650 protein-coding genes, 5 tRNA genes, 1 other RNA gene, 3 pseudogenes and 3 riboswitches (1 of these 662 running past the window's edge) are annotated in these 715,524 nt (G+C 67.8%); of the genes and pseudogenes, 278 read left to right on the forward strand and 381 right to left on the reverse strand.

Annotated features, from left to right (window positions below):
- The 5 genes in view from QRN67_RS03180 to QRN67_RS03200 are tightly spaced (at most 28 nt apart) and all read left to right on the forward strand, a layout consistent with a single transcriptional unit that may run on beyond the window.
- A protein-coding gene (locus QRN67_RS03180) for an amino acid ABC transporter permease (RefSeq protein WP_285410416.1) crosses the window boundary here: on the forward strand, window positions 1-202 show its final stretch. It extends 455 nt beyond the left edge of the window; the window shows 202 of its 657 coding nt (coding positions 456-657); its start codon lies beyond the left edge, outside the window; the stop codon is at window positions 200-202.
- On the forward strand, window positions 183-911 hold the full coding sequence (locus tag QRN67_RS03185) for an amino acid ABC transporter ATP-binding protein (protein ID WP_285410417.1): 729 nt from the start codon (window positions 183-185) through the stop codon (window positions 909-911). Before QRN67_RS03180 ends, QRN67_RS03185 begins: the two co-directional genes overlap by 20 nt.
- A 28-nt stretch (window positions 912-939) precedes the next feature.
- Entirely contained in the window at window positions 940-1,716 is a 777-nt protein-coding gene (locus QRN67_RS03190; protein WP_205367046.1) for a transporter substrate-binding domain-containing protein, read from the forward strand.
- Window positions 1,713-2,738 (forward strand): succinylglutamate desuccinylase/aspartoacylase family protein, encoded by a 1,026-nt coding sequence (locus QRN67_RS03195; RefSeq protein WP_285410419.1) that lies wholly within the window; start codon window positions 1,713-1,715, stop codon window positions 2,736-2,738. The genes QRN67_RS03190 and QRN67_RS03195 overlap by 4 nt, the downstream gene beginning before the upstream one ends.
- Window positions 2,735-3,694 carry a threonine ammonia-lyase gene (locus QRN67_RS03200; protein WP_285410420.1) on the forward strand — a complete coding sequence of 320 codons (960 nt, stop codon included), beginning with the start codon at window positions 2,735-2,737 and terminating at the stop codon, window positions 3,692-3,694. The genes QRN67_RS03195 and QRN67_RS03200 overlap by 4 nt, the downstream gene beginning before the upstream one ends.
- 17 nt (window positions 3,695-3,711) lie before the next feature.
- On the opposite strand, the gene QRN67_RS03205 is transcribed toward QRN67_RS03200, so the two are convergent.
- Window positions 3,712-6,414 (reverse strand): bifunctional acetate--CoA ligase family protein/GNAT family N-acetyltransferase, encoded by a 2,703-nt coding sequence (locus QRN67_RS03205; protein WP_285410422.1) that lies wholly within the window; start codon window positions 6,412-6,414, stop codon window positions 3,712-3,714.
- A 122-nt stretch (window positions 6,415-6,536) separates the two neighbouring features.
- Here QRN67_RS03205 and QRN67_RS03210 point away from each other — a divergent pair, with 122 nt between their 5' ends.
- Window positions 6,537-7,031 (forward strand): arsenate reductase/protein-tyrosine-phosphatase family protein, encoded by a 495-nt coding sequence (locus QRN67_RS03210; protein WP_081271570.1) that lies wholly within the window; start codon window positions 6,537-6,539, stop codon window positions 7,029-7,031.
- Here the strand turns inward: QRN67_RS03210 and QRN67_RS03215 are convergent.
- The 4 genes from QRN67_RS03215 to QRN67_RS03230 are packed head-to-tail and all read right to left on the reverse strand — an operon-like array spanning window position 7,028 to window position 10,908.
- Window positions 7,028-8,146, reverse strand: a complete 1,119-nt coding sequence (locus tag QRN67_RS03215) for an alginate O-acetyltransferase AlgX-related protein (RefSeq protein ID WP_285410423.1) — start codon at window positions 8,144-8,146, stop codon at window positions 7,028-7,030. The two genes, QRN67_RS03210 and QRN67_RS03215, sit on opposite strands and share 4 nt — an antisense overlap.
- Window positions 8,147-8,151: 5 nt before the next feature.
- Complete coding sequence (locus QRN67_RS03220) at window positions 8,152-9,546, reverse strand: MBOAT family O-acyltransferase (RefSeq protein ID WP_285410424.1); 1,395 nt, start codon at window positions 9,544-9,546, stop codon at window positions 8,152-8,154.
- 7 nt (window positions 9,547-9,553) lie between these two features.
- Complete coding sequence (locus QRN67_RS03225) at window positions 9,554-10,234, reverse strand: cell division protein FtsQ (protein WP_285410426.1); 681 nt, start codon at window positions 10,232-10,234, stop codon at window positions 9,554-9,556.
- Window positions 10,231-10,908 carry an SGNH/GDSL hydrolase family protein gene (locus tag QRN67_RS03230; protein ID WP_081271603.1) on the reverse strand — a complete coding sequence of 226 codons (678 nt, stop codon included), beginning with the start codon at window positions 10,906-10,908 and terminating at the stop codon, window positions 10,231-10,233. Before QRN67_RS03230 ends, QRN67_RS03225 begins: the two co-directional genes overlap by 4 nt.
- Window positions 10,909-11,102: 194 nt before the next feature.
- Here QRN67_RS03230 and QRN67_RS03235 point away from each other — a divergent pair, with 194 nt between their 5' ends.
- The 3 genes from QRN67_RS03235 to QRN67_RS03245 are packed head-to-tail and all read left to right on the forward strand — an operon-like array spanning window position 11,103 to window position 13,446.
- On the forward strand, window positions 11,103-12,164 hold the full coding sequence (locus tag QRN67_RS03235) for a putative FMN-dependent luciferase-like monooxygenase (RefSeq protein ID WP_285410429.1): 1,062 nt from the start codon (window positions 11,103-11,105) through the stop codon (window positions 12,162-12,164).
- Window positions 12,161-12,823, forward strand: coding sequence for a CMD domain protein (locus tag QRN67_RS03240; protein WP_285410430.1), 663 nt, complete (start codon window positions 12,161-12,163; stop codon window positions 12,821-12,823). The genes QRN67_RS03235 and QRN67_RS03240 overlap by 4 nt, the downstream gene beginning before the upstream one ends.
- An 8-nt stretch (window positions 12,824-12,831) precedes the next feature.
- The gene (locus tag QRN67_RS03245) at window positions 12,832-13,446 is read left to right on the forward strand and encodes an alkylhydroperoxidase domain protein (RefSeq protein ID WP_285410432.1); all 615 of its coding nucleotides are present in this window, start codon (window positions 12,832-12,834) and stop codon (window positions 13,444-13,446) included.
- Between the two features lie 3 nt (window positions 13,447-13,449).
- On the opposite strand, the gene QRN67_RS03250 is transcribed toward QRN67_RS03245, so the two are convergent.
- The 5 genes from QRN67_RS03250 to QRN67_RS03270 form a co-directional block, all read right to left on the reverse strand.
- Window positions 13,450-13,656 carry a dodecin gene (locus QRN67_RS03250; protein WP_081271565.1) on the reverse strand — a complete coding sequence of 69 codons (207 nt, stop codon included), beginning with the start codon at window positions 13,654-13,656 and terminating at the stop codon, window positions 13,450-13,452.
- Between the two features lie 72 nt (window positions 13,657-13,728).
- Window positions 13,729-14,892 (reverse strand): c-type cytochrome, encoded by a 1,164-nt coding sequence (locus tag QRN67_RS03255; RefSeq protein ID WP_285410433.1) that lies wholly within the window; start codon window positions 14,890-14,892, stop codon window positions 13,729-13,731.
- A 1-nt stretch (window position 14,893) separates the two neighbouring features.
- Window positions 14,894-15,703 carry an ABC transporter ATP-binding protein gene (locus QRN67_RS03260; RefSeq protein ID WP_285410435.1) on the reverse strand — a complete coding sequence of 270 codons (810 nt, stop codon included), beginning with the start codon at window positions 15,701-15,703 and terminating at the stop codon, window positions 14,894-14,896.
- Window positions 15,697-16,761 (reverse strand): ABC transporter permease, encoded by a 1,065-nt coding sequence (locus QRN67_RS03265; protein WP_285410437.1) that lies wholly within the window; start codon window positions 16,759-16,761, stop codon window positions 15,697-15,699. The genes QRN67_RS03260 and QRN67_RS03265 overlap by 7 nt, the downstream gene beginning before the upstream one ends.
- A 192-nt stretch (window positions 16,762-16,953) precedes the next feature.
- A complete protein-coding gene (locus QRN67_RS03270; RefSeq protein ID WP_285410439.1) occupies window positions 16,954-17,874 on the reverse strand; it encodes a LysR family transcriptional regulator in 921 nt (306 codons plus the stop codon).
- A gap of 72 nt (window positions 17,875-17,946) precedes the next feature.
- Here QRN67_RS03270 and QRN67_RS03275 point away from each other — a divergent pair, with 72 nt between their 5' ends.
- Window positions 17,947-18,606, forward strand: a complete 660-nt coding sequence (locus tag QRN67_RS03275) for an HAD family hydrolase (protein ID WP_285410441.1) — start codon at window positions 17,947-17,949, stop codon at window positions 18,604-18,606.
- The gene (locus QRN67_RS03280) at window positions 18,603-19,742 is read left to right on the forward strand and encodes a DSD1 family PLP-dependent enzyme (protein ID WP_285410443.1); all 1,140 of its coding nucleotides are present in this window, start codon (window positions 18,603-18,605) and stop codon (window positions 19,740-19,742) included. Before QRN67_RS03275 ends, QRN67_RS03280 begins: the two co-directional genes overlap by 4 nt.
- A 3-nt stretch (window positions 19,743-19,745) precedes the next feature.
- Here the strand turns inward: QRN67_RS03280 and QRN67_RS03285 are convergent, their stop codons facing one another.
- The 18 genes from QRN67_RS03285 to QRN67_RS03370 all read right to left on the reverse strand — a co-directional run bounded on the left by QRN67_RS03285 (window position 19,746) and on the right by QRN67_RS03370 (window position 50,250).
- A complete protein-coding gene (locus tag QRN67_RS03285) occupies window positions 19,746-21,251 on the reverse strand; it encodes a mannose-1-phosphate guanylyltransferase/mannose-6-phosphate isomerase (RefSeq protein WP_285410445.1) in 1,506 nt (501 codons plus the stop codon).
- Between the two features lie 28 nt (window positions 21,252-21,279).
- Complete coding sequence (locus QRN67_RS03290; protein WP_081271558.1) at window positions 21,280-22,059, reverse strand: response regulator transcription factor; 780 nt, start codon at window positions 22,057-22,059, stop codon at window positions 21,280-21,282.
- The gene (galE, locus tag QRN67_RS03295) at window positions 22,052-23,158 is read right to left on the reverse strand and encodes a UDP-glucose 4-epimerase GalE (RefSeq protein WP_285410446.1); all 1,107 of its coding nucleotides are present in this window, start codon (window positions 23,156-23,158) and stop codon (window positions 22,052-22,054) included. The genes QRN67_RS03290 and galE overlap by 8 nt, the downstream gene beginning before the upstream one ends.
- A 32-nt stretch (window positions 23,159-23,190) precedes the next feature.
- Window positions 23,191-24,423, reverse strand: a complete 1,233-nt coding sequence (locus QRN67_RS03300; RefSeq protein ID WP_285410447.1) for a glycosyltransferase WbuB — start codon at window positions 24,421-24,423, stop codon at window positions 23,191-23,193.
- Entirely contained in the window at window positions 24,420-25,673 is a 1,254-nt protein-coding gene (locus QRN67_RS03305; protein ID WP_285410449.1) for a lipopolysaccharide biosynthesis protein, read from the reverse strand. Before QRN67_RS03305 ends, QRN67_RS03300 begins: the two co-directional genes overlap by 4 nt.
- A 23-nt stretch (window positions 25,674-25,696) precedes the next feature.
- Window positions 25,697-26,632 (reverse strand): hypothetical protein, encoded by a 936-nt coding sequence (locus QRN67_RS03310; RefSeq protein ID WP_285410450.1) that lies wholly within the window; start codon window positions 26,630-26,632, stop codon window positions 25,697-25,699.
- Window positions 26,633-26,667: 35 nt separating this feature from the next.
- Complete coding sequence (locus QRN67_RS03315) at window positions 26,668-27,609, reverse strand: hypothetical protein (protein WP_285410452.1); 942 nt, start codon at window positions 27,607-27,609, stop codon at window positions 26,668-26,670.
- Window positions 27,606-28,706: a glycosyltransferase gene (locus QRN67_RS03320; RefSeq protein ID WP_285410454.1), complete on the reverse strand. Its 1,101-nt coding sequence runs from the start codon at window positions 28,704-28,706 to the stop codon at window positions 27,606-27,608. The genes QRN67_RS03315 and QRN67_RS03320 overlap by 4 nt, the downstream gene beginning before the upstream one ends.
- Entirely contained in the window at window positions 28,703-30,040 is a 1,338-nt protein-coding gene (locus tag QRN67_RS03325; RefSeq protein WP_081268277.1) for a hypothetical protein, read from the reverse strand. The genes QRN67_RS03320 and QRN67_RS03325 overlap by 4 nt, the downstream gene beginning before the upstream one ends.
- 16 nt (window positions 30,041-30,056) lie before the next feature.
- Window positions 30,057-31,052 carry a GDP-L-fucose synthase family protein gene (locus tag QRN67_RS03330; protein WP_285410456.1) on the reverse strand — a complete coding sequence of 332 codons (996 nt, stop codon included), beginning with the start codon at window positions 31,050-31,052 and terminating at the stop codon, window positions 30,057-30,059.
- 42 nt (window positions 31,053-31,094) lie between these two features.
- The gene (locus tag QRN67_RS03335) at window positions 31,095-31,796 is read right to left on the reverse strand and encodes a sugar transferase (protein WP_285410457.1); all 702 of its coding nucleotides are present in this window, start codon (window positions 31,794-31,796) and stop codon (window positions 31,095-31,097) included.
- Window positions 31,793-34,111 carry a polysaccharide biosynthesis tyrosine autokinase gene (locus QRN67_RS03340; protein WP_285410459.1) on the reverse strand — a complete coding sequence of 773 codons (2,319 nt, stop codon included), beginning with the start codon at window positions 34,109-34,111 and terminating at the stop codon, window positions 31,793-31,795. The genes QRN67_RS03335 and QRN67_RS03340 overlap by 4 nt, the downstream gene beginning before the upstream one ends.
- 38 nt (window positions 34,112-34,149) lie before the next feature.
- Window positions 34,150-35,319, reverse strand: a complete 1,170-nt coding sequence (locus QRN67_RS03345) for a polysaccharide biosynthesis/export family protein (RefSeq protein ID WP_285411143.1) — start codon at window positions 35,317-35,319, stop codon at window positions 34,150-34,152.
- Between the two features lie 97 nt (window positions 35,320-35,416).
- Window positions 35,417-36,346: an alpha/beta fold hydrolase gene (locus QRN67_RS03350; RefSeq protein ID WP_285410461.1), complete on the reverse strand. Its 930-nt coding sequence runs from the start codon at window positions 36,344-36,346 to the stop codon at window positions 35,417-35,419.
- Window positions 36,339-37,157, reverse strand: a complete 819-nt coding sequence (locus tag QRN67_RS03355) for a serine aminopeptidase domain-containing protein (RefSeq protein ID WP_285410463.1) — start codon at window positions 37,155-37,157, stop codon at window positions 36,339-36,341. Before QRN67_RS03355 ends, QRN67_RS03350 begins: the two co-directional genes overlap by 8 nt.
- Complete coding sequence (locus QRN67_RS03360; protein ID WP_106934504.1) at window positions 37,154-37,867, reverse strand: 4'-phosphopantetheinyl transferase family protein; 714 nt, start codon at window positions 37,865-37,867, stop codon at window positions 37,154-37,156. The genes QRN67_RS03355 and QRN67_RS03360 overlap by 4 nt, the downstream gene beginning before the upstream one ends.
- An 18-nt stretch (window positions 37,868-37,885) precedes the next feature.
- A complete protein-coding gene (locus tag QRN67_RS03365) occupies window positions 37,886-42,922 on the reverse strand; it encodes a non-ribosomal peptide synthetase (protein WP_285410466.1) in 5,037 nt (1,678 codons plus the stop codon).
- On the reverse strand, window positions 42,919-50,250 hold the full coding sequence (locus QRN67_RS03370) for an amino acid adenylation domain-containing protein (protein WP_503010864.1): 7,332 nt from the start codon (window positions 50,248-50,250) through the stop codon (window positions 42,919-42,921). Before QRN67_RS03370 ends, QRN67_RS03365 begins: the two co-directional genes overlap by 4 nt.
- Window positions 50,251-50,804: 554 nt before the next feature.
- Between QRN67_RS03370 and QRN67_RS03375 the strand changes: the two genes are divergently transcribed.
- The 5 genes from QRN67_RS03375 to QRN67_RS03395 all read left to right on the forward strand — a co-directional run bounded on the left by QRN67_RS03375 (window position 50,805) and on the right by QRN67_RS03395 (window position 56,675).
- Window positions 50,805-51,671 (forward strand): class I SAM-dependent methyltransferase, encoded by an 867-nt coding sequence (locus tag QRN67_RS03375; protein ID WP_285410469.1) that lies wholly within the window; start codon window positions 50,805-50,807, stop codon window positions 51,669-51,671.
- Window positions 51,672-51,770: 99 nt separating this feature from the next.
- A complete protein-coding gene (locus QRN67_RS03380) occupies window positions 51,771-52,505 on the forward strand; it encodes a peptidoglycan DD-metalloendopeptidase family protein (protein ID WP_285410470.1) in 735 nt (244 codons plus the stop codon).
- A gap of 102 nt (window positions 52,506-52,607) precedes the next feature.
- The gene (locus tag QRN67_RS03385; protein ID WP_285410472.1) at window positions 52,608-52,796 is read left to right on the forward strand and encodes a hypothetical protein; all 189 of its coding nucleotides are present in this window, start codon (window positions 52,608-52,610) and stop codon (window positions 52,794-52,796) included.
- Between the two features lie 118 nt (window positions 52,797-52,914).
- Window positions 52,915-54,042, forward strand: coding sequence for a metallophosphoesterase family protein (locus QRN67_RS03390; RefSeq protein ID WP_285410473.1), 1,128 nt, complete (start codon window positions 52,915-52,917; stop codon window positions 54,040-54,042).
- Window positions 54,039-56,675, forward strand: a complete 2,637-nt coding sequence (locus QRN67_RS03395) for an AAA family ATPase (RefSeq protein WP_285410475.1) — start codon at window positions 54,039-54,041, stop codon at window positions 56,673-56,675. Before QRN67_RS03390 ends, QRN67_RS03395 begins: the two co-directional genes overlap by 4 nt.
- Window positions 56,676-56,693: 18 nt before the next feature.
- Here the strand turns inward: QRN67_RS03395 and QRN67_RS03400 are convergent, their stop codons facing one another.
- The 4 genes from QRN67_RS03400 to QRN67_RS03415 all read right to left on the reverse strand — a co-directional run bounded on the left by QRN67_RS03400 (window position 56,694) and on the right by QRN67_RS03415 (window position 62,168).
- The gene (locus QRN67_RS03400; protein ID WP_081269541.1) at window positions 56,694-57,470 is read right to left on the reverse strand and encodes a DeoR/GlpR family DNA-binding transcription regulator; all 777 of its coding nucleotides are present in this window, start codon (window positions 57,468-57,470) and stop codon (window positions 56,694-56,696) included.
- A gap of 103 nt (window positions 57,471-57,573) precedes the next feature.
- Window positions 57,574-59,850, reverse strand: a complete 2,277-nt coding sequence (locus QRN67_RS03405; RefSeq protein WP_285410480.1) for a phosphocholine-specific phospholipase C — start codon at window positions 59,848-59,850, stop codon at window positions 57,574-57,576.
- A 27-nt stretch (window positions 59,851-59,877) separates the two neighbouring features.
- A complete protein-coding gene (locus tag QRN67_RS03410) occupies window positions 59,878-60,057 on the reverse strand; it encodes a hypothetical protein (RefSeq protein ID WP_285410481.1) in 180 nt (59 codons plus the stop codon).
- 47 nt (window positions 60,058-60,104) lie between these two features.
- Window positions 60,105-62,168 (reverse strand): LamG-like jellyroll fold domain-containing protein, encoded by a 2,064-nt coding sequence (locus QRN67_RS03415; RefSeq protein WP_285410482.1) that lies wholly within the window; start codon window positions 62,166-62,168, stop codon window positions 60,105-60,107.
- Window positions 62,169-62,392: 224 nt separating this feature from the next.
- Here QRN67_RS03415 and QRN67_RS03420 point away from each other — a divergent pair, with 224 nt between their 5' ends.
- The 3 genes from QRN67_RS03420 (at window position 62,393) to QRN67_RS03430 (ending at window position 64,571) form a co-directional block, all read left to right on the forward strand.
- Window positions 62,393-62,863: a hypothetical protein gene (locus QRN67_RS03420; RefSeq protein ID WP_285410483.1), complete on the forward strand. Its 471-nt coding sequence runs from the start codon at window positions 62,393-62,395 to the stop codon at window positions 62,861-62,863.
- A gap of 70 nt (window positions 62,864-62,933) precedes the next feature.
- Entirely contained in the window at window positions 62,934-63,257 is a 324-nt protein-coding gene (locus QRN67_RS03425; RefSeq protein ID WP_285410485.1) for a hypothetical protein, read from the forward strand.
- A gap of 177 nt (window positions 63,258-63,434) precedes the next feature.
- On the forward strand, window positions 63,435-64,571 hold the full coding sequence (locus QRN67_RS03430) for a hypothetical protein (RefSeq protein WP_285410487.1): 1,137 nt from the start codon (window positions 63,435-63,437) through the stop codon (window positions 64,569-64,571).
- 12 nt (window positions 64,572-64,583) lie between these two features.
- Here the strand turns inward: QRN67_RS03430 and QRN67_RS03435 are convergent, their stop codons facing one another.
- The 6 genes from QRN67_RS03435 to mltG all read right to left on the reverse strand — a co-directional run bounded on the left by QRN67_RS03435 (window position 64,584) and on the right by mltG (window position 69,238).
- Window positions 64,584-65,264: an ankyrin repeat domain-containing protein gene (locus QRN67_RS03435; RefSeq protein WP_285410488.1), complete on the reverse strand. Its 681-nt coding sequence runs from the start codon at window positions 65,262-65,264 to the stop codon at window positions 64,584-64,586.
- The gene (locus tag QRN67_RS03440; protein ID WP_237674258.1) at window positions 65,261-66,067 is read right to left on the reverse strand and encodes a TatD family hydrolase; all 807 of its coding nucleotides are present in this window, start codon (window positions 66,065-66,067) and stop codon (window positions 65,261-65,263) included. Before QRN67_RS03440 ends, QRN67_RS03435 begins: the two co-directional genes overlap by 4 nt.
- Before the next feature lie 87 nt (window positions 66,068-66,154).
- On the reverse strand, window positions 66,155-66,541 hold the full coding sequence (locus tag QRN67_RS03445; RefSeq protein ID WP_081269532.1) for a PilZ domain-containing protein: 387 nt from the start codon (window positions 66,539-66,541) through the stop codon (window positions 66,155-66,157).
- Complete coding sequence (locus tag QRN67_RS03450; protein ID WP_285410494.1) at window positions 66,538-67,551, reverse strand: DNA polymerase III delta subunit-related protein; 1,014 nt, start codon at window positions 67,549-67,551, stop codon at window positions 66,538-66,540. The genes QRN67_RS03445 and QRN67_RS03450 overlap by 4 nt, the downstream gene beginning before the upstream one ends.
- Window positions 67,548-68,219, reverse strand: a complete 672-nt coding sequence (gene tmk / locus QRN67_RS03455) for a dTMP kinase (protein ID WP_285410495.1) — start codon at window positions 68,217-68,219, stop codon at window positions 67,548-67,550. Before tmk ends, QRN67_RS03450 begins: the two co-directional genes overlap by 4 nt.
- A complete protein-coding gene (gene mltG, locus QRN67_RS03460; RefSeq protein WP_081269529.1) occupies window positions 68,216-69,238 on the reverse strand; it encodes an endolytic transglycosylase MltG in 1,023 nt (340 codons plus the stop codon). The genes tmk and mltG overlap by 4 nt, the downstream gene beginning before the upstream one ends.
- Window positions 69,239-69,351: 113 nt before the next feature.
- Here mltG and ygfZ point away from each other — a divergent pair, with 113 nt between their 5' ends.
- Together ygfZ and QRN67_RS03470 are read left to right on the forward strand one after the other, a co-directional pair.
- Window positions 69,352-70,287, forward strand: coding sequence for a CAF17-like 4Fe-4S cluster assembly/insertion protein YgfZ (gene ygfZ / locus QRN67_RS03465; RefSeq protein WP_285410498.1), 936 nt, complete (start codon window positions 69,352-69,354; stop codon window positions 70,285-70,287).
- Between the two features lie 141 nt (window positions 70,288-70,428).
- On the forward strand, window positions 70,429-71,322 hold the full coding sequence (locus QRN67_RS03470) for a hypothetical protein (RefSeq protein ID WP_285410500.1): 894 nt from the start codon (window positions 70,429-70,431) through the stop codon (window positions 71,320-71,322).
- Window positions 71,323-71,343: 21 nt separating this feature from the next.
- Here QRN67_RS03470 and QRN67_RS03475 read toward each other — a convergent pair whose 3' ends face one another.
- Together QRN67_RS03475 and QRN67_RS03480 are read right to left on the reverse strand one after the other, a co-directional pair.
- Window positions 71,344-72,219, reverse strand: a complete 876-nt coding sequence (locus QRN67_RS03475; protein ID WP_285410501.1) for a YbgC/FadM family acyl-CoA thioesterase — start codon at window positions 72,217-72,219, stop codon at window positions 71,344-71,346.
- A complete protein-coding gene (locus QRN67_RS03480) occupies window positions 72,216-73,196 on the reverse strand; it encodes an alpha/beta hydrolase (protein ID WP_503010865.1) in 981 nt (326 codons plus the stop codon). The genes QRN67_RS03475 and QRN67_RS03480 overlap by 4 nt, the downstream gene beginning before the upstream one ends.
- A gap of 135 nt (window positions 73,197-73,331) precedes the next feature.
- Between QRN67_RS03480 and gbd the strand changes: the two genes are divergently transcribed.
- The 10 genes from gbd (at window position 73,332) to QRN67_RS03530 (ending at window position 88,569) form a co-directional block, all read left to right on the forward strand.
- Complete coding sequence (gene gbd / locus QRN67_RS03485) at window positions 73,332-74,468, forward strand: 4-hydroxybutyrate dehydrogenase (protein WP_106934487.1); 1,137 nt, start codon at window positions 73,332-73,334, stop codon at window positions 74,466-74,468.
- Between the two features lie 138 nt (window positions 74,469-74,606).
- Window positions 74,607-76,949 carry a type VI secretion system Vgr family protein gene (locus QRN67_RS03490; RefSeq protein ID WP_285410502.1) on the forward strand — a complete coding sequence of 781 codons (2,343 nt, stop codon included), beginning with the start codon at window positions 74,607-74,609 and terminating at the stop codon, window positions 76,947-76,949.
- Window positions 76,946-77,392 carry a DUF3592 domain-containing protein gene (locus QRN67_RS03495; protein WP_285410504.1) on the forward strand — a complete coding sequence of 149 codons (447 nt, stop codon included), beginning with the start codon at window positions 76,946-76,948 and terminating at the stop codon, window positions 77,390-77,392. Before QRN67_RS03490 ends, QRN67_RS03495 begins: the two co-directional genes overlap by 4 nt.
- A gap of 18 nt (window positions 77,393-77,410) precedes the next feature.
- Window positions 77,411-80,050, forward strand: coding sequence for a DUF2169 family type VI secretion system accessory protein (locus QRN67_RS03500; RefSeq protein WP_285410505.1), 2,640 nt, complete (start codon window positions 77,411-77,413; stop codon window positions 80,048-80,050).
- 65 nt (window positions 80,051-80,115) lie between these two features.
- Complete coding sequence (locus QRN67_RS03505) at window positions 80,116-81,183, forward strand: pentapeptide repeat-containing protein (protein ID WP_285410507.1); 1,068 nt, start codon at window positions 80,116-80,118, stop codon at window positions 81,181-81,183.
- Window positions 81,180-81,932: a DUF3540 domain-containing protein gene (locus tag QRN67_RS03510; protein ID WP_285410509.1), complete on the forward strand. Its 753-nt coding sequence runs from the start codon at window positions 81,180-81,182 to the stop codon at window positions 81,930-81,932. The genes QRN67_RS03505 and QRN67_RS03510 overlap by 4 nt, the downstream gene beginning before the upstream one ends.
- Before the next feature lie 31 nt (window positions 81,933-81,963).
- A complete protein-coding gene (locus QRN67_RS03515; RefSeq protein ID WP_019652627.1) occupies window positions 81,964-82,350 on the forward strand; it encodes a DUF4150 domain-containing protein in 387 nt (128 codons plus the stop codon).
- 155 nt (window positions 82,351-82,505) lie between these two features.
- The gene (locus QRN67_RS03520; RefSeq protein ID WP_285410512.1) at window positions 82,506-83,786 is read left to right on the forward strand and encodes an HlyD family secretion protein; all 1,281 of its coding nucleotides are present in this window, start codon (window positions 82,506-82,508) and stop codon (window positions 83,784-83,786) included.
- 38 nt (window positions 83,787-83,824) lie between these two features.
- Window positions 83,825-85,135 (forward strand): hypothetical protein, encoded by a 1,311-nt coding sequence (locus tag QRN67_RS03525; RefSeq protein ID WP_285410514.1) that lies wholly within the window; start codon window positions 83,825-83,827, stop codon window positions 85,133-85,135.
- On the forward strand, window positions 85,123-88,569 hold the full coding sequence (locus QRN67_RS03530) for an efflux transporter outer membrane subunit (protein WP_285410515.1): 3,447 nt from the start codon (window positions 85,123-85,125) through the stop codon (window positions 88,567-88,569). The genes QRN67_RS03525 and QRN67_RS03530 overlap by 13 nt, the downstream gene beginning before the upstream one ends.
- A 3-nt stretch (window positions 88,570-88,572) precedes the next feature.
- On the opposite strand, the gene QRN67_RS03535 is transcribed toward QRN67_RS03530, so the two are convergent.
- Window positions 88,573-88,881 (reverse strand): YciI family protein, encoded by a 309-nt coding sequence (locus QRN67_RS03535; RefSeq protein WP_285410517.1) that lies wholly within the window; start codon window positions 88,879-88,881, stop codon window positions 88,573-88,575.
- A gap of 77 nt (window positions 88,882-88,958) precedes the next feature.
- Between QRN67_RS03535 and QRN67_RS03540 the strand changes: the two genes are divergently transcribed.
- Window positions 88,959-89,432: a GNAT family N-acetyltransferase gene (locus QRN67_RS03540; protein ID WP_285410518.1), complete on the forward strand. Its 474-nt coding sequence runs from the start codon at window positions 88,959-88,961 to the stop codon at window positions 89,430-89,432.
- Here the strand turns inward: QRN67_RS03540 and QRN67_RS03545 are convergent.
- From QRN67_RS03545 to QRN67_RS03555, 3 genes are all read right to left on the reverse strand, one after another.
- Window positions 89,401-90,387, reverse strand: a complete 987-nt coding sequence (locus QRN67_RS03545) for a Bug family tripartite tricarboxylate transporter substrate binding protein (RefSeq protein WP_285410520.1) — start codon at window positions 90,385-90,387, stop codon at window positions 89,401-89,403. The two genes, QRN67_RS03540 and QRN67_RS03545, sit on opposite strands and share 32 nt — an antisense overlap.
- A 101-nt stretch (window positions 90,388-90,488) precedes the next feature.
- On the reverse strand, window positions 90,489-91,898 hold the full coding sequence (locus tag QRN67_RS03550) for a sensor histidine kinase (RefSeq protein WP_285411145.1): 1,410 nt from the start codon (window positions 91,896-91,898) through the stop codon (window positions 90,489-90,491).
- Entirely contained in the window at window positions 91,891-92,592 is a 702-nt protein-coding gene (locus QRN67_RS03555; protein ID WP_081269512.1) for a response regulator transcription factor, read from the reverse strand. Before QRN67_RS03555 ends, QRN67_RS03550 begins: the two co-directional genes overlap by 8 nt.
- A 180-nt stretch (window positions 92,593-92,772) precedes the next feature.
- Between QRN67_RS03555 and QRN67_RS03560 the strand changes: the two genes are divergently transcribed.
- From QRN67_RS03560 to QRN67_RS03580, 5 genes are read left to right on the forward strand one after another with little or no spacing between them, the layout of a single operon-like run.
- Window positions 92,773-93,924 (forward strand): efflux RND transporter periplasmic adaptor subunit, encoded by a 1,152-nt coding sequence (locus QRN67_RS03560; RefSeq protein WP_285410522.1) that lies wholly within the window; start codon window positions 92,773-92,775, stop codon window positions 93,922-93,924.
- A complete protein-coding gene (locus QRN67_RS03565) occupies window positions 93,917-97,012 on the forward strand; it encodes an efflux RND transporter permease subunit (protein ID WP_285410523.1) in 3,096 nt (1,031 codons plus the stop codon). The genes QRN67_RS03560 and QRN67_RS03565 overlap by 8 nt, the downstream gene beginning before the upstream one ends.
- Before the next feature lie 19 nt (window positions 97,013-97,031).
- A complete protein-coding gene (locus QRN67_RS03570; RefSeq protein ID WP_285410525.1) occupies window positions 97,032-98,549 on the forward strand; it encodes an efflux transporter outer membrane subunit in 1,518 nt (505 codons plus the stop codon).
- A complete protein-coding gene (locus QRN67_RS03575) occupies window positions 98,546-98,929 on the forward strand; it encodes a RidA family protein (RefSeq protein WP_285410527.1) in 384 nt (127 codons plus the stop codon). Before QRN67_RS03570 ends, QRN67_RS03575 begins: the two co-directional genes overlap by 4 nt.
- The gene (locus tag QRN67_RS03580; RefSeq protein ID WP_285410528.1) at window positions 98,926-99,321 is read left to right on the forward strand and encodes a hypothetical protein; all 396 of its coding nucleotides are present in this window, start codon (window positions 98,926-98,928) and stop codon (window positions 99,319-99,321) included. Before QRN67_RS03575 ends, QRN67_RS03580 begins: the two co-directional genes overlap by 4 nt.
- Here the strand turns inward: QRN67_RS03580 and QRN67_RS03585 are convergent.
- From QRN67_RS03585 to QRN67_RS03610, 6 genes are all read right to left on the reverse strand, one after another.
- Window positions 99,285-100,370 carry a patatin-like phospholipase domain-containing protein gene (locus QRN67_RS03585; RefSeq protein WP_285410529.1) on the reverse strand — a complete coding sequence of 362 codons (1,086 nt, stop codon included), beginning with the start codon at window positions 100,368-100,370 and terminating at the stop codon, window positions 99,285-99,287. The two genes, QRN67_RS03580 and QRN67_RS03585, sit on opposite strands and share 37 nt — an antisense overlap.
- Window positions 100,367-100,780: a type II toxin-antitoxin system VapC family toxin gene (locus QRN67_RS03590; RefSeq protein WP_081269505.1), complete on the reverse strand. Its 414-nt coding sequence runs from the start codon at window positions 100,778-100,780 to the stop codon at window positions 100,367-100,369. Before QRN67_RS03590 ends, QRN67_RS03585 begins: the two co-directional genes overlap by 4 nt.
- A gap of 7 nt (window positions 100,781-100,787) precedes the next feature.
- A complete protein-coding gene (locus QRN67_RS03595; protein ID WP_106934468.1) occupies window positions 100,788-101,045 on the reverse strand; it encodes a type II toxin-antitoxin system Phd/YefM family antitoxin in 258 nt (85 codons plus the stop codon).
- A gap of 63 nt (window positions 101,046-101,108) precedes the next feature.
- Window positions 101,109-103,484: a Tex family protein gene (locus QRN67_RS03600; RefSeq protein ID WP_285410532.1), complete on the reverse strand. Its 2,376-nt coding sequence runs from the start codon at window positions 103,482-103,484 to the stop codon at window positions 101,109-101,111.
- A gap of 80 nt (window positions 103,485-103,564) precedes the next feature.
- The gene (locus tag QRN67_RS03605) at window positions 103,565-104,551 is read right to left on the reverse strand and encodes a sensor histidine kinase (protein WP_285410534.1); all 987 of its coding nucleotides are present in this window, start codon (window positions 104,549-104,551) and stop codon (window positions 103,565-103,567) included.
- Window positions 104,552-104,559: 8 nt separating this feature from the next.
- The gene (locus QRN67_RS03610; protein ID WP_081269501.1) at window positions 104,560-105,354 is read right to left on the reverse strand and encodes a LuxR C-terminal-related transcriptional regulator; all 795 of its coding nucleotides are present in this window, start codon (window positions 105,352-105,354) and stop codon (window positions 104,560-104,562) included.
- A 381-nt stretch (window positions 105,355-105,735) separates the two neighbouring features.
- Here QRN67_RS03610 and QRN67_RS03615 point away from each other — a divergent pair, with 381 nt between their 5' ends.
- The 4 genes from QRN67_RS03615 (at window position 105,736) to QRN67_RS03630 (ending at window position 108,277) form a co-directional block, all read left to right on the forward strand.
- A complete protein-coding gene (locus QRN67_RS03615; protein WP_081269500.1) occupies window positions 105,736-106,425 on the forward strand; it encodes a hypothetical protein in 690 nt (229 codons plus the stop codon).
- A gap of 80 nt (window positions 106,426-106,505) precedes the next feature.
- Window positions 106,506-107,369 carry a hypothetical protein gene (locus tag QRN67_RS03620; RefSeq protein ID WP_081269499.1) on the forward strand — a complete coding sequence of 288 codons (864 nt, stop codon included), beginning with the start codon at window positions 106,506-106,508 and terminating at the stop codon, window positions 107,367-107,369.
- 88 nt (window positions 107,370-107,457) lie between these two features.
- The gene (locus tag QRN67_RS03625) at window positions 107,458-107,712 is read left to right on the forward strand and encodes a hypothetical protein (protein ID WP_234382573.1); all 255 of its coding nucleotides are present in this window, start codon (window positions 107,458-107,460) and stop codon (window positions 107,710-107,712) included.
- Window positions 107,713-107,761: 49 nt separating this feature from the next.
- Entirely contained in the window at window positions 107,762-108,277 is a 516-nt protein-coding gene (locus tag QRN67_RS03630) for a hypothetical protein (RefSeq protein WP_081269498.1), read from the forward strand.
- A 65-nt stretch (window positions 108,278-108,342) separates the two neighbouring features.
- Here the strand turns inward: QRN67_RS03630 and QRN67_RS03635 are convergent, their stop codons facing one another.
- Complete coding sequence (locus QRN67_RS03635; RefSeq protein WP_285410536.1) at window positions 108,343-108,798, reverse strand: hypothetical protein; 456 nt, start codon at window positions 108,796-108,798, stop codon at window positions 108,343-108,345.
- Here QRN67_RS03635 and QRN67_RS03640 point away from each other — a divergent pair.
- The 3 genes from QRN67_RS03640 (at window position 108,779) to QRN67_RS03650 (ending at window position 111,184) form a co-directional block, all read left to right on the forward strand.
- Window positions 108,779-109,099 carry a winged helix DNA-binding protein gene (locus QRN67_RS03640; RefSeq protein WP_285410538.1) on the forward strand — a complete coding sequence of 107 codons (321 nt, stop codon included), beginning with the start codon at window positions 108,779-108,781 and terminating at the stop codon, window positions 109,097-109,099. The two genes, QRN67_RS03635 and QRN67_RS03640, sit on opposite strands and share 20 nt — an antisense overlap.
- Before the next feature lie 112 nt (window positions 109,100-109,211).
- Window positions 109,212-109,769 carry a DUF2239 family protein gene (locus QRN67_RS03645; protein WP_285410540.1) on the forward strand — a complete coding sequence of 186 codons (558 nt, stop codon included), beginning with the start codon at window positions 109,212-109,214 and terminating at the stop codon, window positions 109,767-109,769.
- A gap of 41 nt (window positions 109,770-109,810) precedes the next feature.
- A complete protein-coding gene (locus QRN67_RS03650) occupies window positions 109,811-111,184 on the forward strand; it encodes an MATE family efflux transporter (protein WP_172839892.1) in 1,374 nt (457 codons plus the stop codon).
- 28 nt (window positions 111,185-111,212) lie between these two features.
- Here the strand turns inward: QRN67_RS03650 and QRN67_RS03655 are convergent, their stop codons facing one another.
- Window positions 111,213-111,689, reverse strand: coding sequence for a VOC family protein (locus tag QRN67_RS03655; RefSeq protein WP_081269493.1), 477 nt, complete (start codon window positions 111,687-111,689; stop codon window positions 111,213-111,215).
- Between the two features lie 126 nt (window positions 111,690-111,815).
- On the opposite strand from QRN67_RS03655, the gene QRN67_RS03660 reads away from it, so the two are divergent.
- Window positions 111,816-112,343 (forward strand): HD domain-containing protein, encoded by a 528-nt coding sequence (locus QRN67_RS03660; protein WP_285410542.1) that lies wholly within the window; start codon window positions 111,816-111,818, stop codon window positions 112,341-112,343.
- On the opposite strand, the gene QRN67_RS03665 is transcribed toward QRN67_RS03660, so the two are convergent.
- The 11 genes from QRN67_RS03665 to QRN67_RS03715 form a co-directional block, all read right to left on the reverse strand.
- Entirely contained in the window at window positions 112,340-113,812 is a 1,473-nt protein-coding gene (locus QRN67_RS03665) for a flavin-containing monooxygenase (protein ID WP_285410543.1), read from the reverse strand. The genes QRN67_RS03660 and QRN67_RS03665 overlap by 4 nt on opposite strands.
- Before the next feature lie 16 nt (window positions 113,813-113,828).
- Window positions 113,829-115,409 carry an MFS transporter gene (locus QRN67_RS03670; RefSeq protein WP_285410545.1) on the reverse strand — a complete coding sequence of 527 codons (1,581 nt, stop codon included), beginning with the start codon at window positions 115,407-115,409 and terminating at the stop codon, window positions 113,829-113,831.
- A 139-nt stretch (window positions 115,410-115,548) separates the two neighbouring features.
- The gene (locus tag QRN67_RS03675) at window positions 115,549-116,166 is read right to left on the reverse strand and encodes a PqiC family protein (RefSeq protein WP_106934456.1); all 618 of its coding nucleotides are present in this window, start codon (window positions 116,164-116,166) and stop codon (window positions 115,549-115,551) included.
- On the reverse strand, window positions 116,163-117,815 hold the full coding sequence (locus QRN67_RS03680; protein WP_081269488.1) for a PqiB family protein: 1,653 nt from the start codon (window positions 117,813-117,815) through the stop codon (window positions 116,163-116,165). The genes QRN67_RS03675 and QRN67_RS03680 overlap by 4 nt, the downstream gene beginning before the upstream one ends.
- A complete protein-coding gene (locus QRN67_RS03685; RefSeq protein ID WP_285410547.1) occupies window positions 117,812-118,555 on the reverse strand; it encodes a paraquat-inducible protein A in 744 nt (247 codons plus the stop codon). Before QRN67_RS03685 ends, QRN67_RS03680 begins: the two co-directional genes overlap by 4 nt.
- Window positions 118,552-119,199 carry a paraquat-inducible protein A gene (locus QRN67_RS03690; RefSeq protein ID WP_285410549.1) on the reverse strand — a complete coding sequence of 216 codons (648 nt, stop codon included), beginning with the start codon at window positions 119,197-119,199 and terminating at the stop codon, window positions 118,552-118,554. The genes QRN67_RS03685 and QRN67_RS03690 overlap by 4 nt, the downstream gene beginning before the upstream one ends.
- Window positions 119,200-119,219: 20 nt before the next feature.
- Window positions 119,220-120,677, reverse strand: a complete 1,458-nt coding sequence (locus tag QRN67_RS03695; RefSeq protein WP_155742583.1) for an MFS transporter — start codon at window positions 120,675-120,677, stop codon at window positions 119,220-119,222.
- A gap of 3 nt (window positions 120,678-120,680) precedes the next feature.
- Window positions 120,681-121,895, reverse strand: a complete 1,215-nt coding sequence (locus tag QRN67_RS03700; protein ID WP_172839891.1) for a multidrug effflux MFS transporter — start codon at window positions 121,893-121,895, stop codon at window positions 120,681-120,683.
- Window positions 121,896-121,956: 61 nt separating this feature from the next.
- The gene (locus tag QRN67_RS03705; RefSeq protein ID WP_285410552.1) at window positions 121,957-123,288 is read right to left on the reverse strand and encodes an LLM class flavin-dependent oxidoreductase; all 1,332 of its coding nucleotides are present in this window, start codon (window positions 123,286-123,288) and stop codon (window positions 121,957-121,959) included.
- On the reverse strand, window positions 123,285-124,145 hold the full coding sequence (locus QRN67_RS03710; protein ID WP_285410553.1) for a CmcJ/NvfI family oxidoreductase: 861 nt from the start codon (window positions 124,143-124,145) through the stop codon (window positions 123,285-123,287). Before QRN67_RS03710 ends, QRN67_RS03705 begins: the two co-directional genes overlap by 4 nt.
- A gap of 31 nt (window positions 124,146-124,176) precedes the next feature.
- Entirely contained in the window at window positions 124,177-124,974 is a 798-nt protein-coding gene (locus QRN67_RS03715; protein WP_285410555.1) for an SDR family NAD(P)-dependent oxidoreductase, read from the reverse strand.
- A gap of 199 nt (window positions 124,975-125,173) precedes the next feature.
- Here QRN67_RS03715 and QRN67_RS03720 point away from each other — a divergent pair, with 199 nt between their 5' ends.
- Window positions 125,174-127,054 carry a M48 family metallopeptidase gene (locus QRN67_RS03720; protein ID WP_285410557.1) on the forward strand — a complete coding sequence of 627 codons (1,881 nt, stop codon included), beginning with the start codon at window positions 125,174-125,176 and terminating at the stop codon, window positions 127,052-127,054.
- 53 nt (window positions 127,055-127,107) lie between these two features.
- Window positions 127,108-128,406 (forward strand): MFS transporter, encoded by a 1,299-nt coding sequence (locus tag QRN67_RS03725; protein WP_106934449.1) that lies wholly within the window; start codon window positions 127,108-127,110, stop codon window positions 128,404-128,406.
- Between the two features lie 44 nt (window positions 128,407-128,450).
- Here the strand turns inward: QRN67_RS03725 and QRN67_RS03730 are convergent, their stop codons facing one another.
- A complete protein-coding gene (locus QRN67_RS03730; protein ID WP_285410558.1) occupies window positions 128,451-129,071 on the reverse strand; it encodes a pyridoxamine 5'-phosphate oxidase family protein in 621 nt (206 codons plus the stop codon).
- Window positions 129,072-129,114: 43 nt separating this feature from the next.
- Complete coding sequence (locus QRN67_RS03735; RefSeq protein ID WP_285410559.1) at window positions 129,115-130,287, reverse strand: MFS transporter; 1,173 nt, start codon at window positions 130,285-130,287, stop codon at window positions 129,115-129,117.
- Window positions 130,288-130,365: 78 nt separating this feature from the next.
- Here QRN67_RS03735 and gcvA point away from each other — a divergent pair, with 78 nt between their 5' ends.
- On the forward strand, window positions 130,366-131,262 hold the full coding sequence (gcvA, locus tag QRN67_RS03740) for a transcriptional regulator GcvA (protein WP_285411146.1): 897 nt from the start codon (window positions 130,366-130,368) through the stop codon (window positions 131,260-131,262).
- Here the strand turns inward: gcvA and QRN67_RS03745 are convergent.
- Window positions 131,259-132,119: an NmrA family NAD(P)-binding protein gene (locus tag QRN67_RS03745; protein WP_285410560.1), complete on the reverse strand. Its 861-nt coding sequence runs from the start codon at window positions 132,117-132,119 to the stop codon at window positions 131,259-131,261. The two genes, gcvA and QRN67_RS03745, sit on opposite strands and share 4 nt — an antisense overlap.
- 125 nt (window positions 132,120-132,244) lie before the next feature.
- Between QRN67_RS03745 and QRN67_RS03750 the strand changes: the two genes are divergently transcribed.
- The gene (locus QRN67_RS03750) at window positions 132,245-133,183 is read left to right on the forward strand and encodes a LysR family transcriptional regulator (protein WP_285410562.1); all 939 of its coding nucleotides are present in this window, start codon (window positions 132,245-132,247) and stop codon (window positions 133,181-133,183) included.
- A 55-nt stretch (window positions 133,184-133,238) separates the two neighbouring features.
- Window positions 133,239-134,486 carry an MFS transporter gene (locus QRN67_RS03755; protein ID WP_285410564.1) on the forward strand — a complete coding sequence of 416 codons (1,248 nt, stop codon included), beginning with the start codon at window positions 133,239-133,241 and terminating at the stop codon, window positions 134,484-134,486.
- Between the two features lie 6 nt (window positions 134,487-134,492).
- On the opposite strand, the gene QRN67_RS03760 is transcribed toward QRN67_RS03755, so the two are convergent.
- The 4 genes from QRN67_RS03760 to QRN67_RS03775 all read right to left on the reverse strand — a co-directional run bounded on the left by QRN67_RS03760 (window position 134,493) and on the right by QRN67_RS03775 (window position 140,107).
- Complete coding sequence (locus QRN67_RS03760) at window positions 134,493-135,029, reverse strand: methylated-DNA--[protein]-cysteine S-methyltransferase (RefSeq protein ID WP_081269474.1); 537 nt, start codon at window positions 135,027-135,029, stop codon at window positions 134,493-134,495.
- Window positions 135,026-136,258, reverse strand: coding sequence for a YbfB/YjiJ family MFS transporter (locus tag QRN67_RS03765; RefSeq protein WP_285410567.1), 1,233 nt, complete (start codon window positions 136,256-136,258; stop codon window positions 135,026-135,028). The genes QRN67_RS03760 and QRN67_RS03765 overlap by 4 nt, the downstream gene beginning before the upstream one ends.
- Before the next feature lie 65 nt (window positions 136,259-136,323).
- The gene (locus tag QRN67_RS03770; protein ID WP_285410569.1) at window positions 136,324-139,401 is read right to left on the reverse strand and encodes an FAD-binding and (Fe-S)-binding domain-containing protein; all 3,078 of its coding nucleotides are present in this window, start codon (window positions 139,399-139,401) and stop codon (window positions 136,324-136,326) included.
- A 13-nt stretch (window positions 139,402-139,414) separates the two neighbouring features.
- A complete protein-coding gene (locus QRN67_RS03775; protein WP_285410570.1) occupies window positions 139,415-140,107 on the reverse strand; it encodes a GntR family transcriptional regulator in 693 nt (230 codons plus the stop codon).
- A 122-nt stretch (window positions 140,108-140,229) separates the two neighbouring features.
- On the opposite strand from QRN67_RS03775, the gene QRN67_RS03780 reads away from it, so the two are divergent.
- From QRN67_RS03780 to QRN67_RS03790, 3 genes are all read left to right on the forward strand, one after another.
- The gene (locus QRN67_RS03780; RefSeq protein ID WP_285410571.1) at window positions 140,230-141,471 is read left to right on the forward strand and encodes a pyridoxal-phosphate-dependent aminotransferase family protein; all 1,242 of its coding nucleotides are present in this window, start codon (window positions 140,230-140,232) and stop codon (window positions 141,469-141,471) included.
- Window positions 141,472-141,552: 81 nt separating this feature from the next.
- Window positions 141,553-142,530, forward strand: coding sequence for a Bug family tripartite tricarboxylate transporter substrate binding protein (locus QRN67_RS03785; RefSeq protein ID WP_285410572.1), 978 nt, complete (start codon window positions 141,553-141,555; stop codon window positions 142,528-142,530).
- A gap of 19 nt (window positions 142,531-142,549) precedes the next feature.
- Window positions 142,550-143,320, forward strand: a complete 771-nt coding sequence (locus QRN67_RS03790; protein ID WP_285410574.1) for a fumarylacetoacetate hydrolase family protein — start codon at window positions 142,550-142,552, stop codon at window positions 143,318-143,320.
- Here QRN67_RS03790 and QRN67_RS03795 read toward each other — a convergent pair.
- On the reverse strand, window positions 143,269-144,231 hold the full coding sequence (locus QRN67_RS03795; RefSeq protein WP_285410576.1) for a LysR family transcriptional regulator: 963 nt from the start codon (window positions 144,229-144,231) through the stop codon (window positions 143,269-143,271). The two genes, QRN67_RS03790 and QRN67_RS03795, sit on opposite strands and share 52 nt — an antisense overlap.
- A gap of 94 nt (window positions 144,232-144,325) precedes the next feature.
- Between QRN67_RS03795 and QRN67_RS03800 the strand changes: the two genes are divergently transcribed.
- The 3 genes from QRN67_RS03800 to QRN67_RS03810 all read left to right on the forward strand — a co-directional run bounded on the left by QRN67_RS03800 (window position 144,326) and on the right by QRN67_RS03810 (window position 147,653).
- Entirely contained in the window at window positions 144,326-145,516 is a 1,191-nt protein-coding gene (locus QRN67_RS03800; protein ID WP_285410578.1) for an MFS transporter, read from the forward strand.
- 79 nt (window positions 145,517-145,595) lie between these two features.
- Window positions 145,596-145,895, forward strand: a complete 300-nt coding sequence (locus tag QRN67_RS03805; protein ID WP_285410580.1) for a hypothetical protein — start codon at window positions 145,596-145,598, stop codon at window positions 145,893-145,895.
- A gap of 33 nt (window positions 145,896-145,928) precedes the next feature.
- Entirely contained in the window at window positions 145,929-147,653 is a 1,725-nt protein-coding gene (locus QRN67_RS03810; RefSeq protein ID WP_285410582.1) for a sensor domain-containing diguanylate cyclase, read from the forward strand.
- A gap of 33 nt (window positions 147,654-147,686) precedes the next feature.
- Here QRN67_RS03810 and QRN67_RS03815 read toward each other — a convergent pair whose 3' ends face one another.
- The 4 genes from QRN67_RS03815 to QRN67_RS03830 form a co-directional block, all read right to left on the reverse strand.
- Complete coding sequence (locus QRN67_RS03815; RefSeq protein ID WP_285410584.1) at window positions 147,687-150,422, reverse strand: sensor domain-containing diguanylate cyclase; 2,736 nt, start codon at window positions 150,420-150,422, stop codon at window positions 147,687-147,689.
- Window positions 150,423-150,860: 438 nt separating this feature from the next.
- Entirely contained in the window at window positions 150,861-151,064 is a 204-nt protein-coding gene (locus tag QRN67_RS03820; protein ID WP_081269463.1) for a hypothetical protein, read from the reverse strand.
- A 174-nt stretch (window positions 151,065-151,238) separates the two neighbouring features.
- Window positions 151,239-151,808, reverse strand: coding sequence for a manganese efflux pump MntP (gene mntP, locus QRN67_RS03825; protein ID WP_081269462.1), 570 nt, complete (start codon window positions 151,806-151,808; stop codon window positions 151,239-151,241).
- Window positions 151,809-151,822: 14 nt separating this feature from the next.
- A riboswitch (yybP-ykoY riboswitch) is annotated at window positions 151,823-151,993 on the reverse strand.
- A 282-nt stretch (window positions 151,994-152,275) separates the two neighbouring features.
- Entirely contained in the window at window positions 152,276-153,181 is a 906-nt protein-coding gene (locus QRN67_RS03830) for a LysR substrate-binding domain-containing protein (RefSeq protein ID WP_285410586.1), read from the reverse strand.
- Between the two features lie 133 nt (window positions 153,182-153,314).
- Between QRN67_RS03830 and QRN67_RS03835 the strand changes: the two genes are divergently transcribed.
- Window positions 153,315-153,986 carry an FMN-dependent NADH-azoreductase gene (locus tag QRN67_RS03835; RefSeq protein ID WP_285410588.1) on the forward strand — a complete coding sequence of 224 codons (672 nt, stop codon included), beginning with the start codon at window positions 153,315-153,317 and terminating at the stop codon, window positions 153,984-153,986.
- 34 nt (window positions 153,987-154,020) lie between these two features.
- Here the strand turns inward: QRN67_RS03835 and QRN67_RS03840 are convergent, their stop codons facing one another.
- The 20 genes from QRN67_RS03840 to QRN67_RS03935 form a co-directional block, all read right to left on the reverse strand.
- Window positions 154,021-154,926 carry an SDR family oxidoreductase gene (locus QRN67_RS03840; protein ID WP_081269459.1) on the reverse strand — a complete coding sequence of 302 codons (906 nt, stop codon included), beginning with the start codon at window positions 154,924-154,926 and terminating at the stop codon, window positions 154,021-154,023.
- Between the two features lie 101 nt (window positions 154,927-155,027).
- Window positions 155,028-155,966 carry a glutathione S-transferase family protein gene (locus QRN67_RS03845; RefSeq protein ID WP_285410589.1) on the reverse strand — a complete coding sequence of 313 codons (939 nt, stop codon included), beginning with the start codon at window positions 155,964-155,966 and terminating at the stop codon, window positions 155,028-155,030.
- 50 nt (window positions 155,967-156,016) lie between these two features.
- Window positions 156,017-157,657, reverse strand: a complete 1,641-nt coding sequence (locus tag QRN67_RS03850) for an isovaleryl-CoA dehydrogenase (RefSeq protein WP_285410590.1) — start codon at window positions 157,655-157,657, stop codon at window positions 156,017-156,019.
- A 31-nt stretch (window positions 157,658-157,688) separates the two neighbouring features.
- Entirely contained in the window at window positions 157,689-158,705 is a 1,017-nt protein-coding gene (locus QRN67_RS03855) for an NADP-dependent oxidoreductase (protein WP_081269456.1), read from the reverse strand.
- A gap of 29 nt (window positions 158,706-158,734) precedes the next feature.
- Window positions 158,735-159,199: a PaaI family thioesterase gene (locus QRN67_RS03860; protein ID WP_106934426.1), complete on the reverse strand. Its 465-nt coding sequence runs from the start codon at window positions 159,197-159,199 to the stop codon at window positions 158,735-158,737.
- A 9-nt stretch (window positions 159,200-159,208) separates the two neighbouring features.
- Window positions 159,209-160,006 carry an SDR family oxidoreductase gene (locus QRN67_RS03865; protein WP_081269454.1) on the reverse strand — a complete coding sequence of 266 codons (798 nt, stop codon included), beginning with the start codon at window positions 160,004-160,006 and terminating at the stop codon, window positions 159,209-159,211.
- Between the two features lie 29 nt (window positions 160,007-160,035).
- A complete protein-coding gene (locus QRN67_RS03870; protein WP_285410594.1) occupies window positions 160,036-160,338 on the reverse strand; it encodes a Dabb family protein in 303 nt (100 codons plus the stop codon).
- A gap of 15 nt (window positions 160,339-160,353) precedes the next feature.
- Window positions 160,354-160,605: a hypothetical protein gene (locus QRN67_RS03875; protein WP_081269452.1), complete on the reverse strand. Its 252-nt coding sequence runs from the start codon at window positions 160,603-160,605 to the stop codon at window positions 160,354-160,356.
- Window positions 160,605-162,458, reverse strand: coding sequence for an acyl-CoA dehydrogenase (locus QRN67_RS03880; protein ID WP_285410597.1), 1,854 nt, complete (start codon window positions 162,456-162,458; stop codon window positions 160,605-160,607). Before QRN67_RS03880 ends, QRN67_RS03875 begins: the two co-directional genes overlap by 1 nt.
- A 169-nt stretch (window positions 162,459-162,627) precedes the next feature.
- Window positions 162,628-163,803 (reverse strand): acetyl-CoA C-acyltransferase, encoded by a 1,176-nt coding sequence (locus QRN67_RS03885; protein ID WP_081269450.1) that lies wholly within the window; start codon window positions 163,801-163,803, stop codon window positions 162,628-162,630.
- Between the two features lie 43 nt (window positions 163,804-163,846).
- Complete coding sequence (locus QRN67_RS03890; protein ID WP_285410598.1) at window positions 163,847-165,322, reverse strand: M20 family peptidase; 1,476 nt, start codon at window positions 165,320-165,322, stop codon at window positions 163,847-163,849.
- 28 nt (window positions 165,323-165,350) lie between these two features.
- On the reverse strand, window positions 165,351-167,456 hold the full coding sequence (locus QRN67_RS03895) for a 3-hydroxyacyl-CoA dehydrogenase NAD-binding domain-containing protein (RefSeq protein ID WP_285410599.1): 2,106 nt from the start codon (window positions 167,454-167,456) through the stop codon (window positions 165,351-165,353).
- Between the two features lie 147 nt (window positions 167,457-167,603).
- A complete protein-coding gene (locus tag QRN67_RS03900; RefSeq protein ID WP_093056893.1) occupies window positions 167,604-168,299 on the reverse strand; it encodes an ABC transporter ATP-binding protein in 696 nt (231 codons plus the stop codon).
- 1 nt (window position 168,300) lies between these two features.
- A complete protein-coding gene (locus tag QRN67_RS03905; protein ID WP_081269446.1) occupies window positions 168,301-169,071 on the reverse strand; it encodes an ABC transporter ATP-binding protein in 771 nt (256 codons plus the stop codon).
- Window positions 169,068-170,396: a branched-chain amino acid ABC transporter permease gene (locus QRN67_RS03910; RefSeq protein WP_285410604.1), complete on the reverse strand. Its 1,329-nt coding sequence runs from the start codon at window positions 170,394-170,396 to the stop codon at window positions 169,068-169,070. Before QRN67_RS03910 ends, QRN67_RS03905 begins: the two co-directional genes overlap by 4 nt.
- A gap of 4 nt (window positions 170,397-170,400) precedes the next feature.
- On the reverse strand, window positions 170,401-171,354 hold the full coding sequence (locus QRN67_RS03915) for a branched-chain amino acid ABC transporter permease (RefSeq protein WP_081269444.1): 954 nt from the start codon (window positions 171,352-171,354) through the stop codon (window positions 170,401-170,403).
- A gap of 79 nt (window positions 171,355-171,433) precedes the next feature.
- Entirely contained in the window at window positions 171,434-172,666 is a 1,233-nt protein-coding gene (locus tag QRN67_RS03920; RefSeq protein WP_081269443.1) for a branched-chain amino acid ABC transporter substrate-binding protein, read from the reverse strand.
- Window positions 172,667-172,885: 219 nt separating this feature from the next.
- Window positions 172,886-174,115 carry a branched-chain amino acid ABC transporter substrate-binding protein gene (locus QRN67_RS03925; protein WP_081269442.1) on the reverse strand — a complete coding sequence of 410 codons (1,230 nt, stop codon included), beginning with the start codon at window positions 174,113-174,115 and terminating at the stop codon, window positions 172,886-172,888.
- A 142-nt stretch (window positions 174,116-174,257) separates the two neighbouring features.
- Window positions 174,258-175,901 carry a 3-(methylthio)propionyl-CoA ligase gene (locus tag QRN67_RS03930; protein WP_081269441.1) on the reverse strand — a complete coding sequence of 548 codons (1,644 nt, stop codon included), beginning with the start codon at window positions 175,899-175,901 and terminating at the stop codon, window positions 174,258-174,260.
- A 114-nt stretch (window positions 175,902-176,015) separates the two neighbouring features.
- Window positions 176,016-177,854 (reverse strand): carboxylesterase/lipase family protein, encoded by a 1,839-nt coding sequence (locus QRN67_RS03935; protein WP_285410607.1) that lies wholly within the window; start codon window positions 177,852-177,854, stop codon window positions 176,016-176,018.
- 151 nt (window positions 177,855-178,005) lie between these two features.
- Here QRN67_RS03935 and QRN67_RS03940 point away from each other — a divergent pair, with 151 nt between their 5' ends.
- The 6 genes from QRN67_RS03940 to QRN67_RS03965 all read left to right on the forward strand — a co-directional run bounded on the left by QRN67_RS03940 (window position 178,006) and on the right by QRN67_RS03965 (window position 182,799).
- A complete protein-coding gene (locus QRN67_RS03940; protein WP_285411147.1) occupies window positions 178,006-179,085 on the forward strand; it encodes an AraC family transcriptional regulator in 1,080 nt (359 codons plus the stop codon).
- A 59-nt stretch (window positions 179,086-179,144) separates the two neighbouring features.
- Complete coding sequence (locus QRN67_RS03945) at window positions 179,145-180,626, forward strand: protein adenylyltransferase SelO (RefSeq protein ID WP_285410609.1); 1,482 nt, start codon at window positions 179,145-179,147, stop codon at window positions 180,624-180,626.
- A complete protein-coding gene (msrB, locus tag QRN67_RS03950; RefSeq protein ID WP_081269438.1) occupies window positions 180,623-181,039 on the forward strand; it encodes a peptide-methionine (R)-S-oxide reductase MsrB in 417 nt (138 codons plus the stop codon). The genes QRN67_RS03945 and msrB overlap by 4 nt, the downstream gene beginning before the upstream one ends.
- A 10-nt stretch (window positions 181,040-181,049) precedes the next feature.
- Window positions 181,050-181,592 carry a septation protein A gene (locus tag QRN67_RS03955; RefSeq protein WP_081269437.1) on the forward strand — a complete coding sequence of 181 codons (543 nt, stop codon included), beginning with the start codon at window positions 181,050-181,052 and terminating at the stop codon, window positions 181,590-181,592.
- On the forward strand, window positions 181,589-181,873 hold the full coding sequence (locus QRN67_RS03960) for a BolA family protein (protein WP_081269436.1): 285 nt from the start codon (window positions 181,589-181,591) through the stop codon (window positions 181,871-181,873). The genes QRN67_RS03955 and QRN67_RS03960 overlap by 4 nt, the downstream gene beginning before the upstream one ends.
- Before the next feature lie 140 nt (window positions 181,874-182,013).
- A complete protein-coding gene (locus tag QRN67_RS03965) occupies window positions 182,014-182,799 on the forward strand; it encodes a peptidylprolyl isomerase (RefSeq protein WP_081269435.1) in 786 nt (261 codons plus the stop codon).
- Window positions 182,800-183,066: 267 nt separating this feature from the next.
- On the opposite strand, the gene purL is transcribed toward QRN67_RS03965, so the two are convergent.
- A complete protein-coding gene (gene purL / locus QRN67_RS03970) occupies window positions 183,067-187,044 on the reverse strand; it encodes a phosphoribosylformylglycinamidine synthase (RefSeq protein ID WP_285410613.1) in 3,978 nt (1,325 codons plus the stop codon).
- Window positions 187,045-187,199: 155 nt separating this feature from the next.
- Here purL and map point away from each other — a divergent pair, with 155 nt between their 5' ends.
- The 11 genes from map to QRN67_RS04025 all read left to right on the forward strand — a co-directional run bounded on the left by map (window position 187,200) and on the right by QRN67_RS04025 (window position 205,897).
- Window positions 187,200-188,024, forward strand: coding sequence for a type I methionyl aminopeptidase (gene map / locus QRN67_RS03975; protein WP_081269432.1), 825 nt, complete (start codon window positions 187,200-187,202; stop codon window positions 188,022-188,024).
- Window positions 188,025-188,046: 22 nt separating this feature from the next.
- Window positions 188,047-190,653, forward strand: coding sequence for a [protein-PII] uridylyltransferase (locus QRN67_RS03980; RefSeq protein WP_285410615.1), 2,607 nt, complete (start codon window positions 188,047-188,049; stop codon window positions 190,651-190,653).
- Window positions 190,654-190,746: 93 nt separating this feature from the next.
- Window positions 190,747-191,784, forward strand: a complete 1,038-nt coding sequence (locus QRN67_RS03985; RefSeq protein ID WP_106934416.1) for a GGDEF domain-containing protein — start codon at window positions 190,747-190,749, stop codon at window positions 191,782-191,784.
- The gene (locus tag QRN67_RS03990) at window positions 191,785-193,857 is read left to right on the forward strand and encodes a sensor domain-containing diguanylate cyclase (protein ID WP_285410618.1); all 2,073 of its coding nucleotides are present in this window, start codon (window positions 191,785-191,787) and stop codon (window positions 193,855-193,857) included.
- Between the two features lie 203 nt (window positions 193,858-194,060).
- Window positions 194,061-194,537, forward strand: a complete 477-nt coding sequence (bcsD, locus tag QRN67_RS03995) for a cellulose biosynthesis protein BcsD (protein WP_081269428.1) — start codon at window positions 194,061-194,063, stop codon at window positions 194,535-194,537.
- A complete protein-coding gene (bcsR, locus tag QRN67_RS04000; RefSeq protein WP_285410620.1) occupies window positions 194,534-195,037 on the forward strand; it encodes a BcsR/BcsP family cellulose biosynthesis protein in 504 nt (167 codons plus the stop codon). Before bcsD ends, bcsR begins: the two co-directional genes overlap by 4 nt.
- A gap of 2 nt (window positions 195,038-195,039) precedes the next feature.
- The gene (gene bcsQ / locus QRN67_RS04005; RefSeq protein WP_106934413.1) at window positions 195,040-195,837 is read left to right on the forward strand and encodes a cellulose biosynthesis protein BcsQ; all 798 of its coding nucleotides are present in this window, start codon (window positions 195,040-195,042) and stop codon (window positions 195,835-195,837) included.
- Window positions 195,834-197,993 carry a UDP-forming cellulose synthase catalytic subunit gene (gene bcsA, locus QRN67_RS04010; protein ID WP_106934412.1) on the forward strand — a complete coding sequence of 720 codons (2,160 nt, stop codon included), beginning with the start codon at window positions 195,834-195,836 and terminating at the stop codon, window positions 197,991-197,993. The genes bcsQ and bcsA overlap by 4 nt, the downstream gene beginning before the upstream one ends.
- Window positions 197,990-200,323, forward strand: a complete 2,334-nt coding sequence (bcsB, locus tag QRN67_RS04015) for a cellulose biosynthesis cyclic di-GMP-binding regulatory protein BcsB (RefSeq protein ID WP_285410623.1) — start codon at window positions 197,990-197,992, stop codon at window positions 200,321-200,323. The genes bcsA and bcsB overlap by 4 nt, the downstream gene beginning before the upstream one ends.
- Window positions 200,324-200,330: 7 nt before the next feature.
- The gene (gene bcsZ, locus QRN67_RS04020) at window positions 200,331-201,593 is read left to right on the forward strand and encodes a cellulose synthase complex periplasmic endoglucanase BcsZ (protein WP_285410624.1); all 1,263 of its coding nucleotides are present in this window, start codon (window positions 200,331-200,333) and stop codon (window positions 201,591-201,593) included.
- Window positions 201,569-205,897, forward strand: a complete 4,329-nt coding sequence (locus QRN67_RS04025; protein ID WP_285410626.1) for a cellulose synthase subunit BcsC-related outer membrane protein — start codon at window positions 201,569-201,571, stop codon at window positions 205,895-205,897. The genes bcsZ and QRN67_RS04025 overlap by 25 nt, the downstream gene beginning before the upstream one ends.
- A gap of 19 nt (window positions 205,898-205,916) precedes the next feature.
- Here the strand turns inward: QRN67_RS04025 and QRN67_RS04030 are convergent, their stop codons facing one another.
- Together QRN67_RS04030 and QRN67_RS04035 are read right to left on the reverse strand one after the other, a co-directional pair.
- On the reverse strand, window positions 205,917-207,209 hold the full coding sequence (locus QRN67_RS04030) for a putative bifunctional diguanylate cyclase/phosphodiesterase (protein ID WP_234382557.1): 1,293 nt from the start codon (window positions 207,207-207,209) through the stop codon (window positions 205,917-205,919).
- Between the two features lie 222 nt (window positions 207,210-207,431).
- Entirely contained in the window at window positions 207,432-207,767 is a 336-nt protein-coding gene (locus QRN67_RS04035) for a hypothetical protein (RefSeq protein ID WP_106934408.1), read from the reverse strand.
- A 168-nt stretch (window positions 207,768-207,935) separates the two neighbouring features.
- Between QRN67_RS04035 and QRN67_RS04040 the strand changes: the two genes are divergently transcribed.
- The 3 genes from QRN67_RS04040 to QRN67_RS04050 are packed head-to-tail and all read left to right on the forward strand — an operon-like array spanning window position 207,936 to window position 210,668.
- Entirely contained in the window at window positions 207,936-208,613 is a 678-nt protein-coding gene (locus tag QRN67_RS04040; protein ID WP_285410628.1) for an HAD family hydrolase, read from the forward strand.
- The gene (pgm, locus tag QRN67_RS04045; protein WP_285410630.1) at window positions 208,610-210,265 is read left to right on the forward strand and encodes a phosphoglucomutase (alpha-D-glucose-1,6-bisphosphate-dependent); all 1,656 of its coding nucleotides are present in this window, start codon (window positions 208,610-208,612) and stop codon (window positions 210,263-210,265) included. The genes QRN67_RS04040 and pgm overlap by 4 nt, the downstream gene beginning before the upstream one ends.
- 4 nt (window positions 210,266-210,269) lie before the next feature.
- Window positions 210,270-210,668, forward strand: coding sequence for a PPC domain-containing DNA-binding protein (locus QRN67_RS04050; protein WP_285410631.1), 399 nt, complete (start codon window positions 210,270-210,272; stop codon window positions 210,666-210,668).
- Window positions 210,669-210,677: 9 nt separating this feature from the next.
- On the opposite strand, the gene QRN67_RS04055 is transcribed toward QRN67_RS04050, so the two are convergent.
- The 4 genes from QRN67_RS04055 to QRN67_RS04070 form a co-directional block, all read right to left on the reverse strand.
- Window positions 210,678-212,042, reverse strand: a complete 1,365-nt coding sequence (locus QRN67_RS04055; RefSeq protein WP_285410634.1) for a homoserine dehydrogenase — start codon at window positions 212,040-212,042, stop codon at window positions 210,678-210,680.
- A 272-nt stretch (window positions 212,043-212,314) separates the two neighbouring features.
- Window positions 212,315-213,370 carry an amino acid ABC transporter permease gene (locus tag QRN67_RS04060; protein ID WP_285410636.1) on the reverse strand — a complete coding sequence of 352 codons (1,056 nt, stop codon included), beginning with the start codon at window positions 213,368-213,370 and terminating at the stop codon, window positions 212,315-212,317.
- A complete protein-coding gene (locus QRN67_RS04065) occupies window positions 213,367-214,365 on the reverse strand; it encodes an amino acid ABC transporter permease (RefSeq protein ID WP_285410638.1) in 999 nt (332 codons plus the stop codon). The genes QRN67_RS04060 and QRN67_RS04065 overlap by 4 nt, the downstream gene beginning before the upstream one ends.
- Window positions 214,362-215,396, reverse strand: coding sequence for an amino acid ABC transporter substrate-binding protein (locus QRN67_RS04070; protein WP_081269414.1), 1,035 nt, complete (start codon window positions 215,394-215,396; stop codon window positions 214,362-214,364). The genes QRN67_RS04065 and QRN67_RS04070 overlap by 4 nt, the downstream gene beginning before the upstream one ends.
- Before the next feature lie 150 nt (window positions 215,397-215,546).
- On the opposite strand from QRN67_RS04070, the gene QRN67_RS04075 reads away from it, so the two are divergent.
- Window positions 215,547-215,942 carry a DoxX family protein gene (locus QRN67_RS04075; protein WP_081269413.1) on the forward strand — a complete coding sequence of 132 codons (396 nt, stop codon included), beginning with the start codon at window positions 215,547-215,549 and terminating at the stop codon, window positions 215,940-215,942.
- Window positions 215,943-215,945: 3 nt separating this feature from the next.
- On the opposite strand, the gene def is transcribed toward QRN67_RS04075, so the two are convergent.
- The 5 genes from def to smc form a co-directional block, all read right to left on the reverse strand.
- Entirely contained in the window at window positions 215,946-216,485 is a 540-nt protein-coding gene (def, locus tag QRN67_RS04080; protein ID WP_285410640.1) for a peptide deformylase, read from the reverse strand.
- A gap of 49 nt (window positions 216,486-216,534) precedes the next feature.
- Window positions 216,535-216,954: a hypothetical protein gene (locus tag QRN67_RS04085; protein WP_285410642.1), complete on the reverse strand. Its 420-nt coding sequence runs from the start codon at window positions 216,952-216,954 to the stop codon at window positions 216,535-216,537.
- A gap of 112 nt (window positions 216,955-217,066) precedes the next feature.
- Entirely contained in the window at window positions 217,067-219,151 is a 2,085-nt protein-coding gene (ligA, locus tag QRN67_RS04090; protein WP_285410644.1) for an NAD-dependent DNA ligase LigA, read from the reverse strand.
- 22 nt (window positions 219,152-219,173) lie between these two features.
- Window positions 219,174-220,277, reverse strand: a complete 1,104-nt coding sequence (locus QRN67_RS04095; protein ID WP_081269409.1) for a cell division protein ZipA C-terminal FtsZ-binding domain-containing protein — start codon at window positions 220,275-220,277, stop codon at window positions 219,174-219,176.
- A gap of 16 nt (window positions 220,278-220,293) precedes the next feature.
- Window positions 220,294-223,809: a chromosome segregation protein SMC gene (smc, locus tag QRN67_RS04100; RefSeq protein WP_285410646.1), complete on the reverse strand. Its 3,516-nt coding sequence runs from the start codon at window positions 223,807-223,809 to the stop codon at window positions 220,294-220,296.
- Window positions 223,810-223,923: 114 nt separating this feature from the next.
- Here smc and QRN67_RS04105 point away from each other — a divergent pair, with 114 nt between their 5' ends.
- Both QRN67_RS04105 and QRN67_RS04110 read left to right on the forward strand, forming a co-directional pair.
- Window positions 223,924-224,682, forward strand: a complete 759-nt coding sequence (locus QRN67_RS04105; RefSeq protein ID WP_081269407.1) for a hypothetical protein — start codon at window positions 223,924-223,926, stop codon at window positions 224,680-224,682.
- 84 nt (window positions 224,683-224,766) lie between these two features.
- The gene (locus tag QRN67_RS04110) at window positions 224,767-225,459 is read left to right on the forward strand and encodes a P-loop NTPase family protein (protein ID WP_106934398.1); all 693 of its coding nucleotides are present in this window, start codon (window positions 224,767-224,769) and stop codon (window positions 225,457-225,459) included.
- 9 nt (window positions 225,460-225,468) lie between these two features.
- Here QRN67_RS04110 and QRN67_RS04115 read toward each other — a convergent pair whose 3' ends face one another.
- The 11 genes from QRN67_RS04115 to QRN67_RS04165 form a co-directional block, all read right to left on the reverse strand.
- Window positions 225,469-226,875 carry an efflux transporter outer membrane subunit gene (locus QRN67_RS04115; RefSeq protein ID WP_503010866.1) on the reverse strand — a complete coding sequence of 469 codons (1,407 nt, stop codon included), beginning with the start codon at window positions 226,873-226,875 and terminating at the stop codon, window positions 225,469-225,471.
- Window positions 226,868-228,868, reverse strand: coding sequence for a macrolide ABC transporter ATP-binding protein/permease MacB (gene macB / locus QRN67_RS04120; protein ID WP_285410651.1), 2,001 nt, complete (start codon window positions 228,866-228,868; stop codon window positions 226,868-226,870). Before macB ends, QRN67_RS04115 begins: the two co-directional genes overlap by 8 nt.
- On the reverse strand, window positions 228,865-230,016 hold the full coding sequence (gene macA / locus QRN67_RS04125; protein ID WP_285410653.1) for a macrolide transporter subunit MacA: 1,152 nt from the start codon (window positions 230,014-230,016) through the stop codon (window positions 228,865-228,867). The genes macB and macA overlap by 4 nt, the downstream gene beginning before the upstream one ends.
- A 157-nt stretch (window positions 230,017-230,173) precedes the next feature.
- Window positions 230,174-230,677: a disulfide bond formation protein B gene (locus tag QRN67_RS04130; RefSeq protein ID WP_285410654.1), complete on the reverse strand. Its 504-nt coding sequence runs from the start codon at window positions 230,675-230,677 to the stop codon at window positions 230,174-230,176.
- Entirely contained in the window at window positions 230,674-231,771 is a 1,098-nt protein-coding gene (locus tag QRN67_RS04135; RefSeq protein WP_285410656.1) for a sulfate/molybdate ABC transporter ATP-binding protein, read from the reverse strand. Before QRN67_RS04135 ends, QRN67_RS04130 begins: the two co-directional genes overlap by 4 nt.
- 19 nt (window positions 231,772-231,790) lie before the next feature.
- Window positions 231,791-232,693: a sulfate ABC transporter permease subunit CysW gene (gene cysW / locus QRN67_RS04140; protein ID WP_081269546.1), complete on the reverse strand. Its 903-nt coding sequence runs from the start codon at window positions 232,691-232,693 to the stop codon at window positions 231,791-231,793.
- 1 nt (window position 232,694) lies between these two features.
- Window positions 232,695-233,582, reverse strand: coding sequence for a sulfate ABC transporter permease subunit CysT (gene cysT, locus QRN67_RS04145; RefSeq protein ID WP_081269400.1), 888 nt, complete (start codon window positions 233,580-233,582; stop codon window positions 232,695-232,697).
- A complete protein-coding gene (locus QRN67_RS04150) occupies window positions 233,583-234,599 on the reverse strand; it encodes a sulfate ABC transporter substrate-binding protein (protein WP_285410659.1) in 1,017 nt (338 codons plus the stop codon). It lies immediately after the preceding gene.
- Window positions 234,596-235,171, reverse strand: coding sequence for an RBBP9/YdeN family alpha/beta hydrolase (locus tag QRN67_RS04155; protein WP_081269398.1), 576 nt, complete (start codon window positions 235,169-235,171; stop codon window positions 234,596-234,598). The genes QRN67_RS04150 and QRN67_RS04155 overlap by 4 nt, the downstream gene beginning before the upstream one ends.
- Before the next feature lie 21 nt (window positions 235,172-235,192).
- On the reverse strand, window positions 235,193-235,834 hold the full coding sequence (locus tag QRN67_RS04160) for a peroxiredoxin (RefSeq protein WP_081269397.1): 642 nt from the start codon (window positions 235,832-235,834) through the stop codon (window positions 235,193-235,195).
- A 105-nt stretch (window positions 235,835-235,939) separates the two neighbouring features.
- Window positions 235,940-236,854 carry a LysR family transcriptional regulator gene (locus QRN67_RS04165; RefSeq protein WP_081269545.1) on the reverse strand — a complete coding sequence of 305 codons (915 nt, stop codon included), beginning with the start codon at window positions 236,852-236,854 and terminating at the stop codon, window positions 235,940-235,942.
- Between the two features lie 134 nt (window positions 236,855-236,988).
- On the opposite strand from QRN67_RS04165, the gene QRN67_RS04170 reads away from it, so the two are divergent.
- Complete coding sequence (locus tag QRN67_RS04170; protein WP_106934388.1) at window positions 236,989-237,636, forward strand: FMN-dependent NADH-azoreductase; 648 nt, start codon at window positions 236,989-236,991, stop codon at window positions 237,634-237,636.
- Window positions 237,637-237,701: 65 nt separating this feature from the next.
- Here the strand turns inward: QRN67_RS04170 and QRN67_RS04175 are convergent, their stop codons facing one another.
- On the reverse strand, window positions 237,702-238,256 hold the full coding sequence (locus QRN67_RS04175) for an NADPH-dependent FMN reductase (RefSeq protein ID WP_081269395.1): 555 nt from the start codon (window positions 238,254-238,256) through the stop codon (window positions 237,702-237,704).
- A gap of 177 nt (window positions 238,257-238,433) precedes the next feature.
- Between QRN67_RS04175 and panE the strand changes: the two genes are divergently transcribed.
- Window positions 238,434-239,366 carry a 2-dehydropantoate 2-reductase gene (panE, locus tag QRN67_RS04180; protein WP_285410662.1) on the forward strand — a complete coding sequence of 311 codons (933 nt, stop codon included), beginning with the start codon at window positions 238,434-238,436 and terminating at the stop codon, window positions 239,364-239,366.
- Between the two features lie 136 nt (window positions 239,367-239,502).
- Window positions 239,503-240,816, forward strand: a complete 1,314-nt coding sequence (gene yjjJ, locus QRN67_RS04185) for a type II toxin-antitoxin system HipA family toxin YjjJ (protein WP_285410664.1) — start codon at window positions 239,503-239,505, stop codon at window positions 240,814-240,816.
- Here the strand turns inward: yjjJ and QRN67_RS04190 are convergent.
- Complete coding sequence (locus tag QRN67_RS04190; protein ID WP_285410666.1) at window positions 240,803-242,161, reverse strand: NAD(P)/FAD-dependent oxidoreductase; 1,359 nt, start codon at window positions 242,159-242,161, stop codon at window positions 240,803-240,805. The genes yjjJ and QRN67_RS04190 overlap by 14 nt on opposite strands.
- Window positions 242,162-242,278: 117 nt before the next feature.
- On the opposite strand from QRN67_RS04190, the gene QRN67_RS04195 reads away from it, so the two are divergent.
- Window positions 242,279-243,286: an alpha/beta hydrolase family protein gene (locus QRN67_RS04195; protein ID WP_285410668.1), complete on the forward strand. Its 1,008-nt coding sequence runs from the start codon at window positions 242,279-242,281 to the stop codon at window positions 243,284-243,286.
- Here QRN67_RS04195 and QRN67_RS04200 read toward each other — a convergent pair.
- From QRN67_RS04200 to QRN67_RS04285, 18 genes are all read right to left on the reverse strand, one after another.
- Window positions 243,223-245,127: a family 2A encapsulin nanocompartment cargo protein cysteine desulfurase gene (locus QRN67_RS04200; RefSeq protein WP_503010874.1), complete on the reverse strand. Its 1,905-nt coding sequence runs from the start codon at window positions 245,125-245,127 to the stop codon at window positions 243,223-243,225. The two genes, QRN67_RS04195 and QRN67_RS04200, sit on opposite strands and share 64 nt — an antisense overlap.
- A gap of 66 nt (window positions 245,128-245,193) precedes the next feature.
- Window positions 245,194-246,126: a family 2A encapsulin nanocompartment shell protein gene (locus tag QRN67_RS04205; RefSeq protein ID WP_106934382.1), complete on the reverse strand. Its 933-nt coding sequence runs from the start codon at window positions 246,124-246,126 to the stop codon at window positions 245,194-245,196.
- 64 nt (window positions 246,127-246,190) lie between these two features.
- Window positions 246,191-246,460: a helix-turn-helix domain-containing protein gene (locus QRN67_RS04210; RefSeq protein ID WP_081269389.1), complete on the reverse strand. Its 270-nt coding sequence runs from the start codon at window positions 246,458-246,460 to the stop codon at window positions 246,191-246,193.
- A complete protein-coding gene (epsC, locus tag QRN67_RS04215; protein ID WP_106934381.1) occupies window positions 246,457-247,374 on the reverse strand; it encodes a serine O-acetyltransferase EpsC in 918 nt (305 codons plus the stop codon). Before epsC ends, QRN67_RS04210 begins: the two co-directional genes overlap by 4 nt.
- A 42-nt stretch (window positions 247,375-247,416) precedes the next feature.
- On the reverse strand, window positions 247,417-247,902 hold the full coding sequence (locus tag QRN67_RS04220) for a rhodanese-like domain-containing protein (protein ID WP_285410674.1): 486 nt from the start codon (window positions 247,900-247,902) through the stop codon (window positions 247,417-247,419).
- A gap of 164 nt (window positions 247,903-248,066) precedes the next feature.
- A complete protein-coding gene (locus QRN67_RS04225; RefSeq protein WP_285410676.1) occupies window positions 248,067-248,627 on the reverse strand; it encodes a hypothetical protein in 561 nt (186 codons plus the stop codon).
- A complete protein-coding gene (locus QRN67_RS04230) occupies window positions 248,624-249,289 on the reverse strand; it encodes a peptidoglycan recognition protein family protein (protein WP_285410677.1) in 666 nt (221 codons plus the stop codon). Before QRN67_RS04230 ends, QRN67_RS04225 begins: the two co-directional genes overlap by 4 nt.
- Window positions 249,290-249,568: 279 nt before the next feature.
- Window positions 249,569-249,784: a TOBE domain-containing protein gene (locus tag QRN67_RS04235; protein ID WP_007829250.1), complete on the reverse strand. Its 216-nt coding sequence runs from the start codon at window positions 249,782-249,784 to the stop codon at window positions 249,569-249,571.
- 74 nt (window positions 249,785-249,858) lie between these two features.
- Window positions 249,859-250,455: a malonic semialdehyde reductase gene (locus QRN67_RS04240; protein ID WP_081269384.1), complete on the reverse strand. Its 597-nt coding sequence runs from the start codon at window positions 250,453-250,455 to the stop codon at window positions 249,859-249,861.
- Between the two features lie 17 nt (window positions 250,456-250,472).
- On the reverse strand, window positions 250,473-251,762 hold the full coding sequence (locus QRN67_RS04245; RefSeq protein WP_285410692.1) for an O-acetylhomoserine aminocarboxypropyltransferase/cysteine synthase family protein: 1,290 nt from the start codon (window positions 251,760-251,762) through the stop codon (window positions 250,473-250,475).
- 38 nt (window positions 251,763-251,800) lie between these two features.
- Window positions 251,801-252,643: an ATP-binding cassette domain-containing protein gene (locus QRN67_RS04250; protein WP_285410693.1), complete on the reverse strand. Its 843-nt coding sequence runs from the start codon at window positions 252,641-252,643 to the stop codon at window positions 251,801-251,803.
- A 5-nt stretch (window positions 252,644-252,648) separates the two neighbouring features.
- Entirely contained in the window at window positions 252,649-253,623 is a 975-nt protein-coding gene (locus QRN67_RS04255) for an aliphatic sulfonate ABC transporter substrate-binding protein (RefSeq protein WP_081269381.1), read from the reverse strand.
- Window positions 253,624-253,633: 10 nt separating this feature from the next.
- A complete protein-coding gene (gene ssuC / locus QRN67_RS04260; protein WP_106934378.1) occupies window positions 253,634-254,479 on the reverse strand; it encodes an aliphatic sulfonate ABC transporter permease SsuC in 846 nt (281 codons plus the stop codon).
- Window positions 254,480-254,492: 13 nt separating this feature from the next.
- Window positions 254,493-255,662: an FMNH2-dependent alkanesulfonate monooxygenase gene (gene ssuD / locus QRN67_RS04265; RefSeq protein WP_285410695.1), complete on the reverse strand. Its 1,170-nt coding sequence runs from the start codon at window positions 255,660-255,662 to the stop codon at window positions 254,493-254,495.
- Entirely contained in the window at window positions 255,662-256,618 is a 957-nt protein-coding gene (locus QRN67_RS04270; protein WP_285410696.1) for a sulfonate ABC transporter substrate-binding protein, read from the reverse strand. Before QRN67_RS04270 ends, ssuD begins: the two co-directional genes overlap by 1 nt.
- Before the next feature lie 31 nt (window positions 256,619-256,649).
- Window positions 256,650-256,787 carry a hypothetical protein gene (locus QRN67_RS04275; protein WP_172839890.1) on the reverse strand — a complete coding sequence of 46 codons (138 nt, stop codon included), beginning with the start codon at window positions 256,785-256,787 and terminating at the stop codon, window positions 256,650-256,652.
- 123 nt (window positions 256,788-256,910) lie between these two features.
- Window positions 256,911-257,495, reverse strand: coding sequence for an NADPH-dependent FMN reductase (gene ssuE / locus QRN67_RS04280; protein ID WP_081269377.1), 585 nt, complete (start codon window positions 257,493-257,495; stop codon window positions 256,911-256,913).
- 136 nt (window positions 257,496-257,631) lie between these two features.
- Window positions 257,632-258,672 carry a sulfate ABC transporter substrate-binding protein gene (locus tag QRN67_RS04285; protein ID WP_081269376.1) on the reverse strand — a complete coding sequence of 347 codons (1,041 nt, stop codon included), beginning with the start codon at window positions 258,670-258,672 and terminating at the stop codon, window positions 257,632-257,634.
- A gap of 137 nt (window positions 258,673-258,809) precedes the next feature.
- On the opposite strand from QRN67_RS04285, the gene QRN67_RS04290 reads away from it, so the two are divergent.
- Window positions 258,810-259,082 (forward strand): oxidative damage protection protein, encoded by a 273-nt coding sequence (locus tag QRN67_RS04290; RefSeq protein WP_081269375.1) that lies wholly within the window; start codon window positions 258,810-258,812, stop codon window positions 259,080-259,082.
- A gap of 87 nt (window positions 259,083-259,169) precedes the next feature.
- Window positions 259,170-261,011: a bifunctional tRNA (5-methylaminomethyl-2-thiouridine)(34)-methyltransferase MnmC2/FAD-dependent 5-carboxymethylaminomethyl-2-thiouridine(34) oxidoreductase MnmC1 gene (gene mnmC / locus QRN67_RS04295; RefSeq protein WP_285410699.1), complete on the forward strand. Its 1,842-nt coding sequence runs from the start codon at window positions 259,170-259,172 to the stop codon at window positions 261,009-261,011.
- Window positions 261,012-261,034: 23 nt separating this feature from the next.
- Here mnmC and QRN67_RS04300 read toward each other — a convergent pair whose 3' ends face one another.
- On the reverse strand, window positions 261,035-261,367 hold the full coding sequence (locus tag QRN67_RS04300) for an antibiotic biosynthesis monooxygenase family protein (RefSeq protein WP_285410700.1): 333 nt from the start codon (window positions 261,365-261,367) through the stop codon (window positions 261,035-261,037).
- 142 nt (window positions 261,368-261,509) lie between these two features.
- Here QRN67_RS04300 and QRN67_RS04305 point away from each other — a divergent pair, with 142 nt between their 5' ends.
- Both QRN67_RS04305 and QRN67_RS04310 read left to right on the forward strand, forming a co-directional pair.
- Window positions 261,510-262,409 carry a transglutaminase family protein gene (locus QRN67_RS04305; RefSeq protein WP_285410701.1) on the forward strand — a complete coding sequence of 300 codons (900 nt, stop codon included), beginning with the start codon at window positions 261,510-261,512 and terminating at the stop codon, window positions 262,407-262,409.
- A 198-nt stretch (window positions 262,410-262,607) separates the two neighbouring features.
- A complete protein-coding gene (locus tag QRN67_RS04310; RefSeq protein WP_285410702.1) occupies window positions 262,608-264,146 on the forward strand; it encodes an alpha/beta hydrolase family protein in 1,539 nt (512 codons plus the stop codon).
- 22 nt (window positions 264,147-264,168) lie between these two features.
- On the opposite strand, the gene QRN67_RS04315 is transcribed toward QRN67_RS04310, so the two are convergent.
- Genes QRN67_RS04315 through QRN67_RS04325 form a run of 3 tightly spaced genes read right to left on the reverse strand, consistent with a single transcriptional unit; the run spans window position 264,169 to window position 267,412 of the window.
- Window positions 264,169-265,176 carry a crotonase/enoyl-CoA hydratase family protein gene (locus QRN67_RS04315; RefSeq protein ID WP_285410703.1) on the reverse strand — a complete coding sequence of 336 codons (1,008 nt, stop codon included), beginning with the start codon at window positions 265,174-265,176 and terminating at the stop codon, window positions 264,169-264,171.
- 14 nt (window positions 265,177-265,190) lie between these two features.
- A complete protein-coding gene (locus QRN67_RS04320; RefSeq protein ID WP_106934368.1) occupies window positions 265,191-266,690 on the reverse strand; it encodes a sensor histidine kinase in 1,500 nt (499 codons plus the stop codon).
- The gene (locus QRN67_RS04325) at window positions 266,687-267,412 is read right to left on the reverse strand and encodes a response regulator transcription factor (RefSeq protein ID WP_285410704.1); all 726 of its coding nucleotides are present in this window, start codon (window positions 267,410-267,412) and stop codon (window positions 266,687-266,689) included. The genes QRN67_RS04320 and QRN67_RS04325 overlap by 4 nt, the downstream gene beginning before the upstream one ends.
- Before the next feature lie 98 nt (window positions 267,413-267,510).
- Here QRN67_RS04325 and QRN67_RS04330 point away from each other — a divergent pair, with 98 nt between their 5' ends.
- The 4 genes from QRN67_RS04330 to msrA all read left to right on the forward strand — a co-directional run bounded on the left by QRN67_RS04330 (window position 267,511) and on the right by msrA (window position 270,144).
- Complete coding sequence (locus QRN67_RS04330) at window positions 267,511-268,158, forward strand: cytochrome b/b6 domain-containing protein (RefSeq protein ID WP_106934367.1); 648 nt, start codon at window positions 267,511-267,513, stop codon at window positions 268,156-268,158.
- A 7-nt stretch (window positions 268,159-268,165) separates the two neighbouring features.
- On the forward strand, window positions 268,166-268,957 hold the full coding sequence (locus tag QRN67_RS04335) for a molybdopterin-binding protein (protein ID WP_285410705.1): 792 nt from the start codon (window positions 268,166-268,168) through the stop codon (window positions 268,955-268,957).
- A 103-nt stretch (window positions 268,958-269,060) separates the two neighbouring features.
- Complete coding sequence (locus QRN67_RS04340) at window positions 269,061-269,342, forward strand: pentapeptide MXKDX repeat protein (RefSeq protein WP_106934365.1); 282 nt, start codon at window positions 269,061-269,063, stop codon at window positions 269,340-269,342.
- 100 nt (window positions 269,343-269,442) lie between these two features.
- On the forward strand, window positions 269,443-270,144 hold the full coding sequence (gene msrA, locus QRN67_RS04345) for a peptide-methionine (S)-S-oxide reductase MsrA (RefSeq protein ID WP_285410708.1): 702 nt from the start codon (window positions 269,443-269,445) through the stop codon (window positions 270,142-270,144).
- On the opposite strand, the gene QRN67_RS04350 is transcribed toward msrA, so the two are convergent.
- From QRN67_RS04350 to QRN67_RS04375, 6 genes are read right to left on the reverse strand one after another with little or no spacing between them, the layout of a single operon-like run.
- Window positions 270,141-270,794 carry a hypothetical protein gene (locus tag QRN67_RS04350; RefSeq protein WP_285410710.1) on the reverse strand — a complete coding sequence of 218 codons (654 nt, stop codon included), beginning with the start codon at window positions 270,792-270,794 and terminating at the stop codon, window positions 270,141-270,143. The two genes, msrA and QRN67_RS04350, sit on opposite strands and share 4 nt — an antisense overlap.
- Window positions 270,795-270,825: 31 nt before the next feature.
- Window positions 270,826-271,611, reverse strand: a complete 786-nt coding sequence (locus QRN67_RS04355; RefSeq protein WP_285410712.1) for a DUF899 domain-containing protein — start codon at window positions 271,609-271,611, stop codon at window positions 270,826-270,828.
- Window positions 271,612-271,649: 38 nt separating this feature from the next.
- Window positions 271,650-272,315, reverse strand: a complete 666-nt coding sequence (locus tag QRN67_RS04360) for a Vgb family protein (protein WP_285410714.1) — start codon at window positions 272,313-272,315, stop codon at window positions 271,650-271,652.
- A 43-nt stretch (window positions 272,316-272,358) separates the two neighbouring features.
- A complete protein-coding gene (locus tag QRN67_RS04365; protein ID WP_285410715.1) occupies window positions 272,359-273,579 on the reverse strand; it encodes a helix-turn-helix domain-containing protein in 1,221 nt (406 codons plus the stop codon).
- Between the two features lie 34 nt (window positions 273,580-273,613).
- Window positions 273,614-274,912: an acetyl-CoA hydrolase/transferase family protein gene (locus tag QRN67_RS04370; protein ID WP_285410717.1), complete on the reverse strand. Its 1,299-nt coding sequence runs from the start codon at window positions 274,910-274,912 to the stop codon at window positions 273,614-273,616.
- Between the two features lie 54 nt (window positions 274,913-274,966).
- Window positions 274,967-276,004, reverse strand: coding sequence for a class I fructose-bisphosphate aldolase (locus tag QRN67_RS04375; RefSeq protein ID WP_285410719.1), 1,038 nt, complete (start codon window positions 276,002-276,004; stop codon window positions 274,967-274,969).
- Window positions 276,005-276,228: 224 nt separating this feature from the next.
- Between QRN67_RS04375 and QRN67_RS04380 the strand changes: the two genes are divergently transcribed.
- Both QRN67_RS04380 and QRN67_RS04385 read left to right on the forward strand, forming a co-directional pair.
- Window positions 276,229-276,729: a DUF2844 domain-containing protein gene (locus QRN67_RS04380; RefSeq protein WP_285410720.1), complete on the forward strand. Its 501-nt coding sequence runs from the start codon at window positions 276,229-276,231 to the stop codon at window positions 276,727-276,729.
- Window positions 276,730-276,764: 35 nt separating this feature from the next.
- Complete coding sequence (locus QRN67_RS04385; RefSeq protein WP_285410721.1) at window positions 276,765-278,114, forward strand: DUF3443 family protein; 1,350 nt, start codon at window positions 276,765-276,767, stop codon at window positions 278,112-278,114.
- Window positions 278,115-278,124: 10 nt separating this feature from the next.
- Here QRN67_RS04385 and QRN67_RS04390 read toward each other — a convergent pair whose 3' ends face one another.
- Window positions 278,125-279,297: an NAD(P)/FAD-dependent oxidoreductase gene (locus QRN67_RS04390; protein WP_285410723.1), complete on the reverse strand. Its 1,173-nt coding sequence runs from the start codon at window positions 279,295-279,297 to the stop codon at window positions 278,125-278,127.
- 164 nt (window positions 279,298-279,461) lie between these two features.
- On the opposite strand from QRN67_RS04390, the gene QRN67_RS04395 reads away from it, so the two are divergent.
- Genes QRN67_RS04395 through QRN67_RS04405 form a run of 3 tightly spaced genes read left to right on the forward strand, consistent with a single transcriptional unit; the run spans window position 279,462 to window position 281,791 of the window.
- Window positions 279,462-280,355: a LysR substrate-binding domain-containing protein gene (locus tag QRN67_RS04395; protein WP_285410725.1), complete on the forward strand. Its 894-nt coding sequence runs from the start codon at window positions 279,462-279,464 to the stop codon at window positions 280,353-280,355.
- A 50-nt stretch (window positions 280,356-280,405) separates the two neighbouring features.
- Window positions 280,406-281,329, forward strand: coding sequence for a methylglyoxal synthase (locus QRN67_RS04400; protein ID WP_285410726.1), 924 nt, complete (start codon window positions 280,406-280,408; stop codon window positions 281,327-281,329).
- A 9-nt stretch (window positions 281,330-281,338) separates the two neighbouring features.
- Window positions 281,339-281,791, forward strand: a complete 453-nt coding sequence (locus QRN67_RS04405) for a GNAT family N-acetyltransferase (protein WP_285410728.1) — start codon at window positions 281,339-281,341, stop codon at window positions 281,789-281,791.
- Here the strand turns inward: QRN67_RS04405 and QRN67_RS04410 are convergent.
- Window positions 281,769-282,245, reverse strand: coding sequence for a helix-turn-helix domain-containing protein (locus QRN67_RS04410; protein WP_285410730.1), 477 nt, complete (start codon window positions 282,243-282,245; stop codon window positions 281,769-281,771). The two genes, QRN67_RS04405 and QRN67_RS04410, sit on opposite strands and share 23 nt — an antisense overlap.
- A gap of 73 nt (window positions 282,246-282,318) precedes the next feature.
- Between QRN67_RS04410 and QRN67_RS04415 the strand changes: the two genes are divergently transcribed.
- A complete protein-coding gene (locus tag QRN67_RS04415) occupies window positions 282,319-283,188 on the forward strand; it encodes a class I SAM-dependent methyltransferase (RefSeq protein ID WP_285410732.1) in 870 nt (289 codons plus the stop codon).
- Here the strand turns inward: QRN67_RS04415 and QRN67_RS04420 are convergent.
- On the reverse strand, window positions 283,183-284,319 hold the full coding sequence (locus tag QRN67_RS04420; RefSeq protein WP_285410734.1) for an acyltransferase family protein: 1,137 nt from the start codon (window positions 284,317-284,319) through the stop codon (window positions 283,183-283,185). The genes QRN67_RS04415 and QRN67_RS04420 overlap by 6 nt on opposite strands.
- Window positions 284,320-284,527: 208 nt before the next feature.
- Between QRN67_RS04420 and QRN67_RS04425 the strand changes: the two genes are divergently transcribed.
- The 8 genes from QRN67_RS04425 to QRN67_RS04460 all read left to right on the forward strand — a co-directional run bounded on the left by QRN67_RS04425 (window position 284,528) and on the right by QRN67_RS04460 (window position 293,882).
- Entirely contained in the window at window positions 284,528-285,499 is a 972-nt protein-coding gene (locus QRN67_RS04425; RefSeq protein ID WP_106934350.1) for a MurR/RpiR family transcriptional regulator, read from the forward strand.
- Window positions 285,496-286,467 (forward strand): isoaspartyl peptidase/L-asparaginase family protein, encoded by a 972-nt coding sequence (locus QRN67_RS04430; RefSeq protein WP_106934349.1) that lies wholly within the window; start codon window positions 285,496-285,498, stop codon window positions 286,465-286,467. The genes QRN67_RS04425 and QRN67_RS04430 overlap by 4 nt, the downstream gene beginning before the upstream one ends.
- 35 nt (window positions 286,468-286,502) lie before the next feature.
- Complete coding sequence (locus tag QRN67_RS04435) at window positions 286,503-288,380, forward strand: dipeptide ABC transporter ATP-binding protein (protein WP_106934348.1); 1,878 nt, start codon at window positions 286,503-286,505, stop codon at window positions 288,378-288,380.
- 70 nt (window positions 288,381-288,450) lie between these two features.
- Window positions 288,451-290,004: a glutathione ABC transporter substrate-binding protein GsiB gene (gene gsiB / locus QRN67_RS04440; protein WP_081266351.1), complete on the forward strand. Its 1,554-nt coding sequence runs from the start codon at window positions 288,451-288,453 to the stop codon at window positions 290,002-290,004.
- A gap of 80 nt (window positions 290,005-290,084) precedes the next feature.
- Window positions 290,085-291,005: a glutathione ABC transporter permease GsiC gene (gsiC, locus tag QRN67_RS04445; RefSeq protein ID WP_081266383.1), complete on the forward strand. Its 921-nt coding sequence runs from the start codon at window positions 290,085-290,087 to the stop codon at window positions 291,003-291,005.
- 10 nt (window positions 291,006-291,015) lie between these two features.
- Entirely contained in the window at window positions 291,016-291,945 is a 930-nt protein-coding gene (gene gsiD, locus QRN67_RS04450) for a glutathione ABC transporter permease GsiD (protein ID WP_285410739.1), read from the forward strand.
- Window positions 291,946-291,961: 16 nt separating this feature from the next.
- Window positions 291,962-293,044, forward strand: a complete 1,083-nt coding sequence (locus QRN67_RS04455; RefSeq protein ID WP_285410741.1) for a P1 family peptidase — start codon at window positions 291,962-291,964, stop codon at window positions 293,042-293,044.
- Window positions 293,045-293,063: 19 nt separating this feature from the next.
- Entirely contained in the window at window positions 293,064-293,882 is an 819-nt protein-coding gene (locus QRN67_RS04460; RefSeq protein ID WP_285410742.1) for a M55 family metallopeptidase, read from the forward strand.
- Here the strand turns inward: QRN67_RS04460 and QRN67_RS04465 are convergent.
- A complete protein-coding gene (locus tag QRN67_RS04465) occupies window positions 293,879-294,445 on the reverse strand; it encodes a DUF3237 domain-containing protein (protein ID WP_285410743.1) in 567 nt (188 codons plus the stop codon). The genes QRN67_RS04460 and QRN67_RS04465 overlap by 4 nt on opposite strands.
- Window positions 294,446-294,758: 313 nt before the next feature.
- On the opposite strand from QRN67_RS04465, the gene QRN67_RS04470 reads away from it, so the two are divergent.
- The 7 genes from QRN67_RS04470 to QRN67_RS04500 are packed head-to-tail and all read left to right on the forward strand — an operon-like array spanning window position 294,759 to window position 301,378.
- Complete coding sequence (locus QRN67_RS04470) at window positions 294,759-296,537, forward strand: nitrite/sulfite reductase (RefSeq protein WP_081266346.1); 1,779 nt, start codon at window positions 294,759-294,761, stop codon at window positions 296,535-296,537.
- 55 nt (window positions 296,538-296,592) lie between these two features.
- Window positions 296,593-296,988, forward strand: a complete 396-nt coding sequence (locus tag QRN67_RS04475; RefSeq protein WP_285410744.1) for a DUF934 domain-containing protein — start codon at window positions 296,593-296,595, stop codon at window positions 296,986-296,988.
- A 21-nt stretch (window positions 296,989-297,009) separates the two neighbouring features.
- On the forward strand, window positions 297,010-297,642 hold the full coding sequence (locus QRN67_RS04480) for a phosphoadenosine phosphosulfate reductase domain-containing protein (protein WP_285410746.1): 633 nt from the start codon (window positions 297,010-297,012) through the stop codon (window positions 297,640-297,642).
- Between the two features lie 51 nt (window positions 297,643-297,693).
- Window positions 297,694-298,635, forward strand: coding sequence for a sulfate adenylyltransferase subunit CysD (gene cysD / locus QRN67_RS04485; RefSeq protein WP_081266344.1), 942 nt, complete (start codon window positions 297,694-297,696; stop codon window positions 298,633-298,635).
- Window positions 298,635-299,972, forward strand: a complete 1,338-nt coding sequence (locus QRN67_RS04490) for a sulfate adenylyltransferase subunit 1 (protein ID WP_285410748.1) — start codon at window positions 298,635-298,637, stop codon at window positions 299,970-299,972. Before cysD ends, QRN67_RS04490 begins: the two co-directional genes overlap by 1 nt.
- A gap of 42 nt (window positions 299,973-300,014) precedes the next feature.
- Complete coding sequence (gene fdxA, locus QRN67_RS04495; RefSeq protein WP_056599092.1) at window positions 300,015-300,344, forward strand: ferredoxin FdxA; 330 nt, start codon at window positions 300,015-300,017, stop codon at window positions 300,342-300,344.
- A complete protein-coding gene (locus QRN67_RS04500; protein WP_285410750.1) occupies window positions 300,302-301,378 on the forward strand; it encodes an NAD(P)/FAD-dependent oxidoreductase in 1,077 nt (358 codons plus the stop codon). The genes fdxA and QRN67_RS04500 overlap by 43 nt, the downstream gene beginning before the upstream one ends.
- Before the next feature lie 4 nt (window positions 301,379-301,382).
- Here the strand turns inward: QRN67_RS04500 and QRN67_RS04505 are convergent, their stop codons facing one another.
- Window positions 301,383-302,687 (reverse strand): aspartate aminotransferase family protein, encoded by a 1,305-nt coding sequence (locus QRN67_RS04505; protein WP_285410753.1) that lies wholly within the window; start codon window positions 302,685-302,687, stop codon window positions 301,383-301,385.
- 97 nt (window positions 302,688-302,784) lie between these two features.
- Between QRN67_RS04505 and QRN67_RS04510 the strand changes: the two genes are divergently transcribed.
- Window positions 302,785-303,522, forward strand: a complete 738-nt coding sequence (locus QRN67_RS04510) for a TetR/AcrR family transcriptional regulator (RefSeq protein WP_285410754.1) — start codon at window positions 302,785-302,787, stop codon at window positions 303,520-303,522.
- On the opposite strand, the gene QRN67_RS04515 is transcribed toward QRN67_RS04510, so the two are convergent.
- The gene (locus QRN67_RS04515; protein WP_285410755.1) at window positions 303,506-305,401 is read right to left on the reverse strand and encodes an adenylate/guanylate cyclase domain-containing protein; all 1,896 of its coding nucleotides are present in this window, start codon (window positions 305,399-305,401) and stop codon (window positions 303,506-303,508) included. The genes QRN67_RS04510 and QRN67_RS04515 overlap by 17 nt on opposite strands.
- Window positions 305,402-305,604: 203 nt before the next feature.
- Window positions 305,605-305,705, forward strand: a riboswitch (TPP riboswitch).
- Between the two features lie 77 nt (window positions 305,706-305,782).
- Here QRN67_RS04515 and QRN67_RS04520 point away from each other — a divergent pair.
- Window positions 305,783-307,138, forward strand: coding sequence for a purine-cytosine permease family protein (locus QRN67_RS04520; protein ID WP_285410757.1), 1,356 nt, complete (start codon window positions 305,783-305,785; stop codon window positions 307,136-307,138).
- On the opposite strand, the gene thiD is transcribed toward QRN67_RS04520, so the two are convergent.
- The gene (gene thiD / locus QRN67_RS04525) at window positions 307,083-307,931 is read right to left on the reverse strand and encodes a bifunctional hydroxymethylpyrimidine kinase/phosphomethylpyrimidine kinase (protein WP_285410758.1); all 849 of its coding nucleotides are present in this window, start codon (window positions 307,929-307,931) and stop codon (window positions 307,083-307,085) included. The two genes, QRN67_RS04520 and thiD, sit on opposite strands and share 56 nt — an antisense overlap.
- 44 nt (window positions 307,932-307,975) lie before the next feature.
- On the opposite strand from thiD, the gene QRN67_RS04530 reads away from it, so the two are divergent.
- From QRN67_RS04530 to QRN67_RS04565, 8 genes are all read left to right on the forward strand, one after another.
- A complete protein-coding gene (locus QRN67_RS04530; RefSeq protein ID WP_285410759.1) occupies window positions 307,976-309,067 on the forward strand; it encodes an FAD-dependent oxidoreductase in 1,092 nt (363 codons plus the stop codon).
- Window positions 309,064-309,261 carry a sulfur carrier protein ThiS gene (gene thiS, locus QRN67_RS04535; RefSeq protein WP_081266336.1) on the forward strand — a complete coding sequence of 66 codons (198 nt, stop codon included), beginning with the start codon at window positions 309,064-309,066 and terminating at the stop codon, window positions 309,259-309,261. Before QRN67_RS04530 ends, thiS begins: the two co-directional genes overlap by 4 nt.
- Before the next feature lie 21 nt (window positions 309,262-309,282).
- Entirely contained in the window at window positions 309,283-310,098 is an 816-nt protein-coding gene (locus QRN67_RS04540; RefSeq protein ID WP_285410762.1) for a thiazole synthase, read from the forward strand.
- Window positions 310,095-311,036: a thiamine phosphate synthase gene (gene thiE, locus QRN67_RS04545; protein WP_285410763.1), complete on the forward strand. Its 942-nt coding sequence runs from the start codon at window positions 310,095-310,097 to the stop codon at window positions 311,034-311,036. The genes QRN67_RS04540 and thiE overlap by 4 nt, the downstream gene beginning before the upstream one ends.
- Before the next feature lie 5 nt (window positions 311,037-311,041).
- Window positions 311,042-313,195, forward strand: a complete 2,154-nt coding sequence (locus tag QRN67_RS04550; RefSeq protein WP_285410764.1) for a TonB-dependent siderophore receptor — start codon at window positions 311,042-311,044, stop codon at window positions 313,193-313,195.
- 83 nt (window positions 313,196-313,278) lie between these two features.
- Window positions 313,279-313,354: transfer RNA gene (locus tag QRN67_RS04555), tRNA-Asn, on the forward strand.
- Between the two features lie 152 nt (window positions 313,355-313,506).
- Window positions 313,507-313,582: transfer RNA gene (locus tag QRN67_RS04560), tRNA-Asn, on the forward strand.
- A 133-nt stretch (window positions 313,583-313,715) separates the two neighbouring features.
- Window positions 313,716-314,579: an AraC family transcriptional regulator gene (locus QRN67_RS04565; protein ID WP_285410765.1), complete on the forward strand. Its 864-nt coding sequence runs from the start codon at window positions 313,716-313,718 to the stop codon at window positions 314,577-314,579.
- Window positions 314,580-314,585: 6 nt separating this feature from the next.
- On the opposite strand, the gene QRN67_RS04570 is transcribed toward QRN67_RS04565, so the two are convergent.
- Entirely contained in the window at window positions 314,586-314,903 is a 318-nt protein-coding gene (locus tag QRN67_RS04570; protein ID WP_081266380.1) for a YnfA family protein, read from the reverse strand.
- Window positions 314,904-315,260: 357 nt separating this feature from the next.
- Between QRN67_RS04570 and QRN67_RS04575 the strand changes: the two genes are divergently transcribed.
- The 5 genes from QRN67_RS04575 to QRN67_RS04595 all read left to right on the forward strand — a co-directional run bounded on the left by QRN67_RS04575 (window position 315,261) and on the right by QRN67_RS04595 (window position 320,421).
- Window positions 315,261-315,662: a GreA/GreB family elongation factor gene (locus QRN67_RS04575; RefSeq protein ID WP_285410767.1), complete on the forward strand. Its 402-nt coding sequence runs from the start codon at window positions 315,261-315,263 to the stop codon at window positions 315,660-315,662.
- A 189-nt stretch (window positions 315,663-315,851) separates the two neighbouring features.
- A complete protein-coding gene (locus QRN67_RS04580) occupies window positions 315,852-316,751 on the forward strand; it encodes a CsgG/HfaB family protein (RefSeq protein WP_081266330.1) in 900 nt (299 codons plus the stop codon).
- 145 nt (window positions 316,752-316,896) lie between these two features.
- Window positions 316,897-317,874 carry a metallophosphoesterase family protein gene (locus tag QRN67_RS04585; protein WP_285410769.1) on the forward strand — a complete coding sequence of 326 codons (978 nt, stop codon included), beginning with the start codon at window positions 316,897-316,899 and terminating at the stop codon, window positions 317,872-317,874.
- Complete coding sequence (locus tag QRN67_RS04590; RefSeq protein ID WP_081266328.1) at window positions 317,871-318,557, forward strand: response regulator transcription factor; 687 nt, start codon at window positions 317,871-317,873, stop codon at window positions 318,555-318,557. The genes QRN67_RS04585 and QRN67_RS04590 overlap by 4 nt, the downstream gene beginning before the upstream one ends.
- Window position 318,558: 1 nt before the next feature.
- Window positions 318,559-320,421 (forward strand): sensor histidine kinase, encoded by a 1,863-nt coding sequence (locus QRN67_RS04595; protein ID WP_285410770.1) that lies wholly within the window; start codon window positions 318,559-318,561, stop codon window positions 320,419-320,421.
- 6 nt (window positions 320,422-320,427) lie between these two features.
- Here the strand turns inward: QRN67_RS04595 and QRN67_RS04600 are convergent, their stop codons facing one another.
- The 5 genes from QRN67_RS04600 to QRN67_RS04620 all read right to left on the reverse strand — a co-directional run bounded on the left by QRN67_RS04600 (window position 320,428) and on the right by QRN67_RS04620 (window position 325,259).
- Window positions 320,428-320,736, reverse strand: coding sequence for a hypothetical protein (locus tag QRN67_RS04600; protein ID WP_234382536.1), 309 nt, complete (start codon window positions 320,734-320,736; stop codon window positions 320,428-320,430).
- Complete coding sequence (locus QRN67_RS04605; protein WP_081266326.1) at window positions 320,733-322,220, reverse strand: DegQ family serine endoprotease; 1,488 nt, start codon at window positions 322,218-322,220, stop codon at window positions 320,733-320,735. Before QRN67_RS04605 ends, QRN67_RS04600 begins: the two co-directional genes overlap by 4 nt.
- A gap of 98 nt (window positions 322,221-322,318) precedes the next feature.
- Entirely contained in the window at window positions 322,319-323,656 is a 1,338-nt protein-coding gene (locus QRN67_RS04610; RefSeq protein WP_285410773.1) for an ATP-binding protein, read from the reverse strand.
- Between the two features lie 109 nt (window positions 323,657-323,765).
- Entirely contained in the window at window positions 323,766-324,425 is a 660-nt protein-coding gene (locus QRN67_RS04615) for a response regulator (protein ID WP_285410774.1), read from the reverse strand.
- Between the two features lie 63 nt (window positions 324,426-324,488).
- Window positions 324,489-325,259 carry an IclR family transcriptional regulator domain-containing protein gene (locus QRN67_RS04620; RefSeq protein WP_081266324.1) on the reverse strand — a complete coding sequence of 257 codons (771 nt, stop codon included), beginning with the start codon at window positions 325,257-325,259 and terminating at the stop codon, window positions 324,489-324,491.
- 141 nt (window positions 325,260-325,400) lie between these two features.
- Between QRN67_RS04620 and pobA the strand changes: the two genes are divergently transcribed.
- Window positions 325,401-326,582: a 4-hydroxybenzoate 3-monooxygenase gene (gene pobA, locus QRN67_RS04625; protein WP_285410776.1), complete on the forward strand. Its 1,182-nt coding sequence runs from the start codon at window positions 325,401-325,403 to the stop codon at window positions 326,580-326,582.
- A 98-nt stretch (window positions 326,583-326,680) separates the two neighbouring features.
- On the opposite strand, the gene QRN67_RS04630 is transcribed toward pobA, so the two are convergent.
- Genes QRN67_RS04630 through QRN67_RS04640 form a run of 3 tightly spaced genes read right to left on the reverse strand, consistent with a single transcriptional unit; the run spans window position 326,681 to window position 330,264 of the window.
- Window positions 326,681-326,983: an SRPBCC family protein gene (locus QRN67_RS04630; protein ID WP_285410777.1), complete on the reverse strand. Its 303-nt coding sequence runs from the start codon at window positions 326,981-326,983 to the stop codon at window positions 326,681-326,683.
- A gap of 13 nt (window positions 326,984-326,996) precedes the next feature.
- Window positions 326,997-327,896, reverse strand: coding sequence for an AraC family transcriptional regulator (locus tag QRN67_RS04635; RefSeq protein WP_285410779.1), 900 nt, complete (start codon window positions 327,894-327,896; stop codon window positions 326,997-326,999).
- Between the two features lie 37 nt (window positions 327,897-327,933).
- Window positions 327,934-330,264, reverse strand: coding sequence for a xanthine dehydrogenase family protein molybdopterin-binding subunit (locus QRN67_RS04640; protein ID WP_106934324.1), 2,331 nt, complete (start codon window positions 330,262-330,264; stop codon window positions 327,934-327,936).
- 234 nt (window positions 330,265-330,498) lie between these two features.
- On the opposite strand from QRN67_RS04640, the gene aat reads away from it, so the two are divergent.
- The 3 genes from aat to QRN67_RS04655 are packed head-to-tail and all read left to right on the forward strand — an operon-like array spanning window position 330,499 to window position 332,861.
- Window positions 330,499-331,263: a leucyl/phenylalanyl-tRNA--protein transferase gene (gene aat / locus QRN67_RS04645; RefSeq protein WP_285410781.1), complete on the forward strand. Its 765-nt coding sequence runs from the start codon at window positions 330,499-330,501 to the stop codon at window positions 331,261-331,263.
- Window positions 331,260-332,009: an arginyltransferase gene (locus tag QRN67_RS04650; RefSeq protein ID WP_285410782.1), complete on the forward strand. Its 750-nt coding sequence runs from the start codon at window positions 331,260-331,262 to the stop codon at window positions 332,007-332,009. The genes aat and QRN67_RS04650 overlap by 4 nt, the downstream gene beginning before the upstream one ends.
- 30 nt (window positions 332,010-332,039) lie before the next feature.
- The gene (locus QRN67_RS04655; RefSeq protein WP_081266317.1) at window positions 332,040-332,861 is read left to right on the forward strand and encodes an IclR family transcriptional regulator; all 822 of its coding nucleotides are present in this window, start codon (window positions 332,040-332,042) and stop codon (window positions 332,859-332,861) included.
- Window positions 332,862-332,931: 70 nt separating this feature from the next.
- Here the strand turns inward: QRN67_RS04655 and QRN67_RS04660 are convergent, their stop codons facing one another.
- The 8 genes from QRN67_RS04660 to QRN67_RS04695 all read right to left on the reverse strand — a co-directional run bounded on the left by QRN67_RS04660 (window position 332,932) and on the right by QRN67_RS04695 (window position 342,559).
- Window positions 332,932-334,143, reverse strand: coding sequence for a serine hydrolase (locus QRN67_RS04660; RefSeq protein WP_285410783.1), 1,212 nt, complete (start codon window positions 334,141-334,143; stop codon window positions 332,932-332,934).
- 117 nt (window positions 334,144-334,260) lie between these two features.
- Window positions 334,261-335,799: a 2-isopropylmalate synthase gene (locus QRN67_RS04665; protein ID WP_285410784.1), complete on the reverse strand. Its 1,539-nt coding sequence runs from the start codon at window positions 335,797-335,799 to the stop codon at window positions 334,261-334,263.
- 59 nt (window positions 335,800-335,858) lie between these two features.
- Window positions 335,859-337,562, reverse strand: coding sequence for a 2-isopropylmalate synthase (gene leuA / locus QRN67_RS04670; protein ID WP_285410785.1), 1,704 nt, complete (start codon window positions 337,560-337,562; stop codon window positions 335,859-335,861).
- A gap of 221 nt (window positions 337,563-337,783) precedes the next feature.
- A complete protein-coding gene (gene pssA / locus QRN67_RS04675) occupies window positions 337,784-338,608 on the reverse strand; it encodes a CDP-diacylglycerol--serine O-phosphatidyltransferase (RefSeq protein WP_081266313.1) in 825 nt (274 codons plus the stop codon).
- Window positions 338,609-338,791: 183 nt separating this feature from the next.
- On the reverse strand, window positions 338,792-339,808 hold the full coding sequence (ilvC, locus tag QRN67_RS04680; protein WP_081266312.1) for a ketol-acid reductoisomerase: 1,017 nt from the start codon (window positions 339,806-339,808) through the stop codon (window positions 338,792-338,794).
- 53 nt (window positions 339,809-339,861) lie between these two features.
- On the reverse strand, window positions 339,862-340,125 hold the full coding sequence (locus QRN67_RS04685) for a DUF4282 domain-containing protein (protein ID WP_285410786.1): 264 nt from the start codon (window positions 340,123-340,125) through the stop codon (window positions 339,862-339,864).
- A gap of 53 nt (window positions 340,126-340,178) precedes the next feature.
- A complete protein-coding gene (ilvN, locus tag QRN67_RS04690; RefSeq protein WP_081266310.1) occupies window positions 340,179-340,670 on the reverse strand; it encodes an acetolactate synthase small subunit in 492 nt (163 codons plus the stop codon).
- A 104-nt stretch (window positions 340,671-340,774) separates the two neighbouring features.
- Window positions 340,775-342,559: an acetolactate synthase 3 catalytic subunit gene (locus QRN67_RS04695; protein ID WP_285410789.1), complete on the reverse strand. Its 1,785-nt coding sequence runs from the start codon at window positions 342,557-342,559 to the stop codon at window positions 340,775-340,777.
- A 280-nt stretch (window positions 342,560-342,839) separates the two neighbouring features.
- Here QRN67_RS04695 and QRN67_RS04700 point away from each other — a divergent pair, with 280 nt between their 5' ends.
- The 6 genes from QRN67_RS04700 (at window position 342,840) to QRN67_RS04725 (ending at window position 346,270) form a co-directional block, all read left to right on the forward strand.
- Window positions 342,840-343,406, forward strand: a complete 567-nt coding sequence (locus QRN67_RS04700; RefSeq protein WP_081266308.1) for an RNA polymerase sigma factor — start codon at window positions 342,840-342,842, stop codon at window positions 343,404-343,406.
- Window positions 343,403-343,825, forward strand: coding sequence for a DUF3619 family protein (locus QRN67_RS04705; protein WP_081266307.1), 423 nt, complete (start codon window positions 343,403-343,405; stop codon window positions 343,823-343,825). Before QRN67_RS04700 ends, QRN67_RS04705 begins: the two co-directional genes overlap by 4 nt.
- A gap of 193 nt (window positions 343,826-344,018) precedes the next feature.
- Window positions 344,019-344,663 carry a DUF3106 domain-containing protein gene (locus tag QRN67_RS04710; protein ID WP_234382533.1) on the forward strand — a complete coding sequence of 215 codons (645 nt, stop codon included), beginning with the start codon at window positions 344,019-344,021 and terminating at the stop codon, window positions 344,661-344,663.
- Window positions 344,664-344,677: 14 nt separating this feature from the next.
- Window positions 344,678-345,244 (forward strand): RDD family protein, encoded by a 567-nt coding sequence (locus tag QRN67_RS04715; protein ID WP_285410791.1) that lies wholly within the window; start codon window positions 344,678-344,680, stop codon window positions 345,242-345,244.
- Window positions 345,241-345,648 (forward strand): diacylglycerol kinase, encoded by a 408-nt coding sequence (locus QRN67_RS04720; RefSeq protein ID WP_081266304.1) that lies wholly within the window; start codon window positions 345,241-345,243, stop codon window positions 345,646-345,648. The genes QRN67_RS04715 and QRN67_RS04720 overlap by 4 nt, the downstream gene beginning before the upstream one ends.
- A 31-nt stretch (window positions 345,649-345,679) precedes the next feature.
- The gene (locus tag QRN67_RS04725; RefSeq protein WP_106934317.1) at window positions 345,680-346,270 is read left to right on the forward strand and encodes an LOG family protein; all 591 of its coding nucleotides are present in this window, start codon (window positions 345,680-345,682) and stop codon (window positions 346,268-346,270) included.
- A gap of 48 nt (window positions 346,271-346,318) precedes the next feature.
- Here the strand turns inward: QRN67_RS04725 and QRN67_RS04730 are convergent, their stop codons facing one another.
- Window positions 346,319-346,657, reverse strand: coding sequence for a P-II family nitrogen regulator (locus tag QRN67_RS04730; RefSeq protein ID WP_106934316.1), 339 nt, complete (start codon window positions 346,655-346,657; stop codon window positions 346,319-346,321).
- Window positions 346,654-348,351 (reverse strand): NAD+ synthase, encoded by a 1,698-nt coding sequence (locus QRN67_RS04735; protein WP_285410793.1) that lies wholly within the window; start codon window positions 348,349-348,351, stop codon window positions 346,654-346,656. Before QRN67_RS04735 ends, QRN67_RS04730 begins: the two co-directional genes overlap by 4 nt.
- A 20-nt stretch (window positions 348,352-348,371) precedes the next feature.
- On the opposite strand from QRN67_RS04735, the gene QRN67_RS04740 reads away from it, so the two are divergent.
- Both QRN67_RS04740 and QRN67_RS04745 read left to right on the forward strand, forming a co-directional pair.
- The gene (locus QRN67_RS04740; protein WP_285410795.1) at window positions 348,372-349,526 is read left to right on the forward strand and encodes a GNAT family N-acetyltransferase; all 1,155 of its coding nucleotides are present in this window, start codon (window positions 348,372-348,374) and stop codon (window positions 349,524-349,526) included.
- A gap of 77 nt (window positions 349,527-349,603) precedes the next feature.
- Window positions 349,604-350,356: a hypothetical protein gene (locus QRN67_RS04745; RefSeq protein WP_081266301.1), complete on the forward strand. Its 753-nt coding sequence runs from the start codon at window positions 349,604-349,606 to the stop codon at window positions 350,354-350,356.
- Window positions 350,357-350,411: 55 nt separating this feature from the next.
- Here the strand turns inward: QRN67_RS04745 and ppa are convergent, their stop codons facing one another.
- The gene (gene ppa / locus QRN67_RS04750) at window positions 350,412-350,939 is read right to left on the reverse strand and encodes an inorganic diphosphatase (protein WP_081266300.1); all 528 of its coding nucleotides are present in this window, start codon (window positions 350,937-350,939) and stop codon (window positions 350,412-350,414) included.
- Window positions 350,940-351,193: 254 nt separating this feature from the next.
- Between ppa and QRN67_RS04755 the strand changes: the two genes are divergently transcribed.
- Genes QRN67_RS04755 through QRN67_RS04790 form a run of 8 tightly spaced genes read left to right on the forward strand, consistent with a single transcriptional unit; the run spans window position 351,194 to window position 361,579 of the window.
- Window positions 351,194-353,707: a sodium-translocating pyrophosphatase gene (locus QRN67_RS04755; protein WP_285410796.1), complete on the forward strand. Its 2,514-nt coding sequence runs from the start codon at window positions 351,194-351,196 to the stop codon at window positions 353,705-353,707.
- Window position 353,708: 1 nt separating this feature from the next.
- Entirely contained in the window at window positions 353,709-354,077 is a 369-nt protein-coding gene (locus QRN67_RS04760; RefSeq protein WP_285410797.1) for a nuclear transport factor 2 family protein, read from the forward strand.
- Between the two features lie 49 nt (window positions 354,078-354,126).
- Window positions 354,127-356,028 carry a YhgE/Pip family protein gene (locus QRN67_RS04765; protein ID WP_285410798.1) on the forward strand — a complete coding sequence of 634 codons (1,902 nt, stop codon included), beginning with the start codon at window positions 354,127-354,129 and terminating at the stop codon, window positions 356,026-356,028.
- Window positions 356,029-356,066: 38 nt separating this feature from the next.
- Window positions 356,067-356,804, forward strand: coding sequence for a MerR family transcriptional regulator (locus tag QRN67_RS04770; RefSeq protein ID WP_081266297.1), 738 nt, complete (start codon window positions 356,067-356,069; stop codon window positions 356,802-356,804).
- 3 nt (window positions 356,805-356,807) lie between these two features.
- Complete coding sequence (locus QRN67_RS04775; RefSeq protein ID WP_285410800.1) at window positions 356,808-358,247, forward strand: TolC family protein; 1,440 nt, start codon at window positions 356,808-356,810, stop codon at window positions 358,245-358,247.
- Entirely contained in the window at window positions 358,247-359,233 is a 987-nt protein-coding gene (locus QRN67_RS04780) for an HlyD family secretion protein (protein WP_503010867.1), read from the forward strand. The genes QRN67_RS04775 and QRN67_RS04780 overlap by 1 nt, the downstream gene beginning before the upstream one ends.
- A 7-nt stretch (window positions 359,234-359,240) precedes the next feature.
- Window positions 359,241-360,425 (forward strand): ABC transporter permease, encoded by a 1,185-nt coding sequence (locus QRN67_RS04785; protein ID WP_285410803.1) that lies wholly within the window; start codon window positions 359,241-359,243, stop codon window positions 360,423-360,425.
- Window positions 360,425-361,579, forward strand: a complete 1,155-nt coding sequence (locus QRN67_RS04790; RefSeq protein ID WP_285410804.1) for an ABC transporter permease — start codon at window positions 360,425-360,427, stop codon at window positions 361,577-361,579. Before QRN67_RS04785 ends, QRN67_RS04790 begins: the two co-directional genes overlap by 1 nt.
- On the opposite strand, the gene QRN67_RS04795 is transcribed toward QRN67_RS04790, so the two are convergent.
- Window positions 361,576-362,205, reverse strand: a complete 630-nt coding sequence (locus tag QRN67_RS04795; RefSeq protein ID WP_081266292.1) for a TetR/AcrR family transcriptional regulator — start codon at window positions 362,203-362,205, stop codon at window positions 361,576-361,578. The genes QRN67_RS04790 and QRN67_RS04795 overlap by 4 nt on opposite strands.
- Before the next feature lie 129 nt (window positions 362,206-362,334).
- Between QRN67_RS04795 and QRN67_RS04800 the strand changes: the two genes are divergently transcribed.
- Window positions 362,335-363,183 (forward strand): metal-dependent hydrolase, encoded by an 849-nt coding sequence (locus tag QRN67_RS04800; protein WP_285410806.1) that lies wholly within the window; start codon window positions 362,335-362,337, stop codon window positions 363,181-363,183.
- Between the two features lie 19 nt (window positions 363,184-363,202).
- Here QRN67_RS04800 and QRN67_RS04805 read toward each other — a convergent pair whose 3' ends face one another.
- The 8 genes from QRN67_RS04805 to QRN67_RS04840 form a co-directional block, all read right to left on the reverse strand.
- Window positions 363,203-363,790 (reverse strand): hypothetical protein, encoded by a 588-nt coding sequence (locus tag QRN67_RS04805; protein ID WP_081266290.1) that lies wholly within the window; start codon window positions 363,788-363,790, stop codon window positions 363,203-363,205.
- Between the two features lie 235 nt (window positions 363,791-364,025).
- The gene (locus tag QRN67_RS04810) at window positions 364,026-364,256 is read right to left on the reverse strand and encodes a hypothetical protein (protein WP_081266289.1); all 231 of its coding nucleotides are present in this window, start codon (window positions 364,254-364,256) and stop codon (window positions 364,026-364,028) included.
- Window positions 364,243-364,614 carry a hypothetical protein gene (locus tag QRN67_RS04815; RefSeq protein WP_285410808.1) on the reverse strand — a complete coding sequence of 124 codons (372 nt, stop codon included), beginning with the start codon at window positions 364,612-364,614 and terminating at the stop codon, window positions 364,243-364,245. The genes QRN67_RS04810 and QRN67_RS04815 overlap by 14 nt, the downstream gene beginning before the upstream one ends.
- Window positions 364,615-364,631: 17 nt before the next feature.
- Window positions 364,632-365,546: a DUF6999 family protein gene (locus QRN67_RS04820; protein WP_285410809.1), complete on the reverse strand. Its 915-nt coding sequence runs from the start codon at window positions 365,544-365,546 to the stop codon at window positions 364,632-364,634.
- Complete coding sequence (locus tag QRN67_RS04825; RefSeq protein WP_285410810.1) at window positions 365,527-367,455, reverse strand: iron-containing redox enzyme family protein; 1,929 nt, start codon at window positions 367,453-367,455, stop codon at window positions 365,527-365,529. Before QRN67_RS04825 ends, QRN67_RS04820 begins: the two co-directional genes overlap by 20 nt.
- A gap of 3 nt (window positions 367,456-367,458) precedes the next feature.
- Entirely contained in the window at window positions 367,459-368,412 is a 954-nt protein-coding gene (locus tag QRN67_RS04830; protein ID WP_285410811.1) for a fatty acid desaturase, read from the reverse strand.
- Window positions 368,393-369,166 (reverse strand): sterol desaturase family protein, encoded by a 774-nt coding sequence (locus tag QRN67_RS04835; protein WP_285410812.1) that lies wholly within the window; start codon window positions 369,164-369,166, stop codon window positions 368,393-368,395. Before QRN67_RS04835 ends, QRN67_RS04830 begins: the two co-directional genes overlap by 20 nt.
- A gap of 9 nt (window positions 369,167-369,175) precedes the next feature.
- A complete protein-coding gene (locus QRN67_RS04840) occupies window positions 369,176-370,750 on the reverse strand; it encodes a phospholipase D family protein (protein ID WP_285410814.1) in 1,575 nt (524 codons plus the stop codon).
- Window positions 370,751-370,879: 129 nt separating this feature from the next.
- On the opposite strand from QRN67_RS04840, the gene QRN67_RS04845 reads away from it, so the two are divergent.
- Entirely contained in the window at window positions 370,880-371,437 is a 558-nt protein-coding gene (locus tag QRN67_RS04845; RefSeq protein ID WP_081266282.1) for a peroxiredoxin, read from the forward strand.
- Window positions 371,438-371,492: 55 nt separating this feature from the next.
- Entirely contained in the window at window positions 371,493-372,926 is a 1,434-nt protein-coding gene (locus QRN67_RS04850; protein WP_285410817.1) for an aldehyde dehydrogenase family protein, read from the forward strand.
- Between the two features lie 115 nt (window positions 372,927-373,041).
- On the opposite strand, the gene QRN67_RS04855 is transcribed toward QRN67_RS04850, so the two are convergent.
- Window positions 373,042-373,962 carry a ZIP family metal transporter gene (locus QRN67_RS04855; RefSeq protein WP_285410819.1) on the reverse strand — a complete coding sequence of 307 codons (921 nt, stop codon included), beginning with the start codon at window positions 373,960-373,962 and terminating at the stop codon, window positions 373,042-373,044.
- An 11-nt stretch (window positions 373,963-373,973) separates the two neighbouring features.
- A complete protein-coding gene (locus QRN67_RS04860; protein ID WP_285410821.1) occupies window positions 373,974-374,609 on the reverse strand; it encodes a superoxide dismutase in 636 nt (211 codons plus the stop codon).
- 196 nt (window positions 374,610-374,805) lie between these two features.
- On the opposite strand from QRN67_RS04860, the gene QRN67_RS04865 reads away from it, so the two are divergent.
- The 4 genes from QRN67_RS04865 to moeA all read left to right on the forward strand — a co-directional run bounded on the left by QRN67_RS04865 (window position 374,806) and on the right by moeA (window position 378,716).
- A complete protein-coding gene (locus tag QRN67_RS04865; protein WP_285410823.1) occupies window positions 374,806-375,507 on the forward strand; it encodes a hypothetical protein in 702 nt (233 codons plus the stop codon).
- 89 nt (window positions 375,508-375,596) lie between these two features.
- Window positions 375,597-376,745: a GTP 3',8-cyclase MoaA gene (moaA, locus tag QRN67_RS04870; protein WP_285410825.1), complete on the forward strand. Its 1,149-nt coding sequence runs from the start codon at window positions 375,597-375,599 to the stop codon at window positions 376,743-376,745.
- Window positions 376,742-377,401 (forward strand): molybdenum cofactor guanylyltransferase MobA, encoded by a 660-nt coding sequence (gene mobA, locus QRN67_RS04875; RefSeq protein WP_285410826.1) that lies wholly within the window; start codon window positions 376,742-376,744, stop codon window positions 377,399-377,401. Before moaA ends, mobA begins: the two co-directional genes overlap by 4 nt.
- A 4-nt stretch (window positions 377,402-377,405) precedes the next feature.
- Window positions 377,406-378,716, forward strand: coding sequence for a molybdopterin molybdotransferase MoeA (moeA, locus tag QRN67_RS04880; RefSeq protein ID WP_285410828.1), 1,311 nt, complete (start codon window positions 377,406-377,408; stop codon window positions 378,714-378,716).
- Window positions 378,717-378,731: 15 nt separating this feature from the next.
- Here moeA and QRN67_RS04885 read toward each other — a convergent pair whose 3' ends face one another.
- Genes QRN67_RS04885 through QRN67_RS04895 form a run of 3 tightly spaced genes read right to left on the reverse strand, consistent with a single transcriptional unit; the run spans window position 378,732 to window position 380,508 of the window.
- Entirely contained in the window at window positions 378,732-379,223 is a 492-nt protein-coding gene (locus QRN67_RS04885; protein WP_285410829.1) for a GAF domain-containing protein, read from the reverse strand.
- A 29-nt stretch (window positions 379,224-379,252) separates the two neighbouring features.
- Window positions 379,253-379,702 (reverse strand): ribonuclease HI, encoded by a 450-nt coding sequence (gene rnhA / locus QRN67_RS04890; RefSeq protein WP_285411148.1) that lies wholly within the window; start codon window positions 379,700-379,702, stop codon window positions 379,253-379,255.
- Window positions 379,703-379,737: 35 nt separating this feature from the next.
- Entirely contained in the window at window positions 379,738-380,508 is a 771-nt protein-coding gene (locus QRN67_RS04895) for a class I SAM-dependent methyltransferase (protein WP_285410831.1), read from the reverse strand.
- On the opposite strand from QRN67_RS04895, the gene gloB reads away from it, so the two are divergent.
- Window positions 380,507-381,286 (forward strand): hydroxyacylglutathione hydrolase, encoded by a 780-nt coding sequence (gloB, locus tag QRN67_RS04900; protein ID WP_285410833.1) that lies wholly within the window; start codon window positions 380,507-380,509, stop codon window positions 381,284-381,286. The genes QRN67_RS04895 and gloB overlap by 2 nt on opposite strands.
- Window positions 381,283-382,872, forward strand: a complete 1,590-nt coding sequence (locus tag QRN67_RS04905; RefSeq protein WP_285410834.1) for a transglycosylase SLT domain-containing protein — start codon at window positions 381,283-381,285, stop codon at window positions 382,870-382,872. Before gloB ends, QRN67_RS04905 begins: the two co-directional genes overlap by 4 nt.
- Window positions 382,873-382,890: 18 nt before the next feature.
- Here the strand turns inward: QRN67_RS04905 and QRN67_RS04910 are convergent, their stop codons facing one another.
- From QRN67_RS04910 to dnaX, 8 genes are all read right to left on the reverse strand, one after another.
- A complete protein-coding gene (locus tag QRN67_RS04910; protein ID WP_106934289.1) occupies window positions 382,891-384,075 on the reverse strand; it encodes a low temperature requirement protein A in 1,185 nt (394 codons plus the stop codon).
- 75 nt (window positions 384,076-384,150) lie between these two features.
- Window positions 384,151-384,993 (reverse strand): ABC transporter permease, encoded by an 843-nt coding sequence (locus QRN67_RS04915; RefSeq protein ID WP_285410836.1) that lies wholly within the window; start codon window positions 384,991-384,993, stop codon window positions 384,151-384,153.
- A complete protein-coding gene (locus QRN67_RS04920) occupies window positions 384,993-385,808 on the reverse strand; it encodes an ABC transporter ATP-binding protein (RefSeq protein WP_285410838.1) in 816 nt (271 codons plus the stop codon). Before QRN67_RS04920 ends, QRN67_RS04915 begins: the two co-directional genes overlap by 1 nt.
- Before the next feature lie 55 nt (window positions 385,809-385,863).
- Complete coding sequence (locus QRN67_RS04925) at window positions 385,864-386,901, reverse strand: ABC transporter substrate-binding protein (RefSeq protein WP_081266267.1); 1,038 nt, start codon at window positions 386,899-386,901, stop codon at window positions 385,864-385,866.
- 136 nt (window positions 386,902-387,037) lie between these two features.
- Window positions 387,038-387,430, reverse strand: coding sequence for an MAPEG family protein (locus QRN67_RS04930; protein ID WP_285410839.1), 393 nt, complete (start codon window positions 387,428-387,430; stop codon window positions 387,038-387,040).
- A gap of 27 nt (window positions 387,431-387,457) precedes the next feature.
- Complete coding sequence (gene recR, locus QRN67_RS04935) at window positions 387,458-388,048, reverse strand: recombination mediator RecR (RefSeq protein ID WP_285410841.1); 591 nt, start codon at window positions 388,046-388,048, stop codon at window positions 387,458-387,460.
- Window positions 388,049-388,055: 7 nt separating this feature from the next.
- Window positions 388,056-388,388, reverse strand: coding sequence for a YbaB/EbfC family nucleoid-associated protein (locus tag QRN67_RS04940; protein ID WP_007836669.1), 333 nt, complete (start codon window positions 388,386-388,388; stop codon window positions 388,056-388,058).
- Between the two features lie 55 nt (window positions 388,389-388,443).
- Window positions 388,444-390,300 carry a DNA polymerase III subunit gamma/tau gene (gene dnaX, locus QRN67_RS04945; protein WP_285410855.1) on the reverse strand — a complete coding sequence of 619 codons (1,857 nt, stop codon included), beginning with the start codon at window positions 390,298-390,300 and terminating at the stop codon, window positions 388,444-388,446.
- A 184-nt stretch (window positions 390,301-390,484) separates the two neighbouring features.
- On the opposite strand from dnaX, the gene ffs reads away from it, so the two are divergent.
- An RNA gene (gene ffs / locus QRN67_RS04950) (signal recognition particle sRNA small type) lies at window positions 390,485-390,581 on the forward strand.
- Window positions 390,582-390,668: 87 nt separating this feature from the next.
- Here ffs and QRN67_RS04955 read toward each other — a convergent pair.
- The 3 genes from QRN67_RS04955 to QRN67_RS04965 are packed head-to-tail and all read right to left on the reverse strand — an operon-like array spanning window position 390,669 to window position 397,716.
- Window positions 390,669-391,907, reverse strand: coding sequence for a TIGR03862 family flavoprotein (locus QRN67_RS04955; RefSeq protein WP_285410857.1), 1,239 nt, complete (start codon window positions 391,905-391,907; stop codon window positions 390,669-390,671).
- On the reverse strand, window positions 391,904-395,164 hold the full coding sequence (locus QRN67_RS04960; RefSeq protein ID WP_285410858.1) for a UvrD-helicase domain-containing protein: 3,261 nt from the start codon (window positions 395,162-395,164) through the stop codon (window positions 391,904-391,906). Before QRN67_RS04960 ends, QRN67_RS04955 begins: the two co-directional genes overlap by 4 nt.
- Window positions 395,161-397,716 (reverse strand): PD-(D/E)XK nuclease family protein, encoded by a 2,556-nt coding sequence (locus tag QRN67_RS04965; protein WP_285410860.1) that lies wholly within the window; start codon window positions 397,714-397,716, stop codon window positions 395,161-395,163. Before QRN67_RS04965 ends, QRN67_RS04960 begins: the two co-directional genes overlap by 4 nt.
- A 157-nt stretch (window positions 397,717-397,873) precedes the next feature.
- Between QRN67_RS04965 and trxA the strand changes: the two genes are divergently transcribed.
- Together trxA and rho are read left to right on the forward strand one after the other, a co-directional pair.
- Entirely contained in the window at window positions 397,874-398,206 is a 333-nt protein-coding gene (gene trxA, locus QRN67_RS04970; protein WP_042578306.1) for a thioredoxin TrxA, read from the forward strand.
- A 183-nt stretch (window positions 398,207-398,389) separates the two neighbouring features.
- Window positions 398,390-399,655: a transcription termination factor Rho gene (rho, locus tag QRN67_RS04975; RefSeq protein WP_081266259.1), complete on the forward strand. Its 1,266-nt coding sequence runs from the start codon at window positions 398,390-398,392 to the stop codon at window positions 399,653-399,655.
- 58 nt (window positions 399,656-399,713) lie between these two features.
- Here rho and QRN67_RS04980 read toward each other — a convergent pair whose 3' ends face one another.
- Complete coding sequence (locus tag QRN67_RS04980) at window positions 399,714-400,781, reverse strand: oxidoreductase (protein ID WP_285410864.1); 1,068 nt, start codon at window positions 400,779-400,781, stop codon at window positions 399,714-399,716.
- Between the two features lie 181 nt (window positions 400,782-400,962).
- On the opposite strand from QRN67_RS04980, the gene QRN67_RS04985 reads away from it, so the two are divergent.
- The 3 genes from QRN67_RS04985 (at window position 400,963) to QRN67_RS04995 (ending at window position 404,396) form a co-directional block, all read left to right on the forward strand.
- The gene (locus QRN67_RS04985; protein WP_019653042.1) at window positions 400,963-401,232 is read left to right on the forward strand and encodes a type B 50S ribosomal protein L31; all 270 of its coding nucleotides are present in this window, start codon (window positions 400,963-400,965) and stop codon (window positions 401,230-401,232) included.
- Between the two features lie 78 nt (window positions 401,233-401,310).
- Complete coding sequence (locus QRN67_RS04990; RefSeq protein WP_285410866.1) at window positions 401,311-403,047, forward strand: DUF2339 domain-containing protein; 1,737 nt, start codon at window positions 401,311-401,313, stop codon at window positions 403,045-403,047.
- Entirely contained in the window at window positions 403,044-404,396 is a 1,353-nt protein-coding gene (locus tag QRN67_RS04995; RefSeq protein WP_285410868.1) for an MATE family efflux transporter, read from the forward strand. The genes QRN67_RS04990 and QRN67_RS04995 overlap by 4 nt, the downstream gene beginning before the upstream one ends.
- Before the next feature lie 19 nt (window positions 404,397-404,415).
- On the opposite strand, the gene phoR is transcribed toward QRN67_RS04995, so the two are convergent.
- Genes phoR through pstS form a run of 7 tightly spaced genes read right to left on the reverse strand, consistent with a single transcriptional unit; the run spans window position 404,416 to window position 411,064 of the window.
- Entirely contained in the window at window positions 404,416-405,756 is a 1,341-nt protein-coding gene (gene phoR, locus QRN67_RS05000) for a phosphate regulon sensor histidine kinase PhoR (protein WP_199851911.1), read from the reverse strand.
- Window positions 405,757-405,800: 44 nt separating this feature from the next.
- Window positions 405,801-406,493: a phosphate regulon transcriptional regulator PhoB gene (phoB, locus tag QRN67_RS05005; protein ID WP_007836652.1), complete on the reverse strand. Its 693-nt coding sequence runs from the start codon at window positions 406,491-406,493 to the stop codon at window positions 405,801-405,803.
- 27 nt (window positions 406,494-406,520) lie between these two features.
- Complete coding sequence (phoU, locus tag QRN67_RS05010) at window positions 406,521-407,222, reverse strand: phosphate signaling complex protein PhoU (RefSeq protein ID WP_081271677.1); 702 nt, start codon at window positions 407,220-407,222, stop codon at window positions 406,521-406,523.
- A gap of 16 nt (window positions 407,223-407,238) precedes the next feature.
- Window positions 407,239-408,018 (reverse strand): phosphate ABC transporter ATP-binding protein PstB, encoded by a 780-nt coding sequence (gene pstB, locus QRN67_RS05015; RefSeq protein WP_021007056.1) that lies wholly within the window; start codon window positions 408,016-408,018, stop codon window positions 407,239-407,241.
- Between the two features lie 17 nt (window positions 408,019-408,035).
- On the reverse strand, window positions 408,036-408,920 hold the full coding sequence (pstA, locus tag QRN67_RS05020) for a phosphate ABC transporter permease PstA (protein WP_081271676.1): 885 nt from the start codon (window positions 408,918-408,920) through the stop codon (window positions 408,036-408,038).
- Window positions 408,917-409,999, reverse strand: coding sequence for a phosphate ABC transporter permease subunit PstC (pstC, locus tag QRN67_RS05025; RefSeq protein WP_081271675.1), 1,083 nt, complete (start codon window positions 409,997-409,999; stop codon window positions 408,917-408,919). Before pstC ends, pstA begins: the two co-directional genes overlap by 4 nt.
- Before the next feature lie 30 nt (window positions 410,000-410,029).
- Window positions 410,030-411,064 carry a phosphate ABC transporter substrate-binding protein PstS gene (gene pstS / locus QRN67_RS05030; protein ID WP_081271674.1) on the reverse strand — a complete coding sequence of 345 codons (1,035 nt, stop codon included), beginning with the start codon at window positions 411,062-411,064 and terminating at the stop codon, window positions 410,030-410,032.
- Between the two features lie 249 nt (window positions 411,065-411,313).
- Between pstS and QRN67_RS05035 the strand changes: the two genes are divergently transcribed.
- Window positions 411,314-412,834 (forward strand): Ppx/GppA phosphatase family protein, encoded by a 1,521-nt coding sequence (locus QRN67_RS05035; RefSeq protein WP_081271673.1) that lies wholly within the window; start codon window positions 411,314-411,316, stop codon window positions 412,832-412,834.
- A gap of 18 nt (window positions 412,835-412,852) precedes the next feature.
- Here QRN67_RS05035 and QRN67_RS05040 read toward each other — a convergent pair whose 3' ends face one another.
- The 3 genes from QRN67_RS05040 to QRN67_RS05050 are packed head-to-tail and all read right to left on the reverse strand — an operon-like array spanning window position 412,853 to window position 416,539.
- The gene (locus QRN67_RS05040; protein WP_172839987.1) at window positions 412,853-413,314 is read right to left on the reverse strand and encodes a SixA phosphatase family protein; all 462 of its coding nucleotides are present in this window, start codon (window positions 413,312-413,314) and stop codon (window positions 412,853-412,855) included.
- A gap of 19 nt (window positions 413,315-413,333) precedes the next feature.
- Complete coding sequence (ppk1, locus tag QRN67_RS05045; RefSeq protein ID WP_503010868.1) at window positions 413,334-415,655, reverse strand: polyphosphate kinase 1; 2,322 nt, start codon at window positions 415,653-415,655, stop codon at window positions 413,334-413,336.
- Window positions 415,652-416,539: a GNAT family N-acetyltransferase gene (locus tag QRN67_RS05050; RefSeq protein ID WP_285410875.1), complete on the reverse strand. Its 888-nt coding sequence runs from the start codon at window positions 416,537-416,539 to the stop codon at window positions 415,652-415,654. Before QRN67_RS05050 ends, ppk1 begins: the two co-directional genes overlap by 4 nt.
- Before the next feature lie 144 nt (window positions 416,540-416,683).
- On the opposite strand from QRN67_RS05050, the gene QRN67_RS05055 reads away from it, so the two are divergent.
- Both QRN67_RS05055 and QRN67_RS05060 read left to right on the forward strand, forming a co-directional pair.
- Window positions 416,684-418,363: an FAD-dependent oxidoreductase gene (locus tag QRN67_RS05055; protein ID WP_106934277.1), complete on the forward strand. Its 1,680-nt coding sequence runs from the start codon at window positions 416,684-416,686 to the stop codon at window positions 418,361-418,363.
- A gap of 29 nt (window positions 418,364-418,392) precedes the next feature.
- A complete protein-coding gene (locus QRN67_RS05060; protein ID WP_285410878.1) occupies window positions 418,393-418,656 on the forward strand; it encodes a UBP-type zinc finger domain-containing protein in 264 nt (87 codons plus the stop codon).
- Between the two features lie 147 nt (window positions 418,657-418,803).
- On the opposite strand, the gene QRN67_RS05065 is transcribed toward QRN67_RS05060, so the two are convergent.
- Both QRN67_RS05065 and QRN67_RS05070 read right to left on the reverse strand, forming a co-directional pair.
- On the reverse strand, window positions 418,804-419,523 hold the full coding sequence (locus tag QRN67_RS05065) for an SOS response-associated peptidase (protein ID WP_285410880.1): 720 nt from the start codon (window positions 419,521-419,523) through the stop codon (window positions 418,804-418,806).
- 41 nt (window positions 419,524-419,564) lie between these two features.
- Entirely contained in the window at window positions 419,565-419,753 is a 189-nt protein-coding gene (locus tag QRN67_RS05070) for a hypothetical protein (protein WP_081271666.1), read from the reverse strand.
- A 130-nt stretch (window positions 419,754-419,883) separates the two neighbouring features.
- On the opposite strand from QRN67_RS05070, the gene QRN67_RS05075 reads away from it, so the two are divergent.
- Genes QRN67_RS05075 through QRN67_RS05090 form a run of 4 tightly spaced genes read left to right on the forward strand, consistent with a single transcriptional unit; the run spans window position 419,884 to window position 420,943 of the window.
- Window positions 419,884-420,162, forward strand: coding sequence for a hypothetical protein (locus tag QRN67_RS05075; protein ID WP_285410881.1), 279 nt, complete (start codon window positions 419,884-419,886; stop codon window positions 420,160-420,162).
- On the forward strand, window positions 420,140-420,391 hold the full coding sequence (locus QRN67_RS05080) for a hypothetical protein (protein ID WP_285410882.1): 252 nt from the start codon (window positions 420,140-420,142) through the stop codon (window positions 420,389-420,391). The genes QRN67_RS05075 and QRN67_RS05080 overlap by 23 nt, the downstream gene beginning before the upstream one ends.
- Before the next feature lie 2 nt (window positions 420,392-420,393).
- Window positions 420,394-420,729, forward strand: a complete 336-nt coding sequence (locus QRN67_RS05085; RefSeq protein ID WP_285411149.1) for a hypothetical protein — start codon at window positions 420,394-420,396, stop codon at window positions 420,727-420,729.
- A complete protein-coding gene (locus QRN67_RS05090; protein WP_285410883.1) occupies window positions 420,716-420,943 on the forward strand; it encodes a hypothetical protein in 228 nt (75 codons plus the stop codon). The genes QRN67_RS05085 and QRN67_RS05090 overlap by 14 nt, the downstream gene beginning before the upstream one ends.
- 42 nt (window positions 420,944-420,985) lie before the next feature.
- Here QRN67_RS05090 and QRN67_RS05095 read toward each other — a convergent pair whose 3' ends face one another.
- The 4 genes and pseudogenes from QRN67_RS05095 to QRN67_RS05110 form a co-directional block, all read right to left on the reverse strand.
- Complete coding sequence (locus QRN67_RS05095; protein ID WP_285410884.1) at window positions 420,986-421,204, reverse strand: hypothetical protein; 219 nt, start codon at window positions 421,202-421,204, stop codon at window positions 420,986-420,988.
- 238 nt (window positions 421,205-421,442) lie between these two features.
- Window positions 421,443-421,769, reverse strand: a complete 327-nt coding sequence (locus QRN67_RS05100) for an HNH endonuclease (RefSeq protein WP_285410886.1) — start codon at window positions 421,767-421,769, stop codon at window positions 421,443-421,445.
- 274 nt (window positions 421,770-422,043) lie between these two features.
- Window positions 422,044-422,406, reverse strand: a complete 363-nt coding sequence (locus tag QRN67_RS05105; RefSeq protein ID WP_285410887.1) for a hypothetical protein — start codon at window positions 422,404-422,406, stop codon at window positions 422,044-422,046.
- A 48-nt stretch (window positions 422,407-422,454) separates the two neighbouring features.
- Window positions 422,455-423,072, reverse strand: a pseudogene (locus QRN67_RS05110) (DNA/RNA non-specific endonuclease); the annotation flags it as partial.
- On the opposite strand from QRN67_RS05110, the gene QRN67_RS05115 reads away from it, so the two are divergent.
- Window positions 423,047-423,511, forward strand: a complete 465-nt coding sequence (locus QRN67_RS05115) for a tyrosine-type recombinase/integrase (RefSeq protein WP_503010869.1) — start codon at window positions 423,047-423,049, stop codon at window positions 423,509-423,511. The pseudogene QRN67_RS05110 and the gene QRN67_RS05115 sit on opposite strands and share 26 nt — an antisense overlap.
- A gap of 73 nt (window positions 423,512-423,584) precedes the next feature.
- Here QRN67_RS05115 and QRN67_RS05120 read toward each other — a convergent pair.
- The 17 genes from QRN67_RS05120 to QRN67_RS05200 form a co-directional block, all read right to left on the reverse strand.
- Window positions 423,585-423,661, reverse strand: a tRNA-Arg gene (locus QRN67_RS05120).
- 188 nt (window positions 423,662-423,849) lie between these two features.
- Window positions 423,850-423,926, reverse strand: a tRNA-Pro gene (locus QRN67_RS05125).
- A 47-nt stretch (window positions 423,927-423,973) separates the two neighbouring features.
- Window positions 423,974-424,678, reverse strand: a complete 705-nt coding sequence (locus tag QRN67_RS05130) for a glutathione binding-like protein (RefSeq protein WP_285410890.1) — start codon at window positions 424,676-424,678, stop codon at window positions 423,974-423,976.
- 83 nt (window positions 424,679-424,761) lie between these two features.
- A complete protein-coding gene (locus QRN67_RS05135) occupies window positions 424,762-425,058 on the reverse strand; it encodes a hypothetical protein (protein ID WP_285410892.1) in 297 nt (98 codons plus the stop codon).
- A 58-nt stretch (window positions 425,059-425,116) separates the two neighbouring features.
- Entirely contained in the window at window positions 425,117-425,383 is a 267-nt protein-coding gene (locus QRN67_RS05140) for a hypothetical protein (RefSeq protein ID WP_285410893.1), read from the reverse strand.
- Window positions 425,384-425,449: 66 nt separating this feature from the next.
- The gene (locus tag QRN67_RS05145) at window positions 425,450-426,382 is read right to left on the reverse strand and encodes a cupin domain-containing protein (protein WP_285410894.1); all 933 of its coding nucleotides are present in this window, start codon (window positions 426,380-426,382) and stop codon (window positions 425,450-425,452) included.
- On the reverse strand, window positions 426,379-427,668 hold the full coding sequence (locus QRN67_RS05150; protein ID WP_285410896.1) for a Zn-dependent hydrolase: 1,290 nt from the start codon (window positions 427,666-427,668) through the stop codon (window positions 426,379-426,381). The genes QRN67_RS05145 and QRN67_RS05150 overlap by 4 nt, the downstream gene beginning before the upstream one ends.
- A 2-nt stretch (window positions 427,669-427,670) precedes the next feature.
- Window positions 427,671-428,552 carry an alpha/beta fold hydrolase gene (locus tag QRN67_RS05155; protein ID WP_081269155.1) on the reverse strand — a complete coding sequence of 294 codons (882 nt, stop codon included), beginning with the start codon at window positions 428,550-428,552 and terminating at the stop codon, window positions 427,671-427,673.
- 11 nt (window positions 428,553-428,563) lie between these two features.
- Window positions 428,564-429,739 carry a pyridoxal phosphate-dependent aminotransferase gene (locus QRN67_RS05160; RefSeq protein WP_285410898.1) on the reverse strand — a complete coding sequence of 392 codons (1,176 nt, stop codon included), beginning with the start codon at window positions 429,737-429,739 and terminating at the stop codon, window positions 428,564-428,566.
- Window positions 429,736-430,569, reverse strand: a complete 834-nt coding sequence (locus QRN67_RS05165) for an SDR family oxidoreductase (RefSeq protein ID WP_081269153.1) — start codon at window positions 430,567-430,569, stop codon at window positions 429,736-429,738. Before QRN67_RS05165 ends, QRN67_RS05160 begins: the two co-directional genes overlap by 4 nt.
- 53 nt (window positions 430,570-430,622) lie before the next feature.
- Complete coding sequence (locus QRN67_RS05170) at window positions 430,623-431,357, reverse strand: GntR family transcriptional regulator (RefSeq protein ID WP_081269152.1); 735 nt, start codon at window positions 431,355-431,357, stop codon at window positions 430,623-430,625.
- A 71-nt stretch (window positions 431,358-431,428) separates the two neighbouring features.
- Window positions 431,429-432,268, reverse strand: coding sequence for a TauD/TfdA dioxygenase family protein (locus tag QRN67_RS05175; RefSeq protein ID WP_285410901.1), 840 nt, complete (start codon window positions 432,266-432,268; stop codon window positions 431,429-431,431).
- Between the two features lie 40 nt (window positions 432,269-432,308).
- Window positions 432,309-433,088, reverse strand: a complete 780-nt coding sequence (locus QRN67_RS05180) for a class II aldolase/adducin family protein (RefSeq protein ID WP_285411150.1) — start codon at window positions 433,086-433,088, stop codon at window positions 432,309-432,311.
- The gene (locus QRN67_RS05185) at window positions 433,085-433,843 is read right to left on the reverse strand and encodes an ABC transporter permease (protein ID WP_106934268.1); all 759 of its coding nucleotides are present in this window, start codon (window positions 433,841-433,843) and stop codon (window positions 433,085-433,087) included. Before QRN67_RS05185 ends, QRN67_RS05180 begins: the two co-directional genes overlap by 4 nt.
- The gene (locus tag QRN67_RS05190) at window positions 433,822-434,580 is read right to left on the reverse strand and encodes an ABC transporter permease (RefSeq protein ID WP_081269149.1); all 759 of its coding nucleotides are present in this window, start codon (window positions 434,578-434,580) and stop codon (window positions 433,822-433,824) included. The genes QRN67_RS05185 and QRN67_RS05190 overlap by 22 nt, the downstream gene beginning before the upstream one ends.
- Window positions 434,577-435,428 carry an ABC transporter ATP-binding protein gene (locus QRN67_RS05195; protein WP_081269148.1) on the reverse strand — a complete coding sequence of 284 codons (852 nt, stop codon included), beginning with the start codon at window positions 435,426-435,428 and terminating at the stop codon, window positions 434,577-434,579. Before QRN67_RS05195 ends, QRN67_RS05190 begins: the two co-directional genes overlap by 4 nt.
- A gap of 11 nt (window positions 435,429-435,439) precedes the next feature.
- Window positions 435,440-436,447, reverse strand: a complete 1,008-nt coding sequence (locus QRN67_RS05200; RefSeq protein ID WP_285410904.1) for an ABC transporter substrate-binding protein — start codon at window positions 436,445-436,447, stop codon at window positions 435,440-435,442.
- A 138-nt stretch (window positions 436,448-436,585) separates the two neighbouring features.
- Between QRN67_RS05200 and iaaH the strand changes: the two genes are divergently transcribed.
- The 4 genes from iaaH (at window position 436,586) to QRN67_RS05220 (ending at window position 441,126) form a co-directional block, all read left to right on the forward strand.
- Window positions 436,586-438,028, forward strand: a complete 1,443-nt coding sequence (iaaH, locus tag QRN67_RS05205; RefSeq protein WP_285410905.1) for an indoleacetamide hydrolase — start codon at window positions 436,586-436,588, stop codon at window positions 438,026-438,028.
- 79 nt (window positions 438,029-438,107) lie between these two features.
- Window positions 438,108-438,422, forward strand: a complete 315-nt coding sequence (locus QRN67_RS05210) for a hypothetical protein (protein ID WP_285410906.1) — start codon at window positions 438,108-438,110, stop codon at window positions 438,420-438,422.
- A gap of 226 nt (window positions 438,423-438,648) precedes the next feature.
- A complete protein-coding gene (locus QRN67_RS05215; protein ID WP_285410908.1) occupies window positions 438,649-439,797 on the forward strand; it encodes a DSD1 family PLP-dependent enzyme in 1,149 nt (382 codons plus the stop codon).
- Window positions 439,798-439,863: 66 nt separating this feature from the next.
- Window positions 439,864-441,126 (forward strand): acyl-CoA dehydrogenase family protein, encoded by a 1,263-nt coding sequence (locus QRN67_RS05220; protein ID WP_285410910.1) that lies wholly within the window; start codon window positions 439,864-439,866, stop codon window positions 441,124-441,126.
- Between the two features lie 21 nt (window positions 441,127-441,147).
- Here the strand turns inward: QRN67_RS05220 and QRN67_RS05225 are convergent, their stop codons facing one another.
- Together QRN67_RS05225 and QRN67_RS05230 are read right to left on the reverse strand one after the other, a co-directional pair.
- Window positions 441,148-441,462, reverse strand: a complete 315-nt coding sequence (locus QRN67_RS05225; RefSeq protein ID WP_081269142.1) for a hypothetical protein — start codon at window positions 441,460-441,462, stop codon at window positions 441,148-441,150.
- Window positions 441,463-441,801: 339 nt separating this feature from the next.
- Window positions 441,802-442,626: a crotonase/enoyl-CoA hydratase family protein gene (locus QRN67_RS05230; protein ID WP_285410912.1), complete on the reverse strand. Its 825-nt coding sequence runs from the start codon at window positions 442,624-442,626 to the stop codon at window positions 441,802-441,804.
- 90 nt (window positions 442,627-442,716) lie between these two features.
- Here QRN67_RS05230 and QRN67_RS05235 point away from each other — a divergent pair, with 90 nt between their 5' ends.
- Both QRN67_RS05235 and QRN67_RS05240 read left to right on the forward strand, forming a co-directional pair.
- Window positions 442,717-444,585: a PhoX family protein gene (locus tag QRN67_RS05235; protein ID WP_285410914.1), complete on the forward strand. Its 1,869-nt coding sequence runs from the start codon at window positions 442,717-442,719 to the stop codon at window positions 444,583-444,585.
- A 31-nt stretch (window positions 444,586-444,616) separates the two neighbouring features.
- Window positions 444,617-445,006, forward strand: a complete 390-nt coding sequence (locus tag QRN67_RS05240; RefSeq protein WP_081269139.1) for a DUF488 domain-containing protein — start codon at window positions 444,617-444,619, stop codon at window positions 445,004-445,006.
- 12 nt (window positions 445,007-445,018) lie between these two features.
- Here QRN67_RS05240 and QRN67_RS05245 read toward each other — a convergent pair whose 3' ends face one another.
- Window positions 445,019-445,627, reverse strand: a complete 609-nt coding sequence (locus tag QRN67_RS05245) for a glutathione S-transferase (protein ID WP_285410915.1) — start codon at window positions 445,625-445,627, stop codon at window positions 445,019-445,021.
- Window positions 445,628-445,750: 123 nt separating this feature from the next.
- On the opposite strand from QRN67_RS05245, the gene QRN67_RS05250 reads away from it, so the two are divergent.
- Entirely contained in the window at window positions 445,751-446,209 is a 459-nt protein-coding gene (locus QRN67_RS05250; protein WP_285410916.1) for an Lrp/AsnC family transcriptional regulator, read from the forward strand.
- 4 nt (window positions 446,210-446,213) lie between these two features.
- Here the strand turns inward: QRN67_RS05250 and QRN67_RS05255 are convergent, their stop codons facing one another.
- Window positions 446,214-447,116 (reverse strand): SDR family oxidoreductase, encoded by a 903-nt coding sequence (locus QRN67_RS05255; protein WP_285410917.1) that lies wholly within the window; start codon window positions 447,114-447,116, stop codon window positions 446,214-446,216.
- A gap of 167 nt (window positions 447,117-447,283) precedes the next feature.
- Here QRN67_RS05255 and QRN67_RS05260 point away from each other — a divergent pair, with 167 nt between their 5' ends.
- The gene (locus tag QRN67_RS05260; RefSeq protein WP_285410919.1) at window positions 447,284-448,165 is read left to right on the forward strand and encodes a CoA transferase; all 882 of its coding nucleotides are present in this window, start codon (window positions 447,284-447,286) and stop codon (window positions 448,163-448,165) included.
- Between the two features lie 10 nt (window positions 448,166-448,175).
- On the opposite strand, the gene QRN67_RS05265 is transcribed toward QRN67_RS05260, so the two are convergent.
- Both QRN67_RS05265 and QRN67_RS05270 read right to left on the reverse strand, forming a co-directional pair.
- On the reverse strand, window positions 448,176-449,081 hold the full coding sequence (locus QRN67_RS05265) for a hypothetical protein (RefSeq protein ID WP_081269135.1): 906 nt from the start codon (window positions 449,079-449,081) through the stop codon (window positions 448,176-448,178).
- Window positions 449,082-449,118: 37 nt separating this feature from the next.
- Window positions 449,119-450,024 carry a DMT family transporter gene (locus QRN67_RS05270; protein WP_285410921.1) on the reverse strand — a complete coding sequence of 302 codons (906 nt, stop codon included), beginning with the start codon at window positions 450,022-450,024 and terminating at the stop codon, window positions 449,119-449,121.
- 400 nt (window positions 450,025-450,424) lie between these two features.
- Between QRN67_RS05270 and QRN67_RS05275 the strand changes: the two genes are divergently transcribed.
- Both QRN67_RS05275 and QRN67_RS05280 read left to right on the forward strand, forming a co-directional pair.
- Entirely contained in the window at window positions 450,425-452,359 is a 1,935-nt protein-coding gene (locus QRN67_RS05275; protein ID WP_285410922.1) for an EAL domain-containing protein, read from the forward strand.
- 32 nt (window positions 452,360-452,391) lie between these two features.
- Window positions 452,392-453,399, forward strand: coding sequence for a GGDEF domain-containing protein (locus tag QRN67_RS05280; RefSeq protein ID WP_285410924.1), 1,008 nt, complete (start codon window positions 452,392-452,394; stop codon window positions 453,397-453,399).
- A gap of 30 nt (window positions 453,400-453,429) precedes the next feature.
- Here the strand turns inward: QRN67_RS05280 and QRN67_RS05285 are convergent, their stop codons facing one another.
- Complete coding sequence (locus QRN67_RS05285) at window positions 453,430-455,835, reverse strand: YgiQ family radical SAM protein (protein WP_285410925.1); 2,406 nt, start codon at window positions 455,833-455,835, stop codon at window positions 453,430-453,432.
- A 147-nt stretch (window positions 455,836-455,982) separates the two neighbouring features.
- On the opposite strand from QRN67_RS05285, the gene QRN67_RS05290 reads away from it, so the two are divergent.
- Window positions 455,983-456,933, forward strand: coding sequence for a bifunctional helix-turn-helix transcriptional regulator/GNAT family N-acetyltransferase (locus tag QRN67_RS05290; RefSeq protein WP_285410926.1), 951 nt, complete (start codon window positions 455,983-455,985; stop codon window positions 456,931-456,933).
- A 42-nt stretch (window positions 456,934-456,975) separates the two neighbouring features.
- Here QRN67_RS05290 and QRN67_RS05295 read toward each other — a convergent pair whose 3' ends face one another.
- The 4 genes from QRN67_RS05295 to QRN67_RS05310 form a co-directional block, all read right to left on the reverse strand.
- Window positions 456,976-457,758, reverse strand: a complete 783-nt coding sequence (locus QRN67_RS05295) for a 3-hydroxybutyrate dehydrogenase (protein WP_081269129.1) — start codon at window positions 457,756-457,758, stop codon at window positions 456,976-456,978.
- A gap of 46 nt (window positions 457,759-457,804) precedes the next feature.
- Complete coding sequence (locus QRN67_RS05300) at window positions 457,805-458,554, reverse strand: acetoacetate decarboxylase (protein ID WP_285410928.1); 750 nt, start codon at window positions 458,552-458,554, stop codon at window positions 457,805-457,807.
- An 80-nt stretch (window positions 458,555-458,634) separates the two neighbouring features.
- On the reverse strand, window positions 458,635-459,765 hold the full coding sequence (locus QRN67_RS05305) for a patatin-like phospholipase family protein (protein ID WP_106934252.1): 1,131 nt from the start codon (window positions 459,763-459,765) through the stop codon (window positions 458,635-458,637).
- 160 nt (window positions 459,766-459,925) lie between these two features.
- Window positions 459,926-460,375 (reverse strand): CHRD domain-containing protein, encoded by a 450-nt coding sequence (locus tag QRN67_RS05310; RefSeq protein ID WP_081269127.1) that lies wholly within the window; start codon window positions 460,373-460,375, stop codon window positions 459,926-459,928.
- Window positions 460,376-460,504: 129 nt separating this feature from the next.
- On the opposite strand from QRN67_RS05310, the gene QRN67_RS05315 reads away from it, so the two are divergent.
- A complete protein-coding gene (locus QRN67_RS05315; RefSeq protein ID WP_285410932.1) occupies window positions 460,505-461,065 on the forward strand; it encodes a DUF924 family protein in 561 nt (186 codons plus the stop codon).
- A gap of 5 nt (window positions 461,066-461,070) precedes the next feature.
- Here QRN67_RS05315 and QRN67_RS05320 read toward each other — a convergent pair whose 3' ends face one another.
- Window positions 461,071-461,994, reverse strand: a complete 924-nt coding sequence (locus QRN67_RS05320) for a YihY/virulence factor BrkB family protein (RefSeq protein ID WP_172839879.1) — start codon at window positions 461,992-461,994, stop codon at window positions 461,071-461,073.
- Window positions 461,995-462,080: 86 nt separating this feature from the next.
- On the opposite strand from QRN67_RS05320, the gene QRN67_RS05325 reads away from it, so the two are divergent.
- The 4 genes from QRN67_RS05325 to QRN67_RS05340 are packed head-to-tail and all read left to right on the forward strand — an operon-like array spanning window position 462,081 to window position 464,750.
- Window positions 462,081-462,647, forward strand: a complete 567-nt coding sequence (locus tag QRN67_RS05325) for a chromate transporter (RefSeq protein ID WP_081269125.1) — start codon at window positions 462,081-462,083, stop codon at window positions 462,645-462,647.
- Window positions 462,644-463,243, forward strand: coding sequence for a chromate transporter (locus QRN67_RS05330; RefSeq protein WP_081269124.1), 600 nt, complete (start codon window positions 462,644-462,646; stop codon window positions 463,241-463,243). Before QRN67_RS05325 ends, QRN67_RS05330 begins: the two co-directional genes overlap by 4 nt.
- Before the next feature lie 41 nt (window positions 463,244-463,284).
- Window positions 463,285-464,253 carry an aldo/keto reductase gene (locus tag QRN67_RS05335; protein WP_285410935.1) on the forward strand — a complete coding sequence of 323 codons (969 nt, stop codon included), beginning with the start codon at window positions 463,285-463,287 and terminating at the stop codon, window positions 464,251-464,253.
- A gap of 14 nt (window positions 464,254-464,267) precedes the next feature.
- Window positions 464,268-464,750, forward strand: coding sequence for a DUF3237 domain-containing protein (locus QRN67_RS05340; RefSeq protein ID WP_081269122.1), 483 nt, complete (start codon window positions 464,268-464,270; stop codon window positions 464,748-464,750).
- Between the two features lie 7 nt (window positions 464,751-464,757).
- Here QRN67_RS05340 and QRN67_RS05345 read toward each other — a convergent pair whose 3' ends face one another.
- Window positions 464,758-465,279, reverse strand: coding sequence for a GNAT family N-acetyltransferase (locus QRN67_RS05345; RefSeq protein ID WP_285410937.1), 522 nt, complete (start codon window positions 465,277-465,279; stop codon window positions 464,758-464,760).
- 43 nt (window positions 465,280-465,322) lie between these two features.
- Between QRN67_RS05345 and QRN67_RS05350 the strand changes: the two genes are divergently transcribed.
- From QRN67_RS05350 to QRN67_RS05360, 3 genes are all read left to right on the forward strand, one after another.
- Window positions 465,323-465,928 carry a helix-turn-helix domain-containing protein gene (locus QRN67_RS05350; RefSeq protein ID WP_285410939.1) on the forward strand — a complete coding sequence of 202 codons (606 nt, stop codon included), beginning with the start codon at window positions 465,323-465,325 and terminating at the stop codon, window positions 465,926-465,928.
- 104 nt (window positions 465,929-466,032) lie between these two features.
- Window positions 466,033-466,203, forward strand: a complete 171-nt coding sequence (locus QRN67_RS05355) for a hypothetical protein (RefSeq protein ID WP_172839878.1) — start codon at window positions 466,033-466,035, stop codon at window positions 466,201-466,203.
- 89 nt (window positions 466,204-466,292) lie between these two features.
- Window positions 466,293-467,498: an NAD(P)/FAD-dependent oxidoreductase gene (locus QRN67_RS05360; RefSeq protein ID WP_285410941.1), complete on the forward strand. Its 1,206-nt coding sequence runs from the start codon at window positions 466,293-466,295 to the stop codon at window positions 467,496-467,498.
- Window positions 467,499-467,513: 15 nt separating this feature from the next.
- On the opposite strand, the gene rlmB is transcribed toward QRN67_RS05360, so the two are convergent.
- From rlmB to QRN67_RS05380, 4 genes are all read right to left on the reverse strand, one after another.
- Complete coding sequence (gene rlmB / locus QRN67_RS05365) at window positions 467,514-468,260, reverse strand: 23S rRNA (guanosine(2251)-2'-O)-methyltransferase RlmB (RefSeq protein WP_285410943.1); 747 nt, start codon at window positions 468,258-468,260, stop codon at window positions 467,514-467,516.
- 123 nt (window positions 468,261-468,383) lie between these two features.
- Entirely contained in the window at window positions 468,384-469,364 is a 981-nt protein-coding gene (locus QRN67_RS05370) for a hypothetical protein (RefSeq protein WP_081269118.1), read from the reverse strand.
- A gap of 4 nt (window positions 469,365-469,368) precedes the next feature.
- Entirely contained in the window at window positions 469,369-469,848 is a 480-nt protein-coding gene (locus QRN67_RS05375; RefSeq protein ID WP_081269117.1) for a hypothetical protein, read from the reverse strand.
- A 51-nt stretch (window positions 469,849-469,899) separates the two neighbouring features.
- The gene (locus QRN67_RS05380; RefSeq protein WP_081269116.1) at window positions 469,900-470,610 is read right to left on the reverse strand and encodes an ABC transporter ATP-binding protein; all 711 of its coding nucleotides are present in this window, start codon (window positions 470,608-470,610) and stop codon (window positions 469,900-469,902) included.
- Window positions 470,611-470,646: 36 nt separating this feature from the next.
- On the opposite strand from QRN67_RS05380, the gene QRN67_RS05385 reads away from it, so the two are divergent.
- Complete coding sequence (locus QRN67_RS05385; RefSeq protein WP_285410945.1) at window positions 470,647-471,285, forward strand: arylesterase; 639 nt, start codon at window positions 470,647-470,649, stop codon at window positions 471,283-471,285.
- Window positions 471,286-471,343: 58 nt separating this feature from the next.
- On the opposite strand, the gene QRN67_RS05390 is transcribed toward QRN67_RS05385, so the two are convergent.
- Together QRN67_RS05390 and QRN67_RS05395 are read right to left on the reverse strand one after the other, a co-directional pair.
- Window positions 471,344-471,547 carry a hypothetical protein gene (locus tag QRN67_RS05390; RefSeq protein ID WP_055796387.1) on the reverse strand — a complete coding sequence of 68 codons (204 nt, stop codon included), beginning with the start codon at window positions 471,545-471,547 and terminating at the stop codon, window positions 471,344-471,346.
- A gap of 113 nt (window positions 471,548-471,660) precedes the next feature.
- Window positions 471,661-472,854 carry a PLP-dependent transferase gene (locus QRN67_RS05395; RefSeq protein ID WP_285410948.1) on the reverse strand — a complete coding sequence of 398 codons (1,194 nt, stop codon included), beginning with the start codon at window positions 472,852-472,854 and terminating at the stop codon, window positions 471,661-471,663.
- Window positions 472,855-472,941: 87 nt separating this feature from the next.
- On the opposite strand from QRN67_RS05395, the gene QRN67_RS05400 reads away from it, so the two are divergent.
- Together QRN67_RS05400 and QRN67_RS05405 are read left to right on the forward strand one after the other, a co-directional pair.
- The gene (locus QRN67_RS05400; RefSeq protein WP_285410950.1) at window positions 472,942-473,826 is read left to right on the forward strand and encodes an AraC family transcriptional regulator; all 885 of its coding nucleotides are present in this window, start codon (window positions 472,942-472,944) and stop codon (window positions 473,824-473,826) included.
- A 53-nt stretch (window positions 473,827-473,879) separates the two neighbouring features.
- Window positions 473,880-474,333: pseudogene (locus QRN67_RS05405) on the forward strand (VOC family protein).
- Between the two features lie 18 nt (window positions 474,334-474,351).
- Here QRN67_RS05405 and QRN67_RS05410 read toward each other — a convergent pair.
- The 20 genes from QRN67_RS05410 to QRN67_RS05505 all read right to left on the reverse strand — a co-directional run bounded on the left by QRN67_RS05410 (window position 474,352) and on the right by QRN67_RS05505 (window position 494,845).
- Complete coding sequence (locus QRN67_RS05410; RefSeq protein ID WP_081269111.1) at window positions 474,352-474,876, reverse strand: phosphoribosyltransferase; 525 nt, start codon at window positions 474,874-474,876, stop codon at window positions 474,352-474,354.
- A 21-nt stretch (window positions 474,877-474,897) separates the two neighbouring features.
- Complete coding sequence (locus tag QRN67_RS05415; RefSeq protein ID WP_081269110.1) at window positions 474,898-476,229, reverse strand: adenylosuccinate synthase; 1,332 nt, start codon at window positions 476,227-476,229, stop codon at window positions 474,898-474,900.
- Window positions 476,230-476,251: 22 nt separating this feature from the next.
- Window positions 476,252-477,412 carry an ATP phosphoribosyltransferase regulatory subunit gene (locus QRN67_RS05420; protein ID WP_285410954.1) on the reverse strand — a complete coding sequence of 387 codons (1,161 nt, stop codon included), beginning with the start codon at window positions 477,410-477,412 and terminating at the stop codon, window positions 476,252-476,254.
- A 56-nt stretch (window positions 477,413-477,468) separates the two neighbouring features.
- Window positions 477,469-477,657, reverse strand: a complete 189-nt coding sequence (locus tag QRN67_RS05425; protein ID WP_081269108.1) for a DUF2065 domain-containing protein — start codon at window positions 477,655-477,657, stop codon at window positions 477,469-477,471.
- A gap of 16 nt (window positions 477,658-477,673) precedes the next feature.
- Window positions 477,674-478,573: a protease modulator HflC gene (hflC, locus tag QRN67_RS05430; protein WP_081269107.1), complete on the reverse strand. Its 900-nt coding sequence runs from the start codon at window positions 478,571-478,573 to the stop codon at window positions 477,674-477,676.
- 17 nt (window positions 478,574-478,590) lie between these two features.
- The gene (gene hflK / locus QRN67_RS05435; RefSeq protein WP_350226815.1) at window positions 478,591-479,955 is read right to left on the reverse strand and encodes an FtsH protease activity modulator HflK; all 1,365 of its coding nucleotides are present in this window, start codon (window positions 479,953-479,955) and stop codon (window positions 478,591-478,593) included.
- Between the two features lie 74 nt (window positions 479,956-480,029).
- Window positions 480,030-481,199: a GTPase HflX gene (hflX, locus tag QRN67_RS05440; RefSeq protein ID WP_285410956.1), complete on the reverse strand. Its 1,170-nt coding sequence runs from the start codon at window positions 481,197-481,199 to the stop codon at window positions 480,030-480,032.
- A 57-nt stretch (window positions 481,200-481,256) separates the two neighbouring features.
- Window positions 481,257-481,502, reverse strand: coding sequence for an RNA chaperone Hfq (hfq, locus tag QRN67_RS05445; protein WP_012747311.1), 246 nt, complete (start codon window positions 481,500-481,502; stop codon window positions 481,257-481,259).
- Between the two features lie 162 nt (window positions 481,503-481,664).
- Window positions 481,665-483,008 carry a ribosome biogenesis GTPase Der gene (gene der / locus QRN67_RS05450; RefSeq protein ID WP_081269104.1) on the reverse strand — a complete coding sequence of 448 codons (1,344 nt, stop codon included), beginning with the start codon at window positions 483,006-483,008 and terminating at the stop codon, window positions 481,665-481,667.
- A 60-nt stretch (window positions 483,009-483,068) separates the two neighbouring features.
- A complete protein-coding gene (gene bamB, locus QRN67_RS05455; RefSeq protein WP_081269103.1) occupies window positions 483,069-484,211 on the reverse strand; it encodes an outer membrane protein assembly factor BamB in 1,143 nt (380 codons plus the stop codon).
- Between the two features lie 7 nt (window positions 484,212-484,218).
- Window positions 484,219-484,911 (reverse strand): YfgM family protein, encoded by a 693-nt coding sequence (locus QRN67_RS05460; protein WP_081269102.1) that lies wholly within the window; start codon window positions 484,909-484,911, stop codon window positions 484,219-484,221.
- 5 nt (window positions 484,912-484,916) lie between these two features.
- A complete protein-coding gene (gene hisS / locus QRN67_RS05465) occupies window positions 484,917-486,227 on the reverse strand; it encodes a histidine--tRNA ligase (protein ID WP_285410959.1) in 1,311 nt (436 codons plus the stop codon).
- 16 nt (window positions 486,228-486,243) lie between these two features.
- Entirely contained in the window at window positions 486,244-487,515 is a 1,272-nt protein-coding gene (ispG, locus tag QRN67_RS05470) for a flavodoxin-dependent (E)-4-hydroxy-3-methylbut-2-enyl-diphosphate synthase (protein WP_081269100.1), read from the reverse strand.
- Complete coding sequence (locus tag QRN67_RS05475; RefSeq protein ID WP_285410961.1) at window positions 487,512-488,480, reverse strand: helix-turn-helix domain-containing protein; 969 nt, start codon at window positions 488,478-488,480, stop codon at window positions 487,512-487,514. Before QRN67_RS05475 ends, ispG begins: the two co-directional genes overlap by 4 nt.
- On the reverse strand, window positions 488,473-489,327 hold the full coding sequence (gene pilW / locus QRN67_RS05480; RefSeq protein ID WP_285410963.1) for a type IV pilus biogenesis/stability protein PilW: 855 nt from the start codon (window positions 489,325-489,327) through the stop codon (window positions 488,473-488,475). Before pilW ends, QRN67_RS05475 begins: the two co-directional genes overlap by 8 nt.
- Window positions 489,328-489,331: 4 nt before the next feature.
- Window positions 489,332-490,480, reverse strand: a complete 1,149-nt coding sequence (rlmN, locus tag QRN67_RS05485) for a dual-specificity RNA methyltransferase RlmN (RefSeq protein WP_285410964.1) — start codon at window positions 490,478-490,480, stop codon at window positions 489,332-489,334.
- 21 nt (window positions 490,481-490,501) lie between these two features.
- Window positions 490,502-490,927: a nucleoside-diphosphate kinase gene (ndk, locus tag QRN67_RS05490; protein ID WP_019653122.1), complete on the reverse strand. Its 426-nt coding sequence runs from the start codon at window positions 490,925-490,927 to the stop codon at window positions 490,502-490,504.
- Between the two features lie 153 nt (window positions 490,928-491,080).
- Window positions 491,081-492,880: a pseudouridine synthase gene (locus QRN67_RS05495; protein ID WP_285410971.1), complete on the reverse strand. Its 1,800-nt coding sequence runs from the start codon at window positions 492,878-492,880 to the stop codon at window positions 491,081-491,083.
- On the reverse strand, window positions 492,877-493,680 hold the full coding sequence (gene scpB, locus QRN67_RS05500; protein ID WP_285410972.1) for an SMC-Scp complex subunit ScpB: 804 nt from the start codon (window positions 493,678-493,680) through the stop codon (window positions 492,877-492,879). Before scpB ends, QRN67_RS05495 begins: the two co-directional genes overlap by 4 nt.
- Window positions 493,681-493,810: 130 nt before the next feature.
- Window positions 493,811-494,845, reverse strand: a complete 1,035-nt coding sequence (locus QRN67_RS05505) for an RluA family pseudouridine synthase (protein WP_503010870.1) — start codon at window positions 494,843-494,845, stop codon at window positions 493,811-493,813.
- Between the two features lie 14 nt (window positions 494,846-494,859).
- Between QRN67_RS05505 and QRN67_RS05510 the strand changes: the two genes are divergently transcribed.
- A complete protein-coding gene (locus QRN67_RS05510) occupies window positions 494,860-495,666 on the forward strand; it encodes an outer membrane protein assembly factor BamD (protein WP_081269094.1) in 807 nt (268 codons plus the stop codon).
- A 30-nt stretch (window positions 495,667-495,696) separates the two neighbouring features.
- On the opposite strand, the gene QRN67_RS05515 is transcribed toward QRN67_RS05510, so the two are convergent.
- Both QRN67_RS05515 and QRN67_RS05520 read right to left on the reverse strand, forming a co-directional pair.
- Window positions 495,697-497,784: an ATP-dependent DNA helicase gene (locus tag QRN67_RS05515; protein ID WP_285410973.1), complete on the reverse strand. Its 2,088-nt coding sequence runs from the start codon at window positions 497,782-497,784 to the stop codon at window positions 495,697-495,699.
- Complete coding sequence (locus QRN67_RS05520) at window positions 497,781-497,984, reverse strand: YdcH family protein (RefSeq protein WP_081269092.1); 204 nt, start codon at window positions 497,982-497,984, stop codon at window positions 497,781-497,783. The genes QRN67_RS05515 and QRN67_RS05520 overlap by 4 nt, the downstream gene beginning before the upstream one ends.
- Before the next feature lie 106 nt (window positions 497,985-498,090).
- On the opposite strand from QRN67_RS05520, the gene QRN67_RS05525 reads away from it, so the two are divergent.
- Complete coding sequence (locus QRN67_RS05525) at window positions 498,091-498,861, forward strand: PP2C family protein-serine/threonine phosphatase (RefSeq protein WP_081269091.1); 771 nt, start codon at window positions 498,091-498,093, stop codon at window positions 498,859-498,861.
- A 30-nt stretch (window positions 498,862-498,891) separates the two neighbouring features.
- Here the strand turns inward: QRN67_RS05525 and QRN67_RS05530 are convergent, their stop codons facing one another.
- From QRN67_RS05530 to QRN67_RS05565, 8 genes are all read right to left on the reverse strand, one after another.
- Entirely contained in the window at window positions 498,892-499,572 is a 681-nt protein-coding gene (locus QRN67_RS05530; RefSeq protein ID WP_081269090.1) for a hypothetical protein, read from the reverse strand.
- Window positions 499,569-500,669, reverse strand: coding sequence for a cell division protein ZapE (gene zapE, locus QRN67_RS05535; RefSeq protein WP_081269089.1), 1,101 nt, complete (start codon window positions 500,667-500,669; stop codon window positions 499,569-499,571). Before zapE ends, QRN67_RS05530 begins: the two co-directional genes overlap by 4 nt.
- Window positions 500,670-500,673: 4 nt before the next feature.
- Window positions 500,674-502,101 (reverse strand): dihydrolipoyl dehydrogenase, encoded by a 1,428-nt coding sequence (lpdA, locus tag QRN67_RS05540; RefSeq protein WP_285410975.1) that lies wholly within the window; start codon window positions 502,099-502,101, stop codon window positions 500,674-500,676.
- Between the two features lie 145 nt (window positions 502,102-502,246).
- Window positions 502,247-503,518, reverse strand: coding sequence for a 2-oxoglutarate dehydrogenase complex dihydrolipoyllysine-residue succinyltransferase (gene odhB, locus QRN67_RS05545; protein ID WP_285410977.1), 1,272 nt, complete (start codon window positions 503,516-503,518; stop codon window positions 502,247-502,249).
- A gap of 56 nt (window positions 503,519-503,574) precedes the next feature.
- On the reverse strand, window positions 503,575-506,451 hold the full coding sequence (locus tag QRN67_RS05550) for a 2-oxoglutarate dehydrogenase E1 component (RefSeq protein WP_081271718.1): 2,877 nt from the start codon (window positions 506,449-506,451) through the stop codon (window positions 503,575-503,577).
- Window positions 506,452-506,630: 179 nt separating this feature from the next.
- Complete coding sequence (locus QRN67_RS05555) at window positions 506,631-508,577, reverse strand: propionate--CoA ligase (protein WP_285411152.1); 1,947 nt, start codon at window positions 508,575-508,577, stop codon at window positions 506,631-506,633.
- Window positions 508,578-508,689: 112 nt separating this feature from the next.
- Window positions 508,690-509,295 (reverse strand): isochorismatase family protein, encoded by a 606-nt coding sequence (locus QRN67_RS05560; RefSeq protein WP_285410979.1) that lies wholly within the window; start codon window positions 509,293-509,295, stop codon window positions 508,690-508,692.
- A gap of 34 nt (window positions 509,296-509,329) precedes the next feature.
- A complete protein-coding gene (locus QRN67_RS05565; RefSeq protein WP_285410980.1) occupies window positions 509,330-509,980 on the reverse strand; it encodes a TetR/AcrR family transcriptional regulator in 651 nt (216 codons plus the stop codon).
- A gap of 106 nt (window positions 509,981-510,086) precedes the next feature.
- Here QRN67_RS05565 and QRN67_RS05570 point away from each other — a divergent pair, with 106 nt between their 5' ends.
- From QRN67_RS05570 to QRN67_RS05580, 3 genes are all read left to right on the forward strand, one after another.
- Complete coding sequence (locus tag QRN67_RS05570; protein WP_285410981.1) at window positions 510,087-511,709, forward strand: 4-hydroxyphenylacetate 3-hydroxylase family protein; 1,623 nt, start codon at window positions 510,087-510,089, stop codon at window positions 511,707-511,709.
- Between the two features lie 10 nt (window positions 511,710-511,719).
- Window positions 511,720-512,514, forward strand: a complete 795-nt coding sequence (locus QRN67_RS05575; RefSeq protein WP_285410982.1) for an alpha/beta fold hydrolase — start codon at window positions 511,720-511,722, stop codon at window positions 512,512-512,514.
- Window positions 512,515-512,796: 282 nt separating this feature from the next.
- On the forward strand, window positions 512,797-513,372 hold the full coding sequence (locus tag QRN67_RS05580) for a C40 family peptidase (RefSeq protein WP_081271713.1): 576 nt from the start codon (window positions 512,797-512,799) through the stop codon (window positions 513,370-513,372).
- Between the two features lie 97 nt (window positions 513,373-513,469).
- On the opposite strand, the gene lpdA (QRN67_RS05585) is transcribed toward QRN67_RS05580, so the two are convergent.
- The 4 genes from lpdA (QRN67_RS05585) to aceE are packed head-to-tail and all read right to left on the reverse strand — an operon-like array spanning window position 513,470 to window position 520,349.
- Entirely contained in the window at window positions 513,470-515,308 is a 1,839-nt protein-coding gene (gene lpdA / locus QRN67_RS05585; RefSeq protein ID WP_285410984.1) for a dihydrolipoyl dehydrogenase, read from the reverse strand.
- Entirely contained in the window at window positions 515,305-515,898 is a 594-nt protein-coding gene (locus tag QRN67_RS05590) for an Ntn hydrolase family protein (protein WP_081271711.1), read from the reverse strand. Before QRN67_RS05590 ends, lpdA (QRN67_RS05585) begins: the two co-directional genes overlap by 4 nt.
- On the reverse strand, window positions 515,895-517,571 hold the full coding sequence (gene aceF, locus QRN67_RS05595; protein ID WP_285410985.1) for a dihydrolipoyllysine-residue acetyltransferase: 1,677 nt from the start codon (window positions 517,569-517,571) through the stop codon (window positions 515,895-515,897). Before aceF ends, QRN67_RS05590 begins: the two co-directional genes overlap by 4 nt.
- Before the next feature lie 51 nt (window positions 517,572-517,622).
- Window positions 517,623-520,349: a pyruvate dehydrogenase (acetyl-transferring), homodimeric type gene (aceE, locus tag QRN67_RS05600; protein ID WP_081268978.1), complete on the reverse strand. Its 2,727-nt coding sequence runs from the start codon at window positions 520,347-520,349 to the stop codon at window positions 517,623-517,625.
- Between the two features lie 218 nt (window positions 520,350-520,567).
- On the opposite strand from aceE, the gene QRN67_RS05605 reads away from it, so the two are divergent.
- The 5 genes from QRN67_RS05605 (at window position 520,568) to QRN67_RS05625 (ending at window position 527,406) form a co-directional block, all read left to right on the forward strand.
- Window positions 520,568-523,108, forward strand: a complete 2,541-nt coding sequence (locus QRN67_RS05605) for a PAS domain-containing sensor histidine kinase (RefSeq protein WP_081268979.1) — start codon at window positions 520,568-520,570, stop codon at window positions 523,106-523,108.
- Window positions 523,105-523,737, forward strand: a complete 633-nt coding sequence (locus QRN67_RS05610; RefSeq protein WP_012747279.1) for a response regulator transcription factor — start codon at window positions 523,105-523,107, stop codon at window positions 523,735-523,737. Before QRN67_RS05605 ends, QRN67_RS05610 begins: the two co-directional genes overlap by 4 nt.
- A 76-nt stretch (window positions 523,738-523,813) precedes the next feature.
- A complete protein-coding gene (gene folD / locus QRN67_RS05615) occupies window positions 523,814-524,665 on the forward strand; it encodes a bifunctional methylenetetrahydrofolate dehydrogenase/methenyltetrahydrofolate cyclohydrolase FolD (protein ID WP_285410990.1) in 852 nt (283 codons plus the stop codon).
- 5 nt (window positions 524,666-524,670) lie between these two features.
- Window positions 524,671-526,728 carry a M3 family metallopeptidase gene (locus QRN67_RS05620; protein WP_285410991.1) on the forward strand — a complete coding sequence of 686 codons (2,058 nt, stop codon included), beginning with the start codon at window positions 524,671-524,673 and terminating at the stop codon, window positions 526,726-526,728.
- 30 nt (window positions 526,729-526,758) lie between these two features.
- On the forward strand, window positions 526,759-527,406 hold the full coding sequence (locus QRN67_RS05625) for a glutaredoxin family protein (RefSeq protein ID WP_285410992.1): 648 nt from the start codon (window positions 526,759-526,761) through the stop codon (window positions 527,404-527,406).
- 18 nt (window positions 527,407-527,424) lie between these two features.
- On the opposite strand, the gene rpiA is transcribed toward QRN67_RS05625, so the two are convergent.
- A complete protein-coding gene (gene rpiA / locus QRN67_RS05630; RefSeq protein ID WP_285410994.1) occupies window positions 527,425-528,138 on the reverse strand; it encodes a ribose-5-phosphate isomerase RpiA in 714 nt (237 codons plus the stop codon).
- A gap of 40 nt (window positions 528,139-528,178) precedes the next feature.
- On the opposite strand from rpiA, the gene QRN67_RS05635 reads away from it, so the two are divergent.
- Complete coding sequence (locus tag QRN67_RS05635; RefSeq protein WP_285410996.1) at window positions 528,179-529,258, forward strand: quinone-dependent dihydroorotate dehydrogenase; 1,080 nt, start codon at window positions 528,179-528,181, stop codon at window positions 529,256-529,258.
- Between the two features lie 17 nt (window positions 529,259-529,275).
- Here QRN67_RS05635 and QRN67_RS05640 read toward each other — a convergent pair whose 3' ends face one another.
- From QRN67_RS05640 to uvrB, 14 genes are all read right to left on the reverse strand, one after another.
- The gene (locus QRN67_RS05640) at window positions 529,276-530,001 is read right to left on the reverse strand and encodes a phage holin family protein (RefSeq protein WP_285410998.1); all 726 of its coding nucleotides are present in this window, start codon (window positions 529,999-530,001) and stop codon (window positions 529,276-529,278) included.
- Window positions 530,002-530,052: 51 nt separating this feature from the next.
- Window positions 530,053-530,349, reverse strand: a complete 297-nt coding sequence (locus tag QRN67_RS05645; protein WP_081268986.1) for a glycine zipper domain-containing protein — start codon at window positions 530,347-530,349, stop codon at window positions 530,053-530,055.
- A gap of 134 nt (window positions 530,350-530,483) precedes the next feature.
- Window positions 530,484-531,593, reverse strand: a complete 1,110-nt coding sequence (locus QRN67_RS05650; protein ID WP_285411001.1) for an NAD(P)/FAD-dependent oxidoreductase — start codon at window positions 531,591-531,593, stop codon at window positions 530,484-530,486.
- Between the two features lie 45 nt (window positions 531,594-531,638).
- Window positions 531,639-531,755: a stereocilin gene (locus tag QRN67_RS05655; protein ID WP_106934218.1), complete on the reverse strand. Its 117-nt coding sequence runs from the start codon at window positions 531,753-531,755 to the stop codon at window positions 531,639-531,641.
- Window positions 531,756-532,038: 283 nt separating this feature from the next.
- Window positions 532,039-532,113, reverse strand: a tRNA-Val gene (locus tag QRN67_RS05660).
- 59 nt (window positions 532,114-532,172) lie between these two features.
- Entirely contained in the window at window positions 532,173-532,895 is a 723-nt protein-coding gene (gene dnaQ, locus QRN67_RS05665; RefSeq protein ID WP_106934217.1) for a DNA polymerase III subunit epsilon, read from the reverse strand.
- Entirely contained in the window at window positions 532,895-533,233 is a 339-nt protein-coding gene (gene fdx, locus QRN67_RS05670) for an ISC system 2Fe-2S type ferredoxin (protein ID WP_285411004.1), read from the reverse strand. Before fdx ends, dnaQ begins: the two co-directional genes overlap by 1 nt.
- 9 nt (window positions 533,234-533,242) lie before the next feature.
- Window positions 533,243-535,108: a Fe-S protein assembly chaperone HscA gene (gene hscA / locus QRN67_RS05675; protein WP_285411006.1), complete on the reverse strand. Its 1,866-nt coding sequence runs from the start codon at window positions 535,106-535,108 to the stop codon at window positions 533,243-533,245.
- A gap of 91 nt (window positions 535,109-535,199) precedes the next feature.
- Complete coding sequence (gene hscB / locus QRN67_RS05680) at window positions 535,200-535,718, reverse strand: Fe-S protein assembly co-chaperone HscB (RefSeq protein WP_285411007.1); 519 nt, start codon at window positions 535,716-535,718, stop codon at window positions 535,200-535,202.
- A gap of 63 nt (window positions 535,719-535,781) precedes the next feature.
- A complete protein-coding gene (gene iscA / locus QRN67_RS05685) occupies window positions 535,782-536,105 on the reverse strand; it encodes an iron-sulfur cluster assembly protein IscA (protein WP_081268993.1) in 324 nt (107 codons plus the stop codon).
- Window position 536,106: 1 nt separating this feature from the next.
- Complete coding sequence (iscU, locus tag QRN67_RS05690) at window positions 536,107-536,526, reverse strand: Fe-S cluster assembly scaffold IscU (RefSeq protein ID WP_081268994.1); 420 nt, start codon at window positions 536,524-536,526, stop codon at window positions 536,107-536,109.
- Window positions 536,527-536,576: 50 nt separating this feature from the next.
- Window positions 536,577-537,797, reverse strand: a complete 1,221-nt coding sequence (locus QRN67_RS05695) for an IscS subfamily cysteine desulfurase (RefSeq protein ID WP_081268995.1) — start codon at window positions 537,795-537,797, stop codon at window positions 536,577-536,579.
- Window positions 537,798-537,897: 100 nt separating this feature from the next.
- Window positions 537,898-538,434, reverse strand: a complete 537-nt coding sequence (gene iscR, locus QRN67_RS05700) for a Fe-S cluster assembly transcriptional regulator IscR (protein ID WP_007828186.1) — start codon at window positions 538,432-538,434, stop codon at window positions 537,898-537,900.
- A 242-nt stretch (window positions 538,435-538,676) separates the two neighbouring features.
- Window positions 538,677-540,785: an excinuclease ABC subunit UvrB gene (uvrB, locus tag QRN67_RS05705; RefSeq protein ID WP_106934213.1), complete on the reverse strand. Its 2,109-nt coding sequence runs from the start codon at window positions 540,783-540,785 to the stop codon at window positions 538,677-538,679.
- A gap of 105 nt (window positions 540,786-540,890) precedes the next feature.
- Here uvrB and QRN67_RS05710 point away from each other — a divergent pair, with 105 nt between their 5' ends.
- The 4 genes from QRN67_RS05710 to QRN67_RS05725 all read left to right on the forward strand — a co-directional run bounded on the left by QRN67_RS05710 (window position 540,891) and on the right by QRN67_RS05725 (window position 544,972).
- Entirely contained in the window at window positions 540,891-542,087 is a 1,197-nt protein-coding gene (locus QRN67_RS05710; RefSeq protein ID WP_285411011.1) for an amino acid aminotransferase, read from the forward strand.
- Between the two features lie 158 nt (window positions 542,088-542,245).
- Window positions 542,246-543,685: a polyhydroxyalkanoate depolymerase gene (locus tag QRN67_RS05715; protein WP_285411013.1), complete on the forward strand. Its 1,440-nt coding sequence runs from the start codon at window positions 542,246-542,248 to the stop codon at window positions 543,683-543,685.
- A gap of 19 nt (window positions 543,686-543,704) precedes the next feature.
- Complete coding sequence (locus QRN67_RS05720; protein ID WP_285411014.1) at window positions 543,705-544,337, forward strand: RnfABCDGE type electron transport complex subunit B; 633 nt, start codon at window positions 543,705-543,707, stop codon at window positions 544,335-544,337.
- The gene (locus QRN67_RS05725) at window positions 544,334-544,972 is read left to right on the forward strand and encodes a LysE family translocator (RefSeq protein ID WP_081269000.1); all 639 of its coding nucleotides are present in this window, start codon (window positions 544,334-544,336) and stop codon (window positions 544,970-544,972) included. The genes QRN67_RS05720 and QRN67_RS05725 overlap by 4 nt, the downstream gene beginning before the upstream one ends.
- Here QRN67_RS05725 and QRN67_RS05730 read toward each other — a convergent pair.
- On the reverse strand, window positions 544,938-545,864 hold the full coding sequence (locus tag QRN67_RS05730) for an EamA family transporter (RefSeq protein ID WP_285411016.1): 927 nt from the start codon (window positions 545,862-545,864) through the stop codon (window positions 544,938-544,940). The genes QRN67_RS05725 and QRN67_RS05730 overlap by 35 nt on opposite strands.
- A 118-nt stretch (window positions 545,865-545,982) precedes the next feature.
- Here QRN67_RS05730 and QRN67_RS05735 point away from each other — a divergent pair, with 118 nt between their 5' ends.
- Complete coding sequence (locus QRN67_RS05735) at window positions 545,983-546,480, forward strand: Lrp/AsnC family transcriptional regulator (RefSeq protein ID WP_285411018.1); 498 nt, start codon at window positions 545,983-545,985, stop codon at window positions 546,478-546,480.
- Here the strand turns inward: QRN67_RS05735 and QRN67_RS05740 are convergent.
- From QRN67_RS05740 to scpA, 7 genes are read right to left on the reverse strand one after another with little or no spacing between them, the layout of a single operon-like run.
- On the reverse strand, window positions 546,470-546,961 hold the full coding sequence (locus QRN67_RS05740) for a VOC family protein (protein WP_106934207.1): 492 nt from the start codon (window positions 546,959-546,961) through the stop codon (window positions 546,470-546,472). The two genes, QRN67_RS05735 and QRN67_RS05740, sit on opposite strands and share 11 nt — an antisense overlap.
- A complete protein-coding gene (gene bioB, locus QRN67_RS05745) occupies window positions 546,958-547,995 on the reverse strand; it encodes a biotin synthase BioB (RefSeq protein ID WP_285411020.1) in 1,038 nt (345 codons plus the stop codon). The genes QRN67_RS05740 and bioB overlap by 4 nt, the downstream gene beginning before the upstream one ends.
- The gene (accC, locus tag QRN67_RS05750; RefSeq protein ID WP_285411021.1) at window positions 547,995-550,043 is read right to left on the reverse strand and encodes an acetyl-CoA carboxylase biotin carboxylase subunit; all 2,049 of its coding nucleotides are present in this window, start codon (window positions 550,041-550,043) and stop codon (window positions 547,995-547,997) included. The genes bioB and accC overlap by 1 nt, the downstream gene beginning before the upstream one ends.
- A gap of 20 nt (window positions 550,044-550,063) precedes the next feature.
- The gene (locus tag QRN67_RS05755) at window positions 550,064-551,608 is read right to left on the reverse strand and encodes an acyl-CoA carboxylase subunit beta (protein ID WP_081269005.1); all 1,545 of its coding nucleotides are present in this window, start codon (window positions 551,606-551,608) and stop codon (window positions 550,064-550,066) included.
- 37 nt (window positions 551,609-551,645) lie between these two features.
- Window positions 551,646-552,695, reverse strand: a complete 1,050-nt coding sequence (gene meaB / locus QRN67_RS05760) for a methylmalonyl Co-A mutase-associated GTPase MeaB (RefSeq protein ID WP_285411022.1) — start codon at window positions 552,693-552,695, stop codon at window positions 551,646-551,648.
- Complete coding sequence (locus QRN67_RS05765; RefSeq protein WP_106934204.1) at window positions 552,689-553,162, reverse strand: GNAT family N-acetyltransferase; 474 nt, start codon at window positions 553,160-553,162, stop codon at window positions 552,689-552,691. Before QRN67_RS05765 ends, meaB begins: the two co-directional genes overlap by 7 nt.
- An 8-nt stretch (window positions 553,163-553,170) precedes the next feature.
- A complete protein-coding gene (scpA, locus tag QRN67_RS05770; protein ID WP_285411025.1) occupies window positions 553,171-555,333 on the reverse strand; it encodes a methylmalonyl-CoA mutase in 2,163 nt (720 codons plus the stop codon).
- A 128-nt stretch (window positions 555,334-555,461) separates the two neighbouring features.
- Between scpA and QRN67_RS05775 the strand changes: the two genes are divergently transcribed.
- Complete coding sequence (locus QRN67_RS05775) at window positions 555,462-556,103, forward strand: GntR family transcriptional regulator (protein WP_106934202.1); 642 nt, start codon at window positions 555,462-555,464, stop codon at window positions 556,101-556,103.
- Between the two features lie 30 nt (window positions 556,104-556,133).
- On the opposite strand, the gene QRN67_RS05780 is transcribed toward QRN67_RS05775, so the two are convergent.
- The 3 genes from QRN67_RS05780 to QRN67_RS05790 form a co-directional block, all read right to left on the reverse strand.
- Window positions 556,134-556,922, reverse strand: coding sequence for an IclR family transcriptional regulator (locus QRN67_RS05780; RefSeq protein ID WP_285411027.1), 789 nt, complete (start codon window positions 556,920-556,922; stop codon window positions 556,134-556,136).
- 160 nt (window positions 556,923-557,082) lie between these two features.
- Complete coding sequence (gene dusA / locus QRN67_RS05785) at window positions 557,083-558,084, reverse strand: tRNA dihydrouridine(20/20a) synthase DusA (protein WP_285411028.1); 1,002 nt, start codon at window positions 558,082-558,084, stop codon at window positions 557,083-557,085.
- A gap of 160 nt (window positions 558,085-558,244) precedes the next feature.
- Window positions 558,245-558,583: a response regulator gene (locus QRN67_RS05790; RefSeq protein WP_205367143.1), complete on the reverse strand. Its 339-nt coding sequence runs from the start codon at window positions 558,581-558,583 to the stop codon at window positions 558,245-558,247.
- A gap of 223 nt (window positions 558,584-558,806) precedes the next feature.
- On the opposite strand from QRN67_RS05790, the gene QRN67_RS05795 reads away from it, so the two are divergent.
- From QRN67_RS05795 to QRN67_RS05805, 3 genes are all read left to right on the forward strand, one after another.
- Complete coding sequence (locus tag QRN67_RS05795; RefSeq protein ID WP_285411029.1) at window positions 558,807-559,199, forward strand: hypothetical protein; 393 nt, start codon at window positions 558,807-558,809, stop codon at window positions 559,197-559,199.
- Between the two features lie 29 nt (window positions 559,200-559,228).
- Window positions 559,229-560,971: a hypothetical protein gene (locus QRN67_RS05800; RefSeq protein ID WP_285411030.1), complete on the forward strand. Its 1,743-nt coding sequence runs from the start codon at window positions 559,229-559,231 to the stop codon at window positions 560,969-560,971.
- 86 nt (window positions 560,972-561,057) lie between these two features.
- The gene (locus QRN67_RS05805; RefSeq protein WP_285411032.1) at window positions 561,058-561,504 is read left to right on the forward strand and encodes a hypothetical protein; all 447 of its coding nucleotides are present in this window, start codon (window positions 561,058-561,060) and stop codon (window positions 561,502-561,504) included.
- Here QRN67_RS05805 and ilvB read toward each other — a convergent pair whose 3' ends face one another.
- Window positions 561,505-563,283: a biosynthetic-type acetolactate synthase large subunit gene (ilvB, locus tag QRN67_RS05810; protein ID WP_285411033.1), complete on the reverse strand. Its 1,779-nt coding sequence runs from the start codon at window positions 563,281-563,283 to the stop codon at window positions 561,505-561,507.
- A 65-nt stretch (window positions 563,284-563,348) separates the two neighbouring features.
- On the opposite strand from ilvB, the gene QRN67_RS05815 reads away from it, so the two are divergent.
- Complete coding sequence (locus QRN67_RS05815; RefSeq protein WP_172839876.1) at window positions 563,349-563,843, forward strand: Lrp/AsnC family transcriptional regulator; 495 nt, start codon at window positions 563,349-563,351, stop codon at window positions 563,841-563,843.
- A gap of 8 nt (window positions 563,844-563,851) precedes the next feature.
- Here QRN67_RS05815 and QRN67_RS05820 read toward each other — a convergent pair whose 3' ends face one another.
- The 6 genes and pseudogenes from QRN67_RS05820 to QRN67_RS05845 all read right to left on the reverse strand — a co-directional run bounded on the left by QRN67_RS05820 (window position 563,852) and on the right by QRN67_RS05845 (window position 570,045).
- Window positions 563,852-564,853, reverse strand: coding sequence for an OmpA family protein (locus QRN67_RS05820; RefSeq protein WP_285411035.1), 1,002 nt, complete (start codon window positions 564,851-564,853; stop codon window positions 563,852-563,854).
- A 136-nt stretch (window positions 564,854-564,989) separates the two neighbouring features.
- Complete coding sequence (locus QRN67_RS05825; protein WP_285411036.1) at window positions 564,990-566,222, reverse strand: dienelactone hydrolase family protein; 1,233 nt, start codon at window positions 566,220-566,222, stop codon at window positions 564,990-564,992.
- A 14-nt stretch (window positions 566,223-566,236) separates the two neighbouring features.
- Window positions 566,237-566,761 (reverse strand): flavin reductase family protein, encoded by a 525-nt coding sequence (locus QRN67_RS05830; RefSeq protein WP_234382824.1) that lies wholly within the window; start codon window positions 566,759-566,761, stop codon window positions 566,237-566,239.
- A pseudogene (locus tag QRN67_RS33200) lies at window positions 566,735-567,970 on the reverse strand (styrene monooxygenase/indole monooxygenase family protein); the annotation flags it as partial. The gene QRN67_RS05830 and the pseudogene QRN67_RS33200, both read right to left, overlap by 27 nt.
- Before the next feature lie 7 nt (window positions 567,971-567,977).
- Window positions 567,978-569,219, reverse strand: coding sequence for a styrene monooxygenase/indole monooxygenase family protein (locus tag QRN67_RS05840; RefSeq protein WP_285411037.1), 1,242 nt, complete (start codon window positions 569,217-569,219; stop codon window positions 567,978-567,980).
- A 34-nt stretch (window positions 569,220-569,253) separates the two neighbouring features.
- A complete protein-coding gene (locus QRN67_RS05845) occupies window positions 569,254-570,045 on the reverse strand; it encodes an SDR family oxidoreductase (RefSeq protein WP_285411038.1) in 792 nt (263 codons plus the stop codon).
- A 185-nt stretch (window positions 570,046-570,230) separates the two neighbouring features.
- Between QRN67_RS05845 and QRN67_RS05850 the strand changes: the two genes are divergently transcribed.
- From QRN67_RS05850 to QRN67_RS05870, 5 genes are all read left to right on the forward strand, one after another.
- Window positions 570,231-571,268, forward strand: coding sequence for an AraC family transcriptional regulator (locus tag QRN67_RS05850; protein ID WP_285411039.1), 1,038 nt, complete (start codon window positions 570,231-570,233; stop codon window positions 571,266-571,268).
- A 112-nt stretch (window positions 571,269-571,380) separates the two neighbouring features.
- Complete coding sequence (locus tag QRN67_RS05855; protein WP_285411041.1) at window positions 571,381-571,677, forward strand: iron uptake protein; 297 nt, start codon at window positions 571,381-571,383, stop codon at window positions 571,675-571,677.
- A 34-nt stretch (window positions 571,678-571,711) separates the two neighbouring features.
- Window positions 571,712-573,397, forward strand: a complete 1,686-nt coding sequence (locus QRN67_RS05860; RefSeq protein ID WP_106934193.1) for a PepSY-associated TM helix domain-containing protein — start codon at window positions 571,712-571,714, stop codon at window positions 573,395-573,397.
- Window positions 573,390-573,713 carry a DUF3325 domain-containing protein gene (locus QRN67_RS05865; RefSeq protein ID WP_081269023.1) on the forward strand — a complete coding sequence of 108 codons (324 nt, stop codon included), beginning with the start codon at window positions 573,390-573,392 and terminating at the stop codon, window positions 573,711-573,713. The genes QRN67_RS05860 and QRN67_RS05865 overlap by 8 nt, the downstream gene beginning before the upstream one ends.
- Window positions 573,714-573,906: 193 nt before the next feature.
- Window positions 573,907-575,877, forward strand: a complete 1,971-nt coding sequence (locus QRN67_RS05870) for a sensor histidine kinase (protein WP_285411043.1) — start codon at window positions 573,907-573,909, stop codon at window positions 575,875-575,877.
- A gap of 6 nt (window positions 575,878-575,883) precedes the next feature.
- Here the strand turns inward: QRN67_RS05870 and QRN67_RS05875 are convergent, their stop codons facing one another.
- Window positions 575,884-576,777 (reverse strand): LysR family transcriptional regulator, encoded by an 894-nt coding sequence (locus tag QRN67_RS05875; protein WP_285411044.1) that lies wholly within the window; start codon window positions 576,775-576,777, stop codon window positions 575,884-575,886.
- 88 nt (window positions 576,778-576,865) lie between these two features.
- Between QRN67_RS05875 and QRN67_RS05880 the strand changes: the two genes are divergently transcribed.
- On the forward strand, window positions 576,866-577,642 hold the full coding sequence (locus QRN67_RS05880; protein WP_285411045.1) for an NAD(P)H-dependent oxidoreductase: 777 nt from the start codon (window positions 576,866-576,868) through the stop codon (window positions 577,640-577,642).
- Here QRN67_RS05880 and QRN67_RS05885 read toward each other — a convergent pair.
- From QRN67_RS05885 to QRN67_RS05900, 4 genes are all read right to left on the reverse strand, one after another.
- Window positions 577,639-579,732 (reverse strand): alpha/beta hydrolase domain-containing protein, encoded by a 2,094-nt coding sequence (locus QRN67_RS05885; protein ID WP_285411046.1) that lies wholly within the window; start codon window positions 579,730-579,732, stop codon window positions 577,639-577,641. The genes QRN67_RS05880 and QRN67_RS05885 overlap by 4 nt on opposite strands.
- 63 nt (window positions 579,733-579,795) lie before the next feature.
- A complete protein-coding gene (locus QRN67_RS05890; protein ID WP_285411047.1) occupies window positions 579,796-580,761 on the reverse strand; it encodes a Bug family tripartite tricarboxylate transporter substrate binding protein in 966 nt (321 codons plus the stop codon).
- A 50-nt stretch (window positions 580,762-580,811) separates the two neighbouring features.
- The gene (locus QRN67_RS05895) at window positions 580,812-581,180 is read right to left on the reverse strand and encodes an AtuA-related protein (protein ID WP_081269029.1); all 369 of its coding nucleotides are present in this window, start codon (window positions 581,178-581,180) and stop codon (window positions 580,812-580,814) included.
- Window positions 581,177-582,571, reverse strand: coding sequence for an acyclic terpene utilization AtuA family protein (locus tag QRN67_RS05900; protein ID WP_285411048.1), 1,395 nt, complete (start codon window positions 582,569-582,571; stop codon window positions 581,177-581,179). Before QRN67_RS05900 ends, QRN67_RS05895 begins: the two co-directional genes overlap by 4 nt.
- A gap of 102 nt (window positions 582,572-582,673) precedes the next feature.
- Between QRN67_RS05900 and QRN67_RS05905 the strand changes: the two genes are divergently transcribed.
- The 4 genes from QRN67_RS05905 to QRN67_RS05920 all read left to right on the forward strand — a co-directional run bounded on the left by QRN67_RS05905 (window position 582,674) and on the right by QRN67_RS05920 (window position 586,817).
- Window positions 582,674-583,591 carry a LysR family transcriptional regulator gene (locus QRN67_RS05905; protein ID WP_285411049.1) on the forward strand — a complete coding sequence of 306 codons (918 nt, stop codon included), beginning with the start codon at window positions 582,674-582,676 and terminating at the stop codon, window positions 583,589-583,591.
- Window positions 583,592-583,730: 139 nt separating this feature from the next.
- The gene (locus QRN67_RS05910) at window positions 583,731-584,708 is read left to right on the forward strand and encodes a tripartite tricarboxylate transporter substrate binding protein (protein WP_503010871.1); all 978 of its coding nucleotides are present in this window, start codon (window positions 583,731-583,733) and stop codon (window positions 584,706-584,708) included.
- 23 nt (window positions 584,709-584,731) lie between these two features.
- Window positions 584,732-585,607 (forward strand): amidohydrolase family protein, encoded by an 876-nt coding sequence (locus QRN67_RS05915; RefSeq protein WP_285411050.1) that lies wholly within the window; start codon window positions 584,732-584,734, stop codon window positions 585,605-585,607.
- Between the two features lie 145 nt (window positions 585,608-585,752).
- The gene (locus QRN67_RS05920) at window positions 585,753-586,817 is read left to right on the forward strand and encodes a porin (protein ID WP_285411051.1); all 1,065 of its coding nucleotides are present in this window, start codon (window positions 585,753-585,755) and stop codon (window positions 586,815-586,817) included.
- Here the strand turns inward: QRN67_RS05920 and QRN67_RS05925 are convergent.
- Genes QRN67_RS05925 through QRN67_RS05935 form a run of 3 tightly spaced genes read right to left on the reverse strand, consistent with a single transcriptional unit; the run spans window position 586,805 to window position 589,544 of the window.
- Window positions 586,805-587,740 carry a LysR substrate-binding domain-containing protein gene (locus tag QRN67_RS05925; protein WP_285411052.1) on the reverse strand — a complete coding sequence of 312 codons (936 nt, stop codon included), beginning with the start codon at window positions 587,738-587,740 and terminating at the stop codon, window positions 586,805-586,807. The two genes, QRN67_RS05920 and QRN67_RS05925, sit on opposite strands and share 13 nt — an antisense overlap.
- 47 nt (window positions 587,741-587,787) lie before the next feature.
- Entirely contained in the window at window positions 587,788-588,531 is a 744-nt protein-coding gene (locus tag QRN67_RS05930) for an FABP family protein (RefSeq protein WP_285411053.1), read from the reverse strand.
- A gap of 44 nt (window positions 588,532-588,575) precedes the next feature.
- Window positions 588,576-589,544, reverse strand: coding sequence for a Bug family tripartite tricarboxylate transporter substrate binding protein (locus QRN67_RS05935; protein WP_285411054.1), 969 nt, complete (start codon window positions 589,542-589,544; stop codon window positions 588,576-588,578).
- 258 nt (window positions 589,545-589,802) lie between these two features.
- Here QRN67_RS05935 and QRN67_RS05940 point away from each other — a divergent pair, with 258 nt between their 5' ends.
- The 3 genes from QRN67_RS05940 (at window position 589,803) to QRN67_RS05950 (ending at window position 592,930) form a co-directional block, all read left to right on the forward strand.
- Entirely contained in the window at window positions 589,803-590,192 is a 390-nt protein-coding gene (locus QRN67_RS05940) for a DUF427 domain-containing protein (RefSeq protein ID WP_081269034.1), read from the forward strand.
- An 87-nt stretch (window positions 590,193-590,279) separates the two neighbouring features.
- Window positions 590,280-591,272, forward strand: a complete 993-nt coding sequence (locus tag QRN67_RS05945) for a DUF2157 domain-containing protein (protein WP_285411055.1) — start codon at window positions 590,280-590,282, stop codon at window positions 591,270-591,272.
- A complete protein-coding gene (locus QRN67_RS05950) occupies window positions 591,269-592,930 on the forward strand; it encodes a GDYXXLXY domain-containing protein (protein ID WP_285411056.1) in 1,662 nt (553 codons plus the stop codon). Before QRN67_RS05945 ends, QRN67_RS05950 begins: the two co-directional genes overlap by 4 nt.
- A 105-nt stretch (window positions 592,931-593,035) precedes the next feature.
- On the opposite strand, the gene QRN67_RS05955 is transcribed toward QRN67_RS05950, so the two are convergent.
- Window positions 593,036-593,416 (reverse strand): helicase SNF2, encoded by a 381-nt coding sequence (locus tag QRN67_RS05955; protein ID WP_081269037.1) that lies wholly within the window; start codon window positions 593,414-593,416, stop codon window positions 593,036-593,038.
- 170 nt (window positions 593,417-593,586) lie between these two features.
- On the reverse strand, window positions 593,587-594,240 hold the full coding sequence (locus QRN67_RS05960; RefSeq protein ID WP_106934178.1) for a TetR/AcrR family transcriptional regulator: 654 nt from the start codon (window positions 594,238-594,240) through the stop codon (window positions 593,587-593,589).
- 156 nt (window positions 594,241-594,396) lie between these two features.
- On the opposite strand from QRN67_RS05960, the gene QRN67_RS05965 reads away from it, so the two are divergent.
- From QRN67_RS05965 to QRN67_RS06005, 9 genes are read left to right on the forward strand one after another with little or no spacing between them, the layout of a single operon-like run.
- The gene (locus QRN67_RS05965) at window positions 594,397-595,248 is read left to right on the forward strand and encodes a uracil-DNA glycosylase family protein (RefSeq protein ID WP_285411057.1); all 852 of its coding nucleotides are present in this window, start codon (window positions 594,397-594,399) and stop codon (window positions 595,246-595,248) included.
- Window positions 595,249-595,256: 8 nt separating this feature from the next.
- Window positions 595,257-596,882, forward strand: coding sequence for a GMC family oxidoreductase (locus QRN67_RS05970; RefSeq protein ID WP_285411058.1), 1,626 nt, complete (start codon window positions 595,257-595,259; stop codon window positions 596,880-596,882).
- A gap of 27 nt (window positions 596,883-596,909) precedes the next feature.
- Window positions 596,910-597,230: an NIPSNAP family protein gene (locus QRN67_RS05975; protein ID WP_081269040.1), complete on the forward strand. Its 321-nt coding sequence runs from the start codon at window positions 596,910-596,912 to the stop codon at window positions 597,228-597,230.
- A 59-nt stretch (window positions 597,231-597,289) separates the two neighbouring features.
- Window positions 597,290-598,342, forward strand: a complete 1,053-nt coding sequence (locus QRN67_RS05980; protein ID WP_285411059.1) for a BMP family ABC transporter substrate-binding protein — start codon at window positions 597,290-597,292, stop codon at window positions 598,340-598,342.
- 16 nt (window positions 598,343-598,358) lie between these two features.
- On the forward strand, window positions 598,359-599,912 hold the full coding sequence (locus QRN67_RS05985) for an ABC transporter ATP-binding protein (protein WP_285411060.1): 1,554 nt from the start codon (window positions 598,359-598,361) through the stop codon (window positions 599,910-599,912).
- Window positions 599,909-600,943, forward strand: a complete 1,035-nt coding sequence (locus QRN67_RS05990; RefSeq protein ID WP_285411061.1) for an ABC transporter permease — start codon at window positions 599,909-599,911, stop codon at window positions 600,941-600,943. The genes QRN67_RS05985 and QRN67_RS05990 overlap by 4 nt, the downstream gene beginning before the upstream one ends.
- Window positions 600,940-601,842: an ABC transporter permease gene (locus tag QRN67_RS05995; protein WP_285411062.1), complete on the forward strand. Its 903-nt coding sequence runs from the start codon at window positions 600,940-600,942 to the stop codon at window positions 601,840-601,842. Before QRN67_RS05990 ends, QRN67_RS05995 begins: the two co-directional genes overlap by 4 nt.
- Window positions 601,843-601,853: 11 nt before the next feature.
- The gene (locus QRN67_RS06000) at window positions 601,854-603,386 is read left to right on the forward strand and encodes an amidohydrolase family protein (RefSeq protein WP_285411063.1); all 1,533 of its coding nucleotides are present in this window, start codon (window positions 601,854-601,856) and stop codon (window positions 603,384-603,386) included.
- Window positions 603,387-603,432: 46 nt separating this feature from the next.
- The gene (locus QRN67_RS06005) at window positions 603,433-603,825 is read left to right on the forward strand and encodes a VOC family protein (protein ID WP_285411064.1); all 393 of its coding nucleotides are present in this window, start codon (window positions 603,433-603,435) and stop codon (window positions 603,823-603,825) included.
- A gap of 31 nt (window positions 603,826-603,856) precedes the next feature.
- On the opposite strand, the gene QRN67_RS06010 is transcribed toward QRN67_RS06005, so the two are convergent.
- Window positions 603,857-604,351, reverse strand: coding sequence for a cupredoxin domain-containing protein (locus tag QRN67_RS06010; RefSeq protein WP_285411065.1), 495 nt, complete (start codon window positions 604,349-604,351; stop codon window positions 603,857-603,859).
- 152 nt (window positions 604,352-604,503) lie between these two features.
- Between QRN67_RS06010 and QRN67_RS06015 the strand changes: the two genes are divergently transcribed.
- Genes QRN67_RS06015 through QRN67_RS06025 form a run of 3 tightly spaced genes read left to right on the forward strand, consistent with a single transcriptional unit; the run spans window position 604,504 to window position 607,159 of the window.
- On the forward strand, window positions 604,504-605,361 hold the full coding sequence (locus QRN67_RS06015) for a hypothetical protein (protein WP_285411066.1): 858 nt from the start codon (window positions 604,504-604,506) through the stop codon (window positions 605,359-605,361).
- A gap of 41 nt (window positions 605,362-605,402) precedes the next feature.
- Window positions 605,403-605,966: a hypothetical protein gene (locus tag QRN67_RS06020; RefSeq protein ID WP_285411067.1), complete on the forward strand. Its 564-nt coding sequence runs from the start codon at window positions 605,403-605,405 to the stop codon at window positions 605,964-605,966.
- Window positions 605,963-607,159, forward strand: a complete 1,197-nt coding sequence (locus QRN67_RS06025; protein ID WP_285411068.1) for a PrsW family intramembrane metalloprotease — start codon at window positions 605,963-605,965, stop codon at window positions 607,157-607,159. Before QRN67_RS06020 ends, QRN67_RS06025 begins: the two co-directional genes overlap by 4 nt.
- A 16-nt stretch (window positions 607,160-607,175) precedes the next feature.
- Here the strand turns inward: QRN67_RS06025 and QRN67_RS06030 are convergent, their stop codons facing one another.
- The gene (locus tag QRN67_RS06030; RefSeq protein WP_081269051.1) at window positions 607,176-607,436 is read right to left on the reverse strand and encodes a hypothetical protein; all 261 of its coding nucleotides are present in this window, start codon (window positions 607,434-607,436) and stop codon (window positions 607,176-607,178) included.
- 190 nt (window positions 607,437-607,626) lie between these two features.
- Here QRN67_RS06030 and QRN67_RS06035 point away from each other — a divergent pair, with 190 nt between their 5' ends.
- Window positions 607,627-607,986, forward strand: coding sequence for a DUF2845 domain-containing protein (locus QRN67_RS06035; RefSeq protein ID WP_285411069.1), 360 nt, complete (start codon window positions 607,627-607,629; stop codon window positions 607,984-607,986).
- A 30-nt stretch (window positions 607,987-608,016) separates the two neighbouring features.
- Entirely contained in the window at window positions 608,017-608,757 is a 741-nt protein-coding gene (locus QRN67_RS06040; RefSeq protein ID WP_350226820.1) for a DUF6882 domain-containing protein, read from the forward strand.
- A 7-nt stretch (window positions 608,758-608,764) separates the two neighbouring features.
- On the opposite strand, the gene QRN67_RS06045 is transcribed toward QRN67_RS06040, so the two are convergent.
- Window positions 608,765-609,298, reverse strand: coding sequence for a cupin domain-containing protein (locus tag QRN67_RS06045; RefSeq protein ID WP_285411071.1), 534 nt, complete (start codon window positions 609,296-609,298; stop codon window positions 608,765-608,767).
- Window positions 609,295-610,038, reverse strand: coding sequence for an NAD-dependent epimerase/dehydratase family protein (locus tag QRN67_RS06050; RefSeq protein ID WP_285411072.1), 744 nt, complete (start codon window positions 610,036-610,038; stop codon window positions 609,295-609,297). The genes QRN67_RS06045 and QRN67_RS06050 overlap by 4 nt, the downstream gene beginning before the upstream one ends.
- Window positions 610,039-610,128: 90 nt before the next feature.
- On the opposite strand from QRN67_RS06050, the gene pdxR reads away from it, so the two are divergent.
- The gene (pdxR, locus tag QRN67_RS06055; RefSeq protein WP_285411073.1) at window positions 610,129-611,565 is read left to right on the forward strand and encodes a MocR-like pyridoxine biosynthesis transcription factor PdxR; all 1,437 of its coding nucleotides are present in this window, start codon (window positions 610,129-610,131) and stop codon (window positions 611,563-611,565) included.
- 6 nt (window positions 611,566-611,571) lie between these two features.
- Here the strand turns inward: pdxR and QRN67_RS06060 are convergent, their stop codons facing one another.
- Window positions 611,572-612,666, reverse strand: coding sequence for an ATP-dependent DNA ligase (locus QRN67_RS06060; RefSeq protein WP_285411074.1), 1,095 nt, complete (start codon window positions 612,664-612,666; stop codon window positions 611,572-611,574).
- 138 nt (window positions 612,667-612,804) lie between these two features.
- Here QRN67_RS06060 and QRN67_RS06065 point away from each other — a divergent pair, with 138 nt between their 5' ends.
- The 9 genes from QRN67_RS06065 (at window position 612,805) to QRN67_RS06105 (ending at window position 625,813) form a co-directional block, all read left to right on the forward strand.
- Window positions 612,805-615,990 carry a HEAT repeat domain-containing protein gene (locus QRN67_RS06065; protein ID WP_285411075.1) on the forward strand — a complete coding sequence of 1,062 codons (3,186 nt, stop codon included), beginning with the start codon at window positions 612,805-612,807 and terminating at the stop codon, window positions 615,988-615,990.
- Entirely contained in the window at window positions 615,987-617,693 is a 1,707-nt protein-coding gene (locus tag QRN67_RS06070; protein ID WP_285411076.1) for an SWIM zinc finger family protein, read from the forward strand. The genes QRN67_RS06065 and QRN67_RS06070 overlap by 4 nt, the downstream gene beginning before the upstream one ends.
- 279 nt (window positions 617,694-617,972) lie before the next feature.
- Complete coding sequence (locus QRN67_RS06075; protein WP_285411077.1) at window positions 617,973-619,922, forward strand: reverse transcriptase family protein; 1,950 nt, start codon at window positions 617,973-617,975, stop codon at window positions 619,920-619,922.
- 332 nt (window positions 619,923-620,254) lie between these two features.
- Entirely contained in the window at window positions 620,255-621,355 is a 1,101-nt protein-coding gene (locus tag QRN67_RS06080) for a GNAT family N-acetyltransferase (protein ID WP_285411078.1), read from the forward strand.
- Window positions 621,352-622,203, forward strand: a complete 852-nt coding sequence (locus tag QRN67_RS06085) for a PA4780 family RIO1-like protein kinase (RefSeq protein WP_081269061.1) — start codon at window positions 621,352-621,354, stop codon at window positions 622,201-622,203. The genes QRN67_RS06080 and QRN67_RS06085 overlap by 4 nt, the downstream gene beginning before the upstream one ends.
- A gap of 23 nt (window positions 622,204-622,226) precedes the next feature.
- The gene (locus QRN67_RS06090) at window positions 622,227-623,168 is read left to right on the forward strand and encodes an ABC transporter substrate-binding protein (RefSeq protein ID WP_285411079.1); all 942 of its coding nucleotides are present in this window, start codon (window positions 622,227-622,229) and stop codon (window positions 623,166-623,168) included.
- Window positions 623,169-623,214: 46 nt separating this feature from the next.
- Entirely contained in the window at window positions 623,215-624,438 is a 1,224-nt protein-coding gene (locus tag QRN67_RS06095; protein ID WP_285411080.1) for a GAF domain-containing sensor histidine kinase, read from the forward strand.
- 6 nt (window positions 624,439-624,444) lie between these two features.
- Entirely contained in the window at window positions 624,445-625,314 is an 870-nt protein-coding gene (locus tag QRN67_RS06100; RefSeq protein ID WP_285411081.1) for a GNAT family N-acetyltransferase, read from the forward strand.
- 13 nt (window positions 625,315-625,327) lie between these two features.
- Window positions 625,328-625,813: an SET domain-containing protein gene (locus QRN67_RS06105; RefSeq protein ID WP_106934153.1), complete on the forward strand. Its 486-nt coding sequence runs from the start codon at window positions 625,328-625,330 to the stop codon at window positions 625,811-625,813.
- 17 nt (window positions 625,814-625,830) lie between these two features.
- Here QRN67_RS06105 and QRN67_RS06110 read toward each other — a convergent pair whose 3' ends face one another.
- From QRN67_RS06110 to QRN67_RS06150, 9 genes are all read right to left on the reverse strand, one after another.
- A complete protein-coding gene (locus QRN67_RS06110) occupies window positions 625,831-626,163 on the reverse strand; it encodes a DUF5320 domain-containing protein (RefSeq protein WP_081269066.1) in 333 nt (110 codons plus the stop codon).
- Between the two features lie 42 nt (window positions 626,164-626,205).
- Window positions 626,206-626,763: a vWA domain-containing protein gene (locus tag QRN67_RS06115; protein ID WP_285411082.1), complete on the reverse strand. Its 558-nt coding sequence runs from the start codon at window positions 626,761-626,763 to the stop codon at window positions 626,206-626,208.
- A gap of 80 nt (window positions 626,764-626,843) precedes the next feature.
- Entirely contained in the window at window positions 626,844-627,929 is a 1,086-nt protein-coding gene (locus QRN67_RS06120) for a magnesium chelatase ATPase subunit I (protein ID WP_285411083.1), read from the reverse strand.
- Entirely contained in the window at window positions 627,926-631,744 is a 3,819-nt protein-coding gene (cobN, locus tag QRN67_RS06125) for a cobaltochelatase subunit CobN (protein WP_285411084.1), read from the reverse strand. Before cobN ends, QRN67_RS06120 begins: the two co-directional genes overlap by 4 nt.
- A gap of 28 nt (window positions 631,745-631,772) precedes the next feature.
- Window positions 631,773-632,840 (reverse strand): cobalamin biosynthesis protein CobW, encoded by a 1,068-nt coding sequence (gene cobW, locus QRN67_RS06130; protein ID WP_081269069.1) that lies wholly within the window; start codon window positions 632,838-632,840, stop codon window positions 631,773-631,775.
- A gap of 147 nt (window positions 632,841-632,987) precedes the next feature.
- Window positions 632,988-633,665, reverse strand: a complete 678-nt coding sequence (locus QRN67_RS06135) for an energy-coupling factor ABC transporter permease (protein ID WP_285411085.1) — start codon at window positions 633,663-633,665, stop codon at window positions 632,988-632,990.
- A gap of 46 nt (window positions 633,666-633,711) precedes the next feature.
- Window positions 633,712-635,247 (reverse strand): PepSY domain-containing protein, encoded by a 1,536-nt coding sequence (locus QRN67_RS06140; protein ID WP_285411086.1) that lies wholly within the window; start codon window positions 635,245-635,247, stop codon window positions 633,712-633,714.
- A gap of 11 nt (window positions 635,248-635,258) precedes the next feature.
- Window positions 635,259-637,427, reverse strand: coding sequence for a TonB-dependent receptor (locus QRN67_RS06145; protein WP_285411087.1), 2,169 nt, complete (start codon window positions 637,425-637,427; stop codon window positions 635,259-635,261).
- 134 nt (window positions 637,428-637,561) lie between these two features.
- Window positions 637,562-637,831: riboswitch (cobalamin riboswitch) on the reverse strand.
- A 39-nt stretch (window positions 637,832-637,870) separates the two neighbouring features.
- Window positions 637,871-638,098, reverse strand: coding sequence for a hypothetical protein (locus QRN67_RS06150; protein ID WP_081269073.1), 228 nt, complete (start codon window positions 638,096-638,098; stop codon window positions 637,871-637,873).
- A 143-nt stretch (window positions 638,099-638,241) separates the two neighbouring features.
- On the opposite strand from QRN67_RS06150, the gene QRN67_RS06155 reads away from it, so the two are divergent.
- Window positions 638,242-638,646, forward strand: coding sequence for a hypothetical protein (locus QRN67_RS06155; RefSeq protein ID WP_285411088.1), 405 nt, complete (start codon window positions 638,242-638,244; stop codon window positions 638,644-638,646).
- Window positions 638,647-638,651: 5 nt separating this feature from the next.
- On the opposite strand, the gene QRN67_RS06160 is transcribed toward QRN67_RS06155, so the two are convergent.
- The 3 genes from QRN67_RS06160 to phbB all read right to left on the reverse strand — a co-directional run bounded on the left by QRN67_RS06160 (window position 638,652) and on the right by phbB (window position 642,677).
- Entirely contained in the window at window positions 638,652-640,358 is a 1,707-nt protein-coding gene (locus tag QRN67_RS06160) for a cation:proton antiporter domain-containing protein (protein ID WP_285411089.1), read from the reverse strand.
- A gap of 114 nt (window positions 640,359-640,472) precedes the next feature.
- Window positions 640,473-641,816 (reverse strand): dicarboxylate/amino acid:cation symporter, encoded by a 1,344-nt coding sequence (locus tag QRN67_RS06165; protein ID WP_081269076.1) that lies wholly within the window; start codon window positions 641,814-641,816, stop codon window positions 640,473-640,475.
- Window positions 641,817-641,939: 123 nt separating this feature from the next.
- Window positions 641,940-642,677 (reverse strand): acetoacetyl-CoA reductase, encoded by a 738-nt coding sequence (phbB, locus tag QRN67_RS06170; RefSeq protein WP_081269077.1) that lies wholly within the window; start codon window positions 642,675-642,677, stop codon window positions 641,940-641,942.
- Between the two features lie 213 nt (window positions 642,678-642,890).
- Here phbB and QRN67_RS06175 point away from each other — a divergent pair, with 213 nt between their 5' ends.
- Together QRN67_RS06175 and QRN67_RS06180 are read left to right on the forward strand one after the other, a co-directional pair.
- Entirely contained in the window at window positions 642,891-643,538 is a 648-nt protein-coding gene (locus tag QRN67_RS06175) for a DJ-1/PfpI family protein (RefSeq protein ID WP_285411090.1), read from the forward strand.
- Window positions 643,535-644,074: a CinA family protein gene (locus QRN67_RS06180; protein WP_285411091.1), complete on the forward strand. Its 540-nt coding sequence runs from the start codon at window positions 643,535-643,537 to the stop codon at window positions 644,072-644,074. The genes QRN67_RS06175 and QRN67_RS06180 overlap by 4 nt, the downstream gene beginning before the upstream one ends.
- A gap of 9 nt (window positions 644,075-644,083) precedes the next feature.
- Here QRN67_RS06180 and QRN67_RS06185 read toward each other — a convergent pair whose 3' ends face one another.
- Genes QRN67_RS06185 through QRN67_RS06205 form a run of 5 tightly spaced genes read right to left on the reverse strand, consistent with a single transcriptional unit; the run spans window position 644,084 to window position 649,121 of the window.
- Window positions 644,084-645,094: a tripartite tricarboxylate transporter substrate-binding protein gene (locus QRN67_RS06185; RefSeq protein WP_285411092.1), complete on the reverse strand. Its 1,011-nt coding sequence runs from the start codon at window positions 645,092-645,094 to the stop codon at window positions 644,084-644,086.
- A 36-nt stretch (window positions 645,095-645,130) separates the two neighbouring features.
- Complete coding sequence (locus QRN67_RS06190) at window positions 645,131-646,018, reverse strand: HpcH/HpaI aldolase/citrate lyase family protein (protein ID WP_285411093.1); 888 nt, start codon at window positions 646,016-646,018, stop codon at window positions 645,131-645,133.
- On the reverse strand, window positions 646,015-647,196 hold the full coding sequence (locus QRN67_RS06195) for a CaiB/BaiF CoA transferase family protein (RefSeq protein ID WP_285411094.1): 1,182 nt from the start codon (window positions 647,194-647,196) through the stop codon (window positions 646,015-646,017). The genes QRN67_RS06190 and QRN67_RS06195 overlap by 4 nt, the downstream gene beginning before the upstream one ends.
- Window positions 647,197-647,213: 17 nt before the next feature.
- Entirely contained in the window at window positions 647,214-648,110 is an 897-nt protein-coding gene (locus QRN67_RS06200; protein ID WP_285411095.1) for an HTD2 family dehydratase, read from the reverse strand.
- A 30-nt stretch (window positions 648,111-648,140) separates the two neighbouring features.
- On the reverse strand, window positions 648,141-649,121 hold the full coding sequence (locus tag QRN67_RS06205; protein ID WP_285411096.1) for a tripartite tricarboxylate transporter substrate binding protein: 981 nt from the start codon (window positions 649,119-649,121) through the stop codon (window positions 648,141-648,143).
- A gap of 107 nt (window positions 649,122-649,228) precedes the next feature.
- Here QRN67_RS06205 and QRN67_RS06210 point away from each other — a divergent pair, with 107 nt between their 5' ends.
- Window positions 649,229-650,155 (forward strand): LysR family transcriptional regulator, encoded by a 927-nt coding sequence (locus QRN67_RS06210; RefSeq protein WP_106934138.1) that lies wholly within the window; start codon window positions 649,229-649,231, stop codon window positions 650,153-650,155.
- A gap of 456 nt (window positions 650,156-650,611) precedes the next feature.
- On the opposite strand, the gene QRN67_RS06215 is transcribed toward QRN67_RS06210, so the two are convergent.
- Entirely contained in the window at window positions 650,612-651,202 is a 591-nt protein-coding gene (locus tag QRN67_RS06215; RefSeq protein ID WP_285411097.1) for an NADPH-dependent FMN reductase, read from the reverse strand.
- Window positions 651,203-651,230: 28 nt separating this feature from the next.
- A complete protein-coding gene (yghU, locus tag QRN67_RS06220) occupies window positions 651,231-652,109 on the reverse strand; it encodes a glutathione-dependent disulfide-bond oxidoreductase (protein ID WP_285411098.1) in 879 nt (292 codons plus the stop codon).
- A 28-nt stretch (window positions 652,110-652,137) separates the two neighbouring features.
- Between yghU and QRN67_RS06225 the strand changes: the two genes are divergently transcribed.
- Window positions 652,138-652,770 (forward strand): glutathione S-transferase family protein, encoded by a 633-nt coding sequence (locus QRN67_RS06225; RefSeq protein WP_285411099.1) that lies wholly within the window; start codon window positions 652,138-652,140, stop codon window positions 652,768-652,770.
- A 39-nt stretch (window positions 652,771-652,809) separates the two neighbouring features.
- Here the strand turns inward: QRN67_RS06225 and QRN67_RS06230 are convergent, their stop codons facing one another.
- Both QRN67_RS06230 and phaC read right to left on the reverse strand, forming a co-directional pair.
- The gene (locus QRN67_RS06230; RefSeq protein ID WP_081269580.1) at window positions 652,810-653,988 is read right to left on the reverse strand and encodes an acetyl-CoA C-acetyltransferase; all 1,179 of its coding nucleotides are present in this window, start codon (window positions 653,986-653,988) and stop codon (window positions 652,810-652,812) included.
- 37 nt (window positions 653,989-654,025) lie between these two features.
- Window positions 654,026-655,783, reverse strand: coding sequence for a class I poly(R)-hydroxyalkanoic acid synthase (phaC, locus tag QRN67_RS06235; RefSeq protein WP_285411100.1), 1,758 nt, complete (start codon window positions 655,781-655,783; stop codon window positions 654,026-654,028).
- 110 nt (window positions 655,784-655,893) lie between these two features.
- Between phaC and QRN67_RS06240 the strand changes: the two genes are divergently transcribed.
- Window positions 655,894-656,208: a hypothetical protein gene (locus QRN67_RS06240; RefSeq protein ID WP_285411101.1), complete on the forward strand. Its 315-nt coding sequence runs from the start codon at window positions 655,894-655,896 to the stop codon at window positions 656,206-656,208.
- Here the strand turns inward: QRN67_RS06240 and pgeF are convergent.
- From pgeF to QRN67_RS06255, 3 genes are read right to left on the reverse strand one after another with little or no spacing between them, the layout of a single operon-like run.
- Window positions 656,140-656,898 carry a peptidoglycan editing factor PgeF gene (gene pgeF / locus QRN67_RS06245; protein ID WP_285411102.1) on the reverse strand — a complete coding sequence of 253 codons (759 nt, stop codon included), beginning with the start codon at window positions 656,896-656,898 and terminating at the stop codon, window positions 656,140-656,142. The genes QRN67_RS06240 and pgeF overlap by 69 nt on opposite strands.
- A 5-nt stretch (window positions 656,899-656,903) precedes the next feature.
- A complete protein-coding gene (gene maiA / locus QRN67_RS06250) occupies window positions 656,904-657,542 on the reverse strand; it encodes a maleylacetoacetate isomerase (protein ID WP_285411103.1) in 639 nt (212 codons plus the stop codon).
- A gap of 23 nt (window positions 657,543-657,565) precedes the next feature.
- Window positions 657,566-658,480: a tetratricopeptide repeat protein gene (locus QRN67_RS06255; protein ID WP_285411104.1), complete on the reverse strand. Its 915-nt coding sequence runs from the start codon at window positions 658,478-658,480 to the stop codon at window positions 657,566-657,568.
- A 115-nt stretch (window positions 658,481-658,595) separates the two neighbouring features.
- Here QRN67_RS06255 and QRN67_RS06260 point away from each other — a divergent pair, with 115 nt between their 5' ends.
- The 4 genes from QRN67_RS06260 to QRN67_RS06275 all read left to right on the forward strand — a co-directional run bounded on the left by QRN67_RS06260 (window position 658,596) and on the right by QRN67_RS06275 (window position 661,019).
- Complete coding sequence (locus QRN67_RS06260; RefSeq protein ID WP_285411105.1) at window positions 658,596-659,297, forward strand: fumarylacetoacetate hydrolase family protein; 702 nt, start codon at window positions 658,596-658,598, stop codon at window positions 659,295-659,297.
- Window positions 659,298-659,314: 17 nt separating this feature from the next.
- Window positions 659,315-659,866 carry an NUDIX hydrolase gene (locus QRN67_RS06265; RefSeq protein WP_081269586.1) on the forward strand — a complete coding sequence of 184 codons (552 nt, stop codon included), beginning with the start codon at window positions 659,315-659,317 and terminating at the stop codon, window positions 659,864-659,866.
- Between the two features lie 14 nt (window positions 659,867-659,880).
- Window positions 659,881-660,363, forward strand: a complete 483-nt coding sequence (locus QRN67_RS06270) for a CreA family protein (RefSeq protein WP_081269587.1) — start codon at window positions 659,881-659,883, stop codon at window positions 660,361-660,363.
- Between the two features lie 140 nt (window positions 660,364-660,503).
- Window positions 660,504-661,019, forward strand: a complete 516-nt coding sequence (locus QRN67_RS06275; protein WP_106934130.1) for a murein hydrolase activator EnvC family protein — start codon at window positions 660,504-660,506, stop codon at window positions 661,017-661,019.
- A gap of 19 nt (window positions 661,020-661,038) precedes the next feature.
- On the opposite strand, the gene QRN67_RS06280 is transcribed toward QRN67_RS06275, so the two are convergent.
- The 4 genes from QRN67_RS06280 to QRN67_RS06295 form a co-directional block, all read right to left on the reverse strand.
- Window positions 661,039-662,949 carry a hypothetical protein gene (locus QRN67_RS06280; protein WP_285411106.1) on the reverse strand — a complete coding sequence of 637 codons (1,911 nt, stop codon included), beginning with the start codon at window positions 662,947-662,949 and terminating at the stop codon, window positions 661,039-661,041.
- Between the two features lie 118 nt (window positions 662,950-663,067).
- Complete coding sequence (locus QRN67_RS06285; protein ID WP_285411107.1) at window positions 663,068-664,696, reverse strand: phospholipase D family protein; 1,629 nt, start codon at window positions 664,694-664,696, stop codon at window positions 663,068-663,070.
- Window positions 664,697-664,776: 80 nt separating this feature from the next.
- Complete coding sequence (locus QRN67_RS06290) at window positions 664,777-665,007, reverse strand: hypothetical protein (RefSeq protein ID WP_081269590.1); 231 nt, start codon at window positions 665,005-665,007, stop codon at window positions 664,777-664,779.
- 79 nt (window positions 665,008-665,086) lie between these two features.
- Entirely contained in the window at window positions 665,087-666,004 is a 918-nt protein-coding gene (locus QRN67_RS06295; RefSeq protein WP_285411108.1) for a LysR family transcriptional regulator, read from the reverse strand.
- Window positions 666,005-666,112: 108 nt separating this feature from the next.
- Here QRN67_RS06295 and metE point away from each other — a divergent pair, with 108 nt between their 5' ends.
- The 3 genes from metE to QRN67_RS06310 are packed head-to-tail and all read left to right on the forward strand — an operon-like array spanning window position 666,113 to window position 670,971.
- Entirely contained in the window at window positions 666,113-668,404 is a 2,292-nt protein-coding gene (gene metE, locus QRN67_RS06300) for a 5-methyltetrahydropteroyltriglutamate--homocysteine S-methyltransferase (RefSeq protein WP_285411109.1), read from the forward strand.
- Between the two features lie 56 nt (window positions 668,405-668,460).
- On the forward strand, window positions 668,461-669,108 hold the full coding sequence (gene alkB / locus QRN67_RS06305) for a DNA oxidative demethylase AlkB (RefSeq protein WP_285411110.1): 648 nt from the start codon (window positions 668,461-668,463) through the stop codon (window positions 669,106-669,108).
- A gap of 18 nt (window positions 669,109-669,126) precedes the next feature.
- Window positions 669,127-670,971: an ABC transporter ATP-binding protein gene (locus QRN67_RS06310; protein ID WP_285411111.1), complete on the forward strand. Its 1,845-nt coding sequence runs from the start codon at window positions 669,127-669,129 to the stop codon at window positions 670,969-670,971.
- 92 nt (window positions 670,972-671,063) lie between these two features.
- On the opposite strand, the gene QRN67_RS06315 is transcribed toward QRN67_RS06310, so the two are convergent.
- The 5 genes from QRN67_RS06315 to QRN67_RS06335 form a co-directional block, all read right to left on the reverse strand.
- Entirely contained in the window at window positions 671,064-671,786 is a 723-nt protein-coding gene (locus QRN67_RS06315) for a YajG family lipoprotein (RefSeq protein ID WP_285411112.1), read from the reverse strand.
- A 73-nt stretch (window positions 671,787-671,859) separates the two neighbouring features.
- Window positions 671,860-673,542 (reverse strand): ShlB/FhaC/HecB family hemolysin secretion/activation protein, encoded by a 1,683-nt coding sequence (locus QRN67_RS06320; protein ID WP_285411154.1) that lies wholly within the window; start codon window positions 673,540-673,542, stop codon window positions 671,860-671,862.
- Window positions 673,543-674,007: 465 nt separating this feature from the next.
- Window positions 674,008-674,970 (reverse strand): hypothetical protein, encoded by a 963-nt coding sequence (locus QRN67_RS06325; RefSeq protein WP_285411113.1) that lies wholly within the window; start codon window positions 674,968-674,970, stop codon window positions 674,008-674,010.
- Window positions 674,971-675,139: 169 nt separating this feature from the next.
- Window positions 675,140-676,813, reverse strand: a complete 1,674-nt coding sequence (locus QRN67_RS06330; protein WP_285411114.1) for a methyl-accepting chemotaxis protein — start codon at window positions 676,811-676,813, stop codon at window positions 675,140-675,142.
- A gap of 57 nt (window positions 676,814-676,870) precedes the next feature.
- Window positions 676,871-677,149 carry a hypothetical protein gene (locus QRN67_RS06335; RefSeq protein WP_106934119.1) on the reverse strand — a complete coding sequence of 93 codons (279 nt, stop codon included), beginning with the start codon at window positions 677,147-677,149 and terminating at the stop codon, window positions 676,871-676,873.
- Between the two features lie 184 nt (window positions 677,150-677,333).
- Between QRN67_RS06335 and QRN67_RS06340 the strand changes: the two genes are divergently transcribed.
- Window positions 677,334-677,567 (forward strand): hypothetical protein, encoded by a 234-nt coding sequence (locus tag QRN67_RS06340; RefSeq protein WP_106934118.1) that lies wholly within the window; start codon window positions 677,334-677,336, stop codon window positions 677,565-677,567.
- Window positions 677,568-677,639: 72 nt separating this feature from the next.
- A complete protein-coding gene (locus QRN67_RS06345; RefSeq protein WP_285411115.1) occupies window positions 677,640-677,846 on the forward strand; it encodes a hypothetical protein in 207 nt (68 codons plus the stop codon).
- A 36-nt stretch (window positions 677,847-677,882) separates the two neighbouring features.
- Here QRN67_RS06345 and QRN67_RS06350 read toward each other — a convergent pair whose 3' ends face one another.
- The 9 genes from QRN67_RS06350 to QRN67_RS06390 all read right to left on the reverse strand — a co-directional run bounded on the left by QRN67_RS06350 (window position 677,883) and on the right by QRN67_RS06390 (window position 696,093).
- Window positions 677,883-678,209: a hypothetical protein gene (locus tag QRN67_RS06350; protein WP_081269600.1), complete on the reverse strand. Its 327-nt coding sequence runs from the start codon at window positions 678,207-678,209 to the stop codon at window positions 677,883-677,885.
- 70 nt (window positions 678,210-678,279) lie between these two features.
- Complete coding sequence (locus QRN67_RS06355) at window positions 678,280-683,454, reverse strand: malto-oligosyltrehalose synthase (RefSeq protein WP_285411116.1); 5,175 nt, start codon at window positions 683,452-683,454, stop codon at window positions 678,280-678,282.
- Window positions 683,447-685,315: a malto-oligosyltrehalose trehalohydrolase gene (gene treZ, locus QRN67_RS06360; protein ID WP_285411117.1), complete on the reverse strand. Its 1,869-nt coding sequence runs from the start codon at window positions 685,313-685,315 to the stop codon at window positions 683,447-683,449. Before treZ ends, QRN67_RS06355 begins: the two co-directional genes overlap by 8 nt.
- On the reverse strand, window positions 685,312-687,474 hold the full coding sequence (gene glgX / locus QRN67_RS06365; protein ID WP_285411118.1) for a glycogen debranching protein GlgX: 2,163 nt from the start codon (window positions 687,472-687,474) through the stop codon (window positions 685,312-685,314). Before glgX ends, treZ begins: the two co-directional genes overlap by 4 nt.
- A 40-nt stretch (window positions 687,475-687,514) precedes the next feature.
- Window positions 687,515-688,276, reverse strand: a complete 762-nt coding sequence (locus tag QRN67_RS06370; RefSeq protein WP_081269604.1) for a mechanosensitive ion channel family protein — start codon at window positions 688,274-688,276, stop codon at window positions 687,515-687,517.
- 33 nt (window positions 688,277-688,309) lie between these two features.
- Window positions 688,310-691,654 (reverse strand): maltose alpha-D-glucosyltransferase, encoded by a 3,345-nt coding sequence (gene treS, locus QRN67_RS06375; RefSeq protein ID WP_285411119.1) that lies wholly within the window; start codon window positions 691,652-691,654, stop codon window positions 688,310-688,312.
- A 14-nt stretch (window positions 691,655-691,668) separates the two neighbouring features.
- Window positions 691,669-693,735 (reverse strand): alpha-1,4-glucan--maltose-1-phosphate maltosyltransferase, encoded by a 2,067-nt coding sequence (locus QRN67_RS06380; protein WP_285411120.1) that lies wholly within the window; start codon window positions 693,733-693,735, stop codon window positions 691,669-691,671.
- On the reverse strand, window positions 693,732-695,642 hold the full coding sequence (gene glgB / locus QRN67_RS06385) for a 1,4-alpha-glucan branching protein GlgB (protein ID WP_285411121.1): 1,911 nt from the start codon (window positions 695,640-695,642) through the stop codon (window positions 693,732-693,734). The genes QRN67_RS06380 and glgB overlap by 4 nt, the downstream gene beginning before the upstream one ends.
- Before the next feature lie 184 nt (window positions 695,643-695,826).
- On the reverse strand, window positions 695,827-696,093 hold the full coding sequence (locus tag QRN67_RS06390; RefSeq protein WP_285411122.1) for a hypothetical protein: 267 nt from the start codon (window positions 696,091-696,093) through the stop codon (window positions 695,827-695,829).
- Between the two features lie 207 nt (window positions 696,094-696,300).
- On the opposite strand from QRN67_RS06390, the gene QRN67_RS06395 reads away from it, so the two are divergent.
- Window positions 696,301-698,001, forward strand: a complete 1,701-nt coding sequence (locus QRN67_RS06395; RefSeq protein ID WP_285411123.1) for an alpha/beta hydrolase — start codon at window positions 696,301-696,303, stop codon at window positions 697,999-698,001.
- 24 nt (window positions 698,002-698,025) lie between these two features.
- On the opposite strand, the gene QRN67_RS06400 is transcribed toward QRN67_RS06395, so the two are convergent.
- Window positions 698,026-698,214 carry a hypothetical protein gene (locus QRN67_RS06400; protein WP_285411124.1) on the reverse strand — a complete coding sequence of 63 codons (189 nt, stop codon included), beginning with the start codon at window positions 698,212-698,214 and terminating at the stop codon, window positions 698,026-698,028.
- 390 nt (window positions 698,215-698,604) lie between these two features.
- On the opposite strand from QRN67_RS06400, the gene QRN67_RS06405 reads away from it, so the two are divergent.
- The 3 genes from QRN67_RS06405 (at window position 698,605) to kdsA (ending at window position 702,830) form a co-directional block, all read left to right on the forward strand.
- A complete protein-coding gene (locus QRN67_RS06405) occupies window positions 698,605-700,854 on the forward strand; it encodes an amino acid adenylation domain-containing protein (RefSeq protein ID WP_285411125.1) in 2,250 nt (749 codons plus the stop codon).
- A 97-nt stretch (window positions 700,855-700,951) separates the two neighbouring features.
- The gene (locus QRN67_RS06410) at window positions 700,952-701,911 is read left to right on the forward strand and encodes a S1C family serine protease (RefSeq protein ID WP_285411126.1); all 960 of its coding nucleotides are present in this window, start codon (window positions 700,952-700,954) and stop codon (window positions 701,909-701,911) included.
- Between the two features lie 73 nt (window positions 701,912-701,984).
- Window positions 701,985-702,830: a 3-deoxy-8-phosphooctulonate synthase gene (gene kdsA / locus QRN67_RS06415; protein ID WP_285411127.1), complete on the forward strand. Its 846-nt coding sequence runs from the start codon at window positions 701,985-701,987 to the stop codon at window positions 702,828-702,830.
- 12 nt (window positions 702,831-702,842) lie between these two features.
- Here kdsA and QRN67_RS06420 read toward each other — a convergent pair whose 3' ends face one another.
- Both QRN67_RS06420 and QRN67_RS06425 read right to left on the reverse strand, forming a co-directional pair.
- Window positions 702,843-703,670 (reverse strand): HDOD domain-containing protein, encoded by an 828-nt coding sequence (locus tag QRN67_RS06420; protein WP_106934106.1) that lies wholly within the window; start codon window positions 703,668-703,670, stop codon window positions 702,843-702,845.
- Window positions 703,671-703,803: 133 nt separating this feature from the next.
- A complete protein-coding gene (locus QRN67_RS06425; RefSeq protein WP_285411128.1) occupies window positions 703,804-705,699 on the reverse strand; it encodes a GspE/PulE family protein in 1,896 nt (631 codons plus the stop codon).
- 150 nt (window positions 705,700-705,849) lie between these two features.
- Between QRN67_RS06425 and QRN67_RS06430 the strand changes: the two genes are divergently transcribed.
- From QRN67_RS06430 to QRN67_RS06440, 3 genes are all read left to right on the forward strand, one after another.
- Window positions 705,850-706,683 (forward strand): alpha/beta hydrolase, encoded by an 834-nt coding sequence (locus QRN67_RS06430; protein WP_106934104.1) that lies wholly within the window; start codon window positions 705,850-705,852, stop codon window positions 706,681-706,683.
- 156 nt (window positions 706,684-706,839) lie between these two features.
- On the forward strand, window positions 706,840-708,489 hold the full coding sequence (locus QRN67_RS06435) for a methyl-accepting chemotaxis protein (protein WP_285411129.1): 1,650 nt from the start codon (window positions 706,840-706,842) through the stop codon (window positions 708,487-708,489).
- 65 nt (window positions 708,490-708,554) lie between these two features.
- A complete protein-coding gene (locus QRN67_RS06440) occupies window positions 708,555-709,004 on the forward strand; it encodes a GNAT family N-acetyltransferase (protein ID WP_285411130.1) in 450 nt (149 codons plus the stop codon).
- Between the two features lie 6 nt (window positions 709,005-709,010).
- Here QRN67_RS06440 and QRN67_RS06445 read toward each other — a convergent pair whose 3' ends face one another.
- Window positions 709,011-710,288: a LysR family transcriptional regulator gene (locus tag QRN67_RS06445; RefSeq protein WP_285411131.1), complete on the reverse strand. Its 1,278-nt coding sequence runs from the start codon at window positions 710,286-710,288 to the stop codon at window positions 709,011-709,013.
- Window positions 710,289-710,456: 168 nt separating this feature from the next.
- On the opposite strand from QRN67_RS06445, the gene QRN67_RS06450 reads away from it, so the two are divergent.
- The 5 genes from QRN67_RS06450 to QRN67_RS06470 all read left to right on the forward strand — a co-directional run bounded on the left by QRN67_RS06450 (window position 710,457) and on the right by QRN67_RS06470 (window position 715,333).
- Window positions 710,457-711,485, forward strand: a complete 1,029-nt coding sequence (locus QRN67_RS06450) for an amidohydrolase family protein (RefSeq protein ID WP_285411132.1) — start codon at window positions 710,457-710,459, stop codon at window positions 711,483-711,485.
- A gap of 2 nt (window positions 711,486-711,487) precedes the next feature.
- Window positions 711,488-712,189: a 4-carboxy-4-hydroxy-2-oxoadipate aldolase/oxaloacetate decarboxylase gene (gene ligK, locus QRN67_RS06455; RefSeq protein ID WP_285411133.1), complete on the forward strand. Its 702-nt coding sequence runs from the start codon at window positions 711,488-711,490 to the stop codon at window positions 712,187-712,189.
- Between the two features lie 15 nt (window positions 712,190-712,204).
- The gene (locus QRN67_RS06460; RefSeq protein WP_285411134.1) at window positions 712,205-713,515 is read left to right on the forward strand and encodes a gallate dioxygenase; all 1,311 of its coding nucleotides are present in this window, start codon (window positions 712,205-712,207) and stop codon (window positions 713,513-713,515) included.
- Between the two features lie 35 nt (window positions 713,516-713,550).
- Window positions 713,551-714,531, forward strand: coding sequence for a Bug family tripartite tricarboxylate transporter substrate binding protein (locus QRN67_RS06465; protein ID WP_285411135.1), 981 nt, complete (start codon window positions 713,551-713,553; stop codon window positions 714,529-714,531).
- Window positions 714,532-714,637: 106 nt separating this feature from the next.
- Window positions 714,638-715,333 (forward strand): substrate-binding domain-containing protein, encoded by a 696-nt coding sequence (locus QRN67_RS06470; RefSeq protein WP_285411136.1) that lies wholly within the window; start codon window positions 714,638-714,640, stop codon window positions 715,331-715,333.
- The last annotated feature ends 191 nt before the right edge of the window (window positions 715,334-715,524 follow it).

Below are 715,524 nucleotides of genomic sequence, written 5' to 3' on the forward strand. Positions count from 1 at the left end.
GCAGCTCATCAAGAACACCTCGCTGGCCGCGCTCGTCGGGCTGGTCGAGCTCACGCGATCGGGCCAGATCGTCGCCGGCTCCACGCTGGCGCACCTGCCTGTCTTCTGCGGCGTGGCCCTGTGCTACTTCGCCATCTGCTACCCGCTGGCCCGGCTGGCACTCTCTCTGGAAGGACGCATGAATGCCGCTCGTGCTCATTGAATCGGTCGAAAAGCACTTCGGCGACAACCATGTGCTGCGGGGCGTGTCCACCGAAGTGGCCAAGGGCGACATCGTGGCGCTCGTGGGCCGCAGCGGCTCGGGCAAGAGCACGCTGCTGCGCTGCGTGAACGGGCTGGAGACCATCAGCGCGGGGCGCATCGTGGTCGACGGCGTGGATGTGCAGTCGCCCGGCACCGACCTGGCCCTGCTGCGCCGCCGCGTGGGCATGGTGTTCCAGAGCTTCAACCTCTTTCCGCACCTGTCGGCCGCGGCCAACGTGACGCTGGCGCCGGTGCTGACCAGGAAGATCGCCAAGGGCGAGGCGCGCGACCTGGCCAGGCGCATGCTGGAGCGCGTGGGCCTGGGCCACAAGCTCGACGCCATGCCCTCGCAGTTGTCGGGCGGCCAGCAGCAGCGCGTGGCCATCGCGCGGGCGCTGGCCATGTCGCCGCAGCTGATGCTGTTCGACGAAGCCACTTCCGCGCTGGACCCCGAACTGGTAGGCGAGGTGCTGCGCGTGATGGAAGACCTGGCGCGCGACGGCATGACCATGATGGTCGTCACGCACGAGATGGCCTTCGCGCGCCGCGTGGCCTCCGAGGTGCTCTTCATGAACCAGGGCCGCATCTGGGAGCGCGGCACGCCGGAGCGCATGTTCGGCAGCCCGCAGACCCCCGAATTCCAGCAGTTTGTCCAATCCGTCGTCTGATCTCTTTCGTCTTCCCCAAGGAGCTTCCATGTTCAAAATGAAAACCCTGTTCGCCGCCGCGCTGGTCTGCGCCGCTCCCTTGCTCGCGCATGCCGACAAGCTCGCGGACATAAAGGCCAAGGGCACGATCCGCATCGCCACCACCATCGACGCCGCCCCCTGGGGCTTCACCGACGCGGCCGGCAAGCCCACGGGCCTGGACGTGGAACTGGCCGAGAACGTGGCCAAGGCCATGGGCGTGAAGCTCGAGCTGCAGCAGGTGACCGGCGCCAACCGCATTCCCTACCTGCTGTCGAACAAGGTCGACGTGGTGATCGCGGCGCTGGGCAGCTCGCCCGAGCGCGCCAAGCAGGTCGCCTTCTCCAAGCCCTATGCGGCGGTGTACCTGGGCGTGTACGGCGGCAAGGGCATTCCCAAGTTCGCCAAGCTGAGCGAGCTCGCGGGCCAGACCGTGGCAGTGCCCAAGGGCTCGACGCCCGACCTGTCGCTGAGCGAGCTGGCGCCCGGCGCCAAGCTGATCCGCCTGGAAGACACCGCCTCGACCATCTCGGCCTTCCTGTCGGGCCAGGCGCCGCTGTTCGCCGAGAACAACTTCATCGCCCAGAAGGTGGCCGATGAAAACCCCGCCAAGGGCATCGAGATGAAGTCGCTGATCCGCATCAGCCCCGCCTACATGGCCGTGCAGCCCAGCGAAACCGCGCTGCTGGCCGAGATGAACAAGATCATCGACGCCAAGGCCGCCGACGGCAGCCTCGCGGCGCTGCGCCTGAAGTGGTTCAAGGACGAGCAGAAAGAAGTGAAGTGAGCCAGCCGCGTCCTTCCACCGTTTTCACGGACATCGATTGGGCCAGGCCCGGCAAGCAGGTCGGCCATGCGTGGCTGCCCTACTCGGGGCATGAGGATGCCTGGGGCGCGGTCGCGCTGCCGCTGGCCGTCATCGGCAATGGCGACGGGCCAACCGTGCTGGTCACCGGCGCCATCCACGGCGACGAGTACGAAGGCCCGATCGTCATCAACGAGCTGATCCGCACGCTCGACGCCGCGCAGGTCAAGGGCCGCCTGATCCTGATGCCCGCGGCCAACGCGCCGGCATTGCGCGCGGCCTCGCGCGTGAGCCCGCTCGACGGCAAGAACCTGGCGCGCGTGTTCCCGGGCAACCCCTTCGGCACGCCGACCGAGCAGATCGCCGCGTTCATCCACGACGTGCTGTTCCCCAGGTGCGACGCGTATGTCGACCTGCACGCGGGCGGCAGCTCGCTGTTCATCGAGGAGAGCGCGCAAGTTGTGGTCACGCCCACGCTGGCGCCCGAAGTGCGCGAGCGCGCCGAGGACATGGCGCGCTGGTTCGGCGCCAGGTTCACCGTGATCACCGACAACATGGGCGATCCGCGCACCAGCTGCGGCGCAGCGGCTCACCTGGGCCTGGCGGCGATCGCGGCTGAGATGGGCGAGAACGGCAGCGTCTCGCCCAAGGGCGTGAAGCGCACGCGCGAGTGCCTGTCGCGCGTGCTGGCACGGCTGGGCGTGGTGCCCGCCGAGCTGCCGGCCACGCCGCCGGCGAGCCGCCGCGTGCACATCGTGCCGGACGGCGGCAACCTGCTGTCGCCAGGCGACGGCTACTTCGAGCCGCTGCACCAGCTCGGCGACACGGTGGCCGCCGGCGAGCTGGCCGGCTACCTGCACCTGCTGACCGAGCCCTCGCTGGCGCCGCGCGAAGTGCGCTTCGCCAAGGGCGGCACGGTGTATTCGCAGCGCACCTTCGGCATCGTGAAGCAGGGCAACAACCTGTGCGTGCTGGTCGAAGACGAGGAAGGCGCTGCCGCATGAGCGAGAACACCACCCCGATCACGCTGGACGACTACCGCGCGGCCCATGCCCGCGTGCAGCCCTACATCCGCCACACGCCGCTGGTCGATGCACACCCCTGGGTGCCCGGCGGCGCGGCGCAGGTGCGCTTCAAGGCCGAGTGCAACCAGGTCACCGGCTCCTTCAAGGCGCGCGGCGCTTTCAACCGCGTGCTCAATCTGTCGGACGACGTGCGCAGGCAGGGGCTGGCCACCGCGTCGGGCGGCAACTTCGGCGCGGCCGTGGCCTACGTCGGCAAGACGCTGGGCCTGCCGGCCAACGTGTTCGTGATGAACACCAGCACGCCGATCACGCGGGCGCGCATCGAAAGCCACGGCGCCAGGCTCACCGTGCACGGCGACTTCTGGGACCAGAGCTGGGACGCCGCCGGCGCCAACGTGGCCGAGCACGGCGGCGCGTTGCTGCATCCGTATGCCGACCGCGACGTGGTGATCGGGCAGGGCACGACCGCGCTGGAAATCATCGATGAATGGCCCGAGGTCGAGACACTGGTGGTGTCCATCGGCGGCGGCGGCCTGCTCGCGGGCATTGCGCAGGCGGCCAAGCTGCTCAAGCCGTCGATCCGCGTCATCGGCGTGGAAGCGGCGGGCTGCCCCACGCTCCACACCTGCCGCAAGGAAGGCCGCATCGTGAAGCTGGAGAACGTGAAGACGCGCGTGCCGATCCTCGCGGCGCGTTCGACCGAGCCCTTGAACTTCGAGCTGATCGAGAAGTACGTCGACGAGATCGTGCTGGTCGATGAAGAAGTCATCGAGGACGCGGCCCGTTCCGCCTGGCAGCACGCGGGCCTGGCCATCGAGCTGGGCGCGGCCACCGCGCTGGCGGCCGTGAGCCAGCGCTGCTTCGAGCGCCGCGACGACGAGAAAATCGCCGTCGTGCTGTGCGGCAGCGGCAGCGACGGCATGCCCAAGGCCTGAGCGGACTGCCTGCCGCGCTACAGCATGTAGGTCACGAGCTTGAAGTCCGGATCCTCCGGGAAGGACTTCACCGTGAACCCCAGCCTGCGCACCAGCTTGAGCATGTCGGGGTTGTTGGCGAGCACGAGCCCGTCGATTTCCGAAAGGCCCTTGTCGCGCGCCACGTCGATGATGCTTTCCATCAGCCGCGAGCCGATGCCCTTGCCGCTGAACTCGTCGGCCACCACCAGCGAGAACTCGCAGCTGGTCTGGTCGGGGTTGGTGATGTAGCGCGACACGCCCACGATGCGCTCGCTTTCGAGCACCGTGCCTTCGGGCGACACGCTGCGCTCCATCACCACCGCCACCAGCGCCATCTCGCGGTCGTAGTCGATCAGCGTGAAGCGCGACAGCATCGACGGCGGCAGCTCGTGGAAGCGCGAGACGAAGCGGAACCAGCGGCTCTCGGGCGACAGGCCCTGCACCAGCGCCTGCAGCATCTGCGCGTCGTTGGGGTGCACCGGCCGCACGATGTAGATGCCGCCACCCGGCAGCGGCCATTCGCGCCGGTAGCGCGCGGGGTACGGCATGATGGCCAGGTGGTGGTAGCCGTTGGCCGCATTGCCCAGCTGGCCCGACACCGCCTGCGTGCTGCTGTCGACCACGATGCGCGCATCGACCGAGATGGCGCCCGACTCGTCAACGATGATGGGGTTGATGTCCATCTCGCGCAGCTCGGGCAGCTCGCACACCATTTCCGACACGCGCAGCAGCAGGTGCTCCAGCGCCTCCATGTCCACCGCGCTGGCGCCGCGCCATTCGCCCAGGGTCTCGGCCACGCGCGAGCGTTCGATGAGCCGGCGCGCCAGGAACTGGTTGAGCGGCGGCAGCTCCATGGCGCGGTCGTTCAGCAGCTCGATCATGGTGCCGCCCGCGCCGAACACGATGACGGGGCCGAACGGCTGGTCGGTCACCAGGCCCACATAGATTTCTCGCCCGCGCCGCGCGCGCACCATCTTCTGCACGGTCACGCCGTTGATGCGCGCCTCGGGCGCCAGGCGCGCCACGCGTTCCATCATCTCGACGTAGGTGTCGCGCGCGCTGGTGCCGTTCATCACGTTGAGCGCCACGCCCTCGACGTCGGACTTGTGCGGGATGTCGGGCGAGTCGATCTTCAGCGCCACCGGGAAGCCCAGTTGCGTGGCGATCATCATGGCCTCGTTGGCACTGCGCGCGAGCAAGGTGCGGGTGATGGGAATGTGGAACGACGACAGCAGCGACTTCGACTCCATCTCCGTCAGCACGCGGCGCCGCTCGGCCAGCACGCTTTCGATCAGCAGGCGCGCGCCTTCGATGTCGGGCTTGGCCAGCGCCGACAGCGGCGGCGGCGTCTGCTGCAGCAACTGCTGGTTCTGGTAGAAGGCCGCGATGTTGCCGAAGGCGCCCACGGCCGCCTCCGGCGTGCGAAAGCTGGGGATGGTGGCTTCGGCCAGCACCGCGCGCGCCTTGCCCACCGACGAGTCGCCCATCCAGCAGGCCAGCAGCGGCTTGTTCATGGGGCGCGGAATGTCGGCCAGCGCCTTGGCGGTGGCCGCGGCGTCGGCGCCGGCCTTGGGCGAGAAGATGGCCAGCACCCCGTCGACCTGGCTGTCGGCCGAGGCCGCGTCGATGGCTGCGCGGTAGTGCGCGGGCTGCGCGTCTTCCGAAAGATCGATGAGGTCGGTCAATGAAGCGAGCGGCGGCAGCGACGGCAGCATCAACTTCTGCACGGGCGCGGAAAGTTTGCCCAGGTCGAGCCCGATCTCGTTGATCCAGTCGGCCGCCAGCACGCCGGGGCCGCCGCCGTTGGTGACCACCGCCAGCCGCTTGCCCACCGGCCGGTAGCGCGAGGCCAGGCACTTGGCCGCCGAGAACAGCTCGACGAAGGAGCGCACCCGCACCGCGCCCGCGCGGCGCAGCGCGGCGTCGAACACGTCGTCGCTGCCCACGATGGCGGCGCTGTGCGTCTGCGCGGCTTCGTTGCCTGCCGGCTTGCGGCCGGCCTTGAGCACCACCACCGGCTTGGCATGCGAGGCCGAGCGCAGCGCGCTCATGAAGCGGCGCGCGTCGGCGATGCCTTCGAGGTACACGATGATGCTGTGGGTGGCCCGGTCGTTGGCCAGGAAGTCGAGCACCTGCGGAATGTCGACCGAGGTGTGCGGGCCCAGCGACACCACGCTGGAAAAGCCCACGCCGTTCTGCCGCGCCCAGTCGAGCATCGACGCGGTGAGCGCGCCCGACTGCGACACCAGCGCCAGCGGCCCGGTGCTGGCGAGGGGGCCGGCCACGCTGGCGTTCAGGTGCAGCGGCGGGCGCTGGAAGCCCAGCGAGTTGGGCCCGAGCAGGTGCACGCCTTCGCGCTTTGCGATCTTGCGCCACTGGGCCGCCTGCTCGGCGCTGATGCCGCTGGAGATGACAACCGCCGCCGTGCAGCCGATGCGGCCCGCGATCTCCAGCGCGGCCGCCACGTCGCGCGGGGCGAGGGCGATCAGCGCCAGGTCGGCATGGGTCTGGGCCAGTTCTTCGAGCGTGCCCTTGGTACGCACGTCCAGGAAGCGCAGCGTGCCGTCGAAGCGGTCGGCGCGGAAGGCTTCGCGCAGCGTGCGGCCGGCCGGCGTCTGCCCGCCGGGGTCGTCGGCGTGGCCGACGAAGGCCACGATGGAGGCCGGGGCGAAGAGCGGATTCAGGAAATGCTTGTCCATGCCCCCAAGTCTGCACCGTTCGGGGGCGGGTGTGCGCGGCGGGCGGAGAACTCGCGAGGATTTTGAATCGGACCGGCATGCCCCGTGGCCGCGCAGGCGGCGCCTCGCTATAGTCAAGGGTCATGCAAAAAAGAATCGGCGTGGTCTTCGTCTCTCGGCGAAATTCACTGCGCAGCATCCTGGCGGAAGCATGCCTCTCTCACCTGGACCCCAAGCGGTTCTCGGTCTCTTCCTGCGGTCAGCCCGGGCATGTCGGGCGCGAGTTTCATCCCGCGGCCATCGGCGCGCTCCACAGCGCCAGCATTCCCGTTCCGCAGAGGCAGCCGCGCAGCTGGGACGAGCTGGTGCGGACCCACCCCTCCGGCGCGGATTTCGTCATCACCCTGGACGCGGCCACCGAGTCGCTGCAACCCCCGTGGCCCGGCCAGCCCGATGCGGCGCTGTGGTCCTACCCGGACGTTGCCGCCGAGACCGACCCCGAGCAGGTCGCTCATGCGGCGGTGCAGATGCTGTTCTCGCTGCGCCGCCGGCTCGAGCTGCTGGTGAGCCTGCCGATGCAGGGCGTCGACCGCGCGGCGGTGCGCTCCGACGTGCGCGACCTGGGCTACATGCGCTAGCGTCCGCGGCCCGCGAAGGGCTGGCGCATCCACTGCCGCTCGGCCTCCGTGATGGGCGATTCGAGCGCCCGTTCGGGCACTTCCCAGACGATGGCGCGCGGCGGGTTGTCCGCGAACGCCGGTCCCGGAAAGTAGCGCCGCGCGGCGCCGGAAAAATCGCCCCCGTCCATCGCGAAATCGGCGACCAGCGACTGGCCGGCGAGCTGAAGGAAGGGCAGGAAGTTGGCGCGCCGCGAGAACGAACTGCCGATCAGCACGATGGACGGCAGTGCGGTGTTGCCGAACAGGTCGGTGCTCTCGTTGCGCGTCTCGACGGTCGACTGCCAGCCGGTGTCGGGCGCGGGCTTCAGCGACGACGGCAGGCCGTCGATGCCCGCCAGGCGCACCAGGTCGCCCCATTCGGTGACGGTCTTGCGCGATGCGACCACGGAAGGCACCGGCGTGGCGTCGAGCACCTGCATGCGCCGAAGGCGCTCGGCCACGGCTTGCGCGCCCAGTTGGCTGCCGTGCTCGGTCCAGTGCGTGTCGGTTTTGAGGAAGGGCGCGGGCGTTGTACCTGCGAGCACCGGTGCCAGGTCGAGCACGGGCACGTTCGCGGCATCGAGCATGGCCGTCCATTCGCGCACACGGCCTTCGAGTTCGGGCGGGCGCCGCAGCCGGCCCAGGTGTTGGCTTTCGATCCGGCTCTTGTCGGGCACCACCACCACCAGCAGCGCCATGCGCCGTGCAGCCAGCGCGCGAGCGATGTCCGTGACGGTGGCGGCACGGTCACGCGCATTCGCAGCGCGGCCGGTGTGAACGCGCAGTTCCTCGTCGAGGAAGAGCCAGTCGCCTTCGCCCCGATGCACCTCCGCGCCGAGGTCGCCCAGCAGCAGCCAGCTTGCCTCGCGCTGGTAGCGCGCGAGCGTTTCGGTCAGCGGCGTCGTGACCAGCGTCTTCGTCAGCGCTCGCCGGGCTGCGGCATCGTCCAGCAGCGAAGCGTCGGCATGAGCCAGCGCGCCGGGCATGTTCGGCAAGCTCGCGACGAACGCTGCACCCAGCGACGCGACCAGCACGCCCGCCGTCATCCAGCGGAGCAGTCCACGCAGTCGCCGGTTGGTGCGCGCTGTTGCCATGCCGGTCAGAACTGGAAGTAGAGGAAAGGCACCGTGCCGCGGCTCGACACCAGCGCGAGCGAAAGCAGGAAACCGGCGATTGGCGCCAGCGTCGCGAGCACCGCGCCGCCATTGCCCGCGTGCCGCCGCGCGCCGACAAGGGCCGGCGCGAGCACCCAGGCGATGCCCAGCAGGTAGGCCAGCATCACCGGCGGCCGCAGCATGTTGGAAAGCGCCGCCCCCAGTGCCACGCCATGCGCGCCGAACTGGCCGGCCAGCATGTCGCAGGCGACCGCGAAGTCGGGCGCGCGGAACAGCGTCCAGCCCAGCATCACGAACAGCATGGTCGCGGCGTGCGCGAGCGGCGCGGGCAGGCCCAGCCCGCGCGCGCGGCACAGGTGCACCACGCTCAGGCCAATGCCCTGTGCCAGGCCCCAGTACAGGAAGTTCCAGCTGTCCGCGCCGTGCCAGAGCCCGCCGATGGCCATCGTCAGCATCAGGTTCAGCACCGTGCGCCGGGTGCCCTTGCGGCTGCCGCCGAGCGGCACGTAGAGGTAGTCGCGCAGCCAGGACGACAGCGAGATATGCCAGCGCCGCCAGAACTCCGCCAGGTTGCGCGCGAGGTAGGGCCGGTCGAAGTTCTCGGGAAAGCGAAAGCCCAGCATCGCGCCGATGCCGATGGCCATCGCGCTGTAGCCCGCGAAGTCGAAGAACAGCTGCAGCGTGTAGGCCAGGCAGCCGAGCCAGGCATCGGCCAGGCTGGGGTGCGCGGCCGAAAACACATGCTCCACCACCGGCGAGAGCGTGTCCGCCACCAGCACCTTCATCGTCATGCCGATCATGAAGCGGCGCGCGCCCGTGGCGAATGCCGACGCATGCACGGCGCGGTGCGCCAGGCGCTGGCGCACCCAGTCGTATCGGATGATCGGCCCCGCGACGAGGTGGCCGAACATCGCCAGGTAGGTCGCGAAGTCGATGGGCCGGCGCTCCGCCGGAAACTTGCCGCGATGCACGTCGACCAGATAGGAGATCGCCTGCAGCACGGTGAACGACAGCCCGATGGGCAGCGCGATGCGTTGCCATTCCACCGGCATGGCGCCAGCATGCGCCAGGGCCGCGTTGAAAGTCTCGACCACGATGTTGGCGTACTTGAACCAGGCCAGCACGCCGAGGTTCAGCACGATGAACGCCACCAGCATGCCGTGCCGCCCCGGCCCCGCGCGCTCGACCAGCAGCCCGCCCGCCCATGCCAGCGCGGTGAGCGCAATGAACAGCAGCAGGAACAGCGGGCTCCACCACCCGTAGAACAGCCAGCTCGCCAGCAGCAGCACGATGTTCTTCGCGCGCGCCGGCGTCAGCGCATACAGCAGCAGGAACGCCGGCAGAAAGATCGAGAGGAATTCGAGCGATGCGAAAACCACGGCCGGGTCAGCGCGCGATGCGGTCCTGCAGGCCCATGAGCCGGCTGCCCTTGCCGGCGGGAACGAGGAACACGCTGTAGCGCTGGCCCGCCTGCAGCGAGCCCAGGTCGACCGTGCCCTCGACGGGCTGGCCGTTGCAGGTGGCATGCACCGCCAGCTTCACCGGGTTGACGGCACGGCGCGCGCTGGCAAGCGCCGCCTGGTTCTCGAAGATGGCCGCGTTGCCGGTGCTGGCCAGGAGGCCCGCGGCGGTGCAGCGCGCGTCGGCGTTGTAGAACGCGAGCGAGGCGCGCAGGGGGTCGAAGCTGGGTGGCGGCTCGGTGAAGCTGGTGCCGGCAATCTCGCCGTTCGCGCCTTGCCACGCCAGCACCGACGCCGAGCCGCCCGATGGCACGCGCAGCGTGATGGCCATCTGCCGCTGGCCGTTTTTCCAGTAGCCGGTGACCGGCGCGTCGGAGCGCACGGGCTGGTAATCGGTGATGGGCGCAGAAGGCGCCACCACCACGCTCGCCTTTGCGGGGCCGCCGCTTTGCACCGTGAGCGCCTGCGCCCCCGCGTTGACGAAGCGCACCAGCGCCAGGTCTTGCGAGGGGCCCGTGTCATACAACTGGGGCGCGGCGCCGGCCACGGCGGGCAGCAGGGCGCCGAGCAGCGCATGGCGCCGCATCTTGAGAGCGGCGCGCCTCATGGCCGCGGGGTGCCGGCGGCAGCGGGCGCCAGGGGCAGCCGCGCGACGGCCTTGGCTATGGCGTCGCCCCAGGCGCGGTAGCCGCTCGCGTTGAAATGCTGCCCGTCGATGGTCGGCCACTGGCCGCGCGCGGACATCTCCAGCGAGTCGATGTAAGTGCAGGGCGCAACGTTGGTGGCGAGAAAGCGGCTCACCGTTTCGGCGCGTGCGTAGGTCTTGCCGTACTGGCCGCCTTCCTGGCCCCACGCGGGGCCGACCCAGGCGCACTTGGTGCCGGTGGCCGAAATCGCGCCGGTGAGCGCGCTCACCTGCTGCCAGACCCAGTTCATCGGAAAGTCGGCCTGCCGGTAGGCGGCCATGGTGTCGCCCAGCACGATCAGCACCAGATCGGGGTGCTCGGCCTTGATGAGTTGCGCGACCGCCGTCGTCTTGGCCCGGTTGCCGGGGCTCACGACCGCCGGCTTGTTGCCGATGCGTTCCGCGCTGCCGCAGGAGCCGGGCTTGGACACCGTCCAGTCGTAAGGCTGCACGCCGCACACGCCGATGGAATGCACCTTCGCGCCCTGGCGCTGGAGATCGTCGTGCAGCGACGACATCAGGTAGCTCGGCTGCGACAGATGACTGTCCCCGATGATGAGGATGGAAAGACCGGCAATTGCCGCTGCGAGTGCCACCAATATCCCTTTCGTTTTCAAGGCCGGAAAATGTACCAGCCCCGGCGGTCCATCGCCCGGCGGTCGAATCCGCGTTCAGTCCGTGCCACACCCCGGCATCGATGAAAAACACATAAGCAAACTCGAAATCAGGCGTTCCCGGCGGGGCGCTGCGCGGGCTCAATGTCGGGCTTTCCCGCTGCCGGCTTCGAATCTTGTCAGACCTTTCTTCCGGATTTCCCGCCCCACGGCGCCTGGGCTTCTTCAGCCGCGTGCTCGACGACACCACCGCCGCCGAGCGCTACCGGCTCGTCGCCGAGCAGATCGCGCACGCCGAGGCCCTGGGCTTCGACTCCGCGTGGGTGGCGCAGCACCATTTTCATGAGCACGAAGGCGGCCTGCCGTCGCCCCTGGTCTTCCTGGCCTACGTGGCCTCGCGCACCAGGCGCATCCGCCTGGGCACCGGCATCGTCACGCTGCCGCTGGAAAACGCGGTGCGCGTGGCCGAAGACGCCGCCGTGCTCGACCTGCTCTCCGGCGGGCGGCTCGAAGTGGGCGTCGGCACGGGCGGCACGCCGGAAGCCTTCGCGGCCTTCGGGCTCGACAGCAACGAGCGCTCCGCCATCTTCGCGCGGCAGCTCGACGCGGTGCGTGCCGCATGGGTGGGCCGGCCGCTGGCCGGCGGCGACACGCTGTACCCGCCGGGCGCGCAGTTGCCGGGGCGCATCTGGCAAGCGACCTTTTCTGTGAGCGGCGGCGCCCGCGCGGGGCAGGCCGGCGACGGCCTGATGCTCTCTCGCACGCAGCCGCGTCCCGGCCACGCGCCCGACGCGCCGCTTTCCGGGCTGCAGAACCCCATCGTCGATGCCTACCTGGCGGCGCTGCCGGTCGGCGTGGCGCCGCGCATCGTCGGCTCGCGAAGCGTGTTCGTGGCCGATAGCCGCCAAGAGGCGCTGCGGCTGGCCGACATCGGCCTGCGCCGCTCGGCCGCGCGCTTTGCCGCCTCGGGACAGGCCGGCCTGGCGGACCGCGCGGGGCCGGACGCGCCGCTCGAGGAACTGATCGCCGCCTACGACGTGCATGTCGGCTCGCCCGACGACGTGATCGCCTCGCTGCGCGCCGACAGCACACTCGACCGCGTGACCGACCTGGTCTGCCAGGTGCACCCGGTCGATCCGCCGCATGCGGCCATCCTGCGCTCCATCGAGCTGATCGCGACCGAGGTCGCGCCGGCGCTGGGCATCCATTCTTCATCCACGCTTCGCGAGACCGCATGAACGCCGTTGCTTCTCCTTCTTTGTCCTCCGACTCCGGCGCGCCCGAGGTGCCCGACGTGATCGACAGTCTTGTCGGCATCGCCCCGGGCCAGCATCTCGACCGCATCCGCCGGGGGCGCGAGCAGGCCCGCACCCATGCGCAGCAGAGCTATCTCTCGCTGTTCGCGCCGACACCGCCGGTGCCCGGCAATTTCGACATCGCCGACCGCTTCGCGCTCGCGGCCTTCGTGGCAGGGCTGCACGGCCATGCGGGCGTGGCGCGCTTCTATGCGGAACAACTGGCCGGCCAAGGCGCCCGCGCGGGGGTGGCCGATGCAATCGAGGCCGAGGTGCAGCGCGGCGCCGCGCAAGGCCCCTACGGCAGCTACCCGGCCGGCCCGCTGAGCGCGGAAGACAAGGCCGGCCCCTCGTATGCCGTGAGCGATGCGCACCGCGAGCTGCTGGGCGAACGGCTCTCGGCCGCGCTCGCGCATGCGCACCTGCTGGTGTTCCATCCGCGCGATGCCAGTCCGGCCGCCTTGCAGGCGCTGCTGGATGCGGGCTGGACCAGCACCGGCATCGTCACGCTGTCGCAGCTGGTGGCATTCCTCGCATTCCAGATCCGGGTCGTCACCGGCCTGCAGGCACTGGCGCAACGTCCCGCAACCTCCATCGACTGAGCCCGGCCATGAGCAACACCGAATCGACCCTGACCCATCCCGGCAACACTCACCCGAGCGTCTTCACCCAGGCGCAGCTCGAATGGCTGCCATGGCTGGAGCCGCTGCCCGAAGCCGAGCTGACCGAGCGCCACTTCGCCGGGCTGGTGGACGCGGCGCGCGCCAAGTCGCCTTACTTCCGGCTGCTGGCGCGCGACCCGGACATCCTCGGCGCGCGCACCCGCACCGACAAGGACATCTTCTACAACCCCGAAGCCGGCCTGCCGCGCGCGGAGCGCGAGCTGTCGGCGGCCGCGGCCTCGCGCTACAACGGCTGCATCTACTGCGCGTCGGTGCATGCGCGCTTCGCCTCGCATTTCTCGCACCGCGCGCAAGACGTGCAGCGGCTGCTCGACGAAGGCGTGGGCGCCGAACTCGGCGAGCGCTGGAATACGATCGTCGCGGCCTCCGTGGCGCTGTCGTCCACGCCGTCGGCTTTCGGCGTGGAACACATCGACCAACTGCGCGCGCAAGGGCTGGACGACCTGGCGATTGCCGACGTGATCCACGGCGCGGCCTTCTTCAACTGGGCCAACCGGCTGATGCTGTCGCTGGGCGAGCCGCAGGCGCAGACAGCAGCCTGAACGCTATTCCAGCGTGAAGCCGATCTTCAGCGTCACCTGCCAGTGCGCGACCTTGCCGTCGACCACGTGGCCGCGCGTCTCGGTCACGGTGAACCACTGGATGTTGCGCACCGTCTCGTGCGCCTTGGCGATGGCGGTCTGCACCGCGTCTTCGATGCCCGTCGGCGACGAGCCGGTCAGTTCGAGGGTCTTGTAGACATGGTTGGACATGGCGTTTCTCTCCTTGGTTGACTGAAGGTTGCGTGAAGCTTGCCGAGGACCATCGTAGTCCCGCGGCCCGGCTCAATGAACGAATCCGCCTTTCACGAAGCGCACGGGCTCGGCGTCCATGCGCGCGATGAGCGCGCCGAGGCCGTCGGGCGGCAGCGGAATGGGGCCGGGCGCGGCGCGGGCGGGCTGATCGGTGCGGCACAGCAGGTCGTCATCGCTCCATGCGCCCTTGCCGGGTTCGCCGCGCGCGCGCAGCCAGCCGTCGCGGTCGACGATCAGCTGCGTGCCCGCCAGCCGCGGCGTGGCGGCGATGAGTGAGAACGCATCCCAGGCGGTGGCCGACTCGGCGACGCAATCGCCCGCGTGCGATGCCGCGGCGGCGCCGTCTTTCGCCAGGAACACGGTGACGAGGCGCGGGTCGTCCTGCAGGGCTTGCCCGCCGGCCGCGACGATCCGAAGCCGCTGGCCGCGCCAGCCGCTCAGCATGCGAGGCGGCTTGCCGGCGCACTGCACGGCCACGTCGGGCGGCGAGATCGGCTGCGTCCACAGGCCGGCCGCGCGCAGGCTCTGGCCCGCGCCCTGGGCCTTCATGAAGTCGATGAGCGCCCAGGCGTCGTCGTCGCCGAGCCTGCTGCCGAAGGCAGGCATGGTGGGCGAGCCGCGCCGGTCGCGCATGCCGTGCAGCAGATGCCAGAGCACGTCGCCATCGGCGCGCCGCCACAGCAGCGGCCCGGCCAAGTTGGGCGGCCATACCGGCTGTGCTGCCGCCAGCGCGCCCTGGCCCAAGCCGTCGGCGCCGTGGCATGCCACGCATTGCGCCGCGAAGAGCACGCGCCCGCGCTCGATGCTGTCGGCCGTAAAACCGGTGGGCGAGCGCTGGAAGCTGGTCGGATACGCCGGCACCAGTACCACGTTGGCATCGGGCCACGGAGCCGCCACCCACAGCAGCGTGGTCGCGGCCAGCAGCCAGATGCGGCGGTGCCGCCACAGCAGCGCGAGCACCAGCAGCAGCAAGGCCGCCGCGAGCACGACCACGGTGAGCCCGAGCCTGCGCGCCTGCCCGAGGTCGATGAGCAGGTTCTCGCCCGACAGCCGGTGCGCCCACGGCCACGCAGGCTCGCCGTGGACCTGCGCCACGAGGCCCAGCGCGTCCAGCAGGCGAAGCAACTGCAGTTGCGCGCCCTGGAGCAGGCCGATCAGCAGGTTGAGCCAGCCGGCCTCGGGGGATGCGTTCATGTCACCACGTGGCGTCGAGTCCCAGGTGCTTGAGCGCCTCGTGCCGCAGCTCGGCCAGCCGCGGATCGCCGCGGTGGCGCGGGTAGGGCAGGTCGACCACCAGCTCCGCCGCGATGCGTGCGGGCCGGTCGCTCAGCACGATCACGCGGTTGGCCAGGAACAGCGCCTCTTCCACGTCGTGCGTCACCAGCAGCGCCGAGAATCCGGCGCGCTGCCACAGGTTGACCAGCTCGCTCTGCATCGCGATGCGCGTGAGCGAGTCGAGCTTGCCCAGCGGTTCGTCGAGCACCAGCAATTGCGGGTCGTTGACCAGCGCGCGGGCCAGCGCCACGCGCTGCGCCATGCCGCCCGAAAGCTGGTGCGGGAATGCCTTGGCGAACTCTGTCAGGCCCACGAGCTTGAGCGCCTCGTCGACGCGGCCGCGCTGCGCCTTCAGCACGCCGCGCGCCTGCAGGCCGAGCGCCACGTTGTCCCACACGCTGCGCCAGGGGTAGAGCGTGGGGTCCTGGAACACGACGATGCGCGACGGGTCGGGCCGCGTGATCGGCGCACCGTCCTGCGTGATGCTGCCCGTGGTGGCGGGCTCCAGCCCGGCCACCAGCCGCAGCAGCGTCGACTTGCCGCAGCCGCTGGGGCCCAGCAGCGCGACGAATTCGCCGGGCCGCACCTGCAGGTCGATGCCGTCGAGCACCTGCAGCACGCCGCCCGACACCTCGAACCAGTGGCTCACGCCCTGGATGCCGATGTGCGCGCCGCCCGTGGCGGCGGCCTGCGAGGCTGAGGGCGAGGGCGAGGTCAGCGTGCTCACCATTTGACGGTTCCTTTCTGCCACGACAGCACGCGGTCGCGCACCTTGAACAGCAGCGTGATCAGGCCCGAGCACAGCACCGCCATGACGAACAGCGCCGCGTACATGTTGGCGTAGGCGGCCCAGCCTTGCGCCCATTGCAGATACCAGCCCAGGCCGGCTTTCACGCCCATCATCTCGGCGGTGATCAGCACCGAGAAAGAAGCGCCCAGCCCCATGAAGAGCCCGACGAACACCTGCGGCAGGGCCGCCGGAATCGCCACGCGCAGCACCAGGAAGCGCTCCGACGCGCCCAGCGTGCGCGCCACGTCGTAGTAGCTCTTGCCGACCGATGCCACGCCCGACCAAGTGAGCACCGCCACCGGAAAGAAGGTCGCCAGGCCGACCAGGAACACGGCCGCCGAATAGCTCGAAGGCGCGAAGAAGAACGCCAGCGGCAGCAGCGCCGATGCCGGCACCGGCCCCAGGAAGCGCAGCAGCGGATGCACCCAGTACCCCGCGATGCGCGACCAGCCGACCGCCACGCCGGTGCCGAAGCCGACCAGCGCGCCGAGCACGAAGCCGTTGGCCAGCAGCCGCAGCGAATACGCGGTCGACAGGCCCAGCCGCTGCCAGTCTTCGAGCACCACGTCGATCAAGCTCTGCGGCGGCGCGAAGAAAGGCGAGGGCAGCAGGCCGAGCTTGGCGGTGAGGGTTTCCCACAGCGCGAGCACCACAGCCAGCGCCACCAGCCATTGGCCGGCGGGCCGCAGCGCCCGTGCCACCCGGCCCGCGCGCGCGCCGAGCACCGAGATGGCAAGCAGCAGCGCGGCCACGACGAGCGCGGCAACGCCGAACTCGCGGGTGAAGGCCCAGTCGGTGAAGCCCGCTTCCTTGTTGGGCCAGAGCAGCGTGAGCAGGCCCAGCGCGACCCAGGCGGCGGCGGCCAGCAGGCCGGTCGCCCAGGGGCCGGAAGGCGCCGCGGCGGCTTGGGACGGAGCGGCCTGTGCGGTCGTGGTGACGGGGGCGGCCGGTGCGCGCGGCAGGCGCGGCGCTTCGAGGAACTGTTCTGCCGTGGTCATGCGAGCCCGTTCTTGGCGGTTGCGGCGCCGGCCTGCAGCAGGCCGCGGCGCGAGGGCGGCAATGAATCGAGGGGAACAGTCATCGGGGCTTCTCCACCGGAAAAATTGGAAGCGCCGAGTGTTGGCGCGCGGGGCGCGCGCTGCCAACGAATGAATGCGGCTATGGATATGCGCAGAAGAGAGAAGCCGCCTTCAGCGCTGGCCGTCGCCGAAGCTCTCCACCAGGAAATCGACGATGGCCGCCACCCGCGCCGTACGCCCCTTTCGGGTGGGTACCAGCAGCGTGACCGGCGCACTGTCGAAGTGCCAGCCGGGCAGCACGCGCACCAGCGTGCCGCGCGCCACCGCGTCGGCCGCATCCCATTCGGAGCGCAGCACCAGGCCCATGCCCTGTTCGGCCCATTGCCGCGCCACGCCGCCGTCGTTGGTCACGTAGGCCGGCGACACGCGCAGGGTTTCGCGGGCGGCGGTGCGTTTTCCTTCGGCGGCATCGGGGGCCGGTCGCACATGCCAGAGCGTGACGTCTTCGTCGTTCTCGCGAATGCAGATGCAGGCATGCGTGAGCACGTCGCGCGGCGTGCGCGGCTCGCCGTGCCGGCGCAGGTAGGCGGGGCTGGCGCACAGCCAGCGCTCGTTGGCGCTGAGCGTGCGCGCCACCCATGACGAATCGCGCACCGTGCCGATGTGGATCACCGCGTCGGCATCGTGCCGGTCGGGCCACGGGGTCTCGCGCAGGTCGAGCTGCACCCGCAGGCCCGGGTGCAGCCGGGCGAAGCGCGCCAGCATCGGCGCCACGTACTGGCGGCCGTAGCCGAAGGGCGCGGCGATGCGCAGCGTGCCTGTGAGCCGCTGGTCGTCGCGCTGCATCGATTCGCGCAGGGCCTCGATCTGGCCGAGCAGCGCGGCGGCCTCGCGCGCGAAGCGCTCGCCCTCGGGCGTGAGGCTCAGGCGGCGCGCGGTGCGGCTGGCCAATGAGAGGCCGAGCGTGGCTTCCAGCTTGCGCAGCCGCATCGACAGCGCGGGCGGCGTGACGTCGAGCGCGCGTGCCGCGGCGCTCAACGACGGTTCGCGCAGCAGGGCGGCGGCGAGCTGCATGTCCTCGATCTGGATCATTAAATTGCGCTTAACGATTGATGAGCCTGCATTGAAGCACAGCAGCAGCCTTCGAACGTACAGTCCGTGGCCATGCAAACACCCATCGCCCCGCCGCGCTACCCGCGCGCCGTGCTGTTCGACCTGCTCACCGCGCTGCTCGATTCCTGGACCGTCTGGAACGCCGCGGCCGGCTCGGAAGAGAAGGGGCGCGCATGGCGCGCCGAGTACCTGCGCCTCACCTACGGCTGCGGCGCCTACGTGCCCTACGAGCAACTGGTGAAAGACGCGGCGCGCAACACCGGCATGGCCGGCACCGCGCCCGACGCGCTGGAAGCCCAATGGGACACGCTGCCCGCCTGGGACGGCGCGCGCGAGCTGCTGCAGGCGCTGAAACCGCACTGCAAGCTGGGCGTGGCCACCAATTGCTCGCGCCGGCTGGGCCATCGCGCGGCGGCGCTGCTGGGCATCGAGTGGGATGCCGTCGTCACATCGGAAGAGGCCGGCTTCTACAAACCCGATCCGCGCCCGTACCGCATGGCGCTCGAGCGCATGGGTGTCACACCTCGGGAGACGGCCTTCGTCGCCGGCTCGGGCTACGACATGTTCGGCACTTCGGCGGTCGGCCTGCGCACCTACTGGCACAACCGCGTGGGGCTGGCGCTGCCGCAGGGCGCGCCGGCACCGGAACTGCAGGGCCCGACGCTCGCGCCCGCGCTGCAGTGGCTGCAATCCTTCACGAACAACGCATGACCATGGACACGCTCCAAACCATCGACACCCCCGCGGCCGTCGTCGAACAGTCCCGCATGCGGCAGAACATCGCGCGCATGCAGCAGCGCATGGACGCGCTCGGCGTGCGCTTCCGGCCGCACGTCAAGACCACCAAGTGCATCGAGGTGGCGAAGGCGCAGCAGGCGGCGGGCGCGCGCGGCATCACGGTGTCGACGCTGAAGGAGGCCGAGCAGTTCTTCGCCGCCGGCTTCAGCGACATCCTCTATGCCGTGGGCATGGCGCCGCACCGGCTGCCGCATGCGCTGGAACTGCGCCGGCGCGGCTGCGCGCTGGGCATCATCACGGACGGCATCGAGTCGGCACGGGCCATCGCGGATTTCGGCCGCGCCAATGGCGAGGCCTTCGACGTGCTGATCGAGGTCGACACCGACGGCCACCGCTCGGGCATCAGGCCGGAAGAAGACCGTTTGCTGGAGGTGGCCCGCGTGCTGCACGACGGCGGCATGCGCCTGGGCGGCGTGATGACGCATGCCGGCTCCAGCTACGACTTCGACACGCCGCAGGCGCTGCGCGCCGTGGCCGAGCAGGAGCGCGCGGGCTGCGTCCGCGCGGCGCAGCGGCTGCGCGACGCGGGGCTGCCGTGCCCGGTGGTCAGCGTGGGCTCCACGCCCACCGCGCTGATGGCGCAGACGCTCGACGGCGTGACCGAGGTGCGGGCCGGCGTCTATGTGTTCTTCGACCTGGTGATGCGCAACGTCGGCGTGTGCAGCGAGGAAGACATCGCCTTGAGCGTGCTTACCACAGTGATCGGCCATCAGCCCGAAAAAGGCTGGGCCATCCTCGATGCGGGCTGGATGGCCATGAGCCGCGACCGCGGCACGCAGAAGCAGAAACAGGACTTCGGCTTCGGCCAGGCCTGCGACCTGAACGGCCGGGTGCTGGACGGCTATGTGCTCGGCGGCGCGAACCAGGAGCACGGCATCCTGTCGCGCCAGGGCGAGCCCGACGCCGGCATTGCCGCGCGCTTTCCCATCGGCACGCGGCTGCGCATCCTGCCGAACCACGCCTGCGCGACCGGGGCGCAGTTTCCGCAATACCAGGCGCTATCGGAAGACGGAACCCTGCAGCCCTGGGGGCGTTTCCACGGCTGGTGATGCTCAGTGGTTCACGGGCGCGTGCAGCACCGCGGCCGCGCCCGAGCCCGCCGACGACACCGTCGGCGCCACCGCCGCGTCGGCCAGCGTGTGCACCGGCTCGCAGCGCCCGTAGGTGTCGTCGAAGCGCACGATGTCGTCTTCGCCCAGGTAGCCGCCGGTCTGCACCTCGATCACCTCGAGCATGGTCTTGCCCGGGTTCTCCAGCCGGTGGATGGCGCCCGAGGGCAGGTAGATCGACTCGTTCTCGCGCACCAGCGTCACTTCGCCGTTGCAGGTGGCGCGGGCCGTGCCCTTCACCACGATCCAGTGCTCGGCGCGATGGTGGTGCATCTGCAGCGACAGCTTGGCGCCCGGCTTCACGGTGAGCCGCTTCACCTGGAAGCGCTCGCCCATGTCGACGCTGTCGTAGGCGCCCCAGGGCCGCACCACGCGGCGGTGGTCGGTGGCCTCGGCGCAGCCTTCGAGCGCGAGCTTGCGCACCACGTCCGCCACCTGTTCGGCGCAGCCCGCGCCGGCCACCAGCACGGCGTCGGGCGTGTCCACGATGATCAGTCCGTCGGTTCCCAGCGCCACCACCGGCCGGTGCGGCGCATGGATGAAGGTGTTGCGCGCGTTCAGCGCGCTCGCCTTGCCGCTCAGCCGGTTGCCGTCGCCGTCGGGCATCTGCAGGCTCGCCACCGCGTTCCAGCTGCCGACGTCGCTCCAGCCGCCGTCGAACTTCACCACCGCGATGTCGTTGTGCTTCTCGAGCACCGCGTAGTCGATGCTGTCGGCGCGGCAGGTCGAGAAGGCCTCCGGCTCCAGCCGCAGGAAGCTGCCGTCGACCGACACCGCGGCCGCGGCGCGTTCGCAGGCGCGCAGTATGTCGGGCGCATGCGCGCGCAGCGCGGCGAGCAGCGTGCCGGCGCGAACCAGAAAGATGCCGGCGTTCCAGAAATAGCCGCCGTGCAGGATCAGCGTCTCGGCCACGCTCGCCGTCGGCTTCTCGACGAAGCGAACCACGGCCCGGCTGCGGCCGTCGGCCGATTCCGTTCCTGCCTCTATGTAGCCATAGGCGGTGCTGGGAAAACTGGGCGCCACGCCGAAGGTGACGATCTGCCCGGCCAGCGCCGCCGGGATGCCCTCGCGCACGGTCTGCGCGAACAGCGCCGCGTCGGGTATGTGGTGGTCGGCCGGCGCGAACAGCAGCAGGTCGCCGGGCTCGGCCAGCAGTGCCGCGCAAGCCATGGCCGCGGCCGTGTTGCGCGCCACCGGCTCCAGGATCTGCCGGCCCGTGACGCCCGCGCTCTCGACCGTTTCCTTCACCAGGAAGCGATGGTCTTCCGACGCGATGCAGGTGATGTCGCGGCTGAGGCCCGACAGCCGCTCCAGCGTGAGGTGCAGCAGGCTCTTGCCGCCGAGCAGCGGCGCGAACTGCTTGGGCAGCGCCTTGCGCGAAAGCGGCCACAGGCGGGTGCCGCTGCCGCCGCACAGGACCACGGGATGGATGGTGGAGGTGGTATTCATGATGGCGCGATATGGGTTGGTTGCCGGCTCAGATGAGCCCGGAGTAAGCCGCGTAGCTCACGGCCTGCGCACGCGAGTGCACGTGCAATTTCTTGTAGATGTTCTTGATATGCGCGTTGACCGTCTGGCCCGAGATGCCCAGCTGCACGCCGATCTCCTCGGTGACCTGGCCGCGCGCCACGCAGCGCAGGATTTCGCACTCGCGCGTGGTCAGCGTGGCCTCTCGCGTGGGCGGGTCGCCGGCCGGCGGCGGGCTGCCGGGCCGCGCGCTCAGGCGCGAGAGCAGGCGCCGCGCGAGCCGCGGCGTGATGGCCGCGCCGCCGTTCACCACCTGCAGCACCGCCTGCGCGAAGCTCTGCAGCCAGGCGTCCTTCAGCAGATAGCCGGTCGCGCCCAGTTCGAAGGCATGCATCACGTGCGTCTCGTCTTCCAGCGCGGAGATCACGATGATTTCGCAGCCGGGATGCTGCTTGCTGGCCTCGCGGATCAGCTCGAAGCCGGTGCCGTCCCCCAGCCGCAGGTCGACCATGAGCACGTCGAACTCGTGCGTGGCCAGCAGCCGGCGGCCGTCGCGCAGGCTGCCGCCCTGGCCCTCGAGCTGTATGCGCAGGTCCGACAGCAGTTCCTGCGCGATCACCCGACGCATGAAGCTGTCGTCGTCCACGAGCAGCACGCGCACCGGCGCGCCTTCCTGCCCGGTCAGGAAGCCCGGCCACAGCGGCTGGGTGGGAGGGCAGACGCCGCCCGGCGGATATCCGCTCCGGGCGTCGGCCTGCTCTTCTGGGGAGCGGTGTGCGTTGTCAGGCATTGGAGTGTCCGAGGTTGGAAGTTGCGTGAAAGATCTGCAGGTCGGCGCCCAGCCATGGCGGCTGCATCGGGGGCACCGGGTCGTCGAAACCGTGCGGGTTCGCGGCCTGCCAGCGCCAGCTGTCCGCGCACATCTGGTCGAGGTCGCGGCGCGCGCGCCAGCCCAGGCGGGCCTGTGCGTTGCGTGCGTCGGCCCAGTAGGCGGGGGCGTCGCCGGGCCGCCGCGGGCCGATGCGCAGCGCGATGCGCCGGCCGCTGGCGCGCTCGAAGGCGCACACCACCTCCAGCACCGAGGCGCCGCGGCCCGTGCCCAGGTTGGTCATGAGGATGCCGGGCTCGCGCGCCGCGTGGCGCAGCGCCGCCACATGGCCTTCGGCCACGTCCATCACGTGCACGTAGTCGCGCACGCCGGTGCCGTCGATGGTTTCGTAGTCGGCGCCATGCACCAGCAGGTATTCGCGCTCGCCCGCGGCCACCTGCGAGATGTAGGGCATGAGGTTGGCGGGCGGCCCGTGCGGGCGCTCGCCGAGCAGGCCGCTTTCGTGCGCGCCGACCGGGTTGAAATAGCGCAGGCAGGCAATGCCCCAGCGCGGATCGGCATGCGCGAGGTCGGCCAGCAGGTTTTCCACCATGGCCTTGCTGCGGCCGTAGGGGTTGACCGCCGCATACGGGGCGCTCTCCGGTATGGGGGAGTGCCGCGCGTCGCCATACACCGTGGCCGACGACGAGAACACCAGGGTGCGCACGCCGGCGCGGCCCATCGCCTGCACCAGTGCCAGCGTGCCGGCCAGGTTGACGTCGTAGTACGCCAGCGGGTCGGCCACCGATTCGCCCACAGCCTTCAGCCCCGCCAGGTGCACCACCGCCTCGATCGCATGCTCGGCGAACACCCGGTCCAGCGCAGCGCCGTCGCGCACATCGCAGCGCAGCAGCAGCGGCTGCAGGCCGGTGATGCAGCCCACCCGTTGCAGCGAACGCGCGTCGCTGTTGACCAGCGTGTCGAGCACCAGCGGCTGGTAGCCCGCCTCGATCAGCGCCACACAGGTGTGGCTGCCGATGAAGCCTGCACCACCGGTCACGAGTATCTTGGCGCGGGGCATGGTGTGGGCTCCTTGGCGTGGACAGCGTCGGCTCAGCCGGCGACGCAGCGAAGCAGTTCCTGCTCCAGGCGCTGCAGGATGGCGTCCTCGTCGAGCGCGGACTCGGCGAAACGGCGGCCGGCCGCACCCATCTGCTCGCGCAGTTCGGGCGACATGGCGAGTTGCTCGATGGCATCGGCCAGCGCGGCGGCGTCGCCGGGCTCGACCACCATGCCGCGCCCCTTCACCACGTTGCTCAGCTCGGTGCCGGCGTGCGCGGTCACCACCACGGCACGGCCGCTGGCGAGCATGCCGCCCAGCTTCGACGGCATGACCAGGTCGGCGGCGTCGGCGCGCTGGGGCAGCACGTGGATGTCGGCCATGCTCAGCAATTCGTTGAGCCGCTCGGCCGGCTGCAGCTCCAGGAAATGCACGTTGGCCAGGCTGGCGCAGGCGGCGTGCAGCGACTCGCGGCTCGGCCCGCTGCCTGCGAACACGAAATGGATGCTGCCGGAGCACACCAGCAGGCGCGCCGCCTCCGCCAGAAGCTCAATGCCCTGCTTGGTGCCCAGGCTGCCCGCGTACAGCACCACCACCGCGTCGTCGGGAATGCCGAGCGCGGGCCGGTAGCCGTAGGGCGCGACCGTGCGCGGCAACGGGTGAATGGCCTTCACGTCGACCCAGTTCGGAAACAGCACCACGCGGCTCTCGTCCACGCCCTTGCCACGGGCCTTCTCGATCATTGCGGCCGAGATGGTCGATACCCGGTCGAAGCGGCTCATCAGCCAGCGCTCGGCCGAGCGTGCGAAGCGCTGCGCGCGTTCGCCGCGCACGTGGCCCAGGCCGAAGGCGGCATCGACCTCGTAGTCCTGGATGTGCAGCCACGACTTGATGCCCCGCAGCCGCGCGAACAACAGCGCCGACGGCGCGCAGAACAGCGGCGGCTCGACCACGAACACCACGTCCGGCTTCCAGCGCCACTGCGCCAGCAGCACCGGCAAGCTCGACAGCATGAAGGAGAACAGATGCCCGAGCCGCGCCAGCGCGCGCGGCCGCGCGGGCACCCACAAGGGCGTGCGCCACACAGTCACGCCGTCCCAGTCGCTCTTGCGGTAGGTCCAGGCCGAGTAGCCGCGGTACACCGACCACTGCGGAAAGAACGGCGGCGCGGCAATCACGCGCACCTCGTGCCCCCTGGCATGCAGCCAGCGCGCCATCTCGCCCGAGTACTTGCCGATGCCGGTGAGCTCGGGCGCGAAGTTCATCGAGTACAGCAGGATCTTCATGGCGACCGCCTCAGCAGACGGACGATGGGGAAGAAGCCGAACTGCAGCCGCATGCGCGTCTCGTACAACGCGAAGTCGCTCAGGCAGGCGATGAAGAACACGTAGTGCGGCCGGCCCGGGAACAGCAGGATCACCGCGCCGTAGGACAGCAGTCGCAGCGCCACCTCGAGCAACGCCCAGCGCCCGAGCGAGCCCATGGAGGTCTTCAGCGACAGCACCATCTCGTGATGGATGGTGTAGGTGCGCAGCAGGAAATACGGCGCTATGCACAGGAAGATGGTGCGCGCCTGCTCGCCCATCTTGAGCAGCGGCGCGGCCACGGTGATCAGCCCCGCCAGCCCGACGAACAGCGCGCAGCCCAGCAGGAACGAATGGCGCGCCAGCTGCAGCTTCGAGGCCGCGAGCTTTTCCGGGTCGGCATCCATCATGGCCGTCGTCTTGGTGAACAGGAAGGCTTGCACGAACTGCGACGGCGCCTCCGCCAGCAGGAACGCGAGCTTGAAGGCGCCCACGTAGCTCAGCGGCATGAAGAAGGCCACGATCAGCAGGTCCGACTTGCGCAGCAGGAAGGTCAGCAGCGAATACACCGTGGCGCTGGCCTGCGATGCGAGCTCGAGCACGTGCCGCCCCCGCGGCGGCGCCGCGCTGCCGGGCGGGATGCAGATGGCCGCGCACACCACCACGAACGCGAACAGGTTGATGAGCAGCAGGTGCGCCACGTCCAGCTCGAAGCCCAGCGCGGCGCAGATGCCCACGCCCAGCACCAGGATGGTCGAGCGGATGCCGGCCTCCAGATTGAGCAGCCCCGCATGGCCGAGGCCGCGGCTGTAGGCCAGGCGCAGGCAGTTGAACGAGAACACCGCCAGCGTGACCACCACCAGCACGAAGGGCACGTCGGCCACCGGCAGCCTCTGCAGCGCCAGGATGACGACGATCAGCGCGGTGGCCAGCGGAAGCCCGAAGGCCAGCGTGCGCACCACGTCGCCCTGCGTCACGCCGGGCGGGACGGCCGCCGCGTTGCGCGAGAACAGCAGCGTGCTGCCCAGCGTGCCGACCACCAGCGCCACTTCCAGTACCGACTGGTAGATCGAGTATTCGCCGAAGCGCGCGGGCGACACGTTGGCCGCCATCAGGAAGATGGCGACGAAGCCCGACAGATAGACGTAGAGCCGCGAGACCAGCGCCCCCAGGCCGAGCAGGCGCGCCATGCGCGCGCCGGGCAATGCGAGTGAAGGGCTGAAGGGTTTCATGCGCGCGGCCTGTCCGGTTCGGGCTACTTGGCGGCCGGGGCGTTTGCGAGGCCGAGCGCGTCGAGGGTGCGGCGCACCCGCGTGGCCAGCCGGAACGCCTTGTTCTTGGCGCGCCGCGCCACCATCAGCGCGTAGGTCACGGCGGCCACGGTGCGCATGCGGCCGTGCAGCGCGTGCGGCATGGCCATCTTCGCGCTGCCCTGGAAATGCAGCGCCACCACGTTCGTCCGCCCGCCCGCCGCGGCCGTGAGCCACGGCCGGCCGTCGGCATAGGTGATGCGCTTGGCGCCGCCGCGGTAGCGGAACTCGTTCGCCAGGTGGTTGTGCGGGCTGTTGATGTTGTGGTCGATCACCGTGCCTTCGAGCACGCGGTTGATCGGGTCGTCATTGCCGCTGGCGCGCGCCCAGAGGTAGAGCAGCGTCATGTCGGACACGCCGCCGCGGATGCCGCGCGCCGCAAAGCGCGCCGCGATCTCGCGCAGCTTGCGCCGGCCCGATGGCGTGGTGTAGGTGTCGAGCACGAAGGCCACGAAGCGCCGCAGGCCGTTGGCGGTCCAGTAGCTCACGTGCGGCGAGACCTGGCAGGGGTTCCATCCGTCGGCGGGGCTGATGTAGGAGCCCGAGAAGTCCGCCTTGCCGGCAAGGCGTCGCACATGCTCGCCGATGCCCTTGAACAGCAGCACGTCGCTGTCGATCAGCACGAAGGCGCTGCAGCCGGGGTTGGCGGCCAGGTATTGCGCGAGCAGGAAGTAGCGCCGGAAGCAGATCCGCTCGAACTCCGGCGAGTTGCTCGACAGGTGCACGTAGGCATGGCGGAATCGTTCGTAGGCGGGGCCGGCGTCGGTGTCCGACAGCACCACGAGTTGTTCCTGCGCGAGCGCGGCGGACTCGCGGCACAGCGCGAGCGTGCGGTTCTGGCGGTCTTCGACCACGACGAAGGGGAGGGCGGTGTGGGTCATGTGTGACAGCGTGGGTGGAGGGTTGATGCGGCGCGTCAGGGCTTGCGGGCGGTGGCGCTCTTCACCAGCGCCACATGGGCGGGCAGGAAGCGTCCGTTGTTGTCCAGGGGCATGTCGAGCGTGAAGAGGCCGCGCGCCACGCGGGCCTCGCCGATCCAGTCGCGCAACTGCTGCGCGGTGAAGCGCGGCGCCGCCTCGCGGCCCCACGAGGGCGTGAGCGGCGTGAGCACGTGGAACACGAGCTCCGAAGGCGGCGGCGCGAAATGCGCGGGCGGCTGCATGTATTCGCCGGCCATGAGGTTCTGGCAGGGCGCGCTCTTGAGGCTGAAGCGCGCCTGTCCCTCGCCGGCATTGAACGCCAGCCAGCGGTTGGCCGCGCCGCTGCGCGCGGCGTCGCACAGCGTTTCCCAGCCCGCGGCCGAGATGCCCTGCGTGTTGTAGGTGCCGTCGAACCACCAGCCCTTGGCCAGCGGACCGTAGCGCTCCGACCAGTCGCGGATCACGCTCGACCACGCGGCGATGAAGCGCGCCGGCGGCGGCTCCTGTTCGGAAACGTCGCCCAGGCACTTCATCAGCGCGGGGTCGGCCTGCGGTGCGCGGAACGGCAGGTACAGGATCAGCGCGATGCCGCGTGCGCGCAATGCCTCGCCTATCTCCAGCGGCAGGTCGCGTGGCGGGCGGTTCCTGGCGGCGCCGGGGCACAGCACCTCGAGCGCGGAGTTCGGCGAGATGTACTGGCCGTTGTTCTGGCCCAGCGTGAGGATCAGGTGCGACGCACGCATCTGCGCCAACCCCGAGGCGAAGGCTTCCACGTCGAAGCTCTTGACCTGCGCGATGGACTGCTTGTCCGGCAGGTAGTGCACCATGACGCCGAAGCCGGGCACGGGTGCCTCGGCCTGTTGGGCAGTTTGCGCGGGCTGTGCCAGCGCAACCGATGCCGTGGCGCAAAGAAGCAGCAGGGCGGCGAGCGCTTTCATTGCACGGCCCTCGCCAGCGGAACGGCGGCGCGCTTGAGCGCCAGGTAGCGCGCGGCCACCGCGCCCGGCGCGCAGGCCTGGGCGTGCAGCCATGCGGGCCGCGTGCGCTCGTGCCGGGCCAGGTAGCGTGCGAGCCGGTAGGTGTCGCAGGAGGCGCTGCCCACGAAGAAGCCGTAGCCCGAGAACAGTTCGCGGTGCACCGGAATGTCCGACAGCAGCAGCGGCACGCCCAGCGTGGCGGCTTCGGCGGCCGAGAGATTGAAGCCCTCGAAGGTCGACAGCGAGATGAACGCCGTGGCGCCCGCGTAGAGCCGCACCAGCTCCTCACGCGACACCAGCCCGCGGTGGCGCACGCAGCCGCGCACCTCGGGCGCCAGCGCGGCGACCATGCGCTCCACCTCGGCCGCGCCGTTGCCGGTGATGTCCAGGAAGTCGACCAGGCCCGCGCGCTTCATGCGCTCGAACAGCGCGAGGATGCCGCTGAAGTTCTTGTGCGGGTAATAGTGGTAGGCCGCGATCAGGTAGCGCTCCTGCGCCTGTTCCGTTTCCGGCGCAGGAGCACGGACGGGCGCGCGCGGCGCGTCCACCGGGTTGAAGATCACCGAGGCATGCGCGCAGCGCGCGAAGTGCCGCTCGAAGTCATGCAGGCTGCTCTTGCTGATGAACACCGCGTTGGCCGCGCTGCGCGCGACGCGCCACAGGCTCCAGTCGAGCCACATGCGCTTTGCCCGGCTGAAGTACGCCGGGTAGGCCTTGTATTGGAGGTCGTGAACGATGACGACCGCGTCCGCGTGGCGCCCGAACAGCGTGAAGGGCAGGAAGTAGTTCGGGAACAGCGCGTACACGCGCTCGCCGGTCAGCAGCGCGCGGATGCGGTGGAAGTTGTAGAGCAGCGTTTCCAGCAGGAAACGGCTCACGCCGAACCGCCGCGCCGCTTCGTACAGGCGTGGATGCCGCTCGCTGACGGACTGCACGCTGTCCCCCTGCGACAGCCGCATGTTGCGCAGCAGCACCTCGGCAACGTTGAGCACGCCGCCGGACCTCGGGTTGAGGCGGATGGTGTCGTAGAACAGGTAGGTGGCCATGTGCTTGCTCACGGAGTCGGGAGGTCGTGGCGCACCGTGGGCGGCAGAGCACGCACGCGGCGCATGCGGCGGCTGCGCGCGCTCAGGGCGCCGGCGATCACCGCGGCGATGAGGCCCGAGGTGGCGAACGGGCCCCAGCCCAGGATCGGGCCGCGCATGAACGGCACGTAGGCCGACAGCAACACCAGCGCCGAGAGATAGCTGCCCGACAACGCGCGATGCGGATCGATCGCCCTGTCGACCAGCCGGAAGCCCGCGGAGATCGCGATGCCCAGCAGCAGCGGCCCCATCAGCCCGAAGTCGAAATAGGCCGTGGTGAACGGCGGCAGCGACAGGTTGCTCTGCGAGAAATTGCCCAGAATGGCCGACCAGCCGAGCGGATCGAAATCCGGAAACATCTTCAGGTCGCGCGGCAGGAAGAACGAGAAAGCCGACAGCAGGTAGCGGCCCCAGCCCAGGTCGGGAATGGGCGCGCGCTCCAGGATGCCCGCCACCACGAACATCGCGTCGAAGTCCTGGCTGAACGGAAAGGTCGTGAGCCCTTCGCCCCACATGCTGCCTCGCGAGAGCAGGTTCAGCACCGGCCCGAGCGCGGCGATGGCGCCGAAGATCAGCCCCGCCAGCGCCCAGCGCCAGTGCCGCTGCCGCGCCAGTGCATGGATGAAAAGCGGCAGCAGACCGATCAGCAGGATCTGCCGAGCCGTGTTGACCGGGTTGGCCGCCACCGCCGCCAGCGCCAGCGCCAGCCCCGCCGAGGCCCAGGCCCACGGCGTGCGCCGGCGGAACGCATGGATCGTGAGCGCCACGAAGCACATCAGCACCACCAGCTTGGGCAACGTGCTGTACACGATGAAGTCGACGGGAACGCTGTCGTCCTCGCCCGGCATGCCGCGCGCCACGAAGTTCAGGTCGGGCCGGATGAAGAGCGTCGCGAAGGCCGCGAACGAGCAGCTCAGCAGCAGCAGGAACGGGTGGGCCACGCCGACAGCGCGCGCATGGTGGAGGCCCGGCCGGTGCACCGGCGATTCGGGCATGCCGAAGCGCGCGGCCTCCACGCCGGCCATGTACAGCAGCAGCAGAACCAGCGCCTGCGTGTGCGAAGACGTGGTGAGCACGCCCGTTTCCCAGAAATCCACGTCGTTGGCGATCTGCATCGCCGGCGCCAGCGAGAAATAGGTCAGCAGGGTGGCGTAGTGGATCAGCAGGAACACGCTGCCGCCCGAAGAACCCAGCAGCGCGAGCTGCACCAGCGACAGCACGAACACCGCCGCATAGCCCCAGGCAGGATCGACCAGCCCGCACAGGAAGGCGCAGACGATGCCGGACCAGAAGGTGAGGGTTCTCATGGCGGGCTCGTACGGTTCAGGCGTGGGCGGCCGTGGGCGCCTGATCCGGCTCTTCGATGGGGCGGATGGCTTTCTGGTAGTCGGCGTAGGTGCGGCGCAGGCCCTCGGCCAGGGGCACGGTGGCATGCCATCCGAAGGTGGCGGCGCGCGAGACGTCGAGCAGCTTCCTTGGTGCGCCGTCGGGCTGCGCAAGGTCGTAGCGGATGCTGCCCGTGTAGCCGACCACGTCGCGGATCAGCTCGGTCAGCTCGGCGATGGAGACGTCTTCGCCGGTGCCCAGGTTGATGTGGCCGCGCATCGGGTCGGTGTGTTGCTCGTATTCGGCGCGCGAGAGGTTCATCACGTCCAGGCAGCCCGCCGCCATGTCGTCCACATAGAGGAACTCGCGGCGCGCACGGCCGCTGCCCCAGATGAGCACGCTGGGCGCATTGCTGATCTTGGCCAGGTGGAAGCGCTGGATCAGCGCCGGCACCACGTGGCTGTTTTCAAGGTGGTAGTTGTCGCCGGGCCCGTACAGGTTGGTCGGCATGACGCTGCGGTAGTCGATGCCGTGGGTGGCGCCGTACTGCCGGTTGTAGCTCTCGCACAGCTTGAGCCCCGCGATCTTGGCGATGGCATAGGGCTCGTTGGTCGGCTCGAGCTTGCCGTTGAGCAGGTACTCCTCGCGGATCGGCTGCTCGGCCATGCGCGGGTAGATGCAGCTGGAGCCCAGGAACAGCAGCCGCTTGACGCCCGCCAGGAAGGCCTGGTGCGTGACGTTGGTCGCGATCGTCAGGTTCTCGTAGATGAACTGCGCGGGGTAGGTCATGTTGGCGTGGATGCCGCCGACCTTGGCCGCCGCGAGGTAGACCTCGTCGATGTGCTCCGTCTGGAAGAAGCGCGCCACCGCGGCCTGGTCCAGGAGATCGAGTTCGGCGCGGGTTCGCGTCACTACTTCATGACCGAGTTCGCTCAGGCGCCTGGAAACCGCCTGACCCACCATGCCACGATGACCAGCAACAAAGGTACGCATAAAAGCTTTCGGTGAAGGGGTTGATGTTTGAAGGCGACTGCCCTAGCGCGAGCCACGCGCCCCGGCAACTACAGCGACGGTCTTCAGCAGAATCACGAGGTCCCGCGTCAGCGACAGCGTGGACACGTACTCCGCATCCATCGCCGCGCGCCTGCGGTAGCTCACCTCGTTGCGGCCGCTGATCTGCCACAGCCCGGTGATGCCGGGGCGCACCGCGCAGTAGTGGTCCCAGTAGTCCCCGTACAGCTCCTTCTGCGCGAACATGCAGGGCCGGGGGCCGACCATGCTCATGTCGCCCAGCAGCACGTTCCAGAACTGCGGGAACTCGTCGATGCTGTACTTGCGCAGGAAGGCGCCGAAGCGGGTGATGCGCGGGTCGTGCTCCAGCTTCTGGTACATGTCCCATTCGCGCCGCGCGCCCGGGTTCTCGCGCAGGTGGCGGGCCAGCACGGCGTCTGCGTCGGCCACCATCGAGCGGAACTTGAGGAAACGGAACACCTTGCCGTCCTTGCCGTAGCGCGGCTGCATGTAGATGGCCGGGCCGCCCGAGGTCATGAGCACGCCGAGCCATATCAATGCGTAGGCCCAGCCGAAGAAGACGAAGAACGAGCCCGCCATCGCGATGTCTGCTGCGCGCTTGGCCGCGCGCAGCCACGGGGCTCCGCCGATCGGTGCATAGACCGGTGTGTTGGCGGCCGCGCCGTGAGCGGGCTGCGGCGGCGTGTTGGATCGAAGAACGCTCATGCCGCGTGCTCCGGTTCGATCCGCTTGGGCATCACGGTGTCGGCATCGTTCAAGCTCAGCGCGCCGGCGGACTCGCGCCTGTAGGCGTCGTAGTAGCCGTAGCTGTAGCCGCGGTAGTGGCGCCGTGTGGTGTCGACCGCGTTGAACACCACGCCGTGGAAGGCCGCGCCCACATGGCCCAGGCGCTTGACGCTTTCGAGCAGCTCGCCGCTCTCGCTCTGGTCGGCGCGGGCCACCAGCAGCAGCGTGCCCATGCTCGGCGCCATCGCGGCGGTCTCGGAGGCCAGCAGGGCAGGCGGCGCGTCGACGATCACCACGTCGTAGCGGCTGGACAGCGTGGCCAGCGTCTGCGAGAAGACGTCGCTGGTCATCATGCCGGCGGGATCGGAGTGCAGCGTGCCCGACGTCATCACATCCAGGCGCGGCAGCACGTGGTAGTGAATGGCGCGGTCCAGCGGCACGCCGCCGGTGATCACGTCGGACAGCCCGTCCTTGCGCTGCAACCCGAACTCCTCGCTCAGGGTGCCGCGGCGCAGGTCGGCGTCGATCAGCAGCACGCGCTTGCCCGACGACGCCAGCAGCGTCGCGAAGTTGGAAGACACGAAGGTCTTGCCCGCGCCCGCGGTGGCGCTGGAGATGAGCACGCGGTTGTTGGGCGCGCCCAGCATCACGAACTTCAGCGCGGTGCGAAGCCGGCGCAGCCCCTCCAGCGCCGGGTCTTCGACATGCAGCGCCGCCAGCACCTTCACGCCCGGCTTGCCGCCGCGGATGGCGCGGTCGAGCACGCGCTGCTGGGTGCTCAGCGCGATGGTGCTGTACACGTTGAGCCCGGTGACGGCCTCGATCTCCTCGGGGCTGCCGATCGACTTCTTCAGCGTCTTGCGCAGCAGCGCCGTGGCCCCGCCCAAAAAGAGCCCGCCCGCCAGCGACAGCGCCATGACGATCAGCGCCTTCGGCCGCACCGGCTTCTCGGGCAGCAGCGCCTGGTCGAGCACGCGCACGTTGGCCACCTTGCCTTCCTTGGCCAGCCGCATCTGCAGCGAACTGTTCAGCAGCGTCGCGTAGAGGTCGGTGTTGACCTTGATGTCGCGCTGCATGCGCAGCGAGTTCTGCTGCAGCATCGGCATGCGGCGGATGCGCCCGTCGACCGCGCCCAGCTCCTTCTTGAGCGAGGCGATCTGCGAGTCCAGCGTCTGCACCGCCGGGTGCGCCGCGGTGAAGCGGCCCACCAAGTCCAGGCGCTTCTGCTTCGCGTCGAGCAGCTTGGCCTGCAGGTCGACGTTCTGCGACAGCGCGTTGCGGGCCTCGTCGTCCAGGCTGATGGTGCCGTTCTGGTTGCGGTACTGGTTGTAGCTGTCTTCCGACTGCTCCAGCTGGGTCTTGAACTTGGGCAGCTCGGTGCCAAGGAAGGCCAGCGCGCGCTCGGCCTGCACCGTCTTCTGGTCGATGTTCTGGCGCACGTACAGGCGCGAGACTTCATTGAGCACGTCGGCCAGCTGGCCGCGGTCCTCGGCCTGCATGCTGACGTCCATCACGCCCGACTGCTTGCCTTTCTCGACCACCCGCAGGTCTTTCTGCAGGCCCAGCAGGGTGAGCTGCTTGGAGTTGCGCACCAGCTCGAAGGCGCCGCCGGGCTCGGCCTCGAAGGAGCCGACCAGCAGGTGCAGCGTGCCGCCCGGCACCGCCGCGTCCAGCGGCACGCCGACCTTGCCCTGCAGCGGGGCCTCCAGGCCGGAGTTGGTGAGCGTGTAGTTGCCGCCGGCCTCCGCCGTCAGCAGGAACTTCTTGCCTTCGAAGGCCGGTGGCACGTCCATCTGCGCAACGGCGATGCGCTCGGTGCCCGAGACATAGTCGCCCATGCCGAAGACGCCCGGGGAAGACAGCCGGCTCGAATGCCGCGCCAGGAACTCGCCCACCACCGGGATGTAGCGCGGCCTGGCGCTGATGTAGAGCCTGGTGTTCTCCATGGCCTGGCCCAGCACCATGCGCGAGCGCAGGATCTCGGTCTCGCCGGCGACCGGCGTCTTCGAGGCGATGCCGGCGCCTCCGGTGGCGTCACCGGGGAAGTTGCCGCCCGAGCGGTCCGAGTCTTCCACCTGGATCAGGATGTTGGCCTCGTAGACCCTGGGTCCGAACAGTGCATAGCAGGCACCCGCCAGCAGCGCCAGCGCCGTGAGTCCGGCAATGAGCCAGCGGCTGTCGATGAGGATGTCCAGGTATTCCTGGAACCGGGATTCCCGGACCCAGGAAGCCTCGACCATGGGCATGGGGGTGCCCGCCGGAGCGGGAAGCGAAGGTTGCCAACGCGCGTTCATGGGGTTCACCTTTTCGTGCGGGAGACGGGGTAGGGCGCTTACCGGCGCGCGGTGTCGCGGGCCAGGTTGATGACCTGGGCCGACGGAAGAATCAGGCTGAACACGCGGCTCCACGTGGCCAGCGGCACATGGTCGACGTACACCACGTCGCGCGGCTGCAGCTCGAAGCGGTCGGCCAGCGCGAGCGCCACCGGGTTCCTCGCGTTGAGGTTGAAGACCTGCGGCGCACCGGGGTTGTCCGGCGTGTTGCGCACGACGTAGATCTGGCCGGTGTCCGCCGTCGTCAGGTCGGGCCCGCCCACGTCGCCCAGCGCCTCGTTCAGGCTCAGGCGGCCGTTCAGGCGCATCTGCAGCGCCGACGGCGCCCGCACTTCGCCCATCACGTAGACCCGGTTGTCCTCGCGGGTGCCGACGTTCACGATGTCGCCGTTGCGCAGCGGAATGCCGTTGGCGTCGAAGCCCTGCGCCTGCAGCAGCGGCAGGTCGATCTGCGTCGATACGCCGCCGCGCGTGAGCGTGACATGCGAGCGGTCGCCGAGCTGGGTGAAGCTGCCGGCACGGCTGATGGCTTCGGAAAGCGTCATCGGCACGTCGGTGAAGATCTGAAGCCCGGGCGTGCGCACCTCGCCCTGCACATAGGCGCGCTGGCTGCGGAACGACTGGATGCGCACCGACACCTGCGGTTCCTTGACGAAGGCCTTGATGCGCCGCGCAACCAGTTCCGACGCGCCGCTCTCCGTCAGGCCCTGCACCTTGGTGCGTCCGATGTACGGAAAGAAAATCTCGCCCTTGGCGTCGACGATGAAGCCGGGCGCCACGGTGACGCCGGTCGGGTCCGACTGCTGCGCGATCACCGCGCCCGCGTTGGGCAGCAGTTCCGGATGGTCGTAGACGATGATGCTGATCACGTCGCCCGGCCCGATGGTGTAGACCGGCGCTTCGGCGAACAGCCTCTTGATGGAGTCGGGCACGCCCTTGGGCCGCTGCGCGATCTGCGTGCGGATCAGGTCGGGCGTGATCGGAATGATCTTGCCGGCGGCCGCCGACGCGGTCGCGTCCCCACCGCCCTGGTTGCCGTCTCCGTAGTTCAGCGGCCCCGGCGTGCCGAAGCCCGGCGCGCAGCCCGCCAGCCCCAGGGAAAGCAGCAGGGCCAGGCCCAGCCATCGCAGGCGGTATTTCGCCAGGGCGAGGGCTGAGAGCGTGCGCATGCCCGGTGAGGGCCTGGCGGAATGGATGTGGTCCATGGTTATCTCCTTGACTGCCGGTGTGAACGGTTCTGTGCGGGGTGGGTCGGGCTTGGCCGGCTCAGGGAGCGGCCAGGGTGGCGGGCATGGCGCGCCCGGCGCCTGCCGCGGCGCGGCTGGCGCTGCGCCGCTCGGTGCTGGCGCCGAAGCAGCGCTCGGCGACCCAGTCGCCCACCGACTGCAGGAACAGCTGCTGTCCCTTCTCGGTGCAGACGGTGTGGTCGACCTCGCGCATGAATTCGTACTGGAGCGATTGCGCGAAGGGCGCATGGCGGAAGGCGCCGAGCTGGTCGCGGTCGTAGTCGCAGACATGCAGCGAACCCGAATACAGCAGCTGCATCGCCACCTTGCGCTCGGCCAGCTGCTTCATGGTGGCGGCGAACCAGTTGGCGGTGGCCTCGGGCGAGCTTTCCTCGGTGAAGAAGCCCGGCAGCGGCTTGTTTCCCGTCTGGATGCGCAGCACCCGGCGCTTGAGCCAGCGCACGGCCTTGCCCGCGAACGACGGGTGCACCGGCGCGGCCAGCGCGCGCCGCACGGTGCGCTCCCAGCGCGTGCGGCGCTCGGGGAAGGCGAAGCCGTCGAACATCGAGATGCCGATCACGCGCGTGTCCGCCGCGCCGGCCGACATGGCGTGCTCCGCGCCCGAGCACATGCCGACGATCACGAACTGCCGGATGCCCAGCCTGTTCTCGATCAGGTCCATGGCGGCGCGCAGGTCCTGCACGGCGCGCGTGCGCAGGTCGCTGCTGGCGTCGGCCGCGTCGCTGTCGCCCACGCCGCCCAGGTCGAGCCGCAGGCTGCTCACCCCGCGCGCCGCCAGCAGGTGCGCCAGCTTGACGTTGATGCGGCGCGGGCCGACCCGGTGGTTGGCGCCCATGTTGAGCATCAGGCAGCCCACCGCGGCGGCGCCCTGGCCAGCCGGCGTGGTGAGCATGCCCACCAGCGATTCGCCTTGCCCGAAGCGGACCGGGCTTTGCGTCATCTCATTCATGAAGAGCTCCCTGGAGGCGGTTGAGCGCGTCCGCCGGCACCATCGCGCTGTTGGGATAGGGGTCGGCGGTCCACTCGAGACGGTGCTTGAAGTACGCGAGGCGCACCGGCATGTGGCGCGACTGCTGCTCGGCGGCCCATTGCGCCGTGTATTCGTCTTCCGGCTGCGCCAGCACCAGCGTGTCGTGCAGCGCGGTGAGCTGCAGCGCGTCGGGCGTGAGCGCCGCGAGCTGCGCGCGCAGCGTGCTCGACAGCGAGGCGCCCAGCGCTTCTTCCGGCACGGCGTCGGGCTCGCGCAGCAGGTTGCGGCGCCATGAGAGGTCGGGGATGCAGAAGGTGGCGTCGACGGCCGCCACGTGCTGCTCGCGCAGGAAGCGGGCGTAGCGCCGGCCGTCGATCACCGGCTCCCAGAGCACCAGCCGCACCGGGTCGCAGCGCCCGTTGCGCGCGGCCAGCACGGCCAGGGTGGCGCCGAGCCGGGCGCCGACCCAGACGATGCGCGCGCCGGGCGCACGGCGGCGCAGTTCCTCGTGCGCCGAGCACAGGTCGCGCCGCCAGCCTTCGAACTCGCCCTGGCGCTCGTCGCCCGGTGAATCGCCGGTGCCGTAGAAGTCGAAGCGCAGCGTGACGATGCCGGCGCGCGCCAGGCGCTCGGCCAGCACCTTGAAGAAGCGGTGCGTGCGCAGGCCCTCGGCGCCGTAGGGCGGGCAGACCAGCACGGCGGTTTCCGCGCTGCCGGTGTCTTCCGCGGGATGGAAGATGCCGAACAGCTGGCGCGACGCCGGTCCGAACATGAGCGCGAGGGAGTTCATGCCCGTGCCTCCGCCATCGGACCGCTCACGGTCGCGCGGCCCTGGGTCTCGCGCCATTCGGCGATCGCGCCCACGCAGTCCATGCGCGGCGGCGCGGCGCCCAGCACCAGCCACAGGATGCGCCCGGCCACCGAGAGCTCGACGCTGCGGCAATCGGGCTCCAGCCCCACCTCGAAGCTCTGCGGCGACACCAGCATGCCCACGCCGATCGCCTTCAGGCAGGCCTCCTTGCGGGTCCAGCAGGTCAGGAAGGCGCGGTCGCGTTCGTGCTCGGGCAGCGCGGACAGGGCCTCGTTCTCGCGCCGCGTGAAATGCCGCGCGGCCAATGCGGCGGCGTCGGGCACCTTGCGAAGCAGTTCGACGTCGACCCCCAGCGGCCCGCGCCCGCCGATGGCGATCAGCGCCAGCCCCTGGCAATGGCTCATGGAGAACTGCGTGCGCGGGCGGCCCTGCAGCGAAGGCTTGCCGAAGGCGCCGACGGCAAAGTCCAGCGCATCCGCCGGCAGGCCGGTGTGCGCGGACAACACCTGCCGCAGCGCGATGTGCGCCGCCACGAAGTGCTGCCGGTCGCTGCCGAACCGGAAGCCGTCCGCCCGCTCGCACTCGTGCTGCGACAGGATCTGCGCGGGCAGCAGGTCGGTGAACTCGTCCAGGTCGACGTAGCGGCAGACCGATGCGTCAATGGAGCGTGCGAGGGAGGCGCTTGTCATGGCGTTCTTTCTTCTTCCTCAGCTCTTGCGCAGCCAGCCGCCAAAGGCGCGTCCCAGCAGGCCGCCGCGCGGCGGCGTGGCGGCGGCGGGCAGGCCCTGGAGTTCCGACGGAATGCTGTCCGGGCCGGTCGTGTTCACCGGCTGGAAGGTGGACGAGGCGGCGATCTGCCCGAGGTTCTCGAACAGGTAGCGCCGCGGCTCCACGCGGTAGCCCAGCAGCAGTTCGGTCTGCTGCACGGCGCGCAGCACCAGCAGCGAATCACCGCCGAGATCGAAGAAGTTGTCGCTCGCGCGGATGTCGTTGACGTCGATGCCGACCACGCCGGCCCACACCTGCGCCAGCTGCGCCTGCTCGGGGTTCATCAGCCCGGCCTTGGCCTTGGGCGCGCCCCCCGCCGCACCGGCCGGCGCCTCGGCGCGCGACGTGTCGGCCGCGAGCTTGCGCAGGTAGGCGGCGCTGGTCGAGCCTTCGGCGCTGGCGATGTAGTCGAGGCTGGCCTCGGGCCTGTCGCCGGCGCGATGCAGCAGTTCGAGGTAGCGCTCGCGCAGCTGGGCGCCGGTTTCGCGCAGGTAGATGTCGGCGTTGTAGATCAGCGCGCCTTCCAGCCCGCTCGGCTTGTCCATCAGCCACACGCCGATGTCGTCGGTGGCGCCGCGCTGCATCAGGTGCATCTGCCGCGTCTGCAGGCTGCCCAGGCGGCGCGAGCGGTCGCGCGCGTCCTGGAACGAGAACATCGACTGGTACGGCCCCGACGCCTTGGCCTGGCCGCCGGAGCCGGGCTCGGCCATCAGGCGCTCGAACGGCACCTGCTGGTAGTTCATGAGCGTGAGCAGCTCCTGCTTCACGTAGCGCATGAACTCGGGCAGCGACTGGCGCATGTCGATCTGCAGCGACACCGGCAGCACGTTGTTGAAGACGCCCATCACGTCCTCGGTCTCCGGCTGCTGGCGGCCGCGCACCGGGTTGGCGATGACGATGGCGTCCGAGCCGATGGTGCGGGCCATGGTCAGCGCATAGAGGCCGAAGGTCAGCATGCTGAGCGTCACGTCCATGCCGCGCGCCACTTCGCGCAGCCGCTGCGTGGCCGCCAGGTCGATGTGGATCCACTGCGTGCCGCCCTGGCCGCTCTTGCCCGCCCGGCGCGGCATGTCGGTGTTGGGCAGCCGGGGCAGGGGCGCGGCGGCGAAGCGCTTGCGCCAGAACCCGATCTGCTCTTCGAACGCAGGCTCCTTCATCCACTGGGCGAGCCACTCGGCGTAGTCGCCGTGCGTGGTGGCAATGGCCGGCAGGCCGTGCGCGCGGCCGCGCTCGGCGGCGTCGTAGAGCGCGGAAAGCTCGCGCTGCATCAGGTCGAAAGACCAGCCGTCCCACACCAGGTGGTGCGGCACGAACACGAAGGCGTGGTCGCGCTCGTCGAGCTTGAACAGCGCCGCATGCGCCATCGGCGCGCGGTGGATGTCGATGGGGCGGTCGGCCAGCTCCTGCATCTGCTCGGCCAGCTCGGCCTCGCGCTGGTCGGCGGGCAGGTCGCGCAGGTCGATCACCGGCAGCGAGAAATCCACAGACTGCGCAATCGACTGGACGGGCTCGCCGGTGCGCGGGTCGGTGCCCATGCTGGTGCGCAGCGCGGGCTGGCGGCGAATGATCTCGCGCAGCACAGATTCGAAGCGCGCCGCATCGAACTCGCCCAGCAGCCGCTGCGCCGACGGCGCGTTGTAGACCGAGCGGCCGGGGTGCAGCTCTTCCATGAAGCGGATGCGCTCCTGCGACGGAGTCATCGGCGCGGTGGTGCGGTCAGGCCGGTTGGGCAGCGGCACCTGCTCGCCGGCGCCGGTGCCTTGCAGCGCCTCGACGGCCACTGCCAGCCGCTCGGCGGTGGGCGCCTCGAACAGCGTGCGCAGCGGCAGCGTGATCTGGAACTCGCGGCTCAGCAGCGTGGCCAGCCGGGCGGCCAGCAGCGAATGGCCGCCCATGGTGAAGAAGTCGTCCTTCATGTCGAGGCCGGGCAGGCTCAGCACCTGCTCCATGGCAGCGAGCACCTTGCGCTCGCTGTCGGTGCGCGGACCTGCGCCGCGCTGCATGGTTTCGCGCGGCACGGCCTGCGGTGCCGGCAGCGAGGCGCGGTCGAGCTTGCCGTTGGGCAGGGTCGGCAGGCTGGCGAGCGTGACCACGTGCTGCGGCAGCATGAAAGCCGGCAGGCTGCCGCGCAGGTGCTGCATCAGCGCCTCGAGGTCGAAGGCGGCGCCCGCCGCGTTCGGCGCGAGGGCGAGGTACGCCACCAGTCGCACGTCGCCGGGGTTGTCTTCGCGCGCCACGACCACGCTGCGCGAGACGCCGGCAACCTCGTTGCAGCGGGCCTCGATCTCGCCGGGCTCGATGCGGTAGCCGCGCACCTTCACCTGGAAGTCGAGCCGGCCCATGTGCTCCAGCAGGCCGTCGTTGCGCCAGCGGCCCCGGTCGCCGGTGCGGTAGAGGGGCGTGGCATGGCCGAGGATGCGCGCGGTGACGAAGCGCTCGGCCGTGAGTTCGGGCCGGTCGTGGTAGCCCAGCGTGACGCCGTCGCCGCCGATGCAGATTTCGCCGGGCACGCCGAGCGGGCAGGGGCGCAGCTCGGCGTCGAGGATCCACACCTGGGTGTTGTCGATCGGATGGCCGATCGACACGCCGCGCGAGGCGACCACGTCGCGCTGCATGTTCCACACGGTCGACCACACGGTGGTCTCGGTCGGGCCGTACACGTTCCACAGCTGCTCGCAGCGGTCGAGCAGCTCGAGCGCCAGGCGCGGGCGCACCGGCTCGCCGCCGATCCAGCCCCGGAAGCCGGGCGCGCCGGGCCACTGGGCGTCGAGCAGCAGCTGCCACATGCCGGGCGTGGCCTGAAGGATGGTGACGTCTTCTTCCTCCAGCAGGGCGCGCAGGTGGTTGCCGTCCATGGCGGTCTCGCGCTGCACCATCACGATCTCGGCGCCGGCCGCGAGCGGCAGCAGCAGCTCGGCCACGGCGATGTCGAAGGACAGCGTGGTGACGGCCGCGATGCGGTCCGCCGCGCCGATGCCGGGCTCCACGCGCATCGACTGCAGCAGGTTGGCCACGCCGCGGTGCGGCACGCTCACGCCCTTGGGCTTGCCGGTGGAACCCGACGTGTAGATCACGTAGGCCGGGTCTTCGGCGCCGGCGTCGAGCTCGCCCGGCTCGAGCGCTGTTGCGGGGGCCTGTTGCCAGGCGGTGTCGCGGTCGATCTCGAAGATGTGCTGGCTCGCGTCGACCCGCCACTGGCGCGGTGCCGTCGCGATGTCGGACGTGGTGAGCAGCAGGCCGAGCCGCGCGTCTTCGGCGTAGTGGTCGAGCCGCGCCTGCGGGAAAGCGGGGTCGAGCGGCACGTAGGCGGCGCCCGATTTCAGCACCGCCAGCAAGGCTACCAGCATGTCGGTGCCGCGCTCCAGGCACAGGCCCACGTGCTGGCCCCGGCCGATGCCGCGCTCGCGCAGCGCATGCGCCAGCCGGTTCGACTGCGCGTCGAGCTCGCCGTAGGTGCTGCGCCGCGCGCCGTCGCGCAGTGCCGGCCGCTCGGGGTGCAGCAGCGCGCGGGCCACGAAGCCGGCATGCGCCAGCGGGTCGCCAAGCAGCTCGGTGGGCGCGGGCTGCAGCGCGGCCAGCACCAGCGAGGCCTCGGTCGACAGCACCTCGAGCCGGCCGATGGCCTCGGACGGGTCGCGCGTGGCCGACCGCAGCACGCACTCGAACATGTCGAGCCAGCGCTGCACGCTGACTTCGTCGAACAGGCCGGTGTTGTACTGGGCCTCGATCACCAGCCCGCCTTCGAGCGGGCGCAGGTTCAGGAACAGCTCGAAGTTCTCGTACTGGCGCGGCACGGTGTCCTGCCTGACGGACAGCCCGACGAAGCTGTCGGTGCCGCTCGCCACGTCGGGGTCGACGTTGAACATCACGCTCACCAGCGGCAGCCGGCTGGCGTCGCGCTGCAGCGAGAGCTGGCCGAGCAGCGCGCCGTAAGTCAGCGACTGGTGCTCGAAGGCGTCGAGCACGGCGGTGCCGCATTCGCTCATGAGCGCGTCGAAGCGCAGATGCGCGTGTGCGTTCACGCGCAGCGGCAGCAGGTTGACGCAGTGGCCCACCAGGCCGGGCATGTCGCGCGCCAGCTGGCCCGAGGCCGGAATGCCGACCACGATGTCGTCCTGCCCCGTCAGCCGGTGCAGCGTGGCGACGAAGGCGCCGAGCAGGCCGGCGAACAGGCTGGTGCCGGCCTTGCTGCTGACCGAGCGCATGGCGGTGACCAGGCGGCGGTCGAGCGTGCGTTCGGCGCGCAGCGACGTGAAGGTACGCACGGCCGGGCGCGGGTGGTCCAGCGGCAGGTCCAGCACGGGCGGCGTGCCGCCCGAGAAGCGCTCCAGCCAGTAGTCCACGTGCTGCTGCATGTCGGGGTGCGCGGCTTCGGCGGCTTCCGCCGCGGCGAAGTCGGCATAGGACGGCGCGGCCTTCAGCCGCAGCCCCTGGCCGATCTGTTCGGCGTACAGGTGGCCCAGCTGCTCGGTGATGACCGCCCACGACCAGCCGTCGCACACCACGTGGTGGGCCGACATGACGAGTTCATGGTCGTCCTCGCCCAGGCGATACAGCACAGCCCTGAACAGCGGCCCGTGCTCGAGCGAGAAGGGCGTGCACACCGCCGCGTTGTGCGCGGACGCCAGCACCTGTTCGCGCGATGGCGGGTCGAGCTTGGCGAGGTCCATCATGCCCATCGGCTCGGCCGGGGCCTGGCCGACCAGCATGCAGGTGCCGTCCGGCGAGATGGTGGCGCGCAGCGACTGGTGGCGCTCGACCAGCGCGGCCATCGCAAGGCCCAGCGCCTGCGCATTCAGCGGCCCGTGCAGGCGCAGCAGCACCGATTCGTTGTAGGCCAGCGAAGCCTCCGGGCTCAGCATGGCGCCGAGCCAGACTTCACGCTGCGATTCGGTGGTCGGGATGACGCACTCGATGATCCCGCTGGTGGCGGGGCCCGTTCCGGTGTCGGTCTCGGGGCGCAGGACGGCGTTCATGCTGCGGCCTTTCCATTGACGTGGTGGGTGAATGCCTGCGCCGTGTGCGCGGTCTGCGCCTCCGGCACGTACCAGAAGGGCTGGCCGTCGACGTCGCGCGCCAGCACCGAGCCTTCTTCGGCCGGCTTGCGCACGTCGAAGCTGGTCACGACCGCGGCGCGGCGCGGCAGGAAGCCCGATTCCTGCATCTCCGCGACCGATTCCCTGAAGGCGCGCTGGATGAAGGCGATGTCCTCGGCGCTGTGCGCGCTGGTGAGGAAGCAGGGGAAGTTGTCCAGGATGTGCACGCCGCGGCTGCGCATCATGGCGAACAGCAGGTCCTGCAGCGGGTGGTCTTCGAGCCAGCTCACGCGCCACAGCGAGCCGAAGTGGCGTATCTCGATCGGCGCGCCGACCTCCTTGCACCAGGCCGACATTTCCGCGGCCATGGCGCTGGTGCTGCCCGTGAGCCCGGCCTGCAGCGCGGGGCCGGCTTCCTTCAGATGCAGGAGCGAGGCCTTGGCCGCGGCCAGCGCCAGCGGATGGCGCACGAAGGTGCCGGCGAAATAGGTCACGCCGACGCCGGGGATCGAGTCGTCGCCGTACTGCCACGGGCCGCCGTCGAGCGCGTCCATGAACTCGCGCTTGCCCGCGATCACGCCCACCGGAAAGCCGCCGCCGATCACCTTGCCGTAGGTGGCGAGGTCGGCGCGCACGCCGAACAGCTCCTGCGCGCCGCCCAGCGCGGTGCGGAAACCGGTGATGACCTCGTCGAAGATCAGCGCGCAGCCGCTCTTGGCGGTGATCTCGCGCACCTCGTGCAGGAACTCGCGCGGCTGGAAGTCGGGCCGGCGGCTTTGCACCGGCTCGGCCAGCACGGCGGCCAGGTCGTCGGCGTTGTCGCGGATGAAGGCCAGCGCCTCCGGCGTGCCGTAGTCGAGCACGCGGATGTCGCCGAACATGCCGCTCATCACGCCCGGCGCGGCCGACAGGCCCTTGCCGCCCTTGCCGGCGCGCACCAGCACTTCGTCGAAGGTGCCGTGGTAGGAGCCGGTGAACACCACCACCGTGCTGCGGCCGGTGACGGTGCGCGCGATGCGCAGCGCCGCCATCACGGCCTCGGAGCCGGTGTTGCACAGGCCGGCGCGGTCGCTGCCCGTGAGCTCGCAGATGAGCGCGGTGACGTCGGCGGCCAGCGGGTGCTGCGGGCCGATCTCGTAGCCCGCGTCGAGCTGCCTGCGCACGGCGTCCTGCACGAAGTCGGGCTGCCAGCCGAACATGTTCATGCCGAAGCCGTTGAGCGCGTCGACGTATTCGTTGCCGTCCAGGTCCCACATCTTCGAGCCCTTGGAACGCTCGATGACGATCTGGTAGGTGATCTCTTTGGTGACCGGGCGGAAGCCGTTGACCACGCGCGGGTCGGCCATGTGCGAGCGGTTGGCCTCGGTGAACTGCTTGCTCTTGATGGTGCGCTCGATGTAGCGGCGCATGAATGCCGCGAGCCGGGCCTTCTGGCGGCCGCTGGGCTCGGCCGTGCGCTGGGTGTGGATGCGGGCGATGGCGCCGAAGGCCTTGGCGACGTCGTAGCGCAGCGGCTCCTTCGACGGCGCGGGCTCGTCGGCGGCGGGGGCCGCCGCCGCGACCGGTGCGGCGGCGGCCGGCGCCTGCACTGCCTGCGGCATGACCGGCGCGGCGGGCGCGGTGCCCGACAGCAGGGCGAGCTGCTGGCGCATCAATTCCATTTGCTGCGCAATCAGCTGGGAGATCGGGCTGGAGGCCGCGTTGCCTTGCATCGGGGCGTAAACCACCGGTGCGGGCGCCGGGGCTTGAACGGGCTGCTGCACCGCGGGCGCTTCAGCCGCCGCAACGGGCGCCACGACCGGCGCGGCTTCGGGCGGCAGGCTCTCGCGCAGGAACGCGGAGAGCGCGTCGAAGCAGCGGTAGTTCTCCATCAGCTGCCTGAAGCTCAGGTTGACCTTGAAGTGCTTCTTGATCTGGGTGGCCGCCTGCGTCAGCGTGAGCGAATCCAGGCCGAGCTCGCCGAAGGGCGCATGGCCTTCCGCCTGCGCCATGTCGATGCCGGAGATGTCCTCGAACAAGGCGCGCAGGCGCGCATCGACGGGAGGGGAGGACGCGGAGGAAGGGAGAGGCGAGGTCGCTGCAGCTGTCACGATCGGCTCCAAAGGTGTGGGTGTGGCGGAAGGGGCGGGCGAGACTGAAAGAGGTGCGGCGGGGATAGCGGCGGTCGCGGCGGCCCCGCCGGTTTCGGGAGCGGCGGCGATGTCGACCCAGAAGCGCTTGCGTTCGAACGGGCTGGTCGGCAGGCGCACGCGCTGGGCGCCGGTGCGGCTGGACAGGCGCGACAGCTCGACTTCCGCGCCGCAGGTCCACAGCCGGCCGACGGCCAGGCACAGCGTGCGTTGTTCGTCGGCGGGCTCGCCGTGCAGCAGCGGCACGGCAGCGCTCGCGCCGTGCTGGCGGACCAGCGTGGAGAGGGTGTTGCGCGGACCGGCTTCGATGAAGAGCGGCTGCGCGGCGTGTTCCATCGCGGCGCGCACGGCCGGCGAGAAGCGAACGGTGCCGCGCAGGTGCCGCGCCCAGTAGGCAAGGCTGGTGGCTTCTTGCACCTCCAGCAGCCGGCCGGTGAGGGTCGAGAAGATCGGCGTCTGTGGCGCATTCAACGCCACCTGGCCCACCAGCGCCTCGAAGGGCGCGACGGCGCCGTCCATCATGGCGGAGTGGAAAGCGTGCGATGTCTGCAGCGCGCGGCATGCGATGCCTTCGGCTTCCAGCGTGGCCTGCAATGCGGCGATGGCCTCGAAGGGGCCGGCGGCGACGCAGGCCGTGGGACCGTTCTCGGCGGCGAGCGAGAGCGAGGCGCCCAGCCTTTGCTCCAGCTCGGCCGCGCCGATGCGCACCGACAGCATCGCGCCCGCCGGCAGCGCCTGCATGAGCGCGCCGCGCCGGGCGACGAGCCGGGCCGCATCTTCGAGCCGCATGACGCCCGCAAGCACCGCGGCGACGAACTCGCCCACGCTGTGGCCCATCAGCGCATGGGGCCGCACGCCGGTGGCCAGCAGCCGACGCGCCAGGGCGTATTCGATGGTGAAGAGCGCGGGCTGGGTGACGGCGGTGGGCGACAGCGCCTTCGGGTCGTCCGAGAACATGCGCTCGCGCAGGTCGAAGCCGGTGGTGCCGGCCATGGCATCGATGCAATCGTCGAAGGCGGCGGCGAACACCGGGTCGGCCGCGTGCAGCACCCTGCCCATGCCGGCGTACTGCGCCCCCTGGCCCGGGAACATCAGCACCGGCTGCGGCGCGCGCGAGGCAAGCCGGCCGCTGGCGCGCCAGGGCGAATCGGCGGCACGCAGCGCCTCGATGGCCTGCACCGTGTCGGCCGCCACCACCACGCGGCGGAAGGCGTGGGCCTTGCGGCCGACCGCCAGCGTGTGGGCGACGTCGGCCAGCGGCTGTTCGGCATGCGCCTGCAAGTGCGCCGCGAGCTGCTCGGAGGCAACGGCCAGTGCTGCTTCCGAGCGTGCCGACAGCGGCAGCACCTGTTCGCCGGCGGCGATGGGCGACGCCGGCCGCGGCGGCGCTTCCTCGACGATGACGTGCGCATTGGTGCCGCCCACGCCGAAGGAGCTCACGCCCGCGCGGCGCGGCAGGTCGCCGCGCGGCCACGGCTGCAGGCTGGCGTTCACGTGGAAGGGCGTGCGCGCGAAGTCGATCGCCGGGTTGGGCGTCTCGAAGTGCACCGTCGGCGGGATCTGCCCGTGGTGCAGCGCCAGCGCCGTCTTGATGAGCCCCGCCGCGCCGGCGGCCGTGACCATGTGGCCCACGTTGCTCTTGAGCGAGCCCAGCGTGCAGTAGCCGAGCGCGTCGGTGTGCTCGGCGTAGGCCACGGCCAGCGCCTCGACCTCGATCGGGTCTCCCATCGGCGTGGCGGTGCCGTGCGCCTCCACGTAGGAAATGCTGCGCGCGTCGACCTCGGCCGCCGCCAGCGCGGCGCGGATCACCGCGGCCTGGCCGTCCACGCTGGGCGCGGTGAAGCTGGCCTTGGCGCCGCCGTCGTTGTTCACGCTGGCGCTGCGCAGCAAGGCGTAGATGGTGTCGCCGTCGGCCTGCGCGTCGGCCAGGCGCTTGAGCAGCACCACGGCCGCGCCGTCGCTGAAGACGGTGCCCTGGGCCTTCGCGTCGAAGCTGCGCGTGTGGCCGTCGGGCGAGAGCATCGAGCCCTCGTTGTAGAGGTAGCCGCTGCGCGGCGGGCAGGTGACCGATGCGCCGCCCGCCAGCGCCATGTAGCACTGGCCGGTGCGCAGCGCGTGGAAGGCGTGGGCCACGGCCACCAGCGAGGTCGAGCAGGCGGTGTGCACGCTGACGGCCGGGCCGGTGAGGTTGAGCCGGTTCGCCACCCGCGTGGTGATGTAGTCCTTCTCGTTGGCCAGCATCACCTGGAATTCGCCGACCGGTTCCACCAGGTCGGGCCGGGTGCTCACGTGGCGCTGGAAGTAGGTGGCGTTGTACATGCCGGCATACACGCCGACCGGGCCGGGCGCGGCGTCGGGCACGTAGCCGGCGCGCTCCAGGCATTCCCAGCAGATCTCGAGGAACACCCGCTGCTGCGGGTCCATGAGCTGCGCTTCCTTGGGGCCGATGCCGAAGAAGGCGGCGTCGAAGTTCTCGATGCCGTCGATCACGCCGCGTGCGCGAACATAGGACGGATCGCTGCGCAGCGCCTGGCTCACGCCGGCGTCGAGCGTGGCGTCGTCGAAGAAGGTGATGGTGTCGCGGCCGGCAACGAGGTTGTCCCAGAACTGCTCCACGTCGGCGGCACCGGGGAAGCGGCCGGCGGTGGCGATGAGCGCGACCGCGTCGGAAGCCGGCGCGGCGGCGCGCGGGGCGGACGGTTGCAATGCCGCCTGCACGGGTGCCTCCGCCGGAGGACGCAGCCGTGCGGCCATCGCCTTCGGCGTCGGGTCGCGGAAGAACAGGTTGGTCGACAGCGGCAGCGCGGTGTCGCGCTTCAGCTCGCCCAGCACCTGCAGCACCAGCAGCGAATCGCCGCCGAGGTCGAAGAAGTTGTCGTTGCGCCCGACCTTGTCGATGCGCAGCGCGCGCGCGAAGGCTTCGCACACCTGCTGCTCGACGGCGTCATGCGGCTCCTCGTAGGGCTGCGAAAGCTCGGGGCGGCCGGCGGCGGGCTCGGGCAGCGCGCGGCGGTCGAGCTTGCCGTTGGGCGTGACGGGCAGTTGATCGAGCCAGACCTGCGCCGAAGGCACCAGCGCCGCCGGCAGGCGGGCCGCGAGGTGCGTGCGCAGCGCCTGCCACGAAAGCTTCGGGCCCCGGGCCACGAGGTACGCCACCAGGCGCAGTTGGCCATCGGCATCGGGCCGGGCGACCACCGCGCAAGACTGCACCCCGGGGTGGGCGAGGACGGCGGCTTCGATCTCGCCGGTCTCGATGCGGTGGCCATGGATCTTGACCTGGCCGTCGCGGCGGCCGATGAATTCGATGGTGCCGTCGGGCAACCAGCGCGCGAGGTCGCCGGTGCGGTAGAGCCGGTCGGCCGGACCGCCGAAGGGATCGGGCACGAAGCGGTCGGCGCTGAGTTCGGGCTGGCGCAGGTAGCCGCGCGCCAGTCCGTGGCCGCCGATGCACAGCTCCCCGACCAGGCCGGAGGGCAGCAGCGCCATCGAGGGGCTCAGCACGCGCAGCACGGTGTCCTTGATCGGACGCCCGAGCGGCACGGAGCGGGTGTCGGCCGGCAGCGTGGGCGCGATGCGGTGCGTGGTCGCGAAGGTGGTGCACTCGGTCGGGCCGTAGCCGTTGCTCAGTGCCAGGCCGGGCAGGGCGGCGAGCGCCCGGCGCACATGGGGCACCGAGAGCGCCTCGCCGCCGGTGAACAGGTGGCGCAGGCCGGCGAGGTGGACCGGGTCGTCGTCGATGACAGCGTTGAACAGCGCGGCCGTGAGCCAGGCGGTATGCACGTCGTGGCGCGCGATGGTGCGGGCCAGGCCGGCACCGGTGGGCACGCGTTCGTCGTGCACCACGCAGCAGCCGCCGTTGAGCAGCGGGCCCCAGATTTCGAGCGTGGCCGCATCGAAACCCAACGGAGCTGCATGCAGCATGGCGCGGCCCGGCGCGAGCTCGACATAGTCCACGCCGACCACCAGCCGCAGGATCGAACGGTGGCAGATCTCGATGCCCTTGGGCGCACCGGTCGAGCCCGAGGTGTACATGACGTACGCGACCGATTCGCCGTCGATGGCCGGTTCATTCCATGAACTGCGTTCTTGGTTGTCCAAGGCATCGTCCAGCAGCAAAACGCGTTGTTCGGCCGGCACGAGATGGCGAAAGGCTTGCGCCGTGATCACGTGCCGGGCCTGCGCCTCGGCGAACATGTAGGCGATCCGCTCGGGCGGAAAGTCGGTCGGCACGGGAACATAGGCGCCGCCCGCCTTCAGGATGCCGATCAGCGCCACGACGGCGCCCAGCGAGCGGTCGAGCAGCAGGCCGACGCCGTCGCCGCTTCGCACGCCCAGCTGCTGCAGGTGGCGCGCGAGCTGGTCGGAGCGGCGGTCGAGTTCGGCGTAGCTCATCCGCACGTCGCCTTCGGCGACCGCGATGGTCTCGGGGGCGGCGGCGGCCTGGCGGCGGAACATGCCGGTGACGGTGAGCGTGCGGTCGAGCGCCGACGGTGGCGTGTTCCAGCGGACGAGCTGGTCGTGGCTGTCGGCGACGGGCAGGGTGCGGATGTCGTCCAGCGCGGCATCGGGGCGGGCCAGCAGGTCGGCGGCGGTGTCGGCGAGTGCGGCCAGCAGGCGCTCGGCGCAGGCCATGTCCATCAAGGCCGCCGCCACATCCATATGCAGGGAGCCGGAGGCTTCGTCGAGCCAGAGGCGCAGGCGGGCGTCGGGTTTGGCCGTGTCGGCGGCATCGCGCAGCCACAGCGAGACGGGCGGCTGCGCGCCGGTGGCCGCAGGGCTCGCCGCGCGACGGGCGGCATCGAGTTCCGCGATCCAGGTGCCCGCGGGGCAGATGGCGTCGAAGGCCACGGTCGTGGACGTGTGCAACGCCTTGGCGCCTGCCAGTTCATGCAGCACCGGCCAGAGCACACCGAGCCACCGCGACTGCAGCAGCAGCCACGCGCCGGCAAACAGGGTGTCGGGCAACTGGCCACCGGTTGCGGACGCCTGTGCCCGGCGTTGCAGGAAGTCGGGTGCGAGGGACAGGGAGACGGCGTGCCGCCCGCCCGGCGTTTCCGGGTTCGCCCGCGGCACGAACAGATCTTCCAGAAGCGTGTCTGGAGCGCTGTGCCGTGACGTCGAAACAGATTGAATTTCCATGTAATTACCCGAAAAGAAATACGATGGAACCAATTGAATAGGCCGAATGGCCAGTGACTCAATTGAGGCTTTGAATTTGCACCCTGTGTTTTTTCGTGTCTCGATCCTAGGGTGTTTCCCCAAGCCGATGTGGGTACTTTCGATCTACGTTACAGATTGACATAGTTATTTCTGAAACGTACTACCGCAACTGTCCAGTCCTGGGTAACTGATGCGCCGTTTAGGGCAAAAGCAGGTGATGGGACACCCCTCCGGGCGCCGGCAGGCGCGCTCCGAAGCGGGGTACTCATGGGGATGCCGAGAGGGAGAGGGCGCCGAATCGGCCGCAGCGGCGGGAGCGTCAGGGAGACCAGCGCAAGGCATTGCCCACAGAGGGAGAGATGCGGAAAACGCACCGCACGCACGCTCGCAAAATGAAACCCGGCCCTAAAAGCAGGCTGTTATTAATTGGTGGAGCGTGTAACCGAATAAAAAACCGCTGTACAGCACAGAAAAACGAACAAAACTCAATGGGGCATACGCACATGCGCGGAAGCAATATTTGAAAGCCTCCAATGCTCAACGACATCTTATTACCCGATGTAGTTCTCCAGCGCCGCGGTCTCTATTACGAGTCGGTTATTCCGAACAATTCGCCTGGATTGACCGCCAATGCCATTTATTTCGGCAATGAGGCTTGGGCCAGGGAATATCTGGACTTCTGCCATCGCGATGCGCATTTCAGGAGCCGGTGGCTCGCAGCGGGCGGCGACTGGACGGACAAGGTGGTCATCGACCTCGGTTGCGGCCCCGGCAATGTCTTTGCCACGCTCGGCGGCAAGCCCAGGATGCTGGTCGGCGTGGACGTGGCCGGCGGCTCGCTGGAAATGGCTTCGCGCCTGGGTTACACGGCGGTGCTGGCCGATGCGGCGCATACGCCGTTCCGTTCGCGCGTGGCGGACATCGTGGCCATCAATGCTTCGCTGCACCATTGCGACGACATGACGGCGGTATTGAGCGAAGGCGCGCGGCTGGTGAAACCCAATGGCCTGCTCATTACCGACCACGACCCGCAATTGACCGCATGGGATTACAAGGGCCTGGCGAAATGGATGTGGGACGCGCGCCTGTGGATCTACCGCGTGACGCGGCACGGGTTTCACAAGACAGGCAGCCAGCAGTCCTGCGGGCTGCAGACCGAACTGCACCACCGCCCAGGGGACGGCGTGACGCATGAACTGTTCAGGCGAACGCTGGAGCCGCTGGGGTTCGAGGTCCGCATTCATCCCCACAACCACCAGATCGGCGCCCGGGCCCTGGAAGGCGAGGTCGGCCCGGCGCAATGGAAATACCGCATGGGCAACCGGCTGTCGGGCCGCGACCCGCGCGCGCCTGACAGCGCGCTGTCCCTGATGTGCATCGCCAGGCGCACCATGAACTGACAGCGCGCAGCCGCCGCCGTCCAGCCCCGGGCGCGACGGGCCTTCAGCCACTGCTGGTAGGCTCGAACGTCTTCAGGAAAAAAGGAACGGCTAGTGGTTGTGACAGGCAGGAACTGGTGCGCGGTCATCGCGCTGATCGCGGCATTGACGCTGGCGGCGTGCTCCACGACGAAAGCCCCGGTGGCGGGCCCCGGCGAATATGTGGTCCAGCCCGGCGACACGCTCTACCGCATCGCCTCCAGGATCGGCCGCTCGCCCGGCGACATCGCCCGCTGGAGCAATCTCCAGGACCCCGACCGCCTCGAAGCAGGGCAGGTGCTGCGCGTGGCACCGCCGGGCGGTGCCTCGGCGCCGTCGCCGGATGCATCCGCGCCGCCGCCGCCGCCGAGGGCCGGCGGTGCCGACCGCCAGAGGCCGCCGCCGCGTCCCGCCGCGCGCGAGCCCGACCCCGTCGTTCCGCCAGCCGCCCGGCGCAGCGACTGGGGCTGGCCCGCGCAGGGCCAGGTCGTGGCGGGCTTCAACGGCTCCAGCAACAAGGGCATCGACATCGGCGGCAACACAGGCGACCCGGTGGTGTCCATCGGCAACGGCTCGGTGGCCGTCACAGAGACGCTGCGCGGCTACGGCAGCGTGCTCATGGTCGACCACGGCGGCTCCTACATGTCGGTCTACACCAATGTGCGTTCGGTGCTGGTGAAGCAGGGCCAGCGCGTGCAGCGGGGCCAGAAGATCGCCGAGATCGGCACCGCCGATGCCGGCCACCCCAAGCTGCACTTCGAGATCCGGTACCGCGGCAAGGCCGTCGACCCCCGGCAGTACCTGCCGGCGCGGTAGGCGGCCGGGGCATTTCGACCGAAAGTTATCCCACGGATTGGGGATGTTCCCGGTTCCCCGGAGGGCGCAGACTCGCGCCCTCATTCGTTTAGGGGGTACTACATGGAACTCACGTACTGGTTGCTCGTCGGCACGTTGCTGGCGCTGCTTCCCGCTGAATGGTTTTTGCTGGTTCCGTTCAGCCTCGGCTGGCAGCCCTTGCGCGAGCAGATCGCAGAGCAGGTCGCGCGTTCCGTGGCGCTGGCCGATGAATGCGCGGGGCCGTTCGACAGGCCCACCATCTCCTTCTGAAAGCGCGCGCCTTCGCCAGGAGGCCCCATCCCCCGTGTCGCCGTACATCGCGGGCATCTAAGATGCTCGCTGTTTTTGAGACGACCGGAAGACGCGAGAGGCAAAGGGAGGGCCACGCATGATTTCTTTGCTCCATACCGCGGACTGGCAGATCGGCCGCGTGTTCTCGCAGTTCGAGCCCGACGACGCCGCGGCGCTGTTCGAGGCCCGCTTCAAGGCGGTCGAGCGGCTGGCCGCCATTGCCAGCGAACGTGCGGTCGATGCGGTGCTGGTGGCGGGCGACGTGTTCGACCTGCAGACGGTTTCCGACAAGACCATCCGCCGCATGTTCAACGCGATGCAGGGCTTTGCGGGGCCGTGGCTGCTGATTCCCGGAAACCACGACTCCGCCCTCGGTGAATCGGTCTGGAGCCGCGCCGCCCGGCTCGGCGCGGTGCCGTCGAACGTGGTCTGCTGCCTGGAGCCGGTGCCGCGCACCGTGGCCGGCAAGTTCACGCTGCTGCCCGCGCCGCTCACGCAGCGCCATACCTATGGCGACCTGACCGACTGGTTCGCGTCGGCCTCGGTCGAAGAAGAAGGCCTGCCGCGCATCGGGCTGGCGCACGGCTGCGTGCAGGGCATTCTTTCGGAAGACATCGACTCGGCCAACCCCATCGCGGCGGACCGCGCGGCGCAGGCCCGGCTCGACTACCTCGCGCTGGGCGACTGGCACGGCACGCGCCAGACCGACGAACGGACCTGGTACGCGGGCACGCCCGAGACCGACCGCTTTCGCGCCAACGACTCCGGGCAGGCGCTGCTGGTGACCATCGCCGGCGCCGGCGCGTTGCCCGAGGTCGAGCGGGTGCGCACCGGCCAATATGCATGGCAGCAATGGGAGCCGCGCCTGTCCGTGGCTTCCGACATCGACGAGCTGGTGGAAAAGCTGAACCTCGTGGGCGCCAACGACGTGCTTCAGCTGCGCGCGCAAGGCAGCTGCGACCTCGGTGGCCACAACAGGCTCGGCGCCGCGCTCGACGCGGCCCGCGCCCGGGCCCGCGCGCTGGTGTGGGACGGCGAGGCGCTGCGCCTCGAACCGACAGAAGAAGACATCCAGGCCCTGCATGCCGACGGTTTCGTCGGCGAGGCCCTGCAAGACCTGCGCTCGCAGCAGGACGGCGCCGATGCCGAACTGGCTCGCGACGCGCTGCTGACGCTGGCACGCATCCTCGACGCGCAGGCACCGCGCGCGGGAGCCGCCGCATGAGCATGAAGCTGCAACGCCTTCGCATCGAGAACTTCAAGCTGTTTCGGGCGCCGCTGGAAATCGATGGCCTCACCGACGGGCTGAACCTGTTCGCGGCGCCCAACGAGTCGGGCAAGTCCACCGTCGCCGAAGCGATTCGCGCCGCGTTCTTCGAGCGGCACCGCTCCAGCGCGGTGGAGCATCTGCGGCCGTGGGGCGAAAGCTCGGCGACGCCCACGGTCGAACTCGATTTCGAGCTCGACGGCAAGCCCTGCCGCCTGACCAAGGCCTTTCTCGGCAAGAAGCGCTGCGAACTCAGCATCGACGGCAAGGCGATGGACGGCGCGGTGGCCGAAGACCATCTGGCGGCGCTGCTGGGGTTCAAGTTTCCGGGCAAGGGCGCGAGCACGCCGGAGCACATGGGCATTCCGGGGCTGCTGTGGATCCGGCAGGGCACCTCGCACGACATCTCGAGCGCGGTGGGCTTCGCGAGCGACCATCTGCGCAATGCGCTGGGCGAATCGCTGGGCGAGCTGGCGTCGAGCAATGGCGATGCGGTGCTGAAAGCGGTGGAAAGCGAGCGCAACGAGCTGCTCACGCCCGCCGCGGGCACGCCGCGTGGCGCGTATGCGGATGCGATCAGGCTCAGGGATGAGCTCGACGGCGAACTGAAGCGGCTGCGTGTCGACATCGAGGCCTACCAATCGGGCGTCGACCGCCTTTCAAGCCTGCGCCGCGACCACCAGCGCGACGAGGCAGCGCGCCCCTGGGCCGCGTTGCGCGAGCAACTCGCCGGTGCGCAGCAGCGCCTGGACGAGGCCAAGGGGCTGGCGGACCGCAAGGCCGCGCAGGACGCCGCGCTGCGCCAGGCCACGGTGCAGGTCAACGCATTGCGCACCCAGCTGCAGGCAATGGAGCGGGAAGAATCGACCGTCGTGCAGCGCGAAAAGAATCTGCTGACGGTGAGGGAAGGCCTCGCCAAGGCCCTGGAAGAACTGCAGGCCTGGGAGCCGCGCCACGCAGCGGCGGCGCAGGCCGATTCGGCTGCACGGGAAGCCCTGCGGCTCGCGCGCCAGGCGGCGGCACGCACCGCGCAGGAAAGAGCCGTCGAAGGCCTGGCAGAACAACTCGCGGCCCTCACCCAAAGCCACGCGAAGGCGAAGGGTGAGCAGGACAAGGTCACGCGGCTGCAAGCCGAAGCGCAGTCGCTCGCTGTGCCGGATGGCGAACTCAAGCGCCTGCAGCGCTGCGCGGACACGCTGCGCACAGCGCAGGCCAAGCTGGATACGGTAGCCACGGCACTGGAATTCGACCTGCTGCCCGGCGCAGATGTGCGCGTGGCGGGCGCGGCGGTGTCAGGGTCGACGCGCCAGACCGTCATCGCGCGCACCGGAATCGATATTGCGGGTGTCGGCCGCATCACGGTGCTGCCGGGCGGCGCCGACCTGGAAGGACTGGCCATCGAGCGCGATCGCGCGCGTGACGAACTGGCCGAGCGGCTGCAAGCCTTGCGCGCCGAAAGCGTGGCGGCCGTCGAAGAGCGTGAACGCCTGCAGGCATCGCGCAAGAGCGAAGCCGCGGCGGCGGTGGCTGTATTGGCTGCGTTGGCGCCCAAGGGCCTGAGCGCATTGGCCGCCGACATCGCATTGCGCGAAGCACGGCTCGTGGAAGCCCGGGAGGTGCTGCAGGCGATGCCGGCATCGACCGATGCGCCGGCCACCCCGATTGCACAGGCAGAGTCGGAGGAGGGCGCCGCCCGCGCCGCGCTGTCGGATGCATCCGCCGCGCTGAACGACGCCAAGGTCGCGGCCGGCAACGCGCGCGAGCAGGTGAACGCCGCCGAGGCCGAGCTTGCCGCCGTGAAGGCCACCCTGAGCGATCCGCAGCGCGCCGGCCGCAAGGCCGATGCCGGCGCGGCGCTGACCGACGCGCTGGCGCAGCATTCGGCCATCCAGGACAAGGTCGGAGAACTCGCGCAGCAACTGCAGACCGTCAACCTGCCCGTGCTGTCGCAGGACGTGGAGCGGCTGGAGCGCAGCGTGAAGCAGGCCGAGGCTGCGCACAGCCAGCGTGCGAACGACATCACCCGCCTCGAGGTGGAGCTTCAGGTGAAGGGCGCGGCGGGCCTGGAAGAAGCCGCGTCCGAGAAGCAGCGCGAACTCGACCACGCCACGCGCCGGTGCGCGGAATTCGAGCGCCGCTCGAAGGCGCTCGACCATCTGCTCAGGCTGCTGCGCGAAAAGCGATCGGCCCTGGCGCGCCGTCTTCGGGCGCCGCTGCAGAAGCACCTCGATCACTACCTGCAGATCCTGTTTCCGGGGGCGCAGGTGGAAGTCGGCGAAGACCTTTCGCCGGGCCGCATCACCCGCCAGGGCCTGCGCGGCGCACAGAGCGGCGAGTTCGAAGAGCTGAGCGTCGGCGCGCGCGAGCAGATGGGCGTGGTCGCCCGGCTGGCCTATGCCGACCTGCTGAAGGAAGCGCGCAAGCCGACCCTGCTGATCCTCGACGACGCGCTGGTCAACACCGACGAAGAGCGCCTGAAGCAGATGAAGCGCGTGCTGTACGACGCGGCAACGCGCCACCAGATACTGGTGTTCAGCTGCCACCCGGAGGCCTGGCGCGACCTTGGCGTGGTGGCGCGGAGCATTCCGTAGAGCGCCGCTTTTTCGCGCTCAGGCGATCAGCAGCCGCTCGCAGGCTTTGCGCAACGGCACCAGGGCGGGCAGCGTGCGCGCCTTGGCGTCGGTGACGATCGCGTCGATGTCTTCCGTGCTCGCATAGGTCACGCGGCTGGCCTGGCCGATCTTGGCGTGGTCGGCCAGCAGCACCAGTTGCTGGGCCTGTTCGGCCATGGCGCGGGCCACCGCCGCCTCGTGGTGCTCGAAGCTCATGGCGCCGTGCCTGGCGTGCAGTGCCACGGGCGACAGCATCGCCACGTCGGCGCGGTAGCGGCGGATGGCCTCCACCGTGATGTCGCCGCAGGTGGCCTGCGTCTTCACGTCGATCTCTCCGCCCAGCAGGATGGTCTTGTTGCCGGTCAGCCGGCCCTCGCTGGAGCCCTCGAGCTTGAGCGCGATGCTCAGCGAATTGGTGATGACCGTCATGCCGCTCAGCGCGGCAATTTCTTCCGCCAGGATCGACATGGTGCTGCCCGCGTCGAGGAACACCGTCTGCCCCGGTGCCAGCAGCGTGACCGCAGCCTTGGCGATGGCGCGCTTCTCGCGCTGCCGCGCCACCAGCCGCACGGCCAGGGGCGGCTCGGGCTCCACGCCGGTCGCAATGGCGCCACCGTGCACGCGCCGCAGTTCGCCCAGGCCCTCCAGCTCGAGCAGGTCACGGCGCACGGTCTCGCGAGACACCGCAAGATCCTGCACGATGCGGTCGACGCTGAGTCGGGAAAAAGTGGCCAGCAGGCTGCGGATGCGCAGGAATCGTTCTTCTTGAAGCATTGAAACGCCGTGGTGAAAAGAAGGAGCGGCGCCATTGTGCCTACCACCGGTGCACTGCCGACGGGAAGACAGGCGGCCCCGCGGTGCGAAGCCGCCGTCGGCATCAGAGGTCGGCCATGCCCATCGCGGGATCGCTCACCGAGTGCTTGCCGGTTTCCACGCGGCCCGCGAAGCGGCGGTAGTAGCTGGCATCGGCGTCGCACGTCACCGCGAAGTCATACCAGCAGCCGCTGCCCGACAGGTCCCAGTGCTGCTCGGCGACAGTGCCGCCATTCACCGTGACGGTCCACGGGCCGTCGTCGCGGTAGGCCTTGGCACGGATGGTGAACTTGCAGGCGTTCTTGCCTCCGTTGAGCATCTTCAGGTAGACGTTGCCGTTGGCGATGTCGTAGCACACGCGAACCTCGGGCATCGCCACGTCGCCCGCGCGCAGCGTGTTGAGGTTGCCCTTGAAGTGGCGGTGGTAGCCGTTGGGGCCGAGCACCCAGAGGTCGTAGAAGCCGCTGTTGTCGGCCACCGGGTTCCAGGTGTCGTCGAGGGTCTTGCCGGCTTCGACCATGTAGCGGCGCGGCAGCAACCCGAGGTTGAGCTTGTCGTACACATGGAACACGGCTGCCGCCTTGCCGGTGTTGGCGAACAGCAGCTGCAGCTTGCCGTTGACGACATCGCTGCGCGCGCTGGTGTGAAGCTCGTAGGGCAGGGCGCGCGAAGGGCGCGTGCCCGTCGCCTGGCGGGGCAGTTGCGGATCGAGCGGCACGGCGATCTGCGGCAAGGCCTGCTGGTCGGCACGCAGCTGGTTGGCCTGGTCCTTGGTCTTGCGTCCGGCCAGCACCGGCAACGCATCGTTGTTGGGCGAGACGAAGTTGAAGGCGCTGGTCAGATCGCCGGCGATCGCGCGGCGATACGGCGAAATGTTCACCTCCTTGACTCCGAAGCGCGCCTCGAGGAAGCGCAGCACCGACGTGTGGTCGAACACCTGCGAATTGACCCAGCCGCCGCGGCTCCATGGCGAGATGACATACATCGGCACGCGCGGTCCCGGACCGTAGACGCGGCCGTCAGACGGCACGGTGGTGCTGCCGACCAGCGGGTACGTATGGCGCTCGAAGGCCACGTCGGCATCGGACAGCGTGGTCTTTCCGGCGACGGCGCCCTTGGGGTTGGTGGGATCGATCAGCGAAGGTGCCGACGGCGAGGGCATGTGGTCGAAGTAGCCGTCGTTCTCGTCGAAGTTGACGATGAACACCGTCTTGCTCCAGACGTCGGGGTATGCGGTGAGCGCGTCCAGCACCTCCTGGATGTACCAGGCGCCCTGCACAGGGCTCGAAGGGCCGGGGTGTTCGGAGTACGTGGCAGGCGCCACGATCCACGACACCTGCCGCAGCTTGCCGTTGGCCACGTCCTGCTTGAAGGTGCCGAGGAAGCCGCCGTCCGGCATGGTGTTGGCTACGCCCTTGTAGAGCGGGTTGCCCGCGTCGTCGCTGGCGGGGTCGTAGGCAGGCACGGTCTGGCCGGCGGGCGGACTGGCGTCGCCGTCATAGCGCATGTCGTTCTTGCCGGAGAGCTTGTTGGCCACGCGGTACTGCTGGAAGCCGTGCAGCGGGTTGTCGGTGTAGTTGTCGGGCAGGTTCTGGTAGACGATCCAGCTGACCTTGGCTTCTTCCAGGCGCTCGGGATAGGTCTTCCAGTTGCAGCCGAACTTGGTGGAATCGACACTGGGATTGCTCGTCGGGTCCCAGGGCTCCCTGAGGTTCTCCCAGGTGTTGTCGATCGAGGCCGTGCCTGCAAGGCCGGTGCCGACCTGGCCGGAGGGGCCGTTGGTGCCGGTCCAATGGAAAAGACGGTTCGAGTTGGTGCCCGTGTGCATGCCGCAGTGATAGGCGTCGCAGATCGTGAAGGCGTTGGCCAGCGCGTACTGGAAAGGGAGCTCGGCTTCCATGAAGTAGCCCATCGACGCGGTGTTCTTGTAGCGCGGCCACTGGTACATGCGTCCGCCGTCCCAGGCGTTCTGCGCATCGCCCCAGCTGTGCGGCGTGCCGCTCACGCGCTGCGCGTTGCCCTTGCTCTGGTCGAGGTGGTAAGGCAGCACGGGCTTGCCGTTGGCATCGCTCTGTTGCCAGACGTTCATGCCCTTGGGCAGCGGAATGGTGAAGCGGTCGCCGAAACCGCGCACGCCCATCAGCGTGCCGAAGTAGTGGTCGAACGAGCGGTTCTCCTGCATCAGGATCACGACGTGCTCGACGTCCATGATCGTGCCGGTCTTGTTGTTGGCCGGAATGGCCAGCGCTCGGCGAATGCTGGGCGGAAAAGCGGTCAGCGCGACGGCTGCGAGGCCCGACGAGGCGGTGCCCTTGAGGAAATTGCGGCGTGAGTTCTTCATGGTGTTTTGTTCCGAGGCTTCGGGGGGTCAGGGCGCGCAGCGCATCTCGGGCTTGACGCTCGTGTCCGGCTGCGCAGCCGGCGGCGTGGGCGTCACGGCGATGGGCACGCCGCCGCCGCCTCCGTTGTTGCCGCCACCGCAGGCGGAAAGCACGCAGGCCAGGGCCAGCGCCGGGATCAGCCGTGGGGCCAGTGAAAGAAGTTGCATGGGAATGCTCTCTTGTGTCGTGTGTGGAGTGAGTGAGGCGGGATGGGTCAGGGCGCCAGCGTCGACAGGGGACGGGCGGCCTGGTAGATGCTCTTGATCTCGTCCGCGGTGAGCGCGCGGTTCCAGATCGCGAAGTCGTTGAAGTCCATGGCGCCGCGCGGTGCGCTGGTGCCTGCGCGCTTGTAATAGAGGCCGGTGCCGTCTTCGTTCAGGCCAATGCCGTTCTTGAGGCCGCCGAGCTTGGCGACCAGCGCGGCCGACAGGGCCACGCCGCCGGTCTGCACGCCCTTCGCGGGATCGATGGCGTAGCCCTTCATCGCGAGTCCCGACTTGTCGATGACCATCGCCACGTAGGCCCATTGGCCGGCGCTCAGGAAATGGGCGCCGCTGATTTCTCCGCGCGAACCGCCCAGGCCTGTGTTGAACCGCAGCTCGCAGTTGCCGAACATGCCGATCGCAATGCCCTCGTTGCTGCCGCTGTCGTAGTTCTTGTTGGCGATGACCGATGCGCCGTACCCCACCCCCTGGCTGCAGGTGGCGTCGGTGCGCATCCAGAAGCCGATGGTGAAAGCGGTGACCGCGGGATCCGTCGTCACGTCGTTGGTCTGCATCAGTCGATAGCCCGACATGCCGGCCGCATTCACGATGCGGTTGTCCACGCGCAGTGCCTTGGCCTTGAAGCTGGGCTTGAAGCCATCGTCGTCCACCAGCGAACCCGCGGCGGCGTCCACGGCCCAGGGCGCGAGCGTCGATGCGCCGGTCTTGACGTCCAGGGCGGGCAGCGCGTCGAGCGGGTAGTAATTGACCAGGCCGTTGAGCAGCGACGGCGGCAGCGGCACAGGCTTGACGGCGGTGATGGCGAGCGAGGTGTCGCCCGCGACCACCGTATAGAGATAGCTGAAGTTGCTGTCCTTCACGCCCTGGAGGGTGTCGGTGAACGTCGTGCTGGCTGCGGGCAGGGTGGCGACCGGCTTGCCGTCGCGCAGGATCTGCACCGGCACATTGGTGGTGCCGGCGAGCTTCCAGGAGAGCTCGACGCTGTCCCTGTCGGCACCGATGCCGGCGGAAAGCTCGCGGATGCTCGTGGCGCCTTGCAGCGCAATGCCGCTCCACGCGTAGTTCGCCGGTGCCGGCGTCACGCCCAGGTGGCGCAGCACGGTCGGTGCGATGTCGGTGGCGGCGGCCAGGCGCAGCAATGTGCCGTCGGTGGGCGCGGCCGTGTCGACCGCGGGCAACGCCGGGAGGGTCTTGTTGCTGGCAATGAACACGGTCTTGTCGGCGATGCCCTGCAGACCGGCGCTGGTGCCGAACGCATCGAGCCCGTGGCCCGTGGTGAGGATCACCAGCCAGTCTTCCTTGGAGTCGTTCGCGGTGCGCTGCGAGATGCGCGCGAGGAGCTTGCCGACGGCGGCGGAGGTGTCGGAGATGGCGCGTTGATAGTCCGCGCCCTTCAGGCCGCTGTTTGCAACCACGGCGGCCGGCGCGCCGTATTGCGCCACCAGCAGGTCGTAGCCGGCGTCGATGAGTTGAGAGGTGCGCTCCGTTACGCAGGCATCGGCACCCGCGCAGTCGACGGCGGCGTCGATTGCGCCGGGCTCGTTGCCCAGCAGAGCAGGGTAGAGCGCATTCGCGGTGACCGCGCCGGTCTTGTAGCCAGCCGAGGCATTCTGCCTGGCGATGGCGAAGATCGAAGGCGCGAGCTTGGCGTCGATGCGCTGGGTGCCGCCGTTGCCGCGCACGCCGTGGCGATTGGCCCAGGTGCCCGTCAGCAGCGTGGCCCACCCCTGGCTGTCAAAGGTGGGTTGCTCGCTGAGCGTCCCCACCATGCCGCCGGTCCATGCGGGAGCGATGCGAAGCGACTGCAGTGCGGGCGCCTTGCCCTGCGAGACTGCATCGCGCAATGCCGCATGCGTGAGGCCGTCGATCTCCACCACCAGCGCCTTCGGGCCGCTCTTGCCCTGGTTGGCCGAGGGAGCCGATGTATCGCCGGATACCGGCGGAATGAATGCGCTCCCACTGCCTGCGCCGCCCCCGCCGCAGCCGGAGAGCAAAAAGACGGTGGCGGCCCCCAAAGCCGCAAGCCCGCGGCTTGCGGTCGTTCCTCTGATCATGTCGTTCCCTCAAAAAGTTGAAATTCGTCCGCGACCTGAAGTGCGTTTGCTCGTGCTTGGGCGTGAAATGGTGGTTTGCATAAATTGCCACAAACACAAGGAATGCCACCGATATTGCGATTGCCAGGTGACATCTCGTTGACAATGTTTACGGCGCTGCTCGCTCGGTGATGCGCCACAGATGGCGGTGCCGCCGCGCGCTTTTTTTGCGCGCCGTCCTACGCATGGCAGCGGCGGCAGAAATTCAGATGGCACTTATGCAAGGCTTTCTGAATCGCGCGCTACAACTTCTTCAGCAACTGGCATATGCCCGTGTGTTGTGCGAGTTCCATCGCATTCAGGACCTGCGTTGTCAGGCGTCCGATATCTGCAGCCACGGGTTGGTGACAGCGCAGGAACGACTGGCAGCCTGCGCACAGCGCCTGGACGAGTTTCAGCAGACGCTCGACAACAAGGACAAGGTGGCCGCCATACGCCTGGCGCGCGCGCTGTACCTGCGCATGCTGCTCGGCAGCGCCAACAAGCGCCTTCAACCGTGGAGCGACGGGGAAGACATCACGAACATGCCGCTGTCGCACATGTTCGAATGGATCTCGCACGACTTCGAACGGCTTGAACTGGCCGCGCTGGAAGATGCAATGACGCCGGCGGAGATCGTGATGTATGCGCGCTCGATCGAAGGCGTGCACGGGTGAGTGAAGCACACGCCCGGCAAGCGTAGAAAAAAGGTTTCACCCTTCACCGGATTTTCGGTAGAGTCTTTCGATGCCCACCGTACTTTCTTTCCCCGCACAAGCGCGCGCGGAAGAACTCGCCTCGAGCCTGGAAGGCTGCAAGGTCCTCGAGGTTTCGTTTGCCAACGGCCCACCGATGCCGGCGATCAAGGGCGGATGCTTTCAGTTCGCAACCGTGTTTAAGGCGTTCGGCGGTCAATGGAACCATGCGCGGAAAGTGCATGTTTTCTACGACTGGAGCGCGGTTGCCGCGTCGCTGGAGGCGGCGTTGCGCAGGCAGGTGGATGGCGCAGAAGGCTCAGAGCAGGACAAGCGATGGGATCAGGATTCGGGACTTCGGGTCAGGGCAGGCTGAACCTGCCACAAGCGGGAAACCGCTCGTCCAGTTTATTTAACATAATGCACATTGTGTGAATTGAAGATACCCGACGTTCCAGCACAACAACCCACATGAACATGGGACTTTCGTCTCATGCGATCCCCACGCATCCCACCTAGCATCGACCATCCCCCAGACCCTTGGAACTTTTTGATGCTCGACATTCCACAGACCGCGTTCGATGAAGTGGGCAAGAACCTGTCCCAGTACTACGAAAAAGAAATGGCGGCTGGCGCCCGTGTCCTGTTGGACCGCATGCGCACCAAGGACTGGGGCGTGGTGAGCGCGGCCTTCGCCCAGAAATCCGACATGGTCGAGCGCACCTGGGATTCGTTCCGCGCCAAGTCCAACGAGAGCTTCAGCGTCCCGTACAAGAAAAAGCTGACCGTGCTGCTCAGCGAGTACTGCGGCAACACCGCCGACGTGCAGCGGCTGGTGGTCAAGGGCGTGGCGGCGCTGGCCCGGGCCGGATTGGGCAAGATTCCGATTCCAGGCGCCTCGGTCCTCAAGACGCTGGTGACCAAGAGCGTCGGCGCTGGCGTCTCCGCGGTCAGCGGCGTCGAAGGCGGGATCGACGGCTATCTGCACGGCAAGAGCATCAGCGAAGCCGACACCGTGCTCACCAACCGCGGCAACCAGGAAACCGTCGCGCTCTTCCGCGACGACCGCGAGGCCATGGAGGCCGCCGAAGCTGCGATGAAACAGTACAAGCACATCGCCAACCTGATCAACTCCATGCCGGACCAGATCACCGACCTCAACGACGCGGTGCTGTACCCAGGCGTTGCGGCCAAAGTGCGCATCTCCGCTTCGGACCTGCGCCAGCAGCTGATCAAGATCACCACCTTCGTGGAAGGCATGCAGATGCGCGCCGAGCGCGTCGCGGAGCTGATGCACAAGGACTCCGACCAGATCGCGGCGCGCATGGTCGACGTCGCCAGAGACGTGGTGCTGAACGCCTACCACTCGGCCCGCGCCGATGGCAGACAGGCCTTGTCGGGCATGGCCGCCAAGGGCAAGCCTTACGAGTACGTCGCCCGGCCGATGCTCAAGCCGTTGTCAGGGTCCGAAGGCGGCATGACCCAGCTCGCCAACCTGGTCGCCTATGCACTGGCACTCGGACAACACGACGCACTGGAGATCTCGCAGCCGACGCTGGTGAGTTCGTCGAACCCCGCCGTGCCGGTCGGCCGCCCGCGAAGCAACGCAGTGGTTTCGATCGGCGGGTATCGCCCGCCGGTGCCGCCAAGGCCGGTGCCGCCTCCCCTGCCCCCGCGGCCGATCAGATAAGCCCTCAGCCGCTCACCACTTGCCGTCCTTCGGCACGGCCTTGGGTGCATTGGCTCGGGCGCCGGCAGCCGCAGTGATCATCGAAGCGGCCTCCGAGCGGCTCGCCTTGTTCGCGAAGTCGACCGCCGTCATGCCCAGCTGGTTCTTCATGGTGATGTCCGCGCCCTCGTCCAGCAGCAGCTTCACGGCATCGTTGGAGCCATACATGGCCGCCATCATCAGCGGCGTTGTGCCGTTGGGCGACTGCGCATCGATGAACGCGTAGTTCTCGAGCAGCAGCTTCATGATGGCAATCTGGCCGCTGCTGGCCGCGTAGTGCAGCGGCGTCCAGCCCGTCTTGTTGACGGCGGCGTCGCGCTTGAGCAGTTGCGCCACCACATCCTGCTGGCCCTTGATCGCGGCCAGCATCAGCGGGGTTTCGTCCTTGGGGCTGGCGATGTCGACATTGGTCTGCGGCGCGTCGATCAGCACCTTGATGACCTTCGGCGAAGGCTCGCGCAGAGCGATCAGCAAACCCGTCTGGCCATGCTCGTCCAGCGTGTTGGGGTCGAAACCGCGCTGAAGCAGGTTGCGCACGCCGCTGGCGTTGTCGCCGCGCACGGCCCGGAAGAAGTCTTCGAAAGAACCGGCATGCGCTGCAAAAGATGCAGCAATGACAATGAGATAAATCGATTTCTTGAAGTAGTTTTTCATGATTTGACTTCCCTGAACAATGTTTCGAAGTTGTCGCTCGTGGCCTTGGCGACGGCTTCCACCGGCAGCTTGCGCAGCTCGGCGATCTGCTGCGCCACGTAGGGCACGTACGACGGGTTGTTGGTCTTGCCCCGGTACGGCACCGGCGCCAGGTAGGGGCTGTCGGTCTCTATCAGCATGCGGTCGAGCGGCACGAAGGCGGCCACGTCGCGCAGGTCCTGCGCCTTCTTGAAGGTCAGGATGCCGGAAAACGAGATGTAGAAACCCAGGTCGAGCGCGGCGCGCGCCACTTCGGCGGTCTCGGTGAAGCAATGGAAGACGCCGCCGGCCGCCTTGCCGGCGCCATCCTCGCCCTCCTCCTTGAGGATCGCCAGCGTATCAGCCGAGGCTTCGCGCGTGTGGATCACCAGTGGCTTGCGCGTTTGCTGCGCGGCACGGATGTGCACACGAAAGCGGTCGCGCTGCCATTCCATGTCGGAAATGCTGCGGCCGCCCTTGCGTTCTTCCATCTGGTAGTAGTCGAGGCCGGTTTCACCGATGGCCACCACGCGCGGGCGGGCCGACAGGCGCACCAGGTCTTCGACCGTGGGCTCGGCGATGTCCTCGTTGTCGGGGTGCACGCCCACGCTGGCCCAGAAGTTGTCGTAGCTGGCGGCCAGGGCCTGGACGTCGTCGAATTCCTCGAGCTTGGTGCAGATGCACAGGGCCCGGTCGACCTGCGCGGCGGCCATGGCTGCGCGGATCTGCGGCATCTGGTCCGCGAATTCGGGAAAGGTGAGGTGGCAGTGGGAGTCTGTGAACATCGGAAATAGGAAGGTGCGCGGCACCGGCCCGGGTTGTGGGAGACGGTGCCGTGTACGGAGTTCCGCGTCACGAGGACGGGGGAGAACTCAAATGGTCTGCGTCGGGCGGTCGGAGGCCATGGAGCCGCCCAGGGCGGCTTCGATACGCGCCTTGAGCTGGCGCGACTTCTCGTCGGAAGGAAAACGGATGCCCACGCCCGGCGCCCGGTTGCCGGCGGCACGCGGCGGCGTGATCCAGGCCACCTTGCCCGCGACGGGGTAGCGCTGCGGGTCTTCGGGCAGCGTCAGCAGCACGTAGACGTCGTCGCCCAGCCGGTATTCGCGCGAGGTCGGAATGAAGATGCCGCCCTCCGCGAACAGCGGTATGTAGGCCGCATACAGCGCGCCCTTCTCCTTGATGGCGAGCTGGATGACGCTCGGCCGGGCCGGTGATGGGGCTGCTGCGGGCGCAGCGGAGGCGGCGGGTTGGTTCATGTTCGACGAGCGGCAGAGTTTAGGGTCGTTCGCGCTTCGCTCACAAGCGCTTCGAGCATGAGGCCCGCGTTGAACGGATGTTCCGCGGTCCTTGCGGCACTGGCCAGGGACTTCGACCAGCGCGCCAGCGCCAGCCGCGAAGGCACCGCCGGCAGGTCGGCCGCGTCGAAAAACCGGGGTTCGGCACCGTTGCCGACCGCCATCAGGTCGTGGCAGAGCTTCTGCAGCGCGCCCACGGCCTGGGCCGGCGCGTGGTCGGCCAGCGCGCCCACGTCGCCGCGCGTCATGGCCTTGGGCAGCAGCGACCAGGCCTTGGGCGACTGGCCGGAGCGGGCCAGCTTCAAGGCATCGCTGGGCCGGCCGCCGGCCGCGCGCAGCAGCGCCGCGGCATCGGCGGCGGGCACGCCCTGCGCCGCCAGCCACGCTTCTGCCTCGGCGGTTTCCGGCCACGGCAGCGTGAAACCCAGGCAGCGGCTGCGGATGGTCGGCAGCAGTTGCCACGCGGCTTCGCTGGCAAGCACGAAGCGCACATCGCCCACGGGCTCCTCGAGCGTCTTAAGCAGCGCGTTGGCGGTGATGGTGTTCATGCGCTCGGCCGGATACACCAGCACCACCTTGCCGCGGCCCCGCGCGCTTGTGCGCTGGGCAAAACCGACCGCGTCGCGCATCGCCTCGACGCGGATCTCGCGGCTGGCCTTGCGCTTCTTGTCGTCGATGTCGGACTGGGCTTTTTCGTCGAGCGGCCAGCCGAGCTCCTGCATCGAGACCTCGGGCATCAGCACGCACAAGTCGGCATGGGTGCGCACCTCGATGGCATGGCAGCTCGCGCAGTGGCCGCAGGCGGTGCCTTCGTCCGTCGGCTGCTCGCACAGCCAGGCGGAAGCCAGCGCCAGGGCCAGTTCGTACTGGCCGATGCCGGACGGGCCCTGGAGCAGCCACGCATGGCCGCGCTGGCGCAGCAACTCGGCCAGCGGCCGGCCGAGCCAGGGAGACAGCATCTGCGTACTCATCGTGCGGTTCCGCCCAGCGGCAGCAGAACGCCGCGCGCCAGCAGTGCGGTTTCGACCTGCTGCCAGACCTGGTCGCGCGCCTGGCTGGCGTCGATGCGCACGAAGCGCTTGGCATCGGCGGCGGCACGGTCCGCGTAGCCCTGTGCCACGCGGCGGAAGAATTCGACCGGCTGGGCTTCGAACTTGTCCGGCACGCGCGCCCCGGCCAGCCGCTGCGCGGCAATTTCGGGAGCCAGGTCGAACCACAGCGTGACCTGCGGCTGCAGCAGCGTGGACGCGGGCAGCGCCGCCCTCCCCGCCTGCACCCATTGTTCGAGCGTCGACAGCACGGCCGCGTCGAAGCCGCGGCCCGCGCCCTGGTAGGCGAAGGTGGCATCGGTGAAGCGGTCGCACAGCACGACGTCGCCGCGCGCCAGCGCCGGCTCGATGACCTGCGCGACATGGTCGCGGCGCGCCGCGAACACCAGCAGCGACTCGGTCAGCGGGTCCATCGGCTGATCCAGGATCAGCCCGCGCAGCGTTTCCGCCAGCGGCGTGCCGCCGGGCTCGCGGGTGCGCACCACCGCGCGGCCCTGGGCCTTGAACAGCGCTTCCAGCGCGTCAAGGTGGCTGGACTTGCCCGCGCCGTCGATGCCTTCCAGCGTCAGAAACAGACCTTGGTCGCTCATTGGTTTGCCTTGGGTTTGGGGTCGCCGCCCCCGCGCTGGTAGCGATTGACCGCGCGGTTGTGGTCGTCGAGCGAACTGCTGAACTGGCTGGTGCCGTCGCCGCGAGAAACGAAATACAGCGATTTGCTTTGCGCCGGCTGCACGGCAGCCAGCAGCGCGGCCTTGCCGGGCATCGAGATCGGCGTGGGCGGCAGGCCGCCGCGGGTGTAGGTGTTCCAGGGCGTGTCGGTCTGCAGGTCTTTCTTGCGCAGGTTGCCGTCGAAGGCGGTGCCCATGCCGTAGATGACGGTCGGGTCGGTCTGCAGCGGCATGCCGATGCGCAGGCGGTTGGTGAAGACCGCCGCGATCTCGGCGCGATCGTTGGCCTTGCCTGTCTCCTTTTCGACAATGCTGGCCAGAATCAAAGCCTCGTCAGCCGACTTGAGCGGCAGGTCGGAGGCGCGGGCGGCCCAGGCGGCTTCCAGCTTCTTGTCCATGGCCCGCATCGCGCGCTGCAGCAGGGCGATGTCTGTCGAGCCCTTCGAGTAGGTGTAGGTGTCCGGAAAGAAGCGCCCCTCGGGGTGAAGGCCGGGCTTGCCGAGCCTGGCCATGAGCGCCTCGTCGGTCAGGCCGACGCTCTCGGGCTTCAATTGGTCGGCCTTGGCCAGGGCGGCACGCACCTGGCGGATGTTCCAGCCCTCGACCAGCACCAGGCTGCGCGTGGCTTCCTCGCCGCGCACCAGGATGTTGAGCAGCAGCTTGGGCGTGACGCCGCGCTCCAGTTCGTAGCTGCCGGCGCGCATCTGGCGGTCTTGTCCCGACACGCGGAACCAGAGGTAGAGCAGCTGCGGCTGCACATCAACGCCGGTGTCGGCCACCGCCTGGGCGATGCCGCGCGGCGTGGTGCCGGGCTCGACCGACAGGTCGACACTGGGTGCGGGCAGCTTGAGCGGCTGGTGCACCCACCAGAGACCGGCCCCGCCGAGCGCGAGCACGGCCAGGGCGGCGAGCAGGAAGAGCGTGAGGAAGAAGCTGCGCACGGATCCGATGTGGGGGAAGACGGAAGAAAGAAGAAAAAGAGGTGGTCCCGCGAGCCGCAGGGCGGGAACCCCTGCCGCTCCGAAGGAACAGGCCCGGCCATGATAATTCAGCGATGACCACTGTCGTTCTCAATGGCGTGACCGCCCTTTCCCCCGCCGGCCACCTCGGCGTGATCCGCGCCGAGGGCCCCGACGCCGCCAGCTTCCTGCACGGCCAGCTGACACAGGACTTCTCGCTGCTCGGCTCCGGCGACGCCCGGCTGGCCGCCCTGTGCACCGCCAAGGGCCGTGTGATCGCAAGTTTCATCGGCATCAAGCCGCAACCGGAGCTGATCCTGCTGGTGTGCAGCCGCGACATCCTCGCCGCCACCCTCAAGCGCCTGTCGATGTTCGTGCTGCGCGCCAAGGTCAAGCTGACCGACGCCACCGACCAGTTCGCGCTCTACGGCCTGGCCGGCACCGCGCTGGCGGACAACGGCCTCGACGCCGCGCTGCCCCCAGGCAAGCGCATTGCCGTGGGCGACGATGTGAGCGTCGTCTCGCTCTACCCGGCCGATGGCGTGCCGCGCGCGCTGTGGATCGCCCCGGCCGGCCATCCCGCCCCGGTGGGCCCGGCGCTCGACGACAGCCTGTGGCAGTGGAGCGAGGTGCGCAGCGGCATCGTGACCCTGACCACCCCGGTCATCGACGCCTTCGTGCCGCAGATGATCAATTACGAGTCGGTCGGCGGCGTCAACTTCAAGAAGGGCTGTTACCCCGGCCAGGAAGTGGTGGCGCGCAGCCAGTTCCGCGGCACGCTCAAGCGGCGCGCCTACCTCGTGCAGGCAGATGCGCCGGTGAGCGTCGGCCAGGAAGTGTTCGCGGCCAACGACGCCGAGCAGCCCGTGGGCACCGTGGCACAGGCCGCGCCCGCGCCGGGCGGCGGCTGGGCGGCGCTGGTGTCGATGCAGATCGCCGCGCTGGAAGCCGGCGGCCTGCGTGCCGGCGCGGCCGACGGGCCTGCGCTCACGGTCGAGCCGCTGCCCTACCCCCTGCTCGAAGACATCTGATCTTTCGGACCCCCAACGTCCGCGAACGGGCGTTTGGCGCTGTCGAACAGGCAGCGCCATTTTTTTGCGCGTCGTCCAACCCCGTTGCCGAAGCTGCGCCGTAGAAGCCTGCACAGATCAACTCCCGGCAAGGAAGACACCATGCAGCGCAGACTTTTCTCCACCGCCCTGGCCCTGGGTGCCATGGCTGCTTTCGCGAGCGGCGCACACAGCCAGGAGCGGCCCTACATTCCGATCCCGGCCAGCCTCGTCGGCTCGCTGATGCAGGTCGGCGTGGTCGACCGCAGCACCGGCGCCGAGCTGACGGTCTACCGCCATCGCGGCGAGTACTGGGTGGCCGGCCGCCCCGGCGCGCGCTACGCCATCCGGGTGCGCAATGCGATGGGTGAACGCATCATGGCGGTGATGTCGGTCGACGGCGTGAACGTCGTCACCGGCGAGACCGCGAGCGTGGGGCAGAACGGCTATGTCTTCGGCCCGCGCGAGCGCAGCGACATCGCGGGCTGGCGCAAGAGCGACTCGCAGATCGCGGCGTTCCAGTTCGCCGCGGCCGGCAACTCCTACGCCAGCCGCACCGGCCGCCCCGACGACGTGGGCGTGATCGGCGTCGCCCTGTTCCGCGAGCGCATGCCGGAGCCGCCGCCGCCGCCCGTCATGCCTTCCCCGCGCCGCGACGAATACGGGGAGCGCGAGCGGCGCAGCGATTCTTCCTTGGCCAAGGCCGCGCCGGCCCCGAGCGCGGACGTTGCGGCTTCAGCCGAGGCCCCGGCCGGCAGCATGGCCCGCCAGTCTGCGCCGAGCCCGAGCCTGGGCACCGCCCACGGCCGCCGCGAGACTTCCTACGTCGGCAAGACGACCTTCGAGCGCGCGCAGTCGTCGCCCGACGAGGTGATCCGCATCCGCTACGACAGCCGTGAAAACCTCATTGCCGCCGGCGTGATCCTGCAGCCGCGGCAGTGGCCGCCTCCGGCCGGGCCCTCGGCGTTCCCGGGGTCCGACAACGGCTACGTGCCCGACCCGCCGCCGCGCTACTGAAAGCAATGGGCCGCGCGCCGCTCAGCGCAGCGCGCGACGCATCTCGATGTGCGGAATGCCGGCTTCCTCGAAGACCTCGCCGTGCGCCACATAGCCGCGCCGCGCATAGAAGCGCTCGGCGCTGCGTTGTGCATTCAGCGCCACCACGCGATCGCCGCGCTCCCTGGCCGCTTCTTCGAGCACCTGCATCACGGCCGCGCCGTGTCCGCCGCTGCGCAGGTTGCGGTGGACCGCCATGCGGCCGATGTGCGAGACACCGTCTTCGGCGTGCAGCAGCCGGCCCGTGGCGATGACCTGCCCCAGCCGGTTGCGCGCCACCGCGTGCAGCACCGTCGCGTCGTGCTCGTCCCACTCCAGCGATTCGGGAATGTTCTGTTCCTCGACGAACACCGCGCGGCGCAGGGCACCGGCCGATTCGCCCAGCGTGGCCCAGTCGCCGGTTTCCACGGTGCGCATCGGCTCGCCTGCCTCGTAGCCGGTCAGCAGGCTGCGCAGCTTCTCGGGCACCGGCTTGGAGGTTTGCGTGGCCGGGTCCGCGAACACATAGACCAGCTCGCAGCCGACCAGGAACTGGTCCTGCCGGAACAGCCCGCCCTCGAACACCATCGACGAATTGCCGATGCGTGCGCAGCGCATGCCCACGTCGAGCATGTCGTCCATGCGCGCAGAGCCGCGGAAGTCGATCGTCGCCTTGCGCACGTACAGGTCGCCGGCCAGCGAGTGCATGGACTCTTCGTACGGCAGCGCCAGCGCGCGCCAGTAGTCGGAGATGGCGGTGTCGAAGTACATCAGGTAGTGCGCGTTGAACACGATCTTCTGCATGTCGACTTCCGCCCAGCGCACGCGCAGGCGGTGGAAGAAGCGGAAATTCTCGCGGTGGGTGGCTGTCTCGCTCATGGTTGCAGTGCTTCCTTGATGGCCCGGGCCGCGTCGTCCTGCGCCTTCAGCGCTTCCGGGATCGCGCGGCCCATCTTGATGAATTCGTGTATCACGCCCCGGTAGATTTCCAGGTCGACCGGCACGCCCGCGGCGCGCAGCTTGTCGGCGTAGGCGATGCCTTCGTCGACCACGGCGTCGCATTCGGCCAGCCCGATCCATGCGGGCGCGACGCCGTCGACGTCGTCGGCCAGCAGCGGCGCGAAGCGCCAGTCGTCGCGGTCGGCCGGCGTGCGGACGTACTGCGCGAAGAAGAAATCGATCATCGCCTTGGTCAGCAGAGGGCCGTGCGCGTGGCGCTGGTGCGAGGCGGTGTCCTGGTGGGCCGTGGTGCCGGGGTAGATCAGCAGCTGCAGCGCCAGCGGCAGGCCCGCGTCGCGCGCCATGATGGCGCACACCGCGGCCAGCGTGCCGCCAGCGCTGTCGCCGGCCACGGCCATGCGCGACGGGTCGAGGCCCAGGCTCGCGCCCTGCGTGGCAATGAATTCGAAGGCGTCCCAGGCGTCGTTCGACGCGGTCGGGAACTTGTGCGCGGGTGCGAGCCGGTAGTCGACCGACACCACCGCGCAGCCGCTCTTCAGGCTCAGCACGCGGCACAGCGTGTCGTGCGTGCGGATGTTGCCCACGGTGAAACCGCCGCCATGAAAGTACAGCAGCACCGGCAGCACCTCGGCCGACGGCGCATACAGCCGGGCTGGCACTGCATGGCCGTCGCGCGCCGCGATGCTGAAGTCTTCGATGCGCGCGATTTCGGGCTTGGGCACCTCGAGCACGCCGGCGCCTTTTTCGTACGAGGCCTTGGCTTGGTCTGGCGTGAGCTGGTCGAGCGTGGGGTGGCCGGCGCGCGCCATGCGCTCGACCACGCTGGCCATCTTGGCGGTGAGCGGGTGTTCCTGTTGCTGCTTTTGCGCCTGTGTCGTCGGGGGAATCGTCGTCATGTCTGTAGGAAAGCGGCCGTTGCGTGCGGTGTGCCGTGCGCGACAGCGGCAAGGGTTTCTTGCGTGGGCAAGACATGCCCCTGTTGGTAGATTTGCACAGTCCGCAATCGTACCGCCCTGCGCATCACCACCCCCATGGCACTCATTCAATACCTCACCCAGATCCAGTTCGAATTCGGCGCGATCAAGCTGCTGTCCAGCGAATGCGCGCGCATCGGCATCAACCGCCCGCTGATCGTGACCGACGCCGGCGTGCGCGCCGCGGGCGTGCTGCAGAAGGCGCTGGACGCCATCTCGGACCTGGAAGTGTCGGTGTTCGACCAGACGCCCTCCAACCCGACCGAGGCCGCCGTGCGCGCCGCCGTCGAGCTGTACCGCAGCGGCCGCTGCGACGGCCTGATCGCAGTGGGCGGCGGCTCGGCCATCGACTGCGCCAAGGGCGTGGCCATCGCGGCCACGCACGAAGGCCCGCTCAAGACCTACGCGACCATCGAGGGCGGCTCGCCGCGCATCACCGAGCGCGTGGTGCCGCTCATTGCCGTGCCCACCACCAGCGGCACGGGCAGCGAGGTGGCGCGCGGCGCCATCGTCATCGTCGACGACCACCGCAAGCTCGGCTTCCACAGCTGGTTCCTGATGCCCAAGGCCGCCATCTGCGACCCTGAACTCACGCTCGGCCTGCCGCCCAAGCTCACCGCCGCCACCGGCATGGACGCCATCGCGCATTGCATGGAGACCTTCATGTCGGCCGCCTTCAACCCGCCGGCCGACGGCATCGGCCTCGACGGGCTGGAGCGCGCCTGGGGCCACATCGAGCGCGCCACCAGGGACGGCAGCGACCGCGAGGCGCGGCTGAACCTCATGAGCGCGTCGATGCAGGGTGCGATGGCTTTCCAGAAAGGGCTGGGCTGCGTGCATTCGCTGAGCCACAGCCTGGGCGGCGTCGATCCGCGCCTGCATCACGGCACGCTCAACGCCCTCTTCCTCCCGGCGGTGATCCACTTCAACGCGGGCGCCGATTCGGTGCGCAAGGAACAGCGCCTGCAGCGCATGGCGCAGGCCATGCACCTCGACTCGGCCGGCGACCTCGGCGACGCCATCCGCGACATGAACGCGCGCCTGGGCCTGCCCAAGGGCCTGGCCGAGGTGGGCGTGACGCCCGCGATGTTCGAGCAGATCATCGACGGCGCCATGGCCGACCACTGCCACAAGACCAACCCGCGCCTGGCTACGCGAGACGACTACAAAGCGATGCTCGAAGCCTCGATGTAATGGCTTTTCCACGCCTGTTTCAGAGGGAAACAGGCGCGCATCGGCGGCTTGTGCGTCATGCATGTGACATGAGGGATTCCTAGACTGGTCACAAAGGGTTTGCATTTGTGCACGCCCGCAGAGTCAGGGAAGTTCCGAATGCCGCGTACCGTCCAAGTCCACACCGTGCTCGGCGCCGAGCAGCTCAAGTTCCGCGCAATGCGCGGGCAGGAGGGCCTCTCGCAACTCTTCGAGTTCGAGGTGGACATGGTCGGCACCAGCTTCAACATCGAGCTCAAGCAGCTGCTGGGCACCTCGCTCACGCTGGAGCTGGCCGACGACGGCGGCCCGCGTTTTCTCAACGGCACCGTGGTGCGCTTCGAGCTGGTGGGCCGCGCCAACGAAACCGGCCGCCACTACGTCTACCGTGCGCTGGTGCAACCGTGGCTCTGGTACCTCACGCGCACCACCGACAGCCGCATCTTCCAGAACAAGAGCGTGCCCGAGGTGCTCGACGAAGTGCTGGGCAAGTACGGCTTCGAGTTCGAGAAGCGCCTCACGGCCAGCTACCGCCCGTGGGAAAACTGCGTGCAGTACCAGGAGAGCGACTTCGCCTTCGTGAGCCGGCTCATGGAGCACGAAGGCATCACCTACCACTTCGAGCACGGCAACGGCACCCACCTGCTGGTGCTGTGCGACGACGCCGGCGGCTACACGCCCCTGCCCGGCCACGCCACCATTCCCTACCGCCCGCGCGACCGCGTGCTCAACGCGATGGAGCCCTGCATCGACCAGTGGCGCGTGTCCGAGCAGATCACCTCGGGCCGCGTGATGCTCGACGACTTCGACTTCAGGAAGTCGCGCGCCTCGCTGCAGAGCGTGCAGCAGGACCCGAAGGGCCACGACCATTCGACCTACGAGGTGTACGAATGGCTCGGCGGCTACAGCGAACACGAGCAGGGCGACGCCTATGCCAGGGTCCGCCTGCAGGAACTGCAGTGCTCGCACGAACTGGCCAGGGGCCACACCAACGTCGTGGGCATGGCGCCCGGCTACCTGTTCCAGATGACGCACTGCCCGCGCGAGGCCGACAACCGCGAGTACCTCGTCACCGAGACCCGCTACGACCTGCAGGAGCCTGAGTATTCCAGCGGCGGCAGCAGCGAATCGGTGTGCGAGTTCGACTTCACCGTACTGCCTTCGAGCGTGGCCTACCGCCCCGCGCGCAAGACACCGCGCCCGCGCACCAACGGCCCGCAGACCGCCACCGTGGTCGGCCCCGAAGAAATCTGGACCGACCGCTTCGGCCGCGTGAAGCTGCAATTCCGCTGGGACCGCTACGGCCAGTCCGACGAGAACAGCTCCTGCTGGGTGCGCGTGTCGAGCAGCTGGGCCGGCGCCAACTTCGGCACCATGCACATGCCGCGCGTGGGCCAGGAAGTGATCGTCGATTTCATCGGCGGCGAGCCCGACCGACCGATCATCACAGGCCGCGTCTACAACAGCGACCAGATGCCGCCCTGGGAACTGCCCGCCAACGCCACGGCCAGCGGCATCCTCACCCGCTCCAGCAGCGGCGGCGCGGCCAACCAGGCCAACATGCTGCGCTTCGAAGACCGCACCGGTGCCGAGCAGATCTGGCTGCATGCCGAGCGCAACCTCGACGTGGAAGTGGAGGCCGACGAGACCCACACCACCGACGGCACCCGCACCACGCTCATCAAGGGCCACGAGTCGGCCACCTACCAGGACGGCGAAACGCGCGACATCACCGCCGGGGCCAGGGAAACCATCACCGGCGGCGACACCCGCAGCGTGACCGGCGGCTTCACCGAAACCGTGACCGGCGGCGTGAACCAGACCATCTCGGGCGGCAAGACGCGCATGCTCAGCGGCGGCCTGCAGGACACCATCACGGGCGGCGTCAACTCCGCCATCACCGGCGGCTACCACGGCACCATCAACGGGCAGGAAGTGCGGTTCGTGAGCGAGGGCCGGCAGGACACCATCGACACATCGAACACGGTGCTGGTCAACGGCCCCTCGACCACCACCGTCACCGGCCCGACGGTGCACACCTCGCCGGACGTGACCTTCAACACCACCAACCACATCCACAACACGACGCAGCACGTCATCAACACCACCGTCTACAACACGACGTCGAACACGTACAACAACCTGGCGGTGAGCTACACCAACAACTCGGTCAGCTACACCAACAACTACGCCAAGAGCAGCGACTGGCGGCTGACGCGCTCCGGCGGCGCGGGTTTCCGCTTCGGCGCGGTGGGCATGTCGCTCGACTTCTGGGGCGTGCGCCAGCAGTTCTACGGCATCAACTCGCAGTACGCGGTGCTCAAGGTCGACTTCCTGACCTACAAGATCGCGAACAAGGGTATCGACATCACCAACCAGGCCATGGAAGTCGGCAGGACCGCGGTCCGCTTCTACATGGACGGCATGGCGGCCTATGCGCAGGCCATGCACCTCGTCATGTGACGCCCGGCATGGAGTGGGAGACGCTTCTCTGGGGATTCTTTGGCGTGGTGATGGCCGTGGTGGTGCTCGGCGGCATCGGCGCCGTGGGCTACATGCGCAAGGAGAACGGCCGCTACACGGCCGAGGCCAGGCGCTGGGCGGTGCTCGGGCAGTCGGGCCAGCCGGTTGAAGCCGTGGTCCGCAATGTGCGCATGCACCCCAACAACATGACGCGCGGCGGCTCGCGCAGCCAGACGGTCTGTGCGCTGGTGCTCGACGTGGCCTACACGGACGCCACGGGCACGGCGCGCACGGCCTCGATTCCCACCTTCGTCGAAGACGCGCTGGTGCCGCAGTTCCTCGCGCCCGGGCGCATCGTTCACTTGCGCTATGACCCGAGCGACCCGGCCTCGGTGGCCATCGACCGCACCCGCACGCCGCTGGAGCTGCCGCGTGCCGACTGAGCATTCCTTTTCCTGCCAATGAAAACCGTCAAGCCGCTGCGGCTGAGCGTGATCACGCGTCCATTTTTGCGCCAGGCCGAGCAGCGCCTGGCCGTCACCACGCTGTGCATGGTCTCCATGAACGGCCAGCCGGTGCTCACGCCCGAGCCCGAGTTCTGGAAGACGCTGTCCGAAGAGCTGGGGCCGGCCACGGCCATCGACCTCGGCATTCCCAAGGTTCGCGCCGAGATCCTCGCGACCGGCTACGCCTACACCGCGCACCAGGAAGAGAAGACGCTCTGCGCCGCGCGGCTGCAGGTCGGCAATCTTGAAAAAGACCTCGCGGTGTTCGGCGACCGCTTCTGGATCGGCACACGCCCCTCCCCGCCCCAGCCCTTCGAGTCCATGCGCATCGACTGGACGCGCGCCTACGGCGGCCCCGATTTCGCGGACAACCCGCTGGGCCGGGGCCATGGCATGGAGACCGTCAACGGCCATGAAGTGCAGCGCCTGCCGAACATCGAAGACCCGGCGCACCGCCTGCACCATCCCGGCGACCGGCCGGAGCCGGCGGGCTTCGGGCCGATCGACATCGCATGGCCGCGCCGCCTGAGGCTCATCGGCAAGCAGTACGACGGTCACTGGCGAGAGAACCGGTTCCCGGGTTTCGCCGAGGACATGGACTGGCAGCTCTTCAACGCCGCGCCTGCCGACCAGCGCTTCGAGGACGCGGCCGAGATCTCGCCGGCCACGCCCTTCGCGGTCTGGAACATGCACCCCGGAACGCCGGTCCAGCAAGGCCGGCTGCCGAACTGGCGTGCCCTGGCCGTCATCGCACGGCACCGCCTGCCCGGCCAGATAGAAGAAGTGCCGCAGCGCCTGACGACCGCATGGTTCTTTCCGCATCTGGAGCGCGTGGTGCTGGTATTCCATGGCGAAACGCGCATCGACGAAGACGACGCGTCCGACATCTCGCACGTGATGCCCGCACTCGAAACCGTCGGCCAGCCGCGCGGCCTGGCCCACTACGCCACCGTGCTGCACCAGCGCTGCGATCCGGAAAAGGGCGCGCTCTACATGTTCCGCGACGACGACCTCGTGCCCGACGAAGCCATCGGCCCCTGGCTCGACCAGCCCGGCACCGGCGACTCGGCACTGGTGCGCAACATGCGCGAGCGCGGCGCGCAGGCCCGCGAAGACCTGAAGCAGAAGGCGATGGCAGCCGGCCACAAGGCGCGGCACTTCAACGAACGCCGCCTGCCCGAGCCCTTCACGCGCATGCCGACGCTGCGCGAGCTGCCGGACTTCGTCGACCAGGCCGACCGCCATGCGCGCACCCAGCGCGAACAGGGCGCCGTCGAGCGCGAACGCCTGCAGCGCGAGGCCGATGCCAACGCCAAGGAATCGATGAAGGTCGGCTTCGACACCGGCAAGCTGGTGCGCGAGCACGACGCCACGCGCCCCAAGGGCCCGCCGCAGGTCGACAGCGCCGGACTGCTGCGCGGCTTCGAAGGCATTCCCGCCGCGACCGGCACCGCACCGCTGCCCGCGCAGCAGGTCGAGTCGATGCGCAAGCTGGCGCAGGAGGCCGAGCGCGGCCTGCTCGCGCTGTACCGCGGCTCGGCGCAGCACCAGTCGCCGGTCGATGAACTGAGCGCCGAACGGCAGGCCGCGCTGCGCGAAAAGGTCTTGTCGATCCTCCGGGGCAGCCGCGATTTCACCGGCATGGACCTGACGGGCGCCGACCTCTCGGACATGGACCTTCAAGGCGCGTGCTTTCGCCGCGCGCTGCTCGAAGGCGCCGACCTGCGCCGCGCCCGCTGCGAAGGCACGGACTTCAGCGAAGCCGTGCTGGTGCGCGCGCGGCTCTCGACCGGCGACTTCAAGCGCGCCGTGTTCCGCGACACCAACCTCGCCGGCATCGATTGCGAGCAGGCCGGCTTCTCGCGGGCCCTGTTCGAAGGCACGACCTTCGAGAAGCTGAAGTTCGTGCGCTGCGACTTCTCGTCGGCCCGCATGCATCACCTGCACGTCATCGAATCGCAGTTGCTGCATTGCAACTTCGACGCGGTCGATGCCGCCAGCATCGGCTTTCTTTCCGACGTGGCCATCGAAGACTGCAGCTTCCGCGGCGCGCGACTCATGAAGGCGGGCTTCCTGGGCTGCCGCGTTGCCGGGCTCGACTTCACCGGCGCCGAGCTCGAAGCCTGCGCCTGGACCCACATGAACTGCGACGACCGCATGGTCTTCGCGCGCGCACTGCTGCGCACCACCTGCTTCGCGGGCAACAGCAGCCTGCGCGGTGCCAGCTTCGAAGAAGCCACGCTCGTGCAATGCAGCCTGCGCGAAATTCCGATGGAGGGCGCGCGCTTCGTGCGTGCGACCCTCGACACCTGCGACCTTTCCTCGTGCAACCTCACCGCCGCCGACCTGAGCGCGGCGCAGACGCCCGAGTGCCTTTTCATCCGCAGCAACCTGAGCCGGGCTTCGCTGCGCGCCGCCAACCTCATGAACGCCAATTTCAACAAGGCCCGGCTGCTGTCGGCCGACCTGCGCGAAGCCAACCTCTTTCGCACCGACATGTCGCAGATCGTGATCGACGACGTCACCGAGACGCGCGGCGCATACATCGTGCACACCAAGACCGTGCCGGCCTTCCGGGCCGCCGCCGTCGAATGAGCCCGCAGGCGCTGGTTGCCAAAGTCCGCAGCGGCGAAGCATTGCAGGGAGAGGACTTCAGCGAAATGGCGCTAGACGGCCTCGACCTGTCCGGCGGATTGTTCAGCGAATGCCGCTTCACGCGCTCCAACATGGCGGGCGTTCAGCTGGCGGACTCCGTGTTCGAGCGCTGCGTGTTCGACGGCGCGGTGATGGACCGCGCGCAGCTGGGCAAGACCTCTTTCCTGCGCAGCAGTTTGCGCGACGCGCGCATGCATGCGGCCCGGTGGGAAGGCACTGTCGTTGCCGAGTCCGACCTGCATGGCATGCAGGCCGACGAGTCGGTGCTGCAGGAGGCCGCCTTCCACGACTGTGACTTCGGCGGCGCGCGCTTCTTGCGCGCATCGGTCGCCAGGACGATCTTCAACGACAGCCGCATGGGCAATGCCGACTTCGGCGAAGCCGTCTTCACGACCGGCGTGTTCTTCCGCTCCGACCTGAAGGAGGCAAGCTTTCGCGGCGCCAGCTTCGACAACGCGATCTTCACGGAGGCCGACCTGCGCGGCCAATCGTTCGCAGGCCAGTCGTTCGAGCGCTGCCAGTTCATCGACGCGCGGCTGTCGGACTGCGTGTTCGACGACGCCCGGCTCGTGCAGTGCAACTTCAAGGGCGCGGCGCTCGACGGTGCCCGCATGCGGCGCGTGCACGCACCGCAGTCGCTGTTTCCGCAGGCCGACATGCGCCGCGCGGATTGCCGCGCGGGCGTGTTCGACCAGTCGCTGTGGATCGATGCGCAGCTCAGCGACGCCGACTTTTCCGACGCGCGGCTCGAGCAGTGCGTGTTCCACCGCGCACGCTGCGAGCGTGCGTCCTTCGCGCGCAGCCGGCTGGTGTATGCCGACTTTTCGTACGCGGACCTGCGTGCCGCCAATTTCGAGAAAGCCCTCTTCCAGCGCACCCAGATGCACCGCAGCTTGCAGACGGGCACGCGCTGGAGCGACCGCATCGGCGTACTCGATGCCGACCCCGAGCTTTTCGAGGCCGAGCGCGTTGCGTGGCAGCGCCCGCACCGCGCCGTGCGCCTCGACCGCGACGCGCACGGGCTGATGCGCGCGCAAGACCTCCCCTCCTCCCACCTGAAGGACTCCGCATGACGATGGCATCCAGGACAACTTCCGGCGCGCCGGCCGTGCCCGCAGACGCCGACGACGAAAGCGAACTCGCGCCGCTGCTGCGCAAGGCGGCGGCCGCGAAACAGCAACCTGGGCAGCAACCAGGCGGCATCGTCATGGCCACGGTCACCGCTGCAGAAGCCGAGGACGGCTTCTGCGAAGTCACGCCGATGGACGGCCACCGCACGCTGCGCTGCCGTCGCGCCGCCAGTTGCCTGCTGCTGCCCGCGCCGGGCGACACGGTGATGGTCGCCGGCCCTCACGACGAAGCGCTCTACCTCATCGCCGTCGTCGCGCAGGCCGACAGCAGCCAGGCGACGCTCGCGGTGGACGGCGACCTGCGCCTGCAGTCGCGCCGGGGCGGCATCGCCATACAGGGCGCGGGCGCGATCGAGCTTCAATCGGACACCGCCGTCGCCACCCGCTCGCCGCAATGGACGCTCGCTGCCGAGCGCGCCCAGTGCACCGTGTCCGAGCTGGACTACCAGGGCGCAGAAGTGCGCTTCAGCGTGCTGGCGTCGCGCTTCGTCGGCCGGGCTTGCGAGGTGGTGCTCGACAGGCTGCACCTGCTCACGCGCTCCAGCTTTCGCATCACCGAGGAAGTCGAGCAGGTGCGCGCGGGGCAGATCGACATGCAGGCCTCGCGCACGCTGCGCCTGCATGCGAAGAACACGCTGGTCACCAGCAAGGAGCTGGTGAAGGTCGACGCCGAGCAGATCCACATGGGCTAACCACCCACAACCGATTGAAGGAGCTTCACGCATGTTCGCCAACGCACAGATGATGGGCATGGACCTGGCCTTTCCCGATGTCTGCAAGACGCCGCCGGCCGTTCCCATTCCCTACCCCAACTTCGCGCTCGGGCCCACGGCCATTCCCAACGCCTGGAACATCCTCTACGGCGGCACGCCCGCGCACAACCTGGCAACAACCACGCCCATCACCAACGGCGACAACGCGGGCGTGCTGATGGGCGTGGTGTCGCAGACGGTGATGGGGCCGTCGCGCCACATCACCGGCGCTTTCACCGTTCTGCTGAAGGGCTCGCCCTGCACGCGCATGACCAGCCTCACGGTGCAGAACCGCAGCAACATCGTCGGCATGCGCATCGTGCCGAGCCAGTTCAAGGTGCTGGTGCTCGCACCCTGAATGCACATTCGGTTGCCTTTGTAAGCAAAAATAATTCAGTTTTGGCATGTGTATTGCTGCATTGCAGCAAAGCAGATGGCATGCCCCAATGATGTGCCACGACAGAGGAGACGCTGGTCCTGAGAAGTCACCACGTCATCGATTGCGAGGCACGAATGAATGCAAGCACTGTCCAGGAATCGCACCTCATTGCGAACGCGGAAGCATCTGCATGGCATGAACGCCTGAGACGATGGCGCGGCGGCACCACGGAGTCGCTGGTGCCGCGCATCGCGGGTTACGCGCTGCTTGCTTTCGTGCTGTGGCTCGTCGTCACCACGCTGATCCAGCCTCTGGTTTCCAGGCAGGCCACGCGCTCCGTGCTGCAGGCGCCGGTGACGCTGGTCACCTCGCCCATCAGCGGCGTGGTCACGCACATGACGCTGCGCGCGCTCGACAAGGTCGAGGCCGGCGCGGTGGTGGCCACGGTGCAGAACCCGACCATCAACCGCGACATCCTCACCACGCTCACCACGCAGCGTCTCGCGCTGCAAAGCCAGGTGGCGCAGCTGACGAACCAGCTCAATGCATCGAGCGAAGAGCTGCACTTCGTCGAGCAGCAGGTCAAGCTGTACCGCACGGCCTCGATGGCGCAGACACGCGATGCGTGGCAGATCGCGCAACGCCAGCGCGAAGTGGCGCAGTCCAGCGTGGCCGAGCAGGAGCAGAAGGTGCGCCGCACCGCCGCCATGCTCGACGAAGGCGCCGTGAGCCCGCAGGCCATGGACGCCGCGCAGGCGCAGCTGAGCATCTCGCGCGCCAACGCCGCTGTTGCCGAGCAGGCCTATTCCGGACTCGGCCAGAGCATGGCGAGTGCGAGCCGCGGCGTGTTTGTGGGCGGCGGTGGCGCCAGCGTCTACCAGACTCTTGCGAGCCGGCGGGAAACGCTGAGCGGCGCCATCGAGCGCGCGCAGCACGACAGCGAAGCCTTGCGGCAGCAGCTGCGCGAGGTGACCGCGCTGGAAGCCGAGGAGCGCAGCCGCATCGACCGCATGGCCGCCTTCGAGGTGCGTGCGATGCAGCCGGGCCAGGTGAACTCGGTGCTGATGCCGCAGGGCAGTTTCGTGCCGCAGGGTGCCACCTTGGTGCGCATGACCGACTGCAGCCGCATCGAAGTGGTCGCGGTCTTTGCCCCGCGGGTGGCCAGGAAGCTCAACATGGGCTCGACCATTGCCGTGAAAACCGATGACGGCGGCGCGGAAGTGTCAGCACGCGTTACGCAGTTGTTGCCGGTTGCTCCAGACGATTTCCAGAGCCGCTACGCGGTGCCCTTCCCGTATGCGGAACAAGGCTCGGTCTACGCGGTGGCGCGTGTCGAATCGGACAACCCGGCGTGGATGGCGCAGCGCGGGCTGTGCGCGCCCGGCAAGGTGGTATCGGCGAGGCTGGCTTCCTAGCACGCGGCATCAATCCTCGAAGCCGATGGAGGCAGACGATGGATCACGCGAACCTTGCTCAACGATGCGCGCTGGCGATGGCAATGGCCACCGTGCTGTGCCTTCATGCACCGCAAGCACCGGCAGCCGAAAGCCCAGCGCAACAGATGCTCGCGCGGCAAAGCTGCGATGGCCTGCGCCGCGCCGTCGCGTTCAGCAGCCGGGGGGATTCCTCGGCCCCGCTCTTCCTGCCGAGCTACCGCACCGAGGCGCAGATCGACGGCGTGCCCGAACTCGCGCCGAGCCTCGCGAACGTGGCCTTCGTGTACGACAACGCGCTGGCCGGCATCGCGCTGCTCGCATGCGGCGACACCGCATCCGCAAGGCGCATCGCCGACGCGATGGTGCTGGCCGTGGCGCATGACCCGCACTACCCGGACGGCCGCATCCGCAACGCCTACCGCGCGGGCCTGCTGGCCGATGCGAAGCCGGTGCTCTCCGGCTATTGGGACGCGGACAGGAACCAGTGGATCGCCGACGCCTACCAGGTCAGCACCGCGACCGGCAACGTGGCGTGGGCCGCGCTGCTGCTGCTGAACGTCGACCAGGCGGCGCCCTCCCCGCGCTATGCCGATGCCATCGCCAGGCTGCTGGCATGGATCGAGCAGCGCACGCGCTCGAGCGTCGCGCCCGACGGCTACATCGGCGGCTGGTACGGCTGGGACGACCGGCAGGCCGCGCAGACCTGGAAGTCGACCGAGCACAACATCGACATCGCCATGGCCGCCGCATGGGCCGCCCGCTCCGGCGCACACCCGGAACAGAAGCGCCAGGCCGCCACCGCGCTGGCGTTCGTCGAACGCATGTGGAACAAGGCCGAGCAGCGCTTCCACATCGGCACGCTGGCCGACGGCGCCACCGTTTCCAACACGGCCTCGGGCCTCGACGCGCAACTGTGGCCCGTGCTGGCCGCGCCGCCGGGCCGCTGCGCATGGCAGGCCGGCCTCGCATGGGTCGATGCGAACCATCGCGTCGGCGCCGGCTACGGATTCCCGCGCCAGCCCGACGGCATCTGGACCGAGGGCAGCGCGCAGGCCGCCGCCACGCTGGTGGCCGTCAAGGGCGCGGCGCCCGAGGCGCTGTGGCAACTGCTGGCCTCGCAGCGCGCCCCCAACGGCCTGTACTACGCCACGCCCAGCCCGCGCATATCGACCGGGCTGGCCATAGGGCCGGACTCCAAGGGCCCCGACTTCTTCTACTACCGCTGGCCCCACCTGGGCGCCACGGCCTGGATCGCACTGGCCGCCAAGGGCTGGAACCCGTTCACCGGAACAACCACCGTCGCAGGAGCAAAGCCATGTTCGAACTGATCGATACGCCCGAATTCAGGGTCAATCTGATGGTCGTGGGCCTGGCCCTGATCATGGTCTTCCATGCGCGCGCCGACCGTGCGTCGCACCGCGTGCTGTTCGGCTTTCTCACCGCGCTGGTGCTTGTGCGCTACGTGGCGTGGCGGCTGGCCGAAACGCTGCCGCCGGCGGACCTGGGCTTCGGCACGCTGATGGGCTGGGTGTTCCTGGTGTTCGAGATGGTGTCGATCGTCTACACCCTGCTGTCGATTCAGATGCTCTCGCGCCGCCGCGACAACCACGCCCAGGCGGACGCGGGCGAGGCCATGCTGCGCAAGCGCGGCACCGGCGTGCCCGCCGTCGACGTCTTCATCTGCACGTACAACGAAGAGATCGGCGTGCTCGAGAAGACCATCCTCGCCGCGCAGGCCATCGACTATCCGCATGTGAATGTCTGGGTGCTGGACGACACGCGGCGCGACTGGCTGCGCGACTACTGCGCGCGAAAAGGCGTGCACTACGCGCGCAGGCCGGACAACGCGCACGCCAAGGCGGGCAACCTCAACAACGGCCTGCGGCAATCGGCCGGTCTCACCAACGCGCCCTACATCCTGGTGCTCGATGCCGACTTCGCGCCGCATCGCAACATCGTCTACCGCGTGCTCGGCCTGTTCGACGACCCGAAGTCGAAGGTGGGCCTGGTGCAGACGCCGCAGTTCTATTACAACGCCGACCCGATACAGCACAACCTGCGCGCCACCGACAGCTGGGTCGACGAGCAGCGCGTGTTCTTCGACGTGCTGCAGCCGGCCAAGGACGCGGCCGACGTGGCGTTCTGCGTGGGCACTTCTTTCATCGTGCGGCGCGACGCCATCACCGCCGCCGGCGGCTTTCCTACCGGCAGCGTGTGCGAAGACATCTACACCACATACACGCTGATGCGCTCCGGCTGGGTCACGCGCTGGCTCAACGAGCGGCTGTCGAACGGGCTTTCGGCCGACAGCATCATCGACTACATCAACCAGCGCAGCCGCTGGTGCCTGGGCACGATCCAGGTGGCGCTGCTGCGCGACGGCCCGCTGCGCGGCAAGGGCTACAGCTTCACGGCGCGCCTGCATTACGTGCACGGCCTGCTGCACTGGCTCACCAAGCCGTTCATCCTGCTGATCCTGGCGGCGCCCGCGCTCTACTGGTACACGGGCGCCTCGGCTTTCCATGCCACGCCCCGGGCCTTTGCCATGTACGGCCTGCCGCCGCTCGTCATGTTCTGGGGCTACACCTACTGGATCAGCCAGCGCCGCTGCCTGCCGGTGTTCACCGAGGTGACGCAGATCGTGGCCGCGATGGCCGTCACGCGCACCATCGTCTCGGCGCTGATAAGGCCCTTCGGCCGACCCTTCAAGGTCACGGCCAAGGGGCAGGACCGCAGCAGGACGGTGGTGCACTGGAACCTGGTCGCGGTGTTCGGCGCGTTGATCGCCGCGATGGAGATGGGCGCGCTGGGCGCCATCGGCAGCGCCATGACAACAGGCGACGTGCTCAACGTGGTGTGGACCTTCATCGCCACCGTGTACTGCCTGGCCGCGTTGATCGCCTGCATCGACCGCCCGCGCCCCGAGCATGACGAGCGCTTTCCTTACGACGCCGCGACCACCGTGCGCAGCGCCGCCGGCGTGGGTGCGGCACGCTTCGCCGAGATCGCGGGCGACGGCGCGCGGCTGCTCAACAGCACCGCGCTGGGCCGCATCGGCATCGGGCAGCCGCTGGACATCCACGTCGATCATGTGGGCTGGGTTGCGGCCACGGTGACGGGCCGCTCCGGCGCCGGCACCGAACTGGCCTTCGTGCACGACGACGCGGTTCACGACCGGCTGGTGCGCCACGTCTTCAGCCTGCCGCCCAGCCATGTCGCCACGCAGGTGAAGCCGGCGCGCGCCGTGCTGGCCTTCATGGACAGCGCTGGCTGGCGCTGGCCCCGCGTGCCGAGGATGCCGCGCATGTTCGCGAGCACGGCGCCGATGCTGGCGGTGCTGCTGGTCGCCGTGCTGGTGCTGTCCGGCTGCAACCTCACGCCGCCGCTGAAGCCGGCCGATGTCGAGGTGCCCGCGCAATGGGCCGATGGCAAGGCCGGCACCGACGTCGCCCCCATGGCATGGCAGGCCTTCGTGCGCGACGACGAGCTGCGCGGCCTGATCGGTACCGCGCTGTCGCGCAACCGCGATCTGCGCGTGTATGCCGCCAAGGCCCGGGAAGCCCGCGCCGTGTACGCCGGCACGCGCTCCAGCCTGTTCCCGGAGATCGGCCTGGTGGGCTCGGCCGGGCGCGGCAACCAGGTCACGTCGCTCAGCTCGACCGGCGTCGTCACCAACAGCCAGGCGGTGGGCCGCGTGGGCAACACCTATGCCGTGCAGGCCGGCATCATGGCCTATGAACTCGACTTCTTCGGCCGCGTCGATGCGGGCGTGGAGCAGGCGGGCTCGCAGGCCACGGCCAGCGAGCGCGACTTCGCCGCTGCGCGCATGAACCTGGTGGGCGAGGTGTCGAACGCCTACCTCACGCTGCGCGCCGACCGCGCACTGCTGTCGCTGGCCGAGTCGGACCTGGCCATCCAGACCGACAGCACGGGCGTGATGCAGCGTGCCCGCAAGGCGGGCGGCACGTCAGATCTCGACCTGCTGCGCTCGCAGTCGCTGGTGCAGCGCGCGGCCGTTCAGCGCGAGGAATTCCGCATGCGCGTGGGGCAGGACCTGCAATGGCTCACGGTACTGGTCGGCCAGCCGGTGCCGGCCACCACAGGCGCGCAGCGCCCGTGGCCGGAGCGCTCGGTGGCCGAGGTGCCTGTGGGCCTGCCCGCGAGCCTGCTGCAGCGCCGGCCCGACCTGCTGGCGGCGTATGCGCGCGTGGAGGCCGCGAACTCGGGCATCGGCGCGGCCAAGGCGGCGTTCTATCCGAGCTTTTCATTGACCGCCGTGGGCGGAGGCCTGAGCGGCGAGTTCTCGAGCCTGCTGAACTCGGGCAACCGCAGCTGGGCCACGGTGCTCGGCGTGTCGCTGCCCATCTTCGACTGGGGCCGCCGCTCGGCCAACCTGAGCGCGAACGAAGAGCGACTGGCCGCCGCAATGGCGAGTTATGAATACTCGGTGCAGCAGGCATTGCGCGAAACCGCCAATGCGCTGATTGCCGACAGCCACCTGCGCCCGCAGCTCGAAGCCCAGCAGGCGCGCGTGCAGTCGCTGCAGCGGGTGGCGGCGATCTCGCGCACGCGCTTTCGCAACGGGCTGGAAGACTACTTCGCCGGGGCCGATGCGCAGCGCGAGCTGTACATCGAGCAGCGGCAGTGGATCGAGCTGCAGCTCAAGCAGGCCGTGAACACCGTGAGCCTCTACAAGGCGCTGGGCGGCGGCTGGGAAGATGCGCCGGCGCCAGTGGCTAGCGCCGCAACCGCGCCGCGGTAGTCGTCAGTCCGCCGGGGTTTCGGCGAACCACGCCTCGGCCCAGCCCTGCCGCTTCACCGGGTTGAACTCGCTGAAAGTGAAGCTCGCGAGTTCCTCGGTGTGGAACGGGTCTTGCGCGAAGAACTCCTGGAGCGCGGCGAGCGATTCCGCGCGGGCCAGCATGAACCCGCCGGTCGCCGGCACCTTCGGGCCGGAGCAAAGCAGCAGCCCGGCGTCGTAGCCCAGTTGCAGATAGGCGCGGTGCGGCGCCACGGATTGCTGGACTCTTTCGAGCGGAACGAGGTAGTTGATTTCGACGATGAAGTGCTTCATGAGGGGGCATGCGGGTCTGAGTACCGAGAGGCTTAGCAGCGACCGTGCCTGTTATGTTCGGCGCGAAGGACCTCACCATGGAATGGCACCGAAAAAATTTCGACGCATTGAGTACGCGTGACCTGTACCTGCTCCTGTCGGCGCGCAGCGAGGTGTTCGTTGCGGAGCAGCGCTGCATCTACCTCGACCCGGACGGCAAGGACATGCAGGCCCATCACCTCTACGCGCTCGACGGCGGGCAGCTTGCGGCCTATCTGCGCCTGCTGCCGCCGGGTTTGTCGTACCGGGAAGCATCGATCGGGCGCGTGCTGACGGGTGCGGCGCATCGCGGACGGGGTCTGGGCCAGGAACTGCTGGCACGCGGCCTTGCCTGCGCCGGGGCGCTGTGGCCCGGCGCCGCGCTCCGTATCGGCGCGCAGCTCTATCTTCGGAAGTTCTACGCGTCGTTCGGATTCGTCGAGGTCGGCGAGCCCTATGACGAAGACGGCATCCCGCACATCGAGATGCTGCTGTCGCGCCCTACTCCGCCTTCACCCCCGCCGTGCGAATGACCTTGCCCCACTTGGTGGTCTCCGACGCGATGAACGCATCGAACTCCTCGGGCGTGCCGCCTGCCGGAATGGTGCCCATCGCGTCGAGCCTGGCCCGCGTGTCGTCGCTGCGGATGATGCGCGCGACTTCGTCCGACATGCGCCTGACGATGTCGCGCGGCGTGGCGGCCGGCGCCAGCATGCCCGCCCAGGTGCTGCCGGTGAATCCCGCGAAGCCCTGCTCGATGAAGGTCGGCACCTCGGGAGCGGCCGCCAGCCGCTTGTCGCCGGCTACGCCGATCAGCCGCACCTTGCCGGCCTTCGCCTGGTTGATGAGGCCCGTGGGCGCATCGAAGAAAAGCTGTATCTGCCCGCCCATGAGGTCGGTCAGCGCCGGCACCGCGCCGCGGTACGGGATGTGGATCATGTAGGTCTGCGTCAGCGACTTCCACAGCTCGGTGGTGAGGTGCGCGGCCGAGCCGTTGCCTGAAGAGCCGAAGCTCACCTTGCCCGGGTTGGCGCGGGCGTAGTCAATCAGCTCGCGCGCCGTCTTGAAAGGCGACTCGATGTTGACCGCCGCCAGCAGCGGCGACACGCCCATCAGCGACACGCCCGAGAGGTCTTTTCGCGGGTCGTAGGGCAGCTTCGGGTACAGCGTGGTGTTGGCCGCATAGGCCGCGATGACGACACCGAAGGTGCTGCCGTCGGGCGGCGCCTTGGCGATGGCGTCCACGCCGATCAGGCTGTTGGCGCCGGGCTTGTTGTCGATCAGCACCGGCTGGCCGAGCCTGGTCTGCAAGCCCACCTGCACCAGCCGCGCCATCTGGTCGGTGAAGCCGCCCGGCGTGTAGGGCACCACGATGCGGATCGGCTTGTTCGGCCATGTGCCCTGCTGCTGCGCGAATGCCGGCAGGGCAAGGCTCGCGGCGGCCGTGGCAAAAGTGAAGCGGCGGCGTGACAGCGTGGCGTAGAGCATGGTGGCGGGGGCCCTCTTCGTTGGTCCGGAATGGATCGGGCCATTCTCGAAGCGGCGGTCTTTCGCGCGGTCAGGGTTTGCCCGCCGGGCCCGCCCGCTCCTCAGCGCGCGAGCCGCAACCGCATGTCGAAGCGCGCCCCACCCCCCGCTTCGTTCGCCGCCTCGATGCGCCCGCCGTGCGCATGCACCACCGCCTGCGACAGCGCCAGGCCCAGGCCGAGCCCGGGCGTCTTCTCGTCCGAGCGCGCGGTGGCGCCGCGATAGAAGCGCTCGAACAGGTGCGGCAGTTCGTCGCCGCGGATGCCGGGCCCGTGGTCCGACACGCTGATGATGGCTTCGTCGGCCTCCAGGTCGGCGCGCACGCTCACGCTCACCACCGTGCCGGGCGGCGAGAACTTGAGCGCGTTGTCCAGCAGGTTTGCCAGCGCCAGGCTGGCCGCGCCGCGCGCCACCCTGGCGGCCACCGGCGGCGCGGGCTCCAGCACCAGCGACAGGCGGCGCTCCCGGGCCATCGGCTCCAGGCGGCGCACGGCGTCCTCGGCCAGCATGTTGAGCGAGACCTTCTCGGCCGCGTCGCGCTCCTGGCCGGCGTCGATGCGGGCGAGCACCAGCAGTTCCTCGACCAGCAGCGTGAGCGACTCGACCTCCTCCAGCGACGATTGCAGCGTTTCGACATACGCCGCCGGCTCGCGCGGCCGGCGCAGCGCGAGTTCCAGCTCGGTGCGCAGGCGCGACAGCGGCGAGCGCAGCTCGTGCGAGGCGTCGGAGGTGAAGCGGCGCTGCGCTTCCATGCCGTTCTCGATGCGGCTCAGCATGTCGTTGAGGGTGTCGACCAGCCGGCCGATCTCGTCGCGCGTGCCCGGGTGCGGCAGCCGTTCGGCGAGATTGGCGTCGCCGATGCGCCTTGCCTGCTGCACCACGTCGGCAATGGCGCCGAATGCGCGCCGTGTGATGAGCGCGCCCGCCGCGGCCAGCGCCAGCAGCAGGGAAACGCCCAGGATCAGAAACAGCACGCTCGCCATGCCCACGGTGCGGTTCACGTCGTCGAGCGAGCCCGCGACCTGCACCGCCAGCAGCTTGTGATGTCCCGGCACGGGCACCGACACCATGCGTGTCGGCTCCTCGCCGAAGCCGTACAGCGTCTCGAACACGGTCTCGCCGGCGGCCAGGCGCTCGCGCAGCACGGGCGGAATGGGCAGTTGCGCTTCGCCGAGGTTGCTGCTGCGCGCCAGCACGCGGCCTTCGGTATCGACGATCTGCACCAGCCGGTCGAGCCGCACGAACGAAGGCGCGGCCGGGCCGGGCGGCGCCTCGTGCACGATGACCGCGTCGCCGGCGTTCGCCGACAGCAGCATGCCAAGCTCGGTCTCGGCCAGCGCGAGCAGCGCCGCGTCGAGTTCGCCGTGCACGTTGCGCGAGAACACGAAGTACGAGCCGAGGGCGGCGATCGTCATCACCACCACGATCACGCTGACATGCGCCAGCGCCAGCCGCCTGCGAAAGCTAAGCAGCATGGCTGCCGCCGGGGTTGTCTTCGGCCAGCGCGAGCCTGAAGCCGCGCCCGCGCACCGTCTGGATCAGCGGCGGTGCCGGCGGTGCGTCGACCTTGCGCCGCAGGTTGCCGATGTGCACGTCGATCAGGTTGTCGATGGCGATCAGGTCGTCCTTCCACACCTGCTCGGCCAGGCGGGAGCGGCTCACCACCTCGCCGGCATGGCGCAGCAGGATCTGCAGGATGGCGAACTCCTTATGCGTCAGGTCGAGCACCATGCCGCCGCGCATCACGCGCTGGCTCAGCGGATCGAGGCTCAGGTCGGCCAGCGCGAGCACCACGGGCCGCATGATCTCGGAGCGCCGCAGCAAGGCGCGCACGCGCGCCAGCAGTTCGTCAAAGGCGAATGGCTTGGTCAGGTAGTCGTCAGCACCGGTGTTCAGCCCGGCGACCCGGTCGCTCAGGGCGTCGCGCGCGGTGAGCATCAGCACCGGGGTCTTGCAGCCGCGCTGGCGCAGGTCGCGGCACAGGGTCAGGCCGTCCTTGCCGGGCAGCATCCAGTCGAGCACGATCAGGTCGTAGGCGATGACGAAGGCTTCCTCGTCGCCCTCCTCGGCCGTGTGCACCACATCGACCACGAAGCCCTCTTCCTGCAGCCCGCGGGCCAAAAGGCGGGCGGCCTTGCGGTCGTCTTCGATCAACAGAATTCTCATCGGGGTGGATCATGCCGCGCCCGGCGGGCGCCGTGCCCCCGATTCTGAAGAAAACTTCAGGATTTCTTGGGAGCTTCTTCAGTCGCGCTTTCTTAACCTCCCTTGGGGTGACGGGGGCGGATCAAGGGCACGGAAAGGGATTCCGTGCGCAGCGCGTCCGGCCCCAACGGATGTCCTGAGATGAAGAAAAAATCCCTCTACCAGATCACGCCAGCACGAATTTTCTTCGGCGTGCTGACCTGCGCGGCGCTGTGCGTCGACTCCTTCGACAACACCGCCCATGCGGCCACCGTGGCCGCCGCCCCGGCGCCGATGCTGGTTCGCCAGGGCAACCGGCTGAGCGTGCCCGACGGCTCGCCGCTGCGCGACCGGCTGCGCGTGGCCACCGTCGGCGAGCAGGCCTCGCCGCACGACGTGAGCCTGCCTGCCACGGTGGAAGCCAACCCGGCCAGCACCGTCAACGTGCTGCCGCCGCTGACCGGCAAGCTGGTCGAGCTGAAGGTGCGCCTGGGCGACACGGTCAAGCGCGGCCAGGTGCTGGCCACGATGACCTCGCCCGACCTGGCGCAGGCCGTGTCCGACGCGCAGAAGGCCCGCGACGCGCTCGACCTGGCGCAGCATGCGCTGGTGCGCGCGCGCGGCGTGAACGAGGCCGGCTCCAATGCAACCAAGGACGTGGAAGCGGCCCAGAGCGCCGTCGCGCAGCAGACGGCCGAACTGCGCCGCAGCGAGACGCGCCTGCGCAGCCTGGGCGCGGACGGCAGCGGCGCGCAGGCCGGCCAGCTGCTGAAGATCGTCGCGCCCATGTCCGGCACGGTCACCGCGCTGAATGCCGGCGCAGGCGCCAACCTGAACGACGCCACGGCCGCGCTGATGACGGTGGCCAACCTCGACTCGGTCTGGGTGACGGTGAACGTGCCCGAGAACGTGGTGGGCGCGGTGGCGCCGGGCCAGAACGTGACGGTCACGCTGGCCGCCTACCCGGGCCGCCGGTTCACCGGCAAGGTCGGCTTCGTGAGTTCGGTGCTCGATGCCGACACGCGCCGCGCCAAGGCGCGCATCGTGTTTGCCAACCCCGACGGGCTGTTCAAGCCCAACATGTATGCGACAGCGGTGCTGGGTGTGCCGCAGGCGGCGCAGCCGCAGGTGCCGGCCTCGGCGCTGCTGATGAACAACGACGCCGTGAGCGTGTTCGTCGAGGCCGAGCCCTGGACCTTCGTGCGTCGCGTGGTCGAGCTGGGCCGAGAAGACGGCGACCAGGTGCGCATTCGCAGCGGCCTGAACGCCGGCGAGCGTGTGGTGGTGCGTGGTGGTGTGCTGCTGAATGATTAATCTCATCATCACCCAGTTCTTTCGCCGCAGGCACCTGGTCTGGGCGATGTCCATCGCACTGGTGCTGTTCGGTGCCTGGTCGTGGACGCAGATGACGGTCGAGGCCTACCCCGACCTCGGCGACGTGACGGTGCAGGTCACGACCCAGGTCAACGGCCTGGCTTCGGAAGAAATCGAGCAGCAGATCACCACGCCGCTGGAGCGGGCGCTGAGCAACACGCCGGGGCTGGCCTCGATCCGCTCGAGCAGTACCTTCGGGCTCTCGCTGATCACGCTGACCTTCAAGGACGGCACCGACGACTATTTCGCGCGCCAGCGCGTGACCGAGCGCATCGGCCAGGTCTCGCTGCCCTCGGGCGCGCAACCGGGGCTGGACCCGGTGGCGGGCCCGGCGGGCGAGATCTACCGCTACACGCTGGAGTCGGACACCAAGAACCTGATGGAGCTGTCCGAGATCCAGCGCTGGATCGTCATTCCGGGGCTGCGCCAGGTGGCCGGGGTGGTCAACATCACCAACTTCGGCGGCTTCACCAAGGAGTTCCAGCTCGAGCTGGACCCGGCAGCGCTGCAGAAATACGGCCTGGCGCTGAGCGACGTGGTGACGGCCATCAACAACAACAGCGCCAACGCCGGCGGCGGGCGCATCGCGCGCGGCGAGCAGAGCTACGTGGTGCGTGGCATCGGCCTCATCACCTCGCTGGACGACCTGGGCGCGGTGGTGGTGTCGCAGTCCGGCGGCTCGCCGGTGCTGGTGCGCGACCTGGGGCGCCTGCAGTTCGGCCACCAGGAGCGCGGCGGCATCCTGGGCAAGGACAGGAACCCCGACACCATCGAAGGCATCGTGCTGATGCTCAAGTACGAGAACCCGTCGCGGGTGCTCGAGGGCGTGCACAAGAAGATCGACGAGCTGCAGGCGCAGCTTGCGCCCATGGGCGTGAAGATCGTGCCCTACATCGACCGCGACGACCTGGTGAAGCTCACGGTCGACAAGGTGACGCACACGGTGCTCGAAGGCATGGCGCTGGTGTGCTTCGTGCTCATCCTTTTCCTGGGCAGCCCGCGCAGCGCGGTGGTGGCGGCGGTGGCGATTCCGATGTCGCTGGTCACGGTGTTCATCGTGATGCACTTCACCCGCATGCCGGCCAACCTGTTCTCGCTGGGCGCGATCGACTTCGGCATCATCGTGGACGGCGCCATCGTGGTGATGGAAGCCATCCTGCGCCGGCGCGAGGAAGAGCCCCACGCCACGCTGACCGAGGGCAACATCCTCGAGACGGTGAGCCATGTGTCGGGGCCGATCTTCTTCGCCACGCTGATCATCATCACGGCCTACTTTCCGCTGTTCGCCTTCGAGCGCGCCGAGGGCAAGCTGTTCAAGCCGATGGCATTCACCGTGGGCTACGCGCTGGTGGGCGCGCTGCTGTGCGCGATCACGCTGATTCCCAGCCTGGCCTACGTGGCGCTGCGCAAGCCGATGAAGCCCTTCGTCAACAAGCCGCTGGTGTGGCTCACGGGCGCCTACCGGCGCGTGCTGGGCCACCTGCTGCGGGTGCCGGCCATCGCCTATGCGCTGAGCATCGCCGCGCTGGCCGCGGTGGCGATCCTGGGGGCCACGGCCGGGCGCGAGTTCCTGCCCGACATCGACGAAGGCGCGCTGTGGCTGCAGGTGCAGCTGCCGTCGGGCCTGTCGCTGGACAAGGCCAGCGAAATGACCGCGGAGCTGCGCCACGTCCTGCTCGAGTACCCCGAGGTTTCCTACGTGGTGACGCAGCTGGGCCGCAACGACGACGGCACCGACCCCTGGACGCCTTCGCACGTGGAAGTGCCCGTGGGCCTGAAGCCCTACAGCGAGTGGCCCGCCGGCGTGAACAATGCCGCCTTCGTGCGCACGCTGAACGAGCGCTTCTCGAAGATGCCGGGCTTCGACGTGGGCATCAGCCAGCCGATCATCGACGGCGTGAACGACGCCGTGGGCGGCGCGCACAGCCCGCTGGTGCTGCGCATCTACGGCGACGACCTGAAGGAAAGCCGGCGCATCGGCAACGAGATCGTCGACCTGCTGCACACCGTGCGCGGCACCGCGTCGGCGTCGCTGTTCCAGGAGCCGCCGATTCCGCAGGTGGTCATCAAGCTCGACCGCGAAGCCGCGGCCCGGCTGGGCGTGAACGCGAACGACGTGGCCAGCCTGGTGCAGACCGGCATGGGCGGCGCGCCCGTCATCACCGTGTACAGCGGCGACCGCACCTACAACGTGACCGTCAAGCTGCCGAAGTCGGCCAAGAGCGGCACCGAGGCCATCGGCTCGCTGCTGCTCAACGGCGCGGGCGGCGCCAAGGTACCGCTGTCGCAGGTGGCCAGCGTGAAGCTGCAGACCGGCGAGAGCACCATTTCGCACGAGCTCAATTCGCGCCAGATCACGGTGCGCATCGACAACCGCGGCCGCGACCTCGCCTCCTACCTGGTGGAAGCGCAGGAGCGCATCGCCAAGGACGTGAAGTTCGACCATGCCAAGTTCCGGCTGCAGTGGGCCGGCCAGTTCGAGAACCAGCAGCGGGCACAGGCGCGCCTGGCGGTGTCGCTGCTGATCGTGGTGTCGATCATGGCTGTGCTGCTGTTCTTCCAGTTCGGCAAGATCCGCCATGTGGCGCTGATCCTGGGCGTGGTGCCGATGGCCACGCTGGGCGGGCTGATCGCGGTGCACGTGGCGGGAGAAACGCTCAACGTGGCCACCGCGGTGGGCTTCATCGCGCTGTTCGGCGTGTCGATACAGAACGGGATCATCATGGTCGCGAACTTCCGGCGCGTGCGCGGCGAAGGGCTGGCGCTGGAAGCCTCGGTGCTCGAAGGCGCGACCGAGCGGCTGCGGCCGGTGCTCATGACGGCCACCGTGGCGTCCATCGGCATGCTGCCGGCGGCGCTGGCCACCGGCGTGGGCACCGACGTGCAGCGCGGCCTGGCCACGGTGGTGGTCGGCGGGCTGGTGGTGTCGACGCTGCTGACGCTGTTCATCCTGCCGACGCTGTTCTTCGCGCTGGAGCGCCTGTTCGAGCGCAAGGGCTGGGGCCTGCGCTCGCGCCGCGACCGTTGAGCAAGGCGAGGAAAAAACCATGACCAAGAAGACAAGCCTTGCAACGCCCGTGGCGGCCGGCATCGCGCTGCTGCTGGCCGGCTGCGCGGCCGGGCCCGACTATGCGCGGCCGCCGCTGAACCTGCCGGCGCAGTACACATCCGCGCCCGCCGGCAGCACCGAAGCCGAGGGCGTGCCGCTGCCCCGCTTCTCGCCCGAGCTCGACGTGCCGGCCCAGTGGTGGCAGGCCTTTCGCTCGGAGCCGCTGAATGCGCTGGTGGCGCAGAGCCTGGCCGGCAACCCGACCATCGAGGCCGCCGATGCCGCGCTGCGCGTGGCGCAGGAGAACGAGGCCGCCGACCGCGCCGCCTTCTGGCCGAGCGTGGCGCTGGGCTATTCGCCCACGCGGCAGCGCGTGGCCGGCGCGGTGGCGAGCCCGGTGTCGTCGAACGCGAACCTCTACACGCTGCACACGGCGCAGGTGACCGTGTCCTATACGCCAGACGTGTTCGGCGCCACGCGCCGGCAGGTCGAAGGTGCGCAGGCGCAGACCGAGCAGCAGCGCTTCCAGACCCTGGCCGCCAGGCTCTCGCTGAGCAGCAACGTGGTGGCGGCGGCAATCACCGAGGCCTCGCTGCGCGCCCAGCAGCGCGCCACGCTGGCGATCATCGCGGACCAGAAGGAAGTGCTGCAGGCCTACCGCAAGCAACTGGGCCTGGGCCAGGTCGCGGTGGCCGACGTGGACGCACAGGAAGCCTCGCTGGCCGCCACCGAGGCCACCCTGCCCCCGATCGACAAGCAACTGGCGCAGCAGCGCAACCTGCTGGCCACGCTGGCCGGCCGCTATCCCAGCGAAGGCGTGGCGGCGCATTTCGAGCTCGACGCGCTGCAGCTGCCCGGAGAACTGCCGCAAACGCTGCCGTCCACGCTGGTCGAGCACCGACCCGACGTGCGCGCCGCAGAGGCGCAGCTGCAGGCCGCCAGCGCCGCCATCGGCGTGGCGGTGGCCGCGCGGCTGCCCAATGTGACGCTGGGCGCGAGCTACGGATCGTCGGCCTACACGCTGTCGCAGCTCTTCAAGTCGTCGTCGCTGTTCTGGAGTCTGGCGGGCAACGTGACGCAGACGGTGTTCGACGGCGGTGCGCTCAAGCACCGCGAAGCGGCCGCCCGCGCTTCGTTCGACCAGGCGGCAGCGCAGTACCGCGCCACGGTGCTGAGCGCCTTCCAGGACGTGGCCAATGCGCTCGAAGCCATCGACGCGGACACCCGCGCGCTGCAGGCGGCCCTGAAGGCCGAGCGCACCGCATCGCAGAGCCTGGCGCGCACGCGCACGCAGGTGCGGCTGGGCGACGCCAGCCCGCTGTCGCTGCGCATCGCCCAGCAGGCCGAGCAACAGGCGCAGCTCAACCTCGTGCAGGCGCGCACGCTCCGGCTGACGGATGCGGCGGCGCTCTTCCAGGCGCTGGGCGGCGGCTGGTGGAACGCACCGCCTGCGCGGCTTGCCGATTCTTCTTCGTCCTCCGCTCCCTTCCCCGCATCGAAACCCGCATTGCCATGAACATCATTCGCCATGAGATGGGTCCCCGCTTCAGCGAGATGGTGACCGTCGACCTGGGCACAGCCCGCCTGATCTATCTGTCGGGCCAGGTGGCGGAAAACCCGTCGCTCGACATCACGGGCCAGATGCGCGAGATCCTGCACCACATCGACGACATGCTCGCCACGCAGGGCGCCACCCGCAAGGACCTGGTGAGCGTCACCATCTACCTGCGCACCGTGGGCGACTACGAGGCCATGAACTCGGTGTGGGACGAATGGGTGCCCGCGGGCCACACGCCGGCGCGCGCCACGGTCGGGGCCAGGCTGATCGACTCCGAATACCGCGTCGAGATCCAGGCCACCGCGGCCATCGGCGCCGCTGCGGGGTCGGCGCCGTGACGCCCGCTGCGCGCGCCGTGGTGCTGTGCGCACTCGCGCTCGGCGGCTGCACCGCATTCGATGCCCACTCTCTGGACCACGCAGCGCACGCGTCAGGCTGGCGCGCCGCGCAGGTCGTCGACGTGGGCCGCGCGGCGGATCTGGCGGGCACGGTCGACCGCGACTGCGGCACCGGCGACGGGCCCGATGCGCCTTACGCCGTCGTGCGCTACCGCAACGGCGGCGTGCGCTCGCGCTCGCTGGGCACCGGAAGGCTGCCCGCCGGGCCGGTGCCCAAAGTGGGCGACAGGGTGGAAGTGAACATCCTCGACTGCGCGGCGCCGCTGGCGTTCGCCGGGCAGGCAGGGCCGGCGGATCAGAGCGGCAGCGTCCCGGGCACGCCGTCGCGCTGAAGCCAGTCCTCGAACTCGTCGGACAGCCGCTGCGCCTCGCGCGTGGCCTGGCTCCAGGCCGCGATGCGCGCGGGCGCGTCGCTGGCGAAGCGGATGAAATCCTTGCGGTCGGGCAGCTTGCCGTTGGGCAGCTTCTTCACCCATTCAGGGTCGGGCGCGAGCACCACCATGCGGTCGAGGAAGCCGCTGGCCTTGTGGCGCCAGCGCAGCCCCTTGTCGAGCCAGCCCGGCACCACCGCCTGCTGGAAATGCGGGTAGAGCACCAGGCCGTCGTCGGCCCCGTCATGTGCAGATTGGTAGTCCAGGTGCAGGTGGTAGTCGGTGATGCCGCCGTCCCAGTAGGCGCCGCGCGGCGCGCCCGGAATGTCGTGCACCGCCGCCAGCAGGAACGGAATGGAGCACGAGGCCTGCAGCACCATGTTGAAGTTGGCTTCGCTCAGCGCATGCTGGCGCGTTCGGAAGTCCCGCGTGCCGAAAGGCAGCGCCGCGCCCGGCGTGGAAAACACGCAGCGTTCCAGCCACGCGCCCAGCCCCTTGCGGTGCAGGCTGTTGGTGGCAAAGGCCCCCAGGTAGCCCACCGGCGTACGCGCCCTGCCCTCGCGCCCGAGGATGTGGCGCCCGCGTGACGTCACCACGTGCAGGCGATAGCGCGGATGGTTCAGCACCTCGGCGATGCGTCCGCCGTAGAAATCGTCGAGGCTCTCGGCAAAGCGCTCGCTGAGCTGCCGCGGGCTGAGCCGCTTCTGCCCCGGCGGCACCTCGAACTGCTGGCGCACATAGTCGTGCTCGAATCGCTGGAACGCCGCCTCGGGGTCCGTCAGGCAGGCCGTCGACAGCCGCCACGCGCCGATGGAGGCGCCCACCAGGTGCACCTGCTGACTGCTCCGCGTGAGCCAGCGGCCGAAGATGAAGCGGTCGAGCGGGCCGAGGATCAAACCCTTGGGCCCACCCGCCGCGCCGGGGATGGTGCGCACGTCCTGCGGGCGCAGGCCGTGCTGCTCGATGTGCTTGCGGGCCGCGGGGCCGGCGTAGATGCGCAGTGCTTTCATGCCCGCGTGTATTCGAAGGGATTGAGTATTTCGACACCGAACCCCGCGAAGTCATTCACGTTGCGGGTTACCACGGTCAGCGCGTGCTGCTTTGCCGTGGCGGCAATCATCGCGTCCTCATACAGCGTGTTCGAGCTGCGATGCATCAGTTTCGCCCAGAGCCTGAAGGTCTCCGCGTCCATGGGAAGCACGTTGTACGACGCAGCGACCAGCGAGGCCCATTGTTCGATCTCGCTGGCCTTCGCAGCGTCCTGTTCGCGCGTGAGTTCGATGCCGGCCTGGATCTCTCCGAGCGTCACCGCCGACAGATGAAGGTCGCTGTCTGCAACAGGCGTGAGCCACTCGAGGACCGCCCCATGCGGACGTGGCCGGCGAAGCTCGGAAATCACGTTCGTGTCCAGCAGGTACATGCCGGCCTCAGCGCATGGGCGTGACGCTGCGCCTGCGCGCGGCGCCCCGCTGCGGGACCAGGAACTCGGTGCGTGCGTCCGCCGAAAGAAGCAGCTCCTTGAGCGACGGCTTGGCAGTCGCATGCAAACGCCGCCATTCCGCTGCCGGAACGAGCACGGCCACCTCGGCGCCGCGCTTCGTCACCATTTGCGGCCCCTCGACCAGGGAAGCCTCGAGGAACTCGCTGAAACGCGCCTTGGCATCCTGCACAGCCCAGGTTTTCATGACAACCACCCATCAAACTAGTTAGATGACTAGTTTAACAGGCGCATATCACTCGGCTTCTGCTTACTTGCGCAGCCCCTGCAGCTTGGCGAAAGCGCTGGCCATCTGCCCTGCCGGCTGCGGCGAGTTGTCGCGGCGGCCTTGCTGCTGCTGGCCGCGTCCCGCGCCTTCGAAGCGGTTGTCGCGCGGGCCGTCGCGGCGCGCGGGCGCCGCATCGAGCTTCATCGACAGGCCGATGCGCTTGCGCGCCACGTCCACTTCCATCACCTTGACCTTGACGATGTCGCCGGTCTTGACGACTTCGCGCGCGTCGTTCACGAACTTGTGGCTCAGCTGGCTCACGTGGACCAGGCCGTCCTGGTGCACGCCGAGGTCGACGAAGGCGCCGAACTGGGCCACGTTGCTCACGGTGCCCTCGAGGATCATGCCCTCCTTCAAGTCGGCGATGTCGTCCACGCCGTCGTTGAAGCGCGCCACCTTGAAGTCGGGGCGCGGGTCGCGGCCGGGCTTCTCCAATTCGCCCAGGATGTCCTTGACCGTGATGACGCCGAATTTCTCATTGGCGAACAGCTCGGGCTTCAGCGTCTTGAGCATCTCGGCGCGGCCCATCAGCTCGGCGATGGGCTTGCCGGTCTTCACGATGATCTGCTCGACCAGCGGATAGGTTTCGGGGTGCACGCCGGTCACGTCCAGCGGATCGGTGCCGCCGCGGATGCGCAGGAAGCCCGCGCTCTGCTCGAAGGCCTTGGGGCCGAAGCCGGTCACGTCCAGCAGTTGCTTGCGGGTGGCGAAGGCACCGTTCGCCTCGCGCCAGCGCACCACCGCCTTGGCCACGCTGGCCGACAGGCCCGACACGCGGCTGAGCAGCGGCACGCTCGCGGTGTTCAGGTCCACGCCCACCGAGTTCACGCAGTCTTCGACCACGGCCTGCAGGGTGCGGGCGAGTTCGCTCTGGTTCACGTCGTGCTGGTACTGGCCCACGCCGATGCTCTTGGGGTCGATCTTCACGAGCTCGGCCAGCGGATCCTGCAGGCGTCGCGCGATGGAGGCGGCGCCGCGCAGGCTCACGTCGACGTCGGGCATTTCCTGCGATGCGAATTCGCTGGCCGAATACACCGAGGCGCCGGCCTCGCTCACCACCACCTTGTCGACCTTGATCTCGGGCGCGCCGGCCTGCGCGGCCATCTTGGCCAGCAGCTTGATGAGGTCGGCGGCCAGCTTGTCGGTCTCGCGGCTGGCGGTTCCGTTGCCGATGGCGATCAGGTTCACGCCGTGCTTGGCGCACAGCTTGCCCAGCGTGTGCAGCGAGCCTTCCCAGTCCTTGCGCGGCTCGTGCGGGAACACGGTGGCGGTCTCGACCAGCTTGCCGGTGGAATCGACCACGGCCACCTTCACGCCGGTGCGGATGCCGGGGTCCAGGCCCATCACGACGCGCGGGCCGGCGGGCGCGGCCAGCAGCAGGTCGCGCAGGTTGTCGGCGAACACCTTGATGGCGACCTTCTCGGCCTCTTCGCGCAGGCGGGTGAACAGGTCGCGCTCGGTCGACAGGGCCAGCTTGACGCGCCAGGTCCAGGCCACGCACTTGCGCAGCAGGTCGTCCGCCGGGCGGCCGGCATGGCTCCAGCCCAGGTGCAGCGCGATGCGGCCTTCGGCGATGCTGGGCTTGCCCGGCTCGGGCTCGACCGGCAGCACCAGCTTGGCGTCGAGGATGTCGAGCGCGCGGCCGCGGAACACGGCCAGCGCACGGTGCGACGGCACGCGGCCGATGGGCTCGTCGTACGCGAAGTAGTCGCGGAACTTGGCGACGTCGGCGTTGTTCTCGTCCTTGCCGGACATCAGGCTGGACTTGAGCAGGCCTTCGGCCCAGAGCCATTCGCGCAGGCCCTGCACCAGGGCGGCGTCTTCGGCCCAGCGCTCGGAAAGAATGTCGCGCACGCCGTCGAGCACGAGCGGCACGGTGGAGAAATCGGGGCCCGGCTTGCCGTCGTCCAGCGTCGTGGCGGGCTGCAGGAAGGCCTTGGCTTCCACCGCGGGGTCGAGCGTGGGGTCGGCCAGCAGCTTGTCGGCCAGCGGCTCGATGCCGAATTCGCGGGCGATCTGGCCCTTGGTGCGGCGCTTCTGCTTGAACGGCAGGTAGAGGTCTTCCAGCTCCTGCTTGGTCGGCGCGAATTCGATCGCGGCACGCAGCTCGGGGGTCAGCTTGCCTTGTTCGTCGATGGCCTTGAGCACCGCCACGCGGCGGTCTTCAAGTTCGCGCAGGTAGGAAAGGCGGGCTTCAAGCTCACGCAGCTGCGTGTCGTCGAGGCCGTCGGTGGCTTCCTTGCGGTAGCGGGCGATGAACGGAACCGTGGCGCCTCCGTCGAGCAGTTCGACGGCGGCCTTCACCTGGTTCTCGCCGACCTTGATTTCGGCGGCGAGCTGGCGAATGATTTTCTGCATGTCTTGAGCGCGTCCCTGGCAAAGCGCGGGAGTTTGCCATAGGCGCGAATGCGGCCCGCCCGCCCGGCCCGGCGGGGGTGTTACAGCATGCTTTCGGACTCGGGCCGGTTCCCGGCCGGCGTGGCTTCCTTGCCGGGCTCGCAGGGCACCAGCAGGCGCACGCTGAGCCCTTGCGGCGCGACATCGGTCACGACCAGTTCGCCTCCGATGGCTTCGGCGCGCGCATGCATGCTGCGCAGTCCCTTGCCGAGGTGCTCCGGCTGCTGGCCGGCCGCGGCGCCGATGCCGCGTCCGTTGTCGCGCACCTCGAGCACCAGGCGCCGGGGAGTGACTTGCAGCCTGAAATGCAGCTCGACGCGTGTCGCTCGCGAGTGGCGCAGCGCGTTCGAAAGCGCCTCCTGTGCCACCCGGCAGATCTGCATCGTGGCTTCAGGCGGCAGAGGCTGGTCATGCGCCGCATCGGCGATGTCCCATACCAGGGCGACACCCAGCCTGTCGAAGGCGGGCCGCAGCCGGTAGCGCAGGTGGGCCAGCCGCTCGACGGCGGTGGCGGTGGTCTGGTCGTCCAGGTCGTCCACCGTCATCTGGAGTTCGAGCAGGCAGGCCTGCAGCGCCATCGACAGGCTGTCGGGGGCCGTGGCGGCCTTCGGGTCCTGGCTGGCCAGCAGCGCCACCAGCCGGGAGCCGACGCCGTCGTGCAGGTCGTTGGCGATGCGCCGGCGCTCGGCCAGCACCGCGTCCATCAGCCGGCCGCGCGCCACGCGGCGCTGGGAGAAGTACCAGATGCTCACGATCGCGCCCAGCACCGCCACGTTGAGCGCCTGCAGCGCCCAGAAGGCGGCTGGCATGTCGTGCGCCATCACGGTGATGGTGGAGGTGGCCCGCAGCACCTGCGCCGTCACAGGTGTGAGATGCATCGCCGCGGCCAGCCCGGCCCACATGAGCACCCGGCGGCGGGGAATGCGCGGCCACAGCCAGGTCAGCAGCGTGCACCACGAGGCTATCGACAGCCACACATACTGGTCTTCCAGGAAGTGCGGTAGGTGAAAGACCTGCGGCGTGAGCATTGCGCCCCCTAGAGCAGGCCCCGATGGGACGCGAAGCTCACCGCCTGGGCCCGGGTGTGTGCGTGCAGCTTGCGGTAGATGTTCTTGACGTGGGCGTTAACCGTCTGGGCACTGATGGTGAGCTGCAGTGCGATCTCTTCGGTGACATACCCTGTCGCAACAAGTCGCAACACTTCGCGCTCCCGTGCCGATAACGTCGCCTTGCTGTCCGGCGGGCGCACAGGGTTGACGTTGGAGCGCTTGTGATCGAGGTGCACGAGCAGCCGGCGGGCCAGCCGGGGGGTGATGGCGGCGCCCCCGTTGACCACCTGCAGCACGGCCTGGGCATAGCTCTGGAACCACGCGTTCTTGACCAGGTAGCCCGATGCGCCGAGCTCGAAGGCGTGCAGCACCTGGGGTTCGTCCTCGAGCGCCGAGATGACGATGATCTCGGCCGCGCTGCGGTGTTTCTTGGCCTCTTCGATCAGCTCGAATCCGCTGCCGTCACCGAGGCGGATGTCCACCATCAGCACGTCGAATTCATGCTGCATGAGCAGGCGCCGTCCTTCGCGCAGGGTGCCTGCCTGGCCTTCGAGCTGGATGCGCAGGTCGCTCAGCAATTCCTGTGCGATGACGCGTCTCACGAAGGGGTCGTCGTCGACCAGAAGAACCCGCACCGGCTTGGTCTCCTGACCGGTCAGAAAGTCAGGCCATGGAAGTGTGTCGGCGGACGGTGCGAGCAGCCCGCCGAACTGTCCGGGGGTGGCATATTTCCTAGCCCCAGTTCCGATGTCTGTCAATGAAATGTCGAGTTCGCTTTCCATTCCAACCCCTTTGTGACAAATGGACTACCGTGTTCGTGACCAAAAGTTAATTCATTTCTACTCAAAATCTCGAACTAAGTTTTTTTGTTTACTTTGGTTGCATTCTGTTGCGAGTCTGCTCCGGTGTCCAACGAAAGTTGTATTTTTCGGGTTTTCCGTCGCAAGTGGAAGCGGTTTCAGGCACCTGTTCCGCAAGGCCTCATCCACTCCTTTCGCTATAGCCTCGCATTACCCAGCCTGAGGCATTTTTCTATCCCCCCTCGACGCTGAAACTGCCTTCCGGTCGCCACGGAAACATTTCATTCCGCGTTCACAGACCGCTAGTTGATAGCCGGATGGTCCGGCGATCAGGTTCGTTTCACACACTTTCGAGGAAGCATCATGAAGAAGACTCTCATTGCCATCGCAGTGGTTCTGGTTGGAAGCGTTGCCTCGGCAACCAGCACGACCGCACTGGCCGCCACAAGCACGTCCACCGGCTCGTCCAGCTCCGCTGGATCGACGGCAGCCAGTTCCGGCACGGGCAGTGCATTGAGCTACAACGCAGCCAATTCCAGCTCGTCGGCCAGCGCCAACGCAGCAGGCGGCGCAGTCAGCTTCCCCGGCATCCGCCTCGGCGGTGCAACGGCCGGCGGCACGGCAACCACGCAAGGCTCGGTCACCAGCATGGCCGTGACGACGGGCAACGGCCTCGCAATCGGCGGCGCCAACGCTTCGGCCAATGCCGGCGCGGCTTCCAACGCCAACTACAGCGCTGGCGGCTCGAACCCCATCAGCGGCAGTGCAGGCGGCAGCGCCAGTTCGGTCACCAACAACACGGCCGCGACAGCTGCCGGTCCTGGCGGCGGCCTGGCCATCGTGACCCGCACTTCGGGCACGACCTCGGGCTACAGCGCGTCCTCCGGCGCCGTCAACGGCTTCGTCAACGGCACCACCACGTCGGCCACCGCGGGCTCGACCGGCGGCTCCTTCGGCGTGACGAACATCCACCTCGGCAACGCCGGCACCTTCAGCAACGGTGGCGGCACCGGCGGCCTGGCCGGCTCCACCGCGACCGCATCGGCACCCTGAACTTCAGATGTAGCGTTTGCTGGACTCGGAAATGGGGAGGGGCTTCGGCCCCTCCCCCGGCCTTCAAAGGAGTTGAGAAAATGAAAAAATTGCTTTTCCTCGCATTGCTGGCGGTCTCGGCGGCGGCAATGGGTCAGACGACGGCAGGCGGCGCGAACAACGGCTCGAGCAGCTCGGCCACCACCTCTGCCCAGGGCAACAACCAGGCCGTGACGTTCTCCGGCCCCGCGAACACCACATCGAGCGTGACGAGCACCCAGAACGTCAACAGCAGCGGCACGACGGGTGTCGAGTACGGTGGCAGTTACACGATCAAGAACGTGCCGTCGGTCAACGGCCCCAACCTGACCACCAGCAACGACACCTGCATGGGCAGCACCAGCGCGAGCGCCAACGGCCCCGGTGTCGGCCTCAGTTTCGGCACCACCTGGACGGACGAGCACTGCAAGCGCCTGAAGATGAGCCGCGAGCTCTGGAACAAGGGCATGAAGGCGGCATCGCTGGCAATGGACTGCATGGACCCGGCGGCCCAGGCGGCGCTGGAGATGACCGGCACCAAGTGCCCGCAATCGATGACAGCGGACGAACGCGTGAGCGCCTACGGCCCGCAAGCCTCGTCGGCGGGCGCGCCCACGGTTTCCTCTACGCGCCCCGCAGCCCCTGCGGCTCCCGTCGCCTCCGCGCCCACGCCCCCTGTGGCGATGGCACCGCCGGCGCCCGTGACCGCCCCGCCACCAGCACCCGTCGCGGTCGTGCAGCCGGCCGCGCCTCCGGTGGTTGCGGCCGAACCTGCGGCCGTGGTCTCCATGCCGGTCTCCAGCGCGACGGTGACGGCCATCGACGCCAATGAGGTGGCGGCCGCCCTGCGCGCGCAGCGCATCCTGTCGGCGGAGCCGGTCGGCGACATCGCCGCCGCGCCGCAATCAGCGGCGTACCCGCAGTGAGCGCGCGGAGTCCATGATGACCAGGACCGTATTTCTCTGGACGGCGGCCTGTTGCTTGGCAACAGCCGCGGCGGCCGCACCGCCGCCCTTGGACACGCTGCGTATCCAGCGCATGAACATGGGCAGCGGCCTGCAGAACGCGCCCGGCACCGACAGGGCCCAGCCGGTGGGCGACCTGGGCGTGTGGCATGTGCCGCAGTACATGCCCGGCTACCCGACGGCGGCGACCATCTGGCCGCGCGTCGTCATCATCCAGTGCGAAGGCGACGTGTGCCCCGGCTACGAGGTGACGCCGGAGCTGGGCCGCGGCGAATATCTGTTCTTCCTGCCGACGCGCAAGTAGGGTCGGCGGCAGGCGCCGCGCGAGCCGCGCCTTGCCTTAACCTTCACGGATGACACCTTTCGCGAGCCTTCTGCGCGTTCTCCGTGCCCTTGTGCGGGCCCTGGGCACCGCGCTCCTCGTTCCGCTGCTGCTTTTCGAGGAATGGGGCTGGGAGCCGCTGGCCGCGCTCATGGCTCGGCTCGCGCGGCTACCCCTCTGGGCGCGCCTCGAAAACCAGCTGCGCCAACTGCCGCCCTGGGGCGCGTTGCTGGCCTTCTTCGTGCCGGTGCTGTTGCTGCTGCCGGTGAAGGTGCTCGCCCTCTTCCTCTTCAGCCGCGGCCATGCCGCCACCGCGCTCACCGTGCTGGTGCTCGCCAAGCTGGTGGGCACGGCCATCGTGGCGCGGATCTTCCAGCTGGTCGAGCGGCCGCTGATGCGCATTCCGTGGTTCGCGCGCTGGTATCCGCGCTGGAAGGCCTGGAAAGACCGGGTGCTCACGGTCGTTCGGCAGAGCCGGCCGTGGCGGATCGTGCGTGCGCTCAAGGGACGCATCGCTCGGGGATGGCGGCGCTTCAGAGGGGGTTGATCTAGTTTTACCCGGGTGTATTGCTGATTTAATTTAATCCGGGTAATATTCGGCACATGAACCTGTCACCCGAAAGCAGGCGTGCGCTGAGCCGCCAATACAAGGAATCCGTGCGCCCGGCAGGCGTCTTCGTCGTGCGAAACACGGTGAGCGGCCGTGTCTACGTGGCCGGCAGCCTCGACGTCGAGGGCGCCATGAACCGTGCGCGCTTCGAGCTCGGCTTGGGCTCCCACCGCTGCAAGCCCCTGGGGCAGGACTGGGCCGCGCAGGGCGCGGCGCATTTCAGCTTCGAGGTGATGGACCTGGTCAAGGAGCGCGAGGACGACCCCGCCTTCGATCGCAAGGCCGAGCTCGAAAAACTGCTGGCGCTCTGGCAGGAGGAACTGCAGTGCTTCGGCGAGAAGGGCTACAACAAGCGCCCTCTCCTTCTGCCTGGACCTCGGCCATGCCCACGCCCGCCTGGCGCTGAAGCTGGACGACGACCTCGGTGCTTTCCACGGCTTGAATTTCGCCGACTTCACCCTCCTCTATCTGTTGCTGCGCGCGGAGCAAGGCTGCATGCCGATGGCAGACCTGGCGTGCACGCTCGGGCTGCCGATGTCAGCGCTGATCCGCAAGATGCTGCTGCTCGAGAAAACAGGCCTGGCCGAACGCGTGGCCGGTGCCGGCACCGACCACCGCCGCCATGCCGCACTTCGCTCCGGCGGTCGGCAACTGGTGCGCGATGCGGTCGTCACAGCCGAGGCGCACTGCAGGCAGGCACTCCGCGCCATCGATCAGCGGCAGTTGTCCGACGCCCACGCCGTGCTGCGGGCGATATGAGAGATGCCGGAGGGACAGCGCGACGCACACGTGGGCGCCGCAGCGGGTAGATTACGCAACTCGTTTCTCCCGGCCTCCTCTTTCGACAGGAATCAGGAAACACAACATCCGCATGTCACCAGACACCCCTCCCACCATCCTCACGGTGTTCTTCGATTTCCGGCGCATCGCACGCGGCACGCGAGCCGAAGTGCTCGAGCAGCTTCGTCGCCGCGACGACCCCGGACCCTATCTCGTGTTCGACGACCAGACCGGTGCGCAGCTCGACCTCGACCTGCGCGAGCTGCCCGACCCCGAAGCCGAACACCGCGACGAAGCGCCGCGCGGCGTCGGCCGCCCCAAGCTCGGCGTGGTCGCGCGCGAAGTCACGCTGCTGCCGCGCCACTGGGACTGGCTCGGCCGCCAGCCCGGCGGCGCCTCGGTCGCGCTGCGCAAGCTGGTCGACGAAGCGCGCCGCGTGCACGCCGACCGGGACGTCGTGCGCGCCACGCGCGAAACCACCTACCGCGTCATGACCGCCATCGCAGGCAACCTGCCCGGCTTCGAGGAAGCCACGCGCGCCCTGTTCGCCGGCGAGGAGCAACGCTTCGGCCACCTGATCGAACCCTGGCCCGCCGACCTGCGCGCCTACTTGCAGGAACTGTCCGCGCCCGGCTGGAGCCATGAATGAGAGCACCCACTGAAGCCCCCGGCACCACGGGCCCCAGCGGCATGAAGGGCGTGCCGGTCGCGCCCGCCGGCGCCGCGCGGCCCTTGTGGAAGGTCTTTCTTTTCTTCCTCGCGCCGATGTTGCTCAGCAACATCCTGCAATCGCTTTCGGGCACGCTCAACAACATCTACGTCGGGCAGATGCTCGGCGTGAGCGCGCTGGCGGCCGTGTCGAGCTTCTTCCCGGTGATGTTCTTCTTCATCGCCTTCATCATCGGCCTGGGCGCCGGCGCCTCGGTGCTGATCGGCCAGGCCTGGGGCGCGCGCGACGCCGCCAAGGCCAAGGCCGTGGCCGGCACCACGCTCACCGTGGGCGTGCTGGCGGGTCTCGTCATCGCCGTGTTCGGCGGTGCCTTCACCACGCCGATGCTGGCTTCGCTCGGCACGCCGCCCGACGTGCTGGCCGACTCCACGCGCTACGCCCGCATCATGCTGATCGCGATGCCGGGCGTGTTCGTGTTCCTGCTGGCCACCGCCATGCTGCGCGGGGTGGGCGACACCGTCACGCCGCTGCTCACGCTGATGATCTCGACGCTGATCGGGCTGGTGGTCACGCCCGCGCTCATCCGCGGCTGGGGCGGCCTGCCGCAGCTGGGCGTGGCGAGCGGCGCCTGGGCCTCGGTGCTCTCGTTCGCGGTGGCGACGACCTGGCTCGGCTTCCGGCTGCGCCAGCGCAAGAGCCCGCTGGCGCCCGACGCGGAGTTCCTGCGCCACCTGCGCATCCAGCCGCAGCTGCTGAAGGCGGTGCTCAAGATCGGCGTGCCCACGGGCGTGCAGATGATCGTGGTCGCGCTGGCCGAAGTGGTGCTGCTGTCGATGGTCAACAGCTACGGCTCCAGCGCCACGGCCGCCTACGGCGCGGTGAACCAGGTGGTGGCGTACGTGCAGTTCCCGGCCATCTCGATCGCCATCACCGCGTCGATCCTCGGCGCGCAGGCCATCGGCGCCGGCCGCGCCAACCGGCTCGGCGACATCGCCAAGACTGCGCTGCTGATGAACGTCGTGCTGACCGGCAGCCTGGTGGTGCTGGGCTACCTGTTCTCGCGCCACCTGATGGCGTTCTTCATCACGAGCGAGCCGGTGCTCGAGATCGCGCAGACGCTGCTGCACATCATGCTGTGGAGCCTGGTGATCTTCGGCATGGCGTCTGCGCTGTCGGGGATCATGCGGGCCAGCGGCTCGGTGCTGGTGCCGACGCTGATCTCCATCGTCTGCATCCTGGGCGTGGAGGTGCCGGTGGCGTATGCCATGAGCCACCGCATCGGGCTGGACGGCATCTGGATCGCCTATCCCGTGACCTTCGGCGCGATGCTGCTGCTGCAGACCGCGTACTACCAGCTGGTCTGGCGCAAGAAGGCGATCCACCGCCTGGTGTAGCCGCCGGCAGGGCCACGGCGGCGGCGGATCACGCCCCGTCGTAGGCCTTGCGCACCTCGGCGATGTCGAGCTTGACCATCTTCATCATCGCCTGCATCGCACGCGCGGCCTTGGCCGCATCCTTGTCCTGGAACATCTGGACCAGACCGTCGGGCACGATCTGCCAGGACACGCCGTAGCGGTCGGTGAGCCAGCCGCACTGCACCGGCTCGCCGCCGCCTTCGAGCAGCCTGTTCCAGTAGTTGTCGACCTCGGCCTGGGTCTTGCACCGCAGGTACATCGAGATGGCCGGGGTGAACTTGTATTGCGGCCCGCCGTTGATCACCATGAACTCCTGGCCTTCGAGTTCGAAGGTCGCGGTGAGCAGTTGCCCCTTCAGTGCGGGGTTGGTGTCGCCCCAGAGCAGTTTGTCGGTCACGCGCGAGTCCGGAAATATGCCGGTGTAGAACTTCAGCGCGTCTTCGCCGTTGCGGTCGAACCATAGGCAGGGAACGATCTTTTGCATGCGGGTCTCCTTTGCTTCAACGATGAACCGGAGAGTTCAATATCAGCGCGGTGCGAACGCCCTGTCAACCCGGCCAGCGCCTGCCGGCCCGCGCGCGAAGGCAGAATGGAAAACCAAAGGACGCCCATGACCACGACCAACCCGTCGACACCCGAAGCCGCCCGCGCCTATGCCGTCGAGATGCACGGCGACCAGAAATACGGCGTGCACCCGTACGTGCACCACCTCGACGCCGTCGCCGCCCTGCTGTTGCCCTACGGCGAGCAGGCGCGCGTCGTCGGCTTCCTGCATGACGTGGTGGAAGACACCGCAGCCACCGTGGCCGACGTGCAATCGCGCTTCGGCGACCTCGTCGCCCGATGCGTGGCGCTGTTGACCGACGCGCCCGGCGCCAATCGCAAGGAGCGCAAGGCCAAGACCTATGCGGCGCTGGCGAAAGTGGCCGGCGACGAGGAACTGGCGCTTGTGGTGAAGGCAGCCGACCGGCTTGCCAATGTGCGGGCCTGCGTGGCGGACGGCCACCGGACGCTGTGGGAGACGTATCACGGCGAACACCCCACCTTCAAGGCGGCAGCGTTCAGGGCGGGGCAATGCGATCCGCTGTGGGCGGAGCTCGACACACTGCTCTCGCCCGCGCACATGCCCGCGGCCTAGACGCCCCTGCGGGGATTCGAAAACTCCATCACCCCATCCACCACCGACCCGAAGCGCAGGCTCATCAGATCGCGCGCGTAGTTCTGGTACAGCCGCCACGGCGCGCGCGACCCCTGCTTCGGGAATTTGCCGATCGAGCGCTGCACATACCCCGAAGAAAAATCGAGCCACGGCTCGGCCACCAGCGCGGGGTCTGTATTGCGCGGCGTGCACTGCCGCCAGCCGTGTCTCTCCATGTGGTTGAGCAGCCGGCAGACGTATTCGCAGGTCAGGTCGCACTTCAGGGTCCACGAGGCATTCGTGTAGCCGAACGACGACGCGAGGTTGGGCACGTCGCTGTACATCATTCCCTTGTAGTTGAAGGTCGCGGCGGGATCGACGGGAACGCCGTCGACATCGAGCGCGACGCCGCCGAGCACCTGCAGGTCGAGACCCGTGGCGGTGACGATCAGGTCGGCCTCCAGCTCTCTGCCCGATTCCAGCCGTATGCCGCGCGGCGTGAAGCGGTCGATGTGATCGGTGACCATCGACGCCCGGCCCGCCTTCAGCGCCGCGAAAAGGTCGCCATCCGGCACGAGGCACAGCCGCTGGTCCCACGGGTTGTAGCGCGGCGTGAAGTGCGTGGCGATGTCGTAGTCCGGCCCCAGCGCCTGGCGAACGCCGCCCAGGATCATCCGCTTGATGCTCTGCGGCTTGCGCTTTGCAAGACGAAAGAACAGCATGCTCAGCAGCACGTTCTTCCACCGCGTGATGCCATACGCCGTGCGTGCCGGCAAGAGGCGCCGCAACCGGTTGGCCAGCGGATCTTCGGCCGGGCGCGACACCACGTAGGTCGGCGAGCGCTGCAGCAGCGTGACATGGGCGGCAGTCTTCGCCAGCGCGGGCACCAGCGTCATGGCGGTGGCGCCGCTGCCGATCACGACCACGCGCTTGCCGGCGTAGTCCAGGTCATCAGGCCAGTGCTGCGGATGGACGATGCGGCCGGTGTAGTCGGCGGCGCCCGCGAACTCCGGCGTGTAGCCGGCCGTGTAGTTGTAGTAGCCGCTGCACATGAAGAGGAAGTTGCAGCTCATGCGAAGCCGCTCGCGCCCGGGGCCGCGCTCGACGTCGACCCACCACCGTGCTTCAGGCATCGACCACGAGGCGCGCACCACGCGATGTTCGAAGCGGATCTTCCGGTCGATGCCATGTGCCTGCGCCGTCTCGCGCACGTACTTCAGGATCGACGGGCCATCGGCAATGGACTTGGCCTGCGTCCACGGCCGGAACGAATAGCCGAGCGTGTACATGTCGGAGTCCGAGCGGATGCCCGGGTAGCGGAACAGGTCCCAGGTGCCGCCGCTGCGCTCGCGCCCTTCGAGGATCGCGTAGCTGCGCCCCGGGCAGTTGGCCTGCAGGTGATAGCCGGCGCCGATGCCCGAGAGGCCGGCGCCGACGATCAATACGTCGACGTGTTGTTCTTCCTGCACCGGACTGTCTCCTTGCTCAAGGTTCCGTGCGCCGGATCATCAACCATGCACTGGCAGCGCTCAACACCGCCAGCCCCGCACCCAGCAGCATCACCCACCGGAACCCGGCCACGAAAGACTCGGCCACGGCCCGCTTGAGCGCCGCCGCCGTGGCCGCATCGACACCCGGCGGCAGCGCCGCGCCGGCCAGCTTGCTGCGCTCGCCCTCGAGGAACGCCGACACCTGCGCCGACGCTCCCATCTCGCGCAGCCTATCCGCCAGCGCCACGTCGAACACGCCCGCCATGACCGCGCCGAACACCGCGATCGCCAGCACCGCCGCCGCCCGCGACACCGCGTTGTTCACCCCCGAGGCCACCCCCGCCAGGTCGGGGCCGACCGCGTTCATGACCGTGGTCGTGAGCGGTGCCACCGTCACCGCCATGCCCAGCCCCAGCACCACCACGGCCGGCAGGAAGCCGCTCCAGTAGCTCGCGCCCACGCCCGGCAGCGCGAACAGCGCGAAGCCCACGGCAGCGATGGAAGGCCCGACGACGAGCGGAATGCGCGGCCCGAACCGGTCGACCAGTTGCCCCGCCCAGCCCGAGAGCGCGAACATGATGAAGATGACCGGCAGCAGCGCCGCGCCGGCCACCGTGGCCGAGTAGCCCTGCACCTGGATCAGGTTGAGTGGAAAGAAATACAGGCTGCCGCCCAGCGCCGCATAGAGCAGCAGCGTCAGCAGGTTGGCGCCGCTGAAATTGCCGATGCGCAGCAGCCCGAGCGGCAGCATCGGCGCGCGCACCTTGCGCTCGGCGAAGAAGAAGCCCGCGCTGCCCAGCACGCCGACGGCCAGCGCAGCCAGCACTGCCGGTGCGCGCCAGCCCTGCGTCGGCGCCTCGATGAAGGCATAGACGATGCCGCCGAGCCCGGCAGTGGCGAGCAGCGCGCCCCAGATGTCGAGCCCTCCGCCGGCCGAGGCGCCGCGGCTTTCCGGCACGTGGCGCCACACGATCCACAGCACCAGCAGCGCCATCGGCAGGTTGATGAGGAAGGCCCAGGTCCATGAGAAGTGGTCGACCAGGAAACCGCCGAGCACCGGCCCCACCGCCGCGGTGATGCCGCTGAAGCCCGACCAGGTGCCGATGGCCTTGCCGCGTTCCTTCTCGGGAAAGGCGGCGCTGATGAGCGCGAGGCTGCCCGGTACCAGCAGCGCGCCGCCGATGCCCTGCACCGCCCGCGCCACAATGAGCTGCTGCACGCTGCCCGCGAGCGCGCACGCCACCGAAGACAAGGCGAAGAGGCCCACGCCGATCGCGAAGATTCGGCGTCGCCCGTAGAGGTCACCCAGCGCGCCGCCCACCAGCAGCAGCGCGGCGAGCAGCAAGGCATAGGACTCGACCACCCACTGCGCCTGGAAGGCGGTGGCATGCAGGTCGGACTGGATGGCCGGCAGCGCGACGTTGACCACGGTGCCGTCGATGAAGGCCATGCTGGAGCCGACGATGGCGGCGGCCAGCACCCAGGGCTTGGAGGCTTCGGGGCAGGTGCCATCCTGCGGCCTGGCTCCGTGCAGGATCAGCGTGTCGTCGCAGGGCGCCTTGCCGATCTGTGCCATGGGGTCTCCTTTCTTGCTCCTTCCCCCTCCGGGGGAAGGTCGGGATGGGGGCTGCCCCGGCACGATACGCCATGTTCTTGCAGACGCCGTGATGCCCCCACCCCTGCCCTCCCCCAGAGGGGGAGGGAGAAAGGCAGGGTCAGCTCGCGCAGGTGGTGGCCGACGGATTCGCGCGCGCGGCGTCCACGCTGCGCGCCATGGCCGCTGCCGCCGCGGCGGTCACGCGCTGCGCACCGCGCGCCACCGCGTCCATGCCGCTGCCCACGGCTTCGCCGAGGTTCAGCTGGCACACCAGCGTGCGGGCTTCGTCGGAGCGCCGCAGGGTCCAGCTGAAGCCGGCGTCCACACGCCCGCCGTCGACCGCGTCGAACTGCTGCAACTGCACCGCGATGCGCCACACCGGCTGCGATGTCTGCCGGCCGCCCTTGGTCACGTCGAGCGCACCGAGCCGCCCGGCGATGCCGCTGGCCAGTGCGTCGCGCAGTTCGTTCTCGAACGACGAGGCCCAGCGGTGCTGCTCCAGCACCTCGACCTGCACGCTGCCGTTGGGCTGGCGCACCACCATCTGCGGACGGGCCAGGCGTTCGGGCACGGCCACCGGCGCCAGCTCGATGTACAGCGGCGCCGCGCCGCCCAATGTGGAGGGCGCCGCGTCGGCCGCGGCCACCGGGCTGGCGAGCGTGTAGTAGTTGTCGGGCTTGCTGGCGCAGCCCGCGAGCACGGCCGCCAGTGCGAGGAATGCAAGTTTCAGCTTCATTTCTTGTCGTCCGGTTTGCCGCGCAGCAGCGATTCAGGGTGGCGCTCCAGGTAGTCGGTCAGCACGCGCACCGAGCCGGCCGCGCGCGTCAGTTCGCGCAGCGTCTGGCGCATGTCCTGCTGCAGCGGAGAGTCGTCGGCCAGCGTGCGCTCCGCGGTGTTGACGGTCTTGCGCACGTCCTTCATGGCCGCGGCCAGTTCAGGCGTCACGTCGCTGTTGATGCGGTTCACCGTCTGCTCGGCGGCGGTCAGCGTCTTGTTGAGCGTGGCGAGCGTGGTGCGCAGGTCGCCCGCGATCTGCTCGTAGGGCACCTTGTTGAGCTTGGTCGCGATTTCCTGCACCTGCGACTGGATCTCGTCGAGGCTGTTGGGCACCGTGGGCAGCTCGATCGGGTTCTTCGTCACGTCGATCCTGGCCGCCGGCGCCTTCGGGAAGAAGTCGAGCGCCACGTAGACCTGCCCGGTCAGCAGGTTGCCGTTGCGCAGCTGGGCGCGCAGGCCCTTCTCCGCCAGGAAGCGCAATCGCTCCTGCTGCGTGGAGCGCGATTCGGTGGCTTCGGCGTTGCCGTGGTTCTCCCTGCGGCGCAGCCGGTCGGGGTAGACCTGCACCAGCACCGGCATGCGGAACTCGCGCTCGGCGCGGTCGAACTCCACGCCGATCGACTTGACCTCGCCGATCACCACGCCGCGGAAGTCGACCGGCGCGCCCGGCGTCAGGCCGCGCAGCGACTGGTTGAAGTACATCAGCAGCGTCTGCGAGGGGCCGTCGGGTTCCTTCATGGCCGTGGCCTCGTCCTGCGCCAGCGTGAACGATGCGTTGGCCTTGGCCAACGGACCCATCGCGTCGTCCGGCGCCTGGAACGCAATGCCGCCCAGCAAGATGGTTGCGAGCGACTGCGTGCGCAGCGTGAAGCCGCTGGCGCTGAGCTGCGCGTCGATGCCGCTGGCCTGCCAGAAGCGCGTGTTCATGCCGACGAACTTGTCGTAGGGCGCATTGATGAACACGCGAATGGTCACGCCGCGCCCGTCGCCGTCGAGTTCGTAGGCGGCCACCTGCCCGACCTTGACACGCCTGAAATACACAGGAGAGCCCACGTCCAGCGAGCCGATGTCGTTGGCGCGCAGCAGGAACTGCTGGCCCGAGTCGTCGCGCGTGACGATGGGCGGGGTTTCGAGCCCGGTGAATTCACCCGAGGTTTCCTTCGACACGCCCGCGTCGGCACCGATGTAGGCCCCCGAGAGCAAGGTGTTCAGCCCCGAGATGCCCGAGGTGTCCAGCCGGGGGCGCACCACCCAGAAGCGCGAGTCCGATGCGGTGAAGCTCTCGGCATCCTTGTTGAACTGCACCAGCACGCGCACGTGCGAGCGGTCGCGTGCCAGCCGCAGGCGCGTGACGAGGCCGATCTGCACGTCCTTGTACTTGACGGCGGTCTTGCCGGCCTCCAGGCCTTCGGCGGTCTTGAAGGTCAGCACCACCTCGGGGCCGCGCTCCATCAGGATGCGCGCCACCAGCGTGATGCCGACCAGCGCCGCGACGATGGGAATCAGCCAGATCAGCGATGGCAGCCACTCGCGCCGTCGCGCCACGCGAGGCCTGGGGAGCGCGGGTGGCGCCGGTTTGTCGTCTTGCGGTTGCTCTGGTTCACTCATGCTGGTTTCTCGTCCCTTTTGCCATGTTCCTGCGGAACGTCCCGGCCCTCGGCGAGGGCCTGCTCTTCCTTGCTGTCCCAGGTGAGCTTCGGATCGAAGCTCAGCGAAGCCAGCATCGTGAGCACCACCACCGACCCGAAGGCCGCGATGCCCACGCCCGCGGTGATGACCGCGAAACCCTGGATCTGCACCAGCCCGGTCAGCAGCGACACCACGAACACGTCGAGCATCGACCAGCGGCCGATGACCTCGATGATGTGATAAAGCCTTGCCCGCTCGCGCTGGCGCCAGGTGCTGCCCCGCTGCGCCAGCACCACGAGCAGCAGCAGGACCGCGAGCTTGAACAGCGGCACCAGGAAGCTGGCGATGAAGACGATGGCAGCGAGCCCGTAGGCGCCCGACACCCAGAAATAGATCACGCCGCTCAGGATGGTGTCGTACTGCGCGCCGAACAGCGTGCGCGTGATCATCACCGGCAGCAGGTTGGCCGGTATGTACATCATGCAGGCCGCGATCAGGAAGGCCCAGGTGCGGTTCAGGCTCTGCGGCTTGCGCGTGTGCAGACGGGTGCCGCACCGGCCGCAGGCCTCGCCCTCTTGCGCGTCCTTCCATACCGCGCCGCAGTGCCGGCAGGCCATCAGGCCGAGCGACGCGGCGGTGGCGACCGGGGCGTCATCGTCCTCGTGGCCGTAGTGGGCGTGCTCTTCCCGGGCGGCCCTGCGAAAGGGAAAAAACTTCATGCGGAGGCCCCGCCCTCGTCCGCGCCGGCATCGGGCGCCTTCGGCCGGAAGGTCATTTCCCAGAACGCGCCGGGGTTGAACGAGAGCACCGCCGTCAGCATGACCGTGAGCGCCATGAAGGCCCAGAGCGCCGGCCCCGGCACCACCGTGGCCATGCTCGACAGCTTGACGATGGCCACCAGCACGCCCAGCAGGAACACCTCGATCATTCCCCAGGGCCGCAGCGACTGCATCGCCCGCACCAGCAGCGCGAAGCCAGCCGGCCGGCGCTCGCGGCTCAGCGGCACCAGCAGGTAGGCCAGGATGCACAGCTGCAGGAACGGAAAAAGAATGGTCGTGGCAAGCACCAGCAGCGCCACCACCGACATGCCCTCGGCGGTCAGCGCCACCACCGCGCCGGCCAGCGTGGTCTGGCTGCGCAGGCCCTGCAGCTCGATCTCGACGATGGGAAACAGGTTGGCGATGGCGAACATGATCAGGCAGGCCACCGTCAGCGGAAGGATGCGGCGCTGCTGCTGGCCGGGGTGCCGCGCCAGCTCGGTGCCGCAGCGCGGGCAATGCGCCACGTCGCGCGGGTGCAGCGGGGCGCGGCTGTAGATCGCGTCGCAGCCGGGGCAGACCACCGTGTCAGGTACTTCCTTCATAGGTCAGCACCCTAACTCATTCAGCCGCCCGGTTTTGTCGTCTTGAGGCGCAAGCTGCTGAAGACCGCCGCCACCGCCGCGCAGCACGCCGCCAGCACCAGCGCGACCACCGGGCCGTGGCCGCCGTGCGGACTCCAGAGGCTGAAGACCGCCGCCAGCACCACGGCGCCCAGCGTCTGCCCCGTCAGCCGGGCCGTGCCCAGCATGCCGCTGGCCGCACCGCTGCGGTGCGCCGGCGGCGAGGTCACGATGGTGTGGTTGTTGGGCGACTGGAACAGCCCGAAGCCCAGGCCGCACAGCGCCATGCGCCAGGCGATGTCGGCATTGCCCGGGTGAGCCGGCAGAGCCGCCAGCAGCGCCAGGCCGCCGGCCAGCAAAGCCAGGCCGATGCCGCCCAGCAGCCCGTCGGGGTAGCGCCCGATCAGCCGCCCCGCAATGGGTGCCATGACCACGATGCCCAGCGGCCACGCGGTGATGAGCAGTCCAGCCTCGATGTGGCTGCGGCCGTAGGCGTCGAGCAGCAGGAACGGCAGCGCGATGTACGCCAGCATCTGAGCGCAGAAAGCCGCCACCGAAGTGCCCATGGACAGCGCGAACACCGGAATGCGCAGCAGGTCGATGGGGAAAAGCGGCACTGCCTGCCTGCGCTGCCGCCGCAGGTAGACGAAGCCCACCGCCAGCCCGGCCAGCAGGATGCCCCAGGCCGAGGCCTGCGAGCCGCCGGCGCCCTGCACCCCGCCCTCACGCACGCCCAGCCGGTCGACCCCCAGGAACACCAGCGAGAACATCAGCACGTTGAGCGCCACGTCCACCGGAGAAAAGCGCAGGCCGGCGGCCGGCGCCACCCGGTTGAACGGCAGCGCCCGCATGCCCAGCGCGAAGGTCACGATGCCCAGCGGCACATTGATGGCAAAGAGCCACGGCCAAGAAGCCACCGAAAGAATCGCCGCCGCCACCGAAGGCCCGGCCACCGACGAGGTGGCCACCACCAGCGAATTCAGCGCCATGCCCTTGCCCAGCTGCGACGAGGGGTACGTCAGCCGCACCAGCGCAGCGTTCACGCTCATGATGCCGGCCGCGCCCAGCCCCTGGAAGGCACGCGCGGCGGTCAGCGTGGCGAGCGAATTGGCGAAGGTGGCGGCCAGCGACGACAGCGTGAACACCGCCAGCCCCACCAGGTACACCCGCCGGTAGCCGACCAGGTCGCCCAGCGACGCCAGCGGAAGCAGCATGACCAGCGTGGCGATCTGGTACGCGTTGACCACCCAGATCGCCTGCGACGGGCTGGCCTGAAGCTCGCGCGCAATGCCCGGCAGCGCCAGGTTGACGATGGTGCCGTCGAGCACCGACACGATCAGCCCGAGCACGATCACCAGCATCGCCCAGCGGCGCTCGCGCGGGGCCAGCCCGTCGATGGGCACCGGGCCCGGTGTGCCTTCGGTCGCCGGAAGCGCAGTGCCTGCGCGCACGGTGTTCATCGCTCAGGCCTGCTGCGCCCGCGCGGCGGGTTCGGAGCGCACGCCGCCCAGCGTGAGCCAGGTCAGCACCAGCGCGATGAGCGCGCCGGCGGCCATGCCGGCCACCATCGGCAGCGGGCGGCCATCGGTGAAGAGGCCCACCAGCGCCATCGCCAGCGCGCCCGTCAGCATCTGCAGCGTGCCGAGCAGCGCCGAGGCGGTGCCCGCGATGGCACCGTGCATCTCGAGCGCCAGCACGCCGGTGGTCGGAATCACCAGCCCCATGAAACCCGAGGCGATGAAATACAGGACGATGAGCACCCAGATGCTGTCGCCGCCCGCCGCGAAGTACACGAACATCGCGACCATTGCCACGCCGCAGCAGACCACGCCGAACTTCACCAGGTTGACCAGCCCGTAGCGCTCGCCCAGCGCCCCCGTGAACTGCGACGCCGCGATGAAGGCGGCGGCGTTCACGCCGAAGGCCACGCTGTACAGCGCGGGCGACAGGCCGTAGTGGTCGATCATCACGAACGACGAATTGGCCAGGTAGGTGAAGAAGCCCGCCATCGCGAAGCTGCCGATGAACACCAGCCCAAGGTAGTGCCGGTCGCGCAGCAGCAGCCAGTAGGCCGAAAGCGCGCTGCCGAGACTGCTTTCCACGCGCTCGGAGGCCGGGCGCGTCTCGTCGAGCAGCTTGACCATCATGGCCAGGCCCGCCACCGCCGCGATGGTCACGGCCCAGAACACGCCACGCCAGCCGGCGAAGGCGATGACCGCGCTGCCAGCGAGCGGCGCAAGGATCGGCGACACGCTGAACACCAGCATCAGCAGCGACATCAGCCGCGCCGCGTCGGTGCCGGTGTGCAGGTCGCGCACCACCGCGCGCGGAATCGCCATGCCGGCGGCGGCGCCCAGGCCCTGGACGAAGCGCAGCACGATCAGCGTCTGGATGTCGGTGGCCATGGCACAGCCCACGCTCGCCAGCGCGAACAGCACCAGCCCGGCGTACAGCGGCGGCTTGCGCCCGACCATGTCGGAGATCGGCCCGTAGAGAAGCTGGCCCGCGCCGAGCGACAGGAAGAACGCCGTGAGGCTCATCTGCACCGCGCCGATGTCGGCATGCAGGCTCTGGCCGATGGCCGGCAGCGCCGGCAGGTACATGTCGATGGCGAAAGGCCCGATGGCCGAGAGCAGGCCCAGCAACAGGGCCATCTTGAAGAAAGGAGAAGAACGCATTGACCCGATTGTCGCCAAGCGCGGCAATCGCTGCAGCCGTGGGGTCTGCGCTCAGGCGGCGCTAATTCTGGGCAAAGAATCGGTTGGCCGGGCGCGGCAGGCCGAGGTTCTCGCGCAAGGTACGACCTTCATACTCGCGCCGGAAGATGCCGCGGCGCTGCAGTTCGGGCACCACCTTGTCGACGAAGGCATCGAGCCCGCCGGGCAGCCACGGGAACATCACGTTGAAGCCGTCGCAGCCTTCGGCCTCCAGCCATTCCTGCATCTCGTCGGCAATGCTTTGCGGCGTGCCGACGAAAGCCAGGCCGCCGTAGCCGCCCAGGCGCTGGGCCAGCTGGCGCACCGTGAGGTTCTCGCGCCGTGCCAGGTCGATCACGCGCTCGCGCCCGCTCTGGCTCGCGTTGGTCTCGGGCACTTCGGGCAAGGGCGCGTCGGGGTCGAACCCGGAGGCATCGTGGCCGAGCGCGACGGAGAGCGAGGCGATGGCGCTGTCGTAGTGCACCAGGCTGTCGAGCCGGGCACGGATGGCCCTGGCCTCCTCCACCGTGTCGCCGACCACCACGAAGGCGCCCGGCAGGATCTTGAGATGATCGCGCTCGCGGCCGATCTTCTGCATGCGGCCTTTCACGTCCGCATAGAAGCACCTGGCGTTCTCCAGTGTGCCTGGCGCGGAGAACACCACCTCGGCGGTCTCGGCGGCAAGTTGCCGGCCGGGCTCCGACGCGCCGGCCTGCACGATCACCGGCCAGCCCTGCACCGGCCGCGCGATGTGCAGCGGCCCGCGCACGGACAGGTACTTGCCCTTGTGGTTCAGCACGTGCATCCGCGCGGGGTCGAAGAAGCGGCCGCTCTCCACGTCGCGCTCGAAAGCGTCGTCGGCCCAGCTGTCCCAAAGGCCCGTGACCACGTCGTAGAACTCGCGGGCGCGGGCATAGCGCTCGTCGTGTTCCATGTGGTCTTCGCGGCCGAAGTTCAGCGCGGCGTCGGGGTTGGAGGTGGTGACGATGTTCCAGCCCGCGCGCCCTTCGCTCAGGTGGTCGAGCGAGGCGAAGCGGCGCGCGATGTGAAAAGGCTCGTCGAAGGTGGTCGAAGCGGTGGCCACCAGCCCGATGTGCTGCGTGTGCTGCGCCAGCGCCGACAGCAGCGTGAACGGCTCGAACGAAGTCACCGTGTGGCTGCGCTGCAGCGCCTCGATCGGCATGTTCAGCACGGCCAGGTGGTCGGCCATGAAGAAAGCGTCGAAGCGGCCGCGCTCCAGCGTCTGCGCCAGTTGCCTGATGCGCGCGAAGTTGAAGTTGGCATCGGGCCACGCGCCCGGGTAGCGCCACGCGCCGGTGTGGATGCTCACCGGGCGCATGAACGCACCCAGCCGCAGTTGCCTGCCCGCGCTCATTTGCCGGCGGGCCAGAACACCAGCGCGCGCAGCTCGATGCTGCGGCGCGGCGGCGCTTCGGGCGCGCTGCCGGGGTCTTCGAAGGCGGTGTGCGCGGTGAAGCGCGCGGTGCCGTCCTCGCGCGAGTCGTAGATCTTCAGCACCAGCGCCTCGTCGGGCCGAAGCCGCGGAAACCAGTACCAGCGGTGGCCGGGGTTGTAGGTGAATGAATAGATTTCGCCGACCTTGTCGGGGTAGACGAGGTCGCCGGGCACCATGTCTTCCAAGGCAATGGAGCGCGCGTCGCACAGCGCTAACGGCAGCCGCTCCACCGTGGCCAGCGGGCGCCAGAGGTTGACGATGGCGAAGCGGTGCTTCAGGCGCTCCGCCGCTTCTTCGGGCGGCAGGTGGTCGCGCACGCGGCGCGGCGCGGAGACGAAAGTCTGGTCGTTGTGCACGCGGCGCACCGGCTCGCGCAGGTCGGCCGTGCGGCGCGAGCCCTGGGCGCTGTCGCGCAGCGTGTGGTCGAACACCACGATCTTCTCGGCGCCCGTGATGTCGCGCAGCAGCGCCTCGGACTCGCGGTAGTAGATGTCGCGGATGGTGGCGTCGTGCGAGAAGTCGGCCACCGCGCTGCGGTGCGAGATCTGCGTGAAGCCGCTGCGGTCGAGCGACAGTTCGTTCAGCGCCACCAGCGGCCGGCCGTCGCGGATGGCCACGCGGCGCGGCTCCAGCCTGCCCGTGACCCACGGCGTGCCGGGCGGCGGCTCGAAGGTGTAGCTGACCGGGCGGCCCTCGCCCGCCCTGAGGTAATTGACTTCCGCCTCCACCGACGGCAGCGTGGCGGCCAGCAACTGGCTGTTCGATCCGACGCTCATTCGGTCTGGCTCCTGCTGCTTCTTGCCTTGATCAAAACGGCTCCTTGAAGGGGCGCAGGTCGAGTTCCTGCGTCCACGCACTGCGGTGCTGCACATGCAGCTGCCAGTAACTTTCGGCGATGGCCTCGAGCTGCAGCAGGCCGTCGCCGCCGGCCTGCGCCACGCGCTGCGGCGCGCCGGTGCGCAGCCGCTCGCCGTCGATGCCGCCGTCGATCACCACATGCGCCACGTGCACGCCCTGCGGGCCGAACTCGCGCGCCAGGCTCTGGCTCAGCGAACGCAAGGCGGCCTTGGCTGCCGCGAAGGCCGCGAACGGCGGCTTGCCGCGCAGCGCCGCGGTGGCGCCGGTGAAAAGCAAGGTGCCGCGCCCTTGCGAGCCGGAAGCCTCGAAGCTGTTGGCCAGCAGGCCGCGCAAGGCCTCGTGCCCGAAGATGAAACCGCCCAGCGCGCTGGTGCGCCAGGCCTGCGTGAACTGCTCGACGGAAAGCTCCAGCGTCGGCGCGCGCACCGCGCTCGCGGCATTGAAGATGGCCACGGTGAGCGGCCCCAGCGCCCTCGCCTTCTGCGCAATGCCGTGGATCTCGGCCTCGCTCGCCACGTCGCCCGCGAACGCATGCGCGCGCCCGCCGGACGCCACGATTTCCGCGGCCACCGCATCGAGCTGGGCCTGCGTGCGCCCGGTCAGCGCGACGATGAAACCTTCGGCCGCGAAGCGCCGCGCCAGTGCGGCACCCAGGCCGGCGCTGGCGCCGACACCGGCGATCCATGCGACCGGAGACGGGCCGGTGCGGGACGAAGAAACGGAGGGAGTGACGGAGGTGACAGGCATGGGCGAGCACGAAGGCTATACCTGCGCCCCGGAGCGCGGAAGTATTCAAAAGCGATAACCTTATTCGGTAGCTGGTCGGTGCCGGCGGCCGCTTGACGCATGCGGCGCTTCACTCCATGCGCCGCGCCCGCTACGCTATCGGCTTCCCCGGACCGCCCCACAACGAAACACAGCAATCGCTTTCCAGGAGAAGTTTTCGATGGCTCTTGCCCGCACGATCCGCACCGATCTCTTGCGCGTGTTCGCGCTGACGCTGGTGTCGCTCTTCGCCATTCCGGCCGCGACGCTGGTCTTCACCGAATACGCCCTGCGCTCGCAGGACACGGCCTTCCTTCAATCGATAGAAAAGCGCATCGCCGGCGACGCCCGGCTTTCGCCCGAGGACAAGGCCGAGGCCACCGCCTTCTATCGCTCGCATCCGCTCTCCAAGGCCTGCGACGCCACGTCGCCCGAAGACAGGAACTTCCACGACAAGGTCTGCAGCCCCTATTCGATGCAGTGGCAGTTCCACTGGGCCGACCGCGCCGCCATCTGGACCATCGGGCTCGGCGCCGCGCTGCTTGCGGCGGCGCTGGTGCTGGGCGCGCTGGCCTTTGCCAACCGCGGCCTGCGCTATGCCAGCTTCGTCGCGGGCTGGCGGCTGATGACGGTGTCGAGCGCCGTCGAGGTCGTGCTGCAGGGTGCCATGCTGGTGTGGCTGTCGTTCTGGGTCACCGCCTATTTCTGGCACAGCTACTACATCAAGCTGATCGCCATCGCGGGCATCGCGGCAGCGGCGGCCGTGTTCTATGCCGTCTACACGCTGTTCAAGAAGCTGCCCTCCGACAACGAGATCGAGGGCGAGCTGGTCGCCGAGGCCGATGCACCGCGCCTGTGGGAGCGCATCCGCCAGCTGGCCGCCCGCGTTCAGACCGCGCCGCCCGACCAGATCGTGGCGGGTATCGACACCAACTTCTTCGTGACCGAGGCACCCTGCGAAGTGCGCGGCCAAGCGCTGCAAGGCCGCACGCTGTTCGTGAGCATTCCGCTGCTGCGCGTGCTCGACCAGACCGAAGCCGACGCGGTGCTGGCGCATGAGCTGGCCCACTTGGGCGGCGGCGACACCCGCAGCAGCGCGGCGCTCGGCCCCAAGCTGCTGCAGTTCGACCAGTACACCTGGAAGATGCGCGGCGCCGGCCTGACCATCGTGGCGCACTACCTGCTGCGCCTGTACCGCATGATCTTCGCGTTCGCCCTTGCACGCGACAGCCGCGAGCGCGAGCACAGGGCCGACCGCGTGGCCGCCGGCCTCACGGCGCCCAGCGCCATCGTGCAGTCGCTGATCAAGATCTCCGCCTACGCCAGCTACCGCAACGACGTCGAGCGCAGGCTGTTCGAGCATGACCGCCGGCACGACGGCGCGCTGGGCATCGCCGGCTTCGTGGCGGCCGGACTGCCGCCGTATGCCGGCTCGGAAGACTTCATCGAGGCCATGAAGACCGCCGGCGTTCCGCACCCCTACGACAGCCATCCGCCGTTGCTGGAGCGCATGCGCAACGTCGGCCACCACGTGCCCGAGACCGCCTATGGCGCCATCGTCGCCGCCGCGCCGCAGGCCTCGTGGGCCGACTTCATCGAGACCGCCGCCGCCATCGAGCAGCGCATGTGGAGCGAATACGAACAGCGCTTCGCCCAGAACCACGAGCTCAGCCTCGCCTACCGCTACGAGCCGGCAACCGAGGAAGAGCGCGCCGTGGTGTTGCGCCACTTTCCGCCGGTCAGCTTTGCGCTGAAGAACGGCAACCGCATCGACGTGAGCTACAGCGGCCTGCACCCGAGCGCCGACGGCGCCGCGCCGATCCCGTGGGACGAGGTCAAGGGCCTGACCTACAAGGACAGCAGCTTCGGCGACACCCTCATCGTCACCCACCACGACAAGCGCACACTCGGCGGCGCGCGCACCACCAAGGTCAAGCTGGGCGGCCTGGGCAAGCAGAAGGAACACTTCAAGGCCGCGGCCGGCCACTACTGGCAGCGGCACCAGGTCATGCGGGCACAACATCAACAGCAACAGCAGCGGGAGCCATCACCCCACCACTGACCCCGCAGCGACAGCCTCCACAAAAACCAATCCACACAACACCGGAGACAACCATGAACCCCGTCGAACAGAGAACCATCTCGAAGATCAGCTGGCGGCTTCTGCCGCTGCTGATGATCAGCTACTTCATCGCCTACCTCGACCGCGTGAACCTCGGCTTCGCCGGCGCGGCCATGTCGAAGGACCTGGGCTTCACCGCCGCCGTGTTCGGCAGCGCGGCCGGCATCTTCTTTCTTGCGTACTTCCTGTTCGAGGTGCCCAGCAACATGGCGCTCGAACGCTTCGGCGCGCGCCGCTGGATTGCCCGCATCATGTTCAGCTGGGGCATCCTGTCGGCGGCGCAGGCCTGGGTGGGCGGCGCGACCAGCTTCAACGTGGTGCGCTTCCTGCTGGGCATTGCCGAGGCCGGCTTCTTCCCCGGCGTGATCTTCTACATCACGCTGTGGTTTCCGGCGGCGTACCGCGCGCGCATCGTGGGCTGGTTCATGTTCGCGATTCCCATCTCGACCGTCATCGGCTCGCCCATCTCGGGCTACATCCTGAACATGGACGGCATCGGCGGCATGCACGGCTGGCAGTGGCTGTTCATCCTGGAGGCGGTGCCTTCGCTCATCCTGACCTTCTTCGTGCTGATGTACCTGCCCGACGGCCCCAAGGACGCCAAGTGGCTCACCGACGAAGAACGCACCTGGCTGCAGCGCACGCTGGACGCCGAGCGCCAGAACCGCGAGTCGATCAACAAGATCTCCTGGAAGCAGTCGCTGCTGAACCCGCGCGTGATCGGGCTGGGCTTCGTCTACATGGGCATCACCGTGCCGCTGTACGGCCTGAGCTTCTTCCTGCCGCAGATCATCAAGGGCTTCGGCGGGCTGAGCAATGTGCAGATCGGCTTCATCAACGCGTTCCCGTACCTGGTCGGCGCCGTCGCCATGCTGTTCTGGACGCGCGCTTCCGATGCGCGCAAGGAGCGCAAGTGGTTCCTGCTGATTCCGCTGGCGTGCATCTTCGTGGGCCTGGTGCTGGCCGCGGAGACCAGCTCGCCCGTGCCCAAGATGGCCGCCGTGACGCTGGCCGCCTTCGGCATCTTCAGCGCACTGCCCACCTTCTGGACGCTGCCCACCGCCATCCTGAGCGGCACCGCCGCGGCGGCAGGCATTGCGTGGATCAATTCCATCGGCAACCTCGGCGGCTACATCGGCCCGACGATCTTCGGCGCGCTGAAGGACCGCATGGGCAACGACATCTACGCGGTGATCTTCCTCGCGCTGCTGTCGGTGGTGGCCTTCGTGCTGGTGCTGATCATCGGGCACGACTCGCGCACGGAGCAGGCGGTGGCGCCGGGGCGGGCCTGAGCGAAGGCTTCCGTCTCGGGCGTTCGCGCGCCGGACAGGCACACTCAATACAGCGTGGCCTTCTGCCTCGCAGGCAGCTCCCTGTCGTAGGTTTCCCCGTCGAACGCGGCTTCGGTCAACGCCGAAAGAATGGCCCCCGGCGTCGGCACCGTGCGCTTCGCATCCGCCGGCACCGGCTCCCACAGCCTGGAGCGCTGGATGGCACGCGCGCACTGGAAGAACACCGTCTCCACGCGGATCTCGATCACGCACTGCGGCGGCTTGCCTTCCATTGCGAGGCGGGCCAGCAGTTGCGGCTCGACGGTGATGCGCGCCCTGCCGTTCACGCGCAGCGTCTCGCCCACGCCGGGAATCAGGAACAGCAGCGCCACGCGCGGGTCGGCCACGATGTTGCGCAGGCTGTCGATGCGGTTGTTGCCGCGCCGCTCGGGCATCAGCAGCGTGTTTTCGTCCTGCACCATGACGAAGCCCGGCGGGTCGCCGCGCGGCGAGGCGTCGAGGCCGCCGGGGCCGATGGTCGAGAGCACGGCAAAGGGAGACGCCTCGATCAACGCCCGGTAGGCCGGGTGCAGGTACGGCACCTCTTTCTTCAGCGCGGCTTCGCCGGGCTGGCCGAACAGGGCTTCGAGCTGCGCCAGGGTTTCGATGGCGTGCGGCGTGGTCATTGCGGGAGCTCCAGGTGACGAGGGGGAAAGACGGGATTGGTGTTCAGCCCATGGTGCCTGCCGCATCCGCATCCGCGGCCACGGGCGGCGAGTTCCAGCCGCAGGCCAGCGCCGTGAGCGCCAGCAGCAGCGCGGCGATGCCGTAGATCCACGGCGGCGAAGCCACCGGCAGCAGCAGCCCCGCGATCAGCGGCCCGGTGCCGGCGCCGATGTCGCGCCAGACGGATCGCGCGGCCAGCGCCTGCACACGCTCCGGTCCGGGCGTGCGCCGCGCCACGATGGGCGGCAGCAGCGGCAGCTGCAGGGCGCGCAGCACCACGATCAGCGCCGCGCAGCTCCACAGCCAGCCGAGGCCGAAGCCCACCAGCGCGATGGCCGTGACGAGCGACAGGCTCACCAGCAGCCGCTCGGCGCCGAAGCGCTCCGCCATGTGCCCGCCGACCGGGCTCAGCAGGATCTCCGCCAGGTAGCGCAGCGCCATCAGCACGCCGGCCACGATCACCGCGCCGCCCGGCATCAGGTCCTTGCCGAGGTAAGACAGGCCGACGATGAAGAGCCCGTCCAGCGTCAGCCCTTCCATGAACGACCAGCCGTCGAGGCTGTTGGGCCGCTTGAAGCGCCGCGCAGGCTTGCCCACGGGGTGCGGCGCCGAGGGCAGCCGCCGCGTGACCAGGCAGGCGAGCAGCGAGAACACCGCGAGGATGCCGAAGATCACGCGCGGCCCGACCCAGTGCGCGAGCAACGCGCCCAGCGGCAGCGCCAGCACCGGCCCCATCGCGATGACGGCACGCGAGCGCCCGTTGCGCCGCGCCGCGCCGAGCGGGTCGGCCGTGGCCAGCGCCTGCGTCGACAGGTTCAGCGCCGCGAAGCACAGGCCCCACATCAGCCGCAGCGGCAGCAGCGCCCAGAAGCCCGACAGCGTGGCGTAGCCGAGCCCGCAGACCGCGGCCGCCAAGACAGCCAGGGTGCATGTGGGCCGGTCGCCGTTGCGCGCATAGAAGCGGGCGACGAAGCCGTAGCCCGCGATGCGCACCAGCCGGTTGGCGGCGAGCAGCATGCCGGCCTGGGCCAGCGTCACGCCGAACTGGTCGGCATACATCGGCAGCAGCAGGTAGAGCACCACGTCGGCTGGCAGCGAGAGGCCGAGCGCCATTGCGGCGTGGCGGGAATCCAGGTCGGTGGAATTCGGGGCGGGAGCGGGTGGAGAGCTGGACATCGAGCGCCGATGGTGCGCCGCGCCACGCGTGCCTGACAAACGACTTAAACGCCGGCCATGCGTGAGAAAATTGCACGCATGCAGTTTCGCGAGCCGCCCCTCAACGCCGTGCGCGCCTTTGCCGCCGCAGCCCGCCACCTGAGTTTCACGCGCGCGGCGCTCGAGCTGCATGTCACGCACAGCGCCGTGAGCCGGCAGATAAAGAGCCTGGAAGAGTTCCTGGGCGTGAAGCTGTTCGAGCGCCGCATCCGCCAGGTGGCGCTGACCGCCGAGGGGCAGCAGTTCTTTGCCGAGGTCGAACCGGCGCTGGCGCAGATCGGCGCGGCGGCGCGGGCGCTGCAGGCACAGGGCACGGCGCGCGCGGTGCGCATCAACGTGCGCCCTTCTTTCGCGGTGCGCTGGCTCATTCCGCGCCTGCCGTCCTTCGTCGAGCAATATCCCGACATCGAGCCGCAGGTGGTCACCAGCACCGTGATGCCCGAGCAGGCGGTCGACAGCTTCGACATCGCGGTGCGGCGGGGGCGCGAAGGCTGGCCGCCGTCCATCAAGGCTCGCCCTTTCCTGAAAGACGAGGTGCTGGTGGTCGGCGCGCCCTCTCTCTTCAAGACCCATCCGCTGGACGACCTGCGTTCGCTGGCGTCACATGTGCTGCTGTCGGCCAAGACCCGCAAGGACGACTGGGACGCCTGGAAGAAGCAGTTCGGCGCGCCGCGCGCGAGGCCTGCGGGTCGGCTGCAGTTCGACCATCTGCACTTCGTGCTGCAGGCCGCGGTCGACGGCCTGGGCATCGCGCTGGCGCCCACATCCCTGGTGTCGCACGACCTGGCCTCCGGCCGGCTGCAGTCGCCGCTGCCCGCGCTGCGCATGACGCTGGACCGGTACTACTACGGCCTGTCGCCCGACGCCGCGCCGGAGGCGGCGTACGTGGCGGAGTGGTTCGAGCGCATGCAGGCCGAGGCCACCAGGACGACTTAGGACGCCGCCAGCGACCGGAGCACGTCCGCCACGCCGACGGTGCCCTTGCGCACGTCGGCATCGCCGCCCGCGAAGCTGATCCAGCCCTCGTTGAAGCCGTCGAGCATCTGGATGCGCGGCACCGGGTCGCGCATGCCCTGCGCAAGAAAGACCGCGCCCCAGGTCTCGCGCGGCACCGCCTGCGCCTGCACCGCGCGGCCCAGCACCGCAGACAACGCAGCCGCGATGTCGTGCTGGCTCAGGCGCTGCGGGCCTTCGAGCTCGACGATGCGCGGCGGCTCGCCCGGCTGCGTCAGCAATTCGGCGGCGACGCGGCCCACGTCGGCGGTGGCGACCATCGGCACCGCGCGCTCCAGCGGTTGCAGGTAGCTGGAGAGCACGCCCTGTTCGCGGGCCTGCGCGATGTCCCAGGCCAGGTTCTCCAGGAACCATGCAGGCCGCAGGAAGGTCACCGGCAGCGGCAGCGTGGCCAGCGCTTCTTCCATCAGCGTGCGCTGGCTCAGCAGGTTGGGCTGCGCGGCCTGCGCGCCCACGGTCGACAGGCACACCGCCCTGGCGGGCCGCGCGGCATCGAGCGCCTGGCGCACCGCGCCGATCACCGCCCTCGCCTCGGGAAACCCGGGCTGCGGATCGAACTCCGAAGGCGGAAGCACGAAGACACCCGTCGCGCCGGTGAAGGCATGGGTGAGCGCCTGCGCGTCCTCCATTTCCGCGATGGCGACCTCGCAGCCCTGGTCGGCCCAGACGCGGCCCTTGGCCGCGTCGCGGACGACCGCTCGAACAGGCTGGCCCGCGGCCAGCAAGTTGCGCGCGACGGCACCGCCGACCTTGCCTGTGATACCAGTGATTGCGTACATGAAACTTTCCTTTCGAATGCGTGGAGTCACGATGGGGTCGAATGGTAGGAACGGGCTACCTTTGAGTAAAGCGACTGAGCGGCATATCATTCATGACACGAGATCACCAATTAAAAACGCGCGCAATGACACTCGACGGACGCCTCCTCTCCAACGTCAGCGTGCTGGCCGCCGTGGTCGAAGGCGGCAGCTTCGCCAACGCCGCCACGGCGCTGGGCCTCACCCCCTCCGGCGTGAGCCGCTCCATCGCGCGGCTCGAGGCACGCATCGGCGTGCGGCTGTTCGACCGCACCACGCGCTCGCTGAACCTCACCGACGAAGGCCGGCTGCTCTACGCCAACATCAATCCGCTGGTGCTCGGCATCGAGGACGCGGTAACGATCGCGTCGGGCGCATCCGGCGCGGTGCGCGGGCGCCTGCGCGTCAACACCGACGCATTCACCTCACGCCTTCTGCTGGCGCGCCACCTGCCGCGCTTCCTTGCGCAATACCCCGAACTCACGCTGGAACTGGTTGCGCGCGAACAGCTCGGCGACCTGGTGGCCGAAGGCTTCGACATCGCCGTGCGCTTCGGCGAGCCGCCGTCGTCGTCGCTGGTGGCTCGCAAGCTGATGGACTCGCGCGTCGTCACCGTCGCAGCGCCCGCCTACCTGGCACGGCATGGTCGCCCCGCGAAGCCGGCGGATCTCGGCGGCCATGCCTGCCTGCAGGTGCGCAACCCGGCCACGGGGCAACCCTATTCGTGGGAGTTCCAGCGCGGACGCAAGCTCGTGCAGGTGCCCACCACCGGGCGGCTGCTGCTCACCGATCCGGGCACCGTGCTGGAAACCGTGCTCGCCGGCATCTGCGTGGCGCAGATCAAGGCCGTGGGCATACAGCCGCAACTCGACAGCGGCGAGCTGGTCGACCTGTTTCCCGACTGGGCCGACGAAAGGCTTCCGCTCTATGCGCTCTATCCGTCACGCCACCTGCCGGCCGCCAAGGTGCGGGCGTTCATCGATTTCGTGATGGAGGTCGTCTCTCCGGTTGCTTCGCCTGCATCGAAGCCGAAGCCCCGGCGCTGATGCTCACGTCCGGAAGCGGCCAGCGCCATCGGCCAGCCGGCCGCACGATGCCGGCATGAACTCCACCACGACGCCGACAACAACACCGCTGCCCCGCGCCTTCCGGAATCTCGCGTGGTCCAACCTCGCCGCGCAGTCCGCCGAACAGTTGAGCCTCGCGGCCGTGCCGCTGGTCGCCGTGCTGGCGCTCAAGGCCGGGCCCGGAGAGATCGGCTTCCTCGCGGCCATCCAGACACTGCCCTTCCTGCTGGTCTCCGTGCCGCTGGGCCTGCTGGCAGATCGCATGTCGCGGCGGCGGCTGATGGTGTGGGCCGAAGGCTTGCGGGCGGCGTCGCTGCTGATGCTGCTCGCGCTTGTGCTCTGGTCGAAGCTCGGCATTGCATGGCTTGCGGTGCTCGGGTTTCTTGGTGCCGTGGGCACGGTGGGCTTCAGCGTCGCGGCGCCTGCGCTGGTGCCGGCCCTCGTGCCGCGCGACGCGCTGGCCGTGGCCAACGGGCGGCTGGAACTGGCCCGCAGCGCGGCCTTCACTGCCGGGCCGGCACTGGCGGGCGCGCTCGTCGCCTGGGCGGGCGCATCGGCTGCATTCGTGCTCGCCGCCGTGCTGTCGGTCTCGGCCGTCGGCCTGCTGTGGAGCCTCGGCGAGGCGCCGCGCGTGCAAGCCGCATCGCGGCGCAATCCGCTGCTCGACGTGAGGGACGGCGCGCGCTTCGTCTGGCGGCACGAACTGCTGCGGCCCATGCTGATGACCGGCGCGGTCTTCAACATCTCGTGGTTCGTGCTGCAGGCGGCCTACGTGCCCTATGCGGTGCGGGTGCTCGGGCTCGGCGCGCAGGCGGTCGGCTTCACGCTCGCCATGTACGGCGCGGGCATGGTGTTCGGCGCATTGCTGACCGCGCGGGCGGTGGCGCATATGCCGTTCGGGCGCGCCATCCAGATAGGCCCGGCGGCGGCGGTCGTGGCCGGCGCGCTGATGGCGGCGACGCTCGTCGTGCCCAGCGCGGCGCTGGCCTCGCTGTCGTTCTTTCTCTTCGGCGCGGGGCCGATGGTCTGGGTCATCACATCGGCCACGCTGCGCCAGAGCGTTGCGCCGCCCGCAATGCTGGGCCGCGTGTCGGCGGTGTTCCTGACGATCAACACCGGCGCGAGGCCGATAGGCGCGGCGCTCGGCGGACTGGTCGGCGCCACGCAGGGCGAGTCGGCCTGCCTGCTGCTGGCGCTCGCGGGCTTCGTGTTGCAGGCGGGGATCATCTTTGCCTCGCGCATCGCGACGCTGCGGCGGCTGCCGGCGCTGGCGCCCACCTGAGCGCTGCTAGAACAGCGAAGCCATCCCGTTGGGCCGCGCGTCCTCGATGGCGAGCATGCGCAGCTTGGTCAGCGCACCACCGCCCGCCGAGAAGCCGCCCGGCTTGTTGCCCGCCGCCAGCACGCGGTGGCACGGCACCACCGGCGCGAAGGGGTTGTGGCCCATGGCCTGCCCCACCGCGCGCGACAGGCTCTTGTCGCCAAGCTCCTCGGCGATCTCTCCATAGGTGCGCGTCTGCCCGGGCGGAATGCGCCGCGCGATCGCGTAGATGCGCTGGTGAAACTCGGACACGCCACGCATGTCGAGTTCGATGTGGCTCAGGTCGTCGTGCACGCCCTGCAGCAGGCCCTGGATGGCCGCGATGGCCCGCTGCGCCATCTCGTCGGGCGGCCCTTCGCGCAGTTCCGGAAAGCGCTGCCTCATGCGCGCCCGCGTGGCCGGCTCGCCGTCGTCCGCGGGCAGCTGCACGCCGACCAGCCCCTGCGGACCCCACGCCAGCGCGCACATGCCGATGGCAGTCTCGAACAGGGCAAAGCCGCTCATGGCGTCTCCTGCAATGCATGCTGGCGCGACGCAAGCACGGCAGCAGCCCACAGCGTGATGGCCGACGCCACGAGGCCGCGCGCCAGGCCGCCGGCGCCGTCGGAAATCCATCCGGTGACGGTCGGCCCGACGATCTGCCCCGCCGCGAAAACGATGGTGAACATGCTGATTCCCTGCGCCCAGCGCGCGGGCGGCAGGTTGTGGCGCACCAGCGCGGTGGTCGACGCCACCACCGACAGGAACACCCCGCCGAACAGCACGCCCGACACCAGCGCCACCGGCGCCGAAGGGCTCAGCACCGGCAGCAGCGTGGCCACGCCGAGCAGCCCGTTCAGCAGCGCCTGCGGCTGGCCGCCGCGATAGCGGTCGAGCAGGCCCGCCCACAACCGGGAAGAAGCCACGCAGGCGACACCCAGCAAGGCATAGAAGAGCGTGATGAAGCCCGCACTGGCACCCTGCTCCCGCAGCAGCGCGATCACGAACGTCATGTAGCCGATGTAGCCCATGCCGAACAGCGCATAGCCCGCCAGCGCCCAGCCGAATCGGCGCAGCGCGACCGGCGGTGCGTTGGCGGCTGCAGCGGACGACGGCGCGGCGTGCGCAGCGGGAGCACTGTCCGGCATCGCACGGCCCGCCCACGCCAGCAGGCAGGTGGCCGCCGCGCTCGCGATGGCCAATGCCCACCAGGCCCACGCCCAGCCGTGCGGCACGTCCGCAGCCGCGCGCAACACCTGCGGCACCAGCAGCGCCGACAGCGCAATGCCGAAGCCGGTGCCGCCGTAGTAGATGCCGAGCAGCAGTCCGCCTCGCGAAGACCCGGCCTCGCCGAGCCGCGCGGCCAGCAGGCCGCCCGCCACGAACACCCACGCGCTCGCAATACCGGCCAGCAGGCGCTGCAGCAGCAACGCCGGTGCCGCTGTCACGAAGCCGCTGCCCGCCATGAAGACGCTCGCCAGCACGGCGCCCACCACCAGCAACCGGGTCACGCCGAAGCGGCGCATCAGCATCGGCGTGATCAGCGCGCCGATCAGGTAGCCCACCGCGTTCGCCGTGTTCATGCCGCCGGCCAGCGCATAGCTCCAGCCGAGATCGGCGCGCATCGGCGGCAGCAACAGACCGTAGGAGAAGCGCGTGATGCCCAGCGACACGGCCGCGCCCATCGAGAGCGCGAATGCAAGACGGAGCGCGGGCTGTGCCGACGCGGCGGTGGAAGTGAGCGAAGTCGACATCAGCAGCAAAGGGGGTGCCGCGCATTTTGCGGCAGCCTGCCCGATCCTGCTGCCGGGGGCTCCACTCAGGCCGTGCCAGCGACAGGGTCGCTGTGCAACAGGTGCCGCTCCAGCAGCACGGCCACGTGCACCGCCTCGCGCCGGGCGCCGTCTTCTATCTGGTGGCGGCAACTGGTGCCGTCGGCCACGACGACCGCGTCGGGCCTGGCGCGGATGGCGGGCAGCAGGCTCGCTTCCGCCATCTGCATCGACACCTCGAAGTGGCTGGCCTCGTAGCCGAAGCTGCCGGCCATGCCGCAGCACGAGCTTTCGATCAGCTCGGGCTGCGCGCCGGGAATCAGCTTCAGCACCTCCATCACCGGGCTCACCGCGCCGAAGGCTTTCTGGTGGCAGTGGCCGTGCAGCAGGATCGGCGTCTCGGCCGGTCGCAGGGCCAGTTCGAAGCGGCCGAGCTTCACTTCCCGCGCGATGAACTCCTCGAACAGCAGCGCATGCTTTGCCACCAGCTCGGCCTTCTCGCCGAAGCCCATCACCAGCGTTTCGTCGCGCAGGGTGAGCAGGCACGAAGGCTCCAGTCCGACGATGGGCACGCCGGCCCGCGCCAGCGGCACCAGCGCATCGATCAGCGCGCCGGCCTTCGCCTTGGCCTCTTCGACCATGCCGCTCGCCAGGAAGGTGCGGCCGCAGCAAAGGTGGCCGCCGTGCTTCTCGACGGTGTGCAGCAGGTAGCCGGCCGCCTGCAGCACGCGCGCCGCAGCGAATGCGTTCTCGCTCTCGAAGGTGCCGTTGAAGGTGTCGACGAACAGCACCGCCGCCTTGCCGCCGCGCCGCGAGACGGCCAGCACCGCGTCGCGATCGGCGAACAGGCCGGGCTCGTTGTCCTTCGCGCGCCAGAAGGTGTCGCTGCGCCAGGCGGGCAGCGAGCGCTTCGCTGAAAAGCCCAGCAGCTTCTCGCCGATCCATGCCGCGCCGGGCACGCTGTTGCGCAGGTTCAGCAGCCACGGCAGGCGGCTGGCCTTGTGGGCGTAGTCGGGCAGCCTGGCCACGAGCTTGTCTTTCAGCGTGTGGCCGTGGCGTTTCTTGTAGTGATCGAGGAACTCGATCTTCATCTTCGCCATGTCCACGCCCGTGGGGCAGTCGCGCCTGCAGCCCTTGCAGCCGACGCACAGGTCCATGGTCTCGTGCATGGCCTCGCTGGTGAAGGCATCGGGGCCGAGCTGGCCCGATAGCGCCAGGCGCAGCGTGTTGGCGCGGCCGCGCGTCAGGTGCTGCTCGTCGCGCGTCGCACGGTAGCTCGGGCACATGGTGCCGGCGTCGAACTTTCGGCAGTGGCCGTTGTTGTTGCACATCTCCACGGCCTTGGCGAGGCCGCCGGTGCTGTCGCCGCCGGTGCCGGGGGCAGTGGTCACCTCGGTCACCGGGTCTGCGTTGACGTTCCATGCCGACCAGTCGAGCACGGGCTTGAGTTCGATGCGTCGGTACGGCTTGGGTGCGGTGGGCGGCGCAAAGCGGAACAGCGAGCCGTCGTCCATGCGCGGCGTGTCGATGATCTTGCCGGGGTTGAACAGGTCCAGCGGGTCGAGCTTGCGCTTGATGGCGCGGAAGGCCTCGTTGATGGCCGGGCCGAACTGCCATTCGATCCACTCGCCGCGGCACAGTCCGTCGCCATGCTCGCCGCTGAAGGCGCCCTTGTACTTGCGCACCAGCGCGCTCGCTTCTTCTGCAATGGCGCGCATCTTGGCGGCGCCGTCCACGCGCATGTCCAGGATGGGCCGCACATGCAGCGTGCCGACCGATGCGTGCGCGTACCAGGTGCCACGGCTGCCGTACTTCGCGAACACTTCGGTCAGCGCATCGGTGTATTCGGCCAGGTGCTCCAGCGGCACGGCGCAGTCTTCGATGAAGCTCACCGGCTTGCCGTCGCCCTTGAGGCTCATCATGATGTTGAGGCCTGCCTTGCGCACTTCCCACAGGTTCTTCTGCCACGCGTCGTCGGGCATCTCGACCACGCTGCCGGGCAGGCCAAGGTCGCCCATCAGCTCGACCAGCCGCTTCAGTTGCGCCAGCAGCGCGGCCTTTTCTGCACCAGAGAACTCCACCAGCAGGATGGCGGCCGGCTTGCCGATGAGCGCTGTCTCCACCGTGGGCTTGAAGGCCGGGTTCCCCAGGCTCAGCTCGATCATGGTTCGGTCGACCAGTTCCACCGCCGTCGGCCCCAGCTTCACGATGTGCTGCGCGGCATCCATCGCCGCGTGGAAGGTCGGGAAGTTGACGATGCCCAGCACCTTGGCGCGCGGCAGCGGCGCGAGCTTGAGCTTCAGGCTGCGCGTGTAGGCCAGCGTGCCCTCGGAGCCGATCAGCAGGTGCGCCAGGTTCACGCTGCCGTCCGCCGTGTACGGCCGCTCGCTCTGGTTGTCGAAGATGTCGAGGTTGTAGCCCGCCACGCGGCGCATCACCTTGGGCCAGTGCTCGGCGATCTGCTCGCGCTGCTGCCCGGCCAGCCCGCGCACGAACTGCGCGATGCCCGCCGCGCGCACGCCCAGCGAACCCACGGGGCCGAAGTCGACCAGCTCGCCGTTCGACAGCCACGCGCTGGCGCCCAGCACGTTGTGCACCATGTTGCCGTAGGCGATGGAGCGCGAGCCGCAGGAGTTGTTGCCCGCCATGCCGCCCAGCGTGGCCTGCGCGCTGGTCGATACGTCCACCGGGTACCACAGGCCGTGCGGCTTGAGCTGCGCATTCAGGTGGTCGAGCACGAGGCCGGGCTCGACCGTGGCCGTGCCCTCTTCCACGTTCACGTCGAGCACGCGCCGGAAGTGCTTGCTGTTGTCGATGACCAGCGCCGCCCCCGTGGTCTGCCCGCACTGGCTGGTGCCGCCGCCGCGCGCGAGCACCGGCACCTTCAGGTCGCGCGCGATGTCGATGGCGGTGGCGATGTCGCGTTCGTTCGTGGGCACGAAGGCGCCCACGGGCGTGATCTGGTAGATCGACGCGTCGGTGGCGTAGCGGCCGCGCGAACCGTCGTCGAACAGCACCTCGCCCTGCGTGTCGGCACGCAGCCGGCGCGCGAGCAGCTCGCAGGTGTCGTTGGGCGGAAGAACGGTTCCGGCTGGCTGCATGTGGCTGGCGGGATCGATGCGCATGGTGGTTCTCTGGTCAGCTCGACTTGGCCGAGGGATAGATTTCGCCGGCGCGCAGCAGCTCGAGCACGGTGTCGCGCTTGCGCAGCACATGCGACACGAGCACCTTGCGCATGGCGGCGGCGTCGCGCACGGCCAGCGCGTCGATCATCTGCTCGTGCTCCTGCACGGCGTGCTTCCACTTGGCCTCGTTCTGGTTGGTGCGAAAGCGCAGCGACTGCACGCGGGCGTTGATGGAGCGGTAGGTGTTCGACAGCACCGGGTTGGCCGCCGCGTCGTTGATGGCGGTGTGGATGCGCGCGTTCAGGCGGTAGTAGCCCGACAGGTCGCGCCGCGCGAAGCAGGCCATCATTTCGTAGTGCAGCGCGCGCACCTCGGCCAGTTCGTCGTCGGTGATGCGCTTGGCCGCCAGCTCGCCCGACATGCCCTCGAGCATGGCCAGCACCTCGAAGGTGTTGAGCACGTCGGCCTCGGTGAGCTTCACCGCCACCGCGCCGCGGTTGGGCAGCAGGTCGACCAGCCCTTCGGCCGCGAGCAGCTTGATGGCCTCGCGCAGCGGCGTGCGCGAGACGTTCAGCTGCAGGCACAGCTCGCGTTCGTTGAGCTTGGCGCCGGGCGCGATGTAGCCCTCCACCAGCATGGTCCGCAGCCGCGAGGCCACCTGGTCGTGCAACGCCAAGCGCGAGATTTCGATGATTTTCGCTGTCATGGTTTTTCCCTTTGAATGCATTTTGAATGCAAAAAATCGCCCCAACAACCAAGATGCATCAGGGTAAACCATCGCACCAAAATGTATTTTGAATGCAAAACTGAAACGCGAAAGGACAGTCCATGCTGCAACTCGACATCCATCCCACCGGCCGCCACTTCCTCCAGATTCCCGGCCCCAGCCCCGTGCCCGACCGCATCCTGCGGGCCATGAGCCTGCCCACCATCGACCACCGCGGGCCGGAGTTCGGTACGCTGGGGCTGAAGGTGCTGGGCGGTATCAGGCAGATCTTCAAGACCAGGCACCCGGTCGCCATCTACCCCGCCTCGGGCACCGGCGCATGGGAGGCCGCGCTCGCCAACACGCTGAGCCCGGGCGACCACGTGCTGATGTACGAAACCGGCCACTTCGCTTCGCTGTGGCAGAAGATGGCCACGCGGCTGGGCCTGTCGACCGAGTTCCTCGCGTGGCCGGGCGCCGACGCGCAACTGCCCAGCGCGCCGAGCTGGCGCCGCGGCGTGCAGGCCGAGCTGATCGAAGCGCGCCTGCGCAAGGACACCGAAAAGAAGATCAAGGCCGTGTGCGTGGTGCACAACGAGACCTCCACCGGCGTCACCTCCGACATCGCCTCGGTGCGCAAGGCCATCGACGCGGCGGGGCACCCGGCGCTGCTGATGGTCGACAGCATCTCCGGCCTGGCCAGCGCGGACTACCGCCACGACGAATGGGGCGTGGACGTGTGCGTGAGCGGCTCGCAGAAGGGCCTGATGCTGCCGCCGGGCATCAGCTTCAACGCGCTGTCGCCGCGCGCGCTCGAAGTCTCGAAGACCGCGAAGCTGCCCAAGGCCTTCTGGGCCTGGGACGAGATCGTCGAGATGAACAAGGACGGCTACTGGCCCTACACGCCCAACACCAACCTGCTGTACGGGCTGTCGGAGTCGCTGGACATGATCCTCGGCGAAGGCCTGGACAACGTGTTCGCGCGCCACCAGCGCTGGGCCGCGGGCGTGCGCGCCGCCGTCAATGCATGGGGCCTGCCGATCCAGTGCGCCGACCCGGCCGTCTACTCGCCCGTGCTCACCGGCGTGATCACGCCCGAGGGCGTCGATGCAGACGCGCTGCGGCGGCTGATCCACCAGCGCTTCGACCTTTCGCTGGGCACCGGCCTGGGCAAGCTCAAGGGCCGCATGTTCCGCATGGGCCACCTGGGTGACAGCAACGACCTGACGCTGGTGGCCATGGTCGCGGGCGTCGAGATGGGCATGAAGCTCGCGGGCATCAAGCTGGCCGGCAGCGGCGTGCACGCGGCCATGGACCACTTCGCGAACCACACGGCACCGGCCGCGCTGCAGAAAGCCGCATAGGCACGCAGCACTGCCGGTGCAGCACCGGCAACAGCGCCCCCGGCGCGCATCGGATTCCTACCTACGACGGAGACAAAGAAGATGCAAAGACGTTCCCTCATCCAGGCCGCCGGTGCGGCCGCCGCCACGCTGGGCGTGCCCCGGCTCTTCGCGCAGGAGTGGCCTTCGGGGCCGGTGCGCATCGTGGTCGGCTTTCCGCCGGGCGGCGGCACCGACGCCCTGGCCCGCGTGGTCGCGCAGAAGCTCACCGTCATGTGGGGCCAGCAGGTCATCGTGGAGAACAAGGGCGGCGTGGCCGGCGTGCTGGCGGCCGACTATGTAGCGCAGCAGCCGGCCGACGGCAGCACGCTGCTCATGGCGCACATCAACAGCCATGCGCTGGCGCCCAGCCTACAGCCCAAGCTGCGCTACAACGTGGAGCGCGACTTCGTGCCGATCGTGCTGGTGGGCGTCACGCCCAACCTGCTGATCGCCAATCCGGGGCAGAAGGCGCTGAGCGTGAAGGACATCGTGGCCGCCTGCAAGGCCGCGCCGGGCACCCTCAGCTTCGGCTCGGCCGGCGCGGGCTCGGCGCAGCACCTGGCGCTGGAAATGTTCAAGCTGCAGGGCGGCGTCGATGCGCTGCACGTGCCGTACAAGGGCAGCGGCCCGCTGCTGGCCGACCTGATGGGCGGGCAGATCCAGTACAGCTTCGAGACCATGACCGCCGCCACGCCGCACGTGAAGAACGGCCGCGTGATCGCTGTGGCGCAGACGCGCACCAAGCGCGCCAAGGGCCACCCGAACGTGCCGACCATGCAGGAGCAAGGCTTCCAGGGCTTCGAGGCGACCACCTGGTACGGGCTTGCGGGGCCGGGCAAGCTGCCGGCCTCCATCGCGCAGAAGGTGAACCGCGACGTCAACACCGTGCTCGCGATGCCCGACGTGCAGGAACGGCTGGACACCTACGGCGCCGAAGACGGCGGCGGCTCGCAGGACAAGTTCAGGCAGTTCATCGGCACGGAAATCGCAAAGTGGGCGAAGGTGGTGAAGGACGGCAATGTCCATGTCGAGACCTGAAGCTGGGAAGATCGGGCAGATGAACCCATCCCAGACCGCCCTTACCGACGCCCTCGTCGCCGCGCGCCGCGGCAACCGCACCCTCGACGCCACGCCCTGGCTCGACACGCTCGAAACCGCCGACCAGGCCTATGAAGTGCAGGACGCCGTGGCCGCCGCGCTCGGCTGGCTCGGCGCGGCTGGCGTGCCCGGCACCTGGAAGTCGGGCGGCGGCTCGCGCAGCGCGACGCTCACGCATGCGCCGCTGCCGCCCGCCGGCGTTCGCCCGAGCCCGGCGGACTTCAGCGACCTGGTGTTCCACACGCCCGGCATCGAGGCGGAGATCGCACTGCGGCTCGGCCAGGACGTCACGCCCGCGCAGGCGGCGGCGCTCGACCACGGCAACGCCGCATCGGTCGTCGATGCCATGGCCGTGTCGGTCGAGATCGTCGATGCCCGCTGGCAAGACCTGCCCTCCACGCCCGCCCTGCTGCGCCTGGCCGACTCGCAGGTGCACGGCGCGCTGGTGATCGGCGAATGGAAGCCGTATGCCGCGCTCGATTGGTCTTCGCAGCGCTGCGAGACCAGGGTCGGCAATGCGGACACGGTGCTGCGCACCGGCACGCACCCGTTGGGCGACCCCACGTGGCTGCTTCCCATCTGGCTGCGCCACCTCACGCGCCACGGCCATACCGTGCCGGCCGGCACGGTCGTCACCACGGGCTCGTGGGTCGGCGTGCTGCCCTGCCGGCGCGGCGATCAGGTGTCGGCCGAATTCCCCGGCGTCGGCGCGGTCCGCTTGAGCGTGTAGCGCCCGCCGCCCACGCCGGAGCATGCGACCAGAAAGTCCAGCACCGCGCGCACCCGGGCCGGCAGCGTGCCGGCCTTGCCGATGTACACCGCGTGGATCGGCTCCACCTCGCAGGGATTGAACTCCTCCAGCAGCGGCACCAGCCGGCCCGCGTCGATGTCGTGCTGTATGTGATACAGCGACAGCCGCGCCACGCCCGCCCCTGCGATGGCCAACTGCCGCAAGGTCTCGCCGTCGCCCGCGCGCACCGGGCCGGCCACCGGCAGCCACTGCGTTCGCCCGTCCACGCGCAGCGGCCAATCGGGCGAGTTGCGGCGGTAGCTCCAGCCCAGCCGGTTGTGCGCCTCCAGCTCCTGCGGCGTGCGTGGTGTGCCGTACTTCGCAAGATACGACGGCGCAGCCACGACCGACTGGCTGGTCTCGCCGAGCCGCCGCGCCACTAGGTCTGAAGACGGCAATTGCCCCCATCGGATGGCGATGTCCGCGCGCTCGTCCATCAGGTCGACGATGCGGTCGGTCAGCGCGATGTCGAGCGAGATCTGCGGATGCATCTCCAGCAGGCGCGGCACCAGCGGCACCAGCTTGTGCTGCCCGAATGACACGCTCGCATTGATGCTCACCCGCCCGCGCGGGGCGGCGCCGGCCGCGGCGCAGCGTTCTGCCTCGTCCATGTCGGCCAGCACGCGCAGGCTGCGCTCATAGAACTCCGAGCCCTCTGGCGTGAGCTGCAGCTTGCGGGTGGAGCGGTGCACCAGCTGTATGCCCAGGCGCAGTTCCATGCGCGATATCAGCTTGCTCACGGCGGAGGGTGTCATGCCCAGCAGGCGCGCCGCAGCCGAGAAGCCGCCCGATTCCACCACCTGGACGAAGGCCTCCATTTCGCCGGAGCGGTTGACGTCGATGCGCGGCATGGCGGGCTTCCTTTTTTGTGACTTCAAATCACAAATGCTTGTACTCGCGGCATTCTAGTCATCGAGCCTGTTTGTCTCCACAGTACAGGGCATCATGCCAATCGCTCTACTCGCCCTCACCGCCGGTGCCTTCGGAATAGGCACCACCGAGTTCGTCATCATGGGCCTGCTGCTGCAGGTGTCGACGGACCTGCATGTTTCCATCACGGCCGCCGGCCTGCTGATCTCGGGCTACGCGCTCGGGGTCGCGGTCGGCGCTCCCGTGCTCACCATCGCCACGCGCAAGCTGCCCCGCAAGACGGTGCTGCTCGCGCTGATGGCGATCTTCACGCTCGGCAACCTGGCCTGCGCGCTCGCGCCCAACTACGAAACGCTGATGGCCGCGCGCGTGATCACCTCGCTGGCGCACGGCACTTTCTTCGGCGTCGGCTCGGTGGTGGCCACCGGACTGGTGGCGCCCGAGCGCCGGGCGTCGGCCATCGCGATCATGTTCACCGGTCTGACCGCCGCCACGCTGCTGGGCGTGCCGGCCGGTGCATGGCTGGGCCTGCACCTGGGCTGGCGCGCCGCGTTCTGGGCGGTCGCCGCGCTGGGCGTGCTGGCCTTCGCGGTACTCGCCGTGTTCGTGCCGCGCAGCCGAACCGACGCGCCGATCGCCCCGCTGCGCGAGGAACTGGCGGTGCTGGTGCGCCCGCAAGTGCTGCTGGGCCTTGCGATGACGGTGCTGGGCTTTGCCGGCGTGCTGGCCGTCTTCACCTATATCCAGCCGCTGCTGACGCAGGTCACGGGGCTGTCGGAATCGGCGGTGTCGCCGGTGCTGCTGGTGTTCGGCGGCGGGCTGGCCGTCGGCAACATCCTGGGCGGCAAGCTGGCCGACCGCGCGACGATGCCGGCCGTGCTGGGCACGCTGGCGGTGCTGGCGGTGGTGCTGAGCGTCATGCAGTGGGTCATCGGCACGCCATGGATGGCGGTGGCCTTCGTCGGCCTGCTGGGCGTGGCCTCGTTCGCCACGGTGGCGCCCATGCAGTTGCGGGTGCTCGAAAAGGCCTCGGGTGCCGGACAGAACCTGGCGTCGAGCCTCAACATCGCGGCTTTCAACCTGGGCAATGCGCTCGGCGCGTGGGTGGGCGGCGTGGTGATCGCGCACGGCCCCGGGCAGCGCGCGCTGGGCTGGGTGGCGGCGCTGCTCACGCTGGTGGGCCTGGCCATCGCGCTGTGGAGCCGCGCGCTGGACCGGCACGAACCGAGCCACACGCTGCACGATTGCGCTTCGCAAACCGCCTGATCCTTCTCCTGGCGGGAATCCACAGGAATCGCGGCAAAGGCAGAATCCAGGGACACCGAAGCCCCGTATCTACTGCGCAATGCTCTTTTCCCTCCAAGTCCGCCCCGCCGTTGCGACCGACGCGCACGCGCTGGCGGCCTTGGCCATCCAGGTCTGGCTCGACACCTACGCCACCGATGGCGTGAACGACCTGCTGGGGCGCCACGTGCTCGACGCGTTCACGCCGTCGGGCTTTGCCGCTTTGGCGCAGGACGCGGCAGGCAGGACGGCTCGGAGTGCCTGCCGCTTCTACGAAAAACACGGCTTCAGCCTCAAGGGACGTACCTGGTTCGCCCTGGGCGAAGACCGCCACGAGAACCACGTACTCGCCGTGCCTTGAGCACGGGCAGCCACAACCGCACACCATCCATCGATGTACCCAGCCCATTCCGCGAACGACGACAACCACGACACGCCCTCCCCGGCACGCCGCAAAAGCTGGTTTCGCAGCTTTCGCACGCAGGTGGCGCTGGGCTTCGGCGGGCTCGCGGCGGTGCTGGCCGTCACGCTCTCGCTGGTGCTGGGATCGATGTTCGCGCGCAAGAGCGAGGCCGACGAATCGGCCGTGCTGCGCACCATCGCGCGGAACGCATCCAAGGCGCTGGCGGACGGCCTCACCTCGCGCACGCGCGAGATCGAATTGCTCGCCGACTCGAGCACGCTCTGGAAGGACGGCCTGGGCGCCGAGCGCGTGATCCAGACCATCTCGCGCACCCAGGCGCTCACGCCCTACAGCGCGTGGATCGGCGTGGTGTCGCCCGACGGCGTGGTGCAGGCGTCCACCGGCAAGCTGCTGCTCGGCGCCAACGTGGCCGAGCGGCCGTGGTTCCAGGAAGGCCTGCTCGGCACGCACGTGGGCGACGTGCACGCCGCCAAGCTGCTTGCGGCGCTGCTGCCCAAGGGCAGCGACGGCGGTCCGCAGCGCTTCGTCGACTTCGCGGCGCCCATCCGGCGCGACGGGCAGCTGATCGGCGTGCTGGGCATGCACGGCAGCTGGGAATGGACCCGCAGCGTGGTGGAGTCGCTCTTCCCGGACGACGCCCTGGCGCGCCGCCTCGAGGTGTTCGTGCTGGACGCGAAAGACCATGTGATCTACGCGTCGGACGCCGGCTTCGACCGCTCGGCCGACCTCGGCGTGCAGCCGTCCGCCACCGGCGGCTCCGGGGTGAAGTTCGCGCGCGAATCGACGGGCGGCGAGTTCCTGATGGCCACTGCGTCGGTCGGGGCGACCGACGGCAAGATCGACCTGGGCTGGACCGTGGTGGCGCGCGAGCCAGCCGACGTGGCGCGCGCCGCGGCGCGCGACGGCGTCAGGAAGGCGCTGATGCTGGGCCTGCTCTGTGCCGCCCTGGCCTTCGTGCTCGGCTGGTTGCTGGCGCAGCGGCTCACTCGGCCGTTGCGGCAGATCGCGTCGGTGGCACGCGACATCGGCGCCGGCCGGCTCGACACCGGCATCCCCACCAATGCGGGCAGCTCGGAGGTCAAGCAGCTGTCGCTGGCGCTCGCGGGCATGACGGCCAAGCTCGTCAGCGCCAACGCCGAACTGGAGCAGCGCGTGAAGGAGCGCACCGCCGCGCTGGAAACCGCCAACGCCGAGCTCGACCGGCAGGCGCGCTTCGACGCCCTGACCGGGCTGCTCAACCGCCATGGCATGGAAGAACGGCTGCAGCAGGTGCTGGCCGTGTCGAACCCCGACACCGCGCCACTCGGCATCGTGATGATCGACATCGACCACTTCAAGTCGGTCAACGACCGCTTCGGCCACGCCACCGGCGATCTCGTGCTGAAGGCGGTGGCCGGGCTCATGAAGACCCGGCTGCGCAAGTCAGATATAGCAGCGCGGCTGGGCGGCGAAGAATTCGTGCTGATGCTGCCCGGCGCCAATGCGGCCGAGGCAATGCAGGCGGCCACGGAGCTGGTGCGGCTGGTGGGCGATGCGTTCATCGATCCGGTGGGCCACATCACCATCAGCTGCGGTGTCTCGCAGATGCTGCGCGACGAGGAAAGCGTGGCCAGCGCGCTGCGCCGAGCGGACAAGGCGCTCTATGCCGCGAAGTCGCTGGGCAGGAACCGCGCAGTGGCGCCGCCGCTGCCTTGAACGCCGGCGCCGCAGCGCTGCGCTCTTCTTGCCTCAGTGGGCCTCGGCCGTCGTGTCCGGCAAGTTCCTGATGGACATGAAGAACTCGAACCGGTTGCGCCCCGCCGCCTTCGCGTTGTAGAGCGCCGCATCGGCGCGCGCCAGCAGTTCCTCTGCCGTCACCAAGGAATCGGCGGCCCGGTGGAACGCGATGCCGATGCTGGTCGTGACGTCGATCTGCCGGCCGTCCACCTCGAAGGGCCGCTTGCCGATGCGATCCGTGATCTTGGCCGCGACGATGGCCACCGCCTCCTGGCCGCCGAGGTTCTCGAGCACCAGCACGAATTCGTCGCCCGCGAGCCGGGCCACCATGTCGGTGCCGCGCACGCTGCCCTGCAGGCGCCGCGCATATTCGACCAGCACGGCGTCGCCCACCGCGTGGCCGAGCGTGTCGTTGATGGCCTTGAAGTGATCGATGTCGAGGAACATCAGCGCGAGCGAATTGCCGGTGAAGCGCCCGCGCAGCACCGCGTCCGGCAGGTATTCGTTGAAGGCCAGCCGGTTCGGCAGGCTGGTGAGCGTGTCGAGCCGCGCCAGTTCGATAAGCTTGTGCTCCACCACCTTCAGCGCGGTGATGTCCAGCGCCAGCGAGAAGATGCCGTGCGTCAGGCCGTCGGACCGCACGTCGGGCACATAGATCACCTGGGTGATGCGCTCGAAGCCCTTGCGCTGGGTGCGCGCCTCGAACTCCACCTTCTCGCCCGCCAGCGCGCGCTCGATCATCGGCTTGCGCGAGAGATACACCTCGCGCCCGGAGATGTCCTGCATGTGGCGCCCCAGCACCTGCGTCGGGTCGAGGCCGAGCCACTCGCGGCTGGTGGCGTTGGCGAAGGTGATTTTTTCCTCGCGGTCGATGTAGGTGATCAGCGCCGGCATGCTGTCGGTGATGGCACGCAGCCGCAGTTCGCTCTCGGCCTGGCGCAGCTCGGCTTCCTTCAGCGCCGTGATGTTGAAGCTCATGAGGTAGAAGCCCACCACCTCGCCGCGCAGGTTCTTGTCGGGGATGAGGTTGACCTGGAAGAAGCCTTCCTTGCCGCGCGTGGGCGCACGCACCGAAAAGCGCACCTTCTTGCCGGAGAACATCACCGGCAGGTAGGGCTTGTGCTGCGCGTACATGGCGTCGCCAAGCGCGGTGCGCAGCGTCGTGCCTACCAGCGAGCCGTCGCCCACGCCCGCCATCTGCCGCGCCCGGATGTTGCCGAACAGGCAGTTCTGGTTGCGGTCGAAGTAGCCGACCAGCGCGGGGATGCTGTCCGTCACGTCGCGCAGCCGCTTTTCCTGCTCGGTCAGCGCCTTGTGGATGGTCACTTCCTCCGTGATGTCGAAGGTCATGGAGAACACGCCGCGCACCACGCCGTCGGCATCGATGTCGGGAATGTAGTGCGCCTTGAAAGTGCGATTGCCGATGCCCAGAGCTGGATCGCCCGGCTTCTCGATGATCACGGCCTCGCCGGCCAGCGCGCGCGCGATGTGCGGCTCCACCAGTGCGAAGTCGCGCTGGCCGCGTACCTCGGGCATCGCGCGGCCGACCAGCGGCGCGTTGTTGTGCAGCGCGCGCACGTGCGCATTGACGAAGGTGTAGCGCAGCGACGCATCGATGTGCGAGACCATCGCGGGAATGTTGTCGGCAATGGTGCGAACCTGCGCCTCGCTGTGCGCCAGGCTCTGCTCGGTGGCGCGGCGCTGCTTCATCAGCTCGTCGAAGGTGCGGGCGAGATCACCGATCTCGTCGTGCGCGTACTGCATGGGCGCCTCGATCTCGTGGGGCGACCGCTGCGCCACCTGCATGTGATGGTGGAGTTCGGCCAAAGGCCGCAGTTGCCGGCGCACCACGCCCAGCGCCAGCGCGCCCGCGGTCAGCGCCAGCAGCACGGCACCGATCCACGCGGCACGCTCGATGGCGTCGACACGGGCGAAGGCCTCGGCGCTGGGGTACATCGAGCCGACGATCCAGTTCGTCTGCTCGGTGCGGTCGAAGGCGTAGAGGCCGGGCACGCCGCGCTCGTCGACGCCTTCGCTCGTGCCCTCGAAGCCCGCGATCGCCCGCAGCACCTGCGGCCCGGCTCCGCCTTCGGCCTGCACATGGTTCAGGATGCGCGACGTGCGCGGATGGTCGATCACGATGCCGTCGGTGGTCGTGATGAACAGGTAGCCCGTCTTGCCGATCTTGACCTCGGCGAGCGCGCCCAGCACGTTGCGGTCCTTGAGGTTGATGGCCCCGGAAATCACGTACCGCACCTGCCCTGCACCGTCGAGCACCGGCGCGGTGATCGCCACCTGCGCCAGGCCGTTCAGCCGGTTGCGGTAGGGCTGCGAAATGATGCCGGCCTTGGAGGCCACCGTCTGCTGGAAATAGGCGCGGTCCCTGATGTTCACGCTGCCGATGGGCACCGCGCCGCTCTGGTTGGCGACCAGGTTGCCTTCCATGTCGATGAAGGCGACGTTGTCGAAGGCCTGCTTGAGCGCCGCGTGCTTCTCCAGAAAGGCCTGCAGCGGCTCGGCGTCCTTGAAGTCCTGGGCCACCACGCTGTCGCCGAAAGTCTGCAGCAGGATGCGGCGGCTGCTCAGTTTCTGGTCGATCGCGTCCGCGACGGCGGACACCCTGGCCAGCTGCTCGCCGGCGATGGAAGCGCGCAGGCTGGACTTGACGAAATGCAGCGCGCAGGTCGCGATCGTGAAGGTGGCGGTGAGAACCACCGCCGCCACCCCGAGGCTGAGGCGTGTGTGCAAACCGAAGCGCAGTTTCGAAGGGCCCGAGGGATTCATTATTGGTCTTGTTCAAGCTGCCGAGGCGTGTGCAGCGGGAGTCTCCGGCGACAGTATCGGGGCCTTCCATATCCCGATTTCCCCCCCCCGACATCTCGTGCGTCGAAGATTTTAGACTTCGGGCCGCGGTTTCTCCGGACGGCGATTCTGCAGCTGCAAGATGGCTTGTGGAACGGCGAGCGCCTCCTGCCCGAGGGGTTCGTCAAGTTCGTGAGCACCGTCGCTTCGACGTGGGCGGCCGACAAGCGCCCCATCTATGGCGGCTTCTTCTGGGTCAACGGCACGGGCGCCTGCTCGGCCTTGACAAGGGAGAGGCGGCATCGGCAACCAGCCTGCGGAAAGCCCTGTCGCTGCTGATGCAGGGCGTATTGGCGTCGCAGCGATAGCGAGGCAGGCAGCCCTTCAACGCTCGGGCTTGCTCAGGAGCGTTGGAACCACATACCCGTCGCGGTACACGCCTTCGATGCTCCCCTCCACCCGATCGGTCGAATGCGCTGCCACGAACTTCCCTTCCGCTTGCCGGTAGACGACGATGGTGCAGGACGAGCGCTTGCTGAGAATGCGGGCAACGCCTGTGGCCTGGCGAAGGGTCGGGTACGTCTCCATGGAGATCCTTGTCTAATTCCCCGGATCGTAGTCTTAAGGTACTCAGGATTCGCTCGGGGCTTGTCCTGAGCAGCTCGGACACGTGATCCGAAATGGCCGGAATTCGTGATTTATTCACATTTTCACGCAATACCTCCGTCGTGTGTTTACATCGGTATCAACCGATGCCCGGCTTCAGGCCAGCCCGTTCAGATGCTCATAGAGGATGAAGAACCCGATGCCGATCAGCAGCACGCCGCCGACGATCTCGGCGCGCTTGCCGACGACGGCGCCCAGCACGCGTCCCACCATCACGCCAAGCGTCACCATGGTCAGCGTAGCGAGGCCGATGGCGAGCGCGGTCCAGGCGATGTTGACGTTGATGAAGGCCAGCCCGACGCCCACGGCCATCGCGTCGATGCTGGTCGCGAAACCGGTGATGGCCAGGGTCCAGAAGGAGTTGCGGCTGGGCTTGTCGTCCACTGCGTCGGGCGTGCCGCAGCCCTCCCAGATCATTCGCAGGCCCAGCACGCTGAGCAGCGTGACCGCGATCCAGTGGTCCCAACGTTCGACGTAACTGGCGGCGGCCAGGCCGGCAGCCCAGCCGATGACGGGCGTTATCGCCTCGATGACGCCGAAGATGAGACCCGTGCGCAAGGCTTCGCGCCAGGAGGGTTTGCGCAGTGCTGCGCCCTTGCCGACGGCAGCGGCGAAAGCATCCGTCGACATGGCGAATGCAAGAAGGATCGTGGAGGCAATGTTCATTTTGGAAGTAGCAAGCAAGGCCGGTTCAAGACGCCGCGGCGCACGAACCCGCCGGCCAAAGCCGCGTCCATGCACCGCTGGTCTCGCCAACCTTTCGGCTGCTCACGCCACGGTCGCAAGGTGCGAACCGAGTATGTTGACGTGAACGCTTCCGAAGTCCGGAAGCCGGCTACTCCCCAAGGGAGCGGCGATTCTAATCGCCTGCATTGAAAGGGCTCCGCGACAGCGCCTGCGCCGGGCGTAGGGCTTTGCGGCTTGCAACGCGGTGAGCTCTTGTTCGCTCGGGCATGCCGCTTTAAGCGCCGCATAAGTTTCGGCCGAAACAATCAGCGCCGGTAGCCCACTCTTTCCTCCCTCCTCCAGGGCTACCCTTCAACCCGCTCAGGCGGGTTTTTCTTTGGCTGGCCAGCCATGCTGTGTGCATTCTTCCGAGGTGCGCGCGACATGTGGCGGCCCGTTGTGCTTCCTCATGCCCCGCTTCCATCCAGCGGCTGCAGCCCCTTCACCCAGTCGAATACCGCCGCCACGGCGGGCTCCGATCGCCGCGCCTCGGGGCACACCAGATGGAACGGCAGCCCCGGCAGTTCCGGGCCGAAGGGCTTCACCAGGTTGCCTGCGCGCAGTTCGTCCGCGATCAGCGCCAGGCTCATCAGCGCCACGCCCTGGCCCTGCAGCGCGGCCGACACGGTGTGCGTTTCGTCCGAGAACACCGGCCCCGCAGATACGTCGAGACCGGCCACCTGCGCCTCCTGCTGCCATTCCGTCCACGTGCCCGGCTGGCTCCTGCTGCCGGGCAGCGCGAAGTGCAGCAGCGTGTGCCGCACCAGGTCGCTCCGCTTCTTCAGCTTGAGCACAGGGCTGCACGCTGGCGCAAACACGTTGTCGAACAGCTTCTCGGCCACCATGCCCGGCCACTGGCCGCGTCCGTAGCGGATGGCGATGTCGGCGGTAACGCCGTCGAGCGCCACCGCCTCGTGCGATGCGTGGATGCGCAGGTCCAGCTTCGGATGCAGCGCACGCAGGGCGCCGACTCTCGGCAGCAGCCAGCGGGCCGCAACGGCCGGCGTGGCCGACAGCGTGATGGCCTGCCGCTGCGGCGGTGCCCGCAGCCGTGCCACTGCGTTGGCCATTGCATTGAACGATTCGCTCAGCACCGCCTGCAGTTCGCGCCCCTGCGGCGTGAGCACCAGTTGCCTCGGTTGACGGATGAAGAGCGCGACGCCGAGCGAGTCTTCCAGTTGGCGCACCTGATGGCTGATGGCGGTCGGCGTGACCGACAACTCGCTGGCTGCGAGCTTGGCGCTGCAATGCCGCGCTGCCGCCTCGAAGGCACGCAGCGACGCCAGCGGCGGGAGTTGGCGAAGGTTGCTCATGGATGAATTGATTTTTTAGCAGCGAAAAGAATTCATCGTTTGTTGGGCCTCGGATGGTTGGATAGATTGAGAACCCTGTCAAGTCGACAGCTGAACCAGTTTCATCCCACCAGGCAACAACGAGGACCCGAACATGACCACCCTGCTCCACATCGACGCCAGCGCCCGCCCGGGCTTTTCTGGCACGCATGCGCACGGCTCGCACTCGCGCCGGCTCAGCCGGCATTTCGTATCGGCCTGGCGCGCGGCACGGCCACACGATGAGGTGATCTACCGCGACATCGGCGAAACGCCGCCGGGCCACGTCACCGGCGAATGGATCGCCGCGGGCTACACCCCGGCCGCCGAGCGCGAGCCGTGGATGCATGCAGTACTCGCGGAGAGCGACACGCTGATCGCCGAAGTGCGCCGCGCCGACCTGCTCGTGATCGGCGTGCCGATGTACAACTTCGGAATGCCGGCGCCGCTGAAGTCGTGGATCGACAACATCGTGCGCATCGGCGCCACCTTCGACTTCGACCGCAGCCGCGACAACCCCTACGTGCCGCTGCTGGCCGAACGCCGTCGCCGCACGGTGCTGCTCACCTCATGCGGCAGCAGCGGCTACGGACCCGGCGGGTTCCAGGCGGAAATGGACTTCCTGACGCCCGGCATCACAGCCCCGCTGGCGCTGCTGGGGCTCACCGAAACGCACAGCGTGGGTATAGAGCACGCCGAAGACCACGGCGACCTGCTCGACCGGTCGATCGCCGCCGCGCTCGCCCGCGTCGAGACGCTGGCGGGCGAGCTGCAGGCGGCGGCCTGAAGAGGCCTGAAGAGGCCAGAAGAGACGTGAAGAATCAGGCCGAGCGCAGTTGCTCGCGCAGCTTCTGCCCGATTTCCGGGCGTTCGAGGAACGGGTCGGCCGGGTTCGTCACCGACACGATGTTCTCCATGCGGCTGCGCACGTTGCCCAGCGCCTTCGGATGGCTGAACACGTAGAACTGGTTGTCGCTGATGGCCTCGAAAACCTTGGCCGCTACTTCGGCCGCCGTGATCTTGCCGCTGCTCACCGCCTTGTTGCTCATGGCCTGGCCAATGAGCTGGCTCTTGGTGAGTTCGCTGTCCTTCGGCGCATTGGGGCGGTTGCGTTCGCTGCTCGTGATGCCGGTGGGCACGAAGTAAGGGCACAGCAGGCTCGCGCCGATCTGGTCGGTGACGAGGTTCAGGTCCTGGTACATCGTCTCCGTGAGGCTCACGACAGCCGCCTTGGCGGCGTTGTAGATGCCCATGTTGGGCGGCGTGAGCAGGCCGGCCATGCTCGCGGTGTTGGTGATGTGGCCGCGGTAGGACGGGTCCTTGGCGGCGGCCTCGAGCATCATCGGCGTGAACAGGCGCACGCCGTGGATCACGCCCCACAGGTCGACGCCCAGCACCCATTCCCAGTCGGCCACGGTGTTCTCCCACACCAGGCCGCCGGCGCCCACGCCCGCGTTGTTGAACACGAAGTGCGGCGCGCCGAAGCGTTCCTTCACGGCGGCGGCCAGCGCTTCCATCTGCGCCGCGTCGGACACGTCGACCTTGCGCGCCATCACCTGCACGCCGGCGGCTTCCATCTCGGCCTTGGCCTTGTCGAGGGCGTCCTGCTGCACGTCGACCAGCACGAGGTTCATGCCGCGCGCCGCGCCGATGCGCGCGCACTCCAGTCCGAAGCCCGAGCCCGCGCCGGTGAGAACGGCGGTCTTGCCCTTGAAGTCCTGAATCATTTGCCGGTGTCCTTCTTTTGTTGAATGTCTCTGACGTCGAAGGCGCTATTGAAATACGGAATGCGCGCGGGCGCAGTCACGAAGGTGCCCGCCAAGCAGGCTCAGGCGTCCGCCTTCTTCAGCACATAGCCGATGCGCGGAAAGTGCACGTGCACCGTTCCCACCCGCTCGCCGGAGCGCTCCAGCGTGTAGTGCGTGCGCGTTGCCGCGACCAGCGTGCCGGGCGTTTCTTCGAGGCCGAAGCTCTCGGCGCGGATGGTGACGGCGCTGCCCAGCGGAATGCCGTGGTCGTCCTGGAAGGTGCTGTCGGTCAGCAGCGTGTGCGGCGTGGCGGCCTTGGCGGTGGCAATGGCCTCGTCGCTCGTGAACTTCTCCGGCGCACCGTGGCCGATGGCGGCCATGCGGTCCATCCAGTCGACCACCGCGGGCGTGAGGTCGAGGATGGTTCGCACCGACTCGACGCGGCGCGTGTACCAGAGCGGGTGGTAGGCCGAGAAGTCGGCAATGCTGGGCACTTCGCCCAGCAGGAACGGCTTGTCGTCGAGCATGTCCGACAGCCGGCGCAGGTACGACTTGTAGGCGCTGGTGGCATCGGCCGGGCGCAGGCGGGTCATGTTGCCGGTGCTCATCTTGCCGCGGTCTTCGCCGAAGGCCTTGGCGGCCTCGGGCGGCGCCTTGGCGAACACTTCTGCCGCGCCCCTGGGCTGCAGGTTCCAGGCCATCGCGGCCCAGAACAGCGTGGTGTCGGCCCACTGCGCGAGGATGCGCGACAGGCCTTTCTCCGGCTCGGGGTAGAGCGTGGGCTCGGGCTGCAGATGTTCGAGCACGTCGGCGATGAGCGCGCTGTCGCAGTACATGTCGGCGCCGATCTGCAGGAACGGCGTCTTGCGGTAGCCGCCGGTGAGCGTTTCCACGTCGGGCTTGGGCATGATCGGCGGGATGAAGACCGACTTCCACGGCAGCTTCTTCGCGCCGAGGATCAGCCGCACCTTTTCCGAGAACGGCGAGGTGGTGTAGTGGTGGAGGATCAGGTCGGCCATGGGTTGTTTCCTGTGGGTTGCTTGGTCGTTGCAGTGGGCCCGGCGCGCGCTCAGCGGGGCTGCGCGCGCTGGATGATCGAATCGAAATTGGTGCCGGCGCCGAGCGTGCCGAAGGCGTTGCCCCAGTCGCCGCCGAGGCGCGATGCGCAGAAGGCACCGGCCACCGCCGCCGGTGCGGTCTGCGCGAGCAGCGATGCCTGCACGGCCAATGCCACGTCCTGTGCCAGGCGGCGCGCCTCTGTTTCGGAGGCCATCGCCTCGATGCGTGCGGGCAGCGCATCGGCAAGACGGTCGAGCGCCGCGTGCTGGCCGCGCGCGGGCGCCAGTTCCTTCGTCAGCGCGGCAATCGCGTCGCCCTTGCGCAGGCCGCGCAGCAGGTCGAGCGCCATGATGTTGCCGGCGCCTTCCCAGATGGAGTTGAGCGGCATCTCGCGGTAGATGCGGGCCATGATGCCTTCGCCGCCCTCTTCCACATAGCCGTTGCCGCCGAGGCATTCCATGGCCTCCTGCGCGAAGTGGCTGCCGCGCTTGCAGATCCAGAACTTGGCGACGGGCGTGAGCAGGCGGGCCATCAGGCGCTCGTGCTCGTCGTCCTGGCGATCGAAGGATCTCGCGAGGCGAATGGCCAGCGCCGTGGCGGCTTCGCTTTCAAGTGCGAGGTCGGCCAGCACGTTCTTCATGAGCGGCTGGTCGATCAGGGGCTTGCCGAAGGCGTTGCGCTGCGTCGCATGGTTGAGCGCGATGCCCAGCGACTGGCGCATCAGGCCGCTGGTGCCCAGCGCGCAGTCGAGCCGGGTCATCGTGCCCATCTCGAGAATCTGCGGAATGCCGCGCCCCTCCTCGCCCACCAGCCAGGCGCTGGCGCCCTGGAACTCGACCTCGGAACTGGCGTTGGCCTTGTTGCCCAGTTTGTCCTTCAGGCGCTGGATCTGGATGGCGTTGCGCGTGCCGTCGGGCAGCACGCGCGGCAGGAAGAAGCAGCTGAGCCCGGCCGGCGCCTGCGCCAGCACCAGGAAGGCATCGCACATCGGCGCCGAGAAGAACCACTTGTGGCCGGTGATGGCATAGCGCTCGCCCCAGGCGTCGCTGCCGTCGCGCACGGCCCGGGTGGTGTTGGCGCGTACGTCGGAGCCGCCCTGCTTCTCGGTCATGCCCATGCCCATGGTCACGCCGGGCTTGTCGCTGAAGCGCTTGAGCGCCGGGTCGTACCGGAGGCTGCCGAGCTTCGGGCCCCAGTCGGCGTACACGCCGGCATTGCCGCGCAGCGCGGGCGTGACGGCGTAGGTCATGGAGATGGGGCAGAGAATCGACGGCTCCAGCTCGGTGAAGAGCATGAAGCCGGCCGCGCGCAGCACATGCGGCGACGCCGAGGTGCCGCTCCACGGCGTGCCGTGCAGCCCCGCGCCCACGGCGGCGCTCATCAGCGCGTGATAGCTCGGATGGAATTCCACCTCGTCGACGCGCCGGCCGAAGCGGTCGTGCGTGTGCAGCTCGGGCGTGTGGATGTTGGCCAGCCGCGCATGCGCCTGCATGCCGGCCGAGCCGAGGGTCGCGCCCAGTTCGTGCAGCTGCGTGGTCTGCAGCGCGGGCGCGTTGAACTTCAGCGCATCGCGTAGCGGCCGGTTGGTGTCGAAGAGGTTGTAGTCCACCAGCGGCGTGGGCTGGTTGAAGACCTCGTGCGTGGTGTCCATGACCGGCCTCCTTGCCGTGCGTTCAGCTCATTCAGATCAGTTTGACGAGTTGCTTGCCGAAGTTCTTGCCCTTGAGCAGGCCCAGGAACGCTTCGGGCGCCGATTCGATGCCTTGCGCAATCGACTCGCGCGGCTTGAGCTTGCCCGTGCCCACCAGCGTGCCCAGTTCCGTGAGCGCCTCGGGCCACACTTCCATGTGTTCGCTGACGATGAAGCCTTCGATCTTCATGCGGTTGATGAGGATCAGCGCCGGGTTCGCGAGCGGCAGCGGCTGGCCGTCGTAGCCCGCGATCATTCCGCACAGCGCCACGCGGGCGAAGGCGTTGGCGCGCAGCAGCACCGCGTCGAAGATGTAGCCACCGACGTTCTCGAAGTAGCCGTCGATGCCGTTCGGGCAGGCTTCCTTCAGTGCCGCGCTCATCGACTTGACGTCGGGGTGCTGGCGGTAGTCGATGCAGGCGTCGAAGCCCAGCTCGTCGGTCACGTACTTGCACTTGTCGGGGCCGCCGGCAATGCCCACCACGCGGCAGCCGCGCGCCTTGGCCAGCGCGCCGAAGGCACTGCCCACCGCGCCGCTGGCGGCGGTGATGACCACGGTTTCACCGGCCTTGGGCGCGATGATCTTCACCAGCCCGTACCAGGCCGTGACGCCAGGCATGCCGACCGCGCCGAGGTAGTGCGAAAGCGGCACATGCGTGGTGTCGACCTTCTTCAGCGCGCCGGGCTGCGAGGCGTCGACCACGCTGTATTCCTGCCAGCCGCCGAAGCCGACCACCTTGTCGCCCACGGCGTACTTGGGGTGCTTGCTCTCGACCACTTCGCCGACCGTGCCGCCCTGCATCGTCTGGCCCAGCGGCTGCGGCTGCGCGTAGCTCTTGGAGTCGTTCATGCGCCCGCGCATGTACGGGTCCAGGCTCATGTAGTGGTGGCGCACCAGCACCTGGTTGTCTTTCAGCGCCGGGGTTTCCGCGGTCACGAGCTTGAAGTTGCTCGCCACGGCCTCGCCGTCGGGGCGGTTGTCGAGGTGGATCTGCTTGTTGGTGGGCATGTGTATCTCCGGTGTTGGGTGTGTGTCTGTCAGTCGGTCGATGGCGGGCGCATGGCGTTGGCGCTCGCGGGGCCGGTCGGCAGGCGGCGCTTCACGTACTTGAAGGTGCCCGTGGCGTGGGCGCACACGCGCTCCTGCTCGTCGTAGATCTTGGCTTCCGTGAAAGCCAGCGTCGCCGTGCGGTGAATGAGCGTGCCGCGCGCACGCAGCGGCCCCACGGAAGGCTGCATGAAGCTGGTCTTCATCTCGATGGTGACCACGCCGGTCTCGGGCGACACGCTGCGCGCGGCCGCGGCCATGGCGATGTCCAGCAGCGTCATGCAGGCGCCGCCGTGGGTCACGTCGAAGGTGTTCAGGTGCTCCGGCTTGGCGGTGTAGGCGATCTCGGACTCGCCGCCCTCGAACTTCGTGAGCTCGAAGCCGAGGTGGCGCGCAAAGGGAATCTGGCTCGTGTACGAGCGGATGTTGATGTCGTCGGATTCTGGAATTGTCATTTCGGTTTTTCAGGCGGCGCCCAGCACCACGCTCACGCCGCCGTCCACCGCCAGCCACTGGCCGGTGATGTGCTTGCCGGCATCGCTCGCGTACAGCAGCGTCAGGCCCTTCAGGTCTTCGTCGTCGCCCAGGCGGCCCAGCGGGGCCTGCGCGGCCATCTTTTCCTCGCCCAGCGACTTGATCAGGCCGGCGGCCATCTTCGTCATGAAGAAGCCCGGGCAGATCGCGTTCACGTTGATGTTGTACTTGCCCCATTCGGCGGCCAGCGTGCGCGTGAAGCCGATGACCGCGGTCTTCGAGGTGTTGTAGGCCAGCGTCTGCATCTCGGGCGGGTTGCCGTTCAGGCCGGCGATCGAGGCGATGTTGATGATGCGCCCGGTCTTCTTCGGGATCATGTATCCGTTGGCGATCTGCTGCGACAGGATGAAGTAGCCGCGCACGTTGAGGTTCATCACCTTGTCCCAGGCCTCGACCGGGTGGTTTTCGGCCGGCGCGCCCCAGCTGGCGCCGGCGTTGTTGATGAGGATGTCGACCGCGCCCATGCGCTGCAGCGTCTCGTCGGCCAGGCGGCGGGTGTCTTCCTCCTTCGAGCAGTCGGCGGCGATCCAGCGCGCGTCGATGCCGGCGGCCTGAAGCTCGGCCGCGGCCTGCTCCAGGTCGTCGGCCTTGCGCGAACTCAGCATGATCTTCGCGCCCGCCTCGCCCAGCGCGTGGGCCATCTGCAGGCCAAGGCCGCGCGAGCCGCCGGTGATGAGTGCGGTCTTGCCGGTGAGGTCGAAGAGTTTCTGGACGGTGCGGGCGGTCATGGGGTTGTCTCCGGGGTTCGGTTTCTGGGTCAGATCTCGTAGTCCATGCACTGGCGGGCTTCGCGCACGGCGCCGATGAATGGCTTCAGGGCCAAGTGCTGCGGATGGTCCGCATAGGCCGCGAGCGCGGCGGCGTCGGTGAATTCCGAGTTCAGAATCAGGTCGTAGGTGGCTTCCAGGCCGGGCTGGGCGATGGCCACTTCGAAGCGGTGCGTGCCCGGCGACAGCCTGGCGCATGCGTCGAGCAGCGCCTTGGCCTTGCGCAGGTTGGTCGCCTTGTCGGCGCCCTCGGCGTGCTCCTTGAACTTCCACATCACGATGTGCTTGAGCATGGCGTCGTCCTCGGGCTACTTGTTGCCCAGCCGCGAGCGCACGTAGATGAGCACGAAGCCCACCAGCGAAACCAGCCCGCCGGGAACGGCGATCGACCAGCCCAGGGCGGCGTCGGTGCGGCCGGTGGAAATGCCCAAAATGACGAGGAACAGGCCGCCGTAGATCAGGATCCAGATCCACTTCTCCAGGCGGGCATGCGGCTTGGGCGGCTTCGGTGCGTTTGCGGGGGTGTTGGGGGTGGAATTCGGCGGATTGTTGATGGCCATCAGAAGGCGTCCTCGGGCAAAGCGGTACAGGTCGGGTCGCGGGTTTCGACCACGTTGAGCCAGGCACCGATTTTCGGCAGCTCGTAGTGGAAGAAATAGTCCGTGGCGCCGATCTTGCCAGCTGTTACCGCCCTGGCCTTTTCACCGTCGTTCTCCAGGGCCCTGCCGGCCACGTCCAGCCAGATCCAGGCCAGCACCGTGTGGCCGAAGGCCTGCATGTAGGGCACCGCATTGGCCAGCGCGTCCGCCGGGTCGCCGGTGGACCAGGCGGCCTCGGTCGCGCTGCCGATGCGCTGCAGCGCGGCGCCCAGCGCCTTGGCGTGGGCCGCCAGCGCGGGCACCTCGGCGGTGCGGCCGATGGTGGCGGTCATGCGGCCGGCCAGCAGCTGCAGGCCGCGGCCCTTTTCCATCAGCACCTTGCGCCCCAGCAGGTCGGCCGCCTGGATGCCGTGGGTGCCTTCGTGGATCATGTTCAGGCGGTTGTCGCGCCAGTACTGCTCCACCGGAAAGTCGCGCGTGTAGCCGTAGCCGCCGTGCACCTGGATGGCCAGCGAATTGGCCTCCAGGCACCACTCGCTGGGCCAGCTCTTGGCGATGGGCGTGAGCACTTCCAGCAGCAGGCGCGCGTCGTCCGCGGCCTGGGCGTCGCCGGTCTTCTGCTCGTCGACCAGCCGGGCGCAGTACAGCTCCAGCGCCAGCGCGCCTTCGCAGTACGCCTTCTGCGCCAGCAGCATGCGGCGCACGTCGGCGTGCTCGATGATGCGCACCTGCGGCGCGGCCGAGTCCTTGGCGACCGCGGCGCCGGCGGCCTCTGGCTTCTTGACCAGGCGGCCCTGCGGCCGGGTCTTGGCGTATTCGAGCGAGGCGTGGTAGCCGGCCATGCCGAGCATGGTGGCGGCGGTGCCGACGCCGATGCGCGCCTCGTTCATCATGTGGAACATGCAATGCAGGCCCTTGCCCGGTTCGCCGACCAGGTAGCCCACCGCGCCGGCCTTGCCGTCGACCGGGTACTTGCCCTCGCCGAAGTTCAGCAGCGTGTTGGTGGTGCCGCGCCAGCCCAGCTTGTGGTTCAGGCCCGCCAGCGCCACGTCGTTGCGCTGGCCCGTGAGATTGCCCTGGGTGTCGACCATGCGCTTGGGCACGATGAACAAAGAGATGCCGCGCGTGCCCGGCACCAGCTTGCCGTTCTCGTCGGGAATCTTGGCCAGCACAATGTGCACGATGTTCTCGGTCAGCTCGTGGTCGCCGGCCGAGATCCACATCTTGTTGCCCGTGAGGCGGTAGCGCGGGCCCAGAGGGTCGTTCCGGAAGTCGTCGCCGTCGGGCACGGCGCGCGTGGCCACGTCGCTCAGCGACGAGCCGGCCTGCGGCTCCGACAGGCACATGGTCCCGGCCCAGCGGCCGGAGAACTCGTTCTTGGCGAACACCTCTTTCTGCATCTCGGTGCCGTGCACCATCAGCAGGTTGGCGTTGCCGCTGGTGAGCATGTTCGAGCCGATGCTCACCGAGGCCATCGCGAAGAAGCTGTTGGCGGCGGCCTGCATCGTGTACGGCAGCTGCATGCCGCCGATGTCGTAGTCCTGCGCGGCGCTCATCATTCCCGAGTCGACGAAGGCCTTGTGCGCGTCGTGCGTGGCCTGCGGCAGGATGACCTTCTCGCCGTCGAAATGCGGCTCCTGCGTATCGACCGTGCGGTTGAACGGCGCGTACTTCTCGCGCGCGATGCGCTCGCAGGTATCCAGCACCGCGTCGAAGGTCTCGCGCGAGTGGTCGGCAAAGCGTTCGCGCTGGTTGAGCGACTCGGCGTCGAGCCAGTCGTAGAGCAGGAAGTCGAGGGTGGAACGCAGGCTCATGGTCGGATGTTGATGTTGAGACTGCCGACTTCCACCGGCAGCGCTCGTCGGCCGGCGAAGCCCGGCCCATTCGTGGAACACCGCGGAACCGGCTTCGCCGGCCCGCTGGTGTTGCCCCCGCAAGGGGGTTGGCGAAGGCGACACGCAGTGCGCCGCCGCCTGGGGAGCGTCAGATGATTTCGAACACACCCGCGGCACCCATGCCGCCGCCGATGCACATCGTGACCACGACCTTCTTGGCGCCGCGGCGCTTGCCTTCGATGAGCGCGTGGCCGGTCAGGCGCTGGCCGCTCACGCCGTAGGGGTGGCCCACGGCGATGGCGCCGCCGTCCACGTTCAGGCGGTCGGCCGGAATGCCGAGCTTGTCGCGGCAGTAGATCACCTGAACCGCGAAGGCTTCGTTCAGCTCCCACAGGTCGATGTCGTTGACCGTCAGGCCCAGGCGCTTGAGCACCTTCGGAATCGCGAAGACGGGGCCGATGCCCATTTCGTCGGGCTCGCAGCCGGCCACGGCAAAGCCGAGGAAACGGCCCATGGGCTTCAGGCCCTTCTGCTCGGCGTATTTCTCGTCGACCACCACGCAGGCGCCGCCACCGTCGGAGAACTGGCTGGCGTTGCCGGCCGAGATCAGGCCGCCGGGAATGGCCGGGCGGATGCCGCTGATGCCTTCCTTGGTGGTGCCGGGGCGGATGCCTTCGTCGTTCTCGACGGTGACTTCCTTGGTGCGCAGGCCCATCACGGGGTCGGCCACGCCGGCCAGCACGGTGATGGGGGCGATCTCTTCCTTGAAGCGGCCGGCTTCCAGCGCGGCGGTGGCCTTCTGCTGGCTGGCGGCGCCGTATTCGTCCATGGCGTCGCGGCTGATGTTGTAGCGCTTGGCGACCTGCTCGGCCGTCTGCAGCATGTTCCAGTAGATCTCGGGCTTGTGCTTCACGAGCCAGGGATCGGCCAGCATGTGCTTGTTGGCTTCGTTCTGCACGCACGAGATGCTCTCGACGCCGCCGGCCACATACACCTCGCCTTCGCCCGCGATGATGCGCTGGGCGGCGGTGGCGATGGTCTGCAGGCCCGACGAGCAGAAGCGGTTGATGGTCATGCCCGACGTGGTGATCGGCAGGCCGGCGCGCAGCGCGATCTGGCGCGCGATGTTGGAGCCGGTCGCGCCTTCGGGCGTGGCGCAGCCCATGATGACGTCGTCCACCGAGGCGGGGTCGATGCCGGCGCGCTGCACCGCGTGCTGGACCGCATGGCCGCCCAGGGTGGCGCCGTGCGTCATGTTGAAGGCACCCTTCCAGCTCTTCGCGAGCGGCGTGCGGGCGGTGGAAACAATGACGGCGCTGGTCATGGTGAGGTCCTTTGAAGCAGATGGAAGGGAAAAGAGGTTGTCGTCATTGCGCCGGAGCAGCGTTGGTGTTGCTCAGGAGCTGGTGATAGAAGCCGATCATCTCGCCGTAGTTCGAGATGGCCAGGCGTTCGTTGTTGCCGTGGATGCGTGCCAGGTCCTCGCCCTTCAGCCGGAACGGCGAGAAGCGGAAGACGGCATCGCTCACGAGGCTGAAGTGGCGCGAGTCGGTCGCGGCGGTCATGAGGCCGGGGGCCACCACCGCGTCGGGGAAGCTCTGGCGCACGGCCTGCTGGATCGCGCGGTAGCCGGTGCTGTCGGTCGGCGACACGGGCGAAGGCTCCGCGTTGCCCGGGTACTGCTTGATCTTGATGTCGTCGTTGGCCAGCTGCTTGCGCAGGTGCGCCTCGACGCTGGCGAGCGTGTCGCCCGGCAGGATGCGGAAGTTGACGGCGGCCTCGGCGCGCCCGGGCAGCACGTTGTCCTTGTTGCCGGCGCGAACGATGGTCAGCGCGGTGGTCGTGCGCAGCATCGCGTTGCTGCTGGGGCTCTTCTCGAGAATGCCTCGCACCACGGGTTCGGTGAGCCACAGGTTCGAGAGCATCACGCGGTTCACGCCGCTCATCTCGGGCGCGAGGGTGCCGAACATCTGGCCGGCAATGCCCTTGATGCCGCCGGGCATCGGGTTGGCCTCAAGCCGCGCGAGCGCCGCGCTCATGCTGCCGATGGCGCTGTGCTGCGGCGGCATCGACGAATGGCCGGGCGCCGTGTCGAGCGACAGGAAGAAGGTGCCGTAGCCCTTCTCCGCCAGGCCGATGAGCGCCGCCGGCTTGCTCAGCCCGGGCAGCACGCCGTCGAGCACCAGCAGGCCCTCGTCGAGCACCCAGTCCAGCCACACGTTGCGCGACTTGAGCAGCTCGGCGATGGGCAGCGCGCCGCGCAGGCCGCTCACCTCTTCGTCGTCGCCCATCACGAGGTAGACGGTCTGCCTCGGCTTGAAGCCGGCGCCGATGAGCAGCTCGATGGCTTCCATCTGCGCGAAGAGATTGCTCTTGTTGTCTAGCGTGCCGCGGCCCCAGACGTAGCCGTCCTTGATCTCGCCGGCGAAGGGGTCGACCGTCCAGGCCTTCTCAGTGCCCGGCGCGATGGGGACCATGTCCTGGTGCGCCATCAGCGCGATGGGCCTGGCCTGCGGATCGGTGCCGGCCCAGGTGTAGAGCAGCGCCTTGTTGCCCACCACTTCTTTCTTGAGCGTGGCGTGCACCTTGGGAAACTGCTGCTCCAGGTAGGCATGCAGCTTGTCGAACTCGGCCGCGTTGGCGGCCGGGTCGTCCATGCCCGACACCGTGCGGAACGTGATCGCCGTCGACAGCCGTTTGGCGGCCGCCTGCAGGTCGATGTCCAGCTTGGGCGCGGGCGCCACCGCCAGCTGCTGCGACGGCGTGGTCCAGGTCTTGACCGCCACGGCGGCCACCAGCAGGACGATTGCCAGCAGCAGCCCGAGGAAGATGCGTTTCAACATTGGCGGTCGGTCCCTTTGCCTTCGCGGATCAGCTGAACTGCTTGCCTTCGGCCACCAGCTTCTGGATCAGCGGCGCGGGCTGCCAGAACTCGGCGTCGTCGCGCGGGTTCTTGGCAAAGCGCTTCATCGTCTCGGCCACGTTGTACAGGCCGACCTGCGATGCGTAGTGCATCGGGCCGCCGCGCCAGATCGGGAAGCCGTAGCCGGTCAGGTACACCATGTCGATGTCGCCCGACTTCGAAGCAATGCCGTCTTCCAGGATGTGCGCGCCTTCGTTCACCAGTGCGTACACCAGGCGTTGCACGATTTCTTCATCGGAAATCTTGCGCGGCGTGATGCCCAGTTCCTTGCGGTGGTCCTCGATCATCTTGTTGACCAGTTCCGACGGAATGGCGTCGCGCTTGCCGGCCTGGTAGTCGTACCATCCTGCCCCGGTCTTCTGGCCGAAGCGGCCCAGTTCGCAGAGCTTGTCGGCCGTGCGGCTGTACTTCATGTCGGCACGCTCGACGGCGCGGCGCTTGCGAATCGCCCAGCCGATGTCGTTGCCGGCCAGGTCGCCCATGCGGAACGGACCCATGGCAAAGCCGAACTTCTCGATGGCCTTGTCGACCTGCTGCGGCGTGGCGCCTTCGTCCAGCAGGAAGCCGGCCTGGCGCGAGTACTGCTCGATCATGCGGTTGCCGATGAAGCCGTCGCACACGCCCGAGACCACGGCCGTCTTCTTGATCTTCTTTCCGATGGCCATGACCGTGGCCAGCACGTCCTTGGCGGTGGCCTTGCCGCGCACCACTTCGAGCAGCTTCATCACGTTGGCGGGGCTGAAGAAGTGCATGCCGACCACGTCCTGCGGACGTTCGGTGAACGATGCGATCTTGTCGACGTCGAGCGTCGAGGTGTTCGAGGCCAGGATCGCGCCCTTCTTGGCGACGCGGTCGAGTTCCTTGAAGACCTTCTCCTTCACGCCGAGTTCTTCGAACACGGCCTCGATGATCAGGTCGGCGCCTTTCAGGTCGTCGTAGCTCAGCGTGGTGCTCAGCAGCGCCATGCGCTGTTCGTACTTGTCCTGCTTGAGCTTGCCCTTCTTGACCTGGGCCTCGTAGTTCTTCTTGATGGTGGCAACGCCGCGGTCGAGCGCTTCCTGCTTCATCTCGAGGATCTTGACGGGGATGCCCGCGTTCAGGAAGTTCATCGAGATGCCGCCGCCCATGGTGCCGGCGCCGATCACGCCGACCGACTTGATCTCGCGCTTGGGCGTGTCTTCCGGCACATCGGGAATCTTGCTCGCGGCGCGCTCGGCCATGAACAGGTGGCGCAGGGCCAGCGATTCGGGCGTGAACATCAGCGCGGTGAAGATGCGGCGCTCTTCGGCCATGCCGGCGTCGAACTTCATCTTGGTGGCGGCCTGCACGGCGTCCACGCATTGCAGTGGCGCGGGGTAGTTCTTCGACATGCCGCCGACCATGTTCTTGGCGAACTGGAAGTAGGCGTCGCCTTGCGGGTGCTTGCAAGGCAGGTTGCGCACCAGCGGCAGCGCTTCACCGGTCTTGCCGGCCACGCTCTTGGCGAAGGCCACGGCTTCTTCGAACACCGATTCGGGCGAGGCGGCCAGCCTGTCGAACAGCTTCTGGCCGGGCAGGCTCGCGAGCAGTTCGCTCTTCACGGCCTCGCCGCTGACGATCATGTTCAGCGCAGTCTCGACACCCACCACGCGCGGCAGGCGCTGCGTGCCGCCGGCACCGGGGATCAGGCCCAGCTTGACTTCGGGCAGCGCGACGCTGGTGCCCGGGGCAGCCACGCGGTAGTGGCAGCCCAGCGCCAGCTCGAGGCCGCCGCCCATGCACACCGAATGGATGGCCGCGACGATGGGCTTGGCCGAAGCTTCCAGCGCGAGGATCACGCTGAGAAGGTTGGGCTCCTGCAGCGCCTTGGGCGTGCCGAATTCCTTGATGTCCGCGCCGCCCGAGAACGCCTTGCCGGCACCGGTGATGACGATGGCCTTGACGGCGTCGTCGGCATTGGCCTTGGCCAGGCCATCGGTGATGCCGATGCGGGTCGAGAAACCGAGACCGTTGACCGGAGGGTTGGTCATGGTGATCACGGCGACATCGCCGAGCACTTTGTATTCAGCCGTCATGCTGCGTTCCTTGGTGTGTGAAGAAAAGAAGAAAAAGCACGAGTGTTCTTTTTCAGGGATTCTAGGCGTTTCGCGAGGCCAGACAATGGCACGCAGTCGCTGTAGAGACAAGGGGATCCGGGGCTGGGCCCGGATCCCCTGGGGGGATCAAACCTCTAGCCACTCTTTGCGAGTGGTGGCATCCGCGCGCAGGCTGTCGGGGGTGCCGTCGAACACGATGCTGCCGTGGCCCATGACGAGCGCGCGGTCCGAGATCTGCATGGCGATGGTGAGCTTCTGCTCGATCAGCAGCACCGAGATGCCCTTGTCCTTCAGCGTGCGCAGGTACTGCCCCACCAGCTCGACGATCTTGGGCGCGAGGCCTTCGGTGGGTTCGTCGATGATGATCAGGTCGGGGTCGCCCATCAGCGTGCGGCACAGCGTGAGCATCTGCTGCTCGCCGCCCGAGAGCACGCCGGCCTCGGTGTGCTGGCGTTCCTTCAGGCGCGGGAACATGCCGTACATGTCGTCGAACGACCAGCGGCTGCCCTTGCCCGAGCCCTTCTGCCCCAGCAGCAGGTTCTGGTGCACCGTGAGCTTGGGAAAGATGTCGCGGTTCTCGGGCACGTAGCCGATGCCGAAGTGCGCGATTTCATAAGCCTTGCGGCGCAGGATGTCCTGCCCCTTCCAGTGCAGGCCGCCCTCGGCATGCACCAGGCCCATGATGGCCTTGGCGGTGGTCGAGCGGCCCGAGCCGTTGCGGCCCAGCAGCGCGACGATCTCGCCGGGGTTCACGTCGAACGAAACGCCATGCAGCACATGGCTCTTGCCGTAGTAGGCGTGGATGTCTTTGAGCTTCAGCATGTCAGTGTCCCGCCCCTTGTGCATCCGCGACAGAGGAGCCGAGGTAGGCCTCCTGCACGCGCGCATTCGCGCGCACCGCAGCCGGCGTGTCGAAGGCGATCACTTCGCCGTACACCACCACCGCGATCTTGTCGGCCAAGCCGAAGACCACGCCCATGTCGTGCTCCACCGTCAGCAGCGTCTTGCCCACGGTGACGTGCTTGATGAGCGAGATGAAGTGCGAAGTCTCGGTCTTGCTCATGCCGGCCGTGGGCTCGTCCAGCAGGATCACGCTGGCGCCGCCAGCGATGGTCACGCCGATCTCCAGCGCGCGCTGCTCGGCGTACGTGAGGTTCACCGCATGCACGTCGCGCTTCTTCTCCAGGCCGATCTGCCGAATGAGCTCCTCGGTGCGCTCGTTGGCGTCGTCCAGGTTCGAGAGAAATCGCAGGAAGGTGTACTTGTAGCCCAGGCTCCACAGCACGCCGCAGCGCAGGTTCTCGAACACGCTGAGCTTCGGGAAGATGTTGGTGATCTGGAAGCTGCGCGACAGGCCCATGCGGTTGATCTCGTACGGCTTCATGCCGTCGATGCGCTGACCGTTGAGCAACACCTCGCCGCTGGTGGGCGTGAGCCGCCCGCTGATCAGGTTGAACAGCGTGGACTTGCCCGCGCCGTTCGGCCCGATGATGGCGATGCGCTCGCCGGCCGTCACGGCCAGGTCCACGCCACGGATGATGTCCGTCTTGCCGAAGCTCTTTCGCAGGCCCTTGAGTTCGAGTGAATAGGTCATGCCGTCTCCCGCCGCTTGATCTCGGCTTCGATTTCTTCCTGCGCCTGGCCCCAGGCCTTCGCGAAGCGCCTGCGGAACACCTCGAAGATGCCCAGGCCCACCGCCAGCAGCGCCACCGCGACGATCCAGCTCGTGGCCGAAGAGGTGTCCAGCTGCAGGCCCGCGAACGGCACCAGGGGGCCGAGCGCCGCGTTCAGCTGCATGTGATAGATCATCTCGACGATGGCCGCCGCGCCCGCGAGCATCACGCCCGCGCCGACGAACAGGCCCACGTACAGCAGGTAGAAGCGCTTGATCTTGCCGAACAGCGCCACGCGCACGTTCATCATGATCAGGCTGGCCACGCCGCCGGGCGCGAACATCACCATCAGCAGGAACACCAGGCCCACGTACAGCAGCCAGGCCTTGCTGAGTTCGGACAGCAGCACCAGCGCGAACACCAGCAGCGCCGCGCCGATGATCGGCCCGAAGAAGAAGGTGGCGCCGCCCAGGAAGGTGAACAGCAGGTAGCTGCCCGAGCGCAGCCCGTTCAGGCTGTCGGCCGCGTTCACGATCTCGAAGTTGATGGCCGCCAGGCCGCCGCCGATGCCCGCGAAGAAGCCCGCGATGATGAAGGCGTAGTAGCGCACGCGCTGCGTGTTGTAGCCGATGAACTCCACGCGCTCCGGGTTGTCGCGCACCGCGTTCAGCATGCGTCCGAGCGGCGTGCCGGTGAAGGCGAACATCAGCCCGGTGCAGATGAAGCAGTACACCGCGATCAGGTAGTACACCTGGTTCTGCGGCCCGAAGTTGATGCCGAAGAACGAGGCGCCGTACACGCGGTTGGTGGTGATGCCGCCCTCGCCGCCGAAGAAGCTGGGGAACATCAGCGCCATCGCGGCCACCAGCTCGCCCAGGCCGAGCGTGATCATCGCGAAGGTGGTGCCCGACTTCTTGGTCGACACATAGCCGAACACCAGCGCGAAGAACATGCCGCCGAGCCCGCCCACGAGCGGAATCAGCACCAGCGGGATCGGCAGCTTGCCGGCGCCCGCCAGGTTCATGGCGTGGATGGCGATGAACGAGCCCAGGCCCACGTACACCGCGTGCCCGAAGCTGAGCATGCCGCCCTGCCCCAGCAGGATGTTGTAGCTCAGGCAGATGATGATCAGGTAGCCGATCTGCGACAGCATGGTGAGCGCCAGGCTGCTGGTGAAGATCATCGGCGCCACGATCAGCAGCAGCGCGAAGAAAGACCAGATGAAGATGCGGCCAATGTTCAGCGGCTTGAACCGGTAGTAGCGCACCGGCGTGGAGGTCGAAGCGGTTGTGGTTGCAGTATTCATGGCGTCAGTCCTCCCGGGTTCCGAGAAGACCCTTGGGCCTGAAGATGAGGATCAGCACCAGGAACAGGTACGGAAGAATGGGCGCCACCTGCGAGATGGTGAGCTTGAGCAGCTCGTAGCCGAAGGTCTGGTCGGTCACGGCCACGCCGAGCGCCTGCAGGCCGGTCGCGAGCGACTGGTCCATGGCCACCGCGAAGGTCTGCACGATGCCGATGATCAGCGAGGCCAGGAATGCACCCGCCAGCGAGCCCATGCCGCCGACCACCACCACCACGAAGATGATGGAGCCGACCGAACCCGCCATGGCCGGCTCGGTGACGTAGGTGTTGCCGCCGACCACGCCAGCGAGCCCCGCCAGCGCGGCACCGCCGCCGAACACCAGCATGAACACGCGCGGCACGTTGTGGCCCAGCGCCTCGACCATGTCGGGGTGCTTCAGCGCCGCCTGGATGACCAGCCCGATGCGGGTGCGCGTGAGCAGCAGCCACACCGACACCAGCATCAGCACCGCCACCAGCATGATGAACGAGCGCGACTTGGGGAACTGCGTGCCGTAGAGCGTGAAGAGCGGCCCCTGCAGCGCCGTCGGCAGGCCATAGGGCACCGTGGAACGGCCCCACACCAGCTGCACGATTTCGAGAATGAGGTACGAAAGACCGAACGTCACCAGCAGCTCGGGCACGTGGCCGAACTTGTGGACGCGGCGCAGGCAGTAGCGCTCGAAGGCCGCGCCCAGCACGAACACCAGCAGCGGCGCGATGAAGAGCGCCGGCCAGAAGCCGACGATGCCCGACAGCGTGTAGGCGAAGTAGGCGCCCAGCATGTAGAAGCTGGCGTGCGCGAAATTGAGCACGCCCATCATGCTGAAGATCAGCGTGAGGCCAGAGCTCAGCATGAACAACAGCAAGCCGTAGCTCACGCCGTTGAGCAGCGAGATGACGAAGAATTCGACGTTCATCGGTCTTTCGTGTCAGGTAAAAAAGAAAAAGGCCCGAGTGTTGAAGTCGGGCCTCGACCGCGTTGGCGCGCTCCCGAAATCAGGAGGGGCGCTTCATCTGGCAGGACGTGGGCGTGCTGGCCACGTAGGCGTCGTAGTACTTCACGGGTGCCAGCGTGTAGCCGGTGTTCTCCGGGCTGTACGGGTACTTGGCACTGGCCTTTTCCCAGCGGGCGATGTACAGGCCCTGCTGCAGCTGGTGATCGGCCTTGCGCAGTTCGACGTCGCCGTTGAAGCTCTTGAACTTCATGCCTTCCATGGCGGCCGCTACCTTGACGGGGTCGGTCGACTTGGTCTTCACGAAGGCTTCGGTCAGGGCCTGGAACACGGTGTAGATGTCGGTGGTGTAGAGGTCGTCGTTGAACTTCTTCTTGAAGTCTTCGGCGTACTTCTGCATGTCGCCGCCCATGTTGTAGTGGGCATAACCGACCTGGTAGACCTTGCCGTCGGACGCCGCGCCCATGGCGGTCGGCGTGCCGGTGGTCACGGCGTAGTAGGTATAGAACTTGACGTTCAGGCCCGAGTCGTTGGCGGACTTGATGAGCAGCGCGAGGTCGGAGCCCCAGTTGCCGGTGATGACGGTATCGGCGCCGGAAGCCTTGATCTTCGCGATGTACGGCGCGAAGTCGCGCACCTGCGCGAGCGGGTGCAGGTCGTCGCCGACGATCTGGATGTCGGGGCGCTTGTGCTTCAGGTCTTCCTTGGCGAACTTGGAAACCTGCTGCCCGTGCGCATAGTTCTGGCCGATGATGTAGACCTTCTTGATGTCCGGCTGGTCCTTCATGTAGGTGGTCAGCGCTTCCATCTTCATCGACGTGTCGGCGTCGAAGCGGTACTGCCAGTAGCTGCACTTGCTGTTGGTCAAGTCGGGGTCGACGGCCGCATAGTTAAGGTACAGCGCTTCCTTGCCGGGGTTGCGCGCATTGTTCTTCTCGAGCGCATCGATGATGGCCAGCGCAGGGCCGGAGCCGTTGCCCTGCACGATGTAGCGCGCGCCCTGGTCGAGGGCCGAGCGCAGCGCGCTGGTGGTCTCCTGCGGGCTGAGCTTGTTGTCGATGCCGATGATCTCGAACTTCACGCCGGCGGCGTTCTTCTTGTTGAACTCTTCGGCGAAGAACTGGAAGGTCTTGAGCTGATTCGTCCCGACCGCGGCCATGAGGCCCGACAGCGGGTCGAGCCATGCGATCTTGACGGTTTCACCCTTCTGGGCGAGGGCACCGGTGGCGGTGGCCGCAATGACGGCTGCGGCAGCGATTTTCAGAGCGAAATTCAATCTATATCTCCTGGTCAAACCGAATCAGAACCGAATCAAAACGCTGTACGAGCGTACAAGCGATTGCAGCCCCTCCCCTCAGGGAATGCCCGTAAGAGCGAGGCCGCAAGGGGCCGTTTCTATCGCGCATGCGACAGCGCGGCGCCCGAATTGCTACCCGCGGGTAGACCGCTGCTACCAGCGGGTAGAAATGCTGGAGCGGACGCGCGCCAAGACCACTCAGGGACGCTTCATCTGGCAGGTGGTGGGCGTGCTTGCCACGTACGACTCGTAGTACTTCACGGGCACGTTCGTGTAGCCGGTGTTCTCCGCGTCGTAGGGGTACTTGGCGCTGGCCTTTTCCCAGCGCGAGATGTACAGGCCCTGCTGCAGCTGGTGGTCGGACTTGCGCATCTCGACCTCGCCGTTGAAGCTCTTGATCTTCATGCCCTCAAGCGCCGCCGCCACCTTGACCGGATCGGTCGACTTCGTCTTGGCGAAGGCCGCGTCGAGCAGCGCGAAAACGTGATAGATCGACGACTGCGTCAGGTCGTCGTTCATGCGCTTCTTGTAGCCGTTGAGCAGCTGCTGGATCTCGCCGCCCATGTTGTAGTGGGCGTAGGCCACGGTGTAGACCTTGCCGTCCGAAGTGGCTCCCATGGCCGTGGGGGTACCGGCGCCCGGCGCGTAGTAGGTGAGGAACTTGACGTTCAGGCCCGAGTCGTTGGCCGCCTTGATGAGCAGCGACAGGTCGGAGCCCCAGTTGCCGGTGATGACGGTGTCGGCGCCCGAGGCCTTGATCTTGGCGATGTAGGGCGAGAAGTCGCGCACCTGCGCCAGCGGGTGCAGGTCTTCGCCAACGATCTGGATGTCGGGGCGCTTGACCTTCAGGTCTTCCTTGGCGAACTTGGCCACCTGCACGCCGTGGGCGTAGTTCTGGCCGAGCAGGTAGACCTTCTTGATGTCGGGCTGGTCCTTCATCCAGGTGGTCAGCGCCTCCATCTTCATGGAGGTGTCGGCGTCGACCCGGAAGTGCCAGTAGCTGCACTTGCTGTTGGTCAGGTCGGGGTCGACCGCCGCGTAGTTCATGTACAGCAACTCCTTGCCGGGGTTGCGCGAGTTGTTCTTCTCGATGGCGTCGATGATGGCCAGCGCCGGGCCGGAGCCGTTGCCCTGCATGATGTAGCGGGCGCCCTGGTCCTGCGCCGAGCGCAGCGCGGCGGTGGTCTCCTGCGGGCTGAGCTTGTTGTCGAGCGCGATGATCTCGAACTTCACGCCCGACTGGTTCTTCTTGTTGAACTCCTCGGCAAGGAATTGCGTGGTCTTGAGCTGGTTGGTGCCGACCGCGGCCATGAGGCCGGACAGAGGGTCGAGCCAGGCGATCTTGACGGTCTCGCCCTTTTGCGCGAATGCGGCGGTAACGCTCACCAACATGGCGCAGGCAGCTACTGACTTGATAGCAAATTGCATGAGGAGTCTCCAGTTTCGTTATGCGGGATCGCAGCGTACAAGCGCCCTTTTTTTCACCGCACAGGGATTGCCCGCAAGGAAAGCCGCCGGGGCGGCTTTCCTATCGCGTGCGCGACAGTGCGGCAGGGCTTTGCCTGTGTTTTCAGAGTGTGGGCAGCTTGTAGTCCTTGAGCAGCTCGCGCAGCTTGGTCTTCAGGATCTTGCCGGTGGCGCCCAGCGGAATGGCCTCGACGAACACCACGTCGTCGGGGATCTGCCACTTGGCGGTCTTGCCCTCGTAGAACTTAAGCAGCTCCTCGCGCGTGACTTCGGCGCCCGGCTTCTTCGCGACGGCGATGACGGGCCGCTCGTCCCACTTGGGATGGAACACGCCGATGCACGCGGCCATGGCCACGGCCGGGTGCGCAACGGCGATGTTCTCGATGTCGATGGAGCTGATCCACTCGCCGCCGGACTTGATCACGTCCTTGCTGCGGTCGGTGATCTGCAGGTAGCCCTCGGCGTCGATGGTGGCGACGTCGCCGGTGGGGAACCAGCCGCGGTTGCGCGCATCGGGAATGAGCGGATCGCCGCCCTCGCCCTTGAAGTATTCCTTGACGATCCACGGGCCCTTCACCAGCAGGTCGCCGAAGGCCTTGCCGTCCCAGGGCAGCTCGTTGCCGTCGCCGTCGACGATCTTCATGTCGACGCCGAAGATCGCGCGGCCCTGCTTCATGCGGATCTTCAGCTGGGCGTCCGGCGGCAGCGACAGGTGCTTGTTCTTCAGCGTGCAGAGCGTGCCCAGCGGGCTCATCTCGGTCATGCCCCAGGCATGCAGCACCTCGACGTCGTACTTCTCCTGGAACGCCGTGATCATGGCCGGCGGGCAGGCCGATCCGCCGATGACGGTGCGGTCCAGCTTGCTGAACTTCAGGCCGTTGGTCTGCATGTGGCCCAGCAGCATCTGCCACACGGTGGGCACGCCCGCCGCGAAGGTCACGCCTTCGGCCTCGATCAGGTCGTACACCGACTTGCCGTCGAGCGCCGGGCCGGGGAACACCAGCTTGCAGCCCACCAGCGCGGCCGAGTACGGAATGCCCCAGGCGTTGACGTGGAACATGGGCACCACAGGCAGCACCGAGTCGCGCGCCGACAGGCGCATGACGTCGGGCAGCGCCGCGGCATACGCATGCAGCAGCGTGGAGCGATGGCTGTAGAGCGCGGCCTTCGGATTGCCCGTGGTGCCGCTCGTGTAGCACATGCTCGACGCGGAGTTCTCGTCGAAGCTGGGCCATTCGTAGTCGGTGGGCTGCGCGCCCATCCAGCTCTCGTAGCTCACCAGGCCGGGCACGCCGCTGTCGGCCGGCAGCTTGTCGGCATCACACAGTGCAACCCATTTCCGGATCGTGGGACATTTGGCGTGCACCGCCTGCACCAGCGGCAGGAAGCTCAGGTCGAAGCACAGGATCTGGTCTTCGGCGTGGTTGGCGATCCAGGCGATCTGGTCGGGGTGCAGGCGCGGGTTGATGGTGTGCAGCACGCGGCCGCTGCCGCTCACGCCGTAGTACAGCTCCAGGTGGCGATAGCCGTTCCAGGCCAGGGTCGCGACGCGGTCGCTGAACAGCAGCTGCTCGCCGTCCAGCGCATTGGCCACCTGCCTGGCGCGCGATGCGATGTCGCTCCAGGTGCAGCGGTGGATATCGCCCTCGACACGGCGCGAGACGATCTCGCCGTCGCCATGGTGGCGCTCGGCGAACTCGATCAGCGACGAGATCAAAAGCGGTTGGTCTTGCATCAAACCCAGCATCTACGGACTCCTATGTGAAATGACTTCATGAAAACTTGCGGACAACGGATTCACGCAAGCTTCGGCCACTTCCACAATGACACAAACCCGCACTGCAAGATTGAACGGAGCGGCTCATTGCGCCGGGGTGATCCTGATGTCCGTGGGCGTGGCGTCGAGCAGCAGTTGCGAAGGCCACGGCGCCCAGGTTGCACCAAGTTCGGGCGTGTTCGGATCGCCCTTGCGCATGAAGGCCCCGATGCTGGCCATGACGGCCTTCGACAGCGCGAGCCGCCCTTTCTCGTTGGCCTTGCCGCCGACGGAGCTCGACAGCACCGACGGGCCGAAGTTGCCGAACACGAACGGCAGGTCGAAGGCGTGCGAGGCGCCGTACACGTCGTTCCACGGCGAAGCCTCCTGCGACCAGTCGAGGCGGTAGTGCCAGATGTTCGACTGGCGCGTCTTCATCGTGTCGAGCAGGTTGTCGCGGTTGGCCTCGAACAGGCCCTTCGTGATGAGCGCGGTGGCCGCGTTGTAGCCGGTGCCGGCCTTGTCTACCGGAAGGTAGAACGGACCGATGATGTCGTTCACCGTGAGCGTGGGCGCGGCATCGGGGTCGAAGTTGAACATCAGCGAGAAGCGCTGGGCGTCGTTGACGATCCAGCCCGAGGTCGGGAAGCCGATGGTCCCCAGCAGCGACGCGAAGAGCTTGCCCTCGTCGCGCGTGTTGCCCGCGAGCATGGGCACCTTCACGTACCGGTCGGCCGCGATGGCGCCGATAGGGTCGGTCGGGATCACGGTGCCGTCGGGAATCGGCGCGACCGAGCCCAGCCCGGCCGCCGCCACCTTGCCGAGCAGCGCACCGCCGTCCTGCGCCCGCAGGTACGCTGCGATCTGGGCCGGCGTGCGGGTGGCGATGTAGGCCTTGGCTGCGGTTTCGTCAGCAGCTGTGCCGTCGGCCACGAGCAGCTTCTCCAGGATGGCCGCGCCCTGCGCGAGCGAAGCCGAGGCCGGAGACAGCGAAGGCAGCGTGCCGGGCGGCAGGTTGGTCGCGAGCGAAATGCCGCCGCTCATCTCGAAGGCCTTGTGGAACAGGCCCTTGGCCATAGGCGAAGTCATGACCGACAGCAGGTTGGTAGCGCCCGCCGACTCACCCGACAGCGTGACGTTGCCCGGATCGCCGCCGAAGTTGGCGACGTTGTCCGCAATGAAGCGCAGCGCCGCCATGTTGTCGAGCAGCGCGAAGTTGCCCGAGTCATCGCCCTGCGTGCCGCCGGGTTTCAGCTGCGGAATGTTCAGGAAGCCCAGGATGCCGAGGCGGTAGCTGGCGGTGATGACCACCGCGTTGGCGGTCCTGGCCAGCTTGGCGCCGTCGTACAGCGGGTCGGCCGTATAGCCGGAGATGTTGCTGCCGCCATGGATGAACAACAGCACCGGCAGGTTCTTCTCGGCCGTCGCCGGGCGCCAGATGTTGACGAACAGGCAGTCTTCGCTGCCGACCGGCTTGCCGAGGTTGGTGCCGATGGTGGCGTCGTACGTGTTGTTGAGGCCGGGGCTGAAGATGCGGCCGATCTGCAGGCAGGCATTGCCGAATCTGGCGGCCGGGCGGATGCCGCTCCAGGCTTCGGGCGCAACCGGCGCACGCCAGCGCAGCGCGCCCACCGGTGCCTTGGCGAACGGAACCCCCTTCCAGTAGTAGGTGCCCGAGCCGGCGCTGTCGTCCACGCCTTCTATCTTGCCGGCCGTGGTCTGGCGCACCATCGGGCCGTCGGCCGGAGGCGGGGCCGCGGGCGCGGGGGCTGGCGCCGGCGCAGGCGCAGCCGGCAGGAAGGCGAAGCCGGGCGAACCGGACGATCCGCCGCCGCAGGCCGAGAGCGCTGCCAGGGCCGCGGCCGCGACCACTGCGGCGGCGGCCCTGGCTATCGCTGTTCTTGCCGCCGCGCCCTGGCCTTGCGCCGTTGTCTCTGTATTCATGTTCTTGTCTCCACACCGGGTTAATCGGAATTCCTTGCCTGGCGCACGGCACCCATACTCCGGGCCGCCGAGCACGCAAAAAAATTCTAGAAACCGGCGTCGTTTTCATCGCTATCGCAAGGAAGCCAAACGAATGACTTCAGGAGCCTCCCTGTCGCACCGCCAGCGCGGGCCGCAACGCCGGTCCGGCGGCATACCGCAGCCGGAACTGCGCACCAGCTCCGCCGCGTGGCTCGAAGGCGTGCTGTCGATGTTCGAGGCCGAAGGACTGGACGTGCCTTCGCTGCTGCTGGAGGCCGGCTTCGACCCCGAGTCCCTGCACCGGCAGAACGCACGCATCCCCGTCGACGAGATCACGGTGCTGTGGCAGCTGGCCGTGGCGCGCGCCGCCCGGCCCACGCTGGGCCTGCATCGCGACCTGGCCGCCACGCACAGCAAGCTGGGAACGGTGGGCCATGCCATGTCTTGCAGCCCCACGCTCGGGGCCGCGCTCGCGCGGCTGGCGCGCTACATGGCGGTGATCTCCGACGCGACAGCTTTCTCGCTGCACCCCGAGCCGCGCGGCTGCTGGCTGGTGATGGAGCACACCGGCGGCAGCCTGCCGATTCCGCGCCAGCGGGTCGAATACGCCCTGCTGACAACGCTGATGCAATGCCAGTGGCTCACGCGGCGCGAGCTGCAGCCGCTGGCCATGGAGTTCGTCTACCCCGCGCCGGCCGACGACCGGCCGCACCGCGAGGCCTTCGGCTGCGAGGTGCGTTTCAACGCGCCGGCCAACAGGCTGCTGCTGTCGGCCGCCGACCTGGCCCTGCCGCTGCCCACCCATCACGAGACGCTGGGCGAGCTGCAGGAGCACCTGCTCGACGATCAGCTCGACCTGCTGGGCCAGACCACCACCAGCAGCCTCGTGTGCGCCGAGATCGCACGCCGGCTGCAGCATGGCGAGCCGCGCCGGCAGGACGTGGCGTCCGGCCTGGGCCTGGCCGAGCGCACCCTGCAGCGCAGGCTCCAGGAGGAGTCGGTGTCGTTCCAGGGCTTGCTGGACCGCACCCGCCGCGAACTTGCGCAGCAGTACCTGGCGGAGGACCGCCATACGCTGACCGACGTGGCGGACATGCTGGGCTTCGTCGACACGAGCAACTTCTTCCGCGCCTGCAAGCGCTGGTTCGGCGTGCCGCCGGCGCAGTACCGGGCACGCATCTGGGACAGCCCCGCCCCGCTGGCTGCCTGACCGGCCACCCCGATGGCCCCCGCGGCAAGGGGTTTCGCGCTCTGCCGGACAATCCGCGCATGAGCTTGCTTGCTGAAGACACCCCGGTCGCCGACCTGGGACTGCGCTGGAAACCCGGCTTCTCCAACCTGGGCCCCGCGTTTTTCACCGAACTGCGGCCGACGCCCCTGCCCGATCCTTACTGGGTGGGGCGCAGCGAGGCCGTTGCGCGCGAACTCGGCCTGCCGCCCGGTTGGCATGAGTCGGGCGACACGCTGGCCGCACTGACGGGCAGCATGCCCATTGCGGGCAGCCGCCCCTTTGCAACCGTGTACAGCGGCCACCAGTTCGGCGTGTGGGCCGGCCAGCTGGGAGACGGGCGCGCCATCATGATCGGCGAGACCGACGGCGGGCTCGAAGTGCAGCTGAAGGGCGCGGGGCGCACGCCCTACTCCCGCGGCGGCGACGGCCGCGCGGTGCTGCGCTCCAGCATCCGCGAATTCCTCTGCAGCGAGGCGATGCACGGGCTGGGCATTCCGACCACGCGCGCCCTCAGCGTGACCGGCTCCGACGCCCGGGTGCGCCGCGAGGAGCTCGAAAGCGCAGCGGTCGTGGCACGCGTGGCGCCCAGCTTCGTGCGCTTCGGCCACTTCGAGCACTTTGCCGCCAACCAGCGCGAAGACGAATTGCGCGCGCTGGCCGACTACGTCATCGACCGCTACTACCCGGACTGCCGCAATACCGGGCGCTTCAACGGCAATGCGTACGCCGCATTCCTGGAGGCCGTGAGCGAGCGCACCGCCGCCCTGCTCGCGCAATGGCAGGCCGTGGGCTTCTGCCACGGCGTGATGAACACCGACAACATGAGCATCCTGGGGCTCACCATCGACTACGGGCCGTTCCAGTTCCTGGACGGCTTCGATCCGCGCCATATCTGCAACCACAGCGACACCAGCGGCCGCTACGCCTTCAACCAGCAGCCCAACGTCGCGTACTGGAACCTGTTCTGCCTGGCGCAGGCGCTGCTGCCCCTGATCGGCGACCAGGAAATCGCCGTGGCCGCGCTGGAGTCTTACAAGAGCGTGTTCCCCAGCGAGTTCGAGGGCCGCATGCGCGCCAAGCTGGGCCTGGCTGACGCGGCCGAGGGCGACCGCCCGCTCGTCGAAGGCGTGCTCAAGCTGCTCGCCGCCGGCAAGGTCGACTACACGATCTTCTGGCGCCGGCTGTCGAACTACATGGCCGACGGCAAGCTCGAGCCGGTGCGCGACCTGTTCCTGGACCGCGAGGGCTTCGATGCCTGGCTGCTATTGTTTTCGGAGCGCCATGCGGCGTCCGACCGGGCGAGCGCGGCGGGCCTGATGCTTCGGTCGAACCCCAAGTTCGTGCTGCGGAACCACCTCGGGCAGCAAGCCATCGAAGCAAGTCAGCAAAAAGACAACTCAGGTGTGGCAACCTTGCTGGCTCTGCTCGAGTCCCCATTTGAAGAACATCCCGGCGCCGATGCTTATGCCGGCTTCCCGCCCGACTGGGCCTCCACGATCGAAATCAGCTGCTCATCATGACCACTCCCGTACAGAAAACCGACGCCGAATGGAAAGCCCTGCTCGCTGAAAAAGGCGCCGAACCCGCCGCCTTCGAAGTGACGCGCCACGCCGCCACCGAACGCCCCTTCACCGGCAAGTACGAAGCCCACTGGGACGACGGCACCTACCACTGCGTGTGTTGCGGCGCCAAGCTGTTCGAGTCTTCGACCAAGTTCGACGCCGGCTGCGGCTGGCCCAGCTTCTCCGAAGAAGCGGTGCCCGGCGCCATCAGGAACATCATCGACCGCTCGCACGGCATGGTGCGCACCGAGAACGTCTGCGCCAATTGCGGCGCCCACCTGGGCCACGTGTTTCCCGACGGCCCGACCGAGACCGGCCTGCGCTACTGCATGAACTCGGCTTCGCTCGACTTCCAGAAAAAGGCCGACTGAGCCGCTCCGAATGAAACTGATCCTCGACTTCTTCCCGATCCTGCTGTTCTTCGGCGCCTACAAGCTGGCCGACATCTACACGGCCACCGGCGTGCTGATGGCCGCCACCGTGGTTCAGATGGCCATCATCTACGCCATGGAGCGCAAGCTGCAGGCCATGCAGAAGGCCACGCTGGTGCTGATCCTGCTGTTCGGCACGCTCACGCTGGCGCTGCACGACGACCGCTTCATCAAGTGGAAGCCGACCGTGCTGTACGGCGCAATGGCGCTCGCGCTGGCCGTGGCGCTCTGGGCGCTGAAGAAGAACTTCCTGAAAATGCTGCTGGGCCAGCAGCTCGAGCTGCCCGAGCGCATCTGGGGCCGGCTGAACGTGGCGTGGATCGGCTATTGCCTGTTCATGGCCGCCATCAACGGCTACGTGGCGGCGTACTTCACGACCGAGGCCTGGGTCAACTTCAAGCTCTGGGGCTACGTGTTTCCCATCGTCTTCCTGGTGGCGCAAGGCCTGTACATCGCGCCGCACCTGAAGAACGACGACAAGCCCACCGCATGACGAGCAACACCACCACCGCACTCCTGCCCACGGCGGCCGACCTCGAGGCCGCGCTGCGCGAGGCGCTGGCCCCCACGCAGCTCGAAGTGATCGACGAAAGCGCCGCCCACGCCGGCCATTCGGGCGCCAACGCGCAAGGCCGCGGCACCCATTTCCGGGTCCGCATCGCCTCGCCCCGGTTCGAGGGAAAGCCCCGCGTGGCGCGGCATCGGCTTGTGTATGATGCCCTCCAAGTTTTTATCGCACAGGGTCTGCACGCCATCGCCATCGAGGTGCTCTGAGTCGTCCAAGGGGCCGCGCGCCACGCCTGATGTGGTTGCAGCGGCTGCCGTGCCACCCCGCCCTTTTCTTCCCTATCCCTGCTTTCTTTCCCGCGCCTTTTCCTACACGCGCATTTCCTTTCCAGCTCGATATTCATTCCATGAAAAAACAAATCTTGCAGGCCGTCGCGGCCGCAGTGCTGCTCGGTGCCATTCCCATGGCCGCGCTCGCACAGAACGCAGCCATCGTGAACGGCAAGCCGGTGCCCAAGGCCCGCATGGACGTTCTGGCCCAACAGCTGGCCGCCGCCGGCCGCCCGGTGACGCCTGAAATGCAAGGCCAGCTGCGCGAGGAAATCGTGGCGCGCGAAGTGTTCATGCAGGAAGCCCAGAAGCAGGGCCTGGACGCCAGCGAGGACTACAAGAACCAGCTCGAACTCGCCCGCCAGGCCATTCTGATCCGCGCGCTGTTCGACAACTACCGCAAGAACAACCCGGTCTCGGACGCCGACGTGAAGGCCGAGTACGACAAGTTCGTCGCGGCCAACGGCGGCAAGGAATACAAGGCGCGCCACATCCTGGTCGAAACCGAAGACCAGGCCAAGAAGATCATGGCAGACCTGAAGAAGGGCGCCAAGTTCGAAGACATCGCCAAGAAGCAGAGCAAGGACCCGGGATCGGGCGCCAATGGCGGCGACCTCGACTGGGCCAACCCCGCGAGCTTCGTGCCCGAGTTCTCGGAAGCCATGATCAAGCTCAAGAAGGGCGAGACCACCCCCGCCCCGATCAAGACCCAGTTCGGCTGGCACATCATCCGCGTCGACGACATCCGCCAGGCCCAACTGCCGAAGCTGGAAGAAGTGAAGCCGCAGATCACGCAGCAGCTGCAGCAGCAGCGCCTCCAAAAGTACCAGGAAGACCTGCGCGCGAAGGCGAAAGTGGAATAACCCCCAGGCTTCGCGCACTTCGTGTCGCTACGCCCACCCCCTTGCAGGGGGCAACACCTGCGGCCCGGCGAAGCCGGTTCCGCGGTGTTCTGGAAATGAAAAAAGCGGCCCGCGGGCCGCTTTTTCGTGGGCGTCCTTATTTCAGATCGCCCAGGTGCCGAAGTTGTCGCCCGGGCGGTCAAGCACGACGAAAGCCTGCCAGATCCTCGATCCGCGCCGCTTCCAGCACGTGCCGGCTTCCCGGGTGATCGAGGTCGAGCATCTGCTTCAGCCCACCCAGCGACGCGCGTTGCGCCAGATCTGCATCCAGGGGCTCAGGTCGCTCTTGTCGCCCGAGGTCCAGCTCATCTGGATGTTGCGGAACACGCGCTCCGGGTGCGGCATCACCGCGGTGAAGCGGCCGTCCGGCGTCGTGACCGAGGTCAGGCCGCCCGCGCTGCCGTTCGGGTTGAACGGGTACTGCTCGGTCGGCTGGCCGTGGTTGTCGACGAAGCGCATCGCGCCGATGGCCTTGGCGGCGTCGCCGCGGTGCTTGAAGTTGGCGTAACCCTCGCCGTGCGCCACCGCGATCGGCAGGCGGCTGCCGGCCATGCCTGCGAAGAAGATGCTGGGCGACTCGAGCACTTCGACCATCGACAGGCGCGCCTCGAAGCGCTCGCTCTGGTTGGTGGTGAAACGCGGCCAGGCCTCCGCGCCCGGAATGATGTCGGCCAGCTCGGCGAACATCTGGCAGCCGTTGCACACGCCCAGGCCGAAGGTGTCGGCGCGGCCGAAGAAGGTCTTGAACTGCTCGGCCAGCTTCGGGTTGAAGGTGATGCTGCGCGCCCAGCCGATGCCGGCGCCCAGCGTGTCGCCGTAGCTGAAGCCGCCGCAGGCGACCACGCCCTTGAAGTCGGCGAGGTCCGCCCTGCCCGTCTGCAGGTCGGTCATGTGGACGTCGAAGGCTTCGAAGCCGGCTTCGGTGAAGGCGTAGGCCATCTCGACGTGCGAGTTGACGCCCTGCTCGCGCAGGATCGCGACCTTGGGGCGCGACTGCAGGATGGCGGGCGCAACGGCGGAGCCGGTCTGCGCATTCGGCAGGAACACGTGCATGCCCGGATCGTTCGGCACACCGGCTGCGGCGTGTTCGGCATCGGCGCAGGCGGGGTTGTCGCGCTCGCGGGCGATCTTCCAGCTGACCGAGTCCCAGACCTGCTGCAGGTCGTGCAGGCTGGCGCTGAACACCGACTTGGCGTCGCGCCAGACTTCGACCTTGCCCTTGCCCGCATCCATGGGCGAGCTGGCGGGGCGGGTCTTGCCGACGAAGTGGCTGTGCGTGCTGAGGCCGTGGGCGCGCAGCACCTGCATGACATCGTTGCGCTCGGCGGTGCGCACCTGCAGCACCATGCCCAGCTCTTCGTTGAACAGCGCCTTGAGCGTGAGCTCCTCGCGCCGCGCGCTGACCTGCTGCGCCCAGTTCTTGGCGTCGCCGGTTTCCATGCGGCTGTCGGAAATGCCGTCGCCTTCGGTGACCAGCATGTCGACGTTCAGCGCCACGCCCACATGGCCGGCAAAGGCCATTTCGCAGGCGGTGGCGAACAGGCCGCCGTCGCTGCGGTCGTGCATCGCGAGGATCTTGCCGTCGGCGCGCAGCGCGTTCACGGCATTGACCAGCGCCACCAGCTGCGCCGGATCGTCGAGGTCGGGCACCGTGTCGCCGCTCTGGTTGAGCGTCTGCGCCAGGATGCTGCCGGCCATGCGGTGCTTGCCCTGGCCCAGGTCGATCAGCACCAGCGTGGTGTCGGCCTCCTCGGCGTCGAGCTGCGGCGTGAGCGTGCCGCGCACGTCGGCCAGCGTGGAGAAGGCGCTGACGATCAGGCTCACGGGCGACGTGACCTTCTTGGCTTCGCTGCCGTCCTTCCACTGCGTGCGCATCGACAGCGAATCCTTGCCGACCGGAATCGACACGCCCAGCGCCGGGCACAGCTCCAGGCCCACGGCCTTGACGGTTTCGTACAGCGCGGCGTCTTCGCCGGGCTCGCCGCAGGCGGCCATCCAGTTGGCCGACAGCTTCACGCGCGAAAGTTCGATGGGGGCGGCCAGCAGGTTGGTGATGGCTTCGGCCACGGCCATGCGGCCAGAGGCCGGTGCGTCGAGCGCGGCCAGCGGCGTGCGCTCGCCCATGCTCATGGCTTCGCCGGCAAAGCCCTTGTAGTCGGCCAGCGTCACGGCGCAGTCGGCCACGGGCACCTGCCACGGTCCGACCATCTGGTCGCGATGGCTCAGGCCGCCCACGGTGCGGTCGCCGATGGTGATGAGGAAGCGCTTCGACGCCACGGTCGGATGCGCGAGCACGTCGATGGCGGCCTTCTGCAGGTCGACGCCCGTCAGGTCGAGCGGCTTGAAGGTGCGCGCCACGGTCTTCACGTCGCGGTGCATCTTGGGCGGCTTGCCGAGCAGCACGTCCATCGGCATGTCGACGGGCTGCACCTCGGTGCCTTCGTCGGCCACCAGCAGCTGGCGCTCTTCGGTCGCCACGCCGACCACCGAGAACGGGCAGCGCTCGCGCTCGCAGAAGGCCTTGAACTGCTCGAGCGACTCCGGCGCGATGGCCAGCACGTAGCGCTCCTGGCTTTCGTTGCACCAGATTTCCTTCGGCGCCATGCCCGACTCTTCGAGCGGCACGGCGCGCAGGTCGAAGCGCGCGCCACGGCCGGCGTCGTTGGTGAGTTCGGGGAAGGCGTTGCTCAGGCCGCCGGCGCCCACGTCGTGGATCGCCAGGATGGGGTTGGCCGCGCCCTGCTGCCAGCAGTGGTTGATGACCTCCTGCGCGCGGCGCTCGATTTCGGGATTGCCGCGCTGCACCGAATCGAAGTCGAGCTCGGCCGCGTTGGCGCCGGTGGCCATCGAGCTGGCGGCGCTGCCGCCCATGCCGATGCGCATGCCGGGGCCGCCGAGCTGGATCAGCAGCGAGCCGGCCGGGAACTGGATCTTCCTGGTCTGGGTGGCGTCGATGCTGCCGAGGCCGCCCGCGATCATGATGGGCTTGTGGTAGCCGCGCTGCACGGTGTCGAGGTCGCTCGCCACCGTCTGCTCGTATTCGCGGAAATAGCCCAGCAGGTTGGGACGGCCGAACTCGTTGTTGAACGCGGCGCCGCCCAGCGGGCCCTCGGTCATGATCTGCAGCGGGCTGGCGATGTGCTCGGGCTTGCCGTAGTGGCTGCCTTCAGGCCACAGCTTCGACACGGTGAAGCCGGTCAGGCCGGCCTTGGGCTTGGAGCCGCGGCCGGTGGCGCCTTCGTCGCGGATCTCGCCGCCCGCGCCGGTCGAGGCGCCGGGGAAAGGCGAAATGGCGGTCGGGTGGTTGTGCGTCTCGACCTTCATCAGCACATGGCTCAGGGCGCTATCTTTTTGATAGCTCTGCGAGCCGCTGGCGGGGATGAAGCGCTCGATGGTCGCGCCTTCCATCACCGAGGCGTTGTCGGCATAGGCGATGACCGTGTGCTGCGGGTTCTGCTTCTCGGTGTGGCGGATCATCGAGAACAGGCTCTGCGGCTGCGCCTTGCCGTCGATGGTGAAGTCGGCGTTGAAGATCTTGTGGCGGCAGTGTTCGCTGTTGGCCTGCGCGAACATCATCAGTTCGACGTCGCTGGGGTTGCGGCCCAGGCGGGTGAAGGCGTCCACCAGGTAGTCGATTTCGTCCTCGGCCAGCGCCAGGCCGAAGCCGGTGTTGGCGGCCACCAGCGCAGTGCGGCCGCCGGCCAGCACGTCGACCTGCGCCATCGGCTGGGCCGGAAGCTCGCTGAACAGGCTGGCTGCCTGCTCGACCGTGGCCAGCACCGATTCGGTCATGCGGTCGTGCAGCGGGGCGGCCACGGCGGCCAGCTGGTCGCCTTCGAGCACGGGGGCCTTGCCGATTAGCGGGGCCTTGAGCTTCAGGTGGTACTGGGTGACGCGCTCGACCCGGCGCAGCGCCAGGCCGCAGTTGTGGGCGATGTCGGTGGCCTTGGAGGCCCACGGCGACACGGTGCCCAGCCGCGGCGTGACCACCACCGAAGTGCCCGCCTTGGCCGGCGCCTCGAAGGGCTCGCCGTAGGTCAGCAGCGCGGCAAAGCGCTCGCGGTCGTCCGTGCCGAGCGCCGCATCGGTCACGACCAGGTGCACGAAACGGGCCGAAATGCCCTCGATGCGCGGCTCGATGGCTTGCAGCTTCGGCAGCAGCTGGCGTGCGCGGAAATCGCTGAGTGCGCTGCCGCCCTCGAACATGGTTACGACAGGAAGGGCTTGAGGTGCGGGCTGCGTCACGGTCGATGGGGCCTCGGGGGCCGCGTTGGGAATCAAGGAACAAAGGCGAATGACCGCTGACTGGGGTCATCCGCGTTAACCCGGGATTTTAGCCGGGCCGATGGGATAATTCGGGGATGAGCATTAACTACAAAGACGCTGCGGGCATCGAAGCCATGCGGGTCGCCTGCCGCCTGGCCTCCGAGGTGCTGGACTACCTCACCCCCTTCATCAAGCCCGGCATCACGACCAACGATGTCGACCGGCTGGCCGCCGAATACATGGTCAAGCAGGGCACCACCTCGGCCACGGTGGGCTACATGGGCGCCAGCAGCGTCCCGTTCCCGAAGTCGCTGTGCACCTCGGTGAACCACGTGGTGTGCCACGGCATTCCCAACGACAAGCCCCTGAAGAAGGGCGACATCATGAACGTCGACGTGACCGTCATCAAGGACGGCTGGTTCGGCGACAACAGCCGCATGTACGTGATCGGCGACGCCTCCATCGCCGCCAAGCGCCTGTGCAGCATCACCTTCGAGGCCATGTGGCACGGCATCCTGCAGGTACGCCCCGGCGCGCACCTGGGCGACGTGGGCCACGCGATCCAGAAGTTCGCCGAAGGCCAGGGCTTCTCGGTGGTGCGCGAGTTCTGCGGCCACGGCGTGGGCCAGCGCTTCCACGAAGAACCCCAGGTTCTGCACTACGGCCGCCCGGGCACCATGGAAGAACTCAAGCCGGGCATGATCTTCACCATCGAGCCGATGATCAACGCCGGCAAGCGTGACGTGAAGGAAGACTTCAAGGGCGGCCAGTACGACGGCTGGACCATCGTCACGCGCGACCATTCGCTGTCGGCCCAGTGGGAGCACACGGTGCTGGTCACCGAGACCGGCTACGAGGTGCTGACGCTCTCCGCCGGCAGCCCTCCGCTGCCCTCCTTCGTCACCTCGACCAAAACCTGACGCGCGCACGCGTTCCCCGGCCGTGATCGAAGCAGCCAAGATCGACGTGGCGACGCTGCGCGAAGCCTATCGCGCGAAGAAGCTCGCGCTTTTCGACACCCTGCGCTTTGCGCGCGCGCCCACGCGCAGCGTGCACACGGTGCTGCGCCAGCTCTCGGCGCTGGCGGACGAAACACTGTGCGCCCTGTGGCGCGAGGCCGATTTCGGCGACGCGCTCTCGCTGGCCGCAGTGGGCGGCTTCGGGCGCGGCGAGCTGTTTCCGTATTCCGACGTCGACGTGCTGCTGCTGTTGCCGCCCGAAGGCCACGAGAACGCGGTCGACCCGGCCCGCATCGAGGCCTTCATCGGCCATTGCTGGGACGCCGGCCTCGAGATCGGCTCCAGCGTGCGCACCGTGGACGAATGCCTGGCCGAGGCCGAGAAAGACGTCACCGTGCAGACCTCGCTGCTCGAGGCACGGCTGATCGCCGGCGACAAGAAGCTCTTCACCGCCTTTCGCCGCCGCTTCGCCCGCGCCATCGATCCGCAGGCTTTCTTCGTGGCCAAGTCGCAGGAAATGCGGCACCGGCACCAGAAGTTCGACAACACGCCCTACGCGCTGGAGCCGAACTGCAAGGAATCGCCCGGCGGCCTGCGCGACCTGCAGACCATTTTGTGGATGACCAAGGCTGCCGGCTACGGCAGCCGCTGGGACGACCTGGCCAAGAACGGCCTGGCCACCTCCTTCGAAGCCCAGCAGATCAAGCGTAACGAGGCCCTGCTTTCGCTCATCCGCGCCCGGCTCCACGTGATCGCCAACCGCCGCGAAGACCGGCTGGTGTTCGACCTGCAGACCGCCGTGGCGGCCAGCTTCGGCTATGAGAGCGAGTCGCAGCGCAAGTCGAGCGAGGCGCTCATGCGCCGCTACTACTGGGCCGCCAAGGCGGTGTCGCAGCTCAACCAGATCCTGCTGCTCAACATTTCCGAGCGCCTGCAGCCCAGCGACGAGCGCCACACGCCGATCAACGAGCGCTTCTACGAGCGCGCCGGCCTCATCGAGATCGCCAGCGACGACCTGTACGAGCGCGAGCCGCACGCGGTGCTCGAGACCTTCCTGCTCTACCAGAAGACCATCGGCGTGCAGGGCCTGTCGGCGCGCACGCTGCGCGCGCTCTACAACGCGCGCCATGTGATGGACAGCAAGTTCCGCAACGACCCGGTCAACCACGAGACCTTCATGCGGATCCTGCAGCAGCCCTATGGCATCACGCATGCCTTCAGGCTGATGAACCAGACCTCGGTGCTGGGGCGCTACCTGCGGGTGTTCCGCAGCATCGTGGGGCAGATGCAGCACGACCTGTTCCACGTGTACACGGTCGACCAGCACATCCTGATGGTGCTGCGCAACGTGCGGCGCTTCTTCATTGCCGAGCATGCGCACGAGTACCCGTTCTGCTCGCAGCTCGCGGCCGGCTGGGACAAGCCCTGGATCCTGTACGTGGCGGCCCTGTTCCACGACATCGCCAAGGGCCGCGGCGGCGACCACTCCACGCTGGGCGCGCGCGACGTGCAGCGCTTCTGCAAGCAGCACGGCATTGCCCGCGAAGACGCCAGGCTCATCGAATTCCTCGTGGCCGAGCACCTCGTGATGAGCCAGGTCGCCCAGAAGCAGGACCTGAGCGACCCCGAGGTCATCAGCGCCTTCGCCAGGCGCGTGGGCAACGAGCGCTACCTCACGGCGCTCTACCTGCTGACCATCGCCGACATCCGCGGCACCTCGCCGCGCGTGTGGAATGCCTGGAAGGGCAAGCTGCTCGAGGACCTGTACCGCTACACGCTGCGCGCGCTCGGCGGCCGCATGCCCGACCCGGACGCCGAGGTCGAGTCGCGCAAGCGCGAGGCGCTGGTGCAGCTGGCCCTGCACGCCCAGCGCTTCGAAGCGCACAAGGCCCTGTGGGACACGCTCGACGTGGGCTACTTCATGCGCCACGACGCCACCGAGATCGCCTGGCACGCCAAGCAGCTCTCGCGCTTCGTGCCGCCCAAGGGCGTGCCGATCGACCCGAAGGCGCCGCCCATCGTGCGCGCGCACCTGTCGCCGGTGGGCGAAGGCCTGCAGGTGGTCGTCTACACGCCCGACCAGCCCGACCTTTTTGCGCGCATCTGCGGCTATTTCGATCAGTCGTCCTTCAGCATCCTGGACGCCAAGGTGCACACCACCAGCGACGGCTACGCGCTGGACACCTTCCAGGTGGTGACCACCTTCCTGCCCGACCACTACCGCGACCTGATCAGCATGGTCGAGTCGGGCCTGGCGCAGACGCTCACCGAGGCCGGCGCCCTGCCCCCGCCCAGCATGGGCCGGGTGTCGCGCCGGGTGCGCAGCTTCCCCATCAAGCCGCGCATCAGTCTGCTGCCCGACGACAAGGCCCAGCGGTGGCTGCTCAACATATCGGCCAGCGACCGGGCCGGGCTGCTGTACTCGGTGGCCCGGGTGCTGGCGCGCCACCACTTGAACCTGCAGCTCGCCAAGGTGACGACGCTCGGCGAACGGGTGGAAGACACCTTCCTCATCAGCGGCCCCGAGCTGCAGGGGCAGAAAACCCAGCTGGCCATCGAGACCGAGCTGATGGAAGCGCTGGCGTCCTGAGCCGCAGGTTTTTCGGGCGCTGCAGCCGGTCTGGCGCTACTTTCGTACAACGAAAGCCTGAAGCCTTGGCGCATCGCCGTCAAAATGTGGGCTATGGACTCACTGATTGAACAGCTTTCAGACTCGGTCTCCTCGGCCAAGACGCTCGAGGACCTGGCTCGCCCCATGCTCGAAATGCTCGAAGTGGTCACGGGGCTGGAATCGACCTACCTCACGACCATCGATCTCGAAAAGGGCCTGCAGAGCATTCTTTTCGCTCGGAACGCGAAGGAAATGACCATCCCCGAGGGCCTTTCCGTCCCATGGTCCGACACCCTCTGCCGCCGCGCCCTCGAAGAAGACCGCCCCTTCGCCGACGACGTCGCCACCCGCTGGGGCGACTCCGACGCCGCCCGCCAGCTCGGCGTCCAGACCTATGTGAGCACACCGATCAAGACGGACAGCGGCGGCCTCTTCGGCACCCTGTGCGGCGCCAGCGCGGACAAGCTGCCTCTGTCGCCCCATGCGGCACCGGTGCTGCGGCTCTTCGCGAAACTGCTGGCCCAGCAGGTCGAGCGCGAGATGCTCCTCGTCAAGCTCAAGCGGGCCAACGCCGAGCTGGCCGCCTACGCCTCGACCGACAGCCTCACCGGCCTGCCCAACCGCAGAACGTTGATCGACGCCCTGCGCCGGCTGCTCGCCCAGTGCGAGCGCGAAGGCCGCAGCACGCTGGTCGGGTTCATCGACATGGACGGCTTCAAGAAGATCAACGACAAGTACGGCCACGACGTGGGCGACGATTTCCTGTCGACCATGGCCGGCAGGCTGTCGGCTTCGCTGCGGGCCAGCGACGTGCTGGCGCGCTTCGGCGGCGACGAGTTCGTGGTGATCGGCGCGGGCCCGGGCTTCGACGAATCGCCGCGCACCGCGGCGCGCGCGCTGGCCGACCGCCTGGGCGAAAGTACCATCGGCGACCTGCGGCTCAACGGCAAGACCACCATCGAGTACGGCGGCGCGAGCGTCGGCGTGGTGGCGGTCGACCCGCGCGCCACCACCGCGGAAGAGGCGCTGAAGCAGGCGGACACAGCCATGTACAACGTCAAACGCGAGCGCCGGGCCACGGCGCCCGCCAGGGAAACGCAGCTCGACTGAATGAACACCGACCGGCTGGTACGCCTAGAAAAGGCCCTGGGTTCGCTCAAGGCCCGGATCACGATGGGGGGGATTTTCGCGCTGGTGCTCGGCATCGGCCTGATCACGACCATCATCGTGGGGCGGACCGAGCACGACCTGCTGGAATCGCAGCGCCAGCGCGAGCTGAACGAGTCGGTGCGCACCGCCGCCCTGCTGGGCCACAACGTGATACAGCTGCAGCGCGTGCTGGAATCGGTGGGCAACGCGCTCAACGAGCCGCTGCTCAACGACCCGGCGGCACTGAAGGCGTTCCTGCAGAGCAAGCCGGTGATGCGCACCTTCTTCGCCAACACCTACATCGCCACGCCCGACGGCAATGTCCGGGTGATGAGCGACGACAAGGGCGTGTCGCAGCCGGAATTGAACATCGGCGACCGCCCCTATTTCCGCCGGCTGCTGGCCGAGGGCCGGCCGATGGTGTCCGAGCCATTGCTGGGCACGCTGACCGGCGAACCGATCATTGCCGTCAACCAGCCGGTACGCGACGCCAACGGCATCTATGCCGTGCTGGGCGGCACGCTGCGCCTGTCGAGCCGCGACCTGCTCGAGGGGCTGGTCGACCCGCAGGAAGGCGATGCCGGCGCGCTGGTCGTCCTGACCGACGCGCAGGGCCGGGTGCTGGCGCACCCCGACGGCAAGCGGCTGCTGCAATCGATTGCCGACGAACCCCGGCTGGCCCGGGCCTTCAAGGCCTGGCAGGCCGCGGGCAGCCCGGTCGAGCCGATGGGCCTGCTGCTGCCACAGGCCCAGGAGATCGCCAGCGTCGCCGGCGTGCCGGGCCCCGACTGGGTGGTGTGGCGCGTGCGGCCGGAAGCCGAGGTGCTGGCGCCTGTCAAGGCCGCGCGCCGGCTGGCGCTGGTCTGGGCCTTCACGCTGGTGGCGGTGCTGTCGGCCGGCATCTTCTTGAGCCTGTGGCTGCTGCTGCGCCCGCTGAGCAAGCTGGAGCGGCGCGCCCAGCACATGTTCGACGACGCCATGCGCCCCGAGGACGGCTGGCCCACGGGCGACGGCGAGATCGGCCAGCTCGGCCAGGTGCTGCGCCGCGTCGGCGTGCAGCGCGCCGAGCTGGAACGGCTGAACGGCGAAATGTTCAGCAAGCTGCGCTCGGTGATGCGCGCGGCGCCCATCGGCATCGCCTTCATCCGAGACCGGCGCTTCGAGCTGGTGAGCGACGAACTGTGCCGCCTGCTTTCCTACCGCGAGGACGAGCTGTTGGGCAAGCCGGTGGACCTGATCGTCGTGCCCGAGGAAGACCAGCCCGCCCTCGCCGCGCTGGAGAAAGAGGCTTTCGCCAGCAGCAATTCGTACGTGGGCGAATCCCGCATGCAGCGCGGCGACGGCTCGCGCTTCTGGGCCCGGCTGCGCAGCCGGCCGGTGGACCCGGAACACACCGATTTCGGCTCGATCTGGACGGTGCTCAACATCGAGGAACAGCGCAATGCCCGCAAGGCGCTCGAATGGTCTGCCGCCCATGACGGCCTGACCGGACTGGCCAACCGCCAGCGCTTCGACCAGCAGGCGCAGCGGCTGATCGAAGGCCGGCCGGGCTCGCTGCCGGCGGCGCTGGTGTTCATCGACCTGGACCACTTCAAGCAGGTGAACGACACCGGCGGCCACCTGTCGGGCGACGCCATGCTGCGCGCGGCGGCCGCGGCCATCATGTCGCGAGTGCGCTCCGGCGACCTGGCGGCACGCATCGGCGGCGACGAGTTCGCGCTGCTGCTGGAGCAGTGCACGCACGAGGCCGCCGTGCGCGTGGCGGAAGACATCGTGGCGTCGATCTCGGCGATCGCGCTGCCGTGGCTGTCGGGCAGCCTGCACGTCGGCGCCAGCATCGGCGTGGCCAGCCTGTCGCATGAGATCGGCTCGGTCGACGCCTGGGTCGATGCGGCCGATGCCGCCTGCTATGCAGCCAAGGCGGCGGGACGCGGCGTGGTGCGCGCCGGGCGTCCGCCGCGCCTGCCGCAGGCACCCAACGGCAACGGCTCCATGCGCGCCGCTGGGTCGACACCGGACAGCATCGAAGACTGACCGGGCGGCGCCCCGCTTGGGTGCGCCGGTTGAATCCGGAACGCGCCTTGCGCCGTATCGACGGTGGCGATGCACGGGTTTCGTGCAGCCGTTCCGGTTCGTTCGACCGACCGTCCCCGAATTCAGACAGTTCGCGTTCGATCGTGTGTCGAAAAGTTCACATTTGTTGTCAAGCGTTAATTGATCCCAGAGAATGCTCGGACATGGAAACAGCGACGCCGTTCATTCAGTACTACGAGAGAAATTCATGCAGTTCGCAGTGGCTGGAATTCAATCGTGGCATGGCCGCGGAGTTGAGTGCCGGCCTGCCGCCGGAGGAGCTGCGGCAGCTTTTCTTCCGCATCGGCCAACGTCTTGCGCATGCCATGCCCATTCCCCCGTGTAACACGCTCGGCGACCTCGAAGCCCAGTTCAACGCGCGCTGGGACAGCATCGACTGGGGTTTCAGCGCCCTCAGCGAAGACACCGACTGCGTCTTCATCACCCACGCCTGCAGCCCGATCGCCACGGCCTTCGGCCCCGAGGCCACGGACTGGAGCGTCGGCTTCTTCGAGGGCATCTACCAGGCCTGGTTCGATTCGCAGCGCATGCCGTCCTCCCTTCGCGTGCAGGCGTTCCCGCCCGACGCCGCACAGGCCGGCCACCGCATCGACCTGCGTCTGTCGAAGGCGCAAGCATGAGCAAGGACGATCCGACCCCGGAAGACATCGCCGGCCTGTTCCGCAAGTTCGGCGGGGATGCCCACGACTACAAGGAATTCGCTCCGCCCGAAACGGAGGAGGAAGCACCGCGCGTCTGGCCGCTGCTGACGGGCGAGAAGATCGAGCGTCCGTCCGCACCCGCCGCACGCACGCCTGCCGCTCCCTTGATGGCGCCGGTGCAGCCGCTGCCGGTCGCCGCCGCGCCGCAGCCCAGGGTCGAACCGGTACTGCGCCCGCTGCCGGCGCCCGCGCCCATTGCTGCACCTGCACCCGTTCCTGCGCCCGCTCCGGCTCCGGCGCCTCTCTTCGCGCGCCCGCCGCTGGCGCCGCACCAGCCCCAGCCCCCGGCGGCACATCAGCCCGCCACCGCCAGCGAACCCGCGCCGACTCCGCTTTCCCAGTTGTTCGAACGACTGGCGGCGCCGCAGCCGCGCGCCGCCCAGCCGGGCCTCATGTCGCGCTGGCGAAGGCCGACGTGACGATGGTCGTCATCCCCGTCATCTCATCCAAGGGTGGAGTCGGCAAGACCACCATCGCAGCCAATCTGTGCACCGCGCTCGCCGCCCGTGGGCAGCAGGTGCTCGCCATCGATCTCGATCCGCAGAACGCCCTGCGCTTTCACATCGCCAGCGACCCGCATGCCTGCGACTCCGGGCTGGTGGATGCCGCCACCGGCCAGATGCCGTGGGCGAATGCGATCCGCCCCGCGCACGGTGGCGCCATGCTGCTGCCTTTCGGCGACGTCGACGACGAGCGGCAGATCGTCTTCGAACAACAGCTGGCCCGCCATCCGATGTGGCTGGCCGAGACGCTGGCGCGCTTCGCGCTGCCCGACGGCATGCTGGTGCTGCTCGACACCCCGCCGGGCCCCACGGTCTACCTGCAGCAGGTGCTGCGCGCTGCCAACCTCTGCGTGATCCCGGTGCTGGCCGATGCCGGCTCGTTCGCGACGCTGCCGATCATCGAGCGCATGGTCGACAAGTACTGCCGCCCGCGCCCCGACTACGCCGGCAGCGCCTACGTGGTCAACCAGGTCGACCCCGGCAAGCGGCTGAACCACGACGTCTTCGAAATGCTGCGCCAGCGGCTGCGGCCCGAACTGCTCGGCGTGCTGCACCTCGACCAGTCGGTGCCCGAGGCGCTGGCGTCCGCGGTGCCGGTGCACCGCTATGCGCCCATGAGCCAGGCGACACAAGACATTGCTTCCTGCGCCGAGCGTCTGCTCGAGCGCATCGCCGCTGCACGGCAGGCGCCCAGGTCCATGGAATCCACACGATGAACAGCGCCCCCACGTCCGCGCCGCCGCCCCGGCCGGCCCCCGCCTTCCTGCGCCTGCTGCCGGTGCGCATCGCCGGCTGGCTGATCGCGCTGGCGATCCTGCCCGCGCTGATCATCACGCCGATGACCTTCGAGCAGCAGATCGTGCTGTCGGTGGGCATCTTCGTGGCCGCGCTGATCACCAACCGCATCAAGGGCCGCTTCGCGAGCCTGGTGCTGATCTTCATGTCGGTCGTCGTGTCCTCGCGCTACACCTACTGGCGCGTGACCGAGACCATGTTCATGGACAACCTGGTCGACCTGGTGCTGGGCACCGGGCTGCTGATGGCCGAGCTGTACGCCTTCGTGGTGCTGCTGCTGGGCTACGTGCAGACCGCCTGGCCGCTGGAGCGCAAGCCGGTGCCGCTGCCGGACGACCCGGCCGAGTGGCCCACCATCGACCTGTTCATTCCCACGTACAACGAGGCGCTGTCGGTGGTGCGCTCCACCGTGCTGGCCGCGCAGTCGATCGACTGGCCGCGCGACAAGATCAAGATCTTCGTGCTCGACGACGGCCGGCGCGAGGAATTCCGCGTGTTCTGCGAAGACGTGGGCGTGACCCACGTCACGCGCGACAACAACCGCCACGCCAAGGCCGGCAACATCAATGCCGCGCTGAAGAACACCACCGGCGAGTTCGTCGCCATCTTCGACTGCGACCACATCCCCACGCGCTCGTTCATGCAGATCGCCATGGGCTGGTTCGGGCGCGACCCGAAGCTGGGCATGGTGCAGCTGCCTCACTATTTCTTCTCGGCCGACCCCTTCGAGCGCAACCTCGACACCTTCGGCACGGTACCGAACGAAGGCGAACTGTTCTACGGCCTGATCCAGGACGGCAACGACCTCTGGAACGCCACCTTCTTCTGCGGCTCGTGCGCGGTCCTGCGGCGCACCATCGTCGAGGAAGTGGGCGGCATCGCGGTCGAGACCGTGACCGAAGACGCCCACACCGCGCTGAAGATGCACCGCCGCGGCTACAGCACGGCCTACCTGGCGCTGCCGCAGGCCGCCGGCCTGGCGACCGAGAGCCTGTCGGGCCACGTGGGCCAGCGGATTCGCTGGGCGCGCGGCATGGCGCAGATCTTCCGCATCGACAATCCGCTGTTCGGCCGCGGCCTGCACTGGGCCCAGCGCCTGTGCTACGTGAACGCGATGCTGCACTTCCTGTACGGCCTGCCGCGCCTCATCTACCTGACGGCGCCGCTGGCGTACCTGTACTTCGGCGCGAGCGTGATCCATGCGTCGGCGTCGATGATCTTCGCCTTCGCGCTGCCGCACATCCTGCACGCCAACCTGACCAACAGCCGCATCCAGGGACGCTTTCGCTACCTGCTCTGGAACGAGGTGTACGAGGCGGTGCTTGCCTGGTACATCTTCCGCCCGACGCTGGTGGCGCTCATCAACCCCAAGCTCGGCAGCTTCAACGTGACGGCCAAGGGCGGCCTGATCCAGAAGGAGTACTTCGACAGCACCATCGCCAAGGCGAGCCTGGTGCTGCTGGCGTTCAACTTCGTGGGCGTGTGCCTGGGCGTGTGGCGCCTGACGTGGGTCGATCCGCAGAACATCGCCACTGTGTGGCTGAACCTGGCCTGGACCATCTACAACCTGATGATCCTGGGCGCCTGCGTGGCCGCGGCCAACGAGTCGCGCCAGCTGCGCGGCGCGCACCGCGTGGAGCTCAACCTGCCGGCTACGCTGTACTTCGCCGACGGCCGCTCGCTGCGCTGCAACACCTTCGACTTCTCCAGCGGCGGCCTGGGCGTGGAGCTGCCCAGCGACCTCAAGCTCGACATGGAGACACCGGTCGAGGTGGCGCTGTACCGCAACGACCAGGAATCGCGCTTCGCCTCCACGGTGCGCTTCAGCAGCGGCAGGCGCCTGGGCCTGCGCTTCGCGCCCATGAGCTTCGCGCAGGAGCGCGCGCTGGTGCAGTGCACCACGGCGCGCGCCGACATCTGGGCTGCCCGCTGGGGCAACCATCCGCGCGTGCCCATCCATCGCGTGCTGGGCCACATCATCAGCATCAGCGGCACCGGCTTCAGAGACATGTTCAGCCATTACTACCGTTCGGCCATTTCAAGGCTGCGCCCCGTCAAAACGAAGGAATCCACGTGACGCCCCCCCGTTTCGCGCATCGTCGCGTCGTGCCCTGCGCCATGCTGGCGATCGCGCTTGCCGCCGTGTCCCTCGCCGACGGGACGTCGGCGCAAACCCGGCCCGCCGTGGTCCCGCCGCCCTTGCTGCCGGCAGCGCCCGCGACGGCAGCAACAGCCGCGACAGCCGCCTCCGCCAACACCACGCCCGTTGCAGGCGCCGTGCGAGAACTCAACCTCACGCAGCTCGGCATCGACTACGCCATCCAGCTGCGCGGCATCAGCGGCACCGTCGGCATCCCGTTCAACGTGCGCGCCGACGAGCTGGTGACGGCCGCGTCGTTCAGGCTGAACTACGCCTATTCGCCCTCGCTCATTCCCGAGCTCTCGCACCTGAAGGTGACGGTCAACGACGTGCTGGTGGCCACGCTGCCGGTGAGCCATGCCGAAGCGGGCAAGCCGCAGACGGCCGACATCCCGATCGACCGGCGCCTGATCACCGAGTTCAACCGCATCAACGTCGAGCTGATCGGCCACTACACGCGCGAGTGCGAAGATCCGGCGCACACCAGCCTCTGGGCGCGCGTGGACGCTTCCAGCACGCTGAAGCTCACGGTCTCGCCGCTCAAGCTCACGAACGACCTGGCGGCCCTGCCGCAGCCCTTCTTCGATCGCCGCGACGTGCGGCGCGCCCGCATTCCCTTCGTCTTCGGCGGCGCCGACACGGCGCCGATGCTCGAGGCCGCGGGCGTGCTGTCTTCGTGGTTCGGTGCGCTGGCGGACTACCGCGGTGCTACCTTTCCGGTGTCGCACGGCGAGCTGCCGGCGGGCCATGCGGTGGTGTTCGTCACGCCGGAGTCGGCCATTGCGGGGCTCACGCTGCCGTCCATACAGGGCCCGGGCCTGGCGGTGGTCGACAACCCGCAGGACGCCTCCGGCAAGCTGCTGCTGGTGATGGGCCGCAACCCGGCCGACCTGCGCACCGCCGCCGCCGCGCTGGCGCTGAACAGCAAGGCCTTCGCGGGCGCGCAGGCGGCCGTCACCGCCTTCCAGGAACCTCCGGTGCGCAAACCTTATGACGCGCCGCGCTGGGTGCCGAGCGACCGGGCGCTGCAACTGGGCGAGCTGGCCACGGCCGCCGACCTGTCGGTGACCGGCTACAACCCCGACGTGGTCCGCGTCAACCTGCAACTGCCACCCGACCTGTTCACCTGGCGCAGCCGCGGCATTCCGCTCGACCTGCAATACCGCTACACGCCGCGCGTGCGGCCCGACCAGTCGACGCTGAACATCAACGTCAACGACAACTTCGTGGGCGGCCTGCCGCTGCGCTCGGCCAATCCGGCCGGCGACCGCTGGTGGAACCCGCTGGCCGTGAAGCTGATGCCCGACGGCACGCTGGCCGAGCACAAGGAAGTCATCCTGCCGCCGCTGGCCATGGGCCCGCGCAGCCAGCTGCGCCTGCACTATTACTTCGAGCCCGTGGGCGGGCGCTGCGTGCCGCAGCTGGACAACGTGCGCGGCTCGATCGACCCGACCTCGAAGATCGACGTGTCGGGCTTCCCGCATTTCATCGCGATGCCGGAACTCGCGGCCTACGCCAACGGCGGCTTTCCGTTCTCGCGCATGGCCGACCTGTCGGACACCGCCGTGATCCTGCCGGACCAGCCCAACGACGCCGACACCGAGACCTATCTCGGTCTTTTGGGTCAGATCGGCCGCTCCACCGGCTACCCCGCGCTGCGCGTGAAGGTGGGCCGCTCGGCCGAGGCCGGGCAGTGGGCCGACAAGGACCTGCTGGTGATCGGCAACCTGCAGAGCCAGTCGCTGTTCACGCAGTGGGCCGACAAGATGCCGCTCAAGCGCAACGGCAACGCGCCGGAGCTCAAGCTGCGCAGCTGGATCGACAACGCCATCGACCTGGTGATCGGCGCGCGCACCCGCGAAGACTTGCCGGGCAGCATGCAGATCGCGGTGAGCGACGACGGACGCGACGCGGTGCTGGCGGGCTTCGAGTCGCCGCTGCGCAGCGGCCGCAGCGTGATCGCCGCCATCACCAACGCCGACTCGAAGGAAGCGCTGCTCAACGCGCTGATGACGCCCGACCTGCTCAAGCGCGTGCAGGGCAGCATGACCATCGTGCGCGACACGCAGGTCAACAGCGTGCTGGGCGGCGACACGTATTACGTCGGCCGCCTGCCGCCTCTGACCTGGCTGCAGTGGCATCTGTCGCGCAGTCCGCTGGGACTCGCGGCGCTGGTCATCGTGCTGGCCCTGCTGGGCGCGGCGGTGTCGTATGCGGGCCTGCAGATCCGGGCGCGCCGCCGCCTGTCGGTCAACAAGGCCAAATAATCCACCCATGCGACGCCTGCCGACCTTCCGCCCTCCCGCCACCCCACTGGCGAGCCGCCGCAACCTGCTGGCGGCCGCCGGACTCGCCCTTGCACTGCCGAAGCTGGCGGGTGCACAGGCGCCCGCGCCCGCCGCGGCGCCTGCACCGAACACAGCCGCTACCTGCCATCCGGCAACAGACTGGGCCGCCTTCGCGGCGCGCCACATCCAGCCCGACGGCCGGGTGATCGACTTCAACACCGCGCAGCAGCAGTCCACCTCCGAAGGGCAGTCTTACGCGCTGTTCTTCGCGCTCGTGCACAACGACCGCGACATCTTCGCCCGCGTGCTGGCCTGGACCGAGGCCAACCTCGCCGGCGGCAGCCTCGCCAAGCAGCTGCCGGCCTGGCAATGGGGCCGCAAGCCCGAAGGCGGCTGGGGCGTGCTCGACCCGAATGCGGCGTCGGACTCCGACCTCTGGATCGCCTATGCGCTGATGGAGGCCGGCCGCCTCTGGAACGACAACCGCTACCGCACGCTCGGGCGCAGCCTGCTCGCGCTGGCGGTGCGCGACGACGTGATCTCGCTGCCCGGGCTCGGCCGCATGCTGCTGCCCTGGCCCAAGTCGGTAGCGAGCGGGCCGCTCTGGCGGCTCAACCCGAGCTACATGCCGCTGCAGCTGCTGCGCTATTTCCAGCAGGCCGACCCGAGCGGGCCGTGGCACGAAGTCACGGACAACACGCTGCGCATGTTCGGCAGCGTCACGCCCAAGGGTTTCGCGCCCGACTGGTGCGCCTGGTCGCAGGACGCCCGCGCCTTCGTGGCCGACCCGCAGAAGGGCGTCACCGGCAGCTACGACGCCATTCGCGTCTACCTCTGGGCGGGCATGCTGTCCGACAAGGACCCGGCCCGCAAGATGCTGCTGGCGCAACTGCGCGGCCCGCGGCTGCTGCTGGCCGACAAGCAGCCGGTGCCCGAGTACGTCGACACCGTGACCGGTGCGGTGCGCGGCATGGCGCCGCTGGGCTTTGCCGGCGCGATGCTGCCCTACCTCAAGGCGCTGGACGAAACCGAGGCGCTGGCCACGCAGGTCGCCCGCGTACCGGGCGGCCGTGCCGCCTTGCCGGCCGCGGCGACCTCCGGCGCGGCCGCCGCGGCGCCCCTGCCCTATTACGAGCAGGTGCTGCTGCTGTTCGGCCAGGCCTGGCTCGACGGCCGCTATGAATTCGGCCGCAACGGCCAACTGCAAACATCATGGAGAACGCTATGCCGTCCCAATCGACCGGCGTGAAGCCGAAGCGTCCCCCCTCCTTCCGCACCCAGCAATGGCTGGCCTGCATCGGCATGCTCGCGGCGCTCGGCACCGGCGGCCAGGCCTTCGCGCAGGCCGACGCCAGCGCCGCCCTCATCGAGCAAGGCAACTACTGGCAGGCCCAGGGCCGCGCCGACCTGGCCGAAGAGAGCTGGAAGAAACTGCTGAGCGTCAACCCGCAATCCGCCGACGCGATGTACGGCATGGCGCAGGTCGAGCTGTCGCGCAACAACGCCGAGCAGGTGCGGACCTGGACCAACCGCCTGCGCGCCGCGCATCCCAACGATCCCCGCGTCGCGCGCCTGCAGCAGCAGGCCCAGCAGCCCGGGCAGCAGGGCGGCACCTTGCAGCGCGCCCGCGCCGCCGCGCGTGCCGGACGCTCCGCCGAGGCGGTGGAGCTGTACCGCAGCCTGTTCGACAACCGGCCGCCGCCGGAGGCCGTGGCCCTGGAGTACTACCAGGCGCTGGCCAGCACGCCGCAAGGCATCGAAGAAGGCCGCAAGGGCCTCGAGCAGCTGGTGAAGGACCACCCGGAAAACGCCAACTACCGGCTCGCGCTCGCGCAGCAGAAGACCTACAGCGAACCGACGCGCCGCGCGGGCATCCGCGAACTGGTCGAGCTGGCCAAGCAGCCCGCCGTGGCCACCGCCGCGCGCGCCGCCTGGCGGCAGGCGCTGATCTGGCTCGACGCGCGCGCGCCCGACATCCCGCTCTACCAGGACTACCTGAGCAACAACCAGGCCGATGCCGCCGTGTCCGCGCGGCTTGAAACGCTCACCACCGCAAGGACCGCCGCGGCGAATGCGCCCGACGTGCCGGTGGGCGAAGGCTTCAAGGCGCTGGAACGCGGCGACCCGGCCACCGCCGAGCAGCGCTTCCAGCAGGCGCTGCGCACCAAGGCCGACGACACCGAGGCGCTCGGCGGCCTGGGCCTGGTGCGGATGCGCCAGGAGCGCTTTGCCGAAGCGCAGGAGCTGCTGGAGCGCGCCGTGCGCGGCGGCGCCACCAAGTGGAACTCGGCGCTGCAAAGCGCCAACTACTGGGTGCTGGTCGGGCAGGCGCGCGCCGCCCAGGGCAAGAACGACCTGCGCGGTGCGCAGTCGCTGTATGAACGCGCCGTGCGCATCGACCCGCGCGAACCCGTGGGCCAGAACGCATTGGCCGACCTGCGCGCCGCCGCCGGCGACTTCGCGCAGGCCGAGCAGGGCTACAAGCGCGTGCTCGAGAGCAGGCCGCAGAACACGCAGGCGCTGCGCGGGCTGATCTCGGTGTACGGGCAGACCGGCCGCCCCGACGAGGCGCTGGCGCTGTCGCGCCGCCTCACGCCCGAGCAGGCCACGCAGTTGGGCGGCCTGCGCGACATCCAGGTCGAGCAGGCGCGCAACCGCGCCCGCCAGCAGGCGGATGCCGGCGACGCGGCCGGCGCCCAGCGCACGCTCGAAGACGCGATGCTCGCGGCGCCCGACAGCCCCTGGGTGCGGCTCGACCTCGCGAACATCTACCGCAAGCAGGGCATGGTCTCCGAAGCGCGCGGCGTGATGGAAGGGCTGCTGATGTCGCAGCCCGACATGCCCGACGCGCTGTACGCCAGCGCCCTGCTCGCCTCCGAAACCGGCGATTCGGCCGCCGGCATCCAGTACCTCGAACGCATCCCCGCCGGCTCGCGCACCCGCGACATGGCGACGCTGCAACGCCGCCTGTGGGCGCAGTCGCAGGCCGCCCGTGCGCAGGCACTCGCGCGGCAAGGCCAGGTCGACGCCGCGCGCGGCGTGCTCGCCCAGGCCGAATCGGCACTGAGCGCGGACATGCCGGCCGAACTGTGGGGCCAGCTCGCAGGCGCCTACGCCGAGATCGGCGACGCGCCGCGCGCACTGGCCATGAGCCGTCAGCTGCTCGCACGCTCGCCCACGCCGAGCACCGGCGACCGGCTGCTGTATGCGTCGGTGCTGCTCAAGACGAAGCAGGACATCGAACTGTCCGCCGTGCTGCGCCAGCTTGCCGGCGTCAACATGACGGCCAGCCAGCGCAACGACTTCGACAGCCTGCGCATCGCCTTTGCGCTGCGCCAGACCGACGCCCTGCGCGAAGCCGGCAACCTCGAGGCCGCCTACAACGCGATGGCCCCGGTGCTGGCCGAGCGCCCGAACGACCCGCAGGCGATGGCCGCGCTGGCCCGCCTGTATTCGGCGGCGCGCGACGAAGGCCAGGCGCTGGCGCTGTACCAGCGCATCCTGCAGCGCAACCCGACCGACCTCGACACGCTGCTGGCCGCCGCCGCCAGTGCCAGCGCGCAGCGCGAGCACGGCGAGGCCGAGAACTACGTGATGGCCGCGCTGAAGCAGGCACCCGACCAGTCGCGCGTGCTGGCCGCCGCCGGTCGCGTCTACCGCAACGCGGGCGAAAGCCGCAAGGCCGAGCAGTACTTGCGCGCCGCGGTCGAAGCCGAACGGCAGGTCGCCTCGACCGGCTTCGCGGGAGCGGGCGGAGCGCCTTCGCAGATGCCGCCCGCCAACCCGTTCGCAGGCATGACCGGCGGCGCGCCGAGCGCGGCCGTGCCGGCCGGCTATCCGGCCGCCGGCGGCAATCCCTTCGCGCAGGCACGCTCGCAACCCGTCTCCTACCCGGTCGCGGCGAATGCGGCTTACCCCGCTTACCCTGCAGCGGGCTACCCTGCCGGTGCCTATCCCGCCGCCTACCCGGCAGCCCCGATGGCGGCAGCACCGGGTGCGCTGCCCTGGGGCGCCGCGCCCGCCGCAACATCGAACACCAAGGGCCGCGCCGCCACCACGCGCACCGCGCGCAACAGCAAGGCCGCCAACAACACGCCGCAGGCTTCCGCCTACATGGCGCAGCCGGGCGGGCAGCAGGTCTACATTCCGCAGGCGCAGCCTGCCGGCTATCCGCAGCAGCAGGCCGGCTATCCCGCGCCGGGCTATCCGCCGGCCGCCTATCCGTCGGCCAACGCGGCCTATGCGCAAGCCAACACGCCGCTGCCGCGCAGCGAGCCGAGCTGGAACGCGCCGCTGCGCGCGGCGCCCGCACCGGCAAGCTCGCTGCAGTCGGAGCTGCAGGACCTGGAAGCACAGCGCGCGGTGAGCCTCACCGCGGGCACGGTGTACCGCAGCCGCGCGGGCGAAGCGGGCCTGAGCCAGCTCTCCGACTTCCAGCTGCCGATCCAGGCACGCTTCCCGGTGGGCGAAGGCAAGATCGTCGTCGGCGTCACGCCGACGGTGGTCGACGCCGGCACGCCCTCTTCCGCCTACTCCACCGCCAGCCGCTTCGGCGGCGGCCCCACGGCCTTCTACAACTCGATCGCCAGCCAGACCACGCCGGGCCAGCAGAACGCCGCGGGCGTCGGCCTGAACGTGGGCTACGAGGGCAAGAACTTCGAGGGCGGCATCGGCACCACGCCGCTGGGCTTCCCGACCACCAACGTGGTCGGCAACGCGACCTTCAAGGGCAGCTTCGGCGACTCCTGGACCTACAAGGCCGACATCTCCCGCCGCGCGGTGACCGACAGCGTGCTGTCCTTCGCCGGCGCGAAGGACGGGCGCACCGGCGAACGCTGGGGCGGCGTTGTTGCCACCGGCGTGCGCGGCGACATCGGCTACGACGACGGCACCTACGGCATCTACAGCTACCTGGCGGCGCACAGCCTCACCGGCAAGAACGTGGCGAGCAACTCGCGCGTGGAAACCGGCGGCGGCGCCTACCTGCACCTGCTGGACAGCCCCAGCTCCAAGCTCACGCTGGGCATGAACATCGGGCTGATGGGCTACCAGAAGAACCTGAGCTACTACACCTTCGGGCAAGGCGGCTACTTCAGCCCGCAGAGCTTCGTGAGCGTGGCCTTCCCGGTCGACTGGACTGGCCGCGCGAACCGGTTCTCGTGGCGCGTGAACGCCTCGCTGGGCGTGCAGTCGTTCACCCAGAAATCGTCGCCCTACTTCCCCACCGACCCCTCGCGCAACACCGATGCGCAGCGCGTGGCGGACGCGGCCCTGGCGCTGGGGCTGAGCAGCTCGGCATACAACGGCATTTATCCGAGCAGTTCGAAGACCGGCCTGGCCTACAACTTCGGCGCGGTGCTGGAGTACCAGCTGGCGCCGAAGATGTTCCTGGGCGGCGCGCTGGGCTTCAACAACGCGCAGAACTACCGCCAGTTCACCGGCAGCATGTACCTGCGCTATGTGTTCGGCGGCTCCAGCAACCTGGGCGTGCCGAGCCTCGGCGGCGGAACCTCGCTGAGCCCGATGGTCTCGCCCTACACGCCGCTGCTGTAAGAGGAAGAAAGCCCGCGGCTCAGGCCGTGGGCGGTTCCGCGAGCGGCGCGGGCACCGGTTCGTCGGGGGTCGTGTCACGGCCCCACAGGGGCGCGCTCTCGTAGGCGGCGACCCATTTCACGATGTCCTTGGCGGCCATCGGCATGGCGATGCCGTAGCCCTGGGCCAGCGTGCAGCCCATGGCGAGCAGCGCTTCGCCCTGCTTCACGGTTTCCACGCCCTCGGCCACCGCCGTGAGCCCCAGCGCATGCAGCAGCGCCAGGATGCCCTGCACGATGGCCCGGTCCTGCGCGTTGTCGAGCATGCCGCGCACGAAGGACTGGTCGATCTTCACGGCCGACACCGGCAGCTGGCGCAGGTAGGTCAGCGACGAATAGCCGGTGCCGAAGTCGTCGATGGTCACGCCCACGCCCAGCGCCTTGCAGGCCTCGACGAACAGCGCCACGTTGGCGAACTGGCTGATCGCCGTGGTCTCGAGGATCTCCAGTTCGAGCATGCCCGCGCCCAGCTTGGGAAACTGCGAGAGATGGCGCGCGAGGCGGTCGACGAAGTCCCAGCGCATCATGTGGCGCGGCGCCACGTTCACGCTGACCGACACCTGCAGGCCCGCCAGGCGCCACTGGTGCGCCTGCCACAAGGCCGTGGCGATGGCCCAGTCGCCGACCTGCTCGACCAGCGCGTCGTCCTCGATGAGCGGCACGAACTGGATCGGCGGCAGCAGGCCGCGCTCGGGGTGCTGCCAGCGGATGAGCGCCTCGACGCCGACGACCTCGCCCCGGCGCATGTCGACCTTCGGCTGGTAGACCAGGAAGAACTCGCCCTGCAGCAGCCCCTCTTGAATGCGCTGGCGCTCGCGCACCACCTGCTCGTCGGCACGTGCCTGGGGGGCGTCGAAATAGTGCACCTTGCCGTCGGCCGCGCGCTTGGCGAAGAAGGCCGCGTGCTGCGCCTGGCGCAAGGCGATCTCGGGTGGCGGCCCGTTGCTGTCGAGCATCATCGCGCCGATGCTGGCGTCGATGCTCGCCGTCTGGTCGCGCCAGGTCCAGGGTTCGGCCAGCGCGTTCTGGATGCGTTCGAGCACCTGCGCGCATTGCGAGGTGCCCAGGCCGGCGAACACGGCGGCGAATTCGTCGCCGCCCACCCGGGCCATGACGCTCTCGCGCGGCAGCTGGGCCTTGATGCGGCGCGCGACCTCTTCGAGCGCCGCATTGCCGGCAATCATGCCGAGGCGGTCGTTGAGTTCCGCGAAGCGATCGACGTCGAGATAGCACACGGCCGCGAGACGCTTGCCCGCACGTGCCCAATCGTCCATCAGGGGACGCAGCACTTCATCTGGCGGAAGGCGTGCCGAGCCGTCGTAATGCGACGGCAGAGAGACGGGAGGTTGCTTGATCGACAAAAGACTGTGGCTCCGGAAAGTCGCGGGCTATTGTTCTCCCAATTCTGGCTATTCGGCGCGTTGGAGCGCGGATTTGTGACAGCCGCTGTGTGCGCACAACACATGTGCATGCAAAAAAGGGCTTTATCTTCGCGCCTAACCGCAATAAGCACCCGCCACGCGGCCGCCCGGCTCCACCTGGATGTTGAGCCGCGTGGCGTCCTGGGCCGGATCGGGGGATTCGGCGGGCGGCACGGTCCGGGCCATCCGGGCACCTGCGCGCTGGCGCATTTCCTCGACCAGCAACGGCGACACGCGCAGTCCCAGGCCGAAGCGCGCGGCGGCGGCCTGGCAGGTCTCGGGCGGCGGCGCGAAGCCCGGCGGCTCGGGAACGTCGGAGGTCAGCGGCCTGTCGGCCGGCGGTGACTGGCATCCGGCGAGCGCAAACACAAGGGTGGCCAGGGCGAGGCACCTGCCATTCGTCATATGCATTGATTTCCTCCAGGAACTCCGGGAATCGGGGAGCGGGCTGTTCTGCGGCAGAGGTTAAGCCAGCGGGCAGCAAGGCATCAACTAATTCGCATGGCCGTCGCCGGGCCTTGGCCGCCAGGCGTATGCTGGATGCGACGCGCCAATCGACGGCCGCCGCCCGCACACCCCATGACACAGCCTCCGTCCACCGTTTTCCTGATCGACGTCGACAACACCCTGCTCGACAACGACCGCGTCATCGCCGACCTGCACGCCCACCTCGAGGAAAACTTCGGCGCCGAAAGCTCCGCGCGCTACTGGGACGCCCTCGAGGCCCTGCGCACCGAGCTCGGCTATGTCGACTACCTGGGCGCGCTGCAGCGCTACCGGGCCGAAGAAAGCCGACGCGGCATGAGCGACTCGCGGCTGCTGCTGATATCTGGCTTCCTGATCGACTACCCGTTCGCCGAGCGCCTCTACCCGGGCGCGCTCGACGCGCTGAAACACCTGCGCCGGCATGGTCCCACGGTGATACTGTCCGACGGCGACGTGGTGTTCCAGCCGCGCAAGGTACAGCGCTCGGGCCTGTGGGACGCCACCGACGGCCGCGTGCTGATCTACGTGCACAAGGAAGAAATGCTCGACGCCGTCGCGCAAAGCCACCCTGCCGGGCGCTACGTGATGATCGACGACAAGCTGCGCATTCTCTCGGCCATGAAAGCCGTCTGGGGGAACCGTCTGACGACGGTCTTCGTGCGGCAGGGACACTATGCGCTGGATGCGCAGGCCATCGCCGCCTACGCTCCCGCCGACATCACCATCGAACGCATCGGCGACCTGATCAACTTCGACTTTCCATCGACATGAGCCAAGCCACCAATCCCCTCGCGGGCCAGCCCGCACCGCTCGACCTGCTGGTCAATGTGCCGCGCCTGATCTCGGCCTACTACACCGGCCGGCCCGACCCGTCCGTGCCGGCCCAGCGCGTGGCCTTCGGCACCTCGGGCCATCGCGGTTCGTCCTTCGACAACGCGTTCAACGAATGGCACGTGCTGGCCATCAGCCAGGCGATATGCGACTACCGCAGGCAGAAAGGCATCGACGGACCGCTGTTCCTGGGCATCGACACGCATGCGCTGTCGACGCCGGCGTTCAACAGCGCGGTGGAAGTGCTGGCGGCCAACGGCGTCGAGCTGATGATCTCCAAGGACGACGAGTACACGCCCACGCCGGCCGTCTCGCACGCCATCCTGGTCTACAACCGCGGGCGCACCGCGGGGCTCGCCGACGGCATCGTCATCACGCCCTCGCACAACCCGCCGGAGAGCGGCGGCTTCAAGTACAACCCGCCCAACGGCGGCCCGGCCGGCACCGACATCACCTCGGCCGTCGAAGCCGCGGCCAACACGATGCTGGCGAACAACCTCGAAGGCGTGAAGCGCCTGCCGCTCGCGCAGGCCCTGCGCGCCGACACCACCCACCGGCACGACTACCTCAACACCTACGTCGAAGACCTGGCGCAGGTGCTCGACATGGACGCCATCCGCGGCGTCAACATCGACCTGGGCGTCGATCCGCTGGGCGGCGCGGGCGTGCACTACTGGCCGGCGATCGCCGAGCGCTACAAGCTGTCCCGCCTGAACGTGCTGAGCCAGGAGGTCGACCCCACCTTCCGCTTCATGTCGCTCGACTGGGACGGCCGCATCCGCATGGATCCGTCCTCGCCCGACGCGATGCACAAGCTGATCGCGCTCAAAGACCGGTTCGGCATCGCCTTTGCCTGCGACACCGACCATGACCGCCACGGCGTCGTCGCCGGCAGCACCGGATTGATGCAGCCGAACAGCTACCTCGCGGTGATGATCGACTACCTCTACACGCACCGCCCGCAATGGCCCGCCCAAGCCGCCGTCGGCAAGACGGTGGTGAGCAGCCAGATGATCGACCGCGTCGCCGCGCGGCTGGGCCGCAAGCTGTACGAGGTGCCGGTGGGCTTCAAGTGGTTCGTCGACGGGCTGGTCGATGCGTCGCTGGCCTTCGGCGGCGAGGAAAGCGCGGGCGCGACCTTCCTGCGCAAGGACGGCTCGGTATGGACCACCGACAAGGACGGCATGGTGCCCGCCCTGCTCTCCGCCGAGATCGCCGCGCGCACGGGGCGCGACCCCGGCGAACGCTATGCCGAGCTGACGCAGGCGCTGGGCCAGCCGGTGTCCGACCGCGTGGATGCGGCGGCCACCGTCGAGCAGAAGAAGCGGCTGTCCAGCCTCTCGCCCGCGCAGATCAAGTCGACCGAACTGGCGGGCGACAAGATCGTCGACGTGCTCAGCCACGCTCCCGGCAATGGCGCGGCCATCGGCGGCGTGAAGGTGGTGACCGCGAACGGCTGGTTCGCGGCCCGGCCTTCGGGCACGGAGAACATCTACAAGATCTACGGCGAGAGCTTCAAGGGCACGGAGCACCTCGCGCGCATTCTCGAAGAAGCGCAGAAGGTGGTCGACGGAGCACTGTCGGGGGGCTGAGGGCGTGCAGACGCTGGTGCTGCGGCTGAACCCCGGCGACGACCTGCGCGCGTCGCTCGATCTCGCGCTGAAGCACGGCGGCGGCGAGGCGGCGTTCGTGGTCTCCGGCATCGGCAGCCTGAGCGGCGCGAGCATCCGCTTTGCGGGCGCGGCGAATGCCAACCGCATCGAGGGCGACCTGGAAATCCTCACGCTGGCGGGCAGCCTGTCGCCGGACGGCTCGCACCTGCACGTCAGCGTGGCGGACGCCGAGGGACGTGTCTTCGGCGGACATGCCGCGCCGGGCTGCACGGTGCGCACGACCGCCGAGATACTGGTCGCGTGGCTGCCCCAATGGCACTTCGCCCGCGCGCACGATCCGGCCACGGGCTACGCCGAACTCGCGCCACGCCCCAAGGCTTGAACACCGGGTTCAGCCGGCGAGTTCTTCCACCCGCAGCGTCGTCACCGTGCCGACACCGGCCGCGTGCTCCTGCAGCGCATGCACCGCGAGGTCCACGGTGCCCTGCGTCGCCGGTCCGGTCAACACCAGCACCTGCGGGCCCTGGCCAGGCCGTTCGGCTGCCAGCGCCACCTGCCGCACCGGCACCTTCTGCTCGCCGAGGCAAGCCGTGACCGCCTGGATCTGGCTGGCCGCCCGCACCGGCACGCGCAGATAGTGCAATGTGTCGACGGCCGCGCGCGGCAGCACCTGCAGGGCATTCGTCGCATGCGCATGGAAGCCCAGGTGCGGCACGTGCTGCGCGGCAGCGACGCCGTCGAGCCGCGCCACGTCCACCAGGTCGGCGATCACGGCCGATGCGGTCTGCTCGGAGCCCGCGCCGGCGCCGTAGTACATCGTGAGGCCGGCCGCATCGCTCTTGACCATGACGGCGTTCATCGAGCCCTTCACCTGCGCCATCAGGTGGTCCGCGGGAACGAGCGCGGGCTGCACGCGCAGCTCGACGCCGGCGGCACGCCGGTGCGCGACACCCAGCAGCTTGATGCGAAAGCCGAGCTGCTCGGCGCAGGCCACGTCGATGCCCTGCAGGCCGCTGATGCCCTCGACCTGCGCATCGGCAAACCGCAGCGGCATGCCGAAGGCGTTGGCGGCGAGCAGCGTGAGCTTGTGGGCGGCGTCGATGCCCTCGATGTCGAAGGTCGGGTCGGCCTCCGCATAGCCCAGCGCCTGCGCCTGCGCGAGCGCGGCGGCAAAGTCCAGGCCCTCGTCGCGCATCTTGCTCAGGATGAAGTTGGTGGTGCCGTTGATGATGCCCGCCACCCACTCGATGCGATTGGCCGCCAGCCCCTCGCGCAGCGCCTTGACGATCGGGATGCTCACGGCCACCGCGCCTTCGTAGGCCACCACCACGCCCTGCTCGCGCGCGGCCGCGAAGATGCGGGCGCCGTGCACCGCCAGCAGCGCCTTGTTGGCGGTGACCACGTGCTTGCCGTGTGCGATGGCGGCCAGCACCCAGTCGAGCGCCGGACCGGTGCCGCCGGCCACTTCGACGACCACGTCGACCTCGGGATGCGTGGCGACCTGCATCGGGTCGGCCGTGAGGGGAACGCTCCCTCCCACGACGCCCGCGGCGCGATCGAGATTGCGCGCCGCGACGATCACCAGCTCGATCGCCCGGCCGGCGCGGGCAGCGATCTCCGCCTGGTTGCGGGCCAGCACCCGGAAGGTGCCCGAGCCCACGGTGCCGATGCCGATCATCCCCACGCGCAGGGTACGGGTGACGGCCGGGCGGCTGTCGTGCAGGGGCTCGAGGGATTCAACGGGATCGCGGTACATGGACATCTCCAGACGAAAAAACAAAACCCAGCTGCCAGAGCTGGGTTCATTCGTTCGGGGGAGAGAGCGATACACCAGGTGGCTGCCGGAACGGCCACCTGCGCGTGCTCAGGTGGCCGCGGTGGTAATGGTGGTAATCATTCGAGCAACAACCATCGCCTGCGCGGAGGCAGGCGGCATCATGCGAGCCATCAGGGCTGCGCTGGATGCGGGGATGAAGTTATGGCTCGGCATGAAGGGCCGGAGTGTACCGCAGCCCGACGGCGCCCGGCTCAGGAAGCGGCCGACAGGCGCTTTTCGAGCCACACGCTGTAGCGCGAGAGCCCGAAACACAGCACCCAGTAGACGGCCGCAATGAACAGGTAGCCCTCGAGGTAGAAAGGCCGCCAGGTCGGGTCGCCGCCCAGCGCCAGGCCCAGCGCGCCGGTCAGCTCGAACAGCCCGACCACGGTGACCAGCGAGGTGTCTTTCAATGTGCCGACCACGCTGTTGGTCAGCGCCGGTACCACCAGCCGCAGCGCCTGCGGCAGCACGATGTCGCGCTGCACCGGCCAGCGGCCGAAGCCCAGCGCCATCGCCACTTCGGTCTGCCCGCGCGGCACCGCCTGCAGGCCGCCGCGGATGATCTCGGCCAGATACGCCGCAACGAACAGCGTGAGGCCCGCGAGCACGCGCACCAGCACGTCGGGCTGCCAGCCGGCCGGCCACAGCAGCGGCAGCAGGAACGACGCCATGAACAGCACCGAGATCAGCGGCACGCCGCGCACCAGTTCGATGTAGCTCGCGCTCAGCGTGCGCACCACCGGCCAGCCCGAACGGCGACCCAAAGCCAGCAGCAGCGCAAGCGGAAATGCCAGCGCCAGCCCGACCACCGCCAGCCCGATGGTCAGCGGCAGCCCGCCCCAGCGGCTGGTCGGTACGCCGCTGAGCCCCAGCACGCCGCCCCGCATGAGCAGCACGAAGAGCAGCAGCGCGACCAGCCACAGCGGCGCCAGCCACCAGCGCCAGCTGCGCGGCCAGGCACTGAGCACGGTCACCGCCGACAGCACGACCACCGCGATCGCCGGGCGCCATTGCTCTTCATACGGAAAGCGCCCGAACAGCATCGGCCGCCACTTCTCGGCCACCACGCCCCAGCAGGCGCCGTGCTGCACGGCGCGGCAGGCTTCGGCGTCGGGCCGGAACACCGCATGCACGATGCCCCATTCGACGACATGGAAGCCGCCCCACGCCAGCAGCGCGAGCAGCAGCACCGTTGCCAGAGCGCGCGGCGGCGAACCCCAGAGTTCGCTGCGCCACGCGATGGGCCCCTGCGCGGCGTTCCTCATCGCCAGCCTCGCAATGCGACGCGCGCGTTGTAGCGGTTCATGCCGAAGGAAATCAGCAGCGACAGCAGCAGGTAGACCGCCATGATGATCGCGATGCACTCGAAGGCCCGGCCGTTCGAGCCGATGGTGGTGTTGGCCACCGACACCAGCTCCGGATAGCCCACGGCCACCGCGAGCGACGAGTTCTTGGTCAGGCTCAGCAACTGGTTGGTCAGCGAAGGCACGATCACCCGCAGCGCCTGCGGCAGGATCACGATGCGCAGTTGCTGCCCGGAAGACAGGCCCAGCGCCTGCCCCGCCAGCATCTGGCCCTGCGGAACCGAGAGGATGCCGGCACGCACGATTTCCGCCACGAAGGCGGCCGAATAGAAGGTCAGCCCGGCGACGATGGTCACGTATTCCGGGCTCAGCGCGGCACCGCCGCTCACGCCGAAGTCGCCGCGCTCCGGCCATTCGAAATGCGTCGGCCACCAGCCGCCTTCGGCCGCCACCGGCCAGGGCACGCTGAGCCCGCCCTTGCTGAGCCACACGCCGGGCAGCAGATGCACTGGCTCGGTCGGGTCGGGCAGCAGGTTCGCCATCGCGAAGGCCAGCATCAGCAGCTGCACCAGCAGCGGCACGTTGCGCAGCAGTTCCACGTACGCGGTGCAGATGCCGCGCAGCAGCACATGCGGCGCGAGACGGCCGATGCCGATCAGCGTGCCGAGCACCACCGAAAAGATGGCCGCCGGCACCGCCGCGCGCACCGTGTTGATCAGCCCCGCGAGAAAGGCGCGCCAGAACGGCTGGCTCGCGTCGAAGTCGAGCCAGCCCTCGCTGATGGAAAAGCCCGCGGGCTCGGTCAGGAAGTCGAAGCCCGAACGAACGCCGCGCGCGCGGAGCACCTCGAGCGCGTGGTGCACCACCCAGACGGCACCGGCCGCCACGGCCAGCACCAGCGCGGCCTGCACCGCCCAGGCCAGCCAGACGCCGCGGCGCGACGTCCCGCCCTTCATCGAACCGGAGGTGCGTAAATGAGGCCGCCCTTGCTCCAGAGGTTGTTGGAGCCGCGCGGCAGCTTCAGAACCGACTTCGGCCCGACGTTGCGCTCGAACATCTCGCCGTAGTTGCCCACGGCCTTGATGGCGCGGAACGACCAGTCCTTGTCCAGGCCCAGCAGCTTGCCGAGGTCTTCACCGGTGCCGACCAGGCGCTGCTGCGCCGGGTCCTTGCTGTTGGCCTTGAGCTCGTCGGCATTGGCCTGGGTGACGCCGGCCTCCTCGGCTTCGATGAGCGCGTTGGGCACCCACTTGGCGATGGCGAACCACTCGTCGTCGCCGCGGCGCACCAGCGGCGCCAGCGGTTCCTTGGAGATCAGCTCGGGCAGGATGATGTAGTCGTCGGGGTTCGGCGCTTCCTTGTTGCGCAGTCCGGCCAGCGCCGAGGCGTCGGTCGTGAAGGCCTGGCAGCGGCCGGAGAAGAAGGCCTTGAACGAGGCCTCGAAGCTCTCGAACACCACCGTCTTGACCGGGATGCCCTGCGCGCGGAAGTAGTCCGACACGTTCTTCTCGTTGGTGGTGCCCGACTGGGTGCAGATGGTTGCGTTCTTGAGCTGCTTGGCGCTCGTCACCTTGAGCTTCTTCGGCACCAGGAAGCCCTGGCCGTCGTAGTAGGTGATGGTGGTGAAGTTGAAGCCCAGCGAGGCGTCGCGCGTGAGCGTCCAGGTGGTGTTGCGCGCGAGGATGTCGATCTCGCCGGCCTGCAGGGCCGAGAAGCGCTGCTGCGAATTGAGCGGCACGAAGTCGACCTTCTTGCCGTCGCCGAGCACGGCCGCGGCGATGGCGCGGCAGGTGTCCACGTCCAGGCCCGACCAGTTGCCCTGCGTGTCCGGTGCCGAAAAGCCGGCCACCCCGTTGGTCACGCCGCACTTGACGGTGCCGCGCTGCTTGACCGCGTCGAGCGTCTTGCCTGCGAAGGCTGGCGCGGCGGCCGCGAAGGCGATGACGGAGGCGGCGGCAAGCAGCGCCGGGCGGAATCGATTGTTCATTGGTGTTCTCCTCAACAGTAAGCAAAAGGCAGTGTACGGGGCGTCGCCGGACTCTGCCAAAGAACTCCGGGTTGGATCCATATGTGTCCGGAAGCGACGCAGGTTCACTACCATACGGCCCTCGAATCACTTCATCTGGAACCTACTCAAATGGTCAAATCCGACGATACCGGCAAGTTCATCCTGCGCGTTTCGCTTGGCGTCCTGATCCTGCTGCACGGCATTGCCAAGCTGCAGGGCGGCGTCGGCTTCATCTCGGGCATGCTGGCCCAGCACGGGCTTCCCGGCGCGCTGGCCTACCTGGTCTACATCGGTGAAGTGGTGGCGCCGGTGCTGCTGATCATCGGCCTGTACACGCGCCCTGCCGCCTGGATCGTGGCCATCAACATGCTGGTGGCCTTTGCGCTGGTCCACATGAAGGACCTGACCTCACTCGGCAAGCAAGGCGGCTGGGCGCTGGAACTGCAAGGCATGTTCCTGTTTGCAGCACTCGCCGTCGCCTTCATGGGCGGCGGCCGTTTCGCCCTGAGCAGCAAGTACAACTAGGCTTCAATCGTCGTCATTGGCATCGAGGCCTGGAAACAGGACCTCGGTGTAGCCGAAGCGCGAGAAATCGCGCACCCGCATCGGGTACAGCTTGCCCAGCAGGTGGTCGACTTCGTGCTGGACCACGCGCGCGTGGAAGCCGGTGGCAACGCGATCGATCGCGTCTCCATACGGATCGAACCCGGTGTAGCGGATATTGGCGAAGCGCGGCACCACGCCTCGCAGGCCCGGCACCGAGAGACAACCTTCCCAGCCCTCTTCTTCCTCGTCGTTCAGGGGCGTGATGACGGGGTTGAGCAGCACCGTGCGGGGCACCGGAGGCGCGTCGGGGTAGCGGGGGTTGACGATGTCGGTACCGAAGATCACGAGCTGCTGGTCGACGCCGATCTGCGGCGCCGCGAGACCCGCGCCGTTGACGGCATGCATGGTCTCGAACATGTCGCGCACCAGCAGGTGCAGTTCGTCGGTATCGAAGGCGGCCACCGGCTGCGCGATGCGCAGCAGCCGGGGGTCGCCCATTTTCAGGATTTCGCGGATGGCCATGGCGGGATTATCGCGACAGCCCCGCGACCTTCGCGCGCCACGGGATCAATCAAGGAGGCGTGGTGCCCTTCTGGTCCGGTGAAGTCCAGAGACGCGCATTGGGGTTTCGCCCGGGAGCCGAGGGAGCCACTGCAGGCGGCGCCACGCCCGGACGCCCGCCACCCCAAACTGGCGGCGGCGGTCGCCCGCCTCCGGGATAACCCGGACGCACCGCAGGATAGGCAGGCCGGTTGTAGTAGGGACGGTCGCGGTAGTACGGCCGGCGGCTTTCGTAGTAGCCGCCACCGTTGATGTAGACAGGCGCCGGCGCCACGACCACGGGCGCAGGCTCGCTGTAGTAAGGCCCCGACGAATACCCCGACGAATAGCCGCCCCCGTAGTAGGGATCGCCCGGCACGCCCACACAGCCGGTCAGCAGCGCAACGCCGCCAAGCGCAATGCAGGCACCAAGAACACGAATTTTTTGCATGAGGGACTCCTTGTGGCCTTTCAGTTTTCTTTCAACGCCAGGTTGTAGCCCCTGTTGACTGCGCTCCGATGAAGTCGGGTAACGACCGGTAAGGAGAACCTGAAGCCGGGTCTCAATCCGCAGCGCCGCGGGCCAGGATTTCCAGCATGCGCGCCTCGTCGATCACCTCGACCCCGATCTCCCGTGCCTTGTCGAGCTTGCTGCCCGCTTCTTCGCCCGCAACCAGGTAGTGGGTCTTCTTGCTGACGGAGCCGGCCACCTTCGCACCGGCTGCTTCCAATTTATCCTTCGCGTCGTCCCGGCTCAGCGTAGGAAGGGTACCGGTGATGACGAAGGTCAGGCCCGCCAACGGCTTGGGCGCGCGGGCCGCGGACTCGCCCTCTTCCCATGTCAGGCCGCAGGCTCGCAGTTGCTCGACCACCTCGCGGTTGTGAGGCTGGTCGAAGAAGGTGCGCAGGCTCTGGGCGACCACCGGGCCCACGTCGTTCACCTCGAGCAGTTGCTCCTCGGTCGCGTCCATGATGCCGTCGAGCTTGCCGAAGTGCTTGGCCAGGTCCTTGGCCGTGCTCTCGCCCACATGGCGGATGCCCAGGCCGAACAGGAAGCGCGGCAGCGTGGTCTTCTTCGATGCCTCGAGCGCATCGACCAGGTTCTTGGCCGATTTCTCGGCCATGCGGTCCAGCCCGGCCAGCGTGGTGAAGCCGAGCTTGTAGAGATCGGGCAAGGTGCGGATCAGGTTCGCGTCGACCAGTTGCTCCACCAGCTTGTCGCCCAGCCCGTCGATGTCGACCGCGCGCCGCGCCGCGAAATGCAGGATGGCTTCCTTGCGCTGCGCCGCGCAGAACAGGCCGCCGGTGCAGCGGTAATCGACCTCGCCTTCCTCGCGCACCGCCTCCGAACCGCACACCGGGCACTTGTGCGGCATGGTGAACAGCGGGCCGCGCTGATCGTCGGGCTTGGCGAGGCTCTCGGGCACCACGCCGACCACCTCGGGAATCACGTCGCCGGCGCGGCGCACGATGACGGTGTCGCCCACCCGCACGTCCTTGCGGCGGGCCTCGTCCTCGTTGTGCAGCGTGGCGTTGGTCACTGTCACGCCGCCGACGAACACCGGCGCCAGCTTGGCCACCGGCGTCAGCTTGCCGGTGCGCCCGACCTGGATCTCGATGCCGAGCACCTCGGTCAACTGCTCCTGCGCCGGGTACTTGTGGGCCACGGCCCAGCGCGGCTCGCGCGTGACGAAGCCCAGCTGGCGCTGCAGCTCGATGCTGTCGACCTTGTAGACCACGCCGTCGATGTCGTAGGGCAAGGCGTCACGCTGGCGGCCGATGTTCTCGTGGAAGGCGATCAGCTCGATCGCGCCCGTGGCCCGTGCCGTCTGCCGGGCGACCGGGAAGCCCCAGGCCCTGAACTGCGCCAGCCAGTCGAACTGGGTCGGGCAATCGGGTCCGCCTTCGCTCGCCGGCGTGACCTCGCCCAGCCCGTAGGCAAAGAAGCTCAGTGGCCGCGCCGCGGCAATGGCCGGGTCGAGCTGGCGCACCGCGCCGGCAGCCGCGTTGCGCGGGTTGACGAAGACCTTCTCGTTTTTCTGCCCTGCCGCGATCTTCTCGCGCTGGCGCTCGTTGAGCGCGTCGAAATCGGCGCGCTTCATGTAGACCTCGCCGCGCACCTCGACCACCGGCGGCGCCTTGCCGTCGAGGCGCAGCGGAATCTCGCGCACCGTGCGGATGTTCTGCGTCACGTCTTCGCCGACCTCGCCGTCGCCGCGCGTGGCGGCCTGCACCAGCACGCCGTTCTCGTAGCGCAGGTTCATGGCCAGACCGTCGAACTTCAGTTCGCACACGTACGCCACCTGGGGCCCGTCCTCGGCCAGGCCGAGTTCCTTGCGCACGCGCGCATCGAAGGCGCTGGCGCCCGCGGGGGTGATGTCGGTCTCGGTGCGGATCGACAGCATCGGCACCTTGTGGCGCACCTTGGTGAAGCCGTCGAGCACCTTGCCGCCCACGCGCTGCGTGGGCGAGTCGGCCGTGCGCAGGTCGGGGTACTCGGCCTCGATGGCCTGCAGGCGCTGGAACAGCTTGTCGTACTCGGCGTCCGGCAGTTCGGGCGCGTCGAGCACGTAGTAGAGGTGGGCGTGCCGGTGGAGCTGTTCGCTCAGTGCGGCGGCTTCGCGTGCCGCTTCGTCGCGCGATGTCATGGGTGTCTCCGGAAAGTCCGAATTAGCTGAAGAGGCGGCGCGCCAGCGGCGATCCCGCCGCGAGGTCGCGCCCGTCGAGCGTGTCGTAGAGCTGCTCGAGGTCGTTGCCGATCACGTCCATCGTCTCGTCGCGCAGCAGCTGGCCGTCGCTGTCGGTCACCACGCCGTCCATCTCGCGCGCGAGCGTGGCGGCGGCTTCGCGCATGCGGCGAAACGGCTCTTCGGCGCGATCGACCTGCGGCACGTCCAGGCTCAGGCTCAGTTCGCGAATGGCAGACTGGGCCGGGTCGTCGGCCAGCGCGGCCTGCGTGTCGAAGGCCAGCCCGAGGATCGGCGGCAGCCCCACTTCACTCGTCGGCAGAACCATGCGCCCCGGAATGATGCCGGGCACGAAGCCCAGCCGCGCCGCGTTCTGCTGCACGTAGCCGGGGCTCCAGGCGGCGTGCAGCGCGCGCAGCACGAAGCCCAGTTGCGCGTCGTGCGCGCTGGCGAACTGGTCGAGTTCGCGGGCGCGCGCCACTTCGTCGAGCATCTCGGGAAACTCGGGCGAACCGTTGACTGCATCGGCAAAGGCCTGCGCCTTGACCACGAATTCGGAGTATTCGATCTCGTTGAGCGCGCCCGTGCGGTTGGCCAGTTGCACCCCCACCTGGAACGCGCTGTAGCGCTGCCCCGGTACCGGTGGCTCCCACTGGCCGCTGAGTTCGTTGAGCCCCTCGATGGCCACCGGCTTGCTGCCCGCGCGCCGCGTGGGCGGCATGGCGGCAATGGCGGCATCGCCGGAAGCCAGGCCGTCGAGCGAGATCGGTGCGATCACGTCGATCAGCGGGTCGAGCCCGCCGCGGCGCTCGCCGGTCGGCACGGGCACGCCACTGGGCGCCGGAAGGTCGGGGTCGAACAGGGGTTCGTGGCGGTCGCTGCCCGGCACCTGGTTGGGGTCGACGTGCAGCGTCGGCTCCAGGCCGTCGGCCGAGCCGGACATCGCGCGCTCGGCGTCGGCCAGCGCGACGTCGACCGCGTCGGGCTGGCGCGGCGCGTTGCGGCGCGACATCAGGGTGTTGTAGGCAACGACGGCCGCGAGGACGAGGCCGCCGAGGATGGTCAGGGCAAGAGTGAGGCTGCTCATCGGTGTGCCGCCCGGCTCAGCCTGCCGCCACCATGGAGGCGGCGGCCTCCATGTCGACCGCCACGATGCGCGACACGCCCTGCTCCTGCATCGTCACGCCGATCAGCTGCTCGGCCATTTCCATGGCGATCTTGTTGTGGCTGATGAACAGGAACTGGGTTTCACGGCTCATGGCGGAGACGAGTTTTGCATAGCGCTCGGTGTTGGCGTCGTCCAGCGGCGCGTCCACTTCGTCCAGCAGGCAGAAAGGCGCCGGGTTCAGCTGGAAGATGGCGAACACCAGCGCGATGGCCGTGAGCGCCTTCTCGCCGCCCGAGAGCAGGTGGATGGTCTGGTTCTTCTTGCCGGGAGGCTGCGCCATCACCTGCACGCCCGAGTCGAGGATCTCGTCGCCGGTCATCATGAGCTTGGCGTTGCCGCCGCCGAACAGCTCGGGGAACATGCGGCTGAAGTGCTCGTTGACGATCTTGAAAGTGCCGCCGAGCAGGTCGCGCGTTTCGGCGTCGATCTTGCGGATGGCGTCTTCGAGCGTGCCGATGGCCTCGTTCAGGTCGGTCGACTGGGCGTCGAGGAAAGTCTTGCGCTCGCTGGCGACAGCCAGTTCGTCGAGCGCGGCCAGGTTCACGGCGCCGAGCGCGACCACTTCGCGGTTGAGGCGGTCGATTTCGCTCTGCAGGCCGGTGAGCTTGACCTTGTCGGTCTCGATCGACTGCTCGATGGCTTCGAGGTCGGCGCCGGCATCGTCCAGCAGTTGCTGGTATTGCTCGACGCCCAGGCGCGCGGCCTGTTCCTTGAGCTGGAATTCGGTGATGCGCTGGCGCAGCGGCTCGAGTTCTCGCTCGAGCTGCAGGCGGCGCTCGTCGCTGGCGCGCAGCTTGAGCGTGAGGTCGTCGTACTGGCTGCGCGCCGAGCCCAGGGCCGCTTCGCGTTCGAGCTTGAGCGACAGCGCGTCCTGCAGGCCGGCCTGCGCGGCGGCGTCGGACAGGCGGCTCAGTTCGGCGCGGGCGCGCTCGTCCTCGTCGGTCAACGCCACGACCTGCTGCGCCGCGGTTTCGATGGAGCGGTTGAGTTCGGCCCGGCGTGCCTCGAGCGTGCGTTGCGAGAAGGTGGCCTCCTGCGCCTGTCGCTCGAGGCTGCGGTGCTGCTCGCGGCTGGCGTTCAGCGCACGGCCGGCCTCGATCACGCGTTCGTCCAGCTCGGCGTGGCGCTCCTGGCTGTCGGCCAGCTGCATGTCGAGCTCTTCGAAGCGCCCTTCGGCGGCGATGCGGCGTTCCTGTAGTTCCTCGAGCTGCGCATCGACTTCGCCGAGGTCGGCGGCCAGCTGCTGGCTGCGGGCGCGGGTCTGCTCGGCCAGCTGCGTCATGCGCAGGGTCTCGACCTGCAGTTCGTGCGCGCGCGACTGGGTCTCGGCGGCTTCGCGCCGCGCGGTCACGAGGCGCTGCGCGGCGTCGGCATAGGCCGCTTCGGCGCGGACCAGCGCGGTGCGCGCTTCTTCGTTGATGAGCGTCTGGGCGCGCAGCTGGCGCTCCAGGTTTTCCATTTCCTGCTGGCGGGCCAGCAGGCCGGCCTGCTCGGAATCGGGCGCGTAGAAATTGACGCTGTGCGAAGACACGGCGTGGCCGCTCTTCACGTAGATCACTTCGCCGGCCTGCAGCGTCGCGCGCTGGGCCAGCGCTTCCTCGAAGCTCTCGGCGGTGTAGCAGCCGTGCAGCCAGTCGGTCAGCAGGGCCTGCTGGCCGGCGTCGTTCAGGCGCAGCAGGCTCGAAAGGCGAGGCAGCGCGGCAGCGGCTTCCGGCACGCCCGCGGCCGGCGGGCTGTAGAAGGCGAGCTTGGCGGGCGGCGCGTCGTTGCCGAAGGCGCGCACCATGTCCAGGCGGCTGACTTCGAGCGCACCCAGGCGCTCGCGCAGCGCGGCTTCAAGCGCGCTTTCCCAGCCCTGTTCGATGTGGATGCGGCTCCACAGGCCTTGCAGCCCGTCGAGGCCGTGCTTGGCGAGCCAGGGCGCAAGCTTGCCGTCGGTCTTGACCTTCTCCTGCAGCGCGCGCAGCGCATCGAGGCGGGCCGAGAACTCGGCATGGCGGGCGCCCTCCGTGTTGACCGCCTGCTGCCTGGCACGGCGGTCGTCGTCGAGTTGCGGCACCGATTCCTGCAGTTCCTGCAGGCGCGCGTCGGCCTCGCTCGCGGCTTCCTGCGCGGCGGCATGCTGCTCCTGCATGTCGAGCAGCCGGGCCTCGTCGGGCGCGGCCAGCGCGTTCTGGTCGGCGCGAAGGCGTTCGCTGCGCTGCGTGAGCTGGCGGCTCTGCTCTTCGATGTTGCGCTGGTCGGCGGCCAGCACCTGGATCTGCTGCTGCACCTGCGAGACGGTCGTGCGCTGGGCGTTGGCCTGGTCTTGCGCGCGCTGCACGGCTTCTTCGAGCTCGGGCATGCGCGCGTCGTGTTCTTCCAGCTGGGCAGCGAGCAGGATGGCCTGCTCTTCCGCATCGACACCCGCGCCGGCCAGCGTTTCGATCTCGGCCTCGGCCTCTTCGCGTCGGCGGCCCCACTGGCCCATCTGCTCGCGCAGCTGCACCAGGCGCTGCTCGACGCGCTGGCGTCCTTCGACCACGAAGCGGATCTCGCCTTCGAGCCGGCCGACTTCGGCGCTGGCCTCGTAGAGCTTGCCCTGGGCCTGGTTGACCAGGTCGCCGGCGCCGTAGTGCGCCTGGCGCACGGTCTCCAGCTCGGACTCGATGCGGCGCAGGTCGGCGGTGCGCGACTCGAGGTCGTTGATCGCCTTCTCGGAATCGGCCTTGATCCTGGCCTGGTCGGCGTTGCTTTCGCTGCGCTTGAGGAACCACAGCTGGTGCTGCTTCTTCGTGGCGTCGCCCTGCAGCATGTTGTAGCGCGCGGCCACCTCGGCCTGCTTCTCGAGCTTCTCGAGGTTGGCGTTGAGTTCGCGCAGGATGTCTTCCACGCGCGTGAGGTTTTCGCGCGTGTCGCCCAGGCGGTTCTCGGTCTCGCGGCGGCGCTCCTTGTACTTGGAGACGCCGGCGGCCTCTTCGAGGAACAGGCGCAGTTCCTCTGGCTTGGATTCGATGATCCGGCTGATCGTGCCCTGGCCGATGATGGCGTAGGCGCGCGGGCCCAGGCCGGTGCCCAGGAACACGTCCTGCACGTCGCGGCGGCGCACCGGCTGGTTGTTGATGTAGTAGCTGCTGGTGCCGTCGCGCGTGAGCACGCGGCGCACCGCGATTTCGCCGAACTGGTTCCATTGGCCGCCGGCGCGGTGGTCGGCGTTGTCGAACACCAGCTCCACGCTCGAACGGCTGGCCTGCTTGCGGGTGGTCGTGCCGTTGAAGATCACGTCCTGCATCGACTCGCCGCGCAACTCCGACGCACGCGACTCGCCGAGCACCCAGCGCACCGCATCCATGATGTTCGACTTGCCGCACCCGTTGGGCCCGACCACGCCGACCAGTTGGCCCGGCAGCAGGAAGTTGGTGGGTTCGGCGAACGACTTGAAGCCCGAGAGCTTGATGGAATTAAGACGCACGACTTGTCGGCCTGCCTTGGTTATAGCGCCAAGGTATTGATTTGTAAGGAAAATTGCACGGGCCTGCAGCTTGCAGCAGGCCGCCGCCCCAGCCGTGGATGATAACGTCAGGGCATGAGCGATTCCCCGGTTTCAACCCTCGCGGCGCGCGGCGCCTGCCTGCTGGCGGGCGCGGCCGTCCTGTTCGGCGTGGCGGGCTGCGCGTCGGTCCGATCCACCGAGCGCGCCGAACCCTACGCCAGCCAGGAATGGATGCAGTCCGGCGCCAACCGCATTGCCAACCTGTCGCTGCGCGACAACCTCCAGTCGGTACGGCGCGTGCAGTCCACCCTCTACAAGCGCAACCCGCGCGAATGGCGCAAGTCGGCGCCCAGCATGGAGGAAGCCACCCAGCGCGCCTGGGATGCCGTGCTCAAGGGCCCGCCCCTGCCCGAACTGAAGGGCGCCACCGGCATCGACGCGATCCGCATGGCCTTCGACACTGGGCCGCAGGGCTACCAGGGCGACCGCGTGGCGGCACTGGTGTTCGGCTGGGCAACCATGCTCAAGCAGGCCAACGGCGACACCTGGGACCAGACCATGATCGACGGCGTCAACGCCGAAAACAGCTTCCGGGCCGCGCGCAACTTCGAGATCTCGCTCTGGCTGATCTCCTCCAAGACCGGGCCCGACGGCCAGCCGCTGCTCCTGGCCACCGAGATCAGCGACCGCGGCCGCAACCTCGTGGCCGACCGCGAGCTGTCGAAGGTGGTGGCCCGGCTCGACCTGCTGGCCGCGCAGGCCGACGAGAAATACCGCCGGGCCGCGCTCGACTTCGGCCAGAACTGGATCATGGGCGTGGTCATGCCCTTCTTCACGCTCGTGCCCAAGTAGGCCGGCAGACGCGGAGCCGCAAGGCGGCGCCCCTAGAATGAAATCGCCCTTACCCCCTCAACCCTTCAGAGGCAGCAGCAGTACATGAGCTCCATCAATTTCATCGGCGGCGAAAAAGGCGGTGTCGGCAAGTCGGTCACGGCACGCGTGCTGGCCCAGTACTTCATCGACCACAGCCGCCCCTTCACCGGCTTCGACACCGACCGCTCGCACAGCTCGTTCACCCGCTTCTACGAAGGCTTCGCATCGCCGGTGGTGGTCGACAGCTTCGAGGGCCTGGACACCGTGGTGAACGGCTTCGAGACCAACCCGCAGCAAAGCGTGATCGTCGACCTCGCCGCGCAGACGCTGGCGCCGCTGTCGCGCTGGATCAAGGAGTCGGACCTGTTCGACGTGTTCGCCGAGATCGGCGTCACGGTCAACTTCTGGCACGTGCTGGACGACGGCAAGGATTCGACCGACCTGCTCGGCAGCCTGATCGACACCTTCGGCAACCGCCCCAACTACATCGTGGTGCAGAACTACGGGCGCGGCAGCGACTTCGGGATGCTGCTGGCCTCGCAGTCTCTCTCCAAGGCCACGGCCAACGGCGCGCGCGTGATAGCGCTGCCCCGCCTGCACGAGGCGAGCATGCGCAAGATCGATGCGCAGAACACGAGCTTCTGGAAGGCCGTGAACGACCGCGAAGGGCCGCATGCGCTGGGACTGCTGGAGCGGCAACGCGTGAAGTCGTGGCTGGCCACCGCCTACGCGGCCTTCGACACGCTGCCGCTCTGAGCCTGCGCGCTACGGCGCGACCGCCGCGCCCCCACCCAGGGCCTTGTAGAGCGTCATCGTCGCGTTGAACTGGTTCAGGCGGTTCAGCGCGAGCGATACCTCGGCGCTGCGGCGCCGGTCCTTGGCATCCAGAACCGGCTGCAGCGCGGTCGCTCCGGCCCTGTAACGCACCTCGGACAGTCTCTCCGCCCGCTGCGCCTCCTGCAGCGCCAGCACCAGCTTGATGCTCTCCTCGCGCAGTTGCGTTCGCGACGACAGCGCGTTCTCGACCTCGGACAGCGCCGTGTACAGCGACTGCCTGAACCCCACCACCGCTTCTTCATACTGCGTCTGCGACACCCCCACCGTCAGCCGCGCGGTGTTCCATTGCAGGAACGGCAGCGCCAGCCCGGCACCCAGGGTGGCCACAGGGTTCCTCAGCAGATCGCCCAGCGCCGTGCTCGAAGTGCCGAGCGAGCCCGTCAGGCTCAGCGTGGGATAGAAGCCGGTGCGCGTGGCGTCGACATTCGCCAGCGCGCCGCGCAAGCGCAGCTCCGCCGCCTGCAGATCGGGCCGGCGGCCCAGCAGGCTGGCGGGCACGCCGGCATCGACGACGGGCAAGTCGGCATCCGGCAGCCGCGCGGGCTCGCCCGCCAGCGGCTCCGGCGGCAGGTCGAACAGGATCGCGAGCGCATTGCGCGCCTCCACTCGCTGCTGCAGCAGTTGCGTATGCGCCGCCTCCTGCGCCGCCAGGTTCTGCCCGGCCTGCGCCACGTCCAGCCCCGACACCGCGCCTGCCGCGTACTTGGTGCGCACCAGCGCCAGGATGCGCCGGCCGTCCTCGATGCCCGCTTCGCTCAGTGCAATGCGCTGGTTCAGGTAGCCGGTCTGCCAATAGAGGCCCGCCGTCGTGCCGACCAGCGCGAGCGCGGCGGCCCGGCGGTCGGCCACGGTGGCCTTCAACTCCCAGTCGGCGGCGCTGCGCAGTGCCGCGAGGCGCCCCCACAGGTCGAGCTCGTAGCTCAGCGTGACCAGCGAACTGGAGGTCGACCCCGCCCCGCCACCGCGCTGGAGGTCATGGCCGCGGCTCGTATTGAGCTGCCCCGCCACGCTCGGCGTGAGGTTGGTGTTGGCAAGGCCCGCCTGCATCTGCGCACGCTGCACGCGGATGCCCGCGGCGGCCAGGTCGTTGTTGGTGAGCAGTGCGTGGTCGATCAGCGCGTCAAGCTGCGGATCCCGGAATGCCGTCCACCATCGTTCGGAAGGCATCGCGGCGGCATTCGATGCATCGGCCGACGTCGCCTGCTGCCGCCACGCCGACGGCACGCTCAACGGCTGCTGCTCGCGCGCCACCGGCTGGAACAGCGTGCACCCGCCGAGCGCCAATGCCACAGCCGCTGCCACGGCGCACCGATGAAAAGAACGCGCGCTACTCACGAGCCAACGCCTCGATCGGGTCCAGCCGCGCGGCGTTGCGCGCCGGCAGGTAGCCGAACAGCACGCCGATCAGCGAAGCGCAAAGAAACGCCGACACCACGGCCCCCATCGAAAAAATCATTTGCCATTGCTTGACGAAGAGCGAAAACAGAAAGCTGATGCCGTACGACAGCGTCACGCCGATCAGCCCGCCCACCAGGCACACCAGCACCGCCTCAGTCAGGAACTGCTGCAGCACGTCGCTCTGGCGCGCGCCCACGGCCATGCGGATGCCGATCTCGCGGGTGCGCTCGGTGACCGACACCAGCATGATGTTCATCACGCCGATGCCGCCCACCACCAAAGAGATCACGGCAATGAGCGACAGCAGCAGCGTGAGCGACTGGCTCGTGCGCTCCGCCGTCTTCACGATGCTGTCCATGTTGAAGGTGAAGAAATCCTTGCTGCCGTGGCGCATGGTGAGCAGCTTGACCACGCTGTCCTCCGCCGCCTTGGTCGGCTGGTCGTCGCGGATGCGCACGGTGATGCTGTCGAAGTGCTGCTGCCCGAAGATCCGGCTCGCGCCCGTGCTGTAGGGCAGCCAGATGTTGAGCGACTTGTTCTCGCCGAACATGTTCTTCTTCTCCTGCGACACGCCGATCACCGTGCACGGCAGGTTGCCCACCAGGATGATCTTGCCCAGCGGATCGGTGCCCTCCGGAAACAGCTTGCGCCGCGTGTTCTGGTCGATCACCGCCACCTGCGACTGGTGCCGCACGTCGCTGGCCGTGAAGGCCGCGCCGCTCGCCATCTGGATGTCGCGCACCCGGAAGAAGCTGTCACTCACGCCGTTCACCATGCCGTTGATGTCCACGCTGCGGTAGCGCAGCCGCAGGCTTCGCGAGGTGGAAGGCGTCACGCTGTGCACATAGGGCTGCGCCGCCAGCGCGTCAAGATCGGACGGCGTCAGCGTGCGGATGCTCGAGGCCTTGTCGTCGCCGAAATCGTGCCCCGGGTACACGTCGAGCGTGTTGGTGCCGATGGCCCTGATGTCCGACAGCACGAAGCGCTTGGCGCCCTCCCCGATGGCCACGATCGACACCACCGAAGTGATGCCGATGATGATGCCCAGCATGGTCAGCGCCGTGCGCATGCGGTGCGCCATCATCGAGCGCCAGGCCATGCGGAAGGCTTCGGCGAATCGCGCCCAGCCGGTGCTGAAGCGCGCGATGCCCAGCCTGGGCCGGGTCATCGCGCCAGCTGGTGCCGCGGAGGCATCGGCCTGCGCCGTCTGCGCGGGCGCCGCGGCGGTGGGCACGTTCGGCCGGTCGCGCACGATCACGCCGTCGGCGATCTCGATGATGCGTTCGGTGCAGCTCGCCACCTGCATGTCGTGCGTCACGATGATGACGGTGTGGCCCTGCGCATGCAGCTCGCGCAGGATGGCGATCACCTCCTGGCCGCTCTTGCTGTCGAGCGCGCCGGTCGGCTCGTCGGCCAGGATCACCTGCCCGCCGTTCATGAGCGCGCGCGCGATGCTCACGCGCTGCTGCTGTCCGCCCGAGAGCTGGCTCGGCCGGTGCTCGGTGCGGTCGCCCAGGCCCAGCCGCGCCAGCAGCTGGCGCGCGCGGGCGTCGCGCGCCTCGCCGTCGGTGCCGGCGTACACCGCGGGTACCTCGACGTTGCCGGCGGCCGTCAGGTGCTGCATCAGGTGGTAGCGCTGGAAGATGAAGCCGAAATGCTCGCGCCGCAGCTCGGCCAGCGCGTCGCTGTCGAGCGTGCCCACGTCCTTGCCCGACACCATGTAGGTGCCCGCGCTCGGCCGGTCGAGGCAGCCCAGGATGTTCATCAGCGTCGACTTGCCCGAGCCCGAGGCGCCGACGATGGCCAGCATTTCCCCGCTGCCGATGTCGAGGTTCACGTCCTTCAGCACCTGCACTTCCTGCTCGCCCGAGGGAAAGCTGCGGCCGATGCCGCGCAGGCTCAGCAGCGGCCGTTCGGCCTGCTGCGTCATTGGGACTTGCCCCGGGGGCCGTCGGGCTTGTCGGCCACGGCCGACGCGTCGCCGGTGATGACGTTGTCGCCCTCGTTCAGGCCTTCGAGCACCTGCGCCTGGAAGTTGTTGCTGATGCCCACGCGCACCATGCGCTTTTCGACGCTCTGGTCGGCCTTCAGCACGCGCACTTCCTGGCGGCCGTCCTTGTCGCGCGCGCCGAGCGCCGTCAGCGGCACCACCAGCGCCTGCTTGGCCTCGCCCAGCATGATCGCGACCTGCGCCGTCATATCGACGCGCAGCGTGCGGTCAGGGTTGGGCACGTCGAACAGCGCGTTGAAGAACACCGCGTTGTTGATCTTCTCGGGCGACGGCTGCACAGCGCGCAGCGTGCCGTAGTAGCGCTTGTCGGGGTCGCCGAGGATGGTGAAGTACACCGGCTGGCCGGCCTTCACGCGCACCACGTCGGCTTCGGACACCTGGGCCTTGACCGTCATGGTCGACAGGTCGGCCAGCTTCATCAGCGTGGGCACCTGGAACGAGGCCACCACGGTCTGGCCCTCGAGCGTGCTGATGGACACCACGTCGCCGTCGATGGGCGCGACGATGCGCGTATACGAAAGGTTGGTCTGCGCCGAGGCCAGCGCCAGCCGCTGCTGGCGGATCTGCGCGTCGAGCGACACGCCGTCGGCACGCAGCGCGCGCAGCTCGGCGTCGGCGCTTTCCATGTCCTGCCTGGCGGCGGCGTCCTGGGCGAGCATTTCCTGCTGGCGCGCCCAGCTGAGCTGGGCCTGCTTGATGCGCACTTCCTTCGCGAGCTTCTGCGCCTGCAGGTTGTCGAGCTTGGCCTGCTCCTGCGCCAGCGTGTTCTGCGAGATGACGGGGTCGATCTCCGCGAGCCAGTCGCCCTTCTTCACCGTCTGCCCCAGCACCACCTTCAGCGACTTGAGCTGGCCGCTGACCTGCGCGCCCACTTCCACCTGCTTCAGCGCCTGCAGCACGCCGGTGGCGAGCACCGCGTTCTCGAGGTCGGTGCGCTGCACCGCGGCAGTGAGGTACTCGGGCTTCTTGGGCGGACTGAGCCAGAACAGAGACAGAAGGCCCAGGGCCGCAAGGGCCACGATGCCGTAGACGAGCTTGCGCGAGCGCCGCTTGGGAGTGTTTTGCATGCAACGAGGATGAAGTGAAACGCTCCCCCGGCCCGCGCGGGCCCGGATGGCCGCGTGATGGACACACGGGGAGGCTGCTGCTGCATCCTAGCGGCGGTTCCTGAAGGCCCCCTAAAACCGGGGCCGCATCGGGGCATTGCGCCCGATGCGATGGATCTCAGCGTGCGCGGCGCGAACGCACCAGCAGCACGATCAGCAGCAGCGAAAGAACCGTGAAGGCAATGAACGACCAGTTCGCCAGCGTCAGGCCGAACAGCGTCCAGTCGATCTTGGAGCAGTCGCCGCCGCCGCGGAAGATCATCGGCAGCGCGCGCTTCAGCGGGAAGGTCTCGATCATTCCGTAGAGGTCGCGCCCGCAGGACACGACTTCGGGCGGATACCACTGCAGCCAGCTTTGCGAGGCCGCCGTGTAGGCGCCGCCGATTGCAGCCACCAGCGCAAGCAGCCCGCCCGCGAAGCGCAGGCCGACGTTTCGGAACACCCCGGCCAGGCCGGTGAACAGCGCCACCAGCACCAGCGCATACCGCTGCACGATGCACATGGGACAAGGCTCCAGCCCCACCACGTGTTGCAGATAGAGCCCGAAAGCCAGCATGAGAACGCAGGCCAGGCAGATCAGCCCATACGCGCGGCGCGGCGCGCCGAAGTACCAATCGATCAAGGAGATACCCAATCTTCTTCTACGAACACCCTGGCCTTGCGCGGGTTGGCGACGACGGTGTCGCCTTCCTTCAAGCCCAGGTCACGGAACTGTTGCGCAGGGAGTTGCGCCTCGATGATGGTTCCGGAGCCCGGATTATCAGGATTCGATTCGGTGGGCTCAAGTTCCAGCCGCGCGATGGGTCCGACGACGATGGCGCGCGCCAGCGTGGCGACGATGCCGGAGGCGCCGGGCACGTAGCGCGTCACGTCGATGTCATGCGGGCGCACGTAGGCACGGGCCTTGGCATCGCGCGCGCCGCTGTGCTCGGGCGAATCCAGGCGCATGCCGTCAAGCTGCACCGCGCCGTTGTCGGCGCGGCCGTGGAACAGGTTCACGTCGCCCAGGAAGCCGTAGACGAAGGGGCTGGCCGGCTGGTCCCACACTTCCTGCGGCGAGCCGACCTGCTCGATCTGCCCCTTGTTGATGACCACCACGCGGTCGGCCACTTCGAGCGCTTCTTCCTGGTCGTGCGTGACGAAGATCGAGGTGACGTGCAGCTCGTCGTGCAGCCGGCGCAGCCAGCGGCGCAGTTCCTTGCGCACCTTGGCATCGAGCGCGCCGAAGGGCTCGTCGAGCAGCAGCACCTTGGGCTCCACGGCCAGCGCGCGGGCCAGCGCAATGCGCTGGCGCTGGCCGCCCGACAGCTGCGACGGATAGCGGTCGGCCAGCCAGTCGAGCTGCACCAGCTTGAGCAGGTCGGTCACCTTGGCCTTGATCTGCGCGTCGCTCGGGCGCTCCTTGCGCGGCTTCACGCGCAGGCCGAAGGCCACGTTCTCGAACACGGTCATGTGGCGGAACAGCGCGTAGTGCTGGAACACGAAGCCCACCTGGCGCTCGCGCACGTGCACGTCGGTGGTGTCTTCGCCCGAGAAAAGGATGCTGCCGGTGTCGGCCGTCTCCAGCCCCGCGATGATGCGCAGCAGCGTGGTCTTGCCGCAGCCGGAGGGTCCAAGCAATGCGACGAGTTCGCCCGACTCGACGTCGAGGTTCACGTCGCGCAGCGCGCGGAAGTCGCCGAACTGCTTGCTGATGTTGCGGATTTCGATGCTCATGATTTCTTCTCTCTCAGGCTCAGGCCGCCGTGGTTTCAGGGGGCCGTTCCGGGGGCAGCTCGGCAATGGCTTTCATCTCGCGCTCGTGGCGCCATTCGATGACCGACTTGATCACCAGCGTGACCAGCGCCAGGATGGCCAGCAGCGAGGCCACGGCGAACGCGGCCACCGACTGGTATTCGTTGTAGAGCACCTCCACATGCAGCGGCATGGTGTTGGTCTGGCCGCGGATGTGGCCCGACACCACCGACACCGCGCCGAACTCGCCCATGGCGCGCGCGTTGCAGAGAATCACGCCGTACAGCAGGCCCCACTTGATGTTGGGCAGCGTCACGCGCCAGAAGGTCTGCCAGCCGGTCGCGCCCAGCACGATGGCGGCCTGCTCCTCATCGGTGCCCTGCGCCTGCATCAGTGGAATGAGCTCGCGCGCGATGAACGGGAAGGTCACGAACACGGTGGCCAGCACGATGCCGGGCACGGCGAAGATGATCTTGATGTCGTGCTCGGCGAGCCACGGGCCGAGCCAGCCCTGGGCGCCGAAGACCAGCACGTAGATCAGGCCCGCCACCACCGGCGACACCGCGAACGGCAGGTCGATCAGCGTGGTGAGAAAGGCCTTGCCCCGGAACTCGAACTTGGCCACGGCCCAGGCGGCGGCCACGCCGAACACGAGATTCATCGGCACCGCGATGGCGGCCGTGATCAGCGTGAGGCGGATCGCGCTCCAAGCGTCGGGCTCCTTCAGCGCATCGAGGTAGGCATTGACGCCCTTGCGCAGGGCCTCGGTCGCCACGGCGGCCAGCGGCAGCACGAGGAACAGGAACATGAAGCCGAGCGCAATGCCGATCAGCGTCCAGCGCACCCAGGCGGATTCGGTGGTGCCGGCCTGCGCGCGGCGGATGACTTTGGAAGGTGCGCTCATGTCAGGCTCCCGCCCTGCGACGCTGCCAGGCCTGCAGGCCATTGATGACCAGCAGCAGCACGAAGGAAATGACGAGCATCACCAGCGCGACCGCCGTGGCACCCGCGTAGTCGTACTGCTCCAGCTTGCCGATGATGATGAGCGGCGTGATCTCCGAGATCATCGGCATGTTGCCGGCGATGAAGATCACCGAGCCGTACTCGCCGATGGCGCGTGCGAAGGCCATCGCAAAGCCCGTGAGCAGCGCCGGCGCGATCGACGGGAAGATCACCTTGGTGAAGGTCTGCAGCCGCGTCGCGCCTAGCGAGGTGGCGGCTTCTTCGAGTTCTTTCTCGGCGTCTTCGAGCACCGGCTGCACCGTGCGCACCACGAAGGGCAGCCCGATGAAGATCAGCGCGATCACGATGCCCGCGGGCGTGAACGCCAGCTTGATGCCGTGCGGCTCCAGCAGTTGCCCGACCCAGCCGTTGCCCGCGAGCAGCGCGGTCAGCGAAATGCCGGCCACCGCCGTCGGCAGCGCGAACGGCAGGTCGACCAGCGCATCGACGATGCGCTTGCCCGGGAACTTGTAGCGCACCAGCACCCAGGCCACCAGCAGGCCGAACACCGCATTCACGATGGCGGCGAACAGCGAGGCGCCGAAGGTCAGCCGGTACGACGCCATCACGCGCGGCGCGGTCACGGCCACCCAGAACTGGTCCCAGGTCAGCGTGAAGGTCTTGAAGACCAACGCCGACAGCGGGATCAGCACGATCAGGCTCAGATAAAGAATCGAGAAGCCGAGCGTGATGTGGAAACCCGGCAGCACGCGCTTGGCGCCCCCTGCCCGGTTGGCACGCGAAAAAGGCGCTCCCGCGGACGGGAGCGCCGAAGGAACAGCGCCGCTCATTTACTTCGCGCCGGGGGTGTAGAGCTTGTCGAACTGGCCGCCGTCGTTGAAGTGCACCTTCTGCGCTTCGCCGAGGCTGCCGAACAGTTCCTGCACCGTGAACAGCTGCAGCGGCTTGAAGGTCGAGGCGTACTTCTTGAGCACGGTCTGCGAGCGCGGGCGCAGCGCATGCTTGGCGGCGATTTCCTGTGCTTCTTCGGAGTAGAGCCAGTCAAGGTAGGCCTTGGCGAGTTCGCCGGTGCCCTTCTTGTTGACGGTGCGCTCGACCACGGCCACCGGGTTCTCGGCCACGATGCTGATCGACGGGTAGACCGAATCGACCTTGCCGGTGCCGAACTCGCGGTCGATCGACACCACTTCCGATTCGAAGGTGATCAGCGCGTCGCCGATGTTGCGTTGCAGGAAGGCGGTGGTGGCGTCGCGGCCGCCGCGCGCCAGCACCGGCACGTTCTTGAACAGCTTGCCGACGAACTCGGCGGCCTGGGCGTCGGTGCCGCCCTTCTTCTTGATGTAGCCCCAGGCCGCCAGGTAGGCGTAGCGGCCGTTGCCGCCGGTCTTGGGGTTGACGATCACCACCTGCACGCCCGGCTTGACCAGGTCGTCCCAGTCCTTGATGCCCTTGGGATTGCCGTTGCGCACCAGGAACAGCATGGTCGACGTGGTCGGCGATGCGTTCTCGGGGAATTTCTTGTTCCAGTCCTTGGCGACCACGCCGGCGTTGGCCAGGAAGTCGATGTCGGTCGAGGTGTTCATGGTCACCACGTCGGCATCGAGCCCGTCGGCCACCGCGCGGGCCTGCGCGCTGGAGCCGCCATGCGACTGGTCGATCTTGACGTCCTTGCCGGTCGCCTTCTTGTAGTGCGCCACGAAGGCCGCGTTGTAGTCCTTGTAGAACTCGCGGGCCACGTCGTACGAGGCGTTCAGCAGCGACGTGCCCTGGGCGAAGGCGCTGCTGCCGGCGAGTGCGGAGGACGCCAGCGCGAGCACGGCGACGAAGGTCTTTATTCTGGAAGTCATGTGGTTGCCAAAGTTTCTGAAAATTCACGGCCCGCCGACCAGGCGGCGGGCTCGTCGGTCAAGGACTGGAGCAAGGCGAGGCCCAGCGGCCAGTCCCCGTGTCCCGAGTCGATGTTGATGTGGCCCGCATTCTGCATGCGGACGAACTCGCTTCCCCAGGCGCGCGAATATGCACCAGCCAGGCGAATCGGGCAAAAAGGGTCATTACTGCTGGCCACCACGATGCTGCGGTAAGGCAGCGCCGCATACGGCACGGGGGCAAAGTCGGACAGCACCGCCCGGCGCTCGGGGTCGGCCGGAGCCACCAGCAGCGCACCCTGGATGCGGGCCGCGGCCTCTGGCGGCAGGTGCGCCGTGGCGATGCAGCCCAGGCTGTGCGCGGCGATCACCACCGGGCCTGGCTGCTCCAGCACCAGCTTGGCGAGCGCCGGCACCCAGGCGTCGCGCTTGGGCGAGGCCCAGTCGTCCTGCACCACCCGCGCCGCGCCCGGAATGCGCTCTTCCCACAGGCTCTGCCAGTGGCCGGGCCCGGAGTCGCGCCAACCGGGCACGATGACGACACGAGTCTGCATGACGACGCTGCCCTGTCCCGCTTACTTGTTGGGCTGCGGCGTGATGCGCAGGTAAGGCTTGACGGCCTTGAAGCCCTTGGGGAAGCGCTCGGCGAGTTCGGCCGGATCCTGGATGCTCGGCACGATGACGACGTCGTCGCCGTCCTTCCAGTTCACGGGCGTGGCCACCTTGTGGCTGTCGGTGAGTTGCAGCGAGTCGATCACGCGCAGGATCTCGTCGAAATTGCGGCCGGTCGACGCCGGGTAGGTGATGGTCGTGCGGATGATCTTCTTCGGATCGATGATGTAGACGCTGCGCACCGTGGCCGTGGTCGAGGCGTTCGGGTGGATCAGGTCGTACAGGTCGGCCACCTTGCGGTCGGCGTCCGCGATGATGGGGAAGTTGACCGTGGTGTTCTGCGTTTCGTTGATGTCGCCGATCCATTCCTTGTGCCTGGTGGCCGGGTCGACGCTCAGCGCGATGGGCTTGACGCCGCGCTTGGCGAACTCGCCCGACAGCGCCGCCGTCTTGCCCAGTTCGGTGGTGCACACCGGCGTGAAGTCGGCCGGGTGCGAGAAGAACACGACCCACGAATCGCCGGCCCACTGGTAGAAGTCGATGGGGCCTTCGCTGGAGTCCTGGGTGAAATTGGGGGCGGTGTCGCCGAGTCTCAGAGTTGCCATGATCGCTCCTGGATTGGATGGGAGCCTGGGATTGTGCGAACCATCGCTTCAATGACAAACGAATATCTGCTTGTTTGGATATGACGTTTTTCGCATAACGAGCGCTCAGAACATCCGCATGTCGACGCTCTGCAGGTGCTCCGTCAGGAAGTCGATCAGCCGCCGCACCGCCGGAACCAGCGCCCGCCGTGCCGGAAACACCATGTGCGCCACCACCGGCGACGGCCCCCAGTCCGGCAGCACCCGCACCAGCCGGCCGGCGTCCACGTCGGCCCGGCACATGTAGTCGGGGAGCATGGTCGCGCCCACGCCGCCCAGTGCGCCGAACTGCAGCGTTGCCAGGTCGTCCGCCACATAGCGCGGAACGTGCGAATGCACCCAGCTCTGGCCGTCGGGGCCTTCCAGACGCCAGTCGCTGCGCCCTTCCCCGTTGACGGACATGGCCGCGGTCGGCAGTTTCGCCAGGTCGGCCGGCGTGTTGACCGGGCCGTGGAGCGCCAGCAGCTCCGGGCTGGCGATCAGCACGCCGCGGCTGTAGCCGAAAGTCTTGGCCACCAGCACGGTGCTGTCCTCGATGACGGGGCGCACGCGCAGCGCGATGTCGATGCCCTCCTCGATCAGGTCGACCGGCCGGTTGATCACGCGCATGTCGATGCGCACCGCCGGATAGCGCGCCATGAAGACGGGCATCAGCTGCGCAAGCCCGCTGTGCGCGATGGTCACGGGGCAGCTCAGCCGCACCAGGCCGCTGGGCTCGGTCTGCACCTGCGCCACCGCCTCGGCGGCCGCCTGCGCCGCGTCGCGCATGGCGGAGGCGTGGCGCAGGTAGATCTCGCCGGCGGGCGTGAGCGACAGCCGCCGCGTGCTGCGCTGCATCAGCTGCACGCCCAGCCGCTCTTCCAGGTCGGCCACGCGGCGCGACAGGCGCGACTTGGGAATGCCCAGCGCCCGGCTGGCAGCGGCAAAGCCGCCCCGCTCGGCCACTTCGGCGAAGAAAACCATGTCGTTGAGGTCTTGCATGACGTTCATTGTCCTGCAAACAGAACGAACTAGGCTATTTTTGGCTACTTATCGGCCACTGCATCCAAAAATAGAATTCTCACATCGCCGGCCAACTTGAGTGCCGACAGCCCCAAGAAAGTGATTGACTGATCATGAAGCTGCTCCACATCGACTCCAGCATCCTCGCCGCCAACTCCACCTCGCGCCTGCTCTCGGCCGAGACCGTGGCCGCCTGGCGCGCCGCCCACCCCGACACCACCGTCGAATACCTCGACCTGGCCGTCGACGCCCCGGCTCACTTCAGCGCCGACTCGCTCGGCATCAAGATCGGCGTGCAGGCCCAGCCGACCGAAGCGCAAAAGCGTGAAAACGAGCTGTCCGAAAAGCTCGTGAGCCAGTTCCTGGCCGCGGACGTGGTCGTCATCGGCACGCCCTTCTACAACTTCTCGATCCCGACGCAACTCAAGGCCTGGATCGACCGCCTGGGGCAAGTGGGCCGCACCTTCAAGTACACCGAGAAGGGCCCCGTCGGCCTGGCCGGCGGCAAGACCGTCATCGTGGCCTCTTCGCGCGGCGGCGTCTATTCGACCAGCGAAGGCGGCCAGGCCATGGAACACCAGGAAAGCTACCTGAAGGCGGTCTTCGGCTTCTTCGGCATCACCGACGTGCGCATCGTGCGTGCCGAAGGCGTGGCCATGGGCGACGAAGCCAGGGCCAGCGCGCTGGCCTCGGCCCGCGCCGACATCCTGGTGGCAACCGGCGAGGCCGCCAACCAGAAGGACGTGGCGCAAGTCGCCTGACCCGGCCCCGCGCCATGAAAAAAAGCCGCCTTCACGGGCGGCTTTTTCGCTGGCGCGCGACGCGCTCAGGCCGAGTGGGTCTTGACCCAGGCCACGTACTTGTCCATCCAGCCCTGCAGGAACTTCTTCGAGCCTTCGTTGCCGATGTGGCCCTTGTCGTCGAACAGGTCGTCCTTGGCCTGCAGGAACACTTCGGGCGCGCCCATCGTCGGCACGTCGAGGTAGGCCAGGATGTTGCGCAGATGCTGCTGCGCCAGCGCGGTGCCGATGGCGCCGACCGACACACCCACCACGCCCGCCGGCTTGCCGGCCCATGCGCTCTGGCCGTAGGGGCGCGAGGCATGGTCGATGGCGTTCTTCAGCACGCCGGGAATCGAGCGGTTGTATTCAGGGGTGACGAACAGCAGGCCCTGGGCCGCCGCGATCTCGGTCTTCAGGCGCTTGACCGAGGCCGCCTGGTTGCCGTCGTCGTCCTGGTTGTAGGCCGGCAGGTCGTCGATGCGCAGATGCTCGAAGGTGAGCTCGGGCGGGGCGAGATGCGCCAGCGCGAGGGCCAGCTTCTGGTTGTACGAATCCTTGCGAAGGCTGCCGACGAGAACGGCGATGCGGATCTGGGCCATGGATGGAACTCCTGTGAAATGAGGGCGTCGTTTGACGAAGGCGATTATGCGAACCGCCCAAGACCTTTTCCAGAAAAGTTCTTGGCCTGGCGCGCATCCGCCTAAAGCAGCCCGGCGCAATCCCGGGCATCATCGCCATCGATCTTTTTGGTTCGACTGATTCAGGAGCGACACGCGATGAGATTTCTGGTGGTGGGTGCCGGCGCACTCGGTGGTTACTTCGGCGGCCGTCTGCTGGAAGCAGGACGCGACGTCACCTTCCTGCTGCGGCCGCGCCGCGCAGCGCAACTCGCGAAGACCGGGCTGGTGGTGCAGAGCCCGTTCGGCAACCTGCAGCTTCCCGCGCCCAGGCACGTGCTGGCGGACGGCATCGACGGGCCCTACGACGTGGTCATCGCCGGCAGCAAGGCCTACGACCTCGAATCGACGATGGATTCGTTCGCTCCGGCGGTGGGGCCGAACACCGTGATTCTTCCGTTGCTCAACGGCATGAAGCACATCGACAGCCTCGTCGCGCGCTTCGGCGAAGACAAGGTGCTGGGCGGCCTGTGCATGATCTCCGCCACGCTGGACGACGAAGGCCGCGTGCTGCACCTCAACGACACTCACGGCCTGAGCTACGGCGAGCGCGCCGGCGGCCGCTCGGCCCGCGTCGACGCCATCGCGGCACAGTTCGCGGGCGCAAAGTTCGACGGCAACGCCAGCGAGACCATCTCGCAGGACATGTGGGAGAAGTGGGTCTTCATCGCCTCGGCGGCGGGCCTCACCAGCCTGATGCGCGCGTCCATCGGCGACATCATGGCGGCGGGCGGCGAAGACGTGGCGCTGTCGATCTTCGGCGAATGCTGCGCCATCGCCGAACACAACGGCTTCGCGCCGCGCCCGGCGGCCGTGCAGCGCGGCCGGGCCATCATGACCGCCGCCGGCTCGCCGATGACGGCATCCATGTACAAGGACATCGTGCGCGGCGCGCAAGTGGAAGCCGACCACATCGTCGGCGACCTGCTGGGCCGCGCGGCGCCGGGCCATGCGGCGGCGCCTTCGGTGCTGCGCACGGCCTACGTCCATCTGAAGGCCTACGAAGCCCAGCGCGGCCGTGCGGGGGGCTGAGCGCCTTTAATCCGATGCGGGTCCAAGTGGCGCAAACCGCCAAAAACCAATCGCAAGTATCTATTCATTAATTAATTCACTTAATCGAATTTACAAGCGAAGGATAGAATAATTTATCTATTCACATTGGTATTCAATGCCCCCTACCCCCGCGACCCTTGCCGAGACTGCGCTTGCATTCATCCGATCGCAGGGCGCCGCCTCCAGCGCCGACATTCAGGCGCGGCTTCGCGTAAGCCAGCCGACAGTCTCGAGAACGCTGGCACCTCTTTTGCGGGACGCCAGCATCCTGAAGGTGGGTGCCGCGCGCTCGCAGATGTATGTCGCACCCCGGCATGTCGAGCGTGTCGGCGCGGAAGTCCCGGTCATCAAGGTCGACGCGAATGGCGATGCCGCACCGTTCGGCCGCATCGTGCCGTTGCATGGTGGCCGCTGCTGGATGGATGAGGAAGAAGGGCCGAGCGCGCTGCATGACGGGCTGCCATGGTTCCTGGCCGACATGCGGCCCCAGGGATTCATAGGCCGCGCCTTTGCACACGGCCACCCGGAACTCGGCCTGCCCGCCAACCCGGACCACTGGCGCGATGACGACGTGCTTCAAGCGCTGGCGCTCTGCGGCGAGGATCTGCCGGGCAACCTAGTCGTCGGCGGGGAGTCGTTCCGACGATTCCAGTCGATTGCCGCGCGGCCAGCGCCAGAGGTGTCCCCCACCGACTACCCCGCCATGGCGGACAGCGCCATGCAAGGCACATTGCCGGGCTCATCGGCCGGCGGCGAACAGCCCAAGTTCTGCACCGTGCGCGACGGGCGGCAAGTGATCGTCAAGTTCTCCCCATCCGGCGCTTCGCCGGAGGACAGGCGTTCGCGCGACCTGCTCGTGTGCGAACACCTGGCGCTGCGCACGCTGCAAGAGGCCGGCGTGGCGGCGGCCACCACTCGCCTGTTCATCGAGGCGGGCCGCGTCTTTCTGGAAGTCGAGCGCTTCGACCGGACCGCTCGGGGCCGGATCGCAATGGTTTCGCTGATGGCATACGACGCGCAGCACATCGGAAAGATCGACAACTGGGCCGCCACTGCCAATCGCATGGTTTCGCGCGGACTGTTGCGCGCAGACGATGCCCAGACGCTGCGCTTCCTTGAGGCCTTTGGCCGGCTCATCGGCAACACCGATCGACACTACGGCAACATCTCGCTGCTCATAGAGAACGGCGCCTGGCGGCTGGCGCCCGCATACGACGTGTTGCCGACGCTCTATGCACCCACCAGCGGCGAACTGCCGCCGCGCGACCTGGCGGCCGGCGACCTGGCACCGACCGTCGAGACGCTGGGGGAATGGCAGGCGGCACGCCAGCTTGCCGGCGTGTTCTGGCGGACGGTCGACGCGGACGAGCGAATCACGGCGCCATTCCGCGCCATCGCCCGGAAGAACGCGCAGGCTATTCCGACTTGAGAATGGTCTCGCCCTTCAACATCCCCATGTCGCGGGTGTTGAAACGGTGGCGCTTCCAGCCCGCCCAGGTGCGGCGGAAGTTGGCAATCGAGATGCCGTAGTACAGCACCTTGAACATGCGCAGCGCGTTCCACATCGGCGTGCCGTTGTAGATGTCGCCGGCCAGCAGCGACATCAACGCCTCCTTCACCCGGAACGGGTTGCCGGGGTGCATGAACATGTCTCGGATGGTCGGGTTGGTCACGCGGTAGATGAACCACGAATACTCGCTCGGGCCCTTGCGCATCATGGCCTCGAAGCCCTTGCGCGCCGCAGCCAGTTGGGCCGGCTGGTCGAGCGCGGTCGCCACCAGCTTGGCGCCGTCGAAGGCGCTGTGCATGGCCAGGTACACGCCAGACGAGAACATCGGGTCGATGAAGGTGAAGGCGTCTCCCAGCATCAGGTAGCGGTCGCCGGTGGCGTGCGTGCTGGAGTAGGAGAAATTGCCCGTGGCATGCACCGCGTCGTCGACCAGCGTGGCGTGCTGAAGCCGCTCCTGCAGCGCCGGACACAACGCGATGGTGTCGTAGAAGAAGTCTTTCAGCGGCTTGTCGCGTGTCTTCAGGTAGTACGGCCAGCAGACCGCGCCCACGCTGGTGGTGCCGTCGGCCAGCGGAATGAACCAGAACCAGCCGTGCGGGAACCAGCAGATGCTGATGTTGCCTTCCTTCTTGCCCTCGAGCCGCTCGGCGTTGGTGAAGTGCCCGAACACCGCCGTGCTGTTGTGGTCGGGGTTCTTCTCCTTGCAGCGGAATTTGTTGGCCAGCAGGGTGTCGCGCCCGGTGGCGTCGACCACGAAGCGGGCGCGCCAGCTGCGCTTCGCGCCGTCGTCCATCTCGGCCTTGACGGTGGCGCCGTCGGCATCGAAGGCCACGTCGCGCACCTTGCAGCCTTCGATCGTCTGCGCACCGCGCGTCGCCGCGTTGCGGAACAGCAGCTCGTCGAGTTCGGAGCGGCGCACCTGCCAGGCGGAGTCGAGCGACTTGTCCCAGCCCTCGGCAAATTCGACATAGCTGCGGTGCTCGTGCTCGGGCGAGACGAACTCGATGCCGAACTTGGGCATGCCGATCTTGTCGACCTGGTCGCGCACGCCGAGCTTCTCGAACAGCTCGACATTCCCGGGCAACAGCGATTCGCCGATGTGGAAGCGCGGGTGATGCGCCTTCTCGAGCAGCACCACCTTGCGGCCCTGCTGGGCCAGCAACGCGGCAATGGTCGATCCGGCGGGGCCACCGCCGACGACCATCACGTCGCAGGATTCGTCGGCCGCCGAAGACGCGGGCAAAGGAGCTTGAGGCAGGGACATGCGGTGGCAAGCATCACGAGTGTTAACAATCTCCAAGCATAGCGCGCCATTCGTAAACCGGGCAAAGATCGCAAAGTCTGCTAAGCAGCCTGCGACACGGCGCAGCACACTGCGGCGATGCATCTCCTTCGCCATCTGCGCTCCTTCGGCCTCGCGGCCGCCTGCCTCTCGGCCGCGCTCGCGCAGGCCGCCGGCTTCAGCACCCTCGAAATACCCGCCGACCGCGAGGGCCCGGCAATGCGCGGCGCCGTGTGGACACCCTGCGCCGCGCCGGCCGGCGACATCCAGCTCGGCCGGACCACGATCCGCGGCGTGCGGGATTGCCCGCTCGCGCCCGGCGCCCAGCTCCCGCTGATCGTGCTGTCGCACGGGTATGGAGGCTCCTTCCTCGGCCACTACGACACCGCCCAGGCGCTGGCCGACGCGGGCTTCGTGGTCGCCGCCATCAGCCATTCGGAAGACAACTTCCAGATTCGCGGCGGCCCGGACGACAGGATCTCGGCCCTGGCGACGCGAACGACCGACATCAAGCGGCTGATCGACCACATGCTCCGGCAATGGCCCTCGCATGACCGGATCGCGTCCGACCGGATCGGCTTCTACGGCTTTTCCAGGGGCGGCTACACGGGGCTCGTGCTCGCCGGCGCACGTCCCGATTTCGAGCGCCTCCCGCCCCTGCCCTCATCGCCCTGCGCCAGGGACCTGCAAAGCCCGGCGTGCGCGCTGATGCGCCGGAGATTCCAGGAACTGCTGGCGTCGCCGCTGGCCCACGACACCCGCATCAAGGTTGCTGTGATCGCCGATCCGCTCAGCATGGTCTTCGACGCCGATGGCCTGAAGGACGTGAAGATCCCGATCCTGCTGTGGGCCTCGGCCTACGGCGGCGACGGCGTCACGCCTGACAGCGTGGCGGCGGTCCGCCGCAATCTGCCCGTGGCGCCCGAATGGCGCGTGGCCGAGAAAGCCGAGCACTTCGGCTTCCTTGCGCCGTGCCCGTCAGCACAGATCGAAGCAAAGTCCGAGATCTGCCGCGATGCGCCCGGCTTCGATCGCACGGCTTTTCATGCGGTCTTCAACGCCGAGGTGACGGCTTTCTTCACCCGCCACCTCGCGCCGAAGCCCTGACAAACCTCCCCTGCCCGCCGCTGCCCCGCCAGCCGCCGCACCACCGCCACCAGCCGATCGATCTCGTCGAAGGTGTTGTAGAAAGCCAGCGACGGCCGAACCGTGGTCTCGACGCCGAAGCGCCGCAGGATCGGCTGCGCGCAGTGGTGGCCGGTGCGCACCGCGATTCCTTCGTCGTTCAGCGCATGGCCCACTTCCTCGGTGGTGTAGCCGTCGAGCACGAAGGACATCACGCTGGCCTTGTCGGCCGCCGTGCCGATCAGCCGCACGCCAGGGATCGCGCCGAGCTGCGCCATGCCGTACACCAGCAGGTCATGCTCGTAGCGAGCGATGTTCTCGATGCCGACCTTGTTGACGTAGTCGATCGCCGCGCCCAGGCCCACCGCGTCGGCGATGTTGCCGGTGCCGGCCTCGAACTTGTTCGGGATCGGCTGGAACACGGTCTTCTCGAAGGTCACGTCGGCAATCATGTTGCCGCCGCCCTGCCACGGGGGCATGTCTTCGAGCACTTCACGCTTGCCCCAGACCACGCCGATGCCGGTCGGACCGAACACCTTGTGGCCGGAGAAGACGAAGAAATCGGCGCCGATGTCCTGCACGTCCACGCGCATGTGCGATACCGACTGCGCGCCGTCGACCAGCGCCCTGGCGCCCGCGCGGTGAGCCAGTTCAACGATCTCCTTCACAGGCACCACCGTGCCCAGCGCATTCGACACCTGCGTGACGGCCACGATCTTCGTGCGGTCGTTGAGCAGCTTGCGGTATTCGTCGAGCAGCACCTGGCCCGTGTCGTCCACCGGAATCACCCGCAGCTTCGCGCCCTTGGCCGCGGCTAGCTGCTGCCAAGGCACGATGTTGGCGTGGTGCTCGAGGTTCGACACGATGATCTCGTCGCCCTCGCCCACGTGCTGCCCGCCCCAGCTCTTGGCCACGAGGTTGATGGCCTCGGTGGTGCCGCGCACGAAAATCACCTCTTCGACTTCCGGCGCGTTGATGAACTTGCGAACGCGTTCGCGCGCGCCCTCATAGGCGTCGGTTGCGCGCGCGGCCAGCTCATGGGCGGCACGATGGATGTTCGAATTCTCGTGCTCGTAGAAATACGCGATGCGGTCGATGACAGACTGCGGCTTGTGCGTGGTGGCCGCGTTGTCGAACCACACGAGCTGCTTGCCGTTCACCCGCTCCTTGAGGATCGGAAAGTCTCGCCGCACGGCATGGACGTCGAACGGCGGATGCTGGCCGCTGCCCGCCAGTGGCACGGCGTCAGGGCCGCGCGGATCGGGCTTGGCCGGCGTGACGTAGCCGTTGGGCAGGCGCACCGCATCGACGAAATAGAACTGTGCGTCGCGACCGGCGGGCGCCATCGACGGGCTCGGCGGCGAAACCGGCGCAGCCGGTTGCGGCATTTCAAGGCCAGCGAACGGATCGTGAATCGCAATGCCCTGCGTGGCGCCAGCGGAAGGATGCCCGAAGCTGTTGCCCACGAAGTAGAACGGCGACGCTGCCGCCTGCGGTGCCGAAGGCGCATTCACCTGCTGTGGCACGCCCAGCACCGAGCCGCCCGAGCGCGGTTCGAAAGCCGGTGCCACCGACAGCACGCTGTCCGGCACGCCGTTGCCGGCCGTAGCGTGCGGCAGCAGCGCAGGCGCGCGATTGGCGAGCGAAGGCAGCTGCGTCGGCGATGCCGGCACCAGGTTGGCGCCCGGAATCTGCCCCTGCGGAATCGGGGTGCCCGGCACGCTCGGACCGAAGCCCGCGGGGCTCACCAGCGGCGAGCCCGGCGGCGCGACGTTGGCGGGAAACTGCGCGCCCGGCACCTCGGAGAACATGGCGCTGGCCATGCGCGCGAGGATGGCCGGGTCGAACGGCGCCTCGCCCGGAATCGATGGAGTGCTGCTCACAGCGGCTTACTTGTAGGTGTCGGGATAGTCGTGGTACTTGCCGATCTCGACGTCGTCGAGCACCGCCAGCGCGTCGGTGGTCAACACCGCGAGCGAGCAGTACAGAGAGATCAGGTAAGACGCGATCGCATGGTTGTTGATGCCCATGAAGCGCACCGACAGCCCCGGACCCTGCTCGCCAGACAGCCCCGGCTGGAAGAGGCCCACCACGCCCTGGCGCTTGTCGCCCACGCGCAGCAGCAGGATCTTGCTCTTGCCGTCGGCCACCGGCACCTTGTTCGACGGAATCAGCGGAATGCCGCGCCAGGTGATGAACTGCGAACCGAACAGGCTCACCGTCGGCGGCGGCGTGCCGCGGCGCGTGGCTTCGCGCCCGAAGGCGGCAATGGCCAGCGGGTGCGTGAGGAAGAAGGCGGGCTCCTTCCACACCTTGGTCAGCAGTTCGTCGAGGTCGTCGGGCGTGGGTGCGCCGGTCAGCGGAAAGATGCGCTGCTCTTCCGTCACCTGGGCCAGCAGGCCGTAGTCGGGGTTGTTGATGAGCTCGCTCTCCTGGTTCTCCTTGATCGTCTCGATCGTCAGGCGCAGCTGCTCCTTGATCTGGTCGTGCGGACTGCTGTAGAGGTCGGAGATGCGGGTGTGCACGTCGAGCACGGTGCTCACGGCATTGAGGTAGTGCTCGCGCGGGTTCTCTTCGTAGTCCACGAAGGTGCGCGGCAGCTGGTTTTCTTCTTCGCGCGAGGTGCAGGTGACCTTGATCGACTCGGGGTTCTTGACCTTGTTGACGCGGTAGATGCCCGCCTCCACCGGCACCCATTGCAGCAGGTGCGTCAGCCAGCGCGGGCTGATGGTCTCGAGCTGGGGTACCGTCTTGGTGGCATTGGCTAGCTGTCTTGCGGCGTTGTCGCCAAGGGCGGTCGTACCACCAACTGTTGCGCTCATGGATCAGGGCTCCGTGGGTTGAGGAAAAAGTGGATGCCAGTGTCCGGCGCCCACGGGTTTTCCCTCAACAGGCTATAGCCGCCAAGTTGATCCTTCGCGCAAGGCGCGACTGCTCCAGCTGCTCGCAGCGCATGAGCAGGCCGACCATGTTGATGCCCAGCGCGGTGGCGAGCTTCTGCGCGGTGACGATCGACGGAATGACGCGCCCGCGTTCGATCTCGCCCACGTAGGAGCGGTTCAGATCGGAACGCTCCGCGAGTTCCTCCTGCGACCAGCCCTTGCCCTCGCGCAACTGGCGAATGGTGACGCCGAAGTCTTCGACGAATGCTTTCATGCTGCACCACCTGCCTTGGGCGCATTCTGCAGGCTGGCCTGCGTGACGCTCGCGCCCGCGGGCACGTCATCGGTGATCCATACATTGCCGCCAATGACGGCGCCCTTGCCGAGCGTGACGCGCCCGAGGATGGTTGCGCCCGCGTAGATGACCACGTCGTCTTCCACCACCGGATGCCTTGGAAGGCCCTTCTGCAGGTTGCCTTCGGCGTCCGTCGGAAAGCGCTTGGCACCGAGCGTGACCGCCTGGTAGAGCCGCACCCGCTTGCCGATGACCGCCGTCTCGCCGATCACCACGCCCGTGCCGTGGTCGATGAAGAAACCCGCGTCGATTTGCGCACCGGGATGGATGTCGATGCCGGTCTGCCCGTGCGCCAGCTCGGCCACGATGCGCGCCAGCAACGGCAGCCCGAGCTTGTAGAGCTCGTGCGCGAGACGATGGTGAATCATCGCCAGCACGCCCGGATAGCACAGCAGCACCTCGTCGACGCTGCGCGCTGCTGGGTCGCCCTGGTAGGCGGCGAGCACGTCGCTGTCGAGCAGGCGGCGCAGGCCCGGCAAGGCGGTGGCAAAGCGGCGTATGGCGTCGGTGGCCGAGTCGTCGATATCGCTGGCGGGACGCGGCTCGTGGCGCGCGTTGAAGTTCAGCTCCAGCCGCGCCTGCACCAGCAGCGCCTGCAGGGCGGCGTCGAGCGTGTGGCCGACGTAGAAATCCTCGCTCTCATGGCGCAGGTCCGGCGGGCCGAGCCGCATCGGAAAGAGCGCGCCCTTCAGCGACTCGACGATCTGCGCGAGCGCGTCGCGCGACGGAAACTCGCGTGCGCCTGGCTCGCGCGAGCGGCGCTGCGAATCGCGCCATTCGTCGCGCACGCCGTGCAACGCGCGAACGATGTCGCTCACTTCGAAATGGGCCATGTGCAATGTCCTCCCGTGGATGTCTGTCTGTTCGACGCGAGATCAGTCCTGCACCCATGGCAGGCCGTGGAAGCGCCAGCCGTCGGAGCCGCCGCGGTGCTGCTGCGAGTCGATCTCGCCCTCGAAGCCTTCGAGCACGTTGAACACCCGCGTGAAGCCCGCCTTGGCCGCTGCTTCGGCCGCCAGCGCCGATCGCTTGCCGCTGCGGCACAGCAGCAGCACCACGGCGTCCTTGCCGCCGTCCTTTGCCAGCTTGGCTTCGAGTTCGCGCACGAATCGCGGATTGCGCGTGAGCGCCGTGCCCGTGGCCCAGGCGACGTGCAGGCTGTCGGGCACATGGCCGACGAACTTGCGCTCCTCGCCGGAGCGCACGTCGACCAGCACCGCCTGGCCACCGCGGACCAGTTCCCAGGCCACCGGCGGCGTCACGCCTCCGGCATATGGCCAATTGCTTTCGGCGGCCTTGGCGCGCGCCTGTTCAAGTGCCTCGGGCAAGGCGACGAGTTCTTCTTCAACTTCCACTGGCATGCGATGAGGCTCCTGTTGTGCGGTGCATTCGCCCTGATGGCGATAACCACCACTGTAGAAGCCAGGGGCCGAAGCTCAAACAACCGAAAAGTCGGTTCTTAACAACCAGCCGTTGTATAGGCTGGTGCGCACGATCACTGAACGATGCAGCGTCGAAAAACAAGTCATGGCCTTTCACGATCAGCCCGCGTCTTCTTCAGCAAGATTTCTGCCTCGCCAGGTGGGATCCGTCCTTCGGCCTCCATTCGCTTGAGCCTTCGCTCATCAGCGCGATTCAACGCGTCCTTGAGAAGAGCCATCTTGCGTTCTCCGCACGGACGGCATTCGTAGAAGCCCGGCGGGCTGGCAGTGGGGTTCATTTTTTTGTCGAACTCTCCCGTGCTGATTCGCCCGGTCGGCTCTATGCCCATGGCGAGGATTTTTCCGTTCTTGAACGTAACGAGCGCACTCCCCTTGCATCCGGTGGTTTCCACGCTCTCGGGGTCGTAGGACTTCCACGAAATCCTGCGCATATGTTGCAGGGCATAGCGAACATCCTCTTCCGTCAATACGACGTCGTCGCAATTCAAGAAATCCTTGTCCTCCCATGCAGTGCGCCGTGAGGGATCCGTGATCTCCACCTTCTGCACATAGGCAATGGGATACCGCCTGTCTGCAGCGTGTGCATGCGCTACGGCGGCAATGGCCAGTACCGCTCCGGCTAAGAGCATCTCGGTCTTTTTCATGGTGCTGAAGGGGGTAGATTCCAGTTGGCGCCTTTAGCCTCAGTTGGGTTCTTGCTGCTGACCACTGGATGACGAAAAACCTCACTTGAACTGATATGCATCGAATCCAAGATCGCATCGACCAGCCACGAGAGTGCTTGATTCTGTGCCGCCGTTGGCGCTTCGAAGACCGCGTATTCCCCTCGCAATCTTGCCATTGACCACGTTGCTTCTTCACCCGCCAGCTTAAGCCCGACCGGCAGCCTCGCCCTCCCAACCATCTCGATCCCGATAGCCTCCATATTGCTCGGATAACGGTCCGCGGGCGCCTTGAGCATCTCTATGCGATGCATCTCCGCCGGCCCTACCTTGGGAGGAAAGTCGGACATCTTGCAAGTAGGTATCACCAGGCACCTCGCCTTGAGCGGCCCCACATGATTCGTCCGTTGATAGATCGCAGCCGTCTGATAGATCGTCCCATCCTTGTCGATGAGAAAGTGCGCGCCGTTGGCACCCGGCTGCCTGTAGCTGTTCAATGAAGACGCCGAAGTATCGGCGTCCGTCTGGTGCACCACGATTCCGGTGATGGCTCCGGTTCTCTTTCCTCTCTCGATCCGGGTGCTGCGAGCGTGCCTGACTCGCGCGTGACTGATCATTCCATGCTCATCGATTTCCACACGCATGCGGTGACTCCCTGAAGATTTCCGTTTGTTTTTTCGACTCTTCGCGAGATGCAGCCGCAAGCCGGTTCAGGGCATGGACCGCGATCTCGCGGCGCATGCTATGGCGGCCCCTTCAAGGCTGATGCGTGGTTTTCAAAGATTCATCGGATTCCTGACATTCAGCACATTCGATTTCGACACGCCTGTAAATCGCCCAAAGCGATTGCAAACAATCACCCCAGAAACGAAAAAACCCGGCGCCATGACAGCGCCGGGTTGTCGCAGATGCCCGAGGGTCCGTCAGAGCTTCGCGATCGAAACCTCGGTCGACTTCACGAGCGCGACCACGTCGGAGCCCACCTTCAATTGCAGTTCGTCGACCGAGCGCGTGGTGATGACCGAAGTGACGATGCCCCAGGCGGTCTCGACATCGACCTCGGAGACGACATCGCCGCGGATGATTTCGCGGACCTTGCCTTTGAACTGGTTGCGTACGTTGATGGCTTGAATGGACATGATGGGTTCTCTTTCGGGTTGAGGAAATTCGTTGAGGAAAAGCACGAAAAAAAGATGAGACGAGGTGGCTGCCGTCAGACGATCTCGGCCACCTCTTCGAACGCCAGCCGAGGGCCGCGCTCGAAGGTGCCGGCGTGGTCGGCCACGCCGAGGTTCACCAGGAAGTTGGCCTTGTAGCGGCCATCGGGGAAGAAGGCCTTGTCGACCAGTTCCGCGTTGAAGCCCGACTGCGGCCCCGCGTCGAGGCCCAACGCGCGCGCCGCCAGGATCAGGTAGGCGCCCTGCAGGCTGCTGTTGCGGAAGGCCGTGGCTTGCGCGGCCTCGGCGCTCTTCTCGAAGAGCGGCTTGGCGTCGTAGGCCGGGAACTGCGCGGGCAGATGCTCGTAGAAGCGCGTGTCGTGCGCCACGATCACCGTCACGCCGGCAGCCAGCGTCTGCGCGGTGTTGCCAGCAGACACCGCCGGCTTCAGCTTCGCCTTGCCCTCTTCGCTGCGCACGAACACGTAGCGCGCCGGCTGGGCGTTGAAGGCGGTCGGGCCCCACTTCACGAGGTCGTAGAGCTTGTGGATCAGCTCGTCGGTCACCGGCACCGGCTTGAACGCGTGCACGGTGCGGGCCTTGCGGAACAGCTGGTCCAGCGCGGCTTCGGGGATGGATTGCAGTGCGGTCATTTCTTCAAAAAAGTCTTTCAGTTCGATGCGGCGGCAAGGGCCTGGTCGAGGTCGGCGATCAGGTCGTCGATGTGCTCGATGCCCACCGACAGGCGCACGGTGTCTTCCGTCACGCCGGCCCTGGCCAGCTCTTCGGGGGACAGTTGCCGGTGCGTGGTCGAGGCCGGGTGTGTGGCCAGCGAGCGCACGTCGCCGATGTTCACTAGGCGCGTGAAGAGCTTCAGCGCATCGAGGAACTTCGCGCCGCCCTCGCGGCCCGCGCCGATGCCGAATGTCAGCACGCCGCTGGAGCGGCCGCCGAAGTACTTCTTCGCCAACAGGTAGTCGGGGTGGTCTTCGAGCGCCGCGTAGTTCACCCAGTTCACGGCCTTGCTCTGCTTCAGGTGTTGCGCCACCACAAGTGCGTTGCTGCTGATCCGGTCCATGCGCAGCGCCAGCGTCTCGATGCCCTGCAGGATCAGGAAGGCGTTGAACGGCGAGATGGCCGCGCCCGTATTGCGCAGCGGCACCACGCGCGCACGGCCGATGTACGCCGCCGGGCCCAGCGCCTCGGTGTAGACCACGCCGTGGTAGCTCACGTCGGGCTCGTTCAGCCGCCTGAAGCGTTGCTTGTGCTCGGCCCAAGGGAACTTGCCCGAATCGACGATGGCACCGCCGATGCTGGTGCCGTGGCCGCCCAGGTACTTGGTGAGCGAATGCACCACGATGTCGGCGCCGTGCTCGATGGGGCGGCTCAGGTACGGCGACGGGACGGTGTTGTCGACGATGAGCGGCACGCCGTGGCGGTGCGCGATCTCGGCAATGGCCGCGATGTCGGTCACGTTGCCCGCCGGGTTGCCCAGCGATTCGACGAACACCGCCTTGGTCCTGTCGTCGAACAGCTTCTCGAAGCTGGACGGATCACGATGGTCCGCGAAGCGCGTGGTGATGCCGAACTGCGGCAGCGTGTGGGCGAACAGGTTGTAGGTGCCGCCATACAGCGCCGTGCTGCTGATGATGTTGTCGCCCGCCTCAGCGATGGTCTGGATCGCGTAGGTCACGGCCGCCTGGCCCGAGGCCAGGGCGAGCGCGGCAATGCCGCCTTCGAGCGCCGCCACGCGCTGCTCCAGCACGTCCTGCGTCGGGTTGTTGATGCGGGTGTAGATGTTGCCCGGCACCTTCAGGTCGAACAGGTCCGCGCCGTGCTGCGCGCTGTCGAAGGCATACGCCACCGTCTGGTAGATGGGAGGCGCGACCGCGCGCGTGGTCGGTTCGGGCGAATAGCCGGCGTGCACCGACAGGGTTTCGAATTTCCAGTTCTGCGACATGCGACTACCTTTCAGGATGGGCTGATGGATGAAGAAGCTCAGATCGCCCAGCGCAATGCGTGCGCCGGTGTCGTGAGCCAGCTGGCGTCGGTGCTCTCGGGCGCGGTGTCTTCCGGCTTCTGCAGCACCCTGTCGAGGATTCGTTTCTCGATTGCGGCGAAGGCCGGGTCGCCCTGCGAGCGCGGGCGGGCCAGCGCGATGTTCTCGTCGAGCGCGATGCGGCCGTCCTCGATGAGGATCACGCGGTCGGCCAGCGCCACGGCTTCCTGCACGTCGTGCGTCACCAGCAGCGCGGTAAAGCGGTGGCGCTGCCACAGGTTCTCGATGAGCCGGTGCATCTCGATGCGCGTCAATGCATCCAGCGCGCCCAGCGGCTCGTCAAGCAGCAGCAGGCGCGGGTGGTGCACCAGCGCGCGCGCCAGTGCCACGCGCTGCCGCTGGCCGCCCGACAGGCGCGCCGGCCATTCGTTCTCGCGGTCGGCCAGGCCGACCTGCGCGAGCACCTCCTTGCCGCGCGTCTTCGCATCGTTCGACAGGCCCAGCGTCACGTTGTCGAGCACGCGGCGCCACGGCAAGAGGCGCGCCTCCTGGAACATGATGCGGGTGTCGTCGTGCAGGCCGTGCACCTGCTTGCCGTCGGTGTAGAGCCCGCCGGAGGTCGGCTCCTCCAGTCCGGCGATGAGCCGCAGCAGCGTGCTCTTGCCGCAGCCGCTGCGTCCGACGATGGCGATGAACTGGCCGGGCTCGATGGCGAGCCGGGTGTTGCGCAGCACCTCGCGCGCGCCGTAGCGCTTGTGCAGGCCGCGCGCTTCCAGGCGCACGCCGCCGGGAATCGCCGGCGAGGGGGCCTGGGATTGGATGTCTTTCAGGACGGCACTCATGGGCTTCAGGCTCCGGGTTTGAACAGCGCCACATTCAGCGCATCGATTTTTCTGGGCAGCAGCTTCTCGGCGAAGAAGGCATCGGCGATGCGCTGCTGTTCTGTCAGGCCCTCGGCCACGACCGGCCGCACCGCATAGCTGCGGCGGGCGTTGGCCTGCTCGATGGTCGCGCCGTCCAGGCCCCAAACGGGCGACAGCAGCGCCGCCGCGTCCTTCGGGTTCTGCTTGACCCATTTGCCGGTCTTTTCCAGCTCGGCGTAGACCACGCGCAGCACGTCGGGCCGCGCCTTCGCGAACTTGGTGCTGGCAAGGTAGTAGCGCTGGTAAGACGCGATGCCCGCGCCGTCGGCCAGCACGCGCACCTTCGACTGGCGCTGCGCTGCGGCCAGGAACGGGTCCCACACCACCCATGCGTCGATCGCGCCTTTCTCGAACGCGGCACGGCCGTCGGCGGGCGTGAGGTAGGCGGGCTCGATGTCCCTGAACGACAGGCCGGCCTTGTCGAGCGCGGCGATCAGCAGGTAGTGCGCGCCGGCTGCCTTCGCGAAGCCGACCTTCCTGCCCTTGAGATCGGCCACGGTCCTGATCGGCGAGTCTTCGCGCACCACGATGGCCTGCGCGGCGGGCGACGGCGCCTCCTGCGCGATGAAAGTCAGCTCGGCGCCGGCCGCCTGTGCGAACACCGGCACGGTGTCGGCCACGTCGGCGCTGATGTCGAGGTTGTCGAGGTTCAGCGCCTCCAGCAGCGGCAGGCCGCTGGTGAACTCGTGCCAGCTCAGCGTGGCGTTGAGCGGTGCGAGTTGCTTTTCGAGCACGCCCTGTGCCTTCAGCACGGCGATCAGCGTGGAAGACTTCTGGTAGCCCAGCCGCACGGTCACGGGCCGCGCGGCCAAGCCCTGCGCGAGCACCGCGCCCGAGCCCAGCGCGGCCAGGGTCGCAATGGCCGTGCGGCGCGAGATGTCGGATGAATGCGTCGTCATGCCCCTGCCCTCACTTCGCCTTGCGCTGGTAGCCGGGATGCCAACGCAGCCACCATTGCTCCAGTCCGCGCGCGAACAGGTCGGCCAGCTTGCCGAGCAGCGCGTACAGCAGGATGCCCACCAGCACGATGTCGGTCTGCAGGAACTCGCGGGCGTTCATCGTGAGGTAGCCGATGCCGGCCTGCGCCGAGATGGTTTCGGCCACGATCAGGATCACCCACATCAGCCCCAGCGAGAAGCGCAGCCCCACGAGGATGGACGACAGCGCCCCCGGCAGGATCACCTCGCGGTACAGCTGCCAGCGCGACAGGCCGTAGGTGCGGCCCATCTCGATCAGCTGCGGATCGACGTTGCGGATGCCGTGAAAGGTGTTCAGGTAGATGGGGAAGAACACCGACACCGAGATCAAAAACAGCTTGGCCGATTCGTCGATGCCGAACCACAGGATCACCAGCGGAATCAACGCCAGCGCGGGAATGTTGCGCACCATCTGGATGGTCGAGTCGAGCAGCGTCTCGGCGAACTTCACCGAACCGGTGAGCAGGCCGAGCGCCAGCCCCGCCCCGCCACCGATGGCCAGCCCCGCCAGCGCACGCCCGGCACTGACCTTCACATGCGTCCACAGCTCGCCCGACACCGTGAGGTTCCACGCGGCCTTGACCACATCGACCGGTGCCGGCAGCACGCGCGTGCTGAGCCAGCCCAGCGACGACGCGATCTGCCAGAACACGATGAGCCCCACGGGCACGAGCCACGGCACCAGCCGCTTCGCGACATTGACCGCGAAGGACTTGAGCACGCTGCCTTCGCTTTCGGCCGGCGCGACGGCCGGCAGTTCCTGAACTTGTTCGGTCATGGCATGCGGTCCTTCAACTCTGGGAAACGAGGCGCGAGGGGGCGTCGAGGTTGGCGACGACCTCGCCGAACGGGCCGCTGAGCGAGCCGCCCGCCAACTGCGTCTTCGCCTTGCGCGAGAGCAGCGGGAACACCAGCTCGGCGAAGCGGTAGGCCTCCTCCAGGTGCGGGTAGCCCGAGAGAATGAACTTGTCGAGGCCGAGCGCCGCGTATTCCTCGATGCGCGCGGCGACGGTCTTCGCATCGCCCACCAGTGCGGTGCCTGCTCCGCCGCGCACCAGGCCCACGCCGGCCCACAGGTTCGGCGCGATCTCCAGGTCGGCGCGCGAGCGCTTCGCGCCGCCCGCATGCAGCGCGGCCATGCGGCGCTGGCCTTCGGAGTCCATGCGCGCAAAAGCGGCCTGTGCGCGGATCACGGTCTCGTCGTCCACGCGGCTGATCAGTTCCTCCGCGGCTTTCCAGGCGGCGTCTTCGGTCTCGCGCACGATCACGTGCAGGCGAATGCCGAACTCCACCTTGCGGCCCTTGCGCTCGGCGCGGGCGCGCACGTCGGCAATCTTCTTGGCGACTTCCGCGGGCGGCTCGCCCCAGGTGAGGTAGGCATCGACCTGCTCCGCCGCAAGCTCGTGCGCCGCGGCCGACGAACCGCCGAACCACACGGGCGGATACGGCTTCTGCACCGGCGGGTACAGCAGCTTGGCGCCCTTCACGCTCAGGTGTTGGCCTTCGTAGTCGAAGGACTGCCCGTCATGGCTGCGCGCGATGATCTCGCGCCAGATGCGGATGAATTCGGCCGACTGCTCGTAGCGCGCGGCATGGTCGAGATAGACGCCGTCGCCCTCCAGCTCGGCCTGGTCGCCGCCCGTCACCAGGTTCACCAGCAGGCGGCCGCCGGAGAGCCGGTCGAAGGTCGCGGCCATGCGCGCGGCCAGGCTGGGCTGGTGCAGGCCCGGGCGCACCGCCACCAGGAACTTGAGCTTCCTGGTCGCGCCGATCAGGCTCGACGCAATGACCCACGGGTCTTCGCACGAACGGCCCGTGGGAATGAGCACGCCCTCGTAGCCGAGGTTGTCGGCCGCGCCGGCAATCTGCTGCAGGTAGGCCAGGTCGATGGGGCGCGCGCCTTCGCTCGTGCCCAGGTAGCGGCTGTCGCCGTGCGTGGGGAGGAACCAGAAGATCTGCATCACGCGACTCCGGCGCCGGCTGCTTCGAGCACGTTGATCTTCTTGGGGATCAGCTTCAGCGCGAAGAAGGTGTCGGCGATCTGTTGCTGCTCGGCGAGGATGGCCTTGGTGATGGCTGCGGTGCCGTAGTCCACGCGGCCCACGGAAAGATCGGCCACCGGCTTCGGCAGGCCCCAGAGCGTGGCGAGCTCGCCCGCGTAGTCGCCCTTGTTGGCTGCACCCCAGACGTCGATCTTGTTGATCTCCTCGACCGCGATGGCCAGCACGTCGGCGTTCCTGGCCACGTAGTCGAGCGACGAGAAGTAGTACCCGCGGTTGCCCACCACGCCGGTGGCGTCAGCCAGGATGCGCGCGTCGAGCGATTTCTCGGCCGCGGCAAGGAACGGATCCCAGATGACCCAGGCGTCGACCGAGCCCTTCTCGAAGGCGGCGCGCGCATCGGCCGGCGGCAGGTAGACCAGGTTCAGGTCGGCATACGGCAGGCCGTGCTTCTCGAACAGCTTGACGATGAAGTAGTGGACGTTCGAGCCCTTGTTGAGCGCGATCTTCTTGCCCTTCAGGTCGGCCACGGTCTTGATGGCCGAGCCCTTGGGCACGAGCACCGCCTCGGCCTTCGGACGCGGCACGGTCGCAGCCACATAGGCCAGCGGCGCGCCGGCAGCCTGCGCGAAGATGGGGGGCGCCTCGCCCACGTCGCCGAAGTCGATCGAGCCGACGTTCAATGCTTCGAGCTGCACGGGGCCGGCGGTGAACTCGGTCCACTTCACGGTCACGCCCAGCGGCGCCAGACGCTTCTCGAGCGTTCCGCGGCCCTTGAGGACGCTCAGCGGCCCTTTCTGGTTGCCGATGCGGAGTTGGCGCGCAGGCGCCTGGGCCAGCGCGGCGAAAGACGGCAGCACGGCGGCGGCGGCAACGCCCTGGATGAGCCGGCGGCGGGGTGTGGAAATCAATGTCATGGCAATGCCTGGATGTGGTTGAGCCGCGTGCTCACGCGGCGGCGATGAAACTCACGATCAGCGCGATGGCGCTGACGACGATGACGCTGGCAGCCAGATCGCCCAGCGCGTGCCAGAGGGAGCGCGGCGAGGCGTCGAGCACGGAGTCTTCGGTGGCAACGGGGTTCATGCGTGGATTCCTTGGTGTTGCAAAACGTCGGGCAAAAGCTGTCCCGCGCCGCGCACAGGCGGTTCTCAAAAAGCGGGATCAGGGATGAGGTCGAAAGAGCCGGGCTCGCGCGGAGCCCCGGCCTCAGACGCTACATCGCACGCGCGAGAAGGGCACCGGCTCGAAGCCGTGGGTTGGCGGCAGCTTCAGGCCTTCGGTGGCCAGCACTTCGACGGCTTCGTTGAGCCGTTCGGCCAGGTCGTGGTGCACCTGGTAGGCGTTCTCGGGCGTCAGCGTGATCTGCGAATCGCTGGCGTACACGCCCGGCAGGATGTGGCGCGCCGACAGCGACTGCAGCACGGGCCGCAGGGCGTAGTCGAGCGCGAGCATGTGGTGCGGGCTGCCGCCGGTGGCCAGCGGAAGCACCGTCTTGCCCTTGAGGGCGTTCTGCGAAAGCAGATCGAGAAAGACCTTGAGCACGCCGCTGTAGGCGGCCTTGTAGACCGGCGTGGCCACCACGACCACGCGGGCCTCGGCAACCTTGGCGATCGCGTCGACGATGGCCGGATGGTTCCACTCGGCCAGCAGCAGCGCCTGCGCCGGCAGGTCGCGAATGGCGAGCCGCTCGATGCGGGCATGGCGCTGGGCCAGCCGCTCACCCACCGCTTCGAGCAAGGCGGTGGAACGGGACGGGGCCGAAGGGCTGCCGGCAATCAGGAGAACGGACACAAGAGACTTTCGTTCGGTAAAGAGGAGCGAGGAGCGCGAATGCCTGGGGGCCGCCGCGCACGGCCGCCCGAAGCGGCCGGCCCGCCCCCGGCAGGGGGGTGGGCGAAGCGACACGAAGTGCGCGCAGCCTGGGGGGTTACTTCTGTTTTGGTGCGTAGATCTGGTCGAAGGAGCCGCCATCCGCGAAGTGCTCCTTGTCCGCCTTCGCCCAACCGCCGAAGGCCTGGTCGATGGTCACCAGCGTGAGCTTGGGGAACTGCTTGTCGTACTTGGCCTTGGCCTTGTCCGATGTCGGGCGGTAGAAGTTGCGCCCGGCAATGTCCTGGCCTTCGTCCGAGTACAGGTACTTCAGGTATTCCTCGGCCACGGCACGCGTGCCCTTCTTGTCGACGACCTTGTCGACCACCGCCACGCTGGGCTCGGCCAGGATGGAGATCGAAGGCACCACGATCTCGAACTTCTCCGGGCCGAATTCCTTCAGCGCCAGGAAGGCTTCGTTCTCCCAGGCCAGCAGCACGTCGCCCACGCCGCGCTGCACGAAGGTGATGGTCGCGCCGCGCGCGCCGGTGTCGAGCACCGGCACGTTCTTGAACAGGTTGCCGATGTATTCCTTGGCCTTGGCGTCGCCGCCGTACTTGCGCTTGGCGAATTCCCACGCGGCCAGGTAGTTCCAGCGGGCGCCGCCTGAGGTCTTGGGGTTGGGGGTGATCACCTGCACGCCGGGCTTGACCAGGTCGTCCCAGTCCTTCAGGCCCTTGGGGTTGCCCTTCTTCACCAGGAACACGATGGTCGAGGTGTACGGCGCCGAGTTATGCGGCAGGCGCTTCTGCCAGTCTGGCTTGACGAGGCCGCCGTGCGTGACGAGCGCGTCGATGTCGCCGCCCAGGGCCAGCGTGGCCACGTCGGCGTCGATGCCGTCGATGATCGAGCGGGCCTGCTTGCCCGAGCCGCCGTGCGACTGCTTGACCGTGACGTCCTGGCCGGTCTTGGCCTTCCAGTACTTGGCGAAGGCCTGGTTGTAGTCCACGTACAGCTCGCGGGTCGGGTCATAGGACACGTTCAGCAGCGTCACGGGACCCGCGCCGCCTTGGGCGAACGTCGGCAATGCCGACAGGGCCATGGCACCGGCCACGCCGGCACCCAGGGAAAGCTTGATAAAGTCGCGGCGAAGGCTCATGGTGTCTTGCTCTAAAAAGGCATATCAATGAAGCTGCGTATTCTCAATACGACATATAGAAACTGGAACGACCAAGTTTTCAGTTCTAAATAGCTAAATCAACTAAGCAACCGCTTTCCCCACCAGAGGCAACAGAAATGGCACGCATGGTTCAGTGCATCAAGCTCGGCAAAGAGGCCGAAGGGCTCGACTTCCCGCCCTATCCCGGAGAACTGGGCAAGCGCCTGTGGGAGAACGTCAGCAAGGAGGCCTGGGCCGCCTGGCTGAAGCAGCAGACGATGCTGGTCAATGAAAACCGGCTGAACCTGGCCGACCTGCGCGCCCGCCAGTACCTGGCGCGCCAGATGGAAAAGCACTTCTTCGGCGAAGGCGCCGACGTGGCGCAAGGCTACGTACCGCCATCGGCCTGACCTCCAGTCTTCGCGCACTTCGCCGGCGGCCCGGCAAAGCCGGTTCCGCGGTGCCCCTGGTGAAGAGGCCCTCTGGATCGTTCCGTCATGGCTGAACCAGTGACCTGGCGCGCCGACGGCGTGCCGCGCAGCGAACGCTTCGACGACATCTACCACACCGAAACCGGCGCACTGGCGCAATCGCGCCATGTGTTCCTGGGCGGCTGCGGCCTGCCCGAGGCCTGGGCCGGACAGCCGCAATGGCTGGTTCTCGAAACCGGCTTCGGGCTTGGCCTCAATTTCCTGACAACCTGGCAGGCGTGGCGCGCGGATCCCGAGCGGCCGCGCATGCTGCACTTCGTTTCTATCGAGGCGCATCCGGTCTCGTCCGGCGACCTGCTGCGCGCGGCCGGGGCCTACCCCGAGCTCGCTGCGCTGGCCGGCGAACTGGCCGCGCAGTGGCACGGGCTGCTGCCGGGCTTCCACCGCCTGGCCTTCGACGATGGCCGGGTGCTGCTCACGCTGTGCATCGGCGACGTGCAGCCGATGCTGCGCGCGCAGCGCTTCGACGCCGACAGCATCTTTCTTGACGGCTTCAGCCCGCAGCAGAACCCCGGCATGTGGTCGGCGGACACGCTGAAGGCCGTGTCGCGCTTCGCACGGCAAGGCACCCGCATCGCCACCTGGACCATCGCGCGGGCGATCCGCGATGCGCTGGCCCAATACGGCTTCACGGTCGAGAAACACCAGGGCCTGCCACCCAAGCGCGACTGCCTGCGCGGCGTGTTCGCACCCGCCTGGACGGTGCGCCGGCGCGAACCCGTGCCCGAGCGCATCGGGGCACCGGGGCGCTGCGCCGTCATCGGCGCCGGCCTGGCCGGTGCGGCGGTGGCGGCGAGCCTGGCGCGGCGCGGCTGGCGGGTCACCGTGCTCGACGCGGCCGACTGGCCAGCCTCCGGTGCGTCGGGGCTGCCCGTGGGCATGCTCGCGCCGCATGTGTCGCCGGACGACGCGCTGCTGTCGCGGCTCACGCGCGCCGGCATCCGCGCCACCTGGACGGAACTCGAGAGGCTGCTGGAAGAAGGCCGCGACTGGCGCGCCAGCGGCGTGCTCGAGCGCCGGCCTGACGGCGACGTGCGCGTGCCTGCAGGCTGGAGCGCCAGCGGCCCCAACGAGTCCTGGCCCGCGAACGACGGGCAACTGGAAACTGTCGGCCTGCCCGGCGACGCCGCCGCGCTCTGGCATGGGCGCGCGGCGTGGGTGCGGCCGCACCGGCTGATCGCAGCCTGGCTGCGCCAGCCGGGCGTCGAGTTCCGCGGCGGTTGCCGCGTGGCGCGGCTGGAGCGGGAGGCTGGCGGCGACTGGCAGTTGCATGACCCGGCCGGCCAACTGCTGGCCGAGGCGGACCGCGTGGTCGTCTGCGCCGGCCATGAATCAGGCCGCTTCGCACCCGCCCTTCCGCTGCAGCCGGTGCGCGGCCAGGTCGCCTGGGGGCCCATGCCCGATGGCGCCGCGTTGCCCGCAACCCCGATCAACGGCGACGGCCACCTGATCGCCCATGTACCCAACGGCGCCGGCGCCCCGATCTGGCTGGCCGGTGCGACCTTCGATCGCGACAGCACCGACCTCGCACCGACGGCAGCCGACGCCGATGCGAACCGCGAACGGCTGAGCCGGTTGCATCCCGCTTCCGCCGCAGCGCTGGCGCCTTCTTTCGCACGGGGCGATGTCGAAAGCTGGGTGGGCATCCGCTGCGCCTCGGGCGACCGGCGCCCGCTGGTCGGTCCGCTCGAAGGCTCCGCCACGGGCCTCTGGGCGTGCACCGCGCTGGGCTCGCGCGGCCTGAGCTTCGCGGCGCTGTGCGCCGAGCTTCTGGCCGCGCAGTGGCATGCCGAGCCGCTGCCGTTGCCAGCCACGCTGGCCAAGGCGCTAGGCACCCAGCGCCTCTGAGGCGCGCCCGTTCGGGCAGGTCGTCAGCCGGGCTGCCGCGAAGGCGCCAGCATGTGGTCGATGCGAGTGTCGCCGTAGGTGCGCAGCACCTCGGAAATCACGACCTTGTACCCGTCGAGCCAGTTCGCCTGCGCGGCCTTCGCTTGCTGGTGCACGGGGTGGCGGATCAGCGCCTGCAGGCTGTCCAGCGAGTCCCAGTAGTAGACGTTCGACACCAGCCCGTTGCCGGGGTTCTCCCACGTCTCCTCGCCCAGGTAGCCGGGCAGCGACTTCGCCGCGGCGGCGATGGTCTGGTCGAGGCGGTGGAACTCGTCGTCGAACTGCTTCTTGGCAAAGATGAAGGTGGCGGAGTACATGGCGGAATCGAAACCTCCCGGGAAAGTCGGCAAAAGCCCGGCCCGGTGCGGGCCGGACGGGGGCCAAACGGGGGCTGATTCTGCGGCATGGGTACTGCAATCAACCAACCGTCCTTCATTCGAACGCGTGAGAATGCAACGCATGGCCACCCAATACGACATCAAGCACACCACCGTCTACCGCTACAACAAGCCGGTCACTTTCGGTCTGCACCGCGTGATGTTCCGACCGCGCGACAGCCATGACCTGCGCGTGCTCGCCACCGACCTGCAGGTGAGCCCGGAGGCCTTCACCCGACTGATCCAGGACCCGCACTCCAATTCCGTCGCGCTGGTGCAGCCGATGGGCGAGGCGACCGAGCTGCGCATCGTGTGCTCGTTCACCATCGAGCATGTGCCCGCCCAGCAGGACCAGCTGGCGCTCGATCCCGCCGCCGAATTCCTGCCCTTCGCCTATACGGTGCAGGAGCGCCTGGACCTCGAGCACTACCTGCGCCCGCACCACGACGACGACACGCAGGGCGCGCTGATCCGCTGGGCCCACCAGTTCCTGCACACCGACAAGCCCAACAGCACGCGCGAGGTGCTCGCGCGCATGAACGCGCACATCGGCCAGAGCCTCGAATACAAGGCGCGCGACGAAGAAGGCACCCAGACACCGCTCGCCACCCTGGCGCTGGGCAGCGGCAGCTGCCGCGACTACGCGCTGCTGATGATGGAAGCGGCGCGGCGCCTGGGCATCGCCACGCGCTTCGTCTCCGGCTACATCTACGACGCCGCGCTCGACACCGCGGCACAGGCCAAGGGCGATTCGATGACCGGCGCCGGCACCACGCACGCGTGGCTGCAGGCCTACCTGCCGGGCATCGGCTGGATGGCCTTCGACCCGACCAACAACCTGATGGGCAGCGGCCAGCTGATCCGCGTCGGCGTCACGCGCGATCCGGCGCAGGCGGCGCCGATCTCCGGCAGCTGGTACGGCGATGCCGAGGCCTACGAAGGCCTCGAGGCGACGGTGGTGGTCACGCGCCGCAAGAACTGAGGCGCGCCCCCGTCGATCGACGGGTGCTGTCGCGCAGGCGATAGCCGTTGCGGGAAACCCCGCAGCGCCACATTCCCCAACACCTCTACGCTGCGCCGCCGGCCAGCGAAATAGCACGATCGTTCTGAACGATCGCGGGTGCAGCGCCGCGCCGGTCATTTCTTCTCGAGAACTCACAAGAACGGAGAGAGACACCCCATGCATTCAGCACGCCTGACACTTCTTGCACTGGCAGCCAGCCTCGCGGTCGCATCCTGCGGCGGTGGAGGCGGCGGCGGCAACAGCCTCGGCTTCATTCCCGCGCCCACGCCCGCACCCGCGCCTGCCGCACCGCCGCCTCCCGCGCCGCCCCCCGCTCCCGTCGCCGAAGAAACCCGCCTGCAGGACAGCCGCAATTCGTTCGCGCCGGCGGATCCCTCGGCCACCACCTTCGCCGCGCTCGCGGCGGACGGCAGCGACACGGTCGACAACAGCACGACCAGCCGCTGGGCCGGCATGCTGGGTGGGGCCCAGTACAACGTCGAGGTGCCCGCCAACTGGAACGGCCAGCTCGTGATGTATGCGCACGGCTATGCGGGCGAAGGCAACCTGCTGCAAGCCGGCACGCCCACCATCCGCCGCTACCTGATCCAGAACGGCTACGCCTGGGCCGCCTCCAGCTACAGCAAGAACTACTACGACGTGCGCGCCGGCGTGGAAGACACCAACGCCCTCGCCCTGCAGTTCAACGCCATCGCCAAGGCCCGCGGCCGCAACCTGGCCGCGCCGTCGAAGATATTCATCACCGGCCATTCGATGGGCGGCCACATCACGGCGGCTGCCATCGAGGACGAAACCTACGCCACGGCCAACCACAAGGTGAAGTACAACGGCGCGGTGCCGATGTGCGGCGTGGTGGGCGACACGGAGCTGTTCGACTACTTTGCCGCCGCACAAGTCACAGCCCAGGCTCTGGCCGGGCTGCCGAAGTACCCGACGCCCAACTGGGCGGACATCTCGGCGCAAGTGGGCTCGACGCTGTTCACGAGCTTCACGACCACCCCGCCCAATATCGACACATCCGCCACCGGGGCCAAGTACGCCTCGGTGATCGAGAACCTGACCGGCGGCCAGCGCCCAATGTTCGACCTGGGCTTCAAGTCGGGCGGGTCATTCGCCGCCGTGTGGGGCGTGTTCGGCAGTGACGGCACCGTCAACGGCATCCTGAACAAGAGCACGCTGGACACCAACCGCTTCACGTACACGATCGAAGGCGACATCCCGGGTTCGAGCGCGCTGAACGCGTCGGTGCTCAAGCTCACGGCCGCCGCAGACGCCAACCGGCTGCGCACCGACGGATTGCGCTGGATTCCCAAGGCCAACGGCGAATTCAAGATCCCCGTGGTGACACTGCATACGCTCGGGGACCTGTACGTGCCCTTCAGCATGGAACAGATCTACAACAAGCGCGTGGCGGCCAAGGGCAACAGCCAGTGGCTGGTGCAGCGTGCGGTGCGCGGCATCACGCATTGCGACTTCACGGTGAAGGAACAGGTCGAGGCCTTCGACGCGATGATCAAGTGGGAGCGCGATCCCGCCGGCGCGAAGCCATTGGGTGACGACGTACTCACCCCGGCCACGGTGGCCGCACCGGACTACGGTTGCAAGTTCACCCGCCCACTTGGCACAGTCGACGAAAGCAACACAAGCAAGGCTACGCGCCCGGCTGCAGCCTTCGCGCACCCCTGTCCGGCCTGAGCGCAGCCAGCCGAAAGCGTGGTCAGGCCGCGGGCGGCACAGCTGCCCGCGCTTGCGCCAACTGCGCCTCCAGCCGCGCGACGAGCGCCCGGGCCTCGTCGCCTTCCGGAATATCCCGCCCGCTGTCGCGCCACGCGACGGCGCTCTTGAAGCCCTCGGCCTCCGCCTGCCGACGGAACCACATGCCCTCCGGGTTGTGGCGCGTGATGCCGTCGAACACGGTGGCGAACATCTGGCTCTGTTCCAGCCCCATCGAATGCCAGACCTGGTTGACCACGAGCTTGTGCATCATCAGGTGCGAACGCGGCACGCCCGCGATGCGAAGGGCCAGCTTCAGCGTGGCCTGGTCGAGCCGGTCGGCGGGCACGGAGAAGTTCGCCAGGCCCCATTCGGCCGCCTGCTTTCCGTCGATGGTGTCGCCGGTGAACATGAGGTGCTTGGCGCGCATGGCGCCGAGCCGATAGGTCCACATGGCGGTGGTCGGGCAGCCCCACACGCGCGTGGGCATGTAGCCGATGCGTGCGTCGTCGGCCATGGCGAGCAGGTCGCAGCACAGCGCGATGTCGCTGCCGCCGGCCACTGCGTAGCCGTGCACCTTGGCGATGGTGGGCTTGCGGCTGCGCCAGAGGGCCATGAAGTCGTCGGTGTTGCCCTTCATGGCGGCGTAGTCCAGCATCGGGTCCCAAGGCGTCTTCTCCTGCCGGCAGGGGTGGTCGCCGTGCCCTTCGCGGCCTCGGCCCTCGGCGTAGTCGCCAAGGTCGTAGCCGGCGCAGAAGGCGCGGCCCGCGCCCTCGACCACGATGACGTGTACCTCGTCGTCGGCCCCGGCCCACTCGACCGCGCGGCGGATCTCCGAGGGCGTGGTCTCGCCGATGGCATTGAGCTTCTCGGGGCGGTTGAGCACGAGGCGCGCGATGCGCGGATGCTGCGGGTCCTTGTCGATCAGGACGGTGTCGAAAACTGGCATGGTCTCTTGTCTCCTGTGTGTTGGAACGGGTCGCGCCACGCTTGTAGCATCGCCCCCCACCACAGGCAAACCGCCGATCAGGCCCCTGCCGCGCTCCCCGCACCGCCCAGCTGGAAGCGGAACACGGCCCCCTTGTCGGGCTGCTGCACCAGGCGGATGTCGCTGTCGTGCAGTTGCAGGATGCGCTTGACGATCACCAGGCCCAGCCCGCCGCTGCTGGCGCTGTCGGTGCGCGAGCCGCTCATGAACACCGGACGCATGAAGAGCGACTTCTGCAGCTCGCCCGGAATGCCCGGGCCCGTGTCGCTCACCTGCACCGTCACGCCGGCGTTCTCCGGGCGCAGCTGCACCACGATCTCGCCGCCCGCCGGCGTGTGGCGGATGGCGTTGTCGAGCAGGTTGGTCAGCACCCGCTCGATCATTCCCAGGTCGGCCGACACCACCGGCAGGCCCGGCGCGATGTCGGGCTTCAGCCGCTGGTGGCGCGCCTCGGCCGCCAGCTCGAACTTCTGGAACACGTCCTGCACCAGGTCGGCCAGCGCGAAGTTTTCTTTCTCGGGCTTGACCACGCCGTACTCGAGCCGGGCCAGCTCGAACACTTCCTGCGCGAGCCGGCCGACCTTGCGGCTCTGGCCGAGCGCGATTTCCAGATAGCGCCGGCGCTCTTCCTCGCTGAGCGTGCCGGCCTTGAGCAGCAGGGTTTCGAGGTAGCCGTGCAGCGACGTGAGCGGCGTGCGCAGGTCGTGCGAGATGTTGGCGAACAGCTCGCGGCGCTGCTGGTCCTGCAGCGTGAGCTCGCGCCATTGCTCGGCGATGCGCCGCGTCATCTGCGTGAAGGCCTGGCCCAGCTGTGCGATTTCGTCGGTGCCCCGAGACAGGCGTTCCAGCGTGGGCGTCTCGCGCTCCAGCGAGGCGATGCCCTCGGTCTCGAAGCGCTTCACCGCCGCCGTCAGCTCGCGCAGCGGCCGGGTGATGAGGCGAAAGGCCGCAAGCCCCGCCAGCAGCCCGAGCAACGCCACCAGCCCCATCGACCACAGCGTGGTGCGCAGCACGTTGTCGGTGGCCACGTTGGCGACCAGCGCATCGTGGTCCTCGCCCTGCAGCACCACGTAGACGTAGCCCGCGTCGCGCCCGTCCATGCGCAGCGGCGCGGCGCTGAAAACCTTGGAAGCGGTGAGGCTGCGCGGGTCGTCCCCGCCGATGGGCAGCGGCGCGCCCGCGAGCAGCTTGCGGATCGGCTCCAGCCCGACCGTGTCGCGCTTCAGGTGCCCCTGCGGCGCCGCCTGTGCCTTGATGCGGCCGTCCAGGCCCAGCAGGTAGACCTCCACGCTCGGATTGACGGCCATCAGCTTGTCGAACAGGTCTTTCACCGCCTCCTGGTTGAGTCCGCCGGGCTTCATGAGCTCGGAGTTCCCGGCGATGTGCGCCGCCAGGCCGAGCGACAGCCGCTGCACGACCTCCTGCTCGTGAATGCCGTTGGAGCGCATCTGCAGCCAAGCCGAGGCGCCGCAGCACACCAGCAGCAGCACCGCGAACACGGCCGAAAGGCGCCGCGACAGCGTGCTCCAGGCCGTCATGCCGAGTCCTCCCCGTTGGCGGCAGGCGACAGCTTGTAGCCCCGCCCCCACACCGTGAGGATGCGCCGCGGCTGCGCCGGGTCGGCCTCGACCTTGATTCGCAGCCGGTTGATGTGGGTGTTGACGGTGTGCTCGTAACCGTCGTGCTGGTAGCCCCAGACCTGGTTGAGCAGGTCGAGCCGCGAGAACACCTTGCCGGGGTTGCGGGCGAAGAAGTACAGCAGGTCGAATTCGCGCGGCGTGAGTTCGATGAGCTTGCCGTCCACCCGCACCTCGCGCGCCAGCGGCTCGATGTCGAGGTTGCCCAGCGTGAGGCTGCCAGACTCCATGCGCGCGTTGCGGGCCAGCGCGTCGGTGCGCCGCAGCAGCGCCTTCACCCGCGCCACCAGCTCCAGCACCGAGAAGGGCTTGGCCAGGTAGTCGTCGGCGCCCAGCTCCAGCCCGAGGATGCGGTGCACCTCGCTGGAACGGGCGCTGATGATGATGATCGGCGTGTAGCGCGTCATGGCGCGGGCACGGCGGCAGATTTCGAGGCCGTCGATGCCGGGCAGCATCAGGTCGAGCACCAGCGCGTCCCAGTTGCCGCGCTCCAGCTCGCGCAGGCCGGCATGGCCGTCGGCGGCGTGCTCGACCGCATAGCCCTCGTCGCGCAGGTGCATGCGCAGAAGTTCGGCAATGTGGGCGTCGTCCTCGACGATCAGCACGCGCTTGGCTGTATCCATGGGGTGGCATTCTCCCGCGATACGCGGTCTGGAGTTATCACGATTAATTGAAGTTTGCGTGATGAATCGGCCATGGGGTGCGCCAAACAATCCGCTCCATGAACAGCACAGCCATCGCTCCTCCCGCCGCCCAGGCCCCCGAGGCAGATCGCCGCCCCATCCACCCGCTGTGGATGCGCGTCACGCACTGGCTCAATGCGCTGGCGGTGCTGGTGCTGGTGACGAGCGGCTGGCGCATCTACGACGCGTCGCCGTTCTTCCCGTTCACCATTCCCACCGTGGTCACGCTCGGCGGCTGGCTGGGCGGCGCGCTGCAGTGGCACTTTGCCGCCATGTGGCTGCTGGTGTTCAACGGCCTGGTGTACCTGGTGCTGAACATCGCCAGCGGCCGGCTTGCGGCCAAGTTCTTTCCGGTCACGCCGCGCGGCGTGCTGCACGACGCGCTGGCTGCGTTGAAGGGCAAGCTCTCCCATGCCGACCCGCGCCGCTACAACAGCGTGCAGAAGCTGGCCTACCTGTTCGTGATGCTCGACCTGATCGTGATCGTGCTGTCGGGCCTGGTGCTGTGGAAGTCGGTGCAGTTCGCGGTGCTGCGCGACCTGCTGGGCGGCTACGAATTCGCGCGCCGCATCCATTTCTTCGCGATGGCCGCCATCGTGGCCTTCGTAGTCGTGCACCTGGTGATGGTGGCCCTGGTGCCCCGCACCCTTCTCACCATGCTCCGCGGCCGCGCACCCAAGGCCTGACCCAACCATGAAAATCTTCAAGGCACCCACCCTGAGCGGCATCGACGGCGAGGCCGTGCTGCGCGAAGCCCGCACGCTGATCGAAAAGAAGCTCGACCAGCCGTCGCGCCGCCTCTTCATGCAACGCTCGCTCACGCTCGGCGGCCTGTCGCTGCTCACGGGCTGCAGCATCAGCGACAACGCGCAGGTCGATGCCGCGCTCACGAAGATCTCGCGCTTCAACGACAAGGTGCAGGGCCTGATCTTCAGCCCCACGCAGCTCGCGCCGACCTACTCCGAAGCCGAAATCACCCGCCCCTTCCCGTTCAACGCCTACTACGGCGAAGACGAAGTGCGCTTGGTCGACGAAGCCGGCTACAGGCTCGAAGTGACCGGCATGGTCGCCGACAAGCATGCCTGGACGCTGTCCGAGCTGCGCGCCATGCCGCAGGAAGACCAGATCACCCGGCACATCTGCGTGGAGGGCTGGAGTGCCATCGGCAAATGGGGCGGCGTGCGCTTTGCCGACTTCCTGCGCCGCATCGGCGCCGACACCACCGCCAAGTACGTGGGCTTCAAGTGCGCCGACGACTACTACACCAGCATCGACATGCCCACCGCGCTGCACCCGCAGACGCTGCTGACGCTGACCTACGACGGCCAGCCGCTGCCGCCCAAGTACGGCTTTCCGATGAAGCTGCGCATGCCGACGAAGCTTGGCTACAAGAACCCGAAGCACATCAAGGCGATGTTCGTCACCAACACCTATTCCGGTGGCTACTGGGAAGACCAGGGCTACAACTGGTTCGGAGGGAGCTGAGGGGCTGCCACAGCCGCTCGACTGCCGATGAAAGCGCGAGGCCGTGTTCCAAGGAACCAGGCCGATCTTTTTGAAAAATGACACCTCAACTGGAAGACTCCAAATGAACAAGCTCACCGCAACCCTGCTCGCTACCTGCATCGCCTTCGCCGGCGCCTCTGCCTTTGCCGCCGACGAAATGGCGAAGGACGGCATGGCCAAGGACTCGATGTCCAAGGACGCCATGAAGAAAGACTCGATGGCGAAGGACTCCATGTCGAAAGACTCGATGTCCAAGGACGGCATGAAGAAGGATTCGATGGCGAAGGACAGCATGTCCAAGGACGCCATGAAGAAGGACTCCATGTCGAAGGACAGCATGTCCAAAGACTCCATGTCCAAGTAAGCACCGGGCGCGAACCACCCGATCCGCCCCGCCATTGACGAACGGCGGATTGGGCGTCAATGTCGCGCCATTCGACAGGAGCCCCCTGAAAGGAAAGCCAATGAAATCCTTCGCACTGACCGCAGGCACCCTGGCCGCCGCGGCCCTCGTCTGGTATGCGGTGCCCTCGTCCGCGGAAACCTCGCGCCGCGTTCCGGCTCCTACGGCCGACCTGACCGCCGCCCCCACGGCCAGGACGGAGACCGCCGTCTTCGCCGGCGGCTGCTTCTGGGGCGTGCAAGGCGTGTTCCAGCGCGTCAAGGGCGTGAGCAATGCGGTCTCCGGCTATGCCGGAGGCGACGCCAGGACGGCGCGCTATGAGGAAGTCGGCTCGGGCCGCACCGGCCATGCCGAGTCGGTCCGCATCACCTACGACCCGCAGCAGATCAGCTACGGCAAGCTGCTGCAGATCTATTTCTCGGTGGCGCATGACCCGACCGAGCTGAACCGCCAGGGCCCCGACACCGGCACGCAATACCGCTCGACCGTGTTCGCGGAGAACGCCGAGCAGGCGCGCATCGCCAGGGAATACATCGCACAGCTCAACCAGGCCAAGACCTACGGCAAGCCGCTGGCCACCACGGTCGAGCTGTCGAAGCCCTTCTTCGCCGCCGAGGACTACCACCAGGACTACCTGACGCTGCACCCGAGCCAGCCCTACATCGCGATCAACGACATGCCCAAGATCGATGACCTGAAGAAGCTCTTCCCCGAGGTCTACAAGGCGACGCCCTCGCTGGTGAAGGTAGCCAAGGCCGGCTAGCCTCCGCGCAGCACCATCAGCAGCACGCCGGTGGCGGCCAGCGCGGCCGTCCAGGCGTGGCGCTGGAATCGATCGCCCATGAGCCGGGGATGCAAGGCCACGCCACGGCACACGCCGGCGGCGATGGCGCCGGTCGTCGCCAGCATCGCGGCCGTGTGCACCCCGATCGCCGCCAGCGCCAGCAGCAGCGAGCCCGAAGCGGTGATTTCGCGTGCCGGGTTGTCGGCAAGGCACAGCGGCATGAGCGCCGGCACCAGCATCAGGCCAGCGCCGTGCGCGGTGGCCATGAGAAAGGACCACAGCGCGATGCCGACCTGCCCCGCGCGGATGCCTGAAGCGCCATGCCCGGCCTGCGAAGCTCCGCCGCGCAGGCAGCGATAGGCAGCCAAGCCCAGCAGCAGCCCGCCCGCCACGCCGTGCACCCGCGCATGTTCCATCGACATGCCCCAGGCGAACCCCCACGCCACCACGGCAACCGACACGCAATGCCCGAGCGCGATGGGCAGCAGCGCCCGCCGCGCCTGCGCCCCGTTGCGGGCCTGCACGCCGCATGCGGCAGCGAACATCCAGCCGTTCGCCGGGCTCAGCCCATGAAAGGCGCCGAGGCCGGCGACGGCCAGCCAGGGCCACAGGCTCGCCATGCTCGCCATGACATGCCCGATCGGTTCGTCAGCGCCGGGCTCAGGCGCGATGCGAGCAGCAAGAATCCGCCGCGGCCCTCGCGGCGGGCGCCGGCTCGTAGCGGTCGTGATGGCGCACCCACTCCATCTTGTGCGGCACGTCGCGCTCGCCGCGCCCCTCGGGCGTGAGGTCCATCAGGCTGTAGGCGCCCATCATCACTTCCACGCCGCGGCCATAGGTCGAGTAGGTGTGGAATACATCGCCCGCTTCGTCCTTGTAGAACACGCTGACGCCGGGTGCCTCCGAGGCCGGGAATGCACGCCTGGCGTAGTTGTAGTCGACCTCGCCAGCGTCCAGTTCCTCGGGCGTGAAGCTGACGTGGAAGTCGTGGTTGAAGTCGCTGCCGTTGGACGACACCCAGTCGAACCGCCAGCCCATGCGCTCGCGGAAGCGGGCGATCTCGGCCAAGGGCGCGCGCGAGACGGCCACGAAGCTGATGTCGCGCTGCGCCAGGTGCACGTTCATGCCGTCGGTGTGGTCCGCCATGTAGGAGCAGCTCGGGCAGCCCTCGCCCCATCCCGGGCCGAGCATGAAGTGCTGCACCACCAGCTGGCGGCGGCCCCCGAACAGCTCGGCCAGCGTGCGCTTGCCGTGCGGCGTGTCGAACACGTAGTTCTTGGAAACGCGCTCCCACGGCAGCGCGCGGCGTTCGCGGGCGATCTGGTCCTGCAGGCGCATCAGTTCCTTTTCTCGCGCCAGCAGCGTCCTGCGCTCGGCGAGCCAGCGGTCGCCCGGCACGACGGGATGGTTCTGGATGGCTGACGGCTCGGCAATGGCTGTGTTCATGATTCAGTACTCCTTGCTGGAAAGTGATGAAGCGGCGATCAGGACCTGGCCGCCTTCGGGCGCCGCACGGCGCGGACCTTCCCGCTGTTGCCGCCGCCGCAATAGAAAAGGTCCGCCCCGTCGGACTCCAGCCCGCTCACTCCCACGCCGCGCGGCATTTCGAGCCGCTCGAGCACGTCTCCGCTCCGTGCGTCGATGCGGCGGATGTCGCTCTGGTCGTCCTCCCATGTGCCGTGCCACAGCTCGCCGTCGACCCAGGTCACGCCGGTGACGAAGCGGTTGGACTCGATGCTGCGCACGACCGTGCCGGTCTCGGGGTCGATCTGGTGGATCTTGCGGTTGCGGTACTCGCCCACCCACAGGCTGCCCTCGGCCCACGCCAGGCCGGAGTCGAGCCCCTTGCCCGGGGCCGGAATGGACGCCAGCACCTTGCCGCTGACGGGGTCGATCTTGTCGATGCGCGCATCGGCGATCTGGTAGAGGTGGGTGCCGTCGAAGGCCGTGCCGGCGTCGCAGGCCACGTCCAGCGTGTGCGTGGCCTCGCCGCTGGCGGGGTCGAAGGCCACCAGCGCGGCGCCGGTGGCGGCCCATACGCGCTGGCCGTCATGGGTGACGCCGGCCACCTTGTCGGAGCCCGCGAAGGGTCCGTATTCGCGCACGATCTCTGCCGCGTGCACCGCGGCGCTGCCTGTCCTGTTGCTCATCGTTGGCTCCTGGTGCGCCTGACATGGCGCCCTGGAGACAACTTTATTCAATAGGCAGCGCGGAAGGGAGTAACAAGATCGTCGTGAATCCGGCCAGCGGTGGCGACAGCCAGCGGCGCGCCCTGGCCTGGCCGATGGAGCGGACGCGGCCCGCTTCCTCCAGCTCGGCCAGCGCGCGCTGCACGGTGCGCTGGCTCGCGCCCAGGGCCAGCGCCAGCGCCGATGTCGACCACGCCGCGCCGTCGGACAGCAGCGCCACCAGCGATGCCTGCGCGCCGCCGATGGGCGGCGCCAGCACGGCCACCGCGCGGCCGTCGCGCGGCTTGAGGATGAAGCCGCTCGCCGTCGCCTCGATGCCGGCCAGCGATTTGACGAGCGCGCGCAGCCGGCCGATCTCGACCCGCAGGCGGGCGCGGTGCGTCTCGTCGGGGCGGCGGGTGCGGAACGCGCATTCGATCAGCGCCTCGCGGTCGACATCGCCCGGCCAGGCCTCGGCGAGCGCACGCGCCAGCGAGAACAGCACCGGCCGTCGCGCCAGCGGCTGCCAGCTGTCGCCCGCGCCCAGGCCGCGGCGGCAGGCGTCGACGACCAGCGCGTCGGACGCCAGCAGCGCGGCCACCTCGCCCAGCCGCAGCGTCTGTTCGCCCTCGGCGGACAGGCGTCGCGCCGCCGGGCGTTCCAGCGCCGAGCGCATCTCAGCCACTTCGGCCAGCAGCGCCGGCACATGCGCCTGCAGGGCGGCTTCCTGCGCGCGGGCCAGCGCCGCTTGCGCATCGCCGATGCGCAGCGAGCGCAGTGCGAGTTCTGCCGAAGTGAGTTCGGCCACTGCCGCCAGCGCAGGCGGAAGGCCGCGCGCGTCGAGCCTTGCCAGCGCTCCGGCGGCCTCGTCCAGCCGGCCGATCAGCAACAGGCGCCGCACCGCGATCAGCCGCGCCTGCAGCGCGTTGGCGTGGTCTTCGCGCGCCTCCAGCGTGGCCGCGGCCGTCGCCAGGGCGCGCGGCGAATCGCCGAGATCGCGCATGGCCATCGCGACCTCGGCTTCGGCGACCACGCAGCGCGCACGCGCGGTTTCTTCATGCGCGCCGAAATCGCGTGCGGCGCGGCGCAGCAACTCGCGGGCACGCGCATGCTCGCCAAGCTGGGCCATCGCGATGCCGCGCAGCGCCAGCGCCGGCGGGTCGTCGCGCAGGGCCACCCGCTTCAGGGCGCCGAGCGCGTCACCGGCGGCCAGGGCACGCGCCGAGGCGGCAATCAGCGAATCCATGCGCAGCCCGCTGCGCGCATGTCGCGCCCGGACCTCACAGCAGATTCGCCCGCTTGGCCTGCTCGGTCAGCTCCGCACGGAAGTCCGGATGCGCGATGGCGATCAACTCCCGCGCGCGCTGCCCGGCGGACTTGCCGCGCAACTGCGCCACGCCGTATTCGGTGACGACGTAGTTGATGTCGTTCTTGCTGGTGCTCACGTGCGTGCCCGGCGACAGCGACGGCACGATGCGCGAAACGGTGTCGCCCTTGGCGGTCGACGGCAGCACGATGAAGGCCTTGCCGCCGCGCGAGCGGTTGGCCGCCCGCACGAAGTCCGATTGCCCGCCGGTTCCCGAGTAAGGCGCATGCCCCAGGCTCTCGGAGCCGCACTGGCCCAGCAGGTCGATCTGCATCGTCGCGTTGATGGCCACGAGGTTGTCGTTGAGCCCCGCCAGCGCGGGGTCGTTGGTGAAGTTCACCGGGTGCATCTCGAGCGACGGATTGCGGTCCATGTAGCGGTAGAGCCTGTTCGACCCCAGCGCGAAGGTCGCGATCGACTTGCCCGGCAGGTAGTTCTTGCGCCGGTTCGTTACCGCGCCGCTTTCCACCAGCGTGAGGATGCCGTCGCCGATCATCTCGGTGTGGATGCCCAGGTCCCGCTTGCCGGTGAGCTGCATCACCACCGCATCGGGAATGCCGCCGTAGCCGATCTGCAGCGTGGAGCCGTCGTCGATCAGCTCCGCCACGTATTTGCCGATGGACTCCTGCACGGGGCCGATCTTCGGCAGCCCGACTTCCATCACCGGCGCGTCGTTCTCCACCAGCGCCGCGACCTGCGACACATGCACATGGCAGGCGCCGCAGGCAAAGGGCACGTTCGGGTTCACCTCCAGCACCACCGCGCGCGCCTTGGCGACGGCGGCCATGGTGTAGTCGGCGCCCAGGCTCAGCGAGAAGTAGCCGTGCGCGTCCATCGGCGATGCCATGGTGAACACCACCTCGGCCGGCACCTGCCCGCGCTCGATCAGCGCCGGAATCTCCGAAAAATAGTTGGGAATGAAGTCGATCCACCCCGCCTGCCCGCCCGCGCGCGTGGCACCGCCGAAGAACAGCGCGACATGGCGCACATGCTCGACGGTCTCCGGGTCGATGTAGGCGTACTTGCGCATGGCCAGGATCTGCGCAACCTTCACGCCGCGGAAGTCCCGGCGCTGCTCCGACAGTGCCGTGAGCAGCGTGGGCGGCTCGCCGACACCGGTCGGCACGATGATCATGTCGCCGTCGCGCACCTGCTGGCGTACGGCATCGGCGGCGGAAACGAGCTTGCGCTGGTAGAGGTCCTGGATCGTCATGAAGCTTTGTGCGTTGTCTCTGTTCGTTGTATGTGCGCCCGGGTCCGTTGCCGGTCAACGGGGTGCGTCGCGCTTCGCGTCGTAGCCGCCCCGGCGCGCGGCCTGGTTGCAGCGGGCACGGAACACCAGCGCCTGCTGCGCCTCGGCGACGTTGGCCGCATCGCCCTTCCACGCATCGAGCGCCGGCTGCTGCACCGCGCGCGAGAACGAAAAGGTCAGCGCCCACGGCAGGCGCGACTTGTGCCGGGTGTTCATCGCATCAAGCCGCGCCGAGGCCAGTTGCGCGGACTGGCCGCCCGACAGGAACGCGACGCCCGGCACCGCGGCCGGCACGGCGCGCAGCAGGCAGGCCACCGTGGCGTCGGCCACCGCCTCGACCGAATCCTGCGCGGCGGCTTTCTCGCCGGGCAGCACCATGTTCGGCTTGAGCAGCATTCCTTCGAGCAGCACGCCCTGCGCGAGCAGTTGGGCGAAGGTGCGGTGCAGCACTTCTTCGGTCACCTCGGCGCAGCGCGCGAGGGAGTGGCCGCCGTCCATCAGCACCTCGGGCTCGACGATGGGCACGAGCCCGGCCTCCTGGCACAGCGCGGCGTAGCGCGCGAGCGCATGGGCATTGACGTCGATGCAGGCCGGCGTGGGCAGGCCCGCGCCCGGGCCGTCCGCGATGGCGATCACGCCGCGCCATTTCGCGAAGCGCGCGCCCATGCCGGCGTACTCGGCGAGCCGCTCGCGCAGGCCGTCCAGGCCTTCTGTGACGGTCTCTCCAGGGTGCCCGGCCAGCGGCTTGGCACCCATGTCGACCTTGATGCCGGGCACGATGCCCACGTCGGACAGCGCCTGGGCAAAGGGCTTGCCCGCGTCGGTCCGCTGGCGGATCGTCTCGTCGAAAAGGATCGCGCCACTGATGCTCTCGCCCAGGCCCGGCGCGGTGACGATCAGCTCGCGCCAGTCGCGCCGCGCCGCCTCGGTCTGCGGAATGCCCAGCGCGGCGAAGCGCTTGTTGCAGGTGGCGTTGCTCTCGTCCATGGCGAGCAGGCCCTTGTCGCCGGCGACGAGCGCGCTGGCGGTATCGATCAACGTCTGTGCAGTCATGAGTCGTGACACCTCTCTGGCGGCCATCCTACGCCCTCCCCGGCCACTCGTTAACACCGCGAACCTGATCGCTGGCCGACTTGGCATTGCAGCCTATGCGGCGCTCCGGGTCTTTGCCAAGGTGACGCGAACGCGCATTAACCTTCGCGCGTCGGGACGGAAAGGAACTCAGGATGAACGGCAAGTCACGAGAATGTCATGCGCGGCGCGCCAACGCAGCCACCTTGCTGTCTGGCATTGCGCTTGCCGCCGCCGTGTTCGGAACGCCCTGCGCGTTCGCGGAACTGGGCGGCGCTCCTACCATGGGGCCGTCGCAGCGGGTCGCCAACGCATCGCGCAAGGCCGCAGCACCTGCGGCCGCCGACGCGGCCAAGGCCACCACGGCGAACAGCTGGACAGTGCGAGAAACCACGCAGCCCGACGGGCTGGTCGAGCGCGAATACCTGAACTCCGACGGCGTGGTCTTCGCGGTGGCATGGCGCGGCTCCCGCCGGCCCGAGCTTTCGGTGTTGCTGGGCACGCAGTACGCCACGCAGATGTCCCGCAGGGCGCGCGAACTGCGCCAGCAGGGCCGGGGCTCGCACGGCTCCACTTCTCAGGTGGACGACACGTTCGCGGTGCATGCCTCGGCGCACCAGCGCTCGTCGACGGGCATCGCCTGGCTGCCACGGCTGCTGCCGCCCGGGCTCGATCCGGACACGCTGTCCATCCCGCAAGACTCCTGAACCCATCCACCCTCCCGCAAGCAGCCACCATGCCCATGGAACCACGACAAGCAGGCAGCCCGCGCGCCGCCGCCGGCGCACGGACGCTGATTCTCAAAGCGGCGGCCGTGGCGGCATGCGCCGCAGGCCTGCTGGTACTCGCCGCATGCGGCGGTGGCGGGGGTGGCGGAGGCGGCGGCGCACTGCCGATCGCGCTGCTGCCGACCACCACCGGCACCCCGGCGGCGACACCCACACCCACATCCACACCCACCACGAGTTCGCAGAACTCCATGTCCCTCACCGTGTCGCGCGGAACGGACACGAGCGGCGTCAACCTCCCGCAGGTCAGCGTGAAACTCTGCGCACCGGGCACCGGCACCTGCCAGACGATCGACAACGTCCTGGTCGACACCGGTTCCACCGGCATACGCATCGCCGCCTCCGCGCTCAATTCTTCGATGCTGGCGGCGCTGCCGCAGGAGTCGGTGAGCGGCGCGCCGCTGAACGCCTGCGCGCAGTTCCTCGACGGCTACACATGGGGAACCATGCGCACCGCCGACATCACGCTGGGGCCGAAGTCGGCGGCGGCGCAACCGCTGCAGATCACCGGCGACACCGCGGCGGGCGCCGTGCCCAGCGCATGCTCCGACAACGGCACGCTGCAGGCCGAAAACACGCCCGCGGAACTGGGAACGAACGGCATCATCGGCGTGGCCGCCTTCCTGCAGGACTGCGGCAGCGCTTGCGCGCAGAAGGCGGTTGCGGCCACCTACTACACCTGCCAAGCGGGCGCGCAGTGCCAGAATACGGCGGTGCCGCTCGCCCAGCAGGCGCAGAACATCGTCGCCAGCTTCGCGCAGGACAACAACGGCGTGGTGCTCGGGCTGCCCGCGATTTCCTCGGCTGGCCAGGGCGTGACCGTCGGCACGCTCTACTTCGGCGTTGCCACGCAGGCCAACAACGCCATGACCGGCGCGACGGTGCTGCAGACCAACCCGCGCACGCTGCGCGTTTCGGCCACCTACAAGAACAGCAGCTTTCCCGACAGCTTCCTGGACAGCGGATCGAACTTCCTGTTCCTGAACGATTCGACGATCGCCCAGTGCGCCAAGGGCAGCACGTACCAAGGCTTCTACTGCCCGCCCAGTTCGCTCGACCTCAGCGCCAGTTTCACGGCGGCCACGGGGCCCGCGCTGAGCCAGAGCTTTGCCATAGCGAACGCGCAGTCGCTGTTCACGAGCAACCCGGGCGCGGTGGCGGTCAACAACGTGGCCGCGGCGAGCATCGGCAGCGCCATCGACTTCGGCCTTCCGTTCTTCTACGGCAGGCTCGTCGCGGTGCTCAACGAGGGGCAGTCCGCGCTGGGCCAGCAAGGGCCGTTCACCGCATTGGCGTCGCCTTGAATCCGGGCGGCTAGATCACGTTCTTCTCGAGCAGCGGCCTGTTCTGGAGAATGCGCGCGAAAGACAGCGCCCCCAGGTCGAGGCTGCGATAGCCGCCGAAGCGGATCAGCTCCGCCACGCCCCGCCCGGCCGCCGGGCACTGCTGCAGGCCGTGGCCCGAAAAGCCGTTCGCAAAGTACAGGTTGCCGCACTCCGGGTGCAGGCCGAGGATGGCGTTGTGGTCGAACACGTTCATCTCGTAGTAGCCGGCCCACGCACCGGTCATGCGGATGGCCTCGAAGGCAGGCACGCGCTCGGCCAGCGCGGGCCAGATGAAGCTGTCGAAGGCCTCGTACTCCACGTCCAGCGGCTGGTCGTCGGGGTCCTGCGCCTCGGGCGGGGCGAAGCCGCAGATGAACTGCCGGCCTTCGGGCCGCAGCCAGATGCCCGATGTGTCGATGACCAGGGGGCAGCCCGGCAGCGCGTCGGGGCAGGAGAAGCTGAACACGCTGCGGCGCCGGCCGCGCACCGGCAACTCGATGCCGGCCCAGCCCGCCACCGTTGCGGCCCACGCGCCCGCGGCGTTGACGACCACGTCGGCATCCAGCGTCTCGCCGTTGCCCAACTGCACGCCGGTCAGCCAGCGGGCGTCGCGGCGCAGGCCCGTCGCGTGCGCCTGCACATAGCGGGCGCCTTGCGAAACGGCCTTCCTGCGAAAGGCCTGCAGCAGGCTGTAGCCGTCATACCAGCCTTCGCCCGACAACCCGAGCGAGGCGAGCGCGACACCCTCGGTCGATATCCACGGGAAACGCGCCTTCAGCTCGTCGGGGGTCAACAGCACCACGTCGACCGCGTGCGCCTTCTGCATCGCATGGTTCTCGCGCAGCACGTCCACGCCGGCCGGCGAGGCCAGGTACAGGTAGCCGGGCTCGACGAGGCCGATGTCCGGCACCTCGTCGCCCACCCGCAGGGTCTGGCCGAGCGCGCGCATGAAGTGAATGCCGTAGCGCGACATCTCGATGTTGATCGCGGTGGAAAACTGCTGGCGGATGGAACTGGCCGACAGCGCCGACGAAGCCTGCCGGTACGAGAAATCGCGCTCGACCACCGTGATGTCGAAGGGCTCCTGCTCCGGATCGCAGCTCAGGAAGTAAGCGATGGCGGAGCCGATGGCCCCGCCGCCGATGATCACCACACGACGCATGAAATGCCTTTCTTGCCGGCCGCCATCCATGGCGCCACCGCCAGCGTATCCACAAATGCCGCGCGGCGCCTGCGTGGTGGCACGCAAAATAGCGTCGCGGACCCCGCCTCCCCGGGCACGATGGGTGCTTCGCCGAAAGAGACTGAGACAACTGCTGGCAATCGATGAGAAAAGACATTCCCAACCTCGGCGCGCTGCAGGCCTTCGAGGCCTCGGCGCGGCTGGGGAGTTTCACCCGCGCGGCCGCCGAACTCGCGCTCACGCAAAGCGCCGTCGGGCGGCAGGTGGCCATGCTCGAGCAGCGGCTGGGCGTACCGCTGTTCTCGCGCGTGCGGCGCCGGCTCACGCTGACCGACGTGGGCCGCGAATACGCGGCGCGCATCCGCCGCCACCTCGACCAGATCCGCCGCGACACGCTGGAGATCAGCGCCGGCCACGAGATGGGCTTCGTGCTCGAACTGGCCGTGGTGCCCACCTTCGCCACGCAGTGGCTCATACCGCGCCTGCCGGAGTTCAGCAAGCTGCATCCGAACATCACCGTCAACCTGTCGGCGCGCTCGCAGCCCTTTTCCTTCCAGGAGAACGCCTACGACGCGGCCATCTATTTCGGCGACCAGTTCTGGCCGAACACGCGCGGCGGGCTGATCTTTGCCGAGGGCGAGATGGTGCCCATCTGCAGCCCCGCCTTCCGCGATGCCAACGGCCCATGGGACGAAGCCGGCTTCGAGCGCTGCCGCCACGTGCACCTGAGCACGCGCGCCCACGCCTGGCGCGACTGGTATGCGCAGCAGGGCTGGGAATACACGGTGCATGCGTCGCGCGGGCCGCGCTACGAGCTGTTCACCATGGTGGTGGCGGCCACCGCCGCCGGCATGGGCGTCGGCCTCGCGCCGCGCATCCTGGTGGAACATGAGCTGAAGACCGGCGAGCTGGTGATACCGGTCGACCGGCACCTGGACGTGCGCCAGGGCTACTACTTTGCCTACCCGGAAGGCCGGCCGGCCTCCGGGGCGCTGGAACACTTCAAGCGGTGGGTGCTCGGGCTGACGCCCGGATAGCCGGGCATGGTCGAACACCTCATCCAACTCCGTCAAAGGTGAAAAGACACATGGCAGCATCGCCGCTTTCACAGCAGCCTCCTGCGCAGGCGCCCCTGGCAGCTTCCCGGCGTTTCGGCCTCGTGGCCAATCGCCTGCACCGGCAGGAAGGCGTCGGCGCATTGGGCCGATGGGCCGAGGCCTGCGAGGCCGGCATCCGCACGCTGAACCTGGGCCTCCTTGCGGTGGGCGGCACGCACGACGCGCTGGTGCGCGACGGCCTGCTCGCAGGCCATGCGCCGCTTACGCGCCTGCCTCACGGCCCCGACGGCGGGCTCATGCGGCTGGTGTCGCGGATCTCCGGCGGCCTGGTGCCGGCCGATGAAATCGACGGCGTGATCTATTTCATCGACCCGGTCGATCCGTCTTCCCTGTACCCCGAGGCACAGGCGCTGAAGCGCCAGTGCGTGATTCACGGCAAGCCTTTTCTTTCGACCGCGGCCGGCGCGCGGGAATGGATCGCGATCGAGCTGGCACTGGCCGGCCACGCCACCGGCAACGCGTTCGCGCCCCGCGAGGAGCAGACCGTTGCGCTCATTGCGCACGATGCCCTGAAGCAGCGGATGGTCGCGTTTGCCGCGCTGCATTTCGATCTTCTCTCCGGCTTCCGCAACCGCGTGGCGACCGGCACGACGGGCGGCCTGCTGAACGACCTTGCATGGTCGCGCGGATGGCCGGCGGATGTGCCGTGGGTCACCCGCTACCAGAGCGGCCCGCTCGGCGGCGACGCGCAGATCGCCGAACTGGTGCTGGACCGCCGCTGCCACAAGGTCATCTTCTTCGAAGACCCGCATGTGGCGCGGCAGCATGAAGCCGACATCCAGTTGCTCGAGCGCGCCGTCTGCAGCGCGACCGAGGAAACCACCTGCTTCAACTCGCCGGCCATGGCCGAGCGGTGGGCGCAGGCACTGCGCGTGGCGATGCCTGCTCAGTAACATCGACCGATGCAGATTTCCTTGGAAAGCCCCGCCCAGCCCGACGTCATCCAGCTCATCGACGACCTCGACGCGTACCAGAAGCCGCTCTATCCGCCGGAGAGCCATCACGGCATCGACATCGCGGCGCTCTCCGCGCCCAACGTGCTGTTCGCCGTGGCGCGCGACCACGAGGGCAAGGCCGTCGGCTGCGGCGCCATCGTCGTGGGCCCGGAGTTCGGCGAGCTCAAGCGCATGTTCGTGCGGCCCGAGAACCGGGGGCAAGGCATCGCGGCCAGGGTGCTGGACTTTCTGGAGCGCGAAGCCGCGGCCAAGGGCTGCACGACCTTCATGCTGGAAACCGGACCGCGCCAGCCCGAGGCGATTGCGCTCTATGCGCGCTCGGGCTATTTGCCGCGAGGCCCGTTCGGCAGCTACGGCCCCGATCCGTTCAGCGTCTTCATGCAGAAGGCGCGCGCCTAGCTTTCTCGGCCCCGGGCGGCTTCGGCACGCTCTTTCTCTCCTCTCTGCCTTTTCCGTTGATCGCGCCCGAGCCCGCCGCCCGCAGGATGCGCCTGAACTTCGGGCACTCCATGTGGCTCGGCGCGGAGCACACGGCGGCATGCCGAAGGCCGTCGCGCATCACGCTGAGGCTGCGGATCGTCCTGTCGAGTTCGTCGGCCTTGGCGGTGAGCATCAGCCGGTCGATCTGCGGGCGCCCGTCCGCGCCGAACATGCGCGCGATTTCGTCCAGCGAGAAACCGGCCGTGCGCCCCAGCGCAATGTGCGCCAGCCGCTCGAGTACATCCGCGTCGAACAGGCGGCGCAGGCCGCGCCGGCCGATGGGAACGATCAGCCCCTTTTCGTCGTAGTAGCGCAGTGTGGAAGCCGGCACGCCGGAGCGTTGCGCCACTTCGGTGATGTCCATTTCCTTCATGCCCTTGACCTCAAGCCGACTTGAATTTCAATAATGCAGTTTCCGCCTCTCCAAGGCAAGCAAGGAAACGATCATGGAAGTCATCAAGCAGCAGCACGGCGCCGACGAGCAGGCCAGGCTATGGAACGGCCACGCCGGGCACGCCTGGGTCGATGTGCAGGCCACCCTCGACCAGATGTTCGCGCCGCTCGCGGATCTGCTCGTCGAAGCGGCGTCGCAGCTGGCTGCCGGCCGGGTGCTCGACATCGGCTGCGGCACCGGCGCCACCACCCTCGCCGTCGCTCGGCTGAACAGCGCACAGGATGGCCAATGTGTCGGCATCGACATCTCGGCGCCGATGATCGACGCGGCGCGAAACCGGGCTGAGAAGGAAGGCTCGCATGCCCGCTTCATCTGCGCCGACGCGCGGACGCATGCCTTCGAAGCCGCCAGCTTCGACCTGCTGATCTCGCGCTTCGGCGTGATGTTCTTCGACGATCCGGTGGGGGCTTTCATCAACCTGCGGCATGCCGCGACGGACGACGCCGGACTGCGCTTCATCGCCTGGCGAAGCGCGGGGGGAAACCCGTTCATGACGACCGCCGAACGCGCAGCGGCCCCGCTGCTGCCGAAGCTGCCGCCTCGCACCCCTGGCGGGCCGGGGCAATTCGCCTTCGCCGACCGGCAGCGGGTCGAAGACATCCTGCAGGAGAGCGGCTGGCACGGCATCGACATACGGCCGATCGACGTGACGTGCACGCTGCCCGAGAAGGAACTGCTGCGCTATCTGAGCCAGCTCGGCCCCGTCGGCAAGCAGTTGCAGGAGGAGGACGCGCAGACACGAAGCCACGTCATCGCGGCCGTTCGCCCGGCTTTCGAGCCGTATGTCCATGGCGATGAAGTCCGGTTCACCGCGGCCTGCTGGATGGTCGCGGCAACGGCATCGATACAGCGACGGCTATGAAGCAAGCAACCTGCGCCGCAGCCAAGCATTCATCGGCTCCGAATAGAAGCGCGCAATGGCCCAGGCCACAGCCACGGACGCCGCTACGAAAAACACCAGCGCCGGCAGCTTCCACTCGGGTTGCATCTGCCCGCGCGCCACGACGCCGCGCATCAGGCCCAGCACGATGATGTGGAACAGGTACAGCTCGTAGCTGTGCCGCCCCAGCCACCGAAGACCCGCGAGCGCCCTGCTGCGCAGCGCCCATGCCGATACCTTCTCGTTGTGCGCGCCGACCAGCAGGACCGCGGTTCCGGCTGCAATGGCGGTGAAGCCGAAGATTTCGTTGCCGTGGATACCGCGCAGGTACGTCACGGCCAGGAGGCACGCCGCGGCCAGCTGGATCTGGCGGCCGGCCCATCCGTGCAGGCCGACCCGCTGCGCGACCAGCGCCGCGCAGCAGCCGAAGGCAACGGCGTCGAAGCATGCGAGATAGCCGTACATGAAGTAGATCTCGTCGTGCGCGTGGAAGCTTCGATAGACCGGCCCCGCGACGATCGCCACCAGCCACACGGCGACGATGGCCCACTGCCGCTTCAGCCCGAAGCACAGCAGCGGGAACGCGAGGTAGAACACCTCCTCCACCGAGAGCGACCAGTAGATGTTCATCGCGTAGTTGAAGTACCACGCATGCTGCATCAGCAGGTTGTGCCAGAAGGTCAGCACCGACAGCACCGCCACCGGATAGCCGACCTGCGGCCAACCCGGCTTGGCGATGTTCATGAACGCCGGCTGCCCGAGCAGGCCGAGCCCGACGATGACCGCCAGCGCCACCGCCAAGCAAGGAACGATGCGCGCGAAGCGAAAGGCGTAGAAGCCGCGCACGTCCACGTTGCCCAGGCTGCCGTAGCGCTTCAGCGTGGTCGAGGTGATGAGGTAGCCCGACACCACGAAGAACATGGTGACGCCGTAGTTGCCGTTGATCGCCAGGGACTTGATGAAAACAGCCGGCAGAAGGTCGGCCAGCGGGCTGTCCACCAGCGAGTACGACAGGTGGAAGTGAAGCAGGAGCACCAGCGAGATGGCGATGCCGCGCAGGACGTCGATCCTGAAATTGCGGGGTTGGACGGACGGACCGGAAAGCAACGACATCGGGAAAACACCTAGAAACAGAATCCGGGCGAGCTTACGCGACCACCGCCAGAGGGAAAGCGCCCCGCCGCGAAGCGCTGCCGAATCCCTTCGACGCTGGCCCGGTATTTGCGAGAGCGATCAGAAATGACAGAAAATTTTCTTGTTTGACTTATATTTGTAAACTGGTTTTCAAAAAAAGCACACTTTCGGGCGCTACGCACCTTTCATGAACAGCACCGTCGACACCCAAGGCACCACCGTGGCACAGCGCATCGCGCAAGCGCTGCCGCGGTTGACGCGCTCGCATCGCCAAGTGGCCGACTACGTGCTCGAGCACCCGCTGCAGGTCGCGACGCTGCCCATCGACGAGCTGGCCGCCGTGGTCGGCGTGTCGGTGGCCACGGCCAACCGTTTCGCGCGCGCGCTGGATTTCGATGGCTACGCCACCTTCCGTGCCGAGCTGGTGCGCGGCTTCGAGCCGCTGGTGGCGCCGGTGGAGCGCATGCGCGGCAACCTGGAGCGGCCGACCACGGTGGCCGAGGTGTTCGCCACGGCGCTCGACGAGAGCCGCCGCAACATCGAAGCCACGCGCCAGACGCTGGACTACGCAGCCTGCGAAGCAGCGGTCGAGCGCATCGGCAAGGCGCGTTCGATCTACATCGCCGGTTTCGGCGCGAGCGCCTGGCTGGCGGGCCTGCTGCAGCACGGCCTGGATGGCAGCTGCAGCGACGTGCGCCTGCTCTCCAGCGTGAGCGGCGTGACGCATTCGGCGCGCACCCTGATGCATGCGGGTCCGCAGGACCTTTTCATCGGCCTGACGTTCCCGCGCTACCTGACCGACACCGTGGCACTGGCGCAGATCGCGCGCGCCCAGGGCTGCGCCCTGCTCGCGCTGACCGACCGCCCCAGCTCGCCGCTCGCGCCGCTGGCCGACGTGGTGCTGTACTGCCAGACCGAAACCAGCTACCGCCCGAACTGCGAGACCAGCGTGCTCGCGCTGGTCGAGGCACTGACCAGCGCCGTCGCCTTGCGCGCGCCCGATCCGGTGCAGTCCGCCGGCCGCATCCTGCAGGCGGTGCGCCCGTGGCTGCACGGTGCCAACGGCCTCCTGCGCGCGAACGGCGCCAATGCCGCCACCCCTCCCGATGCCGCCGCCCCGAACGGCGACGGCCCGAAAAAGAAGAAAGCTCCCCGATGACCCAGACCCACGTGCCCGTGATCGCCATCCACGGCGGCGCCGGCACCATCAGCGCCGCCACGACCAGCGCCGAACAGGCGCAGGCCTACCACGACGCGCTGAACCGCATCGTCGCCGCCGCGCAGTCGGCACTGCTCGCGGGCGCGTCCGCTATCGACGCCGCCTGCCTGGCGGTCGAATTGCTCGAAGAGTGCCCGCTGTTCAATGCCGGCCACGGCGCCGTGTTCACGCACGACGAAACCCATGAACTCGACGCCGCCGTGATGGACGGCGCCACGCTCGCCGCCGGCGCGATTGCCGGCGTGTGCCACGTCCGCCGCCCTGTGCGCGCCGCGCGCGCCGTGATGGAAGACGGCGCCCATGTGCTGCTGGCCGGCGCGGGTGCCGAGGCCTTCGCGCGCGAACACGGGCTGGAGATGGTCGAGCCTTCGTTCTTCTCCACCGAAGCGCGGCGCGAGCAGCTTTATCGCGTGCGCGGCACCGGCCGCGTGGTGACCGACCATGAAGGCGCGTCCATGACGGCCGCGCCCGCCACCCCGCTGGACGAAGACAGGAAGTTCGGCACCGTCGGCGCCGTGGCGCTCGACATGCACGGCCACCTCGCCGCCGCCACCTCGACCGGCGGCATGACCAACAAGCGCGTCGGCCGCGTCGGCGATTCGCCGCTCATCGGCGCCGGCACCTATGCCGACGACCGCACCGCGGCCGTGTCCTGCACCGGCAGCGGCGAGATGTTCATCCGCGTCGCCGCCGCCTACGACGTGTGCGCGCGCATGGCCTACGCCGGCGCCACGCTCGAGGCCGCCACCCACGCCGTGGTGCAGCAGTCGCTGCCGGCCATCGGCGGCACCGGCGGCCTGATCGCCGTCGACCGCCACGGCAACCTGAGCCTGGCCTTCAACACCGAAGGCATGTACCGCGGCCACGCGCGCGGCAACGAAGCGCCCCAGACAGCCATCTTCGCCTGACGCTGCCGCACGCCACCTTTTTCTCTCGCACTCCCATGTCCACCCCTGCCCTCGCCCTGCCGGACGGCCGCGTCCTCGCCGTCGACGACCTCACCGTGCGCTTCTCGACTTCCGAGCGCACGGTCGATGCCGTCAAGAAACTGTCTTTCCACGTCGACCACGGCGAAACGCTCGCGGTGGTGGGCGAATCGGGTTCGGGCAAGTCGGTCACCTCGCTCGCGCTGATGCGGCTGGTGGAGCACGGCGGCGGGCGCATCCTCAACGGAAGCATGATGTTCCGCCGCCGCAACGGCGAAGTGCTCGACCTGGCCCAGGCGCGCGACAGCGCGATGCGCGGCATCCGCGGCGCCGACATCGCGATGATCTTCCAGGAGCCGATGACGTCGCTGAACCCGGTGTTCACCGCCGGCGACCAGATCGCCGAGGCCATCCGCATCCACCAGGGCAAGAGCGACTCGGCCGCGCGCGCCGAAGCGCTGCGCATGCTGGAGCTGGTGCGCATTCCGGAAGCGCGCAACGTGCTCGACCGCTTCCCGCACCAGCTGTCGGGCGGCATGCGCCAGCGCGTGATGATCGCGATGGCGCTGTCATGCAAGCCGCAGCTGCTGATTGCCGACGAGCCCACCACGGCGCTCGACGTGACGATCCAGGCGCAGATCCTCCAGCTCATCCGCGAGCTGCAGAAAGAGATGCGCATGGGCGTGCTCTTCATCACGCACGACATGGGCGTGGTGGCCGAGATTGCCGACCGCGTGCTGGTGATGTACCGCGGCGACAAGGTCGAAGCCGGCAGCTCCGACACCGTGTTCGCGGCGCCGCAGCACCCCTACACCCGCGCGCTGCTGTCGGCCGTGCCCAAGCTGGGCGCCATGCAGGGCACCGACCTGCCGGCCAAGTTCGAGCTGCTGCGCACCGAAAGCCCGGCCGATGCAGCCCCGCCCGAACCCGCGACGCCGCAGGACACCGTGCGCGCCGACGCTGGCCCGATTCTTCGCGTGCGCGACCTCGTGACGCGCTTCGACGTGCGCAGCGGCCTCTTCGGCCGCGTGAAGCGCCGCGTGCATGCGGTGGAGAAGATCAGCTTCGACCTGTACCCCGGCGAAACGCTGGCGCTGGTCGGCGAATCGGGCTGCGGCAAGTCGACCACCGGCCGCTCGCTGCTGCGCCTGGTCGAGAGCCAGAGCGGCGCCATCGAATTCGGCGGCCAGAACATCCGCGAACTGCCCACGCGCGAGTTGCAGGCGCTGCGTCGCAACATCCAGTTCATCTTCCAGGACCCCTTCGCCTCGCTCGACCCGCGCGTGACGGTGGGCTTCTCGATCATGGAGCCGCTGCTGATCCACGGCATCGCCAAGGGCGCCGAGGCGCAGCAGCGCGTGGACTGGCTGCTGCAGAAGGTCGGCCTGCCGCCGGAAGTGGCGCAGCGCTATCCGCACGAGTTCTCGGGCGGCCAGCGCCAGCGCATCGCCATCGCGCGCGCCCTGGCGCTGAACCCCAAGGTGGTGGTGGCCGACGAGTCGGTGTCCGCGCTCGACGTGTCGATCCAGGCGCAGATCGTGAACCTGATGCTCGACCTGCAGCGCGAGCTGGGCGTGGCCTTCCTTTTCATCTCGCACGACATGGCGGTGGTGGAGCGCATCAGCCACCGCGTGGCCGTGATGTACCTCGGCCAGATCGTCGAGATCGGCCCGCGCCGCGCGGTGTTCGAAGCACCGCAGCACGCCTACACCCGCAAGCTGATGGCCGCGGTGCCGGTGGCAGACCCGTCGCGCCGCCACAAGCCGCGCGCGCTGCTCGAAGGCGAGATTCCCAGCCCGATACGCGCGGTGGGCGACGAGCCCGACGTGCCGCCGCTGGTGCAGGTGGCGCCCGGCCACTTCGTCGCGCGCCACGCCATCGGCGGCGCGTTCTGACCTTCTTCAACTCATTTTTCTCAACCCGCAGGCCCTCCTGCTTTTTCCTCGAACCGACTGGAGTTCTTCCATGAAGCAATCTTCTTCCTCCCTGCGCTGGGCATCCGCGCTGCTGGGCCTGGCCGCACTGGCCGCCTCGGGCACTGCACTGGCCGCGAAAGACGTGGTTCTGTCGATCGGCTACCAGCCGGAAACGCTGGACCCGTACAACACCAACACCACCATCACCACGGCAGTGACCAAGACCTTCTATGAAGGCCTGTTCCAGTTCGACAAGGACCTGAAGGTGCAGAACGTGCTCGCCGAGGGCTACGACGTGTCGAAGGACGGCCTGGTGTACACCATCAAGCTGCGCACCGGCGTGAAGTTCCACGACGGCACCGACTTCAACGCCGAAGCCGTGAAGTTCGTGCTCGACCGCGTGCTCAACCAGGACAACAAGCTGCTGCGCTACAACCAGTTCAACCGCGTGAGCAAGGTCGAAGCGGTGAACCCGAGCACGGTACGCATCACGCTGAAGGAGCCCTTCGGCCCCTTCATCAACTCGCTGGCCCACGCATCGGCCGCCATGATCTCGCCCACCGCGCTGAAGAAGTGGGGCAACAAGGACATCGCCTTCCACCCCGTGGGCACCGGCCCCTTCGAGTTCGTCGAGTGGAAGCAGACCGAAGCCGTCAAGGCCAAGAAGTTCGACGGCTACTGGAAGAAGGGCTACCCGAAGGTCGACACGGTGCAGTGGAAGCCGGTGCTCGAGAACAACACGCGCGCCGCGATGCTGCAGACCGGCGAAGCCGACTTCGCATTCCCCATCCCCTACGAGCAGGCCGAGCTGCTGAAGAAGAGCGACAAGCTCGAAGTGGTGGCCACGCCCTCGATCATCACGCGCTTCCTGGCATTCAACATGCTGCAGAAGCCGTACGACAACCCGAAGGTGCGCGAAGCCATCGGCTACGCCATCAACAAGGAAGCGCTGGCCAAGGTCGCGTTCGGCGGCTACGCCTTCCCCGCGCAGGGCGTGCTGCCGCAGGGCGTGAAGTACGCCGAGAAGATGGCTCCCATTCCCTATGACCTGAAGAAGGCCAAGGAGCTGATGAAGGAAGCCGGCTACCCCGACGGTTTCGAGTCGGTGCTGTGGAGCGCCTACAACAACACGACCAGCCAGAAGACGATCCAGTTCGTGCAGCAGCAGCTCGCGCAGATCGGCATCAAGCTGCAGGTGCAGGCGCTCGAAGTGGGCCAGCGCACGGAGCAGGTCGATGCATGGCCGGATCCGAAGACGGCCAAGGTCCGCATGTACTACACCGGCTGGTCGTCGTCGACCGGTGAAGCCGACTGGGGCCTGCGCCCGCTGTTCGCCTCGGAAGCCTGGGCGCCCAAGCTGAACAACATGTCGTTCTACAAGAGCGAGGTGGTCGACAACGCGCTGGCCAAGGCGCTGGTGACCGTCGACGAGAAGGAACGCACCGCGCTCTACAAGACCGCGCAGGAAGAAATCCGCAAGGACCTGCCCCGCGTGCCGATGATCACGGAACAGAACCTGTCGGCGCACGCCAAGCGCCTCTCGGGCGTGTTCGTGATGCCCGACGGCAACATCAACATCGACGCCGTCGCGGTGTCGAACTGATCGCCGGTTCCTCGTTTCCTGACTGAATGCCCGACGGGCGATGGCATGCCGCCATCGCCCGCTCGCGGCAACCGCACCCCATGCTGAATTACTTTCTCAAACGACTGTTGGGCCTGATCCCCACGCTGCTCATCGTGGCGGTGCTGGTGTTCCTGTTCGTCCACATGCTGCCCGGCGATCCGGCGCGCCTTGCCGCCGGCCAGGACGCCGACGAGCAGACCGTGGCCATGGTCCGCGCGGAGCTGGGCCTCGACAAGCCGCTGCCGCAGCAGTTCGTGAACTTTTTCACCCACATGCTGCAAGGCGACTTCGGCACCTCGATCCGCACGCGGCGGCCGGTGTCGGTGGAAATCGGCGAGCGCTTCTTCCCGACGGTGATGCTGACCATCACCAGCATGGTGTGGGCGGTGATCTTCGGCATGGGCATCGGCATCGTCTCGGCGGTGTACCGCAACAAATGGCCGGACCGGCTGGGCATGACGCTCGCCGTGTCGGGCATCTCCTTTCCTGCATTCGCGCTCGGCATGCTGCTGATGCAGATCTTCTCGGTCCAGCTCGGCTGGCTGCCCACGGTGGGCGCCAGCAGCTGGAAACACTACATCCTGCCCTCCATCACGCTGGGTGCGGCCGTGGCCGCCGTGATGGCGCGCTTCACGCGGGCCTCCTTCGTCGAGGTGATCCAGGAAGACTTCGTGCGCACCGCGCGCGCCAAGGGCGTGCGCGAATCCAGCGTGGTGTTCAAGCACACGCTGCGCAATGCGCTGATTCCGGTGGTCACCATGATGGGCCTGCAGTTCGGCTTCCTGCTGGGCGGCTCCATCCTGGTGGAGGCTGTGTTCAACTGGCCCGGCCTCGGCCGCCTGCTGGTCGACGCCGTGCAGATGCGCGACTACCCCGTGATCCAGACGCTGGTGCTGCTGTTCTCGCTCGAATTCATCCTGATCAACCTGGTGGTGGACGTGCTGTACGGCTACATCAACCCCACCATCCGATACAAGTGAGCAAGCAGCCATGACGCAACAAGCTTCCGGCGTGCCTGCCGAATCCATCGTTCCACTGTCTCCCGTTGCCGCGGTGCAAACCGCCGGCAAGGTCCGCACGCCCTGGGGCGAATGCTGGCGCCGCTTCAAGAAGCAGCCCGTGGGCATCATTGCCGCGCTCTTCGTGCTGCTGCTGGTGTTCGTCGCGGTGTTCGCTCCGTGGATCGTGCCTTTCGACCCGGAGAACTTCTTCGACTACGACATGCTGAACAGCGGCCCCTCGGCCACGCACTGGTTCGGCGTCGATCCGCTGGGCCGCGACATCTTCAGCCGCATCCTGATGGGGGCGCGCATCTCGCTGATGGCGGGCTTCCTGTCGGTGCTGGTGGGCGGTTTCGTCGGCACCGCATTCGGCCTGCTGGCGGGCTACTACGAAGGCTGGTGGGACCGCATCGTGATGCGTGTGTCCGACGTGCTGTTCGCCTTCCCCGGCATCCTGCTGGCGCTGGGCGTGGTGGCCATCCTGGGCAGCAGCATGACCAACGTGGTGGTGGCGGTGTCAGTGTTCAGCGTGCCGGCCTTCGCGCGCCTGGTGCGCGGCAACACGCTGGTGCTCAAGCAGCAGACCTACATCGAGGCCGAGCGCAGCATCGGCGCGTCGGACTGGACCATCATCGTGCGGCACATCCTGCCGGGCACCATCTCGTCGATCGTGGTGTATTTCTCGATGCGCGTGGGCACGTCGATCATCACGGCGGCCAGCCTGTCGTTCCTGGGCATGGGCGCGCAGCCACCCACGCCCGAGTGGGGCGCGATGCTCAGCGAAGCCCGCGCCGACATGGTGACCTCGCCGCACGTGGCGCTGTTCCCCAGCCTGGCCATCTTCTTCACCGTGCTCGCCTTCAACCTGCTGGGCGACGCACTGCGCGACGCGCTCGATCCGAAGATCGACCGCCAGTAGTCCCCCTCCCGTCCCGATGCCTTCCACCTCTTCCCCGGCGCAGCCCACCGCACCGCCCTTCATCGGCACCCTGCTGCAGGGCGAGCGCAACACCATCGCGGACGTGCCCGGCGTCACCGTCGGCCACAGCACCCTGGACGACGGCGGCATCCAGACCGGCGTGACGGTGATCCGCCCGCACCAGGGCGACCCGTTCCGCGACAAGGTGCCGGCCGCCGCCGTGGTGCTCAACGGATTCGGCAAGAGCGTGGGGCTGGTGCAGCTGGCGGAGCTCGGCGTGCTGGAAACGCCGATCGCGCTGACCAACACTTTCTCGGTCGGCACGGTGGCGACGGCGCAGATCCGCCAGTGCGCGGCGGCCAACCCCGAAACCGGGCGCTCGCTGCCCACGGTTAATCCGCTGGTGTTCGAGTGCAACGACGGCTTCCTCAACGACATACAGCGGCTCGCGGTGAGCGAGGCCGACTACCTGCGCGCGCACGACGGCGCCGCCGCCGACTTCGCTCAGGGCTCGGTCGGCGCGGGGCGCGGCATGTCGAGCTTCCAGCTCAAGGGCGGCATCGGCAGCGCGTCGCGCCGGGTGTCGGCGCGCGGCGGCGGCCTGCACACGGTGGGCACGCTGGTGCTGGCCAACTACGGGCGCCAGCCGCAGCTGCTGCTGGCCGGCCATTCGATCGGCGAGCGGCTGGCGCAGCTGCAGGCCGTGCGCGGCGTGCCGGCATCGACGGAGCCCGAGAAGGGCTCGATCATCATCGTGGTCGCGACCGACGCACCGCTCGACGCGCGCCAGCTGGGCCGGCTGGCGCTGCGCGCGGGCGCCGGACTGGCCCGCACCGGGTCGGTCTACGGCCACGGCAGCGGCGACATCGTGCTGGCCTTTTCCACCGCCTACACGGTGCCCGGCAGCGTCGAACGCCCGATGCCTGCCGTGGCGATGCTTCACGACGGGCTGCTCGACGGCCTGTTCCAGGCCGCCGCCGACAGCACCGAACAGGCGATCATCCATGCCCTCTGGCAGGCCACGGCCGTGACGGGGCGCGACGGCAACCACCGCGCCTCGCTGCGTGACCTGCTGCCGGCCCTCTCTCTTTCTTCCTGATTCCGATCACATTGCGCCCATGAAAGTCCTGATCTCCACCGACATCGAAGGCGTCGCCGGCGTCTACCACCCCGAACAGACGCGCCAGGGCAACCCGGAGTACGAACGCGCACGCCTGCTGATGGCGCAGGAGGCCAACGCGGCCATCGCCGGCGCATTCGATGCGGGCGCCACCGAGGTGCTGGTGAACGACTCGCACGGCGGCTTCCGCAACATGCCGCCCGACGTGCTGGATGCGCGCGCCCGCGTGGTGCAAGGCAAGCCGCGCTACCTGAGCATGGTGGCCGGCGTGGAAGAAGGCGTGGACGCGGTCTGCATGGTGGGCTACCACTCGCGCGCGCAGGGGCGCGGCATTCTTGCGCACACCATCAACAGCTTCGCGTTCGCGGGCATCGCGCTCGGCGGGCAGGAGCTGGGCGAGGCCGGGCTCTACGGCGCGCTGGCCGGCGAATACGGCGCGCCCGTGGTCATGGGCAGCGGCGACGACGTGTTCATCGCCGAGAACCGCCCGCTCTTTCCGCACGCGACCTTCGTGGAAACGAAGAAGGCGACCGGCTTCAGCAGCGGCGTTTCGCTCTCGCCCGAGCAGTCGCGCCGCGCCATCCGCGCCGGCGTGGAAGAAGCGCTGGCCGCACGCGCGAACGCCCGGCCGCTGGTCTTCGAAGGCCCTCAGACGGTGACGCTGCGCACGCAGTCGACCGCCCTGGCCGACCTGTTCTGCCAGTGGCCGGCGTTCGAGCGCGTCGACGGCGTCACCCTGCGCTTCACCGCGCCGACGGTGGAGGCGGCCGTGCGCATGCTGAACTGCTGCTCGGCGATGTCGTCGATGCTGCGCTAGACGACCTTGTAGACGCGGATCACCACGGCCTCGCGCTGCGGCCGCAGCGCGTCGAGCGTGCCCACGTAGACGAAGTCGTTGAGCCAGCCGTATTTGCCCTCGGGCGCGACGATCTGCAGCGTGGAGAACACATAGCGCGGCGCATTCTTCGGGTTGCGCGACAGCACGGTGTTGCGCACCGAGATCACCACGCCGTCGTCGGTCTTCAGCTCGTACACGGCATCGAGGTTCTTCGCGCCGTCGCGGCGCAGCAGCTGGCGGTCGGCACCACCGGCCAGCACCGTGCCGCGCAGGCCCGGCCCCTCGAACGAGCCACCCGTGATCGGCACCATGAAGCGCTCGCCGAAGGGCGAGGCGCCCAGCGTCATCGGCGCAGCGATGTCGACGATGGCCTCGTAGACGAATTCCGTGCGCGGCAACACGACGGGAATGCGCTCGCTGGTGGGGGTGGCGATGCCGGATGGCGGCGCATCGGCCGCCCTCGCGTCTGCGAGCGTGGCCATGGCGGTGATTCCGGCAATCAGCGCGCCGCGGCGCGAGGTCGAGGGAGGCTTGGAATTCATTGCGTCCTGCGTCGATTTGATTATTCGGGATAATCATTTCAACGCCGCACAGCGGCCGCCGCGTCAGGATTTACCCTTGCTGCCCGAGTCCGCCACGGTCGGCATGGCGACAGCTTGGAGGCGCTTTCGCCTTATCCGGAATAAGCATCAAACCGCCTGGAAACCCGCATGGATACTGGCGAATAAGCTTATCCGCATAAGGCGCGAACCAAAAAATAGTTTGTTTCCATAAGCCGCGCTTCCAGAATCTCGGCTTCTTGCTGGGGCGCCCCGTTGTACGTGCGGCACCGCACTTCTTCAAGACACACGCACGATGTACCAATACACAGAATTCGATCGCCAGTTCGTTCATCAACGAGCCGCCCAGTTCAGAGACCAGCTCGAGCGCTGGCAGAAGGGCCGCCTCCATGAAGACGAGTTCCGCCCGCTGCGGCTGCAAAACGGCTGGTACGTCCAGCGCTACGCGCCCATGCTGCGCGTGGCCGTGCCCTACGGCGAGCTCTCCAGCCGCCAGATCCGCGCGCTGGCCCGCATCGCCCGCGAATACGACGAGCCCGAAGCCGAGGTCTACCGCAAGGCCATCGAAACGCAAGGCCTGCTCGGCAGCCAGAAGCTGCCCACCCACTACGCCCACTTCTCGACGCGCCAGAACGTCCAGTTCAACTGGATTCCTCTGGCCAAGTCGGCCGACGTGATGGACCTGCTGGCTTCGGTCGACATGCACGGCATCCAGACCAGCGGCAACTGCATCCGTAACATCACGAGCGACGAGCGCGCCGGCATCGCCGTCGACGAGATCGCAGACCCGCGCCCCTACGCAGAAATCATGCGCCAGTGGAGCACGCTGCACCCCGAGTTCGCGTTCCTGCCGCGCAAGTTCAAGATCGCCATCACCGGCGCCACCGAAGACCGCGCCGCCACCGGCTGGCATGACGTGGGCCTGCACATCGTGAAGAACGAAGCCGGCGAGATCGGTTTCCGCGTGCAGGTGGGCGGCGGCATGGGCCGCACGCCCATCGTGGGCACGGTGCTGCGCGAGTTCCTGCCGTGGCAGCAGATCATGAATTACCTCGAAGCGGTGATCCGGGTCTACAACCGCTATGGCCGCCGCGACAACATCTACAAGGCGCGCATCAAGATCCTGGTGAAGGCCGAAGGCCAGCGCTACATCGACGACGTGGATGCCGAATACAAGCAGATCCTCGAGCACGACGGCGCGCCGCACACCATCACGCAGGCCGAATTCGACCGCGTGGCCGCTTCCTTCGTGCCGCCGACGCTGGCCACCCGCGTGCTGCAGAGCGCCGAGAAGACCGACGCCGAACTGCGCGCCCACGCCGCCGACGACGTGCAGTTCGCACGCTGGCTCGCCCGCAATGTGGCGCCGCACAAGAACCCCGCGCTGCGCGCCGTCACGCTGTCGTTCAAGCGCCTGAAGCAGGCGCCCGGCGATGCATCGGCCGACCAGCTCGACACCCTCGCCGAGCTCGCGGACCGCTTCTCCGCCGGCGAAGCCCGCGTGACGCACGACCAGAACGTGGTGCTGCCCTGGGTGCATGCCGAAGACCTGCACGCGCTGTGGCTCGCCGCCCGCGCCGCCGGCCTCGCCAGCGCCAATGTGCACCTGCTGACCGACATGATCGCCTGCCCCGGCGGCGACTTCTGCGCGCTGGCCAATGCGCGCTCCATTCCCATCGCCGAAGCCATCACCGAGCGTTATCAAGACCTCGACGAGCTCGACGACCTGGGCGAGATCGACCTGCACATCAGCGGCTGCATCAACTCGTGCGGCCACCACCACAGCGGCCACATCGGCATCCTGGGCGTCGACAAGGACGGCAAGGAGTGGTATCAGGTCACGCTCGGCGGCTCCGACGGCTCCGCGCTCAGCGGCGCGCCGCAGGCCGGCAAGGTGGTCGGCCCCTCGTTCTCGGCGGCCGAAGTGCCGGGCGTGATCGAGGCCGTGCTCACCACGTACCGCGACACCCGTGAGAACGGAGAGAACTTCATCGACACACTGCGCCGCGTGGGCCCGGATCCGTTCAAGGCCGCCGCCAACGGTGCGCGCTTCAAGGTGGAGGAAGCAGCATGAGCCGCCGGGCCGCTCCCAAGGCGAATACCGTAGCGCATCGCGCGGAGGTTTCCTAATGAAAAAAACCCTGAACATCCTCTCGGCCGAAGAACACATCGACGACGGCGACCGGAAGGTCCTGCAACTGGCCAACGACGCCGACCCGCTCGCCATCGAGGTATGCCTGGCGGACATCGAGCGCATCGACCTGCACTTTCCGAAGTTCACCGACGGCCGCGCCTACAGCCAGGCCTTCCTGCTGCGCCGCCGCCTGGGCTTCACCGGCGACATCCGCGCCACGGGCGACGTGCTGATCGACCAGCTGGTGCAGATGGAGCGCACCGGCTTCTCCAGCGCCGTGCTCAAGGAAGGCGTGGACGCCTCCGACGCGCAGCGCCAGTTCGACCGCTTCAATGCCTTCTACCAGGGCGACGCGGTACAGCCCGCGCCGCACTTCGCGGCCGGCGCCTGAGAGCGAATGGGAATTCTCGACATGAGCACCGCAACGGACATCGATTTCGCACGCATCAACACCGAACTCGGCCGCAACGCCGAGGGCCTGGTGGACTGGGCGCTCGGCCTGGGCCAGAGCGCCATCGTCACCACCAACTTCCGCCCGTTCGAAGCCGTGATCCTGCACATGGTGACGCGCGTGAAGCGCGATGTGCCCGTGGTGTGGATGGACAACGGCTACAACACCGAAGCCACCTACCGCTTTGCCGACGAAGTGACGAAGCAGCTGGGCCTGGACCTGCACATCTACCTGCCGCGCCGCTCGCGTGCGCATCGCGAAGCCGTGGAAGGCCCCACACCGGCGCTGGACGACCCGCGCCACGCCGCCTTCACCGAAGAAGTGAAGCTGGAGCCCTTTGCCCGCGCGCTGCGCGAGACGGCGCCCAAGGTCTGGTTCACCGCGCTGCGCGCCACCGACACGGCCGTGCGCGCGCAGATGGACCCGGTCAGCGTGAACCCCGACGGCCTCATCAAGGTGGCTCCGCTGCTGCACTGGTCGTCCAAGGATCTTCACGAGTACTGCGTGAAACACGGCCTGCCGAACAACTTCGACTACGTGGACCCGACCAAAGGCGAAGACAACCGCGAGTGCGGCCTGCATCTCGCGCACTGAGCGAGCGCCAGCGCCTCACCGATTCCCAGCATCCAGCAAGCACCCCACCCGATGAACGCCCGTACCGAAACCGATCTGCTGCTGCCGCCGGCACACCTGTCCAACACGCACCTCGATGCGCTGGAGGAAGAAACCATCTTCATCCTGCGCGAAGTGGCGGCCGCCTTCGAGCGCCCCACCCTGCTGTTCTCGGGCGGCAAGGATTCGCTGGTGCTGCTGAAGTGCGCGGAAAAGGCATTCGGCGTGGGACGCATCCCCTACCCGCTGCTGATGATCGACACCGGCCACAACTTCCCTGAAGTGACGGCCTATCGCGACCAGCGCGCCAGGGAACTGGGCGCCGAGCTGATCGTGCGCAGCGTCGAAGACTCCATGAAGCGCGGCACCGTGCGCCTGGCCCACCCGGGCGAGTCGCGCAACGCGCACCAGTCGGTGACCCTGCTGGAAGCCATCGAGGAATTCCGCTTCGACGCGCTGATCGGCGGCGCCCGCCGCGACGAGGAAAAGGCGCGCGCCAAGGAGCGCATCTTCTCGCACCGCGACAGCTTCGGCCAGTGGCAGCCCAAGGACCAGCGCCCCGAACTGTGGACGCTGTTCAACACGCGCCTGGCCCCGGGCGAACACTTCCGCGTGTTCCCCATCTCGAACTGGACCGAGCTCGACGTGTGGCAGTACATCGCCCGCGAGGAAGTCGGCCTGCCCTCGATCTACTACACGCACAAGCGCGAGGTGGTGGAGCGCCGCGGCCTGCTGGTGCCCGTGACAGACCTGACCCCGCCGCGCGACGGCGAGACGGTGCAGGTGCGCGACGTGCGCTTTCGCACCGTGGGCGACATCACCACCACCTGCCCGGTGGAAAGCCTGGCGGCCGATGCCGACGACGTGGTGCTCGAGACCCTGTCGGTGGACGTGAGCGAACGCGGCGCGACCCGCATGGACGACATGACTTCGGAAGCTTCCATGGAGAAGCGCAAGAAAGACGGGTATTTCTGATGAGTACGACGACTGCAACCCCTGTGAACACCGCCGTCCACGGCGACACCGGCACCGCCCTGCGCTTCATCACCTGCGGCTCGGTCGACGACGGCAAGAGCACGCTGATCGGCCGCCTGCTGGTCGACAGCAAGACCGTGCTGCAAGACCAGCTGGCCGGCGTGCAGCGCGGCGGCGAAACCGACCTCGCCCTGCTGACCGACGGCCTCTCGGCCGAGCGAGAACAAGGCATCACGATCGACGTGGCCTACCGCTATTTCTCGACCGCCAAGCGCAAGTTCATCATCGGCGACGCGCCGGGCCATGAGCAGTACACGCGCAACATGGTCACCGCCGCCTCGGCCGCCGACGCCGCCGTGGTGCTGGTCGACGCGACCAAGCTGGCCTGGGCCGCCGAGGTGGAAGACGGCACCGTGGTCAGGCGCGAGCTGCTGCCGCAGACGCGCCGCCATACGCTGCTGTGCCATCTGCTGCGCGTGCAGTCGATCGTGTTCGCGGTGAACAAGCTCGACGCCATCGCCGATGCCGGCCTGGCCTTCGAGCGCATCTCGACCGCACTGACCGCCTTTGCCGAAGCGGCCGGCGTGCAGGTCGGGGCCATCGTGCCGATCTCGGCGCTCAAGGGCTGGAACGTGGCCACGCGCCACGCCGACTGGGTGGGCTACGAAGGCCCGAGCCTGCTGGAGCTGCTCGAAGAGCTGCCGGTCACGGCGCAGGACGAGGCCGTGCCCTTCGCGTTCCCGGTGCAGTGGGTCGAGAAGTTCTCTTCTTCCGCCGACACCTCGCAGGGCCGCCGCGTGTTCTGGGGCCGCGTCGCCTCGGGCCACGTGGAACCCGGCCAGCGCGTGACCGTGCTGCCGAGCAACCAGACCGCCACCGTGGCGCAGGTGCTGAGCCACACGCGCCAGCCGAAGTCGGTGCACGCGGGCCACAGCGCCGGCATCGTGCTCGACCGCGAGGTCGACGTGTCGCGCGGCGACTGGCTGCTGGCGCCCGGCGCCTTCGAGCCGGTGCGCGAGATCACCGCCACCGTTGCCTGGCTCGACGACGAGCCGCTGGTCGCGGGCCGCGTGTACTGGGCGCTGCAGGGCCACCGCTGGGTCAAGGCCAAGGTGGCGCGCATCGTCGACCGGGTGAACATCACCACGCTCGAATCGGAGCCCGCAACGCAGCTGGAAGCCAACTCCATCGGCGACGTGGTGCTGGCGCTGCAGCAGCCGCTGGCGGTGCTCCCGTTCACGCAATCGCGCGCGCTGGGCTCGCTGGTGTTGGTCGATACGGCCTCCCACAAGACCGCTGCCGCCGTACTTGTGCAGCCCGCCGCCGCAAAGGCCTAAAATCTAGGGTTTTTCCCGACCACTTCTGACGCAAAAAGACAAATGACCCACGTCGTCTCCGAAGCCTGCATCCGTTGCAAATACACCGACTGCGTGGACGTTTGCCCCGTCGACTGCTTCCGCGAAGGTCCCAACATGCTGGTGATCGACCCGGACGAATGCATCGACTGCGCGGTCTGCATTCCCGAGTGCCCGGTCAACGCCATCTACGCCGAGGAAGACCTGCCGGCCAACCAGATCGCATTCATCAAGATCAACGCCGAGCTGGCCCTGGCCGACGGCTGGAAGAGCATCACCAAGCGCAAGCCCGCGCTGCCTGATGCCGAAGAATGGAAAGACAAGACGGACAAGATTGGGGAGCTGGTCCGCTGAAGCAGCCGGCCGCCATCGCCGCTCCCATCGAGACCGACGCGCTGATCGTCGGTGCCGGCCCCGTCGGGCTGTTCCAGGCCTTCCAGCTGGGCCTGCTCGAAATCTCCTGCCACATCGTCGACGCACTGCCCGCCGCAGGCGGCCAGTGCGTGGCGCTGTATGGCGGCAAGCCCATCTACGACATTCCCGGCACGCCCGTGACCAGCGGGCGCGACCTGGCGCAGTCTCTGCTGCAGCAGGTGGCGCCCTTCAAGCCGCAGTTCCACTTCGGCGAGCAGGTGGCCACGCTGGCCCGGCAACCTGACGAACGGCTGCTGCTCACCACCTCGGCGGGCAAGGCCTTCCTGGCGAAGACGGTATTCATCGCGGCGGGCGTCGGGGCCTTCGTGCCCAAGCGCATCGCCGTCGAAGGCATCGAGCGCTTCGAGGGCACGTCTCTTTTCTATCACCCCGATTCGCTGGACCGCTTCGCCGGGCAGGCCGTCGTGGTCAACGGCGGTGACGACGTCGCGCTGGAGACCGCCATTGCGCTGACCGGCACGGCCGCGCATGTCACGCTGGTCCATCGCCGCGACGGTTTCCAGGCCGACGAGGCCACGGTCGCGGCCATGCGCCGGCTCGTGGCGGAGGGCAAGCTGGCCTTCAAGGTCGGCCAACCCGGCGCGTTCGACGGCAAGCAGCTCCAGATCGTCACGCCCGACGCCACCACGCTCGACCTGCCGCTCGACGCGCTGATCGCCTGCCTGGGCATCTCCCCGCGCCTCGGCCCCATCGCCGACTGGGGGCTGGAGCTGGAGCGCAAGCAGGTGCCGGTCGACACTGAGAAATACGAAACCCGCGAACGCGGCGTGTTCGCGGTCGGCGACATCAACACCTACCCGGGCAAGAAGAAGCTCATCGTCTGCGGCTTCCACGAGGCCACGCTGGCCGCCTGGGGCGCCACGGCCATCGTGTTCCCGGGCAAGGCCGTGCCGCTGCAGTACACGACCACCAGCACGCGGCTGCACGAGCTGCTGGGCGTGCGCAAGGCCTGATCCGCTAGTCCGCGCGGGGCAGCAGCGCCGCGTGCCCGCCGATGAAGCTGCCGATGGCGGCCACGTAGCGGTCGATCTCCGCATCCGTCAGCGGCAGCGACAGCACGACGAAGCCGCGCGGCGAGCTGTAGATGCCCTCGTTCAGAAGGTGGAAGAACAGCAGCTGCCGCAGCCGGCCGTCGACCGCCGCCAGGTCTTCGCTGCTGCGTACATCGCCCTGCACGAAATGTGCGTTCATCAGCGAGCCGATGCCGGTGAACTGCATGGCGACGCCCTCGTTCGCGCACAGCGCGTTGAGCCGCGCGCGCAGCGCCTCGCCCTTCTCGGCCAGCGCACCGGCCGCCTCGGGCGTGAAGAGCTTCGTGAGCCCGGCATAGCCGGCCGCCATCGTCATCACGTTGTTGTTGAAGGTTCCCGAATGGGCCAGCGGACCGGTGCGCGGGTCGAACAGTGCCATCACGTCGGCGCGCCCGCCGAACGCACCAAAAGACATGCCGCCGCCGATGTACTTGCCCAGCGTGGTCAGGTCCGAACGGATGCCGAGCTTGTTCGCCAGCCCATGCGGCGCGAGCCGCGAAGTCATGACTTCGTCGAAGACCAGCAGCGCGCCCACCTGCGTGGCCGACTCGCGCAGGGCCTGCAGGAAGTCGGGTTGCCCCGGAATGCAGCCGCTCGCGCCCTGCATCGGCTCGACCAATACCGCGGCGATCTCGGGGCCGTGCCGTTCGATCTGCGCGCGGGCCGATTGCGCGTCGTTGTAGGGCAGCACGAGAAAGTCGAACGGCACGGTGGTCGGCGAAGGCTTGGCGCCGAAGCCAAGCACCCCGCCGTGGTAGCCGCCCGAGAACACGACGATCTTCCTGCGCCCCGTGAAGTGCAGCGCCGCCGTGAGCGCCATCAGGTTGGCCTCGGTGCCCGAGTTGGTGAAGCGCAGCTGCTCGATCTGCGGAAAGCGCTCGCAGATCAGCCGGGCCAGCCGTCCTTCGAGCAGGTTGTGCCCGGTGAGGTTAATGCCGCCCTGCATCGCCTCGATGACCGCATCGCGGATTTCCGGCGCGGAGTGACCGTAGACGCCGGCCGTGTACTCGGCAATGAAGTCGGCATAGCGGTGGCCGTCTGCGTCCCACAGCGCGGCGCCTTCGCCCCTGGCGATGGTCAGGGGGAACGGCGCGTAGAACAGCACGGAGCGGCTGTTGGCGCCGGGCATGTAGCGCGCCTGCGCCTCGAACTGGCGCTGGCTGGCCGGATTGGCGTCGGTGAAGCGCCGGTACGCATCGGCAAGGGCCTGGTCTATGGCGGCATGGGTCATGGCGGATGTCCTTGGTTTGCAGACAGGGATTAATTGGTCACTGAACAATTAATATTGTTTATACGATCAATTGAACTGCCGCACAATGGCATCGACCATGAAGACGACCCCGCCACCCAAGCCCCGCTCCGCTGGCCGCCCCGCCGGCGGCGGAGAACTGACGAAACAGCGCATCGCCGAAGTCGCGCTGGCGCTGATCGACGAATTCGGCCTCGGCGCGTTCAGCATGCGCGAGGTGGCGGCGCAGCTCGGTGTGTATCCGGCGACGGTGCACTGGCACGTCAGCACGCGCGAAGCCCTGCTGGCCGAGGTGGCGGCCGCCGTCATGGCCGGCGTTGCGCCGCCTGCGGGCAAGCTCGAATGGCAGGCATGGATCGCGGAGCTGTTCCGCCGCTGCCGCGACGCCGTGCGGCGCCACCCGAACGTCGCGCAGCTGCTGGGCGCGCAACTCGTGTCCAACGGCAGCCTGCCGACGGAGCTGGTCGAAGGCGTCCTGGCCGCATTGACCGAGGCGGGCTTCGAGGGCGAACCGCTGCTGGAGGCCTACAACTGCGTGATCGCGGCGATGCTGGGTTTCCTGACGATGGAGTTCTCGCCCCTGCCCGCCGACAACACCCAGGCCTGGGCCGAGGAACTGCGCGAACGCGTGCACACCATCCGCCCGCTCGACCACCCGGTGCTCGCGCGCAACCTGCCATTGCTGGCCAACAAGGCCTTCATCGTGCGCTGGGACAACGGCACCGCCGTGCCGCTGGACAGCAGCTTCGAGCGCCACATCCAGATGACCATCGACGGGCTCGAAGCCTTCGCGCGCAGGGTCAGGCCGGGGGCGTAGGCCCCAGCAGCTCGTACAGCACCATGCGCGTCTGCCGGCCGCGCAGCTCGGCCAGCTCCTCGATGCGGCGCGTGGCAAGGCGCCCGCCCAGCCCGTCGAAGGTGTCCTGCGATATCAGCGTGCGCGTGCCCAGTTCCTTGTTGGCGGCCTCGATGCGGCTTGCCGCGTTGATGGTGTCGCCGATGGCGGTGTACGACAGTCGGTTGCTCGAGCCGAGCACGCCGGCGATCACCAGGCCGGTGTGGATGCCGATGCGCGTGCGGAACTCGTGCAGGCCTTCGGCGCGCCACTTGGCGTTGAGCGCGCTCATCCGGTCATGCAGCTCGAGCGCCGCCAGGCAGGCGCGGTACTCCGCATCTTCCAGGTCGGCCGGGGCGCCCCACAGCACCATGATGCCGTCGCCCATGAACTTGTCGACCACGCCGCCGTGCCGCGCGAAGATGCCGGACGCGAGGTTGAAGTACTCGGTCAACTGCCTCACGAGCACGTCGGCCTGCATCGATTCGGAGATGCTGGTGAAGCCTTCCACGTCGGTGAACATCACCGTGACGCGCCGCGGCGAACCGCCCGGCGTCAGCGCGTGGCCCTTGACCACGAGCTGGCGCAGGATGTCGACCGGCACGAACTTCCTGAACGCCTGGAGGCTGCGTGCCGACTCGTCCAGCGCCTGGTTGAGATGCTGGACCTCCAGCACCCGGCTCGGCTCGAGCGGCAGGTTGTCCAGCTCCAGCCGACCGATGCGGCGCGCGACGCGCGAAAGGTTCTCGATGGGCCCTGTCACCAGCTTGGACAAGCGCAGCGAGAGCAACAGCGCCAGTCCGAGGAAGCTGAGCGTCATGAGCAATGCCCACAGCACCGAGCGCTGCAGGCCCCCGAGCACCGTCTCCTCGGGCTCCCAGCTGACGAGCTGCCAGCGCGTATGGGGGATGTGCGAGGTCTGCACGAGGTAGCTGCGCCCGTCGTGCGCCATCGAAAAAGCCAGGTCGTCGGCACCGCCGGCCGTGCTCTTCGCGAGCATGTGAGCATGGATGGCGCCCAGCACGCCGGTGTCGGGCGACTCGAGTTCGCGCACCGGGTCGGGATGGTCGCTGCGGGCGATCACATGATGGTCGGAGCTCAGCAAGGCGCTGTCGCCGCTGCCGAGCGCGCCGAAGATGCGCACCAGCCTCGACAGATGCCCCAGCGACACATTCGCGTCGACCACGAGCCCGCGCCGGTGGCCCTCGTCGTCGACTCGCCCGGAGGGCCGTGCGTGGCCGACGGCGAGTTCCTGCGCGTCGCTCATCAGGAAGGGCTCAGTCCACACCGGGCCTTTCGCCTTCACCGCCTCCCGGTACCAGGTTCGCTTCTCGGGGTCGAAGTCGCTGCGGTACGAGGAGATGGACGTCGTCGCGAAGCGCTGCCTGGCGTCGCCGCCGTCGAGGTCCGGCGAGCTCTTGTATTGCCAGGTCTCGGTGCTGAAGTCCGGGCCGCGCAGTACCTGGCGGATGGCCGGAACCGGGTAGCGCACGGCCATCATCACATGGCCGTCGTCGGTGGCCACGTTGATGCTGTCGAGCTCGGGGGTCTGCTCCAGCATGGTCCAGAGCATCTCGGCGGTCTGCTCGCCGTCTTCGCCGGTCGCGTGCACGCTGGGCGAATCGGCGATGGCGCGGATGACGCCCTCGGTCTTGGCGAGGAACGCCAGCACGTTGTCCTCGACCCGGTCGTGGTTGGTCTTGTGCGCGGCCGTGCCCACCTTGGACACCAGCTTCTCCGCCGCCCAGTAGCCGAAGGCCACCAGCAACAGCGACTGCACCAGCGCGACGGCGCAGATGATGGAGCCCACGTCGACCCTGAAACGCCGCAGGCGTGCGCCCTTGAAATCCTCATCGGCCATGCAATTTCCCTCTCCCTTTTTTTGTTTCCTGTCTGCTTATCGGCACGCGCGCCCTTTTCTTCTGTTTTGTTGTTCCGGGCGCGGCGATTCTCGCGCGCGGGCACGCGCGGCCCGAGGGTTTCCCCTTGCCTGCAAAGGCACGTCTGCCATTGCGGCTTCCCCGCAGCGGATAAACTCCGGGCCGCGCCGTGGGTTGCCCGCGGCGCAATTGCTAGGGGTGCTGCACGGCTTGCCGTCCGGCTGAGAAAGTCCCTTTGAACCTGATTGAGGTAATCCTCGCGCAGGGAAGCTGGTCCGGTTGGCCGCTCACGTTGTCTCGCGTGACGACCGTGTCGCTCGGGCCCCGCCCACCTGCCAAACCTTTTGCACTGGAGCAAACGGATGGCACAAGACGACAACAACGACGATCGCAGCAGCAACGCCGGATCCGCCTCATCCAACGAGGCGCTGACGCCGTTGCCCGCGTCCAGGCGCGTGTTCGGCTGGCACGACCACGCCGCGCTGTGGTTCAGCCTGGGCGTCGGCCTGCTGGTGATGCAGATCGGCGCGTACCTGGTGCCCGCCGTGGGCACGCGGGACGCGGCCATCGCCATCGTGCTGGGCTCCTGCCTTGGCGCGGGCCTGCTGGCCTGGACCGCGCGGCTCGGTTGCGAGAGCGGCCTCGCCAGCGCCGGCCTCATGCACGCCACCTACGGCAGTGCCTTCGCGCGGCTGCCGGTGCTGCTGAACATCGTGCAACTGGTGGGCTGGACCACCTTCGAGCTGGTCGTCATGCGCGAGGGCACGCAGGCCATCGGCCAGGCGGCCTTCGGCCCCTCCATCGGCTCGGCATGGGGCGGCGTGCTGACCACGCTGCTCTGGGGCGCTGTGCTGCTGGCCCTGCTCGCGGGCTCGATGGTCAAGCTGGTGCGGCGCTTCGTCAGCCGCTTCGGGCTGCCGCTGGTGGTGCTGTCGCTGCTGTGGCTCAGCTGGCAGTTCGCGACGCGGCTGCATGCCAAGGGACTCGACGCTTTCTGGGCGCGGCCGGGCGACGGCAGCATGGGCATGTTCGGCGCGCTGGACCTGGTGATCGCGATGCCGGTGTCATGGCTGCCGCTGGTGGCCGACTACGCACGGCACGGCAAGCGCGGCACCGGGGGCCTGGGGAGCGCCTTCAGCGGCACCTGGCTCGGCTATGCGCTGGCCAACATCTGGTGCTATGCGCTGGGCGTGATGGTGGTGAGCGTGGCCGAGCCGGGCACCGAACTGGTGACGGCGCTGCTGCTCGCGCAGGGCGGCCTGCTGGCGCTGGGCCTGATCCTGATCGACGAGCTCGACAACGCCTACGGCGACGTGTATTCGGGTGCGGTGTCCACGCACAGCCTGCTGCCGCGCTGGAGCGTGAAGCGCTGGGGCCTGCTGCTGGCCGCGCTGTGCATCGCTTTTGCGCTGGTGCTGCCGATGCACACGCTGGAGCCCTTCCTGCTGCTGTTGAGTTCGGTGTTCGTGCCGCTCTACGGCGTGATCATCGGGCGGCTTGGCAGCGGACAGTCCGTGTCGGTAGGCGGTGCGCGGAAGATCGATTTCGGCGCCGCGCTGATCTGGATCGCGGGCATTGCCGCGTACCACGCGCTGGCCAAATGGGCACCGCAGTTCGGCTCGGCATTGCCGACGCTGGCCGCGACCTTCGCGCTCGCGTGGCTCAGCCGGCCGTCAGCGCGAAGCGGTGCGTCGGCACTGGCGCAAAGCCGTGGTTGAGAGGACCATGACCCGCGCCGATCTTCACATCCGCCCCCGCGGCCATCGCGCCGAGGATGTACGCACGCGCGCGCTCGACCGCCTCCGGCAGCGCCGCGCCCAATGCCAGGTGCGCGGCGATGGCGGACGACAACGTGCAGCCGGTGCCGTGCAGATTGGGGCTGTCGATGCGCTTCGAAGCCAGCCGCCTGCGCTCGCCGCCGGACTGCAGCAGCACGTCGACCACGTCGTCGCCCGGCAGATGGCCGCCCTTGAGCAGCACGCCCTTGGCGCCGAGCGCCAGCAGTTCGTCGGCCGCGCCGTCGAGCGCATCGATACCGTCGATGGGATGGCCGATGAGCAGCGCGGCTTCGTCGAGATTGGGCGTGACCACCAGCGCGCGCGGGAACAGTTCGCGCACCAGCACCTGCACCGTCTCGGCCGCGATCAGCCGGTCGCCGCTGGTGGCGACCATCACGGGGTCGAGCACCACGTTCTTCAGCTGGTAGCGGTCGATGGCCCAAGCCACCACTTCGACGATCTCGGGCGCGTGCAGCATGCCGAGCTTGACGGCATCGACGCCGATGTCTTCCACCACGGCCTGGATCTGCGCCTTGAGAAAGTCGGGCGGCACGCCGTGGATGCCCGACACGCCGAGCGTGTTCTGCGCGGTGAGCGCGGTGATGGCCGTCATGCCATAGCAGCCGAGCGCCGCGAAGGTCTTGAGGTCGGCCTGGATGCCGGCGCCGCCGCCGCTGTCGGAGCCGGCAATGGAGAGCACGCGTGCATAGCGCTGGGTGGGTGCTTGGGTCATGCCGAAAATTATCGGCGGTATCCATGGCCGGAAGGAGCGAGACCATGAGCCTTCCTTTTCAATCCGCCGCCGTCCTCGGCGCGGGCCTCATGGGCCGGCTGATGGCGGTCGCGCTCGCGCAGGCGGGCTGCAAGGTCGACCTGTTCGAAGCGGGCAGCCCCGATGCGGAAGGCGCTGCCGCACGCGTGGCAGCCGCAATGCTCGCGCCGCTGGCCGAATCGGCGGTGGCGCCGGTGTCGGTCGTGCGCATGGGGCAGCACGCGCTCTCGCGCTGGCCCGAGCTGCTTGCAAAGCTGGCGCAGCCCGTGTTCTTCCAGCGCGAAGGCACGCTGGTGCTGTGGCACCGTCAGGACGCCGCCGAAGCCGCACGCCTGGCGCGCGTGCTTGCCAACACCGGCACGCAGGTGCCAGAGCTCGCGCCGATGCAAACGCTCGACGGCAAGGCGATCGCCGCCCTTGAACCCTCGCTCGGGCAGCGCTTCGTGCAGGGCCTGTTCCTGCCAGGCGAAGGCCAGCTCGACAACCGCGCGCTGCTCGCATCCCTGCTCGTCACGTTGCAGGCAAGCCCTAACGTGACACTGCACTGGCAATCGGCGCGCGCGCCTTCGGACTTCACGCCCGGCGCACCGGGCCAGCCCGACCGGGTGATCGACTGCCGCGGCCTCGGCGCCAGGCCCCAGTGGAATGCGCTGCGCGGCGTGCGCGGCGAAGTGATCCGGGTGCACGCCCCTGAAGTGACGCTGCGGCGGCCCACGCGCCTGGTCCATCCGCGCTACCCGCTCTACATCGCGCCCAAGCCGGGCAACCTGTTCGTGATCGGCGCGACCGAGATCGAATCGGACGACATGTCGCCCGCCAGCGTGCGCTCCACACTGGAACTGCTGAGCGCCGCGTATGCAGTGCACAGCGGCTTTGCCGAGGCGCGCATCGTCGAAATCGCCACGCAGTGCCGGCCCACGCTGCCCGACAACCTGCCCGCCATCGAGCAGCCGCAGCCGCGCGTGCTGCGCATCAACGGGCTCTACCGCCACGGTTTCATGATCGCGCCCGCGCTGCTCGACGCCGCGATGGAACTGCTGGCGCACGGCCGCTCGACGCTCGCTGCGAGCTTCGGCATGGAGATATCCCACGCATGAACATCCTGATCAACGACAAGCCCTTCACCCTGCCCGACAACGCCGTGCTGACCGATGCGCTGGCCGCGCTGGACGCCACGCCGCCGTTCGCGGTGGCGGTGAACCGCGAGTTCGTGCCGCGCTCCGCCTACGCCGCGCGCGCGCTGCAACCCGACGACCGCATCGAAGTGATCCGCCCCGTGACGGGCGGCTGATTGATTGACGGAGACGACACGATGAACACCACACACGACGACCCGCTGGTTCTCTACGGCGAAACCTTCCAGAGCCGCCTGCTGCTCGGCACCGCTCGCTATCCCTCGCCAGACCTGCTCGAAGCCGCGGTCAAGCGCGCCCGGCCCGCGATGCTCACGGCCTCGCTGCGCCGGCAGACCGCGAATCAGGGCTCGGGCAACAGCGAGCTCGGCAACGGCTTCTGGGAACTGCTGCGCCGCCTCGGGGTGCCGGTGCTGCCCAACACCGCCGGCTGCCACAGCGTGCAGGAGGTGGTCGCCACCGCGCAGATGGCGCGCGAGCTGTTCGACACGCCCTGGATCAAGCTCGAGCTGATCGGCGACGACTACACGCTGCAGCCCGACACGCTGAACCTCGTCGACGCGGCCTCGCAGCTGATTCGCGACGGCTTCAAGGTGCTGCCCTATTGCACCGAAGACCTGGTGCTGTGCCAGCGGCTGGTCGACGTGGGCTGCCAGGCCGTGATGCCTTGGGCCGCGCCCATCGGCACGGGCCGTGGACCTGTCAACCCGTATGCGCTGCAGGTGCTGCGCGACCGGCTGAAGGTGCCGATGCTGGTCGATGCCGGCCTGGGCCTTCCTTCGCATGCCTGCCAGGTGATGGAATGGGGCTACGACGGCGTGCTGCTCAACACGGCGGTCGCGCTGGCGCAAGACCCGGTGGCCATGGCCGGCGCATTTGCCGACGCGGTGCAGGCCGGGCGCACCGCACACCGTGCCGGCGCAATGGCCGCGCAGGACGCGGCACAACCCAGCACACCGGTGCTCGGCACGCCCTTCTGGCATCACGCGCCATGACAGCTTCAATGAACGACGCCCGCGCCGTCGCGCAAGCCATCGTCGCGGCCCACGGCTTGCGTTTCGGCGCGATCACCGCCGCGCCCGTGAGCGCGCCGGTCTTCTCGTCGGACGACCCGGTGTACCGCGGCGCCAAGCAGGCCTGTTCGGCGCTGGGCTTCATCGAGATCGACGCCGAATGCCTGGCCCGCGCCTGGCGCGCACAGACGCTGCGCCTGAGCAACTTCGACGCCGCGCTGTGGCCCGATGCGCCCGCCGACTTCGGCATGCGGCCGTTTCCCCCGGCCGCTCGCGACGATGCATTTCCGCCCTGCCCCGAACGCCTCGGCCTCTATGCCGTGCTGCCCGACGCGCAATGGGTCGGCCGCATGGCGAGCGCCGGCGTGCCGACTGTGCAGCTGCGCTTCAAGTCGGAAGACGCGGCGGCCATCGAGCGAGAAGTGCGGGCCGCCGTCGAAGCGGTGCGCGGCACCGATGCGCTGCTCTTCATCAACGACCATTGGCAGGTCGCCATCTCGGCGGGTGCCTACGGCATCCACCTCGGCCAGGAAGACCTCGACGCGCTCTCGCCCGATCACTTGGCGCAGCTGCGCGCTTCAGGCGCGAGGCTCGGCGTCAGCACGCACGGCTACGCCGAGATGGTGCGCGCCGACAAGGTGAGCCCGAGCTACATCGCGATGGGCGCCGTCTACCCGACCACGCTCAAGAAGATGGCGACCGCGCCGCAGGGCGTGGCCCGCCTCGCGGCCTATGCGCGACTGCTGCGCGGCTATCCGCAGGTGGGCATCGGCGGCATCGACGCGGTGCGCCTGCCCGAAGTGCTGGCCACGGGCGTCGGCTCCGTCGCCGTGGTGCGCGCGCTGGTCGCGGCCGAAGACCCCGAGGCCACGGCCAGGCAATGGATGGCGGCGATGGACAGCAACGCCGTCGGCAACTGAACACAATGAACCAACCCAAGCCCTCTTTTTCTTCTTCCGCCTGGCCGCTCTCGCCCGTCTCGCGCGCGCTGGCGGTCGTTCTCTTCACCGCCGCTTGCGGCGCGCAGGCGCAGCAGGCCGCATTGCGTGAAGTCACCGTCAACGACAGCAGTGCCGCGCCGCAAGCCGACATCAGCGGCTTCGGCGATGTGCCGCTGCGCGAGCTGCCGCTCTCGGCCACGGTGATCGACAGCCAGCAACTGCGCGCCAGCGGCGCCCGGCGGCTCGCGGACCTCACCCAGTTCGACGCCTCCGTCACCGACGCCTACAACTCCGCCGGCTACTGGGACTACCTCACGGTACGCGGCTTCGTGCTCGACAACCGCTTCAACTACCGGCGCGAAGGCCTGCCGATCAGCGCCGAGACCTCGATCCCGCTGGACAACAAGGAACGCGTGGAAATCTTGCGCGGCACCAGCGGCATCCAGGCCGGCACCAGCGCGCCGGGCGGACTCGTCAACTACGTCGTCAAGCGGCCTACCGAGCAGGACCTGCGCACGGTGCGCATCGAGACCAACAGCCGCGGCAGCCTGCTGGGCGCCGTCGACCTGGGCGGGCGCTTCGGCGAGAACCGCGAGTTCGGCTACCGCATCAACGTGGCGAGCGAAAACCTCAAGCCGATCACGCACGACCTCGACGGCAACCGCAACCTGTTCTCGCTGGCGGCCGACTGGCGCATCACGCGCGACTCGGTGCTGGAATTCGAGATCGAGCAAAGCCGCAAGACGCAGCCGAGCCAGGCCGGCTACAGCCTGCTGGGCAGCGTGCTGCCCAGGCCGGTCGATCCGCGCATCAACCTCAACAACCAGCCATGGTCGCAGCCCTCGGTGTTCAAGGCACTGACAGGCACGTTGCGCTTCAGCCAGGCAATCAACTCCGACTGGCGCTGGAGCGCGCAGATCGGCCAGCAGCGCCTGAAGAGCGACGACCGCCTGGCCTACGCCTTCGGCTGCGGCGCCGAGGGCAACTACGACCGCTATTGCTCCGACGGCACATTCGACGTCTACGACTTCCGCAGCGACAACGAGCGCCGCACGCAGACCGCGGGCAGCCTGAACCTCAAGGGCAACGTGGCGACGGGCAGCGTGAAGCACGAGCTGGGTTTCGGCCTGCTGCAAAGCCGCGTGCGCAACCGCTTCCAGGACCAGGCCTACAACTACGCGGGCACCGGCAACATCTGGGGCACGGCCATGGTGCCGGCCAACCCCGATGCCACCACGCCGCAGACCAACCGCGACGAACGCTCGACCGAACTGTCGGCGCAGGACGCCATCCGCTGGAACGACCGCTTCACCACCTGGCTCGGCGTGCGCCACACGCGGCTCGACCGCAGCAGCATCGGCAACGACGGATCGAACCCGACCGGCTACAAGCAGGACGTGACCACGCCGTGGATCGCCGCGAGCTATGCCATTCAACCGGGCTTCCTGGCTTATGCGAGCTGGGGCAAGGGCGTGGAATCGCAGGTCGTGCCGAACAGGATCTCCCAGTACGCCAACGCTGGGCAGGCCCTGCCCGCGCTGACTTCGCGCCAGTGGGAACTGGGCCTGAAGGGCGGCAACGATGCATTCAACTGGCAAGTCGCCTGGTTCGACATCTCGCGGCCGATGACCAACCTCGACCTGTGCAGCGGCTACTGCGAAGTGCGCAACGACGGACGCGCCGTGCATCGCGGGCTGGAGGCCGGCGCGCAATGGAACCAGGGACCGTGGCGCCTCGGCGGCAGCATCGCGGTGATCGACGCCAAGCGGCGCGGCAGCACCGAGAACCCGGCGCTCAACGGACAGTCGCCGACGAACGTGCCCAAGGAAGTGCTGCGGGCACAGGCCGCGTACCGCGTCGCGTCGGTGCCGGGGCTGGAGATCGCGGGCCAGCTTTCGTACGAAGGCCGGCGCAACGTGCTGCCGGATGGGTCGATCACCCTGCCCTCGTGGACGCGCGTCGATGCAGTGCTGCGCTACGACACCAGGCTGCGCGGCGTGAACACGAGCTGGACGCTTGCGGTCGACAACCTGTTCGACCGGCGCTACTGGAAGGAGTCGCCGTTCCAGTTCAGCCATGTGTATCTGTTTCCCGGTGCGCCGCGCACGCTCCGACTGGGTGTGAGCATCGCGTTGTGAATGTGGTGAGCCTCACAAATTTTTCGATGCAGATGCGCGTGGTTGAGAAGGCGCAAAAAATCACGCTATAATCTAAGGCTTGTTCCTCGATAGCTCAGTTGGTAGAGCGCCGGACTGTTAATCCGTAGGTCCCTGGTTCGAGCCCAGGTCGAGGAGCCAAAACAAGCCGCAAGGCAACTGGATGCCCTGCTACTCATAAAGTAGCGGGGCATTTTCATTTGGGTCTTGTTTGCGTCGATGCATCGACGATAAAAAAATCAGGCTGTCACACTCAAAATCGGCAAATCCATTGCATATAATTTAAGGCTTGTTCCTCGATAGCTCAGTCGGTAGAGCGCCGGACTGTTAATCCGTAGGTCCCTGGTTCGAGCCCAGGTCGAGGAGCCAAATCAAGCCGCAAGGCCTCTGAGAAGCCCGCTGTTTTCACGAACAGCGGGCTTTTTCTTTGGCGGCATGCGGGCTCGCGATTTCAGCAAAGTCCGCTAAGTACCCTGCCCACAAAGCGCGCACACTGAAGCGCATGGAAAGCCGTCGAACAGAGCAGGACTACCGGGCCCGCGTGGCACGCGCGGTCGCGGCCATCGTTGCCGACCCGATGGCCGATCACCGGCTCGACGACCTCGCGCGGCTCGCGCACTTCTCACCCTTTCATTTCCATCGCGTCTACGCCAGCGTGGCCGGCGAGACCGTGGCCGCCACGGTCCGCCGTGTGCGGCTCGCGCTCGCGACGCAACTGCTCGAAGCCGGCAGCCAGAGCATCACGCAGGTTGCGCTGGCGGTGGGCTACGAGAGCCCGCAGGCCTTCACGCGCGCCTTCGGGCAGTTCACCGGCCAGTCGCCGCGCGAGTTCCAGCGGCAGATGGCGCGCGCGGTGCTCGATGTCGATGCGATGCCGCAGGCCGGCAACGACGGCGGCGCGCCACCCGCCGTGCGGATCGTCCAGCGCTCCGCGCAGCGGCTGCATGCGCTGCGGCACCAGGGCTCGTTCGCGACCATTCCCCACACCCATCGGCGGCTGCGCCTCCATGCGGGCACGCGGGTGCTGTCGGAGCACTGGGGCGCGTCCTTCAGCGCGCCCGAGGACACCAGCGGCTTCCGGTACTACGCAGCGTTCGCTTCGCCTGACCCGTGGCCGGAAGATGGCTCGGGCGTCGAGTTGCTCGACATCCCGGGCGGCTGCTACGCCGTGCATCGCCTGGCCGGCCCCTATGCGCGCATCAATGCCGCCGTGCAATCGCTCTATGCGCGATGGCTGCCGGGCAGTGGCTACGAACCCGACGACCGGCCCACGCTGGAGCACTACCTGAATTCGCCGCGCACGGTGCGGCAAGCCGAGCTGCGCACTGATCTGCTGATTCCGATTCGCCGCGCCGACTCGTCGTGAGGCGGCCTACCTCGGCTGGAAAGCGATGAGCCCCATGCCCGCAAGACACACCGCGACACCGGCGATATCCCAAGCACTCGGCCGGATGCCGTCGACCGCCCACAGCCACGCGATGGCCACGCCGATGTAGACGCCACCGTAGGCGGCATACACGCGGCCCGCCGCCGTTTCATGCAAGGTGAGCAGCCATGCGAAGGCCGCGAGACTGATCGCCGCGGGCACCAGCAGCCATGCGGAGCGGTCCTGCTTGAGCCACAGATAAGGCAGGTAGCAGCCGATGATCTCCGCGAGAGCCGTCGCGACGAACAGAAGAAAAGTGCGCATCGCGCGATTGTGCATAGCCGTGCCCCTGGCCTTATCGGCAAGACACGTGAGGCCATTCGCTTGATGGCGTCCACCCCTCGCACCTACACTCGACCGATGGCCCCCTCGTCCACGTCCCGCAACCGCACTGCCCGCGCAGCCCTGCTCCAGGCAGCGGCCGGCCGTGGCGCAGGTGTCGTCGTTGCGGCGATGACGACGGTCTTGCGACGCACCTCCGCACTTTCCTGAGCCCGGCGGTCCGCTACCTTCTTTCTTGATGCGCGAACCCTTGACCGCCGGGCACAACACCGCGCGGTAGCGACTTCGCCTGCTCGTTTCCACGGCAATGGGCGGTGTCGCATTCAACTGGAGTGCTTCATGCCTGCAACCATTCACGGAGAGCGCACGCTCACCGAACTCGATTTCGTCCGCCTCGGCAAACTGGCCGGCGGCGCCATTCCGCCGGCGCTGTCCGACCTGCTGGACGTTGCCGACATCCTGCCCTCCCGCGACGTACCCGCGGACATCGTCACGATGAACTCCAAGGTGGAGATCGAAGACCCCGCAACCCGCCAGACGCAGAAGATCACCCTCTGCTACCCCGCCGACGCCCAGCCAGGCACGGGCTGCGTGTCGGTGCTGTCGCCCGTCGGCATCGGGCTGCTCGGCCAGCGTACCGGCGCACTCGCGCGCTGGCGCATGCCCAACGGCGCGGAAGGCGAAGCACGCGTGGTGTCGGTGCTGTTCCAGCCAGAAGCCAGCGGCAACTACCTGGCCTGAACCAGGCAGACCATTTGGTCAAAACATGACTTTCGGCACTGGCGTGCCGGCCGGTCGGACCGTATCGTCGCGCGGTCGCTGGTGCGACGAGCAGGGAGGTCACAACAGGCCATGCGGTCCCCATCTCCGATCGAGACAGGTGGCGCCTCCCCGGGCGCGCCGCTTTGTTTTCACTTGACAGATCCAGACATGGCTTTTTCCAAACTTACTCTCGCAAGCGCACTCGCGGGCCTGCTGGCCCTTTCTGGTTGCCAGACCATGGACATGCAAATGGGCAGCCAGTCGGCCAAGACCGTGGCCACCGGCAGCGCCGCCGGCGGCGCGACCTCCGGCGAAAGCAGCCAGCTCGAGCGCTGCGACTCCCCGCTGGGCACCGTCTCGCTGATCGAGAACCAGAGCGCAGGCTGGTACACCATCCTCACCGGCGAATACAAGCTGCCGCCCACCGCCAACCTGCTGCGCCTGCTGGTGCAGCAATCGAACTGCTTCGTCGTTGTCGAGCGCGGCGCGGCCGGCATGAACGCCATGACGCGTGAACGCGCGCTGCAGCAGTCGGGCGAAATGCGCGGCGGCAGCAACTTCGGCCGCGGCCAGATGGTGGCGTCGGACTACGGCCTGTCGCCCGAGATCGTCTTCAGCAACAGCGACGCAGGCGGCCTGGGCGGCGCGCTCGGCGGCCTGGTGGGTGGCGGCCGTGGCCGCGCCATTGCGCAGCTCGGCGCGAGCATGCAGACCAAGGAAGCCAGCGCGCTGCTGACGCTCATCGACAACCGCTCCGGCGTGCAGGTCGCGGCCTCGGAAGGCAGCGCCTCAAAGACCGACTTCGGCGGCTTCGGCAACCTGAGCGGCCTTTCCGCCGCCGGCGGCATCGGCGGCTACACGCGCACGCCTCAAGGCAAGGTGATTGCCGCCGCCTTCATGGACGCCTTCAACCAGATGGTCCGCTCGCTGCGCAACTACAAGGCGCAGACGGTGCGCGGCCAGGGCCTCGGCGGCGGTGGCCGCCTGGGCGTGGATGGTGGCGCCGCGCCGTCGCAGACTTACGTGCCGGCCGAGAAGCCCGCACCCACCCGACGCCGCAGCAAATAAAGGGTCAGGCGCGCGCATCGACGCTCCATGCAGCCAGCCGGCAAAAGCCGCGCCGCGCCTCCCTCGTATATAGGATGTGCAGGGGCACCCCCGCCCCCTACCCTCGGCCTGATTCAAAAACAGACTCCGAGGGTTTCTCTTCACCATGCGCATCGCCTTCACGTCCTGCATGAGCGCGTACAGCTTTCCCGACCAACCGGTGTGGGACCAGATTGCACAGGCTCAATGCGACGAACTGGTGCTCCTGGGCGATTCGGCCTACTACGACGCGGATGGGCAGAGCACCGCCGCGATCCAGGCCATGGACGCCAACACCTTCGCCCTGCATGCGCATGAGCGCCTCTACAAGCAGGTCAGCCACCCCACTTTCTCCGCGCTCGTGAAGACCCCCACGCTGCGCACGCACGCCATCTGGGACGACCACGACTTTCTCTGGAACGGCTCATGCGGCGCGCAGATCGAGGGGCAGCCGCAGTACAGCCACTTGCTGCCGCCGACGCGCGCCGTGTTCGCGCGCTACCGGAAGGCACTGGCCGCCCGGTTCGCGCCCGGCAGCTTTCCCCAGGCGCCGCCGCCATGGGCCGCCGACGTGCCGCCGCCCGGCTACAGCAACGTGCCTCTTGCCCATGACGTGCTGCTCCACCTCACCGACGGCCGCAGCTTCAAGTCCACGCGTGGCCGCAAGGCGCTGATGGGCAGCAAGCAGCTCGACGACTTCGAGGCCGCCTGCGCGAACGCTTCGTCCGACACGGTTCACCTGCTGGCCTCGGGGGTGGTGTTCGAGGCCAACAGCGGCGAAACCTGGCTCGGCTGTGCCAAGGAACACGAACGACTTCTCGCGCTGGCAGACAAGTACCGCATCCTCATGCTGAGCGGCGACGTGCACCACAACAAGATCACCCAGTACTCGACCGAGCGCGGACGGCTGCTGTTCGAGGCCACCGCGTCCGGCGCGGCGATATGCACGCTGGTCACGCTGGGCGCGCTGCAATGCAACTGGGGCCTGCTGGACATCGATGCCGAGCGCATCACCGTGCAGGTCTTCCAGAAGGACCCCGCCACCCTGCCGCAAACCATCGACCGCAAGACCTGGCGCTGGGTGACGCAGCAGGCCGGCGCATGACGCAGGCAACGCAGGTTGCCCTGGTCGAGGACGACACCGGCATGCGCGATCGCATCGCGCGTGTCGTCGACGCGGACCCGTCGCTGAGCCTTGCCTTCAGCGCGTCCAATGCCGCCGACATCCTGGCGTGGCTGAACGACAACCCCATCGACGTGCTGCTGGTGGACCTCGGCCTGCCCGACCACCCCGGGCTGCAAGTGATCAGCCAGTGCCGCACCATGCAGCCGGCCTGCGCGGTGATGGTGTTGTCGATCTTCGGCGACGAGGCCAACATGGTGCAGGCCTTCGAGGCCGGCGCCAGCGGCTATCTGCTGAAGGACGGCACCGAGACCGAGCTGGCCACCCACATCCGCCACCTGCGCGCCGGCGGCTCTCCCATGTCTCCGGTGATCGCGCGGCAGCTGCTGCGCCGCTGGCAGGCTCGCGCCGGCATTGCGGCGCCGGCCAAGCCGGCAACACCGTCGCCTTTCGGCGGCAGCATCCGTCCCGAGCGCCTGTCGCCGCGCGAGTTCGAGGTGCTCGACCTCGTCTCTCGTGGTTTCACCTATGTCGAAGTCGGCACGCAGATGGGAGTCTCCGCATCGACGGTCCAAACCCATATCCGCAATATCTACGGCAAGCTGGATGTGCACAACAAATCGGAAGCGGTGTTCGAGGCCCGCACCCTCGGCTGGCTTCCCTAGCGTGATCGCCCGGAGGCTGCGCCGCTGGCTGCTGGCGGTGCTTGGCCTGCCGCTGCTCGCGGCGGTGCTCCAGGCCCACGCTGCCACCGCCGCTCCGATGGAGGTCGGCTTCGCGGAAGCGACGCTGGAGCCCGACGGCCTGCCGCCGCAGGTACGCCGCGTGCCGCTGCCTTTTCGCTGGGACCACGAGTTTCCCGGCCGCGGCGGCAAGGCCAGCTACCGGATGGAGCTTCCTGACGCCGCCGTGCCGGCGGGCGCTCCTTCGGCGCTGCTGATGACGGGCGTGGGCAACCAGGTGGCCGTGTATTTCAACGATGCGCTGGTGGCCAGCTACGGCACGCTGGGGGACCCCGGCTACGAGGCCTCCAAGGGCAACCACCTGGTGCACGTCGCGGCGGCGCTGCACCGCGAAGGCCGGCCGCAGGTGCTGGAGGTGCGCACCACCATCCAGCGGCAGCGCGGTGCGGGGCTGGCCACCGTGCAATACGGCACCGAGGCGGCGCTCACGCCCATCTACCGCGCACAGCAGAACTGGCGCAATACCTCGGCCATCGTCTATGCGGTCAGCCTGCTGCTGATGGGCGGCATGGCCGGCGGGCTGTGGCTGCGCCAGCGCGACGCGCTCTACGGCTGCTTCGCGCTGGCCGCGCTCTCGGGCGTGGCGCGCAACCTCGACCGTGTATGGCCCGAAGTGCCGGTGCCCTGGCCGCTGTGGGGCGCGGTAGTCGCGGTCTGCTATGCCTGCCACATCGGGCTCATCGCGCGCTTCGTGCTGCTGGTGCTGGAGCGCAATCCGCCGTGGCTGGTGCGGGCGATCTACGCCGCGCTGGCAACCACGGTCGCGCTGGCTTGCGCTTCTTTCGCGTTCGCGCTGCCGAAGCTATGGACCGGCGGCCTCGTCATCCTGCAGCTGACGAGCATCGTCTGCCTGCCCTATGTGGTGCATGGCGCGCTGGTGGAGCGCCGCAGCATTGCCAGGGTGCTCATGGCGGCCGGCTCGCTCGCCATACTGGCCGGCGCGCACGACCTGCTGCTGGTGCGCATGGGGCTGTTCGGCGGCGCCGACTACACGCTGACCGCGCACGCGATGTTCTTCTTCGTGATGATCCTGGCCGGCCTGGTGGTCGAGCGCTACAGCCGCACCGTGGCCGACTACAGGGCGCTCAACGCCAACCTCGCGGCCCGCATCGACGAACGCGAGGCGCAGCTGCGCGGTGCGTTCGACACGCTGCGCCAGCAGCAGCAGGAGCAGGCCGTGCTGCTGGAGCGCCAGCGCATCATGCGAGAGATCCACGACGGCGTGGGCTCGCAGCTGGTCGGCCTGCTCAACGTGGTGACACAGCCCGCGCCTGATCGCAAGGTGGTCGAGGAGCATGTGAAGCTCGCGCTCGACGAGATGCGCATGGCCGTCGACTCGCTGCAGCCGACCCACGACGACCTGCCCACCGTGCTCGCCACGCTGCGCTACCGGCTGCAGCCGCGCCTGGATGCGGCCGGCATCGAACTGGTATGGGACGTGGCCGTGATCCCGCCCATGGCCCCTTTTGCGGCGCAGGCCGCGCTGCAGTTGCAGCGCATCCTGCTCGAAGCCTTCACCAATGTGCTGAAGCATGCGTCGGCCACGCGCATCGTGATGCATGCGAGCTGGCACGGTGAAGAGTCGCCCCCGCTGGTGCGCATCATGCTCACCGACAACGGCCGGGGCCTGCCCAAGGCACCGGCCGACGGCAGGCCGCCGGGACACGGCATCTCGAACATGCGGGCGCGCGCCCAGTCGATAGGCGCCAAGCTGCAAATAGAAACCGCGGACGAGCGCACCGGCGGTACCCGCGTGCTGCTGGACTGGCCCTGCACGCTGGCCTGAGCGGCCTCAGCGCAGCGCGAAAGCCAGCGTGACCGCGCCGAGCGCCAGCAGCGCAAGGCCGGCAATGAACACCGCCTCGCCCCAGCTCTCCAGCCGGGCGCCGGAGCCGTGCGAGCGCATCGAGATGAAAGACAGCAACGCGCTGGCCAAGAAGACCAGCGCGTCCACGGCCAGCAGGCGGTCGATGAGGAGCCGCATGTCGTCGCGCGGCCCGAGGTGCCCGATCGACATCACCGTCATGCACACGCCGATCATGGTGGCCGACGTGGGCAGGATGTGCGCCGACAGCCCTCCGCCGCCTTCGGAGCGGCTCACCCGATTCGCACGGGCACGAAGATCTTGTCTTCGCCGCGCTGGATCAGCAGCGCCACCGACTTGTTGCTGGCCTTGGCCACCACCTCGCGCACCTGCTCCACGCTCTGCGCCGGCGTGCCGTTGATGGCCAGCAGCACGTCGCCTGCCTGCACGCCCGCCAGGGCCGAGGGACCGGCGGCGTCTTCGATCAGCAGCCCGTTGTCGACGGAGGCCTCGCGCTTTTCCTGCGGCTGCAGCGGACGCAGCGCCAGCCCCAGCTTGCCCTGCCCCACGTCGGCATCGGCCTTGGCGACCTTCGCCGGCTTGTCGCTCGCGTCGCCGAGCTTGGCCTGCAGCTCCTGGCGTTCGCCCTGGCGCCACACTTCGAGCGTGACCTGCTTGCCCGGGGCCTGCTGGCCGATCACCGCGGGCAGGTCACCCGAGGAAATGATCGGCTGGCCGTTGACCTTGCGGATCACGTCGCCAGCCTTCAGCCCCGCCTTGTCGCCGGGGCCGCCCTTCTCGATGTTCGAGACCAGCGCGCCTTCGGGCTTGTCGAGCTTGAAGGAATCGGCAAAGGCCTGGTTCACTTCCTGCACCGCCACGCCGAGCCGGCCGTGCGTGGCCTTGCCGGTCGCGACGATCTGGTCCTTCACCTGGATCGCCACGTCGATCGGAATGGCGAACGACAGGCCCTGGTAGCCGCCGCTGCGGCTGTAGATCTGCGAGTTGATGCCGACCACCTCGCCGCGCGTGTTGAGCAGCGGCCCGCCCGAATTGCCGGGGTTCACCGCAACGTCGGTCTGGATGAACGGCACGTAGCTGTCGTCGGGCAGCGAGCGGCCCTTGGCGCTCACCACGCCGGCCGTCACCGTGTTCTCGAAGCCGAAGGGCGAGCCGATGGCCAGCACCCATTCACCGACCTTCAGGTCCTTGGTGTTGCCCAGTGCGAGCACCGGCAGGTTCTTCGCGTCGATCTTCAGCACCGCGATGTCGGTCTTGGCGTCGGCGCCCAGCACCTTGGCGCGGTACTCGCGGCGGTCGGTCAGCTTGACGGTGACTTCCTTCGCGTCCTTCACGACGTGCGCGTTGGTGATGATGATGCCGCTGGGATCGACGATGAAGCCCGAGCCCTGCGCGCGCACCGGCACGTCGCGTTGCTGCTGCTGGCCGCGCGGGCCCATCTGGCCCTGGAAGCGCCGGAAGAACTGGAACATCGGGTCATCGGGATCGATGCCCTGGATCTCGGCGGCGGCCTGGTCGTCCGACGCCTTCATGGTGCCGGTCACGCTGATGTTGACCACGGCAGGGCCGTCGCGCGAGGTGATGGTGGAGAAGTCGGGCAGCGTGACCATGGCCGCGGGCGCCGTGACGACCGCGTTGGTGGTGGCCGGGGCGCCCACGGCGCGAGCGCTGGTGTAGGCACCAGCACCGACGGCACCGATCACACCCGCGGTCGCCAAGGCAATCACCAGGGCGCGGGGCGAAGTCAGACGGGAGTTCATTTGTCGGTTCCTTTCAAGGCGTATGCACGCAACACGATGAAAGGAATGTCGCCGCCCTGACTTAAGCGCCGCTTAAACGGCGCCCCCGGCGAAAGGGCTCAGGCGTGGGCCGGAAAGCGCACCAGCACCCGCAGCCCGCCCAGGCTGGGCGAGGCGTCGAGCGCCACCGTCGCGCCATGCAGCTCGGCGATCGACTTGACGATGGCCAGTCCCAGGCCGCTGCCCGGCGCCTGAGTCTCGCCCGAGCGGTAGAACCGGTCGAGCACGCGCTCACGCTCCGTCTCTGGCAGCCCGGGGCCGCTGTCGTCGACGCTGAGCTCGACGCCGTCGTCTCGCTTTGCGATGGCAATGTCGACGCGGCCCTCGACCGGCGTGTACTTGACCGCGTTTTCCAGCAGGTTGCGCAGCAGCATGCGCAGCGCCTCCGGCTGGCCGTTGACGACAGCGGCATCGGCATGGGTGATGCCGATGTCGATGCCGCGCGCCTGCGCCGCGGCCACCGCATCAGACACCGCGAGCCGCGCCACCTCGGAAAGATCGACCGGCTCCGGCGTGGCGCCCGCGGCCATGCTGGCCTCGTGGCGCGCCAGCGCGAGCATCTGCTCGACGAGGCGTGTGGCGCGGTCGATGCCCGCCACCAGACGGCTCACGGCAAGGTCGCGCGAAGCATCGTCGGGCGCGCGCTGCAACCCCTGCACCTGCAGCTTCAATGCGGCCAGCGGCGAGCGCAGCTCATGCGCGGCATCGGCGACGAAGTGCTTCTGCGCATCGAAAGCGTGGCGCACCCGGTCGAACAGCAGGTTCAGTTCCTGCACCAGCGGGCGCACTTCTTCCGGCAGGTTTTCCTCGCTCACCGGCGACAGGTCGTCGGCCTGGCGAGAAGCCACCTGCTTGCGCACGCGCGCCACCGGCGCGAGCGAGCGGCTCACCACCCACCACACGACCAGCATCAGCAGCGGCGCCATCAACGCCACCGGCGCGATGGTCCGCAACGCGAGCGAGCCGGCCATGTGACGCCGCGCCGCCATGTCCTGCGCCACCTGGATCACCAGCCCGCGCGTCTGCATCGAGAACACGCGGTACGTGGTGCCGCGCGCATGCACGTCGGCAAAGCCCAGCACGGCGAGCTGCGGCAGCGCCGCCTCCTCGGCGGATTCGAAGATGCGCACACCGTCGGCGGTCCACACCTGCACTACGAAATCGAAGTTCTGCTCGCCGGTGCCGATACCGCCGACCGTGGCGCTCGGCGGCAGGCCGGCGCGCAGCGACAGTGCCATCTGCTGCATGTGGTAGTCGAAGATGTCGTCGGCTTCGGCAAGCACCGTGCGGTAGGCCACCAGCGCCTGCGCGCCCGCCGCCAGCACGATGGCCGCGAGCAGGAACCACAGCAGCCGCGCGCGAAGAGAGCCGGTCAACGACCCGATGATTCCCCTCATGCGCGGCCCCTTGGCGAGGCGCCACGGAACCGGCTCTGCCGGGCCGCAGGCGTCGCCCCCGGAAGGGGGTTGGCGAAGCGACACGAAGTGCGCGCAGCCTGGGGGCGAGTCATAGCTTGGGCACCATGTAGCCTACGCCGCGCACGTTGCGGATCAATTCCGCGCCCAGCTTCTTGCGCAGGCCGTGCACGTACACCTCCACGGCGTTGCTGCTGATCTCGTCTTTCCAGCTGTAGAGCTTTTCCTCGAGCTGGGCACGCGACAGCACCATGCCGGGCCGCGCGAGCAGCGGCTCCAGCACGGCCCATTCGCGGGCCGACAGCACCACCGGCTGGCCGGCCACCGAGACCTCGCGCGTGGCCGGGTTGATGCTCACGCCCATGTGTTCGTACACCGGTTCGGCACGGCCCGCCGCTCGGCGCAGCAAGGCGCGGATGCGGGCCAGCAGCTCTTCGAGGTCGTAGGGCTTGAGCACGTAGTCGTCGGCGCCGGCGTCGAGGCCTTCGATGCGCTGCTGGACCGAGTCGCGCGCGGTGGCAATCAGCACCGGCATGCGCTGCTTGCGCGCGCGCAGGTTGCGCAGCACTTCCAGCCCGTCGCGGCGCGGCACGCCCAGGTCGAGCATCACCAGGTCGTACTGCTGGGTGCGCAGCGCCGAATCCGCGGCCTCGCCGTCTTTCACCCAGTCCACCGCGTACTGCTCGGCACGCAGCAGGTCGAGCACGGCTTCGCCGATCATCACGTCGTCTTCAAGCAAGAGGAGTCGCATGGTTGTGTGTCCGTTTCGGGGATTCGAGGCGCGGGCCTTCGCTAAAGTTCAGACGAGGGCGCGTCACAGCAGCGAACGCACTTCCCGCGCTGCTTCGAACAATAGCGGCAGCATGTCGCGCTGCAGGGCCTCTTCCTGGTAGCGCGTGCCCGACAGCACCATGTTCAGCGACGCCACCGTGTGGCCCTGCATGTCGCGCAACGGCACCGCCAGCGCCTGCACGCCCAGTTCATGTTCCTCGCTGGCAAAACAATAGTCGTCCTTGCGGGCACGGGCAACCAGCTGGCGCAGGCCACGCGCCTGGGTCACGGTGTGGGGCGTGAGCCGCGCCAGGTGGCGCCCCTTGAGCCATTGCGTGAACACGGTGGGCGCCATTGCGGCCAGCAGCACGCGGCCGGTCGAGGTCGCATGGGCAGGCAGCCGTGCGCCCAGGTGCAGGCCGTAGGCCAGCACGCGCGTCGGCGTGCCGTAGCTGCCGCTGCGCGCAACGATGACCACCTCCTCGCCGTCGAGCACCACCGCCGAGAAAGACTCGCCCGTCTGTGCTGCCAGCCGGTTCAGCGTGGGTTGCAGGGCACGCGGCAGGCGCGACGACGCGAGGTAGCTTCCCGAGAAGCGAAGCACCTTCGGCGCCATCCAGAAATAGCTGCCGTCGGTTTCCAGGTAGCCCAGGTGCGCCAGCGTCAGCAGGTGGCGGCGGGCCGCGGCGCGGGTGAGGCCCGCGCGCTCCGCGGCCAGCGTGGCGTTGAGCCGCTGGCGCTCGGTGTCGAAGCTCTCGAGCACCGCCATTCCCTTGGCAATGCCCTCGATGAAGTCGGCTCTGGCGATGGTCATTCGTCGTCGGGTCGTCGTTGGGTCGAAGTGTTGCGCGATCATCGCGCACGCGTTCGCATGATCGCACAGAGCATCTCGCGACGGCGCCACAGACGGGCGGGCGCGACCTACGCTCCACGAAACCATCCCGGAGACACGAACATGCGCACCCAGGTCGCGATCATCGGCGCCGGCCCCGCCGGCCTTCTGCTCGGTCAGCTTCTGCACAAGGCAGGCATCGACAACGTCATCGTCGAACGCCAGAGCGGCGACTACGTGCTCGGGCGCATCCGCGCCGGCGTGCTCGAGCAGGTCACCATGGACCTGCTGGCCCGCGCCGGCGTCGACGCTCGCGCCAAGGCCGAAGGCCTGCCGCACGAGGGCATAGAGCTGCTCTTCAAGGGGGCGCGCCATCGCATCGACATGCACGGCTTCACGGGCGGCAAGCAGGTCACGGTGTACGGCCAGACCGAAGTGACGCGCGACCTGATGGAAGCGCGTGAAGCCGAAGGCCTGAAGACGATCTACAGCGCGGCCAACGTCAGCCTGCACGACTTCGACTCGAACAAGCCGCGCGTGCGCTACGAGAAGGACGGCCAGACGCACGAGATCGAATGCGACTTCATCGCCGGCTGCGACGGCTACCACGGCGTGAGCCGCGCGAGCGTGCCGCCCGACGCGATCCAGACCTACGAAAAGATCTACCCCTTTGGCTGGCTCGGCGTGCTGGCCGACGTGCCGCCGGTGTCGCACGAGCTCATCTACGCGAACACCGAGCGCGGCTTCGCGCTGTGCAGCATGCGCAGCGCCACGCGCAGCCGCTACTACGTGCAGGTGCCGACCGAGGAGCGCGTGGAAAACTGGAGCGACGATGCCTTCTGGAACGAACTTCGCGCACGCCTGGACCCCGAGGCACGCGAACGGCTGGTGACCGGCCCGTCCATCGAGAAGAGCATTGCGCCGCTGCGCAGCTTCGTTGCCGAGCCGATGCGCTTCGGCTCGCTGTTCCTGGCGGGCGACGCGGCGCACATCGTGCCGCCGACCGGCGCCAAGGGGCTGAACCTCGCGACGGCCGACGTGGGCTATCTGTCGCGCGCATTGGAGATCTTCTACCGCGAGAAGTCGGCTTCTGCACTCGACCGCTACTCCGACCTGTGCCTGCGCCGCGTGTGGAAGGCCGAGCGCTTCTCGTGGTGGTTCACCTCGCTGATGCACCGCTTTCCGGAAACCGGCGCCTTCGGCCAGAAGATCCAGGAAGCGGAACTCGACTACCTGGTGCATTCGCACGCGGCCTCCACCTCGCTGGCCGAGAACTACGTCGGCCTGCCGCTGGAAGAGTTCTAGGCGGTGCGACCTTCGAGCGCCGCCTTCATCGCGGCGGCGCCCTGCACCATCATCGGCTCCACGTAGGCAGCCATGGCATCGGGCAGCACATCGGTGATTCACACGAAGCGGGAGCGCCCCGGACCCTCCGTGAACACCTGCGCCGATGCGTGGTGATGGCTGGCCTTGCCGCCAGCGACGGTGTAGGCCAGGCGGCGGTGCGTGTCGTCGATGCCGACCGGCACCTCGCGCGCCACGAGGCCGTTGGCGAAAGTCAGCACGCGTGCGCCTTCCGCATCGACGGTGCAGCCGGTGAGAAAGCCCGGTGCGAGCCGCACGTGCACCGCGTTGAAGTCGCGCAGTGCGTCCCACACACGGGCGGCCTCCGCCTCGACGATGAATTCCTTGTAGATGGTGGCCATGCCTAGCCTCGCTTCAGAGTGACGCGACCCGGCCCGACGGCTGGATCAGGCGCTCATCATCGAGAAGCGCTGCGATGCGGTCTTGGAAAATCTTGCGGTCGCCGCGTGCCGCCTTGCGGAAGCCGCTGGGCGACACGCCGGCCGCACGGTGGAAGGTGCGCACGAAATTGCTGAGATCTGCAAAGCCCACGTCGAGCGCGACCTCGGTCACGGGCCGGCCGTCGTCTTCGGCCAGCAGGCGCGCGGCACGACGCAGCCGCGAACGCACGAGGTACTGGTGCGGCGTGACGCCCAGCACCTGGGAGAACAGCCGCAGGAAGTGGAAGGAGCTCAGTCCGGCCTCGGCCGCCGCGCCGTCGAGGCCGATGTCGCTCTGCGAGTTGGCGTCGATCCACACCGCGGCATCGACCGCGCGACGGCGGTCTCGCGCCGCGGCCGTGGACGGCGGCGCGGACTTCCGGCGCCCGGACACGACCTCGACGAAACGGCTTGCGAACCACATGCCCAATTCGTCCAGGCCGGCATCGCCCTGCCCTTCGGCCGCGGCCTGGGCGAGTTCGCCGATCACAATGAGCTCGGCCAGCGGCGGCAGGCCGCCGGCGCGCCAGGCCTTCGAATCTCCGCCGATCAGGTCGACGAAGCCGGGCGACAGGTGGAACGCGAGGCACTCGTCGCCGCACACATGGTTGTCGTGTGTGCAGACGTATTCGTCGCCGGGGCGACCGACCAGCACCGAGCCGGTCACCAGTTCGTAGGCCCGGCCGCGCGTGCGGTAGCCGAAGCTGCCCTTGCGCACGTACGAGACCGAGTAGCCCTCGTGCAGTTCGGCAAAGGGCTGCGCGTCAGGCCCCGCGTCGCAGCGGTAGCTGGCGACGCTGATGGCGTCGGTCTTTGCTTCCGTGGTGACGAGCATGGCAGGCGCCTTTTTTCTGTCCCACGGAAACGATTGCCTAATCGACCGTTTGCATCGCCTGCCAGACACGCGCAGGGCTCAGCGGCATGTGCAGCCGCGGCGCGCGGGTGGCAAGGCCGTTGCGCGCGAAGGCGTCGGCCACCGCGTTCACGATGGCCGGCGTGGCGCCGATGGTGCCCAGTTCGCCCACGCCCTTCACGCCCAGCGGGTTGTTCTTGCAGGGCGTGGATTCGTCCATTTCCATGTTGAACATGGTGTCGACGATGTCGGCGCGCGGCGCGGCGTAGTCCATCAGGCTCCCGGTGACGGGCTGGCCGGTTTCGTGGTCGTACACCACCTGCTCGTAGAGCGCCTGCCCGATGCCCTGCACCGCACCGCCTTCGAGCTGCCCGCGCACGATCATCGGGTTGATGACGCGGCCCACGTCGTTGACCGAGCTGTAGGCCACCACGCTGATCTCGCCGGTGGGCGGGTCGATCTCGATCTCGCAGATGTGGCAGCCGTTGGGCCAGGTCGGGCCGGCCACCGTGCTGGTGGAGTCGACGAAGATCTCGCGCCCGGGCTGCTTGCCTGCGAGCGTGAACAAGTCGAGCTCGAGGTCGGTGCCGGCCACCATGAACACGCCGCGCGTGTAGGTGATGTCGTCGACGGCAGCCTCGAACTCCTGCGCCGCGAGCTCGCGCGCCTTGTCGATGGTGCGTTCCGCGCCGATGCGCACGGCCGAGCCGCCGGTGAAGAGCGAGCGCGATCCGGCGCTGCCGAAGCCGTCGCCGCGGTCAGTGTCGCCGAGCACCACGCGCACCTTGTCGATGGGCACGCCGAAGGCGTCCACGGCCAGTTGCGCGAGCGAGGTGGCAATGCCCTGCCCCATGGCGTTGACGGCAGAGAAGACCTCGATCACGCCATCGGCCTGCACGGACACCGTGACACGCTCCTCGAACACGTTGCCGCCCGTCCATTCGAGGAAGGTGGCAATGCCCAGGCCGCGATGCTTGCCCTGGCTGGCCGACGCGGCGGCGCGGCCCTCGAACCCCTGCCAGTCGGCCAGCGCCAGCGCCTGGTCCATCACCGACTCGAAGTTGCCGGTGTCGTAGGTCTGCGCCATCGGGTTCTTGTACGGCATCTGCTCGGGGCGGATGAAGTTGCGGCGGCGCAGCGCGATGCGGTCGATGCCGGTCTGGCGCGCGGCCTCGTCCATCAGCCGCTCGATGGTGAAGATGGCCTCGGGCCGGCCGGCGCCGCGGTAGGCGCCGGTGGGCGCGGTGTTAGTGAGCACCGCCTTGAAATGGAAGTCGATGGTCTGGATGTCGTAGACGCTGGTCTGCACCCAGGGGCCGATGAGCAGCTGGATGGCAACACCGGTGCCGGTGGCGTAGGCGCCCACGTTGGCGAGCGTCTTGATGCGCAGCGCCAGGATCTTGCCGTCGGCGTCCAGCGCCATTTCGGCGCGGGCCTCGATGTCGCGGCCGTGCGCGCTCGACAGGAACTCTTCGCTGCGGTCGGCCACCCATTTCACCGGACGGCGAACCTGAAGCGCGGCAAACGCGACCGCGATGTCCTCGGGGTAGGCGCCGGTCTTCATGCCGAAGCCGCCGCCGACATCGCCCACGACCACGCGCACTTTCTCCTTGGGCAGCCCGATGGCCGCGCACAGCGAATCGCGAACGCCGGAAGGCATCTGCGTGCTCATGCGGATGGTGAGGCGGCCCGTGTCGGCGTCTTGCGCGGCGAGCACGGAACGCGGCTCGATGGTCAGCGCAACCACGCGCTGGTTGTTCACGTCGAGCGCCACCACATGGCTGGCCTTGGCAAATGCGGCGGTGGCGGCCTCGCTGCTGCCGTGGCGCATTTCGGCGGCGATGTTGCCGGAGGCCGCTTCGCACAGCTGCGGCGCGCCTTCGGCAGTGGCACTGGCAAGGTCGACCACCATCGGCAGGTCTTCGTAGTCGACCATGATGGCTTCGCAGGCGTCGCGCGCCTGCTGCACGGTATCGGCCACCACGAGCGCCACGGCCTCTCCGACGAAGCGCGTGCGTTCATGCGCCATTGCGTAGCGCGGCGGGCTGGCGCTGTCGCTGCCGTCCGCGCGCTTGAAGCCCGCGGCGCCGGGCATCGGCTTGACGCCGGCCCGCGCCATGTCGGCCCCGGTGATCACGCTGAGCACCCCCGGCATGGCAGCCGCCGTGCTGGTGTCCACGGAAAGTATGCGTGCGTGGGGATAGGAAGACCGCAGGAAGACAAGGTGCGCCTGGCCGGGCAACGTGACGTCGTCCGTGTAGCGTCCGGCCCCGGCCAGCAGGCTTTCGTCCTCGAGTCTGCGCACTGCCTGGCCGCTGCCGAAGCGTGTGGGATTGGATTCAGTGGTCAACGTGGTCCTCTTGTGCTGATCCCGGCGCAAAACAGTTGCCAGCCGGATTCGCTGGTACCTGAGGGTACCGTGGCGAATGCAAGCTGTGGACTATATGGTCTTCGACGGGTCTTGTGGGTGTGTCGTGCCAGCGGTCGCTACGCTCCGGGCCTTTGCCTGATGGGCAGACCCGGGGCGTACGCAATTTTCCCCCAACTGGATTCAGTTTTCGATAAGCCGTGTATACCTGTGAACATGCAACAACTGCCTTGGCTCGAACCCGGAGACGCGCTGCCCGATCCCGCATCGGCATGGGGGGCCGCCGACCCGGTGCCCGGCCTGCTCGCGGCCGGCGGCGCACTGGATGTCGATACCCTGACGCAGGCCTACGCCAGTTGCGTCTTCCCATGGTTCAGCGAGGACCAGCCGATTCTCTGGTGGAGCCCCGACCCGCGCATGGTGCTGCAGGTAGCTGACTTCCACCTGCATCGCTCGCTGCGCAAGACCCTGGCGCGCTTTGCGCAGACGCCTGGCTGCGAAGTGCGCATCGACCATGACTTCGGCGCCGTCATAGAGGCCTGCTCGCGCTCGCCACGGGTGGGCCAGTCGGGCACATGGATCGTTCCGGACATGGTGCGGGCCTATACGGAGTTGCATCGCGCCGGCCATGCCCACAGCGTCGAGACCTGGATCGACGGCAAGCTGGCGGGCGGCCTCTATTGCGTGGCGTTGGGCCGCGCGGTGTTCGGCGAGTCGATGTTCACGCGCCGTCCCGACGCCTCGAAGATCGCGCTGGCGGCGCTGGTGGCGCTTTGCAGGCGCTACGGCGTGCAAATGATCGACTGCCAGCAGAACACACCCCACCTCGCGAGCCTCGGCGCCCGCGAAATGCCGCGCGGGCGCTTCGTCGCCCATGTAGCCCAGGCCCGGCAGGAAGAGGGGCCACAGTGGCGTTTCGAGCCCGTATACTGGACTGAACTCCTTTCCGCGCGACCTCATTCTCCCGATGTGACGACGTGACGCACCTCAAGGACCTTCCGCTTCACACCCTGCAGTTCTACGCGACGGCGCCCTATCCCTGCAGTTACCTGCCGGATCGCCAGGCCCGCTCGCAGGTGGCCACGCCCAGCCACCTGATTCACAACGACGCCTACTCCGACCTGGTGCTCAGCGGCTTCCGGCGAAGCGGCATGTTCACCTACCGCCCCTACTGCGACGGCTGCCGCGCGTGCGTTCCGCTGCGTGTGCTGGCCAACAGCTTCCACCCCACGCGCAGCCAGCGGCGCGCGGTTAAACAACATTCCGACCTGCAGGCGCGCGTATTGAAGCTGTGCTTCGTGCCGGAGCACTACCAGCTATACCTGCGCTACCAGAACGGCCGCCATGCCGGCGGCGGCATGGACCACGACAGCATCGACCAGTACACCCAGTTCCTGCTGCAGAGCAGGGTCAACTCGCGACTGGTGGAGTTTCGCGAAACACTGCCTGACGGCAGCGCCGGGGCGCTCAAGATGGTGTCGATCCTCGACGTGCTGAACGACGGCATCTCGGCCGTCTACACCTTCTACGAGCCCGACACCAGCGCCGGCTACGGCACCTACAGCGTGCTCTGGCAGATCGAGCAGGCGCGCAAGCTGGGCCTGCCGCACGTGTACCTGGGCTACTGGATCGAGCACAGCCCGAAAATGAACTACAAGGCGCGCTTTTCCCCGCACGAAGTGTTGGTGGACGGTTGCTGGCAAGCGCCCGGCGATTTCACAAGGTAAAATGGCGCTCGGTCATCACCGCAGAGCGCCATGAGAAAAAACCAATCAGACATTCCCGCCGTTCCCGTGATCCAGGTGATCGAGCGCATGTTCGCGCTGATCGATGTCCTGGCATCCCGCGAAGAGGCGATTTCGCTGAAGGAGATCAGCGAAAAGACCGGCCTTCACCCGTCGACCACGCACCGCATCCTCAACGACCTCGCGGTGGGCCGCTTCGTCGACCGGCCCGAGGCCGGCAGCTACCGCCTGGGCATGCGCCTGCTGGAGCTGGGCAACCTGGTCAAGGGCCGGCTCAACGTGCGCGACGCGGCGCTGGGGCCGATGCGCGAACTGCACAAGCTCACGCAGCAGCCGGTCAACCTGAGCATGCGCCAGGGCGATGAGATCGTGTACATCGAGCGCTCCTACAGCGAACGCTCGGGCATGCAGGTGGTGCGCGCCATCGGCGGCCGCGCCGCCCTGCACCTGACCTCGACCGGCAAGCTGTTCCTGGCCGCCGACGATCCGCAGCGCGTGCGCAGCTACGCCACCCGCACCGGGCTGGCCGGCCACACCCGCAACAGCATCACCCAGTTGCCAGCGCTCGAGCGCGAGCTGTCGAAGGCGCGCCAGTACGGCATCGCCCGCGACAACGAAGAACTGGAGCTGGGCGTGCGCTGCATGGCTGCCGGCATCTACGACGACCAAGGAAAGCTGGTGGCGGGCCTTTCCATCTCTGCCCCGGCCGATCGGCTGGACGAAGGCTGGCTGCCCAAGCTGCAGGCCACGGCCAACGAGATCTCTGGCGCGCTGGGGTTCAAGGATGGGGCTGCGGCCACCCCGGCGAACGGCAGCCCCTCGGCAGGCGCCTGACCCTGGCAGAACCCCAAAAGCAAACAGGCCCTGCGAAGGGCCTGTTTTCATTGGAGCGGGCAGGTCTAGCTCAGCCAGCGACCTGGTAGCCCACGTTGCGCGAAGACGCGGCCGGCGAGCCGGAGATCGAATGCGTGGCCTCGACCCAGCGGCGAACGCGCTCGGCGTCGGCAATGCGGCTGAACTTGCCGGCCGAATCCAGGAACACCATGATCAGCTTGCGCCCCGCCACCTTGGCCTGCATCACGAGGCACTGGCCGGCTTCGGAGATGTAGCCGGTCTTCTGCACACCGATTTCCCAATCGGGGCTCTTCACGAGACGGTTGGTGGTGTTGAACTGCAGGACGCGGTTGCCCACCTCCACCTGGTATTCAGGCGAGGTCGACAGCGAACGCACCGTGGCGTCTGCATAGGCTGCATTGACGAGCAGCGCCAGGTCTTGCGCGCTCGACTGGTTGCGGCTCGACAGGCCCGTGGGCTCGACGTAGCGCGTGTCCTTCATGCCGAGCATCTTGGCCTTGGCGTTCATGATGCTCACGAAGGTCGACAGCCCGCCCGGATAGGTACGGCCCAGCGCGTGCGCCGCACGGTTTTCGCTCGACATCAACGCCAAGTGCAGCAGTTCGCCGCGCGACAGCGTCGTGCCGACGGTCAGGCGCGAGCTGCTGCGCTTTTCGGTGTCGACATCGTCCTGGGTGATGGTGATGAGCTCTTCATTCGGCAGGTGCGCCTCGCTGATGAGCAGGCCGGTCATCAGCTTGGTGAGCGACGCGATCGGCAGCACGGCGTGGTCGTTCTTGCTGAACAGCACTTCGTGGGTGTCCTGGTCGATGACCAGCGCGACGCTCGACTTCAGGTCGAGCGAATCTTCGGTGCCGTGCAGGCCGGCCATCTGGCCGAAGGACTGGCGCGCGGGTTGTTCGACACGAACCACCGAGCGGCGCTGAACGGCCACCACGGTCTTGCCGTTCTTCTTGTGGATGGTGGCAACCACGTTGCGGCCACCACGAACGACCTTTTCTACTTTTTCGTTCTTCTCGGCCCGGCCGCCACGACTGGCGACGGCGGCGCCGCGAGCCGTCTTGGACGACGCGCTGCGCTTGGCCTCGACCGGCACAAAGCCCTTCTTGGCGGCAGTGGTCTTGGAGGCGGCGGGCTTTTCTTTTTTCGCTGCCTGGGCGCCAGGCAGCAAAAACGCCGTGGCGCAGAACGCGACGGCGATGAACTTGAGTGCGGGTAGAAACCGCTGGCTGGAAACTCGGCGGAGACGGGCTTCAGGCATTAATAAATCTCCAGCGGCGACAAACGAGGACCGCAGTGTATCGAAATCAAAAAAGGCACGCAATATCAGTTACTTGCATCCTCTTCTTCAATCGAATACCAAGGATCGCCTGAAAACCTAACCTTGTGCCGCAACTCTCTCAGCTTGGCTCTGTAACTTGTTGAGCGCACTCAAATAAGCCTTTGCCGAAGCGACCACGATGTCGGGGTCCGCCCCCACACCATTGACCACCCGCCCTGCGTTTTGTAACCGGACTGTAACTTCTCCTTGGCTTTCCGTCGAGCCGCTGATGGCGTTTACAGAGTAAAGAACCATCTCTGCGCCACTCTTGACGTGCGACTCGATCGCCTTCAGGGAAGCATCAACCGGGCCATTGCCGTCGGATTCGCCGGTGACTTCCTTGCCTTGGACGGTGAAGACGACCTTGGCCTGGGGGCGCTCTCCGGTTTCGCTGTGCTGGGAGAGAGAAACGAACGCAAACCGCTCACCAACGTTCGACACCTCCTCCGCGCTGACGAGCGCGAGGATGTCTTCGTCGAAAATTTCGGATTTGCGATCGGCCAGCTCCTTGAAGCGCAGGAAGGCGGCGTTGATCTCGCCTTCGCTCTCCATGGCCACGCCCAGCTCCTGCAGGCGCTGCTTGAAGGCATTGCGGCCGCTGAGCTTGCCCAGCACGATCTTGTTGGCCGTCCAGCCCACGTCCTCGGCGCGCATGATTTCGTAGGTGTCGCGGGCCTTGAGCACGCCGTCCTGGTGGATGCCCGAGGCATGCGCGAAGGCATTGGCGCCCACCACCGCCTTGTTCGGCTGCACCACGAAGCCGGTGGTCTGGCTCACCATGCGGCTCGCGGCCACGATGTGCTGGGTGTCGATGCGCAGGTCGAGCCCGAAATAGTCCTTGCGGGTCTTGACCGCCATGACCACTTCCTCGAGCGAGCAGTTGCCTGCGCGCTCGCCCAGCCCGTTGATGGTGCATTCCACCTGGCGCGCGCCGCCGATCTTCACGCCGGCCAGCGAGTTGGCCACGGCCATGCCCAGGTCGTTGTGGCAATGCACCGACCAGATGGCCTTGTCGCTGTTGGGAATGCGCTCGCGCAGCATCTTGATGAAGTTGCCGTATAGCTCTGGAATGGCGTAGCCGACGGTATCGGGCACGTTGATGGTGGTGGCGCCCTCGGCAATGACGGTCTCGAGCACGCGGCAGAGAAAGTCCGGGTCGCTGCGGTAACCGTCTTCAGGGCTGAATTCGACGTCGCCGATCTGGTTGCGCGCGAAGCGCACCGCCAGTCGGGCCTGTTCGTGCACCTCGTCGGGAGTCATGCGCAGCTTCTTTTCCATGTGAAGCGGCGAGGTCGCGATGAAGGTGTGGATGCGCCCGCGGGCCGCGCCCTTGAGGGCCTCGGCGGCGCGTGCGATGTCGCGGTCATTGGCGCGCGACAGGCCACAGACCGTCGAGTCCTTGATCGTGTCGGCAATCGCCTTGACGGCCTCGAAATCGCCGTTCGAACTGGCCGGAAAGCCGGCCTCGATGACGTCGACCTTCAGCCGCTCCAGCAGCTTGGCAATGCGCATCTTCTCGTCGCGCGTCATCGAGGCGCCCGGCGATTGCTCACCGTCGCGCAAGGTGGTGTCGAAAATTATGAGTTGCTCGGTCATCGTGGTTCTCCTTGGTTCGCTGCCACCTGCCGAGCACTGCGCGGATCCGCGCGGCGACGTCAGGCGACTTCAACCACCGATTGTGCGCTGTGCGCGCCCCGGGCCCGCGAACGCTGGACGCCCGAAACAATCGCTTTCAGCGACGCCGAGATCACGTTGGCGTCGATTCCCACGCCGAACAGCGTCTGGCTTTCATCCACGCGCAGTTCCAGGTAGGCCACGGACTTCGCATCGGCTCCGGCGCCGATCGCGTGCTGGTGGTAGTCCATCACGCGCACCGTGTGCCCCGTGGCCTTGCTCAGCGCCTGGGTGAAGGCGTCGATGGGTCCGTTGCCACGGCCTTCGATGGCATGCGTTTCGCCATTCCACGGCAGATCGCCGCGCAGGATCACGGAAGCGTTGGCGCCCTCGCCTTCTTCCTCGATCACACGGTGCTGGAGCGATTGCGCCGTCTCGATGCCGTATTCGCGCACGAACAGGTCCCAGAGGTCGGCGGCGGTGAGTTCCTTGCCGGCCACGTCCATCACGCGCTGCACGACCTGCATGAATTCCATCTGCAGGCGGCGCGGCATTTCAATGCCGTACTCGCTCTCGAGCAGATAGGCCATGCCACCCTTGCCGGACTGGCTGTTCACGCGGATCACGGCTTCGTAGCTGCGGCCCACGTCCTTCGGATCGATGGGGAGGTAAGGCATGTCCCAGATATCGCCTTCCTTGCGCGCCGCGAAGGCCTTCTTGATCGCGTCCTGGTGCGAGCCGGAGAACGAGGTGTAGACGAGGTCGCCCACGTAAGGGTGGCGCGGATGCACGGGAATCTGGTTGCAGTGCTCGACCGTCGCGCGGATCTCGTCGATGTTCGAGAAATCGAGTTCCGGCGAAACGCCCTGGGTGTAGAGGTTGAGCGCGACGTTCACGAGGTCGAGGTTGCCGGTGCGCTCGCCGTTGCCGAAGAGACAGCCTTCGATTCGCTCGGCGCCGGCCATGAGGGCCAGTTCGCCGGCCGCGGTGCCGGTGCCACGGTCATTGTGCGGATGCACGCAAAGCACGATCGAATCGCGCCGCGCGAGGTTTCGGTGCATCCACTCGATCATGTCCGCGAAGATGTTCGGCGTGGAATGCTCGACCGTCGTCGGCAGGTTGACGATGCACTTGCGCTGCGGCGTCGGTGCCCACACTTCCGTTACCGCATCGACCACGCGCTTGGAAAACGCCACGTCGGTGCCCGAGAACATTTCAGGCGAATACTGGAAGGTCCACCGGGTGTTCGGCTGCTTCGCTGCGAACTCGTTGAACATGCGCGCGTGCGTGGTCGCGAGCTCGACGATCTGGTCTTCGTTCATGCCGAGGACCACGCGGCGCATCACCGGTGCCACGGCGTTGTAGAGATGCACGATGGCGCGCGGCGCTCCTTGCAGCGACTCGAAAGTGCGTGCAATGAGGTGGTCGCGTGCCTGCGTCAGCACCTGGATGGTCACGTCTTCAGGAATGCGGTCTTCCTCGATGAGCTTGCGCACGAAGTCGAATTCGATCTGCGATGCCGAGGGAAAACCGACTTCGATTTCCTTGAAGCCGATGGCCACGAGGGTTTCGAACATGCGCATCTTGCGCGCGATGTCCATCGGCTCGACCAGCGCCTGGTTGCCATCACGCAGGTCGGTCGACAGCCAGATGGGCGCCTTGGTCAGCACGGCATCGGGCCAGGTACGGTCCTTGAGGCCGATCGGGGCGAATGCGCGGTATTTGCTTTGAGGTTGCTTGAGCATGTCGATTTCTCTGTGATGGTTGGTAATCGACCAGCAACCCCAAAAAACAAACGGCCCGTTGCTGGTGCTAACGGGCCGTGGTGAGGGATTTGCGCGTGCGCTACCGTCTCCGCCCGTGAGGGAGGGCTAGTAGGGCCAGCAGCGAAATCTTGGTCATGAGGGTTGCGAATGTAGCACAGGCTGAGCGGGCCTGGGAAGGCCTGGAAAGGCCTGCCCTGGCCTCAGTTGTGCAGTCCACGCTCGTCGGGCTCTTCGGTGGAGGTGCTGATCACGCTTGCCGGCTGGCCCTTGGCCTTGCGCCAGGCATACACGACATAGCCGCTCAGGCCGTAGGCGACGAACAGGCCGAAGAGCACCGTCGGCGGGTTGATGTTGATGACCGCAATGCCCAGCGCGATGAGCACGATCACCACGAAGGGCACGCTCTTCTTCATCTGGATGTCCTTGAAGCTGTAGAACGGCGCGTTCGTGACCATCGTAAGGCCCGCATACAGCGTGAATGCGAACGTGACCCAGGTGATCTGCGTCCACGAAAGGTACAGCACGTCGCCGCCGCGCTTGCCCCATTCATTCACCAGCCAGATGAAGCCGGCCACCAGTGCCGCGGCCGCCGGCGACGGAAGCCCCTGAAACCAACGCTTGTCGACCACGCCGGTGTTCACGTTGAAGCGCGCCAGCCGCAATGCCGCGCAGGCGCAATACACGAACGCGGCGATCCAGCCCCAGCGCCCCAGGCCCTTGAGCGACCACTCGTAAGCGATGAGCGCGGGCGCGGCGCCGAACGACACCATGTCGGACAGCGAATCCATCTGCTCGCCGAACGCGCTCTGCGTGTTGGTCATGCGGGCCACGCGGCCGTCGAGGCTGTCGAGCACCATCGCGGCGAACACGCCCAGCGCCGCGAGGTCGAAGCGCGCGTTCATGGCCATCACCACCGAATAGAACCCGCCGAACAGCGCCGCCAGCGTGAACAGGTTCGGCAGGATGTAGATGCCCTTGCGGCGTTTGCGCGGTTGCACGTCGTCGGGAACCGTATCGTCATGCATTGAAATTGCCTCCGTCCCTCATGGGCACGCCACGTACAGCTATCCAATCGATAGCATCTTGATCTGTGAATCGCATGGCTCGCAGTGTAGTTCAGGGGACCTCTTCGACCCCCTTCAAACAAAAGGGCCACCGCGACGGGTGGCCCTCGGGAAAAGGCGCCGAAGCGCCCTTCAACCGGAAGATCAGTTGCGGGTCTGGTCGACCAGCTTGTTCTTCTTGATCCAGGGCATCATCGCGCGCAGCTTTTCGCCGACGACTTCGATCTGGTGCTCTGCGTTCAGGCGGCGGCGGCTGATCAGCGTGGGAGCGCCGGCGGCGTTTTCCAGCACGAAGCTCTTGGCGTACTCGCCGGTCTGGATGTCCTTCAGCACTTGCTTCATGACCTTCTTGGTCTCTTCGGTCACGACGCGCGGGCCGGTGACGTACTCGCCGTATTCGGCGTTGTTCGAGATCGAGTAGTTCATGTTGGCGATGCCGCCTTCATAGATCAGGTCGACGATCAGCTTCAGCTCGTGCAGGCATTCGAAGTACGCCATTTCGGGCGCGTAGCCGGCTTCCACCAGCGTTTCAAAACCGGCCTTGATCAGCTCGACCGTACCGCCGCACAGAACCGCTTGTTCGCCGAACAGGTCGGTCTCGGTTTCTTCGCGGAAGTTGGTCTCGATGATGCCGGCCTTGCCGCCGCCGTTGGCGGTGGCGTAGCTCAGCGCGAGGTCACGCGCCTTGCCGGTCTTGTCCTGGTGCACGGCCACGAGGTGGGGCACGCCGCCGCCTTGGGTGTACGTGCTGCGCACGGTATGGCCCGGGGCCTTGGGAGCGACCATCCACACGTCGAGGTCGGCGCGCGGCTGCACGAAGCCGTAGTGCACGTTGAAGCCGTGCGCGAACACCAGCGAAGCGCCTTCCTTGATGTTCGGAGCCACGTCGTTCTTGTAAACGTTCGCGATCTGCTCGTCGGGCAGCAGGATCATGACGACGTCGGCGGCCTTCACGGCGTCGGCGACTTCAGCGACCTTCAGGCCGGCCTTCTCGACCTTGGGCCACGAGGCGCCGCCCTTGCGCAGGCCGACCACGACCTTGACGCCGCTGTCGTTCAGGTTCTGCGCGTGCGCATGGCCTTGCGAGCCGTAACCGATGATGGCGACCGTCTTGCCCTTGATGAGGCTGAGGTCCGCGTCCTTGTCGTAATAAACCTTCATATGCGTCTTTCCTATTTAATCTCGAGCATCCCCAACAGCGGGGACGCATTCACTCACAGTGGGCCGGAAGTATTCCGGGCCTTCATTTGCTGATTGATGGACACGAGGTTGTCGTGAATGCGGAACAGCAGGATCAGCAATTCGCTGTAGACGCGAACAATGATCGCGCCGAAAACCAGGAGCCCGATGGCGACCAGGATTCGCCCCTGGAACAGCGCCGTGGCGGTCATTGCGAGCACAGCCAGCAATCCAAGGAAATACAGTATCCGGATGATGATGGGCGTCACCATCTTGTCGAATCCCAGCAAGTCTTGCATCACGTTCTCCTCATGTGTCGATGAAACGATGAAACTGAGGGGATCTGCACCCCCTACACGCGCAGGATGCGCTCACCGCGCCCGATGCCGCTGGCACCGGTGCGGACAGTTTCGAGGATAGCGCTACGCTCGATCGCTTCGAGGAAAGCGTCGTTCTTGCCGTGGTCACCGGTGAGTTCGATGGTGTAGCTCTTGTCGGTCACGTCGATGATGCGGCCGCGGAAGATTTCCGCCATGCGCATCATTTCCTCGCGCTCCTTGCCGACCGCGCGCACCTTCACCATCATGAGCTCGCGCTCGGTGTAGGCGCCCTCGGTCAGGTCGACGACCTTAACCACTTCGATCAGGCGGTTCAGGTGCTTGGTGATCTGCTCGATCACGTCGTCGGAGCCGGTCGTGACGATGGTCATGCGCGAGAGGCTCGAGTCCTCGGTCGGCGCGACTGTCAGCGATTCGATGTTGTAGCCACGGGCCGAGAACAGGCCCACCACGCGGGAAAGAGCACCCGGCTCGTTTTCCAGCAGCACTGCAATGATGTGTTTCATGTTTGCGTGACTCCTCTTTTCGCCGCCCTCCCCCGTGCACGGTAATGCGCGGGCTCGGCGGACAATAGATTCGTCAGTAAGGAGTTGAGCGAATGTTCCGCGGATCAGAGATCTTCGGAACCCAGCAGCATTTCGGTGATGCCCATTCCGGCCTTCACCATCGGGAACACGTTTTCAGTGGGGTCGGTGCGGAAGTCCATGAACACCGTGCGGTCCTTGAGCTTGCGTGCTTCGCGCAGCGCGGGCTCCACGTCTTGTGGACGCTCGATCAGCATGCCGACGTGGCCGTAGGCCTCGGCGAGCTTCACGAAGTTGGGCAGTGCATCCATGTAGCTGTGGCTGTAGCGGCCGGAGTATTCGATCTCCTGCCACTGGCGCACCATGCCCAGGTAGCGGTTGTTGAGCGAGCAGATCTTGATCGGCGTGTTGTATTGCAGGCAGGTGGAGAGTTCCTGGATACACATCTGCACCGAGCCTTCGCCGGTGATGGTGAACACTTCCGAATCGGGCTTGGCGAGCTTGATGCCCATGGCATAGGGAATGCCCACGCCCATGGTGCCAAGGCCGCCGGAGTTGATCCAGCGGCGCGGCTCGTCGAAGCGGTAGTACTGGGCGGCCCACATCTGGTGCTGGCCCACGTCCGACGTGATGTACGCGTCGGCGTCCTTGGTCATGTTCCAGAGGGTCTCGACCACGTACTGCGGCTTGATCACGTCCTTGTTGCCGCGGTCGTACTTGAGGCAGTCGCGCGAACGCCAGGCCTCGATGGTCTTCCACCAGTCGGCCAGCGCACCGGCGTCGGGCTTGGCGGTGCTCTCGCGGATCATCGAGATCAGTTCGGTGAGCACATCCTTCACGTCGCCGACGATCGGGATATCGACCTTCACGCGCTTGGAGATGCTCGAAGGGTCGATGTCGACGTGGATGATCTTGCGTTCGTTCTGCGCGAAGTGCTTGGGATTGCCGATGACGCGGTCGTCGAAACGCGCACCCACCGCCAGCAGCACGTCGCAGTTCTGCATCGCGTTGTTGGCTTCGATGGTGCCGTGCATGCCCAGCATGCCGAGGAACTTGCGGTCGCTGGCCGGATAGGCGCCCAGGCCCATCAGCGTGTTGGTGACCGGGTAGCCGAGCATGTCGACCAGGGTGCGCAGCTCGTTGGTGGCGTTGCCCAGCAGCACGCCGCCGCCCGTGTAGATGTACGGGCGCTTGGCGGCCAGCAGCAGTTGCAGCGCCTTGCGGATCTGTCCGCCGTGGCCCTTGCGCACCGGGTTGTACGAACGCATCTCGACCTTGTCGGGATAGCCTGCGTAGGGAACCTTCTTGAAGGAAACGTCCTTCGGCACGTCCACCACCACCGGGCCCGGACGGCCGCTGCGCGCGATGTGGAAGGCCTTCTTCATCGTCATGGCCAGATCCTTGGGATCCTTGACGAGGAAGTTGTGCTTGACGATGGGGCGGGTGATGCCGACCGTGTCGCATTCCTGGAAGGCGTCGAGGCCGATGGCGGCGGTCGGCACCTGGCCCGAAATGATCACCATCGGGATCGAGTCCATGTACGCCGTGGCGATACCGGTCACCGCGTTGGTCAGGCCCGGACCAGAAGTGACCAGCGCCACGCCGACTTCGCCGGTCGCGCGCGCATAGCCGTCGGCCGCGTGCACGGCTGCCTGCTCGTGACGCACCAGCACATGCTGGATGGTGTCCTGCTTGTAGAACGCGTCGTAGATGTAGAGAACGGCGCCGCCGGGGTAACCCCAGACGTATTGCACGCCTTCGGCCTGCAGTGCCTTGACCAGCACTTCAGCGCCCATGAGTTCTTGCGTGGCGTTGCCGGCGTTCGACGACGCAGCGGCAGCGGAGAGGATTTCCGCCTTGGAGATTTCCATGATCAACCTTTGTTTATTTCGGGAACGAAATACCTTGGGTGCCCCTTGCCAACCCTTGTGAGGCCGCGCCAGGACTTGAGGCCAAAGCCATGAGCGGACTGATGTTCCGCCGGACCGTGACCCGTTTGCCTTTTGACTTGCAGCGCGGATTATGACATTTCCGCGCGTTCAGATTCGCTTCAGCTCTTGCGTAAAGCGACAAAGGCATAATCCGCGGCGGTAAACATACGCGATCGCTAGACCCCTCTTCCCACGCGGCGCGACCTGCGCCCCCTCTCGCTTGGCCACTGAACTAGAACTCTCCGACTTCCTGAAAAGCGTCGAACGACGCGCTTTCAAGCGCTCGGTCTACCACGTGCGGGATGAAGAAGCGGCGCTCGATATCGTGCAGGACAGCATGATGAAGCTGGCGCAGCACTATGGCGACAAGCCGGCCGACGAACTGCCGATGCTGTTCCAGCGCATCCTGTCGAACTGCACCCTCGATTGGTTCCGGCGCCAGAAGACCCGCCGCGCCCTGTTCTCGAACCTCAGCGACTTCGATTCGGTCGACGACGACGGCGATTTCGACCTGCTGGAGAACTTCGTCTCGCCGACCGACTCTAGGGAATCGGAGAGCGCCGAAGACACCACCCGCCGCGCCCAGGTCTTCCACGAGATCGAGGAACAGATCGCAGCATTGCCGGGCCGTCAACGCGAGGCTTTCCTGATGCGTTACTGGGAGGAAATGGACGTCGCGGAGACGGCCGCAGCGATGGGCTGTTCCGAAGGCAGCGTCAAAACCCACTGCTCGCGAGCCGTTCACGCTCTGAGCAAAGCGCTCAAGGCCAAGGGAATATCGCTATGAATACTAAGGTTTCACCCTCCTCATTCACCGCCGAAGACGAGTTCGGACGGCGCCTCGCTGCCCGCCTCTCGGCCGGCAACAAGGAGTTGTCGCACGACATCGGCGAACGGCTCCGCGTGGCTCGTGCGCAGGCCGTGGCCGCGCGCAAGCTGCCCCCGCAACTGCGGGCGGCCCCCGTGGTGGTGCAGTCGGGTCACACGGCAATACTGGGTGGCAGCTGGTGGACCCGCATCGGCTCGGTGGTGCCGCTCATTGCACTCGTGGCCGGCCTCATCACCATCAGCGTGATGCAGGACGACGACCGCGCCAGCGAACTCGCCGAAGTCGATTCGGCACTGCTCACCGGCGACCTGCCGCCTGCTGCCTATACCGACCCCGGTTTTGCTCAATTCCTGAAGGCCGACAGCGCCTCCGACTGAACTTTTCACTGACCGAATGCGACGCCGCCCCTCTCCCAGCGCGAACTCCTCCCGCCCGCTGCGCCCGCTTCAGGCGGGCGCAGTCGTTTGGGCGAGTGCGCTTGCGGTTGCCGCCCTTGGGCTGACGACTGCCGACGCACAGCCCCGTGCAGAGACCGCTGCGGCCACCGCAGGCGTCAGCAGCCCCAAGGCCGTGTCGACGACCAAGCCGCTCTGGAGCGAACTCACCTCGGGGCAGCAGCAGGCCCTTGCTCCGCTCGGCCCCCACTGGAACACCCTGAACATCGGGCAAAAGCGCAAATGGCTGGCGCTGTCGCGCAATTACTCGGAAATGTCGGCAGAGGACAGGAAGACGCTTCACAGCCGCATGATCGAGTGGGCCGCACTGAGCAACCAGCAGCGCACCCAGGCACGCCTGAACTTTGCGGAGGTCAAGCGCATTCCGGCTGACGAGCGCAAGGCCAAATGGGAGCAGTACCAGGCCCTGAGCGAGGAAGAAAAGCGAAAGCTGGCCGAGCGCGCTCCTCCCAAGCCGCGCGGTGCCGCCATCCCGGTGCGCCCTGTTTCCTCGCAGAAGCTCGTGCCCGTGCCCGCGGTCACGCCCGGCGTGCAGCACACGCCGAGGATCCTGCTGACGCCGCCGCCCGCCCCTCCGGCGCCGCCCGCCACACTCATGGTCGCCACCCCGCCGGAACGCTCGCCTTCGACAGCTCCGGCTGTCGTGGTGACCCCTGCGGCGCCGCAGCCCTCCGGCGTCTCGGCGCCGCCAGTTCCTGCGGAAGCACAGGTGCCGCCCCCTTCGTCGGCCACGGCTGAACCGGCTGCCACTTCTCCCTGACCACAAGGGCCTCGATGGTTTCCAGTACTCCCGAAGTCTCGGGATCCGATCACCCGGCCTCGTCCGTCCCACCAGCAAGCAGCGCTCCCGTCTCTACAGTGCCCGGCCTGTGGCGCCGGATGGCTTGCTGGCTCTATGAAGGCATGCTGCTGTTCGCGGTCGTGTTCGTCTCGGGCTGGCTCTTCAGCACGCTGGGCCAGATGCGCGACGCCATGGATTCGCGGCGCCATCTGTTCCAGGCTTTCCTCTTCGTCGTTTTTGGCGTGTACTTCGTCTGGTTCTGGACCAAGGGCCAGACCCTCGCCATGAAAACCTGGAACATCCGCATCGTCGACTTGCAAGGCCGGCCCATCAGCCAGCGCCGGGCGCTTGCACGTTACCTGCTGAGCTGGATCTGGTTCCTGCCACCGCTGGCCGCCCTCGCCCCTTTCAAGCTCTCGGGCGGCGAATCGACCCTCCTGATCTTCGGCTGGGTCGCCATCTGGGCCCTGCTTGCACGTTTTCACCCCGACCGCCAGTTCTGGCACGACGCCTGGGCCGGTACGCGGCTCATCACCTCCAAGCCGATGAGCCGCCGATGAGTGCCTTGCCCAATCTTCCCGATCCCGCCGTCAATCCGCAAAAGGCCCGCAAGGGCTTCGAGCGCGTCTGGCACGCCACGCTCATCTCGCTGCACGGCCTGCGCGCCGGCTGGAGCGAGCCCGCCTTCCGCCAGGAAGCCATCCTGTCGATCGTGATGATCCCGGCGGCTTTCTGGCTCGGCCGCAGCTGGGTCGAAGTGGCCCTGCTCGCGGGCAGCGCGCTCCTGGTGATGATCGTGGAACTGCTCAACACCGCGGTCGAGGCCGCCATCGACCGCATCGGTCCCGAATGGCACGACCTGTCCAAGCGCGCCAAGGACATGGGCAGCGCGGCCGTGCTGCTGTCGCTGGTGCTCTGCGGCGGCATCTGGGCCGCCGCGCTGTGGCAACGCTTCCTGTCATGAGAAGGCATGCCGGCTGCGGCATGATGGCAGGATGAATCCTGAATTTTCGATCTGTGTGTATTGCGGCTCGCGCCCCGGCGAGCGCCCCGAGTTTTCCCAGGCCGCGCAAGCGGTCGGCCAGTGGATCGGCAAGCACGGCGGCCAATTGGTCTACGGCGGTGGCCGCACGGGCCTGATGGGCACGGTGGCCGAGGCCACCCGCCTCGCCGGCGGCCGCGTGGTCGGCGTCATTCCCAAGGCGCTGGTCGACAAGGAACTGGCCAATTCGCTGTGCGACGAACTCCATGTGGTCGACACCATGCACGAACGCAAGGCCATGATGGGCGAGCGCGCCGACGCCTTCGTCGCCCTCCCGGGCGGCATCGGCACCTTCGAGGAACTCTTCGAGATCTGGACCTGGCGCCAACTCGGCTATCACGACAAGCCGACCGGCATCCTCAACACCGCCGGCTACTACGACGGCCTGCTGGGCTTCCTGGCCCACAGCGTGCGCGAAGGCTTCATGGGCGAGTGGCAGATGGAACTGATCCGCACCGGCACCGAGGTGACCGAGCTTCTGGCCGCGTTGCGCGCCGAAGTGCCGCTCCATCCGCGGGAAGACAGGCTGTCGGAAAACCTCTGACGCCCGCCCACCCTGAAAAAGCCTCCGTTACCGGAGGCTTTTTTTGCTTCAGACCGCGTTTTCGTTCTCTTCGCCCGTACGGATGCGCACGATGCGTTCGACCTCGGTCACGAAGATCTTGCCGTCGCCGATCTTCCCGGTGCGCGCGGAATTGACGATGGCCTCGATGCAGCGCTCCACGTCGGCCTCGTTGACGACCACTTCGACCTTCATCTTGGGCAGGAAGTCGACCACGTACTCGGCGCCGCGGTAGAGCTCGGTGTGCCCCTTCTGTCGGCCGAAGCCCTTGACCTCGGTGACTGTCAGGCCGGTAACGCCCACTTCGGCCAAGGCCTCGCGCACGTCCTCGAGCTTGAAGGGTTTGACGATGGCGGTGATCTGCTTCATGGTTTTCTTGCTCCGGCGGTTTCGTTGAATTTGCTGGTGATAGGGTAACGCCAATCTTTGCCGAAGCTTCGATGGGTGACCCGAATGCCTACGGGCGCCTGGCGCCGCTTGTATTCGTTGATCCTGATGAGCCGCGCAACCCGCTCGACCACCGCGCCCTCGTAGCCGGCGGCGATGATCTCGTCGATGCCTTCGTCGTCCTGCATGTAGCGTGCCAGGATGCCGTCGAGGATGTCGTAGGGCGGAAGGCTGTCCTGATCGGTCTGGTCGGGCCGCAGTTCGGCGCTGGGGGGGCGCGTGATGATCCGCTCGGGAATGGGCTCGGCGCCGGTGCCGTAGGGGTCGTGGGCATTGCGCCAGCGCGCCAGCGCGAACACCGTGGTCTTCAATAGGTCCTTGATGACCGCGAAACCGCCCGCCATGTCGCCATAGAGCGTGCAATAGCCGGTGGCCATTTCGCTCTTGTTCCCGGTGGTCAGCACGATGGAGCCGAACTTGTTCGACAGCCCCATCAGCAGCGTGCCGCGGATGCGGGCCTGGATGTTCTCTTCGGCCGTGTCCTCGGGCATGCCGCTGAACTCTTCGGCCAGCGCGTCCTTGAAGGACTCGAAGGTGTGCCTGATCGAGATTTCGTCGTAGCGCACGCCCAGCCGGCCTGCCATGTCGCGCGCGTCGATCCAGCTGATGTCGGCGGTGTAAGGCGAAGGCATCATGACCGCGCGCACCTTGTCCTTGCCCAATGCGTCGACCGCAATGGCGAGCACCAGGGCGGAGTCGATGCCGCCCGAAAGCCCCAGGATGGCACCCGGAAAACCGTTCTTGCCGATGTAGTCGCGCACGCCAAGCACCAGCGCGTCCCAGAGTTGCGCCTCGGCGTCGCGCGGCGCGGCAATGGCTCCCGCCTCGGCAACGAAGCCCACGCCACCCCGCGGCGAACGTTCGAGCTGGGCGAACACCAGCTTTTCGCGAAAGCTCTCGGCCTGCATCGCGGCGGTACCGTCGGCCTGCAGCGCGAAAGAGGCGCCGTCGAACACCACTTCGTCCTGCCCGCCCACCAGGTGCGCATACACCAGCGGCAGCCCCACGGCACGCGCCCGGTCGGCCATTCGTGCCACGCGCTCGCCTTCCTTGCCCACGTGGTACGGCGAGGCGTTGATCACGGCAAGCACCTCGGCGCCGCTTTCGCGGGCGAGTTCGGCCGGCTGGTCGAACCAGGCGTCCTCGCAGATCAGCAGGCCGACCGAGACGCCGCCCGCCTCGAACACGCAGGTATCTTGCCCCGGCGTGAAGTAGCGGCGCTCGTCGAACACCTGGTAGTTGGGCAGCTCGCGCTTGGCGTATGTCTCGAGGACGCGGCCTTCCTTGATGACGCTGGCCGCGTTGTGCCGAAGCTGTACCGCCACCGAGCGGCTGCGCAGGCTGCCGCCGGTCGGATGCCCCACCACCACGACCATGTCTTTGAGGTCGGCCAGAGCGGCGGCAATGCCTTTCACGGCATCATCGCAAGCTAGAGTGAAGGCGGGCCGCAGGAACAGGTCTTCTGCCGCATAACCGGCAATGGAAAGTTCCGGCGTCAGCAGCAGGCGCGCGCCTTGCGAATAGGCCTCGCGCGCGGCATCGACGATCTTCTTCGCGTTGCCGGCGAGATCGCCCACCACAAAATTGAGTTGCGCGATGGCGAGCTTGAGCGTCATTGCAGAAGGAAGAAAAAGGCTTGAACGATTATGTCATTCGGGTTCTGTCGTCGCCGTCGGACGTGAGCCCGCAGGCATGGAACGCATTGCTCGCCACGCAGGCCGAGCCTTCGCCTTTCATGCGCCACGAATACCTCTCGGCGCTGCATGAAAGCGGCAGCGCCACGCCCGCGAGCGGCTGGATGCCGCAGTTCGTCACGCTGTGGCACGGCGAGCAGTTGCACGCAGCGTGCCCGCTCTACATCAAGGACCATTCGTACGGCGAATACGTGTTCGACTGGGCCTGGGCCAACGCCTACGAGCAGCACGGGCTGGCGTACTACCCGAAGGCCGTGGTCGCGGTGCCCTTCACGCCCGTACCCGGCACTCGCCTGCTGGCCCGGGACGCGCAAAGCCGCACCTTGCTGGTGCAGGGCCTGGTGGCCCTGTGCAAGCAGGAAGCGCTGTCCTCGCTGCACCTGCTGTTCGGCGCCGACGAAGACATTGCCGCATGCACCGAGAGCGGCTTGATGCTGCGCAACACGGTGCAGTTCCACTGGACCAACGCGCAGTACGCCGACTTCGACAGCTTCCTTTCCAGCCTATCCCACGACAAGCGCAAGAAGATCCGCCAGGAGCGCCGCAAGGTGGCCGACGCGGGCGTGAGCTTTCGCTGGTCGCGCGGCGCAGACATCTCGAAGGCCGACTGGGACTTTTTCTACCGCTGCTACGAGCGCACCTACCGCGAGCACGGCAACCCGCCCTACCTCACGCGCGATTTCTTCCGCCGCATGGCCGGCACGATGCCCGAAGCGTGGCTGCTGTTCATCGCCGAGCGCAACGGCAAGCCCATGGCCTCGAGCCTGATCGCCCTCTCGACCCAGCCCGACGAGCCCCTGGTCGCCTATGGCCGCTACTGGGGGGCGCTGGAGCGCGTCGACTGCCTGCACTTCGAGGCCTGCTACTACCAGCCGCTGGCCTGGTGCATCGAGCATGGCGCCAAACGCTTCGAGGGCGGCGCACAGGGCGAGCACAAGATGGCCCGCGCGCTGATGCCGGTCAAGACGACCAGCGCCCACTGGCTGGCGCATCCGTCGTTTGCCGACGCGGTCGAGCGCTTCCTCGAACGCGAGGGCGCGGGCATCGAGAACTACATGGACCATCTGGGCGAGCGCAGTCCCTTCAAGGCCGCCTGACCGCGGTCTGTTTTTCGTGCCATGTCGGCCTGCTATAAAAACGCCCGAATCCACAACAACACCAAGGGAAACGCACCATGCCATTCGTCGGACTGGGGCTGCACGTTCTTGTCGCGCTGTTCTTTGCCGTGCATGCCATGCGCCACGGCAAGCAGATGTACTGGCTGATCATCCTGTTCAGCTTTCCGCTGCTCGGCAGCCTCGTCTACTTCGTGGTCGAGTACCTCCCGGCCTCGCGCATGCAGCGCACCGCCGGCAAGGTGGCCAGCGCGGCCATCGGGTTCATCGATCCCGAGCGCGAATACCGCGCCGCTGCCGATGCCTACGACCTCGCGCCCACCGCCCAGAACAAGCTGCGCCTGGCCAAGGCTTCGCTGGACCGGGGCCAGCCCGCCGAAGCCGTGGGCCACTACCGCGATGCGCTCAAAGGCCCGCTGGCATCCGACCCCGAGCTTCAGTTCGGCCTTGCCAGCGCGCTGCTCGCCGCTGGCGGTCCGGCCTCCGGGCAGGAAGCCCTGCAGGCGATACAGGCGCTGCGCGCCACGCGCGACGACTACCGGCGCGACGAAGTCGCCCTGCTCAACGCCCGCGCACTGGCCGCCAACGGGCGTCAGCAAGAGGCACGCGAAGCCTTCGAAAGCGCCCTGAGCCAATACAACACGGTCGAGACCCGGGCCCGCTATATCGCGTGGCTGTCACAGCAAGGTGATGCCAGTGGCGCGCAACGCCACTGGGAAGAGCTACAGCAGGCGGCACGCCACTGGAACTCGCACGCGCGATCGGTCAATCGCGAGTGGATGCGGCTGGCCTCGGACGCGGTCCGGGCCTGAAGCCGCCGAGCCGGGGGCATTGCGCCCCCGGAGAGCTGCCTTGCGGCAGCAGAACTTACTTCTTGTAGTTGGCGATGCCGTCCAGGATTTCCTTCTTGGCGGAGTCGATGCCTTCCCAGCCCAGCACCTTGACCCACTTGCCGGCTTCCAGGTCCTTGTAGTGCTCGAAGAAATGGCTGATGGCCTTCAGGCGCATCGGGTTCACGTCGTCGACCGACTTCCAGTGGCTGTAGATCGGCAGCACCTTGTCGGTGGGCACGGCCAGCACCTTGCCGTCGACGCCTGCTTCGTCTTCCATCATCAGGATGCCCAGCGGGCGGCACGGCACGACCACGCCCGGCAGCAGCGGGTACGGCGCGATCACCAGCACGTCGACCGGGTCGCCGTCGCCCGACAGGGTCTGCGGCACGTAGCCGTAATTTGCGGGGTAGTACATGGCCGTCGTCATGAAGCGGTCGACGAAGATCGCGCCCGATTCCTTGTCGACTTCGTACTTGATCGGGTCGGCGTTCATCGGGATTTCGATCACGACGTTGAAGGCATCGGGGACGTTTTTGCCGGGGGAAACTTTGTCGAAGGACATGACGTTTTTCGAGTAGTTGAAAAGTATGAGACGGATGGGGACAAACCCGGAGTTTACTTTCCGTGTCACCGGCCGGTCGCACGCGCATCTGTTTTTGCCTGTAAATTGCAACCGTTGGCCAATCGGCTCCGCACCCCGGTGCAGCGAGCTTCGAGGAAGCAACGCGACGGATAGCATGGCCCCGTACGCGTTGCACGCAAGGGCCCATGCTGCCCGTCTCCACTAGTCGCAACGAACGAATGGAGAAGCAAGGCATGATCGGCAACACCCCCCTGATACTGGCAGTCGTCTGCGGCCTCGTGGCCGTGGCATATGGCTTCTGGGCCCGAAGTTGGATTCTCGCGAAGGACCCCGGCAACGCGCGCATGCAGGAAATCGCGGCGGCCATCCAGACCGGCGCCTCCGCCTACCTCGCCAAGCAGTACACGACCATCGCGGTGGTCGGCGTGGTGCTCGCCGCGTTGATCGCCCTCTTCCTCGACCTGACCACCGCGGTCGGCTTCATCGTGGGCGCGGTGCTTTCCGGCGCTTGCGGCTTCATCGGCATGAACGTGTCGGTGCGCGCCAACGTGCGAACCGCGCAGGCGGCCACGCACGGCATCGGCCCCGCCCTTGACGTGGCGTTCCGCGGCGGCGCCATCACCGGCATGCTGGTGGTGGGGCTGGGCCTGCTGGGCGTGTCGGGCTTCTACTGGTTCCTGGCGAGCGGCACGCCGGCTGCGGGGCAGAGCCTCTCGGCCATCCTCAACCCGCTGATCGGATTCGCCTTCGGTTCATCGCTGATCTCGATCTTCGCGCGGCTGGGCGGCGGCATCTTCACCAAGGGCGCCGACGTCGGCGCCGACCTGGTGGGCAAGGTCGAGGCCGGCATTCCCGAGGACGACCCGCGCAACCCGGCCGTCATCGCCGACAACGTGGGCGACAACGTCGGCGACTGCGCCGGCATGGCGGCCGACCTGTTCGAGACCTACGCGGTGACGCTGATCGCCACCATGGTGCTGGGCGCGCTGATGGTCACGGCCGCGCCGACCAACGCGGTGCTCTATCCGCTGGCGCTGGGCGGCGTGTCGATCATCGCGTCGATCATCGGCTGCTTCTTCGTCAAGGCCTCGCCGGGCATGACCAACGTGATGCCGGCGCTCTACAAGGGCCTGGCGGTGGCGGGTGTCCTCTCGCTGATCGCGTTCTGGTTCGTCACGAGCTGGCTGATTCCCGACAACGCCATCGCCCCGAGCGGCAGCCAGCTGAAGCTGTTCGGCGCCTGTTTCGTGGGCCTGGCGCTCACGGCCGCGCTGGTGTGGATCACCGAGTACTACACCGGCACGCAGTACAAGCCGGTGCAGCACATCGCGCAGGCTTCGACCACCGGCCACGGCACCAACATCATCGCGGGCCTGGGCGTGTCGATGCGCTCCACCGCATGGCCGGTGATCTTCGTGTGCATCGCGATCCTGGCGTCCTACTCGCTGGCGGGCCTGTTCGGCATCGCGGTGGCTGCCACGTCGATGCTGAGCATGGCCGGCATCGTGGTCGCGCTCGACGCCTACGGCCCCATCACCGACAACGCCGGCGGCATCGCCGAGATGAGCGAGCTGCCCGACAGCGTGCGCGCCGTGACCGACCCGCTCGACGCAGTCGGCAACACCACCAAGGCCGTGACCAAGGGCTACGCCATCGGCTCGGCCGGGCTCGCGTCGCTGGTGCTGTTTGCCGACTACACCCACAAGCTGGAGAGTTTCGGCCAGGCCATCAGCTTCAACCTGAGCGACCCGATGGTGATCGTCGGCCTGTTCATCGGCGGGCTGATCCCGTACCTGTTCGGCGCGATGGCCATGGAAGCCGTCGGCCGCGCGGCCGGGGCGGTGGTCGAGGAAGTGCGCCGCCAGTTCCGCGACATCCCCGGCATCATGGAAGGCACCGGCAAGCCCGAGTACGGCAAGGCGGTGGGCATGCTGACCGGCGCGGCCATCAAGGAAATGATGATCCCGTCGCTGCTGCCGGTGGTGGTACCGATCGTGGTCGGCCTGCTGCTCGGGCCGAAGGCGCTGGGCGGTCTGCTGATGGGCACCATCGTCACCGGGCTGTTCGTCGCCATCTCGATGTGCACGGGCGGCGGTGCATGGGACAACGCCAAGAAGTACATCGAGGACGGCCACCACGGCGGCAAGGGCTCCGAGGCGCACAAGGCGGCCGTCACCGGCGACACCGTGGGCGACCCCTACAAGGACACCGCCGGCCCGGCCGTGAACCCGCTGATCAAGATCATCAACATCGTGGCGCTGCTCATCGTGCCGCTGGTGGTGAAGTTCCACGCCGGCGATGCGGCGGCCGCCGTGCCGACGAAGATCGAGACGCCGCCCGCAGCGACGGCCCCGGCAGCCATGGCGCCGTCGACGCCCGGCGCGGTGGTGGCTGCAGGCGCCGTGTCGGCCGTGGAAACCGCCGCGGTGAAGGTGGAGAACGGCGTCGTCAAGTTCTACTTCGCGACCGCCAGCGCCGAGGTGGCGCCCAACGCCAAGGAAGCCTTGACCGACGTCATCAAGGCGGTGCAGAGCGGCAGCACCGTGCTGGTGAGCGGCTACCACGACGCCAGCGGCGACCCGGCCAGGAATGCCGAGTTGGCCAAGCAGCGCGCCATGGCCGTGAGCGACGCGCTCAAGGCGGCCGGCGCGCCCGAAGACAAGATCGAGCTCGCCAAGCCCGAGCAATCGCAGGCCGACGGGCCGCCTTCGGAGGCCCGCCGCGTGGAAGTCAAAGTAAAGTCTTGAGATGCCCACACCCGCCCGACTCGAATCGTTCATTGCCGCTGTAGAAGGCGGCGCGCATGCCAAGGCCATCGAGGACTACTACACCGAAGATGCAACCATGCGCGAGAACCAGGCCGAGCCGCGGCGGGGCCGCAGCACGCTGGTGGCGCAGGAAAGCGCCGCGCTGGCGCGCACCGAGTCGGTGGTGTCCACCTGCGTGCGGCCGGTGCTGGTGAATGGCGATCACGTCGCCATTCACTGGATCTTCGAGTTCAGCTTCAAGGGCGGCGGCAAGATGCGCATGGAAGAAATCGCATGGCAGCGCTGGGAGGGCGAGCGCATCGCCGAAGAACAGTTCTTCTACGACCCGGCGCAGAAGAAGCCGGCCTGAAACCTCCCGCACGCCGCCCCGTCCATGGCGCTGAAGACTCCGTAGCTCCATGAATTACCTCCGCGCCCTCGTCGCAGGCACCCTGGCCATTGCCAGTGCGGAGCTTGCGGTCGTGCGGCGCTTTCCGCGGATCCTGCTGGCCATCGTCGCGGTCGGCATGGTGCCGGCGATCTATGCGCTGATCTACCTGACGAGCGTGTGGGACCCGGCCGGCCACACGGCCGACCTGCCCGCCGCCATCGTGAACAAGGACCGGGGCGTGACCTACATGGCGCATTCGGTCAACGTCGGCGAGCAGCTCACGAGCACCCTGCTGGCAAAGCGCGCCTTCGGCTTTCGCGTGATGACCGACGAAGAAGAGGCGCGCGCCGAAGTGCGGCGCGGCACGCTCGCCTTCGCCCTGCTGATTCCGCCGGACTTCAGCGCCGATGCGGTGCCCGGCGCGCAGCGCGGCGCGGGGCGGCTGGTGGTCTACACCTCCGAGGGCAACAACTACAGCTCCGCCGGGCTCGCCCGCCGCTTCGCGGGCGAACTGGGGCACCAGGTCAACGAGATGCTCAACGAGCAGCGCTGGACGCTCGTGCTCAACGCGGCGGCCGGCTCGCAGCAGCGGCTGGAGCAGCTCAAGCAGGCATTGCTGACCCTGCGAGACGGCTCGCAGACGCTCGCCGCTGGCGCCGCCCAATACAGCACCGCCGCGCGGGAGGTAGGCAACGGGTTCAAGCAGGTCAATGGCGGCATCCGCCTCATCCAGTCGAAGCTGCCGGCCGACGCGGACCTGCGCGCGCTCAAGAGCGGCGCGCAACAGCTCGCGGCGGGCCAGCACGAACTCGGCTCGGGCCTGGTGCAGATCGGCGACGGCCTCGACCAGCTCCACGGCGGCGCCGGCCAACTGGGCGACGGCGCACGCAGGCTGCAGCGGGAGTCGGCCGACATTCCCTTCGTGGGCGAGCGCATCGCCAAGGGCGCCGGCGAGCTCGCGGGTGGCGCGGACAAGCTGCGCGGCGGGCTCGAGCAGGCACAGGCCGCCATGAGCAAGGCACAGGACGGCAGCCAGAAGCTCGACGCCGGTGCCACGGCGCTCGAAGGCGGCGTCGGCAAGCTCACCGACGGCATGGGCGCGCTGTCCGCCGGCATCCGTACCATGGCCGGCAAGCTGCCCGAAGACCGCAAGCTCGATGAGTTCGTGCAGGGCGGCACGCAGCTCGCACAGGGCGCACAGAGGCTGCTGACCGGCGTGCGCACCATCGAAGCCGCCCTGCCCGCTTCGATCACCCGCATCCAGGGCAGCGCCTCGGGCCTGGCCGACTCGGTGGAGCCCAGGGTGGAGGTGGTGGCGCCGGTGGCCAACAACGGCAGCGCCTTCGTGCCGAACATGGTGTCGGTCGCGCTGTGGATCGGCGCGGTGATGGCCGGCTACCTGTTCAATATCCGCATCGTGCTGTCGGACCACACGCACTACCCCAAGCTCGCCAAGACGCTGGGCAAGATCACCATGCCCGCGCTGATCGTGCTGTTGCAGGCGGCGCTGGTGCTGGCCACGCTGCTGGGCGTGCTGCAGGTGCAGGCGCCGCACGTGGCGGCGCTGGCGCTCACGATGGCGCTGGCCTCGCTGGTGTTCCTGGTGGTGCTGTTCGCCATCCTGCATGTGTTCGGCGACTTCGGCCGCATCCTGACCGTGCTGCTGCTCACGCTGCAGCTTTCGGCCGGCGGCGGCGTGCTGCCGGTGGAACTGTCGGCCGGCTTCTTCCGCACGGTGCACAGCTGGCTGCCGTTCAGCTGGGTGGTGCAGGCCTTCCGGGCGGTGATGTTCGGCGCCTTCGACAACGGATGGGTGCATGCCTGCGGCGTGGTGCTGCTGTCGGGCGCGGTGGCGGTCGGGCTGATGGCCATCTTCGGCAGGTGGAAAGACGTGCTGCTGGCCGACTACAAGCCCACGATCCAGGTCTGATGAATACAACACTTCCGATGTAACATACAATCTGTCGGATGAACACGCCCGCCGTGCCTGCTGCCGATGCCACCCCTGCCGCCGAGGATCTTTCCATCGAGGCACTGGCAACGCGTACCGGCGTCACGGTGCGCAACATCCGCGCCTACACCACCGCGGGGCTGTTGCCGCCGCCCCGTCTGCGCGGCCGCCTCGGGCTCTATGGCGAAGACCATGCGCAGCGCCTCGCGCTGATCCGCGAGCTGCGCGACCAGGGCTTCGGCATCGAGGCGATCCGCCGCATCTTCGGGCGTGCACCGGCTTCCGTGTGGGGTGACCTCGTCTCGGTCGCACGCTCGATGTCGGGCAGCCTGTTCGCTTCGGAAACGCCCGTGGTCGTGTCCGCCAAGAGCCTCGCTGCCAAGTGGAACGGCCAGATGACGCCCGCCCTGCTCGCCCGCGCCAGCAAGGCCGGGCTCATGCGCGAGTTGCCCGACGGGCAGGTTCAAATGCTCAGCCCCGCACTCGGGCAGGTGGCCGAGCAGCTCGCCGCCCTCGGCCTGCCGCTGGAGCAGGTCATCGGCATGCAGGAAACCATGGCGCGCACCCTGCGCACCGTGGCAAGGCACTGGCTGCGCACCCTGGCCGACAGCCTGCTGACGGGCGACGCCATCGACGCCGAACGCACGGCCCAGTTGCTGGAGAAGGCGCGGCCGCTCGCCACCGGCGCGGTGCAAGCCGCGTTCCCCGTGATCCTGCAGCAGGAACTCGACGCCCTGCTGCACAAGACCGCCTGACCGATGACAAGCTTCCGCCCCCTTCATCCCTCCCTGTTGCTGCTGCCGGCGCTGCTGATGCTGGCCGGCCCGGCGTTCGCGCAAGCCCAGGCGCAGCCCCGCGGCGACAGCGCCCTGGCCCTGAGCTTCGACGCCGCCCGCGCCCGCATGGTCGACCGCTCCGACAAGCTGGCCGCCGCCCGCGCGGCGGTCGACGCCAAGGAACTGCAGAGCCAGGGCCTCAAGGGGCTGGGCGGCCCGACGGTCGCCGTCTCGGGGCTGGCCTATGCCTACAACGCCAACCTGAACCTCGACCTCGATCCGCTCAACCAGAAGCTCGGGCAGATCGGCTCGGCGCTGCCGTCGTCGATCCAGAGCCTTGTCTCGCGCGTGCCGATTCCGCAGCTGCCCAACAGCTACACGCTGAACCGGCACGACAGCGGCGCCAACGCTTCGATCTCCGCCGTGTGGCCGATCTACCTGGGCGGCGCGACCGATGCGGTGCGCGGCTTCGTGTCGGCGCAGACGCGGGAGGCCGAAGCCGATGCCGAGCAGGCCGGCCACGAGGTCGACACGCTGCTGGTGCAGCGCTACTTCGGCGCCCAGTTGGCGCAGCGCGCGGCCGTGCTGCGCGCGCAGGCCGAGCGCACCATCGCGCAGCACGATTCAGCGGCGCAGAAGATGCTCGCGGCCGGCGTGATCTCGCGCGTGGAGCGGCTGCAGGCCAGCGCCGCCTATGAAGAAGCGCGGCGCAACGCCCGCAAGGCGGAGAACGACGCCGCGCTGGCCGGCGTGGCGCTCGCACGCACGCTGCGCGCCGACGGCACGGTGGTACCGCAGACGCCGCTGTTCCTCATCAGCACGCCTGTCGAGCCGCTGGGCTACTTCATCGATTCGGCGCTCACGCGGCATCCGGGCCTGGGCAAGGTCGCGGCCAAGAAGTCGCAGGCCGAGCAACTGCACGAGGGCGAGGAAGCGCTGCGCCGCCCGCAGGTCATCGCCTTCGGCACGCGCGAAATCAAGAGCGGCAACGCCGACTGGGTGGCCGGCGTCGGCGTGCGCTGGACGCTGTACGACTCGATAGACCGCGACGCGCTGTCCGCCTCATCGCTCAAGCAGGTCGAGCAGGCAGAACGCACCGGCGCCCAGGCGCGCAGCGACATCGCGCTGCTGGTCGAGCGCAACTGGCGCGCGCTGGAAAACGCGCGCCGCCAGTATCTGGAAATGAAGGCCTCGGTCGAGCTGGCGCAAGAGGTCGTCAAGCTGCGCACCTCCGGCCTGCGCGAAGGCACGAGCACCACGCTCGACCTGATCGATGCCGAGACCAACCAGGCCAAGGTGCTGACCGAACGCGCGCAAGCCGCCAACGACTACGTGCAGGCGCTCGCGCAACTGCTCGAAAGCGCGGGCCTGTCCGAGAAGTTTTCCGACTACATCGCGCGTGCAGACGTGAAGGTGAATTGATGATGAGTGCCAAGACCCGAAAACTGATCGCGATCCTCGTCGCGCTGCTCGTGCTCGCGCTGCTGGTCTGGGGCTTCTGGCGCGCGTCGCAACCAGCCCCCGAGGTCTTCCAGGGCCAGATGGAAGCGCGCGAGACCGACGTCGCCGGCAAGGTGACGGCACGCGTGGCCGAAGTGGCGGTGAAGGAAGGCGACCGCATCCAGGCCGGCGCGGTGCTGGTGCGCATGGACAGCCCCGAAGTGCGCGCCAAGCTCGCGCAGGCCACTGCCGCCGAACAGGCCGCGCAGGCCGTGGCCGACAAGGCGCAGAACGGCGCCCGCCCGCAGGAAGTGGAAATGGCGCGCATGCAATGGCAGCGCGCCGAAACAGCCGCGCAACTGGCGCAGACCTCGTTCCGCCGCGTCGACGGGCTGGCGCGCGAGGGCCTGGTGGCCGACCAGAAGCGCGACGAGGCCGAAGCCAACTGGAAAGCCTCGCGCGACGCCGCCATCGCGGCCAGGGCGCAATACGACATGGCGCGCACCGGCGCCCGCCCCGAGGACAAGGCCGCCGCCAGCGCGCAGGCCCGCCAGGTGGCCGGCGTGGTGGCCGAGGCGGAAGCCGCCAAGGCCGAGACCGAGCTTCGCAGCCCCGTCGGTGGCGAGGTGGCGAAGGTGCTGGCCAAGGTGGGCGAACTGTCGCCGCAGGGTGTGGCCGTGGTCACCGTTGTCGACCTGAGCGACCAATGGGTGGTGCTCAACGTGCGCGAAGACCGGCTCTCCCGTTTCGCGCTCGGCAATGAATTCGACGCACGACTGCCCGCGCTGCCCGAAGACAAGCGCACCGCCCGCTTCAAGGTCTACTACAGCGCCGTGCTGCCCGACTTCGCGACCTGGCGCGCCACGCGCGGCGGCGCGGGCTTCGACGTGCGCACCTTCGAGGTCCGCGCGCGCCCGCTCAAGCCCATCGACGGCGCGCGTCCCGGCATAAGCGTGCTGGTCGACTGAGTCCGCGATGAGCCTGCGCGGCTTTTCCGCTGCCAGCGCACGGCGCGAGTTCGCGCTGCTGCGCACCCGCCCCTGGGACCTGGCCATGGTCTCGTGGGTACCGCTGCTCGCGGTGTTCCTGATCTGGTGGATCTTTTCCGCCGGCCTGCCCGAGCGCCTGCCCATCGGCGTGCTCGACCAGGACCACTCGTCGCTCTCGCGCCAGGTAGTGCGCTTTCTGGACGCCACGCCGGGCCTGCGCGTGGTGCAGCAATACAGCGACGAAGGCGAGATGGCGCGCGCCCTGGCCAGCGGTGCCGTCGACGCGGCGGTGCAGCTGCCGCGGGACCTGAGCCGCGACGTGAAGCAGGGCCGCGTCGGCCAGGTCGTGCTGCTGCACAACGCGCAGCTGGGCACGCATTCGAGCCTGATCCAGCGCGACGTGCGCACCGCCGTGGCGACGGTGTCGGGCGGGGTCGAGCTCACCGTGCGCAACAAGCGCGGCGAATCGATGAGGGCCGCGCGCGCGAGCATGGAGCCGGTCAAGGCGAGCATGGTCGCGCTGTTCAACACCTCGACCGACTACGAACAGTTCCTCGGCGCGGCGCTGATTCCCGCGCTGCTCCACATCCTCGCGATGACGGCCGGCGCATGGTCCGTGGGCCGCGAGCTGCGAGACCGCAGCATCGGCGAATGGCTCGGCGCCGCGCCGCGCTGGCACGAGGCGCTGGCTGCATTGGCGGGCAAGCTGGCGCTGCCCTTCCTGAGCCTCTGCGCGGTGGCGATCGCGGCCATGCTGTGGATCACGGCGGGACGCGGCTGGCACCCGGTCGGTTCGCTCGGCTGGACGCTGTTCGCGCTGGCGGTGTTCCTGGCGCTGTCGGTGGCGCTCGGCGCCTTCGTGTCGAGCCTCACGCGCTCGCTGCGCACCGCGCTGTCGGCCACGGGCTTCATCACCGCGCCGGCGTTCGCTTTCGGCGGCGTGGGCTTTCCGCTGGTCGCGATGCCGCTGTTCGCGCGCATGTGGGCCAACCTGCTGCCCTACACGCACTACATCCGCGTGCAGATGGAACAGCTGCAGATGGGCGCGCCGGTGCTGTATTCGGTGGCGACGCCGCTTTGGATGGTGCTGGGCACGGCCGTGCTGCTGGCCGCCTCGGCCGCCGCGCTGGTGCGCGCGGCCCGCGCGCCCGGCACCTGGGGAGGCCGCTGATGACGACGGGCGAGCGCACCGGCTTCGGCGCCGCCTGGCGCGACACCGCCCTGGCGGTACTGCGCGACAAGGGCGTGCTGCTGATCATGCTGATCGCGCCGGTCATCTACGGCTTCTTCTATCCGTGGCCCTACGGCACGCAGGCCGTCACGCGCGTGCCGGTGGCGGTGGTCGACCAGGACCACAGCGCGCTGTCGCGCCAGATCGCGCGCTTCGCGATGGCCAATCCGCGGCTGGACGTGCGCATGGTCACCTCCGACGTGCACGAGGCGCAGCAGGCGCTCTGGCGCGGCGAGATCGAGGGCTACGCGCTGCTGCCGGCGGACCTCAAGCGCAACGTGCTGCGTGGCACCCCGGCGGTGGTCACCATCGAAGGCAACGGCGCGTATGCGCTGTTGAACAAGGCGGTGCTGTACGGTTTCTCGGAAGCGGTCGGCACCGTGTCGGCGGGCGTGGAGATACGCAAGCTGCAGGCCGGCGGCCAGAGCGCGGTGCAGGCCGCGCGCAGCCGCAGCCCGCTCAACACGCAGCTGGTGGCGCTGTTCAACCCGACCGAAGGCTACGGCAGCTACGTGGTGCCGGCGGTGGCCCTGCTGATACTGCAGCAGACGTTGCTGATGGGCGCGGCGATGCTGGCCGGCACCTGGGCCGAAGCCGAACGGCTGCGGGCTTCCATGGGCGCGTGGCTGGGGCGGCTGGGCGCGCTTTCGGGTTTCGGCTTCCTGAGCGGGCTGTTCTATTTCGGCTGGGTGTTCTTCCTGCAGGACTACCCGCGCGGCGGCAACCCGCTGGGAGCGATGGTGCTGCTCGCTTTTTATGTGCCTGCCATCTGCACGTTCGGCCTGCTGCTGGGCTGCTGGTTCCGCGACCGCGAGCGGGCCTTGCAGGTGCTGTTGTTCACTGCTTTGCCGATGGCTTTTCTCTCGGGCTTCTCATGGCCGGTGGAGGCCTTGCCGGGGCCGTTGCAGGCACTGCGCTGGCTGTTTCCGAGCACCGCCGGCATCCAGGGCTCGCTGCGCCTCAACCAGATGGGGGCGCCGCTGCATGACGTGCTGCCCTATCTCGGCGCACTGCTGGCGCTGACGCTGGCCGGCCTGCTCGCGCTGCGGCTGGCTGCCGCGCCGCGCGGCAGCGCGCAAGCCCGGCGCGCCTAGCGCAGGCTTTCGGCAGCCACGGCCCGCACCAGCCGGGTCGCGGGCGCCACCAGTTCGCGCAGATCGCCCGCGCGGTCCTGCTCGATGGCCTGCAGCACCAGTTCGTTGATGCCGCCGACCACGGTCATCGCCATCTCGCTCGTCAGGTGTGCCGAGGGCTCTTCGGCGCCGCCGGCACTGTTGATGGCGACCTGGATGAAGTTGGCGATCTCGTCGTTCACCCGGCGGCGCACCACCAGCCCCGGCATGCCCAGTCCGAGGATCTCCACGAAGAGCGTGCGCAGCAGCACCGGGTCTTGCGCGAGGTAATCGAAATACGCCGTCATGGCCTGCTCGACCTGCGCATGCCAGGGCTGCACCGGGTCGAAGGCTTCGCTCACCGCCTGCAGGGCGAGCCGGCTCGCGGTTTCATACAGCGCAATCAGGCATTCGGTCTTGGTGCTGAAATGTTCGTAGAACGTGCGGCGCGACACGGCGGCCTCGCGCACGATGTCGGCAATGGTCGTCTCGGCGTAGCCCTTGGCCGCCACCGCCTGCGCCATGCCTTGGAGAAGCCGGTTGTAATGCTCGCTCGCCGGGCCGTCGGGAGACTTCGGCGTCACGGCCTTTTCAATGGTTTCGCTCATGGATGGAACATTTTCCTACGCCCTGGTACTTGACAGTACCACCAACCGACCGCACCATGGAGGCATGCGGTACGAAGATGTACCAACCCTCCTCCCACGCATTGCGTGCTTTCTTCGAGGCTTGATTTCATGACTGAACTCGTTGTCCGACGCCTTCTGATCGACCTGCAACCGCCGTTCGCCCGAGACTGGTGCGGCGGCGATGCATTCTCGACCGCTTTCTTCAATGCCCTGTCGATGAGTTTCCCCTTCGGAGAACAATTCTTCATCGACGCCGTGCGCGATGCCGTGGCCACCCTGCCGCTCGAGGTGCAGGAACAGCACCGCGCCGACGTGCGCGGCTTCATCGGCCAGGAAGCGACGCACCGGCGCATTCACTCGCTGTTCAACAGCCATCTCGAGAGCCAGGGCCTGGTCGACGGCTGGACGGCACGCGCCAGCAAGCGCCTGAAACTGATGGAAGACGCCGATCCGCGCCATGCGCTGGCGGTCACGGCTGCCACCGAGCACTTCACCGCCATGTTCGCCGAATGGCTGCTCGCCCACCCCGGCATCCTCGACGGCGCCGAGCCCCGGCTGCGCACCATGTGGCTCTGGCACAGCGCCGAAGAGCTGGAGCACAAGAGTGTCGCGTTCGACATCTACAAGGCTGCTGGCGGCTCCGACGAATGGCGCAAGCGCTGGTTCCGCCGCGTGACGATGATGTTCCTGGGCGACCTGATGCGCCAGACCGTCGACAACCTGCGCCACGAGAAGCAGCTGTGGAAGTGGTCGACCTGGAAGAGCGCGGCGCGCATTCTGCTGAGCCGCGATGGCCTGCTGCGCGGCAACCTCGCGGGCTGGCGCAGCTACCTGCGCGCGGACTTCCATCCGATGCAGCAGGACAGCACCTTGTCCGAACGCTGGCTGGAGAACAACCGGGCGCAATACACGCCCGTCGGCGGCCCGGCGCCGGAAGCGGCCGCGGCGCGCTGCTGAGAACTACCGCGTCAGAAGATCAGAAGAAGGTGGCGCGCTGCGTGGTATTGCCGCCGGACTGCTGGTGTTCGGGGCGCAGCGTGAGGTCGTGCAGCGTGTCGAAGTCCGACGGGGCGTCGGGCACCCGCATCACCACTTCGAGTTCATGCATCGACGCGACCCAGCGGCCGGCGGGTGACTCGGCAGGCTCGTCGTTGGCAAACACGCCGTCGCGGATGTAGAGCGTTTCGCCCTCGGCGCGCTCGGCATGCAGCTCGATCAGTCGCGCAATCGAAAAGTTGTACGTCACGAGCTTCTCGCGCGTCTTGCGGTCCTTGCCACCGCAGTTGAACGAGCCTTCCGCCGCAATGACGATGCAGGAACCGTCCACGCCCCCGTCCGCGTCGATCTCGTTGCCGGAGCGCCAGATGGCATTCGGCAGGCGAACGCGCACCTTGTCGATGACGAGATCCCGCTGCTTGTTGAGGCTGCCGAGAGGCGGCACCAGCGAACGCAGCTGGCGCAGCCGCTCCGCGAAGTTGTCGTCCATGAGGAATTCGACATGGTGCGTGGCGCTACCCGATGAACGCCTGACCACCTGCATGACGACATGACGCGGCTTAGCCATGGCTGAACCCCTTTGCGAGCGTTGAAATCCACGCCCTGCGAAGGACGTCAACGGCTTGGCTGCAATTCATTGAGACGACTGAAATTAGAACTTTTGAATAAATGCAATTACGTGCATTATTTGTTTCCAACTGTATATCCAAATCGAGTCGCCGGGGAAGCCAATCCGTGACCTGGGCGCAAGGAAATGTCGCCAAAACGTCTCGCCGCCGTGCTAGCGGCAAGACCGAACGGGCTTATTCCAGGGCTTCGTCGAGCGCCTTGCAGGAAGGCGCGCAAACCGTCTGCGACTTGCCCAGCACCTGGCGGGTGCGCAATTGCGAGCGCACGCGGTGCTTGCCGCACATGAAGCAGGACATGGTCGCCCCGCTGAACGATGCCGAGGCCCTGAACGGCGAGCCCGGCGTCTTCGATTTGTAGCGCAGGCCGTCCGCCACCACCGCCGTCTTTACTTCACCCTTCGCCATGCGTCTTGTCCTTGTTGTTCGGTTGGGCACCGCGCATGGCGCGGGCAATGGCTTCACGGGCACTGACTTCGGCCGAAAGAGAAGCGTCGAGCGCCGACCGGCAAAGGCCGGCGTGCTGATAGTTGAGATTTTCGTACACCTCGGCCGCGGCCGGGTAGGCGTCGAGCAGGCGGCCCAGTTCGGCCCCCTGTTCGACATCCTCGAACTCGTGGACGAGGTGCTCGACCACCGAGCGGTATTGCTCGGCGCCGACGGGCACGGGGCTGTGCTCGAACTTTTCCAGCAGTTGAGCCAGCACGTGGGTCACTGCCAGATCGGTCTTGGGAGACGGATTGCGGGTCGTGTTCATGGTTTGCATCTGGGGGCAGCATACGCCTATGCAAGTGGCTGGTCGTACAGGGATGTCTCCCCTTCCCCCGCCTGTTGCGCCGCCTGCATGCGCTGGAGCAGGCTGTGCAGCATTTCGGTCGAAAGCCCGTGGATCACCAGCCGGTGCCCGGCCCGCAGGGTCGACAGGGGCACCAGGGGATGCTTGTTGTTGACCAGGATCAGGTGTTCCGGCGCGGCGAGGATGGTCGCGGTGTAGATGCCGATGGTTTCGTCCAGTTGCAAGGAATTGGCCGCGCGCCAGAAATCGTTGTCCGTCAGCATCAGCTGGTAGAGCGGCGTGAACAGCTCGATGGCGCTTTGCAGGTCGAGGAAATTGAGCCTGCCCTGGGGCATGTCCTCCAGCCGCAGGGGCGGCTCCTTGATCATCGAGAAATCGACCTTTTCCGCCTTGCACAGCGTCAGCCCCCTGTCGCGCAGCGCCGTGTTCAGCCGGATTACGAAGTTGAAGAGGTTCAGGTCGTGCTTGAGGAACATCTCGTCCTTCAGCGCGTCGATGTCGGCCGGCTCCAGCGGGTTGGTGGCCACGGGCGCCGGCGAATTGCGCCCGATGAAGGACAGCACCTGCGAGCCCAGGTGGAAATGCCGCAGGATCAGCCAGTTGGCCTCTGGCGAGACAAAGCGCTTCAGCCCCCAGGCCAGGAAGCGGTGCAGCAGCATCGAGTGCGACCAGTTGCGCGGCACGAACACCTTCACGATCTGGATCAGGATGATCGTCAGCCGCGCAATCGGCCGCAGGAACGGCAGCAGGTATTGCCGCGAGCCGGAGCTCGAATCGGCCAGCCATGCCTCCTTCACGTTGTCGGGCAGCGGCGTGCTCTGGTCGAGATAGAGCGCCAGCCAGGGGCTGGGGTCGCGCTCGTCGTGCGCCTGGGTCAGGAAATCAGGCGTTCTGCTGGGCATCTGTCATTCGCTCCGTGATGTGCTGGAACTGCATCAGGTACAGCGCGGCCGTGTGGCGCGCGGTGTCGGTGATCTGGCGCGCGGCGCGGGCCTGCCCCTCGACGGCCATGACCATCTCGACGGCGGTGAGCCAGCGGCCCAGGTGGTGCTCGTCGTTGTGCCCGTGGTACTCGAGGAAGCGGAAGGCGTCGGGCGGCAGCTTCAGGCTGGCCTTGAGCAGCGGCAGCAACGCCGGCACGATGCGCTGGCCCGTGCCCTCGATGATGTAGATCGCCCCCAGCAGGCCGATTGGGTCGCGCGTGGCCGCAAGGCCGTGCAGGTAGGCATTGAGCGCCTCGCCGCCGGGGTTGCGGCGCAACTCGTCGATCGATTCGACCGTGCCGCCGGCCTTGCGGTAGTCGCTGAACAGGATGTTGAAGTCGTTCTGCTCCTCGCCCGCGTGCACGCCGATCAGCGAGGCCAGCATCTGGTAGGGCTCGCTGAGCGATGCCGCGCCTTCGCGCATCCACAGGCTGCCTTCGCGCACCTGCGGCACCCACTGCTCCATCCAGTTCAGGTAGTCGGGCACGGCGAAGCGGCGCTCGCGGATCTGGCGCACCAGCGGCGTACGCCACACGCGCGAGCGGTAGTCGTGCCAGATGGCGGCCAGTTCGGTCAGCAGCGCGCCGAGGCCTTCGGGCGCGGCGGCCGGGTCGTGCGGCGGGGCGATGACGAGGTCGTCGTCGGGCACCACGGCCACGCGGGGCGCGACCGCCGCGGGCGCGGCATCGGCCACTTCCACTTCGAGCAGCATGTACGCCGCCATGAAGCGCCCCGACTCGGGCACGTAGCAGAAGATCTGCTCGCCGGGCTTCAGCGCCTTGGTGTGCAAAAACTCGGCCAGCATCACGAGGATCGACGCCGCCCCGGTGTTGCCGCGCCACGCGAGGTTGCTCCACCAGCGCTCGCGCGGAATCGACAGGTCGGCCTTGGCCATCAGGTCTTCGACCACCGGGATGAATTTTTCCGACGAGTAGTGGCACAGGAAGTGATCGACCCGCTTCGGATCGACCCAGCCGTCGCGCACCAGCCCCGCGTATTCGTGGATGCCGATGTCGAACAGGTGCGGCAGCAGGCGGATGTCCTGCCGCAGTGAGAGCGCGCCCGCGGCTTCGGCCTCGGCCCAGGAGCCGAAGTCGAGGTGGCCTCGTCCGTGCTCGTCGCGGTTTTCGGTCAGGCCTAGCTGCATGCAGACCGGGTAGTCGCCCGAGAAGGCGCGCTGGTGCACCCACTTCAGCCGCAGCCTGAGCCCCGGCGACCCCGCCAGCGCGGGCGAGCCGTCGGACAGCAGCAGCGCGCCCGCGCCGTCGGACAGCATCCAGCGCAGGAAGTGCGAGTCGAAGTCGGTCTCGTAGCCGCGCGCGGCGAAGCGCGAGCGCTTGAACAGGCGCGACGGCATCTCGCTGGCCACTGCCAACGCCGAGCGGTGCGCGCCCAGCTCGATGCCCTGCGCCGCCGCCTGGATCGCCGAAACGCCCGCCGCGCAGATGCCGTGCACCGAATGCGTTTCCATCGGCTGCGCCGCCAGTTCGCCCTGGATCATGTTGGCGAAGCCCGGCATCAGCGTGTCCCCGCCCGAGGAGCCGCTGGCCAGCATCGACACCCGCGACAGCTCGGCCCCGCCGCGCCGCAGGCAGTCGCGAATGGCGCCGGCCGCCAGTTGCGCGTTGGTCTGCTGCGTCACGCCTTCCGCGTCAATGGCGTAGTGCCGCGTGAGGATGCCGTTCTCGGCCAGGATGCGCCGCTTGATGCGCTCCGACATGCGGTTGAGCGGCGCGATGTACGCGTCCATGCGGTCATTGGGAATGGGTTCGCCCGGCATGAAGTAGCCGGCGCTCTCTAGGTACACGCGTTGGAATGAAACAGGCATGGTTCAGTGGGTTGGGGAATCGGGAGGCATCAGCGAGCGGCTGCGAAAACGCGGCCACACGGCCCCCAGCACGAAAACGCGCGCCATGTACGGCACCAGCCCGCCCTCGTTGAGCGCCGGATCGACCCGCGCGCGGTAGCGCGTGCGATGCAGATGCGTGAGCTCGGACCAATGGGCATGCGGGTTCTCGTGGTGTGCGGTGTGCAGGCCGATGTTGAACAGCAATGGGTTCACCAGCCCCTCGAAATTGCGGGCGTAGTTCAGCCGGCTACCCGGGGTATCGCCCGGCGCTCCCTTGGCCACACCGTTGGGCGCCGGCTTGCGGCCGTCGGCGTGCGCATGCTGCAGGTAGTTGGTCGCCAGCAGCCAGTGCAGGCCATGCAGCTGCGGCACGATCACGAAGAGCAGCGCCTTGCGCCAGTCGACGGCCAGCAGCACCGTCCAGCTGACCAGCCACAGCGCGTACTGCGCCATGCAGTAGCGCCACGCGCCGCGCCGGTGCCGCCGCAGCCGCGCGAGCCAGCCGAAGAACACCGGCATGAGCACCCAAACCGCCTGGAACGGATGCAGCAGGTAGCCCCACAGGTGGTTGGTGTCGCCGCCGAAACGGTAGGTGCGCGCCACGTCCTTCGGCCCATGCCGATGGCGATGGTGGTTGTCCACGTGCGCGGGCCAGAACACGAAGGTCGGGTGCCCCTGCAGCAGCGTGATCCAGAAGTCGGTCAGCCGGTTCAGGCGCCGCCCGCGCCACATGCGCAGGTGCACGTGGTTGTGGTGAATGACGCCGACGCCGAGCGTGAGGAACAGCATCAGCCCATACATCACGGCGTTGAAGCCGTGCACCCATTGCCATGCCGCCAGTGCGGGCAGCGCCGCGAGGTAAACAAGGCTCTGCCAGTCCCGCCAGTGGCGCAGGCTCGGCAGCCGGGGTCGCGCGTCAGGCGGTGGTCGCGCCATGCTTCTGGTGGAAGGCCCGGAAGAGCGGTTCGGCGGCGTCCGCGGCAATGCGCGTGCGGAACAGGCGGTCCATGAAGGTGAACTGGAAGCCGTAGTTGCCGTTGTGAACGGCATGGTGCAGATGGTGCCGCCGGCTCGCCGCGAACCAGTGGCTGTAGGACACGCCCGTGAAGAAGTCGTAGTTCGAATGCCCGACGCAGTTGAAGAACAGGCTGAACACCGGCACCGCCGCGAGCGACCAGAAGCTGAAGTCGTGCAGCACCATCGGCAGCAGGATCACGTTGCCCAGCATCAGCGCCTCGATCGGGTGGAAGCTGTAGGTGGCCCATGGCGTGGTCACGAACGACCGGTGATGCGGCCCGTGAAAGCGCCGCAGCCAGCGCGTGTGCAGCAGGCGGTGGTTGACCCAGAAATGCACGTCGTTCCAGACCGCGAGCACGAGGATCTCCAGCGTGATCTGCAGCCAGCCCGCGTCGCCGTCGAGCCGCGCCCAGCCCAGCTGCAGCAAGCCCCAAGGGAACACCATGCCCAGCCCGAAGATCAGCACCGACACGCCCGACTGCCCCAGCTCGCGCCGCAACTGCCCCGGCTGCAGCGGCCGCGGATCGAGCGGCCGCCCGATGCCCAGCGCGGGCAGCAGGCGCTTCGTCAGCAGCCAGGTCAGTCCGCCGAAACAGAGATAGATCCCGCCAAAGAAAAGCAGGCCCCACAGCATGACCTGCGGGGCCGACAACGAAGTGAAAGTCTGCGCCATCCCCCAAGGCTACAACAGCATCTCGGGGACCACCGGCGCGATGAGCATGTTGTAGAAGCGCTGGAAGAAGCTCGACTCCGGCTCGGAGGTCAGGATCATTTCCTTCTCGCCGTCGTTGGTCAGCCACTGCAGCGTGCCGGTGCCCTTGGCCAGCCGCAGCCGGTAGGAGTTCTGCAGCTTGCTGATGTTGATGACCCGCAGCATCTCGCGCGCGAGCTGCGGGCTGTCGACCACCAGCCCCATCTCGGTGTTCTGGCTGGCAGAGCGCGGGTCGAGGTTCATGGAGCCGATGAAGATGCGCGTCTTGTCGATGGCCGCCGTCTTGGCATGCAGCCGCCCGAGCGACTTGCCGAACATGCCGAAGCGCTCGCCCGCGCTGGTGCGCTGCGGGCTCAGCTCGTACAGGTCGGCGCCCGCTTGCAGCAGCCGTTCGCGGTAGCGCGCGTAGCCCGTGTGCACCAGCGGCTCGTCGTTGGCGGCCAGCGAGTTGGTGACGAGCGTGAGCTTGACCTTGCGCTGGGTCAGTTCCTGGAACGCGGCCATGCCGCGCTCGCCGGGCACGAGGTACGGCGAGGTCAGGTCGACCTGGGTCTTGGCGTCGAGCATCAGCGCCCAGACCTGCATGGTCACGCTGGTGGCGATGGCTTCGTCGGCCGTCATGGTCGCTGGCTTGCCGGGCGGATCGGCAATGGCGCGGGCCTCGCCCCACAGCAGGCCCATGCGCCCGCCGTCCAGCTCTTCGGCGATGGGGCCGTAGCCCAGGATGTCCGACGGCGGCAGCACGATCTTCGGCGGCGGCGCGGCCATGTCCACCCACTCGTCGAAATCGGCGGTGCCCGGCTTGCGGCCGCCCTCGCCCGCCACGATGTCGGCAATCGGCCAGACCTGCACGCTGTTCCAGTAGGCGTCGAAGATCGATTCGAGCTGCGGCACCACCTTGCCGACGACCAGCGCGTCCATGTCGATGAAGTTCTGCGCCTCGTTCAGCACGAAATATTCCTCGGCGATGTTGCGCCCGCCCACCACCGCCATCGCGCCGTCGGCAATGAAGAGCTTGTTGTGCATGCGGTGGTTGAGCCGCCCGATCTCGAACGGCGACGCCGCGAAGCGCGACAGGAAGCCGTTGCGCCCGCAGCAGAACGGGTTGAACAGCCGCACCTCGACGTTCGGCGTCTCGGACAGCGCGAGCAGCAGTTGCTGGCTCTTGACGGTGTAGAGGTCGTCCACCAGCACCCGCACCTTCACGCCGCGCGCCGCCGCTTCGCGCAGGGTGCGCAGCAGCAGGCGGCCCACGGCGTCGTTCTCGAGCTGGTAGTACTGCACCACCAGCGAGCGCTGGGCCCGTTGGGCAAGCTGGATGCGGGCGTCGAGCGAGTACACGCCCAGCGGCATCAGCCGGAAGCCAGAATGCTCCCCGGGCGGGGTGGAGGCGGCCACGATCTTCGCGAGCGAGGTGGTCGGATCCGCAGCCGCGGAATTCTCGGCGGGCCGTTCGCGCGCCACCGGCAGCGAGCCGCAGGCGCCGAGCGCCGCGACCAGCAGGCCGGCAAGCGCGATGCGCAAAGGTAGAAGCCAGGCGTTCATGAAAAGTGCTTCCGTTGCTTCATTGGTCCATGTGTCCGTGTCTTGTTCCGTACGCCTGCCGTGGGGTGACGGTTTCAGGCGCCGCCCCTGGAGCCTAGAATTCCGGCCACACAGCTGCGGAGTTGCATCATGGCCCGAACGAACCTCTCACGCATCGCCTTGACGGCTGTTTTTGCGATGCTTTCGCACCCCGCCTGGGCCGCGCTCGACATCGGCGACCCGGCGCCCCGCTTCACCGCCGACGCCGCGCTGGGCGGCAAGACCTTCCGCTATTCGCTGGCCGACGCGCTGGCCAAGGGCCCGGTGGTGGTGTATTTCTTCCCGGCGGCCGACTCGAACGACTGCTCCATCGAGGCCCACGCCTTCGCCGAAGCCATCGACAAGTTCGCCGCGCTGGGCGCCACCGTCATCGGCGTGTCGGCGGACGACATCGGCACGCTGTCGAAGTTCTCGGTCAAGTCGTGCCAGAGCCGGTTTCCGGTGGCGTCCGACGAGTCGAAGACCGTGATCCAGGGCTTCGACGCCCTCATGCAGACCAAGCCTGATTTCGCCAACCGGCTTTCCTACGTGATCGCACCGGACGGCAAGGTGGCCTACTACTACCAGAACCTGAACCCGGACAAGCACGTGGAGCGCATGCTGAACGCCGTGCGCGCCCTGCCCCGGGCCAGCGCCGCCGCCAGGTAGGGCCGGCGGCCGGGGCGCCCACGCTTCTTGCGCGCTTCGCGCAAAATCCAGCCCCATGCAGCTCAACTACATCGCCAACGCGGACGTTCCGTCCTCCTCCGGCCGCACCCTGCCGGTCATCGACCCCTCCGACGGCCAGGCCTTCGACGAAATCCAGCGCAGCAACGCCGCCGACATCGACTCGGCCGTGCGCGCCGCGCGCGACTGCTTCGAGGGCGTGTGGCACAAGGTCAGCGCCGCCGACCGCGGCCGCCTGCTCTACAAGCTGTCGCAGAAGATCGCCGAGCACGTCGACGAACTCGCGCTCATCGAGCAGCGCGACTGCGGCAAGCCCGTCAAGCAGGCCCGGGCCGACGCGGTGGCGCTGGTGCGCTACTTCGAGTTCTACGCCGGCGCCTGCGACAAGCTGCACGGCGAAACCATCCCCTACCAGGACGGCTACAGCGTCTTCACCTGGCGCGAACCGCACGGCGTCACCGGCCACATCGTTCCCTGGAACTACCCGATGCAGATCTTCGGGCGCAGCGTGGGCGGCGCCCTGGCGGCGGGCAACGTGTGCGTGGTCAAGCCGGCGGAAGACGCCTGCCTCTCGCTGATCCGGGTGGCGCAGCTGGCGGCCGAGGTCGGCTTCCCGGCCGGTGCGCTGAACATCGTGACCGGCTACGGCCACGAGGTGGGCGACGCGCTGGCGCGGCACGAAGGCATCGACCACATCAGCTTCACCGGCAGCCCGAAGATCGGCACGCTGATCCAGCAGGTGGCGGCCGAGCGGCACTGCCCGGTCACGCTGGAGCTGGGCGGCAAGAGCCCGCAGATCGTGTTCGCCGATGCCGACCTGGACGCGGTCATTCCCGTGGTCATCAACGCCATCGTGCAGAACGCCGGGCAGACCTGCTCGGCCGGCTCGCGCGTGCTGATCCAGCGCGGCATCTACGAGCCGCTGCTCGAACGCCTGGGCCACGCCTTCGAGGCACTGCGCGTGGGCCCCGCCGCCATGGACCTCGACGTCGGCCCGCTGATCCGCCAGACGCAGCAGCAGCGCGTGTGGGATTTCCTGAGCGATGCACAACATGCCGGCATCCCGATGGTGGCGCAGGGCATCGTGGTCGAGGAAGCGCCAGAGACCGGCTTCTACCAGGCGCCGACCCTGCTGCGCGACGTGCCCGTGGACCATCGCCTGGCGCAGGAAGAAGTGTTCGGCCCGGTGCTGGCGGCGATGCAGTTCGCCGATGAGGACGAGGCCGTGGCGCTTGCCAACGCCACGCAGTTCGGCCTGGTGGCCGGCGTGTGGACGGCCGACGGCTCGCGCCAGTTCCGCATGGCCAGGCGCGTGCGCAGCGGCCAGGTGTTCATCAACAACTATGGCGCGGGCGGCGGTGTCGAGCTGCCCTTCGGCGGCGTGAAGTCTTCCGGCTACGGCCGCGAAAAGGGCTTCGAGGCTCTCTACGGCTTCACCACGCTGAAAACCGTGGCCGTCAAGCACGGCTAGTACCTTGGCGCTCCCCCAGGCTGCGCGCACTTCGTGTCGCTTCGCCACCCCCCTCGCCGGGGGCGACACCTGCGGCCCGGCAAAGCCGGTTCCGCGGTGTCCTGCGAAGGGGGCCCTACCCCAACGCGGTATCTAACAGCATCATCAGCACGAAGCCGACCATCAGCCCGCTGGTGGCGAAGGCCTCGTGCCCCTTGCGGTGGGATTCGGGAATGATCTCGTGGCTGATCACGAACAGCATCGCGCCTGCCGCGAAGCCCAGCCCCCAGGGCAGCAGCATCGCCGAATGGCCGACCACCGCCGCGCCCAGCACGGCGCCCAGCGGCTCGACCAGCCCCGAAGCCATGCCGATCAGCACCGCGAAGACCCGGCTGTAGCCGGCCGCCAGCAGAGCCACGGCCACGACCAGCCCCTCGGGCACGTCCTGGATCGCGATGCCGGTGGCCAGCGCATCCGCCCGCAGCCCGTTGTTGGCCGCATAGCCGACGCCGATGGCCAGCCCCTCCGGCACGTTGTGCAGCGCGATCGCGAACACGAAGAGCCATGTGCGCCGCAGCTGCCGCGCCGTCTGGCCTTCGCGGCCCTTGATGAAGTGCTCGTGCGGCAGCACGCGGTCCATCAGCATCAGCGCGGCGCCGCCGAGCAGGATGGCCGAGCCGATCACGCCGCCCGCCGCCCAGCTGCCGCCGCCGAAAACGCCCACGTTCCTGGCCGCCTCCAGGCCGGGAATGATCAACGAGAAGGCGCTGGCGGCCAGCATCACGCCGGCACCGAAGCCGAACAGCGTGTCCTGCAGCCGCTCGGGCAGCTTCTGCGAGAACAGCACCGGCAGCGTGCCGAGCGCCGTGGCCAGCGCCGCGACCGACCCGCCGAGCAATGCGTTCCACACCATCGGGTCGCCGCGCACGAATGTCCAGAACCGCGACAGCCCCACCAGCGCGCCGGCGGCGACGATGGCAAGGCCGATCCACTCGCGCGTCGGGCGGGCGGGCCTGGCCCGCGTACCCGCCACCCCCACCTGCCGGGGCTCGTTCATGGCCGCGCGCCTCAGCCGCCGGTTGCGGCGGCGTGGCGCCGGGCCACCTCGGCCCAGTTCACCACGTTGTAGAAGGCCGCGATGTATTCGGGGCGGCGGTTCTGGTACCTGAGGTAGTACGCGTGCTCCCACACGTCCAGCCCCAGGATCGGCGTGTTGCCGGAGCCGATGCCGCGCATCAGCGGGCTGTCCTGGTTGCCGCTGCTTTCCACGGCAAGCTTGCCGCCGGGGCCTATCGTCAGCCATGCCCAGCCGCTGCCGAAGCGCGTGAGCGCGGCCTTGGTGAAGGCGTCCTTGAAGGCGTCGAAGCCCCCCAGGTCGGCGTCGATGGCCTCGGCCAGCGCTCCCGCGGGTGCGCCTCCGCCGCCCTGGCCCACGGGCGCCATCACGGTCCAGAACAGGCTGTGGTTGGCGTGGCCGCCGCCGTTGTTGCGCACCGGGGCGCGCAGCGGCTCGGGCAGTTGCTCGACGCCGGCGATGAGTTCTTCGACCGGCCTTCCCTCGTGCGGCGTGTCTTTCAACGCGGCATTGAGGTTGTTCACATAGGTCTGGTGGTGCTTGCCGTGGTGGATTTCCATCGTCTGCGCATCGATGTGAGGCTCAAGGGCATCGAAGGCATAGGGCAAGGCTGGGAGGGAGTACGGCACGGTCGGGAGGCTCCTTGGTTGGAAGAGCCCTTTGCGTCGTCGACGTGCTGCGTATTCAGGCGCTCAAATGATAGGAATTCTCATTGGCTCCGTCAAGACATCTCGTCGGGGATGGCGAAAACCGGCCAGCGCCGGAAAACTTCCGGCAACGATCGATACACTGCCCCGCGGCACGTTTCCCCGGGAGATTCCAACGATGAAATTCAAGAACACCCTGCCCTTGGCAATGGCGCTTGCCTTGCTGCTCGGCGCCGGCCCGGCCTCGGCGCAGGTCTCCACGCCGCCGGCCGGCGACTACATCTACGAGGGCGGCAGCGGCGCCCTCCGCGTCAAGGCCGACGGGCGCTTCGACATCACCACCATCGGCGCCAACGCGCATACCTGCGCGCTCGACGGCACCATCGTGCGCGGCAAGGCGAAGCTGGCCGACAGCGGCTGCGTGGTCAGCTTCGCGGTCAACGCCGACAAGGTGGCGGTCTCGACCAACGGCGACGAGCAATGCCGCGACAACTGCGGCATGCGCGCCACCTTCGAAGGCACCTACACCCGCCCCACCCCGGCCTGCACCGACAAGGCGGTGGCCAGTTCGCGCAAGAGCTTCAAGCGCCAGTACGACTCGAAAGACTATTCGACCGCCCTGGCCACCCTGTCGCCGGTGCTTTCGGAGTGCGAGAAGACGCTCGACTGGATCACCAAGGACTGGATACGCAACGACATCGCGCTGACGCAGTTCAAGCTGAATGACCGCGCGGCCTGCCTCAAGACGCTGCAGCCGCTGGCCGAGGACGCCGCCCGCACCGACGACGGCATCAAGGAAAACTATCCGCCCGCCGACGCCGAGATCTTCCTGCCCGTGGTGCGCGCCGCCCGCACGAACCTGAAGCTCTGCAGGGGATAACCCCCGGGCGCACCGCGGCGGGCGCAAGTAGCCTGCAGCCAATGGGCCCATGGGCGATGGCGCAAAATCGGGCCCTCCCCCTACCCCACATGAAGCACAGCAGCAGCACTGTCATCCCGATCTCCACGGTCGGCCGCGCGCATCCCGCCGTGGCCGTGCCGGAAATCGCCGTACCCGCCACCGGCCAGTTGCTGGACCGGCTGGGCCGGCCGTTGACGGACCTGCGCATCAGCGTGACCGACCGCTGCAACTTCCGCTGCAGCTACTGCATGCCGAAGGACGTGTTCGACAAGGACTACCAGTACCTGCCCCACAGCGCGCTGCTGAGCTTCGAGGAAATGACCCGGCTGGCCCGCCTGTTCGCGAGCCACGGCGTGCGCAAGATCCGCCTGACCGGCGGCGAGCCCCTGCTGCGCAAGAACATCGAGGGCCTGATCGCGCAGCTCGCCGAGATCCGCACGCCCGCCGGCGAGCCGCTGGCGCTGACGCTCACCACCAACGGCTCGCTGCTGCGGCGCAAGGCAGTCGCGCTCCAGAGCGCCGGCCTGCAGCGCGTGACCGTGAGCCTCGACAGCCTGGACGACGCCGTGTTCCGCCATATGAACGACGTCGACTTTCCGGTGGCCGACGTGCTGTCCGGCATCGACGCGGCGCTGGCCGCGGGCATGGGCCCGATCAAGGTCAACATGGTGGTCAAGCGCGGCACCAACGAGCAGGAGATATTGCCGATGGCGCGCTACTTCCGCGAGCAGCATGGCGGCAAGGTGGTGCTGCGCTTCATCGAATACATGGACGTGGGCGCCACCAACGGCTGGCGCATGGACGAGGTGCTGCCCTCGGCCGAGGTCATTGCGCGCATCCATGCCGAGTTCCCGCTGGTGCCGCTGCAGGCCAGCGCGCCCGGCGAGACCGCACAGCGCTGGGCCTATGCCGACGGCGGCGGCGAGATCGGCGTCATCAGCAGCGTCACCCAGGCCTTCTGCCACGACTGCAGCCGCGCGCGCCTTTCGACCGAGGGCAAGCTCTACCTGTGCCTGTTCGCCAGCGCCGGCCACGACCTGCGCCCCCTGCTGCGCGGCACCGCCAGCGACGAAGACATCGCCTCCGCCATCGGCCACATCTGGCAGGGCCGCGCCGACCGCTATTCCGAGCTGCGCGCCCTGCGCACCACAGACGCCGACGACGCTGCCGGCGACAAGGCACCCCGCCGCGTCGAGATGAGCTACATCGGCGGATGACGCAGGCGCCCGCCATGCCCGCGCACGCCATCGCGCCAGCCGACATCACCGGGCTGCTGCTGGCCGGCGGCCTCGGCTCGCGCATGGGCGGCATCGACAAGGGGCTGCAGCCGTTCAACGGCGAGCCGCTGGCGCTGCATGCCATACGCCGGCTGCGTCCCCAGGTCGGCACGCTGATGCTCAATGCCAACCGCAACCTGCAGGACTACGAGGCCTTCGGCGCGCCGGTTCATGCCGACGTCCTGGCCGGCTACCCCGGCCCGCTCGCGGGCTTCCTGACCGGGCTTGCGCACAGCCGCACGCCCTGGCTCCTGACCGTGCCCTGCGACACCCCGCTGTTCCCGCCGGACCTGGCCGCGCGGCTGGCCGAAGCGGCCGCCACAGGCGACGCGGAGATCGCGATGCCCGTCGCGCCCGAAGCCTCCGGGACTGGGGACGCCGCCCCCGTGCTGCGCCCCCAGCCGGTCTTCTGCCTGCTGCGCGCAGACCTGCTGGAAAGCCTGCGGCGCTACACCGCAGCCGGCGGCCGCAAGGTCCAGGCCTGGACCGCGCAGCACCGCACCGTGCGCGTACCCTTCGACCGGCCGGGCGACGCGCCCGACGCCTTCTTCAACGCCAACACCCTTGCCGAACTGCACGCACTCGAAAACAGATGAGCCCATGAGTCGCATCGCAGACATCGCCTCCACCCTTTCGGGCTACGACGCCGCCGACCTGAGCGTCGAGGCCGTCCATGCCTTTCTCTCGCAGCTGACGGCCAAGGCCGTTGTCACGCAGCGCGAAAGCGTCTCGCTGTTCGACGCCCTGGGCCGCGTGCTGGCCGAAGACATCGTCTCGCCCATCAGCGTGCCGCCGCACGACAACTCCGCGATGGACGGCTACGCCTTCGACGGCGCGGTGCTGCCCGCCGACGCGCCCATCGACGCTTCCGTCACGCTGCGCGTGGCCGGCACCGTGCTGGCCGGGGCGGCCTGGCGGGGCGAGCTGGCGGCCGGCGACGCGGTGCGCATCATGACCGGCGCGATGATGCCGGCGGGGCTGGACACCGTGGTTCCGCAGGAGTTCTGCAAGGTCGACGGCGACAAGGTGAGCTTTCCCGCGCGCGTGCTGCGCCGTGGCGCCAACCGCCGCCTTGCCGGCGAAGACCTCATGCAGGGCCAGCCCGCGCTGCGCAAGGGCGAGCGCCTGTCGCCCGCCGCGCTGGGCATGGTCGCCAGCCTGGGCCTGCCGGGCGTGCCTGCGCTGCGCAGGCTGCGCGTGGCGTATTTTTCGACCGGCGACGAGATCCTGAGCCTGGGCGACGCACCGCGCGAAGGCGCCGTGTACGACAGCAACCGCTACACCGTGTTCGGCCTGCTCAGCCGGCTGGGCTGCGACATCGTCGACCTGGGCCTGGTGCGCGACGACCCCGCCACGCTCGCCGCGGCATTGCAACGCGCCGCGCGAGAGGCCGACGCCATCGTCAGCAGTGGCGGCGTGAGCGCGGGCGTGGCCGACCACACGCGCGACGTGATGCAGAAGCTGGGCGACATGGCCTTCTGGCGCGTTGCGATGCGCCCCGGCCGCCCGCTGGCCGTGGGCCTGATCCCGCGTGAAAGCTCGCCGCGGCCGGCCGTGCTGTTCGGCCTGCCGGGCAACCCGGTGGCGGTGATGGTCACGTTCCTTGCCTTCGTTCGGCCGGCCCTGCTGCGCATGATGGGCTGCCACGAAGCCGCGTCGGCACCGCCTCCGCTGCTGCGCGCGCGCACCGCGACGCCCCTTCGCAAGAAGCCGGGCCGCACCGAGTACCAGCGGGGTTTCGTCAGGATGGTGCCCGGCGCGTTGCCCGAAGTCAGCGTGGCGGGCAACCAGGGCTCGGGGGTGCTGAGCTCGATGGTCGAGGCCAACGGGCTCGTTGTGCTGCGCCACGGCCAGGGCAGCGTCGCGGCGGGCGACGAGGTCGACGTGATGATGTTCGACGGCGTGATCTAGCCGCCTTTCGGCAATCTACGCCGAGCCGCCCTGCTCGCGGGCGCGCTCTTCGAGCTTGGTCACCACCTGCTGCGCCAGGAAGCGCAGCTGCTCCAGCAGCTCCGGGTCCAGCGTGCGCGGGCGGGTGTCGATCACGCAGACCGTTCCCAGCGCTTCGCCGTTGCTCATGACGAGCGGTGCGCCGGCATAGAAGCGGATGTTGGGGTCGCCCGTGACCAGCGGGTTGGCCTTGAAGCGCTCGTCCTCGAGCGCGTCGCCGACCACCATGACCTCCGCCGGGGCGGCGATGGCATGCGCGCAAAACGCATGTTCCCGGGGCGTTTCAGACGCCTTGAGACCGACACGCGACTTGAACCACTGCCGCCGCTCGTCGATCAGCGAAATGAGCGCGATGGGCGTGCCGCACAACTGGGCGGCCAGACGCGTGATCTCGTCGTAGGCGGCCTCCTCGCTGGTGTCGAGGATGGCCACGCGGTGCAGTTCCGCCAAGCGTGAAGATTCAGTCATGCGCCCATTATCGGGGGTTGCGCCGCGGTTCAGAGTCGCCCCAGCGCCTTGTCCACGCCCTTGTTGGCCAGCATGTCGGCGCGCTCGTTGCCGGGGTCGCCCGAGTGGCCCTTGACCCAGCGCCATTCGATCTGGTGGCCGCCCTCGGTCACCAGCTTGTCCAGCCGCTGCCAGAGCTCGACGTTCTTCACGGGCTGCTTGCTGGCCGTGACCCAGCCCTTGGCCTTCCAGCCGCGGATCCACTCGGTGATGCCCTTTCGCACGTACTGGCTGTCGAGGTACAGCACCACCTTGCACGGCCGCTTGAGCGCGGCCAGGCCTTCGATGACGGCGGTCAGCTCCATGCGGTTGTTGGTGGTGTCGAGTTCACCGCCGAACAGGTCTTTTTCGGTGGCACCCGACTTGAGCCATGCGCCCCAGCCCCCGGGGCCCGGGTTGCCTTTGCAGGCACCATCGGTATAGATCACGACTTCGGTCAAACTGGCTTTTCCTTCTTCATTCGATTCGTTCATTTTCAATTCTTGTCGGGCTCGCCGCGATGCACCTTGCCCGCGATGGGCACGGGCGCCTTGGCCCGCGCGCCGGCGCGGCGCCAGTCGGCGCTCAGCAGGCGCATGCCGCGCACCCGCTTCACCGCCACCAGGAAGTAGGCCGCGCCGAAGATGGGCCACCAGCGCTCGCCGGCCGCGTCCATCCAGCGCGATCGCTCCAGCCAGGCCTCGCTGCGCACGGCCGGCCGGTAGATGCCGAAGCGGCCCGATTCCACCTCGAAGCTCAGCAGCCGCAGCCAGTCGCGCATGCGCCAGTAGCCGATGAACTCGCCGCCCTCGGGCAGGTAAAGATCGCCAAGCCCCAAGCGCCGGTAAATGTGCGCGCGGCGCTGCCGCATGCCCCAGAGGCTGGCCGGGTTGAGCCCGCAGATCACCACCCGGCCCTCGGGCACCAGCACCCGCTCGACCTCGCGCAGCGTGGCGTGCGGGTCGGGGCTGAGTTCCAGGGCATGCGGCAGCACGACGAGATCGAGGCTGTTGGCCGCGAACGGCAGGGCCGCGAAGTCGGTCAGCAGCGCGGCCTTGCCGCGCCGGGCCGGGTCGTCCAGCGCGAGCCAGCGGTGCGGCATGCGGTTGGTGCGAAGGCCGTCGACCTCCGCCGCGCCCAGCTGCAGCGCGTGATAGCCGAAGACATCGGCCACCGCCTGATCGAACTGGGCCTGCTCCCAGGCCAGAAGGTAGCGCCCCGGGGGGGTCGCGAACCAATCCTGCAAACCTATAATTTGAACGCTCATGACCCTCGTTCCGCTGCCCGCCTTTGCCGACAACTACATCTGGATGCTGCACGACGGGTCCCACGCCATCGTGGTGGATCCGGGCGACGCCCAACCGGTGTTCGACGCGCTGGCGCGCCACAAGCTGCAGCTGGCCGCGATTCTAGTCACGCACCACCATGCCGATCACACCGGCGGCGTGGGGGCGTTGCACGCCGCCACCGGCGCCCGGGTGTGGGGCCCCGCGCGCGAGCGCATCCCCGAACCGTATACGCCGCTGGTGCAGGGCGACGTGGCCGAAGCACTGGGCCTGCGCTTCGAGGTCATCGACGTACCGGGCCACACGGCCGGGCACATCGCCTACTTCCTGCCGGCGGCGCCTTCCGAGGCGCCGCTTCTCTTCTGTGGCGACACACTTTTCTCGGGCGGCTGCGGCCGCCTCTTCGAGGGAACGCCCGCGCAGATGCTGGCCTCGCTCGACGCGCTCGCGGCGCTGCCCGGCGACACGCGCGTCTGCTGCGCCCACGAGTACACACTTTCTAACCTGCGTTTCGCCCTTGCAGTGGAACCGGCCAACGCCGATCTGACTCACTACAACGCGCGCTGCGAAAGCCTGCGCGCACAGGGGCAGCCCACGCTGCCTTCGCAACTGGCGACCGAACGCCTGATCAACCCCTTTCTTCGCAGCCGCGAAGCCACTGTCCTTCGAGCGGTGCGTGCCCACGCCGAGCTGGCTGCAGATGCAGCCGAGGCCGATGTGTTCGCCGCACTGCGCCAATGGAAAAACGACTTCCGATGAAACTGATTGCTGCCACCTGCCTTGCAGGTTCACTGGTGCTCGCGGGCTGCGCGGGCACGAACAACAGCTCCACACCGTCTTCCTCCTCCCCCAGAGCCGGCGCTACCGCCGGCGGCAGCGCAAGCCCCGTCTACCCGCGCGACGCCCTCTCCCCGCTTGCCACCAGCCAGGCCCATTCGCAGAGCGTCGTCACGCTCGCGCCGCCCGCCGACATGTGGGACCGCATCCGCCGCGGTTTCAAGATGCCCGACCTGGACAACGACCTCGTGCGCGACCGCGAGCAGTGGTACGCCAGCCGGCCCGACTACATCCAGCGCATGACCGAGCGCTCGAACAAGTACATCTTCCACATCGTCGAGGAGCTCGAGCGCCGCAACATGCCGACCGAGCTCGCGCTGCTGCCCTACATCGAGAGCGCGTTCAACCCGCAGGCCATCTCAAGCGCGCGCGCAGCGGGCATGTGGCAGTTCATGCCGGCCACCGGCACCGACTTCGACCTGAAGCAGAACATCTTCCGCGACGACCGCCGCGACGTGGTGGCCTCCACCCGCGCCGCGCTCGACTACCTGCAGAAGCTCTACGGCATGTTCGGCGACTGGCAGCTGGCCCTGGCCGCCTACAACTGGGGCGAAGGCAGCGTGAGCCGCGCCATCGCCAAGAACCAGCGCCTGGGCCTGCCCACCACCTACAGCGACCTCACCATGCCCGCCGAGACGCGCATGTACGTGCCCAAGCTGCAGGCCGTGAAGAACATCGTGGCCAACCCGCAGGCGTTCAACACCGAGCTGCCGCTGATCGCCAACCACCCGTACTTCCAAACCGTCACGCTCACGCGCGACCTCGACGTGGAGCTGGCCGCCAAGCTGGCAGACGTTCGCCTGGAGGACTTCCGCGCGCTGAACCCGGCCGCGCACAAGCCTGTGCTCATTGCCGCCGGCACGCCGCAGATCCTGCTGCCGTGGGACAACGCGGCCGTGTTCCAGCGCAACTTCGACGCCTACGCGCAAGGCCAGTACGCCAGCTGGACCGCCTGGGTCGTGCCCAACACGATGACCGTGGCCGACGCCGCGCAACGCTCGGGCATGAGCGAAGCCGACCTGCGCGCCATCAACAACGTGCCGCCGCGCATGCTCATCAAGGCCGGCTCGACGCTGATCGTGCCGCGCGGCGCCCGCGTGAAGGAAGACGTGGCCGCCGTGGTGGCCGACGGCGGCCACCTGAGCTTCCAGCCCGAGATCGTCACCCGCCGCACCACCGTGAAGGCGGGCCGCGCCGACAACGTGGCCTCCATTGCGCGACGCTACAACCTCAAGCCCGCCGCCGTCGCCGAATGGAACGACGTGAAGCCCAACCACGCGTTCAAGCGCGGCTACAGCGTGGTGGTGTACCTGCCGATCCGCGCGACCGTCGCGGCGCGCGTGGGCACCGGCATTCCGCCCGCACGCGGCCATGTGGCGGCATCGTCGAAGCAGGCGGCAAGGCCCACGGCGGCTCGCGGCGCCAACATCGCCAAGGTGCCCGCGAGCAGCAAGCAACAGGTGGTGCGCGAGAAGCGCGGCGGCGCGCCGGCAAAGAAGAAGCGCTGATAAAAGGCGCAGCTTTCGTCAGTGCGTGGGCGTCGCGGCCCACGCCCTGCGGCGCACCACGGCTTCCAGCGCGGCCACGGCAATCATCACGAGCGTGGTGAGCGTGCCCACCACGATCACCGACAGGTGCGGCGCAAACACCGCGAGCACGGCCAGCAGGCCCAGCCCGTACAGGTGCGACTGCGGCAAGAAGCCGCGCACCACGCGCTTGAACAGCGCATTGCCGAACAGGTAGAGCGCCGGCCCGCCGATCAGCGCGCCGAGGTACTTGAGCTCGGCGTGGTGCGAGCCCTCGTTGATCGTCAGCTCGTCGGCCACCGCGCACACGATGATGCCCGCCACCAGGATCACGTGCGTGTAGTGGAACTTGGCGCCGATGCCGCCGGGGTCGGCCGAATGCTCGATGGCATGGGTCGCCTCCTTGGCGCTGGTGTCGAAGTACATCCACCACATCGCCAGGCTGCCCGAAAAGCCCACCATCAGCGCGAACAGGTCTGCGCCATGCCATTCGGCGTGGTGCCCGAACGCGATGCCGGTGGCCAGCACCGACTCGCCCAGCGCCACGATCACGAAGAGCTGGCAGCGCTCCGCCAGGTGGCCGCCATCGATGGTCCAGTCGCTCGTCAGCGAACGGCCCAGGCCCGGAAAGCGCAGGCCGATCATCGGTGCGACGTACTCGCACAGCACGCCGCAGAACCACAGCGCAAGGCGCGCCTCGCCTTGCGCGAAACCGCCCGCGATCCAGAACACGCCGGCCACGCAGTTCCATGCCAGCAGGCGACGGAAGTTCGGCGTGAGCGGATCGTTGGGGCCGATGGCGATCAACATGCACAGCGTGCGCCCCGCCTGTATCCCCACGAAGCACAGCGCGAACACCAGCCCCCGCTCCGCGAAGGCGCCCGGCAGCGCCGAGGCCATCACCATGGCCAGCAGCATGATCGCGAACAGCACGCCGCGGATGCGCAGCGCGCCGGGGTTGAACCAGTTGGTGGTCCAGGCCGTGTACTGCCAGCCCAGCCATACAGCGAACCACATCACCAGCGTCTGCAGCGCCCCCGGCAGCGTGAGGTGGTCGAGCAGGTAGTGGGACAGCTGGGTGACGGAAAACGCGTAGACCAGGTCGAAGAACAATTCTTCGTTCGAGACCCTGGCGGCCTCGCTGCGCGAGCGCAAGGTCGTGGCCCGCTTGTTGTCGTGGCTCATGCTCTACCCCTGTGAAGTCGTTGCGGCGCTCCTTGTCGCTGCGGCGCGCCGCGCGGGATCATCGCACGAGGGGTGCTAGAGCTTCTCGGTTTCGCCCGTCTTGGGCTGCCACTTCATCAGGCGCCTCTCGATCAGCCCGACGATGCCGTCGAGCACCAGCGCAAAGGCCGTGAGCACCACGATGCCCGCGAACACCGTGTTGACGTCGAAGGTGCCCTCCGCCTGCAGGATGAGATAGCCCACGCCCCGCGCCGAGCCCAGGTACTCCCCCACCACCGCCCCGACGAAAGCCAGCCCGACCGAGGTGTGCAGGCTGGAAAACACCCAGCTGGTCGCGCTCGGCAGGTACACGGTACGCAGCAGCTGCCGCTGGTTGGCGCCCAGCATCTTCGCGTTGGCCAGCACCACGGGGCTCACCTCGCGCACGCCCTGGTACACGTTGAAGAACACGATGAAGAACACCAGCGTGACGGCCAGCGCCACCTTGCTCCAGATGCCCAGGCCGAACCACAGCGCGAAGATGGGCGCGAGGATCACGCGCGGCATCGAGTTGGCGGCCTTGATGTAGGGGTCGAGAATCAGGCTCGCGGTCGGCGCCAGCGCGAGCCACAGCCCGCACGCCAGGCCCAGCACCGTGCCGATGCCGAAGGCCAGCACCGTCTCCAGCAGCGTGGTGCCCAGGTGCAGGTAGATGTCGGCGTTGCCCTTGAGACCTTCGGGAAAGAGCGCATTGGCCGGCACATCGAACGGCAGGAACCAGCTCCAGATGCGCCCCGCCACCTGGATCGGCTCGCCCACGAAGAAAGCGAACTGCTGGTTGCGCGAAGCCAGGTGCCACGCGACAAGAATCACCGCCAGCAGCGCCAGTTGCCAGAAGCGCGCATTGCGCTCGTTGAGGCCGAAGTGAGCGCGCGACATCAGGCGGCCTTCCTCAGTTGCTGCGCATAGCCCTTGAGCACCTCGTCGCGCAGCACCTCCCAGATCTGCGTGTGCAGCTCGACGAAGCGCGGCTGCGTGCGCACCTCGGCCACGTCGCGCGGGCGCGGCAGGTCGATGGCGAATTCACCGATGGGGCGCGTCGCCGGCCCGGCCGAAAGCACCACCACGCGGTCGCTCATCGCGATCGCTTCGTCGAGGTCGTGCGTGATGAACAGCACCGCCTTCTTCTTCGCGCTCCAGAGGTCGAGCACCTCGTTCTCCATCAGCTGGCGCGTCTGGATGTCGAGCGCGCTGAAGGGCTCGTCCATGAGGATGATGTCGGGGTCGAGCACCAGCGTCTGCGCCAGCGCCACGCGCTTGCGCATGCCGCCGGAGAGCTGGTGCGGATAGCGGTCGCCGAAGCCCGACAGGCCCACGCGCGCCAGCCAGGCGTCGGCCTGCCTGCGCGCGTCGGCATCGGGCACGCCGCGGTACTGCAGCCCGACCATCACGTTGTCGATGGCGCTGCGCCAGGGCATCAGCGCCTCGGTCTGGAACATGTAGCCCGCGCGCGCGTTGACGCCCTCCAGCGTCTTGCCGAACACCTTGACCGTGCCCGACGAGGGCTCCAGCAGCCCCGCGCCCACGTTCAGCAGCGTCGACTTGCCGCAGCCCGTGGGGCCGACCACCGACACGAACTCCCCGGCCTTGATGCGCAGCGTGGTGTCGGCCACCGCCGTGTAGCGCTGGCCCGGATCGTCCTTCGAATGGAAAGTGCAGCTGATGGAGAGGAGTTCGAGTGCGTGGTCGGACATGGTCGGACGGGGCAGAAAAAACCCGGCCTGAGCCGGGTCGCGGGGACGTTCGGAATCAGGCTTTGAATCTGTCTTTCGCGCGCCTTGCAAAATCGTTGGTGTAGGTCTTGGCGAGGTCGATCTTGTCGGCCTTCACCGTGGTGTCGAAGCTGGCGATGGCGGTGAGCGCGGTCTTGGGGCCGTCGGCCGGCACGAGGCCGTCGGTCGCGATCGACTCTCGCACCTTGTCGAAGGACGCGAGGTAAAGCGCGCGGTCGCCGAGCAGGTAGGTCTCCGGCACCGTCTTGATGATGTCGCCCGGCCCTGCCGTCTGCAGCCACTTGAGCCCGTGCACGATGGCGTTCGCCAGCGCCTGGCAGGTGTTGGGATTCTTCTGGATGAAATCGGCCGACGCGTACAGGCAGGCCGCCGGCATCGTGCCGCCGAACACCTGTTGCGTGCCCTTGAGCGTACGCGTGTCGCTGATGATCTTCACGTCGCCCTTCTGCTCGAGCATCGTCATCACCGGGTCGGTGTTGCTGATGGCGTCGATCTGGCCCGAGCGCAGCGCGGTGAGCGCGCCGGCCGCCACGCCCACGCCGATGTAGCTCACGTCGCTGGCCTTGAGCCCGCCGCGCGACAGCACGAGGTTGGCCACCATGTTGGTCGACGAGCCCGGTGCCGAGACGCCGATCTTCTTCCCCTTGAGATCCTGGATGCCGGTGTAGCCGGCCATGTTCCTGGTCGACACGCCCACCGCGATCTGCGGCGCGCGGCCCTGCAGCACGAAGGCCTGGAAGAACTGGTTCTTGGCCTGGAGGTTGATGGTGTGTTCGTACGCGCCGGAGCACACGTCGGCCGAGCCGCCGACCACGGCCTGCAGCGCACGCGCGCCGCCGGCGAAGTCGGAGATTTCCACGTCCAGCCCTTCGGCCTTGAAGTAGCCCAGCTGCTCGGAGATGGTCAGCGGCAGGTAGTAGAACGCCGCCTTGCCGCCCACCGCGATGGAGACCTTGGTCTTCTCCAGCTTCGCCTGTTGCGCAAAGACACGCGGCAACGCGATGGTTGCGGCGGCAATGGCTGAGGCGGAAATGAGGGCGCGGCGATGGAGCATGAAACGGTGCCTGGAGGCTCTGTGATTCGTCTGGACTGAATCGAGCTTAGGGGCCGCATCACGCGACTGCATCGGGGTCATCCCGTGCGGGTTTTCACGTAAGCATGAAGGCCTCCAGAAGGCCCTGCGCACGAGGCTATCGCCCGATGAAAAGGATCGCCGCGTTAACGAGGAACCCGAGCGCCCAGACCGCGCTGCGCGCGCCGCCGATGCCCTTGATGTAGAGGCCGATATAGATCACGCGCAGCACCACGTAGGCCACGGCGAGCATGTCGAGCCGCCCCTGCGCCGCGCCAAGCTGGTGCGCGATGATGACGGCGCCGATGAAGAACGGCAGTCCTTCGAAGCTGTTGGCCTGGGCGCTGTTGGCACGCGCGCGCCAGCCGCTCTGCTTGGCGGCCCATTCGCGCGGCTGCATGTTGTCGCGCGGACCGAAGCTGCCCGCCTTGGCGATCCATGCGGCCAGGTACGGCAGGCCGCAGGCGATGAACACGCACCAGTAGGCAACCGTGAGCAGTGAAAAAGTCATGTCGTCTTGTCTCCGGCGACGGCGTGGCTACCGCCGGTCCACCAGCGCGTGCGCGATGGTGCCGAGGTCCACGTATTCGAGTTCGCTGCCGGCCGGCACGCCGCGCGCCAGACGCGTCACCGTCAGCCCACGCTGCTTGAGCGCTTCGCCGATCACGTGCGCGGTGGCCTCGCCCTCGGCGGTGAAGTTGGTGGCGAGGATGACTTCGCTCACCGTGCCGTCGAGCGCGCGGTTGAAGAGCTTCTGCAGCCCGATGTCGTTGGGGCCGATGCCGTCGAGCGGGCTGAGCTTGCCCATCAGCACGAAGTAGTAACCGCGGAATGCGCCGGTGCGCTCCAGCGCGGCCTGGTCGGCGGGCGTCTCGACCACGCAGAGCTTGCTCGCGTCGCGCCGCGAGTCCATGCAGACGCTGCAGATCGGCGCTTCGGTGAAGGTGTTGCAGAGTTCGCAGTGCCGCACGTTGCCCGCGGCCTGCTGCAGTGCGCGCGCGAGCAGCTGCGCGCCGTCGCGGTCGTGCTGCAGCAGATGAAAAGCCATGCGCGAGGCCGACTTGACGCCGACACCGGGCAGGCGGCGCAGCGCATCGACCAGGGCGTCGAGCGAACTGGCGTCGGCCATGTACCGCTTAGAACGGCAGCTTCATGCCGGGCGGGAGGCCCGGCATGCCGGCGGTCAGCTTGCCCATCTTCTGCTCGCTGGTTTCCTCGGCCTTGCGCACGGCGGCGTTGAAGGCTGCGGCCACCAGGTCTTCGAGCATGTCCTTGTCGTCGGCCAGCAGGCTCGGGTCGATGGTGATGCGCTTGACGTCGTGCTTGCAGGTCATGACGACCTTGACGAGGCCGGCGCCCGATTCGCCCTCGACCTCGATGTGGGCCAGTTCTTCCTGGGCCTTCTTGAGGTTGTCCTGCATTGCCTGCGCCTGCTTCATGAGGCCGGCCAGTTGTCCTTTGTTGAACATCGTTGGTCCTGATTGTTGGGTTGGAAAATGGGAGAAGGATAAGAGAGACGAAAGCTCAGGCCGGTTTCAGGGTTCCTGGGACGATCTTCGCATCGAAGTCGCGCATCAGCGCCTGCACTTCGGGGTCGTTGTAGATGGCCTCCTCGGCCACGCGCTGGCGCTCGTCGGCGGCCTGCCTGTTGCGGCGGGCCGGGCTGTCGACCACGGCGCCGATCTCGATCGTGAGCTTGACCTCGTGACCGAGGCCGTTGAGCGCGGCCGTCAGCTTTTCGCGGCTGGAGGGCTGGTTGAGCGTCTCGCGCTCGATGCGCAGCATCCACTGGTCGGTGTCGCGGCCCACCAGCTGCGACTGCAGCGCCAGTTCGCGCGTGAGGGCGTTGATGGCTTCGGATGCAACCAGTTGCGTGACCGTGGCATGCCAGAAATCGCCGTCTTCGCTCTGGGGAATGGGCGTGTAGGGAACGCGCTGCGAGCCTTCGGCGGGAGGAACATCGCGCGCACTGGGCGGAGGCTGCACACGAATGGGCACGCCGACGACCTTGGCGGGTGTTTCGGGCGGCTCGGGGCGCTGCTCGGGCTGGCGGCGGGGTTCGTCGACCACGGCGAGGCGCTGCCCTGCCGGTGCCGTTGGCGATGTCGGGGCTGGCGCGGGGGCCATGGCAGCCGGCGTTTCGGCCGGCGGACGCACGACCGGCGCAGGGGCTGGAGCGGGTGCCGGGGCACGTGCCGGCGCCTGCGGCGCGGCAGCCGCGGCTTCATTCAGAGTTTTTTTTTCCGTGGAGGCTGTCGAAGCAGCCGCGTTGGAAGGCTTGAAGGCCAGGAGCCGCAACAGCACCATGGTCAGCGCCGCGTACTCGTCGGGTGCCAGGCCCAGCTCGCCACGGCCGTGCAGGCAGAGGCTGTAGAGCAGTTGCGTCTCGTCGGCAGGCATCAGCGCGGCGAGGCGCGCGGTGTCGGCGGCATCGGGGTCGGTGGCGGCGTCGGCCGACTCGGCGCGCGAGGGCACGGCCTGCAATACGGCCATGGCCTGCAGGACGGCCGTCATTTCTTCCAGCGTGGACGCGGCCGACATGCCGTCGACGCGCAGCGCTTCGGACGTCTCGACCACCGTCTTGCCGTCGCCCTGTGCCAGGGCCTCGATCAGGCGGAACACATGGCCGCGATCGACGCTGCCGAGCATCTGCCGCACGCCGGCCTCGACCAGCTCGCCGTTGCCGAATGCGATGGCCTGGTCGGTGAGCGACAGCGCGTCGCGCATCGAACCGCGCGCCGCGCGCGCCAGCAGGCGCAGCGCCTGCGGCTCGGCCGGAACGTTTTCGGTCTGCAGCACGCTCGTGAGGTGTTCGAGCACCGTCTCGGGCGCCATCGGCCGCAGGTTGAACTGCAGGCAGCGCGACAGCACCGTCACCGGCACCTTCTGCGGATCGGTCGTGGCCAGCACGAACTTGAGGTACTCGGGCGGCTCCTCGAGCGTCTTCAGCATCGCGTTGAACGCGGTGTTGGTGAGCATGTGCACTTCGTCGATCATGAAGACCTTGAAGCGCCCCTGCACCGGCTTGTACACGGCTTGCTCGAGCAGCGACTGCACCTCGTCGACACCGCGGTTCGAGGCCGCGTCGAGCTCGGTGTAGTCGACGAAGCGGCCGGAATCGATGTCGCGGCAAGCCTGGCAGACGCCGCACGGCGTGGCCGTGATACCGCCCTGCCCGTCCGGGCCCTGGCAGTTGAGCGACTTCGCCAGGATCCGCGAGACCGTGGTCTTGCCGACCCCCCGGGTGCCGGTGAAAAGATAGGCGTGATGCAGGCGCTGCGTCGTCAACGCGTTCTCGAGCGCCTGCACCACATGCCCCTGGCCGACCATCTCACCGAAGGTTTTCGGGCGGAACTTGCGAGCGAGCACGAGATAAGACATTGCGGGCATTCTAAAAGGCGCGGCGTCGCTCCCAAGCCCGCGTCACCCCCGCAAACAAAAAAGCCCCCGTCTTTTCGCGGGACACCGAGGAGCCGGCTTCGCCGGGCCTCAGGTGTCGCCCCCAGCAGGGGGGAAGGAGAAGCGACACGAAGTGCGCGCATCCTGGGGGGTTACAATAAGCGCTGACGGGCCTCCCTGCATGGTGAAGTGGCCAACCGGGTCAGGTGGGGAACCAAGCAGCCCTAACTGCGTAGTCAGTGCCAGGGGTAAGGCTCGTCAACCTCTTCCGCAGCTTCGTTTCATTCCACGCGAAATGAAACGGAGCTTGCAAATTCACTCAGCGAAAACTCCGATGCGACGCAGGGCTTCTACAGCCCCAGCCGCTGAATGGCGCCCCGCGCCGCGGCCGCACCGCTCGCCATCGACGCCGTGAGCAAATAGCCGCCGGTCGGCGCCTCCCAGTCCAGCATCTCCCCCGCAGCGAACACACCGGGCAGCGCATTCGCCATCAGCGAAGAATCCAGCGCATCGAATCGCACCCCGCCCGCCGTGCTGATTGCCTCGTCCACGGGCCGCGTCGCGACCAGCCTCAGCGGCACCGCCTTGATCGTGGCCGCCAGTTGCACGGGGTCGTGCATCGCGTCCTTGCTCAATGCCTCGTGCAGGACGCCGGCCTTGATGCCTTCGATGCCGAGCCGGCTCTTGAGGTGGCTGCTCAGCGAGCGGGCGCCGCGCGGATGCTTCACCGCCGCCAGCACCTGCTCCGCGCTGCGGTCGGGCAGCAGGTCGAGCAGCAGCGTCGCGCTGCCGTGCGCTGCAATCTCGTCGCGCAGCAGCGCCGATGCCGCGTAGACCAGGCTGCCCTCGATGCCGGTGGCCGTCGCAACGAACTCGCCCTTGCGCGCGAAGTGGCGGCCCTGGCTGTCGGTGAACGAAATCGCGACCGACTTGAAAGGCTGCCCCGCGAAACGGCTCGAAAAGTGTTCGCTCCATCCCTCGCCGTCGAAGCCGCTGTTGGCGGGCAGCAGCGGCGCCACCTCCACGCCCCTGGCCTGCAGCCACGGCGCCCACGCCCCGTCGGAACCCAGACGCGCCCAGCTCGCACCGCCCAGCGCCAGCACCACGGCATCGGCTTTCACGACGGCCTCCCCGGCCGGCGTCGCGAACCGCAGCGCGCCAAGGTCGATCGCGCCATCGCCCAGCCAGCGATGCCGCATATGAAACTGCACGCCCGCAGCGCGCAGCCGGTGCAGCCATGCCCGCAGCAGCGGCGCGGCCTTCATGTCGGTCGGGAACACCCGGCCGGACGTGCCGACGAAGGTCTCGATGCCCAGCCCCGCGGCCCACTCGCGCACCTGCTGCGGGCCGAACTTTCCGAGCATGGGTTCGAGCTGTGCGCGGCGCTCGCCGAAGCGGCTCATGAACACATCGAAGGGTTCCGAGTGGGTGAGGTTCAAGCCGCCGCGCCCGGCCAGCAGGAACTTGCGCCCCACCGAGGGCATTGCGTCATACACATGCACCTGCGCACCGGATGCGCTCAGTACTTCGGCCGCCATGAGCCCGGCGGGTCCGCCGCCGATCACGGCAACGGCAGGAGAAACGTTCATTCGAGAGTTACCAGTTCGCCCTGCCCGGTCAGGAACGCGACGCGCACCGTGGCACCGGGATAGGCATGTTGCACTGCCGCGCGGTAGCGCTGCATCTGTGCGATCAGCGCGGCGTCCCGTTCGGGGCGCGCCGCGGATTTGTAGTCGAGGATCCACCAGGCGCCGCCGTCGCGCTCGCGCACCAGACGGTCGATGCGCAAGGTCTCGCCTTCATGCACCAGCGTGACTTCGTTGCCATGCCAGTCGACCCTGCGATCGTCCCACACCCAGGCACCCGCCCCGGCGCGGATGCGCTGGGCCAGGGCGGCGGCGCCGCGTGCCTGCTGTGCATCGAGCATGAATTCTCGAGCGGCCGCACGCACATGGGCAGCGGGCAAAGGCTCGCCCGGCACGGCCCATTCGAGCAGGCGGTGCATGGCCTGGCCGAAGGCCGCTGCGCGTGCGTCGACGGTGGCGTTCGCGGCCGCTTTTTTTGTCGAAGGCGCTTCGGCCGACACGGGCGCCTCGGGCATTTTCTTCATCGAGAAACTGGCCGCGCCGCTCTCGGCCGGCAGCGCGACCAGCGGCTCGTCTGCCTCCGTGGGCTCGCACAGCGGCTCCAGCCGAGCCCACCAGCTGCCCTCGTTGGCGCGCGCCGGGCGAACCGATGACAGCACCAGCCGCTCCCGCGCCCGCGTGGTCGCGACGTAGAGGCCGTTCAGCTCCTCGCGATGGCGGGCGCGCTGCTCTTCTTCGAGCAAGGCCGCTGCGCAGGCCGGCGGCGTCTTCTCGCTCGCGAGGAACACGAAGCGCGTCGGTGCGCTGTCGCTGCCCTTCCATTCGACCAGCACGCCCATGGTCTGGGCGCGCGGCGGCGGGGCGTCGCAATCGAGCATGAGCACGGTGTCGGCCTCGAGGCCCTTGGCGCCGTGCACGGTCAGCAGCTGCACGGCGTCCGGCGCGGCGACGGACGGCGCCCGCACGCCGCCGGCACGCAGCGAACGCACCAGCGCATAGGGCGTGGTGAAGCGGGCGCCGTCGATATCGAGCGACGCGGTCAGCACGCCGCGCAGGTTGGCCAGCGCGCCCTGGCGCATCGGTGCCGGCACGGCCGCGCCGAACTTCGCGAGCAGGTCGCCGTCGTTGAAGATCGCATCCAGCGCGTCGTGCGGCGGCAGCGTCATCAGCCAGCGCTGCCACTTGCGCAGCTTGACGCCGGCCTCCGTCAGCTCCGCCGGCAGGTCTTCGCCCTTCTGGATCAGCGAGAACCAGTTGAGCGACGGGCGCTCCCGCTGGCGCAACGCCAGCTGCACCAACGCGTCGTCGCCGATGCCGAAAGCAGGCGATTTCAGCGCTCGCGCCAGGGAAAGGTCGTGCGCGGGCGACACCAGCGCGTCGATCAGCGCGACCACGTCCTGCACCTCGGGTGCGTCGTGCAGTTCGTTCTTCTCTGGCTGCTGCACGGGAATGTGCCGCTGGCGCAGCGCGTCCTGCATGGCGGACAAGCGGCTGCGACGGCGCGCCAGCACCATGATCTGACGCGGCGGCGTGCCGTCGGCAATGCGCTGCGCGACCCACTGCGCGGCCTGCTCGCATTCTTTCTGCAGCAACTGCTCCTCGGGCAGCACGCGCGGCGTGACGAGGCTGTCGCGCCAGTGCAGCATGCCGTCGTCGGCGGGTTCGGCCTCTGCGGCGCCGAGCGCATCGCGGTCGATGGCCGGCAGCTTGAGCAGTTCGCCCGCGTCGTTGCGCTCGGTGGTGTGGGCGCGGTAGCCGTCGAACTCGCCGGCTTCCTGCGCGGCCAGCATCGCCGAGTTGACCAGCCCGACCACGGCGCGCGCGTTGCGGTGCGTGTGGTCGCAGTTCAGCAGCTCGCCGTCCAGGCCCTCGCGCACGAACTTCTTGGCGGCGATGAACACCTGCGGCTCGGCGCGGCGGAAACGGTAGATGCTCTGCTTCGGGTCGCCCACGATGAACACGCGCGGCGCCCGCCCCTGCGCGCCGGTGTAGGCGCTGAGCCAGCCGTAGAGCGCCTGCCACTGCAGCGGGTTGGTGTCCTGGAACTCGTCGATCAGCAGGTGCGCGATGCGCGCATCGAGCCGCTCCTGCACCCAGCCAGACAAGGCCGATTGGCCAAGCAGCAACTGGGCGGCCTGTTCGACGTCGTTCATGTCGACCCAGCCGTGGGCGCGCTTCACGTCGGCAAAGGACGCGATGAGGATGCGCGTGAGCCGCGTCATGCGCTGCTGGTAGAGCCACGCGGCATGCTGGGCCTGCGCGCCGCACAGCACCTGCAATTCGGCCTCGGCCTCCTGGGCGGCCTGGAATTTCTGCAGGTTCTTGTTGAGCCGGTCTTCGGTGGCCACGAAGAAGTTCTTGCGCAGGTGCGCCAGCGCGGCCTGCAGCGCGCCCGCTTCGGGTTCGCCCGTGCCGAAGACGTCGATGATGGCCTCGGCGGCTTTCTGCGGCGTCTTGTTGGATTCCTTGCCCAGCGCGGCTGCGCGGCCCAGCCAGCGCTGGCGCACCTCGCTGCCGCGCAAGGCGTCGGTCGGCTCCTCCAGCCCGCCGAGCGATGGATAGAACGCGCTGAAGTGCTGCACCGCGTTCTCCGCATCGGCCAGAGAGAACTCGACGCGTTTGGACAGCGCCTCGCTCAGCGCCTTGGCGGTCTGCGAGCGGCCGTGGGTGGCGACGACGGCGTAGTAGTCGGCCAGCGCATTCCGGTCGGCGGTGACCGCTTCGAAGAACGGGCGCCACGTGTGGCTGCGCGCCTCGGCATCGTCCTCGAGCAGTTCGTAGTTCGAAGGCAGGCCCAGTTCGCGCAGCACAGCCAACGGTGCATTGCGCAGCAGGCCCGCGAACCAGGCGTGGAATGTGCGGAACTGCACCGGCCGGCCACCTTCGAGCAGGCGCCGGTAGAGGCCCTTCAGTCGCGGAACCGCAGCCAGTGCGGCGGCGGGCTCGACGCCGCGCATCACGAGCTGGGCGACCAGTTCGTCGGGCGAGCGCTCGGCAAAATCCTCAAGCCACTGGTCGAGCCGCTCGCGCATTTCGCCGGCGGCTTTTTTGGTGAAGGTGATGGCCAGGATCTCGTGCGGCTCGCAGGCGGAATCGCCTTCTTCGACCAGCGCGCGCAGGATGCGCGACACCAGCATCCATGTCTTGCCCGCGCCCGCGCAGGCCTCGACCGCTACCGAACGGCGCGGGTCGCAAGCGACGACGTAGAAGGCTTCGCGCGTGACATGCCGGCCGTTGTGTTCGTAGGCTGCGCCGTTCATTGCGCCACCTCCCAGAAGTCCTTGCGGCAGAGGCCGCGCGCCGCGCAGTAGTCGCAGACGGCGCCCTCCCCCAATGGCGGCAGCGGCGCCCCCTGGGCGATGCGCGTGAAGTCGTGGATGATGCCGGCGACCAGTGCGTCCCGCGCCTCCACCACGGCCGGCTGCTCGACGGTCTGCGTCCCCGAGGACTTCTCCCCCACGTTCACGTAGGCCGCGCGCAGGGTGTCGTCGGCCACCAGCGCCGCGTAGAAGGCCAGCTGGGTGTCTTCGGTCGGGTCTTTCACGCGCTCCTTGCTGACGGAGGCGGACTCGGTCTTGTAGTCGATCACGAAGGGCTGGCCGTCGGGCATGCGGTCAATGCGGTCGAGCCGGCCGATCAGGCGCAGGTCGCCCAGCGGCTGCTCCTTCCAGGGCTCGGACTCGACGAATACCGCGCCGCTGGCTTCGTGGCCCGTCAGCCAATGGAGGTAGCCGTCGCGCACCGCGGGCCATGCCGCCGCGAACGGCAGGAACTCGGCATCGGACAAGCCGAGCTCCCTAGTGGCCCGGCGCGCGGCTTCCTCGATGAACGCGGCGCGCTCCTGCGCGTCCTGCGTCGGGGCTTCGGTCAGCGCCTGGTGGAAGTGGCCGAGCACGGCGTGCAGCCAGTTGCCGAAGTCGCGCTTGTCGACCTCGGCATCGAGCTCGTCGGCGCTGCGCAGGCCGAGCTGCCGCAGCGCGAAGAAGCGATAGGGGCAGCGGCGCAGGTCTTCGTACACGCTGGTCGAGATGTTCTGCAGCGGCAGCAGCGCGCCGGAAGGCTTGGGGTATTCGGTCGGCTGCACGGCCACTTCGCGCGGGGAACGCGGGTCGGTGGCGGGACGCAAGGCGTGGTCGAGTTGCAAGGCCTGCACCAGCGGGCTCGGGCGCACGGGCTCGCCGTTGGCGTCGGACTGGCGCCAGAGCAGCTCGCACGACGGGTTGTGCAGCGCCATGGCCCAGGCCGCACGCTGCGCAGCCTCGAGCGTTTCACGCGAAGGCAGGCCGAGATCGGCGCGCTGCGCGGCGCTCCAGTTGCCGGGCGGCTCTGGCGATGCAGGCAGGCGCCGGTCGTCGCAGCCCGGAATGACGACCGCGCCGAAGGCCCGGCCCAGCAGCTGGTAAAGCGGCAGCACGACCACCTTCGGGGCCTGGTCGCCGGCGGGCGGCACGAAGCTCGCGTCTTCGAGCACGTCGCGCACCCAGGCGGTGAACTCGGCGAGCGTATGGCGGCCACCGGGGAATTCTTCGTCGTCGCCGTGGGCGCCGGCGTCGAGCCACAGTGCGGCAATGACCTTGCCGCCGGCCATGTCCTCGCTGAGCGGCTCCCACTGGTCGCCCGCCTCCAGCAGCTCGCGCAGCGCGCGCAGCCACTCGGCCAAGGGCCTGGATCGCATCATCGGTGCGCGGCGTTCCTCGATGGCTTCGGTGAAGCTCAGCAGCGCGGCGTCGTGCGGCTTCTCGCTGCGCGCCACCAGCGCGCACCACGCGGACCAGTCGCGCACGCCTTCGCGGCGCAGGCGGGCCTCGAGCGCCTGGACGACCAGCGCATCACCGTCGGCGCCGCTCTTGAGCCATTCGAGCACCTGGTCGCTGCTGGCGTCATGGGCGCAGGCGCGCAGCGAACTCATCAGCGTGGCGGCGGCGCGCGTGGTCGAAAGTTTCCATCCGGTCTCGTCGTGGGTGATGACGCCCTGCGCCTTGAGCTGTGCGCTGATGCGGCGTGTGAGCGCGCGGTCGGTCGCCACCAGCGCGACCGGCGCACGGTCTTCGGCCAGGTGGCGCAGCACGCAGGCGGCCGCGAGTTCGGCTTCGTCCTCGGGGTCGAGCGCCACATGCGAGGCCGCGGCTTCAGGCCGCGTATCGGCCGGTACCAGCGACAGGCGCAGCGCCCGGTCACCCCACAGGGCGCACAGGGCTTGCGTGAGCGGATCGGTCTGGAAGCCCTCGAGCACGAGGAGTGCATCGACCTGCGCGCGCGTGCTCTCGCGCCGGAGCACGTCCGTGGCATAGCCGGAGGTGGCGACCCACGCCACGGCAATGCGGATCAGAGCGCTCTCGGTGCGGAACCACTCGGACTCGCTGCCCGCCTCCGCGACCTGCGCCGCGCGCGCGGCCCATTCGCCCACGCGCTCGTCCGGCGACACGGCGGCCGCGAGCGGCACCAGCTGGTAGGCCAGTTCGACCAGGCGGCCGGCCAGTGCGAAGCGCTCGGCGCTGAAACCGGCCTGCGACAGCAGGGCCTGCGCTGTGACGAGGTCGCGCGCCATGTCGTGCGCGATGTCGTAGCCGGAGGGCACGAAGCCGCCGGCGCTGCGGGCCCAGTTGTGCGTGGTCTCGAAGCGCGGCACGAAGCCGGGGCTGCCGCAGCGGGCCCACATGGCGCGCGCCACGCCCATCAGCTGCGCATAGGGCACCAGCACCACCGTGCGGGCCGCGTGCACCTGGCGCTCGGCGAGCGCGCGGACGATCCGCGCGACGATGCCGCCGGCGGGGTCGCACCACAGGGCCTGGACGGGGTGGCCTTCGTTCATGTTCTATCGAGGGGTTGAGAGCGTGGGAGGCGTGGCGAGCAAGGGCTTTGGCTATCGCCGCCATAGCGGCCGCGCATGGCACGCCACCCCTTGGTTTCTGTCACAATGACCTGAACTTTAGCTGCACCGAAACTCTCTGCGCACAAGGATCCATCACATGGCCAGCGAACTCATCAAACACATCTCCGATTCCTCCTTCGAGGCCGACGTGCTCAAGTCCAGTCAGCCCGTTCTGGTCGACTACTGGGCCGAATGGTGCGGCCCCTGCAAGATGATCGCCCCGATCCTCGACGAAGTCTCGGCCACCTACGAAGGCAAGCTGCAGATCGCCAAGCTGAACGTGGACGAGAACCGCGACATTCCCGCCAAGTTCGGCATCCGCGGCATCCCCACGCTGATGCTTTTCAAGGACGGCCAGCTGGCCGCCACCAAGGTCGGCGCCATGAGCAAGGCGCAACTCACGGCCTTCATCGACCAGCAACTCGCCTGAGCGACATTTCACCCGGCCAGCGCGCAATGCGTTGGCCGGCGCGTTTTTCCTGTCATAATCTCCAACAGATCACCGGCCCTTACCTAGGCAACCGGTTCGAGTTCCCCGGTTGGTGAAGCAACTCTCGCTTCACACCCAACCTCCCCCCGTTTTCCGTTCGATTACCCCGCGAGGGGTCATTCCATGCACTTAAACGAACTCAAGGCACTCCACGTGTCTGAAGTCCTCAAGCAAGCCGAAGCGCTTGAGATCGAAAACGTCGGCCGCATGCGCAAGCAGGAGCTGATGTTCGCGATCATCAAGAAGCGCGCCAAGGCCGGCGAGCAGGTCTTCGCCGACGGCGTGCTCGAAATCCTGCCGGACGGCTTCGGCTTCCTGCGCAGCCCCGACACCAGCTTCACGGCCAGCACGGACGACATCTACATCTCGCCGAGCCAGGTGCGCCGCTTCAACCTGCACACCGGCGACATGATCGAAGGCGAAGTGCGCACGCCCAAGGACGGCGAGCGCTATTTCGCGCTGACCAAGCTCGACAAGGTCAACGACGGTCCGCCCGAGCAGAACAAGCACAAGGTGATGTTCGAAAACCTGACGCCGCTGTTCCCCAAGGAACAGATGAAGCTCGAGCGCGACGGCATCAAGGGCGAAGAGAACATCACCGGCCGCATCATCGACATCATCGCTCCCATCGGCAAAGGCCAGCGCGCCCTGCTCGTGGCACCGCCCAAGAGCGGCAAGACGGTGATGATGCAGCACATCGCCCACGCGATCAGCGCGAACTACCCCGACGTCCACATGATGGTGCTGCTCGTCGACGAGCGCCCTGAAGAAGTGACCGAAATGCAGCGCACCGTGAAGGGCGAGGTCATTGCCTCGACCTTCGACGAACCCGCCGCGCGCCACGTGCACGTCGCCGAAATGGTGATCGAGCGCGCCAAGCGCCTGGTCGAGCTCAAGAAGGACGTGGTGATCCTGCTCGACTCGATCACCCGCCTGGCCCGCGCCTACAACAACGTCGTGCCCTCGTCGGGCAAGGTGCTGACCGGCGGTGTCGACTCCAACGCCCTGCAGCGCCCCAAGCGCTTCCTGGGCGCCGCGCGCAACGTGGAAGAAGGCGGCTCGCTGACCATCATCGGCACCGCGCTGATCGACACCGGCAGCCGCATGGACGAAGTGATCTTCGAGGAGTTCAAGGGCACCGGCAACTCCGAAATCCACCTCGACCGCCGCCTGTACGAAAAGCGCGTGTTCCCCTCGATCCAGCTCAACCGCAGCGGCACCCGCCGCGAAGAACTGCTGCTGGCACCCGAGATCCTCCAGAAGACCCGCATCCTGCGCCAGCTCATGTACAACATGGACGAGATCGAGTCGATGGAACTGATGCTCAAGAACATGAAGGCGACGAAGACCAATGTCGAGTTCTTCGACATGATGCGTCGCGGCGGCTGAGCACCTTTTCGCTCTGTCCGCAAAAGCGCGTTGACCCATTCGGGCCAACGCGCTTTTTTCATGGGCGCGCCACAGGAATCGCGCGGCCTTCAAGAGCACTCTGCCGGCCAAGGTCGAGCAGCTCCATCAGCGCCACGGCCTGCTCGGGCGGCACGGGATTCGGACCCTTGCCCAGGATGGCGTCGCGCACCGCGGCGTAGTAGTCGACGTAGTTGCCCGCGCGCGTGGGCACGCTGCGTTTGCCGGCCGTGCCGTCGCTGCCGACCAGGGTGAGTTCGCCGTCGAGCGGATCGGCACCCCACCCTTCGGCCGGCGGCCTTTGCCCCGCGCGCAACGCATCTTCCTGCGTATCCACGCCATGCTTGACGTAGCTGCCGCTGGTGCCATGCACGATGTAGCGCGGCGCCGCATCGGCCGCCAGGGTTGTCGAATGCAGCACCACGCGAAGCGGCGCATGCGGTCCGCTCTCGTAGCGCAGCACGGCGTGGAAGTAATCTTCGACCACGGCGCCGTCACGCAGGACGGCCGTGTCGAGCTGGATCGTGTCGGGCAGCCCGAACAGCTGCACCGACTGGTCGACCAGGTGCGCGCCCAGGTCCACCCAAAGGCCGGATCCCGGCACAGCCTGCTCTCGCCACCGCACCTTCACCTCGGGCCGGAACCGGTCGAAATGCGACTCCAGGTACACGGGGCGGCCCAGTTCGCCGCTCGCCAGGACGTCCTTGAGCGTCAGGAAGTCGGCGTCGAATCGTCGGTTCTGGTAGACCGCCAGCACACGCTTGTTGCGCTGAGCCAACGCCGCCAGCGCCCTGGCCTCGGCCACGTCGAGGGTGAAAGGCTTGTCGACCACCACATGCTTGCCAGCCTCCAGCGCTGCCTTGGCGACCGGAAAATGTTGCGCATTGGGTGTCGCGACCACGACAAGATCGATGTCCGATCGGACCGCCAGCGCCGCCACATCGGAAACCACCGCCACGCCGGGCCAGTCCTTGCGGACCTTCTCGGGCTGCGAACTCGCCACGGCGGCCAATTCGAGCCCTGGCACCGCGGAAAGCACGGGCGCATGGAAAGTCTGGCCGGCAAAGCCATAGCCGACCAGGCCGGCGCGCAAGGTTGTAACAGTCATGGGAGGCTGGTTTGCTCGCAAAAGCGGCAGTATGCGATAATCGTGGGCTCCGCGAAAAGTGCGGCCGGGCAGCGTCGCCCGGCTTCCCAGGCCTGCCCTGGGGCAGCGTGCCAAATGAATGGTGCACTGGTGGCTCTCGCATCGACCGCGCATTGATTCCAACAGCGCAAAAGGAAATACCATGGCAAAAGAAGGCATTCACCCGAATTACCGCGAAGTCCTGTTCGTCGACATGTCGAACGGCTTCAAGTTCGTGACCCGTTCGTGCGCGAACACCAAGGAAATGGGCAAGACCGACGACGGCCGCGAGCTCCCCCTGTTCAAGCTGGACACCACGAGCGAATCGCACCCCTTCTACACCGGCACCCAGAAGTCGGTCGACAACATGGGCGGTCGCGTCGAGAAGTTCCGCAACCGCTTCGGCAAGACCACCGGCGCCGCTTCGAAGTAAAGCACGCGCTTTGGCGTCGAGGGCAGCCCGGTTTACCGCGCTGCCCTTTTTGTTTCCGAAACCTGCCTCCCGCCACTCTTGAACCAGCCCACCCCCGCGATCGTTGCCCAGAGCGCCGTGCGCCGACTGCCGCGCATCGCGCTGCTGCTGCTGTGCGCGGCCTACCTGCTGCCAGGCCTGGTCGGCCGGGGTCCATGGAAAAGCGCGGACATCACCGCCTTCGGCTACATGGCCGAACTGGCCCGCAATACCGAAGGCATCGCGCGCTGGTTCGACCCATTGCTGCTGGGCATTCGCCCCGAAACACCCGCGCTGGTTCCCTACTGGATCGGCGCCTGGGCCATCAAGATCGCCCCCTCGTGGCTGAATCCCGACCTGGCGGTGCGCATCGCCTTCGCGTTCCTTCTCTGGGGTACGTTCACGGCGACCTGGTACGCCGTCTACTACCTGGCCCGCACATCGCGCGCCCAGCCCGTGGCCTTCGCTTTCGGCGGTGAGGCACGCCCGACCGACTACGCACGCGCCATCGCCGACGGCGGCCTGCTGGCGCTGATCGCCTGTCTCGGCCTGGCGCAGCTCGGTCACGAGACCACACCCGCGCTGGCGCAACTGTTCTTTGCCTCGTGCCTGTTCTACGGCGTCGCCGCGCTGCCCTACCGCCGTGCCGGCCCGGTGATCGCACTGATCATGGGCACTTTCGGCATCACGCTGAGCGGCGCCCCCACGGTCGGCCTGGCGCTGGCGATCGGAAGCACGCTCTACATCGCCTACGAACGTCGAACCGCGGCAAAGGCCCGGACCGAATTCGACACCGGAAGCGATGACGGTCCCGGCTACACCTTGGGCGCCTTCGCGACGATGGCAAGCGTCACCGCAGTGGCCGCAGTGCTGGTGTTCGCGCTGGGCCTGCCCCAATGGAAGATCACGCTGATCGGCGGCTCGCTGTTCGGTGACATCCGTGGCCAGGCCAAGCTGCTGCTGTGGTTCACCTGGCCGGTCTGGCCGCTGGCCATCTGGACGCTCTGGCGCTGGCGCCGCCAGCTCAATGCGCGCCACGTGGCGCTGCCGTTCTGGTTCGCGCTGGTGCCGCTGGCCGCCACCTGGACCACCGATTTCTCCGACCGTTCGCTCATGCTGGCGCTGCCCGCCTTCGCCACGCTGGCTGCATTTGCCCTGCCGACCTTCCGCCGCAGCGCCGCGGCACTGGTCGACTGGTTCAACGTGCTTTTCTTCAGCGGCCTGGCGCTGCTCGGCTGGATCTACTGGATCGCCATGCAGACCGGCGTACCGCCCAAGCCCGCTGCCAGCGTGACCCGCCTGGTGCCGGGCTTCGTGCCCGAGTTCTCGCCCATCGCCGTGGTGCTGGCGGCGGCCGCGACAATTGCCTGGTGCTGGCTGGTGCGCTGGCGCACCGGGCGGCATCGTGCAGCCCTCTGGAAGACGCTCGTGCTGCCGGCCGGCGGCACGGCGCTGTGCTGGATGCTGCTGATGACGCTGTGGCTGCCGCCCATCGACTACGCGCGCAGCTATGTGCCGCAGGTGCGTGCCGTGGCCGAGCGCGTCGGCCAGCCGAGCTGCATTGCGGAGCTTGCACTGAGCCGCCCGCACATCGCCGCCCTGCGCTACCACGGCCAGTTCAACCTGCAGCCGCTGCTGCTGGGCACCGATTGCCCCTGGCTGCTTGTCAGCCCCGAGACCATCGAGCGCCTGCACACGATCATCCCCTTCGATCAATGGCGCTTCAGCGGCACCCTTCGCCGCCCCAGCAGCCCGGCCGACGACCTGCTGCTCTACCAGAAGATCAAGCCCCAGTGAGCGCACAAAGCGGCGAAAGGGGCCTGATCGCGCGGCATGCCGGCACGGTGCTGGTCGGGCAGCTGGCCGTGATGGCCTTCGGTGTGACCGACACCATCATCGCCGGCCGCTACTCAGAGGGCGCGCTGGCTGCGCTGTCGGTGGGCGCGGCGATCTTCATCAGCGTGTATGTGTCGCTGATGGGCGTGCTGCAGGCGCTGCTGCCTGTGTGGGCCGAACTGCACGGCGGCGGCCGCGGCAGCGAAGTAGGCCGCTCGGTCCGGCAATCGCTGTACCTCGCCGCCATTGCCATCGTGGTCGGCATGGCGGCGCTGCTCGCACCTGCCGCCGTGCTGCGTCTCACGCAGGTACCGCCCGAAATGCGCGGCGACGTGGAGATGTACCTGCGCGTACTGGCCTTTGCACTGGCTCCCGCCCTGCTCTTTCGCCTGTTCAGCACGTTGAACCAGAGCCTGGGCAAGCCGCAACTGGTTACCTGGCTGCAGTTGGGCTCGCTGGTGGTGAAGCTGCCGCTCTCGATCTGGTTCACCTTCGGCGGCGCGGGCCTGCCGGCGATGGGACTGGTGGGCTGCGGCTGGGCCACGCTGTGCGTGAACTGGGCCATGCTCGCCTGCGCGGTCTGGCTGTTGCGCAGCAGCCCTTTCTATCGCGGCTACAGGCTGTGGGAGCGCCTCGAGAAGCCCGACTGGCAACAGATTCGCCTGTTCGCACGGATGGGCGTGCCGGGCGGGCTGGCCGTGCTGGTCGAAGTGACCTCGTTCACGCTGATGGCACTGTTCATCGCGCGCCTTGGCACGGCTGCCGCCGCGGCGCACCAGATCGCCGCGAACCTGATGGCGGTGGCATACATGGTGCCGCTGTCGCTCTCGATCGCGACCAGCGCGCGCGTGAGTTTCTGGCTGGGCGCGGGCGATGTCGCCAGGGCGCGCCATGCATGCAGGCTGGGTTTCGAGCAGACCGTGCTGTGCGCCCTGCTTTTCTCCACCGCGCTGGTCACGCTGCGCCATCAGTTGGCCAACGTGTACTCGGACAACCCCGCCGTGGTCGGGCTGGCCGCGGCGCTGATGGTGGCGGTAGCTGCATACCACCTGGCCGACGCCGTTCAGACGCTGTGCGTGTTCCTGCTGCGGTGCTACCGGGTGACGCTCGCGCCGCTGGTCATCTACTGCACGATGCTCTGGGGCCTGGGGCTCGGCGGCAGCTACATGCTGGCGTATCGCGGCCTGGGTCCGTGGGGAGCCATGCAATCGCCGCTGGCGTTCTGGATCATGAGCGCGGGCGCGCTGGCCATAACGGCACTGTTCTTCATCACCCTGCTGCGCTGGACGATGAACAAGCGCTCGGCCTGAAAGCCGGGCCGGCTGCCTGCTACTGCTTGGCCAGCAGCCGCGCTTCCCTGACACGCGCCGCCGGGAACACCAGCGCGAATCGCGAGCCCTTGCCCACGGTGCTTTCGATGCGCAACTCGGCCCCATGACGCTGCGCAATGTGCTTCACGATCGCAAGGCCCAGCCCGGTGCCGCCCGTCTCGCGCGACCGGCTGCGGTCGATGCGGTAGAAGCGCTCGGTCAGCCGGGGGATGTGCTCGGCCGCGATGCCGGGTCCCGTGTCTTTCACCGCGTATTCGCCGCGTCCGTCGGGCAGTACCCGCCAGCTCACGGCCACCTCGCCACCGCCCGGCGTGTAGCGGATGGCATTGCTCAGCAGGTTCGACATTGCGCTCTGCAATTCGGTCGGCGCGCCCGACACCTCGGATTCCGCATCGATGGTGAACGAAAGGCGGTGGCCCAGCGGCGCCAATCGGCCCGACAGACCCCGGCCCTCGTCCTCGCAGTGCGCGAGCAAGGCCCGGATTCGGATCCACTGGTTGCCTGAAGGCGCCGCGCTGCCCTCCAGCCGCGACAGCGTCAGCAGGTCGTTCACCAGCGTTTCCATGCGGTGCGACTGCTGCCCCATCAGCGACAGGTAACGCGTGCGCTCGTCCGCATCGAGCGGCAGGTTCTGCAGCGTCTCGACGAAGCCCGCGAGCACTGTCAGCGGCGTGCGGATCTCATGGGACACGTTCGCCACGAAATCGCGGCGCATGGCTTCGGCCTGCTCCAGTGCCGTGATGTCGCGCGTCAGCAGCATGCGGCGGTTGCCCGCATAGGGGTGAACCTGCACCGACAGCCGCACCAGGTGGCTGCGCTGGTGCGCATGGCCCGGGCCGAAGGCATCGATGATGACGTCCCGGCTGTAGTTCCAGGAAGCCAGATAGGCCACGAAGGCCGGATCGCGCACGAGGTTGGCCAGGTGCTGCGCTAGGTCACGCTCCGCGTCGATGCCGAACTGGCTGGCAGCCGTCTGGTTGCACCATTCGATGCGGCCTTGCTCGTCGAGCAGCACCACGCCATTCGGCGATGCCTGAATGGCCGCGAGGAACTCCTGCAGCCTGTCTTCGGCCTGCCGGGTCTGCTGCTCGCGGTCTCGCAGCAGCTTGCGGATACGCTCCGCCAACTCGCCCCACACACCGGGTCCGCGCGCCGGCAGGCCCATTGCGTCGTTGCGCAGCACCTGCAGCAGCCGCTCGGCACGCCAGGCATCGAGCCCCAGCCACAGCACCGCGCCCAGCCAGGCACCAAGCCAACCGAATTTCCAGCCGAACGCAGCGACAGCGCCCCCTCCAATTGCAAGGGACGCTATTAAAAATGTAGCAATGCGAAAAGGCATGGCGGGCGATTATCCGCGCCCGCAGCCGAGGGAAGCCACGGCGCTCAAACCGTGACTTGGGCTGTCAGGCGATAGCCCGCTCCGCGCACGGTTTCCACCATGGGCGCAGCCGCGCCCAGCGACTCGCGCAGGCGCTTGACGTGCACGTCGACCGTGCGTTCCTCGATGTAGACGTGGTCGCCCCACACCTTGTCGAGCAGTTGCGCCCGGCTGTGCACGCGCTCGGCGTGCTGCATAAGGTACGCCAGCAGCTTGAACTCGGTCGGGCCGACCTTCAGTGCGCCGCCCTGCCAGGTCACGCGGTGGGTGGAGGTGTCGAGCGCCAGTTCGCCGATCTCGACGCGCTCCGTCACCACTTCCGGCGCCCGGCGACGCAGCACCGCACGGATGCGGGCCAGCATTTCCTGGGTCGAGAAAGGCTTGGTGATGTAGTCGTCGGCACCGGCGTCGAGGCCGGCAACCTTGTCGGGCTCGTCGCCGCGCGCCGTCAGCATCAGGATAGGGATGGCCTTGGTGCGCGGGTCCTTGCGCCACTGGCGCGCAAGCTGCAGGCCGCTCTGGCCGGGCAGCATCCAGTCGAGCAGGATCAGATCCGGCAGGAAGGCGTCAATCTCGCGCTGGGCCGCGGCGCCATCTTCCGACCAGATCGGCTCGAAGCCGTTGTGGCGCAGGTTGACGGCGATCAGCTCGGCGATCGAGGACTCGTCTTCGACGATCAGGACTCGGGGTTTCTTCATTGCTTTCTTGGAGTCTTGCCGCGGTCGTTACTGCAGCGCGGACTCGATTTCCTGCATCGAAGTGTGCCGCACATCGGCACCCTTGACGATGTAGATGATGAACTCGGCGATGTTCTTGGCATGGTCGCCGATACGCTCGATGGCCTTGGCCAGGAACAGCAGGTCGAGGCTGGCGGAAATCGTGCGCGGGTCTTCCATCATGTAGGTGACGAGCTTGCGCACGAAACCGTCGAACTCGCGATCGATCAGGTCGTCGTCCTTCAGGATCGACAGGGCCGCGGCCGTGTCCAGGCGCGCGAACGCATCCAGCGCCGTGCGCAGCAGGCCGGAAGCAAGGTCTGCAGCTATGCGCAGTTCGGTCGTCGGCAACTGGCGGGCCGAACCGCTCTCGATGATCGACTTGACCATGCGCGCGATCTTGTTGGCCTCGTCGCCCACGCGCTCGAGGTTGGCGGTGGTCTTGCTGATGGCGATCAGCAGGCGCAGGTCGCGGGCCGTGGGCTGGCGGCGCGCGATGATCGACGACAGTTCGCGGTCGATGTCGATCTCCATCGCGTTGACGCGATGCTCGGTCTCCATCACGCGGTCGGCGGCGTCGGAGTCGAACTGCAGCAGCGCGTACACAGCCTGGTGGATCTGCGACTCGACCATGCCGCCGAGCTCCATCACGCGCGACGAGACGCCGTTGAGTTCGCTGTCGAACTGGCTGGAAAGGTGTTTCTCGGTCATGTTGTCTCCTTTGACTTCAACCGAAGCGGCCGGTGATGTAGTCCTCGGTCTCCTTGCGCTGCGGCTTGAAGAACATCTGTTCGGTGGCGCCGAATTCGATCAGGTCGCCGAGGTACATGTACGCGGTGTAGTCGCTGCAGCGGGCGGCCTGCTGCATGTTATGCGTCACGATGACCACCGTGTACTCGTTTTTCAGCTCGGCGATCAGTTCCTCGATCTTCGCGGTGGAGATCGGGTCGAGCGCCGAGCAGGGTTCGTCGAGCAGCAGCACTTCGGGCTTGATGGCAATGCCGCGTGCAATGCACAGGCGCTGCTGCTGGCCGCCGGAGAGGCCCGAGCCGCTTTGCTGCAGCTTGTCGCGCACTTCGGTCCACAGGGCGGCCTTCTTCAGGGCCCATTCCACGCGGTCGTCCATTTCGCTGGCCGAGAGGTTCTCGAACAGCTTCACGCCGAAGGCGATGTTGTCGTAGATCGACATCGGGAACGGCGTGGGCTTCTGGAACACCATGCCGACCTTGGCGCGGATCAGCGCCACGTCCTGCTTGGAGGTGAGCAGGTTCTCGCCGTCCAGGGCAATGGTGCCCTCGGCGCGCTGTTCGGGATAGAGCTCGAACATACGGTTGAAGGTGCGCAGCAAGGTCGACTTGCCGCAGCCCGACGGACCGATGAAGGCCGTGACCTTGTTCTCGGGAATCTCGAGGTTGATGCCCTTGAGCGCGTGGAACTTGCCGTAGTAGAAGTTCAGGTCCTTGACCGAGATCTTCGAGCGCGACGGTTGTGCGACGGTATTTGGCATGTTGGCGTCTTCTTGATTTAGTGTTTGTTGCGCGTCAGGACCCGCGCCAGGATATTGAGGGCGAGCACGGCGACGGTGATCAGGAACACGCCGGCCCAGGCCAGCTGTTGCCAGTTCTCGTACGGGCTCATTGCGAACTTGAAGATCGTGACCGGCAGGCTGGCCATCGGCTGGCTCACGTCGGCGGTCCAGAACTGGTTGTTCAGCGCGGTGAAGAGCAGCGGTGCGGTCTCGCCGGCGATGCGGGCCACAGCCAGCAGCACACCGGTGACCACACCTGCACGGGCGGCACGCAGCGTGATGCTGAGAATGACCTTCCACTTGGGCGTGCCCAGAGCGTAGGCCGCCTCGCGCAGGCCCGGTGGCACCAGCTGCAGCATGTTCTCGGTGGTGCGGATCACGACCGGAATCACGATCAGCGCCAGCGCAAGGGCGCCGGCCAGACCCGAGAAGGTCTTGAAGTAGGCCACCACCACGGCATAGACGAACAGGCCGATCACGATCGACGGCGCCGACAGCAGGATGTCGTTGACGAAGCGCGTGACCGAGGCCAGCCAGCCCTTGGGGTTGTACTCGGCCAGGTAGATGCCGGCCATGATGCCGATGGGCGTGCCCACGAAGGTGGCGAGCATCACCATCACGAACGAGCCGAAGATCGCATTCGCGATGCCGCCCGCTTCGTTCGGCGGCGGGGTCATTTCGGTGAAGGTGGCGATGGCCAGGCCGCCGACGCCCTGGCGCAGCGTTTCCCACAGGATCCAGACCAGCCAGAACACGCCGAAAGCCATGGCTGCGAGCGACAGCGTCAGCGCGATCTTGTTGACGCGGTTGCGCGAGGCGAACTTGGCCTGGCGCGTTTCGGCGAGCGCCTTGGCGCTCAGGAGGTTTTGCGCGGTGCTCACGACTTGGTTCCTTCGCTCTTCTTCATCTTGGCAAGTAGCATCTTCGACAGCGACAGCACGACGAAGGTGATGAAGAACAGCACGAGGCCGAGGTACATCAGCGCGGCCTGGTGCAGGCCGGCGCCGGCTTCGGCGAATTCGTTGGCGAGCGCCGAGGTGATGCTGTTGGCAGCCTCGAACACGGAAAGGGAGTTGAGCTGGTTCATGTTGCCGATCACGAACGTGACCGCCATCGTTTCACCCAGCGCCCGGCCCAGGCCGAGCATGATGCCGCCGATGACGCCGGCCTTGGTGTACGGCAGAACGACCTTGGACACGACTTCCCAGGTGGTGGAACCTAGGCCGTAGGCCGATTCCTTGAGCAGCGGGGGCGTCACCTCGAACACGTCGCGCATCACCGAGGCGATGAACGGGATGATCATGATCGCGAGGATGATGCCGGCCGAAAGGATGCCGATGCCCACGGGCGGGCCGGACACCAGGGCGCCGAGGTACGGCACGCCGGTGAGCAGTTTCTGCAGCGGCTGCTGCACCCAGGTCGACAGGATCGGGCCGAACACCAGAAGGCCCCACATGCCGTAGACGATGGAAGGCACCGCCGCCAGCAATTCGATGGCCGTACCCAACGGGCGCTTGAGCCAGTTGGGCGAAAGTTCGGTAAGGAACAGCGCGATGCCGAAGCTCACGGGCACGGCGATCACCAGCGCGATGATCGAGGTGGCCAGCGTGCCGTAGATCATGACCAGGCCGCCGTACTCGTCCTTCACCGGGTCCCACACGCTGCTCGTGAGGAAGCCGAGGCCGTACTTGGAAATGGCGGGCCATGCGCCGACGATCAGCGACAGCAGGATGCCGATGAGCATCGCGAGCGTCAGCAGCGCGGCGCCCTTGGCAGCCCAGCCGAACAAGCGATCGGCCATCGGGCCGGAGCGCGGAGCCTTGACGGGGGGCGGAGGGGCGGTAACGCGGCCGCGCTCGGCCGCGAGGTCGAGTGAGGCGCCTGCGGCGGGGAAAGTGGATGACACGGGTCGCTCCGGCAAAGACGAAAGCGGCGCGTCCTCGAGCGAAGAATTGCTCATGGGCGCGCCGTTCTGGACTGATGGGTTGTATTACTTGTAAGCGACGGCCTTGCCCGACGCATCCTTCACATCACCCCATGCCTTGGCGATGGATGCCTTCACGGCGTCGGGCATCGGCACGTAGTCGAGGTCGTCGGCCGTCTTGTCGCCGCTCTTGTAGGCCCAGTCGAAGAACTTCAGCACGGTGGTCGCGTTGGCGGGCTTGTCCTGCACCTTGTGCATCAGGATGAAGGTCGCGCCGGTGATCGGCCATGCGCCCTTGTCGGCCTGGTTGGTCAGCACCTGGTAGAAGCTCTTGTTCCAGTCGGCGCCGGCGGCGGCGGCCTTGAAGGCGGAGTCGTCGGGCGACACGAAGTTGCCGGCGGCGTTCTGCATTTGTGCGTACGTCATCTTGTTCTGCTTGACGTAGGCGTACTCGACGTAGCCGATCGAATTGGGCAGGCGGTTCACGAAAGCGGCAACGCCTTCGTTACCCTTGCCGCCCGCGCCGGTGGGCCAGTTCACGGCAGTGCCTTCGCCGACCTTGGTCTTCCACTCGGCGTTGACCTTGCTCAGGTAGTTGGTGAACAGGAAGCTGGTGCCCGAACCGTCGGCGCGGCGAACCGGGGCGATGGCGGCGTCAGGCAGAGCCAGCGAACCGTTCAGGGCCTTGATGGCGGGGTCGTTCCACTTGGTGATCTTGCCGAGGTAGATGTCGCCCAGGACCTGGCCGTTGAGCTTCAGTTCACCGGGCTTGATGCCCTGGATGTTGACCACGGGGATCACGCCGCCGATGACGGTGGGGAACTGCATCAGGCCCTTGGCTTGCAGCTCGTCGTCCTTCAGGGGAGCGTCCGAAGCGCCGAAATCGACGGTCTTGGCTTCGATCTGCTTGATGCCGGCACCCGAGCCGACCGACTGGTAGTTGATCTTGACGCCGGTGGCCTTGTTGAAATCGGAAGCCCACTTGGCGTACAGCGGTGCCGGGAAGCTGGCGCCAGCGCCGGTAACGTCTTGTGCGAAGGCGGGAATGGTGAACATCGCGGCCAGGAGGCCGGCGGTTGCAAATTTGAACGTCGTTTTCATGAAGCTTCCTTTAGAAGTAAGAAGTAGTCCCTTTCGGGCTTGGGACGGACTCTAAAAAGCTTCTGTGACATCAATATGACACCCCTCTGTCGAGGGAAAATGCCTGCAATCCCGCAGTGACTTGTGTGACGCTGTCACATAACCGTCATGCACTGCGCCTAGCCTCCAACCCCCTGCCGTGATGAGACTCGAGGGCGGCGCGTTCTGTCACGGCGCTACGATTCAGAGAACCGCCCTCTCCACTACAAAATGCAAAACGGCACCCGCCTCGCAGCGGTCGATCTGGGTTCGAACAGCTTCAGGCTGGAAATCGGACAGGTCGACCATGGTCAGATTCATCGCACCGAATACCTCAAGGAGACGGTGCGCCAGGGCAACGGCCTCGACAGCGCGCGCAACCTCACCACCGAGGCCATGCAGCGCGGCTGGGATGCGCTTGCCCGCTTCGGCGAGCGCCTCGCGGGCTTCAAGCGCTCGCAGGTCCGTGCCGTCGCCACCCAGACGTTGCGCGAGGCACGCAACCGCGAAGAGTTCTTGCTGCGTGCGCGCACCATTCTGGGTTTCGGCATCGACGTGATCCCCGGGCGCGAAGAAGCCCGCCTGATCTATCAGGGCGTGGCGCACATGTTGCCGCACACCGATGCATCAGACAGCGAACGCCGCCTGGTCGTCGACATCGGCGGGCGCTCCACCGAAATGATCATCGGCCACGCGCTGGAGGCCGACCGCATGGAGTCGTATCGCGTCGGCAGCGTGGCATGGTCGATGAAGCATTTCGGCGAAGGCCTGTTCACCCCCACGGCCTTCCGCGCGGCCGAGGTGGCGGCAAAGGCCGTGCTGGACGACGCGCTCGCCACCTACACCCGCGACCAATGGGACGTGGCGTATGGCGCCTCCGGCACCATCGGCGCGGTCGGCGACGTGCTGGCCGCGGCGGGAGGCGAACCCGGGCTCGTCACGCGCGAAGGCCTCGACTGGCTGCTCGACCGCCTGCTGAAGGCTGGCAGCGCCGACAAGCTGCGCATGGACGGCATGCGCGAAGACCGCAAGGCCGTCATCGGCGGTGGCGTGAGCGTTCTGCGTGCGGTGTTCGACCTGCTCGACATTCAGGAAATGAAGGTCGCCCAAGGCGCACTGCGCCACGGCGTGCTCTACGAATTGCTTGAACGCGACGAAAGCGTGGCCGACATGCGCACCGCCACGGTCGCACGGCTGGCCAACCGCTTCACCGTCGATGCGGCACAGGCCAAGCGCGTGGGCGACACTGCTGCCAGCCTCTTCCTGCAACTTGCCCCGGCGGCCCGCGGAGGAAACAGCTCGAACCGTGCCGGCCGTGCGTTGCGCAAGCTGGGCTGGGCGGCGCAATTGCACGAAATCGGCACCCAGATCTCGCACAGCGATTACCACAAGCACGGCGCCTACATCCTCGACAACGCCGACGCGCCCGGCTTTGCAGTGAACGAAATGCACGCGCTGGGCCAGTTGGTGCTGGGTCAACGCGGCAAACTGCGCAAGCTAGAGGCGGCACTGGACGACGAGACCTTCGTGATGCAGCTGCTGTCGCTGCGGCTCGCGGTCATCCTGTGCCATGCGCGGCGCGATCCCGATCCCCAGGCACTGCACCTGGCGGCGCTGGGCGCCCGCGCCTTCACGATCGCCTGCGCGCCTGACTGGGCCGAGGCCTATCCGCAGTCGGCCCACCTGTTGCGCGAAGAAGTGCTGGCCTGGCAGAAGACCAGCAGCTGGCGCGTCGAACTCAGCGGCTGCTGAGCCGCGCCAGCGCCACGTTCAGAGCAGTTCCGGCGACTGCACCGTCACCACGACGGTCTGCACGTCGCCGTCCCGCTCGCGCGTGCGGATCCACCAGAGCGAACCCTTGCGCACCGGGCAGCTGTCCTGCTTGAGCCCCAGCAGCAGCGAAATCGCCTGCCCCACGGACGGCTGGTGGCCGATCATCAGCACCACCGACTTGCCGTTGGGCCAGCCGGCCGCACCTAGCAACGCCTCGGTCGTGGTGTCGGGTGCCAGCTCGGCGCGGAGCTTGTACTTTCGGCCCAGCGCAAGAGCCGTCTGCTCGCAGCGCCGCGCGGGGCTGCAGATGATCCGCGTGCCGTCCGGCAACTGACGGTCGAGCCAGGTCGCCATGCGCTTGGCCTGCTTCTCGCCGCGCGCAGTGAGGGAGCGTTGCATGTCGTCGCAACCCTCGGTCCAGTCCTCGGCTTCGGCATGGCGCCAGAAGATCAAGTCCATGGTCATCGTCTTTCGGTCTTCAGTTGCCGGATGCATCCCGGATGTGAGCTCGGGATGCATAGCGATTCATCAGCGCAGCTTGTGCGCCGTGCGCCTCGATCGCTCGGGAAGCACCCGCCTCGCCCGCATGCGTGTCGTGGTCGACGCGGGTATAGATGCCATCGCCGCCCAGATCCCAGGCGTCGCGTCCATCGTGCAGATAGGCCACCAGGCATTCGTCGATCAGGCGCTGGCGCAGGCCCGGGTCGGTCACGGGCCAGGCGAGCTCGATGCGACGCATCATGTTGCGGTTCATCCAGTCGGCGCTCGACAGGTAGAGCGACTCGTCTTCGCCGTTGCGGAAGTAGAAGACCCGCGAATGCTCGAGGAAGCGCCCGATCACCGAGCGCACCCGGATGTTGTCGGTCACCCCCGGCACCTGCGCCGGCAGCGTGCAGGCGCCGCGCACGATCAGGTCGATCTTCACGCCCTTCTGCCCCGCGCGAATCAGCGCGGCGATGATCTCCTCGTCGGTCAGCGCGTTCATCTTGGCGACGATGCGCGTCGCATGTCCAGCCGCGGCCGCCACGCCAAGCGCGTCGATCTGGGTGACGAGGTTCTTGTGCAGGTCGAACGGCGCCAGCCACATGCGGTTGAGCTTGGGCAACCGGCTCTGGCTTGCGAGGTGGACGAACACGGTCTCCATGTCGGCCGTCAGCAGCGGGTCGGCCGTGAGGTGGCTGATGTCGGTATAGAGCTTGGCGGTGCGCGGGTTGTAGTTGCCGGTGGAAAGATGGCCATAGCGGCGCATCTGCTTGCCCTCGCGGCGAGTCACCAGCAGCATCTTGGCGTGGGTCTTCAGGCCGACCACGCCGTAAACCACCTGCGCGCCGATCGACTCGAGCATTTCAGCCCAGTTGATGTTCGCCTCTTCGTCGAAGCGTGCCTTCAGCTCCACCACCACCGTGACTTCCTTGCCGCGGCGCACCGCTTCACGCAGGAGGTCCATCAGCACCGAGTCGGCGCCGGTGCGGTAGATGGTCTGCTTGATCGCCAGAACCTGCGGATCGAGCACCGCCTCGCGCAGGAACGCCAGCACGCCGTCGAAGCTCTCGAATGGCTGGTGAATGAGTACGTCGCTGCGCTGCAGCCTTTCGAAGAACGACTGCGACGGCGACAGCGTGACCGGGTAGGACGCCGGGTACGGCGGAAAGCGCAGCTTGGGTTCGTCGAGCAGATCCGCGAGTTGCGTGAACCGGGCCAGGTTCACCGGCCCGTGCACGCGGTAGAGCGCCTGCGGCGGCAGATTGAACTGCGCCAGCAGGAAGCTCGCCAGCGACTCCGCGCAGCTCGCCGACACCTCCAGCCGCACAGCCTGGCCGTAGTGCCGGTGCTGCAATCCCTGGCGCAAGGCGGTGCGCAGGTTCTTGACGTCTTCCTCGTCCACCGCGAGGTCGGAATGCCGCGTGACGCGGAATTGCGAGAAGTCGCCCACCTCACGGCCCGGGAACATGCTCGACAGGTGCGCCCGCACCACGCTCGACAGCGCCACGAACAGCGTCTTGCCATCCGACACCTTGGCAGGCATCTTGATCAGGCGCGGCAGCACACGGGGCACCTTCACGATCTGGATGGGGTTTTCGCGCCCGAAGGCGTCCTTGCCGCCCAGCCTCACGATGAAGTTGAGCGACTTGTTCGCCACCTGCGGGAACGGATGCGCGGGGTCCAGCCCCACGGGAATCAGCAGCGGGCGCACTTCGCGCTCGAAATACTCGCTGACCCATTTGCGCTGCGCCGGATTGCGTTCACCGTGCGAAATGATGTGGATGCCGTGCGTGGCGAAAGTCGGCATCAGCTCGTCGTTGTACAGCGCGTACTGCCGCGCCACGAGCGTGTGGGCCGCCTCGGCCAGCCGCTCGAACGATTCGACGGTGTAGGTGCCCTTGTGGTCGCCGGCGCTGCCCGCGATCAGGTGCGGCGCGGCACGGACTTCGAAGAACTCGTCGAGATTCGACGAAACGATACAAAGATAGCGCAGCCGTTCGATGAGCGGCACTTCGGTCCGATGCGCCCAGTCGAGCACGCGCTCGTTGAATGACAGGATGCTGTGATCGCGGTCCAGCAGCGTGAACGTGGGCGCAGCGACGTCGAGCGACGGATCTGCGAGGTCGGATTGCATAGGCACTGATTCTGGAGCAAGCGGCACAGGAGGACGTGTAGGCGGAAATATGACAGTGTCATCCGCGCTTGTGTCATTTGCATGACAGTCCCGTGACGGCTCCAGCGCACCTGCTCCAGACCCAGCAGGCGTGTTGGAAGAAGCGAGCGGCCCCGGTTCGGGCCGGGCGACCGCCGGCTTCATGCGCCCAGGAAGTGCTTGCGGTAACGCGCCGGCAGATCGTCGATGCGCATCAGCATCGGCAGGTCAGCGGCGTTGAAGTCAGGGTCCCAGGCCGGCGCACCGAGCACCTTGGCACCCAGGCGCAGGTAGCCCTTGATGAGCGCCGGCGGCTCCACGTCGAGCGTGCTGTCCAGCCGCTCGACCGGCAGCGGCAGGCGCGGCTGCACCTGGTATTGGATCGGCGCCATGTGGCTGGCCGACACCTGGCGCCAGATGCTGGCGGCAGCGTCGCCGTTGGTCACGCCGTTGTGCGACATGGGAATGCTCGCGCAGCCGATCATGGTGTCGAGCTTGTTGCGGTGCATGAAGCCGGCCAAGGCCCCCCACAGCGCGAGGATCACGCCGCCCTGGCGGTGTTCGGGGTGCACGCAGCTGCGGCCAAGCTCGACCATGCGCTCGCGCAGATCGCGCAGGCGGGTGAGGTCGAATTCAGTATCGCTGTAGGTGCTGCCCACGCGGCGGGCCTGTGCCGGCGTCAGCACGCGATAGGTGCCGATGACTTGCTGCGTCAGTTCGTCGCGGACCAGCAGGTGTTCGCAGAAATCGTCGAACAGGTCGATGTCGTGGCCGGCCAGCGGCGACGACACGCGGGCGCCCATCTCGCCGACGAACACGTCGTAACGCAGGCGTTGTGCGGCACGCACGTCGTCGAGGTGGCGAGCCCAGCCCACGGTGATGCCCTGGCGGGCTTCGGGAACCGGAGGAAGGATGACTGCGGGCGCCTGGGGCACCGAGGAGCGGGCAGTGATGGTGGTGGTCGAACCACCGGCAACAGGAGCGGGCCACAAGGCCGCGCGCAGCCCGATCTGCGAAAGCGGAAATGTCGGGTTGGGCAGTTCTTTCATGGGGAACCCTTTCTGCCGAGGGAGTCTCCGCACCTGCCATGAAGCCGGCATGTCAGGAATATTTCAGACACATGACGGCGACGCAGGCCCTTCCGTGCACTTCGTCGTCTAATGCGGGAGACTCGCGAAAAGGAGCTTTCACGCATGGCCACCGACGTACGCGGCACCGACAACGGCCGCCTCCAGCAGACCTTTCCCGTGCTGAGTGACACGGAGATTGCGCGTATTGCGCGTTTCGGCACCGTGCAACAGTTCGCGCGCGGTGCCCGGCTCTTCACCGCCGGCGAAACCGGCCCCGGGATGTACGTTCTGCTCAAGGGCGTCGTGGCGGTCACGCAACGCGATGGGCTCGGCCACGTCGTGCCCATCGTGCGGCAGGGCCCGGGAGAGTTCCTGGCCGAAGTCGGCCAACTGAGCGGCCGCCCTGCCCTGGTCGACGGACATGCCGATGAAGATGTGGAAGTGCTGCTGGTGCCGCCGGCGCAACTGCGCGCGCTGCTTGTCGCCGAAGCCGACCTGGGCGAACGCATTACGCGCGCGCTCATCCTGCGACGCGTGGCGCTGATCGAATCCGGCGCCAGCGGACCGGTGCTGATCGGCCCGCCGCAGTCGCCCGACATGGCCCGGCTGGAGAACTTTCTTCGCCGCAACGGCTACCCCTATCACCTGGTCGACGCCGACGACGACCCCGACGCCGCCGCGCTCATCGCGCAGTACGGTGCCGGCAAGCTGCTGGCGGTGTGTCCGGATGGCTCCGTGCTGGTGAACCCCACCGACGATGCGCTCGCGCGCTGCCTGGGCATGGTCGACACCGCCGAGCGCGACGAGTTGTATGACGTGGCCGTGGTGGGCGCCGGACCGGCGGGCCTGGCCACCGCCGTGTATGCGGCCTCCGAAGGCCTGCGCGTGATCGTGCTCGATTGCCGCGCGTTCGGCGGACAGGCCGGTGCCAGCGCACGCATCGAGAACTACCTCGGCTTTCCGACAGGCATCTCGGGCCAGGCGCTCGCGGGCCGCGCCTTCGTGCAGGCGCAGAAGTTCGGCGTCGAGATGCTGATCCCCGCCAAGGTGACATCGCTGGACTGCTCGCGCGACAACCCGCAGGAAAGCCTGCGCGTTTCGCTGGCCGACGGCCGCACCATCAATGCGCGCACCGTGGTGATTGCCAGCGGCGCGCGCTACCGGCGACCCGCGGTGCCGCGCCTCGCCGAATTCGAGGGGCGCGGCATCTGGTACTGGGCTTCGGCCATCGAAGCCAAGATTTGCGCGCGGCAGGAAGTGGCGCTTGTCGGCGGCGGCAACTCCGCCGGACAGGCCGCGGTGTTCCTGTCACGCCATGCGGCCAAGGTCAACGTGCTGGTGCGCGGGCCGTCGCTCGCGGCCAGCATGTCGCGCTACCTCATCGACCGCATCGAAGCCACTCCCAACATCTCGCTGCAGCCGCACACGGAACTGGTCCGCCTGCACGGCGGACCGGACGAAGGCCTCACGGGTGCGACGTGGCGCTGCCACACGTCTGGCGACGAGCACGACTGCCCTGCCCGCAACATCTTCCTCTTCGTTGGCGCGGAGCCCGAGACTTCGTGGCTCGAAGGATGCGGCGTGTCGGTCGACAAGCATGGCTTCGTGCTGACCGGCGCGGCCGCGAGCAGCGGCTTTCCAGCTCGGCCCGCGACCGCGCTCGAGTCCAGCGTGCCCGGCGTGTTCGCCGTGGGCGATGTGCGCTCGGGATCCGTCAAGCGCGTCGGCGGCGCCATCGGCGAAGGCGCTGCTGCGGTGGCGCTGATTCATCAACACCTGTCGCAGTCCTCGACTACGGCCTGATCAGTCTCGAATTACAAAGGAGTTGCCTCGTGCCCATCAAACCCTGCGACCACGTTCCCGCCGACATCGCGCAGCCGCACACTCTGCGCGGCTGCGAAGACTGCTTGAAGACCGGCGATACCTGGGTTCACCTGCGCCTGTGCGTTCAATGCGGCCACGTAGGTTGCTGCGATTCGTCGAAGAACCGGCACGCGACGAAGCACTCGCATGCGCAGCAACATCCGGTGATCCAGTCGATGGAGCCCGGGGAGGATTGGATGTGGTGCAACCTGCATGAGAGGCAGGTTGGGTGACTGGGTCATGCTCCTGCGGGGTTCGAGGGAGCAAATTTGACAATTGCCCGGAGGGGATTGAAGGACGAGCTGCAGGGCGCGCCGGCATTCGATTCTTTCTATTGGCGTACCATCCGTTCCCCCGTCTGTTCCCCCACCTTGCAGGTGCTAACTCGCCGCACCTGCCATCAACTCTCTAGCATCGAAAAGCTCGATGGACGGCAACTTGAGCATCGTCCGCGCTTCCTCGACTGTGCAGGTCAGCCAGCGGTCGAAATCATGCACCTCGAGCGGGATCACCGAGCGCTTGTCCTGCTGATCTGCAGGCAGCTTCGGATCCGGCTTGTGCATGCGCGACATCAGCGGGTGGTCATCGGCGTTCATCGTGAGCATGGTGTAGCTGTCCCACACTTGGCCGGTTTCGAGGTCTGTCCAGGTGTCCCATAGCCCGGCCAGGCCCCACGGCGCCCCGTCAGCGCGACGGAACCGCCACCAGACGTTCTTGCCCGTCTCCCAGTTCGGCTCGTCGAAGGTGGCGGCCGGGATGATGCAGCGCTTGCCGCGAGCCCAGGCGTTCTTGTAGGTCGGTGACTTCTCCATGCCCTCGGTGCGCGCATTGACCGTGCTGAGCCTGGCGCCTTTTTCTTCGCCCTTCTTCGGCTTGCGCTGCGGGACATGGCTGGTCGACCAAGGCGGGATCATTCCCCACTGCCCCACCACGAGCTCGCGCGCGTAGTCCACATCGTCGGCCCGCCGGATGAACCTGGCCAGCGACAGCGGGAACACCGTCAGCAAGTTCTCCCAATCCTTGTGATTGTTGGTCTTCCGGTCGATAGACCAGAAAGCCTCGATCTCGCGGTCCTCAGGAGAGATATAGCGGGTGCACATGTGCTCATCCTCCCGCGCAGTCACGCCGACTGCCTCCGCAGTTACCCCACCTCGTTGATCGGCTTGAGCCAGTCGACGGCCGCCTCGTCGGGCGGCATCGCTCGCAGGCGCTCGTCGCGCCACAGATCGTGCGCCACATCCTCCAGATCCAGAGGGTCGACGGTGTGCCACTGCTGCTGCAACCGGTGCGCGCAGGCGGCAATCCAGAGGTTCGCCGGCATGTTTTCCATGCTTGCAGTCTACCGCAATCACTGTATATTTAACCAGTAGTTAATAGGATCAGCAGTCCGATCCGCTTGGCGGGTTCCGATGCACTGGTGCGCGCGAAGGCGCGCGATCTCAACCGTCTAGGAGATTGCCGTGAGCAAGATGAAGACAGCCCGCCAAGAGTGGGTCGAAAAGTTCGTTTACGCAGTGCTCGAGATCGAGCCGCGCGCGGCCTTCGACGACCACATCGAAGACGCATACGAGCAGTATGAAAAGCACTCAACGGAGGAGCCCGCCGAAGTCGTCAAGCGCATGTTCGGCGGCAAGCGCACCCAGTACATTCTGGGCGTCAACACGCCAGCGTGGATGGTGCCCGGCGCCGAGGTGCCCCCGGGATGGAGACACGAAGATGGCGCCTGGCGAAACGATTGAAGACGAGCTCGTCGCTATGGCTCGTCAGACAGGTGAGCTCGGCCGCGACGAGCCGATGCGCCCCACCCTGCGCGACTTCGCTGACCACGTGGCCGGCCGCTGTGCGCGCATCGGCGACCTGTACGGAGACTGGGACCACAACGCCGGCGACCACATCCGCGCTGTGATGCATCAGGTGCCAGATCTTGCCCGCGACCACGCGCCCAGCGGGGATAGCGTATGCGAGTGAAGATGCGCCGCCGCTACCGAGGCGGCACCAAGCTGAGCAAGCGCGAGTTTGTGGATCAGGAATGGGTATGCGGGATGCTGTTGCTTCGAACCTTGGAAGGCCGGTTGCAGCTGGGACTTTGGGAATCCGTTCCGGGTTACGCAAATGGGGAGCGCGGCATCCTGTGGCGCCCCGAGATCGTCGCGTGCTTCAACGACACGATCAGCTTTGCCGGCGCCGAGCATGTGGCCGGCCGTTGGTGCTACCAGGTCTGGTACTGCGAATGCAATAACCTTCCCGTTGAACTGTCACTGCGCCTTCTCGAAAAGGCCGCTGGATTCGATCATGAGCCAAGCTGACATCTTCCCCACCGAAACCACCACCCTCTACACGCCAGCCTGGTACAGCGACAAGGTCCGCGAAGAACGCGAGCTCCCGCTGGCGCCGGGCGACTACAAGGTCACGCCAGGACACGGCGCCGAGCGCTGGACGGTCACGTCCCTGAAGGACGGTGCCACGGTCTACAGCGGCATTGGGCCGGTCGAAGTCATGCACCCGCCGGCAGCCGGCTGAACTGAAGCTCGCTCCCCCTTTTTTGTTCGCTCCGGGCGAGTCTCATTCCTCGCATCGTCGTAAGCGGGCAAGCTCTGCCCGGCCAAGTGGCGTGATGCGCAGAATCAAAGCAGAACGCGCGACAGCGTCCCCGGGCTCTGGAAGATTTGCTTCGATGAGTTCGGCTGCGGCCAGCACCGCTGCGCATTGAATGTCACCCTCATCGAGAACGGCCAACGGGAAAGTCGCATCCTCGATGCGTCGTAGAAAGTCAAGTGGCATTTCGTATCCTTGTGCGATGCACTGCCGCACATCGGTATCCGCAATGTCTGCGGTGTCCCACTCCCCGATCGTATGGTGGCAGGTGCTGAGCGAGCAGAGCGTAGGCCAAGGGCGACGATCGAGCCCCCATCGAAGTGCAGGTGACCTTTGTTGACACTCTCTCGCGCAGTTCTTCACACACGCCGCCCGGGGCCCGGCCGGAGAATCGACCCGCGGCGGCCCTAGCCGCATCCTCAGGTCATGTCGATGACCCTTCGACCCGCTTCGGCGGGTCTTTTTTTGGCGCCTGCAGCGGCGGCCACTGGCCCGCAGCACGCATCAGCAGCACGAAGGCCTGGTAGGTCTCGGGCTCCGGCGCCCCAGCCGGGAAGAGCGCGTGGCGGCCAGCGTTGCAGCGCCTGCAAGCGGCCACAATGTTGCCGCGCGAGTCCTTACCGCCGTCCATGCGCGCGACCAGGTGCTCGGCCGTCACGTCCTTGCCCATGGGCCGGCAGCAGTAGATGCAGGTACCACGCTGTGCACGGCGGGCGCGCTCTCGATTTCGTTGACGTTGTGATTTCCGCATTGGGAACTCCTAAGGTTGAACTTGGAAGTCCCCGCTGGCACTTGGTGCATTGCGGGCGCCGTGCCTTGGGCTATCGGCGGGTGCGATCTTGGATCGCACGGTCGGGCATCAACCCGAGCGGGCGGATTCTAAAGCGCGACACGCTGCCGCGACAATCCCCGCATGCCCACCCTCTACCGCGTGCGGATCGAGATCAGCGATGGATCGCTTGCCGTGATGGTGGGGGCCGATGGCGCGAGGTATCTCTGCAGGATGTGGCAGCGAAGACCCAAAGTTACTTGCGCTTCTTTTCGGAGTACTGCTCGATCAAGAGGTCCGCGAGGTCATCCGCAATTGAGAAGATCTTTGCCTCGGGAGTTCGCCCACAGACCTTGTCCGTGTAGAAGCGCAATACAGAAACGTCAGGTACGTCCAGGATCGTGGCGCCGTTCGAGTTTTTGCTTGACAGGAAGCCTTGCACCCACGAGATCATCATCGAGTCTGCGACAGCATCCTTCGGTTGTCTGTTTTGCACCTTTCGCGCCTTGGTCCAAGCCTCGCATGTCTCACCGCCCGCGCCGGCAATTACGGTATCTGCGCGCGACAGACCGGTCGCGAACAACATGGCTGCCGGAAGAACGTATTGAATGAATTTCACGCGCTCATTGTCTATCGCAAGCCACGGCAGGCGGTGGCCACGCGCTGGTCAATGCACCTCGACACTTGGCAGCAGGTGCATACCGATTCGCTCCGTGAGCTCCGGGTAGCTGATAGGCCGGCCAGCCTGAGCGTCGGCAGAATTTGGCTGCCAATGGGCCCAGGCCTTGCCTTTGCTTTCGTCATAGACCAGCTTGAAAAGATGGGTAGGCACGCGCACGCGGCTCGCCCCGACTGTCAGGCTTTTCGGCCCGAACACCGGCCCGGTGATCACGAACACATTGCCTCTGGCGCGCAGCGCGTAGCGGCGCGTGTCCTGCTCGATCTTGGACCAGGCGCCGGAGTTCTGCGACGGGTTCTGCGGAACCATGTTCGCCAGTGAAAAACTCTGGGCCATCGCCGTTGCATTCGGCATGTCACCGGCCGGCGCCATGTGCCCACGGGCGTAGCCAGAGCCCTTGTAATCGCTCAGCTCCGCGCGCTCGCCGCGCGGCAGCCGGGCATCCGCAAAAAATTTGTTGGTGCGCTTTTCGTTGGCATCTTCGATGCTCGCGCGAGTGAGCCGCTCGGCCACAAACACCGGCGTCTTAGTCGTGCCGCTGTGCAGGATTGCGAAGGCGTCGTAGCAAAGCTCGCGCTTCATGGGGGCCTGCGGAATCGTGCTGGGCGAACACAAAGACAACACGAAGACGAACGTCGCCCGGCTGGTGCAGTTGAACTCCCGCGCGATGGAATACCTGCGCGCGCAAAAAGAGCACAGCTTCCTCATGGCCGACGGTTGGATGTTCCCGGACCCGAAGACTCGGGAGCGCTGGGTCGACGACTGGACGCCGCGCGAAATGTACTGGCGCCCGACCCTGAAGCGGCTGGGCATTCGTTACCGCAGCCCGTACGAGACTCGGCACACCTACGCCACCATGCTGCTCATGGCGGGCGTAGCACCAGCCTACGGGGCCAAGCAGCTTGGACACTCCGTCGAGATGTTCCTGCGGACTTACGCAAAGTGGATGGACGGAGGCCAAAACACCGTCGAGATGGGAAAGCTGGAGAACCTGCTGAGCAACCGGGCCCCCTCCCCGAAGAAGGTAGGCCGAGCGTCGAAGTAGACCTCAAAGGCTGCTTTCTTCCCTGATTCTTCCCCGAGATTTGGGAAATATGCGCGCTACAGAGGGAAACTGTTGGCCTGCCCGGAGGGGATCGAACCCCCGACAACCTGCTTAGAAGGCAGGTGCTCTATCCAACTGAGCTACGGGCAGATGCAAACCGGAGAGAACCCAGGAGAATCAACGACTTAGACGTCTTTGTTTCCGGGCCGGCAGCGGCGCAGATTCTACCCAGTTCCGCACTTGGCCCCGTGTGGCGACGCTGCCGATTCGGCAACCTTCTCATGGCCCGGAACGAAAAATGCACGCAGCCTGTAAAGACTGTGTGCATTTCGATTTTTTGGTCGGGGCGAAAGGATTCGAACCTTCGACCCTCTGGTCCCAAACCAGATGCGCTACCAGGCTGCGCTACACCCCGACAAGCCTTCTATTCTAGCCCGGATATTCGCCCGTTCCTGAAGTTTCTCAGCGTTTCTCGTACTGGGTCTTGCCGAAAAGGATCTCGCGTTCCTTGTCGCCGGTGATGGGCTGGCGCAGATCAGCCAGCACTTTCACGCCGCGTTGCACGGCAGGGCGCGCCGCGATGACGTCGAACCAAGCCTTCAGATGAGGGAAGTCGGTAAGCGTGATGCCCTGGTTCTCCCAGCTGCGCAGCCAGGGGAAGATCGCGATGTCGGCAATCGAATAGCTCTTGCCGGCAATGAACTTGCTCTTCGACAGTTGCTTGTCGATCACGCCGTAGATGCGCTTGGCTTCGTTGGTGTAGCGGTCGATCGCATAGGCGATCTTCTCGGGCGCGTACATGCGGAAGTGGTGAGCCTGTCCGAGCATGGGGCCGACGCCGCCCATCTGGAACATGAGCCACTGCAGCACGTCATAACGCTCGCGGTCGCCCGCCGGAAGCAGCTTGCCGGTCTTGCCCGCCAGGTAGACCAGGATGGCGCCCGATTCGAAGAGCGAAATCGGCTTGCCGTCCGGACCGTCGGGGTCGGTGATGGCGGGGATCTTGTTGTTGGGGCTGATCTGCAGGAAGTCGGGCGCAAACTGATCGCCCTTGCCGATGTTCACAGGGTGCGCGCGATACGGCAGGCCGCATTCCTCGAGCATGATGTGAATCTTGTGGCCGTTCGGCGTGGGCCAGGAATAGACCTCGATAGGCTGTGCAGACATATGTCTCGGGCTCCGATGGATGTGATGCGTGCCCGGCAGCATATACGTGCCCTCCCGATCGCGTGCACGACCGGGATTTGCGTTCAGTCTGACGCCGTCCCGCCCGGCTTGGAAGGCAGGTCGCCCTCCCGCAGCTTTCGGCCGACCCACATCATTCCAGTTTCGTAGTTCGCGGCACCCACCTGGATGCCGCCCACGGTGCGAAGCGCGCCGGTTCCGTCGTCGGTGGCGGGCCCCTCGCCCGTGTACTCGCCGGGAACCAGCAGGCGGCCGTCTTTCAGGAAATCGGCAATGCGCAGCTCGCGCATCGCGCGGCCCCAGTGCCACTGCTTCTTGATGTCATAGGTGCCCGCCTTCTTCGGGGGCTTGGATTTCTTCATGTGCCTCGGTCGCTCGCAAAACAAACAGGCGCCAGCATAGCCTGCGCCTGTCAGCGCATCAGAGCTGGCCGTTGGCGCCCCGCTCTTGCGCAATCAGAAGCTCCTCCCCCTCCTCGCGGGGCCCGACATTCAAATCTTCCGACATCCCCTTCAGCACCACATACCCGGCCTGCAGCGCCTCGATGTATGTTGAAAAGCCTGTCGCGGCTTCCATCAGCGGCTCGAATTCCATCGAGTTGTCGAAGGACTCCAGGAGCACCCAGAAATAGTCGCCTGCGTCGTGTTGGTCGACAGTCAGGGCAATGGAAATAAGTTGGCCAGCCATTCACTCATGGTGACAACGCCAAGTGACAGTTCGGCTTCCGGGTGAAGTAAGCCGCGTGACTCGTTATCAGGCTGCTTCGAGAAACGCAAAGCCCATGGTCCTCGCGTGATAGTGCAGTCCGCCGTCCTGCACGATCAGGAAGCGCGCGCCATCCACGCCCTGGTTGTGGTGCGAGTGCGGCGCACCCGGCGGCGTGACGAGCGTTGCCCATGGCTCCCACGGGCAATGCGCATCGCCCACGACGGAATGGCAGCCCTCGCCCTGCACCACCAGCGTCACCGCGGCGGAGTTGTGGCGGTGCGAACGCTGCCAGGTGCCGGGAGACAGCGTGTTGAAGCTCAGCGTCAAGGTCGGCGTGAGGTTGCGTGCGGCGGCCTGCCTGTCGGACGAGAAGATCAGCGCGCGGCCCGAGGTCTCGTCGCGCGTCCCGGTCGAAAAGATCGTTGCGAACTGCCGCTCGATCTCGGCGGCCGGATAGTGAACGACGTCGATGGATGCATCCACCACCGGCGCAGGCTCCGCGCGCTCGAAGGCCAGCTGAGGCTCGTTGCCGACGCTCCACAGCAGCGCGCCTTCAGGCCCGCCCGCAAGGCGGTAGCCGGTGGCACCGGGCAGCAGGAACACGTCGCCCGCGCCAAACTCGAAGCCATCGAACGCGCCGTCGAGCCGCCCGCTGCCGGAAATCACGTACCAGACCGCTCCGGTCGCGCGCACGTCCAGCGGCAACGGCATGTCGCCGGGCGCGATGCGCACATAGCGCGCGAGCATCAGCGGCGTGGTGGCCGCAAAGCCGCTGCCCAGCGCCTCGGACTGGTCGCAATCGAAAACACCGAACTGCCCTTCCGGCGGCGGCGAAAAGAGCCGCGCGGGCACTTCGGGCAGCTTCACGTTGAAGGCGTTGCCGGAGTTGAAGAAACGCGCGCGTGCCTGCGCCGCGCTGGCTGGCGCGCCCGGATGCTGCATCGGCAGATCCGCCATGTCGGTGACGGTTTCGTTCACGGTGCCGCCCCTTCCCCTGCACCCGCATACGGCAGCAGCACCCGCAACAGCACATTGGCGCCGGCGGCCACATGCTCGGGCTCGGCCCATTCGTGCTCGGCATGGCTCACGCCGTCGCGGCAGGGAATGAAGATCATCGCGCTCGGACACAGCGGCGCCATGTGGCGCGCGTCGTGGCCGGCGGCCGAGAGAATCGGCATATGCAACTCGCCGATGCTCTCGGCGGCCTTGGCAATCGCCTGCTGCAGCGCGGGGTCGAAACCGTTGGAAGGCGCATCGACCAGCGGCGTGACGGTGGCCTCGCAAGGCGCTGCGAAGGTGTCGCACAGCATGCCGATGCGCTCGCCCAGATATGAAAGCACGGCGTTGTCGGGGTGGCGCAGGTCGATGCGCAAGGTCACGCGCTCGGGCACGACCGAAGGCGCGTTCGGCTCCACCTGCAGGCGGCCGATGGTGAACTTCACGGCTTCGTCGTAGCCGCCGATCTCCGCATACAACGCACCCGCGATGCGCGTGAAGGCTTCGAGCGCATCGCGCCGGTAGACCATCGCGAGCGTGCCCGCGTGGCCTCGCTCGCCCTCGATCACGATGTCGAATGTCTTCTTGCCCTGGATGCCGGTGACGACGCCGATCACGTGCTCCTGCGCTTCCAGCAATGGCCCCTGCTCGATGTGCGCCTCCACATAGGCCTTCACCGGAAAGCCCAGGGTTCGCCGCCGCAGCGCGGGAAACGCCGCATGCAACGCATCGAGCGCATCGGCGACGGAAACGCCCTGCGCATCGCGCACCGCGCGCACGGCTTCCAGGCTGCGCACACCGGCAAAGGCTTCGGAGCCCATCATGCCGGGCGCAAAGCGCGAGCCTTCTTCGTTCATCCATGCGACGCAGACGATGTCCACCGGCGGGCGCACGCCGCGCTGCGCCAGCGTGGTCAACACCTCCAGTGCGGCCACCACGCCATACACGCCGTCGAAGCGCCCGCCGCCGGGCTGGCTGTCGAGATGGCTGCCCGCGAGCACCGGCGGTGCATCGCGGTCGGTGCCGGGCAGCGCGATGAACAGGTTGCCGGCCGCGTCGGTCGAAGGCTCCAGGCCGGCCTGCAAGGCCCAGTCGATCATGGTGCGCCAGGAAGCGATTTCTTCCGCGCTCAGCGCCTGCCGGTCGACGCCACCGCCCGGCGTGGCGCCGATGCGCGCGAGCGCCATGAGGCGGTCCCAGAGGCGCGTGGCGTCGATGCGCCAGGCGCCCTGTTGTGCATGGGTGATCGTGGCTGCGTCGGCGTTCATGGTCAGTCGGTCTTCATGATCTGGCTGGGCAGCGCGCGCGGATCGCGCGGCTTCCACTGGCCGGCTTCGACCTGTGCGAAGAACTCGGCCAACAAGGCGTTGAAGGCGGCGGGCTCTTCCAGGTTGAGCGTGTGGCCGGTCTTGGGCATGACCGCGAGGCCGCAAGCCGGCACGGTCTTCTTGAGGAAGATGCCGGGCTGCAGGCAATGGTCGTCCTCGTCGCCGACCACCACGAGCGAGGGCACTGGCATCGCGCGCAATTCGCTCTCCAGGTCGTAGATCGACGGGCGCCGCGCCTGTACGCCGCGCATGGTGTTGGCAGCCCCCAGCGCGTCGTGCTCACCGAGCCACGTGGCAAATTCCTGCCAGCCGCGCGGGTCCTTGTTCTGGAACTGCACGCGGCTCGCACCCAGCGAATAGGTACGCGCAAATTTCTCGGAGCCCTGTGCCTCGAATTGCCTGGCCACTTCGAGCGAGACGCCGCGGAAGTACTCCTCGTGTTCTTTCTCCGCGCCGTAGCCCGCACCGGCAATCACCAGCGAAGCCGCGCGCGGCGCATGACGCAGGCCGAAGTGGAGCGTCGCGAAGCCGCCCATCGACAGCCCCACGATGTGCGCGCGCTGCAGTCCCAGCGCGTCCATCACGGCGGCGATGTCATCGGCCGCCGTGGCCTGCGAATAGCGGTCCACGTCGGCGGGCACGTCGGACGGCGGATAGCCGCGCGCGCCGAAGGTCACGCACTGGTGGCGCCGCGCGAAGTAGCGCATCTGCGGCTCCCAGCTGCGGTGGTCGCCGCCGAACTCGTGCACGAACACGATGGGCGTGCCGCTGCCGGCGGTTTCGTAGTACAGGCGAACGCCGTCTTGCGTGGTGGCGAAGCTCATGGTTCGCCTCCTCAGAACAGCGCGGCCGTGGCCGGCAGCGTGCGCGCGCGCTCGACCGCTTGCGGCAGCACATCGCACAGCGCCTGCGCCCACGCCTTCGGCACGGTGGTCGAGATCTTGATGAAGCGGTGGCCGAAGCGCGGCGTGTGGTAAGTGCCCTGCCGCACCATGATGTCGTGCTCGCCAAGCGCGGTGACCAGCGCCTCGGGCGTCACGCCCGCGCCGGTGCACTCGACCACGATGAAGTTGGCCTGCGACGGGAACACCGGCACCAGGAAGCCCGGCAGCTTTGCGAAGGCGTCGACGATCATCCGCTGGTTCTCGCGCTGCTGCGCGATCACCTCGGCCATCCATTCGGCCTTGACGCCCAGGCCCGCGATGGCGGCGCGCTGTGCCAGCACGCTGGCCCCCAGCGGCGCCTGCGAATGCGGCAGGATGCGCGCCAGCAGCTCCGGCGACGCCACCAGCGCGCCCAGCCGCAGGCCCGCAAGGCCCAGCCACTTGGAGAAGCTCACGATGGTCACCGTGCCTTCCGGATAGAAGCGCGAGGCCAGCGTGTGGCTGTCGGCAAAGTCGCGGTAGGTGCAGTCGTGGATGAGGATCGCGCCGATCTCCCGCGCACGGTCCGCGAAGGCGCGGATCTCGTCCTCGGTGTAGGTGGTGCCCAGCGGGTTGTTGGGGTCCACCAGGTAGATGACCGCGGTGTTCCCGTCGGTCGAAGCAGCCAATGCCTCGGCCGACAGCTTGAAGCCGTACTCGGGCCCGTAGATCGGAATTTCGGTGATGGCACAGCCGGCCTTGGCCGCGAACTGCAGCGGCCACTTCCAACCCGGGTCGGTGGTCACGAAGCCCTTGCCTGCTTCGCAGAAAGCGCGGCAGGCCAATGCGAGCGCGGCGACCGCGCCGTCCGTCACCACGGCCGACTGGTTCGGCACGCCCAGGTCTTCCACGATGGCCGTGCGAAGCGCCTCCATGCCCAGCGGCGGCGCGTAGGCGTGAAAGCTCTCGTCGTCGATGGCATCGTGCAGCGCCTTGCGCACCGCGGGATGCAGCGGAAAGTGGTTGGTGTTCTGGCCCAGCCACATCAGCTCGGGGTTGGTGAACAGGCGGTCGAAGTAGCGGTTGCGGGTTTCCGCGTCGCTGGTCACGGCCGGCACCGCCACGGCGGGGTTCAATGCCGCGTTCATGCCGCGAGCCTCCGGGCCTGTTCGGCCTCGACCACCTTCTTGCTGGTCTTGATGATCGAGCCGCGCGCGGCAATGCCGCCGTCGATGGTCACGACCGTGCCGGTGATGTAGCCCGCGCGCGCCGAGGCCAGGAACACCATCAGCTCGGCCACTTCTTCCGGCGTGGCGGGACGACCGCCCGGGTAGTTGTCGAACAGCTCTTCCCAGCGGCCTTCGTCGCCGTGGGTGTCGAAGGCACGGCGCTTCATGAGCTTGACCATGCGGTCGGTGGCCACCGGGCCGGGGTTCACGCCCACCACCCGGATGCCGTCGTCCAGGCTCACGCCGCCGAGCGCGCGCGTGAAGGCCATGACCGCCGCGTTGCCGGTGGAACCGGCGATGTAGTTGGCGTCCCAGTTCTCGCCGGAGTTGCCGATGTCGTTCACGATCACCCCGCCGCCGGCGGCCTTCATGCGTGCGTAGTAGATCTGCGTGAGCTCCATGTAGCCCAGCACCTTGAGCTGGAAGCCGCGCCGCACCACCGCGAAGTCGAGCGACTCGATGGGCCCGGCCGGAATGTCGCCCGCGTTGTTCACCAGGATGTCGACATGGCCGGCCGCCTCGGCCAGCTGCGACATGGCGCCGGGCGCGGCCAGGTCCATGGGGTGGATGCGCACGTTGATGGGGTAGATCTTCTCGATCTCTTCCTTTGCGGCTGCCAGAGCCACGCCGTCGCGCGCGGCCAGGTGCAGGTGGCAGCCTTCGGCCGCGAAAGAATGGGCGGCTGCGAGGCCGATGCCTTTGGAGGCGCCGGTGATGAGTACGGTCTTGCCTTCGAGTTCGAGTTTCATGGCGTGATGTCCTGGGATGCGTTCGAGAGATCGGGTTCGTTGAAAGAGCTTGGTCAGGCGCCGCCCGCGTCCTGCTCGGACAGCGCGGCGATGAGGTCGACGATGTCGTCCTCGAGCAGGCTCACGTGGTCGATGGCGGACGAGAATGCCGCTTCGGGGTCGTTGCGGCGAATGGCGTCGAGGATGGCGCCGTGCTCGCCGATGGTGGCGGTCATGCGGCCGGGCTGGAAGGTGACGTAGCGGCGGTACACGCGCACGCGCTTGCGCAGCGCGCGGGTCTGCTCGGCCAGGTAGTGGGTGTTGGAGGCCTCGTACAGCGCGTCGTGGAAGTCCTGGTTCACGTCGTAGAAGCGCGAGTGGTCGCCCGAGGCGAGGATGCTGGTCAGCTCGTCGTGCAGCCTGCTCATGCGCAGCTTCTGCGCCTCGGTGGCGCGACGCGCGGCGAACTTGGCGCACAGGCCTTCCATCACCGCCATCATCTGGAACATCTCGATGAGCATGGGCAGCGAGATGCGCGCCACGCACACGCCGCCCTGGCGGCTTCGCAGGTCGACGAGGCCGGTGGCGGCCAGCGCCTTGAGCGCCTCGCGCACCGGCGTGCGCGACACCTTGAAGCGCTCGGCCAGCTCGGCTTCGTCGAGCCGCGCGCCGGGCTTCATGACGCCGCTGACGATCAGGTCTTCGAGCGTGTCCTTCAGTTCGTCGGACAGCGTGGCGCCCTTGCCGCGCTGGCGCTCGCGCCCGCGCAGCGCCGTGGGTTCCACCATTTCGGGTTCGTCGTGTTCCATGTTCTTGCCTTCCTTCTTGTGGTTGTCTTCGGTCTTCGAACGCGGGGCGCTCTGTGAGATTGATTCGAGTGTCAGAACGGGCGGTCGCCAGCCACCGTGGTGCGATGCATCACGCGGCGGTACACGTTGTCGTCGTACGGCGTGGCGCGGTGCATGGTGCAGCGGTTGTCCCACACCAGCAGGTCGCCGGCGAGCCACTTGTGGCGGTAGCTGAACTCGGGCGAGATGGCGTGCGCATTCAGCTCGGCCAGCAGCGCGGCGCTCTCGTCGGCGGGCAGGCCGTCGATGTGCTTGACCACGTCTTCGCCGACGTAGAGCGACAGGCGGCCGGTTTCGGGATGCGTGCGCACCAGCGGATGCACCACGTCGGGCGTGGCAGCCAGTTGCTCGGGCGTGAGCGGGTTGCGGTCGGCGAAGGCCTTGCCGTAGTAGTTGGCGTAGCTGTGCGTGGCCGTGAGATGGCGGATGCGCGCCTTCATGTCGTCGTCCAGCGCGTCGTAGGCGGCGTGCATCGAGGCGAAGAAGGTGTCGCCTTCCACCGGCGGCACCTCCAGTGCGTAGAGCAATGCGCCCATCGAGGGCTCGGCCTTGTACGACAGGTCGGAGTGCCAGTTCCAGCCTTCCTTGTGGTTGCCGATGGGCTTGCCGTTTTCCGACACGTTCGACAGCACGTAGACCTCGGGGTATTCCTTCTTGAGGAACTGCGTGAGCACGTGGCCCAGCAGCGTGCCGAAGCGGCGCGAGAAGGCGACGTGCTGCGCCTCGTTGATGCGCTGGCCGCGAAACAGCAGCACCGAGCGCTGGTTGAGCGTGTCGCGCAGCACGGCGAAGTCGGCGTCGTTCACGGGCTCGCGCAGGTCGATGCCTTTGACTTCGGTGCCGATGAAAGAGGTGAGGTTCTCGAGTTGCATGGTTGGAGGATGTCTCAGGGATTGAGGAAAGAAACGGCTGTCAGAGCCGGTAGTCGGGCTGGGTGCGCTCCAGCATGCGCAGGAACGCGGGCCATTCGCGCGTGCCGGGCGGCAGGATGTCGCCGGCGAATTCGGTGAACTGGCGCGCGGCCAGCTCGCTCGCTTCGGTCTGCGGATACACCAGCGATTGGCCGGGGGCCACGCCGCCTTGAGCAAGCAGCTGCACCTTGGCCGCCTTCTCGAAGTAGTACATGAGGATGAAGGCCTCGGGAATGGTGCGGCCCACCGTCAGGATGCCGTGGTTGCGCAGCACCAGCGTGTGGTGCGGGCCCAGGTCGCGCACCAGCCGTTCGCGCTCGCCGGTTTCCAGCGCCACGCCTTCGTAGTCGTGAAACGCCGTGTGGCCCTGGTAGCGCATCGCGAACTGGCTGAGCGGCGCAAGGCCGTCGGGCATGGCCGCGATGGCGGTTCCGGCCTCGGAGTGGGTGTGCAGCACGCACAGCGCGTCGGGCCGGCCCGCGTGGATGGCGCTGTGGATCACGAAGCCGGCCTGGTTCACCTCGGCATCGGTGGCGTCCACCTTGTTGCCGTCGAGGTCGATCTTCACCAGCGAAGAAGCCGTCACTTCCGAAAACAGCAGCCCGTACGGGTTGATGAGGAAGTGATGCTCCGGCCCCGGCACGCGCGCCGAGATGTGGTTGTAGATCAGGTCGTCCATGCCGAAGTGCGCCACCAGCCGGTAGCAGGCGGCGAGCTGAACGCGCAGCTCGGCTTCGGTTTGCGGATATGCCGCGGGATTGTTCTTCGCCACGTTCATCATCGCCACCACACCAGTTTCTGGTCGATCCATACGAGCAGGCCGTAGAAGACCATGCTCGCCACCGATGCGATGAGCACCGCCGACCACACGCTCAGCAGGTCGACCTGCTGCGTCGACTCATAGATCATTCGCCCGAGGCCCGCGTAGGCGCCCAGCATCTCGCCGACGATCGCGACGATCATGCTGCGCGGCACGCCGATGCGCAGCGCCGTGACCACCGAGGGCATCGCCACCGGCAGGCGCAGGCGCCACACGATCTTCAGTTGCCCCGCCCCGAAGCTGCGCATCAGGTTCACTGCCGCCAGGTCGGCCTGCTTCAGGCCATGCAGCGCATTCACCAGCATGGTGAAGCCGACGGCCAGCGCCACCAGGGCGATCTTCGACGCGGCACCGAGCCCGAACCAGATCAGGAACAGCGGCGCATAAGCCACGGTCGGCACGGCGTTGACCGCAACCGCCAGCGGCATCACGATGCGCTCCAGCGGCGGCGCCATCAACAGCAGCACTGCCAGCAGCAAGCCCAGCACGCTGCCCAGCGCATAGCCGCCCAGCGCCTCGCCCAGCGTGGCCAGCAGCGCGGCCATCAAGCGGCCCGTGTCGGTGAAGGCATGCTGCACGATCGAACCCAGGCTCGGCAGCACGAAGGGCGGAATCTTGAAGAGCAGGATCGCGCCCTCCCACACCACCAGCAGCACGGCGATGCTCAGCACCACCGGCACCACGGGCGAAGCCATCAGCTTTCGCTGCGCCACCATACGAGCCTCCTTTCCACGAAGGTGAGCAGCCCGTAGAGCAGCGCACCCATCAACCCGCAGGCGAACATCACCACCCACAGCCGCACCACGAGGTCGGCGTTCATCGCTTCCATCAGCATCACGCCCAGGCCCACGGTTTCGCCGAACCATTCGCCCACCACCGAACCGATCAGGCTCAGGCCGATGGCCACGCGCAGCCCCACCATGATCTGCGGCAACGCCGAAGGGACGGCCAGCTTGAAGAACATGACGAGGCGGTTCGCGCCGAAGCTCCTCATCAGCGCAATGCGCTGCGGGTCGCACGACTTCAGCCCGCGCAACGTGTTCACCGTCACGGGAAAGAAGGTCAGGAAGAACGCGGTCATCACCTTGGCCAGCAGCGAGTTGCCGAACCAGATGACGATCAGTGCGCCGAAGGCCACCACCGGCACCGTCTGCGACACCACGAACAGCGGGAACACCGAACGCTCCATCCAGCGCGAATAGGTGAACACCGTGCCGCAGAAGCAGCCGAACACCGCGCCCAGGGCAAAGCCGAGCACCGTCTCGAGCAACGTGCGGCCGAAGCCGCGCACCAGCTGCGGCCACACCGACCAGGCGTCCTGCGCGATGGCGCTGAGCGCCGGCAAATAGCGCGGCGACGGCGCGAAGGCGTGCACGTACAGCTCCCACACCAGCGCCAGGCCCAGGAAGGCCAGCGCGGGCGAGCGCACGGCGCGCTGCAGGAAGGTGTTCACGGCGCGGTGCCCTCCTGCGCGAAGGTCTTCTGGCTCTCTTCCTCGATCTCGGCCAGCAGGCGCTGCTTCAGGCCGATGAACTCCGGCGTCAGCACCACAGAAGGATCGCGCGGGCGCGGAAGGTCGATCACGGTCTCGCTCTTCACCGTTCCGGGGCGCGCCGTCATCACCAGCACCTTGTCGCCGAGCAGGATGGCTTCGTCGATGTCGTGCGTGATGAAGAGCACCGTGCGCCGGTGGCGCGCCCACAGCTCCAGCAGCCAGTGCTGCATGCGGGTGCGGGTGAGCGCGTCGAGCGCGCCGAAGGGTTCGTCGAGCAGCATCAGGTCGCGCTCGAACAGGAAGGTGCGCATCAGCGCCACGCGCTGGCGCATGCCGCCCGACAGCTGGTGCGGATAGTGGTTGGCGAAACCGGCCAGGCCGAACTCGGGCAGCATGGCGCGGGCACGTTCGCGCGCTTCCTTGCGCGGCGTGCCTTCCACCTCGAGCGCGAGGATGGCGTTGTCGAGCACCGTGCGCCACGGAAACAGCAGGTCGCGCTGCGGCATGAACGACACCTTGCCGAGCAACTGGCCGTCGCGCTGCGGCGCGCCGCCGAACAGCAGCGAGCCGTCGTCGTCCGGCGGCAGCAGGCCCGCGATCATGTTGAACAGCGTCGACTTGCCGCAACCCGAGGGGCCCACGAGCGTGACGAACTCGCTCTTCGCGATCCGCAGGTTGACGCCGGACACCGCAACGGTCCGCGCCTGCGCTTCGCCGAAGCGCTTCCACACGTTGACCAGCTCGAGCATGGGCGGCGCTGTGTCGGCAACCGCCGGCGGCATCACTTCGTGAGGCATGAACTTCATGGCGCGGCGGCTCAGAACTTCTTGTCGCCGGCCGGCACCTGGTTCCAGAAGCTGGCGTCATAGGCCTTCGACAGGTCGGCCGGTGCCTTCAGCGCCTTGTAGCCGACGAGCTGCGTCTGCATCTTCTCGACGGTCGGCAGGTCGATGGCCAGGATGCCGTCGGTGGTGCCCTTGCCGGCCTTCACCAGCTTCTCGAACTCGTCGAGCATGGCTTCCTGGTGTGCACGGTTCAGGCTGGGCGCAGCAGCCATGACGATGTCGATGGCCTCCTTCTTGTTCTGCAGCGCGTACTTCCAGCCCTTGATGGTGGCGTTCATGAAAGCCTGCACCTGCTGCGGCTTCTCGTTGCGGTATTTCTCGGACACGAGCACCGTGTCCTGCTGCACCACCACGCCGTAGTCGTCGGGCTTGATGAGCGTGAGCTTGTCGCCCAGGCCCTGCTCTTTCAGGGTGTTCAGCTCGTTGTAGTAAGTGGCGGCGGCCACGTCGAACTGCTTCTCGACGAAAGGCGCCATGGAGCCCGACTGCGGCACGATGGTCAGCTCGCTCTGCTTAACGCCGGCCGAGGCGAGCATCGAATACAGCGTGTACTGCGTGCCGGTGAACCAAGTGGCGACTTTCTTGCCCGCGAAGTCCTTCACCTTGGTGATGCCGGAATCCTTGTAGGTGACGTAGGTGAACGGCGTGTTCTGCACGGTCACGCCGATGCACACCAGCGGCAGGCCCTTTTCGCGTGCGAGCAGCACGGTCTCGGTGCCGCCTGCCAGGCCGAAGGTGTCGTTGCCCGAAGCCACGAGCGTCTCGACGTTGAGGTTGGGGCCGCCCGGGTTGATCGTCAGGTCGAGGCCCGCCTGGTCATAGAAGCCCTTGGCCTTGGCCACGTAGAAGCCGGCGAACTGCGCCTGCGCCAGCCACTTGAGGCGCACGGACACCTTCTCCGCGGCGGACGCGGGCATGCCCGTCAGAAGAGCCATCGACGCTGCGACGGCGGCCAGGATACGCAAGGACTTGAAAGACATTGGAAGGCCTCTTGAATACAAAAAATACTCATAGCAGTATTCATGCCATGCACTTTCAGGCTGTTTTCTTGATGAATCTTGAGCAATTGGCCCGGAATGTGCACCGGAGTGCAGCTCCCGCCCCAACTTCGAACCCTGATGAACCAAGTCCATGCGCTGACCGATCTTTCCGCCCGCGAGGCTGCCGAACAGATGGCGCGCGGCGAGTTGCGCGCCACGGACTACGCGCAGGCGCTGCTGGCGCGCGCCGAGGCCATTGCGCCCTTCGGCGCCCTGCTCCATCTGGACGCCGGCCAACTGCTCGCTGCGGCGGCCGCGCTGGATGCATCGCCCAGGCCCGCACCCGGCGCGCAGCCGCTGCGCGGCGTGCCACTCGCGTTCAAGGACAACATCGACGTCGCCGACATGCCGACCACCGCCGGCAGCCCGTGGATGGCGGACCACCGGCCGCGCGTGCATGCCGGCGTGACGCAGCGGCTCATCGATGCCGGCGCGCTGGTGCTCGGCAAGACGAACCTGCACGAGTGGTCGCAAGGCGTCACCGGCCACAACCACGGTTTCGGGCCGTCGCGCAATCCGTTCGACAGCACGCGCATCACCGGCGGCTCGAGCGGCGGCAACGCTGCGCTGCTGGGCCTGCGCGCCGCGCCAGCGGCCATCGGCACCGACACGGGCGGCTCGGTGCGCGTGCCGGCCGCGCTTTGCGGGCTGGTCGGCTACAGGCCCACGGTGCACCGCTGGCCGGACGACGGGCTGGTGCCGATATCGCCGACCTTCGACACGGCCGGCGTCATGGCCCGCTGCGTGGACGACTGCGTGCTGATCGACCATGCCGTGGCCGGCGGGCCGCTGCGGCTGGGCGCGATGCCGCTCATGGGCGTGCGCCTGGGCGTGCCCGAGGCCTATTTCTGGGAAGAACTCGATCCACCCGTGGCCGAACTGGCCCGCGAGAGCCTGCGCGCCCTGCAGGCGGCGGGCGCGGTGCTGGTGCCTTGCGACCTCGCGGAAGCCGGCGCGCTCTTCCAGGAAGGATCGATGTCGATCTCGCTCCACGAGATCCTGCCCGCGCTGGCCGCCTACTTCGCGCGCCACCAGCGCCCCTTCGACGCACGCGCGCTGACTGATGCGGTGGCGAGCCCCGACGTTCGCCCGCTGTTCGAGCGGCTGTTCGGCGACAGCGCCGTCACGCCCGAGGCCTATGCCCACGCGCTGAACGTCTTGCGGCCGCGCATGCAGGCGGCCTACCGCGATTGCTTCGCCCGGCACGACATCGCGGCGCTGGTGTTCCCCACCAGCCCGCTGACCGCCGCGCGCATCGGCGAGGACGTGCAGGTCACGCTGTGCGGGCGCCCGACCTCGGCTTTCTCAGCCTACATTCGCAACACGGGCCCGGCCGGCATGGCCGGACTGCCGGCCGTGAGCTTGCCGATCGGCCTGACCCGCGACGGCCTGCCCGCTGGCCTGGAACTCACCGGCCCCGAAGGCGCCGATTCGCTGCTGCTGGCGCTCGCGCTGGGCGTCGAATCCGCCTTGCCGCACGCACCAGTTCCGGGCGCGTTGCAAGGGCTGGCGCGCAGCTGAAACCCGGATCGCCAAAACACTACATCCCTTCACGCAACAGGCCTTCACGCCTTGCCACGCAATCGGCGATGCTGGAGGCATGCCCATCGCGAATTCGTCGAATTCCCTGCCACACCGCCGCTCCGGATGGCGTACCGCCGCGCTGATCTACACGGTCGCGGGCACCGTCTGCATCCTCGGCTGCGCGCTGGTGCCGGAGAGCGACGTGGGCATGCTCGTGGCCATCGCGGGCGGGCTGCCTTGGTCGCTGAGCCTGCTCACGCTGGGGCTTTCTCCCGGCGTGGCGAATACGGCGCTGCTGATGCTCACGGCCAGCTGGGCGCTCAATGCCGCGCTGCTTTGGTGGATGGCGCTGCGGCGACCGGCCCGGCACTCGCCGTCGCACCTGGCCTGACCTTGCAGCCCCGGGCAGCGCGGGACCGGACGGCCGATCATTGGACATGCAGCTTATCCGCCAGCGAGCGATTTGGCGCGGCGTGCGCTCGAGCAGGCCGCGGCCGACTGCGTCCTCAAGACTTGCAAGGCCCCGATGTCGAGTGTGTTCATTTCGGTGCGATCATTTCGCCACGCACTTTCCCGCGCTCCGCCGCTTCGACACCTCCCGCAAAGGCTCCCCCACGATGTTCCTGGACACGCAACCCAACACCCCGCTGATCGGCGCGCCCAACGGCCGCCAACAGCTCGACACGCCCGCACTGCTGATCGACCTGCCCGCCATGACGCGCAACATCGAGCGCATGGCCGCCTTCGCCAGGTCGCGCGGCATCGGGCTGCGCCCGCACGTGAAGACGCACAAGTCGGTCGAGATCGCAAGGCGCCAGGTGGCTGCCGGCGCCATCGGCGTGAGCTGCGTGACCATGGGCGAGGCGGAGGTGATGGTGGACGGCGGCATTCCTGGCGTGCTGATCACCTCGCCTGCCGTCACGCCGAGCAAGATCGCGCGCCTCATCAAGCTCGCGCAGCGCGCGCGCCCCGGCGACGTGATGGTGGTCGTCGACAACCCGCGCAACCTGGCCGACCTGGCGCAGGCCGCAGGCACGCTCGCGCATCCGCTCGACGTGCTGGTGGACTACGGCGCGGGCTACAACCGCACCGGCGCCGCCACCCAGGCGCAGGTGCTCGAGCTCGCCGCGCTGGTGGCCGCAGAGCCGCGCATGCGGCTGCGCGGGCTGCAGTCGTATGCGGGCAACCTGCAGCACATCGTCGAGCGCGACAGGCGCAGCGCGGCTGCAGCCGGCCTGCGCGAGACCGTGGCGGGCATCGTCGCGGCGGCCGAACGACAGGGCCTGCGCTTCGAGATCGTGACGGGCGCGGGCACCGGCACGCACGACCTCGATTCGCAGGAAAACGCCTTCACCGAGCTGCAGGCCGGCTCCTATGTGTTCATGGACGCGGAATACACGAACGTGCTGGCCTCGGGCGGCCAGCCCTCGCCCTTCGAGGTGTCGCTTTACGTGCAGACGGCCGTCGTCAGCACCAACGCGGCGGACTGGGTCACGGTCGATGGCGGCACCAAGTGTTTTTCCACCGACAGCGGCGTGCCGCTGGTGGCGCGCGGCGTCGATCCCGCGGCGAGCCGCTACGCCTTCTTCGGCGACGAGCACGGCAAGCTGCTGCTGCCCGCCGATGCACGGCCCGCGCTCGGCGCGCGCGTGGAGTTCATCACGCCGCACTGCGACCCGACCGTCAACCTGCACGACGCGTACCACGTGGTCGATGGCGACGCGCTGGTCGCGATCTGGCCGGTGGATGCGCGCGGCAAGCGATAGGCGGCATAAGAAAACTCGGAAAGCGCATTTCACAAGCGCGTCGCGGGGGCGGACAGTCGGGGGCACATGGAATCCCTCATCGAAGCAACGAAATCCCCCGCCGCGCACGTCGGCGGCGCACAGGCCCCCTCTTCCGCACAGCTCTTCGCGCGCTTTCGCCCCGTCTTCCGGCGCATCGCCGAACACGCGGTGCAACGCGAAAACGAGCGCGAACTCGCCTACGAGCCGGTGGCATGGCTCAATGCCGAGCGCTTCGGCGCATTGCGCGTGCCGCTGGCGCATGGCGGCATCGGCGCCTCGGTCGCGCAGCTCTACGACCTGCTGATCGAACTCGGCGAAGCCGACTCCAACCTGCCGCAGATACTGCGCGCGCACTTCGGCTTCATCGAAAGGCTGCTCGCGGAAATCGACCCCGCGCTGCACGGTCCGTGGATGCGCCTGGCGGCCGAGGGCGTGATCTTCGGCAACGCCACCACGGAGCTGGGCGACGGCTCGCTCACCACCATGCAGACCACGCTGAAGCCCGACGGCGACGCGTGGCTGCTCGACGGCGACAAGTACTACAGCACCGGCACGCTGTACGCGGACTGGATCTCGGTGTCCGCGCAGCGGCTGAACGCCGACGGCAGCAGCGAGCGCGTGATCGCGCTGGTGCCGGCGCAGGCCGAAGGCGTGGAGCGCATCGACGACTGGCGCGGCATCGGCCAGCGCCTGAGTGCGTCGGGCACCACGCGCTTTCGCAACGTGCGGGTGAAGCCGGGCAACGTGCTGCTGTACGTGCGCGACCAGCCCACGCCGCTCACCGCGCATTTCCAGCTGATTCACCTGGCGACGCTGGCGGGCATCGCGCGGGCCATCGTGCGGGACGCGGTCGCCTTCGTGCAGGCGCGCAAGCGCATCTACAGCCACGGCAGCGGCGACACGCCGCGCGAAGACCCGCTGGTGCAGCAGGTGATCGGGCAATTGGCGAGCGCTGCGTTCGTTGCGGCATCCACGGTACAGGCGGTGGCGCGCGGCCTCGATGAAGTCGACCGCTTCCGCCAGCGCAACGAGGCCGCGCCCGAAAGCCTGTTGTTCGAAGTGGAGCTGGACACCGCCAAGGCCCAGGCCGGCATCGTCGACCTGGTGCTGCAGGCCGCTACGCGGCTGTTCGACATCGGCGGCGCCTCGGCGCTGCAGGAGGACCGGCGGCTCGACCGGCACTGGCGCAATGCGCGCACGCTGGCGTCGCACAACCCGACGATCTACAAGGGCCGCGTGGTGGGCGACCACCTGCTCAACGGCGCGCGGCCGACTTTCTATTGGGCAGTGGGCGCCATCGCGTCGTGAGGCGCGCGGCGAGCGCCGCGCTCAGACGCGCGGCAGCGCCGCCAGGAAGGTAGACACCACGATCGCGGCCGCGCGGTCGAGCTGGAGGATGCCCTCCACGTCGAAGGCGTGCGGCGCCGTGCGTCCACTCGAGCCGAGCGGCTTGCGGATCTCTACAAGAACTTCGGCCGCGAGTTCGCGGTCGCTGCGCGGGCTGCCGTCGGGGTGCATCACCCATTCGTTGACTTGATCGAATGGAATGCTGCGGAAGACCCCGACGATGGGGACGTACTTGTAGCGATCCTCGCCCACCAGGATGGGCACGCTGAGATTGCAGAAAAACGTGGTCGTCGACATGCAGGATCGCCGTCGCTAGGCAAAACGTTCAATTGTTAATGAGTGTGGCGTCAGGAGCCATCCTTCTCTAGGGCAAACACGGGGAAAGACGTGACCTTCTGCACAGAAACTGTGTCCAAATTCATTCATTTTCCCCTTAAAACAACTACTTTATTCTTACATAAACCAGTTTGAAATGCACTTCCCACGCGCCACGGGGGCTTCCGCGGGGATTTAACGAGCGCAAAACGTTTACAAAACGCAACGCGAGCGGTCCCGGAGTTACCGGCCGCTCGCGCAGTCTTGACTGTATGGCTGAATGAAAGTTGGTGGCCCGCCCGCAGGCGAAGGCCGGCGGCGTCAGGCGGGCGTGTCGAAACGCGGGGCGCGCCGCTCGATGTTGGCCTTCACGGCCTCGACCTGGTTCGCGCTGCCGATCAGCGCCTGCTGCTCGACCGATTCGGCCATCAGCAGGTCGGCGGCACTCTGGTGCGCCGACGCATTCAGCAGCCGCTTGCCGGCGCGAATGGCGTCGGGGCTCTTGCCCGCAATCTCGTGCGCCATCTGCAGGGCATCGGCCAGCGGGTCGGCCGACAGCCGCGTGGCAAAGCCGATCCGGAGCGCTTCCTCGCCAGAGAAGATGCGGCCGGTGAAGGTGAGTTCGCGCACCACGTCGGCACGCGCCAGTTCGCGCATCAGCACCATGCCGGCCATGTCGGGCACCAGGCCCCATTTGATTTCCATCACCGAGAGCTTCGTGTCTGGCGCGACGACGCGGATGTCCGCGCCCAGCGCCACCTGCAGCCCGCCGCCGAAGGCGACGCCATGCACGGCCGCGATCACCGGCACCGGCACTTCCCGCCACGCCATCGCGACCTGCTGCGCCGCATTCGCGATGCCGTGCGTGCGCGCCAGCAGGTCGGTGCCAGCGGCGCCCTCGCCCAGCACGCCGGCCGCGCCCTGCTGCATGCGTTCGAACGACGCCATGTCGAGCCCCGCGCAGAAAGCCTTGCCGCGCCCGGAAATGACCACCGCCCGCGCCGCCTTGTCGTGGCGCAGCGCTTCGCCGGCGGCGATCAGCGCGTCGAACATGGCGGGGTCGAGCGCGTTCATCTTGTCGTCGCGCGAGAGCTGCAGTTCCACCACGCCGTCGGCGTGGCGGGTCCATTCGATGCGGTCGGTCATTCGATGTCTCCTGGGCGGTCCGGGCGCGAGTATCGCCCGGCACGGCGCTCGGCGATGATGGCGGCTGTCGCCTACACAACAGCTTCCGCCATGCCATTGGACCGCCGCCGCTTTCTTCTTCAATCGGGCTCCGCCGCCGCCGTCGTGGCGCTGTTCGGCCAGGGCTGCGCGGCACCCGCCGCCGGGAAAGCCGATGCCGGCGTGCTCGGCTTCACGGGCGTACCCGCATCGCTGCGCGACGGCGTCGCCATACCGCCCGAATACGAATGCCAGCTGCTCTACCCCTGGGGCACGCCCACCGGCATCGCGGGCCGCATGCCGGCTTTCGCGACCGACGCCTCAAACAGCGCCGACGACCAGGCCGTGCAGGCCGGCATGCACCACGACGGCATGCATTTCTTCGCCCTCGACGCCAGCGGCGACCGCGGCCTGCTCGTGATGAACCATGAGTACACCGACGAGCAGCTGCTGCACGCCGACGGCGCCAGGCAATGGACGCCGGAGAAGGTGCGCAAGTCGCTCCATGCGATGGGCGTGTCGGTCATCGAGATCCGCCGCACGCCCGAAGGCTGGCGCCAGGTGCTGCCTTCGCAGTTCGCGCGGCGCGTGCACGGCAACACGCCGATGCGCATCGCCGGCCCGGCCGCCGGCACGCCGCTGATGCGCACCGCCGCCAACCCGGCGGGCGACGCGGTGTTCGGCACCTTCGCCAACTGCGCGATGGGCGTCACGCCCTGGGGCACCTACCTGACCTGCGAGGAAAACTTCCACGGCTATTTCGGCGGGCCGAAGGAAGCCGCCTCGCGCATGACGGCCGCGCAGCGCCGCTACGGCACGGTGCCCGGCTCGCAGTGGGTGGAGTACTGGCGCTTCGACGAGCGCTTCGACCTGAGCCGGCATCCGAACGAGGCGCACCGCTTCGGCTGGGTGGTCGAGATCGACCCGTTCGACCCCGCCGCCACGCCCATCAAGCGCACGGCGCTGGGCCGCAAGCGGCAAGAGAGTGCGACATGCACTGTCGCGAAGGACGGCCGCCTCGTGGTCTACATGGGCGACGACTCCCGCTTCGAATACATCTACAAGTTCGTGAGCCGCGACAAGGTGCGCCCCGGCACCGATGCCGCCGCGCGGGCGGCCAACCGCCACCTGCTCGACGACGGCACGCTGCACGTGGCGCGCTACGACGCCGGCGGGCGCGGCCGGTGGCTGGAACTCACGCACGGCCGCAGCGGCCTCGACGCGGCCGGCGGCTTTGCCGACCAGGCCGAAGTGCTGGTCCACGCGCGGCTGGCCGGCGACGTGGTCGGCGGCACCAAGATGGACCGGCCCGAATGGATCGCGGTGCATCCGCAGTCGGGCGAGGTCTACGTCACCCTCACCAACAACAGCCAGCGCGGCGACGCCGGCAAGCCCGGCCCCGACGCCGCCAACCCGCGCGCCAACAACCTCTTCGGCGGCATCCTGCGGTGGCGCGAGGACGGCGGCGACGCCGCCAGCACCGGCTTCGCCTGGGACCACTTCGCACTCGCCGGCGATCCGGCGCAGCCCGGCAGCGGCGCGCGCTATCCCGCGGCAGAGGCCGACATGTTCGGCGCGCCCGACGGCCTGCACTTCGACCAGGGCGGGCTGCTCTGGATCCAGACCGACATGAGCGGCCAGGTGATCGGCAAGCCGCCCTACACCTCGCTGGGCAACAACCAGATGCTGTGCGCCGACCCGGCGTCGGGCCGCATCAAACGCTTCCTGACGGGGCCCAACGGCTGCGAGATCACCGGCTGCGTGGTGACACCCGACCGGCGCACGCTGTTCGTCAACATCCAGCACCCGGGCGAGGCGCGCGACGACGGCGACAGCAAACACAACAGCGCCTGGCCCGACGGCACCGTGCCGGGCAGCGCGCGCCCGCGCTCGGCAACGCTGGCGATCCGGCGGCGGGACGGCGGCATCGTCGGCACCTGAGACAGTATTCGAGAGAAGAAAGGAAAGCCCCATGAGCATCCGCATCGTCCGCCTGGGCACACCGCGCGCCGATGGCGAAGGCCTGCGCGTCGGCACCGTGCGCCGTCCGCCGCGCGGCGTGCCGAAGGCCGAGTTCGCATCGCAGAACTGGTACGACGTGTGGTACCCCAACCTCGCGCCGTCGGTCGAGACGATGAAGCAGGCGCAGGAAGCGCAGACGCCCGCGCAATGGAACGCCTTCGTGCGCAAGTTCAAGGCGGAGATGGCCGAGTCCGACGCAAGCCGCAGCCTCGACCTGCTGGCCGCGCTCTCGCACGGCACGGCCCTGTCGGTCGGCTGCTATTGCGAAGACGAGTCGCACTGCCACCGCTCCGTGCTGCGCAGCCTGCTGGCCGAGCGCGGTGCGGACATCGCGGACTGAAGACCGCCGCCGTCAGACCTGCGGCGCGCCCAGGAACACCGGCAGGCTCTCCGCCCGCGCGGCGTAGGCCGACAGCGCGGGAAAGCCGTCCGCCGCAATGACGTCAGGCAGCATCAGCTGCGTGAAAGACCAGGCCACCGCCGTCGAGACGCCGGCCTGCGTCATCGTTTTTTCATCGGCGGGCAGCGGTGATGCCGCCACCTCGCGTTCGAGCGCCGCATAGGCCGCCAAGAGCTGGCCGCGCACCCTGTCCACCCAAGGCTGGTGCAACTTCTCGGCCGGCCGCAGGTTGTGCTCGTAGACGATCTGCACGGTCTTCTCGCAGGCCGCGAGCGCGAGCCCGGTGATGCGCAGGGCGCGCACCCGTTCGGCAAGCGCGGCAGGCATGAGGCTGCGGCCGCTCAGGGACTCGGCGTAGTCGATGACAAGCGTCGAATCCATCAGCACCGTGCCGTCGTCGCAGACCAGCGTGGGTGCCTTCACCACCGGATTGATCCCGCGAAACTCTTCGAAGGTGCTGAAGACCGAGACCGGCCGGTGCTCGAAAGGCACGCCGAGCAGCCGCAGCGAGATGGCGGCGCGCCGCACGTAGGGTGAGTCGAGCATGCCGACGAGTTGCATGGGTTCTCCTGGAAAAGATGGCCGCCACGTTACCCGGCAAGCTTCTCGCGGCGAAGTGCAATCCATCGAAAATCGCCGCCTCGGACCGATCGATCATCGGCGCGCAACCTCCCCGACACGCACATGAACATCGACAAGAAAGACCGGCTGATCCTCGAAGCGCTGCAGGCCGATGCACGGCAGAGCCTTGCCGCGCTGGGCAAGCGCATCGGCCTGTCGCAGCCGGCCATGAGCGAGCGCGTGCGCAAACTGGAGGAAGCCGGCGTGATCGAAGGCTACGGCGCGCGCGTCAACCTGCGCGCACTGGGCGTGGGCCTGCAGGCCATCATCCGCATCGAGACCACGCATGCGGGCATCGCCCGCTACCTGAAGCTGTTCGAGGCCATGCCCGAAGTGCTGAGCGCCGACCGCGTCACAGGGGAAGACTGCTTCATCGTGCGCTGCGCGATCGCGGAGCCGGCGGACCTGGAGCGCGTGGTCGACGCGCTGGCGGTCGACGGCGCGGTGACCACGTCGCTGGTGCTGTCGAGCCCGGTCAACAAGCACGTCACCGTGCATGCGGCCCGGCTGCCGAAAAAATAGGCGCTCAGCGCTGCGCCTTGTCCTTCTGGTTCTGCGCCTCGATGCGTTCGCGCGCGGCCTGCCAGTCGGCGTCGCTCCACTGGCGCAGTTCGTAGAAATTGCCGCCGGTGGCCAGTGCGTTGCCGCCGTCCATCATGATGCTCTGGCCGGTGAGCCAGTCGCACTGGCCGGGCGCCATCAGGAAAGAAGCCAGGTTCTGCAGCTCGCTCATGCGGCCGGTGCGCGCCATCGGGTTGGTCTGCTTGCTGCGCGCGCCGGGCTCCTCGCCGGGGTTCAGGCGCTTGCTCATGCCTTCGGTGGGAATCTCGCCGGGGCCGACCGCATTCAGGCGGATGCCGTGCCGCGCCCACTCCACCGCGAGCGACTTGGTCATCACCTCGATGCCGGCCTTGCTCATGGCCGAGGGCACGACGTAAGGGCTGCCGTTGTCGACCCAGGTGACGATGATGCTCATCACGCTGCGGAAGGCGTCGCCCTGCTTCCACTCGCCCGCCTTGGCCTGCGCCACCCAGCGCTTGCCCACGGCCTGCGTCACGTAGAAGCTGCCGTGGAACACGATGTTGGCGATGGCGTCGAAGGCGCGCGGCGAGAGGTTCTCGGTCGGCGAGACGAAGTTGCCCGCCGCGTTGTTGACCAGGCCGGTGAGGCCGCCGCTCTGGAACAGGCTCTCGACCATTTCGTCGACCTGCTGCGCGATGCGGATGTCGACGCCGAAGGTGTCGATGCGCCGGCCCGGAAACTGCTGGCGCCATTGCGCGGCCGTTTCCTCGCAGACCGACTGGCGCCGCCCGCAGATGGCGATGTCCGCGCCCAGGCTCAGGAAGCGCTCGGCCATCGCGCGGCCCAGGCCGGTGCCACCGCCGGTCACGAGAATGCGCTGGCCGCTCATCAGGGAAGCTTCAAACATGGTTCGTCTCCTGTCGTTTGCATGTGGTCGAGGCAGCGGCAAGGGAGGTGGCTGCCACCGGCACATGCTACGCGCGGGCCTGCATTCCGGCTTGCGGGAACTGGCTCCTGTGCACCCCGCGCCCCGGGTGAGAATGTGCGAAACGAGTTTCCTGGAGACCACAGCCGATGCCCGATTCCACAAGCCCCGCCCATGACCACGCCGCACCGCTGGAGGGCGTGCGCGTCCTGAGTCTCGCGCTGAACCTGCCCGGCCCGGCCGCGCTGCTGCGGTGCCGCGGCATGGGCGCCGCCTGCCTCAAGCTGGAGCCGCCCGGCGGCGATCCGATGGCGCTGTACAACCGGCCGGCCTATGCGGCACTGCACGAGGGCGTCGAGATCCGCGCGGTCGATCTGAAGAGCGAAGCCGGGCAGCAGCAGTTGCATGCCGAGCTCGCGGCAACCGACGTGCTGCTGACCTCGTTCCGCCCGTCCGCATTGGCCAAGCTCGGGCTCGACTGGCCGGCGCTGCATGCGCGCCACCCCAGGCTGTCGCAGGTCGCCATCGTCGGCGCGCCGGGCGAACGCGCCGAGGAGCCGGGCCATGACCTGACCTACCTCGCGGAAAGCGGGCTCGTGACCGGCACCGACCTGCCGCCCACGCTCTACGCCGACATGGGCGGCGCCCTGCTCGCGAGCGAGGCGGTGCTCAAGGCCATGCTGCTGCAGTCGCGCAAGGCCGGCGGCGTGTACCTCGAAGTCGCATTGAACGCATCGGCCGACTGGCTGGCCCTGCCCCGCGCCTGGGGCCTGACGCAGCCTTCGGGCGCGGTCGGCGGCGCGCACGCGGGCTACCGCGTCTACCCCTGCGCCGACGGCCGGGTGGCGGTGGCTGCGCTCGAGCCGCATTTCGCGGCCCGGCTCTGCGAGGCCGCGGAGATTGGCTCGCGCGACATGATGGCGCCGGCCACGCACGAGGCGCTGGCCGACTGGCTGGCAACGCGCACCCGCGCCGAACTCGAAGCCATGGCCCGTGAGCGCGACGTGCCGCTGCTCACGCTGGCCGGCTGATCGGGCCGATTCAGCGCGTCGCCACGCCGTCGCGCTGCCGGTCTTCGCGCTTGAGCGCGAGATACGTGTCGAGGTCGACCTCGTGCAACTGGCGCGGGTACTGCTCGGCCGCGGCGAACCAGCGGCGCTGGCGGCGGTCGGACTGGTCGGAGCCGGGTGCCGCGAGGTAGGCGTCCAGCGTCAGGAAGTAGCGCATCGCGTTGCGTTCCACGAGCCCGCGCAGGCCGCGGATGTAGTCGGGCTGGCCCTCCGGCGTCTTGCCGATCACAGTGAAGCCCACCTTGTCACTGCCAAAGGTCGCGAGGTAGGCCATGGTGCCCAGCCGGACCATCGCGTTGTGGTCGTAGCTGTAGCTGAAATGCAGGAAGCTCTTGTGCTCGTCCAGCGCCAGGGCCTCGAGCTTGACGCGGTAGTTGCTCGTGCCCAGCGGCCCGCTCTCGGCCGACAGTTCGACCGACAGATGCTCCGGCGAGGCACCCGCGACGCGGTAGACGAACGGCAGCTCGAAGGCCTGGTCGATCGGCTTGTCGTAGCGCCGCACCACGTAGAGCGTGATCATGTCGCGTCCTTGCGGCCCGCTGGCCACCGTGCAGCGCCGGTTGTTGATGTGCAGGGTCAGCACCTCGCACCAATGGGCCGATCCCTTGAGCGTGCTGCTGATCTCCTGCAGCGGATGGTCGACCAGGGCATAGACGTCGCCTTGCAGGCCGTCGGCCGTCTCCACGGAGTCGATCTGCACGGGACGCCCGAAGCTGCTGTGCTCGAGCCTGTCGCTCAGGCGCTGGTGGGTGGCACGCAGCGTCTGGGCGGCTGGCGATTCGGGCGGGGCGGCAAGCCCCGCCGACGAAGCTGCGATCAGCAGCGCGCCCGTGAAGGAGCGCAACCATGGAACCGGCAGGTGGGGCGAACTGCTCATGGGGCCACACCATACAACGGAAGGTCCAGGCGTGCCTTCAGTCGGCCTGCGCGGATCTGCCGCGCCGCACCAGCAGCAACATCGCGCCCGCGAGCAGCACCGCGCCCGCCCACTGGCGCGGCGCCATCGGCTGGGCGAGCAACGCGGCGGCCAGCAGAGCGGCCACCAGCGGCTCGACCAGCGTGCCGATCACCGCCGAGGTCGGCGACAGCCGCCGCGCGCCCCAGGCAAAGGCCAGATACGCCACCGAGGTCGTCACCACGCCCGTATAGCCCACCGCGAGCCATTGCGCGCCGCCTTCGGGCCAGGTGATGCCGCCGGGCCACGCAACGGCCAGCATGCATGCGGCCGCGGCCGTCATGCCCCAGGCAGATGCCGTGGCGGCCGGCACCCTCGCCGGCATGCGCGCGTTGCCCAGCACCACCATCGCATAGCAGAAGGCCGAGGCCAGAGACCAGGCCACGCCGGCCGCATGCCCCGGCGCGAGCGGCCCCCACCCCGCCGACGGCATCACCAGCAGCAGCACTCCGGCGAGCGCGAGCAGCAGTCCCGCGAGCAGGCGCGCGCCGAAGCGCTCGTAGCCGCGCAGCACCGACACCAACGCGACGATCGCCGGGGCGCAGCAGATCGAGATCACGGTCGGCAGCGCGGCACCCAGATGGGAAATACCCACGAACCAGCAGCTCACGTTGAGCGCCATCGCGGCGCCGGTTGCCAGCAGCTGCAGGCGCTCCCGGCCCGTCAGGTCGGCCCACCGCCCATGCGCGCTCGCCGGGGTTCGCCAATGCAGCCACCACAGCAGCGGCAGGCCCAGCGCGAAGCGCGCCAGCGACAGGCTCTGCGGCGCGATGCCGCCCTCGATCAGGAATTGCGCAACCAGGGCACCACCGCCCCATAGCGCGCCGGCCAGCAGCACGCCGCCCCAGGCCAGGGCGGCAGACATTCTTGCGTTCATTGTTGAAAGTTCTCCATGACGCCCGCCAAAGCCGATCGGCTGCGACCGGAAGCGGGCATGACCGTCCATGCCGCGTCCCGCCCCGAGGCGGACAGCGGCGACCACTTGCGTGCCAGAGCGCTGCGCCGGAAGGCGCGCGCCTCAGCTGCGGGTCGATGGAGGAGGAGAACGGTACAGGGCCATGGCGCGCATCTTAGAACGCACGAACTGGCGCCCGCAAACGCGCTCACGGCGTTCTGGCAGCCGGAATCAAGACAAATGTCGGGTGTGCAGGAACTCGTCGAGTTGAAAGACTCCCGGCACCCATTTCAAAAATATTGTCGAACGCGGGGACGGGAGCGCTAGCCCAGACCCTGCGTTGGAGGACGACGTAGTGCAGGAAATTTTCATGGCCGCTTGGCAAGCCGAGCTGGCAAATTACCCGTTGCTGATTCTTCAGGCAGCGGCTCTCCTCGGAATATTGAGCATCACCCTGCTGCTCTCCCGAACACCCACCGAAAGAGTCGAATCGAGAACGCTTCTGTACGGCTCGGTTTTCGGCATCACCAGCTTCGCCCTGATCGCCCTGTCCTCTCAATTTTTCAACCTGCCCTCCAAGCCCTATCTCTCGTCCGATCTGCTCTTCCTCGGAGGCCTGCTGGGAGGATGGAGAGGAGGAACGATAACGCTGGCCCTGACGATTTCGGCGCGCCTCATATTTGGCGGCTTCAACCAGGTGGAAGCGTTTCTGCTGGATATGTCGATAACCACCGCGGGCGGCATCATCGCGCATTTCGTCTACAGCAAAAAGCCGCTGATGCAATTTGGGTGGAAAGAAGTATTGAAAATATGGAGCGCCCGAATGGCATGCTCCATGTTTTCGAGTGGCATCATATTCTTATTGAAACTGGTCCCGCCCAAGGTAAGTGCGCATGTCACCGCATTGCAGATAGTCGGATTCAGCACTTCGCTTTTCATTTTGGGTTGCGTCATAGCCCTGCTGCGCGTGGACGCACATATCAGGGACTCCTATTTTCAGCGAATGAAAATGTACCGCACGGACCTTCTCAGCGGACTGCCCAATAGAAGAGCCTTGAGCGAGTATCTTGAAACAATTCTCCATAAAAACCAGTCGCAGCATGTGCTCCTCACGTTCGAGGTCGGAAATCTCAAGGAAATGGTCCGCATCCTGGGGCACGACTGGACGGATAAATTCTGGGGCCATCTGGCGAGCCAGCTGACGAATCAAGAAACCCTCAAGATGACCTCGAACGAGAAATCGAATTGCTTCCAATTGTCCGACCTGGCACTGGCCTTTGTTATACAGGAAACCTGCGTCGCCCAGATAGAAAATTGCCAGCTCGTGCCTCGTCTGTACGCCGACGTCATGGAGCACCTGCAAGTTGCCGGGGGCCCTTACTCCAATGTGCAACTGCGTTGCGGCGTTACGAATGTGCGAACGGCAGATGACGCAAACGCCTCATCCGTTCTGAGAAACATCAGCCTGGCGCTCCAGAGCAGCAATCAACAGATCAGGTATTTTCACGATTCTTTTTCTGCCCAGGCCGACAAGGACGCAAAAGTCCACGAGTTGATCATTGGCTGGATTCGCAATATCAATCCGCCACTGAACTACCAGCCGAAGTTCGACTTGGAGACCCGGGTGATCTGCGGTGCCGAGGCGCTTCTGCGAGCGCACTCCGCGGAAGGCCTGCCCCTGTCCCCGCTTTACGTGCTGGATGTTGCAACCCGCTACCAGCTGCTGCTGAAGCTCGAGTGGTGTACCGTCGAAATGGTGATTCGGGAACTGGCCCAGTGCATGGCCAAGGGTTTTCACACCCCGTTGTCGGTCAACATATCCGCAGCGTCCATCACGGTGCCGGACTTCGGCGAGCGAATTCTGGATCGCCTGGATCGCTACCGTGTGCCCTCCGAAATGCTATCGATTGAAATCATCGAATCCGGGCAGGTGCCGGACATCGACACCGTGAAGGAGAACATCCATAAATTGAATTCGGCGGGTGTCGGGTTGTCTCTCGATGATTTCGGCGCTGGATATTCCACGTTGACCACCCTGGCCAAGATCCCCTTCGACGAAGTAAAGATCGACTATGCAATGGTCTCGATGATCGAACAACCGCGGATGAACAAGGCAATAGGGCTGGCCCTGGAAAGTGCGACGAGGTACGGCGCAAGGCTTGTCGCAGAGGGAGTCGAAACCGAAACCCAACTGGAAATACTCGTCAAAATGGGCATCAAATTCGGCCAGGGTTACCTTTTTTCCAAGGCGGTACCCATGAATGAACTGATCGAACTGTCAAGACTGGAAAAACATGTGCAATAGCATGCGCCAATAGCCTTGCGATTGCGCAGATCATGAAAAACGAAGACACACGAGTGAATGAATTCCGATTGCTTATCAAGCCGCTGTCGCTCGGAATGCAATTGGGCGGCATGGTTCTGGTTGCAATGGTATGGATTCTTGCGGATGAATCCTATCAATACGACCATCGGTGGATCATTTTGCTTGCGGCCCTTACCGTCACCTCGGTTTTTGCAAGCTGGAAAATAGCATTCTTCTCATTTTTTTCCATCACCACCGTCTGGCTGCTATGCATTGCGCTCACGCTGCTGGCCGAACCCAGCATCAATAGAAATCACTGGATGGCGGTGCTGAGCATCGGAGTATCTCTGGCGGTAGCGCCCGTCTTTTCACGGACCAGCGAATACATCATCGTGTCCATCGGCATTTGGCTCATTTTCGGCAAAGGGTCGCTGATAAATGCGCCATTCGGCGGAGATGTGAAATGGGCATGGCTTTCAATGTCAGCCGCGATCATGGTCGGCGTGTTCTTGAACGCACTCTTCGCCCGAATACACCGCCAAAGCATTGTGCTTCGCGACAAGCTCGTGGATCTGGCCTTCACAGACGCGCTGACCGGCATCGGCAATCGCAGGAAGTTCCTGAGCGATGTCGATGAGGTCCAGAAGTCGCGCGATGCGAGTTCCGCTTGCCTGCTCATGCTCGACATCGACAACTTCAAGCGCATCAATGACGATTTCGGTCATCCGATGGGCGACGAAGTCCTTCGGCAGGTGGCTCAAGCCATCCGCCGATCCGTCGCGGATGAGCCGTGCGGGAGGCTGGGGGGCGAGGAGTTCGGGATCTTCCTTACCCAGGGAGGAGAAGAGCGGGCGGCCACGGTGGCCGCTCAGATCCTGGGCCGGATACGCGAACTGGACGTGCTCGACCGAAAAATCACCGCCAGCGTCGGCATTTCAAGAATGAGCGACGAGCAGTCGTTTTCCGAATTGATGAGAGCTGCCGACGAAGCGCTCTACGTCGCCAAAAGCCGCGGCAAGGATTGCTTCGCGATCTTCTGACGCGATGCGGCTCGCGCCCCCCAGCGCGAATCAGCGCGGCTTGCGGATGTTGCCGCGCACCGGACCACCCGATGGCTTGCGCGGGCTCGGACCCGAGCCGTTGTCGCGCGGCGGCAGGCCGGTGTGCTGCGTGAGGATGCGGCCCTTCGAAGGCTTCACCGGTGCCAGCTTGACCGGTGCGGCCTTGGCGGTTGCCGGCGCCGCGGTCGAATTCTTGCGCCGCGCGCTCGTGTATCCGCCGTCGGTCAGCGGCTGCCAGGTCGGAATGAGGTGGTGCTTGCCGTTGCCGATCAGGTCGGCACGGCCCATGCTTTTGAGCGCCTCGCGCAGCAGCGGCCAGTTGTTGGCGTCGTGGTAGCGCAGGAAGGCCTTGTGCAGGCGGCGGCGCTTGTCGCCACGCACGATGTCCACCGTCTCGCTCTCGCGCGTGATCTTGCGCAGCGGGTTCTTGTTGGTGTGGTACATCGTCGTCGCGGTGGCCATGGGCGACGGGTAGAAGGTCTGCACCTGGTCGGCGCGAAAGCCGTTCTTCTTGAGCCAGATGGCGAGGTTCATCATGTCCTCGTCGCTGGTGCCCGGATGCGCGGCAATGAAGTACGGAATGAGGTACTGCTTCTTGCCCGCCTCGGCCGAGTATTTCTCGAACATCTGCTTGAACTTGTCGTAGCTGCCGATGCCGGGCTTCATCATCTTGGTGAGCGGGCCCTGCTCGGTGTGCTCGGGCGCGATCTTCAGGTAGCCGCCCACGTGGTGCTGGACCAGTTCCTTCACGTATTCGGGCGACTGCACGGCCAGGTCGTAGCGCAGGCCCGAGCCGATGAGGATCTTCTTGATGCCCTTCAACGCACGCGCCCGGCGGTAGATCTTGATCAGCGGGTCGTGGTTGGTGTTGAGGTTCGGGCAGATGCCCGGGTACACGCAGCTCGGCTTGCGGCAGGCAGATTCGATTTCGGGCGACTTGCAGCCGATGCGGTACATGTTGGCCGTGGGGCCGCCGAGGTCGGAGATGGTGCCGGTGAAGCCCTTGACCGAATCGCGGATGGCCTCGACCTCCTTGATGATCGAGTCTTCGGAGCGGCTCTGGATGATGCGCCCCTCGTGCTCGGTGATCGAGCAGAAGGTGCAGCCGCCGAAGCAGCCGCGCATGATGTTCACGCTGAAGCGGATCATTTCCCACGCGGGGATCTTGGTGGCGCCGTCGTGGCTGCCGTTCTCGTCGGCGTAGCGCGGATGGGGGCTGCGGGCGTACGGCAGGTCGAACACGTAGTCCATCTCGGCCGTGGTGAGCGGAATGGGCGGCGGGTTGATCCACACGTCGCGCGCCGTGGCGCCCTCGCCGTGCGCCTGCACCAGCGCGCGGGCGTTGCCGGGGTTGGTCTCCAGATGCAGCACGCGGTTGGCGTGCGCGTAGAGCACCGGGTCGCTGCGCACCTGCTCGTAAGCCGGCAGGCGGATCACGGAACGGTCGCGCGGCGGCACGCTGATCTTGCCGCGCGGCTGCAGCGCAGGGTTCGGCACGAAGTTCAGCGGCTTGATGGCGGGGTTGACCACCGAGGCGCCTGCCGGGCCGGCGGCTTCCGCGGCCTTGGCGACGGCCTGCGCCTCGTCTTCCTTGGCGCAGGTGGCGCCGTTGGCCTTGGCCTGGTCGGACACCATCAGATACGGATTGACGTGCGCCTCGACGCGGCCTGGTTCATCCACGCTGGTGGAGTTGATCTCGAACCAGCCGTCGGGAGTTTCGCGCCGCACGAAGGCGGTGCCGCGCACGTCGGTGATCTGCTGCACCGGCTCCTTGGCGGCCAAGCGGTGCGCGATCTCGACGATGGCGCGCTCGGCGTTGCCGTACAGCAGCAGGTCGCACTTGGCGTCGACCACGATGGAGCGGCGTACCTTGTCCGACCAGTAGTCGTAGTGGGCAATGCGGCGCAGGCTGCCTTCGATGCCGCCGAGGATGATCGGCACGTCGTTCCAGGCTTCCTTGCAGCGCTGCGAATACACGATGGCAGCGCGGTCGGGGCGCGAGCCGCCGACGTCGCCGGGGGTGTAGGCGTCGTCGCTGCGGATCTTGCGATCGGCCGTGTAGCGGTTGATCATCGAATCCATGTTGCCGGCGGTCACGCCGAAGAACAGGTTCGGCTTGCCCAGCACCTTGAAGGGCTCGGCGCTCTGCCAGTCGGGCTGCGCGATGATGCCCACGCGGAAGCCCTGCGCCTCGAGCATGCGGCCGATCACCGACATGCCGAAGCTGGGGTGGTCGACATAGGCGTCGCCCGTGACCACGATGATGTCGCAGCTGTCCCAGCCGAGCGCTTCCATTTCCTTGCGCGAGGTCGGCAGGAACTTGGCCGTGCCGAAACGGGCCGCCCAGTACTTGCGGTAGCTGGTCAGCGGCTTGGCGGCGCGCGCGAAAAAGGAGACGTCGACGGGGGCGTTCATCGGTGGGGGCAGTCGGCGCCTTGGGCGCGCCGTTGTGGGCAACCCTCGATTTTAGGGTTTTCCACCTCCCCTGTCGCTCTAAACATCCTGTGACCATGCCGTCGGCAGGACCTCGATTGGTTGCCAAAGTCAACCAATCCAATGACAATGGCAAGCATGTCCACGACTTCAACTCCAGTCGATCCCGCCGCCGTCAAGGCGATCCGGCAGTTCAACCGCTTCTATACGCGCCGCATCGGCGCACTCGATCCGTACCTCGGCAGCCCCATGTCGCTGACCGACGTGCGCGTGCTGTACGAGCTGGCCCACCGCGAAACCGCGGTCGCGAGCGAGATCGGGCGCGACCTCGGGCTCGATGCGGGCTACATGAGCCGCATCCTGCGCCGCTTCGAATCCGAAGGCTGGCTCACCCGGGAGCCCCATCCGCGCGATGCGCGCCAGAGCGTGCTGCACCTGACCGAAGCCGGCCACGCCGCATTTGCGCCGTTGCAACAGAAGTCGCGCGAGGAAGCCGCCGCGCTGCTCGAATCGCTCGCGCCGTCGCAGCGCCAGCAGTTGGTTCAGGCCATGGGCACGATGCAGTCCCTCCTCGACCCCGATGCCGCGCCGCCCAAGCCCCAGGCCGCCATCCTTCGCGACCCGGCGCCCGGCGACATCGGCTGGGTGGTGCAGCAGCACGGCGAGATCTACGCGCGCGAATACGGCTGGAACAGCAAGTTCGAGGCGCTCGTGGCCGGCATCGCGAGCGAGTTCCTGCTGAAGTTCCAACCCGAATGGGAGCGCTGCTGGATCGCCGAAGTCAACGGCGAGCGCGTGGGCGCGATCTTCGTCGTGCGCAAGTCGGCCACGGTGGCGCAGCTGCGCATGCTGATCCTGACGCCCGGTGCGCGCGGCCTCGGGCTCGGAGGCAAGCTGGTCGACGAGTGCATCGCCTTCGCGCGGCTCAAGGGCTACAAGAAGATGGTGCTGTGGACCAACAGCTGCCTGGCGGCTGCACGCGGCATCTATGCCAAGCGTGGCTTCCAGCTCACGCAGTCGGAGCCGCACGAGGGCTATGGCTCGCCGCTGGTGGGCGAGACCTGGGAGCTGAAGCTGTAGTTGGTTGGTCTTGCTCCTTCCCCCGCCGGGGGAGGGAGAAACTCACTGCATGAACCAGCCGTGGCTCACGACCAGCGACTGGCCCGTCAGCGCATTCGTCGGGAACCCCGCGAACAGCAGCGCCACGCGCGCCACGTCTTCCGTGGTCGTGAACTCGCCATCGACCGTTTCCTTGAGCATCACGTTCTTGACGACTTCCTCTTCGCTGATGCCCAGCGTCTTGGCCTGTTCGGGAATCTGCTTCTCGACCAGCGGCGTGCGCACGAAGCCCGGGCAGATCACGTTGGCGCGCACGCCGTGCTTGGCCCCCTCCTTGGCGACCGTCTTGGCCAGGCCGATGAGGCCGTGCTTGGCAGTGACGTAAGGCGCCTTCAGCAGCGAAGCTTCCTTCGAGTGCACCGAGCCCATGTAGATCACGCTGCCGCCACGGCCTTGCGCGTACATGTGCTTCAGGCAGGCCTTGGTGGTGAGGAATGCGCCGTCCAGGTGGATGGCCAGCATCTTCTTCCAGTCGGCAAAACTGAACTCTTCCACCGGATGCACGATCTGGATGCCGGCGTTGCTGATGAGGATGTCGATGCCGCCGAAGGCCTTCGCGCCCTCTTCCACCGAGGCGTTCACCTGGTCTTCGTTGGTCACGTCGACCGCCACGCCGATGGCCTGCGCGCCGGAGGCCTTGAGCTCGGCCGCGGTGGCGTCGGCAGCCTCCTTGTTGAGGTCGGCAATGATGATCTTCGCGCCTTCCTGGGCGAACAAGATGGCGATTTCCTTGCCGATGCCGCTGGCCGAGCCGGTGATGTAGGCGACCTTGTCCTTGAGTTGCATGGTGAGTGTTCCTTGAGAGAGTTGGGTTGGAAGATGAGTGCGGAAATCAGGCGAGGTAATCATGCTCGACCGTGCCCAGCGCGAGCGTCATGTCGGCGATGTAGTGCACGGCCGACTCGACCTTCAACACCGGCAGGTCGGCCACCGGCGCCAGCGCATGCGGATGCAGCTCGAGCGACGCGGGGCCGCCCCAGGCACCGTGCAGCGTCACGTCGACCATGTGGTAGCGCACCAGCTCGCAGATGCGCGCCGTGCCGTCCACATGCGGAATGATCTTGAGCAGGAAGTTGGGCTGCGCGATGCCCGCGAGGATGGGCTCCGGGTCGAGCGCGCGGTGCTTGAAGCCCATGGTGGCCTTGGCCACGCGCACCTTGCCGTAGTCGAGCGTGCCGACGACCACGTCGGTCTCGTAGTCGAGCACCGGCGACGCGAGCTTCTTGGGAAAGCCCCAGAGCTCGCGGCCGCCGGCAATGGGCGGATGGTCGTTGAGGTACATGGCGTGCACGTACGCGCCCTTCTCCACGCCCCTGGCGGTGCGCAGCTGCACCGGAATGACCTGGCCCGATTCGGTGTAGTCGCCGAAGCCGGTGGAGTCGGGCATGCGGATGAACTCGTACTTGACCAGTGGCTCGACCACCTCCAGCGGCTCCGGCACCACGGCACGCAAGGCGTCCATGTCGGTGCGGTAGGTGACGATGAGAAATTCACGCCGCACGAAGCGATAGGGTCCGGGCGGAAAGGCGGGGCTCGTCAGCGGCATCGCGAATGCCGTTCGTCTCACGTCTTCAATGTTCACGAACATTTCCTCCTGTTGAAGTGACGGCCCCAGTCTGGCGCTGGTTTCTTAGTCGAGGCTGAACTCTCCGGATACGCCGTTCATCGTGCAAGACCGGGCCGCTTCACGCGCCCAGAGCCGTGCTCGCCGAGGTCGAAAGTGGTCACGCCGTTGACGGTGGCGTCGGCGCGCAGCAGTTCGGGGTGCGCGAGCGTGCTGCGCATGTCGCGCACGCCGGACTCCCAGTGCTCCTCGACGGCGGCGCGCGAGAACTCGTAGTCCTTCGATTCGAGCTCGTAGGGCTTGTCGCGGTAGATCAGATGGAAGATGTCGATCGGCTCGTGCGTCAGCTGCGACTGCACCGCCAGCACGCTCGGGTCGTTGCGCAGGCTGGCGGGCAGCTTGGTGATGAGGTCGGCAATGGCCTGCTGCAGGTTCATGTTGGCCGCCAGCGCGTCCGTGTTCATGCGGGTGCGGCTCGAGTAGGTGATGTCCTTCTGGCGCTCCAGCACGCCGGCCATGGTGCGGGGCATTTCACCGCGCGCGTTGAACAGGTCGACCTGCAGCACCACCAGCGGCTCGGTGCGCGGATGCAGGTCCAGCACGTACTGCAGCGGCGTGTTCGACACGATGCCGCCGTCCCAGTAGTCGTCGCCGTCGATGCTCACCGGCGCGAAGCCGGGCGGCAATGCGCCGCTGGCCATGATGTGCTCGGGCCCGATGGACTGGCGCGTGTTGTCGAAGTACACCGAGTTGCCGGTGCGCACGTTGACAGCGCCCACGCTGAAACGCGCCTCGCAGGCATTGATGCGGTCGAAGTCGACGAGGCGCTCCAGCGTGGACTTGAGCGGCGAGGTGTCGTAGTAGCTCAGCAGCGGCGCCGCCCCGCCCATCAGCAGGGCTGGCGAGTAGCGCGGCTCGAAGAAACCCGGAATGCCCACCAGCGAAGCCATGGTGGCGCTGTACTGGTTCTGAGCTGCCCGGTCGCCCAGCCACGAAGGCAGGCGCTGCGAAGCTCCGGAAGACACGAGGTGCCAGAACTCGCGCAGCCGGTCGACACGCTTTTCCGGGGCATTGCCTGCGATCAACGCCGCGTTGATGGCGCCGATGGAAACGCCGGCGATCCAGTGCGGCTCGAGTTCGGTCTCGCTGAGCGCGGCGAACACGCCGGCCTGGTAGGCACCGAGCGCGCCCCCACCCTGCAGCACCAGCGCCTTGCGGGCGGTGCGCATGTCTTCGCGGCGCGAAGCAAAAGGGTTCAGGGGCTGGGAGGACTGAGGGGACTGAAAGGAGGCGCCACGGGTTTTTTTCTTGGGTGGTGTCGTCGTCATGCATTCATTTGACCCCAGCTCCGCGACACCAACCTGACCAGGGGTCTTGCCCCTGGCGGAATCACATCTTCGGCAGCATCTGCCCGCGAATCTCGCCGCCGGGGTTGGCAGCGGTGTGCACGTTGGCGTACCACTTGCCAGCGCTCAGGTCGGCGGCCTGGGCGGGCGTGAGCGTGGCCTGGCCTTCGATCGGGCTCGCCGGATTGGCAAAGGGCAGCACCACGCCGGCGTTGGCACCCGCGGCGGCGGGGCCGTGGAAGTGCGCCATGGTGGCGGGGCCGCTCAGGCCGGTGTAGGTGATCTTGTACTTGAGCACGTTGGTGTCGCGGTCGAGCCAGGCCTCGGCCATGCCGCTGCCGCGCGTCATGTTGGGCGGGACTTCGCTGGCCGCATTCATCGCGCCGCTGAAGCTCGCGACGTTCGACTTCGACATCATTCCGCAGCCGACCAGCGCGGCACTGGCCACGCCGGTAATGAGGGCTGCGCGCAAAAAGGTGCCATATTTGGTCATGAGCTTTATCTCCTGGGTTGTGTAAGCGAACACAGCATAGGCAGCACGGCGGCACTTGTCTTGTCGGCCATCGCCCCGACTTCCCCCGGCGCCAGGCGCCCGGAAACCGGCCTGAAAGACAATTCGGCGATGAGTTCTCCGACCCCCACCCCGCTCCCCACGGCCCGCGAAGTGGCCGACTTCTGGCGCGACGCCGGCCCTGAACGCTGGTTTGCCAAGAACGACGAATTCGACGCCGCCTTCATCGCCCGCTTTGCCGACGCCCACCAGGCCGCGGCGCGCGGCGAACTCGAGGAATGGGCGCACGACGCCGAAGGCGCGCTGGCCCTGCTGGTGCTGCTCGACCAGTTCCCCCGCAACGCCTGGCGCAACAACCCGCACATGCTCGCCACCGACGGCAGGGCCCTGGCAGTGGCCAAGAAAGCGGTGGCCGCCGGCCTCGACCAGCAGGTTGCCGCCGAACTGCGGCCTTTCTTCTACCTGCCGTTCATGCACTCCGAGGTGCTGGCCGAGCAGCAGCGCTCGGTCGAACTCAATGCCGCGCTGGACGCCAACACGCAGCGCTTTGCCGTGCTGCACCGCGACATCGTCGCGCGCTTCGGCCGCTTTCCGCACCGCAACAGGATGCTGGGGCGCGAATCGACCGCGCAGGAGCAGGCGTTCCTGGACCAGGGCGGCTTCGCGGGCTGACCCGCTCAGTTGTCGTTCTGCGCCAGCGGCACGTCGCGTGTCGGCGAGGGATTGAGCTCTGTAGCGCCCTTCTTGTCCTTCATCGATCCGTAGGTGCGCGCATAGACCCAGGTGAACTCGGCGCCCAGAAGGAAGATCTGCGCCGAGTAATACACCCACACCAGCACCACCACCAGCGAACCCGCCGCGCCGTAGCCCGAGGCCACGCTGCTCTTGCCGATGTACAGCCCGATCAGGTGCTTGCCCACGGTGAAGAGCAGCGCAGTGACCGCCGCGCCCACCCACACGTCGCGCCACTGCACCTTGGCGCGCGGCATGATCTTGTAGATCATCGCGAAGATCACCGTCACCATCGCGAAGCTGAAGACGAAGTTCACCACCTGCGCGGTGGTCTCCCAGGCGCCGAACATCGGCGACCACCACTTGCCCAGCGCCGCGAGCGCCGCGCTGGCCACCAGCGACACCATCAGCAGGAAGCCGATGCCCATGATCATGCTGAACGACAGCAGCCGCACGCGCAGCATGTTGAACAGGCCGCTGTTCTTGACGCGGGCCGGCGCGCGCCAGATGCGGTCGAGCGCGTCCTGCAGTTCGCCGAACACGGTGGTCGCGCCGACCACCAGCAGCCCGATGCCGATGACCGTGGCCACGACGCCCTCGGTGGGCTTGTTGACAGCCTTCAGCATGCCCTGGACCGCCGCCGCGCCCTGCTCGCCCATCAGCCCCGAGAGCTGCGCGAAGATCTCGCCGCGCGCCGCCTCCTGGCCGAAGACCAGCCCGGCCACGGCGATCACGATCAGCAGCAGAGGCGCGATCGAGAACACGGTGTAGTAGGCCAGCGCGGCCCCCATGCTCGGCGCGTAGTCGTTCGACCAGGAGTTGAAGGCCTTCTTGCAAAGGTCGAAGAGCGCGCGTAGTTGCATGAGCATGGTTGTAGTTTCCCTGTGGAGGCGTCCGGGATCTTGTCAGTACGATGCCCGGCGCGTTGAAAGCCTGACTACGATAATCGCTCCACATGCACCCGTCTCCACCAGCCCAGCCGCAGTCGCCGCGCGACCTGTTCTTTTCGTTCACCTGGCTGGCGCTGCAAGGCTTCGGCGGCGTGCTGGCCATCGTGCAGCGCGAGATGGTCGAGAAAAAGAAATGGCTCACGCCCGAGCAGTTCCTCGAGGACTGGGCCGTCGCCCAGGTGATGCCCGGCCCCAACGTGATCAACCTCGCCCTGATGATCGGCGACCGCTACTTCGGGCTGCGCGGCGCCCTGGCGGCGGTGGCGGGCATGCTGGCCATTCCGCTCGTCGTCATCCTCGCGCTGGCCGTGCTCTATGCCCACTACGCCGGCAACCCGCAGGTGGCGGCCGCGCTGCGGGGCATGGGCGCGGTGTCGGGCGGGCTGATCGCGGCCACCGGCATCAAGCTGGTGCCGCAGTTGCGCAAGCACCCGCTGGGCTTTGCCACCTGCCTGGGCTTCATGGCGCTGGTGTTCTGCGCCATCGCGCTGTTCAAGATCCCGCTGGGCTGGGTGCTGCTGGTGCTCGGCGGCGTGGCCTGCGTGTGGACCTGGAAGAAGATACCGGCATGACCATCGCGATGCACTGGCACGACTGGCTGGCCCTCTTCGGGCAGTACATGCTGCTTTCGCTGCTGTCGATCAGCGGCGCGATCACCACGGTGCCCGACATGCACCGCTACCTGGTGGCGCAGCACGGCTGGCTCACCGACGCGCAATTCAGCTCCTCCGTGGCCATCGCGCAGGCCGCGCCGGGGCCCAACGTGCTGTTCGTGGCGCTGATGGGCTGGAACGTCGGGCTCAACGCGGGCGGCGGCATCGGCGGCGGGCCGGGGGCGTGGCTGCTGGGCTTCTTCGGGCTGCTCGTCACCATGGTCGGCATCATGCTGCCGAGCACCACCCTCACCTACTTCGCCACGCGCTGGGGACACCGCAACCGCACCCGCCGCGAGGTGCGTGCCTTCAAGCAGGGCATGGCGCCCGTGGTGGTGGGACTGCTGATCGCCACCGGCTGGGTGCTGGCGGCGGGAAACCATGCCGGCAATGCGCCCGCCTGGCACCTGTGGCTGCTGACCGGCGCGGCCGCGCTTATCGTCTGGCGCACGCGCATCCATCTGCTGTGGCTGCTCGGTGCCGGTGCGGTGCTGGGCGCCATCGGCTTCGTCTGACCATTTTTTTTCTCAACGCTTTTCTTCGGGAACACCAACTCATGTCGCAACTTCGCCCGCTCGGCCGCTCCGGCCTCCTGGTTTCGCCGCTCGCCTTCGGGGGCAACGTGTTCGGCTGGACCGTCGACGAGGCTGCCTCGTTCAAACTGCTCGACGCGTGGCTCGACGCCGGCTTCAACTTCGTCGACACCGCCGACGTGTACTCGGCCTGGGTGCCGGGCCACACGGGCGGCGAGTCCGAGACCATCATCGGCAAGTGGCTCAAGCAAAGCGGCAAGCGCAACCGCGTGGTGCTGGCCACCAAGGTCGGCAAGCCGATGGGCGAAGGCAAGGTGGGCCTGTCGCCCAAGTACATCCGCGAGGCGGTCGAGGCTTCGCTCAGGCGCCTGCAGACGGACCACATCGACCTCTACCAGTCGCATGACGACGACGCCAACACGCCGCTCGAGGAGTCGCTGCGCGCCTTCGACCAGCTGATCCAGGAAGGCAAGGTGCGCGCGATCGGCGCGTCGAACTACACGGCGCCGCGGCTGGCCGAAGCGCTGGACGTGTCCGAGAAGCTCGGCATCGCCCGCTACGAGAGCCTGCAGCCGCTCTACAACCTGTACGACCGCGCGGTGTTCGAAGACGCGCTGGAGCCGCTGTGCCTGGAGCGCGAGGTGGGCGTGATCAACTTCTACGCGCTGGCCGCCGGCTTCCTCACGGGCAAGTACCGCACGGAGGCCGACGCGAGCAAGAGCGCCCGCGGCGCCAACACCACCAAGAAGTACCTCAACGAACGCGGCCTGCGCATCCTCGACGCGCTCGACAAGGTGGCCCAGCAGTACAACGCCAAGCCCGGCCAGGTGGCCATCGCCTGGCAGATCGCGCGCCCCGGCGTGACGGCGCCGATCGCCAGCGCGACGTCGATCGCGCAGCTCGAGGAACTCGTGGTCGCGACGCAGCTGAAGCTGGACGCGGGCACCATCGAGATGCTCGACCGCGCCAGCGCCGAAACCGCCGCGGCCTGAGGAAGGAGTGAGTGATGAGCGTGTTCGATTTCAACGATATCTCCGCCCCTTCGCTCGAGCATTTCGCCGACCTGCGCGTCGAGGTGGGCACGCCGCAGGTGCTGGGCGGCACCCCGCGCGGCATGCGCCGCGTGGTGCCCATCACGGGCGGCGAGGCCACCGGGCACGGCTGGCGGGCGCGCGTTCTGCCGGGCGGCTGCGACTTCCAGTTGATCGTGAGCGAGACGCTCTCCGAGCTCGATGCGCGCTACGCCCTGGAGACCGACTCAGGCGACCTGATCTACGTGCAGAACCAGGCCATGCGCTCGGCCACGCCCGAGGTCATGGCCCGGCTGCTGCGAGGCGACCCCGTCGACCCGACGCAGGTGTACTTCCGCTGCAACCCGCGCTTCGAAACCACTTCGCCGTCGCTGAAGTGGATCAGCGAACGCATGTTCACCGGCGCCGGCATGCGCAAGCCGTCCGAGGTGGTGATGCGCTTCTACACGCTGGTCTAGCAAGCGCTCAGCCGTCGACCGGGTTCAGCGGCGTCGCCAGGATCCGCTGGTAGAAGGCCACGTCGAGCCAGCGGCCGAACTTGAAGCCGGCCTGGCGCACGGTGCCGGAATGCTCGAAGCCCAGCCGCTCGTGCAGCGCGATGCTGCCGGCGTTGGCGGCATCGATGGCGCCGACCATCACGTGCACGTCGCGCGCAATGGCCTCGGCAATGATCGCCTCCATCAGCGTGCGGCCCAGGCCCGCGCCGCGGTGGGCGCTGTCGACGTACACCGAATGCTCGACCGTGTACTTGTAGGCGGGGAAGGCGCGGAACGCGCCGTAGCTGGCAAAACCCAGCAGCTTGCCCTCGTCGTCCACCGCGCCGATCACCGGAAAGCCGTTCGTGCGCTTGGTGGCGAACCAGGCAACCATGTTCTCCGGCGTGCGCGGCTTGTAGTCGTACAGCGCGGTCGAGGTGGCGATGGCTTCGTTGAGGATGGCAAGAATCGCCCCGGCGTGCGCTTCTTCGGTACAGGGGATGAGCCGCATGATGTTCCTTGAGTCGTCCAATATAAGAGAATAATAATCTCATATGGGAAACACTTCATCCACCTCCACCGCCTCTTCTGCACATGGCGCTGCCGATGGCATCGACGCACTCATCGCCTCGCGGCTGCTGGCGCTGCGGCAGGCACGGGCGCTCAGCCTTGCCGAACTGGCCGAGCTGTCGGGGGTCAGCAAGGCCATGATCTCGAAGGTGGAGCGTGCCCAGAGCAGCCCCACGGCCGTGCTGCTGGGCAAGCTGGCTGCGGGGCTGGGCGTGCCGCTTGCGCAGTTGCTGACAGAAGAAAAGGACAGTCCCCAGCGCCTGCGAACAAGGGCCGAGCAGCACGTGTGGCGAGATCCCGAAGCGGGCTACCTGCGCCGCCAGGTGGCGGAGCGCCACGCGGGCGGCGGTGTCGAACTGGTCGAGGTCGAGCTGCCGCGTTCGGCGCAGGTCAGCTATCCGCGGTGGAGCGGCAGGCCATATCGCCAATGCCTGTGGATGCTCGAAGGCGCGCTCCGCGTGGACTACGGCGACGAGCGTTTCGAGCTTGGGCCGGGCGACTGTCTCGACTTCGGCGTGGACCGCCCGCTGACGTTCAAGGCGCTGGGTCGCGGAGCCTGCCGCTACCTGCTGGTGGCGAGCCCGTCCTAGCCCATCGGTAGGCTCGCTCCCACATGGACAGGCGGCGCGGGCCGCCTCGAAGCCTCGCGCCTGCCGGGATACTGCAACGCATCTCAGCTTCCGGAGGAACGGCGATGTCCTTTGCGCTTTACATGATCGGTTTCTTGATCTTCCTGGGCGGCCTCGTCTGGGGAGCCACGGTGTTGGGCGTGCCGACGCTCTACATCGGCATCGGTGCGGTGATCCTGCTCGGGATCGGCATCTTCAGCGCGGTCGGCCGCACCCGCGGCAAAGACCCGTCCTGAGTTCACACAGGCTTCACTCCGCACGCACAGCGGCTGGCTAACTTCGATGCGCACCGCAGACCGCGGTGCGCATCGAACACAGCCAGCCCATGCCATCTTCTTCCTCGAGTTTCTTCGCCCCCCTCGATTCATCCCTCATCACCCCGCCGCATGCGGCGCCGGTTGTATCGCCAGGCAACGGTGGTGCCGGCATCAAGGTCGATCTTCTCGTGGTGGGTGCCAGCTTTGCCGGGCTGGCCTGCGCCCGTGCCGCGGCCCGCGCAGGGCTCAGCGTGATGGTGCTGGAGAAGAAGGCCAGCGCCGGAAGCAAGCTCCACACCACCGGCATCATCGTCAAGGACGCGGTCAACAGCGTGCCATGGCTGGCAGAGGTGCCGCCCGCGCTGGTGCGCCGCATCGACGGCGTACGGTTGTATGCGCCCAACATGCGCCATGTGGACCTGCACGCGCCAGGCTACTGGTTCTGGGCCACCGACGCCCCCTCGCTGCTCGACTGGATGGTGGACTCGGCGCGGGACTGCGGTGTCGACGTGCGGCTCGGCACGCTGTTCGAACAGGCGCTGTGGATCAACGGGCGCTGGGAGGTGCCTGTCACGCACGGCCCCTGCATCACTGCCACCTACCTCGTAGGCGCGGACGGTCCGCATTCGCGCGTGGCCAAGGCGCTGGGGCTGTCGCGCAACACGCGCTTTCTTTACGGCGTGGAGCACGAGTACCAAGGTGCGCGCATGGAGCCCGGCCTGCTGCACTGCTTCATCGACCGCAAGCTGGCGCCCGGGTACATCGGCTGGGCACTCGACGGTGTCGGCGTGGGCCAGATCGGGCTGGCGCGCCGCGTGGTGCCCGGCGACGCCCAGGCACTGCGGCTCGATCCGCTGCTGCGCAAGATCGCCTCGGTCGTGTCGCCGGGCGATTCACCGCCCGTCGCAGTGCGCGCCGGCATGATCCCGTGCGGCGGCGTGCTGCCAAGGGTCGCGCGGGAACGGGCGCTGCTGGTGGGCGACGCCGCCGGCATGGTGTCGCCGGTGACCGCGGGCGGCATCCACACCGCGCTGCAGCACGGCGAACGCGCGGGCGAGGCAGTGGCGCGATTCGTGCGAAAAGAGGCCGACGATCCGGCCACCTGGTTCGTGCGCAGCTACCCCAGCTTCCTGCTCAAGCGCACGCTGCGCTGGGCCTTCGACAATTTCCAGAGCGACTGGATGTTCAACCACCTGCTGGGCACGCCGCAGATGCGGCGCGTGGCAGAACTCATCTATTTCCACCGCAAGGGCGGCCCGCCGCGCCAGGCCTAGGCCAGGAAACGGCGCTCAGGCGCCGCGCTGGCGCATCGCCTCGTAGAGGCACACGCCGCTGGCCACCGAGACGTTCAGGCTCTCCACCGCGCCCGCCATCGGAATGCTCACGAGCTCGTCGCAGGTCTTTCGCGTGAGCTGGCGCATGCCCTCGCCCTCGGCGCCCAGCACCAGCGCCAGCGGGCGCTTGAAATCGCTCTGGTAGATCGTGCCCGGCGCGTCGTCGCTGGTGCCCACGCACCAGATGCTGCGTTCCTTGAGTTCGTTCAGCGTGCGGGCGAGGTTGGTCACCATGAAGTACGGCACCGTCTCCGCGGCACCGCTCGCCACCTTGGCGACCGTGGCATTGATGCCGGCCGCATGGTCCTTGGGCGCGATCACCGCATGCGCGCCGGCCCCATCGGCCACGCGCAGGCAGGCGCCGAGGTTGTGCGGATCGGTCACGCCGTCGAGCACCAGCAGCAGCGGCACCGTGCCGGCCTCTTCGAGGCCTTCGAGCAACTCATCGAGCGAATGGACCTGGGCCGCGGGTTCGACCCGCGCCACCACGCCCTGGTGACCGTGGCTGCCGCTGAGCTTGGACAACCGCAGGCCATCGGCCTCGACAAGCCGGACGCCGGCTTCTTGCGCACGCGCAATGAACTGTTTCATGCGCGCATCGCGCCGGCTGGCGTCGAACATCACTTCGAGCACCGATTTAGGCGCGGTCTTGATGCGCACGCCAACGGCATGGAAGCCGAAGATCACTTTTGGGGAAGACATCCCGTGATTATCCCTACCCCCAGGCTTGCCCACTTCGTGTGGCCTCCTCCCCCCTGGAAGGGGGCAACACCGGCGGCCCGGCAAAGCCGGTTCCGCGGTGTTCCACGAAGGTGCCTCGCTCCGTCAGGCGAGGGGTAAACCGCTGGTCGCGCGGGTGCGCTCGTCGTGCAGTTGCTGCACCGCCAGCGCGTTCGGATGCACCTTCTCGCTGTTGCCCACGGCCTCGAGGAACTGGCAGGCGGCGTGGCCTTCGGCGGCCTTTTCGTAGCGGGCGATCCAGGCGTCGCGCGCGGGCAGTTTGTCGGGCGCCACGGGCCACACGCCGGGCCGGGGCCGCATCGCGTCGCCGATGCCGATGCGCCACGGCTTGGCGCTCAGGCGCGCGCGAAAGCAGTTCTGGTTGCGGCACATGCGGGCGTACACCTTGTCGACGCCCAGCAGCTGGAAGCAATCGGCCACCGCGTTGTCGGACGGCTTGAAGACATCGTGCATGGCCAGTACGCGAAAGCCCGCGGGCGTGCGGTAGATGCGCAGGTGCCAGTCGGGATGCTGGTGCATGAAGCGTCCGATGCGCTCGGCCGCCTGCTTCTCGGGCGATGGGTTGCCGCTGGGCTCGCCGCGCTTCTTGCGCTGGCCGATGACCCAGGCCACGGCGAACACCACGATGCCCGCGATCAGCCCGCCGAGCCAGGTCTTCGCGGCCCAGCCGCCGACCACACCGGCGATCAGGGCCGGCACCAGCGCGAAGCCGAAAACGCTGCCGCGCAGCGGCTCCTCGAAATCGATGTCCACGAACAGCACGTCGGGCGTGTTGAGGCAGCGCGCGCCGTAGCTGTTGCGCGTGACCACGGTGTCGCCCTGCCGCTCGACGATTTCCTCGCGGATCGGCACGCCGTCGGCGCCGTTGTAGGCGCGCTTGAGTTCGCGGCGGTCGAGCTGCTCGCCGGCCACGATGCGGTCGAAGGCCTCGCGGGCGCGCTGGTCGGCATGCGCCTGCGCTGCCACCGGGCTGTCGTCGGACCAGCCGTGCCGGCGAACGGTGATCTGCTTGCCGGCCACGCGCTCCTGGACGCGGCCTTCGGCCCAGAACTGGGGAACGATCATCGGGTCAGAGCTCTTTTCCGAACAACGCCCACACCAGCAGCATGGCCAGCACGATGACGGTGACCGGCAGCCAGCTGTAGCTGCCCGCCGGCACGCGGCCCGGCTCGTCGACCACCGGGCGGCGCGGTATTTCCGACGCCAGATGGCCGAAGGCGCCGACCGGCGGGTTTTCGTGGTTCTCGACCAGCCGCTTGGCGGCCGCGAGGCTCAGGCCGGTGGCGTCGCGTGTGAGCCGCACGGCCTCGACCTTGTTGCCTTGCGCCAGCGCGGTCAGTGCCGTGGACGGCATCGACGCGAAGCCGCGATCCTGCGCGGAGACGTCGGGCGAAGCGCGGCCCGGGTCCCCCATCCATGCGGCATAGCGCTCGACGGCGTCCTTGGCCGACCGGAGATCCATGCCGGTGCTGTCACGCACGATCTTGATGGCCTCGATCAGCCTGCCACGCCGCAGCGCCGCGATGGCGTCCGGTGGTAGGTCGTCCATGGGGGATGTTGCTCCTGTATTTGCTATCCGTTTGATAGCTTACCGCGCTTGTCAGCCGGGCGCTACGGCAGCTTTTTCATTACCCGCCACCCTTCCGGCCTCGATCGTGATGCGCCGTTCGCACCGATCGGCGATGCCGCGGTCGTGCGTGACGAGCACGAGCGTGGTGCCCAGTTCGCGGTTGAGGTCGAACATCAGCTTCATGACCTGCTCGCCGGTGGCGAAGTCCAGGCTGCCGGTGGGCTCGTCGGCCAGCAGCAGCGAAGGCTGGACGACGAAGGCCCGCGCCAGCGCCACGCGCTGCTGCTCCCCGCCCGAGAGCACCTTCGGGTAGTGCCCCAGCCGCTGGCCCAGCCCGACGCGGCCCAGCATTTCGGTGGCCGCCTTGCGGGCGTCCTTGCGGTTGGCAAGCTCCAGCGGGAGCATGACGTTCTCGAGCGCGCTGAGGTTGCCCAGCAGCTGGAAGCTCTGGAACACGAAGCCCACGCGCTTCGCGCGCACGGCGGCGCGCTCGTCCTCGTCGATGGCGAACAGATCGTCGCCCGCGAGCCTGACGGTGCCGCGCGTGGGCGTGTCCAGCCCCGCGATGATCGACAGCAAGGTGCTCTTGCCCGAACCCGAGGCGCCGACGATGGCCGCGGTCTCCCGCGCACCGAGGGTGAAATGGATGTCCTGCAGAATATCCAGCGTGCCGGCCGAGTCGGTCACGGACTTGAAGACATGCTCGACGGCGACAATGGCATCAGACGGGGGTTGGGACATGGAAAGGCTTTGGTTTTGAATCGACGTGACTTTATCTTGACCACCGCCGCGCTCGGCAGCGCGGGGACTTGGACAACCGCGGCGAATGCCCAGGCTCCGGCCTCCACGGCTGGCAAGCCGGTGATCCTGGTGCTGGGCGATTCGCTGAGCGCAGAGTACGGGCTCAAGCGCGGCGAAGGCTGGGTACCCTTGCTGGAGAAAAGGCTTGCGCAGCAGAAGATCGCGGCGACCGTGGTCAACGCCAGCATCAGCGGCGACACCAGCTCCGGTGGACGCGCCCGCTTTCCTTCGCTGCTCGCGCAGCACAAGCCCAGCCTCGTGGTGCTGGAGCTCGGCGCCAACGACGCCCTGCGCGGCCTGCCGCTGGCCGACACCGAAAGCAACCTGCTGCAGATCACCAAGGCCGCGCAGGCGGCCGGCGCGAAGGTGCTGATCGTCGGCATCCAGGTGCCGCCCAACTACGGCGCCGACTACACGCGGCGCTTCGAGGCGGTGTTCTCGAAGGTGGCCGGCGCCACCCGGTCGGCGCTCGTGCCCTTCCTGCTCAAGGGCGTGGCGGACGCGCCGAACGCGCTCTCGCTGTTCCAGGCCGACCGCATCCATCCGACGGCGGCGGCGCAGCCGCAGTTGCTCGACAACGTCTGGCCCGAACTGCGCAAGCTGCTGCCCAAATGAAAAAACCGCCACCGGCGCAAGCCTGTGGCGGTTTTCATGGAGGGAAGCCAGAAACGGATCAACCGTTCTTGGTGGGCAACTCGGGCACCGTGGGGGGATCGCGTTCGAGCGAAGCCACGTCGGTTTCCGGGTCTCCGGGAGCCAGTCCGTCGCTGCTCGGGCTGAGTTTGCGATTCGCCTTTTCCCGGAGCTTTTCTTCCTTTTTCTTTTTCTTGGCCAGCTCTTTCTGGCGCTTCTCGTAGCCGTAATTTGGTGTTGCCACTGCTTCTCCTTGGGCGAGGCAGTCAGGGTGACTGCGCGTGGCCTACTGTAAGCGATAACGGTGCAGTCTCAAGAGCCCCCCGCGGCGGCACTCGAGACAGCCGATTCGCTTTTTTACATCCGTGCCAGCGCCTGTTGCAGATCGGCCCGCAGATCGCCCACGTCTTCCAGGCCGATCGAAAAGCGGACGAGCGTGCCCCTGTGGGGCCAGCGCGCCACACTGGCGTCGCGCATCAGGCCGATGTCGTAGGGCACCACGAGGCTGATCGGCCCGCCCCACGAGTAGCCGAGCCGGAACAGCTTCAGGCTGTCGCAGAAGCGGTCGACCTGCTCGGTGCGGAAGCGCTCGTCGAACACCACGGAGAACAGGCCAGCCGCCAGGTCGGTTTCGCCGCACAGTGCACGCCAGTGGACATGGCCCGGCGAATCTTCCAGCGCCGGGTGCAGCACCTGCGCGATTTCCTCGCAGCCGTTGAGCCATCCCGCCAGCTCCCGTGCCGCACGGTCGTGCGCCGCATAGCGCAGACCGATGCTGGGCAGCGAGCGCAGCAGCGTCTCGACGTCGCCGACGCCGACGCCGAACCCCATGCGCATGTGGGTGAGCTTGAGGGAGCGGTGCAGTCGCTCGTCGCGCGTGACCACGCTGCCCATCAGCACGTCGCCGCCGCCGCTCGGGTACTTGGTGAGCGCATGCACGGAGATGTCGACGCCCTGCCCCGTGCCGTTGAAATCGAAGGGCGCGAAAGCCAGGCCGGCGCCCCAGGTGTTGTCGAGCGCCGTCATCACGCCGCGCGCGCGGCAGACATCCACCAGCGCGGGAAGGTCGGGGAATTCCATCGTCACCGAACCGGCCGCCTCCACCCACACCAGCCGCGTGCGGGACGAGAGCTTGGCCTCGAGGTCCGACGGGTCCATCGCGTCGTACAGGCGGTGGGTGATGCCGAAGTTGGCGAGCTCGCCGGTGGCCAGCGCCTTGTTGGGGCCGTAGGCGTTGTCGGGGATCAGCACTTCGTCGCCGGTCTTCAGGAAGGCGAACGCCACAAGCGAGATGGCGGCCAGGCCGCTGGGCACCAGCAGGCATTCGGTACCGCCTTCGAGCGTGGCCAGGCGCTCCTCGAGCGTGAAGGTGGTGGGCGTGCCGTGCAGGCCGTAGGTGTAGCCGGCCTTGGTCTTCCAGTCACGGGCGCGCATCGCCGCCACGTCGGCGAAGAACACCGTCGACGCCTTGAACACGCCGGGCTGCGGCGCGGCGAAGGTGTCGGGTGGGGTGTAGGGGTGGTGGATCAGGGTCGTGGAAAGCTTGCTCATGGGTGAATCCTAGCGTGGTGGTCGCGCGCCCTGCTCGCGCCCGGGCCCGATTGCGCCGCGAAACGGCTCGACGGACACTCTCCGCACATGCAACTGACCCGCCTTCCCTTGCCTCAGCTGCGGCCCTTCGTGCGGCTGCTGTGGGCGTCCGAACCCGAGGGGGCACCCCGCGAACTGCCCGGCGCGCGCGAACATGTGCTGCCCACGGGCGGCATGCACGTCGTGTTCCGGCTCTCCGGGCCGCCGTTGCGCCTTTTTCGTGACGACGAAGACGCGCAGGGCTACACCGTGGGCCATGCGATGGTGGGCGGCACACGCTCGGCCTTCTTCGTGCGCGACGTTTCGCTGCAGACGCGTTCGGTCGGCATCATGCTCAGGCCCGGCGCGGCGAACGCGCTGCTCGGCGCGCCTGAAGACGCACTGGCCGGCCGCCACACACCGCTGGAAGCGCTCTGGGGTACCGCTGCCGGCTTTGCGCTCGAACAGCTTCACGCCGCCGGATCGCCGGCGCGGCAGCTCGAGATCGTCGATGCGTTGCTGAGCGCACGGCTCGCCGCGTCCACCGCGCACCGCCTGCATCCCGCGGTGGCGCAGGCGCTGGCCAGCATGGCCGGCTGGAACGCCAGCGACGACGGCGCGCAGGCCGGCGCGATCCACCGGCTGGTGGCGCAAAGCGGATACAGCCACCGGCGTTTCATTGCGCTTTTTCGCGGCATGACCGGCCTGGCGCCCAAGCAATACGCCCGCATGCTGCGCTTCGACCACGTGCTGGGCCGGTTCGCGATCGACCCCGAGCAGCCCTGGGCCGACCTGGCACTGGACGCGGGCTACAGCGACCAGGCGCATTTCAACCGCGACTTCCTCGCGATCGCCGGCATGTCGCCGCAGGCCTACCGGCGCGCGGCACCGAAGTCGTCGCGCCACGTGCCGGTCCGAGCGGCTGCCGGCAGGTCAAATTTCTTCAAGACGTGAAGACAGGCCGGAAACCACAATCACGCCCATCCCACACCTGACGAACGAACACCATGGCTATCCACGAACTGTTCCCCCAACATCTGCGTCCACGACGCGGCCGCCGCCATCGACTTCTACTGCAAGGTCTTCGAGGTGAAGGAGATCTTCCGGCTGACCGAGCCCAGCGGGCGCATCGGCCACGCGGAGCTGGACTTCCACAACGGCGCGATCCTGATGCTCTCGGACGAATTCGCCGAATGCGACATCCACAGCGCGAAGACACTGGGCGGCACCGCCGTCACGCTGCACCTGCATGTGGACGATGCCGACACGGTCGTGGCGCGCGCGGTCGCTGCCGGCGCCACGCTCGACAGGGCACCGCAGGACCAGTTCTATGGGGAACGTTCCGGCGTCTTTCGCGACCCCTTCGGCCATCGCTGGAACGTGGGGCACAGCATCGAGAAGCTGACGCCGGAAGAAATGCAGCGGCGCTATACCGCGATGCTGCTCAACCCCGCCGGATGAAACGGCGGGACTGGATCGTCAGACCGACCACTTCTCGATGAGCTTCTCGGCGCCCATGGAGTCGTAGCCTTCGAAGGGCTGATGGATCCACGGGTTGGTGGCCAGGAATTCCACCTGGTAGTCGGGCGTGAAGGTCGACAGCGCCTTGGTCCAGATCACGGCGCTGCGCAGCTCGGTGATGGGCGGATAGTTGTTGCGCAGCATGTCCATCACCGCGTGCAGCGTGTGCCCCGAATCGGCCAGGTCGTCTACCAGCAGCACCCTGCCGGCGATCTCGCCCTTGGGGGTGGTGATGAAGCGGGCGATGTCCAGGTGGCCCTGCACCGTGCCTGCATCGGCGCGGTACGAGCTGGTCGACATGATCGCCAGCGGCTTGTCGAAGATGCGCGAGAGCACGTCGCCGGGGCGCATGCCGCCGCGTGCCAGGCACAGGATGGTGTCGAACTGCCAGCCCGACTGGTGCACCTTGATCGCGAGCTTCTCGATCAGGTTGTGGTACTCGTCGTAGCTGACGTAGAGATGCTTGCCGTCTTCGGTCAACATGGTTCTTCTTTTCCTCTGTTTTCAGTCGGCCAGGTAGGGGTGGCGCATCATGATCGTGTGGTCGCGATCGGGGCTGGTCGACACCATGTGGATCGGCACGCCGGTGACCTGCTCGATGCGCTGCAGGTACAGCCGCGCATTGACCGGCAGCTTGTCGTACTGCGTGACGCCCACGGTGCTTTCGCTCCAGCCCTCGAGGGTCTCGTAGATCGGGGTGCAGCGCTCGATCTCGTCGGCGCCCATCGGCAGGATGTCGGTGATCTCGCCGTCGAGTTCGTAGCCGGTGCACAGCTCGAGCTTCTCGAGGCCGTCCAGCACGTCGAGCTTGGTGATGCACAGGCCCGACAGGCCATTGACCTGCGCCGAACGCTTGAGCAGCGCGGCGTCGAACCAGCCGCAACGGCGGCTGCGGCCGGTGGTCACGCCCTTTTCGGCGCCCACGGTGCTCATGTGGTAGCCGGGGGTGCCGGGCGTGGCCCAGTCGAGCTCGGTGGGGAACGGACCGCCGCCCACGCGCGTGCAGTAGGCCTTGGTGATGCCCAGGATGTAGTGCAGCATGCCCGGGCCCACGCCCGAACCGGCGGCGGCGTTGCCGGCCACGCAGTTGCTGGAGGTAACGTACGGGTAGGTGCCGTGGTCCACGTCGAGCAGCGTGCCCTGCGCGCCTTCGAACAGCAGGTTGGCGCCGTTCCTGTGCGCGTCGTTCAGCTCGCGCGAAACGTCGGCCATCATGGGCTTGAGCAGCTCGGCGTGCTTCATGGCTTCGTTGAAGACTTCGTCGAAGTCGATGGCCGGTGCGCTCAGCACCTGCGTCAGCACGTGGTTGTGCAGGTCGAGCAGCACGCGCAGCTTGGCCGCGAAACGCTCGGGGTGCTTCAGGTCCTGCACGCGCAGCGCGCGGCGGGCGATCTTGTCTTCATAGGCCGGACCGATGCCGCGGCCGGTGGTGCCGATCTTCTCGATGCCGCCCTTTTCGCGGTAGGCCTCGCGCGCGATGTCCAGCGCGGCGTGGAACGGCAGGATCAGCGGGCAGGCCTCGCTGATGCGCAGGCGCGAACGCACTTCGACGCCAGCCTTCTCCAGCCCTTCGATTTCCTCGAACAGCTTGGCAGCCGACAGCACCACGCCATTGCCGATGTAGCACTTGACGCCGGGCCGCATGATGCCGCTCGGGATCAGGTGCAACGCTGTCTTCACACCGTTGATGACCAGCGTGTGGCCCGCGTTGTGGCCGCCCTGGAAGCGGACCACGCCCTGGGCGCTTTCGGTCAGCCAGTCGACCAGCTTGCCTTTGCCCTCGTCGCCCCATTGGGTGCCGACGACGACCACGTTTCTTCCGGTGGTTACGCTCATGCTCGTTCCATTACTCAAAAATTCAGATCGTTCGGACACTCCACTGGCCTGCTTGCTCGACGAGCTCGCGGTCGCAGTGGAATTCATCGATTTCGCTGCCATGGCCCGGCAGCACGCAGACTACCGTTTCACCGGACTTGCGCAATTGGGCAATCGCCTGACGCAGTCCGGCCGCATCGCTCCACGGCGCGCGGATGGCGGCACGCAGCGGACGGGCCGGCAGCACGCCGACCAGTTCACGCACGTCGAGGCTGAAGCCGACGGCCGGACGATTGCGGCCGAACACGGCGCCCACCTCGTCATAGCGGCCGCCGCGCACCAGCGAATCGACCGCGCCGGGCACGTAGATGCCGAAGCGCATGCCGCTGTAGTAGGCATAGCCGCGCAGGTCGGCCAGGTCGAAGCTGATCTGGCGGCCCGCAGCCTCGTCCAGGCCGGCGGCGATCTGCTTGAGGTCGGCCAGCGCGGGAGCCACTGCGGGCGTGCCCTCGAGGGCCTTCGCGGCCTCGTCGAGCACGCAGACGTCTCCATAGAGCCCGATCAGGGCGCGCAGGCCGTCGCGCGAGGCAGCGGGGAAATCCTTGGTGAGCGAGGCGAGTTCGCTTGCGTCCTTGGCGGCCAGCGCGGCGTGCACCCGGGCCAGCACCGCCGCGTCGACCGGCACGCCGGCGAACAGCGCGCGCACGATGCGGGCATCGGCCAGGTCGACGATCACGCCTTCGCGCAGGCCCGCGGCATCGAGGCAGTCAAGTGCGAGCAGCAGGGTCTCGGTGTCGGCCTCGAGGCCGGCGTGGCCGTAGATCTCGGCGCCGAACTGCAGCGGCTCGCGGGTCGCATGCGGCCGGTCGGGCCGGGTGTGGAGCACCGGGCCGCAGTAGCACAGGCGGGCCACGCCGTCGCGGTTCAGCAGATGGGCATCGATGCGCGCCACCTGGGGGGTGGTGTCGGCGCGAAGGCCCATGCTGCGGCCGGAGAGCTGGTCGACGAGCTTGAAAGTTTGGAGGTCGAGCGCCTCGCCGGTGCCCGAAAGCAGCGACTCCAGGTGCTCGAGCAGCGGCGGCATCACCAGCTCGTAGCCGTAGCCACGGGCGGTATCGAGCAGCTGGCGTCGAAGTTCTTCGATGTGGCGCGCCTCGGAAGGCAGCACATCGGCAATGTGATCCGGAAGGACCCAAGCGGACATGGGGATCGGGGGCGTGGTTAAACCGGGATTCTACCGGGACCGCGACCAGCCCGAGACTAGGCCAGGATCCAGAGCAGTATCAAACCCAGCAGGATGCTGCAAAGTCCGAAGAAACGAAGCTGGCCGTCGCGCAGCTGCATGAGCTGCCCGAAGCCGCGCCGCCACCCTCCCGGCGACACGAAAGGCAGGATGCCCTCGATCACCAGGACGAGCGCGAGCGCGCTCCAGAAAGTGTCGGCGCTCACGGCTCCTGAGGAAGAATCAACGGCGAGGAGCGTTGGTGGAGGAACCCGAGCCCTGCATGGCGCGGAAGAAGTCCGACGACGGGTCGAGCACCATCACGTCGCTCTTCTTGTTGAAGCTCTGCTTGTAGGCCTCGAGGCTTCGATAGAACTGGGCGAACTGAGGGTCGCGGCCGAAGGACTCGCTGTAGGCGGCAGCGGCCTGGGCATCGCCCTCGCCCTTGATCTTCTGCGCGTCGCGGTAGGCGTTGGCGACGATCACTTCGCGTTGGCGGTCGGCGTCGGCGCGGATCTTTTCGCCCTCGGCCGTACCGGTCGAGCGCAGCTCGTTGGCCACGCGCTTGCGCTCGGCTTCCATGCGGCGGTAGACCGATTCGGTGATGGCTTCCACGTAGTCGACGCGGGTGATGCGAACGTCGACCACGTCGACGCCCCAGGGCTTGGCGCCCTTCACCACCGACAGCACTTCGCGCTGCACGTCGGCCATCAGGGCCTCGCGGCGCACCGAGATCAGGTCGCGCACGGTGCGCTTGTTGATGTTTTCCTGGAACGCATTGCGCACCACACGGTTGAGCTGCATCGCACCGGCGTTCTCGTCGAGACCGACGTTGCGGATGTAGGCCTGCGGGTCGCTGATGCGCCAGCGCACGTACCAGTCGATCACCACGCGCTGCTTTTCAGCGGTGAGCATGGGTTCGGTGTCGATGCTGGAGAGCGTGAGCAGCCGCTTGTCGATGTACGACACGTTCTGGAACGGCGGCGGCAGCTTGAAGTTGAGGCCCGGCTCGGTGATGACCTGCTTGATCTGGCCGAGGGCATAGACCACGCCGAACTGGCGCTGGTCGACCACGAAGAGGGTCGAGCTCAGCAGCACGAGCAAGACGAGGATCGACGATGCGATGAATCCGATTCTGTTCATGTTCTTCTAGTCCTTGTTCAACGCACGTCGCGGTCGCGCGAGCGGCCGTCGCGGGCTCGCACGTCGCCCGTCACGGGCGCCACCGGGATCACCGAGGACTGGGGCGGCGCGGTGCCGGCCACATTGGGGCTGGCCGCATCGACCGGCGTGGGCGTCGCGCTGTTGCCGCTTTGCTGCATCAGCTTGTCGAGCGGCAGGTACAGCAGGTTGGAGCCCTGCTTGCTGTCGACCAGCACCTTGGTCGTGCTGGCGTAGATCTGCTGCATGGCGTCGGTGTACATGCGGTCGCGGGTCACCTGCGGCGCCTTCTGGTACTCGGCCAGGACCGAAGCGAAGCGGCCGGCATCACCCTGGGCCTGCGCCACGATGCGCGCCTTGTAGGCCTCGGACTCTTCCTTCAGGCGCGAAGCCGTACCGGTGGCGAGCGGCACCACGTTGTTGGCGTAGGCCTGGGCTTCGTTCTTGGCGCGTTCGCGCTCCTGACCGGCCTTGAGCACGTCGTCGAATGCGGCCTGCACCTGCTCGGGCGGACGCACGCCGCCCTGCTGCAGGTTGATGCCGACCACTTCGACACCGACCTTGTAGCGGTCGAGGATGGTCTGCATCAGCGTGCGCACGCGGGGTGCGATTTGGTCGCGCTCTTCGGCCAGCGCGGCGTCCATCTTCATCTTGCCGACCACCTCGCGCACGGAGGTCTCGGCCACCTGCACGACGGTCTCGGCGGGCGACTTGCTCTCGTAGAGCCAGGCGCGCGCGTCGCTCAGGCGGTACTGCACCGCGAACTTGATTTCGACGATGTTCTCGTCTTCGGTCAGCATGGCCGACTCGCGAAGGCCGGTGGAGCGCACGATGGCGTCGCGGCCCACATCGGTGGAGCGGATCTGCGTGACCACCACGACTTCATGGCGCTGGATGGGATAAGGCAGGCGCCAGTTGAAACCGGCGCCCACGGTCGTCTTGTAGCGGCCGAACTGGGTCACGACAGCCTGCTGGCCTTCGTTCACGATGAAGAAGCCGGTGCCGAGCCAGATGAGTACGGCCACGGCAGCCACGAGGCCGAGGCCGAATCCTGCGTTCTTCATGTCGGGCCGGTAGCCGTTGCCGCCGCCGTTGCTGTTGCCGCCGCTGGGACGATTGCCGCCGCCCTTGCCGCCGCCGAAGAAACCGCCGAGCTTGCGATTGAGGTCGCGCCACAGTTCATCGAGGTCGGGCGGGCCCTGGTTGGGGCCCTGGCCGCGGGGACGGTCGTTGTTGTTGCCCGAAGGCGGGGGCGTCGGTGCGCCCGGAGGATTGGCTTCGGGGGGGCGGTTGCCGGTCGGGCGATCACCGTTGGAGGACGGCTCGTCGCCACGACCCCACCGGCCATCGTTCAGATTGAACATGCCCAGAAACCCTCTCCGCGCTGGCTTTGAATTCATTCGCTTCGTTCTCTTGTCAGTGGCGGGATTGTGCCCAATCAATTGGCCGCATCGTGCAATTCAGCGTTCGCCTCAGGGGACATCGTATCGGCTACGGAGCCCGATTGCCGGGCGAGCTCGGCGCGCAGCAGCGGCACGCCCTCGCCGCTCCTGGCGCTCAGGAAGATGCGGGGGACCTGCACGCCGTCGATTTCCATCTCGTCCTGCAGATGCAGCGGCTGCTGCGTGCTTTCAAGGGCGTCGAGCTTGTTGAAGACCAGAAGCTGCGGGACGGTGTCGGCACCGATCTCGCGCAGCACGGTCTGCACCTCGGCCATCTGCTCGGGGTAATGGGGGTTGGAGGCGTCGACGACATGCAGCAGGAGGTCGGCGTCGACCGCTTCCTGCAGCGTCGCCTTGAACGCGTCGACCAGGCCGTGCGGCAGGTCGCGAATGAAGCCGACGGTGTCGGAGATCGACACCTGGCGCCGCGCATCGCCCAGGTAGAGATTGCGCGTGGTGGTGTCCAGCGTGGCGAACAGCTGGTCGGCCGCATAGGCGCGGGCCTTGACCAGCGCGTTGAACAGCGACGACTTGCCGGCGTTGGTATAGCCGACGAGCGAGATGTTGAAGGTGTCGCGCCGCTCGCGCTGCCGGCGCTGCGTACCGCGCTGCTTCTGCACCTTGGCCAGCCGCTCGCGGGTGCGCTTGATCGACTCGCCGATCATCCGGCGGTCAAGCTCGATCTGCTTTTCGCCCGGACCGCCGCGCACACCCGCGCCACCGGTCTGGCGCTCCAGATGGGACCAGCGCCGGACCAGCCGGGTACTGAGGTACTGCAGGCGGGCAAGCTCCACCTGCAGCTTGCCTTCGTGCGAGCGCGCGCGCTGCGCGAAGATCTCGAGAATGAGGAAAGTGCGGTCGTACACCGCGACGTCCAGCTGGCGCTCGAGGTTGCGCTGCTGTGCAGGACTCAGCGCCTGGTCGAAGATGACTTCGCTCGCCCTGTGGAGGGCGGCCAGTTCCTTGATTTCTTCGGCCTTGCCGCTGCCGACGAACAATGCCGCGTCAGGGGCCTTGCGTTTGCAGGAGAGATGGGCGACGGGCGTGAGGCCGGCAGTCTGCGCGAGCAGGCCGAGTTCCTCGAGTTCGCTGTCGAAATGGGGCAGCCCGAAATCAACGCCGACGAGAACGGCGGCGCCTTCCTGGCGGGGGATCTGTTCAGACAAGCGGGATCAGAATTGGGAAAAAGCGCGACGGCCGGAAGGCCGCCGCGCTCCGCGCTATCAGGCAGCGGCGTCGTCGTTCTCGGCAGCCGAGAAATTGACGGCACGACCCGGCACGATGGTGGAAATGGCGTGCTTGTAGACCATTTGCGTCACTGTGTTGCGAAGCAACACGACGTACTGGTCAAAAGACTCGATCTGCCCTTGCAGCTTGATGCCGTTGACCAAATAAATGGAAACCGGCACATGCTCGCGACGCAAGGTATTCAGAAACGGGTCTTGCAGAAGTTGCCCTTTATTGCTCACGATATTCTCCGTGTTCAAGAGTAGTTGTTGGAGAGATGACCTTAACACAGGGTTTCCGCGCTGCAGCAACCCGGGCCAAAAGCCTTGAGAAAATAACGGTTCTCAAAAGACGGAACTTCCGCCCCCGCTGCAAGTCATTGGCCGCCATCGGCGCCCAATGGCTCAGTCGTCCTTGTCGGCAAAAGGATTGTGGGAGCTCTTGAATTCGATCCGCAACGGGGTACCCACCAGGTCGAATTCCTTGCGGAAGCGTCCCTCGAGGAAGCGCTTGTAAGCATCGGTCACATGTTCGAGCGAATTGCCGTGGATCACGATCACCGGCGGATTCATGCCACCCTGGTGCGCATAACGCAGCTTCGGCCTGTACATGCCGCCGCGCTTCGGCGCCTGGAACTGCACCGCCTCCAACAGCAACCGGGTCAGCACCGGCGTCGACATCTTGCGCGTGGCCGACTTGTGGGCCTGCGCAATTGCCTGCCAAACCGGGCCAAGGCCCTGGCGCTTGATGGCAGAGATGAAATGCAATGCCGCGAACTTCAGGAACGGCAACCGGGTTTCGATCTGCCGCTGGATCTGCTCGCGCTGATAGCTGTCGACCGCGTCCCACTTGTTGATGGCGATCACCACCGCGCGGCCGCTTTCGAGGATGTAGCCCGCGATGTGGGCATCCTGGTCGGTCACGCCCTGCGTGGCGTCGAGCAGCAGCAGCACCACATTGGCCGATTCGATGGCCTGCAGCGTCTTGACCACCGAGAACTTCTCGATCGCCTCGAACACCCTGCCCTTGCGGCGCAAGCCGGCCGTGTCGATCAGCTCGAAGCGCTGGCCGTTGCGCTCGAAGGGCACTGAAATCGCGTCGCGCGTGGTGCCTGGCATGTCGAATGCCACCAGTCGCTCTTCGCCAAGCCAGGTGTTGATCAGCGTCGACTTGCCCACGTTGGGCCGCCCCGCCACTGCCAGCTTGATCGGCTTGTTGACTTCGTCCTCGTCCGACTCGTCGTCCGGATCGGGCAGGTTCAGCGGCTCGAGCGCAAGCTCGACCAGGTCGCGCATGCCTTGCCCGTGCGCCGCGGAAACCCCGTGCACGTCGCCGAAGCCCAGCTCGTAGAAATCCACGAGCTTGGTGCCGTCGTGCATGCCTTCGGCCTTGTTTGCCGCGAGCACGCAGGGCTTGCCCAGACGGCGCAGCTCATTGGCGATCTCATGGTCTTGCGCCGACAGGCCTTCGCGGGCATCGACGACGAAGATCACCACGTCGGCCTCAGCCACGGCCTGCCGCGTCTGCTTGGCCATTTCCTTGTAGATGCCGCTGCCGGCATCGGGCTCGAAGCCGCCGGTGTCGATCACTATGAACTCGTGCTTGCCCAGGCGACCGTTGCCGTAATGGCGGTCGCGCGTGAGGCCGGCGAAATCGGCGACGATGGCGTCGCGCGTCTGGGTCAGGCGATTGAACAGCGTCGACTTGCCGACGTTGGGACGCCCGACCAGGGCCACGACCGGCTTCATGGCCGGCCTTTCGATGGCGCGGTTTTCATGGTCGGGCCTTGCAGGAAAAGATTCAAAAGATTATTCAGGGCGGTAGCCAAACACACCACCCTTGGCAGTCACGACCACGACCGTGTTGCCGACGAGCACCGGCGCAACGGTGATGGCGGAGCCATCGGGGGTGACACGATTGAGCAGAGCGCCGTCTTCGCGCGACACGAAATGCAGCGTGCCGGTGCTCTCCCCGATGATCAGCGAGCGGCCCACGGCCAGCGGCGAGGTCAGCTCGCGATTCTTGAGGCGGCTCATCTGCCAGGCACGTTCGCCGTCGCCGCGGCGCCAGGCGATGACGCTGCCGTCGGATTCGGTGCCGTAGACAAAGCGGTCGTCGCCGCTGACGCCGTCGGCGCCCGAAGCCGGCTTGCTCCAGACCAGCGTACCGCGCGTGGTGTCGACGCAGCCGACGCTGGCGTAGTAGGCCCGTGCGCAGACCGAGTCGCCCAGACGGCTCACGCTGCCGGTCAGGTCGACCAGGCGCTCCACGTCGTTGGTGCCACGCGGCGCGGCGATGGGAGCCTCCCAGCGCGAGGTGCCGTTGCCGGGGTTGATGCCGACCAGGCGGCCGCCAAGGCCTGCCACCAGCGTGTCGCCGACGGCCATCAATACGCCCGACTTGCGCAGCACCAGGTTTTCACCGGCGCGCTGCTGGATCCACAGGCGACGGCCGCTCTGGCCGTCCCAGGCGCTGACGCTGCGGTCGGCGGTCTGCACGAACACGCGACGGCCAGCGACCAGCGGCGCGGTGAAGGCTTGGGCGGACAGCTTCTGCTTCCACAGCACCTTGCCGTTCTCGAGGGCCACCAGTTCATTGCCGGTGGTGACGACGGCCGCCAGGGAACCGTCGCTGCCGACACCGGCCGCCAGCGGCGCGCCGGCGCTTGCACGCCAGGTTTCGCGGCCGGCGCGCGCATCGATGGCAACCACGGTGCCGTCGCTGCCGGCCACGGTGACGATGTCGCCGTTGATGTTGGCGGTGAGCGGGAACTTGACTTCGGGGATCTTCACCGTCCAAGCCTGGCGCACGCCCAGCAGGGCCGGATTGGCGGGCAGTTCTTCGGGCTTCGGCTTGCTGGTGCCCGAGCAGGCGGCCAGGAAAGCGACCAAAACAAGGGCTGATCCCGCACGCAGGGCGGTCGATTCAGGCATGAAACGCTTGAAATTCATGATGCGGTCAGGGAGTTTTGGGAGCTGCGGGAGTGACGGTGACGACCGGGGCCAGGCTCTTCGGGTCGACACCGACCGCGTTCAGCTTGATCTCGACCAGACGGCGGTAGTCGGAGGTGGCGCCGAGGCCGGTCCAGGCCTTGCGGTACTCGGCCTGCGCCTCGTTGCGCTTGCCCTGGGCCAGGTAGATGTCGCCCTTGCGATCGGCCACCAGCGGTTCGAATTCCTTGGGCACGCTGCCGTCGAGCTGCTTGAGCGCTTCGTCGTACGACTTGCTGTCGAGCAGCTCGCCAGCAAGGCGCAGCTTGGCGACGGCCTTGTAGCCAGGGTCGACGGCGTTCTGCGCAACCCATTCCAGCGCGGAGCGCGAGCCTTCGGCATTGCCCTTTTCGAACAGCGTCTTGGCGACCAGCAAGCCGGCCTGCTGTGCATAGGCGGTGTTGGCGAAGCGGTCCTTCATGTCGGCCAGCACGCGCTGGATGCGCTCGACGTCGCCAGCCTGCGTGGTGCGCTCGACCTCGTCATAAAGTGCCGCGGCCTGCACGGCCTTGTTGCGCTGGAAGTATTGCCAGCCGTTCCATGCCACGAAGGCACCGGCAACAAGCAGGACAGCCCAGGTGATGAGGGTGCCGTAGGTATTCCAGAAATGCTTGAGCTGGTCGAGCTGTTCCTGTTCTTCGAGATCGAGATGGGTTGCCATGCGTGTCAGGTGTTGGAAGCCGGCGATTGTAGGGTGGCGGCCCATGTGGGGGCTTCAGCAAGTGCCCGGGAAGTCTGCGCGCCGCTTCCGTCGCGCAGCGCCTTGAGAGTCACTTCACCGCGTGCGAGTTCATCGGCACCGAAGATCAGGGCGTAGGTGGCGCCGCTGGCGTCCGCCTTCTTCATCTGCGCCTTGAAGCTGCTGAGGCCGTCAACCGTGGCCGCATGCATCTGCACGCGCACGCCGATCTCGCGCAATTGCTGCAGCGTGCGCAGCGCAATGGGCATGGAGGCGGCATCCGGCACGATCGCGTAGGCATCGGGCAGCAGTGCCGGCACCTCGGCGCCCTGCTCCTTGAGCAGGTCGAGCACGCGCTCGACACCCATGGCCCAGCCCACGGCCGGCGCGGGTTTGCCGCCGATCTGCGCAATCAGGTCGTCGTAGCGCCCACCGGCACACACCGTGCCTTGCGAACCCAGGCGGTCGGTCACGAATTCGAAGACCGACAGGTTGTAGTAGTCCAGCCCGCGCACAAGACGCGGATTGATCGTGAACGCGATGTCGTTGGCCTTGAGGATGGCCTGCAGCCCCTCGAAGTGCGCGAGCGACTCCGCCCCGAGAAAGTCGATCAGCTTCGGCGCCGACTCGACCACGTCCTTCATTGCCGGATTCTTGGTGTCGAGAATGCGCAGCGGATTGCTGTGCAGGCGGCGCTTGCCGTCTTCGTCGAGCTTGTCGGCATGCTTCTCGAAGTGCGCGATGAGTTCGGCGCGGTGCAGCGCCCGCTCGGCAGGCTGCCCCAGGCTGTTGAGCTCGAGGCGCACGTCGGTCAGGCCGATGGCCTTCCAGAGCGCGTTCGCCAGCAGGATCAGTTCGGCATCGACATCGGGACCGGCAAAGCCCAGCGCCTCGGCCCCGATCTGGTGGAACTGGCGAAAACGCCCGCGCTGCACGTTCTCGCGGCGAAACATGGGGCCGGTGTACCAGAGGCGCTTGGGCCCTTCGTACAGCATGTTGTGCTCGATCACCGCGCGCACCAGGCCCGCCGTGTTCTCGGGGCGCATGGTCAGGTGTTCGAACTTGCCATGCTTGTCGGCGCGGTCCTCGAAGGAGTACATCTCCTTCTCGACGATGTCGGTCACCTCGCCGATGCCGCGCACGAAAAGCGCGGTGCGCTCCAGGATCGGCGTGCGGACGTTGCGGTACGCAAACCGCCCCATCAGGTCGCGCACGGTGGCCTCGAGCCACTCCCAGCGCGCCGATTCGGGCGGCAATATGTCGTTCATGCCTTTGACGGCATTCAATTTTTCAGCCATGGATCCTGCGGAGGTGTCAGGCAGCGACGGCGTGCTCGCCGCCGAAGCGCTTTTCGATGTAGGTTTCTACGAGCTGGTGAAACTCGTTGGCGATATTGTCGCCGCGCAGCGTGAGCGCCTTTTCGCCGTCGATGAAGACCGGCGCGGCGGGCGCCTCGCCGGTGCCGGGCAGGCTGATGCCGATGTCGGCATGCTTGCTCTCGCCGGGGCCGTTGACGATGCAGCCCATGACGGCCACCTTCAGCGTTTCCACGCCGGGATACTTGTTGCGCCAGACCGGCATCTGCATGCGCAGGTAGTCGTCGATCTGCTTGGCCAGTTCCTGGAAGGTGGTGCTGGTGGTGCGGCCGCAGCCCGGGCAGGCGGTGACGCTCGGCACGAACACGCGCAGGCCCAGCGCCTGCAGGATCTCGTTGGCGATCAGCACTTCCTGCGTGCGCGACTCGCCCGGCTGCGGCGTGAGCGACACGCGAATGGTGTCGCCGATGCCCTCCTGCAGCAGGATCGACAGCGCCGTGGCCGAGGCCACCGTGCCCTTGGTGCCCATGCCGGCTTCGGTCAGGCCCAGGTGCAGCGGATATTCGCAGCGCCTGGCCAGCTCGCGGTAGACCGAGATCAGGTCTTGCACACCGCTCACCTTGCACGACAGGATCACCTGGTTGCCCGCCATGCCCATCGACTCGGCCAGCCTGGCGGACTCGATGGCGGATGTGATCAGCGCCTCGTACATCACCTGCTTGGCATCCCAGGGCTGGGCGCGCTGGCTGTTGGTGTCCATCAGGCTGGCGAGCAGTTCCTGGTCGAGGCTGCCCCAGTTGACGCCGATGCGCACGGGCTTGTTCCAGCGCATCGCGGCGTCGATCATCTGGCCGAACTGCTTGTCCTTCTTGTCGCCCTTGCCCACGTTGCCGGGGTTGATGCGGTACTTGCTCAGCGCTTCGGCGCAGGCCGGATAGTCGGTGAGCAGGCGGTGGCCGTTGTAGTGGAAGTCGCCGATCAGCGGCACGTCGACGCCCATGCGGTCGAGCTGTTCGCGAATGTAGGGCACCTGCGCCGCGGCTTCGGGCGTGTTGACGGTGATGCGCACCATCTCCGAACCGGCCAGCGCAAGTTCCTTGACCTGGATCGCCGTGCCGATGGCGTCGACGGTGTCGGTGTTGGTCATCGACTGCACGCGCACCGGCGCGTCGCCCCCCACCGTCACGACACGCGGTCCCCAGACCACGCTGGCCTGGCGCGAGCGGCGCGCCTTGGGCGCCGCGGAATCGATGGGAAGGCAGTCGCTCATGACGTCACCTCGAAACGCGCCACGCCACCGCTCTTGGTGACGGGCTTCAGGTCAAAGGGCTTGCCGCGCACCTGCACGTCGACGCTCGACGCACGGCCAACCACCACGGACAGCGGCAGCGCACCCGAGAGACCGACGGTCTCGCCGGCCTTCAGGCTGCGGCGCAGCAACTGCTTGCCGCCGGCTTCGGTCACGGTGATCCAGCACTCCTCACGGGCCACGAAGACGAGTTGCTGGCTGCTTGCGGCCGGAGCGACTGCCGGTGCCGTTACGACCGGCGTTGCGGCGGCAGCATTCGGTGCGGCTGCGGCAGCTGGCGGCTCGCCTGCGGCGCTCGCCGAGCCGCTGGGCGCCACGGGCTGTGCAGGCGCCGTCTGGGCGACCACGCCCGGGCCACCCGATGCGGCCGGCGCATCCGCAGCCGCGTCGTTCGTTGCGGCGCCATCGGCCGCGCCACGTGCGGTCAGGCGGGAAACGGACGCGCCGAGCTGATCGAACACCGACTGCGGCAGCCAGAACAGCGCGCCGGCGCCGATCAGCAGCAACACCACGACCGTCAGCAACGCGCGCGACGGCAGGCCGCCGCTCGAACGGCCGCTGCCGGTCCAGCGCGGCGTGCCCGACGAGATGTTGGTCTTCAGCGTGCGGTCGGCGTCGGCCAGCGACACCTTCTGCGTGGTCGGCAGCTTGGCAAGCACTGGCGCCGGATCGATGCGCAGGGCACGGCAAACACTGCTGGCAAGCGCGCGCGCAAAGACCGGGTCGGGCAACGAAGCGATGTCGTCGGCCTCGAGCGCCAGCAGCTTCTGCGGTGGCACCTTGAGTGCCGCCGCCACCATTTCGATATGCAGGCCGTGGGCCTCGCGCGCCTCGCGAAGCATGTCGCCGGCGGTCTTGTGCGTGATGTCGGCTGCCTCGAGCGGCTGTGCCGCGGAAGTGCCGAACTCCGAAACCCTATCAGTCATTGAAATTCCCGCGCTCGTACGCTGATGCCTCCCGCGATTGGGGGAAGCGTCGTTGCAGTTGGCCTCCCAACTGCGCCACTGCTTCGCGGTTGTTGAGCTTTCGTTCGATCTTGATGCCGAGCCACAGCGTCTCGGCACTGGCCGAGGGGCTGTTGTTGACGCGGCGAATGTAGAACTGCGCGCGCGACCATTCTTCTCGCTGCGAGAGCACCAGGGCCAGGTTGAAGCCGACCACCGGGTTGCCCGCATCGATCTCGTAGGCCTGCTGCAGGGTGCGCTCGGCCTGCGCGCGCTGGCCCGCCCTGAGCTCGCAGACGCCGCGCGTCATGAGCGTCTTGGCGCGGTCGGGATAGCTGGGCACGGCGAGTGCCTCGTTGAACTGGGTTGCCGCGTCGCCGTAGCGGTTCTGCTGGCACAGCAGCCAGCCGTAGTTGTGGCGCGTGTTGGGGTCGCGCGGATTGATGGCGATGGAACGGCGGAAGCTGTCTTCAGCCATGCCGGCGTCGTCGAGCCGCATGTAGACCAGGCCGCGCAGGTTGTACGCGTCCGCATTGTTGGGGTCGGCGGCGAGCGCCTGCTTGATCTCGTCGAGCGCGACGTTGGTCTGGCCCTGCTCGAAATAGCCCGATGCCAGTTCCATGCGCAGGCGCGCGCGGCGCTGACGCGAGCTTTCGTCCGACTCGGTGACGATGTCCACGCCCTTGCCCGAACTGGTGTCGGCCAGGCTCGTGGTGGTGGTGCGCGTGCTGACGCAACCGGCGAGCAAAAAAGTCACGGCGACGCCGGCAAAGCTCGCGGCCAGCATTCGCTGCGCGCTAGCGGTCGTCATCGGAAAAGCCATGCTCATTGCTTCAGTGCTCCTGGGGAACGGTCTTGCGGACCGGATGCAAAACAATGGGACGCTCGGTCGCGCGACGCTGGGCCATGCGCTCGGCTGCGCGGGTGCGGTCCTTGACGTCGCCGGCAAGCTGGCCGCAGGCGGCGTCGATGTCGTCGCCGCGCGTCTTGCGCACCGTGGTCACCAGGCCCGCTTCGCTCAGCATCCTGGCGAATGCCAGCACGCGCGGCTGCGGCGAGCGCAGCAGGCCCGAGGCCGGGAACGGATTGAACGGGATCAGGTTGAACTTGCACGACACGCCACTGGTGCGAACAAGCTCGATCAGCTGGCGCGCATGCTCCGGCTGGTCATTGACGCCGTCGAGCATGCAGTACTCGAATGTGATGAAGTCGCGCGGCGCGTGCGCCAGGTAGCGCTTGCACGCCTCGAGCAACTCGGCGATCGGGTACTTGCGGTTGAGCGGCACGAGATCGTCGCGCAGCGCGTCATTGGGCGCGTGCAGCGACACGGCCATCGCCACCGGGCAATCGGCGCCGAGGCGGTCGATCATGGGCACCACCCCGGAAGTCGACACCGTCACGCGACGGCGCGACAAGCCATAGGCGTTGTCGTCGAGCATGGTGCGCAGCGCGGGCACCAGCGCGGAATAGTTCTGCAGCGGCTCGCCCATGCCCATCATCACCACGTTGGAGATGACGCGCTCGTCGCGCTTGAGGTGCTTGCGCAGGAAGTGCTCGGCAAACCACAGCTGGGCAACGATTTCGCCCGTGGTGAGGTTGCGGCTGAAGCCCTGGTGCCCGGTCGAGCAGAAGCGGCATCCGACCGCGCAGCCTGCCTGGGACGACACGCACAGGGTGCCGCGGTCGTCTTCAGGAATGAATACGGCTTCGACGGCATTGCCGTCGCCGACGTCGAACAGCCACTTGATCGTGCCGTCCTTGGATTCGTGCTGCGTGAGGACCGACAGGGCCTCGACGCGAGCGGTGGTCGCGAGTTTCTCGCGCAGCGACTTGGCCAGATCTGTCATCTGGGTGAAGTCGCTGGCGCCACGCCGGTGGATCCAGCGGAACAGTTGCGTGGCGCGGAATTTTTTCTCGCCGAGTTTTTCGCAGAACGCGGCCAACCCCTCGAGATCGAATTCGAGCAGATTGGCCGTGGTCATGGAATCGGTCGAGATACGACTTCAGCGTGCGTAGACGTTGAGGCCGGCGAAGAAGAACGCGACTTCGTTCGCTGCGGTTTCAGGAGCGTCCGAACCGTGCACGGCGTTGGCGTCGATGCTGTCGGCGAAGTCGGCGCGGATGGTGCCGGCGGCTGCCTTCTTGGGGTCGGTGGCGCCCATCAGGTCGCGGTTCTTGGCGATGGCGTTCTCGCCTTCGAGCACTTGCACGAACACGGGGCCCGAGATCATGAACTCGACCAGGTCCTTGAAGAAGGGACGTTCCTTGTGCACGGCGTAGAACTGTTCGGCTTCGTTGCGCGACAGGTGCACCAGCTTGGCGGCGACGATCTTGAGGCCGGCAGCTTCAAAACGGGAAACGATCTTGCCGATGACGTTCTTTGCGACTGCGTCGGGCTTGATGATGGAGAGGGTACGTTCGATAGCCATTGAAATGCTTCCTGGAGCTTTGATTTTGAATAGTTTTGTCACAACTGCAACGAGTTTGTTGCGCCGTATGTCGACAAAGCCTCTGATTTTAACCGGCGCAGCCCCCTGGGCTCATGAAAACCCCGCGAAAGGCCGCGCTGCGACGGGAGACTTTCAGCGCCCTCGGCGACGTCCGCCACCCGCGTTGCCGAAGCCGCCTCCGCCACTTCCGCCGCCGCCACGTCGGCCGGGGCCTCCGCGCTGCTCCTTGCGCTGGCGCGAGAAGCTGTCGGCGCCGATGTAGCCAAGCGAGGTCTTCATCGGATCGGGTTGGTTGGCTCCGCTCGGCTGGCGATCGTCACCCTGGCGATTGCCGCCGCCCTTGCCGCGGCGCCCCTGGCCTTGCCCCTGCGGCTGCTGGCCGCCATTGCCGCCACCGCCCCGATTGGGGCGTGGGCCGCGGTCGCCGCGCGGCGGACGGCCGTCGCCCAGCGGATTCGGGATCGGCGCCTCGCCGCGATTGCCGTCGTCGCGCATCTCGCGCGGCTGGCCACCGCCCTGGCCACCGTTGCGGTTGCCGCGGCGTTTCTTGTTGCGCCCGTTGCGGCCATTGTTTCCGCCGCCTTCCTGGCCGGGGCCGCGTTGCTGCGGGCCGGGCCGGGCCGCAGCGCCGCCTGAAGCCTGGAACAGCGCGCGGATGTCGCGCTCGTCGAGCTCCATCCAGGCACCGCGCTTCAGGCCGCGCGGCAGCACCATCGCGCCGTAGCGGATGCGGATCAGCCGGCTGACCGCATGGCCGACCGATTCGAACAGGCGGCGCACCTCGCGGTTGCGGCCTTCCGAGATCGTCACGCGATACCAGCAGTTGGAGCCTTCGCCGCCGCCGTCCTCGATGGTGCCGAACTGGGCCATGCCGTCGTCCAGGCGCACGCCGTCGAGCAGCTTCTGCTTCTCTTCGCTGGTGAGCGCACCCAGCACGCGGACCGCGTACTCGCGCTCCAGGCCGAAGCGCGGGTGCATGAGCTGGTTGGCCAGGTCGCCGGAGCTGCTGAACAGCAGCAGGCCCTCGGTGTTCAGGTCGAGCCGGCCGACCGATTGCCACTTGCCCTGCTGCAGGCGCGGCAGCTTGCGGAACACGGTGGGCCGGTTCTGCGGATCGTCATGCGTGACCACTTCGCCGGTGGGCTTGTGGTACGCAATGACGCGCGGCGGCGGAGGCGCGATACGGTAGCGGATCGGCTTGCCGTTGATCTTGACCTGGTCGCCGTACTGGATGCGCTGGCCGATGTGGGCCGGCTCGTTGTTGACTGAAATGCGGCCCTGGAGAATGAGCTGCTCCATTTCGAGCCGCGAACCCAGGCCCGCCTGCGCCAGCACCTTGTGCAGCTTGGGCGAATCGGCCTCGGGCAGCAGCACGCGCTTGAGCGGCGGTACTTCGGGGCTTTCCTCGTCGGCGTCGAATTGGCCGGAAATGACGTCGGCGAAGCGGATCGGCTCGGGCGGCAGCGCGTTGCGCTGCTCGCGCTCGGCAGCGCGGCGGGCGCGATCGAGGTCGTCTTCTTCCTCGTCGGGCTCTTCCTCTTCCTCGTCGTCTTCCTCGCTGTATTCGCGAACAGGTTCCGCGGGGACGGCGACAGGCGCGACAGGCTCCGGCGCCCGCACAGGCTCTTGCGCCACCTCGGCAACGGCCTCCACTACGGGCGCGGCCTCAGCCAAAGCCGAAGGCGCTTCTTCGGGCACCGACTGCTCGACCGGCTCCGCGACCTTCTTCTTGCGGGGCGCGCGAGGCTTCTTGGGCGCTTCGGCCTCGGCCGCCGGCTCCGCCGGTGCAACCGACACTTCGGGCACAGCCTCCGGCGCCACCGACTCGGTAGCGGCAACCGCAGCCTTCCTGGGCGTGGCCGCCCTTTTCTTCTTCTTGACTTCGGGCTCGGCCGGCAGCATTGCCGCGTCGTCGGTGTCGGATGGGCTCATGAGGTTTTTCCGGGAGAAACTGCTTCGGGATCGGCCTCGTCATCGGACGGACCGTCGGGTTCTTGTGGTTGTTCGGGCTCTTGGGCCAGAACGGTCTCGGCGGCCAAAGGCGCCTCGGATTCATCGGCGGCGGCGGCGTTTTCGGCGACTTGCGCCTGCACGGCCTCCACGGCTTCGGCGGCCTCGGACAGCACTTCCGCCGTCACGGGCTCGTCGACGGGGTCCATCGGCAGCCCCTGCTGCTCGCCCGACGCCTGCTCGAGCGCGTCGACCAGGGCGGCCTGCTGCGCCGGCGTCTCGATCAGCGGCAGCTGGTCGAGCGACGCCAGGCCGAGGTCGTCCAGGAACTGGCGCGTGGTCGCGTACAGCGCCGGCCTGCCGACGGTTTCGCGGTGGCCGATCACCTCGACCCAACCGCGGTCTTCTAGCTGCTTGAGGATCAACGAGTTGATCGTCACGCCGCGGATGTCTTCCATGTCGCCGCGCGTCGCGGGCTGGCGGTACGCGATGATGGCCAGCGTCTCGAGGGCGGCGCGCGTGTAGCGCGGCGGCTTCTCGGGGTGCAGGCGGTCGAGATGATCGCGCATCTCGGGCCGGCTCTGGAAACGCCAGCCGCTGCCGACGCTCACAAGCTCCAGGCCGCGCTGCGCCCAGTCTTCCTGCAATTCAAGCAACAGCACCTTGATGGTGTCCACGCCCAGCTCGTCGTCGAACAGCACGCGCATGTCGCGCACCGGCAGCGGCTGGCTCGAACAGATCAAGGCGGTTTCGAGAATGCGCTTGGCATCCGCCGTATTCATGGTTCGCGTTATCCGGGAAAAGGCGCCTGGGTAGACGCTGGCTCACAAGGATGAAAGGAGTAGGCGTTGCCGGCACGCGGCGAATGCAACGCAAGGCCGGCATCGGATGGCCGGCGCGGCCCTCGGGCCGTCAGGCGCGATTGTAATCCAGCCCCCAGGACTGCAAAGCCTGAACGATGTCGGGCGGTGGCGGCGAGCGGAACTCCATGGCTTCGTGGGTGACCGGATGCACGAATGCCAGACGGAACGCATGCAGCGCCTGGCGCGACAGGCCGACGGCCGGCGCACCGCCGTAAAGCGCGTCTCCCACCAGTGGATGCCCGATCGACGCCATGTGCACGCGGATCTGGTGGGTGCGGCCGGTCTCGAGCGTGCAGCGCACCACGCAGCCTTCGGAGTGGCTGTCGAGCCGCTCGATCAGCGTGCGCGCGGTCTTGCCCGCATGGCGCTCCAGGTCGACCACCGCCATGCGCAGCCGGTTGCGCGGGTCCCGCCCGATGGGCGCGTCGACCTGCCTGGCGGCCGCGCCGGCCCAGGGCTTGTGCCCGATCGCCAGGTACTGCCGCTTGACCTCGCGCGCGGCGATCAGCGCGACCATCGCGTCCATGGTCGCCCGCGTGCGCGCAACCACCATCAGCCCGCTGGTGTCGCGGTCGAGCCGGTGGACGATGCCGGCGCGCGGGAGCAGCACGGCCTTGGGGTCGAGCGCCAGCAGCCCGTTGAGCAGCGTGCCGCTCCAATGCCCGGGCGCCGGGTGCACGACCAGCCCTGCGGGCTTGTCGACGATGCGCAGGTGCTCGTCCTCGTACACGGTCACGAGGTCCATCGGCTCTGGCCGGAAGGCCTGGCTCTGGGGCGTGGGCCGCAGTTCGATGCGCCCCGCCTGCCCCGCCTTGACGCCCGCCGAGACCTTGGTGACGGTGCGCCCCTGCAGCTCGACGGCCCCCGCCTCGATGAGCTGCTGGAGGTAGCTGCGGGAAAACTCGGGCACCAGGGCCGCCAGCGCGCGGTCCAGCCGCTGGCCGTGCTGGGCGGAATCGATGGTGAAGGGCCGGAGTTCGCTGGCCTCGGCCGGGTCGGCGCCTTCCTCGTGTTCGGCCGCCTCCAGGTTCTCGGGGGTATTGCCCGAAGGGCCGGTCGATATAATTGAGGGTAACTGTTTCACGAAAGCCGTATGTGATGTTTCGCGCCAAATTATCGGTCCCCACCTGGATCGCGCTCAGCGCGGCGGCCCTGCTCGCAGCCGGCTGCTCGTCGACCACCGTCGACAAGACCGCGAACTGGAGTCCCAACAAGATCTACGCGGAAGCAAAGGACGAGGCCGGATCTGGAGCCTACGACAAGGCCGTGCCGCTCTACGAGAAGCTCGAAGGCCGCGCCGCCGGCACGCCCCTCGCGCAGCAGGCCCAGCTGGAAAAGGCCTACGCCCAGTACAAGTCGGGTGAAAAGGCCAGCGCCATCGCCACCATCGACCGCTTCATGAAGCTACATCCGGCGAGCCCCGCGCTCGACTATGCGCTGTACCTCAAGGGCGTGATCAACTTCAACGACGACCTCGGCATGTTCGCGTTCCTCACGCGCCAGGACCTGTCCGAGCGCGACCAGAAGGCCGCCAAGGAATCGTTCGAGTCGTTCAAGGACCTCGTGACCCGCTTCCCCGAGTCGCGCTACGCCCCCGACGCGCGCCAGCGCATGAACTACATCGTGAACTCGCTCGCACAGTACGAGGTTCACGTGGCCCGCTACTACTACTCGCGCGGCGCCTACCTGGCGGCCATCAACCGCGCCCAGATCGCCCTGTCCGACTACCGCGAAGTGCCGGCGCTCGAGGAAGCCCTGTACATCATGGTGAAGTCGTACGACGCGCTCGGCATGAAGGACCTGCGCGACGACGCCCAGCGCGTGCTGACCACCAACTACCCCCAGAGCACCTACCTTGCCAACGGCTTCAAGGGCAAGGACGACCCCTGGTGGAAGGTCTGGTAAGGCCAACAGCCCTGAACCGGCGCGCTCCGGCTAGCTCCTGAGCGCGTCCAGCGCGGCGTCGAAGTCCGCTTCGTTTTCGAGCCGCCGCATCGGCGGAAGCGCCGCCAGGAGGCGGCGGCCGTAGCCCATGGCGACCAGGCGGGTGTCGCATATCGCCAGCACGCCGCTGTCGGTCTCCCGCCGAATCAACCGCCCCGCCCCCTGCTTGAGCGCAACAGCCGCTTCGGGCAACGAGTAATCCGCGAACGAACTGCGCCCCTGCGCCTCCAGGCGCTGCGAGCGTGCCTCGACCAGAGGGTCGTTTGGCGGCGGAAAAGGCAGCTTGTCGATCACCACCAGTTGCAGCGCGTCGCCCGGCGCGTCGAAGCCCTCCCAGAACGAAGCCGACGCCACCAGCACGCAGCCCGCGCGCCCGCCGCTCGCGCCCTCGCGAAAACGATCCATCAGCACCCGCTTGGGCAGTTCGCCCTGCACCAGCACCTCGGGGCGAGCTTCGGTCTCCAGCAGCTCGAACTGCTGCTTGATGGCGTCGCCGATGGTGCGCAAGGCGCGCAGCGTGGTCGTCAGCACCAGCGTACGGCCGCCGAGTACGGTGGCGCCGCGCGCAGCCAGTTCGGCGACCCGTTGGCTGTGCGAGGGGTCGTTGGGCTTGGGGAACGCGCGAGGCACGTACAGCGCCGCCTGCGAGGCATAGTCGAACGGACTCTGCACGCGCAGCACTTCGGCATCGTGCAGGCCGCAGGGCTCGGTGAACCAGCGCAGCGTGGGCTCGTCGCCGAGCGTGGCCGAGGTGAAGACCCAGGCTCGGCCGCTGTCTTCATGCACCGGCGTCTCGCGGGCGGGCCGCTCGCCGTAGGCATCGAGTTCGTCGCCGTCGTCCGCGTCGCCGCCTTCGTCGGCATCCGACGCATCGGCAATCTTGAGCACCCGCTTGCGCATCGCATCCGCGATGTCGAGCGGCGACTCGATCAGCCGCAGTTGCGAGCCGACATCCACCCAGCGCACCGAGTCGACCTCGCAAGGCTGCGCGAAGCGCGCAGTGCGCTTGGCGAGCTGGCGTGCCCGCTCGTGCAGCCGCACGAAGTCGGGCGAGATTTCGCTGACGGTGGCCAGCCCTTCGGCGGCCAGTTCGAACGAATGCTGCAGGTCATCGAGCGCATGCTGCCAGGCGTCGGGGTCGATGCCTTCCGGCGAAGGGCCCAGCCAGCGCAGCTTGGCGCCGGGCCACTGCTTGCCGACCACCAGCCGCAGCTCGCGCGCGGCACGCTCGACGCCGGACACCAGTTGCTGCCAGTCGACCAGCCCGCGCGCATGCTGCAGGCCCGAGCCCAGCATGTCGCGCGCGAAATCGAGTGCCTGGCCGCTGCCGAGCTGCGCGCCCAGGAACTGCACGCCGGTTTCATTGAGCTGGTGCGCCTCGTCGAACACGACGACGCTCACGCTGGGCAGCAACTCCGCCATGCCGGTCTCGCGCACCGCGAGGTCGGCGAAAAACAGGTGATGGTTGATGACGACGATGTCGGCGGCCAGCGCCTCGCGCCGCGCCAGGTTGACGTGGCAGGCCTTGAACTGCGGGCACTGCGCGCCCAGGCAGTTCTCGCGGGTGGACGTGATGAGGGGGATCAGCGGCGAACGCTCGTCCAGCCCCGGCAGCTCGGCGAGGTCGCCGGTGCGCGTGGCCTTGGACCACTGCTCGATCTTGGCGAGCGTGCGCAGGCTGCCGCGTTCGGGCAGCGAGGCGTCATGGCGCGCGGTGTCCAGGCGATGCAGGCAGAGGTAGCTGGCGCGCCCCTTCAACAACGCCGTGCGCACCGGCAGCCCGAAAGCCTCGACCAGCCGGGGCAGGTCGCGGCCGAACAGCTGGTCCTGCAGGGTCTTGGTGGCGGTGGACAGCAGCACGCGCTCGCCGCTCAGCAGCGCCGGCACGAGGTACGAGAAAGTCTTGCCGACCCCGGTGCCGGCCTCGACCACCAGCACGCCGCCCTGATCGATGGTGCGGGCCACGGCCATGGCCATCTCGGTCTGGCCCGAGCGTTCGCGGAACTGCTCGGCGGCACGCGACAGCGCACCGTCTTGCGCGAAGGCGTCGCGCACCTTGTCTTCGAGCGCGCCTGTCACGCCGGCTCTTTCGGGTCGAGCACGTTTTCGAGGCGCGTGATCTGGTCGCGCAATGCGAGGCGGCGCTTTTTCAGGCGCCGCAGCAGCAACTCGTCTTGCGGCGAGCCTTCGGACAGCCGGTCGATGGTGGCATCGAGATCGGCATGCTCGATACGCAGCTCGATGAGCTGCCGGGAAAGGGAATGAAGATTGGAGTCCAACGTTGGGGAGCGAACGCAGAGTTGGCGCGTCGCATGTTCATTCGATAATACGTCCTGACACGAATCCCCGAGAAGACAGAACCACGCGCTTTGGCGCACATGCCTCATGACTCAAGGCTTTCGACTAGCAGCGGCCACCGGACTCCACAAGGGAGACCGCCCGTACCAACAGGACCAGGTCTTGATGATGAGTCACCCGAGGGTGCCCGGCTGCGTGCTGGGCGTCGTTGCGGACGGCATGGGCGGTCGCAGCGGCGGGCGCAAGGCATCCGACCAGGTGATGATGACCGCGCGCCAGCTCTTCGCGCGCTACGCCCCGGGCCGCGACGACCCCGAAGTCCTGCTGAGGCAGATGCTGGAAGACTCGCACACGGTCATCAAGCTCACCGCAGTTTCCAGCGAGCAGGAGCCCCACAGCACGCTGGCCGCCTTCCTGCTGAATCCCAAGGGCGAATGCGCCTGGATCCATGCCGGCGACTCGCGCATCTATCACTTCCACGACGGACAGCTCGTCAAGCGCACGCGCGACCATTCGTACGTGCAGGCGCTGATCGACCGCGGCCAGATCAGCGAGGCCGAAGCCAACACCCATCCGCAGGGCAACATCCTTCTGGGCTGCCTTGGCATGACCACGACGCCGCCGCCCATCGATCCGCACTACATCCCGAAGATGCAGTCCGGCGACCTGCTGATGGCATGCAGCGACGGGCTCTGGCATTACTTCACGCCCGAGGAAATGGCGAGCGTGCTCTACGCCCAGCCGCCGCGCGACGCGGTGGAAATCCTGGTGGGCGAAGCGCGACGCCGGGCGCGCGGCACCGGCGACAACATCTCCATCGCAGTCCTGAAGCTCGACGCGCTGCCGGCAGCGGCCTGAGCGCGGTTCTTCCAGGCGGCAGTGCCCGAATCAGGGTGCGGCCGGAGCCGGAGTAGCGCCCGCCGCGGGAGGTGGCGGCGGCAGCGGCGCGCCGCGCGGCTTGTCGCTCGAGGCATTCCTGCGCTCGACGCTGGCCCTGTGCTCGGCCGCCCTCTTCTGCTTGTCTTCGAAGCGCTGGACGTTCGCGGGTGCGGCGGCTCGCGACTGGGCCGCCTTGGCCCGCTCGTCGGCATGTGCCTGCTGCTTCGACTGGAATTCGCGCTCGCGCTCCGCCGCGCCGGAAGCCGTCGAGGCGCGGCTGGCCGCGTGGTCGGCGGCGCGCTGCTCGCGGTCCTTCTGGCTCTGGATCGACTGTTCCTGCTTTTCCTTGGTGTCCTGCTCGCGCTGCGTGGCAGCCTTCTGGTCGAGCTTCTGCAGTTCCGCAGCACCGCTGCGCTGGCGCTGGATGTCGTTGATCGCGGTTTCCTGGCGCTTGATGCTGTCGGACTGGATCCGGCGCCGGTTGCGGCTTTCGCTCAGGCAGTCCTCGACCGCGAATTTCTTGTAGCAGGCGGTCCGCTCTTCCAGGAAACGCTTTTCCATGGCTTCGCGCTCGGACGAGAGCCTGCGCTTCTCGGCCTCGAGATCGACAGTGCCCGAGGCGGCGTTGGACTGCGCCCACAGCGGCAGGCTGGCCAACGACATCAACAGGACAAGAGCGAATTTTTTCATGTGAGTCGGGTGTCGACGATGCGGCGTTCCAGGGAAAGAAACTCGCTCGACTGCATTTCGGTGAGCCGGGAGACCGTGCGCGGGAATTCGTGCGACAGCGGACCCTCGGTGTACAACGCCTCGGGCGGAACCTCAGCCGACATGATGAGCTTGCAGCGCCGGTCGTACAAGACGTCGATCAGCCATGTGAAACGGCGTGCTTCCGAAGCCATGCGCACGGGCATGTGCGGCACGTCGGACAGCAGCACCGTGTGGAACTGGCTCGCTATCTCCAGGTAGTCGTTCTGCGAACGCGGACCGCCGCACAGCGTCTTGAAGTCGAACCAGACCACGCCGCCGGCCTTGCGCCGCGCGCGGATCTCGCGCGATTCGATGTGCAGCACCGGGTTTTCGTCGGCCACCTCGGCCAGCTTGTCGAAGGCCTTGCGCATTTCCTTCTCGGCCGCCGCGTCGTTGGGCGTGAGGTACATGCGCAGTTGCTCCAGCGTGCGGCGCCGGTAGTCGGTGCCGTTGTCGACGCTGAGCACCTCGAGCTTCTCATTGAGGAGCGCGATGGCAGGCAGGATGCGGTCGCGATGCAACCCGCCGGGGTAGAGATCGTCGGGCTTGAAGTTCGAGGTCGTGACGAAGCCCACGCCGTTCTCGAACAACGACACCAGCAGCCGATGAAGAATCATCGCGTCGGTGATGTCCGCCACATGGAACTCGTCGAAGCAGATGAGCTTGTAGCGCTTGGAAATGCGCAGGCCCAGTTCGTCGAGCGGATTGACCGTGCCTTGCAGCTCCCGCAGTTCGCGGTGCACTTCACGCATGAACTCGTGGAAGTGCAGGCGCGTCTTGCGCCGCAGCGGCACGGCGTTGAAGAACAAGTCCATCAGGAAGCTCTTGCCCCGCCCGACGCCGCCGTACATGTAGACGCCGCGCGGGAGCTCCGGCCGGTTGATGAACTTCTTCAGCGCATTCGAACGCTGGGCCTTGTACTCGGCCCATTCGTTGGCGCAGCGATCCAGCGCCTCCACGGCGCGCAGCTGCGCGGGATCGCTGTGGAACCCGCGCGCAGCGAGTTCCGCCTCGTAGGCCTGTTTGACGCTGGTCAAGAGATCAGAAGTTCAGCGTGCGCTTGTCGACAGCCAGCGCGGCTTCCTTCGTGGCTTCCGACAGCGACGGGTGCGCATGGCAGATGCGCGCGATGTCTTCCGCGCTCGCCTTGAACTCCATGGCCACGACGGCTTCGGAGATCAGCTCGCTGGCCTGCGGGCCCACGATGTGCACGCCCAGGATCTCGTCGGTCGCAGCGTCGGCCAGGAACTTGACCATGCCGGTCGTGTCGCCCAGAGCGCGTGCGCGGCCGTTCGCGAGGAACGGGAACGTGCCGGCCTTGTAGGCGCGGCCTTCGGCCTTGAGCTGCTGCTCGGTCTGGCCGACCCACGCGATCTCGGGGCTCGTGTAGATCACCCAGGGAATCGTGTTGAAGTTGACGTGGCCGTGCTGGCCGGCAATGCGCTCGGCCACGGCAACGCCCTCTTCCTCGGCCTTGTGCGCCAGCATCGGGCCGCGCACCACGTCGCCGATCGCCCAGACGTTGGGCAGGTTGGTCTTGCACGCGTCGTCCACGGCGATGGCGCCGCGCTCGTCGAGCTTCAGGCCCACGGCTTCGGCGTTCAGGCCGATGGTGTTGGGCACGCGGCCGATCGACACGATCAGCTTGTCGACTTCCAGCGTCTGGGCTTCGCCCTTGGCGTTGGTCCAGGCAACGCTCACGCCCTTCTTGGACGACTTGATCTCGCCGACCTTCACGCCGAGCTCGATCTTGAGCTTCTGCTTGTCGAAGGCCTTCTTGGCTTCCTTGGCGATCTGCTCGTCCACCGCGCCGAGGAAGGTCGGCAGCGCTTCGAGCACCGTGACTTCCGCGCCGAGGCGACGCCACACCGAGCCCATTTCGAGGCCGATGACGCCCGAGCCGATCAGGCCCAGCTTCTTGGGCACCGCGCCGATGCGCAGCGCGCCGTCGTTCGAGAGGATGTTCTCCTCGTCGAACGGCGCGCCCGGCAGCGCACGGGCGTTGGAGCCCGTGGCAATGACGATGTGCTTGCCGCTGATCGACTCTTCGGTGGCGCCGGCCACCTTGAGCTCGTAGCCGGTTTCGTCCGTCTTCACGAACGATGCGCGGCCGTGGAAGAACGTGATCTTGTTCTTCTTGAACAGGTACAGGATGCCGTCGTTGTTCTGCTTCACGACCTGGTCCTTGCGGGCCAGCATCTTGTCGATATCGAGGCCCAGGCCTTCGACCTTGATGCCGTGGTCGGCGAAGTGGTGGCCGGCCTGCTCGAAGTGCTCCGACGATTGCAGCAGCGCCTTCGAGGGAATGCAGCCGACGTTGGTGCAGGTGCCGCCCGGTGCCGGGCCGCCCTTGCCGTTCTTCCACTCGTCGACGCAGGCGACGTTGAAGCCGAGTTGCGCCGCACGGATGGCGGCGATGTAGCCGCCGGGGCCGCCGCCGATGACGACGACGTCGAATTGTTTGCTCATTGGGTTTCCGTTTCAGTTGTCCATCGCGCCGCGTGAATCAGGGTTCCTTCGCGAACACCGCGGAACCGGCTTTGCCGGACCGCAGGTGTTGCCCCCGCGAGGGGGTTGGCGAAGCGACACGAAGTGCGCGAAGACTGGGGGTGGATCAGATGTCGAACAGCAGGCGCGACGGGTCTTCCAGCGCTTCCTTCATGGCGACCAGGCCCAGCACGGCTTCGCGGCCGTCGATGATGCGGTGGTCGTAGCTCATGGCGAGGTAGTTCATCGGGCGGATCACGATCTGGCCGTTTTCCACCACGGCGCGGTCCTTGGTGGCGTGCACGCCCAGGATGGCCGACTGGGGCGGGTTGATGATCGGGGTCGAGAGCATCGAGCCGAAAGTTCCGCCGTTCGAGATGGAGAACGTGCCGCCGGTCATGTCTTCGATGCCCAGCTTGCCGTCTTGCGCCTTCTTGCCGAACTCGGCGATCTTCTTCTCGATGTCGGCGAAGCTCATCTGGTCGGCATTGCGCAGGATCGGCACCACCAGGCCGCGCGGCGAACCGACGGCGATGCCGATGTCGAAGTAGCCGTGGTACAGGATGTCGTTGCCGTCGACCGAGGCGTTGATCACCGGGTACTTCTTCAGCGCGTGCACGGCGGCCTTCACGAAGAAGGACATGAAGCCGAGCTTCACGCCGTGCTCCTTGGTGAAGCTGTCCTGGAAGCGCTTGCGCAGTTCCATGACCGGCGCCATGTTGACTTCGTTGAAGGTCGTCAGGATGGCGTTGGTGGATTGCGACTGCAGCAGGCGCTCGGCGATGCGGGCGCGCAGGCGGCTCATCGGCACGCGCTGTTCCGGACGCTCGCCCAGGTCGGGCGCACCGGCGGGCGCCGCGACTTGCGGCAGCGCGGGCTTGGCTGCCGGCGCGGCGACGGTGGCGGCAGGTGCCGCGGGCTTGGCGCCCGAAGCCACGGCGCCGAGCACGTCGCCCTTGGTGACGCGGCCGTCCTTGCCGGTGCCGGCGACGTCGCTGGTCTTCAGGTTGTTGTCGGCCAGCAGCTTGGCGGCGGCGGGCATGGCCACGTCGGCCTTCGAGCCACCCGTGGCAGCAGCGGCTGCCGCCGGGGCGGGTGCCGCAGCCGCGGGAGCTGCGGCGGGTGCAGCGGCAGCCGGAGCGCCGGCCGAAGCCTTGCCTTCGGTGTCGATCTTGGCGATCAGCTGCTCGGCCACCACGGTGGCGCCGTCGGGCTGAACGATTTCAGCCAGCACGCCGGCCGAAGGCGCGGGCACTTCCAGCACGACCTTGTCGGTCTCGATCTCGATCAGGATTTCATCGACGGCGACGGCTTCGCCGGCCTTCTTCTTCCAGGTGAGCATGGTGGCCTCGGCCACGGATTCGGAAAGCTGGGGGACTTTGACTTCTACGATAGACATGTGGAGTGAGCTCCGTTTTGTTCTTCAGGGTGTTCGTGTGAAAAAGGGACAGGCGATTACTTGGTCAGCACGAAGCCCTTGAGCTTGGCGAACGCGCCGTCGACCAGCGCCTTCTGCTGTTCCTGGTGCAGGTGCGAGTAGCCCACCGCCGGCGATGCCGATGCGGCACGGCCGGAGTAGCCGAGCTTCTGGCCGTCCTGCATGTTTTCGTGGATGTAGTGCTGCACGAAGAACCAGGCGCCCTGGTTCTGCGGCTCGTCCTGGCACCACACCACGTCGACGAGGTTCGGGTACTTCTTGATCTCGGCGGCAAACGCCTTGTGCGGGAACGGATAGAGCTGCTCGACGCGGATGATCGCCACGTCTTCGCTGCCCAGTTCCTCGCGCTTCTTGGCCAGGTCGTAGTAGACCTTGCCCGAGCAGGCGATCAGGCGCTTGACCTTCTCGGCCTTCAGGCCCTTGCTGTCGGGAATGACGGTCTGGAAGCTGCCCTTGGTGAATTCGGCCAGCGGCGAGGTGGCGTCCTTGTTGCGCAGCAGCGACTTGGGCGTGAGGATGATCAGCGGCTTGCGCAGGTTGCGCACCATCTGGCGGCGCAGCACGTGGAAGATCTGGCTGGCCGTCGTGGGTTGCACCACCTGCATGTTGGTGTCCGCGCTCAGCTGCATGAAGCGCTCCAGGCGTGCCGAGCTGTGCTCGGGGCCCTGGCCTTCGTAGCCGTGCGGCAGCATCATGGTCAGGCCGTTGACGCGGCCCCACTTCACTTCGCCCGAGGCGATGAACTGGTCGATCACCACTTGCGCGCCGTTCACGAAGTCGCCGAACTGGGCTTCCCAGATGACGAGCGTGTTCGGGTCGTTCGATGCGTAGCCGTATTCGAACGCGAGCACGGCTTCTTCCGACAGGATCGAGTCGATGACGACGAACGGAGCCTGGTTGTCGGCCACGTTCTGCAGCGGCGTGTAGGTGCCCTCGTCGAACTTCTCGCGGTTCTGGTCGTGCAGCACGGCGTGGCGGTGCGTGAACGTGCCGCGGCCCGAGTCTTCACCCGACAGGCGCACCGGGTAGCCGCTGGCCACCAGCGAGGCGAATGCCATGTGCTCGCCCATGCCCCAGTCGATGTTGACGTCGCCGCGGCCCATGGCCGCGCGGTCGTCCAGCACCTTCTTCACGAGGGGGTGCACCGTGAAGCCTTGCGGCACGGTGGTGATCTTCTCGGCCAGGCGCTTCCACTCGCTGGAGGGAATGGCGGTGTCGCCGGCGTCGGTCCACTTCTTGTTGAGGTACGGGCTCCAGTCGACGGCGTACTTGCTCTTGAAGTTGGTGAGCACGGGGTCGACGGTGTTCTTGCCTTCGTCGAAGGCGGCGCGCTGCGCCTTGACCATGTCGTCGCCGAGCGTGTCGCCCAGGCCTTGTGCGGCCAGCTTGTCGGCGTACAGCTTGCGCGTGCCGGGGTGCTGGGCGATCTTCTTGTACATCAGCGGCTGCGTGAGCGAGGGGGTGTCCTGCTCGTTGTGGCCCAGCTTGCGGAAGCAGATGATGTCGACGACCACGTCCTTCTGGAATTCCATGCGGAAGTCCAGGGCGATCTGGGTGGCGAGCACCACGGCTTCGGGGTCGTCGCCGTTCACGTGCAGCACCGGCGCCTCGATCATCTTGACGATGTCCGAGCAGTACAGCGTCGAGCGGCTGTCGCGCGGGTCGCTGGTGGTGAAGCCGATCTGGTTGTTGATGACGAAGTGCACCGTGCCGCCGGTGGAGTAGCCACGGGTCTCGGCCAGCGCCAGCGTTTCCATCACGACGCCCTGGCCTGCGAAGGCGGCGTCGCCGTGCACGATCACGGGCAGCACCTGCTTGCCCAGCGGGTCGCCGCGGCGGTCCATGCGGGCACGCACCGAGCCTTCGACCACGGGGTTCACGATTTCAAGGTGCGAGGGGTTGAACGCGAGGCTCAGGTGCACCGGGCCGCCGGGGGTGGTCACGTCCGAGCTGAAGCCCTGGTGGTACTTGACGTCGCCGCTGGGCAGGTCTTCGGGGGCGGTGTGGTCGAACTCGGCGAACAGGTCGGCCGGCATCTTGCCGAGCGAGTTGACCAGCACGTTCAGGCGGCCGCGGTGGGCCATGCCGATCACGATTTCCTGCACGCCCTTGACGCCGGCCTGGTTGATCAGCTCGTCCATCGCGACGATGAAGCTTTCGCCGCCTTCGAGCGAGAAGCGCTTCTGGCCGACGTACTTGGTGTGCAGGAAGCGCTCGAGGCCTTCGGCGGCCGTCAGGCGGCTGAGCACGTGCTTCTTCTGCTCGGCGCTCAGCTTGGGATTGGTGCGGGCGCTTTCGAGCCGCTGCTGCCACCAGCGCTTGTGGTTCTGGTCGGTGGTGTACATGTACTCGGCACCCATCGTGCCGCAGTACGTTTCGCGCAAGGCATTGAGCAGGTCGCGCAGCGACATGGCTTCCTTGCCGAAGAAGGTGTTGCTGGTGTTGAACACCGTCTCGAGGTCGGCATCGGTGAAGCCGTAGAACGAGGGCTCGAGTTCCGGAATGGCGGGACGCTCGGCGCGCTTGAGCGGATCGAGGTCGGCCCAGCGGGCGCCGACGTTGCGGTAGGCGGCGATCAGCTGCTGGACGGAGGTGCGCTTGCGGCCGAGTTCGGAATCGGCGCCGCTGGCCTGCACGACCTTGGTCGTGCCCTGCTTCGCGCGTTCGGCGAAGGCGTTGATGACCGGCAGGTGCGGGACGTCGCGGGTGTTGCTGCCGTCGGCGGCGGGAACGTTCTGCAGCGCGTCGAAATACGAACGCCAGTTGTCGGGCACGCTGCCGGGGTTGGAGAGGTAGTTTTCATACATCTCTTCGACATAGGGGGCATTGCCGCCGAAGAGGTATGTGTTGCCTTGATAGGCGGTGTACGCCGATGGCGTCGATGAATCGCTCATGATCCGCTGACCTTCGCTTCCCTGAAGGAAGCACTAGCTGGTTAAGAAACCTTCCGCGACACGGCTGAACCGGTTGGCGGATGCGACTGTGGCTGGGGAAGGGCCTGAGTACCTTGGCATTGTGCCACGTCAACCATATGACGGTTCAAAGGGAGCCTGCAACCCCCTTCGGGGATAACTCAGGGCGAAGAAAGTAACTGTTTGATCTGCTGCAGCGTGGCGGGGTCGTCGATGGTGGTCAGGTCGCCCGGGTCGCGCTGCTCGCAGACGGCCTGGATGGCGCGGCGCAGCAATTTGCCGCTGCGCGTCTTGGGCAGGCCGCTCACGAAGCGCACGCGCGCGGGACGGGCCAGCGCGCCGAGCTGGTCGGCCACCAGCTTCATGATCTCGCCCTCGAGCTTGAGCGCCAGGTCGGCGTCGGCCACGGCCTTGCCGTCCTTCGGAACGACGAAGGCCATCGCCACCTGCCCCTTGAGCGCGTCGGCCACGCCCACCACGGCCACTTCCGCGACGTTGGCATGGCCCGAAATGCTCTCCTCGATCTCGCGCGTGCCCAGTCGGTGGCCCGCCACGTTGATCACGTCGTCGGTGCGCCCGAGGATGTAGAAATAGCCGTCTTCATCGCGAATGCCCCAGTCGAAGGTCGAATAGACCATCTTGCCGGGTACGCTTTTCCAGTAGGTATCGACGAAGCGCGCGTCGTCCTTCCACACGGTCTGCATGAAACCGGGCGGGGTCGGCCCCTCCACCACGACCACGCCTTTCTCGTTCGCGCCGGTCAGCTCCTCGCCGGTCGACTCGTGCAGGATCTTGATGCGGTAGCCGTACATCGGCACGCCCGGGCTGCCGAACTTGCTGGCCTTGGCCTCCACGCCGTTTGCGATGGTGATCATCGGCCAGCCCGATTCGGTCTGCCAGTAGTTGTCGATGATCGGCACGCCCAGGCCCTCGCTGATCCAGCGCGCGGTGGGCTCGTCGAGCGGCTCGCCGGCCAGGAACAGCGCGCGCAGGCTCGACAGGTCGTACTTCTTGAGCAAGGCCGGGTCCTGCTTCTTGAGCACGCGCACCGCGGTGGGCGCGCTGAACATCACCGTCACCTTGTACTTCTCGACGAGGCGCCACCAGATGCCGCCATCGGGCTGCCGGTCGATGCCCTGCGTGGGAAGGCCTTCGTACATGATGGTCGCCATGCCCGCGATCAGCGGGCCGTACACGATGTAGCTGTGGCCCACGACCCAGCCGATGTCGCTGGTCGAGAAGTAGGTTTCGCCGGGCCGCCCGTCGAAGATGTGCTTCATGCTCGCGGCCAGCGCCACCGCGTAGCCGCCCACGTCGCGTTGCACGCCCTTGGGCTTGCCGGTGGTCCCGCTCGTGTAGATGGTGTAGCTGATGTCGGTCGAGGCGAGCCAGGTGCAGGGCACCTTGGCGTCGATGTGCTTCTGGCGCAGGTCGGCGGCGAGGTGGTCGCGCCCTGCCGTCAGGTCCATGGGTGCGAGGCCGCGGTCGGTGAGCAGCACGGCCGAGGGCTTGTGCTTCGACAGGCGGATCGCCTCGTCGAGCAGCGGCTTGTACGCGATGACCTTGCCGCCGCGCGAGCCGGCATCGGCACTCACGACCACCTTGGGCTCGGCATCTTCGATGCGCGTGGCCAGCGAAACGCTCGCGAAACCGCCGAACACCACGCAGTGGATGGCGCCGATGCGCGCGCAGGCCAGCATGGCGAACGCGGCCTCGGGAATCATCGGCATGTAGATGAGCACCCGGTCGCCCTTGCCGACACCGAGCTCCACAAGGCTGGCGGCGGTGCGCTGCACTTCGGCGTGCAGTTCGTCGAAGCTGTAGCTCTTTTCGACGCCGGTTTCTGTGGAGACGAAGATCAGCGCGGGCTGGCTGCCGCGCTCGGCCAGGTGCCGGTCGACGGCGTTGTGGCACAGGTTGGTGGTGCCGCCCACGAACCAGCGCGCGAACGGCGGCTGGCTGGCGTCGAGGATCTGCTGCGCGGGGGTGTGCCAGTCGATCAGCTTCGCCTGCTCGGCCCAGAAGGCCTCGGGCGCATCCACTGACTGGCGATGGAACTCTTCAAAGCGGCTCATCTGGATTTGTCTCCGTTCTACGTTTTCGTTCAGGCGGCCTCGCCAAAACTGAATTCATAATTATGGAGACCGATCTTGCAGCAAGCTGACGACCGGGACAACCCGGCCGAGCCCCAACCCGGCAGCAGCGCCGGGGGCAGCGGGTTTACCGGATCAGGGCCTGCAGTTCGCGGAACGCCGGGTGCTCGGCAGTGCGCAGCCACTCGAAGCCGACCATCTCGGTCGTCACCAGCTCGGCGCCGGCACCGGCCAGCCGGTCGAACGCGGCGTCGCGGTTGCGCTCGGTGCGCGAGCTGCAGGCGTCGGTGACGACCCAGACCTCGAACTCGTCTTCCAGCAGGTCGAGCGCGGTCTGCAGCAGGCAGACATGGGCTTCGCAGCCGGCGATCACGATGGTGTTGCGCTCTTCGGGCGTGGCCTGCGGCTTCTGCAGATGCTTCGGCAGGCTCCGCGCATTGCCCTGCGGCGCGGCCTTGGCCGGCGCGCGCAGCCATTCGCCGAGGCCCTCTTCCACGCCGCTGAAGTGCATCTTCGCCAGCGTCTTCCTACACAGTGCGCGGATGTCCGGCAGGTTCTCGCCCAGCTTGGACGGGTTCTGCTCGGTGCCCCAGACCGGCACGTCGACCCATTTCGCCATCTGGCCGAGGCGCACGGCATTCTTCGCAACGGCCTCGTTTTCGAAGACCGCCGGCATCAGCCGTGCCTGGTAGTCGACCAGCACGAGTTGGGATTGCGAAGCGTCGAGCAGCATGAACGGATTCTTTCTTGTAGAGGTTTAGGTTGGGCTAAACCGTACCACCGAAAAGACCGGGTTTGGCCGCCTGGGCGGCAACGCGCTCCACCAGCTGCGCCACGTAGGCCTTGAAGAGTGCGTCGGCCGACTGCCTGAACATGCGGATGCGCCCGGTGTGCTGCATCAGCAGCAGCCCCACGCCGTGTGCGAAAAGCGAGGTGTTTTCCCGCAGGGCGCCGACCGCGTCGAGGCCCATGGCCTGCAACGCGTCTTCGCAGGGGCGCAGGGCCTGATGCAGATGGTCGTTCAGCTCATGGTCGAGCTCGCTGGTCAGCCCGCGCGGGCGCATGCCCTGCACAAGATAGAAGCCGAGGTCGAGCTCGCGCGGGTTCGCTGCGTAGAAGTCGAACCACGCCTGCGCCTTGGCGGCGAGCGTCTGGTCAGGACGGCCTTCGGACTCGGGGGCATCAGCGACGGCCGTCTGGAGCCGCTGGATCGATTCATCGAGCAGCGCGCCGTAGATCGCTTCCTTGCTGTCGAAATAGGAGTAGATGGCGCCCGGCGTGTAGCCGGCCCTGCGCGCGATTTCGCGAATGCTCGCGCCCTCGATGCCAGCTTCCAGGAACACGGCGCGTGCGGCGTCGAGCACCAGCGCGCGGCGCGCATCGGTGAGCGCCTGGCGGCGTTGGAGCTTGGCATGCATGGGCGGGACTATACAAAAATTCGAGCGTTGATCAAAAAATTAAACAGTGTTCAAATTTTGCCCGGAAGCCCCTCGGAAGCCCAGAAAACCACGGAGACAAGAAACGATGAACGCCCCGCTCCCCGCCACCACGCTCATGTCCGGCGCCGACTACCGCGAATCGCTGCGCCGCTACCGCCCCACTGTCTTCGTGGACGGCCGCCGCGTCGAAAGCGTGGCCGATGAGCCCGCCTTCCAGCCCGGCATCAATGCCATCGCCCTCACCTACGACTACGCGCTGCGCAAGGAATACGAGCCGCTGATGACGGCGGTGCAGCACACCAGCGGCAAGCGCGTGAACCGGCTGTCGCACATCAACACCAGCTCCGGCGACCTGCTCAACAAGCTGGAGGCGGTGCGCCTTGTCTGCCAGGAAACCGGATGCGCCCAGCGCTACCTGACGCACGACGCGCTCAACGCCATCGCCCAGGTCTCGGCCCGCATCGACGACGCCCGCGGCAGTACCGAGCACACCGCCCGCTTCCACGAGTACCTGCACCGCGTGCAGGACCAGGACCTGACGCTGGGAGTCGCCATGACCGACGCCAAGGGCGACCGCAGCCGGCGGCCACACGAGCAGGCCAACGTCGACAGCTACCTGCACGTGGTGGAGCGCAATGCGCGCGGCATCGTCATCTCGGGCACCAAGGCCATCGTGACGGGAGCGCCCTATGTGCATGAACTGCTGGTCATGCCCTGCCGCAACATGGGCAAGGAAGACGCCGACTTCGCCGTCTGCTGCGCCGTGCCGCTGGACGCGCCGGGGCTCACCATCGTCGCCCGCCCCGCCGGGCGCCCCGGGGAAAAGCTCGAGCATGGCGACGCCCTTTTCAGCCGCAAGTACGGGCAGAGCACCGGCGTATGCATGTTCGACAAGGTCTTCATGCCTTGGGAGCGCGTGTTCTACGCCGGGGAATGGGAGCATTCCGGCCACTTGACCTACAGCTACGCCACGCACCACCGCCACAGCTGCATCGGCGCGCGCGCGGGCTTCGGCGACCTGCTGATCGGCGCCGGCGCGCTGATGTGCGAGGCCAACGGCTTCGACCCGGGCAAGGAAAGCCACCTGCGCGAGCAGATGGTCGAGCTCATCACCATCACCGAAAGCTTCTTTGCCTGCGGCGTGGCGGCCAGCGTCTATGGCAAGGCCGACGAGCACTGCGAGGTCTTCATGCCAGACCCGGTGTTCAGCAACATCGGCAAGCTGCTGCTGGCCACCAAGATCTACGACATGCACCGCATCGCGCACTACGTGAGCGGCGGGCTCATCGTCACCCTGCCCGGCCCCGACGAAGACCACAACCCCGAGACCGCCGCCCGCCTGTCGGACGTGCTGCGCGCCAACCCGGCCATTCCCTACGAGCAGCGCATCGAGACCGCCCGCTTCATCGAGGATCTGACGGCGGGCTACCAGGGCGGCTGGTACAGCGTGATCAGCCTGCACGGCGGCGGTTCGCCGGCTGCGATGAAGCAGGAAATCTGGCGCAACTACCCGCTCGGCTCCAAGGTCGAACTGGTGGAGCGCATCCTCGAACGCGGCATCGCGGCCGATGGATCGCCCGCCGCCGCCCCGCACGACCCGGCACGCGCCATCACCCGCAACCGCCAGCCCGGCAAATGCTGCGACACCGGCTGCACCACGCCAGGGCAACCGGTGATGGTCGACCTGCCGGCGTCCCGCCGCGCCTAAACTGCGGCGCATGAAGCTGCCGTCAACACGCCTTTGCCTCGTAGCCCTGGGAATCGGAGCGGCCCTGCTGGTCGCGGCCTGCGGCGGAATACGCAAGGCCACCGTGCCGATGGCGACCACGCTCGAGAAGAGCAATTGCGCGCGCAACGTCGACACGCTGCTCGTCATGCTGCCCGGCGCCTATTCCACCCCCGACGAATTCACGCGCGAAGGCTTCGTAAGTGCCGTGCGAGACGCCCGGCTCGCCGCCGACGTGATGCTGGTAGACGCGCACCTGGGCTACTACAACAACAGGAGCATCCTCGAGCGCCTGAGCGCCGACGTGATGGCGCCGGCACGCCAGCATGGCTACCGCCATATCTGGATCGTCGGCATCTCGGTCGGCGGATTCGGCGGGCTGCTCTATGCGCAGACGCATCCCGGCGAACTCTCCGGCGTGGTGACGCTCGCGCCCTACCTCGGCGAGCGCGCGCAGAGCACCGACATCGCCAACGCCGGCGGGCTTGCGCAATGGCGCGGCCCGCTGGCGGATCCGGGCGAAGGCATTCCCCGCGCGCCGAACGAAACCCAGCTATGGCAATGGTTGCGCGGCTACGTCGGTTTCACGCAGACAGCGGCGCCGCGCCCGCCGCTCTACCTGGGCTACGGCGTGGACGACCGCTTCGCTTTCAGCCACCGGCTGCTGGCGGCGGCCCTGCCCGCGGAACGCGTCTTCACCACCGAAGGCGGCCACGACTGGCCGGAGTGGAAGCGCCTGTGGCAACGCATGCTGCCGACGCTGCCGCTGCCGGGCTGCCCCGGTTGACGGCGGCAGCACCGGCTCCGAGCACTAGCCTGCAACTTCGCGGCCTTTGCTGATGGATGACATCAGCTTGGCAGCAAATGGCTAGTGGATCCAGCATCCGGTATTGTTCAGCCCGACAAAAAAGGTCCATTTTGTGACAACCACTTATGGACCATAAACGTTCACCGTTACATTTTTTCTTTGGCCGAATAGAAAAAATCCATGTAAATCAATGGTTTACGGTGGCAATCGCTAATTCTGTTTAAATTGACATAACCGCGCGTCATCAATATCCTACGCGCCATGCGTTTTTTCGTCCTACCCGTGTCCCTCCTGCTTGCCGTCGCTGCCCACGCAGCCCCTCAACAGGACCGATCTGACGACGAGATGGCCCGCATGCTTGCAGACAAAGGCCTGATCGGCCAGCTGCAGCAGGTGCGTCAAACAGTCTCCGAACGAACCTCCGACCTCGTGGTCACTGCCATCGGCTTCCTCGGCGTGCCTTATCGCCGCGGCGGCAACACGGCGGAAGCAGGCTTCGATTGCAGCGGCTTCGTTCGTGCCATGTACAACCAGACGGTGGGCCACATGCTCCCCCGTCGCGCCGAAGAGCAGGCAGCCGCCACCGAGAAGATCGACCGCGAGCAGCTCAAGCCCGGCGACCTCGTGTTCTTCAACACCATGCGCCGCGCCTTCAGCCATGTCGGCATCTATGTCGGCGAAGGCAAGTTCATCCACTCGCCGCGTTCCGGCGCCCAGGTTCGCGTGGAAGACATGAACGGCAGCTACTGGCAGCGCCGCTTCGACGGTGCCCGCCGCGTGCTGGCCGGCCCCACGGACGAAGTGAAGGCGGCAGCCGTCGCACACACCGGCAACTGAGCCCCTTCTTCCTCCCTGGAAGTCCAGGACGAAAAAAATCCCGCCGCAGCGGGATTTTTTTATGGGCGCTCGACAGGCGCCCCCTTCCAGCCGGAAATCAGCTCTTGCGGGCCGGCGGCAGGTCCGTGCAGGTGCCGTGCGCCACTTCCGCCGCCATGCCGATGCTTTCGCCCAGCGTCGGGTGCGGGTGGATGGTCTTGCCGATGTCGATTTCGTCGGCACCCATCTCGATGGCGAGTGCAATCTCGCCGAGCATGTCGCCCGCGTGCGTGCCGACGATGCCGCCGCCCAGGATGCGGTGCGTCTCGGCGTCGAACAGCAGCTTGGTGAAGCCCTCGTCGCGGCCGTTGGCGATGGCGCGGCCCGATGCCGACCACGGGAAGTGCCCCTTCTTGACCTTGATGCCCTCGGCCTTGGCCTGGTCCTCGGTCAGGCCGACCCACGCCACCTCGGGGTCGGTGTAGGCCACGCTCGGGATCACCCGGGCGTTGAAGGCGGCGATGGACAGTTCCTTGTCGCCCTTCTGCTCGCCTGCGATCACTTCGGCCGCCACGTGTGCCTCGTGCACCGCCTTGTGCGCCAGCATGGGCTGGCCCACGATGTCGCCGATGGCGAAGATGTGCGGCACGTTGGTGCGCATCTGGATGTCGACCGGAATGAAGCCGCGGTCGCTCACCGTGACGCCGGCCTTTTCGGCGCCGATCTTCTTGCCGTTGGGGCTGCGGCCCACGGCCTGCAGCACCAGGTCGTACACCTGCGGCTCCTTCGGCGCGTTCTCGCCCTCGAAGCTGACCTTGATGCCTTCCTTCGTGGCCTCGGCGCCGACCGTCTTCGTCTTCAGCATGATGTTGTCGAAGCGCGGCGCATTCATCTTCTGCCAGACCTTGACCAGGTCGCGGTCGGCGCCCTGCATCAGGCCGTCGAGCATTTCGACCACGTCCAGGCGTGCGCCCAGCGTCGAATACACCGTGCCCATCTCCAGGCCGATGATGCCGCCGCCCAGGATCAGCATGCGCTTGGGGTCCGTGCCCATCTCGAGCGCGCCGGTCGAGTCGACCACGCGCGGGTCCTTCGGCATGAAGGGCAGGCTCACGGCCTGCGAGCCGGCCGCGATGATGGCGTTGCGGAACTTGACGGTCTGCTTGCTGCCCGTGGTGTCCCAGCTGGTGCCCGAGGTTTCGTCGACCTCCAGGTGGTACGGGTCGATGAAATTGCCGACGCCGCGCAGCACCGTCACCTTGCGCATCTTGGCCATGGCCGTGAGGCCGCTGGTGAGCTTGCCCACCACCTTGTTCTTGTGGCCCAGCAGCTTGGCGCGGTCGACCGTGGGAGCGGCAAAGCTCACGCCCAGGTCCGCGAAGTGCTTGACCTCGTCCATGACCGACGCCACGTGCAGCAGCGCCTTCGACGGGATGCAGCCGACGTTCAGGCACACGCCGCCGAGGGTGGCGTACCGCTCGATCAGCACGACCTTCAGGCCGAGGTCGGCCGCGCGGAAGGCTGCCGAATAGCCGCCGGGGCCGGCGCCGAGCACGACCACGTCGCATTCGACATCGACCTTGCCGCCGTAGCTCGACACGGCCACGGCCGCCGAGGCGGGGGCCGGCGCCGGTGCGGCCTTGGGCGCGGAGGCTGCACTGGGTGCGGCGGCGGCAGCGGGAGCCGGTGCTGCAGCAGCGGGGGCGGCCGCGGCGGCGCCGTCGACTTCCAGCGTCAGCACGACAGAGCCTTCCTTGACCTTGTCGCCCACCTTCACGGCCAGCGCCTTCACCACGCCGGCGGCGGACGACGGGATCTCCATCGAGGCCTTGTCCGATTCGACCGTGATCAGCGACTGCTCGGCCTTGACCGTGTCTCCGACATTGACCAGCACCTCGATCACCGCGACTTCGTCGAAGTCGCCGATGTCGGGCACCTTGATTTGTTGTTCGCTCATTTGGACACTTTCAGTTTGAGTGTGAGAACGTCGACCGGTGGGGCCGAATTGCGATCGAATTCGCAGGCGGCGGCAATGCCCGCCTCCGCCACGTCGCGCGAGGTGCGCGACTTGATGTCATAGGCCGCGTGCATGGCGCCGAGCGCAAAGCTGCGTCCCGAGCCGATGGCCCAGAACTCCTTGAACTCGAACACCTCGCGGTAGCTGTAGATGCCGTAGATGCCGCTCGGGTTGGCCATCAGCATAGTGAACTGGCTCGACTCGTAGGGCTCGTGGTCGTCTTCCTTGGTCTGCATGAAGAACGAGTCCTTCAGCACCGGATGCAGCATCGTGAAGGTGCGGAAGATCTCGTGCTTGCTGCCGAACAGCAGCTTCTCGCGCGGTTGCACGGCCAGCGCATGCTGCAGCACCAGGAAGTGCGCGGCCGCGCCGGCCATCGCGAACAGGCTGGTGCCCGCCGCGTCCTCGACGGTGAAGATCTTCTGGTTGGCCTCGGCGCGGTGCGACAGCCGCGTGTCGCCGAAGGTCACCAGAGAATCGGCTGCCATCGTGACCTGGCCACCCTTGCGGACGGCCACAACCGTGGTCATAGCAGGATACGGCGATAGTCCGCGAGCACCTGGCCCAGGTAGGCGTTGAAACGCGCAGCCAGGGCGCCGTCGATCACGCGGTGGTCATAGGACAGCGACATCGGCAGCGTCAGGCGCGGCACGAACTGCTTGCCGTCCCACACCGGCTTCATCGCGCTCTTCGACAGGCCGAGGATGGCCACTTCCGGAGCGTTGATGATGGGCGTGAAGTGCGTGCCGCCGATGCCGCCGAGCGAGCTGATCGAGAAGCAGCCGCCCTGCATGTCGGCCGAGCCGAGCTTGCCGTCGCGCGCCTTCTTGGCCAGTTCGCCCATCTCGGCGCTGATCTGCAGGATGCCCTTCTTGTCGGCATCCTTCAGCACCGGCACCACCAGGCCGTTGGGCGTGTCCGCCGCGAAGCCGATGTTGTAGTACTGCTTGTAGACGAGCTGGTCGCCATCCAGGCTGGTATTGAACTCGGGGAATTTCTTCAGCGCCGCGACCACCGCCTTGATGACGAAGGCCAGCATCGTGACCTTGACGCCGGACTTCTCGTTCTCCTTGTTGGTGGAGACGCGGAAGGCCTCGAGCTCGGTGATGTCTGCTTCGTCGTTGTTGGTGACGTGCGGGATCATCACCCAGTTGCGGTGCAGGTTGGCGCCGCTGAGCTTCTTGATGCGCGAGAGGTCCTTGCGCTCGACCGTGCCGAACTTGGTGAAGTCGACCTTCGGCCATGGAATGAGGCCCAGGGCCGCGCCGTCGCCGCCGCCACCAGCCGGCGCCTTGGCCGCGGAAGCCTTGGTGCTGACCTGGCCGCTCATCACGGCCTTGGTGAAGCTCTGAATATCTTCCTGCGTGATGCGGCCCTTGAGGCCGGAACCCTTGACCTCTTCGAGCGGCACGCCGAGTTCGCGGGCGAACTTGCGCACCGACGGGGACGCATGCGGCAGCTTGCCGGTGGGCGCGACGGTCGGGTCGTGCGGTGCGGCGGCAGCGGCCGGGCTCGCGGCGGGCGCCGGGGCTGCGGCGGCTGGCGCGGGCGCGGGCGCGGGTGCGCTGGCGGTCGCCGCAGCAGCGGCCTGCGCGGGCGCCGGGGCCGCGGCAGCCGTGCCTTCGAGCACGGCGATCAGGTCGCCGATGTTGACGGTGTCGCCGACCTTGACCTTGAGTTCCTTGAGCACGCCGGCCGCCGACGACGGAATCTCCATCGAAGCCTTGTCCGACTCCACCGTGATGAGCGACTGCTCGGCCTTGACCGTGTCGCCGACCTTCACGAGCAGCTCGATGACGGCCACGTCCTTGAAATCGCCGATGTCGGGCACCTTGACCTCGACCGGACCCGACGCCGCTGCAGGCGCGGCGGCAGGTGCCGGCGCAGCCGCAGCGGGCGCCGGCGCGGGCGCGGGCGCAGCGGCGGCAGGAGCCGCAGCCGGAGCCGGTGCAGCGGCACCCGCTCCCTCGGCCTCCAGCACGAGCACCACCGAGCCCTCCTTCACCTTGCTGCCGACCTCGACCTTCAGCTCCTTGACCACACCGGCCGTGGACGACGGGATTTCCATCGACGCCTTGTCCGATTCCACCGTGATGAGCGACTGCTCGGCCTTGACCGTGTCGCCCACCTTCACAAGCACCTCGATCACCGCGACTTCATCGAAATCGCCGATGTCCGGCACCTTGACTTCCACTGCTGCCATATCGTTTGTCTCCCGCCGTGAGGCGCCGTTTCGTTCGTTGATTGTTGAGGGTCAGGCGTAAAGCGGGTTGACCTTGTCGACATTGATGCCGTACTTCTTGATCGCTTCCACCACCTTGGCCACGGGCACGGTGCCGTCTTCGCTCAGCGCCTTGAGCGCAGCCACCACGATGTAGTGGCGGTTGATCTCGAAGTGCTCGCGCAGCTTGTTGCGGAAGTCGCTGCGGCCGAAGCCGTCGGTGCCGAGCACCTTGTAGGTGCGGCCCTTCGGGATGAAGGGACGGATCTGCTCGGCATAGGCCTTCATGTAGTCGGTCGATGCGACCACCGGGCCTGCAGTGGGCGCGAGCTGCTCGGCCACGAAGGGCACGCGCGGCGTCTGGTCGGGGTGCAGCAGGTTCCAGCGGTCGGCGTCCTGGCCGTCGCGGGTCAGCTCGTTGAAGCTCGGGCAGCTCCAAACGGAAGCCGACACGCCCCAATCCTTCTCGAGCAGCTCTTGCGCGGCGAAGCTCTCGCGCAGGATGGTGCCGCTGCCCAGCAGTTGCACCGTGGGTGCTTCCTTGCCCTTGGACGCCTTGATCGCGGGGCCCTGCTTCGACAGGTACATGCCCTTGATGATCTGCTCTTCGGTACCGGGCTGCAGGCCGGGCATCGCGTAGTTCTCGTTGAGCAGCGTCAGGTAGTAGTAGACGTTGTCCTGCTTCTCGACCATGCGCTTGAGGCCGTGGTGCAGGATCACGCCGACTTCATGCGCGAAGGTCGGGTCGTAGCTCACGCAGTTCGGGATGGTGTTGGCCAGGATGTGGCTGTGGCCGTCTTCGTGCTGCAGGCCTTCGCCGTTCAGCGTGGTGCGCCCCGAGGTGCCGCCCAGCAGGAAGCCGCGGGCCTGCATGTCGCCGGCCGCCCAGGCCAGGTCGCCGATGCGCTGGAAGCCGAACATCGAGTAGTACACATAGAACGGCACCATGATGCGGTTGTTCGTGCTGTACGACGTGGCCGCCGCGATCCAGCTCGACATGCCGCCGGCTTCGTTGATGCCTTCCTGCAGGATCTGGCCGGCCTTGTCTTCCTTGTAGTACATGACCTGGTCCTTGTCGACCGGGGTGTACTGCTGACCGTGCGGGTTGTAGATGCCGATCTGGCGGAACAGGCCTTCCATGCCGAAGGTGCGGGCTTCGTCCACCAGGATGGGCACGACGCGCGGGCCAAGCGCCTTGTCGCGCAGCAGCTGCGTGAGGAAGCGCACGTAGGCTTGCGTGGTCGAGATCTCGCGGCCCTCGGCCGTGGGCTCCATCACCGCCTTGAAGGTGTCGAGCGAGGGGACCGTGAAGCTCTCGTCGGCCTTGACGCGGCGGTGCGGCAGGTAGCCGCCGAGGGCTTTGCGGCGCTCGTGCAGGTAGCGCATTTCCGGCGTGTCGTCGGCCGGCTTGTAGAACGGCAGCTCGGCGATCTGGCTGTCGGGAATCGGGATGTTGAAGCGGTCGCGGAAGGCCTTGATGTCTTCGTCGCCGAGCTTCTTGGTCTGGTGGACCGTGTTCTTGCCTTCGCCGATCTTGCCCATGCCGAAGCCCTTGACGGTCTTGACGAGCAGCACGGTGGGCTGGCCCTTGTGGTTCTGGGCGGCGTGGAAGGCGGCGTACACCTTCTGCGAGTCGTGGCCGCCGCGCTGCAGGTTCCAGACCTCGTCGTCGGTCATGTGCTCGACCATCTTCAGCGTGCGCGGATCGCGGCCGAAGAAGTTCTTGCGCACGTAGGCGCCGTCGTTGGCCTTGAACGACTGGTAGTCGCCGTCGTTGCACTCCATCATGATCTTGCGCAGCGCGCCGTCATGGTCCTTCTCGAGCAGGGCGTCCCAGCCCTTGCCCCAGATGAGCTTCACGACGTTCCAGTTGGCGCCGCGGAACTCGCCCTCGAGCTCCTGGATGATCTTGCCGTTACCGCGCACCGGGCCGTCCAGGCGCTGCAGGTTGCAGTTGATGACGAAGATCAGGTTGTCGAGGTTCTCGCGCGCCGCCAGGCCGATGGCGCCCAGCGATTCGACCTCGTCCATTTCGCCGTCGCCGCAGAACACCCAGACCTTGCGGTTTTCGGTGTTGGCGATGCCGCGTGCATGCAGGTACTTGAGGAAGCGCGCCTGGTAGATCGCCATCAGCGGGCCCAGGCCCATCGAGACGGTGGGGAACTGCCAGAACTCCGGCATCAGCTTGGGGTGCGGGTAGCTCGACAGGCCCTTGCCGTCGACTTCCTGGCGGAAGTTGAGCAGTTGCTCTTCGGAGAGGCGGCCTTCGAGGTAGGCGCGGGCATAGATGCCAGGCGAAACGTGGCCCTGGATGTAGAGCAGGTCGCCGCCGTGGTTTTCGCTCTCGGCGTGCCAGAAGTGGTTGAAGCCGGCGCCGAACATGCTTGCCAGCGAGGCGAAGGAGCCGATGTGGCCGCCCAGGTCACCGCCTTCGGCCGGATGGTGGCGGTTGGCCTTGACCACCATGGCCATCGCGTTCCAGCGCATGTAGGCGCGCAGGCGCTGTTCGATTTCGAGGTTGCCGGGGCTGCGAGCCTCCTGCGAAGGCTCGATGGTGTTGACGTAGCCCGTGTTGGCCGAGAACGGCATGTCGACCGTGTTCTGGCGGGCATGTTCGAGCAGTTGCTCGAGAAGGAAGTGGGCCCGCTCGGGACCCTCGCTCTGGATGACGGAGGACAGTGCATCCATCCATTCGCGGGTCTCCTGGGCGTCCGCGTCATTCGCGGCCGAGCCGAACAGGTTCTCGGGATTTGCCGACATGCTTGTCTCTCCTTTTAGGGCTGTGGCGGTAATTTAGTGCGCTATGCGCTCAGCGCGGCGGAGTTTCTCATAGAAATATCTGAATTTCAAATAGTGCTTGATGATTTCTTAATGTGATATTTGGATGACATTGAGCCTTTTGACGCCGACCATGCAGGAGCCCATGGCACCGCGGCATTCCAGTCGCTGCCGAGGGGGCCATCACCTAAACTCAGGGCATGCCTCTTTCTTCCCCGCTGGCGGTTGCCCGCAGTGCCGTGAACGCCTCGCCCCTGTCCTGGTGGCGCAGGTGGTGGCGCAAGCAGACGCCGGTGCTGCAGGACGCGGTCGCGATGCTCGCGCCGATGGCCGCCGTGCTGCTCTTTCTCGCGGCCATCGTGTCGGCCTTCTGGTATCTGCGCACCGAGGAGGTCGAGCGCGAGCAGGAGTCGGTCCGCCGCGACGTCGAATACGCCCAGCAGCGCATGCGCCTGAGGCTGCTCGAGCGGCAGGAGCAACTGATGCGCATCGCGCGCGATGCCTCCAACCGAGAGATCGACCCGATCGAATTCACCAGCCGCGCCGAGTCGCTGGTGAGCCAGTTCCCCGAGCTGCAGACCATCACCTGGATCGACGACCGCCGCCGCTTCAAGGCCGGCTACGCCGCGCCCAGCGTCCACCCCGCGCAGCAGCACCTGATCGGCGACGTGCTGCGCCCCGGCGACATCGAAAGCAACTACGCGCTGGCACGCGAGCTGCGCCAGCCGGTGTATTCGCAGCCCGTGGCCGGCGGCGATCCCCCGGCGATGCTGCAACTGCACATTCCCCTGTTCGACCAGGGCCTGTTCGCGGGCGTGGTGCTTGGCGAGTTCTCGGTCGACGGCCTGCTGCGCTACGGCATGCCGTCCGAGGTGCAGGCGCGCTACGCGGTGTCGCTGCTCGACGCCAAGGGCCGCGTGATCGCAGGCAACACCACCAACCTGAAGGAAAGCGGCACCCGCCTGCTGCCCTGGACCGAGCGCACCAACGAATATGAAGTGCCGGTGTCGCCGGTCGGCAATGCCCTGGTGCTGCGGGCGCAGGCCTACCGCACGTCGCAGGGCGTGGTCGGCAACGGGCTGTTCTGGCTGGTCTGCGCACTCAGCGTGCTCACGAGCTGGATGCTGATCGGCACCTGGCGCCACACGCGCCGACGGCTGCAGGCACAGCAGCGGCTGGTGGCTGAAACCAACTTCCGCCGGGCCATGGAGAACTCCATGCTCACCGGCATGCGGGTGCTCGACCTGCAGGGCCGCATCACCTACGTGAACGCCGCGTTCTGCGCGATGACCGGCTGGAGCGAGGAAGAACTGGTCGGCCAGTCGCCGCCCTTCCCCTACTGGCTCGAGTCCGACCGCGAGGTGATGAACGAGCGGCTCGAAGAAGAACTGCATGGCCGCGCCCTGCCCGGCGGCTTCCAGGTGCGGGTGAAGCGCAAGAACGGCAGCGTGTTCAACGCCCGCCTCTACGTGTCGCCGCTGATCGACGCCCGCGGCCACCAGACCGGCTGGATGACGTCGATGACCGACATCACCGAGCCCACGCGCATCCGCGAACAGCTCTCCGCCTCCTACGAGCGCTTCACCACGGTGCTGGAGGCACTGGACGCGGCCGTGTCGGTGGCGCCCATCGGCTCCGAGGAACTGCTGTTCGCCAACAAGCTGTACCGCCTCTGGTTCGGCTCGGACACCGTGGGGCACCTCGGCATGGTCGCGCAGGCCGGCGTGCCGGCGTCGAACGCGCACGACGAGGGCCTGGACGACGTCGACCCCTACGCCGGCCTGCCGATCGACACGCTCACCGCAGCCCAGACCGCCAACAACGAGATCTTCGTGCCGCACCTGGGCAAGTGGCTCGAAGTGCGCTCGCGCTACCTGACCTGGGTGGACGGGCGCCTCGCCCAGCTCGTGATCGCCACCGACATCACGCCCCGCCGCGACGCCGAGGAGCAGGCCGCCGCGCAGGCCGACAAGGCCCAGGCCGCCAGCCGCCTCATCACGATGGGCGAAATGGCGTCGAGCGTGGCGCACGAGCTCAACCAGCCGCTGACCGCCATCACCAACTACTGCAACGGGATGATGTCGCGCATCAAGGGGCAGACGATCGACACCGAGGCGCTGCTCGCCGCGCTCGAGAAAACCTCGAAGCAGGCCCAGCGCGCGGGCCAGATCATCCAGCGCATCCGTTCCTTCGTGAAGCGCAGCGAACCCAACCGCACGCCGGCCGACGTGGCCACCATGGTGAGCGAAGCGGTCGAGCTCGCCGGCATCGAGCTGCGCCGGCGCAACGTGCGCCTGAACCACTACGTGGCGGCACGGCTGCCGGTGGTGCGCGTCGACCCGATCCTCATCGAGCAGGTGATGGTCAACCTGCTGAAGAACGCGGCCGAATCCATCGACATCGCCGACCGCCCGCTGGCGCGCCGCAGCGTCGAGCTGCGGGTGCTGCCCAAGGTAATCGAGGGCCACAACGCCATCGAATTCTCGGTGCAGGACACCGGCAAGGGCCTGGCCCCGGAAGTGATGGACCGGCTCTACGAGGCTTTCTTCTCGACCAAGCCCGAAGGCATGGGCATCGGGCTCAATTTGTGCCGCACCATCGTCGAGTCGCACCGCGGCCGGATGCAGGCGGAGAACATCTACAATGGTCCGGATGTGATCGGATGCCGTTTTTCCTTCTGGATTCCGGTGTTGGACGCTATCAGTTCCGTAGCTAGCGACGAGGCAAAGGTACCTGCATGAGTTTGATTCCGAAGAAGGGCACGGTCTATGTCGTCGACGACGACGAAGCCGTACGCGATTCGCTGCAATGGCTGCTCGAAGGCAAGGACTACAGAGTCCGCTGTTTCGATTCCGCCGAATCCTTTCTCTCCCGATACGACCCGCGCGAAGTCGCCTGTTTGATCGTCGACATCCGCATGGCCGGCATGACCGGCCTCGAACTGCAGGATCGGCTGATCGAAAGGCGCTCCCCGCTGCCGATCGTGGTCATCACCGGCCACGGCGACGTGCCCATGGCCGTCGACAGCATGAAGAAGGGCGCCATGGATTTCATCCAGAAGCCCTTCAACGACGAGGAACTCGTCACGCTGGTCGAGCGCATGCTCGAACATGCGCGCGGCGCCTTCACCCAGCACCAGCAATCGGCCAGCCGCGACGCGCTGCTGTCCAAGCTCACCGGCCGCGAGGCACAGGTGCTCGAACGCATCGTCGCAGGCCGCCTGAACAAGCAGATCGCCGACGACCTGGGTATCAGCATCAAGACGGTCGAGGCGCACCGCGCCAACATCATGGAAAAGCTCAACGCCAACACCGTGGCCGACCTGCTGAAGATCGCGCTCGGACAGGCGGCCCCCGCGGCCAAGGCCTAGAAGCTATCCCTGCGATAGCGAAGAATGGCCCCCACGCCTGCGCAAGCGGGCGTTTTTACTTGGAAGATCGAAACCGATGACCGCCCAACTGATCGACGGCAACGCCCTCGCCAAAACCATTCGCGCCGAGGTTGCCGGCCGCACCGCCGCACTCAAGGCCAAAGGCGTGAACCCGGCCCTTTCCATCCTCCTCGTGGGCGAAGACCCGGCCAGCCAGGTCTACACCAGGCACAAGGTCAACGACAGCGCCCAGACCGGCCTGGAGGCCACGCTCGAGACCTACCCCGCCGACATGAGCGAGGCCGACCTGCTGGCCCGCATCCGCACCCTCAACGACGACCCGAAGGTGCACGGCATCCTGGTCCAGCTGCCGCTGCCCAGGCACATGGACAGCCAGAAGGTCATCGAGACGATCTCGCCCGCCAAGGACGTCGACGGCTTCCACGTTGCCAGCGCGGGCGCGCTGATGACCGGCGCCCCCGGCTTCTGGCCCTGCACGCCGCACGGCTGCATGAAGATGCTCGAATCCATCGGCTACGACCTGCGCGGCAAGCACGCGGTGGTCATCGGCCGCAGCAACATCGTCGGCAAGCCGATGGCCATGATGCTGCTGGCCAAGAGCGCCACCGTGACCATCTGCCACAGCGCCACGCAGGACCTGGGCGCCATCACGCGGCAGGCCGACGTGATCGTCGCGGCGGTGGGCAAGCTCAATCTCCTGACCGCCGACATGGTGAAGCCCGGCGCGGTGGTCATCGACGTGGGCATGAACCGCAAGGAAGACGGCAAGCTCGCCGGCGACGTCGATTTCGACGGCGTCAAGGAAGTCGCAAGCTGGATCACGCCCGTGCCCGGCGGCGTCGGTCCCATGACGCGCGCCATGCTGCTCGCCAACACCCTTGAAGCGGCCGAACGCGCCGCCAAGTAACTCACATGGCCATGACGAACAACCCCCTCCTCGATTTCACCGACCTCCCGCTGTTCGACCGGATCAAGCCGGAGCATGTGTCACCCGCGGTGGACACCCTCCTGGCCGACGCCGAGACCGCGCTGCAGACCGTGACGGCACCCGAATTCCCCGCCGACTGGAACGCGATCTCGAAGGTGCTCGACGTGGCCTCCGAACGCTTCAGCCGCGCCTGGGGCGCCATCGGCCACCTGAACGCCGTGGCTGACACCCCCGAGCTGCGCGCCGCCTACAACGAAGCCATGCCGCGCGTCACCGCCTTCTGGACCCGCCTGGGCTCCGACGAGCGGCTCTACGCCAAGTACAAGGCCATCGACGTCGCCACGCTCAATGCCGAGCAGCGCCAGGCCCATCGCAATGCCGTGCGCAACTTCGTGCTCGGCGGCGCCGAGCTGCAGGGCGAAGCCAAGAAGCGCTTCGCCGACATCCAGGAACGCCAGGCCGAGCTGAGCCAGAAGTTCAGCGAGAACGCCCTCGACGCGACCGACGCCTTTGCCTACTACGCCTCTCTTGGCGAGCTCGAAGGCGTGCCCGAAGACGTGGTGAGCGCCGCCCGCGCGGCCGCAGAGGCCGACGGCAAGGAAGGCTACAAGCTCACGCTCAAGATGCCGTGCTACCTGCCGGTGATGCAGTTCGCCAAGAGCAGCGCGCTGCGCGAAAAGCTCTACCGCGCCTATGTCACACGCGCCAGCGAGTTCGGCGACGCCTCGTTCGACAACACCCCGCTGATCACCGAGATCCTCGCGCTGCGCGAGGAAGAAGCCAAGCTGCTGGGCTACAGGAATTTCGGCGAACTGTCGGTCGTGCCGAAGATGGCCGAATCGCCCGAGCAGGTCGTCAAGTTCCTGCGTGACCTCGCGGCCAAGGCCAAGCCCTACGGCGAACGCGACCTGGCCGACCTGCGCGTCTTCGCGGCCGAGCAGTTGAGCATCACCGAGCCGCAGCCCTGGGACTGGACCTACATCGGCGAGAAGCTGAAGGAAGCGCGCTATGCCTTCAGCGAGCAGGAGGTGAAGCAGTATTTCCCGGCGCCGAAGGTCATGGCCGGCCTGTTCAAGATCGTCGAGACGCTGTTCGAAGTATCGATCCGCCGCGACAGCGCGCCTGTGTGGCACCCGAGCGTCGAGTTCTACCGCATCGAGCGAGCGGGGCAAAAGGTCGGCCAGTTCTACCTCGACCCGTCCGCCCGCGCAGCCAAGCGCGGCGGCGCCTGGATGGACGACGTGCGCGCCCGCTGGCTGCGCCCCGACAACGGCGTGCTGCAGACGCCGGTCGCGCAGCTGGTCTGCAACTTCGCCAGCGGCGTCGACGGCAAGCCGCCGCTGCTCACGCACGACGACGTGACCACCCTCTTCCACGAATTCGGCCACGGCCTGCATCACATGCTCACGCAGGTGAACGAGCGCGACGTCTCGGGCATCAGCGGCGTCGAGTGGGACGCGGTCGAGCTGCCGAGCCAGTTCATGGAAAACTTCTGCTGGGAGTGGGACGTGCTCAAGCACATGACGGCCCACGTCGACACCGGCGAGCCGTTGCCGCGCGCGCTGTTCGACAAGATGACGGCGGCCAAGAACTTCCAGAGCGGCCTGCAGACGCTGCGCCAGATCGAGTTCTCGCTGTTCGACATGCTGCTGCACACCGAGTACCACGCCGCCGACGCCAAGCCCGGCGACGTGATGGCGCTGCTGGGCAAGGTGCGAACCGAAGTCGCGGTGATGCCGTCCCCGCCGTTCAGCCGCACGCCGAATACTTTCAGCCACATCTTCTCGGGCGGCTACGCGGCCGGCTACTACAGCTACAAGTGGGCCGAGGTGCTGAGCGCCGACGCCTACGCGGCCTTCGAGGAAACCGTGGGTGCCGACGGCGAGCCGAACATCGAGACCGGCCGCAAGTACCGCCAGGCCATCCTCGAGGCGGGCGGCAGCCGCAGCGCGATGGATTCGTTCAAGGCCTTCCGCGGCCGCGAACCCCAGCTTGATGCGCTGCTGCGACATCAGGGCATGGCCGAGGCCCAGCCCGCTTGATGCGGCGCTGAAGCTTGCGATACTCGGGCGATGCATCCGACCCCTTACAAATTCTCACTGCATCGCCTGATCGGCCTGGCTCTCGTGTTCGCGGCCGCCAGTGCCACGGCGCAGAACGTCTACCGCCAGGTGGACAAGAACGGCAAGGTCACTTTTTCGGACCGCGCACCGACTGCCGACACAGGGGCGGCATCGGTGCCGCAAGGCGGCGTCACCACGCCGCCCAACGCAGGCCTGCCTTACGAGCTGCGGCAGGTGGCACAGCGCTACCCGGTCACGCTGTACAGCGGCGAAGAGTGCGCACCATGCGGCGCCGCTCGCTCCCTGCTCACGACGCGCGGAATCCCGTTCGACGAGCGCACCGTCAAGAGCAACGCGGAGATCGAGGCGCTGCAGCGCCTGAGCGGCCAGAGTTCGCTGCCGCTGCTGACCATCGGATCGCAGCAGCTGAAGGGCTTCTCCGACGTCGAATGGTCGCAGTACCTCGACGCGGCCGGCTACCCCAAGAGCAACAGCCTTCCCGCCGGCTACCGCAATGGCCCGGCACGGCCGCTGGTCGCACAGCAGGCGGCGCCCGCCGCTCGCCCCCAGGCTCCGGCACCCGCCGCGCAACCGGCTTCGCCACCGCCCGCATCGAGCGAGCCGGGGCCGAGCAACCCGGCAGGCATCAAGTTCTGAACCTGGGGCGTTGCCGCCTCAGGCGAAGGTCATCGTCTTCACGCCCGTGGCGGTGCCCAGCAGGCACACGTCGGCCTTCTGATGGGCGAAGACGCCCACCGTCACCACGCCCGGCCACTGGCTCACCTCGGTCTCGAAAGCCAGCGGATCGGCGATGCGCAGGCCGGTCACGTCGACGATGTGCTGCCCGTTGTCCGTGACCAGCGGCAGGCCGTCCTTCTCGCGCACCTGGGCGATGCCGCCCATGGCCGCGAACTGGCGCATCACGCGGCGAGCGGCCATCGGAATCACCTCCACCGGCAGCGGGAAGGCGCCCAGCGTCTCCACCAGCTTGGACGCATCGGCGATGCAGATGAACTTGCACGACTGGGCCGCAACGATCTTTTCGCGCGTGAGTGCCGCGCCGCCGCCCTTCACCATGAAACCGCGGTGGTCGATTTCATCAGCGCCGTCGATGTAGACGGCCAGCTCCTCCACCTCGTTGCTGTCGAACACCGGAATACCCAGTGCCCGCAGGCTCTCGGTGGAAGCAACCGAGCTGGAGACGGCGCCCTTGATCTGGTCCTTGATGGTGGCCAGCGCATCGATGAACTTGTTCACCGTGGAGCCGGTGCCGACGCCGACGATCTCGCCCTTGACCACGTAGGCCAGAGCGGCGTGGCCGACCAGGGCCTTGAGTTCGTCCTGGGACAGGGTGCCGGAAACGGGGGTTGGGGAGGCGGGTGCGGTCATCGCGGAGAATCCTTGGCTCATTGAAGTCGAGAATTATCCGATGCCCCTGCTGCTGCCCTCTTCGCTCTACGGCCTGGCCCGCCCTTTCCTGTTCGGCTTCGACCCCGAGCACGCCCATGAACTGACCCTCGACGGACTCGCGCGCACCCAGAACACGCCCCTGGCCTGCGCCTATTCGGCACCGCGTGTCAGCGATCCCATCCAGCTTGCGGGGTTGAGCTTTCCGAACCGCGTGGGCCTGGCCGCCGGGCTCGACAAGAACGCGCGCTGCATCGATGCCTTCGCGGCCATGGGCTTCGGATTCGTCGAAGTGGGCACGGTCACGCCAAAGGGCCAGCCGGGCAACCCCAAGCCCCGCATGTTCCGCCTGCCGCAGCGCGACGCGCTGATCAACCGGCTGGGCTTCAACAACGAAGGTCTCGAGGCCTTCCTGGCGAACGTGCAGAAGGCGCGTTTCCGCAAGGCGGGTGGCGCGGCCAGGCCGCCGATGCTGCTGGGCCTGAACATCGGCAAGAACGCCGCCACGCCGATCGAGCGCGCGGTGGACGACTACCTCGCCTGCCTCGACGGCGTGTACCCGCATGCCGACTACGTGACGATCAACATCTCCAGCCCCAATACCGCGAACCTGCGCTCGCTGCAGAGCGACGAGGCGCTCGACGCCCTGCTCGGCGCCGTGGCCGAGCGGCGCGAGACGCTGGCCACGCGCCATGCCAAGCGCGCGCCGCTGTTCGTGAAGATCGCTCCGGACCTCGACAAAACCCAGGTCGCGGTCATTGCCGCCACCCTGAAGCGCCACGGCATGGACGGCGTGATCGCCACCAACACCACGCTGGCACGCGACGCGGTGAAGGGCCTGCCGCATGCGGAGGAAGCGGGCGGACTTTCAGGCGCACCGGTGCGGGAAGCCAGCAACGGCGTGATCGCGCAACTGCGCGCGGCGCTGGGCGCCGGTTTTCCGATCATCGGGGTGGGCGGCATCCTGAGCGGGGCCGATGCCAAGGCCAAGATTGCCGCCGGCGCCGACGTGGTGCAGATCTACACCGGGTTGATCTATCGCGGCCCCGGACTGGTCCGCGAAGCCGCCCAGGCGCTGCTGCGGGATCGCAGCAAGGCCTGAGTCTTTTTCGGCTCTCTTCAGCGCATGCGCCAGAGCACTGGCGCAATGAACGCTGCCCAGCGCAGCAGACGCCGCGGCCGGATCACCACCACGGCCGCAGCAGCGACGACACCGGCGGCCACAGGGTGCGCCCGCGCGATGCGCAATGCAGCAGCGGCAGCGGACTCGTCAGGCGGAGGCGCCTGCTCCGCTTTGGCCGCGTCGTCGTGCGCGAACTGCGGCTCGCGTCCGCCCTGCAGCGTTGCGATACGCTGGCGCTGGCGGTCCATGCGCGCCAGCAGTTCCTCGCGCGTGGCCGGCCTCGAGGGACGGGGTTCGTCGTCGGGCTGGTCCGGGTCCTTGCCGAGGCCGAAACGGTCCTGCACCCACGCCCAGTCGCGCTCGAACTCCTGGCGCGCCGGCGCGAAGCCGTTGGACGCATTGCGCAAGGTCTGCAGCAGGCCGATGGCGGCCACCAGCCACAGCACGATCCACACGCCCGCCACCGACCACGCGGCCGTGATGCGGTACGGCGTCTCCCAGAAATGAACCACCACCGCCACGGACACCAGCGCCACGGTGACGGTGGTCAGCCCCAGCACGGCCAGCCCGAACACGAGCATCAGCTTCAGGCGCTGCTTCTCGTCATCCCAGGCCATGCGCAGCAGTTGCACCCGGTCTTCGGCCGCCAGGGCGCCTTCGGCGGCGGCGATGCGCAGCCGGCGGACGCGGGCGTCCAGGCCGAACAGGGAAAGCAGCCTCATGGGCTACCTCCTGTCATGCCCGGGTGAACGGTGCTGCGGTGCGACTGCCGGTCAGCGGCGGCCAAGCAGCAGACCCACCAGCACGCCGACGGCCAGTGCGGCACCGGCGATCTGCCATGGTTCGTCGTGAGCGTATGCGTTGGCGGAGGTGGCTGCCTCGCGGGCCTTCTTGGCGGCGAGCTTGCTTTTCTCGGATGCGAGCTCGCGCGCAATGGCGAGCTTGGTGTCGATGCGCTGGCGCAGCGCCTTGATGTGGGGAACCGAATCCAGGTCCTTGCTCGCCAGCACGCCGCGCACGTCGCTCGCGATGTCTTCGGCTGCTGCTTCAAGATTTTGGGATGCACTCATTGGAATCTTTCCTCCGTGATGACACCGGCACCGCGCCGGCGGCTTCACGCCAGCAAATGGCGTACTGTCATGTTACAGGCACAAAAGACCCTCATGCGCGACAGATGTGCGTACATGTGCCCTTCGATCCTCACTCAGCCTTCCGTACCCGCCAGCAGGCAGGCGACGTGCGCCCCGATCGCCAGGCTGCTCGTGAGCCCCGGCGACTCGATGCCGAACAGATTGACCAGCCCCGCCACGCCGTGCGACGCCGGTCCGTCGATCACGAAGTCCGCGGCCGGCTCGCCGGGCCCCGAGATCTTGGGCCGCATGCCTGCGTAGCCTGGAATCAGCGCGCCGTCGGGCAACGCAGGCCAGTACTTGCGCACCTCGGCATAGAAGCCGTCGCCGCGCGCGGGGTCCACCACGAGGTCGTCGGCCGAGGAGACCCACTGCACGTCGGGGCCGAACTTGGCCTGGCCGCCAAGGTCGATCGTCAGGTGCACGCCCAGGCCGCCCGGCTCGGGAACCGGATAGATGAGCCGCCCGAAAGGCGCCCGCCCCGGCAGAGTGAAGTAGTTGCCCTTGGCGAAATGCTCGCGTGGCACCGCCGTAGCCGGCAGCCCCTCGAAGCGGCGGGCCAGCGCCGGAGCGCCCAGCCCGGCGGCGTTGACCACCGTTCGGCAACGCAACGCCGTGCCGTCCTGCGCGATCAGCACGATGCCATCGGCACCGCATTCGGCGCGCATGACAGGCGATTTCAGCGCGAGCATGCCGCCCTCGTTCTCCAGGTCGCCGAGCAGGCTCAGCATCAGCGCATGGCTATCGACGATGCCGGTGCTCGGCGAATGCAGCGCCGCAACGCATTGCAGCTGCGGTTCCATGGCCTTGGACTGCTGTTCGGTGAGCAGTTGCAGGTCGTCGACACCGTTGGCCGCCGCCTTGGCCCGGATCGCATCGAGCTGCCCCGCCTGCTCGGGCGACGTAGCAACGATCAGCTTGCCGCAGCGCCGATGCGGCACGCCGCGCGCCTCGGCGTAGGCGTAGAGCAGTTGCTTGCCTTCCACGCAAAGCCGCGCCTTCAGTGAGCCCTTCGGGTAATAGATGCCCGCATGGATCACCTCGCTGTTGCGCGAACTGGTGCCGGTGCCAATGGCGCCTTCGGATTCGAGCACCAAAACCTCCCGGCCTTCGAGCGCCAAAGCGCGCGCCACGGCCAAGCCCACCACTCCACCGCCAATGACGGCGCAATCGATTTCTTCCATCGTGCGAGCTTATCGCGGCCCGCACGGCAGACGCGCAGACTCAATTCACTGAGGTGGGGGTACCGGGTCCGTGGGTTCGTCCGGCGGCGTGCTCGGGCCCTCGTCGGGCTCCACGGGCAGGTCCGGCGTGACGGGGGTCGGAAGATCTGGATGAGTGGCCATGGTCTTGCTCCTTTTCCGACATTTCCATGCCGGCGCCGGCAAAGACGCGCCATCATGCGGCTGCACTTGCCGTCGGCGCCAACCGACAGCAACGCTCGTCACTTCAGGCAGGTCGTGCGAATGGCAGATCCGCGCGGGAGCCACGGGGTCGGCGCAGTGCGGCGAGCAGAAGCCCTATTTCGCATGCGACAGCTGCGACGATCTGTTCGGCGCGAAGCGGTAAAAAACGAACTGGCGCGCAAAACAAAAAAGCGACCTGGAAATCCAGGTCGCTTTTTGATGATGGTGGGCGGTGGAGGCTTCGAACCTCCGACCCCAGCAGTGTGAATGCTGTGCTCTACCCCTGAGCTAACCGCCCAAAGCAGCGCATTGTTTGCGTTGCTTCGAATTACGTATCGCGTTCAGCGAAGCCTCAGATTATGCCACAGCTTTTTCTTCGTTTTGACGAAACAGCGTGCGACCACCAGAAGATTTGTCGAGCTGGGCCAACACGCCCTCGTGCGCGGCGAGCTCATGCTCCGCTGCCAGGATCACCGGCAACTCGAACTGGCTCAGGTCCATGGCCACGACCTTGGTGCCGACCTCGGGCTCGTTGGAGGCCACGTCGATGAGCAGCGCATCCTGTCCGCGCGTGAGGTTGATGTAGACGTCGGCCAGCAGCTGCGCGTCGAGCTTGGCGCCGTGGAAGGTGCGGTTCGAACGGTCGACACCGAAGCGGTCGCACAGCGCATCGAGCGAGTTGCGCTTGCCCGGATACACCTGCTTGGCCATGGCCAGCGTGTCGGTCACTTCCGCGACGAAGGTGCGCAGCGGAGGAAAGCCGGCGCGCTCGAACTCCTTGTTGAGGAAGCCGACGTCGAAGGCCGCGTTGTGAATGATCAATTCGGCATCGCGCAGGTACTCGACGATGTCGTTGGCCAGCGTGGCGAACTTCGGCTTGTCGCGAAGGAAATCGGTCGTCAGGCCGTGGACCTTCAACGCGTCTTCGTGGCTCTCGCGCTCCGGGTTGAAATAGATGTGCAGGTCGTTGCCGGTGAGCTTGCGGTTGAACAGCTCCACGCAGCCGAGCTCGATGATGCGGTCACCGTTCTCTGCAGAGAGCCCGGTGGTTTCGGTATCGAGGACGATCAAGCGACTCATCAGTGGTTTTCCTTGGCGTGGTTGATCGAGTACTTCGGAATCTCGATGGTCACATTTTCCTGCGCCAGGATCGATTGGCAACTCAGCCGCGATTGCGGCTCCAGGCCCCAGGCGCGGTCGAGCAGGTCTTCCTCGCCCTCTTCCGCTTCGTTCAGCGAGTTGAAGCCCCCGCGCACGATGACGTGGCAGGTGGTGCAGGCGCAGCTCATCTCGCAGGCGTGCTCGATATTGATGTCGTTGTCGAGCAGCGCTTCGCAGATCGAGGTGCCGGCTGGCGCGGTGATTTCGGCGCCTTGCGGGCAGTACTCGGGATGCGGATAGATCTTGATCGTGGGCATGTTTTTGTTCTAGAGAGATTCGACCTTGCGGCCGGCAAGTGCGCGCGCAATGCCCGCGTTCATGCGCTGTGCGGCAAAGGCTTCGGTGTCGTCGGCCAACTTCTTTGTGGCGGCCTCGATGGCGGCGGCGTCGTTGCTGCTCCTGGCGGCTTCGCGCAATTGCAGCATCGAAGCATCGATGACCGCGCGCTCCTCGCCGTTCAGCAGGTCGCCATCGGCATCGAGCGCGCTCTGCGTGGCAAGCAGCATGCGGTCGGCATCGACGCGTGCCTCGACCAGCGCACGGGCCTGCATGTCCTGCTGCGCGGTGGAGAAGCTTTCCTGCAGCATCGTCGCGATCTGGTCGTCCGACAGGCCGTAAGACGGCTTGACCGCCACGCTGGCCTCGACGCCGCTACCCTGCTCTTTTGCGCTCACGCTCAGCAGGCCGTCGGCATCGACGGTGAAGGTCACGCGGATGCGCGCGGCGCCAGCGGCCATCGGCGGAATGCCGCGCAGCGTGAAGCGCGCGAGGCTGCGGCAGTCGGAGACGAGGTCGCGCTCGCCCTGCACCACGTGCAGCGCCAGTGCGGTCTGGCCGTCCTGGTAGGTGGTGAAGTCCTGCGCCATCGCGGTGGGAATGGTCTGGTTGCGCGGCACGATGCGCTCGACCAGGCCGCCCATGGTTTCGATGCCGAGCGACAGCGGGATCACGTCGAGCAGCAGCAGTTCGCCCGCGCCGTTGTTGCCGGCCAGCTGGTTCGCCTGGATGGCGGCACCGAGGGCCACGACTTCGTCGGGGTTCAGGTTGACCAGCGGTTCGCGGCCGAAGAAATCGGCGACGGCGCGGCGCACCTGCGGCATGCGGGTCGAGCCGCCGACGAGCACGATGCCCTGCAGCGCTTCAGGCTTGAGTTTCGCGTCGCGCAGAGCCTTGCGGACGGCGGCGATGGTGCGGTCGGTGAGTGGCTGCGTGGCGGCGTAGAACTGCTCGCGGGCCAGGTCGAAGGAGATGGCCTTGCCTGCGACATCGGCCTTGAAGATGGTCGACGGCGAATCGGTCAGTGCCTCTTTCGCTGCCCGAGCGGCCACGAGCAATGCGGCCTTGTCGGCGTCGCTGACGGCTTGCAGGCCGGTCTGCGCGAGCACGAAATCGGCGAGTGCATGGTCGTAGTCGTCGCCGCCGAGGGCCGAGTCGCCACCCGTGGCAATCACTTCGAACACGCCCTGCGTGAGCCGCAGGATCGAGATGTCGAAGGTGCCGCCGCCCAGGTCGTAGACCGCGTAGACGCCTTCGCTCGCGTTGTCGAGCCCGTAGGCGATGGCTGCGGCCGTGGGTTCGCTGATCAGGCGCAGCACGTTCAGGCCGGCGAGTTGCGCGGCATCCTTGGTCGCCTGGCGCTGGCCTTCGTCGAAGTACGCGGGCACGGTGATGACGGCGCCATACAGTTCGTCGTCGTCGAAGGTGTCCTGTGCACGGTAGCGCAGCGTGGCCAGGATCTCGGCGCTGATCTCGACCGGCGACTTCTCGCCCGCCAGCGTCTGCACCTTCACCATGCCGCCGTCGCCGCTGCCGATGCGGTACGACATCGCATCGCGGTTCGCGATGTCGGCCAGGCCGCGGCCCATGAGCCGCTTCACGGAAGTGATGGTGTTGGCGGGGTCCTGCGCGCGCGCGGCCACGGCATCGAAGCCGATCTGGCGGCGGTCGCCTTCGAGGTAGCGCACGGCCGAGGGCAGCAGCACGCGTCCCTGGTCGTCGGGCAAGCATTCGGCCACGCCGTTGCGCACCGAGGCCACCAGCGAATGCGTCGTGCCCAGGTCGATGCCCACGGCGATGCGGCGCTGATGCGGATCGGGCGCCTGGCCGGGTTCGGAAATCTGAAGAAGAGCCATCAGGCCTCCCGCCGGGCCGCCCCAAGGGAGGCCTGCGCCCCCATGGAGGGCAGCGAATACACGAAGTGATGAGCGTGGGGGTTCATGTCTTCTATTGTCCCAACTGATCGAACTTGGCTTCGACGTCCTGTCCGAAGCGCTCAATGAACATGAGGGCTCTCACCTGCTGCGCGGCGGCGGGGTAGTCGCCCTTCTCGTCGATCAGCCAGTCGAGCGACGACAGCGCGCGTGCGCGGCCGGCCTCGACCTCCGCCTGGAGCTTCTCGAGCGAAGCGATACTTTCGACATCGTCGAGCGCCTCGCGCCACTCCATCTGCTGCATGAGGAACTCCGCCGGCATTGCCGTGTTGTTCTCCGCATTCAGCGGTGCGCCGTGCATCTCGCAGATGTAGCTGGCGCGGCGGATCGGGTCCTTCAAGCGCTGGTAGGCCTCGTTGATGCGCACCGACCACTGCATGGCCACGCGCTGCGCCGCAGCGCCCTGCGCGGCAAAGCGGTCCGGGTGGGCTTCGCGCTGCAGCTCTTTCCAGCGCGCGTCGAGCACGGCGCGGTCCTGCGCGAAAGTCGCCGGGACGGCGAACAGTTGAAAGTCGGTGTCGTTCAGGTTCATGGCAAGAAAAAACCGCCAGCACATGACATGGTGGCGGCTATGGTCGCAGTCAGCGACGGCGCATCAGATGCGAAAACTTTCCCCACAACCGCAGCGGTCGCGTTCGTTGGGGTTGATGAACTTGAAGCCCTCGTTCAGGCCTTCGCGCACGAAGTCGAGTTGCGTGCCGTCGATGTAGGCCAGGCTCTTCGGGTCGACCAGCACCTTCACGCCGTGGTCTTCGAACACCACGTCTTCAGGCGCCAGTTCGTCCACGTACTCGAGCTTGTAGGCCAGGCCGGAGCAACCCGTGGTCTTCACGCCCAGCCGCACACCCACGCCCTTGCCCCGTTTGCCGAGGTAGCGGGTGACGTGTCGCGCAGCGGCTTCGGTCAGCGTGACGGCCATGTCAGTGGACAGCTTCGGCAGCAGCGGATTCGGTCTTGACGCCGTGCTTGGCCTTGTAGTCGCTCACGGCGGCCTTGATCGCGTCTTCGGCCAGGATGGAGCAGTGGATCTTCACGGGCGGCAGGGCCAGTTCTTCGGCAATCTGCGCGTTCTTGAGCGCAGCCGCTTCGTCGAGCGTCTTGCCCTTGACCCATTCGGTCACGAGCGACGACGACGCGATGGCCGAGCCGCAGCCATAGGTCTTGAAGCGGGCGTCTTCGATCACGCCGGTTTCTGGATTGACCTTGATCTGCAGCTTCATCACGTCGCCGCAGGCCGGTGCGCCGACCATGCCGGTGCCTACCGAGTCGTCGCCCTTTTCGAAGGAGCCGACGTTGCGGGGATTTTCATAGTGGTCGATGACCTTGGAAGAATATGCCATGGTGTACCTCTCAAACTTTGTTCAATCGTGGAGCCTGGTGCGGGCCTGCGTCAGTGGGCCGACCACTGGATCGTGCTGATGTCGACGCCGTCCTGGAACATCTCCCACAGGGGGCTCAGCTCGCGCAGCTTGGCGACGTTGTGCTTGATGGTCGAGATGGCGTAGTCGATTTCTTCTTCGGTCGTGAAACGGCCAATGGTCATGCGAAGGCTGCTGTGGGCCAGTTCGTCGCTGCGGCCCAGGGCGCGCAGCACGTAGCTGGGCTCGAGGCTGGCCGAGGTGCAGGCCGAGCCCGACGACACCGCCAGGCCCTTGATGCCCATGATCAGCGACTCGCCTTCGACGTAGTTGAAGCTCATGTTCAGGTTGTGCGGCACGCGGTGTTCGAGGTCGCCGTTGATGAACACCTGTTCCACGTCTTTCAGCCCGTCGAGCAGACGCTTCTGCAGGCGGCGTGCGTGTTCGATGTCCTTGTGCATCTCGAGCTTGGCGATGCGATAGGCCTCGCCCATGCCGACGATCTGGTGCGTGGGCAGCGTGCCCGAACGCATGCCGCGCTCATGGCCACCACCGTGCATCTGCGCTTCGAGGCGGATGCGCGGCTTGCGGCGCACGTACAGCGCGCCGATGCCCTTCGGGCCGTAGGTCTTGTGCGAAGCCAGGCTCATCAGGTCGATGGGCAGCTTCGTGATGTCGATGTCGATCTTGCCGGTGGCCTGGGCCGAGTCGACGTGGAAGATCACGCCTTTTTCGCGGCAGGCATTGCCCAGCGCGACCACGTCCTGGATCACACCGATTTCGTTGTTCACGAAGAGCACGCTGGCCAGGATGGTGTCGGGGCGAATGGCCGCCTTAAACTTCTCGAGGTCGACGAGGCCGTTTTCTTCGACGTCGAGGTAGGTCACCTCGAAGCCTTGGCGTTCCAGCTCGCGCATGGTGTCGAGCACGGCCTTGTGCTCGGTCTTCAGCGTGATCAGGTGCTTGCCCTTGCCCTTGTAGAACTGGGCAGCGCCCTTGAGCGCGAGGTTGATCGATTCGGTGGCACCCGATGTCCAGACAATTTCGCGCGGATCGGCATTGATCAGCTCGGCCACCTGGCCGCGCGCCTTCTCGACGGCCTCTTCCGCTTCCCAGCCCCAGGCGTGGCTGCGCGATGCCGGGTTGCCGAAGTGCTCGCGCAACCAGGGAATCATGGCGTCGACCACGCGCGGGTCGACCGGCGTGGTGGCGCCGTAATCGAGATAGATCGGGAAATGAGGAGTTACGTCCATGGCTGGCTCGTGCTGGCGTGGGGGTTGTTTTTAGATCTGGGCTGCTGCTCGTGCCGGCGCCCGAAGGCGCCGCCGGAAATCAGAAGTCTCGAAAGCGGTCTCAGGACTTCGCGAAGGCGTTGCCGAGAGCGAACACCGAGTTCGGCGCATTCACGCGAATCGGCTTGACCACCGGCTGGGCCGAGATGGCGCGCTTGACGACGGGCTTGTTCTCGATCTGCACGCCCTTGGCGATCTGGTCGTCAACCAGCTTCTGCAAGGTGACGGAGTCGAGAAACTCGACCATGCGCTGGTTCAGCGAGGCCCAGAGCTCGTGCGTCATGCAGCGGCCGGCTTCGCCCAGGCAGTTTTCCTTGCCGCCGCACTGGGTGGCGTCGATGGGTTCATCGACGGAAACAATGATGTCGGCGACCGTGATATCGGCAGCCTTGCGACCGAGGCTGTAACCGCCACCAGGGCCGCGGGTCGATTCGACCAGTTCATGACGGCGCAGCTTGCCGAACAGCTGTTCGAGGTAGGACAGCGAAATCTGCTGCCGTTGGCTGATTGCGGCCAGCGTGACCGGACCGGTGTTCTGACGCAACGCCAGATCGATCATTGCCGTGACCGCAAAACGGCCTTTGGTAGTGAGACGCATCGCAAGCTCCTTCAAGTGCTTACCGTTGAAATGACACCGTGGCCCTGGGCTGCGGTGACCTCGTCTCCGCCCTGCCCGACCCCTGGCGCTGGTGAACCAGCCGGTAGGAGTCGGTCCTTCATCGCGAAGTTCTTTTCTTGTTGTTGAGTATTTCGCTCAAGTATAACAGAAGCCCCCGAACTCTGCTCGGGTAAACCCCAGCGCCGTCCGCTTGAAGAACGCGAACGTTTGAACTATCGCGGCTAGAGCGCGATGTTGTCCCCGCCGGCAGCCCCGAAAGCCTGCTCGCGCAGCAGCGCCAACTGGTCGCGCACGCGAGCCGCCTTCTCGAATTCGAGGTTCCGGGCGTGCTCCAGCATCTGCTTTTCCAGCCGCTTGATTTCCCGGGCGATGTCCTTTTCGCTCATGTCCTCGACCTTGGCGCGTTCCAGGTCGAGCTTGGCCATTTCCTTGCCCGTTTTCTCGCTGTAGACCCCGTCGATCAGGTCGCGCACCTGCTTGACGATGCTTCGCGGCGTGATGCCGTTCGCCTCGTTGTGCGCAATCTGCCGGGCGCGGCGGCGCTCGGTCTCGTCGATGGCCTTCTTCATCGAGTCGGTCATGCGGTCGGCGTAAAGAATGGCCTTGCCGTTCAGGTTGCGCGCCGCCCGGCCGATGGTCTGGATCAGCGAGCGCTCGGCGCGCAGGAAGCCTTCCTTGTCGGCATCGAGGATCGCCACCAGCGAAACCTCCGGAATATCCAGCCCCTCGCGCAGCAGGTTGATGCCCACCAGCACGTCGAAGGTGCCCAGGCGCAGGTCGCGCAATATTTCCACCCGCTCGACCGTGTCGACGTCGCTGTGCAGGTAGCGCACCTTCACGCCGTTGTCGCCCAGGTAGTCGGTCAGCTGCTCGGCCATGCGCTTGGTCAGCGTGGTGATGAGCACGCGTTCGTTCTTGTCCACGCGCACGCGGATCTCGCCCAGAACGTCGTCCACCTGGTGGGTGGCGGGCCGAACCTCGACTTCGGGGTCGATCAGGCCGGTGGGCCGCACCAGCTGTTCGACCACGTTGCCGGCATGGTCCTTCTCGTACTGCGCCGGCGTGGCCGACACGAAGATGCACTGGCGCATGCGCGTCTCGAACTCCTCGAGCTTCAGCGGCCGGTTGTCCAGCGCACTCGGCAGGCGGAAGCCGTACTCGACCAGTGTGGTCTTGCGCGCCCGGTCGCCGTTGTACATGCCGCCGAGCTGGCCGATCATCTGGTGGCTCTCGTCGAGGAACATGAGCGCGTCCTTCGGCAGGTAGTCGGTCAGCGTGGCCGGCGGGTCGCCGGGCGCGGCGCCCGACAGGTGGCGCGTGTAGTTCTCGATGCCCTTGCAGTGGCCGATTTCGGCCAGCATCTCGAGGTCGAAGCGGGTGCGCTGCTCCAGCCGCTGCGCCTCGACCAGCTTGCCCGCGCTCACCAGCTCCTTGAGCCGCTCGCTCAGCTCGATCTTGATGGTCTCGACCGCCGCCATGACCTTGTCGCGGGGCGTCACATAGTGGCTGGACGGGTACACCGTGAAGCGCGGCACCTTCTGCCGGACGCGCCCGGTCAGCGGATCGAACAGCTGCAGCGACTCGATTTCGTCGTCGAACAGTTCGAAACGGATCGCCAGTTCGCTGTGCTCCGCCGGGAACACGTCGATGGTGTCGCCGCGCACGCGGAAGGTGCCGCGAGCGAAATCCTGCTCGTTGCGCAGGTACTGCATGCGGATCAGCCGGGAAATCAGGTCACGCTGCCCGACCTTGTCGCCGACGCGGGCAATCAGCCGCATCTCCATGTAGTCCTCGGGCGTGCCGATGCCGTAGATGGCGCTCACCGTGGCCACGATGACCGTGTCGCGCCGCTCCAGCACGCTCTTGGTGGCCGACAGCCGCATCTGCTCGATGTGCTCGTTGATCGAGGAATCCTTCTCGATGAACAGGTCGCGCTGAGGCACATAGGCCTCCGGCTGGTAGTAGTCGTAGTAGCTCACGAAGTACTCGACGGCGTTCTTCGGGAAGAACTCGCGGAACTCGCTGTAGAGCTGCGCCGCCAGCGTCTTGTTGGGCGCGAACACGATGGCCGGGCGGCCCAGCCGCGCAATCACGTTGGCCATGGTGAAGGTCTTGCCCGAGCCGGTCACGCCCAGCAGGGTCTGGAACACTTCGCCGTCGATCACGCCTTCGACAAGCCCTTCGATGGCCTTGGGCTGGTCGCCCGCGGGCGGATAGGGCTGGAAGAGCTCGAACGGGGAGTCCGGGTACCTGATGAATTCACCCTGTTTCGCGGGCCCGATCGGGTCCACTTTCTTCAGGTCTGCTATGGCTTCGTTGTTGTCTGGCATGGCTGTTCCCGACAGGTGGCGCTCGCGCCGGTAAAATTCAAGGCAACCGGAAAGCATAAAGCCTAGTCCGGTTGCAGCGAAGCTTTCATCCCAAAGGACCTTTCCATGTCTATGTTCACCGCGGTCGAAATGGCACCGCGCGACCCGATCCTCGGCCTCAACGAGCAATTTGCAGCCGACACCAACCCCAACAAGGTCAACCTCGGCGTCGGCGTCTATTACGACGACAACGGCAAGCTGCCCCTGCTCCAGTGCGTGCAGGCCGCAGAACAGAACATGATGAAAGCGCCCACCGCGCGCGGCTACCTGCCCATCGACGGCATCGCGGCGTACGACAACGCCGTCAAGGCGCTGGTCTTCGGCGCCGACAGCGAGCCCGTCACCTCGGGCCGCGTGGCCACCATCCAGGCCATCGGCGGCACCGGCGGCCTGAAGGTCGGCGCAGACTTCCTCAAGAAGTTCAGCCCCTCCGCCAAGGTGCTGATCAGCGACCCGAGCTGGGAAAACCACCGCGCACTGTTCACCAACGCCGGCTTCGAAGTCGAAAGCTACCCCTACTACGACGCGGCCAAGCGCGGCGTCAACTTCGAAGGCATGCTGGCCGCCCTGAACGCGGCCCCGGCCGGCACCATCGTCGTGCTGCACGCCTGCTGCCACAACCCCACCGGCTACGACATCACCGCCGCCCAGTGGGACCAGGTCGTCGCCGCCGTCAAGGCCAAGGGCCTGGTGCCCTTCCTCGACATGGCGTACCAGGGCTTCGGCTACGGCCTGAAGGAAGACGGCGCGGCCGTCGCCAAGTTCGTCGAAGCCGGCCTGACCTTCTTCGTCTCGACCTCGTTCTCCAAGAGCTTCAGCCTGTACGGCGAGCGCGTCGGCGCACTGTCTGTGCTGTGCGAAAACAAGGAAGAAGCCGGCCGCGTGCTGTCGCAGCTCAAGATCGCCATCCGCACCAACTACAGCAACCCGCCCACGCACGGCGGCGCCGTGGTGGCAGCGGTGCTCGGCAACCCCGAGCTGCGCGCCCTGTGGGAAAAGGAACTGGGCGAGATGCGCGTGCGCATCAAGGCCATGCGCCAGAAGCTGGTCGACGGCCTCAAGGCCGCGGGCGTGAAGGAAGACATGAGCTTCATCACCACGCAGATCGGCATGTTCAGCTACTCGGGCCTGACCAAGGACCAGATGGTGCGCCTGCGCAATGAGTTCGGCGTGTACGGCACCGACACCGGCCGCATGTGCGTGGCCGCGCTCAACAGCAAGAACATCGACTACGTCTGCGCGTCGATCGCCAAAGTCATCTAAGTGACAGCAAAGTGTGAGGGAATGCGCTGCAGCGACGATTCCTTCACACTTCTTGGCCAAAGGACCCTCGCGGCGGGGTCGGTGTAGGGGTTAGGCCCCCTGCAACGCAGCGAATGCGCTGATATATTGCACCGCAACATTCCACTCAAAGATCAGCGATGCTCTATCAACTCTACGAAGCCCAGCGTTCCTTGATGGAGCCTTTCTCGGACTTCGCCCAGGCAGCCTCCAAGCTCTACGGCCCGGGAGCCGTGTGGGGCCAGCTGCCCATGGCCCAGCGCATGGCCGCGGGCTACGACCTGCTCTACCGCCTGGGCAAGGACTACGAGAAGCCCGAGTTCAACATCAAGTCGGTGAAGGTCGATGGCGCGGACGTCGTCATCCAGGAAGCCATTGCGCTCGACAAGCCCTTCTGCGAGCTGCGCCGCTTCAAGCGCTTCACCGACGAGCCGCACATCCTCAAGACGCTCAAGAGCCAGCCCGTGGTGCTGGTCGTCGCGCCCCTGTCGGGCCACTATGCGACCCTGCTGCGCGACACCGTGCGCACCATGCTGCAGGACCACAAGGTCTACATCACCGACTGGAAGAACGCGCGCCTCGTGCCGATGTCGGAAGGCGAGTTCCACCTCGACGACTACATCAACTACGTGCAGGAGTTCATCCGCCTGCTGCAGGCCGAGTACGGCAACTGCCACGTGGTGAGCGTGTGCCAGCCCACCGTGCCCGTGCTCGCTGCCGTGTCGCTCATGGCCAGCCGCGGCGAGCCGCTGCCGCTCACCATGACGATGATGGGCGGCCCCATCGACGCGCGCAAGTCGCCCACGGCGGTCAACAACCTCGCGATGAACAAGAGCTTCGAGTGGTTCGAGAACAACGTGATCTACCGCGTGCCGCAGGGCTTCCCCGGTGAAGGCCGCCGCGTGTACCCCGGCTTCCTGCAGCACACGGGCTTCGTGGCCATGAACCCCGACCGCCACGCCAGCAGCCACTACGACTACTTCAAGGACCTCATCAAGGGCGACGATGCCAGCGCCGAGGCCCACCGCAAGTTCTACGACGAGTACAACGCCGTGCTCGACATGGACGCCGATTACTACCTCGAGACCATCCGCACCGTGTTCCAGGAGTTCGACCTGGTCAACGGCACCTGGGACGTCAAGTCCCCCGACGGCAAGGTGGAGCGCGTGCACCCGCAGGACATCCACGGCACGGCCCTGCTCACCGTCGAAGGCGAACTCGACGACATCTCCGGCTCGGGCCAGACCGAAGCCGCGCACAGCCTGTGCACCGGCATCGACGACGCGAAACGCGAACATTACGAAGTCAAGGGCGCCGGCCACTACGGCATCTTCAGCGGCCGCCGCTGGCGCGAACTGGTCTACCCGAAGATGCAGAAATTCATCGAGGCCAACGACCAGCCGCAGCGCCGCGCGAGCGCCCGCGACGCACTGGCCGCCGAAGACACCGTGAAGCCTGTGCGCAAAAGCCCGGCTCCCGCAGCAGTCGCGGCCAAGAAGGCCCCAGCGAAGACGGCCACGGCCGTCGCCGCCAAGAAGACAGCGCCGCGCAAGAAGCCCGGCACCAGCGCCGCGCGCTGAAGCGCGCGCCATTCCCACAGTGAACGGGCTCGCCGCACGCATCAACGACGCACTGCCCCAAACGCAGTGCACACGTTGCGGCTACCCGGATTGCGCAAGCTACGCCCAGGCCGTGGCCGACGGCGAGGCCGGCATCAACCAGTGCCCGCCCGGCGGTGCCGAAGGCATCGACCGGCTCGCACGACTCACCGGCCGAGCGCCGCTGCCGCTCGACCCCGAGTGCGGCGTTGAAGGCCCGCGCGCCATGGCCGTCATCGACGAGGCCTGGTGCATCGGCTGCACGCTCTGCCTCGATGCCTGCCCCACCGACGCGATCGTCGGCGTCAACAAGCGCATGCACACGGTGATCGAGGCCCACTGCACGGGCTGCGAGCTGTGCATTCCGGTCTGCCCCGTCGACTGCATTTCGCTCGAGGTCGAAACACTCGGCCGCACCGGCTGGCAAGCATGGTCTGCCGAGCAGGCCGCGAGCGCACGGCGCCGCTACGAAGTGCACGGCAAGCACCGCAACACCGATGCGCGCCTTGTCGAGACGGCGCCCAAGGCCGAAACTCCGCAAGACGCTGGTGCACGCAAGCGCGCCATCGTCGAAGCCGCACTGGCGCGTGCCCGCGCCGCCTCGCAACAACGCCCACCAGCCGCCAAACCATGACGCTCGACACCCTGCTCATCTACATCGTCGCTTCGCTCGCGCTGGCCCTCATCCCGGGGCCGACGATGCTGCTCGCGCTGTCCAACGGCATCGAGGGCGGCATGCGCCGCGCGAGCTGGGGGATTGCCGGTGCATCGCTGGGCAGCATCACGCTGATCGCAGTCGTCGCCCTGGGACTGGGCTCGCTGCTGGCGACCTCGGAGTGGCTCTTCAATGCGATCCGTGTCGCAGGCGTGGCCTACCTCGTGTGGCTGGGCGTCAAGCTGTGGCGCAGCGAAACCACCGACCTGCGCACCGCGCTGGCCAAGTCGCCGCTCGAAGTCCGTCCGCAGGGCCGTGTCGCGCTGCTGCGCAGCCTCATGGTGGCGCTGTCGAATCCGAAGACGGTGCTGTTCTTTGCCGCCTTCCTGCCGCAGTTCGTCGACATCGCGAAGCCGCAGGGCCCTCAATACCTGCTGCTGGGTGCCGTTTTCGTCGCTCTCGACACCTGCGTGATGCTGGCCTATGCCGGCGCCGGCACGCAGGCCGTGCGCTTTCTCTCGCAGCGCGGCCTCAAGGCAATGAACCGCGGTTGTGCGGCCGGCATGTGGCTGTTGGCCGCTACCCTTGCCGTGTGGCGCCGCCCCGGCGCTTGAAGAGCAGCAACAGCACGCCCGCTAGCACCACGCCCACCGCGTACCACTCGAAGCGCGTCACAGTCTCGCCGCCGATCCACACGCCCAGCAGCATCGCGATCACCGGATTCACGAAGGTATAGCTGGACGCCAGCGCGGCCGGGGCCTTCGCGAGCAGCACCATGTAGGCGTTGAAGGCGATCAGCGAGCCGAACACCACGAGGTAGATCCACGCGGCCACCGCCTCGGCCTGCAACGGCCAGCCCACCGTTTCACCTGACACCGCGGCCAGGCCCATCAGCACCACGCCGCCGCAGAGCATCTCGCTCGCGAAGCCCATCGCGCCGGGCGCCAGCGGCAGGCCGCGCTGGCTCAGCACACTGCCGAGCGACCAGCAGCAGCATGCGATGCACATCGCCAGCAAGCCTTCGGGCGAAGACCGGAAGCCGCTGCCCTGCGTCAGCATCAGCACGCCGACGAGCCCGAGCGCAATGCCCGCGGCCTCCAGCCGCGACGGCCTCGCGCCCCAGATCAGGTTGAGCAGCGCGATGAGCAGCGGAATCACCGCGATGAACGCAACGACCAGCCCAGAGCCGATCGACACCTCGGCACTGGCCGTACCGCCCATGCCGCCGCCCAGCATCAACGCCCCCACGACAAACGCATTGCGCCATTGCACCGGCGACGGCCATGGCGCCCCGCGCCAGCGCATCCACACGATGAGCAGCACGCCCGCGCACAGGAAGCGCGAGCCCATCTGCAGGAACGGCGGAAAGCTCACGAGCGCGTACTTGATCGCGAGGTAGGTCGAGCCCCAGACCACCCAGGTGGCGGCGAGGCACAGCCACAGCAGCGGCGGCAAGCCGGAGCGCCCTGCAGATGCGGGCTTGGCTGGAGAAGCGAGGGTGGACATGGCCGAGGGAAGTCTCTTGTTGGTATGTGATGGCAGCCATGGTATGAAAGCCAACCTCCGGCATCCATGCGACATTCATGGTTCTGCCCTCTTCCAACCGTTGATTTGAAGGAGTTGCATGGACTTCGCCTTGAACCCCTCACTGGATGCGCACGACACCCGCATCCTGGCCGAACTGCAGAACGATGCGCGGCTGACCATGGCCGAACTCGGCCGCCGCGTGCACCTGAGCCAGCCCGCGGTGACCGAGCGCGTGAAGAAGCTGGAGGCCGCGGGCGTCATCAGCGGCTACCGTGCCACCGTGAACCTGGGCAAGCTGGGCTACGGCATCCGCGCCATCATCCGCGTGGGCCGCGCCGACTACGCACGCGTGGTCGAGCTGGTGCAGCAGACGCCCGAATGCGTCAATGCCTACAACGTGACCGGGGAAGACAGCTGGATCCTGGAGATCGCGGTGATCGACGTGAGCCACCTCGACGCGGTGGTCACCAAGTTCTGCATCCTCACCGAGACCGCCACCTCGATCATCCTGAACCCGGCGCGAGAGCACCAGGCGATGCTGCCGCCCAGGAGCTCGGACGTGAAGCCGCCGATCAAGAAAGTGCTCAACGCGTAGCTGCGAGCGCGCTGAAAGCCGCCACCACTTCAGGCGGCGCCTGCACCATCTCGATCAGCACCCCCTCGCCCGCGATCGGGAACTCGTCGTTCGCCTTCGGGTGAAGAAAGCAGATGTCGAAGCCGGCCGCGCCCTTGCGGATGCCGCCGGGCGCAAAGCGCACGCCCTGCGCCGTCAGCCACTCGACGGCCTTGGGCAGGTCGTCGATCCACAGGCCCACGTGGTTCAGCGGCGTCGTGTGCACGGCAGGCTTCTTCTCCGGATCGAGCGGCTGCATCAGGTCGACCTCGACCTTGAACGGCCCCACGCCCATCGCGCAGATGTCTTCATCAACGTTCTCGCGTTCGCTCTTGAACGTGCCCGTGACTTCGAGCCCCAGCATGTCGACCCACAGCTTCTGCAGCCGCAGCTTGTCGGGGCCGCCGATGGCGATCTGCTGGATGCCGAGCACCTTGAAGGGGCGTGTGGTGGCGGCGGTCATGCGGCGCAGCTTTCCGTGGCCTGTTCCTGGACCTGCCGCGCGTTGAGCCCGAGCTTGCGCAACAGCACCGTGTCGGCTTCCACGTCGGGGTTGCCGGTGACCAGCAGCTTGTCGCCATAGAAGATCGAGTTCGCGCCCGCCATGAAGCACAGCGCCTGCACCGCGTCGCCCATCTGCTGGCGCCCGGCCGACAGACGCACGCGCGCGGTGGGCATGGTGATGCGCGCGACCGCGATCATGCGCACGAAGTCGAAGGGGTCGACCGGGTCCGAGTCGGCCAGCGGCGTGCCAGGCACGCGCACCAGGCTGTTGATCGGCACCGACTCCGGGTACGGGTTCAGGTTGGCCAGCTGCGCGATCAGCCCCGCGCGGTGCACCGGCTGCTCGCCCATGCCCACGATGCCGCCGCAGCACACGCTGATGCCCGCGCTGCGCACGTTGGCCAGCGTGTCGAGCCGGTCCTGGTAGGTGCGCGTGTCGACCACGTCGGTGTAGTACTCGGGCGCGGTGTCGAGGTTGTGGTTGTAGTAGTCGAGGCCGGCGGCCTTGAGCTGGTGCGCATGGTGCGGCTCCAGCATGCCGAGCGTGGCGCAGGTCTGCATGCCGAGGCCCTTCACGGCCTCTACCAGCACGGCCACCTTCTCGACGTCGCGGTCCTTGGGCGCTCGCCATGCGGCGCCCATGCAGAAGCGCGTGGCGCCGGCGTCCTTGGCGGCCTGCGCGGCGCGCACCACCTCGTCGACCTCCATGAGCTTCTGCGCCTTCACGCCGGTATCGAACTCGGCCGACTGCGGGCAGTAGCCGCAGTTCTCCGGGCAGCCACCGGTCTTGACCGACAGCAGCGTGGCCAGCTCGATGTCGCCTTCGGGGAAATGCTGGCGGTGCACGGTCTGCGCCTCGAACAGCAGGTCCATCAGCGGCTTGTCGAGCAGCGCCTGGATCGCCTCGACGGACCACGGGCCCTCGGTCCTGGGGGCAGCGGCCTTCGCGGGCCGGTACAGCGTGATCGCCTGTTGCAAGTCGTTGGCACCCATCAGTTGAACTCCAGAATGATCTGATCGACGGCGAGCGATTCGCCCTTGGCCGCTGAAATCTTGCCGACCACGCCGTCCTGCGAAGCGAACAGCACGTTCTCCATCTTCATGGCCTCGATCACGGCCAGCTTCTCGCCGGCACGCACCTGCTGCCCCGGCTGAACCGACACCTCGACCAGCAGGCCCGGCATCGGCGACATCAGGAACTTGCTCAGGTCCGGCGGCGCCTTGTAGGGCATCAGCTCCAGCAGCCGCGCGCCCAGCGGCGACAGCACCATCGCCTCGATCTGCGTGCCGTCGTGCGACACCCGCAGCGCCAGCGGGCTCTTGCCCGCGCCGCGCTCCACCTGCGCGGTGAAGGGCTTGTCGTTGACGATGCCCTGCACGCGGACCGCGCCCAGCGCGAAGCTGCTGTCGATCTTGTAGCTCTTGCCGCCCACGGCCACCGAGCTGGCGCCGGTCTTGCCGTGGAAGTCGGTAACGGAAACCGGGTGATGCACGTGCTTGCCTTCCGGCCCCAGCTCCACCACCACGAACTGCTCGCCCACCTTCACGCCATGGCCTTCGAGCTGCCCGCTGATGCCCGATGCGCGCGCGCGATAGCGGCGATGCACATAAGCCGCGAGCGCGATCAGGAACGACGGGTCGGCATGCGGCACGTCTTCCGCATGGAAGCCCTTGCCGTAGTGCTCGGCGATGAAGCCGGTGTTGAAGTCGCCCGCCACGAACTTCGGATGCGCCAGCAGCGCCGCCTGGAACGGGATGTTGCTGCTGATGCCTCGGATCACGAAGCCGTTGAGCGCCTCGCGCATGCGGGCGATCGCATGCTGGCGATCCTTGCCGTGCACGATGAGCTTGGCGATCATCGAGTCGTAGTACATCGGAATCTCGCCGCCGTCGTACACGCCCGTGTCCACGCGCACGCCTTGCAGGTGCGTGGTGTCGCTCGCGAACATGGTCTCGGTCGGCGGCTGGAACTTCACCAGACGGCCGGTCGACGGCAGGAAATTGTGGAACGGGTCTTCGGCATTGATGCGGCACTCGATCGCCCAGCCGTTGCGCTTCACTTCGGCCTGCGTCAGCGGTAGCTTCTCGCCGGCCGCCACGCGGATCATCAGCTCGACCAGGTCGAGGCCGGTGATGCATTCCGTCACCGGGTGCTCCACCTGCAGACGCGTGTTCATCTCCAGGAAGTAGAAGCTCTGGTCCTTGCCGACCACGAACTCCACCGTGCCAGCGCTCTGGTACTTCACGGCCTTGGCCAGCTGCACGGCCTGCTCGCCCATGGCCTTGCGCGTTTCGTCGCTGATGAAGGGGGAAGGAGCTTCCTCGATCACCTTCTGGTGGCGCCGCTGGATGGAGCACTCGCGCTCGTTCAGGTAGATCACGTTGCCGTGCGAGTCGCCCAGCACCTGGATCTCGATGTGGCGCGGCTCCTCGACGAACTTCTCGATGAACACGCGGTCGTCGCCGAAGCTGTTGCGCGCCTCGTTGCGGCACGAGGTGAAGCCCTCGAAGGCTTCCTTGTCGTTGAAGGCCACGCGCAGGCCCTTGCCGCCGCCGCCGGCCGAGGCCTTGATCATCACCGGATAGCCGATGTCGTTGGCAATCTCCACGGCGCGTTCGGCCGTCTCGATGGCATCGTTCCAGCCCGGAATGGTGTTGACCTTGGCTTCGTTCGCGAGCTTCTTCGAGGCGATCTTGTCGCCCATGGCCGCGATCGAATAGTGCTTCGGCCCGATGAAGGCGATGCCCTCTTCCTCGACCTTGCGGGCGAAGGCTTCGTTCTCCGACAGGAAGCCGTAGCCAGGGTGCACGGCCTCGGCGTCCGTCTGCTTGCAGGCCGCGATGATGCGGTCCGCCTGCAGATAGCTCTCGCGGCTCGGGGCCGCACCGATGTGCACGGCCTCGTCGGCCAGCTCGACGTGGCGGGCTTCCTTGTCGGCGTCGGAGTAGACGGCGACGGTGAGGATGCCCATCTTCTTGGCCGTCTGGATGACGCGGCAAGCGATCTCACCGCGATTGGCAATCAGGATTTTCTTGAACATGTTCTTCTTCTCCGTGCCACTCACAGTGGAATGTTCCCGTGCTTGCGCCACGGGTTCTCGAGCTTCTTCTCGCGCAGCATCACCAGCGAGCGGCAGATGCGCTTGCGCGTCTCGTGCGGCAGGATCACGTCGTCGATGTAGCCGCGTGCGCTGGCCACATACGGGTTCGCAAAGCGGGCCTTGTATTCGGCCTCGCGGGCAGCGAGCTTCTCGGGGTCGTTCTTGTCCTCGCGGAAGATGATTTCCACCGCGCCCTTGGCGCCCATCACCGCGATCTCGGCGCGCGGCCAAGCCAGGTTGACGTCGCCGCGCAGGTGCTTGGAGGCCATCACGTCGTATGCGCCACCGTAGGCCTTGCGCGTGATGACGGTGATCTTCGGCACCGTGCACTCCGCGTAAGCGTAGAGCAGCTTGGCGCCGTGCTTGATGATGCCGCCGTACTCCTGCCCCGTGCCGGGCATGAAGCCTGGCACGTCGACGAAGGTGACGACCGGAATGTTGAAGGCGTCGCAGAAGCGCACGAAGCGTGCGGCCTTGATGCTGCTCTTGATGTCCAGGCAGCCCGCCAGCACCAGCGGCTGGTTGGCGACGATGCCGATGGTCTGGCCTTCCATGCGGGCGAAGCCGATGACGATGTTCTTCGCGTAGTCGGGCTGCAGTTCGAAGAAGTCGCCGTCGTCCACCACCTTCAGGATCAGTTCCTTGATGTCGTAGGGCTTGTTCGGGTTGTCGGGCACCAGCGTGTCGAGCGAATAGTCGGGCCGGTCCGCCGGGTCGCCCAGGCCGTTGTTGCCCAGGCGCACCGGCGGCTTCTCCCGGTTGTTGAGCGGCAGGTAGTTGTACAGGCGGCGCAGCATCATCAGCGCCTCGACGTCGTTCTCGAACGCCATGTCGGCCACGCCGCTGCGCGTGGTGTGGGTGATGGCGCCGCCGAGCTCCTCTGCAGTCACGCTCTCGTGGGTCACGGTCTTCACCACCTCGGGGCCGGTGACGAACATGTAGCTGCTGTCCTTCACCATGAAGATGAAGTCGGTCATGGCCGGCGAGTACACCGCGCCGCCCGCGCAGGGGCCCATGATCATGCTGATCTGCGGCACCACGCCCGAGGCCATCACGTTGCGCTGGAACACGTCGGCATAGCCGCCGAGCGAGGCCACGCCTTCCTGGATGCGCGCGCCGCCCGAGTCGTTCAGGCCGATGACGGGTGCGCCGACCTTCATGGCCTGGTCCATCACCTTGCAGATCTTCTCGGCATGCGCCTCGCTGAGCGCGCCGCCGAAGACGGTGAAGTCCTGGCTGAACACGAACACCAGGCGGCCGTTGATCATGCCGTAGCCGGTGACCACGCCGTCGCCGGGAATCTTCTGCTCGGCCATGCCGAAGTCGACCGAGCGGTGCTCGACGAACATATCCCACTCTTCGAAGGTGTTGTCGTCGAGCAGCAGCTCGATGCGCTCGCGCGCCGTGAGCTTGCCCTTGGCGTGCTGCGCATCGATGCGCTTCTGCCCGCCGCCGAGACGCGCCTGCGCGCGACGCTTTTCGAGTTGTTCGATCAGTTCTTGCATGGTGTGCTTCCGAAGCTGTGGTCCTGAATTTCGTGTCTCATGGTCTGGCCGTGATGGCGGCCGCGGCGAGCAGGCTGCGCGCCGCGGTCGATGCCGGCAGCGTGCCCTGCGCCACCTGCTGCGTGAGCTGCGGCAGCATCTCGCGCACCTGGGGGTGATGCCTGAAGGCCTGCTTGAGGCCTGCGTCGATGCGCTCCCACATCCACGCGGTGGCCTGCTTCTCGCGGCGCTTGCCGAGCTTGCCGTTGGCGGTCTGCAGTTGCCTGAATTGCGTGACGGCTTCCCAGAAGGCATCGACGCCGGTGTTGGCGAGCGCGCTGAGCTGCAGCACCTTGGGCAGCCAGAAGCGCTCTTCAGCGCCGCTGTGCGCGTCGTGCACCGCGTGTGCGTGGTCGGGGTTGCCCTGGTGGCCGAAGAGCCGCAGCGCCGAAGTGATCTGGGCCTGCGCGCGCGTGGCGGCGTCCTTGTCGATGTCGGCCTTGTTGATGACGACGAGGTCGGCCAGCTCCATCACGCCCTTCTTGATGGCCTGCAGGTCGTCGCCGGCGTTGGGAAGCTGCATCAGCACGAACATGTCGGTCATGCCGGCCACGGCCGTTTCGCTCTGGCCCACGCCGACGGTCTCCACGATCACGATGTCGTAGCCGGCGGCTTCGCACACCAGCATGGCCTCGCGCGTCTTCTCGGCCACGCCGCCGAGCGTGCCGCTCGAGGGGCTGGGGCGGATGTAGGCGCGCTCGTGCACCGAAAGGCGCTCCATGCGCGTCTTGTCGCCCAGGATGGAGCCGCCCGACACGGTGGACGACGGATCGATGGTGAGCACCGCCACGCGGTGACCCTTGCCGATCAGCAGCAGCCCCAGTGTTTCGATGAAGGTCGACTTGCCGACGCCCGGCACGCCCGAGATGCCGAGGCGAAACGAGTTGCCCGTGCGCGGCAGCAGCGCGGTCAGCAGTTCGTCGGCCTGCGCGCGGTGGTCGGCGCGCGTCGATTCGAGCAGCGTGATGGCTTTGGCGATGGCGCGCCGCTGCGCCATGCCATCGGTTTCGGCGACGGCGCGTTCGAGCGCCTGTGCCGTATTCAGCACACCGCCTCCGACGCCACGCGCCAGCGGTAGTGCAGGTCGACGCCCTCCTCGCCTTCGAGCACGAAGCCGTGCCGCAGGTAGAAGCGGTTGGCGTCGCTCTTCATGAGCGCGGTGAGCTTGATGTCCAGCCGCTGCGCGCGCGCCTGCGACTTGGCCCATTCCAGCACCCATTCCCCGATGCCCAGGCCCTGGAAGCCGGAACGCAAGTAGAGGTGGTCGAGGCGCAGCGCATCGCTGTCCTCCGGCTTGAGCGTGACGAAGCCGATGCGCTGGTCGCCATCGAGCACGATGTGGTGCATGTACGGCACGACGAAGCCCGCGCTCAGGCGCTCGCGCGAGCGTGCCGCGTCGAAACGGCCCACGCGCTCCAGGCTCGGGCGCATCGCGTCGATGCGCAGGGCCAGCATGGCTTCGAAATCGCTGGAATCCACCGGCTGCAGCGACAGCCGCGACAAGAGATCGCCCACGTCGCGCCTCAGGCCGTGACCGCCGCGCGAATCTGCTCCAGCACGTCCTTGGCGCTGGCCGGAATGGGCGTGCCCGGCCCGTAGATGCCCTTGACGCCGGCCTCGTAGAGAAAGTCGTAGTCCTGCCGCGGAATCACGCCGCCGACGAACACGATGATGTCGTCCGCGCCCTGCTTCTTGAGCTCGTCGATGATGGCCGGCACGAGCGTCTTGTGGCCGGCCGCGAGCGTGCTCACGCCCACGGCGTGCACGTCGTTCTCGATGGCCTGGCGCGCGCATTCTTCGGGCGTCTGGAACAGCGGCCCCATGTCCACGTCGAAGCCCAGGTCGGCGAACGCGGTAGCGACCACCTTGGCGCCGCGGTCGTGGCCGTCCTGCCCGAGCTTGGAGATCATCACGCGCGGACGGCGGCCCTGTTCCTCGGCGAAGGCGTTGATTTCGGTCTTGAGGGCTTCCCAGCCTTCGGCGGAGTCGTAGGCAGCTGCGTACACACCGGTCACCTTCTGCGTGTCGGCCCGATGGCGGCCGAATGATTTTTCGAGCGCGTCCGAAATCTCGCCCACCGTGGCGCGCAGGCGCACGGCGTCGATGCTCAGTGCCAGCAGGTTGCCGGTGTTGTTCTCGGCGGCTTCGGTGAGCGCGTCGAGCGCGGCCTGCACCCGGGCGGTGTCGCGCGAGGCGCGGATCTTCTGCAGCCGCGCCACCTGCTGCTCGCGCACCTTCACGTTGTCGATCGAGAGGCTGTCGATCGCGTCTTCGCTCTTGAGCTTGTACTTGTTGACCCCAACGATCACGTCCTTGCCGGAGTCGATGCGCGCCTGCTTCTCGGCGGCGGCGGCCTCGATCTTGAGCTTGGCCCAGCCGCTGTCCACGGCCTTGGTCATGCCGCCCATGGCCTCGACTTCCTCAATGATGGCCCAGGCCGCATCGGCCATGTCCTGCGTGAGCTTCTCCATCATGTAGCTGCCGGCCCAGGGGTCGATCACGTTGGTGATGTGCGTCTCTTCCTGGATGATGAGCTGCGTGTTGCGCGCGATGCGGGCACTGAACTCGGTGGGCAGTGCGATGGCCTCGTCGAGCGCGTTGGTGTGCAGGCTCTGCGTGCCGCCGAACACCGCGGCCATGGCCTCGATGGTGGTGCGCACCACGTTGTTGTACGGGTCCTGCTCGGTGAGGCTCCAGCCCGAGGTCTGGCAGTGGGTGCGCAGCATGAGGCTCTTGGGGTTCTTGGGGTTGAACTCCTTCATGATGCGGCACCACAGCAGGCGCGCCGCACGCATCTTGGCCACTTCGAGATAGAAGTTCATGCCGATGGCCCAGAAGAAGCTCAGGCGCCCGGCGAAGCCGTCGACGTCCAGGCCCTTGGCCAGCGCGGTCTTCACGTATTCCTTGCCGTCGGCCAGCGTGAAGGCCAGTTCGAGCGCCTGGTTGGCGCCGGCTTCCTGCATGTGATAGCCGCTGATCGAGATCGAGTTGAACTTGGGCATCTTCTGCGCCGTGTACTCGATGATGTCGCCGATGATCCGCATGCTCGGCGCCGGCGGAAAGATGTACGTGTTGCGGACCATGAACTCCTTGAGGATGTCGTTCTGGATGGTTCCACTGAGCTGGTCCTGCGCCACGCCCTGCTCTTCGGCCGCGACCACGTAGCCCGCCAGCACCGGCAGCACGGCGCCGTTCATCGTCATGGACACGCTCACCTTGTCAAGCGGGATCTGGTCGAACAGGATCTTCATGTCCTCGACCGAATCGATCGCCACCCCGGCCTTGCCGACATCGCCGGTCACGCGCGGATGGTCGCTGTCGTAGCCGCGGTGGGTGGCCAGGTCGAAGGCCACGCTCACGCCCTGCCCCCCGGCGGCCAGCGCCTTGCGATAGAAGGCGTTCGATTCCTCCGCTGTGGAGAAGCCCGCGTACTGGCGGATGGTCCATGGCCGCACCGCGTACATGGTGGCCTGGGGGCCGCGCAGGTAGGGTTCGAAGCCGGGCAGCGTGTCGGTGTACTTGAGACCCTGCAGATCGGCCGCGGTGTAGAGCGGCTTCACGCTGATGCCGTCGGGCGTGATCCAGTTCAGCGCGCTCACGTCGCCACCGGGAGCCGACTTGGCTGCGGCCTTGGCCCAGGCTTCGAGATCGGCGGGCTTGAAAGAGGGTTCGGGTGTGCTGCTCATGAGGGGCCGCTTCGCAGTGTCTTGCAGAGGTATTTGCAAATTTGCTTGCACGGATTTGCAAGTCGTTCGCGAGTCTACCCCATCCATAATTATTAATTCAAACCCGATTTTGAAGTACAGTGCGGCCCATGTCCGCCGTCACCCTTACTCCCCGCGCCCTCTATGAAGAGGTGGCCGAGCTGCTGCGCCAGCGGATCTTCCGCCGCGAACTGGAGCCCGGCAGCTGGATCGACGAGCTGAAGCTGGCCGAGGAGTACGGCATCAGCCGCACCCCCCTGCGCGAGGCGCTGAAGGTGCTTGCCGCCGAGGGCCTGGTGACGATGAAGGTGCGGCGCGGCGCCTACGTGACCGAGGTGTCCGAACAGGACCTGGCCGACGTGTACCACCTGCTCTCGCTGCTGGAGAGCGATGCCGCCGGCGTGGTGGCCGAGCGCGCCACCGACGCGCAGCGCGCCGAGTTGAAGGCGCTGCACGCCGAGCTGGAAGCCGCCGCCACCCCCGAGGACCGCGAGCACTTCTTCGCCGTGAACGAGCGCTTCCACATGCGGCTGCTCGCCATCGCGGACAACAAGTGGCGCGACCAGATGGTGGCCGACCTGCGCAAGGTGATGAAGCTCAACCGCCGCAATTCGCTGCTGAAGGCGGGGCGGATCGCGGAATCATTGGCGGAGCACCGCGCGGTGATGGCCGCCATCGAGGCTCGCGATGCCGAGGCCGCCATGGCCCGCATGCGCGAGCACTTCAGGAACGGCCTCGAAGCCGCGAACTAGGCGCAGGCCTCCCGAAAGGGGAGCGGCGCTTCATTCGTGATGGCCGAGGGTGCCGATTTCCCTGGCGATGGCACGCGCCGTCTCCAGCAACAGTGGCGCGATGCGCGTCACCATGGCTTCCTTGGGCATCAGGTAGGCCGGACCGCCGCAGCTGACCGCGTACCGCTCGCCGCGCGGCCCCTGCAGCGCGAAACCGAGGGCGTGGATGTGCGGGTTCCAGTCACCGAAAGAACCGCAGTAGCCCAGGCGCGCATATTCTTCGAGCCCCGCCATCAGGTGAGGCTCGATGGTCGGCCAGCTCTCGCCGCTCTCGAGCCGGATCTGCTCCAGCAACTCGGCCTGCTCCGTCGCGGGCAGCGCCGCCAGATACGCCCGGCCGGCTGCCGATGTGGCGATGGTCATTCGGGTGCCGACCTCGATGCGCGAGCTGATCACCGCCGAGCGCGGCCGCAGCGAATCGATCACGAGCATGTCGAGCTCGTCCCGTACGCCCATGTGCACGCTGACGCCGGCCGCCTCCGCCAACTCGGCCAGGTGTGGCCGAACCACCGTGCGCAAATCGAAATGCAGCAGGTAGCGGCTGCTCATGTCGAGCAGCGCAGGCCCCAGGCTGAAGCGCTCGTTGTCTTGCGACTGTCGCAAATACCCTGCACTCACCAGCGTGGCGGTGAGCCTCGACACCGTGGCCTTAGGAATTCCCGTGGTATCTGCCAGTTCGCGATTGCCTATGGGTGCCGCCGCCATGCCGATGACCTTGAGGAGAGCCAGGCCGCGAGCGAGCGCGCTCACTTCTTCTTTGCCGCCAATCGCGTCATTCATTGAATCGAAACCTTCTTATTTCCCTGATGCACCTCATTTTTCAGCAAAAAACGGTTGACGTGCCACTTATCATGAAGTAGCAATTTTGAAACAATGTTTCATTTAGCGGCAAACAGGCGTGAAAACACCCGTGCCGAGCGCCGAAGCAGGCGCGCCTGGATCAGGCCGCCTGGACCGCCGGCTCGTGCGCGAGTGCCATGACCTCGTGCGGCGGCAGCGTCTTGTGCCGATGGTCGCTCCAGACCTGCCGCCAGCGGCGCGCGCCCGGCAGGCCGTTGCGCAAACCCAGCATGTGGCGCGCGATCGACGACCACTGCGTGCCGTGCTCGGCGGCCTCGCGGACCATGTAGTCGCACATCAGCGACTCGACTTCTTCGCGCGTCAGCACCTGCGGCGCGGCGCCGTAGAACTCGGCGTCCCATTCGGCGAGCCACCAGGGGTCGTGATACGCCTCGCGCCCGATCATCACGCCGTCGAGCAGCCGCAGGTGCTCGTGCACCTGCGCATTGGCCGATATGCCCCCGTTGATCGAGAAATTCAGCGCGGGAAACTCATGCTTCAGCCGGTGCACGAGCTCGTAGCGCAGCGGCGGGATCTCGCGGTTCTGCTTCGGGCTCAGCCCTTGCAGCCACGCATTGCGCGCATGCACGATGAAGGTGTGGCAGCCGGCCTCGCTGACCTGCCCGACGAAGTCGCGCACGAACTCATAGCTTTCGATCTTGTCGATGCCGATGCGGTGCTTGACCGTGACGGGCACGCTCACCACGTCGACCATCGCCTTCACGCAATCCGCCACCAGTTGCGGCTCGTTCATCAGGCAGGCGCCGAAAGCGCCGCGCTGCACGCGCTCGCTCGGGCAGCCGCAGTTCAGGTTGATTTCGTCGTAGCCCCACTCCTCGCCCAGCTTGGCGCAGTGCGCAAGGTCCGCAGGCTCGCTGCCGCCGAGCTGCAGCGCCACGGGATGCTCCTCGGCGTTGAAGCGAAGGTGCCGGGGAACGTCGCCATGTATCAGCGCGCCGGTCGTCACCATCTCGGTGTAGAGCAGCGCGTGGCGGGACAGCAGGCGGTGGAGGAACCTGCAATGGCGATCGGTCCAGTCCATCATCGGCGCGACCGAAAGAATTTTCTTGTTTGAATTCAACAACTTATCTCTGTATTCCATACGTCACCGCCCATCGGCCCGAGGGGGCCGGCCAGCCGGTGGAGCACCGGCCGCATCGGCTTCGTAGTTTCTCACGCAGCGTGCGGGTTCAAGACCGCCGCAGGATAGGCCGCGCTCGCGGCCGCGTCTTGTACGCCAGTGATCCCGCCTGCCCGGTCCGCTACCTCACTGTGGCCAGCGAGCGTTCCAGCGTCTGGGTCAGTTGCTCGACCGTGTAGGGCTTCCGCAGCCACGACGTGCCCTTCATTGCCGTGGCCGGCTCGGCCTGTCCCGTCACGAAGATCACCGGCACGTGGTGGTCGTGCAGGAGCCGTTCGGCCAGGTCGTGGCCCGACAGCGCGGGCAGGCCTATGTCCACCATCACCACGTCGAAAGCGCCATCGAAGAAGCGTGCGATGGCGGCCTCGGCGCTCTTCACGCCCGTTGCCCAGTGCCCCAGGGCTTCGAGCAGCTTCAGGGTGGTGGCGAGCGTGTCGGCATCGTCCTCGACCAAGAGCACCCTGAGCTTTTGTTGTTGTGTTGTCGGCGGCGGTTCTGTTGTCATTGAAATGCATTTTTCCAGACAAATCGCCGCAGCGCAGCGCGTGCGCACCCTTGGGCGCAGAGATCTACGCCAGATAGCGGCCTTGTCTGACTCGGCATGTCGGCCATGAAGGCGCGGGCCGGCCTCGTATCATGCAAAGCCCTGCCCCATTGGCGGCAGCTGCCACGCAGGCACGCGCATGAACACACCCACATCTCTCCTCGACGCCGCCGGACTGCGGCGACTCGCCCTCGCATCCACCCCCGACGCATCGCCCTGCGCCTGCCGCCTCCAGCAAGCCGCGGCCTGGGAGAGCATCACCGAAGAGCGCTGGCCAGAAGCCTTGATGCAGCAGGTCGGCACGCTGCGCGATGCGGATCTGTACGAACCGACTTTCGAGGAATGGCACCCCGCCGGCACGCGCTACGACTCGCCGGACGCGCCGATCTCGGTCACGCACTTTCCGTTCAACCGCTGCAACGTGTACCGCTGCACCGCATGCAAGCTGCTGGTGCTGCGCTACACCGAGTTCGGCGGCTACTACATCGACCACCGCGTGCGGCGCGTCGACGCGGCATTGATCGCCGACTGAGCGCGCACCGGCCCCGAAAAATCGCCCGCGTGCAATTCCTCAGACACCGCCTGCCCTTGCTCCTCGCGCTGGTCGTCACCGCGGCGACGAGCTTCGTGGCGAGCGCCGCGAATGCCGCCGAACCCGTGCTCCTCGTCACCGCGCCCGCCGCCTTGCGGGCGGCAGAGCGCTCCGGTGCCGGATTCGCCCGCTGGTTCGATGCGGCAGCACCGGCATCGAGCGACGGCGTCGCCACCAACGAAGCGCTGGCGCGTTCGCTCGCGTGGCGCACCATCACCGGCCCGCTGGGCGACAGCCTCGCCGGCATCCAGCGGCGCGACCGGCAGGCCGGCGTCGGCGTTGCGCGCTATGCGCACCGGCTGTTCGACGCCCGCTGGCTCGCGAGCCCCGATGCGTTCTTCGAGCTGGTTGGCGTTGCCAACCGCATGGACCGGCGGCCCTTCCAGAACGGCGCCTGCGGCGAGACACGGCTGGTGTACCGGCTGGCCTACCGCACCGCCGCGATGCAATCGCGCCTGCCGATGACCGTCAATGTGGAGCTGCGCGGAGACGCGCCCGACGCCGATGGCAGCTGTGCGGCCACGGCCCGGCTCTGGCAGCCGCCGCAGGCCGCGACCGGCGACGAAGCGCTGGGCCGCTGGCTGGTGTCGGCCGACGGGCCCCTGGCGCCCAGGCGCCTGGAACACGCGCGCATCTCGCAGGTCACGACCAACCTGCAGAGCGTGCGCTGGCCCTCGGCCGTGCGGCCCGACCTGGGCGGTCATGCAGAGTACATGCTGCGCGCCTTCCGCTGGAATGCGGGCACGAAGCGCTACGAGGCAAAGCCGCTCGAAAACACGCCCGATGTCGCGAAGCTCAAGGCCAGCGCGCCGCTGCGCAAGGAACTGCAGCAATGGCTGCGGCAGCCGGACAACCTGCGCGCGCTCGACGAGGCGACATTGCAGATTCCCGAGAAATTCCTCGCGACCGAAGCGGTGTCGGTCGCGCCGCGCGGGCTGGAGCGGCTCGCGAACCGCCCTTTCGAGCAGGTCTTCGCGCCCGGCGAATGGCAGGCGGTGCCCGGCAGCCGCACGCTGCGTTCACCGCAGGCGCTGCTGCGCCGCCTCGACGACCTGAGCTGCATGGGCTGCCACCAGAGCCGCGCGGTCGCGGGCTTTCACCTGCTGGGCGTGGACCGGCGCGGTGCGTCGCGCACCTTCGCCACCGGCAACGCGCTCGCGGTGTCGCACTCGCCTCACGTGCAGGACGAACTGGCGCGGCGCACGGCCTATGTGCGGGCGTCGCTGTCGACGCCGCGACCCGATCCGTTCCGCCCGCTCGCCGAGCCGCTGGAAGCCGACACCGCCGCCGAACCCGCGAAGGTCGGCGCGCGCTGTGAGCCCACGCGCATCACGCCATCGGCCAACCCCTGGCTCGACCGCGCCGAGAAGCTGCCGCGCAACGCCTGCGAAGGCGCGGCCTCGGTGTGCGAGAAAACCTCGGTCGGCTTCCCGGGCGGCATGTGCTCGGGTCCCTGTGACCCGAGGGACCCGAACGGCACCTGCGGCGGCATCGCCATCCTGAGCGACTTCAACAGTTGCCTGGCCGCGAAGAAGCCGTTCGGCGAATGCCTGGCCAAGCACACGCGCCCCGGCAACCTGCGCAGTTGCTCGGCGCAGCAGCCCTGCCGGGACGACTACATCTGCGCGCAGGCCGACGGCCAGCCCGAAGGGCGCGGCGCGTGCATCCCGCCCTATTTCCTGTTCCAGATGCGGGTGGACGGGCACTCCTAGGTTCGGCCGGGACCGGCCTGTAATGGAATGAAATGGATCGGCCTACGGACGGATGCCAACATCCATCCATCGAACAGGAGGACTACATGGGGATCGCATTTGCCAAAGACTGGGACAACATCAATGGGCTCCAGGCAAAGCATGGATTGCAGTACGCCGATGACTACAACACCCTGGGCGCGTCAAGCTGGCAGCAGATATGCACCATGCTGAATACATGGGCAAAAACAGAAATTGCCCATAACCATGCCAACGAACTCCACGACGTGGCCACCGCGGTGCTGGACAGTCAAACCAATGTCACGGTCGAACTCGGCTTCCATCAGCTACAGAACTTCAACGGACAGAGTTACTTTCACATCACGGTCATACATCCGGACGGCAGAAAGTTCCATATGTTCAGCCGGGCCGTCATCTACATGCAGCAGATCGCGCATATAGAAAAAACCATCGAAGGCGGCACCCGGGTTCCCACTTCTTACGAGAAGAGAATCTATACGTACGCCCAACAGCCTTACAACCCCATCGTTTGATCAGGCCTCTTCGTACCAGCGGTCCTTGGCCAGCATCACGCGGTGGTGGCCGTGTCCGGACGGCATCATCGGAAAGCAGTTCTCCTGCGCCGCCACCTCGACGTTGAGGAAGAACGGTCCGTCGCTCGCAAGGCACTCGGCCAGCGCCTCTTCCAGTTCGGCCGGATCGGTCACGCGGCGCGCGCCCCAGCCGAATGCCTTGGCCAGGGCCACGAAGTCGGGCAGCGCCTCGTTCCAGCTGTGGCTCAGGCGGTTGCCGTGGTTCAGTTCCTGCCACTGGCGCACCATGCCCATGTAGCCGTTGTTGCACAGCACCAGCTTCACCGGTACGCGATGCTGCACGCCAGTGGACAGCTCCTGGATGTTCATGAGCACCGACGCATCGCCGCTCACGCACACCGTCAGCGCCTCGGGGTGGCCGATCTGCGCGCCGATGGCGGCCGGCAGGCCGTAGCCCATGGTCCCGGCACCGCCTGAAGTAAGCCAGCGGCGCGGGCTGTCGAAGCGCAGGTATTGCGCGGCCCACATCTGGTGCTGGCCCACGTCGGTCGAGACGATCGCGTCGCGCCCGCCGATGGCGCGGTTCAGCGAGGACATCAGCTGCTGCGGCAGGATCGCGTCCTCGCGCGTCTCGAAGGCCAGGCAGTCTTCGGCGCGCCAGCGTTCGATGCGCGACCACCACGGCGCCAGCCGCTCGGGAGCAAAGCTGTCGGGCAGCAGCGCCAGCAGGCCTTCGAGGATCGCCGCGCAGTCGCCCACCATCGGCACGTCGACGTGCACCACCTTGTTGATGCTGCCGGGGTCGATGTCGATGTGGATCTTGCGCGCATGCGGGCAGAACTCGTCGAGCTTGCCGGTCACGCGGTCGTCGAAGCGCGCACCGATGCACACCACCAGGTCGGCCTCGTGCATGGCCAGGTTGGCCTCGAGCATGCCGTGCATGCCCAGCATGCCGATGAACTTGGGGTCCGACGCCGGGAAGGCGCCCAGCCCCATCAGCGTGAGCGTGCACGGCGCGTGCAGCAGGTGCACCAGTCGCGTGAAGGCTTCGCAGGCCTCGGGGCCGGAGTTGATGAGCCCGCCGCCGCCGTAGATGACCGGACGGCGCGCCGTGGACAGCAGGTCGGCCGCGCGCTGCATCATGGCCTTGGGCGGCATCGCGGCGCGGCTGGTGCGCAGCGCGCGCAGCGGCGCCGGCTCGGGCGCATGGCTCAGGCGGTTGAGCTGGATGTCCTTCGGCACGTCGAGCAGCACCGGCCCGGGGCGGCCGGTGGTGGCGATCTCCAGCGCGCGGCGCACCAGCGAAGGCACGTCGTCCGCCGAGCGCACCTGGCGGTTCCACTTGGTCACCGAGCGCGACATGCCCAGCGCATCGCTCTCCTGGAAAGCCTGCGTGCCGATCACCGCGGTCGCCACCTGCCCGCTGATGCACAGCACCGGCACCGAGTCGCTCATGGCGTCGAGCAGCCCGGTGATGGTGTTGCCCACGCCGGGGCCGGAAGTGACCAGCACCACGCCCACCCGTCCGGTGCTGCGCGCATAGCCTTCGGCCGCATGCACCGCGGCCTGCTCGTGGCGCACCAGCACATGGCGCAGCCGCGGCTCGCCGTGCAGCGCGTCGTACAGCGGCAGCGCCGCGCCGCCGGGGTAGCCGAAGATGGTGTCGACGCCGCACTCGACCAGCGTGTCGAGCAGGGCTTCGGCACCGTTGCGCACCACGGGGGGCGCCTCGGGGTGGAGGGACAGGGAGGACGTGAGGGGTAGGTCGAGCAGTCGCATGCCGTCGATTCTTCCGGTTTGAGCGCAAAATATGCTTCTTTCTTTTGGCTCTTCGGACTCGATTCATGAAAATCAATCGGCAAATCATCGGCGACAACGAAGGATCTTTCGACAAGACCGATCTGGCGATCCTCCGTGTGCTGCTGCTCGATTCCCGCAAGACCCTGCAGGAGATCGGCAACGAGGTCGGCCTGTCGCCCACCAGCTGCTGGACGCGCATCAAGAAGCTCGAGGCCACGGGCGTCATCAAGCGCTACACGGTCGACGTCGATCCGGCCAAGCTGGGCTACCACGACTCGGTGATCGTGCAGGTCACGCTGGAGAGCCACACCGACGAGACCCTCTACGACTTCGGCCGCGTGCTCGCGACCATCCCCGAGATCCAGGAGGCCTACCTGGTCTCCGGCGACTACGACTACTACATCCGCATCGCCGTGCGCGACACCCGCGACTACGAGCGCCTGCTGCGCGAAAAGCTCTACAAGATCCCCGGCATCCGCCACAGCAAGTCGCACTTCGTGCTGCGCGTGCTGAAGGAGACCAGCGTGCCGGTCATCTGAAGCCCGGCTCAGAGCCGGACCAGTTCGACCCGGCGGTTCTTCGCGCGCCCCGCCTCGCTGTCGTTCGGCGCCACGGGCTCGGCCGACCCGGCACCGCGGGTCGTGAAGCGGCGCGGGTCCACGCCGGCCTTCACCAGCGCCGCGATCACCGCCAGCGCGCGGCGCTTCGAGAGATCGTCGTTGTGCTTCGCGTCGCCCTGCGCATCGGTGTGGCCCACCACCGAGAGCTTCAGCGGCGGATTGCCGCGCATGAGCTTGGCCATTTCGTCGAGCGTGGGCTGCGACTCGGGCCTGATGACGTCCTTGTCCAGGTCGAACAGGATGCCGTAGAGGTTCACGCGCCCTGTCTCCGCCAGGCTCTTCTGCATGGCCGTGGCATCGACGAAGACGATCTTGTTGTCTTCCATCGCCTTGGTCTCGACCACCCGCACGAATGCGTGGTTGCCCACATCGGCGTTGTGCTCGGCCAGCGCGATGCTGGCGTACACCGTGCCCGTGGGGCCGGTCTTCTTCGCCAGCAGGTAGCGGCCGCTCACCGCGAAGTAGTTGCGCGCGTAGTCGCCCCGGCTGCCCAGGCGCGGCCATTCGGGCTCGTCGAAGGCCAGCGCAAAGTCATAGGGCGTGGTGGTGTCGACGCTGCCCGGTCGCGGCCTGTAGCACGACGCATTGGCCGTGCCGCAGGTGAACAGCACCTCGAAGCCCTTGGCCTTGAGGCTGGACTCGTAGTTGCGCTGCACCTCGAGCAGCGAGCGCTCCTTGGGCAGGCGGTAAAGATAGAGCGTGACCTTGCCCTCGACCCGCAGCAGGTCGGGCTTGCCGCCGCCCCAGTTCTGGAACGGCTCCTTGATGAGGCCGACCTCGTCGTACGCGGCGGCCTTGTAGCCGTCGAGCACCGCGCCCTCGTAGCGGCCGACCAGCGGATGGTCCTTGCCGGGCTCGGCGGCGAATGCGCCGGCAAGCAGCAACGGCGACAGCAGAGCCGCGCCGGCCAGGCGCGTGCATCGGGCCATGAAAGAAGTCTTTGTCATCGAAGGCATCGGCTGGAACGGCGATGCGCTTCATGCTAGGCAGTGAAGCCTCCGCTGTGCATTCGACGGATGGCCTATGCCGTGGCCGGACCGCCCCGGCCACCCCTGGCTCAGCGCATCAACGCATCAACGTATTCGACGGCAAGGTCTCGTCCAGCAGCTTGCGCGCCGTCTCGATGCCCGCCACCGGCAGCAGCTTGGGGTCGAGCAGGCCGACCTGCACCAGAACGCTGGCCTGGTCCCAGTAGATGTGCTCGTGGTAGAGCTTGTCGCCGCGGAACTTGATGACGGCCAGCAACGGCACTTCCACCCGCTTGCCGGTGGGCGCCACGCCGGGCAGCATCCACGGGATCTCGGTGGTGTGGGTGAAGCTGAACAGCAGTTCGTCGACCACCTGGGTGGCGCCGATGGTGCGCGAGATCGAGGTGAGCGCGGTGTCCGGCGGGTTGCTGTTGACGAAGTGGTTCGTATAGAACGCGTGCAGGTCCTTGTAGCCCACGCCGCCGGTCATGGTCGGGATGTGGTTGACGTAGGGCTCGGCCACCATGGTGCGCATGGTGTCGTCGACGTTGCGCGTGGCGAACTCGTATTCGCAGTGCTTGTCCCACAGCGCCGAGAGGTCGTAGTGCGGGCCGATGGCGTCTTTCAGCGTGGCGATGCTGCGCTCGTGCGCCATGAGCGCCGAGGGCTTGTGGAAGTGCTCGCCGCCCGCGCGTGCGAAGGCGTGGTCCATGCCGGCGTAGACGTACAGCGACACGCCGGGCCGGCCCTTGAGCGCGGCCAGGATGCGGTCGCGCGCCTCGGGCGGGCAGAACTTGTCGAGCTCGGCGATGTGCAGGGTCAGCGGGCACTTGATGTTGTCGGCCTCGTCCAGCGCGGCGTCGATGCCCACGCCGTAGTAGCCGACCACCGCATCGGCGTCGGTGCGGCAGGCGCTGAGGTAGGCGAGCTTGCCGCCAAGGCAGAAGCCGAGCACGCCGACCTTCTTTTCCGTTACCTCGGCACGGGCGCGCAGCGCGTCGATGGCGGTCTGCATGTCCTGCATGCCCTTGGCTTCGTCGAAGCCGCCGTACAGGGCAAAGGCACGCTGCCAGTCGGCTTCGCTGTAGCCCAGCTCCACGCCGGGCTCCTGGCGCCAGAACAGGTCGGGCACCAGCACCACGTAGCCTTCCTCGGCGTAGTAGTCGGCCACCTCGCGCATCGTGTGGTTGATGCCGAAGATTTCCTGGGCAATCACGAGGCCGGGGCCGGTGCCCACCTCTGGCAGCGCCAGGTAGCCGCGAAAGGCGCCGCTGCCGTCGGCGGCCTGCATCTGGATGTACTGGCCCGGGGCCTTGGTTTTCTCTTGCATGTGGGTTCTCCGTTCTATTGCAAACATTCCGGGTGCCGCGTCGTCACCTGGTAGTAGCCCGAGTGAAAGACCAGCGGCTCGCCGTCGAAGCGGTCGTAACGCTCGACCTCGCCGATGAAGATGAGGTGATCGCCCCCGTCATACTGCCTGACATTGCGGCAGACGAAGCGCGCAATGACATCATTGAGCAAGGGTACGCCCGCCGTGCCCTCGCAGCAGTCCACGCCGCCGAACTTGTCGGCCTGCGGCGTGGAGAACTGGCGCGACAGGTGATGCTGGTGCGCCGCCAGCACGTTGATGGCGAAGTGGCTGGCGCCGGTGAAGTCCGCCACGCTGGGTGCGTTGCGCGCCAGGCTCCACAGCACCAGGGGCGGATCGAGCGACACCGACGAGAACGAGTTGGCCGTCATGCCCACGCGGCGCCCGTCGATGGCGCGGGTGGTGATGACGGTCACGCCGGTGGAAAACTGGCCCAGCGCCTTGCGGAAGTCGCGGCGGTCGAAGCGGTCGGCCGCGGCCTCGCGCGCCCTGTCCTCCAGGAAGCGGTCGGCCTGCGCCGCATCGAACCACCAGGGCGCGAAGGCGCGCGGATCGTCGAAGCCGTTGACCACCATGCTCGCGACCGAGGGCATGTGCGTCGCGCTCTGCAGCAGCTTGTGCAGGTGCGGCGTGGGCGGCGCGAGCAGGCTGCGGGTCCAGTCGGTGGCCCAGCGGGCGTAGCCCTCCCAGTAGCGGTCGAAGGTCTCTTGCATCCATGCCGCGTCGAAGGGTGCGTCGGGGTTTTCGAGGATGCGCTGCAGGTAGATGTGGGCGCTCTTGGCCGCGTTGTTCGAGCCCTGCCCGGTGATCGGGTCGTTGAGCACCACCACGTCGGCCATGCCCAGCACCTGGCGCCCCGAGGGCAGCGTGGCGACGGGCTTGCGCACCGTGGGCGCGAAGCTGCCGACGAGGATGCCGTTGTCGTCGGTCAGCGCGATTTCCCGGCAGCGCTCGGCCTCCCAGGGCAGGAAGGTTTCGAGGATCTGCCTGCTGCGCGCCAGGTGCTCCTGCGGCGTCTTCACGTCGGCCCAGCAGTCCATCGGCCCGCCAGGAATGCCTTCGAACACCATGATCTCGCACGGGCCGCTGGTCGTGAGCGCGGGGAACACGAAGTACTCGCCCACGCCGGGAATCAGGTTGAAGCACACGGCCGGGAACGGCTCGCGCGGCTTCATGCCCTTCACGTAGGTCAGCGCCAGCACGCGCTGCGGTGCGTCGAATGCGCTGCGTTCGGCGTCGCGCTCGAAGAGCTTTGCGATCTCGCCCTTGCCGCTGGCCACCACCACCAGTTCATGCGTGCGCGCGCACGCCTCCAGGGCATCGAGCCCCACGGCCTTCAGAACGATCCGGCCGCCGCGCTGCTCGAAGGCGTTCATCCAGCAGTGGATCTTGACGCGCTGGTCGACCGACTGCGCCGCGCCGTCGAGCCGGGCGCTCCACTCGATCGCCTTGCCGCCCTGCGGGTTGCGCACCGTCATGCCGATGCCTTCCACGCGCGGGCAGTCGTCGGCCCAGAAGTCGAGCCCGAGTTCGCGCTCGGTCTGCAGCGCGGTCTCGAACATGCACTGGCTGGACATGACCGGCCCCTCGAGAATCTCGCGCGCGCCGCGGTTCGAGTAGACCGTCACCTCGTGCCCGGCCGCTTGCAGGCCCAGCGCAAGCTGCATGCCGGACTGGCCGGCGCCGACGATGGCAACGCTGCGTTTCATTGCGTCGTCAGGCCGCGGCGGCGGCGCAGGTTTCGATGTAGCGGTCGGCCTCCACCGGGTCTGCGAACCACGGGAAGAAGGTGCGCGGATCGTCGAAGCCGTTGGCGAAGGCGCTGGCCAGCGTCGGCATCGCACCGGCGCTGCCGAGCAGCTTCAGCACATGGGGCGGCGGCGGCGTGAGCAGCATGTTGGTCCACTGCGTGACCCACTGCGAATAGCCGAACCAGTAGCGGTCGAAGGTCTGCTGCATCCATGAGGCGTCGGCCGCGCCCTCGCCGCGCGCGAGGATGCTCTTGAGGTACACGTCGGCACACTTGGCCGCGTTGTTCGAGCCCTGGCCGGTGATCGGGTCGTTGAGCACCACCACGTCGGCCAGGCCCAGCACCTTGCGCCCCGAAGGCAGCGTGGCCACGGGCTTGCGCACCGTGGGCGCGAAACGGCCGGCGAGGATGCCGTTGTCGTCGGTCAGCTCGATGTCCTTGCAGCGCACGGCTTCCCACGGCGTGAAGGTGTCGACGATCCACTTGCTGCGCACGAGGTGCTCCTGCGGCGTCTTCACGTCGGCCCAGCAGTCCATGGGGCCGCCCGGAATGCCTTCGAACACCATGATCTCGCAGGGCCCGCTGGTCGTGAGCGCGGGAAACACGAAGTACTCGCCGACGCCGGGAATCAGGTTGAAGCACACGGCAGAGAACGGCTCGCGCGGCTTCATGCCCTTCACGTAGGTCAGCGCCAGTGCGCGCTGCGGCTTGTCGAAGGTCGACTTGTGGGCGTCGCGCTCGAAGAGCTTCGAGATCTCGCCCTTGCCGCTCGCCACCAGCGTCAGGTCATGCGTCTGCGTGCAGGTTTCGAGCTCGTCGATGCCAGCGTCCTTGAGGACCAGCTCGCCGCCCTTCTTCTGGAATTCGGCCATCCATGCCGGGATCTTCACGCGCTGGTCGACCGACTGCGCGCTCGAATGCAGCCGTGCCGCCCAGTCGATGGCCTTGGCGCCCTTCTGCTCGGGATGCGGCACCGCCAGCCCGATGCCGTCGACCGTGGGGCATTCCTTGGCCCAGTGGTCAAGGCCAAGGTCTCGCTCGATCTGCAGCGACGTGTGGAACATGCACTGGCTCGACATCACCTTGCCGTTGCGTATGTCGTCCGCCGTGCGGTTGCTGAACATGGTGACTTCGTAGCCCGCGCCCAGCAGGCCGAGCCCCAGTTGCAGGCCCGACTGGCCCGCGCCGACGATTGCGATCCGCTTCATTGTCTTGCTCCTTGCTTGGTTGCTTGTTTGCTGGTCAGTCCATCAACTTGGGAATGGCCGGCACGGCCTGCTCGGGGCCCATGGCCGAGTAGCCGCCGTCCACCGCGTAGTCGGCGCCGGTCACGAAGCTCGCGTGGTCCGAGCACAGGAACAGCACCACCTGCGCCACCTCGTCGGGGTCGCCCACGCGGCCCAGCAGATGGAAAGGCGCGGCCACGCGGTCGGTCTTGGCGCGGTCGCCGTTGCTCAGGCGGTCCATGACGGCCGACCATGTCCAGCCCGGCGACACGCTGTTCACGCGGATGCGGTCGCCCGCCAGGTCCATGGCCATGTTGCGGGTGAGCTGCGCCATCGCGGCCTTGCTGACCGGGTACAGCCAGCGCCCGGTCTGCGCCACGCGCGACGAGATGCTCGTGAAATTGACCACCGCCCCTCCGCCCGCCGCCACCATGTGCGGATGCACCGCCTGCAGCATCGCCACCGCGCTGGCCACGTTCACGTTGAACGAGCTGAGCCAGTCGGCGCGCGGCGACTTGAAGCCGTCGTCCACGTAGGAGCACGCGAGGTTCACCAGAAAGTGCACGCCGCCGTGCCGCTGCGCCGCCTGGGCCACGCATGCCGCCACCTGTGCGTCGTCGGTGATGTCGGTGTGCGCGAAAAGCGCGCCGGCGCCCAGCGAATCGGCCAGCGCCTGCCCGTTGCCGGCGTCGATGTCCGCAATGGTCACCTTCACACCAGCGGCGTGCAGCGCGCGCACCACGCCGGCTCCTATCAATGTGGCACCGCCGGTGACGATGGCGCTCCTGCCTTCGAGTCCCTTGAACATGACGCTGGCTCTCCTGTTACGGTGGATCAACCGGGCCGGGCTGGCCCGTGGGGTCGTACGTTAGGAGGCCGGGGCGCGCGCACGCATCCCGCAAGCGCAGGCGCTGTCCCTGCCGCGCATGTTTTTTGAGGAGGGGCGATCCGAATTGTGGGCGGGGATGGTTTTTGCTACGGTGCCCCAGCCCCATGGAAACCGCCGCCACGACCCCACGGCTGCCGCTGCAGCGCTACCGACTGTTCGAAAGCCACGACATGGACGAGGCGCGTGAAAGCGTGGCCCGCGTGTTCTGCCCGCACGGCCTGACCATGCTGCGGCCGCGCACCGAACTGGACGCCTGCCACCACAGCGCGCGCCTGCACCGGGACGTGAGCCTCAACTATGTGCAGTACGGGCCGGGCGTGCAGATCGACCCGGGCTATCTGCAGGACTTCTTCCTGCTGCAGATTCCGCTGCGCGGCGGCGCGGACATCCGCTGCGGCGCGCAGCAGGTCGATGCCACGCCCAGCCTGGCATCGCTGCCGTCGCCGACCGAACAGCTCTCCATGCGCTGGGCCGACGACAGCCCGCACCTGATCGTGCGGCTGGCCCGCCCGGCGCTGCAGTCGCGGCTAGAGGCCCTGCTGCAGGCGCCGGTGCGCCAGGCGCTGGTGTTCGAGCTTGGCGTGCCGCTCGACAACCCCGCGCTGGCGCCGCTGGTGCATTTCATCGACTACCTGCGGCTCACGCTCGACGCGGGCAACTCGCTGCAGGCCGGCGGCAGCCGCCTGGCCGAGCATGCCGAGGCCTACCTGATGGCGAGCCTGTTGATGTCGGCGCGGCACAACCACTCGGGCGCGCTGGCCGGCGACGCGCAGCGCGGCCTGCTGCCGCGCGTGGTCCGCAAGGCGCAGGAGTTCATGGCGGCGCACGCCGAGCAGCCGGTGTCGCTGGCCGACGTGTGCCGCGAGGTCGGCTGCAGCGCACGCGCATTGCAGCTGGCGTTTCGCCAGCATGCGGGCCAGGGGCCGATGGAGTTCCTGCGCGAACTCAGGCTCGACCGGGTGCGGGCCGACCTGGTGGCGGCGGCGCAGCGCGACGACGGTGGCGGCGTGCGCGAGACGGCGGAGAGATACGGCTTTCTTCACCTCGGCCATTTCGCGGCGCAGTACCGCGCCCGCTTCGGCGAAAAGCCCTCCGAGACGCTAGCGCATAGGGCTTGCGCCGACAAAACCAAGATACTATGAGAATAGTTCTTATTTGATAAAAGGCGTCGAACCGGTTATTCGTTCGAGGCCCGCCGACCTGGCTCAAGACGCATCCGCGCGGCTCACCACCGCGCCACGCCGCCTCGACAGCATGACCGCTTCAAACGCTTCTCCTTCTCGCGTCGCCTGGCGCATCGCCGCCGGCATGCTCGGCGGCTACGCCTTCACCTGGGGCTTCATCGCGCTGGCCATCGGCCTGCTGTTCGCAGCCCGCATGGAATTCCACGACGCCGAGGCGCTGGGCTACATCGTGGGCTTCATCGTCTTCCTGGTCGCGTTCCTCTGGGCGTTCTCGGCGCACAGCCTGGCGCGCGTGTGGCTCGTGCTGGCCGGCGGCGGCGCGCTCATGGCCGGTGCCGCCTGGCTGGTGCAGCGCACGCTGCTCTGATCGTCGACGCGCACGCCCAAGGAGACCCAAGTCCGTGTTCCAGAATTTCCGCCTCTCCATGGCCTGGCTTCATACGTGGTTCGGCCTTGTGCTGGGCTTCGTGCTGATGGCCGTCTTCTTCTTCGGTTCGCTGTCGGTGTTCGACCGCGAGATCGACCGCTGGGCGATTCCCTCGACCCGCTTCGAGCCGCAGCCCATGCCGTCGTTCGACAGGATGCTGCTGCCCGTCTTCCAGGACATGAAGCCCAGCGCCCAGAGCATCGAGCAGGCCCGCAGCCGCGTGAGCGGCCCCATGGCCGACAGCTTTCCGGTGGTCAAGAGCTGGGGCGCCTACACCACGCACCGCGACCCGGTGCTCAGCCTGTTCTCCAGCTATGAGCTGCCCAATGCCAAGGACCCCGAAGACAGCGTTTTCGGCGACCGCACCATCGACCCGCGCAACGGCAGACTGCTGCCCGACGACCACCTGAAGATCGGCAGCCAGTTCTTCTACCCGCTGCACTACAGCCTGCACCTGGAGTGGAAGAACCTGGGCTACTTCATCGTTGGGTTCTCGGCGCTCGTCATGCTGGTGGCGCTGGTCAGCGGCGTGGTCATGCACCGCAAGATCTTCCGCGAGCTCTTCACCTTCCGCCCGCGCAAGCACACGCAGCGCAGCACGCTCGACCTGCACAACCTGACCGGCGTGGTGGCGCTGCCCTTCCATTTCATCTTCGCCTTCTCGGGGCTGGTGATCTTCGGCAGCATCTACTTTCCGATCACCGACACCCAGCTCAAGCCGCTGCACGACCTGCATGAAAAGCACGAGGCAATGGAAACCGGCCTGCCGCACGACCGCGCGGGCGTGCCCGGCACGCTGGCCTCGGTGGACGCCATGGTGGCCGAGGCCAAGCGCCGCTGGGCGGCCAAGGACATGGCCGGCGACGTCGGCTTCCTCAGCGTGCAGCACGTGGGCGACGCCAACAGCTACGTCAGCGTGTACCGCGCCGGCACCGACCGCATCGCGCTGACCGGCGAAGGCATCCACTTCAAGGCCTCGACAGGCGAGGTGCTGCGCGAAGACCCGCCGCTCACGCCCGTGGCCAGCGTCAACACCTTCCTTACCGGCCTGCACCTGCAGCACTTCCGACACTGGCTGCTGAGGTGGCTGTATGTGCTGGGCGGCCTGTCGGGCTGCGCGTGCATTGCCACCGGCTTCGTCTTCTTCGTGGAAAAGCGCAAGCGCCAGCATGCGAAGCAGGAGCGCGGCGGCGCGCGCTGGGTCGACGCCTTCGCGGTGACCACCGTGACCGGCATGCTCGTCGCCACGCTGGCCATGCTGATCGGCAACCGCCTGCTGCCCGACGACCTGCCGGCGCGCGGTGACTGGGAAAAGTACATCTTCTGCGGCGCATGGCTGCTCGCGTTCGCGCACGCCATCTGGCGCACCGCGCCTGTTGCCGAGGCGCGCATGGCGCCCGCCTGGGCAGAGCAGTGCTGGGCCGTCGCCGTGATGGCCGTGGCCGCGGTGCTGCTGAACTGGGTGACCACCGGAGACCACCTGCTGCGCACTCTTGGCCAGGGCTACTGGCCGGTGGCGGGCGCCGACCTGTTCATGCTCGCCAGCGCCGCGGTAGCGGTCATGGCCGCACGCAAGCTCGGCCGCCGCACCGGCGTGACCTCCGCTCCGGCGGCACCTCGCGCGGCCTCCGCCGGCGTGGAGGAGAGCGCCCGTGCCTGACGCCCTCCTCCTGCTGCTGGCCGTGCTGGCCAACATCGCCGGCCTCGGCTGGCTCGCACTGGCCATGGATGTTCATTGGGAACAGGCATTCGGCCCGGTGCCCGCGTCGCGTGGCACGGTGGTGCTGCTGCGCGTGCTTGGCGTGTCGGGGCTGGTCGCGTCGCTTCTGCTGTGCCTGGCAGTCGACCACGCCTCGATGGCTTCGCTGGTGTGGTTCATGACGCTGGCCGGCGCCGCGCTGGCCATCGCGTTCACCGCAGCCTGGAAGGCCCGCTGGCTGGCCTTGCTGGCGGCCTGGGTCCGTCCGGCCGCCTGACACGCCCTCCTCCACACACGGGGCCGAGCCAGTCCGCCGCCCCCGCCTGTCACGAAAAAGTATTCCCCGGTGGCGGGGGAAGCCGGCTTGGCCAACGACATAATGGCGGCCGCGCGCGGTAGCGGGCCGGTCCCGGCACTCATCCGGCGCACCTAGAGCAAGCTGAACAAGATTTCCAAGGCAGAAGCGATCTATGAGGCTTGGCCGCAAAGGCTGTTGGCGAATCGGCCGGTCGATCGCAAAGCTCTGGCTGGCGTTGCTGCTGCTGGCCATCCCGCCCTTTGCGCGCGCCGACGAACCGCCGCGGAACGATTACACCGCCGTTCACATCACCCGGGCGGAACTGCTGTCCGTGACGGGTACGGGCTATTCCCTCCCGCCCCAGCAGATCGAAGACACCACCTTGCCGAGCGCCGGCTGGAAGCCTGTCAACCTCCCATACACGGCCTTGCGTGAACTGGTGCCCACGGCGTCCAGCGGCATGCGGGCCGTCACCGACTGGTACCGCATCGACCTGTCGGGCCAGCCCCGGACGACGCAGCAACGCGTTCTCTACCTCCCGCGCTGGAAGACCCTGGGGCACATCGCGGTCTACGGCGACGGCGTGCTGCTCTACCAGTCGCACGGCAGCCCCGTCCACAACGGCTACAACCATCCGCTGCTGCTGCCGCTGAACGCGACCGCGAACACGCTGTCCCCGAAGTCCGTGCTGATCCGGGTCGACCGCCTGCGCAACAGCGGAAGCGGGTTCTCCACGGTGTGGGTGGGCGACGAGCATGCCCTGGCCTGGCGCTACCAGTCGCGCCAGATGCTGCAGGTGCAGTTGCCGTTCATGGGCAGCGCGGCGTTCCTGGCGGTCGGCGCGTTCGCATTCGCGGTGTGGCTGGGCAAGCGGCGCGAATCGCTCTACCTGCTGTTCTTCGCCATCTCGGCCGTGGCGTTCCTGCGCATGCTGCATTACTACGTGGGCGGCAGCTACCTGCCGATTTCGGACGAATGGTTCGAATGGGTGACCGTGGCCAGCCTGCTGTGGCTGATCGTCCTCATCCACCTGTTCCTGCAGCGCCTGCACCAGCAGCCCTCGGCCTGGCTGACCCGGCTGGCGCTGGGCCTGACGCTGGCCTGCAATGTCGCGACGCTGCCGCATGTGTCGACGTCTATCGTCAGCCTCTACCTGTTCACGCCGCTGCTCAACCTGGCGGTACTGCCGGTGGCGGTGCTGATCTTTGCGGTGAACCTGCGCAAGGCCCTGCGGGCGCAACTGCCGGAAGGGCGGCTGGTGGCGGGCTGGACGGTCTTCGCCGTCGTGTTCACCTCCTACGACGGGCTCCTGCAGAACAACCTGGTCAGCCCGGAGAGCGTGTACACCTCGCCCTACGCCGTCATCGGCCTGTTCTTCGTCTTCTCGTTCATCATGTTCCAGCGCTACACCGGCGCGTTCGCCGAAGTGGGCCGGCTGAACACCGAACTGGTCCTGCGGCTGCGGGCACGCGAAGCCGAACTGGAGCAAAGCTACCAGCGCCTGCGCGTCATAGAGAACCAGCAGATGCTCAACGCCGAACGGCGGCGCCTGATGCAGGACATGCACGACGGCCTGGGCTCGTCGCTGATCAGCGCCATCCGCTCGGTCGAGCGAGGCACCATGAACGAGGCCGAGATCTCCAGCGTGCTCAAGAGCTGCATGGAAGACCTGAAGCTGGTCATCGACTCCATGGAAAGCGTGGACGCCGACCTGCTGCTGCTGCTGGCGACCCTGCGCTTTCGCCTGGCGCCGCGCATCGAGGGAGCGGGCGTCGCGCTGCGCTGGGAGGTACAGCCCGTGCCCGTGCTGGCTTGGCTGGACCCGAACAGCGCACTGCACATCCTGCGCATCGTGCAGGAATGCGTGGCCAACGTACTGCGCCATACGCGGGCCTCGACGATCTGCTTCAGCACCGAGACGACCGAAGACGGCGTGTGCGTGGTGATCGAGGACAACGGCGAGGGCTTCGCCGTGGAAGAGGCCCTGCGCCGGCACGGCCGCGGCTTGCGCAACCAGCAGCAGCGTGCGCAGGCCATCGGCGCCAGGGTGAGCTGGGAATCCGGCAGCGCCGGCACCCGGTTCACGCTCTGGCTGCCTCTTCACCGCGACGCCGACACCATGAAGGCGCCGGATCCGGTTTGAGCTCCGTCAGAGGCCGGCGGCGATCTGCTCGCGCAGCCACCTGTGCGCGGGATCGCGGTGCCGGCGCTCGTGCCAGAGCATCGCCATCTCGTAGCCGGGCACCTCCAGCGGCGCCTCCACGACACGCAACCCGGCCGCGCCGCGCGCCAGCCGCTCGGGCAGCATCGCGACCATGTCGGTGCGGGCCAACACCGACACCATGAAAAGAAAGTGCGGCACCGAAAGCGCCACGCGCCGCGTCAGGCCCTTTTCGGCCAGCGCCTCGTCCGTCGGCCCGGCAAAGCCGCCGCCGCCGGGCGACACCACCACATGCTCCAGCGCGCAGAACTGCGCGAGCGACGGCCGCCGTTTCAGGCGTGGATGCCCTTCCCGCCCGGCCAGCACATAGCGCTCGTGGAACAGCACGCGCCGGTGCAGCCCGGGCTGCGCGCCCACACTGGTGTGAAAGAACAGGTCGACCTCCGCATGCTCCAGTTGCCGCGCCATGCGCGAGGGCACCGCCTCCACCACGGCCAGCCGCGTGTGCGGCGCCGCGGCACGCAGCCCGGCCAGCGCCGGCAGCAGGATGGCCGACTCGGCATAGTCGGCAGCGGCCACGCGCCAGGTGGTCGTTGCCTCGGTGGGGTCGAAGGGGCGCGTGGGCGCCACCGCGCGGCCCAGCGATTCGAGCGCCTCGCGCAGAGGCTCGCGCAGTTCGTCGGCGCGCGCGGTGGGCCGCATGCCGCGCTGCGCGGGCACAAGCAGCGGGTCGCCGAAGGCTTCGCGCAGCTTGGCGAGTTGCACGCTCACGGAGGGCTGCGACAGGTTCAGCCGCTCGGCCGCGCGCGTGACGTTGCGTTCGGCCAGCAGCGTGTCGAGCGTGACCAGCAGGTTGAGGTCGAGCCGGCTGAAATTGTTCATGGCAATTCCTGGAATTCAAACTATTCATTTCCAATATATCGCCAGGAAACCTAACCTGCGGGCATCTTCATTCGAACCTCCGCGAAACATGAACATCCTGCTGGTACTCGCCCACCCCGAAGCCGCTTCGCTCAACGGCTCGCTCCATCGCTTCATGCTCGAGCACCTGACGGCCATCGGCCATTCCGTGCAGGTATCCGACCTGTACGCCATGCGCTGGAAGCCCGCGCTCGATGCCGACGACTTCCCCGCGCGCGACACCGCCGCGCGCTTCGACCCCGTGCTCGACTCGCTCCATGCGTTCGAGACTGGCACGCAAACCGTTGACATCGCCGGCGAACAGGAAAAACTGCTGTGGGCGGACGCCGTGATCCTGCAGTTCCCGCTTTGGTGGTACTCGATGCCCGCCATCCTCAAGGGCTGGGTCGAGCGCATCTATGCCTATGGCTTTGCCTACGGACTCGGCGAACACTCGGACACGCACTGGGGTGACCGCTTCGGCGAAGGCGTGATGGCCGGCAAGCGCGCGATGCTGGTGGTGACGACCGGCGGCTGGGCATCGCACTACGCGCCGCGAGGCATCAACGGGCCCATGGACGACCTGCTGTTTCCCATCCAGCACGGCATCATGTACTACCCGGGCTTCGACGTGATGCCGCCGTACGTGGTGCATCGCACGAACAAGATCGACGATGCAGCCTACGCACGCATCACCGGGGAACTGGGTCGGCAACTCGACACGCTCTTCACTGCCGAGCCGATCCCGTTCCGCCCACAGAACGCCGGCGACTACGAGATTCCCGCCCTCACCCTGCGCGAGGACATCGCGCCGGGCAAGACAGGCTTTTCAGTGCACACCGCTTAAGGCAGCACCGGGTTGGCGACCGCGTTGGCAATTGCCGCGTCGGCATCCACGCGCAGCATGAACCGCCTGGCCACGAGATCGTTGGCGGCCGTGGTCACTGCCGCCACGTAGCCTGCCTGGTCCACATAGCGCTCCTGCAGCGACGGGCGCGGGTCGCTCCCGCGCAGCGCCGCCGTCTTGGCGAATGCGAAGTAGGAGCCGAACAGGCCCGCCTGGTCGATGCGCCCGGGCTGATTCGTGTAGTTCCAGCCGGTGTTGGTGCCCAGCGGCACGGCCACGTCGATGCTGCGGATGCCCGCGATGTCGTTGCCGTCGGCATCGACCTGCGGCACCAGGATCGCGTAGTCGCGCCCCAGGTAGGCCGGCGGCACCTGGGTGGCAATGCCGCTCTCGTCCTGCGGCCGGTAGCCGGGGCCCCAGTCGAGCAGCGAGTAGGTGTTGACCAGTCCCGTGTAGCTCACCCCGGGAATGGCCGGGAACGCGACCCGCGCCGGGCGCACCAGCGTGCCGTCGGCGATCCTGGGCACCTGGTTGTCGGGCGGCGTGGTGCCCTTGACGACCCAGTCCTCCAGGTTCTGGTACAGCGCACGCACGACCGGGATCACGCCCGTGTTGGCATTGGTCGCATACAGCGCCCCGGCGCCCGCGCCCGGCACCGACGCGAGGCCCAGCAGGTGGTGCGAGCTGGCGTAGTAGTAGATGCGCGCGTTGCCGGGCTGCACCAGGTCGGCCGTGCCCCAGGCGTCGGTCAGCAGCGGCGAACCCTGCAGCGTCCAGAACTCGGTGCCGCTGAAGCCGATGAAGAGCTTGGGACAGGTGCCGCTCGCCTCGCAGCGCGACAGGATGCCGCCGCGCCGCTGGGCCACGTCGTCCACATAGTCCTTCGACAGGCCGCGCGTGCCGCCCTGGCCGAAGGCCGTGTGGTCGGCGCGCACGCCACCGCCGCCGCCGGGCACGGAGAAGCGCATGTTGATGTTCGTCTGCCGCGCCGCGATCTGCGCGAACACGCCGTCGAACACCTTGGCGCCCGAGCGGTCCTCGTTGAAGCCGAGGTGCACGAAGGTCTTCATGAAGTTGCCGCACTGCGAGACGCCCGAGGCAATCGTGTTCCTGATCGCGGCCGCCACCGGGTTGGCGGTGCCCGCCGCGTCGGAGGCGTCCCGATGGAAGAAGCTGATCATGTCGCGCAGCGCCGCAAGGCCGAGGCCCATCACCTTCGGGTCTTTCGCGACGTAGACCAACTCATACAGATAGGCCGGGTCCCACTTGTCCCTGAGGCACACGCTGGTCTCGTCGGGCGTGCCGGGGAACGGCGTGGCGGCACCGCACTTCGCAAACTTCCAGTCGCTCGCCGGAATGAGCTGGCGCGCGTCGCCCTCGTTGATGCGGCGCGTGAGCACATAGCCGGGCTTGGTGTTGTCCAGGCTGGCCGTGGCATACGCCTGCATCGCCGCGTTGAAGGGGCCGCCCGGCAGCGGCAGCGAATCGTTGGTGGCGGCGGTGGGCAGCAGCTCGGCGCGGTAAGTGCCGGTGATGCTGCTGCCGTCGGCGTTCTTCGCCACGGGCACCTTGAGCGTGAGCTTGCCCGGCGCCGCCGGCACGTCGCCCTGCCATGCGGCCGTGAGGAACACGTAGCCGCGCGAGGCGAAGTACGGGTCGAGGTTGACGATGTTGCCGCGGTTGGGCGCGTCGTAGCGCAGCACGCCGCTGGCCTTGCTCATGTCCTTGGGCTTGAAGAGCACGAAGTCGGAGCTGTACTCGACCTTGCCGTTGGCGTTCAGCGGCGCGAGCGACAGGTCCTGGATGATGGCGTTGCGCGCGTCCTTGGGGTCGACCTCGCCGGTAAATGTGCCCGTGATCTTCTCGTAGGCGCCGACGCTGCCGAAAGTGCCGGGCACGTCTTCCGTGGCGGTGATGGCGAGCTTGTATTTGGGTGCGGCAGCCGCCGCGGCGGGAGGGGCAGGCGTGGTCGTGGCGGGCGGCGGCAGCAACAGCAGGCTGCCTCCTCCCCCGCCGCCGCTTCCGCCGCATGCGCTCAGAAAAAGGGCGGCCGAAGCCACCGTGGCAGCCTTGAGGCTCCAGCGTTTCATAGTCTTGTCTCCTGTTGTGTGTCTTGTGTCGTCGCGGCGCCGATCCCCGCTACGGCGCGCGGGCTACTCGGCCTCGATGCCGGCGGCCTTCACGATGCGGCCCCACTTCTGCGATTCGGCCGCCTGGAACTTGGCAAGCTCCTCTGGCGAGGTGGTGAACACTTCGGTGCCGGTGGGTTCGTAGAACGCAGCCTTCGCCGCCTCGCTCTTCGCGGCCTTCACCAGCAGTTCGTTGAGCCGCTTGACCACGGCCGGCGGCGTCTTCGCCGGCGCATAGGCGGCGAACCAGTAGCCCATCTCGTAGCCCTTCACGCCGGCTTCGGAAATGGTGGGCACGTCGGGCGCGAGCGGCGAGCGCGCGGAGCTGGAGATGCCCAGCGCGCGCAGCTTTCCGGCCTTGACCTGCGGCAGGCCGGTGGCGGTGTCGGTGATCATCATGTTGATCTGGCTGCCCAGCAGGTCGGTCACCGCGAGCGTGTTGCTCTTGTAGGGCACGTGCAGCAGCTTGATGTCGGCCATCTGCTGCAGCAGCTCGCCGGCCATGCGGCTCGACGAACTGCCGCTGCCGAAGCTGTACTTGCCCGGCTCCTTCTTCGCGAGCGCGATGAACTCGGCCACGCTCTTCGCCGGGAACGAGGGGTTCACCACCATGATCTGCCCGCCCTTGCCCAAGGCGGCGACGGGTGCGAAGTCTTTCACCGGGTCGTAGGGCAGCTTCTTGAACAGGTGTTCGTTGGCGGCATGCGTGGTGTTGGTGGTGATCAGCACCGTGTAGCCATCGGCAGGCGCCTTCGCCACGTTCTGCGACGCGATGAAGCCGCTGGCGCCGGCCTTGTTGTCGATGATGACGGCCTGCTTGGTCTCCGTCGCGATCTGGTTGCCGAGCGCGCGCGCGATCTGGTCGGTGGCCGTGCCGGCCGCGAAGGGCACCACGAAGGTGATGGCTTTCTCCGGGAAGGCCTGTGCATGGCCCAGCAGCGGCGCGAGCGCCAGCGCGGTGGTCAGCACGGTCAGGGGAAATCGTTTCATTGTTTTGTCTCCGAAATTGGAAGGGGCAGTGGAAAAGGTGGAAGCCGGCGCTACGGCCCGGCCAGCAAAGGCACGAGCGGGCGCGGCACGCGAACGGGCATGTCGAGCAGCAGGAAGGAAAGCGCCTTGCCGTGCGCATCGAGATTCAGCGCATCGTTGACGCCGCCGTCGAGCACCGCGTCGAGCACGAAGTTCATCGCATGCAGTTTCGGCAGCAGGAAGCGCTGCACCTGCGACGGTGCGCGGTGGCGGAACTGCGCGGCCACGCGCTCGGGCGTGAGTTGCTCGGCCAGCAGCGGATACAGCCCGGCGTGCCAGGCGATGACGCTGATGTTGGAGCGGTCGCCCTTGTCGCCGGTGCGGCCGTGGGCCGCGCGGTAGAGAGGCACCTCGATGGTGTCTTCAGGAATATTGCTCATGCCAGTTCCTCCGCGGCCAGCAGCTCGAAGCGCACCGGCACCGCCTCGCGCGACAGCAGGCACGACAGCGTGTTGAGCCGCGGCGTGAGCGCGGTGCGCACGCCGCCGCCGCCGGCCGGACCGCAGGTGTAGAGCGCGGTCACCTCGCGGCCGAGCCGTTCGGCCTGGGCACGGTCGGCATGGGTGGCCGCGACGCGCAGGCGCACGTCGCGCACGCCGCTGTCGGGCGTGTCCGCCAGTGCGCGGCCCGCGTCGTCGCCCAGGATGCTCAGCGCGCCGATCAGGTCGACGCGCAGTGCAAGGCCGTCGAGCCGCTTCTTCAGCACCTCGGCCGCGAGCCGCGCGCGCGCTTCGGCGCGAGGGCCGGCGTAGGAAATCTCGCCCTCGGCCAGCCAGCCGCCTTCATGGCAGACGTTGACCTTGTAGTTGCGCGGCCGCTCGTGCCCGCGCACGCCGCGCAGCTCGACGCGTTCGGCGCCGGGCAGTGCGCGCACCTCGGCGTCGGCGATGTCGGCGACCACGTCGGGCGTCAGGTAGGCGGCGGGGTCGTGCACTTCGTAGAGCAGTTGCTCCTTCACCGTGGCTTCGGTCACGAGGCCGCCGGTGCCGTCGGCCTTGCCGATGACGCAGCCGCCGTCGGCGTCGATCTCCGCGATGGGAAAGCCGACCGACTCGAGCTCCGGCACGTCCTTGTAGCCGGGGTCGGCAAAGTAGCCGCCGCACACCTGCGCGCCGCATTCGAGCAGATGTCCGGCCATGGTGGCGCGGCCCAGCCGGTCCCAGTCGTCGGCGCGCCAGCCGAAATGCGACATGGCCGGCCCCACGGTGAGCGACGGGTCGGCCACCCGGCCGCACACCACGATCTGCGCGCCCGCGTCTAGCGCGGCGGCAATCGGCTCGGCGCCGATGTAGGCATTGGCACTGACCACGCGCAGCCCTTCCATTCGCGCGCCGAGCGCTTCGCGCAGCACCGCGCGATGCCCGACGCCCGAGAGGTCGTCGCCCTCCACCACCGCGATGCGCGGGGCGCTGGCGCCCAGTTCGCGCGCCATGCGGGCGATGTGCCGGGCGGCGGCGCGCGGGTTGGCGGCACCGAAGTTGCTCACGATGCGGATGCCGTGCGCCAGGCAGCGCGCCAGCACCGGCCGCAGCATGTCGTCGAGCAGCGGTTCGTAGCCGGCATCGGGGTTGGCGCGGCGGCGCAGTTGCGCAAGAGCCAGCGTGCGCTCGGCCAGCGTCTCGAAGATGAGGAACGCGCGCCGCCCCGCGGGGCCTTGCGCGAGACGCGCGATCAGCGTGTCGACCACCGGGCCGGCGGCGTCGGTGCGGTCACCCGAGAAGCCGGCCGCGCATCCGATCAACAGCGTGGGCGTTGCAGCAATGGAAGTCATCGAGCCGCACTGTAGGCAGCCCGCCATCATCCGTAAAATCGAAAATACGGATCGATTGATCTGCTTTTCAAATAACGTATACGGCCACCGGAACCCCGAGCCATGAAAAAGACGCCAGACCTCTCCACGCGGCAGCTGCGCGCCTTTCTCGCGCTGGCCGAGCACCGCAACTTCACGCGCGCCGCGCAGACCAGCCACCTGTCGCAGCCGGCCTTCAGCGCGCTGATCCGCACGCTCGAAGACGCCGTCGGCACGCGCCTGTTCGACCGCGACACGCGCAGCGTGCAGCTCACGCCCGAGGGGCTGCTGTTCGAAGGCTCGGCGCGCAGGCTGCTCGACGACATGGGCAACGCGATGGTCGACCTGGCCGACCACGTGGAGCGCCGCAAGGGCCGCGTGCGCGTGGCCGCCCTGCCCTCGCTCGCGGCCGGCTGGCTGCCCGCGGTGTTCGCGGAATTCATGCAGGCCTGGCCCGGCATCCGCGTCGACCTTGACGATGCGCTGTCCGACGCCTGCATCGCGCTGGTGCGCGGCGGCCAGGCCGACTTCGCGCTCGCCGCCTCGGGCGCGGAGGCCGCGGCGGGCAGCGACCTGCGCGCGCGCAAGCTGTGCAGCGACCGCTTTCACCTGGTGTGCCGCGCCGACCATCCACTGGCGCGCGAGCCGCGCCTCACGGTCAAGAAAATCGCGCCGCATCCGTTCGTCCAGATGGCGCGCAACAGCAGCGTGCGCCAGGCGCTCGACGCCGCGCTGCATCCGCAGCGGCTGAACGCGGTGTTCGAGGTCGAGCACCTGGCCACCGTGATGGGGCTGGTCGAGGCGGGCCTGGGCATCAGCGTGGTGCCGGCGCTCACGCTGTTCCACTTCCAGCGCGAAACGCTGGTGACCCGCCCGCTGCCCCTGCCCGCGCTCACGCGCACGCTGTACCTGGTGCAGCGGCGCGAAGGCAGCCTGTCGGTCGCGGCGCAGACGCTATACGACCTGATCGTCGCGCGGCTCGGCTCGTTGCGGCTGGACTGAGGCCAGCGCGGGCACCGCGTGCCCGGCCATGCCGAAAAGCTATATCTCCCAGTGCGATCACGATATTGCTGCAGGTCGGCTCCTCGGGAATAGTGCGGCGCAGCGGTGAAAGAGGCCGCGCCCATACCAAAGGAGACCTATGAGAGATTCCCGTCGCAGCTTCGTCGGCCTGATGCTGGCCCTGGCTGCCGCCGCCGGCGCGCCGTATGCGCTGGCCGCCCCCCTGTCTTCCCGGCCGATCCGACTGGTGGTGCCCTTCGGTGCCGGCGGCGTGGCCGACCTGGTCGCGCGCAGCGTGGCGCAGAAGATGTCCGAATCGATGGGCCAGAGCATCGTGATCGACAACAAGCCCGGCGCCGGTGGCGTGGTGGCTTCCGACACCGTTGCCAAGGCCGCACCGGACGGCCATACCTTGCTGCTCATGTCCAACGGCAACGCGGTGAGCGCGGGCCTGTTCAAGTCGCTGCCCTACGACACGGTGAAAGACTTCGCGCCTGTCTCCACGCTCGGCTACTTCGACATGGCGGTGCTCGCGCAGGGCAACGGCAAGTTCAAGACCTTCGCCGACCTGGTGGCCTATGCGAAGGCCAATCCGGGCCGGCTGAACATCGGCACCATCAACGTCGGCAGCACGCAGAACCTGGCCGGCGAGCTGCTCAAGACCTCGCTGGGCATCGACGCGCAGGTCGTGCCTTTCAACGGCACGCCGGCCGTGACCACGGCACTGCGCGGTGGGCAGATCGACGTGGCGGTGGAAATCCTCTCGCCGGTGCTCTCGCAGATCGAGGCGAAGGCGCTGCGCGCGCTGGCGGTGATGGGCGACAAGCGCGCCCCCAACCTGCCCGATGTGCCGACCGTGGCCGAGAGCGGTACGCCGGGCTTCCAGGTCGCCTCGTGGAATGCGCTGGCCGCGCCCGCCAATACGCCACCCGACGTGATCGCCCGCCTGAACCGCGAAGCACGCGCGGCGCTGGACTCGCCCGAGGTAAGGAAGCGGCTGCAGGCCCTGGGCGTAGAGCCGCGCGGCAGCACGCCGCAGGAACAGGCGCACCTGCTCGACAGCGAGATCCGGCGCTGGTCGGCCGTGATCCAGCACGCCGGCATTCCCAAGCAATGAGAAAAAACGGCAAGGACACCATCTTGAAGACCATCGCCCCACCCCACCCCGATCCGAGCCGACCGGCGTTCACCCTGCCTGCCGGCGCCTGCGACGCGCATTGCCATGTGTTCGGCCCCGGCGACGTGTTTCCGTATTCGGACAACCGCCGCTACACACCGCCAGACGCGCCTGCCGCCAAGCTGCGCGCGCTGCACGAACTGCTGGGCATCGACCGCGTGGTGCTCGTGCAGGCCAGCGTGCACGGCCACGACAACCGCGCCATGCTCGACGCCATCGCCCAGTCGCCCGACTGTTACCGTGGCGTGGCCATGGTGGGCGCGGGCGTCAGCGACGCGGAGCTTGGCGCACTGCACAGGGCCGGCGTGCGCTCCGTGCGCTTCAACTTCGTGCAGCACCTGGGCGGCGCGCCCGACCTGCCCACGGTGCTGCGCATGGCCGAGCGCATCCGTCCGCTCGGCTGGCACCTGATGCTTCACCTGGACGCGGAAGACCTCGTCACTTACCGCGCGTTCCTCGACACGCTGCCGGTGCCCTTCGTCATCGACCACATGGGCCGCACGATGGTCGAGCACGGCCTCGGTCAGCAGGCCTGCGACATGATGCTCGACCTGATGCGCGACGAGCGAGCCTGGGTCAAGGTGAGCGGCGCCGAGCGCATCTCGCAGAGCCTTTCGGCGCAGGGCCAGCCCTACGCTGATGCAGTGCCCTTCGCCCGCCGCCTGATCGAGGCCGCGCCCGACCGCGTGCTGTGGGGCACCGACTGGCCGCACCCCAACGTGCGCGAGATGCCCGACGACGGCAAGCTGGTCGACCTGCTGCCGCTGTTCTGCGACGACACGGCACAGCTTCGCAGGCTGCTGGTCGACAACCCGACCCGCTTGTACTGGTACGACTGAGCGCGTCCGCGCGCCGCTCCCCCGACAGCCCCCCACAGCCCCCCCACAGCCCTGTTTTCACGCCACGGCACCGCCAAGGCGTGCGGACGGGCTCGCCTGCGCCCGCGTTTTCTCGCGGGCTACGAATTCACAACGAGGAGACAACATGAGACGACTTCCCCGCCTTCCGGCACTTTCCGGGCGCGTTGCCCTGCGCGCGCTTCCCGCGCTGGCGCTCTGCACCGCCGCACACCCCACCTGGTCCCAGGCGGGAGCCTCCGCCGAGAGCGTCCAGATCTACGGGCTGGTCGATGCGTTCGTCGGTTCCATGCAGCGCAGCGACGAGAAGGGACGCACCAAGGTGCTGGGCAGCGGCGGCATGACCACGGCCTACTGGGGCGTGCGCGGCGCGGAAAGCCTGGGCAACGGGCTGCAGGCGCAGTTCGCGCTGGAGAGCTTCTTCCAGACCGACACGGGCACCTTCGGGCGCAACAGCACCGACCCCTATTTCTCTCGCAACGCCTGGGTGGGGCTGTCCGGCGGCTTCGGGCAGGTGTCGCTCGGCCGGCAGACCAACCCGATGTTCGCTGCCAGCGGCGCCTTCAATCCCTTCGGCGTGTCGCTGCAGTTCTCGCCCGTCATGCTGCATACATGGCAGCCCACGTACAACCGCGCCGTGCTCGGCGACAGCGTGTGGGACAACGTGGTGCAGTACAGCTCACCCACCTTCGCGGGCCTGCGCGCCAACCTGCTCTACGGCATGGGCGAGGTGACGAACCGCGACAGCGTTCGCAACCTGAACCTGACCCTCAACTACGCAGCCGGCCCGTTCGCGGCGGTGCTGTCGATGCAGCAGGCCAGGACGGGGCCGGGCTTCACCACGGCCATCGGCCGGCAGGACGCAGCGATGATCGGCGCCTCTTACGACTTCAAGGCGGTGCAGTTGTACGGCCAGTTGCTGCGCACCCGAACGCCCGACATCCGCGTCGACACCGACACCGCTCAGCTGGGTGCGGCGGTGCCGGTGGGCGCGGGCCGCTTCATGGCCTCGGTGGCGCGCACCGAGCGCAAGGTGACGAACGGCGCCGAGACGCATCGCACCACCTGGGCCGCCGGCTACGACCACTTCCTGTCGAAGCGGACCGACCTGTACGCGGTCTACATGCGCGACCGGCTGACGGACTTCCGCGGCAGCGGCAGCGTGGGGTTCGGTATGCGTCACCGCTTCTGACTGGCACCGGTCATTGCACCGGCACCCAGGTGCTGCTGGACGAGTTCGCGCAGCAACTCTCCCATGGCACGCTGCGTGCGCGTGACGGGCCGCTGCGAGCTGGCCGCCAGCGCCAGCCGGCTGCGCAGGCCGGGCTCGGCGATGGGCCGTATCGCATAGCGCTGCGAGCGCTCGGCAATGGCCACCGCATTGCGCGACAGCACTGCATGGCCCGCGCCATCGGCCACCAGCGCGAGGATCGCCGGCACGCCGTCGATCTCCAGCGCAATGCTCGGCCGCCGCCCGATGGCGGCCAGTTCCGCCTCGACCAGCATGCGGATCGCGTTGGGCCGGGTCGGAATCACCAACGGCTGGTCGGCCAGTTGATGCAACGCGAGCGGCACGCCGCGCCGCGCGCGCCCGGCGCCCTTGGTGGCGCTGACCAGGAACAGGTCTTCCTCCAGCACCGTCTCGCTGTCTACATCGGGCGAAGGCTGCGGGTTGTAGAGCAGCGCGATGTCGAGCCGGCCGGTGAGCAGCGACTCCTGCATCGCGGTCGAAAGGCTTTCGGTGATCGAGAGTGCCGCATCGGGCAGCCTCTCGCGCACGGCCCGCACCAACGGAACCGTCAGCACCCCGGCCACGCTGGGCGGCAGCCCGACCGCCACCCGCCCCGCCAGCGCGCCGCGCATGCGTCCCATGTCTTCCTTCGCGCGCTCCACCTGGTGCAGGATGCCGCGGCCATGCTCCAGCAGCCGCTTGCCGGCATCGGTGGGTACCACGCCGCGGCCGTTGCGCACCAGCAGGTTTTGCCGCAGTTCGACTTCAAGCTGGCGCACCTGGCGGCTCAGCGCGGGCTGGGCGATGTCGATCACCGTCGATGCCCGGGTGAAGCTGCCGAGCTCGGCCACGCGAATGAAGTACTCCAGCTGTTTCAGGTCCATGACCTGAGGTTATCGGCATAGCGCCGGGCGAGCTATGCGTGTTTGTTCTATCCGGTGCTGGCTCCGCTGAGGCCGGCCTTGCCTGGGGAGTCGACGCTGCCACTGGCGACGTCGATGGCGCTCTTGCCCGCCGCCTCCGCCATTGCGGCCAATGCCGTCGGATTGGGCGTGGGCTCGCCGATCTTGCGCAGCAGGTTGCGGTCGGTATGGCTGAAGGGCTCGGCCTGGCCGCGCACGCTCAGCACGGTTTCCTGCTCGTACGACCAGCTGCGGTCGTCGTGGATGGTCACCGCGATGCTATAGCGCAGCGTCTTGAATGCATGCTCCAGGAACGGGTTGGCGAGGATGCCGTTGGTCTCTCCGCCGCGCACCGCCTCCAGCCTGAAACTGCGGTCGCCGGCCTTCGCCTGGCCGGTGGCCATGGCCGTCAACCCGCGCGGGATCGACAGCGTCTGCACCAGCGCGCCCGTGGCGGGCTCCCAGAGCCAGTAGCCGACTTGGTCGTGGAAGGTTTCGACGTCGTCGGGCTTGACGATGCGCAGGTGATAGCGCAGCCCGTAGAAGATCTGCGGGCCGTTGGTCTGCGCGTCGATGGGCTGGAATTCCGCATGCTCGATGAACGCTTCGGCTTCGGGGCCTTCGGGCTTCGGGCTGACGTCGTGGCCGGAAGTGCCGATCCACAGGCCCGCGAGGCCGGTCAGCGGGCCGAGGTTGGCAAGCGTATGCGGATCGGGCTCCGGTTCGGTATAGATGTCTTCGGGAAATTCAGGGGAGTCCGGGAGCTCGGCCATTTTTTTCTTCCTGGAGTTTTGCGGGAGTGTGGACGACAAGCAGGTCACTGATCAAGACGGATGCCGACCTTGGCGATGATCGCACCCCACTTGCGCGCCTCGCTGTCGATGAAGGCCTTGAATTCCTCGGGCGAACCGCCGCCCGCCACCAGCCCCTGGTTGGCCAGCAGTTCGCGCACCGCCGGCTCGCGCAGCACGGCGTTGACGTCCGCGTTGATGCGCTGCACCACCTCGGGCGGCGTGCCGGCGGCGGTGAAGAAGCCGTTCCAGGCCAGCGATTCGAAGCCTGCGTAGCCCGCCTCGGCCACCGTCGGCAAGTCTTTCATGAGTTCCGAGCGGGTGGCGCTGGTCACCGCGATGAGCTTCACCCGATGGCCCTGGATCAGCGGCAGCAACGCAGGCGCCACCGTGAACAGCGCCTGCGTGTCGCCCGCGGCAAGCGACAGGCCTGCGGGCGGCGAGCCCGAGTACGGCACGTGCACCGCCTCCATCTTCGTCACGCTGCGCAGCAGCTCCATCGTGAGGTGCGACGAACTGCCCGCGCCCACGGACGCATAACTGAACTTCGAGCCCTGCTTCCTGGCCCAGTCGACGAATTCGGGCAGCGTGTTCGCCGGGTTGCTCTCCTGCACGGCCAGCACATTGGGCTGCGAGGTCGTGAGCACGATGGGCACCAAGTCGCGGGACGGCGCATAGGGCATGCGCCGGTACATGTAGGGTCCGAATGCGATCGGGCCGTTGAAGCCGATGCCCAGCGTGTAGCCGTCGTGCGGCGCCTTGGCTACCGTGTCCATGCCGATCAGGCCGCCGGCGCCGGCCTTGGTCTCGATCACCACGGGCTGCTTCCAGATCACGCGCAGGCGGTCGGCCAGCGTGCGCGCGATCACGTCGAGCGAGCTGCCGGCCGGCGCGGGAACGATCACGCGAACGGGTCTGGACGGCCACTCCTGTGCACTTGCGCCGGCGGCCAGCAGGCCGGCGAGCAGGAAGATGGCGAGCCTGTTGTTCTTCACTTGGGTCTTTCGCTGGTCGGGGGGTGGGGCAGCGCGAAGTTTTATCACCGTTCGACAGGAAGGCCTGACGCAGGCATTACAAACCGAAGCACTACAAATCGATCCGAAAGGCTTCCACAGCACCTCCGAACGGCATCCCTGTCTTTAACCACTTCGCGAACGTGCTGATTTCCGGGGGGCTTCAAACCGCCCCGACATCGCGGCAAGATGCGCATCCGCCGATTCTTGCGTCACCCGACCAACTGAAGGAGCCCCCTCATGTTCGCCACGCCCGAACGCACCATCAAGACCCCCGGCCCCGATCACCCGATCACCATCGCGCGCAATCCGCTTCGCGTGGTGGTGTCGGTGGACGGCCGCGTCATTGCCGACACGCGCGAAGCGCTGACGCTGCGCGAAGCGCATTTCGGAACCGTGCACTACATACCGCGCAAGGACGTGAAGATGTCCCTGCTGGAACGCACCTCGCACGCAACCTACTGCCCGTACAAGGGCGAGTGCAACTACTACAGCATTCCCGCCGGCGGCGAGCGCTCGGTGAATGCGGTGTGGACCTACGAGTCGCCCTACGAGCCGGTCGCCCAGATCAAGGACCACGTGGCCTTCTATCCCGACCGCGTCGGCCCCATCGAGGAGCGGGTGGCCTGACGACAACACCCGGCCCCCCTCTTCCGGCGCCCGCAGGCGCCCGAACCGACACGTGGAGAATGGCAGCGGCAACCATCCTCCACGTCCATGAACATCAGACTCGCACTCTACGAACTGGCCCGCATCCATCGGCTGCCGTCGGCTCGCATGCACGCGCTGTTCGCGCTGGCTGAACTCGACGCGCAACCGACGCAACTGCAGCAGCGCTTCTGGCGCGTCGTCGCACTGCTCGCCGCGGGACTCGGCGGCTTCGGCATCGTGATGTGGGTGGCGGCCAACTGGGGGTCGCTGGGCCGCGCCGGGCAGTTCGCATTGCTGCAAGGCTGGGTGCTGCTGACGGCGCTGGCCGCATGGCGCAGCGCGACGCTTCGCACACCGATGGGCCTGCTGTGCCTGCTGGGCACGGGCGCGCTGTTCGCCTACTACGGCCAGACCTACCAGACCGGTGCCGATGCCTGGCAGCTGTTCGCGCTGTGGGCCGTTCTCAGCCTGCCGCTGTGCCTTGGCGTGCGCAGCGACGTGCTGTGGTTTCCTTGGGCGATGGTGGCCTGCAGCGCGATCGGCCTCTGGACCTATGCGCACACGGGCCACCGCTGGCGCTTCGACGACAGCGACCTGCCGATCCACCTGGTCGGCTGGGGCATGGGCGTGCTGCTCATCACCGTGCTGAGCCCGTGGGCACGGCATTGGGTCGGCGAAACGCACTGGTCGCAACGGCTGGCGATGCTGGCGCTGGCCGTGAACGTGACGCTGACCTCGCTTGCAGGCCTTCTCTGGCGCAGCGAGGTTTCGCCCCACTACTTTCTGGGCCTGGCGCTGATGTGCGGTGCCGGCGGCATGCTGATGCAGCGGCAATGGTTCGACATCGTCGGGCTGAGCGCCGCCGTGCTCTGCGTCGACACCCTGCTGGTCGCCGGCCTGGCTCGCATCCTGTTCGACGGCGGCGGCATCGACACCATGGGCCGGTTGCTGCTCATCGGGCTTGTGGCCGCGGGATTGCTGGCCGTGTCCGTGGCCGTGGTGATGCGCAGACAAAGCACCGTATTGGCGGCATCGCGGCCGCAAGGAGCGACCGCATGATCGCCCCGTCCGAGATCATCCGGCGCGCCGCGGCCCAGGGCCTGCTGCCGCAAGACGCGCAATGGCCGCGCGAGGATTCCCGCCCCGGGGCGGTGCTGCTGCTGACTTCGTTGGGAGCCTGGCTCGCCGTGCTGCCGCTGCTGGGCGCGATCGGCCTGGCATTCGGCGATGCGCTGCTGCGCGAAGGACCGGCACTGTACGTATCGGGACTCGGCCTGCTGGCCGTGAGCGTCGTCATCCTGCGCCAGGGCGGACTGGCGCTGTTCATCGAACAGCTCTGCCTGCCGGCCGTGGTGCTGGGCCTGTGCTGCCTGGGATGGGCGCTGTTTCGCGACCTGTCGGTTTCCGTCGCCGCGCTGGGCATGTGCGCTGCCAGCGTCGTGCTGGCATCGCTCGCGCCGCTGCACTGGCTGCGCAGCCTGCTGGGCATGATGCTGGGCGTGTTCCTCACCGTCGCCGTCATGGGATGGTCGAGCGGCGAAGACGCCTTCGATCACCTGTTCTGGTCCGGCCGCTTCCGCTGGACGTGGTGGCTTCAGGCGCACATCGGCCTGGCCGCATGGCTCGCGGTGCTCTGGCTGCTGCCGCGGTTGCCCGGCGCCCGCACCGGCAGCCTGCTGGAGAGCCTGGCCGAAGGCTGGTGCGCGCAGCTGTTGCTGATGCTGGTGCTGCTGTCGGGCACCACGTTCATGCTCGGTGGTGTAGTTGCGGGCAGCAGCGCAGGAAGCGAAATGGGCCAGGCCGGCAGCGGTTTCGACCTGCTCGGCAGCACGCGGAACATGGTGTCGGTGCTGTGTGCCCTGAGTGCGGCCGCGCTGTTGGCCAGTCGCTGGCCGGCACTGCGGCAAATGCCGCTGGCGGGCCTGGGCGTGGCACTGCTGCTGGCGGTCTTGTGCGCCTTCATGCCCAATCTCGGGGCGACTTGCCTTTGCACCGCGGCATTGGCGGTGACGCAACGCTGGCGGCTCGCTGCCCTTGGCTGCGCGGCCGCGCTCTGGATCGTGGGCAGCTTCTACTACCTGCTCGCGTGGTCGCTGGCGGACAAGGCGCTGCTGCTGGTGCTGATCGGTGCCGCGCTGGGCGCACTGGCCTGGCTGGCAACGCGCGCCATGTCGCATTCGGCCGGCGCCGAGAGCGTTGCGCAGAACGCCGGCAGCTGGTGGAAGAACAGGCGGCTCGCCGGCATCGCGCTGGCAGGCGTCGCCACGCTGGCGGTGGCGAACTTCGCCATCTTCGAGAAGGAAAACATCATTCGCGACGGCCGTCCCGTGTTCGTTCGACTGGCGCCTGTCGACCCGCGCTCGCTGATGCAGGGCGACTACATGCGGCTGAACTTCGCATTGCCCGATCGAATGGACCGGGACGACCATCCTTGCGGTGGCCGGCGGCCGACCGTGCTGGTGCGCCCCGATCCGGCGCTGCCGTCGGCCTATACGCTGCATCTGCCATCGGCCCTGGAGCCGCGGCGGAGCGACGACATCGAAGTACCGCTCAGTGCCAAGGACGGGAGCTGGGTCTTCGTCACCGACGCATGGTTCTTCAAGGAAGGCGACGCGCAGAAGTTCGAAGGTGCGCGTTACGGCGAATTCCGCATCCTGCCCAATGGTTCGGCCCTGCTGGTGGGCATGGCTGACGATCGATTGCGGCCGATCCGGTAGCGCGCACGGCCCATGAAAAAGCCGGCCCCGCTTGTGCGGAGCCGGCTTCTTTTTTTTGATTCGACTGACTTCGCCGGAGCGGCGAAGCACGTCAAAGCAGATCGATTACAGCGGCAGCGTATCGCCGCGAGCAGCAGCGCGGGCAGCGGCACGCACGGTGGCGCGATCGACGCCGCTGGCCAGCACAGGCGCCACGCCCGACGAAGCGCCGTCGGCATACGGGTTGGCACTGTGCGCGGCGGCCACGGCTTCGGCGCGAACGGCTGCGCGGCTGGTGGCCGAGGCGGTCAGTTGCACCGGGCCCGAGTTGGCGCCATCGGCATAGGGGTTGGCGCTGTGCGCGGCCACGACGGCCTGGCTGGCGACCTCGGCGCGGCTCGCGGCGGAAGTCAGTTGATGCACGCCGTCATAGCTTTCGGCATGGGCAGCGCCGGCAGCGGCCAGCAGAGCGAGAGAGACGGCGGAGAGGAGTTTCGAGGCGGTCATTTGGAGGTCCTTCAATTGGTTGGTTTCTTTTCATCTGGATCAGCTGAAGGGCTGGTCCATGGAAAGAATTTTGCGCCGCCGAACCAATAAAAAACCGCATCGAAAAGAACCGCGGTGTTCGTGTGAAGGAAACAATCGCGGCGCCCGCTCCTCCTTCCCGCAACGCCCTTTCAGTCGAGCAGCACGCCCGCCAGCACCGTGCTCACGATGCATTCGAGCGCCTGCTCGTAGTGCACCGCCGTGAGCTTCTTCACCTGCAGCACCGCGTTCACGATGGGCTCGTAGTCGGCATAGAACTGGGTCGAGGCCCAGAGCATGAAGAGGAAATGGCGCGCGTCGATCCTGCGGATCTTCTTGGCAGCCATCCAGGCTTCGAGCACCTCGATGCTGGCGGCCGTGCTCTGCGCGATGTGCGCCCTGTCGGCGGCCGACAGGAAGGTGCCGCCGCGCACCACCTCGTTGGCGAACAGTCGCGCCTCCAGCGGATTCTTGCGGCCCATCCGGAGCTTGGCTTCCACGTACGCACGCAGCGCCACGGCGGGTTCGGTCTCCACCTTGAGGATGCGCAGCGCGCTGTCCCACTCCTCCAGCAGCGGCGCGAAGGTGGCGCTGTAGAGCTCTTCCTTCGTGGGGTAGTAGTAGTAGACGTTGGCCTTGGGCAACTCGGCCACGGTGGCGATCTCCGCGATGCGCGCGCCGTCGAAGCCCTTGGCCGCGAACACCTCGCTGGCGGCCTTGAGGATCTTGCGCTTGTTGGCCGCCCTGATCTCCCTGTCCGCGGTTGTCTCGGGTGCCGAAGGTCGTGTTGTCTTGGTTTCGCGCATGGCTTTGAGTCGCTTTTTTTGACCGGAACAAATTCTAGAGGTGGCCCGGCGCGGCGGCCGGGAAAGCACCAGCAAAAAAATCTGACCATATCGTCAATTTATTACTTAGAATTTCCTGACGAACTGGTCAGCTTTTTTGAAGTTTGAATGTAAGCCATGCCTCAAGCCCTGCGCACCGCCTTGCAAGAAACCCTGCTCGACTGGCAGGACGACCTGCCCGATGACTGGCGCCGCGCGCTCGGCGGCGTGCGGCTGGACTTCGAAGGCGTGGACGCTCGACTCGAGCTGGAAGCCTGGGAACCCATCTTTCCGGCGCGCAAGGGCCGCCGCCTGCCCGGCATGCCGGCAGGCGCGCACATGCTCAAGGCCTTCGACAGCGTGATGCCCTCGAAGGTGCGCTGCCTGGTGCTGGGGCAAGACCCTTACCCCTCGATCGACATCGCCACCGGCCGCGCCTTCGAGGTCGGCAACGTCGCCCGGTGGCGCGAACTCGACAAGATGTTCACCAAGAGCATCCGCGCCTGGGTGCAGATGCTGGCCCAGGCCCGCACGGGCGACGCGGGCTACGGCGGCAGCTTCGCCAACTGGCCGCGCACGCTGGCCGACATCGAATCGGGCGCGCTGCCATTCGAGACACCCGACTGGCTGAGCGACCGCTGGATCGAAGACGGCGTGCTGCTGCTCAACACCTCCTTCACGCTCAGCCGCTTCCAGGTGGCCATCGACCCGCATCAGTCGCACGGACACCTGGTGCTGTGGAAGCCGCTCATCCAGGCGGTGCTGGCCCACCTGCTGCAGCGCGGCGAGCCGCTGGTCTGCATGGGCTTCGGCGCTTCGGCCGCGGAGGCCTTCGCGGCGGCGGGCATCGGCGAGGGCCGCAACGGCAATGTCGCCTGCATCCTGCGCGAGCACCCCGCCTACGCGGACGCCGTGCTCGGCCTGCCCAACCCCTTCGTGCTCTGCAACACCCATCTGGCCGAGATGGACAGCACCTCCATCCACTGGTGACCACCCCAATGAACGACAAGAACGACTACGACTACATCATCGTGGGCGCGGGCTCCGCGGGCTGCGCCCTCGCCGCGCGGCTCAGTGCGCGCCCCGCCACGCGCGTGCTGCTGCTGGAGGCCGGCGGCAAGGACTCCAACCCGCTGTTCCGCCTGCCAATGCTGATGGGCAAGCTGTTCCAGTCGGGCATCTACAACTGGCACTTCCACACCGAGCCCGAGCCCAACCTCAATGGCCGCAAGATCTACTGGCCGCGCGGCAAGGTGCTGGGCGGCACGTCGACCATCAACGGCATGATCTACGTGCGCGGCGGCAAGCAGGACTACGACGGCTGGGCTGCCATGGGCAACCCCGGCTGGTCGTACAAGGACGTGCTGCCCGCCTTCAAGCGCTCCGAAGGCCACATCCAGCGCGACGGCGTGTTCCACAACGCCAAGGGCGAACTCACCGTGTGCCGCGCGCGCGGCTGGAACGCATTGCTCGACGTGTTCTGCGCTGCGGGCCAGCAGGCCGGCTATCCGCTGAACGACGACTTCAATGGCGCCAGCCAGCTCGGCTTCGGCCGCTACGACTTCACCATCAAGAACGGCAAGCGCTGGTCAACCTCCTTCGCCTTCCTGCGGCCGGCGCTCAAGCGCAGCAACCTCAAGGTCGTGACCCGCGCGCGCACGCACAAGGTACTGGTGGAGCGGGCCCGGGCCGTGGGCGTGTCCTACGAGCTGCACGGCCAGATGCGCACCGTGCGCGCGCGCAAGGAAGTGATTCTTTGCGCCGGCGTGGTCGGTTCGCCGCACCTGCTCATGCTGTCGGGCATCGGCCCGAAGGAAGAGCTGGAGCAGCACGGCATTGCGGTGCTCAAGCCGCTTCCCGGCGTGGGCGGCAACCTGCAGGACCATGTGGACTGCGTCATGTCCTATGAGTGCAAGCAGCCCGTCACGCTCTACAAGGACCTGCGCTTCGACAAGATTGCGTTCTCCGTGGTGCAGGGCATGCTGTTCGGCGAAGGCATCACCACCACCTTCCCCTACGAGGCCGGCGCCTTCATCAAGACCTCGCCCGAGCTCGCCAACCCCGACGTGCAGCTGCACTTCATGCCCGCGCTGGAGAAGACGGCCAACCTGTACTTCCCCAACCCGTTCAGGAAGAGCACGGTCGAGGCCAAGCACGGCTTCACCCTGCGCGTGGGACCGGTCAACCCGAACAGCAAGGGCCGCATCCGGCTGCGCTCGGGCCGCCCGACCGACGCGCCGATGATCGAGCCCAACTACCTGGACACCGAGTTCGACCGCAAGACCATGGTCGATGCGATCCGCGCCACGCGCCGCATCATCGAGCAGCCCGCATTCGACGACTACCGCGGCAACGAGATCGCGCCCGGCCCCGAGAAGCAGAGCGACGAAGACCTCGTCGCATGGCTGCGCGCCACCGCCATGACCACCTTCCACCCCGTGGGCACCTGCAAGATGGGCCACGACGAACTGGCCGTGGTCGACCACCGGCTCAAGGTGCACGGCATCGAGGGCCTGCGCGTGGCCGACGCCTCGATCATGCCGGTCATCTCCAGCGGCAACACCAATGCGCCGGCCATCATGATCGGCGAGAAGTGCGCCGAATTCATCCTGGCCGGCCAGTAGAAACCAGGACAGCAGGAGCACTCCGAAATGATCGTCGAACACCGCCTCTACACCTTCCGCCCCGGCACCATCGACCAGTGGCGCGAGAAGTACGAACGCGAGGGCCTGCCGGTGCAGAAGCGCCACCTCAACAAGTTCGTGGGCCTGTACATCTCCGAGATCGGCCGGCTGCACACCTCGGTGCTGATCTGGGCCTACGACAGCCTGGCCGACCGCGAGGCCCGCCGCGCCGCCATGTACGCCGACCCCGAGTGGCAGGCATTCATCAAGAGCGTGTGGGCACTCGACGCCATCCAGAGCCAGGACGTGATGATCATGAACCCCGCCCCCGGTTCGCCGACGCCCTGAGCACATTTCTTCCCCGCAGCAATTTCGTCCGCCAGTTCTTCAACCCGAGAGATATCCGCATGACAAGCAACGCATCCTCCCGCGCCGCCACGCCCCGCCGGCAGATACTGAAAGCCGCGGCCGGCCTTGGCGGTGTCGCCATGGCCAGCGCCCTCTATCCGCTGATCGCGAATGCCAAGGGCGGGCTGATCGCGCTGGTGCACACGCAGGCTGCGGGCGACGCCAGCGCGGTCGACGCGATGATTGCGCGGCTCAAGCTGCTGGGCAAGGAAACGGGCATGCAGACGCGCGCCATCTACGCGAAGGACCCGTCGACCTACGAGACCATCTTCCGCACGCTGGGCGATGCCGGCGCGGCCATCATCGTGTCGACCTTCAACGAAGTGACCGAGCCCTTCAAGGCGCTCGCGCCCAAGTACCCGAAGACGCAGTGGCTGCAGCTGTTCGGCGACGAGATGAAGCCCGCCATCCCCAACGTGACCACCGTCTCCTACGACTACTACCTCGGCACCTACCTGGCCGGCATCTTCGCGGGGCGCATGTCGACCACGGGCAAGATCGGCTTCATCGGCGGCATGTCGATCCCGCCGCTGAATGCCGACTACAACGCCTTCAAGGCGGGCGTGCTGTCGGTGCGCAAGGACGCCGCGGTCACGGTGGCCTTCGCCGGCTCGTTCCAGGACCCGGTGAAGGGCCGCGAGATCGCCACGCAGATGTTCAACGGCGGCATCGACTTCATCCAGACCGACGCCGCCGCGACCGACGCGGGCATCATCGCCGCCGCCAACGACAAGCCCGGCCGCCTGCTGAGCTGCCTCGACCCGGCGCAATACCCGCAGGGTCCGAAGACGCTGATTTCCATCGTCAGCCTGCACTTCGGCAAGTCGCTCTACGACGAGGCCAGCAAGATCCTCAAGAGCGGCAAGGGCGGCGCGCACCTGAACACCGGCCTGGGCACCGGGGTGGTGGGCCTGGAGCTGTCGCCGCTGTTCCAGAAGGAAGGCGACAAGGCCGTGGCGGCCAAGGCCGAGAAGGTGATGGCCGAGATACGCACCGCGCAGGCGGCCATCCTGAGCGGCGCCCTGAAGGTGCCTTTCAACACCGTTCTCTGACCCTCGTCACCGCAGCATGAACAGCAGTTCCTCGAACAGCGGGGCCTCCCCTGCGCGCCCGGCGCTGGTGCTCGACGGCGTCACCGTGCAATACGACACCGTGAAGGCGCTGTCGGACGTGTCCATCGCATTCGAGGAAGGCCGCATCCATGCGGTGGTCGGCCAGAACGGCGCGGGCAAGACCACCTTCGCCCGCGTCTGCTCCGGCCTGGTGAAACCCACGCACGGCCGCGTGCACATCGGCGAGCACGAGATCCGCACCGGCCGCGTGAACGCCGCGCGCGCGGCCGGCGTGGAACTGGTGCACCAGAGCTTCGCGCTGCCCGCGTCGTTCACCGTTGCGCAGGCGATGGAGTTCGGCGCCACGCGGCACAGCGGCGTGTTCACCAGGCGCCAGTTGGAGGCGCGCTGGCAGGCGCATCTCGACGGGCTGGGCCTTTCGGTCAGCCCGCGCGAAGTGATCCGCAACCTGCCGATCGAGACGCAGCAGGGCATCGAGATCGCGCGTGCACTGGTCACCGACGCGCGCGTGCTTATCCTGGACGAACCCACGGCGGTGCTCGCACCGGCCGGCGTGGAGACGCTGTTCGAGCGCATCCGCATCCTGAAGAAGCGCGGCGTGACCGTCGTGCTCATCCTGCACAAGATCCGCGAGATGATGGCCATTGCCGACACCGTGAGCGTGCTGCGCCGCGGCGAGCATGTCACCGGCCCCGTGCCATGCGCATCGATCGGCGCGGCCGAACTGAGCCAATGGATCATGGGCGACGCCAAGGCGCCGGTGCAGGCAGCCGCGGTACCGCCGCGTGCAGCCGAAGGACTCACGGCTCCCACCGTGCTGCGCATGCACAAGTTCTCTACCCAGCCCGACGCCGAGGGCGCGGCGCTGAACGAGGTGAGCCTCGACGTGCGCGCGGGCGAGATCATCGGCATCGCCGGCGTCGAAGGCAACGGCCAGCGCACGCTGGTGCGCGCCATCTCGGCGCTGGCCGGCACCGCGTCCGGGACGCTCGAGTTCGGCGGCAAGGACATGACGCACAGCGACCTCGCCACGCGGCGCGCCGCGGGCCTGCGCATCATCCCGTTCGAGCGCAACGTCGAGGGCCTGTCGCTCAACAGCAGCCTGTGGGAGAACTGGTCCATGGGCCGCCTGCTGCAGGGCGGGCTGCTGTCGTTCGTGCGCCCGAAGAAGCTCCAGGCCGAGTGCGACGTGGCGCTCGCGCAATGGGACGTGCGCTACGCCAACTGCGGCCAGCCCGCGGGCTCGCTCTCCGGCGGCAATGCGCAGAAGGTGATCTTCGCGCGCGAGGTGGACGACAGCGCCCGGCTCATCATCGCGGCGCAGCCCACGCGCGGCCTCGACATCGGCGCCACGGCCTATGTGTGGAAGGCGCTGCGGCAGGCGCGCGACCGGGGCGCGGCCATCATCCTCATCTCGTCCGACCTGGATGAGCTCTTCGACATCAGCGACCGCGTGCTGGTCATGCTGCGCGGGCAGGTGGTCGGCGAATACGGCCCGCCCTACGACCTGGGGCAGGTCGGCCAGGCGATGGTGGGAGCACAGGCATGACGGCCTCTCGCATGCTGCCCGTGCTGCGGGTGGTGGTCTTCGTCTGCTTCGCGCTGCTGCTGTGCGCGCTGGCCTTCGTGGGCGCCGGGCTCGACGCGGGCGAGCTGTTCACCGGCATCCTCGACGGCGCCTTCCTGCGCGACGGGGCCCTGCACCAGGGCCTGCGCTGGGCCATGCCGCTGTTCATCACCGCCACCGGCGTGGCCATCGCGTTCCGCGCGGGCTTCTTCAACATCGGCGCCCAGGGGCAGTTCTATGTCGGCTCCATCTTCGCGGCGTTCACCGCCGAGTGGCTCGCGGGCGGTCCGGCCTGGCTGGTCGTCGCCTGCTGCCTGGTCGCGGGCATGCTGGGCGGCGCGCTGTGGGCCATGTGGCCGGGCCTGCTGCGCCTGCGCTCGGGCACCGACGAGGTCATCACCACGCTGATGGGCAACTTCCTGGCAGGACTGCTGCTGGTGTACGTGACCTCCGGGCCGCTGAAAGACCCGACGGGCTCGGGACAGCAGGCATCGAGCCGGCCCATTGCCGACGCCTACCGCATCTCCGATTCGCTGGGCGTGTCGCCGCTGATCGTGGTGCTCACGCTGCTGGTGTTCGCGCTGTCGTGGCTGCTGGCCAACCGCACGGCGCTGGGCATCGTCGCCAACCTCGCGGGGCGCAACCCGACCATGGTGTCGTGGCAGGGTGCGCGGGTCGGTCGCATCGGCCTCTTCAGCTTCCTGGTGAGCGGCGCGCTGGCCGGGCTGGCCGGCGGCATCGAGCTACTGGGCCCCAACGGGCGGCTGGCCAGCGGCTTCCTGCCCGCGCACGGTTTCACGGCCATCCTGATCGCGCTGGTGGCGCAGCTCACCATCGTCGGCACCGCCGTGTCGGCCCTCTTCTTCGGTGCGCTGGCATCGGCCGCGCTCTACCTGCCGGTGATGGCCGGCATGCCCGCGGCGGCCATCGAGGTCATCAACGCCACCATCGCCCTGTTCATCACGTCCCGCGCCAAGTGGCTGGACAAGCTCCTGACCCGAAAGCCCGCATGACAGACACGCTCGTCTCCATCCTGATCTCCGGCACGCCGCTGGTGTATGTCACGCTGGCGGGCGTGCTGGCGCAGCGCGCGGGCATCTGGAACCTCGGCCTGGAGGGCCTGATGATCATCGGCAGCTGCGCGCTCATCGTCGGCATCGTGCAGACCGGCTCGTTCGCCCAGGCCATGCTGATCGCCGCGGGGCTGTGCGTGGCTGCGTCGGCGCTGCTGTGGTGGGTGGTCGAGCGGCTCAAGGCCAACCCGATCATCGCGGGGCTGGGCCTGACGGGGCTGGGCCTCGGCGGCACCTCGCTCGCCATCCAGGCGCTGTACGACAGGGAAGCCACGGTGACTGCGCGGTTCGGCATTCCCAAGCTCAACAGCCTGACCAGCGTCGACCTGGGCGCATTCGGCGGCCTCTCGGTGTTCGTGCTGTTCATGCCGGTGGCGGTGTGGCTGGTGTGGCTGCTGCTGGAACGCACCCGGCTGGGCCTGCAGATGTCGGCCTCGGGCGAGCACCCGTTCGCGGCGCGCAGCGTGGGCGTGAACCCGGGGCGCATGCGCCTGCTGGCGCTGGCGCTCGGCGGCGTGCTGTGCGCCGTCGGCGGTGCGGAGCTGGCCGGCGGCAGCCTGCAGATCTTCTCGCAGAACATGACGGCGGGCCGAGGCTTCATGGCGTTCGCGGCGGTGATCTTCGGCGCCGGCAGCGCACTCGGCGCCACCGGGGCGGCACTGTTCTTCGCGGTGGTTTCCGCGCTGGGCATCCGCGCCCAGCTGATGTATGGCGGGGCCATTTCCAACGACCTGCTGCAGTCGCTGCCCTACCTTGCGACCATCTTCGGCGTGTGGCTGAGCACCAAGCTGCGCGGCGGGCTGGGCTCCATCAGGGGCACGGCCGAGATGCGCGACTGAGCAGGCGGCACATGACGACCACGCCAGCCCTCACCCTGATCCGCGGCGCCGAGGTACTGACCCTGGCCGGGCCGCAGGGCACGCAGCCCGTGCATGCCGACCTGCTGCTGCGGGACGGCAGGATCGAAGCCATCGGCCCCGACCTGCCCGTGCCGCAGGCCTGCACACTCGTCGAAGCGCGCGGCAAGCTGCTGATGCCCGGCCTCGTCAACGCACACACGCATTCGAGCGAGACCTTCTTCAAGGGCCGCTACGAAGGCATGCCGCTGGAGACCTGGCTGCTGTACGCCTACACGTACCTCAGCGGCAGCCCCATCGGAGACCGCCTGCTGTACCTGCGCACGCTGCTGCTCGCCATGCAGTCGCTGAAAAGCGGCGTGACCACCCTCTGCGACGACTTCTTCGACCCGATGGCGCACAGCATCGACCGGCTCGGCATCGTCTTTCGCGCATACCGGGACGCGGGCATCCGGGTCAATGTGTCGAGCGCGGTGCTCAATACGCCGGTGCTCGACTCCACGCCCTTCGGCCACGAGCTGTTTCCCGAGCACCTGAGCGCGCAGCTGAAGTTCGGCGCACCGGCCACGGCCGCCGACTACACGGCGTATTGCCAGGAGGCGTTCCGGCTGTTCCACGGGCAGGCCGATGGCCGCCTGCGCTTTGCCATCACGCCCTCGGCGCCGCAGCGCTGCACCGTCGACATGCTGCAGGCCTGCCACGCGCTGGCGGTGCAGCACGGCGTGCCGCTGCACACCCACCTGCTGGAGACGAAGGTGCAGGCCGTGGCAGGCCAGATGTTCTACGGCAAGACGCTGCTGGCGCACATGCACGACATCGGCATCCTCGACCGCCACGCCACCCTGGCGCACGCCATCTGGCTCACCCATTCCGACATTGCGCGCATGGGCGAGGCCGGCTGCACCGTGGTGCACAACCCGCTGAGCAACCTCAAGCTGGGCTCGGGGCTGTCGCCCATCCGCAAGCTGGTGGATGCAGGCGTGCGCATCGGGCTGGGCACCGACGGCCTTTCGTCGAACGACAGCGCGCGCGTCTTCGACCTGATGCGTTTTGCCGCGCTGATGCACAACGGCCCGGGCGCCGACGCCGCCGAATGGCCGCGCGCCGCCGAGGTGCTGAAGATGGCCACCATCGACGGCGCGCGAACCGCGCTGCTTGACGAAGTGACAGGTTCGCTCGAAGTCGGCAAGGCTGCAGACCTCGTCATGCTGGACCTGGACAACGACAACTTCCGGCCGCGCAACGACATCGCAAAACAGCTGGTCTATTGCGAGAACGGCAGCTCGGTCGAACTCGTGATGGTGGCCGGGCGGATCGTCTCGCAGGACGGCCGGCTGCTCACAGTCGACGAATCGGCGGTGTGGGCCGAACTGGACGAACTGCTGCCCGCCTACCTGCAGGAACACGGCAAGTGGGAGGCTGCCAACCGCGTGTTCGAGCCCTATTTCGCCGAGGTGATACGGCGATGCCAGGCGGTCGAGCTTCCCGGCCTTTCGCGGCTCACACCGCCAATCGACTCCAGATAGAGTGCCGGCTGTTTCACTCGACCGCGCATTCACGCATCCGACACCCATGAAATTCGGCTACACCATCGTCTACGTTCCCGACGTCGCCCAATCGCTTCAGTTCTTCGAACAGGCCTTCGGCTTCACGCGCAAGTTTCTCCACGAATCGAACACCTACGGCGAACTCGCGACCGGCGAGACCACCCTCGCCTTTGCCGCGCACGAGCTTGCGGAGTCGAATTTCCCGCAAGGGCATGTTGCTGCATCGGCCTCGGCCAAGCCGCTGGGCGTGGAGCTGGGCTTCGTCACCGACGATGTCGCGGGAGCGCATGCACGAGCCATTGCGGCAGGGGCATCCGAACTGTCCGCGCCCGTCTCCAAGCCATGGGGACAGGTGGTCTCCTATGTGCGCTGCCCCGACGGCACGCTGGTCGAGCTGTGCTCGCCCATCGGCGGCTGAGTGGCGATCGAACGGGCTGGCACGCAGAAGGTCAGCGGCCGGCCTTCGCCACGCTCACCGCGCCCTTCATGCCGGCGTCGTAGTGCCCCGGCTGCAGGCAGCCGAAATCGACCTTGCCCGCCTGCGTGAACTGCCAGAGCACCTCGCCGGTCTTGCCCGGCGCCAGCGTCACCATGTTCGGATCGGCGTGCTCCATCTCGGGGTTCTTCATCATCGCCTCGTAGTGCGCGCGCAGGTCCTTGCCGGTTCCCAGCACCAGTTCGTGCTTCAGGACACCCACGTTCCTGACCACCAGGCGCACCGTCTCTCCCTGCTTCACGCGGATGTCGGACGGGGTGAAGCGCATGTTGTCGGTCATGTCGACATGGATCGTGCGAACCGATTTCCCGGCGACGCCGGGCTTGCCGATGGCGCTGTCGGCGGCGGCGTCGTGGCCGCCTGCATGCGTGCCCGATGCGGCGGCGCCGGTGGCCGCCAATGCGAGCAGCGCCGCGACGGCGGGAATGTGGAGTCTGATGCGAACCATGGCTTTCCTTCTCTTGCGTTGCCTTGCCGTGAACGGATGAACGAAATGTCCGCCCACGCCGCACTGTAGGAAGCCCATCCACAGATAGCCTGACAGGCCGGTGACAAGAAAGTAATCTACGCAGCCTCGTGCCGCCGCGCCGGAAGGAATCCATGTCGCATCCCGTCTTCCTGTCCAGTTCCGCCCTGCCTCGCATGCCCGAGGGCAGCCGCAACGAATGGCGCGGCTTCTTCGGTCACGGCGGCGAACTGGAAGCCAATGCGTTCTTCCCGCTGTTCTGGCGCGCGCTCTTCGACGCGGACGACATCCGGCATGCGCGGTTCATCGACGGATACGACATCGACGATGAAGCCGCCGCCGCGGACCGCGCGGAATGCCTGGAACATTTCGGCGCGGAGGCCACGTACCCCTATCTCGTGACCGACAAGCGAACTGCATTGGCGCGATTGGCGAGCCGGCGCGAGGCCATCCTGACGGCAGTCGGCGAGCGTTACCGGCCCATTTACGACGGCTTTGCGGAACTGATCGCGCATGATTTCGCGGACCATCTGCTGCTGCGGACCAGCGGACTGCCCGACGCCGCCGAAGCCGAGAAATGGCTGCGCGCCGATCTGGCGGCCATCGACACGCCCGATGCCGCGAGTGGCGAGATGAAGCAACTGGCGAAAGACCTGTTGGCATACGGCGCGAACCCGGTATGGCTGTTGTCGGGCGCGGGCTCGACCGATGCGGTGTCCTGGCCCACGGAGGAACTGAAAGGCCTGTTTCCGCAGGCTGACAGGAAGAAGCCGAGGCGGGAGCCAGTCGCGCCACAGGCCGCACGGCCAGCGTCCAGGCCCAGGAGCTGGCTCGACGCCGTGCTCGAATGGCTCGGCATCTTTGTCGCGGCGGGCGTGGCGCTGGGTACTTACGGGTTCACCAGGTCGGTGTGGCTGGCGCTGCTGGCCTTTGTTTGCGCGGCCGTGATCGTGGGCTTCGGCGTCGCAAAGTCGCGTGGACCTCGGGCGTGACTCGTGCGCGATGAAGGTCGTCCATATGGCACGATCAACCCATGCACGAGCCCTCCCGCCGAATCCCCTACCGCACCTGGCCAGGCGCGCTCGCGGTTCTGCTCGCCATTGCCGCCTACGTCGGCGGGCTGACTTTCTGGGACCGCCACACGCCCGGCGCACGCCCGCTGGCTGCCGGCGAAACCATCGATGCGGGCCAGGCGCGGTTCGTGCCGGCCGAGGGGTGGAAGATGGACGTGGCGCGCTCCAAGGCCGGCCGCTCGCTGATGCTGCTCAAGGGCGGCCATAAGTTTCGGGTGACGACGCAGCCCTGGGCGGGCGGCCCCGACGGTCCGCTGGTGCGGCAGCAGCGGCTCATGGAGCGCGGCCAGGGCCTGACCATCGACGGCGACGTGTCCGACTTCGTGACGTCATGGGGCCTGCAGGGCAAGACTTTCGCGTACTACGGCTCCAAGCTGGCCGGTCGCTTCTGGCAGGTGGTCGACATGCGGCGCAAGTCGCTCGTGCAGATCGACTTCTACGGACCCAACGACGGGCTGGACGACGCGCTGGCCGAAGCGCGCGGCATGCTGGACTCCATGGACATCGAGGCGCCGCAGGAATGAACATCGACGCTCCCGTCCTCGACAAGGACCAGGCCTCGTGGCCGGTCGGTACCGACTCTTTCTTCCAGCCCCAGCGCGCGGCGTTCTGGGTGCTCACGGCGCTGATCGTCAACGGCCTCTTCTACACGGTGAACATGTTCTCGCTCGGATTCCGCGTGGTCCCGGTCACGGCCTTCCTGGGGCTGCTGGTGTGGGGGCTCTACACGCTGATCTTCCTGGCCGCCTTCCGCACGCTCGACCTGCTCGAGCAGCATCCGCCGGAGGCGTTCATTCTGGCCTTCGCCTGGGGCGGCATGGGCGCGGTGTATTTCGCGGCGCCGGCCAACATCGCGATCCAGAGCCTGTGCGCCAAGCTCATATCGCCGGAGTTCGTGGCGGTGTGGGGGCCGGCCATCGCGGGGCCGATCACGGAAGAGTTCCTGAAGATCGCGGGCGTCATCCTGCTGGTGCTGGTCGCGCGCAACCAGTTCCAGACGTATCTCTCGGTGCTCATCGTCGGCGCGCTGGCTGGGCTGGGCTTCCAGGTGATCGAGAACCTGAGCTACACCGTCAATGCCTCCATGCACTTTCCGCTGGAGAACCAGGTCTATCCGGTGTTCCTCAACCTGCTCACGCGCGGGCTCATGAGCGGACTGTGGAGCCATGCGGCCTACACCACCATCGCGTCATTCGGCATCGCCTGGTTCCTGCTGCATCCCGAGCGGCCGATGGCTGTGCGGGTAGCTGCGGCACTGTCGAGCTTCGCGCTCGCGTGGGCCATGCACTTCATCTGGAATTCGCCGTTCCTCGAAGACCTGTTCGACAACGGCTACGGCGAAATGGCCGTGCTGCTGTTCGTCAAGGGGATTCCCGCGCTGGTCGCGGCGGGCCTGATATGGCGCGTGGCCGTGAAAGAGAACGGCACGTACCTGCATGCGCTGGCAGCCGTCTTCGTGCCCGAGCGCGACCTGATCCGCGACGACGAATGGGTACGGCTGGGCGCGCCCATGCAGCGCTACAAGGTCCGCCGCGAGATGGGCTGGACCTACGGCTGGCGCGCGAGGCGGCTGAAGACCCGGCTGCAGCGCGAGCAACTGCGCCTGATCCGCAAGGCGGGCACCTACGGCCGAGGGCCGCAGACGCTGCGCCATGAAATCGCCATCAGGCAACTGCGCGCGGAACTCGATCCTTTGATCCAGCCGCGGCAGACCTGATCCGCCTGGCCTAGGCTCAGCCTGCGTCCTTCAATGCCTTCTTTGCCTTCTCGGCCGAGCTCTTCGAGCGGTTCTTGTGATAGCCCGACTTGACGTTGTTCACGGCCTTGCCGACCGGGCCGCTTTTCTTGGCATCGCTGTCCGCGCGCTTCTCGTCGATCTTGTGCTTGGCGGCGTCGGTCGCGTCGGAGGCGGCCTTGCCGATCTGGGCACTGGCAGTGCCGGCGGCGAGCATCGTGAGCGATGCTGCAAGCGCAATCAGGATTTTTCTGGTCATCGGGTGTTCCTCCAGGTTCGATAGTCGAGCATCGATGCTCGCATCGCTTGGCGGAACCGCGTGTCAGCCACCACCCCGCATCCGGCAGGGCCGACATCGGACATTTCCGGCACCACCGCAAGGCCCAGAACTTCAAGCAGCGGATAAAGTCCGAGCCGGAACAGCCTCCTTTTGCCTCTCTTTGCCGCCCATGCGCACCACCACCGCGAGCGCCGTCCTCTTCGGTATTGCCGCCCTGCTGCACGGCGCAGGCGCGTCCGCCCAATCGCTGAGCTGCGGCGGCATGCTCTCGGGCGTGGGCGACTCCAAGTATTCGGTCGTGCAGAAATGCGGCGAGCCGATGTCCAAGGAATTCGTCTGCGTGCCGCGCCCGCAAGTCGCCTGGGTGCTTTCGCCCTACCCCGGCGGCCCGGCGCAACAGGTGATCACGCAGCAATGCGTGCCGATGGAAGACTGGGTCTACCACCGCGGCCAGGGCAACTTCCTGGGCATCGTGCGCTTCTACAACGGAGCGGTGGAATCGGTGCGCGACGGGGAGCGGGTGCGCTGAGCGCTTTCATCAACGAACACAGGATCTGACGTGAGTACATTCCAGGATCATTTTTCGGACCAAGCAGCCTCCGCCCTGGCCAGACAGATGGCACTGGGCGATGTCATCGGAGAGAGGTCCTGGGGCATCGACGTGCAAAAGGGCGTGCTGAGTTTCGGCGATGACCTGCGATACCCCGCGCAACTGATCGGCACGCACGCCTTCGGCCCCGGCACGTGGCTGTGGGTCTGGGCCAACGCGCAGAGCAACATCCCCGAACAGCACACCGAGGCGGCCCTGCGCATCCGGCAGCGCGGAGAAGCGGAGTCGATCGAGGCTTTCACCTCCGCGTCGCTGCAACTGGACGATGCCCTCACCGACCACATGATCGCCATGACGTGCGGCGGCCTCGAAGGCGGGCGCTGCTACTACCGCGCGCCCTACGACGGCGGCGCCCTCATCGTGCTGCTCGACGACGTTCCGCGCGAGGTACTGGCACCTGTGACGCTGCCACGCGCGGTCACGGTGCTGATGGAGGTGATCTCGCAGTTCGACGTGGACCACAGGCGGATGGCGACGAGCTTCCTGCGGCAGCAGGGCCTGGAGGCCACATCGAGCACCGCGGCGGCCATCCGGGCGGAGCGCGCGGGCGAGGGGCACATCGAAATCAGCTTCGAAGAATCCGGCCGCATCTCGAACGTTGCCTGCACGCTGCTGCCCCAAGGCGCAACGCCGGCGGCAGAACCGCCGCCCGAACCGAAAGCGCCGCGCTGGCAGTTCTGGAAACGATAGGCCCCCGTCAGGGCGGCAGCACCAGCGGCCCGCAGTTCTCATCGGCCACGAACACCGACACCAGCTTCGCGTGTTTCACCGGGTCGGGGTTCTCCGCAAACAGGTGCAGCGTGCCGGGCGGCTCGAAGAAGGTCTCGGCGGTGCGGTAGTTGCCGGGCGGCGTGCCGGCAAGCTGCGAGCGCACCGTGCCCTCGAGAATGATCGCGGTCACAGAACCCGGGTGGCGATGGGCCGGCGAATAGGCCATCGGCGGAAAGTCGACGATGGCGGTGGTGACGGACTTCCCTGGCACATGCGGCAGCGGCTCGCACGAGATCACCTTCACCGAAGTGGCCGGCCGCGCGGCGGCGCCCGGGCCTTCCACCGATGGTGCCGACGCGAACATCGGCCGGCTCACCGTGCTGCAGATGTCATCGATGAGCCGCACTGCCGACTGCCTGCCCGCATGCGGCAGCAGCGCCCAGGCCGCGGCGACGACGGCCAGCGCGCAGAAGCCGAGGCACGTGCGGTGCCACGACAGCAAAGGCGCCTTCGCATTCACCGCATCGCCCCCAGCGGCAGCCGGGCATCCGCGCGCCACCCGAGCGCCCGCTTCGCCTTCTCGCTGCCGACTTCATCGCCATCCTCGGCGATGTTGAAGACGCCGCCTTCCGAGCGCTGCAACGCCAGCAGCGCCGCAACGGCGGCGGCCTCCACATGCAGCGGGCTCGCGCCCTTGGGCTCGGCGGTCGAGGTGCCCGGACCATAGAGCTGGCCGTAGCGCAGCACCGTGGACGTCATCCCTGGCGCGCCCAGTACCGCCTGCTCCAGCGCGACGACGCCGTCGACGCTGACGCGGCGCGCACCCTCCGCGTCCAGGTCGAGCGGCATGTCTTCGGTGAAAGGCTTGGCACCGGGCACATAGGCCCACGCGATGCTCTGCGCCACCAGCCTCTTCGCGCCGGCTGCCGCCGCAGCGGCCACGAGGTTGCGCGTGCCCTCGGTGCGCACCCGCGCGTTGAGCACGGCGGCCTCGGCCATCCGCTTCGGATCGAGGTCCTTCGGCAAGTCGGTGAGCTGGTGGATCACGCCCCACGGCGCGATGCGCGCGAGCGCTGCCCTCAATGCCGTCGCGTCGAATACATCGACGACCACCGGCAGCACGCCCAGTGCCTCCAGCCCGGCTGCCCGGTCGGCGCGCCGCGTGCTGCCGTACACGACATAGCCTGCGTCCTTCAACAGCGGAATCAGCGCGGTGCCCACGGCCCCGGTCGCGCCCGCCAAAAATACTTTCTCGCTCATCGCATCGATTCCTTCAAGCTGTTCATGGAACGAGCTTAGGCCTACGATGCCTCACCCGAAAGAACCAAGAATCGAAAAAACGACTGGGCCATGGCAAGCGGCAAGAAACCATCCAGGAAAACACCGACGCTCGACCGCGCCAGGGCCACGCCCCTGTTCCGGCAGATCTACGAGCGCTACCGAAACGCCATCGAGCAAGGCACGCTGCGCCCCGGCGACCGCGTGGCATCGGCGCGCAACCTGGCCAGCGAACTGGGCGTGGCGCGCGGCACCGTCGAGGCGGCCTTCAGCCAGTTGACGGGCGAAGGCTATCTGTCGTCGCGCGGGCAGGCGGGCACGGTGGTCTCGCCGTCGCTGCCGGTGCAGCATGCGGCGCGGCGCGAACCCCGGCGCGTGGAGGCCCCCGTCGCCATCGGCGGACTCATGCAGCCGGGCGAACCACCATTGCTGCAACTCGGCATCCCGTCGTTCGATGCCTTCCCGCGCAAGCTGTGGTCGCGCCTGGCGGCGCGGCGCATGCGGGGCATGGGCGCGGCCGACATGTTCTACGGCGCGCCCGCGGGCTTCGCGCCGTTGCGCGAGGCCATCACGGCCTACCTGCAGGTGTCGCGCGGCATGGCCTGCCATCCCTCGCAGGTGCTGGTGACCCCGGGCTACCGCGCCTCGCTCGCGCTGGTTGCGAACGTGCTGCTCAAGAAGGACGACCGCGTGTGGATCGAAGACCCGGGCTTTCCGCCGACACATGAAGTGCTGCGCCGCACCGGACAGCGCGCGGTGCCGGTGCCGGTCGACGAAGAGGGACTGGTGGTCTCGCGCGGGCTGCGCAAGGCGCCGAAGGCGCGCATGGCCGTCGTCACGCCCTCGCACCAGGCACCGCTTGGCGTGTCGATGTCGCTGGCACGGCGGCTGCAGCTGCTCGAATGGGCCTCCACGGCCAATGCCTGGATCGTCGAGGACGACTACGACGGCGAATACCGCTATGCCGGTCCGCCGCTGCCGGCGCTCAAGAGCCTGGACGGCAACGACCGCGTGCTGTATGCGGGCAGCTTCTCGAAGGTGCTGTATCCGGGCCTGGCACTCGGCTACCTGGTGGTGCCCGAGTCGCTGCGCGCGCGCTTCGAGGAGGCTGCGCGCATCGGCTCGAACGGCAGCCCTCAGCTCACGCAAGCCATCGTGGCCGACTTCATGCGCGAGGGCCATTTCTCGCGCCACCTGAAGAAGATGCGGCTGCTGTACGCGCGCCGCCGGAGCATCCTCGCTTCGGCCTTGCTGAGAGCTTTTGGCGACGCGGTGCGCATCGACTTGAAGAGCGGCGGCATGCACCTGATCGCACGCTTCGACGGCCTCGGCCATCGCGATGCGGAACTGGCCCGCCGTTCGCAACAGGCGGGGCTGAACTGCCAGCCGTTGTCGGGCCGGCATGTCGCGGCGTCCGGCGACGAAGGGCTGCTGATGGGCTTCACCAACATCGCGAGCGCCGCCGAGGCGAACCGGCTCGCGGCCCTGCTTCGTGCCGCGTTCGGCTGAAGCGCGTCAGGCTTCGCCGTCTTCCTCGAGCGCCGCGCTGCGGTCCTTGATGCGCGTGACCTGCGACAGCACCGCATCGGCCGGTGTCATGTCGGGCCGCCGGCCCTTGTAGACGGGCTGTTCGAACTTGCCGCCGGCATAGCGGTACAGGTAGCGCACCTCGACCAGCGTACCCACGGCCGGCAGCGCCTCGCCGGGCGGCACGGTCACATTGCCGAGGTCGACCATCGCGCCGGCTTCGTCGCGCAAGCCCACGGCCACCGAGCGCTGCGCATTGACGCGAAGCACCTCGCAGGTCGCGCTCTGGTTGAACTTGAACTTCAGGCTGGCGCTGCTGCGGCCCGCCGCGAACGGCGCGTCGAGCGCCTTCAGCACATAGCCTTCACTGTGCGCGGCCAGCAGTTCGGCGGCACGCCGGCGCTTGCCCTCGGCGCTCAGTTCGAGCGCGAGCACCGTGATCCACGGCACCGTCGCCGCGGCCTTCCGCAGATGGCCGAAGCGCTCGATGAATGGCGCGCCGCGCAGGTCCTGTCCCGCCATCTCCAGCAGGTCGAAGGCCAGGAAAGCGTCGCCGACGTGCTCGCCCGCGATCACCGTTCGACCGGCGTGCGCGTCAGCGGCGCCGACCCATGCCTGCGGTATGTCGACGAACAGCCCGCGCCGGTTGGTGCCGCGCACCGTGCCGCCTTCGATCAGCAGGATGCGGTTCTCGCCGTCCGCCTTTTCCTGCAGGCCCCAGCCGGGGTCGTCGAGGTAGCGCGCCAGCTGTTCCTCGGCAATCAGCGTGGGCAGTTGCGGCAGCTCGCCGCTCACGCGGCCGGCGAGCTCGGTCGAGGTGTAGAGCGCGCCGGACTGGTCGGGCGTGTAGCCCTTGGAGGTCTTCTCCTTCACGACCTTCTCGTAGATCTTCAGCGCGGCCTCGTAGGCGAGCGGGCTGCTGGTCTTGGTGCCCGTGGCGAGCGTGCCGCCGCGCCGGCCGTTGCCGTAGTCGACGACCCAGCCGTCGTCCTTCTGGCGCAGGTGCACCTGGTAGACCTTGTCCGAGCCCTGGCCCGTGAAGTAGAGAAAACTCGATTGTTGTAAGTGTTCCGTATTCGCCATCGCGCTCATTGCCTGCCTGTTCGAAAAGATGCCTGCCGAGCACGATGCTACACACGGCCAACCGGCGCCCCTGGCCGCTAAGATGCTCGGCGGAACAAGAAGCACAAGCATCCAACCCGAAGGCAGGGAGGCCTCCGCGTGAAGCGCATTCGCTCAGAGAAATTGATCCGCATGAAGCCGGGCGCGCTGGGCGCGAGCGGCTTCAGCACGGTGGAACTGTTCGCCTTGCCGGAAGCCCCGGGCCACGTGGTGCACGTGAGCACCAGCCGCGACGGCCAGCAGTGGAAGGAAACCGTCCACACCCCCTCGCCGCTGCCGCTGGATGCCGCCACCGCCGCATTCGAGCAGGCCGTGGCGGCGCAGATCGCGCAGGGCTACACCATAGAAGGCACCCCGCTTGCCAGCGCCCCGTCAGCATCGCCTGCCCCCGTTGCGCTTGCACACCGCGGCGACGCCGTGCTGCTCGCCAGCCTCCACCCCGACACATGGCGACTGCTGCCGCCGGTGCGCCAGAGCCGCGTGGTGTGGCGCATCGGCGAACGCCGGCTGGCCGCCTCGGTGCCGCGCCTCATAGACCTCATCGAGACCGGCGAGCCGATGCTCGACTACTGCATCGCCTGGGCCATCGGCCGCTGCGGCGACGGCGGTGCGTTCGAGGCCATGCGCGAGCTGTCCCGGCGCGGCCGCACGCCCGTGGTCACGCGCGCGGCACGCTGGGCCGCATTGAGCCTGTGGCCGCAGGACCAACGCGCCAGCGAAATGGCGCGCATCGCCGACGACTGGCCGGCCGCGCTGCGCCGCGCCTGGGCCGAGCTGCTGGAGCTGCCGCTTGAACAAGCCATGCCCCGCCTGCGCGATCACCTGGCCGACAGCGCGCTGTGGAACGGAATGAAATTTGCCGCGTGGGTCGAGCAGCTGTTCGACCTGTCGCTGCTCGAAGGCCCCGCCGCCGACAGCCTGGTGCACGCGGCGCTGCGCGAGATCGCCCAGACGCTGCAGCTCGCAGCCGGCAGCTTCCGCGCATGGCGGCGGCTCTACAAGGGTGCCGAATTTGCGGGCGACTACGCACTGCTCGGCGTGCTGCACCAGCGGCTCGAAACGCAGCGCGCGGCATTCCGCTCCGGCGGACGCTGGGCGATGGCGAACGGCCGCTATGTAGAGATCGCAAAGGAAATCGTGCGGCCCGACAGCCGCCTGGCCTACAGTCACCGCACGCGCGACTATCTGCGCCGCCGCACCTGGCGCAGCCTGCGCCGTCTGGCTTTGGCCGGCACGGCCGATGAGGCAAGCTGGCTGCAGCTGGCCATGGGCGTGCTGCTCGCCGCCGACGATGCCGACGCCGGCACCGCCGGCCAGCAACGCGACCCGCGCTGGAGCGAGGAACCCGGCCGCTGGCACACCGGCCCCTATAGCAATTGGCTGGTGCTGATGCAGCTGCTGCACCGCCACGACGCCGAATGGGAAGCCCAGCGCGGCGGACTGCGCTGGCGCCGCCACAGCCCGCTGCCCACGCAGCGCATCGACCGTACCGAAGCCTGGCCGGAGCGCTGGGACCGCCATCCGCAAGCCCTGCTGCAGCTGATGCAGCAAGGCCGCTGCGCCGCGGTGCACGCCTTTGCCGCCCGCGCCTTGCAAGACAACAAGCCCTTCTGCGAGGCGCTGGACGCGCCCACCGTGTGGAGCTTGCTCGCCAGCAACTGGGACGACACCGCGCGCTTCGCGCTCGCCATCGCGCGCCAGCGCATCGCGGCGGGCACGGCGCCCATGCCATGGATTCCAGCGCTGCTGCGCTCTCCGCTCGCCGAGGCGCGCGCCTACGCGCTCGAATGCATCGCACGCGATCCGGGCCTGTACAGCCAGCAGGTCGATCTGCTGCTGATGCTGCTCACCTCGGCCGATGCCGAAGTGCGACGTGCCTCGCGGCTGCTGTTGCAGGCGGCGGCGTCGAACCTCTCGACGCTCGATGCGCTGTGCGTCGAACTGCTGGCCTGGCTCGCGGGCAGCGATGCCGATACGCCCGAGCTGCCCGCCATCTGCGAGAACCTGCAATGGGCGTTGCAGGGCCTGCTGCGCGCGGCGGCGGCCAAGGCGCCGCTGCCGGAACTGCTTGCGCTTTTCGATCACCCCGCAGCCGAGGTCGTGGCGACAGCGGCCGAGTGGCTGCTGCTGCACCCGGCCTCGGTGCAAGGCCTGCCGGTGGCCGTGCTCACACGGCTGCTGCAGTCCGACGATGCGCGCCTGCGCGGCGCCGGCGTGCGCCTTTTCACCGCCCTGCCCGACGACACGCTGCTCGGTCAGCCCGAGCTATTCGCGGCCTTCTGCGCCAGCCCGATGGCGCCCGTTCGCGCGGCCGTGGCGCCAAAGCTCGCGCAGTTGCTGCCGGAGCATCCGGCGTTCGGCGCGGCGCTGATGCCGATGCTGCGCAACGAGCTGTTCCGCGCCGAAGCCGCCGAGGGCGTGTTCGATGCCCTGCTGCAATGGCTGCGCGGCCCGCTCGCCGAGCACACGCGCAGGGGCGAGCCCGCCGTCACGCTGCGCCTGCTCGAAGCACGCAGCAAGGGCGCGCAACAGCTCGGCGCATGGCTGCTGCCGCAGCAAGATCCGCAGGGCTTCGACGTGCTGCAGACCGCGAGCCTCGGCCTCGTCGATACCGCCGCCGCGCGCCGCTGGGCCATGGACCAGCTCGCCGCACAGGCGGAACGAACGCTCGCGAATCTCGGCGACGCGCTGCGCATCTTCGACAGCCGCTGGGACGACGCCCGCGACTGGGCCCGCCAGTGGTTCCGCGCCCAGGACAACGCGCCCCAATGGACGCCCGCGCTGCTGGTGCGCCTGTGCGACCACAAGGACGCCGGCGCGCAGCGGCTGGGCCGCGAGTTGCTCACCACGCATTTCGACGTGACCGACGTCACCACCTACATGCTGCAGCTGAGCCAGCACCCCTCGCCCGGCATGCAGCTGTTCGTGACCAACTGGCTGGCTTCGGCCGCCGGACAGAAGCCCGACGTGCTCGCGCGGCTGGAGCCCTACTTCCTGAGCGTGCTGTCGCAGGCCAACCGCGGCCGGCTGGCCAAGGCGCGCGTCATGCAGTTCCTCGCGGCGCAGGCGGCGCATTCGGAAGACATCGCGCGCATCGTGGCGCGCGTGTTCGCGCGGCAGGCCGTCACCGGCGCCATCACCGAGCGCGCACAGTACGTGGCGGGGCTGCGCGGCATCCAGGCGCAGTTCCCCGAACTCGACAACCCCTTGCAGACCGCCCCGGTACGCAGCGTCGCGCCGCGCCGCGCGCTGCCCGCCGCCCCGGGCGGAGGAAGCGCCGCATGAGATTCCAATACCGCTACTTCGGCCACTCCGGCGCGCAGCACACGGCCGACAGCACCGCGCTGCAGTTCGCGCCCGACACGCTGCGCGCGCCGGTGCACTTCGTGGCCGACATCAACCGCCACCTGCCGTTCCGCGAAGGCATGTCGGCCCTGCACGACGTGGTGGTGGGCGACCTGCGCTTCCAGCCGCGCGACAAGAGCGCATATCTCGAATGGCTGGCCGGGCAGGAAGGCGAATTGCTCGCGCAGTTCATGGCGCGCAGCGACGAGCTGAAGACGCAGATGGCGCCTCTTCGCGACGAACTGGCCGAGCTGCGCAAGCGCAAGTCGGCCGTGCTGCAGCCCTTCCTGCGCGCGCAGAAGAGCTATTTCGACCACATCTACAAGGTCAACCGCGAGGCGTGGTTCGTGCTCGACCCGGTCATCACGGTGCACCCCGACCGCGTGTTCTTCGAGTGCTTCAGCCAGGACGAGTCGAGCTACGGCATGTTCTCGTGCAGCCACGACATCTTCGACCGGGTGAGCGACCACGCCTTCGGCACCACCAACGTGGACTACTCCGAGTCTCTGTACGACGAGTTCCAGAAGATCCGCGACTACAAGACCACGCGGCTGGCCATCGACCCCGGCGGCTTCCAGGTTCAGAGCGACAACGACCCGGCCTTCCACGAGCCGAAGATCGACGTGCCCGACAGCTGGGTGCGCGGCTTCCTGCAGGTAAGCAGCGCGATGCTGCTGCCGGCGCAGCGGCTGCAGCTGCATCCGATGGACGTGCACAACATCTGCCTCGTGCTGCGCCGGCGCAAGGAGCGCGTGGGGCCGCGCTCGCTGCGCTTCATCCTGCGGCCGGGCCAGCCGGTGCGCATCCTGTTCGAGCCCTGGGGGCACGAGCTGGTGTGCCCGCGTTCCACGCACAGCGCCACCTCGGACATCGACATCCGCGTCTGGGGCCGGCGCCGGCTGCTGCAGCTCGAACGCCTGGTGCCTGTGGCGCAAGGCTTCACGGTGCACCTGCTGGGCACCGGCATGCCCAGCTTCTGGGTGGCGCAGCTGCCCGACATGGAATTCACGCTCGGCCTCTCGGGCTGGACCGCCAACGACTGGTCGCGCAACGGCCACTTCGAACTGCTGCAACCGCGCCAAACGGTCGACCAGGACAGCCAGCTTCGCGTGTTCGCAGCATTGGGCGAACGCTGGCGCGCCACCACCGCCGAGCTGGCGGCAGCCACCGGGCTGTCGACGCTCACGGTCGATGCGGCGCTCGGCGGCTACGTGCAGGCCGGCCGCGTGGTGTACGACCTGGCGCACGGCGTCTGGCGCCTGCGCGAACTCAGCCGCGAGCCGCTGCCCATGGACAAGCTGCGCTACGCCAGCCCCGAGGAAGAAGCCGCTGCCGAACTGGTGCGCGCACGCCGCATCGCCAACGTGAAGACGCAGGCGCGGCCCGACGGCGGCCTCGCGCTGAGCGGCAAATGCAAGGGCGCGACCGGCCAGCGCGAATACCTGGTGAGCCTGCAGCTCGACACCGACCAGCGCGTGGCCTCGGGCGACTGCCAGTGCAGCCATTTCGTGCGCCACCGCATGACCAAGGGACCGTGCGAGCACATGCTCGCGCTGCGCCTGTCGGCCTCGCCGGCCACGGCCGCGGTCCAGAACGCAACGACAACGACGACAGATCAGGAAAGGACCGCACGCATCGGCTGATACACTGCTTTTTGCGAACGGAGCGGGAAGGCTCTTGCAATCCGGTTGGCGTATCGCCACCCTCGCACACAGCACTTCCCAAGCGTCACTGGACGTCTCTTCACTGTGCCGTACACGCATGGTGACGCGACAACAGTACGGCTTCCTCGAAGCTCATCGGCGTCACCATGCGTGTACGGCGTCGAGTGGAGCCCTCCAGTCCCGAGGCTCTTCGACGAGATTCCCGCTTCGTTCGCAATTTTTTATCTTCAGCAGTGCATCGGCCGGTGGCGCAGCGCCATGACCATGCAGTCTCCCCCCGCATCTTCCATTCCAGACTCGGCACTCACGCGCGAGCAGCTCTACGAGCGCATCCGCAAGGGTTCGAAGCAGGAGGTGGTCCTCGAGGAAATGCAGCGCCTGGGCTTCTGGCCGCAGGACGCGGCGCAGCCCACGGTAGAGGCCCGGCTGATCCGCCGCGAAAGCGAGCTGCAGGCCGCACTGAGCAAGCTCGGCGAGGAGCTGCGCGGCATCGAGGACCGCGACAAGGCCCTGAAGACGATGCGCAAGGAGCGCATGGCCAAGGCCCGCGAACGCCGCGAGGAAACCCGCCAGCGCCTCGCCCAGGGCCGCCATGCGCGCGCGCTGGCATGGCACGAGCGGCGCCAGCGCGAACTGCTCTACGTGGGCGAAGGCGTGTCCGGCGGCCTGGGCGAGGCACGCAGCGACGCCGAGGTGCTGGCGCGCAACGCCCTGCCCGCCTTGCACCACGCGGGCGACCTCGCGCAGGCGATGGGCATCGGCCTGGGCGAACTGCGCTTCCTGGCCTGGCACCGCGACGTGGCCAGCGTGAGCCACTACCAGCGTTTCACCATTGCCAAGAAGAGCGGCGGCGAGCGCCATATTTCCGCGCCCATGCCGCGCATGAAGCGCGCGCAGTACTGGGTGCTCGACAACATCCTCGCGAAGATGCCGGTGCACGACGCGGTGCACGGCTTCCTGCCGGGCCGCTCGATCCTCACCAATGCCGCGCCGCACGTGGGGCAGGACGTGGTGATCAACCTCGACCTGAAGGACTTCTTTCCGTCCATCGGCATGCGCCGCGTGCGCGGCGTGTTCCGCCAGCTGGGCTATTCGCAGCAGGTGGCGAGCCTGCTCGCGCTGGTGTGCACCGAGGCACCTACCGACGAAGTGCAGCTCGACGGCCGCCGCTACTTCGTTGCGCGCGGCGAGCGCGTGCTGCCGCAAGGCGCGCCGACCAGCCCCATGCTGACCAACCTGCTGTGCCGCCGGCTCGACGCACGGCTGGCAGCCAGCGCGGCCAGGCTCGGCTTTCGCTACACGCGCTACGCCGACGACCTGAGCTTCTCGGCCGACGCCGCGCACAGCCGCGACACGGCCAAGCTGCTGTGGCGCGTGAAGCAGATCGTGGCCAGCGAAGGCCTCACGGTGCACCCCGACAAGCAGCAGGTCATGCGCAGGCACCGGCAGCAGCATGTGACGGGCATCGTGGTCAACGACAAGCTATCACTCGACCGCGACACGATGCGCCGTTTTCGCGCAGTGCTGCACCAAGCCGAACGGCATGGCCCGCAGGGCTTGCAGTGGAACGGCAACGGCGACGTGATCGGCGCGCTGCGCGGCTACGCGAACTTCATCGCGATGACCGACGCGGCGCGCGGTGCGCCCTACGTGGGACGCGTTCGCGCACTGGCCGCGAAGCAAGGCGGCGGCAAGGCGACCGCGCCGGCCGTGCCGCAGACGCCGTCGCAACGCAGCCTGCCCGCGGGCCAGTTCCGCAAGCAGTCGGCTGCGGGACAGGCGCCGTGGCCCGCATGGTGGCAACCCGCGCAGGCAGCGGCGCCCGTGCTGGAGAAGACAGCGGAGCAGATCGCCGAAGAGAAGAAGGCACAGCGCGATGCGGCCCGGGCACAGGCTGCCGCTGGAGCAGCCGCGCCACAGGCCGCGGCGCGCCCGGCGCAGACGCAGGCGCCATCCGCGCCTTCCACTCCCGCGGCCGCCCCCGCGCCCGGCGCCCTGTCCCACATCGGCTGGATCGTCAGCATGATGTTCCAGGCGCTCTATGTGGTCACGACCTTCCTGGCCGGCTCCAGCCCGCTGATCTGGCTGCTCACCGGCGGCGTGTTCATCAGCAACTTCCTGCGACGAAAAAGCGGATGGGGCGGGTTCCTGGCGGCGGTCTTCGTGTCTTCCGCGGTGGCTACGCTCGTGCACAGCATGCGCAAGTGAGCGAGCGAGCGAGCGCCAAAACCACACGCCGCTTCACAGCGCAAGGCAAGCCAGCTACAGTCGTCGCTCCGACAAACAGCCACAGAAGGAGGTGCGCGATGGAAGACACCGCTGTTCACGCCCCCCCGCATCGTGCGGTTTGTCGTGCCTCCTCCAGCCCTCTGACCGACTGCTGACGCTTCACCCGCGCAGCACGTGCCCCTGACGGGCGCGGCCAGTCTGGTACCCGCGGCCTTTTTGCCGCAGCGACAACAAACCGCCCCGATTCAAACGCCGCCGCCAGCACGCATGTGCCGGCCGCGCCTCGTTCCTTTTCGAATCAAGGCAAACCCATGCTTGAACCCCGTGCCGCGCATTCGCGGCATACCGTGACCACTACCGTGTTCGATCCCCAGCGCGCGAGCGAAGCCGACTGGGATCGCTTTCTCGCCTACTGGCGCCTGCGCTCCGCGGAAGACCATCCCGGAGAGCCCGTGCAGCCCGACGCCGACCGCCGGCGCGAAGTGCTGAAAACCGCCCCGCTGTATGCCTTTCATCGCGTGCTGGCCGTGGGCGAGCACGGCGAATTCATCGGCAGCCTGAGCACCAGCTTCCGCCGCCCGGGCACTCCGGGCAGCGAGCCCTTTGCGCCTTTCATCGACGCCTGGGGCGGCGTGCTGCTGCCGCACCGCCGGCGCGGCGTGGCGAGCGCCTTGCTGCGCACGCTGCTGGCGCAGATGGAGCAGCACGGCAAATCGATCGCGACCATCAAGGCGCACATGCCCGGGGGCCACGCCTTCCTGAGGGCCATCGGCGCGAGCGAAAAACACCGCAGCGTCGAGAACCGCATGCGCTTCGACGGCCTCGACTGGCAGGAGCTCGCGCGTTGGCGCACCGAAGGCTTCGCGCCTGCACACGGCCTTCGCGCCGAGGTGCATGCCGGCCGCGTGCCGCACGAGCGGCTGGCGGCGCTGGTGGGCCCGATGTCCAGCTTGTTCGACGACGCACCCACCTCCGGCCTGCAGCGTCCGCCCTTTCGCTACGACCTCGAAGACTTCGCACCCTGGTACGCGGAAATGGACCGCCGCGGCGGCGAGCACTTCCTGGTGCTGCTGCTCGACGGCGACGAACTGGCCGCGATGTGCGAGGCCAGCTGGAACGCGCGCTACCCCGACCGCATGAGCCAGCGCCTCACGGCCGTGTCGCGCAAATGGCGCGGCAAGGGTCTCGCCAAGGGCGTGAAGGCCGCCATGCTGCAACTCGTGCGCGAGCGCCATCCCGAGGTCACGCTCGCCATCACCAGCAACGCCGAGGTCAACGCGCCCATGCTCGCCATCAACCACCGCCTGGGCTTCGCGCCGTACCGGCACGACGGGCTCTACCAGGTCGGCACCCAAAGCCTGCGGGACTTTCTCGCCACCCGTTCCACCACGCCCGAGGAGGCATCTCGATGAAAGCACCCCAGAGACTGCAGGCCCTGATCGACGAAGGCCTGATCGACACCGTGGTGCGCCAGCTGATGAGCGGCAAGGAAGCCATGGTCTACGTCGTGCGCTGCGGCGACGAGACACGCTGTGCCAAGGTCTACAAGGAGGCCGACAAGCGCAGCTTCCGCCAGGCCGTGGACTACACCGAGAACCGCCGCGTCAAGAACAGCCGCGAGGCGCGGGCCATGGCCAAGGGCACGCGCTTCGGCCGCCAGGTGACCGAGGCCATCTGGCAGAGCGCCGAGGTCGATGCGCTCTACCGGCTGGCCGCCGCCGGCGTGCGCGTGCCGACGCCGCACAACTTCCTGGAGGGCGTGCTGCTGATGGACCTGGTGACCGACGCCAACGGCGACGCCGCCCCGCGCCTGAACGACGTGGCCTTCTCGCCCGAAGACGCGCTGCGCCACCACGCCAGCCTGCTGCGCGAGGTGATGCGCATGCTGTGCGCAGGCATCGTGCACGGCGACCTTTCGGAGTTCAACGTGCTGCTGGCCGAAGACGGCCCGGTCGTCATCGACCTGCCGCAGGCCGTCGATGCCGCGGGCAACAACCACGCCCGGCGCATGCTGCTGCGCGACGTGGAGAACCTGCGCAACTTCTTTGGCCAGTTCGCGCCCGCGCTGCTGAAGACGCGCTTCGGCGAAGAGATCTGGCACCTCTACGAACGCGGCCAGCTGCGCCCCGAGACCGAGCTGACCGGCAGCTTCGTGCCCGAGACCGGCCCGGTCGACCTGCGCAACGTGCTGCGCGAGGTGGACGACGCGCGCGAGGAAGAGGCCGCGCGGCTGCTGCGCCTGCGCACGCCGCGACAATAGGCGGGCCAACGCCCGCCTGCCCGATGACCTCTTCCGCCCTGCCGACTCCCGTCCCGCGCCAGTTCCTGTCCTCCACCGTCCGCCGGGTCGCCAAGGCCGCGGCTTTCGTGGCGCTGGGCTTCGGCCCGGCCGCGCAGGCCGCCGGCACGGCCATCCGGCTGCAGGACGACCGGGGCACCACGCTGGAGCTGCAGGCGCCGGCGCGGCGCATCGTGTCGCTGATGCCCTCGCTGACCGAAACCGTCTGCGCGCTGGACGCGTGCGACCGGCTTGTCGGCATCGACCGCCATGCCAACTGGCCGGCTTCGGTGAAGGGCCTGCCGCAGGTGGGCGGCATCGACGACGCCAACATCGAGCGCATCGTCGCGCTCAAGCCCGACCTGGTGCTGCTGCGCCCGCGCAGCCGTGCCGCAGAGCCGCTGGAGCGCCTGGGCATCAAGGTGCTGGCGCTCGACGCCAAGACCCATGCCGACCTGCGCCGCGTGATGGAGACCGTGGCTCGCGCCACTGGCCGCCCCGGCGCCGGCGAGGCCTACTGGCGCAAGCTCGATGCCGGGCTGGACGCCGCCCGGGCCCGCGTGCCGGCGGGTTGGCAGGGCCGGCGGGTGTATTTCGAAGTGCATGGCGGCATGGCGGCGGCCAGCGAAAGCTCCTTCATCGGGGAAACCCTCGCCCGCCTCGGGCTGGGCAACGCGGTGCCCGGCACGCTCGGCCCCTTTCCCAAGATGAGCCCCGAATTCGTGGTGCGCGCCGACCCCGACGTGCTGATGGTGTCGGCACTGGGCGAAATCTCGGCCATGGCCGGGCGGCCCGGCTGGTCGGCCATGTCGGCGATAAAGCGCGGGCGGGTCTGCAGCTTCGCCTCGGCCCGCTTCGACCTGATGATGCGCCCCGGCCCACGGCTGGACGAGGCCGCCGACGCCATCGTGGGCTGCCTCGCCTCGCTGGGCGAGCCCAAGCCTTGACCGACCGCGCCCCTCGGCGGCGGCCCTGACGTACCATTCCGGCATCTTGACCACATCGCCCGCCTCTTCCGCGCCTGTAGCAGCCGTCGATACCGACGAGGCCATCGCGCGGGACGTGGCCGCCATCGGCCGCATCAGCGCGGTGCCATCGCTGCTCAAGGTCATCTGCCAGCACACCGGCATGGGCTTCGCGGCCGTGGCCCGCGTGACGGACGGCACCTGGACCGCCTGCGCGGTGGAAGACAACATCCAGTTCGGCCTCAAGCCCGGCGGCCAACTGGAGGTGCGGACCACGCTGTGCAGCGAGTCGCGCGCGGCGCGCCAGCCGGTGGTGATCGACAAGGCCAGCACCGACCCCGTCTACTTCGACCATCACACGCCGCGCCTGTACAACATCGAGAGCTACATCTCGGTGCCCATCATCCACACCAACGGCGACTACTTCGGCAACCTCTGCGCCATCGACCCGCGTCCGGCCCAGGTGTCAGAGCCGCGCGTGGTGGCCATGTTCACCGCCTTCGCCGACCTGATCGCGCGCCAGCTCGAAACCGAAGACCGCCAGGAACGCACCGAAACCGCCCTGCAATCGGCCCAGGCCACGGCCGAGCTGCGCGAGCAGTTCATCGCCGTGCTGGGACACGACCTGCGCAACCCGCTGTCGTCGGTGGGCGCGGCGGCCGAGCTGCTGCTCCGACGGCAGGCCGAGCCCGACCTCGTGAAGCTGGGCACCCGGCTGAAGGCCAGCACGCGCCGCATGTCGGCGCTGATCGACGACGTGCTCGACTTCGCGCGCGTGCGGCTGGGCTCGGGCATGGGCCTGGAGATCCGCGAAGCCGCTTCGCTGGCCTCGGGGCTCAAGGACGTGATCGACGAAGTGCGCGTCGCCCATCCGGCGCTCGACATCCGCGACGAGATCTCCATCAGCGGCACCGTGCGCTGCGACCCGGGGCGCATCCAGCAGGTGCTGTCCAACCTGCTGGGCAATGCGGTCGCGCACGGCTCGCCCAACCAGCCGATCGTGGTGCGCGCCGAGGTGCGCAACGGCCAGCTGGAGCTTTCGGTGGCCAACGGCGGCGAGCCCATTCCGCCTGGCGACATCACGAGGATCTTCCAGCCCTACTGGCGCCCCGAGAACAGCAAGCCCGGCGGCGGCCTGGGGCTGGGCCTGTACATCTGCGCGGAAATCGTCGCGGCCCATGGCGGAACGCTGGAGGTCACCTCCTGCGCGGAAGACGGAACCTGTTTCGTGGCGAAGCTCCCGGTCGCCTGACACTTCATGCAGAACAGCAGCGGCATGGCGGTGGTCCCCGCCACGGACTTCTCTCACGGTGAACTCACCGCACTCTGGAACCGCGCCTACGAGGGCTACTTCGTGCCCGTCGCGTTCGACGAGCAACGCTTCGAGCGCCACCTGCGTCGCGGCGACGTCGACCTCACGCTGTCGCGCGTGCTGGCGGTGGACGGCGCGGCCTGCGGCATCTCGCTGGTCGGCCGGCGCGGGCAGCGCGCGTACCTCGCGGGCTTCGGCATTGCGGATTCGCACCGGCGCCAAGGGCTGGCCGGGCAGTTGATCAAGTCGCAAGCCGCGGCCCTGTCGCATGCCGGCATCGCGCTGGCGGTTCTCGAAGTGATCGAGCAGAACCCGGCGCGCACGCTCTACCGGCGGGCCGGCTTCAAGGAGCTGCGCATGCTCGACGTGCGCGAATGGAGCTTCGAGAAGCATCGCCGGAAGGCCAGCACGCGGCCCGAACCCGCTGCGCTCCAGCAGCTGCACCGCGCCTGCGCCGAGGTTTCCCGGCCCACCTGGCGCCGCGAATGGCCGACCGTGCTCGACGCCCTGGTGCGCGAGCACGCCGTCGCGCTCGGCGTGTGGCGCGACGACACGCTGTGCGCCTACGCGGTGATGCCGCCGCCCGGCGATGGCCAGGGTGCGCTGCTCGACGCCGCGGCCCTCGACGAAACCGCCGCGCACGAATTGCTCGACGCCCTGGCCACCGCCCGCCCCGGCACCCGTTGGCGGCTGGTGGACGAGCCCGAGGGCAGCCCGCTGCTGCGGGCTGCCAGCGCGCGCGGCGCGGTTCCGGTCATCCGCCAGGTCGAAATGGCACTGACCTTGCATCAAGACAACGACGCCCCTCTCGCCTGACCCTCGCTCCCCCATGAAGCACCGCAAGCAAACCACATCGTCCACGCCTTTCGTCCGGGTCGGCCCCAGCGGCGTGCACGGCCTTGGCGCCTTCGCCACGCGCGACCTGCCGCCCGAAGCCTTCCTGGGCCTGTACGAAGGCCGCCGCTACACCAAGGCCGAGATCGCCACCAAGGTCTGGAACGACCAGCTCACCTACCTGTTCACGCTGTCGAACCACGAGACCATCGACGGCGCCAAGGGCGGCAACGCCACGCGGCACCTGAATCATTCGTGCGAGCCCAACTGCGAGGCGGTCGAGGAATACGACGAGGGCGGCGAGCTGGTGCTGAAGTTCCAGACGATCACGGCGGTGGACGCGGGCGACGAGCTGTTCATCGACTATTCGCTGACGGCGGATGACGGCTCGCCGCCCTCCAAGTACCCCTGCCACTGCGGTTCGGCGAACTGCCGGGGGACGATGCTGGCGCCCGAAGAGGCCGAGGCACCCGCCCCCTGAGCGCCCCCGCACCGGCCTCAGGGCGACTCGCTCTTCAGCCTGCGCAGTTGCTCCTCGGTGCGATCGAGCTCCTGGCGAAGCGCCCTGGCCTGCTGCTCCAGCCTGTCGATATGGGCAGCGCGGCTCTCGTCCGGCGCGGCGGCCTTGCATTGCGCCTGCAGCGCGCTCAAGGCCTCGGCAAGCTCCCGCCGCCGCAGCATCTGGCCCCGTGAACGCGCGAGATCGATGTCGCGCTCCAGGGCAGCCTCCTCGGCCTGGCAAGTGGCGCTGTCCGGCGGCACGGCGGGTTGTGCGAAGGCAGGCAGCGTCACGCTCGACACAAGGGCCAGGAAGAAGGTTTTGACGCTCATGCCGCACGGTAACGCAACGGCGGCAAAAAACACCGCTCAGCCCTACACGGCGAGGTAGCGCGCATCCCAACTCTCTGCGAGCCGCTTCGCGCGGTGCAGCGGCACCCGCGCCGCCTCGAAATCGACCACGCATGCGACATCGGCGGCTTCGGGCCGCGCGGGGCTTTCGCTGCTGCGCCCGTCGGTCAGCAGCCACAGCCAGCGCTGCCGCGTCTCGCTCTTCGCGAGCAACTGCTCGGCGCGCTGCACGCCCAACGCCAGCGGCGTGCCGCCACCGGCAGCAATCGGCGCGACCCAGTCGTCGTTCCAGGCGCTGGCGCGTCGCGGCGGCAGGCGCAGTTCGACCACCTCGCCGGCGAAGCACAGCAGCGCGACATGGTCGCGGCGCTGGTAGGCCTCCTCCATCAACGCGAGCAGCAGGCCCTTGGCGCGCGCGAGGTTGCCGTCGTCGCGCATCGAGGCAGAGCAGTCGAGCAGGAAGCAGTGCAGCGCGCCGCTGCGCGCCTCCCGCGGACGGTGTCTCAGGTGTTCTGCGCGCAACTGGCCCGCACCGCGCGCCGCAAAAGTACGCGGCCAGTCGAAGGCCGTGCCCTGCGGCACGGCGCCACGCCATGCGTCCCTCTGCGTGCCCTGCCTCCGGTCACCCTGGCGCGCGCCAGCGGGTGCGGCGTCCCGGAGGCTCAGGCTTTTTTTGGCGCGGCCTGCGGGCGGGAAGCGATGAGCGGGCGCAGCGGCTTCACGCGCTCGATGCCGACGGGCTCGGGCGGCATGGCGCCCCAGTCTTCGTCGGCGGCACTGCTTGTGCCGGAGGCGCCGTTCGTCTCCGCGCCACGAGGTGCAGGCGCGGGCGCGGGGGCGGGCGCAGGGGTTTTGGCCGGCGGCGCGCCAGCGGCTTCCGGCTTGCGACGGTGCAGCAGCACCGCTTCGGCCGCGCGCCGCACGTGATCGGTGGTGATGGCTTCTGCGTCTTCCCATGCCGCGAGCGCTCGCGCCGAGCGCAGCATGACGAGGTCCGCGCGCAGGCCGTCCACGCCGGCCTCGATGCACAGCGCACCGACCGCGTCGTGCACCGCGTCCCCATAAGGCAGCGCCGAGCCATCGGCCAGCCGCGCGCGAGCCCGCGCCAGCGCGTCGGACAGTTCGGCCTCCGCCTGCGCGTGCTTCGCGCGGAAGGCGGCCGGATCGGCATCGAACGCCAACCGCGCGCGCACGATGGCCTGGCGCTCGGCCGCATCGTCGATGTTGCGCAGCTGCACGCACAGGCCGAAGCGGTCGAGCAGCTGGGGCCGCAGCGTGCCTTCTTCCGGATTCATGGTGCCGACCAGCACGAAGCGCGCGGCATGCCGGTGCGAGATGCCGTCGCGCTCGACCACGTTCACGCCGCTGGCCGCCGCGTCGAGCAGCGAATCGATCAGCGCATCGGGCAGCAGGTTGATTTCGTCCACGTACAGCACGCCGCCGTGCGCGCGCGCCAGCAGGCCGGGCGCGAACTTGAGTTCATGGCCGGCCAGCGCCTGCCCGAGGTCCAGCGTGCCGACGAGGCTTTCGAGGCTCGCGCCCAGAGGCAGCGTGACGAAGGGCGCGCCGGGCAGCAGCTCGGCCAGCGCCCGCGCGGCGGTGGTCTTGGCCGTGCCGCGCGGCCCTTCGATCAGCACGCCGCCCAGCGCGGGATCGACCGCAGCCAGCAGCAGCGCCTGACGCAAATGCGGCTGACCGGCGATCGCGGCAAACGGAAAAGGCAGCGGCATCGGGGCGGCTGTGGTCATCGGGGGGTTCCTTCCATCCGCTGCTCCTGGTCGAGCAGCAGGTTCTCCAATTGGGTGCGGTAGTCGCCGGGCGACTGCCAGAGGCCGCGCTGCATCGCTTCGAGCAGGCGGCTGAGCATGTCGTGCAGCGCGCGCGGATTGTGCTCGCTCACGAAGTCGCGGGTGGCCTCGTCCAGCACGTAGGCGTCGGCCACCATCGCGTACTGGTGGTCGCCGACCACGCGCGCGGTGGCGTCGAAGCCGAACAGGTAGTCGACCGTGGCGGCCATCTCGAACGCGCCCTTGTAGCCGTGGCGCTTCACGCCGTCGATCCACTTGGGGTTGACCACGCGCGAGCGGATGACGCGGCTGATTTCTTCCTTCAGCGTGCGCACGCGCGGCGCCTGCGGGTTGCCGTGGTCGCCGTGGTACATGGCCGGCTGCCGGCCGCTCAGGTGGCGCACGGCGGCGGCCATGCCGCCCTGGAACTGGTAGTAGTCGTTGGAGTCGAGCAGGTCGTGCTCGCGGCTGTCCTGGTTCTGCATGACGACGTCCATGGCGCGCAGCCTGCGCACCAGCGCGCCGGCGGCCGGCACGCCGTCGCTGCCCTGCCCGTAGGCATGGGCGCTGCCGCCGACATAGGCCTTCGACAGGTCGTCGTCGGTCTGCCAGTCGCCGTGGTCGAACAGCGGCTGCAGGCCCGAGCCGTAGCTGCCCGGCGCCGAGCCGAACACGCGCCAGCCGGCCTGGGTGCGGGCGGCTTCGGGCGCCACGCCCTGCGCTTGCAGCGTGGCGGCTTCGCGCAGGATGCGCGCGCGGATCGGGTTGCGCTCGGCGTCTTCGTCTTCCTGTGCCGCGACGGCCTGCACGGCGGCGTCGAACATCTGCACCGCGTTGGGAAAGGCGTCGCGGAAGAAGCCCGAGATGCGCAACGTGACGTCGATGCGCGGGCGGCCCAGCCCCACCGTGGGCAGCACCTCGAAATCGACCACCCGCTGGCTGCCCGGCGCCCACTTGGGCCGCACGCCGATGAGCGCGAAGGCCTGCGCCAGATCGTCGCCGCCGGTGCGCATGGTGGCCGTGCCCCAGACCGACAGGCCCATCGCCACCGGGTAGTCGCCATGCTCCTGCATGTGGCGCTCGACCAGTTGCGCGGCCGACTTCAGGCCCAGCATCCAGGCCGTGGGCGTGGGAATGGCACGGGTGTCGACCGCGTAGAAATTGCGCCCGGTGGGCAGCACGTCGGGCCGGCCGCGCGAGGGCGAGCCGCTCGGGCCGGGCGGCACGAAGCGGCCCTGCAGGGCGCGCGAGAGCTGCAGCAGCTCCTGCGTGCCGCAGGCGTCGAGCGCGGGCGCCAGGCTGCGTTCGACGCGCCCGAGCACGGCCGCGGTGCGCGGCAAACCGGGCGGGCAATCGCGCGATTCGATCAGCCGCTGCGCCAGCAACTCCAGCCGCTCGCGCGTGTCGCCTTGGTGCCGCCACGCATCGGTGCTGACCGCTTGCAGCAGCGCGGGCCGGGCGCCCTGCCAGGGCCTGGCCGCGTCGATGTCCAGCGGATCGAAGCCTTCGCCGGGCAGCAGGTCGTTTGCCAGCGCGCCGAGCAGCCCCGCGTTCTCGCCCGCGCCTTCCGCGGCCGGATAGCGCGCGAGCGCCAGCAGCGTGTCGCGCCGCAGGCTGCCCGCGGGCGATGCGCCGAACACATGCAGCCCGTCGCGGATCTGCGTTTCCTTCAGCTCGCACAGGTAGGCATCGACACGGGCCAGCACCGCGTCGTCTTCCGCGCCCGGCATGCCCAGTTCCTCGACCAGGTGCTGCGCCCGCACCGCCGCGAGGATCTGCGCGCGCAGCACCTTGGCACGGCGCGCGTCGACCAGCAGCGCGTCGTAGTACTCGTCCACCTGCCGCTCCAGGTCTTGCAGCGGCCCGTGGTTCTCGGCGCGCGTGAGCGGCGGCATCAGGTGGTCGATGATGACCGCCTGCGTGCGCCGCTTGGCCTGCGCGCCCTCGCCCGGGTCGTTGACGATGAAGGGATACACGTTGGGCATCGGCCCCAGGACGGCGTCGGGCCAGCAGGCCTGCGACAGCGCGATGCTCTTGCCCGGCAGCCACTCGAGGTTGCCGTGCTTGCCGACATGCACCACCGCGTCGATGGCGAAGGCGTCGCGCAGCCAGAAGTAGAAGGCGAGGTAGCTGTGCGGCGGCACCAGCTCGGCGTCGTGGTAGCTCGCGTAGTCGGCCGCGCCCAGGGTGCCCAGCGCGCGCGCGGGCTGGATGCCGACGAACACCCGGCCCAGCCGCAGCCCCGCGATCATGAAGCGGCCCTGTCGCACCATCGGGTCTTGCTCGGGCGCGCCCCAGCGGGCGTCGATGGCGTCGGCCATGCCTTCGGGCAGCGACGCGAGCCGCGCGCGGTAGTCGGCCAGCGCATAGCTTTGCCAGGCCGGGCGCGCGGCCCACTGCGCGGGGTCGTTGGCGATGCCTTCCTGCAGGCGGCGCATCAGCGCGTCGCCGTCTTCGGGCAGCGCGGCGGGGTCACCGATCGCATAGCCCTCGGCCTGCATCGCGCGAAGGATGGCGATGACCGAAGCCGGCGTGTCGAGCCCCACGCCGCTGCCGATGCGGCCTTCGCTGCCGGGGTAGTTGGCCAGGATCAGCGCGATGCGCTTGTCGGCCGCGCCGAGCGCGCGCAGCCGGCACCAGCGCCGCGCCAGCTCGGCGACGAAAGCAACGCGGTCGGGCTCGGGCTGGTAGTTGACCACCTCGGTCTGCGTGAGTTCGCAGCGGTGCGACAGGCCCTTGAAGCTCACGGCGCGCGTGATGATGCGGCCGTCCATCTCGGGCAGCGCGATCTGCATCGCGATGTCGCGCGGGCGCAGGCCCTGGCTGTCGGCCAGCCAGTCTTCGCGGTTGCCGCCGCTCACGATCACCTGCAGCACGGGCGCGTCGCCGGCCAGCGCAAGGCTCTCGCCCTCTTCCTTCTGCGTGCCCTGCCCCAGCGCGGCGAAGGCGGTGGTGTTGAGCACGAGCTGCACGTCGTGCGCGGCGCACAGCTCGCGCAGCGCCGACAGGCACAACGGGTCTTTCAGCGAATCGAGCGCCACGGGCAGCGGGTTCAGGCCCTCGGCGCTCAGCGCGGCGGCGATCGCGTCGAAGGCCACGGTGTTGCCCGACAGCAGGTGCGAGCGATAGAACACCAGCGCCACCACCGGCGCGCCCGCGTGCCAGCCGGCGCGCAGGTCGTCGATGCCGGCCACCGTGTGCGTCGTGTCCATGCCGCGCGGCACATGCAGCGCGACCTGCGGCAGGCTGCGCGGCGGCAACGGCGCGTCTCCATGGCCGAGGCCGTGGAAGGCCACCGCGCGCAGGAACTGCAGCGCATTGCCCGCGCCGCCCGCGCGCATGTACTGCCAGAGCTGGCGGCCCACCGCGCGCGGCGCGGTGCCGCGCGCCAGCAGGTCTTCGTCTTCCTGCAGGTCGCCGGAGAACATCGCGAGCTGCTGGCCCTTGCGCTTCGCGAGCTTCTCCAACTGCTGCAGCCCGTAGGCCCAGGCCGATTCGGCCCCGAGGTGGTCGACCACCACCACGCGCGCATGCTGCAGCACCTCGTCGATGTACAGGTCGAGCGAGGCCGGCTGCTTCAGGTACATGAGGTTGGCCAGCCGAAGCGACGGGTAGCCGGGGTCGGTTTCGGCCAGCGCGGTGCGTGCGGCGGCCAGCAGTGCGAGCGTGGTGTCGGCCGAGCTGAGCACCACGATGTCGCCCGGCGTCTGGTCGAGGCGGGTGACGACGCCGTCGTCCTCGACGAAGCGTCCGGGCTGGGTGCTCAGCAGGTGCATGCGTTCAGGAGTTCAGGCCGTCAAACCGTCATGCGGCGACAGCAGCCGCCTCTTGCAGCGCCTTGCGCAGCGCCGCTTCGTCCAGGTCTTCGCCGATGAACACCAGCCGCGTGCGCTGCGCCTCGCCGTCGCGCCAGCGGCGGTCGAAGTGGTGGTCGAAGCGCCGGCCCACGCCCTGCACCAGCAGGCGCATCGGCTTGCCCGGCACGGCGACGAAGCCCTTCACGCGGTAGATGGTGTGCTGCTCGACCAGCTTGCCGAGCACGGCCAGCAGGCTGTCGCGGTCCACGGGCGGCAGCTCGATCACCAGCGAGTCGAACTCGTCGTGGTCGTGGTCTTCCTCGTGGTCGTGGTGGCTTTCGCGCAGGTGGATGGTGGCCTCGGCGGCGCGGCCCTGGCCCAGCAGCAGCGCGAGCGGCAGCCTGCCCTCGGTGGCAGCGACGATCTTCACCTCGGGCGGCAGTTCCTCGCGCACCAGGGCCTCGACCTTCGCGCGCGCGGCGTCGTCCATCAGGTCGGTCTTGTTGAGCACCACCAGGTCGGCGGCCGAGAGCTGGTCTTCGAACAGCTCGTGCAGCGGCGATTCGTGGTCGAGGTTGGGGTCGGCGCGGCGCGCTTCGTCCACGGCCTCGGGGTTCTCCGCGAACTGGCCCGACGCGGCGGCCGGGCCGTCGACCACGGTGACCACCGAGTCGACGGTGAAGATGTTGGCGATGTCGGGCCACTGGAAGGCCTGCACCAGCGGCTTGGGCAGTGCCAGGCCCGAGGTCTCGATGAGCACCGCGTCGAGGTCGCCGCGCCGCTCGGCCAGCTGCAGCATCACGGGCAGGAACTCTTCCTGCACGGTGCAGCAGACGCAGCCGTTGGCCAGCTCGTAGAGCGCGCCTTCGCGCTCGTTGCCTTCGTCGTCGCAGCCGATGCCGCAGCCGCGAAGAATCTCGCCGTCGATGCCGAGCTCGCCGAACTCGTTGACGATCACCGCGATGCGGCGGCCTTCGGCGTTGCCGAGGATGTGGCGCAGCAGCGTGGTCTTGCCGCTGCCGAGGAAGCCCGTGACGATGGTGACGGGAATCTTGGCGTTGCTTGCTTGGGTCATTGGAGTGTTCTTTGGGGCGCCCGTGGCGGCAGGAGAGATGAACGGGCACCGGGCGCCAGCATGGGCGTTCCGGTGGCCATCACGAAAGGATCGGCGCCAGGCCCGCCAAGCGAGCCTGGAACCCGGGAAGAAAGACTGCCCGGCGAATCAGACGCCGCCGTACAGGCGGCGTTCGACGAAGACCGAGCCTTGCAGGCGGCGCCAGCCCTTGGCGGCGGCCAGCACGCCCAGGTCGACCAGCGGCTCGACCAGCACCACCGTCATGTAGGCGGCGCCGAAGCTGGCGATCTGACCGAGGTTCTCGAGCCCGGTGCCGCGGCCGTACAGCGCCCAGAAGCCCACCCACACCACGATGCCGCCCTGGTAGGCCACCGACAGCTTGAACGCCTGCTGGTAGCTCAGGTCCACGTAGGCCACGTTCTTCGGGATGATGCGGCGCGCCAGCGCGGCGGTCGCGAACAGCGGCACCAGCAGCGTGGTGACGTTCATGCCGTACTGCGCAATGTCCTGCGGCTCGAAGAACAGGCCCTGGATGAGCAGCCCGCCCGCCAGGCCGATGGCCGCAGGCGCCGACCCGAACACCAGCAGCAGCGTGGTGCCGAGGATCAGGTGCACCTCGGACACGCCCACCGGGTGATGCGGCAACACCTCGAAGAAGCAGAACACCAGCGCCACGGCAATGGCGGAGCGCAGCACCAGGGCGGCGAGGCCGTCCTTCACCGCGGTTTCGATGGCCACCTTGCCTGTGTAGGCGAGTGCGGCAGCGGCCGTGGCATAGCTGAGAAAAATCTTGGTTCCGTCGACGAGACCTGGTTCGATGTGCATCGAGCACCTCCTGAAATGCACCGCAGTGCGAAAGTTGATTGTTGGTTCATGGACCTGCCTGCGCAAGCCCCTTCGAGGCCGCCGCCCGCCGTGGCTTGCGCCGCAGCCGGCGCCAGCCGATCACCACGCCGCTGGCCGAGGCTACCGCACCGACCGCCGACAGCAGCCACATCACGACATCCCAGGCCGGCCGGTGCTGGATGAGCCAGGGAAAGTCGAGGCTGTGCGCCGCGTTGAAGAGCCAGCGGCGAAGGCGCGAGTTGCTGTCGTTGCTGCCCGCCACCTGCCCGCTGGCCGGGTCTATATAGACGCGGCTGCGCGCGGCGTCGTCGAACTGCAGGCGCCACACGGGCACGATGCGCTCGCGGTGGTGGCCGTACCAGTGGAAGTCTTCGCGCGTCTGGAGCACCGCCTCGGTGACGCGGGCGCCGGGACGCAGCGCCGAAGCGGCGCGCACGATGTCGTCCCTGGCAATGGAAGCAGGCGCGCCGCTGGCGGCATCGACCACCCACGCGCGCGCCTGCGCATCGCGCAGCTGCAGCAGCGGCCGGCCGTCGAACCACAGCAGCACGGCCTCGCGCGGCGCGGCGGCGCCCTCGCCGTGCGGCAACGATGCCGGCGGCCAGGGGAACGGTGAGATGCCAGCACCGCTGTAGCGGGCCATCGCCGCCGCGTCGCCCGGCCCGCGCTGGAACCAGCCGTTGGGGTTCATCGAGAGCCAGCCGCTGATGATCCAGGTCAGCACGAAGAAGCCGCCGATCAGCCCCGCGATGTGGTGCCAGGCCATCCACCCCGTGTAGGGCGTGACGGCGCCATTGCGGAAGCGCCTGCGCAGCCGCACGCGCAGGATGCCGATGACGATCCCCGTCACCGCCGAGACGATGCACGCCGCCGACAGCCACACGACCACTTCGTGCCACAGGGGCGGGTCGGCGCGCAGCGGCGTGAAGTAGATCCAGTGCGGCACCGAGCCCAGCCAGTTCCAGAAGCGCTCGGAGCGGTTGGTGTCGCGCACCACTTCGCCGTTGCGCGAAGACACGTAAAGCTCGGTGCCGGCCGCGTCGCCAAGCTCGATGCGGTGCAGCGGGCGCAGCGGGTTCAGGCTCTGCGGCACGGTCCACTGGTCGCGCTCCAGCGTCTCGGCCCAGCGCGCGCCGGACCGGCCCGAAAACGCGCGCGCGATGGCTTCGGCCTGCGCGGCATCGACCGGGCCCGGCACACGGCCGTCGCGCGCCGAGACCGTGTGCCGGCCGCCGTGCGCATCGACGATGCGCCACACGGGCTGCGGATCGGTGCCGCCCTGCATTTCCAGCACCATGCGCCGGGGCGGCTGGGTGCGCGCGGCGGGCGGCAATGCGTCGAGCGCGGCCGTGGGCGACACCGTTGCCTGCGAAAAGCGCAGCGGCCCCAGCCCGGCCAGCCGCTCGGCGTCCGTCAGGTTGGGATACCCCACGTACATCATCACCACGCCCGAGACGAACCACATGACGAACAGCAGGCAGCCGCCGATGCCCAGCCACCGGTGGGTCCAGTAGAGGCCGTGCCGGATGCGCGGCCAGGCGCGGCGCCATGCGGGAGTCATGCGTGGGTCGCTCAGAAATCGACCAGCGCCGAGAGTTCGAAGGAACGCGGGCGGCCCAGCAGCCACTGGTTGCCGCCGTTCGAGAACGACACCGCATAGCGCCGGTCGGCCAGGTTGTAGGCGCGCAGCGCCAGCTTGAGCGAACGGTTCGCCTGCCAGCTGAGCGAAGCGTCGGCCACGGTGTACGAGCCGATCTTGCGCGAGTTGGCGGCGTCGACCTGGCGCGGGCCGACGTAGCGCACGCCGAACGCGGCCTCCCACTGCGGCAGGAAGCGCCAGTTGAGCCACAGGTTGGCCGTCTGCTCGGGCACGCCGCTGGGCGTGTTGCCCGCGCGCGAGATCAGCTTGCCGCCGACCACTTCGTTGAAGTCGTCGTAGCGCGCGCGCAATCTGGCGATGTTGGTCTCGAGGTCCAGCGTGGGCGTGAGCGCCATGTCCAGCGTGGCCTCGATGCCCTCGGACGACTGCCGCCCGATCTGCTGCGTCTTGCCCGGGTCGCTCGCGTCGCGCGACAGCAGCTTGTTCTTCTCGATGCGGTAGGCCGCCACGGTCCAGGCGCCGCGGTTGTCGGCGAACTGGCGCTTGTAGCCGACCTCGACCTGCCGGCCGGTGCTGAGCTCGAACGGCACCTGCGTGGCCGAGGTGCTGATGAGCGAGGTCAGCGGATCTGCCGCGCGCGCCACCTGCGCATAGAAAGACTGCGACGCATCGGGCGCATACACCACGCCGAGGCGGCCGGTGGCGTACTCGAAGGTCTTGCCCAGGTTGTTGGCCGCGTTCTGCAGGTCGGCGCGGGCGATCTTCGCGTGGTCCCAGCGCAGGCTGCCCACCACCGACCATTGGTCGTCGAAGGCCAGCTTGTCTTCGGTGAAGAAGGCGTAGGTGCCGGTCCTGGTCCGGTAGCGAGGCGTGTAGGCCACGGGCGAAACGTAGTAGCCCGGGTTGAAGACGAAGGGGTCCACCACCGATCGCCCGCCGTAGGGCGAATCGTTGGTGTGCTGGAAGTCGATGCGGTTCACGTCGAAGCCCACCAGCACCTGGTTGGCCAGGCCGAACAGGCCGTGCTTGAAGGTGGCGTCGGTGCGGTTGCCGATCTGCTCCTGGTCGTGGCCGATTTCCAGGTAGTCGCCGCGCGTCACGCGGCGCGTGGTGGCGCTGTAGGTGTAGGTCTCGCTGTTGCGCCAGTGGCGCTTGCTCTCCAGCCGGTAGAGCTGGTTGCGCACGGTGACCGAATCGTTCGGCGTCCACTGGGCGTCGAGGCGGGTCCACTTGTCGCGGTACTTGATCTCGGAATCGTCGAGGTTGTAGTTCTGGCGCAGCGTCTGGCTGCTCAGGCGGCCGTCGATCAGCGGCACGCCGTAGTAGCGCTGCGGCGACTGCCGGCCCTCGTCGTGCGAAAGCGTGAACTGCAGTTGCGGCGACACGTCGAGCCGCACCGCCGCGCCCACGGCCAGGCTCTCGGCCTGGCCGCGCTGCATGAAGCCGTCGGTCTGGCGGTGGCTGATGTCGAAGCGGTAGGAGAGCCTGTCATTGATCGCGCCGCCGCTGCCGAACGCCACCTGGCGGGTGGCGTCGGAGCCCACGGTGAGCAGCGCCTGGTTCTGGATCGGCCCGCGCGTGGGCTTCCTGGGCACCACGTTGATCGCGCCGCCGATGGCGCCTTCGCCGTACATCACCGAGGCCGCGCCGCGCAGTATCTCGATGCGGTCGACCGACCAGGTGTCGAACGGGAAGGTGACGGTGCCCGCGCCCGCGTACAGCCGCGTGCCGTCGAACAGCTGCATCACCGAGCCGTGGCCCAGGAAGCCGCGCGCCGCCATCGCGGTGCCGCCGTTGCCGGGGCCGGGCGAACCGGTGATGCCGGTGGCGCGGGTGGCGGCATCGATCACCGAGACGTCGCCGCGTGCGCGGATGGTGTCGCCGTCCAGCACCTCGATGCTGGCCGGCGTTTCAAGTGGCGTCAGGCCCAGGCGGCTGCCGGTCTGCGTGGTCTCGTCGATGGCGAGCCGCGTATGGCGGTCGGCCTCGACCTGCACCGGCGCCAGGCTCTGGCTGCCGTCGGCCTGCGCGAGGGCCGCGGCAGGCCCGAGGGCGAGCCCCAGCCCCAGTGAAATACCCGAAAGCCGCACGCGTTGCGGCGCGCCCGTGCGATCGCGCGATGGCGATGCCTGTCGGCTCATGTGATCTCTCCTCCGGCCCGCGTCCCCGCAGGCTCCTCTGTCCGAAAAAGGACGAGGCGGGAGAAGCGGAGGGGCGATGACGGTCCAGGCGCGAGCGCGGAGGCGGCAGGCCCGGACACGCACTCCCGCAGCGTCCGAAGGCGGTTTCCAAGGCCGGTATCCGGGCTTGCGGAGCGCTCCGATGCGCGAAATGCGCATCGGAGCAGAAACCCTCGCCTTCCCACGCCGAAGCGCAGTGGCCGCCGGCCTCTTCAAGGAGGCGCAGGCTTGAGGGTTCCCGATCCGCTGACCGTTGCGGGGGCAGCGCAGGAATGACCGGGTCGGCTATGACCCGGCGCACCTGCTTCCCGTTTAACCCCGGCGCCATGGCATGGCGGGCGGGGCACCTTCGAACCGTGTTGACTGGTTTGATTCGTGAGAATCAACAAACCACAACCGCGAAATTATAAGTAGCCGCTATTGCCGTCGGGTCCGAACAGGCGCCGCATCACCGCCACGCCGGCCACCAGCGCGTTCGAATAGCTGGCGTAGGGCTCGAGCGCCGCTTCCAGCGGCTCGTAGAAGTGGGAGGCGTCTCCGGGTTCCCCGGCGACCGCTTCCATCAGCACCCAGTAGAACTCCCCTTTTTCCAGCTCATGGACAGTGAGCGCGATGTTTCTCTGTGTGTGCATGGACTGGATTGGGCAGTGCTTATTGGTGAATGGGTGGAGGCCAAGGCCGGTTGACAGCTTCCGGGCTTCTCCTACAGAGGGGATTCCCCATGCAGCCTATGTTTTTAAGTTTTGCACATGCACAAGCAGGAGAAGGAGACAGCATGAAGAACTTCACTCTCGAACCCGGCATGCGGGCGACCATCGGCGGAGCCTTCTATCCGACCGGCTACTCGATGGTCATGTTTCCGGACGCGGAAGATGCCCAGCGCGTCGGCCGCGGGCTGATCGAGCAAGGCACCATCGGCGACGACGTCTACCTGCTTCCCGCGCAAACCGTGCTCTCCCAGATCACGCCCACCGTGGAGACTGCCGACGACCCCCTGCCCTCCGCCGGCACCGAAGGCGCGACCGTGCGCGCATACACGAAGCTGGCGCGCGAAGGCCACACGGCGCTGCTGGTGAAGACCGAGGACAGCGAAGCGGCCGAGCAGCTCATGGTGCTGGTGCGCACCGTGCCCTACTCCATCGCGCAGCGCTACCGCACGCTGGTGATCGAAGACCTCTGAGTTCGTCAGGCCGGGGCCGCCATCGACACGGCCCGCTGGACCACGTCTCGCGCCATGGCCTGCGCGAGTTCCTGCTCTCCCAGGAACACGGTCACGGCCGCCTCGCGCGTGAGCAGCGCGGCTTCCTGTTCGTTGTGGCTGCGGATCACGGTCTGGATGGTCGGGTTGAGCGTGCGCGCCGTCTCGATCATCTGGCGCACGTTCATGGCGTCGGGCGTGGCAACCACCAGCACGCGGGCGCGGGCCACATGCGCCTGGATCAGCACCGCCGGATCGGCGGCATCGCCCCACACGGCCGGCGTGCCGGCTTCGCGCAGCTTTTCGACCAGTTCGCGGTTCTGCTCGGCGACCACGTAGGGAATGTCGTTGGCGTCGAGTTCCGCCGCAATGCGGCGACCGACGCGGCCGTAGCCCACCAGCACCACCTGCCGCGACAGGTACTTGGCCTCGGTCGTCATGGGCAGTTCGGCCAGCGGGTCGTCACGCGACTCGAGCCCGCGCGCGAACGACGAGTGCGCATGCAGCCATTTCTGCATCGGCCCGATCAGGCTGAACCACAGCGGGTTGGTTGCGATGGAGATGAGCGCCCCCGCCAGCACCAGGCTCTGCCCCTCCACCGGCAGCAGGCCGAGCGACACCCCCAGCCCCGCCAGGATGAACGAGAACTCCCCGATCTGCGCCAGGCTCGCGCTCACCGTGAGCGCCGTGCCCAGCGGGTAGCGGAACACCAGCACCAGCGCGCAGGCCGCGAGCGACTTGCCCAGCACGATCACCAGCACCACCGCCAGCACCTGAAGTGGCCGCTCGATCAGCACCGAGGGATCGAAGAGCATGCCGACCGACACGAAGAACAGCACTGCGAATGCGTCGCGCAGCGGCAGCGACTCTTCCGCTGCGCGGTGCGCGAACTGCGACTCGCGCATGACCATGCCCGCGAAGAAAGCGCCCAGCGCGAACGACACGCCGAACAGCGCCGCCGACGCGAAGGCGATGCTCACGGCGGCCGCCACCACGCACAGCGTGAACAGCTCGCGCGAACCGGTGCGCGTGACCTGCCAGAGGATCCACGGGAACACGCGCCGCCCCACCACCAGCATCAGCGCCACGAAGCCGCCGACCTGCAGCAGCGTGAGGCCCAGCGTCTGCCACAACGGGTCGGCCGGCCCTTCCTGCGCGGCATGGCCGCCCAGCGTGCCGGCCAGCGGCGGCATCAGCACCAGCACCAGCACCATTGCCAGGTCTTCGACCACCAGCCAGCCGATGGCGATGCGCCCGGTGAACGAATCGAGGATGCCCAGGCTCTCGAGCGCGCGCAGCAGCACCACCGTGCTGGCCACCGACAGTGCCAGGCCGAACACCAGCGCCGCGCCGGGGCTCCAGCCCCACCACATGGCCAGGCCGCCACCGAGCAGCGTGGCCACCGAGATCTGCGCGAGCGCGCCGGGCAGCGCGATCTTGCGCACCGCCAGCAGGTCGTCCAACGAGAAATGCAGGCCCACGCCGAACATCAGCAGCATCACGCCGATCTCGGCGAGCTGGGCGGCAATGCCCGCATCGGCCACGAAGCCCGGTGTGAACGGGCCGATGATCACGCCGGCCAGCAGATAGCCGACCAGCGCCGGCAGCCGCAGCTTGGCCGCCAGGAAACCGAAAACGAGCGCAAGCCCCAGGCCGGCGGCAATGGTGTTGATGAGGGAGACGCTATGGGGCATCGCTCCATTTTGCAGGAACGATGCCCAACCTTCGAGGCTGGCAGGACTCTTCACGCAACACCGTGGGACCGGCTTTACCGCCGGGCCGCTGGTGTTGCAGGGGCTGCTCCCCGGCTATCCGGCCATCTTGCTGCTGCGCGCGGCGTCCAGCGCCTCGGGCTCCTGCGCCTCGACCCAGGTCTCGTTGTTGAGCCCTGCCTGCAGCCGGTTCTCGTCCAGCTCGTTGGTCCACTTGGCGACCACGATGGTGGCCACGCCGTTGCCGATCAGGTTGGTGAGCGCGCGGGCTTCCGACATGAAACGGTCGATGCCCAGGATGAGCGCGAGCCCCGCCACCGGCACATGGCCCACGGCCGACAGCGTGGCCGCCAGCACGATGAAGCCGCTGCCCGTGACGCCCGCGGCCCCCTTCGAGGTGAGCAGCAGCACCGCCAGCAGCGTGATCTCCTGCGTGAGCGTCATCGGCGTGTTGGTGGCCTGCGCGATGAACACCGCCGCCATCGTCAGGTAGATCGACGTGCCGTCGAGGTTGAACGAGTACCCCGTGGGAATGACCAGGCCCACGCAGGTCTTGTTGGCGCCCAGGTTCTCCATCTTCTCCATCATGCGCGGCAGCACCGATTCGCTGGACGACGTGCCCAGCACGATCAGCAGCTCTTCCTTGATGTACTTGATGAACTTCCAGATGCTGAACCCGTGGAAGCGCGCGATGAGCCCCAGCACCACGAAGATGAACAGCAGGCAGGTCAGGTAGAAGGTGCCCATCAGCTTGCCCAGCGAGAACAGGCTGCCCAGCCCGTACTTGCCGATGGTGAAGGCCATCGCGCCGAAGGCGCCGATGGGCGCCAGCTTCATGATGTAGTTGACGATGCCGAAGAGCACGTGCGAGCCCTTCTCGATCACGTCGAACACCAGCGTGCCGCGCCCGCCGAAGCGGTGCAGCGCGAAGCCGAACAGCACCGCGATCAGCAGCACCTGCAGGATCTCGCCCTTGGCGAACGCATCGACGATGGTGTTGGGGATGATGTTCAGGATGAAGTCGACCGTGCCGGTCATCTTGCCGGGGCCGGTGTACGAGGCGATCGACTTGGTGTCGAGCGTGGCCGGGTCGACGTTCATGCCGGCGCCGGGCTGCAGCACGTTGACCAGCACCAGCCCGACCACCAGCGCGATGCTGGAGACGACCTCGAAGTACAGCAGCGCCAGGCCGCCGGTCTTGCCGACCTTCTTCATGTCTTCCATGCCGGCGATGCCGACCACCACCGTGCAGAAGATGATCGGCGCGATGATCATCTTGATGAGCTTGATGAAGCCGTCGCCCAGCGGCTTCATCGCCTCCCCGACCGAGGGATAGAAATGGCCGAGCAGCACGCCGATGATCACCGCGGTGATCACCTGCACGTAGAGCGAGCGGTACAGAGGGAGCTTCTTGGCGGATTTACTTGTTGTGTTTTCCATGGATGCCTCCGGAGGATTCGGAACTGTAGGTTGCGTCGGATCAGGTTTCCATTCGTAGAAGCCGCATCGTGAACAAAAAAACCCGCCGAGGCGGGTTTTTTCTTCAGGTGCCGGTCAGCATGTTCAATGCATGTGCAGGCCGCCGTTGACCGAGAAGTCGGCCCCGGTGCTGTAGCCGCCTTCGTCCGTGGCGAGCCACGAGATGATCGAGGCGATTTCGCTCGGCTCGCCCAGGCGCTTGACCGGGATGGTGGCCACGATCTTGTCGAGCACTTCCTGGCGGATGGCCTTGACCATGTCGGTGCCGATGTAGCCCGGGCTCACGGTGTTGACCGTCACGCCCTTGTTGGCCAGTTCCTGCGCCAGCGCCATGGTGAAGCCGTGCATGCCGGCCTTGGCCGCCGAATAGTTGGTCTGGCCCGCCTGGCCCTTGGCGCCGTTCACCGAGCTGATGTTGATGATGCGGCCCCAGCCCTTCTCGACCATGTCGCCCACCACCTGCTTGGTGACGTTGAACATGCTGTTGAGGTTGGTTTCGATGACCGCGCTCCAGTCCTCGGGCGTCATCTTGAGGAACATGCGGTCGCGCGTGATGCCGGCGTTGTTGACCAGCACGTCGATGGGGCCGTGCGCTGCCTTGGCGGCGGAGAAGGCTTCGACGGTGGATTGCCAGTCGCCGACATTGCCGACCGAGGCATGGAACTCGAAGCCTTCGGCTTTCTGTTCGGCGAGCCACTTGGCGTAGTCGCGCGTGGGGCCGCAACCTGCGACCACAGTGAACCCGTCCTTGTGCAGACGCTGGCAGATGGCTGTTCCGATGCCCCCCATGCCCCCGGTGACATATGCAACTTTCTTGCTCATGAGAATTCCTTTATGTACGTAGCAAAAGCCTGAACGGCCGCCTTCACTCTAGCGAGTTTCGGACCACCGAACTCTGAGGAAAACACTGAGCCAAGCTTGCAACCAGCTGTCACGAAGCGTGGCTTCAGCGCAGACTCTATCCTCGCATCGCCCGCGCACCTGCAGTTCTTGCATGACCACCAACGCCACGGAAATATCAAGGAGTTCGAAAGTATGAATTTCGGGATCATCATCTTCCCCGACGTCGAAGAGCTCGATTTCGTCGGACCATGGGAAATGCTCACCATGTGGAGCAAGCTGGCCGGCGGTCCCGCCAACTGCCTGATCGTGGCCGAGAAGCGCGAGCCGGTGGCCTGCGCCAAGGGCCTGTCGGTCAACCCGCACGTGTCTTTTGCCGACTGCCCGCCGCTGGACTACCTGCTGGTGCCCGGCGGCATGGGCACCCGGCGCGAGGTCGACAACCCGGTGCTGACCCGTTTCCTGGCCGACCAGGCGCCCGCCTGCCGCGCGCTGCTGTCGGTGTGCACGGGCGCCTTCGTGCTGCACGCGGCCGGATTGCTGTCGGGCAGGACCGCGACCACGCACTGGGGTTCGCTCGACCGACTGCGCGCGCTGGGCGACGTGAAGGTGGTCGAGCAGCGCTTCGTGCGGGACGGCAACGTCTGGACTTCCGCCGGGGTTTCGGCCGGCACCGACCTGATGCTGGCCTTCATCGCCCACACCGCGGGAGAGGAAGCCGCCGCCAAGGTGCAGCTGCAGGCCGAGTACTACCCGGCCGACACGGTCTACGGCAGCACGGCGACCCACGAGCGCGCGCCGGCCTACGTGAAGCGCCCCGGCACCCCGTTCTCCAAGCCATGAGCACGCTGCCCTCCTCCATCTCCACCCCGGAGTCGCTGGCCGTGCTGGCCGCGCGCGTGGGCGGCCTGCTGCGTGCGCGGGGCCAGACCGTCTCGGTCGTCGAATCCTCGGCCGGCGGGCTGGTGTCGGCCGCGCTGCTCGCCGTGCCGGGCGCGTCGGCGTATTTCAGGGGCGGCGCGGTGGTCTATTCGCGGCGCGCAGGCCGGGCGCTGCTGGGCCTCACCGCCGAAGACATGGCCGGCATGCGCGGCGAGACCGAGCCCTACGCCCGGCTCGTCGCCGGCCGGGTGCGCGACAGCCACCACACGAGCTGGGGCATCAGCGAAAGCGGCGCCGCCGGACCGGCGGGCAGCCCCTACGGCGACGCGCCGGGGCATGTGTGCCTCGCCGTGGTCGGCGGCGCGGCCACGGTCAGCCGCACCATCGAGAACGGCGGCAACGACCGGCCGCTCAACATGGACCTGTTCGCGCGCCAGTTGCTCGCGCTGTTCGAAGAGACGCTGCGGGCGCAGCCCGAAGAAGCCCCGCCCGCCTGAAGCGAAGGCTCAGTCCGCCTGCACGCCCGCCGCGCGGATCACCTTGCCCCACTTGTCGACTTCCGCCGCGAGGTGCGTGCGCAGGCTCTCCGGCGTCTGCTTGTCCAGCGGCACGATCTCCGAGCTGAGTTCGGCCAGGCGGTGCTTGACCATGTCGTCCTGCAGCGCGGCGCGCAAGGCGACGTTCAGCTTCTCGATCACCGCGGGCGGCGTGCCCTTGGGCGCGTAGATGCCGTGCCACACCCGCACGTCGAAGCCCTTGAGGCCCTGCTCGTCCAGCGTCGGGATGTTCGGCATGCTCGACAGCCGCTTGGGCGTGGTCACGCCGAACACCTTCACCCGGTTGCCGTCCTTGATGACCGGCGCGGTCTGCGTGGTCTGGTCGCACAGCAGGTCGACCTGCCCGCCCATCAGGTCGTTCAGCGCCGGGCCCGCCCCCTTGTAGGGCACGGTGGTGAGCTGCACGCCGATCTGGTTCATGAAGAGCAGCCCGCACAGCTGCGACACCGCCCCCACGCCCGCATTGGCCAGCGTGACCTTGTCCTTGTTGGCCTTCACGTAGGCCAGCAGTTCCTGGTAGTTGCTGGCCGGGAAGTCCTTGCGCGACAGCAGCGTCATCGGCACGTCCAGTACCTGGCCGACGTATTCGAAGTCCTTCAGAGGGTCGTAGTTGAGCTTCTTGTAGAGCGCGGGCGCAGTGGCCATGCCCATGTGGTGGATCAGGATGGTGTAGCCGTTGGGCGCCGCCCGGGCCACGCGCGCCGGCGCGATGGTGCCGCCCGCGCCCACCGTGTTCTCGACGATCACCGTCTGCCCGAGCGACTTGCCCATCGGAATGGCGAGCATGCGCGCCACTACGTCGGTCGGGCCGCCGGCGGAATACGGCACGACCATGGTGACGGGCTTGTCGGGCCACGGGGCCTGCGCCGAGGCGGGCGATTGCGCCGCCAGCAGGCAGGCACCCGCCGAGGCGGCTGCGATCAGGGTCTTGGACTTCCAGGTCTTCTTGGTTGCTGTCACTTCTTTGTCTCCTATGGTTATGGGCAGGTAGCTGTCTCAGATTGAAGGCAGTGCATCGAGCGCGAGCAGCCGCTCGGCGAGCCGCACGACGGGCGCGTCGACCATGCGGCCGTCGAGGCTGACCACGCCGCCGCCCGATGCCCGCGTCGCCTCGATCACGCGGCGGGCCCAGGCCAGTTCGTCGGCGCTCGGGCCGAGCGCCGCATGCACCGGCGCGACCTGGTCGGGGTGGATGCACAGCTTGGCGCCGAAGCCGCCGCGGCGGGCGCGCGCGGTGTCGGCCGCGAGGCGCTGCGCGTCGCGCCAGTCGGGCGTCACGCCGTCGATGGGTGCGGGCAGCCCGGCGCGGCGCGTGGCGAGCAGCAGTGCCAGCCGCACCGGAACCAGCTCGGCTTCGTCCGCGCCGCAGGCCAGGCCCAGGTCGGCCTGGAAGTCGAGATTGCCGAAAGCCAGGCGCAGCACCTGCGGGGCAGCGGCGAGCTCATCAATGAAAGCGAGCCCGGCGGCCGATTCGATCAGCGGCACCAGCAAGCCCCGAGGCCCGACGGCTTCGGCCAGCCGCGCCAGGTCTCCGGCGCTTTCGGCCTTGGGCAGCACGACGCCCGCGACCAGGCCTTGCCTCACCAGCTTGCCGACCTGCGCGCAGTCGTCGCCGTGCCACGGCGTGCCCTGGGCGTTCACGCGCACCAGCAGGCGGCCGCGCTGGGCGGCCGATAGTGCGGCAAACGAGGTCTCGAGCCCGTCGCGCGCCGCCACCTTTCGCTCGGGCGCCACGGCGTCTTCCAGGTCGACGATCACGCCGCCCGCGCCGGTCGCCAGCGCGCGGGCATGGCGCTCGGGCCGGTCGGCCGGCACGAAGAGGAAGGCGCGCGCCAGCGCCAAGGGCCCCAGGGGAGCCAGGGGCGCGAGGGAATTGCCGCTCACACCGCCCCCGCCTCGCGCAGTGCCGCGATGTCCGCCTCGCTGCGCCCCAGGCCGCGCAGGATGGCGTCGGTGTGCTGGCCGACCGCGGGGATCGGATCCATGCGGTAGTCGAACGCGCTCTGCCGCCCGGCCGGCAGCAATGCGGGAATCTCCCCGGCCGGCGAGCCCACCTGCCGCCAGCGTTCGCGCGCCTGCAGTTGCGGATGCGCCCAGAGGCCGGCCATGTCGTTCATGCGCGCGTTGGCGATCTGCGCGGTGTCGAGCCGCTCGAGCACCTGCGCCGTGCTCAGCGCGCCGAAGGTCTCGACGATCACCGCGCGCAGGGTTTCACGGTGCTCGTTGCGCCGTGCGTTGCTGTCGAAGCGCGCGTCGGTCGCGAGCCCCGGCTGCAGCAGCACCTTCTCGCAGAACACGCGCCATTCGCGCTCGTTCTGCAGGCCCAGCATCACCGTGCCGCCGTCGCCCGCCGGGAACGGGCCGTAGGGATAGATGGTCGCGTGCGACGCGGCGCTGCGCGGCGGCGGCGGTGCGCCGTCGTAGGCGTAGTACATCGGGTAGCCCATCCATTCGGCGAGCGACTCCAGCATCGACACGTCGATGTGCGAGCCCTTGCCGGTCTTGCCGCGCTGGAGCAGCGCCGCGAGGATGCCGGTGTAGGCGTACATTCCCGCCGCGATGTCGGCGATGGAATTGCCCGACTTGCAAGGCTCGTCGGGCGTGCCCGTGACAGACAGGAAGCCGGCCTCGCTCTGGATCAGCAGGTCGTAGGCCTTCTTGTCGCGGTACGGGCCGTCGTCGCCGTAGCCCGAGATGTCGCACACGATGAGCCTCGGATGCTCCGCCCGCAGCGCCTGTGCGCCGAGCCCCATGCGCTGCGTCGCGCCGGGCGCGAGGTTCTGCACCAGCACGTCGGCTTCGGCCACGAGCTGCCGCAGCACCTCGAGCGCGGCGGGCTGCTTGAGGTCGAGCGTGATGCTCTCCTTCGAGCGGTTGACCCACACGAAGTGCGAGGCTTCGCCGCCCACGCGCTCGTCGTAGGCCCGCGCGAAGTCGCCGGCGCCGGGCCGCTCCACCTTGATGACGCGCGCGCCGAGGTCGGCGAGCTGCCGGGTGCAGAACGGCGCGGCAATGGCGTGTTCGAGAGAAACGACGGTGATGCCGTCCAGTGGTCGGGTCATGGGTTCGTCCTCCCTCTTCAGGCCAGCACGGCCGTGGCCTGCATCGTGAGCCAGCCGTCGGCGTCTTCGCCCCAGAGGCTGAATGTCTTGCCGTCCGCACCCGGCTTGCCGTGCACGCGGAACGGCGCGGTATCGAAGGTCGGGCGGACCGCGCGGAACTCGAAGCGCGCGAGCTGCGCGTCCGGCACGTTGCGGCGCAGCAGGTCGACCAGCAGCGTCGCGATCAGCGGTCCGTGCACGATCAGGCCCGGGTAGCCCTCGACCTGCGTCACGTAGCGCCGGTCGTAGTGGATGCGGTGTCCGTTGAAGGTCAACGCCGAGTAGCGGAACAGCAGCACGTCGTCGGGCGCGATGTCGCGGCTGAAGGCGGCGTCCTTCGGCGCCGGCGTGGGTGGCGGGCCCGATTCGCCGGGCTGCGCGGCGGCGCGGTAGACGATGTCGTGCTCCTCGGTCAGCGCCAGGCCGCGCTCGTTGCGCACCTCGTGGCGCACCAGCACGAACACCAGCTCGCCGGTACGGCCCGCCTTGTGCGTGACCGACGCGATGGTCGAGGTGCGTTCCGCCTTGTCGCCGACCCGCAGCGCATTGCCCGCCTCCCAATGGAGCCGGCCGCCGGCCCACATGCGGCGCGGCAGCGGCACCGGCGGCAGGAAGCCGCCGCGCCGGGCGTGGCCGTCCTCGCCGATTTCCGACTGGCGGTGGTGCGGCAGGAAGTAGAGCCAGTGCCACAGCTCAGGCAGGCGCGTGCCGGCCGCGGGCGCGGCGTCGTCGCGGTCGAGGGTGGCGGACAGCGCACGCACGGGCGCGGCGGTGATGTCGTCGGCCAGCGTTTCGCTGCGGCCCTGCCAGGCCTGCAGCTTTGCCAGGGTGCCGTCGTCGATCAGGCGGGGGTTCGGGGAGGTTTGCTCGCTCATGGGTGGGTGGGTTTGCTTCGATGCTTCGGTTCAATCGACCGCGGCGCCGGATGCCTTGACGATGCGCGCCCACTTGGCGAGGTCGTCCTGCAGCAGCTTCGCGAACTGTTCGGGGGAGGTGTCGGGCGCGATCTCCACGCCCTGCTGGTCCAGCTTGTCGCGCAGGTCCTTCGACGCCAGCGCCTTGCGCGTGGCGTCCTGCAATGTCGCGAGCACGTCGGCCGGAACGCCGGCGGGCGCGAACAGGCCGATCCACAGCGTGCCGTTGTAGCCGGGCACGGCCTCGGCGATGGTGGGCACGTCGGGCAGCACCGGCGAGCGCTTGTCGCCGCTCACGGCCAGCGCGCGCAGCTTGCCGGCCTTGATGTGGGAGAGCGCCGAAGGCAGGCTCGCGAACACGATCGGCAGTTGCCCGCCCAGCACGTCGTTGAGCGCGGGCGCCACGCCCTTGTACGGCACGTGCTGCAGCGAGATGCCGGCCATGCTGTTGAGCATTTCGCCGAGCAGGTGGTTGAGCGTGCCGTTGCCGGCCGAGGCGTACTGGTAGTTGGCGCCCTTCTGCCGGGCGAGCTTCAGGAACTCGGCGAAGTTCCTTGCCGGAAACGACGGGTTGACCAGCAGCACGTTGGGCACCGAGCCGATCAGCCCGACGGGCTTGAAGTCTTTCACCGGGTCGAAGCCGGGGTTCTTGTACAGCGCCGGGTTGATGGCCTGGCTGCTGCTGATGGTCATGAGCAGGGTGTAGCCGTCCTTCGGCCCCTTGGCCACCAGCTGCGTGCCGATGTTGCCGCCTGCGCCGGGCCGGTTGTCGACCACCACGCCGGCGTTGTTCATCACTTCGCCGAGCTTCTGGCCCACGAGGCGCCCGACGATGTCGTTGGTGCCGCCGGCCGCCTGCGGCACGACCAGCGTGACGGGGCGCGAGGGGTATGGCTCGGCGCTGGCCGCAGCCGGCTGCACCAGGGTGGCCGCGGCGGCGAGCGCCAGCAGCGCGAATGCGCGAAAGCTCATGTTTCTTGTCTCCATGGCCGCATGGTCGTCGGCGCCACCCGCGCGCGCAATCTGCGAATTCGGAACCCAGCCTTCTGCGATTCCGAAGGCTTGACTAAGATCGGGCGATGCTCTTCGACCTCACCGACCTGCGGCTCTTCGTGGCCACGGCCGAACTCGGCAACCTCACGCGGGCCGCCGAGCGCCAGCACCTGTCGCTGGCCGCCGCCAGCGCGCGCATCAAGGCGCTGGAAACGCAGGCCGGCCTGCAACTGCTGCAGCGCGAGGCCCGCGGCGTGCGGCTGCTGCCGCCGGGAGAAGCCTTCCTGCACCACGCGCGCCTCGTGCTGCACCAGACGGAGCAGCTGCGCGCCGACCTGCTCGAATACGGCGGCGGCCTGCGCGGCCACCTGCGCGTGTTCGCCAACACCACGGCCGTGACCGACTTCCTGCCCGAGATCCTGCCGGGCTTTCTTGCGAACAACCCGCGCATCAACGTCGACCTTCAGGAAAAACCGAATGCTCAGATTCCGCGCGGTGTGCTCGACGGCCGCGCCGACATCGGCATCGTCGCCGGCCGCGTCGACACGCTGGGGCTGGAAGCCATCCACTTCAGCACCGACCGGCTGGTGCTGGTCACTTCGCGCAAGCACCGCTTCGCCAGGCGCCGCAGCATCGCCTTTGCCGAGACGCTCGACGAGGACGCCATCGGCATGCAGCAGGGCAGCACGCTGCAGACCTTCCTGGCGCAGATCACCGACAACCTGGGCAAGCGCCAGAAGCTGCGCATACAGCTGGGCAGCTTCGACGCCATGTGCCGGATGATCGGCAGCGGCGTGGGCATCGGCGTGGTGCCCGAGTCGGCCGCGCGGCGCAACCAGGACAGCATGCAGCTCGCGCTGATCGACCTCAGCGATGCATGGTGCGTGCGGGAGCGCTACCTGCTGGTGCGCGACCGGGCGGCGCTGCCGATCTATGCACAGGCGCTGGTGGAAACCTTGTGCCGGCACTACGCCGACGAGGCGCGGACGCTGGGGCAGCCCGATTCACCCTAAGTTGCGCGCGAAACCTGAGCCGATGCGCGTATTCCCCATTTTCTGTGCACAACTTTGGGGGTAACTCATGAGGAGCATTGTAAAAGCGCTGCAACTCGTTGTTTTATATAGGTATTCCACACTTTGCTCAAAATTTGAGCAGTGCACAACCTTGGCGCCCGGACACCGGTCCGAAGGCATTTTTCTAGTCGCATTCCTAGCAGAGGATCGTTGGAGCGCGACCTGAACGCACGATGCAGAGCAAAATTTTTTCGCTGCGTGCCGCCAACTTGCGCGCGGAACCGCACCCGCCAGGGTTACTCCCCATTTTCTGTGCACAACTTTGGGGGTAACTCAGGTGGAGCCTTGTAAAAGCAATCTAAGCTGTTGTTTTATAAGGGGATTCAACAACCTGCCTAAATTTTGGGCGGTGAACAAGATGCTTCGGGCGCACCGCCGATACCGGGCTTTCAGGGCTCAGTAAGGCGGCGCCTTGCGCCCCCTCTGCGCCCGGGCCGCCTCGGTCCACCAGGCCAGGTCGTCCGCGAACCGCCCGAACGAGCGGTCGAGCGAATCGCCCGCGCTCCCCGTCGGCTTGCCCTGCGCGTCCAGCGTCTGAGAGATCGGCCCGACCGCGAGCGTGCTCGACACCACGACCATGCCCATTTCCGACAGGATCGAATGCCACACCGTGCCCGAGCGCACACCCGAGAAGCGCCCCGCCGAGTAGCTCGCAACCGCGGCGGGCCGCCAGAACCACTCCTCCAGGAAGTGGTCCGTCAGGTTCTTGAGGCCGGGCTGCGGGCCCCAGTTGTATTCGCCGGTCACGAAGACGAAGGCGTCGGCCGTGCGGATCTTTTCGGCCAGGCCTTCCATCGCCGCCGGCGCGGTGCCCTTGGGGTACTCCTTGTACATGCGGTCGAGTATGGGCAAGTCGACCGCCTTGGCGTCGATCAGCTCCGCCTGCGCGCCTCGCCCGTTGAGCCCCGCGACGATGTAGTCGGCCAGGCGCACGCCCATGCGGTCGGACCGGTACGAGCCGTAGAAGACCAGGATCCTGTCGCTCATCGAAGCTCCTTGTTTGTTGCGGGTTGGCTCAGGCCGGCGGTTGCAGCTTGTCCTGAGTGCGGGTGTCGAAGTCGCTGGCGTCGTGCCGCTCGTGCAACTGGCTCGACGGCTGGCCCCAGGCGCGGTTGACCATGCGCCCGCGCTGCACCGCGGGGCGCTGCGCGATCTCGTCGGTCCAGCGCAGCACGTTCTTGTACTCGCCCACCTGCAGGAACTCGCCCGCTTCGTACAGCTGTCCCTTGGCCAGCGTGCCGTACCAGGGCCAGACGGCCATGTCGGCAATGGTGTATTCGCTGCCGGCCAGGTAGCGGCTCTCGGCCAGCCGGCGGTCGAGCACGTCGAGCTGGCGTTTGACTTCCATCGCGAAGCGGTCGATGGCGTATTCGATCTTCGTCGGCGCATAGGCGTAGAAGTGCCCGAAGCCGCCGCCCAAATAAGGCGCGCTGCCCATCTGCCAGAAGAGCCACGACAGGCATTCGGCGCGCGCCGCGCGCTCGGCCGGCAGGAAGGCACCGCCGAACTTCTCGGCCAGGTACTGCAGGATCGCGCCCGACTCGAACACCCGGACGGGCGCCGCGCCGCTGCGGTCCAGCAGCGCCGGGATCTTGGAATTCGGGTTCACCGCAACGAAGCCGCTGCCGAACTGGTCGCCGTCGTTGATGCGGATCAGCCAGGCGTCGTACTCGGCGCCGGCATGGCCCAGCGCCAGCAGTTCTTCCAGCATCACCGTGACTTTCACGCCGTTGGGCGTCGCGAGCGAATAGAGTTGCAGCGGGTGCTTCCCGGTCGGCAGGTCCTTGTCATGGGTAGCACCCGCGATCGGGCGATTGATGTTCGCGAAGCGGCCACCGCTTTCCTTGTTCCAGGACCAGACGGTGGGCGGCGTATAGGCGGTCGTGCCATTCATGCGATGAATTCCAGGAGTTGGACAGACGATGATCATTCTCTACGACTGCGCCACGGCGCCCAGCCCGCGGCGCGCGCGCATCCTGCTTGCCGAGAAGGGCATTGCCCATGAAACGGTGCAGGTCGACCTCGTGCGCGGCGAACAGCTGGGCGCCGCCTACCGCGAGATCAATCCGCAATGCACGGTGCCCGCGCTGCGCACCGAGGAAGACGGCCTCCTGACAGACAACGCCGCCATCGCGGCCTGGCTGGAAGCGCGCTACCCCGAGCCGCCGCTGCTGGGCCGCACGCCAGCCGAAAAAGCCGAGATCGCCAGCTGGAACTGGCGCGTGGAATTCGAAGGCCTGCTGGCCATTGCCGAAACACTGCGCAACGGCTCGCCGGCCATGGCCGACCGCGCCCTGCCCGGCCCGGTGAACTACGCCCAGATTCCCGAGCTCGCGCAGCGCGGACAGGCGCGCGTGCAGCACTTCTTCGAGACGCTGAACGAGCGGCTGGCCGGCCGCGAATTCATCGCCACCGACCGGTTCAGCATTGCCGACATCGCCGCGGTGGTCGCGGTGGACTTTGCGCGCGTGGTGCGCGTCAAGCCGGGGGAGCGGCACCCCGAGCTGCTGCGCTGGCGTGCCGCGATGGCGCAGCGGCCGTCTATGTCGCGCTGAGCGGCGACACCGACGGGCGCAAGCGCCCGGTTGCTGCGATCAGCGTTCGATCGTCAGCGCCACGCCCATGCCGCCGCCGATGCACAGCGACGCGATGCCCTTCTTGGCGTTCTGGCGCTGCATTTCGTGCAGCAGCGTCACCAGGATGCGGCAGCCCGACGCGCCGATGGGGTGGCCGATGGCGATGGCGCCGCCGTTGACGTTCACCTTGTTCACGTCCCAGCCCATTTCCTTGTTCACGGCGCAGGCCTGCGCGGCGAAGGCTTCGTTGATCTCGAGCAGGTCGAGGTCGGCGGCCTTCCAGCCGGCGCGCTGCAGCGCCTTGGTCGACGCGGGCACCGGGCCCATGCCCATGATGGCGGGGTCGAGCCCTGCGGTGGCGTAGCTGGCGATGCGGCCCAGCGGCTTCAGGCCGAGCGCGGCGGCCTTCTTGGCCGTCATGACCATCACGGCTGCGGCGCCGTCGTTCAGGCCCGAGGCATTGCCCGCGGTCACGCCGCCGGCCTTGTCGAAGGCGGGGCGCAGGCCGGCCAGGCCTTCGGCGCTGGTCTTGCGGTTGATGAACTCGTCGGTATCGAAGATGACGGGGTCGCCCTTCTTCTGCGGAATGCTCACGCCGACGATCTCGTCCTTGAACTTGCCGGCGTCCTGCGCGGCCGCGGCCTTGGTCTGGCTGCCCAGCGCCAGTTCGTCCTGCGCGGCGCGGTCGATGCCGAACTTCTTGGCCACGTTCTCGGCGGTAATGCCCATGTGGTACTGGTTGTAGACGTCCCACAGGCCGTCCACGATCATGGTGTCGACCAGCTTCCAGTCGCCCATGCGCTGGCCGTTGCGCGAATTGGGCAGCACGTGCGGCGCTGCGCTCATGTTTTCCTGGCCGCCGGCAATCACGATCTCGCTGTCGCCCGTGGCCACGGCCTGGGCCGCCAGCATCACGGCCTTCAGGCCGGAGCCGCACACGGCGTTGATGGTGAGCGCCGGCGTTTCCTTGGCGCCGCCGCTCTTCAGCCATGCCTGGCGCGCGGGGTTCTGGCCGGCGCCGGCCGCGAGCACCTGGCCCATGATGGCCTCGCCGACCTGTTCGGCCGTGAGGTTGGCGCGCGCGATCACTTCCTTGATGACGATGGCGCCCAGCTCGGTGGCGGGAATGCCGGCGAGCGAGCCGCCGAACTTGCCGACAGCCGTGCGCGCGGCCGAAACGATGACGATGTCTTCCATGAGGTTCTCCGTTGAAGTGATTTGAAATCTGTTGCGCTCAGGCCTTGGCCTTCACATAGCGGCCCGGCGCCGGCTCGATGGCCTTGTAGGCCTTGCCGTTGCCGTACGCCTTGGGCGCGGGGATCTGTTTGCCCGCGTGTCCCTTGAGCCATTGTGCCCAGTCGGTCCACCAGCTGCCCGGGTGTTCCTGCGCGCCGGCGAGCCATTCGGCCTGGGTCTTGGGGAACTTGCCGTCCTCGCGGATCCAGTGGCTGCGCTTTTTCTTGGCGGGCGGGTTGATCACGCCCGCGATGTGGCCCGACGCGCCCATCACGAAGCGCTTCTTGCCCGGCAGCAGCTGCGTGGAGGCATAGGCGCCGCCGATGGGCACGATGTGGTCTTCGCGCGAGCCGTAGATGTAGGCCGGAATGTCGATGCTGCCCAGGTCGATCTTCTGGCCGCACACGGTGAGCGCGTTGGGCTTGGCCAGCTTGTTCTCGTGGTAGGTGTTGCGCAGGTACCAGGCATAGAACGGCCCCGGCAAGTTGGTGGCGTCGCTGTTCCAGTACAGCAGGTCGAACGGCGGCGGGGTCTCGCCCTTGAGGTAGTTGCCGACCACGTAGTTCCAGACGAGGTCGTTCGGCCGCAGGAAGCTGAAGGTGGAGGCCAGGTCGCCGCCGGGCAGCAGGCCGCCCTTGCCGAGCTGCATTTCGCGGTACTGCACCATCTGCTCGTCCACGAAGATGTCCAGGATGCCGGTGTCGCTGAAATCGAGGAAGGTGGTCAGCAGCGTGACCGACGCGGCCGGCTTCTCGCCGCGCGCCGCGAGCACCGCCAGCGCGGTGCTCAGGATGGTGCCGCCCACGCAAAAGCCCAGCGTGTTGATCTGCTTGCTGCCGCTGATCTCCTGCACCGTGTGGATCGCCTTGATGGCGGCGTTCTCGATGTAGTCGTCCCAGGTGGCCTTGTCCATCGACTCGTCGGGGTTGCGCCAGCTCACCACGAACACGCGGTGGCCCTGCTCGTTCGCATAGCGAATGAGCGAGTTCTCGGGCTGCAGGTCGAGGATGTAGAACTTGTTGATGCACGGCGGCACCAGCAGGAACGGCCGCTCGTACACCTTGGCGGTGAGGGGCTTGTATTCGAGCAGCTGGAAATAGTCGTTCTCGAAGATCACCGCACCCTCGGTGGTGGCCACGTTGCGGCCCACCTCGAAGGCGCTCTCGTCGGTCATGCTGACGTGGCCCTGCTTCATGTCGTGCAGCAGGTTCTGGATGCCCTTGGCAATGCTCTCGCCCTGGGTCTCGATGGCCTTCTTCTGGGCCTCTGCATTGAAGGCGAGCGAATTGCTGGGCGAAGAGGCAGCCATCCATTGCTCGACCGCGAAGCGCATGCGCGCCTTGGTCTTCTCGTCGGCGTCGATGGCCTCGGCCATGCTGAGCATGGTGCGGCCATTGAGCAGGTACACGGCCGCCGAGAAGGCCGACAGCGGGTTGCTGCCCCAGGCTTCGCTGGCGAAGCGCTTGTCGCCCTCGGGCCTGGCGTCGAAGCCGCGGCGCCAGAGGTCGGTTGCTTCTGCAACGTACTGTTGCTGGATGGCCTTGAGCTTTTCGGGGTCGATGGACAGCTTCGGCAGCTCGGGCAGCTTCGACGGCGACATCTGCGGCATCTGCCACAGCGGCGTACCGCCGACGTTGAAGGCCGTGGCCCCCTGCGCGGCGGATTGCTGGAATGCTTCCAGCGCCTTGGTCCATCCCTCGGTCATTGCTTGCTGGAAGGGCGCGAACGCATCGGCCCCCGCGGCTTGTTGCTTCATCATGTCTCCTGGTCCTCGCCTGAAACGAAACGGATGGCTTGCGTGATTTGAGTATCCTGCATTCACAAGGCACCCACAACGCCGCTCTTTCCCTTAACGACTGAAATTCCGTGTTTATCCATTTGATCGTGATCGGCTGGCTCTACGTCGCACTCATGATGGCGGTGGCCGAAGCCACCAACACCACGGGCACGGTGCTGGGCGCCATCTTCACATTTCTTTTGTACGGATTGGCGCCGCTGGCACTGGTGGTTTACCTGATGAGTACCCCGGCGCGGCGGCGGGCCATCAAGCAGCGCGAGGCCGAGGCGCAGGAAGCCGCACGCCGCGCCGCCAGGGCTGAAGAAGCAGCGGCCTCAGACCTTCCAGACCAGCGCGGCGAAACGCCCGCTGACACCGTCGCGCCGGTGCGAAAAGAACCTTGAGCCATTGGCGACGGTGCACCACGCGTCGGTGCCGTCGTTGCCATGCACCGACGCGACGCCGGCCGCGTGCAGGCGCTGGCGTGCGAGCGCGGGCAGGTCGACCAGCCACTTGCCGGCGGATGCAGAAGGGACAAAGCACGCGGCGGCCTCGTGCGCATGCGCCTCGAACGCGGCCTTGACCTCGGGGCCGACCTCGAAGGCCTTCGGCCCGATGCAAGGCCCCAGCCATGCGATGACCTTGCCGGACGAGTCCTGTGCGAACGACCGTGCGGTTTGCTCGAGCACGCCGCCCGCCAGTCCGCGCCAGCCGGCATGCGCGGCCGCCACGCGGTGGCCCGCTTCGTCGGTGAAGAGCACGGGCAGGCAGTCGGCCACCATGATGGTGCAGGCCAGCCCCGTGGCGGTGGCGGTGCAGCCATCTGCCGCCGCGCCGTCGCGCACCACGTGCCGCTCGTCGTCGAGGGCGACCACGCCGGTACCGTGCACCTGCTGCAGGAAGACCGGCCGCGCGCCGACGGCTTCGCGCAGGCGCCTGCGGTTCTCGGCGACGTGCGCGGCATCGTCGGCCACGTGGTCGCCGAGGTTCAGGCTCTGGTAGCGCCCCTGCGAAACCCCGCCGTCTCGCGTGGTGCACACGGCCCGCACGTTCGGCGGCGCGGGCCACTCGGGCACGAGCCAGCGCGCATCCATCGGCTTCAGGCTTCCGCGTCGGGCGCCCGCGAGGGCTGCGCGCGCTGGAAGGCGTCGAGCTCCATGCAGGCCTCGAATGCGGCCATGGTGCGCGGCAGGCCGCTGAAGTCGCAGTCGAAGCGGCGGCCGTTGAAGATCTGCGGCACCAGGCAGCAGTCGGCCATGGTGGGCGTGTTGCCCCAGCAGTAGGTGCTGGCGGGGTGCTGCGCGAGCTGGCGCTCGAAGGCCAGCATGCCGTCGCGCACCCAGTGGCGGTACCAGTTGTTCTTGGCTTCCTCGTCGAGCTTCAGGTCCTTCACGAGGTACTTGAGCACGCGCAGGTTGTTGAGCGGATGGATCTCGCAGGCGATCGACTGCGACAGCGCGCGCACATGCGCACGGCCGGCCGGGTCGCTGGGCAGCAGCGGCGGCTCGGGGTGCACTTCGTCGAGGTATTCCATGATGGCCATCGACTGCGAGAAGCGCTCGCCCTCGTCCTCGAGCAACGGCACCAGCATGTCGGCGGAGATGGCGGGATAGGAGCCGGTGCGGTGTTCGCCGCGCGCGATGTGCACGGGAACGTACTCGTAATCGAGGCCCTTCAGGTTGAGGGCGATGCGCACGCGGAACGAGGAAGAGGAGCGGAAATAGTTGTGCAGCTTCATGGTTTTCCGAGCATAGCGCGCCATCAAGTACGAGGCACGCCCATCAGCAGGCAGCGCAGCTCGCCGAGCACGCAGCCCGGCGTCGCTGTTTCGCGCCATTCGGCAAGGATGCGCAGCGCGGCGCCCTCCTCCCGGGCGGCGATGCCCAGGCGCCACGGGCCGCGCGCGCCGGGCGGCTCGCCGGGTTCGTGGTTGTGCCCCTCGCCGTGGGGACGCCCTTCGGAGCAGGCGCGGCAGAGCACCTGCATGCTGGTGGTCCAGTTCTCGGCGCTGGCATCGGCCGCCTCGAAACGCCGGATGAGCGCATCGATGTCTTCCTGCGCCACGCACTCGATCGTCACTTCATAGGTGCCGTGCTCCGACGGCGCGATCAACTCCAGCGCGTCGAACACCGGCACCTCGCGATCGCCGCGCATGCGGTAGCCGTTGGCCGCGCCGTCGTGCAGCACGAGGTCGCCCCAGCGGTGGCCGCAGGCCGGCGTCGGCACGCTGCGCAGGATGGCGCGGGCCGGGTCGATGCGGTCGGCCCACACCACCTCGCTGGCCTCGTCGCCGTGCACGCGGATGGGTGTGAGGCCGACGAAGAAATCGATCGGCCCTTCGCCGTCCGGAATGCCGATGCCGTACTGACGCCATGCGCGCCGCGCCGTGGCCCAGTCGCCCAGCGCCGTGGCCGCGATGCCCAGGTTCCAGAGCGCGCCCTGGTTGTCCGGCTCGCATTGCACCGCGCGGGCATTGGCCTGCAGCGAGGCGGCCCATTCGCCGCGGTACTTGTGGATGAGCCCGGCGTTGTACCAGGGCGCCGCCCAGTACGGGTGGACGGCGCTGGCCTGTGCGTAGGCTTCGAGCGCGCCGTCCTGGTCGCCCTCGTCGTCGCGCCGTCGGCCGAGTTCATTGAAGGCGGTGGCTTTGCCGGCTTTGCCGAGGCGGATTGGCATTGTGAAACTGGAAACGAAGAAATGGGGTTGCGCCGGAGGCGCTATTGTGAGCCTCCCGCCTCTGGCACACTGCCGGTTTCCCCCGCCAGGTTTCGCTGAAAAAGGACACGTCGCAATGGCTTCCGAGTTTGTCTTCGCCCCTCCCGCCACCGTTTCTGTTCCCGTGGCCGGCCAGCCCGCCCGCTTCCCGGTGCACCGCATCTACTGCGTGGGCCGCAACTACGAAGATCACGCCAAGGAAATGGGCTTCACCGGCCGCGAGCCGCCCTTCTTCTTCATGAAGCCCGCCGACGCGCTGGTGACGGTCGATGCCGGCCAGACCGGCACCATGGCCTACCCCACGCTCACCAAGAACCTGCACCACGAGATCGAACTGGTGGTGGCCATCGGCACCGGCGGCAAGAACATCGCGGCAGCCGATGCGCACAAGCACATCTACGGCTACGCGGTCGGGCTCGACATGACGCGCCGCGACCTGCAGAACGACATGAAGAAACAAGGCCGCCCCTGGGACATCGGCAAGAGCTTCGAGCAGAGCGCGCCCATCGGCCCGATCGTGCCCGTGGCACAGGCCGGCGACGCCGAAAAAGCCGAGATCTCCCTGCAGGTGAACGGCGCCGACCGCCAGCGCAGCAACGTGAGCAAGCTGATCTGGAACGTGGCCGAGACCATCGAGCACCTGTCGGCCGCGTGGGAGCTGCAGCCCGGCGACCTGATCTTCACGGGCACCCCTGAAGGCGTGGCCGCCGTGGTGGCCGGCGACACGCTGGTGGGCGAAGTCGCGGGCCTGCCGGCGCTGACCGTCAGGATCGTCTGAAGGCGGCGGACGGCTTCATGCTCCTGCGCGTTCCCATCAAGCACTGCAAGAACTGCGGCACCGCCGTGGTCTACCGCGTTCCGGACGACGGCGACACCAAGCAGCGCGCCATCTGCCCGGCCTGCAACACCATCCACTACGAGAACCCGCTCAACGTGGTGGGCACCATTCCGGTCCTGGGCGACAAGGTGTTGCTGTGCAAGCGCAACATCGAGCCGCGCTGGGGCAAGTGGACCCTGCCCGCCGGCTTCATGGAACTCGAGGAAACCACCGCCCAGGGCGCGGCCCGCGAGACCGACGAAGAGGCCGGCGCGAACTTCGAGATGGAAGGCCTGTTCTCGGTGATCAGCGTCGTGCGCGTGGGCCAGGTCCACCTGTTCTACCGCGCGCGCCTGCTCGACGACAAGTTCGACCCCGGCCACGAGACCATCGAGGCGAAGCTCTTCACCGAGGAAGAGATTCCCTGGGAAGAAATCGCCTTTCGCACCGTGCGTGAAACGCTCGAGCACTACTTCGAAGACCGCCGGCGCGGCAGCTTCGACCGCGTCCACACCATCGACCTCATCTGAAACCGCACGACACCATGACACTTCGCTCCACCCTGCTGCGCACCGCGCTCGGCCTCGGGTTCATCCTGGCTGCCACGGCACACGCGGAAACGGTGGGCGACGTCGACACCGCCTTCAAGCTCATCGGCCCCGACCACAAGATCGTGATCGAGGCCTACGACGATCCCAAGGTCAGCGGCGTCACCTGCTATGTGTCGCGCGCCAAGACCGGCGGGCTGGCCGGTGCATTCGGCGTGGCGGAGGACAAGTCCGAAGCCTCCATAGCCTGCCGCCAGGTCGGCCCGGTGAGCATCACGCAACCGCTGCCCAAGCGCGAAGAGGTCTACAGCGAGCGGCTGTCGATCCTCTTCAAGCGGCTGCGCGTGGTGCGCATGGTCGACCCCAAGCGCAACACGCTGGTCTACCTGACCTACTCCGACCTGCTAGTCGACGGCTCGCCGAAGAACAGCGTGACCGCCGTGCCCATCGACCGTGGCACGCCGATTCCGCTCAAGTAGCGCGCGCCCCACTGCCCCTTTGCTGCCCGGCACTTCCCGGGGAGCCGGCACGCGAGTTTGCTAGCATCGCTCGCGCGGCTCCGCCCGGTGGAGCCGCACCGAAGGAACCCTCCGCAACGAATCCGTTCCAACAAGGCGCCATGCAACTCCAGACTCTTGCTTTCCGTACCGGCGCTGCAGCGCTGCTTGCCGCGAGCCTCGCGGCGTGCACCACCGTCGACCTCAACACGCCCTGGCCTACCGCCCCGGCGGCCAAGCCTCCGGTGGCACAGCGCCCCGCGGCACAGTTCATCCGGCCCGTCAACGGCCCGATCATTGCGCGCTTCGACGGCGACCGCACCAAGGGCATCGACATCGCCGGCACGCTTGGCGACCCGGTCCTGGCCTCGGCCGACGGCCGCGTGGTGTACGTGGGCGGCGAACTGCCGGCCTACGGCAACATGGTCATCATCAAGCACAACGAGACCTTCCTCACCGCCTACGCGCACCTGCAGACCATCTTCGTCAAGGAAGGCACCGTGGTGCGCCAGGGCGACAAGATCGCCGAAATGGGCCGCAGCAACGCCGACCGCGTGAAGCTGCGCTTCGAGATCCGCAGGAACGGCAACCCCGTGGACCCCGAGCCCTACCTCAACGGCCGCCAGCCGCCGCAGTAGCCGCCGGCCGGCAGTTCCCTCAGTTGGCCTGGCGCAGCACCACCTCGCGCCAGTTGGCGTCGCGCGTGCTCACGAACATGCTGCGCAGCACGAGGCCCGACATGGCCGGCGCATTGAAGGTGTGCGACGCCGCACCCGCGGCCGACGGCGCCACGTCGGCCTGGTCCGACCATTTGCTCGGCGTCGAGGTGGCGCCGGCCAGCGCCAGGAAGAACTCCGACGAAAACGCCGGGTTCAGGCCCGTCGCGCTGACCGCGAAGTCGCTGCCGCCGCTGTACGAAGCCAGCGCCGGCGTGGTCGTGAAGCTCGGGTAGGTCAAAGCCGCCGCCTCGGCCAGCGTGAACGGCCGCGCATTGAAGCTCTGCTTGTAGACGATGTCGAACGTGCTGTTCGTGATCTGCGCGACCGTGTCGTTGCTGGTGTAGGCCGTGAAGGTGTATTCAGGCGCGGCCGGTATCGCCGCGATGGCGCTGTCGCTCAGCCCCGCCGTCGATGCGCCGGCGCAGTTCGATGCCAGCGCGTACTGGTTGCTGCCGTTGTTGCCCTGGATCGGCCAGTAGTCGCCCGCCAGCGCGGGGCGCACATGGCGCAGCCCGTTCGGCGGAAGGCCCGGACCGGTCACCACCACGGCGACCGCCGCGTTGCTGTTGTTGGGGTTCGGGTCCCTGATCGAGAACTCCAGCCCCGTGATCACGCAGCCCGACACCGGGTCCTTGAAGGCCTGGATGTGCGGGTTGATGTCGAGCACGCGGCCGTCGCCACGCAAGCGCCACACGCCGTCGTTGCCCTTCACGATCTGCATGCTCTTGTTGTTGCTGAAGGCCACGCCGTTCTTGTCCCTGTGCGTGAACTCGACGAAGGCGCGCGGCGCCAGGTTGTTGGTGCCGTCGACCGTGTAGTTGATGCGGTTGATGACCACGTCGGCAAAGCTCGCGCCCACCATGTTGGTGTCGCCCGCCAGGTCGCTCACGAAGTCGCTGGCGCTCGCATCGGCCAGGCGGAAGCTGTAGGCGCTGTTGCTGGTGCTAGTCAGCAGCGGCAGCAGATCGGCCGGCGCGGGCAGCCCGTTCGCGAACTTGGCCGTGATGTCGGAGAGCGCCTTGCGGATCAGCACCACGTCGTCGGCCGCGGTCTCCATGCCGGTACCGCTCATCGGCGTGGTGCCGGCGTCCTGGGCGGCCTTGACCGCGAGGTCGTCCACGACCTGCTGCTGCGTGACGATGTTGGTGATGGTCGCGACGTTGGTGGCCGGGTCCACGCTCACGCGCAGCACATCCAGCGCCTTGTCCAGCGCGCTCGACAACGGCGAGAACGCGGTGCGCAGCAGGTCGATGCTCGAGTCCACGCCCATGGCCAGCAGCACCGGCAGCAGCTTGGCCTTGAGCGCGTCGGATTCGGCCTTGAGCTCCGTGGCCGACAGCGCAGCGAAATCGCCGCTGTCGAAGTACTTGTCGGCCACCTTGCCGGCGATGTTGGCCACCACCAGGTCGGTCAGCGGCGTGATGTTGATGGTGCCGTTGGCGTCCGCGGCAGTTGCGGCCGAGTGGATCACCACGCGCTGGCCGCCCACCGTGCCTTCGGCGCGGAACACGAAAGGCGCGGTCATGTCGGTCACGTCCACCGTGTAGCCGCCGTTGGAAGACAGCTGCACGGTCTTGGTGGCGCCCTTGGCGTCCTTCACGGTGACCGTGCCCGACAGCGGCAGGCCCGACGCGGCCGTGCCCGAGAAGGCCATGGACGCCGGCGGCGGATTGCTGGCGGGGGGATTCGAGCCCCCGGCCACGGGCAGGCCGACAAAACCACTACCGCCGCCACCACCCCCGCCCCCGCCGCAGGCACCGAGCGAGATCAGGAACGCCACTGCGCAAGCGGAGCGCGTCGTCTTGAAGAACGAGATGGAGGCGGCCGGAGCCACGGATGGTGTTTTCATGGATGGTTCTAGGTGAAAGGGAGTAAACAGAAGAATCAACTCGTTACGAGCCGTGTGATTCTTCTGTGGACCCCTTCCACTCACCATCCTCTGTTTTGAGGATGCGGCTCGGCGGCAGCTAGAGCAGGCTCTCCGGCACCAGCGGCGCCAGCAGGTCCAGCTTCCAGCGCGACCAGAAGTCCGTCTCCGGCTCCTGGTGCAGGATGGTGTCGGCCGCGTCGCCCGAGGCCGGGCTCACCCACTCGATGGCACCCGTCGCCCCCAGCTGCAGCTGGTAGGCGCCGTCCAGCCGGATGAAGCCGATCAGGCTGGTGAGCTGCTGCGCGATCTGCGGGCTGAAGATGAAGATGCCGACTTCGGTGTTGTGCAGCATCGAGCGCGGATCGAAGTTCATCGAGCCGATGAACACGATCCTGCGGTCGATCACCGCCGACTTGCCGTGCAGCCTCCCGCTGGCCGAGCCGTACATGCCGAAGCGCTTGGTCTGCTCCACCCGCTTGGGGCTCAGCTCGTACAGCTCCACGCCCAGGCGCAGCATCTCGGGCCGGTAGCGGCGGTAGCCGATGTGCACCAGCGACTCGTCGGTAGCCGCCAGCGAGTTGGTGACGATGCTGTAGCTCACGCCGTTGCCGCGCACGATGCGGATGCTCTCCATGCCGCCGCGCCCGGGTATCAGGTAGGGCGTGGTCTGCAGGACCTCGTTCTCGGCGCCGCGAATGTAGCGGCGCACGTTGTAGAGCACGCTGTCCCTCGATTCGTCCGCCGGCAGGCCGCGCGCCTCCTCGGTCGGCGCGAGCGCCTTGGCGGGCGCGTCGGCATAGGCCTCGGCGCGCGCCCACACCAGCTTCAGCGCGCCGGCGTCGAGGTCCTTGGCCAGCGGGTTGTTGCCGAGCAGGTCGGTGGAACCGGGCTCCTCGGGGTGCAGCTGGGCCGGGCCGGTGGTGAGCCTGTCGAAGCGCTCGCGCAGTTGCGCCCGGGTTTCGCCGGTGGCGGGCACCAGCGATTCGATCGGGTACACATACGGGCTGTTCCAGTACATGTCGAACAGCGACGACAGCCTGGGCACCACCGCGCCCGCCACCAGCGTGTCGATGTCGATGAAGTTGGAGCCGCCGTCGCGCAGGAAATACTCGTTGGCGATGTTGCGCCCGCCCATGACGCCGACCACGTTGTCCACCACGTAGAGCTTGTTGTGCATGCGCCGATGCACGCGGTCGAAGTCGAGGATCGACCAGGCCCAGCGCGTGCCCAGACGGTCCCGCCCCGCCGGGAACGGGTTGAACAGCCGCACCTCCACATTCGGATGCGCGGCAAAGCTGGTGAAGAGCGGATCGGCGCCGGCCGTATAGAGGTCGTCCACCAGCAGCCGCACGCGCACGCCCCGGTCGGCCGCGTCGCGCAGCGCGCGCAGCAGGTAGCGCCCGGTCTCGTCGTTCTGCACCAGGTAGTACTGCACGTCGATGGAGCGCTGGGCACGGCGCGCGAGCTCGACGCGCGCATGCAGAGAGAACTGCGGCATCGGCAGCAGGCGGAAGCCGCTCAGCGGTTCGCCGGGCGGCGCCGCCGCCTGCACGAGGCGCCCGAGCGTGGTGTCCGCGCCGTCCGTGATGGCCGTGGAGGGCTTGCGCTGCACGTCGGCCGGCAGTCCCGCGCAGCCGGCCAGGAACAGCATGGCCACGCCGGCCAGCAGCCAAGCCAGCCACCTTGCGCGCGGTATTGGGGTAGCCCGGCGGAACGAGTGCGGCATCGGAAGCGGAACGTGGGGGGTTGAAAACGCTCGCGGTTTCTACCACGCCCGCGCCCGGCGGCGCTGTCGCCGACGCCTGCTCAGTGCCCCCGCGCCGCGCCCCACTGCCGAACGAAATGGTCGGCCCGCAGCGTGGCGCGCTCCACGGCCGCGTCCCATGAGAGTTGCTGCGTGATCACCAGCGCGCAACGCGGAATGCCGCTCTGGCTCAGCTCGGCGAAACCGACGTAGGTGCCGCGCGGCGTGCGCATGAGCTCGACCCAGCAGCTCCAGCCTGCTGGCACACGGAGGTCGAGCCGGGCGGTGTCCATGATGTAAACACCATAACTCTTTTGTTCCGCAGTTCAAAGAATTGAAACCCTAAGGACTACTTTTCAGGTCCTTTCAGGCTCAAGTCAGCGAGTTTTTCCCTTTTTCGAGCAATTCGCGCGATTGCCTTGCCAGCTCGACGAATGCCTTCAGGTAGTCGACTTCGATGTCGGCCTCGCGCGCGCCCAGGAAGATCTGCTTGGCGATGCCGCGAGGGCCGAGCCGCACCGGCACGATGTCCATCTTTTCCGCATATTCCTGCACCAGCCAGCGCGGCAGCGCCGCCACGCCCCGGCCGCTGGCGACCATCTGCAACATGATGTCGGTGGTTTCTATGGCCTTGTGGCGCCTGGGCGTCACGCCGGCGGGCATGAGGAACATGTTGTAGATGTCCAGCCGGTCTGTGGCGACGGGGTAGGTCACCAGCACTTCCTGCGTCAGGTGCTCGGGCTTCACGTAAGGCACGCCTGCCAGGGCGTGGCCGCGCGGGACCACCAGCACCTGCTCGTAGTCGAACACCGGCTCGTAGTGCAGGCCCGGCTTGTAGAGCGGGTCTGGCGTGACCAGCAGGTCGATCTCGTAACCGAAAAGCGCGCCGATGCCGCCGAACTGGAATTTCTGCTTCACGTCGACATCCACGTCGGGCCAGCTCGCCAGATAGGGCGACGCCACTTTCAGCAGCCACTGGTAGCACGGATGGCACTCCATGCCGATGCGCAGCGAGCCGCGCTCGCCCTGGGCGAACTGGCGCAGGCGCTCCTCGGCCAGGTCCAGTTGCGGCAGCACCCGGTCGGCGACCGCCAGCAGGTACTGCCCCGCCTGGGTCAGCCGCAGGCTGCGCCCTTCGCGCTGCCAGATCTCGGTGCCGAGCTGGGCTTCGAGCTTGCGGATCGAATGGCTCAGGGCCGATTGGGTGAGGTGCAGCACCTCGGCGGCGGCCGTGAGCGAGCCTTGCTTGTCCACTTCCTGGACGATCGACAGATGAGCGCGTTCCAGCATCGCTAATGAGTGAAATTCATCGAGACGTGAAATAAGACCATTTTACTTCACAGGTCGGCAAACCTACGATCCAGCCCTTTCCTGACTGCCGGACGTTTCCGCTACCCCATGACCACTACCCACAACCTCGGCTTTCCCCGCATCGGCGCCAGGCGCGAACTGAAGTTCGCGCTGGAGTCTTACTGGAAGGGCGAGTCCTCGCGCGACGCGCTCAAGGCCCTCGGCGCCCAGCTTCGCCAACGCCACTGGAACGACCAGGCCGGCATCGACCTGGTGCCCGTGGGCGACTTCGCCTTCTACGACCAGGTGCTGGACATGAGCTTCACGCTCGGCAACCTGCCCGAGCGCGTGCGCGGCTTCCACGGCGACGCGCTGGACAACTATTTCCGCGTGGCGCGCGGCCGTTCGGCCCAGGGCGCGGAAGACCACGCCGGCTGCTGCGGCGGCGTGACCGCCGGCGAAATGACCAAGTGGTTCGACACCAACTACCACTACATCGTCCCCGAGTTCACCGCGCAGACCGAATTCAGGCTCGACGCCTCGCGCCTGCTGGAACAACTGGCCGAAGCCAGGGCCCAGGGCGTGAAGGCCAAGCCGGTGCTGGTCGGCCCCGTCACCTACCTGTCCATCGGCAAGGCCAAGGACGATTCCGACAAGCTGGCGCTGCTGCCGCGCCTGCTGCAGGTGTATGCCGAGCTGCTCGAAACACTGGCCGCCCAAGGCGTGGAATGGGTGCAGATCGACGAGCCCCTGCTCGTCACCGAACTCGACGCCGACTGGCAGCACGCCTTCAACACGGCCTACCACCAGCTCAAGGCCGCGCGCATCAAGATCCTCGTCGCCACCTACTTCGGCCAGCTGCAGGAAAACAAGTACCTGGCCGCCAACCTGCCGGTGGCCGGGCTGCACGTCGACGCCGTCAACGGCCGCGACGACATCGTTCCGCTGCTGACCATGCTGCCCGCGCACAAGGTGCTGTCGCTGGGCGTCATCAACGGCCGCAACATCTGGAAGAGCGACCTCGCCTCCATCCTCGACTGGCTCGAGCCGCTGGCCGCGCGCCTGGGCGACCGCCTGTGGATCGCGCCCTCGTGCTCGCTGCTGCATGTGCCGGTGGACCTGGCCAGCGAACAGAAGCTCGACGCAGAGGTCAAGTCGTGGCTCGCCTTCGCGCTGCAGAAGCTCGAAGAGCTGCGCGTGCTGGCCACCGCCCTGCGCGACGGCCGCGACGCCGTGAAGGACGCCCTGGCCGCCAACAGCGCCGCCCTCGCCGCGCGCCGGGCGTCGCCGCGCGTCAACAACCCGGTAGTGCAGGCTGCGGTTGCCGGGCTCTCCAGCCAACTGGGCCGGCGCGAAGGCGCCTATGCCCATCGAGCCGCCAAGCAGGCCGCATTCCTGAAGCTGCCGAAGTTTCCCACCACCACCATCGGCTCGTTCCCGCAGACCGCGGAAATCCGCCATGCGCGCAGCGAGTACAAGGCCGGCCGGCTGGACGACGCCGGCTACAAGGCCGCGATGCAGGCCGAGATCGCCCGCAGCGTGCGCGAGCAGGAAGCCCTCGACCTGGACGTGCTGGTGCACGGCGAAGCCGAGCGCAACGACATGGTCGAGTACTTCGGCGAGCAGCTCGAGGGCTATGCCTTCAGCCAGTTCGGCTGGGTGCAGTCGTACGGTTCGCGCTGCGTGAAGCCGCCGATCCTGTTCGGCGACATCAGCCGCCCGAAGGCGATGACGCTCGAGTGGACCCGGTACGCGCAGTCGCTCACGCAGCGGCCCATGAAGGGCATGCTGACCGGCCCCGTCACCATCCTGAACTGGTCCTTCGTGCGCGACGACCAGCCGCGCTCGGCGTCGTGCAAGCAGCTGGCGCTGGCCATCCGACAGGAAGTGCTCGACCTGGAAAAAGGCGGCGTGCGCGTGATCCAGATCGACGAAGCCGCGCTGCGCGAGGGCCTGCCGCTTCGCAAGTCGCAATGGCAGGAGTACCTGGACTGGGCGGTGGAGTCGTTCCGCATCACCGCCAACGGCGTGCGCGACGAGACCCAGATCCACACGCACATGTGCTATTCGGAGTTCAACGACATCATCGCGTCGATCGCGGACATGGACGCCGACGTGATCACCATCGAGACCTCGCGCTCCGACATGGAGCTGCTCGACGCCTTCGACGACTTCAAGTACCCCAACGAGATCGGCCCGGGCGTGTACGACATCCACTCGCCGAACATTCCCAGCCAGGAGCACATCGTGCAACTGATGAAGAAGGCCGCCGAGCGCGTGCCCGCCGAGCGCCTGTGGGTCAACCCGGACTGCGGGCTGAAGACGCGCCAGTGGGCGGAAGTGCTGCCCGCGCTGGCCAACATGGTGGCGGCCGCCAAGACGCTGCGCGCCTCGGCCTGAGGCCCGGCCATCGCCGACCGCAGGCGCGGGGCGCGGCGATGGCGACAATGGCGTGCATGACGCTCGCCCTGTTCGACGACCCGCCCCGCCCAGCGCGCGAACCGCTCGGCCCCGGCGCCTTCGTGCTGCCCGGCTTCGCGCTGCCCTTCGTCGATGAACTGCTGCCCGCGATCCGCACGGTGGAAGAGCGCGCGCCGTTCCGCCATCTCGTCACCCCGGGCGGCTTCACCATGTCCGTGGCGCTGACCAACTGCGGCGCGCTGGGCTGGACCAGCGACCGGCGCGGCTACCGCTACAGCCCCACCGACCCCGGCAGCGGGCTGCCGTGGCCCACGATGCCGGAGCCCTTCATGCGGCTCGCGCGCGAGGCGGCCGGGTCCGCCGGCTTCGACGGCTTCGTGCCCGACGCCTGCCTCGTCAACCGCTATGCGCCCGGCGCGCGGCTTTCGCTGCACCAGGACAAGGACGAGCATGACTACGGCGCGCCCATCGTGTCGGTGTCGCTCGGCATGGCGGCCGTGTTCCTGTTCGGCGGTCTCGCGCGCGGCGACAAGGCCGTGCGCGTGCCGCTCGTGCATGGCGACGTGGTGGTCTGGGGCGGCGAAGACCGGCTGCGCTACCACGGCGTGCTGCCGCTGAAAGAACAACCGCACCCGCTGCTGGGCGCGCAGCGCATCAACCTCACGTTCCGCAAGGCGGACTGACCGACTGACTGAAAACGCATGCAGGCGACCACCACGACCACCGGCACGAAGAAGAGCAACAGCCCCGGCAACGCGATCCGCGAACTCTATGCGGCCCTCTGGCACTTCGCAGCAGGCGCGCGTGCGCAGCTGCTGGGCGCCACGGCGCTGCTCGCCATGTCGCAGCTCATACGACTGGCGCTGCCCTACCTTGCCGGGCAGGCCATCAATGCCCTGCAGCGCGGCGAGCTGAGCGGCGCCGGCCGCTGGATCGCCGCGCTGGCCGGCGTGTATGTGGGTGCATGGGCGCTGCACGGGCCGGGGCGCATTCTGGAGCGCAACGTGGGCATGCGGGTGCGCGAGACCCTGGCCGACCAGCTCTATGCGCGCATCGCCGCCGCGCCGCTCGCGTGGCACGACGGCCACCACTCGGGCGAGCTGCAGCACCGCGTGCACCAGGCCAGCCGCGCGCTGTCGGACTTTGCGCAGAACCAGTTCATCTGGCTCACCAACGCCGTCAACTTCGTGGGGCCGCTGGTCGCGCTGGCGCTGCTGTCGCGCACCAGCGGCATGACCGCGCTCGCGGGCTATGTGCTGATAGGCCTCGTGATCGTGCGCATCGACCGCGCGCTGATGAAACTGGCACGCGCCGAGAACGACGCCGACCGCCGGTACGTGGCCGCGCTGCTCGACTTCCTGGGCAATGCATCGACCGTCATCGGCCTGCGGCTGCAGGGGGCTTCACGCCTGCTGCTTCGCAGGCGCATGGCCGCCATATCGCTGCCGCTGAAGCGCACCGTGGTGCTCAATGAGGGCAAGTGGTTCGCGGTCGACCTGATGGGGCTTGGGCTGACCTGGGGCCTGGTCGTGGTGTACGTGTGGCAGGCGCGCGCACCCGGGCAGGCCGTGATGCTGGGGGCTGTGTTCATGATCTACCAGTACGCGCAGCAGGCCGCCGGCGTCGTCACCTCGGTGGCCGCGAACTTCAGCTTCTTCGCGCGCATGCACACCGACTACAGCAGCGCGGAGCCGATATGGCAGGCACCCTCCGGCGACGTGTCCGCGAGCGTGCCCGATCAGGTGCCGGAGCGCGAGCGCATCGACGCATCGGCGGTGTGGCGCCGGCTCGATGTCGATGGGCTGCAATGGCGCTACGCGGCCCGCGGGGAGCCGCAAGCGGAGCCCTCCGAACCCGTGAAGCGCAGCAGCGGCCTGCACGACGTGAAACTGAGCCTGCGCCGTGGCGAGCGGGTCGCGCTTGTCGGGCCGAGCGGCGGCGGCAAGAGCACCCTGCTGCGCGTGCTGGCCGGGCTGTATCCACCGGACAGCGGCGCCCTGTCGCTCGACGGAAAGCCCGTCGAATGGACGCAACTGCGCCGCCTTGCCACGCTGATCCCGCAGGAGACCGAACTGTTCGAAGCCAGCGTGCGCGAGAACCTCGCCTTCGGCCAGCCGCGCGACGACGCGCTGCTGCTGGCAGCTCTGCACACCAGCACCTTCGACGAAGTGCTGAAGGCGAACCATGGCGACCTCGACACCGCCGTGTCGGAGCGGGGCTTCAATCTTTCAGGTGGACAAAGGCAGCGGCTGTGCCTGGCGCGCGGCGTGCTGGCCGCACAGGGCAGCTCGCTGCTGCTGCTCGACGAACCGACGAGCGCGCTCGACGCGGGCACTGAAGCACGGGTGCTGGAGCGCATCGCCGGTGCGTTTCCCGATGCCTGCGTGGTGGCGTCGATCCACCGGCTGAGCCTGCTGGAGCGCTTCGATACGGTGGTGCTGATGGAAGCCGGGCATGTGGTCGACCACGGGCCGCGGGATGCGGTGCTGGCGCGGCAGCCGCTGTTGCAGCGGATGGTGGCGCCGGCCGGTGGGGCCGGGCACTGACTGTCGGTGGGTAGCAGTTCAGACGGCGAAGACCATCGCTGTCATTCCGCGCGCAGCCTGCGCCGGCCAACCTGGCACGCGAATCGTTGGACTCAAGGCATTGCCGGCCGCACCGCGACCGAGCTCGGCGCAACCTGTGCGCGAATGTTCTGAGCAATCCTCGTCGCCAGCGCATCGACCGCATGGTCATAGCTCTGAACGACCTCTTGCGGACGCTCCACCAATTCACTGAAGCTCGACCAGCGATGCTCAGGGTTCGCCGGCACGCTCCACGAAGCCTTCTCGCTCGTCGCATCAGCCCCGTAGTAAAGCGTCTCGCTGTAGAGGCTGTCTTCCGTTTCGCCTCGAACCAGATAGGCACTCAGATTGACGCGCGGAACATAGTCTCTCGAGAAGCGGGCGGAGAACATGCCGACTTCGTTGAGATAGATGCGCAGCACCGCATCGGTCGGAGGCAGCTTGCTTTCATCGATCGCAGATTCCGCCGAGCGGCTCGAAGCGCCTTCGACGACCTTCGCTTCAAAGCCCTGAGCTGCCAGCTGCCGAACCAACGCTGCAGTGAGCTTCGGCCCCATGTCTTTTCGAGTCGCCTCCATGCGGTCGTTGAAGTCCGAACTCTTGATGCGGTCTGCTACGGACTGCCACAGCACGCCGAGCGGGATGCCCTTGTTTTCGGTATGCAGCTTGTCGATGGGCGTCACCGGGACCACCATGACGCGATTCACGGGGGCCTGCTGCTGAGGGACGACCGGAGATCGGGCGCAACCTGACAGCAGACCGAATGCAACGAGAGCGGTGAGGAAATAAATGCGCATGGAAAATTTTTGATTGATGACTACTGCTGGCACGGACCGACAGCCGTGCTCGCTTGAAGAGCTTGCCTCGCCTCTAGAAGCTCGCGTTGAGGTTGAAGCCCAACGTGACCTTCGCAGTGCGATAGCCCTCCGGCTTGCTGATCGGCGCGCCGACGAAGAAGTCGTAGCTCAGCTTAGTCCACTGGCCGCGCACGCCGATGACGGCGCCGGCCAGGCTTCGGCCGAGCAGGTCGACGGTCGAACGTCCGCCGACGTGCCCGTAGTCCATGCCTGTGTACAACCCTGCCCCGCTCTGCCCGACGGCCCAGCCGATGTCGTTGCGGATGAGCCAGCCGCGCTCGCCCAGCAGGCTCGTTTCGCCGTCGAAGCCGCGCACCGTGTAGCGCCCGCCGATGGCGAAGCGGTCCTGCGGTGTCAACGCCGTGCGGTTCCATTGGGCGCGGATCAGGCCGGAGTAGCGCAGCTTCTGGTCACCGACTTTGAATGGCGCGTTTAGGCTGATGTCGGCGGTGTAGAGCTTCAGCCGGGACGTGCCTTCGCCGAACTCTTCTTCCGGCGCGGTGCGCGAACCGAAGCCGCCGGTGCCGCGCTTGTAGGCCAGCGTGCCTTCGAGCGTCGCCTCGCCGATGTATTCCTTGTGCTTGAGGCTGAGTTCCCAGCCGGCGACCACGCGGTGCTGGACCTCGACCTCGGTGTCGTCCACAAAGTTACGCGACTCGCGGCGCCAGCCCTTGATCGCCACCGTTGTCTTGCGACTCTGATCGCGGTAGACGAGACGCGAGAGCTTGACCTCTGCGCTGTTGGACTTGCCGGCGTAGACGTAGTCCTGGTTCAGGCCGGTCACGCTCTGGTGGTACTGGCTGTTCGAGGCCGTGAGACCCAGCAGCCAGTAGCCATATGGCAGCGAGTAATGAACGGTCTGGCCTTCGGTGCCCTTGGCCGGGTCGCTGAAGAGGTGGTTGTTGATGTTGTGGTTGGCACTGACGTAGAACAGGTCGTTCAGGCCGAAGGGGTTGTCCAGGGACAGCGTGGCGCCGGCCTGGTAGCGGCCGGTGGCTTCGGTGCCGCTATCGTCAAGGCTCAGTGCAATGCGCCACTTCTTGGCCTGGACGTACTTGACGACGAGGTCGCTTTCACCGGGCTTGGCATTGGGGGCGGTCGAGGGTTCGATCTGGATATCGGCTTCGGCGGTCGGGGTGCGCTTGAGGTTTTCCAGCCCCTGTTCGATGTCGCGCAGGTTCAGCATGTCGCCGCGGCGGGCGGGGATTGCCGTGGCGAGCAAGGCTGTGTTGCCGACCAGCGTGGGCGAAGAGTCAGGCGTTGTTCGAATGGCTGCGATGCGGCCGGGCACCAGCGATAAGGTCAGCGTGCCGGTGGACAGATCCTGCGGTGCAGCCAGCACGCGGGTGGTGACGAAGCCGCGGCCAATGACCGCTTGCTGCGCACGAGCAAGGACCACGTTGACGCCAGCAGTACCAAGGCAGTAGCCAATGGGTGAATCAGTAACCTCGGGCCCAGACAAATCGGTAATGGCCCATTGGAAAGATTCGGACTGCTCACCGACCAGCAGCACGCGGTCGATGCGGAAGCACGGCGACTCGGATTCTGGAATGCGCTGCACCGGCGCTGACGGGGCTACCTGCGGACGCTGGTCCACATTGCGCTCGTTATGCTCGCGCAGTGCTCGCTCGCGCTCTTGCAGGCGCTGTTGTTCGACAATGGGCTGAGGTGTGCTGGGAACCTGGGCTTTGGCCATCAAAGAACCGCCCAACAACACACCGGCCACCAAAGCACGCTGGTTTTCTCTCAATTTCTCTCCCTCGGTATCGTTCTTGTCTGCATCCATCGCTCGCATTGAAGCTCCGCAGCCTCAGGTACAAGCGCGAGCAACGCTGTATGTGCGTCGGTCAGAATCGACCGGCGTCTTTTGGGCATGCATGCTTCGAATCAATACGTCTGATGCATAGGACTTCGCGCGGGTAATTTCGGCGATCTAGCTTCGACAACGATACGAAATGGCACGATCGCCGTGCCGTGCACAAGATGGCCAACAACGGCACGCTCTTCGTCTTCTTCTGGTGCCGCCAAGGCTCACCGCTTTGGCTCGTTCAATGGCGCAGATCGGCAAGCAGTGAGTGCGATGTATGCAAACGCCGTAGCAAATAGTATTTGATACTTCAATTGAACACTCGCTGTTTGATGTCTTAGTTGGACATGTCTCTCATGCCGACAGAAGTTGTCGGTACAGGCCCGCCACTGTGACGCCTTCATCCGCTTCGAGTCGTCGATACACGCCCGCAAGCAACTCATCGGGTTCTGCTGGCTTGATCGGCCACAAGCATGACCACGGGAACTTCATGATCGGGTGATCAACTGTCGGATTCGCGAGACCTGCTTGCTCACGCAGGCGAAACAACATGAGCACCTCTATAGGGAAATGACTGAAGGAGTTGGCGAAATCCATGTTTTCACGATGTACCGCCAAGCGGGTATGGAGATTGCACAACTGCACTAGCCACGCTCCAAGCATCTCTAGATCCTGCGTATCCCACATCTCCAAGATACCTTCTGCTACGTCGTAGTGCGGATAGCCTGTGTTGGGGTAGCTCAGGCCATGCACCCTGCACCACAGCCGAAGAATCCAGTGCTGCATTCCACGAGATTTCGCATCTAATCGGAAATATTCTTGATGCGCGGCGCGGATCAATAACGGTGCGAATCGAGCAGTTACCTCCATGACTCCTAGACCTGCCGCCAAACCTAGCCATCCGGCGTTCCAAATACCGAACATCCCCAACTTGCGGCCATGACGAGCTGGAAATTCCGATTCATTCAAGAAATCTCGGAGGCTTGCCAGTTCCTGATATAGGACTGCATTTGCAAAAACATCCCGAGCATCTCGCCCCGATGCTGCGAATGATGTCCCGGTGATAACGCGGGACTTCGCGCTCATCCACAACGGTGGACCCAAGTGGGACTTGAAGGGCTGCACTACAGCTTCATTCTCTCCGGTCTCAGGCGACACAAAAGCAATGATTCCGCGAGATACATAACCCTCAAGAATTTTTCGTTGATTGTCTTGATGAAGCTTCTGCCACTCCGCTTCGTTAACCAGGTAACGCTCAATTCCGGGCCAAGATTTAAGTCGCTCAATCTGAGGAGGAACATGTTTCATAGTTTTCACCCCAAATTTTCTCCTATTTCGCAGTCAATACGTATGAATTAACTGCGGCTCACGGAGAAGCTCGACAGTTAACGTCCGTCAAAGATTTGCGAAGTCAACGTCGCCGACGGCCTCGCATGGCTGCCGGCTTCGACCCACCGCTCGCCCGTTCGGAGCGCTCCAACAAGCACTAGCTTGTCCGGACTTGCCGCTCCATGAGCCTGAACACATCGACCTCCTGCATCAACCTGCCCGCCTGGTCCTGCAGAGCGCTGGAAGCCGCGGCGGCCTGCTCCACCAGCGACGCATTCTGCTGGGTGGTCCCCTCGATCTGGGCGAGCGCGAGGTTCATGTGCTCGATGCCGGTAGTCTGCTCGTGGCTGGCGTTCGTGATCTCTCCGATGATGCTGGTCACGCGGAGCACGCCGCTCACGATCTCCTTCATGGCTGCCCCGGCATCCGCCGCGTGGCGCGTGCCCGCCCTGACCTGGCTGACCGAATCGTCGATGAGGCTCTTGACCTCCTTCGCGGCGGCCGAAGACCTCTGCGCGAGATTGCGCACCTCCGACGCCACCACGGCGAAACCGCGCCCTTTCTCTCCCGCTCGCGCGGCCTCCACGGCCGCATTGAGCGCCAGGATGTTCGTCTGGAAGGCGATGCCTTCAATGACCCCGACGATCTCGACGATCTTGCCGGAGGCCTCGTTGATCGAGCCCATGGTGTGGACCACCTGGTTCACGACGCTGCCCCCGCGGCGCGCCACATCGGATGCCGATACCGCGAGCTGATTCGCCTGCATGGCGCTCGTCGCGTTCTGCCGCACCGTCGATGTCAGCTGGACCATCGAGGCGGCCGTCTCCTGCAGAGAGCTTGCCTGCTGCTCGGTGCGGGCCGACAGATCCTGATTGCCGGTTGCAATCTGGGAAGACGCCGACAGCATGGCTTCCGTGCCCTGGCGCACACCGCTCACGATGCGCACCAGGCTGTGCTGCATGTCAGCGAGGGCATCGACCAGCGGCGTGAACTCGTCGCGATGGGGATCGGCAATGGCCACCGTGAGATCGCCCCGGCTCACGCGGTTGGCAACGGCTTGCGCGGCGGCGATGCGCCGGCGCACCAGCCTGACGATGTGCAGGAAGAACAACGTCATGCCGGTGGCCACGGCAGCGACCAGGGCCGCGAGCTGCAGCCGGGTCTGATCCGCGTTGGTGCGTATTGCCGCCAGTTCGGTTTTCAGTTCGTCGCCCTGCCGCTTCTTCGCGCGGTCGAGCCACACCAGCAGCCGGTTGCGGGCAGGAATGGTTTCCCGCACGAGCTGGTTGAAAGCCGCATCGATGTCCGCGCGTTTGGCCAGCGCGACGTTCGTGTCGGCAATCGGCCAGAATTCGGCCGCCAGTTTCTCGAACTCCTTGAAGTCGTTCAGGTCCGCGGTGTCCGTGAGGCCCGCGCGATAGTCCGACGCACTTTTCTCGATGAGCTGGCGCCGCTGCCCGATGTCGGCCAGCGTGGCCTGCAGGTCCTCGGGCGACTTCACGAGCATCGCGTGCCTGATCTGCAGCGACGCGCGGATCACGTTGAGTTCTATGGCTGCAATGCGTTGGAGTTGCGGCACGCGCAGGTCTTCGGTGGCGGCAGCAAGATCGCTCACACGCGACAGGTCGCTCCACGAAAAACTCGCAAGACCGGTCAGGCTGGCGACCAGGATGGCAAGAACGCAATAGAGACGCTTGGCGATTCCAAGCTTCGCTGGAAATTTCATAGAACCCACAATCAGAATAAGAACAGCCCACGGCGCCGACTCCAGCCGGCCTATGGCTATCGGCGCCTTGAAGCCGCGCGACACCTGACATATGTCAGGTGCCATGGCGGGCTTCAACGCGTGGGGCTGTCTATCCGATCGTGAGCGTGCCGGGGCTCTACGTCAGAGCCGGCCCTGTCCGTCCCCCGTGCGGTCGTGCACCCAGCGCATCGCCTGCTGCTCCGCGTGGCGCAGCGCCTCGGCCTCGGTGGCGTAGGAAACGTTGTCGGTGTCCGGGGGCAGTTCGACGTCGGGCTGATCCGCGACGCGGCTGCGGCAGACCACCACGGGCCTGTAGGTCTGGTTGTCCAGCCGCTCGGCGCGGCAAAGGAAAAATCGGCCGAGGTAGGTGAAGGTGACGAGGCGTTCCTCGACGGCGGGTGTTGGGGTGTTGGCATCCATGATGGTTGCTCCTGTGTGTTCGTTGAAATTCCTGGCTGATATCGAGCCTGCGGTGCAGGGCCGGCCCTGCGCGTGGGAACCGGCCCACGCCATGCGTCGGCTGGCAGCACCTGTGCGGGCAATGTGCTGCGTGCCAAGGTCGGTCTCATCAATTCACTTCACTTGCCTGCACACACACATCCACATGGACCTTCTTGCACTCATCCAATGGCCCGCCTTCGCGGCTTCGCTGGCCGCCGCGTGGCTGGTCGCGTCGCGCGACAAATCCCGCCGCAATGTCGGTTTCTGGATCTTCCTGCTGAGCAATGTGCTGTGGGTGGTGTGGGGCATTCACACCGATGCGTGGGCGCTGATCGCGTTGCAGGTGTGCCTGGCGGCACTCAACGTGCGCGGTCTCTTCAAGACGGAAGAAACATGACCTCGGATGCGCCATCCGACCCGTGGAATTCGGCCTACAGACAGGCCGCTCGGGCAGGTCCATGGTGAATGCATGAACCACCCGATCGAACTCACCATCGTGGAGCCGCTGCCGGGCGCCTATGTCTGGCAGCTGCTCGAAACCGACGACAAGGGCGAGAGCCCTCGCCTGCTGCGGCGCGCATTCGATGCGGAAGACAGCTACGAGACCGCCCTCTCAGCGGGCCAGCGCGCGCTGCGCAGCGAGATCCGCCAGCGCGCGAGCCCACGTCAGCACTGAGGCTCGAGGCCTCAGGCCGTTTTGCTGCGGCTTGACTTACTTCGGCGTACCGCCGGGCACCGGCACCGGCTTGCCCGGGCGGCGGGCGTCGCGCGTCTCCGCACGGCGCTCACCGGCCCTGGCCGCGCGGTCCGTGCCAATGGCGCCGCCTTCCGGGGTCCTGGCTTCGTCACCCGCAGCGGGTGCGACACCCTTCTGCGGCCGGCGGTCCTTGCGTGCTTCGCCGGCCATTTCCGACTTGCCCGTGGCGTAGCCGGGCGAGTTGGGTGGCACGGCCGCGCCGGGCGGGTTCGACTGGGCGTGCGCCACGGTCGCAATCAAGCCTGCCACCAGCACGGAAAACACGGACACAGATTTCGTCATTGGAGATCTCCTGGATAAAAACCCCGGAAGGGGCGGTCAGCGAAGGAGATTCGGGGTTGCCGATCGCCGCTCATGTAGGAATGCGGCTCGCATGCTTAGGAGTGCGCACCTTGTAAGCGGCCCACGGGATGCTTCCGAACGCCTGGGCCAGCGGCAGCGATGCATCCTTGCCCGCGTGCAGCGTTTCGCCGGTCAGCAGGTTCTGAAGCTGCGCGCCTGCCAGCTCTGCCGGCAGTTGCACCGCCGTGTCGCTCCAGATGCCGGCCTCAGGCAACGAAGGCATGCCGCCGTTGCCGGATGCCAAACCGACGAACAGCCGCCCCGACACAACCACCAGCATCTCGTCTCCATGGCGCCGCGCAAAGGCCACGACATGGCGCGACAACGCGCCTTCCACAGCCAGCCCTTCGTACCCGCCATCGCGAAACAGCTCCGCATGCTCGCGCCGCAGCGACAGCAGACGCCAGATGAACCACAGCTTGGCGCGCCCGTCGTGCGGCGACGCAGCCAGCGCACGCACCCGCGCGGCGAGGCCCGGCGCATCGGCGGCCATGGCCTGCAGTTCATGGAGCCGCTGCTGCCGCCCCGCGTAGTCCACGGGCCGGCGGTTGTCCGGATCCACGAGGCTCAGCTCGATCAGCTCGCTGCCTTGGTAGAGGTCGGGCACGCCCGGCGATGCGTACTTCAGCAGCGTAAGCGTCAGCCCGTTCCATGCGCCGAACCAGGCAAGCCGTTTCGCGAAGAGCTGGATGTCGGCCAGGCAGCCGCCCTCTTCCATGTTGCCGATCACGCCCCGCACGAAGCCTTCGAGCGCGGCCTCGTAGGCCGCGTCGGGCTGGGTCCAGCGCGTGCGCAGCTTGGCTTCGCGCGCGGCCTTCTGCATGTACTGGCAGAGCCGGTCGGCGAAGGCCGGCGCTTCGGCGGCGTCGAGGCCGCCTGCCGGCAGCGTGCCCAGCAGCGTCTGGTAGAAAAGGTATTCGTCGGCGCGCGACGGTGCGTCCTCGGTCTCCAGCTTGCGCCGCGTGTCGCGGCACATGCCGTGCCAGCGGGTCAGCGCCAGCACCCAGTCGTTGGGCATTTCGGAGAGCACGTCGATGCGGTTGCGCACGTCTTCGGAGCGCTTGTTGTCGTGCGTCGACGTGGCGAGCATGGTGTGCGGCCAGCGCAGCGCGCGGTCGGCGCTGAGCGCATGGAACTCGTCCACCTCGAAGCCGAAGTGGTCGGGCTCGCCGCCCACCTCGTTGAGCGAACTCAACGGGAAGAAGCGATAGAACGCCGTGTCTTCCACGCCCTTGGCCGTGACTGGCGCGCTGAACTGCTGGAAGCGCACCGCAAAGCGACGCACCCGCTCGGCCAGCTCGCGCGGCGCACCCGCCACGGCTTCGCCGCGCAGCGCGCCGCGCACGAAGGCGAAGACCGAGCGGTCGGCATCGCCGCTCTGCCGTTCGGCCGCCTGCGTGGCTTCGTCGATGAAGCGTTCGTCCTGCGCCGAGGGCTTCTCGACGATGTAGGTGCGGTACACCGGCATGTTGGCCGCCACGTCGGCCAGCGCGCGGCGCAGCGCATTGAGCGTGTAGTCGCGCGTGGCACGGTCGGCCCGAGCGATGCGCAGCAGCTCGCTTGAAAGCACGTTGAGTTCCGACGACAGCGCATTGCGCATCACCTCGCGCCGGCCGGCCTGCGAGAGCGCATGAAAGCCCTGGGTCTCGCCGGTGAAACGGCGCCACGCATGGCCGATGGTCTCGGCGGCCGACGTATCGACCAGCACGCCGTTGGCCACGTTCGCGAAGCGGTAGCCGGTGGTGCCGTGCACGTGCCAGCTCTCGGGCACTTCCTCGTTGTCCGCCGCGATCTTCTCGGCCACCACGTAGAGCGGCCGGGCCGGCCTGCGTTGCGCATCGTGCGCGGGCAATGCAAGCCCCGCGCGCCGCGCGTAGCCCTGCTGCAGCTTCTCGAAGTAGCGCGCGGGGTCGTAGAGGCCGTCGGGGTGGTCGATGCGCAAGCCGTCCACCGTGCCCGCAGCCGCGAGCTCGAGGGCGAAGGACTGCGTGGCCTCGAACACGTCGTCGCGCTCCATGCGCACGGCCGCGAGGTCGTTGATGTCGAAGAAGCGGCGGTAGTTGATCTCGTCCGAGGCCACGCGCCAGTAGGCCAGCCGGTAGGCCTGGGCCTCGATCAGCGCATGCATGGCGTCGCGCGCTTCGGGCGTGGCCAGGTTCAGCTCGGCCACGGCCGTTGCCACCGCCTTCGCGACCGAAGGATGGCGCTGCGCCAGGCGCGCGAGGCGAGCCTTCAGCAGTTCCTTGTCGCGCGCGCGCTCGGTGCGCAACTGCGGCTGCGCCGCCTGCCGCCCCGGGAGGTGTCCGAAAGCGGTGGCGATGCTGGCGAGCGCCGCGGCGTCGTCGGCGGATTCGTCGAGCTGCGCGAGGGCTCGCGCCAGCACCGCGGGATAGCTCTCGGGCGCGAGCGGAAAGCGGTGGCCGAAATAGCCGATCGCGAAGGCGCCCTCTTCCGCCTCGAAGCGCAGCGCCAGCTCGCCGCTGCCCAGCACCTCGCCGTAGTGCCCGCCGAGCACCGGCAGCAGCACCTTGCCCGTGAGCTCGACGTTCAGCGGCTGCCAGTCGATGTCGAAGTGTTGCGCGTAGAGCGAGGCCGGGCCGTTTTCCAGCACGTCCATCCACCATGCGTTGTCGGCGCCGAACACGCCCATGTGGTTGGGCACCATGTCCAGCAGCTGGCCCATGCCGTGCGCCTTGAGCGCCGCGACGAAGCGCGCGAAGCCTTCTTCGCCGCCCAGCTCGGGGTTGATCTCGTCGTGCGCCACCACGTCGTAGCCGTGCATGCTGCCGGCGCGCGCGCGCTGGATCGGCGAGCAGTAGACGTGGCTCACGCCCAGTTGCGCGAGGTACGGCAGCACGCGCACCGCGTCGTCGAAGCCGAAGTCCTTGTGGAACTGCAGCCGGTAGGTGGCGCGCGGCACGCGGGCGCGCAGGTCTTGCGGCGCGTGCTGCGGCACATCGGGTCGGATCGCGGGGCGTACGGCGCGCAGTTGCGCGGCCAGCCCCTGCATGCGCTCGCCCGTGGCCAGCGCGTGCAGCGGCACCGGCAGCTTGCGCCGCCAGTTGGGCTGCTCGTTCACCGTGCCGGGCATGTTGGCCTGCTCGACCACGCCCGCCACGTCTTCGAGCTGCACCATCATCAATGCCGACGGCGTCCTTGCGAGCCAGGCGTGCACCGCCTCCACCACGCGCGCCGTGGGCAGCGCGAGGCCCGCGGCCTCGGCTATCTCCTCGCGCGACAGCAGGCCGGCCTGCTGCACGGCCAGCATCAGCTCGATGCGCTCCTGTGCGCGGTCGAGCAGTTGCTTGTCGAAGACGCGCTCGTCGGGGAACAGGCCCAGCGACAGGCGGGTGCGCAAGTCGTGGCCGGCCCACCAGCCGGCAAAGGTCGCGAGGTCGTGCGTGCTCACGGCCACCAGCGCGGCCGGCGGATACGCGGCCGGCGGCTTGAAGCCGCTGCCCTGGTGCCGGTCGAGACGCTCGAAGTACAGCAGGCGGTAAGACAGCACGTCGGCCTTGCCCAGCGCCTCGCGCACCGCGTCTTCCACCGTGCCCAGGTCTTCGCCGATCACCATGCAGCGGTGCCGATGGCTCTCGATGGCGACGATGGCGAGCAGCTCGTCCAGCGGGTAGTACACATACGCGCCGTCATGCGCGCCGCGGCCCGGCGGTATCCAGAACAGGCGCATGAGCCCCATGACGTGATCGATACGCAAGGCGCCCGCGCCGTGCATGCTCGCGCGCAGCGTCTGCATGAAGAAGCGGTGGCCGTCCGCGCGCAGCCGGTCGGGACGCAGCGGCGGCAGGCCCCAGTTCTGGCCGGCGGGGTTGAACTCGTCAGGCGGCGCGCCGATGCTGGCACCGGCCGCGAACACGGACTGCGCCGTCCAGGCGTCGGAGCCGGCACGGTCGACCGACACCGCCAAGTCCACGTAGAGGCCCACGCCCATGCCCAGGGCGGCGCAGCGTTCGCCAGCCCGCGCCAGTTGGCGCGCGGCCTGCCATTGCAGGTACTGGTGGAACTGCAGGCGCTGCGCATGCTGCACCGCGAATGCGGTGACCTCGGCCGAATCGGGGTCTCGGTATGCGGCCGGCCACACGGGCCAGCCCCACATCGCAGGGTCTGCCGCCAGAAAGTGCGCATGCAGCGTCTCGAACAGCGCATGCTGCCGCAAGCCCTCGCCGCGCTCCGCCACGAATGACAGGAACGCCAGGCCCTCTTCGTACGGCGCGCCGTCTTCCGGCAGATGGCGCTCGCGGAAGTGCGCGAACAGCAGCTCCAGCACTTCGAACTTGGCGGATGCAACGCCCGCATGGTCCACCAGCGGTTCGGCGCGCAGTGCTGCCAGGCGCGCCTGGAACGCGGGTGAATCGACCAGCTTTCGCGCGGCCTCGCACTGCGCGAATTCATCCACCGCCTCGACGTCGATGTACAGCGCATTCAGCTGCTGGCGCGACGACGGGCTGTACGGGCTCGCATGCGCCGGATTGGACGCGAACAGCGCATGCAGCGGGTTCACGCCGACGATGTGGGCGCCCTGCGCGGCCATGCGGGCCGCCAGATCCTGCAGGTCGCTGAAGTCGCCGATGCCCCAGTTGTGCTGCGAGCGCAGGCTGTACAGCTGCACCGCCGGCCCCCAGACGCGGCCGCCGTCCCGCACCGCGGGCGGCCGGTAGCAGCGGCCCGGCGACGCAAGCACCAGCGTCTCGCCGGCCAGCCCGTCGATGCGCAGCCGGTGGTAGCCCGCGTCGAGCGCGAGCGTCATCGGCAGCACGCGTTCGCTCAGCCAGATGCCGTCGCGCTCGCTGCGCGCCGTCTCGTGCAGCGTGGAGGCATCGGCCTCGCCGTGCCGCGTGCGACCGGCTTCGTCGGTGAGCTGCCAGCGCAGCGAGCGCATGGCCAGCGGCAGGCGCAGGGGCACGCTCCATTCGGTGGCCGATGCATCGACCACCCGCACGTGAGGCAGGGCTTCCGTCCAGCGCATGGCATGCGCGGCTTCGAGGGCGCGGTGGGCGTCCTGCGCGGTGCCGATGCGCACGCCGAATTCCGCCAGCAGCGCGAGCATGCTCTGCGTCGTGGCCTGCCGGCGCGTGCCGAAGGCGTCGTGGTAGGCGGTGGCAATGCCGTAGTGTTCGCACAGCGCCGCCAGCACGCCCGCCGTGTCGTGATGAAAAACCTCATCCACCGCGCATGTCCTCCAGCGTCGCGTGCACCGCGCCGCGTTCGAGCAGCATGGCGCCGGGCTCGGCCTGCCGCGCGCCGCTGCTGTACACCAGCGTGCCGGGCGGCGACACCGCCGCTGCATCGGGCCCGTCGCCGAAGTGCGCGAACAGGTGCAGGCGCGTTGCGGTGCGCCCTTCGTGCCCCTCGCGCGGCGGCCCCAGGTCCCAGTGCACCCGCAGCGTGCCGTTCTCGCAGAGGAACACGCCCGCGCCGGTCGAGCCGGCCAGGTGCGGCACGATCAGACGGCGGCGTAGTTCGAGCAACTGCTGCACCTCGCTGAACCGCGCGAAGTGGGCACGCGAGCCCCGCTCGCGCCAGTTCAGCTTGGACGCCAGGAAGGTCGACTCGGCATTCGGATCGGGAATGCGCGCACGCGCCGCCTCATCCTTGAACGCCGCGAAGCCGCCGAACTCCGAGCGCCGCCCGTCCGACACCGCCTTCGCCAGTTCAGGCCCGAAGTCGCAGAAGTAGAGGAATGGCGTCGAGGCCGCGAACTCGTCGCCCATGAACAGCATCGGCACATGCGGCGACAGCAGCAGGCAGGCCATGGCCGCGCGCGTGAGCACCGGGTCGCCGAGCGCATGCAGGCGCTCGCCGAAGGCGCGGTTGCCGACCTGGTCGTGCGTCTGCAGGAAAGACACGAAGGCCTGCGACGGCAGCCGCGTGCTGGGCTCGCCGCGCCGCTCGCCGTTGCGGAATGCCGATGGCTGCCCCTGGTACACGAAGCCTTCGGCCAGCGCGCACGCGAAGCTGCACACGGGGTCGTCCGCGTAGTCGGCGTAGTAGCCGTCGCGCTCGCCGGTCGCCAGCACATGCACCGCGTGGTGCAGGTCGTCGTTCCACTGCGCGGTGCCCGCCACCGGCACGCCATGGCCGTCGCGCGCGAGCATCGAGGCCTGGTTGGTGTCGTTCTCCAGCACGATGTGGATGTGGCGCTCGCGGCCCGGGCCGGCCTGCAGCGCGTCGCGGATCTCCTGCACGATGTGCGGATGCGAGTCGTCGCGAATGGCGTGGATCGCGTCCATGCGCAGCCCGTCGAAGCGATATTCCTCCACCCAGTACAGCGCGTTGTGAATGAAGAAGTCACGCACCGTGCGCGCGCCCGGCCCGTCGAAGTTGATGGCCGAGCCCCAGGGCGTGCGATGCGCCGGATTGAAGAACTCCGGGCAGTACGCATGCAGGTAGTTGCCTTCCGGCCCGAAGTGGTTGTAGACCACGTCGATCAGCACCATCAGCCCCAGCCCGTGCGCCGCGTCGACCAGCGCCTTCAGTTCGTCGGGCGTGCCGTAGGAGGCGTCGGGCGCGAACTGCAGAACGCCGTCGTAGCCCCAGTTGCGGCGCCCCGGAAAGTCGGCAAGCGGCATCAGCTCGATGGCGGTCACGCCCAGCTCGGCCAGGTCGCCGAGCCGCTCGCGCGCGGCGTTGAAGGTGCCTTCGGCGGTGAAGGCGCCGATGTGCAGTTCGTACACCACGGCCTCTTCCCACGGGCGGCCGCGCCAGGCGTCGTCGCGCCATTGATGGCGGCGCGGATCGATCACCACGCTGGGGCCGTGCACGTCCTCGGGGTTGAAGCGCGAGGCCGGGTCGGGCACGGCGGTGCCGTCGGGCAGGTGGAAGCGGTAGCCGTCGCCGTGGGCCGCCCCGGGCAGCGTGAGCGTGTGCCAGCCCTGTGCGTCACGGGCCATCGGGTGCGTGGTGTTCTCGCCGCCGACCGGGCGATGTTCCAGCCGCACGTCGCCGCCCGAGGGCGCCCACAGTGCGAAGGCCACGCCGCCGTCCTCGCGGACGGTGGCACCGAAGGGCATGCGGTGCGCGCGGTTCATGGCCGCACGTCCGGCCGGCTCAACACCACCAGCGAGCGGCATTGCAGCGGATAGGCCGGCTCCGACCATGCGGGCGCCAGCGCGGCGGCGTCCTCGGTGGTGGGGGGCGGCGTGGTGCTCGCGGTGTCGACCAGCAGGCGCCAGGCGCCGTGCGGCATGGCCGGCAGCGTGAAAGGAATTTCGTCGTGGTGGGCGTTCATCAGGATCAGGAAGTCGTCGTCGTGCTGGTGCTCGCCGCGCGGCCCGCGGTCGGCGATGCCTCCGCCGGGGATGTACATCGCGATGCAGCGTGCGTTGGTGTCATTCCAGTCTTCCGTGCGCATCTCGGCGCCGTCGGGCTTGAGCCAATAGACGTCGGTCACGGTCTCGCCCTCGGCCGGCTTGCCGGCGAAGAAGGTGCGGCGGCGGAACGACGGATGCGCGCGGCGCAGCGCGACCATGCGCTCGACGAAGGTGACCAGCGCCAGCCGCTCGGGCGTGGGCGTCCAGTCGAGCCAGCCCAGCGCGTTGTCCTGGCAGTAGACGTTGTTGTTGCCCTGCTGCGTATGGCCGCGCTCGTCGCCCGCCAGCAGCATCGGCACGCCCTGCGACAGCAGCAGCGTGGCCAGCAGGTTGCGCTTCTGGCGCTCGCGCAGGCTCACCACCTCGGGGTCGTCGGTGGGGCCTTCGACGCCGCAGTTCCACGACACGTTGTGGCTGTTGCCGTCGCGGTTGTCCTCGCCGTTGGCCTCGTTGTGCTTGTCGTTGTAGGAAACCAGGTCGTGCAGCGTGAAGCCGTCGTGCGCCGTGACGAAGTTGATGCTCGCGCTGGGCTGCTTGCCCGACCAGCCGTACAGGTCTTCGGAGCCGGTGACGCGCTTGGCCACTTCGCCGATGAGGCCGCCGTCGCCCTTCCAGAAGCCGCGCATGCCGTCGCGGTACTGGTCGTTCCATTCGGCCCACCCCAGCGGAAAGTTGCCCACCTGGTAGCCGCCGTGGCCAAGGTCCCAGGGCTCGGCGATGAGTTTCACACGGTTGAGCGTCGGGTCCTGCCGGATGGCGTCGAAGAAGCCGCCGAGGTTTTCCACCTTGCCCGCCTCGCGCGCCAGTGCCGATGCCAGGTCGAAGCGGAAACCGTCGACGTGCATCTCCTCGGCCCAGTAGCGCAGCGAGTCCATCACCAGTTGCAGCGCATGCGGATGCTCCAGGTTCACGGTGTTGCCGCAGCCGGTGAAGTCGTCGTAGTAGCGCCGGTTGTCGGAGTTCACGATGTAGTAGGAGGCGTTGTCCACGCCGCGCATCGACAGCGTGGGGCCGAGCTGGTTGCCCTCGCAGGTGTGGTTGTAGACCACGTCCAGGATCACCTCGATGCCCGCGGAGTGCAGCGTCTTGACCATTGTCTTGAACTCCTTCACCTTGCCCGAGGCGCTGTAGCGCATCTCGGGGGCGAAGAAGGCCAGCGTGTTGTAGCCCCAGTAGTTCTGCAGCCCCTTCTCGGCCAGGTGCCGGTCGTTGAGGAAGCTGTGCACCGGCAGCAGCTCGACGGTGGTCACGCCCAGGCGCTTGAGGTAGTCGACCACCGGCGCGCTGGCCAAGCCGGCGTAGGTGCCGCGCAGCTCGGGCGGCACGTCGGGATGGTTCATGGTGAAGCCGCGCACGTGCATCTCGTAGATGACCATGTCCTGCCAGGGTACCGAGGGGCGGCGGTCGTCGCCCCAGGTGAAGGCGGTTTCGAGCACGCGGCCCTTGGGCATCAGCGGGGCGCTGTCGCGGCGGTCGAAGGAAAGGTCTTCGCGCTTGCTGCCGACCGTGTAGCCATAGAGTGCGTCGCCCCAGCGCAACTGGCCCACCAGGTCCTTGGCGTAGGGGTCGACCAGCAGCTTGTTGGGGTTGAAGCGGTGCCCCTCCTCGGGCTTGTAGGCGCCGTGCACCCGAAATCCGTAGGCCTGGCCGGGCCGGGCCTCGGGCAGGTAGCAGTGCCACACACCGTCGGTGCGCTCGCGCAGCACGATGCGCTGCAGCTCGTGGCGGCCGCGCTCGTCGAAAAGGCACAGCTCGACCTTGTCGGCATGCTGCGAGAAAAGCGCGAAGTTGACGCCTTCACCGTCCCAGGTGGCGCCGCGCGGGTAAGGGCGTCCGGGCCAGACGGCGGTGATGGTCGGGTTGGTTTTTCTTGTCATTCAGGCGTCGGGCGGTTGCTTGCGTTGGGAGAAATGCAGGTCAGCGGGGTGGGCGGTCGTCGAAACGCGATGCTGGCGGCGGCGGTGGCGTGGGCACGCCCGGCACTTCCCTGCCGGTGCCCGTCTTCGTCAGTTGCTGCTGCCGGGGCCACCAGCGCTCGATCTGCGCCTTCGCCCAGTCCTTGCCGGCCAGCCCGAATGCCAGGGCCAACGCAAAAACCACGCCCGCCAAGATCACCAGGAAGCTTTCGCGCACGATGTCGCCGCCCACCTTGATCTGGTCCAGCGCGATCAGGATCACGAAAGCCATCACCGCGTACTGCGCCACCTTGGCGAAAAGCGTGGCGTCCTGCATCTTCACGCCGCGGAAATAGCTGCCCACGGCGTCGCCCACGAACTTGGCGAAGTACGAGCCGAAGGCCAGCACCAGCAAGGCGACGAACACGTTGGGCACGAACCAGACGATGCGCCCCAGCAGGTCGGCGATGTAGCTCAGCCCCATGCCGTTGAAGGCGATGAGCAGCGACGCCAGTATCACCAGCCAGTACGCCAGGATGCCGAACAGGCTGCTGGTGTCGCCCGCCAGGCCGCCCTGGCGCAGGAAGTTGTCGAGCCCCGCGCGCTCGGTCAGCACGTTGAAGTTGATGGCGCGCAAGGCCTTGGTCACGGCGAAGCGCGCCGCCTTGGCGATGAGCCAGCCCACGAACACCACCACCAGCGCCACCAGCAGGCGCGGAACGAACGCCCCCACCTGGTAGAGGATGGCGCGCAGTGGCTCCAGGTGAATGCCGAAGTTTTCCATGTGTATTTCCCCGAGTGAATGACGACGGCGGCCTCAGGCCCCGTTCGGCTGGATGAGCGCGAGCACGCCGTGCAGCGGCACCTGTACCCAGTCGGCGCGGTTGTTGAGTTCGTAGCGAAGTTCGTAGAGCGCCTTCTCCAGCTCGAACAGCGCGAGCAGTTCGGCGTCGATGGGCGCGCCGTCCGGCTGCGCGAGCGTGCCGGCGTAGCCCTTCATGAAGGCGTTGCGCGTGGCCTGCTCCCAGGCGACTGCGGGCGCGGCCAGCTTCTCGGCTTCTTCCGGGCTCTGCGCCACGCGCCGCAAGGCCGACCAGCGCGCATAGTTGAAGGAGCGCAGCATGCCCGCCACGTCGCGCAGCGGCGAACTCTTGGCGCGGCGCTCCTCGAAGCTGCGCGCGGGCTCGCCCTCGAAGTCGATGATGACGAAGTCGTTGTCCTTCACCAGCACCTGCCCCAGGTGGTAGTCGCCGTGGTAGCGGCTCTTGAGCGCGGCGCCGCTGCCGCCCTCGCCCACGAAACGGCGCTCGGCGATGCTGGCCTGCAGCGTGTCGGCGGCGCGCAGCAGGCTCTCGGCGTCGGCCTGCGCGCCGGGAGGCAGCGCGCCGAGGCGTTCGCGCAGCAGTGCCAGCGTGGCCGTGGCATCGCCGGCGGCATGGGTGCGGTAGCCCGCCACGTCTTCGGCCGACAGCGGCTCGGGGTCGAAGGCCGCCGCCCCGGTGCGGGTGGCCAGCGCGCGGTGCAGCTCGGCGGTGCGGCGGCCCAGCGTGCCGATCAGCGCGAGGAAGCCGCCGTGCACCGCCAGCACGTCGGGCGCGTCGACGGCACCGTCGGTGGTGGCCACGTCGCGCAGGAAGCGTTCGAGATAGCCCAGCGTGTAGTCCCAGCCGTCGCCCTGGTTGGCGACATAGCTCTGCACCAGGGCGAGCGTCATGGTGCGGCCGTCGGCGCCCATGTATTCGAGTGCGCCGAGCACCGGCACGCAGTGCGGGTAGTGCGCCACTTCGGTGAGGAAGCGGCCCATCTCGAGCTCGGGGTTGATGCCTTCGCGCACGTTGCGGTAGCCCTTGAGGAACAGCGTCTCGTTGAGCGTGACCACCGTGTTGCTGCTCACGCCGCTGGGCCGCCCGACCGGCAGCGCGTCAAGGTCGACGCCGAGCTGGGCGAACGCCGCTGTCGGCGTGAACACCAGCTTGCCGCCGGCCGTGGGCAGTTCGGCGCCCTTTCCGATGGCGCGGACCAGTTCGCGGCAGAAGGCCTCGTCATAGAAGGCGTCGCCCATCAGGCCGACCTGCGCCTGCTGGCGCACCTTGGCAAGCGCGGCCTGCGCCACGCCGGCCATGCGCTCTTCGTCGCGCTCCTCCCAGGCCAGGGCGAGGGGCATGAAATAGGTGGCGCCGCCGGGCGGGCCGTCGAGCGCGAGCAGCGGCAGCATCCAACTCAGGCCGTTCACTTCCCACACCGCGTGGTCGACGATGCGCGCACGCTCGATGGCGGTGCCCTTCGAGGCGTACCAGCGCTGGATCTCGATGTGGCGCGGCAGCGTTTCCAGCTCGAACTGGTTGCGCATGCGCTCGGACATGCCGATGCGCCACGGCATCACGCGGTCGCGGAAGAAACTGGTCCAGCCGTCGAACAGCACCAGCGTGGGCCACTCCTGCAGCGCGACGCCCTGTTCGTGCCAGCTCGGCGCGTCGGCCTCCGCGGTGAGCTTGAACCAATAGAAGCCGTACGAAGACAGCGTGAGCAGGTAAGGCAGCTCTCCGATGGGCGGGAACGGGGAGCGGCCCAGCATCTCGATGGGAACGAAGCCGCGGAACTCCGACAGGTCCAGCTCCACCGGCTGGGCCGCGCGCGAGAGGTTGAACACGGCGAGGATCACGTCGCCTTCGTACTCGCTCAGGTAGGCCAGGATCTTGCGGTTGCCCGGCTTCAGGAAGCGCCGCTTGCCGCGTCCGAAGGCGTGGCTGGTCTTGCGCACGGCCAGCATGCGCTTGGTCCAGTTGAGCAGCGAGCTGGCGTCGCGCGCCTGGGTCTCGACGTTGAGCGCCTCGTAGCCGTACATCGGGTCCATGATGGGCTGCAGGTACAGGCGCTGCGGGTCGGCGCGCGAGAAGCCGGCGTTGCGGTCGGGGCTCCACTGCATGGGCGTGCGCACGCCGTTGCGGTCGCCCACGAACACGTTGTCGCCCATGCCGATCTCGTCGCCGTAGTAGATGATGGGCGAGCCCGGCATCGACAGCAGCATGCCGTTCATGAGCTTCACGCGGTCCAGGTCGTTCTCCATCAGCGGCGCCAGGCGCCGGCGGATGCCCAGGTTGATGCGCGCGCGCATGTCGGCGGCGTACATGTTGTACATGTAGTCGCGCTCCTTGCTGGTCACCATCTCGAGCGTGAGCTCGTCGTGGTTGCGCAGGAAGATGGCCCACTGGCAGCCTTCGGGAATGTCGGGCGTCTGCGCCATGATTTCCACGATCGGGTGGCGGTCTTCCTGCGCAATGGCCATGTACATGCGCGGCATCAGCGGGAAGTGGTAGGCCATGTGGCATTCGTCGCCGTCGCCGAAGTACTCGCGCACGTCCTCCGGCCACATGTTGGCCTCGGCCAGCAGGAAGCGGTTCTTGTACTGCGCGTCGATGGCCGCGCGCAGCCGCTTGATCACCGCGTGCGTCTCGGGCAGGTTCTCGTTGCTGGTGCCGTCGCGCTCCACCAGGTAGGGAATGGCGTCGAGCCGGAAGCCGTCCACGCCCATGTCCAGCCAGAAGCGCATGGTCTTGAAGATGGCCTCCAGCACCGCCGGGTTGTCGAAGTTCAGGTCGGGCTGGTGGCTGAAGAAGCGGTGCCAGTAGTACTGCTTGGCCACCGGGTCCCAGGTCCAGTTCGAGGTCTCGGTGTCGGTGAAGATGATGCGCGTGCCCTGGTAGAGCTGGTCGGTGTCGCTCCACACGTAGAAGTCGCGCTCGGGCGAGCCCGGCGGCGCCAGCCGCGCGGCCTTGAACCACGGGTGCTCGCTCGAGGTGTGGTTGATGACCAGCTCGGTGATGACGCGCAGGCCGCGCTTGTGCGCCTCGGCCAGCATCTGGCGGAAGTCGGCGAGCGAGCCGTACTGCGGATGGACGTCTTCGTATTCGGAGATGTCGTAGCCGTCGTCGCGCAGCGGCGAGGGATAGAACGGCATCAGCCAGATCGTGTTGACGCCCAGGTCCTTCACGTAGTCGAGCTTGGCGGTCACGCCCTGGAAGTCGCCCATGCCGTCGTTGTTCGAATCGAAGAAGGCCTTGACGTTGAGCTGGTAGATGACCGCGTCGCGGTACCACAGGGGGTCGTCGCTGTTGTCGATCTCTACGGTTTCCAGTGCGATGTGCGAAACGGGTGCATTCATGGGCGGGCGACCTCTCAGAGGAAATAATCGAAGTCGCGCTCGTCGCCATGACGCCGACGAACGACGAAGACGTGCGCGGGGCAGCTTTGCGGATCCAGGCGCACGTAGTGCCAGTCGCCCTGCCACTGGAAGCGCTGGCCGCTGAGCAGGTCGTGCATCTGGAACACGCGCGAGGGCGGGTTCACACCCACGCTGCCGGGTTCGAGCCCCAGCCAGCCCCACTGGGCGTTGTGCGGATCGAGGTTGACCACGGTCACGATCACGTTGGCCCCGTCGGCCGAGACCTTGGCGTAGGCCAGCAGCTGCGGGTTGTCGATGTGCAGGAAGCGCAGCGTGCGGTCCTGGTGCAGCGCGGGGTTCTCGCGGCGGATGCGGTTCACCCGCGCGATGAAGGGCGCCAGGCTTTCGGGGTTGTCGTGGTTCCAGTGGCGCAGCTGGTATTTCTCGGAATCGAGGTATTCCTCGCTGCCCGGCTCGCGCGGCAGGTGCTCGCGCAGCTCGTAGGCGGGGCCGTAGATGCCGTAGCTGGCCGAGAGCGTGGCCGCCAGCACCAGCCGCGCCATGTAGGTCGCGGCGTCGCCGTGCTGCAGCTGCTCGTGCAGGATGTCGGGCGTGTTGGGCCACACGTTGGGGCGGAAGTAGTCGATGCCCGGCGCGGTGGACAGCTCGGTGAAGTACTCGACCAGTTCTTCCTTGGTGTTGCGCCAGGTGAAGTAGGTGTAGCTCTGCGAAAAGCCCAGCTTGGCCAGCCGGTGCATCACCTTGGGCCGGGTGAAGGCCTCGGCCAGGAAGATCACGTCGGGGTGCTCGCGCTTGACCTCGCCGATGGCCCACTCCCAGAACGGGAAGGCCTTGGTGTGCGGGTTGTCGACGCGGAAGATGCGCACGCCCTCGCCCACCCAGTGGTCGATCACGCTCTTGAGTTCGGCCCACAGGCCGCGCCAGTCTTCGCTCTCGAAGTTGAAGGGATAGATGTCCTGGTACTTCTTGGGCGGGTTCTCCGCGTACTGCACGGTGCCGTCGGGGCGCCAGCGGAACCATTCGGGGTGCGCCTTCACGTAGGGGTGGTCGGGCGCGCACTGGAAGGCGATGTCCAGCGCGATCTCCAGCCCGTGGTCGGCCGCGCGCGCCAGCAGGCGGCGGAAGTCCTGCGCGGTGCCGAGCGCGGGCAGGATGTCCTTGTGGCCGCCTTCCGCGGCGCCGATGGCCCAGGGGCTGCCCACGTCTTCGGGGCCGCTCACCAGCTTGTTGTTGGGGCCCTTGCGCTGCACGCGGCCGATGGGGTGGATCGGCGGAAAGTACAGCACGTCGAAACCCATCTCGGCGATGGCCGGCAGGCGCGCTTCCACGTCCTTGAAAGTGCCGTGCACGCCCGGCTCGGTGCCGGCCGAACGCGGGAACAGCTCATACCAGGTGCTGAAGCGGGCGCGCTCGCGGTCGGCCACCAGCGGCAGCTCGACCGGGTGGCGCACCTGGTGGCGCCGGTCGGGGTGGCGGCGCGCGAGTTCGGCCAGTTCCTCGTCGAGCGCCAATGCCTTGAGCGACACCGCATCGGTGCCCGGCGCGGCGGCCGAGGCCTGGAGCTCGGTGGCCCAGCGCTGCAGCGCGATGCGGTCGGCACCCTCGGCGCGCGCGGCGGCGGCAGCCACTTCGGCCGCGCCGACTTCCGAGGCGATGCGCACGTCGTCGGGGTCGACGCGGCGCGTCATCTCGCTGCGCCACGACTCGAACGGGTCGACCCAGGCCACGGCGGTGTACACGTAGCGGCCTATCGCGGGCGGCGAGAAGCCGGCCTCCCACACGTCGTTGCCCAGCGGCTTCATCGGCACTTCGCGGAACTCGGCCTGGTCGTGCGCGCGCCAGCACAGCTGCACGCGAAGCACGTCGTGGCCGTCGGTGAAGCAGTGCGCGCGCACGCACACCCGCTCGCCGGCCACGCATTTCACGGCGAAGCGGCCGTTGTCGACGGCGGGCAGCACGGCATCGATCACGGCGCGCACGTCGCCGCCGGGGTTGTCGGTGCCGGTTGCAATGTCGGGAGCCACGCTGGCCGCGTGGCGGGTGGAGAAGATGTTCTTCATGGTGACGGGCGTTGTTCCAGGATCAGGGTCGACAGCGGCGGCAGCGTCAGGGACACCGACTGCATGCGCCCGTGCGAGCGCACCGGCGCGGCTTCCACGCCGCCGAAGTTGCCCCAGCCGGCGCCGCCGAACTCGGCCGCGTCGGTGTTGATCAGTTCGCGCCAGAAGCCGCTGCCCACGCCGCCGGGCACGCCCAGCAGGTAGTTGGTGCGCGGCACGGGCGTCATGTTGCTGACCACCAGCAGCGGCGGGCTGCCGTCGCGCGCCTTGCGCAGAAAGGCGAACACGCTGCGCTCGGCGTCGTCGGCCGCGATCCATTCGAAGCCGGCCGCCGAGAAGTCGAGCTGGTGCAGTGCGGGCGATTCGCGGTACACCCGGTTGAGCTGCGCCACCAGCCGCTGCAGGCCGCCGTGGCCCTGCTGCTGTGTGACCCACCATTCGAGCTCGCCGTCGTGCGTCCATTCGCGGCGCTGGCCGAACTCGTCACCCATGAAGAGCAGCTTCTTGCCCGGGTGCGCCCACATGAAGCCGAACAGCGCACGCAGGTTGGCGAACTGCTGCCAGCTGTCGCCGGGCATCTTGTTGATGAGCGAGCCCTTGCCGTGCACCACCTCGTCATGCGAGTAAGGCAGCACGAAGTTCTCGTTGAAGGCATACACCAGCGAGAAGGTCAGCTTGTGGTGGTGGTACTTGCGATTGACCGGGTCTTCCTTCATGTAGGCCAGCGTGTCGTGCATCCAGCCCATGTTCCATTTCTCGCCGAAGCCCAAGCCGTCCATGTCGGTGGGGCGCGAAACGCGCGGCCACGCGGTGGACTCCTCCGCCACGGTGAGCGTGTCCGGAAACTCGCGGTAGACGGCGCGGTTCAGCGTCTGCAGGAAATCGATGGCCTCCAGGTTCTCACGGCCGCCGTGGCGGTTGGGGATCCACTCGCCGTGCTTGCGGGCGTAGTCGAGGTACAGCATGGAAGCCACAGCGTCCACGCGCAGTCCGTCCAGGTGGTACAGGTCGAGCCAGAACAGGCCCGACGACACCAGGAAGCTGCGCACCTCGGGCCGGCCGTAGTTGAAGATGCTGGAGTTCCACTCCGGGTGGAAGCCCTGGCGCGGGTCGGCATGCTCGAAGAGGTGCGTGCCGTCGAAGAAAGAAAGGCCGTGCTCGTCGGTCGGGAAGTGCGAAGGCACCCAGTCGAGCAGCACGCCGATGCCCTGCTGGTGCAAATGGTCGACGAGGTACATGAAGTCCTGCGGCGAACCGTAGCGCGCGGTGGGCGCGAAGTAGCCGGTAGTCTGGTAGCCCCAGGAGCCGTAGAACGGATGCTCGGTCACGGGCATCAGCTCGACGTGCGTGAAACCCATCTTCCTGACGTATGCGGCCAGTTCGTGCGCGATCTCGCGGTAGCCGAGGAACTGCCCGTCGTGCCGGCGCCAGGAGCCCAGGTGCACCTCGTACACCGACATCGGCGCCTCGAGCGAGTTGTGCATGCCGCGCGTGGCCATCCATTCATCGTCGCCCCATTCGTAGGCGAGTTCGCAGATGCGCGAGCCGGTGGCCGGCGGATGCTCCGCGCTGAAGGCCACGGGGTCGGCCTTGTCGACGGTGTAGCCGCCCTGGCGCGAACGGATGCGGTACTTGTAGGCCTGCCCGGACACTGCGTTGGGCACGTGGCCGATCCAGATGCCGGTCTGGTCGGGGCTGGGCGCCAGCGGGTCGGCATCGCCCGACCAGTAGTTCCAGTCGCCCACCACCGAGACCGACTCGGCATTGGGTGCCCATACGGCGAAGCGCGCGCCGCCTTCCGGCTGCACATGGCATCCCAGCAAGTCGTAGAGCCGCGCGTGCGTTCCTTCGTGGAAAAGATAGGCGTCTCGCTCGCCTGGGAGTGAATGGTTCAAAGGCACCGGCATTCCTTGATTGAAGGCCAGCGAGGCAGGGGTTCATGGCCGTCGGGGCGACGGCCACGCGGGGAACGACTGCGGTTCTCGCTTGGCTTGAACGCCAATTTGCTGGGATGCCGGTGGCCGTGGTTACGGCCTGAGCCGCCTCGCCTTGTCGGAGAGTTGCCCGTGTGCCTTCAGGCGCCGCGCCGGCTCAGGCGTGCAGCGCGAAGTCTTCGGTGGTCAGCGTGATCGGCCGGCGCGGCGCGTTGCGGTAGCGCGCGACGGCGGCGGGCTCGATGGCGTGGAAGTGCTTGCGGCAGGCTTCCAGCAAACGCTCGCCGATTTCGCGCGCGCCGAACTTGTCGTGCAGCGTTTCCTCGGAAATCTGAGCAAGCACGCGCGGGCCGCCGGGGCCTTCGGGATAGAAGGCGAAGCGCACGCTCGCCATGTCGAAGCAGTAAATGCCTTCGAAGTTCATCTGTCTTGTCTCCTTTAATTCGGCGCAGATTGAGCGCGCGGCGCAGGCCGAAGAAGAGCGGAATTCCGCGCATGCGCATGCAGGAAATTTCCTACAGCAAGGGCGGCCTTCGCTTGCAGGCGGACGCGGCTTGGGCCGTGGCTTTCGGGCGCGGATGCGGCGAAGATCATGCTGCGCTCCCGCACCTTCCCTGGAACATCCGCCTCGATGACTGCACAGAAGATTCCGAGCACCCTGCTCCTGCATCGCCGCGCCGCGGCCTTCACCCTGGCCGCCGGCGCGCTGCTGCTGGGCGCCTGCACCGGTCCCACCGAGGCCCAGAGGCAGGCCACCGCCAGCGCCCCGCCGCCCACCGATTGCACCGCGTGGGTCGGCACCGACCGCAACGCCATGATGGGCGGCTACCTGCTGGGGCAAGGTCCCAAGGGAACCGGCGCCAAGGAGTGCGTGCCGGTGCTCATGACGGCCAACCACCCGCCCCCCGACTATGCGGGCGGCGACTACTACATCAGCGAATTCACCGACGACAAGCTCAAGGCCCGCTGGCGCGCCTGCAAGGAAGACCCCGCGTGCTTCAAGCGCATCGACGCGCAGATGCAGCGCTGGCTGCCGCCCAACAAGGAACGCGCCACGCGCTCGACCGGCGTGGTCGACCCGTCTGGCAGGATCGATCCGGACGGCAACGTCGACCTGAAGCAGATCCGCCGGCCCGCCTTCTTTGCCAAGGCGCCCTACCGCGAAGGCATCGCCGAGGCCGACGCCCGCACCTGGATCGTGGAGTTCACCGCGCCGCGCGACGCCTTCGAGCGCATCGACCTGAAGATGACCGGCGACATCAAGCTGCGCGGCTGGTACATCGAGGGCGCCGGCATCGACGACGGCAAGGGCAAGAAGGTGCGCGCGCTGGCCATCATGGCGCCGGGCGGCGGCGGCCAGCTCACGGCCATCCAGCATCCGGACGAAGCGGCCTACCGCATCGACGAGAAGACCGGCAAGACCGTTCCGGTCAGCTTTCCCAACGCGACCACAGAAACCATGGGCCAGCGCTGGTGGCGCGAGAACCTGCATGCGCTGAACCAGGCCGGCTTCGACGTGCTGGCCTACGACCGGCGCGGCGAAGGCCTGTCGGGCGGCTTCAGCGACACCAACACGCTGGAACAGGGCGAGGACGTGTTCCGCGCGCTGGCGGCGCTGGAAGGCGGACGCGGCCTGCGGCTGCTCTCGCCCTCGGGCGAACTGTTCGAAGGCGAGAACGCGCGCGGCCGGCTGCTGGCGGGCATGAAGGCCAACGAGATCCCGCTGGTGCTCGGCGGCTATTCGCGCGGCTCGATGTCCACCGCCTGGGCCATGACCAAGAACTACGTGGCCGAATGCACCTTCGACATGCCGCAGCCCAGCTGCACGCCGCCCAAGGGGCTGAAGAACATCCACGGCGCCATCCTGCTGTCGTCGTTTGCCAGCGGCGCGGGCTACGTAGGCGACTCGCCCGACCTGGCCGACCGCAACCTGTTCCTGGGCGGCATGGCGGCGGACCATCACATCGTCTTCTATCCGAACTCGTCCACCCTGGCGGGGATGGACCGGTGGCCGGCCGCGTTCTTCGGCAAGGGCCTGTGGGACCGCGCGGAAACGCTCGAAGGAACAGTGGCCGCCTACAACCGCATTCGCGGCGTGAAGGAGATCGTGCTGGCTCGCGGGCCGCACTCCATCGAGACCTGGCCCGCGTCCGACCGCGACTACCTGCGCGAGCGCATGGTGCTGTTCGCGAAGACGGTGATCGTCGGCGGACGCACCATGCCGGGCGCGCGGCCCTGGAAGGACTTCAAGTCGCTGGTGGCCACCACGCCTGACTCGTGGGAGCCGTCGTCGCGGCCGAAGGGACCGGCGCAGGCCGCCAAGGCGCCCTGATCCCTTCGCGGCGACAGGCTGCGGCTAGTTCCTGCGGGGGTCGTAGAGCCGGCGGTCGTAGCGGTCGGGCACGCCGTCACCGTCGCTGTCGCGGTTGCGCTCGTAGCGATCAGGAATTCCGTTGTGGTCGCGGTCGCGATCGCGCCGGTGGTGGTCGTGGCCGCAGCCCGCAATCACGGTGGCGGCGGCAATCAGGATGAGGATGTTTTTCAAGGGGCGGACTTCTTCGTGTTGTGGGTGCAGCGCAGTGTGTGCACCCCGCCTGAAGAAAGCCTAAACGGCCCCTGAAGCCCTCGTTAACGCGCGCGGCCGCCTGCATCGGGCCGGCTCACAAAAAAGAACCCGACAGGAGCCGGGTCCAAGCCTCGTTGCTGTCACGCAGCGAAGCCCTCGCAAAGGGAGGAATACGAGGGACGGCACAACCGTCGATCCCAAAGTTATAGAGGGCACGCGCGACGGATTCAAAGGGAATGCCGCCTCCTCGGGACAGACAAGACCTACGGCGCCTGCCGCATGCGCGCACAGCCATGTCGGCCTCGGACGACATGGCTGTGCGCCGTGCGTCCTCAAAAGCGCCACGCGTGCTCCCTTAGGGTGCTGCCCATGCGCAACAGCCCCAGCAATCGACCCCATCCATCGAGCCCCGACGCCCTTCCCTCGCACACGCCGCACCGCTGGCAGTTCATCCGCACGGGCGGCGCCGACCAGGTGATCTTTCGCACCGGCGAGGACATTGCCCGCATCGCGGAGCTCGACCAGAAGCTCTGGGTGGCGCTCGCGTGCCCGACGCGCGGCATCGACTTCGACACACGCACCCTCGACCTGATCGACACCGACCGCGACGGCCGCGTGCGCCCGCCCGAAGTGGTCGCGGCGTGCGAATGGGTCTGCGCGCGGCTTCGCAACCCCGACGTGCTGCTGCAAGGCAGCGACGTGCTGACGCTGGGCGACCTTGACGACCGCAACCCCGCCGGCGCGCGGCTGCTGGAGGAAGCGCGCCGCCTGCTGCAGATCAAGGGCAGGCCCGATGACGACACGCTCACCCTCGCCGACATCGCCGACCGGGGCGAGCTGCTGGCCGCCATGCGCTTCAACGGCGACGGCGTGGTCACGCCCGACACGGCGCAGGACGAATCCGTGCGCGCCACCATCGCCGAAGTCATCCGGCTGCACGGCAGCGTGCCCGACCGCCACAAGCAGACGCCCGGCGTGGACCGCGCCCGCGTGGAAGCCTTCTTCGCCGAAGTGCAGACCGCGCGCGACTGGCATGCCCAGGCCGACGCCGGCAATGGCGAGTTGATGCCGCTGGGCGAGCCTACGCTGGCGGCCGCCGACGCGGCGCTCAAGGTGCAGGCCAAGCTCGACGATTTCTTCGCGCGCTGCCGCGTGGCCGCTTTCGACGCCCAGGCCGTGACCGCGCTCAACCCTTCCGCCAAGGCCTACGACGCGCTCGCCGCAAACAGCCTCAACCTGCATGCGGAACCCATCGCCGAACTGCCGCTGGCCCCGGTCACGCCGCGCTGCGTGCTGCCGCTGAGCGGCACCTCGCTCAATCCCGCGTGGGCCGATGCCGTGGCCGCCTTTGCCGAACGCAGCGTGGCGCCGCTGCTCGGCGCGCGCGAAGAACTCGCGGAGGCCGACTGGCTCGCGATTCGCCGCAAGCTCGCGCCGCTGCAGGCCCTGATGGCCAGGCAGCCCGACAACTGGGCCGCCGCGCTCCCGCTCGACAAGCTCGACGCGCTGCTCCGGACGCGCGATGCGCTGCTCGGGCTGATCCGCGACGACGAAGCCGCCGAGGAACATAACGCGCTGCTGGTCGACCTGGAAAAACTGATCCGCCTGCAGCGCGACCTGGTGGTGCTGCTCGACAACTTCGTGTCGTTCAAGGCCTTCTACCGGCGCGAGGGCGCGATCTTCCAGGCGGGCACGCTGTACCTCGACGGCCGGAGCTGCGAGCTGACGGTGCAGGTGCAGGACACGGCCAGGCACGCGGTGCTCGCGGGCCTGGCGAAGACCTGCCTGGCCTACTGCGACTGCACGCGCCAGGGCGCGAAGATGAGCATTGCCGCAGCCTTCACGGCGGGCGACGTCGACTTCCTTTTCGTGGGTCGCAACGGCGTGTTCTACGACCGCCAGGGCCGCGACTGGGACGCCACCATCACCAAGCTGATCGAAAACCCGACGAGCGTGGCACAGGCCTTCTTCGCGCCGTACAAGAAGTTCGTGCGCGTGATCGAGGAGCAGGTGGCCAAGCGCGCCGCCGCACAGGACGCCGCCGGCCAGGGCAGCCTGACCAGCTTCGCGACAAAGCTCACCACCGCCGACCAGGCCGCGAACGCGGCCAAGGCACCGGCCACGGCGCCCCGCCCCGCAGGCCGCGTCGACGTGGGCACGGTGGCCGCCATCGGCGTGGCGCTGGGGAGCATCAGCGCGGTGCTGGTGGCCATCTTCGGCAAATTCATCGACCTGGGCCAATGGATACCGGTGGCCCTGCTGGGCATCGTGCTCGCCATCTCGGGGCCGAGCATGCTGATCGCGTGGCTCAAACTGCGCCAGCGCAGCCTGGGGCCGATCCTGGACGCGAGCGGCTGGGCCATCAACGGGCGCATGAAGGTGAATGTGCGGCTGGGCGGCATGCTCTCGCAGACCGCGCGGGTGCCGCCGGGCGCACGGCGCATCGTGCGCGACCCGTACCGCGACCGCCGCGGCGCGACGGGCGTGGCCGCGCTGGCGGTGCTGGTGCTCGCGGTGACGCTGCTGGCCTGGCGCATGAACTGGCTGGACGACCGCCTGCCGGCCGCGCTGCAGCATTCGCCGACCGCGCAGGCCGCGGCGCGCCCAGGGGCCGCCTGAGCCTGCCCGAGCCCCGGCCCGGGCGCTTGAAAAGCTCTTTCGCGCCGCCATTTCTGCTGGATTCCCGGAGATGCCGGCGACTGAAAGAGGTGCTCACATGGGCGCGCGCGAAGACGAATTCCTGCTCGATTCCTACTCCAACACCGTCACCCGCGTGGCACACACGGCCAGCGCGGCGGTCGCGCACATCAAGGTGCGCAAGCAGCCGCAGCGCGGCAACGCGGGCGGCCAGGGCAGCGGCTCGGGCTTTCTCTTCACGCCGGACGGCTTCACCATCACCAACGCCCACGTCGTCGAAGGCGCGAGCGAACTGCGCGCGGCCTTCGCGGACGGCACCGAGAGCGTGGCGCGGCTGGTCGGCATCGACGCTTCCACCGACGTGGCGGTGCTGCGCATCGAGTCGCACCCCAGCGCCTTCCTGCCGCTGGGCAGCTCGGCGGCGCTGCAGCCCGGCCAGCTGGCGGTGGCGGTCGGCAACCCGCTGGGTTTCGACTTCACCGTGACCGCCGGCATCGTGAGCGCGCTGGGCCGCAGCCTGCCCTCGCGCGGCGGCCGGATGATCGAGGACGTGATCCAGACCGACGTGGCGCTGAACCCCGGCAACTCGGGCGGCCCGCTGCTCGACAGCGCCGCGGAGGTCATCGGCGTGAACACGGCGGTGATTCCATCGGCCCAGGGCCTGAGCTTCGCGGTGGCCATCGACACCGCGCGCTGGGTGGCCGGCGAGCTGATGCGCCACGGCGCGGTGCGGCGCGGAAAGCTGGGCGTGCAGTGCGCCGCGATGGCCCTGCCCCGGCGCTGGGTGCGCGAGAACGAATGGCCCGTCGCCACCGGCGTGCGTGTGGTCGAGGTGGTGGCAGGCTCGGCGGCGGCACGCGACGGACTGCGCAGCGGCGACATCCTGATCGGCTGCGACGGCACGCCGCTCGCGCAACTGTCGGACCTGCTGAAGCGGCTGGCCGGCGAAGGCTACGGGCGGCCGCTGCTGCTGAAGCTGCTGCGGCCCGTGGCGGGCACCCTGACGACGCTTTACCTGACGGTGACGCCCGGCGGTTGATGCCTGCCGGAAAATCGGCGGGACGGCGAAAGCCCGGCCCGACCGACAATCGGCACCTAGCCAGGAGAAAAACTTGACCACTGTCACCATCACCCCCAACGTCCACGCCCGCAACGACGGCCCCTTCGTCCTGTTCGGCGGCGTCAACGTCCTCGAGTCCAGAGACCTGGCCCTGCGCAGCGCCGAAGAGTACGTGCGCGTTACCGGCAAGCTGGGCATTCCCTATGTCTTCAAGGGCAGCTTCGACAAGGCCAACCGCTCGTCGATCCACTCCTACCGCGGCCCGGGCCTCGACGAGGGGCTGAAGATCCTCCAGGCGGTGAAGGACGCGTTCGGCGTCCCGGTGATCACCGACGTGCACGAGGTCGCGCAGGCCGCGCCGGTGGCCGAGGTGGTCGACGTTCTGCAGCTGCCCGCGTTCCTCGCGCGCCAGACCGACCTGGTCGTGGCGCTGGCCAAGACCGGCCGGGCCATCAACATCAAGAAGCCGCAGTTCCTGAGCCCGCCGCAGATGCTCAACATCGTCGAGAAGTTCAAAGAGGCCGGCAACGACAGGCTCATCCTGTGCGACCGCGGCACCTGCTTCGGCTACGACAACCTGGTGGTGGACATGCTGGGCTTCGGCGTCATGAAGAAGGTCACGCAGAACCTGCCGATCATCTTCGACGTGACCCATGCGCTGCAGCAGCGCGAAGCCGGCGCCGCGGCGTCGGGCGGCCGCCGCGAGCAGGTGGCCGACCTGGCGCGCGCCGGCATGGCGGTGGGGCTGGCGGGGCTCTTCCTGGAAGCGCATCCGGACCCGGCGCAAGCCAAGTGCGACGGCCCCAGCGCCTTGCCGCTCGACAAGCTGGAACCGTTCCTGACGCAGATCAAGGCGCTGGACGACCTGATCAAGTCGTTCGCGCCGCTGGATATCTGAGGACGCGGCCGCTCAGGCGATCATCGATTCGAGGTCGGCGGCAAGCACGCGCGGTGCCGGCATGCCCTGGACGATGTCCTCGGTGATGCCCACGGCCATCGCCGACTGGGCCGGCCAGAAGGCGCCGAAGTTGCCCAGGTCCATGCCCTGGCGCTCCAGCGCCACGCGCCACACGGCCATGTGAAGAATGCCGCCGAGCGCATCGGGCCGCTCCGCCTTCGCCTGGGTCACGAAGCTGGAGAGCGCACCGACCAGCTCGGGCGCGAACTCCCAGCGCCGCGCCAGCGAGGCGCTCACGTCGCCGTAGTGGTAGCCAAATTCGACGAGTTCGAGCTGGGCGCGCCCCAGTGCATCGAACGGGTGCACGGTGTTCAGTTCGGCCATGCGCCCGGGCATGGCCTGCGCCATGATGAGGTGGCCGATGGCATGCATGCTGCCCGCGGTGAATGCCAGGTTGGGATCGACGCGGCGGGTCTTTGAAGCGAGATACCGGGAGACCGACGCCACGCGCAGGCTGTGGGCCCAGAACTCCGGCAGATTGACGCCTTCCACCTTCCTGAAGGAGCCCGACAGGCCCGAGCTCACCACCAACGACCGGATGGCCGAGAGCCCGAGCATCAGGATCGCGCCCTGGATGGACGAAATCTTGCGCGGCAGCCCGAAGAACGGCGAATTGACCATCTGCAGCACCCTGGCCGCAAGCACCTGGTCGAGCTCGATGCGATGCGCGATGGCCGCGAAGGGCACGTCGTCGTCGCGCAGCATCTCGATGAGATCGGACACCACCCTGGGGACGGTAGGGAGCGACTCGTCATTGGCGAACAGTTCGTCGAGTGTCATGGCGCTTGGGCGGTGTTGCCTCGTTGTATGTATGCAAAAGATTTTGCTCCAGTACCCCGCCCGGTCAACGCCGATTCGGTGCGAATCTGTAATTTCTACGGATTCCGGTAGGCCGCCCGGCCAAGCGACGCCATCACACGTTGCTGGTCGCGCGCACCTCCTCGATGGTGGTGTGCCCCGCAAGCACTTTCTCGATGCCGTCCTGGCGCAGCGTGCGCATGCCCTCCTGCAGCGCCGCCTGCTGGAGTTCTTCGGCGCGCGCGCCGGTCTGCACCAGCCGGCGCAGCGTCTTGGACATCACCATCAGCTCGTGGATGCCCACGCGCCCCTTGAAGCCCGTGCCCGAACAGTGCTTGCAGCCGACGCTGGAATAAGTGTGCAACTGGCCCTCGCGCCCGAAGCGGCGCAGCCAGACGTCGCGCACCGCGTCGCGCTGCCGGCCGGCGTCGTCCTCGCGGGTGCCGAAGGCATGCAGGTAATCGTCCAGCAGTTCCTCCACCGTCTCGGGGCTCGCCGGGCTGCTGCTGGTGCAGCGGCTGCACAGGCGCCGCACCAGCCGCTGTGCCAGCACGGCCAGCAGCGAGTCCGCGAAGTTGAACGGGTCCATGCCCATGTCGAGCAGGCGCGTCACGGTCTCAGGCGCGCTGTTGGTGTGCAGGGTCGAGAGCACCAGGTGGCCCGTCAGCGAAGCCTCGATCGCGGTCCTGGCGGTTTCCCCGTCTCGGATTTCGCCGACCATGATGACGTCCGGGTCCGCGCGCACGAACGCGCGCAGCGCCTTGGCAAAGGTCCAGTCGATGCGGGGATTGATCTGCACCTGCCGCAGGCCGGGCTGGGTGATTTCGACCGGGTCTTCCGCGGTCCAGATCTTTCGCTCGGGCGTGTTGATGTGCATCAGCGCCGAGTGCAGCGTCGTGGTCTTGCCCGAGCCCGTGGGGCCGACGCACAGCACCATGCCGTAGGGCCGCTCGACGGCCTTGGTCAGCTGCGCGAGGTTGTTCGGCGACAGGCCCAGCTCGCTCATCGGAATGGGCTTGGACGAAGCCAGGATGCGCATCACCACGTCTTCCAGGCCGTTGTTGGTCGGGATGGTCGCCACGCGCAACTCGATGCGGTGCTGCGGCGAATACTTGGCGAAGTTGATCTTTCCGTCCTGCGGGTTGCGCTTCTCGCTGATGTCGAGGTCGCACATGATCTTCACGCGCGCGACGATCGCGTTGCGGTAGCTCGGCGGCAGTTCCAGGTAGGTGTAGAGCAGCCCGTCGCGGCGAAACCGGATGCGGGTCTTTTCCTGGCCGGGGTAGCTTTCGATGTGGATGTCGGAGGCGCCTTCGCGGTGCGCCTCCTGGATCATGCCGTTGATCATGCGCACCAGCGAGTTGTCCGACTGCTCGATGGGCGCCTCGGGCGCGGGCGCGGCGGGGCCTTCCTTCTCGAGGGTCTGTAGCAGCTCGCTGGTGCCGGCCAGGTCGAACTCCAGCGGACGCCCCGGGTCCGTGCTGGTGGCGAAGGGGTTGGCGGAGATCTCGCCGATCTTTTCGTAGGCGGCGTTCAGCACGCTGTCGAGGTCCAGGCACTGCCCCACCACCGGGGTCACCTTCATCTGCGCGATGAACTCGATCTCGTCGAGCGCCGAGTGCCGGCTGCTCGGGTCGTCGAGCGCGACCACCAGCCGGCCGTCGTGCAGCATGAGCGGCATGACCTGCAGGCGCCGCGCCACACCGTGGCCGACCTTGCGCAACGCCTCGGCCGACGCCGGATAAAGATGCAGGTTCACGAGCGGATAGCCCATCTTGCGAACCAGCGCGATCTGCAGCTGGCCTCGGCTCACCACACCCATGCGCACCAGCATCTCTCCCAGCGGCACCTCCGGCTCGCGCTGCTGCCGGGCCAGGCCGGCGCGCAGTTGCTCGTCGCTGACCATGCCCAGCGAAACGAGCGCTTCGCCGATGCGCGCGATGGGCGCTCGGCTCTGGAGCTCGAGCGCGCGCAGCAATTGCTCCGGCAAGACGACTTCATTGGATGACATGCGTGGACCTCCTGACCATTTGAATTGCGTAGCATCGTAGAGCGCAAATGCATGCGCGTGTCAGCATTACAGGCTTCTTGAGTACTCAAGTTCTCAACAAAGCGGAACAGACGAAACTCGGACCTCGCACCCTCTCTCGGAGCACATCACTTGCCATCCAAAGTCTCCCGCATCGCGCTCTCGGCTTCTGCCGCGGCCATCGGCAGCATCGCGGCGTACTGGACCCTGCTGGCCACGCGCCAGGGCCAGATCCTCTTCAATGCCCGCAAGCTGCCGGTCGTCCATCTCTCGGACGACTTCTCCACCTACTCGCACACGGTGCCCGGCGGCATGGTCCGCGGCTACGTGTACCACCCGCAGGGCGAAGCCGCGCTGCAGGACCTGTTCGTCTATTTCGCCGGCCGGGGCGAAGACGTGCGCGCCACCGCGCAGATGCTGCACTGGCTGCCGGAAGGCTTCGGCTTCGCGGCGCTCAACTACCGCGGCGTGGCCGACTCGCAAGGGCACCCGTCGGAAATCGCGTCGGTGGAAGACGCGAGCCAGTTCGCCAGGCACCTGCGCCGCGCCTACCCACAGGCCCGCCTGCACGTGGTCGGCCGCAGCCTGGGCACCGGCGTGGCCATCCAGCTCGTGGCGCGACAGGACTTCGCCAGCCTGCAGCTGGTCACGCCCTACGACTCCATGCTGGAAGTCGCCAAGCGCCGCTTTCCGCTGGTGCCGCTGTCGCTGCTGCTGCGCCACCAGTTCAATTCGCTCGAGCATTGCAAGGAAGTGGCGGCCAAGACCCAGGTGCTGCTGGCCGCGAAAGACGACGTGGTGCTGCCCGAGCGCTCGCAGAAGCTCATTGCGGCCTGGCCCACGCCGATCAGCGTGCAGACGGTGCCCGACTCCGACCATCACAACATCATGGGCCTGGAGGCGACCTGGCTCTACCTGATCGATTTCGCCCTCACGGCCATCCTCCCGAGCTCGGAAGCCGCCTGAATCGCATTGCCGGGCGCATCGTTTACCTAAAGTTTGCAATTGGACTGCCGATAACCGGAAGTGGAGCGCGGCGACCGCCGCCCTTCTGCCCTTTCAAGGCTGCCCGCCACGACCAACGGGGCGGCCTTGCCATTTCCCGAGTATTGGAGTCCGACCATGTTCCTGAGCAACATCTCAATAGGCAAACGCCTGGCCATCGTGCTGGGCCTCATCCTGGCGCTCTTCCTCGCCACCAGCGTGGCCGCGATATTCAAGCTTCGCCAGTTGAGCGTCGAGATCGACACGATGATCGAGGACAACGTCAGGACCGAGCGCGCGGGGGCCGACTGGCTGCGCCACACCACGGCGGGCGTCCAGCGCGCGGCCGCCATCGCCAAGAGCAGCGACTCCAGCCTGATCGACTACTTCGCCCCGGCCACGGCCGCCTCGATCAAGGACACCAACGAGCTGCAGAAGTTCGTCGAGAGCAAGCTGGTCAGGCCCGAGGAGAAGCAATTGCTCGACAAGGTCGCCGCCCTGCGCAAGAGCTACCTCGCATCACGCGAGGCGGTGAGCAAGGCAAAGATCAGCGGTGACCTCGAAGGTGCCAACCGCCTTTTCGACTCGCAGTTCCAGCCCACGTCGGTCAGCTACATCGAAGGCGTGCAACAGGTCGTGAACCAGCAGCGCAAGCAGCTCGACGCCGCCGCGGCGCGCGCCAACGACCTGCGCGCGCAGACCAGCACGCTGCTCATCGTGTGTTCCACGGTGAGCCTGGTGCTGGGTGCGCTGCTGGCCTGGTTCCTGGCTCGCAGCATCACCCGCCCGCTGCACAACGCAGAGACCATCGCCCAATCGATCGCCGCCATGGACCTCACCGGCAAGCCCCAGCAGAGCTACGCCAACGACGAAACCGGCCACCTGCTGCGCGCCCTCGACCTGATGCGCGACGCCCTGCAGGGCTCGCTGACGCAGGTGCACGGCGTGGTGATGAACGTGTCGACCGCCAGCACGCAGATCGCCAGCGGCAACCAGGACCTGTCTTCGCGCACCGAGGAACAGGCCAGCTCGCTGGAAGAAACCGCAGCGTCGATCGAGGAACTGACCTCGACCGTGAAGCAGAACGCCGACAACGCCCGCCAGGCCAACCAGCTGGCCACCTCGGCATCGGAAGTGGCCATGCGGGGCGGCAGCGTCGTGTTCCAGGTGGTGGAGACCATGGGCTCGATCAATGCGTCGTCGAAGAAGATCGTCGACATCATCAGCGTGATCGACGGCATTGCGTTCCAGACCAACATCCTGGCGCTGAACGCGGCGGTGGAAGCAGCCCGCGCGGGCGACCAGGGACGCGGCTTCGCGGTGGTGGCTTCGGAGGTCCGCAACCTCGCGCAACGCTCGGCGGCGGCGGCCAAGGAAATCAAGACGCTCATCGGAAACTCCGTCGAGAAGGTCGAGGAAGGCAGCCGCCAGGTGGCCGACGCCGGCCGCACCATGGACGAGATCGTCGGCAGCGTGAAGCGCGTGACGGACATCATGGGCGAGATCAGCGCGGCAAGCCAGGAGCAGACCTCGGGCATCGAACAGATCAACCAGGCCATCACGCAGATGGACCAGGTGACGCAGCAGAACGCCGCGCTGGTCGAGCAAGCCTCGGCGGCGGCGCAATCGCTGCAGGAGCAGGCGGGAAGCCTCGCGCAGATCGTCGGCCGGTTCAGGCTGGAAGGTGGTCAAGGCGCGCCCGCGGCGGACAAGGGCCTTCGCGCCATCGCCGGCGAGCAGAAGAAGGCATCGCGCGGGCTGGCGATGCCGGAGCTGGGGTTCCAGTAAGGCCCTGCCCAGGGATTCGGGGAGACCTAGCCGCGCCCCGGGCCTGCTCCCCTCAGAATGGCGGGATGCAGATACGCCAGATCTCCGAATCCGAACTCCCGGCGTTGATGGCGCTCTACCGCCATCTTCACGAAGCCGACGACCCGCTTCCCGACGAAGCGCATGTGGCCGCCGTCTGGCGAGAACTGCTCGGCAACCCGCGCTGCCGCTACTTCGGCGGCTACGTCGGCGATCAACTGGTCTGCAGCTGCACCATCACCGTCATCCCGAATCTCACGCGGGGCTGCAGGCCTTATGGCCTCATCGAGAACGTGGTGACGCATGCCGACCACCGAAAGAAGGGCCATGCAAAGGCGGTGCTGCACGAGGCGCTCGCCTTCGCATGGGCGCAGCGCTGCTACAAGGTCATGCTGATGACCGGCCGCAAGGACGAGGCAACGCTCAGGTTCTATGAGGGCGCGGGCTTCGACCGCCACGGCAAGCAGGCCTTCGTGGCCAGGCCGCACGCCGCGTAGCTGGGCTCAGCGAAAGTCCGCGGACCCCGCCACCACCTTGCCGATCTCCTCCATCAGGGCACGCGCGCCCGGTGAGGGAAAGGCGCCCAGGCGCTGCGTCAGCCCGATCTCGCGGCGCGTCTCCTCGAGCGGAAAATCCAGCACCACCAGGCTCCCGTCGCGGATCTCGTAGCGAAGCTGGTGCGGCGAGATCGCGGTCAGCATGTCGCTCTCCAGCAGCAGCCCGCGCAGCACCGCGAGGTCGCCCGTCTCTACCGCCGGCAACGGCGGCGCCTGCCGCGCATTCGAGAAGAAGCGCTCCAGCAACTCGCGCGACGGCGAGCCCTGCCGCGAGAGCGTCCACCGCGCTTCGCGCAGCATCCTGAAATCGATGCGCTTTTCGCGGGCCAGCGGATGGCCGGCGCGGGCGATCACCGAGATGCGGTCCTCGAACAGCGGCTGCTGCTGCAGGTCTTTCACCTCGCCGGCGTTGTGGCGCAGCGCGCCGAGGATGAAGTCGATGTCGCCGCTGCGCAGCGACGCCGCCAGCGCGTCGTAGGGGCTCTCGACCGTCGAGACATGCAGCTGCGGATGCCGCGCCAGCAAGGAAGCGATCGCCAGCGGCAGGATCTGCGTGCGCCCGAGCGGCAGTGCCCCCACGGTCACGCTGCCCTGCAGGCTGCCTTCGCTGGCCGCGATGTCCGGCCCGATGTGCCGCAGCTCCGACAGGACGCGCTTGAAATAGAAGGCGACGATCTCGCCGGCCGGCGTCGGCGACAGCCCCCGCGCCGTTCGCGTGAAGAGCGCCACGCCGAGCCCGCTCTCCAGGTCCTTGAGCGCGCTGCTGATGGCCGGCTGCGTGATGCCGAACTCGCGCGCCACGGCGGGCATGTTGCGCTTCTGCGCAAGGCTGGCGACCACGGCGAGGCGGCGGCCGTTCAGGATCGAGGTGAAGAGCGAATGGACGTCCGCGCCGCCGTCCATTCCGCCGCGCGCCACAAGCTGCGTGCGCGCCTCCTCGAAGTCACGCTCGATGCGCAGCGCGCGCACCAGCACCAGTTCTCCGTAGGCGTTGAGCGCCATGCCCCGCGCGCGCCGGTCGAACAGCGGACGACCGAGCGCGGCTTCCAGGTCCAGCACCGATCGCGTCACCGCGGACGCCACCCGGTACAGCGCTTCCGCGGCGGCCGCCACGCTCCCCGCCGCGGCCACGGCGGAGAACGCACGCAGGTGCCGCAGGTTGATGCCGAGCGCCACGCTGTCGGCATGCCCGATAACTTTGTGATGTGCGGCTGGTGTGTCCACGGACTGCCTCTTTCGCCTGGATCATGCCTTTTTTACTCCGAGGGTTAACCCTTTTCGATAAAAAAGAATGATGGCAGCGCAACGCTTACTCACGCCACGCGACGCCGCGTCCGCGCAGACTTCTCTCATGCCTGAAGCCACCACTGCACACCGCCCGGAGCGCTGCGAATGATCATCGACTGTCACGGCCACTACACGACCGCCCCCAAGGCCCTGGAGACATGGCGCAACCGGCAGATCGCCGGCATCACGGCGCCATCGGAGAGGCCCAAGGTGTCCGAGCTGAAGATCAGCGACGACGAACTGCGCGAGTCCATCGAGAGCAACCAGCTGCGCCTCATGAAGGAGCGCGGCAGCGACCTCACGATCTTCAGCCCGCGCGCGAGCTTCATGGCGCACCACATCGGCGACATCGAGGTCTCATCGACCTGGGCCGCCGTCTGCAACGAGCTGTGCTTCCGCGTGAGCGAGCTCTTCCCCGACCATTTCATCGGCGCGGCCATGCTGCCGCAATCGCCGGGCGTCGATCCGGCCAGCTGCATCCCCGAGCTGGAGCGCTGCGTGAACGAATACGGCTTCGTGGGCATCAACCTCAACCCCGATCCGTCGGGCGGCCACTGGACCAGCCCGCCGCTTTCCGACCGGCACTGGTATCCGATCTACGAAAAGATGGTGGAACTCGACATTCCCGCGATGGTGCATGTCAGCACCAGCTGCAACGCCTGCTTCCACACCACCGGCGCGCACTACCTGAACGCCGACACCACGGCCTTCATGCAGTGCCTTACATCGGACCTGTTCAAGGACTTCCCGGCGCTGCGCTTCGTCATTCCGCACGGCGGCGGCGCGGTGCCCTACCACTGGGGCCGTTTTCGCGGGCTGGCACAGGAGATGAAGAAGCCGCTGCTGAAGGACCACCTGCTCAACAACATCTTCTTCGATACCTGCGTGTACCACCAGCCGGGCATCGACCTGCTCACGCGCGTGATCCCGGTCGACAACGTGCTCTTCGCGAGCGAAATGATCGGCGCGGTGCGCGGCATCGACCCCGAGACCGGCTTCAACTACGACGACACGCGCCGCTACATCGACGCCACGCCCATGCTCGACGACAAGGCCCGCCGCCAGATCTACGAAGGCAACGCGCGCCGCGTCTATCCGCGCCTGGACCGCGCACTCTCGCAAAAAGGACTCTGAACATGACGACCGCTCCCGTCCTCCAGGAACTCGGCGTGGTGCATCGCCGCGTGGCGCGCGCCGATGCGGCCGCCGTCGAGAAGCTGTCGCGCTTCAGCGTGTCCACCGTGCACGAGGCGCTGGGCCGGCTGGGCCTGATGGCGCCGCGCATCCGCCCCATCCACCCCGAGGCGCGCCTGTGCGGCACCGCCGTCACCGTGCTGCTGCAGCCCGGCGACAACTGGATGCTGCATGTCGCGGCCGAGCAGGTGCAGCCCGGCGACGTGGTGGTGGCCGCCTGCACCAGCGACTGCACCGACGGCTTCTTCGGCGATCTGCTGGCCACGTCGCTCAAGGCACGCGGCTGCAAGGGCCTGGTGATCGACGGCGGCGTGCGCGACGTGCGCGACCTCATCGCCATGGACTTCCCCGTGTTCAGCCGCGCCATCCACTCGAAAGGCACGATCAAGGCCACGCTGGGTTCGGTCAACGTGCCTGTGGTCTGCGCCGGCGCGCTGGTGCAGCCCGGCGACGTGGTGGTGGCCGACATCGATGGCGTGGTGGTGGTGCCGGCGCCGCTTGCAGCGCGCGTGGCAGACGCCGCGCAGGCCCGCGAGGCCAATGAAGCCGGCAAGCGCGCGCGCTTCGCGGCGGGCGAACTGGGGCTGGACATGTACGCCATGCGCGAGCCGCTCGCCAAGGCCGGCCTGCGCTACATCGACTGAGCGAGGGAACAACCCATGGCTCGCATCATCGGCGCCGTCGCCTGCTCGCACACGCCCACCATCGGCTTCGCGTTCGACAAGAACAAGCAGCAGGACCCGGTCTGGGCGCCCATCTTCGAGGCCTTCGCGCCGGTGCAGCAATGGCTGGCCGACAAGAAGCCCGACGTGCTGTTCTTCATCTACAACGACCACGTCAGCTCCTTCTTCTTCGACCACTACTCGGCCTTTTCCCTCGGCGTGGGCGAACTGCACGAGGTGGCCGACGAAGGCGGCGGCGCGCGCGACCTTCCTGCTCTGGCAGGCCATCCGGCGCTGGCGCGGCACATCGGACGCTCGCTGGTGGCGGACGAGTTCGACATGTCCTTCTTCCAGGACCGGGCGCTGGATCACGGCGTGTTCTCGCCGATGTCGCTGCTGTGCCCGCACGAGCCGGCATGGCCGATTCCGGTGGTGCCGCTTCAGGTGGGCGTGCTGCAGTCGCCGGTGCTGTCGGCGCGCCGCTGCTACAGGCTCGGCCAGGCGCTGCGCCGCGCGATCGAAAGCTACCCGGACGACATCGAAGTGGCGATCGTCGCTACCGGCGGCCTGTCGCATCAGGTACATGGCGAACGCGCGGGCTTCAACAACACCGCATGGGACGCGCAGTTTCTGGACCTGATCGAGAACGACCCGGTGCGGCTGACCGAGATGACGCAGGCCGAACTGGCCACGCTCGGCGGCATGGAAGGCGCCGAAGTCATCATGTGGCTGGTGATGCGCGGCGCGCTGTCGTCCAACGTGCGCAAGACGCACCAGAGCTACTACCTGCCCTCGATGACCGGCATTGCCACGGCCATCTACGAGAACCTGGCGAGCCCGCCGGTTGCCGGCGAGGTCGAGCGGCATCGCCGCCACATCGACGAGGAACTCGCGGGCGTGGAAGCGCTGCGCGGCACCTATCCGTTCACGCTGGAGACCAGCGTGCGCGCCTACCGCCTCAACAAGTTCCTGCACGGCATGACGCGCCCGGCGCATCGCGCCGCTTTCCTGGCCGACGAGGAAGCCGCCTTCGAGGCCGCGGCGCTGACCGCGGAGGAACGCGACATGGTGCGCCACCGCGACTGGCGCAGCCTGATCCAGTACGGCGTGATCTTCTTCATGCTGGAGAAGCTGGGCGCGGTGGTGGGCGTGTCGAACCTGCACATCTATGCCGCCATGCGCGGCCAGTCGCTCGAAGATTTCCAGCAGACCCGCAACGCGCCCGGCGCGCTTTATTCGGTGGCCGGCAAGGACGCGCCCCCGCAAGCCTGGAACAACGACGACGCAGCGCACCGCCCGGGGCGCTGAGCCCCGCCCGATTTCGAATCCGGAGACAACAAGCAATGAAATTACTTTCCCGACGCCTCTTCCTCGGCGTGGCCGCGCTGGCCATGTCCAGCCACTTCGGCACTGCCGGCGCGGCCGACGCGTTCCCGTCCAAGCCAGTCAAGGTGCTCGTGGGCTACAGCGCCGGCGGCGCGGTCGATGCCATCGCGCGTTCGGTGGGCCTGAAGATGTCGGCCATCCTCGGGCAGCCGGTGATCGTCGAGAACAAGCCCGGCGCGGGCACCAACATCGCGATCAAGTCGGTCATCACCAGCCCGCCCGACGGCTACACGCTGCTGCTGGCCGCCAATGCGCTGGCGGTGAACCCGTCGCTGTTCCAGCCCGCGCCCTACGACCTGGAGCGCGAACTGACGCCGGTGGCATCGGTCGGCCGCGTGCCTGTGGTTTTCACCGTGCGAGAGGAGTCGGCCATCAAGACGCTGCCCGAGCTGGTCGCGGCGGCAAAAGCCAAGCCTGGTGGCCTGACCGTCGCCACGCCGGGCAACGGATCGACGCCGCACCTGGCCATGGAGCTGTTCCAGCACACCGCCGGCCTGCAACTGCGGCACGTGCCCTACAAGGGCGGCGCACAGGCGCTCACCGACGTGCTCGGCGGCCATGTCGACGTGGTCGCGGTGAATGCGCTCGAGGCGCTGCCGCTCGCCAAGTCGGGCAAGTTGCGCGTGCTCGCGGTGATGAGCGCCGAGCGCTCCGCCGTACTGCCGGGCGTACCGACGGTGGCCGAGTCGGGCTACCCGGGTTTCGAGGCCAGCGTCTGGTATGGCTTCGTCGGTCCGGCCGGCATGCCCAGGGCCGTGGTCGACAAGCTGCACGACGCCGTGCAGAAGGCCATCGACTCGCCAGAGGTGCGGGCGCAACTCGCGGCGGCCGGCGGCATTCCGCTGCCGGGGCCGACCGAGCAGTTCACCAAGCTGCTGAAAACCGACTTGGCGCGCTACGGCAAGCTGATCCGCGAAGCCGGCATCAAGCCCGATTGACGAACGCCATGCCCACCAGCATCACCCGTCGCCAGGCCTGCCTTGCGGCAGCAGCGGCCGCTCTTCTGCCGGCAAGCCGTGCCGCCTGACCTTCCGGTAGATGCACATGAGCAGGACAATCCGGGGAATCGGCTCGATGGCCACGCGTGGCCTGATGCTGGAACTGACGGCGGTCTACACACGCTCGAGCGGTGTGTCGGTTGCCTTCGAGTCGGTCGGCGGCGTCGAGGCCGCGCGTCGCGTGTCATCGGGCGAGCCATTCGATCTGGTGGTGCTGGCATCGGATGCGATCGACAAGCTTGCGGCCGACGGCAAGGTGGATGCGTCGCGCAAGGTCGATGTGGTCCGCTCCGGCGTTGCCGTGGCGGTGCATGCGAATGCGGCGCGGCCCGACATCTCCAGCGAAGATGCGGTGCGGCAAGCGGTGCTGGAGGCCGAGCGCATCGCCTGCTCGACCGGGCCGAGCGGCGTGGCGCTGATGGCGCTGTTCGAACGTTGGGGCATTGCCGACACTCTCAGGGAACGGTTGATGCAGGCACCGGCCGGCGTGCCGGTGGGATCGCTCATCGCGCGAGGAGAGGCCGCGCTGGGGTTCCAGCAGCTGAGCGAGTTGATGGGGGTCGAAGGTATCGCATTGCTGGGGCCGCTGCCGGCGGAGATTCAGATCACGACGACTTTCTGTGCCGCGCCCGGCACGGGTACGTCGCAACACGACGCTGTGACTGACCTGCTCGCCTACATGCGCTCAAGAGAAAGCGAAGCGGCAAAGCGCCGCTTCGGCATGGAGCCTGCCGATACTTGAGCGATGGCTTTTGCTTTTTCCCCTCCCGGGTGAAGGCTGGGATGGGGCAGTGCCCAAGGAGCGTTGTGAATGGGATGAGGCCGTCATCCCCCCACCCCGGCCCTGCCCCGGGAGGGGAGGGAGAAATACCCGAAAACTAGACCCGCACCACCCGCCCAGGATTGAGCGTGTTCTTCGGATCGAGCCCGCGC

This window comes from Variovorax sp. efr-133-TYG-130 (assembly GCF_030208835.1).
GTDB lineage: Bacteria > Pseudomonadota > Gammaproteobacteria > Burkholderiales > Burkholderiaceae_C > Variovorax.

Coding starts and splice junctions, on each gene's coding strand:
- QRN67_RS04615 (WP_285410774.1), bottom strand. CDS start 324,425: ATGCGACTCCTCTTGCTTGAAGACGACGTGATGATCGGCGAAGCCGTG.
- QRN67_RS05495 (WP_285410971.1), bottom strand. CDS start 492,880: ATGAGCCCATCCGACACCGACGACGCGGCAATGCTGCCGGCCGAGCCC.
- iscR (WP_007828186.1), bottom strand. CDS start 538,434: ATGCGTCTCACTACCAAAGGCCGTTTTGCGGTCACGGCAATGATCGAT.
- moaA (WP_285410825.1), top strand. CDS start 375,597: ATGAAGCACAGCAGCAGCACTGTCATCCCGATCTCCACGGTCGGCCGC.
- hscA (WP_285411006.1), bottom strand. CDS start 535,108: ATGGCTCTTCTTCAGATTTCCGAACCCGGCCAGGCGCCCGATCCGCAT.
- phoR (WP_199851911.1), bottom strand. CDS start 405,756: ATGCCTTTTCGCATTGCTACATTTTTAATAGCGTCCCTTGCAATTGGA.
- thiD (WP_285410758.1), bottom strand. CDS start 307,931: ATGACCCAAGCACCCACCCAGCGCTATGCACGCGTGCTCTCCATTGCC.
- QRN67_RS03765 (WP_285410567.1), bottom strand. CDS start 136,258: ATGTCGACTTCGCTCACTTCCACCGCCGCGTCGGCACAGCCCGCGCTC.
- QRN67_RS05895 (WP_081269029.1), bottom strand. CDS start 581,180: ATGAGCAATATTCCTGAAGACACCATCGAGGTGCCTCTCTACCGCGCG.
- maiA (WP_285411103.1), bottom strand. CDS start 657,542: ATGAAGCTGCACAACTATTTCCGCTCCTCTTCCTCGTTCCGCGTGCGC.
- QRN67_RS05130 (WP_285410890.1), bottom strand. CDS start 424,678: ATGTCTGCACAGCCTATCGAGGTCTATTCCTGGCCCACGCCGAACGGC.
- QRN67_RS04855 (WP_285410819.1), bottom strand. CDS start 373,962: ATGAACGAGCCCCGGCAGGTGGGGGTGGCGGGTACGCGGGCCAGGCCC.
- QRN67_RS03585 (WP_285410529.1), bottom strand. CDS start 100,370: ATGAAAGCACTGCGCATCTACGCCGGCCCCGCGGCCCGCAAGCACATC.
- QRN67_RS04250 (WP_285410693.1), bottom strand. CDS start 252,643: ATGAGTGCCGTCCTGAAAGACATCCAATCCCAGGCCCCCTCGCCGGCG.
- QRN67_RS05375 (WP_081269117.1), bottom strand. CDS start 469,848: ATGGACGACCTACCACCGGACGCCATCGCGGCGCTGCGGCGTGGCAGG.
- QRN67_RS04925 (WP_081266267.1), bottom strand. CDS start 386,901: ATGCTCCATCGCCGCGCCCTCATTTCCGCCTCAGCCATTGCCGCCGCA.
- QRN67_RS04385 (WP_285410721.1), top strand. CDS start 276,765: ATGGAACCACGACAAGCAGGCAGCCCGCGCGCCGCCGCCGGCGCACGG.
- pstB (WP_021007056.1), bottom strand. CDS start 408,018: ATGCCAAATACCGTCGCACAACCGTCGCGCTCGAAGATCTCGGTCAAG.
- QRN67_RS03440 (WP_237674258.1), bottom strand. CDS start 66,067: ATGTTCACAGACTCCCACTGCCACCTCACCTTTCCCGAATTCGCGGAC.
- odhB (WP_285410977.1), bottom strand. CDS start 503,518: ATGTCTATCGTAGAAGTCAAAGTCCCCCAGCTTTCCGAATCCGTGGCC.
- mobA (WP_285410826.1), top strand. CDS start 376,742: ATGACGCAGGCGCCCGCCATGCCCGCGCACGCCATCGCGCCAGCCGAC.
- QRN67_RS04515 (WP_285410755.1), bottom strand. CDS start 305,401: ATGGCCGATGAGGATTTCAAGGGCGCACGCCTGCGGCGTTTCAGGGTC.
- QRN67_RS04810 (WP_081266289.1), bottom strand. CDS start 364,256: ATGGCGAAGGGTGAAGTAAAGACGGCGGTGGTGGCGGACGGCCTGCGC.
- QRN67_RS05655 (WP_106934218.1), bottom strand. CDS start 531,755: ATGGCCACTCATCCAGATCTTCCGACCCCCGTCACGCCGGACCTGCCC.
- bcsZ (WP_285410624.1), top strand. CDS start 200,331: ATGCGACGCCTGCCGACCTTCCGCCCTCCCGCCACCCCACTGGCGAGC.
- QRN67_RS03730 (WP_285410558.1), bottom strand. CDS start 129,071: ATGACCACGCCGCACGCCATCGAAACCCTGGCGCAGCTCGAAGCCCTG.
- QRN67_RS05335 (WP_285410935.1), top strand. CDS start 463,285: ATGTCGCAACTTCGCCCGCTCGGCCGCTCCGGCCTCCTGGTTTCGCCG.
- QRN67_RS03350 (WP_285410461.1), bottom strand. CDS start 36,346: ATGAATGAGATGACGCAAAGCCCGGTCCGCTTCGGGCAAGGCGAATCG.
- QRN67_RS04730 (WP_106934316.1), bottom strand. CDS start 346,657: ATGAAGCAGATCACCGCCATCGTCAAACCCTTCAAGCTCGAGGACGTG.
- QRN67_RS06005 (WP_285411064.1), top strand. CDS start 603,433: ATGAAATTCGGCTACACCATCGTCTACGTTCCCGACGTCGCCCAATCG.
- QRN67_RS04505 (WP_285410753.1), bottom strand. CDS start 302,687: ATGACCCATGCCGCCATAGACCAGGCCCTTGCCGATGCGTACCGGCGC.
- QRN67_RS05160 (WP_285410898.1), bottom strand. CDS start 429,739: ATGAACGCGGCATTGAACCCCGCCGTGGCGGTGCCGGCCGTGACCAGC.
- QRN67_RS05135 (WP_285410892.1), bottom strand. CDS start 425,058: ATGAAGAAATCCAAGCCCCCGAAGAAGGCGGGCACCTATGACATCAAG.
- QRN67_RS03370 (WP_503010864.1), bottom strand. CDS start 50,250: ATGGAAATTCAATCTGTTTCGACGTCACGGCACAGCGCTCCAGACACG.
- ppa (WP_081266300.1), bottom strand. CDS start 350,939: ATGTCCTTCGACAAAGTTTCCCCCGGCAAAAACGTCCCCGATGCCTTC.
- QRN67_RS03565 (WP_285410523.1), top strand. CDS start 93,917: ATGATTAATCTCATCATCACCCAGTTCTTTCGCCGCAGGCACCTGGTC.
- QRN67_RS05460 (WP_081269102.1), bottom strand. CDS start 484,911: ATGGCAACCCATCTCGATCTCGAAGAACAGGAACAGCTCGACCAGCTC.
- QRN67_RS05040 (WP_172839987.1), bottom strand. CDS start 413,314: ATGGACTTGATCTTCTGGCGCCATGCCGAAGCCGAGGACTGGACCGAG.
- ppk1 (WP_503010868.1), bottom strand. CDS start 415,655: ATGAAGCCGGCGGTCGCCCGGCCCGAACCGGGGCCGCTCGCTTCTTCC.
- QRN67_RS03845 (WP_285410589.1), bottom strand. CDS start 155,966: ATGGCCGACCTGATCCTCCACCACTACACCACCTCGCCGTTCTCGGAA.
- QRN67_RS04630 (WP_285410777.1), bottom strand. CDS start 326,983: ATGGCCACCATCTACAAGGAATTCATCGTCGAGGCGGAGGCCGCCCGT.
- QRN67_RS06315 (WP_285411112.1), bottom strand. CDS start 671,786: ATGCGCATTTATTTCCTCACCGCTCTCGTTGCATTCGGTCTGCTGTCA.
- QRN67_RS03270 (WP_285410439.1), bottom strand. CDS start 17,874: ATGATCCAGATCGAGGACATGCAGCTCGCCGCCGCCCTGCTGCGCGAA.
- cysT (WP_081269400.1), bottom strand. CDS start 233,582: ATGAGCGGCGCTGTTCCTTCGGCGCTCCCGTCCGCGGGAGCGCCTTTT.
- QRN67_RS04760 (WP_285410797.1), top strand. CDS start 353,709: ATGCCCACACCCGCCCGACTCGAATCGTTCATTGCCGCTGTAGAAGGC.
- QRN67_RS03695 (WP_155742583.1), bottom strand. CDS start 120,677: ATGAACACCGTGCGCGCAGGCACTGCGCTTCCGGCGACCGAAGGCACA.
- QRN67_RS05795 (WP_285411029.1), top strand. CDS start 558,807: ATGAACACACCCACATCTCTCCTCGACGCCGCCGGACTGCGGCGACTC.
- QRN67_RS04530 (WP_285410759.1), top strand. CDS start 307,976: ATGAGCCTTCCTTTTCAATCCGCCGCCGTCCTCGGCGCGGGCCTCATG.
- QRN67_RS03280 (WP_285410443.1), top strand. CDS start 18,603: ATGACCATGGACACGCTCCAAACCATCGACACCCCCGCGGCCGTCGTC.
- accC (WP_285411021.1), bottom strand. CDS start 550,043: ATGTTCAAGAAAATCCTGATTGCCAATCGCGGTGAGATCGCTTGCCGC.
- iscA (WP_081268993.1), bottom strand. CDS start 536,105: ATGGCCGTCACGCTGACCGAAGCCGCTGCGCGACACGTCACCCGCTAC.
- QRN67_RS03305 (WP_285410449.1), bottom strand. CDS start 25,673: ATGAAACCCTTCAGCCCTTCACTCGCATTGCCCGGCGCGCGCATGGCG.
- QRN67_RS04745 (WP_081266301.1), top strand. CDS start 349,604: ATGCCATTCGTCGGACTGGGGCTGCACGTTCTTGTCGCGCTGTTCTTT.
- QRN67_RS05305 (WP_106934252.1), bottom strand. CDS start 459,765: ATGCGCACCGCCCGCAAGGCGCTGGTGCTGCAGGGTGGGGGCGCGCTC.
- QRN67_RS04035 (WP_106934408.1), bottom strand. CDS start 207,767: ATGCATATGACGAATGGCAGGTGCCTCGCCCTGGCCACCCTTGTGTTT.
- QRN67_RS03345 (WP_285411143.1), bottom strand. CDS start 35,319: ATGCGCACGCTCTCAGCCCTCGCCCTGGCGAAATACCGCCTGCGATGG.
- QRN67_RS06175 (WP_285411090.1), top strand. CDS start 642,891: ATGAATTTCGGGATCATCATCTTCCCCGACGTCGAAGAGCTCGATTTC.
- QRN67_RS04825 (WP_285410810.1), bottom strand. CDS start 367,455: ATGCCTGTTTCATTCCAACGCGTGTACCTAGAGAGCGCCGGCTACTTC.
- bcsQ (WP_106934413.1), top strand. CDS start 195,040: ATGGTCGTCATCCCCGTCATCTCATCCAAGGGTGGAGTCGGCAAGACC.
- QRN67_RS05955 (WP_081269037.1), bottom strand. CDS start 593,416: ATGACCGCCTCGAAACTCCTCTCCGCCGTCTCTCTCGCTCTGCTGGCC.
- QRN67_RS05240 (WP_081269139.1), top strand. CDS start 444,617: ATGAGCATCCGCATCGTCCGCCTGGGCACACCGCGCGCCGATGGCGAA.
- QRN67_RS06255 (WP_285411104.1), bottom strand. CDS start 658,480: ATGCCAATCCGCCTCGGCAAAGCCGGCAAAGCCACCGCCTTCAATGAA.
- QRN67_RS04955 (WP_285410857.1), bottom strand. CDS start 391,907: ATGAACGTTTCTCCTGCCGTTGCCGTGATCGGCGGCGGACCCGCCGGG.
- QRN67_RS03480 (WP_503010865.1), bottom strand. CDS start 73,196: ATGACGACGATTCCCCCGACGACACAGGCGCAAAAGCAGCAACAGGAA.
- ndk (WP_019653122.1), bottom strand. CDS start 490,927: ATGGCTATCGAACGTACCCTCTCCATCATCAAGCCCGACGCAGTCGCA.
- iaaH (WP_285410905.1), top strand. CDS start 436,586: ATGAACCAAGTCCATGCGCTGACCGATCTTTCCGCCCGCGAGGCTGCC.
- QRN67_RS03855 (WP_081269456.1), bottom strand. CDS start 158,705: ATGCCCACCAACAAGCAGATCCACCTCGACAACCGCCCCGACGGCGAG.
- phbB (WP_081269077.1), bottom strand. CDS start 642,677: ATGAGCAAGAAAGTTGCATATGTCACCGGGGGCATGGGGGGCATCGGA.
- QRN67_RS04270 (WP_285410696.1), bottom strand. CDS start 256,618: ATGACATTGATTTCCACACCCCGCCGCCGGCTCATCCAGGGCGTTGCC.
- QRN67_RS03830 (WP_285410586.1), bottom strand. CDS start 153,181: ATGAGCAACCTTCGCCAACTCCCGCCGCTGGCGTCGCTGCGTGCCTTC.
- QRN67_RS06225 (WP_285411099.1), top strand. CDS start 652,138: ATGATCATTCTCTACGACTGCGCCACGGCGCCCAGCCCGCGGCGCGCG.
- folD (WP_285410990.1), top strand. CDS start 523,814: ATGACCGCCCAACTGATCGACGGCAACGCCCTCGCCAAAACCATTCGC.
- QRN67_RS05905 (WP_285411049.1), top strand. CDS start 582,674: ATGAAAAAGACGCCAGACCTCTCCACGCGGCAGCTGCGCGCCTTTCTC.
- QRN67_RS05940 (WP_081269034.1), top strand. CDS start 589,803: ATGTTCGCCACGCCCGAACGCACCATCAAGACCCCCGGCCCCGATCAC.
- QRN67_RS04135 (WP_285410656.1), bottom strand. CDS start 231,771: ATGAGCATCGAAATCCGCAACATCAGCAAGCAGTTCGGCGACTTCCGC.
- QRN67_RS04605 (WP_081266326.1), bottom strand. CDS start 322,220: ATGAACTCCCGTCTGACTTCGCCCCGCGCCCTGGTGATTGCCTTGGCG.
- QRN67_RS06020 (WP_285411067.1), top strand. CDS start 605,403: ATGCACGAGCCCTCCCGCCGAATCCCCTACCGCACCTGGCCAGGCGCG.
- QRN67_RS03595 (WP_106934468.1), bottom strand. CDS start 101,045: ATGAAAACCTGGGCTGTGCAGGATGCCAAGGCGCGTTTCAGCGAGTTC.
- QRN67_RS05965 (WP_285411057.1), top strand. CDS start 594,397: ATGCCTCAAGCCCTGCGCACCGCCTTGCAAGAAACCCTGCTCGACTGG.
- QRN67_RS06310 (WP_285411111.1), top strand. CDS start 669,127: ATGCAGGCGACCACCACGACCACCGGCACGAAGAAGAGCAACAGCCCC.
- QRN67_RS05195 (WP_081269148.1), bottom strand. CDS start 435,428: ATGAAGTTCATGCCTCACGAAGTGATGCCGCCGGCGGTTGCCGACACA.
- QRN67_RS05920 (WP_285411051.1), top strand. CDS start 585,753: ATGAGACGACTTCCCCGCCTTCCGGCACTTTCCGGGCGCGTTGCCCTG.
- QRN67_RS03650 (WP_172839892.1), top strand. CDS start 109,811: ATGAAGGGCGTGCCGGTCGCGCCCGCCGGCGCCGCGCGGCCCTTGTGG.
- QRN67_RS04320 (WP_106934368.1), bottom strand. CDS start 266,690: ATGACGGCCTGGAGCACGCTGTCGCGGCGCCTTTCGGCCGTGTTCGCG.
- QRN67_RS05900 (WP_285411048.1), bottom strand. CDS start 582,571: ATGACTTCCATTGCTGCAACGCCCACGCTGTTGATCGGATGCGCGGCC.
- uvrB (WP_106934213.1), bottom strand. CDS start 540,785: ATGCCAGACAACAACGAAGCCATAGCAGACCTGAAGAAAGTGGACCCG.
- QRN67_RS04850 (WP_285410817.1), top strand. CDS start 371,493: ATGCAGCTCAACTACATCGCCAACGCGGACGTTCCGTCCTCCTCCGGC.
- QRN67_RS05715 (WP_285411013.1), top strand. CDS start 542,246: ATGCTCTATCAACTCTACGAAGCCCAGCGTTCCTTGATGGAGCCTTTC.
- QRN67_RS05410 (WP_081269111.1), bottom strand. CDS start 474,876: ATGTTGACCGAAGACGGCAAGCATCTCTACGTCAGCTACGACGAGTAC.
- QRN67_RS05355 (WP_172839878.1), top strand. CDS start 466,033: ATGTCCTTTGCGCTTTACATGATCGGTTTCTTGATCTTCCTGGGCGGC.
- gsiB (WP_081266351.1), top strand. CDS start 288,451: ATGAAGCAATCTTCTTCCTCCCTGCGCTGGGCATCCGCGCTGCTGGGC.
- QRN67_RS05945 (WP_285411055.1), top strand. CDS start 590,280: ATGAACATCAGACTCGCACTCTACGAACTGGCCCGCATCCATCGGCTG.
- pssA (WP_081266313.1), bottom strand. CDS start 338,608: ATGCATGACGATACGGTTCCCGACGACGTGCAACCGCGCAAACGCCGC.
- pilW (WP_285410963.1), bottom strand. CDS start 489,327: ATGAGCATGGCTTTTCCGATGACGACCGCTAGCGCGCAGCGAATGCTG.
- QRN67_RS06080 (WP_285411078.1), top strand. CDS start 620,255: ATGCTTGAACCCCGTGCCGCGCATTCGCGGCATACCGTGACCACTACC.
- QRN67_RS04375 (WP_285410719.1), bottom strand. CDS start 276,004: ATGACTGCACAGACGTTGATCGATACCGCCAGCGCGCTCGTCGCCGGC.
- bcsR (WP_285410620.1), top strand. CDS start 194,534: ATGAGCAAGGACGATCCGACCCCGGAAGACATCGCCGGCCTGTTCCGC.
- QRN67_RS04840 (WP_285410814.1), bottom strand. CDS start 370,750: ATGAACGCCTGGCTTCTACCTTTGCGCATCGCGCTTGCCGGCCTGCTG.
- QRN67_RS05265 (WP_081269135.1), bottom strand. CDS start 449,081: ATGAGCAGTTCGCCCCACCTGCCGGTTCCATGGTTGCGCTCCTTCACG.
- pstS (WP_081271674.1), bottom strand. CDS start 411,064: ATGAAAACGACGTTCAAATTTGCAACCGCCGGCCTCCTGGCCGCGATG.
- QRN67_RS04405 (WP_285410728.1), top strand. CDS start 281,339: ATGCAGATTTCCTTGGAAAGCCCCGCCCAGCCCGACGTCATCCAGCTC.
- QRN67_RS03360 (WP_106934504.1), bottom strand. CDS start 37,867: ATGACAAGCGCCTCCCTCGCACGCTCCATTGACGCATCGGTCTGCCGC.
- QRN67_RS04390 (WP_285410723.1), bottom strand. CDS start 279,297: ATGCGTCGTGTGGTGATCATCGGCGGCGGGGCCATCGGCTCCGCCATC.
- QRN67_RS05845 (WP_285411038.1), bottom strand. CDS start 570,045: ATGTTCAAGGGACTCGAAGGCAGGAGCGCCATCGTCACCGGCGGTGCC.
- QRN67_RS03690 (WP_285410549.1), bottom strand. CDS start 119,199: ATGAAGGAAGTACCTGACACGGTGGTCTGCCCCGGCTGCGACGCGATC.
- fdx (WP_285411004.1), bottom strand. CDS start 533,233: ATGCCCACGATCAAGATCTATCCGCATCCCGAGTACTGCCCGCAAGGC.
- QRN67_RS04350 (WP_285410710.1), bottom strand. CDS start 270,794: ATGGCGAGCATGGCGAGCCTGTGGCCCTGGCTGGCCGTCGCCGGCCTC.
- QRN67_RS04660 (WP_285410783.1), bottom strand. CDS start 334,143: ATGCCTGAAGCCCGTCTCCGCCGAGTTTCCAGCCAGCGGTTTCTACCC.
- QRN67_RS03910 (WP_285410604.1), bottom strand. CDS start 170,396: ATGAATACTGCAACCACAACCGCTTCGACCTCCACGCCGGTGCGCTAC.
- QRN67_RS05245 (WP_285410915.1), bottom strand. CDS start 445,627: ATGCAACTCGTCGGCATGCTCGACTCACCCTACGTGCGGCGCGCCGCC.
- QRN67_RS03805 (WP_285410580.1), top strand. CDS start 145,596: ATGCTCTTTTCCCTCCAAGTCCGCCCCGCCGTTGCGACCGACGCGCAC.
- QRN67_RS03620 (WP_081269499.1), top strand. CDS start 106,506: ATGAAAAAATTGCTTTTCCTCGCATTGCTGGCGGTCTCGGCGGCGGCA.
- QRN67_RS06460 (WP_285411134.1), top strand. CDS start 712,205: ATGGCTCGCATCATCGGCGCCGTCGCCTGCTCGCACACGCCCACCATC.
- QRN67_RS04590 (WP_081266328.1), top strand. CDS start 317,871: ATGACGCAGGCAACGCAGGTTGCCCTGGTCGAGGACGACACCGGCATG.
- QRN67_RS05230 (WP_285410912.1), bottom strand. CDS start 442,626: ATGACCGACCGCATCGAATGGACCCGCCACGCCGACGGCGTGGTGGAA.
- QRN67_RS03790 (WP_285410574.1), top strand. CDS start 142,550: ATGAACCCATCCCAGACCGCCCTTACCGACGCCCTCGTCGCCGCGCGC.
- QRN67_RS03225 (WP_285410426.1), bottom strand. CDS start 10,234: ATGAGGCGCGCCGCTCTCAAGATGCGGCGCCATGCGCTGCTCGGCGCC.
- cobW (WP_081269069.1), bottom strand. CDS start 632,840: ATGACCCAAGCAAGCAACGCCAAGATTCCCGTCACCATCGTCACGGGC.
- QRN67_RS03395 (WP_285410475.1), top strand. CDS start 54,039: ATGAGCATGAAGCTGCAACGCCTTCGCATCGAGAACTTCAAGCTGTTT.
- QRN67_RS06470 (WP_285411136.1), top strand. CDS start 714,638: ATGAGCAGGACAATCCGGGGAATCGGCTCGATGGCCACGCGTGGCCTG.
- QRN67_RS03630 (WP_081269498.1), top strand. CDS start 107,762: ATGACACCTTTCGCGAGCCTTCTGCGCGTTCTCCGTGCCCTTGTGCGG.
- QRN67_RS04220 (WP_285410674.1), bottom strand. CDS start 247,902: ATGCCAGTGGAAGTTGAAGAAGAACTCGTCGCCTTGCCCGAGGCACTT.
- pobA (WP_285410776.1), top strand. CDS start 325,401: ATGCGCACCCAGGTCGCGATCATCGGCGCCGGCCCCGCCGGCCTTCTG.
- QRN67_RS06280 (WP_285411106.1), bottom strand. CDS start 662,949: ATGAAAACACCATCCGTGGCTCCGGCCGCCTCCATCTCGTTCTTCAAG.
- QRN67_RS03990 (WP_285410618.1), top strand. CDS start 191,785: ATGAACACCGACCGGCTGGTACGCCTAGAAAAGGCCCTGGGTTCGCTC.
- QRN67_RS04720 (WP_081266304.1), top strand. CDS start 345,241: ATGAGTGCCTTGCCCAATCTTCCCGATCCCGCCGTCAATCCGCAAAAG.
- QRN67_RS03785 (WP_285410572.1), top strand. CDS start 141,553: ATGCAAAGACGTTCCCTCATCCAGGCCGCCGGTGCGGCCGCCGCCACG.
- QRN67_RS05755 (WP_081269005.1), bottom strand. CDS start 551,608: ATGCAAGAACTGATCGAACAACTCGAAAAGCGTCGCGCGCAGGCGCGT.
- ligK (WP_285411133.1), top strand. CDS start 711,488: ATGACGACCGCTCCCGTCCTCCAGGAACTCGGCGTGGTGCATCGCCGC.
- QRN67_RS05530 (WP_081269090.1), bottom strand. CDS start 499,572: ATGAAAAAATTCGCTCTTGTCCTGTTGATGTCGTTGGCCAGCCTGCCG.
- QRN67_RS05605 (WP_081268979.1), top strand. CDS start 520,568: ATGCCTCTTTCTTCCCCGCTGGCGGTTGCCCGCAGTGCCGTGAACGCC.
- QRN67_RS03810 (WP_285410582.1), top strand. CDS start 145,929: ATGTACCCAGCCCATTCCGCGAACGACGACAACCACGACACGCCCTCC.
- aceF (WP_285410985.1), bottom strand. CDS start 517,571: ATGGCAGCAGTGGAAGTCAAGGTGCCGGACATCGGCGATTTCGATGAA.
- QRN67_RS03425 (WP_285410485.1), top strand. CDS start 62,934: ATGCCCACCGTACTTTCTTTCCCCGCACAAGCGCGCGCGGAAGAACTC.
- tmk (WP_285410495.1), bottom strand. CDS start 68,219: ATGAGCGACCAAGGTCTGTTTCTGACGCTGGAAGGCATCGACGGCGCG.
- QRN67_RS04575 (WP_285410767.1), top strand. CDS start 315,261: ATGCCTGCAACCATTCACGGAGAGCGCACGCTCACCGAACTCGATTTC.
- QRN67_RS03960 (WP_081269436.1), top strand. CDS start 181,589: ATGACGAGCAACACCACCACCGCACTCCTGCCCACGGCGGCCGACCTC.
- QRN67_RS04800 (WP_285410806.1), top strand. CDS start 362,335: ATGACTGAACTCGTTGTCCGACGCCTTCTGATCGACCTGCAACCGCCG.
- QRN67_RS04865 (WP_285410823.1), top strand. CDS start 374,806: ATGAAATTCAAGAACACCCTGCCCTTGGCAATGGCGCTTGCCTTGCTG.
- QRN67_RS04165 (WP_081269545.1), bottom strand. CDS start 236,854: ATGCAAGACCTCAACGACATGGTTTTCTTCGCCGAAGTGGCCGAGCGG.
- QRN67_RS06350 (WP_081269600.1), bottom strand. CDS start 678,209: ATGACGAAATCTGTGTCCGTGTTTTCCGTGCTGGTGGCAGGCTTGATT.
- QRN67_RS03435 (WP_285410488.1), bottom strand. CDS start 65,264: ATGAAAAACTACTTCAAGAAATCGATTTATCTCATTGTCATTGCTGCA.
- QRN67_RS05210 (WP_285410906.1), top strand. CDS start 438,108: ATGCCCATCGCGAATTCGTCGAATTCCCTGCCACACCGCCGCTCCGGA.
- QRN67_RS04725 (WP_106934317.1), top strand. CDS start 345,680: ATGAATCCTGAATTTTCGATCTGTGTGTATTGCGGCTCGCGCCCCGGC.
- QRN67_RS04200 (WP_503010874.1), bottom strand. CDS start 245,127: ATGGCCAGCGCCATGTTCTCCGAGGTGCCGGGCGCGCAGTTTCCCGCC.
- gsiC (WP_081266383.1), top strand. CDS start 290,085: ATGCTGAATTACTTTCTCAAACGACTGTTGGGCCTGATCCCCACGCTG.
- QRN67_RS05290 (WP_285410926.1), top strand. CDS start 455,983: ATGGCAAGCATGTCCACGACTTCAACTCCAGTCGATCCCGCCGCCGTC.
- QRN67_RS06210 (WP_106934138.1), top strand. CDS start 649,229: ATGCTCTTCGACCTCACCGACCTGCGGCTCTTCGTGGCCACGGCCGAA.
- ilvN (WP_081266310.1), bottom strand. CDS start 340,670: ATGAAACACATCATTGCAGTGCTGCTGGAAAACGAGCCGGGTGCTCTT.
- bamB (WP_081269103.1), bottom strand. CDS start 484,211: ATGAATTTCAAGCGTTTCATGCCTGAATCGACCGCCCTGCGTGCGGGA.
- QRN67_RS04570 (WP_081266380.1), bottom strand. CDS start 314,903: ATGCGCACTTTTCTTCTGTTCGTCGCGACGGCTCTCGCGGAGATCATC.
- QRN67_RS04980 (WP_285410864.1), bottom strand. CDS start 400,781: ATGACTGTTACAACCTTGCGCGCCGGCCTGGTCGGCTATGGCTTTGCC.
- QRN67_RS03205 (WP_285410422.1), bottom strand. CDS start 6,414: ATGGACAAGCATTTCCTGAATCCGCTCTTCGCCCCGGCCTCCATCGTG.
- QRN67_RS04520 (WP_285410757.1), top strand. CDS start 305,783: ATGGCACAAGACGACAACAACGACGATCGCAGCAGCAACGCCGGATCC.
- QRN67_RS05200 (WP_285410904.1), bottom strand. CDS start 436,447: ATGTCTTTCAAGTCCTTGCGTATCCTGGCCGCCGTCGCAGCGTCGATG.
- hscB (WP_285411007.1), bottom strand. CDS start 535,718: ATGAACCTGAACGACACCGACTTTCAACTGTTCGCCGTCCCGGCGACT.
- QRN67_RS03760 (WP_081269474.1), bottom strand. CDS start 135,029: ATGAGCGGCTTTGCCCTGTTCGAGACTGCCATCGGCATGTGCGCGCTG.
- yjjJ (WP_285410664.1), top strand. CDS start 239,503: ATGCCCCCTACCCCCGCGACCCTTGCCGAGACTGCGCTTGCATTCATC.
- QRN67_RS04330 (WP_106934367.1), top strand. CDS start 267,511: ATGAACAGCACAGCCATCGCTCCTCCCGCCGCCCAGGCCCCCGAGGCA.
- QRN67_RS04040 (WP_285410628.1), top strand. CDS start 207,936: ATGACACAGCCTCCGTCCACCGTTTTCCTGATCGACGTCGACAACACC.
- QRN67_RS06200 (WP_285411095.1), bottom strand. CDS start 648,110: ATGAGCGAGCAAACCTCCCCGAACCCCCGCCTGATCGACGACGGCACC.
- purL (WP_285410613.1), bottom strand. CDS start 187,044: ATGTTCGAGGGCGGCAGCGCACTCAGCGATTTCCGCGCACGCCAGCTG.
- QRN67_RS05995 (WP_285411062.1), top strand. CDS start 600,940: ATGACAGACACGCTCGTCTCCATCCTGATCTCCGGCACGCCGCTGGTG.
- QRN67_RS05775 (WP_106934202.1), top strand. CDS start 555,462: ATGTCCGCCGTCACCCTTACTCCCCGCGCCCTCTATGAAGAGGTGGCC.
- gsiD (WP_285410739.1), top strand. CDS start 291,016: ATGACGCAACAAGCTTCCGGCGTGCCTGCCGAATCCATCGTTCCACTG.
- QRN67_RS04435 (WP_106934348.1), top strand. CDS start 286,503: ATGTCCACCCCTGCCCTCGCCCTGCCGGACGGCCGCGTCCTCGCCGTC.
- QRN67_RS04820 (WP_285410809.1), bottom strand. CDS start 365,546: ATGCCCAGCAGAACGCCTGATTTCCTGACCCAGGCGCACGACGAGCGC.
- QRN67_RS05590 (WP_081271711.1), bottom strand. CDS start 515,898: ATGACCACGGTTGTGGCCGTCCGCAAGGGTGGCCAGGTCACGATGGCA.
- QRN67_RS03260 (WP_285410435.1), bottom strand. CDS start 15,703: ATGGTGAGCACGCTGACCTCGCCCTCGCCCTCAGCCTCGCAGGCCGCC.
- QRN67_RS04685 (WP_285410786.1), bottom strand. CDS start 340,125: ATGCAAGACTTGCTGGGATTCGACAAGATGGTGACGCCCATCATCATC.
- QRN67_RS03515 (WP_019652627.1), top strand. CDS start 81,964: ATGTTCGCCAACGCACAGATGATGGGCATGGACCTGGCCTTTCCCGAT.
- QRN67_RS03840 (WP_081269459.1), bottom strand. CDS start 154,926: ATGATTCAGGACTTCAAGGGCAAGACCGCCGTTCTCACCGGCGCGGGC.
- QRN67_RS05320 (WP_172839879.1), bottom strand. CDS start 461,994: ATGCTCATGCAACTACGCGCGCTCTTCGACCTTTGCAAGAAGGCCTTC.
- def (WP_285410640.1), bottom strand. CDS start 216,485: ATGGCCATCCGCGAAATCCTGAAAATGGGCGACCCCCGGCTGCTGCGC.
- QRN67_RS04060 (WP_285410636.1), bottom strand. CDS start 213,370: ATGAGGAACGCCGCGCAGGGGCCCATCGCGTGGCGCAGCGAACTCTGG.
- QRN67_RS03420 (WP_285410483.1), top strand. CDS start 62,393: ATGGCAGCGGCGGCAGAAATTCAGATGGCACTTATGCAAGGCTTTCTG.
- map (WP_081269432.1), top strand. CDS start 187,200: ATGAGCATTAACTACAAAGACGCTGCGGGCATCGAAGCCATGCGGGTC.
- moeA (WP_285410828.1), top strand. CDS start 377,406: ATGAGTCGCATCGCAGACATCGCCTCCACCCTTTCGGGCTACGACGCC.
- QRN67_RS03445 (WP_081269532.1), bottom strand. CDS start 66,541: ATGAACCAACCCGCCGCCTCCGCTGCGCCCGCAGCAGCCCCATCACCG.
- lpdA (WP_285410975.1), bottom strand. CDS start 502,101: ATGAGCAAACAATTCGACGTCGTCGTCATCGGCGGCGGCCCCGGCGGC.
- QRN67_RS06260 (WP_285411105.1), top strand. CDS start 658,596: ATGGCTTCCGAGTTTGTCTTCGCCCCTCCCGCCACCGTTTCTGTTCCC.
- QRN67_RS05475 (WP_285410961.1), bottom strand. CDS start 488,480: ATGACTGATAGGGTTTCGGAGTTCGGCACTTCCGCGGCACAGCCGCTC.
- QRN67_RS04355 (WP_285410712.1), bottom strand. CDS start 271,611: ATGAACACAGCCATTGCCGAGCCGTCAGCCATCCAGAACCATCCCGTC.
- QRN67_RS03510 (WP_285410509.1), top strand. CDS start 81,180: ATGACGATGGCATCCAGGACAACTTCCGGCGCGCCGGCCGTGCCCGCA.
- phoB (WP_007836652.1), bottom strand. CDS start 406,493: ATGAAGAAACCCCGAGTCCTGATCGTCGAAGACGAGTCCTCGATCGCC.
- QRN67_RS05575 (WP_285410982.1), top strand. CDS start 511,720: ATGAAGCTGCCGTCAACACGCCTTTGCCTCGTAGCCCTGGGAATCGGA.
- QRN67_RS06105 (WP_106934153.1), top strand. CDS start 625,328: ATGAAGCACCGCAAGCAAACCACATCGTCCACGCCTTTCGTCCGGGTC.
- QRN67_RS05825 (WP_285411036.1), bottom strand. CDS start 566,222: ATGCAAGAGAAAACCAAGGCCCCGGGCCAGTACATCCAGATGCAGGCC.
- QRN67_RS03555 (WP_081269512.1), bottom strand. CDS start 92,592: ATGAGAATTCTGTTGATCGAAGACGACCGCAAGGCCGCCCGCCTTTTG.
- QRN67_RS04620 (WP_081266324.1), bottom strand. CDS start 325,259: ATGACCATCGCCAGAGCCGACTTCATCGAGGGCATTGCCAAGGGAATG.
- QRN67_RS04985 (WP_019653042.1), top strand. CDS start 400,963: ATGGCAAAAGAAGGCATTCACCCGAATTACCGCGAAGTCCTGTTCGTC.
- QRN67_RS05735 (WP_285411018.1), top strand. CDS start 545,983: ATGGACTTCGCCTTGAACCCCTCACTGGATGCGCACGACACCCGCATC.
- QRN67_RS06180 (WP_285411091.1), top strand. CDS start 643,535: ATGAGCACGCTGCCCTCCTCCATCTCCACCCCGGAGTCGCTGGCCGTG.
- QRN67_RS05095 (WP_285410884.1), bottom strand. CDS start 421,204: ATGCCACTTGACTTTCTACGACGCATCGAGGATGCGACTTTCCCGTTG.
- QRN67_RS04795 (WP_081266292.1), bottom strand. CDS start 362,205: ATGAGCGAAACCATTGAAAAGGCCGTGACGCCGAAGTCTCCCGACGGC.
- QRN67_RS05610 (WP_012747279.1), top strand. CDS start 523,105: ATGAGTTTGATTCCGAAGAAGGGCACGGTCTATGTCGTCGACGACGAC.
- QRN67_RS03525 (WP_285410514.1), top strand. CDS start 83,825: ATGGATCACGCGAACCTTGCTCAACGATGCGCGCTGGCGATGGCAATG.
- QRN67_RS05090 (WP_285410883.1), top strand. CDS start 420,716: ATGAGCCAAGCTGACATCTTCCCCACCGAAACCACCACCCTCTACACG.
- QRN67_RS03965 (WP_081269435.1), top strand. CDS start 182,014: ATGAAAAAACAAATCTTGCAGGCCGTCGCGGCCGCAGTGCTGCTCGGT.
- QRN67_RS05960 (WP_106934178.1), bottom strand. CDS start 594,240: ATGCGCGAAACCAAGACAACACGACCTTCGGCACCCGAGACAACCGCG.
- QRN67_RS04155 (WP_081269398.1), bottom strand. CDS start 235,171: ATGCAGACTCGTGTCGTCATCGTGCCCGGTTGGCGCGACTCCGGGCCC.
- QRN67_RS05165 (WP_081269153.1), bottom strand. CDS start 430,569: ATGAAACTCGAACTCGAAGGCAAGACCGTACTCATCACCGGCGCCTCC.
- QRN67_RS05975 (WP_081269040.1), top strand. CDS start 596,910: ATGATCGTCGAACACCGCCTCTACACCTTCCGCCCCGGCACCATCGAC.
- dnaX (WP_285410855.1), bottom strand. CDS start 390,300: ATGTCTTATCTCGTGCTCGCTCGCAAGTTCCGCCCGAAAACCTTCGGT.
- treZ (WP_285411117.1), bottom strand. CDS start 685,315: ATGAACCGCGCGCACCGCATGCCCTTCGGTGCCACCGTCCGCGAGGAC.
- QRN67_RS06440 (WP_285411130.1), top strand. CDS start 708,555: ATGCAGATACGCCAGATCTCCGAATCCGAACTCCCGGCGTTGATGGCG.
- QRN67_RS05880 (WP_285411045.1), top strand. CDS start 576,866: ATGAACATCCTGCTGGTACTCGCCCACCCCGAAGCCGCTTCGCTCAAC.
- gbd (WP_106934487.1), top strand. CDS start 73,332: ATGGCACTCATTCAATACCTCACCCAGATCCAGTTCGAATTCGGCGCG.
- QRN67_RS03475 (WP_285410501.1), bottom strand. CDS start 72,219: ATGAGCGAGACAGCCACCCACCGCGAGAATTTCCGCTTCTTCCACCGC.
- glgX (WP_285411118.1), bottom strand. CDS start 687,474: ATGACAAGAAAAACCAACCCGACCATCACCGCCGTCTGGCCCGGACGC.
- QRN67_RS04655 (WP_081266317.1), top strand. CDS start 332,040: ATGAGAAAAAACCAATCAGACATTCCCGCCGTTCCCGTGATCCAGGTG.
- QRN67_RS05640 (WP_285410998.1), bottom strand. CDS start 530,001: ATGAGGCTGCTTTCCCTGTTCGGCCTGGACGCCCGCGTCCGCCGGCTG.
- QRN67_RS03645 (WP_285410540.1), top strand. CDS start 109,212: ATGTCACCAGACACCCCTCCCACCATCCTCACGGTGTTCTTCGATTTC.
- QRN67_RS04500 (WP_285410750.1), top strand. CDS start 300,302: ATGGAAAGACAAGACGGACAAGATTGGGGAGCTGGTCCGCTGAAGCAG.
- QRN67_RS03605 (WP_285410534.1), bottom strand. CDS start 104,551: ATGCTCACGCCGCAGGTCTTTCACCTACCGCACTTCCTGGAAGACCAG.
- QRN67_RS03310 (WP_285410450.1), bottom strand. CDS start 26,632: ATGACCCACACCGCCCTCCCCTTCGTCGTGGTCGAAGACCGCCAGAAC.
- QRN67_RS04275 (WP_172839890.1), bottom strand. CDS start 256,787: ATGAACCCCGTTGCCACCGAAGACTCCGTGCTCGACGCCTCGCCGCGC.
- alkB (WP_285411110.1), top strand. CDS start 668,461: ATGACGCTCGCCCTGTTCGACGACCCGCCCCGCCCAGCGCGCGAACCG.
- QRN67_RS04790 (WP_285410804.1), top strand. CDS start 360,425: ATGACGACGGGCGAGCGCACCGGCTTCGGCGCCGCCTGGCGCGACACC.
- QRN67_RS03755 (WP_285410564.1), top strand. CDS start 133,239: ATGAACTCCACCACGACGCCGACAACAACACCGCTGCCCCGCGCCTTC.
- QRN67_RS03405 (WP_285410480.1), bottom strand. CDS start 59,850: ATGAAGAACTCACGCCGCAATTTCCTCAAGGGCACCGCCTCGTCGGGC.
- QRN67_RS03570 (WP_285410525.1), top strand. CDS start 97,032: ATGACCAAGAAGACAAGCCTTGCAACGCCCGTGGCGGCCGGCATCGCG.
- QRN67_RS04815 (WP_285410808.1), bottom strand. CDS start 364,614: ATGCAAACCATGAACACGACCCGCAATCCGTCTCCCAAGACCGATCTG.
- QRN67_RS03400 (WP_081269541.1), bottom strand. CDS start 57,470: ATGCTTCAAGAAGAACGATTCCTGCGCATCCGCAGCCTGCTGGCCACT.
- ssuD (WP_285410695.1), bottom strand. CDS start 255,662: ATGCAGATCTTCTGGTTCCTCCCCACGCACGGCGACAGCCGCTACCTG.
- QRN67_RS03255 (WP_285410433.1), bottom strand. CDS start 14,892: ATGAACGCATCCCCCGAGGCCGGCTGGCTCAACCTGCTGATCGGCCTG.
- QRN67_RS05220 (WP_285410910.1), top strand. CDS start 439,864: ATGGAATCCCTCATCGAAGCAACGAAATCCCCCGCCGCGCACGTCGGC.
- QRN67_RS04305 (WP_285410701.1), top strand. CDS start 261,510: ATGGCCACCCAATACGACATCAAGCACACCACCGTCTACCGCTACAAC.
- QRN67_RS06090 (WP_285411079.1), top strand. CDS start 622,227: ATGACCTCTTCCGCCCTGCCGACTCCCGTCCCGCGCCAGTTCCTGTCC.
- QRN67_RS05180 (WP_285411150.1), bottom strand. CDS start 433,088: ATGATGAACGTGGCGAAGAACAATCCCGCGGCATATCCGCAAACCGAA.
- QRN67_RS03885 (WP_081269450.1), bottom strand. CDS start 163,803: ATGACCAGCGCCGTCATTGTTTCCACCGCCCGCACGCCGCTCGCGAAG.
- bcsD (WP_081269428.1), top strand. CDS start 194,061: ATGGAAACAGCGACGCCGTTCATTCAGTACTACGAGAGAAATTCATGC.
- QRN67_RS05270 (WP_285410921.1), bottom strand. CDS start 450,024: ATGTCTGCCGCCCTGGCCTGGGGCGGCGTGCTGCTGGCCGGCGCGCTA.
- QRN67_RS03930 (WP_081269441.1), bottom strand. CDS start 175,901: ATGCTGGGTTTGATGCAAGACCAACCGCTTTTGATCTCGTCGCTGATC.
- QRN67_RS03915 (WP_081269444.1), bottom strand. CDS start 171,354: ATGAACGTCGAATTCTTCGTCATCTCGCTGCTCAACGGCGTGAGCTAC.
- rlmB (WP_285410943.1), bottom strand. CDS start 468,260: ATGTCTTCCCCAAAAGTGATCTTCGGCTTCCATGCCGTTGGCGTGCGC.
- QRN67_RS03470 (WP_285410500.1), top strand. CDS start 70,429: ATGCAGCGCAGACTTTTCTCCACCGCCCTGGCCCTGGGTGCCATGGCT.
- QRN67_RS06160 (WP_285411089.1), bottom strand. CDS start 640,358: ATGCCCCATAGCGTCTCCCTCATCAACACCATTGCCGCCGGCCTGGGG.
- macA (WP_285410653.1), bottom strand. CDS start 230,016: ATGCAAAACACTCCCAAGCGGCGCTCGCGCAAGCTCGTCTACGGCATC.
- QRN67_RS04465 (WP_285410743.1), bottom strand. CDS start 294,445: ATGAATTCCAAGCCTCCCTCGACCTCGCGCCGCGGCGCGCTGATTGCC.
- panE (WP_285410662.1), top strand. CDS start 238,434: ATGAGATTTCTGGTGGTGGGTGCCGGCGCACTCGGTGGTTACTTCGGC.
- QRN67_RS04835 (WP_285410812.1), bottom strand. CDS start 369,166: ATGGCGCAGACTTTCACTTCGTTGTCGGCCCCGCAGGTCATGCTGTGG.
- QRN67_RS05990 (WP_285411061.1), top strand. CDS start 599,909: ATGACGGCCTCTCGCATGCTGCCCGTGCTGCGGGTGGTGGTCTTCGTC.
- QRN67_RS05970 (WP_285411058.1), top strand. CDS start 595,257: ATGAACGACAAGAACGACTACGACTACATCATCGTGGGCGCGGGCTCC.
- QRN67_RS06340 (WP_106934118.1), top strand. CDS start 677,334: ATGGACCTTCTTGCACTCATCCAATGGCCCGCCTTCGCGGCTTCGCTG.
- QRN67_RS04085 (WP_285410642.1), bottom strand. CDS start 216,954: ATGCAAAAAATTCGTGTTCTTGGTGCCTGCATTGCGCTTGGCGGCGTT.
- QRN67_RS06450 (WP_285411132.1), top strand. CDS start 710,457: ATGATCATCGACTGTCACGGCCACTACACGACCGCCCCCAAGGCCCTG.
- QRN67_RS06050 (WP_285411072.1), bottom strand. CDS start 610,038: ATGAGCGAGAAAGTATTTTTGGCGGGCGCGACCGGGGCCGTGGGCACC.
- QRN67_RS04920 (WP_285410838.1), bottom strand. CDS start 385,808: ATGTCCGACCACGCACTCGAACTCCTCTCCATCAGCTGCACTTTCCAT.
- recR (WP_285410841.1), bottom strand. CDS start 388,048: ATGGCCGACGCCAGTTCGCTCGACGCCCTGGTCGATGCGCTGCGCCGC.
- QRN67_RS04960 (WP_285410858.1), bottom strand. CDS start 395,164: ATGAACGGCGCAGCCTACGAACACAACGGCCGGCATGTCACGCGCGAA.
- QRN67_RS05035 (WP_081271673.1), top strand. CDS start 411,314: ATGCAAAACGGCACCCGCCTCGCAGCGGTCGATCTGGGTTCGAACAGC.
- QRN67_RS04780 (WP_503010867.1), top strand. CDS start 358,247: ATGATGAGTGCCAAGACCCGAAAACTGATCGCGATCCTCGTCGCGCTG.
- QRN67_RS03945 (WP_285410609.1), top strand. CDS start 179,145: ATGAGCTTGCTTGCTGAAGACACCCCGGTCGCCGACCTGGGACTGCGC.
- QRN67_RS03290 (WP_081271558.1), bottom strand. CDS start 22,059: ATGCCTGACAACGCACACCGCTCCCCAGAAGAGCAGGCCGACGCCCGG.
- cysD (WP_081266344.1), top strand. CDS start 297,694: ATGAACGCCCGTACCGAAACCGATCTGCTGCTGCCGCCGGCACACCTG.
- QRN67_RS04190 (WP_285410666.1), bottom strand. CDS start 242,161: ATGTCCCTGCCTCAAGCTCCTTTGCCCGCGTCTTCGGCGGCCGACGAA.
- QRN67_RS03340 (WP_285410459.1), bottom strand. CDS start 34,111: ATGAACGCGCGTTGGCAACCTTCGCTTCCCGCTCCGGCGGGCACCCCC.
- QRN67_RS05050 (WP_285410875.1), bottom strand. CDS start 416,539: ATGAAAGAACTGCCCAACCCGACATTTCCGCTTTCGCAGATCGGGCTG.
- QRN67_RS04230 (WP_285410677.1), bottom strand. CDS start 249,289: ATGCGTGTGGAAATCGATGAGCATGGAATGATCAGTCACGCGCGAGTC.
- QRN67_RS03375 (WP_285410469.1), top strand. CDS start 50,805: ATGCTCAACGACATCTTATTACCCGATGTAGTTCTCCAGCGCCGCGGT.
- QRN67_RS04490 (WP_285410748.1), top strand. CDS start 298,635: ATGAGTACGACGACTGCAACCCCTGTGAACACCGCCGTCCACGGCGAC.
- ispG (WP_081269100.1), bottom strand. CDS start 487,515: ATGAGCGACTGCCTTCCCATCGATTCCGCGGCGCCCAAGGCGCGCCGC.
- QRN67_RS05420 (WP_285410954.1), bottom strand. CDS start 477,412: ATGTCCGCTTGGGTCCTTCCGGATCACATTGCCGATGTGCTGCCTTCC.
- QRN67_RS03300 (WP_285410447.1), bottom strand. CDS start 24,423: ATGAAGATCCTGCTGTACTCGATGAACTTCGCGCCCGAGCTCACCGGC.
- QRN67_RS06320 (WP_285411154.1), bottom strand. CDS start 673,542: ATGGCCAAAGCCCAGGTTCCCAGCACACCTCAGCCCATTGTCGAACAA.
- QRN67_RS06015 (WP_285411066.1), top strand. CDS start 604,504: ATGTCGCATCCCGTCTTCCTGTCCAGTTCCGCCCTGCCTCGCATGCCC.
- QRN67_RS03770 (WP_285410569.1), bottom strand. CDS start 139,401: ATGCGCATCGATCCCGCCAGCCACATGCAGCCAGCCGGAACCGTTCTT.
- ygfZ (WP_285410498.1), top strand. CDS start 69,352: ATGACCACTGTCGTTCTCAATGGCGTGACCGCCCTTTCCCCCGCCGGC.
- QRN67_RS05295 (WP_081269129.1), bottom strand. CDS start 457,758: ATGCAACTCAAGGACAAGGTCGCCTACATCACCGGCTCGGCCAGCGGC.
- QRN67_RS03265 (WP_285410437.1), bottom strand. CDS start 16,761: ATGACCACGGCAGAACAGTTCCTCGAAGCGCCGCGCCTGCCGCGCGCA.
- QRN67_RS03355 (WP_285410463.1), bottom strand. CDS start 37,157: ATGAACTCCCTCGCGCTCATGTTCGGACCGGCGTCGCGCCAGCTGTTC.
- glgB (WP_285411121.1), bottom strand. CDS start 695,642: ATGCCGGTGCCTTTGAACCATTCACTCCCAGGCGAGCGAGACGCCTAT.
- QRN67_RS06135 (WP_285411085.1), bottom strand. CDS start 633,665: ATGCACATCGAACCAGGTCTCGTCGACGGAACCAAGATTTTTCTCAGC.
- QRN67_RS03700 (WP_172839891.1), bottom strand. CDS start 121,895: ATGCGTTCTTCTCCTTTCTTCAAGATGGCCCTGTTGCTGGGCCTGCTC.
- QRN67_RS04415 (WP_285410732.1), top strand. CDS start 282,319: ATGGAAGTCATCAAGCAGCAGCACGGCGCCGACGAGCAGGCCAGGCTA.
- QRN67_RS05175 (WP_285410901.1), bottom strand. CDS start 432,268: ATGCAACTCGAGAACCTCACCTCTTTCATCGGCACCGAAGTCAAAGGC.
- QRN67_RS04160 (WP_081269397.1), bottom strand. CDS start 235,834: ATGGCAACTCTGAGACTCGGCGACACCGCCCCCAATTTCACCCAGGAC.
- QRN67_RS04705 (WP_081266307.1), top strand. CDS start 343,403: ATGAATACTAAGGTTTCACCCTCCTCATTCACCGCCGAAGACGAGTTC.
- QRN67_RS06410 (WP_285411126.1), top strand. CDS start 700,952: ATGGGCGCGCGCGAAGACGAATTCCTGCTCGATTCCTACTCCAACACC.
- QRN67_RS04930 (WP_285410839.1), bottom strand. CDS start 387,430: ATGACTTTTTCACTGCTCACGGTTGCCTACTGGTGCGTGTTCATCGCC.
- QRN67_RS05855 (WP_285411041.1), top strand. CDS start 571,381: ATGACCGCTTCAAACGCTTCTCCTTCTCGCGTCGCCTGGCGCATCGCC.
- QRN67_RS04735 (WP_285410793.1), bottom strand. CDS start 348,351: ATGACGCTCAAGCTCGCCATCGCGCAACTCAATTTTGTGGTGGGCGAT.
- QRN67_RS04025 (WP_285410626.1), top strand. CDS start 201,569: ATGCCGTCCCAATCGACCGGCGTGAAGCCGAAGCGTCCCCCCTCCTTC.
- QRN67_RS06205 (WP_285411096.1), bottom strand. CDS start 649,121: ATGAGCTTTCGCGCATTCGCGCTGCTGGCGCTCGCCGCCGCGGCCACC.
- QRN67_RS05170 (WP_081269152.1), bottom strand. CDS start 431,357: ATGGAACACGACGAACCCGAAATGGTGGAACCCACGGCGCTGCGCGGG.
- QRN67_RS03680 (WP_081269488.1), bottom strand. CDS start 117,815: ATGAGTGAACCAGAGCAACCGCAAGACGACAAACCGGCGCCACCCGCG.
- QRN67_RS06000 (WP_285411063.1), top strand. CDS start 601,854: ATGACGACCACGCCAGCCCTCACCCTGATCCGCGGCGCCGAGGTACTG.
- QRN67_RS05140 (WP_285410893.1), bottom strand. CDS start 425,383: ATGGCTGGCCAACTTATTTCCATTGCCCTGACTGTCGACCAACACGAC.
- QRN67_RS05635 (WP_285410996.1), top strand. CDS start 528,179: ATGCCCCTGCTGCTGCCCTCTTCGCTCTACGGCCTGGCCCGCCCTTTC.
- QRN67_RS04785 (WP_285410803.1), top strand. CDS start 359,241: ATGAGCCTGCGCGGCTTTTCCGCTGCCAGCGCACGGCGCGAGTTCGCG.
- QRN67_RS04325 (WP_285410704.1), bottom strand. CDS start 267,412: ATGGATACAGCCAAGCGCGTGCTGATCGTCGAGGACGACGCCCACATT.
- QRN67_RS04255 (WP_081269381.1), bottom strand. CDS start 253,623: ATGACGACGCATTCATCCGACATCTCGCGCCGCACGGCCATTGCGACC.
- QRN67_RS04410 (WP_285410730.1), bottom strand. CDS start 282,245: ATGAAGGAAATGGACATCACCGAAGTGGCGCAACGCTCCGGCGTGCCG.
- QRN67_RS03275 (WP_285410441.1), top strand. CDS start 17,947: ATGCAAACACCCATCGCCCCGCCGCGCTACCCGCGCGCCGTGCTGTTC.
- pgm (WP_285410630.1), top strand. CDS start 208,610: ATGAGCCAAGCCACCAATCCCCTCGCGGGCCAGCCCGCACCGCTCGAC.
- QRN67_RS04965 (WP_285410860.1), bottom strand. CDS start 397,716: ATGAACGAAGGCCACCCCGTCCAGGCCCTGTGGTGCGACCCCGCCGGC.
- QRN67_RS06145 (WP_285411087.1), bottom strand. CDS start 637,427: ATGAGCCGACAGGCATCGCCATCGCGCGATCGCACGGGCGCGCCGCAA.
- QRN67_RS05870 (WP_285411043.1), top strand. CDS start 573,907: ATGAGGCTTGGCCGCAAAGGCTGTTGGCGAATCGGCCGGTCGATCGCA.
- QRN67_RS04510 (WP_285410754.1), top strand. CDS start 302,785: ATGAAGACGACCCCGCCACCCAAGCCCCGCTCCGCTGGCCGCCCCGCC.
- QRN67_RS05380 (WP_081269116.1), bottom strand. CDS start 470,610: ATGTCCCAACCCCCGTCTGATGCCATTGTCGCCGTCGAGCATGTCTTC.
- QRN67_RS03925 (WP_081269442.1), bottom strand. CDS start 174,115: ATGCAATTTGCTATCAAGTCAGTAGCTGCCTGCGCCATGTTGGTGAGC.
- macB (WP_285410651.1), bottom strand. CDS start 228,868: ATGACGCAGCAGGCCGAACGGCCGCTGCTGAGCCTGCGCGGCATCGGC.
- QRN67_RS04480 (WP_285410746.1), top strand. CDS start 297,010: ATGAGCACCGCAACGGACATCGATTTCGCACGCATCAACACCGAACTC.
- QRN67_RS05980 (WP_285411059.1), top strand. CDS start 597,290: ATGACAAGCAACGCATCCTCCCGCGCCGCCACGCCCCGCCGGCAGATA.
- QRN67_RS05985 (WP_285411060.1), top strand. CDS start 598,359: ATGAACAGCAGTTCCTCGAACAGCGGGGCCTCCCCTGCGCGCCCGGCG.
- QRN67_RS04470 (WP_081266346.1), top strand. CDS start 294,759: ATGTACCAATACACAGAATTCGATCGCCAGTTCGTTCATCAACGAGCC.
- QRN67_RS03365 (WP_285410466.1), bottom strand. CDS start 42,922: ATGAACGCCGTCCTGCGCCCCGAGACCGACACCGGAACGGGCCCCGCC.
- QRN67_RS04695 (WP_285410789.1), bottom strand. CDS start 342,559: ATGGAAATCTCCAAGGCGGAAATCCTCTCCGCTGCCGCTGCGTCGTCG.
- QRN67_RS03865 (WP_081269454.1), bottom strand. CDS start 160,006: ATGACCGCCCGCACCGTCCAGAAACTCTTCGACCTCACCGGCAAGACC.
- QRN67_RS06035 (WP_285411069.1), top strand. CDS start 607,627: ATGCGCACCACCACCGCGAGCGCCGTCCTCTTCGGTATTGCCGCCCTG.
- QRN67_RS04580 (WP_081266330.1), top strand. CDS start 315,852: ATGGCTTTTTCCAAACTTACTCTCGCAAGCGCACTCGCGGGCCTGCTG.
- hflK (WP_350226815.1), bottom strand. CDS start 479,955: ATGTTCAATCTGAACGATGGCCGGTGGGGTCGTGGCGACGAGCCGTCC.
- QRN67_RS05820 (WP_285411035.1), bottom strand. CDS start 564,853: ATGGCCCGATGCACGCGCCTGGCCGGCGCGGCTCTGCTGTCGCCGTTG.
- QRN67_RS05730 (WP_285411016.1), bottom strand. CDS start 545,864: ATGTCCACCCTCGCTTCTCCAGCCAAGCCCGCATCTGCAGGGCGCTCC.
- galE (WP_285410446.1), bottom strand. CDS start 23,158: ATGCCCCGCGCCAAGATACTCGTGACCGGTGGTGCAGGCTTCATCGGC.
- QRN67_RS03795 (WP_285410576.1), bottom strand. CDS start 144,231: ATGCCGCGCATCGACGTCAACCGCTCCGGCGAAATGGAGGCCTTCGTC.
- QRN67_RS04585 (WP_285410769.1), top strand. CDS start 316,897: ATGCGCATCGCCTTCACGTCCTGCATGAGCGCGTACAGCTTTCCCGAC.
- QRN67_RS05310 (WP_081269127.1), bottom strand. CDS start 460,375: ATGACCAAATATGGCACCTTTTTGCGCGCAGCCCTCATTACCGGCGTG.
- QRN67_RS04300 (WP_285410700.1), bottom strand. CDS start 261,367: ATGTACTCCGCCACCTTCATCTTTGCCAAGAAGCAGTTCGACGACGAG.
- QRN67_RS05340 (WP_081269122.1), top strand. CDS start 464,268: ATGAGCGTGTTCGATTTCAACGATATCTCCGCCCCTTCGCTCGAGCAT.
- QRN67_RS06345 (WP_285411115.1), top strand. CDS start 677,640: ATGAACCACCCGATCGAACTCACCATCGTGGAGCCGCTGCCGGGCGCC.
- QRN67_RS04240 (WP_081269384.1), bottom strand. CDS start 250,455: ATGACCGCACTGCAATCCATCCCCGAAGCCGCGCTGGACCAGCTGTTC.
- QRN67_RS04775 (WP_285410800.1), top strand. CDS start 356,808: ATGACAAGCTTCCGCCCCCTTCATCCCTCCCTGTTGCTGCTGCCGGCG.
- der (WP_081269104.1), bottom strand. CDS start 483,008: ATGAAGCCGGTCGTGGCCCTGGTCGGGCGTCCCAACGTCGGCAAGTCG.
- QRN67_RS04770 (WP_081266297.1), top strand. CDS start 356,067: ATGAACACGCCCGCCGTGCCTGCTGCCGATGCCACCCCTGCCGCCGAG.
- QRN67_RS06295 (WP_285411108.1), bottom strand. CDS start 666,004: ATGCTGGAACGCGCTCATCTGTCGATCGTCCAGGAAGTGGACAAGCAA.
- QRN67_RS05740 (WP_106934207.1), bottom strand. CDS start 546,961: ATGACCGCCGCCACCACACGCCCCTTCAAGGTGCTCGGCATCCAGCAG.
- QRN67_RS05345 (WP_285410937.1), bottom strand. CDS start 465,279: ATGCGGCTCATCCCCTGTACCGAAGAAGCGCACGCCGGGGCGATTCTT.
- QRN67_RS05950 (WP_285411056.1), top strand. CDS start 591,269: ATGATCGCCCCGTCCGAGATCATCCGGCGCGCCGCGGCCCAGGGCCTG.
- QRN67_RS05315 (WP_285410932.1), top strand. CDS start 460,505: ATGAGTTCTCCGACCCCCACCCCGCTCCCCACGGCCCGCGAAGTGGCC.
- QRN67_RS06070 (WP_285411076.1), top strand. CDS start 615,987: ATGAGATTCCAATACCGCTACTTCGGCCACTCCGGCGCGCAGCACACG.
- QRN67_RS03725 (WP_106934449.1), top strand. CDS start 127,108: ATGAACCCCGTCGAACAGAGAACCATCTCGAAGATCAGCTGGCGGCTT.
- QRN67_RS05225 (WP_081269142.1), bottom strand. CDS start 441,462: ATGTCGACGACCACGTTTTTCTGCAATCTCAGCGTGCCCATCCTGGTG.
- QRN67_RS05115 (WP_503010869.1), top strand. CDS start 423,047: ATGGGGGCCTGCGGAATCGTGCTGGGCGAACACAAAGACAACACGAAG.
- QRN67_RS06085 (WP_081269061.1), top strand. CDS start 621,352: ATGAAAGCACCCCAGAGACTGCAGGCCCTGATCGACGAAGGCCTGATC.
- QRN67_RS05395 (WP_285410948.1), bottom strand. CDS start 472,854: ATGAGCAAGCTTTCCACGACCCTGATCCACCACCCCTACACCCCACCC.
- QRN67_RS05080 (WP_285410882.1), top strand. CDS start 420,140: ATGGCGCCTGGCGAAACGATTGAAGACGAGCTCGTCGCTATGGCTCGT.
- QRN67_RS06425 (WP_285411128.1), bottom strand. CDS start 705,699: ATGTCATCCAATGAAGTCGTCTTGCCGGAGCAATTGCTGCGCGCGCTC.
- dusA (WP_285411028.1), bottom strand. CDS start 558,084: ATGGAATACAGAGATAAGTTGTTGAATTCAAACAAGAAAATTCTTTCG.
- QRN67_RS06140 (WP_285411086.1), bottom strand. CDS start 635,247: ATGACTCCCGCATGGCGCCGCGCCTGGCCGCGCATCCGGCACGGCCTC.
- QRN67_RS03430 (WP_285410487.1), top strand. CDS start 63,435: ATGCTCGACATTCCACAGACCGCGTTCGATGAAGTGGGCAAGAACCTG.
- QRN67_RS04195 (WP_285410668.1), top strand. CDS start 242,279: ATGCATCTCCTTCGCCATCTGCGCTCCTTCGGCCTCGCGGCCGCCTGC.
- QRN67_RS03875 (WP_081269452.1), bottom strand. CDS start 160,605: ATGGCCATCAACAATCCGCCGAATTCCACCCCCAACACCCCCGCAAAC.
- QRN67_RS04540 (WP_285410762.1), top strand. CDS start 309,283: ATGAACACCACACACGACGACCCGCTGGTTCTCTACGGCGAAACCTTC.
- QRN67_RS03835 (WP_285410588.1), top strand. CDS start 153,315: ATGACCACCCTGCTCCACATCGACGCCAGCGCCCGCCCGGGCTTTTCT.
- QRN67_RS05815 (WP_172839876.1), top strand. CDS start 563,349: ATGAAAATCAATCGGCAAATCATCGGCGACAACGAAGGATCTTTCGAC.
- QRN67_RS05625 (WP_285410992.1), top strand. CDS start 526,759: ATGCATCCGACCCCTTACAAATTCTCACTGCATCGCCTGATCGGCCTG.
- scpB (WP_285410972.1), bottom strand. CDS start 493,680: ATGAATACGGCGGATGCCAAGCGCATTCTCGAAACCGCCTTGATCTGT.
- QRN67_RS04170 (WP_106934388.1), top strand. CDS start 236,989: ATGAAGCTGCTCCACATCGACTCCAGCATCCTCGCCGCCAACTCCACC.
- QRN67_RS04665 (WP_285410784.1), bottom strand. CDS start 335,799: ATGACCGAGCAACTCATAATTTTCGACACCACCTTGCGCGACGGTGAG.
- QRN67_RS05325 (WP_081269125.1), top strand. CDS start 462,081: ATGCACCCGTCTCCACCAGCCCAGCCGCAGTCGCCGCGCGACCTGTTC.
- mnmC (WP_285410699.1), top strand. CDS start 259,170: ATGGCTGAACCAGTGACCTGGCGCGCCGACGGCGTGCCGCGCAGCGAA.
- QRN67_RS06420 (WP_106934106.1), bottom strand. CDS start 703,670: ATGACACTCGACGAACTGTTCGCCAATGACGAGTCGCTCCCTACCGTC.
- QRN67_RS03545 (WP_285410520.1), bottom strand. CDS start 90,387: ATGCTCTACGCCACGCTGTCACGCCGCCGCTTCACTTTTGCCACGGCC.
- QRN67_RS05725 (WP_081269000.1), top strand. CDS start 544,334: ATGACGCTCGACACCCTGCTCATCTACATCGTCGCTTCGCTCGCGCTG.
- rpiA (WP_285410994.1), bottom strand. CDS start 528,138: ATGACCGCACCCGCCTCCCCAACCCCCGTTTCCGGCACCCTGTCCCAG.
- QRN67_RS04475 (WP_285410744.1), top strand. CDS start 296,593: ATGAAAAAAACCCTGAACATCCTCTCGGCCGAAGAACACATCGACGAC.
- QRN67_RS06335 (WP_106934119.1), bottom strand. CDS start 677,149: ATGGATGCCAACACCCCAACACCCGCCGTCGAGGAACGCCTCGTCACC.
- QRN67_RS05350 (WP_285410939.1), top strand. CDS start 465,323: ATGGGAAACACTTCATCCACCTCCACCGCCTCTTCTGCACATGGCGCT.
- QRN67_RS04205 (WP_106934382.1), bottom strand. CDS start 246,126: ATGAGCGCAACAGTTGGTGGTACGACCGCCCTTGGCGACAACGCCGCA.
- QRN67_RS05215 (WP_285410908.1), top strand. CDS start 438,649: ATGTTCCTGGACACGCAACCCAACACCCCGCTGATCGGCGCGCCCAAC.
- QRN67_RS05085 (WP_285411149.1), top strand. CDS start 420,394: ATGCGCCGCCGCTACCGAGGCGGCACCAAGCTGAGCAAGCGCGAGTTT.
- QRN67_RS03600 (WP_285410532.1), bottom strand. CDS start 103,484: ATGCAGAAAATCATTCGCCAGCTCGCCGCCGAAATCAAGGTCGGCGAG.
- QRN67_RS04905 (WP_285410834.1), top strand. CDS start 381,283: ATGAAACTGATTGCTGCCACCTGCCTTGCAGGTTCACTGGTGCTCGCG.
- QRN67_RS04425 (WP_106934350.1), top strand. CDS start 284,528: ATGAACAGCACCGTCGACACCCAAGGCACCACCGTGGCACAGCGCATC.
- QRN67_RS04805 (WP_081266290.1), bottom strand. CDS start 363,790: ATGGCTAAGCCGCGTCATGTCGTCATGCAGGTGGTCAGGCGTTCATCG.
- QRN67_RS03575 (WP_285410527.1), top strand. CDS start 98,546: ATGAACATCATTCGCCATGAGATGGGTCCCCGCTTCAGCGAGATGGTG.
- QRN67_RS03610 (WP_081269501.1), bottom strand. CDS start 105,354: ATGGAAAGCGAACTCGACATTTCATTGACAGACATCGGAACTGGGGCT.
- QRN67_RS04395 (WP_285410725.1), top strand. CDS start 279,462: ATGAGAAAAGACATTCCCAACCTCGGCGCGCTGCAGGCCTTCGAGGCC.
- QRN67_RS04885 (WP_285410829.1), bottom strand. CDS start 379,223: ATGACTGAATCTTCACGCTTGGCGGAACTGCACCGCGTGGCCATCCTC.
- QRN67_RS03850 (WP_285410590.1), bottom strand. CDS start 157,657: ATGGACACCACGCACGAGGTCTTCAACCAGCCCACGCCGCTGGTGGAC.
- gcvA (WP_285411146.1), top strand. CDS start 130,366: ATGCAGTTTCGCGAGCCGCCCCTCAACGCCGTGCGCGCCTTTGCCGCC.
- QRN67_RS04400 (WP_285410726.1), top strand. CDS start 280,406: ATGGCAGCATCGCCGCTTTCACAGCAGCCTCCTGCGCAGGCGCCCCTG.
- QRN67_RS05780 (WP_285411027.1), bottom strand. CDS start 556,922: ATGAATGACGCGATTGGCGGCAAAGAAGAAGTGAGCGCGCTCGCTCGC.
- QRN67_RS05910 (WP_503010871.1), top strand. CDS start 583,731: ATGAGAGATTCCCGTCGCAGCTTCGTCGGCCTGATGCTGGCCCTGGCT.
- QRN67_RS04455 (WP_285410741.1), top strand. CDS start 291,962: ATGCCTTCCACCTCTTCCCCGGCGCAGCCCACCGCACCGCCCTTCATC.
- QRN67_RS03870 (WP_285410594.1), bottom strand. CDS start 160,338: ATGCTCAAGCACATCGTGATGTGGAAGTTCAAGGAGCACGCCGAGGGC.
- aat (WP_285410781.1), top strand. CDS start 330,499: ATGCAACAACTGCCTTGGCTCGAACCCGGAGACGCGCTGCCCGATCCC.
- aceE (WP_081268978.1), bottom strand. CDS start 520,349: ATGTCGGCAAATCCCGAGAACCTGTTCGGCTCGGCCGCGAATGACGCG.
- QRN67_RS06435 (WP_285411129.1), top strand. CDS start 706,840: ATGTTCCTGAGCAACATCTCAATAGGCAAACGCCTGGCCATCGTGCTG.
- QRN67_RS06370 (WP_081269604.1), bottom strand. CDS start 688,276: ATGGAAAACTTCGGCATTCACCTGGAGCCACTGCGCGCCATCCTCTAC.
- cobN (WP_285411084.1), bottom strand. CDS start 631,744: ATGCACCTGCTGAGCACCCAGCCCGGACGCTTCGTCGAGGACGACGGC.
- QRN67_RS06150 (WP_081269073.1), bottom strand. CDS start 638,098: ATGCACACACAGAGAAACATCGCGCTCACTGTCCATGAGCTGGAAAAA.
- QRN67_RS03590 (WP_081269505.1), bottom strand. CDS start 100,780: ATGTACCTGCTGGACACGAACGTGATTTCCGAGCTTCGCCGGCCACGT.
- QRN67_RS05400 (WP_285410950.1), top strand. CDS start 472,942: ATGCAACTGACCCGCCTTCCCTTGCCTCAGCTGCGGCCCTTCGTGCGG.
- QRN67_RS05805 (WP_285411032.1), top strand. CDS start 561,058: ATGGGGATCGCATTTGCCAAAGACTGGGACAACATCAATGGGCTCCAG.
- QRN67_RS05065 (WP_285410880.1), bottom strand. CDS start 419,523: ATGTGCACCCGCTATATCTCTCCTGAGGACCGCGAGATCGAGGCTTTC.
- QRN67_RS03505 (WP_285410507.1), top strand. CDS start 80,116: ATGGCGCTAGACGGCCTCGACCTGTCCGGCGGATTGTTCAGCGAATGC.
- QRN67_RS03200 (WP_285410420.1), top strand. CDS start 2,735: ATGAGCGAGAACACCACCCCGATCACGCTGGACGACTACCGCGCGGCC.
- QRN67_RS04635 (WP_285410779.1), bottom strand. CDS start 327,896: ATGCTCGTCACCACGGAAGCAAAGACCGACGCCATCAGCGTCGCCAGC.
- QRN67_RS03685 (WP_285410547.1), bottom strand. CDS start 118,555: ATGAAGTTTTTTCCCTTTCGCAGGGCCGCCCGGGAAGAGCACGCCCAC.
- gloB (WP_285410833.1), top strand. CDS start 380,507: ATGACCCTCGTTCCGCTGCCCGCCTTTGCCGACAACTACATCTGGATG.
- ssuC (WP_106934378.1), bottom strand. CDS start 254,479: ATGACCGAACAAGTTCAGGAACTGCCGGCCGTCGCGCCGGCCGAAAGC.
- QRN67_RS04235 (WP_007829250.1), bottom strand. CDS start 249,784: ATGTCCATTCAAGCCATCAACGTACGCAACCAGTTCAAAGGCAAGGTC.
- bcsA (WP_106934412.1), top strand. CDS start 195,834: ATGAACAGCGCCCCCACGTCCGCGCCGCCGCCCCGGCCGGCCCCCGCC.
- QRN67_RS03210 (WP_081271570.1), top strand. CDS start 6,537: ATGCAAAAAAGAATCGGCGTGGTCTTCGTCTCTCGGCGAAATTCACTG.
- QRN67_RS04360 (WP_285410714.1), bottom strand. CDS start 272,315: ATGAGCAACAGGACAGGCAGCGCCGCGGTGCACGCGGCAGAGATCGTG.
- QRN67_RS05930 (WP_285411053.1), bottom strand. CDS start 588,531: ATGGCCGAGCTCCCGGACTCCCCTGAATTTCCCGAAGACATCTATACC.
- lpdA (WP_285410984.1), bottom strand. CDS start 515,308: ATGAGCGAACAACAAATCAAGGTGCCCGACATCGGCGACTTCGACGAA.
- QRN67_RS05260 (WP_285410919.1), top strand. CDS start 447,284: ATGCCCGATTCCACAAGCCCCGCCCATGACCACGCCGCACCGCTGGAG.
- QRN67_RS05510 (WP_081269094.1), top strand. CDS start 494,860: ATGTTTCGCGCCAAATTATCGGTCCCCACCTGGATCGCGCTCAGCGCG.
- QRN67_RS04765 (WP_285410798.1), top strand. CDS start 354,127: ATGAATTACCTCCGCGCCCTCGTCGCAGGCACCCTGGCCATTGCCAGT.
- QRN67_RS05925 (WP_285411052.1), bottom strand. CDS start 587,740: ATGGACCTGAAACAGCTGGAGTACTTCATTCGCGTGGCCGAGCTCGGC.
- QRN67_RS03335 (WP_285410457.1), bottom strand. CDS start 31,796: ATGAGCGTTCTTCGATCCAACACGCCGCCGCAGCCCGCTCACGGCGCG.
- QRN67_RS04175 (WP_081269395.1), bottom strand. CDS start 238,256: ATGGCCCAGATCCGCATCGCCGTTCTCGTCGGCAGCCTTCGCAAGGAT.
- QRN67_RS04285 (WP_081269376.1), bottom strand. CDS start 258,672: ATGAGCCTTCGCCGCGACTTTATCAAGCTTTCCCTGGGTGCCGGCGTG.
- rlmN (WP_285410964.1), bottom strand. CDS start 490,480: ATGACCACGGCCAATCTGCTCGAATTCGATCTCGAGGGGTTGGCCGCG.
- QRN67_RS06120 (WP_285411083.1), bottom strand. CDS start 627,929: ATGACCACAGCCGCCCCGATGCCGCTGCCTTTTCCGTTTGCCGCGATC.
- QRN67_RS04895 (WP_285410831.1), bottom strand. CDS start 380,508: ATGAGCGTTCAAATTATAGGTTTGCAGGATTGGTTCGCGACCCCCCCG.
- QRN67_RS03490 (WP_285410502.1), top strand. CDS start 74,607: ATGCCGCGTACCGTCCAAGTCCACACCGTGCTCGGCGCCGAGCAGCTC.
- QRN67_RS05155 (WP_081269155.1), bottom strand. CDS start 428,552: ATGAGCTTCGCCACCACGCAAGACGGCGTTCGCCTGTACTACGAAACC.
- QRN67_RS06230 (WP_081269580.1), bottom strand. CDS start 653,988: ATGGAAGACATCGTCATCGTTTCGGCCGCGCGCACGGCTGTCGGCAAG.
- QRN67_RS05055 (WP_106934277.1), top strand. CDS start 416,684: ATGGCCACCGACGTACGCGGCACCGACAACGGCCGCCTCCAGCAGACC.
- QRN67_RS03715 (WP_285410555.1), bottom strand. CDS start 124,974: ATGCCTGTCACCTCCGTCACTCCCTCCGTTTCTTCGTCCCGCACCGGC.
- QRN67_RS04460 (WP_285410742.1), top strand. CDS start 293,064: ATGAAAGTCCTGATCTCCACCGACATCGAAGGCGTCGCCGGCGTCTAC.
- QRN67_RS04310 (WP_285410702.1), top strand. CDS start 262,608: ATGCATTCAGCACGCCTGACACTTCTTGCACTGGCAGCCAGCCTCGCG.
- epsC (WP_106934381.1), bottom strand. CDS start 247,374: ATGGCCCATTTCGAAGTGAGCGACATCGTTCGCGCGTTGCACGGCGTG.
- QRN67_RS05185 (WP_106934268.1), bottom strand. CDS start 433,843: ATGGTGGCGCAGCGAAAGCTGATGGCTTCGCCCGTGGTGCCGGTGGTG.
- iscU (WP_081268994.1), bottom strand. CDS start 536,526: ATGGCATATTCTTCCAAGGTCATCGACCACTATGAAAATCCCCGCAAC.
- QRN67_RS05235 (WP_285410914.1), top strand. CDS start 442,717: ATGCCATTGGACCGCCGCCGCTTTCTTCTTCAATCGGGCTCCGCCGCC.
- QRN67_RS06100 (WP_285411081.1), top strand. CDS start 624,445: ATGCAGAACAGCAGCGGCATGGCGGTGGTCCCCGCCACGGACTTCTCT.
- thiE (WP_285410763.1), top strand. CDS start 310,095: ATGACAGCTTCAATGAACGACGCCCGCGCCGTCGCGCAAGCCATCGTC.
- QRN67_RS04335 (WP_285410705.1), top strand. CDS start 268,166: ATGAAAATCTTCAAGGCACCCACCCTGAGCGGCATCGACGGCGAGGCC.
- QRN67_RS03745 (WP_285410560.1), bottom strand. CDS start 132,119: ATGTACGCAATCACTGGTATCACAGGCAAGGTCGGCGGTGCCGTCGCG.
- leuA (WP_285410785.1), bottom strand. CDS start 337,562: ATGCTCAAGCAACCTCAAAGCAAATACCGCGCATTCGCCCCGATCGGC.
- QRN67_RS03985 (WP_106934416.1), top strand. CDS start 190,747: ATGGACTCACTGATTGAACAGCTTTCAGACTCGGTCTCCTCGGCCAAG.
- QRN67_RS03820 (WP_081269463.1), bottom strand. CDS start 151,064: ATGGAGACGTACCCGACCCTTCGCCAGGCCACAGGCGTTGCCCGCATT.
- QRN67_RS03710 (WP_285410553.1), bottom strand. CDS start 124,145: ATGAGCGTCGGATCGAACAGCCAGTTGCTGGCCGCCACGCTGCCGTCG.
- QRN67_RS05565 (WP_285410980.1), bottom strand. CDS start 509,980: ATGCATGCCAAGCTCCAACGCCGCCAGGCGCTCACCGATGCGCGCCGC.
- treS (WP_285411119.1), bottom strand. CDS start 691,654: ATGAATGCACCCGTTTCGCACATCGCACTGGAAACCGTAGAGATCGAC.
- QRN67_RS06270 (WP_081269587.1), top strand. CDS start 659,881: ATGACACTTCGCTCCACCCTGCTGCGCACCGCGCTCGGCCTCGGGTTC.
- QRN67_RS03215 (WP_285410423.1), bottom strand. CDS start 8,146: ATGGCAACAGCGCGCACCAACCGGCGACTGCGTGGACTGCTCCGCTGG.
- QRN67_RS05550 (WP_081271718.1), bottom strand. CDS start 506,451: ATGAGCGATTCATCGACGCCATCGGCGTACACCGCCTATCAAGGCAAC.
- QRN67_RS04365 (WP_285410715.1), bottom strand. CDS start 273,579: ATGGATTCGCTGATTGCCGCCTCGGCGCGTGCCCTGGCCGCCGGTGAC.
- QRN67_RS03285 (WP_285410445.1), bottom strand. CDS start 21,251: ATGAATACCACCTCCACCATCCATCCCGTGGTCCTGTGCGGCGGCAGC.
- QRN67_RS05890 (WP_285411047.1), bottom strand. CDS start 580,761: ATGAAACGATTTCCCCTGACCGTGCTGACCACCGCGCTGGCGCTCGCG.
- QRN67_RS05840 (WP_285411037.1), bottom strand. CDS start 569,219: ATGAAGCGGATCGCAATCGTCGGCGCGGGCCAGTCGGGCCTGCAACTG.
- QRN67_RS03190 (WP_205367046.1), top strand. CDS start 940: ATGTTCAAAATGAAAACCCTGTTCGCCGCCGCGCTGGTCTGCGCCGCT.
- QRN67_RS05650 (WP_285411001.1), bottom strand. CDS start 531,593: ATGGAAGAAATCGATTGCGCCGTCATTGGCGGTGGAGTGGTGGGCTTG.
- pstC (WP_081271675.1), bottom strand. CDS start 409,999: ATGAGCAATTCTTCGCTCGAGGACGCGCCGCTTTCGTCTTTGCCGGAG.
- QRN67_RS03935 (WP_285410607.1), bottom strand. CDS start 177,854: ATGAATACAGAGACAACGGCGCAAGGCCAGGGCGCGGCGGCAAGAACA.
- QRN67_RS04110 (WP_106934398.1), top strand. CDS start 224,767: ATGAGCTCCATCAATTTCATCGGCGGCGAAAAAGGCGGTGTCGGCAAG.
- QRN67_RS04915 (WP_285410836.1), bottom strand. CDS start 384,993: ATGTCGCGCGCTCACTTCGGCCTCAACGAGCGCAATGCGCGCTTCTGG.
- QRN67_RS04830 (WP_285410811.1), bottom strand. CDS start 368,412: ATGGCGCGACCACCGCCTGACGCGCGACCCCGGCTGCCGAGCCTGCGC.
- QRN67_RS06195 (WP_285411094.1), bottom strand. CDS start 647,196: ATGACCCGACCACTGGACGGCATCACCGTCGTTTCTCTCGAACACGCC.
- QRN67_RS05560 (WP_285410979.1), bottom strand. CDS start 509,295: ATGCTGCTCGACGCTTCGCAATCCCAACTCGTGCTGGTCGACTACCAG.
- QRN67_RS03905 (WP_081269446.1), bottom strand. CDS start 169,071: ATGACCTATTCACTCGAACTCAAGGGCCTGCGAAAGAGCTTCGGCAAG.
- QRN67_RS03750 (WP_285410562.1), top strand. CDS start 132,245: ATGACACTCGACGGACGCCTCCTCTCCAACGTCAGCGTGCTGGCCGCC.
- QRN67_RS04420 (WP_285410734.1), bottom strand. CDS start 284,319: ATGTCGTTGCTTTCCGGTCCGTCCGTCCAACCCCGCAATTTCAGGATC.
- yghU (WP_285411098.1), bottom strand. CDS start 652,109: ATGAATGGCACGACCGCCTATACGCCGCCCACCGTCTGGTCCTGGAAC.
- QRN67_RS06285 (WP_285411107.1), bottom strand. CDS start 664,696: ATGCCGCACTCGTTCCGCCGGGCTACCCCAATACCGCGCGCAAGGTGG.
- QRN67_RS05150 (WP_285410896.1), bottom strand. CDS start 427,668: ATGAACGCCGACGCAGCCACGATCACCCATGCACAACAGGGCGCCTGG.
- QRN67_RS03410 (WP_285410481.1), bottom strand. CDS start 60,057: ATGCAACTTCTTTCACTGGCCCCACGGCTGATCCCGGCGCTGGCCCTG.
- fdxA (WP_056599092.1), top strand. CDS start 300,015: ATGACCCACGTCGTCTCCGAAGCCTGCATCCGTTGCAAATACACCGAC.
- thiS (WP_081266336.1), top strand. CDS start 309,064: ATGAACATCCTGATCAACGACAAGCCCTTCACCCTGCCCGACAACGCC.
- QRN67_RS03705 (WP_285410552.1), bottom strand. CDS start 123,288: ATGAGCGCGGGCAGGCAACTGCGGCTGGGTGCGTTCATGCGCCCGGTG.
- QRN67_RS04565 (WP_285410765.1), top strand. CDS start 313,716: ATGGAAAGCCGTCGAACAGAGCAGGACTACCGGGCCCGCGTGGCACGC.
- QRN67_RS03720 (WP_285410557.1), top strand. CDS start 125,174: ATGGCTCTTGCCCGCACGATCCGCACCGATCTCTTGCGCGTGTTCGCG.
- QRN67_RS06330 (WP_285411114.1), bottom strand. CDS start 676,813: ATGGCACCTGACATATGTCAGGTGTCGCGCGGCTTCAAGGCGCCGATA.
- QRN67_RS05645 (WP_081268986.1), bottom strand. CDS start 530,349: ATGAGTGCATCCCAAAATCTTGAAGCAGCAGCCGAAGACATCGCGAGC.
- QRN67_RS03655 (WP_081269493.1), bottom strand. CDS start 111,689: ATGCAAAAGATCGTTCCCTGCCTATGGTTCGACCGCAACGGCGAAGAC.
- QRN67_RS06275 (WP_106934130.1), top strand. CDS start 660,504: ATGCAACTCCAGACTCTTGCTTTCCGTACCGGCGCTGCAGCGCTGCTT.
- QRN67_RS06395 (WP_285411123.1), top strand. CDS start 696,301: ATGACTGCACAGAAGATTCCGAGCACCCTGCTCCTGCATCGCCGCGCC.
- QRN67_RS03675 (WP_106934456.1), bottom strand. CDS start 116,166: ATGAAGCTGAAACTTGCATTCCTCGCACTGGCGGCCGTGCTCGCGGGC.
- QRN67_RS03250 (WP_081271565.1), bottom strand. CDS start 13,656: ATGTCCAACCATGTCTACAAGACCCTCGAACTGACCGGCTCGTCGCCG.
- QRN67_RS03530 (WP_285410515.1), top strand. CDS start 85,123: ATGTTCGAACTGATCGATACGCCCGAATTCAGGGTCAATCTGATGGTC.
- QRN67_RS03560 (WP_285410522.1), top strand. CDS start 92,773: ATGAAGAAAAAATCCCTCTACCAGATCACGCCAGCACGAATTTTCTTC.
- scpA (WP_285411025.1), bottom strand. CDS start 555,333: ATGAGCAGCACACCCGAACCCTCTTTCAAGCCCGCCGATCTCGAAGCC.
- QRN67_RS04030 (WP_234382557.1), bottom strand. CDS start 207,209: ATGGACGATTGGGCACGTGCGGGCAAGCGTCTCGCGGCCGTGTGCTAT.
- QRN67_RS03955 (WP_081269437.1), top strand. CDS start 181,050: ATGAAACTGATCCTCGACTTCTTCCCGATCCTGCTGTTCTTCGGCGCC.
- QRN67_RS05710 (WP_285411011.1), top strand. CDS start 540,891: ATGTCTATGTTCACCGCGGTCGAAATGGCACCGCGCGACCCGATCCTC.
- QRN67_RS05695 (WP_081268995.1), bottom strand. CDS start 537,797: ATGGACGTAACTCCTCATTTCCCGATCTATCTCGATTACGGCGCCACC.
- QRN67_RS03890 (WP_285410598.1), bottom strand. CDS start 165,322: ATGTTGAAACGCATCTTCCTCGGGCTGCTGCTGGCAATCGTCCTGCTG.
- QRN67_RS04715 (WP_285410791.1), top strand. CDS start 344,678: ATGGTTTCCAGTACTCCCGAAGTCTCGGGATCCGATCACCCGGCCTCG.
- QRN67_RS06165 (WP_081269076.1), bottom strand. CDS start 641,816: ATGGAAAACACAACAAGTAAATCCGCCAAGAAGCTCCCTCTGTACCGC.
- QRN67_RS04610 (WP_285410773.1), bottom strand. CDS start 323,656: ATGAGGGGAATCATCGGGTCGTTGACCGGCTCTCTTCGCGCGCGGCTG.
- QRN67_RS03535 (WP_285410517.1), bottom strand. CDS start 88,881: ATGAAGCACTTCATCGTCGAAATCAACTACCTCGTTCCGCTCGAAAGA.
- mntP (WP_081269462.1), bottom strand. CDS start 151,808: ATGAACATTGCCTCCACGATCCTTCTTGCATTCGCCATGTCGACGGAT.
- QRN67_RS03735 (WP_285410559.1), bottom strand. CDS start 130,287: ATGTCCAGCTCTCCACCCGCTCCCGCCCCGAATTCCACCGACCTGGAT.
- QRN67_RS04550 (WP_285410764.1), top strand. CDS start 311,042: ATGAACCAACCCAAGCCCTCTTTTTCTTCTTCCGCCTGGCCGCTCTCG.
- QRN67_RS06155 (WP_285411088.1), top strand. CDS start 638,242: ATGAAGAACTTCACTCTCGAACCCGGCATGCGGGCGACCATCGGCGGA.
- QRN67_RS04055 (WP_285410634.1), bottom strand. CDS start 212,042: ATGTACCGCGATCCCGTTGAATCCCTCGAGCCCCTGCACGACAGCCGC.
- QRN67_RS03315 (WP_285410452.1), bottom strand. CDS start 27,609: ATGAAAGCGCTCGCCGCCCTGCTGCTTCTTTGCGCCACGGCATCGGTT.
- ligA (WP_285410644.1), bottom strand. CDS start 219,151: ATGACATCGCGCGACGAAGCGGCACGCGAAGCCGCCGCACTGAGCGAA.
- QRN67_RS06405 (WP_285411125.1), top strand. CDS start 698,605: ATGCGCAACAGCCCCAGCAATCGACCCCATCCATCGAGCCCCGACGCC.
- phoU (WP_081271677.1), bottom strand. CDS start 407,222: ATGACCGAGAAACACCTTTCCAGCCAGTTCGACAGCGAACTCAACGGC.
- ilvB (WP_285411033.1), bottom strand. CDS start 563,283: ATGCGACTGCTCGACCTACCCCTCACGTCCTCCCTGTCCCTCCACCCC.
- QRN67_RS05570 (WP_285410981.1), top strand. CDS start 510,087: ATGAACGCCCCGCTCCCCGCCACCACGCTCATGTCCGGCGCCGACTAC.
- QRN67_RS06060 (WP_285411074.1), bottom strand. CDS start 612,666: ATGGCGAATACGGAACACTTACAACAATCGAGTTTTCTCTACTTCACG.
- dnaQ (WP_106934217.1), bottom strand. CDS start 532,895: ATGAGTCGCTTGATCGTCCTCGATACCGAAACCACCGGGCTCTCTGCA.
- pdxR (WP_285411073.1), top strand. CDS start 610,129: ATGGCAAGCGGCAAGAAACCATCCAGGAAAACACCGACGCTCGACCGC.
- QRN67_RS03775 (WP_285410570.1), bottom strand. CDS start 140,107: ATGACAGCGAAAATCATCGAAATCTCGCGCTTGGCGTTGCACGACCAG.
- QRN67_RS06390 (WP_285411122.1), bottom strand. CDS start 696,093: ATGAACTTCGAAGGCATTTACTGCTTCGACATGGCGAGCGTGCGCTTC.
- QRN67_RS05275 (WP_285410922.1), top strand. CDS start 450,425: ATGGCCGCTTGGCAAGCCGAGCTGGCAAATTACCCGTTGCTGATTCTT.
- QRN67_RS03895 (WP_285410599.1), bottom strand. CDS start 167,456: ATGACGGCTGAATACAAAGTGCTCGGCGATGTCGCCGTGATCACCATG.
- QRN67_RS04105 (WP_081269407.1), top strand. CDS start 223,924: ATGAGCGATTCCCCGGTTTCAACCCTCGCGGCGCGCGGCGCCTGCCTG.
- QRN67_RS05415 (WP_081269110.1), bottom strand. CDS start 476,229: ATGAGCGTAACCACCGGAAGAAACGTGGTCGTCGTCGGCACCCAATGG.
- QRN67_RS03660 (WP_285410542.1), top strand. CDS start 111,816: ATGACCACGACCAACCCGTCGACACCCGAAGCCGCCCGCGCCTATGCC.
- QRN67_RS05370 (WP_081269118.1), bottom strand. CDS start 469,364: ATGATCGTTCCCCAGTTCTGGGCCGAAGGCCGCGTCCAGGAGCGCGTG.
- QRN67_RS03385 (WP_285410472.1), top strand. CDS start 52,608: ATGGAACTCACGTACTGGTTGCTCGTCGGCACGTTGCTGGCGCTGCTT.
- QRN67_RS03880 (WP_285410597.1), bottom strand. CDS start 162,458: ATGAGCCTGCGTTCCACCCTCGACTTCCTGCTCTACGACTGGCTCGAC.
- QRN67_RS04370 (WP_285410717.1), bottom strand. CDS start 274,912: ATGACGATCCAGGACCTCTACCAGCGCAAGCTCGTTTCCGCCGCCGAT.
- QRN67_RS03245 (WP_285410432.1), top strand. CDS start 12,832: ATGAGCAACACCGAATCGACCCTGACCCATCCCGGCAACACTCACCCG.
- QRN67_RS04075 (WP_081269413.1), top strand. CDS start 215,547: ATGGTCAAATCCGACGATACCGGCAAGTTCATCCTGCGCGTTTCGCTT.
- msrA (WP_285410708.1), top strand. CDS start 269,443: ATGAAATCCTTCGCACTGACCGCAGGCACCCTGGCCGCCGCGGCCCTC.
- QRN67_RS06465 (WP_285411135.1), top strand. CDS start 713,551: ATGAAATTACTTTCCCGACGCCTCTTCCTCGGCGTGGCCGCGCTGGCC.
- QRN67_RS05070 (WP_081271666.1), bottom strand. CDS start 419,753: ATGGAAAACATGCCGGCGAACCTCTGGATTGCCGCCTGCGCGCACCGG.
- rho (WP_081266259.1), top strand. CDS start 398,390: ATGCACTTAAACGAACTCAAGGCACTCCACGTGTCTGAAGTCCTCAAG.
- QRN67_RS03615 (WP_081269500.1), top strand. CDS start 105,736: ATGAAGAAGACTCTCATTGCCATCGCAGTGGTTCTGGTTGGAAGCGTT.
- trxA (WP_042578306.1), top strand. CDS start 397,874: ATGGCCAGCGAACTCATCAAACACATCTCCGATTCCTCCTTCGAGGCC.
- QRN67_RS03330 (WP_285410456.1), bottom strand. CDS start 31,052: ATGCGTACCTTTGTTGCTGGTCATCGTGGCATGGTGGGTCAGGCGGTT.
- QRN67_RS03900 (WP_093056893.1), bottom strand. CDS start 168,299: ATGCTGAAGCTCAAAGACATCCACGCCTACTACGGCAAGAGCCATGTG.
- QRN67_RS05885 (WP_285411046.1), bottom strand. CDS start 579,732: ATGAAACGCTGGAGCCTCAAGGCTGCCACGGTGGCTTCGGCCGCCCTT.
- metE (WP_285411109.1), top strand. CDS start 666,113: ATGACCACTACCCACAACCTCGGCTTTCCCCGCATCGGCGCCAGGCGC.
- hisS (WP_285410959.1), bottom strand. CDS start 486,227: ATGGCTGAAAAATTGAATGCCGTCAAAGGCATGAACGACATATTGCCG.
- QRN67_RS06010 (WP_285411065.1), bottom strand. CDS start 604,351: ATGGTTCGCATCAGACTCCACATTCCCGCCGTCGCGGCGCTGCTCGCA.
- QRN67_RS03670 (WP_285410545.1), bottom strand. CDS start 115,409: ATGGCACAGATCGGCAAGGCGCCCTGCGACGACACGCTGATCCTGCAC.
- QRN67_RS04095 (WP_081269409.1), bottom strand. CDS start 220,277: ATGAGCAGCCTCACTCTTGCCCTGACCATCCTCGGCGGCCTCGTCCTC.
- QRN67_RS04245 (WP_285410692.1), bottom strand. CDS start 251,762: ATGTCGCAGAACTGGAAATTCGAAACCCTGTCGGTGCACGCCGGCTAT.
- QRN67_RS04290 (WP_081269375.1), top strand. CDS start 258,810: ATGGCACGCATGGTTCAGTGCATCAAGCTCGGCAAAGAGGCCGAAGGG.
- QRN67_RS04225 (WP_285410676.1), bottom strand. CDS start 248,627: ATGAAAAAGACCGAGATGCTCTTAGCCGGAGCGGTACTGGCCATTGCC.
- QRN67_RS06110 (WP_081269066.1), bottom strand. CDS start 626,163: ATGAGCGTCAAAACCTTCTTCCTGGCCCTTGTGTCGAGCGTGACGCTG.
- QRN67_RS05330 (WP_081269124.1), top strand. CDS start 462,644: ATGACCATCGCGATGCACTGGCACGACTGGCTGGCCCTCTTCGGGCAG.
- pgeF (WP_285411102.1), bottom strand. CDS start 656,898: ATGGATGCGCGCTGGCTCGTGCCCGAGTGGCCCGCGCCGCCGAACGTG.
- QRN67_RS03500 (WP_285410505.1), top strand. CDS start 77,411: ATGAAAACCGTCAAGCCGCTGCGGCTGAGCGTGATCACGCGTCCATTT.
- QRN67_RS04940 (WP_007836669.1), bottom strand. CDS start 388,388: ATGTTCAACAAAGGACAACTGGCCGGCCTCATGAAGCAGGCGCAGGCA.
- QRN67_RS03520 (WP_285410512.1), top strand. CDS start 82,506: ATGAATGCAAGCACTGTCCAGGAATCGCACCTCATTGCGAACGCGGAA.
- QRN67_RS05100 (WP_285410886.1), bottom strand. CDS start 421,769: ATGCGGAAATCACAACGTCAACGAAATCGAGAGCGCGCCCGCCGTGCA.
- QRN67_RS06215 (WP_285411097.1), bottom strand. CDS start 651,202: ATGAGCGACAGGATCCTGGTCTTCTACGGCTCGTACCGGTCCGACCGC.
- phaC (WP_285411100.1), bottom strand. CDS start 655,783: ATGAAGCAACAAGCCGCGGGGGCCGATGCGTTCGCGCCCTTCCAGCAA.
- msrB (WP_081269438.1), top strand. CDS start 180,623: ATGACCACTCCCGTACAGAAAACCGACGCCGAATGGAAAGCCCTGCTC.
- QRN67_RS03800 (WP_285410578.1), top strand. CDS start 144,326: ATGCCAATCGCTCTACTCGCCCTCACCGCCGGTGCCTTCGGAATAGGC.
- QRN67_RS05850 (WP_285411039.1), top strand. CDS start 570,231: ATGGAAACCGCCGCCACGACCCCACGGCTGCCGCTGCAGCGCTACCGA.
- QRN67_RS05620 (WP_285410991.1), top strand. CDS start 524,671: ATGGCCATGACGAACAACCCCCTCCTCGATTTCACCGACCTCCCGCTG.
- QRN67_RS03415 (WP_285410482.1), bottom strand. CDS start 62,168: ATGATCAGAGGAACGACCGCAAGCCGCGGGCTTGCGGCTTTGGGGGCC.
- QRN67_RS04340 (WP_106934365.1), top strand. CDS start 269,061: ATGAACAAGCTCACCGCAACCCTGCTCGCTACCTGCATCGCCTTCGCC.
- QRN67_RS04910 (WP_106934289.1), bottom strand. CDS start 384,075: ATGAGCCACGACAACAAGCGGGCCACGACCTTGCGCTCGCGCAGCGAG.
- QRN67_RS05285 (WP_285410925.1), bottom strand. CDS start 455,835: ATGAACGCCCCCGTCGACGTCTCCTTTTTCGCGCGCGCCGCCAAGCCG.
- ilvC (WP_081266312.1), bottom strand. CDS start 339,808: ATGAAGGTTTATTACGACAAGGACGCGGACCTCAGCCTCATCAAGGGC.
- QRN67_RS06380 (WP_285411120.1), bottom strand. CDS start 693,735: ATGAAGAACATCTTCTCCACCCGCCACGCGGCCAGCGTGGCTCCCGAC.
- QRN67_RS05875 (WP_285411044.1), bottom strand. CDS start 576,777: ATGAACAATTTCAGCCGGCTCGACCTCAACCTGCTGGTCACGCTCGAC.
- QRN67_RS05580 (WP_081271713.1), top strand. CDS start 512,797: ATGCGTTTTTTCGTCCTACCCGTGTCCCTCCTGCTTGCCGTCGCTGCC.
- QRN67_RS05280 (WP_285410924.1), top strand. CDS start 452,392: ATGAAAAACGAAGACACACGAGTGAATGAATTCCGATTGCTTATCAAG.
- QRN67_RS05255 (WP_285410917.1), bottom strand. CDS start 447,116: ATGTTTGAAGCTTCCCTGATGAGCGGCCAGCGCATTCTCGTGACCGGC.
- bioB (WP_285411020.1), bottom strand. CDS start 547,995: ATGGGTGCCAACGACTTGCAACAGGCGATCACGCTGTACCGGCCCGCG.
- QRN67_RS04210 (WP_081269389.1), bottom strand. CDS start 246,460: ATGAAAGCATTCGTCGAAGACTTCGGCGTCACCATTCGCCAGTTGCGC.
- QRN67_RS04430 (WP_106934349.1), top strand. CDS start 285,496: ATGACCCAGACCCACGTGCCCGTGATCGCCATCCACGGCGGCGCCGGC.
- QRN67_RS04845 (WP_081266282.1), top strand. CDS start 370,880: ATGGCCCGAACGAACCTCTCACGCATCGCCTTGACGGCTGTTTTTGCG.
- QRN67_RS04065 (WP_285410638.1), bottom strand. CDS start 214,365: ATGAAGGGCGGGACGTCGCGCCGCGGCGTCTGGCTGGCCTGGGCGGTG.
- QRN67_RS03860 (WP_106934426.1), bottom strand. CDS start 159,199: ATGACAATTCCAGAATCCGACGACATCAACATCCGCTCGTACACGAGC.
- QRN67_RS03185 (WP_285410417.1), top strand. CDS start 183: ATGCCGCTCGTGCTCATTGAATCGGTCGAAAAGCACTTCGGCGACAAC.
- QRN67_RS06290 (WP_081269590.1), bottom strand. CDS start 665,007: ATGGACACCGCCCGGCTCGACCTCCGTGTGCCAGCAGGCTGGAGCTGC.
- QRN67_RS03390 (WP_285410473.1), top strand. CDS start 52,915: ATGATTTCTTTGCTCCATACCGCGGACTGGCAGATCGGCCGCGTGTTC.
- QRN67_RS06025 (WP_285411068.1), top strand. CDS start 605,963: ATGAACATCGACGCTCCCGTCCTCGACAAGGACCAGGCCTCGTGGCCG.
- QRN67_RS04070 (WP_081269414.1), bottom strand. CDS start 215,396: ATGAACAATCGATTCCGCCCGGCGCTGCTTGCCGCCGCCTCCGTCATC.
- QRN67_RS03240 (WP_285410430.1), top strand. CDS start 12,161: ATGAACGCCGTTGCTTCTCCTTCTTTGTCCTCCGACTCCGGCGCGCCC.
- QRN67_RS06075 (WP_285411077.1), top strand. CDS start 617,973: ATGACCATGCAGTCTCCCCCCGCATCTTCCATTCCAGACTCGGCACTC.
- QRN67_RS05360 (WP_285410941.1), top strand. CDS start 466,293: ATGCCATCTTCTTCCTCGAGTTTCTTCGCCCCCCTCGATTCATCCCTC.
- QRN67_RS04150 (WP_285410659.1), bottom strand. CDS start 234,599: ATGACTTCCAGAATAAAGACCTTCGTCGCCGTGCTCGCGCTGGCGTCC.
- QRN67_RS04755 (WP_285410796.1), top strand. CDS start 351,194: ATGATCGGCAACACCCCCCTGATACTGGCAGTCGTCTGCGGCCTCGTG.
- QRN67_RS03450 (WP_285410494.1), bottom strand. CDS start 67,551: ATGAGTACGCAGATGCTGTCTCCCTGGCTCGGCCGGCCGCTGGCCGAG.
- QRN67_RS03325 (WP_081268277.1), bottom strand. CDS start 30,040: ATGAGAACCCTCACCTTCTGGTCCGGCATCGTCTGCGCCTTCCTGTGC.
- hflC (WP_081269107.1), bottom strand. CDS start 478,573: ATGAACAGAATCGGATTCATCGCATCGTCGATCCTCGTCTTGCTCGTG.
- QRN67_RS06030 (WP_081269051.1), bottom strand. CDS start 607,436: ATGACCAGAAAAATCCTGATTGCGCTTGCAGCATCGCTCACGATGCTC.
- cysW (WP_081269546.1), bottom strand. CDS start 232,693: ATGAGCGCACCTTCCAAAGTCATCCGCCGCGCGCAGGCCGGCACCACC.
- QRN67_RS05525 (WP_081269091.1), top strand. CDS start 498,091: ATGACTCAAGGCTTTCGACTAGCAGCGGCCACCGGACTCCACAAGGGA.
- QRN67_RS03780 (WP_285410571.1), top strand. CDS start 140,230: ATGCTGCAACTCGACATCCATCCCACCGGCCGCCACTTCCTCCAGATT.
- QRN67_RS06265 (WP_081269586.1), top strand. CDS start 659,315: ATGCTCCTGCGCGTTCCCATCAAGCACTGCAAGAACTGCGGCACCGCC.
- QRN67_RS03540 (WP_285410518.1), top strand. CDS start 88,959: ATGGAATGGCACCGAAAAAATTTCGACGCATTGAGTACGCGTGACCTG.
- QRN67_RS05250 (WP_285410916.1), top strand. CDS start 445,751: ATGAACATCGACAAGAAAGACCGGCTGATCCTCGAAGCGCTGCAGGCC.